Below are 903,807 nucleotides of genomic sequence, written 5' to 3'. Positions count from 1 at the left end.
TCGGCTCCCGTGGTCGCCGGAATGTCCTGCGCTACCGCCGCATGCGGAAACGCGAAAACAGCGCTGGCGAGCGCTGTCGCCGTCAAAAAGCGGCTGAGTTTCATTTACTGCCCCTATGAATCGCCCGGCCCTAGTTACCGGAATGTCACTATTGAAACCTCCTGTTCACCCTGTGGCAAGCTAAACAGGCCGGGTTCCGCCACTTCGCGAGTCCGTTGTTGCAACAAAGTCACATTTCAGCGCACTGCGCGAAAACGGGTGACATTTTCGATTACGATATGACGGTGCAGCTTTCCATTTGCTACACGGCGAGGAAGGGCATCACCGCTCCACGCACATGGCGATTCCCATGCCGCCGCCGATGCACAGAGTCGCGAGTCCCTTCTTCGCGTCGCGGCGCTGCATCTCATAGAGCAGCGTGGTCAGCACGCGCGCGCCGCTCGCGCCGATCGGATGGCCGATCGCGATCGCGCCGCCATTGACGTTGACCTTGTTCGGGTCGAAGCCCAGTTCCTTGCCCACCGACAGCGCCTGTGCGGCGAATGCCTCATTCGCCTCGATCAGGTCGAGATCGGCGACGGTCCAGCCTGCCTTTTCCAGCGCCTTTTTCGATGCCGGGACCGGACCGATGCCCATGATCGAGGGATCGACCCCCGCGGTCGCCCAGCTCTTGATCGTGGCGAGAACCGTGGCGCCGCGCTTGTCGGCCTCCTCGCGGCTCATCACCACCAGCGCCGCGGCGCCATCGTTGAGGCCCGAGGCGTTGCCCGCGGTAACGGTACCGTCCTTCTTGAAGGCGGGCCGCAGGCCTGCGACGCTATCGAGCGTCGCGCCGGCGCGGATGTATTCATCCTGGTCGACGACGGTGTCGCCCTTGCGGCCCTTGATCGTGACCGGAGCGATCTCGTCCTTGAAACGGCCTTCGCTGCGGGCGGCCTCGGCGAGGTTCTGCGAGCGGACGGCGAACTCGTCCTGCTCGCCGCGGGTCACCTGATATTGTTCGGCGAGATTCTCGGCGGTGATGCCCATGTGATAGCCGTTGAACACATCGGTCAGGCCATCCTTGATCATCGTATCGATCAGGCCGACGTCACCCATCTTGGCGCCGGCGCGCAGCGATTGGGCATGGGCGGCGAGCGACATCGATTCCTGCCCGCCCGCGACGACGATGGTGGCGTCGCCGGTCTGAACCGCCTGTGCCGCGAGCGCGACCGCGCGCAGGCCCGATCCGCACACCTGGTTGAGGCCCCAGGCCGGAACTTCCTTGGGCACGCCCGCGGCCATCGACGCCTGGCGCGCCGGGTTCTGGCCCTGCGCGGCGGTGAGCACCTGACCGAGGATCACTTCCGAGACTTCCTCGCCCTTGACCTCGGCCTGCTCCAGAGCAGCCTCGATGGCGATGCGGCCCAGTTCGTGCGCCGGCGTGCTGGCGAAAGCGCCGAGGAAGCTGCCGACGGGGGTGCGCTTGGCGGCGGTGATCACGACTTCGGTCATTGCGTGCGACTCCTGATGGGTTTGGAGGCTATCTAAGCGCCGCGAGCCACTCCGCCAATGGGCGCCACAGCGCATCCTTCGCCGAAGAGCCGACCATCATCCCGACATGGCCCAGCCGCAGTTCGCGCCGGTCGGTGAAGCCTGCAGCGCTGGTGTGAGGGACGATACGGTCGGTAAGCGACACGAACTCGACGGTGGGGCAGGGCAGGGACGCCGGCGCGGCCGTCGCGCCCGCAACGCGCCAGCGGCCGCTTCCAGGCAGGTCTGCGGTGAACAGGTCGTCGAAGATCTGTCGGCCGGCGGCGAAGGTGAGCGGCGCGCCGGCATTCGCCCAGTCTTCCATCGCGACGAAGGATTTCGCTGCGGCGCTATCGGGATCGAGACGGCCGAAGCGTTCGTACTTGATGATGGTGCGCGCGGGGTCGAGCTGCCAGAAACCCGTCTGAAGAACTTCCATCGGGACGAGGCCGAGCCGATCGCAGGTTTCACGCGCACCGTCCCACAGCGTCTCGATTCGCGCGATCGCTTCTGCGCCGAAGCCGGAAAATCGCCAGGGCGCGGCGATCAGCGCCAGTCCGCGGACCGGCGCCACGGCGGCAGCCGCCATCGCCATCGTCCCGCCCAGGCAATAACCGACGAGCGCGGCGGGTTCGCCGATGCTGCGGAGCAGCGGAATCAACATCGCTTCGACATGCTGCGCCACATCCTGCGCGCGATCCTGCGGCGATGGGGTTCCCCAGTCGATAAGCAGGGGGCGGGCGCCATGGCGGGACAGCCAGCGCAGCAGCGAGCGGCGATACGGCATGTCGAGGATCAGCGGCGGGTTGATCAGCGAGGGGACGAACACCACGGGCGCGCCGCTTCCGCCATAGTCGCGCAGCACCGCGCGTCCGGCGCGCGCCACCACGGGCATCGAGCTGCGGGGACGGGGGCGGCGTGCGGCCTGATAGGCGGCGAGCCCGGCGAGCGCGGCGGCGCGGCGTTCGGGTGATGCTGCGGTTTCGCTGCGCAGCAGTCCCAGAAAGAGAGGCAATGGGCGCGGCCCGTGTTGCGGTGCAGTATCAAAGGGTGTTAGGACCATATCAAACACCCGTGGGGGTCAAGATGAAAAAAACGGCGAACACCGACGGCCCGGTCATCATCAAGAAGTATGCGAACCGGCGCCTCTACAATACCGAAACATCGTCCTACATCACCCTCGATCATCTCGCTGCGATGACGCGCGAGGGCCGCGACTTCAAGGTCGTCGATGCCAAGACCGAGGAAGACATCACCCACAATGTCCTGACGCAGATCATCATGGAAGAGGAAGCGCGCGGCCAGACGCTGCTGCCGGTGAACTTCCTGCGCCAGCTGATCGCGCTCTATGGCGATTCGATGCAGGCGGTTGTGCCGGGCTACCTTGAGGCGTCGATGGACAGCTTCCGCCGCAACCAGGCGCAGTTCAAGTCGGCGGTCGAGGGGGCGTTCGCCAATTCGCCGTTCGCCGAGATCGCCAAGCGCAACATGGCGATGTTCGAGGCTGCGGCCGAAGCGTTCAAGCCGGGCGCACCCGGCGCCACCGCTCCCGCACCGGAGAGGAGCAAGGACGACGAGATCGCGGCGTTGAAGGCGCAGCTCGCCTCGCTTCAAGACAAGATCGACAAGCTCGGCTGAGGCTCATAGGCTCCCCGGAAACGAAACGGGGAGGCTTATGAAGACGTTGGCTGCTTTCACTGCGGCGATGCTGCTCGCGGGTGCCGCGCATGCGCAAAGCGCACAAGTGGACCGGTACATCCACGCCGGCAAGCTGATCGACCGGCCCGGGCAGGCCCCGCGCGGCGCGAGCACGATCGCTGTGAAGGGCGGCAAAATCGTCGGCGTCTATGACGGGCATGTCACGCCGCTGGGCGAAGCGCCGGTGATCGATCTCAAGGACCGGACAGTACTGCCCGGGCTGATCGACAGCCATGTTCATCTAAGTTCCGACCGCGCCGGGCAGGAAGGACTGCTGGCCGGGTTTACCGAGAGCAAGCAGATGGGCGCCTATGAAGCGCTGTGGAACGCGCAGAAGACGCTGATGGCGGGCTTCACCACGGTGCGGAACCTGGGCGATGAGGGCGCGACGCTGGCGCTGCGCGACGCGATCGCACGCGGCTGGGTGAGCGGTCCACGGATCGTTGATGCCGGCATGGGCATCTCCACCACCTCGGGACATGGCGATCACCGGCTCGGCATCGTCGAGGAACTGCACGAAGCGGTTGGCGCGGCAAATTTGTGCGACGGCGCGGACGAGTGCCGCAAGGCGACGCGCCTGCAGATCGGCCGCGGCGCCGACGTGATCAAGATCGCTACCACTGGCGGGGTCAACAGCCGGATCGGCGCGGGTCTCGGCAAACAGATGTTCGACGAGGAAGCGAGGGCGATCGTCGAGACGGCGCGTCTCTACGGTCGCAAGGTTGCGGCGCACGCGCATGGCGCGGACGGGATCGCGGTGGCGCTGCGCGCCGGGGTGGATTCGATCGAGCACGGCACCCTGATCGACGATGAAAGCATCGCGCTGTTCAAGAAGACCGGCGCATATTACGTGCCGACGCTGTCGACCGTGAACGGCTATCTTGAGCGGATCGCGAAGGACCCCAATGCCTATCCGCCGGAGGTGCGCGCCAAGATTGACTGGCGCATCGGCATCACCGGCAAGGCGCTGGAAAAGGCAGTACCGGCGGGGGTGAAGGTCGCGTTCGGCACCGATGCCGGCGTATCGAAGCATGGCCGCAACGCCGACGAGTTCGAACTGCTGGTCAAGCACGGCATGACGCCGATGCAGGCGATCCAGGCCGCGACGGTCAATGCTGCCGATCTGCTCGGCCTGGCCAAGGAAGTCGGCAGCATCGAGCCGGGCAAGAGCGCCGACATCATCGCTGTGAGCGGCGATCCGCTGAGCGACGTGAAGGTGCTGAAATCAGTCGGCTTCGTGATGCGCGCCGGGGTGGTACACAAGGGCCAATGAAGCGGGCGGGCCTGAGGCGGACCGGCAGGTGCCGGCCCGCCGGGCCGGTCACTTGCCGGGCTTGACGAACTTCAGCGTCATCCGGTCACTCTCGCCGATCGCCTCATACTTGGCGCGGTCGATATCCTTGAGCGCGTAGCTGGGCGGGAGCGTCCAGACGCCCTTTTCCCAGTCGGCCGTGTCCTTGGGGTTGGCGTTGACCTGCGATTCGCCCGCGAGGCGGAAGCCGGCCGCTGCGGCGAGCGTCTTGATCGTCGAGGTCTTGATATAGCCGCTGGTGCGTTCGCGCTCGGCGTCCGCGCCCTCGGGCAGGCGATGATCGACGATGCCGAGCGTGCCGCCGGGCTTGAGCATCGCGAAGATCTGCTTGAATGCCGCGGCGGCATAGTCCTGCTTGTCGTCGCGCTGATAGCCCATGCGCCAGTTATGGACGTTGCGGAAGGTGAGCACGACATCGACGCTGTTGTCGGGCACCTTGACGTCGGCGGCGTCGAACACCGGAAAATGCGCGGTCCTGATCTTGCCGTAGAGCTCCGGCTTCGCGGTCATCATCCGCTTGGTGCCGCCCGAGAGCTTCTCGAGAGAAGCGGCGTAATAGACGCCGCCGCCATTGAGGACATAGGGCGCGAGGATCTCGGTGTACCAGCCGCCGCCGGGCCACAGCTCGACGACCGTATCGGTCGGCTTCACGCCGAAAAAGGCGAGCGTTTCAGCCGGGTGCCGGTATTTGTCGCGCACGGTGTTGGCCGGGGTACGCGTGGGCGCGGCGACCGCCGCCTTCAATTCCTTGCTGACGCTTCCCATCTGCGGCGCGCCGATCGCGGCAGCGCTGACAAGGGCGGTGGCAGTGATGGCGGCGAAACTCAGGGCGTTGCGCATTGGAGGCTCCTCTCTGATATGGATCGCTTGGTGCAGTGGAGCGGGCAGCGATGCAAGGGTCGTTATTGGCGCCGTTATGGATTGTTGCGGGAGCGTTTGCCGCATTGGCTGCGGGGAGCGGTCTCGCGGACTGGCGGCGCTCCAAGCGGAGCGATCTCGATCGGGTCGGCTGGATGCCGTGGACGCTGATTCAGATCCTGGCGGTGCTGGGTGCGGTGGTGACCGCTGCGCTGGCCATCAAGGGCTAGTAGAAGCGCGCGAGGGTAAGGCTGCGTTCGGTTCCGTCGCATCGTTGCAGCCGCACGGTCCGACCGGGCGTGCCGGTGGACCAGCTTGCGAGCGGGCTGGTCGCGTAGGCAGCTGGGATCGGTGTGCCGTCGATCGCACAGATTTCCATTCCGGCCTGCCAATCGGCGGCGGCGGGGCTTCCGCGCATGACATGAAGGACTCGAAGCCGGTCGCCACGCTGGCCGAGCATCAGGCCGCTGGTCGAACGGGTGACCGGCCAGTCGTTTCGTGCGGCGGGGGCGAGGACCATGCGGCCTGCGCCGGGATCGAGCAGGACCCGGTGCCGCCGCAGCAAGCCGCCGCCCAGCCTGCCTGCCGCGCCCTTGCGTGCCGAAAATCCCGAGTCGGGCTCGATCCGCAGTTCGACCTCGCTTGCAGGAAGCGCCGCGATGCGCAGCGCGGAAACGATCGTGACCTCGCTCTCGATCTGCCCGCCGAGCCCCCATGCGATCGCTGTGGTGACGCGACCGCCGGCGTGCTCGATTCCACGCCATGCCGTGCGGGTGAGCGTCACCATGCTCCCGTCGCCGGTATCGACGATCATGGGACGGTGCCGGCGTCCGCCGAGATCGATCTCGCTGAGATAGAGACCGGCGGCGCCGGCCAGGCGCAGCGGCGCCGTGGTTCCTCGAAACGGCATCCGGCCGGAGGGCAGCAGGCGGAAGCGCTGCGTATCGTAATCGATCTCAAGCGCGTGCGCGGCGAGCAGATCGGCGCCGATGAAGAGATCGACCGGGGCAGGGCCCGTCACGCGGGGATCAGTGTCGATGATCGCGATACGGCCGCCGGTCCGGACGAGGCCGCCGACCTCGATCCGCTCGATTGCACCCCAGCTCAGCGCCACGCTGCCCCCGATCGCATCGGCATGTCCGGCGACCAGCGGCTTCATGCTCGCCGTACGGGCAAAGCGTGCCGAGACCGCGGTGTCGCTGACCCCGGTATCGAGGATGGCATCGACCCAGCGGCCATTGAGCAGGGTGCGGAAGCGGATCTGGTTGCCCGCTGTCAGCTCGAACGGCACCCAGCGCGCCTCGGTATCGGTGGTGAGATGCGACACGGGCGGGGCGGCCCGTACGTTCGACGCCGGCGCAAGCAACGCAAGCAGGGCTAGCGTGAAGGTCATGGCTGCACGGACATCCATCCACGGAATGATATTCCGCCACGGATCGGGTGCCAGCAGTTGCGGGCGTGGTTAATGTCCCGTTTGCAAACGCTCGGCGACACGTGTCAGAGACACGCCTCAAGCAACGCGTGATCGAAGCCGAACGAGCGCGCCTTTTCGAGCGTATAGGGACGCAGGCCCATCGAACGATACTCGCCGATGATCTTGCCGTCGGCGCTCTCGTCCAGATACTCGAACTTGAACAGCTCCTGGGTCACGATCACCGGGCCTTCCATCCCGATCACCTCGGTGATGTTGGTCACGCGGCGGCTACCGTCGCGCAGGCGCTTCACCTGGACGATGAGATCGACCGAATCCGCGATCTGGCGGCTGATCGCCTCCTTCGGGATTTTGATGTCGCCCATCATCACCATGTTCTCCATACGGCCCAGGCACTCGCGCGGGCTGTTGGAGTGGAGCGTACACATCGAGCCGTCATGGCCGGTGTTCATCGCGGACAGGAGGTCGAAACACTCGCTTCCGCGAATTTCGCCGAGGATGATGCGGTCGGGACGCATACGCAGGGCGTTCTTGACGAGGTCGCGAATGGTGATTTCGCCCTGACCTTCGAGATTGGGAGGGCGGGTTTCGAGCGGGAGCCAGTGCGGCTGTTGGAGCCGAAGCTCGGCGGCGTCCTCGATCGTCAGCACGCGCTCGCCCGGGTCGATCATCTTTGACAGGGCGTTGAGCATCGTCGTCTTGCCCGAGCCGGTACCGCCCGAGATGACGATGTTGAAGCGGCATGCGCCCGCGATCTTGAGCGCGGTCGCCATCTTGGTCGACATCGATCCGAAGCCGGCCATCATGTCGAGCGTGATCGGCTTGTCCGAGAATTTACGGATCGAGATTGCCGTGCCCTTGAGGCTGAGCGGCGGCACGATCACGTTGACGCGGGAGCCGTCCTTCAGGCGGGCGTCGGCGAGCGGGGTGGTCTGGTCGACGCGGCGGCCGACCGAGTTGCAGATGCGCTGCGCGATCTGGAACAGATGTTCCTCGTCGCGGAAATTGATGTTGGCGAGCTCGAGCTTGCCCTTGCGCTCGACGAAGGTCTGCTCGGGGCCGTTGACCATGATGTCGCTGATCGCGCTGTCGGCGAGCAGCTCTTCGAGCGGGCCGAGGCCGAGCAGTTCGTCGACCAGCACCTTTTCCAGCGCGAACTGCTCGCGGCGGTTGAGGGTGAGCTTGAGCTCGGCGAGCACTTCGCCGATGATCGGGCGGAACTCCTCGGCAAGTTCGTCCTTGTTGAGCGTCGCCGCCGCCTCGGGATCGACGCGCTCGAGCAGGCGCGGAAGCACCTGTTCCTTGATGCGGTGGATCGAGGCTTCGAAGCCCTCGACTCGCGAGCTGCCGGCTTCGCCCGACGCCGCCTGACGATCGGCCAGGCGCTGCATCGCGTCGGTTGTGGATTGAGGCGTCGTATCGGTGATCCCCGAGTCGCGCTGGTTTGCGCCGGGGAGCGGGACGTCCTGGATCGCCGGGAACTGGTCGCCGCCGAGCGGCTCCTGCGGGCGCGGTGCCGCTCCGCCGCCCTGCATCGGCCGCGCGACGCCGAAAGCCGGCCGGGCGGGTGTTGCCCCTGGTCCGCTGCGACGTCCGAATGCGCTCACGCTCAAATCCCCACTGGCTCCAACGTGGAGGGGATAGCTCGCAAGCTTTTACAAGTTCCTAACCATCGGCCGCGGTTTCGTTCAGACGAACGGGCCGCGAGCGCGCATTCTGGCCTGGCCGGGCGGTAATCCACCGAGCGACTGGAACTCGCGGGTCATATGCGCCTGGTCGGCATAGCCGGAGACCGCGGCGGTATCGGCGAGCGCCGCGTCGGGAGCCTGGATGCCGCTGACCGCGGTGCGGAAGCGCAGCAGACGCAGATAGCTGCGTGGTGCCATGCCGGTTTCTCGCGCGCAGATGCGTTGAAGCTGGCGTGTGGAGAGCCCGGTGATCCGGGCGAGATCATCCACGCCCGCCGATTGTCGGATCGCGGCGAGAGGAGGCGGGCGTCGGCCGCGAAAGGCCGCGATGAGCCGCGGCGTCGGATCGGGGTCTCCAGCAATCAGCGCCGCCAGCGGGTCGCTCTCCGCGATCTCCCGCCAGCCGTCCGCGAAGTCGTTGCAGGGGGCACCGTCGAGCGCGTGCCAAGCCCAGGGCCAGAGGCGGATGCCCGTGAAGCGCGCGTCGCCGCTGAACCGCAGGACCGCAGGCCGGAGCGCGAGGCCGGTGACGAACAATGGCGGCTGATCGGTCCGCCAGAACGAACGGCCGGAGTGGCGGCGGATCAGTTCGATACAGCCATCGGGCACCGCCTGATGATCGACCCAGCCGTCGGCGCCGATGTCGAGTGTCCACACGGCTTCGACAAGACCGTCGAGTTCGGGCGGCGGAGGCGTTTCGGCGTAATGCACCTCGCGAACCTGCCATGTCGCATCGGTTCAAGCCAGCGGGGGCGTCGATCGGCTATACCGGCATGACACAGGGAGGAGACGGCGGATGAGGTGGAAGGCGCTGGGACTGATGCTGATGCTGCCGGGTGCGGCGCCCGCGACGGGCGGCTTGCCCGAATGGCTGGCAGGGCGCTGGTGCACTGCAGGGGGCGGACCGACCCGGACCTGCGAGCAATGGCAGCCGCCCGCGGGCGGCATGATGCTTGGCGTATCACAGATGGTGAAGGGGGAAAGCACGGTCGCGTTCGAATATCTGCGGATCACGATGGACGGCGGTGTCGCGGTCTATCAGGCGCAGCCCGGCGGCAAGCCGCCCACGGCGTTTCGCGCCGTTGCGGGCGGGGAGGGGATCACCTTCATCAATACCGCGCACGATTATCCGCAGCGCATCCGCTACCGGCTGGAGGGGGACGAACTCACCGCCGAAATCTCGCTCGCCGATGGAAGCAAGGCGATGCGCTGGCGCTATCGCAGGGACCAGTGAAGGCGAGGCCGGGACGCAAAAGGCCGCGGGTCGCCCCGCGGCCTTTGTCGTTTCATCCGTGCGGGCGCCGCGCGGTTATCCGGCCTTTTCGGCGAGGACCGTAAGACCCTTTTCGTTCACTTCGGCGAAGCCGCCTTCGATGCGAACGATCTCCGGGCTCTGGTTGCCGGCGGACTTGTAGATTTCGAGATTGCCGTCGCGGACCGTGGACATGAAGGGCGCATGGCCCTCCAGCACGCCGAAGTCGCCATCGGTGCCGGGAACGACAACCATATGGACTTCCTCAGAGCGGACCAGACGTTCCGGGGTGACGAGTTCGAAATGAAGGGGCATGTCAGAATCCTTGGGGCAACGTCACGTGCGGGGGAATCGCGGCGACGATAATCGCCAGAGCGACCGGACCGGGCGTCTTTGGCGTGAGCAGATTGGCGAGATACGGCTTGCCGTCGCGGCGCAGGAGCAGGCTGAGCTTGTCGGCAGCGGCAGGTTGATGTGAGACGGGCAGTGCCTTCCAACCGTGCTTCGGGGCGGCCATCGCGGTCGAGATGCGTGCCGCGAGTTCGGTAGCTGGAACGGCGCGATACACGATCAGGCGACAGGTCTCCCCTGCCGATCCGCCCAGTGCAACGACGAAGTCACCGTCGGTGGCCGATCCATGCGCCAGCGTGGCCCGGGAGATCAGCGAGATACCGTCCCGGCCGAGCGCGTCCATGGCTTCCTTGGATAACCCGTCGGTAAGCTTGTAGCCCTGCCACCAGGCTTCAGTCCCGGGGGGCGGCAGCTTCGCCTTGCCTGACAACACATCCGGGCACAGCCGTGAGGCGGTATCTGCCGCCAAGTCGGTCAACAGCGAGAGTTCAAGCACCGGAAGCGCGCGCGCGGCCGCGGGCGGCCTGGCGGGCGGCGCGGTCTGCGCCGCCACGGCGATCGGCGCGCCGGCCAGCAGCGCCGCGGTGCATACCGCGACAATCCGGGCAGCGCGCTGACGCATCAGGCTTCGGCGGCCAGCTTCTTGGCCTTGGCGATCACGCCGTCGATGCCACCGACCATGTAGAAGGCGGCTTCGGGGAGGTGATCATACTCGCCCTCGACCACCGCCTTGAACGACTTGATCGTGTCCTCGATCTGCACGAACTCGCCGGGGATGCCGGTGAACACTTCTGCGACGTGGAACGGCTGCGACAGGAAACGCTGGATCTTCCGCGCACGCGCGACGGTCAGCTTATCCTCTTCCGACAGCTCGTCCATGCCTAGGATGGCGATGATGTCCTGAAGCGACTTGTACTTCTGCAGGATCGACTGGACCGCGCGAGCGGTGTCGTAGTGATCCTGACCGACGACGCGCGGTTCGAGCACGCGGCTGGTCGAATCGAGCGGGTCCACCGCCGGATAGATGCCGAGTTCCGAGATCGCACGGTTGAGAACCGTGGTCGCGTCGAGGTGGGCGAACGAGGTCGCGGGCGCCGGGTCGGTAAGATCGTCCGCGGGGACGTACACGGCCTGCACCGAGGTGATCGAGCCCTTGTTGGTCGAGGTGATGCGCTCCTGCAGCGCGCCCATGTCGGTCGACAGGGTCGGCTGATAGCCCACGGCCGAAGGAATACGGCCGAGCAGTGCCGACACTTCCGCGCCCGCCTGGGTGAAGCGGAAGATGTTGTCGACGAAGAACAGCACGTCCTGGCCTTCGACGTCGCGGAAATATTCGGCGATGGTCAGGCCCGAAAGCGCGACGCGGGCGCGGGCGCCCGGCGGCTCGTTCATCTGGCCATAGACCAGCGCAACCTTCGACCCTTCGCTGATCGCGTTGCCGTCGGCGTCCTTGGCGATAACGCCGGCGTCGAGGAACTCGTGATACAGGTCGTTGCCCTCACGCGTACGCTCACCGACGCCCGCGAAGACCGAGGTGCCGCCATGGCCCTTGGCGATGTTGTTGATCAGTTCCTGGATGAGAACGGTCTTGCCGACGCCGGCGCCGCCGAACAGGCCGATCTTGCCGCCCTTCGCATAGGGTGCGAGCAGGTCGATGACCTTGATGCCGGTGACGAGGATCGCGCTCTCGGTCGACTGGTCGACGAACAGCGGGGCTTCGGCATGGATCGGTGCGCGCAGGTCGGTGGCGACCGGGCCGCGCTCGTCGATCGGCTCACCGACGACGTTGAGGATGCGGCCGAGCGTCGCGGGGCCGACCGGCACCTGGATCTGCGCGCCGGTGGCGGTGACCGCCTGGCCGCGGGTCAGACCTTCGGTCGAGTCCATCGCGATCGTGCGGACGGTGTTCTCACCCAGATGCTGGGCGACCTCGAGCACGAGGCGGTTGCCGTTGTTGTCGGTCTCGAGCGCCGAGAGGATCGCCGGCAGTTCGCCGTCAAACGCGACGTCGACGACCGCGCCGATCACCTGCGCGATACGGCCCGTGCCGGCAGCGGCGACGGGTGCCGAGGCGACGGTGGCGTCTGCCTTGGGCTTGGCCGCGCGGGGCTTCCGTGCGGGCTTCTCTGCGGTGGGGGCTGCGGTTGCCATGGTCTATAGTCCTTGCTTGGCGAATGCTTCGATCAGGGTTGCTGGGTGTTCTGCACCGCCGATTCGGCCGGGGCCGTAGCGGTCGGGCGCGTGAAAGTCACGGTGATGCGGCGGGGGGCTGCTTCAACCTTCTCCACCGCGATGGCCGTCGGGATGTTCCCGATCAGGCCATCGGCGTCCTGCTCCTTGGCGATGGCGTCGAGCGCGCCTTCGTCCTTGACGCCGTACTGGAACAGGAAGGCGCGGACATTGTCGGTCAGCCGCTTCTTCGCCGTACCGGCGTTGGTATCGTCGGTCACGGTAAGCGCGAAGACGATCGTATCGATCGCTGCGCCGTCCTTGCCGGTCAGCTCGACCGTGCCGCGGTTCGGGTTCTTGGCGTCGGTCTGAGAGAGGAACACCGGCTCGCCGCCCGCGGTGAAGCCGTTGGGGCCGTTCTTGTACTCACCCAGGCGATAGCCGAACTGGTTGAGCTTCGCGACGGTCGCGGCGGGGTCCGTGAAGGCGTCCGCCAGCGTGCCTGGCTTCTCCACCGACGCGTTCTCCGGCGCAGCGACGTTCGACCCGCCGGGCTGCGCATTGCAGCCCGCGAGCGACGCCGCGGCGAGTAGGAGAAGGGCGGCGGTGCGCATGGGGTTTAGAGCGCCTCGGCGCCCGAGATGATCTCGACCAGCTCGGTCGTGATCGCCGCCTGACGCGCGCGGTTATACTGGATCGACAGACGCTTGATCAGGTCGCCCGCGTTGCGCGTGGCGTTGTCCATCGCGGTCATCTTGCTGCCCTGTTCCGACGCGGCGTTCTCACGGATCGCGCGGTAGAGCTGGATCGCGACGTTGCGGCCGAGCAGGTCGGCGAGGATTTCCTCTTCGCCCGGCTCATATTCGGTGACGGCCGAAGCCGCGGCGTCGCCCTCAGGCGCTGCGGGAATCGCGACCGGGATGATCTGCTGCTCGGTCGGCTCCTGGGTCAGGACCGACTTGAAGTTGGAGTAGAAGAGGTGCGCGACGTCGAACTCGCCGGCCTCGAAACGGGCGATCAGATCGTCGGCATAGCCGCGCGCATCGGCAAAGCCGAGCTTGCCGAGGTCACCCGGCTCGATCGAATGGGCCATGTCCTTGGGGAAGAGACGGTTCAGCACCGCGCGGCCCTTCTTGCCGATGGTGTAGAACTTTACCGTCTTGCCCTCGGCGATCAGCTCCTGCGCGCGGCGGCGCGCGAGGCGGGCGATGTTGGTGTTGAACGCACCCGCAAGGCCCTTGTCCGACGTCGCGACGACGAACAGATGGACCTGATCCTTGCCGGTGCCGGCGAGGAGCTTGGGCGAGGCTTCGCTGATGCTCACCTTGCTGGCGAGCGAGGCGACGACGGCTTCGAGGCGCTGGGCGTAGGGACGCCCGGCCTCGGCCGCTTCCTGCGCGCGGCGCAGCTTGGCGGCGGCGACCATCTTCATCGCCTTGGTGATCTTCTGCGTCGACTTCACCGAGCCGATGCGGACCTTGAGTGCCTTGAGGCTGGCCATCTTCTTCCTATCACGTCATCCCGGCGAAAGCCGGGATCTCATGAGGGTTTCCCCTGCCGTACGATGCCCCAGCGTTCGCTGGGGCGACGGCGAATTACGCGAACGTCTTGCCGAACGCTTCCAGCGCGTCCTTGAGCTTGCCCTTGGTGGCGTCGCTCAGATCCTTGCTGTCGCGGATATCCTTGAGGATGTCGGCATGCTTCGAACGCATCTCGGCGAGCATCGCCGCCTCGTAGCGCACGACATCCTGCACCGGCACACTGTCGATATAGCCGTTGGTGCCGGCGAAGATCGACACGGTCTGCTCCTCGAACGGCAGCGGCGAGAACTGGGGCTGCTTGAGCAGCTCGGTCAGGCGCGCGCCGCGGTTGAGCAGCTTCTGCGTCGAAGCGTCGAGGTCCGAACCGAACTGCGCGAACGCGGCCATTTCGCGATACTGGGCCAGCTCGAGCTTGATCGAGCCCGACACCTTCTTCATCGCCTTGGTCTGCGCCGACGAACCCACGCGCGACACCGACAGGCCCACGTTGATCGCCGGGCGGATGCCCGCGAAGAACAGGTCGGTCTCGAGGAAGATCTGGCCGTCGGTGATCGAGATCACGTTGGTCGGGATGTAGGCCGACACGTCGCCCGCCTGCGTCTCGATGATCGGCAGCGCGGTGAGCGAGCCGTTGCCGTTGGCGTCGTTGAGCTTCGCGGCGCGCTCCAGCAGGCGGCTGTGGAGATAGAAGACGTCGCCCGGATAGGCTTCGCGGCCCGGCGGGCGGCGCAGCAGCAGCGACATCTGGCGATAGGCGACGGCCTGCTTCGAGAGATCGTCATAGACGATCACGGCATGCATGCCGTTGTCGCGGAAATACTCGCCCATCGCGCAGCCGGTGTACGGCGCAAGGAACTGAAGCGGGGCGGGGTCCGACGCGGTCGCGGCGACCACGATCGAATATTCCATCGCGCCATTCTCTTCGAGCGTGCGCACGAGCTGCGCGACGGTCGAGCGCTTCTGGCCCACGGCGACATAGACGCAATAGAGCTTCTTGCCCTCGTCATCGCCTGCGTTGACGGTCTTCTGGTTGATGAAGGTGTCGATCGCGACGGCCGACTTGCCGGTCTGGCGGTCGCCGATGATCAGCTCGCGCTGGCCGCGGCCGACGGGGACGAGCGCGTCGATCGCCTTGAGGCCGGTCTGGACCGGCTCGTGCACCGACTTGCGCGGAATGATGCCGGGCGCCTTCACCTCGACGCGCGAGCGCTGGTCGGAAACGATCGGGCCCTTGCCGTCGATCGGGTTGCCGAGGCCATCGACCACGCGGCCGAGCAGGCCCTTGCCGACCGGAACGTCCACGATCGTACCGGTGCGCTTGACGACGTCGCCTTCCTTGATCTCCGAGTCCGAGCCGAAGATCACGATGCCGACATTGTCGGCCTCGAGGTTGAGCGCCATGCCTTGAACGCCGTTGGCGAACTCGACCATTTCGCCTGCCTGGACGTTGTCGAGGCCGTGGACGCGCGCGATGCCGTCACCCACGCTCAGCACCTGGCCGGTCTCGCTGACCTCTGCCTCGGTGCCGAAATTGGCGATCTGGTCCTTGATGACCTTCGAGATTTCTGCGGCGCGGATATCCATGGTGCTAGCTTTCAGCCTTTCATCGCATGCGCGAGGGAGTTCAAACGGGTCTTGATCGAGCTGTCGATCATCTGGGAGCCGATCTTCACGACCAGGCCGCCCAGCAGCGAGGGGTCGACCGACAGGTCGACATTGACGTCGCGGCCGACGCGCTCACGCAGCTGTGCGGTGAGCGCCTTGACCTGCGCGGGGGAAAGCGGGTGCGCCGAAACGACTTCGGCGCTCGTCTCGCCACGGTGACGCGCGGCGAGGGTGCGGAAGTCGCGGACGATGCCGGTCAGCGCGGCGAGGCGCCGGTTCTGTGCCAGCACGCCGAGGAAGTCGGTGGTGAGCGAATCGAGCTTCATCGCCTTTGCCGCCGCCGCGACCGCATTGGCCGCGTCGGTGCGGCCGATCAGCGGGCTGCGGGTGAGCGCTGCGAACTCGGGCGAATCGGTCAGCGCCTGCTTCACCGCGGCAAGGCTCGATTCGACCTTCTCGATCGCGCCTTTCTCGCGCGCCAGTTCGAACAGGGCGGTCGCGTAGCGCCCGCTTAGACTTGCTTGAATACCGCCGGAATTCTCCACGGACGCGTGCTTCCTTTTGGAATCTCGAAATGGCCCCATGCGAAAAAGGGGCGCGCCGAATGAACCGGCAGCCCCGCTTGGGTTGGCGGGCGCGTAGCAAAGGGGGGCGGGGGATTCAACCCGTGTGACGTTTCGATGAAGATTGCGGACAGGAATGTCGGTCTTGTTCCACCGCGCCTTCGATGCAAAACCGTAACGGGTTCTTGCTCTCTTGAGCATTGCGGGTGGGAAATCATGGGAACGAAGCGTTTCGGGCGGTATGCGGCATTGTGCGTGAGCGCGGCGGGAGTCACCGCGCAGCCGGCATTTGCCGAAGCGGTGAAGATGACGGGTAAGTTCGCAGCGCCCTATCGCGAGGCCGCATTGCTCGATTCGCTGGGCATCGACCGGTTCAACGGACGCGACGGGCGGCAGCTGGAAATGGCGATCGAACGCGCCTTGTCGCAGCCCGACATTGAGGGGCGTCCGCATTTTGACCTGATCGCGGCGTTCGGCGGCGGGCAGGGGCCGGACGGCGTGCTGAGCGGTGCGGTAACGAGCGGCGTGCAGGAAAGCCGCTTCAAGCAGAAGCAGAAGCGCTGCGTCGAACGCGAGGGCGGCAAGGACAGCGGCAAGTGCCTGCGCGAGGCGGAGGTCGAGGTCGACTGCACCCGCCGCGTGGTGAATGTGAACGCCGACCTGCGCCTGGCGCGCACGGCGGACGGACGCATCATCTATACGGCGGCCAAGCCCAAGCGCGACGAGATCAGCTGGTGCCGGGGCGATGACCCCGCGCGCACGGTGGAGGAATCGGTGCGCGGCATGATCGAGGGGATCGCGGGCGAGGTACGCCGCGACATCGCGCCGGTGGTCGAGACCTACAGTATCCGCTTCCGCGAAAGCACCAAGGGGCTGGCGAAGGAACTCAACCGTCCGTTCAAGGACATTGTCCGGCAGACCCAGCGCGACCTGCGCGGGGCGTGCGCCGCGTGGAAAGTGATGGACGGGCAGGCGCCCAATCACCCGTCGATCACCTTCGACCTCGGCCTGTGCGCCGAGGCGGCGGGCGACTATCGCGAGGCGCTGGACCTGTATCGCCGTGCCGCGCCGCTGATCGGCACGGGCGGCAACGAAGCCGTCACGGGCGCGGAGCGGGTTGGCCGGCTGATCGCAGCGCAGGCCGACGACGCGGCGCGCGGGCGGCGGTAACCGCCCGGCGCGCCGGAACGTGCTTGCTTAGCCGCGGCCGCCGCTGCGCTGGCCGCCGCCGGCGGGGCGGGGCGCCCACTTCTTCTTCCTGGGGCCGTAGAAGCGGGGCTGATCGCCCTGCGGACGCTGGCCGCTGCGGTTCTCGCCACCCTCGCGCCCGCCGAAGCTGGCGCCGAGCGTCTGGCGCTGCCCCTCGGGACGCGCGTGGCGCTCGCCCTGGGGGCGGTCAGCACGCTGCTCGCCCTGACGACGATCGCCGGCGGGGTTGGCACGCGGACCGCGCTGGCCATCCCGGCCCTGGCCATTGCGGCCCTGACCGCCATGGCCGCCACCGCGCCCCTGCATGGCGCGGCCGTTGCGGCCGTTCTGCTCGTCGCGGCTCATCGTCACCGGACCGCGGCTCGACTTGATCTTCGCCGATTCGTTGACGAAGTCCTCGGGCAGCGGGACCACCGTCAGCTTCTGACGGGTCAGCCGCTCGATGTCGCGCAGATAGGCTTTCTCGTCATCGGCGCAGAAGCTGATCGCCACGCCGTCATTGCCCGCGCGCGCGGTGCGGCCGATGCGGTGGACATATTGTTCCGGCACGTTGGGCAGCTCGAAGTTGAAGACGTGGCTGACGCCCGACACGTCGATGCCGCGCGCGGCGATGTCGGTGGCGACCAGCAGCTTGACCTTGCCCGAGCGGAATTCGCCCAGCGCACGCTCGCGCTGCGGCTGGCTCTTGTTGCCGTGGATCGCATTGGCGGCGATGCCGCTGGCGGCGAGCAGCTTCACGACGCGGTCGGCGCCATGCTTGGTGCGAGTGAAGATCAGCGCGCGGTCGATGCTCTCGTCGCGCAGCTTGATCGTCAGCAGCGACTGCTTCTCGCTCTGGCTAACATGCGTCACGAACTGCTCGACCCGCTCGGCGGTGGTGGCCACCGGGGTCACCTTCACCTCGACCGGCTCATGGATGAACTGGTTGGCGAGGTCGCGGATCGACTTGGGCATGGTCGCCGAGAAGAACAAAGTCTGGCGCTTGCTCGGCAGCTCGCGGACGATGCGCTTCAGCGCATGGATGAAGCCAAGGTCCATCATCTGGTCGGCTTCGTCGAGCACGAGGATCTCGATCCCGAGCAGGATCGCGTAGCACTGGTCGATCAGGTCGACGAGGCGGCCCGGGGTCGCGACGACGATATCGACGCCGCGCGCCAGGTCGGTCTTGTTCTTGTGGATCGAGGTGCCGCCGAACACGGTGGCGACGCTGAGCTTGGTGCCCTTCGAATACTGGCGCGCGCTTTCGGCGATCTGGCTGGCCAGTTCGCGCGTGGGCGCAAGGACGAGCATGCGACAGCCGCGCGGCTGGGCCCGCTTGCCCGACGCGATCAGGCGATCGATCGAGGGCAGCATGAACGCGGCGGTCTTGCCGGTGCCGGTCTGGGCGATGCCGAGCAGGTCGCGCCCTTCAAGCAGCGCCGGGATCGACTGCGCCTGGATCGGGGTCGCGGTGGTGTAGCCCTTCGCAGCGAGCGCGGCGAGGGTGGTCTCGGACAGGCCGAGGGTGTTGAATTGCGTCAAAGGAATCTCTTTGCAAAAACGGCCGACGCGCACGCCGAAAGCGCGCACGGAGGCGGGGTCAAAAAATGACGACCCGCGTGACTAGGGAAGCCTGTAATCAACCGAGGCGGAGCCGGGGCGTTCGGGGCGAACCCGAGCGACCGATCACGCTGCATGACGCCTCGCTGCGGCGCGATATGGCAACAATGCTGCCAAAAGTCAATGTGAGCGTTAGCCGGCCTTGCGGGCGGGCGGGGCGCTGGGGTCGAAGATGCGAGCCGCGGCGGCGGCGAGGCGGGTCATCAGCCCGGCGGCTTCGAGGTCGACCGCGCCGGATTGACGCCAATAGGCGCCGAGCGCGGCGGTGCGCCCGATCGGGAACGCCGCCATGCTGGCGACGAAGGTGGCGAGATAGGCGTTGAGCGGAACGCGTGGATCGTTGCGGATATCCGGGATCAGGATCGGCTCGCCCGCCATGATCGCAAGGCCCGAGATGCAGCGTTCGACCGGGAAGCGCTGCCCGGTCCAAAGCGGGCTGATCGCATCCTCGGCGGCGTAGAACACCTCCTTGCCCTCACGCAGGACCACGGTGATGCCGTCGGCATCGGCGATGGCGCGGGCGTGATCGCGCAGGATCGCGGTGGCATCGTCCCGGCCGGACGCTGAATCGAGCAGGCCGATCGCCTGCGCCAGCCGCTCGTGGCGGCCCGGGATGTCGTGATGCGGCATCCTCTTCCCCTTCGAAGAAGATGGTTAACATACGGAGAGGGTGAGGAAAAGGGCGGGGTTGGCCAGTGCTTGCCAGTGTCGCGGCGCATCTCGGCCGAAGTTGACGAAGTTACGGGCAACGCGATTCATTCTGTCAACTTTGTCGCCTTTGTCGGCGGGGTGTCAGGTTGCTGTCCGGCACGTGCGGATCGACAGGATCAAAGAGCGGTCGTCATGCGACTGGGTGAGGTGAGCAGACGAAATCCAACATTGCAAGAGATTGAATGCGCTATGTTGGCTCGGATGCATCCTAATTGTATTTATTCAGCCTTTCGAGAATGCATCTAGAATCGTTCTGTTGGTTATTAATTTCTCCGATCCGGTAATGACCTAGGGCTACGTCAACTTCGGCGTCTCGGTAGCGCATAGATTTAGGAACTGGGTGTTGGCCAAATCGGTCGCGCCACAAGCTTGCCTGCCAGCAAATTTTGAACGAAGACCATCTGCTCTTGAAGAAAGGATCGCATCAGATCGCGCTCTTCGACGCTCATGGCGTTATCACCAAGTGCTGCCTCAAGGGATTCAAGATAGAGTTGTATGCCTCGCAGCAATCCGGCGATTGCTACAAGCGTACGCGCTGTGGAGCGCGGACCCTGATCGTCCAGCTCATAGATCGGGAAGCGATCGATTTCGTTGGCTACGCTCGCCATCATCATCGCGGCGCCGCGCAATGAGATGGCAAGAGGCAGAAAGTTGCCGGAAGTGTAATGATAGCTCTCGATTGCTTCATAACCGTTAGCGATCAGACGCAGCGCCGCGTTGCGTAACTGCCGTTTGCGTCGCCAGATCGGAATGAGAATTGTTAGGTAAGTGACTAACAGGGCCAACATGGCACCGGCAAATTGGGCCCAACCCGAGAGTGCTTGATGGGTTTCAAGCCAGGAAATGAGCCATTTCATCCATTGGGTCCTCTCGTTGGATAGGGCGCCTTTCCTCTCACGCCGCTGCCTTCGCCCACCCCGCGACAATTGCAGCGCTACATTCAGCCACTCCCTTGGCGTCGCCTAGGCGCGGCTGATGACCAGTTTCATATCGGGGCGTAGCTTGGCGGTGCCCTCCAGCTTGGCGACATAGGCCATCGGGTCATTCAGTCCCTCCGGGAAAGGCGCTCGTTTCCTGCTCTGGTGCCTCGCTAACCCAGAACAAGTTCTGAGCCCTGAATCCCGTCTCCATGCTCCCAGCAATCGAATCCACCTGTTTAAGATTGAAGGCAGGTTCACGTGGCCAATCCATCCCCCCTCCGGCCGGGGGCCAAATCCGGGCTGTGTCGTAAAGCGTAGGCATTCGGACCATATTTTCGATTTCAAAACCGTCTACGCGAGCTGCCGTCGCATGAACAAATACCATTCCAAGGAAGAAGGTGACGGTTTGAATATTGTTCGATACATCTCCTAGAGGTGGTGAGAACTTTGGAGGTTCGTCTTGGAGTGATCTCGATATTATTTCCGAGAGATTTTTGGGCGAGTTTTCACCTTCACGCCTAATTGCTAGGCTTCGACTATTTCGAAAATAGCCCACGGATTTTTCAAAGGGTAGCGCGTGAGACGCAACGTAGATGCGGAAATAGGGCGGGATTATTCCATGATCGCGGAATGACATCCGATCCGAGCGAGGGGTGACAGCGAGATCGTCCTCAGCGTGTTCGGCCACCATTATCTTCAGTGTGATCCATTTAGCCACAATGTCGAGAGCTGCACGATCAAGCGTTACCCTCTCACCCGTTATTAGTGGAGTGAGATGTGGTCTCGCATCAGTCTCCAGCGTATTCATCCAGCCGTTGTTGCACCTAGCGCACACAACCCTCATGCGGATATTGTAGAGTGAACCTTGAGTGTTTTCGCGCCCTTGTTTCGTCATTTCAGTAAAAGGCGACGAACTGAACGCGAGCCTATTGTGACGCGGCTCTACAGGCGGTGGCGGCAATATGGGGTGCATCCATTCAGGCCAAAAGTGCTCCTTGCTGCCGCGCGGTCGCGGACAGAAAATGCAAGGCTTGGCCGTCGGTGGTGATTTCTTCCGCTTTGTCATAACCAGTGTCATTCAGCCTGATAGGTAGCAGGTTGAATTCGAAAGCGGTATTCTCCGTGTCTACGACTTGCTTCACCTTTCGTAATTAGTGCGAGGGTGGTGATTTTATAGTTTGAGCTTGTCCGACTACCCCGCCGCCTTCGCCAACCCCCGCGACAATTGCACCGCCGCATTCAGCCGCGCCCGCGGCGTCGCCCAGGCGCGGCTGATCACCAGCTTCATGTCCGGGCGCAGCTTGGCGGTGCCTTCCAGCTTGGCGACATAGGCCATCAGGCCCTCGACGCTGGGGAAGCTGTCCTCGTGGAAGCTGACCAGCGCGCCCTTTGGTCCCACGTCGATCTTGGCGATGCAGGCGCGCTTGGCGTTGAGCTTGGCCTCGATCAGCAGCAGGAGGTTCTCGGTCTCCTCGGGCAGCTTGCCGAAGCGGTCGATCATCTCGGCGGCGAACTCGTCGATGCCGCGCTTGTCCTCGACCTCGTTCAGGCGGCGGTAGAGGCCCATGCGCAGGTCGAGATCGGGGACGAAGCCCTCCGGGATCAGGATCGGGGCGTCGACGGTGATCTGGGGCGACAGGTCGCGCGGGCGCGCGTCGGCAAGGCCGCCGGCCTTGGCGTCCATGATCGCCTCCTCCAGCATCGACTGGTAGAGCTCGTAGCCGACTTCCTTGATATGCCCCGACTGCTCGTCGCCGAGCAAATTGCCCGCGCCGCGAATGTCGAGATCGTGGCTGGCGAGCTGGAACCCCGCGCCGAGGCTTTCGAGGTCGGACAGGACCTTGAGGCGCTTTTCCGCGGCCTCGGTCATCAGCCGCTGGGGCGCGGTGGTCATATAGGCATAGGCGCGGGTCTTGGCCCGGCCGACGCGGCCGCGCAGCTGGTAGAGCTGGGCGAGGCCGAAACGGTCGGCGCGGTTGATGATCATGGTGTTGGCGCTGGGGATGTCGAGGCCGGATTCGATGATCGTGGTGGAGACCAGCACCTCGTACTTCTTGTCGTAGAAGGCGGACATGCGCTCCTCGACCTCGCCCGCCGCCATCTGGCCATGGGCGACGACGTAGCGCACCTCGGGCACCTCCTCGCGCAGGAACTTCTCGATATCGGGCAGGTCGGCGATGCGCGGGGTGACGAGGAAGCTCTGGCCGCCGCGATAATGTTCGCGGAGGAGGGCTTCGCGCAGGACGACCGGGTCCCACGGCATGACATAGGTGCGGACCGCGAGGCGATCGACCGGCGGGGTCTGGATCACGCTGAGCTCGCGCAGGCCCGACATCGCCATCTGTAGCGTGCGCGGGATCGGGGTGGCGGTGAGGGTGAGGACGTGGACGTCGGCCTTGAGGCCCTTGAGCCGTTCCTTGTGGGTGACGCCGAACCGCTGTTCCTCGTCGACGATGACGAGGCCGAGGCGCTTGAACTCGATCCCCTTGGCGAGGACGGCATGGGTGCCGACGACGATGTCGATCTGGCCGGATTCGAGGCCTTCGCGCGTCGCCTTGGCCTCGGCCGCGGGGACGAGGCGGGAGAGGCGGCCGATCCGGATCGGGAAGCCCTCGAAGCGCTGGACGAAGTTGGTGAAGTGCTGGCGGGCGAGCAAGGTGGTGGGGCAGACCACCGCGACCTGCTGCCCCGCCATCGCCGCGACGAAGGCGGCGCGCAACGCGACCTCGGTCTTGCCGAAGCCGACATCGCCGACGACGAGCCGGTCCATCGGGCGGCCGGCGGCGAGGTCCTCGAGCACGTCGCCGATCGCGCGATCCTGGTCGTCGGTCTCGGTGAAGGGGAAGCGATCGACGAACGCGGGGTAGCCGCCGGGATCGGGTTCGAGCACTTCGCCGGGGCGGACGGCGCGCGCGGCGGCGGTGGCGATGAGTTCACCCGCGATCTCGCGGATGCGCTCCTTCATCCGCGACTTGCGTCGCTGCCACGCCTCGCCGCCGAGACGGTCGAGCGCGGCGCCTTCTTCCGACGAGCCGTAGCGCGAGAGGACTTCGAGATTCTCGACTGGGACGTAGAGCTTGTCGCCGCCGGCATAGGTGAGCGCGACGCAATCGTGCGGCGCCTTCTGCACCGGGATCTGGGTCAGCCCCTCGTAGCGGCCGATGCCGTGCTCGAGATGGACGACGAGGTCGCCGGGGGAGAGGGTGGCGAGCTCGGCGAGGAAGGCGTCGGTCGACTTCTTGCGCTTGTTGCGGCGGACGAGGCGGTCGCCGAGCATGTCCTGCTCGGTGAGCAGCGCGACCTCGGGTGAGGTGAAGCCATGGTCGAGGGGCAGGACGATGAGCGCGACATTGCCCGAATCGCGCCCGCCCGCGGCGACTCCGAGCGCCTCCTGCCAGCTCTCCGCGAACACGGCATTGGGCAGGCCATGGTCGGCGAGCAGGCCCTTCAAGCGCTCGCGCGAGCCGATCGAATAGCTGGCGAGGATGGGTTTCTTCCCGGCCTTGCGCAGCTTGGCGAGGTGTTCGGCGACGGCTTCGTAGATGTTGGTGCCGGCGGCGCGCTCGGGCGCGAAGTCGCGCGGGCCATCGACCGCGAAGTCGAGGACGGTCGCGCTTTCGGGCTCGTGGAAGGGGGTGGCGAGGTGCGCCTTGGCTTCCTTGAGCCGCTTGTCCCATTCGGCGGGGAGGAGATAGAGCTGGTCGGTGCCGAGCGGGCGGTAGCTGCCGGCATCGGTCGACTGGGCGCGGACGCGGTTGGCCTGATAGTCGGCGATCGCCTCGAACCGGTTCTCCGCCGCACCGGCGTCGCCCGCATCGCGGACGATCACGGCGTCGGCGGGGAGATGCTCGAACAGCGTTTCGAGCCGCTCCTCGAACAGCGGCAGCCAATGCTCCATGCCGGCGAGGCGGCGGCCATCACTGATGGCCTGATAGAGCGGATCGCCGGTGGCGGTGGCGCCGAACTTCTCGCGATAGCGCGTGCGGAAGCGCTTGATCGTATCCTCGTCGAGCAGGGCTTCGCTGGCGGGGAGCAGGGTGAAGCCGTCGACGCGGCCGGTGGTGCGCTGATCGGCGGGGTCGAAGGTGCGGACGCTCTCGATCTCGTCGCCGAAAAAGTCCAGGCGCAGGCCCTGCTCGCTGCCCGACGGGAACAGGTCGACGAGGCCGCCGCGCACCGCGAACTCGCCGGAGTCGTGAACGGTGTCGGTGCGGACATAGCCGTTGGCGGACAGGAGCGCGGCGAGCTTGTCGAGCGAGATGCGCTCGCCCGGCGCGAGCCGCGCGGTCATCTGGCGGACGCGGAACGGGGTCAGCGTGCGCTGGGTCGCGGCGTTGACGGTGGTGAGGATCAGGCGCGGCTTGCTGGTCTTGCCCTGCAACGCGGCGAGCGCGGCCATTCGCTCGGCCATGACGCGCAGCGTGGGACTGGCGCGGTCATAGGGCAGGCAGTCCCAGGCGGGGAACTGGACGATCTCGAGCTCGGGCGCGAAGAAGGCTGCGGTGGAGGCGACGGCGCGCATCGCGGACTCGTCGGGGGCGATATAGACCGCGCCGGTGGTGCTGGCGCGCGCGAGATCGGCGAGCAACCATGGGAGGAAGCCCGCGGGGACGCCGGACAGGGTGAGTGGCGTCGTGGCCGAGAGGATCTGGTTCAGGTCGGGCATGGTTCAGTTCGTCACCCCAGCGAAAGCTGGGGTCTTTCCTCGCTGGCGCGTCGCTTGTGGCAGGAGATCCCAGCTTTCGCTGGGGTGACGGCTTTCACAATCATTCGGCGACGGGCACGTAGTTGAGTGCCTTGAGCGCGGACATGATCGCGCCGTGATATTCGGGCGGGACGGGCTGGGTGCCCATCGCCCAGGCCATGATGTCGACGTCCTGCTCTTCGAGCAGCGCCTCGAACAATTCGATCTCCGCGTCGCCCCAGCGGGCATGGTGCGCGTCGAAGAATCCGCCGATCATCAAATCGGCTTCCTTGACGCCGCGGTGCCAGGCGCGGAAGCGGAGACGTTTCAGACGGGTTTCGCGGTCCATTTTCTCAACGCAAATTGGCCGACGGCGCTTTGTTGCGCTGTCGGCTGGGTGTAGGCACACGCAGATAGACATGCGCCCTGATATCCTCAACCCGCTGTTCGCCGAAGTCACCGCGCTCAAGGGCGTGGGGCCGCAGCTTGCCAAGCCGCTGGAGCGGCTGGGGCTGGCGCGAGTGGTGGATGTCGCCTTCCATTTGCCGAGCGGATGGATCGACCGGCTGCCGCGCGAAGAGCTGGATGCGGCGGATGTCGGCCGGATCATCGCGATCACGCTGACCCCGGTGAACTACCGGATGGGCGGCAGTGCGCGCGCGCCGTCGCGGGTGGAGGCGGTGGATGCGAAGGGGAACTATGTGACCCTGGTCTTCTTCGGCGGCAATTCGGGCTGGGCCAAGAAGCAGTTGCCGCTGAACGAACCGCGCTGGGTATCGGGCAAGCTCGACCAGTACGGGCAGGAATTGCAGATCGTGCACCCCGAGGTGGTCGCGCCCGAAGCGGCTGAACCCACCGGGCGCGAGGCGATCTATCCCCTGTCGGAGGGGATGACCTCGAAGCGGCTCGCGGCGCTGGCGGCACAGGCGATCGAGCGCGCGCCCGAGCTGCCCGAATGGATCGAGCCGAGCCTGAAGGACCGCAACGGCTGGCCGGCGTGGCGCGAGGCGCTGGCGCGGATCCATGCCGATCCGGCGGACGCGAAGGCGCGCGACCGGCTGGCCTATGACGAGGTGTTCGCGAACCAGCTGGCGCTGATGCTGGTGCGCGGTGCGGCGCGGGCGAAGAAGGGACGGCCGCTGGCGGGCGACGGGCGGCTGCGCGATGCGCTGCACCTGCCCTACACGCCGACGGGGGCGCAGGCGCGGACGATCCGGGAGATCGAGGGCGATATGGCACAGAGCCGCCCGATGTTGCGGCTGCTGCAGGGCGATGTCGGCGCGGGCAAGACGCTGGTCGCGGCGATGGCGCTGCTGATCGCGGTCGAGGCCGGGGCTCAGGGCGCGATGCTGGCGCCGACCGAAATCCTCGCGCGCCAGCATTTCGAGACGTTGCAGAGGTTGTTCTCGGGATTGGATGTGCGCATCGCCATCCTCACCGGGCGCGACAAGGGCCGCGCGCGGGAAGCGACCTTGATGGGGCTGCACGACGGGTCGATCGATATCCTGATCGGCACCCACGCGATCTTCCAGCAGGGGGTGGAATATCGCGATCTAGGGCTGGTCGTGGTCGACGAGCAGCATCGCTTCGGGGTGGCCGAGCGGATGATGTTGCAGGCCAAGGCGAAGACCGCGCCGCATCTGCTGGTGATGACCGCGACGCCGATCCCGCGAACCCTGCAACTCGCCACGCATGGCGAGATGGACGTGAGCAAGCTCGACGAGATGCCGCCCGGCCGCCAGCCGATCGAAACCAGCGTGATCAGCGAGGAACGGCTGGAGGAAATCGTCAACGGCCTTGCCCGGCATCTGTCGGGCGGCGGGCAGGCCTATTGGGTTTGCCCGCTGGTCGAGGAGAGCGAGAAGATCGACCTCGCCGCCGCCGGGGAGCGCGCCGAGGCGCTGCGGTCGCGGTTCGGCGAGCGGATCGGGCTGGTCCACGGACGGATGAAGGGGCCGGAAAAGGACGCGGTGATGGCGCGCTTCGCCAGCGGCGAGCTGGGCGTGCTGGTCGCAACGACGGTGATCGAGGTGGGCGTGGACGTGCCCAACGCCACACTGATCGTGATCGAACATGCCGACCGCTTCGGCCTCGCCCAGCTCCACCAGCTGCGCGGGCGGGTCGGGCGCGGCGGCGGGCGATCGGTATGCGTGCTGCTGCGCGGCGGGACGCTGAGCGAGACGGCGCGGGCGCGGCTGGCGCTTATGCGCGAGACCAATGACGGCTTTCGCATCGCCGAGGAGGATCTGCGGCTGCGCGGCGCCGGAGAGATGCTCGGAACGCGCCAGTCGGGCGAGCAGACGTTCAGGCTCGCCCCGCCCGAGAAGTTCGCCGAGCTGATCGGCGCGGCCAATGCCGATGCGCGGCTGTTGGTGGATCGCGACGGCGGACTCGACGGCGAGCGCGGGCAGGCGGCGCGGGTCGCGCTGTACCTGTTCGAGCGCGATGCGGCGGTGGGACTGTTGCGGGCGGGTTGAAGTCTGTTGCGAATCGGTCGCATCTGTGAGAAAGGCGGCGCGCCTTCACAGCGAAGGCCGTAAGCGTCTCACGTCAGGCAACGCATCCAACCCGGTGATCGGCCGGGAAACGGGGTCTTCCCGGGATGCTGGCCGATGCCCTGAATGTGAGAATATCATGCCAAGCAAGTTTCGTCCCCGCCGTCTGCCCGCCCGCCATGCGGGGCTCGTATCGGCGTTCATTCTTTCGATCATGATGACGTTCGTCGTCTCGGCGATCGCCACCGCGCGGAGCCTGGGTTTCTCCGAAGCCTTTCCGCGCGCCTGGATGGGGGCCTGGGCCTTGTCCTGGGTGATCGCCTTTCCGGTGCTGCTGATGGTGCTGCCGGTCGTACGGCGGATCGTCGGCGCGATCGTGGAGCGGCCTTCGGCCTGATCGGGAAAGGGCGCGGCGCGGGTTGAACCGGCCGCGTCACGACCTATCTGCTCGCGCAGATGTCAGCGATCTTTCCAATCCTCATGACGATCCTTGCGGGGATCGGCGTCGCGATGCAGCCTCCGGTCAACGGCACGCTGGCGCGAAGCGGATCGGTGATCCTCGCGGCGTTGATTTCGTTCGCGATCGGCACCGTGATCCTGCTCGGCATCTGGGCGACGCTGGACCGCACGTCGCCGGCGGCGCTCAAGGATGTGCCCTGGTGGGCATGGACCGGGGGCATCTATGGCGTGATCTTCGTCTCGACCTCGGCCTATGCCGCGCCGCGGCTCGGACTTGCCTCGATGCTGACCATCGCCATTGCCGCGCAGCTGGCGGCGGCGCTGGTGATCGATCATTTCGGATTGATCCGGCTGCCGGAGAACCCGGTGACGCCGATGAAGGCCTTTGGCGTGCTGCTGGTGCTGGCCGGCGTGATCCTGGTTCGGAAAGGCTAGAACCTAAGTCACTTCTTCACCAGCTGGGCGATCAACGCGTAATAGCTCGCCAGGCTGATCGCGGGCTCGAAGCTGGCGCCGAGGCGGCCGCCGAGCGACCATCGCACGTCCGCGATGGCAGTGCCTACCGCCGGAAGCATGACTCGAAGCCGGTCCCCCTCCGCAAAAGGCTTTTCGCAGCGGGCCATCAGGCCGTGGGGGGAAATGTTGACGATCAGCAGGGTGACCGGCTGGTTGTCGGGGCCGGATGCCCGGGCTCGATAATGGACCTCGTCGCGCTCGATCGCCCGGCGATCGGATGCGAGGGCGGGCGCCCCTGCTGCGGCTGAAAACTGGTACGTCACGCGCGCATGCCCCGTTCACCCCGGCAACTGCTGGAAGCAAAGGCTAGGCGCCGGGCGTAAACGTCGCGGCAACTCTCATGGTTAGCGAAAGCTTGCCGGCGATCAGGCCGGATCGAGCAATCCGTGGTGCTTCTTGCCCGCCGAGACGCGGACCTGTGCCGCGCCAACCGTGACCATGGCCGCCTCGTCGCTCACCTTCTCGCCATCGACGCGCGCGCCGCCGCCCTTGATCAGACGGCGGGCCTCGCCCTTCGACGCGGCGAAGCCGAGGCCGATCAGTGCGTCGACCACGCTGATCTCGCCGCTGACCGCGAGGGTGGGGAGCGACTCGCCCGAGCTGCCTTCCTCGAAGGTCTTCCGCGCGGTTTCGGCTGCAGCTTCCGCTGCCTCGCGGCCGCGGCACATCGCGGTGGCTTCGGTGGCGAGGATCTTCTTCGCCTCGTTGATCTCCGCGCCTTCGAGCGTTTCGAGCCGGGCGATCTCGTCGAGCGGCAGATCGGTGAACAGGCGCAGGAAGCGGCCGACATCTCGGTCGTCGGTGTTGCGCCAGAACTGCCAGTAGTCGAACGCCGGGAGCTGATCCTCGTTGAGCCAGACCGCGCCCGACATGGTCTTGCCCATCTTGCCGCCGTCTGCGGTGGTGATCAGCGGCGTGGTGACGCCATAGACCTCGGTCCCATCGACGCGGCGCGACAGCTCGATCCCGTTGACGATGTTGCCCCACTGGTCCGACCCGCCCATCTGCAGGCGACAGCCGGCGCGGCGCGACAGCTCCAGGAAGTCATATCCCTGGAGGATCATGTAGTTGAATTCGAGGAACGAGAGCGACTGTTCGCGGTCGAGTCGCAGCTTGACGCTGTCGAAGCTGAGCATGCGGTTGATCGAGAAATGCTTCCCGATGTCGCGCAGGAACGGGATGTATTCGAGCTTGTCGAGCCAGTCGGCATTGTCGACCATCACCGCGTCGGTGGGGCCGTCGCCGAAGGTCAGGAACTTTTCGAACACCGTCTTGATCGACGCGACGTTGCTGGCGATGACCTCGTCGGTCATCAGCTTGCGCGCTTCGTCCTTGAAGCTCGGGTCGCCGATCTTGCCGGTGCCGCCGCCCATCAGCACGATCGGCTTGTGCCCGCTCTGCTGCATCCGGCGCAGCAGCATGATCTGGACGAGGCTGCCGACGTGGAGCGAGGGCGCCGTCGGGTCGAAGCCGATATAGCCGGGCACGATCTGTTTGCTGGCCAGCGCGTCGAGCGCGGCGGCGTCGGTGACCTGGTGGATATATCCACGCTGGTCGAGCAGGCGAAGCAGATCGGACGTGTATTCGGTCATAGCGCGGCGCGGTTAGCAGGGTTGGGCGCGGCGCGCCATGGGGTGGCGCGACGGGTGGGCGGAAGCAGAGCAAAACGGTGAATGGCATCGTCACCGGGCCGGGTTGAATCCCGTGACGCGGGAAAGCGATTCCAAGGCGGGGACGGGCGATGCTACGCCTGCATCATGTTCCCCCTTGCCCATGCGCTCTCGCTCGCCCCGCACCCGGACACGCCGCCCCGTTCGGTGCGGTCCGTCGACGTCGAACTGTCGATGACCGATGCCGAACGGGTGCTGCTGACCTTCTATATCGCGCCGGGCGAAGCGCTGGCCGTTCCCGATCCGGCATCACCCGCCCGCACGGATGGGCTGTGGCAGCGAACCTGTTGCGAGCTGTTCCTGAAACCCGGCGGCGGCGACGGTTATGTCGAGTTCAACTTGTCGCCGTCCGGGCAATGGGCGGCCTATGCGTTCGACGGCTACCGCGCCGGGATGCGCAACCTAGAGCTGCTGATCGAACCGCATATCGAGCTGGAGCGCCAAGGCGAGAGCTTCGTGCTGGAGGCGGAGGTCGACCTTGCGGCGATTCCGGCTGGGCCGGTGGCGATCGGCCTCTCGGCGGTGATCGAGGAGACCGACGGGACCAGATCCTACTGGGCGCTCAACCACCCGCCCGGGAAACCCGATTTCCATCATCCCGATTGCTTTGCGCTCGAACTCCCGGCACCTGATGCCTCATGAACTTCGGTATCGACCGGCTGCTCGCCGACCCCGCGCTTCTCGACCAGCTCAAGGGGCGCCGCGTGGCGCTGCTCGCGCATCCCGCCTCGGTGACGGCGGACCTGACCCACAGCCTCGACGCGCTGGTCGCGGCGGGGGTGAGCGTGTCGGCGGTGTTCGGGCCGCAGCATGGCGTGCGGGGCGACCTGCAGGACAATATGATGGAGTCGCCGGACTATACCGATCCCACCTACGGGATGCCGGTGTTCAGCCTCTATGGCGAAGTGCGGCGGCCGACCGGCCAGTCGATGCACACGTTCGACATCGTCCTGATCGACCTGCAGGACCTGGGCTGCCGCATCTACACCTATGTGACGACGCTGCTCTACATGCTCGAAGCGGCGGCGCAGCACGGCAAGGAAGTGTGGGTGCTCGACCGGCCCAACCCGGCGGGGCGGCCGGTGGAGGGGCTGACCTTGCTGCCCGGCTGGGAGAGCTTCGTCGGCGCGGGGCCGATGCCGATGCGGCACGGCATGACGCTGGGCGAGATGGGCGCGTGGTTCATCGACCAGTTCAAGCTCGACCTGCCCTATCGCGTGATCGAGATGCAGGGCTGGGCGCCCGATGCCGCGCCGGGCTTCGGCTGGCCGCCGGAGCGGGTGTGGATCAACCCCAGCCCCAACGCCGCCAACGTGAATATGGCCCGCGCCTATGCCGGCACGGTGATGCTGGAGGGAACGACGCTGTCGGAGGGCCGCGGGACGACGCGCGCGCTGGAGCTGTTCGGCGCGCCGGACATCGACGCCAAGGCGGTGATCGCCGAGATGCGGCGGATTGCGCCCGAATGGCTGGCGGGATGCACGCTGCGCGACTTCTGGTTCCAGCCGACCTTCCACAAACATGTCGGCGAGCTGTGCAACGGCGTGTTCATCCATGCCGAGGGGGCGGGATACGACCATGAAGCCTTCCGGCCGTGGCGGCTTCAGGCGCTGGGGTTCAGGGCGATCCGGGCGCTCTACCCCGACTATGACCTGTGGCGTGACTTCCCGTACGAATATGAATTCGACAAGCTGGCGATCGACGTGATCAACGGCGGGCCGGGGCTGCGCGCATGGGTCGACGACGTCGCGGCGGCGCCGGGCGAGCTCGACTCGACGGCGGATGCGGACGAATCGGCGTGGGAAGCGACTCGGCAGCCCTTCCTTCGCTACTAAGTTTGCCGTAACCGCAGGCATGATGTTGGCGGGGCTGATTTTCGCGACCGAGGACGCAGGCGACAAGCCGGGGACGCTGGCGGCCACCTTGCCGTTCGGCGGGATGACGTTGCTCGAATACCAGGCGCGGCTGCTGGTCGGTGCCGGAGCGGGGCAGATCCTGGTCGCAGTGACGCGGGTAACGCCCGCGCTGCTCGGCGCCGTCAGCCGCGCGGCGAAGCGCGGCGTGCCGGTGGATATCGTGCGATCTGCCGCCGAGGCATCGACCAAGGCGCACCCGCTGGCGAGTATCGTGGTGCTCGCCGACGGCCTCGTCACCACCGATGACGTCGTCGACAAGATGTCGGGCGAGGGCAAGGATGCGATTCTTGTCACGCAGGAACCGTCGGCTTCGCTCGAACGGGTCGATGCGCAGAATTGCTGGGCGGGCGTGGCGCGGATTCCGGTTCAGCGGATCACCGACATCGCGGCTTTCCCGCCAGACTATGATTTCCAGTCGACCCTGCTGCGCGCGATCGTGCAGGCGGGAGCCGAGCAGGTATCGCTGCCGTCGAGCGCCGTGCGCGCCGGACATGGCGTCGAACGGGACGGCGGCGCGCTCGCTTCGCGCAGCAACGCCGTGCTCGCCGCGCTGACCGAGCGGCGGACGAGCTGGGCCGACCGGCATGTCTTCACCCGCATCGCACGGCTGGCATTGCCCAAGGTCGTCGAGAAGGCGGTGCCTGGCTGGGCGCTGACCGCGGGCGGGCTGGCGCTGGGCGCGGGTGCGGCGGCGCTGATCGCACTGGGCTGGCCCTGGGGCGCCGGAGTCGCTCTGCCGGGCGTTGCGGCGCTGGCGACGGGCGCCGCGTTGTCGGCGCTGCGGGGCGAAGAGAAGCGCGCGGCGGCGCAGGAGCATCTGATCGGGGCGATCGCCGGTATCGTGATCCTTGCGCTGGGACTCATGGAGACGCGTGCGGACGCGACGCTCGACGGATTGATTCTCGCGCTTTCCGCACTCGCCGCCGTTGCGATCGGCGAGCGAACGCAGGCGGTCGTCAAGCGCTGGTGGGGAAGCCCGGCAGGCTATCTGCTGCTGGTAACGCCGTTCGCGATCGCCGGGCGGGTGAGCTGGGGGCTGGCTGCGGTGGCGATTTATGCGGTCGTCACGCTCGCGGCGGCGGTTGAGAGTCGACGGGAAAAGCCTTAGCTCTGTCTTAACCGCAGTTCCTTTAAGTTCGGAACCATGTCCAAGCCGATTGGCGACATGCGTACAGGCGCTCATGAAGGCGCACAGGCGTTGCTCGCGCGTACCGCGGCAGCGGACGCGGTCGCGCATCGTGCGCTCGGCACCGCGATTGCGGACTTCGCGCTTCCCGATACCGACCGGCTCGACGAGCGCACGCGCGCATCGCTGGCGCGGCTGCTGCACGGGTTGATCACGGCGATCGAGAGCGAGGTAGGCGGGCACGCCGTGCGGTTGTTGCGCGCGCAGGGCGAGGCGGTGCTGGCGGATATGCTTGCGGGGCAGCATGGCGTCGCTGGACGGCTGCACGCATCGGGCGTGCTGCACGATCCCGCGCTGATGGGCGAGTTGATCGCGCGCGTGCGGCAGGATCTGCTGGCAGGCGGGATGGCGGCGCAGGCGCAGGACGAGCCCGAACGGGCAAGCCTGCTCAACCGGTTGGCACAGCATCCGGACCGGCTGCTTGCGCAGAGCGCCGCGGCGGTGCTGGTCAACGAAAGCCGCAGGCGCAGCATGCCCGACGCGACGGGGCATAGCGACCTGCCTGCCGAGCTTCACTACAAGCTGGTATGGCAGGTGGCGGCAGCGCTGAGGGCGGGGTTTTCGGGAAATGCTCCGGCACTCGACCGGGCGCTGGCAGATTCTGCGCAGCGCAGCCTGGCCGCGCACGACGAGAATGACCGGCTGGAAGCGGCCGCGATGCGGCTGGCGGTGGCGATCGACGCCCGGCCCGATGAACTTCCCGAATTGCTGGCAGAAGCGCTGGGCGACCGCCGCGTCGCATTGTTTGCGGCCGTGCTGGCGCACGCGCTGCGCATCGATTTCGACGCGGTGCGGGCGATGACGCTCGATTCCGCGAGCGAACGGCTCTGGGTCGCGCTGCGCGCGCTCGATTTCGATCGTGCAGCGGTCGCGCGGCTCGGCGTGGCGCTGAGCGAGGCGGATCCGCGCCGCGACGTCGAGGCCTTTGCGGACCAGCTCGACACGATCATGGCGGTGGGCGCGGATGAAGCCCGCGCGGCGATCGCGCCGCTCGCTTTGCCCGCCGACTATCGCGCGGCATTGCTGGCGTTGAAGGGCGCGCCGCAATGAATGCGATCGAACCCAACATGCCCATCGCGATGGGGCGGATCGGGCCCGACGGGCGGCTGGTCCATGCCGAGGCACGGCTGGCCGACCTCAATGCTCGTGCCGGCGGCAAGGTGGGCGCACCGCTGGCGGTACCGCCGATCGCGTCGATCGCCCGGCTGGCGCAGCGGCTCGGCATTGCGATTTCGCGCGGTGTCGTGGCCGCTGACGGCGAGGACGATATCGACCTGTGGGTCCGCGCCGAGCCCGATTCGGAGGGGGTGCGGCTGGAAGTGAGCGGCTGGCGCCCGCGCGGGGCCTGGCAGGCGCCCGAGGGCGACTCGCTACGCGAGGACGATTTCCTGCGCGCCGAGGCCGATTGGATCTGGGAAACCGATGCGGCGATGCGGATCACGCACCTGGCTGCGGAGGCGGGTGTCGAGCCGGGCCTGGACCTGGCCGCGATGCTGGGTCAGCCGCTGACCTTGTTGTTCGCGCTGGAAGCCGATGAGGACGGGGCCTTGCCGATCCTTGCCGCGGCCGCAGAGCAGACCCGGTTCGACGGGCAGATCGCCGAGCTTCGCGGCACCGGGCAACGCGTGCGCATCTCCGCAAGCCCGCGGATCGATGCGATGGGGCGCTTCGCCGGCTTCAGCGGCTCGGCGGTGCTGGTCGATCCCGCGGATGAGGCCGGTGCGAACGCCGTGGCCGATCCTGAATTCACCAGCGAGTTCGGGCAGCGGCTCGAGAAGGCGCTGCGCACGCCGCTCGCACGGATCATCGCCAATGCCGACAGCATCAGCGCGAAGCTGGATGGGCCCCTGCGCGACGATTATGCCGAATATGCCACCGACATCTCCAATGCCGGGCGGCACCTGCTGTCGCTGGTCGAGGATCTGGCCGATCTGAGCGCGATCGAGCGCGACGACTTCACCGTCGAGATCGAGCCGATCGACCTCGCCGATATCGCGCGCCGCGCAGCCGGGCTGCTGGCGGTGCGCGCGAGCGAGGCGGATGTGCGGATCGAGAAACCCCGCGCCGACGAGACGATGCCGACGACGGGCGAGTTCCGGCGGGTGTTGCAGATCATGGTCAACCTGATCGGCAATGCGGTGCGTTATTCGCCGCCCGGCGGATCGGTTTGGGTTCAGATCCAACCCGAGGGCAGCTTCGGCTGCGTGATCGTCGCCGATCAGGGCAAGGGCATTGCGATCGAGGATCAGACCAAGATCTTCGAGAAGTTCGGCCGCGTCGATCCGGGCGAGCCGGGCGGAAGCGGGCTTGGCCTCTACATCGCCCGGCGGTTGGCGCGGGCGATGGGGGGGGATATATTGGTCGATAGCGCGCCGAACGAGGGCGCGCGCTTCGTGCTGACGCTGCCGAGACGCGACGCTTGATCGCGCGCCGGGGCGTCTTGGGCGGCGGGATCGCCTGCGTCGCTGCGCCCCTGTGGGCGCGCGAACCGGAGCGTGACATCAGCTACGCGCAGGATTTCGACGAGATGTGGCGCACGCTGGCCGAGCACTACTGCTTCTTCGGCGAGAAGGCGACCGACTGGGAGAAGGTGCGCAGCGTCTATCGCCCGCAGGCAATCGCCGCGCCGTCGCGGCACGCGTTGGCACAGGTGCTGAAGCGCGCGCTTGCGGAGCTTTACGACCCGCATACGACAGTGCGCAACAGCCCCGACGGGACCGCGCGGACGCCGCCGTTCGACCTGATGGTCGCGCGGGCCGCGGACGGGATCCGCGTGACGGCCGTGCAGGCGGAGTCGGCGGCTGCAGAGGCCGGAATCGCGATCGGTGACGTGCTGACCGCGATCGAGGGCGTGCCGGCCGAGGCAGCGATCCAGGCCGCCGCGCTGCGCTGCCTCAAGCGGCAGGATCCGGCGGCCGATGCCTTCGTGCTCGGCACCGTCGCAGCGGGACGGCGGGGGATGCCCCGGCGCTTTGCCGTGCGATCCGGTGACGCGCCCGCGCGGGAGATCGCGCTGCCGATCAAGCAACGGGCCGACCCGGCCGATGTCGCGCATCGGCGGCTGGAGAACGGGATCGGCCTGATCACGATCCGCAGCTTTGGTGCCCTCACCTCGGTCGTCGCGGTCGACGCGGCACTCGCCGAGCTGCGCGACGCCCCGGCCTTGCTGATCGACGTGCGCGGCAATGGCGGCGGCGACACGGCGGTCGCGCGGCCGATCATGGGGCGCTTCATCACCGAGCGGGCGCCCTATGGCTATATGCGGCGGCGTGCAGGCGCAGGCCTGAGCCGGCGCTGGACGGAATATGTCGAGCCGCGCGGGCCGTTCACCTGGACCAAGCCGGTGATCGTGCTGTGCGATCACTGGAGCGCCAGCATGGCCGAGGGCTTCCCGATGGGGATGCGGGGGCTGGGCCGGGCGACGATCGTCGGCACGCCGATGATGGGGCTGGGCGCGGCGGTGTTCCAGCTGCGGCTCGACCGCAGCGGGATCGACCTGCAATATTCGGCCGAGCCGGTCTATGACGTTCAGGACCGGCCACGCTGGACGATGCGGCCCGATGTGGTCGTGTCCGACGGCGCCGATATCCTGGCGGCGGGAGTCGCTGAGGCGAAGCGTCGAATGGCGCAAGGCTGAGGCAGCGGTTGCGCCCAAGAAGCGGAGCGTTGAACTGGATTCACGGCGGTGGGCGCGCCTGCCGGTATCCCCAGCGCCGCCGCGATCTCGCGACGGGTTCGAGCCTGGGGTGTTCGAAGCGTCCTAGATCGCGGCGCCGGCATGGCCGCGCAGGATGCGCAGGGCCCGGATGAGCTGATCGTCGTCGGCGAGGCCGCCGAGCGAGACGCGGATCGCATTGGCCGGGGCACCGTCCACCGAGAAGCGGTCTGCCGGCATCACCGAGAGACCGGTCGGGCGCATCGCATCGGCCAGATCGTTGGGCGCGATCGCACCGGGCAGGCGCAGCCAGAGATGATAGCCCTGCGGGTGGGCGGTGAAGTCCAGCCCGTCGAGCAGGCTTGCCGCGAGCGCCTGCCGCCGGGAGGCTTCGTCGCGCATCGCGGCGATCAGGCGTGTAGCGGTGCCATCATCGATCCAGCGCGAAAGCATCGCCGCGTTGAGCGGCGGGGGCATCACCGCGGTCTGGTGGATCTGCATCGCAAGCTGGACCGCCGCCGCGACATTCGGCGCGCGCACGAAGGCGACCCGCAGCGCGGGCGAGATGATCTTCGACGCACTCGCGATGTGCCAGCTGTGGTCGGGGGCATGGACAGCGACCGGTGCGAGCGGGGCGACGGCGAGGGGGCCGTAGGCGTCGTCCTCGATCACCTGAAGGTGGTAGCGGATCGCCGTCGCCGCGATCGCGCGCCGGGCATCCTCGTCGAGCGTCTCTGCGGTCGGATTGTCGTTGGTGGGAACGAGGTAGATGGCGCGGATCCGCGGATCGGCTGCGCAGGCAGCGGCGATCGATGCAGCGTCCAGCCTGTCCAGCCCGACAAGGCGGATGCCGATCCGCTGGGCAAGCGCACGGAAGCCCGAATAGACGAAGCGGCGGCAGAGCACGGCGTAGCCGGGAAGCAGCGTGTTGCTGAGGATCGCATGCAACGCATTCTGCCCGCCTGCGGCCAGGATAAGCTGGTCGGCTTCGGCGGGCAGTCCCATCGCATCGAGAAAACGAACCCCGGCAGCGCGATCTTCCGCACTGCCGCCCATTGCCTGATATTGCAGCCGCAGCGGCGAGGCATCGAGCAGCAAGCTGCCGACCGTTTCGGCGATGGTTCGCGCGAGCAGCCCGCCGGGAAGCTCGGGCGGCAGGTTCATCCCGGTATCGACGCGGGCGAGATCGGCGATCTCGACCCGCTGTGGCGCGCGCACGAAGCTGCCCGCACGTCCGCGCGCCTCGATCAGGCCGCGGCGGCGGGCGGCGTCATAGGCGCGGGTGACGGTGGTAAGATCGACGCCCAGCCGCGCGGCAAGGTCGCGCTGCGGGGGCAGGCGCGCCCCGCCGGGCAGCGTCCCGCGGTCGATCGCGGCCGCCAGCGCATCGGCGATGACGGTGTATTTGGCCCCTGAGGCCGGATCGAGATCGGGAAGCCAGTCGTCAGTCATTGGGCGGCGTATCGCGGGCTTCCGCCTCGGCATGCAGCTTCGCCCAGAGCTTGGCGGTGCCCGCCTCCTGCGCGTTGTTCAGATATTGCGAGGCGACGAGCCAGCCCTTGAGCGGGCGCAGCGCGAGCACGCAGCCGGCGACCATCACCGGGATCGTCGTGAACAGATGGACCCAGAAGGGCGGGTCGAACGCGACCTGGAACCACACCCCGAAAAAGGTGAGCGGAAAGGCGACGAAGCAGAGCGAGAAGAAGGCGGGGCCGTCGTCGGGCGAGGCGAAACGATAGTCGAGACCGCAGGACGGGCATTTCTTCGCGATCTTGAGCCAGCCGGAGAACATCGTCTTCTCGCCGCAGCGGACGCACAGGCCCTTCCAGCCGGTTCTGAGGACCCAGTTCAGCTTGTCCTGCTTTGGTTCGGCTTGCATTGTATGGCCTCTATATTGAGTATTGTATCCATACATAATGCAGCCGGCAGCGATCCACAACCGTGGTGGTGTTCAGCTATCGCGCCGCTTCACGGGAATGCGAAGGTAGGTGACTCCGTTCGAGTCCGGTTCGGGCAATGCGCCAGCGCGGATGTTCGCCTGGATCGCGGGGAGCAGCAGCCGCGGCACCGCAAGCGTCGCGTCGCGAGCCTCGCGCATCGCGACGAAATCCTCCTCGCTCACGCCGTCATGGATATGGACGCTGGCGCGGCGCTGGTCGCCGACGGTGGTTTCCCAGCGATAGTCGTCGCGGCCGGGTGCCTTATAGTCGTGGCAGAGGAACAACCGGGTGTCGTCCGGCAGCGTCAGCAGCCGACGGATCGAGCGATAGAGGATGCGCGCGTCCCCGCCGGGGAAATCGGTGCGCGCCGTGCCATAGTCGGGCATGAACAGCGTGTCGCCGACGAACACGGCGTCACCGATTCGATAGGCGACATCGGCCGGCGTATGGCCGGGGACGTGAATCACCTCGACGGGCAGGGTCCCGAGCGTGAACCGGTCGCCATCCGCGAACAGCCGGTCGAAGTCCGAGCCGTCGGTCTGCAGATCCGCGAAGTTGAACACCGGGCGGAAGATCTTCTGCACATCGCGGATATGCTCGCCGATACCGACCCATGCGCCGGTGCGCGACTTGATAAGCGGCGCGCCGGAGAGATGGTCGGCATGTGCGTGGGTTTCGAGCACCATCACGATCCGCCAGCCGTGGCTGTCCGCCGCGGCCAGGACGCGATCGACCGAGGCGGAATCGATCACGCCGCTGGCCGGGTCGAAATCGTGCACCGGATCGATCACCGCGGCCTCTCCGGTCGCAGGGTCGGCAACGAGATAGGTGATCGTGTTGGTCGGCTCGTCGAAAAACGCTTCGATCGCGGGTTGCATGGGCATCTCCATCATCGTGCTTGACAATATATAAGCATAATCTAAATTAGCAACATCTAATGTAAGGATGTGCGATGCTTAAGGTTCCGATGGATCTGGTGACTTTCTCGTCGAAGGCGGAGGGGGTCGCCGCGCTGCTCAAGGCGATGGGCAATGGCCGTCGCCTGATGGTGCTGTGCAAGCTGGTCGAGCATGGCGAGATGAGCGTGGGCGACCTGGCGCGCGATGTGGCGCTGTCGCAATCGGCGCTGTCCCAACATCTGGCGAAGATGCGCGACGAGGGGCTGGTCACCTTCCGCCGTGAGGGCCAGACGCTCTGGTACCGGATCGCCGATCCGCGGACCGAGGCGCTGCTCGCCGCCCTCTACCAACTCTATTGCAAGGACTGACGACGATGACGATCTCGACGATCGCGCCCGCCGATGCGCGGCGGGCGGTGGCGGCCGGCGCGTTGCTGGTCGATGTCCGCGACGCGGATGAACATGCGCGCGAGAAGATTCCCGGTGCGGTCAACATACCGCTGGCACGGATTGGAGAACTCGCCGCGACCGGACGCCCGCTCGTGTTTCATTGCCGGTCGGGAATGCGGACCGCTGCCCATGCCGATGCGCTGGAGCGCGCCGCCAGGGGAGCGACCTGCCATCTGCTCGAAGGCGGGATCGACGGCTGGCGCAAGGCTGGACTGGAAACCGCCGTGGATCGCGGGCAGCCGCTCGAGATCATGCGCCAGGTGCAGCTTGGCGCGGGCGGGCTGGTGCTACTCGGCATAGTGCTGGGGTTTCTGGTGCACCCGGGCTTTTTCGGGCTGGCGGCCTTTGTCGGCGCCGGGCTGATGATGGCGGGCGCGACCGGCTGGTGCGGCATGGCGCTGTTGTTGCGCGCGATGCCGTGGAACCGGCCCGCGCGGGGCGGGTAGCCCGCAGATGCTGCTTGCTGCCATCGCTGCCGGCGCGGCGATCGGCCTGACGCTCGGCCTGGTCGGCGGGGGCGGGTCGATCCTCGCGGTGCCGTTGCTCGTCCATGTCGTCGGCCTGGAATCGGCGCACGTGGCGATCGGCACTGCGGCGGTGGCGGTCGCCGCCAATGCGCTGGCCGGCCTGGCCGGTCACGCACGGGCGGGAACGGTTAAGTGGCGATGCGCCGGCGTGTTCGCCGCTGCAGGCATTGCCGGTGCGGCGGTGGGGGCTGAGGCGGGCAAGGCGATGGATGGCGGGCAGCTGCTGATGCTGTTCGGCCTGCTGATGATCGTCGTCGGCCTGTCGATGTTCCGCGGGCGGGGCGTCGCGGAGGCTCCGGGCGTGCGGCTGACCCGCGACAGCGCCGCCGTGCTGTTGCCGCGGCTGGTCGCCGCGGGCCTCGGCGTCGGCCTTGCATCTGGGTTTTTCGGGATCGGCGGCGGGTTCCTGATCGTGCCTGCTCTGGTCGCGGCGACGCGGATGCCGATGCGCAATGCCGTTGGTACGTCGCTGGTCGTGGTCAGCGCGTTGGGCGCGACGACGGCGACCTCCTATGCGCTGTCGGGCCTGGTCGCGTGGGACATCGCGGGGCTGCTGCTGCTGGGCGGGGTGGGCGGCGCCGCGCTGGGCATCCGGCTGGGCAAGCGCATGGCAGCGCGCAAGGGGCTGCTCGAGCGGATCTTCGCCGTCGTGGTGATCGCGGTCGGCCTGTATCTGGCCGTCAGCGGCAAGTGAAAGCCCTCTCCGGCGATGCCGGAGAGGGGACGAAGCTCAGCGCTTGTCGAGCGGCACGTAGTCGCGCTCGGTCGGGCCGGTGTAGAGCTGGCGCGGGCGGCCGATCTTCTGGTCGGGATCGCTGATCATCTCGTTCCATTGCGCGACCCAGCCGACGGTGCGGGCGAGCGCGAAGAGGACGGTGAACATCGTGGTCGGGAAGCCGATCGCCGACAGGATCACGCCCGAGTAGAAATCGACGTTGGGGAACAGCTTCTTCTCGACGAAATACTCGTCCTTGAGCGCCATTTCCTCGAGCTGAAGCGCGACGTCGAACAGCGGATCGCTGACGTTGAGAGCGCTCAGCACCTCGCGCACCGTCTTCTGCATCACGGTCGCGCGCGGATCGTAGTTCTTGTAGACGCGGTGGCCGAAGCCCATCAGGCGGAACGGGTCGTTCTTGTCCTTGGCGCGGGCGATATATTCGGGGATGCGTTCGGGGCGGCCGATCTCGCGCAGCATGTTGAGCGCGGCTTCGTTGGCGCCGCCATGCGCGGGACCCCAGAGGCAGGCGATGCCCGCCGCGATGCACGCGAACGGGTTGGCGCCCGACGAGCCGGCGAGGCGCACGGTCGAGGTCGACGCATTCTGCTCGTGATCGGCGTGGAGGATGAAGATGCGGTCGAGCGCGCGCTCGACCACCGGGTTCACGACATACTCCTCGGCCGGGACGCCGAAGGTCATGCGCAGGAAGTTGCCGGTGTAGGACAGATTGTTGTCCGGGTAGAGGAACGGCTGACCGACGGTGTATTTATACGCCATCGCCGCGATCGTCGGCATCTTCGCGATCAGGCGGTGGCTGGCGACCATGCGCTGATACGGGTCCGAGATGTCGGTCGAATCGTGGTAGAAGGCCGAGAGCGCGCCGACCACGCCGCACATCACCGCCATCGGGTGCGCGTCGCGGCGGAACCCGCGGTAGAAGGTCGCTAGCTGCTCGTGCACCATCGTGTGGCGCGTGATCGTGTTGGAGAAGGTGCCGAGCTCGTCCTTGCTCGGCAGTTCGCCGTTGAGCAGGAGGTAGGCGACCTCCATGAAGCTCGAATGCTCGGCGAGCTGGCCGATCGGATAGCCGCGGTGGAGCAGCGTGCCCTCGTCGCCATCGATATAGGTCAGGCCCGACTCGCACGACGCGGTCGAGGTGAAGCCGGGATCGTAGGTGAACTGGCCGGTCTGGGCGTAGAATTTGCGGATATCGACGACTTCAGGACCGACGCTGCCCTGTCGAACCGGATAGTCTTTCCCGGCGATGTTGAGGGTGGAGTCGGTCATCAGTCTCGTCCTTTCGTCTCAGCTTCCCGAAGGAGCCGCCATTTGATCGGCAATCCGGCCCAGGCTTTCTTCCCGCCCCAGAAGGACGAGGACGTCGAAGATACCGGGAGAGGTCCGCCGCCCAGTCAGCGCGGCACGAAGCGGCTGTGCGGCCGCCCCGAGTTTCACTCCCCCCGACTCCGCCACCTGGCGTACCGCCGTTTCGAGCGCTTCCGTATTCCAGTCCGCGAGCGCGTCAAGCGCCGTGTGAAGGGAATGGAGGATCGCTTTCGCATCGTCCCCTAGCAGAGCTTGTGCATCTGCGTCCATTTCCAGGGGGCGGGTGCGAAACAGGAAGGCCGATCCGTCAGCGATTTCAAGGAGATTCGCCGCGCGGGGCTTCAATGCGTGCATGCTGCGTTGCAGAAGATCGATCTGCTGCGGCGACGCTTCGAAGGGCAGGAACGGCGCGGCCAGCTGCGCGAGTCGCGCATCGTCGGCGGCGCGGATGTAATGGCCGTTGAGACTATCCAGCTTCTTCAAATCGAAGCGCGAGGGCGACTTGCCGACGCCCGACAGGTCGAACCATTCGACCGCCTGGGCGCGATCGATGATCTCGTCGTCGCCATGGCCCCAGCCGAGGCGGAGGAGATGGTTGAACAGCGCCTCGGGCAGCACGCCCAGTTCGTCGCGATACGCATCGACGCCAAGCGCGCCGTGGCGCTTGGACAGCTTGGCGCCGTCCGCGCCGTGGATCAGCGGGATATGCGCATAGACCGGCTCGGCCCAGTCCATCGCATGGATGATCAGCAGCTGGCGGAAGGCGTTGTTCAAATGGTCGTCGCCGCGGATGACATGCGTCACGCCCATGTCGTGATCGTCGACCACCACCGCCAGCATATAGGTCGGCGTGCCGTCCGAGCGGAGGAGGATCATGTCGTCCAGCTCGGCATTCTGGACGGTCACTTCGCCCTGCACCGCGTCGCGGATCGTCGTCGCGCCCTCTCGCGGGGCGCGGATGCGGACGACGTGCGGCTGATCGAGCGGGCCGTCAGTGCGGTCGCGCCAGGGGCTGCGGATGCGATAGGGCTTCTTCGCCGCCTGTGCCTCCTCGCGCTGGGCGGCGATTTCCTCCTGGCTCATCCAGCAGCGATAGGCGTGGCCCGATTCGAGCATCGCGTGCGCGACCTCTGCGTGCCGATCGGCGCGGGCGAACTGATAAACCTCGTCACCATCCCAATCGAGGCCAAGCCAGCGCATCCCGTCGAGAATCGCCTCGATCGCCGCGTCGGTCGAGCGGGCGCGATCGGTATCTTCGATGCGCAGCAGGAACTTGCCGCCATGGTGGCGTGCGAACAACCAGTTGAACAGCGCGGTGCGCGCGCCGCCGATGTGCAGGAACCCCGTCGGCGACGGGGCGAAGCGCGTGACGATTTGCGTACCCGTGGCGGGTTCAGATGTTGCGCCCAAGCGCGCTTGCTCCCAGAAACTGTGATCGATGGCCAGTTCAGCCGCGAGCGCCCCTAGCACGGGGTTTCGCCTGCTTCAAATAGCGGGAGGCTGGCGTTTCGCTGAGCGAAACGAGCGCTGGCTGGAGGCTGAGCGCGGGCAGATCGTCCTGTGGATTCCGGTGATGCTGGGCGTGGGGATCGCGGCCTGGTTCGCGCTGCCCGATGCGAACCGGTGGGGTGCGGTCGTTCTTGGGGGGCTGGCAGTAGCCGCTGCCGGGCTGGCACTGGGCGGTGGGGGGCGCGCCGCGCGTTGCCTCGCGGTGGCCGGGCTGCTGGTTGCGATCGGTTGCGCGCTGGTGTGGTGGCGGGCCGAGCGCCTGGCGGCGCCGGTGCTGGCGCGGCCCGCGATCGTCGCCGTTCAGGGCAAGGTGGAGCGAGTCGAGAAGCTGCCGGCGCGCGACATGGTGCGGCTACGGATCGCGCCGGATGCGGGGGCCGGGTTGCCGCCGATGGTGCGCGTCAATCTTGATAGCAAGGACGTGCCAGCCGGACTGACGCGCGGCGCGGTGGTGAAGCTGCGTGCGCGGCTGATGCCGCCGGCCCCGCCCGCCATCCCCGGCGCCTATGATTTCGAACGGGTAGCGTGGTTCGACCGGCTGGGCGCGAGCGGGCGCGGCTTTGCGCCAGTCGAGATCGTCACGCCGGGCGAGGCGAGGAGCGGGCTGCGCGAGCGGCTGACGGCGCATGTCCAGTCGCAGATCGAGGGGAGCGCGGGCGGGATTGCGGCGGCACTGGTGACGGGGGATCGCGGGGCGATTTCGGAAGCGGATGGCGAGGCGCTGGGGCGGTCGGGGCTGGCACATCTGCTGTCGGTGAGCGGGCTGCACGTCACCGCGGTGGTTGGTGCGACGATGCTGCTGGTGCTGCGGCTGCTCGCGCTCAGTCCGGCACTGGCGCTGCGCTGGCCGCTGCCGGTGATCGCGGCGGGGGCGGCGGGCGTCGCGGCGGTGGGCTATACCTTGCTGACCGGAGCCGAGGTGCCGACGATGCGGTCGTGTATCGCGGCGCTGATGGTGCTGGCTGCGATGATGCTGGGACGCGAGGCGATCACGCTGCGGCTGGTGGCGTTCGGGGCACTGGTCGTGCTGCTGCTGTGGCCCGAGGCGCTGATGGGGCCGAGCTTCCAGATGAGCTTCGCCGCGGTCACCGCGATCGTCGCGCTGCATGAGAGCAGGCGCGTGCGTGGCTGGTTCGAGCGGCGCGAGGAAGGCTGGGGATGGCGGCTGGTGCGCGGCGTCGGATCGCTATTGCTGACGGGGCTGGTGGTCGAGATCGCGCTGACTCCGATCGCGCTGTTCCACTTCCACAAGTCCGGGGTCTATGGCGCGCTGGCGAACATCATCGCGATCCCGCTCACCACCTTCGTCATCATGCCGCTCGCGGCGGTCGCCCTGTTCTTCGATCTTGCGGGCCTTGGCGCACCCTTCTGGTGGCTGGCGGGCAAGGCACTGGGGTTGCTGCTGTGGATCGCGCATGCCGCGGCGGGCGCGCCGGGAGCGCTGGCGATGCTGCCGGGGATGCCGGGCGGTGCCTATGCGCTGATGGCGGCGGGCGGATTGTGGTTCGCCCTGTGGAAGACGCGGATGCGGCTGGCCGGACTGGTGCCGGCGATGGCCGGGGCGGTGTGGGCGCTGGCGACGCCGATGCCCGATCTGCTCGTGACCGGGGATGGTCGGCATCTGGCGCTGCGACTGCCGAACGGTGAGGTCGCGATCCTGCGCGATCGTGCGGGCGACTATGTGCGGGACATGATGGCCGAGAATGGCGGGGTGGACGCGGAGCTGCCGGCACTGGCGGACCAGCGGGACGCGCGGTGCAGCCCGGATCTGTGCCTGATCGATGTCGAGCGCGAGGGGCGGCGCTGGCGCATCGCGGCGACGCGAAGCGGCTATTTGGTGCCATGGCGCGAGATGATCGCGGTGTGCCGATCGGTGGATATCGTGGTGTCGGACCGGCGGCTGCCGCCGGGATGCGCGCCCAAATGGCTCAAGCTCGACAGGGCATTGCTGGCGAAGACCGGCGGGGTGGCGATCACGCTGGGCGAAAGGCCGTCGGTGCGGACGGTGCGGCAGGCGGGCGCGCGGCATCCGTGGATCGAGGCGGAGCGAAAGATGCCGGCGCGTTCGGCCGGGACGTGACGGGCGCTATCGGCAGGCCGACCAGCGCCGGCGCTGCCGTTCAAAGACCGGGTGACGACGCCTCAGGCCGATGCACGATATGAAACTTGTTGCCGTCGGGATCACGCAGATAGGCGCCGAAATAGCCCGTTCCATAATGCGGGCGTGGCCCTGGTGCCCTTCGTCCGTGCCGCCGTGCCGCATGGCTTGTGCATGGGCCAGTTCGACCGCCTCGATCGATGGAGCGAGGAAGGCAGTCATGCTGCCGTTTCCATATGAGCTCGGCTGTCCGTCAAACGGGAGATAGGCGTAGAAGCGGGGCAGGTTGGTGCCAGGCCGATGCCAGCACAGGGAGGGCGGGCCGCCATCGGGGGTCACTGGCCGGCGGGCAAGCCCCAGCGGTACAAGCAGCGCATCGTAAAAGGAGCCCGCGCGATCAAGGTCGCTGACACCGACAGTGACGTGACTGAACATCGCCATCCTATCAAATTCCGCCGACGATCGACGCGAGCGCTTGCAATCGTTCGCCGTTGCGACGGTAGAATGTCCATTGCTTGATCCGCTTCGCGATCACCAGCCCACACCCCTGCAGCACCCGCATATGCTCGCTGAGCGTGGATGCATTGATGCCGAGCTTCTCGGCGATGAGTTGGCCGCACACGCCATCCTCGATCAGGTCGCCGTCCCGCTGTGGCGGAAAATGCGCGGTCGGGTCCTTGAGCCATGCGAGAATTTGCAGCCGGCGATCATTGCCCAGGGCCCGGAACAGTTCGGCATCAGTCATGTAGATAGTTTGCCAATTAACGAAATACATGTCAAATCTCGCGGCGAACCGCAACGGAGCAAGCGATGCCCAGACTGCCATTCTTCACTGCCGACGTCTTCACCGACACGCGCTTCGGCGGAAACCCATTGGCGGTCGTGATGGGGGGAGCGGCGCTCGGCAGCGCGACGATGCAGGCGGTGGCCGCCGAGTTCAACCTGAGCGAAACCACCTTCGTCCTGCCGCCGGCCGATCCCGCGAATACGGCGCGCATCCGTATCTTCAACCGGACGGCAGAGATGGCCTTTGCCGGGCACCCGATGGTTGGCACCGCCTTCGTTCTCGCCAGGCAACAGCCCGGCCTGACGGACGCGATGTTCGAGATTCCGGCCGGGATCGTCCGGGTCAGCATCGAACGCGATGCCGCGGGTGCGCCCGTTGCCGCCACGATCGCGGCGCCGCAGCCATTGACCATTGGCGAGACGATCGCGGTCGATGTCGTCGCGCAGGCGCTTGGGCTGGAGGCCGGTGACGTCATAACCGAGGCGCATCCGCCGATCGTCGCGTCGAACGGCAACCCCTATGTCATCGCGGAACTGACCGGTGATGCGCTTGCGCGCTGCACGCCCGATCTTGCGGCATTCAGGGCAGCGCTTGCGGCCCATCCGGATCTGGGCAACCGGTTCTCGGTCCATGTCTATTGCAAGCAGGGTCGCACCCTGCGCGCCCGGATGTTCGCTCCGCTGGCCGGGACATGGGAAGATCCCGCGACGGGAAGCGCGAACGCGCCCCTTGCCTGTCTGCTGCTGTCGCTGGAGCCGGATAGCAGCGAGGCCCGCTTCCAGATTCATCAGGGAATCGAGATGGGCAGGCCAAGCCTGTTGCACGTCGAGGCACGCCGTGCACCGGAAGGCATCGTCGCAACGCTGCGCGGGGACTGCGTGGCAGTCATGGAGGGGGAAATCAGCGTGTGATCGAGGCGCTGCCCTTCATCGGACTGCCGCAACGTCGCGCGACGCGCTATTCCATTCCCGGATAACGCGCGAATTCCGGCAGCGTGTGAGCATCCTTCATCCAGCCGATGCGCTCGGCGGTCTGGATGTGAACGCCAGCCGGGATCGCGTCGGGATCGTCGAGGGTCGCGACCTGGGTATCGACGATGCCGGGAAGATTCTCCGCGTTCCGGTAGAAGAGGCCGGTCCCGCAAGTGCCGCAGAAGAAGCGACGGCCATGTTCGGACGAGGCATATTCCTGCGGCTCGCCCTGGGTCACGCTCAGTGCCTCCTCCTGGAACATCGCCCAGCCGACCATCGGCGCGCCCGAGGCACGGCGGCAATCGGTACAGTGGCACAGCGCGTGATGCATCGGTTCGCCGGTCAGCGTGTAGCGGATCGCGCCGCAATGGCAGCCGCCTTCAAAGGTGGTCATCGCTCTCTCCGTCATTGGGTGGACAAATGCAGGATAGGCACGACGATCGCGCGCTCAATTACCCGGCAGGTAAAGGCGCACGGCGACCGTGCGGCCCGGCAGGTCCGAAACCAGTATCGATGAAAAGGGCGACCGCAGCCGCCCTTCGCGTTCAGTAGCGCCGCAACAGCCCGGCGAGGCGGCCCTGCACGCGCACCTGATCGGGGCGGTAGCGCTGCGGATCATAGGCGCGGTTGGCCGGATCGAGCCGGACCATGCTGCCTTCGTTGCGGAAATATTTGAGCGTCGCTTCGCTGTCCTCGATCAGCGCCACGACGATCTCGCCGTCGCGAGCAGTCTCCTGGCGGCGGATCAGGGCATAGTCGCCATCGAAGATGCCGGCCTCGACCATCGAGTCCCCGGCGACCTCAAGCGCATAATGTTCGCCCGAGCCAAGCAGGGCGGCCGGGACGGGGAGCATGGTCGATCCTTCCAGCGCCTCGATCGGGACGCCGGCGGCGATGCGGCCGTGCAGCGGGATCTCGATCACGTCGTTGGCAGGTGACGGGTTCGCCGCCTGCGGCGCCGGGCGGGCGAGCGTGACGACATTGTCCTTGGCGGGCACAGCCTTTTTCGGCTCGGCCCGCTCGGGCATCCTGAGCACTTCGAGCGCGCGTGCGCGGTTGGGCAGACGGCGCAGGAAGCCGCGTTCCTCGAGCGCGGAGATCAGCCGGTGGACCCCCGACTTGGACTTGAGATCGAGCGCGTCCTTCATCTCCTCGAACGAGGGCGAAACGCCGGTCTCGTTCAAGCGGTCGGCGATGAAGCAGATCAGCTCATGCTGCTTCTTCGTAAGCATCGGACGGTCTCCATCTGGAACAGACATGGAACGTTTACGCCTTGTTCTTGTATGATGTCAAGGCGCCCCGTTACCCGAAAGGCAGGATTTCCACCGAGTCGCCGGTTTGCGCCGCGGGGGCATGGGGTGCGCGGACGATCAGGCAGTCTGCACGGGCAAGCGTGCGGAGCATCGAACTGTCCTGGATCGCGGCGGCGACCACCCGGCCGTCGCGGTGCGCGGCGCGCAGATAGTCGGCGCGCGGACCGTTGGCGGGGAGCGGCTCTCCGAGTGTCGCGGTGCGCGTGCGCGGCAGCGGATCGGCGGCGCCCGCGAGGTGCGCGACGAGCGGGAGGAGGAAGAGTTGCGCCGTGACGAAGGCCGAAACCGGGTTGCCGGGGAGGCCCAGTATGACGGTGTCGCCGAGCGTCCCTGCCATCATCGGCTTGCCGGGGCGGACGGCGACCTTCCAGAAATCGATCTCCGCGCCGGCCGCCTGAAGCGCCGGGCGGACCAGATCATGGTCGCCGACCGACGCGCCGCCGGTGGTGACGAGGATGTCGGCGCGCACTCTGGCGAAGGCTGCCGTCAGCACATCATGCCGGTCGGGCAGGATGCCGAGGTCCGCGATCTCGACCGGAAGCCCGGCGAGCATTGCGGCGAGCATGGCGCCGTTGCTTTCGGGCAGGAGCCCCGGTGCGAGCGGTTCGCCGGGCGCGCGCAGCTCGTCGCCGGTCGCGGCGATGGCGATGCGGACGCGGCGGCGCACGGGCAGTGAGGCGTGGCCCGCGACCGCGGCGAGCGCGATCCGGGCGGGTGTCAGAAGCTCACCGGCGGCGATCAGCACGTCCCCTGCGTGGAAATCGAGCCCCGCCGCGCGGACGTTGCGGCCTTCTAAGGCGGGGCCTTCGCCGTCGAGATGGAGGCGATCGCCCTCGCGCCGGGCTTCTTCCTGCACCAGGACGGTGTCTGCTCCGTCCGGCAGCAGGGCGCCGGTAAAGATGCGGGCCGCCTGACGCGCGGCGACACGCCCGGCGAAAGGGCGGCCGGCGGCGCTTTCGCCGACCACTTCCCATGGGCCGGGAAGGTCGGCGAAGCGGATCGCATAGCCATCCATTGCGGATACGGGGTGTTCGGGCTGGGTGCGGCGGGCGGTGACGGGAGCGGCGCTCCACCGGCCGGAGGCTTCGCGCAGCTCTACGCTCTCCGCCGGGCGTGCAGGCGCGAGCGCGAGCAGGCGGCGTTGCGCGTCTGCGACGGGAAGGAGATCGGCCATCGCCGCGGGGTACCGCGCAGCGGCGGCCGGGTCGAGGGGATCAGCGTGCCGGGCGCGCCGCTTCGGCCAGCCGTGCCATCTCGTGCGGGCGGAGCGCGATGCGGAACTCGGCGACATGCCGGGCGCCATGGCACTCGATCACCCGGATCGGCCAGCCGCCAATCCCCGGCAACGAGAGCCAGAGCGAGGAGAGGGGAGCGAACTCGGTCGCGCTTTCGAACTCGGTGAGCGTGCTGCTGAGCGTGTTGAGCTGCGCATTCCACCAATTGGCGCCCGAGCGAACATGGGTGGCGATGTCGAGCTTCAGGGCGTCCTTGACTGCGCCCAGAGTGGAGGGGGCATATTCCTGCACCGGCGTGCCGTTGGGACCTGGGCGGCGCGTCGCGATCTTGCGCAGCCAGGGCATCAGGATCTGCCAGCCGAGCTCCTCGACAAAGGCGATGCCGGCCTGGCCGCGCTCGGTCCAGCGCACTTCGCCCTGGATCGGGCGCAGCCCGTCGAGGGTCAGTTCGACCTGTGCACCGGGGGTGAGCACTGCGCGGGTCTCGACACCGACGCCTGCGGTGGAAAGGTTGCGCGTCCAGGCGAAATCGACCTGGCCATTGTGCCGCACGCACAGACGGTGGCGCAGCTCGATACGCGGCATCTGGCGCCGCTCCGCCGGAAGCGCCGCGAGGCAGCGGGCGAGCGCGCCTACGACATCGAGCGGCTCGTCGAAGCGGAAGGCAATCGAGTCGGGATCGTCGCCGACGATCGCCCCGTCGGCCGCGAGGCCGAAAGGCAGTTCGATCGTCGCGCGCGCGCCGTTGCTGACCGGGCCGGACACGGTGAGCGACGCACCGGCCGAGGTGAGGCGGTGGACGAAGCAGTTCCGCTCGCCCGCGCTGCCGAGCAGCAGCCGTGCAGGTGAAGCGTCCTCGACCGCACCGGGTGCAGCGTCTAGCTCGCCGGACAGCGAGAAGATCGCTGATCGTGCCGGAAGTGTCATTGGATCCCCACCCGTTTGTCGGCAGGAACCGTGCGCGCTCGCCCCTCAAGAATGTCTGAGCGAGCAGGGTGGAGGAAGGATTAACCTTCCCGATTCACCCAGTCTCCGGACTTGCCCCCCGTCTTCGAGGCGAGGCTGATATCCCCGATCGTCATCGCCTTATCGATTGCCTTGGCCATGTCGTAGACGGTGAGCAGCGCGACCGAGACCGCGGTGAGCGCTTCCATCTCCACGCCGGTCCGGCCGGTCAGCGCGACGGTCGCTGTGGCGGTGAGGCCGGTCGCGTCCGGGACAAGGTCGAGGGTGATCTTCGTCAGCGCCAGCGGGTGGCAGAGCGGAATGAGGTCGCTGGTCTTCTTCGCCGCCATGATCCCCGCGACACGGGCGACCGACAGGACGTCGCCCTTCCTGACCAGGCCATCGCGGATCGCGGCGGCGGCCGCGGCCGACATGGAGATGCGGCCGGTGGCGACGGCTTCCCGCTGCGTTTCGGCCTTCGTCCCCACATCGACCATGCGTGCGGCGCCGCTTTCGTCGAGATGGGTGAGGTCGCTCATCCCACCAGTGCCCGGGTCGCGGCCTCGACATCGTCCTGCCGCATCAGCGATTCGCCGATCAGGAAGCAGCGCACGCCATGCTCCGCCATGGCGTCGAGATCGGCGCGCGCGGTGAGGCCGCTCTCCGCGACGAAGGTACAGCCTTCGGGCGCGCGGCCGACAAGCTCATAGGTTCTGTCAAAAGAGACTGAGAAATCCTTGAGGTTGCGGTTGTTGACCCCGATCAGGCGCGAGCGGAGCGCCAGGGCGCGATCCAGTTCCGCCTCGTCATGCACCTCGACCAGCACATCCATGCCGAGGCCGATCGCGGCATCCTCGATCTCAGCCATCTGCGCATCCTCGAGCGCGGCGACGATGATCAGGATCGCATCGGCGCCGATGCTGCGCGCCTCCAGCGCCTGCCACGGATCGATCATGAAATCCTTGCGGATCACCGGCAGGGCGCAGGCGGCGCGCGCGGCGATGAGATAGTCCTCATGCCCCTGGAAGAACTCGGCGTCGGTCAGCACCGACAGGCATGCGGCACCGCCAGCCTCATAGGCGCGAGCGTGAGCCGGCGGATCGAAATCGGCGCGGATCAATCCCTTGGACGGGGAAGCTTTCTTGATTTCCGCGATCAGGCCGTAGCCGGTTGCGGCCTTGGCATCGAGCGCAGCGCGGAAACCGCGCGGCGGGGTCTGGGCGAGTGCGCGGGCCTGAAGGTCGGCGAGCGCGGTCGCGGCCTTGCGTTCGGCAACTTCGCGGCGCTTCACGTCGAGGATCTTGTCGAGCGTATTCATGCCGCCGCGATCCAGCAGTCGAGCAGCGCGTTGGCAAGCCCCTTGTCGATCGTTTCGGCGGCTTCCTCGGCGCCTTCGCGCAGATCGACGGCTTCGCCGGCGACCACCAGAGCTGCGGCGGAATTGAACAGCACCGCGTCGCGATAAGGGCCGCGCTCGCCCAGGAGCAGTCTCCGCAGCGCGGCGGCGTTCTCGCGCGCGTCACCGCCGCGCAGGCTGACGAGCGGGTGCGAGGGCAGCCCGGCGTCGGCGGGTGTGACACGAACAGGCAGGCTGACGTCGCCGATGCTCACCACAAGGCTGCCGCCTTCGGGCGACAACTCGTCGAGCCCCTCTTCGCCAGCGACGATCGCGGCGCCCTTGACGCCCAATTGCTCCAGCGCCTCGGCATAGATCGGGGCATAATCGGGCCGTGCGATGCCGATCAGCTGGCGCTGCACACCGGCGGGGTTGGCGAGCGGGCCCATCAGGTTGAAGATCGTCCGCCGCGCGATCCGCCGCCGCAGCGGGGCGATGCGGCCCATCGCCGGATGATGCTTGGCGGCGAAGAGGAAGGCGATGCCGAGATCGTTGAGATGCGCTTCGGCGTTGGCCGCGGCGCGATCGAGGTCTAGGCCCAGCGCCTCCAGCGTGTCCGCTGCGCCCGACTTGGACGATGCCGCGCGGTTGCCGTGCTTGGCGACCGGCACCCCGGCCGCCGCGACGACGATGGCGACCGCGGTCGAGACGTTGAGCGTGTGGTGCCCGTCGCCGCCGGTGCCGCACACGTCGATGGCGTTGGCGGGCGCGCTGACCGGAATAACCCGCTGGCGCATCGCGCGCGCAGCCTCTGCGATTTCGATGCTGGTCTCGCCGCGCTCGCTGAGCGCGATCAGAAACGCTTCGATCTCGGGCTCGGGCGCTGAGCCATCGAGAATGTCGGCGAACGCCTGTGCGGCGGCTTCGCGGGCAAGTGGCGTGGCGGGATCGGGAAGAAGGCTGAAACGGGTCACGCGGCCTCTATTGGGGCGTGGGGGCGGGGAGTCGAGCAAATCCTGTTGTGCGCGAGACAAGCCCGACTGGGGGCGGTGCATTTCACCTGCAAAACGATTATCCTGCGGAGATCAGGACGGGGAGAGTTCCAATGAACCTCAAATCGACCGAGCCGGTCAGCTTCCTCTACACCGCCGACCGCGATGGCGCGCTTCGCTTCTATTGCGACAAGCTGGGGCTGACGCTGCGCAGCTCCGATCCGTTCGGCGACTTCATTGCCATGGACAATGCGGTGATCCGCCTGACGCCGATGCCGGATTTCAGGGCGGGGCAGCATCCGGTGTTCGGCTGGAATGTGAGCGATATCCGCGCGACCGTCCATGCGCTGCGCGACAAGGGCGTCGCCTTCACCGTCTATGACGGCATGGGGCAGGACGAGGACGGCATCTGGACTGCGCCCGGCGGCATGGCGAAGGTCGCGTGGTTCAACGACCCGGACGGCAATGTGTTGAGCCTGTCGCAGGCGTGAGGCCAGTCTGGAAGCATCGCCGATCCGTCATGCGGCGCAGGCGTTCAGCGATGCGGGCGTATTTCTAGCCGTTCTTGCCCTGCGAGGCCCTGAGAAACTGCCACTCCTCGATCACCCGGCCATCCGGCAGGTGGCAATACCCGACTTCGCCCGCGGTTTCCTTGCGGATCTCGACGCGGCCGCCGGCCTTCACGCAGTGAACCGATGCGGGGTTCGCCATTCCGATCGGCTTGTCGGCCGCGGGTTTGGGTGCACAGGCCATGACGACGAGCGGAAGAATGAGCGCGGTAGGTTTCAAGCCGGCCTCCTGCGATGACGGGCGACGCGGGGCCGCCCGACGCAAAGGCTATGCTTGGGGCCGGCGGCTTGCAATATCGCGGCGGCGTGGCAGCTCAGGCCAGCGCCTTCGCCTCGATCCCCGCGATATTCATGAAGTTCGCCAGCATCGCATGGCCATGTTCGGTGGCGATGCTCTCGGGATGGAACTGGACCGAGTGGATGGGAAGTTCGCGGTGGCGGAACGCCATGACGCTGCCGTCGTCGGCGGTGGCGTTGACCACCAGTTCCTCGGGGATGTCTGTCACGATCAGCGAGTGATAGCGCGTCGCGGTGAAGGGGGAGGGCAGGCCTTCGAACAGGCCGGTGCCGTCGTGACGCACGGGGCTGGTCTTGCCGTGCATCAGTCCGCCGCGCACGACCTGTCCGCCGAAATGCTGGCCGATCGACTGATGGCCGAGGCAGACGCCGAGCAAGGGCTTGCCCGCATCGGCGCAGGCGGCGACGAGATCAAGGCTGATCCCCGCCTCGTTCGGCGTGCACGGGCCGGGCGAGAGCAGAAAGGCCTGCGCGTTGCTCGCAATCGCCTCCGCGGCGGTCAGCGCATCGTTGCGCACCACCTTCACCTCGGCGCCCAGTTCCATCAGATAATGGACCAGGTTCCAGGTGAAGCTGTCGTAATTGTCGATGACAAGGATCATGGTGGGGTGCTCAATCTGATTTCGGCTGACGCCGAAATGCGGCACCGGCCCGCTCCCCCACCCGGCCACCCATAGGATACTGCCATTGGGTGGCCGGGTGGGGGAGCGGGCCAGTGCCGCGCTCGAACGCCTCTTAGCCGGGTCAATAACCCGCGTCGAGATCGACGACGTTCTTCATCGGCCGCCCCTCGGCAAAGGCGCGGGCGTTTTCGAGGAACAGCGCCGCGGCACGCATGAACATCTTCGCCTGCGAGCGGCCCGACAGATGCATCGAATGGATGACGTTGGGCGTGGTCCATAGCGGGTGGTCGTCGGGCAAGGGCTCGGGATCGACGACGTCGAGAAATGCGCCGGCGATCCGCCGTTTCTCCAACGCCTCGATCAGCGCGGGCTGATCCACCATGTCGCCGCGCGCGACGTTCACCAGCCAGGCACCCGGCTTCATGGCCGCGAGTTCCGCCGTGCCGATCAGGGCGTGGGTATCGCCGGTCGAAGGCGCGGCGAGGACGAGCCAGTCATAGTCCCCGAGCCGCTCGCGCCACTGGCCCGGAGTCAGCGTTCCGTCGCGGCCCGAACGGGTGACGCCGGTCACGTCCACCCCGAAAGCCGCCAGCCGATCGCCGATCATCCGCCCGATCGTGCCATAGCCGACGATCAGCGCGCGGGTCTCGAACAGCTCGACCTTGCCCGGTGCATCGGCGGGCCATTCGCGACGGTCGGCCATGCGCACCACCTGATCGAAGCGCTTGGCGGCCGCGAGCATCCCCATCACCGCATATTCGGCGACTGCGATCGCGTTGATCCCGACGCCGTTGGTCAGGATCGTGCCGCGTGTCTTGAGCAGATCGACGTCAAACGCGTCGATCCCGGCATAGATGGTCGAAAGCCATTTGAGCCGGACACCCGCCGCTGCGGCTTCGCCGGTCCAGTCCGGGCGCATCATGTCGACCCAGGCGATATCGGCGTCCGCGACCATCGCGATCGCCTCCTCGCGGCTGGCGAACCAGTGCGGCTCGATTCCGGCGGGCAGCCCGGGTTCGATCAGCGGGCGGGCAAGGGCGGGCAGGACGGCTTTCATCTCAACAGGTTAGGACGATCATCGTCGCCACGCAAACCGCCAGAAAATGAATGGTTTGCGACAAGTTGATACTGTTTACGGCTGGCCGAGAGCGTGGAAATGCGAGACATAGCGGATGCGGGCGGCGCGCCCGTGCGCGGGGACCTCATGGACAATCTGGAAGTGCCACTCGCCGAGGCTGAAATTGACGGCGTCGAAGCGGTCGAGCCGTCTGCTTTCGGTGTGGCGCCGGGCGGCGTCAGTGTGCTGGCGCTGGCATTGGCAGCCTGTGATTCGGGTGGAGGCGGGAGCGGGGGTGTCGTCACCACGCCGCCGACCGGCACGCCATCGCCGACGCCCGCGCCGCCACCCACCGCGGTTCAGGCGAGCCGGTTCCTTGCGCAGGCGACGATGGGGGCGACCAGCGCGGATATCGCCGATGTGCAGGCGCGCGGCTATGCCGGCTGGATCACCGCCGAGTTCGCCAAGCCGCGCGGCACCACCCATTGGGACTGGCTGGTGTCGAAGGGCTATAACGACGTCGCCAACATCAACGGCGAGGCCGGCTTCGACAACGTGATGTGGAGCCAGCTGATCGGCGCGGGCGACCAGCTGCGCCAGCGCGTCGGCATGGCGCTGCTCGAAGTGCTGGTCGTCGGCATTTCCGGCGTGAACCTGAGCTGGCGGCAGTTCGCGATGGCGGCCTATGTCGACGTGCTGCTCGACAATGCGTTCGGGAATTTCCGGACGATCCTTGAGAAGATCACCACCAACGCGGCGATGGCCTCGTTCCTGACCTTTCTCGGCAATCGCAAGGCGAATGCGACGACCGGATCGGTGCCCGACGAGAATTATGCGCGCGAGCTGATGCAGCTCTTCACCATCGGGCTCCACCGGCTCAACATGGACGGGACGGTGGTGACGTCGGGGGGCGCACCGGTCGAAACCTATACCCCGGCCGATGTCTCGGGCTTGGCACGGGTGTTCACGGGCCTCACGCTCGACTCGACGGACAATACGACCCCGGACCGCTATCGTCGGCCGCTGATCGTCAATGCGAACACGCACGAGACGGGGGCATCGACGTTCCTCGGCACGACCGTTGCTGCGGGAACGGCGGGGATGGATGCGGTCAAACAGGCGCTGGACACGATCTTTGCGCATCCCAATGTCGCGCCGTTCGTGTCGAAGCAGCTGATCCAGCGGCTCGTCACCAGCAATCCGACGCCCGCCTATGTCGGTCGCGTTGCCGCGAAGTTCGCCGACAACGGATCGGGGGTGCGCGGCGACATGCAGGCGGTGATCCGCGCCATCCTGCTCGACGACGAGGCGCGCGCCGCTCCGTCGGGCACCAGCGCGGGCAAGTTGCGCGAGCCGGTGATGCGCTTCACCGGCTGGGCGCGCGGGTTCGGCGCGGCGTCGGTGAGCGGAAACTGGACGATCGGCGACACCAGCAGCTCGATCAACCGGCTGGCGCAGTCGATGGGGCGCAGCCCATCGGTCTTCAACTTCTTCCGACCGGGCTATACGCCGCCCAATAGCGGCTTTGCGAGCGGCGGGCTGGTGGCGCCCGAGTTCCAGATCACCAACGAGATCAGCGTCGTCGGCTATGTAAACTACATGCAGTCGGTGGTGAACAACGGGCTGGGTGACCTCAAGAGCAGCTACGCCGAGCTGACGGCGATCGCCGCGGACAGCCAGGCGCTGATCGATCGGATCAACCTGGTGCTCGCCGCGGGACAGCTGAGCACGGCGACGGTCGCTCAGATCAAGACCGCGGTCGACAGCTCGACCAATAGCAACAACCGGATCGCGATGGCGCTGCTGCTGACGATGGCCGCGCCCGAATATCTGGCGCAGAAGTGAGGGGCGGGACGATGGATACCGATCAATCCCGCCGCGCCTTTCTCCGCCGCGGTGCCTCGCTCGGCATTGCGGGCGGCGCGGCACCGTTCGTCACCCAGCTTGCGGCGATCGGGGAAGCCTCTGCCAGCGTGGCAAGCGATTATAAGGCGCTGGTCTGCGTCTTCCTTTATGGCGGCAACGACTATGCCAATACGCTGCCGCCCTATGACGCGGCGAGCCACGCGCTCTACACGACCGCCCGGCCGGGGCTCGCTCACCTCCGCGATGCGCTGACGGCGACCGCGCTCAATCCGTTGAATTCGCTGGGCGGGCGGCAATATGCGCTGGCGCCGACGATGGCGCCGCTGCTGCCGCTGTTCGACGCGGGCAAGATGGCGGTGGTGCTGAATGTCGGGACGCTGGTGCGGCCAACGACCAAGGCGCAGTATCAGGCGAACAGCGTGGCGCTGCCGCCCAAGCTGTTCAGCCACAATGACCAGCAAAGCTATTGGCAGGCCTCCAGCGCCGAGGGTGCCACCTCCGGCTGGGGCGGGCGGATCGGCGACCTGCTCCAGAGCGGCAACGGCAGCGCGGCGCTGACCTGCATCAGCGCGTCGGGCAACGCAGTCTATCTCTCCGGCCGCAGCTCGATCCAGTATGTCACTGGCACCAACGGGCCGACGCCGCTGATCAACAACGCCTCGACGCTCTACGGCTCATCCGCTGCGGCAAGCGCGCTGCGGTCGCTGATGGGTGGGGCGCGGACGCATCTGATCGAGAATGAGCATGCGGCGATCTCGAAGCGTGCGCTCGATCTCTACGCACAGGTCAACGGGGCGCTGGGCAGTGCGCCGGCGTCGAATTTCCCGCTGTTTCCCACCGGCAACAGTCTGGCAGACCAGCTCAGGATCGTCGCGCGGATGATCTCGGTCTCGCAGGAGCTGGGGGCGAAGCGGCAGGTGTTCTTCGTTTCGCTCGGCGGGTTCGACATGCACGACTTCCTCGTGCGCGATCATCCGACCCAGATCGGCCGGGTGGCCGCGGCGATGCGCGCCTTTTACGATACTACCGCGGCGCTGGGCGTGGCGGACAAGGTAACGGCGTTCACCGCATCGGACTTCGGCCGCACGCTGACCCAGAATGATGACGGGTCCGACCATGGCTGGGGGGCGACGCATTTCGTTGTGGGCGGCGCGGTGAACGGCCAGCGCATCTACGGCACGCCGCCCGCGATCGGGCACAACACGCCCGACGATGTCGGGCAGGGGCGGCTGCTGCCGACGATCTCGGTCGATCAATATGCTGCGACGTTGGCGAGCTGGTTCGGCGTGAGCGATTCGAACCTGTCGACGGTGCTGCCCAACATCGGCAACTATTCGACGCGGAACCTGGGCTTCGTTTGACGGTCGAGCCTAAAGCTCGACCTTCCAGTCCCAGCCCAGCGGATCGCCGTCCATCACCTCGACTCCGGCGCCGAGCAGCTCGTCGCGGATCGCGTCGGCGCGCGCGAAGTCCTTGGCGGCGCGCGCGTCCTTGCGCTGGGCGAGGCGGGTTTCGATCTCCGCCTCGGTCACCAACGCATCGGCCGGACGTACGCGCAGGTCGGCGCGGCCGAGGTCGAGCAGGTTGAGGCCGAGCGCGGTGTCAAACTGCGCCAGCGTCATCAGCCGTGCTTCCTGTCCCAATTGCTTGTCGGCGAGCAGTTCCTCCAGCACCGGCAGCGCCTTGGGCGTGTTCAGGTCGTCAGAGACTGCTGCGTCGAGCCGTTCGAGATAGCTCGCGGCATTGCCGCCACCCTTGCCCTCGGCGGCACGGAACTTCTCCGCGGCGAGGACGAGGCGGCGCAGGCGGACGAGCGCCGCCATCAGATTCTCGCCGCTGAACTCCAGCTCGCTGCGATAATGCGCGGACAGGCACATCAGGCGATAGGCGAGCGGGTGCACGCCCTTTGCCACCAGTGCATCGAGCGTGGCGATGCCGCCCTTCGACTTCGACATCTTGCCGCCGCGGTCGACCAGGAAGTTGTTGTGCATCCACACCCGCGCGCCGGAATCGCCGCAGCGGCAATGCGCCTGGTTCTGCGCGATCTCGTTGACGTGGTGGATCTCGCGATGGTCGATCCCGCCGGTATGGATGTCGAAGGGCAGGCCGAGCAGCTCGGCGCTCATCACCGAACATTCGAGGTGCCAGCCCGGCGCGCCGCGGCCCCAGGGCGAATCCCACTCCATCTGGCGCGTCTCGCCGGGAGGGGTGGTGCGCCAGATCGCGAAGTCCTGCGGGTGCCGTTTGCCCTCGACGCTCTCGATCCGCCCTTCGCCGGCATCGTCCTGCCCGCCGGAGAGCTTGCCGTAGTCGGGCACGGTGCTGCTGTCGAAATAGAGGCCGGAGTCGAGCTGGTAGCAATTGGCGTCGGCAAAGCCCTTCGCGAACTCGATCATCTTGGCGACATAGTCGGTCGCCAGCGGCATGTGATCGGGGGTGCGGATGTTGAGGTCGCGCAGATTGCGGCGGAACACATCGGCATAATGGCGCGAGATATCCCACGCGCTCATCCCCCGCTTCTTCGCCGCGGCCTCCATCTTGTCCTCGCCCTCATCGGCGTCGGACGTCAGGTGGCCGACGTCGGTGATGTTGAGCACATGAGTGAGGGGGTAGCCCTTCCAGCGCAGCACCCGGCTGAGCGTGTCGGTGAAGACATAGGCGCGCAGATTGCCGAGATGCGGATCGCTGTAGACGGTGGGGCCGCACGAATAGACGCGCACGCCCTTGGCAGGATCGATCGGCGCGAAGGGCTCGAGCGAACGGGTCAGCGAATTGTAGAGAGTGAGCGTGGCGCCAGTCATGCAGGCGCATGTAGCGCGGCTGCGGCGGGGGTCAAACCGCCTGCGCGCGTCGAGGCGCGCGATCAGGCGGCGAGCTGTTCGGCCTTGGCGCTGTTGTGGAAAAGGCCGGCGCCGAAGGTGCCGCCCGTATTGATCGGGAGGGCCGTGGCGCAGAAGGCGCATTCCGCGGTCATCCGCCCGACCGTCCAGTGCGACTGGCCGCAGCCGGGGCAGTAGTTTCGTTCACCCGGACGGAAGGCGATCCGGTAACCGCTTTGCGCGGCGGTGAAGGCGTCGGTGTCGTAGTACATCGCTTCGTCTCCAAATTGCACCGGTTCGACGCCCGGAATCGGCATTTGTTCCAAGCGCGTTCCGAAATGGGATCGGCCCTGTTGCAAAACTGCAACAAGCCCGGGGTCAGGAGAAGGGGCGCATCCGGTCTAGCACCGTATAGGCCATCACCGCGGTCGCCACCGCGGCATTGAGGCTATCTGCCTTGCCCAGCATGGGTATTTTGACGCGAACGTCGCACGCGGCGGCATAGGCGGGGGGCAGGCCCTGCGCCTCGTTGCCGGTGAACAGAAAGACCGGCGCGGAAAAATCCGGCGCGCGATAATCGACCGCACCTTCGAGCGCGAGGCCGACCAGTTGTCCCGGTCCGGCACGCAGCCAGCTGTGGAATTCGTCCCAGGGTGCGCGCGCGAGGGGGATCGTGAACAGCGCCCCCATGCTGGCGCGCACCGCTTCCACCGAGAAGGGATCGACGCACTCATCGACCAGGATGAGGCCGCCTGCGCCCACCGCATCGGCGGTACGCAGGATGGTGCCGAGATTGCCCGGATCGCGCAGCCGCTCGGCGACCAGCCAGATCTGAGCGGCATTGCGGTCGAGCCGGGCAAGATCGGTGGACAGCTCGCGATAGACGCCGACGACTGCGCCCGGATTGTCCTTGCCCGAAAGCTTGGAGAGGATGTCGCTGTCGGTAGAAATGACCTCGCCACCCGCTGCCTCGGTCGCGGCGATCAGCTCGCCCGCAAGCGGATGGGTGTCGTGTCCCTTGGCGAAGAAGAGGTATTCGGGAAGGTGACCGGCTTCGCGCGCCTCGGTCAGGATGCGAAGACCCTCGGCCAGGAACAGGCCCTCGTCGCGGCGGTGCTTCTTGTCGCGCAGGCTGCGCACCCGCTTGACCAGCGGGTTGGAGAAGGCGGTAATCTCGCGCATCAGTCTTCGCCGAAGCGATCCTCGACCAGTCCGACGAGCTTGAGCACGGCATCCTCGGCGCCGTCGCCCGCGGCGCTGATCGTGATCGTGTCGCCCATCGCGGCGCCGAGCATCATCAGGCCCATGATCGACGTGCCGGTCACCGAATTGCCGTCCTTCTCGACGGTCAGCTCGACCGGCTGGGACGAGGCCAGGGTAACGAACTTGGCGCTGGCACGGGCGTGCAGGCCGCGGCGGTTGCCGATCAGGACGGTCCGGCTGACGCGACTCAAGCGGCAGCCTCCCCGAGCACTTCGGATGCGACGGTGATGTACTTGCGGCCGGCCTCACGCGCGGCGGCGACGGCTTCGGTGACCTTCATCGTCTTGCGTGCGCCGCCAAGGCGAATCAGCATGGGCAGGTTGATGCCCGCGATCACCTCGACCCGGCCCGCCTCCATCAGCGAGATGGCGAGATTGGACGGCGTTCCGCCGAACAGGTCGGTCAGCACGATCACGCCGCGACCGGCGTCCACCTCGGTGATCGCCGCGGCGATATCGGACCGGCGGCCCTCCATATCGTCCTCGGGGCCAATCGAGATGGTAGCAATTCGCTCTTGCTTGCCCACCACATGCTCCATCGCGACGACGAACTCCTCCGCGAGCCGCCCATGCGTCACGAGTACCAGACCGATCATTCCAAATTGCGTCCCATGCGGTTCATCTTGCAGCCGGCGGGCCTTCTAACGAGTCCTGCGGTGCGGTCTGCAAGTCACGATGCGTCACCGTGGGCGAAAATCCCGCGTCGCGCAACCGTGCGGCCACCCGTTCGGCAACATGGACCGATCGGTGCCGCCCGCCGGTGCACCCGAACGCGATGGTAACATAGGATTTTCCCTCGGCGCGGTAGCGCGGAATCAGCGTTTCGAGCAGCCCTTCGATGCGGGCGAGCGCATCGGCATAGGCAGGGTCGCCGATGACATAATCGGCGACGTCGCGGTCCTTGCCGGTACCCGGACGAAGCGAATCGATCCAATGCGGATTGCGCAGGAAGCGCATGTCGAAGACCAGATCGGCATTGGCCGGAATGCCGCGCGCGAAGCCGAACGACATCACCGACAGTGTCGGCTCGCCCAACCCCTCGCCCGAGAAGGTGGCGCGAATCTTCTGCGCCAGCTCGTTGGCGGACATGGTGCTGGTGTCGATCAGGCGGTTCGCCCAGCGCCGCAACGGCTCCAGCAGTTCGCGCTCGCGGGCGATGCCATGGCCGGCGGGCCGGTCCTGGGCCAGCGGATGACGGCGGCGCGTCTCGTTATAGCGGCGCTCGAGCTCGGCACCGGCACAATCGAGGTAGAGCGTTCCGATATCGTAGCCGCGGTGGTCGCGCAGCTTCTTGATCCGGCGCACGACGCTGTCGGCATCGAAACCGCGAGTGCGCGCCCCGATACCGAGCGCGAGCGGCCGATCGTCGCCATCGTTGCCCTCCGGCGGCTCGGTGTCGAGCAACCGGTTGAGGAGGAGGATGGGGAGATTGTCGACCACTTCCCAGCCCAGATCCTCCAGCGTGCGGAGAACCGTCGACTTGCCCGCGCCGGACATGCCGGTGACGAGCAGGATCTGTTTGGGCCTGTGCTTGCTCATTGCTCTCTGCTCACTGGGCGGGCGTCCAGCCGATGTGCTTCAATGCCAGTTCGGCCTTCACCGGTGCCGAAGGCTCGAGCGCGGCGAGCGCGACTTCGGGAATGTCGATCCCGGCGATCCGGCGCTTCTTCGGCCCCTCCGGCATGCGCGGCGGGCTGTCGAGAATGGTGATCAGCAACGCGATCGGTAGACGGTCCTCATGCGGCATGTCGATCACGCCGATCCCGCGCACCTCGATCTTGCCCGCGATATTGGGCGGCGCCGCACCGAGCAGCGTGCCGTTGGAGCGCGTGCAGATCGTATAGTCGTCGGAGACCAGCACGGCGCCGCGATCGATCAGGCGTAGCGCGAGGTCGGACTTGCCTTCGCCCGAACGGCCCTCGATCAGCACCGCGCGCCCGCCGATGGCGACGCAGGAGGCGTGAAGCGTTTCTGAGGAGATGACGGCCATTCGCTTCGCCCCGTTAGTTCGGCTGCACCAGCGGAAGACGGACGACGAAACGCGCGCCGCGCATCCGGTCCTCCCGCGATTCGACCCCGATCATACCGCCATGGCCTTCAACGATGGTGCGGGCGATAGCAAGCCCCAGCCCCGAATGTTGGCCAAAGGCCTCGCTGTCTGGGCGGACCGAGTGGAAGCGGCGGAACACCGCTTCACGCGCCTCTTCGGGAACGCCCGGCCCTTCGTCTTCGACGCGTACCTCCAGCATCTCGCCGTCCGATGCGGCCGACAGCGTCACCAGCCCCTGTTCCGGCGAGAAGGAGATCGCATTGTCGATCAGATTCTCGAACACCCGTTCGAGCCGGGCGCCTTCGCCCATGACCCTTGGGACCGGGCGTACGGGCTGGTCGAGGCGCAGCCGCACGCCGCGCTCGACGCCGCGATCGCTACGCTGCGCAATCAGCCCTTCGAGCATCGCAGCGACATCGACGGGTTCGAACTTGGCGCGGCTCAATTGCGCGTCGAGCCGCGACGCCTCCGAAATGTCGCTGATCAGCCGGTCGAGCCGGTGGACATCGTCTCGAACGATGGCGAGCAGACGTTCCTGCAGTTCGGGGTCGCGAACGTTGGCGAGTCCGTCCACGGCCGAACGCAGCGAGGCGAGGGGGTTCTTGAGCTCGTGCGCCAGATCCGCCGCAAATGCCTCGGTCGCATCGATGCGCGCGCGCAATGCCAGGCTCATGTCCGACAGCGAACGCGCGAGATGGCCGATCTCGTCGCGCCGCTCGGGCAGGCGCGGCACGATCACTTCGCGTGCGCGCCCGAGCCGTACCCGCACCGCCGCGCGGGCGAGCCGGCGCAGCGGGCGGACGATGGTGCGCGCAAGGAACAGCGAAAGAAACACCGACAGGCCGATCGCGACCGCCAGCACAACAGCCAGCCGGAAGCGTTCGATACGGACGCGCTGAGTGATCTCACGCGCGTTGTCGGTGGTGAATACCGCGCCTTCCGGGCCATAGGACGCGGCGGCCGTGATCACCGGCGTACGGTCAGGCGCGCGCCATACGGTTGCGCTCGCTTCCCCGCTGCGCAGCGCACTCGCGAGATCGGGCCACTCCATGCCCTTGTCCGGCGCGCGTTCGCGGAACTGCGGTGCACGATCTGCGCCGGCGACGGTATCGATCGCGGCATCGAGGAAGCGCGCGGCGCTCTGGCCCCATGGATCCTTGTCGGGGTCGCGAAGCACGACATTGTTGAGGCCCAGGGCGCGGGTATCGAGCGTCACCCGGCCACTACGGTCGTAGAGACGGATGCGCAGCCCCGCTTCGGTCGCGACCCGCAGGATCAGCGCGGTGCGATCGTTGGGCGGGGTCATCGCCACCGCCTGTGCGATCAGCCGCGCCTCGCGCCCTGCCTGTTCGACTTCGTCATCGATGATCCGCGCGCGGAAGCTGTCGAGATAGAAGAAGCCGCCAGCCAGCATCGCCAGCGCGAAGATGTTGACCGCCAGGATGCGCGGCGTGAGACTGAGCCGCGCCGACCAGCGGAGCGAGAGATCGCGGTCTTCGCGGTCTTCCCGGTTTCCGCGGCTATTCGTCGGAGAATCGGTAGCCGGCGCCATAGAGCGTCTCGATGGCGTCGAATTCGGGATCGACCTGGCGGAATTTCCGGCGGACGCGCTTGATATGGCTGTCGATGGTGCGGTCATCGACATAGATGTCGTCCTGATACGCCGCGTCCATCAACTGGTTGCGGGTCTTGACGATGCCGGGCCGCTGGGCAAGCGTTTCGAGGATCAGGAATTCGGTGACCGTCAGCGTCACATTGCCACCACCCCACGTCACCTTGTGCCGTGCCGGGTCCATCGTCAGCCGCCCGCGCTCGAGCACCGGCTGCGGCTCCTCCGCCGTTTCGGCGTCGGCGGGCGCGGCGAGCGCCTCCGTCCGCCGCAGAATCGCGCGGATGCGGGCGATCAGCAGCCGCTGGCTGAACGGCTTGGCGATATAGTCGTCCGCGCCCATCGCGAGGCCGAGCGCCTCGTCCAGCTCGTCGTCCTTGCTGGTCAGGAAGATCACCGGCGTGGACAGCTTCTCGCGCAGGCGGCGCAGCAGCTCGAGACCGTCGAGCCGCGGCATCTTGATGTCGAGCACGGCCAGGTCGGGCGGATTCTCGAGCAGCGCCTTCAGCGCCGTCTCGCCGTCCGAATAGACGCGCGTGACGAAGCCTTCGGCCTGCAGCGCGATCGAGACCGAGGTCAGGATATTCCGGTCGTCGTCAACCAGCGCGATCGTTGCGGTCATGGCACGTGGCGTAGCCCAATGCCGGGCGTTGCTCAACGGCTGATAGGCGCGGCGGAGTGAATCATACCGCAGGCGTACCGTTTTCTTGCCAACGTTGTCGGCCGGCTATTGCGGACAGGTCAACGTTGTCGGGTGATTTGAATTGGTTAGCCCGGGCGATGACACCGGTTACTGGCATTGACCCCCCTGATCGCCGCTGCGATGCGCGACTCCAGATACTAAAAAGAGTGCCGCAAACGCCATCGCGCGGCGGCAATGAGGAGACGAACCTTGACTGACCGCAAGCCGGTAATCGGTCTCGACGCGCTTGGCGTCGGGGCTGGCGCGACCATTCACTGGAACCTTCTGACCGCGCCGCTGGTCGAGCATGCCGTACAGCGTGGCGAGGGCCGGCTGGCCAAGGATGGCCCGCTGGTGGTTGCGACGGGCAAACACACCGGGCGCAGCGCCAAGGACAAGTTCATCGTCCGCGACGCCGAGACCGAGACCAATGTCTGGTGGGGTGACACCAACCGCGGCATGACGCCCGAGCATTTCGCCGCGCTCAAGGCCGATTTCCTCGCGCATCTCGGCACGAAGGACACGCTGTTCGCGCAGGACCTGTATGGGGGCTCGCAGCCCGAGCATCGCGTCAAGGTCCGCGTCGTCAACGAATTCGCCTGGCACAGCCTGTTCATCCGCACGCTGCTGGTGCGGCCCGAGGCCAGCGAGTTGCCCGGCTTCGAACCCGAATATACGATCATCGACCTGCCGAGCTTCCGCGCCGACCCTGCGAAGCATGGCACGCGCAGCGAGACGGTGATTGCGGTCAACCTGACCGAGAAGCTGATCCTGATCGGCGGCACTGCCTATGCCGGCGAGATGAAGAAGAGCGTGTTCGGCCTGCTCAACTATCTGCTGCCGGTCGATGGCATCATGCCGATGCATTGTTCGGCCAATATCGGCCCGAACGGCGACACCGCCGTGTTCTTCGGTCTCAGCGGCACGGGCAAGACCACCCTGTCGGCCGATGCCAGCCGCACGCTGATCGGCGACGACGAGCATGGCTGGTCGGACACCGCCGTCTTCAATTTCGAGGGCGGCTGCTACGCCAAGATGATCAACCTCTCGCCCGAGGCTGAGCCGGAGATTTTCGCGACCACCAGGCGTTTCGGCACGGTGCTCGAGAATGTCGTGATGGACGACGAGACGCGCGAACTCGACTTCAACGACAACAGCCTGGCGGAGAACAGCCGCGGCTCCTACCCGCTCGACTTCATCCCGAACACGAGCGCGGACAATCTGGGCCCGGTGCCCAAGAACATCATCTTCCTCACCGCCGACGCCTATGGCGTGCTGCCGCCGATCGCGAAGCTGACGCCGGATCAGGCGATGTTCCACTTCCTCTCAGGCTACACGGCGCGTGTCGCCGGGACCGAGATCGGCGTGACCGAGCCGACCGCGACCTTCTCGACCTGTTTCGGCGCTCCCTTCATGCCGCGTCACCCGTCGGTCTATGGCAATCTGCTCAAGGAGCGGATCGCCAAGGGCGGGGTCGATTGCTGGCTGGTCAACACCGGCTGGAGCGGCGGCAAGGCGACGATGCCGGGGATCAAGCGCATGCCGATCAAGGTGACGCGTGCGTTGCTCAACGCCGCGCTCGACGGCAGCCTGAAGGACGCCGAGTTCCGGCAGGATCCCAATTTCGGCTTCATGGTGCCGGTCGCGGCCGGGGATATCGACCCGAACATGCTCGATCCGCGGGCGGCCTGGGAGAACAAGGCCGAGTATGATGCGACCGCGGGCAAGCTGGTCGACGAATTCGTCGCCAACTTCGCGCAGTTTGCGGAGCATGTCGACGAGGGGGTACGGCGAGCGGCGCCCCAAAGCCGCAAGGCGAACGAACCCGCCTGAACTGCCCGGTCATCGATCGGGTTTCCCAAGTGAAAGCCGATCGATGACCGACCATTCCATCCATTTCTTCGCTGACGACGCCGCCATCGCCTATCTCGGCGAGGGGCTGCTCGCCTGCACGCTGGCAAAGGCGGAGTGGACGCACGAAGCGCATCTTGCCGCATGCCTCTATCTGCTCGCGCGGCGCCCCGATATCGATGTGGACGCGCAGATCGCCGACGTCATCTCGCGCTTCAACGAGAGCGTGGGCGGGGTGAACGACGATCACAACGGGTATCACGACACGATCACGCGCGCTTATGTCGCCGGGGTGCGGCGGTTCCTGCGCGAGCGGGGAAGCGGCGACCTGACGGCGGACGTCAACGCGCTGCTGGCCAGCGAGGCAGGCCGCCGCGACTGGCCGCTGCGCTTCTACAGCCGTGAACGACTGTTTTCGGTCGAAGCGCGGCGCGGGTTCGTGAAGCCGGACCGCGCCCCGCTCCCCTGACCGGGGTCAGTCGAGCATCGACGCCGGCACCTTGCCGCCGTTCGCGGCCAGCTCCTGCATCACGCGCTTGTGCAGCCAGATGTTCATCTCGGCGCTGCCGTCGAGTTCGCCGGTATAGCCCAGCTCCTGCGCCAGCTCCTTGCGCTCGGCGAGGCTCGACTCGAGCCCGACCAGCTTCATCAGATCGACGATCGAGGTGCGCCAGTTGAGGCCGCGGCCGTCCGAAGCGTCCAGCTCGACCAGCACCGCTTCGATATCCACCTCCTGTGGCTGCTCGGGCGCGGGCTGCGGGGCAGGCTGCGCGGCGACCGCCTCGGGCTGTGGCGCGGCTTCGGGCGCAGGCGCCGCTTTCGCTTTGCCGAAGATCGCATTCTTGATCGATGAGAAAATACCCATGGATGCCTCCTGGAGTGGCCGCGGGGAGTCGTGCGGCGGATCGCCCCACCGCCATGCTGGCGATTTTCGGCGACAACGCAATGACGCACGACACGGTAAAAAGTGCCGCCGGCGTCACAGCGCCGTCTCGCTCAGGCCGATCGGCCGTGCTAGCTTTGCCTCTCCCCAAGCGTAGCAATGAGGATCGGCAAATGAGCATTCTCGACGGGATTCTGGGCCAGATCGGCGGAGACGCCACCGTGACTAACCTGGCGGCCAAGGTCGGACTGTCGCCCGAACATGCCGAATCGGCGATCCAGGCGCTGGCCAAATACCATACGATGGAAGGCGATACCGCCGAGGGTGCGGCAGCCGCGACCGGCCTGCCGGTGGACAAGCTTCAGGAGATCATCGGTCATATCGGCGGGGAGGGCTCGCTTGGCCAGTTTGCGAGCCTGCTTCAGCAGGGCGGGGCAGGCGGAATCCTCGGCGCGCTCGACAAGGACGGCGATGGCAATCCGCTCAATGATCTGACCGGTATCGCCTCCGGCTTCTTCGGCAAGAAATAAGGGGATCGCGCCGTCCGCTTGACAGCGGGCGGGCGGCGCGGTCTTCTGCATGGCAATGGGGCGGCGATCCCCCCATGAGGCGTCAGCCGAAGTGTCGCGTCCGCAACGTTCGAAGGACGCACCATGCCTGCACCTGATCTGATTTCCGTTTCGACGCTCGCCCGGCTTATCGGGGGGGCTGCCTGTCCACTCGTCATCGCGGGCGAAGATCACCGCCAGCTCGAGGCGGGGATGGCGGTCTATGACGCACTCTATCGCTGGGCACGCGATGCGCGGGAGGAGAAGCACGACTGGACCTCGCACCAGCCGCGCGGGGTGAGGGCATGAGGCCCGCACCGGTGTCGCTGGGCGAGGCGGCGAAGGTGTGGGCGCGGATCGCCGCGCTCTCGTTCGGCGGTCCTGCGGGCCAGATCGCGGTGATGCATCGCATCCTGGTGGACGAGAAGCGCTGGATCGGCGAGCAGAGGTTTATCCACGCGCTCAATTTCTGCATGCTGCTGCCCGGCCCCGAGGCGCAGCAGCTCGCCACCTATATCGGCTGGCTGCTTCACAAGCGGATCGGTGGGCTCATCGCCGGGTCATTGTTCATCCTGCCCGGGGCGCTGGCGATCATGGCGCTGAGCTGGATCTATGTCCTCTATGGCAACACCGGGCTGATCGCGGGGCTGTTCCTGGGATTGAAGGCGGCGGTGCTTGCGATCGTGCTGCAGGCGGTGATCCGGATCGGGGGGCGGGCGCTGCGGACAGCTGAAGCAAAGCTGCTGGCCGGGGCGGCGTTCGTGCTGATCTTCTTCCTCGCTGTGCCGTTTCCGCTCATCGTGCTCGGCGCTGCCCTGATCGGCTGGCTGGCAGGGCGTGCGGGCAGCGGCGCGTTCAAGGGGGGCGGGCATGGCGGAGCCGGCGACGGCGTCGCCGATGCGGAGACGCTGCTGGGAGAGGGGCTGCCCGATCACGCCCGGCCGCGCTGGCAGGGCGTCGTCTTCGACGTGAGCCTGTGGCTCGCGCTCTGGCTGCTCCCGATCGCCGCACTGCTGATCGCGCTCGGCCCCGATCATGTATTCAGCCAGATCGCGATCTTCTTCGCCAAGATGGCGTTGGTGACATTCGGTGGCGCCTATGCGGTGCTCGCCTATGTCGCGCAGCAGGCGGTCGAGCATTATGGCTGGCTCCGCCCCTCGGAAATGCTCGACGGGCTCGGTATGGCGGAGACGACGCCGGGGCCGCTGATCATGGTGCTGCAGTTCGTCGGCTTCCTTGGTGCCTATCGCGATCCGGGCCTGCTCGCGCCACTCTGGGCGGGGACGCTTGGCGGACTGATCGCGACCTGGGTAACCTTCGCGCCCTGCTTCCTGTGGATCTTCCTCGGCGCGCCGTTCATCGAGCGGATGCGCGGAAATGCGGCACTCGCTGGGGCGCTTTCGGCGATCACTGCGGCGGTGGTGGGGGTGGTGCTCAACCTTGTGCTGTGGTTCGCGATCCATGCCGTGTTCCGCCAGGTCGTGCCGGTGGAGGCGGGACCGATCCGGTTCGACATGCCGGTAATGACGAGCATCGATCCGTGGACGGCTGCGCTCACGGCCGTCGCAATCGTTGCGGTGTTCCGATTCAGGCTGGGCACCTTCACCATACTCGCGGCGGCCGCCGCGATCGGAATCGCGCTGCGTATTGCCGGGCTTGCCTGAGTAGCGGCGGAGGGGGTCGCGCCGGTGACGGCGCGCCCTTCTTCGCGGTTCGAATACTAAGGGATTGTCCTAACTATTGTCCTGCGCTATCTGCGCCACCTCGCAAGGATGGAGTAGGTTGATGTTCCCGGCACTGGGGCAGGGCAATGCAGGTGCACCGCCACCGGCGGCGATCGACGGCGTGTTTCGCGCGCTCGCCGATCCCAAACGGCGTGACGTTCTCGAACGGCTCAACGCCGGGCCGGCATCGGTCAGCGATCTCGCCGCACCCTATCGCATGGCGCTCCCGTCGTTCGTCGAGCATCTGAAGATGCTCGAGGGCGCCGGGCTGGTGCGGTCACAAAAGGCCGGGCGGGTGCGGACCTATGAGCTGGTGCCCGAACAATTGCTGGTCGTCGACGATTGGCTGCGCCGTCAACGGACCTTGTGGGAGGGCCGGCTCGACCGGCTCGACGCCTATCTGCTCGCAAAGAAGAAGGAGAGACCCGAATGACTTCCCCGCTCGTGAAACCCGACCCCAAGCTCGACCTGGTGCTGGAACGCGATATCGACGTGCCTGTCGAGCTCGTCTGGGAAGCCTGGACCGACCCCGAGAGCATCAGGCAGTGGTTCGTCCCCAAGCCCTGGGTGATCACCGAATGCGAGGTCGATCTGCGTCCGGGCGGCGTGTTCCGCTCGGTGATGCGTTCGCCCGAGGGGGAGGAGTTCCCCAATATCGGCTGCTATCTCGATATCGTCCCGATGCAGCGGCTGATCTTTACCGACACGCTGCTGCCCGGCTTCCGCCCGTCGCCGAAGCCGTTTTTCACCGCGGGCCTCTATCTTGAGCCGAACGGCAAGGGCGGCACCCGCTACACCGCGATGGCGATCCACGGCAGCGAGGAGACGCGCCAGACGCATGAGCAGATGGGCTTCCACGATGGCTGGGGCACGGTGGTCGATCAGATGGTCGCGCACATCAAGGCGTCGCTCAACTAAGCCACGGGGAGGGGGCAAGTCATGACGGATACCGATATGGGGCGGTGGCTCCTGTTCGCGGGCGTGGCAGCGGGGCTGCTGTTCTTCATCGTCCCGACGATCGAGATCTTCCGCCGCCCCGCCTTTGACATCGGGCGGCATGCGATCAGCATGCTGAGCCTGGGCGAGGGCGGGTGGAAGATGAAGGCGGTGTTTATCGTCTCGGGCCTCCTCACCTTTGCCTGCGCGGCCGGAATGTTCAGGGCGCTGGGAGGCGGCTGGGCGGGCTATGCCATGCTGCTGCTGATCGGTGCCCATGGTGTGGGGCTGGTGATGGCGGGTATCTACGACGCGCCGGCGGGTCTCGGCTTTCCCGCCGGCACGCCGCTCGACCAGCAGCCGGATATGACGGCGCGCGCTACGGTGCTGCACAGCGTTGCGTTCATGCTCGCCTATGCCGGGCTGGTCCTCGCCTGCTTCGCGCTCGGCACGCATTTCCTGCTGACCGAGCAGCTGGTACCCGGCGTGGGATCGCTTGTCGTCGGGCTCGCACTGCCTGCGATCATCGGGATCGGCATGGCGAGCGTGATCCCGCCGGGGATCGCCTTCTACTGGGGCGGGATGTTGGGTTGGCTGTGGGTCGGCGCGACCGCGCTGCACCTTGCCAAGGTGGGTTAGCCGCTGAACAGGCTGCCGTCGGCCACCTCGCTATGCTCAACCTCGCGCGGGCGTTCGAGCAGGAAGCGATCGTCTTCGGGATAGTAGCGTGCAACTGCGATATCCGCGCCGGCAAAGGCGCGGATATCGTCGAGCGACCGTCACCAGCTCATCGTCACCACCTCGCTGGTGCCATCGCCCAGATCGCGGAACAGCATCTGCCAGCCGAGATTGCCTAGTGTGGACGTGTAGTCGCTTCCGCCTGTGCCGGCGATATAGGCGCGATACGCCTCCCGCTCGGCGGTGCGGATCACGCCGCGCCAGCGCCGCAGGATCATGCGCAGCGGCCCACGCAGTTATCGAAGCAAGCTGTTCGCATCGGTCAACTTCACGTCGTGCATCTGATTGAGATAGGCTTCGTAATATCCCTTGTGCGAGGCACCGACAATCGCGAGCAGGCGCGATCCGGTATGCTGCCCCAGCACGTCACGGATATTGGCGACCATGCGCAGGTTCCGGGTTTCCCAATAGCCGACATAGCTTCGCCCGAAGGCTTGCCCTGACGGCTCGCTGAGCGCTGCTCCGAAATCGGACTGGTAGGCAAGGAGAGGGGCCTGCGGCGCATTGTACACGCGGTACATCTTCAGGATCCCGTCGGGCTGCGCCAGGCCGGCCCGCAACGCCTTGTCCTCCGCAAGCCGGGCCTTTGTGGCGGGATTGTCCCAGGCGCGCTGGAGCGCCTCGCCATAGGCTTTCGGGTCGGCAGGATCGGGACGATCGGCGGAATGATCATCGACACTCCACAGGCGTTCGTGGCCGAGGCGTGCGGCAAGCGGTGCGGCGATCAGGTTGATCTCGTTGCGCCGCTCCTTCTGCCTGTTCAGCAGCGCGACCAGATCGGCGCTCAGCCCGTCGCCTTCGCGCTGTTCGCCTGCGGGCAGGCGAAGCCATTGCACCAGGGCCGAAGGCGTTTCACCGGCGGCGAGGAAGACCGCCGCCAGATGCCGTCGCTGAGAAGGGGAAGGACTCGCGGGCCACGCCGCCAGCAGGCGCTCGGCCTCGGCATTGGCGGCTGGGACGTCGAGCCCGGTAGCCTTGGCTGCGGCGATCGGGTCCGGACAATAGCTTTTGAGGGTCGACGCGTAGCGGCTGGGATAGCGGCGCAACGCGTCGCATTGGAGCCCCGATACCCGTTCGATCGCGATGATTGCCGGACGCCATCCCGCGAGGCGTTCGATGAGCGGCGCAAGCATCTCCGGGCGGAAAGTCTCGCCAAACTCGGAAAGATGGGGAGACCCGAGCGTCAGCACCTCGTTCGGCTTGCCGGCGGGCGGGCCCTTCAGCCGATCGGGATGGAATGACGGACGGTATTCCTCCCGCGCCATGGCCGCCCCGCTTGCGGAAACGCCAAGAAGGAGACTCAGCGCCGCAATTGTCTTCCGATACCGCACGCGATCCATTCTCCCCCGAGCAGAAAGAACGGCTAATTTAGCTGTGTTGCTTCGTCAATACACCGCGCAAGTGAGATCAGGGGCGGGTCAGGCCTTGCGGGCCGCGATATGGCGATCGATGACGCTTTCCAGCACCGTCAGCGGGACGCTGCCGCCCAGCACCACGGCGTCGTTGAACGCCTTGAAGTCGTAGCGCGGGCCGAGTGCGGTCTTTGCCTTGGCGCGCAGCGTGTTGATCTCGGTATGGCCGAGCTTGTAGCCGCAGGCCTGGCCCGGCCAGCTGCAATAGCGGTCGACCTCACCCGACACTTCCTCGACCGAGGAGCCGTTGGCGGTGGCGAACCATTCGATCGCCTGGCTGCGCGTCCAGCGCTTGGCATGAAGGCCGGTGTCCACGACCAGGCGACAGGCGCGGAAGGCGAGGGACTGGAGGTAGCCGAGCCGGCCGATCGGATCTTCGTCGTACGCGCCCAGCTCCGCGCCGAGTTGCTCGGCGTAGAGCGCCCAGCCTTCGGTATAGGCGTTGAACGACAGCAGCGAGCGCACCAGCGGCAGCTTGAAGGTATATTCGCCCTGCCAGACATGCCCCGGAATGCCCTCATGATAGGCGAGGGTGGGCAGGCTGAAGCGCGAATGGAGCGCGGTGGTCCGCAGGTTGAGCCACACCTTGCCCGGCACGGTGCCGTCGATCGATCCGGCGCCACCATAGGCGCCCGGCGCGCCCGGCTCCTCGGCCAGCGGCAGTCGCTTCACCTCGACATTGCCGGGGACAAGCGTGTGGAAGGCGCGCGGCATCCGGCTGCGCATGTCCATGATCCGGTCGGTCATGAACTTCAGGATCTCGGCGCGGCCCGCGTCGTTGTCGGGGAACAGGAAGCGCGGGTCCTTGCCCAGCGCGGTCATGCGTTCGCCGACCGTGCCCTTGGTGAAGCCCTGCTTTTTCAGGATCACGTCCATCTCGGCCTGAAGCGCCTTCAGCTCCTCCTGGCCGGTGCGGTGGACCTCGTCCGGCGTCATCGTCGTCGTGGTGCCCGCACGCAGTGCCCAGGCGTAATAAGCCTCGCCGTCCGGGAACTTCCACACGCCCGCGTCCGACGTCGCCCTGGCGCGATGGCGCTTCAGTTCCTGGATCTGGCGGTCAAGCGCGGGCGCGATCTTGCCCGCCGCAATCTTCGCCGCTGCGGTCGCCTGATCGCCGGTAACGGCGCGCTTGGTCGCGAAGCTGGTCACCAGCTCCCATTTGCCGGCATCGGTGCCGCGGGTCAGCGCGATCTGGCGCAGGCACTTGTCGAGCAGGAAGTCGGGCGCGACCACGCCCTTGTCATAGGCGATTTTGAGCCGTTCGGTCTCGCCGTCGAGCAGCGCAGCATACTGATCGAACCGCGTGAGCCAGCTCGCCGCGTCGGTCGCGTTATCGACCTTGTGCTCGGTGTCGAGGAAGCGCGGGATGTCGAGATAGCCGCCGACATTCTGCACGACGACATAGGGCGAATTGCGCCAGCCGCCGACCGCGACGTCGCCATAGGGGAAGGCCATGCCGTCGAGCGCGATCTCGAACGAGGTGCGGACGGAATCGACGTTGGTGCGCATCACCGGGCTGAGCGCCTTGGCGTCGAGCGCCTTGAGCTCCGCGACGCGCTTGCGCAGCCCTTCGGCAACCCGCGCCTTGCCCGCGATGCTGCGATCCTCGAGCTTGGAGCGCAGATGCGCGCGCTCGCCCTTGTCGATGCCAAGGCTGGTGGCGCCTTCCGGTCCGTTCTGCAGCAGCTGTTCGGCCGCCGCGGCCAGCAGCGCCTCCGCCGCCGCATCGCCGGGTGCCGCGGTCTGACCGCGGGCAAAGGCGGGAAGGGCGGGCATCGCCGCTAGCGTGGCGGTGGTGGCGAGGAACTGGCGACGGGTGGTGCGCATGGGGTCTCCGGGAAACGGGAGGAAGTTTCGGCGGTTACCTTAGGGACCTCTCGCTGGCCGCGAAAGGTCCCCTTCGACCAACGTCAGGTCTCGTGACAGCTCAGCCAGAAGCTGTGCAACGCCTCGATCTCGCCGCTCGTCAGCAGCGGGATTGCGGCACGCAGCCTGCCATCTGGCCAGTCCCACCACGCCATTTCGAGCAGCAGGGCAATCCGCCGCTCGTCGAACCGCTTGCGCAGCTCACGTGCCGGATTGCCGCCGACGATCGCATAGGGTTCAACGTCGCGGGTCACCAGCGCACGCGTGCCGATCACGGCGCCATGGCCGATACGCACGCCGGGCATGACGATCGCCTCCGACCCGATCCACACATCGTGCCCGATCACCGTATCGCCCGCGGGCAGATAGCCGTTGGCGGCCTCCGCGAACTCGGGCGCATCGGGGTAGAAATGGAACGGGAAGGTGCTGCCCCATTCGTTCCGGTGTCCCTGATTGCCCGCCATGATGAAGGCCGCGCCGGAGCCGATCGAGCAGAAGTTGCCGACAATCAGCTTGTCGGCGTCGGGGTCGGGCAACAGGAAGCGGGCGCAATCGTCGAAGCTGTGGCCGTGATAATAGCCCGAATAATAGCTGTAGCGCCCGACCCGGATATTGAGGTGGGTGACCTGACGGTCGAGGGGAATGCCCTTGAACGGGCTCTCGAAATAGTTGCTCATGGGAAACTCGCTGAAATCGACGCCGGCATCCGCAGGCGCCGAATGGATATGACGCGGCAAGCCGGGCGCGGTCGTCCGGCTTCAGGGTTCCTCACGCGTCGGCGCGGGAACGCTTCAGATGGTTCGGTCAGCGAGCTTCATCTTGCCGTGCGCTATGCCGCGTCCGGCGGGAGCGGGCAAGCGCGCGGGGGCGTCCGGCCTGCCGCTCAGGCGGCTTCGAGCACCATGTTGAACGGCCCTTCGGTCGCTCGCCGGACCTCTCCGAACCCCGCGTCGCGGACGATCTGAGCAAGCCTGGCTTCGCCCGCCTGCGCACCCAGCCCCTCGCCGACTTCCTGATCGAGCGAGGTCGGGACGCAGATCATCGTCGATGCGTTGTAGTAGAGCCGCCCGACCGGGTTGAAATTCTGCTCGGGACTGTCCCCGGCGATCGGCTCGACGATCATCCAGGTGCCGCCGGGCGCAAGGATGCCGCGCATATGCGCCGCGCACCCGCGCGGATCGCCCATGTCGTGCAGGCAATCATACATGGTCACGAGATCGAAGCCGCTGTCCGGTATGTCCTTTGCCGTGGCGACCTCGAAGCGCACCCGATCGCTCAGACCATGCGCCTGCGCGTGACGGCGCGCTTCCTCGATCGACGGGGCGTGGAAATCGTAGCCGGTGAACTCGCTCTCCGTATACGCCTCCGCCATCAGCAAGGTGGAGAAGCCGACACCGCAGCCCACGTCCGCGACCTTCGCGCCGCTCCGCAGCTTGGCCTCGACGCCATTCAGCGCGGGGATCCACGCCTGGACGATATTGTTGACATAGCCCGGGCGGAAGAAGGCGCCGGTCGCGCAGAACAGGCAGCCGGCATGATCGCCCCAGCGTACGCCGGTGCCGTGGCGGAAGCACGCCTCGACCTTCGGCTCCGCCTCGATCATCGCGGCGATCAGCTCGAACGCGCCGGCGAGATAGACCGGGCTGTCCGGATTGACGAAGACCATCGCCTGCTCGGGCGAGATGTCGAAGCGCTGGGGCGCCGGGTCGAAACCGATATAGCCGTTGGCAGCCTGCGCCAGCGCCCATTCGCGGACATAGCGCTCGTGCAGCCCGCCTGCACGAACCGCAAGCTCGACCGCGGTGGCGGCTCCCTGAGTCAGTGCCTCGAACAACCCCAGCCGCAGGCCGATGCGCACGGTCGGGACGGACATGGCGCCGCCCAGATCGCCGAGCATCTTGCCAATGAACGCGTGGTGTTTTGCTTCGTCGATCGATGCAGTCATGCTGTGCCTCCATCAAATGAGGACGCGACCTTTCGACTCTCCCGTCAGCGATCGACCATAGCATGGTTCGCGCATCGCGGCGACGCGCATCGGTCAGGCGGCGGGGAACTGATCCGGGTCAGTAGATGTCGCCGAATTCCCATCCGGTCAGCCCAAGCAACGCCAGCCCGACTTCGCGCACCGGGCCGTTATCGGGGCTTTGCCGGTCGATGAAGCGATATCCGCCGGGACCGGCGGTCTCGATGATCCATCGCGCGCCGTCCATCATGCGACCGCAAGGCGGCGATTGGTGTGTGAACGGGTCTGCCCGGGTCCAGAGCTGGCGCAACACCTTGCCCTCGGCAAGGGACAGCTTCCGGTCGATCCGCCGGATAGCCTCACCACCGCCATAGCCGCCGCGGCCGGCCATCTCGACAGCGAGGAGCCGGGGGCGTGCCGAGCCCCATTCCTCGATCCTGACGATTACGGGCTTGTGGAAGCTGCGTAGCCAGGTGAAGCGCAGCGCCGAACGGCGTGTACGTTCAATCCCCTCGATACGTGCAGACATTGACGGTTCGCCTGCGTTGCGCAGGTGTTTCGAATACCATGCCTTGCGAAAATCGCTGACCGGCTCCGGCTTGCTGTTTGCGCAAGCCGGATTGGAAAGCTCGGCCGGGAAATAGCGTGCCGCCGGGAGGGTATCCGGTGCGGGCGCCATCGAGGCTATCGCCATCCACAGCAGCGATGGGAGCATCATCCCTCGATCGCCTTCACCGCCTCGACCACCACGACGCCGCCGCGCACGCTCGCGATCCGCGCCTTGGCGCCGGCCGCAAGGTCAGGACCCTCCGCCGGCCATTCGCCGTCGCCGACGCGCACCCGGCCGGTGCCGCCCTCGATCGCCTCTACCACCGTCACCGTCTGGCCGATCATGCGTGCAGCGCGATTGTTGAGATCGGGATCGCTGCTCGGCACCGGGTTTGCGCCATACCAGCGCTTGCCGACCAGCACGAACACCGTCGACCAGGCGGCGAAGCTCACCAATTGCCCCACCGGCCCCAGTTCGGGGAAGATCAGCGCCAGCACGCCGGTAACCGCCGCACCCATCGCAATGAAGGTCAGGTAGACGCCCGGCAGCATCAGTTCGGCGATCGCCAGCACCGCGGCGAGGATCAGCCAGATGAAGCCGCCCTGTTCGCTCCAGTTCATTCACCCTCCTTCTGCACGAAGGGCGACTGGCGCGTACGGGCCGGAGCAGCCGGCGGCACGGCGGGGGCATCGATCTTGCCGAGCGCGTCCCTCGCCAGCTCGCCGATCCCGCCCAGCGTGCCGATCAGCTGCGTTGCCTCGACCGGGAACAGGATCGTCTTGGCGTTGGGCGAGGTGGCGAACTTGCCGACCGCTTCGACATATTTCTGCGCGATGAAGTAGTTGAGCGACGCGGCGGAGCCGGACTCGACCGCCTGCGACACCAGCTCGGTCGCCTTGGCCTCGGCTTCCGCCGCGCGTTCGCGGGCCTCGGCGTCGCGGAAGGCCGATTCCTTGCGACCCTCGGCCTCGAGGATGCGGGCCTGCTTCTGGCCCTCGGCGCGCAGGATCTCCGACGCGCGCGAGCCTTCGGCCTCGAGGATGTTGGCGCGCTTCTCGCGCTCGGCCTTCATCTGGCGGCCCATTGCGTTGACGATGTCGGCAGGCGGGCGGATGTCCTTGATCTCGACGCGGGTGATCTTGACGCCCCAGGGCGTGGTCGCGTGATCGACTACCGACAGCAGCCGCGCGTTGATCTCGTCGCGCTTCGACAGCGTCTCGTCGAGGTCCATCGAGCCCATCACCGTGCGCAGGTTGGTCGTGGTCAGCTGGAGCAGCGCGACATAGAGGTCCGACACCTCATAGGCCGCCTTGGCCGCGTCCAGCACCTGGAAGAACACCACGCCATCGGTCGAGATCATGGCATTGTCCTTGGTGATGATCTCCTGACCCGGAATGTCGATCACCTGCTCCATCATGTTCACCCGGCGGCCGACCCGGTAGAAGAAGGCGGGGTAGAGATTGAATCCGGGCTTCGCCACGGCGGTGAAACGACCGAAATGCTCGATCGTATATTCATAGCCTTGCCGGACGATCTTGATGCTGGAGAAGAGGTAGAGCAGTACCAGCAGCATGCCGACGAAGAAGGCGCCAACCGTCAGTTCCATGTCACTCCCCCAGAAATCGCCGGACCTCGCATTGTCCGGCGGATGCTAGCATAGAGCAGCGATGAGCACAGTCCATTACATCGCTCCGCGCACCGCGCTGTTCCTGCCCGCGTCGAACCCGCGCGCGATCGAGAAGGCGCGGACGCTCGCCGCCGATATGATCATCCTCGATCTGGAGGACGCGGTTAAGGCCGGGGACAAGGATGCGGCCCGGGAGGCTGCACAGTCGGCGGAGGGGTTCGGCGACCGGCTGTTCGGCATCCGCGTCAACGCCGAGGACAGTGCGCATTGGATTGAGGATCTGGAGGCGGTCAGGAAATCCGCCGCGACGCATGTGATCGTGCCCAAGGTCGAGAAGGCGGAGACGATCGTCCGGGCTGCGTTCCATTCCGAACGCCCGGTGCTGGCGATGATCGAGACCGCGGCGGGGGTGATGCATGCCGGGGCGATCGCCGGCGCGACCGGTTCGGGGGTTGAGATGGCGGGGCTGATCGCCGGCACCAATGACCTTGCCGCCTCGCTCAGGCTGCCCCCTGCCGCGGGACGTACGCAGATGCAGCTTTCGCTTCAGTTGATCGTGCTGGCGGCACGCGCGGCTGAAATCTGGGTGCTCGATGGTGTGTTCAACAGGCTCGACGATGGCGATGGTCTTGCCGCCGAGGCGGCGGAGGGCCGGCTGCTGGGCTTTGACGGCAAGAGCCTGATCCATCCGAACCAGATCGACATCGTCCGCGCCGCGTTCGATCCGTCGCCGGCCGAGCTGGACGATGCCCGCGCGTTGATCGCCGCGGCGGGCGGTGGCGCCGAGCGGTACAAGGACCGGATGATCGAGGACATGCACGTCGAACAGGCGAAGCTGCTGCTGGCGCGGGCGGGGTGACCTTCCGGACTGGCCACGCCATTGCCGCACTGGTGCTGCTTGCGGTGGAGGTGCTGATCGCGTTGTTCGTGAACGATGCCTTCGTCCGGCCCTATCTGGGCGACGTGTTGGCCGTGATCCTCGTGTTCATGGCGATCCGCGCAGTGTCTGCAGCGGGGCCGTGGACGGCGGCGGCGGTCGCGCTTTCGGTCGCGGTGGCCATCGAATTGGGCCAGCTGATCGGCATCCTGCACATCCTCGGCCTCGCCCATCACCCATGGCTGCGAGTCGTACTCGGCACCGGTTTCGACGTCAGGGATCTGTTTGCCTATGCGATCGGCGCCGTGATTGCGGTCGGTGCGGAGCGCATGGCGACACGGAACGTTTCGGCGATCGAATGATTGAAGACATAGACGCCGCACAGGCCATCGTCCCGTCGCGGCGCGTGGAAGGAGGCGAGGGTGCTTTGGGAGCTCAAGCGCGCGCATGATGCTTTGCTCTCCTGCCTTAACGAGCTGGAGAGGCTGACCCGGGATGCGATGCCGGACAGGGCGAAGCTCGCGGATACACGCTGGAAGCTGAGCAAGGCGAGTGCTGAGCGACGCAAGATCGTGGATGCGGCGTGCGATCTGCTGATGATCAGCGCACTCTCCAGCGAACGGCCCAACGTGCGTGCGCTGCGCGAGCAGAATGCAGAGCATGTCGCGGCGTCTTCCAGCCATATCAGCCGCTGGTCGATCGATCAGGCGCTCGCGGACTGGGACGGATATCGCGCGGCATCGGTGGTGGTACAGAAGATGATGCGCGACCGTATTCTGCAGGAACAGCGCACCCTCTACCCTCTCCTTGAGCGGGCGGCTGCCTGACGATCGACTCCACCCCCTAGCGCATAGCGGTATCCACGGTTACATGGGCCGCCAACTTCCGACTCAGGACATTGGCGCACATATGGATATCCCCCTCGGTCTCACCTTCGACGACGTCCTTCTCTATCCGGGCGAATCCGAAGTGTTGCCGAGCATGGCGGACACCCGCACCCATGTGACGCGCGACATCAAGCTCAATATCCCGATCCTCTCCTCGGCGATGGACACGGTCACCGAGGCCGATATGGCGATCGTCATGGCGCAGCTCGGCGGGATGGGCGTGCTCCACCGCAACCTGTCGATCGAGGAGCAGGTCGAGGCGGTGCGGATCGTCAAGCGATTCGAGAGCGGGATGGTCGTCAATCCGATCACCATGACCCCCACCGGAACGCTGGCCGAGGCGCAGGCATTGATGGCACGGCACAAAATCAGCGGTATTCCAATCACCGAAGCGTCGGGCAAGCTGGTCGGCATCCTCACCAATCGCGACGTGCGCTTCGCCGAGAATCCCAAGCAGCCGGTCAGCGAGCTGATGACGCACGAGAATCTCGCCACCGTTTCGATCGGGGTCGGACAGGAAGAGGCGCGCCGCCTGCTCCACGCCCGCCGGATCGAGAAATTGCTGGTGGTCGACGATGCCTATCGTTGCGTCGGGCTGATCACGGTCAAGGATATCGAGAAGGCGGTCACCTATCCCGACGCGACCAAGGACAGTGCAGGCCGCCTGTGCGTCGCCGCCGCGACGACGGTCGGCGACAAGGGCTTCGAGCGCACCGAGGCGCTGGTCGATGCCGAAGTCGACCTGATCGTGATCGACACCGCGCACGGCCACAACAAGGACGTTGCGCGCGCGGTCGAGCGGGTGAAGAAGCTCTCCAACCGCGTCCAGGTCGTCGCCGGCAACGTCGCGACGGGCGAGGCGACCAAGGCGCTGATCGGCGCGGGCGCGGACGGGGTGAAGGTCGGCATCGGCCCCGGATCGATCTGCACCACCCGCGTCGTCGCGGGGGTCGGCGTGCCGCAGCTCACCGCGGTGATGGACAGCGCCAACGAGGCCGCCAAGTCGGGCGTGCCGGTGATCGCCGATGGCGGACTTCGCACCTCGGGCGACCTTGCCAAGGCGCTGGCGGCGGGCGCATCGACCTGCATGGTCGGCTCGCTGCTCGCGGGGACCGAGGAAGCGCCGGGCGAGACCTTCCTGTATCAGGGCCGCGCCTACAAATCGTATCGCGGCATGGGCAGCGTCGGCGCGATGGGCCGCGGCTCGGCCGACCGCTATTTCCAGGGCGACATCAAGGACCAGCTCAAGCTCGTTCCTGAAGGGATCGAGGGACAGGTAGCGTTCAAGGGCCCGGCAAAGGACGTGATCCACCAGCTCGTCGGCGGCATCAAGGCCGCGATGGGCTATACCGGCGCGGCGACGATCCCCGACCTGCAGAAGAAGGGCCGTTTCGTCCGCATCACCGGCGCAGGCCTGCGCGAGAGCCATGTCCATGACGTGACGATCACGCGCGAGGCGCCCAACTACCCGACGCGCTAGGGGCCGGGCAGCCGAAGCGCCCGCCGGTCAGGTTTTCAGCGTCGTCATCTCGACCGGCTTGCCCTTTTGGGATGGGTTCGACGCGTTGGGCTTCGGCTCCTTGGTCGCCTTGGGTTTGCGCACTTCCCGGTTCGATCTTTTCTGACTTTTGGCCATTGTTCGGCTCCTCTCGGCGATTGTTGGTTCGGCTGTCGGGGTGTCACCCGGCCTATTTCGACTTCCTGCCCTTGCGTGCAGCATAGCGGGCGTCGCGGGCCGCCTTGCGATCGGCTTCGGTGGTCCCGGTCGCGTTGGCCTGCGTATCCTCCACAGCGGATATTTCGGCCGTGGCGATGCGTTTGAGTGCGGCAGCCGCTTCGCGAGTCATGCGCTTTGCAGCACGCTTCTCCTCCGCAGCAGTCTCGCGCTTAAGCGCTCGGACAGCGCGAGCCGCCCGCTCGGCTTCGTCGATGGGCGGCCTTGCCCGCAGACGCGCCAGCGCGGCACTTTTGGCGCGTGCGGCAAGCGCCGCGCGCTCCTCAAAGCCGGGTTCCCGATAAGCTGCCATGCGCGGTTCTCCCGCCACCCTATTGCCGGCTCATTCGGGTCGGAACGCGGGTCGCCTTCCCAGTCATCACCTTAGACCCATAGGCTTTGGCGATGCGTGCCGTATCATCGGCATTGTTCATGACGACGCGCGTGCCGCCCGACAGCAGGGTTTCGATCGCGCTGATCGGCACCTTGTGCTTGGCGCAAGCGGCGATGACTTCGTCTTTGGTGGCATTGATATTGAGTGCTCTGGACATTGGATCTCCGTTAGCAAGGGAGAGGCGAGGGGCTCCCGTGCGAGCGCCCCTCAGCCGGTTCGGATCAGGCGGACTGGAGATTGACGGCCGAAGTCTTGCCGCGGTTGTCGGTCTCGAGCTCGTAGGTGACGCGCTGGTCCTTATCCAGCGTCCGCATCCCGGCGCGCTCAACCGCGGAGATGTGGACGAAGGCATCGCCACCCCCGCCTTCGGGCGCGATGAAGCCGAAGCCTTTGTCAGGATTGAAGAATTTCACGGTTCCGGTGATCATATTGGGTTCCTTTGTCCCAGGGCGGGCATGCGCCGATGGCGGTGCATCCCGGCTTCGGCGAGGCTAGAAATGGACAAAGGGAGGAGCCTAGGCGGCCCAATATCCGTCGCAAGCGACGTCAGCGCAGATCGTATAGCATGAAATAATCAGAAATAGAAACCCGGATTCATGCGACGTATATCGACGGAGCCCTGATCTATTTTGTCAGATATCAAAACCCGAATCGTAATTGATTTATTTCACACTAGAAGCATGCTGTTTGAGATTATTTGATCATGTAACGATGTGGAACTGGTTGTTGAGGTATCGATGAAAGAGGGGCGCGGCCATCGCCGCGCCCCTCCAGGGCTTCAGCCCTCGACCTCCTTGGCAAGCGCCTCGAGCAGCTCGCGGCAGCCCTGTTCGCGCATCGTGCCGTCGTCATGGCCGTCGAGATAGGTGCCCTGCTCGGTCTGGATGAGCAGCGTTCCGCCGTCCTTCTCGACCAGCTCGATCGTGGTCAGCGACGCGGACATCGGCGCGCCTGCCATCGCCATGCGGTAACAATAGACCAGCCGCTCGCCAGGGACGATGTCCTGATAGATGGTCTCATTGAGGATCTCCGGCCCGCCCTGATAGGCGAAGCGCGAGCGCTCATGGCCGCCGATCTCGAAAGACGGTGTGTATTCGAAGATCTCCCATCCTTCGCCCTCGATCAGCCAGCGGCGCTTGGAGTCGGGGTTGGAAAAGGCGCCGAACACGCGGTCCGGGCTGGCATTGTAGAAGCGCTCGATGCGGAAGGTGCTGTGCACGGCGGGCTTGGTGGCAGTGGTATCGGTCATGGCTTGTCTCCGGTTTCGTTGAGGAAGGCGGCCAGCCGGTCCAGCTTGCGCTCGGACGGATGACGCCTGGCTTCGATCCACAGGGCGAGCGCGTCCATCCCTTCCGGCTCCAGCCGGCAGATGCGGGAACGCCCGACCTTTTCACTTGCGATGATCCCCGCCGCCTCCAGCACCTGCAGATGCTGCATGACCGCCGCGAGCGACATGTCATAGGGCTTGGCCAACTCCCCGACCGCAGCCGGGGCGTTGCTCAATCGCTCGATGATCGACCGACGGGTCGGTTCGGCCAACGCGCGAAGCAGGGTATCGACGTCCTGATGCTTAAGCATGCACTTAACTAACGAATCGAATGACCAATAGTCAAGTGAAAACTTAAGTATTGGATCGAAGCACGCTCAACAGGTGCCCGCAGCCAGCCTTTCTCCCCCGGCCGGGGCGCTTCCGCGGCGCGCCAACAGCACCATGATCAGGCCGATCGCGGAGGTCGCCGCGCCCGCCAGCGAAACCGCCGGATAACCCAGCCCGCCAGCGATAACCGCGCCCCCCAGCGCTGCGCCGATAGCGTTGCCGAGGTTGAACGCGCCGATATTGACCGACGAGGCGAGGTTGGGCGCATCCGCCGCGGCGGTCATCACCCGCACCTGAAGCGGCGGGACCAGTGCGAAGCTCGCCACGCCCCACAGGAACACCAGGACCGTGACTGGCGCATGGAAGGGCATCAGTGCGGCGAAAGCGACCAGCACCGCCGACAGCGAGGCGAGGGTGACGATCAGCGTCCGATCGACCGACTTGTCGGCGAACTTGCCGCCCAGCCAGTTGCCCACGGTGAGGCCTACGCCATAGACCACCAGCATCGCCGTCACGAACGCCAGCGAAGCGCGGGTCTGGGTCTGCAGGATCGGGGTGATGTAGGTGAACACGGTGAACATCGCGCTCGAGCCGATCACGGTGAGGCCGAGCGCGGCGAGCACCGGTTTGCGCGCCAGCACGCGCAACTCGTCGGCTACATTGCCGCCTTCCGGCGCTGGCATCGCGGGCAGGGTGAAGCGTAGCGCCGCCATCGTCACCACGCCCAGCCCCGCAATCGCCCAGAAAGACGCACGCCAGCCGAGATGCTCGCCCGCCCAGGTCGAGAGCGGCACACCGACGATGATCGCCACCGTCAGCCCCATGAACATCGCCGCGACCGCGCCGGCCTTGCGGTCGGGCGCGACCACGCTCGCTGCGACGATCGATCCGACGCCGAAGAACGCTCCATGGTTGAGGGAGGTAAGCACGCGCGCCGCGAGCAGTGTCCAATAGCCGTCGGCGACGGCGGACAGCAGGTTGCCGAGCGTGAAGATCGCGGCAAGACCGATCAGCAGCGTCCGTCGCGGCACGCGCCCGGTGGTCAGCGTCATCAGCGGGGCGCCGATCAGCACGCCCAGCGCATAGGCGCTGACCAGCAGCCCGGCGGCGGGGATCGAAACGCCCAGATCGTTGGCAATAACGGGCAGCAGGCCCATCGGCGCGAACTCGGTCACGCCGATGCCGAAGGCGCCCGCGGCGAGCGCGAGCAATGGAGGATTGAGCTTCATTGTCGTGGCTTTCCGGTTCAGAGTCTTGCTGGAAGGTTCGGCCGGTGCCGCAATCAAACGATCGCCGGATTGAGGCGGGCAAAGCCCTCCTGCTGCCGATAGGGGGTGTGCGGGTAGGGCGGCAGCACGTCGCTCGCCGCATCCAGCGCGGCGACCTGTTCGCGGGTCAGCGACCAGCCGACGGCGCCGAGATTCTGCCGCAGCTGCTCCTCGTTGCGGGCGCCGATGATCACCGACGAGACTGTGGGGCGCTGGAGCAGCCAATTGATCGCGACTTGCGGCACGGTCTTGCCCGTTTCCTCCGCCACGGCCTCGAGCGCATCGATCACCTTGTAGAGATGCTCTTCGCTCACCGGCGGCGCGAACTGTTCGGTATCGTGCAGGCGGCTGCCCGCGGGCACCGGACGGTTGCGCCCGATCTTGCCCGTGAGGCGCCCCCAGCCGAGCGGGCTCCAAACCAGTGCGCCGATGCCCTGATCGGCGGCGAGCGGCATAAGATCGGCCTCATAGGCGCGCCCGATCAGCGAATAATAGACCTGGTGCGCGACGAAGCGCGGCCAGCCATGCCGGTCGGCGGCGGCGAGCGCCTTCATCAGCTGCCAGCCGGGATAGTTGGAGACGCCGGTGTGGCGGACCTTGCCCTGCGCGACCAGCGTGTCGAGCGTCGCCAGCAACTCCTCGACCGGCGTATGCGCGTCGAAGGCATGGAGCTGGAGGATGTCGATATGGTCGGTGCCGAGCCGCTTGAGCGACGCATCGACCGCTGCGATCAGCCGCGAGCGCGACACGCCCCAGTCGGCAGGCCCGTCGCCGAGCGGAAGCCCGGTCTTGGTTGAGATCAGCACCTGGTCCCGCCGGCCCTTGATCGCTTCCGCCAGCACTTCCTCGGAAGCGCCGTTCGAATAAACGTCGGCGGTGTCGAACAGATTGACCCCGGCATCGAGGCAGATGTCGACCAATCGCCGCGCTTCCGCCGCATCGCTGGTGCCCCATGCGCTGAACAGCGGCCCGGTGCCGCCGAAGGTTGCCGCACCAAAGCTCAGCACGGGTACGCGAAGTCCCGAAGCGCCCAATTGCCGGTATTCCATCATACACTCCCTGATAGCGTTCGACGCACAGATGGACGGTGGCCGGTGAGCCTTGTAGGTGGCGTCGACGCGAAGGATTTTTGCCATGGACGCAAAGATGGAAGGCGGTGCCGATCGTGCCCGCTCACTTGAAGTATTTGCCGCAGTCGCTGCGCAGGGCAGCTTTTCGGCCGCGGGGCGTGTGCTGGGTCTCACCCCCTCCGCGGTCAGCCGCACCGTCGACCGGATCGAGGCGCGGCTGGGCGTTCGCCTGTTGCTCCGCACCACCCGCGCGCTGACCTTGACCGCGGAGGGGCAGGCCTATCTCGGCGCTGCCCGCCGCATCCTCACAGATCTCGATGATGCCGAGCAGGCGATCGCCGACCAAGGGGCGCCACGCGGGCGGCTTCGGGTCAGCGCGGCGCTGTCGCACGGGCGGCTGTGCATCGTCCCGCTGCTCGGGGAGTTCGCGCGCCTCTACCCGCATATCCTGGTCGACATCAGCCTGAGCGATTCGATCGTCGATGTGGCGGCGGGGCAGGCGGATGTCGCGATCCGCTTCGGCCCGCTCGCCGACAGTGGCCTCACCGCGCGCAAGCTGGGGGAGAATGGCCGGGTGATCGTCGCCTCGCCCGGCTATCTGGCGCGGCACGGCACCCCGCGCGTGCCGGCGGACCTGCACGATCATAATTGCCTCAACTTCAACTTTCGCCGCGCCGAGCCGGTCTGGCCGTTCTGCGACGGACAGAGCGACTATGCGATGACCGTCACCGGCAATATCGAGGCCAATAATGGCGAGACACTGGGCCAGCTCGCCGCCGCCGGGGTCGGGATCACGCGCGTGGGCGCGTTCAGCGTCGCGGATGAGCTTGCCGACGGTCGGCTCGTCCCGGTCCTTGAGGAATTCAACCCCGGGGATATCGAGGTGATCCACGCCGTGTTCGTTGGTGGTGCCAACACCCCGGCCCGCGTTCGCGTCTTTGTCGATTTCCTTGCGGAACGGTTGCGCTGAGTCCGACATGTTTTAGTCGTAATGCCATTCTAGCCACGCTCCGTCCGCGCCGCTTCTGTTTCCCGAGGTTCATTGTCCCAGCCGGATTCTCCCGCACCCTCACGTTTCGATCGTCTGCGCGACCGGTTCGGGACGCGCACGCGGGGCTTCGTGCTCGCGTTGCTGGTCGAGCTTCTGGTCGTGCTGATGATCTTCACGCTGGCACCGGATATTGTCGGCCGCGAGGACGGGGATGCGGGCATGACGGTGTTCGGCGTGACGCCCGAACCCGAGCCCGAAGCCGAAACCGAGGATAAGCCCGCTCCCAGTGCCGCTCCGAATCCGGTGCGTGCACAACCCGCGGAGACCCAGCCCGAACCAGCGCCGCAGCCGCCCGTTCCGCAGCCTCAGCCCCAGCCGTCACCGCCCGTGCTGCTCAACATACCGCTCGGGCGGATGCCGGATATCGCGGTGCTTCCACGCCAGCCTGCCGCGCCGGCCGCGCCGCGCCGTACCGCGGGACCGCCCAACCTCGCCAGCCTGCCCGGCGATACGCCGCGGGTCGAGGGCAGGGGGCCGCGCGGCGAACCGCTCTATGCCGCGGCCTGGTATCGCGAGCCCTATGACAGTGAACTCAGCGGCTATCTCTCCACCGCGAGCGGGCCGGGCTGGGGATTGATCGCGTGCCGCACCGTGCCCGATTTCCGGGTCGATGATTGCATCATGCTCGACGAGTATCCCGAAGGCTCGAAGATCGCCCGTGCGGTGCTCGCCGCCGCCTGGCAGTTCCGCGTCCGCCCGCCGCGGCTTGGCGGCCAGCCGAAGATCGGCGAATGGGTGCGGATCCGGATCGACTATGGAATCAAGCGGCAGACTCCGCCCTGACGCTGCGGGCGGCCAGCGCCGCGCGGATCGCTACCGCCGCCACGGCCAGCGCCGCGATCGCCTCCAGCGCGGGGAAGGCGAAGGGCAGGGCGATCACCGCCGCCGCGAACACCGGCAGTACCCAGCGTGCCGCCCCGTGCAGTTCGAACCGGTCGCGCACAAGCCACAGAGCCAGGAAGTAGATGCCGAGCGGGATCGCCACCGCCAGATCGCCGGCCCGTATTCCGATCTTGGAATGGCCGGTGAGGATCTCGACCAGCACGGCAAAGCCTGCGCCAACCGCTGCGCCGGATGCGAAGACGATCATATGGCCATAGCCCCATTGCAGCGCGCGGCTCAGCCTGGCGCTCGAAAGCTGCTCTTCGCGCGCGAAATAGAGCCACCACATCGCAAAGGTGATCACCAGCGCGGAGATGGCGGTATGCACCAGCCGCACGTCGAAGCTCCCGTCCCAAGCCTTCTCGAGTGCCAGTGTCGCCGCCAGCAGCACCTCGCCCAGCACGATGATCGTCAGCAGGCCGTAGCGCTCGACGATATGATGCCGATGCCACGGCGTCATGCCCGCGCGCTCGGCGATGGCCGGCACGGCAAGCTCGATAAGCCAGCCCAGCAGGATCAGCGCGATGAACACGGGCGAATGCGGATCGCCGAGGAAATAAAGGCCGATCCAGTAGATCTGGGCGATCGCTATCCCGGCGGCATAGCGCAGCGCACAGGGGCGCCGCGCCGGGTCGTGCCACGCCGCGCGCAGCCATAGCGCGATCATCGCCACGCGCATCATCGCATAGCCCGCCACGACCAGGCTGATGTCGAGATGGGCGGAGAAGCGTTCGATCCCCGCGGCGATCAGCAGCGCGCCGCCCATGATAACCATCGTCAGCAGCCGGGTCGGTGCATCGTCATTGTCATAGGCCGACGCGAACCAGGTGAAGTTCATCCATGCCCACCAGATCGCGAAGAAGGTGAACAGGTAGCGGACGACTCCCTCCGCTGCATGATCCGCTGCAATGCCGTGATGCAGCGATGCCGCGGCGGCGGCGATAGCGATCACCGTGACGAGGTCGAACAGCAATTCCAGCGGCGTCGCGGCGCGATGCTGCTCGTGCGGATCGCGCGGCTTCATCGGCCGGATTGCTTTGTGTCCCATGCTTCCCCCTTCCAATGTTGGAACCCATCTGCTTTGCCGTACCAGCAATGCAGTCTGAATTCCCCTCGTCGATGCCACACGCCCCACGTGTCTTCATTGCAGTGAAAACACGCGTGTCGCGTCAACTTTGTCAATCGACCTGTCACCCGGATCGGCGGGCATGACACCCGCCGCACGTACCCAGGCGGCGATCGAGCTGCTCGACCAGATCATCGTCGCGGCGCGGGACGGCGGAGCCTCCGCGGACGTGCTGATCCAGCGCGGGTTCGCGGCGCGCCGCTATGCCGGGTCGAAGGACCGCCGTGCGATCCGCGGGCTGATTTACGACGCGATCCGCTTCTGCGGCGAACGGCCGGGGAGCGGGCGCGCTGCGCTCCTGGCGCTCGCGGCCACTGATGTGGAGCTGGCCGCAACCTTCGACGGTTCATCCTACGGCCCGGCGCCGCGTGCCGCCGGTGAACCGGTCGCGCAAGCCGGGATCGCGCCTGGCTGGCTGATCGAGGGGCTCGCCGCATCGGGCATCGGTACGGATCAGGCGGCGGCAATGCTCGGCCGGGCGCCACTCGACCTGCGAGTCAACACGCTCAAGGCCAGTGTCGCGCAGGTTCGGGCCGCCTTGCCCGATGCGCTGCCGGTTGATGGACTCGCTGCGGCGCTCCGCCTTCCGTCCGATACGCCGGTCGAGAAGACGCAGCCCTATGCCGATGGCTGGATCGAGGTGCAGGACGCGGGCAGCCAGACCGTCACGCTTGCCGCGGGTGCTCAGCCCGGAATGCGCGTGGTCGATCTGTGCGCAGGCGGTGGCGGCAAGACCCTTGCCCTCGCCGCCGCGATGGGGAACCGGGGCGAACTGCTTGCCTCGGACTCCGATCGGTCGCGCCTCTCGCGCCTGCTGCCGCGGGCCGAGCGGGCGGGGGTTTCGATCGTCGGAACGCGCCTGCTCAACCCGGGCCGCGAGATCGAGCCGCTCGCCGACTGGACGGGAACCGCCGATGTCGTGCTGATCGACGCGCCGTGCTCGGGCACCGGCACCTGGCGCCGCAACCCGGAGGCACGCTGGCGGCTCACACCCGCGCGACTGGCAAAGCTGGTCGAGACCCAGGCCCGGCTGCTCGATGTCGGCGCTGCGCTGGTCAAGCCCGGCGGCACGCTGATCCACATCGTATGTTCGCTGCTCGATGCCGAAGGGACGGATCAGGTGGAGGCGCTTCTGGCCCGTCAGCCGGGCTGGAGCGCCGCGCCGCTTGCGCTTCCGCTCGGAACTCCGCATGGACCGGGCATGCGCCTGACCCCGCTGTCCCATTCGACCGACGGCTTTTTTGTCGCGAAGCTGGTGCGCACATGATAGCCCTGCGCATTCTACGTCCGGAGTCCCTGATGCGTATCACTGTCGTGTCCGCCGCCGCCGCGCTCGCTCTGCTCAGCGTTTCGACCTCGCTTTATGGCCAGCGTGCTGACGACCAGATCGACGCGCGCTCGATCGCGTTGCTCGAACGCGGCAAGGCGGCGCGGGCCGCGGGCAATCTCGACGGCGCCAACGACCTGATCGAAAGCGCGCTCGCCGTCGATCCGCGCAACCGTCAGGCCTATATCGTGCTCGCCGAAGTCGCGCGCGCGCAGGGGCTGCCGGGCAAGGCGATCCGCTTCTATCGCGAGGCGCTGACGCTTGAGCCGAACGACGTCGTTGCGCTGCGCGGGCAGGGCGAGGCGATGGTGCAGAAGGGTGCGGTCGAGCGCGCGAAGGAAAACCTCGCGCGGGTGAAGACGCTGTGCGGTGCCAGCTGCGCCGACGCGAACCAGCTCGCCGCTGCGATTGCCAAGGGGCCGCCCGCGACCGCGACCGCGCAGGTCGTTCCGCCGCCCGCTGAAGCGAAGAAGAACTAAGGCTGACTTTTGTTTGCCGGTGCCGGGTTTAGCGCAGCTGAGATCAACTAGGCAGACAGCGTGCGCGCGAGCGCGACGAATTCGTCGACGCTTACCGTTTCTGCGCGCCGCGTCGGATCGATCCCGATGCTCTCGGCTGCCTCGACCGCGCCGGGCATGGCCTTGAGGCTCTGGCGCAGCATCTTGCGCCGCTGTCCGAAGGCTGCACCGGTCAGCTTCTCGAGCACCGCGAGCTTGACACCTGCCGGCTCCTCGCCCGGGACGATATGCACCACCGCCGACATCACCTTGGGCGGCGGGGTGAAGGCGGAGCGGTGGACGGGCATCGCGATCTTCGCGCTGCTCCGCCACTGCGCCAGCACCGCGAGGCGGCCATAGGCGCCGGTTCCTGGGGCGGCGACGATGCGCTCGGCGACCTCCTTCTGGAACATCAGGGTCAGGCTCGCCCACCAGGGCTGCCAGATTGCCGAGAGCCAGCCCACCGTCAGTGCAGTGCCGATATTATAGGGCAGGTTGGATGCGATATGCGGCTTGCCGGCGAACAGCGACGGCGCGTCCACCTCCAGTGCATCGCCCTCGATCACGGTGAGCTTGCCCGGAAACGCTTCACCCAGCTCGGCCAGCGCGGGGATGCAGCGGCGATCGCGTTCGACTGCGGTGACCTTCGCTCCTGCTTGCAGCAGGGCACGGGTCAGGCCGCCCGGTCCGGGGCCGACTTCGAATACTTCCCGTCCTTCGAGATCGCCCGGCACGCGCGCGATCCGGTCGAGCAGCTGCGAATCGAACAGGAAATTTTGGCCCAGCGCCTTGCTGGCGCTCAGCCCATGGTTGCGGATGACTTCACGAAGCGGGGGAAGGGCGGTCACGCCTCAGCCAATGCCCGCTTCTCTGCCGCCTGACCAGCCATGCGGATCGCGGCGATCATCGCACCCGGCTCGGCCATGTCTTGCCCGGCGATGCCGAACGCCGTGCCGTGATCGGGGGATGTACGCACGATCGGCAGGCCCAGCGTCATGTTGACGCCCTCATCGAAATGCAGCGTCTTGAGCGGTACCAGCGCCTGATCGTGGTAGAGGCAGATCGCGGCGTCATAGGTGGCGCGGGCGCGGGCATGGAACATCGTGTCGGCGGCAAGCGGTCCGACCACATCGATTCCTTCGGCCCGTAGCTGGCGGATCGCGGGTTCGAGGATCTCGATTTCCTCCCGTCCGATTGCGCCGCTTTCGCCTGCGTGCGGATTGAGCCCTGCGAAGGCGAGCCGCGGCGCGTCGATCCCGAAATTGCGCGAGAGGCCCCGCGCCGTCACGCGCGCCTTGGCGATGATCAGTTCGATCGAAATCGCCTGCGGCACGGCGGCAAGCGGGATATGCGTGGTCACCGGAACGACCCGCAGAGTCGGCCCTGCGAGCATCATCACCGTATTTTCCGGCGCGATGCCGCAGCGTTCGGCAATGAACTCGGTCTGGCCGGGGTGGGTGAACCCGATGCGGTAGAGCTGAGCCTTGGATACCGGCCCGGTCACCAGCGCGCCTGCCGTACCCGAGCGGGTCAAACCGGTGGCGAGCTCGAGGCTGTCGAGCGCGCTGCGTGCGCCTGCATCGTCCGGGGTACCGGGAATGATCTCGCTCGTACCGGCGACCGGGAGCACCGGAAGCGCTTCGCCGAATATCGCCGGGGTTTCACTCGGGTTTGCGATGCTGGCGATCGGGCCATTCCAGACCGCTGCGATCGCGCGCGCATCGCCTACGGCGAAGAAGGGCGGCAATGCCTGAAGTTCACGATCCCGCCACGCCTTTGCGACAATTTCCGGTCCGATCCCGGCAGGATCGCCCAATGCGATCGCAAGGGGGAGGACCGGAATCGTCACGGCTCAGCGATAGTCGATGATCGCGTCCCGGCGCAGGTCGCGAAGGTAGCGCTGGGCACGAAGGTTGGTACGGGTTTCCTCGATCTGCTCACGGATCTGGTCCGGGTTGGGCAGGGCGGCGGTCTTGGGATCGTCGCGCCCGCAAAGGACCAGCGCGCGCACGCCTTCTTCGGGTGATCCGAAGGGAGGCGTCGACTCGCCGATCTGGAGCTTCAGGATGATGTCCTGCAGCTGCGGTGGCAGGTCGCGTGCACGTACCGAATCATTGTCCACGACCTCGGCGCCCAGCGTTTCTGCGGCCTTGCCCACTGCGCCGCAACCGGCCGTCGATTTGAGGACGGTCGCGAATTCCGATGCCTTGGTCTGCGCCTGGGCCTGGGTAGTGCCTGCTGGGAACTTCACGGTGAGCTGGCGCAGGCTGAGCCTGGCGTCGCGCGGATCGCTGGTCAGGACCTGACGCTTGTCGACGAGATAGAGGATCGAGAAGCCGCCCGGAACCTCGATCGGGCCCGCGACCTGGCCGACCTGCATCTGCTGCGCCGCCTGGCCAAGCTGCGCCGGAAGCATACCGGAACGCACCCAGCCAAGGTCGCCGCCGACCGAACGGGTGGTCGCTTCCGAGAACTGTGCGAAATATTCGAACGGACGGCCTTGCTGCATCTGCTGGATCATCTGCTGCATCGCCTGGAACACTTCGCCCTGCCGTTCGGGCGTGGCGGAGATGTAGATCTCGCGAAGCTGGAACTCATCCGTTCCCTTAGCCTGCTCAAGCCGCTCGATGATCGACTTCACCTCTTCGTCGCCGACATTGATTAGGGAGCCGATTTTGCGCTGGATGACGCGTTGCCAGGCTATTTCGCCTTCGATCTGGCGCTTGAAGGAGCGTTCGGACGAGCCGATTTCGCGCAGCCATGCGCGCATCTGATCGGGGGTGCGCTGGTAGCGGTTGGCGATCGAGGCGAAGCTGCGGTCGATCTGATCCTGCGGGATCGTGATGTCGTTCGACTTGGCTTCCTGGATCTGGATCGTCTCGTCCGTCAGCAGGCGAAGCACCTGAAGGCGCAGCCGGTCCTGCTCCTCCGCGGTCAGCTTGAGCTGGTTGAGCGCGACGAACAGCGCGAAACGCTGGTCGACATCGGTGCGGGTGATGACATAGCCGTTCACCAATGCCGTCGGCTTGCGGACATTGGGATCGGGCTTGCTGAAGAGCTGAAGCTCCTTGGGCAGATCGAGATTGGCCGCGCTGGACGGCGGCGTATCGCCCGCGGTCTGCGCAGCGATCGCGGCGCTGCCGGCAATACCAAGAATCAGCGCTGCCGAGCGGCAGAAATGTCCGACCTTAAGAGTCATCGTCATCCGTACCTGAAATCCGTTCCCGAAGAAGGAAGAGCGGCGTTTAGTCGCCAATTGTGCCTGAACTGGGGCTTAGCGCCCCAAATTCTTGAGCGCCAGCGTCAACAGGTAGCTGCTGCCGCGGCGTGCGTCGCCGGTCGTCTGGTAATCGCGCTTCCAGGTGACGCCCAGACGCAGGCAATCATCCTCATATTCGATGCCGAGGCGATGACGGACGGGTTCGAACCCGTCGGCGAGCGAGGCCGGATCCTCCTCGGCATTGGTGAGATCGATCACCGCCGATCCGAACACCGACCAGAAGCGCCTGACCTTCACCCGCGCGCCCACCCGTGCTTCCTCGCGATCCTGCAGATCCTCGAGCGCGAAATCGACGTTCCGGTTGAGCCGCAGATAGCCGATCGTCGCAAAGGTATCGCGCGAGCCGATCGTGGCGTCGATCTCGTTGCGGCGGATCGCGATATTGTCCTTGTCGAGCCGGTAGCGGTGCGTGAACGTCAGGAAATCCTTGTAGCGCACCACCGTCCGCCCGACGATGTCGGAGAGCCGGTCGGTCATCCCCGTGCCGTCGGGCAGGATCGTCGGCCGCGAATCGAGCCGGTAGCTCTGGCCGATATTCGCCTCGATCGAGAGGCCGGGCAGATACAGCGCATAATCGAGCCCGAAGGTGAAGCGCGTCGAATCCTCGAACCGGTCGTAACCCGGGAAGCGGTTGAGCGCGAACAGGTTCGAATCCTCGAGATCGACCGAGCGCGCATCTTCGTTCGGAATGTCGAAATTCTCGATCCGCGGTGCGGCGACGACCTGGAAGCGCGGGGTGATCCGCTGCACGCCGCCGAACGCCTCGCCGATCAGCGGCCATTTCATGTCGAGCGCGATCGCGCCGATCGCGCGGCCGCGGAAGCCCTCAAGCCCGCGATAGCTGACCTGGCTGGTCGCTGCGATCTCGTCGGTATTGTAAAGATCGCCGCGGCCATAGGCGGTGAGGGTGATTTCCTGCCCCCAGGCGGTGAGCTTGCGCAGGTCGTAGCGCAGCGAGGCGAAGGCGCGCTGCGTATCCTGCCCGCTGGCGCGGCCGATCGCGAGGCTGTTGAGCTGAAGCTCGAACCGCCCGCCTTCGAGCAGCCCCTGGCCGAAGCGCAGGCGATAGTCGATTTCGGGCAGGGCGATCGGCTGAAGCCCCTGGCTTTCGGTCGGGCGCAGCGTCTGGACAGCCCAGCCGTTGATGCTGAGCATCGAATTGCGATCGATCCGCTCGATCCGGATATTGTTGCGCAGCCGGTCGTCGCTCGAAATGTCGTAGCGGCGCAGGAAGGTGCGATCGCTGGCGATCCGCATCGATCCGCTGACGCTCCAGTTGGGATCGAGCTGGAACCGGCCGGCCGCGTCGATATAGCCGCGAAAGGCATATTCGCTCGACACCGAGGGCGTCGGCGAGACGAAATCGTCGCTGCGGCGGCTGTAGGTTGCGTAGCCGGTCACCCGGAAGGCGCCGTTGCCGGTGAGCTGGCGATATTCGCCCTGCAGCATCGGCAGTGCATCGGTGAAGACGTGCGGCGTGACGGTGACGTCGCGATTGGGGCCGAGCGCGAAATAATAGGGCAGGGCGACCTCGAAGCCGTTCACCGCATCGTAGCGGATCGCGGGAGCGAGCAGGCCGCTGGCATTGCCTGCGCCGACCGAGTGGCTGAACACCGGAAGCGGCAATGTCGCGAAGCCGAACAGCGAGACCCGCGCGCCCTTGTAGCGCATGCGCTTGCGCGCGGGATCATAGACGACGCGCACCGCCGTGATCTTCCAGGACGGTTCCTTGGGGCAGTTGTTCGAATCGACCACCGCGCAAGGCGTATAGGCAGCGCGATCGACGCTGATCACGCCGTTCGCGTCGCGCGTGCCGCGTTCGGCGGCGAGGCGCCCGCCCTGTTCCAGCACGACGAGCATATTGTCGATCGCGCCGTCCTTGAGCGAATCGGTCAGTTCGATCTGGTCGCCATAGGCGGTGTCACCTTCCGGATTGGTGACCGCGATATTGCCCGAGGCAAGCACCTGGCCGGTCTTGCGATTCCACACCACCTTGTCCGCGCGCAGCCGGTTGCCCTCACGGAACAGGCGAACGTCGCCGCTGATCGTCACGATATCGCCGTCCGAATCATATTCGGCGAGATCGGCGGAGAACTGGATCTGGTCGGGATCGGTGGGGAGCGCGGTTTCCGACGGCGGCGGCGGTTCGACCGGCCGGTCCTGCAGATCCTGCGCATAGGCAGGCACACAGCACAGCGCGATCGGCAGAATCCCGGCGAGAAGCAGAGCCTTGCGCGTCACGTCCGAACCATACCCCTTTAACGCCGACCCGGCACCCGCGCCCGTTGCGCGCTTACCCGCCAACCCTATTGCACCCTGCGCCTCGCTTCGCAATCGCTGGACAAGTCCAGGGTCTGATCTCAATTGGCCTTCCACGGGCGACCGCGCAGCGGCGGGCCGAATTTGACGCCACGCGTCGTCGCTCATCCGTCACGATGCACCCCATCGCTCCCTCCTCGCTCCTGGCCTGACACCAAATCCGACTCCGTCTCGACCCCGTTCCAATTGAGGTCAGACCCTAGGCTTTGCCGTTCGCCGCGCACTGGCCTAGAGAGAACGCAAATCACGACAAGATCCACAGGAACAGGAAGCTTCATGCGCGTAACATTTTCCGCCGCCCGCCCAGCCGATGCGGGCGTCGTTGCCCTGCCCGTCGAGAAGGACGGCATCGACCGCATCCCGGCGGGCGTGCTGGACGACGCCACGCTGGCGCTTGCGCGCGGTGCGGCGAAGGCGGGCCGGTTCGAGGGCGAAGCGGGCGGAATCGTCGAGATCTTCGTGCCCGGCTCCGACGGCGCGAACCGGCTGGTGCTGCTCGGCGTCGGTTCGGGCAGCGAGGCGGATTATGAGCGTGCCGGCGGCGCACTGACTGCGCGCTACCTGACCTCGGGCGTCACCGCGATCGCGATCGACCTCGCGAGCCTGGGCGGTGCGCCCACGGCCCGTGCAGCCGCACGGCTGGCGGCGGCGGCGGTTCAGCGCGGCTGGCGCCACGACGTCTATCGCACGCGCCTGACCGACAAGCAGAAGCCGACGCTGGCGGAGATCGTCGTCGCCGGAGCCGCGGACGGCACCGAGGCGGCCTATGCCGAACAGGCGGCGGTCACCGAAGGGCTCGACCTGACCCGCGGCCTCGTCTCCGATCCGCCCAACATCGTCTATCCCGAGAGCTTCGTCGAGCGTTGCCGCCACCTTGCCGAGCTCGGCGTCGAGATCGAGGTGCTCGATCGCGCCGCGATGGAGAAGCTGGGCATGGGCGCGCTGCTCGGCGTTGCGCAGGGATCGGTGCGCGAGGCGCGGCTGCTGGCGATGCGCTGGAACGGCAAGGGAGAGGGCGACGTCGACCTCGCGCTGGTCGGCAAGGGCGTGACCTTCGATACCGGCGGCATCTCGATCAAGCCGGCTGCGGGCATGGAGGACATGAAGTGGGACATGGGCGGCGCCGGCGCCGTCGCGGGCGCGATGAAGGCGCTCGCCGCGCGCAAGGCCAAGGCCAACGTCATCGGCGTGTGCGGGCTGGTCGAGAACATGCCTGACGGCAATGCCCAGCGTCCGGGCGACGTCGTGACGTCGATGTCGGGCCAGACGATCGAGGTGATCAACACCGACGCGGAAGGCCGTCTGGTGCTGTGCGACGCGATCACCTGGGTCCAGAAGGTGCATGCGCCCAAGACCATCGTCGATCTCGCCACGCTGACCGGCGCGATGATCATCAGCCTGGGCAGCGAGCATGGCGGCCTGTTCGCCAATGACGACGGCCTGGCCGACGAGCTGCTGGCGGCAGGCCGCGCGACCGGCGACCTGTTGTGGCGCTTCCCGCTGGGCGATGCGTACAACAAGCTGATCGACAGCCCGATCGCCGACATGAAGAATGTCGGCCCGCGCGGCGCCGGATCGATCACCGCGGCGCAGTTCATCCAGCGCTTCGTCGGCGAGGGCGTGCGCTGGGCGCATCTCGACATTGCGGGCATGGTGTGGGCGGACAAGCCCGGCAGCACCTATGACAAGGGCGCGACCGGTTACGGCGTGCGCCTGCTCGACCGCTTCGTCCGCGACAATTTCGAGCGCTGACCCACCCCTCCCGCGTGCGGGAGGGATCTGGAGAAACTGATGCAGGTCGATTTCTACCACCTCACCGTGACGCCGCTGGAGCGGGCGCTGCCCGGCATCGCGGTGAAGGTGGTGGAGAGCGGCCAGCGGCTGCTGATCGTTTCCGCCGACGCGCATCAGCGCCAGCGGATCGACGGGTCGCTCTGGACCTGGCAGGCCGAGAGCTTCCTGCCCCATGCACAGGCGGGGGCGGGGGACGACAAGGTCCAGCCGGTGCTGATCGCGGGCGAGGTGGCGCCGGCCAACGGCGCGCGCTTCGTCGCACTGATCGACGGCGAATGGCGCGACGCGGCGCTCGACTTCGACCGCGCGTTCCACTTCTTCGGCGAGGACAGCATCGGGGCGGCGCGCATTGCGTGGAAGGGGCTGGCGGATCGCGAGGGCGTGGAGCGGCGCTACTGGAAGCAGGACGAGAATGGACGCTGGGCGCAGGCGGCTTAGAGATGTTCTAGCCCTCTCCCGCAAGCGGGAGGGGCCAAGAAGGGCGTAATCGCGTTGCGAGAGACGAGCCTCGTCTGCGCCGCCTCCCCCTTGCCACCGCCGCCGTGCCCGACTAGAGGCCCGCGCAATCCCCACCCCTAATGACAGGAGCCGCACGGCCATGGCCGCGACCCGGACCTTTTCGATCATCAAGCCCGATGCCACCCGCCGCAACCTGACCGGCGCGGTCACCAAGATGCTGGAGGAAGCGGGCCTTCGCGTCGTCGCCTCGAAGCGCATCCAGATGACCCGCGAGCAGGCCGAGGGCTTTTACGGCGTTCACCGCGAGCGTCCCTTCTTCAACGACCTGGTCGAGTTCATGATCTCCGGCCCGGTGGTCGTGCAGGTGCTGGAAGGCGAGAACGCCGTGCAGCGCAACCGCGACATCATGGGCGCGACCAACCCGGCCAATGCCGATGCCGGCACGATCCGCAAGGAACTGGCCGAATCGATCGAGGCGAACTCGGTGCACGGTTCGGACTCGGACGAGAATGCGGCGATCGAGATCGCGTTCTTCTTCAAGCCGGAAGAAATCGTCGGCTGAATTCGGGCTTCGGCCTGAAGGACAAGGAAGGGCCTCTCCCCGCGCGGGAGGGGCCTTTCTTTTTAGCGCCGCGGCAGCGCGATCGTGGCGGAGAGGCCGCCGCCCTCGCGGTTGGCGAGCGCGATGTCGCCGCCCGCCTCGCGCACGATCGCGCGGGCGAGGGTGAGGCCGAGACCGACGCCGCCGGTGGTGCGGTTGCGCGAGGGATCGAGCCGGGTGAAGGGATCGAACACCGCGGCGAGCTGGTCCGCCGGGATGCCGGGGCCGCGGTCGGCGACCTCGATTCGCACCTGCGCGGGGTCGGCGGTGAGCAGGACCTCGCTCCTGCCGCCGCCATATTTGACCGCATTCTCGATCAGGTTGCGGACCGCGCGGCGCATCAGTGCGGGGCGCAGGCGGACGATGAGGCGCTGGCCGTCCTGATAGTCGACCGCGTGGCCGAGTTCGCGGAAATCGTCGACGACCGCGTCGATCAGCGCCGACAGATCGGTCTCGGTCGGCGCCTCGCTCGGGCGGCCGAGGCGGGCGAGGCTGAGGATGTCGTCGAGCGTGCGGTTCATCTCATCGATCGTGTCGGCCATGCGGGCACGGTCTTCCTCGTCATCGACCGATTCGATGCGGACGCGCAGCGCGGCGAGCGGCGTGCGCAGATCGTGGCCGATCGCGCCGAGCATCTGATCCTTCTCGTCCAGCATCGCGGTGACGCGGCGGCTCAGCGCATTGTAGGCGGAGATCACCGCGCGCACGTCACTGGGGCCGGCCTCCGCCACCGGCTCCGCCTCGACCCCTGGCTGGAAGCGGCGTGCCGCGGCGGCCAGGACGTGCAATGGACGCGAGATGCGGCGGGTCGCCCACAGCACCGGCAGCAGCATGATCGCGTAGAGAATGAGCGTCTGGGCGGCGAGCAGCCAGAACAGCCGGCGCGGGAAACGCTCCCACGGCGCGGCGGTGGTCAGCCAGCCCTTGCCGGGCACCTCGATCGCGATCACCAGGATCGGACCGGGCCGCCGGCCCCGCGGCCGCCGGCCTTCCTCCATCGGCAAGGGTTCGTCCGAAACCTGGCGCACCCCGGTGTCGATGCGGCCGGCTGTCACGCCCTGTTCGGTCAACTGACGGCGCAGCTCATCCTGCACTTCGGTGCGGCGTTCGAGATAGGGCGGGATCGGGTTGCCGGGCGCGCGACGAACCCGACCGCGATCCTGCGGGATCGGGCGGCCGTTCTGTACCTCCCGTTCGAGCGCATCGGCGACGCGAATCGCGACCGGTCGGGTCGCCTGCGCCAGGCGAAAGCTCGAGCGGTCGCGCAGTGCGAGGCCGAAGTTGAGCGCTTGCGCCAGAAACAACGCTGCGGCGACCACCAGCGCCATCTGCCCCATCATGCTGCGCGGCCAAAGGGGGATGCGCCTCATAGCCGGGTGACATCGCTCGCCAGCGTGTAGCCGCCACCCCATACCGTCTTGATCAAACTGGGGTTCTTCGCGTCCGGCTCGATCTTCTTGCGCAGCCGGCTGACCTGGTTGTCGATCGCGCGGTCGAACGCCGCCGCCTCGCGTCCCTGCGTCAGGTCGAGCAGCTGGTCGCGGGTCAGCACCGCGCGCGGCCGCATCACCAGCGCGAGCAGCAGGTTGTATTCGCCGGTCGAGAGCGGGACCGACACGCCGTCGCGATCGACCAGCGCGCGCTCGCCGGTCTTGAGCACCCAGCCCGAAAAGGCGAAGCTGCCGCTTTCGGGGGCATGCTGGCGCGTGCCGCCCGCCTGCATCCGGCGCAGCACGACCTTGATCCGCGCCGCCAGCTCGCGGGGAGAGAACGGCTTCACGACATAGTCGTCGGCACCCATCTCGAGCCCGACGATCCGGTCGGTCTCCTCGCTCTTCGCGGTGAGCAGGATCACCGGCGTGTCGCTGGTCGCGCGGATATGGCGGCAGAGGCTGAGGCCGTCCTCGCCCGGCATCATGATGTCGAGCACCACCAGATCGATCGCATAGGCCGATAGCCGCGCGCGCGCCGCCTCCGCATCGGCGACCTGGGTCACGCGGAAATTCTGCTTGGTGAGATACTGGGCCAGCGGCTCGCGGATCGATCGCTCGTCATCGACGAGCAGCAAATGCGGGGTGTCTGCGGTCATCTCCGCAGGGGTAGCAGATTCGTCCGGCACGGAAAGTGCCGGGCGGGCGGCACGGAGGAGGTCGTAGAGCCCGCCCGGCATGCCGGTCACTCGCCCTGGGGTGCGCCGGGGGCGGGTGGCGTCGCGCCACGCATGCGGCGCGGCTTCGGCATTTCGGATGCGTCGATCCTGCCGTCCTTGTTCGCGTCCATCGCGGCAAAGCGCGCGGCGCTGTGCGCGTCGAACTCGGCGCGGGTGATGACGCCGTCGCCATTGGCGTCGGCCTTCATCCCATGGCGCTTGCCGCCATGCATCGGAACGGGGCTGCCTTCGGCCGCAGCGCCGCGGCGGCCGCCACGCTTCCACTTGCCCATGCCCTCGCCGCGCTCGTCCGCGCCGATCGTGCCGTCGCCATTGGCATCCATCCGCGCGAAGCGGGACTCGGCGGCGGCGCGGTTCTCGGCCTTGCTGATCATGCCGTCGCCATTGGTGTCGATGCGGCCGAGCATGCGCTCGCCCATGCCGCCGCCGCGGCGTCCGGCGCCGGGCATGAAGTCGGCCATCTCGCCGCCCTTGCGCTCCGCCATCGCCGCGCGCGCGGCCTCGGCGCCGGCCTTGCGCTCGTTCGCGTCGAGCTGGCCGTCCTTGTTGGTGTCCATTCGATCGAAGCGCGCATCGGCGCGGGCGAGCATCTCGGCCCTGGTGATCGGCTGTTTCGGGGCTGCGGCGGGGGTTTCGCTCTGCATCGCGATCGCGACACCGGCGGCAAGCATCGCGCCGATCGCCGTGGCAGTGAGAAGGTTCTTCATCGGGGCAGGCTCCTGTCGGGGCGGCGAGGGGGTGCCGCGGTGGTGCCTTTCTGAACGCCCGCTGTCGCAGCGCTATGTCAGCGCGGCGGGAAAGTGTCGCAATTTGTATCGGGGAGGGAGGGGGAGGGCGCGTCAATCCTTCTAGCCCTCTCCCGCTTGCGGGAGAGGGCTAGAAGGGGATCCGCTATTGGGTGGTCAGCTGCCGTTCCGGCGCTTCCCGACGGCCCGGCCTTGCCGTGACTCAACCGAAAATGGCCACCCCCTGCATCCCCTCCGCAACCAGCGCGCCGTCGGCGTTCGACATGCGCATCGACTGGCTCGAATAGCCGTCGCGAGCGCGGTCGGTCCGGGCTTCGAGCAGCCACCAGCCGTCGCGGGTCACGGCGCGCGGCTGGAGGATGTTGACGATCCAGGTGAGCGAGGAGAGCGGCGTCATCTTCTGGAACAGCTTGAACGCCGCCGGGGGCAGCGCGTCGCCCATCGCCATAAGCTCGACCTCCGCGTCCAGGCCCTCGCGGTCGATCAGCCGGCCCCAGCGCAGCCATTCGGTGGCCCCGGGCGCCTTCAGGTCGAAGAAGTTGAAGTTGCCGGTGAAGAACTCCGCCGGGCCGGTGTAGAGCGGCGCGTCGGCGGGCGGCGGGCGGTGATCCGAGGGGGCGGTCAGGTCATGGTCGATGGCCGACTGGAGCTGCGCCATGAAGACGAAGGTGGTGCGCAGGCCAAGCCCTGCTTCGGACACGATATCCGCCTGAATGAAGGCGGCGTTGCGCCCGCGGCGCAGCTTGGTCGCGGTCACGGTGACGGGACCGGCGAGGGGGCCGATGAATGCCACCTGCGCCGAACGAAGCGGGGGCAGGTCGGGCTCGATCTGCTTGGCCGCCGCCAGCGCGAGCGCGGTGGAGAGCCCGCCATAGGCGGTGCGCCCCTGCAGCCAGTTGGACGGGATCTCGGTGGCGAAGCCCGTCTCGCTGCGCTGTGCCTGTGCCAGAAGAGCGGGGAGCGAGGTCATGCTGGGAGCGCCTCCAGATAGCGGTCGCGCAATTCGCGCTTGAGCACCTTGCCGATCGCGCTGCGCGGCAGCTCGTCGATCGGGAGCAGCGCGGCAAGCCGCTGGGTCTTGCCGAGCACCGCGTTGACCGCCGCCAGCACTTCCGCTGCCGGGGTTTCGTCGGCGGGGACATAGAAGCCGACCGGGGTCTCACCCCATTGTTCGGACGGCACGCCCACCACGGCGCAATCGCGTACCGCGGGATGCCTGGCGAGCTCGGTCTCGAGGTCGCTCGGGTAGATGTTGAACCCGCCCGAGATGATCAGATCCTTCTTGCGGTCCATCAGGGTGAGGAAACCATCCTCGTCGAACCGCCCGACATCGCCGTGGCGGATATAGCGGTTGCCCTCGGCATCGAACCATTCGGCGTCGGCGCTGGCCTGTTTGCGGCCGTGATAGCCGCTCATCATCGCCGGGCTGCGGCCGACGACCTCGCCCATCTCGCCCTGCGGCACCTCGCGCCCTTCGTCATCGATCAGGCGGATGTCGTGGCCCGGCACCGGCATTCCGACGGTGTGGAGCTTGTTCGGGAACATGTTGCACATCAGCACGCAGGTGCCGCCGCCCTCGGTCATCCCGTAATATTCGATCAGCATCCCCGGCCAGCGCGCCAGCACATCGGCCTTGAGCGCGGGCGAGAAGGGCGCGCTGGTGCAGGTCTTGACGCGGAAGGAAGTGAGGTCGAAGCGGTCGAAATCCTCGACCGCCATGATCCGCTGATACTGGACCGGGACCAGCATCGCATGGGTGCCGCGATGCTTCGCCGCCGCTTCGAGGAAGCCGCGCGCATCGAACTTGCCGAGCAGCACCGCGGTACCGCCCCAGCCGAGCGTCGGGATGAAGCTCACCAGGGTGGTGTTCGAATAGAGCGGGGTGGCGATCATCGTCACCGCATCGCCGAACCCGGCGGCGGCGTTGTGCACGATATGCGCCCAGCGCATCGCGTGCGGCTGAACGATCCCCTTGGGCGTGCCGGTGGTGCCCGAGGAATAGATGATGTTGAACGGATCCTCGGGCGCGATCGCGGCCGGGGCGGGCGTGGCCGCATCGCCGAGCCAGGCATCGAAGGCGATGCCCGCGTCGCTCGCGTCGAGCGCGACCCGCTTCGCGGCAATCGGGCGGTCGCCGAGCGTCGCGGCGGCATCGGCGTCGAGGAACACCAGCCCCGTGCCGCTGTCGGCGATCATCGCCGCCATCTGGTCCCCGGTGGAGGAGGGGGCGACCGGGGCGGGGGCGCCGCCCGCACGGATCGCGCCGAGGAAGAGCGCGGCATAATCGAGCCCCATCGCGCCGACGATCGCCACCGCCTGTCCATGGCCGAGGCCGTCGCGCTGGAGCGCCGCGGCGATGGCGTCCATCCGCGCGTCGAGCTGGGCATAGGTGAGGCTGCGATCGCCATGGATGATCGCGGCCTTGCTCCCGCGCTCGCGCGCATGGGCGGCGATCAGATCGGACAGGGTGGCGAAGGGCTGGGTCAGGATGTCGGCGGCGGTTTGCATGCTCTCTCCTCGATTCGGATGAACTGCTAGGCGAAGCGGCCGCTTGCTGCCATACGCAATCTTCGAAAAATGGTGCGGAGTGCGCGGAGATGAGCGTTTCGATGGAAGGCATGGCCGCGATCGTCACCGGCGGCGGAACCGGGATCGGCGCGGCGGTGGTGCGGCGGCTGGCGGAGCGCGGGGTGCGCTGCGCGATCAACTATGCGTCGAGCAAGGACGCCGCCGAGGCGCTGGCGGCGGAGATCGGCAACGGATCGATCGCGGTGAAGGCCGACATCGCCGACGATGCGCAGTGCCGCGCGCTTGCCGCTGCTGCTCTCGAAGCGTTCGGGCGGATCGACCTGCTGGTCAACAATTCGGGCAAGACCAAGTTCGCCAATCACGAGGATCTGGAGGCGCTCAGCGCCGACGACTTCCTCGACATCTACCGGATCAACGCCGTCGCGCCGTTCCAGATGATCCGCGCCTGCGCATCGGCGATGCGCGAGGGGCCGGCGAGCGCGGTGGTCAACATCGCGTCGGTCGCGGGCGTGTTCGGCAACGGATCGTCGGTCGCCTATGCGGCGTCGAAGGGCGCGCTGGCGACGATGACCAAGAGCCTGGCACGGGTGCTGGCGCCGGCGATCCGGGTCAACGCGGTGGCGCCGGGCTATGTCGGCACCGGCTGGTTCAGCGAACGGATGACGCAGGAGGCGTTCGAGGCGTTCGAGCAGTTCATCGCCAGCCAGACGCCGATGCAGATGGCCGCCCATGCCGAGGATATCGCCGGGCCGGTGGTGAACCTGCTCGACCCCGCGAGCCGGGTGATCACCGGGGAGACGGTGCTGCTCGACGCGGGGGCGCATCTTGACGTCGGACTCTCGCGGAGGCCGGGGAAGGGCTAGCGCCGCGCCTCGGTCGCCATCCGGACGGCGAGGCCGGCGAGGACGGTGCCCATCAGCCAGCGCTGGACCAGTGCGAAGCCGGGGCGGCGCTGGAAGAAGCGCGCGATGAAGGCGGCGCAGACGATGATCGCGGCGTTGACCGTGACGCTGGTGACGATCTGGATCGAGCCCAGCACGACTGCCTGGCCCAGCACGCTGCCCTTGGCCGGATCGATGAACTGCGGGAGCAGCGAGAGGTAGAGAACCGCGACCTTGGGGTTGAGCAGGACGGTCACCAGCCCCATCGTGAACAGCCGCTTTGGCCCGTCGCGCGGCAGATCGCGCACCTCGAAGCTCGACCGCCCGCCGGGGCGCACCGCCTGCCAGGCGAGCCACAGGAGGTAGCCGGCGCCGGCGATGCGGATCGCGTCATAGGCAAAGGGCACCGCCATCAGCAGCGCAGTGAGGCCATAGGCGGCGCAGAGCATGTAGACGATGAAGCCGAGCGCGATGCCGCAGAGCGAGATCAGCCCGGCCGCGCGCCCCTGCGAGATCGAGCGCGAGATCAGGTAGATCATGTTCGGCCCCGGCGTCAGGACCATGCCGAGCGCGATGGCGGCGAAGGCGAGAAGCGTGTCGGGTCCGGGCATGTCATCCTCCGATGTGAGAGCGATGCCCAGACGCGCGGCGAGGTCCGCTCGCGCTTCCCGATGGTGGCCCATCTTCAAGCGTCAGTCACGCGGCGGTGAGGAGAGGCTAGGCGGTTGCGCAGCGGGGGAAAACGCAGCGCTGCTAGGGTCGTTGCAAGTGCGACTTTACCGATACTCGGCCGCGACGGCGCTTTTCAGCCTTTGCTCAGGTGTCGCTCATGCCGCTCATCCCGGCGTATGCGAGCAAGGCGCGATCTTGAAGGAGGCTCAAGCATGAACGGATCGAGCAAGACGGCTGAGATGGCGACGGGCAGTACCCCCTATCGCGCGGGAGTCGGCGTGGCGGCGCTGACATCGTTCCTGATCGTGTGGACCACGATCGTTCGCGACAGCGTCGACAGCGCCGGCTTCTTCCTGCTGGTCATGGCGCCGGTCGTGGGCGGGTACGCCGCGCGGTTCCGGCCGGCGGGGATGGCTCGGACGATGGCCGGGGTAGCGGTGATGCAGGTCGTGTGGACGCTCGCCGTCGCCACCGCGCCGGTGACCGCGCTGGTATCGGACGGGGTGTTCAAGACCTGGCTGTTCGGTGGCGCATTCACCGCGCTGTGGCTGGTGTCGGCGGCGCTGTTCCGCGCTGCTGCGAGGGCGGGGCAGGGAGCGAACGACTAGGACGGATCGCATTGCGAGAGGCGTCGTGGATCCCGGCACAAGGCCGGGATGACGGAGAGAGGAGGAACGCTTCTCGCTACACCTTTGCCGTGCTCGCCGCGGTCTGGCCGAACAGGATCTTCTTGTCCTCTTCGGACATGGCGGGATTGCCCGGACGGACTTCCTCGCCCTTTTCATAGGCGCGGATCGTTGCGGGGCGGGCCTTCACCGCCTCGAACCAGCGTTTGAGATGGGGGAAATCGTCGAGATTCTGGCCCTGCGCCTCGTGCGGAACGATCCAGGGATAGATCGCCATGTCGGCGATCGAATAGTCCTCGCCGGTCACGAACGGCTTGCCCGCGAGCTGGCGGTCGAGCACGCCGTAGAGGCGGTTGGTCTCGTCGATATAGCGCTTCTGGGCGTAGGGGATCTGCTCGGGCGCGTAGCGGTTGAAATGGTGGTTCTGCCCGGCCATCGGGCCGAGACCGCCCATCTGCCACATCAGCCACTGCATCTGCATGATCTTGTCTCGCTGTGCCGGGCCGAAGAACTTGCCGGTCTTGTTGGCGAGATAGGTCAGGATCGCGCCGCTTTCGAACACACTGATCGGTTCGCCGCCATCGGCCGGATCATGATCGACGATCGCGGGCATCCGGTTGTTCGGCGCGATCTTGAGGAAATCGGGCTTGAACTGGTCGCCCTGGCCGATGTTGACCGGTTGAATGGTGTAGGGGAGGCCGGCTTCCTCGAGGAACAGCGTGATCTTGTGGCCGTTCGGGGTGGGCCAGTAATAGAGATCGATCATGTCGGGGAAAGCCTCCGGCGTGGGTTGGAGCCGCGAGATAGGAAGCGGCTCGCCCAGCGCAACCGGGGAGTGCCCCAGGGATCAGGCTGAGGGTGCGGTTTCTGCAGCTTCGCGCTTGTGGACCTTTGGCACGACGCGCAGCACGATGATGATCAGCGCGCCAAAGGCGAGCGCCGCGGCGAGGACGAAATTCCCCGCGTTGAAGCCGTGCTCCGCCCCAAAGGCCAGCGACTGGGTGAGGGCCAGCGGCGCGAAGATCAGCGCGACGCTGTTGAGGCTGGCGATTCCGCCCTGCAGCGCACCCTGACGGCTGGCGTCGGTCATGCGCGAGAGCAGCGCGTTCATCGACGGGAAGGCGAGCGCCTGGAACGCGCTGACCGCGAGGATGAGGTAGATCATCCACGTCTCTCGCGCGAAGACATAGGCGGTGAAGGCGAGCCCGCCCGCCGCCATGCCGAGCACGACGGTGCGCTCTTCGCCCCATGCCTTGATCGCGCTGCCGGTGACCAGCATCTGCACCGCAGCCATGCACAGGCCGGCGGCGGCGAGCGACAGGCCGATCATCTTCTCGTTCCAGCCGAGCGTGATCTCGCCGAAGAACGCCCAGGTCGCGGGATAGACCATGTGTGCGAACTGCCACAGGAACATCGCCATCAGCAGCCAACCGGCATTGCCCGCATGGAACAGCGGCTTGAATGCCGCGAAGATGTGCGCATTGCCCCAGCGGAAGGGGCGGCGGCCCTCCGGCTTGATCGTCTCGGGCAGCATGGTGAGAATCCAGACCGCGTTGAGCCCCGCCAGCACCGCTGCAGCGATGAACGGAGTGCGCGGACCGAAACCGGCGAGCAGCCCGCCGAGCGCGGGGCCGAGGATGAAGCCGATGCCGAACGCCGCGCCCATCAAGCCGAAGGTGGCGCCGCGTTTCTCGGGCGGGGTGACATCGGCAAGGACGGCGTTGGCTGGCCCGAAGGATGCGCCCGCGATCCCGGCGACGACGCGGCCTAGGAACAGCCAGCCGATGGTGGGGGCGGCGGCCATCAGGGCGTAGTCGATCGAGAAGGCGATCATCGAGAACAGCAGCACCGGCCGCCGCCCGATCGCGTCGCCCAGCGTACCGAGGACCGGGCCCGCGAAGAACTGCGCGACCGCAAAGGCGACGAGCATATAGCCGCCGATCCGCGCGGCATCCTCGAGCCCGACATGGGCGAGCTCGACGATCAGCCGGGGAAGCACCGGCATGATGATGCCGAAGCCGATCGAATCGATCATGACTGCCGTCAGCACGATCGGCACCGCGCGATGTTCGAAGCGCATAAGCTCCCCTTCCGGCGGCGCTTCTAGCCGGTGCCCGGCGGCGTGTCTCGGGGTTCTCGATGAGATCGCGGCGCTGCTGCCAAAACGGCGCTTGACGCGCTTGCGACCATACCGCAAACTCGAAAAATGACTTCAGGGCCGACTCCGGCAGGGGCGGGCTTTGGGACGAAAGAGAACATATCGGTGCCGATGTTCGGACTTGCGCTAAGGCGAGTCTCTCCGGCCCGGAGGGGAAAAGGAGCGTAACATGGCAACCCTGGCAGAACCGGCGACCGGCACCGGACTCGACCAATTCCGTACCGAGGTACGCGAATGGCTGGCGGCGAACTTTCCAGCCTCGCTCAAGGGCAAGGACAACACCATGTCCGCCGTCGAAGGGCCGACCGAGGAGACTCCCGATCAGGCCGCCTGGCGCAAGGCGATGGGCGAAAAGGGCTGGGGCGTGCCGACCTGGCCCAGGGAATATGGCGGGGGCGGACTGAGCCGGGCCGAGGCCAAGGTGCTCGCCGACGAGATGGCGAAGGCCGGCGCCTGGAACCCGATCGGCGGGATGGGCGTGATGATGTTCGGCCCGACCTTGCTGGAATATGGCAACGAGGCGCAGAAGCGCGAGCATATTCCGGCGATCGCCAAAGGCGAGGTGCGCTGGTGCCAGGGCTATTCGGAGCCCAATGCCGGGTCCGACCTCGCCAATCTGCAATGCTTCGCCGAGGACAAGGGCGATCATTATCTGGTCAACGGGCAGAAGACCTGGACGTCGGGCGGGCAATGGGCCGACAAATGTTTCTGCATCGTCCGCACCGACAAGACGCAGAAGCAGGGCGGCATCACCTTCCTGCTGATCGACATGGATACGCCGGGGGTCGAGGTGAAGCCGATCCAGATGATCAGCGGCATGTCGCCCTTTTGCGAGACCTTTTTCACCAATGTGAAGGTGCCCAAGGAGAACCGCGTCGGCGAGGAGGGGCAGGGCTGGACGATCGGCAAGCGGCTGCTCCAGCACGAGCGGACCAACTTGTCGGGCGGCGGATCGCGGCTGATGCCGAGCGGCCCGTCGCTGGCGGATATCGCCAAGAACTATGTCGGCGCGGATGCCGAGGGGCGGGTGGCCGACCCCGATCTGCGCGCGCGGATCGCCAAATGGGAGATGGACTGGCGCGCCTTCCTGCTGACCGCGATGCGGGTGCAGGCGGAGAGCAAGGCGGCGGGCGGCGTGTCCGAAGTGTCGTCGATCCTCAAGACCGTGGGCACCAAGCTGGGCCAGGAGCGCGCCGAGTTGCTGATCGAGATCCAGGGGCATGAAGGCCTTGGCTGGGAAGGCGAGGGCTTCAGCGAGGCGCAGCTCAAGGGCACGCGCGCCTGGCTCTTCGGCAAGGCGACGACGATCTATGGCGGATCGACCGAGATCCAGAACAACATCATCGCCAAGCGGATTCTGGGGATGCTGGACCACCAATAGCGACCGTCACCCCAGCGAAAGCTGGGGTCTTGTGCCACTAACCGTGCGCTTGCCGCGCGAGACCCCAGCTTTCGCTGGGGTGACGTAAAGGGATCGAAGAATGGCCGTTCTGACCGACGAACAGACGATGCTGCGCGACATGGCGCGCGACTGGGCGGGGAATGAAAGCCCGGTGAGCGCATGGCGCAAGGTGCGCGATGCGAACGAGGCGGCGGGCTATGATGCCAGCGCCTGGGCGACGATGGCGGAGATGGGCTGGACCGGGATCATCATCCCCGAGGCGCAGGGCGGCAGCGATTTCGGCTGGCTGAGCCTGGGGCTGGTGATCGAGGAACTGGGCAAGACGCTGACCGCGAGCCCGCTGGCGGCGTCGGCGGCGGCGGCGTCGGCGATCCTGCTCGGCGGAAGCGAGGATCAGAAGGCCCGGTGGCTGCCGCGCATCGCCAGCGGCGAGCTGGTCGCGACGCTGGCGGTGGACGAGGGGCCGCGCTTCGACCCGGCGAACATCGCGGCGAAGGTCGAGGGCGGAAAGCTCAGCGGCACCAAGGCGTTCGTCGCCGAGGGCGACAGCGCCGGGCTGTTCGTGGTCGCGGCGACCGACGGGCTGTATCTGGTCGAGGCGGGGGCGGGCGTGAGCGTGTCGCGCCGGCACCTTGCCGATTTCCGCAGTCACGCGCAGGTGACCTTCGACGGCGCGGCGGCCGAGAAGCTGGCCGATGGCGGGGACGGGTTGCTTGACGCGGTGGCCGATCGCGCGGCGGTGCTGGCGAGCGCCGAGATGCTCGGCATGGCCGGGTCGGCGTTCGACACGACGCTGGCGTACCTCAAGCAGCGCGTGCAGTTCGGGCAGGTGCTGGCGACCTTCCAGGCGCTGCAGCACCGCATGGCCAACCTCTATAGCGAGATCGAGCTGATGCGATCGGCGGTCGAGGCGGGGCTGTCGGCGATCGACCGGGGCGGAGACACGCGGCAGGCGGCGTCGCTCGCCAAGGGCAAGGCCAATGAGGTCGGCCATCTGATGAGCCGCGAACTGATCCAGCTGCACGGCGGCATCGGCATGACCGATGAGTATGACGCTGGCTTCACATTGAAGCGGATGCGCGTGCTCGAGCAGATGTGGGGTAACGCGGCATACCATCGCGACCGGTTTGCGCGGCTGAGCGGGTTCTGAAAGGACTCCGCCCGCTTCATTGCGTCAGGCTCCTCGCCACGATGAAGGGGATGGCGCCCGCGGTCGCGACGATGAGGATGCGGGCGAGCAGATAGCCGCGGACGTCGCGGCGCGAGAAGACGGTGCGCAGATAGCGGAGATCCCCGGCAAGGGTCAGCAGCGCGCCGCTGAGCGCGGCATAGGCGAGGAAGATCGGTACCGATGCGCCTGAAAGGCCCAGCTTTGCCGGTAGAATTACCATGACGACGAAGTTGACGGCGAGCGGCAACAGGAGGTCGGGCCGGATGAGGGGCGGGCTCATGTCCGCCCGTCTGCGCGTGCGCGACGGATCATGCCGACAAGCGTGACGATCAGGAGCTCGGCGGCGACCAGCGCGATCGATGCCCGCAAGCCGACATAGAATAGCGAATGCGAGGTGCCTTTCAGCAGGAAACCGAGCAAGAGGAAGGGCAAGTTCCAGGCAAGGATGCCAAGCGTCGCGGCGGCGAGGAACGAGACCGCCGGCAGCTTGAGGACGCCGGCGGGCAGCCCGATATAGACGCGCGCCACCGGGATCGTCTGGCCGAGCGCGGTTACGCCAAAGCGATTGCGCCGATAGGACGCCGCCAGCCGCTGATAGGTCGGCAACGGAAAGAGAATATATTTGCCGAAGCGCGCGACAAGCCGCTCGATCCGCTGCTCGCCCAGCGTGCGGCCGATCGCGAACCAGCCGGCCGAACCGCAAAGCGAGCCGATCACCGTGATCGCAAGAATCAGGGTCAATCGCGGCAGATCGGGCGCGCTCATCCCCAGCGCCAGCAGCATGACGTAGGACGGCACGACCGGGATGAACTTCTCCAGCGTGGTGACGAGGAAAACGCCGATCAAGCCAAGGGAGAGCAGGTCAGCAACCATGCCGGCGCCGGGCATGCGTCAGTCCGCTTTCGCCTGGCGGGAGACGATCCGGTACACCGACGCCGGGGGAATGTTCCGCCGGATCGTGGCGACGCGAACCGCGTCGAGATCGAGGCGTTCCAGCACCGCATCGGGCACCGGGCAGTTGCGGCCATAGGTGAACAGGTAGAGCGGTGCGCCGCCGTGCATCCGCATGAAGGCGGCCCGCAGGATCGCCTCGACTTTCGCCCGCTTCATGTTCAGCAGGCCGAGCCCGCAGACCGCGGCGCCGAACAGCTCCGACGACGAGCGGTGCTCGGCCAGCTCGGCGGCATCGATGCTGAGGATGTTCGCCTGGGGAAAGCGCCGCTTGAGCAGCCGCGCGAAGCCATCGTCATATTCGACCAGGGTCAGGTCGCGCTCCGCGACCCCCCGATCGAGCAGCGCCTGGGTGAAAACCCCGGTCCCCGGGCCCAATTCCAGCACCGGACCGGTTTGCGCATCGATGTCGCGCGTGATCAGCTGCGCCAGCGCCTTGCTCGACGGGGCGATTGCCGCGACGCTGAGCGGATTGCCCAGCCAGGCCGTGAAGAAGCGGATGCCATCGAGAGGCGATGCTGCCGCCGGCCTGCGTGCCCGGTGATCCTTTCTACGGGCTTTCCAACGCATGAAGCGGCGTCCAGTTCGTCTCATAATGGCCTGCGTCGATTCGATGGTGGCGACTAGCCAGGGGGCAGAAGGCGGCGCGAAGGAAGGCATAGACACACTGGGCTATCAATAGTGTTATACAATGACAATACAGTGATACACTTTGGCTCGTGAATTATGCGGCTAGTCGTCGGGCGGTGGGTAGGGAGGCATCGACCGTTCTGACCCTGATTGAAGGAGCTGTAGCGCGGTTGGCTGCGAGAAGGTGAGCCGTCAAGGCATCTCAGCTATGAGCAGGCAGGCTGCAGACATCCACCCATTGGGCGTCGAGCAGCGCCGCGAGGCGATCCGGGGCGATCTCGACCGAAGTATTGAGCGAGCCTGCCGCCGGGAAGACGGTGACGAAGGCGCGCAGGCTGATATCGCAATAGATCGGCAGCGGGGCGGGGAGGCCGAAGGGGCAGACACCGCCGACGGGATGGCCGGTGGCGGCAAGCGTCTGTTCCGCATCGAGCATCCGGGGCTTGCCGCCGAGCGCGGCCTTGGTCTTCTGATTGTCCAGCCGGGCGTCGCCACGCGCCACCAGCAGCACGACCCGCTCGTTGACGCGCAGCGCCAGCGTCTTGGCGATCTGCCCCGGTACGACGCCCAGCGCCTGGGCGGCCTCGATCACCGTTGCGGTGCTCTGTTCCGCCTCGATGATCGTGAGATCGGGCGCGCGCCGGGCGAGATCGTCGCGGACGGAGTCGTAGCTCATGGCGCGCGACATAGGAGCGAAGGGCTGCACTCGGCAATGCATGATGAGCGGCGGACCGGGCGGGCGAGCCGCAGCGGCAGGCCGGGGCCGCGGGTGCAGATCGGGTAAAGTCATACTTTCGAACAAGCGTTCAGCATACCCTTAATGCTGCACTGCCGCGTGAACCATGCGATCTACGCTAGTGTAAGTGGCAATTTGCAACGGTTTTGTTGGCTTGACCGCAAGCCGGATTATCGATCTATTCGAGTTTGCGGTATGGAGCCGGGGAAGCGCTCCAGCCACAACGGGAGTGGGATCTATGAAGCGGATTAGCCTTTTCTCTGCGGCAGCTGTTCCGGCGCTTGCCGTCGCCATGGCATCGCCCGCCTTTGCGCAGGACGCGCAGCAGGCCAGCGAACCCGAGGCCGCCGCCGGCGAAATCGTGATCACTGCGCAGGGCCGCGCGCAGCAATTGGCCGATGTGCCGCTGGCCGTTTCGGCCGTGACCTCCGAGCAGCTGCAGAATTCCGGCGCGAACGACATCCGCCAGCTCAATCAGGTGGCGCCGTCGCTGCTCGTGTCATCGACCGGTAGCGAGGCGAACGGTTCGGCGCGCATCCGCGGCATCGGCACGGTGGGCGACAACCCCGGCCTGGAGAGCTCGGTCGCGGTGTTCATCGACGGCGTCTATCGCTCGCGTTCGGGCATCGGCCTCAACGAACTGGGCGAGATCGAGCGCGTCGAAGTGCTGCGCGGGCCGCAGGGCACGCTGTTCGGCCGCAACGCATCGGCGGGCATCATCAGCATCGTATCGAAGGCGCCGTCGTTCAGCGGCTTTTCGGGCGGGGCCGAGGCGACCTATGGCAATTACGACCTGTGGCGGTTCAGCGGGAATATCAACGTGCCGCTGGGCGAGACGATCGCCGCGCGAGTGGACGGCGTCTATGTGAAGCGCGACGGCTTCTACAACGATGCGACCAACAAGACCGACGTCAACGACCGCGACCGCTATTTCATTCGCGGCCAGCTGCTGTTCGAGCCGTCGAGCGACCTGCGGGTGCGCCTGATCGGCGACTATACCAAGCGCGACGAGAAATGCTGCGGCGCGACCTATGTCAGCAACAGCGTGAACCCCTATATCGGCAACCTCAACAACCCGGCGATCCCGCTGCAGCAGCCCGGCGCGGTGCCGGGTCGCACCAACGACAGCGGCAACAACATCGTCAACGTGCTGCTGGCGCTCGGCCAGAACCCAGCGCTGCTCAACGCCGGCTGGTCGCGCGAACTGTCGGTATCGCCGGGCCGCTCCTATGGCGGACGGACCGAGGATTATGGCGCATCGATGCAGGTCGACTGGAGCTTCGGCGACACGACGCTGACCTCGATCACCGGATACCGCAACTATTTCAGCAGCCAGGGGTCGGACACCGACTATAGCGCGGTCGATATCCTCTATCGCGCCGACGACGACGGCTCGGCGCGCAAGTTCGAGACGTTCAGCCAGGAGCTGCGCCTGCAGGGCCAGGCGTTCGGCGGCAAGCTCGACTGGCTGATCGGCGGCTATTATGCCGACGAGAAGCTGACCGCGACCGACAATCTGCGCTTCGGCAACCAATATGGCCGGTTCGCGAGCTGCCGCATCGTCTCGCCCGGCGGGCTTTCGGCGCTCTATTCGCCGACGTCGCCCGCCTGCCTTGCTGCGCGGCCGGCGCTGTTCGGCGCAGCCTCGCCGCTGATCTATGCGGCGTTCGACAATCTGGATTCGATCAACAATCGCGGCACGACCAGCGACCGGTATCGGCAGGACAGCCGCAACTGGGCGTTGTTCACGCACAATATCATCCACGTCACCGACACGGTCGATCTGACGCTGGGCCTGCGCTACACCAACGAGCGCAAGAAGTTCAGCGCGCGGTTCGGCAACGACAACAGCGCCTGCGTCGCCAACCAGGCGCTGGTCGGCGCCTTTGCCAACCCGAACAGCCCGGCGTTCAACACCGGTCTCTTCGCGGTTTCGCAGTCGCTGCTCAACCTGTCGTGCCAGGGCAATTCGACCGCCGAACTCAACGGCGTGTCGATCAATGACGAGCGCAAGGAAGACCAGTTCACCGGGACCGCGATCCTTTCGTGGAAGCCGATGGACGACCTGCTGCTCTACGGGAGCTATTCGCGCGGCTACAAGGCGGGCGGGTTCAACCTCGACCGGTCCGCGCTCAAGGCGCCGTCAGTGTCCTTCGCCAGCCTTGGCGGGGCGCAGGCGCTGGTCAAGAACCTGCAGTTCGATCCCGAGATCGTCGATGCGTTCGAGGTCGGCGCGAAATACTCGACGGGGCCGTTCAGCCTCAACGTCTCGCTGTTCCGCCAGCAGTTCAAGAACTTCCAGCTCAACACGTTCGACGGCACGGTGTTCATCGTCCAGAACGTCAATGGCTGTAAGAAGGATCTCGGCGGTGCGGATCGCGACCAGAGCGCCAATCCGGGCGGCGCCAACTATATTGCGCCGGTGATCGCGGCGGGCACCGCGTTCAACCTCAACCCGGCGCTGGGCACGGGTGCCTGCGCCAAGAGCGATGTCGGCTATGGCGTCAGCTCGACCGGCGTCGAGGTGGAAGCGACGCTGGTGCCGCATCGCGACATCCGCGTGAACCTGGGCCTTACCTATGCCGACACCAAATATCGGGACAACCTGGTCGGCAATGACAGCGGCGCGCCGCTCAACCCGGCGCTGCGCATGCTGCCCGGCGACAACCTGTCCAACGCGCCGGAGATCGTCGCCACCGGATCCTTCGCCTGGACGCCGGATATCGGATCGTCGGGCCTGTCGGGCCTGTTCTACATCGACACGCGCCTGACCGACGACTTCAACACCGGTTCCGACCTGTTCCCGCAGAAGGAACAGACCAGCTATGTCGTGGTCAACGGCCGCATCGGCATCCGCGGCAAGGACGAGCGCTGGGCGCTGGAATTCTGGGCACAGAATCTGTTCAACGAGAAATATGCCCAGGTGGCGTTCAACTCGCCCTTCCAACAGGGCGGATCGACCACGCCGCCTTATGCGGCCGGCTTCACCGCCATGCCCTTCGCGGACCCCCAATTCCCGGGCGGGCGCCAGATGTTCTCGCAGTTCCTGGCCGAACCGCGCACCTATGGCGTGACCGGCCGGATCAAGTTCTGAGGCGGAGCTGGGCTTGGGAGAGTCCATCGGTCTTCAAACCGTCACCCCGGCCTTGTGCCGGGGTCCACGGCGCAACACCGGTGACCTTCGAGCCTCTTGTCCAGCGCTTGCCTGACGGTGGCCCCGGCACAAGGCCGGGGTAACGAACAACATCAGGGCGAGTCCGGGTTTCAGGACTCGCCCTTTTTCATGAAGGGCGACGATGGCTGAACTCTCGACGGACGAGGTCGCGATCCGGCGGCGCAATGTGACGCTGGGGCTGCTCACCGCGGCCTATTTCTTCAGCTATATGGACCGGCAGATCCTCGCGATTCTGCAGGAGGACATCAAGGCCGAGCTGCTGCTGTCGGACACGCAGCTGGGGTTGCTCGCGGGGTTTGCCTTCGCGATCTTCTACGCGACGCTGGGACTGCCCGTCGCACGCTGGGCCGACAAGGGCAACCGCGTCAACATCATCGGCATCGCGCTGGCGCTGTGGAGCGCGATGACCGCGGTCTGCGGCCTTGCGCAGAATTTCGTGCAGTTGCTGCTCGCGCGGATCGGCGTGGGGATCGGCGAGGCGGGATCGAGCCCGCCCAGCCATTCGATCATCGCCGACCTCTACCCGCCCGAGAAGCGCGCGGGGGCGATGGGGATCTATTCGCTGGGCGTGGTGCTGGGCGTCGCCGGCGGATCGATGATCGGCGGCACGCTCGCGCATTTCTTCGGCTGGCGCGTGGCGATGTTCGCGGTGGGCATTCCCGGCATCATCCTGGCCGTCGTCATCAAGCTGTTCGTGGTCGAGCCGCGGCGGGGGCTTTCGGATCCGGATCGCGCGCTGGTACCGCAAGCCGCGATGCCCGGCTTCGGCGAAGGCTTTCGCTCGCTGTTCGCCAACCGCGCGGCGGTGCATCTGGTGATGGGCGTCACCATCACCTCGCTGATCGGATACGGCCACACCGCCTTTGGCCCGAGCTTCCTGATCCGCACCCTCGGCCTCGACAAGCTGCAGATCGCGTCGATCATCGCGCCGGTGGGCGCGGTGTGCGGAACGCTGTCGGCGGTGCTGGGCGGGTGGCTGGCGAACAAGGCGGCGGAGCGCTGGGGCCTGCATAGCCAGGCGTGGCTGGTGCTGGCGATGAAGGGCGTGGGGCTGCCGCTGTCGTTCCTGTTCTATGCGGCGGGCGACCCCTGGATCGCGGTGCCGATCTACTGGGCGTCGCTGATCCTGATCAATTCCTATCTCGGCCCGACCTTCGCACTGATCCAGGGGCTCGCGCCGCTGCGGATGCGGGCGCTGTGGGCCGCGGTGACGTTGCTGGTGATCAACCTGATCGGGCTGGGGCTGGGGCCGACGCTGATCGGGGTGATTTCCGATACGCTCAAGCCGTCGATGGGCGACGCGGAGGCGCTGCGCTGGGCGATGCTGAGCTTTGCCGCGGCGACACCCTGGGCGCTCTTCCATTACTGGCGAGCGGGAGTGTGGCTGAAGCGCGGGGAGGCCTGACGGCGGGCAGCGCGAACGCCACCCGCCCGCGCCGGTCAGTCCGCGAGGGTGAGGCGGACGTCGAGGCCGCCGCGCGTCGCGTGCGAATAGGGACAGACGACATGCGCGGCATCGACCAGCTCGCGGCCGAGCACGGGGTCGATGCCGGGCAGCGCGATCGTCAGCGCGACGTCGAGACCGAAGCCCTGACCATCCTCACGCGGGCCGATGCCGACCGAAGCGGTGACCGCGCTGTCGTCGGAGAGCTTCACCTTGCGCTTGCCCGCGGCGAATTTGAGCGCGCCGAGGAAACAGGCGGCATAGCCGGAGGCGAAGAGCTGTTCGGGGTTGGTGCCTTCGCCGCCTGCGCCGCCAAGCTCCCTGGGCGTGTCGAGCGTGACGCTGAACGATCCGTCGGCGGTGCTGGCGCGGCCGGTGCGGCCGCCGGTCGCGGTGGATTCGGTGCGGTAGAGAATGTTCATGATCGTCTCCTTGGTCCGCGACAACAGTTATCGCGATAAGTGTTAGATAAGAGCGACCCTTAGACTTGTCCAGAAAATATTTATCGCGATATATGATCCGGCCGGGGATCGGACCCCGGACGACAAGGAGTCCCGATGGGTACCGATGCCGATGTGCTGCTGCCGCTCGACGATCAGCTCTGCTATGCGATCTACTCGACGGGCATCGCGATCCAGCGCGCATACAAGCCGCTGCTCGACACGCTGGGGCTGACCTATCCGCAATATCTGGTGCTCAACGTGCTGTGGCGCGAGGACAGGCAGACCGTGGGCGGGATCGCGGAGCAACTCGCGCTCGAATCGAGCACGCTGACGCCGCTGCTCAAGCGGCTGGAAGCGGGCGGGCTGGTCGTGCGGACGCGCAACCCGGAGAATGAGCGGCAGGTGATCGTCGCGCTGACCGACGCCGGCCGCGCGCTGCGGAGCAGGGTCGGATGCCTGGGCGAAACGCTGCTGGCGGCGTCGGGGCAGGCGCCTGCCGAACTTGGCCAGCTCAACCGTGAGGTGAAGCGGCTGCGCGACGCGATCTATGGCCATATCGGCGGTTGGAGTGCGGGCGCAGCGGCCGACTGAACCGCCGGGGGTGATGCGGTGACGCTCAGCGCCAGGCGCCGATCCATCAAATTACCATATTATATACATACATTCTTGATTGTATGTAAGTTGAGGCATAGGCTCCGGAGGCCGGCGGAGATCGGCGAACGGGAGAGGATTATTCGCGCATCCGCCATCGCGGGTGCGGGTCTCACACATGCGCAAAGCTTCCGCTCGTCTGCCTTCGTGCGGCCGGATCGTCCGGCGCGCCGCCCATCGTCGCGCGCCGGTCCGGTACAAAGAAGACAAGCGCAAGGAGAGAGGCAGATGAAGGGACTATCTCGGGCGATCGTGCTCGCTTCCGCCACCGCACTGGCCGTGCCGGCCGCCGCTCAATCGGTACCGAACGGGCCGACCGGCACCATCGAGACCAAATATTACGCGAACGGCACGTTCGCGACGACACAGACGCGATCGACCGTGGCGTGCGATTCCAAGGGCAATCAGTGCGACGTCTTCTACCCGAGCACCATTACCGCATCGCAGGAACGGCTGCCGCTGGTGCTCTGGGCCAACGGCACCGGCTCGACTCCGGACAACTACACCTATTGGCTGAAGCATCTCGCCAGCTGGGGCTTCGTCGTCGTCGCGACGCGTGACCAGCAGACCGGCTATGGCAACACCGTGCTCGACTCGCTCGCCTGGATCCGCACCGAGGAGGCGAACCCGGCGAGCCCCTTCTATCACCGCATCGATTTCACCAAGGTGGGCGCGGCGGGCCATTCGCAGGGTGCATCGGGCGCGGCCAATGCGATGTTCAACTCGAACGGCGTCGTCACGACAACGGTGACATTCCAGCTGCCCAGCCAGATGTGGTGCAACCCGGCGGACAATTGCCTGCTGACTCCGGCTCTGACCGGCGGATTGGGATCGATCTTCTACGTCAGCGGCACCGCCGACAGCCTGATCGCGCCCGACACGCAGAATAGCGGCACCCAGCTCAACTCGCAGACGGCCTATTACAACGCGACCCCCGGGACGATGCTCAAGGCCAAGGGGCTGATCCGCAATGCCAACCACAACGACATCACCGGCACGCCGGGGTGCGGGCTGCTCGGCTTCCTGCGTTCGTGCAACAATGGCGTGTACGGCTATCTCGGCTATCCGACGGCCTGGCTTGCCTGGCGGTTGAAGGGGGATGCGGTGGCCGGGGCCGCGTTCAAGACGGGGACCGGTGAGTTCTTCACCGCTGCCGCCTGGACCGGACGGGTCAGCAACGTTCCGTGAGGAAGCCGTTGCTGATTGCTGCGCTCGCCGCCGCCGTGGCCGCCGCTGCCTTTTTGTGGTGGCGGCCATCGCGGAGCGAGCCCGAAGCCGGGCTGGTGGCGGTGACGCCTGTCGAACCGCCGCGGGCGATCCCGTCCGCGGCATCGCCCGCGCCGAACCCGTCCGCCACGCCGGAGCGTCCGGCGATCGAAGCGGATATCCTTGCCTCTATCCCCGATCCGGGCGCGGAACTGCGCAACGTCGTCGTCCGCCGCGATGCGCCGCAGATCGCATGTGGCGAGAAGCGCATGACCAGGGACCGGGCGTTCCGGCGCTTCGTGTGGCTGGGGCATCTCGGGATGCTCGCCACCGACGACGGATCGGGCGCCTTCGACGCCGTGGCGGCGGTGTGCCGCGAGGGTCAGCCAGTGCCGTGAGGGGCAGTATTGTTGACGTGCCGGGGGCGGCCGCGCGGGTCGATCACGCCCGCGCGGACCGCTCCGTCGATCAAAAGGCGCAGGAAATCGATCGAGCGCCCGATCTCCGCCGGATCGGGCGCGAGCATCTGCGCGACCGAAAGGCCCCGCACTGCCCAGACGAGCAGGCGAACCCCCGGCAGCATCGCGGCACCGTCTTCGCTGCCGAACTGCGCGTCGATCGCTTCGAGCGACATCCGTTCGACCGCCGCCTGCATCGGTGCGACCATCGCGGCGAGTTCGGGATCACTGCGTGATGCCTGGAGGATCTCGAGCACGGCCAGGCCGGATGGTCTGCTCAGCACCTCCCAAAGCATGTCGGGCCAGTCGACAAGCTGTGCGCCGCGGCCGCTTTGCGCGGCAATTTCCCGATAGGCATGCTGCTCGCGCTGGTAGACGGTGTGGATGACCTCCGCCATCAGATGAGCGCGAGTCCTGAAATGGTGGTGCAGCGCGCCGCGGGTCATCCCGGCCTCTTCGGCGATCAGCTCGGTCGTCGCGCCGCTATAGCCCTTGCGGTGGAGCAGCCGGATCGCCGCGTCGAGCAGCGCCTCGCGCGTTTCCGCCGTCCGTTCCGCCTGAGTGCGCCGTTGCCGCTTCGGTGCCGCCTCCGTCACGCTGGTCGTTCCCGGCCGGCGTGCGGAGCGCGCGTCAGAAGTCGAGAACCCGGTCATCGAACAGGCCGAATACGATGGTCGAGGCGTAGAAGGCGACAGCCCGGTCCCGCTCCATGGTGCCGGCCCATTTGCGCATGTCGAACGCAGCGTTCTGGATCGCCATCATCGTCTGGCTGGCGACCAGCGGGTCGATGGCGCGGATCGATCCTTCGGCAATGCCGTCCGACAGCATCCCGGCATAGCGGCGTGCGATGCGGTTCGACCGATCGACCATCGCAGTGCGCACGCGCGGGGGCAGGCCCGACAGCGCAGTGGTGCGCAGCAGCGGACCGCGTTCGGAGAACTGGACGTCGAGCAGGGTCGCGATCACGCTGATCAGCTTGTGCCAATGGTCGCCCGGACCATCCTCGGCCAGGCGCTGGGCATCGGCGATGATGTCGAAGCTGCGCTTGTAGCATTCGATCACCAGCTCGTCCTTGGCGTCGAGATGGTGGTAGAAGCTACCCTTGGTGACGTTGAGCTCGCTCGCGATCTTCTGCACCGATGCGCCGCGATAGCCGAGTTCGTTGATCAGCCGGGTCGCGGCGAGCAGGAACGCCTCGCGCCCCGGCTCGGCCTCGTCATGGGTGAGATCGAGCATCGCCGGCTTCCATGCGGCGCCGTCCGCCGCGATGCCGTGGCGGAACACGTCCATCAGCCGCGCCTCGACCCGCGGATACTCGTCGGTCTCGTAGCGATTGAGCCAGACCGGCAGCCAGAAGGTGTTCTCCAGCAGCACGTGCGCGCGGCCGCCGTAAAGATCGGTCTCGGCCCGCGTGCCGCCTTCGCCCCACAGCGCGCGCGTGCGGCGGAAGACATTCTGCCAGCGCTTGAGCAGCCCGGCCTTGAGCTCGCCCTCCATCGCCCGGAGATCGGAGAGGATCGCGAACGCCTTTTCCTCGCCGCGGTCGATCCGGGCGAGCCGCTCCATGTTGATCGAGAGGTAGCGGGCAACGCGGGCCTCGGACGTGCTTTCCTTGTGCGCCTCGTCGAGCATCTCGTCGAGCCGGTCGAGCGTGACCTCGAACGCCGCCGCCGCCAGATCTTCCTTGCGCTTGAAATAGTAGGTGACGCTGGTGGTGTTGAGCCCCACGCGCTGAGCGACGTCCGCGAAGGTCATGCCCTTCGCGCTCTGTTCGTTGATCACATCGGCTGCCGCGGCGAGGATCGCGTCGCGCTTCGCCTTGAACCGTTTCGTCTCGCCCCGCGCTTCGGCGGGGAGCCCCTCTTCGACTACCATCCAGTCAGATTAGCAGCTTTGATTCGAAGGAACAGTCCTAAAGCGGGCAAGGCCGCACGCGGTGGATACGCTACGGAAAAATGGGCGGCGCCCTACTTTACCGAAAATCGGGTATGGCGTATTCGAGTCGAAACGAGCGATGCAAGGAGAAGGATGATGGACTTCACGCTGACCGAGCGCGAAACCTATTTCCGCGACCGCGTGAAGGGGTTCATCGACCAGCACGTCATGCCGCGCAACGGCGACTATTACCGCCAGGCTGCGGAAGGCGAGCGCTGGAAGGTGCTCCCGGTGATCGAGGAGCTGAAGGAAGTCGCCAGGGCGCAGGGGCTGTGGAACTTCTTCATGCCGCCGCACTCCGGCCAGACCCATGTCGACGACAGTTTCGAGTTCGAAGGGACTCAGCTCACCAACCTCGAATATGCGCTGTGCGCCGAAGAGATGGGCCGCGCGGGCTGGGCGAGCGAGGTGTTCAACTGCTCCGCGCCCGACACCGGCAATATGGAGGTGCTGCATCGCTACGGCACGCGCGCGCACAAGGACCGCTGGCTCAGGCCGCTGATGAACGGCGAGATCCGCTCGGCCTTCCTGATGACCGAGCCGGACGTCGCCTCGTCCGACGCGACCAACATCCAGACCTCGATGGTCCGTGACGGCGACCATTATGTTATCAACGGGCGCAAATGGTGGTCGTCGGGCGTGGGCGATCCGCGCTGTGCCGTCGCCATCGTGATGGGCAAGACCAACCCGGACGCGTCGCGCCATGCGCAGCAGAGCCAGATTCTCGTGCCGATGGACACGCCGGGCGTCAGGGTCGAGCGAATGCTTTCGGTTTTCGGGTATGATCACGCGCCGCACGGCCATGGCGAAGTGGTGCTTGAGAATGTCCGCGTGCCGGTCGACAATATCCTGCTCGGCGAAGGGCGCGGGTTCGAGATCGCGCAGGGCCGGCTCGGGCCGGGGCGCATCCATCATTGCATGCGATCGATCGGCGTCGCCGAGGCGGCGCTGGAGCTGATGTGCAAGCGGCTGCTGAGCCGCGTCGCCTTCGGCAAGCGCATCGCAGACCATTCGATCTGGGAGCAGCGCGTCGCCGAGGCGCGCTCGAACCTGGAGATGATGCGGCTGTTGTGCCTCAAGGCCGCGGACATGATGGACAAGGCTGGCAACAAGTCGGCGCAGGGCGAGATCGCGATGATCAAGGCGATGGGGCCGCGCATGACGCTGCAGATCCTCGACGATGCGATCCAGGCTTTCGGCGGCGCGGGCGTTTCGGGCGACACGCCGCTGGCCAGCGCCTGGGCGAGCATGCGCACGCTGCGCTTCGCCGACGGCCCGGACGAAGTGCACAATCGCGCCATCGCCCGCGCCGAGTTCGGCAAGTACGGGGACTTCAAGGCCGATCGCGTATCGAGCGGCGATATGGCGGTGTCGCGGTGATCCAGTTCCCCTCCCGCTTGCGGGAGGGGGTAGGGGAGGGCGTGTCCCTCGCAACAAACACACCGCTCGCGGAAGACAGGCCCTCCCCCGGCCCCTCCCGCAAGCGGGAGGGGAGAAGTAGGTGAAGGCAGCGGTCCTGTTCGAGGCGAAAAGGCCCCTCGAAATCCATGATATCACGATCGACAAGCCCGGCCCGCGCGAGGTGCTGATCCGCACCGCGGCGTGCGGGGTGTGCCGGTCGGACCTCCACTTCGTGGATGGTGCCTATCCCCATGTCATGCCGACCATTCCGGGACATGAGGCATCGGGCGTCGTCGAGGCGGTGGGCAGCGAGGTGACGCGGCTCCGTCCCGGCGATCACGTCATCACCTTCTTCACCGTGTTCTGCGGATCGTGCGAGTTTTGCGTCTCGGGCCGGCCGTCGCTGTGCGTCGACGGCTCGACCAAACGGCCCAAGGAGGGCGAACCCAAATTGCGCCTGCCTGACGGCACCCCGATCGCGCAGTTCCTCAACCTGTCGGCATTCGCCGAGCAGATGCTGGTGCACGAGAATGCCTGCGTCGCGATCAGCAAGGACATGCCGCTCGACCGCGCGGCGCTGCTCGGCTGCGCGGTGATCACCGGCGCGGGGGCGATCTTCCGCGACAGCAAGGTGACGCCGGGCGAGACGGTGGCGGTGATCGGCTGCGGCGGCATCGGCCTGTCGGCAGTCAACGCCGCGAAGATCGCGGGCGCGGGCAAGATCATCGCGATCGATCCGGTGCCCGAGAAGCGGGAGATCGCGCGCAAGATGGGCGCGACGCATGTGTTCGACGCCATGGCCGACGATCTGGTCAAGCAGGTCGCCAAGCTCACCGATGGCGGGGTCGACTATGCGATCGAGGCGGTCGGGCGGCCCAATACCGCCGAGCTCGCCTGGAACCTGCTTCGCCGTGGCGGCACCGCGACCATCCTGGGCATGATCGCGCCGGGCCAGTCGGTGAGCATCCCAGGCCCGACCTTCCTGACGGGCAAGAAGCTGCAGGGCTCGCTGTTGGGGTCGATGCGCTTCCCGGTCGATCTGCCGCGGCTGGTGCAGATGTATCTCGACGGGCTGCTCGACCTCGACACGATGGTCGCCGAGCGCATCCGGCTGGAGGATATCAATCATGCCTTCGACAATCTGCGCAAGGGCGACGCGGTGCGCTCCGTGATCGAGTTTTCATGAGCGCGCCGGCGGGACACCGCGGCGGGCAGCCGATGGAGGCGGTGAGCGACCTCGATACCGCCAGGCTGACCGCGTGGATGGCGGCGAATGTCGATGGGTTCGAAGGCCCGCTGACCTATGCGAAGTTTCCCGGCGGGCAGAGCAACCCGACCTATCGCATCGACGCGGCGAGCGGGACTTATGTCCTGCGCCGCAAGCCGTTCGGGCCATTGCTCCCCTCCGCCCATGCGGTCGATCGCGAATACCGGTTGATCGCGGGGTTGCACCCGACGGGCTTCCCGGTGCCACGCCCCTATGGGTTGTGCGAGGATGACGATGTCGTCGGTTCCGCCTTCTACATCATGGAGCGGGTCGAGGGGGTGACCTATTGGGACGGCGCGTTGCCGGACAAGACACCTGAACAGCGCAGCGCGATCTATTTCGAGATGTGCGATCGGCTCGCCCAGCTTCACAACACCGATTATGTCGCCGCCGGCCTTGGCGAATACGGCAAGCCCGGCAGCTATTTCGAGCGGCAGGTCGGGCGCTGGACCAAGCAATACCGGCTGGCGCAGACCGACGACCTGCCCGATGTCGAGAAGCTGATCGAGTGGCTCCCGCGCACGCTGCCGCCGCAGACGCGCACCAGCATCGTCCATGGCGATTATCGTATAGACAATATGATCTTCGACGCCGACGCCCCGCAGGTGAAGGCGGTGCTCGACTGGGAGCTGTCGACGCTGGGCGATCCGATGGCGGATTTCAGCTACCTGCTGATGAACTGGTTCGTGCCCGCCAACGGCGCGTCGGGAATCGCCGGGATCACGGGACCCGGGACCGGCATCCCGACCGTCGATGCGATGGTCGAGCGCTATTGCGCCGCGACCGGGCGCGACGGCATTCCCGACCTCAATTGGTATTTCGCCTTCGGCACCTTCCGGCTGATGAGCATCGTCCAGGGGATCAAGAAGCGGCTGCTCGACGGCAATGCCAGCAACGCCCATGCGGAGGAGACCGCGGCGCGCGTGCCGGGGCTGGCGGCGAGCGCATGGGATTTCGCGCGCAAGGCGGGGGCATAGGATGAAGTTGTTCGACCTGACCGGAAAGGTTGCGATCGTCACCGGCAGCTCGCGCGGGATCGGCAAGGCGTCGGCCGAGGCGCTGGCCGATCATGGTGCGAAGGTGGTCATCTCGAGCCGCAAGCAGGATGCGTGCGACGAGGTTGCGGCGGCGATCAACGCGAAGCATGGCGCGGGCACCGCGATCGCGGTCGCGGCGAGCATCTCCGACAAGGCAGCGCTTCAGAACCTCGTCGATGAGACGCGGCGCGCGTTCGGGCGGATCGACATCCTGGTCTGCAACGCGGCATCCAACCCCTATTACGGGCCGCTGGCGGGGATCGAGGACGATCAGTTCCGCAAGATCCTCGACAACAATATCATCTCCAACCACTGGTTGATCCAGATGACCGCGCCCGAGATGCGCGAGCGCAAGGATGGCGCGATCGTCATCGTCTCGTCGATCGGCGGGCTGCGCGGGTCGCCGGTGATCGGCGCCTACAACGTGTCCAAGGCCGCCGACTTCCAGCTCGCGCGCAACTATGCGGTCGAATACGGGCCCGACAATGTCCGCGTGAACTGTATCGCGCCGGGGCTGATCAGGACCGATTTCGCGCGTGCGCTGTGGGAAGATCCCGCCGCGGAGAAGCGCGTCAACCAGGGCACCCCGCTGCGGCGGCTGGGCGAACCCGAGGATATCGCGGGGGCGGTGGTCTATCTCGCCTCGCCGGCAGGGCGGTACATGACCGGGCAGGCGATGGTCGTCGATGGCGGGGTGACGATCTGATGGCGCGCTTTGCGGACAAGTCGATCATCGTAACCGGTGCGGGCAGCGGGATCGGGCGCGCCGCTTCGCTGCTGTTCGCGGCCGAGGGCGGGCGGGTGATCGTCGCCGACCGGACCGAAGGCGCGGACGAGACCGTGGCGATGATCGCCGCGGCGGGCGGCACGGCGAAGGCGATCCTCATGGACGCGGGAAGCGAGGCGGACGTGATCGCGACGGTCGATCTTGCCGTCGCCGAATATGGCGGGCTGGATGTGCTCTTCGCCAATGCCGGCATCTCCGGCGGGATGGCCAATATCTTCGACACCACGCCCGAACTGATCGCCGAGGTGCTGCGCGTCAATCTGATCGGGCCCTTGCTGGCGATCAAGCACGGCGCGCCCAGGATCGCGGAGCGGGGCGGCGGGGCGATCGTGCTCACCGCCAGCGTCGCCGGGATCCGGTCGGGCGCGGGTAGCCCGGCTTACTCCGCGTCCAAGGCGGGCGTCATCAACCTGGCAGCGGTTGCTGCGCAGCAATTGTCGGGATCGAACGTGCGAGTGAATGCGCTTTGCCCGGGCCTGACCGAGACCGGGATGACCAAGCCGACCTTCGACTATGCGCGCGAGGCGGGGAAGACGGACCGCATCGGCCGCCTCAATCCCTTGCGCCGCGGTGCGCAGGCCGAGGAACTGGCGCGCGCGGCGCTGTTCCTCGCCTCCGACGATGCGAGCTATGTCAACGGACAGGCGCTCGCCGTCGATGGCGGGCTGTCGTCGAGCCACCCGGTAACGCGGCAGGAATACGGCAAGACCGCGGTTTGATCGCGCGCGAGATCGACTTGCGCGTGCAACCTGGACGCGCGAAGCTGAAACCATGATCGCATTGCTTATGTTCGCGGCAACGGCCGGCGTGGTGACCACACCGGCGGAGTCTTCGCCCGTCAATCCCGCGCCGCGCAGCCCTGTGCTCGTCGATTTCGTGCCCGCCGAGATCCGCTGCGAGGGCATGCCGGTCACGCCGCGTTTCTCATTTCGACCGGTCCCTGCCGCTACCTATGCGCGACTGGAGAAACCGGGGCGCGTCACGCTCGACTTCCGGATTGACGAGACGGGGCGCCCCTTGTCGATCGGATCGCCCAAGCCCAACGGCTATTTCCATGTCGACATGAGCGATTTGGCGCCAGCGCTGGCCGCGTGGCGGTTCGCGCCAGGTACCGCGCGCGGTGGCTGCACCGTCAGCTTTGCGCTGGAGACGGCGCCTGTTGCCGCTGCGCCCGCCGCGCTCGTGCATCGGGCGTTCGCGCTGCCGCATTCGACGCAGCCGGCCGAATCCGCGCTGCGGGAGCGGTTGCGCGCTGATGACGGAGACTGCGGGCGGTCCGGCCGTCCCGCGGTACGGCTGCGCGCCTACCCCGATTTCGATCGCATTCCGGAAGCGCCTGGCTCAAGCAGCTATGCGATGGTCGGCTTCGACATCGATGCCGCGGGCAAGCCGCGCAACGTTCGAATCCGATCGAGCGACGGCAATACTGCGCTGGATCGCGCGGCGATCAAGGCGGTCAGGAATTCGCGCTTCGCGCCTGGCGCGCGCACGGGCTGCAGCTATCCCTATCATCGCCGTCAGGGCCAGCCGATGCCGGCGCCGGTGCTGCCGCCCAGCGCGACCTTCCGGCCGGCCAATGCATCGTGCCCGGCGATCCCCGCCCATATCGGGCGCGTATCGCGAAGCGACTTCCCAATGCCGTTCGTGCGCCGCTCGATCGAGGGGGCCGCGATCATCGGTTATGATGTCGCACCATGGGGAGCGACCGGAAATGTGAAGATATTGGCGGCAGAACCCGCCGCCGCATTTGGCGAGCAGGCGAAGCGGATTGTCGAGCGCTCGTCGCGGTCCGCGCTCGAAGCGGGGAGCGGCCTGACGGGCTGCGTCGCACGCTTCGTGTTTCGGCTGGCTTGGGATGACGACACGACGCCCGATTGAGCGTCCGCCCCGCGATGAGCGATCCCGGTCCTAGCCGCGCAGCCGCATCAGCCCTTCCTGCGCGGTGCTGGCGACCAGCTGGCCGTCGCGCGTGAAGATCTTGCCGCGGTTGAAGCCGCGGGCATGGCCTGCCCACGGGCTGTCGGTGGCGTAGAGAAGCCAGTCGTCGGCGCGGAACGGCTCGTGCAGCCACACCGCATGGTCGAGGCTTGCGGTCTGCAGGTCGGGCCGCAGCCAGGTCAGGCCGTGCGGCAGCAATGCGGTGCCGAGCAGCGACATGTCGGAAGCATAGGACAGTACCGCGCGGTGCGTCGCCGGATCGTCGGGCAGCGGCGCGATCGCGCGGAACCAGCTGTACCAGATCGGCGGTGCCTTTTCCGGCTTGATCCAGTCGCGCGGATTGACCGGCCGGATCTCGATCGGGCGGCGGCGCAGGAAGAAGGGGCGCATCGACTCCGGGATTTCGTCGATCTTCTCGCGGCGCAATTCCTGTTCGGAGCGGAGCCCCTCGGGCGGCGGCACATCGGGCATCGCGTCCTGATGGTGCAGCCCTTCCTCGGCGCGCTGGAACGACGCGGTCATGTTGAGGATCGGCACCCCACGCTGCATCGCGATCACCCGGCGGTTGGCGAAGCTGCCGCCGTCGAAATCGCGCACCACGCGATAGGTGATCGGATGATCCTCGTTCCCCGGCCGCATGAAATAGGCGTGGAGCGAGTGTGCGACCTTGTCCTCGACCGAGCGCTGCGCCGCCTGGAGCCCCTGTGCGATCACCTGCCCGCCGAACACGCGCCCGCGCCCGCCGGGCTGGCGATGACCGCGATAGAGATCGGCGTCGAGCTCCTCGACGTCGAGCAGGGTCAGCAGCTCCTGGACGATCTCTTCGTCGGTGCGCCGGGGTTTGACCTCATCCGCCATCAGTAGCCGCTTGCCCTCGCCAGTTGATCGGCATGGAAATTGGCGTCGCCGAACATCTCCGCCAGCACGCGGCCGCGCTTCATGTAGAAGCCGATGTCGAACTCGTCGGTCATGCCGATGCCGCCATGCATCTGCACCCCTTCCTGCACCGCGAGCGTCGAGGCAAGCCCCGCCATCGCCTTGGCGACCGACACGGCCTCACCGGCCTTGGCATCGCCGGCATCGAGCAATTGCTGCGCCTTGAGCACCGCGGCGCGGGCGACCTCGAGTTCGGTGTAGAGATGCGCGGCGCGATGCTGCAGCGCCTGGAAGCTGCCGATCAGCGTGCCGAACTGCTTGCGCTCCTTGAGGTATTGCACGGTGAGGTCCATCGCCCCGCCGCCGACGCCGAGCGATTCCGCGGCGGCACCGGTGCGCCCGGCGGCGAGCAGCGCGTTGAGGATGGACCGGCCGCCATCGACCTCGCCGATCACCGCATCCGCATCGACCTCGACATTCTCGAAGGTCAGCCGCGAGGCGAGGCTGGAATCGGCGAGCCGCTGCGGATCGGCGGTGAGGCCCGCCGCGTCCTTCGCCACGGCGAACAGGGTGACGCCCGCATCGTCATCGGGCGAGCCGGCGGTGCGCGCGGCGACGATCAGCAGGTCGGCGACATGGCCGTGGGTCACGAACTGCTTGGCGCCGGAGAGACGGAAGCCGTTGCCCGAACGCTCGGCCTTCATGGCCACCGCATTGCCATGCTTGCCCTTCTCGTCGATCGCGAGCGCGGCGACGGTCTCGCCTGCGAGGATGCCGGGGAACCAGCGTTCGCGCTGGGCGCTGCCCTTGAGCGCTTCGACCGCCGCGACGGCGGTGGTCAGGAAGGGGGAGGGGGAGAGGTTGCGCCCGATCTCCTCCAGCACCACGCCCGCCTCGACATGGCCGAGGCCGAGGCCGCCGTGGCTGTCGGGAATCAGGATGCCGGTGAAGCCCATCTCGGCGAACTGCTTCCACAGGTCGCGGCTGAAACCGGTCGGGTCGTTGGCGTCGCGCAGCCCGCGCATGTGGCTGACCGGGGCGGCTTCGCCCACGAATTGCTGCGCAGCATCGCGGAGCATCGTCTGTTCTTCGTTGAGGTAGAGAGGCATTTCCAACTCCGTCACCCCAGCCAACGCTGGGGTCTTGTGCGACAAGCGCATGGTTTGAGGCGGGAGACCCCAGCTTTTGCTGGGGTGACGGTTCCTACGAAGGCAGCTCCAGAATGCGCTTGGCGATGATGTTGAGCTGGACCTCGCTGGTCCCGCCCTCGATCGAATTGGCCTTGGTGCGCAGCCAGGCGCGCGGCGCGGCGCCGTTGTTCGATGCCGCGCTCTCCCATTCGAGCGAGTCCGATCCGCCCGCTGCCATCTCCAGCTCGTGCCGCGCCTTGTTCAGCTCGGTGCCGTAATATTTCATCATGCTCGGCTGGGCGGGATGCGCACGGCCGGTCTTGAGCTCGTCGAGGAACCGTTCCGACATCGCCGCGAAGGCACGCGCGCGGACCTCGTGCAATGCGATCTGACCGCGCAGCAGCGGATCGGCGAGGCGGCCGTCGTCACCCAGCCCCATCCGCGCCACCGCATTGCCGATCAGCGTGCCGCCACTCGACAGGCCAAGCCCCATGCCGCTGATCATCTCGCGCTCATGCCCGAGCAGATACTTGGCGACGTCCCAGCCCTTGTTGAGCTCGCCCACCAGATTGGCCTTGGGCACCTTCACATCGTCGAAGAAGGTTTCGCAGAAGGGCGAATAGCCGCTGATCAGCAGGATCGGCTTGGTCGATACCCCTGGCGAGGCCATGTCGAACAGCAGGAAGCTGATCCCGGCCTGTTTGACGCTCTTGTCGGTGCGGACGAGGCAGAAGATCCAGTCGGCCTTGTCGGCATAGCTGGTCCACACCTTCTGCCCGTTGACGAGGTAATGGTCGCCCATATCCTCGGCGCTGGTGGCGAGCGCGGCAAGGTCGCTGCCCGCATTCGGTTCCGAATAGCCCTGGCACCAGCGGATCTCGCCGCGCGCGATCCTGGGCAGATGCTCGAGCTTCTGTTCCTCGTTGCCATATTTGAGCAGCGCCGGGCCGAGCATCGAGATGCCGAAGCTGCTGAGCGGATTGCGGCAGCCGAGCGCGCGCATCTCCTCGCGCAGGATCTTGCTCTCGGCCGGCGACAGCCCGCCGCCCCCATAGGCCTTGGGCCAGTCGGGCACCGTCCAGCCGCGCGCGGCCATGCGGTCCATCCACGTCTTCTGGTCCGGGGTCAGCGCCGACTGGTCGCGTCCGCCCCAGACGGTGTCCTTCTCGCTGCGCACCGGCTCGCGCATCGATGCGGGGCAGTTTTCTTCCAGCCATGCGCGCGTCTCGGCGCGGAAGGTGTCGAGGTCACTCATTGCAGCACTCCGTGGAGAAGATCGGCGATCGCGATGGCGCGGTGGTCGTCGCGATAATCGGCGATCACCTGCAGCCCGACGGGCAGGCCGTCGGCGGTGGTTCCGGCAGGGAAGGCGGTAGCAGGGAGGCCGGGATAGGTGGCGATGCCCGCCCAGACGAGCTGGGCATCGTAGCTCGTATCCTGCCCGTCCACGGTCATCCGGCGTTCGTTGTAGGGATCGTCGCGGTGCGGAAAGGCGGTGACGACATTTGCGGGGGTCACCACCGCGTCGAATTCGTCGAACAGCCGGCTCCAGATGCGGCGATTGCGCGCCTGCGCGTCGAGCTGGTCGAACCAGTCGGAAAGGCTTGCGGCCTGACCGTTCGGCCCCGGCGCGCCGCGCGCAAAGGTGATCGCCAGCATCTTGCAATAGGCGCGATGCTGCGCGGCAAGATCGGGGAGGAGATCGCTCGACCGGGCGATATGGATGCCCGCTTGGTTCGCGGCTGCATCGAGCCGGTCGAGCGCGCCGCGGATCGCGGGATCGGTCGGCGCGGCGGGGTGGCTGTCGAGCAGGAGTATCTGCTTGCCCCCGGGGCCAAGGAACCGCCCGGCACGCGGCAGCGGCGTATCCGCGAGGATATCGAGCATCGCGGCAAGGTCGGCGGCATCGCGCGCCATCGGACCGACCACGCCGAGCGGGGGCGAGGCGCCGTCGCTGCCGGGGAAGCGGTGGCCATAGGGATCGATCAGCTCGTAGCTCGGCTTGTGGCCCCACACGCCGCAGAAGGCGGCGGGGACGCGGATCGACCCGCCGATGTCCGATCCGATCTCTGCGGTCACGAACCCGGCTGCCAGTGCCGCCGCCGATCCGCCCGAGGAACCGCCCGCGGTGCGGGAGAGGTCACGCGGATTGGCGGTGCGGCCATAGACGACATTGTCGGACTGCCAGTCGGCAAGGCCGGGCGCGACATTGGTCTTGCCGAGGATCACCGCGCCCGCCGCCTTCATCCGCTGGACGACCACCGCGTCGCTCGTCGCGATAGTGTCGCGGGCGTGCGCGAAGCCCCAGCTGGTCGGCAGCCCTTCGACGTCGAACGCTTCCTTGACCGTCATCGGCACGCCGAGGAACGGCCGGCGCTCGCCGCGCGCAACCGCTGCGTCGGCGCGGTCAGCAGCCTCCAAGGCGCGCGCGAAATCGCGAACGACGACGGCGTTGATCGCATCGTCGTCCGCCTCGATCCGTGCGATCGCCAGTTCACATTGCGCGCGCGCGCTGGTCTCGCCGGCGGCGATGGCCGCGGCGATTCCGAGCGCGCCGGTCCCGGCCCATGCATCGGTCGCCCGATGCGGTGCCGGGACAGCCAGGTCAGCCATTGAACTTCCCGCCGCTCTCGGCCTTGTCGCGGAGCAGCTTGGAAATCTCGAAGCCGTGCTTCTCCAGCCCCGCGACGATGGTCTTGAGGCCGACCTGATCGGCCCAGAACATCGGGCCGCCGCGATAGGGAGGCCAGCCATAGCCATAGATCCACACCACATCGATGTCCGACGCGCGCTGGGCCATGCCCTCTTCCAGGATCTTCGCGCCCTCGTTCACCATGGTGTAGAAGGTGCGCTCCATGATCTCCTCGTCGGTCACCTCATGCTGCGGGGTGCCGGTCTTGGTGCGGAACTCCTCGATGATCTCGGCGACGCGCGGGCTGGGCGACGGATTGCGCTTGTCGTCATAGTCGTAGAAGCCCGCCTTGGTCTTCTGGCCCCAGCGGTTCTCGGCGGCGAGTGCGTCGCGGATATTCTCGATCCGGGTCGGGTCGCGGTGCCAGCCGATGTCGACACCGGCGAGGTCGCTCATCTGGAACGGGCCCATCGGCATGCCGAACTCGACATGCACCTTGTCGACCTGCATCGGGGTCGCGCCCTCGTGGAGCAGCTTCATCGCCTCCATCTGGCGCGGGATCAGCATGCGATTGCCGATGAAGCCGTAGCAGACGCCCGCCACGACGGCGACCTTCTTGATCTTCTTGGCGAGGTCCATGACCGTCGCCAGCACGTCCTTGTCGGTCTTGGCGCCGCGCACGACCTCGAGCAGCTTCATGATGTTGGCGGGCGAGAAGAAGTGCATGCCCACGACGTCGCCGGGGCGGCCGGTCGCCGAGGCGATCTCGTCGATGCTGAGATAGCTGGTGTTCGATGCCAGGATCGCGCCCGGCTTGGCAATCTTGTCGAGCTTGCCGAAGATGTCCTTCTTGACGTCCATATTCTCGTACACGGCCTCGATGATGAGGTCGCATTCGGCGAGGTCGTTCAGGTCGAGCGTGGACTTGAGCAGCCCCATCGCGCCCTCGACCTGCTCGGCGGTCATCCGGCCCTTGGCGGCGGTCGCCTCGTAATTCTTGCGGATCGTGCCGGTGCCGCGGTCGAGCGCCTCCTGCTGCATCTCGGCGATCGTCACCGGGATGCCTGCCGAGAGGAAGTTCATCGAAATGCCGCCGCCCATCGTGCCGGCGCCGATCACGCCGACGCGCTTGATCGGGCGCAGCTTCGTGTCCTCGGGCACATCGTCGATCTTCGCGGCCTTGCGCTCGGCGAAGAAGATGTGGCGCAGCGCGGCGCTCTGCGCGCCCATGATCAGCTTCATGAAGCCCATGCGCTCGCGCTGAACGCCCTCGGCATAGGGCTTGCCCGCGGTCTCTTCGATCACCGCGATGATCTCGGCCGGGGCGTCCATGTTGCGGAAGCGCTTGGCGTTGGTCTTGCGGAAGGCCTCGAACACGCCTGCTTCCACCGTTACCGGCTTCTCGCTGGTGCGGGGCAGGGGACGCGCGGCGGCGATCTCATTGGCATAGGCGATCGCGTCGGCGGTCAGGCTGTCCTCGCCGGCCAGACGATCGACCAGACCCGCGTCCTTGGCGGCGCTGGCGGAAACCGGGTCGCCCTTGGTCGCCAGCTCGAGCGCGAATTCGACGCCCCCGACGCGCGGTAGCCGCTGCGTGCCGCCCGCGCCGGGCAGGATGCCGAGCTTCACTTCCGGAAGGCCGAACTTCGCCGAGGGCACGGCGATACGGTAATGGCACGCCAGCGCGACCTCGCACCCGCCGCCAAGGGCAGTGCCGTGGACGGCGGCGACGACCGGCTTCTCGCTCGCCTCGATCAGATCGACCAGCACCGGGAGCGACGGCTCCTGCATCGGCTTGCCGAATTCGGTGATGTCGGCGCCGGCGAAGAAGGTGCGCCCGTCGCAGCGGATCACCGCCGCCTTCAGGCTGTCGTCGCCCGCCAGTTCCTTGATCGCGGCGTCCAGCCCCTGCCGCACCGCTGCGCCGAGCGCATTCACCGGCGGGTTGTTCGAGGTGATGACGAGGATGTCGCCCTGACGTTCTGTGGTGATTGGGCCGGTCATTGGTCTTCCTTCTTCTGAATCGTCACCCCCGCGAAGGCGGGGATCCATTGGCGCTGAGGTTGCGGCTCCTGCCGGAACGTCAGCCCTGAATGGATTCCCGCCTTCGCGGGAATGACGGGGTAAGGGTTGGGTTCGAAATCATGTCAGCGCCGAATAGATCATCGTCTTGAGCTCGCGCCGGATCGGGTAGGCGCCCGATGGCGAGAGCTGGGTCATGAACACCATCGTGATCCGCTCGACCGGATCGACGAAGAAGGCGGTCGAGAACATGCCGCCCCAGTAGAACTCGCCGACCGATCCGGGGATCATCGACTTCGCCGGATTGAGGTTGATCGCGAAGCCGAGGCCGAAGCCGGTACCGGCATTGCTGGTCTCGCTGAATAGCGACCGCGACAGGCTCGCAAGGTCGCCGCCGCCGGGTAGATGGTTCTGCGTCATCAGCTCGAGTGTCTTGCGCCCGATGATCCGCACCCCCTCCAGCGTGCCGCCATTCAGCAGCATCGTCGCGAAGCGGTGATAGTCGAGTGACGTCGAGACGAGCCCGCCGCCGCCCGAGACGAGGGTGGGGCGCCGGCTCCATGCCGACTTGGCGCCTTCGTCGTACATGACGCGCGATCCCTGGATGAGGGTCCAGCAATCGGTAAGCCGGGCGATCTTGTCCTCGGGCACCCAGAAGCCGGTATCGGCCATGCCGAGCGGGGCGAAGATGCGCTCCTCGAACACGCGGTCGAGCGGCATCCCCGCTACCCGCTCGACCACCGCGCCGAGCACGTCGGTCGACACCGAATAATTCCACTCCTCGCCCGGCGAGAATTCGAGCGGCAGCTTGCCCAGCGCCGCGATGAATTCGTCCAGGGTAAGGTTGCCGTACCAGTTCTCGATCTTCCCTGCGCGATACGCCGCATCGACATTGCTGCGGTTCTGGAAGCTGTAGGTCAGGCCCGAGGTGTGCCGCAGCAGGTCCACCATCCGCATCGGTTCTGCGGTCGGTTTGGTGACGAACGGCACGCCCGCGCCGCCGCCATTATAGACGCCAACGCCCTTCAGTTCGGGCAGGACATGGTGAACCGGCGTGTCGAGCGCGACCTTGCCCTCCTCGACCAGCTGCATGAACGCGATCGAGGTGACCGGCTTGGTCATCGATGCGATGCGGAAGATCGAGGTCTCATCGACCGGCGCGCCATTTTCGCGCGCGGCGCCCTGATGGCTGAAATGCGCGATCCGTCCCTCGCGGGCGATCAGCAGCTGAGCATGCGGCAGCTTGCCCGAGTCGAGGTAGTGCGTCTTGATGAACGCATCGATCGCGGCGAGCCGGTCAGCGTCGAAGCCCGTCATGGCAGGCGGTGCGAAGCGGGCGGCGTCCATACCTTAGGTTCGAATCCTTGCTTCCGGCGGTTTGGCCCGCCTGTCGCTTCCCTATTGCGTTTGGCGGCGGATGAATCAAGAATAACCTGAAAGCTGTGGTGGCGGAAATGCCAAACCGCACATTCAACAAAGCTGGAGAGAGTGCCGTGGCTGCCGAACCGATCATCCCGCTCGACCCCAACTGGCCGAAGATGACGCTAGGGCAAGCGCAGGCGCTGATGACCGCGCCCGGCCAGAAGTTCGAAATGGACGAGGTCGAGATTCGCGGCGTCCGCACCCGCGTGTGGAAGAATGCCCCGCCCAGCCTGGCCTGGCTGATCCAGGCGTCGCGGATGCATGGCGACCGCATCTTCACCATCCACGAGGATGAGCGCGTCAGCTTCGAAGCCAATTTCCGTGCCGTCGCCCGGCTCGCGACGCAGCTGCGCGAGATGGGGGTGGGGAAGGGCGACCGCGTCGCGCTGGCGATGCGCAACCTGCCCGAATGGCCGGTGGTGTTCTTCGCCGCCGTCAGCATCGGTGCGATCCTCGTGCCGCTCAACGCCTGGTGGACCTCGGGCGAGCTCGACTACGGCCTGCGCGACTCGGGCAGCGTGGTGCTGTTCACCGATGGCGAGCGCTACGATCGGCTCGCCGATGCGCTGCCGGGGCTGCCCGACCTCAAGCACATCGTCGTCAGCCGCGCGCGCGGTCCGCTGGGCGAGGGCGTGCGGCAGCTGGAGGACCTGATCGGCAAGCCCGGGGACTGGGCGGAGCTGCCCGACGCGCCGCTGCCCGCCGAACCCTCGCTGGTGCCCGACGACGACGCGACGATCTTCTACACCAGCGGCACCACCGGCCACCCCAAGGGCGCGCTCGGCACGCACCGCAACCTCATCACCAATATCCTTTCGAGCGGCTATTGCGGCGCGCGTCCCTATCTGCGCCGCGGCGAGATGCCACCCGATCCGACACCGCGCGTCGGCCTCATGGTGATCCCGCTGTTCCATGTCACCGCCTGTTCGGCGAGCCTGATGGGTGCGGTCTTCGCCGGCCACACCACCATCTTCATGCGCAAATGGGACGTCGAGCAGGCGATGGAGATCATCCAGCGCGAGAAGGTCAATCTGACCGGCGGCGTGCCGACGATCGCCTGGCAGCTGCTCGAGCACCCCGCGCGCGCCAAATACGACCTCTCCAGCCTCGAGATGATCGCCTATGGCGGCGCGCCCTCGGCGCCCGAGCTGGTCAAGCGCATCTACACCGAATTCGGCGCGCTGCCCGGAAACGGCTGGGGGATGACCGAGACGATGGCGACAGTCACGCAGCATTCGGCCGAGGATTACCTCAACCGCCCGACCAGCGCCGGCCCGCCCGTACCGGTGGCCGAGCTCAAGATCATGGATGCCGAGGGCGAGCATGAACTGCCCATCGGCGAAGTCGGCGAATTATGGGCCAAGGGGCCGATGATCGTGAAGGGCTATTGGAACAAGCCCGAGGAGACCGCCGAAAGCTTCCGCGACGGCTGGGTGCGCACCGGCGACCTCGCGCGGGTCGATGAGGAGGGTTTCCTGTTCATCGTCGATCGCGCCAAGGACATCATCATCCGCGGCGGCGAGAATATCTACTCGTCCGAGGTCGAGGACGTGCTCTACGCGCATCCTGCGGTGACCGATGCCGCGCTGATCGGCATTCCCCACCGTACGCTGGGCGAGGAACCAGTGGCGGTCGTTCACCTCGCGCCGGGCAAGCAGGCGAGCGAGGCGGAACTGCAGCAATGGGTCCGCGATCGGCTCGCGGCGTTCAAGGTGCCCGTCGCGATCCGCTTCACCAGGGACACGCTGCCGCGCAATGCCAATGGCAAGATCCTCAAGAAGGACCTGAAGGGATTGTTCGCAGAGGAAGCGGCGGCTTAGGCATTATCGGTCCAGAATGGACCGATTTCGTCACCCCGGGCTTGCCCCGGGGGCCCGACAGACATGCTTGCTCGCGAAGTCGCCTGCCAGCGGGCGGACAAATACGCGGCCATCCCCTACGCGGACGTCATAGCGAAGACCGATTCCGGCGATGAATTGGGTTCGCATCACGCCATCACCCCCTCGACCGCAGCCTTCCAGCCCGCCAGCCGCGCATCACGTGCCTCTACCTTCATCCCCGGCGCAAATCGCTCCACCTTGCCCCGCATCGCCGCGGCCTCGTCCAGCCCGGCAAAGAGTCCGTACCCGACGCCTGCCAGCATCGCGGCACCCAGCGCGGTGGTCTCGGTGAAGTCCGGCCGCTCGACCGTCAGGTCGAGCACATCGGCCAGATCCTGCGCGATCCAGTCGTTGGTGATCATACCCCCGTCGATCCGCAGGCTCGACCAGTCGGCGCCGTCGGCGGCGAAGGCGGCCTTGAGGTCATGGCTCTGGTGCGCCATCGCCTCCAGCGCCGCACGGACCACATGCGCTCTGGTGCTGGCGAGGCTGAGACCGCTGATCGCGCCGCGCGCTTCGGGCTCCCACCAGGGCGCGCCCAGCCCGGTGAGCGCGGGGACGAAATAGACGCCGCCATTGTCCGGCACCGATCGTGCCAGCACCTCGGTCTCGCCCGCGCTTTCGATCAGCCCCAGCGAATCGCGCAGCCATTTCACCACGCTGCCCGCGACGAACACCGATCCCTCGATCGCATAGGTGCGCCGCCCGCCGAGCTGCCAAAGCACGGTCGAGAGCAGCCGGTGCTTCGACGCGGGTTGGCGCTCGCCGGCATTGGTGAGGACGAAGGCGCCTGTACCGAACGTCGCCTTGGTATCGCCGGGTGACAGACAGGCTTGTCCGATCGTGGCCGCCTGCTGGTCGCCCGCCATGCCGCAGATCGGGATGGGGCCGCCGAACAGCGTCGTCTCGCCGAATCGCCCGGCGCAATCGACGATCTCGGCCAGGGCGGCCCGGGGGGCGCCGAACAGGTCGATCAGGCCGTCGCTCCACCCGCCGCTGCCAAGGCCCATCAGCAGCGTGCGTGAGGCGTTGGTCGCGTCTGTGATGTGGAGGCCGCCCCGCTTCTCATTGGCCGTCAGCTTCCAGACCAGCCAGCTTTCGACCGTGCCGATCGCCAGCCGGTCCCCGGCCTCGCGCAACTGCGGCCAGTTCGCCATCGCCCAGGCGATCTTGGTTCCGCTGAAATAAGGATCGAGCAGCAGGCCGGTGCGCGCCTGCACGCCCGGTTCCTCGCCCGCTTCCTTGAGTTCGCGGCAGATCGCCGCGCTGCGCCGGTCCTGCCACACGATGGCGGGCGCGAGCGGCTCGCCGGTGGCCTTGTCCCAGAAGACGATCGTCTCACGCTGATTGGTGATGCCGATCGCGGCGATCCGGTCGGCGCCGCCCGCGGCCTCGACCATTGCGACGGCGCAGCCCAGCGTCTTTTCCCAGATCTCCGCTGCGTCATGCTCGACCAGCCCCGGCGCGGGATAATGCTGCGCCAGCTCGGCGGATCGGCTCGCGAGCAGCGTTCCATCCGGCGCGAACAGCATCGCGCGGGTCGAGGTGGTTCCCTCGTCGATGACCAGCAGTTTCTCACCCATGATCGCAGGTTAGCCGGGATTACAAGCCGCGCAAATCGCGCTAGAAAGCCGTTGAAAGGCGGGCGAAACTTGGATCAGCAAGCGGGCAGGGGAGAGCAGGCGTCGGAGACCGGTGCGGTATCGTCGCCCGCGCCGCCGCTCCAGCCGATCGTCGCGCCCGCGCACGATACGGAGGCAGAGAATCGCCGCGATCGGCTGCTCGCCGCGCTGACGCTGATGATCGGTGCGGGGCTGTTCCTCGCGCTTCCCTTTGCGCTCAAGGCCGGTTCGCCCTTCTTCCTGCCGCTCACCGCTGCGCTGGTCGTCGCGGTCGCGCTGGTCCCGGTGCTGGAGTGGCTCGAGCGGCATCGCGTGCCGACCCCGCTCGCCGCGCTGATCTGCGTGCTGCTGTTCCTCACCGCCGCCAACGCCGCGATCGTATCGATCGTCGTCCCGGCATGGAGCTGGCTGAGCGCGATCCCCGAGCGGATCGACAACATCCAGTCGAACGTCCGGCCGCTGATCGACTTCTACGCGAACCTCGAAACCTTCGTGAACAAGACGATCCAGGATTTCGCCCAGAGCCCGATTCGTCCGACCCGCGCCGCGGCCGAGCCGCCGCGCTCGCTGCTCGAGTTCGTGACCACCGCCGCGCCGGCCGCGTTCATCGAGATGTTCTTTGCGATCCTCGTGATCTTCTTCTTCCTGTCGGGATGGACGCGGCTGCGGCGCAAGGCGATCACCAGCCGCACCAGCTTCGGCGGGGCGATGGCGACCGCGCGGGTGATTCAGGACGTGGTCGACGACACCTCGGCCTATCTCGGCACGATCACCGCGATCAATGTGACGCTGGGGCTGGTCGTCGCGGGCGCACTGTGGCTGATCGGCATGCCCAGCCCGCTGATGTGGGGCGGCATCGTCACCCTGCTCAACTACATCCCCTATCTCGGCCCGATCTTCGCCGCGCTGCTGCTCGCGCTGGGCGGGCTGATGACGTACCAGGACGTGTGGGCCGCGCTGCTGCCTGCGGGAATCATGATCGCGCTTCACCTGATCGAGGCGAATGTCGTGACTCCGCTGATCGTCGGGCGGCGCCTGACGATCAATCCGATCATGATCCTGATCTCGCTGTCCTTCTGGGGCTGGGTGTGGGGCACGCCCGGCGCGCTGCTGGCGGTGCCGCTGCTGATCATCTTCCAGACGGTGCTCAACGCCGCGGGCAAGCCGGACATCGCCGGATTCCTGTTCGAGCACGGCACGCTGGTGGCGGGCGGAACGCCATTATCCCCAACTGCGCAAAACAATCTCGAAAGGGCTGTTGACAGCCCCGAACCCCCCGTCTAGTTGCCGCGCTCTCGCAAGGGAAAGCGCTGCGGCGCGGGACTTGAGCGGGTGTAGCTCAGTTGGTTAGAGCGCCGGCCTGTCACGCCGGAGGTCGCGGGTTCGAGCCCCGTCACTCGCGCCATCCTCTTCAGGGATGGCCCCTTGTTTCTCCAGATTTGCACTGCCGCAACCGGCTAACGCCGCTGAGGCGCGAACATGCCTTCGAGCGAGAGCCGCCCTGCGCCGATCGTCGCGAAGAGCAGTCCGATCACCACCAGCGCCCCCGCCGGAAAGGCCGGGCGGATGCCGAGCGGGGCATCGACCATCACCAGCGCGACGATGAAGTTGAACGCGCAGATCAGGCCCGCCCAGCGAATCGCGAAACCGGCGATGAAGGCGACACCGGTGAGGAACTGCGCATAGACCGACAGCGGGGCCATCAGCCCGGGCAGGGCGAAGCCCTTGACCGTCAGGAACTTCTCGAACTCGGCCATACGCTCGGCGCTGACGATATTGTCCCACACGCCGTAGATCAGGAACCCGCCTATCACGAGCCGCGCCGCCAGCAGTGCCAGATCGGCGCCGCCCGCCAGCTGCGGCAAGGTCAACCAGTTGCTCCGCTTCCGCCTCATCGCTTGTCCCCTTCTAGGTCAGATCGCCGTCTCCCGGACGCAGCGGGATCGCCGCGCTCTGCTTGTGTACCCGTTTGACGAAGCCGGTTTCATATCTCCGTACCGCCGGGTCCTGCTGAAACAGCCGCTCGGCAAGTGCGTTATAGTCCGCCATGTCGCGCGCGCTGATCAGCACGGCGAGGTCGTTGGCGCCCGCGACATCGAGGATCATCTGCACCTCGGGCGCCGCGGCGAGTTTCGCGCGCAGCGCGGCGATGCCGCGTTCCTCGGCATGTTCATGCACCTGCACGCTTACCAGGGCGCGCAGCCTCCGGTTGGTCAGCTTCGCCGAGATCACCGCGATGTCGGCAGCGATCCAGCCCTCGGCCCGCAGCCGCCGCACGCGACGGGTCACGGCGGAGGCGGAGAGAGGCACCGCCTGTGCAAGTTGCTCGGCGGTCGCCAGCGCGTCCGCCTGCAGCAGGTTGAGCAGCTGGATGTCGAATGCGTCGAGCTTGCCCATCTTCGCCGTCCGCACCCCTGACTTTGCCGTTTTTCGTCGCATAGCCGGTTCAGATCGCCCGCAAAAGGCGTGTTGGCCGGATAGAACACGCTCTATGTCGAAAGATGGAGAGTGTTGATGCGTAAGCATGTTCTGGCGGTTGCGATACTTGCGGCGGCGGTGCCGGCCATGGCCCAGGCCGCGGCGACGGCCCCCGCTGGCGAAATCGCGATCTATGACGCCGCCGAAGCAAAGAAGGCGGTGGCCAAGCTGGCCGATGAGATCGAAAAGACGTTCGTCTTTCCCGACGTCGCCAAGCGCTATGCCGCCGCGCTGCGCGCCAAGCTTGCTGCCGGGGGCTATGAAGGGTTCACCGATAGCGTCGCCTTCGCCCGTGCGGTAACGGCGGACCTTCAGGCGGTGGCGCCTGACGGCCATCTGGCGATGTTTCTGGATGGCGGTCCGTCGCCTCAGCCGCGGGCCGCTCAGGGAGGCGCACCTGTAGCGCCGCCGCCCTCGCCGATGGAGCGGGCAGGGATGATCGCGCCCGGTATCGCCTTCGTCCGCTTCAACGGCTTCTACGGTCAGCCCGAAACGCTGAAAGCCTTCGCCGAATTCCTCGACCGGACTGCCGGGGCGAAGACCCTCATCATCGACGCGCGCACCCATCGCGGCGGCGGGCTCGAGGAAATGGACGTCCTCTTCCCGCGCATCTTCGCCAAGGCACAGCCGGTGATGGTGATGGATACCCGCGCATCGGTCGCGGCAGTCAACGGTCCGCTGCCGTTCCGCTCGCTGGTCAAGGTGGATGCCCCCGCCGAGCTGGCGCGCAGCGAGCACCGGGTCACGCCTGTCAGCCCCGCCAGCCCATGGGTGAATGCGAAGATCTACTACCTCGTTTCGCCGCGCACGGCGTCGGCGGCCGAGCATCTCGCCTCATCGTTCAAGGGCACGAAGCGGGCCACGCTGATCGGCGATACCACGGCCGGGGCTGGGCATTACGGCGGTGCGGTGAAGCTGGGCGGCGGCTATTCGGCCTTCATCCCCTTTGGCCACAGCTATTTTCCGGGCGACAAGGGCTGGGAGGGGACCGGCGTCACTCCCGATATCAAGGTCGCCCCGGAACGTGCGCTCGTCGAAGCGCTCACACGCGCGGGCGTCGCCCCCGCAGAGGCGGAGGCGCTCTCGGCCGAATATATGCCGACCGGGTCGATGGCGCGCCGGACGCGCTGATACGGTTCCACCCGGCCATCGTCGCTATGACCGGGTGGACGCGGGCGCGGACCATCCGCCTCAGGCATAGGCGCCGGCCGCCTTGCCCTCGTTGCGGAGCGCCAGGATCTGGAGCTCCGCGAACAGGGCCACCGCCAGCGCCTGCGCGGTGATGAAGGCGTAGCCGAATGCGTTTGGGCTGACGAAGAAGGCCATCGTCGCAAAGCTCGCGATCACCCAGGCGATGTTGATCGCGATCACCGCGACCACGCCGCCGCGCGCAGGCTTCACCGCCATCGCCAGCACCAGCGCGAGGAAGGGAACCAGCGCGAGGCCGGCGCCGCGGATCAGCGCTTCGGGCAGCCCCGTAAGGCCAGCGGTGAACCCTGCCGCGACGATGGCGAGCACGGCGGTGGCACCGGTGCCGGCGAAATCGACGATCATCGCCTGGCGGACATTGAGCGGAAAGCGGATCATGGCAGTTCTCCTTGGGCGGCATCCCTCGCCGCGGTGACTGCAACTTCGCCGCGGGCGCGAATCATTCCAATTACGTCGCAGGTAATGGGGCCGCTTACGGGTGCGCGCGGGCATCCTTTCCTATCCACACGTTCCGCCGCACGCCCCCTTGCACCCCCTGCCGCAGCCGCTAAACGCCCGCGTTCACCCTAATTGGCACCTTATTTTGGAGCGGGACATGAGCGACTCGATTTCGGCCGAGCAGCTGCGCCTTCTGATCGAGCGGATCGAGCGGCTGGAAGAGGAAAAGAAGGGCATCAGCGACGACATCAAGGATGTCTATGCCGAAGCCAAGTCGACCGGCTTCGACGCCAAGACGATCCGCACCATCGTGCGCCTGCGCAAGATGGAGAAGCACCAGCTCGACGAGCAGGACGCGCTTCTCGAGACCTATCGCAACGCGCTGGGCATGGTCTAATGCTTGTTCGGTTCAGCGGTCGCTGAACCGGGTTGCGGCACCGGCCCGCTCGCCCATCCGGCTACCCAGCGCCAGAATCCTATGGGTGGCCGGGTGGGGAGCGGGCCGGTGCCGCGTCAGCAAAGCTGACACAGGCAAGGAAATCTCATTCCATGATTCTGACCACCACCAGCACCGTCGATGGCCATTCGGTCACCCGCTATCACGGCATCGTGACGGCTGAGGTCATCATCGGCGCCAACATCTTCCGCGATCTCTTCGCAGGCATTCGCGACATCGTCGGCGGCCGTTCGGGCAGCTACGAGCGCCCCCTCAAGGAAGCGCGCAGGACCGCGCTCGAGGAGCTCAAGGCCGAGGCGCTGGCGCTCGGCGCGAACGGCGTGATCGGGATCGATTTCGATTACGAAGTGATCGGCAAGGGCGGTTCGATGCTGATGGTCTCCGCCTCCGGCACCGCGGTCTCGGTCAGCGGGGTCTGAGCCTGTACCATCACTCCGGCCTTGTACCGGGGTGACGGGTAGGCATTGCGTGCCGCCCCGCCTCTCGCCTAGAGACGCCGCCACACATTTTCGCAGAGACGACCCATGGCAGGCCATTCCAAATTCAAGAACATCATGCACCGCAAGGGCGCGCAGGATAAGAAGCGCTCGGGCATGTTCTCCAAGCTCAGCCGCGAAATCACCGTCGCGGCCAAGATGGGCTTGCCCGATCCCGACATGAACCCGCGCCTGCGCGCCGCGATCAACGCGGCCAAGGCGCAGTCGATGCCCAAGGACAATATCGCACGCGCGATCGACAAGGCGAGCAAGGGCGAAGGCGAGAATTACGAGGAAATCCGCTACGAGGGCTTCGGCCCGGGCGGCGTCAGCCTGATCATCGAAGCGCTGTCGGACAACCGCAACCGCACCGCGACCAACGTCCGCACCGCGGTCAGCAAGAACGGCGGCAACCTCGGCGCTTCAGGCTCGGTCAGCCATGCCTTCGACCGCGTCGGCCTGATCAACTACCCGGCCAGCGCGGGCGATGCCGAGAAGGTGTTCGAAGCCGCGCTTGAAGCGGGGGCCGAGGACGTGACGTCGAGCGAGGACGGCCACGAGATCTGGACCGCCAGCGCCGACCTGCACGAAGTCGCCAAGGCGCTCGAAGCCGTGCTGGGCGAGGCCGAGGGCGCCAAGCTCGCCTGGAAGCCGCAGACGATGGTCGAGGTGGGCGAGGAAGACGCCGCGACGCTGTTCAAGCTGATCGACGCGCTCGACGACGACGACGACGTCCAGACCGTCTGGGGCAATTACGAAGTGTCCGACGCGGTGATGGAAAAGCTGGGCTGATCCGTTCCTCCCCGGAATGGGGAGGGGCCATGCGGCAGGCATGATGGAGGGCCTGAAGCAAACGGGCTCCTCCAGGAGCTGATGGGAGGTGCCGATGCGAACTTTGCTCCTGACCGCACTCGCACTCATGCTGGCGGCGCCCGCGGCGGCTCCGGTCACTGCCGCACCTTCGCCCGCGCCGGCCAGCCAGTGCCGCGCGGGGGAGGCGGTCGTCTACACCTGCAACTTCGGCAAATCGGCGGGCAGCGTCTGCTCCGGCGGCGGCAAGCTGCACTATCGCTATGGTCCTCCCGGCAAGCCCGACATCGCCATCGCCAGCACCCCGGACTGGAGCAATGTCCGCCGCAAGGTCGTGGTCGGCGGCGGCGGCGGCTCGCAGCCCTATCTCCGCTTCACTCGCGCCGATTACAGCTATGTCGTCTTCTGGGGCACGGCGGGCAACCTGACCGAGCGGCCGGGCAGGCTGTGGTCGGGTATCCATGTCCGCCGCGGCGACAAGGATCTGGCGACGCTTTCGTGCAGGAGCGGCGCCCATCCCGTCGGCCGTATTCCCGACGCCGTACCCGAGGATACCGACCCCGGCTTCGACATGTGGTACTGACGCCATGATCCTGCTCGGTCTCGATCCCGGCCTCGGCACCACCGGCTGGGGGCTGATCCGCGCAGAGGGTAACCGCCTCAGCCATCTCGCCAACGGCCAGCTCAAGACCGATGCGAAGGCACCGCTGCCACGCCGCCTCGCGCATCTCGACGCGATGCTCGCCGCATTGATCGCCGATCACGCGCCGCAGGCGGCGGCGGTGGAAGAGGTGTTCGTCAACTCGAACCCGCAATCGACGCTCAAGCTCGCACATGCCCGCGGCGTCGCCATCGCGGCGGCCGCGCGCGCGGGGCTCGATGTCGGCGAATATGCTCCGCGTCTCGTCAAGAAGGCGGTGGTCGGCACCGGCACTGCCGAGAAGGCACAGGTCCATGCGATGGTGTCGCGCCTGCTCCCGGGCGTGAAGATCGCAGGCGCCGATGCCGCCGACGCGCTCGCCGTGGCGATCTGCCACGCGCACCACCTCGCGAGCGCGCGGGCGTTGCGCTAGCGTCAGGCAGCGCAGGCGAGGCGGCGGGCGGGCCCGTCCGCGTCGTTGGCGGGCAGGTTGGGCCGGCGGGTCCGCTGCGTACGGCGTGTGCGCGATCTCTGCCCCGGCAGGCGCATTTTCACCCATGCCGTCATGCTGCGCAGACGCACCGAAGCGGCGGTTGCGATCGCCACCGCGACGGCATCGATTGCCGCGGTGAACTCGACGCTGGCCAGCAGCCCGATCAGTTCCGGGGCGTATAGGCTGACGAATCGCAGACCCGCTTCTCCCGCGATCCAGAAGATCAGTCCTGCGAACAGCATCAGCACAGCGGTGAAGATCGCCTGACCGCGGGTAAACCGGTTCAGCCAAGTGGCCGGACGCTCGATCAGCGCGGCGCGCATCGACTGTCCGGTGCGGGTGGCTCCGGCGAGCAGTAGTGCCGCCCATCCCAGCAGCAATCCGACGGTCAGCATCCGGTATCTCCCCCTATCCCGATTGAAATGGTGCGGCGGCCGTGTCTGCCAAGGGGCGGGCCGCAATTTCGCTTTCCTACGTGGCGCCGTTCCGTTTATGTACCGGCATGGCCTGTCGCTTGCCCTCCGCTATCGCTGAATACCGGCCGCTTGTTCATCAGGGCGCACGCGCGAGCAGGACTTTTATGAATTTCGGGCATCTGGATACCCGTCGATGATCGCGCATCTCAACGGCCATCTCGCCGCGACCGGCATCGATCATGCGGTGATCGACGTGAACGGAGTCGGCTATCTCGTTGGCGCTTCGGCCAAAACCCTGGCAGCGCTCGGCAGCCTTGGCGAGTTCGTGACCGTCCACACCGAGATGCTGGTGAGCGAGGATTCGATCCGCCTGATGGGCTTCGCTTCGGCGGATGAGCGCAACTGGTTCCGCCTGCTCACCAGCGTGCAGGGGGTGGGGGCAAAGGTCGCGCTGGCGATCCTCTCGATCCTCTCCCCGGCCGAGGTACAGACCGCGGTCGCCCGCGCCGACGCCGCGATGATCGCGCGCGCCAACGGGGTCGGGCCGAAGCTTGCCCAGCGCATCGTCAACGAGCTCAAGGACAAGGCCGGCGGCATCGCGCTTGGCGGCGGCGGGGTAGGGGCGGCGATCCCGGCTGGCGGCGCGGCGAACGACGCGGTCTCGGCGATGCTCAACCTCGGCTTCAGGCCCGCCGAGGCGAGCAACGCGGTCAACGCTGCGATGGACGAACTGGGGGGAGGAGCGAGCCTCGACGCGCTGGTGCGGCTGGCGCTGCGGAAGGCGGCGAAGTGAGCCCTCGTTTCTTCATGGCGGCAGCGATGATGGTGAGCGCTGTTGGTTCAGCCCAAGCGTGTCGATCGCCGGATGCCGAGGATCATGTGTTTTTCGCGCATCGACCGACGCGCCTGCCTGATAGCGTTCAGTTTCTTAAGGTGCGGGTGGATGATCCGGATCGCCTATCCTACGGCCATACTGAATTTGCTACGGTGACGGTGCTTGAGAAGAAGTTGGGGTTTCGTGCCGGTGAAAAACTGCGCGTGAAAGCTAGCCTGAGTTCGAGTTGCAGTCATTGGGGCCATACCCAAGGTTTTGTCTATGTGGCCGGTTACATCAGGCGACATGCGGGCCGAAAGGTCTTTGAGGCTCGGTCTTACCGGCCTTTCTTGATCGGCGCGGTTCCGCGCAAGAGAAATCCATGACCGACTCCGACCGCATCCTTACCGCATCCCGCCGTCCCGAGGACGTCGATGCCGCGCTGCGCCCGAAATCGCTCGACGAGTTCGTCGGCCAGCGTGCCGCGCGCGACAATCTGCGTGTGTTCATCGACGCGGCCCGCACCCGTGGCGACGCGCTCGACCATGTCCTGTTCTTCGGCCCGCCGGGCCTCGGCAAGACCACGCTCGCACAGATCATCGCCAAGGAAATGGGCGTCGGCTTTCGCGCCACCTCGGGCCCGGTCATCGCCAAGTCGGGCGATCTCGCCGCGCTGCTCACCAATCTCGAGGATGGCGACGTCCTGTTCATCGACGAGATCCACCGCCTCAATCCCGCGGTCGAGGAAGTGCTCTATCCGGCGATGGAGGATCGTGCGCTCGACCTGATGATCGGGGAGGGGCCGTCGGCGCGCTCCGTCCGTATCGATCTGCCGCGCTTCACTCTGGTCGGCGCCACCACCCGGCAGGGCCTGCTCACCACGCCGCTGCGCGACCGGTTCGGCATCCCGGTCCGCCTGCAATTCTACACCGTGGAGGAACTGACCCGCGTCGTCACTCGCGCAGCGGGCCTGCTGGACCTCGGTATCGCGCAGGATGGCGCTGCCGAGATTGCCCGGCGCTCGCGCGGCACCCCGCGCATCGCCGGCCGCCTGCTCCGCCGCGTGCGCGATTTCGCCAATGTCGCGGGGGAAAGCGTGGTTCATGCCCGCGCCGCCGACGCCGCGCTCAACCGGCTTGAGGTCGATGCGCTCGGCCTCGACGCGATGGATCGCCGCTACCTCACCATGATCGCCGACATCTATCGGGGCGGCCCGGTGGGGGTGGAAACGCTCGCCGCCGGCCTCAGCGAGCCGCGCGACACGATTGAGGAGGTGATCGAGCCGTACCTCATCCAGATCGGGATGATCGCCCGCACCGCACGCGGCCGCTGCCTCAACGCGGCGGGCTGGAAGCATCTCGGCCTCAACCCGCCTGCCGGATCGCAGGACGGGTTGTTCGACGGAAAATAACGGAATCGCCGCTATCAGGGGCGCAAACCGTTCCGCACCAAGAAAACGCCGGGGTCACCCCCGGCGCCTTCGTCATTTTCAGTTGAGCCGCGCTTCCTGCAAACCATCGACGGCCTTGCTGACCATGATGTTCACCGCGACGCGGCGGTTCTGCGCCTTGCCCTCAGGCGTGGAATTGTCCGCCAGCGGATCTGCTTCGGCCATGCCGGTCGGGGTCATCACCCGATAGGGCTTCCACTTGCACGCCTGCTGCAGATAGTTGATCACGGTGCTTGCCCGCTTTTCGCTCAGCGTCTGGTTGAACTCCTGGCTTCCCGTCGAATCGGTATAGCCGACGACCAGCAGGACGGCGTTGTCCATCGCTTCGGCCTGCTGGGCCGCAGCGCACAGATCGGCCTTTGCCTGGCTCGACAGCACCGCCTTGCCGGTGTCGAAGTTCACGTTGGTCGTGCCCTTGACGTTATACTGGTCGATATCGCCCACGCGGCTGCGCAGCGCGTCGGTTGCCGCGGTCTGCTCGGCAAAGCGCTGGTCGGTGCCGTTGTGGATCATGTTGGCGGTCCGCAGATCCTTGTTCTGCAGGTTGATCTGGCTCGCCACCAGCGTGTCGCCGGCCTGCAGCGTCTTGATCGTCACGGGCAGGCCGTTGAGCAGCGAGCCTGCCGCGAGCTTGCTCCCGCCAAGGCCGAGAAAGCCGCCGCTGGCCTTGATCTTGGTGGCATCGGTGACAGCGACAACCGTCTTCGAGCCGTCGGGGGTGGTGACCTGCACCTTGTCGCCGCTGCGTGCGGAGATGATACCCTTGACCTCAGGCCCCTTGACCATCTCGGCAGGTGCCGGCTGCGAGCCGTAGATCGACACGTCCGCGGGCGGGTTTTCCTGCGTCTGGGCGAGGCTGGCGGGCGCCACGCCGGCCAGCAGCGCCAGCGGCAGGATCATCTTGGGGGTTCGGGAAACGATACGCACTCTGCTCTCCTTGAAACGCTGTGCTGCGTTGGCGGGCGAAACCGTCATGCGGATCGCCGGTTCCGCGAGCTGAGGGCCGGTGCGGCTGCTGGTGCGTATCGTGCGACGGGCTGAAGTCGCGCCCAAAGAGAAAGGCGCCGGAGTTTCCCCGGCGCCTTCCGATCTCAAACCCGATCCGGTGGCCTTACGCCGCCTTGGCGCGGCTCGCGCGCTTGCGCTCGTGCGGGTCGAGGTGGCGCTTGCGCAGGCGGATGGTCTTTGGGGTCACCTCGACCATCTCGTCGTCGTCGATGTAGGCGATCGCCTGTTCCAGCGTCATCTTCTTCGGCGGGGTCAGGCGGATCGCGTCGTCCTTGCCCGACGAGCGGACGTTGGAGAGCTGCTTCGCCTTCATCGGATTGACCTCGAGGTCTTCCGGCTTGGCGTTCTCGCCGATGATCATGCCTTCATACAGCGCTTCGCCATGGCCGACGAACAGGATGCCGCGTTCTTCCAGCGTGTTGAGCGAATAGGCGTTCGCCTCGCCCGAGCCGTTGGAGATCAGCACGCCGTTCTTGCGGCCTTCGATCGCGCCCTTGTGCGGGCCGTACTTCTCGAACAGCCGGTTCATGATGCCGGTGCCGCGCGTGTCCGACAGGAACTCGCCATGATAGCCGATCATGCCGCGCGACGGGGCGCTGAAGGTGATGCGGGTCTTGCCGCCGCCCGAGGGACGCATGTCGGTCATCTCGGCCTTGCGGATGTTCATCTTGTCGACGACCGTGCCCGAATGCTCCTCGTCCACGTCGATGATGACCGTCTCGTACGGCTCCATCTTCTGGCCGTCTTCCTCACGGAACAGCACGCGCGGACGGCTGATGCCGAGCTCGAAGCCCTCGCGGCGCATGGTTTCGATCAGCACGCCCAGCTGAAGCTCGCCGCGGCCGGCGACTTCGAAGCTGTCCTTGTCGGCGGCTTCGGTCACCTTGATCGCAACGTTGGATTCGGCTTCGCGGAGCAGGCGGTCGCGGATCATGCGCGACGTCACCTTCGTGCCCTCGCGGCCCGCCATCGGGCTGTCGTTGACGGCGAAGCGCATCGACAGCGTCGGCGGATCGATCGGCTGCGCCTGGATCGCCTCGCTGACCGAGGTGTCGGCGATGGTGTTCGAAACGGTCGCGACGGTCAGGCCGGCGAGGCTGATGATGTCGCCCGCCTGTGCTTCATCGACCGGAACGCGCTCGAGGCCGCGGAACGACATGATCTTCGACGCGCGGCCCGTCTCGATGACGTTGCCGTCCATGTCGAGCGCGTGGATGGCCTGGTTGACCTTGACCTTGCCGCTGGTGACGCGGCCGGTGAGGACGCGGCCGAGGAAATTGTCGCGGTCGAGCAGCGTCACCAGGAAGGTGAAGGGCGCGTCGATGTCGAGCGCGGGCGGGGGGACGTGATCCACGATCTTCTGGAACAGCGGTTCCAGCGTGCCCTCGCGCAGCGTCGGGTCCTCGTTCGCATAGCCGTTGCGGCCCGAGGCGTAGAGGACCGGGAAGTCGAGCTGCTCGTCGGTCGCGTCAAGGCTGACGAACAGGTCGAACACCTCGTCCAGCACTTCCTGGATGCGCTCGTCCGGGCGGTCGATCTTGTTGACCACGACGATCGGACGCAGGCCGAGCTTCAGCGCCTTGCCGGTCACGAACTTCGTCTGCGGCATCGCGCCTTCGGAGCTGTCGACCAGCAGGATGACGCCATCGACCATCGAGAGGATACGCTCCACCTCGCCGCCGAAATCGGCGTGGCCGGGCGTGTCGACGATGTTGATGCGCGTGCCGTTCCACTCGACCGAGGTCGGCTTGGCGAGAATGGTGATCCCGCGCTCCTTCTCGAGGTCGTTCGAGTCCATCGCGCGCTCTTCGACGCGCTGGTTGTCGCGGAAGGTGCCGGACTGGCGGAAAAGCTGATCGACGAGCGTGGTCTTGCCATGATCGACGTGGGCGATGATCGCCACGTTGCGAAGGTTCATGCGGATATCCTGGATGCCGCGGAATCGCGGGTTGCGCGCGCCCTTAGCGGAATTTGTGCGGCGCGGGAAGTACCGGTGATTCGTCCGCCGGCTCTGCCTTCAGCCGATAGGCCTTGCCCAGGTCGACGGCCGCGGGCGACGCCTGGGCAGCCGTGGAGACCGGCACCCACACCGCGATCGAACCGGCGATCATCATCTTCAGCCTGCGTTCCATGCCACCCGTCCTAGCGCGGATATGTTAACAGCCCGCGTCATCTGGAACCCCTGACCCCATCGGTCGGTTGCACCATAATTCAAGTGTATTATATTGGCGATACACTTGAAGCGCACGCGGTTCCCGTTCATCTTGGGCAGAACCGCTGGAGAGATGGGCAAATGGCGACCGAGACTGCGACTGCCGAGAAGACCGACGACCTGGTGCTGACCGCGCCCGAGCCGCTGAAGGAGCGTGCGCCCGAGAAGATGGCAGGGCTTGTGCCTGTCGAAGACGCGAAGAAGACCGAGCTTGTCGCTCGTGTCGAGACCTTCATCGACGATCTGGTGGCGCAGGACGTGAACTCGCCGGAGTTCGGCAAGCGCGTCGACGCGATCACCGCGATGGGATCGAAGGAAATCCGCGATGCGGCAGGACAGTCCAACCGCTTCCTCGACCGGCCGGTCCGGGCGATGGACAAGGATGTCGGTGTCGGCAAGGACCTGGCCGAGCTGCGCCGCGTGGTCGAGGATCTCGATCCCGGCAAGAAGGGCAACCTGACCCAGCGCAAGAAGCTGTTCGGCCTGATCCCGATGGGCAACAGCCTGCGCAATTATTTCGACAGCTATAAGTCGAGCCAGACGCACATCGCGTCGATCCTGAAGAGCCTGCAGTCCGGCAAGGACGAACTGCTGATGGACAATGCCGCGATCGACGTGGAGCGGCAGAACCTGTGGGCGGCGATGGGCCGGCTCGAGCAGATGATCTACATCTCGAAGGAGATGGATCAGAAGCTCGAGGACAAGGCGCTCGAGCTCGACCATACCGATCCGGCCAAGGCCAAGGCGATCCGCGAGACCGCGTTGTTCTATACCCGCCAGCGCACGCAGGACCTGCTGACCCAGATGGCGGTGACGGTGCAGGGCTATCTGGCGCTCGACCTGGTCAAGAAGAACAATGTCGAGCTGGTGAAGGGCGTCGATCGCGCATCGACCACCACCGTTGGCGCGCTGCGCACCGCGGTAACGGTGGCGCAGGCACTGACCGCGCAGCGGCTGGTGCTCGACCAGATCACCGCGCTCAACACCACCACCGCGAACATCATCGATTCGACCGGCAATCTGCTCAAGCAGAACACGGCGATGGTGCATGAGCAGGCGGCGAGCAGCACGATCCCGATCGAGACGCTGCAGCGCGCCTTCCAGAACATCTACGACACGATGGACGCGATCGACACGTTCAAGCTCAAGGCGCTCGACAATATGAAGACCACGGTCAACGTGCTGTCGAACGAGGTCGAGAAGTCGAAGGGCTATATCGCCCGGGCCGAGGGGGCCGCGCAGAACCAGGTTTCGGGCGGCGCCGAGCAGTTCAAGCTGGAGGCGCTGTAAGTCCGCCATGCCAAGCGAGATCGATCGTGAGATTGCCCGTGCCGATGAAGTGCTCAACCGTTCGCGCGAGCGTTACACGACGCTGAGCACGCGCGCGAAGAAGCGGCGCGACGCCGAGATCCTGACCCGTGTCGGCCGCATCGCGGGCGCCGCGGGCGCGATCGTGATCGGCGCGATGATCCTGGGCTGGTTCATTCCGCTGGGGATGGGCGGGGCGCTGGTCGTAATGGCGCTGCTGATCGCCGCGACGCTGTTCTTCGGACTGGCGCCGGCGAGCAAGGAAGTCGCGCCCGAGAAGTTCGGCGAGGCGCCGCTCGTCACGCTGCCGCTGCGCACCGAGGAGTGGCTGGACCGCCAGCGGCCGACGCTGCCCGGCGCGGCGATGCCGCTGCTCGATTCGATCGGGATGAAGCTCGACGTGCTGGCGGGGCAGCTCAAGTCGCTCAATGAAGGCGAACCCGCGGCGGCCGAGGTTCGCAAGCTGGTGGGGGAGCAATTGCCCGAGTTGATCAAGGGCTACCAGCGCGTGCCGCAGAATCTGCGCGGCCAGGACCGGTTCGGCCAGTCGCCGGACAAGCAGCTGGTCGATGGGCTCAGCCTGATCGATCAGGAGATTTCCGATATGTCCCGGCAGCTGGCCCAGGGCGATCTCGATGCGCTGGCGACGCGCGGGCGCTACCTGCAGGTCAAGTATCGCGGCGATGACGAGGTCGGCGGCGCTTGATGCCAGCGGCGCTTGTCGCGGCATCCATGCTGCTTGCTGCGGCGCCGCTCGCAGCGTCACGGAACGGCGTCTACACGCCGGCGGCCGGCAGCGCGGAGCGCACCGCGATCATCAGGACGCTGAAGGGCGGGAACGACGCGGGGGTGCGCTACACCTTCAGGCGATTCCACGTCTTTCACGAGCGTAACCGCGCCATTTCCTATGTCGAAGGCGAGGGCGGTATCGGCGGGTTCCAGGCGATCCTGACGCGCGAGGGCAAGGCGCCCTGGCGCGTGGTCTGGGGCGAGGGCGATGGCGGCAGCGACAGCTGCGCGGCGGGCGCGAAGCACTATGGATGGGCGGTACGGCTGATCCGATCCTATAGTGTCGCGCCCGACACGCTGTTTCCCGGCATTACCGTCCGGACGTCCGAACTGAAGCGGATGGCGGCGCGCGAGCCCGAGACTCAGTGCGTCGGCGATCTCGACGGCGGTCCGGAGTAGGCTGCAGGCGAGACCCTCACGTCTTGGTGATCGAAGCGCCCCCATCGACCGCAATCGCACCGCCCGTGACGAAGCTGGCAGCGTCGGATGCGAGAAACAGCGCCATCTCGGCAATTTCTTCCGGCTCGGCGAGGCGCTTGAGCGCGTGGAGCTGTTCCATCCACGCCTGCACGCCCGGATCGGCATCCGGCTGGCGTGCCGAGCTGGCGGGGGTGTCGGTACCGCCGATGATGAGCGCATTGGCGCGGACGCGCTGCGGCCCAAGCTCCACGGCGAGCGTGCGGACCAGCCCGAGCAGGCCGGCCTTGGCGGCGGCATAGGCGCCCATGCCGGGAATGCCGTTGGCGGCCCCGACGAAGCTTGAGCTGAACAGGATCGACCCGCCGCCGCGCGCCGCCATCGCCGCAGCCTGATGCTTAGCGCCATAGAAAGCGGCGGTGAGGTTGGTGGCGATCGTCCAGCCCCAGTCTTCCGCGGCAAGGCCGGTCAGCGGACCGCTCACGCCGACGGCGCCGGCATTGTTGAACGCGATATCGAGCCCGCCGAAACGCTCGACCGCTAGCGCGACCAGCGCTTCGGCATACGCTTCGTCGCGGACGTCTCCAGCGAGGAACGCTGTCTCGCCGCCCAGCTCGTCGGCCACGCGCTCAAGCTCGGCAGGTCGCCGTGCGGCGAGAACCAGCTTTGCACCTTCTGCCGCGAAGCGCCGCGCCGCCGCTTCACCGATGCCCGAGCTGGCCCCCGTGATGATTGCAACCTTGCCGTCGAGTCTTGCCATGTTCCTGTCTCCTTGGTTCGGAGCGGGCACATGGCGCGTGCGATTGGGAAGCGCTTCCCGGCGCTTGCCTTCAAAAGCGGGGGCGGCCCAACGCTTCGACTGCGCGGTCACGCAAATGGTCGGCCGCGGCCTGATGAATGCCTGGTGCGGCGGTGAGCACGCCGAATGCCTCTCCAGCAGGGGTGTTGAAGCGCAGCTTCTTGCCGAGTGCATCGGTAACCTTCGCGCCTGCTTCGCGCGCGATCAGCGTGGCGGCGGCGATGTCCCACTCGTTGCCCCAGCGGAAGGTCGCGAGCAGGTCGGCCTCCGCTGACGCGACCATCGCCATGCGCAGCGCGATCGAATTGGGTTTGTCGACCATCGTCAGATGCCGGTCGATCCTGGGAAGGTCGTCGGCGGGGACGCGCGCGCCTGTGAGTTCGATGCGGTCAGAGGCGATAAGCGGAATACCGTTCCGCGCCGCGCCCTTGCCCCTTTCCGCCAGCCAATGCTCGCCACGGACCGGTGCATCGAGCACGCCGATCACCGGCTGGCCATTCTCGACCAGCGCGACCGAGATTGCCCAGCCGGGGCGGTGGCGCAGGAAATCGCGCGTGCCGTCGATCGGGTCGACCACCCAGACGTGGCTGGCCGACAGCCGGGCGAGATCGTCGGCGGTCTCCTCCGACAGCCAGCCGGCATCGGGGAGCAGCGCCGAGAGGCGCGCGCGGAGCAGTTCGTCGATCGCCAGATCGACTTCGCACACGAAATTGTTGGGCGATTTCTCCCATTTGCGGACATCCTGCCCATAGCGGGCAAGCGCCAGCCGGCCCGCCTCGGCAGCGATGGCGCTGACCGCGGAGGCAAGCGTGTCAGCCACTGGCAACGGTCATCCCATCGATGCGCAGGGTCGGCACGTTGATGCCGTAGCGGAACTCGAGGTCGTTGGCGGGCACCAGCGCCGCGAACATCGCCTGGAGGGTGCCCGCGACGGTGAATTCGGAGACGGGCCGGGTGATCTCGCCATTCTCGATCAGGAAGCCGGCGGCACCGCGGCTATAGTCGCCGGTGATGAGATTGACACCCTGGCCAATGAGTTCAGTGACATAGACGCCATAGCTGATATCGGCGATGAGCGTTTCGACGGGCAGCTTGCCAGCCTCCATGAACAGATTGCTGGGGCCGACTCCCGGCGCGCCGCCTATGCCGCGGCTGGCATGGCCGGTCGGCTCGAGGCCGAGCTGGCGAGCAGCGGCGCTGTCGAGCAGCCAGGTTTCGAGCTTGCCGTCCTCGATCAGCGCGACCGGCGAGACGGGCAGGCCTTCGCCATCGAAGGGGCGCGAGCGCAGCCCGCGGGGGCGGTGCGGATCGTCCTGGATACGGATACCCGGGGCGAAGACCTGCGTGCCCATCGCATCGAGCAGGAAGCTGGTCTGACGCGTGATCGCGCTGCCCGAAATGGCGCCGCTGAGATGACCGAGCAGGCTGGTGCCGACGCGCGGATCGAGAACCACGGGCATCGCGCCGCTCTTCATCCGTCCGGGGTTCAGGCGGGCGACCGCACGTTCGCCCGCGCGACGGCCGATCTCTTCGGGCGATTCGACATGCCTGGCGTGGCGTGCGCTGTGATGGGCATAGTCGCGCTCCATCGCGCCGGTCTCGCCCGCAAGCACGCTGGCGGACAGGCTGTGGCTGGTCACGGCATAGGCGCCGGCAAAACCGTGGCTGGTGGCGAGCGCCCAGATGCTGCGGCTGGCCGATGCGCCACCGCCTTCGCTGTTGGTGACGCCGGGGATTGCGCGTGCGGCATCCTCGGCGGCGAGTGCGCGTGCCTTGAGTGCGGCAGGCTCGCCCAGCTGGCCGTCGTCGAGGTCGAGATCCGGGACATTGCCCTTGAGCAGCCGCTCGGCCGGGGCGAGGCCGGCCCATTCATCCTCGGGCGCCTCACGCGCCATCGCCACTGCGCGTTCGGCAAGCGTGTCGAGCGCGGCCGGAGTCAGATCGGTCGAGGAGATGCTGGCGGATCGCGTGCCCACGAAGACACGCAGGCCCAGCTCTTCATGCTCGGCCCGGCCGACATCCTCCAGCGCGCCGAGGCGCACGGAGACGGAGAGCGATTCGCCGCCTGAGAGCATTGCGTCGGCGGCGTCCGCACCGGCCTTGCGCGCGCGGGCGATGGCATCCTGGACTCGATCTCGGGCTTGTTCGGGGGTCAGCATCGCGGCGATCTAGGAAGTCGGCGCGCCAACGTCAAAAGCCCGCGCTTCAAACCGCTGTCGTCCCGACGACGAAACAGGCGGCGAAGACGAGCAGGCCGGTGAAGCGGTTCGAACGGAAGCGGTGAAGCGCATTCGCGCCGTCGGCGGGGACAAGCGTGCCGACCTGCCAGAGCAGGTGCACCGCAGCCGGGGCAAGCGCGGCGAGGGCGAGCTTGTCGGGGCGGACCTGCCACAGTGCTGCACCCCACAGCGTGATCGCGATGGCGTAGAAGGCGGCAACCCCAAGTTGGACATTCTCGCCCAGCCGGCGGGCGGAGGAACGCACCCCGACCAGCGCATCGTCCTCGACATCCTGCAGCGCATAGATGGTGTCGTAGCCGATCACCCAGAAGATGCAGCCGACGTAGAGCATCAGGGCGGGCGGGGGCAGTTCGCGGGCGATCGCCGCCCAGCCGACCAGCGCCGCCCAGGAAAAGACGAGGCCGAGCCATGCCTGGGGCCACCAGGTAATCCGCTTCATGAACGGATAGGCGGCGACCAGTGCGAGGCTGGCCAGCGCGATGGCCGCGGCGAAAGGGTTGAGCTGGAGGAGGACGACAAGGCCGATGAGGCAGAGCGAGACGAGCCAGATCCACGCGGCTTTGAGGCTTACCGCGCCGCTGGCGAGCGGGCGGCTGCGGGTGCGCGCGACCTGCCGGTCGAGGTCGCGGTCGACGATGTCGTTGTAGACGCAGCCAGCACCGCGCATTGCGATACTGCCGAGCAGGAACCAGAGGATCAGGTCCCATCGCTGCACCGCGCCGCCAGCCAGCGCAATGGCCCAGGCGCCGGGCCAGAACAGCAGCCACCAGCCGATCGGCCGGTCGAACCGGGCGAGCAGCGCATAGGGTCGCGCGGCGGCGGGAAGCAGACGGACAAGGCCGCGATGCTCGGTATCGGGGACGATCTGCGCCGGGTCAGTCATGAACAGCCATCATATCGCTGTCCTGCTGCCACAGGCAGGGGGCGCCAGGACAGCGAATTATCCGGCGAGCGCGGTTTTTTGCGCCTCCTGCCGCGCCCGGGAAAGGCGTGCGATCGCATAGGCTGCCGCGATGCACATGAAGGGCATGGCCGGAAAATGATAGCGCGTCTGCCCGGTGAAGCCGAAGGCGAGGGCGGTGCAGAAGAAGGGCATCGCGCCGATGATCAGCAGCGGCGCGACGCGCATGTCGCGCTGCCACGCCGCGCATGCGCCGATCGACAGCGCAAGCGCGCCAAGTGCGAGCAGGCCGAGATAGTAGAGCTGGTTCGCCGCCTTCACGCCGGTCCATACCGGCTTCCATTGCGCGTGACTGGCATCGAGCGACCAGAAGGCGTCGCTGTCCTTGCCCCAGAGTGCCGCGATCTTGCGAAAGCCGAGCAGGAACCAGTCGGCCGGATTTGCCTTGATCCAGTCGATCGCCATTGCCTTGAGCCGGCGGTCCATCTCGACCTGATCCTGAACGCGGCGGCGGAAATCGATGCCGGTATCCTGCCACAGAGCCGACTTCTCGACCTGGAAATAGCCGCCATCGGCAAGCCGGTTGGCGCCGGCCTGAAGCGCGACCCCGCCGTTGGTGGAGACGAGGACGGGTGCGCCGAGCACCATTGCGTTGCGCGCGGTCCAGGGGAGGACCACCAGCATCAGGGCGCCATAGCAGGCAACTCCGCTGACCAATGCGCGCCGCCAGCCATAGCTGCGCAGGGTCAGCCACATCAGTGCGATGAGCAGCGGCGCGAACAGGAGGGTCTGGGGCCGCGTCAGCGTGGCGACGCCGAACACCAGCCCTGCGAACAGCGAGAGCCCGATCCTGCCACGCGCGGCCAGCAGGAGCGCCATCGCCGCCATCGTGACTGCGGTGGCGGTGACCTCCGACGCTGCCGTGCCGACATAGACGATATGCGACGGATAGAGGGCGTAGAGCATTGCCGCACCGCGTCCGATCGCCTCGCCCAGTTCCAGCCGGCGGGAGAACCACAGGATGAGCCAGAGCTTGAGCGCGACCGCGGCAAGGTTGAGCAGGATCGGGCCGAACAGGGACGGGCCGAAAACGGTCATGCTTGCGGCGAGCAGCGCGGGGTATCCTACCGGCCAGAAGGCGGTGGGATGGCCGGACTCCTGATATCCCGCGCCCTCCGCCATTTCGCCCGCGCGAAGCAAGTACCAGAGCGCATCCGAATCCGGCTCTATGGGAAGAAAGACCACGCTCAGGATGCGAAGGGTCAGAGCAACCGCGAAGATCGCGGGAACGATGCGCGGCGAAGTCGTGAAATGGTTAATCGCCTGTCGCGATCTGACGTGCGCGGCGTTGCGAATCGTCAAGCTGCCCATGCGCTCGATGTTCGGGTTAGCTCACGGAGATTGATAGAATAGTTTGTGATTAACGCAGCAGGAGTCGCGGTCTATTATGAGACAGCGGCCACCAGATGGAGCAATAGGTGGTTAATCTGGCCAAGGGAATAGGTGCTTCCGTGCCGATCGGATCGCGGTAGAAGACCGCGATGCAAGTCTCCGGAGAGCCCGTGATCGCTACCCCCGCCTGGCCGCCGCAATCGACGCCGCGCCTGTTCGTCGAACCCGCGTTGACCGAGGGAGAGCTGCGGCGGATCGACGGGCCGCAGGGCCATTACCTGGCGAGCGTGATGCGGCTCAAGTCGGGTGATCCGGTCAAGCTGTTCGACGATGCGACCGGCGAATGGCTGGCGGTCGCCGCCGAGGTGCGCAAGCGCGACGTGACGCTGGAGGTGCGCGAGCAACTGCGGGTGCGCGAGGCCGTACCCGACCTGTGGCTGTGCGCCGCACCGATCAAGAAGGGACGGATCGACTGGGTCGCCGAGAAGGCGTGCGAGTTGGGGGTCGCGCGGCTGGCGCCGGTGCTGACGCGGCGTGCGGTGGTCGACAAGCTGAACCTCGATCGGCTGCGCACCCATATGATCGAGGCGGCCGAGCAATGCGGACGCACCGCCCTGCCCGAGCTGGTCGAGCCCGTGAAGCTGGCGGCGATGCTCAAGGACTGGCCGGCGGAGCGCGCCTTGTTCTTTGCCGACGAAACCGGCGGTGCCCCCGCGCTTGAGGCGATGCGTGAACATCGCGGTCCCGCGGCGATCCTGATCGGGCCTGAGGGCGGATTCGATGCCGATGAGCGCGACGCGATCCGCGCGATGCCTCTGGCGGTGGGGATCACGCTCGGCCCCCGGATCCTGCGCGCTGAGACCGCGGCGGCGGCGGCGGTGAGCCTGTGGATGGGCGCGGCGGGAGACTGGTAATATCCACTGAAAATAGGGTGTTTCATCCCCTCTTTCGCGGATCGTTACGCGCGCCTACATGCCGCGCATGAGCACAAAGACGGCTGTTAGCAGCAACGCGCCTGTCATCGAGAGCCGTCAGCAGCTCCTCGATTATTTTGCCGGTGGGGAGAAGGCCGCCGAGCGCTGGCGAATCGGCACCGAGCACGAGAAATTCGTCTATTCGACCAAGGACTGCCATGCGCCGTCCTATGACGAGCCGGGCGGCATACGCGACCTGCTGGCCGAGCTGACCCAGTTCGGCTGGACGCCGGTGACCGAGGGCGACAATGTCATCGCGCTGTCGGGCCCCGACGGCACGGTCAGCCTCGAACCCGCCGGGCAGCTAGAACTCTCAGGCGCGCCACTGGAGAATCTTCACCAGACCTGTGCCGAGACCGGCCGCCACCTGCAGCAGGTCAAGGCGGTGGGCGAGAAGCTGGGCCTCGGCTTCCTCGGCCTTGGCATGTGGCCCGACAAGACGCGCGCCGAACTGCCGATCATGCCCAAGGGCCGCTACGGCATCATGCTGCGCCACATGCCGCGCGTCGGCAGCCTGGGCCTGGACATGATGCTGCGCACCTGCACGATCCAGGTGAACCTCGACTATTCGAGCGAGGCGGACATGGCGCAGAAGTTTCGCGTCGGCCTCGCGCTCCAGCCGCTGGCGACGGCGCTGTTCGCCAACTCGCCCTTCACCGAGAAGAAGCCGAACGGCTATCTCTCCTACCGCAGCCATATCTGGTCCGACACCGATCCGGCCCGCACCGGCATGCTGCCCTTCGTGTTCGAGGACGGGTTCGGTTACGAGCGCTATGCCGAGTACGCGCTCGATGTGCCGATGTACTTCGTCTATCGCGACGGGAAGTATATCGACGCCGCGGGCCTCAGCTTCCGCGATTTCCTGAAGGGCGAGCTGTCGGTGCTGCCCGGCGAGAAGCCGACGATCGACGACTGGGCCGATCATCTCTCGACCGCCTTCCCCGAAGTGCGGCTCAAGACCTTCCTGGAGATGCGCGGGGCCGATGGCGGGCCGTGGAATCGCATCTGCGCGCTGCCCGCGCTCTGGGTCGGTCTGCTCTACGATCAGGGCGCGCTCGACGCGGCATGGGATCTGGTCAAGGGCTGGGACATGGCCGGGCGGCAGGAGCTGCGCGATTCCGTGCCGAAGCTTGGTCTCGATGCGCCGCTGCCGGGCGGCGGCAAGCTCCGCGACATCGCCGGGAAGGTGATCGACATTGCCGGGGCCGGGCTTACCGCGCGTGGTCGCCTCAACTCGGCCGGCGACAATGAGAGCGGCTTCCTCGATCCGCTGCGCGAGATCGTGCGGACGGGCAAGGTACCCGCGGAAGTGCTGCTGGAGCATTATCGCGGCCAGTGGGACGGCGACGCCTGCCGGATGTACGCCGAGAACCGCTTCTAGGAACTCCGTTGATCGTCGCGATTCCGATCTACCTCGCGCTCGTCAACTTCGTCACCTTCCTGGCCTTCCGCCACGACAAGCGGCGCGCGATCGACGGCGGGCGGCGCGTGCGTGAGGCGGACCTGCTGCTGCTCGCACTGATCGGTGGATCGCCCGCGGCCCTGCTCGCGCGCCGCCTGTTCCGGCACAAGACGCGCAAGCAGCCCTTTTCGACGCTGTTGCTGCTGATCGTTGCGATGCAGATCGGGGCGCCGACCGGCTTGTTGCTGGTCTAGCGCCCCGCCCGCATTTCAGACCAGCAGACCCATCGTCTCCTGCACCTTGCGCAGCAGCGGCGCGGCGAGGGCGGCGGCGCGGTCGGAGCCGTCGCGCAACACCGCATCGACCGCGGCGCGATCGGCGGTCAGGCGCACCATCTCGTCACGGATCGGGCCCAGCTTGGCGACCGCAAGGTCGGCGAGCGCGGGCTTGAAGCTGCCGAAGCCCTGACCGGCATATTCCGCGACCACATCCTGCGGGGTGCGGTCAGACAGGGCGGCGAAGATCGTCACGAGGTTCTTGGCCTCGGGCCGGTCCTTGAGGTCTTCGAACGTCTCACCGAGTGGTTCCGGATCGGTCTTCGCCTTGCGGAACTTCTGGGCGATGGCGTCGTCATCGTCGATCAGGTTGATCCGCGCCGCGTCCGAGGGGTTGGATTTGGACATCTTCTGCGTCGCGTCGCGCAGGCTCATGATCCGCGGCGCTTCCTTGCTCACCAGCGGCTCGGGCTGGACGAGCAGCTCGACGCCATAGTCCAGGTTGAACTTGGCAGCGATGTCGCGGGCAAGCTCGAGATGCTGCTTTTGATCCTCGCCCACAGGTACATGCGTGGTCGAGTAGATCAGCACGTCCGCCGCCATCAGCACCGGGTAGTCGTACAGGCCGACGCTTGCGCCCTCGCGGTTCTTGCCCGCCTTGTCCTTGAACTGGGTCATGCGGTTGAGCCAGCCGACGCGCGCGACGTTGTTTAGCAGCCAGGACAGCTCGCTATGCGCAGGGACGCGCGCCTGGTTGAAAAGGATCGATTTCTTGGGATCGATTCCGCTCGCGATCATCGCCGCGGCGATCTCGAAGGTGTTGGCGTGGAGCGCCGCCGGTTCGATCCATTCGGTCAGGCCGTGCAGGTCGGCGATGAAGTACATGCTCTCGCCGCCCGCGGCATCGACATCGGCCTGCATCCCCACCCACTGCTTGATGGCGCCCAGATAGTTGCCGAGGTGGAGGTTGCCCGTAGGCTTGATGCCGGAAACGACGCGCATTGCACTTCTCTGTGTTTGGATGGTTCCTAGGCGGAACGGCGGCGGATCAGCGCTTTCAGGTCACCGATCCGGACCGCTCCGGTGCCGAAGCACGCGACCGCGTACACGATGCATCCGGCGCCGACCAGCACCAGCATCGCTGCGGTGCGGATCGTCCAGGCGCCATGGATATAGGGCGTGAACAGGTCGTTGAGGAAGAACATCACCGCGCCCATCGCGACCGATGCGCCCACCAGCCGCCAGACGCGGCGCTTGAGCTGGGCGTCGGCGACGAAATGGCCGCGCTTCGCCAGCGCACGATAGAGCAGGGCGACATTGACCCAGGCGGCAACCGCGGTGGCGAGCGGTGGACCCATATGCTGGAGCGGTACGATCAGCGCGAGGTTGAGGATCAGGTTCACCGCGATTGACGCGGTGGCGTAGCGCACCGGGCTTTTGGTGTCCGATCGGGCATAGAAGCCGGGGGTCAGCACCTTGACCAGGATATAGGCGGGCAGGCCGACCGAGAACGCAGCGAGCGCCTGTGCGGTCTTGACCGTATTTTCCGCTGTGAACGCGCCATGCTGGAAGAGCGCCGCGACGATCGGGCCACCGCAGATCACCAGTGCGGCGGTGGCGGGGAGGGTGAGAAACAGCGCCAGCTCCGCGCCGCGATTCTGGGTGTGCATCGCGGCGTCATCGTTTCCGGCGCCGAGCTGGCGGGCGATGGTGGGGAGCAGCACGGTGCCAAGGCCGATACCGATCAGCCCCAGCGGCAGCTGATTCAACCGGTCGGCATAGTAGATGTACGAGACCGAACCCTCGGCCAGCAGGCTGGCTGCAAGCGCGGTCGAGATGATGAGGTTGATCTGCGTCGCGCCGGCGCCCGCAGCGGCGGGGCCGATCAGCGCCAGCAGCTTCTTCACATCGGGCGTCAGGCGCGGCGCGCGGATCCGCAGCTTCACGCCGTTGGCGCGGCAGGCGAGGAACAGCCAGATCAGCTGGAGCGCGCCCGATACGGTCACGGCGATGGCCTGGTTGCGGGCGGTCAGCAGCGTGTCGTCGTTGTGGAAGAACAGCAAGGCCGCGATCAGCGTCAGGTTGAGCAGGATCGGCGCGGCGGCGTTGACCCAGAATTTCTGGAGCGAGTTGAGGATGCCGCCCAGCAGCGAGACGAGGCTGATCAGCAGCAGATAGGGAAAGGTGATCCGCGACAGCTCGACCGCATATGCGAATTGCCCCGGGGTCACCTCGTTGAACCCGCCCGACAGCGCCCAGACGACGGGGTAGGCCGCGATCTCCATGATCGCGGTGAGCAGGATCAGGATCGGGAGAAGGACCGACAGCGCCTCTTCCGCGAACGAAAGCGCCGATTTCGTATCGCCGCCGGCTTCGCCCACCTTCTTGCTGAACATCGGCACGAAGGCGGCGCTGAACGCCCCTTCCGCGAACAGCGCGCGGAACAGATTGGGCAGGCGGAAGGCGATCAGGAAAGCGTCGGAGGCGAAGCTGGCCCCGACATAGCGCGCAAACAGCGAATCGCGGACCAGCCCGAGCACGCGGCTGGCGAGCGTCAGCCCGCCGATCGATCCGAGTGCCCGGACGAGGTTCATGTGTCGCTGGCCCCTTCAGCCGTCATTCCCGCGAAGGCGGGAAGCCATTCGAGTTGACGTCTCGACTTGAGCCGCATCGGCAGCGTCAATGGATCCCCGCCTTCGCGGGGATGACGGCAGAGAAGGGCGAGCGGGCTCGCCAAATCTCAGGCCTGGCCGGCTTCCCCGGCGGCGCCCTCGGCGGCACGCGCCTCGAGCTGCTGGTAGTAGAGGCCGTTGAAGTCGATCGGCTCGAGCATCAGCGGCGGGAAGCCGCCGTCGCGGACGGCATCGGCCAGCACGCGGCGCGCGAACGGGAAGAGCAGACGCGGCGCCTCGCCCAGCAGGAAGGGCTGGAGATGCTCTGCCGGAACGTTGCGGACCGCGAACAGGCCGGCATAGGAAAGATCGACGACGAACGCGACCTGGCCCTCATTCTCGGCGCGCACGTCGATCTTGAGGACGACTTCGTGCAGGTCCTGCCCGACTTCGCCCGAACCGATGTTGAACTGGACGTCGAACTGGGGCTGGCCCTGCATCTGATAGACGGCGGGCGAATTCGGATTCTCGAACGAGAAATCCTTCACATATTGCGAGATCACGCCCACCGAGGGGGCGGTATCGGCGCCGTTCGCGAGCGGTTCACCCTGCGGCGCTGCGTTTTCCGGCTCGTCCATCGTTCGAAAGTCCTTCTTTTCAGGGATACATGTCGCGGCACGCCGCGTTGGAATGACGGTCGCGCCTAGCAGGGGCGATGCGGCGTTTCAACGGGCGTGGATGATGCTCGGCGCATCAAGCTGTTCATGCTATATTTGAATACCGCGCGTATCCTGCCTATGTGGAGCGTGAAACGAGGTGTCCAAAGTGTATCTAGTCGTCCTGTTTGCAGCGATCGCGGCCTTTCTTGCGCTCCGGCTCTATTCGGTTCTGGGTAAGCGCACAGGTCATGAGCAGCAGCCGCTGCCGCGTGCAGCGGACGAGCGTGTCGGCGTGCCGCCGATGCCGCGCACGATCGACATTCCGGCCGAGGTTCGCGATGCCGGCCCGCGCACCGTCGAACCGGGCGCCGAGGGTGGACTTCGCGCACTGGTTGCCGCCGATCCCTCGTTCGACGTCGCCCAGTTCGTCGAGGGCGGCAAGTCGGCCTACCGGATGATCCTGGAAGCCTTCTGGAAGGGGGATCGCGACACGCTGTCCTGGCTGGTCGAGGATTCGGTGCGCGACAGCTTCGTCGCTGCGATCGATGCGCGCGAGGCTGCGGGCGAGACGCTCGACAACCGCCTGATCTCGATCGAGCGCGCGGTGATCGCCGAGATCGCGGTCGAAGGCCGGGTGGCACGCGTCACGATGCGCTTCGATGCCGATATCGCGGCGGTGACCCGCGACAAGGATGGCAACGTCATCGCCGGATCGCTGACCGACGCTGTCGATACGCATGATGTGTGGACGTTCAGCCGCGATCTGCGCAGCGATGATCCGAACTGGAAGCTCAGCGACACCGACGAAGCCTGAGGGGTAGTGATGCGCGCTTGGGGGGTAGCGGCGCTTGCCGTAGCGGTTAGCGCCTGTTCTTCGGGCGTGGTGCCTTCGCGGCCAGGGGCGGTGCGGCCCCCGCCGCCGTCCGGCCCTCCTGTCCGTCAGCCGACCGCTGCGACCCCGCTCGCTCCCAAGCCTGCGCCCGCCGCCACCGCCAGCACCGCCACCGCAGCATCGGCGGGCCTCGTCGCCGGGCCGGACATTTCTACGCTTCCGATCACGGCGATCGGTGCGACGCGTGCGCTTGAGGCGTTCCGGATCAGTTGCCCCAGCCTAGTCAAGCGCACCGACGCCAGCGGTCTCACGCGCGCGGAGGACTGGCGTGCGGCGTGCGACGCGGCGCGGACCACGCAGCCGCGCGATGCCACCGCCTTTTTCGCCCGCTATTTCGAGGCGGTTCAGGTCGCCGACGGCAAGGCGTTTGCGACCGGCTATTACGAGCCCGAAATCGCCGGATCGCGCACGCGCCGCTCGGGCTATGAGGTGCCGATCTATGGCCGTCCCGCGGATCTGATCGATGTCGATCTCGGCACCTTCTCCGACAATCTCAAGGGCCGCTCGATCCGCGGGCGCGTCGAAGGCACCAAGTTCGTGCCTTTCTACGACCGCACCGCGATCGAGCAGGGCGCGCTGCAGGGGCGCGGGCTGGAAATCGCCTGGGCAGCCGATCCGGTCGAGCTGTTCTTCCTGCAGATCCAGGGTTCGGGGCGGCTGCGGCTGCCCGATGGCGGGATCATGCGCATCGGCTATGCCAGCCAGAACGGGCGCGATTATACCGGCATCGGCAAGCTGATGATCGATCGCGGCATCCTGCCCAAGGGGCAGGGGTCGATGCAGGGGATCATGGCCTATCTGCGCAAGAACCCCGAAGAGGGGCGCGCGATCATGCGCGAGAACAAGAGCTATGTGTTCTTCCGCGAGCTGACCGGCGCCGGGCCGCTGGGCGCGATGGGCTATCCCGTCACGGGGCGCGGCAGCGTCGCCGCCGACCCCAAGTTCGTTCCGATGGGAGCGCCGGTGTTCCTGTCGATGGACCGGCAGGATGCGACCGGCATCTGGGTCAACCAGGATACCGGCGGTGCGATCAAGGGCAGCAACCGTTTCGATACCTTCTGGGGTGCAGGGGACGATGCGCGCGCGATCGCAGGCGGCATGGCTGCACGCGGCACCGCATGGCTGCTGCTGCCCAAGGGAACGCTGGCGCGCCACGGCGCCGATTGAGATGGCGCGGCCACCGCGAACGATGACGCCCGAAGAACGGGCGCTATGGGCGCGCGTGATCGCAACGGTGACGCCGATCGTGCGCGAGCCTGTTCTTCCGGCAAAGGCGCAGCCGCCCGTGCCGGTCGTGTCCGAACCGATGCCGGTTGCGCGAACGAAAGGGCGCGTGCCGCCTGCGCCGGCCCCGAAACCGCGACCCGCGCCGCCGTCCGCCGACACGCTCGACTCGAGCTGGGACCGGCGCCTCAGCCGCGGGCTGGTGGCACCCGAAAGCGCGATCGACCTTCATGGCCACACCCTTGCCAGCGCGCATGCCCGGCTCGACCGCGGGCTGGAGGCGGCGATCGCGCGCGGCGACCGGGTGCTGCTCCTGATCACCGGCAAGCCGCCGCGCCCGGAATCGGAACGTCCCCATGCGCGCGGCGCGATCCGCGCGGCGGTGGGCGACTGGCTCGCGGCTTCGCGGCATGGTGACCGGATCGCCGCGGTGCGGGGCGCCCATCCGCGGCACGGCGGGCAGGGTGCACTCTACATCGTGCTGAAACGACAGCGGCCCGCGCCACGGCAGAATTTTTAACCCTTTCGCACCTATAGCGATCCCTCGTCCACATCAGACCGGGCAATGGGGGATAGCGCAGCCGCGATGAACGGATTTTCGCTCAAGAGTCGTGCGATCGTGTTTGCGATCTGCGCCGGGGCGTTCGTGTTCATTCTTGCGCTCGCGGCCACCTCGCAGGGACATTTCGACTCCGAGAATGCCGGGCGGGCGCTGATCGCCGCGATCATCTGCGCCGCGATGTGCTGGGCCTATGCGGAGCGCACCATCGCTTCCACCGCCGCTGCGATCGACGCGGCGATCGAACGTCTGTCGAGCGCCGCCAATGGCGATCTTCAGAGCGAGATTCCCGTCGAAGTCGGGGAATGCGTGCCGCAGCTGGCCGATGCGATGGGGGGGCTGTTCCGCCAGCTCCATTCAAACCTGGAGAGCGTGCAGCGGCTCGCGCTGTTCGATCCGGTCACCGCGCTGCCCAACCGGATCCATTTCCGCCGCAGCTGCGAGCGGGCGCTGACCGAGCTTCCCAACGATGCGATGGCGGCGCTGTTCTTCATCGATCTCGACCGGTTCAAGGCGGTGAACGACACGCTCGGTCACGCGATGGGCGATCAGCTGCTGGGCATGGTCGCCAACCGGCTGCGCGCGGTGGCCGATCGCTTTACCGCGGAGGGCGACCTTCGCCAGCCGCTCATCGGCCGGCTTTCGGGCGACGAGTTCACCATCTTCTTCCCCGTGCTGACGCATGTACGCGACGCCGACCGCGTGGGTCGCGGCATCCTGTTCGCGCTGTCCGAGCCGTTCGACCTGGCGGATCAGGAAGTGAGCATCGGTGCGTCGGTGGGCATCGCGATGCGGCCCGAGCACGGTACGACGCTTACCGATCTGATGCGCGCGGCGGACGCGGCCATGTATCATGCCAAGGGCAATGGCCGCGGGCGTGCAGAGCATTTCAGCGATGGGCTTGCCGCCGAGATCGCCGAGCGGGCACAGCTTGAAAGCGACCTGCGCGGCGCGGTCGAGCGCGATCAGTTTGCGCTGGTCTACCAGCCGCAGATCAGCGCCGCCGATGGCCGGATCGTCGCAGCGGAAGCACTGCTGCGCTGGCAGCATCCCGAGCGTGGTCTGTGCCTGCCGGGCACCTTCATCGCTCGCGCCGAGGAGACCGGCCTGATCGTCGAGATCGGCGAATGGGTGGTCGAGAATGTCGCCAACACGATCGCCCGCTGGGGCAAAATGGGCGTCGAACAGCGCATGGCGGTCAATATCAGCCCGCGCCAGCTGGACCATGCCGCCTTCTTCCGCCGGCTGCGCGATGCGATGCAGGCGGCGGGCGCGCCGGCGCGGTTGCTTGAGCTCGAGATCACCGAGACGCTGGCGATGCATTGCTCGCGCGAGGTGATCGACGCCATCGCGGCGCTCCGCGCCGACGGCGCCAGCATCGCGATCGACGATTTCGGGACCGGTTATTCCAACCTCGCCCGGCTGCGCGATCTGCCGCTCGACCGGGTGAAGCTCGACCGCAGCCTTGTCGAGCATGTCGCGACCAATGCCGAGGCGCGCACGATCGCGCAGGCAGTGATCGGGCTGATCCACGGCATCGGCTGCGAAGTCGTGGCTGAGGGGATCGAGACGCAGGCGCAGCTCGAGGTGCTGCGCGTGATCGGCTGCGACGTGCTGCAGGGCTTCGTCATTGCCCAGCCGATGGCGGAACGCGACTTCATCGCCTGGGCACAGCGCGCGCCGCAGCTCAAGGCGCGGATCGCCGGCTAGGCGCCCGTTTTCGAGTAGTGCTGCACCGGCCGGCTTCCCGACGCGGCGACCCGGCATGACCATCCTATAATGGCCGGGTGGGCCGGTGCGGCTGCAGCGAGGGTGAAAACCTACGCGTACACGCGCCGCAACAGAGTCTCGTAGATCGCCGTCAGCTTGTGGAGATCGTCCAGCGCGACCGCCTCGTCCAGCTTGTGCATCGTCGCGTTGAGCAGGCCGAACTCCACCACCGGGCAAATGCGCGAGAGGAAGCGCGCGTCGGAGGTGCCGCCGCTGGTCGACAGCTCCGGGCGGATGCCGGTCTCGACCTCGATCGCATCGCTGATCAGGGTGGAGAGTGTGCCGGGCTCGGTGAGGAAGGCTTCGCCATAGACGCGGCCGCGGACGATGCCCGCTGGAGCATGGGCATGAACGATCCGTTCGATCCGTTCGATCAGGTCCTGCCCGCGATGCTGGTCGTTGAAGCGGATCGAAAGGCGGGCCGAAGCCTTGCCCGGGATCACATTGGTCGCGGGGTTGCCGACGGTGAGGTCGATGGTTTCGATGTTCGAGGGCTGGAACCAGTCGGTCCCCTCGTCGAGTTCGATGGCGTCGATCTCCGCCAGCGCGCGGACGAGGCGGGGGATCGGATTGTCGGCGAGGTGTGGGTAGGCGACATGGCCCTGGCGCCCGGGCACCTCGATATCGATCACCGTCGATCCGCGGCGGCCGATCTTGATCGTGTCGCCAAGGCGATGGGCGCTGGTCGGCTCGCCGACCAGGCACATGTCCGGGGTCAGGCCTGCCGCCGCCATCCGATCCATCAGCGCGAGCGTGCCGTAGGTCGCAGGGCCTTCTTCGTCGCCGGTGATGATCAGGCTGAGCGTGCCCGAAGCGGGGAGGGCTGCCACCGCGGCGGCGAAGGCGGCGATCGATCCCTTCATGTCCACCGCCCCGCGACCGTAGAGCAGGTCGCCGCGCACCTCCGGCTCGAACGCACCCGAGGTCCAGCCCTCGCCCGGCGGCACGACGTCGAGATGCCCGGCAAAGGCGAAATGGGGCCCGGGGCCTGCATTGCGGACGGCAAGGAGGTTCTCGACCGGACCGTCGGGCGCCTCGCCCGCCACGAAGCGGTCGACGGTGAAGCCGAGGGGGCGAAGCGCGGCTTCAAGCACGTCGAACACCGAACCATGGGCCGGCGTAATGCTGGGTGCGGCGATCAGGGCCTTGGTGAGTTCGACGACGTCGGGCAAAATGGCCTCCAAACCTTGTGGAGGCTCCATTGCCCAAGCTCGACCTCGATACAATCCCGCAGACCAATGCGACTGGCTATCCACCCGAACATGCGGGCGTGGTGCAGGAGCGCTGGTACCGGCGGCTGGCGCCCGCGGCGGGGATCGCCGACTTTGGTGCGAGCCATGTCGTGCTGAAGCCCGGCGCCTGGTCGGCGCAGCGCCATTGGCATCAGGGCGAGGACGAGATGGTGGTGATGATCGCGGGCGAAGCCGTGCTGGTGGACGATGGCGGCGAGACGCCGATGCGCGCGGGCGACGTTGCCGCCTTTCCCAAGAATGACGGCAACGGGCATGTCCTGCAGAATCGCAGCGAGGCCGATTGCGTCTATGTCGCGATCGGCAAGCCGGCCCTGACAGCCTGTCACTATCCGGACATCGACCTGCATTTGTTTCCGGGCGAAGGCTTCCGGCGCAAGGACGGAAGCGCGTTCTAGGCGCCGTTCGGCGTCTGCTCGAACTGTTCGAGCACCCATTCCTCCTCCTGCGCGGCGGCGATCCAGTCCTGCATGTAGGGATGCTGGAGCACCGCCTGCATATAGGCCGGGGCAAAGCGCGCGACCGGGAGGGAGTAGGTGACGAAGCGGGTGACGACCGGCGCGAACATCACGTCCACCGCGCCGAACTCGCCGAACAGGAACTCGCCATCGCCACCGAAGCGGGCGCGGGCCTGCGCCCACAGCTCCATGATTCGCTGGATGTCGTGCATGACATCGTCGTCAGGCTTTCTGGGCTCATAGACCTGGCGGATGTTCATGCTGTGCTTGCGGCGCAGCGCGGCGAAACCTGAATGCATCTCCGCCGCCATCGATCGCGCCATCGCGCGTGCGGCGGGATCGGTGGGCCAGAATTTGTCGCCGCCCGACTTCTCGTTGAGATACTCGACGATCGCCAGGCTGTCCCACACCACGGCATCGCCGTCCCACAGGATCGGCACCTTGCCCGATGACGGCGCGAACTCGTCGCCCTCGCGACGCTGGTCCCAGTCCTGATCGTAGAGCGGGACGACCACTTCCTCGAATGGGAGCCCCGAAAGCTTGCAGGCGAGCCAGCCGCGCAGGGACCAGGAGGAGTAGGCCTTGTTGCCGATGATGAGCTTGAGCATGGGCCGGGGGATAGCGGCGGGCCGGGGCGGGGGCAACGCCGTTGGACATCCGGTGCGGCTTTCGACCAACCGCAATGCGGTTCGACCGGCGGCGTTGCTCGATCGGGTCGCATACGAAACAATCCGGCCATGGATATGATAGACCGCCTTTCGCGCCGGGCGCTGATCGCCCTGGCGACGGCTGCCCCGGCTGTCGCGCTCGCAGACCCCACCCGCACGCCGCATCGCCTGAATGTCGGAGACCGGCTGGCCCGGTTCGGCCTGCTCCGCCCCGGGCGGCGGAGCTATCTCCGCTCGCAGAGCAAGGGCGGCAGGCATGTCGCCATCGATATCTGGCAGCGTGAGGTGCGGTTCGAACGCATCGACGGGGTCGATCGGCTGCGGATCGTCCAGCACTGGGACGGCACCGGCAAGGATCCCTCGCTGGTCGAGCGCGATTCGCTGTTCGAAGTCGGTACCTTCCGCCCATTGACCCATGTCCGCACCACCCGAGCGGGAGGCAAGACGGTGGTTGAGGGGTTCGCGTTCGGGCCGAAGGCGCTGACCGGAGTGCGCGATCTTCCCGACAACAGCCAGGCTGCGGTCGACGTGCCCTTTCCGGAACCCATGTACAATTTCGAAACCGACATGGAGATGCTGCAGACGCTCCCGCTCGCGCGCGGTTACGCGGTGTCGATTCCTTTCTTTCATCCCGTCGCCGGAGCGCCGGCGCGCTATCTGTGGCGGGTTGCAGCCGAAGAGGCTCTTGCCGGGCCGGACGGGCGCGGCATCGACTGCTGGGTGGTCGAGACCGACTACAACCGCCCGCAGTCGCCGCCCGCACGCTTCTGGCTCGCCAAGGGTACCCAGCAGCTGATCCGTCAGGAAGCCCGCGGGCCCGACGGGGTCATTCATCTGAAGACATTGCTCCTTTAGCCACTGGACCCCTTGCGCGCGCACCCGGGGTTGCGGCACCTAGGATCGGGTTTTCGGGGCGTGTGGGGGGATTGATGTCGCGTATTGTCCGGGCGGGTGCGTCTGTATTCGCGCTGATCGGTGCAGCCGGTTCGAATGCGGCGGCGCAGACCGCCGCGCCTGTTGCATCCACGTCTTCGGCTGCACCTGCGCCCGCGGCGCGTGCGCCCTTGCCTGTAGAGGCCTTTGCGGAGCTGCCGGACATCGAGGGGCCAGACCTTTCCCCGGACGGCACCCAGGTCGCCGGCAGGGTGGCGATCAAGGGGAAACAGTATTTTGCGGTCGCCAAGCTCGGCGGTGAGGGACCGCCCAAGCTGCTCAACCCCGGCGAAGCCGACCTCAACTGGTGGCGCTGGGTCAATGACGAATGGCTCATCGTCGGGATCGGCCGGGAAGTGCCGGTCGAGGGCGATAGCTGGTATGTAAAGCGCGCGATCGGTTTCCATGCGCCGAGCGCGAAGACGATCCAGCTCGCGCCGCGCAGCGTGGCGCAGAATGGCGATGACGTGATCTGGGTATCGCGTGACGGTGCGCCGCGCGTCTTGCTGTCGTACCAGACCTCGATCTACACGAACGATGCAGGCTTCTGGCCACAGGTCGATGAGGTCGATCTGACGACCGGGAAGCGGCGTATGATCGTGCCGAGCAAGGCCGGCGTATTCAATTGGTACGCCGATGGCGCCGGACTCGTCCGCATGGGTATCGGCATGAGCGAGGACGGGCGCTCGCGCCGTCTTCTCTATCGCGACCGGCCCAATGCGTTGTTCCGGACAATCGACCGCGCGAAGACGCGTGAGGACCGGCTGACGGTGCCTGCGCTGTTCCTGGAGGACAAGACCAGGGCGCTGGTGATCGATGACGATGAAAAGGGCTATTCAGCGCTTTACGAGCTGGATCTGACGACGCTTGAGCGCGGCAAGCAGCTGTTCGCGAGCAAGGGGTATGACATTGGCGGTATCGTGCCCGATTCCGCCGGTTCCGGTTATCTCGGTATCAGCGTCGAAGAGGATCGCCCGCTGATCCGCTGGACCGACGCCGATATGATGGCGATGCAGTCGGCCGTGTCCGCGCTGGTCAAGGGCGCGCAGGCCCGGATCGTGTCGCTCAACCGCGATCGTTCGCGCGCATTGATCGCGGTCGGCGGCGCGGACGCGCCCGGCGGCTATTTCGTCTACAGCCGGTCCGAAAACACGATGGACCCGCTGGGGTACAACAACCGCACGATCAAGATGCGTCGCATGCATCCCGTCCGCACGATCCGTTACAAGGCGCGCGACGGGCTGGAGATCGCCGCGGTGCTGACCGTGCCCGCGTCGCGCAAGGGCAAGCTGCCGCTGATCGTGATGCCGCATGGCGGGCCGTTCGCTCGTGACAGCGAAACCTGGGACTGGTGGACGCAGTTCCTGGCCGATCGCGGCTATGTCGTCATCCAGCCCAACTACCGCGGCTCATCGGGTTACGGCACCGAGTTCGAGAAGAAGGGGCGGGGGCAATGGGGCCTCGCCATGCAGGACGACCTTGACGATGCGGTCAAGGCGATCGCCGATCTCGGGATTGCCGACCCGTCACGGGTGTGCATGGTCGGCGCTTCCTATGGCGGCTATGCGGCGATGCGTGCAGCGCAGCGCGACGGCAACAGGTATCGCTGCGCCGTTTCCTATGCCGGCGTGTCCGATCTCAACCGGATGCTGAAGCATACCAGCAGCTTCCTGGGCGGCGGCGCGCGAGGCGACTGGCTGCGCGATCAGGCGCCCGATCTCAAGAACGTGTCGCCGCTCAACTTCCCCCAGCAATTCTCGATCCCCGTGCTGCTTGTGCATGGCGAGAAGGACCGGGTGGTGCCGCTGGTGCAATCGAAGGTGATGGCGCAGAAGCTCAAGTCCGCGGGGAAGGACGTGACCTACATCGTCCAGCCCGAGGCCGATCATCACTTCAGCCGAACCGAGGATCGGCTCGAGTTCCTGAAGGCGCTAGAGGCGTTTCTGGCGAAACATAACCCGGCCTAGGCCGGATCGCGGATCAGACGCTGACCGCTTCCAGCACCGCAGCGCGCAGTTCGGCGATGCCGTCGGCCTTTTCGCTTGAGGTCGAGAGGATATCCGGATGCGCGGCGGGGCGCTTGCGCGCTTCGGCGATGGTGCGCTCGGTGACTTCGGCGAGTTCGGCCGGCTTGATCTTGTCCGCCTTGGTCAGGACGATGCGATAGCTCACCGCAGCTGCGTCGAGCATGTCGAGGATGTCGCGATCGACCTCCTTGATGCCGTGGCGGCTGTCGATCAGCACCAGCACCCGCTTGAGCACATCGCGCCCGCGCAGATAGTCGTTCACCAGGAAGCGCCACTTCTTGACGATATCCTTGGGCGCCTTGGCGAAGCCATAGCCAGGCATGTCGACCAGCCGGAACTTCAGCGGATCGCCGATGTCGAAGAAGTTCAGTTCCTGAGTCCGCCCCGGTGTGTTCGAAGTGCGGGCAAGCCCGTTGCGGCCGGTCAACGCGTTGAGCAGCGAGGACTTGCCGACATTCGACCTGCCCGCGAACGCGACTTCCGGCACCGTGGGATCGGGCAGGAAATGGAGCGCGGGGGCTGACTTGAGGAAGGCGACCGGGCCGGCGAAGGTCTTTCGCGCGGCCTCGATCGCTTCGGGTTCGAACTCGGTCACTTCTTCCCCTTACCCGATTTGGGACCGGGTTTGGCCTCGATCACTGCACCCGATGCAGCCACCGGTTCCTTCAGCGCCGGGTGGCGCATGTACAGGAACTTCTGCTGCGCGATGGTGAGCAGGTTCGAGGTGATCCAGTAGAGCTGGAGACCTGCCGCGAACGGCGCCATCACGAACATCAGCACCCAGGGCATGATCGCGAAGACCTGCTTCTGGACGTCGTCCATCGGCGCCGGGTTCAGCTTGAACTGCGCCCACATCGACAGGCCGAGCAGGATCGGCAACACGCCGATCGCCAGGAATGCCGGCGGGTTGAAGTCGAGCAGCCCGAACAGATTGAGGATGTGCAGCGGATCGGGAGCCGAGAGGTCCTTGATCCACAGGATGAAGGGCTGGTGGCGCATCTCGATCGAGAGCATCAGCACCTTGTACAGCGCATAGAGGATCGGAATCTGGAGCAGGGTGGGGAGGCAGCCCGCGAGCGGGTTCACCTTCTCATCCTTGTACAGCTTCATGATCTCCTGCTGCTGGCGCTGCTTGTCGTCCTTGTAGCGCTCCTGGATCGCCTTCATCTTCGGCTGCACCGCGCGCATCTGCGCCATCGATGCGAACTGCTTCTGCGCGATCGGGAACAACAGCAGGCGGACGGTCAGCGTCAGCGCGATGATCGCCACGCCGAAATTGCCGATCATCCGGAACAGCCAGTTGAGATAGTGGAAGATCGGCTTCTCGAAGATTTCGAACCAGCCCCAGTCGATCGCCTTGCCGAACTGGTGGATGCCGCCCTTTTCCTCATAATCGTCGAGCAGGTTGATGTCCTTGGCGCCCGCGAAGAAGCGCGAGGTCTGGGTGACCATCTGGCCGGGGCCGACCTGGCGCGCGGTCGCCGGCTCGAACTGCGCCTGGGTCGCGGTGCCGCCCGCGGGGCGGAACTTGAGCGCGGTCTTCATGCCCTGATCGGGCACCAGCGCGGTCAGCCAGTAAATGTCGGTATAGCCGACCCAGCCGCCGGTCGAATCGAAGCTCTTGGGGCCTTCGTCCTTCACCGTATCGTAGTTGACGCCATAGTCGACCACGCCGTTGTACGAGGCGACCGGACCTGCATGGATCGTCCAGGTATCGTGATCCTTGCCCGGGCCATAGCGGTAGAGATAGCCATAACCCGCAACGCTGATCGGCTTGTCGCCAAGGTTCGCGACGCGCTGGCGGACGGTGAACATATAGCCTTCGTCCACCGACAGCTCGATGATGAAGCGCTGCGTGCCGTTGCTGCTGGTGAGCTTGACCGGCGTGGTCGGGGTCAGCTTGTCGCCGCTGGCGGTCCACACCGCGTCGGCGGCAGGCGCGGTCAGGCCGGTGCCCGACCAGCCGAAGCCCGCGAAATAGGCGTCCTGGGTGCCCGAGGGCGAAAGCAGGCGGATCGGATCGCTGTCCTTGGCGATCGTTTCCTTGTGCTTGACCAGCACCAGATCGTCGATACGCGCGCCCTTGAGATTGATCGACCCGCGCACGGTGGGGGTCTCGATCTGGACGCGCGGAGTTTCGGCGAGCACGAGCTTGCGGTCGCGGATCGCTGCCGGGCTGTCCGCGGCCGGATCGGCGCCGGGGTTGGCGACCACCTCGGTCTTGCCGCCCTTTACTTCCGTGACCGGCGGATTGGCCGTCGGGAACAGCCATTGCGTCGCCATCGGCCACCCGAACAGCAGCAGTGCGGCGAGCACGGCGAAGAGCAGGAAATTCTTCTGGTCGTCTTTCACGTCAGTCCCCGGTTCAGGAATCAGGGCACGGGGTCATAGCCGTGCCCACCCCACGGATGGCAGCGAAGGATGCGCCGGAGCGCGAGCCATCCGCCCTTGAGCGCGCCATAGCGGGAGAGTGCCTCGATTGCATAGGCCGAACAGCTCGGCGCATAGCGGCAGGAGGGTGGAAGGATGCGCGATGGGCCGATCTGCCAGCCGCGCGCGATCAGGATGAGGGCGCGGGCGATCATTTGCGGATCTTGCCCAGAGCCTTGGTCAGATCGGCCCTGAGCGCCGCGAAATCGCGCTCGATTCCCGAATGGCGACCGATCAGCACATGATCGGCGCCGGCGACGCCTTCCTGCGGAAGGATCGCGCGGGCAAGCTCGCGGAAACGGCGTTTCATGCGATTGCGCACGACCGCGTTGCCGACCTTCTTTGAGACGGTGATGCCGATTCGCATCGTCGAATCATCATCGCCGCGAACACGGACCAGCAATACGAACCCTGGCATGGGTGCGCGCTTGCCCGCATTTGCGGCGAGATAATCCTTGCGCAGCGTCAGCCGCGCAAGCGCACCTGCGGTCAGGCGCTCAGCTTGTTGCGGCCGCGGGCGCGGCGGGCGCGAATCACATTGCGGCCGCCGGGGGTCGCCATGCGCGCGCGGAAGCCGTGCCGGCGCGCTCGCACCAGGTTGCTCGGCTGAAAGGTCCGCTTCATCGCTCATTCCCTGAAATCTAGAAACTAAAAGGGCCGCCACAGAGGCGACCATGTGAGGAGCGCCGTTAGCCAAAGCTGATCGGGAAGTCAATTCGCAGCCAGCTCTTTCGCGCGTTTCCGCCGTCTTTTGGCGCTGGCGCGGATCAGGATGCGATCGACAAAGGCGCCGACACGCGGCCAGCGGGCCTTCAGGCGCACGAACCGGTGTCGCGCCCAGGGCGAATTGCGCAGAATCAGGATGATGCCGGCCGCCGCGATCAGCGTGCCTCCGGGACCGGGAATCGGCGAGGCGAGCGGCGCGACGACGCAGAACAACAGGATTCCCGTCACCAGCAGGCTGATTCGCACGATCGGATGCGGTTTGCGGCGCATGGCCAGGAGGTGGGGACGTGTGTTGTCGATGCAAGACGCGAACGCGATGAACCGTTTCCTGCCGCGGAAAACCCGTTACAACGGATGAACAAATGGGGGGCATATGGTCGCGAGCGTCTCTACGGTTGCGTATCTGGGTCTGGAGGCGCGCGCCGTCGAGGTGCAGTGCAACCTCGTCCCCGGCCTGCCCAATTTCGTCGTTGTGGGATTGCCCGACAAGGCGGTGGCGGAGAGCCGGGAGCGGGTGCGCGCGGCGATGGCGGCGATCGGCCTTGCGCTTCCACCCAAGCGGGTGATCCTCAATTTGTCGCCCGCCGACCTGCCCAAGGAAGGGTCGCATTTCGATCTGCCGATCGCGCTGGCCCTGCTGGGCGCGATGGGCGTGGTCGATGCCGAGACGCTGAGCGAGCATGTCTTCGTCGGCGAACTGGGTCTCGACGGACGGATCGCGCCGTCGCCTGGCGTGCTGCTCGCGGCGCTGCACGCAGCGGAAACGGGCAAGGGGCTGGTCTGTCCGGTGGCGCAGGGACCGGAAGCCGCATGGGCTGGGACCACCGGTGTGATCGCCGCGCCCGACCTGATCGGCCTGATCAATCACTTCAAGGGGCAGCAACTGCTCGGTGCGCCGCAGGCGGGCGAGGCCGAGGAAGCATCGCTCGGTCCCGACCTCAGGCAGGTCAAGGGACAGGAAACCGCCAAGCGCGCGCTAGAGATCGCCGCAGCCGGGGGGCATAATCTGCTGATGGTCGGGCCACCCGGCGCGGGCAAGTCGCTGATGGCCAGCTGCCTGCCGGGCATCCTGCCGCCGCTTGATGCCAGTGAGGCACTTGAGGTTTCGATGGTCGCAAGCGTCGCCGGGACGCTTCAGGGCGGCAAGCTCACGCGGATGCGGCCGTTCCGCAGCCCGCATCACTCCGCGTCGATGGCGGCGCTCACCGGCGGCGGGCTCAAGGTCAAGCCGGGGGAGGTCAGCATGGCGCATCTCGGCGTGCTGTTTCTCGACGAGCTGCCGGAATTCCAGCGCGCCGTGCTCGATTCGCTGCGCCAGCCGCTCGAGAGCGGCACGGTCAGCGTCGCGCGCGCCAACGCCCATGTCACCTTCCCGGCGCGCGTTCAGCTGGTCGCGGCGATGAACCCGTGCCGCTGCGGTCATCTCGGCGATCCGGCGCTGGCCTGCGCCCGTGCGCCGAAATGCGCCGCGGACTATCAGGCCAAGGTCTCGGGGCCCTTGCTCGACCGGATCGACCTGCATGTCGATGTGCAGCCGGTCACCGCCGCCGATCTGGTGCTGCCGCCGCCTGCCGAAGGATCGGCCGAGGTCGCGGCGCGGGTCGCGGCGGCGCGCAAGGTCCAGGCTGCGCGCTACAACGGCTCCGGTACCCGCACCAATGCCGAGGCGGACGGGCCGGTGCTCGACGATGCCGCGACACCCGACGAGCCCGGCCGCAAGCTGCTCGCGCAGGCGGCGGAGGCGATGCGCATGTCCGCGCGCGGCTATACCCGCGTGCTGCGTGTCGCGCGAACCATCGCCGACCTGGCACAGAGCGAAACGGTCGGTCGTATTCACGTCGCAGAAGCGCTGAGCTACCGTCGCCAACCGCCACGATCCTAGGCGAGTCGTTTGGGTTGAAGAGGAAGAGGTTAGGGTCGCGCAACAAGGGGAACGAAGATGGAATGGATGATCCTGCCGTTTAAGCGCTATTTCGACTTCAAGGGCCGGTCGCGGCGCAAAGAATATTGGATGTACACGCTGTTCGTCGTGATCGTGTCGTTCGTGCTGGCCTTCCTCGATTCGATGCTCGGCCTGGGGGGAAGCGCGACTGGCGACGCGGATCTGACCGGCACGTCCGTCGGCGCTTCGGGAGCTATGTCGGGCGGCCTGCTGTCCAACATCTTCTCGCTGGCGACCATCATTCCCAGCCTTGCCGTCGGTGTGCGGCGCCTGCACGACACGGATCGTTCGGGCTGGTGGATCCTGCTTCCGCTCGGCCCGATCCTGATCGGTGCCGTCCTGATGGGGGCAAGCCTCATGACCGCCATGTCGGGCGGTGGCAGCGCCGGCTTCTCGGGCATCGCGCTGTTCGGCATGATCATGCTGCTCGGCGGCTTCGCCTGCGCAATCCTGCTGCTGGTCTGGTACTGCACGCCCGGCACGGCGGGGCCGAACCGCTTCGGGGAGGATCCGAAGGGGCAGGGCACCAACGCCGACGAAGTATTCGGCTGAAGAAAAGCGGCCGGGTCCGTAAGGCCCGGCCGTTTTCCTAGGCGGCTGCGGGGCGTGGCTTGCGCACCGGCCTGGGCTTGGGCCGCTTGAACCAGAAGGTCCACACCGCCAGCGTGCCCAGCATCGCAAGGACGAGGCCGGTGGCCGCGATCACCAGCTTCCACAGGATGCCGCCGACCTTCGCGGCGTGGATCGGGTAGATCGCATTATAGGCGCGCACGCCCTTCGGCATCGCCTGCACGTTGCGGGTATCGACCAACTGGCCGTTCTCGGGCCGAAACCATAGCAAGGTGCGGCCATTGGGCAGCCATTCGGGCTGCTGGCGCAGGCGCATGAGGATCAGTCCGCCCGGCTTGCGTGGCAGCGAGACGAGGCGGATCTCCGCGTCCGGGTATCGGGCGCGGGCCTCCGCGAACATCGCCGCCCAGTCGAGCTTCGCCGCGAGCGGGCCACCTTCGACTCTGGGTGCCTCGAACGGCGCGCGAAGCCCGGTAGCGGGTGCGAACAGCGCCTCGCTGATCGGGCGGAACACCATCAGCGATCCCGTGGCGAGGGAGAGAAACAAGAGCGGCGCGAACACCACGCCGATGTCGCGGTGATGCGTGACGATCGCCGGGCGGCTCATCCGCTTTGGGATCAGGCGGAACGTGAACGTCTTGCGCAGCCGCCACCAGAGGATTGCGCCGGTGATGACGAACAGCAGGCCGATCAGCGCCGCGATCCCTGCCACCGTCTCGCCGGCGTCGCCGAAGAACAGGTGGTGGTGGAAGTCGAACAGCCACAGCTCGACCCGGTCCCATTTGCTGCCCCATTCGGTGACGATCCGGCCCGACTGGTCGGCATAGGCGCCGGCGCCCTCACCGCGCGACAGGCGGGTCAGGCCGAAGTCGTGGGTGGCGAACAGGATCGACTGGGGCGGTCCGCCGGGTACCGCCATCGCCGCATCGACCTGCGCCGCGAGCGATGCGACGTCCTGACGCTGGGCATCGCCCGCGCCGGGCAGATAGGCCAGCCACCAGCTCTTGAAGACGAGGATCGCGCCGGTGAAGCCGAGCAGCCCGAGTCCCAGCCCGATGATCCCGCCCGTCCAGCGGTGGAGAAGGTCGATCCACTTCATCGTCAGAAACGATAGTCCCAGCCGAGCGTGAAGGTCCGCCCGCGCCCCGCGAAGAAGGCGAGGTTGTCGGTCGGCAGCCGGGTGTCGCTCGAATAGTCGATATATTGAGTGTTGAGCAGGTTCTGGACGCTCAGGCTCAGCGCGCCGATGCCGGTATCATAGCGGACATTGGCGTCGGTGACGTTGTAGCCGCCGAAATTGTTGCGCTGATCGGGCTGGGTCTTGCCGGTGTCGGCGTGGAAGCTGCGCGACAGGTAGAATTGCGACTGGACGCGCGCCGAGAATGGCCCGCTGGCATAGCTGGCCGACAGGTTGAGGCGGTCGGGCGAGATGTTCACGCCGTCCAGATCGGTATCGACGACGCCGTCGGGGGTCGCATCGGCATCGTAGCGGCCGATCAGATGGGCGTAGCCGATGCCGAGCCTCAGCCCGTCGATCGGCGTCTGGATGCCCAGCGCGACCTCAAGCCCCTGGATCTCGACGCGCAGCCGCTGGACGTCGAAGATCCGGTCAGGGCGGGTGATCAGCAACTGGCCCTTGTCGCTCGACGACCAGAAATAGGTGGCGCTTGCATCGAGCGGCCCGCGCTTGACCTCGATCCCGATCTCGCGGTTGTTGGAGATGACCGGCGAGATGTCGACATAGCTGTCCATATCGATCCCGGTGCGGTTCACCGCGCGGGTGATGCGGCCGATATCGGGAACGGTGAACCCCTCGGCGTAGCTGGCATAGGCGCGGATGCCCGCGACCGGCTCAAAGATCACGCCGCCATTGACCAGCACGTCGTCGAATTTCGGGGTGCCGCCGCCGACCGCGACGCCGCCGAATGTCGCCGGATTCGGCGGGGTGCCGGTCGCGGTGGTCGAGGCAAGCGTGCGATAGTCGTCGATGGTGATCTTCACATTCTCCCACCGTGCGCCGCCGGCGAGACGGAGCACGCCGTCGAACAGTTTGAGGTTCGCCTGCGCGAAGGGGGCGAGGCTCTGGAAGTCGCTGGGCGGCACCCAGATACGGTCGGTTGCGATCAGCCGCTGCTCGGTCCTGTCCCACAGCGCATCGAAGCCGAGTGTCAGGGTGAGGTCGTCAAAGCCGGGCAGGCCGCGCTCATAGCTCAGCTTGCCGCCGATCTTGCGGCTGCGATTTTCCGACTGGTCGAACAGCGTGCCGATCGGCGCGATCGCGGGGTCCTGGAAGGTTGCGATCGGCGCCACCTCGCCGCCGAACGTATCGTGGCTGCGGTTGAAGAAGATCTGACTGACGAAGTTGCCGCCCCAAAGGTCGCGATCGGTGAGCGACAGCGCGACGCTCTCGACGCGGTTCGCGGCGGGCACGCCGGGCGGTGTTCCCTTGATCGAGGTCGTCGGGATGCCGAGCGTGCGGTTGCCCGGCGTCGCGACATAGTCGCCATCGCCATCCAGCTCGAAGCGGCTGGCGATCAGGTCGAGCCGTGCGCTCGACGACAGTTCGTAACCGAAACGCGCGAACAGCGACGTCGCGCGCGAATCCTGTGTTTCGCCCTGGGTCAGGTTGAGGCCGATGCGGCGTCCTTTGGCATCGTAGAAGGCGCCGCGCTTCTCATAGGTCGCGCCCACCGTCGCGTCGAAACGCCCTGCCTTGTACTGGATCAGCCCCGCCGCCTTGTAGCCGATGCCGTCGCTCCTGAAGTCGCCATCGGCGGTGCCCTGAAGCAGCACGCGGCCCGACAGCCCTTCGGTCTTCGGTGCGCCGACCGTCACCTGATTGACGATGCCGCCGGTGCCGCCGATCCCCTGTAGCGCGTTGGAACCATAGATCAGTTCGACCCGGTCGACGAAAAAGCCGTCGATCGTGAAGCCGTCGCGGCTGCTGTCGCGCATCGGCGTCGATTGGGGAATGCCGTTGATCGCATAGAGCGGCGAGCGGCCGCGCAGCGTCTCGCCCGAACCCGACAGCTTCTGGCGGGTGGGGGAGAAGGAGGGGGTCAGTGTCGCCACCGCATCGGTGACGGAGCCGGAGATCGCGATCTGCTGATCGAGGGCTTCCTTGTCGATCACGTCGATCGTCAGCGGCAACGCGTTGGGCGGCAGCACGGTGCGCGCCGCGGTGATGACCACCTGGCCCTCGTCTTCGGTCTTCTCCGCGTCGGACGGCGCTTCCATGGTCGTCGCGGCATGCGCGGTAACCGGCGTCAGCCAGGCGAGCGCAACGAGAGGCAACGGCGAACGGGAACGACGGATCATTGAAATCTCCTTTGCCGCGCCCGCTAACAGCGAAAGGAAGGTAATGCAAACTAGTCGCATTAACTGAATTGGCCCGGCCTGATTGCGTGGTCTGATGGGCCAGGTTCAGGGAGCCGGTACAAAACAAAACCGCCGCCCGGAGGGTCCGGACGGCGGCTTGTTGGGTTCAGCGATGGACGCTGAACGGAACGATCACTCGCTCTCGTTCAGGTAATCGCCCGCGGCCGCGTCGCTGCCGTCGCCCGAGACTTCGACCTTCTCCAGCGCGTCGCTGGTGGCCATCGCCTCGATCGGGTCCTGCGCCAGCTCGGCTGCACGCTCCTCAGCGGCCGAGTTCGGCGCGATGAGGACTTCCTGCAGACGGCGCTGCTGGGCGCGCAGTGCGGCGTCGCGGCTGGTGGCCGCGATGCGCATGCGGTTCATGCCCGCGCCGGTGCCGGCGGGGATGAGACGGCCCACGATCACGTTCTCCTTGAGACCGATCAGCGTGTCCTGCTTGCCCTGGACCGCCGCCTCGGTGAGGACGCGGGTGGTCTCCTGGAACGACGCCGCCGAGATGAAGCTGCGGGTCTGCAGCGACGCCTTGGTGATGCCGAGCAGGATGGGCTTGCCCTGTGCGGGGGCCTGGCCGGGCTCGAGCTTGGCGTTGGTCTCGTCCATCTCGTCGCGATCCACCTGCTCGCCGGGGAGCAGGGTGGTGTCGCCGGCGTCGGTGATCTCGACCTTCTGCAGCATCTGGCGAACGATCACCTCGATGTGCTTGTCGTTGATCTTCACGCCCTGGAGTCGATAGACTTCCTGGATCTCCGACACGAGATATTCCGCGAGCGGCTCGATGCCGAGCACCTCGAGAATGTCGTGCGGATCGGGCGAGCCGCCGATCAGGTTGTCGCCACGCTTGACGTAGTCGCCTTCCTGAACGTCGATCACCTTCGACTTCGGCACCAGATACTCGACGACCTCGCCGCCATCCTCGGGCTGGATGCCGATCTTGCGCTTCGCCTTATAGTCCTTGCCGAACACGACGCGGCCCGAGACCTTCGCGATGATCGCGTTTTCCTTGGGCTTGCGGGCTTCGAACAGCTCGGCGACGCGCGGCAGACCGCCGGTGATGTCGCGGGTCTTGGCGCTTTCGCGGCTGACGCGCGCCAGGACGTCGCCGCCCTGGACGGTCGCGCCGTCCTCGACCGAGATCACTGCACCCGGCGCCAGCATGTAGCGCGCGGCCTCACCCTCGCTGTCCCCGGTCAGGGTCAGGCGCGGACGCAGGTCCTCCTTCTTGGCTGCAGCACCGCGGTTCTCGATGACGACGCGCTGGGCGATGCCCGTCGCTTCGTCGACCTGCTCGGTCAGCGTCTTGCCGTCGATCAGGTCCTGATACTTCACGGTACCGCCGGTTTCCGTGATCACCGGCATGGTGAACGGATCCCACTCGGCCATACGGTCGCCCTTGGCCACGACATGGCCGTCATCGAACATCACGTACGCACCGTACGGGATGCGATGCACCGCCAGCTCGCGCCCGTCCATGTCGAGGATGGCAAGCTCCGCCGAGCGCGAAGTCACCACCCGGCGACCCCGCTGATCGACGATGATGCGGACGTCGCGGAACTCGACCTTGCCGTCCACGGGGGCTTCGAGGTTCGACTGCTCGTTGAGCTGTGCCGCGCCGCCGATGTGGAAGGTACGCATGGTGAGCTGGGTGCCCGGCTCGCCGATCGACTGCGCCGCGATCACGCCGACCGCCTCGCCGATGTTCACCGGCGTACCGCGGGCGAGATCACGCCCGTAGCACTTGGCGCACACGCCGATCTTGGCCTCGCACACCAGCGGGCTGCGGATCTTCATGCCCTGGATGCCGAGTGCTTCGATCTGCGCGATCATCGCCTCGTCAAGCAGCGTGCCGGTGGCGATCGCCACTTCGCCCGTCTTGGGATCGACGACGTCCTCGGCCGTGGTACGGCCCAGGATACGCTCGCCAAGCGACGCGATGGTCGAGCCGCCCTGCACGATCGCCTTCATCTCCAGCGCGCGCTCGGTGCCGCAATCCTCCTCCATGACGACGCAATCCTGCGACACGTCGACAAGGCGGCGGGTGAGGTAACCCGAGTTCGCGGTCTTCAACGCCGTGTCCGCAAGGCCCTTGCGGGCGCCGTGGGTCGAGTTGAAGTATTCAAGGACGGTCAGACCTTCCTTGAAGTTCGAGATGATCGGCGTTTCGATGATCTCGCCCGACGGCTTGGCCATCAGGCCGCGCATGCCGGCGAGCTGCTTGATCTGTGCCGCCGAGCCGCGGGCACCCGAGTGCGCCATCATGTAGATCGCGTTGGCGGGCTTCTCACGGCCGGTCTCAGGGTCGGTCTTGACCGCCTTGATCTCGTCCATCATCGCTGCCGCCACCTGGTCGCCGCAACGGCTCCAGGCGTCGATCACCTTGTTGTACTTTTCCTGCTGGGTGATCAGGCCGTCCTGATACTGCTGCTCATAGTCCTTCACGAGGGCACGGGTCTCGTCGACCAGCGCATCCTTCGAGTCCGGGATGATCATGTCGTCCTTGCCGAACGAGATGCCCGCCTTGAATGCGTGACGGAAGCCCAGCGCCATGATCGCGTCGGCGAACAGCACGGTCTCCTTCTGGCCGGTGTGACGATAGACCTCGTCGATCACGTCGCCCACGTCCTTCTTGGTCAGAAGGCGGTTGACGACATCGAACGGCACCTTGTGGCTCTTCGGCAGACACTCGCCGAGCAGCATGCGGCCCGGGGTGGTCTCGAAGCGCTTCATGTACGTGTTGCCGTCCTCATCCGTCTGCGGGACGCGGCTGGTGATCTTGGTGTGAAGCGTCACAGCACCGGCGAACAGCGCCTGGTGCACCTCGGCCATGTCGCCCAGGATCATCCCCTGGCCCGGCTCGTTCTCCTTCTCCATCGAGATGTAGTAGAGACCGAGAACCATGTCCTGCGACGGCACGATGATCGGCTTGCCGTTCGCGGGTGACAGGATGTTGTTGGTCGACATCATCAGGACACGCGCTTCCAGCTGAGCCTCGAGGCTCAGCGGAACGTGCACGGCCATCTGGTCGCCGTCGAAGTCGGCATTGAACGCCGAACAGACCAGCGGGTGAAGCTGGATCGCCTTGCCCTCGATCAGCACCGGCTCGAACGCCTGGATGCCCAGGCGGTGGAGCGTCGGTGCGCGGTTCAGCAGAACCGGGTGCTCGCGGATCACCTCGTCCAGGATGTCCCAGACTTCCTTGCGCTCCTTCTCGACCCACTTCTTGGCCTGCTTCAGGGTCATCGAGAGACCCTTGGCATCGAGACGGGCGTAGATGAACGGCTTGAACAGCTCGAGCGCCATCTTCTTCGGCAGGCCGCACTGGTGCAGCTTGAGCTCCGGACCGGTCACGATGACCGAACGGCCCGAATAGTCGACGCGCTTGCCGAGCAGGTTCTGGCGGAAGCGGCCCTGCTTGCCCTTGAGCATGTCGGACAGCGACTTGAGCGGACGCTTGTTGGCGCCCGTGATGGTGCGGCCGCGGCGGCCATTGTCGAACAGCGCGTCGACGGCTTCCTGCAGCATGCGCTTTTCGTTGCGGACGATGATGTCCGGCGCGCGCAGCTCCATCAGGCGCTTGAGGCGGTTGTTGCGGTTGATCACGCGGCGATACAGATCGTTGAGATCCGAGGTCGCAAAGCGGCCGCCGTCGAGCGGCACCAGCGGGCGCAGCTCGGGCGGGATGACCGGAACGACGTCGAGGATCATCCACTCCGGACGATTGCCGGAATCGATGAACGATTCCACGACCTTCAGGCGCTTGATGATCTTCTTGGGCTTCAGCTCCGACTTGGTCGTCGCCAGCTCTTCCAGAAGCTCCTTGCGCTCACCCTCGAGGTCGAGGTCCATGAGCATGATCTTGACCGCTTCCGCGCCGATGCCGGCCGAGAAGGCGTCCTCGCCATACTCGTCCTGCGCGTCGAGCAGTTCGTCTTCGGTGAGAAGCTGGAACTTCTCGAGCGGGGTCAGGCCTGGCTCGGTGACGATGTACGATTCGAAGTACAGCACGCGCTCGAGCTGCTTGAGCTGCATGTCGAGCAGCAGGCCGATGCGCGAGGGCAGGCTCTTGAGGAACCAGATATGCGCGACCGGCGCGGCCAGCTCGATATGGCCCATGCGCTCGCGGCGGACCTTCGAGACCGTGACCTCGACGCCGCACTTCTCGCAGACGATGCCCTTGTACTTCATGCGCTTGTACTTGCCGCACAGGCACTCATAGTCCTTGATCGGACCGAAGATGCGCGCGCAGAACAGGCCGTCACGCTCGGGCTTGAACGTGCGATAGTTGATCGTCTCGGGCTTCTTGATCTCGCCGAACGACCACGAACGGATGCGGTCAGGCGACGCAATGCCGATCTGGATCTGGTCGAAGGTCTCCGGCTTGGCCACCGGGTTCGCGAAGTTGGTCAGTTCGTTCATTCTCTGTGTCCCTCTGGAGGGTCAAATTCGTCGGGGCGGGGAAGGGGCAGCGGTCTTGAAAACCGCTGCCCTGCAATCCGTTATTCCGCCGCCTCGGCCAGCTCGTCGCCGTCCTCGATCTCGTCGAGATTCTTGAGTTCGACGTTGAGGCCCAGCGAGCGCATTTCCTTGACGAGAACGTTGAAGCTCTCCGGAATGCCGGCCTCGAACGTGTCGTCACCCTTGACGATCGCCTCATAGACCTTGGTGCGGCCGACCACGTCGTCGGACTTCACCGTCAGCATTTCCTGCAGCGTGTACGCCGCGCCATAGGCCTGAAGCGCCCAGACCTCCATTTCGCCGAAGCGCTGGCCGCCGAACTGCGCCTTGCCGCCCAGCGGCTGCTGGGTGACGAGCGAGTAGGGGCCGATCGAACGGGCGTGGATCTTGTCGTCGACCAGGTGGTGGAGCTTCAGCATGTAGATGATGCCCACCGTGACCTTGCGGTCGAAGGCGTCGCCAGTGCGGCCATCGAACAGGATCGACTGGCCCGACGTGTCGAGACCCGCCAGCTCCAGCATGTCCGACACGTCGCTCTCGCGCGCGCCGTCGAACACCGGGGTGCCCATCGGGATGCCCGTGCGGACATTCTGGATCAGCTCGACGACCTGCTCGGGCGAGCGGGCCTGGATGTCGGCGGCATAGTGATCGCCATAGATCTCGACCAGGCGATCCTTGACCGCGGCCGGCATTTCGCCGGCCTTGGCGTCCGGATTGGCCTCACGCCAGTCTTCCAGCGCGCTCGCGACCTGCATACCCAGGTTGCGTGCGGCCCAGCCAAGATGCGTCTCGAAGATCTGACCGACGTTCATGCGCGACGGCACGCCCAGCGGGTTGAGCACGAGATCGACCGGGGTGCCGTCCTCCAGGAACGGCATGTCCTCGACCGGCAGGATGCGGCTGATGACGCCCTTGTTGCCGTGACGGCCGGCCATCTTGTCGCCCGGCTGCAGCTTGCGCTTCACCGCGACGAAGACCTTGACCATCTTGAGCACGCCCGGCGGCAGCTCGTCGCCCCGCTCCAGCTTCTCGCGGCGGTCCTCGAACTTGTCCTTGATGCGCTTCACGGCCTCGTCATACTGGCCCTTCACCGCTTCCAGGTCGCTCTGAACCTTGTCGTCCTGAACCGCGAACTTCCACCATTCGTGGCGATCGACGCTGTCGAGCAGGTCCTCGTCGATCACCGAGCCCTTCTTGAGGCCCTTGGGCGTGCCGGTCGCGGTCTGCCCGAGCAGCATCTCGCGCAGACGCGACCAGGTCGCGCGGTTGAGGATGTTGCGCTCGTCGTCCGAGTCCTTCTTCAGGCGCTCGATCTCCTCGCGCTCGATCGCCATCGCGCGCTCGTCCTTGTCGATGCCGTGACGATTGAAGACGCGAACGTCGACGATCGTGCCCGACACGCCCGGGGGCAGGCGGAGCGAGGTGTCGCGGACGTCCGAGGCCTTTTCACCGAAGATGGCGCGGAGGAGCTTTTCTTCCGGCGTCATCGGGCTTTCGCCCTTCGGCGTGATCTTGCCGACCAGGATGTCGCCCGGCTCGACCTCGGCGCCGACATAGACGATGCCCGCCTCGTCGAGGTTGCGCAGCGCTTCCTCACCCACGTTCGGGATGTCGCGGGTGATGTCTTCCGGCCCGAGCTTGGTGTCGCGGGCCATGACCTCGAACTCGTCGATATGGATCGACGTGAACACGTCGTCCTTCACGATCCGCTCGCTGATGAGGATCGAGTCCTCGTAGTTGTAGCCGTTCCAGGGCATGAACGCGACGAGCGCGTTGCGGCCCAGCGCCAGCTCACCGAACTCGGTCGATGGGCCGTCGGCGATCACGTCGCCCACGTTGACGACGTCGCCCACCTTCACCAGCGGACGCTGGTTGATGCAGGTCGACTGGTTCGAACGCTCGAACTTCATCAGCGTGTAGATGTCGACGCCGCTTTCTTCCGCCGAGACCTCACCGGTAGCGCGGATGACGATGCGCGACGCGTCGACCTGGTCGACGATGCCCGCACGGCGCGCGGCGATCGCGGCGCCGGAGTCACGCGCGACGGTCTCTTCCATGCCGGTGCCGACGAAGGGCGCTTCCGCCTTCACCAGCGGCACGGCCTGACGCTGCATGTTCGATCCCATGAGCGCGCGGTTGGCGTCGTCGTTTTCCAGGAACGGAATGAGCGAGGCCGCGACCGAGACGAGCTGCTTGGGGCTGACGTCCATCAGCGTGATCTGGTCGGGGAGCGCCATCAGGAACTCGCCTGCCTGACGTGCCGAGACCAGTTCCTCGGTGAAGCGGTTGTCGCCATCGACCTCGGCCGAAGCCTGGGCGATGGTGTGCTTGGCCTCTTCCATCGCTGAGAGATAGACGACCTCGTTGGTCACCTTGCCGTCGATCACCTTGCGGTACGGCGTCTCGATGAAGCCGTACTTGTTGACGCGCGAGAAGCTCGCCAGCGAGTTGATCAGGCCGATGTTCGGGCCTTCCGGCGTCTCGATCGGGCAGATACGGCCATAGTGCGTCGGGTGAACGTCGCGGACTTCGAAGCCGGCGCGTTCACGGGTGAGACCACCCGGCCCAAGCGCCGACACGCGGCGCTTGTGGGTGACTTCCGACAGCGGGTTGGTCTGGTCCATGAACTGCGAGAGCTGCGACGAGCCGAAGAACTCGCGGACCGCCGCAACGGCCGGCTTCGCGTTGATCAGGTCGTTCGGCATCACGGTCGACACGTCGACCGAGCTCATGCGCTCCTTCACGGCGCGCTCCATGCGGAGCAGGCCGACGCGGTACTGGTTCTCGAGCAGCTCGCCCACCGAACGGACGCGGCGATTGCCGAGATTGTCGATGTCGTCGACCTCGCCCTTGCCGTCCTTGAGATCGACCAGCGTCTTGACGACGGCCAGGATGTCCTCGGTGCGCAGCGTCGTCACCGTGTCCTCGGCGTCGAGGTCAAGGCGCATGTTCAGCTTGACGCGGCCCACGGCCGACAGGTCGTAGCGCTCCGGATCGAAGAACAGGCCGCCGAACAGCGATTCCGCCGTCTCGAGCGTCGGCGGCTCGCCGGGGCGCATGACGCGATAGATGTCGGACAGCGCCTGCTCGCGCTCCTCGGCCTTGTCGGCCTTGAGCGTATTGCGGATCCACGGACCGGTCGAGACGTGGTCGATGTCGAGCAGCTCGATGCGCTCGATGCCCGCCTTGTCGAGCTTCTCGAGGTTCTCGGCCGACACTTCGTCGCCCGCCTCGATGTAGATTTCGCCCGTCGACTCGTTGATCAGGTCGAACGCCGAGTAGCGGTTGAAGATCTCCTCGGTGGGGATGAGCAGCGTCTCGAGACCGTCCTTCTGCGCCTTGTTGGCGGCACGCGGGCTGATCTTCTGGCCGGCGGGAAACACCACTTCGCCGGTCTTGGCGTCGATGATGTCGAACGCCGGCTTCGCGCCGCGCCAGTTCTCGGGCTGGAAGGGGATCTGCCAGCCGCCCGGACCGCGCACGAAGGTCACGGTGTTGTAGAAGTGGTTGAGGATCTCTTCGCTGTTCAGGCCCAGGGCATAGAGCAGCGAGGTCACCGGCAGCTTGCGCTTGCGGTCGATGCGGACGTTGACGATGTCCTTGGCGTCGAACTCGAAGTCCAGCCACGAGCCGCGGTACGGGATCACGCGCGCCGCGAACAGATACTTGCCCGAAGCGTGGGTCTTGCCGCGGTCATGGTCGAACAGGACGCCCGGCGACCGGTGCATCTGGCTGACGATAACGCGCTCGGTGCCGTTGATGAAGAAGGTGCCGTTGCCCGTCATCAGGGGCATATCGCCCATATAGACGTCCTGCTCCTTGATATCGAGCACCGAGCGGGCTTCCGTATCGGGGTCGACCTCGAACACGATCAGGCGGAGGGTGACGCGCATCGGAGCCGCGTAGGTGATGCCGCGCTGACGGCATTCCTCGACGTCGAACTTGGGCTGCTCGAGCTCATAGGTGACGAAGTCGAGCTCGGCGGTGCCGGCGAAATCGCGGATCGGGAACACGCTGCGCAGCGTCTTCTCGAGACCCGACACATAGCCGATCGAAGGATCGCTGCGGAGGAACTGTTCGTAGGATTCGCGCTGAACCTCGATCAGGTTCGGCATCTGGACCACTTCGTGGATGTCGCCGAACACCTTGCGGATGCGGCGCTTTGCGGTGCCGCCTTCGATCGCCTTGGTTGCCATGGGTATGTTTTGCCTCGTCAGCCTGAAAATCGTCCCGGTATCCGCCGGGGCAGGCACGCGAACAGACGCCGAAAGGGCCGAGCAACTTCCTCTTCGAAAAGAAGAATAACTCAGCCTCTCAAGCGTCTATGGTCCCCGGCGGCCAATTCGTTCGATGCGCTGCGCGACGGCACATCATTTCCCGACCGATCGGATGAGGGGCGGATATAGGAAACGGGGCGGGCGCTGTCAAACGCCCGTCCCGACTTTTCCGGCATCGCGATCAGCAGGGACCGGGACGGGCCAGAGCGGCCTCGGCCCGTTCGACGGGGCATGTGCGGTTGATGGCGGCTCGAAGGTCGGCCACCCGATTGTCCCAGTCCTGACGGTTCCTGATCTTCAGAAGCAGATCGTCGTCCGCTGCGGTCAGCGACGCCGTCAGGCCGACGAGCACGAGCAACGCGGCGGCCGCAGCGACGGTGAGACCGATCGCGACACCGGTCAGGACAATCCCGGCGGGAATCCCGAACACCGTCGCAATGGCTGCTGCAGCGGCGGCGTAGGTCGCGACCGCGGCGATGACCAGCGCCACATGCACGGCGGTTGCAGCCACCACCTGCCCGCGAAGATCGGTGGCAAGAATCTGCGCGGCATCCTGTTCGCGCTTGGCGTTGCACGCCTTTTGCCGCGCATCATCCCACTCCTTGACGGCGTTTTCACAGCCTTCGGGCTTGGAGGCGCCGGGGCCGTCCTGGGCCGGCGGCAGGCGAGCCCGGCCGAACTCCCGGCCGAGAACCGCTGCGCCGACGATGGCGAGAACTCCCGCCGCGATGAAGATGACGATCATAGTGTCCCCCGTTGTCCGCCTCTTCCGGCTTCCCGGATGCGCTTGCTTAGCCAGCACCGCGATGGCATTGCTTCCCCCGATAGGGGGAAGGATTGGCCGCCGGCGCGGCGCCGTCCTCGCGGGTTGATCGGTCTCGATACGGAAAACTGGTGAGGAGGCTCCCGGTGCGTAATCACGCCGCGCTTGCCCATCTTTCGCAGCTGGCCCGGCTTGGCCTGCCCAGCCGCGCGGTCATTCCGGAAATGCTCAAGGCATTGGCCGAACTGGTGCCCGGCCACTTCTGCATGTTCGTCTGGATCGACCAGTTCGGCCGACCGGCCGACTTCCATCTGCCCTGGATCATTCCCGCAGCGCTGGAAGTGAACGCCGCACTGCTCGCCTGCGACGATATGAGGGTTCCGGGTTTCTCCAGCCTCGTGCGGCGAGGGCAGCCGTTCGGTGCGGCGGCTGAAACCACGCGCATGCCCGAGTTCCGTGCGTCGCTCTTCTACAACGAATGTTGCCGCCCCTATGGCATTGGTCACGGCTTCGACGTCTTCGTACGCGACGGGCAGGAAGTGCGCGGCGTCGTGCTCGCCACGCGCGAACCGGGCGGATGCGAGTATTCGCGCCGCGAGATCGACATGCTGATCGCGGTCGTTCCGGCGTTCGCACATGCGCTCGCGGCCGATCGTCTCGATCCGCCCGTGGACTATGCCGACAGCAGCGAGCGGGCCGTCCTGACGCTGGACTGCGACGGTCATCTGATCGAGGCGAGCAGTGGCTATGAGGCGATGCTGCGCGCGTTGCTGGGCGTCCAGTTCGATCAGAAGTTCCGGCGTTGCGCGATCGAGGACGCCTCGCCCGATTTCTTCGCGCCGCTGATCCGACGCGCGGGCCGCGAGCCTGCGGTTGCACGCACCACACCCTATGGACGCATGATGATCCGGTTTTACCCGGTCGGACCGCTTGCCGGAGCGGGCGGCGATCGCAGCTCTGCGGAATCCCAGTGCTGCTATGCATTGATCGAACGCCAGATTCCGCTGGGGTTGAAGGTGTTGAGCCGCCTCGCCGGACTGGATCTCTCGCCACGCGAGCGCGAGGTCGCCCGGCATCTGGTGATGGCGCGCGGACCCGGGGAGATCATGCGCGACCTTGGGATCGGTGCGCATACGCTCCACGACTATCGCCGCCGCATCTATCGCCGGATCGGTGTGTCATCGCGTGAGGAACTCGAGCGCCGGGTCATGGGCTAGGCCGTCTCAACCGATAAAGGCGAGAATGTCGTCGCGCACCCTGTCGTGATGGGTGGCGAACAGGCCGTGCGGCGCACCTTCATACACGTTGAGCTCCGCACCGGTTATGCCCGCCGCGGTGGGGCGTCCGGTGATTTCGATGGGTGCGGAGGCGTCCTTGGTGCCGTGGATCACCAGTACGGGTTTGTCGACCCTGGTGAGGGCAGGGCGCAGGTCGGTTCCGATCAGCGTGCGGTTGCATTCGATCGCGGCGGGCAGCCAGGTGTTCAGCATCATCGCCTTCATCGCGTCCATTGTCTCGACCGAGGTTTCGGGGGTGAAGAAGGGCGCCTTGTTTGCCTCGATCCATCTGGGGAAATCCCGGCGCCATTCCGCTCGAATCTGCTCGTAGAACGCCTCGGGCGCGCCGAGCGCATTGTCGGCGGTCTTCAGCAGGAACGGCGTGACCGGGGCGAGCAGCACGATCTTCGCGATCCGCGCGGTGCCGTGACGCTGGGCATAGCGCAGGATTTCGGCCGCCCCCATCGAATGACCGACCAGGATCACGCCGTGCCGGTCGCCGATCACCGTTGCGACATCGTCGGCAAGCGTATCCATGTCATAGCCCGTCGCGGGCGCGTCCGAGCGGCCGTGCCCGCGCCGGTCAAACCCGATACACTCGAAGCCTCGCTCGGCGAGGTCGAGGAACAGCCTGCTCCACATCGTGCTGTCGAGCGCCCAGCTATGCGTGAAGACGATCGGGCGGCCCTTGCCCCAGCGGCGGACGAACAGCTGCGTCCCGTCACGCGCAGCGACGCGGGCGGGCGTCCGGGCCGGTTTCCCGGCGGCTCGGGCAGGCGTGGCGAGGGTCGCGGCGGCGGCAGCCGCGGATAGGGTGAGCATCAGGTCGCGGCGATTCATCTGGGCCTCCTCGGTTGCTGAGGTCGGGATAGGCGCGCGCCGTCGGACAGGCGATTACCTGTCAGGTAAAGCACTGGAATCATCGTGGATTGCCAAGCCCGGCGAACTGTCCCAGCCTCGCGCGCGAGGCATAGGGTGATGAGCGACAGTACCAGACGATCCCATCGCGGCGAGAGCAACGCGTCGCTTGAAGCGCTCGATGCGCGCTTCCGCGCGTCGCTGGACCGTTACTTCTCGCGCCGCCTCCGCGATCGGGGTGAGATCGAGGATCTGATCCAGGAAGTGTTCCTGCGGCTCGCCAAGCGCGGCAGCCTCGAGGATGTCGACAAGGTAGGCGGTTACGTCTTCGAGACTGCGAGCAGTGTGCTAAACGACCGGTTGCGCCGCAAGCGCAGCCGGCACGAAGCGGATCACGAAGCGTTCGACGGCCAGCAGCATGGCGATGTGGATTTTTCGCCCGAGCGCGTCCTACTGGGCAAGGAGGCGCTGGTGCGCGCCACCGCCGTGCTGCTCGAACTGCCGGAACGGACGCGAATGGTCTTCGTGATGCGACGCCTGGAAGGCATGCGATACCTGGATATCGCCGCGCGGCTGGGCATCTCGGTCAGCGCGGTCGAGAAGCATATGACGCGTGCGATGTCGCACCTCGTTCAGCGGATGGGCGACCAATGATCTCGCTCGCGCGCACCAATCCGACGCTGGGCATGACTCCGGACGAGGCTGCGATCTACTGGGTATTGCAGCACGACCGGGGCGATCTGACTCCCGCCGAGCAGGCCAGCTTCGACGCCTGGCTCGCGGCGAGCGAGATCCATGCCCGCGCTTTCCGCAAGGCCAATGGCGTGTGGGACGTGTTCGATCAGGCTGACGCCGATCCCCATCTCACTGCGCTGCGCCAGGCGGCGCTCGCTACAAGGCCGACGCCGCGGCGCTGGGTGATCCCGGTCGTGGGAACGGGGCTTGCTGCCTGTCTGACTGCGGCGGCGCTGATGCTCCCGGGCCAACTCGGGTTGAACGGCGGTCCGGCGCGGGGGCCGGCCGGAGAGGTCGCGTCCGCGGCTGCGGGCGCGCAGCCCGCACCGATGCGGTTCGCGACCGCGAAGGGCGAGCGCCGCATCGTCCGCCTGCCCGATGGCACGCGGGTGACGCTCAACACCGACACGGCGGTCGCGCTGGCCTACACCCCGAACGGTCGCCTCGTCCGGCTGACGCGCGGTCAGGCGCTGTTCGAGGTCGCAAAGGACCCCGCCCGGCCGTTTACCGTCGAAGCCGCGGGGCGCCGTGTGACGGCGCTCGGCACCGTCTTCGAAGTCCGCCTCGATCCCGGCCGGATGAAGGTCGTGCTGGTCGAGGGGCGCGTCGTCGTCGATCATGCCGCCGCGACGCCCGAAGCCTCCGCGCCTGCGCCCACGCTGCTCAAGCCCGGCCAGGCGCTGGTCGCCGAGCTGGGCGTGCCGCAGCGCGTGGCGCCGGTGGACGTCGGCGACGAACTGCTGTGGCGCGACGGCTATGTGTCGCTCGAGGATGCGCCGCTGGCCAGCGCGGCCGCGGAAATGAGCCGCTACACCGCCGCGCCGATCCGCGTGCTCGACGATGAGACTGGACGGATGCGGATCAGCGGCGTGTTCCGCACCGGCGACGCCGATCGTTTCACGGGGCTGGTGCGCGAGTTGCTGCCCGTGCGGATCGACAGGCAGGCGGACGGAAGCCTGGTCATCGCGAACGCCTCCGCGAAAAAAACTTCGCGGGCCGATGTGGAAAACTGATCCGCACACGTCCTGACCTTTTGAAGACTGGTTGAAGCCAGCTTTGCAAGGGAGGGGAAACCATGCGTAGCAACCGCCGTACATCTGCACTTCGCCTGCTGGCTCTGGTCAGCATCGCGCCGCTGGCGCTGACCGTCGTGCCTGCGGCCGCACAGGCCGCTACGCGCGCGCCGGTCCAGCTCGAAGCGCAGAGCCTGTCGTCCGCGCTGACGCAGCTCGGTCGCCAGACGCGGACCGAGATCATCTTCAACCCGGCGTTGGTGCGCGGCAAGCGCGCGCTGGCGATCCGGGGCAGCTATTCGGTCGCCGAGGCGATCGACCGGTTGATCGCGGGCCATGGTCTGCGCGCGCGCGCCGCTTCGGGCGGTGCCTTCGTGATCGAGGCGGTGGCCGCTCCTGCTCCGCGACCGCTCCAGACTTCCGAGGTGGCGCCCGCGGCAGTTGAAGAGGCGTCGGCCGATCCGGCGGGCGAGGGCGAGGTCGTCGTCACCGGCACGCTGCTGCGCGGCGTCGCGCCGACCGGCACCAATGTCGTCAGCGTGAAGCGGGAACAGATCGTCGCCAGCGGTGCGGCATCGGCGAACGACCTGCTCGCCTCGATCCCGCAGGTCGGCAACTTCAACACCGTGCCCAGCGGCAGCGGCGACATGTCGATCCCGATCGTGCGGCCCAATATCCGCAACCTCGGCGCTTCGGGCGGTACCACCACGCTCGTGCTGATGAACGGTCGGCGCATGGTCGGCGCGGGTGTGCTCCAGACCTCGGTCGATCCCTCGATCGTTCCGCCCGATCTGATCGATCGGGTCGAAGTGGTGCCCGATGGCGGCTCGGCGATCTATGGTTCGGACGCGATCGGCGGCGTCATCAACTTCATCACCCGCAAGCGCTTCGACGGGGTCGGCGCCAATGTGCGCTATGGCTTCGCTGACGACTACAAGACGGTCGACGGCAACATCACCGTCGGCAAGGATTGGGGCAGCGGCTCGCTCTTCGCCTCGTACAGCTATGCCTGGCACGACAATATCCTCGGCATCGACCGCGACTATGTGCGTGCCGATCATAGCGCGCGCGGCGGGCAGGATTTTCGTGCGACCACGTGCTCGCCGGGAAACTTCACCGTGGGCGGCATCAGCCATGCGGCGCCGGGCCTCACGCCCGGCACTGTGAACAAGTGCGACACGACCGATTATGCGGACATCTATCCGCGTGAACGGCGCCACGCCGTGTTTGCCGGCCTGACCCAGGCGCTCAGCGATAGTGTCGATTTCCAGGCGACCGTCTACTGGTCGCGTCGCGACACCACCCGGCTGAATGCCACGCCCGGCTTCACCGGCACGATGGTCTTCACCAATCCCTATTTCCGTCCGATCGGCCTGTCGCCCGTGCAGAGCGTCGCCATCTCCTTCGCCGACGCGTTCGGCGAGAGCATGGAGAGCCGTGCCCGCTTCGACAGCTGGGGGGTCTCACCCAGCCTTTCGATCGATCTGAGCGATCGGTGGCAGCTGCGTACCGAGGCGAATTACGGGAACAGCTATTCGCTGATCCGGGAGCCGACGATCAACGCCACCGCCGCGACGGCCGCGCTCGCGGGCACCACGCTCGCCACCGCGCTCAATCCCTATGATCCGGAGGCGAGCAACCCGGCGGTCCTCGCCGCGATCCGCGACTTCGAGAATTACGGTCAGGCCGATCAGGAGATGTTCCAGACCCGCGCGATCCTTGACGGTAAAGTCGCGACGATCGGCGGCGGCGACATCCGGCTGGCGATCGGTGCCGAGTATTTCTTCGAGAAGCTCGACTCGCTCGTCTCGCTGGATCGCCGCAATGTGTTCACAAGTGCGATGGGGTCGGTGACCAGCCGCCATGTGAAATCGGCGTTCGCCGAGGCGCTGATCCCGCTGGTCGGAGCGGGAAACGGGATGCCGGGCCTGCGCGCCTTTCAGATCTCCGGCTCGATCCGGCACGACAGCTATGACGATGTCGGCGGCACCACCAACCCCAAGGTCGGCGTCAACTACAAGCCGTTCGACGATCTGCTGATCCGGGGCAATTACGGCACCTCGTTCCACGCGCCCAGCCTGGCCGACACCACCAGCCTGGCCGATGCCCGCGCGCAGATCCTGCTGTTCAGCCCGTTTCGCGCGTCGAACAGCTCGCCGCTCGATATTCTGCGGCCGACGATCATCCTAGCGGGCGGGAATGCCAATCTGAAGCCTGAGAAGGCAACGACCTGGTCGGTCGGTTTCGACTGGACGCCCAAGGCGGTCCAAGGCCTGGTGGTGAGCGCGACCTATTACAATGTCCGCTTCACCGATGCGATCTCGGTGCCGCCATTCCTGTCGCCGGTCTTTTTCACCGATCCGGGCTATAAGAGCTTCTACATCACCAATCCGACGCTGGCGCAGGTCAAGGCGCTGGTCGGCAGCAGGCCGCTCAACGGTGCGCCGAGCCTCGACAGTCTGTATTTCGGCACGTCGCCCTATGTGATCATGGACGCTCGCCGCACCAATCTGGGCGCGATCCATGTCGATGGCATCGATTTCAATATCGCCTATCTGCGTGAGACCGGGTTCGGATCGATCAACGCCGGCATCTCCGGCACCTATACGCTCAACCGCAAGACCCAGGCGGTTCAGGGCGCTGGCTTCGACGACAACCTCAAGAACGGCACCGGGCGCCTCGCGCTCAACGCCGCGCTGGGCGCGAAAGTCGGCGATTTCACTGCGCGCGCCACGCTCGGCCATCGCGGCGGCTATCCGATGCTGGGCGTCCCGCCTCAGACGCGGGTGAGTAGCTTCAACACCGTCGATCTCTTCTTCGCCTATGATCTGGGCGGCGCGCTCAAGAACTCGATGCTGACGATCAACGTCGAGAATGTGTTCGATCAGGACGCGCCGTACCTCAACAGCTCGACCGGATACACCAACGGCTTCTCGCTGGGCCGGCTGGTCTCGTTCGGCGTCAGAACGAAATTCTAGAGGCCTGTCGGCGTGTTGCGTACACTCCCCCTTTCCGGAAGCGGCCACCGCATCGGCCGCTTCCGGGTTTTTGCCGGGGCGCTTCTGCTGGTCGCCTTGGCGCCCGCTCAGGCGGCGGATCCGGCGAAGGTGCCGGAGGGGCTGCGCGCCGAATATGCGACGGGGCCGATCGGTCTCGATGAGCCCGCGCCGCGGCTCGCCTGGCGCTCGCCCGTTGCGCGCCAGACCGCATACCGCATCCAGGTCGCGCATTCGCCCGAAGCGCTGGAACGGGGGGAATTCGTCTGGGACAGCGGCAAGGTCGCCTCCGCAGACAATATCCACATCGCCTATGCCGGCCCCGCGCTCGCCTCGCGCGGCCGCTATTGGTGGCGGGTCCAGGCCTGGGACGGGGAGGGCCGCGTCAGCGGCTGGAGCACGCCGGGCTTCTGGGAGATGGGCCTGCTCGCTCCCGCCGACTGGCAGGCGCGATGGATCGCCGGGCGCACGCCCGACGCGCATGACTGGCGCAACCTGACGCTCGACATCGATCTGACGCTGACCGGCAAGTCGATCGATATCCTCTTCCGCGCGCTGCCCAGCGGCAAGACCTATGGCGATGCCTATGTCTGGACGCTGAGCGACGGCGCCGAAGGCGCCACGCTGACCGCCAGCGTGCGCCGCTATCCCGGTGGATCGAGCGCGAGCGTGAAGACCGATGTGCTCAAGCGCATCCCGCTCGCTAGGCCGCTCAAGGACAAGCGCAGCCGCCTGAGGATCCGCGCCGAAGGATCGCGCATCGTCACTCAGCTCGACGGCAAGACGGTCGATACGCTAGAGGATGCGACGCACACGCACGGTACGATCGGCTTCGCGGCCGCCGATCCCAGGACCGCGACGATCCATTCGGTCGCGGTGACCGGTACGGGCAGCGCGCCGTTCCGCACCGACTTCGCGCACAACGACAACCCGTTCACCGGCGGCTCAGTCGAGGCGGACGGGCTGGCCATTCCCGCGGGCGTGCCCCGGGTCGCCTTCGTCCTGCCGATCGAGGCACCCGCGCCGCTGGTGCGCCGCAGCTTCGCCGTCGCGCGTAAGCCAATCGCGCGCGCGCGTCTCTATTATGCGGGGGCCGGGATGCCTCGGGTCCTGCTCAACGGTGCACAGGTCGGATCGCCGCTCGGTGCGGGCTTCACCGCCTATGACAAGCGCGTGCTGAGCTACACCCAAGACCTGACCGCTCAGCTTCGTCCGGGCGAGAATGTGCTCGGCGCCGAACTCGGCCGGGGCTGGTACGCGCTCACCGATCCCGACGAATGGTATTTCCACGCAGCGCCGTGGCGCGCCGCGCCCGCACTCAAGGCCCAGCTCGAGATCGACTATGCCGACGGCACTCGCCAGACGGTCGCGACCGGCGGGGACTGGCAAGCCGCCGACGGCCCCACCCGCAGCGACTCCGTCCATCGCGGCGAACGCTACGACGCACGGCTGCTGCCCGCTGGCTGGGACCGTCCAGGTTTCCGCGCGAACTGGCGGCCCGCGGCGGTCATCGCCGGCCCCGCCGGGAAGCTCGCCGCCGCCAATGCGGAGCCGATCGAGGCGGTCGAGACGATCGATGCCGTTGCGGTCAAGGAAGTCGCCCCGGGGGTCCGGGTGCATGATTTCGGCCGCATCGTCGCCGGCCGTCCGGTGCTCGAGGTCCGCGGGCCTCGCGGCGCCACCGTCTCGATGATCGCGGGCGAGAAGCTTGCGGCGGACGGCCGCGTCGTGCCGGTCTCCGGCCTGATCCACGCCCAGCTCCAGACCGACCGCTACACGCTGGCAGGGAAGGGCGTCGAGCGCTGGGAGCCGAGCTTCGGCTATCGCGGCTTCCGCTATGTCGAGCTGCGCGGGGTGCCCGGCGCGACGCTCAAGGCGCGGATCGTCCATTCCGCCGTTGCCCGCACCGGCAGCTTCGCCAGCGCCAACCCGCTGCTCGGCAAGATCGATGCGGCGGCGACCGGTACCATTCTCAACAACCTCCACGGCTTCGTCACCGACACCCCGGCGTTCGAGAAGAATGGCTGGACCGGCGACGCCCAGGCATCGGCGGGCGCGGCGGCGCGCAGCCTCGACATCGCGCGGGTCTGGACCAAATGGCTCGCTGACTTTCGCGATGCGCAGGCGCCCAACGGCGAACTGCCAGAGATCGTCCCGGCGACGCCCTATTACGGGTACGAGAACACACCGGGCTGGAGCATCATCTGGGGGCCGACCACGCCGTGGGATGCCGCCGCGCTGATCCTGCCATGGGAACTCTACACCACCTATGGCGACACACGCATCCTGGCGCAGAGCCACGACATGCAGCGGCGGCTGGTCGATTATACCGCCACCTATATCAAGGCGCCCGACTATCGCCGCGCCGCAGGGCTGAGCGAGTGGATGCCGCCAGGCCCCCTCGATTTCCTCAACGCGCGCGGCGGCGGCGTCGACGCGGTGACCACCGCCTATTTCTTCCATGAGGCCGATCTGCTGGCACGCTCCTCGGCGGTGATCGGCAAGGCCGAGGACGCCGCGCGCTACCGTGAGCTCGCCGAGGCGATCCGAACTGCCTACAACGCCCGCTACTGGGACGACGCCAATGGCTGGTATCGCACCGTCGATGCCAGGGGTGTCGCCGGGCCGGCGGCGCAGATCCAGAACGTGCTGCCGCTCGCCTTCGGCATGACCCCCAGGGGCCGCGAGCAAAGCGTCGCCGACGCGATCGCACGCGATGTCGACAAGCAGGGACTGCGCACCGGCGTCTACGGCACGCGCCATCTGCTCGAAATGCTCAGCGACTATGGCCATGCCGATCTCGCCTATCGCGTCGCGACGCGTACCGACGAGCCGAGCTGGGGCTGGTGGATCGCCAACGGTCATTCGACGATGTTCGAAAGCTGGAGCCTCGAAAGCCGCTCGCGCGACCATCATTATTTCGCGTCGATCGCCGACTGGATGCGCCAGCGCCTTGCCGGCCTGCGTCCCGGCGCGCCGGGCTACAAGACGGTGCTGGTCAAGCCGGCGATCCCGACCGGCCTCGCCTCGGCCGAAGCGGTGATGGAGACGGTCCATGGCCGCGCCGCATCCCGCTGGAAGGTGGAGGGCGGCCGCCTGACGCTCACCGCCGAAGTCCCGCCCAATACCGGCGGCGAGGTCTGGGTACCCGAACGCTTCGGCACCATCGCCGTGCCGCAGGGCGCCGAGTTGCTGCGCCGCGAGGGGGGCTACACGGTTTATCGCACTGGTCCCGGCATCTTCGAATTCCGTACGGGAGGCGGCGCATGAACCGGTTGCTTATCCTCGCCTTGCTCGCCGCGACGCCCGCCGCCGCGCAACAGGTGACCATCGAAAGCGGGCCCCTCAACGGCGCCACGGCGGATGACGTCGCTTCGTTCAAGGGTATTCCCTATGCCGCGCCGCCGGTGGGCGAGCGGCGCTGGGCGGCGCCTGCGCCCGTGCAACACTGGTCTGCTCCGCGCGACGCGACCCGCTTCGGCGCGGACTGCGTGCAGAATGCGGTGCCAGGCGACGTCAGCCACGGCGCGCCGATGGCAGAGGATTGCCTGTTCCTCAACGTCTGGACCCCGAAGCCTGCCGCGGGCGCGAAGCTTCCGGTGATGGTCTGGATTCACGGCGGCGGCTTCGTCGCCGGATCGGGTGCGTTCGCTCCGACCGACGGTACGCAGCTCGCCAGGCGCGATGTCGTGGTGGTGACCTTCAACTATCGGCTCGGGCGCTTCGGCTTTTTCGCGCACCCGGCGCTGGGACAGGGCGCGAACTGGGGTTTGATGGACCAGATCGCCGCGCTGGCCTGGGTCAAGCGCAACATCGCGGCATTCGGTGGCGATCCGGCGAACGTCACGATCTTCGGCGAGAGCGCGGGTGGCGAGTCCGTCGCGCGGCTGATGGCGTCACCCGCTGCCAACGGCCTGTTCGCCAAGGCGATTGCCGCATCGGGCGGCGGACGCGATCGCTGGCCCGCACTGGCGGATGCGCAGGCGAAGGGCAGTGCCTTTGCCGCGAACTCAGGCGCGGCCGCTCTCGCTGCACTGCGGGCACTCCACGCCGACACGGTGCGCGGCGGGATCACGATCCTCAACAAGGAAGAGGGCTTCTATTCCGGCCCGGTCACCGACGGCACGATCGTTCCCGGCCATGCCGATGCGGTCTTCGCTTCGGGCAAGCAGGCGCGCATCCCCTTCATCGCGGGCAGTAATGACGACGAGCTTGGCTTTGTGCCAGCGCCGTTCCTGCCGATGGTCAATGGGCCGGTGCTCAAGGCACTTGGTCCGGGAGCGGAAGCTGTGAAGGCAGCCTATGGTTCGGAGGAAAAGGCCATCCGCTACCTCGCCGGTGACGCGATCTTCGGCGAACCGGCGCTCGCGCTTGCCGGTCGTCACACGAAGAGCGGCGCGCCGACCTGGCTCTATCGCTTCGGTTATGTGGCGCAAGCCAAGCGCGAGCCGGGCAAGGGCGCGGGCCACGCCAGCGACGTGCCGTTCCAGTTCGGCAATCTGCCCGCAGACGCGAGTGCGGCCGACCGCGCCGCTTCGGCACAGCTCATGACCTATTGGACCAACTTCGCCCGCGCCGGCGATCCCAATGGCAAGGGATTGCCGAGCTGGCATCGGGTCGAACCGGCCAAACCCACGCTGCTCGCGATCGATATCGACAAGACCGCGATGGCGCCCGCCGCGACGCCGCCGATCGCCGCCATCGCCAGGATCAGGGACGCCCAATGAAGAAGATCACCTTACGCCTGCTTGCAGGCCTTGCCGCGGTCGCCGCACTGGGCACGGTCGCGCTGATGCCGGTCGCGGCACCCGCGTCCGCACAGGAAGTCGTGCGTGTGTGGCCGGACCAGCCCGCGGAATCGCCCGGCGAACGCGAGAAGCGCGCGCCCTTCGGTATCGTCGTCACCAATGTCGAGGACGCGACGCTGACCGTCTATCGGCCCGATCCGGCCAAGGCCAACGGCACCGCCGTGATCGTCGCGCCCGGCGGCGCGTTCCACCTGCTGTCGATCGAGAATGAGGGCGAAGCCGTCGCGCAATGGCTCAACGCTCAGGGCGTGACGGCATTCGTGCTGCGCTACCGGCTGCTGAAGACCGGCGGCGATCTGCCCTTCGCGATGCTGCGCTACATGACGAACCTGCCCGAGCTGGCCAAGGCAGTGGAACCGCTGCGCCCACTGGCGACCGCCGACGGTGAGCAGGCGGTGCGCCATGTCCGCGCCAACGCCGCGCGCTATGGCGTGAAGCCGAACCGGGTCGGCCTGATGGGCTTCTCGGCGGGCGGCGCGGTCACGGTCTGGACGATGCTCGGCAACAAGCCGGATGCACGCCCGGACTTCGCTGCCGCGATCTATCCCGGCCTGCTTCCCGACCCGATCGTCGCGCCGCAGAAAGCGCCGCCCTTGTTCGTCGCGGTCGCCGACGACGACAAGCTTTCGCGTACCGACAGTGCCCGGCTCGACGCGGCCTGGCGTGCGGCGGGTGCTCGCTCGGAATTCGCGACCTTCGCCAGTGGCGGCCACGGCTTTGGCATGAAGCGCCAGGACAAGCCGAGCGACGTCTGGACCGACCGGATGCAGGCATGGATGAATTCGCTGGGAGTGCTCAAGAAATGAAAGCGACCCGCTTTGCAAGTCTGAGCGCCATCGCGCTCGCCGCCGGATCGGCCACAGGCGGGGCGCCGGCCGCCGCGGCGCCGCGCCAACAGGCGGATAGCTGCACCGCACTGACCGGCCGCGCACTGGCGAATGGCAAGATCGAGGCGGCGACCCCGCTAACGATCGGCGCCACCGTCGATACCGGCCCCGGCATGCCGGGCCTGCCGTCCAGCGCTGCGTTCTGCCGTGTGCAGGCGGTGATGACCCCGGTTCCCGGATCGTCGATCAAGGTCGAGGTGTGGCTGCCCCAACGGGCGGCGTGGAACGGCAAGCTGATGGGTGCGGGCAATGGCGGCTTCGGCGCCAATCTCGGCATCCCGGCATTGCTGATGCGCGGCGCGTTGGCACGGGGCTATGCCTCGGTCGGCAGCGACATGGGCCATTTCGGCAAGAGCGACGTCGACGGCAGCTGGGCGCTCAATGCGCCGGAAAAGATCAGGGACTATGGCTGGCGCGCCAACCATATCGCCGCGCAGACCGCGAAACAGGTGATCGCGGCCTATTATCCCGCGCCGCTCGCCGCGAGCTATTTCCATGGCTGTTCCGACGGCGGGCGTCAGGCGCTGATGGAGGCGCAGCGCTTCCCCGACGATTACGATGCGATCATTGCAGGTGCCCCGGCGATTCCCTGGACACGGATGGCCAGCGCCTTCGCCAGCAATGCGCAGGTGCTGCGCCAGCCCGGCGCGGCGCTCGGCTCGACCCAGCTCAAGCTGCTGCAGACCGCCTCGCTCGCCAAATGCGACAAGCTCGATGGTGTTGCCGACGGCGTGATCGAGAATCCGCGCCTGTGCCGCTTCGATCCGGCCGAGCTTCAGTGCAAGCCGGGGGCGACCGGCGAATGCCTGACCCCGCCGCAGGTCGCGTCGGCACGGCATCTCTATCAGGGGCCGAAGGGGCCGGACGGCAAGTCCTTCTACCCCGGCTTCGCACCGGGCGCCGAGGGCGAACCGGGCACCTGGGGCATGTGGCTGACTGCCGCCGACTCCCAGCACGCGAAATTCTCGGGCGAGTTCTTCCGCTACTTCGTCCACAGCGATGCCGAGTGGCCGGCGTCGCGCTTCAACCTGGCCAGCGACTATCCGCTGGCCAGGGCGAAGCTCGGCAAGGAGCTCGACATCGAGAGTGCCGATCTCAAGGCGTTCTTCCGCCGCGGCGGCAAGCTGCTGATGTATCATGGCTGGCAGGACGCCGCGATCCCGCCGGAGAACACGATCGGCTTTGTCGGCCGCGTGCTTGCCGCCGACCCAGCCGCGCGCGACCGCATCCGCCTGTTCATGGCGCCGGGCATGTCGCACTGCATGGCGGGGCCAGGACCGAATGTGTTCGATGCGCTCGGCACGCTGGACGCCTGGCACAAGGGCGGCCCCGCGCCGGAGCGGATCGTCGCGACCAAGTTCGATAACGACCTGTTCGGTTATCTCGGTTTCCCCGCCAAGGCGCAGCGCACGCGCCCGCTCTGCGCCTGGCCCAAGGTCGCGCGCTGGGACGGCAAGGGTTCGACCGATGAGGCCGCGAGCTTCACCTGTGAGGTGCCCGGCAAATGAGCTTCGTCACTCCCGGACTCAGCCATGTCCGTGGCACGGACACGCCGCCGCTGATCGAACATACGATCGGTGAGGCGCTGGTGCGCGCGGCGGAACAATGGGGCGAGCGCGATGCACTCGTTTCGGTCGCGCAGGGCATCCGTTGGAGCTTCGCCGAACTGCTGGCGCGGACCGATCGGCTGGCGTCGGGGTTGCTGGCGCTCGGGCTCAAGCCCGGCGAGCGGATCGGCATCTGGTCGCCCAATTGCGCCGAATGGACGCTGACTCAGTTCGCGGCGGCGCGTGCCGGGCTGATCCTCGTGACGATCAACCCGGCCTATCGCCTGTCCGAGGTCGAATATACGATCAACAAGGTGGGCCTTGCCGCTTTGGTCGCGGCAGAGAGCTTCAAGACCAGCGCGTACGCCGAGATGGTCGAGACGCTGGGGCCGGAACGGCTGCCGACGCTGCGCGCACGGATCCTGATCGGCGAGAACGAACGGCCGGGCTGGCTGAGCTTTGCCGATGTCGCGGCGCATCTGGCGGGCGCGCTGCCTGAGGATCTTCACCCCAGCGATCCGATCAACATCCAGTTCACCAGCGGCACCACCGGCCTGCCCAAGGGCGCGACGCTCAGCCATCGCAACATCCTCAACAACGGCTATTTCGTAGGTCGCGGCATGGGGCTGAGCGCACAGGATCGCATCTGCATTCCCGTGCCGCTCTACCATTGCTTCGGCATGGTGATGGGGAACCTCGCCAGCCTGACCCACGGCGCGGCGATGGTCTATCCCGCGCCCGGCTTCGATCCAGAGGCGGCGTTGCGCGCGGTAGCGGCGGAGCGCTGCACTGCGCTCTACGGCGTGCCGACGATGTTCATCGCGATGCTCGCGCATCCCGTGCTCGACAGCCTCGATGTCACTTCGCTGCGTACCGGCTGCATGGCCGGCGCGATCTGCCCCGAGCCGCTGATGCGCGAGGTGATCGATCGGCTGCACATGCGCGACGTGACGATCGGCTACGGCATGACCGAGACCAGTCCCGTGAGCTTCCAGACCGCGCTCGACGATCCGATCCACCGCCGCACCGGATCGATCGGCCGGGTGCAGCCGCATCTCGAAAGCAAGCTGATCGACCTCGACGGCAATATCGTCCCGGTCGGCCAGCCGGGCGAGCTGTGCACGCGCGGCTATTCGGTGATGCACGGCTATTGGGACGAGCAGGAGCGCACCGCGGAATCGATCGATGCGGAGGGCTGGATGCACAGCGGCGACCTCGCCGTGATCGACGACGAAGGCTATGCCAATATCGTCGGCCGCCTGAAGGACATGGTGATCCGCGGTGGCGAGAATATCTACCCGCGCGAGATCGAGGGCTTTCTCTACAGCCACCCGGCGATCGAGGATGTCGCGGTGGTCGGCGTGCCCGATGATCGGATGGGCGAGGAACTGTGCGCCTGGGTGCGGCTGCGCGCCGGGGCGCAGGCCGATGCAGAAAGCATCCGCGACTTCTGCCGCGGCCAGATCGCGCACTTCAAGGTGCCCCGCTACGTCCGCATCGTCGCGGAATTCCCGACCACGGTGACCGGCAAGGTCCAGAAGTTCCTGATCCGGGAGGCGATGATCGCCGAGCTCGGCAGCCAATCCGGCGCGCAATCCGCCGAAACCAAGGAGAACCAGTGATGAAGCTTCACCTCATGCTCGGGGCGGCGCTGCTCGTCCCCACCATTGCGACCGCCCAGACCGCGCCGGCGGCTCCCGCAGCGGACGCCCCCAAGCCTGCAGCCAAGTTCAACCTCGACACGCCGATCGGCGAGCTGCTGGCGAACGACGCGGCCAAGGCTGTGCTCGACAAGGAACTGCCCGGCCTGACCCAGCTGCCGCAGCTCGAGATGATCAAGGGGCTCGGCCTCAAGCAGCTCCAGCCCTATTCGGACGGCAAGCTGACCGACGAGCTGCTCGCCAAGACCGAAGCCAGCCTGGCTGCGATCAAATGAGATCGGGTGCGGCAATTGCACTGACCCTCGCCATGGCGGCGCCGGCCGGATCGCAGGAGGCCGCACCGGTCTATCGCGATGCCAAGGCGCCGATCGAGGCGCGGGTTGCAGACCTGATGGCGCGGCTGACGCTGGACGAGAAGATCCTGCTGCTGGCGGGCGAATCCTCGATGGCGCTCAACCCGATCCCGCGCCTTGGCATCCCGGCGGTGAAGATGACCGACGGGCCGACCGGCGTACGCTCGCCCGACGGCAAGCCGGCGACGGTCTTCCCCGTCGGCGTCGCGCTGGCGGCGAGCTGGAATCCCGACCTTGCCGCCACGGTCGGCGCGGCGGTGGCGCGCGAGACCAAGGCGCATGGCGCCGACGTGCTGCTCGCGCCCACTGTCAATATCGTCCGCACCCCGCGCTGGGGCCGCAATTTCGAGACCTATTCGGAGGACCCCTGGCTCAGCGGGCGCATGGGCCTGGGCTATGTGCGCGGTGTACAGGGGGAAGGGATCGGCGTCTCGCTCAAGCATTTCGCGGTGAACAACCAGGAAAGCTATCGCTTCGTCGTCGACTCGATCGTCGATCAGCGCACGTTGCACGAAATCTACCTGCCCGCATTCGAGATGGTGGTGCGCGAGGCCGATCCGTGGTCGGTGATGGCGTCGTACAACAAGATCAACGGCACTTATGCGGCCGAAAATCGCTGGCTGCTGACCGATCTGCTCAAGAAGGAATGGGGCTATCGGGGCTTCGTCGTGTCCGACTGGGGCGCGACGCACACCACCGCCGAGGCGGTCAACGCCGGCATGGACCTCGAGATGCCGGGGCCGCCCAAGCATTTCGGTGACAAGCTTAAGGCCGCGGTCGCCGAGGGCAAGGTCAGCACCGCGCAGATCGACGACAATGCCCGGCGGATGGTCCGCCTGATCGTGCGCAGCGGCGTGATCGAGCGCGGGGCGTCGCGTCCGGAAGCGGCGACGCCGCTCCGTCAGTCCGCCATCGCGCGGAAAGCGGCGGAGGAGGCGATGGTCCTGCTCAAGAACAATGGCGTGTTGCCGTTCGACCGCTCGATCAGGTCGCTCGCGGTGATCGGCCCCAATGCCGATGTCGTGCGCATGCAGGGCGGCGGCAGCTCGAACGTCGTGCCGTTCGAGACGCAGACGCCGTTGGATGCGTTGCGCGCGGCGTTGCCCGGCGTGCGCATCACCTATGAAAAGGGCGTCGATAACGAGGAGACGCCACCTGCTGCCGATGCCAAGCTGTTCAGCCCGGACGGCAAGCGCGGCGAGACCGGTCTGACCGGCAGCTACTTCATGACCGCCGACGCGAGTGGCGAGCCGGTCAAGACCGAACGCGTCACGCGCTTCGTTCGCTGGATCAGCGGCAATGTCGCGGGACCCAAGGCCACCGGCTATGCCGCGATCCGCTGGGACGGGATGTTCTGGCCGCGCACCGGCGGCGTGCATGAGTTCAGCGTGCGCGGCACCGGCACGCCGCGCGTCACGCTCGACGGCAAGGTGATCCTCGAAAAGGCGAGCAAGGTCGTTCCCGACAATCGGGACGTGCTGGGCTTTCCGGTGCCACGTCGCACGGTGCAGGTGACGCTGGAGGCGGGGCGCGGCTATCCGATCCGCATCGACTATGCGAACGGGGGCACGCCCTACGAAAATCTGAGCTTCGGCGTGCGCGAGCCGCAGCCTTCGTTCGACGCCGCGGTCGCCGCGGCGAAGGGCGCGGATGCGGCGATCGTGATCGTCGGCTCGTCCTCGACCACCGAGGGCGAGGGCTATGACCGCGCGAATATCGACCTGCCGGGCGAGCAGAACCGGCTGGTCGAGGCGATCGCCGCGGCCAATCCGAAGACCGCGGTGGTGGTCAATGCGGGCGCGGCGATGACGATGCCTTGGCACGAGAAAGCGCCCGCGATCGTCAGCATGTGGCTGCCCGGCGAGGGTGGTGCCGCGGCGCTGGCCGATGTGCTGACCGGCAAGGTCAATCCGTCAGGCAAGCTGCCGGTGACCTTCCCGCAGCGTAGCGGGGACGATCTGGCCGATCTCAAGACCTCGAAGAGCGCCTATTCCGAGGGCCTGCTGGTCGGCTATCGCGGCTATCAGGCACGGGGCGTGAAGCCGCTGTTCCCGTTCGGGCACGGGCTGTCCTACACCAGCTTCGCCTATTCGCCGCTGAACGTTCCGGCCAGGGCGTCGGGCGCGAAGCCGGTGACGGTGAAGCTGACTGTGCGGAATACCGGCAAACGCACGGGGCAAGAGGTGGTGCAGCTCTATGTCGAGCCGGTCGAACCCATGGCGGGCGATCCGCCGCGGACACTGCGAGCCTTTCAGAAGGTCGCGATCCCTGCGGGCGGCAAGCGTGAGGTGACGCTGACGCTCGATCCGCGCGCCTTCTCCTTTTACGACGTCAAGGCGGGCGGCTGGCGCGTACGGCCGGGCGCCTATCGCGTGCTGGCGGGATCATCGTCCGAGGATATCCGGCAGGCCGGCGAAATCCGGGTCGATCCCTGATCTGCTTCACAAAGCGGCATTCCGGTCTGGAAATCGGTGCCGGGGCTTCGTATAGGCTCCGGCACCGATCTTCGGCCCGCAGGCGCCGGCGATATGCGGGTGTGGCGGAATGGTAGACGCAGCGGATTCAAAATCCGCCGATGGCAACATCATGTCGGTTCGAGTCCGACCACCCGTACCAGCCTTCTGAACAGGGCAGGACATGCGAAAAGGGCCGGTGAGGTAACTCACCGGCCCTTCGTGTTTCAGCCTGCGACCGGCCCGGCATAGGGCCGTCGGGCATAATAGCCGAAGCCGGCGATGATCGCGTAGCAGATGGCGGGCAGGATCAGCGCAAGGCCCAGGCTGCCGGTCGCATCGGCGAGCGCGCCGGTCGCCAGTGGCACCACGGCGCCGCCGAAGATCGCGATGTTGATGATCCCTGACCCGTCCGCCGCGCGGCCCCCCAGCTTCTCGCTGGCGAGGCTGAAGATCGTCGGGAACATGATCGAGTTCATCAGGCCGATCGCCAGCAGGCTGTAGCCCGCGACATGGCCGGTGGTGTTGGTGGAAATCAGGATCAGCGCGACCGCGCCGACCGCGACGAAGGCGAGCAGCTTGCCCGGGCTGATCACGCGCATCAGGCCCGATCCGATGAAGCGCCCGACCATCGCACCGCCCCAGTAGAAGCCGATCAGCTTGCCTGCTGCCTGCTCCTGAAGCCCCATCACGCCGGGCTGCATCAGATAGTTGACGATCAGCGAGCCGATTGAGACCTCCGCGCCGACATAGAGGAAGATGCAGAGCGCGCCGAAGCCGAAGCGGGGCCGGCCGAGCAGGTCGAGGCCGGCAAGACCCGCGCTCGCCTGGTGGCGCTCACCCTTCAGGCGGTTGCGGAACAGCCAGACGACGCCGGCGACCACTGCGAGTGCTGCAGCGATGCCGAGATAGCCGTGCATGATGGCCTTGCTCTCCGCCACGCGATAGGCTTCGAGCGCCGGGCCCGAGAGCTGGTCTGCGGTCACGGTGGCGAGGCTGCCGAGGATCAGGATCGACCCGACGATCGGGAAGACCGTGGTGCCGAGCGAGTTGAATGCCTGCGCGAAGGTGAGGCGGCTATGCGCGGTCTCGGGCTTGCCGAGCAGTGAGATCAGCGGGTTGGCGACGACCTGGACGATCACCACCCCGCTCGCCAGCACGAACAGCGCGAACAGGAACACGCCATAGGTCGCGTATTGCGAGGCGGGGATGAAGAGCAGGCAGCCGACCATCATCGTCAGCAGGCCGGCGACCGCACCGCGCATATAGCCCAGCTTCTTGACCAGTTTCGCGCCGGGGATGCCGATCACCAGATAGGCGGTGAAGAAGCAGAATTGCACCAGCATCGCCTGGGTGTAGTTGAGCGTGAACAGTTCCTTGAGCTTCGGGATGATCACATCGTTGAGCGAGGTGATGCCGCCGAAGATGAAGAACAGTGCGAAGACGAAGACCTGAAGGTCGGGCGCGTTGATGCCCTGTGCGTCGCCGGACGCCGGATCGGTCGAACTCAATTGTGTGACGGGTGCGGCCAACGCCCCTCTCCCTGATAACGTTGTCAGTTGCGTGACACATACCGCGCGCCCGACGAAAGGCGAATTGAAAATGCGTTTACAGAGGACGGTAGCGATAAAAAATGACCGGTGGAGGCTTCTTTTCGTTCGGTGTTCCTGAACCGGGCGAAGGATTTTCTCGCCACAGGTCTCTATGCGGCTAGGGTCAGTTCAAATGACCGCAAGAACGGGGAGCCGGATCAACGGCTGAGGGGATGGAAGTCGAGCGGCGGGTCCGCATCGCGACGTGGGTGGCCCGGCAGGTCATGCCCCACGAAGCGGACGTGCGCGCCTGGCTTCTGCGGTCGCGCGCGGCACCCGACGATGCCGATGAGCTGATCCAGGAGGCCTATTGCCGGCTCGCAATGCTCGACAGTGTCGATCATATCGGCCGGCCGGACGCCTATTTCTTCTCGATCGTGCGCAACCTCTATGTGCGCCGCCTGAAGCGCGCGCGGGTGGTGCCGTTCGAGACGATCGCGGCGATCGAAAGCTATTCCGCGGACGAGGCGCCGTCCCCGGAGCGCGAGGCCGGCGGGCGGCTCGAGGTGGAGCGCGTGCTCGCGCTCATCGCGCGCCTGCCGGAACGGTGCCGGCAGATCGTGCAGATGCGGCGGATCGAGGGGCTGTCGCAAAAGGAGATCGCATCGCGCCTCGGCGTGACCGAGAAGGTGGTAGAAAAGCAGGTCTGGCAGGGCATCCGGGCGGTGCAGGCATTATGGCAGGCGGCCGATGCGGAGGCGGAAGCCCGCATCGACGCAGCCGAGAAAACGAGGGTTTCGAAGTGGCGCAAATGACGCGCGACATGGCCGATCAGGCGGCGCGCTGGACGGCGCGGATGGACGCTGGCGGCTGGTCGGAAGGCGACGAGGCCGAGCTTCGGGCCTGGCTTGCCGTGCACCCGCTGCACAGCGGCGCGCTGTTGCGCGCGCAGGCCGCCTGGATCTCGACCGATCCTGCGATCGCGGTGGTGAACGAGGAACCTGAGTCGGTGCCCAGCTTCTCTCGCCGTTGGGCTATGGCGGGGGGCGCGGGCCTGCTCGCCGCATCGCTCGTCGGCGGGCTGATCTGGGCGACCCGCTCGATGCACTATGCGACGGGGGTGGGGGAGATCCGGCGTGTGCCGCTGGTCGATGGCTCGGTTGCGGCGATCAACACCGCGAGCCGGATCGCGGTACGCGTCGATGACAAGCGCCGGAACGTCGACCTTGCCGCCGGCGAAGCCTGGTTCCAGGTTGCGAAGGACGCGCAGCGGCCGTTTGTCGTGAATGCGGGCCGTGTGCGGGTGCAGGCAGTGGGGACTGCTTTTGCGATCCGGCTGCGCGGCGACGGTGCGCAGGTTTTCGTGACCGAGGGCGTGGTCGAGGCCTGGGTCGAGGGCGCTGAAGGGCACCGCGTCCGGATCGCCGCGGGCGGCAGCGCCTTCGTCTCCAACGATGCCGCGATCGACGTTGCCGCCGCCGAGCCCTCGGCCGTCGATCGCTCGCTCGCCTGGCGCGCGGGCAAGATCGATCTCGACGGCAGCCGCCTCGACGCCGCTGTCGACGAGTTCAACCGCTACAACCAGCGCAAGCTGGTGATTGTCGATCCCGCGCTCGCAAGTGAGGAGTTTGACGGGATTTTCCGCGTCGACGATCCGGAGGGGTTCGCGCTCGCGGTGCGCGAGAGCCTCGACGTTCCGGTCGATACCCGGCAGCCCGATGCCATCCGTATCGGCAGAAATCCGAACTAAAAAATCAAAAAATGCACCGCCGGCGAAGGATTCTTCCTGTCCCGGTCTCTTGGGAGGGGTGAGCGGGTAAGAGCCCGACGCCCAAGGGGGGAGAAGACAGATGGGGGGAATAACGCGCAACGCCTTCATGGCGGGGACCGCGATCATTTGCGCGATGGCGACGCCAGCGCAGGCACAGGAAAAGCGCTTCGACGTTCCTGCACAGGCAGCGCGTTCGGCGATCGTGACCCTTGCGCGGCAGGCCGATGTCCAGATCATCGCGTCGCGTGGCGACACGCGCGGCAAGCAGGCGAATGCGGTCAAGGGCACCATGTCCGTCGAGCAGGCGCTGGCGCGCATGCTTAGGGGAACCGGTCTCGTCGCGCGCCGGTCGAGCGGGCAGACCTTCGTGGTCACGCGCGAACGCGCTCAGCCGGTGCCGGCTTCCACGTCGGCAACCGCTCCGCGCGCTGCTCCCGAGCCGGTTTCGCAGGTTGAGCCCGAAGCCACGCCAGCGGTTGAATCGGGCGAGGTGATCGTGACCGGCTCGCGCATCCGCCGCGAGTCCTTCGACACTGCCTCGCCCGTTACCGCGCTGGGCGGAGAGGAGATCTCCGAGTCCGGCCGGACCGAACTGAGCGAAGTGATCGCGGAACTGCCGTCGGTCAGCTCGACGCTGAACGATCGCCGGAACAGCGGCGATGTCCAGAATGACGGCCTGAGCTCGGTGCAGCTGCGCAGCCTGAGCGACAACCGCACGCTCGTGCTGGTCGATGGCCGTCGCACCGTATCGAACAGCGCCAACGCCAACCGCGTCAGCCTGAGCACGATTCCGAACGGCTTCGTCAGCCGCGTCGACATCATCACCGGCGGTACCTCATCGGTCTATGGATCGGACGCGGTGGCGGGTGTGGTGAATATCATCACCGAGTCGAAGAAAACCGGGCTGCGGCTCGGCGCGCGCACCGAATTCACTGATGCGGGCGGCGGGCGTGAACATGAGTTCGATGCCAGCTTTGGCACCAAATTCGCCGACGGGCGCGGCTATTTCCTGATCAGCGGTTCCTACGACCGGCAGGACCCGATCCGCGCGAACCAGCGCGCCTTTGCGCTCACCCAATGGGAATATGACTGGGATCCTGCACTGGGCGGGATCAACGAATATGAGACGCTGTACACCGATGCGACGGGTATCCCGACGAGCGGCGACCGGCCGATCGGTACCTTTCCGCCCAACAAGCCGGCTGACCTGTCGAGCTCGATTCCGGGCGGCGTTTTCTATGGCTCGAGCAGCGCGCGCGACCGTTTCTACCGTGGCGGGACGCTTGTTCCGCTGGGCCCCGACGTTCAGACGGGGGGTGTCGTCAATGTCGGCACCAGCGATGCCGGCAACAGTGGCTATTTTCTGCCCAACCGCGATGGCTACAGCACGCGCGACGTGCGCTGGATCAGCGGTGAGCGCGAACGCTATCTAGGCGCGGCGAAGTTCGACTTCGAGATATCGGACAAGACCAGCATCTTCGCGCAGGTCCAGTATTCGAAGGTCAAGACGCTCAACTTCCGCGAGCCGAGCGCGATTACCGCAGACGACACCTTCCCGGTGATCGATCGGGTGACCGGGGTTGGCAGCGAAGTGACGCTCGGCCGTATTCCATGCCAGCGTGCAACCGGCACCGGTTCGGGCCCCTGCAATCCCTTCGTCCCCGCCGAAATCAGGGCGGACGTCACCACCGGTTCGGCCAACCGGGGAGTCTATTTTACTCGTCGCCTGATCGAGCTGGGGCCGCAGGCAACGTACAATGACCGTGAGACCGTGCGCAGCTGGTTTGGCGCGCGCGGCGACGCATGGGGCAACTGGAAGTGGGAAACGAGCTTCGCCTATGGCCAGTTCGTTCAGGATCAGGTGCGCGCGGGCGAGATCAATGGCCTGCGCCTCAAACAGGCGCTCGATGCGACCACGGTGAACGGCCAGATCGTCTGCCGTGACACATCCAACGGCTGTGTCCCGATCAACCTTTTCGGTGAAGGCTCGATCACACCCGAAGCGGCCGCCTTCATCAAGGCCGATCTGCGTCAGCGCGCGACGCTCAAGCAGCACAGTTTCAGCGGGTTCTTGACCGGCGACCTGTTCGATCTGCCCGCCGGGCCGGTGGGCGCGGCGTTCGGTATCGAATATCGCAAGGACAGTCAGAAGATCGAGGGCGACGATTACTCGCGTTTCGGGGGTACTTCGGGCCCGCCGGTTCCCAATTTCGGCGGATCGATCTCGGTGTTCGAGGGCTATGCCGAGGTCAACGCACCGCTGGTGAATGACAAGCCCGGCATCGAGCTGCTCAGCGTGGATGCGTCAGCGCGTGTCGGAACCTATGACATCAAGAATGTCGGTACGGTGTTCAGCTTCCGCGGTGGCGTCCAATATGCCCCGGTCAAGGATATCCGTTTCCGCGCGAGCTTCGCGCGTGCGCAGCGGGCGCCTGATCTGACCGAGCTGTTCTCCCCTCCGCGCGGCGACTTCGACGATATCAGCGATATCTGCGACGGCGTCACCCCGACCACGGCCGGGCGGATCGCGGCGAACTGCCGGGCCAATCCCGGCATCCAGGCGCTGTTCGCATCGCAGGCGGCGAGCGGGTCGCCGCAGGTGTTCGATCAGTCCGGAACCTCGGTCTTCAGCCCCAATGCCGGCAATCTGGCGCTCAAGGAGGAAACCGCCGACACCTTCACCCTTGGCGCGGTCGTCACACCGAGCTTCCTGAAGCGGTTTACGCTGTCGGTCGACTATTACGATATCCGGATCAAGGACGCGATCACCGCCTATGGCAATCAGGCCATCCTGACCCAATGCTATGACAGTGACCTGCCGGCTTCGGCCAACCCGTTCTGCGGAGACATTACGCGCAATCCGAACAACGGGCAGCTTTCGGGAGTCACGCAGCGCGAGTTCAATCTTGCGGGATTCAAGACCTCCGGCATCGACGTCGCGGCCGAATATCGGTTCGATTTCGACGGCATCGGAATCCCGGGAAAATGGAGCGTGCGCTATGATGCGACGCATCTGCTGAAGTACGAGACCAGCTTTATCGGTCTTACTGGGCTGGTCACGACCGATGAGCGGGGCGAGTTGGTTTCGGGCACGTTCAAATACCGCGCGCGCGGATCGCTGTCGTGGCGGCATGAGGGGCTGAGCCTGCGCTGGACCGCTGTCTATTACGGCAAGATCTACGACAGTCTGACCCGCCTCAACGACTATCGCACCTTCAAGGCGAGCAATCCCAATGCGGAGTATCCGCTGTTCCTGAACATCCCGGCGGTGTGGCAGCACAACGTCTATGCGGGTTATAGTTTCAAGGTCCGCGATGCCAAGCTGCGCCTCTACGGGGGCGTCACCAACCTGTTCGACAAGACGAGTCCCTTGCTGCCTGCGGGCGACGTGCTGAGCGGGAGTACGAACAACTACAACCCGACCTACGACGTTGCGGGGCGCCGCTTCTATATGGGCCTCTCGCTGGACTTCTAAGGTAGGGAAGGGGCCGCTGCACCAGCCCCCGCAGCGGCCCCAAGAGCACGGGAAGACGGTTCATGACTGCGAAGACCTTCTGGTTGGCGCTTGGTGCTGCGTTCATGGCATCGCCCGCCGCGGGCCAGACCCAACCGGCGGCGCCGCAGCCGATGACCGCGACAGACCTGATCGGGCTCGCACGTGCGGCGAGCCCGCTCCCCTCGCCGGACGGCAGCGAGATCATCTATAAGATCCGCACAGCGAACTGGGCACGAAACGCGTCCACGATGCGTACGTGGCGAACCACCGCTTCCGGCGTCCCGGAGCGCTTGCGCGAGCTGAAGGGGGAGATTGCGTGGGCGCCGGACGGCAAGTCGCTTGCCTTCGCAACCAAGCCGAAGGGCGGCCGGTATGCGCAGATCCATCTGTACGCATCGGGCAAGAAAGTGCGGCAGCTCACCCAGCTGCGCAGTTCGGCCTCGGATATCACCTGGTCGAGCGATGGCGCGCGCATCTACTTCCTTGCGGACAAGCCGGACGATCCGGCTACGGCGGCCCGGATCAAGGCCAAGGACGACATGTTCGCGTTCGAAGCGCCGCGAAGGCGTGCGACGCTGAACTATCTCGACGTCGCGTCCGGTCAGGTCGTCACCTTGGTGAGTGGCGACCTCGACGTGCGCAGCTTCAGCATCGCGCGCGATGCCGGTACGATCCTGCTCCGGCAGGCCACCTCACGCCTGCTCGACGATCAGCCGCGATCGGAACTCTGGATTCTCGATCCGGCGACGGGAACCCGGCGCCGGATCACGGCCAACGACTATCGCGAGGACGATGCCCGTCTGGCGCCGGACGGCAAGACGGCTCTGTTCGTCGCCAATGCCGCCGATGGCAAATATGCAACCGTCAACGCACGGCTGTTCGTCATCGACGTGGAGAAGGGGACGATCCGCCAGTTCGGCGAGGGGCGCTCCTGGGCGGTCAAGGACGCCTTGTGGTCCGGCGATGGGTCGGAAATCTACTTCACCGCGCAGGACGGAGTACGCACCAACCTGCACGCGGTGGCCGTCGCGACGGGCGAGGTCCGGCCGCTCGATCGCTGCGATTGCGTGATTTCGGCACCCGCCCTGTCGCGCGATGGCCGGACGCTGGCCTTTCTGCGAACCTCAGCAACCCAGCCGGCGGAAGTGGTCCGGATCAATCCACGCGGCAGCAATGCACCAGTGCAGGTGACTGCGGTCAACGACGATGTCGGCAAGCGCTTCCAGTTGCCGCGTCAGGAGGCGATCCGCTGGCCCGGTCCGGAAGGGCAGGAGCTCGAAGGGCTGATCACCTATCCGCTCGGCTATACGCCGGGTCGGCGCTATCCACTGATCGTTCAGAGCCATGGCGGTCCGCGTTCGGCCGACCAGTTCAATATCTTCTCTTACGGCCGCTTCCTGCCCCTGCTGGCGTCGCATGGGTTCGTGACGCTGAGCGTCAATTATCGTGGCGGTACCGGCTATGGCGATACGTTCCTCCAGGGCATGAACGGCGACTATTTCCGGATCGCGGACCGCGACGTGCTGTCCGGCGTCGACGAGCTGGTGAAGCGCGGGATTGCCGATCCCGCGAGGCTCGGCGCAATGGGATGGAGTGCTGGCGGACACATGACCGCCCGCCTGATCACCGTTACCGATCGTTTCAAGGCGGCGATCGTGGGCGCGGGCGCGGTGGACTGGGCATCGATGTATCTGGGCTCGGACACGCGTTGGCAGCGCAAGGAGTGGTTCGTCACACCACCTTATGGCAGCCAGGCACGTCGCGATCTCTATCTGCGCAATTCACCGCTGGCTTCGATCGACGCGGTGAAGACGCCGACGCTGATCCTATCCGGCGCCGAGGACCGGCGCGTTCCGCCCGCGCAGTCCGTCATGCTGTTCCGCGCGCTCAAGGATATGGGGGTTCCGACCGAACTCTATCTGGCGCCGCGCGAGCCGCATAATTTCAAGGAACTGCGCCACCAGCTGTTTCAGGTGAACGCCAGCATGCGCTGGCTGACGACCTATGTGACCCGAACCGGCTACGTGCCGGCCATCGCTCCCCATACTGCGATCGACCCGGCGGATGACGATGAGAGCGCAGACGAGCCAACAGAACCCGGCGAGGCGCTCGAGTAGCGGCCAGCCGTCCGGCGGGGCGGGGAAGATCGATGGTGCCGGTTGCAGGGATCGAACCCGCGACCTTCGGTTTACAAAACCGCTGCTCTACCAGCTGAGCTAAACCGGCCACTACGCGAAATCCGCAGAAATCTGCGGCTTGCGCGCTCTTGGGCCGTTCCTGTGACAGGGTCAAGGCCAAAATTGGCGGGCTATCGGCGGGCCGATCCTTGCTCCGCAAGGCCTTCGGTCTCCTGGCTGCCAGCGCCTTATGCGATGCCGAAGGTCCATCCTTCGGCTCGTGCGATCTCGCGGGTCAATGCAGTCGGATGCCAGAGATCGGCGCGACGTGCATTGGCGCGCAGCCAGGCGGCGGTGAGGATCGCATCGGTGGAATGATCGTCGTAGCGGGCAAGCGGTGCATGCGGCCGCGAACCCAATATGGCGAGAGCAGTATCGAGCGCGGCCGCGTCACGCAGCTTGGACCGGCCCCTGGGCAGACCGGCGGCGCGGGCGGCGATCGCGGTGTAGATCTCGACCACCGCAGCGCCCGAGGACGGCGCGGGATCGAACGGCCAGATCGCGACCTGACCATCGAGCGCATGGAGCAGGCGCATTCCGGCGAAGCTCGCCTTGGCGACCTGTGCTGCGCCGATCGCATCGTACACCGTGGTCACCTTGCCGCCGCCGGTCGCGTTGAATCGTTGCTCGCAGCGGCGGAAATGGATGAAGTCCGCCTTCGTGCCATCGGCGGCGCCGAGGTAGAAATGCCGGCCGCGACGCGCCTCGAGGAACGATGCTGCGCCGAGATCCTCGTCCGCACTCTGCGCATCGATCCAGGCCCAGAAACCACGGGCGTCGGTGGCGGTGCTCTCGCCGGGAAGATAGGCACCCCGGTCGAGGATCGGGGCGCAGAAGCTCATGTCGAATCCGATCAGCAGCGGCTCGGCGGCCTGGGCCAGAATCCAGTCGCGGATGCCCTCGCGCGACCAGTTGCGGTCGGGCGGCGGGACGAGTGCGGGTGCGGCGTCGCCCGACTCGCAGATTGCCAGCGCGATGCCGCGATGGCTGCGGCCCTTTGCGCCCGACCAGTCGATCGCGGCGAAGCGGTCGAAGTGCACACCGCCCATGGTCAGGGGCGGTCGCCATAGGCACGGCGTTGTGAGAGCGTCGCCCGGTCCCACCAGGCGCGCGAGATCAGCAGTTTCACCCGATCGGGATCGGCATGGGCGGCGTTCACCAGCACGGTCGGCCAGCCTTCATATTGCGGTGTCTGCCAAAAGGTGACGGGATCGGTTTCCTTGAGCACCACGATCTCCTCGCGCGTGGCCCGAAGAACGTAGGTTTCAGGTGCCCGGCCTTGCGAGATCAACTGCTTGCCGCGCAATTGGGGCGAGGTCGAGCCTTTCGCCCCGGCACCAACGACCACGCCGGGCAAAGTCAGTGCGAACGCGACGGCCTCGTCCCAGGAGAAGCTCATGGCCGATCCCTCATTGGGCAGCCTTCAGCACCTCCGCGACGAAACTGCGCGCGTCGAAGGTCTGACCGCTGGGGTCCTCGCCGCGGCGGACGATGACGAGGCGGGCGGAGGGAATGACGAAGATGAACTGTCCGCGATTGCCTTGTGCGGCATAGGTGCCTTCGGGCAGCCCCTGTTCAGGACCGAACAGCCAGAGCGTCGCGCCATAGCCCGGCCCCATGGCGGGCTGCGGCCCGCTGGGCGTGGTCATATACTTCATCCAGCCTTCGGGGAGGATGCGTTTGCCCTGCCAGACGCCGTCGTTGCGCCAGAGCTCGCCGAGCCGGGCAAAGTCGCGTGCGGTGGACCAGACCTGCGAGGAGAAGACGAAATTGCCCTGCCAGTCGATGCCGGGTGTGGTGTGCATCATGCCGAGCGGACGGAACAGGCGGGTGCCGGGCAAATCCCGATAGGCATCGTCATTGCCCAGCGCCGCTCGCAGCGCGCGGACCGCGAGCAGCGTGTCGTTGTTGGCGTAGCGGAAGATGCTTCCGGGCGGCGCGACCAGCGGCCAGGCCACCGCCTGTTCGGTCACACTCGTCCCGCCGAAATAGATCGCGTCGGTGCGGTTGCCCGCGGTGTCGCTGCCCAGCCCCGATGCCATGCGCAGCAACTGATCGAGCGTGATGGCCGCGCGCGGATCTCCGGGCGTTCGCCATTCCGGGATCGGCGCGGGCTTCATCGGATCGAGCTTGCCGTCGGCCACCGCGATGCCGGCGAGCGTGCCCGCAATGCTCTTGGCGACCGACCAGGTGCGGTTGGGTACCAGCGGGCCGAACCCGTCGGCATAGCGCTCGGCGATGATCTTGCCGTCACGCAGGATCAGGACGCCGGTGGTACGGCCTTTCGAGCGGGCCGGGTCGAAGGCGGTAGCGACCGCGGCGCTGAGCGCTTCCGAGGGCTTGGGGGCGATTCCGCCGTCACCCATCGGCCAGGGGCGCGGATCGGCCGGGATGGGCATCGACGGGTTCGGGTGGAGTGCCGGCGGCGTTCCACGCTTGCCCCCGATCGGCGCGAGCGAGCAGCCGAAACGCGGCATATGATAGGCGATCCGCGGCGGCATGTCGGGGGCGAAGGGCACGCTGACGCTGCGGCTCAGCCGGTCGCTGGTCGCCGGAAGCTCGGCCACCAGCGCCTCATATTCGGAATAGATCCCCTTGAGCTCCGTTGCTGCGATCTGCTCGGATGTGCGACCGCCGCCGAACTGGCCTTCGCACAGGGTCAGCGCCTTGTAGCCCGCGGCGATGGCACGCTGGTGCGGGGTGAGCTCGCGAGGTGCCTGTTGCGCGGCGGACGGGACGGCAAGCGCGAGCGCAGCAAGCAGGTACCCTGATACCGGAAAATCGTGAAGTTCATGGTACAACGCGCGCGATCTGCGCCCGATCCCGTGCAGGCTGAGGCGAGCGGCGCGCGCGGAGAGGCTGGGTCCGGTCATTTACCGATGAGAGCAGATGAACTCCAACATTGGAAGGCCCGCGATTACTCGCCCTTCAACTCCCGCCGCCGCGCGTCCCACCACGCCATGCGTTCGGCGATGCGCTTCTCCACGCCGCGATCGGTGGGGGTGTAGAAGGTCTGCGGCGTCATTTCCTCGGGCCAGTAACTGTCGCCGGAGAAACCGCCCTCTGCATCGTGGTCGTACGTATAGCCCTTGCCGTAGCCGACCTCCTTCATCAGCTTGGTCGGCGCGTTGAGGATGTTCTGCGGCGGCATCAGGCTGCCGGTTTCCTTCGCCGCGCGCCATGCCGCCTTCTGCGCGACATAGGCCGCGTTCGATTTGGGCGCGGTAGCGACATAGAGACAGGCCTGGGCGATCGCCAGCTCGCCCTCGGGCGAGCCAAGGAACTCGTACGTGTCCTTGGCGGCGAGGCATTGCGTGATCGCATTGGGATCGGCGAGGCCGATATCCTCGACCGCCATGCGGATCAGGCGGCGCAGCAGATACAGAGGCTCCTCGCCAGCGGTCAGCATCCGCGCGAGATAGTAAAGCGCCGCCTGCGGGTCGCTGCCGCGCACCGATTTGTGGAGCGCGGAGATGAGGTTGTAATGACCCTCGCGGTCCTTGTCGTACACCGCGACGCGGCGCTGGAGGAAGTCGCCCAGCGCGGATGGATCGAGCGGCTGTTCGAACTTCACGGAGAACAGGGTTTCCGCCTGGTTGAGCAGGAATCGGCCATCGCCGTCGGCGCTGGCGACCAGTGCGTCGCGGGCCTCGGGCGTCAGGGGGAGGGGCGCTCCTCCATCGCCTCGGCGCGGTCGAGCAATCGGGTGAGCGCTTCATGGTCGAGGCGGCGCAGGATCAGCACCTGTGCGCGGCTGAGCAACGCGGCGTTGAGCTCGAACGAAGGGTTCTCGGTGGTCGCGCCGACCAGCGTGACGGTGCCGTCCTCGACGAACGGCAGGAAACCGTCCTGCTGTGAGCGATTGAAGCGGTGGATCTCGTCCACGAATAACAGCGTGCGCTTGCCGAGCCGGCCGTGCTCCTTCGCCTCGGCGAACACCTTCTTGAGGTCCGCGACCCCTGAAAATACCGCGCTGATCGCGACGAAGCGCAGGCCGACCGCGTCGGCGAGCAGGCGCGCGGTGGTGGTCTTGCCGGTGCCGGGCGGCCCCCACAGGATGATCGAGCTGAGCTTGCCCGCCGCGACCATGCGGCCGATCGCGCCCTCCGGCCCGGTCAGGTGATCCTGGCCGACGACATCCTCGAGCCGCTGCGGGCGCAGGCGATCGGCAAGCGGCCCGCCGGCGGCGGTTTCGTCAGGGGAAGTGGCGGATTCGAGCCCGCCGAACAGGTCGGCCATGTGGAACGATATAGGAACTGGCGCAAATTTCGCGAAGGGGGTTGTGCGATGCATTCTAAGATATATCTTAAGCGCATCGCGACTCGAATTTGAAAGGTTCAACAATGTTTCGAGGAACACATCATCGCGGCTGCGGGCCGCGTGGAGAGATGCGCTTTGGCGGCGGCTTCGGCCCGCGCGGGCGGCGCCAATGGGGGCCGTTCACCGTGGAGTGGGACGTGTCCGGCGAGGGCATGGGCGGCGGCCGCGGGCGGCGGCGCATGTTCCAGGGCGACGAGCTGCGGCTGGTGCTGCTCAAGCTGATCGAGGAAGCGCCGCGTCACGGCTACGACCTGATCCGCGAGATCGAGGAACGCACCGGCGGCGCCTATGCGCCGAGTCCTGGCGTGGTCTATCCGACGCTGACCATGCTCGCCGACATGGAGCTGATCGCCGAACAGGCGAGCGACGACGCCAAGAAGATCTTCGCGATCACCACTGCCGGCCAGGCCCACCTGACCGAGCGCGAGGAAGAGGTCGAGGCGCTGATGGAGCGGCTCGCCCAGATCGGCACGATGCGCTCGCGCAGCCATGGCAGCCCGGTGCGGCGTGCGATGGGTAACCTTCGCCAGGTGCTCCAGCACCGGCTGGGCGATGGCGAGGTGAGCCAGGAAACCCTACATGCGGTCGCCGACCTGATCGACGAGGCGGCGCGCAAGATCGAGAGGCTGTAAATGAGCGTATCTGCGAACGGATTTGCCAAGACCGAGAAGGCTAGCCGCTATCTTCAGGCGCTGTGCAAGCATTGGGAGCATAATCTGAAGGTCGAGTTTTCGGCCGATCACGGCACGATCGTGTTCCCCAAGGATGCGCGCGGTGCGGACTGGCCCGGCGACGGGCTGGTCACGCTCGACGCTAAGCCCGACGGCCTGGCGATCCGGGTGGACGCCAGCGCCGAAGGGCAGCTCGAAGGCCTCAAGGGCGCGGTCGAGCGTCATGTCGACCGCTTCGCCTTCCGTGAGGCACCGCTGGGATATGTTTGGTCCTAGGCGCAATCGTCATCCCGGCCCCCGTGCCGGGATCCACGGTGCGGCCAGCGCTGCGCAAGAGGCTGCTGATCAGCGCTTGGGGCGGGGTGACGGCCAGCTAGTTGCCTGAGCGCTCCGCCATCACCTCAAGATACGCATCCAGTACGGCCTGGTTGATGCGATCCCACACATAGGCCTGCATCTTGGCGTGGCCCGCCTCGCCGAAGCTGCGCCGCATCGTCGCGTCGCGCGCGAGCCGCTCGATCGCGTCGGCATAGGCATCGACCGCGCGGGGCGGCACCAGAAACCCGGTGACGCCTTCTTCGACTAGGTCCATTGCCCCGGTGGCCTTGGCCGCGACCACGGGGACGCGGCACGCCATCGCCTCGGCGGTGACGTTGCCGAACGTCTCGGTGACGGAGGGGTTGAAGAACACGTCCATCCCCGCCACCGCGCGGCCGAGATCGTCGCCCGACTGGAATCCGGTGAAGATCGCATCGGGCACGCGTTCGGCGAACCAGTCGCGCGCCGGCCCCTCACCGATGACGAGGATGTGGTGCGGCACCTCGCGGCGCTTCAGCTCGCGCGCGACCTCGGCGAAGATGTCGAGGCCCTTTTCGAGCACGAGGCGGCCGAGAAAGCCGATCGCGGGCACGTTGTCGGGGATGCCGAGGCTGCGGCGCCATTCGTCGTCGCGGCGCTGCGGGTTGAAGCGGGCGTGATCCACGCCGCGCGACCAGATGCTGACCGGGGTCCGGACGCCCCAGCCCTTGATCAGCTCGGCGATCGAGTTGCCAGGCACCAGCGCGCGATCGAACTTGTTGTAGAAGCGCGTCAAGCGGCGGATCAGCCAGGGTTCGACGAAGCCGATATTGTAATAGCGCGGGTAGGTTTCGAACCGGGTGTGGAGCGAGGCGACATTGGGAACCCCGTTGTCGCGCGCCCAGGCGACCGCGGCATGGCCGAGGAACTCCGGCGCCGAGACATGGACGAGGTTGGGCCTGAATGCTTCGAGGTCGGCGCGCGGCGCCTTGGGCAGCCCCAGCGCGACCTTGTACTCGCCGCGCCCGCCGGGCATCGCGAAGGCGGGTACGCTGACCAGATCTCCTTGCGGCTCGAAGGCGGGCGTGTCGGTAGTCGGCGAGTAGACGCGCACCTGCACGCCCGCGTCGAGCAGGTGTCGGACAAGCTTGTTCAGGGCCTGGTTGGCGCCGTCGCGGACATAGTTATAGTTGCCGCTGAAGAGGGCGACACGGAGGTCGGACGGGTTCATCGAAGCGCCCATAGCGCAGCGATTGCGGCGTTACTATGTCCCGGCATCAACGCAGGAGGCTCCACGCATGTCCGATCTGTCGCAGTTCCCGATCACCCGCCGCTGGCCGGCACAGCATCCCGACCGCATCCAGCTCTATTCGCTCAACACCCCGAACGGGGTGAAGATCGGGATCATGCTGGAAGAGACGGGGCTGCCCTATGAGGCGCATCTGATCGACATCGCCGCCGACGTTCAGAAGACCCCCGAATTCCTGAGCCTCAATCCCAACGGCAAGATTCCGGCGCTGATCGACCCCGACGGGCCGGACGGCAAGCCGCTGCCGCTGTTCGAGAGCGGGGCGATCCTGATCTACCTGGCCGAGAAGACCGGCAAGTTCCTCGACCCGGCGCAGCGCTATGAGACCATCGCCTGGCTGATGTGGCAGATGGGGGGGCTGGGTCCGATGTTCGGGCAGCTCGGCTTCTTCCACAAATTCGCCGGGCGCGAGTATGAGGACAAGCGTCCGCTGGAGCGTTATGTCAATGAATCCAAGCGGTTGCTTGGCGTTCTCGATGGGCGGCTTGAAGGTCGCGACTGGATCATGGGCGACTATTCGATCGCGGACATCGCCTCGCTCGGCTGGGTGCGCAACCTGATCGGCTTCTACGAGGCGCGCGACCTGGTCGGGTTCGACGACTTCAGGAATGTCGGTGCATGGCTCGAGCGCGGGCTGGCGCGCCCGGCGGTCCAGCGTGGGCTGGTGGTGACGGCGAAGGGCTGACCTCCGCCGCCACCGGGGTATCAGGCGTCGACAAGCTCCGCGTCGTTGGCGCATGCCTGCTGATGGGCGGGGCGGTCGGCGATCCGGGCGAGCCAGGCGTCGATCGCCGCGCTCTCGGGGAAGGCGTGGCGCGCCCAGGCGATCGTCGAGCCGGCCATCACATCGACCGCCGTGAAGCGATCGCCCATCAGATAGGGACCGTTGGCGAGCGCGGTTTCGAGGCGCCGGATCACCTGCTGGTAGTTGCGCTCGGCGCGCGGATCGCCACCGCCGCCGCCATAGAGACGGCCGAAGATCACCGGCTCCATCTCGGTCGCCAGCCACATCAGCCAGGCGAGGAACGGACCGCGTTCCGCCGAGCCCTCGGGCGCGCCCAGGCCGGAATTCGCTGCGAGGTCGCTGACATAGACGGCGATGGCGTAGCTTTCGGAGATCACGACGCCGTCGTGAACGATCGCGGGCACGCGACCGTCCGGGTGGATATTGGCAGGATCGATGGCGCCGCGGCCGTCCATATGCTCGATCGTGACATAGCGCGTCTCGAACGGAAGGCCGCTCTCCTCCATCAGCCACATGGTGCGGCCCGAGCGGGTTTCGGGCGAGTGGTAGAAGGTGATCATGGCGGTGTCCTTTCAGGTTCCGGCCGGCGGGTGTCGCCGTCGTTGAAACCCTGCTACTGCCACCCTGCTGCCAACATGCTGTCAGTAGTGTGTCAGTAGGCCGCAAATTCGTCATTTCAAGCAGGACCCCGCCGATGCGCCGCGCCGACCGCCTCTTTCAGATCATCCAGCTGCTGCGGCGGCATAGCCGGCCGGTGACCGCCGATGCGATCGCCGAGGAGCTGGAGACGTCGAAACGCACGATCTATCGCGACATCGCCACGCTGATGGCGCAGCGCGTGCCGATCCGGGGAGAGGCGGGGATCGGCTATGTCCTCGACAGCGGGTTCGACCTGCCGCCGCTGATGCTGACCACCGACGAGGTGGAGGCGGCGGTGCTGGGCGCGCAATGGGTCAAGGCGCAGGGCGATCGCGTGCTGGCGCGCGCCGCCGAGGACCTGCTGGCCAAGCTGGCCGCGACCGTGCCCGAGAATCTGCGCGCCCTGATCCTGGAGCCCGTGGTCGCGACGCCGCCGCGCTGGAGCGAGCAGGTCGAGCCGATCGACATGACCCAGCTGCGCTTGTGGTGCCGGCGCGGGTTCAAGCTCGAGCTGAGTTATGGCGACGGCGAAGGGAAACGGTCCCGGCGCACCATCTGGCCGTTCCTGATCGGCTATCGCGACGCGGTGCGGATGGTCTTCGCATGGTGTGAGCTGCGTAACGACTTCCGCAGCTTCCGCATCGACCGGATCGAGGGGGCGGCGTTCCGGGAGGAGCGCTATCCGGATCGTCCCGCCGCACTGAAGAGTCGCTGGATCAAGACGCAGGAAGCGAAATATCGTTCCTAATTCGTTCCGCTGCTGCTAAGCGGGCGTCATGGCCAAGCTTCAGAAGCGTTATGTCTGTCAGCAATGCGGATCGGTGTCGTCCAAATGGGCGGGGCAATGCGCCGATTGCGGGGACTGGAACACGCTGGTGGAGGATGCCGGCGCAGTCGTGACACCGTTCCAGGCCAAGCACAATCTGCAGGGCGGCGGTCGGATGATCTCGATGTCCGGCCTCGACACCGATGTACCGTTGCCCGACCGGATGCCGACCGGCATCGCCGAGCTCGACCGCGCATTGGGCGGCGGTTTCGTCGAGGCGAGCGCCACGCTGATCGGCGGCGATCCGGGGATCGGCAAGTCCACCCTGCTGCTACAGGCGGCGGCGAAGATGGCGCTGGCCGGTCACGGAGTCGCTTATGTATCCGGCGAGGAGGCGGCCGATCAGGTGCGGCTGCGCGCGCGGCGGTTGGGGCTGGGCAATGCGCCGGTCCAGCTCGCCGCGGCAACCTCGGTGCGCGATATCCTGACGACGCTGGGCGGGACGGCGCCGCCGCGCCTCCTCATCATCGATTCGATCCAGACGATGCACAGCGATCTGATCGAAGGCGCGCCCGGTACGGTGAGCCAGGTGCGCGCATCCGCCCAGGAGCTGATTCGCTTTGCCAAGGAGCGCGGCACGGCGGTGGTGCTGGTCGGGCATGTCACCAAGGACGGCAGCCTCGCCGGGCCGCGCGTGCTCGAGCATATGGTCGACACCGTGCTGGCGTTCGAGGGCGAGCGCAGCCACCAGTATCGTATCCTGAGGGCGGTCAAGAACCGCTTCGGCGGCACCGACGAGATCGGGGTTTTCTCCATGCAGTCGGAGGGGCTGGCCGAGGTCGGCAATCCCTCCTCGCTGTTCCTTACCAGCCGTGACGAGAGCGTCACCGGGACGGTGGTATTTCCCGCGCTGGAGGGCACGCGCCCGGTGCTGGTCGAGATCCAGGCGCTGGTAGTGCGGCTGGCCTCCGGTGCGACGCCGCGGCGCGCCGTGGTCGGCTGGGACAGCGGGCGGCTGGCGATGATCCTCGCGGTACTCGAGGCGCGCTGCGGGCTCAGCTTCTCGACCAGCGAAGTCTATCTCAACATCGCCGGCGGCTATCGCGTGCAGGACCCGGCGGCGGATCTTGCCGTCGCGGCGGCGCTGGTTTCTGCGCTGTCCGAGCGCCCGGTCGCGCCGGATGCAGTGGTGTTCGGCGAGATCGCGCTGTCGGGCGAGGTGCGCCCGGTCGCGCATGGCGCGCTGCGGCTCAAGGAAGCGGGCAAGCTCGGCTTCACCCGCGCGCTCGTCCCCGCGGCGCAGGGCAAGGAGGGGGCTGTGGCGCTGACCGGGTTCAAGAGCCTGGGCGGGTTTGTCGAGCATATGCTCGGGCGCTGAGCTACTCCCAGTCGAGTGCGCCCATCTTCCATTCGTAGATCAGCCCGCAGCTGAGCACGAACAGGAAGATCATCATCCCGATCCAGGCTTCCCAGCCGACATCGAACACGCTGACCGCCCAGGGAAAGAGGAAGGCGGCTTCGAGGTCGAAGAGGATGAACAGGATCGCGACGAGGTAGAAGCGCACGTCGAATCCCTTGCGCGGCGCCTCGAACGCCGGGAAGCCGCACTCATATTCGGTGAGCTTTTCCGGCGTCGGCTGATGCGTGCCGGTGAAGCGCGAGGCGACGATGGGTGCCAGCACGAAGCCGAGCGACAGCAGTAGGGCGATGCCGAGGAACAGCAGGATCGGCAGCCATTCGATCAGCACAGGGGGCATCGGCACTCCTTGGATGAAGGGGTGCCGGGCCGTCCCGGGCTTGAGCCTGCATCGGAGCAGGGGAGGGCGTGGCCTCCTTGTCGGGCTGTGGGATCAGCTCTGCGACGAGAGCTTCATCAGCACCAGCCCGCCTACGATGAGTGCAGCCGCGACGATGCGCATCGGCGTCGCCTGTTCGCCGAGCACCGCGATGCCGACGACGAACGCGCCGACCGCGCCGATGCCGGTCCAGATGGTGTAGGCGGTGCCGAGCGGCAGCGACTTCATCGCCAGCGAGAGCAAGGCGAAGCTTGCGGCCATGGTGACGAGCGTGGCGATCGAGGGGCCGAGCTTGGTGAATCCGTCGGACTGTTTCATCAGAAACGCCCAGGCGATTTCGAGCAGGCCGGCAACGGTGAGATAGATCCAGGGCATGACAGCTTCCTTGACTAAAGCTGCCGGGCCGTCCCGGACTTGATGCCTGCGCGGTGCAGGGGAAGGACGTGGCCTTCGGGCGGTCAGATAGGACCGCCCGATGCCGGGGTCAAGATTCGGGTTCGTAGCGGAGCAGGTCGCCGGGCTGGCAGTCCAGCACCCGGCACATCGCCTCCAGCGTCGTGAAGCGGATCGCCTTGGCCTTGCCGGTCTTGAGGATCGAGGCATTGGCGAGGGTCAGATCGATCCGCTCGGCAAATTCGGTGAGGGTCATGCGGCGTTCGTGCAGCATCTCGTCGAGCATCACGTTGATCGCCATCACACCGTCCCCTCAAGATCGTCGCGCATCGCCGTGCCGCGGCGGAAGACGCGGGCGAGGACGAACAGCACGAGGGCGAGGAGCAGGCTGTCGAACGACAGCTCGAGGCCGCCGCCCTTCTCGCCGATCCGATCCATGATCATCGTGACGAGCGGAGCGAGGACGAACATGCAGCCCTGCAGGATGAGGGTCAGCCAGGCCATTTTCTCGAGCCGGTCGGCGTTCTCAGGCTGGAAGGGGTCACCCGTGCCGACCGTGGCGACCATGCGGCTGAGGTGCCGCAGGAAGAGGAAATAAAGTGCCATCATCACGCTGACCAGGGCCGCACCGGCAACGACCAGCCAGACCGTGCTGCCGTCGGAAAGTCGCGGCATCAGCTGCTGATCGGGAATCACCACCAGCGCGATCGCCACGCCGGCGGCCAGGGCGATCCCGATGCCGAGAACGACCATGCCGATCCGCAGGATGAGTTGGGTGACCGTGAGCAGCGGGTCGCTGCGTGGAACATTGTTCATTATCGACCTCCGATATGTTTGATATCGAATATCGATATTTTCCTGCGATCCGCAGGTCAAGGGGATTTATTGAAAAACGATATGTCCCGCTTTCACACGCTTCGCTTCACCGGCGGGCGGCGGGTGCCGATCGCGGCGAACACCCCTGCTCCGGCGATCACCGCCATGCCGGTGAGGCCCCATTGGTCGGGGATATGCCCGAACACCAGCCAGCCGAGCAGCGCGGCCCACAGCAACTGGGCATAGTTGGCCGGTGCAAGCAGCGAGGCGGGCGCGTGGCGATAGGCAGCGGTGAAGAGGAAGTGGCCGAGCCCGCCATACAGGCCGGTGCTGATCAGCAGCAGCATCTCGAACAGCCCGGGCTGCGGCCCGCCGATGAACCAGGGGGCGGCGATGCCATAGACGATCGTCCCCACCAGCGCGGAGTAGAAGAGCAGCGCGATCGTGCTTTCGCTCGCGGTCAGCACGCGCGAAAGCAACTGATAGGCGGTGGTGGTCGTCATCGCCAGCAATGCCCAGAACACCCCCGCCGGATCGAGCCCGCTGCCCGGACGGGCGATCAGAAGGATCCCGACGAACCCGGTCGCCGCGGCGATATAGCCGCTGCGGCTCACCCGCTCGCCGAGCAGCGGGCCGGAGGCGAGGATCACCATGATCGGTGCGACGAAGATGATCGACATCGTCTCCGCGACCGGCATGCGTTGGAGCGCGAGGCCCGCGGCGAGCGTGCCGAGCGCCAGCGCGCAGGCGCGGACGAGGACGAGGCCGGTTCGCCGGGTCCGGGCGATCTCGCGGCCGTGGAAGGGGGTGAGCAGGGCCGTCATCAGCACGAGGTTCACGGCGTAGCGCACCGCGGCGATCAGCGGCACGGGATAGGATGCGGCGAGATATTTGATCGTCGTATCCATGCACGCGAACAGCACCAGCCCCGCCATGAACAGCGTCAAGCCGCGGACTGTGTGATTGGTGTGCATGGCGGCGGGATCGGGCATCAAGCGGCGCGTAACCTAAATCTGGGGTTCGACAAGTCACATCCCGGCGGTAAGAGCGGGAACGGGCAAAGGAATTGGGCGTATCAATGGGACTGACCGCGATCGATATCATCGTGCTGATCGCCGTGGGCGGCGCGGCGGTGCTGGGGGTGATGCGCGGCTTCGTCACCGAAGTGCTGTCGCTGATGGCGTGGCTGCTGGTGGTGGTGGCGCTCAAGTTCCTCCACACCCCGCTTGCGGAGGCGCTGGCCGGGCCGGTCGGTACGGTGCAGGGCGCGGCGGTTCTGGCCTTCGCGCTGATCGCCGGCATCACCTTCTTCGGCGGGCGGCTGATCGCCAATGCGATCGGGTCGCGTACCCGCAGCGGGCTGCTCGGGCCGGTCGATCGCGCGCTCGGCTTCGGCTTCGGCGCGGTCAAGGGACTGATCCTGGTGAGCCTCGGCTTCCTGCTCGTTACGCTGGCGGTGGATACGGTCGGCGGCGGACCTTCGGAGCGACCCGACTGGATGACCCAGTCGCGGACCTACCCGCTGCTCAACGCGACCAGCGCGAGCATTGCCGAGTTCGTCGACAAGCGCCGCCGCGGCGAGCCTGTGTTCGGTGAGGAGGAGGGCAATCAGAGCCTTGCGAACCGGGCCGGGCACGATACATCGGGCGAATGAACGCGCCGCTCTACAACACACAGATTCTGCGGCTCGCGGCGTCGATCCCCTTTCATGAGCGGCTGGCCGATCCGATGGCCAGCGTCGAGAAGCGCTCGCCCGTCTGCGGAAGCCGCGTGGCGGTCGATGTGGATCTGGATGGCGAGGGCAGGGTCGCGGCGATCGGGATGACCGTCCGCGCCTGCGCGCTGGGCCAGGCCTCGGCGTCGCTGATGGGCGCGCACGCCGTGGGGCGGACGCTGGACGAACTGGAAACCGCGCGCGACGAACTGACCGCATGGCTGGCCGGGGAGCGCGATGCGCCGCCCGCATGGCCGGGGCTGGAGATCTTTGCGCCCGCGCTGCCGCACAGCGCGCGTCATCCTTCGATCCGCCTGGGATTCGAGGCGGTGGCCGAGGCCGCGCGCACTGCGGCGAAGGTAGGCGTCTGATGGAACACGAGGCCGCCGCCGCACACACCTATATCGCCGAGTACGCGCCGCTGTTCGGCTTTGCGCTGGTGTTCGTGCTGATCTTCCGCCGCATGGGGCTGGGCGCCACGCTGGGCTACCTCGTCGCGGGCGCCCTGGTCGGCCCGCAACTGCTCAATCTGGTCGGCGAAGCCGAGACCAAGATGGGCATCGCCGAATTCGGTATCGCCCTGCTGCTGTTCCTCGTCGGGCTCGAGCTGAGCCCCGCGCGGCTGTGGCGGATGAAGCAGGACATTTTCGGGTTCGGTCTGCTTCAGGTGGTGCTGTGCGGCCTTGTCATCAGCGCGGTGGTTGCGCTGGGCGCGGGCTTCTCGCCCGAGGCGGCGCTGGCGCTCGGCCTGCCGCTGGCGCTCTCCTCGACCGCGCAGGTGCTGCCGATGCTGCAATCGGCGGGGCGGATGCGCACCCCGTTCGGCGAGCGTGCCTTCTCGATCCTGCTGTTCCAGGATCTGTCGATCGTCCCGCTGATCACGATCATCGCGGTGATGAGCCGCAATCCGGCCGATGCGGGCGGCCCGCCGGGCTGGTTGCTGGGGCTCTACACCGTCCTGGCGATCACCGGCCTGGTGCTTGCGGGGCGCTATGTGCTGCGGCCGCTGTTCCGGCTGATCGGCAATTGGGGCGAGCGCGAGCTGTTCGTCTTCGCCGGCTTGTTCACCGTGGTGGCGAGCGCGGCGCTGATGCAGTCGCTGGGGCTCTCGACCGCACTCGGCGCCTTCGTCGCGGGCGTGATGCTCGCCGACAGCCCGTACCGGCACGAGCTGGAGGCGGATATCGAGCCGTTCCGTTCGATCCTGCTCGGCCTGTTCTTCCTGTCGGTCGGGATGCTGCTCGACCTGTCCGCGATCGCCGACCGCCCGCTGTTCGTGATCGCGATGGCGCTGGCCCTGATCGCGACCAAGGCGGTGGTCATCACCGGCCTTGGCCTCGCCTTCCGCATGGGCTGGCGGCAGGCGCTGGCGCTCGGCCTGCTGCTCAGCCAGGGCGGCGAGTTCGCCTTCGTGCTGTTCGCACAGGCGCAGGGCGCGCAGCTGATCGCGCCCGAGGCGGTGAGCATCTTCAGTGCCGTCGTCACGCTGTCGATGGCCACCACGCCGTTCCTGATGATGTTCACCCGCCGCTTCCGCACCGAGGAAACCGGTCCGCAGGGTGAACGCGAGGGGCCAGTGGCGGACGGATCGAACGCGCTCATCATCGGCTATGGCCGTTTCGGCCAGACGGTCGGCCAGATGCTCAACGCACAGGGCATCGCGGTCACGCTGATCGACACCGATATCGAGATGATCGACATCGCCGGCCAGTTCGGCGCCAAGGTCTATTATGGCGACGGCACCCGGCTCGACATGCTCCGTCAGGCGGGGGCGGGCGACGCCGAGCTGATCCTGTTCTGCCTCGACGGCGATCAGGTGAGCGCCGAGCTGGTCGAGGCGGTCCACGAAGCCTTCCCCAACGCATCGATCTTCGTCCGTGCCTATGACCGGCGCGCGTTGCTGAAGCTCAAGGGCGGGTCCGCGACCGGGATCGTGCGCGAGGTTCTCGAATCCGCGATCGTCATGGCGCGCCGCGCGATGGACGCGGTTGGCGTGGACGCGCAGGAGATCGACCGCACCGAGGACCTCTATCGCCGCCGCGACCGCGAGCGGCTGCGCATCCAGCACGAGGCGGGCGACATCCGCGCCGCGCGCGAGGCGATCATCGGCAACCCCGAGCTCGACTGGCGTGCCGGGCGCGAGAAGCCCGAGCCGCTCGAGCCCAAGACAGAGAATGATTGCGGATGAACTGGCTGGTGATCCTCGCGGCGCTTTCGGGCGCTATCGCGGTCGGGGCGGGCGCGTTCGGTGCGCATGGCGCGTCGGGCGAAGCGCAGGAGTGGCTCAAGACCGGCGGGCAGTATCAGCTGATCCACGCGGTGGCGGCGCTGGTCGCGGCGCAGATGGGCGCGAAGGGGCCGGGCTGGCTCTTCGTTGCGGGCGGTGCCCTGTTCGCGGTGACGCTCTATGCGATGGCGCTGGGCGGCCCGCGCTGGCTCGGCGCGATCACCCCGATCGGCGGAACCGCGTTGATTGTCGGGTGGTTATGGCTCGCATGGAGCGCGACACGCTGACGGTTCAGGGGGGCGAATGCAGCGGGGGCTGACCGGGATTGCAATCATATCGCTCGCGCCGCTCGCGGCGTGCACCGATCAGGCGTCCAACCCCGCGCCGCCGCGCCTGATCGAGCCGCTGGTCCTCAAGGAACAGGCCTCCACGATCCGCATCCCCGTGGCGATCCCGCTCAGCGAGCTGGAGAAGGCGATCAATGACGAGGTGCCGCAAGTACTCGAGCGGATCGACGAGCCGCAACAGGCGTGCATCAAGACCAAGAGCAAGCTGCTGCCCGATATCAGCTGCCGTCTGGTCGGCAATGTCCGCCGCGGGCATATCCGGCTGACCGGATCGGGCAATGTCCTTCGCCTGACGATGCCGGTCAGTGCCACGGTGCGCGCGGAGAATATCGGCAAGATCATCAAGCGCGAGACCGCGACCGGGGCGATGAACGTCACGGCGCGGGTGACGCTGGGGCTGAGCCGCGACTGGCGGCCCCGCGCCAAGGTCGACGCGGACTATAACTGGACCAACAAGATCGGGATCGACTTTCTCGGCCGCCGGATCACCTTCGCGTCCAAGGTCGATCCCAAGCTGCGCCAGATTCTCTCGGGCCTCGAGCGCACGTTGCCGCGCCATCTCGACAAGGTGCAGGCCCGATCGCAGGTCCAGCGCATCTGGGCCAAGGGCTTCACCTCGGTCCGGGTCAAGACCGATCCGCAGATCTGGGCGCGCTTCACGCCCGAGCGCGTGGGATTCTCGGGCTATTCGGTGCAGGGCGGCAACCTCGTTGTGGGCTTTGCCGGGCAGGCCAAGACCGAAACGGTGCTGGGCGAGCGCCCCGCCGATCCGCCGGTGACGCCGCTGCCCAACCTGATGGGCGATTTGCCGGGACGCGGGATCAACGTCCATGTGCCGGTGCTGGTGCTCTACAACCTGCTCGAGCGCGCGGCGCTTGAGGAGTTGCAGAAGCCCGAGTTTCGCGCGGTGGAGCTGAAGGGCGGGATCCAGGCGACCGCCGACTATCACCGCGTCACCATCTATGGCACGCCGCAGGGCCAGGTGGCGGTCGGCATCGACATGACGCTGAAGGCCGGGGCGGTGACGACCAAGGGGACCGTCTGGTTCGTCGCCAGGCCGGTGGTCGATATCGAGAAGCGCGTCGTCGGCATCCGCGACCTGATCGTGGCGGGCGATACCGACAGCAAGGCGTTCAACCTGTTGCTTCAGGTGGTCAACCAGACCGCGCTGCGCGACCGGATGATCGGCGCGATCCGCTACGATTTCACCAAGGACTATGACGATGGCCTCGCCAAGGCCGATGCCTGGCTGGCCGAACAGCCGTTCGAGGGGTTCGTGTTCAAGGGCGATATGGGCGAAGCGCATATCCGCAGCGTCCGGGTCGCGCCCGAAGGCTTTCTGGTGGAGGCGGACGCTACGGCAACCGCGGCGATGACCCATAACCCGCGCCGCGCCGCACAGCTTGTCGCCGAGCGGCGGGCGAAGAAGGCCGCGAAGGAGCGGGCAAAGGCGCTGGAGGCGGCGAAGGCGGCGCGATAGGCTGTCGATTGTAGAGCGGTTGCTCTGTTTGGAGTGCCGTGCATTAACTGGCCCGTTCGTGTCGAGCGAAGTCGAGACACCATGAACAGCGCGTGCGGCATGTCCCTCGACTTCGCTCGGGACGAACGGCTTGAAGGATTGAAGCCATGTCCAGCATCCGCCCGATCGTCCAGCTCGACACGCATGAGGTGCTGAACCAGCCGCCCCCGTTCGAGGAGGTGAACCTGTTCACCGGCGACCGCGCGCTGGCCGACGCCGTGGCGCGGGCGGGCGGCGCGCGGCATCGCGAACGGCTCACATCCCTCGGCGCGCGCTGCGGCTCGGCCGAGGTGATCGACTGGGGCGTCGAGGCCAATCGCAACATCCCGGTGCTGGAGAGCTACGACCGCTTTGGTCAGCGGATCGACGAGGTGCGCTTTCATCCCGCCTATCACCAACTGATGCGGTTGGGGCTGGACAGCGGGCTGGCTTCGGTGGCGTGGGATGGCACGCCGGCCGGCCATGTCGCGCATGCCGCGATCCTGTTCCTGACCGGACAGGCGGATTCGGGAACGAGCTGCCCGATGACGATGACCTATGCCGCGGTCCCGGCATTGCGTGCCGATGAGGGCGTTGCCGGCGAATGGGTACCGCGGATCACGGCCGGCCTGTACGATCCCGCCTCGCGCCCCGCCGCCGAGAAGGCCGGGGTGACGATCGGCATGGCGATGACCGAGAAGCAGGGCGGGTCGGACGTCCGCGCCAATACCACCCGCGCCGAACCGGCGGGCGAGGCGGGCTGGTACAGCCTCACCGGGCACAAATGGTTCTGTTCGGCGCCGATGTGCGACGCATTCCTGACGCTCGCCTATGCGCAGGGCGGATTGACCTGCTTCCTCGTCCCGCGCTGGCTCCCCGATGGAACACGCAATGCGGGCTTTCGGGTGATGCGGCTCAAGGACAAGCTGGGCGATCGCTCCAATGCCTCGTCCGAGATCGAATATCACGGCGCGCTCGCGCAGCGGCTGGGCGAGGAGGGTCGCGGCGTCGCGACGATCATCCAGATGGTGCAGCATACGCGGCTCGATTGCGTGATCGGATCGGCGCAGCAGATGCGCGGGGCGCTCGCCCAGGCGCTGTGGCACACCGCACATCGCTCGGCCTTCCAGCGCCGCTTGATCGACCAGCCCGCCATGGCGGCGGTGCTCGCCGACCTCGCGGTTGAGAGCGAGGCGGCGACCGTGCTCGGACTGCGGCTGGCACAGGCGTTCGACGAAGCCGATCCGGTCGCGCGGCTGCTCACCCCGATCGCCAAATACTGGGTGTGCAAGCGTGCGCCAGGCCTCGTCTATGAGGCGATGGAGTGCCATGGCGGCGGCGGCTATATCGAGGCGGGGCCGATGCCGCGGCTGTTTCGCCAGTCGCCGCTCAACGCGATCTGGGAAGGGTCGGGCAATGTCATCGCGCTCGACCTGCTCCGCGCGATCGGCCGCGAGCCCGGGGGCGTCGAAGCGCTCAACGGTTTCCTCGCGGCGCAGCGCGGGCGCGACGCCGCCTATGACGCGTGGATCGGCGTGATCGACCTCAAATCGGCGCATGAGGGCAATGCCCGGCTCTGCGTCGAGCAACTCGCGCTCGCGGCGCAGGCGGCGGTCCTGCTCGGCTGGGACAGCCCGGGGGCAGACGCGTTCTGCCGGCTGCGGCTCAGCCCGCGCGGCAGCGCCTATGGCGCCTTCGACGCCGTCGTCGACACGCGCGCCCTGATCGAGCGCGCGATGCCGGTGGCCTGATCAGCTTCAGCCCAGGATCCGCGTCACCGCGACGACCGTCACCGGATGGTATCCGGGCTTCGCCTTGTCGAAGATGCGCTGCGCGATCGGCATCCCCCAGTCGCCCTGCGCCTTGAGCCCGCGATAGAGCGGCGTCACCAGCAAATTGCGGCCGACGCGCGTCAGATACTCCTCCAGCGCCGGAACGATCGGATCGTACCGGTTGGCGATGGCGAGGTCGAACCAAGCCGACTGGATGTACGCGTTGGTCGATCTGGTAAGGCCCAGCGCGTCGTCCAGCTCCCTGAGCCGCGCGGCACTTTGCTGGCGCGGCAGGCCGTCGAGCAGCCGCTTCCATTGCTGGGTCTGCCAGCCTTCGGTCTTGATCGCGCTGGCCGGGCCGCCGGCGTTGAACGCCGCGAGCATCGCGTCGACCTGAGCCAGCGTCGCCGATTTCACATGCACGGCATTGGACGGGATGCCCGGCTCGAACACCCAGCGGTCGAGCTGGAGCTTCGCCTCCAGCGCCTTGTCGCCCTTGATCAGCTGCTTGCGCAGGTCCGCAAGAAACCCGGCGCTGGTCTGCGGCTGGAAGGCGTAACGATCGAAATAACCCTTGAGATACACGTCCCACTTCGCGCGGCCGACGGTGTACTCGATCGTGCGGAGGAAGGCGCTGCCCTTGAGGTAGTCGAGCTGCCCGGCGCCGTCGCCCGGATCGCCGTGCAGCCGCGTGCTCTTGGCGGTCTCGCCGCCGGCATTCTTCACGTCGCGGACCATGCCGGCATAATCGAGGTCGGAATAGATCGCCGCGCGCTCCTTGCCGTAGAGCGACTCCATGATCCGGTTCTCGAAATAGGTGGTGAACCCCTCGTTCAGCCAGCCGTCGGCCCAGGTCGCGTTGGTGACGAGGTTGCCCGACCAGCTGTGCGCCAGCTCGTGCGCGACGACATCGGTGTTCGACCGGTCGCCGGTCAGCAGCGTCGGGGTGAGGAAGGTGAGATTGGGGTTCTCCATGCCCCCGTAGGGGAAGGAGGGCGGCAGGACGAGCATGTCGTAGCGGCCCCAGCGATAGGGGCCGTAGAGCGCCTGCGCGGCGTCTATCATCTTCTCGACATCGCCGAATTCGGCGACCGCGGCATCGAGCATCCCCGGCTCCGACCACACGCCCGATCGCGGGCCGATCGGCTTGAACTTGAGGTCGCCCGCCGCGATCGCGATCAGATAGGGCGGGACCGGGTTGTCCATCACGAAGCGGAAGGCGCGCTTGCCGCCTGCCACCGGGATCCCCGCCGGGGTTTCGGCACGCGCGCTCATCACCGCGATCAGCCCTTCGGGTACGCGCACCGTCGCGCGCCAGGTCTGGCGGATGCCCGGGCTGTCCTGGGTCGGGATCCAGCTGCGGTTGTTGATCGCCTGTCCCTGGCTGAAGAGGAAAGGCTTGGCCTTGCCCAGCGTCTGTTCGGGGGTAAGCCATTGCAGCGCGCTGGCGTTGGGGCCGGAGCGATAGTCGATCCGGATCTTCTTCGCGCCGTTGAGCTGAATGGTCAGCGCACTGCCGTTCGGACCGATCGCATGGGGCAGCTTGTTGCCCTTTTCATCGGTGATCGCCGCGATCTTCAGATCGACCGCATCAAGCACGATCTCCTTCGCACCCTTTGCCGCCAGCACATTGAGGGTCGCGGTGCCGCCGATCGTCCTGCTGTCGAAATCGACGTCGAGGTCGAGGTCGACATGCGTCACCCGCGCCTCGGCGGGCCTGGCGTTGGTCAGGACGTCCCTTGCCTCCGGCGTCGTCAGGATCGGCGCGACCTTCTGCGCAAGGGCGGGGGAGGCGGCGGTGGCGAGCAGCAGGGCTGCGAGAGCAAGGTTACGCATGGACGGTGTTGCTAGGCCGGGTTGGTATCGATCGCAACCGTCCAGACTGGCGTGTCGGGGATGGTGGCGATAGGCTCGCGCTCATGCAGCACGTCATCCAGCACGCCGCCCAGCAATCCATCCAGCCGGTCGGCGAGCAGCTTCGCCACTGGCGCGCGCGACGGCGCCTCAGCCAGCTCGACCTCGCGATGGAGGCGGGCATCTCGCAGCGGCATCTGAGCTTCGTCGAAAGCGGACGCTCGCGGCCGGGGCGCGACATGGTGCTGCTGCTCGCCGAAAGCCTCGAACTGCCGCTGCGCGAGCGCAACCGGCTGCTGCTCGGCGCCGGTCATGCCCCGCATTTCGCCGAACATGCGCTGGAGGATGACGCGATGGCCGATGTCCGCGAGGCGATGATGCTGATCCTCAAGGGGCATGAGCCGTTCCCGGCGCTGGTCGTGGATCGCGCGTGGAACCTCGTCGCGCATAACGATGCGCTGGGGCCGCTGCTCGCCGGGGTCGCGCCCTGGCTGCTCGCGCGGCCGTGCAACGTGCTCAAGCTCAGCCTGCATCGCGAGGGACTGGGCCCGCGCATCGTCAATTATGGCGAGTGGCGCGCGCATATCCTCGCGCGGCTGCGGCACGAGGCGAAGGCGACGGGCGATGCGACGATCGAAGCCGTGCTGGCCGAGCTGGAAGCGATGCCCTCGCTCGAACAGCGCCGCCAGCCGCCGGTGGTGGCCGCCAGCCCCGTGGTCCCGCTCAGGTTGCGCACCGATCAGGGCGAACTCTCCTTCATCTCAACCACCACCGTCTTCGGCACGCCGCAGAATGTGACGCTCGCCGAACTGGCGATCGAGGCCTTCTATCCTGCCGACGCGGCAACCCGGGCAGCGCTCGGGCGCTGACACTATCCGGCCGCTCATGCGTTCTGCTCCGGTAAGGAGAGTTGCGATGAGCGATACGATCGAAACCGCGCATCCGATGATCGCATCGGATCGTGTGGAGGGAACTGCGGTGTTCAACCGCGCCGGCGAACGGCTCGGCCGGGTCGAACGCTTCATGGTCGATAAGGTCTCGGGACACGCCCAGTATGCGGTGATGTCGTTCGGCGGCCTGTTCGGGATTGGGCACCGCCACTATCCGCTGCCATGGAAGGCGCTCGACTTCGATCCGGAGAAAGGCGGCTATGTCGTTGATCTGACCAAGGAGCAGGTCGAGGGCGCGCCGGGCTATGATGCAGAGGGCGAGGAGCCGAAATACGACCGCGCCTATCAGGAGCAGGTCTATACCTATTACGGCTTCCCCTACATCTAGTCGGCCTTGGGCAAACGCCAGCGGCCGGTCTCCATCCAGCGGAGCAGCGGCTTGAGCGGCAGGATCCAGACGATCCCTGTAAAGACGTAAAAGACAAGCTGGACGAGCACCGGCCACTGGCCGACGCTAGCGGAAAGGCTGGCGACGCCGACGCACCAGACCAGGATCAGCGCGACGATCGCAAAGGCGCCAACGGGTTTGCGCCAAGAGGGGGTATGGGGGGTCACGCTGCGGCCTCTCCGAACGCCGCCGCCTCGGTGACGACGCCGTGGAGCGGCATGTCCCACGGGTCGGTCGCGAGCGCCGCGACCTGCTGCACCGACCAGGCGATCCCAATCCGCCATGCACCGGGCAGGCGTTCGAATACGCGGTCGTAGTGGCCCGCGCCTTGTCCCAGTCGGTTGAGCGCCGCATCGAACGCAAGCAGCGGGGCCAGCACGATGTCGGGATCGACCTCGGGCGCGTCGGTCGAGGGTTGGCGCAGGCCGAGCGGACCGTCGATCAGCGGCTGATCCGGATGCCATTCGAAGAAGCGCACCGGCGATTCGCGACTGGTGACATGAGGAAGCACGATCGCGCAGCCGCGTTCGCGCGCGGCAAACGCGATCGCGCTGGGATCGGCCTCGCTGCCGATCGGGACATAGCTGGAAAGGGTGGCACCCGGTGCGAAGCGGGCAAGAAGGGCGGGGGACGGCACGATCACCCCGCCGATGGTCATCGCGAATTCGTCGCGCAGCGCGCGCATCCGGGCGCGAAGGGTGGGTTTATCATCCATCGCGGAAGTCCGAATGCGTCAAAACTCGTGTGGCGGGACCACCATGGGCCGTTGGCTGTGATATCCACTGACGCCCAAAACGTCAGGTGGGGACCATATGCTTCAGGCCTGGACCTGGGCAGGGACAGCCCCCTTGGATGATGAATAGCCTCAGGGATGATCGTAAGCTCGTACCGGGCAGAACCCGCCACGCGCCGATGTAGGGAATCTAGCCGCGATCCTCAAGTGCCGCCGCAACCGATTCGAGGCGCGCGGCGAGCGTGTCGAGCAGCACCGGGGATACGCCGCCCGGCGGATTGCGTTCGGCCTCGTCGAGCAGATCGGCGAGGATCAGCGCGATGAACAGCATCGTACGTTCGCCCGACATGCCGCCCGAGGCGGCGAGTGCGGTCTCGGCATGTTTGTTGAGCATCCGCTCCAGCCGCTCCAGATGCACCTCTTCGCCATCGCGGCAGGCGATGGTGTGACTGCGGCCGGCAACGGTAAGGGTGATCTGGCCCACTATTCGGCCGCCTGCTTCTCGATCAGCGCGTCGAGCGCTTCGATCGCGTCCTCGATCTTCTCGCGCAGAATCGTGTGACGGCGCTGAAGCGCGTCCGCGTCGAACGCGCGCTTAGCCGCCGCAGCCTCGATCCGAACGAGTGCGCGCTCGATCCTCCCGAGCGCCGGGGATGCCGCCTCCGCCATAATGGGTGGATAGGGTCGCTTTAGGCCACCTGCAACCCCTCGGTGTTGACCTCCGCGCCCGCTCGCCCCATTGGCACGCCACATTCGATTCGCCGGGTCAGGCGGGATGCGGGCCCGGCATCAGGGGACTCGCCGTGACCGTTTCGTTCAGTGATCGCGCCAACGCCATCCGCGCGCTCGCGATGGATGCCATCGAGGCAGCAAATTCCGGCCATCCGGGCATGCCGATGGGCATGGCCGATGTCGCCACCGTGTTGTTCAGCGACTATCTGAAATACGATCCCACCGATCCCAAATGGGCCGATCGCGACCGTTTCGTGCTGTCGGCGGGCCATGGCTCGATGCTGATCTACGCGCTGCTCAACCTCGCCGGCTACGCCCAGCCGACGATCGAGGATATTGCGAACTTCCGCCAGGTCGGCAGCCCGTGCGCCGGTCACCCCGAGAATTTCGAGCTTCCCGGCGTCGAGTGCACCACCGGTCCGCTGGGCCAGGGCCTTGCCATGGCGGTAGGCATGGCTATCGCGGAGCGGCACCTCAACGCCGGGTTCGGCGACGATCTTGTCGACCACCGTACCTGGGTTGTCGCGGGCGATGGCTGCCTGATGGAAGGCATCAACCACGAGGCGATCGGTCTTGCCGGGCATCTCAAGCTCGGCCGCCTGATCGTGCTGTGGGACGACAACAAGATCACGATCGATGGCGCGGTGGAACTGTCGTCGAACGAGGATATCCCCGCGCGCTATGCCGCGACCGGCTGGCACGTCGTCGAGTGCGACGGGCACGATCCGGCGAGCATCAAGGCGGCGTTCGATGCCGCGCTGGCCGATGGCCGCCCGTCGCTCGTCCGCTGCAAGACGATCATCGGCAAGGGCGCCCCCAACAAGCAGGGCACTTCGGCCACCCACGGCGCGGCGCTTGGCGCCGAGGAAGTCGCCGCCGCGCGTGTCGAACTGGGCTGGGACTATCCGCCCTTCGTCGTGCCGGATGAGATCCGCGCCGCCTGGCTCGCCGCGGGCAAGCGCGGGGCGGAGCCTCATGCTGCGTGGCAGGATCGCCTCGCAAGTCATTCTGATCGCCACGAGTTCACGCGGCGGATGGCGGGCGACCTGCCCAATGGCTTCGCGCTCGACGCCTATATCGAAAGCCTGTTGGCCGACCCCAAGAAGGTCGCGACGCGCACCGCCAGCCAGATGGCGCTCGACGTGATCAACGCCGCACTGCCCGAGACGATCGGCGGCTCGGCCGACCTCACCCCGTCGAACAACACCCTGACCAAGGGACTGCAGGATTTCACCGCGCAGAACCGCGCGGGCCGCTATGTCCGCTATGGCATTCGCGAGTTCGGCATGGCTGCGGCGATGAACGGGATGGCGCTGCACGGCGGCGTGCTGCCCTATGGCGGCACCTTCCTGGTCTTTTCCGACTATGCCCGCCCGGCGATCCGCCTGTCGGCGCTGCAGAACGCCCGCGTCGTCTATGTGATGACGCACGATTCGATCGGGCTTGGCGAAGACGGTCCGACTCATCAGCCGGTCGAGCATGTCATGTCGCTGCGCCTGATCCCGAACCTCGAGGTGTGGCGCCCGTGCGACGTGGTCGAGACCGCCGAGGCGTGGGGCGCCGCGGTCGCGCGCAAGGACGGCCCCTCGCTGCTCGCCCTGTCGCGCCAGAATCTGCCCCAGCTCAGCTCGGGCGGCGCAGCGAACGGCGGCTACCGCCTCCAGGCCGCGCAGGCCGAGCGCAAGGTGGTGCTGATCGCCACGGGTTCGGAAGTCGAGATCGCAGTCGCGGTTCGCGCCGAGCTGGAAGGGCAGGGGATCGGCGCCGACGTCGTCTCGCTGCCCTGCTGGTCGCGTTTCGACGCGCAGGACGCGGCCTATCATGCCGATCTGCTGCCCGAAGGCGTGCTGCGCGTCTCGATCGAGGCGGGCACGACGATCGGCTGGGAACGCTATACCGGCATCCACGGGCTGCGCTTCGGCATCGACCGCTTCGGCGCGTCGGGCCCCGGGCCCAAGCTCTACGACCATTTCGGGCTGACCGCTGCCGCGATCACACCCCAGATTCTTGCACGACTCTAAGGCTTTAGGAGGACATTGATGACGAAAGTTGCGATCAACGGATTCGGACGTATCGGCCGGCTGGTGGCGCGCGCCATCCTCGAGCGGCCTGAGAGTGGTCTCGAGCTGGTGACGATCAACGACCTCGCCGACGCCAAGTCGAACGCATGGCTGTTCAGCCGCGACAGCGTGCACGGCAAATATCCGGGCACGGTCGAGGCGGATGGCGACGACATCGTCGTCGACGGCAAGCGCATTCGCGTGACCAAGGAGCGCGATCCCGCCAATCTGCCCCATGGCGAGCAGGGCATCGATCTGGTGCTGGAGTGCACCGGCTTCTTCACCGACCGCGAGAGCTGCCAGAAGCACATCGATGCCGGCGCCAAGAAGGTGCTGATCTCGGCCCCGGGCAAGAATGTCGACCTGACCGTCGTCTATGGGGTCAACCACGACAAGCTGACCGCCGACATGACGATCGTCTCGAACGCGTCGTGCACCACCAACTGCCTCGCGCCGGTGGCCAAGGTGCTGAACGATACGGTGGGCATCGAGCGTGGCCTGATGACCACGATCCATGCCTATACCAACGACCAGAAGATCCTCGACCAGATCCACCCGGACATGCGCCGCGCACGCGCTGCGGCGATGAGCATGATCCCGACCACCACCGGCGCCGCGCGTGCCGTTGGCGAAGTGCTGCCAGAGCTCAAGGGCAAGCTCGACGGTTCGTCGGTGCGCGTACCCGTTCCCGATGGCTCGCTCATCGACCTGACCTTCACCCCGAAGCGCGACACCAGCGTCGAGGAAGTGAATTCGATCCTCAAGGCGGCGTCGGAAAGCGGACCGCTCAAGGGCGTGCTCTACTACTCCGACGAGCCGCTGGTTTCGATCGACATCGTCCACACCCCGGCCTCGTCGACCATCGACAGCCTCGAGACCGCGGTGATCGACGGCAAGCTCGTCCGCGTCGTCAGCTGGTACGATAACGAGTGGGGCTTCTCGAACCGCATGGTCGACACCGCGTCGACGATGGCGAAGCTCGGATAATGGGCCGGATCGCCGGCATCGCCCGCCACGCGTTCGCCAAGGCGCCGATCGAGACGATCGATCGCGCCGCAGTGACGCTGGAGGGCGGCATTGCCGGCGATTTCCGCGGCGCGATGAAGGGCAAGCCCTACAAGCGCCAGGTCTCGCTGATCGAGGCGGGCGATTGGGCAGCGGCGATGGCCGAGGTGGGGCGCGACCTCCCCTGGGAACAGCGTCGCGCCAATCTGCTGGTCGAGGGGTTCGACCTGCCGCAGGTCGCGGGTACAAGGCTGCGTATCGGCGCCGATGTGGTGCTTGAGGTGACGGTCGAGACCGATCCGTGCGAGCGGATGAACGCGCTGGCTGACGGGCTGCGCGACGCGCTGACGCCGGACTGGCGCGGCGGCATATGTACGATGGTGATCGCCCCCGGCGACATCGCGGTGGGCGACGAGATCAGGATCGAAGAATGAGCGAGCGAGCTTTCAAGACGCTGGACGATATGGGCGACGTCACCGGCAAGCGCGTGCTGGTCCGTGAGGATCTGAACGTGCCGATGGCCGATGGCCATGTCACTGACGACACCCGCCTGCGCGCCGCGGTGCCCACGGTGAGCGAACTCGCCGACAAGGGGGCGATCGTCCTCGTCCTTGCCCATTTCGGCCGTCCCAAGACGCCGAGCCCTGAGCTTTCGACCGCGCAGCTCGTCCGCCCGTTCAGCCAGGTGCTGGGTCGTCCGGTCCGTTACATCGACTGGGAAGGCGACATCGAATCGACCGCGACGCTCCAGCCCGGCGACATCGCGGTGCTGGAGAATACCCGCTTCTTCGGCGGCGAGGAGAAGAACGATCCCAAGGTGATCGACCGCTTCGCTGCGTTGGGCGACTTCTACGTCAACGACGCCTTTTCCGCCGCACACCGCGCGCACGCCTCGACCGAGGGGCTGGCGCACCGCCTCCCGGCGTTCGCCGGCCGCCAGATGGAGGCCGAGCTCGACGCGCTCGACAAGGCGCTTGGTAACCCCGAGCACCCGGTCGCGGCGGTGGTCGGCGGCGCCAAGGTCTCGACCAAGCTCGACGTGCTCAAGCATCTGGTCGGCCAGGTCGATCACCTGATCATCGGCGGTGGCATGGCCAACACCTTCCTCGCCGCGCGCGGGGTGAATGTCGGCAAGTCGCTGTGCGAGCATGACCTGACAGGCACCGCGGAAGAGATCTTCGACGCGGCCGAGAAGGCCAATTGCACCATCCATCTCCCGTACGACGTGGTCGTCTCGAAGGAGTTCGCCGCCAACCCGCCCAGCTTGCGCACCTGCAACGTGCACGAGGTCGCCGAGGACGAGATGATCCTCGACGTCGGCCCGGCGGCGAGCGAGGCGCTGGCCGACGTGCTCAAGAACTGCCGCACGCTGGTCTGGAATGGCCCGCTCGGCGCGTTCGAGACCAAGCCGTTCGACACCGCGACGATGGCACTCGCCCACACGGTTGCGGCGCTGACCAAGGAAGGCTCGCTCGTGTCCGTCGCGGGTGGCGGCGACACCGTCGCCGCGCTCAACCAGGCCGGCGTGTCGAGCGAGATGACCTTCGTCTCCACCGCGGGCGGCGCTTTCCTCGAATGGATGGAAGGCAAGGCGCTCCCCGGGGTGGCTGCGCTGCATGGCTGATCCGGTTTCCGGCGCAGGTGAGCCGCGCGTTCGCGCGCTGTTTGCCACGCCGGTGATCGCTGAAATATGGCAGGAAGCGCCGCGATGGAACGCCGCGCTCAAGGCTGCGATCCTCGCCCGCAGCGGTCAGGATCGCGGCGTCAGCAAATCCAATCTCCATGGCTGGCAATCAGGGACCGACCTTGACCGCTGGGGCGGTGAGGCGGCGTTGGCGCTGCGAGACCATGCCCTTGAGCGCGCGCGCGAATTCGCGGTCGACGCATTTGCCGGTACGCGCGAGATCGCCTGGATCGCGGAGATGTGGGCGAACGTGTCCAGGCGCGGCGCGGCGAACCAGACCCACGCGCACCCTGGCAGCTTCTGGTCGATGGTCTATTATGTCGATGACGGCTATGCCGGGTCGCACGACAAGCTACTGGGCGGCGAGCTGTCGTTCCTCGATCCGCGGTTTCCAATGGTGCGGATGGCCGCACCAGACTTGCGTTATCGCCGCGACGATGGGTCGGTCGACAATCAGGAGGTGTGGATGCGCCCGCGCGCGGGGCTGGTCGTGATGTTCCCGTCCTGGCTGATGCATTCGGTGCGTCCCTATGCCGGGCAGGGGACGCGCATTTCGATCGCGATCAATATTCTGGCGCGCGACGCATGACCGCGCCGGCTGTCCAGTATTTCTTCGAAACCCCGCTGATCGCGCAGACGCTTCCCGCGTTTGACGTCGACGCGGCGACCGCCGCCGCGCTGGCCCTCGCGGAACGTTATTCCGTTGATGTCAGCCAGCCTGCGACGCCGCGTTTCACCTGGACGGCGGAAGCGCGTGTCGCAACGATCGCTCCCGGCGAAACCGAGCGGCTCGTCACGTCGCCCGGGAATTTCTGGGTTGCCGCCTGCTGCATCGATCCGGGTGACGGCGCGGGCGGGCTGATGATCGAGGACCCCCGGATCGCGACCGTCGCTGCGGGGGTGCACGGGCTGGACGTCATCGCGGGATCACCCGTCACGACCGTTGCGCCCGCAACCGGCGAAATGACCCTGTTTTAGGCGTTCGTGCGGCATGGCGTGACCAATCCCGGGCGTCTTGCCCAGCGCTGGATACTGATCGCGCTTCGCCCGAAGCCGATCTGATCACGCCGATCGATCGGTTGGGAGCCGCCTCGCTTCCGCTGGCTACCGTTGTCAGGCTTTTCACCCGCGTGCCGCACTGCAATAGGCCGGGTTGCTACAAACGACTCAACGAAGTCGCGGCACCAAAAAAGCCGAAAGCTGGAGACTAGCCACAATGAATTTCACCGGGATGACCGCGAAGATCGCGGAAGGAAACGGTTTTATCGCCGCGCTCGACCAGAGCGGCGGTTCGACGCCCAAGGCGCTCAAGGGATATGGCATCGAGGAAGATGCCTATTCGGGCGACGAGGAGATGTTCGACCTGATCCACGCGATGCGCAGCCGCATCATCACTTCGCCCAGCTTCAATGGTGACAAGGTGATCGGCGCGATCCTGTTCGAACGCACGATGGACGGCCAGGTCGATGGCGAGCCGACTCCCCAGGCGCTGATCGAACGCGGCGTCGTCCCCTTCATCAAGATCGACAAGGGGCTGGAGGCTGAGGAAAACGGCGTCCAGTTGATGAAGCCGATGCCCGAGCTCGATGCGCTGCTCGCCCGCGCCAAGGGGCTGGGGGTGTTCGGGACCAAGGAGCGCTCGGTCGTCAACCTTGCCAACGCCCAGGGCATCGCCGCGATCGTCGCACAGCAGTTCGAAGTGGGCCGTCAGGTGCTCGCCGCCGGCCTCATGCCGATCCTCGAGCCCGAGGTGAACATCAAGTCGCCCGAGCGTGCGCAGGCCGACGCGATCCTGCGTGACGAGATCCTCAAGCACCTCGACGCGATGACCGGCGACGACAAGGTGATGCTCAAGCTGTCGATCCCGGCGCAGCCCGGCCTGTTCGACGCGCTGGTCGATCATCCGCGCGTGCTGCGCGTCGTCGCGCTCTCGGGCGGGTTCAAGCGACCCGAGGCGTGCGCGGAACTGGCGAAGAATCGCGGCATGATCGCGAGCTTCAGCCGCGCGCTGCTCGAGGATCTGCGCCACGGCATGACCGACGCGGAATTCGACGCTTCGCTCGGCGCCGCGATCGACGAGATCCACGCGGCATCCACCGTCAAGGTGCCCGTCACCACCTGACGCCGCTTGCGGTGGTGTGGCAAGCCCGCGCGACGCCCGGCGTCGCGCGGGTGGCCGTGCGGCCCGGTGATCAGCGTGTCAGAGCCATCTGCGCGTTCTCGAACGGCAGCCCCTGATCGTCGAGTGGCCGGCGGCCGGTTTCGACGAAGCCGAGTGACCGGTAGAAGGCGCAGGCGCCTGCATTGGCGGTGTACACCTCCAGCCGGAGTTCCTCTCTCGACTCGATCGCGTGCTCGATCAGCGTGCGCCCGATGCCCGCGCCCTGATGGTGCGGAGAGACGAACAGGCCGCCGACGAAATCGTCCATCAGGCTGATGAAGCCCGCCGGTTCGCCGCGATGGACCGCGACCAGCGTCTCCGCCTGCGGAAGGTAGATCGTCTCGATCAGCACGCGCTGCTCGCGCAAGCGCGCTTCGCCGATGAACGGATGGGCGATCCGCGACGCGTCGAACCAGATGGCCGACAGGGCTTCCATATCCGCGGCGCGATAGCCGCGGATCGTCAGATCCGAATATGTCATGTTGATTTCCTGAAAACAGACTATGCGCAGCCACGGCGCCGGGAGGCACCGTGCAATCGCCGCTTCAATGCGGCCGGATTTTCAGCTTCTGCGCATCAATCTCCTGTTCGAGGAGCGCGGCAAGTGGCCGGATTCGCTGCGGAAATCAAGTCTGACCCTGGTGCCGGTCAGAACCCGCCCTCGAAGGTGAAGGCGAAGCGATAGTCGCGCGGCTTGATCGCCAGGTCGGTCCGTTTGTCGGGCGTCACCGAAACCAGCGTCAGCCCGCCATCGGCTACCTGCACCGGTTCGCCCATCGTCAGGTCGATGGTGCGCTGCCAGGCGCCGCCCGTCACCTTGACTCGCAGCACCAATCGCCCGGCCCAGACGCAGCGCGCGTTCATCGGACAGCGGCTGTCCTCGATCACCCTGAGCGGGGTAACGTGCGGACCATCGACGAACACCGTCTGCCCGAGCCGGGCCGGACCCGAAGGCGGCTGGGGGGAGACCGCGGTAGCGGTGCAGCCCGCAAGGGCGATGGAAGCGAGGGCGGCGAGGGCGATCCTGGATGACATGACGACCGGCTAGCTGCAACCGGCTGACGCGCGCATGAATGGCGTCAGGGGAGCAGGGGGAATAGGGCGGGGATCGCATTGGCCGATCGGCGGCTCCAGGCGTTCGTGACCCTCGATCCCGGCGGACATATTTTCGATAAATCAGTCCGTTAACGAGATTTCGTCGTTTTCAGTTTAAGCAACGGCAGAACCTTGTCGAGCGGCAGTGCCTCGGCCGTGCCGCGGTGTCCGGTCACCGTTTCGGCCTTGAACAGCGAGTTGAGCACGGCTTCCTCGGTCGCCTCGATCGTCGCCTGGAACAGCGGCGAGACCCGGTCGTTTGCCAGGTCCTCGACCTGTGCGATGCCCTCGCGCCGCCCTGCGGTCCGGCGAACGGCGGGGCTGGTGGAGAAGGCGATGGCGTAGTCGCCCGATCCGTTGGAGAAGCTCGACCCTGTCCGCGCGATCCCGGCAAAGGCGCGCTCGGCGATACGGCGAAGATTGCGGTCCGACAGCGGTGCATCGGTCGCGATCACGATCACCACCGATCCGTCGGCCTTCTTCGCCTCGACCTGCTGGCGATAGTCGTAGCGGCCCAGCTTCACACCCACTGGCTCGCCCGCGATGGTCAGCACCCCGCCATAGTTGGACTGGACCAGCACGCCCACGGTCCAGCCGCCGAGCGAGGCGGGCAGCTTGCGCGACGATGTTCCGATCCCGGCCTTGTACCCGAAAGCGACGGTCCCGGTTCCTGCTCCGACCGCGCCCTCCGCGACCGGGCCGTCCTTGGCGATCTCGATCGCTCGGCGCGCATCGGCGATGCTCACGCGGCGCGCGCGGATGTCGTTGAGCCACCCGTCATTGGTCTCGCCGACTACGGCATTGACTGATCGCACCTCGCCATTCCCCGGCTGCGTCAGCGTCCATTCGATCACGCCGGCCGCGGCTTCAGCGACATTGAGCGTGTTGGTGAGCAGGATCGGCGTCTCGATCTCGCCCAGCTCGGCGACCTGGGTCGATCCCATGAACTTGCCGAAGGCGTTGTAGGCGACGAACCCCGCAGGCACCTTGTCCTGAAACAGGTTGCCGCCGTGCGGGAGCACCGCGGTGACGCCGGTATTGACCTCGCGGCTGCGCGGCAGCGTCACCTGGCCCACCTTGACGCCGGCGACGTCGGTGATCGCGTTGAGCGGTCCGGGCTCCAGGATGCCCACGCTCACCCCAGCCTCGCGTGCCCGTGGCCGTGCATTTTCCTGCGCCATGGTCGAGGTTTCGGACAGCAGCAACAGGATGGCAAGGGCAGCGCGCATGGGTCTGGTCTCCGGGGAAGATTCGTAGCCCATCCTGCCGCTTCGCGCCCGTCGCGCAAGCGCCCTCGCGTCCTGCGCGCGAGCGGTTATAAGGCGCGGATGACCGATTTCACCGATGACGAACTGGCGCTCGACCCTCAATTTGCGGAGCGCTTCCAGCGCGACGACAGGCGCCCGCCCTGCCAGCTCTATCTGATCTCGCCGCTCGACGTGTCGGGCGGCTTTTCCGACCGCCTCGCCCGCGCGCTCGATGCCGGGCCGGTCGCGGCCTTCCAGTTCCGGGTCAAGGACGTCGATCAACACGAGGCCGCGCGTCTGGCCGAGCCGCTGCTGCGCGTCTGCGCCGAGCGGGAGGTCGCGTTCATCGTCAACGACAGCATCAGCCTCGCCAAACGCCTGGGCGCCGACGGCGTGCATCTGGGGCAGGGCGATGGCGACCCGCGGGAGGCACGCGCGATTCTTGGCCCGTCGGCGCAGATCGGAGTCACCTGCCACGACAGCCGCCACCTTGCGATGGAAGCGGGGGAGGCAGGGGCCGACTATGTCGCGTTCGGCGCCTTCCATCCTACCACGACCAAGGACACCAGCCACCGTCCGGACCCTTCGATCCTGTCCTGGTGGACGACGGTGTTCGAGATCCCCTGTGTCGCGATTGGCGGGATCACCCCGGACAACGCCGCGCCGCTGGTTGCCGCGGGCGCAGATTTTCTGGCGGTGTCGGGCGCTGTGTGGAATGGGGACGAGACGGATGCGATCCGCCGTTTCCACGCGGTTCTGACCGGGGCTTAGTCCAGACCAGGGAGGCGAGATGCTCGATCGTATCTTCACCGTCGTAGCCGGTCGCATCGCGGCGGTCGCGGGTCAGCCGATCGCCTTCATCGTCGCGGTGCTGTTGATCGTCGCCTGGGGCGCGACCGGGCCGTTGTTCGACTATTCGGACACTTGGCAGCTGATCGTGAACACCACGACCACCATCGTCACCTTCCTGATGGTCTTCCTGATCCAGAATTCGCAGAACCGCGACGCCGCCGCGATGCAGGCCAAGCTCGACGAGTTGATCCGCGCGGTGGAGAGCGCACGTACCCAGTTCATCGGCATCGAGCATCGCAGCGATACCGAGATCGAAGCGATCCGCGCCGAGCTGGAAGCGGAGTGCAGCGACGAGGAGGAGGGGCACCCGATCGCCGCGATCGAACGGCTGCGGGATCGCTATTGACGGGAAACCCGAGGCGCGCTTCGTCGTTATCCCATTGAAAACGATGTGGAGGGCTTGCGTGAATCGGGTGTTTGCAGGATGGGCAGGGCTGGCGATTCTCGGGAGCGGCATCGCGCTCGCGCAGAACCAGGTCCCGTCGGCCGCGCCTGCGAAACCGCCGGCCAGGGCAGAAGCGCCCGGTCTCAATCGCGATATCCTGCATGTCCAGGTTATCCTCGACCAGCTCGGCTTCTCGCCCGGTATTCTCGACGGGCGCGAGGGCCAGTCGCTCACCGCCGCGCTTACCGGGTTCCAGATCGCGCGCCAGCTTCCCGTCACCGGCAAGATGGACCAGCGCACGCTTCAGGCGCTGCACCCGCACCGCGCCATCCGTCCGACGCGCATCCTGCGCCTCACCGCCGATTCGCTCGCGGGCCCGTTTGTCCGCCCCTGGCCCAGGGACCCGCAGGCGCAGGCAAAGCTCCAGGCGATGGGATACCGCTCGGCGATCGAGAAGCTGGCGGAGATGTTCCACACCACCCCGCAGGTGCTGATCGAGCTCAACAGCCCCGATACGCGCCTCGCGCCCGGCGTGCCGGTTCAGGTTCCCAATGCAGTACCCGCCTCGCGCGACTATCCCGCCGACTTCAAGCCCGAATGGCGCAAGACGCTGAACGACCTCAATGTCAGCGCGGTCCAGCCCAAGGCGGGGCGGATCGTGGTCGACAAGTCGGACAAGGTGCTGCGCGTCTTCGACAGGCAGGGCAAGCTCGCGGCACAGTTCAGTGTGACCACCGGCAGCACCCGCGACCCGCTGCCGATCGGCAGCTGGAAGGTGCTGGGCATCGCGACCAATCCGGATTTTCACTATAATCCCAAACTGTTCTGGGATGTTTCCGACAAGAAACCTAAAGTGCTGCTGCCGCCCGGTCCCAACAGCCCGGTCGGCGTGGTGTGGATCGACCTTTCAAAGCCGCATTACGGCATCCACGGCACGCCCGAGCCGCACCTGATCGGCCGGACGCAGAGCCATGGCTGCGTCCGCTTGACCAACTGGGACGCCGCGCGGCTCGCGCTGATGGTCGAGCCGGGGACGGCGGTGATCTTCCAGGAATGAACGTCCCGCGCATCGTCGGCTGGACGCTGCTCGCCTGCCTTGCCGGCGCCCTCGCGTTTCTTGCCGCCACGATCCGCGTGATCGAACCGCAGCCCGAGCGATCGCCTCGGCCGGTCGCGGACGAAGATGCCCCGATGCTGATCGTCCCGGTCGAGGGGGTGGATCCGGCCCGGCTGCGCAGCAGCTGGGGCGAAGCGCGCGGCGGCGGGCGCAGGCATCAGGGACTTGACGTCATGGCGCCGCCGGGCACGCCGGTGATCGCCGCTGCCGGCGGCGTGATCGAGAAGCTCTATTTCTCCAAAGGCGGGGGCGGGATCGCCCTTTACCAGCGTTCGGAGGACGGGCGCTGGATATATTATTATGCTCATCTGCGCGGCTATGCGCCCGGTATCGCGGAGGGCAAGGTGGTGCGGGCTGGCGAGATGCTGGCCTATGTCGGCGATACCGGCAACGCCGGGGCAGGCAATTATCACCTCCATTTCGCGGTCGCCCGGATGGCGCCGGGGGAAGGGTGGTGGCAGGGAACGCCGGTCGATCCCTATCCGCTGCTTGCGGGCGGGCCGTCTCCCCGCTAAGGCGCGCCACCTGTCTTTCTCAGCACTATAGGGCGATCCCCATGAAGATCAGCGGCGTGGACATCCGTCCCGGCAACATCATCGAATATGAAGGCGGCATCTGGCGCGCGGTCAAGATCCAGCACACGCAGCCCGGCAAGGGCGGCGCCTATATGCAGGTCGAGATGAAGAACCTGCGCGACGGCCGCAAGAACAACGTTCGGTTCCGCTCGGCCGAGACGGTCGAGCGCATCCGGCTCGACACCAAGGACTTCCAGTTCCTTTATCCCGAGGGCGACATGCTCGTCTTCATGGACAAGGAAACCTACGACCAGACCACGCTGCCCCGCGACCTGCTGGGCGACGCCGCGGCCTTCCTTCAGGACGGCATGGACGTGGTGATGGAGCTGTATGAGGACGAGGCGATCAGCGTCCAGCTTCCCGACACGATCGAAGCGACGATCGTCGAGGCGGATGCCGTGGTGAAGGGGCAGACCGCCTCCTCGAGCTACAAGCCCGCGATCCTCGACAATGGCGTGCGCATCATGGTCCCGCCGCACATCGCATCGGGCACCCGCATCGTCGTCGATGTCTACGAGCAGACCTACGTCCGCCGCGCGGACTGAGGGCGCATGCCCACGATCATCAGCGATGCGCGCAGCTTCCGCGCCGACCGCGCCTGGGGCGCGCGCGACATCGCCGAGATCGAAGGGGCCAGCGTCCGCCTGCATTGGACGGATCAGCCCTATCAATGGCATGTGAATGACGGCGCTGAAGTGTTCCTCGTCCTCGATGGTGTCGTGGAGATGCGATACCGGGTGGCGGGCGAGGAACGCAGCGCAGTGTTGAACAGCGGCGACATCTTCGCCGCGGATGTCGGCGACGAGCATGTCGCGCATCCCCGGGGCGAGGCCCGTATCCTCGTGATCGAACGTAAAGGCTCCGTCTGATGGTTTCGCATTCCGGCCTCATCACCGTCATGGAACGCGCCGCGCGCAAGGCGGGGCCGCGGCTGCGGCGCGACTTCAACGAGGTTCAGCACCTCCAGGTCAGCCGCAAGGGGCCGGCCGACTTCGTGTCGATCGCCGACAGGCGCGCCGAAGACACGCTGATCGAGGAACTGCAGCGTGCGCGGCCCGACTGGGGCTTCCTGGTCGAGGAGCGCGGCGTGATCGAGGGCGACCCGAACAAGCCGCGCTGGATCATCGATCCGCTCGATGGCACCAGCAACTTCCTGCACGGCATCCCGCATTTCTGCATGTCGATCGCGGTCGAGGACCCGTTCGGCGCGCAGGGCAAGCCGGAGATCACCCATGGCTATATCTACCAGCCGGTCACCGATGAGAGCTTCTGGGCCGAAAAGGGCCGCGGCGCCTGGCTTCAGGACCAGCGGCTGCGCGTGTCGGCGCGCAAGGATCTGGCGGATTCGCTGATCGGCACCGGCATTCCCTTCATGGGCCATGGCAATTTCGCCGAGTGGAGCCGAATCTTCGGTGCGATCGCGCCCGAAGTCGCCGGCATCCGCCGCTTCGGCTCGGCGGCGCTCGACCTCGCCTGGGTCGCGGCGGGCCGTTTCGACGGTTTCTGGGAAAGCGAGCTCAAGCCGTGGGATGTCGCTGCGGGTATCCTCATCGTCAAGGAAGCGGGCGGCTTCGTCACCGACTATCGCGGACAGGATAACGCCTTCGCCAAGGGCCAGGTGCTCGCCGCCAACGACGCGCTCCATTCGAAGCTCCACAAGCTGCTGGCGAGCTCGCTGCGGTGATCCGCGCGGGCGCGCTGCTGCTGGCTTTCGGTGCCGCGGCGGACGCGCCCAGGGCAATCGTCTCGGTCCCCGCGCACCATGCGGTGGTCGAAGGGATCGCCACCGATGGCAGCACCATCTGGCTGTCCAGTGTGGTCGATCGCACGATCCTCACGCATCGTGGTGGCAAGGTCGGCCGGTTCGCGATGCCGGCGGGCACGCTCCATCCGATGGGCCTGGCCTGGGACGCCACGCGAAACTGGCTCTGGATCGCGACCGATTGCCCGCGGCTGACCGCGATCGCGCGCTGCGATTCCGGCGCACTCGTGGCGGTCGATCGCAACGGCCGGCTCAGGATGAAGCTGTCGCCGGGGGTGGGTTTCCATCCCGACGACGTCTCGGTCGGCGGTGGCGACGTCTTCGTTTCCGACAGCCAGAACAGTGCGGTCTATCGCCTGCGCCGAGGCGCGAAGACGCTCGACCCGCTGATCGCGCCCGGCACCGGCCGCTCGGCGCAGGGCTCGGCGCTGATGTCGAACGGCAAATATCTTGTTGTCGCCGACTATGGCCGCGGCATCTCGGTGGTCGATCTCGCGAGCAAGGTGCGGCTGCCGTTGCCGATGGCCGATGGCAAGCCGCTGCGCGGGATCGACGGGCTCGTTCGCGTCGGTGAGGATTATTATGGCGTCCACAACGGCAGTACCCCCGGATCGCTGATCCGCTTTCGTATCGACGGCATCAAGATCGACGTGACGGTGGTCCATCGCGGCGCGCCGCTCGCGGATCCGACTCAGCTTGTGGTCGACGGCAAGCGCCTGCTCGTCGTCGCCGATGCTGGCTGGCCCGCAGCGAGCAAGCCAGAGGCACCGCCTCGCGGCGCCGGTACGGTGGTCGCCTTCGATCTGCCCTGACGCGCCTCAGGGCTTGAGCGCATCCTTCAGGAACGCCATCGCCTCGGGCCAGGCATCCGCGCGCCGCGGCATTGGCTTCAGGCGTGCTGCCGCCGCGCGCGTCTGCGCGGGGCTTCGCGTTGGGGGTGGTCGGCGCGGCCATTGTCGTGGATCGCGCGCAGGTCCGCCTTGGCCGGATTGAGCAACCCTTCGGTAAACCCGCGATAGGGCATGAAAGGCAGGGCCTTGCCATCGACCGCAAGGGAGATTTCTCCCCCGCCACGGTTCGTTGCGAACTGTCGTGCTCAGATAATGCACGCCCTTTGGGTGCGCGTCCAGTTGCGAGTGATTCTCAAGGGTTTCCGCCCTTGAAGCCCCCAGACCATCGGCCTAAAGCGGCCCGAAGATTCCGCAACCGCGAGAGCCGTCTTGGTCGATCTGACGCAATATCTGCCGATCCTCCTGTTTCTGGGGGTCGCCCTGGTGCTTTCGAGCGCCTTCGTGTTCCTGCCGATGATCGCGGCGCGCTTCACGGGGGCGCACCAGCCGACCCCTGAGAAGCTCACCGAATATGAGTGCGGCTTCCCCGCGTTCGAGGATTCGCGCAGCCAGTTCGACGTGCGCTTCTACCTGGTCGCGATCCTCTTCATCATCTTCGATCTCGAAGCGGCGTTCCTCTACCCCTGGGCGGTCAGCGTATTCGACCTCGGCTGGGCGGCGTGGATCTCCATGATGATCTTCATCGGCGAACTGGCGCTCGGCCTGGCTTATGCCTGGAAGGTCGGGGCGCTGGATTGGGAATGACGCAAGTGAACCAGCCTTCTTCGATCCTCATGCCCCCTGCGGGCGGCTCCGTGGTCCAGCCGGATCAGGGGTTCTTCAACGACCTCAACGGCGAGCTCAACGACAAGGGTTTCCTCGTCACCTCGACCGAGGATCTTTTCCAGTGGGCCCGCACCGGCTCGCTGTGGTGGATGACCTTCGGTCTTGCCTGCTGCGCGGTCGAGATGATCCACGTCAACATGCCGCGCTACGACATGGAACGCTTCGGCGCCGCCCCGCGCGCCTCGCCTCGCCAGTCGGATGTGATGATCGTCGCGGGCACGCTCTGCAACAAGATGGCCCCGGCGCTGCGCCGCGTCTATGACCAGATGTCGGAGCCGAAATACGTCATCTCGATGGGCAGCTGCGCCAATGGCGGCGGCTATTACCATTACAGCTACAGCGTCGTTCGCGGCTGCGACCGCATCGTGCCGGTCGACATCTACGTCCCCGGCTGCCCGCCGACCGCCGAGGCGTTGCTCTATGGCGTGATGCAGCTCCAGCGGAAGATCCGCCGTTCGGGCACGGTGACGCGGTGAGGGCCCCGGCACCGAAATACGCCGCCAATGACGGCGTGATCGCGGCTGCGAAGGCCGCGCTCGGCGACATGCTGATCGAGGCGACCGATCTGGTCGGCGAGGTCAACCTGACCGTGAAGCGCGAGTCGCTTGTCGATGCGATGATCGCGCTGCGCGACGGCGCGGGCCTGCAATATCAGGCGCTGATGGAGATCGCCGGAGTCGATTACCCCGCTCGCGCCGAGCGGTTCGACGTCTGCTACATGTTGCTCAGCTACACGCGGAACCATCGCCTGCGCGTCCGCGTGACGACGGACGAGGTTCAGCCGGTGCCGTCGGTCACCTCGATCTGGCCGGTCGCCGGTTGGCTCGAGCGCGAGGTGTACGACATGTACGGCGTGCTGTTCGAAGGGAACGAGGACCTGCGTCGGATCCTCACCGACTATGGCTTCCGCGGCCATCCGCAGCGCAAGGACTTCCCGCTCTCCGGGTTCGTCGAGCTGCGCTATTCGGAAGAGGCGAAGCGCGTGGTGTACGAGCCGGTCCAGCTCGCGCAGGATTTCCGCAACTTCGACTTCATGAGCCCGTGGGAAGGCGCGCAATATGTGCTGCCGGGCGACGAGAAGGCGCCGCAAGCACCGCCCGCCGCCGCACCAGCCCCGCCCGCGCCCGCCAAGGCGCCGGAAGCCAGGCCCGCCGCGGTTCCCGAGGCAAAGGGCGCGCCGTCGCCCGTTACCGCCGATCAGGTGGTCAAGGCCGATGACGCTGCCAAGCCGGTCAAGGCGCGCGTGCGCAAGCCCAAGACCAGCGACGGTCCCAAGGATACCGGCATCGGCAAGGCCTCGCCCGAGGCCGGCCCCAAGCCCGCCGATCCGGATGTAGTCAAGAAACCCCGCAAGCCCGCCAAGCCGCGCGCCAAGAAGGGGGAGGGTGAAGCGTAATGGCCCAGTATCTCGACGAAATCGCGGGGGTCACCGACGCCAGCGATCCCACCGTCGGCGACACCCAGATCGCCAACTACACGATCAATTTCGGCCCGCAGCACCCGGCGGCGCACGGCGTGCTCCGCCTCGTCACCGAGCTCGACGGCGAGATCGTCGAGCGGATCGACCCGCATGTCGGCCTGCTCCACCGCGGCACCGAAAAGCTGATCGAGTACAAGACCTATACCCAGGCGCTCCCCTATATGGACCGCCTCGACTATTGCTCGCCGCTGGCGATGGAGCACAGCTTCGTCCTTGCGGTCGAGAAGCTGCTCGACCTCGAAGTGCCGGTGCGCGCGCAGTATCTGCGCGTGTTCTTCGCCGAGCTGACCCGCATCTGCAATCACATGCTGAACCTCGGCAGCCATGTGATGGACGTCGGCGCGATGACGCCGAACCTGTGGATGTTCGAGCTGCGCGAGGATTGCCTCAACTTCTTCGAGCGCATGTCCGGTGCGCGCATGCACCACAATTACCTGCGCCCCGGCGGCGTCCATCAGGACGTGCCGCTGAAGCTGCTCACCGATATCGGCGACTGGCTCGACAACCGCTTGCCCAAGCTGTTCGGCGACGCGATCAGCCTGGTCGCGGAAAACCGCATCTTCAAGCAGCGCAATGTCGACATCGCCATCGTCAGCCGCGAAGACGCAATCAAATGGGGCTTCTCCGGCCCGATGATCCGCGGCGCCGGCCTGCCCTGGGATCTGCGCAAGTCGCAGCCCTATGACGTGTACGACCGCATGGAGTTCGAAATCCCGGTCGGCACGCGCGGCGACTGCTACGACCGCTTCATGGTCCGCGTCGAGGAAGTCTATCAGTCCGCGCGCATCATGCGTCAGTGTCTGAACGAGATGCCGTCGGGCCCGATCGCGTCGCTCGACCGCAAGGTGGTGCCACCCAAGCGCGCCGAGATGAAGCAGTCGATGGAAGCGCTGATCCATCACTTCAAGCTCTACACCGAGGGCTTCCACGTCCCCGCGGGCGAAGTCTATGTCGCGACCGAAAGCCCCAAGGGCGAGTTCGGCATCTACATGGTCAGCGACGGCTCCAACAAGCCGTACCGCTGCAAGATCCGCCCGACCGCGTTCAGCCACCTCCAGGCAATGGACTTCATGACGCGCGGCCACATGCTGGCGGACATCACCGCGATTCTGGGCGCGATGGATATCGTGTTCGGGGAGTGCGACCGGTGAGGCGCTACCTGCATTACGTGGCTCGGCGCGTGAGGCATCTCCACGCGACGCTTGGGCCGATGGCTGGCGTGACGGTTGTTCGCGATCACGGCGGCTTGTGGATGCTCGCTGGAGTTGGCGCATTCGCTGCAGCCGACGTTCTTGCACCGCATCGGAATTGGTTGTCTTGGGTGGTCGGGGCACCATTTCTTGTGATGTTTCTACTGACGGTCAGTGTCGCGGTAGTCGCTCAGTGTGCCAACGACAAAGCTGCTGGCGGCGCGAATGGCTGACTCTCTCACTCTCCAAGATGCCCCCGTGAGCACCCGCATCGCCACCGCGCACGAAATGATCGCGCATTACAACGCGCAGGACGCCGACGCCTATGTCGCGCTGATGACCGACGATGCCTGTGAAGCGGGCTATCGCGGTGCGGTGCTGCGTGAAGGGAAGGAAGGCGTCCGCTCGGGCCTCAAGGCGATGTTCGCCCAGTTCCCGCAGAACCGCGCCGAGATCCTCGCCAGCTATGAGCTGGGCGAGACGGTGCTGCTCCACGAAACGGTCTCGCGCGCGCCTGATGGCGAGCAGTTCGAGGTCATGTCCATCTACACCTTCAGCGGCGACAGAGTGAGCCGCGTGGAGTTCATCCGCTAATGGCCGACGCAAACGCAATCGAAGACACGCCGGAACTCCGCGCACGCTGGGGTAGCTTCGCGTGGACCGCGGAAAACGCCGAGAAGGCGAAGACCATCCGCGCGCGCTATCCAGAGGGGCGGCAGCAGAGCTGCACCATCCCCTATCTCGACCTCGCCCAGCGTCAGGTCGGGGCGGAGACGGATACGCAGGGGTGGCTGCCGATCCCGGTGATCGAGTTCGTCGCGAAGGAGCTCGACCTTGCGGTGATCCGCGTGCTGGAGGTCGCGACCTTCTACACCATGTTCAATCTGCACCCGGTCGGTAAGTACCATGTCCAGGTGTGCGGCACGACGCCATGCTGGCTGCGCGGGTCGGACGATGTCTTCGCCGCGTGCAAGAACCGCGGCATGGCCAAGGGCAAGACCACGCCCGACGGCCTGTTCACGCTGACCGAGGTCGAGTGCATGGGCAATTGCGCGTCGGCGCCGATGGTCCAGATCAACGACGACAATTACGAGGATCTGGATTACGACCGCACCGTCGCGATCCTCGACGCGCTGGCCAGCGGACAGCAGCCCAAGACGGGCACGCAGGAGCCGGGCCGCCACACCGTCGAGCCGGTCGGCGGGCCGACCACCCTCAAGGAAATGGTCAAGGCCAACCACGACTATCGAGGGGAGTGGTGATGCCGGATCCGGTCAAGAAGAGCCTGCCGGTCATCGCCATCATCTTCCTGATGCTGGCGGCCCTCAAATTCCTGCAGGGCGGGAACTGGATCGTCTGGCTGATCCTCGCCGTCCTGTTCGGCGCGCTTCGCCTCCTTCCGTCGGGCAAGTCCGGCGCCTCTGGTCCGGGAGCATAAGGCATGAACAAGAACACGCTCATCACGATCCTCGCGATCATCGGCGGTATCGTCGTGCTCGGCTGGGTGCTGAAGCTCGCCGTCAAGCTCTTCATTCCGCTGCTGCTGATCGGCGTCGGCGTGGCCGTGTACCTCGCGGTTCAGGACAACAAGCGTATCGGGGGCCCGAAGTAAGTGCTCGCTGACAAGGATCGCATCTTCACCAATCTCTACGGCTATCAGCCGTGGACCCTCGATGCCGCCATCAAGCGTGGCGCGTGGGACAATACCAAGAAGCTGCTCGAACTCGGTCCCGATACGATCATCGAGAAGATCAAGGCGTCGGGCCTGCGCGGCCGCGGCGGCGCGGGCTTCCCCACCGGCATGAAATGGTCCTTCATGCCCAAGAACCCGACGCCCGAACGCCCCAGCTTCCTCGTCATCAACGCCGACGAGTCCGAGCCGGGGTCGTGCAAGGATCGCGAGATCATCCGCCACGACCCGCATCTGCTGCTCGAAGGCGCGCTGGTCGCGGGCTTCGCGATGCGCGCGCGCGCCGCGTATATCTACATCCGCGGCGAATATATCCGCGAGGCGCAGACGCTGTTCGCGGCGATCGAGGAAGCCTATGCCGCCGGCCTGCTGGGCAAGAATGCCTGCGGCTCGGGCTATGACTTCGACGTCTTCTGCCATCGCGGCGCGGGCGCGTATATCTGCGGCGAAGAGACCGCGATGATCGAGAGCCTGGAAGGCAAGAAGGGCCAGCCGCGCCTCAAGCCCCCGTTCCCGGCGGGCGCTGGCCTCTATGGTTGCCCGACCACGGTCAACAACGTCGAATCGATCGCGGTCGCGCCGACGATCCTGCGCCGCTCGCCCGAATGGTTCGCCAGCTTCGGCAACGAGAATAACCGCGGCACCAAGCTGTTCCAGATCAGCGGCCATGTCGAAAAGCCCTGCGTGGTCGAGGAAGCGATGAGCATCCCGTTCCGCGAGCTGATCGAGAAGCATTGCGGCGGCATCCGCGGCGGCTGGGACAATCTCCTCGCGGTGATTCCCGGCGGCTCATCGGTACCGCTGGTTCCGGCGGCGCAGATCATGGACGCGCCGATGGATTTCGACGGCCTCAAGGCGGTCGGCTCGGGCCTCGGCACCGCGGCGGTGATCGTGATGGACAAGTCCACCGACATCGTGAAGGCGATCAGCCGCATCTCCTACTTCTACAAGCATGAGAGCTGCGGCCAGTGCACGCCGTGCCGTGAGGGCACCGGCTGGATGTGGCGCGTGATGGAGCGGCTGCGCACCGGCGACGCCGACATCAGCGAGATCGATACGCTGTTCAACGTCACCAAGCAGGTCGAAGGCCACACCATCTGCGCGCTCGGCGACGCGGCAGCATGGCCGATCCAGGGGCTGATCAAGCACTTCCGGCCCGAGATGGAGCGCCGCATCCTCGAGAAGCAGGGTGGCGGGCTGAGCACGATGCAAGAGGCAGCAGAGTAATGCCCAAGGTTACCGTAGACGGGATCGCAGTCGAAGTCCCCGCAGGCGCCACAGTGTTGCAGGCGTGCGAGGCTGCCGGCAAGGAAATCCCGCGTTTCTGCTATCATGAGCGGCTGAGCATTGCCGGCAATTGCCGCATGTGCCTGGTCGAGGTGAAGCCGGGGCCGCCCAAGCCCCAGGCGTCGTGCGCGCTTCCCGCCGCCGACAATCAGGAAATCCGCACCGACAGCGCGATGGTGAAGGCCGCGCGCGAGGGCGTGATGGAGTTCCTGCTGATCAACCATCCGCTCGATTGCCCGATCTGCGATCAGGGCGGCGAGTGCGACCTGCAGGACCAGTCGATCGCCTACGGGCGTGGCCACAGCCGCTACACTGAGAACAAGCGCGCGGTGACCGAAAAGTATATGGGTCCCATCGTCAAGACGGTGATGACCCGCTGCATCCAGTGCACCCGCTGCGTGCGCTTCGCCGAGGAAGTGGCGGGCGTGGAAGAGATCGGCGCGATCTATCGCGGCGAGAACATGCAGATCACGTCGTACCTCGAAAAGGCGGTCACCTCGGAGCTGTCGGGCAACGTCGTCGACCTCTGCCCGGTGGGTGCGCTGACCTCCAAGCCCTATGCCTTCGAGGCGCGGCCGTGGGAGCTCAAAAAGACCCTCGCGATCGACGTGATGGACGCGGTCGGCACCAACATCCGCATCGACAGCCGCGGCCGCGGCGTGCTGCGCGCGCTGCCGCGGATCAACGAAGACGTGAACGAGGAGTGGGCGCACGACAAGACGCGCCACCATGTCGATGGCTTGAGCTTCCGCCGCCTCGACAAGCCCTATGTCCGCCGTGACGGCAAGCTGGTCGAAGCGAGCTGGGACGAAGCCTTCTCGGCGATCGCGGTCGCCGCAGCCGGGGCAGGGGACAAGGTCGCCGCGATCCATGGCGACCTGCTCGATTGCGAGACGATCTTCGCCGCCAAGGCGCTGGTCAAGTCGTTCGCCTCGGACCTTCTCGAAGGCCGCCAGACCGGCATGGCATATGACGCCAGCAATATGGCCGCGGTCAACTTCAACACCACCATCGCAGGGGTCGAGGAGGCGGACGTCGTCCTGCTCGTCGGCACCAATCTGCGCTGGGAAGCGCCGCTGGTGAACACCCGCGTGCGCAAGGCGATCAAGAAGGGCGCCAAGGTCTTCGCGATCGGCCCCGAAACCGACCTCACCTACAAGGTCGAATGGCTCGGCAACGACCTGTCGCTGCTCGGCAAGCTGCCCAAGGCCGCGGCCGACGCGTTCAAGGACGCTCAGCGCCCGATGATCATCCTTGGCGGCGCCGCACTCAAGAACGGCCATGGCGCGGCGCTCGCGCTCGCCAAGAAGCTCAACCTCGTCCGTGAAGGCTGGAACGGCTTCAACGTGCTGCACATGGCGGCGAGCCGCATGGGCGGCCTGATGCTCGGCTTTGCGATGCCCGGCGGTATCGCCGACATCGTCGCGGCGGAGCCGAAGCTCACCTTCTTCCTCGGCGCCGACGAGGTCGATTTCTCGAAGTTCGCCAACAGCTTCAACGTCTATATCGGCCATCACGGCGACAAGGGCGCGCACGCCGCCGACGTTATCCTGCCCGGCGCCACCTATGCCGAAAAGGCCGGAACCTACGTCAATCTCGAGGGGCGCGTGCAGCGCGGCGACAAGGCCGTGTTCGCGCCGGGCGACGCCCGTGAGGACTGGACGATCCTGCGCGCGCTCTCGGAAAAGCTCGGCAAGACGCTGCCGTTCGATACGTTCGAGCAGCTCCGCGCCGCGATGGCCGCCGATACCCCTGCGCTGGGTGAAGAGGGGCTTGCCAGCTTCGACTGGAACCCGCCGGCGCTCGACGCCAACGGCTCGGGCGAAGTGGCGTACCCGATCGCCGACTTCTACCTTACCAACGCCATCTGCCGCGCCTCGCCGACGATGCAGCGTTGCTCGGCCGAACTGATCCACGGCCAGGACTTCGCGGAGGCCGCAGAGTGACCGCTTTCTTCCAGAACATTTTCGGCCTGCCCTTCGAATGGGCGTGGTTCGTCGCGACGATCGCGGGCATCCTGCTGATCGCGCTGCCGCTGATGCTGGCGGTGGCGATGATCATCTATGCCGACCGCAAGATCTGGGCGGCGATCGCGCTGCGCCGCGGTCCCAACGTCGTCGGCCCGCTCGGCCTGCTCCAGTCCTTCGCCGACGGGCTCAAGGTTTTCCTTCAGGAAACCATCATCCCGTCGAGCGCGAACAAGGGCCTGTTCCTCCTCGCGCCGATCATCACCTTCACCGTCGCGCTGATCGTGTGGGCGGTGGTGCCGTTCCAGGCGGGCGTGGTGCTGTCGAACATCAATGTCGGCCTGCTCTACATCCTCGCCGCCTCGTCGCTCGGCGTCTACGGCATCATCCTCGCGGGCTGGGCGTCCAACTCGAAATACCCCTTCTACTCGGCCATCCGCGCCGCGGCGCAGATGGTCAGCTACGAAGTCTCGATCGGCTTCGTGCTGATCGCGGTGGTGCTGTGGGCCGGCACCTTCAACCTGTCGGGCATCGTCGATGCGCAGCAGGGCCATGTCCTCGGCCTGCTCAATGGCTTCGGCTTCAACCCGCTGCTGTTCCCGATGGCGGTGGTGTTCTTCATCTCGGCATTGGCCGAGACCGGCCGCGCCCCGTTCGACCTGACCGAGGCGGAATCGGAACTCGTCGCGGGCTACCAGACCGAATATTCGTCGATGGCCTTCGCGCTCTATTGGCTGGGCGAGTACGCCAACGTCATCCTGATGTGCACGCTCAACGCGGTGCTGTTCTGGGGCGGCTATCTGCCTCCGATCGACTGGGCACCGCTGTACATGGTGCCGGGCATCATCTGGCTGTTCGCCAAGATCCTGTTCTTCTTCTTCTGCTTCAGCTGGGTGAAGGCCACCGTCCCGCGCTTCCGCTACGACCAGCTGATGCGCCTGGGCTGGAAGATCTTCCTGCCGCTGTCGCTGATCTTCGTGTTCCTCGTTTCCGGGTATCTCATGCTTACCCGCGTTGGAGTCCCCGCATGAGCGTCGCCCAACTCGTCCGTTCGTTCACCCTGTGGGAGTTCGTGAAGGCGCATGCCCTCACCTTGAAGTATTTCTTCAAGCCCAAGGCGACGATCAACTATCCGTACGAGAAGAACCCGATCTCGCCCCGCTTCCGCGGTGAGCATGCGCTGCGCCGTTATCCAAATGGCGAGGAGCGCTGCATCGCGTGCAAGCTGTGCGAGGCGATCTGCCCGGCGCTGGCGATCACGATCGAGGCCGAACCGCGTGAGGACGGCAGCCGCCGCACCACGCGCTACGACATCGACATGACCAAGTGCATCTATTGCGGCCTGTGCCAGGAGGCCTGCCCGGTCGATGCCATCGTCGAGGGACCGAATTTCGAGTTCGCGACCGAAACCCGTGAGGAGCTGATCTACCACAAGGAAAAGCTGCTCGAGAATGGCGACCGCTGGGAGCGCGCGATCGCCGCGAACCTTGCCGCCGATGCACCGTACCGGTAAGCGCGCGCACCAAAGGGGCACATGATTCCGTGATCCAAGCAATCGCCTTCTACATGTTCGCCGCGGTGGTCATTCTGTCCGCCGCGATGACGATCAGCTCGCGCAACCCGGTCCATTCGGTGCTGTGGCTGATCCTCGCCTTCTTCAACGCCGCGGGCCTGATGGTCATTGCCGGTGCCGAGTTCATCGCGATGCTGCTCGTCATCGTCTATGTCGGCGCGGTCGCGGTGCTGTTCCTGTTCGTCGTGATGATGCTCGACATCGACTTTGCCGAGCTGCGTGCGGGCTTCGTCCGCTACGCGATGTTCGGCCTTGCGCTCGCGGTCGTCCTGCTCGCTGAAGTCATCATCGGCGTCGGCGCGTGGAGCGCGGGCGGCGTCGATCTCGCCAACCGTATCGCACCGACCGACGCAGGCACTGCGCTGGGCCAGGTTTCCAACATCAAGGCGATGGGGCTGCTGCTCTACAGCCGTTATCTCTATGTGTTCGAGGCCGCCGGCTTCGTCCTGCTCGTCGCGATGATCGGTGCGATCGTCCTCACCCACCGCCAGCGCGGCGGCGTGATGAAGCAGAATGTCTGGCGCCAGATCAATCGCCGTTCGGAGGATGCCATCCGCAAGGTCAATCAGCCCGTCGGGCAGGGGGTGGAGCTGTGATCGGCCTGACCCATTACCTCGTCGTCAGCGCGATCCTGTTCACCATGGGGGTGCTCGGCATCTTCCTGAACCGCAAGAACCTCATCGTCATCCTGATGGCGATCGAGCTGATCCTGCTCTCGGTAAACCTCAACCTGGTGGCGTTCTCGTCCTATCTCGGCGACCTGGTCGGCCAGATCTTCGCGATGTTCGTACTGACCGTCGCTGCGGGTGAGGCCGCGATCGGGCTCGCCATCCTCGTCATCTATTTCCGCGGCCGCGGCACGATCTCGGTCGACGACGTCAATCGGATGAAGGGCTGATGTCTTCGATCCATTTCATCGTTTTCCTGCCGCTGCTGGCAGCGATCGTCGCTGGTTTCAGCAACCGCGCGTTCGGTACGGCATTCCCGAAGCTCGTCACCACCGGCGGCCTGTTCGTCGCCGCGATCCTGAGCTGGATGACCTTCATCCCCTATCTCAGCGGTACGGCCGAGCCGCAGGTGGTCCAGGTGCTGACCTGGATGCACTCGGGTAGCCTCAACGTCGACTGGGCGTTGCGCGTCGACAGCCTGACGGCGGTGATGCTGGTGGTGGTGACGAGCGTCTCGGCGCTGGTCCACCTCTACAGCTGGTCGTACATGGAAGAGGACCCGGATCAGCCGCGCTTCTTCGCCTACCTTTCGCTCTTCACCTTCGCGATGCTGATGCTCGTGACCGCGGACAATCTGCTTCAGATGTTCTTCGGCTGGGAAGGCGTCGGTCTGGCGAGCTATCTGCTGATCGGCTTCTGGTTCAAGAAGCCGTCGGCCAATGCCGCCGCGATCAAGGCGTTCGTCGTCAACCGCGTCGGCGATCTCGGCTTCATGCTCGGCATCTTCGGCGTGTTCCTGGTGTTCGGCACGATCTCGATCCCCGAGATCCTCGCCGCCGCGCCCAGCCATGCCGGCAGCACGATCGGCTTCCTCGGCTATCGCTTCGATACGCTGACCGTGCTTTGCCTGCTGCTGTTCATCGGCGCGATGGGGAAGTCGGCGCAGCTCGGCCTGCACACCTGGTTGCCCGACGCGATGGAAGGCCCGACCCCGGTGTCGGCGCTGATCCACGCGGCGACGATGGTCACCGCGGGCGTGTTCATGGTCTGCCGCCTGTCGCCACTGTTCGAACAGTCGCCGGTGGCCCTAGGCTTCGTCACCTTCATCGGTGCCGCGACCTGCCTGTTCGCCGCGACGGTGGGCACGACCCAGACCGACATCAAGCGCGTCATCGCCTATTCGACCTGTTCGCAGCTCGGCTACATGTTCTTCGCCGCAGGCGTCGGCATGTACGGCGCGGCGATGTTCCACCTGTTCACCCACGCCTTCTTCAAGGCGCTGCTGTTCCTGGGTGCCGGCTCGGTGATCCACGCGATGCACCACGAGCAGGACATGCGCTATTATGGCGGCCTGCGGAAACATATCCCGGTCACCTTCTGGACGATGATGGCGGGCACGCTCGCGATCACCGGCGTCGGCATCTACTGGCTGCATGCGGGCTTCGCCGGCTTCCACTCGAAGGACGCGATCCTCGAGGCGGCCTATGCCGCCGGCGGGGGCGGGCAGGGTGCCTTCTGGGTCGGCGTGTTCGCTGCGCTGCTCACCAGCTTCTACAGCTGGCGCCTGATGTTCCTCACCTTCTGGGGCAAGCCGCGCTGGACCCAGTCCGAGCATATCCAGCACGCGATTCACGATTCGCATGGGCATGACTCGCATGGTCATGACGATCACGCGCATGCCCATGACGATCATCATGCGCATGCGGATCACGGCGACGGCACGGGCGGCTACAAGCCGCACGAAAGCCCGCTGCCGATGCTGGTCCCGCTGCTGGTCCTGTCGGTCGGCGCGGTGTTCGCCGGCTTCGCCTTCAACAAGTTCTTCATCCAGCCCGAGGCTGGCGAGATCTTCTGGAAGGGCGCCGTCGCGTTCGACGAGCATCTCGCACACGCGATGCACGAAGTGCCGCTATGGGTGAAGCTGTCGGCAACGATCGTGATGCTGCTCGGTCTGTTCGGGGCGTGGGTGGCGTACATTAAGTCGCCCAGCATCCCTGCGCGCTTCACCGCGACCTTCGGGCTGCTCTACAAGTTCCTGCTCAACAAATGGTATTTCGACGAGCTCTATAACGTGCTCTTCGTGAAGCCCGCTTTCTGGTTCGGCCGCATCTTCTGGAAGAAGGGCGACGAGGGGACGATCGACCGCTTCGGTCCGAACGGCTCGGCGGCTGTCGTCAAGTTCGGCAGCATCCTCACCGGCAAGCTCCAGTCGGGCTACGTCTATAGCTATGCGTTCGTCATGCTGATCGGCCTGACGCTCGCCGTTTCCTGGGTGTTCACGCGATGAGCGGCATTCTCTCCCTCATGCTCATCGTGCCGCTCGCCGCGGCGCTGATCTGCCTGTTCGTCAATGCCAATCAGGCGCGCTGGATCGCGCTTGGCGCGACGCTGATCGATCTCGCGCTCGGCGGCGTGCTCTGGGCCAATTTCGAGATTGGCGGCGCTCAGTGGCAGTTCGTCGAATACACCCCGATCTTCGGGCGTTTCGCCTGGGCGCTGGGTATCGACGGCTTCGCGCTGCTGCTGATCCTGCTCTCGGTCTTCCTCATGCCGATCTGCATCGGGGCGAGCTGGGAAGCGATCACGACACGGGTCCAGGAGTATATGGCGGCGTTCCTGATCACCGAAGTGCTGATGATCGGCACCTTCGCGGCGCAGGACATCTTCCTCTTCTATATCTTCTTCGAAGCCGGCCTGATCCCGATGTTCCTGATCATCGGCATCTGGGGCGGGGCGAACCGCATCTACGCGTCGTACAAATTCTTCCTCTACACGCTGCTCGGCTCGGTGCTGATGCTGATCGCGATGATGTACATGACCATCACCGCGGGCACGACCTACATCCCCGATCTGATGGCGTACGACTTCCCGGCGCATGTCCAGACATGGCTGTGGCTCGCCTTCTTCGCCTCGTTCGCGGTCAAGATGCCGATGTGGCCGGTCCACACCTGGCTTCCCGACGCGCACGTTCAGGCGCCGACCGCGGGTTCGGTGATCCTGGCGGGCGTGCTGTTGAAGCTCGGCGGCTACGGCTTCCTGCGCTTCAGCCTGCCGATGTTCCCGGAGGCTTCGGCGCAGCTCATCTGGCTGGTCTTCGGCCTGTCGTGCGTCGCGGTCGTGGTCACCTCGCTGATCGCGCTCGTCCAGAACGACATGAAGAAGCTGATCGCCTATTCGTCGGTCGCGCACATGGCGATCGTCACGATCGGCCTGTTCACCTTCAACCGTCAGGGGATCGAGGGCGCGATGATGGTGATGCTGGGCCACGGCCTGGTGTCGGGCGCGCTCTTCCTGTGCGTCGGCGTGATCTATGATCGCCTGCACACGCGTGAGATCGACCGTTACGGCGGCCTCGCGATCAACATGCCGAAATATGCCGTGCTGTTCATGCTGTTCACCATGGCGTCGGTCGGCCTGCCGGGCACCAGCAACTTCGTCGGCGAACTGCTGGCGCTGATGGGCGCCTATCAGGTGTCGACGCTGGTCACGCTGATCGCCACCACCGGCATCATCCTCGGCGCCGCCTACATGCTCTACCTCTACCGGCGCGTCGTGTTCGGCGATCTGGTCAAGGACGACGTCAAGGCGATGCCCGATCTCAACAAGCGCGAGATGGCATTGCTCGCCCCGCTCGCCGCGGTGGTGCTGTGGATGGGCGTCTATCCCGAAAGCTTCCTCGCGCCGATGCGCAACGACGTCGCAACGCTGCTGGAGCGGATCGATCGCGCCAAGCCGGCGGGCGACAGCCTGCCGACGCCGGGCAACCCGGCTGCTGCGCACGCTGCTGAACACAAATCCGCCGGACACGGCGAAGCTGCCAAGGGGGCGGCGCACTGATGGATTACGCCGCACAACTCTCGATGGTCCTGCCCGAGATCGTTCTCTCGGTCGGTGGTCTCGCGCTGCTGATGATCGCCGCATGGGGCGGTCAGGCGGTGTCGCGTCTGGTCAGCTGGGTCGCGGTGCTGGTGCTGATCGGCGCCGGCGTCGCGCTCACCGGTCCGGCCTCCTCGGGCGGCCTCGCCTTCGACAAGCTCTACAATGCCGATCTGTTCGGCGCCTATGCCAAGGTGCTGATCTTCTTCGCCGCGGCGATCTCGATCATCATCGCGCCGCGCTTCTTTGCGCGCACCTCGGGTGAGGATCTGCGTCCCGAATATCCCATCCTGATCCTGTTCGCGACCGCGGGCATGGGCATGATGGTTTCGGCCAACGATCTGCTGACGCTCTATGTCGGGCTCGAGCTCAACAGCCTCGCCTCCTACGTCCTCGCCAGCTTCATGCGCCGCGACGTGCGTTCGGCCGAAGCGGGCCTCAAATATTTCATCCTCGGCTCGCTCGCGAGCGGAATCCTGCTTTACGGCATCAGCCTGGTCTATGGCTTCAGCGGCACCACCATCTTCGGTGATATCGCCACCGCCTATGCGGGGGCCGAGGGCGCTGCCAAGCTCGGCCTGCTGTTCGGCCTGGTCTTCATGTTCGCGGGCTTCGCCTTCAAGATGTCGGCGGTCCCGTTCCATATGTGGACCCCGGACGTGTACGAAGGCGCACCGACCCCGGTGACCACTTTCTTCGCCTCGGCGCCAAAGGTCGCCGCGGTGGCGCTTGCCGTCCGCGTTGCGATCGACGCGATGGGTCCCGTGACCAGCGACTGGCGCCAGATCGTCATCGTCGCTTCGCTCGCCTCGATCGTGCTCGGCGCCGTCGCCGCGATCGGCCAGACCAACATCAAGCGACTGCTCGCCTATTCGTCGATCAACAATATCGGTTTCGCGCTTGTCGGCCTTGCCGCCGGCACCGCCGAGGGCGTGGCCGGCGTGCTGACCTATCTCAGCATCTATGTGGTGATGACGCTGGGCAGCTTCCTCGTCGTGCTCCAGATGCGCGACGCCGACGGCAAGCCGGTCGAGAGCATCGCCAGCCTGTCGGGTCTGTCGCGTACACGTCCGGCGCTCGCGGCAGCACTGGCGATCTTCATGTTCAGCCTTGCGGGCATCCCGCCGCTGTTCGGCTTCTGGGCCAAGTTCGCGGTGTTCGAAGCGGCGACGCGTGCCGGGCTGTTCCCGCTCGCGGTGTTCGGCATCGCGGCCTCGGTGATCGGCGCCTATTATTACCTCAAGATCGTCAAGACGATGTACTTCGACGAGCCCGCGCCGGAATATGGTCGTGAGACCAACCCGGTCGAGGGCGGCCTGATCGCCGCCGCCGCGCTGTTCGTCTCGCCGTTCGGCTATCTGCTGATCCCGGCGATCGGCGCCTGGTCGCTGGCTGCGGCAAAGACGCTTTTTTGATCGGGTTGACGGCACCGGCCCGCTCCTCCACCCGGCCACCCACAACGTATTCTGCATGGGTGGCCGGGTGGGGGAGCGGGCCGGTGCCGCTCTTCCGATGCACATGACGGGTCTCATCCGCACGGTCGAAACGACCGGCTCGACCAATGCCGACATGCTCGCGCTCGCTTCGGCGGGCGCGGGTGAGGGCAGCTGGCTCCGTGCCGAACGCCAGACCGGCGGCAAGGGGCGTCAGGGGCGGCCATGGGAGTCCCCCGCCGGCAATCTTTACGCCAGCACGCTGATCCGCCTTCGCCCCGCCGACCCGCCCGCTGCCACGCTCGCCTTGGTCGCCGCGGTCGCGCTGGAAGAGGCCGTCCGCGTGTTCCTGCCCGTAGGCGCGACGATCAAATGGCCCAACGACCTGCTGATTGCGGGCGCCAAGCTCTCGGGCATCCTGCTCGAGCGGACCGGCGATGCGATCGTCATCGGCATCGGCGTCAACCTGGCGCATCATCCCGATCTGCCCGATCGCCCCACCACCAGCCTCGCCGCGCAAGGCGCTCCGGTCGATCCCGCCACCTTCCTCGAGGTCCTCGTCGAGAGTTTCGCGCGCTGGCTGTCGCGCTGGCGGCAGGAGGGACTCGATCCGCTCCGCCTGCGCTGGCTCGATCGCGCCCATGCCCCGGGCACCGCACTCACCGCGCGTCTGCCCGATGGCGAGGCGATCGACGGGCTGTTCGATGGGCTTACCGGCGACGGCGCGCTCATCCTGCGCTTGGCCTCGGGCGAACGGCGTGTCATTCACGCTGGCGACGTGTTCCTGATTTAAGGGGGTTCCCGGATGCTGCTCGCCATCGACGCCGGCAACACCAATGTCGTCTTCGCGCTGCTGGAAGGCCGCGAGATCAAGGCCCGTTGGCGCATCGCCACCGATCCGCGCCGCACCGCCGACGAATATGCCGTGTGGCTCAGCCAGCTTCTCGCGCTCGAGGGGTTCGATCGCAGTGACGTGACCGGCGTGATCGTCGGCACCGTTGTCCCGCGCGCGCTCCACAACCTCCAGGTGCTGGCGAGCAAATATTTCAAGACCGACGCGGTGATCGCGGGCAAGGATGGCTGGCCGATCCGCCTCGATGTCGAGGAGCCGCAGAGCATGGGCGCCGACCGCGCGCTCAACATCATCGCCGCGCACGACAAGCACCCCGGCGACCTGATCGTCATCGATTTCGGTACCGCGACGACGTTCGAGGTCGCGGATTATGAGGGCGCGTACAAGGGCGGCATCATCGCCCCGGGCATCAACCTCTCGCTCGACGCGCTGGTCAGCGCCGCGGCCAAGCTCCCGCGCGTCGCGATCGAGGCGCCGAAGACCACCAGCGTCATCGGTCTCAACACCGCCGACCAGATGCATATCGGCATCTATTGGGGTTATATCGCGATGATCGAGGGGCTGCTCGCCCGCGTAAAGGCGCAAATCGGCCGCCCGGTAAAGGTCATCGCCACCGGCGGCCTCGCGGTGCTGTTCGAGAAGCAAACGGACGCCTTCGACGTGATCGAGCCCGATCTGACCATTCAGGGTCTCGCGATCCTGTGGGAGCGGCAGCGCGCCTAGCCTTCTCACCGCTCCACAATCGTCACCCCGGCCTTGTGCCGGGGTCCACTTGTCCTTACGCGCGGACCCATAGCCTCTTGCGCATCGCTGGCCTCCCGGTGGACCCCGGCACAAGGCCGGGATGACGGATAAGCAACGGATGGCGGTGCCCGTGCGGCACGCGCCGGCAGTTTGGATGACGAAAGACCCAATGACACCCGGCAACGAACTTCTCTTCCTCGCGCTCGGCGGCTCCGGCGAGATCGGCATGAACGTCAATCTCTATGGCTGCCGCGGCAAGTGGATCATGGTCGATTGCGGGGTGATCTTCGGCAACCCCGACTATCCCGGCATCGACCTGATCCTGCCCGATCTCCAGTTCATCGAGGAGCGGTTGGACGACCTGCTCGGGATCGTGCTGACTCACGGCCACGAGGATCATATCGGCGCGCTGCCCTATCTCGCCGGCGATCTCGGCGTGCCGCTCTACGCCACCCCGTTCACCGCGGGGCTGATCCACGGCAAGCTGGACGAAGAGGGCATCGCCGACCGCGTCGAGCTGAACGTGGTGCGGGAAGAGGAGGGTTTCGAGCTCGGCCCGTTCGGCATCCGCTACGTTCCGCTCGCCCACTCGATCCCTGAGGGCAACGCCGTCCTGATCGATACGCCCTATGGCCGCGTCTTCCACACCGGCGACTGGAAGATCGACGACACGCCCGTCATGGGCACGCCCTCGACCGCCGAGGAGCTGACGCAGATCGGCGACGAAGGCGTCCTCGCGCTGGTGTGCGACTCGACGAACGTCTTCAATCCCGAGGCTTCGGGATCGGAGCAGGAGGTGCGCGAAGGCCTCGACCGCGTGATCGCGGGCGCCAAGGGCCGCGTCCTCGTCACCACCTTCGCGTCGAATGCCGCACGGCTCCAGACGCTGGGCGAGGCGGCGCGCGACACCGGCCGCGCGATGTGCGTCGCCGGCCGTTCGCTCGACCGCATCCTGCGCGTCGCCAAGGCCACCGGCTATCTCCGCGATTTCCCCGAGACGGTCGATTTCGACACTGCGATGACGCTGCCGCGCGACAAGGTGATGATCGTCGCCACCGGCGGGCAGGGCGAGCCGCGCGCCGCGCTGGCCCGCATCGCCGAAGACACGCACCAGCTCAAGCTCGACAAGGGCGATCGCGTGATCTTCTCGTCCAAGCAGATCCCCGGCAACGAGCTGGCGATCGGCCGGATCATGAATGCGCTCGCCGGCAAGGGCGTGGAGATGGTCACCGACCGTCAGGCATTCGTCCATGTCTCCGGTCATCCCGGCCGCCCCGAGCTGGCCGAGATGTATCGCTGGATCCGGCCAGAGATCCTCGTCCCGGTCCATGGCGAGATGCGCCACATCGCCGAACAGGCGCGCTTCGGGATCGAACAGGGCATTCCCGGCGCGGTGGTGCAGACCAATGGCGAGATCATCCGCCTCGCCCCCGGCACGCCCGAGAAGCTCGGCCATGCCCCGGCCGGGCGCCTCGTCCTCGACGGCGACGTGATCCTTCCGGCGGACGGCGGGACGATCAACGAGCGCCGCAAGCTCGGCCTCTACGGCCAGATGTCGGTCGCGGTCGCGATCAAGGCGAGCGGAAAGCTCGCCGCCACCCCCGAGGTGCGCATCCAGGGCGTTCCGGTCGAGGAGGATCGCGAACCCTTCCTCGAGGAAGCGGCGGAGGCGGCCGCAAAGGCGGTGTCCGGCTTCAAGGGCGGGGATCGCGAGAAACTGCGCGAGGCCGTCCGCCTCGCCACCCGCCGCGTGGCGGTCAAATGGACCGGCAAGAAGCCGGTCGTCGATGTCCTGCTGATCGAGGTCTAAGGCGATGAGTTGGCCCAGCGCGCTGGCGATCTATTTCCTGTTCTGGTTCCTGGCGCTGTTCCTGGTGCTGCCCTTCCACACGCGTACCAGCGTGGAGGCGGGGGAGCCGCTGGTGCAGGGTCAGGCCGAAAGTGCGCCCCAGCATTTTCCGGGGGTAAAGATCGCGCTGCGCACTACCGCGCTCGCGACCCTGCTGTTCGCGTTGTTCTACCTCAACTATGTCAGCGGCTGGATCACCGCCGACATGCTCGATTACTGGAACTGAGCGGGAGAGGGCGGTTCAGGGAACCGACGGTTTGCCCAGATCCCGCTGATACTTGTAGTTCTCGTACTGCTTGTCGCGATAGGCGCCGTTGGTTTCCATCTTCTTGAAGCTCTCGGCCGCCTCATCCATCGATTTCAGCGCCTCGCCCTGGATCTTGCCCATGTTGGCGAGGACATAGGCGGACATCGCGTCCGATACCTTCGAATAGTCGAACGGCCGCTTGTCCAGCCGCGAGTCGATCTGCTCGTTCATCGATACGCGGCCGATCACCTTGTACTGCTCGGCACCCGAGATCGCGATGCCCTTGCCCAGCGCCTTCTCGGCATCGGGGCTCATCTCGAAACTGGTGAGCACGCGGGACTTGTTCGCGCCCGCCTGGGAGATGCTGACCGTGTATTTCGCGACCTGCTTTCCGTTGGCGTGGAAATACCAGATCATCGATTTTTCGGGCTCGCCGCCGCGGGTCACCGCGCCGCCGCGCTGGTTGTACACCATCTTGCTGAACAGCGAGGGGAGCGGGCTGGATTCGACCGCGCGATACACTTCGAACGGCGTCTTCTCGTAGGTTTCGCCCGTCTTCAGCGGACCATGGAAATAGGCGCCCGTCGCCAGCGCGATCGCGGCCCCGCCGAACATGATTTCCTTCATCGCTACCCCCGATGGTTCATCGGGGCAGATAGCGCGCGGGCGTCAACCGCCCCCCAACATCTATCCCTAACGGCCGCTTAGGAGTTGAGCGGGAGCGCGAAGAAGCGGTTGAAGTCGGTCGCCTCATAGTCGGCAAAGGGCGGGCAGGGGGCGAAGCCGTGCCGCGCATAGAGCGCATGCGCCGCGTCGAAGGCTTCGCCCGTGCCGGTCTCCAGCTTGAGCGCGGCATAGCCCCGTTCGCGCGCCAGCCCGATGATGTGCCGCAGGATCGCGGTGCCGACGCCCCGCCCCAGCGCGGCCTCGGCGGTCCGCATCGACTTGATCTCGCCGGTGGTGCCGTCGAGCTGCTTGACCGCTCCGATCCCCAACAGCGTCTCGTCCTCCCAGGCCGACAGGAAGGTGATGTCGGGCGTCTTCAGCTTCGACAGGTCGAGGAAATGGCAGGTCCCCGGCGGCGAATTGGCGAGCATCCCGCCGGCATGCACCTCGAGCAGGCCGATCACCTGCGGATCGTCGAGTTCGCCCTCGCGGATTTCCACGTTCAAACCTCGTCGATGAACCCCGCCAGCGTGTCGAGGCAGGCATGGGCCAGCGCCTTGCACCGCTCGGGCGACCAGCCATATTCGGCGTCGGGGCTGGGGTCGTGGTCCTTGAACGGCATCTCCAGCGTCATCGACACGGCGCCGAACCGCTCGGCGAGCTGGTTGGTCGACATCGACAGATTGGCCTGTCCCGGCGCCGACTTCTCATAGCCCTTTTCGAGCTGGAACAGCGGGGTGGCCGCGGCCAGCCGCTTGCCATAGTCGTCATACTTCGCGCCCAGCTCCTCGGTCCAACTCGGGATGCCGTCGAACCCGGCAAGGAAATTGGCCGGGATCGCCTCGTCGCCATGCACGTCCATCGCGAAGTCCACGCCGGTCGCGTCCATCGCATTGCGGACGTGGAGGACTTCCGGGCTCTTCTCCAGCGTCGGCGAATGCCATTCGCGGTTGAGGTTCACGCCTGCGGCATTGGTGCGCAGGTGCCCGCGGAAGCTGCCATCCGGGTTCATGTTGGGAACGATGTGGAACGTCGCCTTGGCTCGCAGCGCCCTGGCCGAGGCGTCGTCCGGGTCGGTCAGCTTCTCCAGCGCGCCTTCCATCCACCATTCGGCCATCGATTCGCCGGGATGCTGGCGGGCGTAGAGCCACACCTGCTTGGGCCCGTCGCCCAAGGTCAGCAGATCCAGCGCGCGGCCGTCGAGCGTCTGGCCGATCTCGCGATGGGTGACGCCCGGCTTTGCGGCCATGCGCGCGATCAGGTCGGCGTGGCGCTCCATCGAATAGGGCGCGAAATAGGCGAACCAGGCGACATCGCCGTCGAACTGGTAGCTGAAACTGAACACGCCGTCGGCATAGGCGCCATCGGTCATCCGCCACGCCTCGCGGTCGGTGCTCACCCGCGCCTTGTAGCCCGGCCAGCCGAACGCATAGGCCGATCCGCCGGCATTGACGATGCGGAAGGTCAGCCGGCGCCCGCGCGCGCCCGCGACGCGGAAATGGAACCACTGGTAGAATTCGGAGAGGTGGTCCGGAACGATCTCGAGATCGACGGTATCGCCGTCGATGTCGAGCAGGCGGATGTTGCCGCTGTCGAATGCGGCGTTGATCTGGATGGTCATGTCACCGTTGCTGGTCTGGAGAGAAGGGAGAGGGTGGTTATTTCACCGTGGTGGTGATGCCGGATTGGCCGGGAAACTCCTTGAACAGGGCAGTGGCCAGTCTGGCTGCGCCGTCGTTGGGCTGCGCGCCGGGCGCGCCGCTCAGCGTCTCGGTGATCGCCTTGCCTTCCCACACCACGGTATTGTCGCCGCGGCGGCGAATCTGCACCGACAACTCCATGCCATAGACGGTGCGGGTCTTGCCGCCGATGCCGGTACTCACGCCGCCGCCCACGCCGACATTGCCGCCAAAGCTGCCGCCACCGATCCCGATCGTCACCGGCGGGCGCGTGCGGACCTGGCCGCGATCCGTGCGGGTAAAGCCGATCGCGGCGAGATAGTCGGGGCTGCCGCCCGTCGCGGCGGGGGTGAAGCCCAGCCGCTCCATCTCGCGCATCACTGCGCCGGTATAGAGGCTGAACTCCGGCCCGGCGACTTGCCCGGCGTCTGCCTGTATACCGATCGTCCCGGGCGGGATCGGCTGCGACAGGTGATAGCGGGTCGCCTCGACCGGCGCTGCGCGCCCGCCGCCGGTGGTGGAGCAGCCCGCCGCCAGTGCGGCCATGGCGGTGACGGCGATCAGGACGCGGGTCTTCATCGGACAAACTCCTCCTGCCGTCCGCAACGAACGGCCTAACGCGGTCAACATCGTTACGCCCGCACGGGTTCCGATGCCAAGCCCTTTGGCGCATCGTGGAACGCGGATTTCCGCCATCCTTGCCTTGACTTCGAGGGGCTTCACCTCTAGGCGGGCGCCTCTTTCCGGCACCAGCCACACAATTCGAGAACAAAGAGACCGGTCATGAAGATCGTGAACAGCCTGAAGTCGCTCAAGGGACGCCACCGTGACAACCGCGTGATCCGCCGTCGCGGTCGCGTCTATGTCATCAACAAGACGCAGCGCCGCTTCAAGGCCCGCCAGGGCTGAAGTTCGCCATGGGAGGGGTCCGCGCCGCTATCTTCGATATCGGCAACGTCCTTTTCACCTGGCACCCGCGTTTTCTCTACGAGCGCTTGATCGGTGACGATCAGGCGCTCGCGGCGTTTCTGGACGAAGTCGTCACGATCGAGTGGCACTTCCAGCATGACGAAGGCCGCGACTTCGCCGACACCTCGGCGGAGCTGACCGCGCTGTATCCGCAGCACGCCGATCTGATCGCAGCGTGGAAGACGCGCTTCAACGAAAGCATCGGCGGCCCCGTCCCCGGGATGCACGATCTGGTCGCCGATCTCGATTCGGCCGGCGTGCCGCTGTTCGCGATCACCAATTTCAGTCACGAGTTCTTCCCGCCCTTCCGTGCGGAATGGACGGGGCTGTTCGATCGGTTCCGCGATATCGTGGTTTCGGGCGACGAGAAGCTGGTGAAGCCCGATCCCGCCATCTACCATCTCTCGCTCGCCCGCTTCGGGCTCGAGCCGCACGAGGCGGTGTTCATCGACGACAACGAGGCGAACATACTGTCCGCTCGCGCGCTCGGCATCCGCTCGGTGCATTTCAAGGACGTGGAGTCCACCCGCCGCGAGATCGTCGAAGCGGGCCTGCTGGCCGCCTGATCCGTCCGTGAGTTTATAGCCTGCCGTCATCCCGGCCTCGTGCCGGGATCCACCGGAGGCAGGCCATCCACTATTGCGTGAAGGTCAGTCGGCGCGGCGCCGTGGGCCCCGGCACAGGGCCGGGGTGACGGACTGGAGTCCCTTACCGCGAACCGCTCAGCGCCCCTTCAGCTCATCGCCCAGGATCCGCACCACGTGCAGCACGTTGGTCGACCCCGGCGTGCCGAACGGAACGCCTGCGCACACGATCACCCGGTCGCCCGCCTTGGCGATGCCCTGGCGCAGCGCCATGCGCTTGGCCTTGGCGACCATGTCCTCGAACGAATCGACGTCCTTGGTGTGCACGGCATGGGTGCCCCACAGCAGGCCCATGCGGCGCGCAGTCTCGATCTTGGGCGTCAGCACCAGGATCGGCACCGACGGCCGCTCGCGCGCGATGCGGCGCGCGGTCGATCCGGACATGGTGAAACAGATGATCGCGGTGGCCGATACCGTCGCCGCAATCGACTTGGCCGCCTCGGCCAGCGCGTCGGCGGTGGTGGGATCGGGGCGGGTGACGGTGAAGTGGACGCGGTCGCCATGCGCCGGGTCGCGCTCCACCGAATCCGCGATCGCGTCCATCATCGTCACCGATTCGATCGGCCACTGGCCCGCGGCGCTCTCGGCCGACAGCATGATCGCATCGGCGCCGTCATACACCGCGGTGGCGACGTCGGAGACTTCCGCGCGGGTGGGCGAGGGCGAGGTGATCATCGATTCGAGCATCTGCGTCGCGACGATCACCGGGCGGCCGAGGCGCCGCGCGGTCTCGACGATGCGCTTCTGCATCGGCGGCACGTTCTGCGGCGGCAGTTCGACGCCCAGGTCGCCGCGCGCGACCATCACGCCGTCGCATGCCTCGACGATCTCCTCCAACCGCGTCACCGCGCTCGGCTTCTCGATCTTGGCGAGCAGGGCTGCGCCGCCGCCGATCAGCCGGCGTGCCTCGGCCAGATCCTCGGGCCGCTGGACGAAGGACAGGGCGATCCAGTCGACCTTCTGCTCCACTGCGAACGCCAGGTCGCTGCGGTCCTTCTCGGTCAGCGCCGCCAGCGGCAGGATCATGTCGGGGACGTTGAGGCCCTTGGAGTTTGACAGCGCGCCGCCGACCTCGACCCGCGTGTCGATCCAGCCATCGCCATAGCCCGTCACGCGCAGCACCATCTTGCCGTCGTCGAGCAGCAGGCGCGCGCCCTCCGTCACCGCCTCGAAAATCTCGCGGTGCGGCAGCTCGACGCGGGTCGCATCGCCCGGCGTCGGGTCGCGGTCGAGGCGGAAGGTGGCACCGGTTTCCAGCAGCACCTTGCCCTCGGCGAACTTGCCGACGCGCAGCTTGGGCCCCTGAAGATCGGCCAGGATCGTGGACGGGCGCCCGGTCGTCTTCTCCAACTCGCGGATCGCCGCGATCACCGGAATCTTCGATTCCTGGTCGCCATGGCTCATGTTGATGCGGAAGGCGTCGGCGCCCGCGGCATGGAGCGCGGCGATCATCTCGGGCGAATTGCTGGCAGGGCCGAGCGTCGCCAGGATGCGCACCTTGCGCGAGCGCGGATGGATCGCCTTCGACATCGTTCTTGTCTCCTCACTCGATTTCGGGGCGGAGGGGATTCCGCCGGCTGCTGGATCGAAATCGTTCGCCGTCCCGGGCTCGCGATCCTGTTGACCGGATCGTCGCAACACGGGCTTGTGCGGGCCGTTCCCTAACGGCAAATGCGGACGATACAACCGTGGAGGCGAAACAATGACAACGTTGGACCGAATCGACGATCGAATCGCCGCCGAAGCCTTTCGCCGCCTCGTCCGCCACCTCCGTCACCGCACCGACGCCGAGAATATCGAACTGATGGGCCTTGCCGGCTTTTGCCGCAACTGCCTTGCCGATTGGCTGGAAGAGGAAAGCCGCGGCCAGCTCAACAAGGACAGCGCCCGCCAGGCGATCTACGGCATGCCCTATGCCGAGTGGAAGGCGCTGCATCAGAAGGATGCGACCCCCGAGCAGATCGCCCGGATGGAGGCGAGCATCGCCCGCAACCGGCGCGAAGCGGAGCTGGACGAAGCGCTCGACGACAGCTTCCCTGCCAGCGACCCGCCGTCGATGACCGATCCGGGTCGTTAACAGCGGGCGCTAAGTCCCTGCTTCCCCGGCTGCAAAACGCTTGATAGACAGGCGCCGCCGCGGCGCTCGCCGCGCGACGGGGGAGGGGGAAGCATGTTCCAGTATTTCATCGCCACGGTGCCGCATTTCCTGGCCTATTTCGCCGCGGCGGTGGCGCTCGCCGTCGCGTTCCTGCTGATCTATGTGACGGTCACGCCGCATCGCGAGTTCAAGCTGATCCGCGAAGGGAACAGCGCCGCCGCGACCCAGCTGACCGGCACCTTTCTCGGCTTCGCCATTCCCGTCGCGATCGTGATCGGCAATTCGGTGAGCATTCCCGACATGCTGCTGTGGGGCGGTGTCGCCGCGATCGTTCAGCTCGTGGTCTTCTTCGTCATCTCGCGGCTTCTGTTCAAGTCGATCTCGGACAAGATCGCCGAGAACTGCGTCGCTTCCGGCATCTTCGTCGGCGGCATGGGGCTCGGCATCGGTATCCTCCAGGCAGCGTGCATGGTCCCCTGAACGGCCGGCGAGGAGAGAGGTCATGAAGAAGCAACTGACCGTGACGACCGCGATGGCGGCTACGCTGCTGGCGCTGCCGGGCTGTTCGGGCGGCGACGACTGGAACGAGGATGTCTACGCCTCGGGCGACACCGCGATCTGCGTCGATCAGGAGGGCAAGCGTGTCGATGACGACCGCTGCGGCGAGCGCAACTACTATTCCGGCGGCGGGGGTGGCGGCTCGAACGCCTTCCTCTGGTATTATCTCGGGCGCAGCTCGGCGGTTCCCTATTATGGGGATTCGATCCGGGACAAGCGGTACGCCGGCTACGGCTCCTATCAGCCGCGCCCCGGCGCCAACTATGGTCCGGCGCCCGCGAGCACGCGCATGACCCGATCGGCGGCGGTGTCGCGCGGCGGCTTCGGGTCGAGCGGACGCAGCTTCGGCGGCGGGCGGTCCTGACCGGATGCAACGACACACGATCGCCCCGCGCGACAATTGGCAGGGCGCCGTCGAGGAACAGGGGCTGATCTGGCACAGCGACGCCGACGGCCCCTATTGGGACGAAAGCGCCTATTATTCCTTCACGCTCGATGAGATCGAGCGGTTCGAGGAAGCGAGCGAGGCGGTCTACCAGCTCTTCCTCGAGGCGGGCGACTGGATCGTCGGCCATTCGGACGTGCTCGAGCAGTTCGGCATCCCCGATTACTGCCACAAGGCGATCCGTGCCGCGTGGAAGGACGAGCCGCCCGCGCTCAACTATGGCCGGTTCGACTTCGGCTATACCGGCGATGGCGATCCCAAGCTGTTCGAGTTCAACTGCGACACGCCGACCTCGATGCTCGAAGCGGCGGTGGTGCAATGGGACTGGAAGGAAGCCTGCTTCCCCGAGCTCGACCAGTATAACAGCCTGCACGAGAAGCTGATCGGCCGCTGGGCCGCGATCCGCTCGCGCCTGCCCGGCCAGCGCGTGTGGTTCACCCATGTCGCCGACGCGGCGCATGAGGATACGATCACCACCACCTATATGCGCGACCTCGCTTCGCAGGCGGGGCTTGAGACGCATGCGGTGCTGATCGACGATATCGGCGTCGATGCGAAGGGCCGGATCGTCGATCGGGAGGACCAGCTGATCTCGGCGATCTTCAAGCTCTACCCATGGGAATGGATCGTCCGCGAAAGCTATGCGCAGGACGTCATCCGCCACCTGCCGACCACCTTCTGGATCGAGCCGATCTGGAAGATGCTGTGGAGCAACAAGGCGATCCTGCAGGTGCTTTGGGCGATGTTCCCGGGCCACCCCAATCTTCTCGCCGCCTCGGTGGTCCGCGAGCGGATCGGCGACAGCTATGTCGCCAAGCCGTTCCTCGCGCGCGAAGGCGCGAATATCGAGGTGGTCCGGCACGGCGAGACGCTGGCGCGCTCGCTGGGCGAATATCGCGACGGGCTGACCATGTATCAGGAACTCTATCCGATGCGCGATTTCGGCAACGGCTAACCGGTGCTCGGCTGCTGGGTGGTGGACGGCGCCGCGGCGGGGATGGGGATCCGCGAGGACGGGCTGATCACGGGCAACCGCGCGCGCTTCGTTCCACATGTCATCAGGGGGTAGGAGAAATGCGCAACCTCAAGGCGGCGACCGATACGCTGCGCGAGCTGGCGGCGGCGTATCTGGTGCTGGTGCTCGCCGCGGCAGCGTTGTTCATGTATCTCGAAAGCGCGCCGTTCCTCGACAGCGTCTACTGGGCCGGAACCAATGCGACCTCGACCGGCTATGGCGACATCTCGCCCAAGACCGCGGGTGGGCGGGTGCTGGCATTGGCGCTGATGCATATCTCGATCTTCGGGGTCGCGCCGATGATCGTCGTCCGGCTGATCGACCGGCTCAACGAGAATCGCGATGCCTTCACCCATGAGGAGCAGGAGCTGATCCTCGCGCGTCTCGACCGGATCGAGGCGCTGCTCGCCGCGCAGCAGACTCGCCCCGAAGCGCAGCGCGAATGACCTCGTACCCATAACCCCGGTCTATTGGCCTCCAACGCCTGAGCCATGGACACCCCTCCGGAGCAAGGCCAGTTTTCGCCCTCATGCCGACACTTGGGGGAACTTGCCGATGCTCAACCGACGTTGCTTTCTGTTGGGCTCGACCGCCGCGCTGGCGGCACTTCCCGCGGCCGGCGCGCCGCTGCGGTTCGCCCCGGTGATCGTGGGAGGCACCCGGACCGTGGCTGGGCCTTCCGCCCCCATCGAGATCGTCGACGACCAGTTCGGCATCCCGCATATCCGCGCCGCGACCATCCCCGACGCGTTCTTCGGTCAGGGCTATGTCGTCGCGCGCGACCGGCTGTTCCAGATCGACCTGTCCCATCGCCGCGATCTCGGCCGCCTCGCCGAGGCGTTCGGCCCCAAATTCGCCCGGCATGACGGCGTCGCGCGCCTGTTCCGCTATCGCGGCGATCTCGATGCCGAGCTGGCGCGCGTCCCGGCCGATGTGATCGCCTGCGCCCGCGCCTATGTCGCCGGTATCAATGCGCGCATCGACGAGGTGACCGCCGACCCGACCCAGCTTCCGCTCGAGTACGGCATCCTCGGCATCGCCCCGCTCAAATGGGATTTCGAGGATCTGGTGCGCCAGCGCGAGGCGTCGGAGGGCAATACCGACGACAGCGTCCGCCGCGCTCAGCTCGCCGCCTTGGGCCTGCTCGATCTCGACGCGGTGGTCGCGCCGCTGCGCCCGGCCTGGACGATGACCGTGCCGCAGGGCCTCGACGCCGCCGCGGTCACCGATGCCGATCTCGGCGTGCTGCGCATCGGGCGGCTGCCCTTTGGCGGCCCGCCGCCCGCCGCCGATCCGGCCGCGCCCGCCGCGCGCGTCTCCTCGCTCGATCACGCCGTCTCGGCCGAGCGCAACAATGCCGGCAGCAACGCCTGGACCGTCGCGCCCTCGCGCAGCGCCACCGGGCGCCCGATCCTCGCCAACGATCCGCATCTCGGCATCGGCGGGTTCAGCCCGCGCCACGTCGCGCACTTGACCGCGCCCGGCCTCGATGTGATCGGCGGCGGATCGCCCGGCCTTCCCGGCATCATGCAGGGCCATACCGACCGCTTCGCCTTCGGCCGCACCAATTTCCATATCGACCAGAGCGACCTGTTCATCCTCGAACTCAACCCTGCGGACCCCGAACAATATCGCCACAATGGCAGCTGGAAGCGGTTCGAGACCGTCACCGAGACGATTCCCGTCAAGGGCGGCGCTGCCGAAACGGTCACGCATCGCTACGCCGTGCAGGGCCCGGTGATCGCCCACGATCCCGCCCGCCGCCGCGCCAGCGTCCTCACCACCGTCGCGATGCAGCCCGGCTCGGCCGATTGCTTCGCGATGATCGCGATCAACCTGTCGAAGGACTGGGTGAGCCTGCGCAAGGCGTTCGCGCTTCACCCGTCGCCGACCAACTTCCACTATGCCGATATCGACGGCAACACGGGCTGGCAGGTGATCGGCTTCGTGCCGCAGCGCAAGGCGGGCGACGGCCTGCTCCCCGTGCCGGGCGACGGCAGCCATGACTGGACCGGCATGCGCAACTTCTCCGCGCTGCCCAGCGAGTACAACCCCAAGAAGGGCTGGTTCGCCTCCGCTAACCAGAACAACCTGCCCGCCGACTGGCCGCGCGACCGCATCCCGGCCTTCTCGTTCCGCGAGCCCTATCGCTACGACCGCTGCGCCGAGGTTCTCGCATCGCAGCCCAGGCACAGCATCGCCGACAGCGTCGCACTCCAGCACGACACGCTGTCCAGGCCGGCGCAGCAGTTCGTCGCCCAACTCCCGGCCAACCCCTCCGCCGCGGTGAAACCCGCGGTCGATCTGCTCCGCGGCTGGAACGCGCATCTCGACGCGGACAGCGGTCCCGCCGCGCTGTTCGAGATCGTCTGGCGCGACCTCTCCAAACGCATGCTCGCGGCGATCGTGCCCGAGCGTGCGAAGAACCTCGTCACCGAAATCTCGCCCTCGGTCCTGCTCGGGCTGCTGGCGAAGCCCGATGCCCGCCTCGGCGCCGATCCGAAGGGCACGCGCGATGCGATCCTCGACGCTGCGCTCGCTGCGGGCTGGGCCTCGGCGCAGCAATTGCTCGGCCCCGATCCCGCCGCGTGGCGCTGGGGCAATCTGCACCAGGTCAAGCTGCGCCACCCGCTCTCGGCCATCCCGGCCATTGCGAAAGCGTTTCCGGCGATCGAGGGGCAGGGGTCGGGCGGCGACGGCTTCACCGTCATGGCGCGCTGGCTCGGCTCGGGGCCAGGCTGGAATGTCGGCGGCGGCTCGAGCTACCAGCAGGTGATCGACGTCGGCGCGTGGGACAATTCGCGCATCCTGATCCTCCCCGGCCAGTCGATCGACCCGCGCTCGCCGCACTATCGCGACCAGTATGGCTCGTGGATCGCAGGCTACATGCTCCCCTTGCTCTACAGCCGCGCCGCGGTGGATAAGGCGGCGGCTTCGCGCACCACGCTCAACCCGTCCTGAGGGGGACCATGCTCCGCCACATCGCCGCCTGCCTGCTCCTCGCCGTGCCTGCCGCGGCGCAGGACGCCCCGCTCGATCGCGCGCTGAACGATTTCCGCAAGCTTCATCGCGCCGAGGTTCAGCGCGCCAATATCGCCGGCAGCAGCTTCTACCTGATCCGCAAAGGCCGCACGCTCGCCGCCGACCATCTCGGCGAGCAGGATGCCGAGGCGCATGTGCCCGTGGACGCCGACACCATCTATCACTGGGCTTCGGTCACCAAGACGATGACCGGCATCGCGATCCTGCAGTTGCGCGATCGCGGCCTGCTCAAGCTCGACGACCCGATCGTGAAGTACGTCCCCGAGCTGGCAAGGGTCCACAACCCCTATGGCGACACCGGCGCGATCACCATCCGCCAGTTGCTCAGCCACAGTGCGGGCTTCCGCAACGGCACCTGGCCGTGGCGCGACAAGGACTGGCAGCCGTTCGAGCCGCCGGGCTGGAAGCAGCTCGAAGCAATGTTCCCCTATACGCAGGTCGAGTTCAAACCCGGCAGCCGCTACAGCTATTCCAACCCGGGCATCGTCTATCTCGGCCAGGTGATCGAGCGCCTGTCGGGGGAGGATTACGAAGTCTATATCGACAAGAACATCCTGCGCCCGCTCGGCATGTATGCCAGCTATTTCGACCGCACCCCGCCGCATCTGCTGCGCCACCGCGCGCGCAGCTACCATATCCGCGACGGCAAGCGCAGCGCAGCGCCGTTCGACGCCGACACCGGCGTCACCGTCTCCAATGGCGGCCTCAACGCGCCGATGCCCGACATGGCGAAATACGCCGCCTTCCTCCTCGGCGACCCGGCCCGAAAGGCCGATTACGACCTGATCCTCAAGCGCGCGTCGCTGGAGGAGATGTGGCAACCCCAGCTGCCCGCGGGCGAGGATTTCAGCCAGGGCCGCATGGCCACGACCACGCAGGTCGGCCTGTCCTTCTTCATCGACCGGGTCGAGGGCGTTCGCGTGATCGGCCATAATGGCGACCAGAACGGCTTCCGCGCCTATCTGAGCCTGTGCCCCGATCAGGGCGTCGCGACCCTGCTGGCGTTCAATACCGAGACGCGTGGGGTGCGGAACGACGCCACCAACCGCGAGACCGCGGAATCTCGCGTGGCGCTGGCGACGGACATGCTGTGCCGGGCGGCGGGGTAGGGGGCTAGGTCTCCTCAGGTACGCCCGCGCCACAAACCTCGCTTATTTCGCTTTCTCCAGCTTCGACGCCGGGATCAGCGGGCCGTCGCAGATCTTGTCCAACAGCGCTACCTGTATCGGCTCCAGTTCGGTCAGCAGCGTCAGGACGTGCAGCACGTTGACCAGCTCGCTGGTATATTCGGGCAACCAATGGTCCGGCTGGATTTCGCCCAGCTTCGATGGCGGGCGCTTGTCGCCGATCACTGGACGCTCGCGGTTCTTCTTGCGATAGCTGAACCATTGGCGCAGCACCTGCTTGCCCGACACTTCATAGGCCCAGACTTCGGGCTCGACCCGGTCGATAAAGCCGGTGCCGATCTTCAGGCGGCGCAGCGCCGGATCATAATCGATGCTGTCGGGAAAGCCCTCCGGCGTCGTCGGGATCGCACCGTCCTTGGGAATCGTCGGCCCGCCCGGCTTGCGCGGTGCGCCTGCCGGACGCCCTTCGCCAAAACGCTCGCCGAAACTGTGCAGCCAGATCACCTCGCGCCCGATGGCGGCGGCTTCCGCGAACAGCTTCGCATCGGCGGTCATCGGCACGCGCAGTCCCGGCTGGATCAAATCCTCCCTGAACCGCGCCGTATAGGCCGGATGCGCCAGCAACGCGGCGACATAGGCGAACAGATCGACCGGATCGACCGCCTCGCCATAGGCTTTGGAGAGGGCGGCGAGCGCAGCGGTCGAGACATTGGTTTCGGTCGCGGCGGCGTCTTTCCAGAGGGCGAAGACGCGGCCTCCACGGCCATTGTAGTGATGCAGGTCGGGAATGAGCGCGGTTGCCGTAAGCGACGGTCCGTTTGAAGGTGTCCGATCCATTGGAGCCGTCAGAAACATCTGCTTGGACGAAAAGTCATTCCACAGCGAAGGATTTGGGCGATTTATGATCCGGTTGTCGGGTAATATCCATTGGCGGTCGAATGAGCGAAATCCAATGCGCGTCGGCTCGATGCACTTCAGCGCCGCCTTCGCGGATGCGTGGCTGGTTTCGTGCTTAGCTTCTTCCAGCAGAGTCTCGATCGACTTCAGTTCCTTGTGATGTCCCGCCAGACCTTTGGTACTGGCTTTGGCCACTGTCTTGTCGCCGCCTTCGTGCGGATGAAACAACGTTGCCCGCGTCGCATCGTCGGGCTCATTCACCAGCCGGTCCCACCGGTCCTTCAACGACCCCGCATCCGGCGCAATGATCCAGGTCCGCCCCGGCATCACGCCCGATCCGCAATCGCCGATCACTGCATCCAGTGCCGCGAAATTCGCCCAGCCTCCCGCGAGTTCGGGCAGGAACGGAGCACGCCAGTCCTTCGACGCATCGCTCCACCCCTTGCCGTCCAGCATCAACTTTTCGAGCTGATCGAACTTCGCCTCGCGCCGCCCCTTGGCCAGCGCCAGAAACCGGACTCGGGCTGGAACCGCCGGATCACTCGCCGCGGATCGTGACGCGATCACGATGCACACCGGCTGCTGTACACCCTGAAAAATGCGCGTCGCGACCTCGGGCTGGTGCCCCTCGGGCGTGCAGTCGATCACCCAGATTTCATCGCAATCGCGACGCAGGTCGCTGCGCATCTTCTGGAATCCCGGCCCGTTCAGGAACCCGGCGACGGTGATGTAGCACACGATTCCCGACAATTGCTCCTGCTGGGGAGGGGTGAGGTCGCGCCCGCCCGCGCCCTGCTCGAACACCTTCCACGCAGCCCAGCGCCAGAAATAGACGTACAGGTTGCGCAGATGCTTGGCGTGCGCGCCCACACCCCACGCCGCGGGCGGCTGCCAGTCATTGAGTGGCGCGTCCTTCCCGTTCTTGAAGCGGCCTTTCTCGACCTAACTCCCTTTGCCCTTGGCCTTTTCCTTATACGGCGGATTCCCGATCACCACCGTGATCGGCTGCTCGCGCTTGACCTTGTTCGCCTCGCGCCGCGACCTGGAAATTTCGCGATAAATGCCTTGGCCGGTTTCGACATCGGCATAGGGGTCGCTCAGCGTGTCGGTGACGAACAGCGCCGGGCTGCCCTGCGCACCCATCTCCAGCATCTCGGCCAGCAGGCGCAGTTCGGCGACGGCATAGGCGCCGAATTGCAGCTCGAAGCCATACATCCGCTTCGCCGCGTCGGTGATCGCCCCCGGCACCGCGCCTTCGCCCTCGTCGCGAACCACCTGATCCTTGATCGCGTTCAGCGTCGCCAGCAGGAACGTGCCCGATCCCGTCGCGGGGTCGGCGATATGCACCTGGTCGCTCGCCAGCCCCTTGGGCACCGCAAAGCGCGACGACGATTTCAGCGCCTCGTCGCACAGCCGCACCATCGTGTTCACCACTTGCGGCGGGGTGTAATAGGACCCGGTCTGGCGGCGCAGCTTCTTGTCGTAAACGTCCAGAAAGTCTTCGTAGAAATACAGCCACGCTTCCGGATCGCCCTTCGACACCTTGTCCCACACGACCTCGTCCAGGACGCGCACCATCGCCTTCAGCGATGCGCCCAGCGTCTCCTCCTGCTCGGTCAACAGGCGCAGTGCGGTGCCGATCAGCGTGTCGGTCTTGCCCAGCGCCTTGGCCACACTGTCCAGTCCGTCCGCCAGTGTCAGCTTGCGCGACTTTGCCATCAACAGGCCGAACGTCACCGCCTGTGCATAACCGTCCGCGAATTTCGCGTCGTCGGCGTCGGGGAACAACAGCGCCTGCCAATCTTCCTTCAGCGCGACCAGTTCCGCATTCTTGATGCGCAGCTGCTCCTCGACCTCGTCGCGCAGGAACCGGCACAGCCGCGCCGCGATTGTCGCCAGTTCCTTGGCATTGCGCGGCGGAATCGGCGCCCAGCTCAGGAAGTCGCCGATCAGGCGCAGCAGGGATGGGGGCGCCTTCAGCGCCGCGCCGGACGTTTCGACATCGCCGTCCATCCGGACGATGTCGCCCTCCAGCTTTCCGTCGCGCCACAGCGAAAAGCCGTTGCCGTCGGTATAGATCAGGTTGGGCAGCGCCTTCAGCCGCTCCCACTGCTCCTTGTCGTGCTTGTCCTTGAACTTGCGCGGGTCAAAACCCTTGCCGGGTGCCTTGACCTCGACAAAGCCGATCAGCGCCTTGTTGACCTGCACCGCATAGTCGGGCCGGGTGCGCAGATCGGCCAGCGACGCCTCGCCGATCATCGTCATCGTGCCCGCTGCCGCTGCCGCTGTCTCCGCCGCCAGCGCCGCGAACAGCGTCTCAAGCGGTGCGCGCAGCTGGTCCTCGGGCTGGCCGCCCTGGTTCAGCTTGGCCTTCGCCGCTGCGCCGAAACTTCCCACAGCTTTTTCGAGCCCGTCGGCTTGCGTCATCCCACCCCTCCGCTACCGTCACGCCTTAGCGGTCTGCTTGTGTTCCGCGCAACTGGCGCAATGACTTAGAGAGTGTGATGAGCGATCCGAACGCATCCGGTCCGGCGCAGTTGGGCTTCGATCTCGGCGATGCGGCCGCGCCCGACTCCTACCTCCCCGATGTGGAAGAGGTGCGAGCGGAATTGCTCGAGATCCTCTCCGTCGCACGCGCCGCCGAAGATGTGTCGCCCTGGGATGAGCGGACCTTCCGCTATCACCGGACCGTCTTCCCCCAGATGGCGCGCTGGCTCCCCGACGACGAGCGTGACCAGCTCTGCTTCGAGTTCGCGAGAGCAGCGGACCATATCGAGCTGTTGCTGGCAGCCTGACCCCCTCGCATCCCGCGCCTCCGTACCCTATCTCCCCTCTAGCTTCCTCCCAAGAACAAAGCTAGAACCACGCCCCATGAGTCTGACCCATATTCTTCAGCATAGGTGTTCCGTATGCTGACACACATCTCCGTCCGCGGCGCGCGCGAGCACAACCTCAAGGGCGTGGATATCGACATCCCGCGCGATACGCTCACGGTCATCACCGGCCTTTCGGGTTCGGGCAAATCCTCGCTCGCCTTCGACACCATCTATGCCGAGGGTCAGCGCCGCTACGTCGAGTCGCTGTCAGCCTATGCGCGCCAGTTCCTCGAGATGATGCAGAAGCCCAATGTCGAGCACATTGAAGGCCTCAGCCCCGCCATCTCGATCGAGCAGAAGACCACCAGCCGCAACCCGCGCTCCACGGTCGCGACCGTCACCGAGATCTACGACTATATGCGCCTGCTCTGGGCGCGCGTCGGCGTGCCGTACAGCCCCGCGACCGGCCTGCCGATCGCCGCGCAGACCGTCAGCCAGATGGTCGACCGCGTCCTCGCTCTGCCCGAGGGCACGCGCCTCCTGCTCCTCGCCCCCGTGGTCCGCGGCCGCAAGGGCGAGTATCGCAAGGAACTCGCCGAGTGGCAGAAGGCCGGCTTCCAGCGCGTCCGGATCGACGGCGAGACCTATCTGATCGAGGACGCCCCCGCGCTCGACAAGAAGTACAAGCACGACATCGAGGTGGTGGTCGACCGCCTCGTCGTCCGTGACGATATCGCCACGCGCCTGGCGGAAAGCTTCGAGACCGCGCTCAAGCTCGCCGACGGCCTCGCCTATATCGATCTGGTCGACACCACGGTCGAGGCCCTTTCTTCTCCCCTCCCGCTTGCGGGAGGGGCCGGGGGAGGGCGTGTCAACGAAGCCCCGCAGACGTTCAAAGCGGAACCGTCAGCCACCAACGTCACCGGCGGCTCGATGAAGGGCACCGGCATCCCCGACAACCGCATCGTCTTTTCCGAGAAATTCGCCTGCCCGGTCAGCGGCTTCACCATCCCCGAGATCGAGCCGCGGCTGTTCTCGTTCAACGCCCCGCAGGGCGCATGCCCGGCGTGCGACGGCCTGGGCGAGCGGCTGGTGTTCGACGAGGATCTCGTCGTCCCCAACCACGATCTCTCGATCAAGAAGGGCGCGGTCGTCCCCTGGGCCAAGTCCAACCCGCCATCGCCCTATTACATGCAGGTCCTCGGCTCCCTCGCGCGCGAATTCGGCTTCAGCCTCGACACGCCGTGGAAGGACCTGCCGGGCGAGGTCCAGCTGATCATCCTCCACGGCACCGGCGGCAAGCCGGTCACGCTCACCTTCGTCGACGGCAAGAAGTCCTACGACGTGAAGAAGCCGTTCGAGGGCGTCATCGGCAACCTCAACCGCCGCATGCTCCAGACCGAGAGCGCGTGGATGCGCGAGGAACTGTCGAAATACCAGGCCAGCCACGCCTGCGAGACGTGCGACGGCGCCCGCCTCAAGCCCGAGGCGCTGGCGGTCAAGATCGCCGGCCGCGACATCTCCAGCGTCACTCGCCTGTCGGTCACCGACGCGCTGCCCTTCTTCGCCAACCTCCCCGCCGATCTCACCCCCCAGCAGCGCGAGATCGCCAAGGCCATCCTCAAGGAGATCGACGAGCGGCTCGGCTTCCTCAACAATGTCGGCCTCGACTATCTGAACCTCAACCGCACCAGCGGCACCCTCTCGGGCGGCGAGAGCCAGCGCATCCGCCTCGCGTCGCAGATCGGCTCGGGCCTCTCCGGCGTCCTCTACGTCCTCGACGAGCCGTCGATCGGCCTCCACCAGCGCGACAACGACATGCTGCTCGCCACGCTGCGCCGCCTGCGCGATCTCGGCAACACCGTGCTCGTCGTCGAGCATGACGAGGATGCGATCCGCACCGCCGATTACGTCATCGACATGGGGCCGGGCGCGGGCGTCCATGGCGGCCAGATCGTCGCCCATGGCAGCTTCGAACAGGTGCTCGCGACCGAAGGCAGCATCACCGCGGACTATCTCAACGGCACCCGCCGCATCGACGTGCCGGCCAAGCGTCGCAAGGGCACCGGCAAGAAGCTCACCGTCCACAACGCCACCGCCAACAACCTGACCGGCGTCACCGCCAGCATCCCGCTCGGCACCTTCACCTGCATCACCGGCGTCTCGGGCTCGGGCAAGTCGAGCTTCACCATCGACACGCTCTACGCCGCCGCCGCGCGCCAGCTCAACGGCGCGCGCCTGCTCGCGGGCAAGCATGACAAGGTCACCGGGCTCGAGCATCTCGACAAGGTGATCGACATCGATCAGTCGCCGATCGGCCGCACCCCGCGCTCCAACCCGGCGACCTATACCGGCGCCTTCACCGCGATCCGCGACTGGTTCGCCGGCCTGCCCGAGGCGCAGGCGCGCGGCTACAAGCCCGGCCGCTTCAGCTTCAACGTCAAGGGCGGCCGGTGCGAGGCGTGCACCGGCGACGGCCTGCTCAAGATCGAGATGCACTTCCTCCCCGACGTCTATGTCACTTGCGACGTCTGCCACGGCCAGCGCTACAACCGCGAGACGCTCGAGGTGAAGTTCAAGGGGATGAGCATCGCCGACGTGCTCGACATGACGGTCGAGGATGCGGTCGAATTCTTCAAGGCCGTCCCCCCGATCCGCGACAAGATGGCGATGCTGGCCGAGGTCGGCCTGGGCTATATCAAGGTCGGCCAGCAGGCGACGACCCTGTCGGGCGGCGAGGCGCAGCGCGTCAAGCTCGCCAAGGAACTTGCCCGCCGCGCCACCGGCCAGACCCTCTACATCCTCGACGAGCCCACCACCGGCCTCCATTTCGAGGACGTCCGCAAGCTCCTCGAAGTGCTCCACGCGCTGGTCGAGCAGGGGAATACCGTGGTGGTGATCGAACACAATCTCGACGTCATCAAGACCGCCGACTGGATCCTCGACCTGGGGCCGGAGGGTGGCGTCAAGGGCGGCGAAATCGTCGCCGAGGGCACGCCCGAGACGGTGGTTAAGGCGCCGCGGAGCTATACGGGCAAGTATCTTGCGCCGTTGCTGGAGCGGGGCAGGGTGGGGGAGAGCGTGGCGGCGGAGTGAAGCTTCTTGACGGTCAGTTTTCGTCTCTTTTGACTTTCAGCCGTGAAACGACGCCCTCAATATCCGCATCTTCGATTTCTTGACCCGGTTTTAGCGCCTCAGCGCTGTCATCTGCGGCATAGTCAGTTTCCGGAACAAGAAAATTTTCAACGAGCGTCCTGTGATACTCTTCGTACCACGGAGGCTTTTTTGCCAAGGTTTGCCCGATATCACCTTCAATAAATGGGCGAAATGTAAATTGCCGATGCTCAATATAAAATGCCTCGCAGTACTCTTTCACATCTTGGCTGGCACACGCGGATTGCGTTTTTAACTTATCTTCTTTTCTTGCAAGCGATTCGCCTGAGCTCATGTCTACCCAAAATATAGGGTAGTTTGATCCGCCAAGAACCCCTTTCAGCGATGCTGATCCATCGTAATAAAAATCAATCCTATCAACCTCTCCGTCAACCTGAGTCATTGATATAAGATATGCGACATCAACACTGCATATGAATTTTCTGCCGGATGCGTAGCCGGATAAACGAAATCCAGTGTCAATTGACGGCCCTATGTAGTCAATGGCCAGCCGGCTTTTGGATGGTTTCTTATAGTGTTCGTTTAAAAGCTTGCCACTTTCTCTGTAGTAGTCCTCAATTCTTCCCTGCTTTGTTTGAACGTCAGGGTCCAAGACTACCTCCCGATTCCTGAAAGGGAAGCCTGCTGTCCAGCAAGTTGACTTTACATCCAGCAGAGAGCTTTCGGTCTTAAGAAACTCCTTCATTCGTGCCAATGCCCGCATCCAGCACTGTAAAGTGATCGACAATTGGCGATGGTCGGTAAGCAGTTTTACGAATAGAACCTCATCCCCTACGGTTTTCCAAAGTGTGGGGGCGGGGCCGTACAAAACTTCTGCATTTTCACTCGCAGATTTTGATTTTTCCCAATCAAAAAGAAATGCTTGCGCAGCTTCAAAGTAGAAGCCTTGGATGGCAGAAAACCATGCCGGACCTTTTGAAGCTTGATCAGTCGGTACCTTATGGGCGCCGAGACGTGTTTGCTTTAGTGCGGTCGACCCTATGATATCTGCCCCTAGGAATAGACGAAGCCGTGGTTCAAGAAACTGCGGGGCCTTAGCCATTTGGTAAAAGGCCTAAATCTTTTGCCCGTACTTCGGCTGCCTTGGACGACACCCTGAATTGGTCTGCAATCTGCCACAAGTCGCCATTCTTCGCTTCGTAAGCATGGCGAAAAAGATCGGCGGGCATCAAAAACGCGCCGGCAAACCAATTCGCTTCCCACTCTATCCGTTTGGAGCCGTGGCGAAACGCAACGACCTTTTCTGGATAACTCGGATTTCTTTGTCTTTGCCAAAGATAGTGCAGAACAAAATGTCCAAACTCGTGAGCAATTGTAAAACGATCTCGCTCTGGACTTGTGTGAGATGGGACTATTATCCGAAATTTCTGAGGCCCGTCTACATAAAGGCTGCCGGTCTGCCCTGGGTCGGTTAGAAGGGTGTCCTCAATTTCGACGCAGCCGCCGAGATTTGAGATTACGGAATGGATGTCACTTCCTGGCTCCCAGCCGACTTGGGTCGCTATCGATTCAGCGAGCTTGTGAACCGCCCCCTTTGTTAAAAGGGACGCTTCGGCGGGTTCATAAATGGTCATGGCTCTCCCCAGAAGGCGAACGCGGTATAGCAGTGACTTGCAATTTCGCAAGCAAAATGTTCTTATTTCGTTCCTGGAATTGCGCGTCGATCAGGAATTTCATTCGACGGCGAACACTACCGGATGGTCCGCTTGGGCCGCCGCATAGGCCAGCACCGCGCGCGCATCATCCTCGCTCAGATAGGGATAGTCCGCCGCGATCTCCGCCGGCGTCGCACCGCCCGCCAGCATCTCCAGCACGTCGCTCACCCGCACGCGCGTCCCGGTCACGACCGGGCGCCCGCCACAGACCTGCGGGTCCACCGAAATGCGCGAGAAGCCTGCCAGCGTCATCACATCAAGATGTGTTGAATCCGCGAGAATCGCAACTGGTTCGCGATGATCGCGATTTGGTTCACGCGAAGTCTGTCCTGAGCTTGTCGGAGGGGCGCGAAAGCGCAAAGAAGGTTTGGTTCACGCGGAGGCGCGGAGGCGCGGAGATCAGGGTTGGCCGCGCTGTCTGCCAGGACGCATTGGTCGATCGATAGCGGCTGACTCCGCAAGACAGGCCAACCTCTTCGCGCCTCCGCGTGAAATCAATCTTCTTTCTTCTTCCCCACGCCCGCAATCAAGAACAAAAATAGAACTTTCCTACAGCCCCCGTTCCGGCATACCTAAACGGTCCTCCACACCTCACGAGAGGACACGCCATGAACGCGATCGCCACCGAAGCCGATTTCACTCACGCCGCCCTCCACCCGCTCGAACCCGGCGTCCCCGACAACACCCGCTATGACGGCTGGACCGCGGAGAAGCAGAAGCGCTTCCTCGTCGCGCTGTCGCTCGGCCACACCGTCACCCGGGCGTGCGCCATCGTCGATATGTCGCCGCGGTCGGCCTATTCGCTGCGCAATGCCGCGCGCGGCGCCGCCTTCCGCCTCGGCTGGGACGCTGCCCTGCTCCATGCGCGCGACGTGCTCGCCGACGAGTTGATGGAGCGCGCCTTCAACGGCGTCCGCACCACGGTCACCGCCGATGACGGCCGCACCGTCACGCGCCACCGCCACGACAATGTCCTGGCCTTCCGCATGTTGAGCCGGCTCGATCGCCGCGCCGACGCCGCCTGCACCGATGCCAATGCCGCCGCGGTGCGCCTCGCCGCCGCCGATTTCGAGCAGCTGCTCGATCTCGTCGCGCGCGATGCCGCCCCGGCGCGCGCCGGCCTGTTCCTTGCCGCGCGGCTCGGCGCTGCCGGGGTGGAGGCGTCGCAGGACGATCTCGCCCCGATCCGCACGCTCGCCCGCGCCGATCGCTGGCTGCGCACCCATACCGACATCGCCGAGCCGCTCGACACCGCGGACCTCGATCCCGCCGACCGCGCGAACTGGACCGCCGAGCAATGGGTGCGGGCCGAGGCGGCCGGGCTGGTCCAGCTCGCCCCGCCCGAGCCCGCGCCGCCGCATGAGCCCAGGGAGAGCAGCATCGATCGCGAGTTGCGTGAACTTCATGAACTGGATGCTGCGAACCGCGCCCAGCGCGTCTGGTGGTGCGGTCATATGGAGGCGTGGCGCACCAATTTTCCGCCGCCCGACGGGTTCGACGGGGAGGAGGAGAGCGAACCGGACTACGAGGATTATGAGCGCGAGCTGACCGAGGAGGAGGCGGAGGCGGTCGCGGCGCTGCGTGCGCGCGAGATGGCGCCGTTCATCGCCTCCGGCCTTGCCGAACGCGACGCCTGGCTCGCCATGTGCCGCGGGGAGGGGGAGGCGGGCGAGCCTTGGCAGCGGGATGGGGAGGAGAGGGTCCCCGCCATGGCCTGAACCCCTGCCCGCGGGGCGGAGGGGGCCCGAAATCTGTTGATGCCGCGCATCGGGGCATGGCGGTTTGCGGATCGGATCGCTAGGTTGCGGTCCGCATGTCTGACTCCCTTGGCCTCGACGAACCGGCACAGCCCCGTGATGCCGCCTATCGCGTGCTCGCGCGCAAATACCGGCCGCAGACCTTCGCCCAGCTCATCGGGCAGGATGCGATGGTGCAGACGCTGGGCAATGCGATTCGGCGCGACCGGCTGGCGCACGCCTTTCTGCTGACCGGCGTGCGCGGGGTCGGCAAGACCTCGACCGCGCGGCTGATCGCCAAGGCGCTGAACTGCATCGGGCCGGACGGGCAGGGCGGGCCGACGATCGATCCGTGCGGGGTGTGCGAACCCTGCCGCGCGATCGCCGAGGGGCGGCATATCGATGTGATCGAGATGGACGCGGCGAGCCATACCGGCGTCGACGATGTCCGCGAGATCATCGACGCGTCGCGCTACGCGGCGGTGTCGGCGCGGTACAAGATCTACATTATCGACGAAGTCCACATGCTGTCGAAGAACGCGTTCAACGCGCTGCTCAAGACGCTCGAGGAACCGCCGGGCCATGTGAAGTTCCTGTTCGCGACGACCGAGGTCCAGAAGGTGCCGGTGACGGTGCTGTCGCGCTGCCAGCGCTTCGACCTGCGCCGCATCCCGGCCGAGAAGCTCGCCGCGCATTTCGCCGAGGTAGTCGCGGCCGAGGGCGCCGAGGCCGAGCCCGAGGCGCTGGCGATGATCGCCCGCGCGGCCGAGGGCTCGGCCCGCGACGGCCTGTCGATCCTCGATCAGGCCATCGCGCATGCCGGGATCGAGGGCGGGGCGGTGAGCGCCGATGCGGTCCGCACCATGCTCGGCCTCTCGGACCGCAACGCGATCCGCGCGCTGTTCGGGCGGGTGATCGAGGGTGACGCGCCGGGCGCATTGGGCGCGCTGCGCGACCAGTATGATCTGGGCGTCGATCCCCAGGCGGTGCTCAAGTCGCTGCTCGAGACGGTCCACCGCGTGACCCTGTCGAAGCTCGGCAACGAGGCGGTTCCGGGTCAGGCGGCGGAAGAGACTGCGGCGCTGGCGGAATGGGCTGGCAAGCTCGGCTTCCCGGCGCTCCACCGGCTGTGGCAGCTGCTGCTGCGCGGTCATGACGAGGTGATCCGCGCCGCGCTGCCGATCGAGGCGTGCGAGATGGCGCTGCTCCGCGTCATCCACGCCTCGACCCTGCCCGATCCGGGCGATCTGGCGCGCAAGATCGCCGAAGGCCTTCCGGTCGGCGCCGCGCCGGTGGCCGCGCCCTCGGGCCCGGCCGAACCGCCCGCGCCGCGGTCGCTGGCGGAGGCGCTGGAACGGCTGGAAGCGGCGCACGAGCATCACGTCGCCGCGCGCGCGCGCAACCTCATGCGCGTGATCGCGTTCAAGGAGCCGGTGATCGAAGTCAGCAGCCAGGGGTTGCCCGCCGATCTGGTGAGCGATTTCGAGCAGGCGATCCGCCGCGTGCTGGGCAAGCGCTGGTCTCTGCGCGTGATCGACGCCCCGGGCGCCGAGACGCTCGCCGAAGTCAAGGCCGCCGATGCCGCAGCAGAGCGCGACGCGGTGTTGCGTTCGCCCGTCGTCGCCGCCGCGTTCGAAGCATTTCCCGAAGCCGAGCTGATCGGCTGGACCCCAATCCGGAGGACCGCATGAAGAGTATCGAAGACATCATGGCCATGGCGCAGAACGTTCAGGACGAGCTGACCAAGGCCCAGGCCAATCTCGACGGGATCGAGGTCGAAGGCGTTTCCGGCGGCGGCCTGATCAAGGTCAAGGCCAGCGCCAAGGGCCGCATCATCGGCGTCGATATCGACGAATCGCTGCTCGCGCCCAGCGAGAAGCAGATGCTGGAGGATCTGATCGCGGCCGCGCTCAACGACGCACGGGCGAAGGCGGATGCGGCTGCGCAGAGCGAGATGTCGAAGCTTTCCAGCGGCATCCCGCTGCCGCCGGGCTTCAAGCTGCCCTTCTGAAGATTTCGCAACGGGAACAATTGGTTCGCTGCGGCCGTTAGGGTCGCCTGTCTGTCAATCCATCGGGAGGTACGACATGAGCGATGATGACCGCAGCGAAGCGACCCGCGTCGAAACGCCGACGCACACGACGACGATCATCGAACGCCGCGGCGGTGGCGGCGGATTGATCCTGGGCCTCATCGCCCTGGTGGTCGTGGTGGTCGGTGCCTTCTTCTTCCTTGGCGAGAAGAGCAGCCAGACCAACAAAGACGCTGCCATCACCGAAGCGGCCAAGAAGGTGGGCGAGGGTGCGGAGAAGGTCGGCGATGCTGCCGAGAAGGCGGGCCAGCGGATCGGGAATTCGGTCCAGTAGCCGGTTCGGTTCGAATTGCCTGACGATGCGAAAGAGCGTCAGGCAGGTGTTTCAGATCGACGGCGTGTAGGAAAATGATTTCTGCGGGCGTTCAGCGCAGGCAGGCGTCCAGCCCTTCATTCTGAACGACGCCGATCCGCGCCGTGATCGCATTGCCATAGCGGCGGGTGAAACCCTTTGGGGCGACGCCCGCCCTTTTCTTGGGTAGCGGCAGCACCGCGGCGATGCGCGCGGCTTCGGCGCGGGTCATCTTCGACGCGCTGTGCCCGAAATAGCGTTGCGAGCCCGCCTCGACGCCATAGGTGCCGATCCCCGTCTCTGCGACGTTCAGATAGACTTCCATGATCCGCTTCTTGGGCCAGATCAGCTCGATCAGGATGGTGAACCACGCCTCCAGCCCCTTGCGGAAGAAGCCGCCGCCTTGCCACAGGAAGACGTTCTTCGCGGTCTGCTGGCTGATGGTCGATCCGCCGCGCAGCACCTTGCCGCCCTTGGCATTGCGGTACATCGCCGCAGCGATCGCGTCATAGTCGAAGCCGCTATGCGTGCAGAAGGACGAATCCTCTGCGGCGATCGCGGCCCGCGCCATGTCGGGGTCGATCCGGCTCAGCGGCGTCCATTGCTTGGTGATACCATGGCCCGAGACCAGATCGCCCGCCATGGTCAGCGTGAAGGGCGGGGGGACGAAACGGAAGATCAGCACCAGCAGCAGCGAGCCGGCGATGAACGCCAGCAGAGCCTTGCCGGCCCAGATGACGAGCCGGCGGCCCCATCGCCGCTTGCCAATCGCTGCCGCCAACTCCGCCCCCGGCCGTGCCGTCAGCCGACGGCGAGCAGACGCCGGTCGCCGGCCAGCCGCATCATCGCCTTTTGCAGCTTCTCGAACGCACGCACCTCGATCTGGCGGACGCGCTCACGCGACACGCCGTAGACCTGCGAGAGTTCCTCGAGCGTCTTGGGATCGTCGGTCAGGCGGCGCTCGGTCAGGATGTGCTGTTCGCGCTCGTTGAGCTCGTCCATCGCCTCGGTCAGCATGGTGTGGCGGACATCCGCCTCCTGCGCCTCGGCCACGACCTCGTCCTGCAGCGCGCTGTCGTCGGCCAGCCAATCCTGCCACTGACCCTCGCCATCCTCGCGCATCGGCACGTTGAGCGACGTGTCGCCGCCCATCGCCATGCGGCGGTTCATCGACGTGACCTCTTCCTCGGTCACGCCCAGATCCTTGGCGATCTTGGCGAGATGCTCGGGGGAAAGGTCGCCATCCTCGAACGCGTCGAGCTTGGCCTTCATGCGGCGCAGGTTGAAGAACAGCTTCTTCTGCGCGGCGGTCGTGCCCATCTTCACGAGGCTCCACGAGCGCAGGATGAATTCCTGGATCGAGGCGCGGATCCACCACATCGCATAGGTGGCGAGGCGGAAGCCGCGATCGGGCTCGAACTTCTTCACACCCTGCATCAGGCCGATATTGCCCTCGGAGATCAGCTCGGACACCGGCAGGCCATAGCCGCGGTAGCCCATCGCGATCTTCGCAACGAGGCGCAAATGGCTGGTCACGAGCTGCGCGGCAGCTTCGGGATCGCCATGTTCCTGAAAGCGCTTGGCGAGCATATATTCCTGCTCGGGCGCCAGGATCGGAAACTTCTTGATCTCGGCCAGGTAGCGGTTGAGGCTCTGCTCACCGCCGAGTGCGGGGATCGTCGCCGGGACGTTGCTTCCGCTTGCCATGATCTACATTCTCCCTTTGTGCGTCCCCCCTCACGCGGCGAGGACGGTGCGCGACCCTCCGAAGACGGGTCTGTGAAAATCTATACGACGAGCTGGTCGAACAGTTCCTGCATGTCGGCCGGCATTTGGCTTTCAAAGGCCAAAGCCCGGCTATCTATGGGGTGGATAAACCCCAAATGTGCTGCATGTAAGGCCTGACGATGGAAACCCAGGGTTTCCAACAGCTCACGGTGTTCCTTTTTCGTTCTGCCATAAACCGGGTCCCCGATCAAGGGGTGGCCGATGGACGCCATGTGGACGCGTACCTGATGGGTGCGGCCGGTTTCGAGCCGGCATTCGACCAGGGCCGCCTCGTGAAGTTCATGAAGTTCATGCAATCGCCAGTGCGTCACGGCGCGTTTGCCGCCAGCGACGATCGCCATTTTCTTGCGGTTCTGCGGCGACCGCGCAAGCGGCGCATCGACGGTTCCGCTGCCCGTTTTCGGACGGCCCGAGACGATCGCCTTGTAGCGCCGGTCGATCGAATGCGCCTTGAATTGCCGGGCGAGGCCGACATGCGCGCGATCGGTCTTGGCCGCCACCATGAGCCCCGACGTGTCCTTGTCGATCCGGTGGACGATCCCCGGCCGCGCCACGCCGCCGATACCCGACAAGCTGCCCTGGCAATGGTGGAGCAGGGCGTTGACCAGAGTTCCGTCGAAATTGCCCGCGGCGGGATGGACGACGAGGCCGGCCTGCTTGTCGATGACGATCAGATGCTCGTCCTCGAACACGATCTTGAGCTCGATATCCTGCGGTTCGTTATGCGCCGCGGCCGGCTCGGGAACATCGATGCGGAACAGCGCGCCGCCCGGCGCCTTCCTCTTGGGATCGCGGACCTGCCCGTCGGGGCCGGTGACGTTGCCGGTCGAGATCAATGCCTTGATCCGCTCGCGCGAAAGCGTGGGCAGGGCGTCCGCCAAAGCCCGGTCGAGACGCCAGCCATCGGCTGCGTCCGCGATCCGCGCTTCTAGTGTGGAAACCCCCGGAACCATTGTCGTAGAAAGATGGGCATGAGGGTCCGGATTTCAAGGTGTGTTGTCGACCTAATCCAGCGTGCGGCAGCAGACGCTGCGCCGCTGGAGGCATGCGGACTGTTGTTCGGGACGGACGCCATGATCGAGGCCGCGAGCGTCGAGGCCAATGTCGCCGCAAATTCCCTTGTGCATTTCGAGATCGACCCGGCCGGATTGTTCGCCGCGATCCGGGCCGAGCGGGCTGGCGGGCCACGTGTGGCGGGCTACTGGCATTCGCACCCCTCTGGCGACGCGATGCCGTCGATCACCGATGCGGCGATGGCCGTTGCAGACGGCAAGCTGTGGCTGATCGTCACTGAAGATGCCGTCACCGCCTGGCGCGCGACGGCGCGCGGCGCCCGCCATGGGCGGTTCGACGCGGTCGAGCTGGACGAGGGCTAAGCCGCAGTCCCGCGTTCGGGCAGCCGGAAGAACAGCGCGAGCTGCAGGCTCTCGGCGATGCGCCGCGCCTTGTCCTGCAATGCCGTGGCGGCGGCCGGCGTCATCAGCGCGTCGCTGGTCTCGTCCCACAGCGCCAGCCAGCGGTCGAACAGTCCGGGGGTGATCCGCGCGGCGTGCGTGTGATGCGCGGGCACCGGCCGCCCTTTGTAGCGGCCGGTGGCGAGCATCACCGACGACCAGAAATCGGTCAGCAGGTCGAGGTGTCCGGGCCAGTCGTGGACCGCATCGTTGAAGACCGGCCCGAGTTCGGGATCGGCGCGAACACGGGCATAGAATTGCCCGACCAGCGCGCGAATGCTGTCCTCGTCGATCCCGCGGCGCTCGCTTGCCATGTGCTCGTTCATACTGCGCATCTATGAACCGGTTTCCCGGTGCGCAACGCGCATGCCGGAACGTTGCCTGTCCGGCGTGCGTTAGCCCTTGAGATATCAGGGAGAGTCACATGCTCTGGACCATTGCCGTCGTCATTCTGATCCTCTGGCTGCTGGGCTTCTCGCTCAACATCGCCGGCGGGCTGATTCACCTGCTGCTGGTGATCGCACTGGTCGTGGTCGTCGTGCAGTTCCTGCGCGGCCGTAGCGGGGTTTGAAGCCGGGAGCGGCGGGTCAATGTCCGCCGCCCCTCACCAGCGCGGTGATGGCCGCCAGCGCCGCGTCGAACCGTCCTTCGGCTTCGGCGTTGCGCAACAGCTTGACGCGCTCGACGATGATCTCCTTCGGCGTCGGGGGCTGGCTGAACAGCGCCATCACTTCACCGGCGAATTCGTCCAGCGGCTGATAGCCTTCGCGGGTGCGCTGACCGGGCGTGAGATCGGTCTGTACGGCCGGCGGCGCGAGTTCGATCACCTCGACCTGACCGGCCAGCACCTCGCGAAGCGAGACGGTGTAGCTGTGGATCGCCGCCTTTGTCGCGCTGTAGGTTGCGGCATCGACCAGCGGCACGAAAGCGAGGCCGGAGGTGACGTTGACGATCGCCGCATCCGTCTGTGCCTTCAGGTGATCGACCAGGGCATTGGTCAGCCGGATCGGGCCGAGCAGATTGGTGGCGATCGTCGCTTCCGCACCGGTCAGATCGCGGCGGGTGCCGATATTCTCATGCTGCATCACGCCGGCATTGTTGATCAGGACGTTGAGCGAGGGGTGCGCGGCAAGGAGGTCGCGCGCAAATTCCTCGATCGCCTCGGGGCGTTCGATGTCGAGCGTCATCGCGTGCATGCCGGGCCGGCCGGCGATCGCCGCCTCGAGCGCTTCGCGGCGGCGCCCCGCGACGATCACCGCGTTGCCCGCGTCGTGGAACCGCTGCGCCAGCGCTTCGCCGATGCCCGAGCCGCCGCCGGTGATGAGGATGGTGTTGCCGCTGGTCTTCATGGGTGCCTCCTGGATTGTCGAGGCGGGGATGTGGCGCGTGGCTTTCCATTGGAAAGAAGGCACCCGAAAGTTTTATACTCACCTGATGGAGAGTATTGCGAAATCCTGCGAATGGCACGCTGCGGACCCGCGTATCGATGCCCTGGTCCACGAGCTGATCGGCAACGTCGCCGATAAATGGACGATGATCCTGCTCGAGACGCTGGAGCAGCATGGCGAGCTGCGCTTCACCCAGCTTTCGAAGCTGGTGCCCGATATCAGCCAGAAGATGCTCACCCAGACGCTGCGGCGGATGGAGCGCGACGGCATGGTCACCCGCACCGTGCATGCGGTGGTACCGCCGCGGGTCGATTATCGCCTTACCCCGACGGGCGAGAGCCTGGGCGAAGCGTTCTGCGGCGTCTGGCGCTGGGCCGAAGCCAATCTGGAGACGGTGACCGCCGCGCGCGCGAGATTCGACACGCGCGGCCGCTAACCGCTCAGTTCCCGGGCGGCCCCAGATAGTCCGCACCGTACACCGCCTTGCGGATATCGGTGTGGAGCGTCCCGTCGAACGGGATGGTCTGGGTGAAGAACACCACGGTCATGCGGTTCGCAGGATCGACCCAGAACAGCGTCGATGCCATGCCGTCCCAGAAGAATTCGCCGACCGCGCCACGGTTGCGCTCTGGCTTGTCCGGCCTGGCAGTGCGGACGGCGAAGTCGAAGCCGAACCCGCCGTCGATCTTGCCCATCAGCCATTCGCGCTCCTTTATCGCCGGATCGAGCTGGTCGGTGGCCATCAGCCGGATGGTGGCGGGGTTGAGGATATGCGCGCCGTCGAGCTCGCCGCCGTTGAGCAGCATGCGGGCAAAGCGCATGTAGTCGTCGATCGGCGCGACGATGCCGGCACCGCCCATGGTGAGCTTCGCACCGGGGAAGTTCGGTCGGCGGGTCATCTCGTCGGCCTGGCGGGCGAGCTTGCCGTCCTGCTTCACATAGGTCGCTGCGAGCCGGGGAAGGCGGTCCATCGGCTGGTGCCACGCCGCCTCGCGCATCCTGAGCGGCTCGAAAATGCGGGCGCGTACATAGTCGGCGAACTTCATGCCCGATAGGCGCTCGACCAGCAGCGCCTGCACGTCGACGGCGGCGCTGTAATGCCATTCGGTGCCCGGCTCCGACAGCAGGGGCACCTTCGCCAGCCGGCGGCCGAATTCGGCCAGGTCATTGTCGAAGTTGAGCGGATCGGCGGCTGCGAAGGCCTTGTGCGCCGCGGTCGGGCCGTTGCCATAGGCAAAGCCGGCGGTGTGGCGCAGCACGTCGCGGATCGTGATCGGCCGGCTCGCGGCGCGCCAGAGCGGCTTGCCCTCCCTGTCGGTGCCGTCCTGCACCAGCGGGTTCGAGAATTCGGGCAGATAGCGGGCGAGCGGATCGTCGAGCCGGAACTTTCCCTGTTCCCACAGCTGCATCAGCGCGACACCGGTGACCGGCTTGGTCATCGACCAGATCTGGACCAGCGTGTCGCGGCGGAAGGGGCGGTTGCCCTCGCGATCCGCCATGCCGCGCTCGCCATAATAGACCTCGCGTCCGTCCTTCCACACCAGCGCCGACACGCCCGCCGCGCGGCCATCGGCGACCATCGTGGCGAGCATCTTGTCGATCCGCGCCTTGTCGATGCGCAGCGTTTCCACCGGCGCGGGCCGCTCCTGCGCCATGGCCGGAAGCGGTGCCGCCATGACGAGCATGAGCCCCGTCAACGCTGTCATCCTCGGTCGTCGCATGAATCCCCTCCGTTCGTTTCGGAAGGGGCTTATCGGGCTTCATGCCCGGATGAAAGATCGTTCGCTTGCGGCATTGGCATCGCTGCGCCAAAGAGTTGCGCGAATTGCCGGAGCATCACGTGACCATTTCGCCCACCGATTTCGCCAGCCTGCTTTGCTCGCGCCTCTGTCACGATCTGCTGAGCCCTGTCGGCGCGCTCAACAACGGGCTCGAGCTGCTGGCGGACGAGAACGATCCGGAGATGCGGGCACGCTGTCTCGAGCTGCTGGCGGAAAGCGCGCGGGCGAGCGCGAACAAGCTCAAATTCTTCCGCCTTGCCTTCGGCGCCGCGGGCGGGTTCGGCGACACGGTGGACACGCGCGAAGCGCAGGCGGCGATCGAGGGGCTGTTCGGCGACAATCATCGCGTCTCGATCGGCTGGATGGTCGAGGATCCGCAGCTCCCCAAGCAGGTGATCAAGGTGCTGCTCAACCTCGCCCTGATCGGCGGCGATGCGCTGGTGCGTGGCGGGCAGCTCGATATCGGTGCCGAAGCGCGCGACGGCATGGTCGAGATCGTGGTGCGCGCGGACGGTCCGCGGATCGTGCTCGATCAGGAACTGCGCGGGGCGCTGACCGGCGACACCGGCGACGCGCCGGTCACCCCGCGCGCGGCGGCCGCCTATCTGGTGCACCAGCTCGTTGCGCAGGGCGGCGGCGACCTTCAGGTCTCCCCCCCCGATGCGCCGGTGCTGCTGTTCGGGGCGGCGTTCAAGCTCGCCTGATTGGCGGAGGCAGGGCGATGGATGAAATCGGTGTCGGCCTGATCGGCTATGGCCTGGGGGGCCGGGCCTTTCATGCGCCCTATGTCGGGAACACGCCCGGCATGGCGCTCCGCGCCGTGGTTTCGCGCGATCCGGCCAAGGTCCATGCCGATCTGCCCGGCATGCGCGTGGTGCCCGATGTCGCGGGGCTGCTCGCCGAGCCGGGGATCGATCTTGTCATCGTCTCCAGCCCCGACGACCTTCACGCCGAACATGCGCTGGCTGCGATCCGCGCGGGCAAGCATGTGCTGATCGACAAGCCCTTCGCCACCACGCTCGCCGATGCCCGCGCCATCGCGGCGGAGGGCGAAGCGAGGGGCGTGATCGTCACCGCCTTCCAGAACCGCCGTTGGGACGCCGATTTCCGCACGCTGCAGGGCCTGATCGCTGCGGGGACGTTCGGCGAGATCGTCGAGGTCGAAAGCCGGTTCGACCGCTGGCGCCCGGTTCCGGCGGACGTGTGGAAGGAAGCGCGGCCGGGGGGCGTGTGGCTCGATCTCGGGCCGCACCTCGTCGATCAGGCGCTTCAATTGTTCGGGCAACCGCTCGGCATCACCGCCGACATCGCGACGCTGCGTGAGGGCGCCCCGGCGCCCGACTATTTCCACGCCGTGCTGCGCTATCCGAAACGCCGGGTCATCCTCCACGCGAGCAAGCTCGCCGCCGCGAACACGCTCCGCTTCAAGGTCCGCGGCACGGGCGGCAGCTGGGTCAAGCACGGCATCGATCCCCAGGAAGCGGCGACCGTTGCAGGAAAGACGCCGGGTGAGGGGAATTGGGGCGTCGATCCGGTCGATGGGATGCTCACCGGCGCCGACGGATCGGTCACGCCTGTTCCGAACGTTACCGGCGACTATCGCCTGTTCTGGCAGGCCCTTGCCGACGCCGTGCGGGGCGAAGGCGGGAATCCGGTTCCGGCGGCGGATGCGATCGCGGTGATGGACGTGCTCGACGCCGGGCTGCGCAGCGCGGAAGCGCACGCCGAAGTCAAAATCCCGCAAGCTGGATAACTAGGTCTTAACCCCCGTGCGGCCATGACCGGCCGGACCGTGTGGGGGCATTGTGGACGACCTGCTGCAAGAATTCATCGCGGAGACGCGAGAGACGCTGGAAGCGCTGTCGGGCGAGATCGTCGCCTGGGAGGCGAATCCGGACGATCGCGCGCGCCTCGATGCCATCTTCCGCTTCGTCCATACGGTGAAGGGAAGCTGCGGCTTCCTCGACCTCCCGCGCCTTGCGCGTCTCAGCCATGCCGCCGAGGATGTCCTCGCCGCCGTCCGCGCCGGTGAGCGCACACCCGATCGCGCGCTCGTCAACGCCGTGCTCGCGGTGGTCGACCGGATCGGCGAGCTGGTCGAGGCGATCGACGCCGGGGCCGGGCTCGACGACAGCGGAGAGGATCTTCTGATCGCGGCGTTGGCCGAGGGATCGGCCGACGTGGTTCAGATTGCCGCACCGGCGACCCAGCGCGCCGCGGCACGCAGCGTGCGTCTCAATGTCGACCTGCTCGACCGGATGATGAGCGGCATGTCCGACATGGTGCTTGCCCGCAACGAGCTGTCGCGACGGCTGCGCGATGCCGAGGTCGACCCGCAGGTCGAGGCTGCGCTCGAACGCATGTCGGCGACCGTCGCGGACCTGCGCGATACCGTCACCCGCACGCGGATGCAGAAGATCGATGCGCTGTTCTCGGCGCTGCCGCGCATGGTCCGCGATACCGCGGCGAGCCTTGGCAAATCGGTCAACCTCCAGATCGACGGCGCCGAGGTCGAGCTCGATCGCGAGATGATCGAGGTGCTGCGCGATCCGCTGGTCCACATCATCCGCAACTCGATCGACCACGGCATCGAATCGCCCGAAGGACGCCGTGCCGCGGGCAAGCGCGAGCGTGGCCGTCTCAGCGTCGCAGCGCGCCAGTCGGGCAACCAGATCGTCGTCGAGATCGCCGACGACGGCCGCGGCATCGATACCGAACGGCTGATCCGCAAGCTCGCCGATACCGGCCGCGACGAGCGTGCGCTGCGTGCGCTCAGCGAGCGCGCCAAGCAGGAGCTGGTGTTCGAGCCAGGCCTGTCGAGCAAGGACGAGGTTTCCGAGATTTCCGGCCGCGGTGTCGGCATGGACGTGGTCCGTGCGGCGATCGAGCAGATCGGCGGCCGTGTCGATCTCGACAGCCAGCCGGGCAAGGGCCTGCGCATCCTGATCCGCGTGCCGCTGACGCTGTCGATCATCCCGACGATCGTCGTCGCCGCGGCGGGCCAGCGTTTCGCGGTGCCGCGCCAGGCGATCGAGGAGATCGTCAGCGAATCGAGCGACTCGATCCGGGTCGACCGCATCGGCAGCGCCGAGGTGGTGACGGTGCGCGATCGCAGGCTGCCGCTGGTCGAACTTGCCAGCGTGCTGGAAATCGGCGGCAATGTCCGCCCGATGCGCACGATGCTGGCGATCGTCAGCGTAGGCGAGGGCAGCTATGCGCTGCGCGTCGACGACGTGCTCGACAATGAGGAGCTGGTGATCAAGCCCGCAGCGCCGGCGATCATGGCGACGGGGGTCTATGCCGGCCAGACGCTGCCTGACAGCGGCCGCCCGATGCTGCTGCTCGATTGCGGCGGGATCGCGCGCGACGCCGGGCTTCAGTTCGTCCACGACGTGCTCGCCGAGGAAGCCGAGGAGACCGACGAGGCCGACGCGGAGGGCGTCCAGGCACTGGTCTTCATCGATCTGGACGGTGCCCGTCGCGCGGTGCCGCTGGTTGTCGTCGATCGCATCGAACAGGTCGCTGGGGATGCGATCCGTCATGCCGCCGGACGCATGCGCCTGACCATCGACGGCCGGATCATCCCGCTGGCTGCACGCTGTGAGGTCGGCAGCGCGCCGGCCAGGTCGATTCTGCGGCTAAAGGACGGTGTGAGCGAGATCGGCTATGCCATTGCCGAAGCAGCCGATATCGTGACGTTGCCGGCCGAGATCGTCGCCGCGGACCTACCCGGCCCGATCGCTGGTGCGGTGCTGCTGGATGACGAGCCGGTGGAACTGCTCGACCCGCATTGGTTGTTCGCCGAACATGGCGATGCGGCGGGCGGACTCGACGATGCGCCGCTCTGCCTGCTTACCGGGGGCGAGGACGGGTGGATGCGCACCTTCATTCAGCCGATGCTCGAGACCGCAGGCTATCGCGTGACGCTGGATGCCGCGGCGAGCGCCGATGTCGTGCTCGCGCTCGACAGCCCGGCCGACGCATTTGTGGTGCAGGCTCCCGTCGTGCGTCTGCGCAGCAAGCGCGGATGCGAGGGGGATGGCAGCATCTGGCGCTACGATCGTGACGGGCTGCTTGGCGCGCTCGCCACCGTCGCACGGGGGAAATGATGGAACGGCTGTTTCTGATCGCGCATGTCGCGGGCCAGGCGGTGGCGATCGGCGCCGATCAGGTCGAATCGGTGGTGGATATCGGCACGATCGTTGCCGTGCCCCGCGCGGGCGGTCATGTCCGCGGGCTGGCTGCGCTGCGCAGCCGGGTCGTGACGGTGATCGATACCGTCGCCGCGCTGGGCATGACGGGCGGGCAGGATGCCAGCCGCGCGGTGATCACCCGCGTCGACGGTCATCATTACGCATTGCTGGTGGACGCGCTCGATGATGTCGCGCCGTTCGTCCTGCATCCGCTCGCTTCCGGCGTGCCGCTGTCCGAGGCCTGGCAGCGTGCCGGAATCGGACTGGTCGAGCGCGATGGCGAGCCTATCCTGGCGATCGATCTCACCGCCCTGGTGCCCGCCACGCCTGCTCAGGCTGCCTGAATTGGCATTAACGCGGTGATTACATCTTTCAGGCACAACTGCCGGTGAACGCGCCAAAATCCGGGAATGGCCCAACATGAAGACCTGCCTCGTCGTCGATGATTCCAAGGTGATCCGAAAGGTGGCGCGCCACATCCTCGAAACGCTCAACTTCGAGGTGCGTGAAGCCGGGGACGGGCGCGAGGCGCTCGACGCCTGTCTCGATTCGGTCCCCGACGTCGTCCTGCTCGACTGGAACATGCCGGTGATGAGCGGGATGGATTTCCTGCGCGCGCTGAAGGACAGCGGCATCGCCGAGAAGCCGAAAGTCGTGTTCTGCACCACCGAGAACGGCATGGCCTATATCCGCGCCGCGATCGAGGCAGGTGCCGACGAATATGTGATGAAGCCGTTCGACCGCGAGACGCTCGAGAGCAAGCTCCAGATCGTCGGCGTCGCCTGAGGGCCGCAGCTATGGCTAGAAACATAGCCGCGGCCGGCCCTCCGCCGGACCGCGATGGCGGAAGCGTCCGTGTCCTGATCGTCGATGATTCGGTGGTCGCCCGGGCCGTGCTCGGCCGGATGATCGAGGGGATGGGCCGGTTCCGGATCGCGGGGTCGGTCAGCGATGTCGCCGGCGCGCTTGCCTTTCTTGCCACCAACCGCGCCGATGTGATTCTGCTCGATCTGGAGATGCCGGGGATTCACGGCTTGACCGCGCTGCCCGATCTGATCGCTGCGGGGCAGGGGGCAAAGGTGCTGGTGGTCTCCTCCGCTGCCGACGATGGCGCGGCGGCAGCCGTGCACGCCCTCGCGCTCGGCGCCGCCGATACGCTGGTCAAGCCAGGCGTCGGCAATTTCGCCGGCCGCTTCGCCGCGGTGCTCGAGGACCGGCTGATGCGGCTGTTCGATACCGACGATGCCGCGGCGTCGATCTCCTCCCACGCGGATCGTGCGCCGGGCGAATTCGATATCGTCGCGGTCGGCGCATCGACGGGCGGCATCCATGCGCTCAGCCAGATGCTGCGTGCGATCCCGCCATCCTTTCAGGTGCCGATCCTGGTCACCCAGCACCTTCCGGCTTCGTTCATGAGCTATTTCGCGGCTCAGCTCGCAGTACTCGCGGGGCGGCCGTGCGAGGTCGCGGCCGATCATATCCGCGTCCGGCCCGGCCGGATGCTGGTGGCGCCGGGGGACGCGCATCTGCGCATCGTGCGCGCGGGCGAAGGCTATTATGCCGTGCGTCTCTCCCATGAGCCCGTCGCGAGCGGTTGCATGCCGTCGGTCGACCCGATGTTCGATTCGATCGCCGATCTGTTCGGCGCGCGCGGGCTGGGCGTCGTCCTGTCGGGCATGGGCCGCGACGGCGCAGTGGGTGCAAAACGGCTGATCGATGCCGGGGGGAGCGTGATCGTGCAGGACAAGGCGAGCTCGGTGGTCTGGGGCATGCCCGGCGCGATCGCCGAGAGCGCCGCCGCGGTGCTCCCGCCCGACGAGATCGGCCGGATCATCGCCAGCCAGCGGAGGCCTGGCTGATGTCGGCGATCCCCCAGAGCTTCGCCTCCACCGGGGCGATGCACGTGATCGGCAATCTGCTCGAGCAGCGGACTGGCCAGCAGATCGCCGCCAACCGCGCCTGGCGGGTCGAGACGGTGTTGAAGCCGGTGCTGCGCGCGAACGATCTCGATACGCTCGATCAGCTGATCGGCCGGCTTGCCGCCGAGCGCAACGGACCGCTCGCCGAATCGGTGGTCGATGCGCTGCTCAATCACGAAACCTCCTTCTTCCGCGACGCGGCGGTGCTCGACCTGGTGGTGGAGGCTGCGCAAGCGCTTCAGGCCGAGACGCCAGGACGCCGTCTGCGTATCTGGTCGGCGGGCTGCTCGATGGGGCAGGAACCCTATTCGCTGGCGATGCTGTTCGAGGAAGCGGCGATCACCCGTGGCATGATGATGCCGGAGATCGTCGCGACCGACGTCTCCGCCGCTGCGCTCGCGCGCGCCCGTTCGGGGCGTTTCTCGCAGTTCGAGATCCAGCGTGGCCTTCCGGTGCGCCGGATGGTCAGCTGGTTCGACAGCGTCGAGGGCGATTGGGTGATCCGTCCCGAGCTTTCCAGGCGAGTCCAGTTCCGCCAGCACAATCTGGCCAAGGAGTCGGCTCCGGCGGGCAAGTTCGATATCGTCCTCTGCCGCAACGTGCTGCTCTATTTCGCTGCCGATGTGCGTAGCCGCGTGTTCCGCACGCTGCGCACCGCGACGCGCGACGGCGGCCTGCTGGTGCTGGGTGCGGGGGAGACGGTGATCGGGCAGACCGATGCGTTCCGCCCCAGTGACCGCTTCCGCGGCCTCTATCTGGCGGATGACGCCCGCGTCGCGCCGTTTCGCGCTGCCTGACGGTTCCCGGATGGGAGAGAGGGCGGGCACCGCCTCTCGCACGAATCCGTGCCTTTCGGCACCGCGCGGCTTGCCTTTCGGCGCGCGCCGCCGCATCCCTCACCTCGATGATGGACGGGACTGAACTCGAGTGGATCGACGCGCCGTCGCCCAATTTCGACGCGCGTGCGCTGCCGGTCAGCATCATCGTGCTCCACTATACCGGGATGCAGAGCGCCGAGGAGGCGATCATGCGGCTGCGCGATCCCGAGGCAAAGGTGTCCAGCCACTGGCTCGTTGCCGAGGACGGGCAGATCGTTCGGCTGGTCGATGAAGCCAATCGCGCCTGGCATGCGGGCAAATCGCACTGGCGCGGGGTCACTGACATCAACTCGGCCTCGGTCGGGATCGAGATCGTCAATCCCGGGCATGAATTCGGTTACCGCCCGTTTCCTGACGAGCAGATCGAATCGGTGATCCGCCTGACCGCGGCGATCAAGAACCGCTATGGCATCACCCGCGGCAATGTGGTCGGCCATTCGGACATCGCCCCTGCACGCAAGCAGGACCCGGGCGAGCTGTTTCCCTGGGGCAAGCTCGCCCGCCTGCGCCTTGCGCTGCCGCGCCCCACCAGGAACCTGATGGACCCGGGCTGGACGGATGCCGGCTTCCTGCTCGCGCTCGAGCGGTTCGGCTATGACGTGACCGACGGGCTCGCCGCGACCGTCGCGTTCCAGCGCCGCTTCCGGCCCGAGCTGGTCGACGGGACGATCGATGCCGAATGCCGCATGATCCTGCTCGCATTGCTTCTGCCCAAGCCGCAAGGCGACGAGTGATGCTCGATCGCGCCGTGCTGGGCGCGCCGATCCTTACCGCTGCACAAATGCGTGCCGCCGAGGATCGCGCCATCGCCGGTGGCGCCAGCGTCGCATCGCTGATGGAGCGGGCGGGGACGGGCGTCGCCGAGTGGGTGCATCGCCTCGCTGCAGGGGCGGAGGTGCTGATCCTGTGCGGTCCCGGCAACAATGGCGGCGACGGCTATGTCGCGGCGCGGGTGCTGGCGAGCCGGGGCGTGCCGGTGCGGGTTGCCGCGCTGCGGGAACCGAAGAGCGAGGCTGCGGTAGCGGCGCGGGCAGGCTGGACGGGGCCGGTGGAGCGCTTCCCAGACCCTATGCTCCCGCATGCCCCGGTGATGGTCGATGCGCTGTTCGGCACGGGGCTGTCCCGCGCGCTGGATGCGCCGGTCGCGGACGCGATCCGGGCGTTGGCGGACCGTGCGCGCTTGTCCGTCGCGATCGACCTGCCCAGCGGCGTGGACACGGACACCGGCGGCGATTTCGGGCAGGCGCTGGCCAGGTTCGACGTCACGCTCGCACTGGGCGCGCTCAAGCCCGCCCATCTTCTTCAGCCCGCCGCCGCCCTGTGCGGCACCGTCTGCACGATCGAGATCGGGCTGCCGCCTGAAGGCGGTGCCGGCGATACCCGGGCGCTTGCCGTTCCGCGCCTCGCCGCTCCCGATGCGACCTCGCACAAATACAGCCGCGGCATGGTCGCGGTGGTTTCCGGCCGCATGCACGGCGCGTCGGAGCTGGCCGCGCTCGCCGCCTATCGCGCCGGGGCGGGCTATGTGCTGCTGCTCACCGGCGGGCTGCCGCATCCGCCCCACGCCATCGTCCGCCAGCGCTGGAGCGAGGACGCGCTCGACGACAAGCGCATCGGCGCGGTGGTGATCGGCCCCGGCCTTGGCCGCGACGACCGCGCGCGGGACAAGCTCGACGCTGCGCTCGCCAGCCCGCACCCGCTGGTGATCGACGGTGACGCGCTCCATCTGCTCGATCTCGACCGGCTGCGAGACCGCGATGCGCCCGCTGTCCTGACCCCGCACGCGGGCGAATTCGCCGCGCTGTTCGGGGAGGGGCAGGGCAGCAAGATCGCTCGCGCGCAGGAGGCAGCCCGCCGGAGCGGCGCCGTGGTGGTGTTCAAGGGCGCCGACACGGTGATCGCTGCCCCGGACGGCCCGGCCAATGTCGCGCTGCCTGCCAGCCCGTGGCTATCGGTTGCGGGAACCGGCGATGTTCTGGCAGGGGCCATCGCCACCATGTTTGCCCAGACTCCCTCCACGCCCTTCGAAGCCGCCTCGGCCGGTGTCTGGCTCCACGCCGAAGCCGCGCGCCTCCTCGACCGCTGCTTCCTCGCCGACGATCTGGCGGACGCGCTTCCCCTCGCGCTGGAGCGCGCACGGTGAGCGAGGATGCAACCATCGTCCGCGTGGCCGCGCGCGGTGACGGGGTGACCGCGGACGGCCGCCACGCCCCGCTTGCCGCGCCCGGCGACACGCTCCTCGCCGATGGCAGCCTGAGGCCCGGCCCGCGCCGCCAGACGCCGCCATGCCGCCATTTCCCCGACTGCGGCGGCTGCCAGCTCCAGCATCTCGACGACCGCGCCTATGCCGAGTTCCTCACCGCCCGCATCGCCGGCGCGTTGATGCAGCAGGGGGTGGAGGCAGAGATCCGCGCGCCCGCGCTGTCCCCGCCGCGCACCCGCCGCCGCGCGACGCTCCATGCAGAGCGGCGCGGGCGACAGGTCCATCTGGGCTTCACCGAACAGTCGAGCCATCGGCTGATCGACCTCCAGCAATGCGAGATCCTCGATCCGCGCCTGTTCGCGCTGCTTCAGCCGCTACGGGGTCTGCTCGCCGCGCATCTCCCCGCCAACCGTCGCGTCAACGTCCATCTCGCGCTCACCGATCAGGGGCCGGACGTGCTGGTCGACGGTCTCGTCACCGACAGCCTGAACGCGATCGAGGCCGTGACCAGCTTCGCCCAGCGCCACGGCCTTGCGCGCCTGTCGGTCGATGACGGCCTCGGCCCCGAGCCGCGCTGGGAGCCCGAGCCGGTGACGATGACCTTCGGCGGTATCCCGGTGCCGTTCCCGCCCGCCAGCTTCCTGCAAGCCACGCCCGAGGGCGAGGGGGCGCTGGTCGCCGCCGTCCGGGAGGCGATCGGCAGCGCAAAGGCGGTCGCCGACCTGTTCGCCGGGCTCGGCACCTTCGCCCTCGCGATGGACCCAGGGGTGAAGGTCTATGCGGGGGAGGGCGCGCGCGAGGCGATCCTGTCGCTCAAGGGCGCCGCGGGCCGGGCCCAGCGCCCGGTCTTCGCCGAGCATCGCGATCTGTTCCGCCGCCCGCTGGTGCCGAAGGAGCTGGACCTGTTCGACGCGGTGATCCTCGATCCACCGCGTGCGGGAGCGAAGGAACAGGTCGAGCAGCTGGCCGCGTCCAAGGTGCCGGTGATCGCCTATGTGTCATGCAATCCCAATACCTTCGCACGCGATGCGAAGACTCTGATCGAAGGCGGCTATCGATTCGATTGGCTGCTCCCCGTCGGCCAGTTCCGCTGGTCCACGCATGCAGAGCTTGCCGCGCGCTTCAGCCGCTAGGGCCTGCGTTCAGGGATAATCCGCCCGCACGAAATAAAGCCCGTCCGGCGGCGCGTTCAGCCCCAGCGCCGCGCGATCCTTCGCTGCCAGCGCGTCGCGCAGGTCGGCCGCGCTCCATTGTCCGCGCCCGACCATCGACAGGCATCCGACCATCGACCGCACCTGATGATGCAGGAACGAGCGGGCAGAGGCGTAGACGCTGATCTCGTCGCCCTCGCGCACAACGTCGAGCCGGTCGAGCGTCTTCAGTGCGCTGGCCGACTGGCAATGCGCCGAACGGAAGGTGGTGAAGTCATGCAGCCCCACCAGGGTTTGCGCCGCATCGTGCATCGCGGCCGCGTCCAGTTCGGCCGGCACGCGCCACTTCAGCCCCTTGTCGAAGGTCAGCGGCGCGCGGCGGTTGACGATGCGGTACACATAATGCCGCGCGATGCACGAGAAGCGCGCATGCCAGTCGTCCGCCACCGTCTCGCACGCCAGGATCGCGACAGGCACGTTGCGCAGATGCGCGTTGAGCGCCTCCATCAGCCGGAACGGGGCGATGTCCTTCTCGATCTCGGTATGCGCCCGCATCCCCAGCGCATGGACCCCCGCGTCGGTGCGGCCGGCGGCATGGACCAGCGCATCCTCGCCGGTGATGCCGTGCAGCGCATCCTCGATCGCCTGCTGCACGCTCGGACCATGATCCTGATACTGCCAGCCCATGAACGGCCGGCCGTCATATTCGATCGTCAGCGCAAAGCGGGTCAAAGCTGCGTTCCCGCCGGGATCGGGAAGCCGTTGAGCAGCTCGGTAGTGGTCATGACGCCGCGCCCGGCGCGCTGGACGCTGGTCGGGCGGATCGCGCCGGTGCCGCAGGCGATGGTGAGCGCGTCGTCCAGCACCACGCCCGCCGAACCGCCGCCTTCGACGATATCGGCCGCCAGCACCCGCACCCGCTCGCCGGCCGCCTCGAAAAACGACCCCGGCGGATTGAACGCCAGCACCTGGCGCGCCACCGCTTCGGCATCCTGCGCGAAATCCAGCCGCGTCTCGGCCTTGTCGATCTTCGAGGCATAGGTCACGCCGTCCTCGGCCTGCGCCACTGAAGGATAGGCATCCGGATCGGCGAGCACCTGCACCATCAGCCGCGCGCCCATCGCCGCCAGCTCGTCGGTCAACTCGCCCGCCGTCTTGCCGGCCACCGGCGTCCGTCCCTCCAGCCGCACCGGTCCGGTATCGAGTCCCGCCTCCATCTGCATGATCCCGACGCCGGTCTCCGCGTCCCCGGCCAGGATCGCCCGCTGGATCGGTGCAGCCCCGCGCCAGCGCGGGAGCAGCGAGGCATGGACATTCATGCACCCCAGCCGCGGCGCCTCCAGCACGCTGACCGGCAGGATCAGACCATAGGCCGCGACCACCGCGACATCCGCCTCCAGCGCGGCGAACGCCGCCACCGCGTCCGGATCCTTCCTGAACGAGAGCGGCGTCCGCACCTCGATCCCCAGCGCCTGCGCGCGGGCATGGACGGGGGAGGGGGTCAGCGCCTTCCCGCGCCGTCCGCCCGCGCGCGGCGGCTGGCTGTACGCCGCCACGACGTCGTGCCCCGCCTCGACCAGCTCGTTGAGCGTCGGTACCGCAAATTCCGGCGTTCCCATGAAGATGATCCGCATGGGCTGCGCTTTACGCACAATCGTCCTCCCAGCGAAAGCTGGGATCTCCATCCGCACGCGCATCCGTTGCCGCGCAAGATCCCAGCTTTCGTTGGGAGGACGGATTGCCTACATCGCTCGCATGGCCTCGCCCGAGATCGAAACCCTGACGCAAGCCCTGTCGCGCCTGCCCGGCCTTGGTCCGCGATCGGCGCGGCGCGCGGTGCTGCATCTGCTGAAGAAGCGCGAGACCGCGCTGGATCCGCTGCTTGCCGCGCTCACCGCGGTCAGCCAGCGGCTCGCCACCTGTTCCACCTGCGGCAACGTCGATACCTCGGACCCGTGCGCGATCTGCGCCGATCCGCGCCGCGACACGCGCCAGCTCTGCGTGGTCGAGGAAGTGGCGGACCTGTGGGCGCTCGAACGCTCGCGCCTCTTCCCCGGCCGCTTCCATGTGCTGGGCGGCAAGCTCTCCGCGCTCGACGGGGTGCGGCCCGAGGATCTGGCGATCGACAGCCTCGTCTCCCGCGTCGCCGCGGGCGGGATCGACGAGGTGGTGCTGGCGATGAACGCCACGCTCGAAGGCCAGACCACCGCGCATTACATCGCCGAGCGGCTGGAGGGGCGCCCGGTGCGCCTCACCCAGCTTGCCCATGGCCTGCCCGTCGGCGGCGAACTCGACTATCTCGACGAAGGCACCTTGGCGCAGGCGCTACGCGCGCGCCGGCCGGTCGCCTGATCCTTTCCTTGAAGCCTGACCCAGGCGGAGCTAAATTACCCCGATGGCTATTCTTCCGATCCTCGAAGTTCCCGATCCCCGCCTCAAGCTGGTGTCCACCCCGGTCGACAAGGTCGACGACGAACTGCGCGCGCTGATCGCCGACATGTTCGAGACGATGTACGACGCCCCCGGCATCGGCCTTGCCGCGATTCAGGTCGGCGTGCCCAAGCGGCTGGTCGTCATGGATCTGCAGGAGGAAGAGGACGAGGACGGCAAGCCGATCCGCCAGCCCCGCGTCTTCGTGAATCCCGAAATCCTCGAGCCGTCGGCGGATCAGAACACCTATTCCGAGGGCTGCCTGTCGGTCCCCGATCAATATGCCGATGTCGATCGCCCCGCGACGTGCCGCGTCAAGTGGCTCGACGAGCATGGCAAGGCGCATGACGAGGTGTTCACGGGCCTGCTCGCGACCTGCATCCAGCACGAGATGGACCATCTCGAAGGCATCGTCTTCCTCGACCATCTCTCGCGCCTCAAGCGTGAGATGATCATGCGGAAACTCAACAAGGCGCGCAAAGCGGCGGCCTGACGTCCCCGTGCGGCGCGTGATTGCACGCGCCGCAATTAACCCTGTCCTACAGCCTTCGTTCGGTCTATGTTCCTCGCTTGCCGCGGGGGCGGCGGCCGTTTGTCACCTCCGCGCGAACCCTGTGTTTGTATGAACTTTATGAACTTCGCGTGAGGGAATGTGACGCTCGAATTCGCCCTGGCCCTGATCTTCGCATTGCTTGTCGGCGGGGCTGCCGGCTGGTTCGTCGCCGCGCGCCGCATCGCCGAGATCCGTGCCGAGCGCGACAAGCGCGAAGCCGATTTCAAGGCAGCGATCATCGACCTTGCCGGCGCCGATGAGCGTTTGCGCGAGCTTCCCGAGCTGCGCGACCAGCTCGACAGCATCCGCGACGAGCGTGACATCGCCCGGCTCGAATTGACCGAATTGCGCACCAAGGCGAGCACGTTCGAGGAGCGGCTGGAGGAATTCAAGGGCGCGCGCGAGCTGATGGCGGGCCAGTTCCGCGAGCTGGCCGGGCAGATGCTCAGCCAGACGCAGGAAGCGTTCCTGAAACGGGCAGAGGACCGGTTCAGACAGTCCGAAGTCACTGCGGGCCAGAACCTCAAGGCCCTGCTCCAGCCGGTCAACGAACGCCTCCAGCGCTATGAGGAGGGCGTCGCCAAGGTCGAGGCGGAACGCCGCGACGCGTTCGGCGAGCTTAAGGGCCAGATCGAGCAGATGCGGATCGGGCAGGAGCGGGTGAGCAGCGAGGCGGCGAAGCTCGTCAATTCGCTGCGCAACGCCCCCAAGTCGCGCGGCCGCTGGGGCGAGCAGCAGCTCAAGAATGTGCTCGAAACCTGCGGCCTCTCCGAGCACACCGATTTCGAGACCGAAGTCAGCGTCGCGCAGGAAGAGGGCGGGCGGCTCCGCCCCGACGCGATCGTCCGCGTGCCCGGCGGCAAGGCGCTGGTGATCGACGCCAAGGTGTCGCTCAACGCCTATCAGGACGCGTTCGGCGCGGTCGAGGAGGGCGAGCGCCAGGCCGGTCTCGCCCAGCATGCCGCGGCGATGAAGGCGCATGTCAACGCGCTCGGCAACAAGGCGTATTGGACTCAGTTCGAGGATGCGCCCGACTATGTCATCATGTTCGTCCCCGGCGAACATTTCCTCTCCGCGGCGCTCGAGCATGACCACAGCCTGTGGGACTTCGCGTTCGAGAAGCGCGTGCTGCTGGCGACGCCCACCAACCTCATCGCCATCGCCCGCACCGTCGCGGCGGTGTGGCGGCAGGAGAAGCTCGCCAAGGAGGCACGCCAGATCGGCGAGCTTGGCAAGGAGCTGTACGACCGGCTGGCAAAAGCGATGGGCGATCTGCGCCTCGTCGGCAGCGGCCTCAACAGCGCGGTCAAGAACTTCAATACCTTCGCGTCCAGTCTTGAGACCCGAGCGCTGGTATCTGCGCGGAAACTCAAGGAGCTGAACGTCGAGACCGGCGCGCGCGAGATCGAGAGCGTCGCCTCGGTCGAACTGCTCGCCAGCCACGCCGAGACGCCCGATGCAGATGAGGCTCCGGCCCAGGCTGCGGAATAGGCCGCAAGCTTCTCTTCAGGTTGATTTTCGGTGCGGCTGTGGGCCGTCCGGTCTATACTGTCGGCGAAACGACTTGGCTGGCCGCGTTCCAAAAAGGGGAGTCCGCGCATGAGAAGCACGTTGAAGCTGGTGGTTCTGTCCACGGCGATCGTCACCCAGAGCATCACGCCGCTGATGGCGCAGACCCGGCCCGCGCCGCAGGACCGGCCCGTCCCGCTGCCCCGCCCGGTGCCCGACCGTCCCGTGCCGCTGCCTGGACCGATCGTCGATCGTCCTGTTCCTCTGCCGCAACCCGTTCCAGGCCGTCCGCGTCCGCCACGGCCCGATCCAGGCTATCCCGGCAATCCCGGATGGGGGAACGATCGCGGCTATGCAGGCCGCATCAACTGCGAATCGCGCAACAGCCGCACCCGCTACTGCAACGTCAACACGCAGAACCGCGTCGTGCTGCTCCGCGCGAACGGCGGCGTCTGCAACCGGGGGCGCGGCTGGGGCTATGACCGGCGCTCGATCTGGGTGCGCAACTGCCGGGCGACCTTCGCCTACGGCTATGGCAACAACTGGGGCGGCGGCTGGCAGCCAGAGCGCCCTGACAAGGGCCCGAGCACTGGCCTGATCATCGGCGGTGTCGCGGTGGCGGCGGGCCTGATCGCGCTGCTCGCGAGCAAGAACAAGAAACCGAACGATCCGGCGCCAGAGGGCCCGCCGACCACCTATCCGCCGGGGCCGCCGGCGGCGCTGTCGGCTGATCTCACGCTGGTGCGTTCGGAGGCGCGCCCGTCGTTGCAGACCTGCCTGTTCGAAGCGTCGCGGCAGATCGGGGTGACCGGCGGCACGCGGCTGCGGCTCGACCGGATCACCAGCATCGAGCCGGGCAATGGCGGCTGGCGGTTCGCGGCGGACCTGACCGCGAGCTATCCGGACGGCGATCGCACGACCCCCTTCTATTGCCGCGCCACGCCGACCAAGGTTGTTCAGCTCGACTTCACGAGCTGAACCGTTAGGGGCGGCGCATGGATTTCGACGATCAGTTGCGCCGCTATTTCGGGTCCGCCGACCTCGCTTCGATCCCGCCTGCAGCGGTCGAGGCGGGCGTCGAGCGGATGCGGGTCGATCTGGGGCTGGAACAGGACCGTTCGCGCCGCTTCGCGCTGTGGGCGGTGCTGCACATGCTGGGCGCCGCGCCCGATCTGGACGTGGCGTTCAAGGAGGAGGCGGATCGAGAGGCCGCCCGCAACTTCATGGACCTGACCGCGCCTCCGCGCGAGGACTGAAGAAGGGGAAGTGGAGGCCCGAGCCGGAATCGAACCGGCGTGCAAGGATTTGCAGTCCTCTGCGTAACCACTCCGCCATCGGGCCTCGGGAGCGAGGGGGCGCTGTGCGCGGGGCGATGCGACATGTCAACCATGGGTTGCGAAAATTCGCTTTCCTTGCTTGGCACAGTTGCTTGGCTATGCCACCGCCACAAGATACAAGCGCGCCAATCGAACAAGTGTATTGCACGACTATAACAGTTGTGCGATCAGGGCTGGAGTGATGATGACCGTGACCGCCGAACTTCCCGGTTCCGAAACCGCACGCGCCGCGATGGTGGTGAGCCAGCTGCGCACCAGCGGCGTCAGCGACGCGCGCGTGGTCGCGGCGATGGCGCAGGTCGAGCGCGAGAAGTTTCTGCCCGAATCGCAGCGTGCGCTCGCCTATCGCGACCGCTCGCTGCCGCTGGGCAACGGCCGGGCGCAGAGCCCTCCGCTTGCCACTGGCCTGTTGCTCACCGAAGCGCGGCTGCGGCCGGAGGACAAGGTGCTGATCGTCGGCGCCGCGGGCGGCTATGCTGCCGCGGTCGCGGCAAAGCTGACGGCGAGCGTTGTTGCGGTCGAATCCGATCCGGCGCTTGCTGCTGCCGCGCGCACGGCATTGGAAGGACAGGCTGAACTGGTCGAAGGCCCGCTGGCCGACGGCTGCGCGGCGCACGCGCCCTATGACGTGCTGATCGTGGACGGCGCGGTGGAAGATCTGCCCGCGGCGCTTGCCGCACAGGTGGCGCCGGGCGGCCGAATCGTGACCGGGCTTGTCGATCGCGGCGTGACTCGCCTGGCGTCGGGTGTGCGCCGCGAAGGCGGCTTCGGCCTCAAGCCGTTCGCGGACATCGAATGTGCGGTGCTGCCGGGGTTCGAAAAGCCGCGCGGCTTCAAATTCTGAGAAAGAAACACGGATGCGATTGAGCCATTTCCTCGCCGGGGTCAGCTTTGCCGGAATTGGGGCCGCGGGACTGGCGCTGCCCGCCGCGGCGCAGACCGCACCGCCTGCTGCGCAGGCGCCGGCAGCGACGCCGAACGAAACGCTGCGCGAGGCGATGGTCAAGGCATATAATACCAACCCCACGCTGTTTGCGGAGCGCGCGACGTTGCGCGCAAGCGACGAGGATGTCCCGATCGCGCGGTCGCGCGGCCTGCCGGGTTTGAGCTCCACCGGACGCTACAGCGAGAATCTGCACGACAGCGACAGCAGCGGACTGTCTTCGCCGCGTCAGGGCAGCGCGGGCCTCAGCCTCTCCGTGCCGGTGTTCTCGGGCGGCGCCGTGCGCAATTCGGTGCGTGCGGCGGAAACCCGGGTCGAGGCGGGCCGGGCTGGGCTTCGCAGTGTCGAGACCCAGCTCTTCACCGATGTCGTCGCCGCCTATCTCGACGTGATCCGCGACGAGGCGACGGTCCGGCTCAACCAGCAGAATGTCCGCGCGCTCGAGGTCAATCTTCAGGCGACGCGCGACCGGTTCGAAGTGGGCGACCTGACCCGCACCGACGTTGCCCAGTCCGAAGCGCGTCTCGCAGGCGCGCAGAGCCAGCTTCGCGGCGCCGAGGCCGGGTTGATCAGCAGCCGGGAGAATTACATCCGCGTCGTCGGTACGCCGCCGGGCATCCTTGCACCGCCGCCGCCTTTGCCCAATCTGCCGTCCAGTCCGGATCAGGCCGTGAGCGCGGCGCTGGAGGATAATCCGGCGCTCGACGCCGCGAAGAAGGCGCGCGATGCCTCGGCGTACGACGTCAGCGTCGCGCGCGCAGGGCGTCTGCCGCAGGTCAGCGTCGGCGTGAACGGCGACTACTACAACCGCTTCGGCGCGGTGCCCGGTCCGGGGCGCGCGGCTGGACTGGCCAATGACGGCTTTGCGACCAGTGCGGGGGTCAATCTGACGCTGCCGCTGTTCCAGGGTGGGCGTCCCGCGGCGCAGGTCCGCCAGGCACAGGCGCGCCAGTCGGCGGCGATGGAGCAGGTCACCTCGGCTGAGCGTGGCGTGATCGCTCAGACCCGTTCGGCCTATGCCGTCTGGCAGTCGGCGATGCGGGTGATCGAGAGCAGCCGGCTCGCGGTCCAGGCCAATCAGCTCAGCCTAGAGGGTGTTCGCGCCGAGAACAGCGTCGGCACGCGGACGATCCTCGATATCCTCAACGCCGAGCAGGAACTGCTCAACTCGCAGGTCCAGCTCGTCACTGCCGAGCGCGACGCCTATGTCGCCGGCTTTGCGGTGCTGGCGGCGATGGGCCGTGCCGAGGCGCAGGATCTGGGGCTCGACGGCGGGCCGCTCTACGACCCGGTCGCCAACTACAACCGCTCGCGCCGCAGCATCTCGGACTGGCGCGATGGGCCGGCGCCCGAGCCGCAGGCGACCCGCACCACCGATACGCCCGCACAGACCCCCATGGTCTCCGGTCCCGTCGATCCCGCACGGCCATACTAAATCTTAAGGCCTGATGGTTGACAGCTGTGTAGGAATTCCGACACTTGGCGTGTCTGTTTATCCCTAACGCGGGAACAACGAATGGGGGACGTCAGTAACGAACCGTCGATGGAGGACATCCTGTCCTCGATCAAACGGATCATCGCCGAAGAGGGCGAGAGTGCGGTGACGGCCCGTACCCGACGTCCTGCGCGCGCTGCCCCGCCCGCACCCGTCGCGGACGAGGACGAGATTCTCGAGCTGAGCGAGCCGGTTCCCGCCGAATCGCGCCAGGCCGGGGAAGCTGCACCGGAGCCCGTTCAGGCTGCTGCGCCGGCCGAACCGATCCTCTCCGCCACCACGGCCGAGGCGAGCCGCGGACCGCTCGAGGCGCTCTCGCGGCTGATCGTGAAGCCGGACGTTGCTGGTACCGACACGCTTGAGGGGCTGGTGCGCGAGATGCTCCGCCCGATGCTGCGCGAATGGCTCGACGCGAACCTTCCCCGCATGGTCGAGGAAATGGTGCAGCGCGAGATCGCCCGGATCACCGCGGGCCGCGACTGATCTTGTTTTGCGTGCGCCGCCCGTTAAGGGCGGGGCATGAGCGAGCTTCCCAAGACCTTCGACCCGGCTGAAATCGAATCGCGCTGGTACGCGCATTGGGAGGAGGGCGGCCTGTTCCGCCCCGACCGCCCTGGCGCCGAGCCCTGGACGATCGTCAACCCGCCGCCGAACGTGACGGGCTCGCTCCATATCGGCCACGCGCTCGACAACACGCTGCAGGACATCCTCGTCCGTCACGCCCGCCTCAAGGGCAAGGACGCCCGCTGGGTGGTGGGTACAGACCATGCGGGCATCGCCACCCAGATGGTGGTCGAGCGCCAGCTCAACGAGCGGCAGGACAAGCGCACCAACTATTCGCGCGAGGACTTCATCGACCTCGTCTGGAAATGGAAGGAAGAGAGCGGCGGCACGATCACCCGCCAGCTCCGCCGCCTCGGCTGCTCGATGGACTGGTCGAACGAGCGCTTCACCATGGACGAGGGCTTTTCGAAGGCCGTGCTCAAGGTGTTCGTCGACCTGCACAAGCAGGGGCTGATCTATCGCGACAAGCGGCTGGTGAACTGGGACCCGGCCCTCAAGACCGCGATCTCCGACCTCGAGGTCGAATCGCGCGCGGTGCAGGGCCATATGTGGCACTTCAAATACCCGCTCGCTGGCGGCGAGACCTACACCTATGTCGAGCGCGACGCCGACGGCAATGTGCTGCTGGAGGAAGAGCGCGACTATATCTCGATCGCCACTACCCGGCCCGAGACGATGCTGGGCGACGGCGCGGTCGCGGTGCATCCCGATGACGAGCGCTATCGCCCGATCGTCGGCAAATTGTGCGAGATCCCGGTCGGGCCCAAGGCGCTGCGCCGCCTGATCCCGATCATCACCGACGATTATCCCGATCCCGATTTCGGATCGGGCGCGGTCAAGATCACCGGCGCGCACGACGAGAACGACTATGGCGTCGCGCAGCGCAACAACATCCCGATGTATCGCCTGATGGACGAGAATGCGGCGATGCGCGCGGACGGTGAGCCCTATGCCGTGGCGGCGGCGCGTGCGCAGGAGATCGCCGGCGGCGCCGCATGGACCGCGGCCGAGGTCGATACCCTCAATCTGGTGCCCGACGCCTATCGCGGGCTCGACCGCTACGAGGCGCGCAAGCGCGTCGTTGCCGACATCGATGCCGACGGGCTGATGATCCAGGTCGAGGACAAGCAGATCATGCAGCCGTTCGGCGACCGCGGCGGCGTGGTGATCGAGCCGATGCTGACCGACCAATGGTATGTCGATGCCGCGACGCTGGCCAAGCCCGCGATCGAGGCGGTCCGCTCGGGCGCGACCAAGGTCGTGCCGAAGTCGTGGGAAAAGACCTATTTCAACTGGATGGAGAACATCCAGCCCTGGTGCGTCAGCCGCCAGCTGTGGTGGGGCCACCGCATCCCGGCCTGGTATGCCGAGGATGGCCGCATCTTCGTCGCCGAGAGCGAGGAGGAGGCGCAGGCGCAGGCAGGAGAGGGCGTTGCGCTCAAGCGCGACGAAGACGTCCTCGACACCTGGTTCTCCTCCGCTTTGTGGCCCTTCGCCACGATGGGCTGGCCCGACGAGACCGACCCGACGCTGGGCGGCCGCTACCCGAACGACGTGCTCATCTCCGGCTTCGACATCCTGTTCTTCTGGGATGCGCGGATGATGATGCAGGGTTTGCACTTCATGAAGGAAGTGCCGTTCAAGACCCTGTATCTCCACGGACTTGTCCGCGCCGCGGATGGGCAGAAAATGTCCAAGTCCAAGGGCAATGTCGTCGATCCGCTGATCCTGATCGACAAATATGGCGCCGACGCGCTGCGCTTCTTCATGGCCGCCATGGAGAGCCAGGGCCGCGACGTGAAGATGGATGAGAAGCGGGTCGAGGGGTATCGCAACTTCGCGACCAAGCTGTGGAACGCCGCGCGCTTCGCCCAGTCCAACGGGATCAGCGCCAGCGAGCATATCGAGCCGCCTGTGGCGACGCTCGCGGTCAACAAGTGGATCGTCGCGGAGACGGTGACGACGGTGCAGGCGATGGACCTTGCCTTTGCCGACCATCGCTTCGACGAGGCGGCCAACGCGATCTACCAGTTCACCTGGAGCCGATTCTGCGACTGGTATCTCGAGCTGATCAAGCCGGTCCTGCAGACCGAGGGTGCCGAGGGTGCGGAGGAAACCCGCCTCGTTGCCGGCTGGGTGCTCGACCAGATCCTGGTCCTGCTCCACCCGTTCATGCCGTTCATCACCGAAGAACTGTGGTCGAAGCTGGGCGATCGCCCCGACTATCCGCTGATCACCGCGAAATGGCCGATGGCGGACGCCCGCGCGCTGGATTCGCACGCGGCGAAGGAGATCGACTGGCTGATCCGGCTGGTGAGCGAGCTGCGCGCCGCGCGCAACGAGCTCAACGTGCCCCCCGGTGCGCGTCTGCCGCTGTTCGTTCGCGATGCCCATGCCGAGACCGAAGAGCAGCTTGTCCGGCAGGAGCCGGCGCTCGCCCGTCTCGCCCGCGTCGATCGCGCACAGGGTGACGTCCCCGCAGGCGGCGCGTTGCAGATCGTGGTGGACGAGGCGACCTTCGTCCTTCCGCTCGAAGGCGTGATCGATCTCGACGCCGAGCGCGCGCGCCTGACCAAGGCGATCGCGGCGGCGGAGAAGGAGCGGGACAGCCTGAACGCGCGCCTGTCCAATCCGGCTTTCGCCGAAAAGGCCAAGCCCGAGGCGGTGGAGAAGGCGCGTGCCGATCATGCCGAGAAATCGGCCGAGGCGGCGCGGCTGAGCGCGGCGCTGGGTCGGCTGGGCTGAGCGCCGAGGCCTTTCCCCGATTGGCGGGGAAGGGCCGCTTCGCGAAGTTCAACAAGAACGCCGGTTCTTCCGGCGAAACGACCGTCACGCGACTGCGACAGGACCGCGACGCGGCGCCTTCGCGACGCTGACGCGACTGCCACGCGACAGTGGGGCGACGCCTGCGAGACCGTTGCGCGACACCCACAGGACTGTCGCACGACGCTGACGCGACACCGGCGCGACGAACAGGCGACACGGCTGCGATGCGGAGGATATCTGTCCCGTTCGATCATGGGACGGTCCAGATATCGCGAAACCGAGGCTGTAGGAAAATGGTTTCTCGAAGCGGTCATGAACTGGGCGAGGCGGCAGGCTGGTGCGGCGGATGCCGGGAAACCGGGCGTCAATGGATCGTTCATCCTGTGGGCGGTACTGGCTATCCTATGCGTATTCGTAATTTGCTTTCGGTCGGCGTCGCGCTGGTCATCGCCACGCCCGCATCCGCCCAGGTCGCGGGCATCGACGCGATGAAGGAATGGAACCTGATCGTGCTGGGCGACCTGCAGTCCGCCGGACAGGTGGAAGGGCGTACCTTTGTCGGCGGCAATTTGAGCGGCGGCTCGTCGGACTATCAGGTCCGCACCCCGGCGCCCTCGCCGCGCGGCACGCCGGGCCTGACCGTGGTCGGCGACGTCAATGGCGGGCACAAGAACCTCAACAATGCGTCGGGCGCGGCGATCGGCGGCAACGTCAACAGCGGCTTCAACCTCAACGGGGCGTCGCAGACGGTGCAGGTCGGCGGCAGGATTTCCAACACCAACGTCAACCAGAACACGGTCAATTCGGGCCTCAACACCACCAACCCGGCCTTCCGCGTGGGGCTGGAGCAACAGAAGAGCCTGCTCGGGTCGAGCCTGACCAACCTGTCGTCCGACATGAAGGGGATGGCGGGGAACAGCAGCTTCACCGTCAGCGGCAGCCGCGGCACGTTCGACGCCAAGCCCGATGCCAAGGGCGTCGCGGTGTTCAACATCACCAGCGCCGATCTCAGCAAGATCAGCGAGATCAAGTTCAACCTGAACGGCGCCGAGACCGCGATCGTCAACGTCAGCGGATCGGCGATCGCGCTCAACCAGAATTTCCTCGGCGGGACCAAGGGGCTGGGCGAGAATGTGATCTGGAACTTCGCCGATGCCACCAGCGTCGCCATCTCGACGGCGTGGGGCGGATCTGTGCTGGCGCCCAAGGCGATCGGCCAGGTTTCCAACAGCATCGATGGTTCAGGCGTGTTCGGCAGCCTGCAGCAGAATGGCAGGCTCTCGGGCGGCTATGACGGTAATTATGTGCCGCCGACGACCAATCCGGGTGGCGGCAGCAGCGGCGGGGGCAACCCGACGCCGGTGCCCGAAGAGACGATCGGCCTGTTCGCGCTGGGCGCGGCCGGGCTGGGACTGCTCCACTGGCGCCGCCGGCGCAAGGCGAAGGCCGCGCGCGAAACCGCCGCCTGACGCTTGCGTCGCCGGGCGGGCTGTCCCACAAGCCCGCCATGTCCCATTACCCCGCGCTTCGCCTCCGCCGTACCCGCGCCTCCGCCTGGAGCCGCCGGCTGCACGCCGAAACCGTGCTGACCCCGGCCGACCTGATCTGGCCGCTGTTCGTCACCGAAGGGGAGAGTGTCGAGGAACCGATCGCGTCGTTGCCCGGCGTGTCGCGCTGGTCGGTCGATCTGGTGGTGGCGCGCGCGAAGGAGGCCGCGGCGCTCGGCATCCCGTGCCTGGCGCTGTTTCCCAACACGCCGCTCAAGCTGCGCACCGACGACGGGCGCGAGGCGCTCAACCCCGACAACCTGATGTGCCGCGCGATCCGCGCGATCCGCGATGCGGTGCCGGACATCGGCCTGCTCACCGACGTCGCGCTCGATCCCTATACCGCGCATGGCCATGACGGGCTGGTGGATGAGGCGGGCTATGTCCTCAACGACCGGACCGCCGAGCTGCTGGTGGGCCAGTCGCTCAACCAGGCGCGTGCGGGGGCGGACATCATCGCGCCCAGCGACATGATGGACGGTCGCGTCGGCCTGATCCGCGAGGCGCTGGAGGGCGAGGGCCATGTCAACGTCCAGATCATGGCCTATGCTGCCAAATACGCCTCGGCATTCTATGGCCCGTTCCGCGATGCGGTGGGCAGCCGGGGCCTGCTCAAGGGCGACAAGAAGACCTATCAGATGGATCCGGCCAATGCCGAGGAAGCGCTGCGCGAGGTCGAACTGGACCTGGACGAGGGCGCGGACAGCGTGATGGTCAAGCCGGGGCTGCCCTATCTCGACATCGTCCGCCGCGTGAAGGAGCGGTTCGAGGTGCCGGTGTTCGCCTATCAGGTAAGTGGCGAATATGCGATGATCGAGGCTGCGGCGGCGGCCGGGGCGGGGGATCGCGACGGACTGGTGCTGGAGACGCTGATGGCGTTCAAGCGCGCGGGATGCAGCGGCGTGCTGACCTATCATGCGGCACATGCGGCTCGTCTTCTGGGCGCATGATCGAGACGGAACGCCTGATCCTGCGCAAGCCGCGCCCGACGGACCATGACGCGCTGTTCGCGATGTGGGCCGATCCGGTGGTGATGGCCGATCTCGGCCCCGTCAAGGACAGGGCGGCGAGCGAGGCGACGCTCGCGCGGCACGACGGTTACCGGCACGAGGGGCTGGGCTTCTTCACCGTGGAGTGCAAGGCGGACTGGGCCGTGATCGGCTTTTGCGGGCTCAAGCGCGGCGATCCGCCGCACCCGATCGCGGGCGAGATCGAGGCCGGCTGGCAGATCGCGCAGCCCTTCTGGCGGCAGGGCTATGCGCTGGAAGCCATGCGCGCGGTGTTCGAGTGGGGCTGGGCGAGCTTCACCATGCCGCGCATCGTCGCGATCACCGCTGAGCGGAATGTCGCCAGCCAGGGGATGATGACACGGCTCGGCATGACGCGGCTGGCGGACGGCGATTTCGAGCATCACGCCTTCGCCGCCGCTGATCCCTTGCGCCGGATCGTTACCTACAGCATCAATCGTCCGTGAGTATCGCGTAAAGAGGGGGAGGCGATGAGCGCCGAAGCAATCGCCGATTCGGCGGAGATCGAGCCTGCAACCGCTCCGCGCGCCGTTGGCCCCATATTCGTCGCGGCGATCCTGCTCGGCAGCTTCCTGCTGTTCCTGGTCCAGCCGATGATCGCGCGCATGGCGCTGCCGCGGCTGGGCGGCGCGCCTGCCGTGTGGAACAGCGCGATGCTGGTCTATCAGGCGCTGTTGCTGGGCGGCTATGCCTATGCGCATTGGCTGGGCCGGGTGCCGGTTCGGCAACAGGCGATGATCCATCTCGGCGTGCTTGCGGTCGCGGCGCTGTGGCTGCCGATCGGGCTGATGGCGATGCAGATGCCCGCCGATGCCGAGCCTGCGGTGTGGGTCCCCTGGCTGCTCGGCGCCTCGATCGGCCCGCTCTTCTTTGCCATCTCGGCGCAGGCGCCCTTGCTTCAGCGCTGGTTCGCCGCCGCCTCGGGCGGGCGCGATCCCTATGCGCTCTACGCCGCGTCGAATGTCGGCAGCTTCGGCGGGCTGCTCGCCTATCCATTGCTGGTCGAGCCGGGGCTGGCGCTCAAGGGGCAGAGCTGGCTGTGGACCGCGGGCTATGCGCTGGTGTTCGTTGCCGTCGCGGCCTGCGCGCTGCTGCTCCCGCGCAGGATCGCCGATCAGCCCCATGTGCATGCGACCAGCCCGGGGCCGTCGCGCAAGCGGGTTGCGCACTGGATCGCGCTCGCCTTCGTCCCCTCGGGCCTGATGCTCGCCACGTCGAGCTTCCTGACGACCGACATCGTCGCGGTGCCGATGCTGTGGGTACTGCCGCTTGGCCTCTACCTCCTCAGCTTCACCATCGCCTTCGCCGCCCGCCGCTGGCCGGCCGAGATCCTGACCCGGTTCGCGCCGGTGACGATCCTGATGTTCGGCGGACTGATGATCGCCGGGCACAACGCCCATGCCGAGCTCAACGCGCTGATGGCGCTCGGCCTGTTGTTCATGGTCTCGGTCGCGCTCCACACGCACATGTACGATCTGCGGCCCGAGCCGGACCGGCTGACCGGCTTCTACCTTGCCATGTCGGTGGGCGGCGCGCTCGGCGGCGTGTTCGCCGCCCTGATCGCGCCGCTGGTGTTCGACTGGACCTATGAATATCCGATCCTGATCCTGGCCGCGGGGCTGCTGGTTCCGCAGTCCTTCCTGCTCCCGTTCTTCGCCCGATTGTGGAACGCCGAAGGGCAGGGGATGCGCATCCGCGTGCTGCTGGTGACAGTGCTGGTGGCGTCGATCGTGTGGCTAGGCCTGTTCGGTCCGGCCGCCCAGCTCGGCGAGAAGGTGCTGGGGCTGATCTACCTTGCCGTTGCGCTGATCGGCCTGTTCACGATCGGCGTACGCCTGCCCTATATGATCGTTCTGGCCGGCGCGCTGTTCCTGTTCGGCGGCTATCGCTCCCTGGCGATCAGCTGGGAAGGCGATGCGCGGACGCGCAGCTATTTCGGCGTCTACACGATTACCGACCTTGCGACCCAGAAGCGGCTGGCGCACGGCACGACGCTGCACGGCGTACAGCTGGAGGGGCATGATCTGCTGCGGCGCATGCCGACGACCTATTATGTGCCCGGATCGGGCGTCGGCCGCGCGATGATGGCGGCGCAAGCCCTTTATGGCCCCGCGGCGCGGATCGGCGTCGTCGGCCTCGGCACCGGAACGCTGGCCTGCTACGCGCGGCCGGGGCAGGACTGGCGCTTCTACGAGATCGACCCGGCGGTGGTCGAGCTGGCGCGCGGGCCGTTCCGCTTTCTCGAGCTCTGCGCGCCCAGGGCACAGGTCATTCTGGGCGATGCGCGGCTGCGGCTGAACGAGGCGCCCGCCGGAAGCCTCGACCTGCTCGCGCTCGACGCCTTCTCGTCCGACGCGGTGCCGATGCACCTCATGACGCGGGAGGCGTTCGCCACCTATGACCGCGTCCTCGCCAAGGACGGACTGCTGCTGGTCCATATCTCGAACCGCTTCCTGTCGCTCGAACCCGTGGTCGAAGCTGCTGCGAAGGCGGGCGGGTGGCGTGCGGCGGCGCTGGCCTATGTGCCTTCGCCCGACGAGGAGATGCAGGAAGCGGCGACATCCGACTGGATCGCCCTGTCGCGTTCTCCCGAGACCATCGCAACGCTGAAGGCACGCGGCGGTGCGTGGCGCGAGCTGGAGGAAACCCCGGGCTTCACGCCCTGGACCGACGATTATGCGACGATCCTGCCGGTGCTGCGCAGCCTCAACAAGGAATAGAGCGCGGCTATTTGAACCGGAGCGGCAGGCCGGCGGCGACGAACATGACCTCGTCGACCGCCGCGGCGATCTGCTGATTGACCCGGCCCGCCTCGTCGCGAAAGCGGCGCGCCAGCGCGTTGTCCGGCACGATGCCGAGACCGACTTCGTTGGCGACGAGGATCACCGGACAGGCTGCCTCGGCCAGTGCTGTGACAAGATCGCCGGTCGCCGCATCGATATCCCGATCTGCGAGCAGCAGGTTCGAGGTCCAGAGCGTAAGGCAATCGACCAGCAGCACGCGGTCCGGGTGATCCCCGGAGCGGATCGCGGCCGCAAGGTCGAGCGGCGCTTCGACCGTGGTCCATGCCGGGCCGCGATCGGCGCGATGGCGTTCGATCCGCTCGCCCATCTCGGCATCGAGCGCCTGCGCGGTCGCGACATAGACGAAGTCGCCGCCAAGCGCTTCCGCGCGTGCCTGTGCGTAACGGCTCTTGCCCGATCGCGCGCCGCCGAGAACGAGCAGGCTCATGCAGATGTCCTTTCGGTTGCCAGTGCGATCAAGGCGTCGATGTCGAGATGGGTTTCGAGCGCTGCGGCGATCTCGTCGAGCGCGCGATCGACGGCGTCGCGATAGCTGGTGCCGCTTGCGCCGGCGCCGAGCTTCGCCAGCAGCGCGCCGCGCTGCGCCGGATCGGCAAGCAGGCCATGGACATAGCTTCCCATCACCCGCCCGTCCGCGCTGATCGCGCCGTCGCTGCGGCCATCGTCGAAGGTGGCGAAGGGCTGCGACGTGCCGGGGCCGCCCGTTTCGCCCATATGCATCTCATATCCGTCGAAGGACGCACCCAGTGCCCGTCCGCGCACAGGGCGAAGCGCCTTGGCCGCCGTCAGCACCGTATCGACGTCGAGCAGGCCTAGCCCCGCGGCCTCGCCCGGCGTACCCTCCAGCCCGAGCGGATCGGCGATCCGCGTGCCGAGCATCTGATAGCCGCCGCACAGCCCGAGGATCAGCCCGCCGCGGCGATGATGGGCGAGGATATCGATATCCCAGCCCTGTGCCCGCACCGCAGCGAGGTCGGCCAGCGTCGCCTTCGACCCGGGCAGCACGATCAGCGCGGCTTCCGCCGGGATCGGCTGGCCGGGCGGAACCATTACCAGTTCGACCTCGGGTTCGAGCTGGAGCGGGTCCAGGTCATCGAAGTTGGAGATGCGCGGAAGGATGGGGCAGGCGACGACGGTTCGTCCCGCTTGCCGGGCCGGAGACCGTTCGAGCCTGACCGCGTCTTCGCTGGGCAAGCATGCGGCCGCAGGCAGCCAGTGGACCAGTCCGTAGCCGCGCCAGCCGCTGCGTTCCTCGATCGCGCGATAGCCGTCCGCGAACAGCGCCGGGTCGCCGCGGAACTTGTTGATGATGAAGCCGCGGATCATCGCCGCGTCCTGCGCATCGAGCACCGCGCGGGTGCCGACGATCGACGCGATCACCCCGCCGCGGTCGATATCGCCGATCAGCACCACCGGCACGTTCGCAGCGCGTGCGAAGCCCATATTGGCGATGTCGCCCGCGCGCAGGTTGATCTCGGCCGGCGATCCAGCGCCTTCCACCACGACAATGTCGCAGGCCCGCTCGAGCCGCCCGAAACTCTCCATCACCTCGGCAAGCAACGCGCCCCGAGCGGCCCGGAAATTGCCGCTGCCCAGCGTCCCGCGAACGCGCCCATGGACGATCAGCTGCGAGCTGTGATCCGCCTGCGGCTTGAGCAGCACCGGGTTCATGTCGGTATGCGGCTCTGCCCGGCAGGCGATCGCCTGCAGTGCCTGTGCCCGGCCGATCTCGCCGCCGTCGATCGTCACCGCCGCGTTGTTCGACATGTTCTGCGGCTTGAAAGGCAGCACGCGCAGCCCGCGATTGGCGAGTGCCCGGCACAACCCGGCGACCAGCACCGACTTGCCCACGTCCGACCCGGTTCCCTGCAGCATCAGCGCACCCATGCCACCGCTCCTGCAATCAGCCAGAGCAGCGCACAAGCGCGCAGATAGAGGGCGAGCGCGCGGGAGATGTCGGTTGCCCCCGCATCGGTCCGGCCGTTGCCGATCCACGGCTTCGCATGGGCTTCGCCGTCATAGCTGACCGGCCCTGCGAGGCGCAGGCCGAGCGCCCCAGCCATCGCTGCTTCGGTCCAGCCGGCATTGGGGGACGCGTGGTTGCGCGCTTCCTGCCACATCACCCGCCAGCCGCGCCCGGCCCCAAGGCAGATGAGCGGCCCTGCGATCCGCGCGGGGAGCAGGTTGAGCAGATCGTCGGTTCGTGCTGCTGCCCAGCCGAACTCGCGCCACGGCTGCTCACGATGCCCGATCAGGCTGTCTGCGGTGTTGATCGCCTTGTAGATCCAGATACCGGGCAGGCCGAGGAGTAGCAGCCAGAAGAGCGGCGCGGCGATTCCGTCGCAGAAGCTCTCCGCCAGGCTTTCGATCGCGGCGCGCGATATGCCCGCCTGGTCGAGCGTTGCGGTATCGCGGCCGACGATCATCGCGACCGCGGATCGCCCCACCGCGAGATCGCCGCCCGCAAGCGCGTCGCGCACCGCGCGGACATGCTCGAACAGGCTGCGTTGCGCGAGACCGGGTGCCGCGAACAGCGCGACCGCGATCCAGCTCCACTCGCCGAAGAGGCTGTGGAGCAGCCAGGTCACGCTCAAGCCGATGCCACCTGCGACGGCAATCAGGAGCAGCACCGTCGCGACACCCGCGATCCGCCGCGTGCCCGCGCCGCCGCGATTCCATCGTTCGGCACAGCAGCGGATGATCGCCGCGAAGGCGTTCACCGGGTGACCGATCCGACGATAGAGCTGCGCGGGCCAGCCGATCGCGGCATCGATTGCGAGCGCCATGAGCGCGACCGGCTCAGCCATTTGCGAGGGCGGAGTCGAGCCGGTCGAGCGCTTCGGCATCGGCGGGCAATCCGATGCGCAGCCAGCGCGGATCATAGTCGAACGGCCGCGTCAGGATCGATCGCCGGGCGAGCCGCTCGAACAACGCCTGCGCGTCGGCTGTCTCGATGAGGCGGAACAGCGGGCAGGCGCCGATGGGGATATGGCCATGTGCCCGGAGCAGCTGGTCCAGCGCGGCCGCATCGGCCGCCAGCCGGATGCGCTCGGCCTCGATCCATCCGCTATCGGCATAGGCGGCGGTGCCGATCGCGATTGCTGCGGCCGACACCGGCCATGAGCCGAGGTGGCGGCGGAGCGTTGCGATCAGCTCCGGCGGCGCGATCACAAAGCCCAGCCGCACGCCGGCAAGTCCGAAGAACTTCCCGAACGAACGCAGCACGATCAGCGGCGTTGCTTCGCGCACTGCGCCGGCAAGGCTGTGGCGCGGATCGGTGTCGGCAAAGGCCTCGTCGAGGACCAGCCATCCCGCCGCCAGCTGGGCCCGGAGCGCGGCCGCCGGCGTGATCCTGCCATCGGGATTGTTGGGGTTGGCGAGGATCAGCGTGCCGGCACCGGGATCGGGCCCGTCGACGGCAACGCCGTCAGGGGCGATCTCGGCATGCGTTCCGTAGCTCGGCCAGCCATAGCGCACCGGACGGGGCAGATGCCCGCCAAGCAATCGCAGCCCGATTTCGGTGCCGGGAACCGCCAGCACGCACGCCGGGTCGGCGCCGAAATAGCGTGCGGCGGTCGTTTCGAGACCGGTCAGCGCACTTGCGTCGGGCAGCCGCGACCAATCGATCGCGAGCCGAGCGACGCCAGGCCATTGGCGAGGGTTGATGCCGGTGGAGAGGTCGATCCATGGCGCGTCCCCATCGCCGAACGTCGTGCGGGCCTTTGCGAGCTGCCCGCCGTGATGCGTCCATGGTGTCACGCCAGTCCGGCCCACAGCACCACGGCGATCAGCAAGCCGGTTTCGACCAGTTCGATTCCCGCGCCCAGGCAATCGCCCGAAACCCCGCCAAGCTTGTCCCTGAGCCAGAGGCCCCACCACAGGATCAGCAGCGGCGCCACGAGCAAGGCGGGCACGAACCAGCACGCGACGGCCCAGCCGATCGCCCACACGGCCAGCACGGGCAGGCTGGCGACGCCGATGAACCGCTCGGCCAGCCCCGCGTGGAGCGAGGGCAGCCAGCGCGTCCACGCCAGCGGGCCGATCCGCGCGACCGCGGGGATCAGCAGCAGGGCCGGCCATTGTGCCGGGGGGAGCAGGTGGAGCAGCACGAGCTTGGCGACGAGCTGCACGATGAGGGCGACCACACCGAAGCTGCCGACATGCGGATCGGCCATCACCGCGAGCAGGCGTTCGGGATCGCGATGCGCCGCGCCGCGCGCGTCGGCGAGGTCGGAGAGACCGTCGAGGTGAAGCGCGCCGGTGACCCACACCCAGGCAAGCAGCCCGGCAAGCGCTGCAAGCCAGGGGTCGATATGACCGCCCAGCCAGAAGGCGCCCGCGGTCACGCCGCCCACCGCCAGCCCGGCGACCGGGAACCAGCGCATGCTCGCGGCGAAGCTCGCCGCATCGACGGGGACGCCCGGCATCGGCAGCCGGGTGAGGAATTGCAGCGCGATGATCAGTCCCTTCATGGCCACAGCCCCATGATCTGCCCGCTGCGTGAAGGCTGGTCCCAGAATCGCAGCGCCAGCACGCTGGCATAGGGAAGGTCGAACGCCCAGAGCTGCGGTTGGGAGAAGCCGCACAGCACATGCAATGCCGCGCGCATCGCCCCGCCATGGGTGACGATCAGCGTGGGTTCGGAGGGCAGGTCATCGATCGCCGCGCCGATCCGGGCCACCAGCGCCGACCAGCGCTCGCCGCCGGGTGGCGGGTTTGCGTCGGGATCGCTCCAGAAGCGGCCGAGCGCATCCGCGGCGATCGCGCCGCTCTCCAGCCCGTCCCAGACGCCGAAATCGAGCTCCCGCCAGCGAGCGTCGATCCGAGGAGACAGATCAAGGTCCGCGGCAATCGCTTCCGCACAGCACGACGCGCGTTGCAGATCGGATGCGATCACATGCGCGACCGCAAGTCCCTCGGCCTGCGCCCGGCAGGCCGCAATACCCTGGGGCGTCACCTCGCAATCGGTGCGGCCCAGCATGCGCCCGGACAGCACCGGCGCGCCGTGGCGCATCAGATAAAGCGTGCGCGCGCTCACAGCTTTCCGGAGACGCTGGCCTCGGCGAAGGTCGCCATGCCGTTATGCGTCGCCAGCGCCGAGCGCACGATCGGCACCGCTACCGCCGCGCCGCTGCCCTCGCCCAGCCGCATGCCGAGCTGCAGCAGGGGCGTGAGGCTGAACTGGTGGAGCAGCCGGCGATGCCCGGGCTCGGCCGAACAATGCCCGGCCAGGCAATGTTCGGCGAGCGCGGGCTGATCGGCGACCAGCGGCGCAAGCGCGGCGCAGGCAATGAACCCGTCGAGCATCACCGGCACCCGTGCATGGCGCGCGGCCAGCACGGCACCGGCGATCGCCGCGATCTCGCGCCCGCCCAGCCGGCGCAATGTCTCGAAGGCAATGCGCGGGGCGTCTGCGTGCTTCGCGAGCGCCTGTTCGGTCACCGCGACCTTGCGCACGATACCGGCGGGATCGAGCCCGGTACCCGGTCCCACCCAGTCCCGCACGTCGCCGCCCAGGCTGCGCGCGCAAAGTGCCGCCGCCGCGGTGCTATTGCCGATCCCCATTTCGCCGACCGTGAGCAGATCGAGGCCGGGCTCGACCAGTTCAGCGCCGCGATTGAGCGCGTCGAGGCATTCGTCCGCGCTCATCGCCGGCGCTTCGGTGAAATCCGCGGTCGGGCGGTCGAGATCGAGCGCGATCACGCGCAGCTCCAGCCCGGCCGCGCGCGCGAGCTGGTTGATCGCCGCGCCGCCGGCCTCGAAATTCGCGACCATCTGCACGGTGACATCGGCGGGAAAGGCGCTGATCCCATGCCGGGTGACGCCGTGGTTGCCCGCGAAGATCGCCGTGCGCACCCGGTCGAGCGCGGGGCGTTCCTTGCCCTGCCAGCCCGCCATGAACAGCGCGATCTCCTCGAGCCGCCCGAGCGATCCTGCGGGCTTGGTGAGCTGCGCCTGTCGTGCGGCGGCGGCTTCGCGCGCGCCAGCGTCCGGTCCGGGAAGATCGGCGAGGCGGGCGGCAAAGGCTTGCGGGGAGTCAAAACGCATCAGTTACTCGCTTGCTGCGCGATCCGCCCGGTCGGCACGACCAGCGGCGCGGTTTCATTTCCTTCGATCCGTGCCTGCACCCCATAGACGCTGCGCAGATTGGCCTCGTTCAGCACTTCCAGCGGTGCGCCCTGCGCGACCAGCCGTCCGCGATCCATCAGCAGCAACCGGTCGCAATAGCGCGCGGCCATGGTGAGGTCGTGGAGGACCGCGACGACAAGCGCGCCCGATGCGGCTTCGCTGCGCAGCAACTCCATCACGTCGATCTGATGCCCGGGGTCGAGCGAAGCGAGCGGCTCGTCCGCGATCAGCCCGCGCGCCTCCACCGCCAGCGCCCGCGCGAGCAGGACCCGCGCGCGCTCCCCGCCCGACAGCTCGGTGGCGACGCGATCGCGCAGATGCTCGATATCGGCACGCTTCATCGCGCGGTCGATGATCGTCTGGTCCGCCGCCGAGATCCGCGACATCGGCGCAAGATGGGGAAGGCGGCCAAGCCCGACCAGCCGCTCCACCGACAATGGCCAGTGCAGGATCTGGCCCTGCGGCAGATAGGCAAGCTCGCGTGCGATCCGTGCGCGGGTCAGGCTGGTGATCTCGGCGCCGTCGAGGGCGATATTGCCGCGATAGGGGACCAGGCCCAGCAGCGCACGTATCAGCGTCGACTTGCCCGCACCGTTCGGACCGATGATCCCGATCAGCCGCCCCGGTTCGAGCGACAGGCTCATGCCGTCCATCACGGTTCGCGTGCCGAGCGAGACGCTCAGCGCCTGCGTCGTCAGCGTCACCATAGCCGGCGCTCCCGCAAGAGATGGACAAGGAAGACCGGGATTCCGAGGAAGGCGGTGACGACGCCGAGCTTGAGCTCGTTGGTCGCGGGGATCATCCGCACGCCCAGGTCTGAGAGGGTGAGCAGCAGCGCGCCGCCGATCGCCGACGGCCACAGGATCGCGGACGGGCTGCGGTCGGTGAAGGGCCGGATGATGTGCGGCACGATCAGGCCGATAAAGCCGATCGAGCCGGAGACGGCGACCGCGCCGCCCACGCCGATCGCGACCCCGACCAGCAGCCGCCAGCGCACCGCGCGCAGGTTGATGCCCAGCGCCCGCGCGCCGTCCTCGCCCAGGGTCAGCGCGTCGAGCGCGCGCGCATCCCACAGCAGCAGCGCGGCGCCGACGACGATACAGGGCAGGGCGATCCACACATGCTGCGACGAGCGATTCTCGAGGCTGCCGAGCAGCCAGTTCATGATCTCCATCGCCGCGAACGGGTTGGGCGACAGGTTGAGTGCGAGGCTGATCCCGGCGCCCGCCAGCGTCGCGATGGCGATACCGGCGAGGATCAGCGTCAACGCGCTTTCCGACTGGCCCGACAGGCCGAACAGCAGCACCAGCGCGACCATCGCGGCGGCGATGGCGAGCAGCGGGAGCAGCGCGGGGTGCAACTCGGCGATACCGAAATAGAGCGCGATCACCGCGCCGAATGCGGCGGCGTTGGATGCGCCGAGCACCGACGGTTCGGCCAGCGGGTTGCGCAGGAAGCCCTGGAGTGCGGCTCCAGCGAGGCCGAGCATCGCGCCGACCAGCAGGCCGAGCAGCATGCGCGGCATGCGCAGCTCGAGCACGATGGTGCTGGCGATCATGTCGCCCTTGCCCAGCAGCGCCGCGATCACCCGGTCGGGCGCGAGCGAGACAGTGCCGAAGCCGAGCGAGGCCAGCGCGGCGAGCGCGGTGAGCACCAGCAGCAGGCCGTTGAGGCGGAAGGACGCGCCGCGCGTCATCGCGTCACGAACCGCTTGCCCGGTTCGCCAACCGGGTTAGGAGCAACATCATGCGGCGTCTTCTCCATCTTGCAGCCATTTCCCTGTTCGCGCTTGGAGCGTCCGCGGCGCCCGCCGTGCCGCAGCCGGCGGCTACGCCCGTTCGACCACAGCGGATCGTTTCGCTCAACCTCTGCACCGATCAGCTGCTGCTCGCGCTGGCGGACCGGTCGCAGATCGCCGGGCTCACCAAGAATGCGCGCGACACCGAGATGTCGGCCGCCGCGGCGCATGCGCAGGGCATCACGCTGCTCAAGGAATCGTCGGAGCAGTTGTTCGCGCTGCGGCCCGACCTGATCATCGGCATGCCTGCCAGCCGGCATCCGATGCTGCGCCCGCTGGGTCCGGAGAAATACCGGACGATCGATCTGGGCTATGCCGAAAGCTATCTCACGATCCTCGAACAGATCCGCACCGTTGCCGCGGCGGTCGGCCATCCGGCGCGCGGCGAGGCGCTGATCCGGCGCATGGAGGCGGACCTCGCGAAGATCGGCAAGCTCAAGGGCGGCAAGGTCGCGGCCTATTACCAGCGCCGCGGTTTCATGACCGGCACCGAAACGCTGATCGACGACCTGATGACGCGCACCGGGCTCGTCAATCTCGCAGCGAAGCTCGGCAAGCCGCCGCTCTCGCAGATCAGCCTGGAGGAGATGGTAGCGGCGCGCCCCGATTTCCTGATCGTCGAAAGCGCGACCGACCGGATCACCGATCAGGGGACGGAAATGCTTCACCACCCCGCACTGCGCACTATCCCGCGCATCTCGATCCCCCAGGCGTGGACGGTGTGCGGCAGCCCCGCCTATGTGCTGGCCGCGCGCGGCATCGTTCAGCAGGCCAGCCGCAAACACTAGAATTCGATGCCCTTCTGGGCGCGGACATTCTGCGTGCGGAAGGGGTGCTTCACCTCGGTCATCTCGGTGACCAGGTCGGCGGCGTCGATCAGCGCCTGAGGCGCGTTGCGGCCGGTGATGATGACATGCTTCATCTCGGCACGGGCGGTGACTGCTTCCAGCACCTCCTCGACCGGCAGATAGTCGTAGCGCAGCACGATGTTGAGCTCGTCGGCGATCACCAGCGCATAGGCGGGGTCGGCGATCATCCGCTTGACCTCTTCCCAGCCGGCGCGCGCCGCGGCGATATCCCGGGCGCGGTCCTGCGTGTCCCAGGTGAAGCCTTCGCCCATCCGCTTGAACTCGATCTCGTCCGGGAAGCGGTCGAAGAAGCGTTTCTCGCCGGTGTCGATCGTGCCCTTCACGAACTGCACGATGCCGACCTTCATCCCATGGCCGATCGAGCGCGCAGCCATGCCGAAGGCGGAGGAGGACTTGCCCTTGCCGTTGCCGGTGTGGACGATCAGCAGGCCCTTCTCGACCGTCTTGGTCGCGATCTTCTTGGCCTGAGCCGCCTGGATCTTCTTCATCCGTTCATTGTGCTCGGCGTCGGTCCGGGGCTTCATCGCGTGTCTCCGAAAATGAGAAAGGGGAGGCGGCCCAGGCCGCCTCCCCGGAACGGATCAGAAGGTCAGGCGGATACCGCCATAGGCGCTGCGGCCGAGGGCATTCTTGCCGAAGGCCATCTGATACTGCTTGTCGAACAGGTTGGTGACGCGGCCATAGACCTCGATATTGTCGGTAATCCCGAACGACGCGAGCAGGTCGACCACCTCATAGCCCTTGGTCGCGGGCGAGAAGCTGCTCGACGCGTTGCGGTCGCGATGGCGCAGGCGCGCGGTGACCGAAAGCTGCTCGACCGGCTTGACCGTGACCGAGGTGCTGCCAGCGAATTCGGGGCGGCGCAGGCTTACCCATATGCTGGTCGCCGGGTTCGTCAGCTGATCCGCCTCGAGATAAGTGAGGCTCTGACGGAACGACAGCCAGTCGGCCGGGCGCAACTCGAACGCGATCTCGACGCCCGACTTCCGCGTCTTGCCCAGGTTGATATAGCAACCGGGCTTTGGATTGGCGCAATCATAGGCGATCTCGTTGCTGGTCTTTGCGAAGAAGTACGAGACCTGCGTGCTGAACGCCGAGCCGAAGTTCACATCGATGCCGACATCGCCGCCCTCGCTGGTTTCGACCTGAAGGCCCCAATAGCCATAGACCGGATCGAACAGCTGATAGAGGCCGGGTGCCTTGGCGCCCGTGCCATAGCTCGCGCGCAGCTTGACGTCGCCGCCACCGATGAGGTTTTCGAGGACATAGGCGCCGGTGACACGATAGGTGTCGAAGCTGCCGAAACGGCTATTGTCGTCGATGCGCGCCGCGCCGGTGATGGTCAGCCCGCGTGCCGGACGCAGCACCAGTTCGGCAAAAGCCGCCTTGGTGGTGATCTTGGCGTCGAACGCGCCCGAGAAGCTGGTCAGCTGGTCGGTATATTCTTCCTCGTAATTGGCGCCGACCGAGACGCCGAAGATGCCGCCCTTGTCATAGCTGACATTGGCCGCGAGCACGTCCTTCGTGCCTTCGTACAGGTCGCCATCGGCACGGTTCCAGGTGCCGAAATAACGGCGCTGGGCGACATAGCGGCTCGCCGTCGCGCTGGCGCGCCACGCATTGTCGTCGCTGCGGTAGCTTGCCTGGCCCGCATAGGCCCATTCCTTCTTGCGCACCGTGTCGCTGTTGTCGGAATTGCCGTTGTCGAGATCGGAGTGCGAATCCTGCCAGAAGCCGATCAGCTGCAGGTCGATATTCGAGGTTGCGGCAAGGCCGACACGGCCGCTGAAGCCGTAACGCCAATATTCGTCTTCCTCGACCGAGGTGCCGGTCGCCGGATCGGCCAGCGAGGGACCGTTGTGCTTGTAGCCGCTGGCGGTCAGGCGGAAGTCGAGCGCGCCCTGCTTGCCGATGATCGACGCCGCGCCGTTGAGCGTGTCGTACGATCCATATTCGCCCTGAGCATTGACCAGGATGCCTTCGTCCGTGGCGCGCTTGGTGATGATGTTGACCACGCCGCCGATCGCGTCGGACCCGTAGAGCGAGCTCTGGTTGCCGCGCAGCACCTCGATCCGCGCGATGTCGGCGGTGGTCAGGTGATCCGACTGATACTGCGTGCTGGTCGAGCTGGGGTCGCCCAGCTCGATGCCGTCGATCAGATACAGCACCTGATCGTTGTCCGAGCCGCGGATGCTCACGCTGGTGAGGTCGCCGGGGCGGTCGGAGGTGATCTGGATGCCGGCCAGATCCTGGAAGACATCCTTGACGAAGGTGATCTGGTCGCGCTGCAGATCCTCCGCGGTGATGACCGAGACGGCGCTGCCGATTTCGCTCGGCTTGAGCGGCACGCGGCTGGCGCTGACGACGACGTCGTCGGCGGGCGCCTGGTCCTGCGCGAACGCCGGCATCGCGGCGGCGCTGGCCAGCAGGACGGTCAAATAACGATACTTCACATCAAATCCCCCCGCGTCGAGCAACTGGAAGGCGGGACCTGCCGGATCGCGTCAACGAACGGCCGGCACGCGCGTGCGGGCGGACGCTGGAGGCACCCGCACAAGCGTGACCGTGCGGCCCCGGCCGCATGGTTCGTCGCTCAGACGGAGAGAAACCGTGCCCTGGCCATTCCCTGGACCATGGCAAGAGCGACCCACGCCGGCAGGTCTCCTGGCTCACGGGTCATCGCTCGATGCACGGCCTTCCCGGACCCGAAGATCCAGTGGCCGCCTCCTCGAAAGGGAGGCCAGCGCATCTCGCTCACCGCTTACAGTTGCAGGGACAGCCGCGGACTTGGATGGAAGACCCATCCGCACCGCATTCCCATTGAAGCCCCTTTCGGGGCACCGGCGCGATCAAACGGACGACCGGATTTCTCCCGGCATCCGCGGGCGCCCCTACGCTCAATCGCAGCGAAAGCCAACGGGGAGTTTCAACGGCCGCCTTTCGGCAGCCGGAAGTCGGCGGGGGTGATCCCCGCGCGCTTCATCTTGTCGTACAGCGTCTTGCGCGGGAGCCGGAGCAGCTGGAGTGCGCGATCGACCCGTCCGTTCGCGGCCTGCAGCGCCTCGCGCAGCAGCATCTCCTCATAGCTGCGGACGCGCTGGACCAGCCCTTCCTGCGCCTCGCTTTCCCAGATCCCGGGTTCGGTCAGGCCCAGCGCCGCACTGAACGCGAAATTGCGCAGTTCGCGCACATTGCCCGGCCAGTCATGCCCGATCAGGTGACGGCGGATCGTGTCGGTGATCCGGAAATCGCTGCGCCCTGCCTGCGCGCTCGCCTCCTGCACGAACGCGGCGAACAGCAGGGGGATATCGGCGCGGCGCTCGCGCAGCGGCGGGAGCGACAGGCGCACGACGTTGAGGCGGAAATAGAGGTCGCGGCGGAACTCGCCCCGTTCGATCAGCGCGTCGAGCCCCGGCTTCACCGACGCGATCACGCGCAGATCGAGCGGGATGGGACGTTCCTCGCCAAGCGGAAGAACCTCGCGCTCCTCGATCACGCGCAGCAACCGCGACTGCACAGCCAGCGGCATCCCGTCGATATCGTCGAGGAACAGCGTTCCTCGGCTGGACGCCTCGATCCGGCCGGTGCGGGCGAAGCGGGCGCCCGGCACCGCATCGGCGGCGTGGCCGAGCAGTTCGATCTCGGCATGCGCCTCGGGCAGCGCGGCGCAGCTGACCGCGACGAACGGGCGAGCGCTGCGCGGAGATCCGCGATGCAGCATCGCCGCTACCAGTTCCTTGCCGGTCCCGGTCTCTCCTTCGATCAGCACATCGATATCGGCGCGCGCGACCTGCGCGATCGTCTCGCGCAGGCGAACCATCGCCGGGCTGTCGCCGATCAACGGGCTTTCGGTCCGCGTCGCGGTGTCCGCGCGCAGCCTGCGGTTGTCGAGCACCAGTCCGCGCGCCGCCAACGCCTTGCTTGCGGACGCGGCGAGGTGTCCGGCGGCAAAGGGTTTGGCGAGGAAATCGAACGCGCCGTCCTGCAACGCGCGCACCGCCATCGGCACATCCCCGTGCCCGGTAATGAGGATCACCGGGATTTCGGGATCGATCGCGCGGATACGCTCGAAGAACTGCATACCGTCCATCCCCGGCATCCGGATGTCGGTGATCACGGCGCCCGCAAAGTCCGGGGTGATCGCGCCGAGCGCCGCCTGAGCACTGGCGAAGGGCCGCACCGCGAGCCCGGCCAGCTCCAGCGTCTGTACATTCGCCTCGCGCAGCGCGGCATCGTCATCGACGAAGAGAAGGGCCGGTTCAGCCATGTCCCGCCTCCGGCAGCTCGAGGCGGAAGGCGGCGCCGCCGAGCGGGGAGGGGATGGGGCTCAGCTCGCCGCCGAATTCGCGCGCGATGTTGCGGGCGATCGGGAGGCCGAGGCCAAGGCCTTCGGCGCGACCGGTAACGAACGGCATGAACAGCTCACCGGCAAGCTCCGGCGCGACGCCGAGGCCATTGTCGGCAACCTCGATCATGATCCGGGCATCGGTGCGGGCGGTGACGATGCGGATGACGGGCGCCTTCTGCCCGGCAAGCGCGTCGAGTGCGTTCTGGATCAGGTTGATGAGAATCTGTTCCAGCCGTACGCGGTCGGCGGTGACATGCAGCCCTGCGGGGCCGGTGCGTTCGAGGACCACGCCCTGCGCGCGGACCCGGTCGCCGATCAGCAGCAGCGTCGATTCGATGACCGCATCGACATCGACTGCGCCGGTTTCAGGGGTGCGCCGCCGCGCGAAATTGCGCAATTCGGCGGTGATCGTGCCGATCCGCTGGGTCAGATCGACGATCCGCCCCAGATTCTCGTCCGCGCGGCCGCTGTCGCCGCGGGCGAGGAAACCCTGTGCATTCTCGGCGAAGCTGCGGATCGCGGCGACCGGCTGGTTGATCTCATGCGCGACGCCTGCGGTGATCTGCCCCAGCGATCCGAGCCGGTTGGCCTGCGCCAGCTCCTCACGCGCGGCGCGATAGCGTTGGTCGGCAAGCGCGCGTTCGCTGCTCTCGGCGACCAGCTGGGCATTGGTTTCGCGCAGTTCTGCGGTGCGCTCGGCGACCTGGCCTTCCAGCGCGCGCTGTGCGGCGATCTGGATCAGACGGCGCTCGCGTGCGCGCCACAGCAGCAGCAGCGCACCCGCGATGGCGAACAGCGCACCCAGCGAAACGAGCCGGGCATTGGCATTGGCGCTGCGCATCGCCGGATCGAGCGGGTAGAGGACGCGCATCTGCGCGCCGGCGAGCGGGATTTGCATGGTGGCGAGGCGGTTGCCCGGCGTCTCGCCGCCCATCCGTGCATCAGCCCCGTCGATCGTGAGCGGCAGCGGATCGAGCGGGAGGCTGCCATATTGGCGCGTCGCGCGGATCGCGGCCCGGTCGTCTGCGCCGAGTCGACCGATCGTGCCGAAACGCCAGCGCGGCTCGCTGGTCACGATCACCACGCCATGCGGATCGGTGACCAGGGTCCTGCCCTGCTGACGCGCCCAGGCGGCCTGCATCGCTTCGAACTCGATCTTGACGACGATCACCCCGAGCGGGCGTGCCGCATCCCCGATGCGTCGGGCGAGATAGAGGCCGGGCCGCCCGCTCACCGTGCCGAGCGCGAACAGCTCCGCACCGCCATCGCGGACCGCACCCTGGAAATAGGGACGGAAGCCATAATCCTGCCCGACGAAGCTCGCGGGGAGGCGGTAGTTGCTCGCGGCGATGGCGCGGCCCTGCGCGGTCAGCACATAGATCGCCGCGGCGTCGGTACGCTGCGCAAGTAGCTCGAGCCGCGCATTGATCCGCTCGGCCACGGCGGTGTCGCGCGTTTCCAGCATCGCGCGTACATCGGGATATTCGGCGAGCACCAGCGGGAGCAGCCGGAACTTCTGAAGCTCGCTCGCGAACAGGCCGGCATTGTCGCGCGCCAGCTGCGCCGCGGCGCGGTCGGTTGCGGACACCGCCTGCTGCTGCGCGACGCGGAAGGCAAGGATCGTGATCAGCGCGAGCAGCACTGCACCGGCGGCGGCCAGCAGTACGAGACTCCGGGTCGATCGGGTCACGCTCTTCATTTGTGCGGAATATCACACATTCTGCGATTCCCATGTGCGTATTCTTGCACGGAATTGCAGGCGCTGACGGACTGTTGTTTCATGCAAATCAATGACTTGGCTTTGATTTTGGGTTTTGCGCGATCGCCGGATGATAACGATGCAGCTGCTGAACGCAGCCCAGAATCGACGCCGGAAAGGCGCGATGGGAGGATCTGAATGGCGATTGCACTGGATTATGCGAGTGAGCCGCAGCGGCGTCGTGGGGCGTGGTACGGGCAGCTGTACGTGCAGGTGCTGGTGGCGATCGCTGCGGGTGTGAGCGTGGGCTATTTCTGGCCGGATGCGGGTGCCTCGCTGAAGCCTTTGGGCGATGCGTTCATCAAGCTGGTGAAGATGATCATCGCGCCGGTGATCTTCCTGACGCTGGTGACCGGGATCGCGGGGATGACCGAGCTCAAGTCGGTGGGCCGGGTCGCGGGCAAGGCATTTGCGTACTTCCTGTTCTTCTCGACGCTGGCGCTGGTGGTCGGTCTGATCGTCGCCAACACGGTTCAGCCGGGCGCTGGGATGAACGTCGATCCGGCCAGCCTCGATACCGGGGCGGTCAAGGATTATGTCGCCAAGGCGCATGACAGCTCGATCGTCGGCTTCCTGATGGCGATCATCCCGACGACGCTGGTGTCGGCGCTGACCGGGGAGTCGCTGCTCCAGGTGCTGCTGGTATCGATCCTGTTCGGGATCGCGCTGTCGATGGTGGGCGAGCCGGCGGCGCCGGTGCGCGACCTGCTCGAGAAGACGGGCCTTGTCGTGTTCAAGCTGGTCGGCATCCTGATGCGCGCGGCGCCGGTGGGGGCGTTCGGGGCGATGGCCTTCACCATCGGCAAGTACGGCATCGAATCGCTCGCCAACCTGGCGGGGCTGGTGGCGACCTTCTACCTCACCTCGGCGATCTTCGTGGTGGTGGTGCTGGGCGTGGTCGCAAAGCTCGCCGGTTTCTCGATCTTCAAGCTGATCCGCTATCTGCGTGCCGAGCTGCTGCTGGTGCTGGGCACCTCCTCGTCCGAAAGCGCGCTGCCGAGCCTGATGGACAAGATGGAGCGGGCGGGTTGCGCCAAGCCGGTGGTCGGCCTGGTCGTGCCGACGGGCTATTCGTTCAACCTCGACGGCACCAACATCTACATGACGCTGGCGGCGCTGTTCATCGCGCAGGCGTGCAATGTCGATCTGAGCCTGGGCGACCAGATCGCGCTGCTGGCGATCGCGATGATCTCGTCCAAGGGCGCGGCGGGGGTGACGGGGGCAGGGTTCATCACGCTGGCCGCGACGCTGTCGATCGTGCCCGACGTGCCGGTCGCGGGCATGGCGCTGATCCTGGGCATCGACCGGTTCATGTCCGAATGCCGCAGCCTCACCAACTTCATCGGCAACGCCGTCGCCACCATCGTCGTCGCCCGTTGGGACAACGCCCTCGACACCGCCGCACTCCACCACGCCCTCAATGCGCCTACTGCCCCAGGCGCCGCACGACCGGCCACCGAAAGCGACATGGACTAGACCACGACATCAGGAAGAGCGGGCGACGATCCGCCTTCCGGCAAGGGAGAGAAGAAATGACTGACCGCAACAGGCTCCGCACCTTGGCCGCCGGGACCGCGCTGATCGCGCTGGCGCTGCCGGCCTATGCCCAGCAAGCCTCGCAGGCCGACACTGCCGCCGAAGAAGCCCCGCCCGCCGAGGTCGTCGTGGTCGGCACCCAGATCAAGGGCAAGGACATCACCACCGCGCTGCCGGTGTCGGTTGTCGATCGCAACCAGATCGATGCGACCGGCGCGCTGTCCGGCGACGACCTGATCCGATCGATCCCCCAGGCGGGCGACGTGACCTTCAACGAAGCCAACAATCCGCAGACCAGCAATGCCGCGCGCGGCGACGTCAACTCGATCAACCTGCGCAACCTGGGTGTCGGCAACACGCTGACCCTGCTCAACGGCCGCCGTCTGGTGAACCACCCGACCAGTCAGGCGGGCGACGGCAACGTGCCGGTGCTCGGCTACAACTCCAACGCGCTGCCCGTCGCCGGGCTCGAGCGGCTCGAGATCCTGCGCGACGGCGCGTCGGCGATCTATGGATCGGACGCGGTCGCAGGCGTGGTCAACACCGTCACGCGCGGCGATTATGACGGCGCCGAGCTCAACTTCCGCTACGGTTTCGCCGAGGGCACCCACCGCAAGGAGTTCGAAGGCACGGCGATGGTCGGCCACAATTTCGACGAGGGCCGCGGCAATTTCTCGCTGTTCTTCAACTATGTCCGCCGCACCGCGCAGCTCGCCGAAGATCAGCCCTACACCGCGACCGACAACCTCCTGTCCTATTTCGCGGATGACCCTGCCTATGCCGGCAACCTTGCCGCCGACGGCCGCGCGACGCAGAGCCCCTGGGCGAACCTAGCTGTCGTCGGCGGTCCCGGTACGATCCGCCGCAGCCCGGGCAATCAGGCGCTGACCTCATCGGCCGGCGCGTTCCACACCCAGTCGGCGCTCAACCCCGGCTGTCTCGTCACGATCAATTCGAACGTCTGCTATGGCAGCGGCACCCGCGCGACCGCTTCAACCCTGCGCAGCGAGCGGTTCGACACGCGCCCCGGCACCACCGTCACCCCGTCGTTCAACCGCTACAACGCCTTCTTCACCGGCCGCTACGAGCTGAGCGACGCCGTCGAGCTCTATACCGAACTCGGCTATTATCTCGCCGATACCCAACGCATCCAGCCGCCGACGATCAACCTAAACGCGATCGTCATCCCGGCGAGCAATTACTGGAACCCGTTCGGTCCCACCACGTTCGCCAACGGCCAGGCCAACCCCAATCGCATTCCGGGCCTTACCAACGTGCCCGCTGCCGGCCTGCCGGTGCGCCTGTCCACCTACCGCTTCGTCGATGCCGGCAATCAGGTGGTGAATGTCGAGAATTGGCAGTCGCGCTTCCTGCTCGGCGCGCGCGGCAAGATCGGAACGTTCGACTACGATACGGCGGTCCTCTATTCGGAGGCGCAGTCGCGCGACAGCTCCAACGCGATCGACATGACCCTGCTCCAGCGCAACCTCGCGCTCTCGACGCCGGACGCCTACAACCCGTTCAGCGGCGGCTGCTCCGCAACCCCGTCGCTCGGCGATTGTTCGCCCGCGAGCCAGGCGACGATCGACTCGTTCAGCTTCAACCTCGTCCGCAAGTCGAAGACCAGCCTGCTGCTCGGCGATTTCAAGCTCTCCAACGCCAATCTGTTCGATCTGCCCGCGGGCGGCCTCGGCATCGCGCTTGGCATCGAGGGGCGGCGCGAGACCCAGCAGGATATCCGCGACCCGCGCCTCAACGGCACCATCACCTTCACCGACATGGTGACCGGCGAGACCAACCTGTCCAACGTCGCCGCGGTCAGCCCGACTCCCTCGGTGCGCGGCAGCCGTACCGTCTTCTCGGCCTTTGCCGAGCTGGCCGTGCCGGTCGTCTCGCCCGAGATGAACATTCCGCTGATCCACCGGCTCGACCTGCAGCTCGCCGGGCGGTTCGAGGAATATTCGGACTTCGGATCGGTCGCCAAGCCCAAGATCGCCGCGGCCTGGGACATTATCGACGGGGTGCGCCTGCGCGGTTCGTGGTCGCAGGGCTTCCGCGCGCCAAACCTCGAGCAGACCAAGACCGTCGCCTATTCGCGCCTCAACTCCAACACCGACTATTTCCGGTGCGAGGCCGATCTGCGCGCCGGCCGGATCGCCAACTATTCGGCGTGCAGCCGCGGGATCAGCTATTCGATCTTCATCAGCGGCAACCCCGACCTGAAGCCCGAAGAAAGCACCAACTGGACGGTCGGTACGGTGATCGAACCCAAGTTCATCCCGTCCGAATATGGCCGCCTGACGCTGACCGCCGATTTCTGGTCGATCCAGCAGACCGGCATCGTCGGCCAATTCGGCGCACAGAACGCGCTGGTACTCGACTATCTGTTGCGGCTTCAGGGATCGAGCAACCCGAACGTGATCCGATCGGCCCCGTCCGCCGACGACACGCCGGTATTCGCCGGCACCAACCTGACCCCGGCGGGCGCGGTGACTCGCATCAACGACCAGTTCGTCAACCTGCTGCCCCAGACCGTGCAGGGCATCGACCTGGCGCTGCTCTACAATGTCCGCACCGGCATCGGCCGGTTCGACGTCGCGATCAACGCGGCGCGGCTGACCAAATTCTCTCGCGATACTCCACCCGCGGTGCAGGCGCTGTTCGACGCGCGCAATGCGGGCCAGATCAATGCAGCAACTCCGCTCACCGATGCCACCGACCTGCTCGAGGAGCGCGGCAAGCCCAAATGGCGGCTCACCGGATCGCTCACCTGGAGCCACAAGGGCTTCCAGATCGGCGCGTTCGGCAACTATATCGGCAAGGTCTACGACACCAACTTCCTCGACGCGCAGGGCAATCCCTATCCGCTCGAGGGCAAGGCGTTCTTCAACCTCTATGCCCAGTATCGCGTCCGTAAGGGTCCGCTCGAGGATACGCGCTTCCGCATCGGTGCGCGAAACATCTTCGATACCCAGCCGCCGATCACCGCCGACGGCTATCTGGGCTCGCTCTACGTGCCCTATGGCCGCTACATCTACGCCTCGATCGGCAAGAAGTTCTGAGGGGACATGATGCGCTGGCTCGCCGCTTTCGTCCTGCTCTTCCTCGCGGTTCCGGCTGCCGCGCAGGGCGGGGAGGTGATCACCCTGTGGCCCGGCGCGATCCCGGGCAGCGGCGGGCCCGCGGGGCCGGAAAAGATCGGGAGCGAGGGATCGGCGACCGGATCGGTCTCCAACGTCACCGTGCCGCGCATGGTGATGGTGCGGCCGAAAAAGCCCAACGGCGCGGCGGTGCTGGTGATCGGCGGGGGCGGCTATTTCCGCATCCAGATCGGCAGCGCCGCGATGCCGACCGCGCAGTGGCTGGCGGGGCAGGGCATCACCGCCTTCGTCCTCTACTATCGCCTGCCGGGCGACGGCTGGAACGCCGACGCGCCATTCCAGGACGGGCAGCGCGCGATGCGGCTGCTGCGCGGCAACTGGAGGACATTGGGGATCGATCCGAAGCGGATCGGCGTGCTCGGCTTCTCGGCAGGCGGGCATCTTGCCGGGACGCTGGCAACGCGTGGGGGCGATGATTTCTACCCGGCGGGCGACGCCGTCGATCAGGTCAGCGCGGTGCCGGACTTCGCGGCGCTGATCTATCCGGTGGTGTCGATGCGCGCGCCGATCGATACCACCCGCACCTTTCGCGAATTGCGGGGGTTGCACAACTTCCGTGACGCCTTTTCGGTCGAGGCGAATGTCAGCGCCGCAACTCCGCCGATCTTCCTCGCCCATGCCGCCGACGATCCCATCGCCGCGCCGGAACACAGCCTGCGGCTCCACGCCGCGATGCTGGCGGCCAGGCGACCGGTGGAACTGCACCTGTTCGAGACCGGCGGTCACAGCTTCGGCCTTGGGAAACCGGGCAGCGCGGTCGCCGCATGGCCAGAACTGTTCCGCAGCTGGGCCGGCCGTCATGGCTGGCTTGCCCCCCGCTAGAAGTTCCAGTCGAATCCGATCCGGACGCTGCGCGGGCGCAGCGGGGTGATCTGATCGCGATCGCGGATCAGGAACGGAGAGCCGAGCGCGAAGCGATTGCCGCGTGAATCGAGCAGGTTGGTCAGCGTCAGGCTGATCCCGCGCCGCTCGTTTCCGATCCGCGCCTCCAGCCCGGTATCGAGATAGTCGCCCTGCAGCTTTTCGAGGATCGGTCCCACACCCAGGGTCGATTGCCCGACATAGCGGGCGTGGCCGTCCAGCTTGAACGAGTCCCCCGACGTCAGCTCGGTGGTGTAGGAGAAGCCGATCCGCCCGGTGGCGTCAGCGACGTTGGGAAGCCGGTCCGCCGGGATTCCCGATGGATCGATCGGCAGCAGGATCACGTCGCGGCGAGTGACGCTGCTGTCGTTGAGATAGACGGACGCGTCGATCTCGAGCCCCGGGATCGGGCGCCAGCGGCCCGCGACGCCCAGCGAGAACACCTCGCCATCGCCGATATTCGCCGTGGTGGGAAAGCCGAAGCCGTCGATCAGGTCGGCCTGGATATGCTTCCAGTTGGTCCAGGATCCGCTCACCGCCAGGTCGAACCGGTCGCCGATATAGCGGCTGCCCGCTTCCAGCGTTGTCACGCGATCGCCTTCGAACCGCTGCACATAATCCTGCCGCACCGCGATACCGCCGGGACGGAACCCCTGCTGCAGGCGCGCGAACAGAGTCAGCCGGTCGTCCGGCCGCCAGGCAAGCGCCGCGGAGGGAAGGAGCCGGGTTTCGCTGCGGCTCGCGCGCGCGCCGGGGTCCTTGCGATAGGCGAGCGTCTCGAGCACGTCTTCTGACCGCCCGGAGAGGCTGGCATGGGTCAGGCGCGATCCAAGGGTGAGCGTCAGCCGCGGCATCGGCTCGATCGTCACTTCGCCATAGAGCGTCGCTTCGTTGACCTTGTTGGTCACCCCGGTCATCGGCTGGAACACGGCCATCGACCAGACATAGTCGCGCGTCGCTGCGGCCGAGTTGCTCTGGATGGTCCCGATCGGAACCGAGGGGGCGAGCGTCGGCGCGATATCCATGCGCCGCTCGACACGCGCATTGTTGCGCAACAGGCTCGCCGCCAGCAGCCAGCCGGTCCCGTCCGGGCCGCGCCGGGCGAGGCGCGTCTCGAAGGTCAGCATCGAAATACGGTTGGCCTGCGAATAGCCGGTGCCGGGCGCATCCGCGTTCGGCTGTGCGTCTGGCATCCCGACATCGCTCAGCGCCTGCCCCTCGAACATCTCGAAGACATATTGCCGGGCATAGCCGAGCGACGTGGTGAGCTCGAGATCGTCCCAGCGCTTGCGGACGACCAGGTCGGCGAGCCAATAGTCGCTGCGGAACGGTTGGGCGATGTTGCTGATCCGCCTCAGATCGCCTGCGCCGCGCTCGGCATATTGGCTGTCGTCGCCGCGGATCTTCTGGCCGACCCCGGTCAGGTCGACCAGCCAGCCGTCGCCGGCATCGAAGCGCAGCGCGCCGCGTCCGCCGAAGGTGTGCACGCGATTGACGTCGCGCAGGCCGCGGCCGATATCGTCGATATAGCCGCCCTCCACCGATCCGAAGGCCAGGCCGCGAAAGGCGAGCTTGTCGTCGATCAGCGGAACGTTGACGATCGCGCCGCCATCGACCGATGGTTGCCCGTGCTGGACGCCGGTCATCCCGCCCCACGCAGCGCCTTCGGTCGAATGCAGCAGCGGCGCGCGCGGCACGATGCGCACGACTCCGCCGAGCGAGCCGGCGCCGTAGAGCGTCCCTTGCGGCCCTTCCAGCACCTCGATGCTCTGCACGTCGTAGAGGCGCAGATTGGGGTCGGGCGCGCTGTAGGTGATGCGGCTGTTGCCCCAATATTGACCGACCGTCGCCTGGGTCGGCCCGACAAAGCTCGAATCGGCGATGCCGCGCACGAACAGCTTGTTGCGGCCCGGGCCGAGATGAGTGGAGACGACGCTGGCGATGCGTGTCTCGATCGCGCCGGTGCCCTGCAGGCCGTCCGCGGGCGAAAGGCTGTCGCCCGAGATGATCTGGACCCCGCCCGGATAGGCGCCGAGCGGAACGTCACGCTTGGTGGCGGTGACGACCACCTCGATCGGTTCTTCGGGCTCGGCTGGCGGAACCGGGGCAGGACGGGGGGGAAGCGGGCGAGGGGCGGGGCGCGCAGCCGCGGGGGCGCGCTCGATCAGATAGGTGGCGGCGGCGACCTGGCGAGCGCGGGCGCCCGTGCCGCGCAACGCGCGCTCGAGCGCGGCGCTCGCGGTCAGCTTGCCGCGTACCGCCCGTACGCGCACGCTGGCCAATGACGGATCGCGAAAGCCGATGCTTGCGCCGGACTGCCGGCTGAGCATGCGGACGGCAGCGTCGAGGCGCATTTCCGGCAGGCGAATGTCGGCCGTCCGCTCCTGCGCAATCGCAGGAGACGCCATCAGGATTGGAATCAGAGCAAGGGGGCTAGGGCGGAGAACCATTGGCAGGCGACATTACCCATCCTTTTCCTTGCGCGGTGAACCGCACGCCCAGCAATGGCGCCGCGCGAGCCAGCACGTCCTCCGCACTTCCGTTGAGCATCAATGCGCCGGTATAGGGGGCAAAGCCGCTACCCTCGACCGTTACCGAGCGCCCGAGATTGCGGGTCAGATCCTGCGCCACGCGATCGAGCGGCGCTTTGTCATAGTAGAGCGCGCCGGTGCGCCAGCCGCCGACATTCTGCGTACTGGCCTTGCGCAGAACCGGCACCGCATCGGCGCGCGCGCGCGAAAGGCCATCGCCAGCGTCGAGCCGCACCTGGTTCGCGCCCGGCTGGTAGATCACCGCGCCCTCGGCCACCTCGACGTCGAGCGCGCCCTCTTCGGCGATGACGTTGAAGACCGTGCCGGCGTCGAGCAGCCGGGTCTTGCCGGTGACGACGAGGAACGGGTTGGCTTCGTCATGCTTGACCTCGAACAGCGCCTCGCCCTGGGCGAGCTCGACATGGCGCGGCGTATCGCGGTCGATCGTGACACGCGTGTTGCCGTTGAGCAGGATGCGCGAGCCGTCGGCGAGTTCGATGGCGCGGCGCTCGCCCGGCGCTGTCGCGATCTGCTCGGGCGCATGGCCGCGATCGATCAGGCCCCAGCCGGTAACCCCGGCCACGGCGGCGGCGATCGCGGCACCGGCGAGCCAGCGGCGGCGCGGCGGCCGGTAGCCGGTTTCCTGTTGCGGCTGCCATGCCGGCCTGGGCTCGGCAGCGAGCAACTCGGCCGCTTCGTCGGCCTGCGCCAGCGCGGCTTCATAGGCGGCCAGATGCGTGGGCGATTCTTCCAGCCATTGCGTGAAGCCGTCCCAGTCGGAAAAGCCAGGATCGCCGGCACGGATCGCCCACAGGCGTGCGGCTTCGGCGATCTCCGGTGTCGGCAGGGCGTTCGATTCCATCGTCATATCGTTTCCATGACGGACTCGTGCAGCTCAGTCCGCATCGAACGCCACCTTCAATTGCGCGAGGGCGCGATAGGCCTTTTGCAGATCCTTCTCCACCGAACTCAGACTGACGCCCAGTTCGCGCGCGATCACGGCCTGGCCGACCCCGTCGAGCCGGTAGCGGCGAAAGACATGATCGGCGCGCGGGCCCAGCTCTGCCAGTGCGGTTTCGACCCGGCGCAACTGCTCGCGCGCGATCAGGGCGCGCTCGCCCTTGGGTGCTTCGGTCTCCGGGACGCTGACTTCGTGCCATTCCTGCTGGCGCCGCGAGCGGCTCATGCTGGAGCGGCGGCGGTCGCGCATCAGGTTTTCGGCAGCGCGAAACAGGTAGGAAACCGAATCGGCGATCGGTTCGCTCGGCGAGGCGGCGACGCGCTGCCACAGGTCGTGGAGCACGTCCTCGGCCTCGTCGCCCGCACCGCGCGCGGCGAGGAAGCGCAGCAACCGCCCGCGCTCGTTCAGGATCACCTGCTGGAGTCCGCTGACCGCTTCACCCGAAGTCATGGCAGCCCGGTAGCCCTGTTGCGCGCGCAATGCGAATCCGTCGCACGCAAGCCGCGGCGGTTGCGCGTCATACGCCCGGCTCTCATGCTCGCATGTATCGTCAAGGTACAGTTCCGCTATCCTTTGTCTGCGCGCGCGTGCGGGCGAAGGCCGAGATGTGGGGCGCGGTCGCAGGCAGGGGCACATTTTCCCGCGCCGGCGCCTCTCCCCGCAAGTGCGGCAGCGGATCGATCGCGCGCCCGTTTTCGTGCAGCTCGAAATGCAGATGGCTCCCGGTGGATCGGCCGGTCGATCCCATCTGTGCGATCGTTTCGCCGCGACGAACCTGCGCGCCGGCCGGCACCAGAATGCGGGCCAGATGCCCGTAGCGGGTCCGCGTGCCGCCGGGGTGGACGATTTCGATCAGATTGCCATAGCCGCCCGCGCGCCCGGCATGGCGCACGATGCCGTCCTCCGCCGCGCGGATAGGCGTCCCGATACGGCCGGGGATATCGATTCCACTGTGCATCCGTGTCGCGCGATGGAACGGATCCAAGCGCAGCCCGAAGCGTGAGGAGATCCGCGGCAAGGCCGCCGGCGCGCCTGTTTTGGGGGCCGACGCGCCGGCGGCTGGACCAGGGGCAGGCCCTGGCCGCGGGGCCGCCCATGCGCGAAAGATTGGGCCGTTCGCGCGAGGCAGCTCAGGGATGTCCGGCGACGTGCCATCGGTGCTCGCTAGCAATGAGAGCGCCAAGGGCATCGCGGGGGTAAAAAAGCCGGGCATCGCCCGAAAGACGGAGCCGTGCGCGCGAACCCGCACGCCGTGTCGCGAAAAATCTGAGCGCCGGCCCGGGTTACGGAATGCTGCGCCGCACTCCGTCTCGGCAAGCATCAGTAAATGCTTTGCAGTTGAGGAGACTCGCCCATGAATTCCGCCGAACGCCGCATGCTCGACATGCTGAAAAAGGGCCGGGACCAGTATGGCGTCGTCGCCGTGAAGGCCGAGTTCGAGGCCGAGGGAACCCGCCCCGACGAGCTGCTCCGCCTGCTCGAGCTCGCGCGCCGCGCCGACCTCAAGGTCGCGCTCAAGATCGGCGGGTGCGAGGCGGTGTCGGACCTGCTTTCCTCGAAGCTCTATGGCGTCGATCACGTCATCGCCCCGATGATCGAGACCCGCTACGCGCTGTCCAAATATATCGACGCCAAGACCAGAACCTATGGCGAGGACAAGGGCGGCACCCGTTTCCTGTTCAACCTCGAGACCGAGGCGACGCTCGGCAATCTCGACTCGATGCTCCCGCTCGCCGCGGACGGCGTCGACGGCATCGTCTTCGGCCGGGTCGATTTCACCCTCTCGCGCGGCCTGCCGCGCAAGGCGGTCAACACGCGCGAGATCACCGACGCCGTGCTGATCGTGGCCCAGGCGTGTGCCGACAATGATCTGGAGCTGGTCGTCGGCGGATCGGTCTCGCCCGAGGCGGTTCCGGCGCTACGCGAATTCCGCCGCATCCGCCTCGACCGGTTCGAAACGCGCAAGGTGGTGTTCGACGGCGCCGCGGCGGACGCCGCCGACATCGACGCGGGCATCGCCAACGCGGTCGCGTTCGAGCTCGCCTGGCTGGAGAACAAGCGCGACTATTATCGCGCCGCCGCCGAGGAGGATGCCGCGCGCATCCGCATGATGCAGGAGCGTGCCGGTACCCTTGCGTCCGCGAAGCTGGCCAGCGTGGCGGCCTGAACCGATGCCGTTGAAGGACGAAGTCGCAGCCTTGATGAACCGCGTCGCCGCGGTTGAGGTGATGCCGCGTTTCCGCGCGCTTGCGTCGGACGAGATCGTCGAGAAGAGCCCCGGCGAGGTGGTCACCACGGCCGATCGCGAATCCGAGCTGCGGCTGAGCGACGGCCTCGCCGCGCTCGGCCTCGGCGCGCGGATCGTGGGCGAGGAAGCGGCGTCGCGCGATCCCGCGCTGCTCGACAAGGTGGGCGAGGGGTTGGTGTGGCTGGTCGATCCACTCGACGGCACCGCCAATTTCGCCGCCGGCCATGGCCCGTTCGGGATGATGGTCGCGCTGGTCGAGGACGGCATTCCGCTCGCCGGCTGGATGCTCGATCCGCAGAGCGGGCGGCTGTGCCATGCCGAGCGCGGCAAGGGCGCGACCTGCGATGGCGTTCGCGTCCGGGCCCGCACCAGCGGCAGCGCCCGCCCCGTGGCGGCGCTCGCGACCCAGTTCATGAGCGCGGCGCGGCGCGAGCGCGTTCACGCCTCGGCCCGCCGCCGCTTCGCGCAGGTACCGATTCCGCGCTGTGCCGCCGAAAGCTATCCGCGCCTCGTCCTGGGCAGTAACGACGTCGCGCTGTTCCAGCGCATCCTGCCCTGGGATCACGCTCCCGGCGTGCTGTTCCTCACCGAAGCGGGCGGACAGGCGAGCCATTGGGATCGCAGCCCCTATCGCGTGGGCGGGTCCGGCGCGGGCCTGCTCGCCGCCGCCGATGCGCGTCACTGGCAGGCGGCGGCCGATCTGCTGCTCGTGCCGGGCGGCGCGCTCATCGACATGGAAACCCGTGCGGCATGACGCTTTCCCGTAACCTGTTCGCCACGGCCTCGGCCGTGGCCCTGCTTCTGCCCGTGTCCGCATTTGCCCAGCTCGCTTCTCCCGTTGCCGGCGGCGGGCAAAGCGGCAGCGCTTCCCCCAGCGGCGTGCCGCAGATCGCGGTGCCGCCGGCCGAGATCGTGCCCTATCGTCCGCAAACGATCGAGGCGACGCCATCGGTCGAAACCGCCATTCCCGAACCGGAAGCCAAGGCGCCGCGCATCCCGCCGCGCCCGGCCAGCGAGTATGAGCGCTTCGTCTCCGAGGTCGCCGGCAAGCCGCTGCGCCGCTTCGGCACCGAATTGCTGCTGCCCGAGGCGAAGGGGTTCGCGGTTCCGCCGGTCGCAGCGGTGCCCGCCGACTATCGCCTCAACCCGGGCGACGAGCTGCTGATCGGCCTGACCGGTTCGGTTCAGGCATCGGGCCTGCGCCTGACGATCGACCCCGAAGGCCGTATCTTCATCCCCCGCGTCGGCGCGATCCGCGTCGGCGGGATGCGCTATGGCGACGTCCATGGCGTGATCGAACGTCAGGTCGCGCGGCAATATCGCGGCTTCACGCTCGAGGTTGCGGTGGGCAAGCTGCGCGGCGTGACGGTCTATGTCACCGGCTTCGCGGCCAGGCCCGGCGCCTACAGCGTCGGCAGCCTATCGACGCTGGTCAACGCGGTGCTCGCCGCGGGCGGCCCGTCGGAGGGCGGCAGCTTCCGCTCGGTCCAGCTGCGCCGCAACGGCAAGCTGGTCTCCGATTTCGACCTCTATGATCTGCTCCTGCGCGGCGACCGCACCGGCGATGCCGTGCTGCAGAATGGCGACGTGCTGTTCGTCGCGCCCGCGGGCGATCAGATCGCGGTGATCGGCAGCGTCAACCGCGAGGCGATCTTCGAAATCGCACCCGGCGAAACACTGTCGGATACCTTGCTCTATGCCGGGGGGATCAGCACGATCGCCGACGGCACGCGCCTGATGATGCTCGACTCGCTAGCCCGTTCGGCCACCGGCTGGACCGAGGTGAGCGCCGCCGACGCGAAGGTGCGCAAGGCGCAGCGCGGCGATGTGCTGCGCGTCCTTTCCAACGTTGATCTCGCCCGCCCCATGGGACAGCAATCCGTGCTGGTGACGATCAGCGGCGAGGTCGGGAAGCCCGGTCGCTATTACTTCAAGCCGGGGACCAGCCTGAACGAAGTGGTTGCGGCGGCGGGTGGGCTGACTTCGCACGCCTTCCCCTATGCCAGCGTCATCACCCGCGAGAGCGTGAAGCAGCAGCAGCGCAAGAGCTTCGATCGCGCGATCGAGGATGTCGAATTGCTGCTCACCGCGCAGCCGGTGACCTCGGTCAACCGTGCGGCGCTGGTCCAGCCGGCCAATCTGTCGCTGGTCAAGTCGGTGGTCGAACAGCTGCGCAAGCGCGAGCCGACCGGGCGGCTGGTATTCGACCTGCCCGTCGATGCCGCCACGCTTCCCGGCGACCTGATCCTCGAGAACAACGACACGATCTTCGTGCCGCAGCGGCCGGTGACGGTCGGCGTGTTCGGCGCGGTGCCCAGCCCGGCGTCCTTCGCCTGGCGTTCGGGGGGTACGATCGGCGACTATGTGACCTCGGCCGGGGGCGTGCAGAAGCTCGGAGACAAGGGCGAGATCTTCGTGGTCCGGGCCAACGGCACCGTGGTTGCGGACGGCAAGCGCGTGCTTCGCGCGCCGGCGCTGCCCGGCGACCTGATCTACGTCCCGATCGAAGCCAATCGCGGCGAGTTCTGGGCGCGGCTGCGCGACATCACCGGCAGCCTGTTCGGCGGCTTTGTCGGTGCCGCCTCGGTCAAGTCGATCATCGACTGATGCGGACTCAGCAACTCTCCGCGTGGATCGGCAATCCACGCAATCGCCGCATCGCCTATGGGGCGCTGGCGCTGGTGCTTGCGGTGCTGTGCGTCGTGCCGCGCCCCTATGTGGCACGCGCCAAGGTCGTGCCGCAGGACAGCAGCACCATCGGCCTCGGCTCGATGACCAACGCGGTCGGCGGGCAGATGCAGGGCTTCGCGGCGCTGCTTGGCGGGGCCAAGACGCCGGTCGATCTCTACCTCGCCGTCGGGCGCGGGACCGAAGTGACCGACAGCGTGATCCAGCGCATGAATCTCGTCGGTTCGGGCGCCTATCCCAGCATCGAGAAGGCCCGGCTCGCGCTCGCCAAGCGGGTGGACATCCATTCGCTGACCGGCGGCATCGTCGAGGTCGAGGTGCGCACCCACGACCCGGCCTTCGCTCAGCAGCTCACCGAGACCTATGTCCGCGCGATCAGCGACCGGCTGACCGGGCTGGGCGAGGATCGCGTGAAGCGCAAGCAGGCGGTGGTCCAGCGGCGCTTCAAGGAAGCGGCGGGCCGGGTCATCGCGGCGGAGAGCGCGCTTGGCGAATTCCGCCGCCGCAACAACCTTGCCGCGCCCGAGGCTCAGCTCGGTTCGGCGCTGTCGTTGCGCGCGGGGCTGGAAGCGCAGCTTCAGGCCAAATTGGTCGAACTCAACACGCTCGAACAATTCCAGGGGCCGGAGAACCCGCAGCTGATGGCGGTCCGTGCCGAGGTGGCGCAACTCCGCAGCCAGATCGCGCAGAGCGCCCGTCCCGACACCGGTCCTGCCGGACCCAATGTCGCCGGCCTCACCGAAGTGTCGAGCGAGTATCTCAACCTCTTCCGCGACTATCGCTTCGCGCAGGCGCTGTACGAGGTCTATGCGCGCTCGTCGGAGGAAGTCGCGGTGGAAACGCTCGCCACCGAGACCGCGACCGACGTGCAGATCGTCGAGGCGCCGCGCCTTGACGATGATCGCAAGTTCAACGTCTCCGCCGTCGCCCTGCTCGCGCTGGTGATCGCGCTCGCGCTGTTCACCGAGGTTTATGCCCCCGCGACCGGCATCCGCCTGTGGAAACGGGCCGAGCCGTGACCCAGGCGCCAGAGCTGTCGATCGTCATTCCCTGCTTCAACGAGGCGGAGAATGTGCGGAACATCGTCGCCGCCGTCACCGCGGCTGCGGGGTCTTGCACGGCGAGTCATGAGATCATCCTGATCGACAATGACTCGACCGACGGCACGCGCGACATCATGCGCGATCTGTGCGCCGCCGATCCGCACGTGCGGGCGATCCTCAACAACCGCAACTACGGCCAGATGCGCTCGCCGACCTACGGCATCTATCAGGCCGGCGGCGCAGCGGTGATCGGCATGTGCGCCGATTTCCAGGACCCGCCCGCGATGATCCCCGTCTTCGTCGCGCAGTGGCGGGCAGGGGCGCAGATCGTCCTCGCCCAGCGCCGGTCGGAGCGAACCTCGCTCCTGCTCGGGCTGGCGCGCAAGCACGGCTATCGCTTCCTCGCCCGCTTCGGCGACACGCCCGTGGTCCCCGGCGCGACCGGCTTCGGCCTGTTCGACCGCAAGGTGGTCGACACGCTCGCCCGCTGGAACGAGCCCGAGCCGTTCTTCCGCGCGATGCTCGTCGAGAGCGGTTTCCGTCTCGCGATCGTCCCGTTCGACCGGCCCGAACGCGCGGCGGGGGAGAGCAAGAACGATTTCGCCGCGCTCTTCTCCTTCGCGCTGTCGGGCCTTGCCGGATCGGCCAAGTCGCTGCTGCGGCTGCCCGTGATCCTGTCCTTCTGGGCGGGTGGGGCCGCGATCCTGCTGCTGCTCGCCGCCTTCGTCGCCGCGCTGCTGGGCGGCCCCGGCCTTGGCCTGTTCGCGGCATCGGTGGTGACCGGCATGTTCGCGATCCTGCTCCTCTTCCTCGGCCTGATCGGCGAGCAGGTCCGCCTGATCTCCGAGCGGACACGCGGCGTGCCGCTGGTGATTGAGGCTGAGCGGATCAACTTTCCGTGACCTCGCGCCTGCGCCTCATCCCTGAAATCCTGCTCGCCGCCGCGGTGGTGGCGAGCCTGGCGGCGAGCGCGTCCTTCTTCCTGCGCAACGGCTATCTGCCCCAGCCCTTCGTGTTCGACACCAACGACACCTTCATGGACTGGTTCAACACGGCCTATTGGGCGAACAACCCGGGCGCGTACGACGTGTGGCGGACGATCTACCCGCCCTTGTCGTTCGTCTTCCTCGACACGTTCAGCCTGCCGGGCTGCTATCTCCAGTCGCCCTTCCATGCGCGTGACTGCGACTGGCTCGGCCGCGCGACGATCTACGCCTTCTACCTCATCAACATCGGCCTGGTCTGGCTCAGCCTGCGCCGGATCGACCGCGCCACCGCGCCGATGCGGACGATCGCGGTCGCGCTCGGCCTGCCGCTCCTCTTCACGCTCGAGCGCGGCAACCTCATCCTCGCCGGTTTCGCTTGCTTCATCCTCGCGCATGGCCCGCTGCTCGGTCAGGGCTGGGGCAGGGCGCTTGCCGCCGCCGCGACGATCAACTTCAAGCCCTATCTGCTGCTCCCGGTCCTCGCTCATGCAGTGAAGCGCGAATGGCGCCCGCTCGAAATCGCCGGCATCGCTACCGTCCTGCTCTACCTCGTCACCCTTGCCCTGGTCGGCGGGGGCACGCCGGGGGAGATCGTGTCGAACACCGCCAACTGGGTGATCTTCCAGAGTGGGCAGGTGTGGAACGAGATCAACTATTCGACCAGCTACGCCCCGCTGATGCTGGTGCAGAAGGCGCCGATCCCGCTGCTCCAGTTCGTGCCGTCCGAAACCGTCGACAAGATCATCCTGATCGCCTCGACCGTGATCCGCGCCACACAGGGAATCGCGCTCGTCGCGCTGCTCGCCGCCTGGGTTCAGCCTGGCGCGGTTTCGCGCGATCGGATCGCGGCGCTCATGCTCGGCGCCTATCTCGTGACGCAATCGCCCGGCGGCTACACGCAGGTGTTCCTGATCTTTCTCGTCTTCCTCGAACCCTGGCGCCGGCCGGGACCGATCGTCGCGCTGATCTGCGCATACCTCCTCTGCCTGGTCGGCGACGTGCCGCTCTCGACGATCCTTGAACTGTCGACGCCCAGCTGGCTCAGTGGCCGCCCGGTCGAGCCCGCCTTCGGCCTCACCATCGGCCATTTCATCCGCCCCGGCGTGATCGCTTTGCTCGTCTGGTCGCTCGCGATCGACACCATCGCCCAAAGTGTCCGCGCGCATCGCGGGCAGCGTCCAATTCTCGGCCTCGCCCCTGCATGATCCTCGACCATGACCTCGACGCGGTGAACGCCGCACTCGCCCCGCTCTGGCCGCGCCTCGATGGCGCGCGCATCTTCATGACCGGCGGCACCGGCTTCATCGGCCGCTGGATGCTCGAAGCGCTCGCCCGTGCGCAGGTCGATGCCGACATCGTCGTGCTGACCCGCAATCCCGCCGCCTTCGCCGATCGCGCGCCGCACCTCGCCGCACGTCTCACCGTGCTGCCCGGCGACGTGATGAGCTTCGAGCCGCCCAAAGGGACTTTCACCCACATCGTCCACGCCGCGACCGACGCCAGCGCCGCGCTCAACGCGCGCGATCCGCTGCGGATGTTCGACACGATCGTCACCGGCACGCGCCGCGCGCTCGACTTCGCGCGCATCAGCGGGGCGGGGCGGGTGCTCTATCTCAGCTCCGGCGCGGTCTATGGCGCCCAGTCGCCTGAGGTCACGCATGTCGCCGAGGAGTGGCATGGCGGCCCCGATCCGTGCGACCCTCGCTCCGCCTATGGCGAGGGCAAGCGCGCGGCGGAGATGCTCTGTGCCATCTATGCCCGCCAGTTCGGGGTGGAGGTGGTGAACGCGCGCATCTTCGCACTGCTCGGTCCCTTGCTCTCGCTGGACATCCATTTCGCCGCGGGCAATTTCATCCGCGACGCGATGGCGGGCGCGACGATCCGGGTCGAAGGGTCGGGGCAGGCGGTGCGGTCCTATCTCTACGCCGCCGATCTCACCGTCTGGCTCTGGACCCTGCTGCTCGACGGTAGGCCTGGCGAAACCTATAATCTGGGCTCCGAAGAAGCCGTCTCGATCGCCGATCTCGCGCACCGCACCGCCGCGATCCTTGGCGGGCCGGGCGTCGAGATTCTCGGCCGCCCCGATCCCGGCTGGAACCCCGGCCGCTATGTTCCCTCGACCGCCAAGCTCCGCCGCGACCTCGGCCTCGCCCCCACCGTCGAACTCGACGAGGCGATCCGCCGCACCGCGCTTCACAACGGATGGACTCCATGACTCTCGTAAAGCTTTCCGACTGGGTCGCCGACACGCTCGCGCAGCGCGGCATCCGCGACGTCTTCATGCTGACCGGGGGTGGGGCGATGCACCTCAACCACTCGCTCGGCACGCATCCGGCACTCAAGACGACCTTCACCCATCACGAGCAGGCGCTGGCGATGGCGGCGGAGGCCTATTACCGCCTCACCAACCGGCTAGCGGTGGTCAACGTCACCTCGGGCCCCGGCGGCACCAACGCGATCACAGGCGTCTATGGCGCCTATGTCGACTCGATCGGGATGCTGGTCATCTCGGGCCAGGTGAAGACCGAGACCACGGTGCGCCATACCGGCCTTCCGCTCCGCCAGTTCGGCGATCAGGAGCTGGATATCGAGGAACTGGTCCGCCCGATCACCAAATATGCGACGATGGTGCTCGATCCGCGCTCGATCCGCTACCACCTCGAAAAGGCGATCCACCTCGCGACCTCCGGCCGTCCGGGCCCGGTGTGGCTCGACATTCCGCTCGACGTTCAGGCAGCGAAGATCGATCCCGACGATCTGCTGCCCGGCTTCGACCCCGCCGAGTTGGACCAGCCGTGGCAGGCCGCCGATCTCGACGCTACCGCCGACGCGATCCTGGCGAAGCTCGCCGCCGCGCAGCGCCCGGTCGTGTTCGCGGGCGGCGGCGTCCGCCTTTCTGGCGCGCATGACGCGTTCCTCAAGCTGATCGAGCGGCTCGGCATCCCCGTCGTCACCGGCTGGAACGCGCATGACGTGCTGTGGAACGACCACCCGCTCTATTGCGGCCGTCCCGGCACCGTCGGCGACCGCGGCGGCAACATGGTCACCCAAAGCGCAGACCTGCTGCTGGTGCTCGGCAGCCGCCTCAACATCCGCCAGGTCAGCTACAATTGGAAGAGCTTCGCGCGGGAGGCGTACAAGATCTGGGTCGATATCGATCCGGTCGAACTGGCCAAGCCGACCGTGACCCCCGACATGCCGGTGGTCGCCGACCTCGCCGACCTGATCCCGGCGCTGCTCGACCGGCCCTATGCCGGGCCGACGCCGGCGCATGACGAATGGCTCGACTGGTCGCGGGAGCGCGTGTTCAACTTCCCCGCCGTCCTGCCCGAATATCGCCACCACGGGCCGAGCATCCATCCCTATGTCGCGATGGACGAACTGTTCGTGCAGCTCGGTGAAGACGATGTCGTCGTCACCGGCAATGGCAGCGCCTGCGTCGTCAGCTTCCAGACCGCCAACCTCAAGCAAGGTCAGCGGCTGTGGACCAATTCCGGCTGCGCGACGATGGGCTATGATCTGCCCGCGGCGATCGGGGTGTGGGCGGCGACCAATGGCGAGAAGCGGATTATCGCCATCGCCGGCGACGGCAGCATCATGATGAACATCCAGGAGCTTCAGACCATCGCCGGCTACGACATGCCGGTGAAGGTGTTCCTGGTGAACAACAGCGGTTACGTCTCGATCTTCCAGACGCATCGCAACTTCTTCAACGGGGTCGAGGTCGGCGGCGGGCCCAAGAGCAACGTCACCTTTCCCGATTTCGGCAAGGTCGCGACGGCGTTCGGCTTCGCCTATTTCCGCGCGGAATCGCACAACGACCTGCCCGGAACGATCGCCGCTGCGCTCGCCGCCGACGGGCCGGTGCTGTGCGAGCTGATCATCGACGAGCATGTCGGTTTCGCGCCCAAGCTCGGCGCGAAGGCGCATCCGGACGGCCGCATCACCTCGCCCGCGCTCGAGGATCTCTCGCCGTTCCTCCCCCGCGACGTCCTTGCCGCCAACATGCGGATTCCGCTGATGGAGGAGTCATGATCGCGCGCGCAGACCGCCCGCTGCGCTTCGCTGCGGCGGGGGCGGTGAATACCGTGTTCGGGCTGGGCATCTACCCGCTGTTGCTGTGGGCGGTGCCGGCGTTCCAGACTCATTACCTGCTCGCGCTCGGCATCGCTCAGGCGGTCAGCCTGTGCTTCGCTTTCACCACCTACAAGCTCGGCGTGTTCCGCACGCGCGGCAACCTCGCGCGCGAGTTCGGCGCTTTCGCCAGCTTCTACCTCGCCAACTATGCGGCCAACTGGATCATCCTGCCGATCCTGGTCGAGATCGGCGGCGTTCCGCCGGTGATCGCCCAGCTCGGCTTTGCGCTCGTCATCGTCGTGACGAGCTGGTTCTGGCACAGCCGCATCACCTTCCGCGTTGCGGAGAGACCCTGATGACCGAGTATCTGTACCGCGATTGCCCCGCCTGCGGTTCCCCCCACGCGCGCCAGGAGGTGCGTGCGGGGAAGGCGGCGGAGACGATGACGCTCGATGCCCTGCGTCCCTTCTGGGCCGGGCTGTTCAAGGAGAAGTGCTTCTTCTCCTACCATCGCTGCACGGGTTGCGAACAGCTCTACAATCCGGTGTTCTTCACCGGCGAGCAGCTGGGCGAGCTTTATGCCCGAATGGCGCCCAACATGGATGCTGTCGGCGACGCCGCGATCGTCGCGACGCAGCGAGGCTATTTCGCCCGCGCCGCGGAGCAGGGCGGGCTGGGCGGCGGCTATCTTGAGATCGGCCCCGATGTTGGCCATATCGTCCGCTCCGCGGCGATGCATGGCGGGTTCAACCGCTTCTGGCTGTTCGAGCCCAACGAGGCGATCCACGACACGTTGCGCGCCGCAGCCGGAGGGCTTCCCGCCACGCTTTCGACCGAAATGGACGATCTGTCGCCGGTGCCCGATGGTTCGATCGGGCTCGCGGTGATGGTGCATGTGCTCGACCACCTGCTCGATCCGCTGGCGATGCTGTCGCAGATTCGCGCCAAGCTGCGTCCGGGCGGCACGCTGATGATCGTCACGCATGACGAAAGCTCGCTGCTGCGGTACGTGATGGGCAATCGCTGGCCGCCCTTCTGCCTCCAGCATCCGGAACTCTACCGTCCCTCGACGATAAAGGCGTTGCTCGGCCGCGCCGGGTTCGGCGATGTCGTGGTCGAGGGCAGCCGCAACGTCTTCCCGCTCGATTTCCTCGTGCGGCAGGCGGCGTGGGCGGCGGGGATCCGCGTCAGACGGGTGCCGCTGCCAGCGGTGCCTGTCGGCCTCAAGCTCGGCAATATCCTGACGCTCGCGACCGCGCCCGCTCAGGCCGCGGCGCGCTCGCCAATGCTCGAGGCCGCGGAGTAATCGGCAATCTGGGCGAGGGTGACGGCGCGGGCGTCGTCACCCGATCCCACCGCCTTGTGCCAGGCGACGATCCATTCCAGCGCGCGGTCGAGGGTGAGGGCGGGGCGCCAGCCCAGCGCCGCGCGCGCCTTGGAGCTGTCGAGCCGCAGCAGCCCGGCCTCGTGCGGGCGTGGCCCGCTGTCGAGCAGCGGCGCACCGCCATCGCCCCAGGCTGCACGCATCCGCTCGACGATCCAGCTCACCGGCCGGGCGTCGTCGTCCGACGGGCCGAAATTCCAAGCGTCGGCAAAGCTGCGGTCGCCTGCCATCAGCCGCTCGGCGATCGCGATGTATCCGCCCAGGGCTTCCAGCACATGCTGCCAGGGCCGCACCGCGTCGGGCGCGCGGATCAGCGGGGCGACGCCCGCCTCGAACGCGCGGATCAGGTCGGGGATCAGCCGGTCCGCGGCCCAGTCGCCGCCGCCGATGACATTACCCGCGCGCACCGTGGCGAGGGCCGGGCCTTCGGCTTCGAAGAAGGAGCTGCGCCACGATGCCGCGACCAGCTCGGCGCAGCCCTTGCTGCTGCTGTACGGATCGTGCCCGCCCATCGGATCGCTCTCGCGATAGGGCCAGACCCATTCGCGGTTAGCGTAGCATTTGTCGCTCGTGACGCAGACGATCCCCTTGACGCTCCCGGCATGCCGCGCGGCCTCCAGGACGTGAACCGTCCCCATCACATTGGTGGCGTAGGTTCCGATCGGGTCGGAATAGGATGCCCGCACCAGAGGCTGGGCTGCGAGGTGGAAGACAAGTTCCGGTTTCGCTCTGGCGAACGTGGAATGGACCAAAGCGCAATCGCGGACATCGGCTTCGACATGTTCCACGATGTCCCGAATCCGAGCCGCCTCGAACAGGCTCGGTGCGGTCGGGGCAGGCAGCGCCAGCCCGGTGACCTCCGCCCCCATCGAGTGGAGCCAGAGACTCAGCCAGCTGCCCTTGAACCCCGTATGCCCGGTGACCAGCACCCGGCGCCCGCGCCAGCCGCTCACCAGCGTTTCCACGGCGCGTTGCCGCCGTTCCACAGCTCTTCCAGGTACATCTTGTCCCGCAGCGTATCCATCGGCTGCCAGAATCCGTCGTGGCGATAGCCCATCAGCTCGCCGCCCCGCGCCAATGTTTCCAATGGCTTCTGCTCCCACACGCTGTCCGGCCCGTCGATCAGGTCGAGGACGGAGGGGTCGGCGACGAAGAACCCGCCATTGATCTGCCCGCCGTCGCCGGCCGGCTTCTCGCGAAAATCGGTGACGCGGCCTTCGTCGAATTCCAGCGCCCCGAACCGCCCTGGCGGCGATACCGCGGTGATCGTCGCGCGCAGCCCGTGCGACTTGTGGAAACGGACCAGTTCGGCAATGTCGATATCCGCCACCCCGTCGCCATAAGTGAAGCAGAACGGCTCGCCATCCTCCAGATAGGGTCGGATCGCGCCCAGCCGCCCGCCGGTCATCGTCGAAGCGCCGGTCTCGACCAGCGTGATCCGCCACGGCTCGCTGCGTGCGTGATGCACCTCCATCCCGTTGCCGCCGCGCAGGTCGATCGTCACGTCGGAGGTGTGGAGGAAGTAGTTCGCGAAGAACTCCTTGATCAGATATCCCTTATATCCGAGGCAGATAACGAAGTCGTTGAACCCCGCCGCCGAATAGATTTTCATGATGTGCCACAGGATCGGCATTCCGCCGATTTCGACCATCGGCTTGGGCCGGACGGCCGTCTCTTCGCCGAGCCGGGTACCAAGACCGCCGGCCAGGATTACGGTTCGCATCGTTACTCCACGTCATGCCATTCGACATGATGACGGACCCGAACCTCCCGCCCCGTAACCGCAATCGCTGGACCGGGCGCGCCGCGATCCTGCTCATCCTCCTTGTCGCCGCCGCGATCCGTATCCATGGCGTCGCGTTCGGCCTGCCGGCGCTCAACGATCCCGACGAGCCGCTGTTCATGATGACCGCGCTCGACATGCTGCGCAGCGGCAACGCCAATCCGGGCTGGTTCGGGCATCCGGCGACGCTGACCTTCTATGCGATCGCGCTTGTGATGGTCGCGGTGGCCGGGATCGGCCTCCTGACCGGTCGCTTCGCCAACCTCGATGCCTTTGTTGACGCGGCCTATGCCGATCCGTCGATCCTGTTTCTGCCGGCGCGGCTGTTCTTCGTCGCATGCGGCGTGCTCTGCGTCTGGCTCACCTGGCGGCTGGGCAAACGGCTGGGTGGAGGGCGGGTCGGGCTGAGTGCGGCCGCGCTGCTTGCGATCAATTCGGTGCATGTCGAATATTCGCAGGTGATCCGCACCGATGTGCAGATGACCGTCTTCGTTCTGCTGGCGATGCTGGCTTCGCTCGACATCCTTGAGCGCGGGCGGCTGCGCGACCATGCGCTGGCTGGGATCTGGATCGGGCTGGGCGTGGCGACCAAATGGCCGGCGGCATTGATCATCTTCAGTCCGCTGACGGCTGCATGGGTGCGAGGGCGCTTACAGGGTGCGGTGATGCGGCCGCTCGCGATACTGGCAGGATCAGCGGCGGTGACGCTGTTCGCGGTCTCTCCGTTCCTCCTGCTCGACCATGCCACCGTCGCACAGAATCTCGGCGGCGAGGCGCGGCCGATGCATCCGGGGGCGACCGGGGGCGGGTTCCTGTGGAACATCGGCTGGTATGTGCGCGGTCCGCTGGCCGAATCCTTCGGCATCGCCGGGCTGTTCGCAGCCCTTGCCGGAAGCCTGCTCGCCCTGCGTGACCGCCGGGTGCTGATCACGGTGCTGCCCGGTGTCGCGGCCTTCTGCCTCGTGATCGTCACCCGGTCGCTGGTATGGGAGCGCTGGCTGGTTCCGTTGCTCCCGTTCATCGCGCTGGCGGCGGCTGCGGCAATCTGCGCGCTCGGCGATTGGCTGCGCGGGCGGCTCAAGCTCCAGCTGACCGGGCTCGAGTTCGCCGTGATCCTGCTGCTGCTCGTGCCGATGTCGCTTGCGACGCAGGCAAGCCAGACCGAGCGGCTGAACGATACGCGCCAGATTGCGGCGGCGTGGATCAAGGCCAATACCCCGCGCGGAAGCGCAATTCTGGTCGAGCACGCTGCGTTCGACCTGTTGCAAAGCGGCTGGGAGCTGCGCTTTCCGCTGGGGTCTGCCGGGTGCGTCGACGCCCGTGGCCTGCTTACAGGGCGGATCAGCTATTCCCGTGTCGAGACGCTGCGATCCGGCCGTGCCGTGGTCGATATCGGGCATGTGGACAAGGCGCAACAGGGCAGTTGCCGTGCGCCCTTCGCGGTCTTCACCCACTATCAGGTCTATGCCGACGAACGGCAGCGCTTCGGCGCGCAATGGGAGGCGTATCGATCGATCGCAGCGGGGGGACGGGTGCGTGCCGTCATCCGTCCCGTACCGGGCGAAACCGGCGGGCCGGTCGTGCACATCGTGCAGATGCCGGACTCCGCGCGGCGGTAGCCCGGAAGCTTTCAGCGCCAATCAGGAACGCTTCGAGCCGAGACGGGGCGCGGTTCTACGCCACGGCCGCAGCGCCGAGGGAAGGGTCAGGCCGAGACAGGCTGCGCGGCCGCGGATCGCATCGATCGTCCGGCCCAGTTGTCGCGCGATTTCGCTCGGACGCTGGCGATCCTCGATCAGCCTGCGAAGCTCGATGTCGTCCGCGTCGGTCCATGGGCGGCGGCGCGCTACGATCATGCGCCATCGTCCCTGGACCGCGCCTCGCCCAGCGCGTCGCGCAGAATGTCGATGCCGCCGCCGACCGAGACCAATATCGTGGCGAGGCCGACCACGAGGTCCGGCCAGCTCTGCCCGAGCACCAGCACCAGCGCACCCGCGATCAGGATGCCGCCGTTCGAGATGAAGTCGTTGAAGCTGAAGGTGGTCGCAGCGCGCAGGTTTACGTCGGGCGCTTTGAGCTGCTGGAGGCGGCGAAGGCAAACCCAGTTTATCACCGCCGCGATCGCGGCCATTCCCATCATGACCGGCCCGACCGGTTCGCTGCCTTCGATGACGCGGCGGCCGACATCGATCAGCACTCCGATCGCGAACAGCAGCAGCATGACGCCCGACACCATTGCCGCGCCGGTCTTCCATGCCCGGCTGCGGCGGAGTGCGGCCAGGCCGATCGCATAGACCGCGGCATCCGCCAGATTGTCCAGGCCGTTGGCGATCAGTGCACTCGAATCCGCAACCGCACCCACGGCCAGCAGCGCGCCGGCCAACCCGGCATTGAGCAGCAGGACGAGCCACAGGGTCCGCCGCTCGCGCGCCTGCCCGCCGATCGATTGTTGCGCCATTGCATGGCTCCTTTCGAGCAAGGGCCCATCGCCGCGCTGGCGCGGCGATGGGCCGCAGGGTGCTATCGCACCGGTTCCGGTGTGCTTCGCTCAGCCGCCACGCCTTCGGCCTCGCTGAGATCGGTCTCGCGTTGGCCATAGCGGGCGTAGAGCGTGGGCAGGACGAACAGCGTCAGCAACGTTGCCGAGATGAGGCCGCCGATCACCACGGTGGCCAGCGGCTTCTGCACCTCGGCACCCGCGCCGGTCGCGATCGCCATCGGCACGAAGCCGAGCGAGGCGACCAGGGCGGTCATCACCACCGGCCGGAGCCGCGCGAGTGCGCCCTGCCACGCCGCCTCGGCCCGGCCGACCCCGCGCGCCATCAGGTCCTGGATGGAGGTCACCATCACCAGCCCGTTGAGCACCGCGATGCCCGACAGCGCGATGAAGCCGACCGCGGCGGAGATCGAGAAGGGCATGCCGCGCAGGAACAGCGCGAGGACCCCGCCGACCAGCGCGAGCGGCACGCCGGTGAACACGATCGCTGCATCGCGGACCCGTCCCAACGCCCCGTAGAGCAGCAGGATGATGAGCGCGAAACAGGCGGGGACCACCAGCATCAGCCGTGCGCTGGCCGACTGGAGATTCTCGAACTGACCTCCCCATTCGAGATACTCGCCCGCCGGGAGCCGGACCTGAGCGTCGATCGCGGCGCGTGCGTCCGCGACCACGCCTGCCACATCGCGCCCGCGGACATTGGCCTGGACGACGACGCGGCGCTTGCCATTCTCGCGGCTGATCTGGTTGGGGCCGGAAGTCACCGCGATATCGGCGATGCTCTCGAGCGGGACGAACGCGCCGTCCGGTGTCGGTACCGGAACTTGCCCGAGCGTCTGCAGATCGGCGCGGGCGGTGTCGTCCAGCCGGATCGTCACCGCAAAGCGCCGGTCGCCCTCGAAGATCATGCCTGCGTCACGCCCGCCGACTGCGGCCGCCACGGTGTCCTGCATGACGCGCGGGGTGATGCCGAGTTGTGCCATGGCATCGCGCTTCGGCCTGATGTCGAGCATCGGCAGGCCTTCGGTCTGCTCGACGCGGACATCGGTTGCACCGCGCACGGTGCGCAGGATGCCTGCGATCTTGTTGGCGGTCGCGTTCATCGCGTCGGTGTCGTCGCCGAACACCTTCACGGCGATGTCGCCCCGTACCCCCGCGATCAACTCGTTGAACCGCATCTGGATCGGCTGGCTGATCTCGAACGCATTGCCGGGAAGTCCTTCCAGCGCCTTTTCGATCTTGCCGACCAGCTCTGCCTTGGGGAGCTTGGGATCCGTCCACTCCTTGCGGTCCTTCATGATGATGAAGGTGTCGGAAATATTGGGCGGCATCGGGTCAGAAGCGAGCTCGGCGGTGCCGGTCTTGGAAAAGACGAACTTGACCTCCGGGATCGCGGAGATCGCCTTCTCGACCCGGAACTGCATCGCCTGGCTCTGCTCGACCGAGGTGCCCGGCACGCGCAGGACCTGAGCCGTGGCGTCGCCCTCGTCGAGCTGCGGCAGGAATTCCTGCCCCAGCGTCGCGAACGCACCGATCGCGATCAGGAACGCCCCGACTGCCGTCAGAATGGTGGTGCGCGGCCGCGCCATCGCCTGGGTCAGGCCGGGCTCATAGCGCCGCTTGAGCCATCCCATGATCCGGCCTTCCTTCTCCTCGACCGGCTTGGACAGCCAGATGGCGAGCATCGCCGGGACGAAGGTGAGCGAGAGGATGAAGGCGAATGCGAGGGCAAGGATGACCGTCAGCGCCATCGGAGCGAACGTCTTGCCCTCGACCCCGGTCAGGGTGAGCAGCGGGACGTAGACGAGGATGATGATCGCCTGGCCATAGACCGAGGGGCGGATCATCTCGCGTGCGGCGTTCGCGACGACCTGAAGCCGCTCTTCCTTGTCGAGCGTGCGGCCGATGTGATGCTGGCGCTCCGCGATGCGTCGTAGCGCATTCTCGACGATGATCACCGCGCCATCGACGATCAGCCCGAAATCCAGAGCGCCCAGGCTCATCAGATTGGCGGACACGCCGCCACGCAGCATGCCGAAGCTGGTCATCAACATCGTGACCGGGATCACCAGCGCCGCGATCAGCGCCGCGCGGAAATTGCCGAGCAGCAGGAACAACACGACCACGACGAGCAAGGCGCCCTCGGACAGGTTCTTCGCCACGGTCCTGATCGTCGCGTTGACGAGGCCCGTGCGGTCGAGCACCGGCTGGATGACGATGTCGGTCGGGAGCGAGGCGTTGATCGAATCGAGCCGTGCGGCGACCGCGGACGCGACGTTGCGGCTATTCTCGCCGATCCGCATGATCGCGGTGCCGACCACGACTTCCTGACCGTTCTCGGACGCCGAGCCCATGCGGATCGCCTGGCCCAGCTTCACGGTCGCGACCTGGTTGAGAAGGATCGGGACGCCTCCCCGCGTTGCGATCACGGTGCGGGCAAGCTGATCAGCGTTTGCAATGCGCGCGTCGGACCGCACCGTCAGACCTTCACCATTGCGATCGACCACGCCAGCGCCGACGGCGGCGTTGTTCTGCTCGAGCGCGGTAGCAAGGTCGCCAAGGCTGAGCTTGAGCGCCGCGAGCCGCTGGACATCGGGTACGACCTGATACTGCTTCACATAGCCGCCGATCGAATCGACGCCGGCAAGGCCGGGCACGGACTTGAGCAGCGGCGCAACGATCCAGTCCTGCGCGGTACGTAGATAGGTCGCCTTGTCGGCTTCGCTGACCAGCCGATCGCCCTCCGGGGTGATGTAGCTGCCGTCGGGCTGGATCCCGGGTTCGCCGGGCCTGTGCTTATCCTCCGGTCGGTGGGCCATGTGGACGGTCCACATATAGACCTCGCCCAGACCCGTCGCGATCGGGCCCATTTCCGGCGTGGCGCCTTCCGGCAGGCTTTCCTCCGCGGTGCGCAGGCGTTCGGCGACCTGCTGGCGCGCGAAATAGATGTCGGTGGAGTCGGCGAAGACTGCCGTCACCTGGGCGAAGCCGTTGCGGCTCAGCGACCGGGTGTATTCGAGACCGGGTACCCCGGCGAGCGCGGTTTCGATCGGGAACGCGACCTGCTTCTCGACCAGTTCAGGCGAGAGAGCAGGGGCGCGGACGTTGATCTGCACCTGGTTGTTGGTGATGTCGGGGACCGCATCGATCGGTAGCCGCGACAATGAGACGGCGCCGATCGCCGCGGCGATCAGCGTGACGAGCAGCACGAACCAGCGCCGCTCGACCGCGAAGGTGACAATGCGTGCGATCATGGGTCAGTGCCCCCCATGCTCGGCTTCGCCCTTGCCGAGCTCTGCCTTGAGGGTGAAGCTGCCTTGGCCGGCGATCTCCTCGCGGCCGGTCAGGCCCGCGGTGACCGCGACCGTGCCCGATCCGCGCGCGCCCGGCGTAACCGGGGTCGCCTTGAAGCCGTTGGGCGTGCGCACGAACACGACGGGCCGTTCCTCGACCGTCTGGATCGCGCTGGCTGGAACGGTGACGCTGCCGGCACCTGCGCCGGGCAATTGCATCGCCGCGGTGACCGCCTCGCCGACGCGCCATTCGCCCGCGCGATTGTCGATCAGCGCGATCACCGTCACCAGCCGCGTCGCTTCGTCGAGCACCGGGGACACGAAGCTGACACGCGCCGCCGCACGGCGCCCGCCCGAGCTGATCTCGACCGGCGCACCGGCCTTCACCTGCGCGGCTTCGGCGGGCGAAAGCGAAACGGTGACGGCGACCTGTGAGAGGTTGGACACGCGGAACAATTCCGCATCCGCCGCCACGGTCTGGCCGAGCGTCACGGGACGCGCGGTGACCAGTCCCGCGATCGGCGCGGCGACACCGATACGATTGAGGCCGCCGCCGGCGACGCCCGCGGCCGACAGTTGCTGCCGGGCGAGGCGAAGCTCGATGCTGGCTTCGGTCGCCGCGGTACGTGCGGCGACAACATCGCGCTCGGGCGAGACGCGCAGCTTGAACAGCCGTTCTTCGCGCGCGAGGTTCGAGCTGGCGAGGGCGGCGCGTGCCTGCGCCGCTTCCACCTCGGCACGGATCGACGCGGCCTCGCGGCTTTCGATCACCGCCAGCACCTGTCCGCGCCTGACCGGCTGGCCGAGATTGTAGTTGAGCGCGACCACGCGCCCGCCGATTGCCGCAGAGACGACCTGGGTGCCTTGGGGATCGCCCTCGATCGTTGCTGGCCGCACCAGCGTGCCGCCGCCGCTGACCGACGGCCGGACGATCTCGATACCGGCGGTCCGGATCTGCTGGGCTGTCAGTGTGATCATGCCCTCATCGGCATGGGCTTCCTGGCCGTTCGCAGGGGCGGGCTTGTTGTCCGGCGCCTCGGCAGCGTCGTTTGCGGCGGTTTCGGTCCCGCCGCATCCGGCGAGCAGCAGGACAAGCGGAGCCGCGGCTCCGATCATGAGCGTCTTCATCGTCAATTCCCGGGTTGCGCCGGCGCGGCGGCCGGCGTGAGGAGCCGGGCGAGACGTGCCTCGGCATCATGATATTGCGCGCGTGCGTCGATCGCGGCGGTGCGGGTGTCGAGCAAGGCCTGCTCGGCCTCAAGCAGGACGAGCTGGTCGAACTTGCCCTCGCCATAGCCGATCCGGGCGATACGCGCCGCTTCCTGCGCGGCGGCAAGGGCAGGGCCCGAGCCGCGCACGCTGATCGCGGCACGGTCGCGATCGGCGCGGGCAGCGGCGATCGCACGTTCGGTCTCGAACCGGACCAGCCGCCGCTGCGCATCGGACTGGTTGCGCAGCGCGGCTGCCCGGTCGACCGCTGCGCGCCCGTTGTTGAACACGGGAATCGGCATCGAGACGCCGAACACCATCGCCATGTCGCCGCTTGCTTGCAGCCGTCGTGTGCCTGCGCTCAGCGTCAGGTCGGGCACGCGCTGGCTGCGGGCAAGGCGCAGCCCGGCATCGGCGGTGCGGAGATCGGCGCTGGCGGCGGCGAGCGCGAGGGTTCCCTCGGTCGGGACGGGCAGTTGCGGACCGGCCTGAACCGGAGCCACCCGGTCGAACCAGGGCTGGTCGAGCCCGGACGGGCGCGCGCCGGTCAGGTGTGCCAGCGCGGTCCGGGTCGTATCGACCGTGCGGCCCGCGCGCTCGGCCTCGGCGGTTGCGTTGGACGACAGCAGAGCGGCGCGCTGTTCGTCGATCGGCGCATTCGCCCCGGCCATCACCCGATCGCGTGCGATCCGCAGATTCTCCGCGGTGACGCGCACCTGATCCTCGGCGATCGCCAGCCGGCGCTCGGCGGTGACCGCTTCGATATAGGCCTGCGTGACCTGAAGCCGCAGGTCGGCGATTGCAGCCTGTTGGTCGATCCGCGCGCGCGCGGTCTGTGCGTCGGCGACACCGATCCGCGCAGCGCGCTTGCCACCGAGTTCAAGCGGCAGCGCGAAGCCGATCGTCGTCTCGGCCTCACTGAAGCCGCGATACGGCCCCGTGCCGATGACGTTCCCGACTTCCGCATCCAGCGTCGGATTGGGCCGCAGCGCGGCGACCCTCCGTTCGGCTTCTGCCGTCTCGATCCCGAGCGCAGCCACTGCATTTGCGGGGGACGTCGCGCCGGCCCGGCGCACCGCTTCCTCCAGCGTCATCACATCGCCCGCCTCGGCGGACGGGGTTTGCGCCTGTGCGATCCCCGCACAGGACGCCGCGGCGAGCAGCGCCGCGATCATCACTCTCATGTCTGAAACTCCTGACGTACCGGTTCAGGCCGCCGGAGAAGGATCCGGCAGCGCGTCGGTCGTCAGGCCTGTGGCGGTCTCAGCGACGGGTCAGGGGTCGCGCCGGCGAGCGAGGCGACGCAGGTGCAACGCCTGCCATCGTCGAGCAGGGCGTAGCTGCGCGGTGCCATATCGTTGGCGAGCGACGCACAATGATGACCGTGGCAACCGGCATGCTGGTGCTGAACGCCCTTGCCGGAACTGTCGATGTCGGGCGCCTTGCTGCCTTCGTCTCCACTGTGTGCCGCTGCGCTCGATTCCACGCAGATCGTCTGCTCCGCCACATGCGCGACGGCGCCTGACGCGAGCGAGAATGACGCAAGCATGCAGATCAGGGCGAGGAGAAGCCGACTCATTTCAGGGCCGCATACAGGATTGTTTCAAATGCGTCATCTGATAATTGCGGAACTTCGATTGTTATATAGTAACATATCAATCTCTGCCCAAAATTACCTCGAAACGTTTCGGGTTATTCGTGCAGCCTTGGGTATTCATGTCACAGTTTATTATGGGTTATCTGTTGGATCGGAATTGATGTTTATCCTGTGGGATGGATGCTTATTCATCGCGACTGCCTTGTCGAGGGCATGGGGCTGTACCGACTGGGGTGGGGCGAGTTTCTACCAGTATCTCCGAACTGTCTCCGTCCCGTCATCAAAGTGAAGGCGAGACGCCCTAGCCGCACCGCCGAAGCCGGCGCGTCCTGACGCCGGGACATCCTGGGGATCATATGAAGCACACCGCTACCAGCGCGCTTGCCGCGCTTGCCTTCGCTTGCGCGCCCGCGACGGCGCAGACCCTGAGCACCACCAGCGATGCGGGGACCGAAGCCGGCGCCGATGACAGCATCGTCGTGGTCACCGGCACACGCGAGCGCTCGCGCACCCAGTTCGATACGCTTGCGCCGGTCGATGTCCTGTCGGCCGATGCCGTTCGCTCCAGCGTGTCGGGTGACCTGTCCGATACGATCGCCCAGCTGCTGCCCTCGTTCAATGTCCAGCGCCTGCCGGCTGCGGACGGTCTGGCATTTGTGCGCCCGGCGACGCTGCGCGGGCTTTCGCCGGACCAGACGCTGGTGCTGCTCAACGGCAAACGCTATCACCGCTCGGCGCTGCTCGGCACGCGCGGCGCGCAGGCGCCCGATCTGGCCAGCATCCCCTCGCTCGCGATCAAGCGGATCGAGGTGCTGCGCGACGGTGCCTCGGCGCAATATGGGTCGGACGCGATCGCGGGGGTGATCAACATCATCCTCGAGGACAAGCCGGGGATGGAGGTCTTCGGGCAGTTCTCCCAGTATTTTGAGGGCGACGGCAACGAATATCAGAGCGGTGTGCGCGGCGGCGCGGCGCTGGGTGACCGCGGCAGCATCGTCTTCACCGGCCAGTATGGCAAGGCCGAGGCGACCTCGCGCACCCGCCAGCGGCCCGACGCCATCGCCTTCCAGAACGCCAATCCGACGATCAAGGTGCCCAACCCGGTGCAGCGCTGGGGGCAGCCTGACGAGGAGCGCATCCGTGGATCGGTCGATGCCCGCTACGAGATTGCGGACAATGTGACGGTCTATACCTTCCTCACTGCTCAGTCAGGTGAGGGCGTGACTGACTTCAACTGGCGCAATCCCGCCGGGACCGCCAATGTCTACAACCCCAGCAGCGCCTTTCCCGGTTTCTCGTTCCGGACGCTCTATCCGGCCGGTTTCACCCCGCGCTTCGGTACCAAGTACAGTGACTTCCAGGCCAATTCGGGGGTGCGCGGCGATCTCAGCGAAGCGTTCAGCTACGACCTCAGCGTCGGTTTCGGCCGTAGCCGGATCGACTACAATATGCGTGAGAGCCTCAACGCATCGATGGGGCCGCTCAGCCCGACCAGCTTCTATATCGGCCGGCTGGAGCAGCGCGAGTTCAACATCAACGCCGACTTCGTCTATCGCCTGCCGGTAGGAGGCGCCGAGCCGCTCAACATCGCTTTCGGCGCAGAGCGGCGCCGCGAAACGTACAAGGTCGGCGCGGGTGACCCCGCTTCCTATGCGATCGGGCCGGGCGCGGCGACGGGGCTTGCCCCTAGTTCGAACGGCTTCCCCGGCTTCAGTCCGATGGCGGCGGGCAGCTGGGATCAGACCAGCTATGCCGGTTATGTCGATCTCGAATGGCGGCCGGTGGAGATGCTGACTCTGGGCGCGGCCGGGCGCTACGAGGATTTCTCGGCGTTCGGCGACACGTTCAACTACAAGCTCGCCGCGCGTTTCGAGCCGATCGACGGGATCGCGGCGCGCGCGACCTGGTCGACCGGCTTCCGCGCGCCCACCCCGGGGCAGCTCAACAGTATCCAGACCACCCAGGGCCTCGACACGGTCACGCTGCAGATCTTCAACCAGGGCCGTCTTTCGCCGAGCGATCCGCTGGCGATCGCGCTCGGCGCCAAGCCGCTGACGCCCGAAACCTCGAAGACGCTGACCGCGGGATTGACCTTCCAGACCGATATCGGCTTTTCCGGCAGCATCGATCTCTATCAGATCGACGTCGACGACCGGTTCAGCCAGTCGCGTACCTTCGCGGTGCCGGCGAGCTTCCCGAACCCGCAGCGCTTCACCTCGGTGAGCTATTTCACCAACGACTTCGACACCCGCACGCGCGGCGTCGATGTTGTGCTGAACTATGCGCGCAAGCTCGGCCCCGGCCGCGCCACCGCGACGCTCGCCTACAACTACAACGATACCAAGGTCCGCAGTGGCACCAGCGCTGCAATTCCCAATGAAACGCAGCGCCGTGTGTTCGAGGAGCGGCTGCCGCAGAACAATGGCACTGCCTCTCTCGGCTATGAGATCGGCGGCTTCTCGCTGCTGATGCGTGGCCGCTATTACGGCGCGTGGACCGATGTCAGCGGCAACGCCACGGGCGAACTGTTCCAGCGCTTCGGCGGTATCGCCCTGTTCGACGTGGCGGTCGCCTATCGCTTCGACGAGCATTTCACCCTGCGCGCTGGTGCGGAGAATGTGTTCGACACCTATCCGGATGAGGCGACCAACCAGGCGGTGCGTGGGCTCATCTACTCGCGCAACGCCCCCTATGACACCGACGGCGGCCAATATTATGTACGGCTGGGCGTGACGTTCTGACGAAGGGAAGCACCATGAACCGCCGGACGCTGCTGACTGGACTCGCCGCCCTTCCCGGGGCCGCTCAGGCAGCACCGGCGGCATTCGCCGGGGCCGATGACGAAGCCTATTGGCGCGGCATCGCGGCCCAATATGATGTGACGCGTGAGGTGATCCAGCTCGAGAACGGCAATTGGGGCATGATGGCCCGGCCGGTGCTGGATGCGTACAAGGAACAGCTCGCGCGGGTGAACCGCGACACCAGTTACTACACGCGGCGGCGTTTCGGCGCTGACGCAATGGCGGTGCGCGATGCGCTGGCAGCGGAGCTTGGCATTCCGGCGGACGAGATCGCCTTCACCCGCAACGCGACCGAGGCGCTCAAGGCGCTGATCCTGGGCTATAACCGGCTTCAGCCGGGTGATGCCGTGCTGTACGCCGATCTGGACTATGACAGCATGCAGGATTGCATGGAGCATCTGCGTGTGCGGCGCGGGGTCTCGGTGGTCCGCATCGCGCTGCCCGAACCGGCGACGCGGCAGGCGCTGATCGATGCCTATGCCACCGCGTTCGACGCCAATCCGCGGTTGAAGATGGTGTTGCTGACGCATCTCAGTCACCGCACCGGGCTGGTTTTACCGGTGCGCGAGATCGCGGCTCTGGCACGGGCGCGGGGGATCGATGCGATTGTCGATGCAGCGCACAGCTGGGGCCAGCTCGACATGAGCCTGGCCGATCTTGACTGCGACTTTGTCGGCATCAACTGCCACAAATGGCTCGGCGCGCCGCTTGGGGTTGGCGCGATTCATATCCGCAAGACCGCGCTGTCGCGGATAGACCGCGATCCGGCCGAGCCGGCCGAGGGGCGCGATACCGTAAGCGCGCGGGTCCATCCGGGAACGAGCGATTTCGCGGCGTTGCTTACCGTACCGGCCGCGCTCGCATTCCAGCAGGCGATCGGGCGTTCCCGCCGAGCGGCACGGCTGCGGGCGCTGCGCGATCGCTGGGTGAAGGCAGTCCGTCCGCTGGCAGGGATCGAGGTGCTGACGCCCGATGATGTCGCGCTCCACGGCGGTATCACCTCGTTCCGCTTCAGGGGCATCACCGCCGTCAAGGACAATGTGGCGCTCGCCGCGCGCCTGCTCGAACGCCACCGCATCTTCACGGTCCACCGCGACGGCCCGGCCAAAGGGGCGTGCGTGCGGGTGACGCCGGCGCTGTTCAACAGCCTGGAGGAGATGGACATGCTGGCCCGGGCGCTGGTGGCAGAGAGCGCACGTGGCGGATTCGCCGGAGGGCCTGCCTGACAGCGGGCCGCGAGCGGCCGCCCGTCGATTCTTGCGGGACGGCGCTGCTACGGCTGAAAACCTATATGCCCCAATGGTGCAGCACCGGCGCGGTGCTCGCATCCGTCCGCTTCGGCCGGTGATATCCTCGAACGCTGTTCGGGATATCGCCCGAGCAGAATGGCCTCCATCGTCTGCCTGCTGACCTCTACGGCATCATAGCGCTCCTCGGCGAGGGTTCGTGATCGGGCGCCCATTCGAGATGCGAGTGCCGGGTCTTCGCAGAAATGGAGCATTGCCGCTGCAAGGTCCGGCGCCGAGCGCGGGGTCACGAGGAATCCGTTTCCGCCCTGCTCAACCGTGTCGCGGCAACCCGGCGCGTCTGTCGTGATGATCGCGCGCCCCACCGCCATGGCCTCGAGCACGGTCCGGGGGAGACCTTCGCGATAGCTCGGCAACACATAGACTGTACAGTCGGCAAGGTTGGGGACGACATCATCGGTCGCGCCGAGATACTCGATATCGCCTGATCGGACCCAGCCCTCGATCTCGTCGCGCGGGATCGCCGCGGGATTCGGGTCGAAAGGCCCCAGCAGCTGAAACCGCGCCGCCGGGAAGCGGGCTCGGACGATGGCGGCGGCCTGGGCGAATTCGCGCAGGCCCTTGTCCGACAGCAGCCGCGCGATCAGCAGGAACTTCGGCGCCCCGCCGGGGATAGGATGGCGCCGGAACCGGACGAGATCGACGCCCGAACCGGGCAATCGATACAGCGCCTGGCCGTCATCGACCATGCCACGTCGACGCAGCTCCTGGGCATCGTCGTCGTTGAAGACTAGAACCTGGCTGGCTCGTTTCAGCGAAGCACGGAAGAGCCGCGTGGTGAGTGCCTGCAGGCGCCGGTTCCGCCCTGCCTCGCTGAAGACATAGCCGAGACCTGTAACGATCGGGATAAAGCTCGTGTTGCGAACGGCACGCAACGCAAGTCCGGCATAGATGATCGGCTTTTGGGTATAGGCGATCACAAGAGAGGGGCGTTCGGCACTGAACATCCGCAAGTAGGCGAGGCAGGTCCGTACGTCATGGAGCGGATTGCGGCCGGTTCGATCCATCGGTACGCGCCGAAAGCCGACGCCGAGCGCCGCGAGTTCGGCGATCACGGGCCCGTTCGCGTCCGGCGCACATGCGATGACACGGTACCCTGCCTGCACCATTCGCGCGATCAACGGCCCTCGAAAGTTGGTGAGCGAATAGGCGAGGCTTGCGGCCACGATGATCGTTTCCCGCGGCATCAGGCTTCTTCTCGCATCGTCTCAGCGTTCGATGCGGCATAGCTGCGTCCCGGGTCGGCGCGGCGGTCAAAGTCCTTGCGATCCTGCGTCAGGATGGCCTTGGCGGCGCAAAGGCCGGCGAAACTTGCCCAGTCTGCGCCCGGCCTGTGCACGTGAAAAAGGTTGGGATAGGCGGCGAGGCGATCATAGAGATCGGTCCGTGCGCTGTCCTGCTCCTCACGCCAGCTGGCGGCGGCGTTGCAGCGATCGAGCCGGATGGCCATGGCATCGATGAGGCGATCGGGATCGATGAGGTCATTGGCGGAGCATTCGGCCAGGGCTCGCGCGATCCAGGCCTGATCGTGGTTGGAACGGAGCTGGGGATCATCTCCGTTCAGGAAATATTCGACGCAAAGCGCCGAATGCCCGGGAGGGACCATGTCGCCGTTGAACCCTGCGTAGTTCGAGATGCGGCCGGCGCAGAATGCCGGATCGTTCACCTCCAGCCAAGCATGGGGGAAACACGGTGGGGCCTTCAGGAACAGATAAACCAGCATGACCGCGCGCTTGTGCCGGGTCACGATCTCCGGCGCGTTGGGCCGCATCAGTGCATCGAGCGCCTCTGGCGTCAGACTCGAAATCACGGCTTCGGCGCGGCACGTCAGGTTCGCGCCTTTCCGCCGGATCGTCGCCAGCAATCGTCCCCCGTCAGACCGCTCGAGTGCGATGAGCTCCGCGTTCAACCAGATCTCGCCGCCGCCTTCACGGACGCGCGCTGCGAGCCTATCGGTCAGCTGGCCGGTTCCCAGCGCGGGGTGACGCCAGCTATGCTGACGGCTCACGCCGCCGCGTGCGGCAAGCTGGAGCGATTGCACCACCGCGGCGAAGCCATGGGAAACACGCTGCTCGCCGCCCGCGAGCGCTTCGGGCACGGGCAACGCGTGCCATGGCTGCCCGCGGAACTTCTCCCAATATCCCTGGGCGAGCGCGTAGGAGAAGCGTCGGCCCACACGCTGGTGCCAGAAGCGCTCGTAGCTGTCAGGTCTTCGGATCGCCCCGTCGATCCAGCCACGAATCAGATCGATGCCGCCTGCACAGAGCAATTGCGGCGGCATACCGCGCAACGGGCCGCGATCGCGCCCCGACAGTTCAAGGATGCGCCCGCCGAACAGGCTGCCGACGCGATGCGGATAGGGGCGATACGCGGCGCCCAGCACCGCGTTCCAGAGACGATCGATTTCCGGAATGCGCGTGTAGAGCTCCTTCCGGCCCAGATCGACGACGAACTCGCCGCGACGGATCGAGCGGATCAGGCCGCCGGTTTGAGCGGATCGCTCGATGACAAGCGGGCGCCGCCCCGCCGCAACCAGGTGATCGGCGGCGGTCAGGCCGGAAGGCCCGGCGCCGACGATGAGTATGTCGAGATCCCACATCCGCCTGGCACTTTCCGTCGAAGCGGAGTGAGCGAGTGCTGTCGCAATCTCCGTCGATCTCCATCGAAGCTGGTTCGAACCGGCGCATGGGGCAAATTCGATTGCGGGTAAGCCGTCCGACCCAGATGGGGGTAGCCCGGATGCGGTAGTCTCGATGCGCCTGACAGGACACCTTGGTGGACAATGCGGCGGCGGCACGTCCCGCGTAGAATCCGGGGCCGGAACGCTGCGGAGACCTAAACTGGTCGTGGGCCAATCTTCGTCGATCGTCATATCCCTCGATCTCGAACAGGCCTGGGGCTGCGAACCGCATCGCATCGGCGCTGCCGAACGCGCGGCGTTTCTGGGCGTGCGAGACGCGGTTCCGAGGATCCTGGACCTTGCCGAGCGGTATGGTGTCGCGATCACCTGGGCGACGGTCGGCCTGTTGTTCTTCGACGATCGCGACGAGATGCTCGCGCATCTGCCCGCCGAGCGCCCCCACTATGCCGATCCCAGCCTGTGCGCCTATTCGCGCCTTGCAACAGTCGGGCCGGACGAGAAGACCGACCCGCTGCACTTCGGGCGTTCCCTGCTGCGGCAAATCCAGAGCTGTCCGTTGCAGGAGATCGGCGGTCACAGCTTCTCACATTACTATACGTTCGAAGACGCCGGGAACGCTGTTGCGTTCGAGGCCGATCTGGCTGCGGCTGCGCGCGCCGCCGCGCTGATGGAAATCGAACTGAAGAGCTTCGTCTTTCCCCGAAACCAGGTGAACCCGGCCTATCTGCCGATCTGCAGACAGGCGGGGTATCTCAGCTTTCGCGGGGTGCAGCGGGGTGCAGCGCATGCCAGCCGTTCGCGCGGCGCCGAACGGGCCTGGCACCGCGCCTCGCGATGGGCCCGAGCCTATCTGCCGGAGAATGGAGCACATCCGCCGAGCCGGCCGTCCATCGACGGGGGGCTGGCCAATCTCGCTGCCAGCCATTTCCTGCGGCCGACTCGCGCCGGCCGTGCCATCGCAGACCGGCTCCAGCGCGCGCGCATCCGGAAGGGGATGGTCCGCGCGGCACGAGCGGGCGCGATGTACCACCTGTGGTGGCACCCGCAGAATTTCGGCCTCGACGTCGCAGCGAATATCGAGGTGCTGCGCGGGATTCTCGAAGATTATCGGCATCTTGCCGATCGCTTCGGCATGGCCAGCGTCTCGATGGGCGAACTGGGCGAACGCACGTTGAAGGCCCCGCCTGCCCAGGGGGAGGAAGAGTGAAGGAGTCTCCGGTGCCCGGCGAACGCATCGTTCTGATCGACCTGGCTATGTTGCGCACGAAACCATTCGATTGATGGCTGCCGAAGGCCACGCTGCCCGGCGCTAGGGTCGGCATCCTCGGCCTTACCTTCAAGGAAAATGCCAACGACCTACGGAATTCCGCCGTTTGCGAGCTGTTGCGTGCATTAACCGACTTCTGGCTCGACGCGCTGACCCTTGCGGTGCCGCATACCGCCTATGATGCGATCTCTCCGGCGCGGATATCGACCATGTTGAACGATCGGGCCGTGTTTGTTGACATCAGGGACCGGCTCGGCGACCGCCGATCCGTCCCGGGATACGCCGCTGGTCGCTTTAGCCAGGCCCCGGCCGGTCTTCAGCATGCCGGACCGGATCAGCAGTTCCGCGGCGAGCAGGTTGGGAATGAACTGGAGCGAACGGATCGGTTCGTAGACTGCGTCGAACGGGATGCCGAGCAGCAGCGCCAGATGAAGTTCGACCCGGAATGTCACGTTGGTGAGAACGAGGGCGACGTTGCGGATCATCCAGTCGCGATGTGCGTCGATATTCCCTTTCACCGCATAGACCCAGGCGAGAATCGCCGAGCCGCCCCAGAGCGCAGACAATGTGGCAAAGCCCCAGACTGTCATCGGACCCTCGGTCTCGTTCAGCGCAAGCAGGAAGGTCACTGGCGCAGTGACCAGCACGGCGATCAGGTAGAAGCGCCCGTTCCAGCGGTGAAAGGCCGGCCAGCGATCACGAAGTCCGGGCTTCAGGTTCAGCACGCCGGACATCAGGATGGCCGGCGCCGTGCCGAGGTGAAGGTAAAGCTTGATGCGATCGTGCTCGAGATGATCGACCGCGCGATGCATGATGCTCGCGACGTCGATCCAGATGAAGCGCATGTTCAATGCCGCAACCGTCGCGGAAGTCGCGAATAACAGCCACCACAACAGATCCGCCAGCGTCACCTCCGTCAGCAACGGGATCATCCGTGATGGCGGGCAGTCCAGATCTGACGCGGATTTCATCGATGCTCACCCGTCATCGTGCGCGGCTGCGAATCTCCGGAATATGGGCAACAAAGCGATGCCGGTCGCCTGCGCATATGGGATAAGCGAAAAGGGGAGGGTGCAAGAGACCTTCCCTCATGGGACGAGCCTCGCAATCGATCGACACAAGACCCGAGCTTCCCCCGGGCTTCGGCCCGTCGCATGCTGCGATCCGCGAACAACGACTGTCACATTCATCGCCTAACCGGACCGCGACTCGCGGTGAACACCTTCTCGAAAGGGCAACTCGCAGCGGCGTCACTCCAGCGGGTTTGGGCTCTCCAGGGATAGTTGATGCACGCGATCGATCGGGAACGGACGCGGTGGTTTCTCCGCAACATCCTGCCGCACGAGCAGGCGCTGCGGAACTGGCTTGCGCGGCGTCAGCCGATGGGGCTCGAGATCGATGACATCATTCAGGAAACCTATGCGATCTTCGCCGATCTGGAAACGGTGGAGGAAATCCGCTTCCCGCGCGCCTATCTGTTCCAGGTGGCGCGATCGGTGATCACCAAGCATGTCCGGCGGGCACGGGTCGTGTCGATCCGCACGATGGATGACCTCACCGATCTGGAGCCTTGCGACGACTATCCTTCGCCCGAGCGCATAGCGATCGATCGCGATCAACTGCGCCGGCTTGCGGAGGCGATCGCATCCATGCCTGATCGGACACAGGAGGCATTCGTGCTGCGGCGGGTCGATGGACTTTCGCAACGCGAGATTTCATCGCGGATGGCGATCTCCGAAAACACCGTGGAGAAACATATCTCTCGCGGGCTTCGTTTTCTCGCCGATTGGTTTGGTCATGGCGGAAATGCTCTGGCAGAAGCCTCTAGGGCGAGAGATTCGGAGAATATGTCCCTAGATGAGCGAGCGAGAATCCAGTCGGTACATTGACGCGACCGCGGCCGACTGGATTGCGCGGCTCGATCGCGGGCCGCTTTCACAAGAGGAATCGCAGGCGCTTGAGGCGTGGCTGAGCGGGGATGCCCGGCGGCGCGGGGCATTGCTGCGTGCCGATGCCCTTTCGCTCCAGAGCGAGGCGGCCCGGGCGCTTGGCCCCGATTTCGATGCGACGCAGTTCGCGCCTGCGGCGCTGCCGAAGGCCGTGGCCCAATCGCCGGTTTCGCGGAGAAGGATGCTCGCCTGGACGGGGGCAGGGGGGCTCGCTGCGGCCTCGCTCGCGATGCTCGTCGTCGCCGTGCGCCCGGCGGCAGCGATCACGACCGGACTTGGCGAGGTCCGGCTGGTCACGCTCGACGATGGCTCAACGATCGTCCTCAACACGCAGAGCAGCATGCGGGTGCGCTACAGCGACAGAATCCGGCGCGTCGAACTTCTCTATGGCGAGGCCTATTTCACGGTCCTGCCGGATGGGAAACGGCCCTTCGTCGTCGATTTGGAGGGGCATCCGCTGCGTGCCGCGCGCGGCACCTTCCGCGTGCGCAAGCTCGATGACAAACCCGTCGACATCCTGGTCGATCAGGGCGCGGTCTCGCTAGGAGAGGCGGGGACAGCGGGTGCAGTTCTCATGCCGGCGCAGACCCGCCTGGCCTTGCCGGAAGCAGGACCGATTCCGGCGCCGCAGCCCATCCCCGCCGATCTGGTTTCGCGGGCGCTGGCATGGCGAGAGGGGCGGATCGCCTTCGAGGGCGAGCCGCTGAGCGAAGCGGCTGCCGAGTTCGCGCGCTACAGCAAGACACGGATCGAGATCCGCGATCCTGCGCTTGCGCAGGAGCCGATCACCGGATTGTTCGCCGCCAGCGATCCGATAGGCTTCAGCCGTGCGGTGGCGAGCGCGCTCGACGCGCATGTCGAGCAGCAGGCCGACACCGTCATTCTCACCCGCCGCTAGGGCATCCATATTTTTTCGCGTCGCGGATGGCGGCAAATGCCGCGCCGCGACTCTCAGCCTCCGAACCGCGCGGCGACCGCCGCGAGCAACAGGGGCAATACATGTTCATCCGCAATTCGATCCTGTCGGGCACGGCGATCGCCGCCGTCATCGCCGCGACTCCTGCCATCGCGCAGGAGCGCAGCTTCGACCTTCCCGCACAGCCTGCGGTCAAGGCCATTCCGGCATTCGCACGCCAGGCCCAGCTGCAGATCGTTGCATCTGCCCGCGACCTTGCCGGGGTGCGCACGCCAGCGATCAAGGGGCGAATGGACGCACGCGCAGCGCTCCGGCGTCTGATCGCCGGCACGCCGCTCAAGATCGCCAGCGACGATGGGCAGGTGGTGACTCTGCGCTCGGCACGCGCGCCGGCCTCGCCGCAATCGGGGCGGGTGATCGGGCAAGGGGTGCTTGCCGGGCGGGTGCTCAACACCGCCACCGGCGAATATGTGCGCAACGCCGAAATCCGCGCCGAGGGCACGACGATCGTCGCCTATTCGGATGAGGGTGGCAATTTCCGTCTGACGGGCCTTCCCGCCGGGCAAGTCACCATCATCGTGCGCTATACCGGCCTCCAGGAAACGCGGGCCATGGCGACCGTAGCCGCCGGGCAGGTGGCGACATTGCAGGTCGCACTGGAGGCGCAGTCCTTTGCGGCCGATGGCGGCGGCGAGGTGGAGTCGGTGACGATCACTGCCGCGCGCGACGGCCAGGCGGCTGCGATCATGGAGCGTCGCGCGGCGATGAACGCGAAGACGGTGGTCGCCGCTGACAATTATGGCGGGCTCACCATGGGCGATGTCGGCGAGTTCATGAAGAACATGCCGGGCCTGTCACTCGACTATACGGAGGTGGATGCGACCGCGGTGCGCATCGGCGGGCTCGATCCCAAATACTCGACGTTCACGACCGATGGCGCGCGCATGGCGACGGCGACCTCGAACAACAATAATGGCCGCCAGAACTCGTTCGAGCAGATGTCGATCACCGGCATCGAATCGATCGAGCTCAACAATACGCTCACCGCGAGCATGGATGCCGACTCTCCGGGCGGCAGCATCAACCTGCGCAGCAAATATGCGTTCCAGCGCAAGGGGCGCCAGCTGCGTTTCCAGCTGGGCGGCGTGGGCACATCGGACTCCGCCCTGTCTCCGGCCTATTTCCCGGACGACAGGAAGCATGCCCGCATCTACCCTTCCGGGCAGATCGGTTTTGCCGACGTCGTCCTCGACGGCCGGCTCGGCATCGCGTTCAACGCCAGTTACAACGCCAACTACGTCCAGCAGGACCGGATCCAGACCGATTGGTCGTACCTGCCCGGCGGGCGGGTGATGCCCTATCAGGTGATGTGGCGCCCCGGCCCCAAATTCACCAGCCGTACCGCCGCCAATCTCGCGCTCGACTACAAGATCACCGACGATCTCGCCTTCTCGCTGCGCAGCTCATATTCCTATTACGACGTCGAGTATTTCAACCAGTACACCTACCTGATCTTCGGCACGACCACCCGGTCCTATGCCACGCCGGATTCGACGCCGACACACATCGTGGTCAATCCGGTCGCTGGCACCCCCACTGCCACCCGGCTGCATACGCAATATTCGCACCGCTATGCCGGCACGCCGGCCTATCTGGTCGCGCCGAAGCTGGAATATCGCGGCGATACCTTCGAGGCGACCTTGCGCGGCAGCTACTCCCGCTCGGAGTTCAACTTCCGCGACAACAGCAAGGGCTTCTTCCAGCGCACCGACAGCTATCTGACGCGGATCGGGTTCACGCTCGATCGTGCTTCGGAAGACTCGAACGCCTGGACGCTCGCGCAGACCGCGGGGCGGCCGTGGGGTGATCCGCGCAGCTTCAATCGCGACGACGATATCGGCAACAATATCCGTACCGCCGAGTCCGATGCGGTGAACGAGATGTTCGGCGTCAATCTCGACCTGAAGGAGAGGTTCGAGATCGGCGGCGTGCCGATGACGCTGATGGCCGGCGCTGCGGCTCGCACCAACGACTGGCGCACCAATGAAGGGTCGTGGAACCAGTTCCAATATGTCGGCCCGACCGGCGACCTTACCCAGAAGGCGCCCGAGGCGGTGATCCCCTGGACGCAACATTACAAGTTCCAGATCCACGGCTTCGACGCGGGCAATATGAACGCGCAGGGCTGGCGCGCGGACAGCAACTACGCGATGTACGATATCTACAAGGATCACCCCGAATATTTCGTGCCCGACACGCTCGGCAACCTGAAGCGCGACCTCGACAACAACAAGCGCGTCAAGGAAGACATCTACGCCGGGTATCTCGAGTTGCAGGCCCGCGCGGGGCGCGCATCCTTCGACCTCGGCGTGCGCTATGAACGGACCCGGACGGGTGCGCGCATCGCCAATATCCGTCCGCTCTCGGAAGTGGCGGCTGCCGGCTATCCGGTAAGCGCGACCGCGGCCACCACGGTGGAAGGCCTGCTCTACCAGTATAATGGCGGCACCTATGCGACGCGGCGCGGCGACTATGAAGACTGGTTCCTCAGCGGCGGGGTGAAGTACGACTTCACCGACAAGCTCGTGGCGCAAGTTTCGTTCAGCCAGTCGATCCTGCGGCCGGACTACGGCAATCTGGGCGGGGTGGTGTCGGTCAACGACGACACGATGATCGTCAATGTGCCCAACCCGATGCTCAAGCCCGAGCATTCGACCAAGTATTTCGCGCGGCTTCAGTATTTTCTCGAGCCGTCGGGCATCGTCGCGATCTCTGCGTACAAGCTCGACATCAAGGACATGCAGGTCACCGGCATCACTGTGAACCCGGAGGATGTCGGCTATGATCCGAACGAATATGTCGGCTACACCTTCCGCAGCGCACAGAACGCGCCGGGGACCAGCACCAACAACGGCCTGATCCTCGAATATGATCAGCAGCTGACCTTCCTGCCGGGTGCGCTCAAGGGGCTGGGTCTGCGCGCCTCGTTCACCCTCGTCGATCCGGACGGCGTGCGCCAGAATCTGCCCGAGCGGGCGGCGAACTGGGGCCTGCGCTACAGCCGCGGTCCGTTCGATTTCCAGCTGACCGGCAACTGGCAGTCGAGCTACCGTATCAGCGCGCTCGGCAACACGCCAACCACCGCCAACAACGGCATCCTCTACCGTGCCGAACGCGAGCTGTGGAACATCAGCGCGAGCTACAAGGTCACCAGGAATTTCGAGGTGATGCTGGCCGGCCGCAACATCTTCAACGCGCCCGACATCGTCTACTCGAACGAGCGCAGCCGGGTGCAGCAGTACAGCATCTACGGATCGATGTGGAACGTCGGGATCAAGGGCACCTTCTGAAGTCCCCTCCTGCGGCTGCGCCTGGCGCAGCCGCCTTTCTTTCCTGTGTTGATTGCGGAGCAAATCATGGTGCTGAACATCGATCGCCGCCGCCTCATCCTCGGCGGCGGTCTTGGCCTTGGCGCGTTGCTGCTGCCCGCGGGACGGGCACTCGCCGCGGAGTTGGCCGGCGCGCGCGGCTTCACCCACAATGTCGCGAGCGGCGAGCCCGGACCGGATTCGATGCTGCTGTGGACGCGCTACGTTCCCGCGAATGGCGAAAGCATCGTGCGGCTCGATGCCGAAGTTGCGCTGGACCAGGCGTTCACGCGGAAAGTGTCAGGCGGAAGCGTCCGTACCGGCGCGTATCGCGACTGGACCGCGAAGGTCACGGTCGATGGCCTGAAACCCGGCACCGTCTATTGGTACCGCTTTATCGGGCCTGACGGCAGCAGGTCGCCCGTCGGGCGGACCAAGACGCTGCCTGAGGGCAACGCATCGCGTTTCGGGCTCGGCGTCTTCTCCTGCTCGAACCTGCCCAATGGCTGGTTCAACGCCTATGGCCACGCCGCGGCACGCGACGATCTCGACCTGTGGCTGCACGTCGGCGACTATGTCTATGAGTATGGCAACGCCGCCTATGCCGGGAAGGCGCTCCCCGGCCGGGTGCTCCAGCCCGATCATGAGATGGTCGCGCTGGCCGACTACCGGTTGCGCTTCGCCTGCTACCGCACCGATCCCGATCTGCAGCGGCTGCACCGGATGGCGCCGATGGTCGCACTGTGGGACGATCATGAATCGACCAATGACAGCTATGAATATGGCGCGCAGAACCACCAGCCCGCCAGGGAGGGCGAATGGAACTCGCGCCGTGCCGCGGCGATGCAGGCCTATCGCGAGTGGCTGCCGATCAGCGACGAGCCGTGGAAGGCCTATCCGATCGGTACGCTGGCGACGCTCTACCGAACGGAATCCCGTCTGCTCGCGCGGACCCGGCCGGCCGATCTCGACGCTGCGTTCAAGGCGGCGAACCCCGATGCGGCGCTGAGTGCGTTCCGCGACGGGGTGTGGCAGGATTCTTCGGCAACAATGTTGGGATCCGCGCAGGAAAGCTGGCTGGCGCATGCGTTCAAGGCCAATGCGCGAACCAGCGCATGGCAGCTGGTGGGCATGGCCACGATTATCGGACGGACAGTGATGCCTGAGGCGGCGATTGACTGGCTCAAGCCGGATGCAAGCGCGGGCACCGTTGCCAAGTTCCGCAACCATATCCGCGCCGCGAAGCACGGCGTGCCGATGTGGATGGACCGGTGGGACGGTTATCCCGCGGCGCGTTCGCGACTGTTGCGAGCGGCGCAGCGCGCCGATGCGGATCTGGTGATGCTGTCGGGCGACAGCCACAACGCCTGGGCCTATTCGCTGGTCGAGGACGGCAAGCCGGCCGGGGTCGATCTGGCGGGGCAGGCGGTCACCTCCGGCGGAATGGAGGGCGGCATGGGTGCCGATCCCCGCGTCGTGGCGCAGGGCTTTGTCGCCGCCAATCCGGAACTCAGATGGGCGGATACCAGCCGCCGCGGCTATCTGATGGTCGAGGTGACGCCGCAGCGCGTGACCGGGGAGTGGCAGTTCCTGCGGACGATCGCCGAACGCTCCACCCAGCTGTCAGGAACGCACCGCATGCATGTCGAGCGTGGCCGGAGGGCATTGGCATGATCAAGGCGGTCTTGCTGTTCCTTGCCGCGGTTGCACCCGCGGCTGCAGATCATCCACTGCCCCGCACGCACCGCAGCGGGCCCTGGGCGTCGGGGCACGTGCAAGGGATCGCGATCGACCGGCACGGCGGCTACATCTACTATTCGTTCACGAACCTGCTCGCCAAATATGATATCGACGGCAAATTGATCGGGACGCTGGTGGGGTGGACCGGACATCTGGGCGACCTCGATTTCAACCCTGCCGATGGTCGCGTTTACGGCTCGCTCGAATACAAGAAGGACCAGGCTTTCTACATCGCGGTGATCGATGTCGCGCGGATCGATCGTGTCGGGATCGAAGCCGGCAAAGGCGACATTCTGCGCACGGTCTATCTCCCCGAAGTCGCGAAGGACTATACCGCCGACGTCAACGGGGACGGGCGGTTCGACGGCGACGACGGCCAGTTCCGCGACAACGCTGCCGCGTCGCCCGACCATCGCTACGGCTGTTCGGGGATCGACGGCGTTTCGTTCGGTCCGGCGTTCGGGCGGAGTACAGGGCCGATGTTGCTCACTGTCGCCTACGGCATCTACGGCAACGCCGCGCGGGCCGACAACGACCATCAAGTGCTGTTGCAGTATGACATCGGGGACTGGTCGCGCTTTGCAAAACCTTTGGTCGAGCAGGCGCCGCATCGCAGCGGTCCGGCCACCGTCCACGGAAAATACTTCGTGCGCACCGGCAACACGACCTATGGCGTGCAGAATCTGGCCTATGATGCGGCCTCGCGACGCTGGTTCATGGGTGTCTATCGCGGTAAGAAGCCGGCGTTCCCCAACTATCTGCTGTTCGCTGTCGATGCCGATACCCGGCCTCGCCGCGGTGACCTGTCGGGCGTGCCTGCCCCGGATGGCAACGGCTGGGAACAGGGCGCGTTGCTTACACTTGCCGATGCGGGTCTCAGAGATCCTGTCACCGGAATTCGCGGTTGGAACCAGAAGGCCGATGTCGGTTTCCAGCCGGTTGGCGGCGGGCTGTTCTATGTCGCGAAGAACTTGGGCGCGAAAGGCGCGCAGAGCGCGGAGCTTGCGCTGATGCGATATCGCGCGGGGGGCTTCAGCGCCCTGTCGGTTACGCCGTCCTCCTCCGCTGCTCCATGAATGTGAGGCTGGGCGCCGGCTGCAGCGATCCGGCGCCGCAGCACGACGAAAAGCCGCCGCTCCGGCTCAGCCGTCAGCCAAGATCCTGCATAAGCGCCAATGTCACGCCATTGGTCCAGCCAAAGCCGATCTCTGTCCCGTATTCGCCGCCGCCACCGGCCCGGCATTGCTCGATGTCGTATTTCTCAAGCAGTTGACCGGTGGCGTCGTAGTGGCTCGCGACCATCGCCAGCCAGCGCTGCGCGATGGTGTCGGCCAGCGCGTTCTGGCCATAGGCACGCAGCCCTTCGATCACGACCCAGTGCAGCGGTGCCCAGCCATTGGGGGCGTCCCATTGCTGCCCGGTAACGCATTCCGTTGTGAGCAACCCGCCCGCGCGCAGCAGGCCTGCGATCGCATTGGCCGCATCCGGCGCGCGCTGCGCCGAAGCAACCCCGGTGAACAAGGCGAAGCCCAGCGCAGCCGTCAGCCGGCCGGATGCACGTCCCAGATCGAGATCATAGTCCGCATAGAATGCGGCGTCCGGATGCCACAGATGAAGATCGATCGCTTCGCGCCGGGCATCCGCGCGCCGGGCAAATTCCGTAGCGGCCGTGTCGTCGCCGAGCGCCTTCGCTTCTTCCGCGATTGCCTGTTCCAACCCGAAGAGCAGCGCGTTGAGATCGATCGGAAGCAGGCGGGTGGTGCGGATCGTCTCGAGCGACTGTCCGTCGCCCAACCAGCGGGAACTGAAGTCCCACCCGCTCTCCGCGGCGGCTCGGATGTCGCGCCACAATTCGGGTGCGTCGCGATCCGGAGCGCGCTGCGCCAGTTCGATATCCTCACGCCAGCTCTCGTCGCGCGGCGCGGCGCGATCGTCCCAATAGCGGTTGAGCAACGCGCCGTCCGCGAGCCGGACCACGCGGCGATGCTCGCCGCCGGGCGCGAGGTCCTTCTCGCCCGCCATCCAGAATTCATGCTCGGCGCGCATCCAACTGAGCCGCTGCGCACGCGCATTCGCGGACCGGTCCTGTGACAGCGCCGCCATCAGGTAGAAGACCGGCGGGTGCGAGCGGCTGAGATAATAGCTGCGCGTGCCGTTTGGGATATGGCCGTAGCCGTCGAGCAGGCTGCCGAACACGGCGATCATATCCTCGACCAGGTCCTGCCGGTCGGAACGGACCAGCCCCAGCATCGTGAAATAGCTGTCCCAATAGTAAAGTTCGCGGAAACGCCCGCCCGGTACGACATGGCGGCGCGGCAGCGCGAGGAGCGAGGAACCGGGCGCCGGCGTTTCGGGCTCGCGCGTCAGCACTGGCCACAGCTGGGTGATATGCTCGCGCAACGGCCGGCCATCGGGCGCGTCGCAATCGGCCTCGGTCGGCAAGACGAAGTTCGCGTCGACGAACGCCCGTAGACCCGCGTCGCCGGAGGGAGGCTGCGCTTTCCAGTCCTGCATGATCGCCTCTGGACCGCGGCGCGGGACGGCATCGGCGAAGGTCTTGGAATCGGGGAACAGGGCGCATTCCTGCACGGTCGTGAACAAGTCGCCAAACAGGTCGGAGGGCTGAGGCACGCTCATGTCGCTGCGACTGCCTGGCGCTTGCGGATCACGGGCAAAGCAACGGCGATCATCGCGATCGGGATGAGCGTGAAATAGAAGGCCAGCGCTCCGGGAAGACGCTGGAACAGCAAGCCGGTAATGAACGAGCCCAAGGTACCCCCAAGTGCCGAGAAGATGACGATCAGCCCCATCATCGCCGCATGGCGGTGGCGGGGGAGGGCGCTCAGGGCGACCGAGCAGAGCGTCGGATAGATCGGCGCCAGGAAGACACCGAGGAGCGGAAAGAGATAGGCTGCGGCCGGCGCGTCGAACCAGCCGGTGTCGGGACGCGGGGTGACCCCGCTCGCCAAGGGGAGCGACACGACGATCAGCACCGCGATGCAGCCCAGGCAGCCGAGCAGGGCGGGGAGCCAAGCCACGCGGCGTAGCACCACGCCTGAAGCGAGGCGGCCGACTGCGAGCGCGCCGACGAAGATGCTGGTCATCTGAACGCTCATCGCCGCGGGCAGGTGCAGCACTTCATTGTTGAACGTGGGGAGCCAGGTGCCTACGCTCTGCTCGACCAGCACATAGAGGAACAGGCCGGCGAGCACCGTGATGCTGGCGGGTAAGGCGGCGAGGCGAAGCATCTCACTCCAGTGAGCGGTCTCGGCTCCGTCGGTCGCGACCGCTCCGCGCTCGTCGAGCGGCGTAGCGAACCATAGCAGCGCCAGCGCGAGGCAGGCCCCGCCAAGCACCCAATAGACGTGAAGCCAGTCGCTACCGGTGGTGTCGGCGCCGACGAACCAACCGAACAGCCAGACGCCGACGAGCAGTCCGACCATGAACACGCCCTCGATCAGCCCGGTGATGCTGGCGTGATCGGCGGGATCGCGCGCGAGCAGCCCGATCGAGGAATAGGTCGCGACCTTGGCGATGCCGAAGCTGAGGCCCGTCGCCACAAACAGCGCCTGCATCGCGACAAAGCCGCTGGCGAAGGAGGCAAGCAGGCAGGCGATGCCGATCAGCGTCATCACCCCGATCAAAGCACGGCGGTATCCAAAAGCCGGAACGCGCGTCGCGAGCAGGAAGGAGGCTGCGACCACCGACAGGTCCTTGCACGCCTCCAGCGTCGAACCCATCGGCTTGGTTGCGTCGAAATGACGGATCGACTGGAGGATCACCACGCCGACGCTGTTCATCAGGATGCCGAGCACGGCGTAAGTGAGCGCGAGCGCGATGATGACGCGGATGCGGCTCATCGGTCCATCTCCAGGAGAATGGCTTCCCAAGCCTTCGGTCATCACGCACCTCCCCGTGGCGCGGGCCAGTCGACCCGTCGTTTCTACGCACAGGCCTATAAAGTTATGAAATGCATTTCAAGGCCGATGCTGAGTCGAGCGGATTCTTGGCGGACGCTCAGGTCTCTCGGATCACCATCTGGGTGGGCAGCAGGGTCGAGCGGGCGCGGGCGCCGTCGATCTGCTGCATCAGCTTTTCGACCAGTAACGCGCCTGCGACATCAGTCTTCTGGTCGATCGTGGTGATGCTGGGGTTGAAATGCCCGGCAGGCGGAATGTTGTTGTAGCCGACAAGCGAGTAATCCTGCGGGGCGGTGAGCCCGCGATCGCGGAACGCTCCGATCGCCGCCATCGCGGCTGTGTCGGAAAAGGCGAAGACCGCATCCGGCCGGGCACCGCCGGTGAGATAGGAGGCGACCGTTTCCGCCGTGGCGGTGAAGGCCATCGATACGATGGGGAGATAGTCGACCGTAACGCCAGGGTGCCGCGCCGCTTCCTGGCACAGCCCCTCATAGCGTAGCCGTAGCTCCTCGTGCCGGATGTCGCCGACGAACAGCCATTTGGTACGTCCGCGCGTGTGAAAATACTCACCCGCCAGCCGCCCGCCGAGCAGATTGTCGCTGCCCACCGCGCAATAGCCGGCATCCTTGGACACCGCGCCCCAGACCGCCATCGGCACGCCCCGCCGCGCAAGGCCGCGCAGCATCGCGTCACGCGTCCCCTGGCCCAGGATGATGAAGCCGTCGGCGGCGCGGGCGCGGTGGAAATCCTCGAACGCGCGCGCGTCGTCGAGGCCGGGCGGGGAGAGCAGCAACTCCTGGTTGCGGATCGATAATGCCTCCGACACGCCGGCCAGCAACTCGAAGATGAAGGGATCGCCGATCGCACCGTGACGGTGCGAAGCGAAGTCGAGCATCACCGCGATCGTGCCTGTGCGTGCCTGGCGCAGCTTCTTGGCGTTGCGGTTTACGGCATAACCGTTCGCTTGCGCCACTTCGAGCACGCGGGCCCGCGTCTCGCCCGTCACCAGCGGGCTGTCGTTGAGTACGCGCGATACCGTGGGCATCGACACGTTCGCGAGGCGCGCAATGTCGCGCATCGTCGGCCGACCGCCGCGTGGCTTCGCTGATTCTGGGGGCTCCTCGCTCATCTGCGCCGACCGTAGGCGGGCAGCGGGTGCGCATCAAGCGCCGCGCAGTGGCTTTGCAAACTATCTTGAAAAGCATTTCATAATTGCATAGCATCGATCCTCGAAGGGCAAATGTGCCCGGTCATATTCGAAGGGGAGGACACATGCTTCGAAGTGCAATTCTCATGCTGGGCGCTGCGCCGCTGGCGCTGATCGCCGGCGCCGCGCATGCGCAGACTGCCGATTCGCAGGCTGCACCCGAACCCGCCGCCGAGGAAGAGATTGTCGTCGTCGGTACCGCGGGCGGCGGCACGCGCCGTCAGGACGCGGCCTTCGCCGTCACGACGCTGAGCGAAGACGCCATCGACCGCGCCGCCCCGACTAGCACCGCCGACATCCTGCGCACCGTGCCGGGCGTGATGGCCGAGAGCTCGGGCGGCCAGAACGGCGCCAACATCTTCGTGCGCGGCTACCCGTCGGGCGGCGACGCGCAATTCGTGACCTTCCAGATGGGCGGCGTGCCGATCTACCCGCCCGCGACCCTCTCTTTCCTCGAGAACTCGCAGCTCATCCGCCTCGACGAGACGGTGAAGCGCATCGAGGCGGTCCGTGGCGGCACCGGCTCGCTCTTCTCGAGCGGCCAGCCGGGCCTGACCGTCAACGTCGTGCCGCGCACCGGCGGCAGCCGGTTCGAGGCGTTCGGCAAGGTCAGCTACACCGATTATGGCGAGGTTCGCGGCGACGCCTGGGTCTCCGGCCCGCTCGGCGAGAATACCGGCTTCATGATCGGTGGCTATTACGCCCAGGGCAATGGCGTCCGCGACCCGCAGTTCCGCGCCGAAAAGGGCGGCCAGATCACCGCGAACATCCGTCACGAGTTCGACAATCGCGGATCGGTCGAAATTTATGCCCGCTATCTGAACGATCGCGGCCAGTGGCTGCTGCCGATCCCGATCGTCTCGAACAATGGCAAGATCAGCGCCTATCCCGGCTTCGACGCGGGCACCGGCACGCTCCCCGGTCGCGAGACGCGCGTGACGACCAATATCGTCGGCCGCACGCTGGATCTGGCGCAGGGCCGCGGCGCCGATGTGATCAACACGGGCTTGTCCTTCGAATATGAAGTCGCCGACGGGCTGCGCCTGCGCGAACGCCTGAGCTATCTGGGCGGCAATGCCGATACCGTCGGCATGGTCCCGGCCGGAGCGCCGGTCGCGGCTTCGGCGATGGCGACGACGTTGGGCGGTGCGGGATCGACCGTGTCGAGCCTGACTTATGTCAATGGCGGCCAGGCCGTTGCCGGCGGGGCCAATGCGCAGGTGATGCGCGCCGGCCTGTGGGAAGTGCGCAAGAAGATCTCGTCCTTCGTGTCGGACACCGCTTTCGAATGGACTTCGGGCGGCAACAAGCTGACGGGCGGCTTCTACTTCGCGGACTATAGCTCGCGCGATAAATGGGTGCTGGGCAACCAGGTGCTGCTGACCGCCGAGCCCAATGCGCGGCTGCTCAACATGACGCTGAACGGCGGGCGCACGGCGACGCTCGGCGGCTTCACCAGCGGCCCCGGTTTCCAGGTCGATGCCTTCTACAAGGGCACCGATTACTCCTTCTACGCCGTCGATGAGTTCCAGATCACGCCCGAGCTGCGGATCGACGGCGGCATCCGCTGGCAGCGCCACGTCGTCGATGCGACGCTGCGTACGCCACAAGCGGCGACGGTCGATCTGGATGGCAATCCGAACACGCTGTACGACAATGCCGTCAACGTGCTCGGTGGCTCGCGTCAGCTTCGCTATGCCGACTCGGCGTGGTCGTGGACGGCGGGCATCAACTACGACATCACCAGCCAGATCGGCGTGTTCGCCCGCTACAGCCGTGGCAACAGCTTCCCGATGTTCGACAATCTGCGTGAGGGCCTGACGCTGATCGCCGAGGTCGATACCTATGAGGGCGGCCTCAAGATCTCGACCCCGATGGTCAGCTTCTATGCCACGCTGTTCCACAACAAGTTCGACGGGCTGGCGACGACGGCGCTTATCAACAATGTACCGCTCAGCGCGGTCGGCGGCGCGAAGGCGACCGGCGTCGAGTTGGAAGGGGCGATCCGGCCGTTCCAGGGCTTCAGCATCACGGCCGCGGGGACCTATCTCGACGCGACCTATGTCGATTTCTTCTCGGGTGGCGGCACGATCGACAACACCGGCAACCGCGTGCAGCGCCAGCCGAAATGGGCGTGGCGCGTGACCCCGGCCTACGAGGTCGATCTGGGCGGCGTGAAACCGTCGCTTTTCGCAACGCTGCAATATACCGGCGACCGCTTCTCCGATCCTGAAAACCTGCAGGTTCTGCCCAGCTTCTACCAGCTCGATGCAGGCGTCTCGGTCGATGTCGGCGAACATCTGACCTTGGCGGTGACCGGCAACAACCTGACCAACGAGATCGGCCTGACCGAGGGCAACCCGCGCATCATCGGCGGGCAGGGCTCGGGCACGATCCTGGCGCGACCCATCCTCGGCCGTTCGTTCCGCTTCAGCGCTGCGCTGAAGTTCTGACGGCCTCCCCCTCCCCGGGCCAAACCCTCTCCCTCCTCTTTGGCCCGGGGATTTTCTATCCTGAGATGCTGTCCGTAGCGTAACCGGAGATTCGCCCATGCGCCGCCGCAGTCTGCTCAAGGGAATGGCCGGGGCAGCGGCGATTTCTGCGACCGCTTCGACTATCGCACGCGCCAATGGACGGCAGCGTAATGTGTTGCTGCTGATCTCCGACGATCAGGGGCTGGATCTCGGCTGCTACGGAACACCCGTCGCGACGCCGCGGCTCGACCGGCTGGCAGGGGAGGGGACCCGGTTCAGCCACGCCTTCGCCGCCGTTTCGTCGTGCAGCCCGAGCCGGGCGGTAATCCATACCGGCCTCTACGGCCACCAGAACGGCATGTATGGGCTGCAGCACGACGTGCATCACCAATCGTTGCTCGACGGGGTCGAGACCTTGCCGTCGATGCTGCGCCGGGCAGGCTATGCCACGGCTTTGGTGGGCAAGAAACATATCGGGCCGGACAAGGCCTTTCCGTTCGAGGCCGAGCTGGTGCCCGAGCGGTCCGGCATCCGCGACGTGCGCGAGATGGCGGTCGCGGCGGCAAGCTTCATCCGATCGACCAGTGACCGGCCGTTCTTCGTCACCGTCGCTTATAGCGACCCGCACCGCGCCGCGACCGACTATGGCAACGACCGCGCCTGGCCCGGGGTGACGCCGGTCAGCTACGATCCGGCGACGGTCCATATCCCGCCGCATCTGCCAGACCTGCCCGAGGTACGGCGTGACCTTGCCGAATATCACGAGTCGCTCAGTCGGCTCGACACTGGGGTCGGGATGCTGCTCGACTTGCTCGCGGAGAGCGGGCGGGCCGAGGACACGCTGGTGGTGTTCCTGAGCGACAATGGCCGGCCGTTTCCGGGCGCCAAAACCAACCTCTACGCGCCGGGGCTGCACCTCCCGCTGATCGTGCGTGCGCCGGGCAGTACGGCGTCGGTCAACGATGCGATGGTGAGCTGGATCGATATCGCACCCACGATCCTGGACTGGGCCGGCGTGGCAGCGCCCGGCTATCCGCTGTCGGGCCGTTCGCTGCTGTCGATCCTGGGCAAGGCTGGCGATCCGGCGCGCGACGCGGTGTTCGCGAGCCACGAGTTTCACGAGATCAACCAATATTACCCCATGCGTGCCGTCCGGACGCGGACGCACAGCTACATCCTCAACCTCGCCCACCCGCTCGACTATCCGATCGCGGGCGATGTGGCGGGATCGCCGAGCTGGAAGGCGATCCGTGCGGACCGCTCGATCCGGCTCGGCAGGCGCACCCAGGCCGCCTATCTCAGGCGGCCGGCCGAGGAGCTGTACGATCTGACGCGCGATCCCGACGAGGTGGCGAATGTCGTGGGGAGTCGCGCCTATGCCGGAGTGCTGGCGGAGCTGCGCGCACGGATGCTGAAGATGCGCATCGACACGCGCGATCCGTGGCTGGCGGGACAGACCGATCCATATGCACATCTGAAACAAGGATGAGGACATCGATATGATGAGGGTCTTCGGCGCGCTGCTCGCCTTGTTCGCCGCAGCACCGGCACTGGCGTGGCAGGATAGCGCCGCCGTCGAGGTTCCCGCCTTCACGCTGCCGCCCTCGGACCAGCTGAGCGAGGAGGCGAAGTCTGTGCTGCTGCGGATGCGTGCGGCGCGGGCACCCGACCTCAAGGACGACATCGCGCGGCAGCGGGCCTTCTATCAGAAATACAATGACGACCGGCTGGCGGAGATGCGGCGGCATTTCCGGACCCGCGAGGAAAGGGCGTCGCTGGGCGGAGTTGCAGTGGATGTCGTCGTACCCGGCGCGGGCATCACACCGGGCAATAAGGACCGCGTGCTGATCAACGTCCATGGCGGCGCGTTCATGTGGGGATCGGGCAGCGGCGCGCTGGTCGAGGCGATCCCGATCGCCGCGACCATGGGGATCAAGGTCGTCACGGTCGACTATCGCCTGACCCCCGAACATCGCTATCCGGCGGCGTCGGAGGACGTGACCGCGGTCTATCGCGCGCTGCTCAAGCAATACCGGCCGGAGCAGATCGGCATCTATGGCTGCTCGGCGGGCGGGGTGATCACCGCCCAGTCGGTGGCGTGGATCCGCAAGCAGGGGCTGCCGCGCCCCGGCGCGATCGGCACCTTCTGCGGAACCGCAGCCGGGTTCAGCGGGGACAGCCCCTATCTTGCCGGGCCGATCGCCGAAGGCACCGTGCCGCCGGCCGGGCCGCTGCCAAAGCTGTTGCCAACGGCCTATATGGCCGGGGTCGCGGGCGAGGATGCGGCGGCGTACCCGCTGCTCTCCGACGCCGAGATCAAGGCCTTCCCGCCGACGCTGCTGCTGGCGGGTAGCCGCGACTTCGCGGCGAGCGCGCTGACGCTGGCGCATCGCCGGCTGGCGCAGGCAGGCGTGCCAAGCGAGCTGTTCCTGTTCGACGGATTGCCCCATGCTTTCTTCGTGTGGCCCGACATGCCCGAATCGATCGAGGCATATCGGGTCATCACGCGGTTCTTCGACACGCATCTGGGCAGACGGAAATGAGCAACGAAATCGACCGGCGCGGCGTCCTTCTCGCAGGGAGCGGCGGTGCGTTCGGCCTCTATAGCTGGGCAGCGGACGCGGCCGCCGCGCCGGCGGCGCAGAAGAGGAGCCTCCTCCTCAAGCGCATACCGCGCACGCGGCCGCGCAACATCCTGGTTGTGCTGACCGACGACCATCGCTTCGACGCGATGGGGTTCATGAAGACCCAGGATTTCGGCGAGACCCCGACGCTCGACCGGTTGGCGCGCGAGGGCGTGCATTTCCGCAACGCCTTCGTCACCACTGCGCTATGCTCGCCCTCGCGCGCGTCGATCTTCACCGGCCTCTACGCCCACCAGCACCGCGTGGTGGACAACAACCATCCGATCCCGCCGGGCCTGACCTACTACCCGGAGTATCTCCAGCGCGCGGGGTATGAGACCGCGTTCATCGGCAAATGGCATATGGGCGCGGAGACCGACCGGCCGCAGCCCGGCTTCGACCATTGGGTGAGCTTTAAGGGGCAGGGCCACTACATGCCGCATCCCGACGGCCTGAATGTCGACGGACGCAAGGTGCCGCAACGGGGCTACATTACCGACGAGCTGACCGACTATGCGCTCGACTGGATCGGCAAGCGCGACCGCAAGCGGCCGTGGATGATGCACCTGGCGCACAAGGCGGTGCATTCGGAATTCATCCCGGCGCCGCGCCATGCAGGGCGCTACAGGGACGCGAAGTTCCGATATCCGGAGAATATGAAGCCCGGCATGCCCGGCCGGCCGATGTGGGTCGAGAACCAGCGTAACAGCTGGCACGGCGTCGATTTCCCCTATCATTCGACGCTCGACATCGCCGACTACTACAAGGCCTATATGGAGACTTTGCTGGCGGTCGATGAAGGGCTGGCGCGGATCATGGATCTGCTGGCGCAGCGCGGCGAGCTCGACGACACGCTGATCCTCTACATGGGCGACAACGGCTTCATGTTCGGCGAGCATGGCCTGATCGACAAGCGTGCGGCATATGAGGAATCGATGCGCGTACCGATGATCGCGCGCTGCCCGGCGCTGTTCGGGCCCCGGACGGTCGACCAGGTGGTTGCGAATATCGATGTCGCCCCGACGATGCTCGCCGCCGCCGGCCTCGCCGCGCCGGAGAGCATGGCGGGCGCGAACATGCTTCCGCTTGCGCGCGGCGAGACGGTGCCCTGGCGCAAGGAACTGGTCTATGAATATTATTGGGAGCGTAATTTCCCCCAGACCCCGACCGTCCACGCGCTGCGCGAAGACCGCTACAAATATATCCGCTTCCACGGCATCTGGGATCTGGACGAGCTGTACGACCTTGAGGCCGATCCGCACGAGAACGACAATCTGCTCGCCCGGCCGGGGCATGAGGCGCTGGCGAAGCGGATGGGCGCGAAGCTGTTCAAGCTGCTCGAGGAGACCGACGGGATGCAGATCCCGCTGAGCGCGGATTCAGAGGGGCGTAATGTGCTGCGCAGCGCCAGGGGGCCAAAGGGCGCGCCGTTTCCGCCGCAATTCGAGCGATAGGCCTGCCCGCCCGATATTCGGCGGATAGCCCCGGGGTGAAATACCCGCTGACCCGTATTTCGGTGCGCCCGATCGTGCGCAACAGCAGCCGGACCACATGCCCGTGTCAGCCAGCGCGACGACGGCTGATCAACGCTCGATCTCGTCCAGCAGGATATCGACCAGCCGGAGGCGAACCGTGGCGCGCGACCAGACGATACCGATTCGCCGGCCGACCGGTGCGCCGGGCAGGGGAAGGCGGCTGAGGTTTAGTCCCTCGGGCCAGGGTGGCATCCAGTCGGGCACGAGCGATACGCCGAGGCCGCGGTCGACCATCACCGCGATCGCATTGAGCGCGTTGAGTTCGAACCGTTCGCGCGGGATAATGCCCGATGCGCGCAGATATTCGTCGGCGCGACGGCCACCCCATTGGTTGCGGTCGTACCTGATCAGCGGCTCTTCGCGTAGCAGGGCGTGCGGGTCGCGATCTGCCAGCGCAGGCGGCGCGAGCACGACCAACTGCTCCTCGCGCAGCACGCGCCACTCGCAGGTCTTGGGCAGGGGATGCGGCGCTTCGAGCACGAAAGCAGCATCGAGGTTCCCGGCTTCCACTTCCGCATAGAGCTGGGCCGAGTGGCTGGAGCGGATGTGGACGTTGATCTGAGGGAATTTTGCGCTGACCCTTGCAAGGATCTCGGGGAGCATGCCGATCAGCGGAGTGGTGCAGGCGCCGAGCCGCAATTCGCCGCTCAGATCGCCGTCGCGGGCGAGGCTGCGCAGATCGGCGGCATCGCGGAGCAGCTGACGGGCCTGAGCGAGGATGCGGTCGCCCTGCTCGGTCATCCGCACGGTGCGGCCGACGCGCACGATCAGCGGTGCCCCCAGCTCGCGTTCGAGCGCATGCAGCTGCTGCGCGACCGCCGACGGGCTGAGCGTCAGCGCACGCGACGCCGCCGCCATCGAGCCATGCTCGACAACGGCCACGAAGGTGCGCAGGAAGTTGATGTCGATGGCGTCTCTCTCCGGTCAGGCCGCCTGCTTACGCGCTTTATCGTAGATGGTCAGGCCCTCCAGCGAATGGCTGGGCGGGGGGAAGAGCAGGCTTGCGAGATAGCCGATCACGATCGAGGCCATGATCGCCAGCGCGAGATACCAATAGGGATGGATCAGCCCGAAGATCCACACGACCAGCGTCAGCAGCGATGCGGCGACGATGCCGATCGCCACCCCCTGCCAGTTGGCGCGTCGAGTGAACATGCCGAGCGTATAGGCCCCCGCGCAGCTGCCGCCGAGCAGCCCGAACAGCTCGATCGTCAGGTCGAGCAGCGAATGGATGTCCATCCGCGACAGGATGATCGCGATGCCGATGCCGATCAGGCCGACCACCACGCTCATCCACTCGGCGAAGCGCACTGTCTGCTCCTGCGTGGGGTTGCGGAACTTGCCGTAGAAATCGACCGAGAGCAGGGTCGCGACGGAATTGATGATGCCCGACAGCGTACCCATCGCCGCCGCGAACAGGCCCGCGATGATCAGGCCGGTGACGCCGGCGGGCAGCTCGGTGCCGATAAAGGCCGGGAACACCGCGTCGATCGGCAGCATCGGGTTCAGCTGTGCGGGATTCTCCCGGTAATAGGCGAACAGCACGGTGCCGATGATGTAGAACATGAAGGCGCTGGGCAGCAGCACGACGGCAAACACCCAGACAGAGCGGCTCGCTTCCTTTTCGGACGGCGTCGCCAGCACGCGCTGCATCAGCACCTGATCCTTGGGGAAGGTGAGCACCACGTCGAACAGCACCAGGATCAGGAAGCCCCAGAGGGTCGGCTGGGTGATATCGAAGCTCAGATTGACCATGTCGGTCTTCTCGAACGCGCGCGCGGTCTCGACGACCGGCATCAGGCCGAGCTGGTAGATGATGAAGCCGATCGCGAAACAGGCGCCGCCGGTCAGCACCATCACCTGGAACACGTCGGTCCAAACCACCGCCTTCATGCCGCCGAGCGCGGTGTAGATGATCGTGAAGATGCCGACGACGACGATGCAGGCGACGATGTTGGTATCGGTGATCGTGCCGATCGCCATCGCGGGCAGGAACAGCACGATGCCCATCCGCCCGCCGATCTGCATCAGCATCCACAGCGCGCTCGAGAGCAGGCGGATCGAGGGGTGAAAGCGCGTTTCGAGATAGTTGAAAACCGACACGAGATTGAGCCGCCGGAACAGCGGCACGATCATGATCGCGACGAAGATCAGGCCCGCGATCGTCGACATCTTCGACATGATGTACTGCCAGTTGGTCTCGTACGCCTTGGCCGGAATGGCGAGATAGCTGATCGAGCTGATGCTGCCCGCGAACATGCTGATCCCCGCCGCCCAGGCCGGGATCGACCGGCTCCCCAGGAAGAACTCATTCGACGAGCCGTTCTTGGCGCCACGGTAGAAGTAGAAGCCTACCCCCAGCATCCCGAACATGTAGACGCCGATGATCAGCCAATCGAGCAGCGCCAGCGACTGGCGTTCGCTGACCAGTTCGGTGGTGGTGAATGCGAGGCCGTTCGCATTGCTCCGCGCGGCCAGCAGACCCTCGCCATAGCTGACCGCGGCTTGCGGCGTTCCCGCCTGCGGTGCGCCGAGCGCGGCCCATGCGTCGGTGATCGCGCTGTAACTGTAGAGCCGCGTCGCGCCGTCGGCGCCCGAGCCGAGATAGAGGAGATAGGCCTGTCCGATCGCCCGCGTCGATCCCGGCACGATCGCCGCCGGCGCCCTTGCCCCGACGCGCCAGCCCTTGTCGGAGAACCAGCGCCATTGCGCGCCGTCGGCCAGCGTTACGAACACGCCCTTGTTCTGCGCGCCGAGCGCGACCGGCGCAGCGCCGCCCGGCCATGCGGCCTGCGCCGCCCAGCGGCCGGGGGCGGAGAGGGAAGCCTTGTACAGCCGGGCTGCGCCGTCGGGGCCGAGTCCGGCCAGCCAGATGCTGTCGTCGCGGATCGCTGCCTGCGCCGCGTGCAGCGGGACGGGCAGGGCTGCGAGCGGGTGGACGGCAAGCCCGTCATTGGCAATAGTCAACCGGACGATCCGTTCGGCCACCCCGCCCCGGCCCGCGATCAGCACGGTACGGTTGCCGTCGCTCGCGGCAGCGATCTCGCCCAGATCGGCAAGCGCGTCTGCACGCAACGGTTCCCAGCGGCGCTTGTCCGCGGACAGCCGGAACGCGCGCCGCCCGTCCAGAACGACGGGCTGCCCGTCCACACCGGCCAGCCGGATCCGGTCCCCCGTATCCGGCAAGGCGGGCAGGGGGGACGTCTTGCTCGACACTGGCGCCCCGGTGCCCGCCATTGCGGGAGCGACGGAGGTCAGGACCAGCAGCAGGACGGCCAGCGGCCAGGACAACAGGCGGGCGGTCATGCGTCGTCTCCGGCGAGCAGGGCTTGCGCTTGCGCGATCATCGGCCGGTCGACCATGCGTCCTTCGAACAGGAATGCGCCGCGGCCGTCCAGTGCGGCCGCCTGCGCCGCGGCGACCAGCCGCCTTGCAACGGCGCGGTCGAGCGTATGATCGAACACTTCATTCGCGGCGGCGATCTGGCGCGGGTGGATGCAGCTCTTGCCCATATATCCGAGCGCCTGCGCCATCCCGGCCTCTGCGCGGAACCCCGCTTCGTCGGCAAGGTCGGGCCAGGCGCCGTCATAGGCGAAGATGCCCGCAGCAGCTGCGCCGAGCCTGATCTGCCACAGCGCCGCATGCACGGCGCGCGGATCGCGGCGGTCGGCGCCGAGGGTGGCGAAGAGATCGTTGAGGCCGACCTGCAATCCCGCGACGCGCGGATGCGCGTTCGCGATCGCGGCTGCGCGCATCAGCGCATGTGGAGTCTCGATATTGACGAGCAGGCCGATCGCCCTGCCGGTCGCATTGGCCGCGGCGATCACGCCGGGCGCATCCTCGATCTTGGGAAGGTTGATCAGATCGATACGGCAGTTCCGGATCGCTTCGATGTCGGCCGTGAAATCGGGCCCGGCAGGATCGTTGACGCGGACGATGATCCGTTTCGGGGTCCCGCGTACCGCGTCGCTGGCGAGAAACGCGGCGAGCCGCGCGCGCGCCGCCGCCTTGCCGTCCGCCGGTACCGAATCCTCGAGATCGAAGGACAGCGCGTCGGCCGCACTCGCCAGCGCCTTGTCGAAAAACTCGGGACGCGAGCAGGGCACGAACAGCTTGCTGCGCATCAACACATCCTCCCCGCCGGGTCGATCCCGATCTGCGTCATCGATAACCGCGCATGGAGGAAATTGATGCTGGTTTCACACCGCAGGAAATGTGCGTTCCGAATTGGTGGGCCAATCGGGACCGCACAAATTGTCGGGTATGAACGCAGCACAACCCCGGTTTTATCGCCCTGCAGGCGGCATAGGATAGCGCGCAGATAACGAACCATAAGAATTGGGAGGGGACGATGAGGAGTTTCGCACGCGCCACGGCCGCAGCATTGATGCTGGGCGGGGTCGCTATGCCGGCCTGGGCACAGCAGGTCGATGCGCAAGATGGCGCCGCCGCAGCCGAGGAGGCCGACGAGAATTCCAAGGACGTGATCGTCACGGGCAACCGTGCGCCCAAGGCGGTCGACAAGATCGCCGGCGCGATCACGGTGATCTCGCCCGCCGAATTGCAGCGCTCGCTTGCGATCACCGAGGACAATACCGCGGTGCTGGCCAAGACCGTTCCGGGCTATTCGGAATCGAACCAGACGCTGAACACGCTGGGCGAGACGATGCGCGGGCGCACCGCGCTCTATCTGTTCGACGGCGTGCCGCAATCGACCCCGCTGCGCGACGGCAGCCGCAACGCGACCTTCACCGACATGTCTACGGTCGAGAAGATCGAGGTCATCGGCGGCGCTTCCGCGGCCGAAGGCATCGGCGCGGCCGGCGGCGTCATCAACTATATCTCACGACGCGCCACCCGTGACGGCTTCCACGCCAATATCGGCGGCCGGCTGGGCAGCCAGTTCCGTGACGACAGCGAGACCTGGGGCATCAAGGGCGACATCGCCTACAAGGGCGGCGCGTTCGACGTGTTCGTCGCCGCCGCCTATGTCGATCGCGGGATGACCTATGACGCGAAGGGCCGCCGCATCGGCCTGTCCGCGTCGAGCTCGCTGGCGGATTCGACGCAGCGCAACTTCTTCCTGAAGGTCGGCACCGATTTCGGCAGTGCCGGCGTGCAGCGGCTGGAGGCGACGGGCAGCTACTTCAAGCTCGCGAGCAAGGGGGGCTATCATTATGTCGCAGGCAACCGTGCGACAGGGCTTCCCGACACTGCCGAGCCGGGCCCGTTGCTGGTCAATGGCCTGGACGTGCTGCGCGAGGAGTTCAACGAGTTCATCCAGGGCGCACTGACCTACACGCATACCGACCTGTTCGGCGGCAATCTGGTGATGACCGGCTATTATGCGAAGCAGGCGATGCGCTTCGGCGGCGAGAACAGCACCGACCGCCAGGACCCGCTGATCGCGCCGATCGGCACGCTGGTCGATCAGTCGGAGATCCGGTCGGAGAAATATGGCCTGCGCACATCCTATTCGCGGCCCAATTTCCTGATCGACGGCCTTGAAGTCCGCGTCGGCATCGATGCGGTGCATGACGAGACCGAGCAGCGGCTGGCGCTGACCAACCGGGTCTGGGTTCCTCCGATGAAATATACGAGCTTCGGCCCCTATGCCCAGCTTTCCTGGGATATCGGCGCGGTTACCCTGTCGGGCGGCGTTCGCCATGAGAACGGCACGATCAAGGTCGATGACTATACCACCACCTTCTTCCGTGGCCGCCAGGCGGTGAAGGGCGGCGAGCTCAAGTACAAGAACACCCTGCTCAACGGCGGCGTGATCGTCCGGCTGGGCCATGGCTTCTCGGCATTCGCGTCGTACAGCGAAGGGTTCACGCTGCCCAATGTCGGCATCCCGCTGCGCAATATCAGCACGCCGGGCCAGTCGGTCTCGAGCACCTTTGACGAGCTGCAGGCGGTGGTGTTCGAGAACAAGGAAGTCGGGGTGAACTGGCGCGGCAGCTGGGGCAGCTTCGGCATCTCGCGCTACAATTCCTATTCGAAACTGGGCTCGACCTATGGCGTCGATCCGGTCACGCTCGACTTCGTGCTCAACCGCCGCCCGATCCGGGTCAAGGGCTGGGACGTGACCGCCGAGGTCCGGCCGATCTCGCAGTTGCGCTTCAACGCGGTCTACAGCTCGCTCGAGGGCTATACGAGCCCGGCCAACTTCCAGAGCCGCCCGCTCAACGTCCAGCTCGGCATCGTCAATATCGCGCCGGACAAGCTGAACCTGAGCGCGACCTGGACGCCCACCGACGCCGTCTCGCTCTCGTTCGGGATGGACAAGACCTTCGACCGGACCGTCCGGACGGGCCAGACCGTCACCGAGCGGACCACCGGCCGCACGCTGTTCGACCTGACCGCCAAGTACAAGATGAAGGACGTCGGCACCGTCTCGCTGGGCGTGGAGAATCTGTTCAACAAATATTATTTCCTCGCCTTCTCGCAGATCGATTTCTTCCAGAATTACTTCGCGGGCCGCGGACGGACGGTGTCGCTGACGCTCAGGAGCGATTTCTGAAGCTCCGCCACCTTTGATAAGAGGACCGATATGACCGGGACCACGCCCGGCGGCCGGGTGCTGGTCGCCGGATCCGCCAATGTCGACTTCGTCGTCCGCGCGCCGCACATCCCGGCGCCGGGCGAGACGGTGCTGGGCGGCGACCTGTCGGTCGTGCCGGGCGGGAAGGGCGCCAACCAGGCGGTCGCGGCAGCCCGTGCCGGCGGCGCGGACACCGCGATGCTGCTTGCGCTGGGTGACGATCCTTCGGCGGGGGTGCTGGAGGATTCGCTGCGCGCGGCGGGAGTGAGCCTGCACGTGGTTCGGGCCTCCCGCCCGACCGGCGCGGCGCTGATCACCGTGTCGGACGGGGCCGAGAATGCGATCACCGTCGCCCAGGGGGCGAATGGCGAGCTGGCGCCGGAGCATCTGCCGTCGCTGGAAGGGGTGTCGTGGCTGTTGCTTCAGCTCGAAACCCCGATCGCGAGCGTGATCGCCTATGCGCGGGCGGCGCGGGTCGCGGGCGTCGGGGTGATGCTGAACGCAGCGCCGGCGCAGCCGCTTCCGGCCGAGCTGCTGGCGCTGGTCGATCTGCTGGTGGTCAATGAGGAAGAGCTGGCGGCGATCACCGGCAAGCAGGGCAGCATCGCCGAGCGGGTCGCGCGGACCGGCGTCGCCACCACCGTGGTGACCCTGGGCGAGCGCGGCTGCTGTGCGGCCGATCATGGAACATTGATTTCGCAGGCAGCCTTTTCGGTCGCGGCGACCGACACGACGGCGGCCGGCGACACCTTCTGTGGCGTGCTGGGTGCGGCGCTGGCGGGCGGCACCGACCTGCTCGGCGCGCTGCGCCGGGCGGCGGCCGCGGCGGCACTGTCGGCGACCCGCGCCGGCGCGCAGACCAGCATTCCGACGGCGGCGGAAGTCGCCGCTTTCCTGGCCGATGCGGCCGAAGCCGATGCGCGTACACTGGCCGCCTATTGCGGCATAAGCGAGTAGATCCCGATCCCGATGACCGACCACCCGATCCGCACCACCAGCGACTACAAGTTCAGCCACGCGCTGACCGGCCCCTATCTGCCCACGCCGGGCAAGGCATTGGGCTGGCCGTTCCAGGAGATGGGGCGCTGGCGGATCGACGCCGATGGCGAGGCCGATGAATGGGTGCGGGGCCTGATCGAATGGCGGCGCGAGCACCTGATCCGCATCGGCTTCGACGACAGCCTGTACCGCCATCCGGACCTGGTCTGGGCGCAGGGCAATTTCGTCCATGCGCTGCTGATGGTCGAGGATCGCTATTTCTACGATCCCGACACCGGCCGCTACACGGTCGACCGCTATCTCGACGATCTCGAGGCGCGGTTCGGCGGGATCGACAGCGTACTGCCCTGGTATATCTATCCCAATATCGGGATCGACGACCGCAGCCAGTTCGACCTGGCCGACGCGCTGCCGGGCGGGGTCGAAGCACTCAAGCAGGTCGTCGCGGACTTCCATCGCCGCGGGGTCAAGGTGTTCCTGCCGACGATGCCGTGGGACAATGGCACGCGCGAGGGCGACCGTCCGGACTGGGAGCGGATGGCCGATCTGGTCGCGGCGACCGGCGCCGACGGGATCAACGGCGACACCTATTCGGGCGTGCCGCGCGCCTTCCACGTCGCGTGCGAAGCGCGCGGGCGGCCGGTGATCCTTCAGCCCGAATCCACCGCGCAGGCGGGCGACCATCACCTCTCGTGGAACCTGCAGAGCTGGACCAAGCGGGTGCCGGACGAAAGCATTCCGACCGTCATCAAGCTCAAATGGCTCGAGCCGCGCCACATCATCAACATCGAGAACCGCTGGAGCCGCAACCGGACCAACGACCTGCAACATGCCTTCTTCAACGGCATCGGCTATGTCGCGTGGGAGAATGTCTTCGGCTTCGTCAACCTGATCACCGATCGCGATGCCGAGACGCTGCGGCGCGTGGCGATGGTGCAGCGCCGGTTCGCGCCGCTGTTCGTGAGCAAGGACTGGCGGCCCTACGAACGCACGCTCCAGTTCGGCATCTTCGCCAGCCGTTTCCCCGGTGAAGGGCGGACGCTGTGGACGTTGATCAACCGCAGCGAGTTCGCGGTGACGGGCGAGCAGCTCAAGGTCCCGCATGTCGCTGGCGCGCGCTATTACGATGTCTGGAACGGCACCGAGCTGTCGCCGCGGATCGAGGGTGATCGTGCCATTATCGCGTTGGCGATCGACGGCCGCGGGTTCGGCGCGGTGCTGGCGGCGAGCGGTGAGGAGCCCGGACTTGCCGAATTCCTGAAGGCGATGGCCGACCGCGCGGCGACGCCGCTGTCGTCCTTCTCGTCCGCCTGGGCTGCCGCGCAGCAGGAACTGGTCGAGATCGAGGCAACCGCGCCCCATGGTGCGGCACCGGAAGGGATGATTGCGATCCCTGCCGCAGAGTTCGACTTCAAGGTACGCGGTGTGGTGATCGAGGGCTACGCCACCGCGGGCGTGGATATCCAGTATCCGTGGGAGCCCGATCCGCGCCGCACCCATCGCCACCGGGTGAACATCCCGGCCTTCGCGATCGACAGATTCCCGGTCACCAACGCGGAGTTCAAGCGCTTCCTCGACGCGAGCGGCTATGCGCCAACAGACGCGCAGAATTTCCTCGTCCACTGGATCGACGGCGCGCCGCCCGCCGGGTGGGAGAACAAGCCGGTCACCTGGATCGGGATCGAGGACGCCCGCGCCTATGCCGCCTGGGCGGGCAAGCGGCTCTGCCGCGAATGGGAATGGCAATATGCCGCGCAGGGCGATGACGGGCGCCTTTATCCCTGGGGCAATGACTGGAACCCGGACGCGGTCCCGGAACCATGCCTCGACCGGACGATGCCCGTTCCCGCCGACGTCGATGGCCATCCCGCGGGCGCCAGCCCGTTCGGCGTGATGGATCTGGTCGGCAATGTCTGGGAATGGACCGACGAATATCGCGACCGCCATGTCCGCGGCGCCGTGCTGCGCGGCGGGAGCGCCTATCAGCCGCAGACCAGCCATTGGTATTTCCCGCAGGCCTATCGCCTCGACGAGCATGGCAAATATCTGCTGATGGCGCCGTCCAAGGATCGCTCGGCCGGAATCGGGTTCCGTTGTGCCGTCGATCTCTGAACCTGCCCAGACCCTTGCGCCGCCCGGAGCGGTGGCGCTGGACGGCGTGCTGGGCGATGCGCTCGCCGCCAACCATCTTGGCCGGCTAAGCCATTTCATCACCGACGAGACCAGCCCTGCCATCGCGATCTTCGCGCCCGAAACGGTGGCCGCGAACGAAGGGGGCGACTGGTATGGCGAGCATGCCGGAAAGTGGCTCGCCGCCGCATCGCGCGCGGCGGCGCGCAGCAGCGATACGGCGCTTCTGGGCAGGGTTCGGCGGGTTGCCGACTGGCTGATCGCGCGGCAGGGGCGGGACGGCTATCTCGGCAACTATCCGCCGCCGCGCCGTTTCACCACAAGGCATCCGGAGAAGCCCGTCAGCTGGAACGGCGAGCCGAGCCTTCGCACCTGGGACATCTGGACGCACGCCTATCTGGCGCTGGGCCTGGTCGAGCTGTGGCGGGTGACGGGTGAGGGCATTTATCTCGACGCCGCGCGCAGGATCGGCGATCTCGTCTGGCGAGCCCTGACGGAAGACGGGCTGAACATCACCGACATGGGCAATCATTTCGGCCTGTCCGCGACGGTGATGCTCGATCCGGCGCTGGAGCTGTATTTCGCGAGCGGCGAGCAACGCTATCTCGATCTTGCGCTGAAGATCGTCGCGCAGGCGGAGGGCGAGCCGCATAACCGGCTGCTGAGCCAGGCGCTGGCTGGTGCCGATCCGTCGGAGATCGCGACCGGCAAGGCCTATCAGCTGCTCTGGAATCTCGTCGGTCTCGCCAAGCTCCATCGTGCGACGGGGGAGGAGACGTATCTCACCGCCGTCCGCAACCTGTGGACCGCGGTGCGCGATCATCATCTGACGCTGGGCGGCGGGCCGTGGGGCGGGGTCGCGCATCGATCGCGCGAGGTGTTCAACCCTGCGGCGGTGTTCGATCCCGACGGCTATGTCGAAACCTGTTCGACCATGGCGTGGATCCAGCTCAACCGCGAGCTGCTCGGCATCCTCGGCGAGGCGCAATTCGCGCAGGAGATCGAGCGCAGCGCCTATAATGATCTGATCGGCGCGCAGGCCCCGGATGGGGAGGACTGGTGCTATTACTGCTTCCCCAATGGCCGCCGCGTCCACACCACCTACTGGCGTTGCTGCAAGTCGAGCGGGGCGATGGCGATCGAGGAACTGCCCGCCATTGCCTATGCGGTGACGGCGGATGGCGGCATTGCGGTCAACCTGCTCGGGCCCGGCGAGGCGCGGTTGAACCTGCCCGGCGGTGCCGTACGGGTACGGCAAGAGACCGGATACCCGTTCGAGGGCAGGGTCGAGATCGTCGTTGAAACGGACCGCCCGGCCGAGTTTCCGCTGCGTATCCGCATTCCCGATTGGGCCGATGGTGCGCAGCTGACGGTTGCCGGGGACGCAGTCGCGGCGCCCGCCGGCGACTATGCGCGTGTGGTTCGCCGCTGGCGATCGGGCGATCGCGTCGTGCTGACGCTGCCGATCCGCCCCGCATTGCACCGCGCCGCACGGCGCAACGTGCAGGAGTCGCTTGCGCCCGATGGTTCGCCGGTGGCGCAGCAGGTGATGCGCTACGACTATCTGGCGATCACCCGGGGGCCGCTGGTTCAGGCGACGGGCCTGATCGATGGGTACAAGCTGAGCGAGACGCTTCGTTTCGACGGTGAGCCGGAGGTCGAGGAGAAGGACGGCATCCTGTTCCTCAAGCCGGCGGGCCGCGCGCCCATTCCGTTCGAACCCTGGTTCAGCGCGGGCGGACGCCGCGACGGCACCTGGCGGCTGACCTGGATGCAGCTCGCGCCGGAAACGATCGGCTGATGTTCGCCCGCCGTGCCTTCCTGGCCGGACCGGCAGCGCTGCTGGGCGCGCGCGCCTTTGCGCAGGCACCCGGGGGCGCGGAGGTGACCTGTCCGGCCGGCCGTTTCACCGGCGAACGGGTCGGCGGTATCGCCCGGTTTCGCGGCATTCGCTACGGCCGTGCCGAACGTTTCCGCCGTGCTATGGCCGTGCCGCCGGAGCGCGATCCGGTCCGCGCGACCGCCTTCGGTCCCGCCTGTCCCCAGCGGGGCAAGTACCGCCCGCAGTCCGAGGATTGCCTGTTCCTCAACATCTGGACGCCACAGGCCGATGCGCGCGCACGGCTGCCGGTGATGGTCTATGTCCATGGCGGCGCCTATGCGAACGGCAGCGTCACCGATCCCGAGAATGACGGCGCGTTGCTGGCAGGGAAGGGGGTGGTGCTGGTGACGGTGAACCACCGGCTCAACGCGCTCGGTTATCTCTATCTCGCTCCCTTCGACCGGCGCCTTCCGGACAGCGGCAACAACGGACAGCTCGACCTCGTCCTCGCACTGCAATGGGTGCGCGCGAACATCGCGGCGTTCGGCGGCGACCCATCGCAGGTGACGATGTTCGGTCAGTCGGGCGGAGGCGCCAAGATCGCCACACTCACCGCGATGCCGGCAGCGCGCGGCCTGTTCCATCGCGCTGCGACGATGAGTGGGCAGCAGGTCGCCGTGACGGATGCCGAGCGCTCAACCGAGCGGGCGCGGGCCTATCTCGCCGCACTCGGGGCTTCGCCGCGGGACGTGTCTCCAGCGCTGACCGTTCCGGTCGAACGGCTGCTCGAGGCGCTTTCGGCCCGTGACCCGTTCGAGGATTCGCCGGTCTATATGGGCCCCGTCCTCGATCGCCGGAACGTGATGCGCCATCCGTTCAGCCCCGGTGCGGCACCTGCGGCGCGCGAGCTCGCCTGGATGCTGGGCGGTACGCGTGACGAGACCCGCGCCTATTTCGACCCGGATAGCATGGAGATGCGTACGCTGAGCTGGGATGCTGTCGGCGCGAAGATCGCGGCCGAGCTGCCGGTGAAGGCGCCGGTCGAAACCATCGTCGCCGAATATCGCCGCCGCTTTCCCGCCCATGCTCCTGCCGATGTCTTCTTCGCGGCGACAAGCGACGGGCGCAGCTGGCGCCCGATGCTGGAGGAAGCCGAAGCGCTTGCCCGCGCGGGACGCCCGGCCTTCGTCTATCAGTTCGACTTCGCCTCGCCAGTGGAGCCTGTACGCGGCGCGTTCCATGCGCTCGACATGCCGTTCGTGTTCGGAACGCTGGCGGGATCGCCCGCCGGAACCGGGCCGGAATCGCGCGCGGTAAGCGCGGCGATGCAGGACCGGTTCGTCGCCTTTGCGCGTTCCGGCACGCCCAACGCGCCCGGGCTTCCGGCCTGGCCCGCCTATCGCCTGCGCGATCGCGCGACGATGGTCTTCGACCGCCGTTCGCGCGTGGTTCGCGATCCGCGCGGCTGGCAGCGCCGGCTGTTCGCACCCTATCCCTATACGCAACCCGGAACCTGACTTGATGAGCGGCTCTTCCCCCTTTTCCAGCCCCCGCCGTACCGGGCCTGCCGGACCGCTCAGCGGCATCAGGGTACTCGACCTCAGCGCCTATATCGCGGGCCCCTATGGCTGCAGCCTGCTTGCCGATCAGGGTGCCGACGTCATCAAGGTCGAGCCGCCCGGCGGCGACAATCTGCGCCAATATCCCTCGACGCTGGCGGGCGAGAACCGCGCCTTTCTCGGCGTCAACCGCAGCAAGCAGGGCGTGGTGCTGGACCTCAAGCAGGACGGCGAGCGGGCGGTGCTGCTCGACCTGGCCGATCAGGCCGATGTACTGGTCCATAATTTCCGGCCGGGCGTGCCCGAGCGGCTCGGCATCGACCATGCGGCGCTCTCCGCACGAAACCCGCGGCTGATCTACTGCGCCGTGACCGGCTATGGCGAGGAGGGACCGCTGCGCGCCAAGGCCGGCTATGATCAGGTGCTGCAGGCGATGACCGGCATGTGCGTGCTGCAGGGGCCGCCGGGTACGCCGGAGATCACCTATGGCTCGCCGGTCGATTATTATGCCGCGGCGCTGGTCGCGGCGGGGGTCGCCTCGGCGCTGTATGAGCGGGAGCGGAGCGGAGTCGGGCAATATGTCGGCGTCTCGCTGCTGCGCAGCGCGCTCACCATGCAGTCGGCGCGGCTGATCCGCGCGGAAGGGGAGGACCCCGGCATCTCCCGCGACATGCGTTCGGGCGGGATTACCGGCCTGCATCCCACAGCCTTGGGGCATCTCTATCTGTCGGCCAACACGCCGCATTTCTGGCGCGCCTTGTGCGAGCGGACGGGCCTGGCCGATCTGCTCGAGGATTCACGGTTCGACACCGTCAAGGGCCGCGCCGCACATGCCGACGAGATCATCCCGCGATTGCGCGCGGCGCTGATGGAACGGACGGCCGCGGAATGGGAGGCGTCGCTCGGGGATGCCGTCCCGTGCTCGGTCGCTCGGTCGATCGACGACATGTTCGACGACGCCCAGGTCGCCGCCGAAGCGATGTTGAGCGACATCCCGCACCCCGTGCTCGGCAGCTATCGCGGCGTCGCGCGCGCGATCAAGTTCGGCCGCACCCCGGGGCCCGATCCGTTCAAGGCGCCTCTGCTCGACGAGGACAGCGACCGGTTGCGCGGCCGGGGTAAGGCTGATCCGTAGCGTCGCTTCGGAAGCACCGGCGCGCCGATGTCACTCGTCCGCGACGGCGCTCGCCACCAGCGGCGTCACTTTCATCACGATCGAGTCGATTCCCGCGGGATTGGGGTGGATGCGATCGGGCAGCATCAACTGCTGATCGGTGACGACACCGTCGAGAAAGAAGGGATAGAGGACAGCGTCGTAGCGCTCCGCTAGATCGGCGTAGATGGGGTTGAAGCGCTCCGCATAGTCGCGGCCCATATTCGGTGCGGCGACCATCCCGGTGAGCAGGATCGGGATACCGCGACGCTTCAGCTCCTCGCAGATCGCGGTCAGGTTGGCGCGGGTTTCCTTGGGATCGATGCCCCGCAGCATGTCGTTGCCGCCCAGATTGACCATCACCAGATCGGGCTTGCGGTCGAGCCCGTCGAGCGTGAAGGCCAGCCGCCGGAGGCCGGCCGAGCTGGTGTCGCCCGAAACCCCGGCGTTCCGCACCGTCGCGGCGACCCCGCGCGCGGCCAGCGCCTTTTCGAGCCGGGCCGGGAAGCTCTGCTGCGGCAGGACGCCGTAACCCGCATAGAGGCTGTCGCCGAACGCGACGATCAGCCGGCCGCTCGCGGCTTCCGAGGGGGCCGTGGCGTTGCTCTGCGCGCCCGGCGTCTCCGCGATCGTCTGGTTTGCGGAATTATTCTCGCTCGAACATGCCGCGAGCCCTTGGAGCAGCAGCAGCGCGCCCGCATATGGGGCAAGTCTGTTAGGCAAGGGTGTCATCTCCAAGCATGTCGATTGATCCGGCGGCGGATATCGCAATCCGCGCACGCAATGTCACCCTTACCCTCGGCACGCGCGAGGCGCCGACCGAAATTCTCAAGGGGATAGATGTCGATATCGCGCGCGGCAGCAGCGTCGCGATCCTGGGGCCGTCGGGATCGGGCAAGTCGTCGCTGATGGCGATCCTGTCGGGGCTCGAGCGCGCGAGCGGCGGCGAGGTCAGCGTGGCGGGGATTGCCTATGGCACGCTCGACGAGGACGGGCTGGCGCGCGCGCGGCGCGGTCGCGTCGGTATCGTGCTCCAGGCGTTTCACCTGCTTCCGACGATGACCGCGCACGAGAATGTCGCGGTGCCGCTCGAACTGGCCGGTGCGCCCGACGCCTTCGCACGTGCCGGGGCAGAGCTTGACGCCGTCGGACTCGGCCACCGGCTGACCCATTATCCGGTCCAGCTTTCGGGCGGCGAGCAGCAACGCGTCGCCATCGCCCGTGCGGTCGCGGGGCGCCCGGAAATCCTGTTCGCCGACGAGCCCACCGGCAATCTCGACGGCGCCACCAGCGGCGCGATCGTCGACCTGCTGTTCGATCGCCAGCGTGCGGCGGACGCCACCTTGCTGATCATCACGCATGATCCGGCGCTTGCGGAGCGCTGCGATCGCGTGCTGACGATGCGCGATGGCCTGATCGTCGCGGACAGCGCCGCTTGAGCGCCGTGCAAGCGCTTGGCTGGCGGGCCAGTTGGCAGATCGCCCGGCGCGACCTTCATGCCGGCTTTCGCGGCTTGCGGCTGCTGCTGGTGTGCCTGTTCCTTGGCGTCGCGACACTTGCCACGATCGGCAGCCTGACGGCTTCGATTACCGCGGAGCTCTCCGCGCGCGGCCAGGCCCTGCTGGGCGGCGATGTCGAGGTGGCGATGACCCAGCGCCAGGCATCCGCTGCGGAGCACGCTGCCCTCGCGGAGCTGGGGGCGGTCGGCGACACGATCCGTACTCGCGCGATGGCGCGCCGTGCGGCGCCGACCAGCGGCGCGCCGGATGCCGTGCTGACCGAGCTCAAGGGGGTCGACACGCGCTATCCGCTCTATGGCAGCCTGACGCTCGCCGCGGGGCGGTACGCCCCGCTCGCACCGGACGCGGTGCTGATCGGGCGGTCTCTCGCCGAACGGCTGCTGCTCAAGTCCGGTGACCGCATCCGCTATGGCGAGGCCGAGTTCCGCATTGCCGGCATCATCGCCGACGAGCCCGATCGCGTCGGTGAGGGATTCACCCTCGGCCCGGTCGCCATCGTATCGCTCGACGGGCTCAAGCGCACCGCGCTGCTTCAGCCCGGTGCGCTGTACGAGACCAAGTACCGGATCCGCCTCAAGCCCGGCATCGCGCCCAAGGAAGCGATGGACCGCCTCAAGTCGAGATTTCCGGCGGCCGGCTGGGAATACAAGGATCGCGACCGCGCCGCCCCGGGCGCGGTGCGCTTCTTCGAGCGGATGGGACAGTTCCTGTCGCTGATCGGGCTCGCCGCGCTGGTGATCGCCGGGATCGGGGTGAGCAACGGCGTCGCCTCCTATCTCGCGCAGAAACGGGGCAGCATCGCGACCCTCAAGATCCTGGGCGCGACTTCAGGCGATATCAGCCGCATCTATCTGCTCCAGATCGGCGCCGCGACAGCGCTTGCGGTGATCGCGGGCCTCGCGGTCGGGGCGTTGCTGCCGATCGGCTTCGTCACCCTGGCGCGCGACCTGCTGCCGGTCGCGCCGGGGATCGGCGTGTATCCGTTGCCGCTGGCGACGAGTGCAGCCTATGGCATCCTGATCGCGCTCGCCTTCGCATTGCCGCCGCTCGCGCGGGCGCGGACGCATCCCGCTGCCGCGCAGCTGCGCAGCGGGGTCGAGGGCACCCGGCGGATCGACCGGCGCAGCCTGTTGCTGGTCGCGCTCGCCGGCGGGCTGGTCATCGCGCTGGCGCTTGCTGCCGCGCGTGAGCCGCTGTTCGCTGCCGCCGTGCTCGGCGCGGTCGCGGGAGTGTTGCTGGTGCTGCTCGGTATCGGCGCGCTGATCCGCTGGCTCGCTGCGCGCGTACCGCGTCCCCGCCGCCCGCTGCTGCGCCTCGCCATCGCCAATTTCTATCGCCCCGGTGCCCAGACGGTCGCGCTGGTGATTGCGCTGGGGCTGGCTCTGACCCTGTTCGTCACGCTCGCCGCGATCCAGACCAGCCTGGACGCAGAGATCAGTCGCGCCGTGCCCGCGCGCGCGCCCAACCAGTTCGTGCTCGACATCCCGTCGGAATCGCGGGATCGCTTCGCCGCCGTGGTGAAGCGCGAGGCGCCCGAGGCGAAGCTGAACATCGTCCCTTCGCTGCGCGGTACGATCACCGCCTATGGCAAACAGCGCGTCGCCGATCTGGCGACGTTGCCGGAGGGCGCCTGGTTTCTGCGCGGCGAGCGCGGCGTGACCTATGCCGAGACGCTGCCGCAGGGCAGCGAACTGGTGGCGGGCGAATGGTGGCCGAAGGACTATGCCGGTCCGGCGCTGGTCTCGCTCGATCGCGAGGCTGCGCGCATCCTCAACCTGAGCGTGGGCGACACGATGACGGTGAGCATCCTCGGTCGCGAGATCGAGGCGCGCATCGCGTCGCTGAGACAGGTCAATTGGGACACGATGGGGTTCAACTATGTGCTCGTCTTCTCGCCCAATACGCTGGCGAGCGCGCCGCACAGCCTGACCTCGACGATCGACATGGACGCACGGAACGAGGGCGCCGTATCGCGCGCGCTGCTCGCGGCCTTCCCCTCGGCATCGATCATCGCGGTGAGCGAGGTGATCGGGCAAGTCCGCACGATCCTGGACCAGATGGCGACCGCGATCCTGTTGTCGGCGTCAGTGGCCGTCCTGGCGGGAATCGCGGTGCTGATCGGGGCGATCGCCGCCTCGCGCCAGGCGCGGACCTATGACAGCGTCATCCTCAAGACACTGGGTGCGACGCGGCGGCAAATCCTTGCTGCCCAGGCACTCGAATATGCGCTGCTTGCCCTCGTCCTGGCGGCGCTTGCGCTGGCCGTTGGCGGAACGGCAGCATGGTATGTGATCACGGGCGTGTTCGAGTTCCGCTGGGCTCCGGATTGGGGCGTCGTGCTGGCGACGCTTGGCGCCGGTGCCGTGATCACGCTCGGTATCGGATTGCTTGGATCGCTGCCTGTGCTGTCTGCGCGACCCGCACAAGCGCTGCGGCGGCTATAGCAACGTAAAGAGCCCGGCCAAAGACCGCTCGCCGAATTGCGGTGCGGGCCAGCCTTCGGGCGGACGGTTACGTAGCGTTACAATTGCTTACCAAGCGCCGGTATTTTGTGCGGTGCGGCATCGTTAGGCGGGGCGCTTCCTCGACAAAGGGTCCCGATCATGCCGTTACGTACTCCGATCGCCGTCACCGCGGCCTTGCTGCTCGCCGGGTGCGGCGGGGCGAAGCAGATGCCGCCGCAAGGACCGGCCGAAGTCGGCGTCGTCACGCTGCGCGCCGAACCCGTGACGATGACCTCGGAGCTCACCGGCCGGACCACGGCAACGGCGATCGCGGAAATCCGGCCGCAGGTCGACGGGATCATCAAGGCACGGCTGTTCACGGAGGGCTCCTATGTCCGAGCCGGCCAGCCGCTCTACCAGATCGATCCGCGGCTCTACGTCGCCTCGCGCAACCAGGCAGCGGCACAGCTGGCAAGCGCGCAGGCGTCGGTGATCACCGCCAATGCCAAGGTTGCGCGCTATCGCCAGCTCGGCGGCGCGGATGCAGTCAGCAAGCAGGAGATCGACGACGCCGTCGCCACGGCGCGTGCGGGCGAGGCGAGCGTTCGCCAATATGCCGCGACGCTGGACAGTGCGAAGGTCAATCTCGGCTTCACCCGCGTCTATGCGCCGATCTCTGGCCGGATCGGCCGGTCGAACGTGACACAGGGTGCGCTGGTCGGAACCGGACAGGCCACGGCGCTCGCGACGATCCAGCAGCTCGATCCGATCTATGTCGATATCCAGCAATCGAGCGACGCGCTGCTCGCGCTGCGCGAGAGCCTGGCCAAGGGCGACGTGCTGCCGGCGAGCACGACCGTACAGCTCGTTCTGAGCAACGGCCGCGTCTATCCCCAGACCGGCACGATCGAGTTCGGTGAAGTCTCGGTCGATCCGGGTAGCGGCATGGTCACGCTGCGCGCGCGCTTCCCCAATCCCAACAATCTGCTGCTGCCCGGTATGTTCGTCCGGGTGAAGGCGCCGCAGGCGGTGGTGCGGAACGGCATCCTCGCGCCCCAGCAGGGCATCACCCGCGACGCCAAGGGCAATGCCACCGCGCTGGTGGTCAGCAGGGACGGCAAGGTCGAACAGCGCACGGTGAGCGTCGCGCAGGCGATCGGCGACAAGTGGCTGGTCACCGGCGGGCTCAAGGCCGGTGAACGGCTGATCGTCGAGGGTACCGACAAGGCGCGTCCGGGCGCTGAGGTGAAGGCTGTCGCGGCGGGAAGCAAGTAAGATGGGTATCAGCCGCTTCTTCATCGATCGCCCGATCTTTGCCTGGGTGATCTCGATCGTCATCATGCTGGCGGGTCTGCTCGGGCTGGCCAGCCTCCCGGTCGCGCAATATCCGGATGTCGCGCCGCCGACGATCCGGGTCAGCGCGAACTACCCGGGCGCTTCGGCACAGACGCTGGAAACCAGCGTCACCCAGGTCATCGAGCAGCAGCTTACCGGGATCGACGGGCTGCTCTATTTCCAGTCGTCGTCGGACAGCTCGGGCAGCGCGTCGATCACGGCGACCTTCGCCAAGGGAACCGATCCCGATACCGCGCAGGTCCAGGTGCAGAACAAGGTCCAGCAGGCGACCTCGCGCCTGCCTTCGGCCGTTACCTCGCAGGGCGTCACCGTCACCAAGGCGAACAACGACTTCCTGATGATCGTCGCGCTCTACGACGGGAGCGACAAGAGCACCGCGAGCGATGTCGCGGACTATCTCGTCACCAATTTCCAGGACCCGCTCGGCCGTGTCGAGGGCGTCGGCCAGACCCAGGTGTTCGGCGCGCAATATGCGATGCGGATCTGGCTCGATCCGAACAAGCTTGCCGCACGCAAGCTGATGCCGGCGGACGTTTCCGCGGCGGTGCGCGCGCAGAATGCGGACGTCTCCGCGGGCCAGATCGGCGGGCTGCCGGCGGTGAAGGGGCAGATGCTCAACGCCGTGGTGCGCGGCAAGTCGCGCCTGACCTCGGTCGATCAGTTCAACGACATCGTGGTGAAGACCGAGAGCGACGGTTCGGTCGTTCGCCTCGCCGATGTCGCACGGGTCGAGCTTGGGCAGGAAAGCTATGCCGCCTCGGCCAAACTCAACGGCCACCCGGCGTCGGGTATCGCCATCCAGCTCGCGACGGGCGCCGACGCGCTCAAGACGGCAGCGGCGGTCAAGGAACGGGTCGCCGAGCTGTCGAAGGACCTGCCCGCCGGCTATGCGATCACCTATCCGCGCGACACGACGGATTTCGTGAAGCTGTCGATCAAGGAAGTGATCAAGACGCTGATCGAGGCGGTCGTGCTGGTCGTCATCGTGATGTTCGTCTTCCTGCAGAGCTGGCGCGCCACGCTGATCCCGGCGATCGCGGTGCCGGTCGTGCTGCTCGGTACCTTCGGGGTGCTCGCGGTCGCGGGCTATTCGGTCAATACGCTCACCCTGTTCGCGATGGTGCTGGCGATCGGCCTGCTCGTCGACGACGCGATCGTCGTGGTCGAGAATGTCGAGCGCGTGATGGCGGAGGAAGGACTCAACCCGCGCGAGGCGACGATCAAGTCGATGAGCGAGATCGGGTCCGCGCTGGTCGGCATCGCGCTGGTGCTGTCCGCGGTGTTCCTGCCCATGGCCTTTTTCGGCGGATCGGCGGGCGTGATCTACCGCCAGTTCTCGGTGACGATCGTCTCGGCGATGGTGCTGTCGGTCGTGGTCGCGCTGGTGCTCAGCCCGGCGCTCACCGCCACCTTGCTCAAGCCCGGGCATCATGACCCGCTCGAGCGCAAGGGGCTGGCCGGACGGTTCAACCGTTGGTTCGCGCGGATCACCGGCCGCTATCAGGACGGCGCACATTCGGTGATCCGCCGGCGCCTGATGCACTTCGGCGTGTTCATCGCGATCACGGTGGTGCTCGGCCTGTTGTTCGCGCGGCTGCCGACCAGCTTCCTGCCCGAGGAGGATCAGGGCACGGCGATGGTGATGTACACGCTGCCCGCCGGCGCCACCGCCGAGCGGACCGAACAGGTCCGTGCCGAGATCCAGCGTTTCTACGGCAACGAGAAGGACATCGCGAACGCCTTTACCGTCTCGGGCTTCAGCTTCGGCGGGTCGGGCCAGAATGCCGGCATGGGCTTCGCCAGCCTGAAGCCGTTCGACGAACGCCCGGGCGCCGAACATTCGGCGGGCGCGGTCAATGGCAAGGCGATGGCGGCCTTCTCGAAGATCCGCGATGCGCAGGTCTTCGCGATGACCCCGCCGCCGATCTCGGGCCTTGGCCAGTCGAACGGGTTCACCTTTCAGCTGCTCAATTCGAGCGGCATGCCGCAGGCCGAGTTCGTGGCGCTGCGCGACAAGCTGATCGCCGCGGCGGCAAAGGACCCCGAGTTGATGGCCGTGCGCGCCTCTACCTTGCCCGACACGCCGCAGCTCGACATCAAGCTCGACGAGGCGAAGCTCGCCGTGCTGGGCCTCAGCGTCGACGATGTGACCAGCGCGCTGAGCTCCGCCTGGGGCGGCACCTATATCAACGACTTCGTCGATCGCGGCCGGGTCAAGCGCGTCTACATGCAGGGCGATGCGCCGTTCCGCATGCTGCCCGAGGACATCAACCAGTGGCAGGTGCGCAATCCGGGCACGGGCGAGATGGTCCCGTTCTCGTCCTTCGCCACACTGTCGTGGGAAAAGGGGCCGAACAGCGTCGCGCGCTTCAATGGTCTCCCTTCCTACGAGATCCAGGGCTCGGCAGCGGCCGGTACCAGCTCGGGCGAGGCGATGCAGCGGATGGTCGAGCTGCAGCAGGAGCTTGCGCCGGGCACCAGCTATGCCTGGGCCGGACTCTCCTTCCAGGAGAGCCAGTCGAGCGGGCAGGCGCCCCTGTTGTACGGCGCCTCGATCCTGATCGTCTTCCTCTGCCTTGCGGCGCTGTACGAAAGCTGGTCGGTGCCGATCGCGGTGCTGCTGGTGCTGCCGCTCGGCATCATCGGTGCGGTGCTGGCGGTGACGATGCGCGGCCTGAACAACGACATCTACTTCCAGGTCGGCCTGATCACCACCATCGGCCTGGCGGCGAAGAACGCGATCCTGATCGTCGAGTTCGCCGAAGATGCGCGCCGCCGCGGCAAGGATCTGGTGGAATCGGCACTGGAAGCAGCCCGGCTGCGTCTGCGTCCGATCCTGATGACCAGCCTCGCCTTCATCTTCGGCGTGCTGCCGCTGGCGATCGCCACGGGTGCCGGCGCCAACAGCCGGATCGCGATCGGCACGGCGGTGATCGGCGGCATGCTGACCGCGACCGTGCTCGCAATCTTCTATGTGCCGATGTTCTTCGTGGTCATCGCCAAGCTGTTCCACAGCCGCGCGCCCAAGGCGCAGGAGACCCAGTCGTGAATGCCTTTCGTACCCTGGTGCTGCTCGCCGGCGCCGCTTCGCTGACCGCCTGCAACATGGCGCCCACCTATGTGCGTTCGGTCGCCGACTATGTGCCGCCGGAATGGCCGCAGGGCGCTGCTTACGCCCCGGGTCAGGAAGGGGCCGCGGGGATGCCGTGGCGCACGCTGGTCGGGGACGAGAAGCTGCGCCAGGTGATCGAGCAGGCACTGTCGCGGAACCAGGATCTCGCCGCCGCGGTTGCCAATGTCGGGATGGCGCGCGCGCAGTATCGCTCGCAGCGATCGCGTGAGGCGCCGACGCTGACGGCCGGGGCAGGGGCTTCGGTCCAGCGCACGCTGGGTGGCCCGCAAACCGCCGGCACGGGCGACACGACGCAATTCTCCGGCACTGTCGGGATCAGCGGGTTCGAGATCGACCTGTTCGGCCGGCTCAAGAACCTCTCGCGTCAGGCGTTCGAACAATATCTCGCGAGCGAATCGGGCGCGCGATCGACGCGCTTCGCCATCGTCGCCGAGACTGCGACGGCCTATGCGACGCTTGCGGCCGACCAGGACCTGCTCGATGTGGCGCAACGCCAGGTGAAGAGCGGTGAGGAGACCGTGCGGCTCACCCGCAAGCTCCACGATGCCGGGCTGGTCAGCGGGAGCGACGTCGCCAATGCGCAGACGATCCTTGCCCAGGCGAAGGCCGACGTCGAAGCCTACACGACCCGTGTCGCGCAGGACCGGAACGCGCTGGAGCTGCTGGCGGGCGGAAGGATCGACGACGCGCTGCTGCCCGCGGGCCTTGCCGCGCTCGACACGGGGGTTGCCAATGTCCCCGCAGGGCTTTCCTCGACCGTGCTGCTCGATCGCCCGGACGTGGTCGAGGCGGAGCATCAGCTGAAGGGCGCCAACGCCAATATCGGCGCGGCGCGGGCGGCGTTCTTCCCGACCATCTCGCTCACCAGCGTGATCGGGGTGGCCAGCAACGCGCTGACGAGTCTCTTCTCCGGACCGACGAGCACCTGGTCGGCCAACCCCTCGGTCAGCCTGCCGGTCTTCGGTGGCGCCAATCGCGGCAATCTCGACTATGCCAAGGCGCAGTCCGACTATGCGCTCGCGACGTACCGCAAGGCGGCGCAGACGGCGTACAAGGAAGTTTCCGACGGGCTTGCCCGGCGCGGCACGATCGTGCGGCAGCGCGACGCTCAGGCCGATCTGGTCGCGGCGGCGAACAAGAGCTGGACGGTCGCCGATGCGCGCTACCGCCAGGGCATCGACAGCTTCCTCACCGCGCTCGTCGCGCAGCGCACGCTCTATGCTGCGCAGCAAAGCGAGATCGGCCTGACGCTCACCGACATCGCCAACCGTATCGCGCTCTACCAGTCGATCGGTTCGGACGACAGCCTGTGACACGGCCTTTGGCAGTACCGGCGGAGGCGCTATAGCCGATGCTGGAGGACAGGTTGGCTGAAGATTTCGGGCATGTGCCGCGGCTGCTGGTCGTCGATGACGATCCCGATATCCGCGAGCTGGTGATCCAGCAGCTCGCCCGCGAGGGCTATGCACTGAACGCTGCCGGGAATGTCGCCGAGGTCCGCGCCACGCTTGCGCGCGAGCCGGTCGACCTGATCGTCCTCGACCTCAACCTGCCCGACGGCGACGGGCTGACCCTGTGCCGCCAGCTTCGTGCCGAAGGGCATGAGGGCGCGATCATCATGGTCACCGCGCGCGACAGCGCGATCGACCGGGTGCTCGGGCTCGAGCTCGGTGCCGATGACTATCTCACCAAGCCGTTCGAGCCGCGCGAGTTGAGCGCGCGCGTGCGCAACCTGCTGCGGCGGCGGCCCCGGGTCGAGGCCCGGCCGGGCGGCGCACAGGTTGCGCGGTTCGGCCCGTGGCGGCTCGATCTGGTCAAGCGCCGGCTGATCGCGCCTGACGACAGCCTGGTCATGCTGTCCTCGACCGAGTTCGCCATCCTGAACCGGCTGATCGAGGCGCCGCATCAACCCTTGTCGCGCTCCGCCCTGTTTCCCAGCCGCGGCGCCACCGCCGAGTTCGACCGCACGATCGATAACCAGATCAGCCGATTGCGCCACAAGCTCGCTCGGGTGGGCGGGAATGACGAGCTGATCCTGACCGTGCGCAATCAGGGCTATCTGCTCGCGGCGAACGTGGCGTTCGAATGATCGCCGCCTGGCGCGGCCTGCAGCGATTTGCCCTGTCTCTTGCAGGGCGCATCGCGCTGATCCTGGCGATCGGTATCTCGTGCGCCGCGATCGCCGCGCTGTTCGTCGCCGATCAGGTAAGGCAGGCCGACTATCAGCGCTGGCGCGGCGAGCAGGTCGTGCTGAGTGCGATCGACGTGGCCGGGCGCCTCGAGCGCAATCGTCAGGGAACGCTCGATCTGCTGCGCGATCGCGGGCTGATCGGCGTCAGGCTGATCCCGCCCGGCGTCGCCTTTCCCGGGACGCCGGATCAGGCCCATACCGACATGGCGCGCGGACGCGCGCCGGCGGGCATGGCACTCGCACTGTTCAAGGTCGCGCCGTCAGTCTGCATCTCGAACGAGCCCTTCTGGAAGCAGCCGCGGGTCGCCGGGTTCAAGTTCCCGATCTCGCCCGAATGCTGGCTGCTGACCGTGGATTCGAACGGCGAGACCGTGCGCATCAGCGTCGACATGCCGCGGCTGGCAGCGCCGCCGAGCCCGATCACCCAGCCGCTTTTCCTTGTCCTGATCATCGCCGCGAGCACTCTGTTGTCGATCCTCGTCGCCAGCATCGCCATGGCGCCGATCCGTCGCCTCGCCGCGGCCTCGCGCGCCTTCGCCCGCTCGATCGACGCCGATCCGGTGCCTGAGCGCGGGCCGGAAGACGTGCGGCAGGCGCTGGCGACCTTCAACACGATGCAGGAGCGGGTCCGCGAAGGACTGCGCGAGCGCACCCGCCTGCTCGCGGCGATCAGCCATGATCTCCAGACGCCGCTCACCCGGTTGCGGTTGCGGCTCGAGCAGGTCGAGGATGCCGCATTGCGCGAACGTCTGGTCACGGACCTGTCGGCGACGCTGGCGATGGTCCGGCGCGGACTCGACCTCGCGCGGAGCAGCGAAAGCGCCGAGCAATGGTCGGTGATCGATCTCGATTCGATGCTTTCCGCGATGGTCGAGGATGCTGCCGAGTTCGGCCATCCGGTCCGCTTCGCCGGGGGCTGTGGCGCGCGGGTACGGGTCAAGCCCGATGCCTTGTCCCGGTGCCTGGGCAATGTGATCGACAATGCGATCCGCTATGCCGGCGGCGCCGACCTGGCCTGCCGTCGCGACGCGGGCGGCGTGATCGTGAGCGTTCGCGATCACGGCCCGGGCATGTCCGAAGACCTGATCACGCGCGCGTTCGAACCGTTCGTCCGGGGCGAGGGGCAGGACACCACGCTCGGAACCGGCATCGGCCTTACCATCGCCCAGGCGCAGGCGCGCGCGACCGGCGGCGAACTGACCCTCCGCAATCATCCCGAAGGCGGATTGCTGGTCGAGCTGCGGCTGGCGCGCTAGGGAAGCGGCCCGGTGCTGTCGCGGACGACGAGTTCGTGGGGCAGGGTGATCTGGCGGATCGGACTTTGCGGATCGCGCAGGATCTCGACCAGCAATTCGACCGTTCGCTGCCCGATCAGTCCCTTTGGCTGGGCGATCGTGGTGAGCGCGGGCTGGAAGAAGCGGGCGGTGGGGAGATCGTCGAAGCCGACGACCGAGACATGGCCGGGACAGGTCAGGCCGGCCGCGCCGATCGCGCTGATCGCGCCCATCGCCATTTCGTCGCTGAAGCAGAAGATCGCGGTGACGTTCTGCTCGAGCAGATCGCCGGCCAGTTCGAACGCCAGCTTTGCCGAATAGTCGCCGTTCCGGACCTGCAGACGATCCCTCAGCCCGTGGCGTTCGGCAGCCTCCATCGCGCCAGAAAGACGGTCGCGGCTGATCGGACTGATGAGCGGGCCGGTGACGATGCCGATATCGCGATGGCCAAGGCCGACCAGATGCTCGATGGCATCGCTGCTCGCTGCGGCATTGTCGATATGTACGCTGGGGACGCCGAGGTCGGGGCTGTATTCGCAGCCGTTCACGACCGGCGCGGCGATGCCGGGCCGGGACAGGAGCGGGCTCAGATTGTCGGGCAGGCGGTGGCCGAGGAAGATGAGCCCGTCGACTTCGCGGCGCGAGAGCATCTCGGCATATTGATCCTCGACCTGCGGGTCGTGCCGGGTGTCGCCGACCACCACCGCATAGCCCGCGTCGCGCGCCGCTTCCTCGGCGCCGCGGATGATGCTGGCGAAGAAGGGGTTGGAGATGTCGGGCACCGTCAGCAGGATCTTGGCGGCCCGCAACGTGCGCAGCGTCCGCGCCGCGACATTCGGGGCATAGCCCAGCGACTGAACCACCTCGAGCACGCGCTTGCGCGTCGCTTCCGCCACCCGCTCGGGCTGGCTCAACACGCGCGAAACCGTGGCAGTGGAGACGCCCGCGACCGCGGCGACGTCGATGATCGTCGGCATCGTGGCTTCATGTAGCCTGCTGCGCAGCGTGTCGATAAAATTCGATGTAATCCTTTACATCAATCCGCGATCTGCGTAGCCTGAGTCGCGAAAAGAACGGACTATATCGACGGGAGGGGATCGCATGGCCACGGCCCATGGAGCGCAGAATGTCGCTTCGCATCCGGTATCGGCAATGCTCATGGCGCGGCTGAGCGCGCTCATGTTCATGCAATTCTTCGTCTGGGGCGCCTGGGCGGTCACGCTCGGGCTGGTGATGCAGACGGTCGGGGTTGGCAACCTGATCGCCAACGCCTTTTCGGTCGGCCCGATCGCCTCGATCGCCGGATCCTTCCTGCTCGGCATGGCGGCGACCCGCTATTTCAGCCCCAAGGCACTGATGGTGATCCTCCACCTCCTCGGCGGTGCGATCCTGCTGGCGCTGCCGGCGCTGCTGACGCCGGAGAGCGGCGGCACCTTCGTCTGGGTGCTGTTCGGCTACATGATCCTCTACATGCCGACCGTCGGCCTCGCGAACACGATCGCGCTCAAGAGCCTGGGCGAACGCGATGACCGTTTCCCCTTCGTCCGCGCATTCGGCACGCTCGGCTGGATCGTGGCCGGGCTGATCATCGGCTGGGCGGCGCTGTCGGCAAGTCCGGAGATCTTCCGCGTCGCGGCGGTCGTGTCCATCGCGCTCGGCATCTACAGCCTGACGCTTCCCGCGATCGAGCCCGACGCGCCGAGCGACGAGAGCCTGGTTCGCCAGGTGCTGTGCGTCGAGGCGTTCGGCCTGATGCGCCAGCGCTCCTATCTGATCTTCGTGATCTGCGCGACGCTGATCTCGATCCCGCTGGCGATGTATTACGCCTATGCTTCGGCCTATATCGGTGCGGCGGGCATCACCAATGTCGGGGGTACGATGTCGATCGGGCAGATGTCCGAGCTGGCCTTCATGTTCTCGATGCCGTGGCTCTACCGCCGGTTCGGTGTGAAGCCGCTGTTGCTGGTGGGCATGGCCGCCTGGGCACTGCGCTACGCCCTGTTCGCGATTGGCGATGGCGGCGCATCGCTTTGGGCCATCTATCTCGGCGTGGCGCTGCATGGGGTCTGCTACGACTTCTTCTTCGTCGCCGGCGCAATCTACACCGGTACCATCGCCACGCCCAAGGGGGTCAACGCCCAGGCGCAGGGGATGCTGACCTTGTTCACCTATGGCGTCGGTATGCTGCTCGGTTCGCAGATCGGCGGGCTGCTCTACGCCCAGCTGCCCGCGGTGCCGACGATCGCGGACTGGCAGCAGATGTGGTGGTATCCGGCGATCGCTGCGGCGGTCATCACCGTGCTGTTCCAGCTTCTGTTCCGCGACGACAGCAAGCAGGGAGCCGCCGCATGACCGCGATGAAGGGCCCCGCGATCTTCCTTGCCCAGTTCATGGGCGACACCGCGCCGTTCGATACGCTGGACGGGCTCGCGAAATGGGCGGGGCAGCTTGGCTACAAGGGTGTGCAGATCCCGTGCGACCCGCGGCTGATCGACCTCAGGCTGGCCGCGGAGAGCAAGGCCTATTGCGACGATCTGCGCGGCCGGCTCGCAGACCACGGCATCGAGCCGACGGAGCTTTCGACCCATCTTCAGGGCCAACTCGTCGCGGTGCACCCTGCCTATGACCAGTTGTTCGACGGGTTCGCGCCGGTCGAGCTTCACGGCAAGCCTGCGGAGCGTCAGGCCTGGGCGGTGGAGCAGGTCAAGCTTGCCGCGGAGGCGAGCGCCAATCTCGGGCTCAATGCGCACGCGACCTTCTCCGGCGCGCTTGCCTGGCCCTATGTCTATCCGTGGCCGCAACGGCCGGCGGGGCTGGTCGAGGAAGCGTTCGCCGAGCTTGCCCGGCGCTGGCTGCCGATCCTCGACGCGTTCGAGGAGGCGGGCGTCGATTGCGCGTTCGAGATCCATCCCGGCGAGGATATTCATGACGGCGCGACCTGGGAGCGTTTCCTTGCCGCGGTCGGCAATCATCCGCGCGCGCGCATCCTGTTCGACCCGTCGCATTATGTGCTGCAGCAGCTCGACTATCTCGACTTCATCGATCGCTATCACGACCGCATCTCGTGCTTCCATGTTAAGGATGCCGAGTTCAACCCGACCGGGCGGAGCGGGGTCTATGGCGGTTACGAGAGCTGGGTGGACCGCGCCGGCCGGTTCCGCTCGCTTGGCGACGGGCAGGTCGATTTCGTCGGTATTTTCAGCAAGCTGGCGCAATATGGCTATACCGGCTGGGCGGTGCTCGAATGGGAATGCGCGCTCAAGCACCCCGAGGATGGCGCGCGCGAAGGTGCACCCTTCATCCGCGATCATATCATCCGCCTGACGGAGCGGCCGTTCGACGATTTCGCGGCAAGCGGCGCCGACCGCGACGCGATCCGCAAGCTGCTGGGGCTGTGAGCATGGCGCGGCAGCCACTTCGGCTCGGCATGGTCGGCGGGGGGGAGGGCGCGTTCATCGGCGCCGTTCATCGCATTGCCGCCGCGATCGACGGCGAGTGGCGAATGACCGCAGGCGCGTTCAGCACCGATGCTGGCCGCAACGCGCGGACCGGTGAGGCGCTCGGGCTCGATCCGCAGCGCGTCTACGGCACGTTCCAGCAGCTGGTGGAGCGCGAGCGGGCGCTGCTGCCGGAAGAACGGGTCGATGCGATTGCGATCGTCACGCCCAACCACCTCCATGCGCCGGTGGCGATCGCCGCGCTCGAAGCCGGCTTTCACGTGCTGTGCGAAAAGCCGATGGCGATGAGCGTCGCCGAGGCCGAAGCCATCGAACGTTCCGTGAAGGCAAGCGGACGGTTGTTTGCGCTGGCCTTCACCTATTCCGCCTATCCGCTGGTCGAGGAAGCGCGCATTCGGGTCGCGCGCGGCGATTTCGGCGCGATCCGACTGGTACAGGCGGAGTATCTGCAAGGTTGGCTCAGCCGGCCGATCGACCGGGACGGCCAGAAACAGGCCGAATGGCGCACCGACCCCGCCCGCGCGGGCATCGGCGGATGCCTGGGCGATATCGGGACCCACGCTTTCCAGCTTGCCGAGCATGTCTCGGGCCTGCGCGCGCAAGCAGTCTGTGCCGAGCTGACCACGCATGTGCCCGGGCGGCTGCTGGACGACGATGTGAGTGCGCTGCTCCGCTTCGAGGGCGGTGCGCGGGGCGTGCTCAAGGCCAGCCAGGTCGCCGCGGGCGAGGAGAATGGGCTGAGGCTGCGCATCCATGGCGAGCTCGGCGGACTCGAATGGTCTCAGATGGAGCCGAACACGCTGACCCTGCGCTGGCTCGACAAGCCTGCGGAGCTGTTGCGAACCGGCGCCCCAGGTCTCGACCCCAGTACCCTTGCGTTGACCCGGACCCCTGCGGGGCATCCGGAAGGGTATCTGGAGGCCTTTGCCAATATCTACCGCGCCTTTGCGACTGCGGTTCGGGGCGGAGCTCCCGGAGCCGAGATCGCGCCGGGCACGGAGGGCTGGTTCCCGGGCCTCGCCGATGGGCTGCGCACGATGCGCTTCGTTGAGACGGTCGCCGCCAATGCAGCATCAGATGAGAAGTGGACCGCGATCGGCCGCGGATGAGGCGGCCCGTCACCGAGAGAAGCAAGCGATTGGGAGAGACGAGATGAAGTTGGTAGCGGGTGTGGCGACGGGAGCGGTGGCGCTGGCGGCATTGGGCGCGGCGCTCGCGCCCAGCTTTGCGCAGACCAGCGGGGCGCCCGCAGCCTTTGCTGCCTGCCGCGCCTGCCACACCGCCAACAAGGGCGGCAAGAACGGTCTCGGCCCCAATCTCTACGGGATTATCGGCAAACCTGCCGCGGCGGTGCCGGGCGTCAGCTATTCCGCGGCGCTCAAGGGCTCGAAGCTGAAATGGGATGAGAAGACGCTCGACGCCTTCCTTGCCAATCCGTCCAAGAAGGTTCCTGGAACACGGATGCCGATCGGCACGCCCGATCCGGCGAAGCGCGCCGCGATCATCGCCTATCTGAAGGCCGAGAGCGCAAAGTGATGCCGCCGATCGCGCGCAGAAGCCTGCTTGCGGGAGGGGCGGCGCTGCCGCTCGCAGCGCTGGCGGGCGCGCGCGAGTCCGCGTCCAATGCCGCCCGTTTCTCGCTCGCTTATGCGCCGCACGAGGGCAGTTTCGCGAGCCGGGGCGGGCTGATCGAGCAGATCGCCTTCGCCGCCGATCAGGGTTTCCGGGCGTGGGAAGACAATGAAGCCGCGGGCCGTCCGGTCGACGAGCAAGTGCGGATGGCGCGGGCGCTGGCCCAGCGCGGCATGCGCATGGGCGTGTTCGTCGCGAGCATGCCGAAATGGGCACAGTCGCGGCCGCTGCTCGGCGGCAACGACGATGGCGAGCGCGAGGCGTTTCTTGCCGATATCCGCAATGCGGTCGATGTCGCGAAAAGGCTGAACGCGACGCAGATGACCGTGGTGACCGGGTTCCTCGATCCGCGCGTGCCGGTCGATATTCAGACCGCGCGGCTCATCGACGTCATGCGCCGCGCCGGCGACATCATGGCGCCGCACAAGCTGACGATGGTGATGGAGCCGCTGAACACGCGCACCAATCACCCCGGCGTATACATGCGGACGATCGCGCAGGGCTATGCCGTGGCGCGTGGCGTGAACAGCCCGGCGGTCAAGATCCTCGCCGATCTCTATCACGAGCAGATCCAGTCAGGGAATCTGATCCCCGCGCTCGATGCCTGCTGGCCAGAGATCGCCTATCTCCAGTTCGGCGACAATCCCGGCCGCAAGGAGCCCGGGACCGGCGAGATCAACTATGCGACGATCGTCCGCTGGCTCCGCGCACGCAACTACACCGGCGTGATCGGCATGGAGCATGGCAATTCGATACCCGGCCGCGCCGGTGAGGAGCGCCTGATCGCGGCCTATCGCACCATCGATCGACAAGGAGGAGAGGCATGACGCGCATGCGCAAGGCCGGTTGCCTGATGGCCGCATGGATCGCGGTCGCCGGCGCATCCGCGCAGGAAAAGCCGGGGTTCAGGGACACGCCGATGCTGCCCGACGGCAAATGGCGAGTCCATGATGCGGACCGCCCGGCGCCCGTGGTGGTGACGCCAGCGACGCTGCCGGGGGGCGCACCCTCCGACGCGATCGTCCTGTCCCCGGACGCATGGCAAGGCCAGCTGGCGCCGTGGACCGTCGCCGGCGGCGTGATGACGGTGCCGCCGCGTCCGGCGGGCGGCGGCGACAACAATCTTGTTTCGCGTCAGAGCTTCGGCGACGTCCAGCTCCATCTCGAATTCCGTTCGCCCAACCCGCCCAAGGACACGTCGCAGGATCGCGGCAATAGCGGCGTGTGGTTCATGCAGCGCTACGAGGTGCAGATCCTCGACGGGTATCGGAACCCCACCTATGCCGACGGCACGGTCGGCGCCGCCTATGGGTGGAAGCCGCCGCTGGTGAACGCTGCGCGCAAGCCCGGCGAGTGGCAAAGCTACGACATCGTATTCGAGCGGCCGCGCTTTGCCGCGGACGGCAAGCTGCTTCGCCCGGCCTATGTCACGGCGTTCCTGAACGGCGTGCTGGTGCAGAACCGGCAGGCGCTGCTCGGCACGACGGTGTGGCGCAAGGTCGCGGCCTATCAGGCGCACCCCGATGCGGCGCCGCTTCAGCTGCAGGATCACGGATCGCCGGTCTCGTTCCGCAACATCTGGGTACGCCCGCTGCCCGAAGCCGCCGTCGATCACGATCTGCCCGGAGAAGCCAAATGATCAACCGCAGAACCGCGCTGGCGGGCGTCACTGCCATGTTCGGCGCATCGCTGTACGCGCCGCTCGCGCGTGCGGCCGGCGCGCCGCGCGGGGCGGATATCCCCGCCATTTCCGAAGGTCCGCCGAGCGTTCGGGTGTTCACCCCCGTGCAGCGCGCGGCGATGTCTGCGCTGAGCGATCGTGTCATCCCGGCCACCGATACTCCAGGCGCGATCGCCGCCGGGGTGCCGGACTTCATCGAGAAGATGCTGGCCGACTGGGCGCTGCCGGGCGATCGGGTGCCGATCATCGCGGGGCTGGATGCGATCGAGGCGCGCAGCCTGCGCGACCATGGCGTGTCTGCGGCCAAGGCGACAGCGGAGCAGCTGGACGCGCTGCTCACGCTGGCCATGAACAGGCAGCTCCCTGGAGCCGACGCGTTCTTCGAGCCTTTCCGGCAGCTCGTCATCGTCGGCTATTACACGTCCGAGATCGGGATGACGCAGGAGCGCGAATATCTCCCGGTGCCGGGCGAGTATAACGGCGAGTTTCTCTACTCTCAGATCAACAAGGTGTATTCCGCATGATCGCACGCAGAACCGTGCTCGCAGGCGCTGCGGCGGCCGCCGCGCTTGCCTGTTTCCCCGCTGCCGCCGCCGCACCGCGCAGGGCGATCGGTCTTCAGCTCTACACGCTGCGCGAGATCTTCGCGAAGGACCCGGCCGGCACGCTCGAGCAGGTCGCACGCATCGGCTATCGCGAGGTCGAGTTCGGCGGGGGTGGCTATGACGCGATGGACCCCGTCATGCTGCGCGCGACGCTCGACCGGCTCGGCCTGAAGGCGCCGTCGATCCATGTCGGCTATGACGCGCTGCTCGGCCAGTTCGAGCGGCAGGTCGGTCTCGCCAAGACGCTCGGTGCCGACACGATCATCCTGCCCTACATGACCGACGAGCATCGCACCGGTCCGGGATGGCAGGCGGCGCTGCCGAACATCGCGCGCTTCGCTGCGGAGCTCAAAAAGGCGGGGCTCGGCTTCGCCTACCACAATCACGATTTCGAATTCACGCTGAAGCCGGGCGGCGTCAGCCTGTTCGAGCAGCTGCTCAGGGAAACCGATCCCGCGCTGGTGAAGATCGAGCTCGACCTGTTCTGGGCGGTGAAGGCCGGCGAGGATGCGGGCGCGCTGATCGACCGCCTGTCGAGCCGGCTCTATGCCTATCACGTCAAGGATATGCGCGCCGATGGCGGGATGGTCGCGGTCGGCGCCGGCACGATCGATTTCGCGGCGCTGTTCAAGCGCAAGGGCAGTGCGGGCGTGCGCCATTTCTACGTCGAGAACGACCAGGCACCCGCGCCCTATCTTCCCGACGTCACCACGAGTTTCCAGACGCTGCGCGCGCTGCGCTTCTGACCGTACAGGAGTATTGGGTTATGGCTTCGACCAACAGGTTTGATGCGATCGTCATCGGGTCCGGCGTCAGCGGGGGCTTTGCGGCGAAGGAACTCACCGAGAAGGGCCTGCGCGTGCTGATGCTCGATCGCGGCGTGATGGTCGAGCATGGCGAGGACTACACCTATGACGGCAAGCCGGCCTATGAGGTCCCGGCACGCAACATCATGCCCAAGCCGCTGATCGAGAGCGACTATTTCATCGCAAAGAACGGCTATGTCGCGCCCAGCAACCGGCGTTTCTACAATGACGACCGGCTGAACCCCTATGCCCATGACGAAGGCAGCAAGTTCTTCTGGATCCGGCCCGGTGCCGTCGGCGGCAAGTCGCTGATCTGGGGGCGGTGGAGCTTCCGCTGGAGTGCCGACGATTTCGAGGCCAACAAGCGCGAGGGCATCGATGGCGACTGGCCGATCCGCTATGACGATATCGCGCCCTGGTACAGCAAGGTCGAGAACTATATCGGCGTCTCCGGCTCGCGCGAGAATCTGCCCCAGCTTCCCGACAGCGAGTTCCAGCCGCCGATGCCGATGAACATCGCGGAGAAATGGGTGAAGCAGCGGCTTGAGACCCAGTTCCCGGGCCGCAAGCTGATCAACGCGCGCCTGTCCAACCTGACCGAGGACAAGCCCGAACAGAACCGGACGAAGTGCCAGATGCGCAATCAGTGCGGCAATGGCTGCTCGTTCGGCGCCTATTTCTCGACCCAGGCGGTGACGCTGCCGGCTGCACGCGCGACCGGGCGGCTGACGCTCCGGTCCGATGCGGTCGTCACCAATCTCGAATATGATCCGGTGAGGAAGCGCGTGACCGGCGTGCGCTTCGTCGATGCCAGGACCCGTCAGGCGGAAGTGGTCAACGCCGACCTCGTCTTCCTCTGTGCTTCGGCGATGGCTTCGACCCAGATCCTGATGAACTCGCGGGCAGCCGGCAGCGGCCGCAGCCATTTCGATTCAAGCGGAACGCTCGGCAAATATGTGATGGATCACATCTTCCGCGTCGGTATCGAAGGGGAAATCCCCGGCATGAGCGAGTATATCGAATATGGCCGGCGCCCGGGCGGGATCTACATTCCGCGCTTCCGCAATATCGGTGCTGACGAGAATCTCGGCTTCAAGCGCGGCTATGGCTATCAGGGCGGCGCCCATCGCGATGTTGCACCCCCGGTCGGTTTCGGTGCGTCGATGAAGCACGGCATGCGCAAGTACGCGCCGTGGAAGTTCCATATCAGCGCGTTTGGCGAGTGCCTGCCCTATCGCGACAACTCGGTTTCGTTGCACGCGGACAAGGTCGATCGCTTCGGGGTTCCGCTGATGCGCTTCGATGTCCGTTTTCGTGAGAACGAGCTGCGCATGATGGCCGACGCCAGGACGCAGGGCGAGGCGATGCTCAAGGCGGCGGGTCTGGGCAGTGTGCGCAGCTGGGAAGGCGAGCATGTTCCAGGTGACGCCATCCACGAAATGGGTGGCGCGCGTATGGGCGCCGATCCGCGCAGCTCGGTCCTCAACAGCTGGAGTCAGGCGCACGACGCCTCGAACCTGTACGTGACCGACGGGGCGCAGATGGCATCGGTTTCGTGCGTGAACCCTTCGCTCACCTTCATGGCGCTCACCGTCCGGGCGGCGGACCACGCGGTCCGCACGCTGCGCAGCGCCGGCACATGAGGTTGGATTACGCATAAGGCGCCGCGGGCACGCGCACCGCGATCCCATCGTGGAGATCGGGTGAGGGGCTCCCGCCGCTGCCGGTTGCCCGGGTGATCAGCTCCTCAGGGCCGGAACCGGTCTAGGCCGGGACGGCGCACGCGCGTCTGCCGTCAGCCACTGCGAGTCGCGCCTGCCCGTGCGTCGCGAGTCTGAGCAGATCGTCACGCAGCTACCTCAGCGACTGACCGAGGTCAGCAGGCTCTCGCATCGCGCATATTTACGTGTGCAGGGGTTCGCAGAGACATTCTGCTCGCCATTAAAGCGCCGCGCCTTCCGCTTCGGCATCGCCGCCGTCAAAGTCGTCACGGCTTGTTTGTTGTATGATGGTATGATGAGTGCCGATCACGGATGTTTAGTTCAGGACATGGCTTGTTAAGGAATTCGTAACTTGCTGCTGAGATTCCTTATCATATTTAAAGTTCTGCGGGTGTTTGTAGATTATCGAATCAGAAATGCCTTTTGCAATGTGCAAATTGCATTGGATCGATACTGGTAAGGTCGGTTTTACATCCGATCTGGATTAGTTAATATTGATATTACTATAAGATTTTGGGGTAGTTCGTGCATCTGATTTGATCTTTTTGTCGCACATAGGGGATTAGATATGGAAAAGCGTATCGAAATCACGCCTCGTAAAGCTGGAGCTGTCGAAGCTCACCTGGTGCAACAGAAGAATGCCACTATACCCATAGAAGATGCGGCGCGGATCAAGGTTACGGCTGCGCGCAGCGAGCTTGCGGAAATGGTGCGAGAGGGGGATGACCTCATCTTGCGGTTCGTCGACGGCACGACGGTGCGGCTCGATCGCTATTTCAACTGTCCCGCTGAAACGATCCCTGAAGTGGTCTTTGTCGAGCCAGGGGAGGGAGGACAATGGCGCGCTGCGTTGAGCGAGCGTTCGTGTCATCTCCCTACCGACAACTCCGTAGAGGCGCTTGGCTATTCGTTCGAGCCTTTGTCATCGGGCGCGGCTGCGGGCGGGGGCCTTAGCGGCGGGCTGCTCGCCGGATTGGGCGCGTTGCTTGTTGGCGGCGGCGTGGCAGCCGCGGCGGGTGGCGGTGGCGGTGGGGGTGGCGGCGGCTCCAACCCCGGCGGCCCGCCGGTTGATACGACGCCTCCTGCAGCACCCACCGTTGCGCCGACCAATGGCCGGGAACTGACGGGCACGGCAGAGGCCGGTGCGACCATCCGCATCGACGTGAATGGCGACGGAAGCGTCGATGGGACGACCACGGCCAATGCATCGGGGAACTGGACCTTCACCCCGACCACCGCGCTTGCAAATGGTGTGACGGTACGGGTGACGGCGGCAGACGCCGCCGGCAACGTCTCGCCGCCGACCACCGTCACCGTCGATGCCGCAGCGCCGGCTGCGCCCGTCATCAATCCAACCAACGGCAGTGTGATCGCGGGTACGGCGGAGGCCGGCGCGACGGTTCGCCTCGATCTCAACAATGACGGCACTGTGGATGCCACGGTGACGGCAAACGGGACGGGGAACTGGACCTATACGCCCGCGACCCCCGTTGCCAATGGTACCACGGTGACCGCGACGGCGACGGATGCCGTCGGCAATGTCTCGCCTCCGGGCAGCGTTGTGGTCGATCGCCTTGCGCCGCCTGCCCCGACGATCAATCCCAGCCGCGGAGACGTGCTGACCGGCACGGCCGAAGCAGGCGCGACCGTCAGGCTTGATCTCGATGGGGATGGCGATGTCGACGCGACCGCCACCGCGAACGGCTCGGGTAACTGGAGCTATACACCCGCTAGCCCCATCCCCAACAATACGACGGTGATCGCGACGGCGGCCGATGCCGTCGGCAATGTATCGCCACCCGCCAGCATCGTGATCGATTCCCTGGCGCCCGCGGTACCGACGATCGGCGATATCGCCGACAATGTCGGGGCGGTGCTGGGCAGCGTGAGCAATGGCGGCGTCACCGACGATACCACCCCGACACTGTCGGGGACGGGCGCCGAGGCCAATGCCACGATCACCATCTACAACAACGGCACGGCGATCGGCACGACCACCGCCGATGGCGCGGGGGCGTGGAGCTTCACGCCCGCGGCACTGCCGCCGGGTGCGCACAGCTTCACCGTCTCGGCGACCGACGCCGCGGGCAATGCCAGCGCGCAATCGGCTGCCTATGCGATCACCATCGACACCAGCGTCCCGGCGGTGCCGACGATCGGCGATATCGCCGACAATGTCGGGGCGGTGCTCGGCAGCGTGAGCAATGGCGGCGTCACCGACGATACCACCCCGACGCTGTCGGGGACGGGCGCCGAGGCCAATGCCACGATCACCATCTACAACAACGGCACGGCGATCGGCACGACCACCGCCGATGGCGCGGGGGCGTGGAGCTTCACGCCCGCGGCACTGCCGCCGGGTGCGCATAGCTTCACCGTCTCGGCGACCGACGCCGCGGGCAATGCCAGCGCGCAATCGGCTGCCTATGCGATCACCATCGACACCAGCGCGCCGGCGGTGCCGACGATCGGCGATATCGCCGACAATGTCGGGGCGGTGCTGGGCAGCGTGAGCAATGGCGGCGTCACCGACGACACCACCCCGACGCTATCGGGGACGGGCGCCGAGGCCAATGCCACGATCACCATCTACAACAACGGCACGGCGATCGGCACCACCACCGCCGATGGCGCGGGGGCGTGGAGCTTCACGCCTGCGGCACTGCCGCCGGGTACGCACAGCTTCACCGTCTCGGCGACCGACGCCGCGGGCAATGCCAGCGCGCAATCGGCTGCCTATGCGATCACCATCGACACCAGCGTCCCGGCGGTGCCGACGATCGGCGACATCGCCGACAATGTCGGGGCGGTGCTCGGCAGCGTGAGCAATGGCGGCGTCACCGACGACACCACCCCGACGCTGTCGGGGACGGGCGCCGAGGCCAATGCCACGATCACCATCTACAACAACGGCACGGCGATCGGCACCACCACCGCCGATGGCGCGGGGGCGTGGAGCTTCACCCCCGCGGCACTGCCGCCCGGTGCGCATAGCTTCACCGTCTCGGCGACCGACGCCGCGGGCAATGCCAGCGCGCAATCGGCCGCCTATGCGATCACCATCGACACCAGCGTCCCGGCGGTGCCGACGATCGGCGACATCGCCGACAATGTCGGGGCGGTGCTGGGCAGCGTGAGCAATGGCGGCGTCACCGACGACACCACCCCGACGCTGTCGGGGACGGGCGCCGAGGCCAATGCAACGATCACCATCTACAACAACGGCACGGCGATCGGCACCACCACGGCCGATGGCGCCGGGGCGTGGAGCTTCACGCCTGCGGCACTGCCGCCCGGCGCGCACAGCTTCACCGTCTCGGCGACCGACGCCGCGGGCAATGCCAGCGCGCAATCGGCTGCCTATGCGATCACCATCGACACCAGCGTCCCGGCGGTGCCGACGATCGGCGATATCGCCGACAATGTCGGGGCGGTGCTCGGCAGTGTGAGCAATGGCGGCGTCACCGACGACACCACCCCGACGCTGTCGGGGACGGGTGCCGAGGCCAATGCCACGATCACCATCTACAACAATGGCACGGCGATCGGCACCACCACCGCCGATGGCGCGGGGGCGTGGAGCTTCACGCCTGCGGCACTGCCGCCGGGTACGCACAGCTTCACCGTCTCGGCGACCGACGCCGCGGGCAATGCCAGCGCGCAATCGGCTGCCTATGCGATCACCATCGACACCAGCGTCCCGGCGGTGCCGACGATCGGCGACATCGCCGACAATGTCGGGGCGGTGCTCGGCAGCGTGAGCAATGGCGGCGTCACCGACGACACCACCCCGACGCTGTCGGGGACGGGCGCCGAGGCCAATGCCACGATCACCATCTACAACAACGGCACGGCGATCGGCACCACCACCGCCGATGGCGCGGGGGCGTGGAGCTTCACCCCCGCGGCACTGCCGCCGGGTGCGCATAGCTTCACCGTCTCGGCGACCGACGCCGCGGGCAATGCCAGCGCGCAATCGGCTGCCTATGCGATCACCATCGACACCAGCGTCCCGGCGGTGCCGACGATCGGCGACATCGCCGACAATGTCGGGGCGGTGCTCGGCAGTGTGAGCAATGGCGGCGTCACCGACGACACCACCCCGACGCTGTCGGGGACGGGTGCCGAGGCCAATGCCACGATCACCATCTACAACAATGGCACGGCGATCGGCACCACCACCGCCGATGGCGCGGGGGCGTGGAGCTTCACGCCTGCGGCACTGCCGCCCGGCGCGCACAGCTTCACCGTCTCGGCGACCGACGCCGCGGGCAATGCCAGCGCGCAGTCGGCTGCCTATGCGATCACCATCGACACCAGCGCGCCGCCGGTGCCGCTGATCGACTCGATCGTCGATAATGTCGGGCCGATACTGGGCACCGTACTCACCGGCGGTACGACCGATGACACGCTACCGACGCTCAACGGGTCGGGCGCCGAGGCCAATGCGACCATCACCATTTATGACAATGGCGTCGCGATCGGAACGACGACGGCGGATGGTGCGGGTAACTGGAGCTTTACGCCAGGTTCGCCTTTGGCATCGATCGCGCACAGCTTCACCGTCTCGTCGACCGATGCCGCCGGCAATTCGAGCGTGCAATCGGCGGCCTATACGATCACGATCGACGCGATCCCGCCAGCAGCACCGGCGATCACGAGCGTAACCGACAATATCGGGTCGGTCATCGGCTCTGTCGCGAATGGCGGCTTTACAGACGACACCATTCCGGTGCTTGCCGGGACGGGTGCCGAACCCAATGGCCTGGTACGTATTTTTGACAATGGTGTGCTGATCGGCACGACGACGGCCAATGGTGCGGGAGCCTGGAGCTTTACGCCGGGCGCGCCGCTCACCGAAGCCAGCCACAGCTTTACGGTAACGACGCGGGATGCGGTCGGCAACGAAAGCCTGCCGTCTGCAGCACATGTCATCACCGTCGACCTCACCGCTCCGACCGCGACCATCGCCATCACCGGCATTTCGGATGATACCGGCGCGCTGGGCGACTGGCAGACCGACGACACTTCTCCGACCATCAGCGGGACGCTGAGTGCAGCGCTTGGTGCCAGTGAGCGCGTCGAGATCAGCCTTGATGGCGGCGCGACATGGGCGCAGGCGACGGTTTCGGGAACCACATGGTTCCACGGCCCCGGTACGATCGGTCTGGGCGCGCACAATATCAGCGTGCGGGTCATCGATGCCGCCGGCAACATCGGCAACAGCGCAAACCAGGCGATCACCGTCACAAATGTGAATGTCGGGCCGATCGTTCAGGCGACCAGCGCTTCCTTGCTCGGACTGATCAGTGCCGAAGCACTCGGATTGCTCGATCTTAGCGGCCAATCCCTTGTCGCAGTCGATCCCGACGGCAATCTGTCGAGTGTCGTGGTGCGCTACGCTCCGCTGCTGGCGCTCAACCTCGGCGCCTATACGCTTACCGGATCGGCGCAACTGGCGGCCGAGCTCGGACTGCAGGTCAACATCGTCAACGATCCGGGCGTGCTCGGTCTGATCGCCCCGACTTCGACGATGACCATCACCAAATTGGGTGGCGGCGCGATCGACAATCTCGCGATCAACGAGTTCCTGAAATCGGTTCATTTCAATCAGGATCTGACGCTCGTCGGCCTGCAGGTTCTGGGCTCTACGACGATAACGGGTACCGATACCGACGGCGTTTCGAGCACATCCGCAGTCGGCACGCTGCTCGATCTCAGCCTGATCAATATGAACGGCAACCCGACGCTGATCGAGGGTGATGTCAGCGCCAATACGCTCAACGGCTCGGCGCTGAACGAGCGCATCTATGGCTATGGCGGCGGCGATATCCTCCACGGCGGCGGCGGCACCGATCTGATCCGGGGCGGCGCCGGTGCCGACGAAATCTACGGCGATGGCGGCAACGACGTGCTGATCTTCGATGCGGCGGATGTCATCATCGACGGCGGAACGGGAACCGATATCCTGTTGATGGATAGCGGTACCGGTCTGGTCGCGACGATCGATGCTGCAACCAATATCCGCAATATCGAGAGCATTCATCTTGGCAGTGGCGATGGCGGGCGGAGCATCGCGATCGACGAGGCCGGGGTTCTCGCCGCCACCGACAGTAACCGTCAGCTCATCGTTACAGGTGAAAGTAATGACAGCGTCAGCCTGACTGGTGCGGTCTATCAGGGGCAGACGTTGATCAACGGCCACGCCTACAACCAGTACGTACTGGGAAGTGTCACGGTGATTGTTGAGGATGCCGTTGTTGTTATCGTTATCTAGGGGTGGACAGAGATACCCAGATTGATAACCTGATGGTAATGACGAACGTACGATCGGCTCTCCTTCGGACCTTTGCATCGAGAGTATCGGGCGTTCTGCTTGCAGGGGCTTTCCTTGCCGGTGGGACGCTCCCGTCAGAAGCGCGGCAGGTTGAAGACGCGCCGCTGGCGGTTCCTTCACGCGAGAATGCCGCGTTGCAGTCCGAAGGCCGGATCGACATCGCCGACGCCGTAAGGCTGACGCTCTCGCGACACCCGGACATCGCCCGCGCGATGGCGACGCTGGCGCGCGGACGTGCCGAACTTGGGGCAGCGCGCAGCGTCTGGACGCCGCAGCTCTCCTATCAGGCCAATATCGGTCCCAACATGCTTTCGGGGAAGAGCGGCTCGGGGCTCAACGACAATATGGCGGGGCCCAGCCTGACGCTCAATCAGCTGGTGTGGGATTTCGGCCGCTCGAAGGGCGAGATCGGCTATGCGGCCTCGACCGAGAGGCAGCGCGGCTTCGAGCTCGAAGCCGTTGCCGACGAACTTGCCGAACGCGGCGCGGTCTCCTTTCTGGACGTCAAACGATTCGAGCTGCTCGCGCTTGAAACCCAGAAGCATGTTCGTTCGCTCGAGCGGCTGCGCGGGCTGATCGGGCTGCGGGTCAATGCGGGGATTTCGGACAGGTCGGACCTGTTGCTCGCCGATGTCCGCGTAGAGAGCGCGCGCGCCGACGAGATCCGCGCGCGGTCCTCGCAAACGGTCGCCAAGGTGGCGCTGGCCAATCTGATTGGCGGCGTCGCGGATAGCTATACGGACCCGGCACCGGTGATCGCCGGCTTTGCGGAGCGCGACGCTGAACCCGATTTTGCGCAGCTGCCAGTGATCGCCGCCGCCGAACAGGCGGAGAAGGCCGCCGCCGCACGCATCGGCCAGGCGCGTGCGGAACGCTATCCGCGGCTCGGGCTTCAACTTGGCTATACCCGCAACAACTACAGCTACAATCTGCGCGACAACGGCTTCACCGCGATGATGACCGTGTCCGGCGATCTCTATCGCCGCAGCAATCGCTATGCCGTGCGTGCGGCCGAGGAGGATCGCCGCACTGCCGAAGCGGTCAAGCAATCCGCAATGCTTGATGTGCGGGGACGGGCACTGACAGCGCGTGAGGAAATCCGCGGCGGGTATCAGCGGATCGATGCCTATCGCCATCAGGAGCAGCAGGCGGTGTCGGCGAGCCGGATCTTCTTCGAGGAGTATAAGCTCGGCAAGCGCAGCCTGACCGATCTGCTCAACGCCGAACTGGAAATCTATCGCGCGGCCAGCGCGCGGATCGGCGCCGAATATGACATCATGACCGCGCGTGTGCGCTACGAGACGGTTCACGGCAAATTGCGGCAATCGCTGGGCCTTCCGTCTGCCCTGAGCGAGGGGGAAGAGGGTGGCCGATGAGGGGGACAGCTCCGTACCGCATTGGGGCGCTGCGCTGGTGGTGCTCGCCGGGCTGAAAGGCGTCAAGATCACCGAGGCCGAGCTTGCCGGGAGGCTGGCCTGGGGCAATCCCGCCGAGACCACGGACGCAAGGCTGATCGCGGCCGCACGCTCGGCAGGGCTGAAGCTCGATATCGTGCCGGCCGCAATCGATGATATTCCCGATATGCTGCTTCCGGCGATCTTCACGATGCGCGACGGCACGGTCGCGATCGTGCTGAGCCGGAGCGCCGACAGCGTCGAGATCATCCTGCCGCGGCTGCTCGACAACAGCCCCATGCAATTGCCGCTCGCCGATTTTCACGAAAGAGCTAGCGGACGCGTCGGCTTTGTCGAACCGCTCTCGACCAGGACGCGCGATGCGCGGATCGAGGCGTTTCTGCGCAGGCCGGTCAAGAGCTGGCTGCGCGATGCGATCATCGGTCACCGCAGTGGCTATCGCGACATCATGCTTGCCTCCCTGTTCGGCAACCTGCTTACGTTCGGCACGTCGCTGTTCGCGATGCAGGTTTGGGATCGTGTCATTCCGGCACAGTCGATTCCCACGCTTTGGGTGCTCGCGCTGGGCACCGGGATCGCGTTGTTGCTGGAGCTCTTGTTGCGAACCGCCCGTGTGGCGATCGTCGATCGCATCGGCCGCGAAGCCGATATGGCGATTTCGGCACGGGTCTTTGCGCGCGCGCTCGACATCCGCAACGATGCCCGGCCGCGATCCACCGGTGCCCTGATCGCGCAACTGCGCGACATCGAACAGATCCGCGAACTGCTGACATCGACCACCGTTGCCGCGATCGTCGATCTGCCGTTCATCATCCTGTTCCTGATCCTGTTCACGATGCTCGCGGGCCCGCTGACCTTTGTGTTGGTCGCTGCGGCGCTGCTGATCGCGGTGCCCGGCTTGCTGTTGCAGCGTCCGCTGGCGAAACTTGCGAAGGAGGGCATGCGCGAAGGCGCGCTGCGCAACGCGATTCTGGTCGAATCGATCGAGCGCGTGGAGGAGATCAAGGCGACCCAGTCGGAGGCACGCTTCCAGTCGCTGTGGGAACGCTTCACAGATACCGGAACGCGTATCGGCGCCGGCCAGCGCTTTCTGTCCTCGCTGTTCGTGAACTGGACGCAGACGCTTCAACAGCTCGCCTATACTGCGGTCGTCGTCGTGGGTGCTTTCCAGGTGATGGACGGCAACATGACGATGGGCGCCCTGATCGCATGCTCGATCCTCACCAGCAGGGCGCTCGTCCTGTTCATTCCTTTCGGGCAGATTTTCACGCGCTGGCAGAATGCGAAGATCGCGATCGCGGCGCTCGACGATCTCTTCGACAAGCCTGTCGATCATGATCCGGATCAGGGACTGCTTCGGCGCACCGTCTTGCGCGGCAACTATGAGCTGGAAGGCGTCAGCTTCGCCTATGACACCGACTCCCCGCCGGTGCTTCGGGTCGAGCGGTTGACGATCCGTGCGGGCGAGCGGGTCGCGCTGCTCGGCCGCATCGGCGCGGGAAAGTCCACGCTGCTCCGCCTGCTTGCGGGCATGGCGCAGCCGGGCGGCGGACGCCTGCTGCTCGACGGCACGAGCATGGGCCTGATCAGCCCTGCCGATATCCGTCGCGAGGCGGCCTATCTGGGGCAGGGGGCGCAGCTGTTTCTCGGCACGATCCGCGAGAATCTGCTGGTCGGCACGCCAGCCGCCCGCGACGAGGATCTGCTGGCGGCGCTGGCGGTCAGCGGTGGCCTTCCGCTGGTCCAGAGCCAGGCGCACGGCTTTGATCTGATGCTGCAGGAAGGCGGGGCCGGTCTTTCGGGCGGGCAGCGTCAGACGCTGCTGCTTGCGCGCACGCTGTTGCGCAACGGAAATATCCTGTTGCTGGACGAGCCATCCGCGCCGCTCGACGAGTTGAGCGAGCGCAATCTCGTCCAGCAGCTCGGTAGCTGGCTCGGCGGACGAACCCTGATTGTCACCACCAACCGGCCCGGCCTGCTCGAACTCGTCGATCGCATCGTCGTCATCGACAATGGGCGGGTCGCGCTCGACGGTCCCAAGGCCAAAGTGCTGGCCGCACTCTCGGGCGGACGAGGCGATGCCGCCGCCGCCAAGTTGCAGGGGCAACCGGCATGATGGGGTTCATCCGCCGCAAAGCCGCCGAACCTGACCTGCCCGGGGTGCCGGGTGGCTATGATGACGGTTGGCTGACGCGTTTCGAAACGCTTCCGATCATCCCGACCATCTCGCTCGGCATCGCCGCGCTACTGATCTGGGCCTATTTCGGTACGCTGGACGAGGTCACGATCGGCGCGGGCAAGGTTACGCCAACCTCGCGCTCGCAGGTGATCCAGAGCCTGGAGGGCGGGATCGTTGACGGCATCTTCGTTCACGAAGGCGATATCGTTCAGCCGCGCCAGAAGCTTGCCACGCTCGATCGTGCACGCTTCAGCTCGACGCTGGGCGAGGCCGAAGCCAAGGCGCGGACGCTGGAAGCGACCGCTGCGCGCCTCGAAGCCGAGATCAGCGGTGGTACGCCGCAGTTCAGCGAAGCCGTCCGTCAGACTCCGGGCTTGATGGCGCGGGAGCTCAAGCTGCTCGGTTCACGCCGCGAGAATCTTCAGGTCGCGACTGCCAGCCTCCGGCAATCGCTTGCGCTGGTCCGGCGCGAACTGGCGATGACCGCACCGCTCGTCGAACTCGGCGCGGCGAACAATGTCGAGGTCATCCGGCTCCAGCGGCAGGAGAACGAGCTTCAGGCCAAGCTCGATTCCCTGCGCAACCAGTTCGTGATCGATGCCAATGCCGATTATGCCAAGGCCAAATCCGAACTGGAGGTCGTCAATCAGGTGATGAGCGGTCGCCGCGATCAGCTCGACCGGACGACGATTGCCTCGCCGGTGCGCGGGATCGTGAAGAATCTGGAGGTCTCGACGATCGGCGGCGTCATCCAGCCTGGCGGGTCGCTGATGGAAATCGTGCCCCTTGGCGATGAGCTGCTGATCGAGGCGCGTGTCAGTCCCCGCGACATCGCTTTCATCCGCCCAGGCCTTCCCGCGACGATCAAGATCACCGCCTATGATCCCTCGATCTACGGCGCGCTTGAAGGGACGGTCGATCGGATTTCGCCCGATACGCTGCAGGACGAAGTGCATCGCGATCAGGTCTATTACCGCGTCTTCATCCGCACCAAGCGCGCAAGCCTGCGTACCAGGGATGGCCGCGAGCACGCGATCATGCCCGGCATGGTTGCGACCGTGGAGATTCGGACCGGCCGCAAGACCGTACTCGATTACCTGCTGAAGCCGATCAACAAGGCGCAGGAAGCGATGCGCGAACGCTAGACCTGCGGTCCTTTTGTTGCTTCTCGCGCGAACGGTCGCTGGCTATCCCGACAACGGCCGCTCGCGCGGGAGGCGAACAGGGAAATCTAGAACTTCGCGCCCAGCCTGATGCCGATCGTACGTGGGGTGATCGGAACGATATAGGGACGCTGATCGCAGGCGCCGCATTGCTGGAAGCGTGTGATCTGGCCACGCTCGTCCCAGATATTCTGCGCGAACAGCTCGAGGCTATAGTCGGCAAGTTCATAGCCGATCGCGAGGTTGCCGGTCGCATAGGACTGCAGCCGCTCGAGCGCCGCTGCCTTGGCGACACGGATGTCCGACGATGCGGAGCTCTGATAGGCGACCAGCCCCTGCACATAACCGCGTCCTGATCCCATCGGCATGGAATAGCGCGCCGTGCCGGTCAGCTTGAAGCGCGGCGTGACTGGCAGGCGCGTTCCCTTCGGCGCCAGCACATCGGTGCCGGTGCCGCTGCAGACCTGCGTCGCGCAGAGATCCTGCCGGGTCTTGGCATCGGTAAAGGAGCCCGACACCGTCAGGTTCAGCCCGCCGAATGAGGCGTTCGCATCCATCTCCACGCCATAGATACGCGCGTCGGGACCGTTCTGGATGATCGTGAAGCTGTTGGGGCCGAGGAAGGAGAATTGGAAGGCGCTCCAGTCCTGCATATAGACCGCGCCGTTGAAGCGCAGGCCATCGACCAGCGTCGTCTTCCACCCCAGCTCGTAATTGTAGAGCTTGTCCGCGGCATAGGGTTCCACGTCGCCGCGCCGGTTGATGCCGCCGGGGCGGAAGCCGCTTGAGGCAGCGGCGTAGAACAGCAGCCCGTCCTGCGGCTTCCAGGTCAGGTTGAGGCGATAGGTGACGCCTTGCCCCTCCGTCTTCTTCGGAACCAGCTTGCCGCTGGTGAAGGTCGCGAGGTTGGTGCACGGCCCGCCTGCGACCATCGCCGGCAGCAGCGTGTTGGTAGGGCTTCCGTCGAGATAGGCATCGCGCAGCGTCCGCCCGTCCGAGAGGAAGCAGCTGGCGACGCCGGTGCGCGAGCTACCCGCGGCATTGAAGGGCGACGCCGTATAGGGGCGGCCGTCCGCCGGATCGATGCCCGGATTGCGTCCGAAGCCGAAGAAGCCGATCAGCGAATTGTCGTAGATATAGGCGCGCGCGCCCGCGGTGAGGGTCAGCTGCGGCGTCAGGTCGAAGCTCGCCTCGCCGAACATCGCATAGTCCTTGTCGACGCGGTGCTGCTGCGTCAGCCAAAGCGTGCCCGGCGAGCCATTGACCGAGACGGCCGAGCCCAGTCCGGGGATCTGATAGTCCTGATGGATCAAGTTCGACTGGCGCTGATAGAAGAGGCCCGCAACCACCCGGAACCGGTCCGTCGAAGGCGAGGCGACGCGCAGTTCCTGGCTGGTCTTCTTGAAGTGATCGCTGCCGATGACGACCTGGCGCGGGTCGATCGTGTTGCCGGCATTGTCCTGATAGTAGAAATAGCCCGCCAGCCCGCCGACCGAAGCGTAGAGGTTGTCGTACGCCTCGGAATAGTCGGTATAGTCGTTGGACGCGTAGGTCTTCCGGTCGAGATAGGCGCCGGCGTAGGTGACGTCCCAGTTGCCGACCTTGCCCTCGATCGTCAGTGCGCCCTGGATGAAGCGGTCGCGGCGATATTCGGGGTAGAAATGCTGGACCTTGAGGTCGCCGACCCGCGGGTCATAGCCATAGGTGCCGTGGGCGCGCATCTCCTGGTACAGCACGGTCGGCGTGACCGTCCAATTGTCGTCGAGATCGATCTTCAGCGCGGCACGCCCGCCCCAGGTATCGGTATCGTTGTAATTGTCCTCGACGAACGCGTTGTTGTTGACGGTGATGCCGCCGGGGGTCGGCAGGAAGCTGCGCGTGCCGGCGACATTGTCGATATAGCCCGCGTCGCGCCGATAGAAGCCGACGAGCCGCAACGCCATGTTTGCCGAGAGCGGGGCGTTGATCATGCCCTCGATCTTGCCGCCTTGGCCGCCATGCTCGACGGTGTTCACCTCGGCATCGACCCGGCCCTCGAAGCCTGCCGTGTCGGGCTTGTTGGTGATGATGCGGATCGTGCCGGCCTGGCTCGACGCGCCGTAGAGCGTGCCCTGAGGCCCGGCGAGGCTCTCGATACGCGCGATGTCGTAGATATGGACGTCCAGCGTGCCGCCGATCGTCGTCACCGGCTGCTCGTCGAGATAGCTGCCGACCGACGGGAGCGAGCCCGAATGGTTGCCGTCGCCGCCCGACGCGACGCCGCGCATATAGACGGTGGTCGAGCCCGGCTGCGAGGTCTGGAACGCGACCGAGGGCAGGAGCTGGGTATATTCGTTGAAGTTCGAGATGTTGAGCTGATCGAGCCTGCGCGTGCCGATCGCCTGGATGCTGATCGGAACCGACTGGATGTTCTCGTCGCGCTTCTGGGCGGTGACGACGATCTCGTCCTGATCGGGAGGCAAGTCGGAGGTGGTGCTGCGCTGCTGCGCTTGCACGGAGACGGGTAAGATCAGGGCTGTCGATGCGAGCAGCCCGGACATCACGGCACGACGCATTGAAATGATCATTGCGGCCCCCTGAATATATCTTTTGTTCGGGAAGACTGTAGTTCGACGCAATAAACGTCAATCATCGCGAAGCGGGGCGTGCACAATCTTTGGGAATAGTGATGTTTCTGCAACGTTACAGTGTGTCGGGAACATCGGGGTAATAGTCGGCCACATCGCCGAGCGCGGCGGCGAGCGGTGCGAGGTGGGGGGCAAAGGGCCGCCAGGCGCGATCGCCGCCGGTGAAGATCGGCTGGCGCACCTGTTCCGAGCTGGCGGTCCGCACCGCGCGCTCGGTCTCGTAAAAGGCGAGGCAGGCGGGCTCGAACCCGACGTCGCAGGCGTCGAGCAGCCTGCGCACCTCCTGCTCGGTATCTGCCACCAGCGCCTCATGGATCACGCGATGGACGCGACCGGGCTGGACGCGGTCGAGATGCGCCATCAGCCGCACATAGTCGCGATAATAGCGTCCCATGTCGTCGAGCGCATAGCTGAACGCCTGGCCGCGGGCGAAATGCTGCTTGAAGTTGGAGAAGCAGCAGGCACGCGGCTCGCGGCGCGCGTCGATGATCACGGCGTTGGGCAGGATCAGGCGGATCAGCACGACATGCGCCCAGTTGTTGGGCAGCTTGTCGATGAAGAACGGCCGGTCGCTGCGGCGCTGGACCGCCGTACGGTGCAGATACTCCTCGCCCAGTTCGCGCGCTCGTCCTTCAGTCAATCCGGCAAGCCCGTGCGGATAGTCTGGAATGCGCCGCGCGAGTGCCGGCAGGTCGGGCAGCTCGGTCGTGCCCTCGATCGCGCTGTGGCTGGCGAGGATCTGCTCGATCAGGGTCGATCCCGCGCGCGGCATTCCCAGGATGAAGATCGGATCGCGCGCCTCGGAACCCCAGCCGGAGCGTTCGGCGAAGAAAGCCGGGGTGGCAAGCGCGATGCAGTCGTCCACGAAGCGCTCGGTCTCGTCGGCGTCATAGACGAGCTGTGTCCGGCGCAACGCGTTGCCATCGGCATAGTGGCCGAAGGCGCGATCCGCGTCTCCGCGATCCTCGAACGCCTTGCCAAGCGCGAAATCCAGGTGGAACCGGTCCTCCTCGCCAAGATCGGGGGCCGCGCGGGCCGCCTCCATCGCGGCGATGTCCGTGTCGTCGAACCGCACGGTCTTGAGGTTCGCGAGGCTCCACCACGCTTCGCCCAGTGCCGGGCGCAGCGCGATCGCGCGGCGATAGGCGGCGATGCCATCGGCCTGCCGCCCCACGGTCTTGAGCATATGGCCATAGCTCATCCACAGCTTGGGCTGTTCGGGCGCCTCCGTCAGCACCCGCTCGTACAAGGCGATCGCCTCCTCGAACGCGCCGAGCCGGCCGAGCGCGGCGGCCTTGAGGTTGGCATGGCCGGGATGATCGGGTTCCGCATCGATCAGCGCATCGAGTTCGGTGAGCGCCTCCTCCGCCCGGTTCTGGCGATAAAGGACCAAGGCGAGGTTGGAGCGCGCCGCGGTGAAGCCGGGGGCAAGCTCGACCGCGCGGCGCAGCAGCGTCTCGGCATCCTTCAGCCGTCCGATTCGCCCGGCCAGCTCGGCGAGCATGCGGATCGCACGCGCGTCGAACGGATCGCGCTTGAGATAGGCCTTGAGGCCGCGCTCCGCCTCGGACAGGCGATTGTCGTGCAGCGCCAGCGCCGCGTCCATGAGGTCGGGTGGAAAGCGCGTCGCGGCCATCGCGCATGATGATCACGCGCCCGCCCGCCGATCAAGCGCCGTCCGAATTTTTCCCGCTGGACGGATGCCCCTGCGGTGACGACAAGGGCGCATGGCCGATGGAGACCCGTCAACGCCACGGCGCGCACTCGGCTTCTGGCCGGCGCTGGCGCTGGTGGTGGGCAACATGATCGGATCGGGCATCTATCTGTTGCCCGCCACGCTCGCGCCGCTCGGAACCAATGCCCTGATCGGCTGGGTCGCGACGATCGCCGGTGCGATGACGCTGGCCTTCGTGTTCGCCCGGCTCGCGGCCAAGCTGCCCTGCGCGGGTGGCCCCTATGCCTTTGCCGATGCGGCGTTCGGCCCGGTCGTCGGCTTCGCCGTGGCCTGGAGCTATTGGATCCTGATCTGGGCCGGCAATGGCGCGCTGGCGATTGCGGTGGTGAGCGCGCTCAGCGTACCGTTTCCGGTGATTGCAAGCGGGCTCCCGGCCTTCGCGACGGCATTGCTGCTGATCTGGGGGTTGGTCGCGGTCAATATCCGCGGGGTTGCGCTGGCAGGCCGCATCCAGCTCGTCACGGCGGTCACGAAGCTCGTCCCGCTGGTCGCGATCATCCTGCTCGCGCTGTGGTTGCTGCTCGCGGACGGCCGGGCGGCGATCGTCGAGAACCCGACGGTGCCGATCAGCGCGGGGGCGATCTCCGCTGCGGTCGCGCTGACCTTCTGGGGGTTCCTCGGCGTCGAATCGGCGACGGTTCCGGCCGATCGGGTCAAGGACGCGGCACGGGTCGTGCCGCTCGTGACCCTGATCGGTACCGCGCTGACCGGCCTGGTGTATGTGCTCGTCGCGGGCGCCATCGGGCTGATGATGCCAGCGGATGTCACCGCCGCGTCCCCGGCGCCGCTCGCCGCCTTTCTCGGTCGCGCCTGGGGGACGGGCGCTCTGGAGATCGCCGCGATCTTCGCGGCGATCAGCGCGCTCGGCGCGCTCAACGGCTTCATCCTGCTGCAGGGCGAGATGCCCTGGGCGATGGCGCGCGGCGGCGTGTTCCCCGCCTGGTTCGGCAAGGAAAGCCCGCATGGCACACCGGCGCGCGCGCATCTGGTGTCGGGGGTGCTGGTCACGGTCGTGATGGCGCTCAACTATACCGGGGGCACCGGCACGCTGTTCGCCGATATCGCGACGATCAGCCTCGCCGCCGGGATGCTCGCCTATTTCGTCAGCGCGCTCGCCGCACTCAAGCTGCTCGCCGGCGATCGCGCGGCGACGCTGGCCGCCATGGTTGCCGCGCTGTTCGTGCTGTGGATGATCTACGGCCTCGGCCTGCGTGCCAATCTCTGGGGTCTTGGCCTGCTCGCGCTCGGGCTGCCCGTGTTCCTCTGGGTGCGGCGCACGCGTTAGCCGACTCTAAACCGGCAAAATCCGCCGCACGAACGAGCGGTCGCGCAGGATCTCGTGCGCGGCATTATGCCCAGGCGCGCCCGTCACGCCGCCGCCGGGATGCGTGCCCGCGCCGCACATATAGAGACCCTTGATCGGCCCGCGATAGTCGCCATGCCCCAGCATCGGCCGCGACGCCCAGAGCTGATCGAGCGACATATGCCCGTGCATGATATCGCCGCCGATCAGTCCGAACTTGCGCTCCAGATCGAGCGGCGAGTGGATCTGCACGCCGAGGATCGACTTGCGGAAATTGGGCGCGTGCCGCGTGACCGTATCGATGATGACATCGGCCGCCTTCTCGCGTTCCGCGTCCCAACTGCGGCCACCGGGCAGTACCGGCGCGAATTGCTGGCAGAAGAGCGAGGCGATGTGCATCCCCGGCGGGGCGAGGCTGTCGTCGACGCTGGTCGGGAGCTTCATCTCGACGATCGGTTCGTCGGACCAGCCCTTCGCCTTCGCGTCGGTAAAGGCCTTGTCCATATAGTCGAGCGTCGGCGAGATGATGATGCCGGCGGTGTGATGCTCGGCCTTCTCCTTGCCTGGCAGCACGCTGAAATCGGGAAGCTCGCTGAGCGCGACATTCATCCGGAACGTGCCCGATCCGGTCTTGTATCCGTCCATTCGCCGCGCGAACTCGGCGGGCATGTCGCCGCGATCGACGAGCTGGCGGTAGAGCAGGGCAGGGCCGGCGTTCGAGGCGACGATCGGCGCGGCGATCTCCTCGCCGCTCTCCAGCCGCACGCCGGCGACCTTGCCGCCATCGACCAGCACCTTGGCGACCGGCGCCTCCAGGCTGATCTCGACCCCGGCTTCCGCGGCGGCCTCGGCCATGTAGCGCGTGATCGCGCCCATGCCGCCGACGCTATGGCCCCACATGCCCTTCTTGCCGTTGATCTCGCCGAAGACGTGGTGGAGCAGGACATAGGCCGATCCCGGCGTATCGGGGCTGGCATAATTGCCCACCACCGCGTCGAAGCCGAACGCGGCCTGGATGTACGGGTTCTCGTACCAGCCATTCAGGAAATCGCGCGCCGACTTGAGGAACAGGTCCATCACGTCGCGCTGCGCCTCTACGCCCATCCCCACGAGCCGCTTGCCCTGCACCGCCGCCGCGAGCAGCGCGCGCAATCCGCCGCCGGCATTGGGCGGGGTCTTGAGCGAAAGGTCGCGCAGCACTTCGGCGACCCGTTCCAGCGCTTCCTCGTAGCGGGGGAAGGTGTCGGCGTCCTTGCGCGAGAAGCGCGCGAACTCCGCCTGTGTCCGCGCGGTGCCGCCGCCGAGCTTGAGATAGCCGTCGTCGTGCGGGAAGAAATTGCTGATCGTCCGCTCGACGATCCGCCAGCCGCGTTCGTGCAGCTTCATGTCGGCGATGACCTTGGGCCGCAGCAGGCTGACGGTGTAGCTCGCCGTCGAGTTGCGGAAGCCGGGATGGAACTCCTCGGTCACCGCCGCACCGCCGACGACGTCGCGCCGCTCCAGCACGCGGACCTTGAGGCCGGCGCGGGCGAGGTAGAAGGCGCAGACTAGGCCATTGTGTCCGCCGCCGATGACGATCGCGTCGTATCTCTTCATGTTCCCCCCGATCTCAGACGGTATGCGGACGGCGCGACCAGCCCGGTGCTGGCGCGCGATGGAGCCGTGCCTCCGGAATGGCGGCACGGATCTTCGCCGCGAAGCTGCGCAGGCACACCTCGCTCGCGCCGATCGGTCCGGCGGTGTAGCTGCTCGACGCCATGCCCTGTTGCACCCGTTCGATCAGCCAGGTGTCCTCGGCATTGACCACGCGGTTGATCCGCCAGTTGGCGTAGCGTGCCAGCTTCATCTCGCGCCGGTCATCGGGCAGCGCGAAGGTCATCTCGCGCAGCACGCAGCGGGTTGGCGAGACCGGCAGCCACTGCATGAAGTCGATCTGGTCGGCATAGATGTCGAACGCCATGTTCGGCCATAATTTGTAGTAGAGCCACAGCCGCTGGTTCGCCTCGGGCAGGTGATCGACGCGAGGAAGGTGGCGCTGGTAGAAGGCTTCCCAGGGATTGGCCGAGACGCGGTCGACCAGATAGCCCGACATCTTGTCGACCCATCCCGCCGCCTCGATCGCATAGGATTTGCCGAACAGCCGGGTCAGCCCGTCATGCGCGACCGGGATGTGAAGATTGTCCGAATAATTGTCGCCGACATTCTTCCAGTTGACCGCACGATCGCGGACGCGGACCTCGCCGATCCGGCGCATCTCCTCGAACCGATAGGGCGCGATCTCGTGATCGTAGGGCGCCATCATCTCGGCGGGGGAGGGGCCGCCATCATCCTCGAGCCGCACGAACACGAAGCCGCGCCAGATGGCGAGGCCGACCGGAACGAGGCCGCTGGCTTCCATGTCCAGCGCCGGATAGTCATGCCGCATCGGCACCCCGGACAGCCGCCCATCCAACTCATAGGCCCAGGCATGATAGGGACAGACCAGCTTCTTCGCGCAGCCCGCGTCGCCCTCCACGATCCGCATCGCGCGGTGTCGGCAGACATTGTGGAAGGCGCGGATCGTCCGGTCGCGTCCCCGCACCGCGATGACATTCTCGCCCAGAAAGGAAAGGGTGCGCCAGTCGCCCGGCTCGGCAAGGTCGCTCTCGTGGCAGACGATCTGCCACGACGGCCGCAGAATGCGCGCGGTCTCGAGCTCCAGAAACTCGGGATCGGTGTAGATCCAGCCGGGCAGCGACCAGTCGGCGTCAGGATCAAACCCGGCTTCGGGCAGGGGGGCAGGGGTTGCCATGGCCGGCTCCGCAATTTGCTTGTTGTACGATCGTATAATAGACTCGCACGATGAGCAAGCCCGGCTTCACCCGCGCCGAACCCGATGCGCGGCGCCAGTCGCTGATCGAGGCGACCGCGCGCGTCCTGGCGCGCGAGGGAGCGAGCGCCGCCTCGGTGCGCGCGATCGCGCTGGAGGCGGGCGTCTCGCCAGGGTTGATCGCGCACCATTTCGGCGGAGTGGATGCATTGATCGCCGCGACCTACGCCCATGTCGGAGAGCAGGTGGCGGCCGCGCTCGACAAGGCGGTAGCGGACGCGGGGAGGGATCCGCGCGCGCGGCTCATGGCCTATGTGGCGGCGAGCTTCGCACCGCCGATCGCCGATCGCACGCTGCTTGCGACCTGGACGGCCTTCTGGGGGCTGGTGATCGCGCGGGGCGAGATCGCCGCGCTTCATGACGCGCAATATGCGCGCTATCGCGACGAGCTGGAAACCTTGCTGGCGGCGTGCGGCCTTCCCCCGACCGCGCGCCGCCGTGCGGCCATTGCGATCGCTGCATTGGTCGATGGGCTGTGGCTGGAGCTCTGCCTGTCCCCTGCGGTGCTGGATGCGCGTGAGGCGCATGCGATCGCGGAAGCGCAGATCACCGCGTTGCTTGCCGCTTGAATCGGCCTGCCTGACAGGCCTCTGCCCGCCCGGCCATTTCAGATGACGGCGCCATCATCATTCGGCCTGCGCCTCGACGGGCTTGCGGGCCGCGACGGGCGGGGCCTCGGCCGCCGGCGTGGCGGCGACCCCATACTCGTCCCGCGCCGCCTTGAGATCGGCGAGGAAAGCGGGGTCAGCATTCAGCCGGGTCAGAACCGCCGCGGCGATCACGCGCGACGCATCGGTATCGCTCGGGAAATGATAGCCGCAGATCACCCGGCTCAGCGCATAGTCCCGCCCGCGTTCGAGGATCGCCGGTGCGCGCGCCGGCGCGACCTCGGCGAGCAACAGCGCAGTGGCCCAGCCATAGACGCTGTGCCCCGAGGGGTAGGAGGACCCGCCGCGTGGTTCGCTGTCGGGGGCGGGGATGGGAGTGCGGCCGCAACGACGGATCAGTTGATAGCGTTGATAGGGGCGGGGCCGCTGAAAGCTTTCCTTGCCGTTCCACACCGGATCCGCGGCATCGCGCATGGCGCGGTTCAGCAGGTGGATGAGGCGCGGGCTGTGGGCGCGGTCGATCGGCTTGCCGAACGCTTCGGCGAAACGCGGATAGACGCTCTTGCTGTCCAGGTCAGCGGCCGCCCAGCGGTCGGCGGGCACGTCGGCCTGGAACCGCCGTGAGATCGCCATGTCGACCTGATCGAGGATCGACTCCGCTGCGGGTGGCGGGCCGACGAGCAGGCGGTAATCGATGCTGCGCTTGGGCAGATAGCCTACCGGCTTCGGCTCCCCCTCGGGCCGTTTGATGCCTTCGAGGGACTGCGCCGCGGCAGGGGTCAGACCGGCAAGCGCGAACAGGGCCAGGCCGATCGCACGATGTGGGATGATCATCGAATGATGCTCCGGAAATGAACACCGCGCCCCGCCGTCGGCCGGCAGGGCGCGGCGCGAGGATCAGAATTTCGCTTCGAATCCGACGTAGAAATAGCGGCCGATCACGTCGTACTCGCCCGCGACATTCTGCGAACCGCCCGACACCGTTCCCGAAGGCAGGAAGGGGCTGGTGCTGTTGAAGGCGTTGTTCACTCCGGCATAGAGCCGGAAGTCCTTGCTGGCGGACGGTATGTCGACGCTGGCGTAGAAATCGTGGCGCACCCGATCCTCGATATGCAGGAAGGGGGGATTGGCGCCCGCCTTCTCGGCCGCGATGCGACGCACATTGCTGTCGACCGCGTCGCCCGTATAGCGCAGCTTCCAGCGCAACCGCAGGCCGCCGTCGCGATAGCCGAGCTGGGCCTGGCCGCTATTCACCCAGGCGCCGATCTCGCCCTTGTAATCGGTGCGCCTGACCCCGTCGACGCCATCGAACACGGTGTAATAGTCGAACAGGCGAGAATAGAGGAAGCGGATGTCGAACTTGCCCTTCGACGACAGCCATTGTGGCGCGTCGAACCGATAGTCGATCGCGACATCGGCACCCGAACGAACGGTCTGGGTGAGGTTGAGGTCGCGGTTGATGATCCGGGTGATCTGCCCTTCCGCGTTTCGCGTGATCTCGTTGCAGAAGAAGTTGTTGGTGATGCCGCCCGGATTGCCCAGACATTCGCGCAGCAGATCGACGGCATCGAGCGAGGAGATGACGTCGCGGATCTTGATCCTGAAATAATCGACCGTCATCGACAGGCCGGGAATGAAGCGCGGCGTCAGTACGGCGCCGAACGACAACGTATCGGCGGTCTCTTCCTTGAGGTCGGGATTGCCTGCCGCCGGACCCTCGATGCTGGTCGTGTCCTGCAGGAACACGCCATTGGCGGCGATCTCGGCGGCGACACCGGCAATCGACCGGCAATTGGTCGCGATCGTCCCGGTCGTCGTCGCGGTCACGCCGCTGCACAGATCGACCACCGAATCCGAATCGTCGCGTGCGGGCGAATAGAGGTTGGTGACGGTCGGTGCGCGCTGGGCCCGCGCATATTGCCCGCGGAAGCGGATATCGCGGACCGGTGCCCATTCTCCCCCGAAGCGATAGCTCAGGACCGAACCCACATTCTTGATGTTGTAGTCGCCATAGCGCACCGCCGCGTCGAGCGAGAGGCTGTGGGCGAAAGGCTGCTCGCGGAACACCGGGACCTTGACCTCGGCGAATGCTTCCTTCGCTTTGATGTCGCCTTCATATTCGGCGATGAACGATGCCGATCCGAAACCGCGCCGCGTGGTGTCGTCGGTCACCGAACGCTGCCAGTCGCGGCGATATTCGCCGCCCAGCGCGATCGATACCGGACCCGCCGGCAGCTCGAACAATGCGCCGCTCAGAAAGCCTTGCACCACGTCCTGCTGCATCAGGCCGTCCAGCTTCAGGTCGGCGCGGATATAATTGGCCGCTGCCGACGTGATCGAGTTCGGCCCGAACAGGTTGACCGGAACGCACCCCGCCGCACGCGCCGCCGCATCGACGCAGCGCACCCGCGACAGGTCACCCGGCGCCGCAGGATCGAACTCGGCATTGATCGCGTACTTCAAATTCTGCAGATTCAGCAGGTTAACGCGGTTCTGCTCCTGATGGAAACGGCCATAGCCATAGCTGATTTCCCAGTTCCAGCGCTCGCCGACCTTGCCGCGCAGGCCGGTCCAGGCGCGCCAGGTCTCGCGATCGTTGAGGATGCGATAATGGCCAAGCTCGTTGAAGCGGCGCGACCATTGAATACCCGATGAGGACGCGGCCGCGCGGATTGCGGTGGGGACATAGGGGTTGTTGCGGGCGATTCTGCCGACCACGTCCGGCGCCAGGGGATCGCCGAATTCCTCGTCATAGGCCGCGGTCTCGGCGCCGCCCCGCTCGGCCGAGGTCTTCACCTTCGAATATTGCACCTGGCCGAAGAATTCGATGTCGCTGCCCAGGTCGACCGTGATCTTGCCCGCCGCGAGATAGGAGGTGCGCGGTGCGCTGATCTGGAGATCCGGGCGGGTTTCCCAGCCATAGACCGCGGTACTGGTGCTGCGGAACAGGGTGCCGTTCGCATCATAGACGAAATAGCCGCCGCCCGCGGTCGAGCTCGAGAGAAAGCGGCCGCCCGGCGTGCTGCTGCTCTTCGACGGGCGCGTGATGCCGAGTTCGCCCTGGTTGAGCGGGTTGGAATCCGCGCTCAGGCTGTAGGCGACCGAGTCGAGGGCGCGGGCGCGCTGATACCCCATCACCCCGTCCTCTTTCTCGTAGCTCGCGCCGAGGACGAGCGAGACGCGGTCGTCGAACAGCTTCTGACCGACGAGCAGGTCGAGGTTGAGCCGCTGGCTGTCGCCTTCGCTCGAAATACCGGCGCGGCCGCCGACCCGGATGCCGTCATATTTGCGGCGGGTGATGATGTTGACGACGCCGGCGATTGCGTCGGAACCATAGACGGCGGACGCGCCGCCGGTGATGACTTCGACACGCTCGACGAACATTGCCGGGATTGAGCTCAGGCTGACCGCGCTCGACGTGATCCGGTTCGAGACCGTGCGCCGTCCGTCGATCAGCGTCAGCGTACGATCGGCGCCCAGGCCGCGCAGGCTGACCGATGAGGTGCCGGCGGCATTGATCTGTGAGTTCGAGTTGGCGAGGTTGAGGCTGGGCGTAACCGCGGGATAGTCAGCGAGGACTTCGGACAGTTCGGTCGCACCCGACGACTGGATATCCTCCTCGTTGATCTGGACGATCGGCACGGCTGAATCGGTGACCACCTGCCGCGCGATACGGCTTCCGGTGACGATGACATCGCCCGCATCGTCCTGCTCGTCCGATGCGGCTGGACGGGGCGCGCCGGATACGGCCTCGACCGGTGCGGCGGCGCGGATCACCAGCACGCCCGATCTCCCCCAGTTCGCTTCGAGGCCCGATCCGGCCAGGAGCCGAGCTACGCCATCGCGAACGGTGAAGGTGCCGTTGAGCGCCGGCGCGCGTTTGCCTTTCAACGTGCTGCTGTCGAAGCTGATCTGCTGGCCCGATGCGCGGGCGAGTGCGCGCAGGCTCGCCTTCATGTCCTGCGCCGGGATCGAAAAGCGGTAAGTGCGCTCCTGCGCGATCGCGGGTGCGGCGATGGCCGACGCGACAAGTGCTGTCGCGGCGATCGAACCATGAAGTGCGGATCTGGAAAATTGCATGATTGTCCCCCCTGCTACGCCGCCTCTTGCAGGCGGTCACCGGATAAAGACGCGCGGCGCGCTTCGGGGGACATCAGGGCTGCTACGGAATTTGCATCATTCCCGATCGAGGATGATCTCGCCGTTGCCGCGCCTCTGACGAACCGGGTGCAGCGCGACGATCCCTTCGACAAAGGCATCGACATCCCCGGCCTTGTAGACGCCATCGACGGCGATGCCGCCGATGCCCGGATCGGCCAGCACGATCCGCTTCGTGGCGTAGCGGTTCATGCGTTCGACGGCGCGGGCCAGCGGTTCCTGATCGAAGTTGATCAGCCCCTGTTCCCAGCTCAACGATTGCGACAGGTCCGGCCGAGTGATCTGGGCGGCCTTCGTCGAGCCGGCGGTGCCGATGAACTCGCTGCCAGGCGTCATGAGCAGGCGCTGGGACGCGGCTGCGGCCGAGCGCGCACTGTCGCTGCGGTCGCGTATCTCGACCTGGCCTTCGTACAGGATGACGCGGACCTCGCCGTCGATCATCTCGACACTGAAGGAGGTGCCGACCGCGGCGATCAGCTTGTCGCCCGCGGCGACGGTGAAGGGGCGCAACGGATCCTTGGCGACATCGAATTTGGCGCGTCCTTCGACGAGCTCGACCTGCCGTGCCTCGTCCTTCATGCGAACGGTCATCGCGGTCACGGCGTCGATCGAGACACGCGACCCGTCGTCGAGCATCGCCACCTGCCGTTCGCCGATGCCCGTCTCGTACCGGCTGGGCTGGTTGACGTACCAATAGGCGCCCGTGCCGAGGGACAGAAGCAGCGCCGCGGCATAGCCGAGCGGCCACCACATCCGTCGCGAGGCGGTGAGCCAGCGCCGACGGCTGGCGTTGCGGAATTCGGTCAGGGCCTCGGTCCGCAGCGAGATGATCCGCGGCCGGTCCCCGATCGCCCCCGATGCCTGCCAGACGGCGATCGCGTCCTGGAACAGGGCGGCATGGCCGGGTTTCGCGAGCCATGTTTCGAACTCGGCCCATTCGTCCTCGTCCAGGGTGCCTTCCGACAGCTGGATGCACCAGAGTGCGGCCTCTTCCATCTTCTCGTTCGCGACGGGCGCGGCGGGGGTACCATCCGTCATGGCGCGCTCCTCATTTCCTTCATCAAACTCGCCATCGCGCGCGCGACATGCTTCTTCACGGCACTGACGGATATGCCGAAGGTCTCGGCGATCTTGTCCTGTCCGAGGTTCTCGAGTCGATAGAGAATGAAAATGGTCCGGGTCCGTTCGGGCAAGGCGGCGAGGGCGTTCTCGAGCACCGACAGTTCGCCGCGCCCGGCGGTGATCCGGAACGGGTCGAGGGGGTCGATTCCCAGCTCTTCGGTGCGGCTGACCAGTTCGCGATAGTGCGCGCGGACCTTCAGGCGGCGGGCGCGGTCGGCGAGCAGGTTGGACGCCATCTGGAAGATATAGGCTTCGGGCGATGTCAGATCGTCGTCGCGATGCTTGAGCAGCTTCGCGATCAGTTCGTGGGTCAGGTCCTCGGCTTCGGCATGATCCCGCACCCGCCGCAGGAAATAGGCAAGCAGCGCGGGTCGCCATCGGCGACCGAAGTCAAGCTGGTCCCTAGCGCGCTGCATGGTGCTGCATCATCGACTGCGAAATCCCGACCATACCCCATAGACGCACCTCGTCCTGACAGGGACATCTGGTCGGGCGATTTCATGCCGAGATCTGTTTGGGCCATTTGATCGCATGAGCACGCACCGAGATCGGGATGACCTGGCGGAGCGCGCCCTCACTTTTCTGACGATCACAGTTGGATGAAAGCGCGGTTCGTGCCGGGAACGAGCGCGCGTCTTGGATTGGAAACTTGCGGCGGACTTCCTTCTAAAGTTGCAAGCCGACATAGTTCTCCGCGATCACGCGCTGCATTGCCTCGGAATGAGCGAGATAGTCCAGCTCCGCCGCCTGCATCCGGTGCTCGAAGCTCCCGTCATCGGGAAAGCGGTGCATCAGCTTGGTCAGATACCAGCTGAACCGCTCGGCTTTCCAGATCCGGGCAAGCGCCTTGGCCTGATAGCCCGCCAGCCCCTCTTCATCTCCGCGAGCAAAGAACGCGATCAGCGCGGTCGACAGATAGGCGACGTCCGACGCCGCGAGGTTCAGTCCCTTCGCTCCGGTCGGCGGCACGATGTGTGCCGAGTCGCCGGCCAAGAACAGCCGCCCGTGCCGCATCGTCTCGAACACATAGGATCTGAGTGGCGCGATGGACATCTCCAGCGCCGGCCCGCGCGTCACCCCGGCTGAGCTCAGCGGATCGAACCGCGCCGCCAGCTCGTCCCACAGCCGCTCCTCGCTCCAATCCTCGACGCGGTCCGTGAGCGGCACCTGGATGTAGTAGCGGCTGCGCGTCGCCGAGCGCATCGATGCGAGCGCGAACCCCTGATCGGTATTGGCGTAGATCAGTTCGGGATGGCATGGCGGCACATCGGCCAGGATGCCGAGCCAACCGAACGGATACTCGCGCTCATATTCCCGCGCGGCGCTTGCCGGGATCGCCCGGCGTGAGGGACCATGAAACCCGTCGCATCCGGCGATGAACGCGCAGTCGATCCGCTGCGCCTTGCCGTCTTTTGCGTAGGTCACATAGGGCGCGCCGCTCTCCACATCGTGCAGCGCCACGTCCTTCGCCTCATAGACGATCTCCAGCCCGCGGTCCCGCGCCGCATCCATAAGGTCGCGGGTCAGCTCGGTCTGGCCATAGACCATGACGTGCCTGCCCGTGAGCGCCGCGATGTCGATGCGGATCACCCGGTCGCTGGTCGCGAGATTGAATCCCTGCTCGATCAACCCTTCGGCGTTCATTCGCGCGTCGATGCCGAGGCGTGTCATCAGGTCGGTCGTTACCGTTTCCAGGACCCCCGCGCGGATGCGGCCAAGCACATAGCTGGCCGACTGGCGCTCTACGATGACGCAATCGACGCCGGCTTGCAGCAGCAGATGCCCGAGCAACAGCCCCGACGGCCCGGCGCCGACGATCGCGACCTGCGTCCTCATCGCGCCGCTTCGAGTTGCTTCTCAAGCGCGTCGAGCACGCGGTAACAGGGAAGAACCTGCGCCACGCTGGCATTGGGTTCTCGCCCTTCGCGGATCGCGGCGATGAACTCGCGGTCCTGCAGCTCGATGCCGTTGCTGGTGACGGTCACGCCCGTCAGGTCGACCGGCTCTTCCTTGCCCGTGACCAGGTCGTCATAGCGCGCGATCCAGGTGCCGTTGTCGCAAATGTAGCGGAAGAAGGTGCCGAGCGGTCCGTCATTGTTGAACGACAGGCTTAGTGTGCAGATCGCGCCGCTCTCGGCCTTGAGCTGGAGCGACATGTCCATCGCGATGCCGAGCTCGGGATGGTGCGGTCCTTCGATTGCGTTGGCTGCGACGATCGGTCCCGCCTGATATGCGAACAGATCGACCGTATGCGCGGCATGATGCCACAGCAGGTGATCGGTCCATGATCGCGCCTCGCCCTTGGCGTTCATGTTCTTGCGGCGGAAGAAGTAGGTCTGCACATCCATCTGCTGGACGGCGAGCTCGCCCGCCATAATCCTGCGGTGCAGATACTGGTGGCTTGGGTTGAAGCGGCGGGTGTGCCCCACCATGCAGGTGAGGCCGGTTTCCTGCGCCTTGGCCAGCACCGCCTCGCCATCGGCCAGGCTGTCGCACAGCGGGATCTCGACCTGCACATGCTTGCCCGCGTCCATGCACTGGATCGCCTGGGCGGCGTGCATCTGTGTCGGCGTGCACAAAATTACCGCATCCAGCCCTGGCTGCTCCAGCGCCTCGACCAGCTCGGTGGTTGCGTGCGGGATGCCATATTTGTCGGCGACCTTCTGGGTCGGTTCCAGGCGCCGCCCGACCACCGAGATCACCTCGACCCCGTCGATGTTCCTCAGGCCGTCGAGATGCTTTTCGCCGAATGCGCCGGCGCCTGCGAGTGCGATCTTCATGTCTGTCTCCAGTGTTGGAAGGTCATTCTGCGGCGAGCGGGGCGGCGCCGCTGCCCGTCATGTCGAGTCCTTCGCCGTTGTCGGGCCGCAGCACGAGATGCCCGATGGCGGTGTTGCTGCACGGCACATGATAGTGACGGTGGAGCATGGCGGTGCGCTTGCCCAGCGCGCCGCGCATGATCAGCCACATCACCATTTCGATGCCTTCGCTGCCGGTTTCGCGGAGATACTCGATATGTGGGACGTGGCGCAGATGCTCGCTCGCGCCGACCAGCCCGTCGAGGAAGTTATTGTCCCATTCCCTGTTGATCAGTCCGGCGCGGGGTCCCTGCAGCTGGTGGCTCATGCCGCCGGTGCCCCAGACCTGTACGTTCAGCTCCTCTGGGAAGCTCGCCACCGCACGCGCGATCGCTTCGCCCAGAGCCCAGCAGCGATTGCCCGAAGGCGGGGGGTAGGTGACGACGTTGACCGCTAGCGGGATCACCTTGCAGGGCCATTCTGGCACGTGGCCGAACATCATCGACAGCGGCACGGTCAGCCCGTGATCGACGTCCATCTCGTTGATGATCGTCATGTCGAACTCGTCGAGGATCAGGCTCTGCGCGATATGCCAGGCCAGGTCCGGATGGCCATGCACGTCGGGCACTTTGCGCGGACCCCAGCCCTCGTCCGCGGGAGCATAGCGCTCGCCGCAGCCGATTGCGAAGGTGGGGATGATCTTCATGTCGAATGCGCTGGCATGGTCGTTATAGACCAGCACGACGACGTCGGGCTTTTCGGCCTTCTCCCATTCGCGCGTCCAGTCATATCCTGCGAAGATCGGGCCGAAATAGTCGTCCCGGTCCTTGCCGAGATCATGCGCGACGCCGAGCAGGGGCACATGGCTCGATGCCACGCCAGCGGTGATGCGGGCCATCAGCGCCTCTCCCTCTTCGATCGGTTGCCTTCCGGCGAGCGGCCGCCTGCCTTCATCATCGCCTGATAGTCCTCGACCGAGACGCCGGTCATCGTGCTCACCGCCTGGACGAAGCTCAGCCCGTCCGTGGAGAAGACCTTCGAAAGGAAGTAGATGTTGCCGCCAAGGTCGAGCAGCGTGTTGTAGTCGCGCGCTAGTAGCGCCGCCTTCTGCGCATCGGACAGCGGCCATTCGTCAAGATAGGCGCGCTCGTTCGCTTTCCAGCGCTTGCGGTTCTCGGGTTTCATCAGGCTCATTGCGAACTGGTTGAGATGATAGCCTTGCCGCGCCCGCGACGCGGTGAACACGCGCGTGCCGGGAATGTCCTCGAACTCGGCGAGATACGAATGGATATCCTTGGGGCCGTTCATCACAGCCCGCGTGCCTTCAACTGCGCGTCCAGCCGCGGGAACACCCGCCGCGCATTGCCCTCGAAGATCGCGTGCCGCTCGGTATCGCTGATCTCCAGCGCGTCCACATAGCGTTTGGTGTCGTCGAAATAGTGTCCGGTGGTCGGATCGATCCCGCGCACCGCGCCCACCATCTCCGACCCGAACAGGATGTTTTTGTTCGCGATCACGTCGGCCAACAGGTCGATGCCCGGTTGATGATAGACACAGGTGTCGAAGAAGATGTTGTTCATGAGGTGCGTGTCGAGCGCTGGCTTCTTGAGCATGTCGGCGAGGCCGCGATAGCGGCCCCAATGGTACGGCACCGCGCCGCCGCCATGCGGGATGATGAAACGCAGCGTCGGGAAATCGGCGAACAGGTTGCCTTCCAGCAGCTGCATGAACGCCACCGTGTCCGCAGCGATGTAGTAGCCGCCGGTCGCGTGCATCGCCGGGTTGCAGCTGCCCGAGACGTGGATCATCGCCGGCACGTCCAGCTCGACCATCTTCTCGTAGAAGGGATACCAGTAGCGGTCGGTCAGCGGCGGATGGGTAAAGTGGCCGCCGCCGGGATCGGGGTTGAGGTTGCAGCCGATGAAGCCGAGTTCGGTGACGCAGCGCTCCAGTTCAGCGATGCTGTTCGCCATCCCCGCCTTGGGACTTTGCGGCAGCATGCACACGCCCGCGAACCTCTCGGGGAACAGCTTCACCACGCGCGCGATCAAGTCGTTGCAGCGCATCGCCCATTCCGTGGCGACTGCCTCGTCCCCGACATGCGGCGCCATCGCCGAGGCGCGCGGCGAGAAGATCGTGAGATCCGCACCGCGCTCCCTGATCAGGCGCAACTGGTTCGCCTCGATCGTCTCGCGGATCTCATCGTCGCTGATTTCGGGATAGGGCGGCGGCGTGGTGCCGGCCTTGAACGCGGCCTTCTGCTCCTCGCGCCACGCGTCATGTCCTTTGGGCAGCACGGTATAATGGCCATGGCAGTCGATAATCACGCGGCTTCCTCTCCCGAATGACGAGCCGCCAGGCCGTCCTCAATGCGGGCCAGCTTCGCTGCCAGCCCGTCCGGCACTCCCATGCCGAGCGCCCCCAGCTCCCGCTGGCGTGCGATCGTCGCACGCGTCATCGCCGGGGCGATCCCGAGATCCTCCAGTGTCCTGGCGACCTCTTCCATCTCGGCCGCGCGGCGCGTTCCATGCGCCAGCATCCGGTCGAAATTATAGTCCGCCCGCTCGCCCCAGCCCCGCGCCTTGGTGCTCGCGTCGAGCGAGGCGATCACCGCGTCGGTCACCCCCGCGCGGTTCGCGGCGAGGATGCACTCGGCAGTCAGCGCCTCGATCCCCTTGACCATTACCGAACGGATCATCTTGACCGCCGCGGCGTCGCCGATCTTCGGCCCGGCGACCTCGATCCGGGCGAATCCGATCGCCGCCAGCGCCGCTGCGGCGTCCGCTGCGTGCGGCCCGGCAACCAGCAGCGGGACCGCCCTCCGTGCCGGATGCGCCGGCGCCATCACGGCGACATCGGCATAGCGCCCTCCGGCCGCCTCGATCGCTTCCGCGGCGGCGCGCTTGGTGCTTGGTGCGACGCTGTTCATGTCGAGCCACAGCGCGCCCGGTTCGAGTAGGGCGGCGCCCGTCCGCGCCGCCTCGAGCGCCTGATCGGCGGTGACAAGCGAAAGCACCACTGCCGCTCCGGTCAGCGCCGCGCGAGCGGTCTCGCAACCCTCGACCCCGGCTGCTTCATAGTCGGTCAGCTTCGCCGCGCGGGTGCTCGGATGGGTCGTCTTGCGGTCAAAGGCACGATCGCCCGGACGCGCAAAGGCTCCGCCTGCTTCTCCAAAACCGATAAAGGCGATTGCGCCAGTCATCCCGCCAGCGTTTCACGCAAAGGGCATTGCGCCCTGAAAGTGGACAATCGGAATTCGGGGAAAGCAAACTTCGGCAACGACATGTTCCATTTGAGGTCCATTCCCCATGGCTAAGGGGGAGCGTTCCATGTGCCCAATCGGATTGAATCACCGGCCATCATTTTTCCGGAAGTCTTGTGTCTCTGGCAGCCGCGCGGATCAGGTCGAGCAGCATGCGCTGGACCGGCGTGGGCCGCCAGCCGGTGCGGGTCGTGAGGCCGATGGTCCGTATCGCGGAGGGGAGTAGCGGTCCGATCTGGGCCAACACACAGCTTTCGACTTCGAGCGCGACCTGATCGGGGGAGAGCAGCGTCAGCAGATCGCTCTGGGTCAACAGGCCCCGGATCACCATCACCGAACCGCATTCGACCGGAACATGGGGAAGGGGAGCGCCTGCGAACAAGGCTTCCCAGTGCGTGCGAAGCGGCGTTCCGGCCGGCCCGACGATCCATTGCTGCGCACGGAGCGTGTCGAGGCCGATCGTGCCGCCGAGCGCAGGGTGGCCGGGTCGCCCGAAGATCGCAAGCTGGTCGGTGAACAGGGGTTCCTGCGCCAGGCCTGGCGGCGCCTCCTCGCGCAGCGCTCCGATGGTCAGGTCGATGATGCCGTCGGCGAGCGGCTCGACGAGTTCGCGCCACGATCCCTCGACCACATCGACCACCGCGTTCGGTGCAGCGCGGAGCAGATCCGCCAGCGCGCGGGGAAGCACGAGCGCGCGGCTCAATGGCATCGCGCCGATCGCGATGCGTCCTCCCTCCCGCTCGTCTCCCCGCACCTCGATGATGCCCGCGGCGATCTCCTGCTGTGCGAGACGCGCACCGCGCGCCAGCAGCCGTCCCGCTGCGGTGAGCGCGACTCCCCGTCCGCGCCGTTCGGCGAGTGGCGTCGCGCAGATCTGCTCGAGATCGCGTACCGCGCGATGGATGGCGGGTTGGGAAAGGCCGCTCGCCTGCGCCGCGCCGACGAAGCTCTGCGCGTCCGCGAAGTGGAGAAAGGCGTCGAGCTGCGTTGCGGTCATCAATCGCTCGGGGCGCGAGAAGCCGCGGCCCATGCGCGCGAAACGGCGGACGCCGCCGGCCAGATAGTCAAACGCGCGCGCGACGCGTTCTGCAAGCGCATGCCCGGCTTCGGTGGGCGCGACACCATCGGGGCGGCGTTCGAACAACTGCACCTCAAGCTGGCGCTCGAGCTTGCCCAGGCCCTGGGTCAACGCGGGCTGCGACAGGCCCGCAGCATCGGCCGCGCGGCTGAGGCTGCCTTCGGCGATGACGGCGGAGAGCGCGCGCAAGTGGCGAAGGTTGAGGTCGAAGGGCTGGATCATGCATGATCTATAGCAAAAACTTATCGCACGTCAGCAAATTCCATTAGCGCCGGATCGTCCTGCTGGAGGAAAAACCGCGATCCGCCAAAAGAGAATATGTAACGGTCGAAGTTCGCTTTCCCGCGTCCTAACGAGTCCACGTTCCCCTCCGGAGATGACAATGGTTGCACGTGTCGTACAGAACATCCCCCGCACTTCATTGGACATCGTCCAGGGTCTGGGAGACGCAGGCGTCGCCACGGTGCATGAAGCGCAGGGCCGCATTGGCCTGCTCGCCCATTACATGCGTCCGATCTATCCCGGCGCACGGATCGCGGGGAATGCCGTCACGATCTCCTCGCCGCCGGGCGACAACTGGATGGTGCATGTCGCGATCGAGCAGCTGCAGGCGGGCGACATCCTCGTCCTCGCGCCCACCAGCCCCTGCGTCGACGGCTATTTCGGTGATCTGCTCGCGACCAGCGCGATGGCGCGCGGGTGCCGCGGGCTGGTGATCGACGCCGGCGTGCGCGACGTGCGCGACCTGACCCAGATGGGCTTCCCTGTGTGGTCGAAGGCGGTGTTCGCGCAGGGGACGGTCAAGAACACCCTTGGGTCGGTCAACGTGCCGATCGTCTGCGCGGGTGCCGCGATCGAGCCGGGGGACGTGATTGTCGCCGACGATGACGGCGTGTGCGTGGTGAAGCGCGGGGATGCGGCGGCGGTGCTGGAGAAAGCGCGCGCTCGCGAAGCGGCGGAGGAGAGCAAGCGCAAGCGGCTGGCGGCGGGCGAGCTGGGGCTCGACATCTACGACATGCGTTCGCGGCTGGCCGAAATGGGACTCGAATATGAGTGACGGCATCCGCTGCATGTGGATGCGCGGGGGCACGTCCAAGGGCGGTTATTTCCTCAAGGAGGATCTGCCCGCCGACACCGCAGCGCGCGACGCGTTGCTGCTGCGCGTCATGGGATCGCCCGACCCGCGCCAGATCGACGGGATGGGGGGCGCCGACCCGCTGACCAGCAAGGTCGCGGTAGTGAGCAAGTCGGCGCGCGACGGCATCGATGTGGACTATCTGTTCCTGCAAGTGTTCGTCGATCAGGCAATCGTCACCGATGCGCAGAATTGCGGCAACATCCTCGCCGGCATCGGCCCCTTCGCGATCGAGCGCGGGCTGGTCGAAGCGCAGGACGGCGAGACGCGCGTCGCGATCTTCATGGAAAATACCGCGCAGGTCGCAGTGGCGACCGTGCAAACGCCCGGCGGAAGGGTGCGATATGCGGGCGATGCGGCGATCAGCGGCGTGCCGGGCACCGCCGCGCCGATCCCGCTCGCCTTTCGCGATACCGCGGGGGCGAGCTGCGGCGCGCTGCTGCCGACCGGTAACGGCGTGGACGAGATCGACGGGATCAAAGTCACGCTGATCGACAACGGGATGCCGTGCGTGGTGATCGCGGCAAGCGACATGGGCATCACGGGTTATGAGGACCGCGACACGCTCGACGCCGATACGGCAATGAAGGCGAGGGTCGAGGCAATCCGGCTCAAGGCCGGACCGCTGATGAACCTGGGCGACGTAATCGAAAAGTCGGTGCCAAAGATGATGCTGGTCGCCCCGCCGCGCGACGGTGGCGCGATCGCGGTGCGATCGCTGATCCCGCACCGAGTGCATGCCTCGATCGGGGTACTCGGCGCGGTGAGCGTGGCGACCGCTTGCTTGATCGAGGGATCGCCCGCCGCGGCGCTGGCACAGGTGCCCGCGGGTGGAACCAGGACGTTGGGTGTGGAGCATCCCACAGGCGTCACCGAATGTGTGGTGACGGTCGACGCGAACGGCGCTCCGGTCGAGGCCGGGATGCTGCGCACCGCGCGCAAGCTGATGGACGGGAAGGTGTTCGCGTGAAGGATGAAGCAGGGCGTATCCGCAGCTGGACGCTGGACCCATCAAAGCCCCGCTACACCCCGCCGCCCGGTGCGGTGGATGCGCATTGCCATGTGTTCGGCCCGATGGCGCAGTTCCCGTTCAGCCCCAAGGCCAAGTATCTGCCGCAGGATGCCGACCCGGACGCGCTGTTCGCGCTGCGCGAGCGGCTGGGCTTCGCGCGCAACGTGATCGTTCAGGCGAGCTGTCACGGGACGGACAATCGTGCGACGCTGAACGGCATCGCGGCGTCGAACGGCACCTGTCGCGGGGTAGCGGTGGTCGATCCGGCGATTTCCGATGCCGGGCTCGACACACTGCATGAAGGGGGCATCCGCGGGGTACGGTTCAATTTCCTGAAACGGCTGGTGGACGACGCGCCCAAGGACAAGTTCCTCGATATCGCGCGGCGCATCCAGCGGCTTGGCTGGCATGTCGTGGTCTATTTCGAGGCCGACATCCTGGAGGAGATGAAGCCGTTCCTCGCCGCGATCCCCGTGCCGGTGGTGATCGACCATATGGGCCGTCCCGATGTGCGACAGGGCCCCGATGGGGCGGACATGGCCGCATTTCGCGCGCTGCTCGACAGCCGGGATGACATCTGGACCAAGGTGACCTGTCCGGACCGGCTCGACCCCGCGGGGCCGCCCTATGCGGATTTCGTCCGCAGCGTGCGGCCGCTGGTCGAGGCCTATCCCGACCGTGTGCTGTGGGGGACCGACTGGCCGCACCCCAATATGGAGGAGGTGCTGCCCGACGACGGCGCGCTGGTCGACCTGATCCCGGCGATCGCGCCGACCGCCGAACTCCAGCACAAGCTGCTGGTCGACAATCCGATGCGGCTCTACTGGCCGGAGGCGCTGTGATCCGCCGGCCCGCCAGCCTAGAATTGGCCGGATAGCTGGACGTACCAGCTGCGCGGCCGTGCGAAGATGCGCTCGGCATAGCCCAGCGTTGCCAGCGAGGCGTTGCCCTGGATCAAATAGCGCTCGTCGAACAGGTTGTTCACGCCGCCGCTCACCTCGATCCCCTTGCCGAGCTTGAGCGTCAGCGAGGCGTTGCCGACGAAATAGCCGTCCTCTTCGATCAGCGGCACGCTGCCGGTGATGAAGGTGATCCTGGACGTATAGCTGCCATCTATCCGGGGCGTGAGCGTCGCTTCGCCGCCCAGCGGGATCGCGTAGGAGATGCCGAAATTGGCCTGATAGTCGGGCGTGAAGGGCAGGTCGTCGCCCGGCGCCACGGTCGCGGTCGCGCCGGGCACGGGGGTGATGCTCTTGATCTTGTCGTCGAGGATGCTGAGCCCCGCGTCGAGGGTCAGCCCCCAGGTGGTGCGCAGGCTTGCCTCGGCCTCGAAGCCGCGGATGCGCGCCTCGCCCGCGTTGAACAGCAGCGGCACGACGCCCTGGCGGAAGATCAGCTGGATATCCTGATACTCAGCCTGGAATGCGGCGAGATTGATGCGCAGCCGGCCGATATTGGTCTTGGCGCCGATCTCGTAGCTGGTCACCTTCTCCTCGTCGAACGGCACCGGAAGGTTCCCCGCGGCCGGCGCGTTGTAGCGGGTATTGAATCCGCCCGATTTGAAGCTGCGGGCATAGGAGGCATAGGTGCTGATCGCGTCGTTCCAGCGATATTGGACGCTCGCCGATCCGGTCAGTGCGGAGAAGCTCTCGCTGAACGGACGGTTGAAGATGAACAGTGGCCCGCCCTGCGAGGTCGCAAGCACCGGGAGCGGATCCGGGTCGGGCTGCGTGCCGGGGAACAGGTTGAACACCGTCCCCTGATAGGTCTTGCGATCCGAGGTGTAGCGGAGCCCGCCGCTAAGCTCGAGCCCCTGCATCGGCTCCCAGCTCAGCTCGCCGAACGCCGCGACCGAATCGGTCTTGAGCCGTGAGATCTGGAGATCGCGGGTGGCCGGCCCGCCGGCGAGGAGCGACGCGATCACGGGCGGAGAGGGCGGGAAGGACAGCGGCACGGTGGCGCGCTCGTTGGTGACCTCGTTGAAGTAGTAGCCGCCCAGGATGGCATTCACCTTCCCGAAGTCGAGCTGGAGCTGGACCTCCTGGCTGAACTGCTGCGACTTCGATCCCACATCCGTGGTGATCATCAGGAACGGCGTGTTGTCCGCATCGCGGATGCCGCGTGATTCGGTCTCGCGCCAGGCGGTGATCAGCTTGATCGACGCCTGATCGGTCAGTCGGATGTTGCCCGTCGCGGCGAGACCCCAGACTTGGGAGGTGCTCATCACCGCAGCCGTGCCGCCGTTGACGAAATCGCCGCGCGCCTGGAAGTCGTTGGCGCAGCGCGCGTCGTTGATCAGCGGCACGTTGGGCGCGCCGAAACGGGGGTCGCCCGGTGTCAGCGGCGCGAAGGGAATCGTCGCGCCGGGGCAGCCCGCCGCGACGCTGACGATCGCCGCGACCGGCGCCTGCTCGTTGATCCCGGCGAAGACGAACGGCGCGCCATGCTCGTCCTGCTTGCTATAGTCGGCGCGCAGCAGCAGATCGAAGTCCGCCGAGGGCTCCCATTTGAGCGACGCCGCAAGCGAATAGCGGTTCTCATTGCCCAGATCGAGCCCGTCGAACGCGCGGATCACATAGCCATCGCGCTTGCGGAACCCGCCCGAGACACGCGCCGCGACGGTCTCACCGATCGGAATGTTGAGCGCGGCGAACCCCTCGTACCAATCGTCGCTGCCGGCGCGGAGGCGCGCGCGTCCGCTGAACTCGCCGAGCTCGGGTTGCTTGGTGCGTACGAGGATCGCGCCGCCGATCGTGTTGCGGCCGAACAAGGTGCCCTGCGGGCCGCGCAGCACCTCGACGCTGGCGATGTCGCCGAAATCGATCGCGCCGCCGACGGCGCGGCCGAGATACACCTCGTCGAGATAGATGCCGACGCCGGGATCGACCGCGGCGGTCGGATCGACCTGGCCCACGCCGCGGATGAACACCACCGACGAGGCGCTGTTGCCCGAAAGCTGGCCCGCCGGCTTGAACTGCAGGCTGGGGGTGATCCGTTCGAGATCCTGGGTCTGCTGAATCTGCCGGTCTTCGAGCATCTCGGCACTGAAGGCCGAGATCGCGACGGGCGTGTCCTGCAGGCTTTCCTCGCGGCGGCGCGCGGTGACCAGGATTTCCCTCGGGTCTTCGTCGGCCGGTTCGGTGGCAGCCGGTGCGCCAGCCTGGGCTCGGGCCTGTTCCGAAACCAGTCCGCCGGCCAGTGTGATGATCGCCGCGACGCCGCAAGCCAGACGCGCACGAGTCGATGCCAGTTGCCCTGCCATGCAAATCCTCCCCAGGTTCGAAACCCTCACGGGTTTTCAGCTTTGGACGGATGTTCGCATCTGGATTAGTTCTAGTCAATAACAGTTATGGCATAGAACTATTTTTCTCGGGCGCCGGCGTCGCGGTGATCGGTTCCCCCGGAGCGCCGGAGGGTTAGCCCCAAACCTCACGCGCGACGTCGATCACCAGCCGCATCTTCTCCGCTTGCTGCTCAACCGCGATGTCGTTGCCGTGGACGGTCGAGGAGAAGCCGCATTGCGGTGAGAGCGCGAGCTGGTCGATGGGGGCGAACTGCGCGGCCTCGTCGATGCGGCGCTTGACGTCGTCCTTGGATTCGAGCTCGCCAAGCTTGGTGGTGACGAGACCGAGCACCACGGTCTTGCCCTTGGGTACATGGCGCAGCGGCGCGAAGTCGCCCGAGCGGGGGTCGTCATATTCGAGGAAATAGCCGTCCACCGCGAGCTCGTTGAACAGCACTTCGGCGACGGGCTCGTAGCCGCCCTCGGCCGCCCAGGAGGAGCGGAAATTGCCGCGGCAGAGGTGGACGCAGACGGTCATGTCCGCGGGCTTGTCGCGGATCGAATCGTTGATGATGCGGGCATAGAGACGCGGCAGCGCGTCCGGGTCCATGCCGCGCTTCCGCGCATTCTCGCGCTGGGTCTCGTCGCAGAGATAGGCGAGGTTGGTGTCGTCGAGCTGGAGGTAGCGGCAGCCGGCCTCGGCGAGGCTGGCGATCTCCGCGCGATAGGCGGCGGCGAGATCGGTGTAGAAATCGTCCAGCTCGGGATAGGCGGCGGTGTCGATCGCGTCGCGGCCGCCGCGGAAGTGCAGCATCGTCGGCGAGGGGATCGTCACCTTCGGCGTGCGCGTCGTGCAGCTGGCGAGGAATGCATAGTCGGCGCGCTGGATATCGCGGGCGTGGGCGACCTTGCCGGTGATCTTCATGACGGGCGGGGCATATTCGAGCTCCTTGCCGCCATGCTGGTGGAACTTGACCTGGGTGCCGCCGGCTTCCTCGACCCCGTCGAGCTGGAGCAGGAAATCGGTATGGAAATAGGTGCGGCGGAACTCGCCGTCGGTGATGCCCTGAAGGCCAAGATCCTCCTGGAATTTCACCACCCCGCGGATCGCCTCGTCTTCGGCGGCGCGGAGCGCGGCGGCATCGATATCGCCCGCCTTGAACGCGGTGCGGGCGTCGATCAGCGCCTTGGGACGGAGAAAGCTGCCGACATGGTCGGCACGGAAGGGCGGGGTGGGCATCCGGGAATCTCCTTGCGTAGATTGTAAGTATTACATACAAAATACTGCACAGACCGATAGTGCAGCATGAGGATGAGGGCAATGACCTGGATCGCTAACCGCTGGTATGTCGCCGCCTGGGATTCGGAGGTGGACCGCACCCCGATTGCGCGCACGATCTGCGGCGATCCGGTGATGCTCTATCGCAAGCTCGACCGCAGCGTGGTGGCGATGCGCGATGCCTGCCCGCACCGGCTGCTGCCGCTGTCGATGGGGTTCAAGGAAGGCGATTCGGTGCGCTGCCGCTATCACGGGCTGCTGCTCGGGCCGGACGGCTGCGCGACCGAAATGCCGGTCAGGTCGGAGAAAGTGCCCAAGGCGGTGTGCGCGACACTGTATCCGGTTGTGGAGAGGCATCGCTTCATATGGGTCTGGATCGGCGAGGCGGAGAAGGCGGACCCGGCACTGATCCCCGATTTCTGGCCGTGCAGCGCACCCGGCTGGACCTTCGATGGCGGGTACAACCACATCGCGTGCGATTATCGGCTGGTGATCGACAATCTCATGGACCTGTCCCACGAGACCTGGGTGCATCAGGGATCGATCGGGCAGCATGAGATCACCGAGGCGCCGATCGAGACGGTGGTCGAGGGCGAACAAGTCTATGTGCGGCGCTGGATGCCGGGGATCGAGCCGCCGCCCTTCTGGCGCGACGCGTTGCGATCGGACGGCCCCGTCGATCGCTGGCAGGTGTGCCATTTCCTGCCGCCTTCATCGGTGCTGATCGACGTCGGCGTATCGCCGGTCGCGGCGGGCGACACGATCGAGCGGCACGATTCGGGGGTGCGTGGCTTCGTCGTCGATGCCATGACCCCCGAGACCGAAACCACGACTCATTATTTCTGGGGCATGGCGCGCAATTTCGACATCGATGACGCCGGCTTCACGGCGCGCTTCAAGGCGCAGCAGGGGCAGGTGTTCGACGAGGACGTGGAAGTGCTGGAGGCGCAGCAGCGCAGCATCGCGGCGAACCCCGACATGAAGCTGCGCGGCTATTCGATCGACCAGGGCAGCGTGCGCGCGCGAGCGATCATCAAGCGGCTGGCCGAGGCCGAGGCGGCCTGATGGCGAAAATCAGCCGGGGCGAACTCGACCGGAATCTGGGACTGAGGCTGCGGCGCGCGCATGGCGCGGTGCAGCGGCATTTCGGTGAACATTTCGCCGAGCTCGGCCTGACGCAAAAGCAGGTGTCGGTGCTGTGGCTGACCGGCGATCACCCCGATCTCGCGCAGACCGACCTTGCTGTCGCGCTCGACATGGATCGCGCGACGACGATGGCGCTGGTCCATGGCCTCGAGAAGCGCGGGCTGGTTTCGCGCGGTCCTTCGGCCACCGACAGGCGGCGCATTGCCTTTCGGCTGACCGGCGCGGGCGAGGCGTTGCTGGTCCAAGCGAAGAGCGCGATCGCTGCGCATGAGACCTGGCTCAAGAGCCGGTTCAGCGAGGCGGAGTTGACGGCGCTTGAGGAAATGCTCGCGCGCATCTATCGATGAATTGTTTAGTGATATAACAAAATCGACAACCCTGGAGGGGATATGGCCACCGATCCGCGCACATTGATCGACCGTGAACCCATGTCGCGCTTCCAATGGGGCGTGGTCGCGACGATGATCGGGCTGAACGCGCTCGACGGGTTCGACGTGCTGTCGATCAGCTTCGCTTCGCCCGGCATCGCCAGGGATTGGGGAATCGACCGCGCGGCGCTGGGCATCGTGCTGTCGATGGAACTGGTGGGAATGGCGATCGGATCGCTGTTCCTGGGCGGTCTGGCGGACCGGATCGGGCGGCGCGCGACGATCCTGTCATGTCTCTGCCTGATGACGATCGGGATGCTCGGCGCGGCGAGCGCGAACGGCATCGAGGTACTGTCGGCATGGCGAGTGCTCACAGGCCTCGGCATCGGCGGAATGCTCGCAGCGACCAACGCCGCGGTGGCGGAGGCGGCGAATGCCAGGCACCGGTCGCTTGCGGTGGTGCTGATGGCGGCCGGCTATCCGGTCGGCACGATCGTCGGCGGGTCGATCTCGGCGGTGCTCCTGTCAATGTACGACTGGCGGGCGGTGTTCGTGTTCGGCGCAGCCTGCTCGGTGCTGTTCATCCCGCTGGTGTTGTGGCGGGCGCCCGAGTCGGTTGCCTTCCTGATGCACAAGCGCCCGCCCGACGCGCTTGCGCGGATCAACGCGACGCTCGCGCGAATGGGGCATCCGCCGGTCGATGCGCTGCCCGAACCGCAAACGGGCGCGCGCAAGGTGCCGCTGATCGATCTCTTCTCGCCGGGGCTGATGCGCGCAACGGTGCTGCTCACGATCGCCTATCTCGCGCACATCATGACCTTCTACTTCATCCTCAAATGGATCCCGAAGATCGTGGTCGACATGGGCTTCCCGCCGCCCGAGGCCGCGGGCGTGCTGGTATGGGCGAGCATCGGCGGGGCGACCGGGTCATTGGTTCTGGGGCTGCTTACAGGCAGGATCCGGCTGCTTGCGCTCACCATCGTCGCTATGTTGCTATCGACCGCGCTGGTCATCGTGTTCGGCCGTGCGCAGACCGGCCTTGCGGCGCTCTCGACCGTCGCCGCGCTCGCGGGCTTTGCGACCAATGCGGGGGTGGTCGGCCTCTACGCGCTGATCGCCCAGTCCTTCCCGACCAGCGTGCGCGCGACCGCCACCGGCTTCGTGATCGGCGTCGGCCGCGGCGGATCGGCGCTGGCGCCGGCGCTGGCCGGCTTCCTGTTTGCGGCGGGCCATGGGCTGCAGACGGTCGCGATCCTGATGGGGCTGGGCTCGATCATCGGCGCGATTGCCCTGTTCGCGATGCGCGGCTGGTCCGCACCGGGCGAAGCTTCGAGCCTAACGAACCGCAGCGCTTAACCTGTCGCGACGTTCCGTGCCTGTCATTCCCATCGCTTCGCCGCGCAAATTCCAAATAGCCATTGCAATGCACCGATAATGCTATAGCATATAGCAATATTCAGGAGAGGCGCTATGGCCACGATTGCACCGCCGGCACCCGGCAAGACCTTCGCCCGGTTGAACCCTGTGACCGGTGAGGTTGCGACCGAGGCGCAGGCATTCACCGTCGATCAGGCGAACGAGGCGGTCGAGGCCGCCGCCGCCGCCTTTCCCGCCTGGTCCACGCTCGGCCCCAACGCCCGCCGCGCCGCGCTCAACAAGGCGGCGGAGGCACTGGCGGCCAAGGCCGAGGATTTCGTCGAGGCGATGAACGGCGAGATCGGCGCGACCGAGGGCTGGGCGCGCTTCAACCTGATGCTGGCGGTAAGCATGGTGCGCGAGGCGGCGGCGCTGACCACCCAGATCGGCGGCGAGGTGATCCCTTCGGACAAGCCCGGCTGCATCGCGATGGCAATCCGCGAGCCGGTGGGCGTGATGCTGGGCATCGCGCCGTGGAACGCGCCGATCATCCTGGGCGTGCGCGCGGTCGCAGCGCCGCTCGCTTGCGGCAACACCGTGGTGCTCAAGGCCAGCGAACAATGCCCGCGCACCCACTCGCTGATCGCCGAGGCATTTGACGAGGCGCTGCCCAAGGGCGCGGTCAGCATCGTGACCAACGCGCCCGAGGATGCGCCCGAGATCGTCGGCGCGCTGATCGACAACCCGCATATCCGCCGTATCAACTTCACCGGATCGACCGCGGTGGGCCGGATCATCGCCAAGCGCGCGGCGGAGCATCTGAAGCCCGTGCTGCTCGAACTGGGCGGCAAGGCGCCGATGCTGGTGCTGGAAGACGCCGATCTGGACGAGGCGGTCAAGGCCGCCGCGTTCGGCGCGTTCATGAACCAGGGCCAGATCTGCATGTCGACCGAGCGGATCATCGTGGTGGATGCCGTGGCGGACGCATTCGTCGAGAAGTTCGCCGCCAAGGTAGGAACCATGCCCGTCGGCGATCCGCGCGAGGGCAAGACCCCGCTGGGGGCGGTGGTCGATCAGAAGACCGTCGCTCATGTGAAGGCGCTGATCGGCGACGCACTGGCGGCTGGCGCCGTGCAGGTCAATGGCGGCGGCGTGCTGGAAGGTACTGGCGGCGTGCTGATGCCCGCGCATGTCATCGATCATGTGACGCCGGACATGAAGCTGTTCCGCGACGAGAGCTTCGGCCCGGTGGTCGGCGTGATCCGTGCGCGCGACGAGGCCCATGCGATTCTGCTGGCCAACGACACCGAGTACGGCCTCTCGGCCTCGGTCTTCACCCGCGATACCGCGCGCGGGCTCAGGGTCGCCAGACAGATCAAGTCGGGCATTTGCCACGTCAACGGCCCGACCGTGCATGACGAGGCGCAGATGCCGTTCGGCGGGGTCAAGGCGTCCGGCTATGGCCGATTCGGCGGCAAGGCCGGGATCGACGCCTTCACCGAGCTGCGCTGGATCACGATCGAGACCGAACCCGGCCACTATCCGATTTGACATGGGATCGCCGCCTGCGAGGGCGGGAAACGAAGGAAGCAGAATGACACAGCTGAGCACCAATGGCGTTGTCGCCTATGATGTCGCGAACGGCATCGCCTGGGTGAAGTACAACCGGCCGGACAAGCGCAATGCCCAGAGCCCCACGCTCAACCGCGAAATGATGGAGGTGCTCGACGCGCTGGAATATCGCGAGGATGTCGGCGTGCTGGTGCTGACGGGTGAAGGCGAGGCCTTTTGCGCCGGCATGGATCTCAAGGAATATTTCCGCGAGACCGAGGCGCAGGGGCTGGGCGCGACGCGGCAGGCGCAGCGCGAGGCCTATGGCTGGTGGCGCCGGCTGCGCTGGTACCAGAAGCCGACGATCGCGATGGTCAATGGCTGGTGCTTCGGCGGAGCCTATGGTCCGCTGTTCGCCTGCGATCTCGCCTTTGCGGCCGACGAAGCGCAGTTCGGCCTCAGCGAGATCAACTGGGGCATCCTCCCGGGCGGCGGCGCGACCAAGGTGGCGGTCGAGCTGATGCCGTTCCGCAAGGCGATGTACCACGCGATGATGGGCGAGAATATCGACGGCAAGACTGCCGCCGAATGGGGCCTGGTCAACGAAGCGCTGCCGCTGGCACGGCTCAGGGACCGCGTGACCGAGGTCGCCAACGTCCTGCTCCGCAAGAACCCCGTGGCGCTCAAGGCCACCAAGGACGCGGTCCGCCGCGTTTCGATCCTGCCCTATGACGAGGCCGAGGATTACCTGATCCGGGCGCAGGAGGCCGCCAACAGCTATGATGATGACGGCCGCAAGGAAGGCATTCGCCAGTTCATCGACGAGAAGAGCTACAAGCCGGGCCTCGGCGCATACGACAAGGACCGCGTGAAAGCGTGATCCACTAGAGATCCTCCCCGTACCGGGGAGGATTTAAGGATGAACAATGCCCGACCTTTCCCGACTCCTCACTCCGCGCTCGGTCGTCATCGTCGGTGCCTCGTCCACACCGGGCGCGCTCGGCAATTCAGTGCTGCGCAACCTTGAGCGGCATGGCTATGCGGGCGAGATCCACCTGATCAACCCGAAGCGCGACCAGATCGGCGGGCGGCCTTGCCTGAAGACGATCGACGAACTGCCGCACGGCATCGACGCGGCCGTTCTGGCGGTTCCCGGACCGGCGGTGCTGCCGGCGGTACAGGCGCTCGCCGAACGCGGCGTGGGCGCGGCGATCATCTTCGCGGCGGGGTTCGCGGAGGGCGGCGAAGAAGGATTGGCGGCGCAGGCCGAGGTCGCACGGATTGCCGCCGAACATGGCATGGTGGTCGAGGGGCCGAACTGTCTGGGGCTGGTCAACTATGCTGCGGGCGTGCCGCTGACCTTCGTCGAGGCGCCGGTGCTCGACCTCAAGGACAAGCCTGCGGCCGGCATTGTCAGCCAGTCGGGGGCAATGGCGGTGGTGCTGGGCACCATGCTGATGGGCAAGGGACTGGGCATCACCCTCTCGGTCTCTACCGGCAACGAGGCCGCGAGCGGCGTCGAGGACTATGTCGAGCATCTGATCGGCGATCCGGCAACGCTCGCGATCGGCATGATCGTCGAGCAGTTCCGCAAGCCTGCCCGCTTCCTGGCGCTGGCCGAAAGAGCGCGTGCCGCCGGCAAGCATATCGTGCTGCTCCACCCCGGCACGTCGAACGCCGCGCGCGAGTCCGCGGCGACGCATACCGGCGCGATGGCCGGCGACTGGCAGTTGATGAAGGCGAAGGTCGAGCGCGCCGGCGTCGTCCTCGTCGACAGCCTGGAGGCGCTCGGCGACGTGCTCGAGCTCGCGGTGCGGGGCAAGCCCGTGCGCAAGGGCGGTACCGCCGTGCTGACCGAATCGGGTGCGTTCAAGGCGCTCACCCTCGATCTGGCCGAGCGGATCGGTCTCGACCTTCCCGCGATGGCCGGGGAGACTGCGGCTGCGATGCGAACCGCGATCCCCGATTTCATCCCCGTCTCGAATCCGATGGATCTGACCGCACAGGCGCTGGTCGATCCCGACCTGTATCGCCGCACGATGATCCCGCTGCTCGCGGACGGCAATTTCTCGGCGCTGGTGTTCGGAATCATCCAGACCGACGAAGCCACCTCGGCGCGCAAATTTCCCGCGATCATCGATGCAGTGAAGGCATTGCAGCCCGAAAAGCCGGTGATCTTCGCCGGGCTCGACGAGGGTGCGCCGGTGCCCGCCGAATATATCGACGCGTTGCGGACGATCGGGGTCACCTATTTCCCCTCGCCCGATCGTGCTTTTCGCGCGCTGCGGCATCTGGGACGTTTCGCCGAGCGCGACTTCGAACGCGCTGGTGCAGCGTCGGTGACAGTCGATCTGCCGTCGGGCGTGATCCCTGAATATCGCGCCAAGCAGCTGCTTGCCCCCGCCGGCATTCCCTTCCCCGCTGGCGGCTTTGCGAAGAACGCGGAAGAGGCGAGGGCGGTCGCCGCACGCACCGGCTATCCGGTCGCGATCAAGGCGCAGGCGGCTGCGCTGAGCCACAAGAGCGACGCGGGGGGCGTGATCCTCAACATCGCCGATGACGCCGCACTCGATGCGGCGTGGGTAAGGCTCCACGGCAATATCGCGGCCTATGATGCGGGAATCATAGTCGAAGGTGCGCAAGTCGAGGCGATGGGCAGACGCGGCGTGGAGCTGATCATCGGCGCGCGCAACGATCCGGATTGGGGTCCTGTCATCCTTGCCGGGTTCGGCGGAGTCACGGCCGAGCTGCTCCACGACGTCCGCCTGCTCCCCGCCGATCTGACGCACGCGGCAATTGTCGCCGAGCTGCGCAAGCTCAAGCAGGGCGCGTTGCTCGACGGCTATCGCGGTTCGCCTGCGCTCGATGTCGATGCGGTCGCCCGGCTGATCAGCGACCTCGGCCGGGTCCTGGCGGGTACGCCATCCATTCGCGAGATCGACCTCAACCCGGTGGTCGTCTATCCGCGGGGCGAGGGTGTGGTTGCCCTCGATGCGTTGATCCTTGCCGACTAGGAGGCCGCGCCGCCGCGCCGCTCGATCCGGCCCAGCAGGTCGAGCAAGGTCGCGCGTTCCGCATCGGTGAACCCTGCGAGCATCTTCTTCTCATGCGCCTCGATCCGAGCCAGGCATTCGGCCAGCGTCGCCCGCCCGGCAGAGCTGAGGTTGAGCAGGAAGGCGCGCCGGTCGGTCGGATCGACCTCGCGCTCCAGCAGCCCGGCATCGACCAGCTCGTTGATCAGCGAGACCATGTTGGCGCGCTTGATTCCCAGCATGCGGCCGACCGCGCCCTGATTGATCCCCTTGTCGTTGGACACGATCGCAAGGATGCCGATCAGCACCTGGCGCATTCCCGTCCCTTCCACCGCTGCGGCGAAATCCGCCGCGAAGGCGCCGGAGGCGCGACGGAGGTGGTAGCCGACCAGCGGAGCAAGCGCCCCGATCTCATTCTGATTCCCAGACATCAGGGCAATGAGAGACACGTTCTCCGGTGTTTCGTCAATTCACCTGGCTAAGGTTTCACCGGGCCGGTCGATTCCCGCTCGATGATCGAGAACGGGATGTGCACCGTAGTCGTCGTCCCGCCCTCCTTGGGCTGCCGTAGGGCCTCCACCAGGCGCTGCGTGGCAAGGTCGGATATTTCCACGATGGGCTGGCGGACCGTGGTGAGTGGTGGCCAGATCTTCACGGCGATCGGCGTGTCGTCGAACCCCACGACGGACAGTTCGTCGGGAATGACGATGCCGCGGCGATGCGCCTCGGAGACCACGGCTGCCGCGATATCATCGTTGAACCCGAAGATCGCGGTCGGACGCTGCGGCAGGTCGAGCAGGCGCTGAGCTGCGACCAGGCCCGAATCATAGGTGAAATCGCCCTTGGCGATCAGCGACTCGTCTTCCTCGATCCCCGAAGCGGCCAGCGCGGATCGATAGCCGGCGAGGCGCGTCGCGCTCGCATAATGCTGAATGGGGCCTTCGATCAGCGCGATGCGCCGATGGCCCAGCGCGATCAGACGCAGGGTCATCGCGCGCGCCGCTTCATAGTCATCAACGCGAACGCCGGGCATATGCGTGAGCTCCCGCCCCGACGAGAGCGCCATCATCGGCACGCCTGCTGCCAGCAGTTCGGGCGAGCGATCGACGATCTCGCAGAAGGGCGGAGGCAGAAGCAGCGCGTTTGCGCCGCTGCGGACAAGGCCGTTCAGTGTCGCTGCCGTGGCTTCCTCATTCTCCGCATCGCAGCTGCGGATCAGCAATTGGGCGCCGAGCCGTGCGGATGCGATGAGCGCGCCGACCAGAACCGCGCTTAGAAAGGCGCTCTGCGGGTTGCGATAGATAAGCCCGAGGCGCAGCTGGGACGCGCTCGCCAGCGCACGGGCGGCGGCATTGGGGGTGTAGCCGAGTTCCTCGACCGCCTGGTAGACCGCGTCGCGCGTGCTCTCCAAAACCTTCTTGCGGCCGAGCAGCACGTTGGAGACGGTCATTGCCGAGACGCCGGCCCGGGCGGCGACCTCGTTGATCGTGACCGCCGAGCTCGACCGGCGCGAACGCTGGCTCATGGGCGCAGCCCTTTACGCCGGTTCACTTTCCACTCCATCCAAATCAATGATCTAGCCTCTGGGTTGACATGGCGGTCCTTTTCGCAGAGTTACCGGCAAAGGCAAGATTTAGCGCTAAACAAGAATCGGGGCCATAGAGTCCGGGCGCAGTTCAGGAGAGGGCTTTGATGGAGAATATCCATATTCGCCGTTGCCGGAAGGCCGCATGTTCCCCCGCATTTGCAGGGGCGTGGTGATGGCCGGTGCTCCGGACCGGGCAGGGGCCACCGGATGGCCGTCCGCTGCAAGCGCATGGTATGCCGCGATCATCCTGATGCTCGCCAATACGCTGGCGTTCGTCGACCGGCAGGCGCTGGCGTTGCTTGTCCAGCCGATCAAGAACGACCTTCAGGTTTCCGACACCGCGATGAGTCTGCTCTACGGGCTGAGCTTCACGATCTTCTATGTCGCGGTCGGGATTCCGGTGGCGCGGCTCGCAGACCGGTCTAACCGGCGCAACATCATCGCCTTTTCGGTGTTTCTGTGGAGCGGGATGACCGCGCTCTGCGGTCTCGCGCGTTCCTTCCCGCTGCTGTTCGCCGCGCGGGTCGGCGTCGGCGCGGGCGAGGGCGGATTGAGCCCCTCGGCCTATTCGCTGCTCGCCGACTATTTCCCGAAGAACAAGCTGCCCGCCGCGATGGGCGTCTATCAGATGGGCATCTATCTGGGCGGCGCTTGTGCGCTGCTGATCGGTGGGCTCATCTCGACGGTGGTGCCGCCCGGCGAAGAAGTGGTGCTGCCGCTGGTCGGTGCGCTCAAGGGCTGGCACATCGTGTTCCTGGCGCTCGGCGTCCCCGGACTGCTGCTTTCGCTGTTGCTGCTGACGGTGCGCGAGCCCGTGCGGCAGGGGGTGGCGGGGGAGGGGGCGAAGGTGCCGATTTCGCACTTCCTGTCGCATCTGGGAGGGCGCAAGCGGGCCTATCTCGGCATTGCGCTCGGTTTTGCGCTGATGATCTTCGTCGGCAACGGCACCGGCGCGTGGATCCCCGCATTCCTCGAGCGAAAATTTGGCTGGAGCACCGCTGAGATCGGTGCGTCCTATGGCCTGATCGTGTTCTTCTGCGGCACCAGCGGCGCGCTGGCAGGCGGTTTCTTCGCGAGCTGGCTGCGCGGCCGCGGCTATGAGCGGGCGAACCTCCAGACCGCATTGATCGGATTCCTGGTCCTGATCCCCGTGACGATCGGCTTTCCGCTGATGCCGAGCGCGGGGCTGGCGCTGATCCTGATCGGCATCATGAACTTCTTCGCCGGGTTCAATTTCGGCGGCGGGCTCGCCGCGTTGCAGGAACTGACGCCCAACCGAATGCGCGCGTTGCTGTCGGCGCTGTACATGCTGACAATCAACCTGATCGGCGCCGCGCTCGGCCCGACCGCGGTCGCGCTGATCACCGACTTCTGGTTCGGCGATCCGCAGCGCCTGCCCGACGCGCTGGCGATCACCTGCGCCATCGCCTCGCCGCTTGCCGTGCTCGCATTGCTGATCGGCATGCGCGGCTATTCCGACATCCAGACCGCCCAGGAGCCCCAGTGACCCTTGAACCCGCAAACCCGACGTCCGACCCGCTCGCCCTCAGCGTCGAGGACCGCGCCTGGGTCGACCGGCAGCTCGCCACGCTCAGCGTCGAGGACAAGATCGGGCAGCTGTTCATCTTCGCCGCCGAGCAGGACACGCTGGAGGAAATCGCCGGTCTCGCAGCGCTGAAACCCGGCGGCATCCATCGCTTTCCGGGGCATGACCTTGGCAAGGCTTGGGCGGCGACGCGCGCCGCGATCGACAGCGCCGAAACGCCGGTGGTGATCAGCGGCGATATCGAGGGCGGCACGATCTCTTACCGCTTCTCGACCGCGATCCCCAACCAGCTGGGGATCGCCGCCTGCGACGATCTCGACCTGACCGCGGAGCTTGCCCGCGTCGTGGCGGAGGAAAGTGCGGCGCTGGGCTATAACTGGTCTTTCACCCCGGTGATCGACATCAACGCCGCATGGCGCAACCCGGCGGTCGGAACGCGCTCCTACGGTTCGGACATCGCCCGGATCGGCGATCAGGCGCGCGCCTATATCCAGGCGCTGCAGGCGCGCGGCGTCGCGGCGACGGCGAAGCACTGGCCGGGCGAGGGATATGACGATCGCGACCAGCATCTCGTCACCACGGTCAATCCGCTCAACATGGACGCCTGGGAAGCCAGCTTCGGCAAGCTCTACCGTCAGGTGATCGCCGATGGGGTGATGACCGTGATGTCGGCGCATATCGCGCTTCCCGCCTTCGTCCGCTCGCTGCTGCCCGATGCGGGGCGCGAGGCGTTCCGTCCGGCATCGGTCTCGCACCTGCTCAATCGGGAGCTGCTGCGCGATCGGCTGGGCTTCAAGGGGCTGATCGTGTCCGACGCGACCGGCATGGGCGGCCTCACCAGCTGGGCAGACCGCGAGGAGCGGGTGCCCGCGGTGATCGAGAATGGCTGCGACATGTTCCTGTTCAGCCGCTCGCCCGCCGAGGATGTCGGCCTGATGATGAAGGGGCTTCGCGAGGGCCGCCTGTCCGAGGCACGGCTGGAGGCTGCGGTCGAAAAGATCCTCACCTTCAAGGCGAAGCTCGGGCTGCATCGGATGAGCGCCGACGAGCGGCTGCCCCCGGTCGAGACCGTCCGCGAACGGCTGAGCGTTCCCGCGAACCGCACCGTCGCCGAGCAGGCGGCGGGGCAGGGGATCACGCTGGTCAAGGACACGCAGGGCCTGCTGCCGATCGATCCGGTGCGCCACCGCCGCGTCGTGGTGATTGCGGATGCGGGCTGGAGCTTCTTTATCGGCGCGCAGCCGCGCGACCTCGACGCGTTCAAGGACGCGTTGCGCGCCGAGGGCTTCGAGGTCAGCGACTTCGATCCCGACAATCGTCCGACGCGCGCGGATGCCGATCTGATCGTCTATCTGGCGGGACAGGAGGCGACCCCGACGATCGGCAGCATCTTCCTCGACTGGGGCAAGCTGCACGGCGGGACGCGCAAGGCGATGCATCGCTTCGGGCCCGAGATCCCGACGCTGATGATCTCGCTCGGCCAGCCCTTCTATCTGTTCGATGCCCCCGACATGGCGACCTATATCAATGCCTATTGCGGGCTGGAGAGCGTGCAGCGCGCGCTGGTCCCCCGGCTGCTGGGGCGCGAGCCATTCTCCGGCGTCAGCCCGGTCGACCCGTTCTGTGGGCTGGAGCAGCTCAAATGGTGACGCCGCTGCCCAACGATCAGCAGGCACAGCTGCAGGCGCTCTATGACGCGATGGCGCCCGAGGGGCTGACCCCGCTCTGGGAGGTGTTGAGCGCGCTGGTGCCGCCGCAGCCCAATTCGCCCGCCCGGCCGCATGCCTGGTCCTATGCCAGTGCGCGCGACTATCTGATGCGCGCGGGCGACCTGATCAGCGCCGCGCAGGCGGAGCGGCGCGTGCTGATCCTCGAGAATCCGGGCCTCGCCGGCCAGTCGTCGATCACCCCCAGCCTCTATGCCGGGCTCCAGCTGATCCTGCCGGGCGAGGTCGCGCCGTGCCACCGGCACACGCAATGCGCGCTGCGCTTCGTGATGGAGGGCGAGGGCGCCTATACCAGTGTCGATGGCGAGAAGGCGGTGATGCAGCCCTTCGACCTTGTCCTGACGCCGGGCGGCCAGTGGCACGATCACGGCAACCCCAGCGCGCAGCCGATGATCTGGCTCGACGGGCTGGACATCCCGACGGTGCAGCATTTCGACGCGGGCTTCGCCGAGCGGCTGGAGACCGAAGTTCATCCGGAAACCGCCGCGCCGGGCAGCACGCTCGCCCAATATGGGCGCAACCTGCGCCCGTTTCGCGGCAGCGCGGCCGACCGCCGTCCGGCGCATCAGCCCATGTTCCACTATCGCTATCAGGATTGGCGCGCTTCGCTCGACCAGATGGCGGCGGGCGCGGCGATCGACCCGCATCTTGGCCATGCGCTGGAGTTCGTGAACCCAGCCGATGGCGGCCCGGTGATGCCGACGATCGCCGCGCATGTCCGGCTGATCCCCGCCGGCTTTGCAACCAAGCCCCGCCGCTCGACCGACGGGACGGTGTTCGTCGTGGTCGAGGGCAGCGGCGAGGCAGTGATCGGCGAGCAGCGCGTGCCGCTGTCGCCGCGGGACATCTTCGTGGTGCCGTCGTGGCACATGCTGACGCTGCGCGCGGAAACGCCGCTGGTCCTGTTCGGCTATTCGGACAAGGCTGCGCAGCAGAAGCTCAATCTGTTCAGAGAGGAATGCGCGTGAGCGACCTGTTTCAGCCCCAGCCGCCGGTCTATGCCGCGACCAGCGACGGCAACCGTTTCCCGGTGCGCCGGCTGTTCTGCATCGGCCGCAACTATGCCGCACATGCACGCGAGATGGGCCGCGATCCCGACCGTGAGCCGCCCTTCTTCTTCACCAAATGGGCGGAGACCGTAGTGCCCGGCGGGACGACGATCGCCTATCCGCCCGAGACCGCCAACTTCCACTATGAGGCCGAGCTGGTGGTCGCGATCGGCAGGGGCGGGCGCAACATTCCGGCGGCCGATGCGGCGGCGCACATCTATGGCTTCGCGACCGGGCTCGACATGACCCGCCGCGACCTCCAGCTCGTCGCGCGCGAGCAGGGGCGGCCATGGGATACCGGCAAGAATGTCGAGCAATCCTCGCCGCTCGGGCTGATCCACCCGATCGCCGAAACCGGGCCGCTGACGGGTGGCGCGATCCGCCTGACGGTCAACGGCACGGTGAAGCAGGACGCGGACCTGGCCGATCTGATCTGGCCGGTCGACGAGGTGATCGCCTATGTCTCGCGCTTCTACCGGCTGGAGCCGGGCGACCTCATCTATACCGGCACGCCAGCGGGAGTCGGCGCGGTGGTCGAAGGCGACCGGATCGTCGTGACGATCGACGGCCTGACGCCGTGCGAGATCCTGATCGGCCCGGCCGCCGCGGCATGAGCGCGATGCGCCTGCACGGATATTTCCGCTCCACCGCATCCTACCGGGTGCGGATCGCGCTCAATCTGAAGGGGATGGGCTATGAACCCGTGTCCCATCACCTGCGCAAGGGCGAGCAGCGGGCGCCCGGGTATCTGGCGGTCAACCCGCAGGGGCTGGTGCCGGCGCTCGAGCTTGGCGACGGCGCGGTGCTCACCCAGTCGCTCGCGATCTGCGAGTATCTCGACGAGATCGCGCCCGACCCTGCGCTTCTGCCCGCCGATCCGGTGGCGCGGGCCCATGTCCGGGCCTTCGCGCAGGCGATCGCGTGCGACATCCATCCGGTCCAGAACCTGAAGGTCCTCGACCGGCTGCGCGGCCTTGGGTTGGACGAGGATGCGGTCAATGGCTGGGCGCGGGCGACGATCGAGGACGGGCTGGATGCCTGGGACCGGCTGATCGCCGAACATGCGGGGGCCTTCTGCTTTGGCGACGCCGTGACGCTCGCCGACATCTGCCTGGTGCCCCAGCTGGTCAATGCGCGCCGCTTCGGTGCCGATCTGCGCTGGCCCCGGCTGCTGGCGATCGAAGCGGCCTGCCTGGCGCTTCCCGCCTTTTCCGATGCCGCGCCCGAGCGGCAGGCGGATGCCGAGTGACGATGTAGCGAGAGGGAGAGGTTGATGTCCCGAGTTCGAACCCTGTTCCGCACGACGGCGTTGGCGGCGATCGCCGGTTTGATGTCCGCACCTCTCACCGCCCTCGATGCGCGCGAAGGCGCGACGACGGTGAAGCAACAGCAGCCGCGCAAGCCCGTGCGCGCCGAGCGCCGGCTCAACGTCCTGCTGATCATGGCCGACGATCTTGCGCCGCGGCTGGGCAGTTACGGCGCGCCGGTGCGCACGCCCCATATCGACCGGCTCGCCCGGCAGGGCGTCAGCTTCGACCGCGCCTATTCGCAATTCCCGTGGTGTGCGCCGAGCCGCGCGTCGATGCTGACCGGGACCCGGCCGGACACCACGCGGGTCAAGGACCTGAACACGCCGTTTCGCGCCGCGCTGCCCGACATCCAGACGCTGCCGCAATATTTCCGGTCCAACGGCTATTTCTCCGGCCGCGTCGGCAAGATCTTTCACCAGGGCGTCCCTGCGGGGATCGGCGAGGCGGGGCCGGACGACACCCAATCCTGGGACAAGGTGGTCGATCCGCGCGGGCGCGACCGCGATGCCGAGAACGGCCGGCTGGCCAATCTGACGCCGGGCATCCCCTATGGTTCGGCGATGGCCTATCTCGCCGACGAGGGCGAGGATGGCGAGCAGACCGACGGCAAGGTCGCGAGCGAAGCGATCGCGATGATCAAGGCGAACCGCGACAGGCCCTTCTTCATCGGGGTCGGCTTCTATCGCCCCCACGTGCCCGAGGTGGCGCCTAAGCGCTATTTCGACCTGTACCCGCTCGACACGATCCGGATCGAGAAGCAGGATCCGGCGATGCTGGCGCGGGTGCTCCCGGCGAGCAAGGCGTGGACCCCCGACAATTTCGCGATGACGCCCGATCAGCAGCGCGAGATGATCCGGTCCTACTATGCGGCGACGAGCTTCATGGACGCGCAGGTCGGGCGCGTGCTCGACGCGCTCGACGAACTGGGGCTCGCCGAGGACACGATCGTGGTCTTCACCAGCGATCACGGCTTCATGCTCGGCGAGCATGGCCAGTGGATGAAGAACATCCTTTGGGAACCTTCGGCGCGCGTGCCGCTGATCGTCCGGGTGCCGGGCCGCGGCAAGGCGGCGGGCAAGCGATCGCCGCGCACGGTGGAGCTGCTCGACATCTATCCGACATTGGTCGAGCTCGCGGGACTGCCAGGCTATGCGCGCAACGAGGGCAAGAGCCTCACGCCGCTGCTCGCCCGCCCCGACGACCGGCAATGGGCCAAGCCCGCGCTGTCGCAGGTGCGCGGCGGGCGCAGCGTCCGCACCGAACGGTGGCGCTATACCGAATGGGAGGGCGGCAAGCTCGGCCGCGAGCTCTACGACCATTCGCGCGATCCCGGCGAGTTCGACAATCTGGCGGACGATCCGCGCCACGCCGCGACCGTGGCCAAGCTGCGCGCGATGCTGCCGCAGGGGCCGGTCGAGGCGCGGTCGAAGCCGGTCGCCTACGATGCGGTGCGCGACTGCACCTACTTCCCGCGCCAGCCGGCGCCCGCGCCAGGCAAGGCGCCCGCATCGGGCGGCGACGGCATGGCCGGGCTGCAGCGGTGCGAGGCACTGGACCCCTGATTTCCCGGAACGACGCCGCGAAGGATTGACCGATGGCTGCGAAGCAACGACGCATGAAGATCAAGGCCGCGCTTTTTGCCGCCGTCGCGGCCGCCCTCGCGGCGCCGGCGGTGCAGGCGCAGAGCGACGCCCCCGGCACGCAGCAGGCGCCGCGCAGCGACAAGCGGCCCAACATCATCCTGATCCTGGCCGACGACATGGGCGTCGAGACGGTCAACGCTTATGGCGGCGAGTATTTCACCCCCAGTCTGGATCGGATGGCGCGCGAGGGGCTGCGCTTCGACAATGCGCATGCGACGCCGCTTTGCTCGCCATCGCGCACCCGGCTGATGACCGGAATCGAGAACCACCGGAATTACGAGGCGTTCGCCTATCTGGCGCCCGGCCAGCGGACCTTCGGCAATATGCTGAAGGATGCGGGCTATGCGACGGGGATCGTCGGCAAGTGGCAGCTTTCGGGCAACGGGTTCGACGGGCGCAAAGGCATTAGCCCCGAGCAGGCCGGGTTCGAGGAAAGCGCGCTGTGGCAACTCAAGGCGCTCGACGCCAAGGGATCGCGCTATTGGGGGCCGACCCGCGTGATCAACGGCAAGACGCGGATCGACGAGGAAGGCTTCGGCCCCGATCGCGACCAGGCATTCGCGCTCGATTTCATCGAGCGGCACAAGGACCGGCGCTTCTTTCTCTACTATCCGATGGCGCTGGTGCACGATCCCTTCGTTCCGACGCCGGCGTCGATGGCGAGCAAGGGCGACAAGGACCGGTTCGCCGGCATGATGACCTATATGGACGCACAGGTCGGGGCGTTGCTTGCCAGGCTCAAGGAGCTGGGACTCGACGAGAATACGATCGTCGTGTTCACCGCCGACAACGGCACCAATCGCAAGATCACGAGCACGCGCAACGGTACCGATGTGCGCGGCGGCAAGGGGCTGCCCACGCTGACGGGAACGCATGTGCCGCTGATCGTCCGCGCGCCGGGCCGCGTGGCCGCGGGCGGCGTCACATCCGCCCTGTTCGACTTTCTCGACTTCGTCCCGACCTTCGCCGAATTCGCCGGGGTGAAGCTGAAGCCCGGCAGCAGCGACGGCGTCAGCCAGGCGACGGTGATCACCGGCAAGGCGCCGGGCGTCCGCGACTCGATCTTCATGCACTACGACCCGCATTGGGTGGCGCGCCCGGCGCGCTTCGTGTTCGACGCCGCGCACAAGCTCTATGCCGACGGGCGTTTCGTCGCGCTGGACCCGGCGCGCGGCGTTGAGACCGAGATTCCTGCGGAGCGCATGACGGGGGCGGACCGCGCCCGCCGCGCCGCGTTCGAGAAGATCCTGCGCGAGACGCCGGACGTCCCGTTCAGCAAGGAGCGCTTCCCGATGTGCGTCAACCGGCCGTCGCGCGATCCCAAGCTTCCCGCGATCGAGGCGGGATGTGCGCCATCCACCGGCGCCATGGGTGAGGATTCCTGACCGTGCAGGTTCAAGATCGCACGGCCGGACGAACTGGAGAGCTGTAATGTCCCGTATCCGCGTCAGCCTGTTATGCGCCGCCCTTGGTCTCGCGAGCGTCGCTGCGCCGCTCCCCGCGCGGGAGGCGTCCGCACCGGCCAAGGCCCCTGCCAAGGACGCAGTGCCCGTCGCAGCCAAGCCGAAGAACGTGATCTTCGTGATCGTCGACGACCTGCGCTACGACGGCCTGGGCTTCCTCCAGCCCCAGCTGCGGACGCCCAATATCGACCGCATGGCGCGCGAGGGCACCTATTTCCCGAACACCGTGGTCACCTCCGCGCTGTGCTCGCCCAGCCGGGCGACGATCCTGACCGGCGAGACCGCGCGCAATCACCGCATCGTCGACAACAACCATTCGTCGGAGGCGGGACTGACCTTCTTCCCCGCGCTGCTGCAAAAGGCCGGCTACCAGACGTCGTTCATCGGCAAATGGCATATGGGGAATGACGACGACAATCCGCGCCCCGGCTTCGACAAGTGGGTGAGCTTTCGCGGGCAGGGCGCCTATTTCCCGACCACCGGCATCCCGGCGGCAGCCGCTGCGGCGGGCAAGCGCAACATGCTCAACGTCGATGGCAAGCCGGTTCCGCAGGCGGGCTATATCACGGACGAGCTCACCGATTATGCGATGAACTGGCTGGACAAGGAGCGCGACCAGTCCAAGCCCTTCTTCCTCTATCTCAGCCACAAGGCGGTGCATTCGGACCCGCTGCCCGCGCCGCGCCATCGCGGCCAGTATGACAAGGTGACGTTCGCGATCCCCGACACCGCCGCGGACACGCCCGAGAACCGCCGCGGCAAGCCGATGTGGGTCCATAACCAGCGCAACACCTGGCACGGGATCGATTTCTTCTACAACTCCGACATGAAGATGACGGAGTATCTGCGCTATTACTACGCCACCCTGTCGGCGGTGGACGACAGCCTGGGGCGCATCTTCGACTATCTCAGGAAGAACAAGCTCGACCGTGACACGATGGTCGTGTTCACGTCCGACAACGGCTTCCTGATCGGCGATCACGGGCTGATCGACAAGCGCAACGCCTATCAGGGATCGGTGCGGGTGCCGTTGCTGGTATGGCAGCCGGGCAGCGTGCCCGCGGGCGCGACCAATCCGGGCCGGATCCGCAACCTCGACTATGCGCCGACCTTCCTCGACCTCGCGGGCGTCCAGCGTCCCGCCAATTTCGAGGGCAAGAGCGCGCTTCCGCTGATCACCGGCAAGCTCGCCGCGAAGGACTGGACGCCGCAGGACTTCGTCTACGAATATTATTGGGAATGGAGCTTCCCGATGACGCCGGGGACGTTCGCGATCCAGCGCGGCGACATGAAGTATATCCAATATTACGGCGTCTACGACACCGACGAGCTCTACGACCTTGCCCGCGATCCGGACGAGCGCAACAACCTGATCAACGACCCGGCCTATCTCGAGCGCAAGATCGAGCTGCGCAAGGCGCTGTTCGCGCAACTCGCCGATCGCGAGGGGCGGCATACCATCCCCTATGGCCAGCGGCTTGCGATCGGCAGCGTGCGCAGGAGCCGGACCGGTCCCGGCGCCGCGCCATTCCCCGACGAATGGCTGGTCGAGCCCAATCGCGCCGACCGGCTCGACGACATCCTCCCCGACAGCCCGGCCAAGCAGAAGGCGAAGGCGGAAGGCCGCCCGTTCATGCCGGTGGCGCGGCTGGGCCAAGAGCGGCTGGACGAGAAATGAGCCGGGGGATCAACCGCCGCGGGGTGATCGGCCTCGCCGCCGCCGCGACCCTTGCCACGCGCGCCGCCGCCGCGCCGGGCGATCGGCCGAACATCCTGTGGCTGGTCAGCGAGGACAACAACCCGCTGATCGGCGCCTATGGCGACCGGCTCGCGCATACGCCGGCGATCGACGCGCTGGCGCGCAAGGGCGTGGTCTATCGCAACGTCTATTCCAACGCGCCGGTCTGCGCGCCGTCGCGCTTCGCGATCCTGACCGGCATCTATCCCGAGAGCTGCGCGCCCGCGAACCAGATGCGCGCCAACGCCAGACTGCCCGAAGGTTTCCGCACCTATCCCGAGCTGATGCGGGCCGCGGGCTATTTCTGCACCAATGCCAGCAAGACCGACTATAATTGCGACGTCGATCCCAAGGCGATCTGGGACGTGCAGGGGCCGCAGGGCCATTGGCGCAAGCGGCCGGCGGGCAAGCCGTTCATGGCGGTGTTCAACTACGAGACCACGCACGAATCGCAGCTGTTCAAGCCGACGTCCGGCCGGGTGACGCCGGACAGGGTGACGCTGCCGCCCTATCTGCCCGACACGCCGGGAATCCGGCAGGACTTCGCCAGCTACTACAACCTGATCGAGAAAATGGATGGCCAGCTGGCACAACGCCTCGCCGATCTCGAGGCGGACGGGCTGGCCGAGGACACGATCGTCTTCCACTATTCGGACAATGGCGGGGTGCTGCCGCGCTCCAAACGCTATTGCTATGACGAGGGGCTGCGCTGCGAGCTGATCATCCATGTGCCGCCCAAATGGCAGCACCTGATGCCGGCGAAACCCGGCAGCGTGATCGACAGCCCGGTGTCGTTCATCGATCTTGCGCCCACCGTCCTGTCGATCGCCGGCGCCGCGCAGCCGCCGCAGATGCGCGGCCGTCCGCTGCTCGGCAAGCGCGTCGGCGCGCCGCAGCGCCTGGCGTTCGGCATGCGCAACCGGATGGACGAGCGGATCGACTTTTCGCGTACCGTCACCGATGGCCGCTGGCGCTACATCCGCAACTATATGCCGCACCGGCCCTGGGGCCAGCATCAGGCCTATGAATGGCAGGCCAGCGGGTATCAGGACTGGGAAGCGGCGTATCGCGCGGGCGGGTTGAACGCCGCGCAGCGGCGGTTCTTCGAAACAAAGCCGTTCGAGGAACTCTACGACTTGCGCAGCGACCCGCACCAGATCGCGAACCGCGCCGGCGATCCCGCCGCGGCGCGTATCCTCAAGTCGATGCGCAGCGCGCTCGATGCTCACATGCTCGCGATCCACGACAACGGCTTCCTGCCCGAGGGGATGGCCGGCGAGGGCTATGTCGAGAGCCGCAATCCCGCCGTCTATCCGCTGAAGGCGGTGATGGCGCTGGCGGAGGCGGCCGCCGGTGGCGGAGCGGCGCGCCTAACTATGCTGCGCGCGCATCTCGCCAGTCCGGTGCCGGTGCTGCGCTACTGGGCGGCGACGGGGATGCTGATCCGGGGCGAGGCGGCGCGAAGCGAATTGGCGGCGTTGCAGACGATCATGCGCAGCGATCCCTCGCCGCATGTCCGCATCGTCGCTGCGGAGGCGGCCGCGCGGCTGGGTGACGAAGAGGGCGTGCGCCTGCTCGCCGGGATCATCGACGCGCCGCCGTCGTGGCAGGTCCAACTCCAGGCGATCAACGCGCTGACCTTCACCGGCGAGGCGGCGAAGGCGGTGCTCGACACGGTTCGCCGTGCGGCGCGGATCGAGCAGGACCAGGACTATGTCCGTTCGGCGGGCCGGTATCTGGAGGCGGTGCTGACCGGCAGCTACACGCCCGCTACGCCGATCTTCGAACTGGAGCGGATGCGGCAGCGTCTGGGCGGCCCGGGCGGCGCGGCGCCGGGACGGAATTGAGCGGAGAGGAAATGCCAATGATGACATCTTCCGGCCACGGCCGCCGCCGTACTTGCCTGACACTCATCGCGTTTGCCGCCACGGCACTGACGCCGCTCGCCGCCGCCGACGCCCGCCAGCGGCAGGACACGCGGCCGAACATCGTGGTGATCGTGCTTGACGATGTCGGCTTTTCGGACCTGGGCGCGTTCGGCGGGGAGATCCGCACGCCCGCGATCGATCAGCTTGCCCGCGACGGACTGCGCTACAACCGCTTCGACAGCAAGTCGGTCTGCTCGCCGACCCGTGCTGCGCTGCTCACCGGGCGCAATCCGCAGACGGTGCGGATGGCCGATCTGCCCGCGGCAAAGGTCGATCCCGCCGATCTGACCCGCGACCGTGGCGAGCTGCCGCAGAACGCTCAGACCATCGCGCAGGTTCTCCAGCGGGCGGGTTACCGGACCTATGGTCTCGGCAAATGGCATCTGGCGCCGGAGGACGAGGATGGCTCGCCCGGCCGCAACGGCTCATGGCCGCTGCAGCGCGGCTTCGACAGCTTCTATGGGTTTTTCCTCGGCTGGACCGATCAGTACCGGCCTGCGCTGATCGAGGGCAACCGGACGATCCCGACGCCGACGACAACGGGCTATCACTTCTCGGTCGATATCACCGACCGCGCGATCGCCGCGATGACGCCGGAGCAGGGCAGGGGAGCGAAGCCCAGATTCGTCTATCTCGCTTATGGTGCCGGCCATTCGCCGATCCAGGTGCCGCGTCGTTACATCGACGCCTATCGCGGCGTGTATGAAAAGGGCTGGGACGCGATGCGCGATGAGCGGCTCGCGCAGATGAAGCAGATCGGCATCGTCCCGCCGAATACGGTGCTGGCGCCGCGAAGCCCATCGGACCGGCGGTGGGAGGACCTCACCGACACGGAGAAGACGGTGTTCGCGCGGTTCATGGCGACCTATGCCGGCTTCCTCACCCATACCGACGAGCAGATCGGGCGGCTGGTCGCGCATCTCAAGGCGACGGGCCAGTATGACAACACGCTGATCGTGCTCCTGTCCGACAATGGCGGCGCGTCCGAGGCGGGGCAGAAAGGCTTTTTCGAGAAGCTCTATCGCCCCAATACGCTGACGCCGGAGCAGATGCTGGCGCGGCTCGACGAGCTCGGGACCGACAAGACGAATGCGGAATATCCGCGCCCCTGGGCGATGACGAGCGTCACCCCGTTCCGGCGCTACAAGGTCTGGCCGTATCTGGGCGGGGTACGCACGCCGCTGATCGTGAGCTGGCCGCGGACCATTCGCGATTCCGGCGCGATCCGGCGTCAATATGTCGATACCGTCGACCTCGCCCCGACGCTCGCGCAGGCCGCGGGCACGCGCTTCCCCCGTAGCCTGAACGGCGTTGCGGAGATTCCGGTTGCCGGCAAGTCGATCCTTGCGACGCTGCGTTCCGCCGCGGCGCCGAGCGCGCGCACCGTCCAGTATTTCGAGCTGCGCGGCAATCGCGCGATCACGCAGGGAAAGTGGCGGGCGGTGGCGATCCATCAGCCGGGCATCGACTTCGCCAAGGATCGCTGGCAGCTGTTCGACACGGAGGCGGACTTCGCCGAGGCGAACGACATCGCCGATCGCCACCCCGCCAAGGTCGAGGAACTGAAGAAGCTGTGGTGGAGCGAGGCGCGCAAGCACAGCAATCCGCCGCTCGCCGAGATGCCGGCACGGTTCCGGTCGCGCGAGCGTTTCGACGACAGCCCGGACCGGCAGGCAGTGCCGCCGGCGACAGGAAACTGACGCCGGCGACCGATGCGGCTATGAGAAGTTCCATGAACGACACCGTGAGTTCTGAACCCGCCAACGATCGCGATTTCGCCGGCATGCGCTATATCGAGGGCGGCCGTTTCCGCATGGGCTCGGCGCGCTTCTATCCGGAGGAAGCGCCCGTCCGCACGGTGCGGGTCGATCCGTTCTGGATCGACGAGACGCCGGTGACCAATGCGCAATTCGCCCGCTTCGTGGATGCGACCGGGCACCTCACCTTCGCCGAGATTGCGCCGGATCCGGCCGATTATCCCGGGCTGGATCCGGCGCTGGCGCTGGCCGGTTCAATGGTGTTCGAAAAGACCGCCGGCCCGGTCGACATGGATGATTTCTCGCAATGGTGGACGCTTCGGGCCGGTGCGGACTGGCGGCACCCGCTGGGGCCGGACAGTTCGATCGAGGGGCTGGACGATCACCCGGTGGTCCATGTCGCCTATGCGGACGCGGAGGCCTATGCGCGCTGGGCGCGCAAGTCGCTTCCGACCGAGGCGGAATGGGAGTTCGCCGCGCGCGGCGGCGCCGACAGCGACTATGCCTGGGGGGACGAGCTCGCGCCCGGCGGCGCGATGCTGGCGAATTACTGGCAGGGGCGCTTCCCCTACGCCAACACGCTGCTCGACGGGTATGAGCGGACCTCGCCTGTACGGCACTATCCGTCGAACGGCTATGGCCTGTACGACATGATCGGGAATGTCTGGGAGTGGACGTCGGACTGGTTCGCGGTGCCGGGCGCGGCGGACCGCAAGCCGGTCAAGAAACAGGCCGGGGCCTGTTGCGCCATTCCCAATCCGCGCGGCGGGCGCGAGCGTGACAGCTACGACCCCTTCACGCCCCGGATACGCATCCCGCGCAAGGTGCTGAAGGGCGGATCGCATCTGTGCGCTGAGAATTACTGCCAGCGCTACCGGCCTGCTGCCCGCCACCCGCAGCCGGTGGATTCGACCACCACGCATATCGGCTTTCGCTGCGTCGTTCGCGGCTAACCGGAACCCAGGGAACATCGCCATGTCCATTGCCGCTTGACAACGTTCCCGTCACCGATCAGTTTAGCGTTAAACAAGCGGACGACAGGGCAGTGATTCGCCTTCCGTCCAGGGCCGGCAGAGCCACACAAAAGCTATAATTTTGGGGAGGTTGTATGAATCGTTCAGTCCAGTTCCATGTCGTTGCGTCCGCCTTTGCGCTCGCTGTCTCGCTGGCGGTGCCTGCACATGCGCAGGAGGGCCCTGCGGAGCCGCAGGCCGAGGCGCCTGCTCCCGAGGATACCGGCGAGATCATCGTGACCGCGCAGAAGCGCGCCGAGCGCCTGCTCGACGTGCCGCTGGCGGTGACCGCGGTTACCGGCGACGCGCTTGCCGACCGTCAGATTTCGGATACGAACTCGCTGGTCCAGGCGGTGCCGTCATTGAGCTTCCAGCAGGGCGCCAACCCGACCAACACCAGCTTCCGCATCCGCGGGATCGGTACTTCGCTGTTTGGCCAGGGAACCGAATCCTCGGTCTCCACCGTGGTCGACGGCGTCGTCGCCGTGCGTCAGGCGCAGGGTTTCTCCGACCTTGCCGATATCGAGCGGGTCGAGATCCTGCGCGGACCGCAGGGGACGCTGTTCGGCAAGAACGCATCGGCCGGCGTGATCAGCGTGACCACCGCGCGGCCCGCGCGCGACCTCACCGCCAGCGGCGACTTCACGATCGCCGAGCATGGCGAGTACCGCGCACGCGGCACCGTCTCGGGCCCGTTGTCGAGCACGCTGCGAGCGCGCGTCACCGGCTACTACAATGACGTGCGCGGCATCACCCGCAACATCGGGACCAATCGCTGGGTCAACGGATCGAGCGGCTGGGGCGTGCGCGGCAAGCTCGAATGGGACGCGACCGAGACGCTCAACTTCCTGCTGAGCGCCGAATACCGCAAGACGGATGCGGTATGCTGCGGATCGACGATGGTCAGCATCGTCAATCCGGTGCTCCAGAGCCTTGTCGGCCCGATCCAGGCGTCGCGCAGCAACCGTACGATCAACGAGGACAGCGACACCTACGCCAACACCAGCCAGCAGACCTATTCGCTTCAGGCCGACTGGGATCTGGGCGCGGCGACCATCACCTCGATCACCGCGTTCCAGAAATACCATCTGGACGTCAACCAGCCGATCGACCGGATCAACGCGCCGGTGCCGGTGTTCGCCGGAGCGGGAGCGGCCTATTCCTGGTGGAACCAGAACCACGGCGTCGCCGACATCCAGGGGCTGAGCCAGGAACTGCGCATCGCGAACAACGGCAGCAACGCATTCAACTATGTCGCCGGCGTGTTCTACATGCACAGCTATATCGAGCGGCCGTTCGACCGCCGCCGCGCGCGCTGCACCGCAGGCGTGATCGGCCAGCCCTGTGCCGCCGCCAACATCATCTACCAGTCGTCGGCGAGCGAGATCCGTCTGTCGCAGGACAGCATCGCCGCTTTCGGCCAGTTCGACTACAATATCGCCGGTGGCCTCAAGGTGATCGGCGGTCTCCGCGTCCAGCATGAGAAGGGCTTCAACCGCGGCTTCCGCATTGCCCCGATCCAGACCGGGGACGTGATCTTCCCGGCCAATCCTCCGGTCAGCGGCCAGTTCCGCGCCAGCGACACCGCGGTGACCGGCAAGGCGGGCCTGCAATATGAGTTCAACCGCAACGCACAGGCCTATGCGACCTATACGCGCGGCTACAAGGGCCTGGGCTACGAGATGGAAATCTCGGCCGATCTCGCCAACCAGAAGGCGCTCGAGCCCGAATGGGTGAACGCCTACGAGCTTGGCTTCAAGGGCCGCACCTCGGATGGTTCGTTCAGCATTTCCGCTGCCGCCTTCCTGGCCGATTACACCAACCTTCAGGTCCAGGCGAACCGCTCGGATCCGGTGACGGGCGTCGTGCAGTTCGTCTCGACCAATGCCGGCAAGTCGCAGACGAAGGGCTTCGAAATCGAGGCGACAATGCGCCCGACCGACGGCTTCACCGTGAACGCCGCGGTGACCTATGCCAAATCGACGATCGACATCGACGGCCTGAACTGCCCGCTTCAGCTGCAGGCAGCCGCGCCGGTGATGACCGGGACGCCGATCAACGTCTGCTATCGCACTGCAGCCGGCGCAACGCCGCAGCAGAACCTGCGCGGCAAGCCGCTCGCCGCCAGCCCCGAATGGCGCGTCAGCGTTTCGCCGCGCTACGAGACGGACATCAGCTCCAGCCTGGGCGCCTTCGGCCAGTTCTCGATCAACTATACGAGCGCGCAGCAGTTCGCGGTGGAGCAGGATCCGCTGCTCTGGCAGCCCGCCTATGTGCTGGTCGATGCCAGCATCGGCATCAAGACGATCGACGACCGCTACAGCCTGACCCTGTTCGTCAAGAACCTGTTCGACGAGAATTATCTGACGAGCATCGGTCACAACTCGCTGCTGGCGACCGCCGCCAACCCGTACGATCTCGTCGGAACCTACAACAAGGACTCGAGCCGATACTTCGGCGCGACCTTTGGCGTGAAGTTCTGACCCCTCCACCGCAGTCAACTATCCTCCAGCATTGACTGCCTTTTCCTGACGGCGCTCCCGCAACGGAGCGCCGCCTTTTTAAGCGCGGCACGCCGCTGCCCGTTCGGCGAGAAGGAAGACGAAGCGGATGACGAAGCTGACGAGAGGTGCAGTAGCAGGCCTGATGCTGGCCCTGTCGGGCGCTGCGCCCCCGGAACTGGCGGCCTATCGCGATCTCAATCGCAACGGGGTGATGGACCCGTATGAGAATCCCGCGCTGCCCGTCGATGCGCGGGTGGACGACCTGCTCGCGCGGATGACGCCGGAGGAGAAGGCCGGGCAACTGCTGCACGGCACGCTGCCCGGGCACGGATCGGCGATCGGGGCTTCGACGAGCGGCTACGACCTTGACAAGGCGAGGGCGATGATCGCCGACCAGCATGTCTCCAGCTTCATCACCCGGCTGGTCATGCCGCCGGCGCAGTTCGCCGAACAGAACAATGCGGTGCAAAAGCTCGCCGAGGCGACGCGCCTTGGCATTCCGGCGACGATCAGCACCGACCCGCGCCATCATTTCCATGCGACGGCTGGGGCGAGCACCCATGGCGGCGGCTTCTCGCAATGGCCCGAGACGCTGGCGTTCGCGGCGATCGGCGATCCGGCGCTGGTGCGCCGGTTCGGCGAGGCGGCGCGGCGCGAATATCGCGCGGTGGGTATCCATATGGCGCTGTCGCCCCAAGCCGATATCGGATCGGAGCCGCGCTGGCCGCGCATCACCGCGACCTTCGGATCGGATCCGGCGACCGTCTCGCGGCTCGCCGGTGCCTATGTCGAGGGGTTCCAGGGCGGGCCGTCCGGCGTCACGCGCGATGGCGTCGCGACCGTGGTCAAGCACTGGGTCGGCTATGGCGCGGCGCCCGAAGGTCATGACGGTCACAATTTCTATGGCCGTGCCGTCAGCATGACGGATGCCGAGTTCGAGAAGCATGTTGCGGCGTTCGACGGGGCCTTTGCAGTCCGATCCGCGGGGGTGATGCCGACCTATGTCATCGTGCGCGGACCCAGGCTGAAGGGCGCGGCACTCGAGCCGGTCGGGGCGGGCTTCAGCAAGCAGCTGCTGAACGACCTATTGCGGCGCGAAAAGGGATATGGCGGCCTGATCATCTCCGACTGGGCGATCACGCGCGATTGCGATGCGGCCTGCACCGCTCCCGACGCGAGCAATCCGCAGCTTCCGGGCTCGATCGGAATGCCGTGGGGCGTCGAACATCTGAGCGTGACGGAACGCTTCGCCAAGGGACTCGAGGCCGGTCTCGACCAGTTCGGCGGAGTCGATGATCCAGCACCGATCCTGGCCGTGATGCGCGAGGGGAAGGTCGATGCGGCCCGGATCGACGCATCGGTGCGGCGCATCCTGCGGCTCAAGTTCGAACTCGGCCTGTTCGAGAATCCGTTCGTCGATCCCGCAAGGGCCGAGGCGGTGCTCGGCGATCCCGGCGTGCGTGCGCAGGCGGATGCTGCCCAGCGTGCAGGGCAAGTGCTGCTGCGAAATCAGGGCGCGCTGCTGCCGCTTCGCCGCGGCGCCAGGCTCTGGCTCCACGGCGTGGATGCCGATGCGGCACGCGCGGCCGGGTTCCAGGTCGTGGGCAAACCGGAAGAGGCCGACGCCGCGCTGGTGCGGACGGCGACGCCGTTCGAGACGCTGCATCCGCATCATTTCTTCGGATCCCGCCAGCATGAGGGCCGGCTGGATTTCCGGCCCGACGACGCGGACACGAAGACGATCGCCGCCGCGGCACGTCATGTCCCGGTGATCGTCGCGGTCGAAATGGACCGGCCGGCGATCCTGACCGCGCTGCTCCCGCATAGCCGAGCCCTGCTGGTTACATTCGGCGCGAGTGACGCTGCATTGCTCGACGTCGTGCAAGGCGTTGCCAAACCCCGCGGCAAGCTGCCGTTCGACTTGCCCCGATCCATGGAAGATGTGGGTAAGCATCGAGGCGGCGATGATTGTTGCGCCCAATTCCGTCGAGGCGAGGGGCTGCAACTATAGGTCGTGCCGGGTCTGTGGAAAGTCTGATGAGGCGCCGGAGCTCGAACCTCGGCCCCTTCGATCGTCCGATGTGACCAGTGGCATCGAGCGGATATTCCACGGGCCATCGTGACTGTACAACAATCGCACGATTGGCCTCGTGCCAACCGGGCGCTTCGGCAGCGCGTTCCCGGATCATTGCCGCGATCGGGACCAGAGGAGGGCGGTTGATCGGGGCGCCGGCGCGAACCGGCGCTCCCGACCCCATTTCCTAGAAGCCGATGCGCAGGCTCGCGCGGAAATCGCGCCCGGCGAGCGGCGCGAAGTCCTTGAGGAAGCTCGTGTGACGGCGCGCCTCGACATCGAAGATGTTGTTGGCGCTGAGCAGGATGCTCGTCTTGCTGTCCTTGCCCCACGGCCTGAACGCGATCGATGCGTTGACCAGCGTATAGTCGCTGGTCGGTGTTTCGAACGCGGCGATGCGGTCCTGTTCGAACACATGCTCGACCTCCGCGCGCGCGGTGAGCCTGTCGGACTGCAGCTCGAGCCCGCCCAGCAGGCGAAGCGGCGGAATGCGCGGCACCGGCCCCCGATCGACGACATTGGCGTGAACATAGTCGCCGAGCAGGTCGAGGTTCACGGCATAGCCGCCGATACGGGCCAGCCGCACCGACGCGTCCGCCTCTAACCCGTAGTAGCGGGCATCGGCCTGCTGGAACTGGAAGCAGGGGAACTCGACTTCCCGGCCGCTGGGATCCGCGGCCGCCTGGCAGACGCTCTGGGCGACCTGGCTCTCGAAGATATAGTTGGAGAACCAATTGTAATAGGCCGAGGCGTCGAAGTGGAAGCCGTCGCCATTGGCGTGGACCGTGGCTTCGATGCCCCACGACTTTTCGAGCTGGAAATCGGGGTTGCCGAGTTCATAGGCCTGCGTTCCGGCGTGCGCGCCATTGGCGAAGAGCTCCTCGCCAGAGGGCGCCCGCTCGGTACGCGAGAGGTTGAGGCCGATGCGAACCCCCGGCGCAACGCCGAGCGAAGCGCCGACCGAGCCCGACACCGCGTCGAAACTGCGCTTACCCGAGAAGAAGCGTAGATCGTCGGCCAGGGTATCGGCGGTCAGCTGGGTGCGTTCGTAGCGCGGTCCGCCTTCGGCACGGAACTGGCCGAGGTCGATCTGCTGGAGCGTGAAGACGCCGAACTGCCCCGTCCGGTTCTTCGGCAGGAACGCTTCCTCGCCTTGCACGTCGAAGCGGCGATTGAAATACTGCACGCCCGACACGCCACGCCAGCCGTCATGCTCGGCCTGCACCAGCTCGAGCCGGCCCTCCAGCCCCTTGTTGTAGAAGCGCGTCGCGATCTCTCCGGTGTCCTCGAGTTCGAAGTGGCGATAGCTGGCATAGCCCGCGCGTGCGCGAATGCGCTCGAGGAAGCCGCCGCCGGTTTCCACTTCGCCGCGCAGGTCGAAGCGGTCCTGCGCGATATCGAGCCGGGGGGCTTCCTGCTCCTGGCCCAGTTCCGTCGCATAGCGCACGGGAACTCCATAGAGGCTGTCATAGTGGCTGTACGACACGCCGAGGCTGCCGGTGTCGGTGATGATCGACGCGCCGACGCCGGCGGTCCAGGTCTCGCTCGCCGAATTGGGCAGCCGGCCGCGCAGCGCCGCGTTGGCGGCGAAGTCGATCGGCTCCTCCGCGTCGGGATCCGGCGCGGGCTGAGGCTGCGCGGCGGTTGCCAGCGCCTGTGCGCGGGCGGGACCGGACAGGACATGGCCGGGAATCTCGAGGTCGTCGGTCTTGGTGTAGGATCCATCGGCATGCAGCACGAGCTTGCCGCCGAGCGCGACATCGGCCGCACCGCCGATCGAGCGCTCGTTCGCGGCGGAGCCATAGGTGCCGATCGCGTTCACCCGGTAGCCCTTCTCGGGCACGCTGCGCGGAATGCGGGTGTCGATCACGTTGACGACGCCGCCGATCGCCGACGAGCCGAACAGCAACGCCGAGGGACCGCGCAGCACCTCGACGCGTTCGGCCAGCAGCGGATCGATGACGACGGCGTGATCGACCGATGTGTTCGACACGTCGATCGCGCCGATGCCGTCGGTCAGCACGCGGATGCGCTCTCCCTGAAAGCCGCGCAGGATCGGACGTGACGCGCTCGGGCCGAAGGAGGTCGCGGACACGCCCGGCTGGCGTGCCAGCGTCTCGCCGATCGTCGGGCGCAGGTCGCGCTGCAGCGCTTCGCCGGTCACCACCGAAGTGCCTTGCAGCAGATCGTCCTCCGCTTGCCGGAAAGGGGCGGTGATGACGATTTCCTCGTCGGCGGTTTGTGCAGATTTGGCGGGGGAGGGCGCGCTCGCGGTCTGCGCGAAGGCGGACGGGGTGAGCGCAAGCGTCGCTGCGCCGAGCAGGTAGATGTAACGCATGATATGAACTCCAGGAACCTTGTGTCGTGCGGAGCGCGATCGCGTGGCCGACGCGATCTTCTGGGCTCCGGCTCAGGCGTGGAGGTCGAGTGGCGGCGCGCGGCTCTGCCAGGGGCGCGGCTGCGTCGAGAACCGGACCCGCAGCCGGTGCGGTAGATAGACGTCGAACGAAACAAGTGGCGCGTGGTTGAAGGAGATCGGGGCCGGCAGCAGAAGGGGCCCCGTATCTTCCGCCTCGCGGCAGAGGGGGCAGCCAGAGGACGGGTCCGCAGGTGATGGATCAGTGGGAAGCGAGGCGGCCGATGTGATTGGCGATAGTGATCCGGCCTTGCCCGCATGCGCATCATGAAAGGGCGGCGGCGCAGCAAGACTCAGCCACACGAGCGCCAGCGCGGCTACCCAAAGGATGAGCGAATATGGGCCCGCCTGTCGCGCGCCCATTCCAGGGCCTCGCCGTATCGGCCTGCTGCCCGAACCGCTCAAAGCTTCTTCGCGTTGACCAGGCGGTAGAAGATGCCGCTCTCGTCCTGGCCGGTGAGCTGGAGCGTGCCTGCAATCACCATCGGGTCACGCTCGTTGAGCGGCACGCCGGCCGGCGCCAGTACCTCGATGAACTGGTTGGGCATGGCGTGGAAATGGAACGGGCAGCCCGGCGGATAGGCAAGCAGCACGAACCGTTTCTGGCGCGCCGCCTTGTCGAGCGGCATCATCCAGCCTGCCACCTTGATCTGCTTGCCGTTGAGCGCCTTCACGCCTGGCGGGAAGACCGGCTTGGAGTAGATCACGCCGCTGGCGACGCGCTGCGTCTCCTTGGTGCTCTCCAGCAACCTCCATGAGGTGCCGCCCTGCGGCGTCGCGGCGGGCTTCCAGATGTCCTTGACGTCCTGCTTTGGACCGCCGCCGATGAGCTGCGCGGCGGCAGGCACGCTCAGAAGCGAGAGGACCAGCGCCGCAACGATCGGAGCCTTCATCATCTGCATATCCTATTGGGCCCGCGCGAGCGTGCGGGCGAGATCGACGCGGAACACGCGGAGCGCGGGGACCAGCGCGGCGACGAGGCCGATTGTCAGTACTCCGGCGACGATCGCCAGTTCACCCGGATGGACCCGCCAGGGATCGAGGCCGATTTCCGCAAGCGGATCGAACAGCGCGCGCGCGACGGCCAGCGCGAGATGCGCGGCCGCCAGTCCGAGCAGCGCGCCGGCTGCGGCGGTCAGCAGCCCCTCAAGCAGGATCGTTCCGAACACTGACGCTCGCGTCGCGCCCATGACGCGCAACAACGCCAGATCGCCTTCGCGCGCGCGGGCAGCATTGAGCAAGGCGACGAAGATCGCGAGACCCCCGGTCGCTGCAAGCAGCCAGGCGAAGATCCGCGCGCCCTCGATGCCGGCGCCGAAAAGGGTGAGCAGCCGCGCGGTCTCCTGCGCAGGAACGGCAGCCTGCATATTGGTCTGGCGGTTGACGAAGCTTGGCACGCGAACCGCAGCCAGGGCTGAGCGGTAGCTGACGAGCAGGGCGGTGACCTCGGGCTCGAGCGTTCCGGCCGCGCCGATCAGCGCGGGTTCCTCATGCTCATGGGCCTTCTCATGGCCGTCATGCTCGTGCTCATGCGCCTCGCCCTCTTTTGCCTCGCCCTCATGGTGCTCGTGACCGATGCCATGCACATCCCAGACGCTCTCGACCGGTGTGAGGATCAGCCGATCGACCACGGTGCCGGTCGGCGCGAGGATGCCGACGGTGGTGAAGGGATGCTCGTCATGGCCGGTGACGCCTTCGCCCGAGCCGAACCCGTGGCTGCCGACAAAGCGCTGGCCGACCCCGGCGCCAAGCTCGCGCGCGGCGGTCGCGCCGAGCACCGCGTCGCCCGACTTGGCGAAGACGCGCCCCTGCGCGAGCTTCGCGCCATAAAGGTCGAGATAGCCGGGTTCGGTACCGACGATGCGATAGCCGCGGAAGCTGTCGCCCATCGCCAGCGGGATCACGCGCGCGATCGAGGGATCGCGGCGGAGCAGTGCAACACTGTCCAGCGGAATATTGCCGGTCGGAGTATCGAGCTGATAGATGCTGGACAGGATCAGCTGCAGCGGTGAGCCCTTGGCTCCGACCACCAGGTCGATGCCCTGCGCGTCGCGCTCGAGCCGGTCGGTGAGCTGGGTCGAGAACAGGAGCAGGATCGCGAGCGTCGCGACTGCGAGGCCAAGCAGCACGACATTGAGCAAGGTGGTGAGCGCGCGATCGCGCATATAGGCGAGGGCAAGGCTGAACATCAGTCGGCCTCGCGCACCGGGGCCAGCGTCACCGCGTCAGGGATGAACGCCTTGATCCGCGCGTCATGCGTGGCGACCAGCAGGGTCGAGCCATGGGTGTTGGCGGTTTCGATCAGCAGCTGCGCGACGCGTTCGGCATTGCAGTCGTCGAGCGCGGAGGTTGGTTCATCGGCAATGAGCAGCTTGGGGTGGGCCACCAGACCGCGCGCGATCGCCGCGCGCTGCGCCTCACCCTGGCTAAGCTCGCGCGGCCGGGCGTGCGCGCGGTGCGTCAGGTCCAGTGCGGCGAGCAATGCCTGGATTTCACCTCGATCGGGCCGCTGCCCAGCGAGGCGCTGAGCGAGCATGAGGTTGGCGGTTACGTCGAGTGCGGCGACCAGCCGCAGCGTCTGGAACACCACGCCGATCTTGCGCCGGCGCAGATCGTCGCGCTTCGCTGCGGGCAGGTCGCCGATCGACTCGCCATCGATCATGATGCGGCCGCTCTGCGGCGTCAGCAGCCCGGCGATCAGGTTGATCAGCGTGGTCTTGCCCGACCCCGATGGCCCGAGCAGCACGCGATGGTCGCCCGGCTCCTGGACGAGGTCGAAGCCATCCACCACCGCCTGTCCGCCATAGCGAAAGGTCAGGCTACTGATTTCCAATACTCGGGGCATCTAGAGGTCGCGCGTTCGTCTTACGGCAGGGTCATGTACGATGCCGGCCCGCTTGGCGCATCGCTTGACTCGCTCTCTGCAGGTACCTCGGCCTGTCTGGACGCTGCTTCCGGTTCGGGTTCCGACGCGTTAGGCGAGTCTGCCTGGGGCTGCGCCACCTCGATCGTCACCGCGGGCGATCCGTGGCTGGCGTAGGCGGCAAAGGCGTTGAAGCGTTGTGGTCCGCCCATCAGCTCCAGATCGCAGGCCGAAGCCGGCGCGGCTGAAAGCGTGAGAGCGGTTCCGGCGAGCAGAATGAACTTGCGCATGGGCTGGTCTCCAGCGAGATATGGTACATCATATCCCTCACTCGACGCGGGATGCAAGCGAAACCCCTCGGGAGTGTGACGACGTGTTCTCCACAATCGATCGCCGGACCTTCACCGCCGGACTCGCCGGCGCCGCTTTCGCTGCGCTGGCGCGCGTGCCAGCCGACGCTGCGGCGACTGCACCCGGCTACGGACCGCTGCGTGCCGATCCAGCCGGTCTGCTCGATTTGCCCGATGGCTTCCACTACAAGGTCATCTCCCGCTTCGGTGACCGGATGGACGACGGGTTCACCGTTGGCGACCGCGCGGACGGTATGGGCTGCATACCGCTCGGTCGCCGCCGGGTCGCGCTGGTCCGCAATCACGAGTTGCAGGCCCGGCATCATGGCGACGGGCCATTCGCGCGCACTGACGCTGCGCGTGCGCCCGCCTATGATCGCGATACCGCCGGTCGGCCCTTGCCTGGCGGCACGAGCACGATCGTCTATGATCTCGCGAGCGGCAAGGTCGAGCGCCAGTATCTCAGCCTTGCCGGCACGATCCGCAACTGCGCAGGCGGTACCACGCCCTGGGGCAGCTGGCTGAGCTGCGAGGAGGATGTGACCCGGGCCGGGGCGGGCGTGGCGCGCGATCATGGCTGGGTGTTCGAGGTGCCAGCGCGGCATCGCGGACTGGTCGATCCGGTGCCGCTCAAGGCGATGGGCCGCTTCAATCACGAAGCTGCGGCGGTCGATCCGCGCACCGGCATCGTCTATTTGACCGAGGATCGCGAGGACGGGCTGCTCTACCGCTTCCTGCCCGATCATCGTGGGCAGCTGGCGCGCGGCGGCCGGTTGCAGGCGCTGGGGCTGCGCGATCGACCCGAACGCGGCGACACCTCGAACAAGCTGGGCAGCGACGTCACCCCGGGCGCATGGAAGGCGGCGTGCTGGATCGACCTTGATGGCGTGGAAGCGCCGGACGACGATCTGCGTCTGCGCGGGTACAAGGCCGGCGCGGCACGGTTCGCGCGCGGCGAGGGTATCCACTGGGGAATTGGCGAAGGCTATTTCTGCTGCACCTCGGGTGGCGCGGCGGGGCTGGGGCAGGTGATGCGCTACCGGCCTTCACCGCGCGAAGGCCAACCTGGCGAAGTGGACGCGCCCGGGATGCTACAGCTGTTCGTCGAATCGACCGACCCGGCAATGTTCAACTTCGGCGACAATCTGACGGTCGGACCGAATGGCCATCTGATCGTGTGCGAGGACCAGTATACGGATGTGGTCGACAATCATCTGCGCGGGGTGACGCCGGATGGCCGTCTCTATCCGGTCGGGCGGTGCCGGTTGCAGACCGAGCTTGCCGGCGCCTGTTTCTCGCCCGATGGTTCGACGCTGTTCGTCAACCTCTACAGCCCCGCGACGACGCTGGCGATCAGCGGTCCGTGGCGGCGGCTCTGACAGGAAGCTCGCGATGCCGTCACTGCTCCCAATCCTTCCGTTCCTCCTGGCCACTGCGCAGGCTGCGCCGCCACCCGATGCCGCCATCGCTGCGCGCGTTGACCGGGTGCTGTCGGTCGCGCCGGTGATCGACGGTCACAACGACCTCGCCTGGGAGCTGCGCAAGGCCTATGAGGGCAAGGTCGAGGCGGTCGATCTCACCCGCGATACGGCGAACCTCGAAAAGCCGCTGCAGACCGACATTCCTCGCCTGCGCAAGGGGCATGTCGGCGGCCAGTTCTGGTCGCTCTACATTCCCGCCGACGTCACCGGCCCGGAGGCGGTCCAGGCGACGCTGGACCAGATCGACATTGTGCAACGCGTCGTTGCGGCGAATCCGCGGGTCTTCACGATGGCGGAAACCGCCGCCGATGTCCGAAAGGCAAAGAGCGAAGGACGGATCGCGTCGCTGCTGGGGATCGAGGGCGGGCACCAGTTCGGCGGGCGTTTGTCGGTGCTGCGCCAGTTTCGCGAGCTTGGCGTACTTTACATGACGCTGACTCACGGCAAGAGCCTGAGCTGGGCGGATTCCGCGACCGATATGCCGCGGTCGGGCGGTCTGTCGCCGTTCGGACGGCAGGTCGTCGCCGAGATGAACCGCATCGGGATGATCGTGGATATCAGCCATGTGTCCGACGCGACGATGGCTGCGGTGCTCGCCGCGACCAAGGCGCCGGTGATCGCGTCGCATTCTTCGGCGCGCGCGGTCGCCGACAGGCCGCGTAATATCCCCGACACGCTGCTGCGGGGGATCGCGGAGAATGGCGGGGTGGTGATGGTGAACTTCTACCCCGCCTTCCTGTCCACGGCGTGGAACGAGTGGGACAATGCGCGCACCGCCTTCGTCAAGGCGAGCGGCCTGCCGGCAACCCCAGCGGGGCCGCGTTCGACTCCGGCGCTCGTGGCCTGGGAGCGCGAGCATCCCGAGCCGCGCGTCGATGTGCGCACCGTCGCCGACCATGTCGAGCATATCGCGCGCGTCGCCGGCCACGATCATGTCGGGCTCGGCGCCGACTATGATGGGATCAGCGGGACCGGACCGGTGGGGATGAAGGGTGTGGACAGCTATCCCTTGCTGTTCGCCGAGCTCGCCCGGCGCGGCTGGAGCGACACCGACCTCGCCAAGCTCGCGCAGGGCAATATCCTGCGCGTGATTGAGCGCGTCGAAGCGGTGGCGCGCGACACGGCGGGCCTGCCCCCGATCGACGCGAACGATCCCGGCTGAGCGGCCACGCTTGCACTCGTTCGTATCGCGCGTTACCAGCAATGTGACATTGTATCTTCGAGGAATTGCCGTGCTTCAGCGTTTCCGTCTTCTCTCGCTCCTGTTTCTGCTCGCAGCTCCCGCCTCCGCCGATGAGGGCATGTGGCTGCCGAGCCAGACCGAGGCGATCGGCGACAAGATGCGCGCGGCAGGGCTCGAGCTCGATCCGAAGCTGCTCGGCGACCCCAACCGCGCTCCGCTCAACGCTATCGTGTCGCTCGGCGGCTGCTCGGCGGCGTTCGTCAGCCCGCAGGGGCTGATCGCGACCAACCACCACTGCGTCTATGGATCGATCCAGTATAATTCGAGCCCCCAACACAATTATCTGCACGACGGGTTCCTCGCGGCTTCGCTCGGCGATGAGCTGCCCGCGGCGCCCGGCAGCCGGGTCTATGTGATCGAGGATCTGCGCGATGTGACGAAGGAGGTGCTGCGCGGTGCGGCGAAGCTGACCGGGCCGGCACGCTATGATCGTCTCGAGGCCAACCGCAAGGCGCTGATCGCGACGTGCGAGAAGCAGGCCAACCGCCGCTGCGATGTGCGCGCCTATTTTGGCGGGCGGCAATATTTCCTCCAGCAGCAGCTCGAGATCCAGGACGTTCGGCTGGTCTATGCGCCCGCAGGCGGGATCGGCAATTTCGGCGGTGAGATCGACAATTGGCAATGGCCGCGCCACACCGGCGACTTCGGCTTCTACCGCGCCTATGTCGCACCCGACGGATCATCGGCGCCCTTTTCGAAGAACAATGTGCCGTTCCGCCCCAAGGCGTGGCTGCCGATTGCCAAGCAGGGGTTGAAGGAAGGCGATTTCGTGATGGTCGCTGGGTTCCCCGGCACCACCGAGCGTCATCGCACCGCGGCCGAGACGCGTTTCTATTTCGAGAGCTTCTATCCGCTGCAGCAGCGGCTGCTGTCCGACTATTCGGATGCGATCAACGCCACGACGACGGGCAAGCCGGATCTGGCAATCCGTTACGCCTCGATCCTGAAGGGCGCTGACAACTACAAGAAGAAGATCCTTGGCCAGCTCGCAGGCGCCGAAACGATCCGGCTGATCGAGCGCAAGGAAACGGACGAGCGGGCGTTCCGCGACTGGATCAACGCCGGCCCCGCGCGGCAGCAGCGATGGGGTGACGCGATCGCCGACCTCGATCGGCTGACCCAAGAGGCGAATGCGGCGAATATCGACGGGCTGCGCCGCGCCCTGCTCGATCGCGGGCAGCTCTATGCGTCGGCGATGCGCGCCTATCGCTGGGCGCTCGAGCGCGCCAAGCCCGATGCCGAGCGCAAGAGCGGCTTCCAGGATCGTGACCGCCGTGCTGTGCAGGAGGCGCTGACACAAGTTGAGCGCCGTTTCGATCCGGCAGTCGATCGCGCGCTGTTCGAAAAGGCACTCGCCGAATATCGCAAGCTGCCCCCGGCCGCGCGCAATGCCGGGTTCGATGCGGCGCTGGAGAAGATCGGAGTCGATACGCTCTATCGGGACACCAAGCTCGGTACGACAAACGATCGGCTCGCACTGCTGGACATGCCGGCCGACGCATTCGATCGCTCGACCGATCCGTTCGTGCGGCTCGCGGTCGCCGCCTATCCTGATGTCGCAGCACGCGAGGCGGCAAGCGATGCCCGTGCCGGCGATCTCCAGGCCGCGCGCTCGGCCTATATGGATGCACGTATCGCCTATGCGGCGACGCAAGGCGAGACGCTCTATCCGGATGCCAACGGTTCGCTCCGCTTCACCTATGGCAAGGTGACGGCGAAGAAGCGCGACGGCATGGCATGGTCCGCCTTCACCACCGCCGAAGGGATTGTGGAGAAGCAGACCGGTCGCGACCCCTTCAACGCACCCGAGCGCACCGTCGATCTGATCAGGGCCAAGGACTATGGTCGTTATACCGCGCCCGAGCTCGGTACGCTGCCAGTCAATTTCCTCGGGACCGTGGATATCACCAACGGCAATTCGGGCTCGGCGACGCTCAACGCGCGCGGCGAATTTGCGGGGCTGGTGTTCGACGGTACGATCGAAGGGATCATCTCCGACTGGTGGTTCGATCCCGCGATCACCCGTTCGATCCATGTCGATGGCCGCTACATGCTGTGGACGATGGAAAAGGTTGATGGCGCATCGCGGTTGCTTGACGAGATGGGCGCGCGCTGACCTGGCTCAGAACGCCGGATCCGTAGGTCAATCCGACTCAATGTCTGCGGAGCGATGTGCGTCGCAGGAGCGGCAGCGTCCCAGCACTTCGAGATAAACCTGCCTGGGCAGGAATCGGCGGGCTGCGAGACTTCCGACGAGGTCGTCCTCAAGGTCCGTCGCCGGCAGCTGCAATGCGTTACCGCATTCCTTGCACAGCAAAACGAACACCGGTGCCGGCCCGGCAAGCCGCTTCGCCAGCCAGCCATTTGTCGTGGCGACCGGCAGCACCCGTCCCTCCTGCATCAGGTTCTGGAGCACACGGTAGACGGAGTTGGGGTGGTGCGGATAGCCGCTCGCCGCGGTCAGTTTCTGCGCCAGCTGATAGGCGCCAAGCGGCCGGTCATATTGTTGTAGCAACCACAGAACCCGATCCTGCAATCGCGCTCCGGCAGGAAAAGGGGAAGCGATCGCCGGCGCGGCGGGAGTGATCATCGCCTGGCGCGGCCTAGTGCTGTGCCGCACGTAGGTTGACGGCGTGAGCGACAGCCAGTTGGACCGAGCCGAGCACCGCGAGGAGCGTCTCGATCCGCGTTCCATGAAACAGCAATTCGGCGGCGCCCAGGAACAGGATGCCGCTGACGGCGAGCACCGCGGGGAGTAGCAGCCGGTGGTGCGCATAGCCCATGCCGATCGCCAGCGCGCTGGTCGGAACGGCGACGACCAAACCCCAGAAATGAAAGGTTTCCGGAAGCGCCAGGAACGCGCCGAGCGCGGGCAGCAATATCAGCGCCAAGGGGAGAAACAGGCAATGGATCAGGCACAGGGAAGAAGCGCCGATGGCAAGCCCATCGAGCCATTGCTGTCGCATGCGGATCGTCGTCACCTTTCGCTCCTCGGGAAGCTGGACAATCCCCCGCTCGTCCTGTTAAGCGCGCGAGATGATATAATGTTACCTGCTTGTCAAGCGGGTGGATCCTATCGCGAGGAGAGATGGGAATGAGGTTGATTACGGTCCTCACGCTGATGGCGGTATTGGCGGCGCCCCAAGGGCTCGCCCAATCAACGCCAGCCGCACCCGTTGCGCGTGGGATCTTCACGCTTGCGCCGCTGCCCTACGCCCCCGAAGCGCTGGAGCCGGTGATCGATGCGGAGACGATGAAGCTCCATCACGGCAGGCATCATCAGGCTTATGTCGATGCACTCAGCAAGGCTGTTGCTGGCGATGCCGAACTGAAAGACCTCTCGCTCGCGGAACTGCTGGCCAAGGCCGGCTCAATGCCCGCTGCGATCCGCAACAATGGCGGCGGTCATTGGAATCACAGCTTCTTCTGGTCGATCATGGCCCCGCCGAAGATGGGCGGCACCCCCTCGCGCGAGCTCGCGGGGGCGATCGACGCGCAGTTCGGCTCGATGGAAGCGATGAAGGCTTCATTCAAGGCAGCGGGCATAGGGCGTTTCGGCTCGGGCTGGGTCTGGCTGGTGGTCACGCCCGAGGGCAAGCTGCTCATCACTTCCACGCCCAATCAGGACAACCCGCTGATGGACGTTGCAGAGGTCAGGGGCACGCCGGTCCTTGGCAACGACGTGTGGGAGCACGCTTACTATCTCAAGCACCGCAACCGCCGCGCCGACTATCTCGACGCGTGGTGGCAGGTCGTGAACTGGCGTGAAGTGTCGCGCCGTTATGCCGAGGCGACCGCGCGGAGCTGAACAGCGTCAGGGCCAGGCCGCGTCCTCAAAGGCCTATCGACGGCGCGGTGGCCGTTGAACGCGATGGAAACGGCGTCCAGGTCCAGCGCGGGCATGACCATCTCCTCCTTCAGAAGCGAGCCAGCAGGCTGAGCTCGACGCTGCGCGGGGCAGCGACCTGGAACTGGCTGTTCGAGACGTCGGAATAGTCGACGTAGAAGGCATCGGTGAGATTGCGGCCGCGCAGCGAAAGCTCACCGGCGCCGAACTTGTAACCGATCGCCGCATCGACCGTGGTGTAGCCTTTGGCACGAATCGTATTGGCGTTGTCGGTGAAGAAGCGCCCGGCATGGCGCAGGCCGGCGCTCACGGTGAGCGGAATATCCTTGAAGCTGTAGAAGGCGAACAGGTTGGCGACCGTTTCGGGAATTCGTGGCGGTGTGTTTCCGGCACGATTGACGCCGCCGGCCTCGATCAGCGTATCGAACCGTGCGTCGAGCCGCGTCCAGTTCGCGTCGACGCGCAGCTGGCGCGTGACCGCCGCCGAGAGCGAGAGCTCGACACCACGCGAGGATTGCCGGCCGCCCTGCACGCTGAGCGCGGGGTTGGCGGGATCGCGCGTGATGATGTCGTCCTGAACCAGATGATAGGCGGCCAGGGTCAGGTCGACGCGATCGCCCCAGAAGCTGCTCTTGACGCCAGCTTCGACCGAGCGGCCCTTGGTGAGATCGAACCGGGAGTTGACGAGCGAGAGCGACAGCAGATTGCCGACCGGCGCAATCGCCCGGCTGTACTGCGCGAACAGCTGGGTTTTCGGCAGCAGGTCATAGACCGTGCCGACGCGCCAGGAGAGGGCGCGGTAGCGACGATCGAACGGCGCGCTGCCGGTGAGGCGCCGATCGAGCTTGATCCAGTCGTGACGTCCGCCTGCAACGATCAGCCATTTGGGTGTCAGGTTCAGCGCATTCTCACCAAATACCGACTGGACCACGACGGTCGATCGCTGGTTGACCGGCGGGAGTGTGCTCGTTCCCCCCGGAAAGCGCCCGCGCACCGGGTTGAACGGATCGACCGAGGTCGTGGTGGCGAAATAGCGCCGGGTGGCGAAGCGCAGCTCGCTGAACTCGGCGCCTAAAGCGAAGCGATTGCGCATGCCGCCGATTGTGACGTCTCCGCTGAGCGCCGGTCGCTCGATCCAATGGTGGATGTCGTGCGTAACGATGCCCGTGGTGCGGTCGATCAACCCGCTCGTCGGATTGAAGCTATATGCCTCGGCATTGATGAACTGGCGGTCCGATTGATACCTGGTGAGGTCGTTGGTGAAGGTGAGTGCGTCGTTGAGCTGCCAGGTCGCACGCGAGCGCAACCAGAGCGTGTCGGAATCGAGCACCGCATCGGTCACGTTGAAGTTGGTGTCGCGCAGCGACTTGTCGATCACCAGGCCGCCGGGCCCGGTCGCGACCGTAGACGGATCGCGGGCGATCGCCCGGGGGACCAGAGGCGTGCCGAGATCGGCCGTCTCGTAGCTATCCTCGCTGTAGTCGACCGCGAGTTCGATCGTCAGCGTCTCCACGGGCTTGAGGAGGGTCGACATGCTGGCGGCAAAAAAGCGGGAATCGCTGTCATCGACATAGCCGCCTGTGCGGCCATAGGCTGCGACGGCACGGATGGCCGCTTGATCACCGAGCGCCGCATTCACGTCTCCGCCAAGTCGCAGGGACTCGAAGCTGCCGTAGCTCGCCAGCAGCGAGCCATCGGTGGCACCGAGCTTCGCTTTCTTGGGAACGAGGTTGATCGCGCCCGCGAGCGCGCCCTCGCCGTAGAGGACCGACGCCGGCCCCTTCAGGATCTCGATCCTCTCATAAAGGAAGCTGTCGCTTGCGCGGGTGTAGATGAGCGGCGTCGTAACCCGGATACCGTTATAGAGCAGCCCGACCGCGCTCGACGTGAAGCCCCGCATCGTCGGCGCGCCCGGGCTGGTTGCTGGCAGAGAAGATGTGACGCCGGGCGCGCGGTTAAGTGCTTCGACATTGGTGCGGGCGCCGAATTCCCGAATCTGCCGCTCCGACAGGATGTCGACGATCGCCGGCGTTTCGCGCGCGGTGAGGCCAAGCCGGCTGCCCGTCTCCGTCTTGGCATCGAGCAGCAGCTGCCGGTCGGCGACGCCGGTGACGATGACTTCTTCCGTCGGCGCCTCCTGCCCGAACGCCGGAAGCGGCAGCAGCAGTAGAGGGAGGGCCAGGGCGGAAAGCGAGGTCGCTCCAGCTGCCCGCCGGTTCGATCCAGAATTGATGCCAAGGCGTTTGCGCAATTGATTTCCCCTGCTCGCGTTTGGCGCGTGGGTAATGATATAGCGTATCATTCGTCAATGATGTTATCGCTGCTTGCGGATCGCATCGACAGGCGGCGGCGAACGATAGTCGAGGCTCTGATCCGGCCGCGGCTGACCCTTGCCCGTAGTGTTCGGCGGGCGCTGGCCTGGAACGCGGCTACCCAGTCACTGCGCAGTCACGAACATGGAAACGGACTTGACGGGATACGGTATATCATTAACTGCGCACGGCGGGTACCGCGGGGGGACGGAAGTAGGATGGGAAGTTTTGCGGGTCGTATCTCTCTGGGGATTGCCATCATTCTCGCCCCCAGCGGCGCCGCGGGGCAAGAGGCGAGCGTGCCTCAAGACGGTGATGTCCTCGTTACAGGCCAGCGGCAGGCCTATCGAGGGCTCGTGCCGGTGGCAGACATTCCGCAGTCCATCACGCTCCTGAACGAGGAGCGCTTGGAGGAGGCGCAGATTACGCGGCTCGCCGATGCGCTGGACCTCTCTTCCTCGGTCGCCCGGCAGAACAATTTCGGCGGGCTCTGGGAGAGCTTCGCGATCCGCGGGCTGGTCGGCGACGAGAACAACCCCAGCGGCTATCTCGTCAACGGCTTCAACGCCGGGCGTGGTTTCGCCGGGCCGCGCGACGTCTCGGGCATCGAGCGGATCGAGATTCTGAAGGGCCCCAACGCGGCCCTGTTCGGTCGCGGCGAGCCGGGCGGCAGCATCAATCTCGTGACCAAGCGGCCGACGGATACGCTCGCCGGCAAGCTTGAAGGGACATATGGCAGTTTCGCCTTCCGCCGGGTCGAGGCTGACGTGAACCTGCCCGCGACGGGTTTCGCAGCGGTGCGACTGGTCGGCTTCTACGAGGCGGCGGACAGTTTTCGAGACACCATCAAGTCCAAGCGCTACGGCATATTCCCCTCCGTTTCGTTTCGCTTCGGACCGAACACCAGCCTGGTCTACGAACTGGAGGCGACCCGACAGGAAATCCCGCTCGACCGGGGCGTCTTCGCGCTCGGCGACAATCTGAAGCTGATCCCGAGGAACCGGTTCCTCGGTGAACCCAATCTGGGGCCGAACAAGGCGATGGCGTTGGGGCACCAGGTTTCGCTCCAGCACGATTTCTCCGCGGACTGGAGCCTGCTGGTGGGCGTCGGCTTGCGCGATACCGAGCTCAAGGGGACCTCTGCAGATGCTGAACTCGCGGCCTCGCGTCAGCGTCTCTTCGTGGACGGCCGCACTTTGACGCGCGAGGTGCGATACCGCGACTATGACGGCAACCACCGCGTCTATCGTGCCGAGCTTAGCGGCCGCTTCGAGGGGCCGCTGGGTCTGCACCGCGTGATCGTCGGCGCGGACCGTGACGAATTCGACACCGACTTGCTGGTCCGCGGCTATCGTGCGCCGTTGCTGTCGACCAATCCCACTGCTCAGCAGGGCTTCGAGATCGATATCTTCGATCCCGTCTATGGCCGCTATCCCACGCCGACGCTGAACCCGATCAACGATCGGACGATCGAGCAAAGATCCTGGGGCGCCTATGTCCAAGATCAGATCCGGATCGGCGAACGCCTCGAGATACGGGTCGGCGCACGTTACGATGCGTTCAAGCAGTCGATCACCAATCGCCTGAACGGGACGGTCGCCCGCCAGTCGGAATCGCGCATCAGCCCCCAGGCCGGCATGGTCTGGCATGTCGCTGAACCCCTCAGCCTCTACGCTGCCTATGGCGAGGGCTTCCGCCCGAACACGGGCGCCAGCGTGTCTGGTGACACGTTCGATCCGGAGACATCGCGCTCCATCGAGCTCGGCGCCAAGCTGAGCGTAGCGGGGCTGACGGGAACGGCTTCGCTGTTCAGGCTGACCAAAGGCAATATCCTGACGAGCGACATCGCCAATCCCGGCTTCTCGATCGCAGTCGGCGAGGCGCGGAGCCAGGGCTTCGAGTTCGAGCTGGCGGGGCGCTTGCCTGGGGCGATCGACGGGCTGTTCTCATATACCTATCTCGACGCGGAGGTCGTTTCGGGCACGCGCAACGCCAACGGAGTCGCGATCAGCCCCGGCGACCGATTGCTCAATGTGCCCAAGCACACGCTCAGCGCCCAGATGTCGCGCCGCTTCAACGTCGCTGAGCGCGACCTGAAGATCGGCGTTGCGGCCCTGCATGTGAGCTCTCGCCTTGGCGAGGTGGGAACGACGTTTGAGCTTCCCGCCTACACCACCGTGCGTCTGTTCGGATCCTATGCGCTGACCGACAAGGTCGAAGCATCCGTGGTCGTCAGCAACCTCTTCGACGAAACCTATTTCGTCAATTCCTATGCCCGGCTGTGGGTTCTGCCGGGGGCGCCCCGCACTGCGCTCGCCACCTTGAAGCTGCGGCTTTGACGAAGGCGCGAGTGAGCAGCCCTTTTCCAGCGAACCTGATTTGGAGATCATGATGCCGCAAGATCAAGCGTCCGTCCTGCTGCAGGATGTGTCCCTCGCTTATGGCGCGCAGGAGGTTCTGCGCGGCCTCACGCTTTCCGTTCCGGCGGGCAGCATTACCGCGCTGCTCGGCGGCAATGGCGCAGGCAAGTCGACCACGCTTGCAGCGCTGCTCGGCTTCGTGCGGGCGCAATCGGGCACGATCCTTGTGTGCGGCGTCGATCCCGGGAGCGATCCGGATGGCGCGCGCCGTCGCATCGCCTATCTGCCCGAAAATGTTGCGCTTTATGAGCATCTGAGCGCCACGGAAAATGCCGAATATTTGCTCGCGCTTTCGGGCGAGCAGCATGCGCGGCGCGACATCACCGAGGCGTTCGCAGCGGCGGGTCTGCAGGAGGAAGCGTGGGATCAGCGGCTCGGTGGCTTCTCGAAGGGTATGCGACAGAAGGTGGCGATCGCGGTCGCGCTGCTGCGCCGGGTGCCGGTGCTGTTGCTCGACGAGCCCACGTCCGGCCTCGATCCGCGGGCGACTGCGGACTTCAACGCGCTGGTTGCGCAGGTGCGCGATCGCGGCACCGCGGTGCTGATGGTGACGCATGACTTGCTCTCCGCCGCCGACGTAGCCGACCGGATCGCTTTTCTCGAGAACGGGCGTGTCACCGATGAGGTCGCGGCCAGCGGTCCCGAACGGTTCGATGTGCGTGCGCTTCATGCCCGCTTCCAGGTCGGCGGGGAGCCGCTGGCAGCATGAGCGCGACCCGCCTTATCGCGCGCGACGAGCTTCGTCTGATGACGCGCAACCGTGTCGCCATGATCGCGTTCGTTCTGCTCGTGCTGCTGACGCTGGTTGCCGTGGCCAGTAGCTGGTCGCACCAGCGCGGCATCGCTGAGTTGCGCGCCCGGCATGCGCATGCAGCGGACGCGGCGTTCGACGCTCAGCCGGACCGGCATCCCCATCGCGTGGTCCATTACGGCACCTTCATCTTCCGGCCGCTGGGGCCGCTTGCGGCGTTCGATCCCGGCGTCGATGCCTTCACCGGAAACAGTATGTTCCTGGAAGGGCACCGGCAGAACACGGCCAACTTCGGCGACGTTCGGCAGAGTTCCCTGCTGGTCCGCTTCGGCCAACTGACTCCGGCCTTCGTGCTGCAGGTGGTGGCACCGCTGCTGCTGATCTTCCTCGGCTATGGCGCGCTCGCGCGGGAGACCGAGCGCGGAACGCTGCGCCTCCTGATGCTGCAGGGAGTGGGGCGCGGGCAGGTGGTTCGCGGCAAGCTCGTAGCGCTGGGCGCGGTGGCAATGCTGGCCGGCTTGCCGGCGATGATCGGCTTCGTGCTCATTGCCGGCCAGCCCGGCGCGCTCGCATTGCCGATGCTGACCATCGCGACTGGCTATTTCGCCTATCTGGCATTGTGGGTGGTCGTGATCCTGCTCGTGTCGGCACTGGTCCGTCGCAGCCGCGATGCGCTGCTCGCGCTGGTGGCGCTGTGGGCCGTCGTGGTGGTGCTTCTGCCACGCGCCGCGCCCGACGTGGCCAATGCGGCAATCCCGCTCCAGAACCGGCTACAGACCGACATCGCGATCGCCCGCGACTTGAGGAAGATGGGCGACAGCCACAATCCGGACGATCCGCACTTCGCGGAATTCAAGCAATCGGTGCTCGACCGCTACGGCGTCACGCGGGTCGAGGACCTGCCCGTCAACTACAAGGGCATCCTTGGCCTGGAAGGCGAGCGGATGACGTCCGAGCTGTTCGACCGTTACGCCGGCGAGAGCTACGCGGCGCAGGAGCGGCAGAACTCAGTGGTCGAAACGGCGGGCCTGCTCAGTCCAGCCATTGCGATCCGGTCGCTTTCGATGGCCGCGGCAGGCACCGACTTCTCCGGGCACCGGCGGTTTCTCGAACAAGCTGAAGCTTATCGCTACGACCTGGTTCAGCGGCTCAACAAGCTGCAGGCGGACAATGTCAGCTATGCGGACGATACCGCGCAGGATGCCGGTGCCGACCGCCGCAAGCGTGTTGAGGCCCGCAACTGGACTGCGATGCCGGACTTCGCGTTCAAAGCGCCGCGGGGTGCCGACCTCGCGCGGGGCGCCTTGCCGAGCCTCACGATCATTCTGGCCTGGCTGGCTGCGGCAGCCCTGCTGCTCCTGATCGCCACCCGTCGCCTGGGAGCCCGCCGATGACCCTTATTGCCCACGAACTCCGCCTGCTGTTCCGGCAGCGGCTCAGCGTCGTCGCGCTCGCGTTACTCGGCCTGCTCTCGATAGCTGCACTGGCGGCAGGGATGACCGAGGTGGCGCGTCAGCGCGCCGCGATTGCCGCCATCCCAGCCGCTCAGGCGGAGGACATCAATGCGATCGCCGCCTGGGTCGACAAGTCCAAGGACGCCGGCAGCGCTGCCTATTACAGTTTCCATCCGACCTGGGACGCGCCTGCGCCGCTCGCCTTCGCGGCGCTGGGCATGCGCGACGTCTCGCCCTACATCCTGCGCGTCCGCGCGCTGGGTCTGGAGGCACAGATCTACGACGGCGATACCTTCAATCCCGAGCTGGCGCTGCCGGGCCGATTCGACTTCGCCTTCGTGCTGGTGTTCCTGGCGCCGCTGTTCGTCATCGCGCTGTTCCACGATCTCGTATCAGGCGAGCGCGAGGCGGGACGACAGCGTGCGCTCGAGGCGCTGCCTAAAGGAGGTCGGGCGCTGTGGCGTCGCAGGACGCTGCTTCGCTTCGCGCTGCTCTGGCTGGTACTCGGTGTGCCCTTCGTGTTCGCGGCCGCGATGGAGGGCGTCGCTGCGAGCACGATGGTGATCGTGCTGGCGATGATCGCCGCCTATCTCCTGTTCTGGATCGGGCTCGCCGTTCTGGTGGGGCGGCTGCGCTGGAGTTCGGTCGCCAACGCGGCGACACTGGCAGCGGCCTGGCTGGTGCTGGTGCTCATCGTCCCAACGCTTGCCAACGTCGCGATCAACCAGGCGATCCCGGTGAACCAGGGTGCCGAAATCGCGCTCGCTCAGCGCGAGGCAGTGAACCGCGCCTGGGATATTCCGCGCAACGATACGATGCGGCGCTTCTACGCCAAGCATCCCGAATGGGCCGATTCAGCGCCGCTCGGCCACGCGTTCCACTATAAATGGTATCTCGCCTTCCACCAGAATGGCGACGAGAGCGTGGCAGAGCAGGTCCGTGCGTATCGCGAAGGTCTCGAGGCGCGCGATGCCGCCGGCCGGGCGTTTGGCTGGGTGCTGCCCTCGGTTGGCGTGCAGGCGCTGCTCACGCGGCTCGCCGACACCGATCTGTCGGGGCAACTCGCCTACCAGGATTGCATTCGCGCGTTCCACAAGCGCATCCGGACCTTCTACTACGGCTATCTCTTCCGCGATCGCCCCTTCGGGAAGGCGGATTTTGCCCTTGCGCCGAAATTCGCGGACACGCTCTGCGCCGAAGCGCGGAGGGGAGGGACCTGATGTGCGGCTGAGCTACGCGGTCTTTGCTTCCTGCGGCGCGATCGCGATCGCCGCGCCTGCCGTGGCCCAACGCGCGAATGACAATGCGGTGACGGAGGCCGAGGACGCGTTCGGATCGTCGGTCGGCAACGAGAGCATTGGGCTTTACTCGCCAAGCCAGGTCCGCGGCTTCTCGCCAGTGACCGCCGGCAATGTGCGGCTCGAAGGCGTCTATATCGACCGCCAGGGCGTGATCTCGCAGCGCCTGGTGGAGGGCTCGACCATTCGCGTCGGTCTGAGCGCGCAGGGCTACCCGTTTCCGGCGCCGACCGGCATCGTCGACTATCGCCTGCGCCCCGTTGGCGACAAGCGGCTGGTGAGTGTTCTGGCGGGAAGCCTCGCCTATGGCGCGCCGTCGATCGAAGTTGATGCGCAATTGCCGATTCTTGGGCGGCAGCTTGGCGTCGCCCTGAGCGCCTCCTATGCGCATGAGGAATATTATGACGGATCGGATGCGCACTATAGCCGCTTCGCCGTCATCCCGCGCTGGCGTCCGAGCGACGGTGTCGAGATCATCCCTTTCTGGTCGATGTCGATCGGCAGAGACGAGCAGGTCGCGCCGACCATCATCGCGGCCGGCGCCTTCGAGCCGCCGCCGGCGCCACGACGACGCTATTTCGGCCAGAAATGGGCCATCCGGGACAGCCGCAGCATCAACGTCGGCACGATTCTCAAGGCGCGGATCGGCGAGAGCTGGGCAGTTTCGGGGGGTGTCTTCCGCTCCTCGGCCGAGAACCTGCAGAACTTCGCCGAGCTGTTCGTCGGCACCACCGGCGACGGCATCACGACCGAACAGGTCATCGCGGATCCTGGACAGCGTTATGCTTCGACAAGCGGCGAGCTTCGGGTAAGCCGGAGCTTCAGAGAAGGTCCCCGGCTCCACACGCTGCACGCATCGGTGCGCGCACGCCAGCTCGACAGCCGCTATGGCGGTGGCGCGGCGGCGCTGGATTTCGGCCCGCGGCGGCTCGGCGATCCGGTGCCGGTGGCCGAGCCCGCATCGTTCCTGTTTGGGGAGCAGACGCAGGACCGGGTGCGGCAAGCGACCTTCGGTGTCGCCTACGAAGGGCGCTGGCGCAACGTCGGTGAGCTCAGCCTCGGCGTGCAACGAACCGACTATCGCAAGACCGTCGATCTGTCCGGCGCAGCGCCGAATGCCGAGCGACGCGACCGGCCATGGCTGTTCAATGTCGCCGCGGCAGGCTTTCTCTCGGACGGAATCGCGCTCTATGTCGGCTATACGCGCGGCCTCGAGGAGAGCGGGATCGCGCCGATCAACGCCGCCAACCGCAACGAGGCGCTGCCGGCGATCCGGACGAGCCAGGCCGACGCAGGCATTCGCTGGACGCTCAACAAGCGGATGAAGCTGGTCGCTGGGGTATTCGACGTCCGCAAGCCGTACTTCAACACCGACGAAGCCAACATCTTCGCCATCCTTGGCGACGTCCGGCATAAGGGGGCGGAAATCAGCCTGGCGGGAAGTCCGATCGACAGTGTCAGCCTGATCGCGGGCGCAGTGCTCATGCGGCCGCGCGTGACCGGGCAAGGGGTTGAGTTGGGCCGCGTCGGCGAGATCCCGCTCAACCAGCCGGCGCGTGTGCTGCGTGCCAATGCCGAATGGCGACCCGGCTTCTTACCAGGTTTTTCCATCGACGGCGCGATCGCGAACTTCGGTCGCCGCGCCGCCTCGCGCGACAATTTGGTGTTCGTGCCGGGCTACACGCTGATCGATCTGGGTCTGCGCTACCGGTTCAAGATCGGCACTGCGCCTGCGACGCTGCGCTTCCAAGTCGCCAACGTGACGAACACCTTCGCGTGGAACATCGTCGGCAGCAATAGTTACGGGCTGACCGACAAGCGACGGGCCCTGCTCTTCCTGGCGGCCGACTTCTAGGCATGAACCTATAAATGGGATTCTCCGCCACCGCGCGGAAGGCTGTGCTCGAATGCATCGACGTGCTGATAGTGCTTACCGTGTGAATAGTGCGTTGGTGCCATTCAGAGGATCGCCGGCACAAACGTAGTTCCGTGCTCTAATACCAAGGAGCCGCCGCGCAGGGTCAGCGTTTGCGCAGCGTCACGCTGTCGAGCGGTTCGCCGGTGGCGGTATAGGCGCGGTAGCTGAGCTGGGTCGGGGTGACGTCGATCACCTGATAGCTTTGCGTGCGCGATGCGGTCTTGCGCGCCCAGTCGAGCTTGCCGACCTCATACATTTTCGGCCCGGCGACCGCGACGACATAGGTGGAGCCGCGATCGTCCGCCGCCGGTCCGTGCGGGCCGACCGCGCCGCGTGCATAGCCATGGTCGTGCCCCTGCAGCACCAGATCGACCTTATACTTGTCGATCAGCGGCTTGAGCGCAGTGCGCACCTTGGGATTGTCGCGATCGGGATCGCTCGAAAAGAGCGGGAAGTGGAGGAAGATCACCGTCCAGCGATTGGGATTGCGCGCGAGCAGCCCGTCGAGCCAGGCGATGGTCGCCGCGCGCCCCGCCTCGTTGCGGTCGAGTTGCGGTGCATCGACCGATATGAGCCGCAATCCCTGATAATCGGTGTACCAGTTGGTCTCCGTCCCCTCCGGCACCGCCGTCGGACCATTGTCGGGCAGGGTGAACTGACGCCGCCACTGACCGGTCAGCGACGATCCGGCGCGCGCGGCGGGATCCTTTACATATTCATGATTGCCCGGCGTCGGCATTTGCGGTGTTTGGGCATAGAGGAACCCGCCAGCGGCGAACCATTCGCCCCATTCGCGGTCGGCGGCGTGGCGGTTGACCAGATCGCCGGCATGGATGACGAACGCCGCGTCGCCGGCCTGGCGGAATGCCATACGCAAGGTGCGCGACGCTTCCGCCAGGATCGCATTCTGCATGTCGCCCATATAGATGAAGCGGAACGGGCGCGGCGTCGCGGCGGCGGTGCGGAACTGGAACCATTCGGACCAGTTGCGGCCATCGCCGACGCGATAGGCATAGACGCTGTCCGGTTCCAGCCCGGTCATCACCGCCGAATGGTAGGCGGCGCGGAACCCGGCCTGTTCCTGCACGTCGAGCGTCGCGTCGTCAGTGGTCGCCGCGATCTGCTGCGGCGCCTTGACGAAATCCGGCCCGGCGGTGGCGCGGGCGAACTGGACCACCCCTGCCGATCCCGGGGCGCTGCGCCAGGTGACCGCCATTTCGGTCGCCGGGCGCGCGGTGAGGTTGAGGATGATGCGTTCGGGCGCGACGCTGGCCGGGGCCAGCGCCGGGGGCGCTTCCTGCGCTGCCGACAGGGTCGGCAGCGCAAGCGAACAGAGTGCGAGGGCGAGGATCGGTCGCATCGGATGCTCCATCACAGGATCAGGTTGATGCCGAGCGAGATCGTCCGGCCATTCTTGATATAGGCGCGGCTTGCCCCCTGGCTCGACGACACCGTCTGCCAATAGGTGTGCCCGTCGAGCAGGTTGCGGACCTGAAGCTGGACCGAGGATTTCTTGAGGAAGGTCCGGCGCAGCGTCAGGTCGATGAATTCATAGCCCTGCTGATAAGGGTCGTTGCCGAAATCCTGGATGCCCGACAGGATCTTGGACTGGTAATTCCAGGCGCCATAGATTTCCCAGCCCTTGCGCTCCCAGAACAGCTGGACATTGGCGATGGTTTCGGGCGTCTCCATCAGCGGCAGCTTGTACCCCGCGGGGTGCCAGGACAGGCCCGTTACGGCCTTGGACCGCTGAAGCGTCAGATTGCCGCCGATGCCGAGCGATCCGAACACGCCGGGCAGCCAGTGGAGCAACTGCTGCGCGTTGAGTTCGATGCCGTAGACCTCGGCCGACTTGCCGTTGTTGGGCATCGACACCAGGACACCGGTGGGATCGGTATTCTCGCCCGTGGTTCCGTCGCGGATGTTGCTGGAGGAGGAACGGAACAGGAAGTTCTCGATCTTCTTGTAGAACAGCCCCGCCGAATAGGCGCCGCCGCGACCGGCATAATGTTCGAATGAAATGTCGAAATTGGTCGATCGCAGCGGCTTCAGGTTGGGATTGCCCTGTTCGATGCCGATCAGCACCCATTGGTTGAGCGGGTTGACCACGCCGTCGCCATCGGGATCCTGATCATAGCTGTAATTGCGCGCCGAGCTCATCCGCGCGATGTCGGGCCGGGCAAAGCTGGTCCACAGCGCTCCGCGCAGCTTGGTCTTGCGGTCGAGGTCGTAGATGACATGGACCGAGGGCAGCCAGTTGACGAAGCTCGACCGGTCATTGGCAAAGCGGGTGCCGCGCACCGGATCGACATTCCACGCCTCGATCGTGTTGCGCGTCGCCTCCATCCGCACGCCGCCGATGACGCGGACATCGCCCAGCCGCGCGGTCGCCATGGCATAGCCGGAAATGACCCGCTCCTCGAAGCGGAAGCTATCCTCGTCCGACAAGGTGGCGTTGGCGGGATCGACCGCGAAGCCGTCGAACACCGAACTTTCGCCGCGCTCGGCGCGTTGCAGCTCGGCCAGCATCGCTTCATTTTCAATAGTGGTGCCCAGCCGGTACAGCCCCGAATAGGCGCCGCCGAACAGGCTGTTCACTTCAGGCCCGTGAAAAGCCGAGAAGCTGGCAAGCGTGCCATTGGCATTGAGATCTAGGAACGACCCTTGATAGGTGCGGCGGCGCGAATTGTAGAACTTGCCGCCCGCCTTGAGCGATTCGAGCAGCCCGGTTTCGGGGCGCCATTCGACGTTCATCTGCGCCTGCCACAGCTTTTCGCTGCTGCCGCCGACTTCGCCTTCCAGGCCACTGAACCCATATTCGGCAGGGTTTTGGATTGCCGCCATGCCCGCATCGTTCAGCAGCCATTTGGGGAAGCGGACATCCTCCGCACTGCTGAACAACACACCGCGATTGCCGAGCCAGCCATATTTGTCGCTGCGGAATTCCATCTCATAGCCGTCGTCGAGATTGTCCTCCGACTGCGAATAGGAGACGTCATAGTCGATGCGGACCGTGCCGAAGCGCGATACGCCGCCGACATTGGCCGAGGCCAGGCTGCCGGTTTCGTTCTTCGCCTCCCAGAAGCGGCGAAGGCGGAACCCCTGCGGATCCCAGGTACCCGAGCTGCCAAACAGGCTGTAAAAGGAGCGCGACGACCGGTCGGCGTCGGTGATGCGTCCGTCGCGGTCGCGATCGACGATCTGCGCGGTGGTGTAGCCGTAGATGCGCCCGAGCTTCGCGTCATAGCCCACGATAGTGGCATCGGGCTGGACCAGCGACCCGTCATCGGGATTCACCTGAACCAGCCGGGTGGAGTTGCGGCTGACGTCGTTGCGGAAGTTCAGGCGGTTGAGAAACTGCTTCTTGCGATATTGGTTATACTGCCCGCGCAGATGCAGGTCGTGATTGTCGGAGCGCAGGTCGGCGCTGCCGTTGACCCCCCAGCGGCGGACATCGGTTTCGCCCACGCCCAGATCCATGCCGCGCATCACGAAGCGGTTGGGGTCCCAGCCCAGCGTTTCGCTGTCGGCGTACCAGCGGTCGGGCTGGTTGTCGCCATCGACGCCATTCTGTTCGAACTGCGACTTGCGTCGGCTCCAGCTGGCGGCGACGAATATGCCGAAATTGTCGCTGAACTGGCGCGATGCCGCGCCCGAGATCTGGCCCGACAACGGATGATCGAACTTGTCGAGCAGCGACCCCTCGCCCGACAGGCGGAAATAGGTTGCTGCCTGATCGAACGCGGTGGGGGTCGAGATATCGATCGACCCGCCGAGCGCATCGCCGTCGCGATCGGGGGTCAATGACTTGAAGACGGTGATTTCCTTGATCCCGTCGGGCGGCAGAACGCTCAACCGTACGCCGCGATAGAAGACATCGTCACGCGATCCGGCGCCGCCCAACCGCACGCCGTTGATCGAATAGTTGTTGAGCTCGGTCGACAGGCCGCGCACCGTGACGCGATCGCCTTCGCCGGTCGTCGCATCGCGCACCGCGTTGACGCCGGGCATCCGCGCCAACGATTCGGCGACATTGTTTGCCGGCAGCTTGCCCATGTCATCGGCGCTGACCGTATCCGACACGACATCGGTCTTGCGCTTCTTGTCGAGCGAGCGCTGCACCGCCTCGATATAGCCGGTGATGATCACTTCATCCGGCGCCGCCTCCGCTACCGGGGCGGCGATCGGTGCGCTGGGCGCGCGTGCGGCGACCGCCGCCGCCGCGGGTGTGGGCGCGCGGCCCGGACGCAGCACGAAACCGCTGCCCTGGCGGACTGCCTCCAGCCCTGTGTCGTCGAGCATCCGCTTCAGCGCCTGTTCCGCCGACATCATGCCCTGGATCGGCCGGCTGCGGCGCCCGCGCAGCGCCTCGGGCGAGGCTGCGATCTGGATCGCGGTGGTGCGCGAGAAGGCGCGCACCGCGCTCGCCAGATCCTGTGCGGGAATCGCGAAGCTGAAGCTGCGTTCGGCCGCGCGCGCCGTCGTCGGCTGGACGATGCCCGCCGTGACCGCGCACGCCAGCGCCAGCGCCGACAGGCCGGCGCCGTTACGGAATTTCGAAAACATGAACCCCCCTTTGGTATTGCAACCGAGATGCCCGAGGGACGGAGACAGACCGAAAACCCGACAAAATTATTATATTACAATAAGATGACGAAGATTTTCCGCTTTTGTGACATGGTCGCGAGTCATCGCGACAATACCAGACCGTGCGCATCGCGGTGCAGCTTGAGGTCATGGATCGCCGCCACTGCCGCCAGCGCGTCTTCGGGATCGGACAGGCGGAAGCGCCCGGTCACCTGCAACTCACCCAGCATGGGATCGGCCAGCCGCGCCGGTACCGCCGCGCCGCGATTGAGGTGCGCGATCAGCTGGCGGATCGGAGTGTTGCTGGCGTCGAACCAGCCATCGGCCCAGTCGGGATGCGATCCGGTGATGCCGTCGATCGTGATCGCGTTGCCGCCGCGCAGCGCGATGCCCGAGCCGGCCGACAGCTGCCATTGCCGCCCCGCGCCGGCCCCGACGCTGACCGTCCCGCGATAGACGCGCACGACCGCCTCGCCGTCCAGCCGGTCGATGTCGAATGCGGTGCCGAGCACGCTGACCCGTGCGGTTCCGGCATCGACCGCGAAGCCACGTACACGTTCATGCGCGATGTCGAAAAAGGCCTGGCCGCGTTCGAGCGTCACGTCGCGCGACCAGGGGGTGATCCGCACCGCGATTTGCGCGCCCGGTGCCAGCCGCACGCGCGAGCGATCTGGTAGCGTCACCGCGCGCATCTCCCCCGCCGGGGCGGCATAGCGCAGTGGATCACGGAGCAGCGGCGGCGCGACGATCAGTAGCAGCACCGCTGCCGCGACCGCCGGGATCATCAGCGCCGCGCGCCGCCATAGCCGATGCGCGGCGCCTGGCAGGCGCGGCGCGATGCCGGCTGCATCGGGCGAATCATTCGCTGCCAGCGCCCGGCGCAGCCCGTCCGACTGCCATAGCTGCGCCATCCGCGCATAGCTGTCGACATGGCGCGGATCATCGAGGATCCAGCGATCGAACGCGGCGGCGGTGGTGCTGTCCTGTACCGGCAGCGCCATACGCTGTACCCACAACGCAGCGGCCTCGTCGATCGCGCGAAGATCAGCGGCGATCATGGTAGTTCCCCGATCTCGACCCCGGCTCGGGTCATCGCCCGCCGCAGATCGGCCAGCCCGCGGGTAATATGTTTTTCGACCGCCTTGGGCGTCAGGGAAAGCGCATCGGCAATCTCGCGGCACCCTTGTTGATGCAGGCGGCGGCGCACCAGCACCTCACGGCGCAGCGGCGGCATCGCCCGCAGGCAGCGTTGAAACACGATCATCGCCGCGCGCGAATCGAGCACCCGATCGGGCGACGGCGCATCGCTTTGCCATTCGGCATCGAGGTCGCTGTCGAAGCGACGTTCGCGGCGATAGGTATCGATCAGCAGATTGTCGGCGATGCGGAAGGCAAGCGCCATGATGCTGCCGATCTGCTCGGTCTCGGCGAGCTGCATCAGCCGCGCGAGCACCTCCTGGGCAATATCGTCCGCGACGTCGCCACGCCCGGCGCGATGCTGGACATAGCGCGCCACCGCGCGCCGGATGGCGACCCAGTCGCGCGCGTCATCGTTCGCCACAGGACTGGTTCGTGCCACGCCGCGGCCGGTAACCGCACCATATGACAGTTTGGCGAAGCCTCTGGCGGTCCAGCGTAGTGGGAATCGCGCGGATTACCGCTGCGGCCTACCCCACGAAATTGTCCAATCGCCGCCGAAGTCCGCCGCCGATCGCCTCCCAGCCGTGCACGGCCGAGCCCAGCTTCTCGACCACGCCGACCGGCTCGATGAAGATTGTCGCACGCATCTTATTGGCCATAGTGAAATCCCCCTCTGGCAATGTCGCCAAGCCGCTGCGCCTCGCGCTCAGCGATGGGTCCAGGCGATCACTGCCATCCAGCCATCGATCAGCGCGGTCGAGATGAATTGCAGCAGCCAGAAAAGGAGGACTAGGGCGAGATTTGGGCGCTCGTATTCAGATAGCGCCGAGGTTCTCCATATCCTGCCGCCCCGAGGGTTGAGGCCACCGACCTCTCACACTACTAGAACATCGGGACCAGCAGCGGGGCAGGAGCCTTCTTCCGACGCCTGACGCTCCCAGCACCCTGCGCCCCCGGGCGTGGGGTGCTGTCTCAAACTACTGCAAACGACCCCGTTGCGGACATGACGCTCTTCGTTGATGTCATGACTATCGAAGCCATGCTGGTATTAGGAGCGCTTGCCGGACTTGCTATCGGCATGATTGCGTCGCGCGAGCGGTCTGGTTGCTTGATGCTGCTGGCAATCCCCATCGTCGCGTTTGTGTACGTCTGGATATGGCAGGCGCAGCACCCCGAGAGCCTGCGTTCTACCAGCGCACTAGAATTTGTGTTCGGACCGCTCTGGCCGAGTATTGGTGCCGTCGCAGGCTATGTGCTCGGCAGATTGGGACGCGCGGCAACTCGAAGACCGCCCACGGACAACGGCAGCTAACCACCCACTTGCTGCCGGGGGTGTAGCGCTGCCATGAGCCGCTAGAGCGGCTAGAAGGGAAATCGCGCTGGTCCGCGCTGCCGCACCAGACCTTCATTAAGTAACTGTTTTAATTTGCGAAAATGGTGGACGCACTAGGGCTCGAACCTAGGACCCGCTGATTAAGAGGCGCCGCGTTAAACCATTTTTTATTAGCAATGTCAGTAACCTAGATGCATCCGTGAACTATTCGTATGAACTGTGGGCAACTGCATTTGATCATACCCTACGACGGCCTACGTCACAAACTCACCCACATCATGTGGAGTCGGCTTCGCGCCCTCACGGTGGCATTCAGGCAGCCCCAGATAATTCTAGAACCTGTCTCATCCATGGGGTGGATAGCCGAGCGGGCACTTTGATGCCCGCTTGACGAGGGCAATCTCAATAGGCATGCTCTCCGATATAGGCTAGGGGGGTATCCTATGGGACATCTAACCGAACAGAAGGGCGATTTGCTTGCACGCGTAAAGCGCATTGCGGGGCAGGTTTCCGCCGTGGAGCGCGGGCTCGAACGCGATGCCAATTGCGCCGACATCCTCCACCTCGTCGCCGCCGTGCGCGGAGCGGTGAACGGATTGCTCGATGAAATCGTCATCGACCATCTTCAGGAGCATGTCGCCAAAGCGGGCCTGTCGGACGCTGAGCGAGCAAAGGGCGCGGACGAACTGATGACGGTCATCCGTCGATACGTGAAGTAGGATAATAGTGGGAACTCAACTCGAATTTGATGCTCTCGCACACGACCATGTGTTCCTGGGTTCTTCGCATGACGATAATGCGCGGCGCACGCTGTGGGTTGTCGCGCTCACCAGTGTGATGATGGTCGGAGAGATCGTAGCCGGTTATCTGACCGGCTCTATGGCCCTGCTCGCCGATGGCTTCCATATGGCGACGCACGCAGGTGCGTTGGGCGTGGCCGCAGTAGCGTACGCCTATGCCAAGCGCCACGCGACCGACCGGCGTTACAGCTTTGGTACTGGCAAGGTCGGCGATCTTGCCGGGTTCGCATCGGCGTTGGTGCTGGGGCTTGTCGCGCTAGGCATCGGGACCGAATCCATCCTGCGGCTTTACCAACCGATCCGCGTCGCCTTCAGCGAAGCGACGGTGATCGCCATCGTCGGGTTGGGCGTGAATATCGTCAGCGCATTCCTGTTGTCCGGCGGCCACTCACACGGGCATGGGCATTCGCACGGTCATCACAATCATCATGATCACGTCCATGGATCGGGAGTGAAGAGCCAAGATAATAATCTGCGGTCCGCCTATGCCCACGTTCTCGCAGATGCGCTCACCTCCGTGCTGGCTATCGCCGCGCTTCTTGCCGGTCGTTATCTCGGCTGGGTATGGCTCGACCCGGTCATGGGTATCGTCGGTGCAGTCGTTATCGCGCGATGGTCGTGGTTGCTCATGCGCGATACGGCATCAGTGCTCCTCGACACGACCGATGAGCATGTCGCGGCCGAGGTTCGTGAATTGCTGAATGGTGCTGACGGTGCTCGCATCACTGATCTTCACGTCTGGCGCATCGGACCTGAGGCACATGCTGGCATCGTAAGCGTCGTGGGAAGACCCGGCGTCGATCAGCAGATGATCCGCCAGCGCTTGCGCCCCGTGCACGAACTCGCCCATCTTACGGTTGAAATCCGGTGAAATCGCCCTGTGTTGAAGTCTGCTCGTTCGATGGCCGGACCGGCTGGTGCCGAGCATGTGGGCGTACCAAGCCAGAGTGCCGAAGCTGGAAAAGGCGCGACCCCATCAGCAACGCAAGATAGCCGCCGATTTGCCGAGGCGGCTGTCAAAACTGGCGGCCCGCCCCATTGATTAGAGAAATCGCCTACTAACGCCCTGACTTCTACGCAGGAGCGCGCGAGGGGGACGGTATACCCCCGATGCGAGCCGGGCCGTCTTATTTCCCGTCCGCCATATCTCGGATGAGTGCCGGGGCGACTTTTCATGCCGCCCCGGTGCGTTGTTGTTAGTGCTTTGCAAACAGCGCCTGTTTGCCCAGACCGAACGCCATAACCGAATATGGGTGAGGCCGGCGGCCCGGTACCTCCATCCCCGGCGACCCGAGCGGCATGCCGCCGACTGCAATGCCCTTCATCCCCTTCGGACGCGCGGCAAGGAAGCGCTTGATATCGGCGGCGGGAATGTGGCCCTCGATGACTGCACCGTCGATGATCGCGGTATGGCACGATCCGAGCGCGGGCGGAACGCCGAGCCGCTGCACCAGCGCAGCCCGGTTCGGATTGTCCGAGATCGTCGCCTTGCGCCCGAGCTGCTGCGCGATTTGTTTCGCCCAGACCCCACAGCAGCCGCAGCCGGGGTCGCGGTGTACGATCAGATCGCCTGCGGCGAAGGCGTTGGCCGGTGCGGCGAGCAGGAAAGCGCCGGCGAGCGCGATGCGGAGTGTGACTTTGTGTTTCATCGATACTCTCCTTCTTTGATCAGAACCAGCTGCGCAGGCCGACGAGGAAATTCCAACCGCCGGCCTTTCCGCCGGCCGCGCGGGTGAAATCGGCGGTGTTGCCGAAAGCGCGCTCATAGGTGACGCCAATATAGGGCGCGAACTCGGGGACGATCTGGTAGCGCAGCCGCAGGCCCGCTTCGGCCGAGCTCAACCCCGAACCGATGCCAAGTTCGGGGATGTCCTGCGCCGAGAGCTCGAATTCGACGCTCGGTTGCAGGATCAAGCTTTGGGTGATGCGCTGGTCATATTCGGCCTCGAAGCGCGCGCTGACCTCGCCCTTGTCGGACAGAAAGAGCGAGCCATCGACCTCGAACCAATAGGGGGCGAGCCCTTGGATACCGACCACCGCATAGGTCCGCTCGGGACCGGCGCGAAAGTCGCGCCGTACACCGACTTGGAGATTGAACCAGGGATCGAGCGCGCGGCTGTAGAGCGCCTGGACTTCGACATCGTCGGGACCGCGCCCGTCGAAGCGGCCTTCGCCCTCGGTCTTGAGCCACAGGCGGTTGATGTCGCCACCGTACCAGAGCTGCGCATCCCAGCTATATGTTTCGGTTCCCTTGCCGATGGTGGTTTCGAGCTGGTCGATCAGAATCTGCCCCGCGTTGAGCGCGCCATTCTCCTTGATCAGCAGGCGCCGTGACCGCACCATCTCCTCCTCACCGTAGAAGGCGTCGGTGGCATGGGCGGGGCCGCCTCGCGCCGCCGCTGACGGGCCGGCCACGGGTGGGTCGGACCTCTGCCCCGGCATGGCGTGACCGGCATGAGGATCGTTGGTGGTCGGCATCGGATGTCCAACGTGGCCGTCGTCAGCGGCGGACGTCGAATGCCCCGCATGCGGATCGGTGGTTGGCGACATGTTGTCGACCGGTTTGGCATGCCCGCTATGGTCGACTTCCTGGGCGGAGAGAGCCGGCGCGGGCAAGGCGGCAAGCATCAGGACGGCAAGATATTTCATGCGCCTTCTCCCGCGTGCGGACGGACGGTGACGACGCGGAACATCCCCGCGTGCATGTGCAGCAACAGATGGCAGTGAAAGGCCCAGTCGCCTGGCGCATCGGCGGTCAGATCGAAACTCGCCTTGCCCCCGGGCAACACGTTGATCGTGTGCTTGAGCGGTTGCCGCCCGGTATGCCCATTCACGACTTCGAAAAAATGCCCATGAAGGTGGATCGGGTGCGTCATCATCGTGTGATTGATCAGCGTGATGCGCGCCCGCTCGTTCCGCTCGAAGCGGATCGGCTCGACCCCGTCGCTATATTTCTTGCCGTCGAACGACCACATGAAACGTTCCATGTTGCCCGTCAGATGGATCTCGATCGTTCGCGCCGGCGGGCGCGGATCGGGATTGGGAGTGAGCGAGATGAGGTCGCGATAGGTGAGGACCTTGTGACCCACATTGTCGAGCCCGATGCCGGGGTCGCCCGTGCGGTCGACGGGCGAAAAGGCGATCGCATCGACGCCGACACCGACCGTCACGCTTTCGGGGACCTTCGACTTGTCGCGCATGCTCATCGCGCCATGGTCCATCGCCCCTGCGGCGCCACCCGCCGCCGCACCATGTGCGCCATGATCCATGCCGCCCATGCCCATGTCCTTCATGGTCAGCGTCGGGCGTTCGCGTAGCGGCGGGATCGCAGCCACCATGCCAGGGCGCGGCGCCAAGGTCGCGCAGCCCATACCCGACCGGTCGAGCGATTCGGCGACGACGCTATAGGCCTTGTCCTCGTCTGGCCGGACGATGACATCATAGGTTTCGGCGGTTCCGATCTGGAACTCGTCGACCTCCACTGGCCGGACATTCTGCCCGTCCGCGCCGACCACCGTGAGCTTGAGCCCGGGGATGCGGATGTTGAAGATCGACATCGACGACGCGTTGATGATGCGCAGCCGGACGCGTTCGCCGGGGCGGAACAGCCCGGTCCAATTCTCCTGCGGGCCATGGCCGTTGATCAGATAGGTATAGGTCGTCGCCGACACGTCGGCGATGTCGGCGGGATCCATCCGCATCTTGCCCCATTTGGCGCGCTCCGACGGAGAAAGCCTTTCGCCGGGACCGCCCGCGATCATGCCCGCCAGCGTCTGCTTCTGGCGGTTGAAATAGCCGCCTTCCTGCTTGAGCTTGTTGAACAGCTGGTGCGGATCGAGAAAGGTCCAGTCCGACAGCACGATGACATGCTCGCGGTCGTAACCGATCGGATCGGCGCCTGCGGGGTCGATCACGATCGGGCCATAATGGCCGAGTTGTTCCTGCAATCCCGAATGGCTGTGATACCAATAGGTGCCGCTCTGCTTGACCGGGAATTCATAGGTGAACAGCGAGCGGGCCTTGATCCCGGGGAAGCTGACTCCCGGCACCCCATCCATCTGGAAGGGCAGGATCAGCCCATGCCAGTGGATCGAGGTCTCCTCGTCGAGGGTGTTTTCGACATGCAGACGGACATTCTGTCCCTCGCGAAGCCGGACGAGCGGGGCGGGGAGCACGCCGTTGAGAGTGATCGCACGGCCCGCGCGACCGCCGACCAGGTAGCGGCTGCGCGCGATCTTCAGATGAATATCTTCGCCAGTCAGCGTCGGGAGGGTCGAAAGGATGCCGGGGCTGCCGCTTTGCGCCCAGGCCGGGAAGAGGCTCGAGAGCGAGACTCCGGCTGCGCCGAGCGCACCGGCGCGGAGCAGCATCCGCCGTTCCAGCAATTGTGTCATGTCGATGTCCTTTTGCACGGCGTCGCAAGGGCGCCGCCAAGGGGCGGGCCGCGCCGTATCTTTTTTGGAAAAAGTCCCCCGGGGCGATGGATGCGCCGCCCCGGGGGCTCTTGTTACTTCTTGTCGGGGGTGGCGCCGGGCTTCGCGGGCATGGCGGCGTGCATCTTCTTGCAACGCTCCATCATGTCGGCGTCGGGCTTCATCTTGCCGTTGGCCATCATTGCGGCATGCGCGGGCATCGCCTTGTCGGCCGGCGCAGGCATGTTGTGCCCTGCATGGGTGGTGTCAGCGACTTGCGCAGCAGCGGGTGTTGCAACCGTCAAAGCGGCCGCGATCCAATAGATATTCATGATAATACTCCGAAAAAATGGTGATGGTTCACATCTCGGAGATATTGCGTGGAGGTCGGACCTCGGCGTCGGGTGTGATGCCGGTCAGCCTGGCAGGCGACCCGCTGGTGACTTTCGCGGCAGCCAGGTGAAGCTGCCGGCCGTTTGCGACCGGCAAGAAGCAGAAAGGCACACAGACGCTGACGCAGGCGGCCGACGTGCAGGGTGTTTCCCTGTCATCCATGTCCGGGCAGCTGCTCTCACCTCCCGTTGAGGAACAGGTTGCCATCTGCGCCATGGCCGCGGCGTTCGGCATCGCCAGCGGCGAAACCAGCAGCGCGAGCGCGACAAACAGCGATGCGATCAGCCGCGTCATGCCCGCATACCCGTAACAGGGAAGGCGGGGCCAGGGTGCTGCTCTGCGGCAGGAGTTGGAAGAAACTGTTCGACCTTGTTCATCGCCTGTCGTCTGGGCATCGACGGCAGCATGCGGTCGGCCCTTCCTCTCATGCTATACGCGGGCGCCGACGGCACCCCTCATGACCGGCCCGTTGCGTCCTCGATTTTTCCGGTGCGGATCATTCCGGGCCCCGTGTTCCGTAGGCGAACGGCGCGCGTTGCTGTGCGGCCGGCACGCAGGATTTGCGGCGGCGGCTTTCATGCGGCACGCACCTCCCACGCCTGCCGGCGTGCGAGCTTCCGCAATTCCAATCCTGAGCATGGCGACGTCTCAAGGCACCTTGGCGACCTTCGTGATCGTTCCGCTTCGGCCGTCCCAGCTCATCTCGAACTCCACCTTGTCGTCGGCCTTGAAACCGGCGAGCAGCTTGGGGTCGGCGGCAAATTCCATCTCCATCGGTGGCCATTGCAGTTCGGGGATTTCGCCATGATCGAGCGTGATTTTGCCTGTCTGTGCATTGAGAGCTGTGACCGTGCCGACGCCCTTGCCAAGCATGATCGCGGCGGCCGCGGCCCCGGGGGTCGGCGCGGACGCCGCCTTGTCTGCGGGAACGGTCTTTTGCTCCTGCTTGCCGCAGGCGGCGAGGGTCACCGCGAGTGCAAGGCACGCAGCGATAGACGGTGTCATTTTCATGCCAACTCTCCTTCGGGTCGAACTTGTTTTGCGGTTCTGTCCTGCATCAGCAGATAAGCGGCGGGAATGACCAACATCGAGAGCAACGGCGCGGTCACCATGCCGCCGATCATCGGTGCAGCAATCCGGCTCATGACTTCGGAGCCGGCGCCCGCACCGATCAGGATCGGCAACAGGCCGGCAACGATCACCGCGACGGTCATCGCCTTGGGACGGACGCGGAGCAAGGCGCCGCTGCGGATTGCGGCCGCGATATCGCCACTCGATGCTTCGGGTCCCTGCTCGTCGAGCGCGTGACGAAGGTAGATCAACATCACCACGCCGAATTCGGCAGCGACCCCGGCGAGTGCGATGAACCCGACCCCGGTCGCGACTGAATGATGATAGCCGAGCATATAGAGGATCCAGAAGCCGCCGGTCAGCGCGAACGGCAACGTTCCCATGATCAATGCCGCCTCGCCGAGGCGCCGGAAAATCAGGTACAGCAGCAAGAAGATGATCGCGAGGGTGGCGGGAACGACCAGTTCGAGGCGATCGACCGCGCGCTGGAGATACTCGAACTGACCCGAATAGGCGATGCTGACCCCAGGTGACAGTTTGACCTGCCGACCGATCGCAGCCCGCAAGTCGGAGACAACCGAAGCGAGGTCGCGCCCGCGGACATCGACATAGACCCAGGTCGAGGGGCGGCCATTCTCGCTCTTGAGCATCGGCGGGCCGTCGGCGACCTCGATGCGCGCAAGGCCGCCGAGTGTGATCTGCTGGCCCGAGGGCGTCAGCACCGGAAGTCTCTGTAGACCGCCGATGCTGTCACGCAGTTCGCGGGGATAGCGGACATTGATCGGATAGCGCGCCCGGCCCTCGACGGTCTGTCCGATATTTTCGCCGCCGATCGCGCCCGAGATGATGCTTTGCACATCGGCGATGTTGAGTCCGTAGCGTCCGGCGGCCGCACGGTCGATGTCGATATCGACATAACGCCCGCCGCTCAGCCGCTCGGCAAGCGCCGAGCTCACGCCGGGAACGGACTTCGCTACGCCTTCGATATTGCGCGCGACCTGGTCCAGAGCGCCCAGATCAGCGCCCGAGACCTTGATGCCGATCGGACTCTTGATCCCGGTTGCGAGCATGTCGATACGATTGCGGATCGGCGGCACCCAGATATTGGCGAGTCCCGGCACCTTCACCGTACGGTCGAGTTCCTCGATCAACTTCTCCGGCGTCATGCCCGGTCGCCATTGATCGCGCGGCTTGAACCGGATGGTTGTTTCGAACATCTCGAGCGGAGCCGGGTCTGTCGCGCTCTCGGCGCGGCCTGTCTTGCCGAACACGCTTTGAACCTCGGGCACCGTCTTGATCATGCGGTCGGTTTGCTGGAGCAATTCGGCAGACTTGGCAGCTGACACCCCGGGCAACGCCGAGGGCATGTAGAGCAGGTCGCCTTCGTTCATGGCTGGCAGAAACTCGCCACCCAGCCTGGACGCCGGCCAGGCTGTGGTCGCAAAGACAAGCGCCGCGAGCAGCAGTGTCGTTTTCGGCCATTTGAGCACCCAGTCGATGACGGGACGATAGGCGGCCGTGAGCACGCGGTTGATCGGATTGGCCTGTTCCGACCGGATCCGCCCCCGGATCAGCCATCCCATCAGTATGGGCACCAAGGTTATCGACAGGATCGCGGCGGCGGCCATGGTGTAGGTCTTGGTGAAGGCGAGCGGCGCGAACAGCCGGCCTTCCTGCGCCTGGAGCGTGAACACCGGCACGAACGACAAGGTGATGATCAGCAGGCTGAAGAAGAGGGCCGGTCCAACCTCGATCGCGGCTTGGGTGATGACGGTCCAGCGGGCCGTGCCCTCGAGCCGTTCGTTCGGATGGTCATGCTCCCAGTGTTCGATCCGCTTGTGCGCATTCTCGACCATCACAACCGCTGCATCGACCATAGCCCCGATGGCGATCGCGATGCCCCCCAGCGACATAATATTGGCGTTGACCCCCTGGAACCGCATCACGATGAATGCGGCAAGCACCCCCAGGGGCAGGGTGACGATCGCGACCAGCGCCGATCGTATGTGCCAGAGGAACAGCGCGCACACGATGGCGACGACCAGGAACTCCTCGAGGAGCTTGCGTGATAGATTGTCGATCGCTGCGTCGATCAGCTGCGAGCGGTCATAGGTCGGGACGACCACGACACCTTTGGGCAGGCTATTGCGAAGTTCGGCCAGCTTTGCCTGGACCGCGGTGATCGTCGTCCGCGCGTCGCCGCCCGAGCGCAGGATCACAACGCCGCCAGCCACCTCCCCATCGCCATCGAGCTCGGCAATGCCGCGCCGCATCTCGGGGCCGATCTGGATCGTCGCGACATTGTCCAACGTCACCGGCACCCCGCCCGGCGCGGTTCTGATCGGGATCGTCCGGAAATCGTCGAGTGTCTTCAGGTAGCCCGAGGCGCGAACCATATATTCGGCCTCGCCCATTTCGAGCACCGATCCCCCGCTTTCCTGGTTACCCCGCTGGATCGCTTCGATCACCTGGGCGTGGGTGATGCCAAAACCGGCAAGCTTGGCTGGATCGAGCACGACCTGATATTGCTTCACCATGCCGCCGATACTCGCCACCTCGGCCACGCCGGGCAGGCTCTTGAGCTCGTAGCGCAGAAACCAGTCCTGCAAGCTGCGAAGCTGCGAGAGGTCATGTCTGCCGGTCCGGTCGACCAGCGCATATTCATAGACCCAGCCCACCCCGGTCGCATCGGGGCCGATTGCGCTGCGGGCGCTCTCGGGCAGCCGTCCCTGAACCTGATTGAGATATTCGAGCACGCGGCTGCGTGCCCAATAGAGGTCGGTGCCGTCCTCGAAGATCACATAGACGAAGCTGTCGCCGAAGAAGGAGTAGCCCCGGACCGTCTTCGCTCCCGGGACCGACAGCATCGTTGTCGCGAGCGGATAGGTGATCTGGTTCTCGACGATCTGCGGAGCTTGGCCAGGATAGCTGGTGCGGATGATAACCTGCGTGTCGGAAAGGTCCGGCAAGGCGTCGATCGGCGTCGCGCGCATCGCAACCAGTCCCGCGGCGACAAGTGCGAGCGCGCCAAGCACGACGAAGAAACGGTTGGCGACGGACCAGCGGATAATGCGCGCGATCACCGGCCGGTCTCGCGTGCAATCCGCCGCAGCGTCGGACCTTCCCGCTGCTGGTCGAAGGCGAAGTGGACCCGGTCGCCGACCTTGTAGCCCTGGGCAAGCGCGGGGGCGCCGAGCCTGAAGCGCATCGTCATGGCCGGCCAGCGAAGCGCGGGAACGGGGCCGTGACTGAGCGTGACGCCGGTGCCATCGATTTTCTCGATCCTCCCGACCGCTTCGTAACTGCTTTGCGGCGCCATTGCCGCAGGGGCGGTCATGGGTCGCGCCTTGATGGCCGACAGGCTCGCTTCGGAGTCGAGCAGGAACTGGCCCGAAGCCGCGACTTTCTCGCCTTCCGCCAATCCGGCGAGGATCTCGGTTCGGCCACCCGACTCGATGCCGGCCTGGATCTCGGCGGGCTGATAACGCCCGCCGGGCAGCACGAGCATGACCAGCGTGCGTTTGCCCGTGCGGATCACCGCTTCGGATGGCACCAGCAGCGCGGGACGGTCGCGTCCTCCGAACGAGACCGTAGCGAACATCCCCGGGCGCAGGCGCCCATCGCGATTGGGCAGCTCGATCCGTGCGGTCAGGGTGCGGCTATCGGCTTGCAGGTCGGGTAGGATCGCCGCGACCCGCCCGGAGAAGCGCTCGGTTGGAAAGGCGGCCAGCGTCGCGCTGACCTGCTGCCCCGGCATCAGTTGCGTCGCCATGGCTTCGGGTATGGCTGCGTTGAGCCACACCGTGGCGAGGCCGTTCACCTCTGCGAGCGTTTGCCCCATGGCGAGGGTCATGCCGGAACGCACGTTCAGCGCGCGGACGACACCGGCGCTCGGTGTCGAGACGGTCACGACGGCGTGGGCCTGTCCGCGGCGCTCGACCGCGGCGATCGTGCCCGGCGGCATGCCCAGCAGCGCCAGCCGTTGGCGCGCGGCTCGGGTGAGCGCGGGGTCGCCGGTCCGCCTGACCGCGAGATATTCGGTCTGCGCGCCCGCCCATTCGGGAATGAGAAGGTCGGCAAGCGGAGCACCCGCGGCAACCCGATCGCCGGGCGCACGATCGTAGACCCGCTGCACGAACCCCGGCGCGCGCGCCTGCACGATCGTGACATCGCGCTGGTTGAAGTCGATCACGCCCGTCGCGGTAAGGCTGTTTGCAAGCGATCCGCGCTCGACCATGACGGCGCGCAGGCCGAGATTCTGGGTTCGCGCCGGGTCGATCCTGATCCCGGGGGCCGCGCCAGCCTCGTCGGCATATTTCGGGACGAGCGGCATATCCATGAACGGGGACTTGCCGGGCTTGTCGAACTGTTGGCTGGGGACCATCGGATCGTACCAGTAGAGAACCTTGCGGCCGTCTTCGGCAGCCGTCTTCGGCCACGGTGCCCCGAGCTGGGCGAGGCCATAGCCGACACCGCCCGCGATAAGCGCAATGGCGGCGGCGGCGATTGCCAGCCGGGCGCGCTGCGAGAGTTCGATGGTCATTGGGCATCGCCTTGATAGGAAAGCATGAGCCGGGTCGCGTCGCGGGCGACGGTCGCTTCGCGGTCGAGCATCTGGAGCTCGGCATCGATCAACATCGTATGCGCCTGGATCACTTCGAGCAGGCCTGCGCGTCTCGCGGAGTAGCTCGCAATCTCGAGATCGAGCCGCCGCCGCGCCAGCGGAACCAGCGTATCGCGGGAGCGCAGCCATTGCTCGTGATGCATGAGGTGATCGGCGAGTCCGACCTCAAGATCGGCGGCGAGCGCTCGGCGGACGTCTTCCTGCTCCGCGAATGCCGCGCCGGCGGCCGCGGTGCTTGAGGCGATCATCGGATCCTGGCGCTTCTGTGCGAATAGCGGCAAGCTGACGGTGGCGCCTATCGAGATCATGTTGCCGTAGGCGGGCGCGCGACGCTGGAAGGCGACGTCAAATCCCCAGTCGGGTCGTTTCTCGGCGCGGGCGATTCCGACACCTGCCTCGGCGAGCTGGGAGCGGGCCCGCGCAGCACCCAGGCCGGGATGGCGGTCGAGCGCCGCCCGCAATCCCGCCGGATTGACGGTGAAGTCGGGCAGGGGCGCGACGATGTGCGGATCGGGGTCCCCGGTCCAGCGAGCGAGCGCGGCCCTGCCACGGGCGACTTCCGCCGCCACTTCGGTGCGACGGTCCTCAAGGGCGATGATGGCCTGTCGAATGTCGAGCGACTGCGCCGGCCGTGCCGATCCGGAGGTCACGCCCGATACGGCCGCCGGCGTCAATCGGCCGAGTCTCGCAACCGCGCTATCGACCGCAGCAAGTCTGCGCTCCGCAAAAGCAAGATCGATCCACGCCCGGCCGGTCGCAACCCTGACCCGGCGTTGCTCGGCTGCCCGATCTGCTTCGGCGGCGGATACATCCGCCAGGGCGCGGCCCGTGCGGGCGCGCCTTTTGCCGAGATTGGGGACGTCCTGACTAATGCCGAGGCGCGCCATCGTCATGCTGTCGCCCGCATAGCTAAATGCAGGGGGCCCGGAGACAGGATAGTTGTCGAGACCGATTCCGAGTTTGGGATCGGGCAGTTGGCCCGCGGGTCCGACCGCCGACTGGCGGCTCTCGACCTCGAGCGCGCGAGCGCGAAGCGACGGTGCTTGCGCGACCGCTTGGGCCAGCGCCTGATCGTAGGTCAACGGCCCGCCGAGCGCGGGCGTAGGAAGCCCCGTCAAAAGCGGTGCAAGGAACAGCAAACGCATGCAATCCTCCTGGTCGAAGGGGGCAGGGCGGTTCGGCAAGCAGTGGGCGCATTGGTATCGGCGGCGCAGGGCGCGTGCCGCCGATACCGCGATCCTGCTGCCATCTCAGTAGATACCGGCCATGGCCGGTGGCTAGGTGGCCAGATCGGACGAAGAGGTGACCATCGCGCCACGCCCGCGGTGCATGCAGCCCGTGGAACGCGCGTCCCTCGTGCCGCATGCGCATTTCGCCATCCGGGCATGGTCCGGTACCCAAACGCGTTTCTGGGCGGGGCCAGTCGCGCGGGGGCCGAATTGCGGGACCGCGCGCCATTCATAGTGGCCCGCGCCGCCATCCTGCTCGACAACTGTCGCGAGCGCTGGTGTCGGGAGGGCAGCTGCCGCGGCCAGCGCGGCGAGAACAATGCGGATAATCATCACGAGCATCCTTGGATTGGGATCATCGGGAACGCCGGTCGGCACGGCTGCGGACGCGCGCGAAGCGCGGCGACGCGGTGCTTACGGCCGGGGCTGATCAGCCAAGGACGGTGGGAGGATGCTGTTCGGGAAGCAAATCAGTCCCGATCAGAACCGAAGCGATAGGCCAGAAGGTTTGCGCGGGGGCCGGCCCCGGGACGGCGAGAACGACGCGCGTGTCATGGGCCAGCATCGGCAAAATACAGCCCATCGCCGCGATGCAGTCGAAGGTGATTCCCTTGCATGGCGCCTGGGCAGGGGGCGATTGCTTCTGCATGATCTCCATGCAGTCGGCGTCCACATTCTGCATTGCTGCCGGAGCCGCGCTCGGTGGCGGGGCGACGGCATAGGCCGTTTCCACGCCGAAGAGACCCACAAGGGCACCCAGGAGGAGCATCAAATGAAGCGCCCGTTTCACCGGACGGGAAGCCTGACCTGACGGCGGGGGCGGGGCAATTCGTCGCTTGTGAGCGAAGGTGCGCGGCCCACCGGCGATCGCCTCATCCGCTGATATCCGATGCGCTGCGTGGTCGCCCCCAAATGGGGTTTGGGCGGTGCGCTTTCCGGGACCGAATATTTGCCCGTCATCGACCTTCGGTCCCTTCGTGGTCAGCAGGCTTCGACACCGATCAGCGCCTCGCGAGAATCGCCTTCATCTGGTCGATTTCCTGATGCTGGGACTCGATGATCCGACCGCACAACGCGATGATCTCGGGGTCCTTCAGCGACGCCTCGCTGCACATCAGGATCGCACCCGAATGATGCGGTATCATGGATCGGAGGAATGCGCGATCACCAATCGTCGTCTGGGTGCGGATCAGTGCGAAGCTCCCGATGAAGATCGCTACCGAAGCGGCCAGCAACGCGGTGTTGGCGATCCGGGACGGGAACATGTGACGCATCGCAAGGATCATCAGCACCACCATCGGAGCGACCATCATCAGGGTCATATAGACCATGTTGAGATTGTTGTAGAAGCTGCCCAGATTGTCGATCATCACGAACATGACGAGGTACATGACGGCGGCGCTGACGATGGTTTGCAGTGCGAGACTCGCATATGGATTCTTCATCAACGTCCTTCTCCCATCATTCCCTTGAGGGGTGTCGAGGCAGACCGCGCGGGCTTCGCGGCCGAGGACAGACCGGCACCTGACGCACAGGAACTCCGCGCGCGGCGCGCCTCGACGAGCGAAAGCCAGGACGGCACGTATGTGCCGGCTTGCTCAAAACCAGATCCTTATGCCGGCGACGAGACTGGCTGATGAAGGATCCTTGCGATCCGCTCGCGCGAAATCCGCTGTGCGGCCGGTCTTTGCTTCATAGGATATGCCGATATAGGGCGCAAACTCGCGCCTGATCTCGTAGCGCAGGCGAAGTCCGAATTCGACATCGGTAACCCCGGCTCCCAGCCGAAGCTCGGGCACGTCCTGGGCGGACAGGTTGACCTCGGCTCGCGGCTGCAGGATCAGTCGCTGGGTGATCCGCTGGTCGTAATAGCCGCCGAGTCTTCCCAGGACGTCGCCCTTGTCCGACACGAACGCCGCGCCATCGACCTTGAACATATAGGGCGCGAGACCCTCGAACCCGATTGCCGCGTAGGTGCGCGATGGGGAGGGCCGGAAATCGTGCCGCAGCCCGACTTGGAAATTGAAAAAGGGGGCGATGGCCCGGCTGTAGAGAATCTGGACTTCGGCGCTCTCGATGCCCTCGCGAACCACGCCTTCGCCTTCGGTCTTGACCGTCAGGCGATGGATGTCGCCGCCGAACCATGCTTCGCCTTCCCAACGGTAACCGTCCCGTCCGGATTGAGCGCGATATTCGGCGAGATTGAACAGGATCTGCTGAAAGGTCTGACCGCCTTGCTCACGCATCATTTCCGAACGGGAGCGTTCCATGTCCCGGGGCGGGAAGCTGCGATCCGCATAGTGATCGGTTGGCGGTCTGGGCGCCGGAGCATTGCCGGCCGGCAACCCCGTGCCCGACATCTCCATAGCCGGTGCAGATTGCCCCGGCATTTTCGCCATGTCGTGACCGGAATGATCGTCTCCGTTTTTTACGACTGGGGCGGCAACGGTTGGCGCGGGCGAGGCCCTGTCCATTCCAGGCATCGACGAATGATCCATGTCACTCGCGGGTTGTTGCGGAACGGGGCTTGCCGGGGGCGGTGCCGGGGTAGCCGCCGGGCTCCGGGGAGCCGGTTTCCTTGCGGCTGGCTTTTTGGCCGCAGGTTTCTTGGCGGCTGGCTTCTTCTTAGCCTGGGCAGGCGGCATCTGCATCCCGGGCATGGTCATCCCGTCATGGGCCGAATGATCCTGAGCAAATGCGGGTTGGACCATCGCGAACGCCGAGCCGGCGGCCAGCGAGATGAGCACCGGCTTCATGTGTCCGCTCCTTTCGGGCGAACGCTTACGGTTCGCATCATGCCGGCTGTCATGTGAAACAGCAGATGGCAATGGAACGCCCAGTCGCCGACGGCATCGGCGGTGAAGTCGAACGTCACCTTGCCGCCCGGCTGCACGACCACGGTGTGCTTGCGCGGCGCATGGTCGCCATGGCCCGTGACCAGCTCAAAGAAATGACCGTGCAGATGGATGGGGTGTCCCATCATCGTATCGTTGATCAAGTTCACGCGGACGCGTTCGCCTTCGATGAACGGGAACGGCTCATGAGTGTCCGACATCTTCACGCCATCAAACGACCACATGAACCGTTCCATGTTGCCGGTAAGGTGGATGTCGAGACTACGCGATGGCGCGCGCGCGTCCGGGTTGCGATCGAGCGCCATCAGATCCTTGTAGGTCAGTACTCGGTGACCGACATCGGCGAGCCCCTGTCCCGGCTCGCCGGTTCGATCGGAAGGCATGGGCGAAATGGTCTGGACGCCGGGACCGCGCCGCACCTGCGGCGCGTTCGAGAAGTCGCGCATTTTCATCGAACCCATGTCCATGCCCGCCATCTCGCCCTGGGCTGCCGGCTTGGTCCCCATCGCCCCATGGTCCATGCCCGCCATATCACCCGAATGGTTCATGCCGCGCATTGCCGGCATCGCCGCAGCCGTGGTGGCAAGGTCCGCTGACGCATTCTGTTCCGCGGTCGGGTCAATGCCGCGGGGCATCGACGCGACGCCGGACATGTCCATGCCTTCCATTCCCGGCATGTTCGGCATGTCCATCCCCATGTCCTTCATGGTGGCGATGCTCCGGTCGCGCAGCGCCGGTATGTCGGCGGTCATCCCTTCGCGCGGTGCGAGCGTCGCCCGCGCCATTCCCGACCGGTCGACGCTCTCACCGACGAGCGTGTAGGCACGATCCTCGGTCGGCTGCACAATCACATCAAAGGTCTCGGCGACGCCGATCTGGAACTCTTCGACCTCGACCGGCCGGACATTCTGCCCGTCGGCCTGGACTATCGAGATTTTGAGGCCTGGAATACGTACGTTGAAGGTCGTCATCGCCGAGGCGTTGATCACACGCAGTCGCACTCGCTCGCCCGTCGTGAACAGCGCGGTCCAATTGTCCTTCGGGCCGTGGCCGTTGACGAGATAGGTATAGGCGGCGCCCGTCACGTCGGAGACGTCGGTGGGGTCCATCCGCATCTTTCCCCAGTCGATCCGGTCCTTGATCGGCTGGTCGCGGCGGGCGAGCAGACCTGCGAGCGTCTGCTTCTGATAGTTGAAATAACCCGCCTGCAGCTTCAGCTTGCGGAAGATCGTTTCAGGGGAGGCGAAGCTGTGGTCGGAAAGCACGACCACATGCTCGCGGTCCGAGAGGATCGGGTCGGCGCCGGCGGGATCGATGACAATCGGGCCGTAGTGCCCCAACTGTTCCTGAAATCCGGAATGACTGTGATACCAGTAGGTGCCGCTCTGGCGCACTGGAAACTCGTAGACAAAGGTCGAGCGAGGCGGGATTCCGGGAAAGGAGATACCGGGCACTCCGTCCATTTCTGGCGGGACCAGCAGGCCGTGCCAATGGATCGAGCTATCGACCTCAAGGTCGTTGACGACATGGAGCCGGACATTCTGACCCTCGCGCAGGCGGATGAGCGGCGCGGGCACGGTGCCGTTGATGCCGATCGCCTCGGAGCGGCGCCCATCGATCACCATCGTCTGACGGGCGATTTTGAGCGTGATATCTCCGCCGGAGACGGTGGGGAGCGGCCGGACCAGACCCGTCGAGACGCTCTGGGCCCATGCGGGAAGCCAGGCGGAGAGCGCGATGCCGCTACCCGCGAGCGCGGCGCCGTGCAGCAACTGGCGGCGATGGAGTATCTGTCGCATGAGCCTCCTTGGAATCGTGCAAGATCGGCGCTGTCTGACTATTATACGCACCCCGGGCGGTAAGCCTTCGTTCTGCCGGAAAAATTTCTGCCGGTAGGACCTCATCCTGGTGATCTGATGGTGTCGCGCTTGGCGGTCCGTCATCTCGGGGAGCTCGATGCATGGGCGGTATCGACGCGCCGAAGGGCGCGGTGAATTGTCCATCCGAAAATTTGGTGAGATCCTGAGTCACCGCGTGTCGTTGATGAGAGCTCTGGTCACCGCCCGATCGAATGTGGCCATCTGATCGGGCCGGAGAAGCTGGCGCATCTCGAAGATATGGACGAGCGCTTCTTTCTGCAGCTCGCCCATCGTGACATGCGAGGCATTGACGGCCGTCGCGACGCGTGGTCCGTTGCCATGCTCGGTCTCGATCGCATCGGCGAGCCGTGCATTGGCCGCGCGAAGTTTCAGCTTCGACGCCGTCCTGCGCAGCGCGAAACGCCGTTCGATCTGCCTGAGCCGGACTGTCTGTCCGGGATCGAATTCCAGCTCCTGATGCAGGACGTCATGCAATCCCGATTCCGGCTGGGTATGCGGGATGACCAGCCGCCCGGTCACAACGCCCCCCAAGGCGGCGAAGAAGGCGATGATCGCCAGCATTATGGCGCGGCGCAGCGGCATCAATCATCGGTCACGAGGAACGCGGATGCTGCCAACGGGCTGGATGGTCCAAATGGTGCGAGCATCCCTTCGGGTGCACCCTTCTCGGCCGGTCCACTCGAAAGCAAGCCCAACAGGATTGCGCCGATAGCGGCGAGCGCCGTCGTCCGGACGCCCGGGGGAGAGCCGGCAATGCCGTTCGCCCGGATGCGTGCAAGCACCTGCTCCTCGACATGTGCCAGACGTGCCGGGTCGAGGTCTGTCGCGAAGCTGTTCAGCGCTTTGTCGAGATCATCGATCATCTTGTCATCCGCCTACTGCCAAGGTTACGCATCTGGAGGTGCAATCCCTCGGTTTTCCGATGCCGACATTGCCGGGAGGCGTGGCGGGGCAGAGTGGTGAGAGTCGGGGCGGGCGGTCGATCGGCTCGGCCTCTCTCCCATCATCGGCCCGGCGGCAGATGTCGTGACTTGCAGTGTCACCTGCCGCAGAAAGCTGGGCCTTGCGGCGTGGCCGAATAGTCCCGGAGAAGGGCCGTGGCCGCGCGAGGATAAGGGCCCGCCTGGAGACATTGTACGAGCCAGGAAGGCGAGGCCGCCCGGATCGCCGTCCCGGCTCGTTCTTCTTATTGGTCCCGGATGCGGCGGCGTTCGGCTTCTGTGGCGAATTCGCCGCTGCTGACGGTGCAGACCGCCATCCAACCGAGGCCGGGTCCCCGGGGGTGATTCACGCACTTCAATAGGAGGGATAACGCACGCCAGTGCGTAATCCCTCGGGAGTCCCATCGTCGACATGGGGTCTTGACCTGCACGGTGGGACGGACCCGATATCGATGCTCGCTGGAGGAACGACATGGTCAATCATGTGCACGATCATTCTGGCCACACGCCGGATATTGGCGGCTCAGGCAGCAAGGCGGTTGCTCCCGAAAACAGCCGCGTGGAAGGTGCAATCGACCCGGTTTGCGGGATGGCCGTCGATCCGGCGGTAACATCGCATCATGCGTCGCATGAAGGGCACGACTATCGTTTTTGCAGTTCGGGCTGCCGCGCGAAGTTTCTCGCCGATCCCGGACACTATCTTGGCGACAACCCCCGGCAGTCGGTTCCCGCGGCGCCCGGCACCATCTATACCTGTCCGATGCATCCGGAAATCCGGCGGGACCAGCCTGGCGCCTGCCCGATCTGCGGCATGGCGCTCGAACCGGAGACGGTGACGGCCGATTCCGGCCCGAGCGCCGAGCTGACCGATATGACCCTACGATTCCGTGTCGGACTTGCGCTCGCGATCCCGGTCCTGATCCTTGAAATGGGTGGCCACCTGTTTCCGGCACTCCATCACCTTGTGCCGGCTCCCATTTCGATCTGGCTTCAGTTGGTCCTCGCGACACCCGTTGTACTCTGGGCAGGCTGGCCCTTCTTCGAGCGGGGCTGGGCATCGCTCAGGACCCGCAACCTCAACATGTTCACCCTGATCGCCATGGGGACGGGCGTCGCCTGGGCCTATAGCATGGTCGCCACGCTCACGCCGGCGATCTTTCCGGCCGCGTTTCGTGCAGCCGACGGAACGGTGGCCGTCTATTTCGAGGCCGCGGCGGTCATCACGGTGTTGGTGCTGCTCGGACAGGTTCTCGAACTGCGCGCTCGAGAGCGAACCTCGGGCGCGATCAAGGCCTTGCTCAACCTCGCGCCCAAGACCGCGCGTCGGATCGGCGGCGATGACGGTGACGAGGAAGTCGCGCTCGACCTCGTCGCTGTCGGCGATCGGCTGCGCGTGCGCCCGGGCGAGAAGGTTCCGGTCGATGGCGCCGTCGAGGAGGGCCGTTCCACGCTCGATGAGTCGATGGTCACCGGTGAATCCATGCCCGTGTCCAAGACGGCGGGAGACACGGTCATCGGCGGAACGCTCAACCAGAGTGGCGCGCTCGTCATCCGCGCCGAGAAGGTCGGGCGCGATACGATGCTCGCCCGCATCGTCCAGATGGTCGCCGAGGCGCAGCGGTCGCGCGCGCCGATTCAGCGGCTGGCCGACCAGGTTGCGGGCTGGTTCGTCCCCGCAGTGCTGCTGGTGGCGGTCGCCGCATTCGCCGCTTGGGGTATCTGGGGACCCGACCCTCGGCTTGCGCATGGACTGATCGCCGCAGTGGCTGTGCTCATCATCGCCTGCCCTTGCGCGCTTGGTCTCGCCACGCCGATGTCGATCATGGTCGGGGTCGGGCGCGGCGCTGGCCTTGGCGTTCTGATCAAGAATGCCGAAGCGCTCGAGCGGCTCGAGAAGGTCGACACACTCGTTGTCGACAAGACGGGTACGCTTACCGAGGGGAGGCCCTCGGTGACGCGCATCGTGGCGGCGGGCGGGATCGAAGAGGTGGAGCTGCTACGGCTCGCCGCCGGGGTGGAGCGCGCTTCTGAACATCCGCTGGCGCTGGCCATTGTCGCGGCCGCTCAAAATGAGCGAAAGCTTGCGATCCCGGAGGTGAGCGATTTCGACTCACCAACGGGCAAGGGCGCGCTCGGGACTGTCGAAGGCCGGCGCGTCCTGCTCGGCAACGCGAGTTTTCTCAAGGAAGCGGGCATCGATGTGTCGCCGCTTGAAGGTCAGGCCGACGACTTGCGCCGCGACGGAGCGACCGCGATCTTCGTCGGCATTGATGGCCGGGCTGCCGGTATCCTTGCGATCGCCGATCCGATCAAGGACAGCACGCCCGAAGCGCTTCGGGCTTTGCGCGCGGAAGGCATCAAGGTGGTGATGCTCACCGGAGACAACCGCACGACAGCAGAGGCCGTGGCGCGGACGCTCGGCATCGACGCGGTCGAGGCGGAAGTCCTCCCGGACCAGAAGAGCGCTGTGGTCGAGCGGCTGAAGCGCGAAGGTCGGGTGGTCATGATGGCGGGCGACGGAGTCAACGATGCTCCGGCGCTTGCGATGGCTGATGTCGGTGTGGCGATGGGCTCGGGGACCGATGTCGCGATCGAGAGTGCCGGTGTGACCCTGCTGAAGGGCGACCTGGGTGGGATTGTTAGGGCACGGCGTCTCAGCGAAGCGACGATGTCCAACATTCGCCAGAATTTGTTCTTCGCCTTCATCTATAATGCGGCGGGCGTGCCCATCGCCGCAGGCGTGCTCTACCCGTCATTCGGTATCCTGCTCTCACCGATCATTGCGGCGGCGGCGATGGCGCTATCGTCGGTGAGCGTGGTCGCGAATGCGCTTCGCCTCAATCGAACGAGAATATGAAAGGTAGCGGGCTCCCCTGTCGCAGGGTTCGGGGAACCCGGCAGGGGCCTGACGAACGGCGCCGGGATGGGAACCACCGCGCGACAGGATCGCCGGCGACACTCATCGTCCCGTAAACGGTTCGGCGAGTTGCGCTGCATAGCCCCGCGGATAATCGGGGCGACCGTCAATGCCGATATCTCCAGCCCGGATCGGCGGCCCGGAGAAACGCGCTGTCCCGAGCAGCACGTCCCAAAGCGAGGTGAACAGCCCGAAATTCACATCACCCTCACGCGCCGAGCGGATATGGTGGAACCGGTGAGCGGGTGCGATCGCCCAGACATAGCGCAGTAGGCCGATGCGCATGTCGACGTTCGAATGCTGCAGCATCAGCTGGATGGAGACCGCGACCGCGAGCGCCCAGGCGATATTCTGCGGCAGCCCCATAAGCAGCAACGGCGAGAGCCCGGCGAGCATCTCGATGGCCTGGTGGAGCGGATGCTTCATCAGGCCGTTGAAGCCGTACATGCGCTCGACCGAATGATGCGGGGCGTGCAACCGCCACAACCATTCGCTCTTGTGGCTCGCGTAATGGGCGAGCGTGATCCCGAGATCCGCAAGGCCTATCGCAAGCGCAAGTTGCGCCACGAAAGACCAGTGTGAAGGCCACAGGCCGCTTGTCGGTAGCAGGGCTCCTAGCAACGGGATTGCGAGAATCGAGACAATGTTGGAAGCCTCATTGACTAGGGCATGCGTGATGTCGCGCGCGGTATCGCCGTGATCCTTGTTCCAGACCGGGTCCCATGGGATAAGCCGCTCGAGCGTGCCGGACACCGCGATTGCGACGAGTAGCAGCGGTAACAGCCAGAAGGGGGAATGGCCCGCGGCGAGCAGCCAGCAGGTCATCCCCACAAAGCCAAGAAAAAACAGTGGCGCGTAGAGCGTGGCTGCCAAGGTTCGCATCATTCGTCTCCCGGTCGAGAATGGGGAGAAATCTAGAACCGCCGTTCGAGAGGGTCTTGAACGAAACGCCTTTCAGTCGTCGACCATGATGACGAGTCCGGCAAGCCCGCGCCCAGGCGACACGCCGAACCAGCGATTGAGTTGGCGGGTGAAATGCGACTGATCGGCATAGCCGGCTTCCGCCGCGGCTTGGGCTAGGGTCGAACCGTGTGCCATCGCGCGTGCCGCCGCCTTCAGCTGCACCCATTGGCGCAACCGTATCGGCGGCATGCCAAAGGCCTCGACGCTGAGCGCGCGCAGTCGGCTTGGCGAAAGAGAAAGGGCTGTCGCCCATTGCGCTGGACCGGCTTCCCCGTCGCCGTCCTCGATCAGCGCGAATAGGCGCTCTGCCCTTGGCGTGGCGGCCCCGGCAGGAGCATGACCGGTGCCGGGGAGCGGATCGCCGGGCTGCCATTCACGCAGGAGCGTGTCGAGATCACAGTTCGCACGCATGGTCGCGCGCCCGTCGAGTGTTGCGGCGAGCATCGCACCGAACGCGGATTGCGGTTCGACATAGAGTGAGCGCAGCGATCGTCCGACCGGGCCGATCTGGTGGGTTGCACCCGACGCGATAAGCACGGCCGTCCCGACGACGGCCATCCCCGGCGAAACAACCTCGATTGCGCCGTTGAGCCCGATGCTCAGCTGGATCGCAAAATGGCGATGCGGCGTGTTGTCGCCGACCCTGCCGTCGATCACCGCGAAGCCCTTGCCGATATGGAGCCGGCCCGACCAGCTTCGCGTGGATGTCCTGCTTGGGGTGGCAGTTTTCATCGCGACCGTATCCACCGTCGCGCACTCACAGCACGAACCTGTCCCAGCCCGCATAATGCTCGACGCTCCGGCGACCCCGGGGCAGGCTGAGCCCGATCACCAGCATGCCGGCAACAAGGCTGAGAGCCCCACCGGCGAGTGTTGCTCCCGCGAGCAGGAAGGGCGCGGCAATCAGCCATGCGCCCAGCGCGACATTGAGGAAGCGCAGCGGTCGTGCGACCTCGGCGGTCGCAATAATCGCGATCGTGATGATAAGCGCGCCCGAGACATGGTCGCTATTGGCCATCGCCCCCTGCGTGCCGGCAATAGGTCGCGTGAGCATCAGCAGCACGCCGACCGCCACGCATGCGCCGAGCGTCCAGGGGAAGGTCACGCCGCGCTTGGCATCGGCCCAGGCCAGCGCGGGGGTCGCAAGCGTGTCGCTGTGATCTTCCGCGCCCATGTCGACTGCATCGCCCCTGAAGAAGGTCCGTATGAGCGGCTTGCCGCGACACCGCGCCCAGGCCAGAAACTGCCCCATGGCGATGATCTCGTCGAGCGCGAAGGGGATCATGACGAGCATCGCAAGCGCCGCCATCAGGGCAAGCGTGCTCCACGTGCCGATCATGATGGGCTGGATGATGATAAAATAGATGCTGATCACGCCCAGCGGCACCACGAGGATTCCGAAAAAGGTGACCATCCACGGCATCGTGCGCCAACGGTCGCGCCCGCCCATCACGGCCATCAAGATTTCGATGAGATAGGCAATCGCCCCGAGTCCGGCATCGGGGATCGGCCACGCCATCGAGACCGATGAGGTGATGATCTCCTCGGTTCCGTTTCTCGGGTCCCCGGCAGCACCGGAGAAAAACGGCTCCCAGACATAGCCGATATGGCCCAGCTGATAGGCGGTCAGCACGCGCGAGATGAGGAGCCCGATCAAGCCAAACACGGCGATGGGAAGCCGCTGCGCGCCGGTGGAGGGGCAATAGGTCCAGCCCGGTGGAATGACCTTGGGATCCATCATGCCCGCCATCTTCATTCCCGGCATCATCGGGACCAGCACCGAAAAGCTGATGACAAGCGCGCCGACGATCATGTCATTCAGATATTGCGCGGCGCTCGGACTCCAGAAGACCAGCGGCGCGAAGAACAGCCAGAGACCGGTGAAGGTCACCGCCCATTGCGCCCACCAGGCATGGCGCTTCGATAACGACAGCGCCCCGAACAGCGCGATCGCAAGCCCGCTTGCCATGTCGCTGGCCATCAGCGCGTCCATGCGCCACTCGACCGGGGGCAGACCGCGCGCGTCAGTCACCGCGCGAATGGCCCCGGAGACGCTTGCCGACGTCGTCCCGTCATACACGAAGGGACTCGCCGCGAGCCAGAAGCCAAGACCGATATTGGCGTAATGCGCCCAGCGCGCGCGCCTCTCGTCGCGCGCCATCATCGCCATATGATCGCCCCCGCCTTGATCTCCCTGGTGCTCCGCCGCGTGCTGGGCATGCGGTTCGGTCCGGTCGGGATCGGTCGGATCAGAGCGATCATGGCTGCCGGGGGCGGGAGTCCCCCCGCTCGAGGCGACCAGAGCGGGATTGAGGTCGTTCGCCTTGTACCAGGCCGGGGGATTGGCGCGTAGCCGGTCGATCATCGCCGGGAGCGCGCGCCTCAGGCTATGTGCCGGCTTCCAGTCGAGCAGACGCGCGGCACGGCGGGTATCGAGCACATAGTGCGCATCGCTCGCCTCGATCATCCACGGCTTTACGAACGTTCCATCGCCGATCGCCTCATTCTGCAGCCACGCTCCGGCCATGGCGACGAGCTTGGGAATCCGGATCGTCTGCCAGTCTTCGCCATGCAGCGCCTGGCCGATCACATTCTGGATCTCCTGATAGCCCAGCGCTTCGCTTTCGCCGATGAGCAGGGAGAAGTCGGGCGGCAGGGCGGCGCGCCGGTCGACAAGACGTTGAACGGCGTCTGCGAGATCCTCGACATGCACGAACGCCTGTGCGGCGCACAGCATGCCGGGGTAGAGATGCGCCGTCAGCCGGTGCTCGAAGATGCGTGTGATCTGCTCGGCGAGAAAGGGCGAATGCGTCAAGTCGTCATAGACACCGGCGATACGCAGAGACACTACGGGGATATCGCCGCGGCGTGCGTGCAGCAGGTTCTCGGTGTCCATCTTCGACTGGGGATAGGCCCAGGCGGGTTCGAGCGGTGAATCCTCGTCAATCCGGAGATCGGGCCTTTCGGTCGGCTTGTGCACGAGCATCGTGCTGGCGAAGACGAACTGCCCGACCTCGAAGCTTTGAAGACCCTCGATCAACCGGCGCGTGCCCTCGACCGTAATCTCTTCGTAGAGCGGATTGGGCTCGCCCGAGACGTCGTAATAGGCCGCCAGATGGATGACCGAGGCGATGCGGTTGCCGAAGCGCGCGCGCACCGCGGCGAGCGCATCGCTCACCGCGGTATCGCTCGCCATGTCGAAATCGACGGCATGCGCCGGCTCGGGCGGATCGGGTGGTCCCGGGCGGTCGAGGCCGACGATCTCATAGCGGTGGGCGAGCTTCGCGATCACCGCCTTTGCAATGAAGCCTGAGCTGCCGGTGATCAGGATCACGTCCTTGTCGGCCATTTCGTCTTCCTTCGCATCGGCGGGATCGCCGGTATGCCGCCAGGCGCCGCCCGCGCTTTCAGTTGCCTGGACGCGTGCTCGTCGCTTGCGCGCGGCGAATCGTGAGACCCGCTACGAGCAGCGGCGCATTCATCCTGTAATACGCAGGCCGCTGATGACGCCCGCGACCAACGGGGCACTGTTTCGGAGGAGAGGGACCGCCTCGCGCGCGGATCCGACCGCGACCGCGATGACCGGCGGGCTCGATCGGTGCGAGGGCATCGGCGCCGCTATGCGTTTCTAGGATAACCGATAGGGAGAATATCCATGCGCGCACCTATGCCGGGATATACGCTGCTGGCGGCGGCGCTGCTGGCCGTCGTTGCGATGACCGCGCCTGCTCTTGCCCATGAAAACCATGAGAAGCTGGGGGCGGGGCCAGGGTCGGTGGTGAACGAAGCCATGGCTGCGCCCGCCCCGGGCATGCAGGTCCATGCGATGGACGGGATGAATGCGGACGCCATGGACATGGACCATGGCGACCAGGCTGAGGACCGCCGCAACAAGAGCTTCGGCGAACGGCTGATCAGCTGGCTGGGCCGACTTCACAGCGTCGTCATCCATTTCCCGATCGCGATGATCGTGGGCGCCTTCGCAGTCGAGCTCTTCGGTTGGTGGCGCGGCACCACCGCATGGCGCCAGACCGCCCGCGCGATGCTTGTCGTTGCTGCCATCGGTGCAGTCGCCGCCGCGATCCTCGGATGGTTTGCCGGCGGCTTCTACGTCATTGACCGCAATCTCATCCTCACCATCCATCGGTGGCTCGGAACCGCGGTCGCAGCGGCTACGCTGTTCCTCGTCTGGCTGGCCATGCGGGGGCGCCGTACCCCGACAGAGCCGCGCAAACTCTATTGGTGGACGCTTGGCACACTCACCGTGGCCGTCGCGGTCCAGGGTTTTTTTGGCGGCACGTTCATGCACGGCGGCATCCGGCATCTGGCGTTCTGACGCTCGCGCGCCGCATGGATCAATGGAGGAGAATGATATGAGGAGGTCTGAACTTTGGTTGGGCGGGGTGCTGGTGCTGCTCGCGGGCTGCGATGGTACGCCGGCCGACAATGCGGCCACGGCCAACGATGTTATTCAGATGACGCCCGAGCCCGCGAACAACGGCGCGATCGACAATGCTGCTACCGCCAACGTCGCGGTGCCGGCGAATGCCACCGAGCCGTCGCGAAATGAAGCAAAGACTGACCCCGAGCCCCGGCTCCAGCCCAAACCGGCGCCAAAGCCCGACAAGAAGCCCGAGCCAATGGAGCATCCACCAGGTCATGAGATGAAGAACATGCAGTAATGCCCTTCCGGGTGCGTGCGATGTCTGGCGGGTCGGCGGAGCCGCCGGTCCGGAAAGGCGCACGCACCGCGCTGCTCATCGCCGGGCGAAAATCACGCCCCCCTGCCACCGCATCGCAACGGCGCCTTGCCACCGCGCCGTAAAGGCGCCTTACCGACGCGCGGTCACGCGCGCCGGGGCAAGGCTACATCTCGGTGAGGGTCGGCGATAATGTGCCGAGCCACGCCACCAGCGCGAGGATCGCGACCGCGACACCCGTCTCGAGCAGGAGACTGATGCGCAGCAATTGTACGGCGCGGGTGCTGTCATTCAGTTTCAGCGCGCGCTCCAGTCCGGGCACGAACCGGTAGCGGTTGGCGGCCGCGAAACCCAACATGATTCCAAAGAGCAGAATCTTCACGAGAAGGAGTTGTCCCCAGAGGCTCGTGAACAGCGCCGCGAGATTATCGAAGCCCAGGATGAGCACGCTGTTGGCAAGCCCGGTGACGACGATCAGCCCGACGATCACCGAGCCGGTGACCGAAAAGGCATCCAGCGCGCGCCGTGCCCCGTCGAGCCTGTCGATACCCATTGCGTCCGCCGGCGCTAGCAGCAGCAGGAACAGGCCGGCAAGCGCCCCAGCCATGCCGATGCGGCGAGAAGGTGGACGATATCCGATGCGCGGTGAATGACGCCCGTAAGCCCCTCGGACACGGCGGCATGGCCAGTCCAGGCGAGCGTGGCGAGCGCCACGCCCGAGACGAGCGCGGTTGCCAGATACCAGTTCCGGTCCTGACGACGCCATAGCAGCGCGACGCCCAACGCAATCCCGAGCGCGCCGCCGCGCACCAGCGCCGCGGCGCCCGTCGGCGTCTCGAACAGGACGAGCGAAAGCGTTTCGGCATCGACATTGCCCGGCGTGACACCCGCCATGCCCGCTGCGACCACGAGCGTGCCCAGCATTGTCAGTGCAAGCCCGGCGAGCGCCGCTGCAAGCGCGATCGTCCGTGCCGGCAGGAATTGACGCTGTTCAGGCGATGACAGGACACCGAACAGTGCCATGCCAAAAAGGAGCGTCAGATCCGCATATTGCGCAAACCTGACGCCCATCGCGAGCCAATCGGACACGGTCTAGCGCACCGTGAATTCGAAAGCGCCCTGGATGCGATGCGTGTCCGCCGACACCACATGCCAGCTCAGCTTGTAGGTGCCGGCGCCCAAAGGGGTCATGGAGGTGACGACCAGCGTCTTGCCGTCCGGACCGACCTGTGCGGCCAGGCCCGAAACCGCCATCGGCTTCATGGTCGCCATTCCCGGCATGCGGGTCATGACGATTTCAGCACCCGAGAGTTTCGCGATCAGGGGCTCGCTGAACCGGAGTTCAACCCGGCTCGATGCCGCGACCACCGCATTGGCCGCGGGCGTTGACGACACCAGCTTGGGATGCGCCTGCGCCGCGACGGGGGCGAATGCGAGCGTCACCGCAGCGACTGCGGGCAGGGTAAAAATCCGGAACATGCAATACTCCAAAACGGGTCTGTCCTTCTGAAACGCACGGTCGGGAGCATCCCCTCGCAAGGCCTGAAATTGGTCGCTTACCGAGGGGGGAGGCGCGCCACTGCGTATTTGGTGGCGGGACACCCGAAATGATGAAAACCGATCTCGACGATCTCGACGATCTCATGAGGCGCCTTGCGTCAGTACCGGTCGACCCGCGGCTGGCGGCGCGCGAGAGCGAATGGCTCGCGATGATCCATGCGGCAGGTTCGCGTGGCGATCACGGGTCTTTCACGGCGAATCTGGCAATTGTTGCGGGAGCGCTCGCAATCGGCGTCATGGCGGACGGCATGCCCGGGGCCTCCGATCAGCGGGCGGCTTTGTTCCCGCTTGTCGGTGCTGAATTCGCCCCGCTTGTCGGCACCATCGCCGCGTGAGGAAACCCTCGCGGCACGGGGCTGCGGCGATCGCTGCCCTGCACTTCACCGGCGCACGTGTGCGCCTTTGTCGCCAGACGGAACCTCGGGTCGGCGCGCGCTCCCGCTCGGAAATCTACGTTCACTGCAAGGAGAGAATGATGTTGAAACCGACAACCGCGCTGGCGCTCTGCCTGGGCCTTCTGGCGGCGCCCGCCTGGGCTGGGGAAACCCCCGCGCGCACGGGCGACAAGGCGGCGGTCGAGGCCGTGCTCGCGCGCTACAAGACCGCGATCGAGACACTCGACGGCAAGAAGACCGAAGGGTTGTTCGCACCCGATTCCCAGGTCGTCGAGAACGGCAAGCGTGAAGGCAGCTTCGCCAATTATCTCGCGCATCATCTGGGCCCTGAACTTGCCGAGTTCCGGTCCTTCAAATTTTCAGGCTACACGGTCGATGTCCGCGTGGAGGGGACGCTCGCGCTGGCGAATGAAAGCTATAGTTTTCGCGTCGAACCCAAGACCGGCCAGGCCATCGAACGACAGGGCGTGACCACCAGCGTGTTGAAGCGGGTCGGAAATGGCTGGCAGATCCTCTCGATGCACAGCTCCTCCCGCAAGCCCAGACCCTGAACCCGCCCAACAGGACGCCGTGACCGGTCACGGCGGATGGCGGCCCGGCAAGCGGCGGACCGCACGCCACTTGCCGGACTTCTCCATGGATGACAGCCCTTCGGAAGAGGATCATGTCCTCGCCCGGAAGGCTGTCGGAAGCATCAGAAGAAATAGCGAAGCTGCACGCCGTACTGGCGGGGCTCGCCATAGACCGTGAGGGGCAGGCTCGGGTTCGAGACGCCCGTCGCGTCGGTGCCGACCGCCTTGTAGCTCGCATACCGCTCATTGGTGAGGTTGCGGCCATACAAGGCGACTTCCCATTGCTTGCCATCGGGCTGCCACGCGATGCGGCCGTTGACCAGCATCGTGTTCCCGCCCGCATAGAGCGGATCGTTGTTGGGCTTGAAGAAGGCGGTATCGCGCCAGGCGAGATCGGCGCGCAGCACGAGATCGCCGACGGTGCCGAGCGGCAGTGAATATTCGCCGCCAAACGTGATGTTCCATTTGGGCGCGTTGGGCAGCCGGTTGCCGGTGAGGCTGGTGCCCTGGTCGAAATAGACATCGTAGCGCGCGTCGAGCCAAGCAAGCGTCGAGGTGAGCGAGACGCGCTCGGTCGGCTTCGCCATGACCTCGAGTTCGAGGCCCTTGATCGTCGCCTTGCCCGCATTGGTCGTGCTCGCAACGCCGTTGATATACTGCACCACCTGCAGATTATTGTAGTTATAGTAGAAGGCCGAGAGATTGGCCCTGACGCGGCGGTCGAACAGTGTCGATTTGAGGCCGATCTCGTAGCTCCACAGATATTCGGGCAGAAACGGCTTCCCGTCGCCGAGCTGGAAGCCGCCCGACTTGAAGCCCCGCGTAGCCGAGGCGTAGGCCATGATATCCTCGGTCAGATCGTAGTCGATCCCGACCTTGGGCGTCCACGCGGTCCAGGACTGGGACGGTTGGCCCGCATCCGCCTGAACCCCGTTGAGCAGCACGCGATAAGCGAAGTCCTTCTTCTCGTAGCTGTAGCGAAGCCCGGCGGTCAGCCTGGTGCGCGCGGCGATTTCGTAAGTCGCCTGTCCGAACAGCGCGAAAGCGTTCGTGGTGTTGCTCTCGGGGATCGCGAGCGCGCGGCCCGGCTCGAGAATGCGGATTTCGTCACTGCCTCTTTCATTGAGATAGAAAGCGCCCAAGATCCAGCGCAGCGCGCTGTCATTATCGCTCAGTAACTGAAGCTCTTGCGTGAAGGTTTTCGATCTTTCGAAGAACTCGATCTTGCGCAGGAACAGGTCGGTCGCATCGACGTCGAGTATTTGGGCGACCTTGCTCGAGCGGTACGCGGTGATCGACTTAAGCGCGACCGGGCCCGCATCATAGTTGATGGTCGACGACACGCCCCAGGCATCGACGTCGTAACGCGGCACCGCGTCGAACGCGACTTCATCGCGCCCGGCAGGGATGGTGGCGCCGGCCTGGACGAAGGCCGGTGGATAGGAACCTCGGATCGCGGGATAGCCGGTCTCGCGGTCCTTGCTGCCGTCGGCGCGCAGCACGATCTCGAGGTTGTCGGTCGGCTCGATCGCGACCGTGAGCCGGCCAGCGAGATTGTCCTCGTTCTGATAGCGGCGGCCTGTGACGACATCGCGGTAAATGCCTGCCCGATCATTCTTGACCAAGGTCAGCCGCGCCGCGGTGCTTTCGCTGAGCGGACCCGAAACCGTACCGCTGAACGTGCGCTTGTCGTAATTGCCGATCGTGACGCCGAGCGTGCCGGTCAGGTCCCGGCTGGGCATTTTCGAGATGATGTTGAGCGTGCCGCCCGCCGAGTTGCGTCCAAACAGCACACCCTGCGGCCCGCGCAGCACTTCGATGCGCTCGACGTCGAACATATCCTGGTAGCTCGTCGTCGGACGGGCGATATAGACCCCGTCGTAATGAACCGTGGTGCTCGGATCGGTTGCAACCCCGAAAGCCGAGGTGCCGATCCCGCGGATGTTGATGATCGCCATCGAATCATTGGTGATCGAGACGCCCGGTACGAAAAATTGCAGGTCCTCGACATTGGAGATGCCGGTTGCGGTCAGCGTGTCGCCGGTCATCGCGGTGACCGCGATGGGCACGTTCTGGAGATTCTCCTCGCGCTTTTCCGCGGTCACGACAATCTCTTCGAGCCCGTTATCCGCGACTTCCGCCTGCTGAGCCAATGCGGGTCCCGCGAGCAGCGCGGTCGCGGCCAGGGCCGCAAGGCCCGCAGGATTGAGAATATGGGCATTCAGTCGTCGTGGCGTGATCATGCATCTCTCCAGTCTTTGACGGGTTCCCCCGCGTTTCGCGGGATCCCGGATGGTCTTCAGGAGTGCTGCGGGCGCACGTCGGCGATCCGCCGGGCAGCACCATGTCTGCCGACAGTCGTGGATCTACGTTCCTAACCCCCTGATACCTCTAGAACGGATCGTCCGGGCCTCTCCCTCGCTCTTCCCCCAAATATTCCGCAGGCCCTTTGTCGATCGACCTGCCCCCCCAAGGCAGGGCATGTTCTGCAAGGATCTCCCGAGGGCAGGGCCGCCGCCATGCGTATTGGAAGGGGGAAGGGCGTTGTTCGAAATATGGAAACGATAGACGACAAGATCTCGCGGCTTTCGCCCGAGATCTCCGATCCAAGGCTCGCGGAAAGCGAGGCCGAATGGATGGCGGCGTTTGCGGCCCAGGGGCGAACCCGCCCCAATGCCGGGTTCAGGAGCACCGGCGCCATTGCTGTGGTGATGGCCCTCGTCATTGGCATGGCGAGCGCTGATCTGGAGCGGTTCGGCAGGGCCGGCATCGGCAAACCGGTCGAGGAAAGGGTGATAACCCCGTTCAGCCTCGAGATGCCGCTTGCCCCGTCGACGCTCCTTGCCGAGTAACCCATGGGCCTGCGTCGTAGTCTTATCATTTTCGTGCTAGCGTTTCTTGCGGCGTTTGCCGGGATCTTCATCAACCGCGCTTGGCTCGGACCGACCGGGGCCCGGGAGAGCGAACTCCATAATCTGCTCCATGCCCAGCTCGATCTTGACGCCGCGCAGGAAGGGCGCCTCGCGGCGATCGAACGTGAATTTGCGCTGCGCCGCGAGGCGTTCGGTGCCGAACTGCGTGCCAGCAACAGGCGGCTCGCGGAGGCGATCGCAACCGAGCACGCCAATGGTCCGAGAGTCGCGGCCGCCGTCGATCGATCGCACCAGGTCATGGGCGATCTGCAGAAGGAGACGCTCGCGCACATCTTCGCCATGCGGCGGGTCTTGCGGCCCGATCAGGCGGCGAAGTTCGACCAAGTGGTCGTACGAGCACTCACCACAGAGCAGAAATGAGGCCCGACCTTCGCGCCTGCTCCGACGGAGAGCTGATCGCGCTCAGCCGGACCGGGTACGACATGGCTTATACCGAAATCATGCGGCGCTACCGCGACGCGATTTACCGCCTCGTGATCGGCTATGTCGGCGATGCCGATGAGGCGTTCGACCAGACGCAGGAATGTTTCGCCGCCGCCTATCGCGCGCTCGATCAGTTCGAGGAGGACAAATCCCTGCGCGGCTGGCTGACGCGCATCGCGATCAACAAATGCCGCGACTGGAACCGGCGCCGGGCGGTCCGGAAATTCTTCTCGTTCGCGGTGCCGATGTCCGAGCGGATAGCCGAATCGATCGCGGATCCTGCGCCCGGCCAACACCGCGACTTGTCAGGCCGCGAGGAGGCTCAGCGCCTATGGGCCGCAATCGCGACGCTCTCCTCCAATATGAAGGAACCGCTCCTGCTTTCCGCCGTCCAGGGACTTTCGCACGGAGAGGTCGCGACCATTCTGTCGATCAGCGAAAAGGCCGTGGAATCGCGGCTTTACCGCGCACGAAAGAAGCTCGCCGCGATCCTGGATGAATGCTGATCCCTTTCGCGGTTTTGGCGCGGGCCGGCGGGCTTGCAACGAAGGCGGAAACGCAGACCTGTCGCTTCCGTCATGGCCCTCCGCACGGCCGGGTGGCCGAGGCGTATGTCCAGGCCGCGCGGCGGCTAAAGGCTTCGGCACATGCTCAAGCATGTCTCGTCACCCGGCAGTTCGGCCCGCACCGCATTTTCATTGGGTATGACACGGCTCCGCGGCCTTCGAGCACCCGGTGCCGACACCTGCTTTCGCCAGCAGCGCCGGCGTGCCCCGATCGATCCGGATGGCGAGCGCACCCAGCGTTCTCCCTCCGATTATCCGCGAGCCGAGGAAGTCTTCGATATGGCGATCGAGGCAGAACCGCGTGATTGCGTAGATATCCGTCCCGCGCGGAACCTGGCCACTGCAGAGCGTCGGATAGAGATGGGCAAGGATATGCGGCGCTGACGTTGGCGGCAGCCGGGCCGACGCGAAAGGCCCGACGCCATGTGGGTCACGACCAGATAAATGGCGTGCTCATCGTCGAGCTGGTCGATCTCATGACGGCCCTCGAGCGCGGGCAGGTCCGAGCGAAGCGGGTGGATAAAGACCTGCTTTCGCGCTGCGAACGCCCAGCACATCGTCTTGCGTCCGCGCACTTAGGCTCGACCAGATAGCATCGCGGAAACTCCTCCTGCGTGTGCAGGGAAGGCGGGCGACCGAAACACGATCAAGCCCTTCCCATAAATGGGAATATCAACGCCGGAAAATGTCGCCGAAGCAAATTATTCCATCGAACAGGGCGCGGATCAGCAAGGATGTCTGCTTCTCGACCCCATAGCGATCCCGGGCGTGTTTGAGATGGCGCACAACCGTCTCTTCACTGATCCCGAGGATGCGCGAGATCTCCCACGCGGTCTTGCCGCGCGCCGCCCAGATGAGGCAGTCGCGCTGGCGATCGGTCAGACGCGGCCGTGGTCCGGGCGGTCGGTTGCCGGCGAGCCAGATCCGGCGCGCGCCCTCGAAGGAGGCGATACCGACAAGCTGGGCCCATTGCAGCGTATCGACGGGGAGGGTGCGGTCGCGACCGATCGCGAATGAGCAGGATCCCGTGGCTTCGCCGACGATGTTGGAAGGGACGGTGAAGCCGTCGACCAGTCCGTGCGCACGGGCCATGTCAATGTGCCGGTGATCCCCGGGCGTCATCTCGATCAGGTCGGAAACGCGATTCCAGGGAAAGCCGGCATTCGTGCGATGGCTCGCACGATGAACCGGGTCCGAAAGACCGAGACGGTGCCGGTCGAAATGATCCACCCAGGCTTCCGGGTAATTGTGCAGCCGGATCATTGCGTCGGGCGCATCGAGAATATCAGTGTGATGGGTGAGGGCGAAATACGTAAAGCCAAGCCGCTCGGTCATCTCGCCGAGAAGCGTCGCGAGCATGGTGAAGTCGCCAACCAACGCGATGGCGTTGAGGAACCACTCGATCTCCGCACGCATGTCTCTCATGCGGCATATCGATCGGAGGCAGCGTCTCAAGCCACCGTTGCCCTCGCGACCGTCCTTTCCTGCTCATCCGGACCCACAGGCGAATTCTCGTATGCGCAAGGTCGGGATGGTGGAACGATATGCGATCATAGCCTTTTGCCGATTCCGGGCAATATCCTGTTTGCAACGTCGAGCGATCGATTGACGTCCTCAGTGTCCATGGTTGAGCGCGGTCGCGTCGCAGCGCGACATCGGCAGCATGGCTGTTCGGGACCGAACGCATCCCGTGGACTGGCGCGCGGCGTCGGCTCGCTGCGCTCGCGCATACGACGCTTGGTGCGCGAAGCTCGGAAAATGGCGAAGGGCGGGCACTGTGGACTGCTCGGGCGGTAGCAGCGACCTCTCCCCACATTGGGACGGCTATTCCACCAGCAGCGCGAGATTCTTGAGGCTCGATTCAATGCCTTCGCGATGGTCTTTTTCGCAGATCCCTCGCGGCACCACACTCGCGGTCACACTGACCTTAGTGCCGCCCGTCACGAGCGATAGCTGGGTTGTGATGGTGATGACACCCGCATAGTCTGGATCGACGCTCTTAAACTCGGCTGCTTCGACGATCAGTTCGTCGGGCACCAGTTCGACGAAGCGCACGCGTACGATATCCCTGTCGGTGGTCGATTTTGCGGCACTGTCGTCGTCGGGATAGCGCAGTTCCATCCGGTAGCCACCGCCCGTCTTTGCTAGAAAATCGGCGATGCGCACTTCCGTGCCTGCGGGCGCGCGCCACTTGACCAGAACCTCCGGATCCAAATGGGCCCGGAAAATGGCTCTGGGGGTAGCGACGATGACCCGCGAAGCGGAATGAATCTCTTTGACCATGGCGAGAAGCTGGTAGCCGTGAGGGCGGCACGGGCCAAGCGTGATGCAGCGGAGATGATTGCGCGGCTGATACCGGCGCCTCGCGAGCGTTTTCAGCATGTCCACGCTGTTTGATGTGCGCCCCGTCGCGCCTCTCACCGGCTATATCGGCGGCAAGCGCGACCTGACGTGGACGCTCGTGCCGACCATGGATCCAACACCTCACGAGTTCTTCGGCGACACGTTCGCCGGAAGGGGCGTCTCTTCCAGCGCCCGCGCCGCCGGTCGAGGGTCGAGGGCCGAGGCGATCAATGATGCCTCGGATCGCCTTTGATGCAACCCTCACGTCCAATTATCGTTTAGCGGCCCGGGCGGTCACCTCGTCGCGTCCGACCTTTTGTCGGAACGTGTCGGGGATAGCGTAGACCGCCTCAAAGGGAGGCTAGTATGCGAGCGTACAACGAGTCGCGCGGCGAGAAGCCCGTCGCGATGCTGTTCGATGGCTGGGACTTCATCCCCCTCGACCAAATTCGAAAGCCGGTGGCGGCCACGGAACTCGACCCGCCGACTGATCAAGGCCCCGGACTTCATAGGCAGCTTGCAGGCGAGGACGCTAACGCTGTATAACTGCGCCTCGAGGACATGCCGGAAAGGCTCGGCCAGGGCGCCGAGCCTTTCTGCTGTGAAGCAACAAATGATCGGCACTCGTCTATCCGCTCTTGGGTCTGCCTTCTCGCGCCACACAGTCGCAGTTGGGTGGAGAGCGTCGGAGCGATCTCGCCTTGCTCTGGATTTTCCACTGGGTTGCGGGTGAAGCTAATTTAGGTCAGCGCCCACGACGGGGAAATGGGCGATGATGACAGCCCGGAGGGGTAGAGGAGTAGCAGCCTTGTCTGAAACCGCAGACCGCGACGCCACTCAATCGGAAGTCGCGTTTTGTATCGAGCAAGCCCGCGATCAAATGCGGTTGGCCGAACTCGCGGAGCTTCCCATGCGAGCCCGAATTCATGCGAGCGCCGCAAATCGATGGATCCGTTTGGCCGAGCGCGCGAAGCGGGTTGAAAGGCGTCGCGCTTCCACTTGAAACATCCGCTTGCCGGACCCAAAAAACCCTTTGAGCGGGGATGCTCAAATGGAGGGAGAAAATGCCCCGGCAAGATGCCGAATACTATGCAGATCGCGCCCGCCAGGAGCGCGCTATGGCAGAAGCAACGAACGATCTATGCGCGCGGCGAACGCATCAGATGCTCGCGGAGCACTACCAGCGCATAGCCGACGGCGCCCTGCGAGAAGTGGGGCCGCCAGAGCGGGCATAGCCAGGGGCGGCCCCAAAGGGGCCGCCCCTTCCTCATTCAAGAAATGACAAAGGGACCTAGGCCGGCATTCCGAAGATGTCGTCGGCGGAAAGGCGATCTCGGGTTCGCCGCACCGACGGCGATCAGCGGGCAGGGCGAGGTTTTGCCGTTCGGAGACGACGCGCCGGCTCGGCTGTTCGCGGGCGGGGATAGAATTGGGTTTCGGTGTTATTCATCAGTCATCCAGCCACGAAGAAAGTGGCAGGTCCTACCCATTCACGCATGCCCGCGCATTATCCGCCAGGCGCTTGAGAAATATTGCCGGCGCAAAGCACGCGGTCCGGGCTTTCGCAAACCTCCCAGCCGCCACCGAGCGCGCGGTGGATTTCGATCACCGAGAGGAGATGCGCCGCGCGCGCCTCGACCAGCGTTGCTTCGGCTTCGTACAGGCTGCGTTCGGCGGCGAGAACGTCCAGATATTGGCCCTCGCCTTCGCGGAAGCGAACCGACGCCATCCGCACTGCCTCGCGGCTGGCGCCGACCTGCTGGTCCCGCATCGCAAGGCTGGTTCGGATCGCGCCATAGGCGACCAGGGCGTCTTCGGCATCGCGAAGCGCATTCAGGACGGTCCGGTGGTAATCGATCAGCGCCGCATCGGTGCGCGCGTCCGCGACGCGGACCTGCGCGCGCAGACGCGGCATATCGAACACCCCCCAATCGAGGCTGGGGCCGCCCGAGAATGCGAGCGCGCCGCCAGTGAACAGCGATTCAAACCCGCCGGCGAGGAGCCCGATGAAGCCGGACAGGCGCACCGTGGGGAACAGATCGGCCTCGGCCACGCCGCGCCGTGCGGTGGCGGCGGCGAGCGCGCGCTCGGCGGCGGCGATATCGGGGCGTCGCCGCAACAGGTCGGCCGGGGCGCCGACGGCAATTTGCGCGATCTGCGGGAGGCTGGTTGTTGTCGCGGCGGGGCCGGCGAAGCTTTGCGGTGTCTGGCCGAGCAGCACGGCAAGGGCGTGACGCGCGGTGCTGATGCGCTGCTCGATCCCGGACAGCGTCGCCTCGACTGCAGCGAGCGCGGCCTCGGCACGGACAACGTCAAAGCGTGCGCCTCCGCCGGCGCGTTCCAGCTTGCGCGTGACGTCGAGCGAGCGCCGCTGGGTTTCGATCTGGCGGCGCGCGACCGCGAGCGCGGCCTCGCTTCCTCGCAACTGGAAATAATGGCTGGCGACGTCCGCCGTAACCGCGGCGCGCGCAGAGCGCAGCAGTGCTTCAGCGCCACCGACCTCGGCCTCGGCCGCCTCGACCCCACGGCGGACGCGACCGAACAGGTCGACCTCCCACGACGCCTCCGCGCCGAGGCGCAGGGCATCGCCCTCGCGCGGCTGGCCGCCCGAACGCTCGGCATCGGCCAGACGGCGACGCTGATAGCCACCACCGATGCCGCCGCTGGGAAGTCTCTCCGCGCGCGAGACACCGGCGAGTGCGCGCGCCTCCTCGAGCCGCGCGACGGCGAGCCGCGCGTCGAGGTTGGCCGCTAGCGCCGCGGCGATCAGGCCATCGAGCGCCGGGTCGTCGAACAGTTTCCACCAGGCGGTCTCGACAGCGGCGTCTCTCACGCCCACCGGTATCGTGGCATAGGCACGGGGTGCTTCGGCCAGCGGTGGGACATAGTTGGAACCGGCGGTGGCGCACCCGGCGAGGCCGAGGAGCAGGACGGCAGGCGAAAGTTTGGCGATCAATGTCATTGGGTCAATTCCTGCGGCTTGGCGTCCGGATGTGAAAGGCGCCGCGCCTCGCGCCGCAACACGGCCTTGCGGATCACGACATAGAAGAGCGGGGTCAGGAAGAGGCCGAAGAGCGTCACCCCGAGCATGCCGGCGAACACTGCAATGCCCATGGCCTGCCGCATTTCGGCGCCCGCCCCCGTGGCTATCGCGAGCGGAACTGCGCCTGCAATGAAGGCGATCGACGTCATCAAGATCGGACGCAGCCTCAACCGGCAGGCTTCGAGCGCCGCGGCGAGCGGATCGAGACCGTCATCCTCCTGCGCGCGCGCGAACTCGACGATCAGGATCGCATTTTTCGCGGCCAGCCCCACCAGCACCACAAAGGCGATCTGCGTGAAGATATTGATGTCGCCGCCGGTCAGCCAGACGCCGACAAGCGCGCTCAAGAGACACATGGGCACGATGAGCAGGACCGCGAGCGGCAGCGTCCAGCTGTTATATTGCGCGGCAAGGATCAGAAAGGCGAGAAGCACGGCGAGCGGGAAGATGTAGAGGGCGGCATTGCCCGCGGTCTTTTCCTGGAAGGTCAGGTCGGTCCACTCGAAGGTCATGCCCTCGGGCAGTTCGGCGCGTGCGATCCGTTCCATCGCCGCGACCGCCTGCCCCGAGCTGAAGCCCGGCGCGGGGCCGCCGCTGATATCGGCCGATGGAAAACCGTTATAGTGGATGATGCGATCCGGACCCGCGCCGGGCGCGGTCGTCACCAGCGTCGCAAGCGGAACCATGTTGCCCTGCGCGTTGCGGACCTGAAGCCGGCCGACCGCATCGGGCTGTGCCCGTGCGTCGGCTTCGGCCTGCGCATAGACTTGATAGGTTCGGCCGAAGCGGTTGAAGTCGTTGACATAGAGCGAACCGAGATAGACCTGCATCGTGTCGAACACGTCGGTCATGGCGACGCCCTGTGCCGCCGCCTTGGTCCGGTCGACATCGACCGAAAGTTCGGGCGAGGCGACATTGTAGCTGGTCATCAGTCCGGCGAGCGCAGGTTCCTTGGCGGCGGCGGCCATCACCTTCGCGCTCGCCGCGGCGAGTGCTTCATAGCCCGCGCCCGAGCGGTCCTCGATCTGCATCTTGAACCCGCCCGTCGCGCCCAGGCCGGGAACCGGCGGTGGCGGGAACACGCCGACGAACCCGTCGGGGACTGCCGCATATTTGCCTTGCAGCCGCCCGGCGATCGCCCCCGCCGCCATGTCCGGCGACGTGCGTTCGGAAAAGGGATCGAGCATCACGAACATGACGGCGGCGTTGGGCACGTTGACGAAGCCGTTGATCGACAGGCCTGGAAACGCCACGACGCTTTCGACGCCGGGCTCGGCCAGCGCGATTTTCGAGACTTGCTCGGCAACCGCCTGCGTGCGGTCCAGCGACGCGCCGTTCGGCAACTGCACGATGCCGACGAGATAATATTTGTCCTGTGCGGGCACGAAACCAGCGGGCAACTTATCAAAGGCGAACCAGGTCAGGCCGAGGAGTCCGGCATAGGTCAGCCCCGCCACCGCGCCGCGCCGGATGACGCGCTGGACGCCGCCGACATAGGCGAGCGAGCCGCGATCGAAGGCGCGATTAAAGGGCCGGAACAGCCAGCCAAAACCCTTGTCGATTCCGCGCTGAAGGCCGTCGCGCGGCGCGTCGTGACGCTGGAGGAGCACTGCGGCGAGTGCGGGCGACAGCGTCAGCGAATTGACGGCCGACAAAATGGTCGAGATGGCGACGGTGAGCGCGAACTGGCGATAGAATTCGCCCTGCAACCCGCCCAGAAACGCGGTCGGAATAAAGACTGCGGCGAGGACCGAGGTGATCGCGATGATCGGGCCGGTGACCTCCGCCATCGCCTTGCGTGCGGCTTCGCGCGGAGATTCGCCCAGGCCGATATGGCGCTCGACATTTTCGACCACGACGATCGCGTCATCGACGACGATGCCGATCGAAAGCACCAGCCCGAACAGCGACAGGGTGTTCAGCGAAAAGCCGAACAAATACATGACCGCCAATGTCCCGACCAGCGAGACGGGCACCGCGACGAGCGGAATGATCGATGCGCGCCAGGTCTGGAGAAAAAGGATCACGACGAGGACGACAAGCAAGGTCGCCTCGATCAGCGTAACGATCACGCTTTCGATCGAAGCCTCGACAAAGATCGTCGGATCATAGGCAATGCGATGCTCCAGCCCGTCGGGAAACTGGCCCGAGAGCCGGTCCATCGTCGCCCGTACCTCCGCCGCCGTGTCGAGCGCGTTGGCGCCGGGGCTCTGCAATATCTGCAACGCGATCGCGGGTTCGCCGTCGAGCAGCGAGCGCAGCGCATAGTCATTGGCGCCCATCTCGATCCGGGCAACCTCACCCAGGCGCGTGAGCTGGCCATCGGCGCCGGTCTTGACGACGATCGCGGCGAACTCTTCCTCGGTCGCAAGCCGGCCTTTGACGTCGAGCGCGACCTGCTGCGCGGCGGCGGGGTTTGGCTGGCGCCCGACGCTGCCCGCGGCGACTTCGACATTCTGCGCGCGGATCGCGGCGACGATATCGCTCGCGGTCAGGCCGCGCGAGGCGATCCGCGCCGGGTCTAGCCAGACTCGCATCGAATATTCACCGGCGCCCCAGACGACCACATCGGCGATGCCGGGGATGCGCGCGATTTCGTCGCGGACCTGAAGCAGCGCATAGTTGGAGATGAAAAGGGGGTCATAGCGCTTCGATGGCGAGAGGAGGTGCACCACCATCAGTGCGTCGGGGGCCACCTTTTGCGTGGTGACTCCAAGCCGCTGCACCGTCTCGGGCAAGCGCGGAAGCGCGCGCGATACGCGATTCTGGACCTGAACCTGCGCGATGTCGGGATCGGTGCCTTGCGCGAAAGTGACCGTGAGCGTCATCCGGCCATCGGTCGCGGCCTGGCTCGACATATAGAGCATACCCTCGACGCCGTTAACCGCCTGCTCGATCGGGCTCGCAACGGTTTCGGCGATGACCTCGGGCGACGCACCGGGATAGGCGGCGACAACGGTCACCGTCGGCGGTGCCACCGCCGGATATTCGCTGAGCGGCAGGCGGAGGAGCGCGAGCAATCCTGCGATCAGCAGGAGCACCGACAGCACGATCGCGAAGATCGGCCGATCGATGAAGAAACGGGGAAAGTTCATCGTGCCGCCTCCGGCTGGACGCTATTTTTCTGGACGCCATTGCCGCGCGGCATGGGCACGATCCTGGGCTTGACCGCCATACCAGGGCCGGCGAGCCCTTTGACGACGACGCGGTCGCCGGGCCGCAAGCCCGTCTCGATGACGCGCAGCCCGCCAACCACCGGGCCGAGGGTGACCGGCCGATATTCGGTCATGTTTTTGGCGCCGATCACGAGGACGAAGCGCCGTCCCTGTTCGATGCCGATCGCGAGGTCGCTGACGAGGAGGGCGGGCCGTATGTTGGCGGTCGCGACATCGACCTGGGCGAACAGCCCCGGCGCCAGACGGCCACCCGGGTTGGGCAAGATCGCGCGCGCGCGGATCGTTCCCGTAGCGCGGTCGAGACGGTTGCCGATGAAGTCGAGGCGTGCCGATCGCGTGCTGCCATCTTCCAGACGGACGCCGACCCTGGTCTCGGCGCTCTGACTCCGGCGATCTGCGAGCGAACGAAGATAGGTCGCTTCGTCGACATCGAACTCGACATGGAGCGGATCGACCGAGACGATGGTCGTCAGCGGCGTCGCAGCCTCGCCGCCGGCGACCAGATTGCCTCGGGTGACGAGGATCTGGCCGACCCGACCGGCGATAGGCGCTTCGACGCCGGCATAGCGAAGGTCGAGCGCCGCCAGCCGTTCGGCCGCCCGCGCCGACGCCACCTGCGCTTCGCGTTCGCGCAAGGTGGCAGTCGTCACATCCGAACGCTCGCGCGCGGCGACACCCTCGGCGACGAGCCGGCGGGCGCGCACATCCTCGGCCTGGGCGAGACCCAGCCGCGCTTCGGCTTCGCGCGTCGCCGCGCGTGCTGCGGCGTGCCGCGCCGCGAAGGGAACGGAATCGAGGCGAAAGAGGATCTGCCCGCGCCGGACCATCTGCCCCTCGGGAACAGTTACATCGGTGATGTAGCCCGAGACACGCGGTTTCAGATCGACCGTCTCGACCGCGGTCAAGCGACCGGTATAGGTCGCGCGCGGTATATGGTCCTGCACGACGACCGGCGCCGCGAGGACCATGGGCGGTGCTGGCGCGGTAGCCTGTTCCTCGCTTGCGGGCCCGCGCATCCAGAATATCGCCAACCCCGTCGCCAATATCGCGCCCAGCGCCGCGGCGACTCTCGATTTTCGCATCTCAATCTCCGAATCCGTACCCGCCGATCCGCATGGATTGCGAGCTCATCATCGGGGGGTGCGGGTTTCCATCGTTGGAGGGTCAAGCGGTTTGTTCAGATCTTGAGAGTTCTGATTGCGGCGGGGGCGCAGCAGGGGTGAGCGTCTTCGAATTCCCACTCAGCTGACATGCCGGCAGGTCGATCGAGCCAGAAAACGTGGCTTTCTCTCTTGACCGTGCCAGCGTTGTAAGCCCGACAGCCCCTGGCAATCGCGACAAGCGGGAAACTGATCTTGGGGAATTCCAATGCAGGACTTCATACCCGATCCGAAGAGATGGGCCGCTCTTGCGTTACTTTGCGCTGCTCAATTCATCGTGATCCTCGATACATCTATTATCGGCGTGGCCTTGCCCGCCATGCAGGCAGACCTCGGCTTCAGCGCCAGCGGGCTGAGCTGGATCTTCAATGCCTATGTCATCGCCTTTGGCGGCCTGCTGCTTCTCGGCGGACGGTTGGGTGACTTGATCGGCGCGCGCCGAATTTTCGCGATCGGATTTGGCATACTTACCATGGCTTCGCTGCTGGCAGGGCTGGCGCAAGACCAGGAAATGCTGCTTGCCGGTCGGGCTTTGCAGGGCGTGGGTGCCGCGCTGATCGCGCCATCCGCCCTGACGATCCTCATGCGTCTTTTCGGACATGATGGCGCCGAACTCGGCAAGGCTTTCGGCTTCTGGGGCGCTGCCGCCGCGGCGGGCGGCTCAGCCGGCGTGTTTCTGGGCGGCGTCATTACCGAATGGATGACATGGCCCTGGACCTTCCTGATCAACGTGCCGCTCGGTCTGCTCGTGCTGGCACTGGTTCCGGCCATACTCCCCACGTCGTCGCGCAGCACCGGCGCAGTGGACTGGTTTGGAGCGATCAGCGTGACGGGCGCGCTTGTCGTTCTTGTCTATGCCATCGTCACCATCGAAACGGCCGGGCTTGGTTCCTCGCAGATGCTGACGATGCTGGGAATTTCCTTGGCTCTGTTCGTCGTCTTTCTGATCGCTCAGTTCGTGCGACGCGAGCCGCTTCTTCCTCTCGACATCTTCAAGGCGCCAAACCTGGCGGCCGGCAATTTTGTGATGGCGCTCCTTGGCGCCTCCTGGATCCCGCTTTGGTTCTTCCTCAACCTCTATCTCCAGCAAGTCCTCGGGCTCTCGGCGCTTGCCAGCGGCCTGGCACTCCTGCCTATGACCGTGACCATCATGATCGTGATGGTGGGTCTTTCGGGCAAGCTGATCGGACGGTTCGGCATCAAACCCAACCTTGTGTTGGGACTGGTCTTGATGAGTGTCGCACTTCTGATGTTCTCCAACCTGCCGCTCGACGGCTCCTTCGTGGCGAATGTTTTGCCGGCCTCGCTCCTCGCCGCCCTCGGCATGGCGCTGGCGTATATTCCGACGACGATGACGGGCATGGCCGGCGCCAAACCTGCAGAAACCGGCTTGGCTTCAGGCTTGATCAATACGACCTATCAGATCGGCTCCGCGATAGGTCTCGCCATCATGGTTGCGCTCTCGAGCGCGCATGCCGACCGTGGCACCGAACAGACCACCGAGGCCATGCTTGCGGGGTTCCAAGCTGCATTCCTGGGAGCCGGTGTCGCCGCCGGCATCGCCGCATTCGCCGCGCTGGTGTTCGTCGGATCGGCCGGTCAGCAAAAGGATGTGCCGGTGGGCTAAACCGCATGCCAGCGGAGGCTATGCCTCCGCTGGCCAGGGGGGAGACATCATGTCGCATGTTGTCGGAAGCCTGCCGTGCCGGGTTCACCGGTGCGCTGCGTCCGCAAGCATGAGGCTTCAGTTCCCTCGCTGTACGAGCGCTTCTGACTCGGTGCCATCCTCGTCACGCTGATGAGTGTCTGGGCTCCGATCGCGCGTCAGGCACGGCGGGATCGCGACATCGGACGGGGCGTCGGCCCGCGGGCGCACCGCCGCCCATATTATGCTCGCAAATGTCATCAGCTCTGCGGCAACCAATCGTCACCTGAAACATTGATACCCCTACAGGGCAGGGGTATCTATATGTGTGCTGAGAATTCCAACTCGATCCTCGTGTCGCTCAACCGGATTGCGGGTCAGGTTCGCGGTATCGGGCAGATGGTGGAAGAGGAACGATACTGCATCGATATCCTCCACCAGATTCACGCCGCGAAAGCCGCGCTTGCGAAGGTCGAGAACCAGGTGCTGAGATCGCATGCAGCTTCTTGCGTGGAAGAAGCGATCATTTCCGGCAACGCCGATCTCCAGCGCGCCAAATTCAACGAACTGATCGAGGTTTTCGCGAAAGCAAAACTCTAGAAGCAAAGGGATCGGAAATGGCAAGAGAGGCACCAAAACACGCCGAACTTCATCGGATGGTGACCGCCGAGCACACCTGCCCCTATGGATTGAAAGCGCTCGATCTGCTCAAGCGCGAGGGTTACGAGGTCGATGACCAAAGGCTGACGACCCGCGAAGAGGCCGATGCCTTCAAGGCCAGACACAATGTCGAAACGACCCCCCAGACCTTCATCGATGGCAAACGGATCGGCGGCTATGACGATCTGGTCCAATTCTTCGGCGGTGAGGCGAAGGACAAGGATGCCGTTACCTACAAGCCGGTGATCGCGCTCTTCTCCATGGCCGGACTGATGGCACTGGCGGTGAACTGGGCAGCATTCGGAAACCTCGCGACGGTCCAGGCCGCAGAATGGTTCATCGCCATTGCGATGTGCCTCCTAGCGCTCCAGAAGCTAAAGGACGTGGAAGGCTTCGCCACCATGTTCCTGAATTACGATCTTCTGGCGCAGCGATGGGTTCGCTACGCCTATATCTATCCTTTCGCCGAGGCTCTCGCCGGCATCCTGATGCTGGCCGGGGCGCTCATGTGGCTCTCGGTCCCGGTCGCGCTTTTCATCGGCAGCGTGGGCGCCATCTCCGTGATCAAGGCTGTTTATATCGACAAGCGCGAGCTCAAATGCGCCTGCGTCGGCGGCGACAGCAATGTGCCGCTCGGCTTCGTATCGCTCACCGAGAATCTGATGATGGTCGCCATGGCGGCCTGGATGATCTTCAAGCCGATCGGCCTCGTCCACTGATAGCAAACAGAGAGAGGAGAAGCAGATGTCCCAGGACCACCAAGCGCATGGCGGACAGCCGCAAAGCAACCACGGCTCTCATGACAGGCCTTATCGAATGTTCTGGATCAATATGATCCTCGGCCTCATTGTCATGTACATAGTGATGTTTTCGATGATCGACGGTTGGAGCGATTTCCACAACAATCTGAATATGTTCTATATGGCTCTCACCATGTGGGCGCCGATGGGACTCTTCATGCTGGCGACGATGCGGGGCATGTTTCCGGATCGCCGTATGAACATCGCCCTCTATGTCATTTTCGCCTTGCTGACCGCCGGCTCCTTCTGGGCGACGCGAACCCAATCGTTGATTGGTGATCGTCAGTTCATCGGATCGATGATCCCGCACCATTCGGGAGCAATTTTGATGTGCCGCGAGGCGAGGCTGGCCGATCCCGAACTGAAGGCGTTGTGCAAGACGATCATCGAGGCACAGCGCGAAGAGATCCAGCGGATGGAAGGGATACGCGCCCGTTTATAGCCGATGGAGGCGCGATCCCAGATATACGCTCATTGCGATGGAGCAGGCCGCTTTCTGACAATTCCGGTCCGCAAGCCTTGTTTGCCGCGCGGGTGCCGGGGAAGGTCTGACGTAACGCGCGCGTTCCTCAATGCGAATGTCCTGCGTGCGAAGCGGTAGCATTGCGAGGCGCATCCAAACTGCAGTTGGCGATGCCTTCCCAGTTGATTCCGATGGTCGGATGCTCGATTCCGAACTTCGCCTTCAATTCGTGCTCGACCCGATTGATGACATGGCGGACATCCGCACCATCCATCGGCTGCACCTGGAGCGTCGCCAGCACCCGGCCGGAGGTCAGCGACCAGACGTGAATGTGGCCTACATTCTGAACACCCGAAATGGCCGCCCGGAGATGATCTGCAATCTGCGTACCGCCGGCGTTAGCAGGCGCGCCTTCGAGCAGGATATGCAGTGTGTTGCTGAGCAAGCTCCAAGCGCTGCGCAAGATAAGCAGGGATACGAATACGGAGAGAATCGGGTCAATGGGCGTCCAGCCCGTGTACCAGATCACGATCGCCGCGATGATCGCGCCTACGGAGCCGAGCAGGTCGCCCATCACATGCAGCACCGCTCCCTTGACGTTGACATGGTCGGAATCGCCGCGGGTCAGAAACCAGAGGACGAAAAGGTTCACGAGCATCCCGATCAGGGCCACTCCGAACATCGATCCCGCCAGGACCGGTTGGGGTTCCTGCAGCCGTTCGATGGCTTCGTAGAGAATCCAAGCGACAATGCCGAACAATGTGAGAGCATTGACGAACCCCGCAATCACCTCGAAGCGGGCATAGCCAAAGCTGCGTTGCGGGTCAGCGGCCCGCCTTCCGAGGCGGAAGGCCGCATAGGCCAGGCCAAGCGCAATGGCGTCCGTCAGCATGTGGCCCGCATCGGCCAGAAGCGCGAGCGAGCCCGATACATATCCGCCGACAGCTTCCACGAACATGAAAGACAGGATGATCAGGAAGGAAACGAGAATCTTGCGCTCATTGTCCTCGGTCACCGCCGGAACGTGGGAATGATCATGACCGTGTCCCGCGGCGTGGGAATGACCATGATGGTGACTGTGGGAGGGGCGTAGGTTTGCCATAGGGTCTCAATCAGCCTGCAACTGGAATCCTGGCCGAGTCACGGCGCCGGGGGAACCGTCACGACGAACGGTACCGTCCGTACCGTGCCGCCACCCATGAATTGAATCCAAAGCGCATAGCGCCCCGCACGCGGAGGTGCTGCATGGAGCATCAGCTTGGCCGCAATAGCCATATGCGAGTCGGCATGGACGCCTTCGGCGTGGTGGCTGCCTTCCCCGGCGCCCATCGTCATGGCGTGCGCATGAACATAGCCGAGATCGTCGGTGTTCACGAACACCGCATGTGCGGGCACGCCTAGATAGAGCCCCAGATCCGTCGCGGGCTTGCCGTCCTTCAATATCGTCATCGCGACCATGCTTTCGGCTCCTGCCCGGAGCGCCGCGGGGTCGAACTCGACCGTATAGGGACCGTCGGATCCTTGTGCTGCGCCGATGGGCGCCTGCTGCGCTCTTGTCGTTTCCCCTCGATCACCGACAGGCACGTCGAAGCGGACGACCCGCTGACCGAGACCCTTCGGCATGACATCGGCATAAACATGGTAGAGTCCGGCCTTGGGGAAACGGACTTCGATCCGGAAACTTCCGTCGGGCCCGGGTTTCTTGGGGTGCTCGTGGACAAAGCTCGAGAAATTGCTGTCCGTCGCGAGCAGGTGGAGCTGCTGCGCCAATTCCTCGTCGAAATTCGTGATGGGCTGACCCGTCGTCTTGTCGGTGAACACGATGACCAGCTCGCGGGTAAGCGGCCCGGTTTCTCGCACGACAAGCTCGGCCACCACCTTTTCCGTCGCGCCAGGAAGAGCAAAGGTGCCTCTTGAAGGTACCTCCGCGGCGAATGACGGCAGTGACACGGCACCCGCCAGGGCCGCCGTGCCGATCACGAGAAGAGGCTTGATGTACATGATTTCACTCCCGTCAGCCGGCCAGCGTTTCCGACCGCCGCTCGGCCGGATAGCCGGCTTCGCTAAGTGCCGCGTAGAATGCGTTTTCGTCCGCCGCGCTTTCGACGCGGGCTTCACGCGCGGGGGGATCGGTTTCGATGCGAGCCTGCGGATCTACGCTCTGCAGCGCCCTGCTAACGGATCTGGCGCAGCCGCCGCAGGTCATGTTCGGGATGTGGAAGCGAAGCATTTTCATCTCCTGTCATAGGGTCTTTCGCCGATGTGGGGTTTGACAGCGTGGCAAGGTCAAGGGTTTCGCCGGGAAATATTGGACGTCCCATTTGGTTGGCGAGATTCACGAGATGCCAGTCGATTGGGGCGCCTTGAACGGGGCGCTGAAATCCGCGCCATGGACACATCCCGGGGACGGATCGGGAGGGGGTCGGGATCGGGACGAGAGGAGCCCGGTGCCTTTGCGAGGCCGCTGGACGATGATGATGGGAACCGGCCGCAACGGGCCCTAAACTCGTTGCGGCCCAACCAGGGTCACGCCCGTTCCTTTCCGCCGTCGATCTCCCGCGTGCCAAGTCGGGACCGTTGCGCCAGGAACCAGGCTGTCGCGAAGCCCGCGATCAGCAACGCCGGGATTGCGGCGAAGTTGACTGTCGCCCAACCCTGACCGGTCTGTATGGTGCCGGCCGTGAGCGTCGCAAGCGCCGTTGTGCCGAACACGAGAAACTCGTTGGCGGCCTGGGTTCTGGCGCGCTCTGCCGGCTCATAGGCTTCGGTGAGAAGCGTCGTGCCGCCGATAAACAGAAAATTCCAGCCGACCCCGAGAAGAAGCAGCGCGACCTGGAAGGCCAACAGCGCCGACCCACTGAGCGCGATCGCAAGGCTTGTGGACAAGATGAGTCCGCCTGCGACGAGGATAGGCAGCACACCGAAGCGGGCAATGAGTCCGCCGGTGAAAAAGGATGGCGCGAACATGCCAACGAGATGCCAGCGCGTGACGCCAGCCGCTGCGTCGACTCCATGGCCGGCAGCGACCACCGCGAGCGGGGAGGCGGTCATCACGAAGCTCATCACGATATAGGCGACCGCGGCGTTGAGCGCCGCGACGACAAATACCGGCTGGCGCATGATCACCAGCAGCGGGCGGCCGCGGGCGCTCGCGTGCGCCTCGAGCGCGGACGGCGGTGCGCGCAACGCCGTGAGCACGGCGATCGAGAGGAAGGCGAGCAGCGCGGCGGCGAGATAGGCGCCCATATATTCCACCGCCGGAACAAGCGCACGGGTGCGCGCGGCGACCTCGGGGCCGACGACTGCGGCCGCGACTCCCCCCGCCAGGACCCACGATACGGCCTTGGGCCGGAATTCAGGTGCGGCGAGGTCGGCGGCGGCGAAGCGATAATACATCGCGGACGCCTGAAAGACGCCGATCAGCGCATTGCCGAAACAGAACAGCGCGAAGTTACTCCCGGCGATCCCCCAGGCAGCGAAGCCGGCGCCTGCAGCCCCGACGAGGGCGCCAAGCTGGAATCCGGCGCGGCGCCCGATCCGCGCCATCAGGATCGAGGCAGGAATGGTCGTGATGGCGGTAACGACGGTGCTGAGCGCGAGCGGAAGCGTCGCCAGGCTCGGCATCGGCGCGAGCGTCGCGCCAACCAGCCCTGAAAATGTGAAGATAACCGAGAGCGCAGACAGATAGAGCGCCTGTGCGACGCTCAGGATCACAACCGGCCGGCGCGTTCGATCGAACATATTCCTGCCCCTTCCGGTCAGGACCGCCGCACCGCGAACAGCCGAAGCCGAGCCAATGCTGGGGTTTCAGGGGAGGGCTTCGACATATAGCGCGTGCGCATACGCGCGCATTCGATCTCGACCGACGCGGCCGGAATGTCGCTCGCCTTGGCGACTTGTCCGATATTCATGACGCTGCTCCCTCGGTTGTTTGGCGCAGATCCTCCCGAAGGGGTGGCTCGGGAGTGAAGAATATGTCCGCATGAAAATCTTCGGACGCGAGACCGCGGGCCTTCAACAAAGGCCCGGCCGTATCGATCATCGCCGGGGGGCCGGCCAGATAGGCCTTCCAGCCATCGAGGTCGGTAAAATCGGCGGCAATCGCGTCGGTCACGAATCCAGCCCGACCTGCGCCGGCGTCGCTCTCTCGTGAGAGCACCGGCTCGAAGTGGAAGTTCGCGTGCGCGGCCGCCAGGCGTTCGAAATGATCGACAAGGTAGAGATCCGCGCGCCGCCGAGCACCGAAATAGAGATGAATTGGCTGCCGCAGTCCTTTTTCCAGCGCGGTCTCGACAATCGCCTTGATCGGCGCAAGTCCCGACCCGCCCGCGACCGCGAGGATCGGCCCGGTATGGCCCTCGCGAAGATAGGCGCTGCCGAACGGGCCGCGCAGCGTGAGCGTATCACCCACGGCGAGATGTGTAGCGATCCGCTCGCTCGCCTTGCCGCCGGGAATATGGCGGATATAAAATTCGAGGTCCTCTTCGCCGGGGACGTTCGCCATCGAATAGTCCCGCGTCGGCGCGCCAGCGGCGCTGAGCTGCGCATATTGCCCGGCGGTAAAGACGAGCGGCTCGCCCGCGACCCGAACGCGCACCAGATTGATATCATGGGTGGCGCTATCGAGCGCGACGACCTCGGCTTTGAGACTGCGGACGGGGTGTTCGATAATCTCCGCCTCTCCGAGCCACGCGACCTCGATGTCGGTCAGCGGCTGCGCGCGACAGGCCAGGATGAGCCCCTGTGCCTTTTCCTCGGCGGTCAGTGCGAATCGCGTATGCGCCAGCAGATCGACCTCGCCTGAAAGGAGCCGCGATTTGCACGCACCGCAGCGACCCGAGCGGCAGCCATGCGGAAAAGCAACGCCGGCATCGAGTGCCGCCGCGAGAATCGTCTGTTTGTCGCCGACCGCGATGGGGCGGCCGGTCTGGCGGATATGAACAGTCCGTGTCACAACGATGCCGTTCACAGCGCTTGGGCGAAGCCCAGCGCCTCGACGATTTGGGGCTTCTGAGATGCAAAAGTGCCGTAGATGACGTGATCTCCGATGAGCGTGATCGGCGCAACACGCACCCCGGTCCTTGCCTTCGCCTCCGCCATGATCGCGGGATCGGACATATCCTTTTCGATATAGGCAAGTCCGCGGCTCGCGAGCCATGCTTTGAGCGCGTGGCAGTCGGGGCAGATCGGCGTGGAATAGATGACAATGTCCGGGACGGCTGCAGTCATGATCTCGTTCCTTGTCGGCTAAGGGGGACGGGGAGGACCGACAGCCTGGACTGTCAGAAGCATCCCTCATCATCGTGTTGACCAAGGATGCGGTTTCCAACGATGGCAGGGTCAACCCCTCATTCCACACATGCGAATACGGACACTAGCTGACCATGCGGCTTGGGCGCGGCTCCCCTGGAGTCACGGCCAAATGGCGTTGGCGACATGACTATTGTCCCGGACCGAGCTCCGGCGCATTCAGGGGCGAAGTTCTTCGAATGAAATCAATGTCGTCGCGCCGGTCGCCCGCCCGGTTTGCCGAAGCGCTGCGGTTCGCGCGGTTCGAGAAACGACGGCCTGCCATCACCCTCCGCCAGCCCCTCGATGATCGGGCAATCGGGCCGGTCATCGCCGTGGCAATGATCGGCGAGCGTTTCGAGCGTCCGCACCATAGCCTCGATTTCCGCCATTTTGCCTTTGAGCCGCTCGATGTGTCCGAGCGCGAACGCCTTGACGTCGGAACTTGCCCGGCTCCGGTCGGACCAGAGACCGAGGAGTTCGCCAATCTGCTCGACCGTAAACCCAAGGTCGCGCGCGCGCCGGATAAAATGAAGCCGATGTACGTCGGCGTCGTCATAGTCGCGGTAGCCCGAGTCCTGACGCGCGGCTTTCGGTATCAGGCCCGTCTGTTCATAATAGCGGATCATCTTCGGAGAGACGCCCGATATTTTTGCTGCGCGGCCGATGTTCATGCCCGTGCTCCTGCCTTGCTATCGGACGCGATCACCGGCCGGAAGGCCTTCAACCTGAGTGCATTGCTTAGCACGAAGACACTCGACAGGGCCATGGCGCCAGCGGCGAACACGGGTGACAACAACGTTTCATTCAGCGGGTAGAGGATCCCTGCCGCGACAGGGATCAGTGCAGCATTGTAGCCGAATGCCCAGAACAGATTCTGTTGGATATTCCGGATCGTCGCCTTCGACAGCGCGATCGCATTCACCACGCCGCGCAGGTCGCCCGACATCAGAACGACGTCGGCGGATTCGATCGCGACATCCGTGCCCGTGCCGATCGCGAGACCCACATCGGCCTCGGCCAGCGCCGGTGCGTCGTTGATGCCGTCGCCGACGAATGCGACCTTGCGGCCACCTGTGCGCAGGCGATTGAGGGCGTCGACCTTTCCGTCGGGAAGCACTTCGCCCACCACCTCGTCGATCCCGAGAATGCGGGCGACAGCTTCGGCGGTCGCCTGATTGTCGCCCGTGATCATCGCGACCTTGAGCCCGAGATCATGCAGCGCCCGGATCGCTTCGGGCGTGGTGTCCTTGATCGGATCCGAGACCGCGATCACCGCGGCGAGCTTGCCGTCGATCGCAGCATAGAGCGGCGATTTGCCCTGCGCCCCTAGCTCGCGGGCCTTGGCACCAAAGGTCGACACATCGTGGCCCAGCCTGGTCATGAACCGGTCGGCGCCGATCTGGACTTCGTGGCCACCTGCTTTGGCCGATACGCCATAGCCGGGAATGGCTTCAAATGCTTTAGGTGACAGAATAGCAAGGTTGCGCGCGTTCGCGGCCGCCACGATCGCCTCTGCAATCGGGTGCTCGGATCGGGTCTCGACGCTGGCGACCAGTGCCAGCACGTCGTCATACTCGAAGCCTGCCGCGGGCTCGAGGTCGGTCAGTTCCGGGCGTCCCTTGGTCAGCGTACCGGTCTTGTCGAGCGCCACGACGGTCACGTCGCGCAACGTCTGCAGCGCTTCGCCCTTGCGAAACAGCACGCCCAGTTCGGCAGCGCGACCGGTTCCGACCATGATCGAGGTCGGGGTCGCGAGTCCCATCGCGCAGGGGCAGGCAATGATCAGCACAGCGACCGCATTCACCAACGCGAAGGTCAGCGCCGGATCGGGGCCGAAGACGAACCAGATGAGGAAGGTCAGCGCCGCGATGACCATCACCGCGGGGACGAACCAGGCGGTGACCTTGTCCACCATCGCCTGGATCGGCAGCTTCGATCCCTGCGCCTGTTCGACCATGCGGATGATCTGGGCGAGCACGGTGTCGGCACCGACCTTGGTTGCGCGGAAGGCGAAGGCGCCGGTCTTGTTGATCGTGCCGCCGACAACGGCCGCGCCTGCGGCCTTGGCGACCGGCACCGGCTCGCCGGTGATCATCGACTCGTCGACATAGGAACTGCCATCGACAACTTCGCCGTCCACCGGCACGCGCTCGCCCGGACGCACCTGGACGATGTCGCCGGCCTGGACCTCGCCGATGGCGATTTCCAGCGTCGCGCCGTCGCGCACGACGCGCGCGGTCTTTGCCTGTAGTCCGACCAGCCGCTTGATCGCCTCCGATGTGCGGCCTTTCGCCTTGGCCTCGAGGTAGCGGCCGAGCAGGATCAGCGCGACGATTACCGCCGCGGCTTCGTAATAGACGTTGGCGGTACCCGGCGGCAGGACGGCCGGGGCAAAGGTGGCGACCAGTGAATACCCCCATGCGGCGCTCGTACCCAGTGTGACGAGCGAGTTCATGTCGGGGGTGCCGCGCAGGATCGCGGGAATGCCCTTCTGGAAAAAGCGCAGCCCGGGGCCGAACAGCACGAGGGTGGTCAGCGCGAACTGGATCAGCCAGCTCGTCTGCATGCCGATGCGGGTCATGACGAAATGGTGCATGGCGGGAATGAGGTGCGAGCCCATTTCGAGCACGAAGACCGGCAGTGCCAGCACCGCCGCGAGAAGCAGGGAGCGCCGCAGGCTGTCGAGTTCCTGTTCGCGCACCGTAGCCTGTTGATCGGAAGACGCATCGTCGCCCTCGATCCGTCGCGGTTCATAGCCGGCGCCACGGATCGCGGCTTCCAGATTCTCCAGCGACGCGATGCTCGCGCGATAACGAACGCTGGCCCTTTCTGTCGCCAGATTGACGGTGGCGCTGCTGACCCCCGATACTTTGGACAATGCCTTTTCGACATGACCGACGCATGAGGCGCAGGTCATCCCCCCGACACCGATCTCGACCTCGCTCTCGGGCACCTGGTAGCCGGCGCGCTCGATCGCCGCGACAAGGGCCTGCGGATCAGCAGCGCCTGCAAACGTCACGTCCGCACGTTCGGTCGCCAGATTGACGCTGACTTTGGTCACGCCGGGCAGCTTGGCGATCGCCTTTTCAACATGGCCGACGCACGATGCGCAGGTCATCCCCGCGACAGCGACGCTCAACTGCGCCGCTTCAGTGACGGGATCATCGCTTTCCCGCTTCAATTGCATCACATCGGCCATCACAGACTACTCCGGTTTCCTAGCTTGGCCGGAATGTGCGGCTTCCAACGATGGGAAGGTCAAGGGGAAAGAAAGGCTATTGCCCGGCCCAGGCTTGCCTGGAAATGATGTCCAGGCCCTGAAGGGCTAAAGATCTCGGCATTTGCTCGAGCGTGTTTCGTCGCCCGGTTATTCATGGCTTCGTATCGAGTTGCAAACTCGACGCGCGCTTTTATGCTGCACCGTTGCGCTCCCTCGGGTCGCGCGAGGCAAGACTGCCGTGCATACGGGAAATTGGGCCGGAGCATCTTGTTGCCGGGCCGCAGCCGCGAATGTCCAGGCCGCACAGCGGCTAAAGGCGGCAGCACATGTTCCGGGCCGGCATCTGACAACCGGCGGCGCCGGTTGGCCTCCTTGCCGGAGACATGCCCATGGCTATGGGCTCTGCGATCGCGCGGGCGGCGTGCGATCGATGCGCGGGACGCGGCGTTCGCGCGCCCAGGGTGCGCTCATGCGCCTGAATTCCATTCCGGACGGACCTGTCGTGGCGGAGTCGGATCCGTTGCCCCCCGACGACCGGCGTTCCCCGCTGCGTGGCGACAGCTTTCTCGATCGGCTCTATCGTACGCATCATGACCGGCTGTTGCGTTTCATTCGCCGTCGCGCGCGCGACGAACACGCGCACGATGTCGTCCAGCGGGTCTTTTGCCGATTGGCGGGACTGAGCGAAGGCGAGCAGCGGAGGATCGTCGCGCCTCATGCTTATCTCAGGCGAGCGGCCGACAATATGCTGCGCGACGATGCACGCCGCGACGACCGGCATTCCATCGCTCTCCACGTGGCGGAGGACGAGGTCCAGCTTCGGTCGGGGGATCAAGTGGCGGCACTCGAAGCGCGCGATCGGCTGCGGCGTCTCGAAGCGGCGCTGATGCGCTTGAAGCCGCGCACGCGCGAAATATTTCTCGCCCATCGGATCGACGGCTATAGCTATGCCGAAATCGCCGCCCGGACGGGATTGAGCATCAAGACGGTCGAAATGCATATGACGCGCGCCATCGCCTATCTCGATCAGTCTCGCCTGAAAGCATGACGCGCATTTCGCCAGAAAAGCGCGAACGCAGCGCGGCCGAATGGTTCACCGTGATGCGAGGCCCGGATGCCGACGCCGAACGCGAGGCATTTGAGCATTGGCGCGCGCTGCGCGCCAATGCCGACGCCTATTCCCGGTTGGAAGCGACCTGGAACGACAGCCTTTTTCTTGCCAATCGCCCCGCCGGCCGATCGCGTGACCTCTCGCGGGCTCGGCGAAGCTTTCCGCCTGTCGCACTGCTCGCGGCTGGGGTCGGGGCGTTCGCGCTGCTGTCAGCCGGCCTTTTGGCTCGGCAGATGGACTGGTTCGGCCCCGCGGCCGTGCACCAATCCGCATCGGCGCGATTCGCTACGGAAGATGCTGTTCAGACATTCCGGCTGTCCGACGGTTCGCGCGTCACGCTCGATCGCGGCGCCGGGCTAAGCGATCTCAGTACACCGGACGAGCGGCGATACGTTCTCCTTCGCGGCCGCGCACGGTTCGAGGTGGCGCATGACCCGGCGCGGTCCTTCCTCGTCGATGCCGGCGAGGGACGTGTCGTGGCGCATGGCACGATTTTCGATGTCGGGATCGAAGGCGGCAGCGTCCGCGTCGTTCTTCTCGAGGGGGTGGTGGAAGTGCGAGACCGGAACGCGGCGAAATCGGCCGCGGGCGCATCGCGTCTTCTCGCGCCGGGCGAACAATTGCTGGTGACCCGCGGAGATGTCGGCACTCCCTCGCGCGTAAATACCGGCCTCCTGACCTGGCCAGGCGCGATGATCGACTTCGACGACCTCCCGCTTGAGGATGCGGTCGCCGCGTTCAACCGCACGAGCTCGCGCATGGTCCGGCTGGAGGGAGCCGACCTGGCCTCCCGGCGCCTTTCGGGGGCGTTCCGGCGCGACGATCCACGCGGATTCGCGGATGCGCTCGCGGTCAGCTTCCAGCTCGATGTCGGCGCGGGCGAGGACGGGAGTCTGATCCTGCGGACATCCACACCAGCGGCGCGATAAAAGTCACAGGGTTAATTCCGACATCGACGTCTCAGCGGGCGAAGGGGGCACATAGCGTGCCCGCTCGATCGGGAGATGACGATGCGAAACGGGGATTTCTTGTTCTTCTTGCTGGGGTCGGCGGCGCTTCTCGCGTCATCGCCGGCACCGGCGCAGGGGGATACGCGGCAGCAGCTACGCCTGCCCGAGCAGCGGCTCGACTTGTCGCTGCGCGTGATCGCGACCCGGTTCGGCCGCAATATCAGCATCCCGTCCGAACTCGTGGCGGGCCGAAGCGCGCCTGCGATCGACGGTCTCTATAGTTTCGAACAAGCGGTCGCGGAGCTTCTTCGCGACAGCGGCCTGACGGCGGTGCCTGCGGGAAGGGGATTGGCGGTGCGGCGCAGCCGGGCCGCGACCGCGTCGGACGCCGCGCCGGGATCGGAAGGGGACGACATCGTCGTGACCGGCAGCCGCATCCGCGGCGTCGCACCCGCTGGCGCGCGCGTCGTCGCGATCAGCCGAGACGATATCGAGCGGAGCGGCTATGCGACGACGCAGCAGATCGTGCAGGCCCTGCCGCAGAATTTCGGCGGGGGCCCCAATGAGGGCACGAGCGGTTTCACCGATCGCAACAATGCCGGGGCAAATCTCGGACTCGGGTCGAGCGTCAATTTGCGCGGCCTTGGGACGACCTCGACCCTCACGCTGGTGGACGGCAACCGCATTGCGCTTGGCGGGGTTTCCGGGACATTCGTCGATCTTTCGCTGATTCCCTCTTCGGCGATCGAGCGCATCGAAGTGCTCGCCGATGGTGCGTCCGCCATTTACGGCTCGGACGCCGTGGGCGGTGTCGTCAACGTCAAGCTCCGAAATCGCTTCCGGGGCGCCGAAAGCCGCGCGCGCTTCGGTTCGGCTAAAGGGTTCGACGAATGGCAGCTCGGCCAGCTCGCCGGCCTCGGCTGGTCGAGCGGCAGCCTCATGCTCGGCTATGAATATTATCATCGCGACAATCTCGCTGCGGCGGATCGGGACTTTGCGACGGAAGACCTGCGGGCTTTCGGAGGGCCGGATTATCGCAGGACCTTCGCCAATCCCGGGACGATCATTGCCGCCGATGGCCGGGTCTTCGGTATACCGGCAGGACAGGACGGCAAGACGCTCACCGCCGGCCAATTGCTTGCCGGTCAGCCCAACAAGGCCGATGGGCGCGCGAACAGCGATATCCTGCCCCGTCAGGATCGTCACTCGGTCGTGGGCGCACTGTCCCAGAATCTGGGGTCATGGCTCCGGCTGACCGCGCAGGGATTTTTTGCCGACAGGCAGTCCCTCGTTCGAACGCCACCGAGCAATCGCGGCAATATCGCCGTGCCCACGACCAATCCCTTCTATGTGGATCCGATCGGCACGGGAAAGCCGGTCATCGTCAACTATTCGTTCGAACAGGATCTCGGTATCAAGACCAATCGCGCCTCCGTGCGCGCCTATAGCGGGGTCGGCGGCCTCGAGGCGACACTGGGGAAATGGCGCGCCAGTCTCGGCGGCTCGTACAGCACGCAACGCGAGGAGCTGCGCACGACCAATGTCCCCAACTATTACTGGCTTGCCAAGGCGCTGTCGGACACCAATCCGGCGACCGCTTATAACCTCTTCGGAGACGGGTCGCACACGGCGAGGTCGACGATCGACAAGGTTCGCGGCTGGTACGAGAGCATCGGTGAATCGCGTATCTGGTCGGCCGCATTCAGGGCGGACGGCCCGCTGATCCGTCTGCCGGGAGACGTTGCCCATCTCGCGGTCGGCGCGGAATTCCGGCGCGAGCGCTACAATGGAACGGGCACGAACTATGACTCAACGGCGACACCCGTCGATGCCGGATCGGCGGGCTTTCCGATCAGCCGTTCGGTGGCAGCCGCCTTTGCCGAACTGGCGTTGCCGCTTGTGCGCCCCGGGATGGAGGTAAGCGGCATCGAAGCGCTCGACCTGTCCGTGGCCGGTCGCGTCGAACATTACAGTGACTTTGGAACGACGTTCAATCCCAGGTTCGGGTTGAGCTGGCGGGCAGGCGGGGGCGTGACTTTGCGCGCAAATTACGGAAGATCATTCCGCGCCCCGGGCTTCCTCGACATCCGGACCGGCAAGGGGACCGCCTCTATCGCGCCTCTTTATGTGCCGGATCCGGCATCCCCTACGGGTACGACCCCCGTTCTCGCATTGTTCGGAAACATCCCCGATCTCGGACCGGAAAAGGCCAGCACCTGGACGGTCGGAGCGACGCTCACGCCCGACCAGATCCCCGGCCTGCGTCTCGACGTCGGATATTTCAACATCGCCTATCGCGATCGCATCGGGAGCGCGGGCATCAATTATCTGTCGTTCCTGTCCAACCGGAGTGTCTACGGGGAGCTCATCGTCGACAATCCGCCGGTCGCCGACATTGCCAAATATTATACCGACGAGAATTTCTTCAATCCGTTCGGTATCGCGCCGGGCCAAGTCCGCGCCATCATCGATGGCCGGACCCGCAACCTCTCGTCGGTCGATCTCGAAGGGCTCGATTTCGACCTCGGCTATACGCATGCCGGGTCGCGCCGTTCGATCGAGGTCGGCATCAGCGGGACCTGGCTTCTGCGCAACAGGCAGAAGATCACGGCGGGGTCTCCAACCGTCGATATCCTCTCGACGATCGGCAACCCTGTCGACATGCGCCTGCGCGGTCGTCTTGCCGTGGCGGATGGACCCTGGTCGGCGGCGGCTTTTGTGAACCACATGGCAGGCTATGCGAACAATGGCGTCAAGCCGGTCGAAACCGTCTCGAGCTGGACCACGGTGGACCTGAACCTGAGCTATAGCCTCGACCGGTTCCTCACCGGGACGCGGATTGCGCTCAGTGCCACCAATGTCTTCGATCGGCAGCCGCCCTATGTGAACCTTCAGACGGTGCAATCCGCATCGGGTTTCGATCCGGAAAACGCCAGTGCGATCGGGCGCCTGGTTGCCTTGCAGCTGGTGACGTCATGGTGATGGCGGGCCTGGGCTGGGCCGCGCTGCTCGCTGCGGCGGGCGGCGGCACGACAACCCCAACCATCCGCGAGATGATCGAGCTGACCGATCTGTCGAGCGTGGCCGTCTCGCCCGATGGCACACTTGTCGCCTATCGCGCCGAGACGGCTTCGATCGAGCGCAACACCCACGACCTTGGCTGGTATGTTGTACCGACCGACGGCAGTGCGCCACCCCGTCGTATCGCCGACGCGGGGGAGGGGGATTGGCCCGACGGAACCTTCGCGGCGGAACCGCCCGTGTGGACTGCGGATTCGCGGGCGATCATCTATCGTGCGCTTCGCGACGGAGAGATCCAGATCTGGCGCAGCCGTGCCGATGGCGCGTCCACCCAGGCACTCACCGGCGACGCCGCGAATGTCCGCGCCTTCGCCCTGTCGCCGGACTCACGTGCCCTGACCTATGCGGTCGGTGCAACCCGCGACGACATAGCGAAGGCGGAGCGCCGGGAATATGACGATGGCGTGCTGATCGACGCTCGGGTCGATCCGGCGCGGCAGCTCTATCGTGGCTCGCGGATCGACGGGCGTCTCGCGACCGATCGGATTACCGGCTTCTGGTTCGCGCATGGCGGCCTGCTCGCGGATACGCCGCCAAGCCACCGCACGATCGATCTGACGACGGGTGCGATCCGGGCTGCCAGCCCATCGGAAGCGACGCGGATCGAAACCCGTGCCAAAGCTTTCGACAAGCTCGGCGACCGCTATATTCTGGCGGCCGAGCCGTCGGGCGACGCCCGAGGCACCGCCTACGCGTTGAGCGAAGGGCAGCACGCGATCCTCGCGGTCCAGCGTCCCGGCGAGACCGCTCCGCGCTTCTGCGCCGCGCCTGAATGCAGGCAGCTGATCCGGGGGCTGGCATGGCGCGGGGACCAGGATAGCGTGCTGTTCGGGGTCAGCGATCTGGCGACCAACCAGACGCTCTATCTGTGGAATGTCGCGAACGGTCAGGTTCGCCGCGTGGGCGGCGGGGTGGGGCGCTTCAGCGGAGGGCGCGACGACCGGCGCGGCTGCGCGGCCGGCGCGTCAGCCGCCTTCTGCATCGCCGCCTCGGCGAACATGCCGCCCCGACTGGTGCGGATCGACCTCGATACCGGCGAGACGACGACGCTCGCATCGCCCAATGCCGCGCTCGATCGCGCCGACGCGCCGCGATTCGAGCAGATCAGCTGGACAGATCCGTCGGGCCGCACTTTCACCGGTCAGCTGATGCTGCCGCCGGGCAGGCCTCGCGGCGTACCGCTCTTCGTGACTTATTATGTCTGCGACGGCTATCTGCGTGGAGGGACAGGCGATGATTTCCCGCTGCGTCAGCTCGCCGGCGCGGGCATTGCGGCGCTGTGCATCAATCGGCTGCCCACGAAGGCGGGGCTCGGCGATCAGGTCGAACAATATCGCATCGCGCAGGCAGGGGTCGGCGCGGCGATCGACAGGCTTGCGAGCGAAGGGCTGGTCGATCCGGCGAGGGTCGGCATGGGCGGGTTGAGCTTTGGCGGCGAGGTCACCATGTGGATCGCAACGCATTCGTCGAATCTGTCCGCGATCTCGATCAGCAATTCGCTCCTGTCCGAAACCTATTATTGGTTCAACGCCATCGCCGGCCGCGAAGTGCCCGACATATTGAAGAAGGTCTGGAACATCGGGCCGCCCGATGTCGATCGCGCACGCTGGAAGCAACTCGCGGCGTCGCATTCGCTCGACAAGCTCGAAGCGCCGCTTCTCATGCAATTGCCCGAGCGCGAGTTCCGCTCCAATGTCGAGATCGCAGCACGGCTCGGGCGTGCCGGCAAACCGGTCGAGCTCTGGGCTTTTCCCTATGAGACCCACATCATGTACCAGCCCCGACACAAGCGCGCGGTCTATGAACGCAACCTCGATTGGTTCCGCTTCTGGCTGCAAGGCCATGTCGATCCCGATCCCGCCAAGGCCGGACAATATCGCCGATGGAACGCGATGGCGGCAGCGCGGTCACGATGACCGGGTCTGGACGCCGCGCGCCCAGGCCTCGGTGTCGGCGATCGGCAGCAGATGGTAGAACAGGCTGTCCCGATTGTCGAAAGCGCGGGAGAGATAGGTCTCGATGGCCGGGCGATCGAGCAGCCCGCCACCGGCCAGCAAGCCGTCGAGCAGAAACGGCCTGAGCCGTTCGCGATTCCTGTCGAAAATGCGCGCGCAAAAGGCATCCATCGAGCCTTTTGTGCGGCGCGTGACGATCGCTTCGGGCAGCGATGACCTGAACGCGTTGCGCGCGACGGCGCGATCGTGACCGCCCTCGACCCAAAGCCATGTCGGGATCGCCAGACAGGCTTCGACGACGGGCTGGGCGAGGAGCGGGTAGAGCGAGGGCGCGGTTTCCTGTCGCCCATAGCCGTCGAGATGCGCGTTCGCCGCGATGATCGCGCGGACATGCGCGCATGTGCCGGGCAATGCCTGATCCCGTTCGTCCAGCCAGGGATGCCGGGGCGGTGCACCCGGCAGGCGATCCGCGTCGAGAAACTGGCTATTGCGCGTCCATGAAAGCGCCGGCTTGCGCCGGCGAAGCTGCCTGAGCATCAGCCGTGTCACGTGCCAGGCATTGGTACGGTGAATCGCGGCCACGTCGCGCAAGACGCGGGCGAGGGCAGGGCGCGGACCATGCGATCTGAGATGATCCGAGGCGGGCGTTGCGCTGCTCAGCGAACAGAAAACGCAGTCGCCGCCGGTGCCGCTGACATAGGCCGTGACATGCTGGTCTTTCGCCAGCTTGCCGAACAGGGCATCCGCCGACCGCAGCATGGCGGGCAGGCCCGGCCGTGCCGTCAGCGAAGCGAGGTCGGCCGTCAGGTCGATCGCCTCTTCCACCTGCGCTTCATGAAGCGAAATCGCGCAATGCGCCGCAACGATGCGCGCATAATCCCGTTCGTCGCCGCCGGGATCAGGCGTTGCAAGATTGAGCGCGACGATCTCCCGCCCGGCGTCCGACATTACGGCCGCGATAATGGATGAGTCGAGTCCGCCCGACAGCTCGAGAAGAACCCTGTCGGCGGGCCGGATCAGTGCTTCGATCGCCTGGCGCACCGCATGCGACACGCGGCTGGCCGCCTCGCCCATCGCGGTGATGCGCCGCTCCGGCGCGGCAAAGGGCCATGGCGTCCACAGGCTGCGCGTCGATGCGGCCGAGCCTGCGAGATGCAGGACTTCCCCGGGCATGATCTCGTCGACGCCGACGAGGCCCGTCGCCGCGGACCGCAGGTGTGGGAATGCGAGATGATGGGCGACGAACTGCCAGTCGATGGCGGGCCGGATCAAGCCCTGGTCGAGCGCGATTTCGATATGGGATGTCAGATAGGTGACGGGACCCTGGCGGATGCGATAGGCAGGCAGCGTCCCAGACGGCGCGCGGATCGCCCGAAGTTCGGACCGGGCCGAAGGCGCACACAGGCAAATATAATCGCCCCAATATTCATTGATGAGCGCCCGGCCGTCGCTCAGGAAGATCGAGGATGGCAGGGCTTCGACCTCACGGGCGCTGGCCTTCGGAAACAGTCGCCCGATCAGGATTCCCTGGCCGTTGCCGTGCAGGACCGGCGTTCCGCTTCCCACCCAGACCGTCATATGCGCGCCACGGTAAGCGGGAGCGAGAGACGAACGGGGTTGTACGGTCAATGTCGCGGCGGCACCGGTTCCGAGCGGATCGAGGACAGCCAGATAGCGGGGCTCGGTCATACGATCAGAATGGGCGCGAAGGCGCGCGTGTGGCCGACCGCGTCGTTGAGAATCCTGTCGCCGCTCTGCGACCAGCAATGCGCGGCAAAGGGGATCGGTACGACGCCGAAGACGAGATTGGGGAAATGCCCGCGTCTGGCGGCATATCGCTGAAAGGCGAGGGTGTCGGGGAGGCATTTCGCAGCCAGCGGGACCAGGGTGCGACTGGCGTGAAATCGCCGGGCCAGCAAGTCGAGATCGTCCATGACCCCGCGCCCGGGTCTTGCGCGCGCATTGCGAACGTCATCGACAGCTTTCCGAATGCCTCCCCGGCGAACGATCAGGCGCGCGGCGACCAGCAAGGCCGCCACTTCGATGAGGTCGGCGATGCGCACGGGAAGGGGATGGCCCGGCTGCTCGATCGCGCTACCGCGTCCCGGCGGCAAGGCGGGGCCTGCATGCTCGCCGGAATCCCGCGATCGCCGGATCAGCCCCATTTCGCAAAGCTGCACGATCACCTCGGGATGCGCCGCGCCCGCTACGCCCCCGCATATCCAGTCAAGCACGAAGGCCGCCCCGGCACCGACCCGCCAGTACCGGTCGCGGTCGAGATCCAGGACGATGGCGCCTTCGCCAAAGCTGTGATGGGATATGCCGGGCGCAAGGCAGAACTGTTCCATCGCGACGCCTGCCGTCTGGCGGACGGACCGGAGCCCGCCCGCCATTCGGCTCAGTCTTCGTCGATACCGAGCGGCTTGCCGATGACCGACAGCTCGAGTTGCTGACCATCGGGGCCCTGCGTCTCGGTGCTTGCCGCGCCGAGATCGATCAGTTCTTCACGATCCATGAAGCTTCTCCTCGATGCCGCGAAATTGCGGCGGATGGAGATTAGGATCGCTTGGCAACTATCCGAAATTTATACTCAATTTATTTGTCGAATATATTCCGGTGATGTCCGGCATCAGTGTATTCCGTAAAGCGCCCGCACGATTGCCGGCACATGTTTCGCGCATTGCCGGTGATAGGCGGCAATACGCCCGCCGACCGTGTGGGCATCGCCCTCGCTCAGGACGGCGGCCAGTGCGGCCAGCTCGCCTGCGGGGTCGGGCAACAGCCGGCTCTCGGCGTGGCGCGCCGGTGTCAGCCGGTCACTCGCTGACTCGATATGACGAGCAAGCTCGATATTGCCCGATCGACCGGCGATCGTGGCGAACAGGGCACGGATTCCGCCGACATAGTCGTCGAACGCGAAATCCGGTGGTGGCGGTTCGGCGTTTTGCCGACGGCGCAGGGCGAGCCGCAGCAGATCGGCATTCCATGCGAGCAGATCGCGCAGTCCAGGCTCGGTCACGAAAGGAAGCTGAAAGCCTTCGGCGGGGCGCATCTCCACGATATGCTCGCCGGCGAGCCGATGGAGCGCATCGCGAACCGGGGTCACGCTGCTGCCGACCAGCTCGGCGAATGCCGCGGGTTCGAGCCGCGTGCCGGGAAGGATCTCGCCTGACAGCAGCCGTGCCTTGATCGCGTCGTAAATGCGCTCGGAGGTGACGCCGGCATTCATCTGCGCCGCCGCTGGTCGGCGACATAGGCTTCGACCAATATTTGCTGATCGGGCCGGAGGGCATCCACGGCGCCGATCCGGTCAGGGATATCGTCCCGGAGCAGGATCGAGGGGCATTGCCCCTCGAAATTGCCCAGATTGGGTCGATGCTGAGAATAACCGACCAAGGCCGCCAGCTCGGCATCGAACTGCCGGGCGATGGCCGGCGGGTAGGCGAGCCATTGATTTTCGTACGGTTTGAGCCAACCGAGGCAATAGCTGACGATCATGCCGCGGCGGATATCGGCGCTCTCGTTGCCCCCTGCACCGTGCAGCGTCGAGCCGAGAAAGAGCAGCGCAGACCCCGTCTCCATCTCCGCGACGACGGGCGGACCCGCAGGCGGGGTACCGAGCGCCGCCGCGCCGTGGGAGCGCGGCCAGATCAGCGTCGCGCCATTGTCGCCTCGATAGTCGGTCAAGGGCCACATCACATTGACCAGATATTCGGTTTCGCCCACCGCGCCGCGCCACATATCCTGATCGCGATGCGGAAGCTGGGGCAGGGCGCCGGGATGGAGCGCGATCGCCTGGGTGAGGTTGAGCTGGATCGTGTCGCACCACCGCCCCAATATCTCCCTGACGATGCCAAGGATGAGCGGATGCCGGACGAACTGTTCGGCGAACGCCGACCGCGAGAGCAGGCGCCCGAACCGCTTGGTGCGCGATCCGTAGAATCCGCCATGGCAGAAAGGCGTCTCGGCGAACGCCGCCCGCAGATCGCGGTCGATGCGTCGCGCCAGATGCGGAGATACCGCATCGGGAATGATGCAATAGCCCTCCTGCGCGAGCTGTGCGGACCAGCCAGCCGCCGCTTCGGCTGCTTGCGAAAGAGCGTCACAGGGCATGGTGCGGTTCCCGCTTTTCGGCCGGCGCACGGCCGATGCCGGCTTGCGCCAGCAATGCCGGCGTATCCTGATCGATGGTGATCGCGAGCGCACCCAGCATCCGCCCGTCGAACCGCTGCGGGAGGCCGAGCGGATGGCATCGCCAGCCGAAGGCGAGGATCTGCTGCATCCAGGCCAGCTCGGCAACGCCGGTGTAGAGGCGGATCCCCTGCGCCAGTCCGAACTCGGCGATGGCGGCGACCAGCCGGTCGCGGGCGAAGCGCCGGGTCGCGGCATCGATATGGCGATCGAGGCAGAAACGGGTCACCTCGTAGATGTGCGGGCCGCGGGGGACCGCGCCATCGCAGAGCGACGCGTAGAGATCGGCGAGGATGTGCGGCCTTGTCGTGGGCAGCAGCCGGGCCGAGGCGAGATGCGCGCCGGTCATGTCCGTCACGACCAGATAGGCGGCATGCTCGTCGTCGAACTGGTCGATCTCATATTCGCCGCCGAGAACAGGCACGTCCCAGCGCAACAGATCGATGAAGACCTGCTTTCGTGCCGCGAACATCGCGCGCAGCACATCGTCTTCCTTCACGGGACAACCGGGTTCGACCAGGTGCAGCATCTCGCAAGCTCCCATCTTGCATATGGGCAAGAGGGTCGCGGCGGCCAGGCGATCGCGCCATTCCCAGAAATGGGCATATCAACGCCGGAAAATGTCGGCGAAGCAGATTATTCCATCGAACAGGGCACGGATCAGCAAGGATGTCTGCTTCTCGACCCCGTATCTGTCGCGCGCCTGCTTGAGATGGCGCACCACCGTCTCTTCGCGGATTCCGAGGATGCACGCGCTTTCCCAGGCCGTGTCGCCGCGCGCCGACCGGATGAGGCAGTCGCGCTGGGAATCGGTGAGTCGGGGCCGCGGTCCGGGTGGCTTCGCGCCGACGAGCCACATCCGCCGCGAGGCTTCGAAAGCCGCGATTCCGACGGGTTGCGCCCATCGCACCGTCCGGCTTGGTCAGGCAACGCCATGTCTATGCGCCCTTTGCCGGGGCTCAGGTCAGGCCCGGGGACGCGCTGATTGTCGCCGCCCGTGCCTCGGCCCGATTGGCGCGACCCGGCACCCTATCGGCGGCTCCGCGGCATCGACCGCGCGGGCCTGCTGTGGGAGTGGCTGCGGCGGGATCCCGCCTATATCGCCTGGTACACCTCCGCCAGTAGAGCGACGCGCGATCGCGGCGGCAAGGCCGATCCGCTGATCTGGGGCTTGTATTTTCGCCGAGGACCCCGCCCACGCCTCTCCCGAAGCCTGCCTGATCTGGGACGCCAGCATCGATCGGAACATTCTGCGCATGAGCGCGCTGCCGGCCGGGCCGGGCGATATCGATCCGTTCGATCCGAGCTGTTTCGATCGCTGGCTCACCGTCGTGACCGGTGACGAAGGCCGCGAACATGCGGTGCTCTCGGACGGCTATCGTCGCATCCGGATCGACATCGAGGCGGGAAGCCTGATCGCAGGTCATCCGGTGTTGCTTCGGTACCGGCTTACCGGGGCTATCGGCCGATCCACCGAAGACCGGCTCCTGCCGGTTCGAAGGCTCGCGGGCCTGTTCCGGACAGGCCGATTCCTTCCCGCGCTATTTCCCGTCGAGCGTCGCGTCGAACGGCTGATCGAAATTCTCAGGGTTCATGATGCATTGAGTGCGGGCGCGTCGCAGCGCGATATCGCCGTCGCGCTGTTCGGGCCGGATCGGATTTCTTCCGGCTGGCGCACCGTGTCCGACTCGCTTCGTTCGCGGGTTCGAAGATTGGCCCGCGAAGCTCGCCGCCTCGCTGGGGGTGGCTATCGCGCATTGCTCGGCGGAAATCGCGAAAACAGCAATTGAACGCGGATCGCGGAAAGGATCGCGCGATGCCCGGAGACCGGCGAGATTCGATCCAGGCACACGCGATGCACGATCGTTCAAGTCAATTATTCCGATATCGAAACGAGTGGTTGGCCGAAGGGGGTGAGGTCGTGAACCCGTAAACGTGCCCCGCTGTGCGTGCGATAACGGGCGGCAAGTCGCTGACGTCCGCGCCTCGCGCGTGATCGCGCGATCGCGTTCTATGGCGCGCACCGAAGGTGCGCGGCCACCGAGCCCCGCGTCGCGGGTCTCGTCCATTCGGTAACGACCGCTGGCGCTCGCTGTGGACGCCGCGCCAGGGCACGGCGGCGTTTTCTGTAGCCTCTCCCGGATGCGCGGGAGTGGGCGGCGCGCCCGTCTGGGCTCGCGCGCGGACGTCGCAAGCCGGCCCTTCGACTTCGCTTGGGACCGGCTCCTCCACTGCGTTCCGGCCCTGCGCCACCCCGTCGCGCCGGCGCGACGGGGACCCCGGCTTGGGTGCGGCGCCCGCTTGGTGCGCGAGCCCTGCGGTCGCTCGTCGCCGCCCACCCCCGCTTTCCGGGGAGGCCATGCGGTTTTTGGGATGGCGAGGAGACAAGCGATGACGATCACCAGCAAGCGCGGTGCCAGGCCCGACTGTCACGGCACCAAGTCGGCAGCGGCGACCGGGGCCGACCGCGCCAGCCTTTATGACGAAGTGACCCGGCGCATCATCGCCGAACTGGAGGAAGGGCGTTTCCCATGGGTCAGACCATGGGGACGAACCGGCGGCAGAGGCCCCGGCATCCCGCGCAATGCGCTCACCGCGCGGCCCTATTCGGGCGTGAACATCCTCATTCTCTGGGGGGCTGTCATCGAGCAGGGCTGGCCCTCGCAAAGCTGGCTGACCTTCCGGCAGGCGCTTGAAGCGGGCGGCAACGTCCGCAAGGGCGCGCATGGCGTCACCGTCTTCTATGCCGACCGGTTCACGCCGCAGGGCGAGAAGCAGCGCGGGGCGGAGGCGGGCGAGAGGGAGCGCGAAATGGGATCGCTGCGGGGGAGCGATCCTAGCGCTCCGCGCACCGTGCCGTTCCTCAAGCGTTTCACCGTCTTCAACGTCGCGCAATGCGAGGGCTTGCGCGAAGGGCTTGCCGCCGATCCCGCGCCGCTGCCCGAACGCGAGATCGTGCCGGTCGCCGAAGCCGTGATTGCGGCATCGGGTGTCGATTTCCGCATCGGTGGCAACGAGGCCTTCTATGCGCCTGCGCAGGATTTCGTGCAGGTGCCGCCGCAGCCCGCTTTCTTCGAGCAGATCAACTATTACCGCACCGCGCTCCACGAGCTGACCCATGCCACCGGCCATGCGTCGCGGCTCGACCGCAAGTTGATGAACGGCCTTGGCGGCAAGGACTACGCCCGCGAGGAGCTGGTCGCCGAGATGGGCAGCGCGTTCCTGTGCGCCGCGCTCGGCATCGCTCCGACCGTGCGCCATGCCGATTATCTGGCGTCGTGGCTTGACGTACTGCGCGGCGACAGCCGTGCGATCTTCCGCGCCGCGAGTCAGGCGAGCAAGGCCGCCGACTGGCTATTGGCCCGTCACGCCTGCCCCGAGCATAGCCGGGCGGCCGACGCCAGCGCGCGGAGGGCAACAACGCCCAAGGTTCCAGCGATGCGCAGCATCGTCGGAATGGCGGAGGAGGGGGCATGATCCTGCTGCCCCCCGAACTGCACGTCGCGTTGCGTGCCAACGACATCGCCCGTCACGCCGCGCTGCGCGACGGACGCCGCGAACCCGATCCGCTGCCGCTGGTCAAATTCTTCAACCCCCTTGGCGCGGCGACATGGCTCGCGACCGAACTCGACGCGGATGGCGACACGCTGTTCGGTCTCGCCGATCTCGGCTTCGGCTGTCCCGAACTCGGGGCGTTCTCGCTCCGTGAAATCGCCAGCGTGCGCCTGCCGTTCGGCCTCGCAATCGAGCGGGACGCGCATTTCGTGCCGATGCGCCCGCTCTCGGTCTGGGCCGATACCGCGCGGCGCATGGGATCGATCATCGGTGCCGAAGCAGAGCTTCGCCGCATGACCGCACGCCACACGGGCGACGAACTTCCGCTGCCTCCCGAAGACGAAGGGGGCGGATGACGCGCGGCGCGTTTCGCCGCAATTCGAAAGCCGGTCCGCCACTCCAGCAAGACCAACGGACCGGCACCTTTTGGAAAGGTGACTGCCATGAAACTCGACTTCATCGACCTTGGCAAGCTGTCCGTCAGCAAGGCCAATATGCGCTATACGAAGAAAGCGCCGGACGTGACCGACATCCTGCCGACCGTGCGCAAACGCGGCGTCATCGTGCCGGTTCTGGTGCGCCCCGATCCGGTTCCGGACGGCACCGGGGACGGGGCTTCCGACAGCTTCGAGATCGTCGCGGGAGCACGGCGCTTCCATGCCGCGTCCATCGTCGCCGCCGAGCGGCGCGAAGCGGGCGAGGAGGCCGAACCCATGCCCTGCGCGATCCTCGACGAAGGCGATGATGCCGACGCCATCGAGGCCTCGCTCATAGAAAATATCGCGCGGCTCGACCCCGACGAGGTCAACCAATGGGAAAGCTTCGCCCGGCTGGTGAAGCAAGGCCGCAGCGCCGCCGAGATCGGCGACACGTTCGGGCTTCCCGACCTTACCGTGCGCCGCATTCTCGCGCTCGGCAATCTGCTGCCGCGCATCCGTGCGATGTATGCCCGGGAGCAGATCGACCGCGCGACCGTCCGCCATTTGACGCTCGCGACCAAGCGCCAGCAACACGCATGGCTCGCGCTCGCCGACGATCCCGACAGCGATCGCCCGACCGGCCATCAGCTCAAGGCGTGGCTGTTCGGCGGCCAGTCGATCGCCGCGCGCCATGCGCTGTTCGACGTCGCGGCGAGCGGACTTGCCACCGTCGCCGACCTGTTCGGCGAGGATGCCTATTTCGCCGATGTCGATGGTTTCTGGACCGCGCAGAACGCCGCCATCGCCGAGCGCGCCGGGGCGGCGCGCGAAGCGGGCTGGGCCGACGCCGTGATCGTCCCGCCGGGCGAGCATTTCTCGGTCTGGGAGTATGAGAAGACCGCCAAGCGCAAGGGCGGGCGCGTCTATTTCGACGTGCGGTCGTCGGGCGAGGTCGTCGTCCATGAGGGCTATCTCACCCGCCGCGAGGCGCGGCGCTCCGCCGAAGGCGGCGACAGGCCCGGCAATGCGACGAAGCCCGTCCGGCCCGAGGCGACATCGGCGCTGCAGGACTATGTCGCGCTGCATCGCCATGCCGCCGTGCGCGCCGCGCTGGTCGGCCATAACGGTCTCGCGCTCCGGCTGATGGTCGCGCACGCCATCGCCGGGTCGCCGCTGTGGCGCGTCGATATCGAGCCGCAGAAGTCGCGCAACGACGCGGTGCGCGAAAGCGTCGAGAATGCCCCCGGCGAAGCCCGGTTCGACGAACAGCGCCGCGCGGTCCTGACCCTGCTCGGCTTCGACCCCGAGACGCCGACCGTCACCGGCGGCGACGATGGCGCGGTTGCGCTGTTCCTCCGCCTTGTCGACCTGCCCGACACGGCAGTGATGGACATCCTGACCATCGTCATCGGCGAGACGCTGTTCGCGAACAGCGTGCTGGTCGATGCGGTCGGCACCGAACTCGGGATCGACATGGCGGTGTGGTGGCAGGCCGACGACGCCCTGTTCGGGCTGATCCGCGACAAGGAGGTGATGCGAGCGATCCTTGCCGAGGTCGCGGGCGAGACGGTCGCCGCCGCCAATGCGGGCGAGAAGACCAGGGTGATGGCGAAGATCGTCCGCGATCATCTCGACGGCAATGAGGGCCGCACGCGGGTCGGCAACTGGGTGCCGCGCTGGCTGGCCTTCCCGCCGACCCACTATACCGCGCGCGGCGGCGTGGCGTCGGTCGCGGCCCATGAAGAGGTCGAGCGGGCGCGTGCCGGGGCATCTAACCCGCCGCCTGATGCGCCCGCGCCCGCGATGGCGGAACCGCTGCCGCTCGCGGCCTGATCCCTTGCCGGGCGGGTGGCAGCACCGCCCGCCCGGTTTTCCTGTCCGCCGCGCGCCCGTTACAGGGGCGGGGAGGGGGCAAAATCGGCCGCGCGCCCTCGCGCCTTGCAGGCGCTCGGGCGCGCGGATTTTTTTGCGGGAAGCGGTGGCGGCGGCGTTCCGGTACCCGAGGTTCAGAACGGGATGATCCCGGCCCTCCAGGCGGCGATCACCGCGTCGCGATCGACGAAATCCCGGCCCTGCTCGATGCTCCATTCCGGAAAGCTCAGGAACAGCTGGTGCGCGCGCACGCCGATGATCGGCTTATGTTGCCCGAACTGGTGCGCGGTCAGGTCATATGGCAGTCGCCTACCTTCACCCAGAAATGATGCTCATGCTTCCTGGGCTTGGTCCCCTTGATGATCTCGACCATGTCGAGGTCTATTTCTCCTCGATCGGACAGGTGAGGATGAGCGAGACGCTCTCGCAGCAATTGTGCGGATAGAGGCCGCTAAACGGATAGTCGAAAAGCGCTTCGGTCCTGTTCCGTGATCACCGATGATTCGTACATTTGCCGTGTGCTTTGGCAACGAATTTCTCACGCGCATTCATTGCCGTTGAAGATCGGGGTTCCCTGGTTAGGTGCTGTGATCCGGTCATGGACGAGGCCCCCTGGATGAGGCCTGGCTGCAATTCGGCCCATGTCTCGTAGAGCGATGACGCGAGTTGAGCGACGCCTGAAATGTCGGCCTCATGCGCGCCCTCCAGCTCATAGGCATACCGGACTTTCACGAAGAGTTTGGAATAGGCTGGTAGATCGCCGAGAAGGTCCTGACCATGATGGCGTAGCCGGTAACGCTCCGCAACCTTGGCCTGTGTCTCGTCCTCCAGCCTGCCGTAAATCTTACCGAGGTCGTGGCCTCCAGCGCGGGGATCTTTACCTTCGATTGCGAGCAGCCCCTTGAGGTAGATTTCGACGACGAATGCGAGAAGGACAAGGCTCGGTTGGAAGAGGAAACCATGCCCGTCCCGCAGCTCAAGGCAGCGCAGCGCGCACTCATGATATTCTCGCCCATGCCTGAACATCTGGTCTGTCTTGGGCACAGGACCGCGCTCGCGCACGATGCCTTCCATCCATGCCCGTACCTCGTCAGGTATCCCCTCGGGACCAGTGCTCATTTCATCCCCGTCATGAACTGAGAGTGATAAGGTGTCGTGAAGCTGGGCGATAGGCAAGATCGCCTAGCGAATTTTACGTCGGGGTTCTACACCAGCCGCTTCACCTTCCTCGACGGCGCGCCCTTTTTCGACGGAAATCTGAACCGCGCAGATTCTCCGCTGGTAGCGGGGGCAGAGATCCGTTTTGTTTCAGGTCGTTGCTTTCGGAGCGGCTCCGCCGGGGCAATAGCCGCACGATCACACGTCCGCCGAGGACCTTCGTGTCCAGAAGTTCGAATGCTATGTCCGGGTAGCCGAAGATCTTCTCGGAGCCGGTCATCAGGCTCCTCGTGATTGACCAAACAGCCGCTCCTCTATAGAGGCAATCGCTTCCGGAAGTAAGGTTTTCGTGAGTTGTGAGCGGGCATCGCGTCCCGCGCTTCGAATGTAGCCTCCGAGCGGTGCGGGCGGCTGAAGCAAAGGCCGGTAAAAGCGGCTGGATAGGCCTCGATCCCCCATCCCGGAAAACGCGCTTTCGAAGGAGTTGAAGTTTTGGCTCAAGATCCGCTCAGCATCACATTTGCCGCGCTCGCCGATCCCACGCGGCGGGCTATCCTCGCTCGCCTTGTCGCGGGGGAGGCATCAGTAGCGGAACTGGCGGAGCCGTTCGACATGACGCCACGCGCCGTGTCGAACCATATCTCGGTTCTGGAAGCGGCGGGCTTGGTGACGAAAGGCCGGGATGCGCAGCGTCGCCCCAGCCGAATCCGATTGGAGCCGCTCGCGCAGGTCGACGGGTGGCTGGAGACGTATCGCCAGCTTTGGAGCAACCGCTTCGATCACCTTGAGCGGCGTCTTGCTGAGCAACGGAAAGCCGGCTCCCGCAACCGCGACGAGTGAGGCCTGCCCGCATCGGCGCCAGTGAAGCACAACACCGGATCGCGACGGGCGACTTCAATGCCTTTAGGAAGGCATTGCTTCCGGAATTGATTGATTCTATATAAAGACCGACGCGGTTCTTCACAAGGGGTGGTCGATGCCGCCCGCTCAACACCTGATTTGGTCCTTCGGCAGCATCGATCGCTGGCTGAGGAGCCAGCGTCAGTTTTGGAGCGAGTGGTTCCACCACCTCGATGAAGTGTCGGCTGATCTCATGAAGGAGAACGATGTTGACCTTGGCTCGCGATACCGATGTCGCCGATTCCAGGATCTCGATCGAGCGCGTGTTCGACGCGCCCCGGGCTCTGGTGTTCGCCAACTGGACCAACGCCGAGGATGTCGCGGCGTGGTTCGCTCCGGACGGCTTCTCGGTGCTTCGCTGCGATCTCGCTGCGAAGCCTGGCGGGCAGTGGGCGGTGACGTTCCGCTCGGAAGCCGGCGATGTCCACGAGGAGTTCGGCGAGTTCCTCGATGTGCGCGAGCCCGATCGGCTCGAATTCACGCTCACCCAGCGTAGCAATGGCAAGAGCGGTCCGAAGACCACGGTGACCGTCGCTTTCGCGGACAAGGGCGGCAAGACGCACATGGCGTTCCAACAGAGCGGCTACAGCTCGAAGGATATGCGCGACGGCAACGCCGAAGGCTGGGCCGAGTGCTTCCGCAAGCTGGAAGCCCACCTCGCCTAAACCCATAGGAAAAGGAGATACCTCGATGGCTAATGCCGAAGAAGAAGTGCGCAAGGAGTTTGAGGAGTGGCTCGCCGCAGCGGCCAAGAAGGACCTCGACGCCGTCATGACCAAGATCGACGATGATATCGTCTCATACGAGCACGACGCCCCCTTGGAATATCATGGCGCGGCTGCCGTTCGCGAAGTTTGCCGACGCGGGTTCGAGGCGATGGCCGGCGAGTTCAGTTGGGACATTCCTGATCTCCAGATCATCGTTCGGGACGACATCGCCGTGACATGGGGCCTGAACCGGATGCGGGCGAAGCAACCGGGTCAGGACGTGTTCGAGAGCTGGTCTCGTGGCACGCGCATTTTCCGGCGCAAAGCGGAGGGCTGGAAGCTGATCCACCAGCACGTCTCCTATCCCTACGATCCGGAATCCGGCGAGGCGAAGCTCCAGCTTCGCCCGTAGGTCGCTCGCCCGCCGAAGCAGGGGGCGCCGGCCTCCTCAATCCGGCGGAGCACTACGGCAAATCCGTCGATCAATCCGGTGGTGCGGGCACCGAATTTTGAGGGCGCGCTTATACATAACGAAGAATCTCGCCTGGCTTCGCTATCGGTCCCGCGTCGGGCACCAGCGTGGTCGCTCCGCACCGCGGGGCCACCAGCGCGCGGCGCCGCTCGCGACCAGCGCCTTCGCCGCGTCCCGCCCACCGATCTTCAAATGCGCCACCGTCCGGTCGTAGCTGCGGCCGACGCGGATCACGGTCACACGGCGGCCTTCGAGCAATGCCCTGGCCTGCGCGCTGGCCTGCTTGCCCAGCGCGATTTCGGCCTTGCATTTGGCGTTGTCGGCCCGGGTTTCGGGCGCGTCGATCCCCGCGATGCGGATGCGCTCGCCGCTCGCCAGCCGGACCGTATCGCCATCGATCACATAGGCGACGACCCCCTCTCGCGGCGGCGCGGCCGCCCTGGTGGAGGCGAGGGGGACGAGCACCGTGAGGCCCAGCACCGTCATTCCGCCGATCGCCGCGCGCACCCGGTTGACTTGTCGTTTGGCTCCGCAACTCATCCCGGTCGCCTAGCGAGCTGTGAGCCCCGCGCCAATCGCAAGGATGGCGAATGGCGACCGAACGGCGCGGGCATTGGCCCATCGCCTTTGGCCGCCTTGGGCGACATTGCGGGCAGGCTTACCTGCCCCCGGCGCTTCGTGCCGAACCGTCGCGGCTCATGGGCGCATGACCTGGACCGGCATCCGGCTGCGCGAAACCATCGCGGACGAACCTATTTCCCCGCCCGTGTGCCACGGGCTCCTCGCGGTCGCTGCGCTGCAAATAGCTTCGCCGCTCCGATCCTCCGCTGACGCTGCGGCCCCTGCGGGGTTCGTGCATCCGTCTTCTGCCGGCCCTTCGGTCGCGCCTGTCGCCCGGGCGGTTCGGGCGCGAAACCAAGGAGACGAACAATGCCCGCAATCGGTTATGTCACCCGCAACGGCGAAGGCTTCAAGGGCCAGGTCCGCACCCTCTCGATCCGTACCGATATCGAAATCGTGCCGAATAGCCGCAAGTCCAGCGACGCCCAGCCTGACTATCGGGTGGTCGCCGGCGGCGCCGAGATCGGCGCGGGATGGGTCCGGCGCAGCGAGATGTCCGGCAAGGACTATGTGTCGCTGAGCCTCGCGGCGCCCGAGTTCGGACCGCGCCGCATCTACGCCAACCTCGGCCGCGCCGCCGGCCAGGACGATGACGACGCCTTCGCCATCATCTGGAATCCGGCCGACTGAGAGTTGCCCCGCGTCTGCTCCGGCGGGCGCGGGGGACACCCTTTTCATTGTCAGCCTGTCATAAATTGCTAGGATTCAAGGCACATGAAAACCGACCTCGACCATCTTCCCGGCCGCAAGCAGCGCGACCTCCAGCGTATCGTCGAAATCCTCTTCGCCGAGTTCGAGGACGCGACCAGCCTTGCCACGCAGAAATGGAAGAAGCAGGGGCGCATCCTGAAGGTCGTCCTCTACGGATCGCACGCGCGCGGCGACTGGGTGGCCGATCCGGTCGGCGGCTATTATTCGGATTATGACATTCTCGTCGTCGTCAACGACGAGCGGCTGACCGATCCGGTGGACTATTGGTACAAGGCCGAGGACCGCTTTCTGCGTGATTATGGCGTCACCAAGAAGCTGTCGGCGCCGGTCGGGCTGATCGTCCACAGTCTGACCGATGTGAACCAGCAACTCTCGCGCGGTCGGCCCTTCTTCATCGATATCGTGCGCGACGGGATCGTGCTGTACGAGCTCGGCACGCAGGCGTTCGACACGCCGAAGCCGCTAGCGCCGGAAGAAGCCCGCGCGGAAGCAGAGCAATATTTCGACAAGTGGTTCACCAGCGCAAGCGGCGCCCTGAAGGGAGCCAAGTTTTATATTGCGGAAGGCGACAACAGCTGGGCCGCTTTCCTGCTCCATCAAGCCACCGAGCATTTCTATCACACCGTGCTGCACGTGCTGACGCTCTACAGCCCGAAATCGCACAAGATCAATTTCCTGCGCGACAAGTCCGAGGACATCGCCCGCGACCTGATCCCGGTCTGGCCGCGCGACAGCAAATTCGTTCGCCGCTGTTTCGAACTGCTCCAGCAGGCCTATGTCAACGCGCGCTATTCGCCGCACTACAAGATCACCGGCCCCGAGCTCGAATGGCTCGTCGAGCGCGTCGAACTGCTCCAGGCCGAGGTGAAGGCGATTGCCGAAAGGCGGTTGTCGGGAGACTAGAGGCCGGTCGTGACTGATGTGCGGTTGTCCACGGGCCTTCGCTGGTCATAGACCCGTTGCTGTCGCGACATTCTCTCGCGCATATAGGACAGCCAGACGGAGAAGATCCTGTATATGCTCGCCTTGTTGTTGCTGCAGGTTTCGACTGCACAGGAGACGCCGCCAGTCATCAGACCAGCACCTGACCCCTGGCCCACCCATGAATATGCTTGTCAGCTTGTTCAGAACGAAGCGAAGCGGATCGCCCGGCGAGAGCCTAAGGCTGGTGAGCGCTTCAGTGACTTGAGTCAGATCGTTGATTGTGACGCACGCACGGTCACTCGCATGGCTACACTTAACATCAAGTCGGTGAAGCTTGCGCAGTCGGCTCAGCTAACAGCAGACAAGCTCCCTTGCGTGAGCCCCGCCTACCAAATCATGTACGAACGGGACGGCTGGTCCTTTAGGGTAGAGCTGCGTGGCTCAGACCAGCTCGTAGCCACAGCGTCAGCAAGTGCCAAATGTACCCCCCTCAATATGTGGGGCTATCAAAGCCCTAAGTGACCTTCCGCGATTGGGTCGATGACTACCGGTTGAGGCCAGGCGGATCAATTCGAACTGCGTTGTTGGAAGCCCACGCGGCATGAGTTTCGCCGCTGTGGGCTCAGGCAAATAGCTCGGGCTGGACGGGCGCTGCCAACACAGCACGGGCCTCGATCGCTGCACCGACCGCCTGGCGATAATGGACCGTGCCGTATCTTTCGGCTTCCTCGAAACCGACTGGCACCCATTCATCGCCCGGATAACAGGCGTCATAGATCGCGCGCGCAGCGTCGCGCAGCCGCACATCGTGCTGCAATTTCCGTCTCCATCGATGTCGAATCGCCAACCTGAGCAGGGGCGGGCATCTGTAGAACATAAATAGAACATTGAGGCAAGCCGGCAGGGGGGTCGAATTCGCCATAGGGCGTTTTCGACCCTCCCGGCCCAGGTCGGTTCGGGTGATCGGTCGCGCACCACGCGGCGCTGTGGAGCGCCGCACATCAAGGTGCTTCGCCATGACCGAACCTTCCGATAATGCCGCCGATATCCGCGCCGCGCGTGCGCGTGGCGGGTCACCCTTTCTGAGCCCGGATCAGGCCGCGTTCTATCTCGGCATATCGTCCCGCACGCTCCAGGAATATCGTACTGCCGGAACTGGCCCGCGCTTTCGGCGTCACAGCCGCCATCTGCGCTATCATATCGACGACCTCGATGCCTGGTCGCAGAGCCTGGGCGAGGCGGGCGACGATGCGTAACGCCGCCATCCAGCGGATCGGTGACGCGCTTCGCGCCGCTCGGCTTCATCGCCGTCGCCGGGTTCGGCGCGTGGCCGCCTGTGCCGCGCTGATCGCCGTGCTCGGTGCGACGGCCGTCGTTCCGCCGCACCCGCGTCTGCTCTGGAATGCCAGCGCCAGCGCGCCGATCGGCCTCTGGCGCGTCACACCGGATACACCGCTTCGCCGTGGTGATATGGTGATCGCCCGGCTCGCCGAACCCTGGCGGGGCCTTGCCGCCCGGCGGCATTATCTTCCGGCCAACGTACCGCTGATCAAGCGCATCGCTGCCGAGCCGGGCGATGAAGTCTGCGCCATCGATACCGGCATTTTCGTGAACGGAAGGCGCATTGCGATCCGACGTGCGATCGATGCATCGGGTCGGCCGATGCCCCGATGGCAGGGTTGTACGGTGCTTCGCGACGGCGCGATGCTGCTGTTGATGGACGATCCGGCATCGTTCGACGGGCGTTATTTCGGGCCGACGGCGCGCGGCGACATCATCGGGAAGGCCGCGCCGTTATGGCTTCGCTGAAGCTCGCCGTCGCCGCGCTTGCGCTGTTCGCGGCGATGCCCGCCCGCGCCGATCCGGTCGCGCGATGGCGGCCTTATATTGCCGAAGCATCGGCGCGGTTCGGCATCCCGCCCGCCTGGATCGAGCGCGTCATGCGTGCCGAAAGCGGCGGACGCACCATGCATCGCGGCCGACCGACGACCAGCCGGGCGGGGGCTATGGGCCTGATGCAGTTGATGCCCGGCACCTGGGCGGAGATGCGTCGACGGCTCGGTCTCGGCGCCGACCCCCATCATCCGCGCGACAATATCCTCGCCGGCACGCTCTATCTCCGGCTGATGTACGACCGCTTTGGCTATCCCGGCCTGTTCGCGGCCTTTAATGCCGGACCTGCTCGCTATGCAGATCATCTTGCGACGGGACGGCGGCTTCCCGGCGAAACGCGAGCCTATCTGGCGACGGTGGCGGTGGGCGCCCAGTCGCCGCAGGAGGTGGCAGCGGTGAAGACACCGTCCCGGTCGCTGTTCTTCTCCCTCTCGGCTGCATCGCCCGAACCGCGCGCGGCGTGCTTGTTCGTGCCGATAGGAACGCGCGACGAGTAGACCTGCGGGTTCCTTGTCATGCGCAGGAACGGGCATTGGGGGAGTGAATCCGCTCAGTCATTCCAAGGATATCGGGGCGGAACGGGCCGCCTCAAGGACGACGGGGCCCCACCATTTTGCTTCGCAAAATCGTGACCCCCATCGCCGCTGGCGCGGCCGCTTCGCGGTCCTTGACCCGGCCCGCTCCACCCCGGGCGACGGCTTCATCTTTCGCAAGATGATGGAGGCCGGAATGTCGATTGAACAGCAAATCGAAGAACTGCGCGCTGAGCTCAAGGCGTGCTGCGATCGTCGTGAATCGCAACAGATCGCAACGGAATTGCAGGCGGCTCTCGAGGAACGCGAGCGGCGCAAAGCGGGGCTCGAAACGGAGATGTGATGACGAAAATCGCGCTCGAAGCCGCGCCCGACCGGCGTGGTTTCGGGCGCTTTTTTCTGATCGCGGCGAACGATTCTGATCAGCGAAATCGGCAGCGCTTTGGCTCATGTTCAGGCTGGTTGGTAGCTCGGGCGTCGGGGGAAGTGGGCGTGTAGGGGCATTTTGAGAGGGGAAAGTGGAAGGCAAGATTAAGCAATGGTGCCGGCTCTGCCAGTCAGCACCATAAGCGATTGTCTGCACATCGTTTTTCTCGAGTCTGGCGCTCGATTCTTGGCACCTCTCCCGTACGGATGGTGCTAAGCATGGTTCCAGGCGGCTTCAATCCTCGCGAAATTTGGCACCGGTTTTCTTGGGGCCCGGTGACGCTCAAGCTGGCGTTCGGATTGGATTATCGAGCGAGCCGGCCATGAATGAAGACGACGAATTCGAGCCTCGATTGGGGCGTATGCGAGCAGGCGGAAAGGGGCAGGGCAGGAAGTTCCTTCACCGCGTCCTCGCCGCGGCAAATCTCGCCCGGGCCGGCAGCGCGGCGGGAGGAAGGCGCAAGCGCTTCGACGGTAGCCGTATCGGACGCGGAGCAGGCGTCGGCCGCGTGCTCGCCAGTCGCGATGTCTATGCCGCCTTTCGCCAGCGTCGCGTCATCATCAAATCCCGCATCGTCAAACTGGCGGGCAAGGGTAGCGCGGCGGCGCGTGCCCATCTGCGCTATATCGAGCGCGACGGCACGACCCGTGTCAACGGCGGTCGGATTTCAGGCCAGCATGGCGGAGTAAAAGCAGGCCATTGAGGATGAACGCGGACTATATGCAAAGGGCCCCGATCGGGGCCCTTTGCATATTTGCCGTTTTGCGGCGGGTCAGTCGGCGGGGGTGGCCTGGTTTTGCTCCGCCCTGGCAGCGCGGCGACGGTGGGCGGATTGCTTCAGGCGGTAGCTGTCGCCGTTCATGGTCAGGATGCTGACGTGGTGAGTGAGCCTGTCGAGCAGCGCTCCGGTGAGCCGCTCGGACCCGAGGACCTGCGTCCAGTCCTCGAACGGCAGGTTGGAGGTGACGATGGTCGATCCGCGCTCGTAACGCTGTGAGAAGGTCTCGAACAACAGTTCCGCGCCCGTGGGGGAGAGCGGAACGTAGCCCAGTTCATCGACGATCAGCAGCTTCACGGCGGCAAGCTCGCGTTGCATCTTGAGCAGCCGCTTTTCGTCGCGGGCTTCCAGCAACTGGTTCACCAGCGCTGCGGCGGTGGTGAACGCGACCGTGAAGCCCTTCTGGCAGGCGGCCAGTCCCAGGGCGAGCGCGGCGTGCGTTTTGCCCGTGCCACTGTTGCCAAGCGCGATGATGTTTTCCCGGCGCAAGATGTACTCGCAGCGTGCCAGTTCCAGCACGAGCATCTTGTTGAGGCTGGGGATGGCCGTGAAGTCGAAGGTATCGAGGCTCTTCACCGCCGGGAACCGGGCAGCACGGATCCGGCGCTCGACCGTGCGGCGCTCCCGGTCGATCAGCTCCAGTTCGATGAGACGCAGCAGGTAGCGGGTGTGATCAACGCCATCGCGCGCACATTCCCGGGCCAGCTTCTCATACTCGCGCAGGACCGTGGGCAGCTTGAGCTGCTTGAGGTGATGCGCCAGCAGAACCTGCGGCGTGCCCGCCGTCGTACCGGGCGGCATCTTGTCGTCCGCCGCCCGGCTCATGCCGCCAGCTCCGGCAGGAGAGCGGCGTAGTCGGCGGCGCGCGTCGTCTTCACCTCCATCCTGGGCAGGTGCGGATAGGCGGTTAGATCGAGCCGGGCAGGCCGACGCTCGATGCGCGCAAGCGCGATCTGCTTGATCGCATCGAAGCCGATCGCACCGATATGGATCGCCTCGTTCACCGCGAAGGTGACCACCTCCATCGGGAGCGCTTCCAGAAGGCGCAGCACCTGGATGAACTCGCGCTTGCCCTTGTTGCCCATCCGCGCCTCCAGAAGATGGCGCAGATGCTGGAACACCTCGGGCAGATCCCAGCCCTGAAGTGCGGCGGCCTGGTCAAGGGCTCCAGGCTTGCTCTCGATCAGCGCCAGGTAATGCAGTGGGTTCGCCACGAACATGGCTTCGCCATAGCAGCGCGGATGGCGGGCGATCTCCTCGCCGCCGCACAAGATGACGACCTGATCGACGAAGCCCTTCACCACCACGTCCTGGAAGCCGTAGCGGGTCGGAACCGAGTAGTCGTTGGTCCGGTAGCGCACCAGCGCGGTCGAGGAGACGCGCGCAGCCCTGGTTTCACACGGCTCGAACGTCCCGACCGGCACAGGACACATTGCCGCGAGATCGGCCACGAGCCGTTCGCCGATCGTCTGGCTGTGCCGCCCAGCCCGCTCTTCCTGCCGGGCGCGGCAGCGGCGTTCCAGTTCGGCATTGAAGGCATCGTAGCTCGCCGCGTGCGGGATCGGCACCATGAAGTGCGTTCGGGCGTGCTTCACCAGCCCTTCGACTTTCCCCTTGTCGTTGCCCTTGCCGGGGCGACCGAAGCGATCCGTGAACAGGTAATGGCTGACCAGACCGGTAAACGCACGGGTGCGCTCGCGCTTACCGTCGCCGCAAATCTTCGCGACCGCGATCGTGGTATTATCGTACAGGATCGAGCGCGGCACAGCGCCGAAGAAAGCGAACGCCGACACGTGCCCGTCGAGAAACGCCTCGGTCGTCTCCGCCGGATAGGCCTTCACGAAGCAGGCGTCCGATTGTGGCAGGTCCATGCAGAAGAAATGCACCTTCTGCCGGACGCCGCCGATCACGCCCACCGCCTCGCCAAAATCCACCTGCGCGTGGCCCGGTGGATGCGCCAGCGGTACGAACGTCTCGCGGCCGCGCGCCCGGCATTGCCGGACATAATCCTTCACCACCGTGTAGCCGCCACCGTAGCCATGCTCGTCGCGCAGGCGCTCGAAAATCCGCTTGGCCGTGTGCCGCTGCTTCATCGGCGCCGTCCGGTCTTCCGCCAGGATCCGGTCGATCACCGGCAACAACGATCCCAGCTTCGGCTTCGCCACGGGCTTCGTGCGCGTGTAGCCCGGCGGCAGCGAAAACCGGCACATCTTCGAAATCGTTTCACGGCTCAGGCCGAACACTTTCGCCGCTTCCCGTTGGCTGTTCCCTTCCACGAACACAAAACGACGAACCGCTGCGTAGACCTCCACGGCAAACATCCCTGGCCGCTCCAAAAGGAGCAACCTTATCCAATGGCCGGCTTTTACACCGCCGCGCTCAGCAAATCACCGGCGCTCCAGTGGCCTGGTTTGTCACCGCCCTGCACAGCGAGATCCCCATCAAGGATCTTGAGGTCAGCGTTCGATGGTAGCGACTTGGTGTCGAGCTTCGGATTGAGGTCGACCAGATAACGGCCAGCTTCGGTCTGGATCACGGTCGCGGAATCTGCCGTGGCGCTAGACGGTGCCGTCTCGGCGACTGCATTGGCAATCGGCGCCTCGGAGCATGCGGCCAACGCGGCCAGCGCTGCCAGCGTGCTCATTCGCAAAAACCGCATAAACTTCCCCATGACCGTCAAGGATACCGAAACGGTCGATGTGCGCCGGTCCGGGAGCCTTTTAGACAGGTGCAACGATTCAAAGCAGCAAGAATAAGAGTTCAGCGCTTCTTGTCTGGTTTCTTGGTCTCGTCATCGATCGCTTTGCTCCTGTGGTCGCGGAGCGCGCGCGGCCCTGATGAAGCCCGCGGATCGGATGCCTAATCACATCATCGCGCTCGAAGCGCTCTGCTCCCCTGGGTTGTTCGATCCCCGGTCTGACCGGTTTGTCATCACCACTCAGCTGCCCATACACCATCCAGGTGCCGCTTTAGCAGGCGACGAGGATAGCTGTCACGCGGCAGCTACCGCGCAGACCTCCTTGCGCGTCATCACGTCAAGACGATTAGGAACTCAATCACGTCTATGATGAGTTATCACGCACTGGCGGTCTGGCGTGGCCGCCAGCAAGATTTGCACCTTTTGCGCGCGCAACTCGTATTCCTCCGCCATCTTTAGGTGGGTCAGGGCAAGAGCGCTGTCTCCACAAGTGGCGGCTAGCTCGCGCTCCTGTTGCGCTCTTCTCCGGTAGTAAAAGAAGTCGTCCGACCGCATTGTCGTATCTCAAAGCCACTCCGCTCTGGTTATATGGATCAAAGTAATCCAATGTAGGATTTCATTCAATGTCTTCTGGTGAAAGCAGAAGGTGACGTATTTTGGCGAAAATTTTCGTAACCACCCACCAAACTCGTGATTAGTAAAGGTGTGATATGATTAACAGTCGCATATTGATTGTCGACGACTCAGCGACCATTCGGGCGATGGTGGAAGAGCTTCTGGCAAACCAGGGCAATTGTCCCGAGATCGCGATGGCGCCTGATGTCCCGGAGGCGAGGCGGCTCGTCGAAGTCTTCCGACCAACAATAATTACCTTGGATCTTAATATGCCGGGTATTGACGGTTTCGCCTTCCTTGATGAGCTCGCCACTTATCCCCACGCCCCGGTGGTCGTTGTATCATCTGCGTCAACAATCGGCAGTGCTGCCGCCCAGAGGGCTCTGGACCGAGGCGCGGCTGCGTGTTTTGACAAGGCCAAGATTTTGTCAGAATCGAAGGCGTTTATCCGAACCTTGAAAAAAGCGTCTGTAAGGAAGATGCGCACGATCTCATCCATGCCGACCGCTTACGTTCAGACGGGGAGCTATTAAGCGAAATCGCCCTGATGCCGCCCGATGCACCGCGGCCGAGCGGGCCAGGCCATGGGCAATAGAGATTCCCTGGCGAGATGTTTGAACGCGGTAGGCTCGTCAGTGGCCTATGGTTGGCCACGGATGTGCCCAGTTCTAATCGCGTCATGCAACAATTCTCAGCGAATGATTCGGTGACGGTCGGCGCGGTGACCACGGGCACCGCCTGACTAACCTCGTTCAGATCGACGCCGGTTGACCGCTGACGCCCACAACTGGTCAAAGACCTCAGTCGGATTTGCGCTCTTCGGGCGTGGCACGATCAGCAGGAGCCGCTTGGCCGGCACATCACGAACGTTTGTTCCCCTGGAGAAGAAACCCGTACCGGCGCTCCATGGCGCGTAGTGGCGCGGCAAGGCCGTAATTTTCACTAAGACCCTATTCGCTGATCCTCTGGGCTTGAACCGGGGCGGGTGTTCGCTGGCCGGCGGAGCCCATCATGACCCCGACCAAATTGCTTATCGGTCAGATCCTCATGGTGTTCGCGATCGTGATCCTAGGGATCTGGGCGGCCACGCAATGGACGGCCGCGATGCTGGCCTATCAACCCGAACTCGGGCCCGCCTGGTTCATCCTGTTCGATAGGCCGGTCTATCGCCCCTGGCAAATCTTCGCCTGGTGGTATCATTTCGAGGCCTATGCGCCGGAGGTCTTCGACAAAGCCGGCACGCTGGCCGGCGCCAGCGGCTTTCTGGGGTGCGCCGCCGCGATCTTCGGTTCGCTATGGCGCGCGCGCCAGCAACGGCACATTACCACCTATGGTTCGGCGCGCTGGGCGAGCGTCCGAGAGATCGACCGTGCCGGGTTGACGGGCAACGCCGGCGTCTTTCTCGGCCGCCACCACCATCATTATCTGCGCCACAATGGCCCCGAGCACGTCATGGCGTTCGCGCCGACGCGGTCGGGCAAAGGCGTCGGCCTCGTCGTTCCGACCCTGCTGAGCTGGACCGGCTCGGCGCTCGTCCACGACATCAAGGGCGAGAATTGGGAGTTGACCGCAGGCTGGCGGTCGCGGTTCAGCCATGCGCTGCTGTTCAACCCGACCGATATCCGCTCGGCCCACTATAATCCGCTGATCGAGGTTCGCCGCGGCGAGCATGAAGTCCGCGACGTCCAGAACATTGCCGATATCCTGGTCGATCCCGAAGGGGCCCTCGAACGCCGCAACCACTGGGAAAAAACCAGCCATTCGCTGCTGGTCGGCGCGATACTCCACGTCCTCTACGCGGAAGAGGAAAAGACGCTCGCGCGCGTTGCGACCTTCTTGTCCGATCCGCAGCGCCCGTTCACATCCACGCTCAAGCGGATGATGTCGACCAACCATATCGGCACCAAGGACGCGCCGCAGGTCCATCCCGTCGTGGCGTCGGCCGCGCGCGAGGTGCTGAACAAGTCGGACAATGAGCGCAGCGGCGTCCTGTCGACGGCGATGTCGTTTCTAGGGCTGTATCGTGATCCGACGGTCGCCGAGGTCACCTCGCGCTGCGACTGGCGTATCGCCGACCTCGTCGAGGCCGGGCGTCCCGTGTCGCTCTATCTCGTGGTGCCGCCATCGGACATCAGCCGCACCAAGCCGCTCATTCGGCTCATCCTGAATCAGATCGGACGCCGGCTTACCGAGCGGCTCGAGGTAGCGGGGCAGGGCAAGGGTAAACACCAGCTGCTGATGATGCTCGACGAGTTTCCGGCGCTCGGGCGGCTCGACTTTTTCGAGACCGCGCTTGCCTTCATGGCGGGATACGGCATCCGCGCCTTCCTCATCGCGCAAAGCCTCAATCAGATCGAACGTGCCTATGGCGAACACAATTCGATCCTCGACAATTGCCATGTCCGCGTCGCCTTCGCGACCAATGACGAACGCACCGCGCGCCGCATTTCCGATGCGCTCGGCACCGCAACCGAGCAGCGCGCGATGCGCAATTATGCCGGGCACCGGCTCGCGCCTTGGCTCGCGCACGTCATGGTCAGCCGGCAGGAGACCGCCCGCGCGCTGCTGACGCCCGGCGAGGTGATGCAGCTTCCGGCCACGGACGAGCTGGTGCTGGTCTCCGGGCTCGCGCCGATCCGCGCGCAGAAGCTGCGCTACTATGAAGACGTCAATTTCCGCGATCGCCTGGGCGCGCCACCCGCGCTTGCCGATGGCTGCTATGCCGATCGTCCTTCGGCACGGTCCAACGAATGGGGCAGTTTCGCGCGCAAGCCCGATGTCCGGCTCGTGCGCGCGGCCCAGGCGATGGAGGCGGAAGCCGAGGACGGCGGGCTCGAGCGGCAGCGCCATCCCGGGTTCGGCGAAGACGCCGCCACCAAACCCGAACAGCCCAGGCCTGCCGAGCAACTGCCGCCCGATCAGGACGATGGCGACCCCGCCGCCGACCAGCGCGCGATGGACCGCGCCCGTGGGCTGACCCCGGCCGCGCGCGCCTATGGCATCGACCAGGGCAATAGCCCGCAACTGACGCTGGGGCTTTGACCGATGAAGTTCCGGCAGAACCTCTATATCGACCGCAAACTGAGCGATGCGCTCGATGCGTTGGCGGCGAAGCCCGGCGCGACCAAGAGCGGGATCGTCAGCGATGCGCTCGCCGCCTATCTCGCGCGGCGCGGGTCGAAGGAGGTCGATGATCTTCTGAAGGTCCGCCTCGACCGCATGTCGCGCGATATCGGCCGTGTCGCCCGCGATGTCGAAGTCCTGCTCGAAAGCCTGTCGCTCTTCGTCCGCTACCAGCTGACCGTGACGGCACCGCTGCCCGAGGCTGATCATGCCGCGCGCGCGGTCGGGCGCGAACGCTTCGAAGCCTTTGTCACCCAGGTCGGCCGCCAGATCGCGGGCGGCAAGCGCTCGATCGGCGCGCCCGGCGAAGAGGAGGCGCGGATATGAGCGAACTGCTCTCCGCCGAACGCCGCCGTGCGATGCTGCGCAGCGCGATGGGGCCGACCATCGCCGCTGCGCTTGCCGATCCAATGGTGCTCGAGATCATGGTCAATCCCGATGGCGCGCTGCGGCTCGACCGGCTGGGCGAGGGACGAAGCGATACGGGCATGCGCTTCGATCCGGCGCAGGTCGAGCGGATCATCCGGCTCGTCGCCTCGCACGCCCGCGCCGAGGTTCATGCCAGCGCCCCGATCATCTCGGCGGAGTTGCCGCCGCATGGCGAGGGCGCCGGCGAACGGTTCGAGGGCGTTCTGCCGCCGGTGAGCCTCGGCCCATGCTTCTCGATCCGCAAGCCCGCGGCCAAGATCTACACGCTGCTCGACTATGTGACGGACGGCCTCATGTCGGCCGAGATCGCCCGGCTGCTGTCGCTGGCGGTGGTCGAGCGCCGCAACATTCTCGTTGCCGGTGGCACATCGTCGGGCAAGACCACGCTCGCCAATGCGCTGCTCGCGGAGATGGCGCATCTCGATGAACGCGTCCTCCTGATCGAGGACACGCGCGAGCTGCAATGCGCGGCGCCGGATGTCGTGGCGCTGCGCACCCGCGCGGCGGGCGGGGCAGGGGGCGCGAGCGTCACCATGGCCGACCTCGTTCGCTCGACGCTGCGGCTGCGGCCCGATCGGATCATCGTCGGCGAGGTGCGCGGCCGCGAGGCGCTCGACATGCTCAAGGCCTGGAACACCGGCCATCCCGGCGGCATCGCGACCGTTCACGCGAACAGCGCGGTCGCCGCGCTCTACCGGCTCGAGCAGCTCGTGCAGGAAAGCGTGATCGCGGTGCCGCGCCGGCTGATCGCCGAAGCCATCGACATGATCGTCTTCATTTCGGGGCGCGGCCTTGCCCGTCGCGTCGAGACCATCGCGCGCGTTGCCGGGCTCGACCCCGATGGCGGCGGATACGCGGTCGTCGACCTCACCCCCTCGACCACCACCGATCACCAAGGAGAATGACCATGCGCCTGTCCCGCGTCCCCGACCGTCAAACCAAGCTGCTCGCCGGCGCCGCCATCGGCGTCGGTCTTGTCTGCGCGGCGACTGCCCAGGCCGCCGGTTCCGGCATGCCGTGGGAAGAGCCGCTCCAGCAGGTGCTCGAATCGGTCCAGGGGCCGGTCGCCAAGATCGTCGCGGTGATCATTATCATCACCACCGGGCTGACGCTGGCGTTCGGCGAGACGTCGGGCGGCTTTCGGCGACTGATCCAGGTCGTCTTCGGCCTGTCGATCGCCTTCGCGGCCTCGAGCTTCTTCCTGTCCTTCTTCTCGTTCGGCGGCGGAGCGCTGATCGCATGACCGGCCCGAACATCTCCGGCCACCTGCATATCGAGGGTTTCGAGGCGCCGATGCATCGCGCGCTCGCCGAGCCGATCTTCCTCGGCGGTGCCCCGCGCGCGATCGCGATCGTCAACGGGACGGCCGCGGCGGCGCTAGGCCTCGGCCTTCAGCAATGGATCGCCGGCATCGCGCTCTGGGCCATCGGCCATACGCTCGCCGTCTTCGCGGCGAAGCGCGATCCTGATTTCGCGCCCGTGCTGGCCCGTCATCTTCGCCAGCGGGGGCATTTCGCATGCTGAAGCTCTCATGTTGAACTTGGGCGAATATCGCAGCCGTGCCGACCGGCTCGCCGATCATCTGCCTTGGGCGGCGCTGATCGCGCCGGGCATCGTCCTCAACAAGGACGGCAGCTTCCAGCGCACGCTTCGCTTTCGCGGGCCCGATCTCGAATCCGCGACCGATGCGGAACTGGTCTCGGCCTGCGCGCGCGCGAACAATGTGTTGAAGCGCTTCGGTTCGGGTTGGGCACTGCATTTCGAGGCCGAGCGACGCGAAGCGCTGGGCTATCCCGAAAGCCGTTTCCCTGATGCGGCGTCCCGGCTGGTCGATGAGGAACGCCGCGGCGGCTTCGAGCATGCCGGCGCGCATTTCGAGAGCCGCTATTATCTGACGCTGACCTTTCTGCCGCCGCCCGACCAGGCCGACACCGCGGGTCGCGCACTGGTCGAGCGCAGCGACGATGTGAAGGGCCGTGACTGGCGCCAGGCGCTTGGCCAATTCGTTGCCGAGACCGACCGCGCGCTCGATCTCTTCGGCGGGTTCATGCCCGAGATCCGCGCGCTCGATGACGGCGAGACATTGACCTTCCTCCATGGGACCATCGCGCGCAACCGGCACGAGGTCAGCCCGCCCGAGACGCCGATCTATCTCGACGGCCTGCTCGCCGACACGCCGCTGATCGGTGGGCTCGAGCCGATGCTGGGGAACGCGCATCTACGCACGCTCACGATCTTGGGCTTTCCGAACACGACCCGGCCCGGAATCCTCGATGCGCTCAACCATGAGGACTTCGGCTATCGCTGGGTGACGCGCTTCATCGCGCTCGACAACACCGACGCCGCCAAGGCGCTGACCAAGCTACGCCGGCAATGGTTCAACAAGCGCAAGTCGATCACCGCGCTGCTGCGCGAGGTCATGTACAATCAGCCGGCCCAACTGCTCGACAGCGATGCCGACAACAAGGTCGTCGATGCCGATCTCGCGCTCCAGGCACTGGGGCAGGACCATGTCGCCTTCGGCTATCTGACCACGACGATCACCGTCTCGGACACGGATCGCGCCCGCGTCGAGGACAAGGTTCGCGCGGTCGAACGGATCGTGAATGGCCTCGGCTTCACCTGCATCCGCGAGAGCCTGAATGCGGTCGAGGCCTGGCTGTCGAGCCTGCCCGGGCAGGTCTACGCCAATGTCCGCCAGCCGCTCGTCCATACGCTGAACCTCGCGCATCTGATGCCGCTCTCGTCGGTCTGGGCGGGACCGGCGCGCAACGCCCATCTGGGTGGCCCGCCCCTGCTCTATGCGGAGACCAGCGGATCGACGCCGTTCCGCCTCTCCACCCATGTCGGCGATGTCGGCCATATGTTGATCGTCGGCCCGACCGGCGCCGGCAAGTCGGTGCTGCTCGCGTTGCTCGCGCTCCAGTTCCGCCGTTACCCGGACGCCCAAGTCTATATCTTCGACAAGGGTTGCTCGGCCCGCGCCGCCGTCCTCGCGATGGGCGGCGCGCATCATGCACTGGGTCTTGGCGGCGAGGATGCTGATGGCGCCGCCGCGATTGCGTTCCAGCCGCTGCGGCATATCGATCGCGCCGACGAACGTGCCTGGGCGGCCGAATGGATCGGCGCGCTGCTCGCCCACGAGAAGCTGTCGGTCACCCCCGAGATCAAGGAGGCGCTTTGGTCTGCGCTGACCAATCTCGCGACCGCGCCGGTCGAGGAACGCACGCTGACGGGGCTTTCGTTGCTGCTGCAATCGGCGGCGCTGCGCTCCGCGCTTTCGCCCTACACGCTTGAAGGTCCATTCGGCCGTCTACTCGATGCCGCCGAGGACGATCTGCATGTTGCCGACGTCCAGTGCTTCGAGACCGAAGCGCTGATGGGGCAGGCGGGCATCGTCGCCCCGGTCCTGACCTATCTCTTTCACCGGCTCGACGAACGCTTCACCGGGCGGCCGACGTTGCTGATCCTCGACGAAGCCTGGGTGTTTCTCGATCACCCGCTGTTCGCCGCGCGCATCCGCGAATGGCTGAAGACTTTGCGCAAGCGCAACGTCGCGGTGGTGTTCGCGACCCAGTCGCTCGCCGACATAGCAGATAGCACGATAGCGCCCGCGATCATCGAGAGCTGCCCACAGCGGATATTGCTGCCGAACGATCGCGCGATCGAACCGCAGAGCCAAGCTGCCTATGTCCGGTTCGGCCTGAATGCGCGACAGATAGAGCTGGTCAGCAGGGCCACGCCCAAGCGGCATTATTACCTCCAGTCGATGCGGGGTAACCGCCTGTTCGAGCTGGGACTCGGCCCGGTCGCACTGGCCCTGTGTGGCGCTTCCGATCCCGAAAGCCAGAAAACCATCGATGCTCTGCTGGCCGAACATGGCGCGGAGGATTTCGCCGCGCGCTTCCTCGCCCATGCCGGCCACGACTGGGCCGCATCGCTGCTCGCCGATTTCCAAGATTCCTCAGCCCCCGAAGGAGAAGCCCCGTGAAGAAATATGTCATTGCCGCCCTGCTTGGAACGGGAGCCGCTGGCGCGCTTGGCGCTGGTGTCCTGACGTCCATGCCGGCGTCCGCACAGCTCAGCGTCTTCGACACGTCGAACTACACGCAGAATCTGCTCACCGCCGCGCGAACGCTCCAACAGATCAACAATCAGATCCAGAGCCTCCAGAACGAAGCGCGGATGCTTATCAATCAGGGCAAGAACCTGACCCGTATCGACTTCCCGCAGCTCGACCAGCTCCGCCAGAAGCTCGTCGAGATCGACCGGTTGATGGGGCAGGCACAGGGACTCGATTTCCGCGTCGACCGGCTCGACGAGCGATTCCGCCAGCTCTTCCCGGATAGCTTCGATCGCGCGCTGGGCCGCGACCAGCGCGTCGCCTCGGCCAGGGAACGGCTCGACAATGAAATGGCCGCCTTCCGGCAGGCGATGACCGTGCAGAGCGGCATCGTCGAGAATGTCCGCGATGATGCCGAGACCCTGAAGGCGATCGTCGACAGGAGCCAGGGTGCCGAAGGATCATTGCAGGTCAGCCAGGCGACCAACCAGCTCCTCGCGCTGACCGCCAAGCAGCAGTTTCAGATCCAGACCCTGATGGCGGCGCAGTTCCGCAGCGAGTCGCTCGAAGCCGCGAAACGCAGCCAGAGCGCACGCGAGGCGCGTGAACGGACGAACCGCTTCCTTGGTGACGGCAAGGCCTACACGCCGCGGCAATGAGCTGGGACGGCGCTGGCTCTGGCTCCCCCAGCCAGCGCTGTTCCGTCGCGGGGACTAGGTGGCTCGCCCCCTCGGTCGCTGGTCCCCGCGACACCCTTTGAAGCTTCACGCAGGAACTCGCGGATATGGATGACCTCAACGTCATCGATCAGTTCATGGAAGCGTTCATTCGCTACATCGACAGCGGCTTTGGTCTGCTGGGCGGCGATGTCGGCTTCCTGACCACCATCCTGATCGGCATCGACATCACGCTCGCCGGCCTGTTCTGGGCGCTGGGCGGCGAAGACGACATCCTCGGAAAGTTTCTCAAGAAGATCCTTTATGTTGGTGTCTTCGCGCTGATCCTGAACAGCTTCTCGACGCTTTCCGACATCATCTTCCGATCCTTTGCGGGGCTCGGCCTGACGGCGGGCGGGAGCGCGATCTCGGCACAGGACCTGCTGATGCCCGGACGGCTTGCGGGCACCGGGTTCGAGGCGGCCTGGCCGCTTCTGGAACAGGCCAGAGAGCTCGTCGGCCCGATCGGTTTCTTCGACAATTTCATCGAGATCGCGGTTCTGGTGATCGCATGGGTGGTCGTTATCGTGGCCTTCTTCATCCTGGCGATCCAGCTTTTCATCACCATCCTCGAGTTCAAGCTGACCAGTCTCGCCGGCTTCGTCCTCGTGCCCTTCGCGCTGTGGAACCGTACGAGCTTCCTCGCCGAACGCGTGCTGGGCAATGTGATCAGCTCGGGCATCAAGGTGATGGTGCTCGCCGTCATCGTCGGCATCGGCTCCAATTATTTCGCCGATTTCACCAGCGCCATCACCGGCGACGACGTGTCGATCGAGCAGGCGGTATCGCTGATGCTGGCGAGCCTCGCGATCTTCGGGCTCGCCATCTTCGGACCCGGCATCGCTTCGGGCCTTGTGGCGGGCGCTCCCCAGCTCGGCGCCGGTTCGGTCGTTGCCACCACCGCGCTTGCTGTCGCAGGAGGCGCCGGCGCCGTTGCGGGGGCCCGCGGCCTGGTAGGCGCCGGCATGGGTGCAATACGTGCGGGCACCTCGATGGGCGCCGCCACATCGACCGCCTACAAGCTTGGCCAGGAAACGTCCGGATCTTCGACGATCGCCGCCGGGCTCGGCGGTGTGGCGACTGCCGCCAAGGGCGCTGCCGCCAATCGCATCAAATCCGCGTCCGGCCTTGGCGCCGCGGCCGAAAAGGGCCGTCAGGCCGCATGGGCGGCGGGCTCTCCGCCCGCCGCTTCAAGTGGACAGGCCAGTGCCGCTGCCGGCGCCGACGGCGCTCCAGCCTGGGCGCGTCAGCTTCATGCCAGCCAGACTGCGCGCCAGCGCCGGCAGATGGCGGTCCACGCCATCCAGTCCGGCGATCGCAGCGGCGCCTCCGCCACCCCGGACATCAAAGAGAAGGATTGAGCTATGCGATGGAAACGCGCCGTGCAGCGCTATGGGCAGACGCCCGAACCCGAGACGCCCTATCAGCGCGCCGGCCAGCTCTGGGACGAACGGATCGGCTCCGCGCGTGTGCAGGCCCGTAACTGGCGGCTGATGGCGTTTGGCGGCCTCTTTCTGACCACCGGCTTGTCCACGGCGCTTATCTGGCAGTCGATGCAGAGCCGGGTCGTGCCCTATGTCGTCGAGGTCGATCGGCTTGGCGCGGCACAGGCGGTCGTACCCGCCGATGCGAGCTACCACCCGACCGATCCGCAGATCGCATGGCATCTGGGACGGTTCGTCGCGAACATCCGCTCGCGCTCGCTCGATCCAGTGCTGATGCGCGAGAATTGGCTGTCGGCCTATGATTTCGCGACCGAGCGAGGCGCGCTCTTCCTCGGCGAATATGCGCGCGCCGCAAATCCGTTCGCGGATGTCGGCCGCCGCACCGTCTCGGTGCAGGTGACCAGCGTCGTGCGCGCGTCGGACACGAGCTTTCAGGTCAAATGGACCGAGAGTGATTATGAGCGAGGCAGCCTTGCCGGCACCTCGCGCTGGACGGCGATGGTCACGGTGAAGGTCAAGCCGCCGCGCGCCGCGGACGTCCTGCGGAAGAACCCGCTCGGCCTCTATGTCGATGCGATTGACTGGAGCCGCGAGCTGGAAACGCCCGCCCAGAAGCCTGTCGATCGCGTGCCGGTGCGGCCGGCATCGGCCGTGCCACCGGGGACTATGCCTCCCGCCGATCTTCCGCTCGGTTCTCCGCTCGATCCCGGCCTTGCCGGGCCGAAGCCTTTGCCGACCCCCTGAAAGGAATGTCCCATGATCCGACCCCTGATCCTGTCGGCGAGCCTGTTCGCGCTCGCCACGCCCGCCATGGCGCAGTCGCACGAGGGCGCTTCGGCCGCCTCGCGCGTGACTGCCGCCAATCGCGCCGCGCTGCGCGAACCGTCGCGCGCCGGTTATGTCAACGCCGTCCAGGTCTATCCCTATTCGGAAGGCTCGCTCTACCGGCTCTATGCCGCGCCGGAGCGCGTGACCGACATCATGTTGCAGGCGGGAGAGGCGATTGTCTCCGTGGCAGCCGGCGACACGGTCCGCTGGACGGTGGGCGATACGACCAGCGGAAGCGGGGAGCGCAAGCGCGTCCATATCCTGGTTAAGCCGTTCGCGGCGGGACTGAGCACCAATCTAATCATCACCACCGACCGGCGAGCCTATCATCTCAATCTTCAGAGCACGGCCGCAAGCGCGATGGCGGCATTGTCCTGGACTTATCCGCAGGACGAGCTCGTCGCGATCCGGCGCCGGGAGGCCGAGGCACGGGCGGCGGCGCCCATCGCGTCGGGCCTGGCGGTTGAGAACCTCAACTTCGGCTATACGATCGGTGGCGACAAACCCGCCTGGCGACCGCTCCGCGCGTTTGACGATGGCCGGCAGACCTATGTCGAATTCAGTCCGGGCATCGTGGTCGGCGAGGCGCCGCCCTTGTTCATTATCGGTGATGATGGCGAGGCCCAGCTCGTCAATTATCGTGTCGCCGGACGCTATTACGTCGTCGACCGCCTGTTCGGTGCGGCCGAGCTGCGCCTTGGCGGCAAGAAGCAGCGGATCGTCCGTATCGAGCGTGTATCCGAACGGCGGGCGCGCCGCGAGGCGGGGAGGGGATCGTGACCGAACCGGCATCTCCGCCCGATGAGGTGGCATCCAAATCCGATCCGGAAGAGCTGGCGCTGCGGGCAAATCCGGCTCGTGTGACCCGTTTCCGCCGGGGGGCGATCGTCCTGATCGCCGGCGTCGGGGCTACGGCGCTCGCAGGGATAGGCTGGATGGCGCTCAAACCCGTCAGCCTTGGTCTGATCGTGCCCGACGATGAACGCGGTCCGGTTGCCGCGAAAACACCCGCTGACGCGCTCGCCGGCGCGCCGAGCAGCTATGGCGAGGTGCCTCAACTCGGAGCACCGCTTCCCGGCGATCTCGGGCGGCCGATCCTGGAGCGGCAACGGCAACTTGACGTAGCCCCGCCTGCCGATCCGAATGCGGACGCGGCTTCCAAGGCCGCGCAGGAAGCCGAAGCCGAGCGTCAGCGTATCGTCGCTGAGCGTCGCTCGGCGCGCGAGTCCGGCGTCATGCTGCAAATTGCGGGTAGGAGCGCCACGGCAGCACCAGCGGCCGCCGTGGCCGCCGACACACCTCAGGCACCCGACGCCGCCAAGCCCTTGCTTGACCCTGATCGCGACCCCAATGCCCAGGCACTCAAGAACGAATTGGTCGGACGCGCGAATCGCGACGACGACACGAATCCGCACGCGCTGACCGCGCCGCCTTCGCCATATACGCTTAGCGCCGGCAGCCTGATCGCGGCGAGCCTCATCACCGGGCTCAATTCCAACCTCCCGGGGCTGGTGACCGCGCAGGTGACCGAGAATGTCCATGACAGCGTGACCGGGCGGATCTTGCTGATCCCGCAGGGCTCACGGCTGATCGGCAGCTACGACAGCGTCGTCGCCTTCGGGCAGAGCAGGGCATTGCTGGTCTGGCAGCGGATCATCCTGCCCGACGGCTCCTCGATCCGCATCGACAATGTGCCCGCGACCGATACCCAGGGCTATGCGGGGCTATCCGACCGGATCGACCGCCACACCTGGCAGCTCCTGAAAGGCGTCGTGCTGTCGACGCTACTCGGTGTCGGCACCGAACTCAGCTTCGGCAGCAGCGAAAGCGACCTTGTTCGCGCGATCCGCGAATCCGCGCAGCAAGGCGGTTCGCGCGCAGGAGACCAACTCGTTACGCGCAACCTCAATATCCAGCCGACGCTGAAGGTGCGGCCAGGCTGGCCCCTTCGGGTGGTGGTCCACAAGGATATCGTGGTCGCACGGCCCTGGGGCGGATCGGGGCGCTAGCCATGGTGGAACTCAAGCTCGCGAAGCTGCCCGACCGGACGCCGGTCAAGCTGTCGATCACGGTTTCGCCCGATCTCGCGGCGGACCTTGCTCTCTACGCCGAACTCTACCGGCGTCACTATGAGCGCGACGAGCCGGTCGCCGAGCTCGTTCCCGCGATGCTGTCGCAGTTCCTGGCAAGCGACCGCGCCTTTCTCCAGGCGCGGCGGGGGGCGGCGGACCGATCTTCGCCATGACCGATATTGCCGGGCTTCTCACCCTGCGACAGGCAGCGGATTTCCTCGGCGTGCATCCGAACACCGTGCGTCGCTATGCCCGGCTTGCGGCCATCCCCTGCGCCAAGATCGGGCGGGACTGGCGCTTCCTCGAAGCCGATCTTGTCGCCTGGCTGCGCGGGCGGTATCCTGATGACGCACGGATGCATCTGGGTGCCGACGGAAAGGAGGCCCGATGGCACTCTGGAAACGTGCAAATACCTATTTTGTTGACATCACGGCCCCGGACGGAAGCCGAATTAGACACACTACTGGCACCACCGACCGGGAAAAAGCGAAGGAATACCACGACAAGCTGAAGGCGCAGCTGTGGGACCTGACGAGACTAAAGCTAAAGCCGAAACGGACCTGGGACGAGACGGCGCTGCGATGGCTCAAGGAGAAGTCGCACAAAAAGTCCTATCGGGGCGATGTGCAGATCATCCGCTGGTTCACCGGTTATCTGAGAGGCAAGACCCTCGACCAGATCGACCGGAGCTTGATCGACGGACTTGTGACCCGCCACATCCATGGCTCGGATCGCACCAAGGATATTTATGTGGCGCTTATCCGCGCCATGTTCCGGCGGGCGATGCGCGAATGGGAGTGGATCGACACCGTTCCGGCGTTCAAGACCTATAGCAGGGGCGGCAAGGTCCGGGTTCGCTGGATCACCGAGGCGCAGGCTGAACGCCTGCTCAAGGAGCTGCCCGAGCATCAGCGCGAAGTGGTCGTGTTTGCACTGGCCACCGGCCTGCGTCAGGGGAACGTCCTCGATCTCACCTGGGATCGTGTTTACCTGAACCGGCGCATGGCGATGGTCGAACATGGCGATACGAAGAACGGGGAAGCCCTGGGCGTCCCTCTCAACGATCTGGCCATGGCCGTTCTAGAGCGGCAGCGGGGCAAGCATGAGACGCATGTGTTCACCTTTCGGGGGGAGCCCCTCCGGTCGGCGAATACACGGGCGTGGCGCAAGGCGCTTGTGCGAGCAGGGATCAGCGATTTCCGCTGGCATGATCTGCGCCACACCTGGGCGAGTTGGCTCCGGCAAAGTGACGTGCCCACCTGGGTGCTTCAGGAGCTGGGTGGCTGGAAGTCGGAAGCGATGGTGCGACGCTATGCGCACATGTCGGTGAAGCACCTCCAGCCTTATGCCGACCAGCTGACTTTTGGGCCACAAACCGGGATAACCGGAGAGGCGCAGAAAACTGCGGAAGCCCATGTCACAAAATCACCTACATCCCCACGTAAGGGCGTGCTGATTTTGGCGTCACAAGACGGTGTAAGATGTTGAAATGTAAGGAAGAAGGATGGTGGACGCACTAGGGCTCGAACCTAGGACCCGCTGATTAAGAGTCAGCTGCTCTACCAACTGAGCTATGCGTCCATCCGGGCGATCAGGAGCGCTGTTGGAAGGCGCTGCCTCGGTCGGGAGCGGGGCCACTAGCATCGGGTTTTATGGTTGGCAACACCCGTTTTCGTAAAAAATCACTGCCAGCTGCGGGTGTTGCGATTCAGGCGGTTCTCGCGGTCGAGCGACATCAGGATGCCGACGCAGATCAGCGTCGTCATCTGAGCCGATCCGCCAAAGCTGATCAGCGGGAGCGGAATGCCCACGACGGGCGCAAGACCAATGACCATCGCCATGTTGATGAGGACGTAGAAGAAGATAGTAGTCGAGATGCCGGCAGCTGTCAGCTTGGCGAAGCGGCTCTGGCTGCGCACCCCGACCATGATGCCCCAACGGATCAGCAGGCCGAACGCAACGATGACGAAGAGGCCGCCCATCAGCCCCCATTCCTCCATCATCGTCGCCAGCGCGAAATCGGTATGCCCTTCGGGCAGATAGTCGAGGTGGCTCTGCGTGCCGTTCAGGAAGCCCTTGCCGAACCAGCCGCCCGATCCGATTGCGATTTTCGACTGGCTGATATGGTAGCCGGTGCCGAGCGGATCATTCTCGGGGTTGAGGAAGGTCAGCACTCGATTGCGCTGATAATCGTGCAGGACATAGTTGACGATGATCGGCACAGAGACCGCCAGCGCGAGCGTGCCGCCGATGAACAGGCGCAACGGGATGCCGGCAAGGAACATCACCGTCAGGCCGCCAGCGGTGATCATCAATGCCGTGCCCAGATCGGGTTGAAGCATCACCAGCGCCGCCGGCAGGCCGATCATGATCGCGGCAGGCCAGATCGCCCCGAAGCGACGGATGTCGCTGTTCGGCAGGAGATCGTAGAATTTCGCGCATGCCAGGACGATCGCGACCTTCATCATCTCCGAAGGCTGGATGCGGATGAAGCCAAGGTCGAGCCATCGCTGGCTCCCGCCTGCGACCGCGCCCAGCAGCTCCACGCCGATCAGCATGACAAGGAAGATGGCATAGAGCGGAAAGGCGATCATCGACCAGTGATCGACACGCACGCGCGACAGCGCCAACGCCATGACGAGGAAGACGCCGAAACGGACTCCTTGCGGCATCGCCCATTTGGGATCGCCGCCTGCCGCAGAGAATAGCACCAGCACGCCGAAACCGCCGATTGCGCAGACGAGCAGGATCACCAGCCAGGGAAGCTGTGCCAGCGGGGCAGGGACGAAACCGGGGCGGCTCATTCGGTGGGTACCTGAGGCGAGGCAGTGGGAGATGGAGTGGCGGCCGGTGTCGCAGTCGCCCGTGGCGCCGGAGCGGGGGTCGTAGAAGGCGTTGGGGACGGTGCCGGAGTTGGCGTGGCGCCGGGCGTCGGAGCCGCGGCGGGCAGGCCTTGCGCGGCGCGATAGGCCCTGTCCTTCGCAGCCATGCGGGCACGGATGTCGCCGCCCCACTCCGTTTCGAACCGGGCGAGGGTATCCAGCGCTTGCTGCCGGTCGAAGAGCCAGGTGAGCACGTCCTTCGCCACGGGTGCTGCTGCGCGGGCACCGCCCATGCCATGTTCGATGACGACCGAGGCGGCGTAGCGGGGGTTGTCGACCGGGGCGAAGCAGACGAACAAGCCGTGGTCGCGATACTTCCACTCGCCGCCTTGACCGCGATTACGGTCCATGATGCGGCGTACCTGGGCCGTACCGGTCTTGCCGCCCATGCGGATGCCGTCGAGCCGCAGTTTCGAGGCGCCAGCGGTGCCGCGGCCGTTCACCACTTCATCCATTCCCGCGCGGACGATAGCGAGATGCTCTTCGGGAAAGTCGAGATGCCGGGGCGCGGCGCGCTTGGCCGCGAGGAGCGACGGGATCAGCTCATGGCCCGACGCGATGCGCGCGGCGGACAGCGCCAGCTGGAACGGGCTGACCAGCACATAGCCCTGGCCGATCGCAGCATTGAGCGTGTCCGCCTGGGTCCATTCCTGCTTGTAGCGGCGCATCTTCCACGCGCTGTCCGGGATGGTGCCATAGCGCTGTGAGGGCAGGGGCAGCTCGAACTCCGCGCCGAAGCCGAGCTTGCGAGCGGCGGCGGCGATTGCCTCGATGCCGATTTCGCGGCCCAGGGTGTAGAAATAGGTATTGCAGCTGCGCGCGATCGCGGTGTGCATCGTCATCGGGCCGTGTCGGCCCAGACAGCCGAAGCGCCGATTACCGAGCTGGTAGCCGCCATTGCAATAGACCACCCGCTTCGGGTCAATCCCGGCGCTGAGGATTGCCAGCGCGGTGGCGGGCTTGAAGGTCGATCCGGGCGGGTAGAGGCCCTGGAGCGTTTTGTTCATCAGCGGGAGATGGTCGTCTTCCGACAGCATCTTCCACTCGGTGCGGCTGATCCCGTCCGAGAAGGCGTTGGGGTCGTAGGCCGGCATCGACACCATCGCGAGAATGTCGCCATTGGTCACGTCGAACACCGTGACCGAGCCGGATTCGTTGCCAAGGCGCCGCGCGGCGTATTCCTGAAGCCCCGCGTCGATCGTGAGCCGCACGGTCTTGCCCGGTTCGTCAGGGCGCGTGGCCAGCTCCCGGACCAGCTTGCCACGCGCAGTGACCTCAACGCGCTTGGCGCCGGGCTTGCCGCGCAGTTCGCCTTCCAGAACCTTCTCAAGGCCATCCTTGCCGAGCTTGAAGCCGGGTGTGAGGAGCAGTGGATCCTTGCTCGCCTTGAACTGCTCCGCGGTCGCGGCGCCGACATAACCGACGAGATGGGCCACCGCAGCGCCGGCCGGATAGTTGCGCGCGAAGCCGCGGGTAGGGGCAACGCCCGGTAGTTCGGGCAGCCGCACGCTGACCGCCGCGAAACGCTCCCAGTCGAGATTCTCGGCGACCTGCACGGGCTGGAAGCCCGCTGCTCCCTTCAGATCCTCCTCGATCCGGACCAGGTCTTCTGCGGTCAGGGCAAGGAGATCGCGCAGTGCTGCCAGTACGCGGCCGCGACTCTCCTTCTCCATCCGGTCCGGGATGATATCGACGCGGAAATCGGTCCGGTTGTTGGCGATCGGTACGCCAGCGCGATCGACGATCCAGCCGCGGCGCGGCGGAATCAGGGTCAGGTTGACGCGATTGCTTTCGGCAAGCAGCCGGTACTTGTCGTTCTCGTAGACGGACAACCAAGTCATGCGCGCGGCGAGGATCAGCCCGCCCGTCACCTGTGCGGCGCCCAGAAACAGCGCGCGGCGTGAGAAACTGTAGCTTTGCTGCGCCTCGCTGATCAGGCGTACCGGGCCGTTCACCGGGCACCCCGCTTGCCGTCAAGCCGCGCGACAAGGCGGGACAGAACCGGGAACAATGCAATCGAGACCAGGATCTGGATCAGCAGCACGGTATCCACATGCGCACCCAGCGGCGCCGCGACCAGCCGGCCGCCGATCAGGCACAAGCTGATCGCGCCCGCGGCCAACAGCCAGTCCTGGAGGAAATCCCGCCACACGATCCGCGTATCTAGCACATCGATCGCGATGAACGACACCGTCCAGAACAGCATCGAACTGCCCATCGGCTGCCCGCTGACCAGATCGTCCGCGAACCCCAGCAGCACCGGCGCCCAGGGTTTGAGCAGGTCCGGACGATGCAGACGCCAGGCGAGCAGCATCATCAGGCCGAACGGAGGCAGGATCGGAAAGGATGCCTTGAACGGGACGAGCACCGTCAGCGATCCGACGACGATCGATAACGGCGCAAGCCAGTGGGCACGGGTCGAGGTATCGACCTTGCCCAGACCGGCGTAGGGCGATCCGCTCACCGCGGAGCGGCCTCGGGCGCGCGGACCGCACCGGCTTCGGGGAAATAGCTCTGCTGGACGACGGCATAGTCGAGCGTGTCGGGGCTCGCGAAGACGATGCCTTCGGCCGTGTCGCGAGCGCGGGCTCGCACCCGCGCGACGGGCGTATTGGGCGGAAAGATGCCGCCGGTTCCGGAAGTGACGAAGGCGTCGCCCTGTTCAAACAATATCTGTGCTGCGCCCGCCGATCGGATTTCGATCAGCCCGTCGCCGCGCCCGGCCGCAATGGCGGGCAGGCCATCGCGCACGCGGCGGACCGGCACGATGCTTTCGGGATCGAGGATCAGCAGAACACGCGCCGTGTTGGGGCTGACTTCGACAACGCGGCCGATCAGCCCGTCGGCACTGCTGACCGGCTGCCCCGTGCGCACACCCTGCCAGGATCCTGCATTGAGAGTCGCGAAGCGGCGCGTGCTGGAGCCTGTCGAATAGACCAGCCGCGCAGTGACGACCGGCGCAGCGATCCGGTCGCGCAGCTTGAGCAATGCGCGTAGCCGCTTGTTGTCATAGGCGGCGATACGGGCTTCCTCGACTAGCCTGCGGTTCGCTTCGACCTCGGCGCGCAACATGGCATTCTCACTGCGCACACCGAAATAGCTTCCGATGCCCTCCGGAATCCCGGAAAGGCCGCGGCGCGTCCAGTCGAATCCCGAAGCGATCGGCGTGACCAGCTCGGAGAACGTCCCCCGCACCGCAGCGAAGGCGGGCGGGTGAAAGGTGGAAAGCAGCAGAAGGATCACGCCGACCAGCGCGCCGCCGGCAGCAATCACATAGCTGATGAAGAGGCCGTATTGCGCCCGCCGCGAAAATCCGGGGCGCCGGTTCCGTGGCGGCGCCATCTCCTACCGTTCCTCAGACTGCGAGCAGAACGCCGCGGAACACCGGATCCTCCAGCGCACGCCCAGTGCCAAGCGCGACGCAGGTGAGCGGGTCTTCCGCCACGGTCACCGGCAGGCCGGTCTCGTCGCGCAGTACCTCGTCGATCCCTTCGAGCAGCGCGCCGCCGCCGGTCAGGACGATGCCCTGATCGACGATGTCCGCCGCCAGTTCCGGCGCGGTATTCTCGAGCGCGATGCGAACGCCCTCGACGATCGTGCCGACCGGTTCGCTCAGTGCTTCGGCGATCTGGCCCTGATTGATCTGGATTTCCTTGGGCACGCCGTTGACCAGGTCGCGGCCCTTGATGTGGATCGTCTTGCCGATGCCGTCCGCCGGCGGCTTGGCGACGCCGACTTCCTGCTTGATCCGCTCGGCAGTGCTTTCGCCGATCAGCAGGTTGTGGTTACGACGGACATAGCTGACGATTGCCTCGTCCATCTTGTCGCCGCCGACACGGACCGAGGTGGAGTAGGCGAGGCCGCGCAGCGAGAGTACCGCGACTTCGGTGGTCCCGCCGCCGATGTCGACGACCATCGAACCGATCGGTTCGGTGACGGGCATGTCGGCGCCGATCGCAGCGGCCATCGGCTCCTCGATCAGCCAGACCTGGCTGGCGCCGGCGTTCGATGCGGCATCGCGGATCGCGCGACGCTCAACGCTGGTTGAACCCGACGGGACGCAGATCACGATCTGAACACCGAACGGGCGACGGCGACGGCCGCCATGCACCTTGCGGATGAAATGCTCGATCATCTTCTCGGCGACGTCGATGTCCGCAATCACACCATCGCGCAGCGGGCGAATCGCCTCGATGCTGCCCGGCGTCTTGCCCATCATCAGCTTCGCGTCGTCGCCGACGGCCTTCACCTTCTGGATGCCATTGATCGTTTCGACCGCCACGACGGACGGCTCATTCAGGACGACCCCGCGTCCGCGCAGGTACACGACCGTATTCGCGGTTCCCAGATCGATCGCCAGATCGTGGGACATGAACTTGAAAAGGCGGGAAAATACCATTTTGATCGCACCGTCCTGTTGCGGCTGGGCCCTAGCCGCTTATTCGCACTGAGACTAATCCCGGCCGATCCGGGCGGATCGACTCCGGCCCATGTCAGGCGGACTCAAATCTGGCGGATGCGGGTCGCGGAATGGCGCCGCTTGGGCTACACCGGCGTTCATGTCAATACGCCGTCTCCCAGAGCATCTTGTCAACCGAATAGCCGCCGGCGAAGTGGTGGAACGCCCCAGCAGCGCGCTCAAGGAACTTGTGGAAAATGCTATCGATTCCGGGGCTTCTCGGATCGCGGTTCGCCTTGCGGGAGGCGGTATCGATCTGATCGAGGTGACTGACGACGGATGCGGCATGGATCGCGCCGAAATGGCACTTGCGCTGGAACGTCATGCGACCTCCAAGCTGCCCGACGACGCGATCGAAGCGGTCACGACGTTGGGTTTTCGCGGCGAGGCGTTGCCCTCGATCGCCAGCGTCGCGCGGCTGACGATCGAAAGCCGGGTTCGGGGCGAGGAGGGCTGGGCGCGGACGGTCGATAATGGCGCGCTGACGGGTGAGGGGCCGGCTGCGTTGCCGCCGGGCACGCGCGTGCGGGTCGAAGCGCTGTTCGAGAAGGTGCCGGCACGGCGCAAGTTCCTGCGCTCGACCCGCGCTGAATATGCCGCCTGCCTCGACGTGGTGAAGCGGCTGGCGATGGCGCGTCCCGATCTCGGCTTCTCGGTCGAGCATGACGGACGACGCGTTCTGAACGTCCAGGAGGGAATGACGCGGCCTGAGCGCGTGGCGGCGCTGACGGATCGCGAGCTGGCTGCGAACAGCGTCGGTGTCGATTTCGAGCGCGAGAGCCATGTGTTGGGCGGTGTCGCGAGCCTGCCCACCTTCAACCGCGGCATTGCCGATCACCAGTATCTGTTCGTCAATGGGCGACCGGTGAAGGACCGGCTGCTCAACGGCGCGGTGCGCGGCGCCTATGCGGAGATGCTGGCGCGGGACAGGCATCCGGTGGTGGCGTTGTTCCTGGATGTGCCGGCGGATCAGGTCGATGTGAACGTGCATCCGGCGAAGACCGAGGTGCGCTTCCGCGATCCGCAGCTGGCGCGCGGGCTGATCGTCAGTGGCCTCAGGCGTGCGCTGGACGAGGCGGGGCATCGCAGCGTGCAGAGGGCGGATACCGCCGTGATGGGGCTGTGGCAGGCCGAACAGTCCGCTGCGCCCGCGCCGGTACCTCAGCAGAATCTCTGGGGAATCGGTCATGGCGGGGTCGAGCCCCTGACCCGCCACAATGCGGTATTCGATCGCCGCCCGAGCTTCATCGCGCCGCCCCAGGCACGCGCCGAACCTGCCGCCGAACCGGTGCCGGGCGTCACCAGCTTCCCGCTGGGCGTGGCGCGGGGGCAGGTGGCGCGCACCTATATCGTCGCGGAGGCCGAGGACGGGCTTGTGCTGGTCGACCAGCACGCGGCGCATGAGCGGCTGGTACTCGAGCGGATGCGGCGTGCGATGAGCGATGGCGGGGTGGCGGCACAGGCGTTGCTGCTGCCCGAGGTGATCGAACTCGACGAACCCGCGTGCGACCGGCTTGAGGCGCGCGCCGCTGAACTCGCCGAATTCGGACTCGAGCTTGAACGCTTTGGGCCGCGCGCGATGCTGGTGCGGGCGACCCCGGCGATGCTGGGCGGGGGCGATGTGACGGCTTTGGTCACCGACATCGCCGACGAGCTGGCTGCGTTCGACGAGGCTTTGTCGCTGAAGGAGCGGCTCGACCATGTCGCCGCGACAATGGCGTGCCACGGATCGGTGCGGGCAGGGCGCGTGCTCTCGGTCGCCGAGATGAACGCGCTGCTCCGCGAGATGGAGGTCACGCCGCATTCGGGCCAGTGCAACCATGGCCGCCCGACCTGGGTGAAACTGGCGCATGGCGATATCGAGAAGCTGTTCGGACGGAAGTGAGCAGAGACGAGCGCTTGGCTGTCTAGAGCTGCGATTCCAATGGGAGCCAGCCGACCACCCTTGCAGTGAGACGGCGCCAGAAGGACGCCTCGGGGTCCCGGTCATAGGTCAGCGTCCTCCCGTCATCGCTGGCGCGCCATTGCAGCGTGCCGTCGGGGGTCAGGCGCACCTCGAAGCTGTGGTCCGGCGCGGTGTCGTGTTGCCAGACCGCTTCCATCTTCGCAGCGATCGTCGGGCAATCGAAGAGCACGCCCATCTCGGTGTTGAGCGATGCCGAGCGCGGATCGAAGTTCATCGATCCGATGAAGCCGCGCCGGGCATCGGCCGTGAACGCTTTGGTATGCAGGCTGGCGCTGCTCGATCCACGCAGGGAAAGTTTCCGTCCCGTGGCTTCGGGGCGAAGCTCCCATAGGTTTATGCCCGCCTTCAGCAGTGGAACGCGATAGGGGGCGTAGCCGCCATGCACCGCGGCGACATCGGTCGCGGCGAGCGAATTGGTGAGGATCGAGACCGTCACGCCGCGCGCGGCAAGCCCGGTGAGTGTGGCGGTGCCTTCGTCGCCCGGAATGAAATAGGGGGAAGTGATCTCGATCCGCTGCTTCGTCGCGGCGAACACCGGGTGCAATTCGCGCATCAACCAGTTCTCGCCCTTCCTGCCCAACGCCTTTTCCGGTGGGTCGGCGATGACGCGCGCGCTGGGTGTCCAGTCCGGCTGCATCACCTCGGCGTCGAACATCGCGATCCGACCGGCGATGCGTTCGAGATAGGCCTGAGCATCAGGACGGGCTGCGGTGGCGGCAAGTTCAGGTGCGACCTGCGCGAGCATCGCGTCGGGATCGTGCAGCGGAGAGAGCCGGTCCGCCGGCAATGCCAGGCCGCTGTTCCAGTAATCGTCGAAGATCTGCTCGGTCAGGGCGACAGCAGGGCCCATCACCAGCACGTCCATGTCGCGGAAGTTGGTGCTTTGCGCCGCGTCGAAATAGGCGTCGCCGATGTTGCGCCCACCCAGGATCGCAATGCGCCCGTCGGCGATCCAGGCCTTGTTGTGCATCCGCCGCGTCACGCTGAACGTCCGCAGCGCCATCTCGATACCGCGCCGCAACCTGCCCGGACGGGCGCGGGTGGGGTTGAAGACGCGGATCTCGATCTGGGGGTGGTGCGCCATCGCAGACATGGCGTCTGAGCTGTGGCCGGTACCGATATCATCGACCAGGATGCGGACCCGAACGCCGCGTTCGGCGGCCGCCAGCATCTCGGCCATCAGCAGGCGGCCGGTGAGGTCGTCGTTCCAGATATAATAGAGCAGGTCGAGCGACCGTTCGGCCAGCCGTGCCGCGATGCCGCGCGCAGCGAAGGCATCCAGATTCTCGTCGAGCAGCACCAGCCCGCTCTGGCCCGGATGGGCGGCGGTCACTTGGCCGATGCGATAATCGAGCGTGGTTTCGTCCTCAGCGACCGGCAGGGCGAAGGACGGATCGCCCTGCACGCTGGCGGCGAAATGGCCGTACAGCCAGGTCGCCAGCATCGAGGCGGCCGCGAAGCCCAGCGCAGCCAGGGCGACAATCTTGATCATGATCCAGCTCTACCCCCGACCTTCGCGAGGTTTGCACGAAAGCAAGCATGTGCGGAAGCCAGGAGGGGTGTTCACCGGACGGTTGAGCAGGCGGAATCCAACATTGCAAGCCGCCCGGAAACGAAAAAGGGCCGCGCGGTTTCCCGGGCGGCCCTTCTCTTTGACTTGCCGGAACGGCGAGAGGCTTAGCCCTCGGTCTGTTCCTCGGCGGCCGGAGCCTCGTCCGCGGCGAATTCGCCCGGCTCGAGGTTCGGGTCGCGGGCTTCGACGAAGCCGGTCTCGTCCTTTTCGAACATCGCGGCCATGACATCGACGCCCTGCGCCTGCATCTCGGCCTCTTCAGGCGAGCGGGCGACGTTGACCTTGACGGTCACGGCGACTTCGGCGTGGAGCGCGACCTTAACCTCATACACGCCGATCGCCTTGATCGGCTTGTCGAGGACGACCTGCGACTTGGTGACCTTGTGGCTGTCGGCGACGAGCGCTTCGACGATGTCGCGCACGGCGACCGAACCGTAGAGCTGGCCGGTGTTCGACGCCTGGCGGATCAGGGTGACCGAAACGCCGTCGAGGCCCTTCGATTCCTTCTCGGCCACGTCACGCTTCGCGGCGTTCTCGGCCACGATGCGCTCACGATTGGCCTCGAAGACCTTGCGGTTGGCTTCGTTGGCGCGGAGCGCCTTCTTGTTCGGGAGAAGGAAGTTGCGGGCAAACCCGTCCTTCACCTTCACCACGTCGCCGATGTGGCCGAGCTTCTCGACGCGCTCAAGCAGGATGACTTCCATGAGCTGCGCTCCTTACTTCACGATGAAGGGCAGAAGGCCCAGATGACGCGCGCGCTTGATGGCGATGGCCAGTTCGCGCTGCTTCTTCGCGCTCACCGAAGTGATGCGCGACGGGACGATCTTGCCACGCTCGGACACGAAGCCCTGCAGCAGACGAACGTCCTTATAGTCGATCCGGGGGGCGTCCTTCGCGGAGAAGGGGCAGCTCTTGCGGCGGCGGAAAAAGGGACGTGCCATGATTCTTTCTCCTTACTCGCCCGCGTTGCTGAAGCCGGTGTTGCCACCTTCTTCACGATCACGACGGCCGCGGCCGCGCTCGCGCTCCTGGCCCTTGCGCATCATCACGGTCGGACCCTGCTCCAGCTCGTCAACGCGGACGGTCATGTAGCGGATCACGTCTTCGTTGATCTGCGTCTGGCGCTCGAGCTCGGCGACGACACCCGCGGGGGCGTCGATCTCGAGCATCACGTAATGCGCCTTGCGGTTCTTCGCGATCTTGTAGGCGAGCGAACGAAGACCCCAGGTCTCGGTCTTGACGACCTTGCCGTTGTTGTCCTCGACGATCTTGGTGGCGGTTTCCGCCAGTGCGTCCACCTGCGCCTGTGCCAGATCCTGGCGCGCAAGGAACACATGCTCGTACAGAGCCATGCGTCTGTTCTCACTGTTGGCCGATCGCTGACGCCGCCCCGTGCGGTCGCCCCTCCGGCTGTCGTTCCAAATACGAAAAGCGGCCAGCCGAGGCTGCCGCTCAACGGTGGCGCCTCTACGCTGGTGCAAGGCAAAAGGCAAGGGGTGGCCGGGACGACTGCCGGCGAAGTTCATGAAGTTCCTACATTCGATATGTGTCACGGACGTATTCGCGCTCGCATCCCCTGCCCGAGAGCAGATGCAAACATTTGAATTCCAACATTGAAAGCGCAATCTCGCATAAGCCGAAGCGGCGAGGTGACTGGCACCCCGCCGCCGGGAGGGAATCGGATCGGCAACCCTGGCCGAACTTACCGGATCATGCCCGAGAACACGGCCGCAATGATGCCGCTGGTGATGCCGACCAGCACCGCGTCGTTGCCCGACTGCACATAGCGGTAGCCGCGCGGCGGCGCCTTCAGGCCGCGATAGTGGCGATAGTCGATCTGGCGATAGTTGCGGGCGTAGCGATAGTCGAACCGCTGGCCGCGCTTCCAGTTGCGGTACTCGACCCGCGCCGGGCGGTAGGCCTGCTTCTTGACCTGCTTCACCACGACCTTGCCGTTGGGCTTGTGCTTCACCACGGTGGTGGTGTGGCGCTGGGGCGCGGCGGCGGCCGGGGCGGCCATCAGTACCGGGCTGGCGATCATCGACGCGGCGACCGCCGCGAGCACGAACTTCTTCATGTCCTGTCTCCTCAATCTACAGGCGGTCGCTTCAGCGGCCACAGCTGCAATCTGGGGACGGCGTGTCGCGCAAGTTTCACCGGCAACCCCGAAAATGGTCACCGATTGTCGCAACCATGCCGCGTTCGTTCATCTTGCGGGATTTGCCCCGCGGGCATAGGGCGGCGTGATCGTGGTCAGCTTGCGCTGGCATCGCACCGGCCCGCTCCCCCTCCCGGCCACCCATATCATGCTACCGCTGGGTGGCCGGGTGGGGGCGGGCCGGTGCGGAACCCGAACAATAAACAGGGAGCCATAACATGCGTGCGTTCATCTTTCCGGGGCAGGGGAGCCAGTCGGTCGGCATGGGCCTTGCGCTCTCACAAGCGAGCGCTGCGGCGCGCGAGGTGTTTCAGGAAGTGGACGAGGCGCTCGGCCAGAAGCTGTTCAAGCTGATGACCGAAGGCCCGGAGGGCGACCTGCTGCTGACCGAGAACGCCCAGCCGGCGATCATGGCGCACGCGATTGCGGTGCTGCGGGTGCTGGAGAAGGAGGGCGGTGTCCGGCTGGCCGACAAGGCCGACTTCGTCGCGGGTCATTCGCTCGGCGAATATACCGCGCTGTGCGCCGCGGGCGCGCTGGATCTGGGTGTCACGGCAAGGCTGCTCAAGCTGCGCGGGCAGGCGATGCAGGCGGCGGTGCCAGTGGGCGAGGGTGCGATGGCGGCTTTGCTGGGTGCCGATCTGGTGAAGGCGCAGGCGATCGCCGACGCCGCGGCCGAGGGCGAAGTGTGCACCGTCGCCAACGACAATGACCCCTCGCAGGTGGTGATCTCCGGCGCGAAGGGCGCAATCGATCGCGCGGTGGGCATCGCCAAGGATCACGGCGCCAAGCGCGCGGTGCTGCTGCCGGTGTCCGCGCCGTTCCACTGCCCGATGATGCAGCCGGCGGCCGACGCGATGGAGAAGGCGCTGGCTGAAGTCGCGATCCGCGCGCCGCTGGTGCCGGTCTATGCCAATGTAACCGCATCGCCGGTACACGATCCCGATACGATCCGCACGCTGCTGGTCGAGCAGGTGACCGGCATGGTGCGCTGGCGCGAATCGGTGGCGGCGATGTTCGACGCCGGGGTGACCGATTATGTCGAGCTGGGCGGCAAGGTCCTGGGCGCGATGGTCAAGCGCATCGCGCCGGACGCCGCGGTGACCAGCGTGGTGACGATGGATGATATCGAAGCGCTCGAGAAGGCGCTCTGAGGAGATGACTATGTTCGACCTTACAGGCATGACCGCGCTGGTGACCGGCGCTTCGGGCGGGCTGGGGACCGCGATCGCCAAGGGGCTGGCGGCGCAGGGCGCGCGGCTGGCGATTTCGGGATCGAATGCCGAGAAGCTGGAGGCATTCCGCGCCGAACTGGGCGGCGATCACGTCGCGCTGGTGTGCAACCTTTCGGACGGTGCCGAGGTGGACGGCCTCGTCCCGCGCGCGGTCGAGGCGCTGGGCAAGCTCGACATCCTCGTCAACAATGCCGGCGTCACCCGCGACAATCTCGCGATGCGGATGAAGGATGAGGAGTGGGATCAGGTGATCCGCGTCAACCTCGAGGCCGCGTTCCGTCTGATGCGTGCGGCCGCCAAGCCGATGATGAAGGCGCGCTACGGCCGAATGATCTCGATCACCTCGGTGGTCGGCCAGACCGGGAATCCGGGGCAGGCCAATTATGCCGCGTCGAAAGCGGGGCTGGTCGGCATGTCCAAGGCGCTGGCGCAGGAACTGGCCAGCCGGAACATCACCGTGAACTGCGTCGCGCCCGGCTTCATGCGCTCGGCGATGACCGATGTGCTGCCTGAAGCGCAGAAGGCCGCGCTGCTGACGAAGATCCCCGCGGGCGACCTTGGCACCGGCGAGGATATCGGCGCGGCGGTGGTGTATCTGGCCAGCAAGGAGGCGGGTTACGTCACCGGCCAGACGCTGCATGTGAACGGCGGCATGGCGATGATCTGAGGGTTTCAGACCGGGTTTCGTTGCCTGAACCGTCATCCCGGCCTTCTGCCGGGATCCACCCGGGGGCAAGCGAACCGGTATGAGGTTTGAAGCCATTGTTTTTGGCAAGCTGGACCCCGGCACAAGGCCGGGGTGACGGTGAGTAGAAGCGTAAGTTTGATGCGTCGCGAAGTCGATGCGCCCCCTTGCGCGGGGCCGGGCGGCGTTCTACGTGCGTTCAGGAATTCGAAATCCAACGACCCAATTTAAGAAGGAACAGGGTATGAGCGAGACCGCCGATCGCGTGAAGAAGATCGTCGTCGAGCACCTCGGCGTCGAAGCCGAAAAGGTGACCGAGGACGCGAGCTTCATCGACGACCTGGGCGCGGACAGCCTCGACATCGTCGAGCTGGTGATGGCGTTCGAAGAGGAATTCGGCGTCGAGATCCCCGATGATGCCGCCGAGAAGATCACGACCGTCAAGGACGCGATCACCTATATCGACGAGAATCAGGGCTAAGCGGACCTACCGCATGGCCGCCCGGACGGGCAGGAATTGACGAACGGCTCCCGGTCCCGGAAAGGGGCGGGGAGCCGTTTCGTTTTTTGAGACCATTTAGCTGCCGCATCGTTGACCGCCGAAGACCGGCTCCGGCTTTCCGGTACGATGCGCTGAACGGAGAGATACTATGCGCCGCGTCGTCGTGACTGGCCTTGGCCTCGTGACCCCGCTGGGTGCGGATGTCGAAACCGCGTGGAAGAACATCATCGCGTCGAAATCCGGCGCGGGGACGATCACCCGGTTCGACGCGACCGACTTCCACAGCAATTATGCCTGCGAAGTGAAGCCCGCGGACCATGAATACGGCTTCGATCCGGGCAAGCGCGTCGATCACAAGGTGCAGCGCCAGGTCGATCCGTTCATCGTCTATGGCATCGACGCCGCTGGACAGGCGATCGAGGACGCGGGCCTCACTGACATGACCGACGAGGAACGGCTGCGCGCCGGCTGCTCGATCGGATCGGGAATCGGCGGCCTGCCGGGCATCGAAAGCGAATCGCTGGTGCTGGCCGAAAAGGGCCCCAAGCGCGTCTCGCCGCACTTCGTCCATGGCCGCCTGATCAACCTGATCTCGGGTCAGGTCTCGATCAAATACGGCCTGATGGGTCCGAACCATGCCGTGGTGACGGCATGCTCGACCGGCGCGCATTCAATCGGCGACGCCGCGCGGATGATCGCGATGGACGACGCCGATGTGATGCTCGCTGGCGGCGCCGAGGGCGCGATCTGCCCGATCGGCATCGCCGGATTCGGCCAGGCGCGCGCGCTGTCGACCGGCTTCCGCGACGAGCCGTGGCGCGCCAGCCGCCCCTGGGACGAGGGCCGCGACGGCTTCGTCATGGGCGAGGGTGCGGGCGTGGTCGTGCTGGAGGAATATGAGCGGGCCAAGGCGCGCGGTGCGAAGATCTACGCCGAAGTCGTCGGCTATGGCCTGTCGGGCGACGCGTACCATGTGACCGCGCCGCATCCCGAGGGCTCGGGCGCGTTCCGTTCGATGCAGATGGCGATGAAGAAGTCGGGGCTCGACCTCAGCGACATCGACTATATCAACGCGCACGGCACCTCGACCCCGCTGGGCGACGAGCTGGAGCTGGGCGCGGTGCGGAAGCTGTTCGGCAACGCGATCGGCGACCTCTCGATGAGCTCGACCAAGTCGGCGATCGGCCATCTGCTGGGCGGCGCAGGCGCGGTGGAGAGCATCTTCTGCATTCTCGCGATGCGCGACGGGATCGTGCCGCCGACGCTCAACCTCGACAATCCGAGCGAGAACTGCGCGGGCGTGGACCTGGTTCCGCACGTCGCCAAGGAGCGCAAGGTGAAGGCGGTGCTGAACAACTCATTCGGCTTCGGCGGCACCAACGCCTCGCTGGTGATGAAGGCGGTCTGATCTCCACGGGAGAAGCATGGCGATGTTGCGCAAGCTTGGGTGTTTGGGCGTCATCGCCGTTCTCGTCATTGGCGCCGCAGCCTTCTGGGCGGCGAACCAATGGGGCGGGGCGGGGCCGGGCAAGGCCAATGTGACGGTCGAGGTGCCGGCGGGCGCGACGATGCGTTCCGCGGCCGAGGCGATGGAGAAGGCCGGCGCGATCGAGAGCGCCGACACGTTCCTGTGGATGGCGCGAATCTTCGGCGATGATGCGCCGGTCCAGGCGGGCGAGTATCGCGTGCCCGCCGGGATCAGCCAGGCCGATATCCTCAAGATGCTGCAAGGCGGGCGGACGCTCCAGCGGTTCGTGATGATTCCTGAGGGGATGCCCTCGATTCTCGTCCACGAACGGCTGGCGGCGGCGCCGCAACTGGGCGGCAAGACTGCGGTGCCCGAAGAGGGCAGCATCCTGCCCGACAGCTATTCCTACAATCGCGGCGAAAGCCGGCAGGCGGTGCTCGACCGGATGCAGGCGGCGATGAAGAAATATCTGGCGCAGGCCTGGGCCAAACGGAAGCCGGGGATCGCGGTCAGCACCCCGGAACAGGCACTGATCCTCGCCTCGATCGTCGAGAAGGAAACGGGCAAGGCCGAAGAGCGGCGAATGGTGGCGGGGGTCTATTCCAACCGTCTGAAGCGCGGCATGCCCCTGCAGGCCGATCCGACGGTGATCTACCCCGTCACCAAGGGCAAGCCGCTGGGCCGCCGCATCCTGCGTTCGGAACTGCAGGACAAGAACGGCTACAACACCTATGCCAGCGCCGGGCTGCCGATCGGGCCGATCGCCAATCCGGGCCGTGCGAGCATAGACGCAGTGCTCGATCCGGCGGAGACCAACGCGCTCTACTTCGTCGCCGACGGTACGGGGGGGCATATCTTCGCCGACACGCTGGAGCAGCACAACGCCAACGTCCAGAAATGGTATGCGCTGCGCCGTGCGCGGGGTGAGATGTAGGGCGCGCTGCGACGCGCCCTCATCCGATCAATAGGCAGCGGTGAAGCGCGCCCGGCTGTGGCGGTGTTGCTCCAGTTCGTCGATCATCGCGATGGCATAGTCGGGGAAGCTGATTTTGCTTTCACCGTCGCGGTCGGTGAGGAGCTGGTCGGTGCCGGTGCGGTAGGTGCCGAGGCGGGGGGCTTCGAACAGCAGCGCTGCCGGGGAGAAATAGGTCCAGTCGATCTCCGTTTCCGCGCGCAGTGCGTCGAGGAAGGCGATGCCGCCGAGCGCCGCACCCTTCCATTCCTCGGGAAAGTCGGGCGCGTCGATCACGCGCACGCCGGGGGCGGTCTCCAGGCTGGCAGCGCCGCCAGTGACGAGCAGGCGCGGGACGCCGGCCTGTCTGAGCGCGGACAGCAGGGTTTCGGCGGACACGTCGAAGTGCAGCGCGCTGATCACCGCGTCGGCGGGGCGGATCAGATCGGCCAGCGCGGCGGGATCGGCGGCGTCACCGGCCTTGGCGATGACGCCGGGCAGCCGGGGGATCGCATCGGGCTTGCGGGCGATGGCCAGCACCTGATGGCCCCGCGCCGACAGTTCCCTGGTGATTTCCGATCCCGCGCGTCCGCTCGCGCCCAGCACTGCAACCTTCATGTCCGATGTCCTCGTTGGTTTCCAAGAGATACCAAGTCGGGTATGGGTACCAATCATGCAAGAAGGCACTTTGAAGAACGATAGTCACCCTGAGGGAACCCCCGTGCAGCGCGGCGACGTCTATGCAGCCAACTGTCCGACGCGGAAACTGCTCGATCGCATTGCGGACAAATGGAGCGTGCTGATCCTGTTGCTGCTCGGGCAGGAAGACATGCGCTTCAACGCATTGAAACGGCGGATCGAGGGCGTTTCGCAGAAGATGCTGAGCCAGACATTGCGCTCGCTGGAGCGCGACGGGCTGGTCAGCCGGACGGTGGTGGCGACGGTGCCGGTGACCGTCACCTATGCGATCACGCCGCTCGGACAGGGACTGATCGGGTCGCTGCAGTCGATGATCGACTGGGCCGAGACGCATATGCCCGACGTCGCCGAGGCGCAGCGCGGCTATGACGGCGCATCGATCTGAAGTCGTTCGTCGAGACGCCGTTGACTGCACCTTCCGACTCGGCGACCCAGCCTTTTCCTCCTGCGGAAAGACCATCGATGCGCTTCACTGCCCTTTGCGCGCTCGCGCTGCCCTTCGGCCTCGCCCAGCCCGCCATGGCACAGGAGAAGCCCGCCAGCCCGCCATGGAGCGCGCCTGCGACCGTGGAGACCATCACCGAGGCACGCAAGTTCACCAGCGGCGGCGTCGAGCTGGGCGGCACGCTCTATTTGCCGCGTAGCCGCAAGCCGGTGGCGGCGGTGGTGGTGACGCACAGCGCCTCCTCGCCGCTGGGGGATGCGTCGCTCTACGCGCATCTCAAGGTGATGCTCCCGGCGATGGGCATCGCGGTGTTCACCTATGACCGGCGCGGTTCGGGGCGGTCGGGGACCAGGACCGCCGGGGGCGACTATACCATCCTTGCCGACGACGCGATCGCGGCGGTGCGGAGCCTGAAGACCGATCCCCGCATCGATCCGCGGCGCATCGGCAGCTGGGGCCTGAGCCAGGGCGGATGGATCTCGCCGCTCGCGGCCTCTCGCAGCCCGGAGATCGCATTCGTCATCGCCGTGTCGGCGCCGGTCGTCACCGCCGACGTCCAGATGCTGTTTTCGTCGACCAATCATCTGCGGGCGAACGGGCATTCGCAGGCCGAGATCGACGAGATGACGGCAACGCGGAAAGCGGTCGACGCCTATATGCGCGGCACCGGGACGCGCGAGGCGGCGCAGGCGCTGATCGACGTCGCCAGGACCCGGCCGTGGTTCAAATATACCTATATGGGCGAGACGATCCGCGACCGTGCGGTTTCGGGATGGCGCAAGGAGATCGAGAATGATCCGCTGCGCAACCTGACCGGGGTGAAGGTGCCGATGCTGGTCCTGTTCGGTGCCCATGACGCGGTGGTGCCCGTGGCGACCTCGGTCGAGCGGCTCAAGGAAATCGCGCCGCGGATGCCGAAGATGAAGGTCCATGTCGTCGCCGGCGCCGACCACTCGATGCACATGGCGGCCGACCAGAGCGTCACGCTCGATCCCAGGCATGACGGCACCGAGACGGCGGATTCGGCGGAGTATATCGCGGTGCTGTCGAGCTGGCTGGCGGCGCTGGGGTTGACTGGGAACTAGGCTGTCTCGGTACTCTGACCGGGGTGACGGTTGAGGGTTAGCGGCGCAGGCCGGTGTCGAGGCGGTGGAATAGCCGGCCGAGCACCGTGCGGCTGGGAGCGCGGGGAGGGAGCTGGGCGATCAGGCGGCGCACGGCGGACGGTGCGCCGGCGATGGCGCTGTCGATCTCCATGTCGCCGATGCGCGCGAGGGCTTCGGAGCTCAAAGCGAGGGCATGCGCGGCATAGCCGGCGGGCGCGAGGATGTGGTTGAGCTGATGTGCGGACACGATCGGGTGCAAATAGGCAGTACCGGCCGCCGCGGCTGCGGCACGCGCAGCGGCGGTCGCGGCAGGATCGGTGGCGTCGCGCGCGGCCGCCTGAGCAGCCCAGGCGGCCTTGCGCAATGCTCCGGAGCGTTCGGCGCCGTCTGCGAACGCCGATGCCGCCACAAGAGCTTCGCGCGGGCGCGGGTCGTCCGGGCAATGTGCCTCGAACAGCGGCAAGGCGCGCGCCGCACAGGCTTCCGCCCAGCGGGTGAGGTGCCGCAGATCGTCGGGGGTCAACGGGAGCGTGCCGGTCATTGCCCGCTCCCGGTCAGGGTTCAGCGTGCGAGGCCGGCCGCGTCGCGCGCGAGCGCCTCGACTTCCGCATAGCTCGCCCCCTTCGGCGTCACCCAGCTGCCGCCGACGCACAGCACCGGATCGAAGCCGAGCCAGTCCGGCGCGGTCGCCGGGCTGATGCCGCCGGTGGGGCAGAACTTCGCCTCGTAGAACGGTCCGGCGAGCGCCTTCAGCGCCTTGAGCCCGCCCGAGGTTTCCGCCGGGAAGAATTTGAAGTGGCGCAGGCCAAGGTCGTAGCCGCGCATGATGTCGCCGGCATTGGCGACTCCGGGGAGGAAGGGGACGCCGCTCTGGACGATCACCTGTCCCAGCCGCTCCGTCAGGCCCGGCGAGACGATGAATTCGGCGCCCGCGTCCATCACCTGAGCGAACTGATCGGTGTTGACGACGGTGCCCGCGCCGACGATCGCGCCCGGAACCTGCTTCATCTCGCGGATCGCATCGAGCGCGGCGGCGGTGCGCATCGTCACTTCGAGCACCTTGAGGCCGCCCGCGACCAGCGCCTCGGCCAGGGGACGGGCGGTGGCAGCGTCCTCGATCACCAGAACCGGGATGACCGCGCTGGTGCGCATGATGGTTTCGATGGTCACTGGGTATGCTCCTGGGCGTAGGCGGCCGCGGCGCCGTAGAGGCCGGGCTGGGGGTGAGTGATGAGCTTGACCGGGATCGACGACATCAGCGCCTGGAACCGCCCCTTGGCGATGAAGCGCTGGCCGAATCCCGAATTGACCAGATGGTCCTTGAGTTTGAGCCCGAGGCCGCCGGCGATGACCACGCCGGTGGGGCCATGGGCGAGGGCGAGATCACCCGCGACTGCGCCGAGGCTGAGGCAGAAACGATCGAGTGCGGCCATGGCAAGGCTGTCCTTCCCTTCAAAGGCGAGGGTCCAGATCTCCTTGTCGTTGAGGCGGTGCGTCCGCTTGCCCTCGATCTCGGCAAGGGTTTCGTAGATCGGCACGATGCCGGGGCCGGCGACGATGCGCTCGGCCGAGACGCGGGTGTAGGTCGAGCGCAGCCGCTTGACGATCGAATCCTCGATCCCGTCGAGCGGCGCAAAGTCCATATGGCCGCCCTCGGTCGAGATGACGTGGTAGCTCAAGGGGCCGGTGCGGAAGACCTGGGCGACGCCAAGGCCCGTGCCGGGGCCGCAGACGGTGATCGCGCCCTTTTCGGCGAACGGCGCGTCGGGGCCGCAAATGTGCAGGAAATGCTCGGACGGCAGCTGTGCCACGGCATGGCCGACCGCGCCGAAATCGTTGATCAGCGAGTAGCTGTCGACCTCGAGCCGCTCCTTGATCAGCGGCGGGCGGATGATCCACGGATTGTTGGTGAGCTTGATCAGCTCGTCGTTGATCGGCGAAGCGATGGCGATCGCCGCTGCACGTGGCATCTCCCGCCCCAGCGCACGGGCCGAGGCCTGCCAGGCGAGCTGGAAGCTGCCATGTTCGGCGGTCTTCTGCGTAACCGGTTCACCGATCGAGACGACGCGACCGCCCTCGACCTCGGCGATGGCGAAGCGCGCATGCGTTCCGCCGATGTCGACCGCGACGACTTCCACTCTTATTCCTCTCTCTGATCGTCATTCCCGCGAAGGCGGGAATCCATGGGCCCTGAGCCCGAGGTGCCTTCGCAAAGGCAGCCAGAATGGATCCCCGCCTTCGCGGGGATGACGGTGTTTGGTGTTGTGGCGCCTAGGCGCATCAAAGTTCCGCCGCGGCGAGCATGGCCGAGCCGCCGGCTTCGGCTTCGCTCGCGCCCGCGCGCATCATCGCGAACAACTCGCGCCCTGTGCCGAGGTCCGGCGGCGGTGCGGCGGCAAGCTCGCGGGCCTCCCATTCGGCCGGTTCGACCAGCGCCTGCAGGATCCCTTCCTCGGCACACAGGCGGACGACATCGCCGTCGCGCAGCTTGCCGATCGGGCCGCCGCCGATCGCCTCGGGCGACAGATGGATCGCCGCGGGCACCTTGCCCGACGCACCCGACATGCGGCCGTCGGTGACGAGTGCGACGCGGAAGCCCTTGTTCTGGAGCACGCCGAGCGGCGGGGTGAGCTTGTGCAGCTCGGGCATGCCGTTGGCGCGCGGCCCCTGGAAACGGACGACGACGACCACATCGCGGTCGAGCTCGCCCGCCTTGAACGCGTCCTGCACCTCTTGCTGGGTGGCGAACACGCGGCACGGCGCCTCGATCGTCCACCGATCGCGCTCGACGGCGCTGACCTTGATGCAGGCGCGGCCGAGATTGCCCGAGAGGATGCGGAATCCGCCCTCTTCGGAGAAGGGGGCGTCGATCGTGCGCAGGATGCTGTCGTCGCCGCTCTTCGCGCCATGGTCCTTCCAGACGAGCGTGTCGTCTTCGAGGACGGGACGCCTGACATAGTCGGCAAGGCTATCGCCCGCGACGGTGAGCGTGTCGCCATGCAGGACGCCGCCCTTGATCAGCTCGCGGATCACGAAGGTCGGCCCGCCGGCATCCTCGAACCCGTTCACGTCGGCCGATCCGTTGGGATAGACGCGGGCAAGCAGCGGCACGACGCGCGACAGGCGATCGAAATCGTCCCAGTCGATCAGCACCCCGGCGCAGCGCGCGATGGCGGGCAGGTGGATCAGATGGTTGGTCGATCCGCCGGTGGCGAGCAGCACCACGGCCGCATTGACGATCGCGCGCTCGTCGACGATCTCGCCGATCGGACGATAGTCGTTGCTGTCCCAGCCGATCTCCGGCAGCCGCTGGACCGCGGCCCTGGTCAGCGCCTGGCGCAGCTTTGTGCCCGGGTGGATGAAGGCGGCTCCGGGCATGTGCAGGCCCATCGCCTCGACCATCATCTGGTTCGAATTGGCGGTGCCGTAGAAGGTGCAGGTGCCCTTGCCGTGATAGGCGGCGATTTCGGAGTCGAGCAGTTCCTCGCGGCTGGCCTTGCCCTCGGCATAGAGTTCGCGGACGCGGGCCTTTTCCTTGTTGGCGATGCCGGTGGGCATCGCGCCGCCGGGGATCAGCACCATGGGCAGGTGGCCGAAGCGCAGCGCGCCCATCAGCAGGCCGGGCACGATCTTGTCACAAATGCCGAGCAGCGCGGCACCCTCGAAGGTGTTGTGGCTCAGTGCCACAGCGGTCGACATCGCGATGGTGTCGCGGCTGAACAGCGACAGCTCCATGCCCGCATAGCCCTGGGTCACGCCGTCGCACATCGCGGGGACGCCGCCCGCGACCTGCGCGGTGGCGCCGGCCTCGAGCGCCCAGATCTTCATCTGTTCGGGATAACGGTAATAGGGCGCGTGCGCCGACAGCATGTCGTTATAGGCGGTGACGATACCGATGTTCATCCGGTTGGCCGGCTTCATCACATCGCGCTGCTCGTCCGTCCCGGCATAGGCATGGGCGAGGTTGGCGCAGCCCAGCCGCCCGCGGCTGCTGCTGCCGGCCTCACGCTGGGCGGTCATCAGCGCGTTGTACGCGGCGCGGCGCTTCTTCGAGCGTTCGATGATGCGATCGGTGACCGCGGCGATCTCGGGGAGGAGGTTGGTCACGGTGGGTTACTCCAGCCAGTGCACGTCGACCGGAAGCTCGGTCTCGGCCAGCACGCGGCCGATCGGATATGCCGAGGACGCGCCCTGCGCGATCGCGGTCTCGAGCACCTTGCGCTTCTCCGCGCCGGTGATGGCGACCATCAGCGACTTGGCATTGGCAATCGCAGCCCCCGACAGGGTCACGCGTGCCACCGGCGCTTCGGGCGGGAGCGGATCTGGCATTACGCCGAGTGCGCGGCGCTCCTTGGGGCCGTTCAGCGCTTCGTCGAAATCCGGGCCGGGGAAGATCGAGGCGGTGTGGCCGTCTGCGCCCATGCCGAGCAGGACGAGATCGAGCGGCCAGTGGAAATCGGCGAGACGGGCGTCGGCGGCGCGGCCGGCCGCCTTGTAATCGTCGGCCTTCTCGCTGACGAGCGGGATGACGCGCGCGCCCTTGGGGATGAAGGTCTTGCCGAGGCCGGTGACGTTCGAGAGCGCGTCGCCGAGCGGGACGATACGGTCGTCGGTGGGCACGATCGTGACGCGCTTCCAGTCGATCTTGGCGGCGGCGAGCTTCTCATAGACCGGGGCAGGGGTCTTGCCCCCCGCCAGCGCGATCACCGCCCCGCCGCGCGCATCGATCGCGCTCTCGATGATGAAGCCGATGTCGCCGGCAAGGGCGTCGACCCACTCCTCGGCTTCCTCATACTCCCACCATTCGATTTCTTCGGCCATTTCAACAACTCCAGTGGGAAACTTCAATTCTCGAACGAGATGTCATTCGTTCCATGTCACGCCGTCGCGCTCGGTCAGCGCGATAGCTGCGGAGGGACCCCAGGTGCCCGCAGCATAGGGCTTGGGCTTGACGTCGGCGGTCTCCCAGCCGGCGCGGATCGCGTCGATCCAGGTCCATTGGGCCTCCACCTCGTCGCGGCGCACGAACAAGGTAGGGTCGCCCTCGAGCAAGTCCAGCAGCAGCCGTTCGTACGCGATGCGGCGGCGGGTGCCGGCAAATTCATGCTCGAGGCTGAGGTTGAGCGGCACTTCGCGCAGGCGGACGCCCTCGCGGTCGAGGCCGGGTTCCTTGGCCATCACCAGCAGGCGGACATATTCCTCCGGCTGGATGCGGATGATCAGCGTGTTGGACTGGAGCACCCCGCCGCGCTCGGCGAAGATCGAGTGGGGCACGGGCTTGAACTGTACGACGATTTCCGAGCGCCGCTCGGTCATCCGCTTGCCGGTGCGCAGGTAGAAGGGCACGCCCTGCCAGCGCCAATTGTCGACATGCGCCTTGATCGCGACGAAGGTTTCCGCGCGCGAATCCTTGCCGAGCTCCTCGGCATAGCCGGCGACGATCTTTCCGGTGGATGCACCGCCCGTGTACTGGCCTGTAACGGTGAGGTCGCCGGCCTCGCGGCCCGCGATCGGGCGGAGCGAACGGAGGACCTTGACCTTCTCGTCGCGGATCGACGTGCCGTCGAAGCGGGCAGGGGGCTCCATCGCGATCAGCGCGAGCAGTTGCAGGATATGGTTCTGGACCATATCGCGCAGCGCGCCGACATCGTCATAATAGCCCGCGCGCCCCTCCAGGCCGACCGTCTCGGAGACGGTGATCTGGACATGGTCGATGCCTGCGGCATTCCAGATCGGCTCGAACAGCGAGTTGCCGAAGCGCAGCGCGAGGATGTTCTGGACCGTTTCCTTGCCGAGATAATGGTCGATGCGGAAGGTGCGCTCTTCGGGAAAGACCGACGCCACGGCGTCGTTGATCTCGCGGCTGGTGGGCAGATCGGTGCCGAGCGGCTTTTCGAGGCCGATCCGGACGTTGCTTCCGGCGAGCCCCGCCGACGCGAGGCCCTTGATCGTCGGTTCGAAGAATTTGGGTGCCGTCGACAGGAAGATGGCGAGCCCGTTCGAGATGTCGCCGAGCTTCTCCGCCAGCGCGGCATAGCCGCCCAGGTCCGACGCATCGAGCTGTTGATATTGCAGCCGGTCGAGGAACGCGGCGATCGCGCCGGCGTCCTTGCGATCCTCGGGCAGGTGCGTGTCGAGCGCCTTGGCAGCGAAATCGCGGAACTCGGCATCTGACAGCGTTGACCGTGCGGTGCCGGTGATCGTCAGATCTTGGGGAAGCAGACCATCGGCATGAAGGCCGTAGAGCGACGGTATCAGCATCCGCTGCGACAGATCCCCTGTCGCTCCGAACAGCAGCAGTTTGCCGAATGGCTGTCGCATCGATCCTCCCTATCGCGTGGCGCGCCCGCCCTAGCAGCGGATTTCCGGGTTGCGAAGCGCCTTGCGCTTTATCGGGCTAAAGTAAGAGGCCGGATCGGCCTAAAGCACCAGTCCGGCGGTCTGGTCGAACCCGGCCATGATGTTCAGGTTCTGAACCGCGGCGCCGCCCGCGCCCTTGCCCAGATTGTCGAGCGTGGCGACGAGTCGTGCCTGGCCGCGCTCGGCATTGCCGAACACGCGAATGGTCAGGCGATCGGTGCCGGCATCGTCCTCGATCCGCACCAGCGAGACGTCGTCGCTGGGCAGGACGCGGACGATCGGCGAATCGCGATAGGCGTCGGCCAGCACCTGTTCGATCTGCGCCGGAGCCGGCTTGCGCGGCAGCATCTGGAGCGGGAGCGGCACCTCGATCAGCATTCCGCGATAGGACCGCGCCACGGCGGGCTGAAAGATCGGGGCGTGATCGATCCGGGCATGCTTTTGCATTTCGGGCAGGTGCTTGTGCTCGAGATCGAGGCCATAGGCGCGGAAGCCGGTCGGCTCGCTGCCGTCCTCGAACTCGGCGATCATCGACTTGCCGCCGCCCGAATAGCCCGATGCGCCGCCCGCGGTGAGCACCCAGTCGGGCGGGATCAGCCCGGCGCGGACGAGCGGGCGGACGAGTGCGAGAAAACCGGTCGGCCAGCAGCCGGGGTTGCTGACATAGCGTGCCTCGGCGATCGCGGCCGCCTGGGCCGGCTCGAGCTCGGCGAAGCCGTAGGTCCAGCCATCCGCGACGCGATGCGCGGTCGACGCATCGATGACGCGCGTCGTGTCGTTGGCGATCAGCGCCACCGCTTCGCGCGCAGCATCGTCGGGCAGGCAGAGGATCACGAAATCGGCGCTGTTGATCGCCTCGGCACGTTTGCCGGCATCCTTGCGGTGAGCATCGTCAAGGCCGATCAGCGAGATGTCGCTACGCGTCGCCAGCCGCTCGCGGATTTCCAGGCCGGTGGTGCCCGCAGCGCCGTCGATAAAGACGCTGACGCTCATGCCGCCACCTTCAACTGCGCTGCATCGACATAGCCGACCAGACCCGAACCCGGCGCACTGCCCCAGGCATTTCCGGCTGAGAGTTCGAGCACCTCGAACACATCGCCCTGCGCAAGCTGCGTCAGCACTTCCGCATCGGCTTCCTTGGCAGCGCGCAGCGGCACGGTTGCGGTCACGACATAGGTGACGGGGGCGGCGTAATGGGGGGCGAAGACACGGTCGGCAAGGCGAACATCGGCAAGGTCCCGGCGCGCCGCGTCGTGGAGCGGATCGATCCGCACCGAGCGGCCGGTCAGCGCGAATCGGCTACGCGCGATGCCTGGCTGGTTGTCCGACGTGGCTGTCGCCGGTGACGAATTGCCCGAATTCTGCAAGAAACTCCGCCCCTTCAGGTGTACGCGCGACAAAGATGTTCCGCTTGTCGGTTTCATCGCGCTGGCGGCGCAGATAGCCGAGGGCGCCCAGTCTATTCAAGGCGCGCGTCACGACGGGCTTCGAGACGTTGAGCGCTTTCGCCAATCCGCGCACGGTATGCGGCCCGGAATCGAGGTAGACGAGCAACATCAGCGCCATCTGCCGGTTGGTGAGATCGGGTTCGCCTGACCGGACATAGTCGATCAGCGTATTCTTCCAGTTATATAGCGACTGGTCGCTCACGGCGTTCATCGCATCGGACTCGTTTCTGGTTGCAGCTTTTTTAGTTACAGGCCCGCAAGGAGCGGGGGTTTCCGGGACATTAACGCCCCGACAGGCCTTCAGGTTTCAGTGCTGCGCCGAAATGTTCCGGAACGGTGACATTCGCGCTTGCGAAAGATTGAGGTCGCATCCGCCCGCCTTGCATCCGGCGACCCGCGGCAGCACGATGCGGCTGGCAGGGAGTTGAAGCGGGCGGATGCGGCAAAGCCGAGCCAAGGGCAGTTTGGCCAAAGGCACTTTCGGCGGTTGATCGCGGCGGCCACCTCCACTATGTCGCCGCTTTCCCGCGAAAGACCGACATGCTGTTCACCTTCCTCCTCGTCGTCCATGCCATCATCGCTGCGCTGCTCGTGGCGACGATTCTGATGCAGAAGTCCGAAGGTGGCGGCCTGACCACGGGCGGCAGCCCGTCGGGCCTGATGTCCGCGCGCGGTGCGGCGAACTTCCTGACGCGGGCGACCGCGATCCTCGCGGGCATGTTCGTCGTGATGAGCATCGTGCTGGCGGTACTGGCCGCGACGCGCGGCGGCGACACGATCGATACCAGCCGCGTGACCGCGCCCGCGCAGACGGCGCCGGCCTCGGGACCGGCTCCCGTGGCGCAGCCCACGGCGCTTCCGGTGGCTCCCGCGGACAACAGCGCCGTCCCGCTCGCCAAGTAAGCGGCTTTCGACAGATTTTTTCGGCGGCGCCCGGAGTCGGGCGCTTGCCCCAACTCGTGCATAAAGGCTAAGCGGTGACTCCCATGACGCGGTATATTTTCATCACCGGCGGCGTGGTCTCCTCGCTTGGCAAAGGCCTGATGGCGGCAAGCCTCGCCGCGCTGCTCCAGGCGCGCGGCTACAAGGTCCGCATCCGGAAGTTCGATCCCTATCTCAACGTCGATCCGGGCACGATGAGCCCGTATCAGCATGGCGAGGTCTATGTGACCGACGACGGGGCCGAAACCGACCTCGACCTTGGCCATTACGAGCGCTTCACCGGCGTCGCTTCGCGCCAGTCGGACAACATCACCTCGGGCCGGATCTACAAGACGATCATCGAGCGCGAGCGTCGTGGTGACTATCTGGGCGCCACCGTCCAGGTGATCCCGCACGTCACCGATGCGATCAAGGACTTCGCCCAGGCGGAGACCGAGGACCTCGATTTCGTGCTGTGCGAGATCGGCGGTACCGTCGGCGACATCGAATCGCTGCCCTTCATCGAGGCGATTCGTCAGCTCAAGAACGAGCTGGGCCGTGGCCGCTCGATCAGCATCCATGTGACCCTGGTCCCCTACATCGCTGCGGCAGGCGAGCTGAAGACCAAGCCGACCCAGCACAGCGTGCGCGAGCTCGCCTCGCTTGGCGTGCAGCCCGACGTGCTGGTGTGCCGCGCCGAGAAGCCGCTGCCCGCGGGCGAGCGCGCCAAGATCGCGCAGTTCTGCAACGTGCCGGCCAGCGCGGTCATTCCCGCGCTCGACGCGCCGAGCATCTATGCGGTGCCGCTGCAATATCATGCCGAGGGGCTGGACGGCGAAGTGCTGCGTGCCTTCGGGATCGAGCCGGGCGCCGATCCGGACCTCAGCCGCTGGACCGAGATCACCGACCGCCTGTTCAATCCGGAGGGCGAGGTGACGGTGGGCGTGGTCGGCAAATATGTCGGCCTGCCGGACGCGTACAAGTCTCTGAACGAAGCGCTGGTCCATGGCGGCATCGCCAACCGCGTGAAGGTCAACATCCGCTGGATCGATGCCGAGCTGTTCGAGAATGGCGACGACGCGGAGGTCGCGGCGAACCTTGAGGCGTGCCACGCTATCCTCGTCCCCGGTGCGTTCGGATCGCGCGGTGCGGAGGGCAAGATTGCCAGCGTCCGCTTCGCGCGCGAGCGCAAGGTGCCCTATTTCGGCATCTGTTTCGGAATGCAGATGGCTTGCGTCGAAGGAGCGCGGAACTTGGCGGGGATCGCAGGCGCGTCCTCGACCGAATTCGGCCCGACCAGCGAGCCGGTCGTCGGCATCATCACCGAGTGGATGAGCAAGGACGGGATCGAGACGCGCGAAGAGGGCGGCGACCTGGGCGGCACGATGCGGCTCGGCGCCTATCCTGCGAAGCTCACCGGCAATTCGGTGGTCGCGTCCATCTATGGCGGCGAAGCGATCAGCGAGCGCCACCGCCACCGCTATGAGGTGAACACCGGCTATCGCGACGCGCTGGAGCAGGGCGGCCTCGTCTTCTCGGGCATGTCGCCCGACGGCATGCTGCCCGAGATCGTCGAGCGGCCGGATCATCCGTGGTTCGTCGGTGTGCAGTTCCACCCGGAGCTCAAGTCGAAGCCGTTCGACCCGCACCCGCTGTTCGCGAGCTTCATCGAAGCGGCAGTGCGGCAGAGCAGGCTGGTCTAGACCTCCCGCCGTTCGCGGCGGGCGAGGACGATCACGCCGGTCACGCACGCGCCGAACAGCGCGCCTTCCAGCGTCGCGGACAAGGCCTGGCTGAGTGGGCCGAAACCCGCTTCGCCGAACAGGCCGCCGATCGGATCGAGACGCAGACGCGCGCCGGGAAACTGCCCGGCGAGCAGCGCGAGACTGCCTGCAAGCAGCCGCCCGCCGAACAGCGCCACGAGCAACCCGGCGATTCCGCCGCCAAGCCCGCCCAGCAGTGCGGCATCGCGAAAGCGGGGCGCGCCGCGGCGATGCGCGAGACACACCCCCAATCCTACGCCGGCGCCGAGCAGCGCTCCCTCCGCGCCGCCGGTGATATTGCCTGGCGATTGGCCGAGCAGCAGCGAGAAGGCGTCCAGCCCGAGCATCTTGCCGAGCGCGCCGACGACAAGTCCGCCCGCAGCGCCCCCGGCGACGCTCCAGCGCCAAGGCCGTTCCGACAGTGCGTTCGCGGCGGCGATGCCTGCGCTGACCCCGGCAGCACCGACGGTGGCGAGCAGGATCGCGATGCAGAGCAGCACCAGCAGCGCTGAGGCGGCACCGGCCTGTGCCGGCTGCGAGGCCGCGGCGAGGCCATAGATCAGCCCGCCGATCAGACCGGCGACGCTCCCGCCCAGAACGCCGAAGCCGGCGGTGAGCGCAGCCTCGTCCCATCGGCGGGGCAGGGGGCTGGCCAAGGGGGAGGGAGGGGCGATTCTCTCGTCCGCCCGGACGGCGGCGATGAAGCGGTAGCCGTGCTTGGGCACCGTTTCGATGAAGCGCGGGCTTGTCGCATCGTCACCGAGCTGGCGGCGCAGGGTACGGATGCACTGGGTAAGTGCTTCATCGGTGACGGGAATACCGCGCCACACCTCGCCCATGAACCGATCCTTCGGCACGAGCTGGCCCGGCTCGCGTACCAGCAGGAGCAGCGCGTCGAGATAGCGCGCGTTGAGCTCGACCGGCGCGCCGTTGCATGTCAACCGGCGATTGCCCGGATCGAGGTGGAAGCCTTCGAAGCGGAAGCCGGTAGCGGCCATATCTTTCGCGAAGCCTCAAGCTGGGACGTGCCCCATCGATGCCCCACAGCCAGCAGTGAGGCAAGGCGGCGATCCGTCGCGCTTGCGCAACGACCGGCCGGTTCGCTTGCATACCGGTGTTGCCGGCTTTCGCCGACAAGCTAGCCGGGGAGGGGAGCGCAGAGCAAAGGGGGCGTGTTTGAAGAGGGTCGTGTCGGGAGCCGTTGTGGCGGTATTGGCCTTGTCCGCGTGCGGCAATGCCGCTCCGTCGCAGCCGGCGGTTACCGGGCAATCCGGGGCTCCGGCGCAGCGCGGTGGCGGGCAGGCCTATGAGCTGCTCGGCACCGAGGTCTGGGACGTGCCCGATCCGGCCACCGGGCGCAGCTATCAGCTTTTCGTGAGCCTCCCGCCTTCCTACGGGAAGGAGCCGCAGCGCCGCTATCCGGTACTGTACGTCACCGACGCCGACTATGCCTTTCCGGTCATCCGTCAGATCGCCCGGCGCCTGAACGTCGAAGGCCCGAAGATCGAGGAGTTCATCCTGATCGGCATCTCCTACGCCAAGGGCGACGATCCGGTCGCGAGCCGGCGGCGGGACTATACGCCGACGCCCAACGGGCCGAGCGATACGCCCGCAGGGACGATCCACGGCGAGGGGGCGAAGCATCAGGTCTGGCTGCGCGACAAGGCGCTGCCCTTCGTCACCGGCCGGTATCGCACCGCGCCGGGGCGCGGCATCCTGCTGGGACACAGCTATGGCGGACTGCTGGCGGCGCAGATCCTGTTCAGCGAGCCGGAAATGTTCGGCGGCTATGTGCTGGGCAGCCCGTCGCTATGGTACGACAAGCGCCACATGTTCGGCGTCGAGGCAGCCTATGCCGCGCGGCATCGCGATCTGAAAGCAAAGGTCTTTGTCTATACCGGCGAGTATGAAGCGCTGCGCAAGGGCGATTCGCGATACAACCAGAGCGCGGACCTGGTTGCCGACAGCCGTGAGCTGGCCGACACGCTACGCAGGCGGGGCTATCCGGGGCTGACGCTGGAGGCCGAGATATTGAACGGTGAGGACCATGTGTCGGTCGCACCGCGCGGCTTTACCTGTGCACTGAAGTTCCTGCTTCCCGTGCAGAAATAGAAAAGGACGCCCGGACGGATATCCGGGCGCCCTCCGGGGGCGGTGCGCAAGGGGGTAGAACGCGCCGCCCTTTGAGACTTCGGCTGCTCAGCCGACCGAGCGATGCTCGATCGCGGCGCCGTCGTCAGTCTGGTCGCCGCTGCCGATGGCGATCTTCTTGGGCTTCATCGCCTCGGGCACCTCACGCACCAGCTCGATGACGAGCAGGCCGTCATTCAGGTTGGCGCTTTCGACCAGCACGAAATCGGCCAGTTCGAAGCGGCGCTCGAACCCGCGATTGGCAATGCCGAGATGCAGCATCTGCACGGGGTTGTTGTCCTGCGCCTCGGCCTTCTTGCCGACGACCAGCAGCAGGTTCTGCTGCGCGGTGATCTCGATTTCGTCGGGCTTGAAGCCGGCGACGGCGATCGTGATCCGGTAGCGGTCGTCGGAGATCCGCTCGAGGTTGAAGGGGGGATAGTTCTCGCTGCCCGACTGGCGCGCGGTCGCTTCGAGCATGTCGAAGAGCCTGTCGAAGCCGATCGTCGAACGGCGGAACGGAGTGAGATCGATCTGACGCATGGCATAATCCTCCAATGAGCAATTTCAACGTCTTGCGGCATCCAGTTGGACTGCGATGCCAGGTCTGCCCGGCCCCGAAGGCGCCGTGCATCGCTGATTTGGGAAGCCGGTGACGGGTTTCAAGAGCGCGACGAACTGTGTGGCGATTAAGGCGTAAAGCCTATTGATTAGGTAGGAATAGAATCGCTTTCTGGCTAAATCATATCAAGCTAGTGGAATTTGCCCCGGCACCATAAGGGGAACCAATCAGTGAGCCTGACCACGCTATCATTCCTGCTGCTTGTCAGCGCGTCGCCCGCGGCGCTCGGGCAGGAAACGCCGCCTGCCGATGTGACCGTGCAGGAGCCCGCGCCGCCGACCGTGCCGGGTGAGACCGGACGCGATGCCGAAGACGTGCAGCGCAGCTCGGCGGCATCGGACATCGTGGTCACCGCGCGCCGCCGCGCCGAGCAGGTGCAGGACGTGCCGATCCCGATCAGCGTGGTGGGCGTCAAGGAGCTGGACAATACCGGCAGCTTCAACGTCGCGCGCCTCGCGCAGCTTCAGCCGACGCTGCAATTCTACTCGACCAACCCGCGCAACTCCTCGGTCAATATCCGCGGGCTCGGTGCCCCCCTTGGCCTCACCAATGACGGCATCGACCAGGGCGTCGGCGTCTATATCGACCAAGTGTATCTCAGCCGTGTCGCGGTCGCGACGCTCGACTTCCTCGACGTTTCGCAGATCGAGACGCTGCGCGGCCCGCAGGGTACGCTGTACGGCAAGAACACCGTCGCCGGCGCGATCAACATCACCAGCAAGGCGCCGAGCTTCAATTTCGAGGGCCGGGCCGAGCTGTCGGTCGGCAATCTCGAATTCAAGCAGGCCAAGGCCTCGATCAGCGGGCCGCTGGGAGAGGATGTCGCGATCCGCCTCGGCTTCGCCGCGACCGATCGGCGCGGCACCGTGTTCAACGTCGCCACCGGCAACTATGTCAACGAGCAGGACAATATCGGCTTGCGCGGCGCGCTGTTGTGGCGCGCGACCGACACTCTCAGCCTGACGCTGAGCGCCGACTACAGCCGCCAGAACCCCGAATGCTGCGCGCAGATCTTCGTCAAGCTCGGTTCGACTCAGCGTCCGCTCAATCGCCAGTTCAACGCGCTTGCCGCGGCGCAGGGCTATGAGCCGGCCAGCCGCAACCCGTTCGACCGCCTCACCGATCTCGACGCCGATCTCAATGCCAAGAATGTGCTCGGCGGCGTTTCGCTGCGCGCTGAGTGGCAGCTGGGATCGGGCACGCTGACTTCGGTCACTGCCTGGCGCTTCTGGGACTGGCTGCCGGCGAACGACCGCGACTTCACCGGCCTGCCGATCACGACGCTGTCGCAGAACCCGACGCGGCAGGACCAGTTCACCCACGAATTCCGCTATGCTGGCGAGGGCAGCGGCTTCGATTATGTCATCGGCGCCTTCGGCTTCTATCAGAAGATCCATACCACCGGAACGCAACGTCAGGGGCCGGCCGCCAGCCGCTGGCTGATCAATCCCAGCAACGCGCTGTCGAACGACCCGACCGTGCTCGACGGGCTGACCGCCGAGAACGACATCCAGCTCAAGAATTTCAGCGGCGCGCTGTTCGGCAAGCTCAACTGGAAGCTGACCGACCAGATCACCCTCTCGCCGGGCGTTCGCGTCAATTATGACGACAAGGTCGGCAGCTATGTCTCGATCGTGCGCGATGCGCAGGGCAACCTGGTGCCCTATTCGGGCGGCACCGCGCGGCAGGCGGCGCAGCGCGAGGCGATTCAGCCCCAGGCGTTCACCGACGAGGCCTATCGCGCGTGGAACGTCACCTATGACCTGACCGCGTCGTACAAGCCCTCACGCGACGTGCTGCTCTATGCGACCTATGCCCATACTTTCAAATCGGGCGGCCTCAACCTGAACGGCGTGCCGGTGGTGGGCGGCGTGGTGCAGACCCAGCTCGCGCAGATCGAGCCGGAGAAGGTGGATCATTTCGAGATCGGGGCGAAGACCCAGTTCTGGGATCGCAAGGCGACGTTCAACGTCACCGGCTTCTGGACGATCATCAAGGATTACCAGGCGATCGTGAACAACAGCTCGACCTCCACCCTGCGCGGCTATCTTGCCAACGCCGGTGAGGTGCGGGTGCGCGGCGTGGAGGCGGATTTCTCGATCCGGCCGAGCGATCGCTTCAATCTCTACGTCAACGGCGCCTATACCGACCACGAATATGTCGACTTCAAGAACGCGCCGTGCCCGCCCGAGCTTTCGGGCGGCGGCAGCGGCGCGGTGATCGGGGCGCCGGGCGCGCCCGGGACCAACAGCCCCACCGTGTGCGACATTTCCGGCCAGTGGCTGCCGGGCATCTCCAACTGGGCCTTCTCCTACGGCGCGGAGTACAACCTGCCCGCCAAGCTGTTCGGCAAGGATGGCGAGGTCTATCTGGGTGCCGATGCCAGCTCGCGGTCCAGATTCTCGTCCAACGCCTCGCGCTCGATCTATACCGATATCGATGGCTACACGCTGGCGAACTTCCGCCTGGGCTTCCGCACCGACGAGGGGCTGAACGTCTTTGGCTGGGTCCGCAACGCGTTCGACAAGAAGTATCTCGAGGTGCTGGCGACCACACCGGGCAACACCGGCCTGATATCCGGCAATGTCGGCGATCCGCGCACCTATGGCGTGACGGTCGGTTTGAGTTTCTGAGACGTATCCGTCCCCGCGATTGACTCATGAACAGGCTGCGCGGGCGACGGATACCAGGGGAGGGGCCACAACCAGGCTCCTGTGGTTCCTCCCCGAACACTAGGAACCGTCAACCCAGCGCGAACTGGGGTCTCGTTCCACAAGGGATTCCGTCGCGACGTGCGGTTCCAGCTTTCGCTGGGGCGACGGGCTGGCTCAGAAATGCGAAACGCCCGGGCCGTTTCCAGCCCGGGCGCCTGCGTGACGATGCCTCGTCAGCCCCCTTGTGGCTTTCCTGCCCACACATCCTTTCGAGAAAGGACGGGACGGGAGAGCCTCCCCGAACCACGGCCATTGCCTGCGCTTCGTGGGGACGTGCTAGGATGGCGGGTGGCGCTTGTCACGGTCTATGACGTCACCCGGCGCGCTTTGCGTTCATCCTGTGTTTATTTGGCAACAGCGTATGTTTGCGCGCATCCGTTACGAATATTCCGCGGGCCGCTGCCGCCAGGGAAATTCGCTTCTTTGCGAATTTCCAAACAACCCCTAACAACCGCACCCTATGTTGCTTTCCCGATATGAGCGGATGATCGCCCGCCGCTACCTTCTGCCCGGGCGGGGGGAGGCGTTCATCTTCCTCGTCGCGTCGATCAGTCTGGTCGCGGTGATGCTCGGCGTTGCCGCGCTGGTGATCGTGATGAGCGTGATGAACGGCTTCCGCGCCGAGCTGTTCGACAAGATCACCGGCCTCAACGGCCATGCCGTGGTGCAGGGCTATGGCGGCCAGTTGCGCGATTGGCGCGATATCGTGGCGCAGGCGAAGAAAACGCCCGGCGTCACCGGTGCCACTCCGCTGATCGAGCAACCGTTGATGGCGAGCTTTCAGGGGCGGGTTGAGGGCGTCCTGGTGCGCGGCATGACCGTGCCCGACATCCGCATCAACCCGACGCTCAACAAGAATGTGCTGATCGGCGACCTCAAGCAGCTCACCCCGGGCTGTGAGTGCATTGCGATCGGATCGCGGCTGGCGCAGTCGCTGGGGGCGACGCCAGGGAGCAGCGTCTCGCTGCTCAGTCCGCAGGGGCTGACGAGTCCGTTCGGTACCGTGCCGCGTATCGTATCCTACCGCGTCGCCGCGATCTTCGAGATCGGGGTCTATGACTATGACAAGGCGTTCGTCGTAATGCCGATGGAGGATGCGCAAACGCTGCTGCTGATGGGCGACACGGTCGGGATGGTGGAACTCGACACCAGCAATCCCGACAAGGTCGGCGAGATTCTGGCGCCGCTGGCCAGGCAGGTCGCGGGCGTCGGCCAGCTGACCGACTGGCGCACGCTCAACGCCACGCTGTTCGAGGCGCTGGCGGTCGACCGGCTGGTTACCTTCACCGTGCTGTCGATCCTGATCCTGGTCGCGGTGTTCAACATCCTGTCATCGCTGATCATGCTGGTGCGCGCCAAGACGCGCGACATCGCGATCCTGCGCACAATGGGGGCGACGCGAAGCGGGCTGATCAAGATCTTCGTGACCGTGGGCACGGTGATCGGGTCGCTCGGTATCCTTGCCGGGCTGATCCTCGGTTTCATCCTGCTCTATTTCCGGCAGGGCGTGCTGACCTTCCTCGGCTTTGTCACCGGGCAGGAGATATGGGACCCCTCGATGCGCTATCTCACCGAACTTCCCGCCAAGACCGATCCGGTCGAGATTGCGGGGATTGCGCTGATGGCGCTGGTGTTCAGCTTCCTTGCCACGCTCTACCCCGCCTTCAAGGCGGCGAGCACCGATCCTGTTCAGGTGCTGCGCTATGAGTGAGCCGGTCCTTCAAACCTCGGGCCTCAAGCGCACCTTCAGCCAGGGCGGCGCGGACATCCATGTCCTGCGCGGGATCGACCTGACCGTCGGACAAGGCGAGATCGTCGCGCTGCTCGGGCCTTCGGGTTCGGGCAAGTCGACCCTGCTTCAAGCCGTCGGCCTGCTCGAAGGCGGGTTCGAAGGCTCGATCCGCATCTCGGGCGTCGAGGTCGGCAAGCTCGAAAGCCATGCGCGCACCGTCACCCGGCGCGACAAGCTGGGGTTCGTCTATCAGTTCCACCATCTGCTGCCGGACTTCAACGCGCTCGAGAATGTCGAGTTACCGCAGCTCATCCAGAATGCGACGCTCGCCGACGCCCGGGCGCGGAGCGAAGGCCTGCTCACCGCGCTCGGCCTTGGCGCGCGGCTGACGCACCGGCCGAGCCAGCTTTCGGGCGGCGAGCAGCAGCGCGTCGCGGTGGCGCGCGCGCTGGCAAATCGCCCGGCGCTGGTGCTGGCGGATGAGCCGACCGGCAATCTTGACGAGCATACCGCCGATATCGTGCTAGCCGAGTTCCTGCGGCTGGTGCGCGGCGAGGGCGCGGCGGCGCTGATCGCGACGCATAACGAGCGATTGGCGGCGAAGATGGACCGGGTGGTGCGGCTGCACGAGGGCGTGCTGGAGTGAAGTAACTCGCATGCCATCTCCGCGCTGTTATAGTGCCCTGCGCACGAATGGCTGCCATTCGGTGTCGCAGGCTCGGGAGAAGGCAATGAATCTGACCGACATCCTCGCACAGGCGGGCGGCATCGACTCGATGGCCCGCGATCTGGGCGTTTCGCCTGAAACTGCGAAGGCAGGCGCCGACGCATTGCTTCCCGCGATCCTTGGGGGATTCAAGAAGCAGGCGCAGACCGGGGGCGGGATCGAGGGATTGGGCGGATTGCTCGGCCAGCTGGGCGGCGGCGGGCTGCTCGACGCGGTGCTGGGTTCGCAGCCGACGCCGGTCGATCGAGGGAACGATGTGCTCGGCCAGATTTTCGGGTCCAAGGATGTCAGCCGGACCGTCGCGGGCCATGCCGCGGAGCAGAGCGGTCTCGATTCCGGACTGCTCAAGAAGATGCTGCCGATCCTGGCGATGCTCGTTGCCGGCTACCTCGCAAAGCAGGGTGGCCAAGAGGGTGAAGGTGGCGGGCTCGGTGGCCTGATCGGGGGGATGCTCGGCGGCGGCGGTGCGCCCGCTGCGTCCGGCGGTCTTGGCGGGCTCGGCAAACTCATCGACCTCAACGGTGACGGCAACCCGCTCGACGACATCATCGGCATGGCCGGCAAGCTGCGCAGCTGACAGGGGAGGCCGCCATGACCGCAATCACCGACATTCCGGTCACAACGCCGGAAGGGACGCAGATCGATCTGTCGGACTATGCCGGCAAGGTGCTGCTGATCGTCAACGTTGCGTCCAAATGCGGTTTCACCCCGCAATATGAGGGGCTCGAGGCGCTGCACCGCCGCTATGCCGATCGCGGGTTCGAGGTGCTTGGCTTTCCGTGCAACCAGTTCGGCGCGCAGGAGCCGGGGGACGCGGCGGAGATCGCGAGTTTCTGCTCGCTGACCTACGACGTGACCTTTCCGGTGTTCGGCAAGATCGACGTCAACGGCCCGGACGCGGCGCCGCTGTACCGCCATCTCAAGAAAGCCGCGCCGGGCCTGCTCGGGACCGAGGGGATCAAGTGGAATTTCACCAAGTTCCTGATCGATCGCAGCGGCAATGTCGTCGATCGTTACGCCCCGCAGACCAAGCCGGAAGATATTGCGGCGGATATCGAGAAGCTGCTGTAGTACCCGCGCCGGGGCGGATTAAGCTGTGGAAAACCCCGGCGCTTCCTTTGACCCCTCGGCACCCCCATTTATAACCGTTCCATGCCCCATTCCGGCTTCGTCCCCCTCCGCATCTTTTCCGCCTACACGATGCTGGAGGGCGCGATCGAGCCCAAGGCGATTGCCGGGCGCGCGCGCGAACTGGGATTTCCGGCGGCCGCCCTCTGCGATCGCAACGGCCTCTACGCGGCGATGTCCTATGGCGATGCCGCCAAGAAAGCGGGCGTCCAGCCGATCGTCGGCACCCTGCTTTGTGTCGAGCGGCCGGATGTGCCCGAGGGTATCACCCCTCCGCTCGACTGGCTGGCACTCTACGCGCAGGATCAGCGCGGCTACGAAAATCTCTGCGATCTCGTTTCCCGCGCACATCTCGAACGTCCGATCGAGAAGGATGCGCATGTCCTCTTCTCCGATCTCGAGGGCCGTACCGACGGCGTGATCGCGCTGACCGCGGGCAAGGAGGGGGCGCTCGCCCGTCTGTTCGCCGAGGAGCAGGACAGCGCGGCCTTCGCCTATGCCGACCGGCTTCAGGCGCTGTTCGGCGATCGCCTCTATATCGAGATCATCCGCCGACTTGACGAGGTCGAGGGCAGGGCGGAGCCGAAGCTGCTCGACCTCGCCTATGATCGCGGCATCCCGATCGTCGCGACCAACCCGGCCTGCTATGCCGAGCCCGATTTCCATCAGGCGCATGATGCGATGCTGTGCATCGCCGGTTCCGCCTATGTCGCCAGCGACGAGCGTGCCCGCTCCTCGCCCGACGCATGGATGAAGCCCGCGACCGAGATGAAGCGGCTGTTCGACGATCTGCCCGAGGCGATCGACAACACGCTCGTCGTCGCGCAGCGCTGTGCCTATGCGGCGCCCAAGCGCAAGCCGATCCTCCCCAGCCTTGCCGGCGATCTCGAGGGCGAGGCTGCGCAGCTGCGCGACGACGCGCGCGCAGGCCTCGAAGCGCGGCTGGAGAAGGCGGGCATCACCGATCCGGCGAAACGCGAGGAGTATTTCGCGCGGCTTGCGTTCGAGACCGACATCATCATCCAGATGGGCTTCCCCGGCTATTTCCTGATCGTCGCGGACTTCATCAAATGGGCCAAGCAGAACGGCATCCCGGTCGGGCCGGGCCGCGGCTCGGGCGCGGGTTCGGTCGTCGCCTGGGCGCTCACCATCACCGATCTGGACCCGCTCGAACTCGGCCTGCTGTTCGAACGCTTCCTCAACCCCGAACGCGTGTCGATGCCCGACTTCGACATCGACTTCTGCGAAACCCGCCGCGGCGAGGTGATCCGCTATGTGCAGGCGAAGTACGGCCGCAACCAGGTCGCGCAGATCATCACCTTCGGAACGATGAAGGCGCGCGCGGTGCTCAAGGACACCGGGCGCGTGCTCCAGATGAGCTATGGTCAGGTCGACCGGCTCGCCAAGCTCGTCCCCAACCATCCGACCGATCCGTGGACGCTGCCGCGCTCGCTCAACGGCGTGAGCGAGTTCAAGGCCGAATATGACGGCGACGAGGGGGTCAGGCACCTTATCGATCTCGCCATGCAGCTCGAAGGGCTGCCGCGCCACAGCTCGACCCATGCCGCCGGCGTGGTGATCGGCGATCGTCCGCTGGCCGAGCTGGTCCCGCTCTACCGCGATCCGCGATCGGACATGCCCGTCACCCAGTTCGACATGAAATATGTCGAGGGCGCGGGGCTGGTGAAGTTCGACTTTCTCGGCCTCAAGACGCTGTCGGTGCTGCAAAAGGGTGTCGAGCTGCTCGCCGCGCGCAACATCCAGATCGATCTCGCCGCCCTCGGCTGGGACGATCCGGCGGTCTACGAACTGCTCCAGCGCGGCGACACGGTCGGCGTGTTCCAGCTGGAATCGGAAGGCATGCGGCGCACGCTGACCGCGGTTCGTCCGACCAATTTCGGCGACATCATTGCGCTCGTCTCGCTCTACCGCCCGGGCCCGATGGACAACATCCCGATGTTCGGGCGGCGCAAGCAGGGGCTTGAGCCGATCGAGTATCCGCACCCTGCGCTCGAAGGGATCCTCAAGGAAACCTACGGCATCTTCGTCTATCAGGAACAGGTGATGCAGGCCGCGCAGATCCTGGCCGGCTATTCGCTCGGCGGCGCCGACCTGCTGCGCCGCGCGATGGGCAAGAAGATCAAGGCCGAGATGGACGCACAGCGTGCGCTGTTCGTCGAAGGCTGCGCCAAGGTGAACAATATCGCCGAGGGCAAGGCGAACGAGCTGTTCGACTTGATCGACAAGTTCGCCGGCTACGGTTTCAACAAGTCGCACGCCGCGGCCTATGCGCTGCTCGCCTACCACACCGCCTGGCTCAAGGCGCACTATCCGCACGAATTCTACGCCGCCTCGATGTGCTTCGAACTTGGCCAGACCGAGAAGCTGGCGATCTTCGTCGAGGACATGAAGCGGCTCGGCGTCGCTTGCCTGCCGCCCGACATCAATGCCAGCGAAGCCGAATTCTCGGTCGAGGCGGTCGATGACGGGTTCGCGGTCCGCTATGCGCTCGCCGGCCTCAAGGGCGTCGGCGAAAAGGCGATGGAACTGCTGGTCGAGGAGCGCCACGCCAAAGGCCGCTTCCAGAGCCTTGACGATTTCGCCCGCCGCGTCGATCCGCGCCTGCTCAACAAGCGTCAGGTCGAGGCGCTGGCGGGGGCAGGAGGCTTCGACAGCATCGCGCCCGACCGGCCCGGCGTCTATGCCGCCGCCGAGACGATCCTCGCCGTCGCCCAACGCACTCACGCCAACCGCGAGAGCGGGCAGGGCGGCCTGTTCGGCGAGGCCGAGCCGGTCGGCTCCGCAATCCAGCTGCCCAAGAGCGCGCGCTGGACGCTGGGCCAGAAGATCGAGGCCGAGAAGGATTCCTTCGGCTTCTTCTTCTCCGCGCATCCGCTCGACCGCTACCAGCATCTTGCCCGGCTCCATTCGGCGCGGACCATCGTCAGCCTCAACGACATCGACATCGCCGAGGGCGGCCGCGCCGGCGCGACCATCGCCGCGCTGATCGAGGACGCGCGATGGCGGACCTCGGCGCGCGGCAAGCGCTATCTGATGGCGACACTCTCCGACGCCAGCGGCACCGTGCCCTGCACCTGCTTCGACGACTTCACGGCGAAGGAGATGGAGGACGCGGCGCGGATTGGCGGCTGCGGCATCCTGACGCTTGAGCTCGATCGCCGCGCGGGCGAGGATTCGGCCCGCGTCACGGTGCGCAAGGTTCAGCCGTTCGAGGGAATGGCGAAGGACGTGCGTCTGACCCTGCGCCTGACCGTGACTGAACCGACCGCGCTTGCCGCCATCGCCCTCCAGCTCGCCGATGCGCGCGGCGGTCGGTGCGAGGTGGTGCTCGATGCCCCCCTGCCCAGCGGCGGCGAGGCCGAGCTGGTGCTCGGCCGCAACTTCCGCATCGACGGGGAGCTCGCCGCTCGGATCGAGGGCCTGCCCGGCGTCGCTGCCTGTGAGCTCAAGCCCACCGACCTGCCGAGGCTGGCTTTGGCGAGTTAAGCCGCACGCCCTCTTGCATCCATCCGTTCAAATCCGCAGGATGTGTTTACGGACACGGAAACCCGTGCGGATAAGGAGAGTGTGATGCTGGGCGCGATGCAGGATTTCGAGCTTCGGGTACCGCGGCTGATCGATCATGCGGAGCGCGAATATGGCGATCGCGAGATCGTCAGCCGCTGGTTCGACGGCAGTGAGACGCGGACCAACTGGGCCGGGATCGCGCGCGACTCGCGCAAGCTGGCGCAAGCCCTTGAACGCATGGGGATCAAGAAGGGCGATCGCGTCGCGACGATGGCGATGAACCACAGCCGCCATCTCGTCGCCTGGCACGGCACGATCGGCATGGGCGGCGTCATCCACACCATCAACCCGCGCCTGTTCGAGGACCAGCTCGCCTTTATCGGCAACCATGCCGAGGATCGCGTGCTGATGTACGATCGGATGTTCCAGCCGATCGTCGACAAGATGAAGCCGCAGTGGAAGACGATCGAGCACTACATCGTCTTCGACCCCGGCTCGGAGGCCGGGGCAGGCGCCGACGGCCCCGACAGCTTCGAGGCGGTGATCGGCGCCGAGGACGGCAACTACGCCTGGGTCGAGGGCGACGAGCGCGAGCCGTGCATGCTCTGCTATACCAGCGGCACCACGGGGAACCCCAAGGGCGTGCTCTACACCCACCGCTCGTCGGTGATCCACGCCATGGCGGAGATCCAGCCGGCGGTGTTCGACCTTTCGACTCAGTCGGTCGTCCTGCCCGTCGTGCCGATGTTCCACGCCGTCGGCTGGGGAATGCCGTTCGCCGCGCCGATGGTCGGCGTGAAGCTCGTCATGTCCGCGATCAACGAGGGCAAGGTGCTGTGCGAGCTGATGAACCGCGAGAAGGTCACGCACACCGCAGGCGTGCCGACCGTGTGGTTCGCGATGTTCCAGCATATGGACGAGACCGGTGACGTGCCCGCTTACCTCAAGGTCGTCACGATCGGCGGTTCGGCCGCGCCGCGCGCGATGATCGAGCGGATCATGAAGATGGGCGCGCGCGTCAACCATGCCTGGGGCATGACCGAAACCTCGCCGATCGGCACAATGGGCTCGCCCAGCGCCGACTGGGACGACCTGAGCTTCGAGGCCAAGGTCGACAAGATGGTCTGTCAGGGCCGCGCGCCCTTCGGCGTCGAGCTGCGCACGGTCGACGATGCCGGCAACCTTCTGCCGCGCGACGGGGAGAGTTCGGGTCGGCTCCAGGTTCGCGGTCCGTGGATCATCAAGCAATATTTCAAGGATGAGAGCGGCCCGTGCCTCACCGCGGACGGCTGGTTCGACACTGGCGACGTCGCCGTGCTGCATCCCGACGGCATCATGCAGATCACCGATCGCGCCAAGGACGTGATCAAGTCGGGGGGCGAGTGGATCAGCTCGGTCGAGCTGGAGAATGCCGCGGTCGGCTGCCCCGGCGTGGCTGAAGCCGCGGCGATCGGCATCCATCACCCCAAATGGGACGAGCGCCCGCTGCTGCTGGTGATCCGCAAGCCGGGGAGCGAGGTCACCGCCGACCAGATCCAGCAGCACCTCGCCAAGCATGTCGCCAAATGGTGGCTCCCCGACGAGATCCACTTCGTCGAGGCGCTGCCCCACACCGCGACCGGCAAGCTGCTCAAGACCGCGATCCGCGACCAGTATAAGGGGTTCCAGTTCGCGGCGGCGTGAGCCGCGAACCGGAAGCTCGCCTTAGGTTTCGCGCCGCAGCGGCATGAAGCGCGGGTTGCGCAGCAGCGCGGCGGAGACCAGCGAGACGAGCAGCCCGACCGGGAAGATCTCGCTGAAGGTGATCGGCAGGCGGATCAGCGGGTTGGCGTAGCTAACGCGGAACTCCGCCATCCATGTCTGCAATGCCGCCAGCTCCGCCGCACTCACGCCGGCGGCACGCTGGCGCTCGATCTCAGCCGCCATCATCGTCTCGACATAGCCGGGGCCGTGGATCAGCAGCAGCGCTTCCCAGGTCAGGACGTACAGGATCCCCGCGACCACGGAGATCGCGACCCCCAGCCCAAAGGCGGGCCAGAAGCGGATCGCCCCGCCCAGATCATGGTCGCGCCGCCGCTTGATCGCGACGAACACGGCGCTCAGCGCGATCAGCATGGTGAGATAGCCGAGCGCCATGCCCAGCGGCCCGGTCGGCGGATTGTCGCCGAACAGGGTGACGATCAGGAAGAGCTGGATGCTCACCACCACGCCGGCGATGAGGCCATAGGTCAGGATCAGGCGCCGCATATCATATCCCCTTGTGCAGGCGTTCGATGCCCCGACGGTCGGTCGCCGGACGACGCACGGCAATCGCCCAAAGGGGTGATTTGGGCGGTTTCGCCCAAAGGGACCTCAGGGCAGCAGGCCAAGCTCGCGGGCCCGCGCGAGCGCGTCGGTGCGGCGCCGCGCGCCCAGTTTCTCGAACAGCCGCGCGACATGCGTCTTCACCGTGTTGGGCGAGATATCGAGGTTGCGCGCGATCTGCTTGTTGGCGTGCCCGGCGGCAAGCTCGCGCAGCACGGTCATCTCCCGCTCGCTGATCCCCAGCGATGCCTGGGCCGCCGGGTTGCCCGCCGGGCGGGGTGGGGCCGCGCGACCCATCACCCGCGCCCCGATCACCAGCCCGATCGCAAGGAATGTGCCCGCCACCACCAGCAGATACAGCTCAGTCGAATGCGCCCGCACCAGCCAGCGATAGTCGAGCCATTGCAGCATCGCGGTGCCCGTCGCGAGCAGGGCGCCATAGAGCAGCACCTGCCACCACCAGCCGGATCGGGGAAAGCGCATCGCCTGCATGGACCGGATCATCGCGCGGGCCGTCGCTGCGCGCAACCGGGTCGTGGGCCGATAGACGGCTGGTGCCGCCGCGGGTGGAGCGCCGGGATCCGGGCGGATTCCGGAAATCGTCGGCGCACGGAAGCTGTCGCGAAGTTGACGAAGTTACGGGAAACGCGATTCATCCTGTCAACTTCGTCGCCTTTGTGCGCTGAGGTTCGGGGCCCTCATTGAACCAGGCGGATCGACGCGATCAAAGAGCGGCCGCGGGCGGCAAAACGACGCAAGCAAATGAAATCCAACATTGCAAGCGGCGGTTACTGGGGTGGTTAGCTGCCGTTCGCGCAGGAAGTAAAATACGCCATGTAGTCTGGGTGTTGCGCGAACAGGGCGGCAAAATTCTCCCCGTCCCTGAAAAACAGCGTCAACTGCGCGCCAAACTCGACATCAGCCCAATCCTCAATTGCTATCGATGCATCCAGAGCGCCGCGCTGATCGGCGATAGCAACTAATACGAGGCCCCTATCGCCTACATATTGGCCCTCAACCACGTTTGCATGTGCATCGCGCGCATAATCAGGGGTCGGTAAGAAAGGGCCAAATGCTACGCCCATCGGCGGGTCCAGATTCTTTAACGTGGCGCTGCCGACGAGAATCCCGCGTTCGAATATTTTGACGTGCATTATGTAATGCTCTCACGCTGACTGAGCGTCCGCAATGGGGGCGATAGCGGTCATCCGGCTTCTCCGTCATCCCGGCCCTGTGCCGGGATCCACCGAGAGCGGAGCGGGGAGCGAGAGTTTCGATCACCCTTCGCGGCACCGTGGATTCCGGCGCAAGGCCGGGATGAGGGGCTATGCCAACCCCGCCCTGGGGTGCTTCCTGCAAGCCTGCCTTTGCGAGACTATAGCCTAGAACAACTCGCCCTGCGGACCGGGCGGCGGGCGGAACAGGTCGCGGCGCAGCGGGATATACGCCTTGTCGAGCCCGAAGCGCCGGGCCGCGATCCTGAAGCGGGTGCGCAACAGATCGGCCCAAGGACCCTGACCGCGGAACCGGCTGTGAAAATCGGGATCGTTGTCGCGGCCGCCGCGGATCGACTGGATCGTCGCCATCACCTTGCCCGCGCGATCCGGGAAATGGGTGTCGAGCCAGGCGCGGAACAGCGGCGCAACCTCATGCGGCAGCCGCACGGGCAGGTAGAAGCAGCCCATCGCCCCGGCCTCCGCCGCGCGCTCCATGATATGCTCGATCTCGTGATCGGTGATCTGCGGGATCACCGGCGACAGCGAGACATAGGTCGGGACGCCCGCTTCGCGCAGCTTCGCCACCGCCGCCAGCCGCCGCTCGGGATGCGGCGCACGCGGCTCGACCGTGCGCGCGATCCTGGGGTCGAGCGAGGTGACCGAGACCATCACCGCCGCCAGCCCGCGCTCCGCCATCGGGGCGAGCAGGTCGATATCGCGCGTCACCCGGTCGGATTTGGTGGTGATGGTGATCGGGTGGCCGCACTCGGCCAGTACCTCGATACAGCCGCGCGTGACTCGCCACTCGGCCTCGATCGGCTGATAGGGGTCGGTGTTGGTCCCGAATGCGATCGGCTGGCAGACGTAGCCGCGCTTGGCCAGCGCCGCGCGGAGCAGGGCGGGGGCATCGGGCTTGGCGAACAGCTTCGTCTCGAAATCCAGCCCCGGCGACAGGTCGAGATAGGCGTGAGTGGGCCGCGCGAAGCAATAGATGCAGCCATGCTCGCAGCCGCGATACGGGTTCACCGAGCGGTCGAACGCGATGTCGGGTGACTGGTTGCGCGTCAGGACGCTCTTGGCCCTTTCGACCGTAACGGTGGTCCGCAGCGGCGGAAGCTCGCCGTCAATCCCCTCGCGCGCGTCGAGCCAGTCGCCATCGGCCTCCCGCGCGGGCAGGTTGAAGCGGGCGCTCTCGCGATTATGCGTGGCCCCGCGCACGGGGCGGGTCTTGGCCATCCACCGACGATAGGCCGTCGGACGGAACATTTCAAGAACAAAGGCGGTGCTAGACGTGTGTCGCTGTCCAGGTCGCGAACCATTCCAGCCAGCGCGATCCGGAATTGGCGCGTGGCAGGCTTGCCGCGCCGAAGCCATGGCCGCCGCGTTCGAGCAGATGCGTCTCGACCGGTACCTTGTGCCGGCGGGCCGCTTCCATCAGCGCGACGCTCTGCGAATAGGGGACAGTGCCGTCGTCCATCGCATGACACAGGAACAGGGGCGGCATCCCGGCGCCGGCGCGGGCCAGCACGTCGAACCGAGCCGCGGCGCCCGGCTGCGGATTCGGGCCGAGCAGATTGGGGCCCGAGCGGCTGTTGGGGCCGGCGCTCGAGAACTGGGTGACCGGGTAGATCAGTCCGGAAAAGGCGGGCCGCGCGGAGAGCCGGTCTGCGCCGTCGACCGGGCGATAGACCGGGTCGTCATGTCCCACGGTCAGCGTGCCGCCGAGATGCCCGCCAGCCGAAAAGCCGCAAATGCCGAGCTTGGCTGGATCGATCCGGAATTCCGCGGCGCGCGAGCGGATCAGCCGCATCGCACGCTGCGCATCCTGCAGCGGCACGTCGGTGCGGTTGAGCCAGCCTTCGCCGGGCAGGCGATAGGCGAGGACGAAGACGGTGATGCCGAGCGGGTTGAGTTCGCGTGCGACGTTCACCCCTTCATTGATCAGGCTGACGAAGACATAGCCTCCGCCGGGCATGACCAGCACCGCGCGTCCGTCCGGGCGGACGGGGCGGAACACGCCGACATAGGGATAGCGAATGCCTTTCTCCCAGCGCTGCGGCGTGCCGAGCGGGAGCGGGACGGGCACGTTCGAGCGCGCGACGCCTGGCGGGGTGCCGGGCGGCAGGCCGGGCCACAGCATGAAATGCTCGCGCGGTGGCCAGGGCGGGGCAGGGGCGAATATCTTCTGCGTGGATTGCGCGCGGGCCTGTCCGGCACCGGCAAGTCCGAGCGCCGCGGCGCCTCCAATGAACGTCCTGCGGTCGATCGTCTTTTGCATGTCACCTTGATAGCTAACAGGATCGGCCTTTGCATCCGGGGCGTTGCTCAAATATGGGGGCGCCAATCCCCCGGGAGACTTTTTTGAAAGGACAAGGCGTGAAGGACGTTCTCGTAATCGGCGCAGGCGGCGTTTCGTCGGTCGCGGTGCACAAGATGGCGAAGAACCCGGATCTGTTCGGGAAGATCACGCTCGCCAGCCGCCGCAAGTTCAAGTGCGACGCGATCGCCGAATCGGTGAAGGCGCGTTTCGGCGTCACCATCGACACGGCCGAGGTCGATGCCGACGACGTCGCAGCGACGAGCAAGCTGATCGAGGCGGTGAAGCCCAATCTGCTGGTCAATCTGGCGCTGCCCTATCAGGACCTCAACCTGATGGACGCGTGCCTCAACACCGGCACCGACTATCTCGATACCGCGAACTACGAACCGCGCGACGAGGCGCGGTTCCATTATGGCTGGCAGTGGGACTATCAGGACCGCTTCAAGGACGCCGGCCTGATGGCGCTGCTCGGCTCGGGCTTCGACCCGGGCGTGACCTCGGTCTTCGCGATGTACATCAAGAAGCACCTGCTCGACACGATCCGCACGCTCGACATCCTCGACTGCAACGGCGGCGATCACGGCCAGCATTTCGCGACCAACTTCAACCCAGAGATCAACATCCGCGAGATCACCGCGCCCGCGCGGCACTGGGAGAATGGCGACTGGGTCGAAACCCCGGCGCTGTCGTCGCGCCAGGTGTTCGAATTCGATCAGGTCGGCGCCAAGAACATGTACCTCATGTACCATGAGGAGCTGGAGAGCCTGGTCAAGTTCATCCCCGAGATCGAGCGCGCGCGCTTCTGGATGACCTTCGGCGAACAGTATCTGACGCACCTGCGGGTGCTGCAGAATGTCGGCATGACCTCGATCGAGCCGATCCTGTTCGAGGGGCGCGAGATCGTTCCGCTCCAGTTCCTCAAGGCCGTGCTGCCCGAGCCCTCGACGCTCGGCACGACGACCAAGGGCAAGACCAACATCGGCGACATCGCGACCGGCACCAAGGACGGCGAGGAAAAGACCTTCTACGTCTATAACGTCTGCGATCACGAAGACGCGTTCGAGGAGACCGGCAACCAGGCGGTGAGCTACACCACCGGCGTGCCGGCGATGATCGGCGCGGCGCTGATGCTGAACGGCGTCTGGCGCGGCGAAGGCGTGTTCAACATGGAGCAGTTCGATCCCGATCCGTTCATGGACATGCTGAACAAGCACGGGCTGCCCTGGCAGGTGCACGAGCTCCCCGAGCCGCTGAAGTTCTGATCGAATGAGCACGGACACGCGCGCAGCCCCGCCGGTCATGTCGACCAAGGCCGGTGATCCGGGCGCTTTCGCCCGGTTCGACCTGTCGCGCGTGCCGTCGCCCTGCTTCGTCGTCGATGCGGCGGCGGTCGAGCGCAACCTCCAGACGATCGCCGATGTTCGCGATCGCGCGGGGGTGAAGATCCTGCTCGCGCTCAAGGCCTTCTCGATGTGGTCGCTCGGCGATCTCGTCGGCAAGTATCTCGATGGCGTCGCGACGTCGGGCCTTCACGAAGCCAGGCTCGCCGCAGATCACTATCATGGCGAGATCGCGACCTATTGCTCGGGCTACAAGGCGGCGGACATGGCGCAGGTGTGCCGGATTTCCGACCACGTCATCTTCAATACCCCGAGCCAGCACGCTGCGATGAAGGGCGAGCTCGCCGCCGCCCGTGCGCGCGGGGATACCTTCGACGTCGGCCTGCGGCTCAACCCGATGCATTCGGAGGGCGAGGTCCAGAAATACGACCCCGCCCAGCCGCACAGCCGCCTCGGCTTCCCCGCCGACCAGCTGCGTCCCGAGCATTTCGAGGGCGTCGACGGCATCCATGTCCATTCGCTCTGCGAGCAGGATTTCCCGCCGCTGCGCCGCACCTGGGAAGCGCTGCGGCCGCGGATCGCGCCGTATCTCGGCCAGCTCAAATGGCTCAATTTCGGCGGCGGGCATCACATCACCCGCGCCGACTATCAGCGCGATGACCTGGTCGAATTCCTCAAGGAAGTCCGTGCCGAAACGGGCCTCGAAGTGATCCTCGAGCCGGGCGAGGCGATCGCGCTCGATACCGGCATCCTTGTCGGCGAGTTCGTCGACATTTTCGACAACGGGATGCCGATCGGCGTCGTCGATATCTCCGCCACCTGCCACATGCCCGACGTGATCGAGGCGCCCTACCGCCCGGCGATGCTGGGCGAGGGCGGCGATGTGCTGGTGCGCCTCGGCGGCCCGTCGTGCCTCGCCGGCGACATCCTCGGCGATTTCCGCTTCGCTGAGCGTCCGGTGCCCGGCCAGCGCTTCGCGTTCCTCGATCAGGCGCACTATTCGATGGTCAAGACCACGACCTTCAATGGCGTGCCTTTGCCCACCATCGCGCTTTGGAACAGCCGCAGCGACGAGCTGCGCATCGTGAAGTCGTTCGGCTACGAAGACTTCGAGGGCCGGTTGTCCTGATGTGGGCAGGGGTGCTAGGCGCCCCGCCATGCTGAACCTTTCCGCCATCACCGTCCGCCTTGGCGGCCGCGTCATCATCGACCGCGCCAGTGCCGCACTCCCGCCGCGCGGCCGCATCGGGCTGATCGGGCGCAACGGCGCGGGCAAGTCGACCCTGGTCAAGGTGATCGCCGGCCAGATCGACCCGGACGAGGGCAGCGCCGACATGCCGCGCGGCGCCCGCATCGGCTATGTCGCGCAGGAGGCGCCGGCCGGAAAGACCACGCCGTTCGAGACCGTGCTCGCCGCCGATACCGAGCGTGCCGCGCTGATGGCCGAGGCTGAAGGTCTCGAAGACCCTGACCGGCTCGGCGAGATCCATGAGCGGCTTGGCGCGATCGACGCCTATTCCGCCCCTTCGCGTGCCTCGCGCATCCTGGTCGGCCTCGGCTTCGACGAGGAGGCGCAGCACCGCCCGCTCGACAGCTTCTCGGGCGGCTGGCGGATGCGCGTCGCGCTCGCGGCCTTGCTGTTCAGCCAGCCCGACCTGCTGCTGCTCGACGAACCGTCGAACCACCTCGATCTCGAAGCGGTGCTGTGGCTGGAGGACTTCCTCCAGTCCTATCCGGCGACGATCGTCATCGTCAGCCACGAGCGCGATTTCCTCAACAACGTCGTCGACCACATCCTCCACCTGGAGCGCGGCAAGCTCACCCTCTACCCGGGTGGCTACGACTCGTTCGAGCGCCAGCGCGCCGAGCGTCAGGCGCAGCAGGCCGCCGCGCGCGAGAAGCAGCTCGCGGAGCGCGCCAAGCTGCAGGACTATGTCGCGCGCAACTCGGCCCGCGCCTCGACCGCCAAACAGGCGCAGTCGCGCGCCAAGGCGCTGGCCCGCATGCAGCCGATCGCCGCGGTTGTCGACGATCCCACGCTGGCGTTCGGCTTCCCCGATCCCGATCCGCTGCGCCCGCCGCTGATCACGCTCGACCATGCCAGCGTCGGCTATGACGGCAAGCCGATCCTTCAGCGATTGAACCTGCGCATCGATCCGGACGACCGCATCGCGCTGCTCGGGCGCAACGGCAACGGCAAGACCACGCTCGCGCGGCTGCTCGCCGCCCAGCTTACCCCGATCGACGGCGACAAGGCCGCCTCGGCCAAGATGCGCGTCGGCTATTTCACCCAATATCAGGTGGAAGAGCTGCACAGCGACGACACGCCGTTCGATCATATGCAGCGGCTGATGGAGGGCGAGAAGCCGTCCTTTGTCCGTGCCCAGCTCGGCCGCTTCGGCTTTGCCGGCGACAAGGCGATGACCAAGGTCGGCAAGCTCTCGGGCGGCGAGCGCGCGCGCCTTGCGCTCGCGCTGATCACCCGCGACGCGCCGCACATGCTGATCCTCGACGAGCCGACCAACCACCTCGACGTCGATTCGCGCGAAGCGCTGATCCAGGCGCTGACCGCCTATACCGGCGCGGTGGTGATCGTCAGCCACGACCGCCATATGATCGAGATGACTGCCGACCGCCTCGTGCTGGTCGATCAGGGAACCGCCAAGCCCTTCGACGGCAATCTCGATGACTATATCGCCTTCGTGCTCGCCAAGGAGCCCAAGGCCGAGGGTGCGGGCAAGGGCGGCAACCGCAAGGATGCCCGCCGCGAGGCCGCCGAGGCGCGAGAAAAGGGCAACGCCTTGCGCAAGTCGGCCAAGGCGGCGGAGGCCGAGATGGCCAGGCTCGGCGAGAAGCTCAGCGCCATCGACCGTGCGATGTTCGATCCCGTCAGTGCCGCACCCGACCTCGCCAAGCTGACCATGACCGAGCTGATGAAGCAGCGCGGCGCCGTGGCCAAGGCGATCGAGGCCGCCGAAGCCGCCTGGGTGGAGGCGAGCGAGGCGCTGGAGGCATTGGCGGCGTGAGCGCCCGAGGGTGAATGGCGTGCCGATCCCGGTCGTCCACCACCCGCTCTACGTCGCGCCCGCGCCCGCGCGCAGCCAGTATCAGTGGAACAAGAATGGCTTGGTCCGTGATCTGCTGCGCGACAGCAGCGCCAGCCTCGATTGGCACGAGCCGGAGCCGATGCCGCGTGCATGGATCGAGGCGGTGCATGATCCCGACTATGTCGCCGAGGTGATCGAGACCCGCGTTCCGCGCGAGAAGGAGCGGCGGATCGGCTTTCCGGTGACCGAGGCGGTGGCGCTGCGTGCGCTCGCGGTGCCCGGCGGCACCTATCTGGCGGCGAAGCTGGCACAGCGGCACGGCTTCGCAGCGAACACCGCAGGCGGGAGCCACCACGCGCTGCACGATACCGGCGCGGGCTATTGCGTGTTCAACGATCTCGCCATTGCCGCCAACCGGCTGGCGGAAGAGGGCGAGCGCGTGCTGATCGTCGATTGCGACGTGCATCAGGGCGACGGCACCGCGGCACTGATGGCGGGGCGGGGTGACGTGGCGACCTATTCGATCCATGCGGAGAAGAATTTCCCGGTGCGCAAAGCGCGCTCGACGCTGGATGTCGGGTTGCCCGACGGTACCGATGACGTCGCCTATATGGATGCGCTCACGACGAGCCTTCCGGCTCTGGTCGAGGATTTCGCGCCGACGCTGATCCTCTATCAGGCCGGCGTCGATCCATGGGAGGGCGACCGGCTCGGACGGCTCAAATTGAGCCGCGAAGGGCTGGTGGTTCGCGACAAATGGGTCGCATCGCTGGCGCGGGCGCGCGGGGTACCGCTCGCGAGCGCGCTGGGCGGCGGGTATGGCGTCGATGCGATGGAGGTTTCCGCGCGGCACGTTGCGTCGATCCTCGCGCTGGGCGGCGGCTAGCGGCTGCGTGTGGCCCGTCTGCCGCGACGCCAATGCGACAGGAACCACCACAATAGCGCGCCGAGCAGCAGTACCGAGGTGGCGGTGAACCAGCCTTTGTGAATCCCGGTCACGCCCAGGGTTTCGAGAAACTCCTTCACGCTCTTTGGAATGCCGATCACACCGACGATCGCGAGCACGAGCAGCAAGCCGTTGGTCCGGCGCGAAGCATAGGCCGATTTGAGGTTCGCCACGTCCTCGACCAACGATTCCATGCGATCGATCGTATTGTGCGCGCGGTCGAAGCGCGTTCCGGTCGCCATCGCCTTCTGGATCGCTTCGAGCGCGCCGCGTTCCTTGGGGTAGCGGAAGATGTTGCCCGAGCGATGTACGCTGCTCCACCGGAACAGCTCGAGCCGCTGGTGGAGATTGGCCTGCAGGATCGCCTCCTGCTCGCCGAACATTGCCTTCGCATGGATCAGGATGCTGCGCACGTCCGACATCGGGTAGGAACGCGTGCGCTGAGCGCCATGTGCGCCGGGGCGATAGATCAGATCGTCGATCACGCGCTCCATTTCGGCAACCACCAGCTCGTCATGCAGCGAGACGACGAACATCAGCAGCAGATACGGGCAGGTGCCGATTGCAGGGCGGGCGGTGTTGAACGAGCGCCAGCTTTTTGCGACTTCCAGGACGAAGCGGGGATGGGTGTAGATCGCGGATTCCACCGACATGAAGGCCGGGCGGGTCGAATCATGGACCTCCGATTCATCCTGATAGGGGAAATCGGGGATGCCCTGCGCAAGGCCGGCGAACACCAGAAAATCGCGATCGAACGAATTGTCGGGATTGTCGTGCGCGCGGCGTCCGCCAGTTGATGGCGCGTTGCCGAATGTTGCTTCCCACCGGCCCTTTACATCTTCGATCTCCTTGCCCTGCGCGATCCAGCCCATGCGGCTGGCGGCGGCCTGATCGGGCGGGAGGAACTTGCGGTTCACGCGATCGGCGGTGCCGAGCAGCGTATCACTTTCGATCCCGATGGCGAGGCGCTGAAGCGAATCCGCGGTCAGGGGCCGGCGCCGGCAGTCGTCGGCAATCATGTCACGCGCGCGCATCACATCGGCAATGCCGTTGGGACGGGCAGCGTTGTTCGCTTCGAGCTCCTGCAACCGCTGCTCGGCCAGCTGAATGAGCGAGAGGAAGCCGGTCGTATCCACCGGGCATTCCCTGTCCCGGCAGAAGGCCAGATAGGTGGCGTCGTCTGCATACTCGTCCGGGTCCAGCGCGAGCTGCTGGAGCTGGAGGACCGTGTACTCGTCGATCGGCGCGTGCTGCGTATCGCATGCCATGTCTGGGTCGGCTTGCTCGCTTTCTCCCTTCCGCGTGGCCTCATCGCCGGGGGCCTGCTGGGTCAGGGTGAGCAGATAGAAGATCCGCCCGCTCTCGAACGCGGCGAAACTGTCGCGGAGCCGGAAGTGATGAAAGCGCTGCGCGGGTTCGACCGCCAGTTCGCTCACTTCATTCTCATACTCGTACTGCCAGGTTTCCGGACGGCAAAGCCATACGCTTCGGCTCCGGGCATTGGGCCGCGCGCCGGATGCGGCGAACAATGCAGGGCGCCCGTTGGTGCCCGCGGGGCCCATGGTGACATCGTCGAGGAAGGAGCGGATCGGCTGAACCAGCGTCGCGAACGCCTCCCGCTCCCGACCCTCGCCCCCGCGGCTGCGGCTCATCGCGTCGCTGATCTCGCGCAGACGGAAGGCGCTGCGTTCGATCGGCTGGCCGGACCCGTCGTGATAGCTGAGCTCGAATGCGAAGGTGAAGGCGGCGGCGTCGAGATCCCGGAAGGCCGGGGCCTCGAAAAAGAGACGATCGGGCGGCCGGGCCTCAGCCACGCCCGCCTTCGGGCAGCGGTTTGACCGGGAGCATGTCTGCAGAGGCAAGCCATGACGCCATCGCGCTCGTATCCTGGAACGCGTCGAGGCGCGTACCGAGCGCGCGCGCCAGTTCATCGAGCAGCGCGAGAATGGTCGCGGCGGGCACCCGGTCCGGACCGCCGAACAGCATCAGGTGGAGGCGGTGCGGCAGCGTATCGGTCCGCAGGGGCGGCATGACATAGTCGAACTCGACCCAGCGTGCGCCCATGCCGGCGAGCTGGCGCTGGCGCAGAACGGTTGCGGCACGCTCGGCCTCGTCTCGCGCGTCCTCAAGCCGTTCGGTTTCCGCGAACATCGGCGTTGCGGGCGAACCCATCCGGTTGAGTGCCGCACGCGCTTCGGCGATCAGGCGCTTGCCGAGCCCCTGGCCACGGCGCGTGGCATCGACCGAGATATAGGTGAGCAGACCGGCGTTCGCCTCGCGATAGAGCTCGATCGTCACGCCGCCGGCAACATCGCCCGCGGGATCGACGAGCAACAGAACCTCGATCAGGGGTTGGGGCGGGGGCGGATAGGGATCGGCATCGAGCAGGCCGCGCCAATAGGCGGGGTCCTCGCGAATCTCAGCGTCGGGGAAGGCGGGGCCGTAGACCTGGATCTCGTAGCGGCGGAGCAGCGCGTCGCGCGATGCGGAGTCGATCGCCGAAAGGCGCACCGCCTGCAATGCTGGTCCGTCCAAACGATCAGCCAAGACCGGCCCCCTTCGCTATAGCGGTTAGCACCGGTTCGGGACGCCGCCTAGATGCCCGCAAAAGAAGCGGTTGCAACCGCCTCCCATCATTCTACCTTCTGTGATGACCACCCCGAGGCGTAGAGGGTGGATAGACATTGCAGGAAGAGACTGAATGGCCACAGCCGTCCATCAGGTCACGCCCGAAGAGGCTTCCGCTAATCCGCCCCCCGAAGCGGTCGTCGTCCGCTTCGCCGGAGACTCGGGCGACGGCATGCAGCTTACCGGTGGCCAGTTCACGCTTTCGACCGCACTGGCGGGCAACGACCTCGCCACCTTCCCCGATTTCCCCGCAGAGATCCGCGCCCCGCAGGGCACGTTGTTCGGGGTCTCCGCCTTCCAGATCAATTTCGGCTCGGCCGCGATCGAGACCGCGGGCGACGCACCGGATGTGCTCGTGGCGATGAACCCCGCGGCGCTCAAGACCAATGTCGGCGATTTGAAGCCCGGCGGCCTGATCATCGCCGACGAAGGCGAGTTCAACAAACGCAACCTCGACAAGGCCAAATACGCCGAAAACCCGCTCGAGGATGGCAGCCTGGCCAAGTGGCAGCTGCTCAAGCTCAACATCTCGCAGCTCACCCTCGATGCCGTGAAGCCCTTCGGGCTCGGCAACAAGGAAGCGCTGCGCTGCAAGAACATGTGGACGCTGGGCCTTGCGCTGTGGATGTTCGACCGCGAGCGCGGGCCGCTGATCGACTGGCTCAAGACCAAGTTCGCCAAGGCGCCCGAGCTGGCCGAGGCCAACATCGCCGCGCTCAACGCCGGCCATGCCTATGGCGAGACCGCCGAGCTGGGCGCGCAAGGGGTGGGGCAGCTCCACGTCCCCGCCGCCCCGGTCGAGCCGGGCCTGTACCGGACCGTAACCGGCGCAGATTCGATCAGCCTCGGGCTGGTCGCGGGTGCGCAGCTTGCGGGCTTGAAGCTCTTCTATGGCGGCTATCCGATCACTCCCGCCTCGGCGATCCTTCACCATCTCGCACGCTTGAAGGAGTTTGGCGTCACCACCTTCCAGGCGGAGGATGAGATCGCCGCCGTCGCGTCGGCGCTGGGGGCGTCCTATGCGGGAAGTCTTGGCGTCACCTGCTCCTCCGGCCCCGGAATCGCGCTCAAGACCGAAGCGATCGGCCTTGCGATCATGACCGAGCTGCCGCTGGTGATCGTCAACGCCCAGCGCGGCGGGCCCTCCACGGGCCTTCCGACCAAGACCGAGCAGTCGGATCTCTACCAGGCGGTCTATGGTCGCAATGGCGACGCGCCGGTCCCGGTGATCGCGACCCGCTCCGCTGCCGACTGTTTCGACTGCGCGATCGAGGCGGTTCGCATCGCCACCCAATATATGACGCCCGTCATGCTGCTCACTGACGGCTACCTCCAGAATGCGGCCGAGCCGTGGAAGGTGCCGGACATGAGCGGTTACAAGCCGTTCCCGGTGGAATTCCACACCGAGCTTCCGGCGGACGGCGAGAAGTTCCTGCCCTATGCCCGCGACGAGAAGCTCAAGCGCCCCTGGGTCAAGCCGGGCACGCCGGGTCTGCTTCACCGCATCGGCGGGATCGAGAAGGCGCTGGGAACCGGCAATATCGACTATGCCCCCGACACCCATCAGGCGATGACCGACATCCGCAAGGCCAAGGTCGAGGGGATCGCGGTGCCCGATCAGGAGATCGAGCAGGGCGAGGCGGGCGGCAAGCTGGTCGTGGTCGGCTGGGGTTCGACCTATGGCCCGATCACGCAAGCCGTGCGCCGTGCCCGCCGCAAGGGTCTCGACGTCAGCCATATCCACATCCGCCACATCTGGCCGATGCCGAAGAATCTCGGCGCATTGCTAAAGGGTTACGAGCACATCCTTGTGCCCGAAATGAACACGGGCCAGCTCAAGACGGTGCTGCGCGACCAGTTTCTCGTCGATGCCAGGCCGCTCAACAAGGTCAGCGGCCAACCCTTCCGCATCCATGAGATCGAAGCCGCCATCGAGGAGGCGCTCGCGTGAACGAGATCACCACCATCAAGCCCTCGACCCCCAAGGACTGGGAGACCGATCAGGAGGTCCGCTGGTGCCCCGGCTGCGGCGACTATGCGATCCTCAAGGCGGTGCAGCGCACGATGCCGGAGATCGGCGCGACGCCGGAGAACACCGTGTTCATCAGCGGCATCGGCTGCTCGTCGCGCTTCCCCTATTATATGGAGACCTATGGCTTCCACACCATCCATGGCCGCGCGCCGGCGGTGGCGACAGGGGTCAAGCTCGCCAATCCCGATCTCGACGTGTGGATCATCACCGGCGACGGCGATGGCCTCTCCATCGGCGGCAACCACACGATGCACCTGCTGCGGCGGAACCTCAATTGCCAGGTGCTGCTGTTCAACAACGAGATCTACGGCCTGACCAAGGGGCAATATTCGCCGACGAGCCGGGAGGGGACGCGCTCGCCCTCGACCCCGTTCGGCTCGGTCGATCATCCGGCCAAGCCCTGTGCCTATGCGCTGGGCAGCGGCGCGCGCTTCATTGCCCGCGGGATCGACGTCCACAAGAATCTGCCGTCGGTGCTCAAGGCGGCGCACGCCCATCAGGGTGCGGCGTTCGTCGAGATCTTCCAGAACTGCATCGTCTATAATGACGACGTCTTCGCCCCCTTCACCGAAAAGGCCAATGCCGGGAACCAGCTCTGGCTGGAGCATGGCCAGCCGATGCTGTTCGCGGGCGGATCGAAGGGAATAGCGCTGGATACTGAACGGCTTACACTAAAAACCGTAGATGTAGTGGAAGGTAACTGGCAGGCGGCGGGGGTGATCGTCCACAATGTCAGCAACCGCGCCATCGCCCATATGCTGGTCGAGATGCCGTTCGGCCCGTTCCCGATGGCCCTGGGCGTGCTCTACGACGATCCCGCCCCGACCTTCGAGAGCGCGGTGGTGGCGCAGAACCTGGCGGCGAGCGAAGGGAAGGTGCCCGATCTCCAGAAGCTGGTGAGCAAGGGCCAGACCTGGATGGTTGATAAAGAGCCGCATCCGATGTGATCGTTACGCAGGCGGCTATTGCCACTTGCCCAACTCGATCCCGCGTGGTTTGTGCGCGACATGCAAGCACCGGCTAAAAATCGCGGCCGCCGGGATGGCTGGGATCATGGCTCGCAGCGGCGCGGCGTACTGGCCACGCTCGCATCGCCCTTGCTGCACAAGTTGCTGGACCGGATCGATGCGGGGCTTGCTTACGGCGTGATCGAACTGACCTTGCCGGGCGGCAAGGGACGACGGCTCGGCGGGCGCGCGCCGGGGCCGGAGGCATGGGTCGATATCCGCAACTGGCGAGCGCTGTGGCGGTTGGCCACCGGCGGATCGATCGGCTGGTATGAGGCATGGCAGGCGCGCGAATGGAGCAGCCCCGATCCGGTGCCGCTGTTCGACCTGTTCATGCGCAACCGCGCGACGTTGGGCGATGCCGGGCGGGCGCAGGGATTTTCGCGGCTGGCGAAGCGCATGTGGCACTGGATGCGCCGCAACGATCGCGACGGGGCGCGGCGCAACATCGCCTATCACTATGATCTGGGGAATGATTTCTACGCCCCGTGGCTCGACGCAAGCATGACCTATTCCAGCGCGCTGTTCGCAGGACTGGACGTGACGCTTGAGGCTGCGCAGGCGGCGAAGCTGGCAGCGATACTGGAACGGACGGGCACGCAGCCGGGCGATGAAATACTTGAAATCGGCTGCGGCTGGGGATCCTTCGCCGAGACTGCGGCGATGGCAGGGCGCAGGGTTCGCGGACTCACGCTTTCGACCGAGCAAAAAGCCTATGTCGATGCGCGGATGGCATCCGCGCGGCTGGATGGCGTCGAGGTCTCGCTGACCGACTATCGGGATGTGGCAGGCCAATATGATGCCATCGCGAGCATCGAGATGGTCGAGGCAGTCGGCGAGGCATATTGGCCCGCCTATCTCGGTGCGATCGCCCGAGCGCTGAAACCGGGCGGCCGTGCGGCGATCCAGTATATCGCGATCGATGACGCCATCTTCGACGCCTATGCCCGCAACGTCGATTTCATCCAGACCTATGTCTTTCCCGGCGGGCTGCTGCTGTCCGAGAGCAAGTTCCGCGCGATCGCTGAGGAGCAGGGGCTGAGCTGGCAGGATCGGCGCGAGTTCGGGCTGGACTATGCCGAGACGTTGAGGACCTGGCGCGAGCGGTTCGACGAAGCGGTAGCGTCGGGCCGGATCCCGGCTGAGTTCGACCGGCATTTCATCGACTTGTGGCGCTATTATCTCATGTATTGTGAAGGTGGGTTCCGCGGCGGCGGGATCTGGGTGGCGCAGGTGACACTCATCAAGGATTGAAGGGAGAGGGGTATGCGGACGGCCTGGATCGCGCTTTCGGCGGTGGCTTTGTGGGGCTGCGCGCCCAAGGCGGAGGTCGCCGCACCGGTCCCTGTCCCAGCCCCCAAGGACGAGGCGCGGCTGCGCCAGGTCGGCGCAGCGGTGCTGTTCTGGTCGGCCGAGGAGCGGCTCAAGAACTTCCCGGCGATGGAGAAGATCTTTCCCGGCCATATCGTGAAGGCGGGCGGGAAGGTGAGGCCGTTGCCGGAAGGTACGCCGCTGCCGATCGCTGCCGCGGACGTTGATGCCTTCATGGCGGCTCAGAACGTCGCCGGACTATTGGTGCTTCAGGATGGCAAGATCCGGCTTGAACGCTATGCGCTCGGCTATTCGCGTGAGGGGCGGTGGACGAGCTTCTCGGTTGCGAAATCGGTGACATCGACGCTGGTCGGGGCCGCGATCAAGGACGGCTATATCAAGTCGCTCGACGAGCCCGTGACCAGGTACATCCCCGACCTTGCCGGCGGCGGCTATGACGGAGTGACCATTCGCCAGATCCTGACCATGACATCGGGTGTGCGCTGGAACGAGGATTATACCGATCCCAACAGCGACGTGGCGCGGATGTTCGCCGAGGCGGTGCCGCCGGGACAGGACCCGACCGTCGCCTATATGCGCAAGCTCCCGCGCGCCGATCCGCCGGGAAGCAAGTTCGTCTACAAGACCGGCGAGACCAACCTGATCGGCGTGCTGGTGCGGCGCGCGACCAAGAAGAAGCTTTCCGACTATCTGAGCGAGAAGGTCTGGCGCCGCTACGGCATGGAGCGCGATGCCTTCTGGATGACCGACCAGAGTGGCGCCGAGGTCAGCGGTTGCTGCCTCTCGGTTTCGCTGCGCGACTATGCGCGGATCGGGCAGATGACGCTTGAGGGCGGGAAAGGGATCGTGCCCGCCGGCTGGTTCGCCGATGCGACCAAGGCGCATGCGACGCATCCGGGCGGCGGCTATGGCTATCAATGGTGGACGATCCCCGGCGGCTATTATGCGGCGCAGGGCATCTTCGGCCAGGTCATTCTGGTCGATCCCGCGACCAAGGTCGTCATGGTCACCAGCGCGGCCTGGCCGAAGGCAAGCGACCGGGCACTGTACATGCAGCGGCTGGCGTTCGGGATGAAGGTGCTGGAGGCCGCGAAGAAATAACGGTCAGGTGCGCAGGCGTTCGATCGCCTGCGCCAGCGCCACATAGAGCTTGCCCATGTCGGAGGAGAGGAGGGTGACGCCGAGCGGCGAGCCGTCGCGCAGCGCGAGCACCTGACGCAGCATCGCCTCGAAATCGTGGATGTAGCGGTTGACCTGCTCGCGGAAATGCGGGTCGCTGTCATAGAGGCCCGCAATCTCGCGCGCGTCGCCGCTGTCGAGCAGGCGGACGGCGCGACGGGTGAAGACGCCGCGGTCGCCCTTGAGATAGGCCGACCAGGCGCTGTCCGACACCTCGTGCGCGAACGCCTTGGTGATGTCGATCGCGGCGGAATTGAGCGCCTCGACCAGCAGCGAGACGCGGCGGGCGAAATTGTCGCGGTCGGCCTCTTCGCGCTCGGCACGGCCTTCCTCGATGCGGCGCTCGACCGCAGCGGCGGCTTCGCCGATATTCATCATCTGCTGGGTAAGATGCTCGGAGGCGCGCCCGGCAGTCGCAACCGCATTCTCGGACACAAGGCTGAGCTCGACCAGCTGCTGGCGGACGCCCGCATCGACAGCGCGGCGCATCGCGGCGCTGCCGGCTTCCTCCAGCCGCCGCTCGGCCTCGGGAACAAGGCCCGAGAGCGTTGCGCGCGCCTGTTCGGCGGCGGCGGCGGCGGTCTCCCGGATACGGAGCAGGGCGTCGACCAGTTGCGGCGCGGCATCGTCGGCGAAACGCCGCGCATTGGCGATGGCGCGATCGACGGTTTCTTCGAGCTGGTCGGTCTTCTCATGCCCCGAATCGAGCGTTTCGATGAGCGCGGCCTGGGTCTTGATGAGCGTCTCGCGCTGGCGCGAGACGACATCGGCGATCGCCTCGATCGCGTCGTGCGTGCTTTCGGCAGCGGTGACGAGCGCGAGCAGCTCGGGCTTGGCGCTGGCGATGACGGTGCGGGTGGAGCCGATCCGGTCCTCGAGCCGGTTGAGGGCCTCGGGCATCGTCTCGTCGATCTCGCGCGCCGAGGAGTCGAGCGCGGTGAGCAGATCCTCCGCGGTAGCGATGACGCGGCGCGCGGTCTCGTCGCCGATCTTGAGGGTTTCGGTCATCGCGGCGGTGGAACTGTCGAGCGCGCTAATTGAGGCGGCAAGCGCCTGGGTGCGATCCATGCCCGCCGAATGGAGCGCGGCCATCGCGCCGTCGGCCTGGGCGATTCCGCCGGTGACCGAGGCGAGGAGGATGTCGATCCGCGTCTGCTCCTCGCCCAGCTTTTCGGCGATGCGGCTGATCGTTTCCTCGATCTCACCGACGCGGGTGCCGACGGCCTCGATGCTCTCACGGCCGGCGGCGTCGAGCGAGGCCTGATTGGCGGCGAGCATCGCCAGCATGGCTTCGCCCTGCGCGGCGATGCCCTTGCGCGCCTCGTCCACCGCAGCGGCGGTTCGATCGAGCATCGCATCGACGGTGCCGGACATCTGGTCGGCAACTCCCTCCAGACGGGCGCCCGCGGTCTCGCTGGTCGCCTCCATCTTGGCGATGTGAGCGGCGAGCCGCTGGGCGGCTCCGCCCGCCACCGTATCGGCTTCACGGCCCCGCTCGGCGAGCGCGGAGAGCTGAGCGTCGAGCGCGGCGGCATGCTCGCCCGCCTTGAGGCCCGCGGCATCCAGGGTGGCGGCCATGCCGATCATCCCCTCATGCGCCTTGGGCAGCGAGGCGAGGACGATGGCGACGCTCTTCTCGGCGGTCGCGGCGCTTTCCATCAGGATCTTGGCGCTGGCGTCGACCGAGCGCGCCTCCGCGGCCATGCCGTTGGACACGGCCTGAAGCCGTTCGGCGGCGCCGTCGCCCATCGCCATCAGGGCGGTGGTCTGCGCGGCGAGCGCGGCACGGTTCGCCTCGATCTTGCGCGCGAGGGTCGCGATGACGCGCTCGAGGCTCGCGGCCTCTTCGCGCATCGCACGCGCGGTGTTGCCGAAGCGGCGTGCCTCGGCGCGGCTCGACCGGCGCGCGAGCAGCCACAGGATGCCGATCAGGATCGGCGGGACGCAGAGTGCGGCGATCAGCTGGACGAGCTGCACCGGTGGCATCGGCTGGGCGAAGGCGGGCTGGAGCAGCCAGCCCATCACCCCGAACCAGGCAAGGGTAAGGCCGGCGGCAATCAGCGGAACGAGCCATTCGCCGGGCGCGCGATAGACTTCTTCCAGCTCGAGATCTTCCGCCGGATCATAGGCCGGATGCGCGGCGCTGACCTGCGCAATGGGCTCCTCGACAAGCGTAAGCCCGTCTTCCTCGTTCGCGGCAAAGCCGGCTGCGTTGGTTCCCCCGTTCATCGTCCCAATCTAGCACGGTTGGGCAAGATCGGAATAGCGCTGAGAAACCAGTCGTTAAGCACAGCCCGATACACGCACGGCATGGCTTATGATCCCGGTGCAATCGATGCGACGCTGGCGGCGGCGGTGGGCGACGAGCCCGGCCTGATCGCCGAGCTGCGCGAAGCGTTCCTCGACAGCGCGAAGCGCGGGCTGAAAGCGCTCGCGACGGCGGACGATCCCGAGGCATGGCGCAGCGCCGCGCTGCGGCTCAAGGGCCTGTCGGCAAGCTTCGGCGCGGTGCGGCTGATGGCGCTGGCGCAAGAGGCAGCGGACTCGCAGGCGGGAGATTCGGGCGTGCTCCGGAAGCTGCAGCGTGCGGTGGAGCGCCTGTAGCAGCGGCGGAAAGTCCCAAAGGTCACGCTGTCGCGCGTAGGTGAGACGGTTGACGATGCTGACACGAGCGGCATGTCTTCACGCGCCGGTGTCAAACGGGGCTGGCTGACGATTTCGAACAGCGGTGTCGATCCAGGCGGTTGAGGCAGGCCGCGGTGGCGATGCGAACCAGCATGACGCTGTCCCCGGTCACGTCTTCCGGCTCAGCTCGCGCATGGCATCGTCGAGTCCCGCCAGGGTCAGCGGGTACATGCGGTCGTTCATCAGCTCGCGCAGGATGCGGACCGACTGGGAATAGCCCCATTGCTCCTCGGGAATGGGGTTGAGCCAGACCGAGGCGGGATAGGTGCTGGTGACGCGCTGCATCCAGGTTGCACCCGCTTCCTCGTTGAAATGCTCGACCGAGCCGCTGGGATGGCTGATCTCGTAGGGCGACATCGACGCGTCGCCGACGAAGATCACCTTATAGTCATGGCCATATTTGTGGAGCACGTCCCAGGTCGGGGTGCGTTCGGTGAAGCGGCGGCGATTGTCCTTCCACACGCCCTCGTACAGGCAGTTGTGGAAGTAGAAGAATTCGAGGTTCTTGAACTCCGACGTCGCGGCGCTGAACAACTCCTCGCAGAGCTTGACCCACGGGTCCATGGATCCGCCGACGTCGAGGAAGAGGAGGAGCTTGACGACATTGTGCCGCTCGGGCCGCATGTGGATGTCGAGCCAGCCCTGCCGCGCGGTGCCGTCGATTGTCGCGTCGATATCGAGTTCGTCCGCCGCGCCCTCGCGCGCGAAGCGGCGCAGGCGGCGCATGGCGACCTTGATGTTGCGGGTGCCAAGCTCGCGGGTGGAATCGAGGTTCTTGAACTCGCGCTGGTCCCACACCTTGAGCGCGCGCTTGTGCTTGCTCTCGCCGCCGATGCGGACGCCCTCCGGATTGTAGCCGGAATTGCCGTACGGGGAGGTGCCGCCGGTGCCGATCCATTTGTTGCCGCCCTGATGCCGGCCCTGCTGCTCCTCGAGCCGCTGTTTGAGCGTCTCCATGATCTCGTCCCACGAGCCGAGCGACTTGATCGCCTCCATCTCCTCGGGCGTCAGGTATTTCTCCGCGACGGCTTTGAGCCAGTCCTCGGGGAGGTCGGCGGTCTGGGCACCGAAGGTGGTGGAGATGCCGCGGAAGACCTTGGCGAAGACCTGATCAAAGCGGTCGAGCAGGCCCTCGTCCTTAACGAAGGTGGCGCGGGCAAGGTAGTAGAAGGCCTCGGGCGTGCGGTCGATCACGTCGCGGTCGAGCGCTTCGAGGAGCACGAGATGCTCCTTCATGCTGGCGGGAATGCCCGCGGCGCGGAGCTGGTCGACGAAGGAGAAGAACATCCGGGGAGTTTGGCGGGTACAGCGAGCTACGTCCAGCATCGCATCAACCGTCATTTCGGCCCTGTGCTTGGATCCACCGGGCGTCAGGCGGTGGCGCAAGAGGCTCCAGGGCATTGTTTGCGGCGCCGTGGACCCCGGCATTCGGCCGGAGTGACGATCCGGTTTGGAAAGGGCGGGGGCGTCTACCGCGCGTAGGCGTCGATCAGCGAGCCGACATAGTCGGGGCGGTCGCCGGTCAGTTCGGGAGCGGGACGCGCGCGGGCGACTTTCGCGCCGCTGGCCGGGCGACCGTAGATGAAGCCGTGGACCGGGTAAGTGGTCGAGCCGAGGCCCTTGGTGTCGCGGTACCAGACCTTGACCTGGCTCCAGTCGCCCGCAGGCGAGACGTCGAACAGCGTCACATCCTGCTCGACCTGCCCGCGCTTGCCATCGAAGCGTGACCAGTTGGCATGGGTGACCATGATCACGCGCGGTTCAATGATGCGGCTGACCACCGAGACATGGCCGAGACGCAGGGCGTTCGATTTGGCGAAGGCGACGACGGCGCCGACTTCGGGCACGTCGCCGCGCTGGTATTTGCCCTGCGCCTGACCCCACCAGGTCCAGGCATCGCCCCAGATCTGGATACCAGAGGCCTGGCGCGCGAAGGGCACGCATTCGCCGACATAATCGAGGATCGATGCCGACGCCGGCGCCGCGAGGAGGGAAGCGGCGCCGAGCATCGACAAGACGATCCGGCGGGGGGTCCGGTTCGACTTCATAGGTCCGGAGCTACGCCAATCCGCGCTTCGGAAGGGTTTGCGATTATGGTTAACGCGGCATCGGGCATAAGTGCGGCGCCGACGCCTTTACACTCTGCCCGCACCTGCCTATCGCCCCGCCATGACACAGCCGGGCGAATCCATCCTCATCGTCGATTTCGGCAGCCAGGTGACCCAGCTCATCGCGCGCCGCGTGCGCGAAGCGGGCGTCTACAGCGAAATCGCTCCTTTCAACGCCGCCGCCGAGGCCTTTGAGCGGATGAAGCCGGGCGGGGTGATCCTGTCGGGCTCGCCCGCATCGGTGCTCGAGGACGGGTCGCCGCGGGTTCCGCAAGCGATCTTCGAGAGCGGACTGCCGGTGCTGGGCATCTGCTACGGACAGCAGGTGATGATGCAGCAGCTGGGCGGCAACGTGCAGCTGGGCGACAGTGGCGAGTTCGGGCGCGCCTTCATCGAGATCGCCGACAGCTGCGTGCTGTTCGATGGCCTGTGGGCCGAGGGCGAGACGCATCAGGTGTGGATGAGCCATGGCGACAAGGTGACCAGCCTTGCCCCGGGTTTCCGTCCTGTCGCGGCGAGCGCCGGTGCGCCGTTTGCGGTGATCGCGGACGACACCCGCCGTTACTATGCGATGCAGTTCCACCCTGAGGTGGTGCACACGCCGGACGGCGCGAAGCTGCTGGCGAACTTCGTGCGGCATGTCTGCGGACTCAAGGGCGACTGGACGATGGCGGAGTTCCGCCAGACCAAGATCGAGGAGATCCGCAAGCAGGTCGGCACGGGCAAGGTGATCTGCGGGCTTTCGGGCGGGGTGGACTCGGCGGTCGCCGCGGTGCTGATCCATGAGGCGATCGGCGAGCAGCTGACCTGCGTGTTCGTCGATCACGGCCTGATGCGCAGCGGCGAGGCCGATCAGGTCGTGTCGCTGTTCCGCGGCCACTACAACATCCCGCTGGTGCATGTGAATGCGGAGACGCTGTTCCTGAACGGCCTCGCCGGGGTCACCGACCCCGAGGCGAAGCGCAAGTTCATCGGCAAGACCTTCATCGACGTGTTCGAGGAAGAGGCGAAGAAGATCGGCGGGGCGGAGTTCCTGGCGCAGGGTACGCTCTATCCCGACGTGATCGAGTCCGTGTCGTTCACCGGCGGGCCTTCGGTGACGATCAAGAGCCACCACAATGTCGGCGGCCTGCCCGAGCGCATGAACATGAAGCTGGTGGAGCCGCTGCGCGAGCTGTTCAAGGACGAGGTCCGCGCGCTGGGTCGCGAGCTAGGGCTACCCGACGTGTTCGTCGGGCGCCACCCGTTCCCTGGGCCGGGCCTTGCGATCCGCATTCCGGGCGAGGTGACCAAGGAACGCTGCGACATCCTGCGCAAGGCGGATGCGGTATATCTGGAGGAGATCCGCAACGCGGGCCTCTATGACGCGATCTGGCAGGCATTCGCGGTGCTGCTCCCGGTCAAGACCGTGGGCGTGATGGGCGACGGACGCACCTATGACAGCGTGTGCGGCCTGCGCGCGGTGACCTCGACCGACGGCATGACCGCGGACGTCTATCCGTTCGACGCGAGCTTCCTGACGCGGGTGGCGACACGGATCGTCAACGAGGTGAAGGGCGTCAACCGTGTGGTGTACGACTATACGTCGAAGCCGCCGGGCACGATCGAGTGGGAGTAAACGCGATCAAGCGGGCGTGCGGGGCACGTCCGCCGCGTTGACCCGGCGCCGCGAGGCGCCGCTGACATAGGAGAGGGTCGATGCGGAACACGTTTCTGATCTCGACATGCCTGTTGCTGGCCGCCTGTGGCGGCGAGCCCGCTAACGTCACGGTCGAGCCGTCGAACACCGTGGCGGAGCAGGTCGTGCCTCTGGCGAACAACGCAGCCGAAGTACTTCCAGCCGACGACAGGCCGCTCCTCAACCTCGCTCCCGGCGCGCTGAGCCTAGTCGATCCGAACAGCGGCCGCTCGCGCGAGCTGGCGTTCGGGCTTGATCGGGCAACGGTCGAGGATGCGCTGGCACTCGCGCTGGACAAGCCGTCCGAGCGCGGATCGAACCGCGAATGCGGGGAGGGCGCGATGGACTTTGCGCGGATGCCGGGCGGGCTGCGGGTCTGGTTTCAGGACGGCAAGTTCGCCGGCTGGTTCATCGAAGATGCCGGGGCGAAGCTGACCACGGCATCGGGGATCGGCATCGGATCGACGCGCAAGGAGCTGACCGGCGCCTATGACGCGGAGATCAGCGAAAGCTCGCTCGGCGAGGAATTCACCGCAGGGGAGCTTTCCGGGCTGTTGAGCGGCAAGGAGCCAACTGCCAAGGTGACGGCGATCTGGTCAGGACAGGTGTGCAACTTCCGATGACAATTTCCTTCTACGGTATCCCCAATTGCGACACGGTGAAGAAGGCGCGGGTCTGGCTCGACGCCAACGGGATCGCCTACGCGTTCCACGACTATAAGAAGGAAGGCGCCGATCCCGCGCGGCTGGCGAAATGGGCCGAGACGGCGGGCTGGGAGAAACTGCTCAACCGCGCCGGTACGACCTTTCGCAAGCTCGACGAGGCCGACAAGGCCGATATCGATCAGGCCAAGGCGCTGCGGTTGATGGCGGCGAACCCGTCGATCATCAAGCGGCCGGTGGTCGAGTATCGCGGCGGCGTGCTGGTTGGGTTCAAGCCCGAGGAATGGGCCGCCGCGCTGCTCTGACGAAATGATTGGAAAATTCGTCCTCTAGGGTAATCTGTTACCATCGAACGGCCCAAAGGGGAGAAGTTCCGATGGCAACGCAATTTGCTCAGAAGCCACCCGTCTGGTTTTACATCGTCGCCATTGTCCTGTTGCTGTGGGGACTGGCAGGCTGCGCCTCGCTCTACGCGCATTTCGCGATCGGGCCGGACATGGACCCGAATGCAACCGACTATGACCGTGCGCTCTACAAGGCGCTGCCGATGTGGCTGAACATCGCCTATGTCACCGCCGTGCTCGCCGGCTTGCTTGGCTCGGTCGGGCTGCTGATGCGCGCGAAATGGGCGGGGACGCTCTATCTGCTCTCGCTGATCGCAGTGATGGTGCAGTTCGGCTACATGTTCGCGGCCACCGACATCATCGAGGTGAAGGGGGTGTGGACCACCTATTTCCCCGCATTCATATTCGCGATGGCGCTGTTCCAGCTCTGGTTCGCAGGGTTCGCGAAGAAGCGCGGCTGGCTCCGCTGAGCCGTCTGGGAAGCCGAAGCCGCGCATAGGGGAACGCGGCTCCGGCCAGTCAGCTGACGCCGACGTTCACTTCCCCTGCCACTGGAACACTTCCTCCAGCGGCTTTTTGAAGATCTGGGCGATGCGGAACGCGGTCTCCAGCGTGGGTGAGTATTTACCCTGCTCGATCGCGGCGATCGTCTGGCGCGTGACGCCGACGCGCTCGCCGAGCTCGGCCTGCGTCATCTCGCCCGCAAGGAAGCGGAGCGTGCGGATCTGATTGGTGATGGGGGGAGTGGCCATGATCCGCTCACGCCTGACGACGATAGAGGACGAGCTGCCAGATCGAATGGACGATCGACGCGAACACCAGCGCAGCCAGCAGCGCATTGCCGACCAGCATCGCCGCTGTTGCGCCGCCCGGGTGGCCGAGCGCTGCGGGACCGGAAATGGTGAGCACCGGCGTGGCGATCATGACCGCGAACACGGCGAGGCACAGCACGATATAACCGGCGATCGCGGCGCGCCCCTCGATCTCGCGCTCGCGCGGGTCGGCGGGCAGCTCGGCCTCGGACGGGCGGTGGACCGCGATGGCGATGATGGCCGCGACCTGAAGGATCACGAGCACGATCACCGCGCCGATGAATCCGCCCAGCACATCGCCCGGCTTGGGCTGCCCGGCCGCAAGCGACATGGCGAAGCGGGCGAAATAAATGCCCCAGACGATCAGGCCCGTCACGAGCGAAGCCCATTGCACTTTTTCCCGGTACGACACATTGCCTCCTGAATGTTCGGTTGATGCGACTCGATGTAAAGAATATCGAACATAGAGTCAATTCAGATAAACATTCCTCGCGCCGTTTCGCTGGTACGGCCCGAAGCGATCGGCTATCGCCGCGCCATGTCCACGACCTTCACGCTCGACACCTCCACCAGCCGCGCGCACCCGACTCCGGCCCCGATGAAGCGGCTGACCGTGCCCGCGATCCAGGGGCGAAAGGGCAAGGAGCCGGTGGTGATGCTCACCGCCTACACCGCGCGGATGGCGCAGCTGCTCGACCCGCATTGCGACGTGCTGCTGGTCGGCGACAGCCTGGGGCAGGTGATCTACGGCCTGCCCTCAACGCTGGCGGTGACGCTGGAGATGATGTGCGCGCACGGCGCCGCGGTGGTGCGGGGCAGTTATCATGCGGTCGTCGTGATCGACATGCCCTTCGGGAGCTATGAGGCGAGCCCGGAGCAGGCGTTCGCATCGGCGTCCCGCATCCTGGCGGAGACCGGCGCGGCTGCGGTGAAGCTCGAAGGCGGGGAGGCGATGGCCGAGACGGTCGCGTTCCTCACCCGCCGCGGCATCCCGGTAATGGGGCATATCGGCCTGACCCCGCAGGCGGTTAATGCGCTGGGCGGCTATGGTGCACGCGGGCGCGGCAATGCCGAATATGCCAAGATCATCGGCGACGCGAAGGCGATCGTCGACGCCGGGGCCTTCTCGATCGTCGCCGAGGGGGTGGTCGAGACGCTGGCGAACGAGATCGTCGCGGCCGTGGGCTGCCCGATCATCGGCATCGGCGCATCGAACCAGTGCGACGGACAGGTGCTGGTGACCGAAGACATGCTGGGCATGTTCGAGCGCACCCCGCGCTTCGTGAAGAAGTTCGACGATCTGGCCGGCCGTATTTCCGCCGCGGTTGAAACCTATGCCGCTCAGGTACGCGACCGGAGCTTCCCGGGCGACGAACAAGTCTACAAGCCCAAGGATTGACCGGCTTTCGTTTCCCGGAGACCGCGGCTAAGGTCCGCGCCCGAAATCCCTTACCCCGATGGAGTGACCCTTGGCGCTGAGCCCGCAAAGCAACGAAGCCTTTATGCGCGAGGTCGATGAAGAGCTGCGCAAGGATCAGGCGTTGCACGTCTGGCAGAATTACGGCCGCTGGATCATCGTCGCGGTGGTGGCGGGGCTGATCGCGTTCGGCGGCTGGCTCTACTGGCAGAGCCATAGCGACGGGCGCCGCGGCGAGGAGGGCGAGAAGCTCAAGGCCGCGGTCAAGGCGCTGAGCGAGAATAAGGGCCAGGAAGCGGAGGCCCCGCTAAAGGAACTCGCCGGGTCGAGCTCGAGCGGGTTCAGCGCGGCCGCGCGCTTCGCGCAGGCGGATGCCTTGCTCGCCAAGAACGATCTGAAGGGTGGTGCGGCGATTTTGGCGGCGATTGCCGCGGACGGCGGCGTTCCGCAGGAGTTTCGCGACCTGGCGCTGATCCGCCAGACCGCTGCCGAATATGATTCGCTGAAGCCCGACCAGGTGGTGGCACGGCTCGGCAGCCTGGCGGTCAAGGACAGCCCCTGGTTCGGCAGCGCGGGCGAGATGGTCGCGATCGCGCAGCTTCGCCTGGGCAAGCGCGCCGAAGCGGGCAAGCTCTACGGCGAAATTTCGAAGACGGATGGCGTTCCGCGGGCGATCCGCACGCGTGCGCTCCAGATGGCGGGCGTTCTGGGCGTGGATGCCGTTGTGGACGCCGGAGAGGACAAGAAAGCGAAATGATGAAGTCGGTACGGGTTCCCGTCGCAATGGCGGCGCTGGTGGCGTTGAGCGCCTGCGGCATCTTCAAGGGTGGCGACAAGAAGACCCCGGTGCTGGGTCAGCGCGTGCCGATCCTGGCGTCGGAGACGAGCATCGTCGCCGATCCCACGATCGCCGAAGTGCAGGTCGTGGTGCCGGCGGCCGCGGCGAACGATGCATGGGGCCAGCCGGGCGGCAGCGCCGCCAAGGCACTGGGCCATCTGGCGCTGAGCGAGACGCCGGCCCGCATCTGGACCGCGCGGATCCCGGGCACCAGCGGCCGTACCCGGCTTGCGGCGGCACCGGTGGTCGCGAACGGCACGCTGTTCGTGATGGACACCGAGGGCGCGGTTCACGCGTTCGACGCGGCCACGGGCGCACGGCGCTGGCAGCTTTCCACCGTCAAGAGCGAAGAGAATCGCCGCGCGGCCTTTGGCGGCGGCGTGAGCGTAGACGGCGCGCGCGTCTATGCGACCAACGGCCTGGGCGACGTGGTGGCGATCGACGCCGCTGCGGGTAGCGAGGTTTGGCGCAAGAAGCCGGGCGGCCCCCTGCGCGGCGCGCCGAGCGTCTGGGAAGGCAATCTCTACGTCGTCTCGCAGGACAACCAGCTCTTTGCGCTCTCAGCGGCTGACGGCAGCACGATCTGGACACAGTCGGGCACGCTCGAATCGCAGGGCGTGTTCGGTGTCGCGGCGCCTGCCGTGGCGCAGGGTACGGTCGTGGCCGGCTTCTCGTCGGGCGAACTCAACGCCTATCGCTATGAGAACGGCCGCACGCTGTGGAGCGACACGCTGGCGCGATCGACCGCCTCGACTTCGGTGTCGAGCCTTGCCGATATCGACGCGGAACCGGTGATCGATCAGGGCCGCGTCTATGCGGTCGGGCAGGGCGGGCGCATGGCTGCGGTCGAACTGGCGACCGGACAGCGCCTGTGGGAACAGAATATCGCCGGCATCTCGACCCCCTGGATCGCGGGCGAGTGGCTGTTCGTCGTCACCGACGACGCGCGGCTCGTCGCCGTCGCGCGCGGCACCGGCAAGATCCGCTGGATCTCGCAGCTTCGCGGTTTCCGCAACGAGGAAAAGAAGAAGAACGCGATCACCTGGGTCGGTCCGGTTCTGGCGGGCAACAAGCTGTGGCTTGCCAATTCGCGTGGCGAGCTGGCGTCGGTCTCGCCGACCGACGGCACGGTCGGCACGACGATCGAGGGTAAGGACGCGGTGAGCCTGAGCCCCGTGGTCGCTGGGGGCGTACTCTACGTCCTGAGCGACAAGGGTGAGATCACCGCCTATCGCTGAGCGCCGCGTTGGGATAGGAGGCCAAGATGTCCCGTCCCACCGTAGCGATCATCGGCCGGCCCAATGTCGGCAAGTCCACCCTGTTCAACCGTCTTGTCGGGAAGCGTCTGGCGCTGGTCGATGACCAGCCGGGCGTGACCCGCGACCGGCGTGAGGGCGACGCCGAACTGCTCGGCATACCCTTCCGCATCATCGACACCGCCGGCTTCGAGGACGAGGATGCGGCGAGCCTTCCCGGCCGGATGCGCGCGCAGACCGAGGCAGCGGTGCGCGAGGCGGACGTCGCGTTGTTCATGGTGGATGCGCGCGCCGGCGTGACGCCGCTGGACGAAGAGGTCGCGCGCTGGCTGCGCAGCGCCGACGTGCCCGTGGTGCTGCTCGCCAACAAGGCCGAGGGGCGCGCGGCGGAGCCGGGAATCCTGGAGGCGATGGCACTCGGGCTGGGCGACCCGGTGCCCTTTTCGGCCGAACATGGCGAAGGGATCGCCGATCTGTTCGAGGCGCTGCTCCCGCATATCGACCGTGAAGAGGAGGAAGAGGCCGAGGACGATTCGCCCGACGCGCCGCTAAAGCTGGCGGTGGTGGGACGGCCCAATGCGGGCAAGTCCACGCTGATCAACCGGCTGATCGGACAGGATCGCCTCATTACCGGACCCGAAGCGGGAATTACCCGCGATTCGATCGCGATCGAATGGGAATGGGAAGATTTCGAGGGCAATATGCGTCCCGTCCGGCTGATCGATACCGCCGGCATGCGCAAGCGCGCAAAGGTCGAGGAGAAGCTGGAAAAGCTGTCGGTCGCCGATACCTTGCGTTCGATCGACTTTGCCGAGGTGGTGGTACTGCTGCTCGACGCGACGCGCGGGTTGGAGGTTCAGGACCTCAAGATCGCCGACAAGGTGCTGCAGGAAGGCCGCGCACTGGTGATCGCGCTCAACAAATGGGACGTGGCGGAGAATGCCTCGAGCCTGTTCAACGGCGTGAAGGGCGCGCTGGACGAAGGACTGGCGCAGGTGAAGGGCGTGCCGTTGCTCACCGTATCGGCTGCGACGGGGAAGGGGCTCGACACGCTGATCAAGGTCGCGTTCGAGACGCGCGAGGCATGGTCGCGGCGCATCACCACGGGCCAGCTCAACCGCTGGTTCGAGCGTGCGCTCGAGGCCAACCCGCCGCCCGCACCCGGCGGCAAGCGGATCAAGCCGCGCTACGTCACTCAAGCGAAGACGCGGCCGCCGAGCTTCATCCTGTTCGGGACGCGGGTGGATCTGTTGCCGCAGAGCTATGAGCGCTATCTGGTCAACAGCATGCGCAAGGAGTTCGGCTTCGGCGCGGTGCCCGTGCGGCTGACGATGCGGCCGTCGAAGAATCCGTACGATCGTGAGTGAGCCGGCGCGGATCGACGCGCGCGGGCTGCGCTGCCCCTGGCCTGCGTTGAGGCTGGCGCGGGCGCTGCGCAGCGGACTGTTTCCGATCGAGATTCTGGCTGACGATCCGGCGGCGGAGCGCGAGATCCGAGCGCTGGCGACGGCGCGCGGCGCCGGTATCGAAACCCTTGAAATCGAGGGCGGACTCGCGTTTCGCATCGGCTGAATCACGCTGCGTCAACCGGTCGTTTACCGATTTGCCGTTATTCATCATACAGATGGACCGCATATCGCGGGAGGGTGAATTGGCGGCGGACGATCCGAACAGACTTGTGGACTGGACTGCGTTCTCGCAGGCCCGCGCAGAGCTGGGCGCCAATTTCGTGCGGATCCTAGGCTATTTTCATGAAGATGGCGTCAAATCGGTCGCGCTGATCGAGGAGGCGATGCGTGCCAACAATGCCGCCGCGCTGGTGCTGCCCGCGCATACGCTGAAGGGCGAATCGCATCAGTTCGGGGCCGAGCCGCTCGCCGAATGCGCGGCCGCGATCGAGACCATCGCCCGGCACTGTATCGAGAACCGGTACGAGCCGAGCGAGGCGCTGCCGCATGTGGTTGAGTTGCGCCCGCTGTTCGAGGCGACGCTGGCGCTGCTGGAGCGCGAGGCGAATCCGCTGGTGGAACGGCGTCCGGTTGCGGCCTTTGGCCGCCGTCCGGGGTTGTAGCTTCCCCTGACTGACGGGACGGCACAGAAGCGCCGTCCCGCCTTTCTTTCCGGCGGTCTTACTCGGCCTCTTCGGGCTTCGAGTTCAGCTGGATGTAGTTCTGGATGCCCATGCGCTCGATCATCTCGAACTGGGTCTCCAGCGTATCGACATGCTCTTCCTCGCTGTCGAGGATCTGGCGGAACAGATCGCGGCTGACATAGTCGCGCACCTTCTCGCTGTGCTCGATCGCGTCCTTGAGCACCGCGACGGCCTCATATTCGAGGTCCAGGTCGGCCTTGAGCACTTCCTCCACCGTCTCACCGATGCGGAGGCGGCCGAGCAGCTGGAAGTTGGGGAGGCCGTCGAGGAACAGGATGCGCTCCGACACCATGTCGGCGTGCTTCATCTCGTCGATCGATTCATGCCGCTCGAACTCGGCGAGCTTCTTGACCCCCCAGTGATTGAGCATGCGGTAGTGCAGCCAATACTGGTTGATCGCGGTGAGCTCGTTCTTGAGCACCTCGTTGAGATAGTCGATGACCTTGGGGTCGCCCTTCATGGCTGTCGTGCCTTCCGTTCAGAATCCGGGCACCGTCATAGCGCCGAAACGGCGGTTCAGACAGCCAAAAAATGGCGGATTTCTGCGGTTTCTACGACTTGCGAACGCTACGCAGCTGCACGCTCTGCGTCGATAATGGCTCGCGCAAACGGGACGCACTGACCGCACTTTGCCTGCCGTCCGAGCGCGCGATAGGCCTGGCAAGCGCTCATCGCGCCGTCACGGGCCGCGGCGCGGACCTCTTTCTCGCGGATTGCATTGCAGACGCAGACGACCATCGAAACCCTCACGCTATTCGCAATAGTTAGAGAGACTGCGAGTGATTCGCAATGGTTATTGCGATGCGTTCGCGACTGGCAGCTAAAGCGCGCCACCGGCCATGGGCTGGACTCTCCCGCGGGCGAGGCTGCGCCACAGCCATTCGAGCGGGCCATAGGCAAATCGCTCGAGCCAGGGCTTCGACCAGAGCAGCATGCCCGCCCAGACGGCGAAGACGACGAGATAGACCTGAGCGCGGGAGAGCTCGCCATACAGGCCCAGCCCATAGCCGTAGAAGACGGTGGTGCAGATCAGGCTGGTGGCGAGATAGTTGGTGAAGGCCATCCGCCCCGCGGCCGCGATCCGCGTGGTGAGCGCGCCGCCGGAGCGCATGAGCAGGATGATCAGGCTGGCCCAGGCGAGGATCATGAAGGGCCGGACCGGAATGGTCAGAACGATGACGCCCAGCATGACGGCGCTCATCGAGAAGCCCTGGCTGATGATGAGCGCGGCGAGCGCGGCATAGGCGGGGATGCCGATGCCGAATCCGATCAGGACCCAGCGCAGATAGCGCCGCCGGTCCCACCCGCCGGTAAGCATGGCCGAGCGAAAGGCGGCCATGCCGAACAACATATAGGCCAGCGTCTCGAAGCCGAAGATGAACAGCGTGCCGAACGGTGCAAGGCCGGCGGTCTTGAATCGCTCGCGCGCGATGTCGAGCCAGCTTCCGCCATGCGCGGCGATATCCTTTGTCAGCGCGGCTTCGGGCGGCACGCCGAAGGTCTGCTCGAAGCCAGCGAGCATTTCCCGCGCGTCGCGCACGGTCTGCGGATCCGGGCTGGCAAGACCGGCCCTGCCGAATTCGAGGCCCATCAGCATCAGCAGTGCCACGAGCAGTTGCAGGACGAGAAACACGATGCCGAAGCCCATCAGGCGCTTCGCCGAACTGTTGCGGAAGAAATAGGCCAGCATGCCGATGATGGCATAGTGGTTGAGAATGTCTCCCCACCAGATCAGCCAGCAATGCAGCAGGCCGAAGACCAGCAGCCAGATCATCCGCGAATAATGGACACGCGCCGCACTCTCGCCCTTCGCGGTCGCGCCTTCGATCACCAGCAAGGTCGAAGCGCCGAACAGGAAGGAGAAGAGCCCGCGCATCTTGCCGTCGAACAGGATGAAGTTGCCGAGCCACACGGCAAGGTCGAGCCCCTCCGACCCGCCATAGGCACGCGGATTCATATAGGCGGCGGGGGGCATGGCGAAGGCGATGATGTTGAGGAGCAGGATGCCCATCACCGCGACGCCGCGCACGGTATCGAGCGTCAGAATACGGTCGCGTGTCGTGGTGGCCATCGGTTCCCCCCTGTATTAGGCGCTTGCTACACCGTGCCGGGGTGCGATGCTAGCGTCGGGCGATGAGCGCGATGGGGACGCCGACGAGCAGGATGTGGAACAGCAGCTGGCTGGCGATGCCGACAGCACCGGGAATGGTGCCGAACCGCAGCGGTACGACGATGAGGTTCATCGCGACATAGGTGACGAGGCCATAAGCAACGCCCCAGTAGACAGGCTGTGCCTTGAGCCGCGGATACCGGTTCGCCGCCAGGGTGAAGACCGTCGCCATGATCGCCATCAGCGCGAAATGCACCGCAAGGCCGAGCGCTGCGCCCGATCCGCCCCATTGCCTGGCATCGGGAAAGGGGCCGGACGCCACATAGCGCAGCATCGCATCGACCGGCCGCCCGAAGGCCAGCGTCATTCCGATCGCCGCGAGGATGTCGAGCGTGCCCGCGACCAGCGTGCCGGCTGCAATTCGCTTTGCGGTGCTCCAGTTCGACATCGTTCCCCCCATCGATTGCGCAGATATTCAGCGAAGCTCCTTGCGGATCATCAGCTTCAGCCCCGACCAGGTCTCGTCCACCGCGCAAACCTTCACATCGACCAGCCCGAGCGGCAGCGCGAGATCGCGGATCGTATCTTCGGTTATATCGGTCTCGACCCCTGACGCCCTTCTGGGCCAGGAAACCCAGATGAAGCCGCTGGGCGCGATCAGCTGACGCAGCGCGGACAATTCGCAATCCAGTCGGGCGCGTTCAGTGACGAAGACATGTGCGGCGTCGATCCCGGCGCCCGGCGCGGCGAGCAGCTCAAGCCCTAGGGAATCGAGCGCGATCTCCGCGCGGACGTTCGCCGGCATATCGGCGATGAAGGCGCGCATGCCGGGCTTGAACCCGAGCTTGTCGGCGAGCGGAGTGGAGGAATAGCCGGCGGTCACTTGCTGTCGTTCCTCCCGAGTCCGTTCAGAAATTCACAAACGTCACACCCCATAACGCGCGAGACCGCATTGTCGCCCATCAGCCTCGCCGGAGCCGAAGGTGGCACAGATCGGCGCGGTAGGAAAACCCCAAGCCCGCAGCCCCGCTATGCAAGTGTTAACTACGCGGGCATAGAGTCGGTTGGATGAGTGCGAGCGCGCCCGAAACGGCAGTCGAGCACGGCACGATCGCCGCCGCGCGCGCAGATGCGATTGCGGCGCGGCTGGCAATTGCGCTGCCGCTGATCTTCATTCCGGCGCATGCCCTGGTAGCGCTCAGCACGGCCAATCCCATCTTCGCCGGTACGCTGACCTGCGAGACGCTGGCTGCGCTGATCGCGGCTCTGGCCTGTGAGTGGCGGGCACAGAACAGCGGTGGGCGGGAGCGTCGTGGATGGTTGCTGATCGCGGCGGGGATGCTGTTCTGGAGCCTTGGCGTCGGCGGCCAGCTGCTGGGTGCGCTGACGCCGGCGGGAGCAAGCGGGACCGGTGCGATCTCGATGCTGCTGTTCGTGCTCTATGGCGTGCCGCTGGTCTTCCTGCTGGCCAGTCCCGATAGCGATCCGTGGCGTGCGCGGCTGGTTGACGGCGGGCTGGCGCTGGTGCTGGGCGGACTCTTCGGCGCCTTCATCTTCAGCTTTGTCGGTCTCTCCGGCGTGCAGGATTCGGCCAGCGAATCGGTGCTTTCGATGATGTTCGACATCCAGAACGTGTTCATCGCGGTGTTCGCGCTGGTCCGCTACCGCGCGAGCGCGACCGAGCATGAGCGGCGATTGTTCGGAGCGCTCGCGGTATTCGCGTGGGTCTATGCCGCCGCTGCAGGCTACTACAACCACTTCATCGACGAGAGTTCCGGCGCGCTGGTCAGCGTGATCGTCGGCGTTCCGTTCATCCTGCTCGCCGTTCTCGCGCTGCGCAGGCAGCGATCGCCGCGCGCCTTGCCCGAGATCGGGATGTTCGTCCGGGTCGTGCATACCGGCAGCCCGTTGATCCTGCCGCTTAGCCTGCTGGTATTGTCGGCGGCACTGATCCCCCGCATGCCGTCGCTTGCCATTGTGGGATTTGTCGCGGCCTCGCTGGGATATGGGCTGCGCGCGGTGCTGGCCCAGCTGCACGGGATGGGTGAACGCGACCGGCTGGCGCAGCTTTCCCAGGTCGACGCGCTGACCGGGCTGCCCAACCGCCGCCAGTTCGACGAGGCATTGCGGCGCGAGCTGGTGCGCGCGCGCCGCTCGGGACATGGGTTGGCGCTGTTGATGATCGACATCGACCATTTCAAGCTGCTCAACGATACGCTCGGCCACCAGGCGGGAGACGAACGGTTGCGCGACGTCGCGGATGCGCTGCAGGGCTGCGCGGCGCGGGCGACAGACGTGGTGGCGCGCTATGGCGGGGAGGAGTTCGCCGCGATCCTGCCCGGCGCCAGCCCGTCCGAGGCGCTCGCGGTGGCCGAGGCGATGCGCGCGGCGATCGAGGGACTGGCGCTCGAATCCCCCGCGCCCGACGGGCGGGTGACGGTCAGCATCGGCGCGGCGCGGCTGACCGATATCGAGACCGATACCGGACCACGGCTGATCGAACGCGCAGATGCCGCGCTCTACGATTCGAAGCGTGCCGGCCGGAACCGCGTGACTGCGGCCTGGCCGGTGGACGAATCCTCGCTAACGGCGCTCGGCTAGCGACTCAGCTCGCCGCCGGCCCCATCAGCGCGGGGAAGAAGCCTTCATGCGCCGTGCGGAGCGTGTCGAGCGAGACGCACCAGTCGCCTTCGTCGAGCTCGAAGATGATCCGGTCCTTGATCGTGCGGCCCATCGGGTCTGCGGGGACATCGGCTTCCGCGGCGGCGGTGAGGAATTCGGTCAGTGCTTCGTCCGGGACGGTGACGAGGTAGAGGCCCTGGTCCTCACCGAAGAACGAGCCGGCGACGCCGAATGGCTGCGCCTGATCGATCATCGCGCCGATGCCCGACGCCAGCGCCATTTCGGCGAGGGTGACGGCAACGCCGCCGTCCGACACATCGTGGACCGCATTGACGAGGCCGCGGCCGATCATCGCGCGGACGAAATCGCCGGTGCGCTTCTCGGCCTTCAAATCCACGGGCGGGGGCGGGCCTTCCTCGCGGCCATGGATCTCGCGCAGCCAGATCGACTGGCCGAGATGGCCGCCGCGCTCGCCCACCGCGATGATCGCGTCGCCGGTCGCCTTGAAGCCGATGGTCATCGACTTCGACCAGTCGGCGAGGATGCCGACGCCGCCGATCGCGGGGGTGGGGAGGATCGCAGAGCCGCCGCCGGTGGCTTTGGATTCATTGTACAAGCTGACGTTGCCCGAGACGATCGGGAAGTCGAGCGCGCGGCAGGCATCGCCCATGCCCTCGAGACAGCCGACGATCTGGCCCATGATTTCCGGGCGCTGCGGATTGGCGAAGTTGAGGCAGTTGGTGATCGCGAGGGGGGTCGCGCCGACCGAGGTCAGGTTGCGCCATGCCTCAGCCACCGCCTGCTTCCCGCCCTCGACCGGATCGGCGAAGCAGTAGCGCGGGGTGCAGTCGGTGGTGATCGCCAGGCCTTTTTGGGTGTTGTGGACCCTGACCACCGCGGCGTCGCCTCCGGGGCGCTGCACGGTGTCGGCGCCGACCATGTGATCATACTGCTCCCAGATCCAGCGACGCGAGGCGATGTCGGGCGAGCCCATCAGCTTGACGAGATCGGCGGCGATGTCGGTCGATTCCGGCTCGTCGGCGAGGTCGGCAGGCTTGGGGGTCGGAACATGGGGGCGATCGTAGAGCGGGGCTTCATCGGCCAGTGGCGCGAGCGGAATATCGGCGACGGTATCGCCCTTCCACTTGAGCACCATGCGGCCGGTGTCGGTGACGTGACCGATGACGGCGAAGTCCAGCTCCCATTTGCGGAAGATCGCTTCGGCGAACGCTTCGCGGCCGGGCTTGAGCACCATGAGCATGCGCTCCTGGCTCTCCGACAGCATCATCTCGTACGGCGTCATGCCGGTTTCGCGCTGGGGCACATCGTCCATGATCAGCTCGATGCCGACGCCGCCCTTGCTCGCCATCTCGACCGAGGACGAGGTGAGTCCGGCAGCGCCCATGTCCTGGATGGCGACGATCGCGTCGGAAGCCATGAGTTCGAGGCATGCCTCGATCAGCAGCTTTTCGGTGAAGGGGTCGCCGACCTGGACGGTCGGACGCTTCGCATCGGCATCCTCGCCGAAGTCGGCGCTGGCCATGGTCGCGCCATGAATGCCGTCGCGACCGGTCTTCGACCCGACATAGACGATCGGATTGCCGACGCCCGATGCGGCCGAATAGAAGATCTTGTCGGTATCGGCGACGCCCACGGTCATCGCGTTGACCAGGATGTTGCCGTCATAGGCCTTGTGGAAGTTCACCTCGCCGCCGACGGTCGGGACGCCGACGCAATTGCCATAGCCGCCGATGCCATGGACCACGCCTGCGATGAGATGCTTCATCTTGGGGTGATCGGGGCGGCCGAAGCGCAGCGCGTTCATGTTCGCGACCGGACGCGCGCCCATGGTGAATACGTCGCGCAGGATGCCGCCGACGCCGGTGGCCGCGCCCTGATAGGGTTCGATATAGGACGGGTGGTTGTGGCTCTCCATCTTGAAGATGGCGGCCTGGCCGTCGCCGATGTCGATCACGCCGGCATTCTCGCCGGGACCGCAGATCACCCAGGGGGCCTCGGTGGGCAGCTTCTTGAGGTGGATGCGGCTCGACTTGTAGCTGCAATGCTCGGACCACATGACCGAGAAGATGCCCAGTTCGGTGAGGTTGGGCTCGCGGCCCATCGCGTGCAGGACGCGCTCATATTCCTCGGGGGACAGGCCGTGCTCGGCGACGATCTCGGGCGTGATCTGAGTCATGGCCGCGCGCATAGCGGGGCGCGCGGCGTTCGTCACCCCTGCCTGTCCAACTCGGGAGCAAGCACCGGTTCAGGCGCCCTGTGCGTTTAGGCATGCAATGACGACGATGGTCCTTTCGAACCCGCGCGAACGTGCGGGCGGCGCGGTGGCGGCGCTGGCGGCGACGTGCGCGCTGGGAGCGGTGCTCGCGCTGGGACTAGTGGTGCGCGAGCGGCTGGCAAGGAATGAGCCGGACGTGGCGCTGTTCGATATCCTCTCTGAACCGGAAGCAAAGGCGAAGGTGGAGCGGATGCCCCAGCGCAATACCCGGCCTTCGGGCGAAGCCGCGCCGCCGAATCTGCGCTCACGCGCGACGGAGGTAGCGGCGCCCAAGCCGGTGGTTCCGATCGTCGTGCAGCCGCTGGTTATCGCTGCCGAAAAACCTGCCGACGCAGCCGAATCGACAAGCGGTGCGGCGGAAGTGGCCGGACCGGGAACGGGCGCGGGCGGGAAGGGGAACGGTTTTGGCGGAGGCGGGAGCGGCGATGGCGACGGCGCGGGCGATCCCGATGCGACGCCGCCGCGGCAGATCCGCGGACGCATCCGCGACTCGGACTATCCCGAGGATCTGGCCGATGCGGGGGTCGGGGGCAGGGTAACGGTACTGTTCTTGGTCCAGATCGACGGGCGCGTGCCGGAATGCGATGTAGTGGGGTCGAGCGGGATTCCGCGGCTCGATGCGCTGACCTGCCGGTTGATCCGCGAGCGCTTCCGCTTCCGGCCCTCGCGGGACGGCAAGGGGCGGCCTGTGCCCGCGCTGGTCCGCGAGACGCATGAATGGGTGTTCGAACGGCTGCCGCCGGAACCCGATTGAGGCGGGCGATTGTCGATGCGCGGCGGAGGCGGTAACAGGTGCCGATGCGATTGATCGGGGACTATGCGCGGGACGGTTATGCACACCTTCTGGGTCTTTTGCCCGAAGAGGTGACGCGATCGTTCCTTGTGAGCCTGAAGGCCGCAGCTGGTGAGAATGCCATCCCGTTGAGCCAGGTGACCGAGTTCCCCAATTTGCTCAAGCGTCCAGCGTTCGAGGTTTACGGCCATCATTATCCGCCGATGCTCCACCTCTTGTGGGGATTGACGCCAACGATGTGCGCGCTGACCGGGCGCGACCTTTTACCGAGCTACGACTATTTCCGTATCTATCGCGAGGGCGATGTGTGCCGCGTGCATCATGACCGCCCCTCCTGCGAGCACAGCCTGTCATTGACGATCGACTACAGCGACGGCGAGCCGTGGGCGCTGGAGATCGGTAAGGAGGCAGGCACGCCGTCGGCGCGCGTGACCGAGGATTTCGGAGCCGAGCCCTTTGCAGCAATCGAAATGGCGGTGGGCGATGCCGTGCTGTATCGGGGGGTCGAGCACCGGCACGGACGGATGACGCCGAACCGCAATGGCTGGTCCGCCCACCTGTTCCTGCATTGGGTCGATCGCGACGGACCCCACCGGGACCATGCCTTTGACGGGCACAAATTGCCCCCGCCGCCGAACTTCCAGTTCGCCTGAACCGTCAGCGGCGCAGGCGGCGCAGCAGCCCGCCTTTGGCGATAGCCTCAAACACCGTTTCGGAACCCGAATCGAGAACTTCATTCTCGGCCAGCCAGGCTTCGACCGCGTCTAGATCAGGCACGACATAATCGCGCAGGGTGCGCCCGCGCGTGCGTAAACCTTCGATCGTCGCGATCAGCGAACCCGTTTCGGCCAGGCGCGCGGCGACGGTGATCGTGTCGGTTCCCAGATGCTCGGCGATCAGACCGTTGCGGATTCCGGCGATGCGTTCTGCCGTATCATCGGTCGTTGCCGCGAGCGCGACGTCGCATTCGGTATCCAGCCCGAGCGAGCGGTTATTGAAGTTAGACGAACCCACGCGCAGCACGCGATCGTCGATCACAAGCACCTTGGCGTGCACATAGATGTCCTCGCCCGTGCGGGTCACCGGATGATAGATCCGCAGGCGATCGTGCGGATCGCGCTGCTTGAGCGCCTGGTACAGCCGCGCGCGGCTAGTATCCATTGCGGTCTGTTCGAGCCAGCCATCGGCATGAGCTGGATTAATGACGACGATTTCCGGCCCGTCCGATTCCGCGAGGCGGGCGACGATCGCCTCGGCGATCCGGCGCGAGGCGAAATACTGGCTCTCCGCATAGATGTGGTGGCGCGCGCTGGCGATCAGGTCGGTGTAGAGCGCCTCAATCTCCCGCACCGGTTCGGCATCGGCCAGTTCGGGCTGGGTGCGCGCGATTGCGATGCGAATGTCCGTGAAATCGGGCGCCAGGCTCTCCGGCCAGCATTCGTGCGAACTGTCTGGCGTTGAAACCGGCGTCCCGCCCGCCCGGTGCCAGCGGTCGCGGCACAACTCACCAAGCGCACGTGCCGCCGGTCCTTCGATCGCGGTCGTTGCGTCGTGCCAAGGCATATAGGGCGTGCCGTCGGGGTCTAGGCGCTTGTCGGCATCGCTGCTGTGCGATGGGGTGTCCCATCGGCCGAGAGTCATGTCTATCCCGCCGCAGAATGCGATACAGTCGTCGATCACCACGATCTTCTGGTGGTGCGAGGCGCCAGGTGGGTGCATGCCGTCGAGTTTAAGGTGCACCTGTTTGCGCGAGCGCCATTTGAGCAGGGTAAGAAAGGTCTTGCCGCGGAACACAGACTTTAGCGCGCCGATGTCCCAGCGAAGGATATAGACGTCGAGTTCCGACCGCTGGTGCGTGAGCCAGGTTATAAAATCCCCCACCTCGCGCGGTGCTTCGGGATGATCGGGCGGGTCGTCGCGGGTCAGCAAGATGCGGGCGTCGAAATCCCAGCCGATCAGCAGGATCTGCTTGCGCGCAGTGAGCATCGCCTGTCGCGCTGCACGGAAATAGGCATCTGCGTCGACGATCAGTGACAGGCGCGAGGCGTTCTCGGCGCGCCAGCAATTGCGACCGGGCGCAAAAAGCAGCGAATCGGCCGCACGGCTTTCCATTGCCCAAGTTGTTATCGGCATAACGAGGCCGCGTCACCTATGGTTACTGGACATTAGGGGCGAGGGTGGTAACGCCGGGCCATGCACGGAGTCCGCGACCCCCATGCGCGACTGATGCCGATCCAGGCAGCTTGGCAGTGCGACCTGCGCGACGATTCGCTGACCTGGAGCGACGGGGTCTACGACCTGTTCGGGCTGCCGCGAGGCAGCGCGCTGGAGCGCGAGGCGATTGTTGCCATGTACCTTCCCGAGTCGCAGGCGGAGCTGGCGCGGTTGCGTAGCGCAGCGATCGCGGCGTGCGGGAGCTTTACGTTCGAGGCGCAGATCCGGCGCGTGGACGGCCAAATCCGCTGGATGCGCATCACCGCCGACGTCGTGAGCGAGAATGGCGCCGCGCGTTATCTCTACGGTACGAAGATCGACGTCACCGGCGAGATGACGGGCGAACCGGGCTAGAGGATTTCGCGGATCGCTTCGGGTGGACGGCCGAGGCGGACGCCCTTTTCGGTCTCGACAAGCGGCCGTTCGATCAGGATCGGATCGGCAGCCATCGCATCGAGGATGGCGTCATCGCTTGCGCCCTTGAGTGCCTTGGCACTGTCCTCCGCCTTGCGCAGTCCGTCGCGGGGCAAGATTCCGGCCTCTGCATAGAGCCGTGCGAGCTCGTCGCGCGACGGCGGGGTCTTGAGATACTCGACCACCGTCACCTCGGCACCCGCATCGTTGAGCAGCGCGAGCGCCTCACGCGACTTGGAGCAGCGCGGATTGTGATAGATGGTCGCCTTCATTCCGAATCCCCGGCCCGAACAGGCCGCGTAGATAGGGGCGGAATCTCGCGGGTGCCAGCGGCGAAGGAGTGGCGATGACCGAAAAGCGCGTTTGTTTCGATTTCGAGGTGAGCTTCACCAATGGCGGCGGAGTGCAGGGGCAGGATTTCCGACTGGATATCGATGGCGACGAGATCGATGACGCCGAACTGGCCCGCTACGTGATCGCCGATCTGCGTCTGCTGATGGTTGGCAAGGTGCGCATCCTCAACAAGCGGATCATCGAAGAGCGGCACAAGCGCGGCGAAATGACGGAAGCGCCTGCGGCCGTTCCGGCTGCGCGGCTGATCGACCTCAGCCATGTGATCGAGGCGGGGATGATCACCTATAAGGGGCTGCCCGCGCCGCTGATCTGCGACCATCTGTCGCGTGAGGCTTCGCGTGGAATCTATGCCGAGGGGACCGAGTTTCAGATCGGCCGGATCGAGATGGTCGGGAACACCGGCACCTATCTCGATACGCCCTATCACCGCTATGCCGACGGGCACGATCTGGCGGATCTGCCGCTGGCGCGCGTGGCCGACTGTGAGGGTGTGGTGGTGCGGGTCGAGGGCGCTGTGGACCGGGCAATCGACTGGGCGGCCTTTGCGGCGATTGAGGTGCGCGGCAAGGCCGTGCTGGTCCACACCGGATGGGACCGGCACTGGCGCACCGACCAGTATTTCGAAGGGCATCCGCACCTGACCGAGGCGGCGGCATTGTATCTGCGCGATCAGGGCGCGCGGCTGGTGGGAATCGATTCCCACAATATCGACGATACCTCCGGCAACACGCGGCCGGTGCACAGCGTGCTGCTGGGCGCGGGCATCCCGATCGTCGAGCATATGACGCGTCTGGGTGACTTGCCGGCGAGCGGGTTCCGCTTCTCCGCGGTGCCGCCCAAGGTGCGGCATATGGGGACGTTTCCGGTGCGGCCCTGGGCGATCCTGCCGGGCTAGCGCAGCGTGTCCCCGGGGACACGCTGCGGCAGGATCAGCCCTTCTCTTCCTCGCGCGCGAGCCATTCCTCGAGCCACTTGATCGTATAATCGCCCTGCTGGAACTGCGGATTGTCGAGCAGTGCCTGATGCAGAGGAATGGTGGTCTTCATCCCGTCGCCCTCGATCACGAACTCCTCAAGCGCGCGGCGCAGGCGGCGGAGCGCGCCCTGACGCGTGGTGCCGTAGACGATCAGCTTGGCGATCATGCTGTCGTAGTAGGGCGGCACCTTGTAGCCGGAGTAGAGGCCGCTATCGACGCGGACGTTCATGCCGCCCGGCGCGTGATACTGGCTCACCCGGCCCGGCGAAGGCGCGAAGGTGCGCGGATCCTCGGCATTGATGCGGCATTCGATGGCGTGCCCGCGGAACTGCACGTCTTCCTGACGCAGCGTCAGGCCATGGCCCTCGGCGACACGGATCTGCTCGCGGACCAGGTCGAGGCCGGTGATCGCCTCGGTCACCGGATGCTCGACCTGAAGCCGGGTGTTCATCTCGATGAAATAGAACTCGCCATTTTCCCACAGGAACTCGATCGTGCCGGCACCGCGATAGCCCATATCGGCCATCGCTTTCGCGCAAATCTCACCGATGCGGTTGCGCTCCTCGGTCGAGAGGACAGGGGAAGGGGCTTCCTCGAGCACCTTCTGGTGGCGGCGCTGGAGTGAGCAGTCGCGCTCGCCCAGATGGATGGCGTTGCCATTGCCATCGCCGAACACCTGGATTTCGATGTGGCGCGGGTTGCCGAGATATTTTTCGAGATAGACGGTGGCGTCGCCGAACGCGGCCTTCGCCTCGCTGCCGGCCTGCTGCATCAGCGTCTCGAACTGATCGGGGTCGGTGCAGACCTTCATCCCGCGGCCGCCGCCGCCCGACGCCGCCTTGATGATCACCGGGTAGCCGATCTCGGCGGCGAGCTTCTTGGCCTCCTCGACGTCGCTGATCGCGCCGTCCGAACCGGGCACGAGCGGCAGGCCGAGTGCGCCCGCGGTGCGCTTGGCTTCCACCTTGTCGCCCATCACCCGGATGTGCTCAGGCTTCGGGCCGACGAAGATCAGGTTATGCAGTTCGACGATCTCGGCAAACTTGGCGTTTTCCGAAAGGAAGCCATAGCCCGGATGGATCGCGTCGGCGCCCGAGATTTCGGCGGCCGAGATGATGTTGGGGATGTTGAGGTACGAATCCGCCGCGGCCGGCGGCCCGATGCAGACGGCCTGATCGGCGAGACGGACGTGCATTGCGTCGGCATCCGCGGTCGAGTGGACCGCGACCGTCTTGATCCCCATTTCATGGCATGCGCGATGGATACGCAGCGCTATTTCGCCGCGATTGGCGATCAGGAGTTTCTTGATTTCCGGCAAGGCGCGTTACTCGACCACGACGAGCGGCTGGTCGAACTCGACCGGCTGGCCGTTCTCGATCAGGATCGCCTTGACGGTGCCGCCATGCGGCGCCGCGATCGGGTTCATCACCTTCATCGCTTCGACGATCACCAGCGTGTCGCCGGCCTTGACCTGGCTGCCCACCGCGATGAACGGCTTGGCGCCCGGCTCGGCGGCGAGATAGGCGGTGCCGACCATCGGCGACTTGACCGCATTCTCGTGCGCCGGGGTGATCGACGCGGGGTCCGACGGCATCGACGCGGGTGCGGCGGCCGGGGCCGGTGCCGGCGCGGCCATCGCAGGCTGCCCGCCGATCACGTTCTGGGTGACCTGCACCTTGCGTGCGACGCGAACCTTGCGGTCGCCGTCCTCGACCTCGATCTCGGTCAGGTTGGTTTCGTCGAGCACTGCGGCGAGCTGGCGCACCAGTTCGATATCCACGTGCATGTTCTTTTTGTTCTCTTCGCTCATGCGACCTCGAAAATCGGAAGCGGTCCTCAGTGTGCCCGGGTCCCGCATATAACCGCGCCCAATGTCAGAGTCGGGCCGCGGCTTCAAGCGCAAGCACGTAGGAAAGCGCGCCGAAGCCGGCGATCGTTCCCTTTGCCGCCATGCCGACATAGCTGTGGCGGCGATACTCCTCACGGGCGTGCGGGTTGGAGATATGGACTTCGATTACCGGTGTGCGGATCGAGCGGATACAGTCGTACAGCGCCAGTGAGGTGTGGGTATAGGCACCGGAATTGAGCAGGATCGCCTTCGCGTCGCGCGCCTGGGCTTCATGCATCCAGTCGATCAGATGGCCTTCGTGATTCGACTGGCGCATGTCGATCGTCAGGCCGAGCTCGCGGCCGCGATCCTCGAGCATCCCGGCGATATCGTCGAGCGTGTCCGAACCGTAGATTTCCGGCTCGCGCATGCCGAGCAGGTTCAGGTTCGGCCCGTTGAGTACGTAGATCGTATCCGTCATGCCGACTCCCGCATTTGAGCTTTTGCGCCAGTCCCTATATCGCGCCCCGGCGAAAGGACCAGCATGCAGACTCACAGCGACGGCACGATCACGATCACGGTCAATGGCGAGCATCGCCGCGTTACGGGCGGCATCACGCTCGCGCAGCTTGCGGGCGAGCTGGGGCTGGCGCCCGAAAAGGTCGCCGTGGAGCGCAATCTGGAGGTCGTGCCGCGATCGACGCTGGCGCAGGTACTGGTCGAGGATGGCGACGAGATCGAGATCGTGCACTTCGTCGGCGGGGGCGATCACGCCGCAACGGTGAACGACGACAGCTGGACAGTCGCCGGCAAGACGTTTCGTTCGCGGCTGATCGTCGGTACGGGCAAGTACAAGGATTTCGAGCAGAATGCGGCCGCGGTCGAAGCGTCGGGCGCAGAGATCGTCACCGTGGCGGTGCGCCGGGTGAACGTCAGCGATCCCAATGCGCCGATGCTGACCGACTATATCGATCCGAAGAAGATAACCTATCTGCCCAACACCGCTGGCTGTTTCGACGCGGAGAGTGCGATCCGCACGCTGCGGCTGGCGCGCGAGGCAGGCGGCTGGGAGCTGGTCAAGCTGGAGGTGCTGGGCGAGGCGAAGACGCTCTATCCCGACATGATCGAGACGCTGCGCGCGACCGAGATCCTCGCCAATGAAGGCTTCAAGCCGATGGTCTATTGCGCCGACGATCCCATCGCGGCGAAGCGGCTGGAGAATGCGGGCGCGGTGGCGATCATGCCGCTGGGCGCGCCGATCGGGTCCGGGCTTGGCATCCAGAACCAGGTGATGATCCGCCTGATCGTCGAGGGCGCCAAGGTACCGGTGCTGGTCGATGCGGGCGTCGGCACGGCGAGCGACGCGGCGGTGGCGATGGAGCTGGGCTGCGACGGCGTACTGATGAACACCGCGATCGCCGAGGCCAGGGACCCGATCGGGATGGCGCGCGCGATGCGGCTGGCGGTGGAGGGAGGGCGGCTGGCCTATCTGTCCGGGCGCATGGCCAAGCGTCGCTATGCCGACCCCAGCTCGCCGCTGGCAGGGTTGATCTAGACCTTTCCGACCAGCCAGACGGTCATGCCCCCGCATTCGGGATCCTCGATGCGGTGGGCGATCACGGCAAGGTCGCAGCTCGCGAACAGGGCGCGATATTCGGTGGGGGCGAGGCTGGCGTGGAACAACTCCTCGCCCTCAAGCTCGCCGATGGCGACGCCGCGCGCCGGGCCGGTATTGAACAAGGCGACGCCGCCGCGGCGCAGCCACACCGCGATGCGCGGGATCAGCTTTTCCTGCCAGTCCACATCGAGGTGGAACAGGCTGCTCCAGGCGATGATGCCGTCATAGGCGCTCGATTCGGCGCCGAACTTGCGCATGTCCGCCTCGATCCAGCGATGCCGCGGGAAGCGGGTATGGGCGAGGTGGATCATCGTCGGCGCGATATCGACGCCGGTGAGGTGAAAGCCCCGGTCGACCAGATAGCGCGCGACCGGTTCGCCTCCGCCACAGCCTAGGTCCAACAGCTCGCCATTCTCCGGCAGATGGCGGATGAAGCGATCGAGCCAGAGCCGTTCGGGAAAGCTGCGACGGCGCGCGGCATCGAAGGCGTGCGCGTGACGCTGATAAAGTTCGGCGATGCGATCAGGCACGTCGTTCGTCCGCCACGTTCTGGCGCCTTTCAGGAACCCTCACATCCCCCACTGGTTGGATAGTCAGGACCAACCACAATGGAGGCCATCATGGGCGAACTCGTCGACAAGATCAAAGGCAACGTCAACGAAGCGATCGGCAAGGCCAAGCAGCATAGCAAGGACCCAGAAACGCGGGCGGAAGGCGAGAAGCAGGAGCTGAAAGGCAAGGCTCAGCAAATGGCCGGGAAGGTCAAGGGGGCGCTGGGCGACGATATCTGACCCGATATAAACCCGCATAGAAGGCGGATCAGGGCTGTTTCCTGCGGGAAGCGGCCCTTTTTCGCGGGTGGGCCGATTCGACTCGTTAACTTTCGTTGTGCATTGTCCTGCCTTCGGGCCGGGCGTTTCCCGGCGCAAGTCAGCCATCCGGGGGGCTCGACTCGTGATCAACGCTGTTGCCGAACATCCAATCCTGCCTTTTGCTCAAGGCGAGTGGCGCGTCGAACCGCGCGGCAGCCTGGGCTATGTGCTCGCTCAGGCGCGCCGAGAGCGCGCGATGACGATCGAGCAGGTTGCGGCGCAGACGCGCGTACCGATTCGCTATCTGCACGCGATCGAGGACGAGCAGTTCGAGATCATCCCCGGACGCATCTACGCCAAGGGCTTCGTCAAGGCGTTCGCGCGCTCGGTCGGGCTGTGCGAGCGCTGGGCGGGCGAGGCGATCACGGCAGCGATGGCCGAAAAGCGCGCGCTGGTCGCAGCCTGACCTCGCTTACCCCCGGATCGCGGTGATCGTGGTGCCGGGGGTGATGAACTCCACATCGGTCTTGAGGTGCAGCAGGCGGACGCCGGTCTGCGCGAGCGCGCGATCGAGCGCGGGCGCGAACTCGTCGGTCTTGACGACGGTTTCGGCCCAGCAACCATAGGCGCGGGCGAGCGCGGCGAAATCCGGGTTGTGCAGCGTAGTGCCGGACAGGCGCGCGGGGAACTCACGCTCCTGATGCATGCGGATTGTGCCATAGGCGCCATTGTCGATGATCAGCACCAGCAGGTCTGCATCGTGCTGGATTGCGGTGGCGAGTTCCTGCCCGTTCATCATGAAGTCGCCATCGCCCGCGAGCGCAACGGCGAGCCGATCGCGAAGGCGCAGCGCAGCGGCGACCGCGGCGGGGGTGCCATAACCCATTGCGCCGGAGGTGGGGGCGAGCTGGGTGGGCTGGGCGCCATAGTGCCAGTAGCGATGCCACCAGCCCGAGAAATTGCCTGCGCCGTTGCAGATGATCGCATCGTCGGGACCGAGCCGTTCGCGCATCGCCGCGACGCACTGGCCGAGGTCGAGCGTGACGCCTTCGCGTGGTTTGGGCGTGGACCAGTCGAGCCACTCGGCATGGGCTTCGGCGGCACCGGAGAATGGCGTGTCCAACGGCTTCAGGCTCGACAGCATGTCGGCGAAGATGCCGACATCGCAGCACACGGCCATGTCGGCATGATAGACCCGGTTGAGTTCTTCCGGGTCCGGGTGGACATGAATCAGCGTCTGGCCGGGATGATCGGGGGTGACGAGCGTGTAACCGTCGGTGGTCGCCTCACCCAGACGCGCGCCGACGACGAGCAGCAGGTCGGCGTCGCGGATGCGCTGGACGAGCTTGGGGTTGGGACCGTAGCCAAGATTGCCCGCCCATGCTGACGAGGTGTTCGCGATCGCGTCCTGACGGCGGAATGCGCCCGCGACGGGGATACCCCAGCGCTCCGCGAAGGTCGCGAAATCACGGCCGGTCGAGATGTCCCAGCCCGCGCCGCCGACGATCGCCATCGGGCGTTTCGCGGCGCGGATCCGCTCGACGATCTGATGCGCGGCATCTTCGTTGACGTCGGGCATCAGCGGGTAGGGCGTGGAGACCGGCCGGTCCACCGCTTCGACCTCGTCAAGCAACATGTCCTCCGGCAGCGCGATCACCACCGGGCCGGGGCGGCCGCTGGTCGCGACGTTCCAGGCGCGGGCGACATATTCGGGGATGCGGCGCGCGTCCTCGATCCGGGTCGCCCATTTGGCGAGCGGGGCGAACATCGCGGGGAAGTCGACTTCCTGGAAGCCTTCGCGGTCGCGCATCGAGCGGTCGACGTCGCCGATGAACAGCAGCATCGGCTGCGAATCCTGCATCGCGACATGGACGCCGATGCTGGCGTTGGTCGCGCCGGGGCCGCGGGTGACGAAGCAGACGCCCGGCTTGCCGGTCATCGTGCCGTCGGCGCAGGCCATGAACGCAGCGCCGCCCTCTTGCCGGCAGGTGACGAGGTCGATCTCCGGGACGTCATGCAACGCGTCGAGCACCGCGAGGAAGCTCTCGCCGGGAACGTGGAAAATACGATCGCAGCCCTGGGCCACGAGATTGTCGACCAGGATGCGGCCACCGTTACGAAGCGTCGTCATGATGTCTCTTGTGCCGTCGTGGGTTGGGGAAGTCGAGGCGATTGCGTCGGTTAGCCAGCGCTGTTGTAGCGCGCCTTGAGCATCGACCAGACCGCGCGCAAGCTCATCGCGTCGCCGCCCTTGGGCCGTCCGGGCTTGGGCACGGGACGCCAGGCGAACAGGTCGAAATGTGCCCAGGCGATGTCATTGGGCACGAAACGGCGGAGGAAAAGGGCTGCGGTGATCGGCCCGGCAAAAGGACCATCGGCCGAATTGACCATGTCCGCGATGTCGGACTTGAGCATCTCGTCATAGCCGTCCCACAGCGGAAGGCGCCAAAGCGGGTCCTTCTGGGCGATTCCGTGATCGAGCAGGTCGTTCGCGAGCGCGTCGGTATTTGCGAACAGCGCCGGCAGTTCCGGTCCCAGCGCGACACGCGCGGCGCCGGTGAGCGTGGCGAAGTCGAGGATCAGATCGGGCTTGGCCTCGACCGCCTTCGCTAGTGCATCGCCCAGGATGAGGCGGCCTTCGGCATCGGTGTTGGTGTTTTCGACCGTCAGACCCTTGCGCGTCTTGAGGACGTCCCCGGGGCGGAAGGCGTTCGCCGCGACGGAATTCTCGACTGCGGGAATAAGCAGGTGGAGGCGGACAGGCAGGCGCTGCGCCATCACCACACCGGCCAGTGCCAGTGCGTGCGCGGCCCCGCCCATATCCTTCTTCATCAACCGCATGCCAGCGCTCGGCTTGATGTCCAGCCCGCCGGTGTCGAAGCAAACGCCCTTGCCGACCAGCGCGATCCGCGGATGCTTGGGATCGCCCCATTCCATCTCGATCAGCCGCGGCTCGCGCCCGCGTGCGGCGGCCATGCCGACCGCGTGGATCATCGGATAGCCCTGTTCCAGGGCGTCGCCGCGCGTGACGGTGAGCGTCGCCTTATGCGCCTTGGCGAGCGCGACGGCCTCGGCCTCCAGTTCGGCGGGGCCCAGATCGGCGGCGGCGGAGTTGACCAGGTCGCGGACCTTGAAGGTCGCGGCGGCAATGCGCAGCGTCTCCTCGATCTTGCCCGGTTCTCCGGTCAGCAGCGTGCGGGGGCCTACCGGGTTTTCGTCCTTGCGGTAACGGTCGAAGCGATACTGGGCGAGCACCCAGCCGAGCATCGCAGCGCCGGGTTCGCCGGTTGCGAGGCGATAGGTGCCCTCGGGCAATTGCTCGCCGAGCGAGGCGATGCGGTAGGGCGAGGTCTCGGCCTCGTCGCATACCAGCAGCATCGACCAGTCGTCGTCCTTGTCGCCCGGCAGCACGGCGCGGTTGCCTGCCTTGCCGACCACCTTGTTCGCCGTGATCGCGGTGCGGACGCGCGCGGGCTGGCCTTTGAGCCAGCCGGCCCATTGATCGGGGTGGACGACATGGATGGTGCGCGCGGGCTGGCCGCGATCGGGCTGAAGCAGCGGGGAGAGGTCGGTCATTGCGGCGATCTAAGCACTCCGAAGCATTGCCGCCAAGCGCTATCGGCGAACGCAGAGGTTGAGGGCGCGGTCGATCATGGCGGTGAGGCGGTTGCGGCTCTGCGCCAGCGCGGCGGGATCGAGGCCGCGTTCCTGTGTTTCGAAGTTGATGTAATCAAGCCCGTGGAGCAGCGCGTAGTTGGACAGCGATCCGTCGGTCACCGCGACCCGCTCGAACACGACATTGAAGTCGGCATTGGCCAGCATCCGCCCGCACCACGCGGTCATCGGCGCGGTACCGCTGCGCCAAGGCACATAAGCGAGCGTATCGTCATCATCGAACGGCCATGCGCGGCTGGCCGAGGGGCGCGGCCGCATCACATCGTCGCAGAAGCGAATCGAGACTTCGCCGCGGCCGGGAGGCGCGGAGCGGTTGCAGTGCGAGGCGGAGGAATCGAAGCCGGGCGCGTTGGTGTGGAGCGCGATGATCGGGTGCGCGCCGCGAGCATAGTCGGCGAGGACAGTGCGGGCGTAGCGTGGATAACCGTCGCGGAAATTGCGGTTGGGATCGATCGGCCGGCCGCGATCGACGGCGCCGTTGCGGCGCTTGCCGTCCTCCGCGATGCCCGAATCGACCGCGATCATCACGCCGCCATGTTTCCGCACCCCGGCGAGCGCCGCTTCGAACCCGGCATTTTCATTGTCGTGCGGCACGAACCAGAGCGGGCCGCGGGGCTTCTTCACATTGGCGATGCGGAAGAGGCGCCAGCTGCCACGTTCTTCCTGAAACTCGATCCGGCTGACGGCGAGGCCGCGCCATTCCGCCGGGTCGCGGTGGCGGGCGAAATCGTCGTCGGCGAGCGTCAGGGGATCGACGGGCGTACGCCGTACCCCCGTCTCCTCGCGCGCACCGCCCAGCGCCAGCCACAGGGCGGCGGCGAGAGCGGCGCGGACCCGCATCAGGCCAGCGGCGCGCCGTACAAATCGTGGTCGTCGGCGTCCTCGATCTCGACCTTGACGATGTCGCCCTGCTTCAGATGGCCGGCGTCGCGGAGGAAGACGGTGCCGTCGATCTCGGGCGCGTCGGCCTGGGATCGGGCGTTGGCGCCGTCATCTTCGACCTCGTCAATGATCACCTCGAGCGTGCGGCCGATCTTGGCCTGGAGCTTCGCGGCGCTGATCGCGGCGGTCTTTTCCATGATCCGGGCGTAGCGCTCTTCCTTGACCGCTTCGGGGACCGCACCGGGCAGATCGTTGGCAGCGGCACCCTCTACGGGCTCGAAGCGGAACGCGCCGACGCGGTCGAGCTGCGCCTCGTCCAGCCAGTCCAGGAGGTACTGGAAGTCCTCTTCGGTCTCGCCGGGGAAGCCGACCACGAAGGTCGAGCGGATCGTGATGTCGGGCGCGATGCTGCGCCAGTTGCGCAGACGCTCCAGCACCTTCGCTTCGTTTGCGGGACGGCGCATCGTTCGCAGCACCGATGGGCTGGCATGCTGGAAGGGGATGTCGAGATAGGGGAGGATCAGCCCCTCGGCCATCAGCGGGATGACCTGATCGACATGGGGATAGGGATAGACGTAGTGCAGCCGCACCCATGGGGCGATCTTGCCCAGCTCGCGGGCGAGGTCGGTCATATGGGGAACGACCTCAGCGCCCTTCCACATCCGCGGTTCCTTGCGGATGTCGACGCCATAGGCCGAGGTGTCCTGGCTGATGACCAGCAGTTCCTTCGTCCCCGCCTCGACCAGCTTTTCGGCTTCGCGCAGGATGGCGTCGGGGCGGCGGCTGACCAGATCGCCGCGCAGCGCCGGGATGATGCAGAAGGCGCAGCGATGATTGCAGCCCTCGCTGATCTTCAGATAGCTGTAGTGGCGTGGGGTCAGCTTGAGGCCGCTGTCGGGCACCAGGTTGAGGAAGGCGTTGGGCGGCATCGGCGCCGCGTCGTGCACCGCGCCGACCACTTCCTCATATTGGTGCGCGCCGGTGACGGCGAGGACGTTGGGGAAGCGAGCGCGGATCACCTCCGCCTCCTTGCCCATGCAGCCGGTGACGATGACACGGCCATTCTCGGCGATCGCCTCGCCGATCGCTTCCAGCGACTCTTCCTTGGCGCTGTCGAGAAAGCCGCAAGTGTTGACCAGCACCACGTCGGCGCCGGCATAGTCGGCCGACATGGCATAGCCATCGGAGCGGAGCTTGGTCAGGATACGCTCACTGTCGACCAGATTCTTGGGACAGCCGAGCGACACCATGCCCACCTTTGGGGCTTCGGGGAGTCGCGTTGCCATGATCGGCGGCGCACATAGAGATTTTTGCGGAAAAAGATAGGGGCAGGCGATAGTGCTGACCCTGTGCCGCTCGGCCCACGCCGATCAACAAGAGGGGATCGGGCGCTGGAAGCGAGCGGTTCAGCTCGTCATTCGCACGACGACCTTCCCCTTGGCACGGCCGGATTCGAGATAGGCGAAGGCATCGCCGATCTGTTCGAACGGGAAGACCCGGTCGATAACCGGTTCGAGCTTGCCGTCCGCGATCAGCCCGGCGAGTTCGGCAAGCTCCTCACCGCTTGGATGCATGAACAGGAAGCGATAGCGGGCGCCGTGCTTGCGGGCCTGGGCTCGCAGGCCGTAGCTGACGAGCCAGAACAGCGCGGCAAGCGCGCGGCCGCGGTCCAGATCCTTGAGCGCCGTTTGCGGTTCGGGAAGCGCGGCGACTGAGACGACCGTGGCGCCGGGTTTCACCACTCCAAAGGACTGGCTCAGCGTATCTCCGCCGAGCAGATCGAACACGCCGTCCATGCCGCTGACGTGATCGGTGAAAGCCTGCGTCGTATAGTCTACTACCACGTCCGCGCCGAGCCGCTCCACCAGATCGCGCCCGCGCGGGGAGGCGGTGGTGGTGACCTCTGCACCTAGCCATTTGGCGATCTGGATGGCGAAGGTGCCGACGCCGCCCGCGCCGCCGGGGATGAAGACGCGGCTTCCTGGCTTTAGATGCAGTTCGTCGCGCAGCGCCTGAAGCGCGGTCAGACCCGCAAGAGGAACGCCCGCCGCAGTCTCGAAATCGAGATTGGCAGGCATCGCCGCGACGACGGCCTCGGGTAGGACGCTATATTCGGCGAAGGCGCCCATCGACCCTTTGGGCACGCGCGCAAAGACGCGATCACCTACGGAGAAGCGCGTGACGCCCGCACCGACCGCCTCGACGGTGCCGGCCAGTTCGTTGCCCATCACGGCAGGCAGCGAATAGCGCTGAATGACCTTGAGCTTGCCTTCCCGCGTCTTGAAATCGACCGGGTTCAGGCCGGCGGCATGGACGCGGACCAGCAGTTCGCCGGCACCCGCGACCGGCCGGGGCACGGTCCGCAGTTCGGCAACTTCGGGGCCGCCATAGCGGGTAAGGAGCAGCGCGCGCATCTGGCCGGTCATGCCGCCGCCTTTCCGCCAGTGCGTACGACCTCGACGATCGTGTCCCCGGCCATAAGCGCCTTCGCCTCCTCGGTGAAGAATCCGTATGGCTCGCCGCCGCGGTACAGGCGCAGGCCGATGCCGGTGGCGATGGCGGCCAGCGGCGTGCCGACCTCTTCAGGGCGGATGGGGCGCTCGCTGAGCGCAACTGGCCCCTCGATCGAGGCGAGGTCCATCATGTAGCTGGCGACGTGCTGGCTCTTGCACGAACTCGCAAGGAGCAGGCCGGCAAAACTGACCGGATTGATGACCGTGGTGGCGCCGGCGGCGCGGGCCGGAAGCTCGTTGTCCTCCGCCTTCACCACCGTGCTGATCTTGAGATCAGGGGCGAGATGGCGGGCGGTGAGGGTGATGAGCACCGAGGTGTCGTCGCGCCCCGCGCTGACGATCATCGATTGGGCGCGGGCGATCCTGACGTCCTCGAGCGTCTGGTCGCGTGTGGCGTCGCCCTGAAGGATGATACAGCCGCAATCGCGCGCGCGCTCGAGCGCCTGGGCGTTGCCGTCGATGACGACGATGCAGCCGGGATCGGTACCGCGCGCGATCAGCTCGTCCACCGCTTCGGACCCGGTGGTGCCATAGCCCGCGACGATGATGTGGTTGTGAAGGTTCCGCTGGATCAGGGCCATGCGCCATCTATCCCATGTACGCTTGAGAACGAAATTATAGGCGGTGCCGAGGAACAGCAGCACCGCGAAGACGCGGATCGGGGTGACCACCAGCGCGTCGAACAGGCGGGCCCGTTCGGTGACGGGGGCGATGTCGCCATAACCGGTCGTAGTGATCGAGATCATCGTGAAATAGACGATGTCGACGAAGCTGATGTGGCCGTCATAATTGTCGCGCAGCCCCTCCCGGTCGAACCAGTGGACGCCGATCGCGAGCGCGAGCAAGCCTACCACCGCGAGGACGCGCCAGCTGATCGAGACCCAGACGGGGAGGGTCGATTTGCGCTTGAGCGTCGCGTGGGGAAGGAAGCGCATGCGGAACGGAGATTAGCCGCTATCGCGAGGTAATCAATGCGCGGTCAGGGCCGTGCCGGGAGCCGCGGGACCGGATCGACCGGGGTGCGGCCCTGGCGCATCTCGAAATGGAGCTGCGCGCGGTGGGCGCCGCTGTCGCCCGAGAGCGCGATCATCTGGCCGCGCTTCACCGACTGGCCACGCTGGACGAGAAGCTGGCCGGCATGGCCGTAGACCGTGGTCCAGCCGCCGCCATGCTGGAGGATGACCAGACCGCCCAGCGAGGGAATGTCGCTACCGACATAGGCGACGGTGCCGTCCGCCGCGGCGAGGACGGGCGTGTCGAGCGGGACGGCGATCTTGAGACCGTCGCTGCGCTCACCCGATGCGACCGGACCGAAGCGGCGGACGATGTTGCCGCGCACCGGCCACTGGAACTGGCCCTTGAGTGCGGCCGGCGGAGCGACCGCGGCGGTGGGCGGGAGGACGCGGGCCGACGAGGCGGTCGGCCGGGTCGGGCGTGCGCGCTCGGGGATCGCGGGCTGGCTGCCCGTCACGATGTCGTCGATGTCGAGGCGGAAGGCTGCGGCACGCTCCTCCCGTGTCCGCGGGCGCTCGGCGCCGGGGATCAGCACGCGCTGGCCGGTGCGCAGGATATAGGGTTCGGCCAGGTCGTTGGCGGTGACGATCTGGTTCCAGGCGACGCCATAGGCGCGGGCGATGGCGATCCCGGTCTCGCCATCGCGGACGAGATGGTAGCGGCCGCCGGGGATCGACAGCCGCTGGCCCGCGCGGATGACGAAGGGGCGCTCCAGGCCGTTGGTCCGTGCGATCGCCTCGGAACCCGCGCCGGTCTTGTTGGCGATGCCGCGCAGCGTGTCGCCCGGCTGGACGATGTAGACCGAGGCGGAGATCGTTCGAGCGTCGGCGGTGACGGGGCGGGCTTCCCAGGCGGGCGGCGGCGCTGGGAGCGACGTTACGTCCTCGCGCCGCGGCGCACGAGTGGGATCCTGCGGCTCGTTATCGGCGTAGCTATGCGCGGGCGGCGGGCCGCTGCCCGCTGGAATGCATGCAGAAGCGAGCGGCAACAATGCCGCCACGATCACGCCCCGATACAAGGCCCCCCGGCCAACCATTACCTGCCCCCCGGCACTAACGAAATATATCGGTAACCATATCAAGGGATTCGCGGTGCGTCATGTCCAGATGTAGCGGCGTGACGGTGACGTAACCCATTTCGATCGCCTCAAGATCGGTGTTCGCGGCAGGCGTATGGTCGATCCGGCCGAGGCCGAACCAGTAATAGTCGAACCCGCGCGGGTCTGTACGCTTGTCGAGTTTCATCCGGCCATAGTCGCGCAGGCCCTGATGCACCGCCTTGACCCCTGCCACTTCGGCGGCGGGGATGGGCGGGAAATTGACGTTCATTAGCGTGCGCGGCGCCCATTGTGCGTCGATCAGCGGGCGCAGCACGCGTTCGCCCCACTGCTCTGCGGCTTCGAAGCTGACCCGTTCGCCGGGTGCTGGGGCGGCGTAGCGCTGGCTGAGCGCGATCGAGCGGATGCCGGCCAGCGCGCCCTCCATCGCGGCGGAGACGGTGCCGGAATAGCTGACATCCTCGGCCAGATTGGCGCCGCGATTGACGCCCGAGAGGATGAGGTCGGGCGGCGACTCCTTCATGATCTCCGCCAGCGCCATCATCACTGCGTCGGTCGGGGTGCCGGTGACCGCGAAACGGCGGTCGCCGAAGCGGCGCAGGCGAACCGGTTCGGTGAGGCTGAGCGAGCGGCCCTTGCCCGACTGTTCCTCGAGCGGCGCGACGATGGTGATATCGTCCGACAGGGTGCGGGCGATTCGTTCGAGCACTTCAAGGCCGCGGGCATGGACCCCGTCATCGTTTGTGAGGAGGATCCTCACGCGGCTGGTTCGAGGCGGTTGAGGCCGCGCAGATACGGCTTGAGCGCCTCCGGCACCGCGACCGACCCGTCCTCCTGCTGGTAATTCTCCAGCACCGCGACGAGCGTGCGCCCGACCGCAAGGCCCGATCCGTTGAGGGTGTGGACGAAGGCCGGCTTGCCGTCGGCCCCTCGATAGCGCGCGTTCATGCGGCGCGCCTGGAAGTCACCGCAGGCCGAGCAGGACGAAATTTCGCGATAGCGGGCCTGACCGGGCAGCCAGACTTCGAGATCGTAGGTCCGCGTCGCGGAGAAGCCCATATCGCCCGCGCACAGCTTCATCCGGCGGAAGGGCAGACCGAGCGCGGTGAGGATGCCCTCGGCGCAGGCGGTCATGCGCTCATGCTCGGCCTCCGATTCCTCGGGGGTGACGATCGAGACCATCTCGACCTTGTCGAACTGGTGCTGGCGGATGTAGCCGCGCGTGTCGCGGCCCGCCGCGCCAGCCTCGGAGCGGAAGCAGGGGGTCAGCGCCGTGAAGCGCAGCGGCAGCGTGTCGGCGGCCAGGATCTGCTCGCGTACGATGTTGGTGAGGCTGACCTCGGCGGTAGGAATCAGCCAGCGTCCATCTGTGGTCTGGAAGCTGTCCTCGGCGAATTTGGGCAGCTGGCCGGTGCCGAACATCGCGTCCGGGCGGACGAGGATGGGCGGGTTAACCTCCTCATAGCCGTGATCGCCGGTCAACGTATCGAGCATGAATTGACCGAGCGCGCGGGCGAGTTTCGCGGCATGGCCGCGGACCAGCGTGAAGCGGGCGCCGGCGAGTTGCGCGCCGGTCTCGAAATCCAGGCCGAGCGCGGGACCGAAGGCGTCATGCTCGCGCGGTTCGAAGGCGAAGACGGGCTGCTCGCCGCGCGTGTGGACAAGCAGATTGTCGTCTTCGTCGGCACCATCGGGAACGTCAGCGGCGGGGAGGTTGGGGATCGCGGCGAGGGCGGTCTTCAGCACCTCGTCGGCTTCGGCCTGATCGGTGGTGAGCCGTTCCAGCTCGTCCTTGAGCGCGCTGACCTCGGCCATCAGCGCCTGGGCGCGGGCTTCATCCTTGGCGGCCTTGGCCTGTCCGACCTGCTTCGACAGGTCGTTGCGGCGCGCCTGCACCTCCTGCTGGCGGGTGGTAAGCGCGCGACGCGATTCGTCGAGTGCGATCAGGCCGGCGGCGAGCGGATCGGCCCCGCGGCGGATCAGCGCCGCGTCAAAGGCTTCGGGATTGTCGCGGATCAGGCGGATGTCATGCATGGGGCAGGGCTATGGCGAGGGGCGATGGCTCGCGCAACCCGCGACGCATGCCGCGCGTTCACCTTGCCGCACAGTAAGGAGAAGAGTGATGCTGCTTCCGCACAACGCCTTTGTCGTCGTGGCCGACGGCCGCAAGATGCTGTTCCTGCGCAACGAGGGCGATGCGACCCATCCCAACCTTCAGCTCGAACGCAAGCGGGTGCAGGAGAATCCGTCGAACGGCGCACAGAAAACCGACGCGCCCGGCCGCTCGTTCCAGAGCGTGGGCGCGCGGCGTAGCGCCTATGAGGAGACTGATTTTCACCAGCTGGAGGAGGACCGCTTCGCCGCGGAAACAGCGGAACTGCTGCGCAAGCGCGCGCTTGAGAACGACTTCGAATCGCTGATCGTCATTGCGCCGCCCAGAACACTGGGCGAGCTGCGGAAACACTATCACAAGGAAGTAGAGAATCGCTTGGCGGGCGAGATCGACAAGGATCTCACCCGCCATACGATACCCGAAATCGAGCAGGCGCTTATCGGCGCCGGATAATCAGCCCGCCTCGGCTTCCTTCGCTTTGCGGTTCTGGAAGCGCTTGCGCACGACCAGAGCCGCGGCAGCCGCACCGAACAAGAGGACCATCGGCGGGGCGGGGACCGGATCGGGGCCGCCCGACGAGCTGCTGCCGCCGCTCGACGTGCTGGTCGAGGTCGAAGTGCTGGTCGACGAGGTGCTGCTCCAGCCGCTCGACGTGCTCCAGCCGCTCGAGGTCGAGGACGAGACGTCGCCCGACGAAGAAGCCGAGGTGGAGGTCGAAGTCGAGACATTGCCGCTCGAGGAGGACGACACGTCGCCCGAGGACGATGCCGAAGTCGACGAACCGCCCGAGGCCGAGCTGGTCGAAGACCCGCCGGTCGAGGAGGTGCTGGTGCTCGACACGCCGCCGGTCGAGGTCGAGGTAGACGAACCGCCTGAGCCACCCGAGCCGCCAGATGCCGACGAGGTCGAGCCGCCCGAGGTGCTCGTGGAACCGCCGGACGAGGTGGACGAGATCACGATCCCGCCGCTGCCGCCCGAACCGCCCGAGCCGCCGAAGAAGCCACCCGCGAAGAAACCACCGCCAAAGCCGCCGCCGAAACCGCCACCGCCGACCGCGGCTCCACCGCCGCCGCCGCCACCGCCACCACCGCCGATCGCCGGCATTTCGGCGAAGACCGGGGGAAGCGGCACGGGCGCGCCCTGCGGCGTGACGGTGACCACCTGAGGCTGGCACTGCGCCGTGGTTGTGACGGTGCGTCGCACGATCCGCTTGCGGACGGCCGGGCGCTTCACGACACGCTTCTTGATCACGCGTTTCGCCGCGACGGGCTGTTTCGACATGTAAGACCGCTCAGCGCGGGACTCGGCGACGTGCACCGCACCACCGCCGATCACGGCGCCGCCGCACGCACATGCGCACAATTTAGCCAAGGCCATCCGAACCGACATGATCGCTCTCTCTATTTCCCGGAGGCTGCGTGGATGCTGCGGACACAGCGCCTGTGCAGGCTCATGCACAGAAAGTGCAGAACAAACCATTAAGTGCAACGGCGTTAACCATAAATCGGCATCAACTTGGGTAGTTTTGTCTCCGTTGAGTGCGCAGGCTGTGGTTAATGTGCCACACCGAGACAGCTTCGCTACCCGATCCGGCCATGGCTACCCGATATGGTTAACCAGCGCTGCAACACCCTTTTCGGTTCAGGCAAGTGCAATTTTCCACACGTCAAGAACAGTTTGGCCCACAAATCTGTGGATTCGGACGCTTGTGGAGCAAGACGCACCTGCCTATAGCGCCGACGGGCAAAAGTCGGGTTTCGATCGGAGCAACCGCTGAAACCCGGTGTGGAGAGTGGCATGGCGACCGTTTACGAGCACCGCGACGAACCCGAAAAGGCGCCGCCGGCTGCCAATGATCTGCCGGATGGATATCGGCCAAGCCCCGAAGAACCCTTCATGAATCCGCGGCAGCTGCAATATTTCCGCGAGAAGCTGCTGGCGTGGAAGGACGCGATTCATCGGGAAGCGGCGGGCACGCTTTCGCAGCTACAGGTCGATTCGCTGCGCGAGGCGGACTTGACCGACCGCGCATCGAGCGAGACCGACTGGTCGATCGAACTGCGCACCCGCGACCGCCAGCGCAAGCTGATTGCCAAGATCGACGCGGCGCTGCGCCGGATCGAGGATGGCGAGTACGGCTATTGCGAGGTGACGGGCGAGCCGATCAGCCTGGGCCGGCTCGAAGCGCGGCCGATCGCGACGATGACTGTTGAAGCGCAGGAGCGTCACGAGCGCAACGAGAAGGTTTCACGCGACGAATAGTGCCAAATCGGGCACGCCTACTCATTTCGATTAACGCTTTGGATAGCGATTCCTGCTCTAATTCGCGCATGAACGCGAGTTTGCAGAACGGCATATGGACCAGTTTCCGACCGATCCGATGAGCGCGAATTTGAGCGAAGATCCGACGCATCAACGTTCCGCGGCTCGCGATAGCCTGTTGCTGTCGGCTCAGCTGCGAATCGCGGGCGAGCCGGAAGCCACCGTCCGCGTTCGGAACCTCTCCGCCGGCGGCCTGATGGCCGAATATGCGCAGCCGGTAGATATCGGGAGCACGGTGCAAGTCGATGTACGCGGCGTGGGCTGGGTTGGCGGGCGAGTCGCCTGGACGGCGGAAGGCCGGATCGGAATCGCCTTCGACCGGGAGATCTATCCGATGGCGGCGCGCAAGCCTGTCGGAAACGGAACGCATACGCCCCGCTATGCAAAGGCGACCGAAACCGCACCACGCCCGGCGCGTCCGCTTTTCAAACCCTGACCGTAGATTGACGGATGTGGACGGGAAGGCGCACCCGCTGCCCGGAGCGGCGCGCGTGTATGGCGTCACCCCGGCCGTTCAGCCAGGGCGACACCGGGTCACGCATCACATGTGCGTGATTTCTTCCTTCACACGAAGTTTCTGGCGCTTCAGATCGGCTATGATCATCTGATCAGGCATCGGCCGCTGCGACTCCGCACTGATCTTTCGATCGAGTGTCGCGTGCTTGGCCGTAAGTGCCGAGAGATGCGCGTTCTGCATGGAAGCTGTCCTCCTGCTCGTGGGTTGGGGGGACTAAGGAGTAAATCATGATTCGCGGCGCTTGTCGCCCCTTGCGAATCGCTGCATCGACAGGGCAACGGCGTCATGCGGTGGACTGAAACCGCATTGGCTTGGCGGGGGCGTAAACGGATGGAAGATACCGAGATTCTGCGCCGCCTGGAGTTGCTGCGCGTGGAGCACCGCGATCTCGACGCGGCGATCGAAGCGCTTGCGGCAGCGAGCGCACCGGACCAGCTTCAGATCGCGCGCCTGAAGAAGCGCAAACTGCGGCTGCGCGACGAGATCGCGATGCTTGAAGACGGGCTGATCCCCGACATCATCGCATGAGGTGCCGCCGCGCATCGCTTTGGGACATGGGATTGCGAAGATTGGCTATTTCGCTTGCCTATCCTTTGTGTCAGCGTTGCCGGTGATGAGCAGAGGCAGCGCAACATCGCGGATTCACCGGCGGCTGATCGATTCACTCTATACCGAGTCGATGGTGCTGGCTGATGAGGCACGCGCCTATTTCGACGAGATGGGGCGGAACGAGCGCGACACGCTCGACGCGATGACGCGAGTGGTCTTCTCCTGCGAGTCGCTCAAGGTCACGACGCGCCTGATGCATGTCATCGCATGGTTGCTTACGCAGCGCGCCGTCGATGCTGGAGAGCTTCCCGCCGGCGACGCGCTCGATCCGTCGCGGCGCCTCGGCACGGCGCCGGAAACCGATGCGGCTTCGTTCGATGCGATGCCGTTGGCCGCACAGGGGCTGATCGCGGCGAGCCAGGATCTGTACCGAAGGGTCGCCCGGTTCGACGTGGTCGAGAGTGAGGAGGCGCCGGTACCGGTGAGCCCCGCACGGCGGATGCTCGACCGGCTCGCGCACGCTTTCTAAACGTCAGGCACTCCAGCCACCCTGGGATAGACCGGCGACCCGCGCGCGGGCGGCGCGATATTCATTGTCGAGGCGATCGACGAACTCGGCGACGGGGGTGATCTCATGGATGGCGCCGATGCCCTGGCCCGATCCCCAGATGTCGCGCCACGCCTTGGCCTTCGAATTCCCGCCCGAGCCGAAATTCATCTTGCTCGGATCGCTCTCGGGCAGATTGTCGGGGTCGAGCCCGGCATTCTCGATCGAGGCGCGCAGATAGTTGCCATGAACCCCGGTGAAGAGGCTGGTGTAGACGATATCCGACGCAGAGCCGTCGACGATACCGTTCTTGTAATTGTCCTCGGCACGGGCCTCGGTGGTCGCGATGAAGGGGGAGCCGATATAGGCAAGATCGGCGCCCATCGCCTGCGCTGCGAGGATCGCACCGCCATTGGCGATCGAGCCCGAAAGGATGATGGGCCCGTCGAACCAGGCTCGGGTTTCCTGAACGAAAGCGAAGGGGCTGAGCTGGCCGGCATGGCCGCCCGCACCGGTGCAAACGAGGATGAGGCCGTCCGCGCCCTTTTCCACCGCCTTGCGCGCGAACCGGTCGTTGATCACGTCGTGCAGCGTGATGCCGCCCCAGCCGTGTACCGCCTGATTGAGTGCCTCCTGCGCGCCGAGCGAGGTGATGACGATCGGCACCTGCCATTTGCCACAGGTGGCGAGATCGGCCTCGAGCCGGTCGTTCGAGCGGTGGACGATCTGGTTGACCGCGAAGGGCGCGGCAGGGCGGTCGGGATTGTCGCGGTTCCAGGCCGCGAGTTCCTCGGTGATCTGGTGGAGCCACTCGTCGAGCTGGCTCTGCGGACGCGCATTCAGTGCCGGGAACGAGCCGACGATCCCTGCCTTGCACTGGGCAATGACCAGTTCCGGGCCGGAGACGATGAAGAGCGGCGAGCCGATGACGGGCAGGCGCAGGCGATCAAAAAGAGCAGGCAGGGTCATATGCGTTTCATACCGGAACTGAATTTCCTGTCCAGCGGGCGCAGGAAGAGGGGGGTATGCTCCATACCCAATCCTTGAAACGGCTAGTCGATGCGGGTCAGGCCTGCACGGAATCGGCGCTGGCGATCGGCATAGCTATGCGCGGAAATGAGCAAAGCGGTGCGCGCCGTAGCGTCAAGCTCGCGCACCGCCCGCGCCGGGCTGCCGACGATCAGGCTGCCCGGCGGGAATTCCTTCCCTTCGGTGACCAGCGCACCGGCGCCGATCAGGCAATCGTCGCCGATCACGGCACGGTTGAGGACGATCGCGCCCATGCCGACCAGCACGCGATTCCCCAGCGTGCAGCCGTGCAGGATCGCATGGTGGCCGACGGTGCAGTCGGCGCCGATGGTGAGGGGGATGCCGGGGTCCGAATGGAGCATCGCGCCTTCCTGAACATTGCTGCGTTCGCCGACGATGATCGGGGTGTTGTCCGCGCGGATCACTGCACCGAACCAAAGGCTTGCGCCTTCGGCCAGGCGTGCGTCGCCGATCACGTCGGCGCTGGGCGCGACCCAGGCATCGGGGTGGATCGATGGCACCTTGCCTTCGAACGCGTACAGGGCCATCGCGGCTTCTCCTCATCCCTCGTGGAATTTTTTCGCGGGCGGAACGTCCCGCCGTTTCAACCGTATATCTGGATGACTCGGCACTGCCGAGCCGGATTGCAGGAGACGGCAGATGATCAATCTCATCGTACTTCTCGTCGTAGGCGGTGTGCTGGGCTGGCTGGCCAGCATCGTGATGCGCACCGATGCCCAGCAAGGCATGTTCCTGAACATCGTGGTGGGTATCGTCGGCGCGGTGCTGGCGGGCCTGCTCATCACGCCGCTGATCGGCGGCGCGACCATCACGCAGGAGTTCAGCCTGACCTCGCTGCTGGTCTCGTTCCTCGGCGCAGTCGTTCTGCTCGGAATCGTGAACCTGGTGCGGCGCGGTTCGGTGCGCTGACCCGGGCAAAACCTTCCCAAGCACCTGGGCGGCTTCGGCCGCCCATTCTTTTTTGCCGGTTCGCTCTTGTGCGTTAGCGAAGGGCGAGGTGAGCTAGGCTGGGGATGTCCATGCCGAGCGCCAGCGCCAGCGAGACGCCGCCGAGAAGGACTGCGAGCGTCGACGACATCGAGAACAGGCCCCAGCCGACTGCGGTCACCATTGCCGGGTTGGGACGCTCGAGACGGCGATTCTGCCCGGCCGACATCAGGACGAAGGCCGTCAGCAACCCATACAGGAAAACCGTGAACTCGATCATTGCGCTGTCCCGCCCCGAAATGCGGCGCTAAATTACAGGGGAAGGGTTAACGCTTCAATTTCGGCTCGTCGTAACTTTGCTGCGTTGCAGCGTTGTTTCGCTTGCCGCAACTCAAGTTGAAACCCGGTTCAGCTTTGCTTGACCGCCCCCGGATCGCCCGACTATCGCGCACGCAAACGCACACAGGAGAGAATCGCCGCGATGAAGAAGCTCTATCCCAGTGCCGAGGCCGCGCTTGAGGGCCTGCTCCACGATGGCATTACGATCTGCGCGGGCGGGTTCGGGCTGTGCGGCATCCCCGAGCGGCTGATCGACGCGATTCAGGCTTCGGGCGTGAGGGATATGACCATCGCGTCGAACAATGCGGGGATCGACAATGAGGGCCTGGGCAAGCTGTTGCGCAGCCGCCAGGTCAGGAAGATGATCTCCTCCTATGTCGGCGAGAACAAGGAGTTCGAGCGGCAGTATCTGGCCGGCGAGCTGGAAGTCGAATTCTGTCCGCAGGGCACGCTGGCCGAACGCTGCCGCGCAGGCGGTGCGGGTATCCCCGGCTTCTACACCAAGACCGGCGTCGGCACGAAGGTGGCCGAGGGCAAGGAAACCAAGGTCTTCGATGGCCAGGAATATATCCTAGAGCGCGGCATCCGCGCCGATCTGGCCATCATCAAGGGCTGGAAGGCGGACGAGGCGGGGAACCTGATCTTCCGCAAGACCGCACGCAACTTCAACCAGCCGATGGCGACCGCAGCGAACATCTGTGTCGCCGAAGTCGAGGAAGTGGTGCCGGTCGGCAGCCTTGATCCCGATGCGATCCATCTCCCGGGCATCTATGTGAAGCGGATGATCGTGGGCGCGCCATACGACAAGAAGATCGAGTTCCGGACCACGCGGGCGCGGGAAACCGCGTGAACCGGCTGTGCGCCGCGGCCGCGTTGATGCTGCTGCCGGTGCTGACGGGCGGCTGCGTTGTTGCGGCCGTGCCGATCGTGGCTGGCGGCGTGATGGCGCGGGACCAACTCAAGGGCGAGGGCAAGACGCGCAAGGCGAAGAAGGACGAGCGACAAGATCAGGGCGAGCCGGTCGGCATGCGTACTGCCGAGGGACGCGCCGCGTTGGCAGCGATCGAGGGAAAGAGGATTACGCAGCCCAGGCACGACACGCTTCCGGTGCCGGGCGGCGCTCCTGTACCCGGCACGCTGCCTCCGCCGTCCGGCGACGGTATGACCGCCGGGACCGGTGAAGCCGCGGCCTACAGCCTTCAGGCCTATCAGGCTTTGTGGAACCATCTCACGCTGCAGGTCGAACGTCGCCGCAAGGGCGAGCCGCTGCAATCGGTGGTGTTGATGCCCGGCACGACGTTGGACGCGCCGCGCTATTCGAGCTGCGGAAGCAAGCCGCTGGCGGTGATCTTCGATCTTGACGAAAGCGCTGACAAGGCGGCGGACCCCGATGCGCCCTGGCGCCGCTGGAAGGGGGATGGCAGCGATGCGGTGACCGCGACCCCCGGCGCCGTGGAAGGGATCGACGCCGCGCGGCGCGAGGGCATTGCGGTGATCTTCACTACCCGGCGTTCCCCCGAAAGCGCGCCCGGCGTGGCGGGCCTGCTCGATCATCTCGGCTTTGGCCGGTTCGAGCCCGGACGGACACTGATCCTGGCCGGCAGCGCGGAAACCGGCAAGGGCGACGAGCAGGTGCGTCAGGTGATCGCTGCCGGCTATTGCGTCGTCGCGCTGGTCGGCGACTCGCTCAACGATTTCAGCACGCTGTTCGAGGTGACGAACGACGCTGCCAAACGCCAGACCGCGGCGACCGAAACGATGGTCGCGCCGCTGTGGGGATCGGGCTGGTTCATCCTCCCCAACCCCGTGCGCAGCGTTGCGGCACTCCAAAACCAGTGATTTCCGACGGAGAGACATGATGCCCTGGACTCGTGATGAAATGGCGGCCCGCGCTGCGAAGGAACTGCGCGACGGCTTCTACGTGAATCTGGGCATCGGCATCCCGACCCTGGTCGCCAACCATATCCCGGAAGGGGTCGAGGTGACGCTCCAGTCCGAGAACGGGATGCTCGGCATCGGTCCGTTTCCCTATGAGGGCGAGGAAGACCCCGACCTGATCAACGCGGGCAAGCAGACGATCAGCGAACTGCCCCAGTCGGTCTATTTCAGCAGCGCCGACAGCTTCGCGATGATCCGCGGCGGGCATATCGACCTGACCGTGCTCGGCGCGATGGAAGTTGCGCAGAATGGCGACATCGCCAACTGGATGATCCCGGGCAAGATGATCAAGGGCATGGGCGGTGCGATGGACCTCGTCGCCGGGGTCAAGAAGATCATCGTGGTAATGGAGCACAACGCCAAGGACGGCACGCCCAAGTTCATCCCCGAGTGCACGCTTCCGCTGACCGGCAAGAATGTCGTCGATATGATCATCACCGATCTGGCAGTGTTCCAGCGCGCTGACCACGACTCACCCTTCCGCCTGATCGAACTCGCGCCGGGTGTGACCGAAGAGGAACTCGCGGCGAAGACCACCGCGAAGTACGAGGTCGCGTTGGCGGCCGCCTGAGCCGCATCAGTGGATCGCCGCCGCAATCTCGGCGGCGATCCACTGGCGGAATGCGACGATCTTCGCGCTGCGCTGCCGCGCCGCGGGATAGACGAGCCAGAAGGCGCGGCCATCGGTGGCCGCATGCGGATGGACGCGGGTCAAACGCCCGGCGGCAATATCATCGGCGAACAGAATCGGTGAGCCGATCGCGACGCCGTGACCGGCGATAGCCGCCGCAACATCCAGATATTCTGCAGAAAAGGTGGTGCCGAAACGCTCCGGCGCCGGGCCGTTTGCATGGCCGAGATCGCGGTACCACAGCGCCCACCAGTCCGGTCGGCCAAGCAGTGACACGCGAAGCTGGCGATTAGGGTCTTCGAGGTCGCGGGCGATATCGGCCAGCCCGGGTGCACATAATGGCGTGAACACGCTGGGGAACAGCGGGATCGCATGCAGCGCCGGCCAGTTGCCATGCCCGTTGCGGATCGCGACATCGTAGCCACCGCCGGCGAGGTCGCGGGGATCGGGCGAAAGGTCAAGCTCGACCCTCAATTCGGGATGGAGCGCTCGAAATCGCCCCAGGCGCGGCGCTAACCAGGTCGTACCGAGCGAGGGCAGGGCAGTGATGCCGAGCCGGGTCTGGTCGGCATCGATTGCCCGGGCGAACCCTGCACGCAACGTGGTGAAGGCGGACAGCGCGTCTGCCGCGAGGAGCGCACCCGCCGTCGACAGCTCGACGCGTTGCGCATGCCTGTGAAACAGGTCGATCCCCAGCTCCTGCTCAAGCCGACGGACATGGTAGCTGACCGCCGCGGCAGTGGTATCAAGCTCACGCGCGGCGGATGCGAAACCGCCGAGCCGCGCAGCTGCTTCGAAGGCGCGAATAGCGATCAGCGAGGGCAGGTCGGAGGTCACCACAAAGCAAGCTTAACCTGTCGGAATCGAATGGGAAGCATTACCCTAAGCCATACTAGGGGTAGGAGGCGATCTTTCGAGTCCCGGAACGTCCAGCAAGGCCGCAAGAAAGCGACAGTCTTTGCTGGAGGGCGGACGCATGAGGAACTTTGACGCCCTGGATCGGCGGGCGATGATTGCGGGATTGGGTGGAGCCGGGCTCGTTCTGCCTGCAGCGGCGCGTGGCGTGCTTTGGGAAGTGGACCGCCGAGGCGACTGGGCCTGGCTTGAAGGAAACTGGAAGGTCGAGCACCGACGGCTTCGGCGAAGGCTTGTGCGGGACAATCATTGGGACTGCTTTGCCGGAACCAGCGCGGTTTGGATGACGCTGGGCGGGCTTGGTACGATCGACGACAATATCCTGCACTTGCCCGGTGGCGATTACCGGGCGGTGGGCATCCGCGCCTATGATCCCGCGAGCGATCGCTGGTCGATCTGGTGGCTGGACGGGCGCAACCCGACTCGGATCGACCCGCCAGTGACCGGGCGGTTCCATGGCGATTCGGGAACCTTCAGCGGATCGGATCTATTCGAAGGGCGCCTGATTGACGTGCGCTTTCGCTGGCGGGGGATCCGCAGCTCGCGACCGCACTGGCAGCAATCCTTTTCGCCGGATGACGGGGCGAGTTGGGAAATGAACTGGGAGAATTTCTTCACTCGCACCGCGGCGACCCCGACCCCCTTGCCTTTGCTGCCGCAAGGAGACGCGACGCGTGCGCCCGATGACTGGGGTTTCCTGGCGGGGCGCTGGACCGTGCGTCATCGCAAGCTGCGCAAGCGGCTGATCGGGAGCCGCGAATGGGACGAGTTCAGCGGGACCTTCGTCAACTGGCCGACGCTGGGCGGCAACGGTAATGTCGGCGACAATCTGATGAACGCGCCGGGCGGCGCGTTCCGCGGCGTGGGCTTTCGCGCATGGGATCCGGCGACGCGCGAGTGGTTGAGCTGGTGGCTTGACGGGCGTGACCCGGGAAAGATCGGCACGCCGCTGCGTGGCAGGTTCGTCGATGGGGTCGGGACCTATTTCTCCGATGACGAACATGAGGGGCGGCCGGTCAAGGCACGTGTCACCTGGTCGCGCATCACAGGGACGACCGCGCGGTGGGAACAAGCCTTCTCAGCGGACGGAGGCGATAGCTGGGAGGTCAACTGGGTCTCCGATTTCACGCGGATGGCATGATGCAACGGCGGAGAGTGATCCAGAGCGCGGTGCTGGCGCTGGCGGGGCTGAGCGCGCGGGGGGTGAAGGCGGCCGAAGCGGAGGTGCAGCTACCGCCTGGAACAGCTTCTCGCGGGGATTTCGACTATTTCCTCGGCAGCTGGCGCGTCGAGCATCAGCGGCTACGCAAGCGGCTGGCGGGGAGCAACGACTGGGAGGCGTTCGCTGGCCGCACGCATTGCCAGCAGATGTTCGGCGGGCTCGTCAATCTCAACGAGAGCATCTCGTACCGCGGCGGGCGAACCAGCTACGGCATGGGATTGCGCGCGTTGGACGAGCCGGGCGGTCGCTGGGCGGACTGGTATCTGTCGGGGGGCGATCTGAGCAAGATCGACCCGCCACTGTACGGGCGGTTCTCCAGGGGTGTCGGCACATTCTTGTCGCGCGACACATTCGAGGGCCGGCAGTTGCTGGTACGGGGACAGTTTGCATCGGTGAACCGGGAGGAGGCGCGATGGGAGCAAGCCTTCTCGGTCGATGACGGCGTGACATGGGAGACCAACTGGGTGATGCGCTATCTGAGAATGGAGGATGCGAGGTGAATGACAGCATGATGATCGGGTGTACATGCGGCGCCACGCACTTCGAGGTGTCGGGCAAGCCGATCCTGGTGTCTGAGTGTCTATGCGACAGTTGTCGGGCAGCGGCGGCTCGGCTTGCCGCCCTTCCAGGCGCGCCCACCATCCTCACCGACTACGCCGCGACGCCAGCAGCCGAATATCGCAAGGACCGGATACGCATCTTGGCGGGAGTGGAACATCTGCGCGAGTTCAAATTGAAACCTGATGCCGGTACGCGCCGCGTGGTCGCGGCGTGCTGCAACACGCCCCTGTTCCTCGAGGTGAAGAGCGGGCACTGGCTGAGCATCTACCTGCACCTGTGGCCGGAACGCGACCGGCCCAAGCCCGAACTGCGGACGATGACCGGCGATCTCGCCGATGCATCGAGGTTGCCGGACGACATTCCCAACCTGAAGAGCCACTCGATCGGCTTCTACGCTAAGCTGCTCGGCGCATGGATCGCGATGGGGTTCCGCAACCCCCGGATCGAGGTTGCGGGACCCATCGAGGCCTGACCGTTCAAGCGGCCTTGCGCCGCTCCGCCATCTCTTCGTTGAGCATCTCGGCCAGCAGGAAGGCCAGCTCGAGGCTCTGCCCCGCGTTGAGGCGCGGGTCGCAATGGGTGTGATAGCGATCGGCCAGGTCGTGCTCGCTGACGTCGATCATGCCGCCGGTGCACTCGGTCACGTTCTGTCCGGTCATCTCGGCATGGATGCCGCCGGCATAGGTGCCCTCGGCGCGATGCACGGCGAAGAAACCGCGGACCTCGGCCAGGATGCGCTCGAACGGGCGGGTCTTGTAGCCATTGGCCGCCTTGACGACGTTGCCGTGCATCGGGTCACAACTCCACACCACCGGATGCCCCTCGCGCTTCACCGCGCGGACGAGCTTGGGCAGACCGTCCTCGATCTTGTCATGGCCATAGCGGGTGATGAGGGTTAGGCGGCCCGGTGTACGTGCGGGATTCAGCGTGTCGAGCAGGCGCAACAGCGCGTCGGGCTCGAGACTGGGTCCGCACTTCATGCCGATCGGGTTGCCGATACCGCGCAGGAACTCGACATGCGCCGATCCGTCGAACCGGGTGCGGTCGCCGATCCAGAGCATGTGGGCGCTGGTGTCGTACCAGTCACCGGTGAGCGAATCCTGCCGGGTCAGCGCCTGCTCATAGGGGAGCAGGAGCGCTTCGTGGCTGGTGTAGAAATCGGTGCCCTTGAGCTGGGGGACGCTGTCGGCGTCGATCCCGCAGGCCTGCATGAAGTCCAGCGCCTCGCCGATCCGGTCGGCGACATCGGCGAACTTGGCGCTCCAGGGGCTCTTGCCCATGAAGTCGAGCGTCCATTTGTGGACCTGATGCAGGTTCGCGTAGCCACCGCTGGCGAAGGCGCGCAGCAGGTTGAGCGTCGCGGCGGACTGGCTGTAGCCCTGGATCATCCGCTGCGGATCGGGGATGCGTGCTTCTGGGGTGAAGGCAATGTCGTTGACATTGTCGCCGCGGTAGCTGGGCAACTCGACACCATTGATCGTCTCGGTATCAGCCGAGCGCGGCTTGGCGAACTGGCCGGCCATGCGGCCGACCTTCACCGTCGGCAGCTTCGACGCAAAGGTCAGCACGACTGCCATCTGGAGGATGACGCGGAAGGTATCGCGGATGTTATTGGGGTGGAACTCCGCGAAGCTCTCTGCGCAGTCACCGCCCTGCAGCAGGAAGGCCTCGCCGCGTGCGACTTTGGCCAGTTCCTGCGTCAGCGCACGCGCTTCGCCGGCGAACACCAGCGGGGGGAAGCTTGAAAGCTGGGTGGTCGCGGCAGCGAGCGTAGCGGTATCGGGGTAAATCGGGAGCTGGCGCGCTTCGGCCGATTTCCAGCTGTCGGGGGTCCATCCCATGGCCTGCTCCAAATTACGGACATGGACGTACCAGTCCTGATGATGCGCGATGCCGTTGGCGGCGATCTGGTTGAGCACGGCGGGCGAAGCGCGCTTGCCATCCTCTTCCCAGCCCTGAACGGTCGAACCGGGCGTGTCGAACCATGCGCCGAAGGCGGCGCGGGAGAGGGAGCGTTCTTCGCGGAAGCGGCGGATTTTCGAACCAGCTAATGTCGTCATGGTGCGAGCGCCTTACCCCCGCCGGGTAAATGGGTGCAAGCGATAAATTCACCCGTTTGGGGTAAATCTCAAATTGGCAGCCGATCACGGTTCAGGCGGCCTTAATGCGGCCCGATGCGATACCTATGTCAGGCGTGTGCCTGACGGGAGTTGCGTGATGATCCGAGTTCTGATGCTGGCGGCGCTGGCCGCGACCCCGGTGCTTGCGCAAGAGGCAGACGACGACAATGCGCCGCCGCAGCGGGTGCGCAGCGTGCTTCTTTATGGTGACGATCAGTGCCCGAAGGCCTCAAGCGAGGAAGAGGTCGTCATCTGCTCAAAGGTCGGGGAATCGCCCTATCGCATCCCCAAATCGTTGCGGAAGAGCGAGCCGACACCGGCGAGCACGAGCTGGAAGCGGCGCGCCGAACTGGTCGATGAAGTGAACCGCCAGGTGCTCCCGGGAAGCTGCTCGCCGATCGGCAGCTACGGCCATACCGGATGCACGATCCAGATGCTCCAGAACTGGCGTGCCGAACGCGCCGCGCAAAAGGCGGAAGAAGCGGCAATCCCGGGCGGAGAAAACTAACCTACTGCCCGAAACCCGGTTCGCTGGCGCGCGCGACGGCTTCGCGGGCGGCGGCGAACAGGGCGCCGGCCTTGGCCTCGCATTCGCGCTGCTCATAGGCCGCGTCGCTGTCTGCCACGATCCCCGCACCCGCGGTGACGTGCATCGTCCCGTCCTTCACGATGGCGGTGCGCAGCACGATGCAGCTGTCCATCGATCCGTCGGGTGAGAAATAGCCGACGCCGCCAGCATAGGGGCCGCGCTGCTCACGCTCCAGCTCGGCGATGATCTCGCACGCGCGGACCTTCGGCGCGCCGCTAACGGTGCCTGCCGGGAAGCCCGCGAACAACGCATCAAGCGCGTCGGCATCGGGGCGCAGCTTGCCCACCACGTTCGACACGATGTGCATGACATGGCTGTAGAATTCGACTGTGTAGCTGTCGGTGACCCGGACGGTGCCGGCCTGCGCGACGCGGCCGGTATCGTTGCGGCCGAGGTCGAGCAGCATCAGATGCTCGGCGCGCTCCTTGGGATCGGCGAGCAGACTGGTCCGGTTGGCTTCGTCCTCAGCCGCGGTCTTGCCGCGGGGGCGGGTGCCGGCGATCGGGCGGATCGTCACCTCGTCATCGCGGACGCGGACGAGGATCTCCGGGCTGGATCCGGTGAGTGCGAAGCCGGGCAGGTCGAGGAAATAGAGGAAGGGGGAGGGGTTTACCCGGCGCAGCGCGCGGTAGAGCTCGATCGGCGGTAGCGCGAAGGGCGCGGTGAAGCGCTGGGCGAGTACCACCTGGAAGATATCACCCGCTGTGATGTACTCCTTCGCGCGCGCTACCATCGCGGCATAGTCGCCATCCGCGAGGGTGGGCCGGGCTGCGATCTCAAGAGCGTCCCCAGCCACCTTGGGCGGAAGCGGGGCGGTTGCGAGGCGTGCCGCAGTGGCGTCGATCCGCTCGGCCGCATCGGCAAGCCGTGCTTCGGGATCACGGGTGGAACCGGGCCAGACGGGCGCGACGAGGAAGAGCGAATCTGCCAGCCGGTCGAAGATCAGGATCACCGTCGGCCGCACGAAGATCATGTCCGGCAGGCCGAGCGCGTCTTCGTCCGCGCGGGGTAGCGTTTCGACCAGCCCGATCGTTTCATAGCCGAAATAGCCAACCAGGCAGGCGAGTGCGCGCGGGAGTTCGGCCGGGACGTCCATCCGGCAGCTCTGTACGAGCGTACGCAGGGCCTCGAGGGTCGGCTGAGCGGCGGGGGCGAAAGCGTCGCGATCGGTGAGCCAGAATGGGTTGATTTCCGCCTGCTGGCCATGCGCGCGGAAGACGAGGTCCGGCGCAAGACCGATCAGGCTGTGACGGCCGCGCACTGCGCCGCCTTCGACCGATTCCAGCAGGAAATCGCCGCGGCCCGGCTCGATGAGCTTGAGCGCCGCCGATACCGGCGTGTCGGTATCGGCGAGCTGCCGTCGCCAAACGAGCGCGGGACGGCCCTGTGCAAGCGCCGCCCGGGCCGCGTCGAGACCCTCTACTCCCCCCTCAACTCCCGTCGTCATCGCGATCAGTTGCCGCCGGTCGACTGGCCGGCAAGCTGCGCCTTGACCCGGGCGATCGCGGCCTCGTCGCGCTTGACCCCGATCGACTTGCGCGCGGCGGCGACGAACTGTTCGAGATATTCGGCGCCGATCACCTGAGTGAGGCCGGCGCGCGTCTGCGCGATCAGCGCCTTGTCGTTGCGTGCGTCGCCCGGGGTGATCTCATCGAGCCACACCACCCAATAGCCGCCGCCATTGGGCGCTTCGGTCATCTTCGCCTTCTTGGCGGCCATGCTGAACATCAGCCGCACCGGCGGCGGGATCTGCATCCCGGCCTGGGCGAGCTGGCCGCGCACGGCGTCGAGGGGCTGGAGCGCGGGCAAGGTGAGTCCCGTCTTCTTCATCGCATCGGCGATCGGGGTCCCCTTGCCGACGTCCGCGAGGATCGCCGAAGCCGCCTTGCGTGCAGCCTGAAGCTGGCGATCGCGGATGAAACCGGCGACGACCGCTTCACGGATTTCGGCCAGCGGGCGCGGGGCAGCGGCGATGACGCGTTCCGGCTTGACGAGTGCGAAGCTGCCATCCTGGTCGATCGGGACGATCTGCGCATCGTCGCCGGTCTCCATCGCGAAGCCGGCCTTCGCGATCTGCGCGATCACCGGATCGGGCGGGGTCGGCGTTGCGGCTTCGGCTGCTTCCTGCGTGCGGCCGTCGCCGAAGATCGCCTGCGTGGTCTCTGCCTTGAGCTTGGCATCCGCAACAGCCTCGTCAAACGTGGCATTGCCCGCGATCGCGGTGTCGATCTGTCCGCGCAGGTTGGTCAGTGCCTCGGCCTCCTTGCGCTGGGTGATCGCGGTGGCGAGTTCGCCGCGAACCTGATCGAGAGTCTTGCCCGCGACCTGCTCGATCTTCTCGACGCGCACGATGTGCCAGCCGAGCGGCGAGCGCAGCGGGCCGACGACGACGCCTTGCGCAGCGGCGAAGGCTGCATTGGCGATTTCCGGGCTGCTCGCGCGGGCGAAGCTCTGCTTTTCGGCATTGTCGATAGTCGAGGGCTGGAGGCCCGCGCCCTGCGCAGCGGCCGCCAGGGTTGCGCCGCCCTTGATCTTCGCGGCGAGCGCGTTGGCGCTATTCTGGTCCGCGACGATCACCTGGGCGAGCGTACGCTTGGTGCTGGCCGCATATTGGGCGGCATTCTGCTTATAGGCGGCGGCGATCTCCGCCTCGGTCGCCTTGGCACCTTCCGCGAACTGCGCAGGGCGGACCAGCGCGTAGCGGATCACGCGGCGCTCCGGCATCGTGTAGCGGGCGCGGTTGCGATTGTAGAAGGCGGTCAGCTCGGCGTCGGTCGGCGGCGCACCCGGAGCGATCGCGCTGATCGGGACATAGCCGACCGAACCCTTGCGGCGCTCAAGCAGCTGCGAGGCGTAGGGCAAAGCGAGTTCGGTGGGGACATAGGTGGCGCCGCGGACGACCCCGACCGTCGGACCCGCGACCCACTGCGCCAGCGTACCCTGACGGATGTCGTCGCGGATCTGGTCTGCCGTGATCCCTTCGCGCGCCAGTATCTGCTCGAAATTGCGCTGGCTGAACTTGCCGGTCAGCGGATCGGCAAAGGCGGGTGCCGAAGCGATCTCGCCGTCGATCGCGGCCTTGGACACGGCCATGCCGTGATCGCGGGCATATTCCTCGAGCACCATGCCGTTGACGATATCGTCGAGCACCTGTTCGAACCCGCCCATCGCGACGAACTGGGTCATGTCGAGCGCGGGCTGCTGCTGGCGCGCGCGTTCGAGCGCGTTCTTGAGCCGCTGCTGCAGCTCCTGCTCCGTAACCTTCTTGTTGCCGACCTGAACCAGCGCACCGCCCGAAGGGCCGCCGCCGCCGGACAGGTTGGTGATGTCGCCCAGCGCAAAGGCGACCGCGATCACCACGAGCAGCAGCAGGGCGATGATCTTGCCCGCGGTCGAGAACAGGATGCGGCGGAGGAAGGTGAGCATGGAAACCCGATCAAAAGTGAAGGATGGTGCTTTAGGGGGGCAATGCGCAGCCATCAAGCTTGTGAAGCGTGTGGGGCACGCTTAGGGGCGATGTCCAATAATGGACAAGAGAGGGAATTGGATGCGGCGCAAGCTGGTGGCGGGGAACTGGAAGATGCACGGCCTGATCGCCGCGCTGCCCGAGATCGAGGCGATCGCACAGGCCGCGGCGGTGACGCCGGGAGTCGATGCCGCGCTGTGCGTCCCCGCGACGCTGATCGCGCCCGCCGTCACCGTGGCGGCGCGGATGCCGATCGGGGGGCAGGATTGCCATGCCGCGGACCAGGGCGCGCATACCGGCTGCATCTCCGCCGCGATGCTCAGGGAAGCGGGCGCGGCGCTGACCATCGTCGGGCATAGCGAGCGGCGTGCGAACCAGGGCGAGACCGATGCCGACGTCAAGGGCAAGGCCGAGGCGGCGCACCGCCATGGCCTCAACGCGATCCTGTGCGTCGGCGAGACGCTGGAGCAGCGCGATGCGGGGCAGGCCGAGGCGGTCGTCACGGCGCAACTCGCCGGGTCGATGCCCGAGGGCGCGGCGGCCGACTGGCTGTCGATCGCGTACGAGCCGGTCTGGGCGATCGGCACGGGGCGCACGCCGACCGAGGCGGACGTCGCGGCGATGCACGGGGCGATCCGGGCCAAGCTTACCGAACTGCTGGGCGGCGAGACCGCGGCGGCGATGCGGGTGCTTTACGGCGGATCGGTCAACGGGGCGAATGCGGCGTCGCTGCTCGGCTGCGCGGACGTGGACGGCGCGCTGGTCGGCGGGGCGAGCCTGACCGCGGAGAAGTTCGTGCCGATCATCGAGGCGGCGGCGGGGCTGTAACCTCGCCCGGCGAAGTTCACAAAATTCCGGGCAACGCGATTCATTCTGTCAACTTGGTCGCCTTTGCCGGGGGCTGCGGACGCTCGGCAAGCACGGCCATGGCGAGGCGCAGATCGGGGCGATGGATCGTGCCGATCTGGCGCCCCTTATAGTAGCGCGGGACGGTGATGCCGTTGATCGCGCGATCCATCGCCAGCGCGAAGACCCGGTCGTAGCTCAGCGACTGGGCGATGTCCCAGGCGGCGGCGAGGCTCTCCGCACCGGCGCGCTTGCGCAGCTTGTAGGCCGACTCGCGGCTCATCCCGACCGCGCGGGCGGCGCGCTGAACGGTACCGGTGATGGCGAGCGCGGTGATGAAGTCGCGCTGCCTTCGCGGCGTCCAGCCATCATAGCGGCTGGAGGCGGTGGGAACGGGCGTGAAGGCGAGCAACTCGGCTTCGTCCGCGGCGAGCAGGGGGCGTGAGTCGTCCATCGACCAGCTTATGGACATGGACGGCGCGTGTAGGAAAGTTGTTTTTGTTCCCGCTGCGTTCCGGTCAATCCGGGCGCGGCCGGTCGGTCTCGCGCAGCAGCCAGGCGCGGGCATGGGCCTCGTCCTTGCGCTCGTAGACTTCGTAGTGGACGCCGGGGATCAGCGCGCTTTCGATCCTGCTGGCGACGCGCACCCACTCGGCATCGGCGACGATGGCGACGCGATCGATCGCGCGGATCAGGCGGATGAGCAAAGGGAGGTGTTTCAGCTCCTCGGCGATCGCGGAGAGCGCGACCGAGGGCGAGCCGCGGACATCGGCGAGGATGTCGAGCTGTGGGGTGGTGTCGAGGATCGCGGCGAGGCGGTCGAGCGCCGGGACGATGTCGGCGGCGGTGAAATGGCCTTCCGCGATGATGGCGATGGCGCGGGGGGAGAGGGGGGTGAAGGTGAGCATGGTAAGTCTTACCATCTTCCCACAAGCAAGACACACGTAAGTGTTGTGAACAGCAAGTTGTCAGGTTGAGCGTTATAGGCAATGACGCCAACGCAAAACTGCGGTTATGACAGCGGTATATGGTACTGACATATCTCGACATTGAAGAGGTGATTGAGAAGGTAGAGGAAGGGGCGACTCAGCCGTTTCTCTGTCGAGCTTCCGATGACGATCTCTATGTCGTCAAGGGTCGTGCTGCGCTGCCATCAGGTCTCATATCGGAGGTGGTATGCGCAGCGGTCGGCCGGCAGCTAGGGCTGCCGATTCCCGAATTCGCGATAGTTTCGCTAAATGCTCAGTTGTCCCGATTTAATGCTCAGGCTGCCACTTCTCTGGGAACGGGCTGGGGCTTCGCATCAAAATATAGCGAAAATCTTACCCCTGCCTCTCGATCGAATCTAAATAGATATCCAGTTCATCTACTCAGGGACGTTTTCATATTTGATTATTGGATTAAGAATGAAGATCGAACAGGTACTTTGTGGGGCGGGAATTCTAATATGTTTGTTAACGTGGTTGATAAGGATATTGTGATACTTGATCACAATTTAGCCTTTGATAGGGCGTTTAACCAAGAAAATTTTAATGGGCTGCATATTTGCCGCGATTTCTGGTTTGGGGCCGAGGGGTTGCTTGAGCGAGAGCACTACCAACCGCGGCTGGAGGCGGCTATCGCCACCGCAGAGGCCGTGATAAACGACTTGCCTGATGAGTGGACGGATTCCGACCCCACAGTTGTGCCGCATTTGCGTGCCACTTTGGAGGCGGTGTCTGCCAACGCATTCTGGAGCGCGATCCAGTGAAGCAGCTATTCTTCTATAGCGTAATACGATTTCGCCCCCTGCTTGAAACTGGGGAGTTCGCGAATGTAGGAATCGTGGCGCTTTCAGCGCAATCTGGTAGAATAAAGTATCAATTGGCGCACCGTCGCTTTCGACGAGTTACGCAGTTTTTCGACAATGTGAGTGCGAGCACCTACTCTGAAACAATGGAAATACTGAAAGAAAAGCTAGTAGATGCTGTTGATCTGGCTCGGAGTAATCCTGATTCGGCGGATGTTCTATTTCAATCTGTAGTGGGCGTCCGCGATGGTGTTATAACTTTTAGCGATGTCCGATCCATGGTTGCTCCTGATCTAGACACAGCGGTTGAGATTTCATTTGACCGGTTGGTGAGGAGGAATGTCGATACCTATGAGTATCGCGAGGTTGGAATCGTAAGAAGTATAAAGAATGATTTAAAGGCTCTAAACATTAAGTCGTTTACTTCAAAGTATATAGATGACGACCTTATGCCTGTGAAACTTCCTCTGGTTAGCGAGGGGGTGGAAACTTATGTCATTAAGCCGATGGCTTTCGATCAGAAGACTACGATTTCAATAATTGATCACGCCAACCTATGGACGGATAGATTTAAGTACTTTCTCAGCAAGGGGAGGCTAAAGAAGGAGAATGTACTTATTCCAGTGGAAATGCCGGTTTTTGATGATGATCTTATGGTAGAGGCCTCCATATATGCTACATCAAAGATCGCAGAACTTCCGGTCAAGATTGTAGAGTTTGGGACAGCCTTGGCTGTTGAGGAAATTCGAAGATTTGCTGCGCGCGGAGATGTCTATAGCGGCGGTATCGGAAGACATCACTGGAACTAATTATCCCACACTCACAAAACTATCCATCACCCGCTTCCGCCCGGCTTGCTCAAACTCGATCTCGAGCTTGTTGCCTTCGATTTCGACGATTTCGCCATAGCCGAACTTCTGGTGGAAGACGCGCATGCCGAGTGACAGGTCGTCGCGGCCTTTGTTGCCGAGGCTGACGGCGCTGGCGCGGCTTTCGACCACGCGCTTGGGGGCGGTGGTGAAGGTCGAGCTCGGGGCGGCGGCGCGTTGCCAGCCGGGGCCCCGGCCAGTGCCGCGGCCGACATGGGCGAAGGGGTCGGCATGCTCGCTCCAGTTGGCGCGCCACAGCGAGGCGCCGCCGGACATGGTCGATTCCTCGTCGACATGGTCCTTGGGCAGCTCGCCGACAAAGCGGCTGGGGATGGAGCTGGTCCACTGGCCGTAGATGCGGCGGTTGGCGGCGTGGAGGATCGTCGCGAGGCGGCGGGCGCGGGTGATCGCGACGTAGGCGAGGCGGCGTTCCTCCTCCAGTGAGGCGAGGCCGCCTTCGTCGAGGGCGCGCTGGCTGGGGAAGATGCCTTCCTCCCACCCCGCGAGGAACACGGTGTCGAACTCGAGCCCCTTGGCGGCGTGGATGGTCATGATCGTGACCTTGGGCTCGTCGGCATTGCCGTCATTGTCCATGACGAGGGAGACGTGTTCGAGGAACGCGCCTAGGGTTTCGTATTCCTCCATCGCGCGGACGAGTTCGGACAGGTTCTCGAGCCGGCCCGCAGCCTCGGCGGTGCGGTCGGCCTGCCACATCGCGGTATAGCCGCTCTCGTCGAGGATGATCTGCGCGAGCTCGGTATGGGGGAGGCCGCCGATGCGGGTATCCGTTGCCTCGACGACGGCTCCCTCTTCGGGGGAGGCACTCGAGTACATGTCCTTCCAGCGGGCGATGTCGCCGACGAAATTGCCGAGCGCGCGGCGGGCCTGGGGCGTCAGCTCGTCGGTGTCGAGGATGCGCGCGGCGGCGAGGAGGAGGGGGATGCCCTCGGCCCGGGCGAGCTGGTGGATCTTGGCGATCGCCTTGTCGCCCAGGCCGCGCTTGGGGACGTTGACGATGCGTTCGAAGGCGAAGTCGTCGGCGCCCTGGTGGACGAGGCGGAGATAGGCGAGCGCGTCGCGGATCTCGGCACGCTCGTAGAAGCGGAAGCCGCCGACGATGCGATAGGGCAGGCCGGTGGCGATGAAGCGGTCCTCGAACTCGCGCGTCTGGTGCTGGGCGCGGACGAGGATGGCGAATTCGTCGAGCGACTTGCCCTCGCGGCGCTGGGTATTCTCGATCTCTTCGCCGACGCGGCGGGCTTCCTCAGGGCCGTCCCACACGCCGACGACGCGGACCTTCTCGCCCGCGTCCTTCTCGGTCCACAGCTCCTTGCCGAGGCGGCCGCCATTGTTGGCGATGACGCCCGAGGCGGCGGCGAGGATGTGGGGGGTGGAGCGGTAATTCTGTTCGAGGCGGATCACCTTCGCGCCGGGGAAATCCTTCTCGAACTTCAGGATATTCTCCACCTGCGCGCCGCGCCACGAATAGATCGACTGATCGTCGTCGCCGACGCAGCAGATGTTCTTGCGCTCCTGTGCGAGCAGGCGGAGCCAGAGATACTGGACGCTGTTGGTGTCCTGATACTCGTCGACCATGATGTAGCGGAAGCGCTGCTGGTAGTGCTGAAGCACGTCGCGGTTGGTCTTGAGGATCGTCAGCATGTGCAGCAGCAGATCGCCGAAGTCGCAGGCGTTGAGGGTGCGCAGCCGGTCCTGATATTGCGCGTAGAGCGACTGGCCGCGGCCGTTGGCGAACAGCTCCGACTCGCCGGCGTCGAGATCCTTCGGGGTCAGGCCCTTGTTCTTCCACCCGTCGATCAGCCCGGCGAGCTGGCGCGCGGGCCAGCGCTTTTCGTCCAGATCGTTGGCGGCGATGAGCTGCTTGATCAGGCGCAGCTGATCGTCGGTGTCGAGGATGGTGAAGTTGTTCTGCAGCCCGACCAGCTCGGCATGGCGGCGCAGCATCTTGGCGCCGATCGCGTGGAAGGTGCCGAGCCAGGGCATCCCCTCGACCGCGTCGCCGACAAGGCCGCGGACGCGCTCGCGCATCTCCCGCGCAGCCTTGTTGGTGAAGGTGACGCTGAGGATTTCGGAGGGATAGGCGCGGCGGGTCCAGAGGAGATGGGCGAGGCGGGCGGTGAGCGCGGCGGTCTTGCCCGTGCCGGCGCCGGCGAGGACGAGGACGGGGCCGTCGGTGGTGAGCACGGCTTCGCGCTGCGGGGCGTTGAGGCCGCGCAGATAGGGGGGATCGTCGGGAGAGGCTACGGGTACGGACATTGGTGAACAGGTAGGGAACGCGGCGAGTCGGGGCAAGCGCGATGGTGCTGGGGTGGCGCGCGATGGCCGATATCCCCCAGACACCGCTTGCGCGCGCGCCCGGGCGGGTGCAGGGGAACGGCATGTGGGACAAGATCAAGCGCCGGTTCAACGCACGCCGGCTGTTGCTGCTCGCCGCACTGGCCGGGGTGGCGCTGTATGTCGGCTGGCGCACGGGCGGGTTCGACCAGACCCCAGCGCAGAAGCCGTGCGAGGCGGGGCGCAAGGAAATCAAGGACGACAAGGGCCAGGTGGTGCAGGTGACGCGCACGACCTGCTTCGAAGACAAGAAGTGACGGCGCGCAGACGCCGCACCTTTGGGGGAGTGATGGATGGACGCTGACCGGGCACGGCAACGCCGCGCGCTATGGGCGAGCTTTGTGGGGACGGGAATCGAGTTCTACGATTTCTACATTTACGCGACCGCAGCGGCGCTGGTGTTCGGGAAACTGTTCTTCATCGGGAGCGAGGCGGAAACGCAGCTCTGGGCGTATCTGACGCTGTCGATCGCATTCTTCGCGCGGCCGGTGGGCGCCGCGGTGTTCGGCCATTATGGCGACCGCATCGGGCGCAAGGCGACGTTGGTCGCGTCGCTGCTGACGATGGGGCTTTCGACCACGCTGGTGGCGTTTCTGCCGACCTATGAGATGGCGGGGTGGATCGCGCCCTTTGCCCTCTGCGTGCTGCGGTTCGGGCAGGGGTTCGGCCTGGGCGGCGAATGGGGCGGCGCGGCGCTGCTGGCGGTGGAGAATGCGCCGCCGGGCTGGCGCGCCCGCTTTGGCAGCGCGCCGCAGATGGGCGCGCCCGCGGGGTTCATCGCCGCCAATGGCCTCTTCCTGCTGCTCGGCATGATGATGACCCCGGCGCAGTTCGCGGAGTGGGGCTGGCGGATCCCGTTCATCCTTTCAGCCGCGCTGGTCGCGGTCGGGCTGTGGGTACGGCTCAAGCTGGGCGAGACGCCGGAGTTCAAGGCGAGCCTGGCCGAGGCGCCGCCGCCCAAGGTGCCGCTGGGCGAGGTCGTGACGAAGCATGGCGGCGCGCTGCTGGGCGGGACGATCGGCGCGGTGGCATGCTTCGCCACCTATTATATCGCCACCGCGTTCCTGCTGGGTTGGGGGACCAAGTCGCTCGGCTATTCGATGCAGGATTTCCTGGGATGCCAGCTGGTCGCGATCCTGTTCATGGCGGCGGGCATCTATCTGGCCGCATGGATGGCCGACGCGAAATACGATCCCCGGCGCGTGCTGGCGGGCGGGTGCGTGCTGGTCGCGGCGAGCGGATTCGTGATCGCGCCGCTGATGGCCGGCGGGCTGATCGGCGTGTTCGCGTTCCTGTCGCTGCTGTTGTTCGCGATGGGATTCGTCTACGGGCCGCTCGGCGCCTGGCTGACCGACCTGTTCCCGCCGCGCGTGCGCTATACCGGCGCATCCATGACCTTCAACATCGCGGGTGTGATCGGCGGCGGGCTGACGCCGTTCTTCGCGCAGAAGCTGGCGCTCCAGGGCGGGCTGATGCCGGTCGGCTGGTATCTGAGCGCTGCGGCGGTGCTCAGCCTGGTGGCGCTGGTCGCGCTGCGGCCGAAGGCGAACGGCTAAGCTGAGCGCAGGATCGTCAGCTTGGCCTTGCCGTGCACACGCTCGGCATCGACCTCGAAACCGGCGACTTCGATGGCCTCGTTCTTTGCGGTCTCGATGCTGATCCATGTCGCCGGGCCGGTCCAGCCGAGCCGGGCGAGCTTGTCGAGCGCGACCGAGCCGGCGCCGGTGCCATAGGGCGGGTCCATCAGGATGACGTCCAACGGCTTGGGCGCTGGCCCGAGCGCGAGGACCGAGGTCGCGCGGATATCCGCGCGGACGCCGAGCTTCTCCGCATTGGCGCGCAGCGCGTCGAGCGCGGCGCGATCCTGCTCGACGAACAGGCACGAGGCGGCGCCGCGCGACAGTGCCTCGAACCCCAGCGCGCCCGAACCGGCGAAGAGATCGGCGACGGCCAGATCCTCGAAGCTCCCCACGCGGCTGGCGAGCATCGAGAACAGCGCTTCACGCGTGCGATCGGCGGTGGGGCGGGTGCCGTCGCCCTTGGGCGCGGCGAGCGGACGGCCCCGCCATTGGCCAGCAATGATCCTCATTTACGCGGCCCCCGCTTGCCGGGTCCGGGCTTGGCCGAAGGACGCGGGCGGCGGTCGTTCGACCGATAGTGGCGCTTGGGCCGGTCAAGCAGCGGGCCGGCATCGTCATCGACGCGGGGACGGACGGGCTTTGCGGGCTTGGCCGCAGCAGCGCCGCGGGGATCGGCCTCACGCTTCTTGGTCGCGGAGACCGCGCGCTGGCGGCGCTGGCCGACGCCGAACTTTTCGGGACCGGCGGGCGTGGCGGGTGGCTTGGGGCGGCGGGGAGGCCTTGCCTCGCCATCCTTTGCACGCTCGTCCTTGCTGGCCGGAACCTGCCGTGCCACCACCTTGCGGCGTTCGGCGCGATTGGCGGCGGGGGCGGTTTCCGGGGCGGGTTCGGACGGCACGTCCTGCGCAATCGCCTTGGGCTTGCTCGACAGCTGAAGATTGGATGCAGCCTTGCCGCCGCTCGCGAGGGCCTTGCGGAACAGGATCAGGTCGTGCTGGCGCACTTCGTCGATCATGCCTGACGGCATGTCCCCGAGGTGGAAGGGGCCGTAGCGGGTGCGGATCAGGCGGCTGACCTTGAGCCCGAGATGCTCGAGCACGCGGCGGACCTCGCGGTTCTTGCCCTCGGTCAGCGTCAGTTCGATCCAGACATTCGCGCCGGTGCGGCGTTCGAGATTGGCATCGATCGAGCCGTAGCGGACGCCGTCGATCTCGATACCGAGCATCAAATCCTCGAGCTGGGCCTGGCTGACCTCGCCATAGGCGCGCGCGCGATAGCTGCGCTCGACCCCGGTGGCGGGAAGCTCGAGCTGGCGCTTGAGCTCGCCATCGGTGGTCATCAGCAACAGCCCCTCGGTATTGAGGTCGAGGCGGCCGACCGGCATCAGCCGGGGCAGCCCCTTGGGCAGTTTGCTGTAGATGGTCGGGCGCCCGCCCGGATCGCGCTCGGTGGTGAGCAGGCCGCTGGGCTTGTGGAAGCGGAACAGGCGCGCGGGTGCGGCGGCGGCGACCGGATTGCCATCGACGGTGACGCCGCGCAGCGAGGGCAGGACGGTGGCGGGCGTGGTCAGGATTTCGCCGTCGATGGCGACGCGGCCGTCGGCGATCATGCGCTCAATCTCTCGGCGCGACGCGATTCCGGCACGGGCGAGCAGTTTGGCGATGCGTTCGCCCCGGCGAGGCGATTCCGTGGGTGATGGCGGGGACATTCGCCGCGCGATACAGCGGGTTGGCCTCGGGCGCAAAATTCTTGTGCGCCGGGAGCCGTATCCGGCCCTAATGCGTTCTGGCCGCGTAATCATGTGGGTGGGTCATGTTGTTCGGAAAGAAGAACCGGCGGATCGCGCGGCTGTTGATCGTCGAGGACGAGCCGCTGGTCGCGTTCGACACCGAACATTTCCTGACCGAGGAAGGTTTTACCGTCGTTGCCACCACCGATTCGGTGCGCGAGGCGATCGGGCATATCGGCGGGCGCAAGACGATCGACCTGGTGCTGATCGACCTGGGATTGCGCGACGGCGACGGCGCCGATGTGGCGCATGCCGCCAAGGCGAAGGGCGTGCCGGCGCTGATCGTCACGGGGCGGCGGCTGGACGAGGTGGAAGCCATCGGCCTTGGCTGCCTGTCCAAACCCTATCCGCAACGCGACCTGCTGCGCGCGATCGCGATCGTCGAGGCGCTGCTCGACGGCAAGACGCCGCGGCGCGTGCCGGCCAGCCTGAAGCTGTTCCAGTCCGTCGCCTGAGGGCTTTGCTTCGCTGGATTTGCCGCTAGGGTCGGTGCCTTGTCGGTACGGGGGAATGCATGAGTGAGGCGGTCAAGGCGGACGGGCAGGGGACGCTGCTCGACGGGATCCGCCCTTATTTCGAGAAGGCACCGCTCGCCGCATTGGCACTCGGCATGTCTTCCGGCTTTCCCTTTGCGATGATCGGCGCGACGCTGACCACGCGCCTTGCTCAGGATGGGATCACTAAATCTGCGGTGACCGCATTCGCGCTCACCTTCCTCGCCTACAACCTCAAATGGGCGTGGGCGCCAGTGGTCGACAAGTTCCGCATTCCGGTGCTGGGCGCGATCGGGGCGCGGCGATCCTGGCTGATCGTGACCGGGGCGCTGGTCGCGGCGGCGGTGATCTTTCTTGGCAGCGTCGATCCCAAGGCGTCGCTGGGCTGGGTCGCCGCGGCAGCGATCATGGTGGGGTTGGCGGGCGCGACGTTCGACATCGTGATCGACGCCTATCGCATCGAATTGCTCGAGCCTCGTCAGCTGGGCGTCGGATCGGGCATGTCGCAATATGGCTGGCGGATCGGCTCGGCCGCCGCCGGCGGGTTGGCGCTGTATGTTGCGGAGGGCGCCGGGTGGGGCGTCGCCTATGCCGCGTGCGCGATCTTCGCGCTGCCTGCAGTGCTCGCCGGGCTGATCGTCGGCGAGCCCGAGCGCAAGGTGTTCCGCGAATGGCCCGAGCGGATGGGGCAGAAGCCCTATCTGATCTTCGTCCTTGCTTTTGCCCCGCTCTATCTGGGCGCCCGCTGGATCGACGGTGCGCTGGGTGTGAACATCCTCTCCAACATGGTGCTGGTCGGCTATCTGTTCCCGCTGTTCGACCTGACCGCCCGCCGCGCGCGCGATGCGGGCAAGCCGAGCGCTTTGACCTGGCTGGGCCTGTTGCCGGTGGCCGGCGTTGGCGTCGCGTTGTGGCAGGGCTGGTCCGCATCCTCGGCGCTGGTGCCGCTGGTGCTGGGCGCGGGCGCGCTGCTGTGGATCGCGTCGCTCGTGTCGATCGCGATGACTCAGGTGGAGAGCGGTAAGGTCGGGCCGCTGATGGAATTCTTCCGCCGCGAAGGCGGAATGATGGTGCTGCTGTTCGTGCTGCTCCACAAGCTGGGCGATACGCTGGCCAACCTGACGTTGCGGCTGCTGTTCAACGAGCAGGGCTATACCAACAGCGAGATCGCCTTTTACGACGTGTTCGTCGGGTTCTGGGCGCTGCTGGCGGGAATTTTCGTCGGCGGGATCATGTACGCCAAGCTGGGCATGAAGCGGTCGGTGTTCATCAGTCTCGTGCTGATGATGGTGTCGAACCTGAGCTTCGCCGGGATGGCGTCGGTCGGCCACACCAATGCCGGCATGGCGGCGGCGATGGGATTCGAGAATTTCGCGAGCGGGATCGGCGGGGTGTGCGTCGGTGCCTATCTGGCGGCACTGTGCAATTTGAGCTTCACCGCGACCCAGTTCGCGCTGCTCTCGGCCGCGGCGAGCATCTTGGGACGGTTCCTCAGCGGCACTTCGGCCGGCAAGATGATCGAGGGCATCGGCTATGTGAACTATTACGTTCTCACCACCATCCTGGCATTGCCCGGCGTGCTGCTGTTCGCGTGGATGATGCGCAGCGGGCTGGTCGATCGGTCGATCGGTACGGCCGGCACGGAAGGCGAGGGTGATGCGCGCGCCGATCCGGAGATTGGCTCGGCGCGCTAGGCCTCCAGCGGCAGCCCCAGATCAGCGAAGGCGTTGGCGAGGGCGTGGGCGGTGGTGAGGACGCCGTCGGCCTGGCGCACGCCGAGCAGATCGGCGAGCAGGATATGCGCGCGGGCCGGATCGTGCGGTGCGCGGGCGATGATCTCGATCGTCGCACACTCCGCCGCGGTCATGCGGGCGCAGCACCAGGGCGCGATCTGGATCGGCCCGGCCGAGGCGGTGGACATCTCGGCCATCAGCGAGCGCAGCAAGATCAACGGGCGGCGGAAGTCGCGGCCGAAAGCGGTGACGAACGCATGTGCCGCAGCCGCGTCGTGAAGGCCGCCTGCGCCCATCTGGCGAATCCCGAACAACAGCAGCCGCGCGCCGGGATCTTCGGGCTGGAGGCGGGGCAGGGCGTGGCCGAGCGTGGCGATTGCAGTCATGCGGCGGACTCCGGATTCGATTCGTCCGGCTATCCTGACATTCTGTTATTGATAGTCAATCGCAATAAGAGTCAGTCGGGGAGCTCATCGTTCGCGCGGAGCACTTCACCGGCGAGATAGAGCGAGCCGAGAATGAGGATGAGCGGCGGTAGCGAGACATCCGCAACGAGGCGGGCGGCGATGCTGCGAAGGGCTTCGTCCGGAGTGCCGGCGGTACCGGTCGCCGGGATGTCGAGCGCCTGCGCGCTGGCGGCGAGATCGGCCGGCGCGTGATGCGCATGACCGGGAACGGGAATTGCCGTGAGCGACTGCGCGAGCGGGGCGAAAGGCGCGAGCAGGCCGGTTGCGTCCTTGTTGGCGAGCATGCCGAGGACGAGATGGACCGTGCGGCCCTGCGCGACCTGCGCCAGTGCGGCGCTGACCGATTGCGCGGCGGCTTCATTGTGCCCCCCATCGAGCCAGATCTGGCTGCCGGGCGGGAGCAGGTCCAGCAACGGGCCGGGGGAGAGACGTTGCATGCGCGCTGGCCAGCGTGCGGCTGTTGCGGCCGTCGCGAAGGCCTGGGGCGGGAGGCTGAGCCGCTGCTGATGGCGCAGCGTTGCGATGGCGAGCGCAAGATTGCCCGGCTGATGCGGCCCGGCCAGCGCGGGGAGCGGGGTTTCGAGCGAGCCGCGCGCGTCCCGGTAGTGGAGACGATCGTCCGCGACTTCATAGTCCCAGTCCGTGCCACGCGAATGGACGGGCGCATTGGTGGCGTCCGCCACCTGCGCGATGCGCTCGGTGACGGAGGCGTCATAGGCCATGGTGACGAGCGGGACGCCGGGCTTGGCGATCCCGGCCTTTTCGCCCGCGATGGCTTCGGCAGTGTCGCCGAGAAACGCCTGATGATCGATGCCGAGTTGGGCGATGGCGCAGGCTGCAGGAGCCGGGATGACATTGGTCGCGTCGAGACGGCCGCCGAGGCCGACCTCGACGATGCAGGCGTCCGCCGGGGTACGGCTGAAGGCGAGGAAGGCGGCGGCGGTCGTCACCTCGAAGAAGCTGGCGCCGATGTCTCCCCCGGCGTCGAGAACCTCCTCGAGCAGCGCGGCGAGCGTTTCGTCGTCGATCAGCGTGCCGGCGAGGCGGATGCGCTCGTTGAAGCGGACGAGATGCGGGCTGGAATAGACATGTGCGGTGAGGCCCGCAGCTTCGATCCCGGCGCGCAGGAAGGCGCAGGTCGAACCCTTGCCGTTGGTGCCTGCGATATGGAGGACCGGCGGGAGACGCAGGTGCGGGTTGCCGATCCGCTCGAGCAGCGCGGTGATCCGGCTGAGGCCGAGGATGTCAGCGCCGGGGCCGAGTGCCCAGAGGCGGTCGAGCTGGCGCTGAACGGCGGCGTGGCTGGAGGTGGCGTGGTCGGGCATGAGGACCGCGAAGGTCAGGCCGCCGCCTTCTCTCCACCCACCAGCAGGCCGATCAGCTGGCTGAGCTTCTCGCGCAGCTCCTTGCGGTGGACGACCATGTCGATCAGGCCGTGGTCGAGATAATATTCGCTGGTCTGGAAATCGTCGGGCAGCTTTTCGCGGATCGTGCTTTCGATCACGCGGCGGCCGGTGAAGGCGAGGGTCGCCTTGGGCTCGGCGATCTGGACGTCGCCGAGCATGGCATAGGCCGCCATCACGCCGCCCGAAGTGGGATCGGTGAGAACGACGATATAGGGTAGACCCGCGTCGTGGAGCATCGAGATGGCGACGGTGCTGCGCGGCATCTGCATCAGGCTGAGGATGCCCTCCTGCATGCGCGCGCCGCCCGAGGCGGTGAAGACGATATACGGCGCCCTGGCGGCGATCGCGGCTTCGACGCCGGCGATGAACGCTTCGCCGACGGCCTGGCCCATCGACCCGCCCATGAAGGCGAAGTCCTGAACGCCGATCACCGCCTTGTGCCCGTCGATCGTGCCGCTGGCGTTGAGGAAGGCGTCCTGCTCGCCGGTGCTGGCGCGCGCGGCCTTGATGCGGGCGGGATAGGGCTTCTGGTCGCGGAACTTGAGCGGGTCTTCGGTCACGCGCGGGCCGGGCAGGACGGTGTATCCTGCGTCGAACAGCTGCTCGAACCGCGCTCTGCCGCCGATCCGCTCATGATGATCGCAGAGCGGGCAGACGGACATGTTCTCCTGCAACTCGCGGGTGAACACCATCTGTCCGCAGCCCTTGCATTTGTGCCAGAGATTGTCGGGGGTCTCTGCCTTGTTCGGGACGACGAACGACAGGGCGTTGCGGACGCGGCTGAGCCAGCTCATGCGGGTTCCTTGCGAGCTTCGGCCAGAGCGGCCGACAGGGATTGGATATAGGTTTGGACCGCGGCGGGTGCATCGGCGCCGTTTGCCGCGATCAGATCGATGATCGCCGAGCCGACGACGACGCCATCGGCGACGCGGCCGATCGCGGCGGCCTGTTCGGGGGTGCGGACGCCGAAGCCGACCGCGACGGGCAGGTCGGTGGCCGCCTTGAGCTTCGCGACCGCGGCCTCGATGCTGTCCTGCGCCGCCTGCTGCAGGCCGGTGATGCCAGCGACCGAGACATAGTAGACGAAGCCGGTGGCGCCGCTGAGCACTGCGGGCAGGCGCCCGGCATCGGTGGTCGGGGTGGCGAGGCGGATCGTGGCGATGCCATGCGCGGCGAAGGGGGCGATCTCGTCGGCTTCTTCGGGCGGAATGTCGACGATGATCGTGCCGTCGATGCCGGCCTCACCGGCCTTCTGCGCGAAGGCGCCGGGCGTCGGGCGAGTCATGGTGTTGGCATAGCCCATCAGTACCAGCGGCACGTCAGGGTGGCGCTGGCGGAAGGCGGCGGCGATGGCGAGCACGTCGGCGGTGCGCGTGCCCTTGGCGAGGCTGCGGAGGTTGGCGGCCTGGATCGCCGGACCGTCGGCCATCGGATCGGTGAAGGGCATGCCGAGCTCGATCACATCGGCACCGCCCGCAACGAGCGCGTCGAGGATCGCGGCGGTATCGCCGTCCCCCGCGGTGACGAAGGTGACCAGCGTGGCGCGATGCTGCGCGACGGCAGCGGCGAAGGCGGAGGTGAGGCGGGTCATATCTCCGCCCCCATCGCCTGAGCGACGGTGTAGATATCCTTGTCGCCGCGGCCGGAGACGTTGACGAGGATGATCTTGTCGGAAGGCAATTCCCGTGCCTTGTGCTCCAAAGCTGCCAGCGCGTGCGAGCTTTCGAGCGCGGGGATGATGCCTTCGAGCTTGCAGCAGAGCTGGAACGCGTCGAGTGCCTGGGTATCGGTGACCGGCAGATACTCGACGCGGCCGCTTTCGTGCAGCCAGCTGTGCTCGGGGCCAATGCCGGGATAGTCGAGGCCGGCGGAGATCGAGTGCGCTTCGGTGATCTGGCCGTCCTCGTCCTGCAGCAGATAGGTCTTGTTACCGTGGAGGATGCCGGGCGCGCCGCCGGTGAGGCTGGCGGCATGCTCGCTGGTGTCGATGCCCTTGCCCGCCGCCTCGACGCCGACCATCGCGACGTCGTTGTCGTCGAGGAAGGGGTGGAACAGGCCGATGGCGTTGCTGCCGCCGCCGACCGCGGCGATCAGCAGGTCGGGCAGGCGGCCCTCCGCTTCCAGCATCTGGGCGCGGCTTTCGGTGCCGATCACCGACTGGAAGTCGCGGACGAGTTCCGGATAGGGATGCGGGCCGGCGGCGGTGCCGATGATGTAGAAGGTGTCGTGGACGGTCGCGACCCAGTCCCGAAGCGCCTCGTTCATCGCGTCCTTCAAGGACTGCGAGCCGCTGGTGACGGGGCGGACTTCGGCGCCGAGCAGCTTCATGCGGAAGACGTTGGGCTGCTGGCGCTCGATATCCTTGGCGCCCATGAAGATGGTGCAGGGCAGGCCGAAACGCGCGCAGACGGTGGCGGTGGCGACGCCGTGCTGACCCGCGCCGGTCTCGGCGATGATCCGCTTCTTGCCCATGCGGATGGCGAGCAGGATCTGGCCAATGCAGTTGTTGATCTTGTGCGCGCCGGTGTGGTTCAGCTCCTCGCGCTTGAAGTAGATCTTCGCACCGCCGTAATGCCGGGTCAGCCGCTCGGCGAAATAGAGCGGCGACGGGCGGCCGACATAATGCTTCATCAGCCCGTCGAACTCGGCCTGGAACGCCGGATCGGCCTTGGCGGCGCGATACTCGCGCTCGAGGTCGAGAATCAGCGGCATCAGCGTCTCGGCGACATAGCGTCCGCCGAACTGGCCGAAATGCCCGCGCTCGTCGGGCTGGTTACGCAGGGAGTTGGGCGCGTTCATTATGAGGGGCGTTTAGGCGCGTCTGGCGCGCAGGCCAAGCATTGTTACAAGGTGGCGACGGTCTTCAGGAAGGCGGCGATCTTCGCCTCGTCCTTGACGCCCGGCGCGGACTCGACACCGGAGGAGACGTCGACCAGCCGCGCACCGGTGATACCGACGGCTTCGGCGACGTTGGCGGGATCGAGCCCGCCCGACAGGGCCCAGGGAAGCGGATGCGCGAAACCCTGAAGCAGAGTCCAGTCGAAGCGTATGCCCATGCCGCCGGGCAGCTTCGCATCCTCGGGCACCTTGGCGTCGTAGAGGATGCGCTGGACGGCACCGCGGAAGCCGTTGGCGGCATCGAGATCGGCACGGGTCTTGACGGCGACGGCCGCCCAGACGGGCAGACGCGTTCGGGCGCCGATCGCCGCCGCGCGCTCAGGCGTCACGCGATGGAGCTGGATCGCGTCGAGCCGGGCAGCGCGGATCGCGGACTCAAGCAGCGCATCCTCCGGATCGACGAACACGCCGACCTTGCCGGTCTGAGCCGGCACGCGCGTGGATAGCGATCCGGCCTGATCGAATGTCACGTGACGCGGCGAGGGTGGGAAGAAGACGAAGCCGACATGGCTGGCGCCACCGGCCAAGGCCGTATCGAGCGTCGCGGCGGTTGAAAGGCCGCAGATCTTTGCAGTGACCGGCATCGTCGCCGTCCATCGGGCGGCGGGCGCGATTCGGCAAGCGGAAGTTGCGGCGTGCCGTCCGGCAACGGCACGCCGCGAGTGCGCCTATTTCTCGTATTCGCGGACCAACGCGTCGAACAGGCGGACGCCGAACCCGCGCGCGCCCTTGGGCATGGTCGGCAGCGATTCGTCGGCGCCGTCCACTCCGGCCATGTCGATATGCGCCCAGGGCGTGGGCTGGGGCGTCAGGAAGCCGATGAAATGCGCGCCGCGGCCCGCGCCGGGTCCGGACTTGGTGGTGCCGTTGGCGATATCCGCGATCGGCGATTCCATGTCCTTGGCGTAGCTGGGGTGGAGCGGAAGTCGCCACACCGCTTCGCCCGAATGCGCGGCGGCGCTCTGGACCCGCGTGGCGAGTGCTTCGTCGCGGGCGAACAGACCGGCATAGTCGTCGCCCAGCGCCGTGCTGACCGCTCCTGTCAGCGTCGCAATGTTGACGATCGCAGCGGGCTTGTAGCGCTCGATGGCGTACTGGTTCGCATCGGCGAGGACCATGCGGCCTTCGGCGTCGGTGCTGATGATCTCGATCGTCTGGCCGTTCATCGTGCGGACGACGTCGCCGGGGCGCGATGCGTTGCCGCCGGGCATGTTCTCGGCCAGCGCGGCGATCGCGACGATATTGGCCTTCGCCCCGCGCTTGGCGGCGGCGAGCGCGCCGCCCATCACGGCGGCCGCACCGGCCATGTCGCCCTTCATGTCGCCCATGTTCGCGCCGGGCTTGAGCGAAATGCCGCCGCTGTCGAAGGTGATGCCCTTGCCGATCAGCGCGAGCGGTGCGGCGTTTCCGGCGCCGCTATATTCGACGATCATCATCCGCGCGGGATGGCGCGACCCGGCCGAGACGGACAGGATCGAGCCCATGTTGAGCTGCCGCATCTGCGCCTCGTCCAGCACGGTGATGCGGACGTTGGGCACGCCTGCGAACTGGGCACGGACGGTTTCCACGAAGCTGTCGGGAGTCTTGGCGTTGGAGGGCAGCGTGATGAGATCGCGCGCCATGCGGGCACCCTGGGCGATGCCGGCGAGTTCGCGGGCATAGGTGGCTTCGCCGGCCCCGGCGACGATGGTGAGCGGCTGGCTGGCCGGCGCTGTGACACCGCTCTTGAGGCGGTCGAACCGGTACTGGCCGAGCGTCGCCCCCATCGCGACATGCGCGGCCGGATCGGCAACGGCGGCGGACAAGTTGCCCGCAACGATCGCGACGGGCCGGGGATTGCCGCGGGTTTCCTGCGCCGCGCGACCGCCGAAATCGGCGAGGGCGGCGGCGCCGAGCCGGCCCTGCGGGACGCCGATCAGCACGACGCGGTCATAGCCGCCACTATCGTAGAGCGAGAGCGTCTTGTCAGGCGCGGCCTTGAAGTCCGCCGTGGCGACGGCGCGGGCGACGCTGTCGCGCAGCACGGCGGGGACGTGCGAGAGGTCGCTTGCGCCCGCCATCGGAACGACCAGCACGCCGCCTGCCGGGGCCGTGGCGGCGAAGCGGATCGGGCGTTCGGCGGTGTTGGTGCGATCGCTGGCGCTGACGCCGGTGCCGATCGGGGCGCGTTCGTTGGCAAGGGCAGCGCCCGTCGCGAGGATAGAGGCGGCAAGCAACAGGACACGCATCGGCAACAACTCCCAGGATGATTGTGATATCGTCACATGCGTAACGACAGCACCCTGCGAGGGCAATTGCCGTTAGTCGAAGAGCGGCTTGACCAGGACGACCATCGACAGCGGCGGATCGAGCGGCACCGGAAAGGGCCGGGTTTCGCCGGATGGGGCATAGCCGTGACGGACATACCAGCCGATCAGCTCGGCGCGGCGGTCGATCACGGTCATCTCGATATGGGTCGCGGCGAAGGTTTCGCGGGCGGTGGCTTCGGCGGCGGCCACGAGCTGCTTGCCGATGCCGCCCGCCTGAAGCACGGGATCGACGCAAAGCAGGCCGAGATAGGCAAGGCCGTCGCCGCGGCTCGATACATTGACGCAGCCGAGGATGGTGTCGCCGTCGTGCGCGATCAGCAGGCGGCTGTCGCCATCGAGCAGCGAGCGGAGGGTTTCGATGTCGGTACGCTCGCCGGTGACGAGATCGGCCTCATGCGTCCAGCCCGCGCGCGCGCTGTCGCCGCGATAGGCGCGCTCGACGACGGGGTGCAGAACGGAGAGGTCGGCTTCTACCGCCGGACGGATCGTCGGCATCGGCTGGTCAGAGCGTCGCCTCGATCTCGCGCGCGGCGAGGTCGGGATCTTCGGCCTGGGTGATCGGGCGGCCGATGACGAGGATCGAGGCGCCGGCATCAAGCGCGGCGCGCGGGGTGACGACGCGCTTCTGATCGCCGATCGTGCCGTTGGACGGGCGCACGCCGGGGATGACGAAGAAACCGTCCTTCCACGCATCGTGCGCGGCTTTCACCTCTTCGCCCGAGCAGACGATGCCGTCGACGCCCGCGGATCTGGCGAGTTCGGCGAGGCGGACGACCTGCTCGTGCGGATCGGGCGAGAGACCGATCGACCTCAAGTCGCTTGCGTCGAGGCTGGTGAGCATCGTCACCGCGACGACCTTGGTCCCGGTCGGTGCGGCTGCCTTGGCATCCTCCATCATCGCGCGGCCGCCGGCGGCGTGGACGGTGATGATCGCGGGTTCGAGCGGGCGCAGCGCCTGCACCGCCTTGCCGACCGTGTTGGGAATGTCGTGGAATTTGAGATCGAGGAAGATCGGCAGGCCGATATCCGCCATCTCGTGCACGCCCTGACGGCCGTTCGCCATGAAGAATTCAAGGCCGAGCTTGATCCCGCCGACATGGTGGCGGACGCGCTTGGCGATGGCCTTGGCGCGCTCCAGATCGGGCGTGTCGAGTGCGACGTAGATCGGGCTGCTCATGGCGTCACCAGCGGCGGTGCGGCGGGGGTTTCCACCGGCGCCGGATCGGCCTGGATCGGCATTGCCGGAGCGGCGGATGCGGCTGCCTGCAGGTTGCGCAGCTCCTCGACCGTGCGTTCGAGCATCGCGATCCGCTGGCGGCTGCGCCAGCGCGTCGTGTGGTAGATCACGACCATCGGCAGGAAGCCGATGAGGAAGACGATCAGCAACAGGAAGGGCAGATTCACGTCAGCGACCAGGCTGCTCCACAGCTGGATCTCCACCGGGTGCCAGTTGGTGACCGCAAAGGCCGCGATGAGGCCGAGGATCAGGAACCAGAACAATGCCTTCAGAAACTGCATCCGCGCGAATGATCCCTTGTCGTTTCGGGTAGCTTTAGGACGGGTAGGGCAGATTGGCCAGCCTCAGCCGATCTCTGCACGGAGTTGGGCGAAGAGCGTGGGGATCGCCTTCAGCCGGTCCTGCTCCTCGTCAAGGATGGCGTGGAAGATGCTGCGCTTGATCTGCGTAACCCGGCCCGGGCCGAGCGTCGCGTTGGGCGGGAGGGTGGATAGGAGGATATCGACGAGCCGTTCGGCACCGTGGAGGCGGCCCCAGAGATAGTCGTTCTCGCGATAGGCGCGGCTGAAGAAGGCGCCGAAATTGTTGAACTGGGTTCCCTTGAGCGTGGCACGTGCGCCGCCCTTGCGGATCGATGTCGCATCGTCGGGCGAGATGCGGTCGACGCGGATCGGGTCGAACTCGTTGAGCCCCTCGCCCTGAAGCAGCGGGAGGGTGGCGATATCGAAGAAGGGGAAGCCGAGATAGGCAAGCAGCATCGGGCGCCGCATCTCCTTCGACAGCGCGCTGAGGCCTTCGGACAGGCGTGCATCGGTCTCGTGATCGAGCGTGCGCAGATCCATCCGCGCGGCGAGATTGTCGAGCAGCATGCCGGCATCGAGATCGGCGGCGCGGACCGACTCGCGAAGCCCCAGGAACGGATCGGCGCGCTGGCATTCCAGATAGCCGGCGAGCGATTCGTAGATCGCGTCGCGCATCGGCGTCAGTTCCTGATTCTCATGTTCCTGATCGAGCTCGGTCAGCCGGCGGGCGAGCAGACGCAGGCGGCGGATGCGGAAGCCGAGATCATGCGCGCGGAGCAGGTTGAGCGTCGCGGGGCTGGCCGAGCCGGGATGGCTGGTGCCGAAATCGTCGGCGCCGCGGCGGACGATCTCCGTCCCGATCGCGTCGCGGATGCGGCGCCAGCGGTCGGGCCCGGGCTGGTCGCCGATCTGGTGGAGGTGCGTGGCGATGCGGTCCGCCACGCCTTCGACCTTGAGCATGCCATAGGCGGCATGGCCATAGCCCGCTTTGGCGGCGGCGGCGATCTGCGCGCGGCTGCGCCAGGCGGACAAGCGTTTGGGCGTCGGATAGTCAAGGAACAGCGTGTAGCCGAAGAGCGATTCGACCTGGCCCTCGACCTCGGCGCGGATGCGTTCGACGATCGTCAGCATCCGTTCGATTCGGGCCGATCGCAGGCCGATCGCTTCCAGATTGTCGCGGATCGGCTGCTGTCGCGGAAGTTCGGACAGTGCGCCGATGATCGTCTGGAAGAAGCCGGGATTGTCCGGCGCTTCGTTGTAGAAGCCGAGGCGGTGACCGGGAGTTGGGTCGATGAAGACGAAGCGACGATCGATCTGGCGGCGCGCGGGCCGCTCCTTCAGCGCGTCGATCGCGGGGCGGAAGGGCGCGTTGGCAAGGACCGAGCCGTCGATCAGCGTCGCCTTGTCCGCGGAACCGGCCGCGTACTGGCGGGGCAGGGCGTGTTCGAGAAAGGCTTCGCGGCCCGGCCAGTCCATCCCGCGCGCGGCCAGCACCGCATCGAGCTCGCCAACTGTGGCGGGCGGGAAGGCGCCGGGGAAGCTCGAGGTCGCGCGCGCGGCGAAGGCGAGTTCGGCGTGATGGGCGAAGGGGGCTCTGGCGTCGCCATGGTCGCTGAACGAGAAGACCAGGCGATGCTCGGTTTCGACCACTTCGGGCGGGGAATTGAGCTTCAGCCGTTCGGGATGGCCGCGGAAATCGGTGACGGTAACGAACAGGTCGAGCGGCTGGCCGGCGGGGAGCAGGCGCGGCCCGCAGGGCGCCTTTTCCATGGCGCCGAGCGCGTCGAGCATCATGTCGAGCAGTTCCTTGCCGCCGAAAGGCGGTTCGAACCAGCGTGAGCGGACGAATTTCTCGAGCTTGGCCCGAACCTCCTCGCGCGCGCCGGGCTCGACGGTTTCGTCAACGGTCGAGCCTTCCCGGGTGAGCATCCAGGCGATGGGCAAGGCCCAGACCTTCGCCAGCTTGTGCGACGGGCCCTGATCGGGGTTCAGGAGCGCTTCGACATCGGCGACTTCGAGCCAGAGATCGGTGAGTGGGTCGAGCGACTGGCCGGTCGCGACCGCCTGTGCCAGGAACACGCCGTTGATCCCGCCCGCGCTGGCCCCCGCGACGATATCGACCAGCGCGCGCAGGTTGATTCCGGTGCTGTCGCGAATTTCGTCGAGCAGGGCGTGGTAGATCGTCTCGCTGCCCCTGCCCGGGGCGTCTCCGTCGCGGTGCGCGCGGCTGGCGCGGGCAAGATGCCAGACCTCCTTGGTGATGCCGTGCATATAGACGGCGAGGCTGATGCCGCCATAGCAGACCAGCGCCAGCCGCAACTCCCGCTCCCGCACCCCGTTGCTCATTTGCGCTCCAGCGACGCCCAGACGGGCAGGTGATCCGATGCGGTGCGCGATGCCGGGCTTTCATGGACGCCGCAATCGGCGACCGACAAACCGGACGAGACCATGATCCGGTCGAGCCGTGCGACCGGGCGGCGGGCATGGAAAGAACGGCCCGTCTCCGCAAAGGCGAAATCGCGCCCGAAATCGCGCAGGCAGCCCGAGCGTGCGGTCCAGTCGTTGAGGTCGCCCATCATCACGGTGGGCATTTCGCGTTCGCTGGTGCCGAGATGGGTGAGGATCGCGTGCGCCTGGCGCCGCCGCCACAGCCCCGACAGGTCGAGATGCATGCCGACCACGCGAAGCGGCTCGCCCTGGATGCGCAGATCGGCCATCACCGCGCCGCGCGGTTCGAGCGCGGGCAGATGGATGATCTCGCAATCGAGGATCTGCGCGTCCTTGCGCACCAGGATCGCGTTGCCGTGCCAGCCCATGCTGCCGCTGCGCACGCCGAACTGCACCGCCTTCCACGGGCTGTGCTCTTCGAGCAGATGCGGGGTGATCACGCCCTGCTTCGCGCCGAAGCGACGGTCAGCCTCCTGCAACGCGATGACGTCGGCGTCGATCTCGCGCAGCACTTCCAGCGTGCGTTCGGGCATCCGTCGCCGGTCCGTGCCGATCGACTTGCGCATATTGTAGCTGGCGACCTTCAGCATCGGTTCCTGTTTGGGCAGTGCGATCGGCAAGGGCAAGGGAATCAGCGTCCGCCGGCTTCCAGCAACCGGCGCGGGGCGACGAGTTCCCAGCTGATCGCAACGCGGTCGGCGACGCGATCCCAGTCGGTGGCCGCGCGATCGAGATGGATGCCGACCCAGCCCGACGGGCCGAAATAGGGCGGGCGATAATAGAGATCGGGCTCCATCTCGATCAGCATCGCCTGTTCCTCGGTCCCGCTGGTCTTGACGATCGCGGCGGTCACGTCGTCGTCATGATGGTGGTGCCAGAAATAGGCGAACATCTTGCCCTTCCGGATGAAGAAGGCGGGCATGCCGTGCGAGAGCTTTTCGTCCGCCTCCGGAAGCGCGAGCGCGGCGGCACGGAGCCTGTCGAGCGCCGCAGCCGCCTGAGGGGTCATCTGCTGAGCCATTCTGCGACAATGCGCGGATAGAGCCGGTGTTCCTCGGCGAGGACGCGCTCTGCGAGCGTTTCGGACGTGTCGCCGGGCAGGATCGGCACCTGTGCCTGGCCCAGCACCTCGCCGCCGTCGAGCTCCTCGGTGACGACATGGACCGAACAGCCGCCCGCCGCGTCGCCCGCCTCGATCGCCCGAGCATGGGTGTCGAGGCCCTTGTATTTGGGCAGGAGCGAGGGGTGGATATTGACGATCCGTCCGCGCCAGCGCGCGACGAACGCATCGGTGAGCAGGCGCATATAGCCGGCGAGCGCGATCGCCTCGACGCCCGCATCGCGCAGTGCCGTGTCGATCCCCGCCTCATAATCGGCCTTGGGCATCCCCTTGGGCGACAGCGCGAAGGTGGCGATGCCCTGCTCCGCCGCCCAGGCGAGGCCGGGCGCGGCGGGCTTGTCCGAGGCGACCAGCGCGACCTCATAGGGGCTTTCCGGAAGGCGCGCAGCCTCGGCCAGCGCCATCATGTTGGAGCCGCGGCCGGAGATGAGGATGCCGAGTTTGCGTTTCACCGCTCTCCTCCCGCTTGCGGGAGGGGCGGGGGGAGGGCTTGTCGGCAGGCGGTGAAGAACGGGAAGGAGGAAAGACCCTCCCCCGATCCCTCCCGCAAGCGGGAGGGGGGATTGTACCGCTCAGGCATTATGCGTGGCGGACCACTCGGCCCGCGCGGCCCAGGTCTCGGCGCTGCCGGCGACGGTGCAGCCGCGCTGGCCGGCCTCGATTCCGCCGATGCGGTGGACGGTCTCGCCCGCAGCTTCGAGTGCCTGAGCAACCGCATCGGCCTTGTCCGCCGAAACCACCGCAACCATGCCGATGCCGCAGTTGAAGGTGCGCGCCATCTCTTCCGGCTCGATATTGCCCTGCGCCTGCAGGAACGCCATCAGCCGCGGCTGTGCCCAGCTGTCGGCATCGACGCGGGCATGGCAGCCCTCGGGCAGGACGCGCGGGATATTCTCGAGCAGGCCGCCGCCGGTGATATGGGCAAGGCCGTTGATCGCGCCATCGCGCAGCAGCGGGAGCAGGCTCTTCACATAGATGCGGGTCGGCGCCATCAGCGCGTCGAGCAGGATCGTGTCCTGATCGAACAGCGCGGGGCGGTCGAGCTTCCAGCCCTTGTCCGCGGCAAGGCGGCGGACCAGCGAATAGCCGTTCGAATGGACGCCGGTCGAGCCAAGGCCGAGGATGACGTCGCCCGGCGCGATCTTCTTGCCGTCGAGCAGCCGGTCGCGCTCGACCGCGCCGACGCAGAAGCCGGCAAGGTCATAGTCGCCATCGGCATACATGCCGGGCATTTCCGCGGTCTCGCCGCCGATCAGCGCGCAGCCGGCCTGGATGCAGCCCTGCGCGATGCTCGCGACGACGCGCTCGGCGACGCCGTTCACCAGCTTTCCGGTGGCGAAATAGTCGAGGAAGAACAGCGGTTCGGCGCCCTGGACGATCAGGTCGTTGGCGCACATCGCGACGAGATCGATGCCGACGCTGTCGTGATGGTCATGCTCGATCGCGAGCTTGAGCTTGGTGCCGACGCCGTCGTTCGCCGCGACCAGCAGCGGATCGGTGAAGCCCGCGGCCTTCAAGTCGAACAGGCCGCCGAATCCGCCGAGATCGGCGTCGGCGCCCGGACGGCGCGTGGAACGGGCAAGCGGAGCGATCGCCTTGACCAGCGCGTTGCCGGCATCGATCGAGACGCCCGCCTGGGCATAGGTATAGGGCTTGGGATCGGTCATGGAGTGCCGCCTAGCGATATCGCGCTTGGATTTCCACGCCTGCTTCGCCAAAAGGGCGGCGAATGTTGCGTCGTATGTCCCCCGCCTTTGCCACGACCGCCGCCGTCGCGCTGCTCGCCACGGCGGGTTTTGCGCTCGCGCAGGCCGGGAAGGGCGCCGGCACCGCCGAGCCGGCCGCCGGCTCCGGTGAGAGCTCGGGCAGTTTCGAGGTGAGCGGAGTCGAGATCGACGTCCGCGCCAAGGATGCGGAATCGGCCCGGCTGGGCGGCTGGCGACTGGCGCAGCGCAAGGCGTGGACGATGCTGGCGCAGCGGCTGACCGGGCAGGGATCGACCCTGGGCGACTCGGCGCTCGATGGAATCGTCACCGGCATCATCGTCGAGCGCGAGCAGATCGGCCCGAACCGGTACGTCGCCAAGCTCGGCGTGCTGTTCGACCGCAACCGCGCGGCATCGATCCTGGGCGTGGGCGGGCAGATGATGCGATCGCCGCCGATGCTGCTGATCCCGGTCCAGGTTTCGGGCGGGACGCACCGGGTGTTCGAGGGGAACAGCGCGTTCCTCGACGGGTGGAAGCGATTCCGCACCGGCAACAGTGCGATCGACTATGTGCGCCCCGGCGGTAGCGGGCCCGACCGCCTGCTGATGAACGCCGGACAGGTGGGGCGCAGGGGCCGCGGCTGGTGGCGTGCGATCCTCGACCAATATGGCGCGGACGACGTGCTGATCCCGACGGTGGAGCTGCGGCGCAGCTATCCCGGCGGCCCGATCGTCGGGGTTTTCACCGCCGGTCACGGACCGGACAATGTCCGGATCGCGCAGTTCGTGCTGCGCGTGAACGACGGCAATGCGCTGCCCGCGCTGATCGATGCCGGCATCCGGCGGATCGACCAGGCCTATCAGGACGCGCTGCGTTCGGGGCGGCTGCGCACCGACCATCTGCTCGGTACCGAGCCGCCCAAGCCCGAGATCCCGATCGAGGAGACGGGCGAGGAAGCGCCGATCGAGCCGACCGACGTGCCGGTGGCGACGACCGGAACTGCACTGACGGTCCAGTTCGATACGCCGAGCGTCGCGGCGCTCAATGGCGGCGAATCGGCGATGCGCGGCGTGCCGGGCGTCACCTCGGCCACCACGACCAGCATGGCGCTGGGCGGCATTTCGGTGATGCGCGTGACCTTCGAGGGCAGCCAGGCCGCGCTGAGCGCGGCGTTGCGCGCGCGCGGCTGGCAGGTCGAAGAAGGGCCGGGGGTACTGCGAATCCGGCGGGGTGGAGGCGGGCAGGCGCCCGCGACCCCGGCTCCGCCGCCGCCTGTCGGGAACAGCACGGACGGATGAGCCAGCTTTCCCTGCCGCTCGACCGGCCCGCCGGCGCGCGCGAGGACAGTTTCCTTGTCGGCGAAGGCAATTCCAGAGCGGTCCATATTCTCGAGCATTGGGCGACCTGGCCGGTGATGGCGGCGATCATTACCGGGCCGCGCAAGTCGGGTCGCAGCCTGCTGGCGCGGACGATGGCGGTGCGCAGCGGCGGGACGATGATCGACGAGGCCGACCGCCAGAGCGAGACGATGCTGTTCCATGCCTGGAACGAGGCGCAGGCGGCCCACCGGCCGCTGTTCCTGGTCGCGGACGACGCCCCGCCCGTCTGGCAGGTGCGGCTGCCCGATCTGCGCTCACGGCTCAACGCCAGCCCGATCGCGCGGATCGAGCAGCCCGACGACCGGTTGGCGGCCGATATCCTGCAGCAGCTGCTCGACCGTCACGAGATCGTCGCAAATCCCGATGTAGTGGCCTGGGTGTTGCGCCGGATCGAACGGGATTACCTGACGATCCTGCGCACCGCGGAGGCGCTGGAGGAGGATGTCAGCCGCCGCCGCAACCGGCGCTTGTCGATCGCGGCGGTGAAGTCCACACTCTCAGCGTCCGGGCTTCTCAGGGAGCCGGGCGCGCAACCCTGACGAGGAACCATGTCGAGCCGCGCGCAACTCAAGCCTGAAGAGAATGAGCCGGCGAGCCCGGTGGAAGGCGGAGCGCGCTACTTCAATCGCGAGCTGAGCTGGCTGGCGTTCAACCGCCGGGTGATGGAGGAAGCGGCCAACACCGCGCACCCGCTGCTCGAACGGTTGCGGTTCCTCTCGATTTCCGGCTCCAACCTCGACGAGTTCTTCATGGTCCGCGTCGCGGGCCTCAAAGGCCAGCAGATGCAGGAGGTGGAGGCGCATTCCGCCGACGGCCGCACCCCCGGGCAGCAGCTCGCCGCGATCGTGGAGGATGCGAGCGAGCTGGTCGACAGCCAGCAGACGGTGTGGAACGTCCTCCGCCGTGAGCTGGGCGAACGCGGGATCGAGGTGCTCGATGCCGATGCGATCGTCGGCGAGGTCGCCGATTGGGTCCAGACTCATTTCCGTCTTCAGATCTTTCCGATCCTGACCCCGCAGGCGCTGGACCCGGCGCACCCCTTTCCGTTCATCCCCAACAAGGGGCTGAGCGTGATCTTCGACCTGGTCCGCCAGAGCGATGGCGAGCCGATCCGCGAGCTGGTGCTGCTGCCCCCGGCGAGCCCGCGCTTCGTGCGCGTGCCGGGCGAGCGTGCCTGCTACGTGCCGGTAGAAACGCTGCTCAAGCGGTTCTCATCGCTGCTTTTTCCGGGATATGACGTCAAGAAGTCGGCAACCTTCCGGGTGCTGCGCGACAGCGACATCGAGCTGGAGGAAGAGGCGGAGGATCTGGTTCTCTACTTCCGCACCGCGATCAAGCGGCGGCGGCGCGGGCGAGTCATCCGTCTGGAGATGGAGGAGGGCATCGATCCCGGACTCGAGGCGGTGCTGCTCGAGGAACTGGGCGGCAGCGAGGCGCTGCTGACCGAGACCGGCGGCTTCCTGGGCGTGGGCGACCTGTCGATGATCGTCGAGGAGGACCGGCCCGACCTCAAATTCCCGCCCTATGCCCCGCGCTTCCCGGAGCGGGTCCGTGAGTTTGGCGGCGATTGCTTCGCGGCGATCAAGGCCAAGGACATCGTCGTCCACCACCCGTACGAGACGTTCGACGTCGTGCTGGCCTTCCTCAAACAGGCGGCGAGCGACCCCGATGTGGTGGCGATCAAGCAGACGCTGTACCGCGCCGGCAAACAGTCTGCGGTGATCCAGGCGCTGATCGCGGCGGCCGAGGCGGGCAAGTCGGTCACGGCGGTAGTCGAGCTCAAGGCGCGGTTCGACGAGGAGCAGAATCTGCTCTGGGCGTCGGCGCTGGAGCGCGCGGGCGTTCAGGTGATCTATGGCTTCACCACGTGGAAGACGCACGCCAAGGTCTCGATGGTGGTGCGGCGCGAGGGCGACGAGTTCCGCACCTACTGCCATTTCGGCACGGGCAACTACCACCCGGTGACGGCGCGGATCTACACCGACCTCAGCTTCTTCACCGCGGATCCGCGGATCGGTCGCGATGCGGCGAAGATCTTCAACTACGTCACCGGCTATGTCGAGCCGGAGGATCTGGAGCTGCTGACGGTCTCGCCGCGGCATCTGCGCGACCGGCTGATGGAACTGGTAGACGGCGAGATCGCCAATGCGCTGGCGGGCAAGCCGGCGGCGATCTGGGCCAAGATGAACAGCCTCGTCGATCCGGCGATGATCGAGAAGCTCTACGAGGCGAGCAATGCCGGGGTCGAGATCGATCTGGTGATCCGCGGCATCTGCTGCCTGCGGCCGGGGATTGCCGGCATGTCGGAGAATATCACCGTCAAATCGGTGGTCGGGCGTTTTCTGGAGCACAGCCGCATCTGGGCCTTCGGCAACGGCAAGGCGCTGCCCAATGACGGCGCGAAGCTGTTCATCTCGTCCGCCGACTGGATGCCGCGCAATTTCGACCGGCGCGTGGAGTTCATGCTTCCGTTGCAGAATCCGACGGTGCACGATCAGGTGCTGGACCAGGTGATGGTCGCGAACCTGATCGACACCGAGCAGAGCTGGGAGCTGCAAAGCGATGGCCGCTACGTCCGCGAAGATCCCGGCCCCAAGCCGTTCAACCTGCACCGCTATTTCATGACCAACCCGTCGCTGTCGGGCCGTGGCGCGGCGCTGGAGACAAGCGAGGCGGTGCCCAAGCTGTCGTTGCGCCGGTGGCGTGCGGAGCGTAGCGGGTGAGCGTGACCTCACTCCTGTTCCGCAAGCCTCGCGCCGAGCCGGTGCCGTCCGCGCAGCGCACCGCGATCATCGATATCGGCTCCAACTCGATTCGCCTCGTCGTCTATGACGGCGCGGCTCGGCTGCCCGCGACTTTGTTCAACGAGAAGGTGATGGCGGGCCTTGGCCGGTCGCTGACCGAGACCGGGGCGATCGACGAGGCTGCGCTGACGATGGCGACCACCGCGCTCGCCCGCTTCGCCAGCCTAGCCCGCGAGATGGAGGTCGATTCGATCCGCACCGTCGCTACCGCCGCGGTGCGCGAGGCGTCGAACGGCGGCCAGCTGATCGCGATCGCGCGATCGCTGGGGCTGGAGGTCGAGCTGCTTTCGGGCGAAGCCGAGGCATTGGCGGCGGGCTATGGCGTGCTCTCCGGCATTCCCGACGCCGACGGCATCGTCGGCGACCTTGGCGGCGGATCGCTGGAACTGGTGCGCGTGGTGGCGGGCACCGTGACCGACCGGGTTTCCTTCCCGCTCGGCGTGTTGCGCATCGGCGCGATCCGCCAGAAGGGGAAGGGGACGCTCGACCGGACGGTCGCCAAGCTGCTGAGCGATGCCGGCTGGACCGGGCGCGGGGCGGGCCTGCCCTTCTACCTCGTCGGCGGATCGTGGCGTGCGCTGGCGCGGCTCGACATGCACCTGACCGGCTATCCGCTGCCGGTGATCCACGAATATGCGATGCCCGCGGCGACGGTCACGCGGCTGCAGCGCACGATCCAGCAACTGGGCCGCGGCAAGATCCGCGCCGTGCCCAACCTGTCGTCGGGCCGTGTAGCGACGATGGAGGATGCCGCGGCGCTGCTGGGCGTGCTGATCAGGCATCTGGGCAGCCGCGAGACGGTGGCCTCGGCCTTCGGATTGCGCGAGGGGCTGCTTTATGGCGGGCTGAGCAGCGAGCAGCGGCTGGAAGACCCGCTGATCGTCGCGGCGCGCGATGAAGCCCAGCGTTCGGGGCGCTTTCCCGAACATGGCGACCTGCTCGATGCGTGGATCGCGCCGCTGTTCGACGACGATGCCGATCTGGCGCGGCTGCGGCATGCCGCATGCCTGCTCGCCGATGTGGGCTGGCGCGCCAACCCCGAGTTCCGGGCCGAACGCGGGCTCGAGATCGCGTTGCATGGCAATTGGGTAGGCATCGACGCGCGCGGGCGCGCGCTGCTGGCGCAGGCGCTGTTCACCTCGCTGGGCGGCGGGTTCGAATCGCCGCCGCCGATCGGTCAGCTCGCCAGCCTCGACGATCTGGAACACGCGAAGCTGTGGGGGCTTGCCATGCGGCTGGGCCAGCGGCTGAGCGGCGGCGTGGCGGGGCCATTGCGGCGCTCGTCGCTTGCGGCGGCCGAAGATGAGCTGGTGCTCAGCCTCGACGGCGATGACGCCGCGCTCTACGGCGAAGCGGTGGAGAAGCGCCACCGCGCGCTGGCGGGCGCTCTGGGACTGACGGCGGCGGTCGAGGTCTGAGCCGTCACTCCCGGTTCGCGTTTCTCAGGTGAAACGTGCGCGGTCGTGTACCGCGGCACCCCGGAGGGCTGAGGCCTAGCCGCAGTGCAGCCGGCGAATGTTGTTGCGGTGATCGACTTCGACGTTGAGTCGATCCGACCGGAAATCCATCGTCACGGCCTGGCCCGGCCGGATCACGCGGACGTCGCGTGCACCGGCACGGCGCTTCGCATTCTGGATGACACGGGGCCGCGCATCCCGACCGACGAAGCCCTGAACGGCACCCGCGCTGCAGCGGGCCGGCCCGGGCATCGGGGTGGGGTAGGATGCGCAGGCCATAAGGCCGACAGGCAACAGCAAAGCGGTGAAGCGGATCATGTCGCGTTCTCCCAATGGCCCAAAACTAGTCCTGAGGCTGTTCGGTGCGAGTCATTTTGAGCTTACCATTGCGCACGGTAAACCCCAACTGACCCTCGACCAGCGCGAGCGCATCGCGCCCGAACTGCTCGAACCGCCATCCTTCGAGAATCGCGAGATTGTCGCGCTGGCCCGCGGCGAGCGCTTCGAGATCGTCCGAACGTGCGAGCAGGCGCGCCGCGACGTTGATGTCGCGGGCGCGGATCTTGAGAAGCAGCTTGAGCAGATCGGCGACCAGCGCGCCTTCCTTGCCGAGCGGTAGCTTGCGGTCGTCGCGCGCGGGCATTTCCGACGCGGGCATCGCGGTCGCATTCTCGATCGCCGCCATCAGCCGTCCTCCGATATCATTGCCGCCCCATGAGGCCGAGAGGCCGCGAACGCGGGTGAGGTCTGCCTGCTTGCGCGGCGGGTTGGCGGCGAGATCGGCGATCGTCTCGTCCTTGACGATGCGGCCGCGGGGCAGGTTCTTGCCCTGTGCTTCCTTCTCGCGCCATGCCGCCAGCGCCTTGAGGCGTCCCAGCACTTCGGCCTTGCGGCTGGAGATGCGGATACGCTGCCACGCCTGATCGGGATCGTTGCGGTAATTTTCCGGATTGGCGATCCGCTCCATCTCCTCGTCGAGCCAGCCGCCGCGCCCGGTCTTGCGCAGCTTCTCCAGCATCTTCGGGAAGATTTCCGAGAGATGGGTCACGTCCGCGATCGCATAGTCGATCTGGCGCTTGTCGAGCGGACGGCGCGACCAGTCGGTGAAGCGCGCGCCCTTGTCGACGGTGATGCCGAGATAGGTTTCGACCAGGTTCGAATAGCCGATCTGCTCGCCCTGGCCGAGCGCCATCGCCGCGATCTGGGTGTCGAACAGCGGATGCGGGGTCTTGCCGGTCAGATTGTAGACGATTTCCAGATCCTGGCCGCCGGCATGGAAGACCTTGAGCACGTCCTCATTGTTGACGAGCAGGTCGAGCAGGGGCGTGAGATCGATGCCCTCGGCCATCGGATCGATCGCCGCCGCCTCGTTGGTGTCGGCGATCTGGATGAGACAAAGCTCAGGCCAGAAGGTGTTTTCCCGCATGAACTCGGTATCCACCGTGATGAACGGTTGCTGCGCGAGGCGGGTGCAGAGATTGGCTAGCGTTGCCGAGTCTTCGATCAGGCCGTGAATGTGCATCGCAGGCCCATAGACGCGCGCGAGCGGGTTGACAAAGGGCTGTGTGGAGGGGAAGCGCGCGCCAGTTACAAAATCCGTCATCCCTGCGAGGGCAGGGGTCTCAAGCCGCAGGGAATCCCCTCGGGACGCGAGATCCCAGCTTTCGCTGGGATGACGCAATCAGAGATTGCTCATGCACGCCTATCGTTCGCACACTTGCGGCCAGCTGACCGCCGCCCAGGTCGGTGAGACCGTCCGCCTTTCGGGCTGGATCCATCGCAAGCGCGATCATGGCGGCGTGCTCTTCGTCGATCTGCGCGACCATTATGGCGTGACCCAGATCGTCGCCGACAGCGATTCGCCCGCTTTGCCGGTGCTCGAAGGGCTGCGCGTCGAGTCGGTCGTGACGATCGACGGTGTAGTGAAGGCGCGTTCGGACGCGACGGTGAACCCGAACCTGTCGACCGGCGAGATCGAGGTGTTCGCCAAGGGCGTGACCGTCCAGTCGGCCGCTCAGGAGCTGCCGATGCCCGTGTTCGGCGATGCCGAATATCCGGAGGAAATCCGCCTTCGCAACCGCTTCCTCGACCTGCGCCGCGAGGGGCTGCACGCCAACATCATGCTGCGCAGCCATGTCATCGCGAGCCTGCGCCGCCGGATGATCGACCAGGGCTTCACCGAGTTCCAGACGCCGATCCTGACCGCGTCCTCGCCCGAAGGCGCGCGCGACTATCTGGTCGCCAGCCGCGTGCATCCGGGCAAGTTCTACGCGCTCCCGCAGGCGCCGCAGATGTTCAAGCAGCTGCTGATGGTCGCGGGCTTCGACCGTTATTTCCAGATCGCGCCCTGCTTCCGCGACGAGGACGCGCGCGCCGACCGTTCGCCGGGCGAATTCTACCAGCTCGACTTCGAGATGAGCTACGTCACCCAGGACGATGTGTTTGCGGCGATCGAGCCGGTGCTGCACGGCGTGTTCGAGGAATTCGCCGACTGGCAGGGCAAGGGCCGCACGGTTTCGCCGCTGCCGTTCAAGCGCATCCCCTATCGCGAATCGATGCTGAAATACGGCAACGACAAGCCCGACCTGCGCAACCCGATCCTGATCTCCGACGTGAGCAAACATTTCGAAGGTTCGGGTTTCGGGCGCTTTGCATCGATCGTCGAGGCCGGTGACGTGGTCCGCGCGATTCCCGCGCCGGGCACCGCCGAGAAGAGCCGCAAGTTCTTCGATGACATGAACGCCTGGGCGCAGGGCGAAGGCTTTGCCGGCCTGGGCTATGCCACCCGCAAGGGCGGCGAATGGGGCGGCCCGATCGCCAAGAACCATGGCGAGGACAAGATGTCGGCCCTGGCCGACGAGCTGGGCCTTGGCCCGGACGACGGCATCTTCTTCGCCGCGGGCAAGGAAGCGCAGGCGGCGAAGCTCGCCGGCCTCGCCCGCACCCGCGTCGGCGAGCAGCTGGAGCTGATCGACAAGAACCGCTTCGAATTCTGCTGGATCGTCGACTTCCCGATGTTCGAATATGACGAGGACGCGAAGAAGATCGACTTCAGCCACAACCCGTTCAGCATGCCGCAGGGCGAGCTGGAGGCGCTGGAGACCAAGGACCCGCTCGACATCCTCGCCTGGCAGTATGACATCGTCTGCAACGGCATCGAGCTGTCGTCGGGCGCGATCCGGAACCACCGTCCGGAGATCATGTACAAGGCGTTCGAGATCGCCGGCTACACGCAGGAGCAGGTCGACAGCAACTTCGCGGGCATGATCAACGCGTTCAAGTTCGGCGCGCCGCCCCATGGCGGTTCGGCGCCGGGCGTCGACCGTATCGTGATGCTGCTGGCCGACCAGCCCAACATCCGCGAGGTCATCGTCTTCCCGATGAACCAGAAGGCCGAGGACCTGATGATGCAGGCGCCGTCCTTCGTCAGCGAGAAGCAGCTCAAGGAATTGCACATCCGGCTTGCGCCGGGCGTCGCGCCGACCGAATAAGGCCTCTGACGTAAAGGCAGGCGAACCAACGCCTGCCCGTTGGAGGGATTTGATGCTCGACGGTTCGGGAATGGCGGCGCGGCAGCGCGTGGAAGCGACGATCGGGCTGGCCGATCTGTTCACCATCGGCATCGGTCCGTCGAGCTCGCACACCGTCGGGCCGATGCGCGCGGCCCATGCCTTTTCCGAAGCGGCGCTGGATCGCGGGATCCCGGTTTCGGTTTCGTGCGAGCTGTTCGGATCGCTCGCGCTGACCGGCAAGGGCCACGCCACCGACACCGCGGTGATCCTGGGCCTGGCCGGGCATCAGCCCGAGAGCGTCGATCCCGACGCGGTGGCAAGCATCGTCGCGACGATCCAGTCCGAGCAGAAGCTGTCGCTGGGCGGGCAGGTGATCGTGCCGTTCGTCGAGGGCCGGCATCTGATCTTCCGCTCCGACCGCTTCCTGCCCGCGCACCCCAACGGCATGCGCTTCGTTGCGCATTACCCCGATGGCGAGCCGTACGAGACCTTCTGGTACTCGATCGGCGGCGGCGCGGTGGTCGAGGGCGGGTGCGAGGCACCCCGCTCGAACGTCACCTTGCCGATGAACTTCTCGTCGGGCGCCGAGCTGCTCGCGGTGGCGGAGGAGAAGGGCGTGACGATCGCCGATATCGTCCGCGCCAACGAGGCCGCATGGCGCGACGATACCGAGACCGATGCCTTCCTCGATTCGCTGCGCGCGGCGATGTCGGCGTGCATCGAGCGCGGGATGCGCGGCGAGGGCGAACTGCCCGGCGGCCTCAAGGTCAAGCGCCGGGCGCGCGACCTGCACAACAAGCTGCTCGCGCGCGGGCCGCGCTCCGATCCGTCGCTGGTGTTCGACTGGGTGAGCCTGTGGGCGCTGGCGGTGAACGAGGAGAACGCGGCGGGTGGCCGTGTCGTCACCGCGCCGACCAATGGCGCGGCGGGAGTGATCCCGGCGGTGCTGCGCTATTACGAGACCTTCTGCGCCTCGCCGACGCCGGCTGGCGCCCGCACCTTCCTGCTGACCACGGCGGCGATCGGCTTCCTCTACAAGAAGCGCGCGTCGATCTCGGCCGCCGAAATGGGCTGCCAGGGCGAGGTCGGGGTCGCCTGTTCGATGGCGGCGGCGGGCCTCGCTGCGGCGCTGGGCGCGACCAATGCGCAGATCGAGAACGCCGCCGAGATCGGCATGGAGCATAATCTGGGCCTGACCTGCGACCCGATCGGCGGTCTCGTCCAGATCCCGTGCATCGAGCGCAACACGATGGGGGCGATCAAGGCGATCAACGCCGCCTATCTCGCCATGCACGGCGACGGCAGCCATGTCGTCAGCCTGGATGCGGTGATCGAGACGATGCGCCAGACCGGCGAGGATATGCGGTCGAAATACAAGGAAACCGCGCAAGGCGGGCTGGCGGTCAACGTCGTCGCGTGCTGATCCAGGCCGCGGCTAGAGGGAGCAGTCATGCGCGTCGCGGTGTTCGGGACCAAGGGGTATGACCGGCGCTTCCTGAGCGAGGCCAATGCGGCGCACGCGCACGAGCTGATCTTTCTCGAGCCGCGGCTGGACCTGTCCACTGCGCCACTCGCTGCCGGATGCGCGGCGGTGTGCGTCTTCGTCAACGATTGCGTCGATGCCCGAGTGCTGGAGGCGCTGGCGGGATCAGGCGTGAGGCTGGTCGCGTTGCGCTGCGCCGGATTCAACAATGTCGATCTGGCCGCGGCCGAGCGGCTGGGGATCGATGTGGTGCGCGTGCCCGCCTACTCGCCGCACGCCGTTGCCGAGTTCACCATAGGCCTGATGCTCGCTGTGGACCGGCACATTCCGCGGGCCTGGGCGCGGGTGCGGGACAATAATTTCGCGCTGGACGGGCTGATCGGCCGCAATCTGCACGGGCGCATGGTCGGCGTCATCGGCACCGGCAAGATCGGCGCGCTGGTCGCACGGAGCCTTCGCGCCGGGTTCGGCTGCGACGTGCTGGCGAGCGATGTGGTGACCGACCCGGAGCTTGAGAGGGTCGGGGTGCGCTATGTTCCTCGCGCGACCCTGCTCGAGCAGGCGGAGATCGTCACGCTGCATTGCCCGTTGACGCCGGTTACCCGCCATCTGATCGATGCGGCGGCGATCTCGCGGGCACGCGAAGGGCTGCTGATCGTGAATACCAGCCGCGGCGCGCTGATCGATACCGCGGCGCTGATCGACGGCCTCAAGTCGCGCAAGATCGGCGGGGTGGCGCTCGATGTCTATGAGCAGGAGGCCGACCTGTTCTTCGAGGATCTGTCGAACGAGATCGTCGGGGACGACGTGTTCCAGCGGCTGCTGACCTTTCCCAACGTGCTGGTCACCGGGCATCAGGCGTTCCTGACCGAGGAGGCGCTGACCGCGATCGCGGAAACGACGCTGGCGAGCATCTCGGACGCCGAGGCGGGGCGGGAACTGGCCAACCGCGTCGGGACCGAACGGGTGGCGGGCTGATGGCGACGCGGACCCTCGACAAGTTCGTGCGGCGCTACACGACGCTGTCGAGCGCACTCGACACGCTGGTGCACCAACGGCTGGTGCTGCTCAGCCCGTCCAAATGGGACGACACCAACGACGTCGAGTTCATGGAGCTGTATCGCGCCCATGCCGACGCGAAATCGGTGCTGGCCCTGTGCTGCGCGATGGCGAGCGAGACCTATCATCACTGGCGCGTGTTCACGCAGGGGATGGAGGGCGTGTGCATCGAGTTCGAGAAGGCCGCGCTTGAAACGGCGGTGCGCGCCCACCCGGGGGTCATCTCCGGGGCGGTCGACTATCTTCAGATCCGGCAACTCGAGGCGCTGACGCCCGAGGACGCGCACCGGCTGCCGTTCGTGAAGCGCGAGGGGTATAGCGACGAGCGCGAATGGCGGATCGTGGCGACATGCCTGGAGGAGCCGGCCTTTTCGCTGCCGATCGCGATCGATCTCGGCTCGATCACCCGGCTGGTGCTCAACCCGTGGATGCCGCCGGTGCTGGCGGATAATCTGCGCACGATCATCCGCGGCCTGCCCGGTTGCGCCAAGCTCAAGATCGAAGCCTCGGCGCTGACGAACAGTTCGCGCTGGAAGGCGGCCGGGAAGAAGCTGGCAGGAGCGGGCTAGGCGGAGCATCGCGGTGACGCTCCGCCCGATCGCTCAGATGCCCAGACGCAACGTGGCGCGGACATTGCGCGGTTCGCCATAGACATAGCCGGCAAACCACAGATTGTTGTTGAAGTAGCGCTTGTCGAACAGGTTGTTGACGTTGAGCTGGAGCGAGACGTTGTCGTTCAGCCTGTAACGCGCCATCGCATTGACCAGCAGATAGGCCGGCTGGCCGACATTCTCCCGCAGCTGGGTGGCGGGGTTCACGCCGGTCTTGGGCGGTTCGCTCTCCCAGCGCGCCGAGCCGCCCACGCTGAACCCGTCGAGCATCCCGCGGAAATCATAGCGGGTGGAGATGCGCAGGATACGGCGCGGGTGATGCTGCTGCACCTGCTCGCCATTGGCATCCTTGGCGCGGAAGGCGCTCCAGCCGAGGCTCAGGTCCCAACCGGTGAGGACCTTGCCCGCGACCTCGGCTTCATAGCCTTCGGAAACGGTGCCGCGCGCGGGCCGCATAGCCGGGTTGGTGGTGCCAGGGACGAAGAAGCCTTGATCGACCACCGCGAAATTGTCCTGCTCGATGCGGAAGATGGCGGCAGAGGCGCGGACGCGTCCGTTCATCCATTCCCCCTTCACCCCCGCTTCATAGGCATTGCCGACGACCGGAGGCAGGTAGTCGCCATTGCGGTCCTTGTTGTCCTGTGGATTGAAGATGCTGGTGAAGCTCGCATAGGCGGAGATGCTGCCGGTCACGTCGAACACGAGGCCCGCATAGGGCGTCACGCGGCCCTTGTGGCTGATGGTGTAGGGAGCGGCGGTGTAGAGCGTGATCTCCTCGTTGCGCTCCCACCAGCTGATGCGCGCGCCGGCGATCAGCTTGAGCGGGTCGAGCAGCTGGAGCCGGGCCGCACCGTAAACGGCATATTGCCCGGTCGTGCCGAAGCCGCTCGACCGGAAGCGATCTCCCCAGGCCGGCTCGGGGTGCTTGCTGCCGTCCCAAAGGTTGAAATCGCCGATTGGCGCGATCGAGACGGGTTTGCGATCGGTCCAGCCGCCGCTCAGGTGGCGATAATTGCCACCGACGATCAGCTCGTGCTCGCGGCCTAGCAGGTCGAAATTGCCGCGCGCCGAAACGCTGACGTTCCACTGTTTGGGTCGCGATTGGAACCAATAGCCTTCAGCGGTCATGCCGATTCCGGTGGCGCGATCGGGGTAGCCGCCGGTCCACAGCAGCTTCGAATCCTCGAACTGCTCGTGATAGGCGACATCGGCGCGCAGCGACCAGCGGTTGCCCAGGCGCTGGTCGATCGTGAGGAACGCGGTCTTCTCCGTCGTGTCCCACATGTTCCAGCTCGCGGCGGTGGTCTTGGATCGCGGCCAACTGGTGCGCGTGCCGTCAGCGTACCAATAGGGTAGCTGGCCCCACAGCGTGCCGTCGCGCTCGTCGCGCTGGTAGCTCGCGCCGATGCTGATGCGCGTGTTCGCGCCAAGATCGGCGTCGATCACGCCATAGATCAGATAACCCTTCGACTTCTCGATATCGACGAACGAATCCTGCCGGGAATATTGCGCGACGAGCCGCCCGCGCACCGATCCGTCGGCGGTGATCGGGACGGTGATGTCACCGGTCGCGGCGAAGCGGTTCCACGATCCGCCCTCAAGGTCGAGCGAGCCGGTCAGCTCGTGCGAGGTGGCGTGCTTGCGTACCAGGTTGATCGTCGCGGAGGGTTCGCCGGCGCCCTGCAGCAGGCCGTTGGCGCCGCGGATCACCTCGATCCGCTCGAAGATTGCGGTGCTGTTCTTCTCCAGCCCGATATTGCCGGTGGCGAAGGGCGCACCATCGAGCTGGTAGTTGGTGATGTCGAACCCGCGCGCCGCCAGCGTGTTGCGGCCGCGATCGACCGCCTTGACCGAGATCCCGGTGGTATAGGCGAGCGCGTCGCCGACGTTGACCGCGGCCTGGTCCTCCAGCTGTTCACGGGTGACGATGCTGATCGACTGCGGCGTCTGGCGCGGGGACAGGTCCAGACCGGTGGCGAGGGTGTTCTTCTCCTCGCCGCGGCCATAGACGACGATCTCGTCGGTCTTCTGCTCTTCGTCCCCATGCGCCTGCGCGGTCATCGGCAGGGTCAGGCCGAGAGCGGCGGTGGCCAGCAGGCCGTAGGTCGTCTTCATCGAAATCCCCTGTGCTGAGCGCCGTCCTGGATCGCCGGACAGGGGCGGGCAGCGCGTTGCGCGTGCCCTGAGCATGATCGCTATTGCGAGTCAATCTTAATTGCAGTGAAGTCAGCTCGGGTAGCTGATCTCCATCACCTCATATTCCTTTTCGCCGGCGGGCAGCGTCACGCGGCGCAGGTCGCCGATCGCGGCGCCGCGCAGCGCACGGGCGAGCGGAGCGTTCCAGCCGACGAGGCCCTTGCCCGCATCGGCCTCGTCATCCCCGACAAGGGTCAGGGTGCGGTGGTTGTCGTCCTCGTCCGCGATGGTCGTGGTCGCGCCGAACCAGATGCGGCTACGATCTTCCTGGCGGGAGGGGTCGATCACCTTGGCGGCCTTCATCCGCCTAGACAGCCAGCCCAACCGGCGGTCGATCTCGCGCAGCCGCTTGCGGCCGTAGATGTAATCGCCATTCTCGGAACGGTCGCCGTTGCCCGCAGCCCAGGCGATGGTCTCGACCAGCTTCGGGCGCTCGCCGGCGAACAGCGCGTCATACTCCGCCTTGAGCGCGGAATAGCCGGCGGGCGTGATGTAGTTGGGGCGATCGATGCTCAAAGAAGGCGGCCCATGCTGATGATCGGTTCCTCGCCATAACCCATGCGCGCCCAGAAGCGGGCGGCTTCGTCGTTACCGGCGCGTACCTGAAGATTGAGCTTGGTACAGCCCCTGGCTGCCAGCTTCCTCTCGGCGGCGCGGACCAGCTTCGTCCCGATTCCGCAATGCCGGGCATTGGGATGGACGGCGAGCTTGTAGAGCCACCCACGATGCCCGTCATAGCCGGCGAGGACCGTGCCGAGCACGCGGCCGCCTTCCACCGCGACGAGGAACAGGTCGCGCTGGACGGCGAGCTTCTGCGGGATGGCAACGGTGGCATGGCTATGCGGCGGGTCTTCGGGGAAGACCGCGCGCCACAGCGCGTCGACCTCACAGAACTGTGCGTCGTCGTACGGGATGACCTCGATCACGTCAGCCGGGACGGCTCTTGCCGAGATACCAGCTCAGATGCGCCGGGCCGCGCGACCGGGCATAATTCGGGTGAAGCAGATCATAGACCACCGCATTTTCGAGTACGCGCTGGACGTAGTTCTTGGTCTCGAAGATCGGAATCGCCTCGACCCAGTCGATGACCTCGATGCTCCCGGTGCGCGGATCGCCATTGGCGCGGAGCCATTTGTTCACATTGCCGGGGCCGGCATTATAGGCCGCGACCGCGAGCGGATAGCTGCCGCCATAATAGCGCAGCATCCGCTGGAAATAGCTCGAGCCGAGGCGGATGTTGTAATCCGTATCGGCGGTGAGCGAGGCCATGTTGTAGCCGAGGCCGAGCTTGCCCGCGGTCTCGCGCGCGGTGCCGGGCATCAGCTGCATCAGCCCGCGCGCGCCGGCATGGCTGACCGCGGCCTTGTCGAACTGGCTCTCCTGCCGCGCGATGGCGTGGATGATCGTGAAATAGCCTTCCTCGCCCGCGGGGACGCGGACCGAGGGATAGCCCGCGACGGTATAGTCGCTGAGGCCGTTGAGCAACGCGCTGCGGCCCACCATCACGCCCAGGTCCGGGCGCCCGATGCTGCGCGACAGTTCGCTGGCCAGGACATGGTCCTCGGCGCTGGTGGCGTCGGCGGCGATCTGGCGCAGGAACAGACTCTGCTCCTGCCAGCGGCCCAGCGTGCCGAGCAGCCGCGCGGCCTGAACCACCTCGCGATTATAGAAGGCGGTGCGTGCGCCGGATGAAGCACGCGTGCCGTCAAACGCAGGCGGTGCCTTGAGCGAGCGGTTCATCCGCTCGGCCGCGAGCTGGCCGTAATAGAGGTCGGAGAAGGCGGCGGCACGCGCGTAATAGCCCTGGGCGGCGGCCTGTTGCCCCGCGGCTTCGGCGGCGCGTCCGGCCCAGTAGAGCCCCTTGGACTGGGTGGTCGGCGTCCGGCTGCCGCGCGAATAGCGATCGAACATCATCACCGCATCGGCCGGGCGGCGCAGCTTCTGCATCGCGACGGTGCCCGCGAGCCAGACCAGGCTGGTGTAATCGTCGCGGATGCCGAGCCCCATCGCGGCGACGTCGGCGCCGGGGGGCAACGCATCATCGACCTGCGAGGCGATCGCATAGGCGAGGCCGTACTGACCGTCGCTCTCCGCCGCGCGGGCGTTGACGAGCAGGACCTCGTACCATTCCTCGACATTGCCGGGAAGCGTCGCGAGGCTGCGGGGCCGAGCGAGGAGCGAGCGGGCCGAGCCGCTGCCGCCATTGTTGCGGAACCACATCGCGCGATCGGCGATGAAACCGGGATCACGCGCGCCCATTGCCTCGACCGAAGCGGCCTTGGTCTGGGCGTCGGGCCAGTTGCTCTGCATCGCCAGGCGCGCATCGAACAGCGGCCGGTTCTGCGGCGAGGTATAGGCGATCTGGCGCGCGGCCGCGGTGCGTGCGTCCTGCCAGAGCAGGGCGTCCATCCGGGCGTCATGATCCGCCGGGGTCAGAGCGCCCGGGAAGCCGGAGAGCACGGCGCTTTCGTCGGTGGGACGCAGCGCGCCGCTGCGCCAGGCACGGCGGGCCTGCTCGTTCGCCTCGGAACGGCGGCCCGACGCGGCGAGCGCCTCGGCATAGCGGACGCGGCCAGCGGCGGTAGCGGGCGGGAAGCGTTCGAAGAAGCGGATGACCAGCGAAGGCGCCTCGGCCCCCGAGGTCAGCGATGTCTCGGCCGCGGCGCGACGGCTCGTCTCGCCCGGCCAGCCGGGATGCGCGAGCAGGAAGTTGGCATAGTCGCTGAACGGCCAGCGATCCGATTGCTGGAGCCGTTTCCATTGGTCGAGATTATATTGGAGCCCCGAACTCGCGGGTGGCGGATAGGCCTGGGGTGAGGCCGTCAGCGCGGCAAGCTGAACGCGCGCGCGTTCCACCCCATCCTGCACGACCTGAGAAGAGACCGCGACACCCGATACGCCGGCGAGCAGAAGCCCGCTCTTGAACAAAGAGGCAAGCATCTGGACATGATACGCAAGCCAGGCCTATTGGCCAGCCCGAAATTCGGAAAAATTGGGGCTTTTTGGCGCATATGTTCACCGGTTCGATCCCCGCCCTGATTACCCCGTTCCGTAACGGCGACTTTGCCGAAGACGTGTTCCGCGATTTCGTCGAATGGCAGATTGCCGAAGGCTCGTCCGCGCTGGTTCCTGTCGGGACGACGGGCGAGGCCGCGACGCTGGCCAAGGATGAGCATTTCGAGGTGGTGCGCGTCTGCGTGGATCAGGTACGCGGCCGTATCCCGGTGATCGCCGGCACAGGATCGAACGACACGCGGGTCGCGATCGGCAACGTCAAGGCGGCGAAGGATGCCGGGGCCGACGCGGTGCTGATGGTGCCGCCCTATTACAACCGCCCGAGCCAGGAGGGCATCTTCCGCCATTTCGAGGCGGTCGCCGCGGAATGCGAGCTACCGATCGTGCTCTACAATGTCCCCGGGCGCACGGTGACGGACATCCAGCCCGAAACGGTGATCCGCATCGTTCAGGCCTTCCCGGGCAAGTTTGTCGCGATCAAGGACGCGACCGGCGATCTCGCGCGCGTGTCGATGCATCGCGCGGCGCTCCGCGCGGGTTTCGCTCAGCTTTCGGGCAACGACGATACCGCGCTGGCGTTCAACGCGATGGGCGGGGTGGGGTGTATTTCGGTGACCGCGAATGTCGCGCCCAAGCTGTGCGCTCAGTTCCAGGCGGCCTGGGCCGAAGGCAATACCGCGCTGGCGCTGGCGCTGCATGACCGGTTGTTCGCGCTTCACAATGCGATGTTCACAGACGCCTCGCCGGGGCCGGTCAAGTACGCCGTGAACAAGCTGCGGCCCGAGATTTCGGCCGAGCTGCGGCTGCCGATGGTCGAGCCGGGCGAGGCGAGCAAGGCGGCGGTCGATGCGGCGATGCAGGCGGCGGGGATTATCTGATCCGCTCGGCTTCCCTTTAGCGTCGCACGGGCCTACATCGCGCGTCCCATGGCTCGCCCGCGTCCCACCGAATTCGACAAGAAGAAGATCGTCGCCGAGAACCGGAAGGCGCGCTTCGAGTATTTCATCGAGGACGTGTACGAGGCCGGCATCGCGCTTCAGGGCACCGAGGTGAAGGCGCTGCGCTTCGGCGAGGGATCGATCGCGGAAAGCTATGCCGAGATCCGCGGCGAGCAGGCGTGGCTGGTCAATGCCAACATCCCCGAATTCAGCCACGGCAACCGTTTCAATCACGAGCCCAAGCGGCCCCGTAAATTGCTCCTTCATCTGCGGCAGATAGAAAAGCTGCACGGCGCGGTGGCGCGCGAGGGGATGACCCTGGTGCCGCTGTCGATCTACTTCAATTCGCGCGGCCGCGCGAAAGTGGAGCTGGCGCTGGCGAAGGGCAAGAAGACTCACGACAAGCGCGAGTCGATCAAGGAGCGTGACTGGAAGCGTGAACAGGGAAGGCTCCTCCGCGACCGTGGCTGAACGGAGCTTCTGGGACCGGGTACGGGCATGGGCGGACCGCAACATGCCGACCCGCGAAAGCCTGGAGGCAAATCGCTTCCTGCGCCCGGTGGCGCATCGCGTGCTGGCGCCGGAACTGTGGCGCTTCACCCGCCGATCGGTGCCGCGCGGCGTTGCGCTGGGGATGGTGACGGGCATCATGATCCCGGTCGCGCAGATCTTCTTCTCCGCGCTGCTGGCGCTCCCGTTCCGGGCCAATATCCCGGTCGCGTCGCTGACGACGTTCCTGACCAACCCCTTCACCACGCCGCCGCTCTGGGCATTCGCCTATTGGGTCGGACGCAAGATCCTGCATTTCGATGCGACCGTTCCCGGGCAGCCGATCGCCACGCATGTGGCGAACGACAGCTGGCTGAACTGGCTGTGGTCGGAGGCGGGACCAGCGCTGATTACCGGGCTGGTGACGATCACGATCATTTCGTCGATCCTGGGCTATGTGATCAGCGCCGTGGGCTGGCGGTTGTGGATCGCGAACAAGTGGCGCAAGCGGAAGAAGGAACGCGCGGCGGCGATTGGCGGCCAGTAACACGCGAGACTTGATCGAGCGTATCATCGGCGTAAGACACGCGCATTCCGACTCCTGCTTCATAGGTGCACGATGCGTCTTCTCGTTACTTCGATCCTTCTTGCCGGCACCGCGATCGCGGGCACGGCGACCGCGCTTTCGGCGCGTGAGGCACCGGCTCCGGCCGCCGAAACCGGCTCGAAGCCGCAGCTCGGCACCTTCGGCTTCGACGAGAAGGGCATGGACAAGACCGCCGCACCCGGCGACGACTTCTACACCTTCGCCAACGGTGCCTGGGCGAAGGGCACGCCGATCCCGGCGGACAAGTCCAACTATGGCATGTTCACCGTGCTGGACGACCTGTCCAAGCAGCGCGTGCGCGGCATCCTCGACGCGGTGAAGGGCGACGCGAACAGCGCGATCGGCCGCGCCTATACCAGCTATCTCGACACGGCGACGGTCGAGTATCGGGGGCTGGCGCCGATCAAGCCGTGGCTGACGAAGGTCAAGGCGCTGGACAGCAAGGCCGGCTATTCGGCGCTGGTGGTCGAGGCGACCAAGATGGGCATCAGCGGCCCCTTCGGCGCCTATGTCGGCCAGGACGACAAGCACCCTGAGCGCTACATCTACAGCATCTATCAGGGTGGCACCGGCCTGCCCGATCGCGACATGTACCTGCTCGACAACCCCAAGATGGCGTCGATCCGCACCGCCTATGTCGCGCATCTCGCGAAGATGCTGACGCTGGCGGGCGAGGACAATGTCGAGGCGCGCGCCAGGGCTGTAATGGATCTCGAGACCCAGATCGCCAAGGTTCAGTGGACCCGCGAGGACGTGTCGGATGCGGTCAAGGGCTACAATAAGTTCACGCTTGCGCAGACCGCGCAATTCTCCAGCCCGACGCTCGACCTGCCCGCGATACTGAAGGCGACCAGCCCGAAGATCACCGAGGTGCTGATCGGTCCGCCGAGCGCACTGAAGGGTACCGCCGAAATCCTCGACAAGGCGCCGATCGAGGTGCTCAAGGACCAGATGTTGCTGCGCAGCCTGGGCAGCCTCGCAAACTATCTGCCCGATGAGATCGCGAACGAGAATTTCGCTTTCTACGGCACCACGCTGCAAGGCACCCCGCAGCGCGAGGAGCGCTGGAAGCGCGCGGTGAGCTTTACCGAGGGCGTGCTGGGCGAGGAAGTCGGCAAGATCTACGCCGAGCGCTATTTCCCGCCGGAGTACAAGGCGGAAATGAACAAGCTGGTCGCCAACGTGCTCGATGCGATGGGCCGGCGGATCGATGCGCTCGAATGGATGCAGCCCAAGACCAAGGCGCGCGCCAAGGCGAAGCTCAAGAACTTCACCGTCAAGGTCGGCTATCCCGATCGCTGGCGCGACTATACCGGGCTCGAGGTCAAGGCGGACGACCTGTTCGGCAATGCGGTCCGCTCGAACCAGTTCGACTATCAGTACATGCTCGACAAGCTGGGCGGCCCGGTGCGCAAGTGGGAGTGGGGGATGCTGCCCCAGACCATCAACGCCTATGCCAATTTCGGCATGATGGAGGTGGTGTTCCCGGCCGCGATCCTGCAGCCGCCCTTCTTCGACCCCAAGGCCGATCCCGCGGTCAACTATGGCGGCATTGGTGCGGTGATCGGGCATGAGATCAGCCATCACTTCGACGATCAGGGTGCCAAGTATAACGAGAAGGGCGAGCTCGCCGACTGGTGGACTCCGGCCGATACCAAGGCGTTCGAAGCGGCCAGCAAGGCACTTGTCGCTCAGTATGACGCCTATGAGGCGTTGCCGGGCGAGCATGTGAAGGGCGAGTTCACGCTGGGCGAGAATATCGGCGACCTTGCCGGCCTGACCATCGCCTATGACGCCTATCAGCATTCGCTGAAGGGCAAGAAGGCGCCGGTGATCGACGGATTCAGTGGCGATCAGCGCTTCTATCTCGGCTGGGCCCAGATCTGGCGGCGCAACTATCGCGAGGCCAATCTGCGCGCGCGCCTGCTGACCGATCCGCACAGCCCGTCGATCCAGCGCGCCTGGGTCGTTCGCAACCTCGATCCCTGGTACGGAGCATTCGGCGCCAAGGAAGGGCAGAAGCTGTATCTGGCTCCGGCGAAGCGCGTTCGCATCTGGTGAGCGCAACCTGTGTCTCCGGCTGGCGCTGAACGCTTGACCGGAGCGCAGGGGAGCGGAAAAGGGAGGTAATGGCCTCGCGTCGCGCTCCCTTCGCCAGTGACCCCCGTTCCGCCGCGGCGCCGCTGATCATCGCGATCGCGGCGGGGGCCGCGGCGGCGGGGATCGTGCTGTTCCTGACCGGTTCGATCATGGTTGCGGCGGGGTTCCTTGCCGCGGCGCTGGCGATCGCAGGGATCGCCTACCTCCTCGTCAGGCTCTGGCCGGTGGCGAAAGAGGAGGAACCGGTCGTCGACTGGTCGGTCGCGCACACGCTCGCCTCGATGAGCAACGATGCGCTGGCGGTCACGGATCGCGCCGGACGGCTGGTCTGCGCGAACGAGCGCTTCGGAACTCTCTTTCCCACTTATCCCGCACCCCCCGGCGTCGTTCCCGGCGAGTGGGTCTCGGCGCAGCTCGGCACCGCCGGGCGCACGGCATGGCGTGACGGTCAGGCGTCGAGCGGCGCGTTCGACGCTGCGGGAACCAAGCTGACTGCCCACATCACTCGTGTAGGCGATTCGATGCTGGTTTGGCGCTTCGCCGGCACCGATGTCGTCGATCTCGCCAAGCAGGCTCAGGCGCTGGTCGCGGGCAGTTCGGGCGACCGGCTGGGCAGCGCAGGCATCATGATGGCCCTGCTGGGTGCCGACGGGCGCGTCCGGGCCGCCAATCGCGTCACCCGCCAGCGTGCGATGGGCGACGAGAATGCGATGATCGAGGGACGCGACTTCACCCGCTTCCTGATCACCGACAATCTCGGCATCGTCCGGTTCGAGCGCGAAGGCCTGTCGGGCACCCCGCTGCGCGTGCTGGAGATCCCCTTTCTCGATGGCGACAATGCGCCGATGCTCGTCGCGCTGCTCGATGACGAGCTGGCGATCCCGCAGCCGGCGATCGGCGATACCGCCGGCGCGCATGTCCGGTCACTGATCTCGCTCCTGCCCTCAGGCATCGCCCTTGTCGGCAGCGACGGGCGCTTCGTGCACATGAACGACGCCTTTGTCCGCGCCGCCCACGTCAACCAGGCGAACCCGCCGATCTATCCCGGCGATCTGGTGGTGCGCGAGGACAAGGCCGCACTGGCCGACGCGATCCGCCGGTTCGCCAGCGGCGCGGCGCATTCCGCCGACATGACCGTACGGTTCGCCGAGGCGCCAGACGAGGGCGTCGCCATCTCGATCGCGGCCGCCCGCGGACTGGGCGAGGCGGCGGTGCTGCTCAGCCTGCGCGACGCGGGCGAGGAGGGGCGCTTGAAGCGGCAGGTGGCGCAGGCGACCAAGATGCAGGCCGTGGGCCAGCTCGCCGGCGGCGTCGCGCACGACTTCAATAACATCCTGACCGCGGTGATCGGCCATTGCGACCTGATGCTGATGCGCCACGCGCCCGGCGACAGCGACTATGACGATATCCAGCAGATCCTGATCAACTCGAACCGTGCGGCTGCGCTGACCCGTCAACTGCTTGCCTTCTCGCGCCAGCAGACGTTGCGGCCGCAGGTGCTGCAGCTGCCGGACGTGATCTCGGAAGTGTCGAACCTGCTGAAGCGCCTGCTCGGCGAGACGGTCGAGCTCGTGGTGAACCATGGCCGCAACCTCGGCCCGGTGCGCGCCGATCCGGGGCAGCTGGAGCAGGTCGTGGTCAACCTCGCGGTCAATGCGCGCGATGCGATGCTGACCAAGAGCCCCAATGGCGGCGGCACGCTGACGATCGAGACCTTCGGGGTCCCGGCGCATGAGGTGCGGGCGATGGACGAAGATGTTCTCCCCGTCGGCGACTATACTGCGCTGCGCATCTCGGACACCGGCACCGGCATCTCGGCCGAAGTGCTCGCGCATATCTGGGAACCCTTCTTCACCACCAAGGAAGTGGGGAAGGGGACCGGCCTCGGCCTCTCGACCGTCTATGGCATCATCAAACAGTCGGGCGGGTTCATCTTTGCCGAAAGCCCGAAGGGCAAGGGTGCGGTCTTCACCATCTATCTGCCGGTCGACACGGCGGGCGACGCATCGGCCAAGGCCCCGGCGGCAAAGCCCGTGCAGGGCGATCTGTGGGGCAGCGGCACGATCCTGCTGGTCGAGGACGAGGCGATGGTGCGCACCGTCGCCGAACGCGCGCTGGCCCGGCAGGGCTATACCGTGCTGACCGCCGAGAATGGCGAGGCTGCGCTGGAGCTGCTCCAGACCAGCGCCAAGCCCGATCTGCTCATCTCCGACGTGGTGATGCCGACGATGGACGGGCCGACGATGGTGCGCCACGCGCGCAAGCGCTACCCCGACCTCAAGATCATCTTCATGTCGGGTTACGCCGAGGAGCAGCTGCGCAAGTCCATCGACCTCGACAATGTCGCGTTCCTGCCCAAACCCTTTTCAGTCCAGCAACTTGCGGAAGCCGCGCGCGCTGCGTTGACCGCGAAATAAGGGGTTGGTGAAACCTGGCTTCCTCGGCTAGTTCGATCGCAATGACCGTGCATACCCGCATCCTTGTCGTCGAAGACGAGCCGCTGATCGCCATGATGCTCGAGGATTATCTGGATATCCTCGGCCGGCAGGTGGCTGGCGTCGCCGACAGCGTTTCGACCGCGCTCCCGCTGGTCGCGGCAGGCGGGATCGACGCGGCGATCGTCGACGTGAACCTGAACGGTGGCGAAAAATGCTGGCCGGTCGCCGATGCGCTGGCGGCGGCGGGCGTTCCGTTCGTGGTCGCGACGGGCGGCGGCGACGACATGATCGTGGAAGGGCACAAGCACCGGCCGATCCTCGCCAAGCCTTTCACGATGGATGCGATCGAGCAGGCACTGGCCGGCCTCTAGGCTAGGCGATCCGGTCCGGCATTTCGGCAGCGTCCGCGGCGATCGATGCCGCCGGGGCGACCGCTTCCCACGGGAACACGAACCAGTCCTTGGTCACCGTGCGATCGATCGCGCGCGCGGCATACTCGACGCGCTGGCTGGACGTCGCGTTGTCGAGCAAGGTCGCGAACCGGACCGCACCGGGCGTCGCCCCCGCCGCAGCGAGCTTCGTGCGCAGCTTGGCGATGGTCGCGCCGCTATCGTTGATATCGTCGAGGAAGAGCAGCTTCTCGCCGGCCCGGGTACGCTCCGCCAGCCGCTCGAGCGGGGCGTCGGCGAAGTCGTGGACCTGCGAACTGTGATCGACCGAGAGCATCGGCATGCCCGTCGCGTGGCTCAGATAGACCGCAGGCGAAAGTCCGCCGCGGCCGATGCCGATGATGAAATCGGGCTTCCAGTCGCGATCGGCATGGATAGCGGCAGCAATCGCAAGCACGTCGGCGACGAGCTGCTCGTGCGAAATGGGAGTGAAGACCGGCATCAGTTCGCCGCCACGAATGCATCGAGCTGGCCGAGATACGCCGCCTTCGTTCGCTCATCGAGGAACGAGCCGGTAAAGCTGTTGCGCGCGAGCCTGGTCAGTTCCGCCTTGCCCAGCCCGCGCGCCGCCGCGACCGCCCGGTAATTGTCCGCGACATAGCCCCCGAAATAGGCGGGATCGTCCGAATTGACCGTAGCGGCGAGGCCGTGGGCAAGCATTCGGTCGAGCGGATGGTCGGCCATATCGTCCACCACGCAGAGCTTGTGGTTCGAAAGCGGGCAGACGGTCAGCGTCATCCCCTCATCGGCCAGCCGCCTCACCAGCGCGGGATCCTCCAGGCTGCGATTGCCATGGTCGAGCCGGTCGATCCTGAGGATATCGAGCGCCTGCCAGACATAGTCAGGCGGCCCTTCCTCCCCGGCGTGCGCCACGCGCTTGAGGCCGAGATCGCCAGCCGCGGCAAAGACGCGTGCGAACTTCTCGGGCGGGTGGCCGACTTCCGACGAATCGAGGCCGACCCCCTCGATCCGGTCAAGCCAGGGTTCGGCTGTCTTGAGCGTGGCGAAGGCCGCCTCCTCGTCGAGGTGGCGCAGAAAGCAGAGAATCAGCTTCGAGCTCAGGCCATGCCGTCCCTCTGCATCGCGCATCGCGGCGAGCAGCCCGTCCGCAACGACCTGGAACGGGATGCCGCGATCGGTATGGGTCTGCGGATCGAAGAAGATCTCCGCATGCACGACCCCGTCCGCCGCAGCGCGCGCGAAATAGGCATCGGCCAGGTCATAGAAATCCTGCTCGGTCCGCAACACCTCTGCCCCGGCATAATAGATGTCGAGGAAGTCCTGCAGCCGGCTGAAGCTGTAGGCGGCGCGCACCGCCTCGACGCTGTCGAACGGGATCGCCACCTTGTTCCGCTTCGCCAACGCGAACATCAGCTCGGGTTCGAGGCTCCCCTCGATATGCAGGTGAAGTTCGGCCTTGGGCAGGCCGGCGATGAAGGCGGAAAGATCGTCGTTCATGGCCGTGCAGGATCGCGCGAACGCAGCCGCGGGGCAAGCGTCAGGCGTACGCTCCTTAAACGTTGCGTGAACGGCTTAGCGTCAACCCCGTTCAGACCTGATCGCGACGGAAGCAGTGGACGGCATGATCGTTGACCATCCCGACCGCCTGCATCCAGGCATAGACGATCACCGGTCCCACGAACTTGAAACCCCTTGCCTTGAGTGCCTTGGAAATGGCTTCGGAGGTTGCGGTTTTCGCGGGAACGCTCTCGCCATCGCCCTTCATCGGCGCGCCGCCGGCAAGGCTCCATGCCCAGTCGCCGAAATCCTCGCCCCGCTCGGCAAAAGCGAGATAGGCGCGGGCATTGCCGATCGCGGCCTCGATCTTGGCACGGGCGCGAACGATGCCGGGGTCGGCCATCAGCCGCTCGACGTCGTCAGGGCCGAACGCGGCGACCCTGACCGGGTCCCATCCGGCAAAGGCGGCATGAAACCCGTCGCGCTTCTTCAGGATCGTCGACCAGGACAGGCCAGCCTGGAATCCTTCGAGCATCAGCGTTTCCCACAGCAGCCGCGAATCGCGGACGGGAACACCCCATTCGGTGTCGTGATAGACGGTGTCGAGCGGGTTGCTCTGAGACCAGCGGCAGCGTGTCGGTTCGGTCAATTGCTTCCTCCAGGGAGATGAGAACAAAAAATGATTGTTCCACTCTTGTTCTAGTGGAACAAATGCTATACGCAATCATCAACATTGTGATGACAGGCCTGTTGAAGGCGGGGCGTAAAGCCTCTAGCGACGGAGACTTCGGATGGCAGCTTCCCTCAAGGTGATCGACGGAAACATGGCGATTTCTTCGGATAAACAGAAGGCGCTCGACGCCGCACTCGCGCAGATCGATCGCGCGTTCGGCAAGGGCTCGGCGATGAAGCTCGGCTCGAAGGAGACGATGCAGGTCGAGGCGATCTCGACTGGTTCGCTCGGGCTCGACATCGCGCTCGGCGTGGGCGGCCTTCCGCGCGGGCGCGTGATCGAGGTCTATGGCCCGGAAAGCTCGGGCAAGACCACGCTGGCGCTGCACGTGATCGCCGAGGCACAGAAGAATGGCGGCGTCGCCGCGTTCGTCGATGCCGAACATGCGCTCGACCCCGTCTATGCCAAGAAGCTGGGCGTCAACATCGACGAGCTGATCGTCTCACAGCCAGATACCGGCGAGCAGGCGCTGGAGATCACCGACACGCTGGTGCGGTCGAACGCGATCGACGTACTGGTGGTGGACTCGGTCGCTGCGCTGGTTCCCCGCGCCGAAATCGAGGGCGAGATGGGCGACAGCCATGTCGGCCTGCAGGCGCGCCTGATGTCGCAGTCGCTGCGCAAGCTGACCGGCTCGATCAGCCGGTCGCGCTGCATGGTGATCTTCATCAACCAGCTGCGCATGAAGATCGGCGTGATGTACGGCAATCCGGAAACCACGACCGGCGGCAACGCGCTGAAATTCTACGCCTCGGTCCGCCTCGACATCCGCCGCACCGGCCAGATCAAGGATCGCGACGACATCATCGGCAACGCGACCCGCGTGAAGGTGGTGAAGAACAAGGTCGCCCCGCCGTTCAAGCAGGTCGAATTCGACATCATGTATGGTGAAGGCATCTCGAAGATCGGCGAAATCCTCGACCTCGGCGTCAAGGCCGGGCTGGTCGAGAAGGCGGGTGCGTGGTTCAGCTATGACAGCATCCGCATCGGTCAGGGGCGCGAGAACGCCAAGACGTTCCTCAAGGAGAACCCTGAGGTCTGCAACCGGCTTGAGACTGCGATCCGCAGCCGCACCGCGCAGGTCGCCGAAGAGATGATGACCGGCCCCGATGCCGAGGACGAGGGTTCGGAAGACTGACGGAACTGACGAAGATGACAGTTTGAATGCCGTTCCGCGTAACTTCGTGAACTTCGAGGGGCCTGGCGGAACGGTAACAGGATTGGGCCGCGCCGTATCGTGATGAGCGGCGGCGGTCACGGGACTCGCTTCCCATCGGAAGGCCCGGCGCCCCACGCGCCGGGTCTTTCGGCTTGGTAGGAACGGAGCGATTGAGTAGCTGTGCGGGCGAACGGCTCGCGAACCGGCGTGAGCAAGGGGGCCGGGTGAGCAAGGGGAGGGCGGAGTTGGTGCTGAGTTTCTCGAAATCGCTTCTGTTGAGCTGCGCGATTGCAGCAGGGGCCGACGCGGCTGCTGCTCAGGATTCCCCTCAACCCGATCACTCGCAGGATGTCGCTTGGCAGAATCGCCAGATGCTGGCGCTGGCCGAGCGTCACGGAGCAAAGGGCTGGCATGTCACTCCGAGCGGGCTGCGGTGGCGCCGGATCGCGGGAGACGGCAGCGGCCAGCGGCCCGGCCCGCTCGATCGGGTCACCGTCCACTATACCGGCACCTTCAGCGATGGTGTCGAATTCGACAGCTCGGTCAAGCGCGGCCAACCGGCGACTTTTCCGCTCAATCGCGTCATCAAGGGCTGGCAGGAAGGCGTCCAGCTGATGGGCATCGGCGACAAGGTGGAGCTCGCGATTCCGCAGGAGCTGGCCTATGGCCCCAATGGACGCGGACCGATCCCGGGCCGCGCAACGCTGTTGTTCACCGTCGAGTTGATCGGCATCGATGCGGCCGGCGGTTCCTGAGAAACCGGGTGGAGGACAAGGCCGGTCCACCGCTTTCGCTTGCCGTGCCTGCCGTTCTGTGGAGCTGCAGGTGGTCGACCGTCTGATTTGACGCTGGCCATCCTCGGCCGGGCAGTGCAGCCTTGCATGATGTCAACGAGGATGCCCGGCCGATGATCACCGTCCACCATCTGGAAAATTCACGTTCGCAGCGCGTGTTGTGGCTGCTCGAGGAGCTCGGGCTGCCCTATCGAATCGAGCGCTACCAACGAAACAAGGCGACGATGCTCGCCCCGCCCGAACTTCGTGCGGTGCACCCGCTCGGCAAGTCGCCCGTGATCGTCGACGACGAGGCGGATGGCGGCCTTGACCGCACCATCGCGGAAACGGGCGCGATCATCGAGTATCTGGTCGAGAAGGCCGACGGGCGGCTCGGGGCGCCGGCACATCGCGACGCGGTGCTGCGCTATCGGCATTTCCTTCACTATGCCGAGGGCTCGCTGATGCCGCCGCTACTGGTCAAGCTGGTGCTGGGCCGTGTGCCCTTGCTCGGCAAGACCGCGCAGAAGAAGATTCAGCCGATGATCGACGTGCATCTCGACTATGTCGAGGCGCACCTCTCGCAGCATGACTGGTTCGCCGGAGACGATTTCAGCGCGGCGGATGTGATGATGAGCTTCCCGCTCGAAGCGGCACGAAGCCGGGCGGGGCTCGATGCCTCACGCCCGGCGACGATCGCCTGGCTGGCCAGGGTGCATGCGCGGCCTGCCTATCAGGCCGCGCTCTCCGCAGGCGGGCCCTATGCCTATGCCTGAGAGCCGCCCGCCGGGGGTTTGCCGAACTCGCTGAAGCTTTGCTCGTCCACCGCGGGGCCGCCGCCGGTAGGTGCGTGGGGCGGCTCGATATCGGCGGGTTCGATGGGATCGAGGCGGCCGCCTTCCCATTTCGCCACCACGGCGCTCGCCACCGCGTTGCCGACGACGTTGGTCGCCGAGCGGCCCATGTCGAGGAAGTGATCGATACCGAGGATGAGCAGCAGGCCGGCTTCCGGAATGTCGAAGAAGCCGAGCGTGGCGGCGATGACGACCAGGCTGGCGCGGGGCACGCCGGCAATGCCTTTGCTGGTGATCATGAGCACCAGCAGCATCGTGATTTCCTGACCCAAGGTCAGATCGATGCCATAGGCCTGCGCGATGAAGATCGTCGCGAAGGTCATGTAGATCATCGAGCCGTCGAGGTTGAAGCTGTACCCCAGCGGCAGCACGAAGCTGGCGATGCGCGGCGGTACGCCGAAGCGGTCGAGTGCCTCCAGCGTTCGCGGATAGGCGGCCTCGGACGATGCGGTCGAGAAGGCGAGGAGCAGCGGATCGCGGATGTAGCGGACCAGCAGTCCGGTACGCTTGCCGACGATCAGATAACAGACGCCGATCAGCAGCGCCCAGAGCGTAAACATTGCGATGTAGAACGTGCCCATGAAGTAGGCGAGGTTGCCGATGATCGCCGGGCCGCGCTCCGCCAAAGTCCCCGCCACCGCTGCGAACACCGCGATCGGAGCGAAGCGCATGACGTAGTTCGTCACCTGCAGCATCACATGGACCAGTGCCTCGACCGCGCTGACCAACGGCTTGGCCTTCTCGCCCACCGCCGTGATCGCGACGCCGATGAACAGCGAGAAGATCACGATCTGGAGGATTTCGTTCTTTGCCATCGCCTCGATCCCCGATGCGGGGAAGACGTGGGTGAAGAAGTCCTTGAGGTTGAAGGCAGCCTTCTCGACGCCGCTGGTGGCGTCGACCGGTGGCAGCGGGAAGTTGAGGCCGACGCCGGGCTGGAACAGATTGACGAGAATCAGTCCCAGCGTGAGCGAGACGAGGCTGGCGCAGATGAACCAGGCGACTGCGCGGCCGCCCACCCGGCCCAGCGCGGCTGTGTCGCCCATATGCGCGATACCGGCGACGAGGGTGGCAAAGACCAGCGGCGCGATGATCATCTTGATCAGGCGCAGGAAGATCGTCGTGACGATCGAGAAATAGCCGGCGACGGTCTTCAGCTCGGCTTCTGCGCCCGCCGAATCGGCGCCGAAGCTGTTATGGATGCCGTAATGGAGCCCAAGGCCCACGATCGCGCCCGCCACGAGCGCAATCAGGATGAATGTCGTCAGTTTCTTGGCCATTGGGCTCCCCTCTTTGCGGCGCCTAGACAGGGGATTGCGGCGCGCGGGTCAAGAGCCGTATCGCTGGTGATCATGATCTTGTCCCGCCGAACACTGCTCGCCGCCGCCGCCGCGGCTCCCCTCGTTGCTCATGCTAGAGTCCCGCAGAGGGCAGAACCCTCTGCTGCGGACCTGAAAAATATCACGGCGGATGCGATCCCGATCGGGCCGGAGGAACGCCGTGTGCGGCTTGCCCGGGCGCAGGCGCTGATGAAAGCGAACGGCATCGGCGCGGTGCTGATCGAGCCCGGGTCGAGCCTGCTCTATTTCACAGGCGTGCGCTGGGGGCGCAGCGAGCGGCTGACCGCAGCAGTGATCCCCGTCGAAGGCGATCCGATGATCGTTACCCCCTTCTTCGAGGAGCCGTCGGTCCGCGAATCGCTGGGCGTTCCGGCGCAAGTGCGGGTGTGGCAGGAACATGAAAGCCCGTTCGCGGTGATCGCGGGCTGGCTGCGCGAGAAGAGGCTGCAGAACCACCGCATCGGGATCGAGGAAACGGTACGGCATTTCGCGGTGACCGGCCTGGCTCAGGCGATCGGCGATGCACGCCTGATCGTTTCCGCCAATTCGGTCGTGCGCGGATGCCGGATGATCAAGACCCCGGCCGAGATCGCTCTGATGCAGAAGGCTGCGGATGTGACGATGGCCGCCTATCGCTGGACGCACCCGCAGGTTCAGGCGGGGATGACGCCGCAGGACATCGCCGCGCTGATGAGCGCGGCGACCCGCAAGCTCGGCGGAGAGGTGGCGTTCAACCTGATCCTGCTGGGCGAGGCGTCGGCCTATCCGCACGGCACCGGCAAGCCGCAGCGCGTGGCGAAAGGCGAGGTGGTGCTGATGGACTGCGGCGCGCGGGTCCATGGCTATGAAAGCGACATCTCGCGCACCTTCGTCCATGGGGAAGCCACGGCCGAGCAGCGCAAGGTGTGGAGCGAGATGAAGCGCGGGCAGGAAATCGCCTTTGCCGCAGCCCAGATCGGGACGCCGGCAGGTGCTGTGGATGACGCGGTGCGGCGCTACTACAGCTCGCTTGGTTACGGGCCGGACTACAAGCTGCCGGGTCTGTCGCACCGCACCGGGCACGGCATCGGTATGGACGGGCACGAACCGATCAACCTGGTGCGCGGCGAGACGACGAAGCTGGCCGCGGGCATGTGCTTCTCCAACGAACCGGGCATCTATCTGCCCGGCAAATTCGGGGTGCGGCTGGAGGACTGCTTCCATATGACCAAGACGGGACCGCGCTATTTTTCCGAACCGCAGCCAGCGATCGACCGGCTCTGACCGATGCTGTTCCGCCGCGATACTCTGGAGGGCGTTGCGAACGAAACCATCACCCTTGCGTTTCGCCGGTGGCGTAGCGCGGCGGCTGTGACCGGTGGCACGCAGCGCACAGCCCACGGTGTGGTGCGATTTGGACTGGTCGAGCGTATCGAGCTCATGGCGATCGATGCGGAGGAGGCGGTCGCGGCTGGCTATGCGGATCGCGATGCCCTGTTGCGGGAGTTGAACAGCCGCCCCGGCGACCTGTACCGGATCGAACTGGCGGGAATCGACGAAGACCCCAGGGAAGCACTGCGTGAACAGGCCGATGTCGATCCCGACATTCCGGCCTGGCTCGTCCGGATCGACTGGGCGCTGCCGATCCTGAGGGCCATCGATCAGGCACCCGAAGTCCGCGCGGCCGATATCGCCGAACCGCTGGGGATGCCGCGCGACCGGTTCAAGGCGCGGGTGCGGGAACTCAAGAATCGCGGCCTTACGATCTCGCTCGAGACCGGCTATCGGATCAGTCCACGTGGTGCCGCTGCGCTCGCGAAACTGTCTCGATCAGCCTGATCGCACCGTTTCGCTTGAGCGAAGGCGATCTCGCCCCTAAGTCGGCGCGATGACTTCGACCAACGATATTCGCCGCAGCTTCCTCGACTATTTCGAAGGCCAGGGGCATGCGCGCGTGCCCTCGGCGCCGCTGGTGCCGCACAACGATCCGACGCTGATGTTCGTCAATGCGGGCATGGTGCCGTTCAAGAATGTGTTCACCGGTCTGGAGACGCGGCCCTATTCGACCGCGGCGAGCAGCCAGAAGTGCGTTCGCGCGGGCGGCAAGCACAACGACCTCGACAATGTCGGCTATACGGCGCGCCACCACACCTTCTTTGAAATGCTGGGGAATTTCAGCTTCGGCGACTATTTCAAGGAACAGGCGATCACCCATGCCTGGACGCTGCTGACCAAGGAATGGGGCCTATCGCCCGACAAGCTGACCGCGACCGTCTATCATACCGACGATCAGGCGTTCGATCTGTGGAAGAAGATCGCGGGCCTGCCCGAAGAGCGGATCATCCGCATCGCCACCAAGGACAATTTCTGGGCGATGGGATCCGATGGGCCGTGCGGGCCGTGCTCGGAAATCTTCTACGATCATGGCGACCATATCTGGGGTGGCCCTCCGGGAAGCCCCGAGGAAGATGGTGATCGCTTCGTCGAGATCTGGAACCTCGTCTTCATGCAGTATCTGCAGGAGAATGACGAGATCGTCAGCGAACTGCCCAAGCCCAGCATCGACACCGGTATGGGGCTGGAGCGTGTCGCGGCGGTGCTCCAGGGGGTCCACGACAATTACGATATCGACGTCTTCAAGGCGCTGATCGCAGAGAGCGGTGCCCTGACCGGCGCGTCGACCAAGGGCGAGCATCAGGCGAGCCACCGCGTGATCGCCGATCATCTGCGCTCGGCCGGCTTCCTGGTCGCCGACGGCGTGCTCCCCGCGAACGAGGGCCGCGGCTATGTGCTGCGCCGGATCATGCGCCGTGCGATGCGTCACGCGCATATCCTGGGTGCCAAGGAACCGCTGATGTACCGCATGGTGCCGTCGCTGGTGGCCGAGATGGGCGGAGCCTATCCCGAACTGGTGCGCGCGCAGCCGCTGATCGAGGCAACGTTGCTGCAGGAGGAGACCCGCTTCCGCCAGACGCTGGCGAACGGCCTCAAGCTGCTCGACGAGGCAACCTCGGGCATGGGCGAGGGCGATACGCTGTCCGGTGAAACCGCGTTCAAACTCTACGACACCTATGGCTTCCCCTACGACCTGACCGAGGACGCGCTGCGCCCGCAGGGCATGGCGGTGGATCGCGAGGGCTTCGACGCCGCGATGAAGCGCCAGAAGGATGCCGCGCGCGCTGCCTGGAAGGGCTCGGGCGCCAAGGCTTCGGACGACGTCTGGTTCGACATCGCCGAGGAACTCGGCGGAACCGAGTTCACCGGCTATACCGCCACCGATGGCGAGGGCCAGGTAGTCGCGCTGGTCAAGGACGGTGCGCGAGTCGACAAGGCGGGGCCGGGGGATGAGGTGTTCATCCTCACCAACCAGACCCCCTTCTATGGCGAGAGCGGCGGCCAAATGGGCGACGCGGGTGTCATCAGCGGCGACAAGGTGAAGGCCGTCGTGAGCGACACCAGCAAGCCGCTCGGCCGTCTGCACGCACATCATGCCAGGATCGAGAGTGGCGAGCTTGCGGTCGGCGATACAGTGAAGCTGGCGATCGACGTGGCGCGCCGCGACGCGATCCGCGCCAACCATTCGGCGACCCACCTGCTGCATGCGGCGCTGCGCAACCGCCTGGGCGGGCATGTGACGCAGAAGGGCAGCCTGGTGGCGCCCGATCGCCTGCGCTTCGACTTCTCGCACCCCTCGGCGCTGAGCGCACAGGAGATTGCGGACATCGAGGCCGAAGTGAATGCCGAGATTCGCGCGAACGAGACCGTCAGCACCCGGCTGATGACCCCGGACGATGCAGTTGCGGCGGGTGCGCTGGCGCTGTTCGGCGAAAAATATGGCGACGAGGTGCGCGTGCTCTCGATGGGCCGCCAGACCGACAAGCGCTATTCGGTCGAGCTGTGCGGTGGCACCCATGTCCGCGCCACGGGCGACATCGCGGTGTTCAAGATCATCAGCGAAAGCGCGGTGTCGAGCGGCGTCCGCCGGATCGAGGCGCTGACCGGCGAGGCGGCGCGGCTGTGGCTGGCCGATCGCGATGCCAAGCTGCGCGAGGTGGCGGCGAGCCTCAAGACCTCGCCCGACGAGGTGGCGGCGCGCGTGGTCGCGCTGATCGAGGAACGCCGCAAGCTGGAGAAGGAACTGGCCGAGGCCAAGAAGGCGCTTGCGCTGGGTGGCGGTGCGGGTGCCGCGGCGCCCGCCGGGCCGGAGCAGATCGGCGGGGTCAACTTCGTCGGACAGATCCTCGACGGGCTCGATCCCAAGGCGCTGCGCGGTGCGGTGGATGAGGCGAAGGGCCGGATCGGTTCAGGTGTGGTAGCTTTTGTCGCGGTAAATGAAGGGCGTGCAGCGATTGCGGTCGGCGTCACCGACGACCTGACCGGGAGCCTGAGCGCCGTAGAACTCGTCAAGCGTGGCGTTGCCGCGCTGGGCGGGCAGGGCGGCGGCGGGCGCCCGGACATGGCACAGGGTGGCGGGCCGGAGGGCAATAACGGCCCGGCCGCGATCGAAGCCGTGAAGGGGGCGCTTGCCGAGGAGAAAGAAGCTGCCTGACCGTGTTTTCCTGACCGCCGCCGCCGCTGCGGTCCTGTGCGTTAGCCCCGGCGTTTCGGCGCAGGGGAAGGTGCCGCCCTATCCCGAGGCGCTGCGCTGCGCGGCGTTGACCAATGCCGCCGCGAAGATCGGTAAGGGAACGCCGCAGGAATCGGCGCTGTTCGATCACACGATCTTCTGGGGCATGGCCGCCTCCGATGCCGGTCGCGCGGCCGGCAAGAACGCGAAAGCGGTCGAGGCCGAAGTGGCGCGCGATGGCGCGGCGGCCGAAGCGCGGCTGCGTGCGCAGGACGGCGCGACAAGCGCTGCGCTGGCGGCGTGCGTGCGCCAGGTGCCCGCGCTCAACAATTGATTTGATGGAGTGATAAGCCAGATGCCGATGCGCCGCCGTTCGTTCGTTGGTTCGGCTGGCGCTGCGGCGCTGGTTGCCGCGCTTCCCGCCACCGCACGTCAGGCGAAAGCGGCCGGCAGCGCGGACGCGAAGTTCCGCGTCCTGCTCGACAAGATCTTCGAGGATCGCCTGACCGAAAGCCCGGAAGGCGCGACATCGCTCGGGCTCGATACCGGCAAGAACGCAGCGCTCAAGTCTCAGCTTTCAGGTCGTACCCTGGCGGACGACGCGCGCGATCTGGCCCGTTCGAAACGCGAACTGGCGATGGTTCGGGGTTTCGCACCGGAGACATTGGGCGAGGACGCCCGGCTGGATCAAGACGTTGTCACCTATCAGCTCGAGCGCAGCATCGCCGGGCGGGAGCAGTTCACCTATGGCGATAGCGGCGGCCGCTTCGTCCCGTTCCGCCTCAGCCAGCTGAGCGGCGCCTATCGCGAGGTGCCCGATTTCCTCGACACCCAGCATCGCGTGAAGGACGCGGTCGATGCCGACGCTTATCTGGCGCGGCTCGGCGCGTTCGCGAACGTCATCGACCAGGAAACCGCGCGCCAACGGGCCGACGCGGCGCGGGGCGTATTCGCGCCTGACTACATCCTCGACACGACGCTCAAGCAGTTCGCGGCGCTGCGTGAGAGGCCAGCGGCGGAGACCGGACTGGTCACCAGCTATGCCGCCAAGCTCAGGGCCGCGAACCTCCCGCCCGAGCGCGCGGCGCAGGCCGCGAAGATCGTGGCGGAGAAGGTATTCCCCGCGTTCGACCGTCAGCGCGCGCTCGTCACCGAGTTGCGCGGCAAGGCGGTGCATGACGCGGGCGTCTGGCGGCTTCCCGACGGCGAGGCCTATTACGCGGCGGCGGCCGAGGCGGCGACCACGGTGCGCATGACCGGCGACGAGATCCACAAGCTGGGCCTTGAGCAGGTCGCGGAGATCAGCGCTCGGATCGATACGATCCTGAGATCGCAGGGGATCAGCGAGGGGACGGTCGGTGCTCGCCTGGTGGCGCTCAACGAACGGCCCGATCAGCTCTTCCCGAATACCGATCCGGGCAGGGAAGCGCTCCTCGAAACACTGCGCGCGCAAGTGCGCGCGATGGAGAAGCGGCTACCCGAGCAGTTCGCGAGCCTGCCCAAGGCACCGGTCGAAGTTCGTCGTGTGCCGCCGTCGATTCAGGCGGGGGCGCCGGGCGGCTATTATCAGGCCGCGACGCTCGATGGCTCACGCCCGGGCATCTACTATATCAACCTGCGCGACACGTTCGACCGGCCCAAGTTCGGGCTGGCGACGCTGAGCTATCACGAGGCGGTGCCGGGCCATCACCTTCAAGTGATGCTGGCGCTCGAATCATCGGCCATCCCGCTGATCCGCCGCCGCGGCGGCTTCAGCGGCTATAGCGAGGGATGGGCGCTCTATACCGAGCAGCTCGCCGACGAGATGGGGATGTACGAGGGCGATCCGCTGGGGCAGGTCGGCTATCTCCAGTCGCTGCTGTTCCGTGCGACGCGGCTTGTCGTCGATAGCGGCATGCATGCCAAGCGCTGGAGCCGCGAGAAGGCGACCGACTATTTCATCGCCACCACCGGCATTGCCCGTGGCCGCAGCCAGGGCGAGATCGATCGCTACACCGTCTGGCCGGGCCAGGCGTGCAGCTACAAGATCGGGCATACCGTCTGGGTCGAGTTGCGCGACGAAGCCAAGGCGAAGGCTGGCGCCCAATGGGATCCCCGCAAGTTCCACGACGTCCTGCGCAAGGGCGCGATGCCGCTCGACGTACTGAAGCGCGTGGTGCGGGCGCGGATGGGTTAAGCTTCGGCCTTGCGCGCCCGCCGCAGCCGCGGCTCGCGTTCGAGGCCGGCGGCTTCCTTGATCTCCTTGCGCATCTCGTCGCGTTTCTCGTGGATCGACGCGATCACCGGCCCGACCGCGACGCCGAGATCGACGAGCACGGCCTCAGAGAGCTGAAGCGAGCTTTCGAGCGTTTCGGGCACCGCATCGGTGGCGCCGGCCTTATAGAGCTCGGCGGCATGGGCAGTGTCGCGGGCGCGGGCGATGATCGGGATCGTCGGAACCCAGTTGCGCACGCGGCGGGTGAGGCGGACGGTGAGGACCGGATCGTCCATTGTCAGGATCAGCGCATCGGCATGGCCGAGGTTGAGCCGATCGACCAGCTCGCTGCGCGCGACGTCGCCGAACATCACCGTATAGCCTTCGCGCCGTGCCTGAGCGACGCCATCAATGTCCGCATCTACGGCGACATAGGGCTTGCCATGCGCTTTCAGCATGTCCGCGACAGTGCGGCCGACGCGGCCGAAGCCGATGATGACGGTGCCGCCGGGCGTGATTTCAGGATTGGCGGCGATGTCCGCATCCAGATCGCGCTCCTCGATCTTCCGCGAGGCGAAGCTGCCGGCCTTCGCCAGCAGCGGCGTAACGGTGAGGCCGATCGCGGTCACGGTGGTCCAGAAGGCGGCAGTGGACGGCTGAATCAGCCCTGCAGTCGCCGCGACGCCAAGCACGATGAGGGTGGTTTCCGATGGGCTGGCCATCAATACGCCCGCCTCGGCCGCGGTCCCGGTCCGCGCGCCGGACAGCTTGAGCAGGGCAACCGTGACCGCAACCTTGATCGCCATCACGCCGAGGATCGCGGCGAGCAGCAGCGACCAGTCCTGCATCACCATGCGCAGGTCCAGACGCATGCCCACCGTGATGAGGAAAACGCCGAGCGCCAGTCCCTTGAAGGGCGCGGTAATGACCTCGACCTCGCTGTGATACTCGGTCTCCGCGATCAGCAGGCCGGCGAGCAGCGCGCCGACGATGGGCGACAGGCCGACCGCGGTGGTGGCCATGCTGGCAACGATAACGACCAGCAGACTCGCGGCGAGGAACAGCTCGGGCGACTTGGTTCGCGCGGCCTGGGCGAACAGCCGGGGCAGATAGAGCCGTCCGCCGACATAGAGGATGGCGACCACGATCGCGCCGCGGCCAAGCACCCCCGCGAGTTCGCCAATCCCCGCGTCCGCTGCCGCAGGCGCCAGCGCGCCGAGCAGGAAGATGATCGGCACCAGCGCCAGATCTTCGAAGAGCAGCATTGCGAAGGCCGAGCGGCCGACCGCGCTGGTGGTCCCGGCGATAGGCAGGACAAGCGCGGTGGAAGAGAGGGCCAGCGCCAGCCCCAAACCCAACGCACCGGTCCAGCCCTGTCCGAGGAAATAGAGCCCCGTACCGATCAGCAGCCCGGCACCGAGCAACTCGGCGGCGCCCACCCCGAACACGAGCGTCCGCATCGACCATAGTCGCTTGAAGGAGAGCTCGAGGCCGATCGAGAAGAGCAGCAGGATGATCCCGAATTCGGCGAAGGGCTCAATCGAATGAGGGTCGGTGATCGTGACATAATAGAGCCACGGGAGCTGTGGAACGAGTTGGCCGAGGCCCGCGGGGCCGACCAGCGCACCGACGAGGATGAAGCCGATCACCGGACTGATCCGGAAGCGGGTGAAGGCAGGGATGACCAGCCCCGCGGCACCCAGAATGACAAGGGTATCGCTGAATGTGTGGTTGGTCAGATCAAGCGCCATGGCCGCACTCTAAACGGCGGGTGCCAGATTTGTCATCGGCCGCGGGGGCGATTTTTCGCCGGTGCAGCAGAAAGTAAAAGGCCCGGACGTCGATCGCGACATCCGGGCCCTAATATTCACATCTTTTAAGTGGCTTACTGCCAGCTTGCCATTTCGGTTTCGAGGTTCTCGCGGATCGCTTCGAAGAACTGCTCGGTGGTCATCCAGGGCTGGTCCGGACCGATCAGCAGCGCGAGGTCCTTGGTCATCTTGCCGCTCTCGACGGTCTCGATGCAGACGCGCTCCAGCGTCTCCGCGAACTTCACCACTTCGGGCGTCTCGTCGAACTTGCCGCGGAACTTGAGGCCGCCGGTCCAGGCGAAGATCGAGGCGATCGGGTTCGTGGAGGTCGCCTTGCCCTGCTGATGCTGGCGATAGTGGCGGGTGACGGTGCCGTGCGCCGCCTCGGCCTCGACGGTCTTGCCATCCGGCGAGAGCAGCACCGAGGTCATCAGACCGAGCGAACCGAAGCCCTGCGCAACCTGGTCCGACTGAACGTCGCCGTCATAGTTCTTGCAGGCCCAGACGAACTCGCCCGACCATTTTAGCGCCGAGGCGACCATGTCGTCGATCAGGCGGTGCTCATAGACGATGCCTGCCTCGGCGAACTTCTCCTTGAAGCCCTCATTGTCGAACACTTCCTGGAACAGGTCCTTGAAGCGCCCGTCATAGGCCTTGAGGATGGTGTTCTTGGTCGACAGATACACCGGCCACTTCAGGTTGAGACCGTAGTTGAACGAGGCGCGGGCGAAGTCGCGGATCGAATCGTCGAGATTGTACATCGCCATCGCGACGCCCGAACTCGGGAAGTTGAACACCTCACGGTCGATCACCTCACCGTCGGCGCCCTCAAAGACGAGGCGCAGCTTGCCCGGACCGGGGATCTTGACGTCGGTCGCGCGATACTGGTCGCCGAACGCGTGACGGCCGACGACGATCGGCTTGGTCCAGCCCGGGATGAGGCGCGGGACGTTCGAGATCACGATCGGCTCGCGGAACACGACGCCGCCCAGGATGTTGCGGATCGTGCCGTTGGGCGACTTCCACATTTCCTTGAGGTTGAATTCCTCGACGCGCGCCTCGTCCGGGGTGATCGTGGCGCACTTAACGCCGACGCCGAATTCCTTGATCGCGTTGGCGGCATCGACCGTGATCTGGTCGTTGGTCTCGTCGCGCTTCTCGACGCCGAGGTCGTAATATTTGAGGTCGATGTCGAGGTACGGCTTGATCAGGCGCTCACGGATCCATTCCCAGATGATCCGCGTCATTTCGTCGCCGTCGATCTCGACGACCGGGTTCTTGACCTTGATCTTCGCCATGCTCGCTTTCCTGTTCGTGAGGGAGGTTTGGCGGTGCGTCTAGGAGGAAGGGGCGGGGGGATCAAGGGCGGCTGCAATTCGCGTACGCAAGCGTTCAGCCGGTTGGCAATGTTGCCGCCAAGCGAATTTTTGGGTGGCAACAAGCGCGCATGCGATTGTGGAGCGGCCAGCGCTTATCTTCGCAGTGCGAGCACCGCAGGCGGAAACCCGCATTGCATGTCGCCCACAGACAAAGTGCGGCGAGCGATTGTCATGCGGCGGCGAACCCGGCTAAAGCCCGCCCATGCCTTCATTAGACAAGCCACCCGTCGTCACCAACACGGTCAAATGGCGCTGGCCCGCCGTACACCCCGAAGGACGCAAGTACGTCCTGATCTCGGCAGCGGTAACGATGCTGTTCCTGTTCGCTATCTGGGACGAATTGGGCTTCCTGCTGATCGGCGTGACGATCTGGGTCGCCGCCTTCTTCCGCGACCCGGTCCGCGTGACGCCGCAGGCCGAGGGGCAGATCATCTCGCCCGCCGACGGGCTGGTCACGATGATCGAGCGCGTACCCGTACCGCGCGAAATCGCGGGGCCGGAAGGGCTGAACGAAGAGACGCGCGTGCGCGTTTCGATCTTCATGAGCGTGTTCGACGTCCACATCAACCGCACGCCGGTGGCCGGAACGATCCGTCAGGTCGTCTATATCGCCGGCAAGTTCCTCAACGCTGACCTGGACAAGGCGAGCGAAGAGAATGAACGCCAGCACTTCGTAGTTGAGACGCGCGATGGCCTGCGCGTCGGTTTCACCCAGATCGCCGGTCTCGTCGCGCGCCGCATCGTCACGTTCGTAAAGCCCGGCGACATGGTCGCGGCCGGCCAGCGTATCGGCTTGATCCGCTTCGGCAGCCGCGTCGATGTGTTCCTGCCCGATGACTATGCGCCGCAGGTCGCGCTCGGCCAGCGGTGCGTCGCCGGTGAGACGGTGGTCGGCCGCAAGGGCGCGATTGCTGCGGAGGGCGTGGCGCAGTGAGTCTGAAGCCGCGGCCCCTGCGGCGCGGCATCCCGCTGCGCACCATCGCTCCCAACGCGATCACAGCATTGGCGCTGTGCTCCGGCCTGACCGGCGTGCGCTTCGCGATCGCGCAGGACTGGGAGCGCGCGGTTCTGATGATCATGCTCGCCGCTGCGCTCGACGGAATCGACGGCCAGATCGCACGCATGGTTCGCGGCGAGAGCAAGTTCGGCGCGGAGCTGGACAGCCTGTCCGACGCGATCTCGTTCGGGGTCGCGCCGGCGCTGATCCTGTATCTGTGGGCATTGATGCATGTCCCCAAGCTGGGCTGGATCGTCGCGCTGCTCTATGCCGTGTTCTGCGCGCTTCGGCTGGCGCGGTTCAATTCGCAGATGGACACCGAGCAGCCGCGTAAGCTGGCCGGATATCTGACCGGAATCCCGGCGCCCGCGGGCGCTGCGCTGGCGATGCTCCCCCTCTATGTATGGCTGTGGAGCGGCGAGGAGCTGGCGCGTTCGCCCTGGATCGTCACGCCCTGGGTGGCATTCGTCGGCCTGCTGATGGTCTCCAGCCTTGCCACCTATTCGTGGAAGTCGCTGCGCTTGCGCCGCAACGTCCGCTTCGAGGCTCTGGTGGTGCTGGCGATCCTGCTTGCCGCATTGGTTACCGCGCCCTGGCAGACCCTGACGGTGCTGTGCGTGAGCTATCTGGCTACGCTGCCGTTCAGCGTGCAGGCCTATCGGCGAGGACGCGCGTCGTCGCCGTCAGTTTAGCGTGCTGATCCCGGCCGGGGTGCATCTTATCCAAGGCTGAGATCGGGGCTGTCATCGACGCGGAAGCTCAGCGGCGCTTTGACGCGGCTTCCGATCTTGAGCGCCTGGGGCAAGCAGATCGCGCGGAAATCCACCGGCGGGAAGCGCAAACCGCCAGGCGCTACGCCGTCTAACTCCTCAGGCAGCTGCGCGGAACTGGCCGGCGCCCATCGGTGTGGCCGCTGAGGAGCGGATCGCGCGGACACGCGGGGCCACCGCAGGAGCGAGGGCCTGGACGGTCTCGCCGGTCAGCAGCGCGCGCATATAATCGAGGCGCGGCGCGATCGTGATCCACATCGACCAGATCGAAACCGCGATGGCGGTGGTGAAGAGCAGGGCGACGAGCAGTGCGGTCATGTGAACCTCCCGGGCGGCGCATGCTTCATGTCCGCTGTGTGGGCCCTTTATGTTCCGCTATCGTTCCATCTGTCAATCTCTTTCTGTTCTCATGTTCCGGCCGCTCGCGGAGCGGCCGGAACATCCGCGCGGCTAGGCGTTCCGCGACAGCAGCCGCTTGCCGAGCCAGCGGCGGACCGGAAGGTCGTAAAGCTTGAGGCTGGCATAGGCGAGCGCGATGGAGGCGGCGGCGACTGCGACCCCACCGAGGATCGCCGCGCCCGTCGACGGCTTATCGGTCACGATCCAGGCCATGTAGATGTACACCAGCGGATAATGGGTGATGTAGAGCGGGTAGGAGAGGTCGCCGAAGAAACGTGCGATGCGAAGTGAGACACCGTCCATCTGCTGCTGCCCCGCGCCGATCGCGACCACCAGCGGGAAGATGACGAGCACGCAGAGCGCTTCATAGAGGCCGTTCATCCAGAGATTGGCCGTGCCGCCGAAGCGAGGCAAGGAGAGCGCGACGATCAGCAGCAGGCTGCTGGCCCAGAATGCGCCCTTCATGCGGATCCGCATCCCGAGCCGCATCATCAGCACGCCGGCGAAGAAGGGGAAGAGCAGGCGGACGAAACCGATATACACGCCTTCCCAGGTGAGCGTCCAACCGCCGACCAGATCGCCGCGCTCGCCGAATACCGCGAGGTGGAACAGCGCCGCGCCCGCGATAGCGACGAGCAGGCCGAGCCAGCGGTTCGACAGCTTGTACAGCCCGGCGGCGTAAAGGATGTTGGCGCAATATTCGAAGAACAGCGACCAGGCCGGGCCGTTGAGCGGGAAGGTCTCGCCCCAGCCGCGCACATCCATCGATGGCAGAACGGGAATGAGGGTGAAGCCGATCACCATCAGCATCAGCACCTGCCAAAGCGAGGCGCCGGCAGCGAGCGGATAGAAGGGATCAATCTGGAACACGAACAACGCTGCGCCGATGATCGAGCCGAGGATCACCATCGGCTGGAGCCGGACGAGGCGGCGCTTGTAGAACTCCCACTGGGTCATCGTGCCCCAGCGGTCGTCATAGGCGTAGGCGACGACGAAGCCCGAAAGCAGGAAGAAGAAGTCCACTGCGAGATAGCCGTGGTTGATGATCATCTTGTGGAGGTCGCCGCCGGTATGCCCCTCGAACAGGTGCATGAGCAGGACCATCAGCGCGGCGACGCCGCGCAGCCCATCCAGAATGACATAGTGGTTCTTGGCCGGCGCGGTTACACTCGCCGGCGCCGCATCTGCACGCGCCAAGATTCCCCTCCCAATGCTGACTCGCCGGCATGATCGCGGCGTTCTCAATGGGACATATACAATACCATTGCATTGATAATGCAATACCAATTGTGCCGCGAGCGTTACGATCGGGGCCTGGCATTGCAATCCGTCGCGGCCTCGGCTAAGGGCGCCGCCTCAACCCCACATGGGAAGCATCATATCCCGGTGCCGCGGGCCATCAGGTTCGTCGGTCACTCGCTTCCCAGAGGATCAACCGGAAGGAGTTATCCCTATGGCGGCACCCGTCGTCTCCATGCAGCAGCTGCTCGAATCGGGCGCGCATTTCGGCCACCAGACGCACCGCTGGAACCCGAAGATGAAGCCCTACATCTTCGGCGAGCGTAACGGCGTCCACATCATCGACCTGTCGCAGACCGTTCCGCTGTTCGCGCGCGCGCTCGAGTTCGTGTCGTCGACCGTCGCCGCCGGCGGCAAGGTGCTGTTCGTCGGCACCAAGCGCCAGGCGCAGGAAGCGATCGCCGAGGCGGCGCGCAAGTCGAACCAGCACTTCGTCAACCACCGCTGGCTGGGCGGCATGCTCACCAACTGGAAGACCATCAGCCAGTCGATCAAGCGCCTCAAGACGCTTGAAGAGCAGCTTTCGGGCGACACGCACGGCCTGACCAAGAAGGAAGTGCTGAACCTGACCCGCGAGAAGGACAAGCTGGAGCTGTCGCTCGGCGGCATCCGCGACCTGGGCGGCATTCCCGACATCATGTTCGTGATCGACGCCAACAAGGAAGAGCTGGCGATCAAGGAAGCCAACACGCTGGGCATTCCCGTCGTCGCGATCCTCGATTCGAACGTCTCGCCCGACGGCATCGCGTTCCCGGTCCCCGCGAATGACGACGCCAGCCGCGCGATCCGCCTGTACTGCGAAGCCATCGCCATCGCGGCGACCCGTGGCAACCAGCACGCGCAGGTGGTGAGCGGTGCGGACTTCGGCGCCGCCGAAGAGCCGCCGGTCGAAGCTGCGATCGCCGAGCCGGAAGCCCCGGCCGCCTCGACCGAGCCGGAAACGGCCGCTGAGGGCGAGCGCCAGATCGACGCCTGAGCCGTCATCGAAGCGTAATTCGGGCGGGGCAGGGCGGTTTTCGCAATGCCCCGCCCGCACCATATTCGAAGCAAACAGCTTAAGCATGAGGAATTAGACATGGCCGAGATCACTGCAGCAGCCGTCAAGGAACTGCGCGAGAAGAGCGGCGCCGGCATGATGGACTGCAAGAAGGCGCTTGCGGAAACCAATGGCGACATCGAGGCCGCGGCCGACTGGCTGCGCGCCAAGGGTCTGGCTGCTGCCGCCAAGAAGTCGAGCCGCACCGCGGCCGAGGGTCTGGTCGGCGTGGCCGTCGCCGGCACCAAGGGCGTGGCCGTAGAGGTCAACTCGCAGACCGACTTCGTCGCGAAGAACGAGATCTTCCAGGGTTTCGTCCGCGACGTGACCGCGGTCGCGCTGGAGCAGGGCATCGACGACGTCGATGCGCTCAAGGCAGCGAAGATCGAGGGCGGTTCGGTCGAGGAAGTCCTCACCGCCAACATCGCCACGATCGGCGAGAACCAGGTTCTTCGCCGCGCGAAGAAGGTCGAAGTGACCAACGGCGCGGTGATCCCGTACGTTCACAACGCTGCCGCCTCGGGCCTTGGCAAGATCGGCGTGCTCGTCGCGCTCGAGAGCGAAGCCGGTGTCGACGTGCTCGAGCCGCTGGGCAAGCAGATCGCGATGCACATCGCCGCGGCCTTCCCACTGGCACTGGACGAGAGCGGCCTCGATCAGGACGTGCTCGAGCGTGAGCGCGCGATCGGCCGCGAGAAGGCGGCGGAGAGCGGCAAGCCGGCCGACATCATCGAGAAGATGGTCGAAGGCGCGGTCAAGAAGTTCGCCAAGGAGAACGCGTTGCTGAGCCAGCTGTTCGTGATGGATGGCAAGACCCCGGTCGCCGACGTCATCGCAAAGGCTGGCAAGGATGCGGGCGCGACGATCGTGCTCAAGGACTATGTCCGCTTCCAGCTGGGCGAGGGCATCGAGAAGGAAGAGAGCGATTTCGCAGCGGAAGTCGCGGCGACGGCGGGCCTGAACCGCTAAGTCGTTTCGCTTTGCGAGCCAGCAGGGGCGTGGCGACTTCGGTTGCCGCGCCCTTCTTCTTGGATCAGGCCGCCTCGTCCTCGATCGGAAGATCCCTCGGCGATCTTGCTCATCTCTTCCGGCAGTTCGGGGTTCTGCACGCCGACATTGCGGAGAAGGATCGCGGGGCGCACCTAGCGCTGCACGGCCTTGCGCTCACCCCATTCGACCCGATTTCGACCGTTCCGTTTCGCCAGATACAGACGCCTGTCCGCAATGTTCGTCAGATCGGTGAGGGGCGTCGCGTCGGCCTGCGCCTCCACCACGCCAATGCTGATCGTCGCCTTCAACACCTGGCCGGACTGGTCGAACAGGCGCAATTGACCGACGCCGGCGCGAAGGCGTTCGGCGACAATGGCCCCGTCTCCCTCCGCTACGATCGGAAGGAGGATCGCGAACTCCTCTCCTCCAAAGCGGCCGAGCAGCGCTCCGTCACGCAACTGCGCGCGTATCGTGTGGGTGAACGCCTGCAGAATCCTGTCCCCGCCTGCATGACCGTGCCGGTCATTGACCTGTTTGAAATGGTCGATGTCGAGCATGAGGACCGCGACCTGACGTTCCTGGCGGGCGAGGAGCCTCATCAATCGCTCGCCGCGATGGAAGAATGCGCGACGGTTCAGCGCTCCGGTCAACGGATCGGTCGAGGCGAGCCGTTCCAGATTGTGCACGATCTCGTTCCGCTCGGCGATGACGGTTGCGACGTAGAGCGGTGTCAGGGTGATGAGCGCCACGCCGAGCCGTACGGAAAGGGCGAAGGCCTGCGACCCGATACCTTCCAGAAGCCGGATATGGTCATGGTTGACTTCGATCAGCACTGCGCAGCTTGTCAGCAGGCCCAGCAGCGCGACGACGGGAATTGAATAGCGAAGGCCGCACCAGAAGAGGCCGGGCAGCGTGAACACGAGAGCGCCCGGTCCGCCGATCACCGTCGCCAGCAACAGGCCGACGACGAGCGAGAGCCCGGGAAGAAGCTTGCGCAGCATGCCGGCGTTCAGCGGCGGACGGGCATAGCGGCGTTCGGCGAGGGGGTAGCGAAGCCGCCGCCGGCGCGGTGCCGGCAGGGTCAGAAGAACGGGCAGAAAGGCCACATAGTTCACGGCTTCCGTAGCGAACCAGAAGAGGAAACCCTGCCAAGAGCTGCCTTCGAAGATGAGCGGATTGGCGATCGTGCCGACGAGGCCAGCCGCAAACGCCGCGAACATGATCGCGGCCGTGACATGATGCAGCGAGCGCGGATCCCGTAGCTTGAGATTGCGTCGCTCAACTCGCGAGAGCAGCAGATACCCAGCGATGATCCCCGCAAGATTCCCCGCAAACAGCAGGACCAACCGCACGGGATCCTCGCCGGTTATCAGATCGGCGAGCAGATATCCGGCTACCCCGCCCAGCCAGCCGGACGCATTGGCGAGGCGCGGAAAGCGTATCAGCAAGCCCAGCATGACTGCGTTCGCGGGCCAGATCGTCGCGAGCGCAGCCGGAGAACGCGTGAGGATGCTGAACATCGCTGACGCAAAGACGGCAAAGAAGACCACCAGGAACGGAGACAGGAGATGCCGGATGGTTTGCTGCGCACGCGCGCGATCGAACCGGAGGTTCTCGACCCCAAGAACTGTAGTCACCTATTCCCCCGAAATGCCCCAAAACCTCCCTAGCCGGATCGTCGCTAATGCTCAATTAGCCATACCATTCGAGGTGACGAGTTCGGGCAATGATGCCGCTTCGCCGCTTGTCCCTGTCGCGAGGCTCATCTAGGGTCCGCGCCGCTTCCCGATAACCCCCAAGAATCAAGGGCCCAATGACCGCGCCACGCTTCAAACGAATCCTGCTCAAGCTTTCGGGCGAAGTGCTGATGGGACAAGGCCAGTTCGGCATCGATCCGGCCACCTGCGAGCGCGTCGCGCGCGAGGTGAAGGCCGCGACCGAGGCCGGGTTCGAGATCTGCATGGTCGTGGGCGGCGGCAACATCTTCCGCGGACTTGCCGGTGCGGCACAGGGATTCGAGCGTGCAAGCGCCGACTATATGGGCATGCTCGCGACCGTGATGAACGCGCTCGCGATGCAGAACACGCTCGAGCGGCTCGGCGTCGATACGCGCGTCCAGTCGGCGATCCCGATGGCGAGCGTCTCCGAACCCTATATCCGCCGCAAGGCGATGCGGCACATGGAGAAGGGCCGTGTCGTGATCTTCGCGGCGGGCACCGGCCTGCCGTTCTTCACCACCGATACGACCGCTGCGCTGCGCGCGGCCGAGATGAACTGCGATGCGCTGTTCAAGGGCACCAGCGTCGACGGCGTGTACAATGCCGACCCAAAGAAGGTGCTGGACGCGACCCGCTACGAGGAACTGAGCTTCGATCGCGTGCTGGTCGACAACCTCAAGGTCATGGACGCGACGGCGGTGGCGCTGTGCCGCGACAACAATATCCCGATCGTGGTGTTCAACATCCGCGACGAGGGCACTCTGGAAGCCGTGCTGCGCGGCGAGGGCACCTCGACGATCGTCCGCAACAATCCCGAATCCGCATAAGAGGAAGCTGAACATGGCCGCATACGACAAGGCCGACCTGGAGCGCCGCATGAACGGCGCGGTCGAATCGCTCAAGCACGATCTGGCGGGCCTGCGCACCGGCCGCGCGAGCACCACGCTGCTCGATCCGGTGACGGTCGAGGTCTATGGCGCGCATATGCCGATCGTTCAGGTCGCAACCGTTTCCGCGCCCGAACCGCGGATGCTGTCGGTGCAGGTGTGGGACAAGTCCAATGTCGGACCGGTCGACAAGGCGATCCGTTCGGCCGGCCTCGGCCTCAACCCGATCGTCGACGGGCAGACGCTGCGCCTGCCGATCCCGGACCTGACCGAGGAACGCCGCAAGGAGCTTGCCAAGCTCGCCAGCAAATATGCGGAGAACGCCCGTATCGCTGCGCGCAACGTGCGCCGCGACGGCATGGACAACCTCAAGGCCGACGAGAAGAAGGGCGAATTCGGTGAGGATGAGCGCAAGCGCCATGAGGCCGAGGTCCAGAAGCTGACCGACGCGACCATCGCCGATATCGACGCGGCGGCGGCGGCAAAGGAAAAGGAAATCCTGGGCAAGTGACCGCGGCTTCCGCGCCTCTTCCGGCCAGTCCGGAAGGCGGGGCCGTTCCCCGCCACGTCGCGATCATCATGGACGGCAACGGACGCTGGGCGAAGGCCCGGCGGCTGCCGCGCATTGCCGGGCACAAACAGGGCGTGGACGCGGTGCGCCGTGTCTCCAGGGCTGCGCGCGAGCTCGGCATCGAGGTGCTGACGCTCTACGCCTTTTCGTCGGAGAACTGGCGCCGGCCCGAGGAGGAAGTACGCGACCTGATGGGTCTGCTGCGTCATTTCCTGAAGAACGAGCTGCGCGATCTGGTCGCCGAGAATGTGCGGCTACGCGTGATCGGCGACTATCACGCCTTGTCGGACGATCTGGTCGCGATGATCGATGGTGCGATCGAGCGCACGTCGGTCAATACCGGCGCGACGCTGGTAATTGCACTCAACTATGGCGCACAGGCAGAGATCGTCGCGGCAGCCCGGCGGCTGGCGGCGGCGGCGAAGGCGGGCGAGCTGGACCCGGCGGCGATCGACGACACGATGTTCGGGGACGCGCTGACTACCCACGGCCTGCCGCCGCTCGACCTGCTGATCCGCACCTCGGGCGAGCAGCGCCTTTCCAACTTCCTGCTTTGGCAGGCGGCCTATGCCGAGCTGCTGTTCGTCGATACGCTGTGGCCCGATTTCGACGGCGCCGCGCTGGCCGATGCAATCGCGCAGTTTGGCAAGCGGCAACGGCGGTTCGGAGGATTGTGACGCAAGCCCCGCCAGGGAAGAATGCCGATCTGCCAGTGCGCGCGCTGGTGGGCCTGCTGCTGATCGCGGTCGCCGCGGCTGCCCTGTGGTGGGGCGGCTTCGCCTTCTGGCTGCTGGTAGCGATCGCCGGCATCATCATGATGCATGAATGGGGCGGACTGCACGGCGCGACGGTGCAGCAGAAGAAGCTTGCCCAATATGCGCTGACCGTGCCGCTCGCGATCATGGCACCGGTGGCCGCCGGACCGGGTTTCCTCGCGTTCGGGCTGGTGCTGGGCGCGATGTTCTTCATCGCAATCGTGACGCGCAACGGCAGGCTGGGGATCGGCGCGCTCTATATCGGATTGCCGGTACTCGCGCTGCTCACGCTGCGCACGGGGCAGCAGGGGCTGCTCCTTGCCTTCTGGACGATGGCGCTGGTCTGGGCGTGCGACATCGGTGCCTATTTCGCCGGACGCACTCTTGGCGGCCCGAAGCTGATGCCCGCGGTGAGCCCCAACAAGACCTGGGCGGGGCTGATCGGCGGCGTGGCGGGCGCCGGGCTGTTTGCGGCGATCCTGACGCTCAGCGGACTGGACTGGCGGCTGGCCGCAGCGACCCCGGCGCTCGCAGTGCTCGCGCAAATGGGCGATCTCTATGAAAGCTGGCTCAAACGCTGCGCAGGCGTCAAGGATTCGGGCAACCTGCTGCCCGGCCATGGCGGCGTGCTCGACCGGCTCGACGGGCTCGTGGCGGTGGCGCCAGTGGCGGCATTGCTGGTGCTGGCAATTCGATGAGGAGCGTCACCATCCTCGGCGCGACCGGATCGGTCGGCACTTCGACGCTCGACCTGATCGAGCGCACGCCGGACGCGTTCGAGGTTCTGGCGCTGACCGCCAATAGCGATGCCGAAGGGCTGGCCGCTGCCGCGAAGCGAGTGAACGCCAGGGTCGCGGTCGTAGCGGATGAGCGCTGCCTTCCCGCATTGCAGGCCGCGCTTGCCGGAAGCGAGGTCAAGGCGGCAGGCGGCATCAATGCCGTATGCGAAGCCGCCCGCATGGGGGCCGACTGGACGATGGCCGCGATCGTCGGCACCGCAGGCCTCAAGCCCGTGATGGCCGCGATCGAGGGCGGCAAGACGGTAGCGTTGGCAAACAAGGAGTCGCTTGTCTCTGCAGGCGACGTCGTGACGCGCGCGGTTGCCGGGCACCACGCGACACTGCTGCCGGTCGATTCAGAGCATAACGCTATTTTCCAGTGTTTTGAGACCAGTAATGCAGACAAGGTCTCAAAGATCATCCTGACCGCGAGCGGCGGTCCTTTCCGTGAACGATCGCTGGAGGAGATGCGCGGGATCACCCCGGAACAGGCGGTGGCCCATCCCAACTGGTCGATGGGTGCCAAGATCAGCGTCGATTCGGCAACGCTGATGAACAAGGGGCTCGAGTTGATCGAGGCATTCCACCTGTTCCCCGTAGCCCCCGAGCAGCTCGACGTCATCGTCCACCGCCAGTCCGTGATTCATTCGATGGTCGAATATGCCGACGGATCGGTCCTGGCTCAGCTCGGCTCACCCGACATGCGCGTGCCGATCGCCCATGCGCTGGCCTGGCCGCGGCGAATGGAAACGCCGTGCCAGAAGCTCGACCTGACGCGGATCGGGCGGCTCGACTTCGAGGCACCCGACTACGACCGATTCCCATGCCTCAGGCTGGCACGGGAGGCGCTGGCGGCGGGCGGGGCCCGGCCCGCGGTGCTCAATGCCGCGAACGAAGTGGCGGTTGCCGCATTCCTCGCACGGCGCATCGGCTTTCTTGAAATTGCCGCAATCGTCTCGGATACGCTGGAGCGCTATGATCCGGCCGCACCGGAAACGCTCGATCAGGTCTTGATGATCGACGCGGAGGCGCGGAACATTGCGGGTGAGCGTGTGAAGGACTGCGTCATTTGACCGAGAATCCCGGTTTCTTCTTCTACATCCTCGCTTTCCTGCTGGTGATCGGGCCGCTCGTGTTCGTGCACGAGCTGGGTCACTATTGGGCGGGCCGGCTGTTCGGGATCAAGGCGGACGTCTTCTCGATCGGCTTCGGGCGCGAGGTTGCGGGCTTTACCGACAAGCGCGGGACGCGCTGGAAGTTCGGCTGGCTGCCGATGGGCGGCTATGTCAAGTTCGCCGGCGACATGAACCCGGCGGGGCAGCCCGATGCAGCATGGCTCTCGCTTCCCGCGGCTGAGCGGGCCAGGACATTCCAGGCCAAGCCAGTGTGGCAGCGCGCCATCGTCGTCGCGGCTGGGCCGGCAACCAATTTCCTCGTTGCGATCCTGATTCTCGCTGCGTTCGCAATGACCTTTGGCGAAAACCGCACGCCGAGTGTCGTCGGGCTGGTCGAGGCGAACAGTGCTGCGGCGACTGCGGGTCTGCAAACGGGCGACCGGATCGTGGCGGTCGAAGGCCGCGCGATGACGCGGTTCAACGATCTGCGCCGCTATTTCACCCTGCGGCCCGACGAGACGGTTAGGCTGACCATCGAACGCAGCGGCGTGCGGCAGGAGCTGAATGCGACGATCGGCGTCCGCGTGGAGCGGGACCGGTTCGGCAATGAGTACCGGATCGGACGGATGGGCATCGGTCCGACCGCTGCGGTACACGAAACGGTCGGGCCGCTCGAAGCGCTCCCCGCCGGATTGCGCATGACCGGCGAGGTCGTACAGACCACGTTGGACGGGCTGGCACAGATCATTACCGGCCGCCGCTCTGTGGAGGAGCTGGGCGGGCCGCTGCGAATCGCGCAGGTCTCCGGCGAACGGTTCGTGCTGGGGCCGACCGAGTTCGTATTCCTGATCGCGCTCGTCTCGATTAATCTGGGATTCATCAACCTGTTGCCAGTCCCGGTGCTGGATGGCGGCCATCTTCTGTTCTATGCGATCGAAGCGGTGCGGCGGAAACCCGTCGGGCCGGAGGTGATGGAGTGGGCGTTCCGCGGCGGGATGGTGGCGATCCTGGCGCTGATGCTGCTGGTGACATTCAACGATCTCGGCGCCTTTGGCGTGTGGAGAAATCTGGCTGGGTTGATCGGCTGACGCGGTTGGGGCAGGGCGGTTCGCCGTCGGCCCACGCTTCGGCCAGAACAACTCTTCAAGTCCGACTGGGGTAGGATAGTGACTGCAATCAAGGTGACTAAAATCGGCGTGCGCGCCACCGCACTGCTCCTGACGGGCACGGTGCTGTCGGGCGTGGCGTTCGCGCAGCAGGCGCCCCAGCCGCCCGCGCCGGCTCAACCCGCCCAGGCAACGGCACAGCAGGCCCCGGTGACGCCGGTTGCGGTTCCGGAACCGGCGCGGACGATTCGCTCGCTGCGCGTCGAGGGCACGCAGCGCCTCGAGCCGGAGACGGTGCTGTCCTACACTCGTCTCCGCGTGGGGCTGTCGTACACCACGGAAATTCTCGACCAGGCGATCCGCGACCTGCTGGCAAGCGAACTGCTGGCCGACGTGACGATCGAGGGCGTCGAGAGCGGCGACATCGTGGTGCGCGTTCGGGAGAACCCGATCATCAACCGCGTGGTGCTCGAGGGCAACAAGCGGCTGAAGAACGACAAGATCGTCAAGGAAATCAAGCTGGCGCCGCGCCAGATGTTCACCCGCACCGCGGTGCGGGCGGACGTCGCACGCATCGTCGAGCTGTATCGCCGTCAGGGCCGCTTCGCCGCGCGCGTCGAGCCGAAGATGGTCAGCCTCGACCAGAACCGCGTCGACGTGATCTTCGAGATCGAGGAAGGCGCCAAGTCCAAGGTTCGCCAGATCAACATCATCGGCAACGAGGTGTTCGACGACGGCAAGCTTCGCGGCGAGATGGCGACCAAGCAGGCGCGCCTCACCAGCATCTTCAGCTCGAACACCAGCTACGATCAGGACCGTCTGGCCTATGATCAGCAGAAGCTGCGCCAGTTCTACCTGACCCAGGGTTATGCCGATTTCCGTGTCGTGTCCGCCGTCGCCGAACTGACGCCGGACAAGAAAGACTTCATCATCACCTATGTCGTCGAGGAAGGGCCGCGCTACAAGTTCGGTCCGGTGACCGTCGACAGCAACATTCGCGACTTCGACGACAAGGTTCTGGCCGGAAACCTCGCGATCAAGGAAGGCGCCTGGTACAACGCCAAGATGGTCGAAGACACGGTCGACCAGCTCTCCGAGACGGCGGGCATGTTCGGCTACGCCTTCGCCAACGTCTCGCCCGAGTTCAAGCGCGATCGCGAGAAGTTGACGATGACGCTCAACTTCAACATCGCCGAAGCCCGCCGCACCTATGTCGAGCGGATCGACATCGTCGGCAACACCCAGACGCAGGACAAGGTGATCCGCCGCGAACTTCGGCTTGCCGAGGGCGACGCGTTCAATACCTTCCTGGTCAAGCGCTCGCAGGACCGCATCAACTCGCTCGGCTATTTCGGCGAGAAGTTCGAGATCGAGCAGAAGGAAGGCTCCGCGCCCGACCGCGTGGTGCTGACCGCCAATGTCGAGGAAAAGTCGACCGGCGAGCTGACGCTGTCGGCCGGTTTCTCGAGCCTCGAGCGGTTCATCTTCCAGGGCTCAATCCGCCAGCGCAACTTCCGCGGCAAGGGTCAGGACCTGCGCCTGTCGGCCGACTATTCGAGCTATTCGAAGTCGGTCGAGGTGGGGTTCACCGAACCCTATCTGTTCGACCAGAACATCGCGCTGGGCGGCACCATCTTCCGCCGCGACTACAACTCGTTCAACTATCTGGGCAGCGATCGCCGGACCACCTACGAGCAGGTGTCGACCGGTGGCCAGCTGGTGCTGGGCGTGCCGCTGACCGAATATTGGACCGCGTCGGCGCGCTACTCGCTCACCCATGACTCGGTCGGCCTCGACCGGAACACCTTCTTCACCGACGGCAAGTGCGACCCGCTCAAGGCGGGGCGCTATCTTTGCGACGCACTGGGCAAGCGCTGGACATCGGCCGTCGGCCTGTCGCTGATCTATGACAGCCTGAACAGCCGCCTGCGCCCGACCGCGGGCCAACGGCTGGTGGTGGGCGGCGATGTCGCCGGCCTTGGTGGCGATGTGAAGTATCTACGCGGCCGTTTCGATGCCGACAAATACTGGAATATCGGCGGCGGCTGGATTTTCTCGGCGGGCCTCGAGGGCGGTTATATCCATAGCCTGGAAAAGGCGGCGGCCGGCACCGATCCGGTGCGGATCACCGATCGCTTCTTCCTGGGCGAACCCCAGTTCCGCGGCTTCGACATCCGCGGTGTGGGACCGCGTATCCAGCGGCTCAGCTATACCGGCAGCGTCGCGGCCGGGAACCAGACACTGATCACGGACAAGGATCAGATCTTCGACGACGCGATCGGCGGCCGGGCCTATTACCTCGGCAAGCTCGAGCTCGAGATTCCGCTGGGCGCGGGCGCGCGCGAGATGGGCATCCGTCCGTCGATCTTCGTGATGGCCGGGGCGAACTGGGGCGTGCGTCAGCCGGGCAAGACGGCCAACTTCACGCAGGCGACCGATGCAGCCGGCAAGCTGCTGTTCAACGCCGACGGGTCGCCCTCGCTGCTCCCGATCGAGACGCAGTTGTTCGATTCGGCCGGGCGGGCGCTCTTTGTCGTTCCGACAACCGACGCGGTTGCGCCTGGTCTCGCAACGACATGCGCGATCGGCTATTCGGCGACCTCCGGGGGGCCGTGTACCGGGACCTCGATCAACACCCGGGCAGTCGATACGACATCACCGTTCCTGGAGCGTTTCCTGGGTAACACGCCTCGTCCGCGCGTATCGGTGGGCATCGGCGCCAACTGGAATTCGCCGTTCGGGCCGCTGCGGCTTGACCTCGCCTACGCTCTCACCAAGGTGGAAGGCGACGACGACAAACTCTTCAGCTTCAACGTAGGAACATCCTTCTGATGACCATGATCAAATCCCTTATGTTGGTTGCCGCCGCCGCGGCGCCGGTTGCGATCGCCACCGCCGTTCCGGCGCATGCCCAGGTCGCCGGGGTCGCTGTCGCCGATCCCGAAGCAGCGATCCAGAACAGCAACGCGTGGAAGACGGCGCTGAGCCAGATCCAGACGACGCACAAGACCGCGCTCGACCAGGCGAACGCACGGGCGACCGCGACGCAGAACGAACTGCGTCCGCTCGTCCAGGCGCTCCAGACTGCGAGCCGCGCGCCCAACGCCAACCAGCAGCAGCTGCAGCAGCAGGCAGCGTCGATCCAGCAGAAGGAACAGGCAGCGCAGGCCGAGATCGGCCGGCTGACGCAGCCCGCGCAGCTCGCGCGCGCCTATGTCCTCGAGCAGATCAACCGCCAACTCAGCCCGGCGTCGCAGGCTGTGATCAGCCAGCGCAAGCTGCAGCTTCTCCTGCGTCCCGAGGCGCTGCTCTGGGCCGGTCAGGCCACCGATGTGACGGCGGCGATCACTACCGAACTGAACCGGCTGGTGCCGAGCGTCAGCATCACCCCGCCGGCCGGCTGGCAGCCGGGCCAGCAGCAGGGGGCTCAGCCCGCCGCGCAGCCCACTCCGACGCAGCCCGCGCCGCAGGGCCGATGAGCGACGAGGGCGCAGTGACGGGAGCCTCGATCGGCCCGCTCGATATCGGGCGGGTCATGGCGGCGCTCCCGCACCGTTATCCGATGCTGCTGGTCGATCGGGTCGAAAGCCTGATCCCCGACCAGCGCATCGTCGCGATCAAGGCGGTGACGATCAATGAGGAGTTCTTCCAGGGGCATTTCCCGGGAAGGCCGATCATGCCCGGCGTGCTTCAGATCGAAGCACTGGCGCAGGCTGCGGGCGTACTCGCGGTCGAGAGCCTTGGCCTCGCCGGCACCGGCAAGCTTGTCTATTTCATGTCGATCGACGGCGTGAAGTTCCGCAAGCCCGTCGAACCCGGCGTACTGCTGCGGCTCGAGGTCGAGTTCGTCCAGAAGCGCTCGCGCGTCTGCAAGTTCGCGGGCAAGGCGTATCTGGGCGATGACCTTGCGACCGAATGCGAGTTCACCGCGATGATCGCGGACCCGCCGAGCGCCTGACGATAGGCGGGCCGATGCGGTCCCAACCATGATTGCAACACGGGCGCGGCTCTGCTAGGGGCCGCGCCTCTTGCTGCCGGTCGGAAACCGGTGGCCTATCTCAAGGAAAAGACCCGTGAAGAAAGACACGCACCCCGACTATCACATGATCAAGGTGCAGATGACCGACGGCACCGTGTTCGAGACCCGCTCCACCTGGGGCAAGGAAGGCGACACGATGCAGCTCGACATCGATCCGCTGGCGCATCCGGCATGGACCGGCGGCCGCGGCCAGATGCTCGATTCGGGCGGTCAGGTGGCGCGCTTCAACAAGCGTTTCGGCGGGCTCTCGCTCTCCAAGAAGTAAGGTCTGCAGGGCTAGCGCCGTTAACGCGGCGTTAGCCATGACAGCCTAGATTTGCCCGATGATCTCGACGGGCAAACACAGCTTCACCGCAGAATTCGAACCAGCGGTTCTTGGCCGGCGGCGCTCCATGCGTGCGCCGGTCTCGCTTGATGCGAAGGTGGGGCGCGGCGGCCTCGATCGCGCGCTGTGCCGCGTGGTCGATCTCTCGCTCCACGGCGCCAAGATCGAGACCTTCTCCGCGCTGCGCCGCGATTCGATGATCTGGCTGACGCTCCCGCATGTCGGCCACTGGGCCGCCCGTGTCGTGTGGGCCACGGATTTCGAGGCGGGCCTTGAATTCCAGATCGCACTTTCCGAGAGCGAGTTCGACAAGCTCGCCGCCTGAAACGCCCCCGCATGACATTTGCATGAATCCGGGTTTGGACTTGGGCGGCGAATCCGCTTAAAGGCGGCGAAACGCCGTGATCCACGCACTCGCCAACCCAACGCGCTTCCTAAAGATCGCGCGCCCGCTGACGCCCATCCTGTTCTGGAGCGGGCTGCTGCTGGTGCTCGCCGGTGCCTGGGGCGGCCTCACCCAGACCCCGCCCGACTATCTCCAGAAGGAGAGCGTCCGCATCCTCTATATCCATGTGCCCAGCGCGTGGCTGGGGATGGGCGGCTGGACCTCGCTTGCCATCGCCTGCTTCGCATATCTGGTGTGGCGGCATCCGCTGGCGAGCCTGGCCGCGCGCGCGATCGCGCCGGTGGGAGCCATGTTCGCCGCGCTGTGCCTCATCACGGGTTCGATCTGGGGACGCCCGACCTGGGGCACCTGGTGGGAGTGGGACGGGCGGCTGACATCGATGCTGCTGCTGTTCTTCGTCTATATTGCCTGGATCGCGCTGGAGCGTGCCGACCGTGAGCGGGGCGGCGACGGACGTATTCCCGCGCTGTTCGGGATCGCGGGAACCGCGTTGCTGCCCGTGATCCGCTACTCGGTGGTGTGGTGGCAGACTCTGCATCAGGGGCAGAGCATCACGCTGACCCAGTCGAGCATCCATGATTCGATGCTATGGCCGCTGCTGCTGACATCGTCGGGCTTCAGTCTCATGTTCGGCGGGATCGTGCTGATGCGGATGCGCGCGGCACTGGCGACCCAGCGGCTCGAGGCAAGATTGCGGCGGATGGCGGCATGAACCACTGGCCTTTCATCCTCGCGGCCTATGCCGCGGTGACCATCGGCGTCGGCGGGCTTTCGCTGGCGAGTTGGCTGGCGATGCGTAACGCCGAGCGTGCGGCCGAAGCGCTGAGGGATCGCAAGTGAAACGCAAGCATCAACGCCTGGCCCTGGGCCTCGCCGCGTTCGTTGCGATCGGCGGAGCAAGCGGGCTGGCGCTGTCGGCGCTCAAGGACCAGGCTGCGTTCTTTTACACGCCGAGCGACGTTGCGACCAAGAATCCGCCAGTGGACAAGGCCGTGCGGCTGGGCGGAATGGTCGAGACCGGGTCGATCAGGCATCTGCCCGATGGCGTGACGATCAGCTTCGTCGTCACGGACAAGGAGGCAAAGGTGCCGGTACGCTTCACCGGCGTCGCGCCCGACCTGTTCAAGGAAGGTTCGGGCGTCGTCGCGGAGGGCAGGTTCACCGCCGATGGCGGTTTCGTAGCGGATAACCTGCTCGCCAAGCATGACGAGCGCTACATGCCGCCCGAGATCGCCGACAAGATGCCGCCTCCGGAAACGCTGGCCAAATGATTGCCGAGGCAGGGCTCGCGGCGCTGTGGCTTGCCGCGGCGATGGCGCTGATGCAGCTGGCGATGGCGGCACTGGGACTGCGCCTCAGGAAGGAGGATCTCGTCGCGGCGGTGCGTCCGACGGCGATCGTGCAGGGCGCGCTGGCGGCCCTGTCGTTCGGGCTGCTGATTGTCCTGTTCCTGCGGTCGGACATGTCGGTGTTGCTGGTCGCGCAGAACAGCCATTCGGCGAAACCGCTGCTCTACAAGTTCGCGGGCGCATGGGGGAACCATGAAGGCTCGATGCTGCTATGGGTCACCGTGCTGGCCCTGGCCGGGGCGGCAATTGCATTACTCGAGAAGAAGCTCGACCGAGCAACGCTGACCGCGACGCTGGGCGCGCAGGCGTTCATCGCGCTGGGCTTTTACGCCTTCTTGCTGGTCGCTTCGAGCCCGTTCACCCGGCTCGATCCGCCGGCGCTGGACGGGCTGGGGCTCAACCCGCTGCTGCAGGATCCGGGCTTGGCCTTCCACCCGCCGACGCTGTATTTCGGCTATGTCGGGCTTTCGATCGCTTTCTCCTTCGCGGTCGGCGCGATGGTGACACGCGACGTCGGGCCGGTGTTCGCGCGTGCGATGCGGCCCTGGGTATTGGCGGCGTGGGTCTTCCTGACCATCGGCATCACCGCAGGCAGCTACTGGGCCTATTACGAGCTAGGCTGGGGCGGCTGGTGGTTCTGGGACCCGGTCGAGAACGCATCGCTGATGCCATGGCTGGCGGCGACTGCCTTGCTCCATTCGGTCAATGTGCTGGCGGCGCGCGACGGGCTGCGCGCCTGGACGCTGATGCTGGCGGTCGTCGCCTTCTCGATGTCGATGGTCGGCACCTTCCTGGTCCGATCGGGCATTCTGACCAGCGTCCATGCCTTTGCGGTCGATCCCGAGCGCGGCAGCTTCATCCTTGTCCTTCTCGCCATTTATATCGGCGGCGCGCTGGCGCTGTACGGCGCACGCGTCGGGCGGGTGAAGGCGGGGCAGGGGTTCGACCTGCTCAGCCGTGAGGGCGGGCTGGTACTCAACAACCTGCTGCTCAGCGTCATTCTGGGCATCGTGCTGATCGGCACGCTCTACCCGATCCTCGCGCAGGCGATGGGCGAGCAGCTTTCGGTGGGGCCGCCCTTCTTCAACAAGGCGGCCGGGCCGGTCGCGCTGGCGCTTGTCGCGGCGATGGCGGTAGGGCCGCTGCTCAACTGGCGGCGCGATCACGTCAATGCCCTGCTGACCAAGCTGACCGTGCCGCTCGCGCTGAGCGTGTTGGTGATGGCAGGGACGTTTGCCGCGGCGCCGGGCACGGGCTGGATGGAGATTGTCGGGCTCGGCCTTGCTGCTGGTCTTGCGGTGGCGAGCTTCGCGCCTTTGTGGAAGCGCAAGCTGCTACGGACCCCGCTGTTCACCTGGGGCATGGTGATCGCGCATTTCGGCGTCGCGGTGAGTCTGGCGGGCATGGCGGCAGACAGCGCGTTCACCAGCGAACGGCTGGTCGCGGCACGTTATGGCCAGCCCTATTATGTCGGCCCTTGGCGCGTGGTGCTGAACGGCGTGGCGCCGGTGGTCGGCGACAATTGGTCGGCGGTCGAGGGGCGGGTGACGGCAAGCCGCGGGCCGGTGGATGGACCGATGATCCTGCTGCGGCCGCAGCGGCGCTTCTACTCGTCGCCGCCGACCGATACTGCGGAAGCCGCGATCTCGACCCGGCTCGACGGCCAGCTCTATGCGGTACTCGGCGCGCAGGATGCTCAGGGACGCTGGCAGCTACGACTGTGGTGGAAGCCGTTCGTGACGCTGATCTGGTTCGGCGGCGGGCTGATCGCGCTGGGCGGCGCCCTGTCGTTGCTTGGCCGCCTCAAGCGCGAACGGAGGAATGTAAAGCGGCGCGAGGAGGCTGAACTGTGAAGCGCTGGACGCTCTGGGTACCGCTCGTGATCTTTCTCGCCGTGGTCGTACTGGCCGCGTGGCGGCTGACCGCTACTGGTGAAGCCGTGGTCAAATCGGCGCTCGTCGGCAAGCCGCTGCCTGAGTTCAGCCTGCCAGCGATGGTCGATGGCAAGCCCGGCCTTTCCCGCCGCGATCTTGCGACAGGCAAGCCACGGTTGCTCAACGTGTTTGCGAGCTGGTGCGTGCCCTGCATCGCCGAAGCGCCGCAGCTGTTGAAGCTCAAGGCGGCAGGCGTCGAGATCGACGCAGTGGCGATCAAGGACAGCCCCGAGGCGGTGAAGGCGTTCCTGTCCCGTCATGGCGATCCCTATGCACGAATCGGGGACGATCGCGACCGGATCGTCCAGATCGGCATCGGATCATCAGGTGTCCCCGAGACTTTCGTGATCGACGGACAAGGGCGGATTGCGGCTCAGCATATCGGCGACATTCGCGCGGAGGACGTGCCGGAACTGCTCAAGGCGCTGGAGGCGGCGGAATGAGCGTGTTGCTCGCCTTCGCGCTCGCCGCGGGTGTACCCGCCGACCTTGGCTATTCGCAGATCCCCGACGCTTCGAAGGAGGCGCAGGCTGCGAAGTTGATGGGCACGCTGCGCTGTCTCGTCTGCCAGGGGCAGTCGATCGCGGACAGCGACGTTGATATGGCCGCCGACATGCGCCGGATCGTGCGCCAGAAGATCGTGGCAGGCGAAAGCCCGGAGGCCGTGCGTGGCTGGCTGATCGAGCGCTATGGCAGTTACGTGACCTACGATCCGCCGCTGAACTGGATCACCGCTCCGCTCTGGCTGACCCCATTGCTGCTGCTCGCCGCGGGTCTGTGGCTGGCGCGCGGGACGCTTCGGAGGCGGCGTAAATGATGGGCTGGATTGCACTTGCCGTAATCGGCGCGGCGGCATTCGCCCTGCTCTGGCTTCTCAGACTGTCGCGTACCTTGTGGTCGTTCGCAGGGGCTGCGCTGATGCTGGGCGCTGCGGGCTATGCGCTTCAGGCGCGGCCGGATCTGCCCGGCGCGCCGGTCGCAGCAGCGAAGAAGGCGCAACCGGACGAACCTGAACTGCATGAGATTCGCGGCAAGATGTTCGGGCGCTTCACGTCGATCGACGGCTATTTCTTTGCAGCCGACGCGCTTGTGCGCGGAGGCGACCCGGACAAGGCTGCAAGAATGATGCTGGGCGGAGTGCGCTCTTCCCCGCTGGATGCTTCGCTCTGGACCTGGCTCGGAATGACTTTGGTCGAGTCGGATGGTGGAACCATGTCGCCTGCCGCCGGCCTGGCGTTTCGCCGCGCTGTAGCGCTGGCGCCCGAACATCCCGGGCCTGCCTTTTTCTACGGCCTGGCCCAGGCACGCACAGGCAAGCTCGATGCAGCGCTGCCTTGGCTGGAGCGATCGTTGAAGCTGACCCCCGAAAAGGCGGATTACCGGCCGGAGGTCGAGCGGACGGTGCGTTCGGTCAAGCTCTTTGCAGTGATGCGGGCGCGGCAAGCATCGCCGCCAGCGCGCTGAAATCAGGTCGCCCCGGCGGCCTTTTTGGCCAGCTGCGTTTCAACCATCTGGATCGCCTTCTCCACAGCCGCCTCGATCGACAGGAAGCTGGTGTCGAGCAACGCCGCATCCGGGGCAGCAACAAGCGGTGCCTCGGCGCGCCTCGAATCGCGATCGTCGCGGGCGCGGATATCGGCCAGCACCCTGTCTAGGCTGGCCATGATCCCGTTGCGGCGCAGCTCCGCATGGCGACGCTGGGCGCGGATCGTGGGGGTCGCCTTGACGAAGAGCTTGGCGTCGGCATCCGGCGCGATCACCGTGCCGATATCGCGCCCGTCAAGGATCGCGCCCCCGGGTTGCTGGGCGAATCGCTTCTGGCGCTGGAGCAACGCCGCGCGAACCAGCGGGTGCGCGGAAACGACCGAGGCGACCTTGCCCACCTCGTCGCTGCGCAGCCATTCGTCGGCGAGCAGCAGATCGTCGAAGCCGGTCGCGGCGACGGCGTCGGCCTCCTTTTCCGGGTTCAACTCCTCGCGCAGGACCGTCGCGGCGACGGCGCGGTAGAGCAGGCCGGTGTCGAGATGCGGAAGCTGATAGTGTCGCGCAAGCGCTCGGGCGATGGTGCCTTTTCCGGATGCGGCGGGGCCATCGACGGCAATGATCATGTTCAGGTCCGGCCAGTCAGTGAATCGAGAGTTGAGAAGAAGCCGGGATAGCTGGTGGCAACCGGCGATACATCGTCGATGCTCACATCGGCTTTCGCGCCGAGTCCAGCCACGGCCATGCTCATCGCGATGCGGTGATCCAGTTTCGAGGCGACCGGAGCACCGCCCGCGATCGGCCCGCCGCCGGTACCTGTAATGGCGAGGCCATCCTCAAACTCTTCGAGCGGAACGCCATTGGGCGCAAGCGCGGCAACCATCGCGGCAATACGGTCCGATTCCTTGACGCGAAGCTCTTCGGCGCCACGCGCGATCGTCCGGCCTACAGCGAAGGCAGCGGCAACGAACAGCACCGGATACTCGTCGATCATGCTGGGCGCGAGATCATGGGGCACCTCGATCGCGCTCAGCGGTGCGTGCCGGACACGCAGATCCGCAACCGGCTCGCCCCCTACGATACGCGGGTTCACTTCGGTTATGTCGGCGCCCATCATCCGCAATGCGGTGATGAGGCCGATGCGGGTCGGGTTGAGCCCGACATTGGCGACGGTGATGTCCGATCCGGGCACGATCGAAGCGGCGACCATCCAGAAGGCGGCCGAGGAAGGGTCGCCGGGGACGGTGATCTGCTGAGGCTTGAACTCGGCTTCACCATGGATCGAGATGATCCGGCCCTGCGGCGTTTCCTCGACGGTCAGATTCGCGCCGAATCCGGCGAGCATCCGCTCGCTATGGTCGCGCGTCAGAACCGGCTCGATCACGCGGGTGATGCCCGGGGTGTTGAGGCCGGCGAGCAGTACCGCCGACTTGACCTGCGCGGAGGCCACCGGAAGCGTATATTCGATCGGAACCGCAGGGCAGAGGCCGCGCATGGTGAGCGGGAGGCGACCGCCCGGGCTGGACGTGAAGTCGGCGCCCATGCGCGAAAGCGGGTCGATGACACGTCCCATCGGCCGCTTCGACAGCGAGGCGTCGCCGGTGAAGGTTGCGGTGATCGGGTGACTGGCGACGAGGCCCATCAGCAGGCGCGTGGACGTGCCCGAATTCCCCATTTCGAGCGCAGTTTCGGGCTGGAGCAGCCCGCCGACGCCGACGCCCCAGACATGCCACACGCCATCGCCATCGCGCTCGATCTTCGCGCCCATCGCGCGCATCGCAGCGGCAGTGGCAAGGACATCCTCACCCTCCAGCAGCCCTTCGATCCGGCTTTCGCCGACAGCGAGGCCCGCAAACATCAGCGAGCGATGGCTGATCGACTTGTCGCCCGGGACGGTAAGAGTGCCTCGCAGCGGGCCGCGGGCGGAAATGGCGAGGGGGAGGGGAGGTGCACTGCTCATCGGCGGCGGCTTTGACAGGGGGCTTGCGCTATGGCAAGGCGCCCGCCACTTCAAACGGGGATAGTAATCCTCGCCACCCTGGAAATCGAGAAAAGGCAAGAGCGGCACATGGTGAAGCCGGAATGGGGCACAAAGCGGACCTGCCCGAAATGCGCGACGCGCTTTTATGACCTGACCAAGGACGAGCCGGTCACCTGCATCAGCTGCGGCTTTGCATGGGAGCCGGAACCGATCCTGAAGTCCAAGCAGCCGCTGCCGTTCGAGGTGGTGAAGGGCGAGGTCGACAAGAAGAAGGACGATGCAGATCTTGGCGACGAGGATCTGGACGTCGATGAGGACGCCGAGGGCTCGCCCGACGATGATGTCGATCTGGGCGGCGACGACGATCTGGGCGTCGATACCGGCGATGACGACGACGAAACCTGATCGGAATCGCTAAAAATCGGGAAAGTGAAAAAACCCGGTTGCAAAGCGTGCGATGGCTGCTAGAGGCCATCGCCTTCCCGGAACGGATGGGGCCGTAGCTCAGCTGGGAGAGCGTCGCAATGGCATTGCGAAGGTCAGGGGTTCGATCCCCCTCGGCTCCACCAACCGCTTCAAAAGCGGGAAGAAAACAGGGCGCATGCATCATCGGATGCGGCGCCCTTTTTCGTTGCGTACAACGCCGGCACGCGTCCCCAAACAGGACAGGGGTTAACTACCCTTGATGCGGGACAGAATCGTAAACGGCGGGTTAACTGTCGGATATGGATCGCCTGCAGTATCTCGCCGAGCCGGACCGCCGGCACCCGTTCCGCACCGCGTTGCCTGCTGTTCGCCGGAACGTGCGCAAGCGCGAGGACGAAAGCGACCTCAAGCTGTTCCTGTTGAGCTACGCGGCGTTCTTCATCTGCTTCTACACCTTCTTCATCTGAAGGCGGCCATCAGGGCCTAGTCGCAGGCGCGATGCAGCTTCTGGGCGATCCAGGCCGAGATCAGGCACATCCCCGCAACCACCAGCAGCATATCCTCCGACGAGATGCCTGCTGCCGACAGCGCGAGCACGAACAGCGAGCCGAACACCATCGCGCCCGCGTTGACGATATTGTTCGCGGCGACGGTGCGCGCGGTCTGGTCCTTGGTCACGGTGGTCGTCAGGAACGCATAGAGCGGCACCACGAACATGCCCCCGGTGATTGCGATCGCGGTAAGGGTGGCGATGACGATCCACGCCTGACGCTGCAGGACGAAGCTGGAGAAGTCGTAGAGCGCCCCGGGTGCCGCAGGGATCCACAGCCGGACTTCGATCGAGAAGAGCACCACGATGACCGCCATCGCGATGACCGAGATCGGCGAGTATTTCGCCGAAACCTTCCCCTTGAGCATCGCGTTGATGACCATCGATCCGATCGCGACGCCGACGGAGAATACGGCAACCAGCAACGAAGATACACGCGCGTCAGCCGTAAGGACGTTCTTCACCAGCGGCGGGAAGATGATGATCAGCACCGATCCGATCGTCCAGAAGAAGCTGATCGCGCAGATCGACAGATAGAGGCGGGGAATGTGCATCGTCGCGGCAATCAGGCGCCAGGACGAGGTGAACGGGTTGAAGTTGATCTTGAGCTTGGGCCCGACCCGCGGCGCGGCAGGAACCATGCGGCCGGTGATCCAGCCGATGACCGCTACCACCAGCACCAGCGCCGCCGCGATCCGCATGTCGTGCGCGACCCAGCCGGCGGTGACGGTGCCGAGCAGGATCGATAGGTAGGTCGCCGCCTCCACCATACCGGTGCCCCCCAGCACCTCTTCATCCTTCAAGTGCTGAGGCAGGATCGCGTACTTGATCGGGCCGAAAAAGGTGGAATGCGCGCCAAGGCCGAGCACTGCCCCCAGCATCATGCCGAGGCCGGTGAACGCATAGCCCGCCTGCGCGACCAGCATGCCTGCGCCGCCGAACAGCATCAGGCCGATCTCCGCGGTCTTCACCCAGCGGATGATCGACGCCTTGTCATGCGTATCGGCAAGCTGACCGGCGAGCGCCGACAACATGAAGAACGGGATCAGGCTGATCCCCGTCGCGAGCGCATTGAACTGGAACTCGACCGCCGGATCGCTGAAGATCTGGTAGGTGGCGAACAGGACCATCGCGGTCTTGAACAGATTGTCGTTATAGGCCCCCAGAAACTGCGTGACGAACAGGGGCAGAAACCGGCGCTCCTTGAGCAATCCGAGCGCGTTGTGCATGCGTTGGCGGGCCTTCGTCCGACTGAAACTGTTGCGGGCATAGCCGCGCGGGCGGCGTGGCGGCAACCGCTATCGGCGTCCCGTGACAAACGGGTGGCATATCGCGAAGGATGGCGGCGGGGGATGATTGCGCGGACATGCGGTGCTAGAGCGGAACGATGCTGACGCTGCCCAATGTCCTGACGCTATCGCGAATCGTCACCGTGCCGTTGCTGGTGTTCTTCCTGTGGTGGCGCGACTGGCAGACCGGCTATGCGCTCGGGTTCGCGACCTACTGCCTGATGGGAATCACCGATTATTTCGACGGCTATCTCGCACGCTCGCGCGGGACGGTGTCGAAGCTCGGCATCTTCCTCGATCCGATAGCCGACAAGATCATGGTCGCTGCGGTAATCCTGATGCTGTGTGCCAAGGGGATCATCGCCGACCTGCATGTCATCGCCGCGCTGGTCATCCTGCTGCGCGAGATCGCGGTTTCGGGGCTGCGCGAGTTTCTGGGCGGCATCCAGGTATCGGTACCGGTTTCGGCGCTGGCCAAATGGAAGACCGCGCTGCAACTGGCGTCGCTCGGCGGGTTGGTGCTTGCCGGCGCGGTACCGGGATCGCTCTGGGTATATGACGTAAGCCTGGCCATGCTGTGGGGCGCTGCCGTGCTCACGCTGATCACCGGTTGGGACTATCTGCGCGTCGGCCTCAAACACATGGATAGTTGATGCAACTGCTCTACTTCGCCTGGGTACGCGAGCGCATCGGCGTCGGCGAGGAGAGGGTCGAGCCGCCCGAAGCAGTGCGGACGGTGGCCGATCTGGCAGACTGGCTTGGCGGGCGAAGTGCGGGCCATGCCGAGGCACTTGGCGATCTCGGCAAGTTGCGTGCGGCGGTGGATCAGCGCTTCGTGCCGCTCGACAGCGAGCTAGGGTCGGCGAAGGAGGTCGCCTTCTTCCCGCCGGTGACGGGCGGATGATCCGCGTTTCGGTCGATCATGCGCCCATCGATATCGGCACCGAAATGGCCGGGATCGAGGAGACCGGCGCCGGGGCGGTGGCAAGTTTCACCGGTATCGTCCGAGCCGATGACGGCGTGACGGCGATGGAGCTGGAACATTATCCCGGGATGACCGAAGCGGTGCTTTGCGACCTGGCCGAGCAGGCGATGGCGCGCTGGGGATTGCTCTCTGCAGTGATCGTGCATCGCGTCGGGCAGATGGTGCCCGGCGATCGCGTGGTTCTGGTCGCGACGGCCGCCACGCACCGGCGCCAAGCGCTGGATGCCTGCGCGTTTCTGATCGACCGGCTCAAGACGGACGCACCGTTCTGGAAGCGCGAGGCACGGGGGGAAGCATCGCGCTGGGTCGAGGCGCGGGCGAGTGACGATCAGGCTGCGGCGCGCTGGACCGGTCCGGACGATAACCCCGACTGAGCCAGCACTTCGGCGAGCAGCCGGAAATCGCGCTCGCGCGGCGAGGCCTTGCGCCACACCAGCGCAATGCGGCGGGACGGGTTTTCGGCCTGAAGCGGCCGCGCGGTGACCTGCGTATGATCGAGGATGCCTGCATCCAGCGCCATTTCGGGCAGCATGGTCACGCCAAGGCCGTTATCGACCATCTGCACCATCGTGTGGAGCGAAGTACCGAGCATCGTCGCCTCGGCCCGCAGTTCCGGCCGGTTGCACGCGGCGAGCGCATGATCCTTGAGGCAGTGACCATCCTCGAGCAACAGCAGCCGGGTCTCGTCGATTTCGCCCGGCGTCACCGATTTGTGGTCCGGCTCATATTCGCCCTCGGGGAAGGCGACGAACAACCGGTCGTCGAACAGCGGCGCCGTCTCGACATCGCCGCAGGCATAGGGAAGGGCAAGCAGCACGCAATCGGTGCGGCCGGTATGCAGGCTTTCGCACGCTGCGCCGCTCGGCTCCTCGCGCAGGAACAGTTTGAGGTCGGGATAATCGGCGCGCAGGCGCGGGAGGATGCGCGGGAGCAGGAAAGGGGCGATGGTCGGGATGACGCTCATTCGCATCTCGCCGGAAAGGGGCCGGCCGGCGGCGCGGGCAAGGTCTGCGAGTTCCTCGGCCTCACGCAGCACGCGGCGGGCCTTGTCGACGATCCGCTCGCCCAGGGGCGTGAAGCGGACGACGCGGCGAGTGCGCTCGACCAGCACGACGCCGATCAACGTTTCCAGCTCGCGCAGACCGGCAGACAGCGTCGATTGGGTGACGTAGCTGGCTTCAGCTGCGCGCCCGAAATGGCCGTGATCCTTGAGCGCGACCAGATATTGAAGCTGTTTGAGCGTAGGGAGGTAAGTCTGCGCCATTGATCGTCCTGAACGATGAATGGCGCAGATATAAGTGCCACGAGCGATTATAAAAGACTGGAATGGCGCCGGATTTGATACTCGATTTCAGAATCGGGTGCCATCGACTTAGCCCGCTTGCGCCAGCGCGACCGCATCCGGTCCGGCAGGAAAGCTGAGTTGATTGTTCTCGTCATGAACCGCCCGCCACACACCATCGGCGACATCAGCGGCTGTCGTGGTCTGGCCAGGCGAGGCGAATGCACTCAGAATGGGTTGGGCGAAGGGCATATATGCAGGCGGGATCGCTTCATCGATCGTCACATCGGTGTTCCGGGTGAAGCGCGTGTCCGGGCCATAGCCCGGCTGGATCAGCGCTACGCGCACACCAAAGGCACCAAGCTCGTGCGCGAGCGAGCCGGTGAAGCCCTCGATCGCGGTCTTGCTTGCGGTGTAGACCGACACGAGTGGCATCGGCGCCAGAGCCACGCTGGACGTCACATTGACGATGACGCCCGAGCCGCGGGCGCGAAAGGCCGGGATCACCGCCTGGGTCATGGCCATCACGCCGAAGGTGTTGGTCTCGAAGATCGCACGCGCCTTCGCCATCGTCGTCGCTTCGAGCGCGCCGATCAGGCCGATCCCGGCATTGTTCACCAACACGTCGATCGGGCCAGCGGCTTCGAGCGCTGCCGCGATACTCTCGGGCTTGGTCACGTCCAGCGCAAGGATGCGCAGGCGATCCGAAACCGGTAGGATGCCCTCGCGCGGGGTACGCATCGTGGCGATGACGTTCCAGCCCATGGCGAGGAAATGGCGTGCCGTTTCGAGGCCATAGCCGGAGGAACAGCCAGTGATGAGGATGGTCTTCATGATCGTCTTCCTTGCGATTGTCGGTAGCCAGGAAATGCCGGAAGCAATCAGGACTATCTACGATTGATGATCCGTATTTAATTAGCTAACGTCCAGATATGCATGATCCGCTATCTCAAGTCATCGCCCTGCTCCGGCCACAGGGCGTTTCGTCCAAGCTGATCAGCGCGGCCGGGCGCTGGGGCGTGCGTTACGGAGACTATGGCGCGCCAAGCTTCTGTACGGTGATCGAGGGCGCGTGCCGGCTTGCGGTCGAGGGGCAAGAGCCGGTGACGCTGCAGGCCGGGGACTTCGTGTTGATGCCAGCGACGCCGGGGTTCGTCCTCTCGGGCTTCGACCCGGTTGTCCCGGCCTTCGTCGATCCAAAGGAGGCGCCGCCGGCGGAGGATGAGGTGCGGCATGGCGACAGGGAAGGCGACCCCGATGTTCGCCTGCTCGGTGGGTTCTTCCTGTTCGGATCACCCGATACGTCGCTGCTCGTCTCGCTGTTGCCGGCGCTTGTCCACCTTCGCGATGCCGAGCGGCTGTCGGTGCTCGTCCGGTTGGTCGCGGAGGAGAGCAGATCGGTCCAGCCCGGTCGCGACTTGGTGTTGGAGCGCCTGGTCGAGATCCTGCTGATCGAGGCATTGCGCACGACGCAGCGGGATGGGCCGCCACCGGGGTTGCTGCGGGGGTTGAGCGACCGCAGGCTCGCGGAGGCGATGCGCCGAATGCATGCCGATCCGGCGCGTCCCTGGACCGTCGAGCAGCTCGCGCGCGATGCGGCAATGTCGCGGTCCGCCTTCTTCGAGCGCTTCACCGGCGCAGTGGGGGTGCCGCCGATGGAGTATCTGCTGGCGTGGCGGATGGCGCTGGCCAAGGACCTGCTGCGCCGCCGCGACGTTCCGCTGGCAGAAGTCGCCGAGCGCGTCGGCTATGGTTCGGCCAGCACCTTCAGCACGGCGTTCAGCCGCCATGTGGGACAGCCGCCCGGACGCTATGCCCGGGCGGCCGCCTGATGCCGCGCTTCAGGCCGCGGCGGCCTCGATCTCCTCCGCGGGCAGGCGGATGAGATAGTCGAAGGCGGAGAGGGCGGCAGTCGAGCCGGCGCCCATCGCAATGACGATCTGCTTGTACGGCACCGTGGTGGCGTCACCCGCGGCGAAGATGCCCGGCTGGCTGGTCTCGCCGCGCGCGTCGATCTCGATCTCGCCGCGCGGGGTGAGGGCAATCGCGTCCTTGAGCCATTCGGTGTTGGGCACCAGTCCGATCTGGACGAAGATGCCCTCCAGCTCGATGTCATGCTCCTCACCGCTGTTGCGGTCCTTGTAGGTCAGGCCGGTAACCTTCTCCGCGCCGCTAACGCGGGTGGTGAGCGCCGAGGTGATGATCCTGACGTTGGGAAGGCTGGCAAGCTTGCGCTGAAGCACCGCGTCAGCGCGCAGCTGGCTGTCATATTCGATCAGCGTGACGTGCGCGACGATGCCGGCAAGGTCAATCGCCGCCTCGACACCCGAATTGCCGCCGCCGATCACTGCGACACGCTTCCCCTTGAACAGCGGGCCGTCGCAATGCGGGCAGTAAGCCACGCCCTTGTTGCGGTACTCGTTTTCGCCCGGCACGCCCATCTGGCGCCAACGCGCGCCGGTCGAGAGGATCACGGTCTTGGCCTTCAGCGTCGCGCCATTGGCCAGCACGACCTCATGCAACCCGCCTTCATGCGACGCCGGGATCAGTTTCTCGGCGCGCTGGAGGTTCATGATATCGACCTCATTCTCCTTGACGTGGCTCTCGAGCTGCGCGGCGAGCTTGGGGCCTTCGGTGTAAGGAACGGAGATGAAGTTCTCGATGCCCATCGTGTCGAGCACCTGGCCGCCGAAGCGCTCGGCAGCGACACCGACGCGAAGGCCCTTGCGCGCGGTGTAGATGGCCGAGGCCGCCCCGGCGGGGCCACCGCCGACCACGAGCACGTCGAACGGCTCCTTCGCCTCGAGCTTTGCTGCCGCCTTGGCATCGGCGCCGCTATCGAGCTTGGCGACGATCTGTTCGAGTTCCATGCGGCCCGAGCCGAACGGCTCGCCGTTGAGGAAGACGGTGGGGACGGCAAGGACCTGACGCGCGTCGACCTCAGCCTTGAACAGCGCGCCGTCGATCGCGACGTGGCTGATCTGGGGGTTGAGCACCGCCATCAGGTTCAGCGCCTGAACCACATCCGGGCAGTTCTGGCACGACAGCGAGAAATAAGTCTCGAAATGCAGTTCGCCCTCAAGTCCCTTGACCTGCTCGATCACGTCCTGCGCCGCCTTGGACGGGTGACCGCCGACCTGGAGCAAAGCGAGGACCAGGCTGGTGAACTCGTGCCCCATCGGGATGCCGGCGAAGCGCACACCGATATCGGTGCCGGCGCGGCGGATCATGAAGCTCGGCTTGCGCTTGTCGTCTGCGCGAACGAGCGCAATCTTCCCGGAGAGGTCCGCGATCTCGGTGAGCAGGGTCTCGAGCTCGCGCGACTTGGCGTCGTCGCCCAGGCTGGCGACGAGTTCGATCGGCTCGCGAATGTTCACCAGATAGCCTTCAAGCTGCTGCTTGAGATGTGCGTCGAGCATCGGAAACTCCTGAAACTGGAAACAATACGGCCCGGGGCTACGGGAAGTCAGCCCCGGGCCGCTTGGGCGCCCGCACAGGGGGAGAGGGACGGGCGCTTAGGTCTTCTTCGGCTTAAATCTTGCCGACGAGGTCGAGCGACGGGGCCAGAGTGCTTTCACCCTCTTCCCACTTTGCCGGGCAGACTTCACCCGGGTGCGCTGCAACATACTGCGCTGCCTTGATCTTGCGCAGCAGCTCCTGCGCGTTGCGGCCGACGCCCTCGCTGGTGATCTCGACGATCTGGATCACGCCTTCCGGATCGATCACGAACGTGCCGCGGTCGGCAAGGCCCTGACCCTCACGCAGCACGTCGAAATTGCTCGACAGCGTGTGGTTCTGGTCGCCCAGCATATAGTAGTTGATCTTGCCGATCGCGGGCGAGGTATCGTGCCATGCCTTGTGGCTGAAATGCGTGTCGGTCGACACCGAATATACCTCGACGCCCATCTTCTGCAGGGTCGGATAGACGTCGGCGAGGTCCTCCAGCTCGGTCGGGCAGACGAAGGTGAAGTCCGCCGGGTAGAAGAAGAAGACGGCCCACTTGCCGCGCACGTCGGCGTCGGTGACGTCGACGAACTTGCCTTCCTTGAAGGCGGTCGCAGTGAACGGCTTGAGCGAGCTTCCGATGAGGGCCATGTTCTGGTTTCTCCGTTATGATGCAATGCAACTTGTGCGACGCCGCATATAGGTTGCAGTGCAACGGAGATGAAACAGGAAGTCTCGCTTGGATTGATCGAGACAGTCACTCAATCAATCAACATTGATCGAACAGTTCAAGTCAGCGCGCGATAGACGCTGTAGCTGCTGGTGACTGTCAGGACGACGCCGACGAGGATCAGCAGCGTCTTGGTGGGTACGCGCTTGGCGAGCAGGGCGCCGAACGGTGCGGCGAGGACGCCGCCGACGAGCAGGCCGACGACAGCCTCGGTGAAGGCTGACAGGCCAAGATGGAAGATGAAGGTGATCGACACCGACAGAGTCAGGAAAAACTCGACGCTGTTGACCGTTCCGATCGTGTAGCGTGGCTGCGTGCCCTGGATCAGCAGGTTGCTGGTGACGACCGGACCCCAGCCGCCGCCGCCCGCCGCGTCGAGAAAGCCGCCGGCAAGGCCAAGGGGTTCGACGATCTTCGGCTCGCGATGATGGCGGGTCGGAAAGCTGATGCCTCGCCACAGCAGATAGATGCCGATCAGCGCAAGATAGCCCATCACGAACGGCCGTGTGATCGAGGCGTCGAGTGAGGTGAGCAGATACGCACCGGTGACGCCGCCGATGATGCCGGGGACGAGCAAGCGGAAGAACAGCTTCCAATTCACATTCTTATGAATCGCGTGACTGATGCCCGAAACGCCGGTGGTGAAGCACTCGGCCAGATGGACACCGGCCGAAGCGGTCGCGGGCGGAACGCCGAGCACGCTGACCAACAGCGTGCTGGATATGACGCCGAAGGCCATGCCCAGCGCGCCATCCACGATCTGCGCGGCGAATCCAACGGCAATGAAGGGAAGAAGTGCCTGGAAGTCGATCGCTTCGAACATCAAATCCCTTTCGCCCTGACTGCCGGTAGTTGTTGCAGGCGCGCCCGGTTTGGCGGCGAGGTTCAATCCCTACAAGATACATCGTGTTTAGACAGGACAAGCGGGCAACGCGTCAAACTGGAAAATGCCCCCGGCCTCGCCTAAATACCTCTCAGTACAAAAGGGGCCTGTTCATGTTCGGTGGTCTGGGAGCCTATCTGGATTCGATTCGCGCGCGGGATCCCGCGCCGCGGAGCCGTGCGGAGATTCTTCTCTATCCTGGCGTCTGGGCGCTTTTCTGGCACCGCGTCGCGCACCGGTTGTACAGGGCGAACCTGTTCTTCCTCGCCCGTTTCGTGAATCACACATCGCGCTGGCTGACCGGAATCGACATCCATCCGGGCGCAAGGATCGGCCGTAACTTCTTCATCGACCATGGTTTCGTGGTGATCGGCGAGACGGCGGAGATCGGCAACGATGTCACCATCTATCAGTGCGTGACGCTCGGTGGCACCAGTCCCGACAATGGCGTTGCGGGCAAACGGCATCCCACGCTGATGGACGGCGTCATCATTGGCTCGGGCGCGCAGGTGCTTGGTCCGATCACGGTCAACCCGCGTGCGCGTATCGGCGCAAATGCGGTAGTCACGAAGGATGTGCCCGAGGGAGCCGTAATGGTCGGCATCCCCGCCAAGGCGACCCTGGTCGAAGCGGACAAGTGGCAGAAGGACTTCGTGCCTTACGGCACACCGTGCAGCGAGCTTTACGACCCCGCAACGCAGAAGCTGGAAATCATGCGCTGCGAACTGGAGGCGATGCGCAAGCGGGTCGATGAACTGCTCGCCGAACGTGAAACCGGCAGCCGCACCGGGAAGCAGCGCGACCGGGCGTGAGCGCGATCGTCACGCCATTTCCGCTCAAGGCACCCGACCAGGTCGGGTTCGAGCGGCTTGAGCTCACCCGGATCCTGGATCTGTACGGACGAATGGTGGCGGCTGGGCATTGGCGCGACTATGCGATCCAATTCGGTCGAGACGCCGCCGTCTTTGCTGCGTTCCGCCGTGCCGCCGAGCGCCCCGAATTTCGAGTCGAGAAACGCCCGTCGCTGCGCAATCGGCAGGGTATGTGGGCGCTGGTCAACGAAAGCGGCGCGGTGCTCAAGCGCGGGCACGAACTCGGCCCCGTGCTTGCGCCAGTCGAACGAAGGCTGATGAAGCTGGTCGATGAATAGCCCTAAGCGGTGAACCGCTTTGTGAAGCCCTTCACATTGCCGGCTTCCGCCGGCATCGCATCGACCTTGGCGACATTGGCCATTGCAGGTCCCTCACGGCAACGATCGACGAAGGTGTCGAGCGCCATGTCCTCGCCATCCGCCAGAATTTCGACCCGGCCATCCTGGAGGTTGCGGACCCATCCGATCACGCCCAGCTGGCGTGCGGTGCGAACCGCCCAGTCGCGATAGCCCACGCGCTGCACGCGCCCCTCAATTACCAAACGCTGCGCCGCCATAACTACCTATTCCCGGATACACGTGCGCGACCCCTGCGCACCCCGCTGTCATAATTCACGGATGGGGCTCATGCGAAGGCCGCTAGGGCGCAAATGCAGGGCATTTCAGCGCGCTTTCGCCGGTGTTAGGCTACCGGACATGAAAATCGACCTCAATGACTATGAAACCGGCGACAAGTTCGCAGGGGACTATGAAAAGGCGCTTGCCGATGTGCAGGCACGGCTCGAGCTGATCCAGGTCGCCCACATCATCCACAAGCGGCCGGCGATCCTGGTACTCGAGGGGTGGGACGCAGCGGGGAAGGGCGGCATCATCAAGCGCCTCACCGCACGCTGGGATCCTCGCTTCTTCGAAGTGATGCCGATCGCGGCGCCGAGCGAGAACGAACTCGCCCATCATTTCCTTTGGCGTTTCTGGAAGCGACTGCCGGCGCGAGGGCACATCGCGGTCTTCGACCGCAGCTGGTACGGCCGCGTACTCGTCGAGCGGGTCGAGGGCTATGCGAGTAAGGCCGAGTGGACGCGCGGCTATGGCGAGATCAACGATTTCGAGACGCAGCAGATCGATACGGGCGCTACGATCGTGAAGCTGTTCGTCCACATCACCCAGGAGAAGCAGGACAAGGAGCTGGCCGAACGGCTCGATGATCCGTGGAAACGCTGGAAGACCGGGCCGGACGACTATCGCAACCGGGCGAAACGCGCCGAGTATCTCGAAGCCATCGAAGATATGTTCGCAAAGACCAGCACCAAGCAGGCACCCTGGACGGTAATCGACGGTAACAGTCGCAAGGCGGGACGAATCGCGGCGCTGACGGCTATCGCCGATCAGCTTGAGGCGAAGGTGCCGATGGTGCCGCCGGCGATCGATCCGGAATTCGAGTCGATGGCACGCGCCGCCCTGGCGGCCAGCTAGGCGGGAGCGAAGCTGCCGCTTTCGTCCATGACATGCAGCACCCCGTCGGCGATGGCGAAATAGGCGCCGTGGACGGTCAGCCGGCCATCGGCTTCGCGCTCGGGAATGAACGGGAAGGTGCGCAGGTTGGCGATCGAGGTGCGGACGGTTTCCAGTTCCATCTCACGCGACGCCTCCGGCCCGTTGCCGTACTTCGCCTTGACCCGGTCGCGCGCACCATCGAGCAGGCTGACCCAGGCGTGGACGAAGCCGCCGTCTCCGGGTGCGGCGTCCTGAAACATCTCGGTCAGCGCGGCGTGCGCGCCACCGCACATACCATGTCCCATCACCACGATTTCCTCGACGTTGAGTCTGGTCACCGCGAACTCGAGCGCTGCCGAAACGCCATGCCGCCCGCCGTCATTCTCGAACGGCGGGACTAGGTTGGCGACATTGCGGACCACGAAGATTTCGCCCGGCAGCGTGTCGAAGATCTGCGCGGGTTCGACGCGGCTGTCCGAACAGGCGATCACCATGACCTTGGGCGACTGTGCCTCCGCAAGCTGCGCCCAGCGTTCGCGCTGACGGCGATAGTCGGCGCTGCGGAAACGGCGATAGCCGTCGACGAGATCGGTGAAGTGAGTCATGCGCGCTTCATTGGCGCAGGCCGTAGGGGCTGGCAAGCGGCGTGCGGGATCGCTATCTGCGCGCGATGAGCGAAATGGCACCGATCCCCGAAGCCCGTCCGGAACGTCAGCGCAAGCCCGACTGGATCCGCGTAAAGGCGCCGACCTCCGCCGGCTTTGCCGCGACTCGCGCGCTGATGCGCTCAAAGAGCCTGACGACGGTGTGCGAAGAGGCCGCCTGTCCGAACATCGGCGAGTGCTGGAGCAAGAAGCACGCGACGGTGATGATCCTGGGCGACACCTGCACCCGCGCCTGCGCCTTCTGCAACGTCAAGACAGGCATGCCGCGCGCCGTCGATCCGATGGAGCCGAACAACGTCGCCGACGCCGCGGTTCAGATGGGGCTGGAGCATATCGTCATCACCTCGGTCGATCGTGATGACTTGCCCGATGGCGGCGCGAAGCAGTTCGTCAAGGTGATCGAGGCGATCCGGAAGGCCAGCCCGACCACGACGATCGAGATCCTGACGCCCGATTTTCGCAACAAGCATGAGCAGGCGGTCGAGATGATCGTCGCGGCGCGGCCCGACGTCTACAACCACAATCTCGAGACGGTGCCGAGGTTTTATCCGACGATCCGCCCCGGCGCGCGCTACTATGCCTCGATCCGGCTGTTGGAGACGGTCAAGAAGCTCGATCCGTCGATCTTCACCAAGTCGGGCGTGATGCTCGGCCTCGGCGAAGAGCGGCTGGAGGTTCATCAGGTGATGGACGACATGCGCAGCGCCGACATCGATTTCCTGACGATGGGCCAGTATCTCCAGCCTACGCCGCGCCACGCCAAGGTGCAGGATTTCGTGACTCCGGCGGCGTTCGACGCCTATGCCGCGATCGCGCGCGCCAAGGGCTTCCTGCTCGTGGCGTCGTCGCCGCTGACCCGGTCGAGCTACCACGCCGGCGACGATTTCGCGAAGATGCGCGACGCCCGGGCCGCCAAGCTGGCGAAGGCGGCGGTTACCGCCTGATGCCGCGTCACGCCGAAACCCGGCGGCTGCCCTATACGCCGGAGCAGATGTTCGACCTGGTGGCCGATGTCGCGCGCTATGGCGAGTTCCTGCCCTGGGTCAGCGCGGTACGCGTCCGTTCGGACAGCGAGACGGAGATGGTCGCGGACCTGATCGTCGGCTTCAAGGGGCTGCGCGAGACGTTCAGCAGCCGGGTCACCAAGCAGCGGCCCGGGCATATCCGGGTCGACTATCTCGAGGGGCCGCTCAAGCACCTGCACAACGACTGGAAGTTCCGGTCGGACGGTGAGGGCGGAGTGCTGATCGATTTCGAGGTCGACTTCACCTTCAAGAGCCGGGTGTTCGAGATGCTGGCGGGGCAGGTGTTCGACCGGGCGCTGCGGATGATGATCAACGCCTTCGAACAGCGCGCCGCCGCGCTCTACGGCGATTCGTCGGCCGGGACCGCGGGCTCGCCCGGCAGCAGCAGCTCGAGCGCGCACAGCGCAGCCTGAAGGCGAACGCCGCCGCGGCCGAGATCGCCGAACTCGCGCGTATCGGCGACCACCACATCAGGATCGGCGTTTTTCTCCGCGCGGGCGAAGACGACATGGCCGACCGGCTTCTTGTCGCTCCCGCCGCCCGGGCCGGCAATGCCGGTGATCGCGACCGCCACATCGGCGTCGCTTGCCTCCAGCGCGCCCTGCGCCATGCTCCACGCCGTCGCGATCGAGACCGCGCCGAACGTCTCCAGCACGTCGCGGCTGACGCGCAGCTGCGCCATCTTGGCCTCGTTCGAATAGGTGACAAAGCCGGCGCTCATCACATCGGACGAGCCGGGAATTTCGGTGATCGCGGCGGAGACGAGGCCGCCGGTGCAGCTCTCGGCAATGGCGACCTTGCGCCCTGCGGCGCGGTTCGCATCGACGACCTTGCGCGCAGCCTCGACCAGCGCCTCGGGGAGAATCACTTCACTCATCGCGGGCGGCCCATAGGGCATATCGGCAGCCTTGGCGCGCGCTTTTCGTCATTCTGACTGAGCTGGAGCAACGCGGCGAAGACCCCGGCCAGATTGCGGGGCGGGAGCGGAGCGAGATTGGTGACGATCTTGTCGAGCCCCGGGCAATCGGCAGGCTTCACCTCCTGCGCGATCGCGGGCGCGATGATCGCGCGGACGGCCGGAATCGCGAACTGCGACTCGGCGATGAACCCGGCATCCGGCCCGAGCAGCTTGCGGATCCCGCCCTGTGCAGCGGGCATGGCAGGCGCGACCCCGGCATTGATCCGCGCCATGAAGGCAGCGCTCGGCTGACGCAGGAACGCATTGGCGGGCAGCGCGGTGCAGACGCGGCCCATCTCGCGGATCATGTCGGGCAGCATCACCTGGAACAGCGCCTCCGCCTCGTTGCCGGTCAGGCAGGGACGGGCGGACTGGCCAGAAGCGGCGGAGGACGCGGCGAGACCGGCCCAGAGCATGGCAGCGGTGGCGAGACGGGAGATACGCATAGACTTACTCCGGCAAACGGACCGTGGCGATGGCCTGTGCGGCCATGCCTTCGCCGCGGCCGGTAAAGCCGAGGCGCTCGGTGGTGGTGGCCTTGAGGCTGACCCGCGATACGGGCAGCGCAAGGATCGCGGCGATGCTGGCGCGGATCGTCTCGCGATGCGGGCCGATCTTGGGTGCCTCGCAGATGATCGTGACATCGACGAAATCGACGATCCCGCCCTGTTCGCGCACCAGTCCCGCGGCATGTTCGAGGAACTGCGCGGAGGCGGCGCCGCGCCATTTGGGGTCGCTGGGCGGGAAGTGCATGCCGATATCGCCCGCACCGATCGTGCCGAGCAGCGCATCGGTGATGGCATGGAGCGCGACATCCGCGTCGCTATGCCCCGACAGCCCCCTGTCGTGCGGGATCAGGACGCCGCCGAGCCACAATTCCTGTCCGGCCTCGAAGCGATGGACGTCGAAGCCGGTCGCGCTGCGCGAGATCATCGTGGCGGCATGACGCGCCTCCGCGGCGGCGAAATCGGCGGGGTGGGTGATCTTTTCGAGCATTGGGTCTCCGGGCACCAGCATGACGTCCTGACCCATGCGGCGGAGCATCTGGGCGTCGTCAGTAGCTTCTTCGCCTCCCGGCCAGGCGCGGTGCGCGGCGAGGATGGCATCGAAATGAAAGGCCTGCGGCGTCTGGATGCGGTTGAGACCGGCGCGGGGGACATTGTCGCCGAGCAGGGCGTCCCCCCTGGCCAGCGTGTCCGCGACGGGCAGGGCGGGGACGGCGCCCGGCGCGTGATCGAGCGCGGCGAGCAGGGCATCGATCACCGCAGCGGACAGGAAGGGGCGGGCGGCGTCGTGGATCAGCACGCGGGTGACGCTCTTGGCGTCGAGCGCTTCAAGCCCCGCGCGAACCGAGTCGCGGCGTTCGGCGCCGCCGGTCACCAGCTTCACGAAGTTCATGCAACCACCCAGTTTTTCACAGGCGTCATCTTCCTGGCCCTCGCCGACTACGAGGGTGATGTCGGTTATCGCCGGATGCAAGGATAGTGCGGTAACACTATGCATAAGCGTCGGTTTTCCGCAGAGTAGGGCGAACTGCTTCGGCACGGAACCGCCGGCGCGAGCCCCCTTTCCGGCGGCGACAATGATCGCGGCGACGGTCATGACGCGACAGCGACGCGACAGTGACGCGACACGGACGCGACGGCATTGAACCGATATGCGACAGGCGCGCGACATCGATGCGACACCGAAGCGGCGATGTCGCGACGGTCGGGCGCCACCATGGCAACCCCGGTGACGGGAAGGGCGGGAAGTGCAACGGATCGCATCCAGCCTGCCTAGCGGGGCGGGGGCGTGTAGGAAAGTTGTTAGGCCCGCAACGATTCGAGCTTTCGGCACGATGCGCTATGCGGATCTTGCCAGCATTCTACGCATGGACTCCGTCACAAACAGCATGACTGCGATCGTGGCAGCGTCCGCTTCGAAATCTGCCCAGCTGGCTTCCCGGCCAAGAGCCGGAATCATCTGCAGAAGTTCGATCGTTGCTCCGGCAAGCGTAAGGCCGCCCAGGATCAGCATCCAGTGCAGCCGGGGAAAGCCAAACCGCGCAAGAGCGGTCAGCACCGCAAAAGCAACAATATGCTGAACCTTGTCATTCGTTTCAGCGAGAAGCGCCGGCGGTTGGGGCCGGGTGGCCATGAACACAGCGAAGGCAAGGGCGGCCCAGAACAGGGCTGCAAACAAACGCGAGTTACTCAGCATGTGCGCCGCCTAGGGTGGATAGCGTTTCATGCCAAGTGGATAGAGATGGATCGAGCCGCCCTTGAGGAGCGGCTGAGCATAGAAGGACGAGCGCAGCCCAATCAGGCCGGGGCTGCGCTCGATAGAATTGCCGGGCGTTCGGATCGGCAGCCAATGGATATGGCCCACTGGGCGATCGCGATCGCGCAACGAGAGGCGTTGCCGACTCCCGCCTATCCCCGCTTGGCCGCCGGGAAGCCATGGCTACGGGCGGCCGCAGCGACTAGCAGGGTCGCGGCAAGCAGGGCGAGCACCGCGAAGGGGAAGGCCCCGACGCCGATGCCCTCCAGCAACAGCCCGCCGGCGATGCCGCCGCCCGCGACCGCGAGGTTCCAGGTGGTGACCAGCATCGACTGGGCGACGTCGGCAGCTTCGCCCGCAGTCTTGGCCGAGGCGGTCTGGAACAGCGTTGCCGCACCGCCGAATGCCAGTCCCCAGATCGCCGCAGAGGCGTAGACCACCACCGGCACCGTGCCCGCGATACCCAGCGCCACCGCCGAGAGGGCGAACAGGACGATGCTGATCAGGACCAGTTCGCGCAGCCAGCGATCGATCAGCACGCCGGTGATCCAGATGCTGGCCAGCGACGCGACGCCGAACACCAGCAGCACCGTATCGACCCGATCGGTGATCCCCGCCTGCGCCAGGAAGGGGGCGATATAGGTGTAGAGAATGTTGTGGGCGAAGACATAGGCGAAGATGACGAACAGCACCGGCCGGATGCCCGGGATGGTCAGCACCGACTTGAGCGAGAATGCCTGACCCTGCTTCTGACCCGGGAAGTCCGGCACCTTGGCGAGCACCCAGAAGACCAGCACGACGGTCAGCGCGCTCATGATGCCAAAGGTCCAGCGCCAGCCGATGAGCGTGCCGAGGAAGGTGCCCGCCGGGATACCGAGCGACAGCGCGAGCGGCGCGCCGACCATGGCGACGGCGATGGCGCGGCCCTGAAGATGCTCCGGCACCATCCGCGCAGCATAGCCCGCCGCCAATGCCCAGAGCAGGCCGGCACTGACCCCCGCGAAGAAGCGAGCGATCAGCGTGACGACGTAGTTGTCGGAGACCGCCGTCACGGTATTGACCACCGCGAACCCGCCGATGGCGAGGAGGAGCAAGGTACGGCGCCGCCAGTTCTGGGTCAGGATCGTCAACGGGATCGCCGTGAGCAGCGAGCCGACGGCATAGACGGTGACGAGCTGGCCGATCAGCGCCTCGGACTTGCCGAGGCTGGCGGCCATCTGGGGAAGGAGGCCCGAGGGCAGGATCTCGGTCAGCAGGGTGATGAAGGCCGCCATGGCAAGCGCCAGCAGGCCGGAAAGCGGCAACCGGGCCGTGGCCGGGCTGTCTGGTATCGCGATCGTCGCACTTGTCATGATCGAAACCCCTTGTCGAAACGTGTTGCAGAGCAGCAATCAGCTCGTGGGGCGGGAATTAGGCGGTTCCGAATTCGAGAAAAATAGGACATAGTGCAAAACACTTTGGCTATTTTGTCGGGCATCGGGGAAGTGCGATGGACAGTCTGGGTGCGCTTCACGCCTTTGTGCAGGCGGTCGATGCAGGGGGCTTTACCGAAGCGGGGCGGAGACTTGGCACATCGGCATCCGCGATCAGCAAGGCAGTGGCGCGGCTGGAAGACCAGCTGGGCGTGCGGCTGTTCCACCGATCGACGCGCAGCATCACGCTGACGCAGGAAGGCGCGACCTTCCTTGAGCGCGCGCGGCGCATCCTGTGCGAGTTCGAAGCGGCGCAGCTGGAGGTCACGCAGGGCCAGGCGGTGCCGCAGGGCAGGCTGCGGGTCAGCGTGCCGTCGATGAGCATGGTGCCGATGCTGCAGCTCGCGGCGTTCAAGCGCCGCTATCCCGACATCGAGCTGGAACTGGATGCGAACGACCGGGTGGTCGATGTGATCGGGGAGGGGTTCGACGCGGTGATCCGCACCGGGGAGCATGACGATTCGCGGCTGATGACGCGGACGCTCGGCCATTTCCGGCGGATGATCGTGGGGTCGCCGGACTATTTCCGCGAGGCCGGGACGCCGGAAACCCCTGCGGACCTGATCCGGCATCCCGCCTTGGTCTATCGCTACACGTCCAGCGGCAGGCTCGATCAATGGCCGCTGGCGCACGATGGCGAGCCGGTGCCGTTCGAGATGAATGTCAGCCTGGTCACCAATGCGCTGGAGGCACAGATCGGGCTGGCCGAGCTTGGGCTGGGCATCGCGTGCGTTCCGGACATCTCGGTGACGGAGCAGTTGAAGCGCGGGACGCTGGTGAGCGTCCTTGACGATTATCTCGAAAAGCGCACCAAAGTTTGCGTGATGTGGCCCAGCAGCCGCCATGCCTCGCCCAAGCTGCGTGCATTCGTCGACTTCGCCCCGAACCTGCTGCCGCGCTGAGCTTGCATCATCGCGGTTGCACCTGTAGAGGCCGCTGCCTATTTTTCAGGCACAGATGACGATGTTGAAGCCCATCCAGATCGGCCCGGTGACGGTCGAGACGCCGGTGCTGCTCGCGCCGATGACGGGGGTCACCGACCTGCCGTTCCGCCGGCTCGTGCGCCGCTACGGCTCGGGGCTCAACGTCACCGAGATGATCGCAAGCCAGGCCGCGATCCGCGAGACGCGCCAGTCGATCCAGAAGGCGGCATGGGACCCGATCGAGGAGCCGGTGTCGATGCAGCTCGTCGGCTGCACCCCCTATGAGATGGGCGAGGCGGCGAAGCTCAACGAGGATCGCGGCGCTGCGATCATCGACATCAACATGGGCTGCCCGGTGCGCAAGGTTACCAATGGCGATGCCGGGTCGGCGCTGATGCGCGTGCCGGACCTGGCGGCCAAGCTGATCGAGGCGTGCGTCAAGGCGGTGAAGGTGCCGGTGACCGTCAAGATGCGGATGGGCTGGTGCCATGACAGCCTCAACGCGCCCGAGCTGGCGCGGGTGGCCGAGGATATCGGCGCGCAGATGATCACGGTGCACGGGCGCACGCGCAACCAGATGTACAAGGGCAGCGCCGACTGGGCGTTCGTGCGCAAGGTCAAGGACGCGGTGTCGATCCCGGTGATCGTCAATGGCGACATCTGCTCGCCCGACGACGCGCGCACGGCGCTGGAGCAATCGGGCGCGGACGGGGTGATGATCGGGCGTGGCGCCTATGGCCGGCCGTGGCTGCTGCGGCAGGTGATGGACGCGCTGACCGGGCAGGGCGAGCGGGAAGACCCGAGCATCGACGAACAATATGCCCTGATCGCAGAGCATTACGCGACGATGCTCGATCATTATGGCGAGATGACCGGCGTCAATCTGATGCGCAAGCATATCGGCTGGTACACCAAGGGGCTGCACGGATCGGCCGAGTTCCGCAACAAGGTGAACCAGGAAGCCAAGGCGGCGACGGTGCTGGCGATGCTCGACGAATTCTATGCGCAGTTCCGCGGCAAGCCGTTGCACGAGCTATGGCGCCCTCAAGAAGCGGCCTGAGGCCGCCGCCGCAGGCGGGCGAACCCGACCTGACCGAGCTGTTCGGCGGGTTGCCCGTGGCCGCACTGGTGCTCGATCCGCAGGACCGGGTGGTACGAGCCAACATGGCGTGCGAACATCTGCTCAACCATAGCGAGAAGGCGATGCTGGGGCAGCGGCTGGACCGTATCGTCACGCCGCCCGAGGGGTATCTGGGGCGGCGCGACGGGCATGGCTTTGCCGCGTTCGACGTGGAGATCGAACCGACGCGATCCCCGCGGACGCGGGTGGATTTCATCGAGCAGCCGATCTCGGAACATCCCGGCTGGCGGATCGTGACGCTGCATCAGGCACCGACGTCGCGACGCCTTTCCGTCGGCGCGGACCGCAGCGCGGGCGCACGAGCGGCGGTAGGCGCCGCGGCGATGCTGGCGCACGAGATCAAGAACCCGCTTTCGGGCATTCGCGGCGCGGCGCAGCTGCTGGCGGACGACGACGGGGCCGATGGCGGCGAGGGCAGGGTCGAGCTGACCAAGCTCATCACCGACGAAGTCGATCGCATCGCCGCGCTGATCGACCGGATGCAGGATTTCACCGACACGCGCCCGCCCAAGCTGGCGCCGCACAACATCTATCCTCTGCTCGATCATGCCCGGCGCGTGGCGCTGGCCGGCTTCGCGCGCGGGATCACGATCGAGGAGCGGTTCGACCCCTCGCTTCCGCCGGTGATGATGGACAGGGATGCGTTCCAGCAGGTGGCGATGAACCTGCTCAAGAACGCTGCCGAGGCGCTCAAGGACACGCCCGATCCGAAGATCGTGCTGGTGACCCAATATCGCCATGGCGTCGCGATGCGGCCGGGCCCGGACCAGCCGCGCCGCTGGCTGCCGATCGAATTCTCGGTCAGCGACAACGGCCCGGGCGCGCCGGCGGATATCGCCAGCCATTTGTTCGAGCCGTTCGTCTCGGGCAAGCCGGAGGGCAAGGGGCTGGGGCTGCCGCTGGTCGAGAAGCTGGTACGCGACATGGGCGGGGTAGTCGAATACGCCCGCGCCGGCGATCCCGAGATGACCGTGTTCCGCGTCAACCTGCCCCGCGCGGACGGTTGACTATGGACTGGGTCGATATCGTCGGCTGGGCAGGCGCGGTGCTGGTGCTGGCGGCCTATGGCCTGGTCTCGACCAAGCGGCTCGACGGCGACAGCATCGCCTATCAGACGCTCAACGTCGCGGGCGCCGCCGGGATGCTGATCAACACCTATGTCCGCGGGGCGCTGCCCTCGGCGGCGCTCAACGTGATCTGGATCGGGGTCGGCATCTATGTGCTGGCCAGGATCGTTCTTCGAAAGCGGCAACACACATGAGCGTGACGGGCTCCATCCTGATCTGTGACGACGATGCCGCGATCCGCACGGTGGTGACGCAGGCGCTGCGCCGCGCGGGGCACCGCGTCACCGCGGCCGCGTCGCTGGGCGATCTCAAGCGCGAGATGCGCGGAGCGATGCCGGATGTGGTGGTGACCGACGTGGTCCTGCCCGACGGCAACGGCCTCGATCTGGTGGCGACGCTGACCGGCGAGTACCCCGATCTGCCCATCATCGTCCTCTCGGCGCAGAACACGCTGGCGACCGCCGTCCGCGCGACCGAGGCGGGGGCGTTCGACTATCTGCCCAAGCCGTTCGACCTCGATGCGCTGACCACCACGGTAGCGAGCGCACTGGCACGGGGGCGGCGGCTGGTGGACGATGTCGCAGCAAATGAAGATCACGCCGTCGCGTTGATCGGCCGGTCACCGGCGATGCAGGACGTGTACCGCATCATCGCACGCGTCGTCTCGAACGAGCTGACGGTGCTGATCACGGGGGAGAGCGGGACCGGCAAAGAACTGGTCGCGCAGGCGATCCACGATCTGGGACCGCGGCGGCGTGCGCCGTTCGTCGCGCTCAACATGGCCGCGATCCCGCGCGAGCTGATCGAGGCCGAGCTGTTCGGGCACGAGAAGGGCGCGTTCACCGGCGCCGCGGCGCGGGTCGCGGGCAAGTTCGAACAGGCGTCGGGCGGGACACTGTTCCTCGACGAGATCGGCGACATGCCGATGGAGGCGCAGACGCGGCTGCTGCGCGTGCTGCAGTCGGGCGAATTCACCACCGTGGGCGGAGCGCGGGCGATCCGCGCGGACGTGCGCATCGTCGCAGCGACCAACAAGGATCTGATGAGCCAGGTGGTGGCGGGAGCGTTCCGCGAAGACCTGTTCTACCGGCTCAACGTGGTGCCGATCGCATTGCCCGCGTTGAGGGAGCGGCGGCAGGACATCAAGCTGCTTGCGCGCCACTTCCTCGACCGCGCGGTCGAGGACGGACTGCCGCGCAAGGCGATCGGCGACGATGCCATCGCGACGCTCGAAGCCCATGACTGGCCGGGCAATGTCCGCGAGCTGGAAAACCTGATGCGCCGCATGGCCGCGCTCCACCGCGACGAATGGATCGATGCGGCGGCGGTGCGGACGATGCTGGGCGAGGCCGCAGCGTTGCTGCCCGCGGCGCGCGACGAAGGGATCGAGGCGGCAGTGCATGCGCGGCTGGCGCGGATCGCGGTCGAGGAACCCAAGGTGCTTGAGGACGGCACGCTCTACGACCGCATCATCGGCGAGGTCGAGCGTCCGCTGATCGAAGCGATGCTGGCACGCCACGGCCAGAACCAGCTGCGCGCGGCGCGGGCGCTGGGGATCAACCGCAACACGCTGCGCAAGCGGCTCGATACGCTGGGCATCGATGTCGGCGGATCGCGCCAGGATGATCATGCATAGAGTGGGAATTATAGTCATGCGCCGAGCGTTCCAGAATTCACGGCCGCACGTCGCAATGCCCAACCTAGAAGCGACTTAGCACTTGAACAGGTCCCTCCAATACGATAGCCAATATGTCCCTAGCATTTCTCTCGGAACTCGCCGGAGGCTTGTGATGAAGACAATATCTCTTTTATCACTTGTTATTGCGGGCTTCACCGCGCCGCTTGCAGTTTATGCGCAGAATCAGGATCCAGCCCCTAGCACAGTTACGGTGTGCTCGGGAAATACATGTTACGTAATGTTGTGCAGCAATTCAGGCTGCCAAATAGTTCATCAGTACCCTTGGGCAAAGAAAGTTACTAATTAGACATCGGCTTTCGGACTTGCTTGGCATTTAAGGAAGACGGCTTCTGCACTACTCGCCGGTTGGCGGGAAAGTGACGTACCCATACTCCGCAAGCGGCTGGATACGCTAGGGATCGACCTCGGCGGACCGCGGCAGGATGGCACGCCCTAGCGACGGATTGCCGCAAGAAGTGTGTTTTCAAGGCAACGGCTATGTTGTAGCCATGCAACGATGACCGCCGTCGCCGAGCCGATTGCCGATACACTGCCGGGTGCGCGGCGGTTCACGCTTACCCCGATCCTGGAGCTGGTCATCTTCGGCGTGGCGGTCGGCATGATGCTGACCACCTATCTGGTGATCAGCGGCAACACCGAATCGCAGCGCCTGCTGACCCCGCCCCTTGTCGCGCTGCTGCTGGTCGCAAACCTTGTTCCGTTGGTCGCGCTGATCGTGCTGATCGGCCGCCGCGTTGCGATGCGGCGCGCGGCGCGTTCCGTGCTGGGCGGGCGGGCGCGGCTACACGTCCGGCTGGTGGCGATCTTCTCGATCCTGGCGAGCGTGCCGACGATCTTCGTGTCGATCGTCGCGTCGCTGCTGTTCCAGTATGGCGTCGAGTTCTGGTATTCGGACCGTGCGCGATCGATGCTGGAGAATGCGTCGAAGGTGGCGCAGGGCAGCTTCGATGACCTGGGACAGCGCGTCGGCGCCAACACCGAGGCGATGTCGATCGATTTGGCGCGCGCGCTGAGCGAAGGCGTTCCGATCGATAGCCGCGAGTTCTTCAACTATCTGCTGGTTCAGACGACCCAGCGCGAACTGTCCGAAGCCGCAATCGTCCGTGAATCCAGCACGGGCGAAATTCTGACGCTTGCCATCCTCAATCCGTATGAGCGATTGATCGAGGAGCAGGTGAACGCAAGCGCGATCCGTGAACTGAAATCGGGCAAGAAGCAGATCGTGGTCGAGGATGCGGGCGGACGCATCCGCGCGCTCACGCGGTTTCCGGGTACGCCGAACACCTATCTCTATGCCGCTCGCGTGGTCGACCCGGCGCTGCTGGAACGCAAGGCGCGTGCAGAGTCAGTCGTGCGGGACTATGCCGCACTGACCGAGCGTTCGCGCTCCCTCCAGCTCCAGTTCAACATCGCGCTGCTGGTTCTCTCGCTGCTGATCGTCGGTCTTGCCGTCTGGGTCGCGCTGGAGATCGCCGATCGCCTCGTCCGTCCGGTGGGCGACCTGGTCAAGGCGGCGCGGGACGTGGCCGAGGGTGATCTCGCCACGCGCGTGCCGACCACGCGTGCGGAGGACGAGCTGGGCATCCTCGCGACGGCGTTCAACCGGATGACCGACCGGCTGCAGGAACAGACCAACGCGCTCGTCGCTGCCAACGCGCAGTCGGAGAGCCGCCGCGCGCTGATCGAGGCGGTGATGTCCGGCGTGACTGCGGGCGTGGTTTCGATCGATGCGGACCAGCGCATCCGCGTCATCAACAGCTCGGCCATGGCGCTGCTCAATCCCGGCGAGGCACCGGTCGGGCGGCTGCTGTCCGACGTCGCGCCCGAGCTCGACCATCTGCTCGGGGGCGAAGCGCGCGAGGATATCGTCCAGCTCGCCAGCGGCGGCGAGGCACGGACGCTGGCGGTGAAGATCACCCGTGACGAAGGCGGGCAGGTGCTGACGTTCGACGACATCACCCAGCAGTTGCTCGACCAGCGGCGGGCAGCCTGGTCCGACGTGGCGCGCCGCATCGCGCACGAGATCAAGAACCCGTTGACCCCGATCCAGCTCGCCGCCGAGCGCCTCCAGCGCCGTTATGGCAAGCAGGTCGATGCCGAGGACGGCACCTTCGCCAAGCTGACCGACACGATCGTGCGGCAGGTAGGCGACCTGCGGCGGATGGTGGACGAATTCTCGTCCTTCGCGCGGATGCCCAAGCCGATCTTCCGCGAGGAATCGGTGCTCGATATCGCGCGGCAGACGATGTTCCTGCACGAGGTGGCGAAGCCCGAGATCCGTTACACCTTGACTCATCCCGATCCGGTGCCGGCGCTGGTGTGCGATCGCCGACAGCTGGGCCAGGCGCTGACCAATCTGGTCAAGAACGCGACCGAGGCGGTCGAGATGCGGACCGAGGCGGAAGGCGAGGGCGAGCGCGGCCTGGTGGAGATGACGATCCGCGCGGGCGAGTCGGGGCAGCTGCTGATCGACATAGACGACAACGGCATCGGCCTTCCCGCCGAACGCGAACGGATCGTCGAGCCCTATATGACGACGCGCGCGCGCGGCACCGGCCTGGGGCTCGCGATCGTCAAGAAGATCGTCGAGGAGCATTTCGGGACGATGACCTTTGCCGACCGCCCCGGCGGCGGCACGCGCGTGACGCTGTGCTTCGACATGGCAACGCTGGAGCGCCTGGCGGGAACCGGTGGCGAGGACGGCAGTGACGAACCCGGTGGCGCAATGCCGGCCGGGCTAACCAGAACGAAGAACGGGTAACGCGTATGAGCTTGGACATTCTGGTCGTCGATGACGAGCGCGACATCCGCGAACTGGTTGCAGGCGTGCTCGAGGACGAAGGCTATGAGACGCGCGGCGCCGCGGACAGCGATGCCGCACTCGAGGCGATTGCCGAACGGCGGCCGAGCCTCGTGCTGCTCGACGTATGGCTGCAGGGATCGCGGCTCGACGGGCTGGAACTGCTCGACGAGATCAAGCGGCGCGATCCCTCGCTCCCGGTGCTGGTGATCTCCGGCCACGGCAATCTCGACACCGCGGTCGCGGCGATCCGGCGCGGCGCGAGCGACTTCATCGAGAAGCCGTTCGAAGCCGAACGGCTGCTGCTCCTGGTCGAGCGCGCAACCGAGACCGAACGCCTGCGGCGCGAGGTCGCTTCGCTGCGCGCGAGCGTGGGGCGCGAGACCGATCTGACGGGCACTTCCGGATCGATCAACAGCGTGCGCGCGACGCTGAAGCGGGTCGCCGCGACCGGCAGTCGGGTGATGATCACCGGCGGGCCCGGTACCGGAAAGGAAGTCGCCGCGCGCCTGCTCCACGAATGGAGCAACCGTGTGAGCGGACCTTTCGTGATCGTCAGCGCGGCCCGGATGACACCCGAGCGCGTCGAGGAAGAGCTGTTCGGGGTCGAGGACGGCGATCTCGTCCATCCCGGCCTGCTCGAACAGGCCCATGGCGGAACCCTGTTCCTCGACGAGATCGCAGACATGCCGCTGGCGACGCAGGGGCGGATCCTGCGCGTGCTGACCGAACAGAAATTCACCCGCATCGGCGGGCAGCGGCAGGTGAAGGTCGATGTGCGCGTGGTCTCCGCCACGGCGCGCGACCTGATGACCGAAATCGCCGAGGGGCGGTTCCGCGAGGATCTGTTCTACCGGCTCAACGTCGTGCCCGTCGCGATCCCGCCGCTGACCGAGCGGCGTGAGGATATCCCCCCCCTGGTCGAGCATTTCGTCGCGCATTACGCCACCGAGCGCCGCGTGCCGACTCCCGAGGTCGCGGCCGATGCGATGGTCGCGCTGCAAAGCTATGAATGGCCGGGCAATGTCCGCCAGTTGCGCAACGTGGTCGAGGCGACGGTGATCCTTGCGCCCGGCGACCGGATCGGCCGGATCGATATCGACCTGCTGCCTGCCGACGTACTCGGCCGCCGCAGCGGCGAAGGCGATGGCGCCGGGGCGACGGCGATGATGGGCGCGCCGCTCAAGGAAGCGCGCGAGACGTTCGAGCGCGAATATCTGCGTATCCAGATCCGGCGCTTCTCGGGGAACATCTCGCGCACCGCCCATTTCATCGGGATGGAGCGATCTGCATTGCACCGGAAGCTCAAGCTGCTGGGGATCCACGAGGAACGCGAAGACTGATCGCCGAATTCCGGCGCAAGACGCTCGTCGGTCGAAAACCCGTCCGACAGGGCGGGGGAGGCCACTGGACCTTCCCCGGCCGACCGCCTACATTGCTCCACGCGCCGCGGGTGGCGCACCTCCGACGCCGGGAAACGGCGCTCTCGCGGGAAAAATCCTGCCAAAAACAATGGAAGTCGCTCCTATGGCCGACAAGCAGACATCCCTCCAGGATCTGTTCCTGAACGCACTGCGTAAATCCAAGACCCCCGTCACGATGTTCCTGGTCAAGGGCGTGAAGCTCCAGGGAATCGTCACCTGGTTCGACAATTTCTCCGTGCTGCTGCGCCGCGACGGCCAGTCGCAGCTGATCTACAAGCACGCGATCTCGACGATCATGCCGTCGGGCGCGGTCGATGTCGCATCGATCGTAGATGCGGTACCCGATTCGGCGTCCAAGAACCCGGTTTTGCAGGAAGTTTTCCTGAACGCGGTGAAGCGTCAGCAGGAAAATGTGACCATGTTCCTGGTCAATGGCGTGATGCTGCAAGGCGGGATTGCGGCGTTCGACCTGTTCTGCATGCTGCTGCAGCGCGATGGCGTCTATCAGCTGGTCTATAAGCACGCCGTGTCCACGATCCAGCCCGCCCATCCGCTGAACCTGGCTGATGACGGCGAGGAAGGCTGAGAGGCAAAGCGCCTGAGTTTATGAGTACCGGTTTCGATCGCGATACAGACGAGTTCGCACGCGGCGCGCGGGCGGTGGTGGTCTATCCCGACCTCGGCGGCAGCACACGCGACGCCGAGGCGCGGCTGGAGGAAACCGCCGGCCTTGCGCTGGCGATCGGGATCGAGGTCGTCGAGCGCGTCGCGCTGCGCATCCGCGCGCCCAAGCCGGGCACGCTGATCGGATCGGGCCAGGTCGATGCGCTGGCCGAGACGGTGCGCGACAGCGAGCTGGGTCTCGCCGTGTTCGACGCGGCGCTGACGCCGGTGCAGCAGCGCAACCTTGAAACCGCACTCGGCTGCAAGGTGATCGACCGCACCGGCCTGATCCTCGAGATTTTCGGTGAGCGTGCGCGCACGGCCGAGGGCCGGTTGCAGGTGGAACTGGCGCATCTCGACTATCAGGCGGGACGGCTGGTGCGCAGCTGGACCCACCTCGAGCGCCAGCGCGGCGGCTTCGGATTCCTCGGCGGCCCCGGCGAGACCCAGATCGAGGCCGACCGCCGGCTGATCCGCGACCGCATGGCGCGGCTCCGGCGCGAGCTCGACTCGGTGAGCCGCACGCGCGGCCTGCACCGCGACCGGCGCCAGCGCGCACCCTGGCCGGTGATCGCGCTGGTCGGCTACACCAACGCCGGAAAATCGACGCTGTTCAACCGCCTGACCGGCGCTGACGTCATGGCGGAGAATCTGCTGTTCGCAACGCTCGATCCGACGTTGCGGCAGATTTCGCTGCCCGGAATCGACAAGGCGATCTTGTCGGACACGGTGGGGTTCGTGTCGGAACTGCCGACGCAGCTGGTCGCGGCGTTCAAGGCGACGCTGGAGGAAGTGGTGTCGGCCGACCTGCTGATCCATGTCCGCGACATCGCGCATCCCGATACGCAGGCGCAGAAGGACGATGTCGAGGCCGTGCTGAAGGAGATCGGCGTCGATCCCGCCACGCCGCGGTTCGAGGCATGGAACAAGCTCGACCTGCTCGATCCGGAACAACGTGACGAACTGCTCGCCGAGGCCGGCAAGCACGACGATGTGGTCGCGGTGTCGGCACTCAGCGGGGAAGGGGTCGCGACGCTGATCGGTAAGGTCTCCGGCCTGCTGACCCAGGGGCACCGCCGGTACACGATCCGGCTCGACCCCAGCGACGGCGCCGGCGCGGCATGGCTGCACCAGCATGGCGACGTCGTCGAGCATTGGATGGATGGCGAACATGCCGTCTATGAGGTCCGCATGGCGCCGAAGGACTATGAGAGGTTCGAGGTTCGCGGCGCATAATGTTGGATCGGCGTGTTTTTCTTGGGTTCTGCGCGCTCTCGCTTGTCTCTGCCGCGCCGCCGCCCGAACCACCCGTTGTTCGCGTCCGGCTGGTGACTTCAGCGGGCAGTATCACAGTCGCGCTCGACGCGCGGCGCGCGCCGAAGACCGTCGCCAATTTCCTCCTCTATGTCGATGACGGCCGATTCGAGGGCACGGAATTCTATCGCACCGCACGGCGCGCGAGCGATCCGAAGCTGGGATTCGTCCAGGGCGGAATCGGAACCGATGCGCGACGGATGTTGCCCGCGCTTCCGCTGGAACCGACCAGCCGCACCGGGATCCGGCATCTGAGCGGGACGATCTCGATGGCGCATGGCATCGATCCCGATTCGGCGAACGGCAATTTCTCGATCATGGTGGGGGACAATCCCTCGCTCGACGCGCGGCCGAACACGCCGGGCTTTGCGGCATTCGGCAAGGTGATCGGCGGCATGGACGTGGTGCGCCGGATGCTCGCGATGCCGAGCGGCGGGGGGAGGGGCGTGATGCGGGGGCAGATGATCCTGAAGCCTGTTAAGATCCTCCGCGCCGAGCGGCTCGACGGCACACCCAAACCGAGCGGGCGGCCCAAAAGCTGGCTGATCACGTTGCCCTGGCACAAGAAATAACAGGCGACCGGCCGGTTTTTCCGGCCGTCCGGAAGATTCTCCACTTGCTGCATCGCAACATAGTCGCCAGATTATTGCCATGGATACCGCTAACGGAGCCGAATCACCGGCCAACCCGACACCGATCGTGCTGGAGGGGATCGTCAGGCAGCTTTGCCTGAACGCCTTCTACAACCGCACGCGCATGGTGCTGGCGCCGCATATCCTCTACATGCGCGGCGATGCGCTGTACGTCGATGCGCAGATCATCTCGCGCGATTTCGTGATCCCGCGCGAGGAGAAGATCGGCACGTTCAAGCTCGATGGTCTCAAAAACCTCGCTCTGACCGAGCGGAGCTTCACGATCAGCAAGCTCTTCGAGCGCGAGGCCGAGAAATATGCTGCCGCGCTGATGGCGGTAGAGGCCGACGCGACGGTCGCGGCCTAACTGTCGCTGCGGCAGATCACGCCAAGCTTGTTGCCGACCGGGTCACGGACATAGGCGGCATACCAGTTCGGACCATAGTGCGCCCTCAGCCCCGGCGCGCCCTCATCGCTGCCGCCATTGGCAAGCGCCGCAGCATGGAAGTCATCAACCTGTTCCCGGCTCGCGGCAGGCAGGCCGGTCATCGATCCATTGCCAGCGCTCGCATCGCCGCCGTCGAAGGGGCGGGCGATCCAGATGGTGAACCCGTCGCCGCGACCGCCCTCGGAATAGGCGCGCCAGCCGGGAAATTCGACATGGCTGGACCAGCCGATCGTGCCGAGCACGGCATCGTAGAAGCGGTTCGACGTTTCGGAATCATTGGCGCCGATCGTGACATAGGCCGACATTGCGGTTCTCCTCTCGGTGAGGAGGGAGCCTATCGCAGCATATGGAACACAACAAGAACAAAGCTGACTAGCGCCGCTTGACCTGCTGCCAGAGCGCCTCCTGCGCATCGAGGTCGAGCGTGGCGAAGGCGTCACCGGCCTCAGCTTCCATCGCGCGGAAGCGGGCCTCGAACTTGGTGTTGGCGGCGCGTAACGCCGCCTCCGGATCGACGCCGAGCTTGCGCGACCAGTTGACCATCGCGAAGAGCAGGTCGCCGATCTCCTCGGCGCGCTCGGCATCCGAGGCCGCAGCCTCGACCTCGGCGAGTTCCTCGTCGATCTTGGCGCGCGCGCCCGAGGGATCGGGCCAGTCGAAGCCGGTGCGCGCGGCGCGCTTCTGGAGCTTTTCGGCGCGGAGCAGGGCGGGGAGGCCGGTCGCAACCCCATCGAGCGCACCGCTGGCCCCCTTGTCGCCCCGCTCTGCGGCCTTGATTTGTTCCCAGAGGTGATGGCCGCCTTCGGCCGCGCCGAGGAAGATATGCGGGTGGCGGCGCTCCATCTTGGCGCAGATCCCGGCAATGACGTCGGACAGGTCGAAGTCGCCGGCTTCCTGCGCCATGCGGCTGTGGAAGATCACCTGGAGCAGCAGGTCGCCAAGCTCATCCTTGAGATCGGCCATGTCGTGACGCTCGATCGCATCGGCGACCTCATAGGCTTCCTCGATCGTGTACGGCGCGATCGTCGCAAAGGTCTGAACCGTATCCCATTCGCAGCCTGTCACAGGATCGCGCAGCCGTGCCATGATCGCCATCAGCCGCTCGATGCCAGGGGGCTCGATCGCAGCGATATCGATGGCAGGGGGTGCTTCCCGGTCGCTCATGACGAAAGTCCGATAATATACATTATGTTAAATCGCCACCCGATTGCGGTTCGAGGATCAGCACATTCCCCTCTACCCGCCAGGATTTGAGCCGCGACAGGAAATTCATGCCGAGCACGTCGAGATCGCCGAAGCTCGACGCGACGAACACGGTGAGATCGTCGGTGCCGAGCGGCCCGACCTCGACCCGCTGCGCACGTGCGCGCCGTGCTTCCACCGTGCCGTTCGCCGTCGACACGCTGACCGGCATCCCGCGCGCATAGTCGATGCCCGCGGCCTGTGCCGTTTCCTCGCTGATCGCGCTCACTGTCGCGCCGCTGTCGATCAGCATGCGGCGTTCGACCCCGTTGATCGTTGCACGCGCCCAGAAATGGCCGTCCGGCGAGAGCTGGATGCGGATGGTTTCGCCTTCGGCAACCTGTGGCGCCTCGGAAATCCCGACCTTCGACCCGATCGTGTTGAGCTGATCGAGGATGGTGTGGCGGTTGACGACGACGAGATAGATGACGCCGGCGATCGCAGCCCAGCCGATCACGGTCTTGAGGATGAAGCCCAAAGGCAGCCTGCGGATGCTGAGCGACCCCAGCACCAGCACGAGGAAGCCGACCAGCGCCACCAATTGAACGATCTGCGTCTCGCTCAAGCCACGATCTCCATGCCGTCATAGCCGGGCTCGACCCCCGCAGGCAGTTCGGCAATCAGCATCCTATAATCCATCGTATTGTCCATATGCACGAGGACGGTTCGGCGCGCACGGCATTTGCGCGCCCAGCCGAGCGTTTGCGCAAGATGGGGATGCGTCGGATGCGGCTCGCGGCGAAGCGCATCGGCAACCCACAGATCCAGCCCCGTGTAGAGCCGCTCCATTTCCGCCGTAAATTCATTGAAATCAGTTGCATATCCAACCGACTTTCCATCAGTCTCGAACCGAAGCCCTGCCGACGTGATGCCGCCATGCGGCTGATCCACGGTGCGGACGACAATGTCGCCGATGACCACGCCGTTCGTCAGCGGATCGATCGTGGCGGTGGCGCGATACGGCCCTCCGCCCTCGAAGACATAGCGGAAGCGCGCGGTGAGGCCCGCAACCGTCGCCGACGGCGCGAAGCCCGGAACCGGCTCACCCCGCGCGTGCATCAGCTGCCGCAGATCGTCGATGCCGTGCGTGTGGTCGGCATGCTCATGAGTCCAGATCACTGCATCGACATCCGCGATATCGGCGGCGAGCAGCTGTTCGCGCATGTCGGGGCTGGTGTCGACCAGGATGCGGGTCGTCGCACTCTCGACCAGGATCGAGGCGCGACTGCGGCGGTTGCGCGGTTCGGCCGGGTCGCAGTCGCCCCAGTCATTGCCGATCCGCGGCACGCCCGACGAGGTGCCGGAGCCGAGGATGCGGATCTTCACGCCCGCACCTAGGCCAGCGTTTTCGCAAACAAGGCGTGGAAGTTGGCGCGCGTCGCTTCGGCCAGTTCCTCGGCATCCTCGCCGCGCAGCTGGGCGAGGAAACGGCAGGTGTCGGCGACGAAGGCCGGCTCGCCGGTCTTGCCGCGGTGGGGCACCGGGGCGAGGAAGGGCGCATCGGTCTCGATCAGCAGGCGATCGAGCGGGAGCCGCGCAGCGGTTTCCTGCAGGTCGCGCGCATTCTTGAAGGTCACGATGCCCGAGATCGAGATGTAGAAGCCGAGCTCCATCGCCCGGTCGGCGAAGGCGCCGCTGGCGGTAAAGCAATGGATCACGCCGGGATAGGCGCCCTTCCCCATCTCCTCCGCGAGGATGTTCGCGGTATCTTCCTCGGCATCGCGGGTGTGGACGATCAGCGGGAGGCCGGTCTCGCGGCTGGCGGCGATGTGCGCGCGGAAGCTCGCCTGCTGCCGCGCTCGGTCGCTATGGTCGTAATAATAGTCGAGCCCGGTCTCGCCGATACCCACGACGCGCGGATGCTGCGCGCGGGCGACGAGCTTGGCGGTGTCGATATGCGGATGCTCGTCGGCTTCGTGCGGGTGGATGCCGACGGTGGCCCAGACATCCGCTTCGCGCTCGGCGGTGGCCAGCACCTCATCCCATTCGCGCTCGCGCGTGGCGATGTTGAGCATCGCCACCACGCCGCTCTCACGGGCGCGCGCCAGCACATCGGGCTGCTGCTCGCCCAGCCCCTTGTAGTTGAGGTGACAATGGCTGTCGGCGAGCCTCATGCCGCCGGATCCGCTGCCAGTTCGAGCCGCGGAAACACGCCGGTCGGCGGCGCGAGGCGGAAGCCCGATGCCGTCAGCGCGTCATACCAGCCCTTGTCGTCGAGCGCGGCGTGGTCGCGCGCATCCTGGCCGAGCTGATCGAGGATCTTGCCGGCGGATTCCGGGATCACGGGCAGGACGATGATGGCGAGATCGCGGATCGCGCGCACCAGCGTGCCGAGCACGGCGTGCATCCGCTCCGGATCGGTCTTGCGCAGTGCCCAGGGCGCCTGCGCGTCGATATACTGGTTGCAGGCGAAGACGGCGCGCATCCACGCCTCGAGCGCCTGACCGAGCGCAAGGTTCTCGAACGCCTCGCGGAACTCGTGACTGGCCTGGGTGACGGCGATCAGCAGTTCGGTATCCGCCGCCTCGCCGCGGCCATTGCCGGGCAGTTCGCCTTCGAGATTCTTGGCGATGAAGGCGAGCGTGCGCTGGGCGAGATTGCCGAAGCTGTTGGCGAGATCGGCATTGGCGCGGGTGACGATCGCTTCGTCGCTGAAGCTGCCGTCGCTGCCGAACGCGACCTCGCGCAGCAGGAAGTAACGCAGCGATTCGACACCATAGAGGCGCGCCAGTTCCATCGGATCGACGACATTGCCGGTCGATTTCGACATCTTCTCACCCCGGTTGAGGATGAAGCCATGCGCGAAGACCTGTTTGGGCAGCGCGATCCCGGCGGACATCAGGAAGGCCGGCCAGTAGACGGTGTGGAAGCGGGTGATGTCCTTGCCGATCAGGTGCAAATTCGCCGGCCAGTAATGCGCGAGATCGCTGCCCGCATCGGGATAGCCGATGCCGGTCAGATAGTTGGTCAGCGCATCCACCCAGACATACATGACGTGGCCCGGCGAATCCGGGACCGGCACGCCCCAGTCGAAGCTGGTGCGCGAGATGGAGAGGTCGACGAGGCCGCCCTCGACGAACTTGACGATCTCGTTGCGCGACCGCTCGGGCCGGATGAAATCGGGCTGCGCGGCATACAAGTCGAGCAGCTTCTGCTGGTATTTGGAGAGGCGGAAGAACCAGGTTTCCTCGGCGGTCCACTCGACCGGCGTGCCCTGGGGCGAGAGCTTGATGCCCCCTTCCCCCTCGGTAAGTTCCTTCTCTTCGTAGAACGCCTCGTCGCGGACCGAATACCAGCCCTCGTAGCGATCGAGATAGAGGTCGCCATTGGCCTCCATCGCCTTCCAGATCGCCTGGCTCGCGGCATAGTGATCGGGATCGCTGGTGCGAATGAAACGATCATATGAGATGTTCAGATCGCGCGCCATATCACTGAAATAAGCGGACATTTCATCCGCAAGCTGACGCGCGGTCAGGTCGCGGGCGCGCGCGGTCTGCGCCATTTTCAGGCCGTGCTCGTCGGTGCCGGTCATGAAGCGCACGTCGCGCCCCGCCTGCCGCTGGAAGCGGGCGATCGCGTCGGCGGCGATCATCTCATAGGCGTGGCCGATATGCGGCTTGCCGTTGGGGTAATGGATCGCGGTGGTGATGTAATAAGGTTCGGCCATGCGGGCGCTCTAAAGCAAGCACGCGCGGGTTTGAAGCGCTAGCGTGTGGCAAGTCGAGCCAGGATGCCCCCCATCTCGAACACCGTCGCCTGCGCATCGAGCGACTGGGCAAGTGCGAGCGGGCCGAGCTGGGAGGCTTGTTCATACGCACCCAGCGCATCGGCAAGTGCCCTTCCCTGCTTGGAGCGTGCCTCCGCGGCGATGAAAGCAGGGACGCGCGCGAGGAAAGCCTCGTAGCGTGGCTGCGCGGCCTTTGGTCCCAGCGTCTTGGCGAGACGGGAGCGGATCGAATTGTCCGGGTCGCCACGCGACGCAATCGCCATCATCTCGGTATCGAGCGAGGCGAGGTCGAGCCCCGCAAAGCCCAGCGCCCTGCCCGGCGAGCCGGCACCTGCACGGACCAGCGCGTCGATCTCCGCCGCGCTGGCCTCAGGCAGCTCGATGCGGAGGACGGACGCGACCTCGGCATCGCTTAGCGGATCGAAGCGCAGCAGGCGGCAGCGCGAGCGGATCGTAGGAAGCAGCCGGCCCGGCGAATGGCTGACGAGCAGGAAGATCGTTCCCTGGGGCGGCTCTTCGAGATTCTTGAGCAAGGCGTTGGCGGCGCCGGGGCGTTCGACATCGTCGATCGCGTCGATGACCACCACGCGGCGCGACGACATGCTCGGCTTGGTCGCGAACATCGGATTGAGCCCGCGGACCTGAGCGATCGGGATCGAGCGGGCGAGGTTCTCGCCGGGTTTGTCGGGATCCTTGGGAAGCCGCCCCATCAGGCGATAATCGGGATGCGCACCCGCTTCGATCATCCGCCGCGTCGGGCTTTCCTCGGGAACGTCGAAATCGCCGGAAAGCCCGCTTTGCCCCGCCGCCTCTGCCAGCATCCGCATCGCCGCCTGCCGCGCGAAGCTCGCCTTGCCCACGCCTTCAGGGCCGGCGAACAGCCATGCATGGTGGAGCTGCGCACCGGACAGCGCGGCGCGAAACGCGGCCTTTGCCGCGGCATTGCCGGCAAGTGACGTCATGGCAGCAGATCGACGAGCGCGTCCAGAAGTGACGCCGTGACGTCACTTTTCGCCCGCGAGGCATCGATGACGCGCACGCGATCGGGCTCTGCCGCAGCGATGCGGCGGAACTGCGCGGAAACCGCGGCGTGGAAGTCAGGCCCGCGCGCGCCGAACCGGTCGTGCGCGCCGCCGTCGCGGGCATGCGCGCGTTCGGCCCCCGCCCCTTCGGGCAGGTCGAGGAAGAAGGTGCGGTCGGGCAGCAGCCCCTTCGACCCGAAGCCGTGGAGCGCGAGGATCGCGGCGTCGTCGATGTCCTGCGCGCCCTGATAGGCGCGGGTCGAATCGATATAGCGGTCGCAGATCACCCAGCTGCCGGATTCGACCGCGGGGCGGATCAGCTTCTCGACATGGTCGGCGCGCGCGGCGGCGAACAGCAGCGCCTCGGTATGCGCGCTCCAGCGGTTGACCGCGCCCTGCATCAGCAGGCCGCGGATCGCCTCTGCCCCTTCGGTCCCGCCCGGCTCACGCGTCAGCACGACGGGGATGCCGCGTTCCTCCAGCGCCTCAGCCAAAAGGCGTGCCTGGGTCGACTTGCCAGCGCCCTCCCCGCCCTCAAGGCTGAGGAAGCGCCCCCTCATGCGAAGAACGACATGAGGCCGGCCCAGATTCGGCCGAAGAAGCCCGCCTCACCGACGTCGCTCTCAGCAACCAGCGGCATGCGCTGCTCGGGCAGGCCCGGCGCGGTGATGACGAGATCGGCGACATGTGCGCCCGCCTTGATCGGCGCCTTGATCGGGCCCTGATAGATCACGGTGGCCTTGAACTGCGGGCTGGTGCCGGCGGGGATGGCAACCGAGAGGTCGCGCGGAGCCACCAGGCCGACTTCGGACGCATCGCCAAGCTGGACCTGCGCGGCATCGACCTTGCGGCCCTTGCTCACCACCTTCTGCGCGCTCCACGCGCGGAAACCCCAATCCATGAACTTGACCGATTCCTCGATCCGCTGGTTGAAGCTGGTCAGGCCGGCGACGACCATGACGAGGCGGCGGCCATTCTGCTCCGCCGATCCCGTAAAGCCGTAGCCCGCCTCATCGGTGTGACCCGTCTTGAGACCATCGGCACCTTTGACGCGGCCCAGCAGCGGATCGCGGTTCGCCTGGGTGATCGGCGCGCCGCCCATGGTGGTGCCGAAGGTGAAGCTCTCCCGCGAGTAGAAGCGCTTGTAGAGATCGGGATGGTTCGAGATCGTCGCCTTGGCGAGATGGGCGAGGTCGCGCGCCGTCACATAGGTGCGGCCTTCATCGGGCCAGCCGTTCGAGGTGCCGAAACGGCTGTTCTTGAGGCCCAGCTCAGCCGCCTTCTGGTTCATCAGGTTGACGAAGGCTTCCTCGGTCCCCGCCACCGCCTCGGCCAGAACGACGCAGGCGTCGTTGCCCGAAACGACGACGATGCCATTGATGAGGTTCTCGACGCTGACCTTCTGACCCGGCGACAGGAACATGGTCGAACCTGCTGAAGGGCCATGCCATTTCCGCCAGGTTTCCGGCCGGACATCGACCATCTGGTCGAGCTTGAGCTTGCCCTGCTTGATGAGGTCGAACGCGACATAGGCGGTCATCATCTTGGCCATCGACGCGGGCGGCATCCGCCGGTCGGCATCCTTGGCATAAAGCACCGCGCCCGACGACAGATCCTCCATGAACGCGACCGGCGCCACGGTTTCGAACGGCGGCGTCTGGGCAGCCGTAGCGCCGGCATTCTGGGCCGCAGTGGGGGCGATGGCGGTTGCGAGAGCGGCGGCGGAAAGCAGGAACTTCTTCATGGGATAATCGGGATCCGAAGGCTGGAGGTCAGGGATTGGAAAGGATGCGAGCGTCGCCATAGCCGCGTTTGGCGGCGTCAGCACGCGCGCGTTCGGCGGCGGCCCTGTCGGCGAACGGGCCGAGCTGGACGCGGTGGATGTTGCCCGCGCTACGCACGCTGCCGCCGAGCTGATCGGCGAGTGTCCGGGCACGCTGGACATTGGAAAGCGCGGCGACCTGGACGATCAGATTGCCGCGAGCCGCGGGTTTCGGCGCAAGCTGAACCTTGACCGGCACCGGCTTGGGAACCTCCGCCCTTGCCGGCTGGGCCGGGACGGGTTCGGGTTTGACGGGCTGCGGCTTTACCGGCTTCGGCTTGGCGGGCTGCGGCTTGACGGCGGCCGTCTGAGCGGGCCTTGCCGCCGGCCGAACCGGCGCGGGCTGCTCGGCGAGCATCCGGCGCAGACCGATGAGCAACGCTTGCGGCGCGTCGGCGCGCGTTGGTGCGGCGCGGCCAGCGGAAAGCAGCGCGGTATCCTGTGGCGTTACGGTAACGCGGCGGATTCGGACCGGGGCATCGGCTGCAACCCCGAGCTGGGCGGCGGCGGCCGGCGACAATGCCACCAGCCCGCTACCTTCCCCGCGAACCTGCACCAATATGGTCCGGCCGGTGTCGAGCGCGGTGACCTCGGCAAAGCTGCCGGCGGCGAGTTCGCCGCTGAGCGCGAACGTTCCCTCCCCCTCCGCGAGCGTGATCCGGCCGACGCGGTCGAAGCGCGCTTCGCCGGGGCGGAGCTGGGACGACCCCTGCGGCGCGGAACTGGGCGGCGGTGCGCCATAATCCGCTCCGGCGCGCGGAGGCTCCTGCGCCGCGCTCGCGCCGGTGGCGACGAGCAGGAATAGAACGAAGCTAGTTTGCGACTTCATCGGCGAGCAACCCCACGGACAGCGCATAGAAGTTCGAGCAATTATAGTCGAGGATCACGCGGTAATTGCCGGTGAGCAGATAAGCGGTACGGCCCGGGCCGTCGGGTTCGAGCAGGGTCGCCTGGATGTTGTCCGCGGGCCAGCTGCCCGATTGCGGGACGACGCCCAGCGCGCGCCACTCGGCCATGGTCTTCCACCCCCAATGGCGATCGAACACGCGGCCGCAGCGCGGCGAACGGGTACGGTTGGCAACCAGGGTGCGGTTGAAGCCCGACGGCACGTTGACCGCAACGCCCCAGGGCTGCCCCGGACGCCAGCCCGCATTGACGAAGTAATTGGCAATCGAGGCGAGCGTGTCCGCTTCGTTCGACCAGATGTTGGCGACGCCGTCGCCATCGCCGTCGCGCGCGAGGCGGAGATAGATCGACGGCAGGAACTGCGGATAGCCGAATGCGCCGGCCCAGCTGCCCTTCAACCGCTCACGCGGGACGCCGCGGTCGATCATCTTCATCGTCGCGATGAATTCACCCGAGAACAGGGCGCGGCGGCGCCCTTCATAGGCCAACGTGGCGAGGCTGCGCGGAAGATCGAAATCGCCCGTGTAGCTGCCGTAATTGGTCTCATGCCCGAAGATCGCGACCATGATCGATTCGGGAACCCCCGTCTCACGCTCGACCCGGGCGAGTTGCGGGCGCAGGCGGCGATAGGTGGCGCGGCCGCGGTTGATCCGCGCGGCATCGACATGGCGCGCCTTGTAGGGCGCAAAGTTCGGGATCGGGGCGTTGGGATTGGTCCCGCCGGGCTGGTCGCGGTCGAGCTCGACCACCCGCGCATTGTAGCTGAGCGACGGCAGCACCGCATCGAGCGTGCGGGCGCTGACGCCCTCACGCAGCGCCTGCTGGCGGAGCGGGCCGTTGATATATGCCTGAAATCCCGCCTCGTCCTGAGCCACCGCCGGAGCGTTTGCGAGCGTACACGCCGCAATCACCGTCCCCAACACACCGATACGCCGTACAAGGCCCTGAAAATCCCGCATCCGGCATCTGTGCCACAGCGTTTCGCGGGCATGAACCCCCAAGCGCAACGAAATCGCTGGCCTCTTGCAGAAAACACGGCGAACGCCCAAAGGCGCATGCCAGCGCGGAAGGGTGGCCGAGTGGTTTAAGGCAGCGGTCTTGAAAACCGCCGTGGGTGCAAGCTCACCGTGGGTTCGAATCCCACCCCTTCCGCCAGTTTCTGCCGTATTTGGATGCAGCATTGTTGAAAGGCCGAGCGAGCGATTGCGCGATCGTCCCTGCCCTTGGGTGTTTGCCACTTGTCAGGGTTCTACAAAATCGTAGGCAAATCAGCTGGGCAAGGTCGCAAATGCACCTCACCCCGGCCATCCAAGCTACTGGCCAGCAACCCCGAAGGCGTCTACTAGTTAACTGGAGAAGCGCGCCCTAACAGAACTCTACAACGCCCCCAAGGGCTGCAAAATGCACACGCCGAACTGGATACTGCGGTTGCGGATACTTACGGTTGGGGCGATGCTTGGCATGCCGCGTTCTAAAGCGACGACGATGTTCGGGTTCGTCTGTTTTCTCTAAACCAAGCGCGCTGGTTGATAATCTGGTTCGGGGCTAGCTATCGGCGATTTTCGAGGGCGTAGCCGAGGTTGCCGACGCTCCGCTATCGAGGAGCAGAACAGGGCGGCTGAGCCCCTTGAGTTGGTGGCACTACCCGAAGCTTCCAGACCGGACTAGGTCATTATCCGATATTGCTACGAAACCGGTGATAGCAGGCTCGATCAGGGGATCGGAGTACGGCAGATTCGAATTGCCGAGCGGATCGGCCTTGCCGCAGATCGATCGTCACAGAATCCAAGATGTCCTTGTAAGCTCCGGACGGCTTAAGCATCGTCCGAAACGCGAAGCATCAATGTTTCGCCGTTTTTGGGTGCGCGGATTGTGCGCTCGACTGCGTTGCGAAGCGTCACCTCAGGCAACTTCCAGAATGTAGATCATCGGCGCTTGCTCCAGCAATCATGCGCCATTCCTAGATATAACTATCTCAGAATGCGCTCTGGGCCCATGCGATTCGGATGAAATTTGACGCGCGCAATTGATCCGGAGTTGATGTGAACGTAACCATAATGGGCATGTCCACACGCCGATCTTCGCGTCCTATATTCGCAAGGCATTTAGGCGAGCGCAGTATGGAGTGGGCCGCCAGGCGCGCCGCGTACCCGGGCGGCGAGATCGGGATCGAGGGAAGGCCGCAAATGCGGCGTCGGCCCAAAGTTGTCGAGGCAGAATTTCTGTCGCCGCTACTGCTTTGCGGTGCTGTCCGGGTGTCAGCGAATCAGATCATCCGGTGGGCGAATATCAGCGTGTGTCGTGCGATGGTCGGCAGTGGGGGATCGAGTAGTGCGTAGTTCGGGGCCTGGCATGAGTCCGGGCGCATCCTTTGCCTCCAGCACCTGTGTTGGCGACGCTTGGCCATTGCATCATGCGTCCTGACGAACCGCATTCCGATCCGGTTGATGGCAGGCGGCCGACCGATCATGCGATCGAACGCCTGAGCGAACGTCAGAAGGATTGCCTTCGCCTCGTCGCCCGAGGCTACACCTCCAAGGAAATTGGTCGCCAGATTGGGATTAGCCCGGCGACAGTCGACAACCATGTACGCGCCGCACTCGATACTTTGCATGTCGAAGGCCGTGCTGAGGCAGCACGTATGCTGGTGGCCGCAGAAGCTAGTCAGCCGTTGACTAGTCAGCCGCAACCACTTGTCCAAAAGGCGTTCGATGCTGCAATCGACGTGGTGTCGGGACCGTCGCGCCGCTGGTGGCAAAAGGTCGTCCCGCCAATGGGAGGGTCGCGCAATAGCCTAGGGGTAGAAGCCAAACTCTTTGCGATTCTATGGGTCGCAGTGCTTGGCTTTTCGAGCCTGATGATCCTGACGATCGGGATCGCGGTGCTGCTTTGGCTGCTGCGCTAGCCTGCTCAACCACAACGCAACCGAAAGGGGGCGAAGGCGCTAGAGCGTTTTCGCTACAGGGGAGAGCTATGCATCATATTTCCGAAAGCGCTGTGACCGTCGTCGTCGGCGATACACGTGCCGTACTTAAGGCCACGGACGAGACGTTGCTGGCACATGCCCATATGCTGGCGTCGGTGATCGAGGGTATGACTGCCTCCGATCTACCAATCAGCATCAGTCAGGACCTGTCAACGGCGGTCGGATTTCAGGCCAGCATGGCGGAGTAAAAGCAGGCCATTGAGGATGAACGCGGACTATATGCAAAGGGCCCCGATCGGGGCCCTTTGCATATTTGCCGTTTTGCGGCGGGTCAGTCGGCGGGGGTGGCCTGGTTTTGCTCCGCCCTGGCAGCGCGGCGACGGTGGGCGGATTGCTTCAGGCGGTAGCTGTCGCCGTTCATGGTCAGGATGCTGACGTGGTGAGTGAGCCTGTCGAGCAGCGCTCCGGTGAGCCGCTCGGACCCGAGGACCTGCGTCCAGTCCTCGAACGGCAGGTTGGAGGTGACGATGGTCGATCCGCGCTCGTAACGCTGTGAGAAGGTCTCGAACAACAGTTCCGCGCCCGTGGGGGAGAGCGGAACGTAGCCCAGTTCATCGACGATCAGCAGCTTCACGGCGGCAAGCTCGCGTTGCATCTTGAGCAGCCGCTTTTCGTCGCGGGCTTCCAGCAACTGGTTCACCAGCGCTGCGGCGGTGGTGAACGCGACCGTGAAGCCCTTCTGGCAGGCGGCCAGTCCCAGGGCGAGCGCGGCGTGCGTTTTGCCCGTGCCACTGTTGCCAAGCGCGATGATGTTTTCCCGGCGCAAGATGTACTCGCAGCGTGCCAGTTCCAGCACGAGCATCTTGTTGAGGCTGGGGATGGCCGTGAAGTCGAAGGTATCGAGGCTCTTCACCGCCGGGAACCGGGCAGCACGGATCCGGCGCTCGACCGTGCGGCGCTCCCGGTCGATCAGCTCCAGTTCGATGAGACGCAGCAGGTAGCGGGTGTGATCAACGC

General features: G+C 66.2%; 857 protein-coding genes, 7 tRNA genes, 5 pseudogenes and 2 riboswitches (2 of these 871 cut by a window edge). Of the genes and pseudogenes, 464 read left to right on the top strand and 405 right to left on the bottom strand.

Features of this window, described 5'->3' with window-relative positions; translation table 11 throughout:
• The 3 genes from BDW16_RS04850 to BDW16_RS04840 form a co-directional block, all read right to left on the bottom strand.
• Window positions 1-104, bottom strand: the 5' end (the start) of a protein-coding gene (locus BDW16_RS04850; protein ID WP_083954281.1) for a TonB-dependent receptor domain-containing protein. Its footprint begins 3,178 nt before the window's first position; the window shows 104 of its 3,282 coding nt (coding positions 1-104); the start codon lies at window positions 102-104; its stop codon lies beyond the left edge, outside the window.
• A 217-nt stretch (window positions 105-321) separates the two neighbouring features.
• Entirely contained in the window at window positions 322-1,494 is a 1,173-nt protein-coding gene (locus BDW16_RS04845; protein ID WP_066577543.1) for an acetyl-CoA C-acetyltransferase, read from the bottom strand.
• Window positions 1,495-1,522: 28 nt separating this feature from the next.
• Complete coding sequence (locus BDW16_RS04840) at window positions 1,523-2,527, bottom strand: alpha/beta fold hydrolase (RefSeq protein WP_100362707.1); 1,005 nt, start codon at window positions 2,525-2,527, stop codon at window positions 1,523-1,525.
• Between the two features lie 71 nt (window positions 2,528-2,598).
• Between BDW16_RS04840 and phaR the strand changes: the two genes are divergently transcribed.
• On the top strand, window positions 2,599-3,150 hold the full coding sequence (gene phaR, locus BDW16_RS04835) for a polyhydroxyalkanoate synthesis repressor PhaR (RefSeq protein ID WP_066577876.1): 552 nt from the start codon (window positions 2,599-2,601) through the stop codon (window positions 3,148-3,150).
• A gap of 37 nt (window positions 3,151-3,187) precedes the next feature.
• On the top strand, window positions 3,188-4,483 hold the full coding sequence (locus BDW16_RS04830) for a metal-dependent hydrolase family protein (protein ID WP_066577549.1): 1,296 nt from the start codon (window positions 3,188-3,190) through the stop codon (window positions 4,481-4,483).
• 48 nt (window positions 4,484-4,531) lie between these two features.
• Here the strand turns inward: BDW16_RS04830 and BDW16_RS04825 are convergent, their stop codons facing one another.
• Window positions 4,532-5,362 (bottom strand): class I SAM-dependent methyltransferase, encoded by an 831-nt coding sequence (locus tag BDW16_RS04825; protein WP_066577551.1) that lies wholly within the window; start codon window positions 5,360-5,362, stop codon window positions 4,532-4,534.
• Between the two features lie 104 nt (window positions 5,363-5,466).
• Between BDW16_RS04825 and BDW16_RS04820 the strand changes: the two genes are divergently transcribed.
• The gene (locus BDW16_RS04820) at window positions 5,467-5,610 is read left to right on the top strand and encodes a hypothetical protein (protein WP_237241314.1); all 144 of its coding nucleotides are present in this window, start codon (window positions 5,467-5,469) and stop codon (window positions 5,608-5,610) included.
• Here the strand turns inward: BDW16_RS04820 and BDW16_RS04815 are convergent.
• The 3 genes from BDW16_RS04815 to BDW16_RS04805 all read right to left on the bottom strand — a co-directional run bounded on the left by BDW16_RS04815 (window position 5,607) and on the right by BDW16_RS04805 (window position 9,211).
• Window positions 5,607-6,707 (bottom strand): aspartyl protease family protein, encoded by a 1,101-nt coding sequence (locus BDW16_RS04815; protein ID WP_241230575.1) that lies wholly within the window; start codon window positions 6,705-6,707, stop codon window positions 5,607-5,609. The genes BDW16_RS04820 and BDW16_RS04815 overlap by 4 nt on opposite strands.
• A gap of 170 nt (window positions 6,708-6,877) precedes the next feature.
• Window positions 6,878-8,419, bottom strand: coding sequence for a TadA family conjugal transfer-associated ATPase (locus BDW16_RS04810; RefSeq protein ID WP_174532052.1), 1,542 nt, complete (start codon window positions 8,417-8,419; stop codon window positions 6,878-6,880).
• 81 nt (window positions 8,420-8,500) lie between these two features.
• The gene (locus tag BDW16_RS04805) at window positions 8,501-9,211 is read right to left on the bottom strand and encodes a helix-turn-helix domain-containing protein (protein ID WP_066577558.1); all 711 of its coding nucleotides are present in this window, start codon (window positions 9,209-9,211) and stop codon (window positions 8,501-8,503) included.
• 85 nt (window positions 9,212-9,296) lie between these two features.
• Here BDW16_RS04805 and BDW16_RS04800 point away from each other — a divergent pair, with 85 nt between their 5' ends.
• The gene (locus tag BDW16_RS04800; RefSeq protein WP_066577560.1) at window positions 9,297-9,734 is read left to right on the top strand and encodes a DUF6265 family protein; all 438 of its coding nucleotides are present in this window, start codon (window positions 9,297-9,299) and stop codon (window positions 9,732-9,734) included.
• Between the two features lie 75 nt (window positions 9,735-9,809).
• Here BDW16_RS04800 and BDW16_RS04795 read toward each other — a convergent pair whose 3' ends face one another.
• From BDW16_RS04795 to BDW16_RS04765, 7 genes are all read right to left on the bottom strand, one after another.
• A complete protein-coding gene (locus tag BDW16_RS04795) occupies window positions 9,810-10,067 on the bottom strand; it encodes an ATP synthase F1 subunit epsilon (protein ID WP_066577563.1) in 258 nt (85 codons plus the stop codon).
• Window position 10,068: 1 nt separating this feature from the next.
• Window positions 10,069-10,725 (bottom strand): hypothetical protein, encoded by a 657-nt coding sequence (locus BDW16_RS04790; RefSeq protein WP_066577565.1) that lies wholly within the window; start codon window positions 10,723-10,725, stop codon window positions 10,069-10,071.
• Window positions 10,725-12,254 carry a F0F1 ATP synthase subunit beta gene (gene atpD, locus BDW16_RS04785; RefSeq protein WP_237241318.1) on the bottom strand — a complete coding sequence of 510 codons (1,530 nt, stop codon included), beginning with the start codon at window positions 12,252-12,254 and terminating at the stop codon, window positions 10,725-10,727. Before atpD ends, BDW16_RS04790 begins: the two co-directional genes overlap by 1 nt.
• A 32-nt stretch (window positions 12,255-12,286) precedes the next feature.
• Window positions 12,287-12,886: a hypothetical protein gene (locus BDW16_RS04780; protein ID WP_066577568.1), complete on the bottom strand. Its 600-nt coding sequence runs from the start codon at window positions 12,884-12,886 to the stop codon at window positions 12,287-12,289.
• A gap of 5 nt (window positions 12,887-12,891) precedes the next feature.
• A complete protein-coding gene (locus BDW16_RS04775) occupies window positions 12,892-13,773 on the bottom strand; it encodes a F0F1 ATP synthase subunit gamma (protein WP_066577570.1) in 882 nt (293 codons plus the stop codon).
• Window positions 13,774-13,867: 94 nt separating this feature from the next.
• Complete coding sequence (atpA, locus tag BDW16_RS04770; protein ID WP_066577572.1) at window positions 13,868-15,397, bottom strand: F0F1 ATP synthase subunit alpha; 1,530 nt, start codon at window positions 15,395-15,397, stop codon at window positions 13,868-13,870.
• Between the two features lie 11 nt (window positions 15,398-15,408).
• The gene (locus BDW16_RS04765) at window positions 15,409-15,963 is read right to left on the bottom strand and encodes a F0F1 ATP synthase subunit delta (RefSeq protein ID WP_066577574.1); all 555 of its coding nucleotides are present in this window, start codon (window positions 15,961-15,963) and stop codon (window positions 15,409-15,411) included.
• Between the two features lie 234 nt (window positions 15,964-16,197).
• On the opposite strand from BDW16_RS04765, the gene BDW16_RS04760 reads away from it, so the two are divergent.
• Entirely contained in the window at window positions 16,198-17,151 is a 954-nt protein-coding gene (locus BDW16_RS04760; RefSeq protein ID WP_066577576.1) for a hypothetical protein, read from the top strand.
• 27 nt (window positions 17,152-17,178) lie between these two features.
• Here BDW16_RS04760 and BDW16_RS04755 read toward each other — a convergent pair whose 3' ends face one another.
• From BDW16_RS04755 to BDW16_RS04735, 6 genes are all read right to left on the bottom strand, one after another.
• Window positions 17,179-18,711, bottom strand: a complete 1,533-nt coding sequence (locus tag BDW16_RS04755; RefSeq protein WP_066577579.1) for a DEAD/DEAH box helicase — start codon at window positions 18,709-18,711, stop codon at window positions 17,179-17,181.
• Window positions 18,712-18,921: 210 nt separating this feature from the next.
• Complete coding sequence (locus BDW16_RS04750) at window positions 18,922-19,419, bottom strand: GAF domain-containing protein (RefSeq protein WP_066577581.1); 498 nt, start codon at window positions 19,417-19,419, stop codon at window positions 18,922-18,924.
• A gap of 410 nt (window positions 19,420-19,829) precedes the next feature.
• Window positions 19,830-20,357, bottom strand: a complete 528-nt coding sequence (locus tag BDW16_RS04745; protein ID WP_083954282.1) for a hypothetical protein — start codon at window positions 20,355-20,357, stop codon at window positions 19,830-19,832.
• A gap of 184 nt (window positions 20,358-20,541) precedes the next feature.
• Window positions 20,542-21,228 (bottom strand): hypothetical protein, encoded by a 687-nt coding sequence (locus tag BDW16_RS21035; RefSeq protein WP_125958855.1) that lies wholly within the window; start codon window positions 21,226-21,228, stop codon window positions 20,542-20,544.
• A 384-nt stretch (window positions 21,229-21,612) separates the two neighbouring features.
• Entirely contained in the window at window positions 21,613-25,086 is a 3,474-nt protein-coding gene (gene mfd, locus BDW16_RS04740) for a transcription-repair coupling factor (protein ID WP_066577586.1), read from the bottom strand.
• 100 nt (window positions 25,087-25,186) lie between these two features.
• Window positions 25,187-25,453: an FAD assembly factor SdhE gene (locus BDW16_RS04735; RefSeq protein WP_066577588.1), complete on the bottom strand. Its 267-nt coding sequence runs from the start codon at window positions 25,451-25,453 to the stop codon at window positions 25,187-25,189.
• 70 nt (window positions 25,454-25,523) lie between these two features.
• Between BDW16_RS04735 and recG the strand changes: the two genes are divergently transcribed.
• From recG to BDW16_RS04720, 3 genes are read left to right on the top strand one after another with little or no spacing between them, the layout of a single operon-like run.
• Entirely contained in the window at window positions 25,524-27,581 is a 2,058-nt protein-coding gene (recG, locus tag BDW16_RS04730) for an ATP-dependent DNA helicase RecG (RefSeq protein WP_066577594.1), read from the top strand.
• Window positions 27,463-27,996 carry a DUF2798 domain-containing protein gene (locus BDW16_RS21850; RefSeq protein WP_338417961.1) on the top strand — a complete coding sequence of 178 codons (534 nt, stop codon included), beginning with the start codon at window positions 27,463-27,465 and terminating at the stop codon, window positions 27,994-27,996. Before recG ends, BDW16_RS21850 begins: the two co-directional genes overlap by 119 nt.
• Before the next feature lie 59 nt (window positions 27,997-28,055).
• Window positions 28,056-28,493: a DMT family transporter gene (locus tag BDW16_RS04720; RefSeq protein WP_066577605.1), complete on the top strand. Its 438-nt coding sequence runs from the start codon at window positions 28,056-28,058 to the stop codon at window positions 28,491-28,493.
• An 8-nt stretch (window positions 28,494-28,501) separates the two neighbouring features.
• Here BDW16_RS04720 and BDW16_RS04715 read toward each other — a convergent pair whose 3' ends face one another.
• Window positions 28,502-28,837: a PilZ domain-containing protein gene (locus BDW16_RS04715; RefSeq protein ID WP_066577608.1), complete on the bottom strand. Its 336-nt coding sequence runs from the start codon at window positions 28,835-28,837 to the stop codon at window positions 28,502-28,504.
• A 102-nt stretch (window positions 28,838-28,939) separates the two neighbouring features.
• Window positions 28,940-30,166, bottom strand: a complete 1,227-nt coding sequence (gene tyrS / locus BDW16_RS04710) for a tyrosine--tRNA ligase (RefSeq protein ID WP_066577611.1) — start codon at window positions 30,164-30,166, stop codon at window positions 28,940-28,942.
• 165 nt (window positions 30,167-30,331) lie between these two features.
• Between tyrS and BDW16_RS04705 the strand changes: the two genes are divergently transcribed.
• The 6 genes from BDW16_RS04705 to BDW16_RS04680 are packed head-to-tail and all read left to right on the top strand — an operon-like array spanning window position 30,332 to window position 36,983.
• A complete protein-coding gene (locus tag BDW16_RS04705; RefSeq protein ID WP_083954283.1) occupies window positions 30,332-30,886 on the top strand; it encodes a DOMON-like domain-containing protein in 555 nt (184 codons plus the stop codon).
• Complete coding sequence (locus BDW16_RS04700) at window positions 30,883-32,079, top strand: exo-beta-N-acetylmuramidase NamZ family protein (protein WP_066577614.1); 1,197 nt, start codon at window positions 30,883-30,885, stop codon at window positions 32,077-32,079. The genes BDW16_RS04705 and BDW16_RS04700 overlap by 4 nt, the downstream gene beginning before the upstream one ends.
• 19 nt (window positions 32,080-32,098) lie before the next feature.
• Window positions 32,099-33,268, top strand: a complete 1,170-nt coding sequence (locus BDW16_RS04695; RefSeq protein ID WP_066577621.1) for a hypothetical protein — start codon at window positions 32,099-32,101, stop codon at window positions 33,266-33,268.
• 57 nt (window positions 33,269-33,325) lie between these two features.
• Window positions 33,326-34,396, top strand: coding sequence for a DUF2336 domain-containing protein (locus tag BDW16_RS04690; RefSeq protein WP_241230578.1), 1,071 nt, complete (start codon window positions 33,326-33,328; stop codon window positions 34,394-34,396).
• Window positions 34,393-35,769: a PAS domain-containing sensor histidine kinase gene (locus BDW16_RS04685; protein WP_066577625.1), complete on the top strand. Its 1,377-nt coding sequence runs from the start codon at window positions 34,393-34,395 to the stop codon at window positions 35,767-35,769. The genes BDW16_RS04690 and BDW16_RS04685 overlap by 4 nt, the downstream gene beginning before the upstream one ends.
• Window positions 35,766-36,983, top strand: coding sequence for a S41 family peptidase (locus BDW16_RS04680; RefSeq protein WP_198585767.1), 1,218 nt, complete (start codon window positions 35,766-35,768; stop codon window positions 36,981-36,983). Before BDW16_RS04685 ends, BDW16_RS04680 begins: the two co-directional genes overlap by 4 nt.
• A 123-nt stretch (window positions 36,984-37,106) precedes the next feature.
• On the opposite strand, the gene BDW16_RS04675 is transcribed toward BDW16_RS04680, so the two are convergent.
• The 3 genes from BDW16_RS04675 to BDW16_RS04665 all read right to left on the bottom strand — a co-directional run bounded on the left by BDW16_RS04675 (window position 37,107) and on the right by BDW16_RS04665 (window position 39,825).
• Window positions 37,107-38,453 (bottom strand): aminotransferase-like domain-containing protein, encoded by a 1,347-nt coding sequence (locus tag BDW16_RS04675; protein WP_066577633.1) that lies wholly within the window; start codon window positions 38,451-38,453, stop codon window positions 37,107-37,109.
• On the bottom strand, window positions 38,446-38,880 hold the full coding sequence (locus BDW16_RS04670) for a DUF983 domain-containing protein (protein WP_066577635.1): 435 nt from the start codon (window positions 38,878-38,880) through the stop codon (window positions 38,446-38,448). The genes BDW16_RS04675 and BDW16_RS04670 overlap by 8 nt, the downstream gene beginning before the upstream one ends.
• A 72-nt stretch (window positions 38,881-38,952) precedes the next feature.
• Entirely contained in the window at window positions 38,953-39,825 is an 873-nt protein-coding gene (locus BDW16_RS04665) for an MBL fold metallo-hydrolase (protein WP_066577888.1), read from the bottom strand.
• Between the two features lie 68 nt (window positions 39,826-39,893).
• Between BDW16_RS04665 and BDW16_RS04660 the strand changes: the two genes are divergently transcribed.
• From BDW16_RS04660 to BDW16_RS04650, 3 genes are read left to right on the top strand one after another with little or no spacing between them, the layout of a single operon-like run.
• The gene (locus BDW16_RS04660; RefSeq protein ID WP_066577638.1) at window positions 39,894-40,208 is read left to right on the top strand and encodes an ArsR/SmtB family transcription factor; all 315 of its coding nucleotides are present in this window, start codon (window positions 39,894-39,896) and stop codon (window positions 40,206-40,208) included.
• A 5-nt stretch (window positions 40,209-40,213) separates the two neighbouring features.
• Window positions 40,214-40,735 (top strand): rhodanese-like domain-containing protein, encoded by a 522-nt coding sequence (locus BDW16_RS04655; RefSeq protein WP_066577646.1) that lies wholly within the window; start codon window positions 40,214-40,216, stop codon window positions 40,733-40,735.
• A 7-nt stretch (window positions 40,736-40,742) separates the two neighbouring features.
• Window positions 40,743-41,510 carry a sulfite exporter TauE/SafE family protein gene (locus BDW16_RS04650; protein WP_066577647.1) on the top strand — a complete coding sequence of 256 codons (768 nt, stop codon included), beginning with the start codon at window positions 40,743-40,745 and terminating at the stop codon, window positions 41,508-41,510.
• Between the two features lie 36 nt (window positions 41,511-41,546).
• On the opposite strand, the gene BDW16_RS04645 is transcribed toward BDW16_RS04650, so the two are convergent.
• Window positions 41,547-42,821 (bottom strand): citrate synthase, encoded by a 1,275-nt coding sequence (locus BDW16_RS04645; protein ID WP_066577648.1) that lies wholly within the window; start codon window positions 42,819-42,821, stop codon window positions 41,547-41,549.
• An 18-nt stretch (window positions 42,822-42,839) separates the two neighbouring features.
• On the bottom strand, window positions 42,840-44,270 hold the full coding sequence (gltX, locus tag BDW16_RS04640) for a glutamate--tRNA ligase (RefSeq protein WP_066577654.1): 1,431 nt from the start codon (window positions 44,268-44,270) through the stop codon (window positions 42,840-42,842).
• 28 nt (window positions 44,271-44,298) lie between these two features.
• Here gltX and BDW16_RS04635 point away from each other — a divergent pair, with 28 nt between their 5' ends.
• Entirely contained in the window at window positions 44,299-46,449 is a 2,151-nt protein-coding gene (locus tag BDW16_RS04635; protein ID WP_066577657.1) for a ComEC/Rec2 family competence protein, read from the top strand.
• 6 nt (window positions 46,450-46,455) lie between these two features.
• Here the strand turns inward: BDW16_RS04635 and BDW16_RS04630 are convergent, their stop codons facing one another.
• Together BDW16_RS04630 and BDW16_RS04625 are read right to left on the bottom strand one after the other, a co-directional pair.
• Window positions 46,456-46,902 (bottom strand): VOC family protein, encoded by a 447-nt coding sequence (locus tag BDW16_RS04630; protein WP_198585766.1) that lies wholly within the window; start codon window positions 46,900-46,902, stop codon window positions 46,456-46,458.
• A gap of 10 nt (window positions 46,903-46,912) precedes the next feature.
• Entirely contained in the window at window positions 46,913-47,212 is a 300-nt protein-coding gene (locus BDW16_RS04625) for an ArsR/SmtB family transcription factor (RefSeq protein ID WP_066577660.1), read from the bottom strand.
• Between the two features lie 65 nt (window positions 47,213-47,277).
• Here BDW16_RS04625 and BDW16_RS04620 point away from each other — a divergent pair, with 65 nt between their 5' ends.
• Window positions 47,278-48,165, top strand: coding sequence for a PhzF family phenazine biosynthesis protein (locus BDW16_RS04620; RefSeq protein ID WP_066577663.1), 888 nt, complete (start codon window positions 47,278-47,280; stop codon window positions 48,163-48,165).
• 46 nt (window positions 48,166-48,211) lie between these two features.
• Here BDW16_RS04620 and BDW16_RS04615 read toward each other — a convergent pair whose 3' ends face one another.
• The 7 genes from BDW16_RS04615 to trpD all read right to left on the bottom strand — a co-directional run bounded on the left by BDW16_RS04615 (window position 48,212) and on the right by trpD (window position 54,028).
• Window positions 48,212-48,619 carry a GFA family protein gene (locus BDW16_RS04615; RefSeq protein ID WP_066577664.1) on the bottom strand — a complete coding sequence of 136 codons (408 nt, stop codon included), beginning with the start codon at window positions 48,617-48,619 and terminating at the stop codon, window positions 48,212-48,214.
• Between the two features lie 151 nt (window positions 48,620-48,770).
• Window positions 48,771-49,457: a transcriptional repressor LexA gene (gene lexA, locus BDW16_RS04610; RefSeq protein ID WP_066577666.1), complete on the bottom strand. Its 687-nt coding sequence runs from the start codon at window positions 49,455-49,457 to the stop codon at window positions 48,771-48,773.
• Between the two features lie 70 nt (window positions 49,458-49,527).
• A complete protein-coding gene (locus tag BDW16_RS04605) occupies window positions 49,528-50,712 on the bottom strand; it encodes a molybdopterin molybdotransferase MoeA (RefSeq protein WP_066577891.1) in 1,185 nt (394 codons plus the stop codon).
• Between the two features lie 40 nt (window positions 50,713-50,752).
• On the bottom strand, window positions 50,753-51,700 hold the full coding sequence (locus tag BDW16_RS04600; RefSeq protein ID WP_066577670.1) for a PilZ domain-containing protein: 948 nt from the start codon (window positions 51,698-51,700) through the stop codon (window positions 50,753-50,755).
• A gap of 80 nt (window positions 51,701-51,780) precedes the next feature.
• Window positions 51,781-52,257, bottom strand: a complete 477-nt coding sequence (gene moaC, locus BDW16_RS04595; protein WP_066577675.1) for a cyclic pyranopterin monophosphate synthase MoaC — start codon at window positions 52,255-52,257, stop codon at window positions 51,781-51,783.
• The gene (trpC, locus tag BDW16_RS04590; protein WP_066577676.1) at window positions 52,254-53,036 is read right to left on the bottom strand and encodes an indole-3-glycerol phosphate synthase TrpC; all 783 of its coding nucleotides are present in this window, start codon (window positions 53,034-53,036) and stop codon (window positions 52,254-52,256) included. Before trpC ends, moaC begins: the two co-directional genes overlap by 4 nt.
• Complete coding sequence (gene trpD, locus BDW16_RS04585; protein WP_066577677.1) at window positions 53,033-54,028, bottom strand: anthranilate phosphoribosyltransferase; 996 nt, start codon at window positions 54,026-54,028, stop codon at window positions 53,033-53,035. The genes trpC and trpD overlap by 4 nt, the downstream gene beginning before the upstream one ends.
• 131 nt (window positions 54,029-54,159) lie before the next feature.
• Between trpD and BDW16_RS04580 the strand changes: the two genes are divergently transcribed.
• Window positions 54,160-54,537, top strand: coding sequence for a VOC family protein (locus BDW16_RS04580; RefSeq protein WP_066577679.1), 378 nt, complete (start codon window positions 54,160-54,162; stop codon window positions 54,535-54,537).
• Between the two features lie 64 nt (window positions 54,538-54,601).
• On the opposite strand, the gene BDW16_RS04575 is transcribed toward BDW16_RS04580, so the two are convergent.
• The 3 genes from BDW16_RS04575 to BDW16_RS04565 form a co-directional block, all read right to left on the bottom strand.
• A complete protein-coding gene (locus BDW16_RS04575; protein ID WP_066577682.1) occupies window positions 54,602-54,799 on the bottom strand; it encodes a putative hemolysin in 198 nt (65 codons plus the stop codon).
• A gap of 130 nt (window positions 54,800-54,929) precedes the next feature.
• Window positions 54,930-55,514: an anthranilate synthase component II gene (locus tag BDW16_RS04570; protein ID WP_066577683.1), complete on the bottom strand. Its 585-nt coding sequence runs from the start codon at window positions 55,512-55,514 to the stop codon at window positions 54,930-54,932.
• Between the two features lie 142 nt (window positions 55,515-55,656).
• Window positions 55,657-56,592 (bottom strand): D-2-hydroxyacid dehydrogenase, encoded by a 936-nt coding sequence (locus BDW16_RS04565; RefSeq protein WP_066577685.1) that lies wholly within the window; start codon window positions 56,590-56,592, stop codon window positions 55,657-55,659.
• Window positions 56,593-56,691: 99 nt separating this feature from the next.
• On the opposite strand from BDW16_RS04565, the gene BDW16_RS04560 reads away from it, so the two are divergent.
• A complete protein-coding gene (locus BDW16_RS04560; protein WP_083954285.1) occupies window positions 56,692-58,437 on the top strand; it encodes a DUF1800 domain-containing protein in 1,746 nt (581 codons plus the stop codon).
• Window positions 58,438-58,448: 11 nt separating this feature from the next.
• Complete coding sequence (locus tag BDW16_RS04555; RefSeq protein WP_066577688.1) at window positions 58,449-59,819, top strand: DUF1501 domain-containing protein; 1,371 nt, start codon at window positions 58,449-58,451, stop codon at window positions 59,817-59,819.
• 9 nt (window positions 59,820-59,828) lie between these two features.
• Here the strand turns inward: BDW16_RS04555 and cysS are convergent, their stop codons facing one another.
• The 9 genes from cysS to BDW16_RS04510 all read right to left on the bottom strand — a co-directional run bounded on the left by cysS (window position 59,829) and on the right by BDW16_RS04510 (window position 66,820).
• Window positions 59,829-61,259 carry a cysteine--tRNA ligase gene (cysS, locus tag BDW16_RS04550; protein ID WP_066577694.1) on the bottom strand — a complete coding sequence of 477 codons (1,431 nt, stop codon included), beginning with the start codon at window positions 61,257-61,259 and terminating at the stop codon, window positions 59,829-59,831.
• Between the two features lie 62 nt (window positions 61,260-61,321).
• A complete protein-coding gene (locus BDW16_RS04545; protein ID WP_066577697.1) occupies window positions 61,322-61,594 on the bottom strand; it encodes a hypothetical protein in 273 nt (90 codons plus the stop codon).
• A 61-nt stretch (window positions 61,595-61,655) separates the two neighbouring features.
• Window positions 61,656-62,462 (bottom strand): TrmH family RNA methyltransferase, encoded by an 807-nt coding sequence (locus tag BDW16_RS04540; RefSeq protein ID WP_066577898.1) that lies wholly within the window; start codon window positions 62,460-62,462, stop codon window positions 61,656-61,658.
• Window positions 62,459-62,731, bottom strand: coding sequence for an HPr family phosphocarrier protein (locus BDW16_RS04535; protein WP_066577896.1), 273 nt, complete (start codon window positions 62,729-62,731; stop codon window positions 62,459-62,461). The genes BDW16_RS04540 and BDW16_RS04535 overlap by 4 nt, the downstream gene beginning before the upstream one ends.
• A complete protein-coding gene (locus BDW16_RS04530; RefSeq protein WP_066577700.1) occupies window positions 62,728-63,135 on the bottom strand; it encodes a PTS sugar transporter subunit IIA in 408 nt (135 codons plus the stop codon). The genes BDW16_RS04535 and BDW16_RS04530 overlap by 4 nt, the downstream gene beginning before the upstream one ends.
• A 22-nt stretch (window positions 63,136-63,157) precedes the next feature.
• Entirely contained in the window at window positions 63,158-64,078 is a 921-nt protein-coding gene (rapZ, locus tag BDW16_RS04525) for an RNase adapter RapZ (protein ID WP_066577703.1), read from the bottom strand.
• A 10-nt stretch (window positions 64,079-64,088) separates the two neighbouring features.
• Window positions 64,089-64,529 (bottom strand): HPr kinase/phosphorylase, encoded by a 441-nt coding sequence (locus BDW16_RS04520; protein WP_066577705.1) that lies wholly within the window; start codon window positions 64,527-64,529, stop codon window positions 64,089-64,091.
• Between the two features lie 13 nt (window positions 64,530-64,542).
• Window positions 64,543-66,141: a sensor histidine kinase gene (locus tag BDW16_RS04515; protein WP_066577708.1), complete on the bottom strand. Its 1,599-nt coding sequence runs from the start codon at window positions 66,139-66,141 to the stop codon at window positions 64,543-64,545.
• Complete coding sequence (locus BDW16_RS04510; protein ID WP_066577710.1) at window positions 66,110-66,820, bottom strand: response regulator transcription factor; 711 nt, start codon at window positions 66,818-66,820, stop codon at window positions 66,110-66,112. Before BDW16_RS04510 ends, BDW16_RS04515 begins: the two co-directional genes overlap by 32 nt.
• Window positions 66,821-67,090: 270 nt before the next feature.
• Here BDW16_RS04510 and BDW16_RS04505 point away from each other — a divergent pair, with 270 nt between their 5' ends.
• Complete coding sequence (locus BDW16_RS04505) at window positions 67,091-68,713, top strand: phosphoenolpyruvate carboxykinase (protein WP_066577712.1); 1,623 nt, start codon at window positions 67,091-67,093, stop codon at window positions 68,711-68,713.
• 43 nt (window positions 68,714-68,756) lie between these two features.
• Entirely contained in the window at window positions 68,757-69,200 is a 444-nt protein-coding gene (locus tag BDW16_RS04500) for a hypothetical protein (RefSeq protein WP_066577715.1), read from the top strand.
• A gap of 6 nt (window positions 69,201-69,206) precedes the next feature.
• On the opposite strand, the gene BDW16_RS04495 is transcribed toward BDW16_RS04500, so the two are convergent.
• The gene (locus BDW16_RS04495) at window positions 69,207-69,596 is read right to left on the bottom strand and encodes a DUF3597 domain-containing protein (RefSeq protein WP_066577718.1); all 390 of its coding nucleotides are present in this window, start codon (window positions 69,594-69,596) and stop codon (window positions 69,207-69,209) included.
• A gap of 191 nt (window positions 69,597-69,787) precedes the next feature.
• Between BDW16_RS04495 and BDW16_RS04490 the strand changes: the two genes are divergently transcribed.
• The 6 genes from BDW16_RS04490 (at window position 69,788) to BDW16_RS04465 (ending at window position 73,461) form a co-directional block, all read left to right on the top strand.
• Complete coding sequence (locus BDW16_RS04490; RefSeq protein ID WP_066577721.1) at window positions 69,788-70,144, top strand: hypothetical protein; 357 nt, start codon at window positions 69,788-69,790, stop codon at window positions 70,142-70,144.
• Between the two features lie 123 nt (window positions 70,145-70,267).
• Window positions 70,268-70,471, top strand: a complete 204-nt coding sequence (locus tag BDW16_RS21910; RefSeq protein ID WP_066577723.1) for a hypothetical protein — start codon at window positions 70,268-70,270, stop codon at window positions 70,469-70,471.
• The gene (chrA, locus tag BDW16_RS04480; RefSeq protein WP_066577726.1) at window positions 70,468-71,826 is read left to right on the top strand and encodes a chromate efflux transporter; all 1,359 of its coding nucleotides are present in this window, start codon (window positions 70,468-70,470) and stop codon (window positions 71,824-71,826) included. The genes BDW16_RS21910 and chrA overlap by 4 nt, the downstream gene beginning before the upstream one ends.
• 121 nt (window positions 71,827-71,947) lie before the next feature.
• Window positions 71,948-72,319, top strand: a complete 372-nt coding sequence (locus BDW16_RS04475; protein WP_066577729.1) for an ArsR/SmtB family transcription factor — start codon at window positions 71,948-71,950, stop codon at window positions 72,317-72,319.
• On the top strand, window positions 72,316-72,804 hold the full coding sequence (locus BDW16_RS04470) for an SRPBCC family protein (protein WP_066577731.1): 489 nt from the start codon (window positions 72,316-72,318) through the stop codon (window positions 72,802-72,804). The genes BDW16_RS04475 and BDW16_RS04470 overlap by 4 nt, the downstream gene beginning before the upstream one ends.
• 21 nt (window positions 72,805-72,825) lie before the next feature.
• On the top strand, window positions 72,826-73,461 hold the full coding sequence (locus BDW16_RS04465) for a DUF998 domain-containing protein (protein WP_083954286.1): 636 nt from the start codon (window positions 72,826-72,828) through the stop codon (window positions 73,459-73,461).
• 140 nt (window positions 73,462-73,601) lie between these two features.
• On the opposite strand, the gene BDW16_RS21450 is transcribed toward BDW16_RS04465, so the two are convergent.
• The 8 genes from BDW16_RS21450 to BDW16_RS04425 form a co-directional block, all read right to left on the bottom strand.
• Entirely contained in the window at window positions 73,602-73,778 is a 177-nt protein-coding gene (locus BDW16_RS21450) for a hypothetical protein (RefSeq protein ID WP_198585763.1), read from the bottom strand.
• A gap of 18 nt (window positions 73,779-73,796) precedes the next feature.
• Window positions 73,797-74,825, bottom strand: coding sequence for a DUF5694 domain-containing protein (locus BDW16_RS04455; protein ID WP_241230454.1), 1,029 nt, complete (start codon window positions 74,823-74,825; stop codon window positions 73,797-73,799).
• 153 nt (window positions 74,826-74,978) lie between these two features.
• Window positions 74,979-76,799, bottom strand: a complete 1,821-nt coding sequence (locus tag BDW16_RS04450) for a DUF885 domain-containing protein (protein ID WP_066577737.1) — start codon at window positions 76,797-76,799, stop codon at window positions 74,979-74,981.
• Window positions 76,800-76,882: 83 nt separating this feature from the next.
• The gene (gene catB, locus BDW16_RS04445) at window positions 76,883-77,515 is read right to left on the bottom strand and encodes a type B chloramphenicol O-acetyltransferase (protein ID WP_066577901.1); all 633 of its coding nucleotides are present in this window, start codon (window positions 77,513-77,515) and stop codon (window positions 76,883-76,885) included.
• Window positions 77,516-77,721: 206 nt separating this feature from the next.
• Complete coding sequence (locus BDW16_RS04440; protein ID WP_066577739.1) at window positions 77,722-78,783, bottom strand: class I SAM-dependent methyltransferase; 1,062 nt, start codon at window positions 78,781-78,783, stop codon at window positions 77,722-77,724.
• A 118-nt stretch (window positions 78,784-78,901) separates the two neighbouring features.
• Complete coding sequence (locus tag BDW16_RS04435) at window positions 78,902-79,519, bottom strand: hypothetical protein (protein WP_066577748.1); 618 nt, start codon at window positions 79,517-79,519, stop codon at window positions 78,902-78,904.
• Window positions 79,516-79,971, bottom strand: coding sequence for an NfeD family protein (locus BDW16_RS04430; RefSeq protein ID WP_066577751.1), 456 nt, complete (start codon window positions 79,969-79,971; stop codon window positions 79,516-79,518). The genes BDW16_RS04435 and BDW16_RS04430 overlap by 4 nt, the downstream gene beginning before the upstream one ends.
• The gene (locus BDW16_RS04425) at window positions 79,968-80,957 is read right to left on the bottom strand and encodes an SPFH domain-containing protein (protein WP_066577753.1); all 990 of its coding nucleotides are present in this window, start codon (window positions 80,955-80,957) and stop codon (window positions 79,968-79,970) included. Before BDW16_RS04425 ends, BDW16_RS04430 begins: the two co-directional genes overlap by 4 nt.
• Before the next feature lie 61 nt (window positions 80,958-81,018).
• On the opposite strand from BDW16_RS04425, the gene BDW16_RS04420 reads away from it, so the two are divergent.
• The 4 genes from BDW16_RS04420 to guaB all read left to right on the top strand — a co-directional run bounded on the left by BDW16_RS04420 (window position 81,019) and on the right by guaB (window position 84,222).
• On the top strand, window positions 81,019-81,837 hold the full coding sequence (locus tag BDW16_RS04420; protein WP_066577756.1) for an HpcH/HpaI aldolase/citrate lyase family protein: 819 nt from the start codon (window positions 81,019-81,021) through the stop codon (window positions 81,835-81,837).
• On the top strand, window positions 81,834-82,217 hold the full coding sequence (locus BDW16_RS04415) for a ribosomal maturation YjgA family protein (protein WP_083954287.1): 384 nt from the start codon (window positions 81,834-81,836) through the stop codon (window positions 82,215-82,217). The genes BDW16_RS04420 and BDW16_RS04415 overlap by 4 nt, the downstream gene beginning before the upstream one ends.
• Before the next feature lie 60 nt (window positions 82,218-82,277).
• On the top strand, window positions 82,278-82,682 hold the full coding sequence (locus BDW16_RS04410; RefSeq protein WP_066577760.1) for a hypothetical protein: 405 nt from the start codon (window positions 82,278-82,280) through the stop codon (window positions 82,680-82,682).
• A gap of 82 nt (window positions 82,683-82,764) precedes the next feature.
• Window positions 82,765-84,222, top strand: a complete 1,458-nt coding sequence (guaB, locus tag BDW16_RS04405; RefSeq protein WP_066577762.1) for an IMP dehydrogenase — start codon at window positions 82,765-82,767, stop codon at window positions 84,220-84,222.
• Window positions 84,223-84,249: 27 nt separating this feature from the next.
• Here the strand turns inward: guaB and BDW16_RS21770 are convergent, their stop codons facing one another.
• The 8 genes from BDW16_RS21770 to BDW16_RS04370 form a co-directional block, all read right to left on the bottom strand.
• Window positions 84,250-84,378 carry a hypothetical protein gene (locus BDW16_RS21770; protein ID WP_255265769.1) on the bottom strand — a complete coding sequence of 43 codons (129 nt, stop codon included), beginning with the start codon at window positions 84,376-84,378 and terminating at the stop codon, window positions 84,250-84,252.
• A gap of 52 nt (window positions 84,379-84,430) precedes the next feature.
• A complete protein-coding gene (locus BDW16_RS04400) occupies window positions 84,431-84,769 on the bottom strand; it encodes a DUF6481 family protein (RefSeq protein ID WP_066577764.1) in 339 nt (112 codons plus the stop codon).
• Window positions 84,770-84,788: 19 nt separating this feature from the next.
• Window positions 84,789-85,007 carry a hypothetical protein gene (locus BDW16_RS04395; protein ID WP_066577766.1) on the bottom strand — a complete coding sequence of 73 codons (219 nt, stop codon included), beginning with the start codon at window positions 85,005-85,007 and terminating at the stop codon, window positions 84,789-84,791.
• 64 nt (window positions 85,008-85,071) lie between these two features.
• Window positions 85,072-85,278, bottom strand: a complete 207-nt coding sequence (locus BDW16_RS04390; RefSeq protein ID WP_066577768.1) for a cold-shock protein — start codon at window positions 85,276-85,278, stop codon at window positions 85,072-85,074.
• 350 nt (window positions 85,279-85,628) lie between these two features.
• Window positions 85,629-86,099 carry an SRPBCC family protein gene (locus tag BDW16_RS04385; protein WP_066577771.1) on the bottom strand — a complete coding sequence of 157 codons (471 nt, stop codon included), beginning with the start codon at window positions 86,097-86,099 and terminating at the stop codon, window positions 85,629-85,631.
• Entirely contained in the window at window positions 86,096-86,428 is a 333-nt protein-coding gene (locus BDW16_RS04380) for an ArsR/SmtB family transcription factor (RefSeq protein ID WP_066577774.1), read from the bottom strand. Before BDW16_RS04380 ends, BDW16_RS04385 begins: the two co-directional genes overlap by 4 nt.
• Before the next feature lie 66 nt (window positions 86,429-86,494).
• On the bottom strand, window positions 86,495-87,676 hold the full coding sequence (locus BDW16_RS04375; RefSeq protein ID WP_066577776.1) for an MFS transporter: 1,182 nt from the start codon (window positions 87,674-87,676) through the stop codon (window positions 86,495-86,497).
• Between the two features lie 53 nt (window positions 87,677-87,729).
• A complete protein-coding gene (locus tag BDW16_RS04370) occupies window positions 87,730-88,764 on the bottom strand; it encodes an aldo/keto reductase (RefSeq protein WP_066577779.1) in 1,035 nt (344 codons plus the stop codon).
• An 85-nt stretch (window positions 88,765-88,849) separates the two neighbouring features.
• On the opposite strand from BDW16_RS04370, the gene BDW16_RS04365 reads away from it, so the two are divergent.
• Together BDW16_RS04365 and BDW16_RS04360 are read left to right on the top strand one after the other, a co-directional pair.
• Window positions 88,850-89,755: a LysR family transcriptional regulator gene (locus tag BDW16_RS04365; protein WP_066577781.1), complete on the top strand. Its 906-nt coding sequence runs from the start codon at window positions 88,850-88,852 to the stop codon at window positions 89,753-89,755.
• A gap of 72 nt (window positions 89,756-89,827) precedes the next feature.
• The gene (locus BDW16_RS04360; RefSeq protein WP_066577782.1) at window positions 89,828-90,619 is read left to right on the top strand and encodes a hypothetical protein; all 792 of its coding nucleotides are present in this window, start codon (window positions 89,828-89,830) and stop codon (window positions 90,617-90,619) included.
• On the opposite strand, the gene BDW16_RS04355 is transcribed toward BDW16_RS04360, so the two are convergent.
• Window positions 90,597-91,766, bottom strand: a complete 1,170-nt coding sequence (locus BDW16_RS04355; protein ID WP_066577785.1) for a low temperature requirement protein A — start codon at window positions 91,764-91,766, stop codon at window positions 90,597-90,599. The genes BDW16_RS04360 and BDW16_RS04355 overlap by 23 nt on opposite strands.
• Before the next feature lie 160 nt (window positions 91,767-91,926).
• On the opposite strand from BDW16_RS04355, the gene BDW16_RS04350 reads away from it, so the two are divergent.
• Both BDW16_RS04350 and BDW16_RS04345 read left to right on the top strand, forming a co-directional pair.
• Complete coding sequence (locus tag BDW16_RS04350; protein WP_066577787.1) at window positions 91,927-93,111, top strand: RsmB/NOP family class I SAM-dependent RNA methyltransferase; 1,185 nt, start codon at window positions 91,927-91,929, stop codon at window positions 93,109-93,111.
• A gap of 32 nt (window positions 93,112-93,143) precedes the next feature.
• Window positions 93,144-93,650 carry a tetratricopeptide repeat protein gene (locus BDW16_RS04345; protein WP_066577790.1) on the top strand — a complete coding sequence of 169 codons (507 nt, stop codon included), beginning with the start codon at window positions 93,144-93,146 and terminating at the stop codon, window positions 93,648-93,650.
• 47 nt (window positions 93,651-93,697) lie between these two features.
• Here the strand turns inward: BDW16_RS04345 and rsmA are convergent, their stop codons facing one another.
• The 4 genes from rsmA to BDW16_RS04325 all read right to left on the bottom strand — a co-directional run bounded on the left by rsmA (window position 93,698) and on the right by BDW16_RS04325 (window position 99,189).
• Entirely contained in the window at window positions 93,698-94,516 is an 819-nt protein-coding gene (gene rsmA, locus BDW16_RS04340) for a 16S rRNA (adenine(1518)-N(6)/adenine(1519)-N(6))-dimethyltransferase RsmA (protein WP_066577793.1), read from the bottom strand.
• A complete protein-coding gene (gene pdxA, locus BDW16_RS04335) occupies window positions 94,513-95,517 on the bottom strand; it encodes a 4-hydroxythreonine-4-phosphate dehydrogenase PdxA (RefSeq protein WP_371836693.1) in 1,005 nt (334 codons plus the stop codon). The genes rsmA and pdxA overlap by 4 nt, the downstream gene beginning before the upstream one ends.
• Before the next feature lie 3 nt (window positions 95,518-95,520).
• A complete protein-coding gene (locus tag BDW16_RS04330) occupies window positions 95,521-96,873 on the bottom strand; it encodes a peptidylprolyl isomerase (RefSeq protein ID WP_100362705.1) in 1,353 nt (450 codons plus the stop codon).
• Window positions 96,874-96,942: 69 nt separating this feature from the next.
• On the bottom strand, window positions 96,943-99,189 hold the full coding sequence (locus BDW16_RS04325) for an LPS-assembly protein LptD (RefSeq protein ID WP_066577798.1): 2,247 nt from the start codon (window positions 99,187-99,189) through the stop codon (window positions 96,943-96,945).
• 354 nt (window positions 99,190-99,543) lie between these two features.
• On the opposite strand from BDW16_RS04325, the gene BDW16_RS04320 reads away from it, so the two are divergent.
• The 3 genes from BDW16_RS04320 to ndk all read left to right on the top strand — a co-directional run bounded on the left by BDW16_RS04320 (window position 99,544) and on the right by ndk (window position 102,082).
• Window positions 99,544-101,019: a leucyl aminopeptidase gene (locus BDW16_RS04320; protein ID WP_066577800.1), complete on the top strand. Its 1,476-nt coding sequence runs from the start codon at window positions 99,544-99,546 to the stop codon at window positions 101,017-101,019.
• A gap of 39 nt (window positions 101,020-101,058) precedes the next feature.
• Window positions 101,059-101,499 (top strand): DNA polymerase III subunit chi, encoded by a 441-nt coding sequence (locus tag BDW16_RS04315; protein ID WP_066577802.1) that lies wholly within the window; start codon window positions 101,059-101,061, stop codon window positions 101,497-101,499.
• Window positions 101,500-101,659: 160 nt separating this feature from the next.
• Entirely contained in the window at window positions 101,660-102,082 is a 423-nt protein-coding gene (gene ndk, locus BDW16_RS04310; RefSeq protein WP_066577804.1) for a nucleoside-diphosphate kinase, read from the top strand.
• Between the two features lie 62 nt (window positions 102,083-102,144).
• Here the strand turns inward: ndk and BDW16_RS04305 are convergent, their stop codons facing one another.
• The 5 genes from BDW16_RS04305 to BDW16_RS04285 all read right to left on the bottom strand — a co-directional run bounded on the left by BDW16_RS04305 (window position 102,145) and on the right by BDW16_RS04285 (window position 107,545).
• Window positions 102,145-103,491: a sensor histidine kinase gene (locus BDW16_RS04305; RefSeq protein WP_066577806.1), complete on the bottom strand. Its 1,347-nt coding sequence runs from the start codon at window positions 103,489-103,491 to the stop codon at window positions 102,145-102,147.
• Entirely contained in the window at window positions 103,488-104,210 is a 723-nt protein-coding gene (locus tag BDW16_RS04300) for a response regulator (RefSeq protein ID WP_066577811.1), read from the bottom strand. Before BDW16_RS04300 ends, BDW16_RS04305 begins: the two co-directional genes overlap by 4 nt.
• An 86-nt stretch (window positions 104,211-104,296) precedes the next feature.
• Entirely contained in the window at window positions 104,297-104,998 is a 702-nt protein-coding gene (locus BDW16_RS04295; RefSeq protein WP_066577812.1) for a CREC-EF hand family protein, read from the bottom strand.
• Window positions 104,999-105,239: 241 nt separating this feature from the next.
• On the bottom strand, window positions 105,240-106,007 hold the full coding sequence (locus BDW16_RS04290; protein WP_066577814.1) for a thioesterase family protein: 768 nt from the start codon (window positions 106,005-106,007) through the stop codon (window positions 105,240-105,242).
• Window positions 106,004-107,545: a class I adenylate-forming enzyme family protein gene (locus BDW16_RS04285; protein ID WP_066577816.1), complete on the bottom strand. Its 1,542-nt coding sequence runs from the start codon at window positions 107,543-107,545 to the stop codon at window positions 106,004-106,006. Before BDW16_RS04285 ends, BDW16_RS04290 begins: the two co-directional genes overlap by 4 nt.
• A gap of 89 nt (window positions 107,546-107,634) precedes the next feature.
• Here BDW16_RS04285 and BDW16_RS04280 point away from each other — a divergent pair, with 89 nt between their 5' ends.
• Entirely contained in the window at window positions 107,635-108,429 is a 795-nt protein-coding gene (locus BDW16_RS04280) for an SDR family NAD(P)-dependent oxidoreductase (protein ID WP_066577819.1), read from the top strand.
• Here BDW16_RS04280 and BDW16_RS04275 read toward each other — a convergent pair.
• Window positions 108,426-109,058, bottom strand: a complete 633-nt coding sequence (locus tag BDW16_RS04275; protein WP_066577909.1) for a LysE family translocator — start codon at window positions 109,056-109,058, stop codon at window positions 108,426-108,428. The genes BDW16_RS04280 and BDW16_RS04275 overlap by 4 nt on opposite strands.
• 17 nt (window positions 109,059-109,075) lie before the next feature.
• Window positions 109,076-109,157, bottom strand: a riboswitch (ZMP/ZTP riboswitch).
• A 174-nt stretch (window positions 109,158-109,331) separates the two neighbouring features.
• On the opposite strand from BDW16_RS04275, the gene BDW16_RS04270 reads away from it, so the two are divergent.
• On the top strand, window positions 109,332-109,727 hold the full coding sequence (locus tag BDW16_RS04270) for a hypothetical protein (RefSeq protein ID WP_066577822.1): 396 nt from the start codon (window positions 109,332-109,334) through the stop codon (window positions 109,725-109,727).
• Between the two features lie 76 nt (window positions 109,728-109,803).
• On the opposite strand, the gene BDW16_RS04265 is transcribed toward BDW16_RS04270, so the two are convergent.
• Both BDW16_RS04265 and BDW16_RS04260 read right to left on the bottom strand, forming a co-directional pair.
• Window positions 109,804-110,511 carry a glutathione binding-like protein gene (locus tag BDW16_RS04265; RefSeq protein ID WP_066577826.1) on the bottom strand — a complete coding sequence of 236 codons (708 nt, stop codon included), beginning with the start codon at window positions 110,509-110,511 and terminating at the stop codon, window positions 109,804-109,806.
• 81 nt (window positions 110,512-110,592) lie between these two features.
• Window positions 110,593-111,825, bottom strand: a complete 1,233-nt coding sequence (locus BDW16_RS04260; protein ID WP_174532055.1) for a TCR/Tet family MFS transporter — start codon at window positions 111,823-111,825, stop codon at window positions 110,593-110,595.
• Window positions 111,826-112,072: 247 nt separating this feature from the next.
• Between BDW16_RS04260 and BDW16_RS04255 the strand changes: the two genes are divergently transcribed.
• Together BDW16_RS04255 and BDW16_RS04250 are read left to right on the top strand one after the other, a co-directional pair.
• Complete coding sequence (locus BDW16_RS04255) at window positions 112,073-113,284, top strand: acyl-CoA dehydrogenase family protein (protein WP_066577828.1); 1,212 nt, start codon at window positions 112,073-112,075, stop codon at window positions 113,282-113,284.
• A 100-nt stretch (window positions 113,285-113,384) separates the two neighbouring features.
• A complete protein-coding gene (locus BDW16_RS04250) occupies window positions 113,385-114,455 on the top strand; it encodes an acyl-CoA dehydrogenase family protein (RefSeq protein WP_066577830.1) in 1,071 nt (356 codons plus the stop codon).
• A 16-nt stretch (window positions 114,456-114,471) separates the two neighbouring features.
• Here BDW16_RS04250 and BDW16_RS04245 read toward each other — a convergent pair whose 3' ends face one another.
• The 4 genes from BDW16_RS04245 to BDW16_RS04230 form a co-directional block, all read right to left on the bottom strand.
• Window positions 114,472-114,756: a hypothetical protein gene (locus BDW16_RS04245; RefSeq protein ID WP_066577832.1), complete on the bottom strand. Its 285-nt coding sequence runs from the start codon at window positions 114,754-114,756 to the stop codon at window positions 114,472-114,474.
• Window positions 114,753-115,349, bottom strand: coding sequence for a DedA family protein (locus tag BDW16_RS04240; RefSeq protein ID WP_157926323.1), 597 nt, complete (start codon window positions 115,347-115,349; stop codon window positions 114,753-114,755). The genes BDW16_RS04245 and BDW16_RS04240 overlap by 4 nt, the downstream gene beginning before the upstream one ends.
• Before the next feature lie 18 nt (window positions 115,350-115,367).
• Complete coding sequence (locus BDW16_RS04235; protein WP_109790536.1) at window positions 115,368-115,997, bottom strand: class I SAM-dependent methyltransferase; 630 nt, start codon at window positions 115,995-115,997, stop codon at window positions 115,368-115,370.
• Between the two features lie 262 nt (window positions 115,998-116,259).
• A complete protein-coding gene (locus tag BDW16_RS04230) occupies window positions 116,260-116,733 on the bottom strand; it encodes a YbaK/EbsC family protein (RefSeq protein ID WP_066577919.1) in 474 nt (157 codons plus the stop codon).
• A gap of 298 nt (window positions 116,734-117,031) precedes the next feature.
• Here BDW16_RS04230 and BDW16_RS04225 point away from each other — a divergent pair, with 298 nt between their 5' ends.
• Both BDW16_RS04225 and BDW16_RS04220 read left to right on the top strand, forming a co-directional pair.
• Window positions 117,032-119,887, top strand: coding sequence for a TonB-dependent receptor (locus tag BDW16_RS04225; RefSeq protein ID WP_066577838.1), 2,856 nt, complete (start codon window positions 117,032-117,034; stop codon window positions 119,885-119,887).
• Between the two features lie 202 nt (window positions 119,888-120,089).
• Window positions 120,090-121,373 carry a spinster family MFS transporter gene (locus BDW16_RS04220; RefSeq protein WP_066577844.1) on the top strand — a complete coding sequence of 428 codons (1,284 nt, stop codon included), beginning with the start codon at window positions 120,090-120,092 and terminating at the stop codon, window positions 121,371-121,373.
• A gap of 35 nt (window positions 121,374-121,408) precedes the next feature.
• On the opposite strand, the gene BDW16_RS04215 is transcribed toward BDW16_RS04220, so the two are convergent.
• Window positions 121,409-121,834, bottom strand: a complete 426-nt coding sequence (locus BDW16_RS04215; protein WP_066577921.1) for an organic hydroperoxide resistance protein — start codon at window positions 121,832-121,834, stop codon at window positions 121,409-121,411.
• Window positions 121,835-121,969: 135 nt separating this feature from the next.
• On the opposite strand from BDW16_RS04215, the gene BDW16_RS04210 reads away from it, so the two are divergent.
• The 3 genes from BDW16_RS04210 to BDW16_RS04200 all read left to right on the top strand — a co-directional run bounded on the left by BDW16_RS04210 (window position 121,970) and on the right by BDW16_RS04200 (window position 124,110).
• Window positions 121,970-122,446: a MarR family winged helix-turn-helix transcriptional regulator gene (locus tag BDW16_RS04210; protein WP_066577847.1), complete on the top strand. Its 477-nt coding sequence runs from the start codon at window positions 121,970-121,972 to the stop codon at window positions 122,444-122,446.
• Window positions 122,447-122,734: 288 nt separating this feature from the next.
• Window positions 122,735-123,694, top strand: a complete 960-nt coding sequence (locus tag BDW16_RS04205; protein ID WP_083954288.1) for a poly(ethylene terephthalate) hydrolase family protein — start codon at window positions 122,735-122,737, stop codon at window positions 123,692-123,694.
• Entirely contained in the window at window positions 123,691-124,110 is a 420-nt protein-coding gene (locus tag BDW16_RS04200; protein ID WP_125958784.1) for a hypothetical protein, read from the top strand. Before BDW16_RS04205 ends, BDW16_RS04200 begins: the two co-directional genes overlap by 4 nt.
• Here the strand turns inward: BDW16_RS04200 and BDW16_RS04195 are convergent.
• Window positions 124,095-124,766 (bottom strand): TetR/AcrR family transcriptional regulator, encoded by a 672-nt coding sequence (locus BDW16_RS04195; RefSeq protein ID WP_066577923.1) that lies wholly within the window; start codon window positions 124,764-124,766, stop codon window positions 124,095-124,097. The genes BDW16_RS04200 and BDW16_RS04195 overlap by 16 nt on opposite strands.
• Window positions 124,767-124,800: 34 nt before the next feature.
• Window positions 124,801-126,045, bottom strand: coding sequence for a TetR/AcrR family transcriptional regulator (locus BDW16_RS04190; protein ID WP_066577851.1), 1,245 nt, complete (start codon window positions 126,043-126,045; stop codon window positions 124,801-124,803).
• A 156-nt stretch (window positions 126,046-126,201) separates the two neighbouring features.
• On the opposite strand from BDW16_RS04190, the gene BDW16_RS04185 reads away from it, so the two are divergent.
• The 6 genes from BDW16_RS04185 (at window position 126,202) to BDW16_RS04160 (ending at window position 132,475) form a co-directional block, all read left to right on the top strand.
• A complete protein-coding gene (locus BDW16_RS04185) occupies window positions 126,202-127,485 on the top strand; it encodes an acyl-CoA dehydrogenase family protein (RefSeq protein ID WP_066577852.1) in 1,284 nt (427 codons plus the stop codon).
• A gap of 121 nt (window positions 127,486-127,606) precedes the next feature.
• Window positions 127,607-128,692, top strand: coding sequence for a Zn-dependent alcohol dehydrogenase (locus BDW16_RS04180; RefSeq protein ID WP_066576374.1), 1,086 nt, complete (start codon window positions 127,607-127,609; stop codon window positions 128,690-128,692).
• Window positions 128,689-129,750 carry a phosphotransferase family protein gene (locus BDW16_RS04175; protein WP_066576369.1) on the top strand — a complete coding sequence of 354 codons (1,062 nt, stop codon included), beginning with the start codon at window positions 128,689-128,691 and terminating at the stop codon, window positions 129,748-129,750. Before BDW16_RS04180 ends, BDW16_RS04175 begins: the two co-directional genes overlap by 4 nt.
• 1 nt (window position 129,751) lies before the next feature.
• Window positions 129,752-130,516, top strand: coding sequence for an SDR family oxidoreductase (locus BDW16_RS04170; protein WP_066576361.1), 765 nt, complete (start codon window positions 129,752-129,754; stop codon window positions 130,514-130,516).
• Window positions 130,516-131,316 carry an SDR family NAD(P)-dependent oxidoreductase gene (locus BDW16_RS04165; protein WP_066576356.1) on the top strand — a complete coding sequence of 267 codons (801 nt, stop codon included), beginning with the start codon at window positions 130,516-130,518 and terminating at the stop codon, window positions 131,314-131,316. The genes BDW16_RS04170 and BDW16_RS04165 overlap by 1 nt, the downstream gene beginning before the upstream one ends.
• A 52-nt stretch (window positions 131,317-131,368) precedes the next feature.
• Window positions 131,369-132,475, top strand: a complete 1,107-nt coding sequence (locus tag BDW16_RS04160) for a TonB family protein (RefSeq protein ID WP_066576354.1) — start codon at window positions 131,369-131,371, stop codon at window positions 132,473-132,475.
• A gap of 30 nt (window positions 132,476-132,505) precedes the next feature.
• On the opposite strand, the gene BDW16_RS04155 is transcribed toward BDW16_RS04160, so the two are convergent.
• From BDW16_RS04155 to BDW16_RS04130, 6 genes are all read right to left on the bottom strand, one after another.
• Window positions 132,506-133,393 (bottom strand): acyl-CoA thioesterase, encoded by an 888-nt coding sequence (locus BDW16_RS04155; protein ID WP_066576353.1) that lies wholly within the window; start codon window positions 133,391-133,393, stop codon window positions 132,506-132,508.
• Entirely contained in the window at window positions 133,393-134,520 is a 1,128-nt protein-coding gene (locus BDW16_RS04150; RefSeq protein WP_066576351.1) for an acyl-CoA dehydrogenase family protein, read from the bottom strand. The genes BDW16_RS04155 and BDW16_RS04150 overlap by 1 nt, the downstream gene beginning before the upstream one ends.
• A gap of 94 nt (window positions 134,521-134,614) precedes the next feature.
• Complete coding sequence (locus BDW16_RS04145; RefSeq protein WP_066576344.1) at window positions 134,615-135,796, bottom strand: acyl-CoA dehydrogenase family protein; 1,182 nt, start codon at window positions 135,794-135,796, stop codon at window positions 134,615-134,617.
• A complete protein-coding gene (locus tag BDW16_RS04140) occupies window positions 135,793-137,154 on the bottom strand; it encodes an amidase family protein (RefSeq protein ID WP_066576342.1) in 1,362 nt (453 codons plus the stop codon). The genes BDW16_RS04145 and BDW16_RS04140 overlap by 4 nt, the downstream gene beginning before the upstream one ends.
• On the bottom strand, window positions 137,147-139,177 hold the full coding sequence (locus tag BDW16_RS04135) for a 3-hydroxyacyl-CoA dehydrogenase NAD-binding domain-containing protein (protein WP_066576340.1): 2,031 nt from the start codon (window positions 139,175-139,177) through the stop codon (window positions 137,147-137,149). The genes BDW16_RS04140 and BDW16_RS04135 overlap by 8 nt, the downstream gene beginning before the upstream one ends.
• 138 nt (window positions 139,178-139,315) lie before the next feature.
• Window positions 139,316-140,512, bottom strand: coding sequence for a serine hydrolase domain-containing protein (locus BDW16_RS04130; protein ID WP_198585762.1), 1,197 nt, complete (start codon window positions 140,510-140,512; stop codon window positions 139,316-139,318).
• A gap of 221 nt (window positions 140,513-140,733) precedes the next feature.
• On the opposite strand from BDW16_RS04130, the gene BDW16_RS04125 reads away from it, so the two are divergent.
• Window positions 140,734-142,437, top strand: coding sequence for a class I adenylate-forming enzyme family protein (locus tag BDW16_RS04125; protein WP_241230458.1), 1,704 nt, complete (start codon window positions 140,734-140,736; stop codon window positions 142,435-142,437).
• Between the two features lie 167 nt (window positions 142,438-142,604).
• Here the strand turns inward: BDW16_RS04125 and BDW16_RS04120 are convergent, their stop codons facing one another.
• Complete coding sequence (locus BDW16_RS04120) at window positions 142,605-144,080, bottom strand: glycerol kinase (RefSeq protein ID WP_066576332.1); 1,476 nt, start codon at window positions 144,078-144,080, stop codon at window positions 142,605-142,607.
• Between the two features lie 147 nt (window positions 144,081-144,227).
• Between BDW16_RS04120 and BDW16_RS04115 the strand changes: the two genes are divergently transcribed.
• Both BDW16_RS04115 and BDW16_RS04110 read left to right on the top strand, forming a co-directional pair.
• Entirely contained in the window at window positions 144,228-145,403 is a 1,176-nt protein-coding gene (locus tag BDW16_RS04115; RefSeq protein ID WP_237241371.1) for an AI-2E family transporter, read from the top strand.
• Between the two features lie 44 nt (window positions 145,404-145,447).
• A tRNA-Asp gene (locus tag BDW16_RS04110) sits at window positions 145,448-145,524 on the top strand.
• Between the two features lie 52 nt (window positions 145,525-145,576).
• Here BDW16_RS04110 and BDW16_RS04105 read toward each other — a convergent pair.
• Both BDW16_RS04105 and BDW16_RS04100 read right to left on the bottom strand, forming a co-directional pair.
• Window positions 145,577-146,014 carry a DoxX family protein gene (locus BDW16_RS04105; RefSeq protein WP_066576329.1) on the bottom strand — a complete coding sequence of 146 codons (438 nt, stop codon included), beginning with the start codon at window positions 146,012-146,014 and terminating at the stop codon, window positions 145,577-145,579.
• A gap of 13 nt (window positions 146,015-146,027) precedes the next feature.
• Window positions 146,028-146,516, bottom strand: a complete 489-nt coding sequence (locus tag BDW16_RS04100; protein ID WP_075151562.1) for an Lrp/AsnC family transcriptional regulator — start codon at window positions 146,514-146,516, stop codon at window positions 146,028-146,030.
• Between the two features lie 117 nt (window positions 146,517-146,633).
• Here BDW16_RS04100 and BDW16_RS04095 point away from each other — a divergent pair, with 117 nt between their 5' ends.
• Window positions 146,634-147,728: a S41 family peptidase gene (locus BDW16_RS04095; protein ID WP_066576324.1), complete on the top strand. Its 1,095-nt coding sequence runs from the start codon at window positions 146,634-146,636 to the stop codon at window positions 147,726-147,728.
• A 60-nt stretch (window positions 147,729-147,788) separates the two neighbouring features.
• Here the strand turns inward: BDW16_RS04095 and BDW16_RS04090 are convergent, their stop codons facing one another.
• Entirely contained in the window at window positions 147,789-148,184 is a 396-nt protein-coding gene (locus tag BDW16_RS04090) for a hypothetical protein (RefSeq protein ID WP_066576318.1), read from the bottom strand.
• 217 nt (window positions 148,185-148,401) lie between these two features.
• Here BDW16_RS04090 and BDW16_RS04085 point away from each other — a divergent pair, with 217 nt between their 5' ends.
• From BDW16_RS04085 to ruvC, 5 genes are all read left to right on the top strand, one after another.
• On the top strand, window positions 148,402-148,641 hold the full coding sequence (locus BDW16_RS04085; protein ID WP_066576316.1) for a DUF2312 domain-containing protein: 240 nt from the start codon (window positions 148,402-148,404) through the stop codon (window positions 148,639-148,641).
• 152 nt (window positions 148,642-148,793) lie between these two features.
• Window positions 148,794-149,120, top strand: coding sequence for a heavy metal-binding domain-containing protein (locus tag BDW16_RS04080; protein WP_066576313.1), 327 nt, complete (start codon window positions 148,794-148,796; stop codon window positions 149,118-149,120).
• Between the two features lie 105 nt (window positions 149,121-149,225).
• Complete coding sequence (locus tag BDW16_RS04075) at window positions 149,226-149,969, top strand: YebC/PmpR family DNA-binding transcriptional regulator (protein WP_066576308.1); 744 nt, start codon at window positions 149,226-149,228, stop codon at window positions 149,967-149,969.
• 94 nt (window positions 149,970-150,063) lie between these two features.
• Entirely contained in the window at window positions 150,064-150,570 is a 507-nt protein-coding gene (locus tag BDW16_RS04070; protein ID WP_125458884.1) for a hypothetical protein, read from the top strand.
• A gap of 4 nt (window positions 150,571-150,574) precedes the next feature.
• Window positions 150,575-151,060 carry a crossover junction endodeoxyribonuclease RuvC gene (gene ruvC / locus BDW16_RS04065; RefSeq protein ID WP_066576301.1) on the top strand — a complete coding sequence of 162 codons (486 nt, stop codon included), beginning with the start codon at window positions 150,575-150,577 and terminating at the stop codon, window positions 151,058-151,060.
• Window positions 151,061-151,062: 2 nt separating this feature from the next.
• Here the strand turns inward: ruvC and BDW16_RS04060 are convergent, their stop codons facing one another.
• Window positions 151,063-151,515: a hypothetical protein gene (locus tag BDW16_RS04060; RefSeq protein ID WP_066576297.1), complete on the bottom strand. Its 453-nt coding sequence runs from the start codon at window positions 151,513-151,515 to the stop codon at window positions 151,063-151,065.
• A 214-nt stretch (window positions 151,516-151,729) separates the two neighbouring features.
• On the opposite strand from BDW16_RS04060, the gene ruvA reads away from it, so the two are divergent.
• From ruvA to ruvB, 3 genes are read left to right on the top strand one after another with little or no spacing between them, the layout of a single operon-like run.
• Window positions 151,730-152,329, top strand: a complete 600-nt coding sequence (gene ruvA, locus BDW16_RS04055) for a Holliday junction branch migration protein RuvA (RefSeq protein WP_066576295.1) — start codon at window positions 151,730-151,732, stop codon at window positions 152,327-152,329.
• Entirely contained in the window at window positions 152,326-152,736 is a 411-nt protein-coding gene (locus BDW16_RS21030) for a hypothetical protein (RefSeq protein WP_125958783.1), read from the top strand. The genes ruvA and BDW16_RS21030 overlap by 4 nt, the downstream gene beginning before the upstream one ends.
• Window positions 152,733-153,761: a Holliday junction branch migration DNA helicase RuvB gene (gene ruvB / locus BDW16_RS04050; RefSeq protein WP_066576292.1), complete on the top strand. Its 1,029-nt coding sequence runs from the start codon at window positions 152,733-152,735 to the stop codon at window positions 153,759-153,761. Before BDW16_RS21030 ends, ruvB begins: the two co-directional genes overlap by 4 nt.
• Before the next feature lie 78 nt (window positions 153,762-153,839).
• On the opposite strand, the gene BDW16_RS04045 is transcribed toward ruvB, so the two are convergent.
• From BDW16_RS04045 to BDW16_RS21245, 3 genes are all read right to left on the bottom strand, one after another.
• Window positions 153,840-154,727 (bottom strand): OmpA family protein, encoded by an 888-nt coding sequence (locus BDW16_RS04045; protein ID WP_066576420.1) that lies wholly within the window; start codon window positions 154,725-154,727, stop codon window positions 153,840-153,842.
• A gap of 184 nt (window positions 154,728-154,911) precedes the next feature.
• Window positions 154,912-156,726, bottom strand: coding sequence for a translational GTPase TypA (gene typA / locus BDW16_RS04040; RefSeq protein ID WP_066576290.1), 1,815 nt, complete (start codon window positions 156,724-156,726; stop codon window positions 154,912-154,914).
• Window positions 156,727-156,769: 43 nt separating this feature from the next.
• On the bottom strand, window positions 156,770-156,940 hold the full coding sequence (locus BDW16_RS21245; protein ID WP_157081382.1) for a hypothetical protein: 171 nt from the start codon (window positions 156,938-156,940) through the stop codon (window positions 156,770-156,772).
• A gap of 161 nt (window positions 156,941-157,101) precedes the next feature.
• On the opposite strand from BDW16_RS21245, the gene BDW16_RS04035 reads away from it, so the two are divergent.
• From BDW16_RS04035 to BDW16_RS04025, 3 genes are read left to right on the top strand one after another with little or no spacing between them, the layout of a single operon-like run.
• On the top strand, window positions 157,102-158,310 hold the full coding sequence (locus BDW16_RS04035; protein WP_066576288.1) for a toxic anion resistance protein: 1,209 nt from the start codon (window positions 157,102-157,104) through the stop codon (window positions 158,308-158,310).
• Window positions 158,311-158,317: 7 nt separating this feature from the next.
• Window positions 158,318-159,034: a hypothetical protein gene (locus tag BDW16_RS04030; RefSeq protein ID WP_066576285.1), complete on the top strand. Its 717-nt coding sequence runs from the start codon at window positions 158,318-158,320 to the stop codon at window positions 159,032-159,034.
• Window positions 159,034-159,516: a hypothetical protein gene (locus BDW16_RS04025; RefSeq protein ID WP_066576277.1), complete on the top strand. Its 483-nt coding sequence runs from the start codon at window positions 159,034-159,036 to the stop codon at window positions 159,514-159,516. Before BDW16_RS04030 ends, BDW16_RS04025 begins: the two co-directional genes overlap by 1 nt.
• A 16-nt stretch (window positions 159,517-159,532) precedes the next feature.
• On the opposite strand, the gene BDW16_RS04020 is transcribed toward BDW16_RS04025, so the two are convergent.
• From BDW16_RS04020 to BDW16_RS04000, 5 genes are all read right to left on the bottom strand, one after another.
• The gene (locus BDW16_RS04020; protein ID WP_066576274.1) at window positions 159,533-160,294 is read right to left on the bottom strand and encodes an SDR family oxidoreductase; all 762 of its coding nucleotides are present in this window, start codon (window positions 160,292-160,294) and stop codon (window positions 159,533-159,535) included.
• 70 nt (window positions 160,295-160,364) lie between these two features.
• Entirely contained in the window at window positions 160,365-161,153 is a 789-nt protein-coding gene (locus BDW16_RS04015; protein WP_066576271.1) for an inositol monophosphatase family protein, read from the bottom strand.
• Window positions 161,146-162,492: a TldD/PmbA family protein gene (locus tag BDW16_RS04010; protein ID WP_066576269.1), complete on the bottom strand. Its 1,347-nt coding sequence runs from the start codon at window positions 162,490-162,492 to the stop codon at window positions 161,146-161,148. Before BDW16_RS04010 ends, BDW16_RS04015 begins: the two co-directional genes overlap by 8 nt.
• 46 nt (window positions 162,493-162,538) lie before the next feature.
• Complete coding sequence (gene ubiA, locus BDW16_RS04005; protein ID WP_066576268.1) at window positions 162,539-163,456, bottom strand: 4-hydroxybenzoate octaprenyltransferase; 918 nt, start codon at window positions 163,454-163,456, stop codon at window positions 162,539-162,541.
• 57 nt (window positions 163,457-163,513) lie between these two features.
• Window positions 163,514-164,845 (bottom strand): ArnT family glycosyltransferase, encoded by a 1,332-nt coding sequence (locus BDW16_RS04000; RefSeq protein WP_066576266.1) that lies wholly within the window; start codon window positions 164,843-164,845, stop codon window positions 163,514-163,516.
• A gap of 191 nt (window positions 164,846-165,036) precedes the next feature.
• On the opposite strand from BDW16_RS04000, the gene BDW16_RS03995 reads away from it, so the two are divergent.
• The 3 genes from BDW16_RS03995 to BDW16_RS03985 all read left to right on the top strand — a co-directional run bounded on the left by BDW16_RS03995 (window position 165,037) and on the right by BDW16_RS03985 (window position 167,496).
• On the top strand, window positions 165,037-165,780 hold the full coding sequence (locus BDW16_RS03995; protein WP_066576413.1) for a 16S rRNA (uracil(1498)-N(3))-methyltransferase: 744 nt from the start codon (window positions 165,037-165,039) through the stop codon (window positions 165,778-165,780).
• Between the two features lie 67 nt (window positions 165,781-165,847).
• On the top strand, window positions 165,848-167,221 hold the full coding sequence (locus BDW16_RS03990) for a glutamate--cysteine ligase (protein WP_066576412.1): 1,374 nt from the start codon (window positions 165,848-165,850) through the stop codon (window positions 167,219-167,221).
• A gap of 8 nt (window positions 167,222-167,229) precedes the next feature.
• Entirely contained in the window at window positions 167,230-167,496 is a 267-nt protein-coding gene (locus BDW16_RS03985) for a DUF1294 domain-containing protein (protein WP_066576265.1), read from the top strand.
• 15 nt (window positions 167,497-167,511) lie between these two features.
• Here BDW16_RS03985 and trpS read toward each other — a convergent pair whose 3' ends face one another.
• The 3 genes from trpS to secB all read right to left on the bottom strand — a co-directional run bounded on the left by trpS (window position 167,512) and on the right by secB (window position 170,767).
• Window positions 167,512-168,519, bottom strand: a complete 1,008-nt coding sequence (gene trpS / locus BDW16_RS03980; protein WP_066576262.1) for a tryptophan--tRNA ligase — start codon at window positions 168,517-168,519, stop codon at window positions 167,512-167,514.
• Between the two features lie 26 nt (window positions 168,520-168,545).
• On the bottom strand, window positions 168,546-170,111 hold the full coding sequence (gene murJ, locus BDW16_RS03975) for a murein biosynthesis integral membrane protein MurJ (RefSeq protein ID WP_066576258.1): 1,566 nt from the start codon (window positions 170,109-170,111) through the stop codon (window positions 168,546-168,548).
• A 146-nt stretch (window positions 170,112-170,257) separates the two neighbouring features.
• Entirely contained in the window at window positions 170,258-170,767 is a 510-nt protein-coding gene (secB, locus tag BDW16_RS03970) for a protein-export chaperone SecB (protein ID WP_066576257.1), read from the bottom strand.
• Between the two features lie 187 nt (window positions 170,768-170,954).
• On the opposite strand from secB, the gene BDW16_RS03965 reads away from it, so the two are divergent.
• The 4 genes from BDW16_RS03965 (at window position 170,955) to BDW16_RS03950 (ending at window position 175,173) form a co-directional block, all read left to right on the top strand.
• Complete coding sequence (locus BDW16_RS03965) at window positions 170,955-171,602, top strand: Tim44/TimA family putative adaptor protein (protein ID WP_066576256.1); 648 nt, start codon at window positions 170,955-170,957, stop codon at window positions 171,600-171,602.
• 9 nt (window positions 171,603-171,611) lie between these two features.
• A complete protein-coding gene (gene mltA, locus BDW16_RS03960; protein WP_066576253.1) occupies window positions 171,612-172,847 on the top strand; it encodes a murein transglycosylase A in 1,236 nt (411 codons plus the stop codon).
• A gap of 22 nt (window positions 172,848-172,869) precedes the next feature.
• Window positions 172,870-173,424 carry a Smr/MutS family protein gene (locus BDW16_RS03955; RefSeq protein ID WP_241230452.1) on the top strand — a complete coding sequence of 185 codons (555 nt, stop codon included), beginning with the start codon at window positions 172,870-172,872 and terminating at the stop codon, window positions 173,422-173,424.
• A gap of 66 nt (window positions 173,425-173,490) precedes the next feature.
• Complete coding sequence (locus tag BDW16_RS03950; RefSeq protein ID WP_066576411.1) at window positions 173,491-175,173, top strand: putative bifunctional diguanylate cyclase/phosphodiesterase; 1,683 nt, start codon at window positions 173,491-173,493, stop codon at window positions 175,171-175,173.
• Window positions 175,174-175,283: 110 nt separating this feature from the next.
• On the opposite strand, the gene dapE is transcribed toward BDW16_RS03950, so the two are convergent.
• Window positions 175,284-176,435: a succinyl-diaminopimelate desuccinylase gene (dapE, locus tag BDW16_RS03945; RefSeq protein WP_066576251.1), complete on the bottom strand. Its 1,152-nt coding sequence runs from the start codon at window positions 176,433-176,435 to the stop codon at window positions 175,284-175,286.
• On the opposite strand from dapE, the gene BDW16_RS03940 reads away from it, so the two are divergent.
• Window positions 176,435-176,881, top strand: coding sequence for a cupin domain-containing protein (locus BDW16_RS03940; RefSeq protein ID WP_066576250.1), 447 nt, complete (start codon window positions 176,435-176,437; stop codon window positions 176,879-176,881). The two genes, dapE and BDW16_RS03940, sit on opposite strands and share 1 nt — an antisense overlap.
• Here the strand turns inward: BDW16_RS03940 and BDW16_RS03935 are convergent.
• Window positions 176,878-177,549: a glutathione S-transferase family protein gene (locus BDW16_RS03935; RefSeq protein WP_066576245.1), complete on the bottom strand. Its 672-nt coding sequence runs from the start codon at window positions 177,547-177,549 to the stop codon at window positions 176,878-176,880. The genes BDW16_RS03940 and BDW16_RS03935 overlap by 4 nt on opposite strands.
• Before the next feature lie 129 nt (window positions 177,550-177,678).
• Here BDW16_RS03935 and BDW16_RS03930 point away from each other — a divergent pair, with 129 nt between their 5' ends.
• The gene (locus BDW16_RS03930; protein ID WP_198585761.1) at window positions 177,679-178,464 is read left to right on the top strand and encodes a DUF3108 domain-containing protein; all 786 of its coding nucleotides are present in this window, start codon (window positions 177,679-177,681) and stop codon (window positions 178,462-178,464) included.
• 74 nt (window positions 178,465-178,538) lie between these two features.
• Entirely contained in the window at window positions 178,539-180,509 is a 1,971-nt protein-coding gene (locus BDW16_RS03925; RefSeq protein ID WP_083954236.1) for an alpha/beta hydrolase family protein, read from the top strand.
• A 13-nt stretch (window positions 180,510-180,522) separates the two neighbouring features.
• Here BDW16_RS03925 and yihA read toward each other — a convergent pair whose 3' ends face one another.
• The 6 genes from yihA to BDW16_RS03895 form a co-directional block, all read right to left on the bottom strand.
• Window positions 180,523-181,164 carry a ribosome biogenesis GTP-binding protein YihA/YsxC gene (gene yihA, locus BDW16_RS03920; protein WP_066576238.1) on the bottom strand — a complete coding sequence of 214 codons (642 nt, stop codon included), beginning with the start codon at window positions 181,162-181,164 and terminating at the stop codon, window positions 180,523-180,525.
• Window positions 181,161-182,921 carry a membrane protein insertase YidC gene (yidC, locus tag BDW16_RS03915; RefSeq protein WP_066576236.1) on the bottom strand — a complete coding sequence of 587 codons (1,761 nt, stop codon included), beginning with the start codon at window positions 182,919-182,921 and terminating at the stop codon, window positions 181,161-181,163. Before yidC ends, yihA begins: the two co-directional genes overlap by 4 nt.
• A 20-nt stretch (window positions 182,922-182,941) precedes the next feature.
• Window positions 182,942-183,154, bottom strand: coding sequence for a membrane protein insertion efficiency factor YidD (yidD, locus tag BDW16_RS03910; protein ID WP_066576234.1), 213 nt, complete (start codon window positions 183,152-183,154; stop codon window positions 182,942-182,944).
• Complete coding sequence (gene rnpA, locus BDW16_RS03905) at window positions 183,151-183,492, bottom strand: ribonuclease P protein component (protein WP_241213804.1); 342 nt, start codon at window positions 183,490-183,492, stop codon at window positions 183,151-183,153. Before rnpA ends, yidD begins: the two co-directional genes overlap by 4 nt.
• Entirely contained in the window at window positions 183,489-183,623 is a 135-nt protein-coding gene (gene rpmH / locus BDW16_RS03900) for a 50S ribosomal protein L34 (RefSeq protein WP_044332822.1), read from the bottom strand. The genes rnpA and rpmH overlap by 4 nt, the downstream gene beginning before the upstream one ends.
• A gap of 87 nt (window positions 183,624-183,710) precedes the next feature.
• On the bottom strand, window positions 183,711-183,995 hold the full coding sequence (locus BDW16_RS03895; RefSeq protein WP_066576232.1) for a hypothetical protein: 285 nt from the start codon (window positions 183,993-183,995) through the stop codon (window positions 183,711-183,713).
• A 103-nt stretch (window positions 183,996-184,098) separates the two neighbouring features.
• Between BDW16_RS03895 and BDW16_RS03890 the strand changes: the two genes are divergently transcribed.
• Both BDW16_RS03890 and BDW16_RS03885 read left to right on the top strand, forming a co-directional pair.
• Complete coding sequence (locus BDW16_RS03890) at window positions 184,099-185,607, top strand: YifB family Mg chelatase-like AAA ATPase (RefSeq protein ID WP_066576230.1); 1,509 nt, start codon at window positions 184,099-184,101, stop codon at window positions 185,605-185,607.
• A 57-nt stretch (window positions 185,608-185,664) separates the two neighbouring features.
• Entirely contained in the window at window positions 185,665-186,219 is a 555-nt protein-coding gene (locus BDW16_RS03885; protein ID WP_066576224.1) for a DUF805 domain-containing protein, read from the top strand.
• 37 nt (window positions 186,220-186,256) lie between these two features.
• Here BDW16_RS03885 and BDW16_RS03880 read toward each other — a convergent pair whose 3' ends face one another.
• The 5 genes from BDW16_RS03880 to BDW16_RS03860 form a co-directional block, all read right to left on the bottom strand.
• On the bottom strand, window positions 186,257-187,336 hold the full coding sequence (locus tag BDW16_RS03880) for a PepSY-associated TM helix domain-containing protein (protein WP_066576222.1): 1,080 nt from the start codon (window positions 187,334-187,336) through the stop codon (window positions 186,257-186,259).
• Between the two features lie 2 nt (window positions 187,337-187,338).
• Complete coding sequence (locus tag BDW16_RS03875; RefSeq protein WP_066576219.1) at window positions 187,339-189,555, bottom strand: TonB-dependent receptor; 2,217 nt, start codon at window positions 189,553-189,555, stop codon at window positions 187,339-187,341.
• A 192-nt stretch (window positions 189,556-189,747) separates the two neighbouring features.
• Window positions 189,748-194,028 (bottom strand): DNA-directed RNA polymerase subunit beta', encoded by a 4,281-nt coding sequence (rpoC, locus tag BDW16_RS03870; RefSeq protein ID WP_066576216.1) that lies wholly within the window; start codon window positions 194,026-194,028, stop codon window positions 189,748-189,750.
• Between the two features lie 80 nt (window positions 194,029-194,108).
• Entirely contained in the window at window positions 194,109-198,263 is a 4,155-nt protein-coding gene (gene rpoB / locus BDW16_RS03865) for a DNA-directed RNA polymerase subunit beta (RefSeq protein ID WP_066576214.1), read from the bottom strand.
• Window positions 198,264-198,525: 262 nt separating this feature from the next.
• The gene (locus tag BDW16_RS03860) at window positions 198,526-199,089 is read right to left on the bottom strand and encodes a hypothetical protein (RefSeq protein ID WP_066576212.1); all 564 of its coding nucleotides are present in this window, start codon (window positions 199,087-199,089) and stop codon (window positions 198,526-198,528) included.
• Window positions 199,090-199,253: 164 nt separating this feature from the next.
• On the opposite strand from BDW16_RS03860, the gene BDW16_RS03855 reads away from it, so the two are divergent.
• Window positions 199,254-200,324, top strand: a complete 1,071-nt coding sequence (locus BDW16_RS03855; protein WP_066576206.1) for a LuxR C-terminal-related transcriptional regulator — start codon at window positions 199,254-199,256, stop codon at window positions 200,322-200,324.
• Between the two features lie 6 nt (window positions 200,325-200,330).
• On the opposite strand, the gene BDW16_RS03850 is transcribed toward BDW16_RS03855, so the two are convergent.
• Complete coding sequence (locus tag BDW16_RS03850; protein WP_066576204.1) at window positions 200,331-201,224, bottom strand: alpha/beta fold hydrolase; 894 nt, start codon at window positions 201,222-201,224, stop codon at window positions 200,331-200,333.
• Between the two features lie 138 nt (window positions 201,225-201,362).
• On the opposite strand from BDW16_RS03850, the gene BDW16_RS03845 reads away from it, so the two are divergent.
• From BDW16_RS03845 to BDW16_RS03795, 11 genes are all read left to right on the top strand, one after another.
• Entirely contained in the window at window positions 201,363-201,896 is a 534-nt protein-coding gene (locus tag BDW16_RS03845; protein ID WP_066576202.1) for an RNA polymerase sigma factor, read from the top strand.
• Window positions 201,893-202,990 carry a FecR family protein gene (locus BDW16_RS03840; RefSeq protein WP_066576200.1) on the top strand — a complete coding sequence of 366 codons (1,098 nt, stop codon included), beginning with the start codon at window positions 201,893-201,895 and terminating at the stop codon, window positions 202,988-202,990. Before BDW16_RS03845 ends, BDW16_RS03840 begins: the two co-directional genes overlap by 4 nt.
• Window positions 202,991-203,052: 62 nt before the next feature.
• Window positions 203,053-205,968 (top strand): TonB-dependent receptor, encoded by a 2,916-nt coding sequence (locus BDW16_RS03835; RefSeq protein ID WP_066576198.1) that lies wholly within the window; start codon window positions 203,053-203,055, stop codon window positions 205,966-205,968.
• A gap of 12 nt (window positions 205,969-205,980) precedes the next feature.
• Window positions 205,981-209,256 (top strand): family 78 glycoside hydrolase catalytic domain, encoded by a 3,276-nt coding sequence (locus tag BDW16_RS03830; protein WP_125958782.1) that lies wholly within the window; start codon window positions 205,981-205,983, stop codon window positions 209,254-209,256.
• On the top strand, window positions 209,253-210,713 hold the full coding sequence (locus tag BDW16_RS03825; RefSeq protein ID WP_066576194.1) for a carboxylesterase/lipase family protein: 1,461 nt from the start codon (window positions 209,253-209,255) through the stop codon (window positions 210,711-210,713). Before BDW16_RS03830 ends, BDW16_RS03825 begins: the two co-directional genes overlap by 4 nt.
• Window positions 210,710-211,600, top strand: a complete 891-nt coding sequence (locus BDW16_RS03820; RefSeq protein WP_066576193.1) for an alpha/beta hydrolase — start codon at window positions 210,710-210,712, stop codon at window positions 211,598-211,600. Before BDW16_RS03825 ends, BDW16_RS03820 begins: the two co-directional genes overlap by 4 nt.
• Entirely contained in the window at window positions 211,597-213,189 is a 1,593-nt protein-coding gene (locus BDW16_RS03815) for a tannase/feruloyl esterase family alpha/beta hydrolase (protein WP_066576188.1), read from the top strand. The genes BDW16_RS03820 and BDW16_RS03815 overlap by 4 nt, the downstream gene beginning before the upstream one ends.
• Window positions 213,186-214,850, top strand: a complete 1,665-nt coding sequence (locus BDW16_RS03810) for an AMP-binding protein (RefSeq protein ID WP_066576186.1) — start codon at window positions 213,186-213,188, stop codon at window positions 214,848-214,850. The genes BDW16_RS03815 and BDW16_RS03810 overlap by 4 nt, the downstream gene beginning before the upstream one ends.
• The gene (locus BDW16_RS03805) at window positions 214,850-215,164 is read left to right on the top strand and encodes a hypothetical protein (protein ID WP_066576184.1); all 315 of its coding nucleotides are present in this window, start codon (window positions 214,850-214,852) and stop codon (window positions 215,162-215,164) included. Before BDW16_RS03810 ends, BDW16_RS03805 begins: the two co-directional genes overlap by 1 nt.
• Before the next feature lie 32 nt (window positions 215,165-215,196).
• Entirely contained in the window at window positions 215,197-217,677 is a 2,481-nt protein-coding gene (locus tag BDW16_RS03800) for a glycoside hydrolase family 3 C-terminal domain-containing protein (RefSeq protein ID WP_066576181.1), read from the top strand.
• 95 nt (window positions 217,678-217,772) lie between these two features.
• Window positions 217,773-217,858 (top strand) — tRNA-Leu (locus tag BDW16_RS03795).
• 64 nt (window positions 217,859-217,922) lie between these two features.
• Here the strand turns inward: BDW16_RS03795 and BDW16_RS03790 are convergent.
• Window positions 217,923-219,227: a sugar MFS transporter gene (locus BDW16_RS03790; protein WP_066576177.1), complete on the bottom strand. Its 1,305-nt coding sequence runs from the start codon at window positions 219,225-219,227 to the stop codon at window positions 217,923-217,925.
• Between the two features lie 284 nt (window positions 219,228-219,511).
• On the opposite strand from BDW16_RS03790, the gene BDW16_RS03785 reads away from it, so the two are divergent.
• From BDW16_RS03785 to BDW16_RS03770, 4 genes are all read left to right on the top strand, one after another.
• Window positions 219,512-220,042, top strand: a complete 531-nt coding sequence (locus tag BDW16_RS03785) for an RNA polymerase sigma factor (protein ID WP_100362832.1) — start codon at window positions 219,512-219,514, stop codon at window positions 220,040-220,042.
• Window positions 220,039-220,977, top strand: a complete 939-nt coding sequence (locus BDW16_RS03780) for a FecR family protein (RefSeq protein ID WP_066576175.1) — start codon at window positions 220,039-220,041, stop codon at window positions 220,975-220,977. The genes BDW16_RS03785 and BDW16_RS03780 overlap by 4 nt, the downstream gene beginning before the upstream one ends.
• Before the next feature lie 100 nt (window positions 220,978-221,077).
• Window positions 221,078-224,473, top strand: a complete 3,396-nt coding sequence (locus BDW16_RS03775) for a TonB-dependent receptor (protein WP_083954233.1) — start codon at window positions 221,078-221,080, stop codon at window positions 224,471-224,473.
• A 62-nt stretch (window positions 224,474-224,535) separates the two neighbouring features.
• Window positions 224,536-226,611, top strand: a complete 2,076-nt coding sequence (locus tag BDW16_RS03770; protein ID WP_066576173.1) for a S9 family peptidase — start codon at window positions 224,536-224,538, stop codon at window positions 226,609-226,611.
• 33 nt (window positions 226,612-226,644) lie between these two features.
• Here BDW16_RS03770 and BDW16_RS03765 read toward each other — a convergent pair.
• The 5 genes and pseudogenes from BDW16_RS03765 to BDW16_RS03745 all read right to left on the bottom strand — a co-directional run bounded on the left by BDW16_RS03765 (window position 226,645) and on the right by BDW16_RS03745 (window position 230,910).
• Window positions 226,645-226,720, bottom strand: a tRNA-Thr gene (locus BDW16_RS03765).
• 139 nt (window positions 226,721-226,859) lie between these two features.
• Entirely contained in the window at window positions 226,860-227,720 is an 861-nt protein-coding gene (locus BDW16_RS03760; protein ID WP_066576169.1) for a hypothetical protein, read from the bottom strand.
• 2 nt (window positions 227,721-227,722) lie between these two features.
• Complete coding sequence (locus BDW16_RS03755; protein ID WP_066576167.1) at window positions 227,723-228,070, bottom strand: hypothetical protein; 348 nt, start codon at window positions 228,068-228,070, stop codon at window positions 227,723-227,725.
• Between the two features lie 10 nt (window positions 228,071-228,080).
• Complete coding sequence (locus BDW16_RS03750; protein WP_083954232.1) at window positions 228,081-229,544, bottom strand: serine hydrolase domain-containing protein; 1,464 nt, start codon at window positions 229,542-229,544, stop codon at window positions 228,081-228,083.
• A 44-nt stretch (window positions 229,545-229,588) separates the two neighbouring features.
• Window positions 229,589-230,910 (bottom strand): annotated as a pseudogene (locus BDW16_RS03745) (replication-associated recombination protein A).
• A gap of 149 nt (window positions 230,911-231,059) precedes the next feature.
• Between BDW16_RS03745 and BDW16_RS03740 the strand changes: the two are divergent.
• Both BDW16_RS03740 and BDW16_RS03735 read left to right on the top strand, forming a co-directional pair.
• Complete coding sequence (locus BDW16_RS03740) at window positions 231,060-231,623, top strand: PadR family transcriptional regulator (protein ID WP_083954231.1); 564 nt, start codon at window positions 231,060-231,062, stop codon at window positions 231,621-231,623.
• On the top strand, window positions 231,624-231,938 hold the full coding sequence (locus tag BDW16_RS03735; protein WP_066576161.1) for a DUF2218 domain-containing protein: 315 nt from the start codon (window positions 231,624-231,626) through the stop codon (window positions 231,936-231,938).
• Between the two features lie 97 nt (window positions 231,939-232,035).
• On the opposite strand, the gene BDW16_RS03730 is transcribed toward BDW16_RS03735, so the two are convergent.
• Complete coding sequence (locus BDW16_RS03730; protein ID WP_066576397.1) at window positions 232,036-233,190, bottom strand: glycosyltransferase family 4 protein; 1,155 nt, start codon at window positions 233,188-233,190, stop codon at window positions 232,036-232,038.
• 67 nt (window positions 233,191-233,257) lie between these two features.
• Between BDW16_RS03730 and BDW16_RS03725 the strand changes: the two genes are divergently transcribed.
• Window positions 233,258-233,953: a glutathione S-transferase N-terminal domain-containing protein gene (locus BDW16_RS03725; RefSeq protein WP_066576158.1), complete on the top strand. Its 696-nt coding sequence runs from the start codon at window positions 233,258-233,260 to the stop codon at window positions 233,951-233,953.
• Between the two features lie 20 nt (window positions 233,954-233,973).
• Here the strand turns inward: BDW16_RS03725 and BDW16_RS03720 are convergent, their stop codons facing one another.
• On the bottom strand, window positions 233,974-234,573 hold the full coding sequence (locus BDW16_RS03720) for a glutathione S-transferase family protein (RefSeq protein ID WP_066576151.1): 600 nt from the start codon (window positions 234,571-234,573) through the stop codon (window positions 233,974-233,976).
• Between the two features lie 134 nt (window positions 234,574-234,707).
• On the opposite strand from BDW16_RS03720, the gene BDW16_RS03715 reads away from it, so the two are divergent.
• Complete coding sequence (locus tag BDW16_RS03715) at window positions 234,708-235,400, top strand: helix-turn-helix transcriptional regulator (protein WP_066576148.1); 693 nt, start codon at window positions 234,708-234,710, stop codon at window positions 235,398-235,400.
• A 28-nt stretch (window positions 235,401-235,428) separates the two neighbouring features.
• Window positions 235,429-236,796 carry a DNA repair protein RadA gene (radA, locus tag BDW16_RS03710; protein WP_066576144.1) on the top strand — a complete coding sequence of 456 codons (1,368 nt, stop codon included), beginning with the start codon at window positions 235,429-235,431 and terminating at the stop codon, window positions 236,794-236,796.
• Between the two features lies 1 nt (window position 236,797).
• On the opposite strand, the gene ndhC (BDW16_RS03705) is transcribed toward radA, so the two are convergent.
• From ndhC (BDW16_RS03705) to BDW16_RS03685, 5 genes are all read right to left on the bottom strand, one after another.
• Window positions 236,798-237,175: an NADH-quinone oxidoreductase subunit A gene (gene ndhC / locus BDW16_RS03705; RefSeq protein WP_066576134.1), complete on the bottom strand. Its 378-nt coding sequence runs from the start codon at window positions 237,173-237,175 to the stop codon at window positions 236,798-236,800.
• 93 nt (window positions 237,176-237,268) lie between these two features.
• Window positions 237,269-237,589 carry a DMT family transporter gene (locus tag BDW16_RS03700; RefSeq protein ID WP_066576127.1) on the bottom strand — a complete coding sequence of 107 codons (321 nt, stop codon included), beginning with the start codon at window positions 237,587-237,589 and terminating at the stop codon, window positions 237,269-237,271.
• A 109-nt stretch (window positions 237,590-237,698) separates the two neighbouring features.
• A complete protein-coding gene (locus BDW16_RS03695) occupies window positions 237,699-237,908 on the bottom strand; it encodes a helix-turn-helix domain-containing protein (protein ID WP_066576124.1) in 210 nt (69 codons plus the stop codon).
• Window positions 237,908-238,423 (bottom strand): DUF2975 domain-containing protein, encoded by a 516-nt coding sequence (locus BDW16_RS03690; RefSeq protein WP_066576122.1) that lies wholly within the window; start codon window positions 238,421-238,423, stop codon window positions 237,908-237,910. Before BDW16_RS03690 ends, BDW16_RS03695 begins: the two co-directional genes overlap by 1 nt.
• Window positions 238,424-238,515: 92 nt before the next feature.
• Entirely contained in the window at window positions 238,516-239,415 is a 900-nt protein-coding gene (locus BDW16_RS03685; RefSeq protein WP_066576120.1) for a DMT family transporter, read from the bottom strand.
• 86 nt (window positions 239,416-239,501) lie between these two features.
• Between BDW16_RS03685 and BDW16_RS03680 the strand changes: the two genes are divergently transcribed.
• The 6 genes from BDW16_RS03680 (at window position 239,502) to BDW16_RS03655 (ending at window position 245,960) form a co-directional block, all read left to right on the top strand.
• Window positions 239,502-240,077: a CvpA family protein gene (locus BDW16_RS03680; RefSeq protein ID WP_066576118.1), complete on the top strand. Its 576-nt coding sequence runs from the start codon at window positions 239,502-239,504 to the stop codon at window positions 240,075-240,077.
• The gene (locus BDW16_RS03675; protein ID WP_066576116.1) at window positions 240,074-240,508 is read left to right on the top strand and encodes an iron-sulfur cluster assembly scaffold protein; all 435 of its coding nucleotides are present in this window, start codon (window positions 240,074-240,076) and stop codon (window positions 240,506-240,508) included. Before BDW16_RS03680 ends, BDW16_RS03675 begins: the two co-directional genes overlap by 4 nt.
• Window positions 240,508-242,325, top strand: a complete 1,818-nt coding sequence (locus tag BDW16_RS03670) for a cation:proton antiporter domain-containing protein (protein ID WP_066576114.1) — start codon at window positions 240,508-240,510, stop codon at window positions 242,323-242,325. Before BDW16_RS03675 ends, BDW16_RS03670 begins: the two co-directional genes overlap by 1 nt.
• Window positions 242,322-242,651, top strand: a complete 330-nt coding sequence (locus tag BDW16_RS03665; RefSeq protein WP_066576113.1) for a DUF423 domain-containing protein — start codon at window positions 242,322-242,324, stop codon at window positions 242,649-242,651. Before BDW16_RS03670 ends, BDW16_RS03665 begins: the two co-directional genes overlap by 4 nt.
• 16 nt (window positions 242,652-242,667) lie before the next feature.
• Window positions 242,668-244,191, top strand: coding sequence for a DUF4403 family protein (locus tag BDW16_RS03660; RefSeq protein ID WP_066576112.1), 1,524 nt, complete (start codon window positions 242,668-242,670; stop codon window positions 244,189-244,191).
• A gap of 146 nt (window positions 244,192-244,337) precedes the next feature.
• Complete coding sequence (locus tag BDW16_RS03655) at window positions 244,338-245,960, top strand: acyl-CoA dehydrogenase family protein (protein WP_066576110.1); 1,623 nt, start codon at window positions 244,338-244,340, stop codon at window positions 245,958-245,960.
• Window positions 245,961-245,966: 6 nt separating this feature from the next.
• Here BDW16_RS03655 and BDW16_RS03650 read toward each other — a convergent pair whose 3' ends face one another.
• Complete coding sequence (locus tag BDW16_RS03650) at window positions 245,967-247,817, bottom strand: M1 family metallopeptidase (RefSeq protein WP_066576107.1); 1,851 nt, start codon at window positions 247,815-247,817, stop codon at window positions 245,967-245,969.
• Window positions 247,818-247,900: 83 nt separating this feature from the next.
• On the opposite strand from BDW16_RS03650, the gene BDW16_RS03645 reads away from it, so the two are divergent.
• Entirely contained in the window at window positions 247,901-248,704 is an 804-nt protein-coding gene (locus BDW16_RS03645; protein WP_066576103.1) for a helix-turn-helix domain-containing protein, read from the top strand.
• A 46-nt stretch (window positions 248,705-248,750) separates the two neighbouring features.
• Window positions 248,751-249,113 carry a PRC-barrel domain-containing protein gene (locus BDW16_RS03640; protein ID WP_066576096.1) on the top strand — a complete coding sequence of 121 codons (363 nt, stop codon included), beginning with the start codon at window positions 248,751-248,753 and terminating at the stop codon, window positions 249,111-249,113.
• On the opposite strand, the gene BDW16_RS03635 is transcribed toward BDW16_RS03640, so the two are convergent.
• The 4 genes from BDW16_RS03635 to BDW16_RS03620 form a co-directional block, all read right to left on the bottom strand.
• On the bottom strand, window positions 249,110-249,340 hold the full coding sequence (locus BDW16_RS03635) for a DUF2842 domain-containing protein (protein ID WP_066576093.1): 231 nt from the start codon (window positions 249,338-249,340) through the stop codon (window positions 249,110-249,112). The genes BDW16_RS03640 and BDW16_RS03635 overlap by 4 nt on opposite strands.
• Window positions 249,337-249,888, bottom strand: a complete 552-nt coding sequence (locus BDW16_RS03630; protein ID WP_066576086.1) for a 5-formyltetrahydrofolate cyclo-ligase — start codon at window positions 249,886-249,888, stop codon at window positions 249,337-249,339. The genes BDW16_RS03635 and BDW16_RS03630 overlap by 4 nt, the downstream gene beginning before the upstream one ends.
• 208 nt (window positions 249,889-250,096) lie before the next feature.
• On the bottom strand, window positions 250,097-250,390 hold the full coding sequence (locus BDW16_RS03625) for a cell division protein ZapA (protein WP_066576083.1): 294 nt from the start codon (window positions 250,388-250,390) through the stop codon (window positions 250,097-250,099).
• On the bottom strand, window positions 250,390-250,575 hold the full coding sequence (locus BDW16_RS03620; RefSeq protein WP_066576080.1) for a hypothetical protein: 186 nt from the start codon (window positions 250,573-250,575) through the stop codon (window positions 250,390-250,392). Before BDW16_RS03620 ends, BDW16_RS03625 begins: the two co-directional genes overlap by 1 nt.
• A 134-nt stretch (window positions 250,576-250,709) precedes the next feature.
• On the opposite strand from BDW16_RS03620, the gene tkt reads away from it, so the two are divergent.
• From tkt to BDW16_RS03585, 7 genes are all read left to right on the top strand, one after another.
• A complete protein-coding gene (gene tkt, locus BDW16_RS03615; protein WP_066576077.1) occupies window positions 250,710-252,659 on the top strand; it encodes a transketolase in 1,950 nt (649 codons plus the stop codon).
• 15 nt (window positions 252,660-252,674) lie between these two features.
• Window positions 252,675-253,685, top strand: coding sequence for a type I glyceraldehyde-3-phosphate dehydrogenase (gene gap, locus BDW16_RS03610; protein WP_100362701.1), 1,011 nt, complete (start codon window positions 252,675-252,677; stop codon window positions 253,683-253,685).
• The gene (locus BDW16_RS03605; protein ID WP_066576071.1) at window positions 253,685-254,137 is read left to right on the top strand and encodes an MOSC domain-containing protein; all 453 of its coding nucleotides are present in this window, start codon (window positions 253,685-253,687) and stop codon (window positions 254,135-254,137) included. Before gap ends, BDW16_RS03605 begins: the two co-directional genes overlap by 1 nt.
• On the top strand, window positions 254,134-255,327 hold the full coding sequence (locus tag BDW16_RS03600; RefSeq protein WP_066576069.1) for a phosphoglycerate kinase: 1,194 nt from the start codon (window positions 254,134-254,136) through the stop codon (window positions 255,325-255,327). The genes BDW16_RS03605 and BDW16_RS03600 overlap by 4 nt, the downstream gene beginning before the upstream one ends.
• A complete protein-coding gene (locus BDW16_RS03595) occupies window positions 255,320-255,976 on the top strand; it encodes a 2OG-Fe(II) oxygenase family protein (RefSeq protein ID WP_066576068.1) in 657 nt (218 codons plus the stop codon). Before BDW16_RS03600 ends, BDW16_RS03595 begins: the two co-directional genes overlap by 8 nt.
• Window positions 255,973-256,365: a hypothetical protein gene (locus tag BDW16_RS03590; RefSeq protein ID WP_066576066.1), complete on the top strand. Its 393-nt coding sequence runs from the start codon at window positions 255,973-255,975 to the stop codon at window positions 256,363-256,365. The genes BDW16_RS03595 and BDW16_RS03590 overlap by 4 nt, the downstream gene beginning before the upstream one ends.
• Window positions 256,366-256,603: 238 nt before the next feature.
• Window positions 256,604-257,509 carry a fructose bisphosphate aldolase gene (locus BDW16_RS03585; protein ID WP_066576064.1) on the top strand — a complete coding sequence of 302 codons (906 nt, stop codon included), beginning with the start codon at window positions 256,604-256,606 and terminating at the stop codon, window positions 257,507-257,509.
• A 70-nt stretch (window positions 257,510-257,579) separates the two neighbouring features.
• On the opposite strand, the gene BDW16_RS03580 is transcribed toward BDW16_RS03585, so the two are convergent.
• From BDW16_RS03580 to BDW16_RS03570, 3 genes are all read right to left on the bottom strand, one after another.
• Complete coding sequence (locus BDW16_RS03580) at window positions 257,580-258,029, bottom strand: GNAT family N-acetyltransferase (protein WP_066576063.1); 450 nt, start codon at window positions 258,027-258,029, stop codon at window positions 257,580-257,582.
• Between the two features lie 167 nt (window positions 258,030-258,196).
• The gene (locus BDW16_RS03575; protein ID WP_066576060.1) at window positions 258,197-258,583 is read right to left on the bottom strand and encodes a hypothetical protein; all 387 of its coding nucleotides are present in this window, start codon (window positions 258,581-258,583) and stop codon (window positions 258,197-258,199) included.
• A 149-nt stretch (window positions 258,584-258,732) separates the two neighbouring features.
• Complete coding sequence (locus tag BDW16_RS03570) at window positions 258,733-259,872, bottom strand: DmpA family aminopeptidase (RefSeq protein ID WP_066576057.1); 1,140 nt, start codon at window positions 259,870-259,872, stop codon at window positions 258,733-258,735.
• 99 nt (window positions 259,873-259,971) lie between these two features.
• Between BDW16_RS03570 and thiE the strand changes: the two genes are divergently transcribed.
• From thiE to BDW16_RS03530, 8 genes are read left to right on the top strand one after another with little or no spacing between them, the layout of a single operon-like run.
• The gene (gene thiE / locus BDW16_RS03565) at window positions 259,972-260,661 is read left to right on the top strand and encodes a thiamine phosphate synthase (RefSeq protein ID WP_066576054.1); all 690 of its coding nucleotides are present in this window, start codon (window positions 259,972-259,974) and stop codon (window positions 260,659-260,661) included.
• A 19-nt stretch (window positions 260,662-260,680) separates the two neighbouring features.
• Window positions 260,681-261,088: a low affinity iron permease family protein gene (locus BDW16_RS03560; protein WP_066576052.1), complete on the top strand. Its 408-nt coding sequence runs from the start codon at window positions 260,681-260,683 to the stop codon at window positions 261,086-261,088.
• A 58-nt stretch (window positions 261,089-261,146) separates the two neighbouring features.
• On the top strand, window positions 261,147-262,184 hold the full coding sequence (locus tag BDW16_RS03555; RefSeq protein ID WP_307694719.1) for a L,D-transpeptidase family protein: 1,038 nt from the start codon (window positions 261,147-261,149) through the stop codon (window positions 262,182-262,184).
• Complete coding sequence (locus tag BDW16_RS03550) at window positions 262,181-262,759, top strand: M23 family metallopeptidase (protein ID WP_066576047.1); 579 nt, start codon at window positions 262,181-262,183, stop codon at window positions 262,757-262,759. The genes BDW16_RS03555 and BDW16_RS03550 overlap by 4 nt, the downstream gene beginning before the upstream one ends.
• A gap of 41 nt (window positions 262,760-262,800) precedes the next feature.
• Window positions 262,801-263,364 (top strand): elongation factor P, encoded by a 564-nt coding sequence (efp, locus tag BDW16_RS03545; protein ID WP_066576045.1) that lies wholly within the window; start codon window positions 262,801-262,803, stop codon window positions 263,362-263,364.
• A 6-nt stretch (window positions 263,365-263,370) separates the two neighbouring features.
• The gene (locus BDW16_RS03540) at window positions 263,371-263,688 is read left to right on the top strand and encodes a cupin domain-containing protein (RefSeq protein ID WP_066576044.1); all 318 of its coding nucleotides are present in this window, start codon (window positions 263,371-263,373) and stop codon (window positions 263,686-263,688) included.
• The gene (locus BDW16_RS03535; RefSeq protein WP_066576042.1) at window positions 263,688-264,503 is read left to right on the top strand and encodes an inositol monophosphatase family protein; all 816 of its coding nucleotides are present in this window, start codon (window positions 263,688-263,690) and stop codon (window positions 264,501-264,503) included. The genes BDW16_RS03540 and BDW16_RS03535 overlap by 1 nt, the downstream gene beginning before the upstream one ends.
• Window positions 264,500-265,393, top strand: coding sequence for an NHL repeat-containing protein (locus tag BDW16_RS03530; RefSeq protein ID WP_066576037.1), 894 nt, complete (start codon window positions 264,500-264,502; stop codon window positions 265,391-265,393). Before BDW16_RS03535 ends, BDW16_RS03530 begins: the two co-directional genes overlap by 4 nt.
• Before the next feature lie 77 nt (window positions 265,394-265,470).
• Here BDW16_RS03530 and BDW16_RS21765 read toward each other — a convergent pair whose 3' ends face one another.
• Window positions 265,471-265,605, bottom strand: a complete 135-nt coding sequence (locus tag BDW16_RS21765) for a hypothetical protein (protein WP_255265764.1) — start codon at window positions 265,603-265,605, stop codon at window positions 265,471-265,473.
• A 196-nt stretch (window positions 265,606-265,801) separates the two neighbouring features.
• Here BDW16_RS21765 and ndhC (BDW16_RS03525) point away from each other — a divergent pair, with 196 nt between their 5' ends.
• The 21 genes from ndhC (BDW16_RS03525) to BDW16_RS03435 all read left to right on the top strand — a co-directional run bounded on the left by ndhC (BDW16_RS03525) (window position 265,802) and on the right by BDW16_RS03435 (window position 285,093).
• The gene (ndhC, locus tag BDW16_RS03525) at window positions 265,802-266,176 is read left to right on the top strand and encodes an NADH-quinone oxidoreductase subunit A (RefSeq protein ID WP_066576035.1); all 375 of its coding nucleotides are present in this window, start codon (window positions 265,802-265,804) and stop codon (window positions 266,174-266,176) included.
• Window positions 266,173-266,733: a NuoB/complex I 20 kDa subunit family protein gene (locus tag BDW16_RS03520; protein WP_371836685.1), complete on the top strand. Its 561-nt coding sequence runs from the start codon at window positions 266,173-266,175 to the stop codon at window positions 266,731-266,733. The genes ndhC (BDW16_RS03525) and BDW16_RS03520 overlap by 4 nt, the downstream gene beginning before the upstream one ends.
• Complete coding sequence (locus BDW16_RS03515; RefSeq protein WP_066576030.1) at window positions 266,730-267,653, top strand: NADH-quinone oxidoreductase subunit C; 924 nt, start codon at window positions 266,730-266,732, stop codon at window positions 267,651-267,653. The genes BDW16_RS03520 and BDW16_RS03515 overlap by 4 nt, the downstream gene beginning before the upstream one ends.
• Entirely contained in the window at window positions 267,653-268,888 is a 1,236-nt protein-coding gene (locus BDW16_RS03510; RefSeq protein ID WP_066576028.1) for an NADH-quinone oxidoreductase subunit D, read from the top strand. Before BDW16_RS03515 ends, BDW16_RS03510 begins: the two co-directional genes overlap by 1 nt.
• Window positions 268,889-269,152: 264 nt before the next feature.
• On the top strand, window positions 269,153-269,521 hold the full coding sequence (locus BDW16_RS03505) for a nuclear transport factor 2 family protein (protein WP_174532045.1): 369 nt from the start codon (window positions 269,153-269,155) through the stop codon (window positions 269,519-269,521).
• Window positions 269,521-270,189 (top strand): complex I 24 kDa subunit family protein, encoded by a 669-nt coding sequence (locus BDW16_RS03500; RefSeq protein ID WP_066576022.1) that lies wholly within the window; start codon window positions 269,521-269,523, stop codon window positions 270,187-270,189. The genes BDW16_RS03505 and BDW16_RS03500 overlap by 1 nt, the downstream gene beginning before the upstream one ends.
• Window positions 270,189-270,365 carry a hypothetical protein gene (locus tag BDW16_RS21445; protein ID WP_164513706.1) on the top strand — a complete coding sequence of 59 codons (177 nt, stop codon included), beginning with the start codon at window positions 270,189-270,191 and terminating at the stop codon, window positions 270,363-270,365. Before BDW16_RS03500 ends, BDW16_RS21445 begins: the two co-directional genes overlap by 1 nt.
• Before the next feature lie 3 nt (window positions 270,366-270,368).
• On the top strand, window positions 270,369-270,539 hold the full coding sequence (locus BDW16_RS21240; protein WP_157081380.1) for a hypothetical protein: 171 nt from the start codon (window positions 270,369-270,371) through the stop codon (window positions 270,537-270,539).
• A complete protein-coding gene (gene nuoF / locus BDW16_RS03495) occupies window positions 270,540-271,844 on the top strand; it encodes an NADH-quinone oxidoreductase subunit NuoF (RefSeq protein WP_066576018.1) in 1,305 nt (434 codons plus the stop codon).
• Entirely contained in the window at window positions 271,844-273,850 is a 2,007-nt protein-coding gene (nuoG, locus tag BDW16_RS03490) for an NADH-quinone oxidoreductase subunit NuoG (protein WP_066576013.1), read from the top strand. Before nuoF ends, nuoG begins: the two co-directional genes overlap by 1 nt.
• A complete protein-coding gene (nuoH, locus tag BDW16_RS03485; RefSeq protein WP_066576007.1) occupies window positions 273,847-274,902 on the top strand; it encodes an NADH-quinone oxidoreductase subunit NuoH in 1,056 nt (351 codons plus the stop codon). Before nuoG ends, nuoH begins: the two co-directional genes overlap by 4 nt.
• A complete protein-coding gene (gene nuoI, locus BDW16_RS03480) occupies window positions 274,899-275,384 on the top strand; it encodes an NADH-quinone oxidoreductase subunit NuoI (RefSeq protein ID WP_066576004.1) in 486 nt (161 codons plus the stop codon). The genes nuoH and nuoI overlap by 4 nt, the downstream gene beginning before the upstream one ends.
• 29 nt (window positions 275,385-275,413) lie before the next feature.
• Window positions 275,414-276,040, top strand: coding sequence for an NADH-quinone oxidoreductase subunit J (locus BDW16_RS03475; RefSeq protein WP_066576002.1), 627 nt, complete (start codon window positions 275,414-275,416; stop codon window positions 276,038-276,040).
• Window positions 276,037-276,342 (top strand): NADH-quinone oxidoreductase subunit NuoK, encoded by a 306-nt coding sequence (gene nuoK, locus BDW16_RS03470; RefSeq protein WP_066575999.1) that lies wholly within the window; start codon window positions 276,037-276,039, stop codon window positions 276,340-276,342. Before BDW16_RS03475 ends, nuoK begins: the two co-directional genes overlap by 4 nt.
• Complete coding sequence (nuoL, locus tag BDW16_RS03465) at window positions 276,342-278,399, top strand: NADH-quinone oxidoreductase subunit L (protein WP_066575997.1); 2,058 nt, start codon at window positions 276,342-276,344, stop codon at window positions 278,397-278,399. The genes nuoK and nuoL overlap by 1 nt, the downstream gene beginning before the upstream one ends.
• On the top strand, window positions 278,396-279,949 hold the full coding sequence (locus tag BDW16_RS03460; protein ID WP_066575994.1) for an NADH-quinone oxidoreductase subunit M: 1,554 nt from the start codon (window positions 278,396-278,398) through the stop codon (window positions 279,947-279,949). The genes nuoL and BDW16_RS03460 overlap by 4 nt, the downstream gene beginning before the upstream one ends.
• The gene (nuoN, locus tag BDW16_RS03455; RefSeq protein ID WP_066575991.1) at window positions 279,949-281,403 is read left to right on the top strand and encodes an NADH-quinone oxidoreductase subunit NuoN; all 1,455 of its coding nucleotides are present in this window, start codon (window positions 279,949-279,951) and stop codon (window positions 281,401-281,403) included. Before BDW16_RS03460 ends, nuoN begins: the two co-directional genes overlap by 1 nt.
• 103 nt (window positions 281,404-281,506) lie before the next feature.
• Entirely contained in the window at window positions 281,507-282,214 is a 708-nt protein-coding gene (locus BDW16_RS03450) for a biotin--[acetyl-CoA-carboxylase] ligase (protein WP_083954228.1), read from the top strand.
• Between the two features lie 12 nt (window positions 282,215-282,226).
• A complete protein-coding gene (locus BDW16_RS03445; RefSeq protein ID WP_066575989.1) occupies window positions 282,227-282,997 on the top strand; it encodes a type III pantothenate kinase in 771 nt (256 codons plus the stop codon).
• Window positions 282,998-283,187: 190 nt separating this feature from the next.
• A complete protein-coding gene (locus tag BDW16_RS03440) occupies window positions 283,188-284,828 on the top strand; it encodes a ribonuclease J (protein WP_066575987.1) in 1,641 nt (546 codons plus the stop codon).
• Between the two features lie 4 nt (window positions 284,829-284,832).
• Window positions 284,833-285,093 (top strand): DUF1467 family protein, encoded by a 261-nt coding sequence (locus BDW16_RS03435; protein ID WP_066575985.1) that lies wholly within the window; start codon window positions 284,833-284,835, stop codon window positions 285,091-285,093.
• A 15-nt stretch (window positions 285,094-285,108) separates the two neighbouring features.
• On the opposite strand, the gene BDW16_RS03430 is transcribed toward BDW16_RS03435, so the two are convergent.
• The 4 genes from BDW16_RS03430 to BDW16_RS03415 all read right to left on the bottom strand — a co-directional run bounded on the left by BDW16_RS03430 (window position 285,109) and on the right by BDW16_RS03415 (window position 288,038).
• Window positions 285,109-285,741, bottom strand: coding sequence for a hypothetical protein (locus BDW16_RS03430; protein ID WP_066575983.1), 633 nt, complete (start codon window positions 285,739-285,741; stop codon window positions 285,109-285,111).
• A gap of 77 nt (window positions 285,742-285,818) precedes the next feature.
• Entirely contained in the window at window positions 285,819-286,280 is a 462-nt protein-coding gene (locus BDW16_RS03425) for a GNAT family N-acetyltransferase (protein ID WP_066575982.1), read from the bottom strand.
• A 2-nt stretch (window positions 286,281-286,282) separates the two neighbouring features.
• Window positions 286,283-287,401 (bottom strand): M14 family metallopeptidase, encoded by a 1,119-nt coding sequence (locus BDW16_RS03420; RefSeq protein ID WP_066575979.1) that lies wholly within the window; start codon window positions 287,399-287,401, stop codon window positions 286,283-286,285.
• A gap of 37 nt (window positions 287,402-287,438) precedes the next feature.
• Window positions 287,439-288,038 (bottom strand): DUF4136 domain-containing protein, encoded by a 600-nt coding sequence (locus BDW16_RS03415; RefSeq protein WP_066575976.1) that lies wholly within the window; start codon window positions 288,036-288,038, stop codon window positions 287,439-287,441.
• Between the two features lie 204 nt (window positions 288,039-288,242).
• Here BDW16_RS03415 and ykgO point away from each other — a divergent pair, with 204 nt between their 5' ends.
• Both ykgO and BDW16_RS03405 read left to right on the top strand, forming a co-directional pair.
• Window positions 288,243-288,368: a type B 50S ribosomal protein L36 gene (gene ykgO, locus BDW16_RS03410; RefSeq protein ID WP_066575973.1), complete on the top strand. Its 126-nt coding sequence runs from the start codon at window positions 288,243-288,245 to the stop codon at window positions 288,366-288,368.
• Window positions 288,369-288,376: 8 nt separating this feature from the next.
• Window positions 288,377-288,994 (top strand): HAD family hydrolase, encoded by a 618-nt coding sequence (locus tag BDW16_RS03405; protein ID WP_066575967.1) that lies wholly within the window; start codon window positions 288,377-288,379, stop codon window positions 288,992-288,994.
• A 156-nt stretch (window positions 288,995-289,150) separates the two neighbouring features.
• Here BDW16_RS03405 and pyk read toward each other — a convergent pair whose 3' ends face one another.
• Window positions 289,151-290,602 carry a pyruvate kinase gene (pyk, locus tag BDW16_RS03400; RefSeq protein ID WP_066575966.1) on the bottom strand — a complete coding sequence of 484 codons (1,452 nt, stop codon included), beginning with the start codon at window positions 290,600-290,602 and terminating at the stop codon, window positions 289,151-289,153.
• A gap of 172 nt (window positions 290,603-290,774) precedes the next feature.
• Between pyk and BDW16_RS03395 the strand changes: the two genes are divergently transcribed.
• The 7 genes and pseudogenes from BDW16_RS03395 (at window position 290,775) to BDW16_RS03365 (ending at window position 297,339) form a co-directional block, all read left to right on the top strand.
• Window positions 290,775-291,149, top strand: a complete 375-nt coding sequence (locus tag BDW16_RS03395; protein WP_066575963.1) for a DUF1244 domain-containing protein — start codon at window positions 290,775-290,777, stop codon at window positions 291,147-291,149.
• 93 nt (window positions 291,150-291,242) lie between these two features.
• Complete coding sequence (locus tag BDW16_RS03390; RefSeq protein ID WP_066575960.1) at window positions 291,243-291,650, top strand: DUF350 domain-containing protein; 408 nt, start codon at window positions 291,243-291,245, stop codon at window positions 291,648-291,650.
• Window positions 291,651-291,672: 22 nt separating this feature from the next.
• Complete coding sequence (locus tag BDW16_RS03385) at window positions 291,673-292,092, top strand: hypothetical protein (RefSeq protein WP_066575957.1); 420 nt, start codon at window positions 291,673-291,675, stop codon at window positions 292,090-292,092.
• 4 nt (window positions 292,093-292,096) lie between these two features.
• A pseudogene (locus BDW16_RS03380) lies at window positions 292,097-293,242 on the top strand (glutathionylspermidine synthase family protein).
• A gap of 5 nt (window positions 293,243-293,247) precedes the next feature.
• Window positions 293,248-293,634 (top strand): potassium channel family protein, encoded by a 387-nt coding sequence (locus BDW16_RS03375; protein ID WP_066575954.1) that lies wholly within the window; start codon window positions 293,248-293,250, stop codon window positions 293,632-293,634.
• 109 nt (window positions 293,635-293,743) lie between these two features.
• A complete protein-coding gene (locus BDW16_RS03370) occupies window positions 293,744-296,149 on the top strand; it encodes a penicillin acylase family protein (RefSeq protein ID WP_066575947.1) in 2,406 nt (801 codons plus the stop codon).
• Between the two features lie 8 nt (window positions 296,150-296,157).
• Complete coding sequence (locus tag BDW16_RS03365) at window positions 296,158-297,339, top strand: serine hydrolase domain-containing protein (RefSeq protein WP_066575944.1); 1,182 nt, start codon at window positions 296,158-296,160, stop codon at window positions 297,337-297,339.
• A gap of 42 nt (window positions 297,340-297,381) precedes the next feature.
• Here the strand turns inward: BDW16_RS03365 and BDW16_RS03360 are convergent, their stop codons facing one another.
• Both BDW16_RS03360 and BDW16_RS03355 read right to left on the bottom strand, forming a co-directional pair.
• A complete protein-coding gene (locus tag BDW16_RS03360) occupies window positions 297,382-299,124 on the bottom strand; it encodes a type ISP restriction/modification enzyme (RefSeq protein WP_066575941.1) in 1,743 nt (580 codons plus the stop codon).
• A 72-nt stretch (window positions 299,125-299,196) separates the two neighbouring features.
• Window positions 299,197-300,681: an N-6 DNA methylase gene (locus BDW16_RS03355; RefSeq protein WP_083954227.1), complete on the bottom strand. Its 1,485-nt coding sequence runs from the start codon at window positions 300,679-300,681 to the stop codon at window positions 299,197-299,199.
• Window positions 300,682-300,758: 77 nt separating this feature from the next.
• Here BDW16_RS03355 and BDW16_RS03350 point away from each other — a divergent pair, with 77 nt between their 5' ends.
• Window positions 300,759-301,049, top strand: coding sequence for a hypothetical protein (locus BDW16_RS03350; RefSeq protein ID WP_066575934.1), 291 nt, complete (start codon window positions 300,759-300,761; stop codon window positions 301,047-301,049).
• Between the two features lie 114 nt (window positions 301,050-301,163).
• Window positions 301,164-304,166: an excinuclease ABC subunit UvrA gene (uvrA, locus tag BDW16_RS03345; RefSeq protein ID WP_066575932.1), complete on the top strand. Its 3,003-nt coding sequence runs from the start codon at window positions 301,164-301,166 to the stop codon at window positions 304,164-304,166.
• A 13-nt stretch (window positions 304,167-304,179) separates the two neighbouring features.
• Here uvrA and BDW16_RS21025 read toward each other — a convergent pair whose 3' ends face one another.
• The 3 genes from BDW16_RS21025 to BDW16_RS03335 form a co-directional block, all read right to left on the bottom strand.
• A complete protein-coding gene (locus tag BDW16_RS21025) occupies window positions 304,180-305,286 on the bottom strand; it encodes a hypothetical protein (RefSeq protein ID WP_125958781.1) in 1,107 nt (368 codons plus the stop codon).
• Window positions 305,279-305,818, bottom strand: a complete 540-nt coding sequence (locus tag BDW16_RS03340) for an ImmA/IrrE family metallo-endopeptidase (protein WP_083954226.1) — start codon at window positions 305,816-305,818, stop codon at window positions 305,279-305,281. The genes BDW16_RS21025 and BDW16_RS03340 overlap by 8 nt, the downstream gene beginning before the upstream one ends.
• Window positions 305,819-305,917: 99 nt before the next feature.
• Window positions 305,918-306,151 carry a DUF433 domain-containing protein gene (locus BDW16_RS03335; protein ID WP_198585760.1) on the bottom strand — a complete coding sequence of 78 codons (234 nt, stop codon included), beginning with the start codon at window positions 306,149-306,151 and terminating at the stop codon, window positions 305,918-305,920.
• Between the two features lie 356 nt (window positions 306,152-306,507).
• Between BDW16_RS03335 and BDW16_RS03330 the strand changes: the two genes are divergently transcribed.
• The 4 genes from BDW16_RS03330 (at window position 306,508) to BDW16_RS03315 (ending at window position 310,001) form a co-directional block, all read left to right on the top strand.
• Window positions 306,508-307,617, top strand: a complete 1,110-nt coding sequence (locus BDW16_RS03330) for a hypothetical protein (RefSeq protein ID WP_066575930.1) — start codon at window positions 306,508-306,510, stop codon at window positions 307,615-307,617.
• Between the two features lie 95 nt (window positions 307,618-307,712).
• A complete protein-coding gene (locus tag BDW16_RS03325) occupies window positions 307,713-309,326 on the top strand; it encodes a DNA polymerase III subunit gamma/tau (protein WP_066575927.1) in 1,614 nt (537 codons plus the stop codon).
• The gene (locus BDW16_RS03320) at window positions 309,323-309,646 is read left to right on the top strand and encodes a YbaB/EbfC family nucleoid-associated protein (RefSeq protein ID WP_066575923.1); all 324 of its coding nucleotides are present in this window, start codon (window positions 309,323-309,325) and stop codon (window positions 309,644-309,646) included. The genes BDW16_RS03325 and BDW16_RS03320 overlap by 4 nt, the downstream gene beginning before the upstream one ends.
• A gap of 76 nt (window positions 309,647-309,722) precedes the next feature.
• Complete coding sequence (locus BDW16_RS03315) at window positions 309,723-310,001, top strand: hypothetical protein (RefSeq protein ID WP_066575919.1); 279 nt, start codon at window positions 309,723-309,725, stop codon at window positions 309,999-310,001.
• A gap of 91 nt (window positions 310,002-310,092) precedes the next feature.
• On the opposite strand, the gene mtgA is transcribed toward BDW16_RS03315, so the two are convergent.
• From mtgA to BDW16_RS03300, 3 genes are all read right to left on the bottom strand, one after another.
• A complete protein-coding gene (gene mtgA, locus BDW16_RS03310; protein WP_371836686.1) occupies window positions 310,093-310,755 on the bottom strand; it encodes a monofunctional biosynthetic peptidoglycan transglycosylase in 663 nt (220 codons plus the stop codon).
• A gap of 65 nt (window positions 310,756-310,820) precedes the next feature.
• Complete coding sequence (gene rpoH, locus BDW16_RS03305) at window positions 310,821-311,726, bottom strand: RNA polymerase sigma factor RpoH (RefSeq protein WP_066575916.1); 906 nt, start codon at window positions 311,724-311,726, stop codon at window positions 310,821-310,823.
• Between the two features lie 80 nt (window positions 311,727-311,806).
• Window positions 311,807-312,760: an RluA family pseudouridine synthase gene (locus tag BDW16_RS03300; RefSeq protein WP_066575914.1), complete on the bottom strand. Its 954-nt coding sequence runs from the start codon at window positions 312,758-312,760 to the stop codon at window positions 311,807-311,809.
• 12 nt (window positions 312,761-312,772) lie between these two features.
• On the opposite strand from BDW16_RS03300, the gene BDW16_RS03295 reads away from it, so the two are divergent.
• Window positions 312,773-313,183: a M67 family metallopeptidase gene (locus tag BDW16_RS03295; protein WP_307694698.1), complete on the top strand. Its 411-nt coding sequence runs from the start codon at window positions 312,773-312,775 to the stop codon at window positions 313,181-313,183.
• Here the strand turns inward: BDW16_RS03295 and BDW16_RS03290 are convergent.
• Window positions 313,180-313,575 (bottom strand): group III truncated hemoglobin, encoded by a 396-nt coding sequence (locus tag BDW16_RS03290; protein ID WP_066576385.1) that lies wholly within the window; start codon window positions 313,573-313,575, stop codon window positions 313,180-313,182. The two genes, BDW16_RS03295 and BDW16_RS03290, sit on opposite strands and share 4 nt — an antisense overlap.
• Before the next feature lie 110 nt (window positions 313,576-313,685).
• Between BDW16_RS03290 and BDW16_RS20975 the strand changes: the two genes are divergently transcribed.
• Window positions 313,686-313,832, top strand: coding sequence for a lmo0937 family membrane protein (locus tag BDW16_RS20975; RefSeq protein ID WP_109790535.1), 147 nt, complete (start codon window positions 313,686-313,688; stop codon window positions 313,830-313,832).
• A 16-nt stretch (window positions 313,833-313,848) separates the two neighbouring features.
• Here the strand turns inward: BDW16_RS20975 and BDW16_RS03285 are convergent, their stop codons facing one another.
• A complete protein-coding gene (locus BDW16_RS03285; RefSeq protein ID WP_066575912.1) occupies window positions 313,849-314,610 on the bottom strand; it encodes an SDR family oxidoreductase in 762 nt (253 codons plus the stop codon).
• A gap of 85 nt (window positions 314,611-314,695) precedes the next feature.
• On the opposite strand from BDW16_RS03285, the gene BDW16_RS03280 reads away from it, so the two are divergent.
• Window positions 314,696-315,085 carry a winged helix-turn-helix transcriptional regulator gene (locus tag BDW16_RS03280; protein ID WP_066575908.1) on the top strand — a complete coding sequence of 130 codons (390 nt, stop codon included), beginning with the start codon at window positions 314,696-314,698 and terminating at the stop codon, window positions 315,083-315,085.
• Window positions 315,086-315,089: 4 nt separating this feature from the next.
• Here BDW16_RS03280 and BDW16_RS03275 read toward each other — a convergent pair whose 3' ends face one another.
• Entirely contained in the window at window positions 315,090-316,346 is a 1,257-nt protein-coding gene (locus BDW16_RS03275; RefSeq protein ID WP_241230450.1) for a serine hydrolase domain-containing protein, read from the bottom strand.
• 143 nt (window positions 316,347-316,489) lie between these two features.
• Here BDW16_RS03275 and BDW16_RS03270 point away from each other — a divergent pair, with 143 nt between their 5' ends.
• From BDW16_RS03270 to BDW16_RS03225, 10 genes are all read left to right on the top strand, one after another.
• Window positions 316,490-317,134, top strand: a complete 645-nt coding sequence (locus tag BDW16_RS03270; protein ID WP_066576382.1) for a histidine phosphotransferase family protein — start codon at window positions 316,490-316,492, stop codon at window positions 317,132-317,134.
• A 17-nt stretch (window positions 317,135-317,151) separates the two neighbouring features.
• Window positions 317,152-318,183, top strand: coding sequence for an oxidoreductase (locus BDW16_RS03265; RefSeq protein ID WP_066575900.1), 1,032 nt, complete (start codon window positions 317,152-317,154; stop codon window positions 318,181-318,183).
• A 52-nt stretch (window positions 318,184-318,235) separates the two neighbouring features.
• Entirely contained in the window at window positions 318,236-320,539 is a 2,304-nt protein-coding gene (locus BDW16_RS03260) for a chemotaxis protein CheA (protein ID WP_066575898.1), read from the top strand.
• On the top strand, window positions 320,539-320,967 hold the full coding sequence (locus tag BDW16_RS03255; RefSeq protein WP_066575896.1) for a chemotaxis protein CheW: 429 nt from the start codon (window positions 320,539-320,541) through the stop codon (window positions 320,965-320,967). Before BDW16_RS03260 ends, BDW16_RS03255 begins: the two co-directional genes overlap by 1 nt.
• 76 nt (window positions 320,968-321,043) lie before the next feature.
• Window positions 321,044-321,409 (top strand): response regulator, encoded by a 366-nt coding sequence (locus BDW16_RS03250; RefSeq protein WP_066575894.1) that lies wholly within the window; start codon window positions 321,044-321,046, stop codon window positions 321,407-321,409.
• Window positions 321,410-321,420: 11 nt separating this feature from the next.
• Window positions 321,421-322,482 (top strand): chemotaxis protein CheB, encoded by a 1,062-nt coding sequence (locus BDW16_RS03245; RefSeq protein WP_066575893.1) that lies wholly within the window; start codon window positions 321,421-321,423, stop codon window positions 322,480-322,482.
• The gene (locus BDW16_RS03240) at window positions 322,482-323,339 is read left to right on the top strand and encodes a CheR family methyltransferase (RefSeq protein ID WP_241230449.1); all 858 of its coding nucleotides are present in this window, start codon (window positions 322,482-322,484) and stop codon (window positions 323,337-323,339) included. Before BDW16_RS03245 ends, BDW16_RS03240 begins: the two co-directional genes overlap by 1 nt.
• 107 nt (window positions 323,340-323,446) lie before the next feature.
• The gene (locus BDW16_RS03235) at window positions 323,447-324,154 is read left to right on the top strand and encodes an N-acetylmuramoyl-L-alanine amidase (RefSeq protein ID WP_066575891.1); all 708 of its coding nucleotides are present in this window, start codon (window positions 323,447-323,449) and stop codon (window positions 324,152-324,154) included.
• Complete coding sequence (locus tag BDW16_RS03230) at window positions 324,154-325,563, top strand: NAD(P)H-hydrate dehydratase (protein WP_066575888.1); 1,410 nt, start codon at window positions 324,154-324,156, stop codon at window positions 325,561-325,563. The genes BDW16_RS03235 and BDW16_RS03230 overlap by 1 nt, the downstream gene beginning before the upstream one ends.
• On the top strand, window positions 325,560-326,756 hold the full coding sequence (locus tag BDW16_RS03225; protein WP_066575884.1) for a class I SAM-dependent RNA methyltransferase: 1,197 nt from the start codon (window positions 325,560-325,562) through the stop codon (window positions 326,754-326,756). The genes BDW16_RS03230 and BDW16_RS03225 overlap by 4 nt, the downstream gene beginning before the upstream one ends.
• A 9-nt stretch (window positions 326,757-326,765) precedes the next feature.
• Here the strand turns inward: BDW16_RS03225 and truA are convergent, their stop codons facing one another.
• Both truA and fmt read right to left on the bottom strand, forming a co-directional pair.
• A complete protein-coding gene (truA, locus tag BDW16_RS03220) occupies window positions 326,766-327,506 on the bottom strand; it encodes a tRNA pseudouridine(38-40) synthase TruA (RefSeq protein WP_066575881.1) in 741 nt (246 codons plus the stop codon).
• Window positions 327,503-328,408, bottom strand: coding sequence for a methionyl-tRNA formyltransferase (gene fmt / locus BDW16_RS03215; protein WP_066575873.1), 906 nt, complete (start codon window positions 328,406-328,408; stop codon window positions 327,503-327,505). The genes truA and fmt overlap by 4 nt, the downstream gene beginning before the upstream one ends.
• Before the next feature lie 121 nt (window positions 328,409-328,529).
• Here fmt and recR point away from each other — a divergent pair, with 121 nt between their 5' ends.
• The 5 genes from recR (at window position 328,530) to BDW16_RS03190 (ending at window position 332,522) form a co-directional block, all read left to right on the top strand.
• On the top strand, window positions 328,530-329,126 hold the full coding sequence (gene recR, locus BDW16_RS03210) for a recombination mediator RecR (RefSeq protein WP_066575871.1): 597 nt from the start codon (window positions 328,530-328,532) through the stop codon (window positions 329,124-329,126).
• Between the two features lie 43 nt (window positions 329,127-329,169).
• The gene (gene def, locus BDW16_RS03205) at window positions 329,170-329,697 is read left to right on the top strand and encodes a peptide deformylase (protein ID WP_066575864.1); all 528 of its coding nucleotides are present in this window, start codon (window positions 329,170-329,172) and stop codon (window positions 329,695-329,697) included.
• Between the two features lie 159 nt (window positions 329,698-329,856).
• Window positions 329,857-331,248, top strand: coding sequence for a DNA recombination protein RmuC (locus BDW16_RS03200; protein ID WP_066575854.1), 1,392 nt, complete (start codon window positions 329,857-329,859; stop codon window positions 331,246-331,248).
• 108 nt (window positions 331,249-331,356) lie between these two features.
• A complete protein-coding gene (locus tag BDW16_RS03195; protein WP_083954224.1) occupies window positions 331,357-332,244 on the top strand; it encodes a DUF3011 domain-containing protein in 888 nt (295 codons plus the stop codon).
• Window positions 332,245-332,261: 17 nt separating this feature from the next.
• Window positions 332,262-332,522, top strand: a complete 261-nt coding sequence (locus tag BDW16_RS03190; protein ID WP_066575851.1) for a hypothetical protein — start codon at window positions 332,262-332,264, stop codon at window positions 332,520-332,522.
• Window positions 332,523-332,533: 11 nt separating this feature from the next.
• Here the strand turns inward: BDW16_RS03190 and BDW16_RS03185 are convergent.
• Window positions 332,534-332,607, bottom strand: a tRNA-Cys gene (locus tag BDW16_RS03185).
• A 177-nt stretch (window positions 332,608-332,784) separates the two neighbouring features.
• Between BDW16_RS03185 and BDW16_RS03180 the strand changes: the two genes are divergently transcribed.
• The 8 genes from BDW16_RS03180 (at window position 332,785) to BDW16_RS03145 (ending at window position 343,666) form a co-directional block, all read left to right on the top strand.
• A complete protein-coding gene (locus BDW16_RS03180; protein WP_241231101.1) occupies window positions 332,785-333,447 on the top strand; it encodes a protein-L-isoaspartate O-methyltransferase family protein in 663 nt (220 codons plus the stop codon).
• 13 nt (window positions 333,448-333,460) lie between these two features.
• Entirely contained in the window at window positions 333,461-334,981 is a 1,521-nt protein-coding gene (locus BDW16_RS03175) for a TolC family outer membrane protein (RefSeq protein ID WP_066575841.1), read from the top strand.
• Between the two features lie 81 nt (window positions 334,982-335,062).
• Complete coding sequence (locus tag BDW16_RS03170) at window positions 335,063-335,524, top strand: DUF2497 domain-containing protein (protein ID WP_164519396.1); 462 nt, start codon at window positions 335,063-335,065, stop codon at window positions 335,522-335,524.
• 36 nt (window positions 335,525-335,560) lie between these two features.
• Window positions 335,561-338,350, top strand: coding sequence for a valine--tRNA ligase (locus BDW16_RS03165; protein ID WP_066575833.1), 2,790 nt, complete (start codon window positions 335,561-335,563; stop codon window positions 338,348-338,350).
• A 425-nt stretch (window positions 338,351-338,775) separates the two neighbouring features.
• Window positions 338,776-339,840 (top strand): choice-of-anchor A family protein, encoded by a 1,065-nt coding sequence (locus BDW16_RS03160; RefSeq protein ID WP_066575831.1) that lies wholly within the window; start codon window positions 338,776-338,778, stop codon window positions 339,838-339,840.
• Between the two features lie 38 nt (window positions 339,841-339,878).
• Window positions 339,879-340,868, top strand: a complete 990-nt coding sequence (hemB, locus tag BDW16_RS03155) for a porphobilinogen synthase (RefSeq protein ID WP_066575829.1) — start codon at window positions 339,879-339,881, stop codon at window positions 340,866-340,868.
• Window positions 340,865-341,392, top strand: a complete 528-nt coding sequence (locus BDW16_RS03150) for a GNAT family N-acetyltransferase (RefSeq protein ID WP_241230448.1) — start codon at window positions 340,865-340,867, stop codon at window positions 341,390-341,392. The genes hemB and BDW16_RS03150 overlap by 4 nt, the downstream gene beginning before the upstream one ends.
• 24 nt (window positions 341,393-341,416) lie before the next feature.
• Window positions 341,417-343,666, top strand: a complete 2,250-nt coding sequence (locus BDW16_RS03145; RefSeq protein WP_066575824.1) for a fused MFS/spermidine synthase — start codon at window positions 341,417-341,419, stop codon at window positions 343,664-343,666.
• 7 nt (window positions 343,667-343,673) lie between these two features.
• Here BDW16_RS03145 and cobU read toward each other — a convergent pair whose 3' ends face one another.
• The 9 genes from cobU to BDW16_RS03100 are packed head-to-tail and all read right to left on the bottom strand — an operon-like array spanning window position 343,674 to window position 351,575.
• Window positions 343,674-344,177, bottom strand: coding sequence for a bifunctional adenosylcobinamide kinase/adenosylcobinamide-phosphate guanylyltransferase (gene cobU, locus BDW16_RS03140; RefSeq protein WP_066575821.1), 504 nt, complete (start codon window positions 344,175-344,177; stop codon window positions 343,674-343,676).
• On the bottom strand, window positions 344,174-345,637 hold the full coding sequence (locus BDW16_RS03135; RefSeq protein WP_066575814.1) for a cobyric acid synthase: 1,464 nt from the start codon (window positions 345,635-345,637) through the stop codon (window positions 344,174-344,176). The genes cobU and BDW16_RS03135 overlap by 4 nt, the downstream gene beginning before the upstream one ends.
• The gene (gene cbiB, locus BDW16_RS03130) at window positions 345,625-346,557 is read right to left on the bottom strand and encodes an adenosylcobinamide-phosphate synthase CbiB (protein WP_066576377.1); all 933 of its coding nucleotides are present in this window, start codon (window positions 346,555-346,557) and stop codon (window positions 345,625-345,627) included. Before cbiB ends, BDW16_RS03135 begins: the two co-directional genes overlap by 13 nt.
• On the bottom strand, window positions 346,550-347,509 hold the full coding sequence (locus BDW16_RS03125) for an aminotransferase class I/II-fold pyridoxal phosphate-dependent enzyme (RefSeq protein ID WP_066575811.1): 960 nt from the start codon (window positions 347,507-347,509) through the stop codon (window positions 346,550-346,552). The genes cbiB and BDW16_RS03125 overlap by 8 nt, the downstream gene beginning before the upstream one ends.
• Complete coding sequence (cobS, locus tag BDW16_RS03120) at window positions 347,506-348,222, bottom strand: adenosylcobinamide-GDP ribazoletransferase (protein ID WP_066575809.1); 717 nt, start codon at window positions 348,220-348,222, stop codon at window positions 347,506-347,508. Before cobS ends, BDW16_RS03125 begins: the two co-directional genes overlap by 4 nt.
• Entirely contained in the window at window positions 348,219-348,788 is a 570-nt protein-coding gene (locus BDW16_RS03115) for a histidine phosphatase family protein (RefSeq protein ID WP_066575807.1), read from the bottom strand. Before BDW16_RS03115 ends, cobS begins: the two co-directional genes overlap by 4 nt.
• Window positions 348,785-349,798, bottom strand: coding sequence for a nicotinate-nucleotide--dimethylbenzimidazole phosphoribosyltransferase (cobT, locus tag BDW16_RS03110; protein ID WP_066575805.1), 1,014 nt, complete (start codon window positions 349,796-349,798; stop codon window positions 348,785-348,787). Before cobT ends, BDW16_RS03115 begins: the two co-directional genes overlap by 4 nt.
• Complete coding sequence (locus tag BDW16_RS03105) at window positions 349,798-350,586, bottom strand: ABC transporter ATP-binding protein (protein WP_066575797.1); 789 nt, start codon at window positions 350,584-350,586, stop codon at window positions 349,798-349,800. Before BDW16_RS03105 ends, cobT begins: the two co-directional genes overlap by 1 nt.
• On the bottom strand, window positions 350,580-351,575 hold the full coding sequence (locus BDW16_RS03100; RefSeq protein ID WP_066575794.1) for a FecCD family ABC transporter permease: 996 nt from the start codon (window positions 351,573-351,575) through the stop codon (window positions 350,580-350,582). Before BDW16_RS03100 ends, BDW16_RS03105 begins: the two co-directional genes overlap by 7 nt.
• Before the next feature lie 50 nt (window positions 351,576-351,625).
• On the opposite strand from BDW16_RS03100, the gene BDW16_RS03095 reads away from it, so the two are divergent.
• A complete protein-coding gene (locus BDW16_RS03095) occupies window positions 351,626-352,465 on the top strand; it encodes an ABC transporter substrate-binding protein (protein ID WP_066575791.1) in 840 nt (279 codons plus the stop codon).
• Here BDW16_RS03095 and cobO read toward each other — a convergent pair.
• The 4 genes from cobO to BDW16_RS03075 all read right to left on the bottom strand — a co-directional run bounded on the left by cobO (window position 352,462) and on the right by BDW16_RS03075 (window position 358,584).
• Entirely contained in the window at window positions 352,462-353,070 is a 609-nt protein-coding gene (gene cobO, locus BDW16_RS03090) for a cob(I)yrinic acid a,c-diamide adenosyltransferase (RefSeq protein ID WP_066575788.1), read from the bottom strand. The two genes, BDW16_RS03095 and cobO, sit on opposite strands and share 4 nt — an antisense overlap.
• A gap of 57 nt (window positions 353,071-353,127) precedes the next feature.
• Window positions 353,128-354,999, bottom strand: coding sequence for a TonB-dependent receptor plug domain-containing protein (locus tag BDW16_RS21235; protein WP_100362698.1), 1,872 nt, complete (start codon window positions 354,997-354,999; stop codon window positions 353,128-353,130).
• A gap of 184 nt (window positions 355,000-355,183) precedes the next feature.
• A riboswitch (cobalamin riboswitch) is annotated at window positions 355,184-355,405 on the bottom strand.
• 67 nt (window positions 355,406-355,472) lie between these two features.
• Window positions 355,473-356,813 (bottom strand): sigma-54-dependent transcriptional regulator, encoded by a 1,341-nt coding sequence (locus BDW16_RS03080; RefSeq protein ID WP_066575785.1) that lies wholly within the window; start codon window positions 356,811-356,813, stop codon window positions 355,473-355,475.
• Window positions 356,806-358,584, bottom strand: a complete 1,779-nt coding sequence (locus BDW16_RS03075; protein ID WP_164519395.1) for a sensor histidine kinase — start codon at window positions 358,582-358,584, stop codon at window positions 356,806-356,808. The genes BDW16_RS03080 and BDW16_RS03075 overlap by 8 nt, the downstream gene beginning before the upstream one ends.
• Before the next feature lie 207 nt (window positions 358,585-358,791).
• Here BDW16_RS03075 and BDW16_RS03070 point away from each other — a divergent pair, with 207 nt between their 5' ends.
• From BDW16_RS03070 to BDW16_RS03060, 3 genes are read left to right on the top strand one after another with little or no spacing between them, the layout of a single operon-like run.
• Window positions 358,792-360,129, top strand: coding sequence for a dicarboxylate/amino acid:cation symporter (locus BDW16_RS03070; RefSeq protein WP_100362697.1), 1,338 nt, complete (start codon window positions 358,792-358,794; stop codon window positions 360,127-360,129).
• Window positions 360,130-360,185: 56 nt separating this feature from the next.
• Complete coding sequence (locus tag BDW16_RS03065; RefSeq protein WP_066580156.1) at window positions 360,186-363,251, top strand: TonB-dependent receptor domain-containing protein; 3,066 nt, start codon at window positions 360,186-360,188, stop codon at window positions 363,249-363,251.
• A 6-nt stretch (window positions 363,252-363,257) separates the two neighbouring features.
• On the top strand, window positions 363,258-364,172 hold the full coding sequence (locus BDW16_RS03060; protein ID WP_100362696.1) for an alpha/beta hydrolase: 915 nt from the start codon (window positions 363,258-363,260) through the stop codon (window positions 364,170-364,172).
• Here the strand turns inward: BDW16_RS03060 and BDW16_RS03055 are convergent.
• The 4 genes from BDW16_RS03055 to BDW16_RS21580 all read right to left on the bottom strand — a co-directional run bounded on the left by BDW16_RS03055 (window position 364,169) and on the right by BDW16_RS21580 (window position 368,688).
• Window positions 364,169-366,619 (bottom strand): TonB-dependent receptor, encoded by a 2,451-nt coding sequence (locus BDW16_RS03055; protein WP_083954372.1) that lies wholly within the window; start codon window positions 366,617-366,619, stop codon window positions 364,169-364,171. The two genes, BDW16_RS03060 and BDW16_RS03055, sit on opposite strands and share 4 nt — an antisense overlap.
• A gap of 25 nt (window positions 366,620-366,644) precedes the next feature.
• Window positions 366,645-367,610 (bottom strand): FecR family protein, encoded by a 966-nt coding sequence (locus tag BDW16_RS03050; RefSeq protein WP_066580155.1) that lies wholly within the window; start codon window positions 367,608-367,610, stop codon window positions 366,645-366,647.
• Window positions 367,611-367,637: 27 nt separating this feature from the next.
• Entirely contained in the window at window positions 367,638-368,153 is a 516-nt protein-coding gene (locus BDW16_RS03045; RefSeq protein ID WP_066580153.1) for a sigma-70 family RNA polymerase sigma factor, read from the bottom strand.
• Between the two features lie 100 nt (window positions 368,154-368,253).
• Window positions 368,254-368,688, bottom strand: coding sequence for a M23 family metallopeptidase (locus tag BDW16_RS21580; protein ID WP_066580151.1), 435 nt, complete (start codon window positions 368,686-368,688; stop codon window positions 368,254-368,256).
• Window positions 368,689-369,057: 369 nt separating this feature from the next.
• Here BDW16_RS21580 and BDW16_RS03035 point away from each other — a divergent pair, with 369 nt between their 5' ends.
• The 10 genes from BDW16_RS03035 to BDW16_RS02990 are packed head-to-tail and all read left to right on the top strand — an operon-like array spanning window position 369,058 to window position 380,051.
• A complete protein-coding gene (locus BDW16_RS03035; RefSeq protein ID WP_174532069.1) occupies window positions 369,058-369,870 on the top strand; it encodes an aldolase/citrate lyase family protein in 813 nt (270 codons plus the stop codon).
• A gap of 34 nt (window positions 369,871-369,904) precedes the next feature.
• A complete protein-coding gene (locus tag BDW16_RS03030) occupies window positions 369,905-370,705 on the top strand; it encodes an inositol monophosphatase family protein (RefSeq protein WP_241230580.1) in 801 nt (266 codons plus the stop codon).
• A complete protein-coding gene (locus tag BDW16_RS03025; protein WP_066580148.1) occupies window positions 370,702-372,558 on the top strand; it encodes a polysaccharide biosynthesis/export family protein in 1,857 nt (618 codons plus the stop codon). The genes BDW16_RS03030 and BDW16_RS03025 overlap by 4 nt, the downstream gene beginning before the upstream one ends.
• A complete protein-coding gene (locus BDW16_RS03020; protein ID WP_066580145.1) occupies window positions 372,558-373,658 on the top strand; it encodes a capsule biosynthesis protein in 1,101 nt (366 codons plus the stop codon). Before BDW16_RS03025 ends, BDW16_RS03020 begins: the two co-directional genes overlap by 1 nt.
• Window positions 373,655-374,584: a glycosyltransferase family 2 protein gene (locus BDW16_RS03015; protein WP_066580143.1), complete on the top strand. Its 930-nt coding sequence runs from the start codon at window positions 373,655-373,657 to the stop codon at window positions 374,582-374,584. Before BDW16_RS03020 ends, BDW16_RS03015 begins: the two co-directional genes overlap by 4 nt.
• A complete protein-coding gene (locus tag BDW16_RS03010; RefSeq protein WP_066580139.1) occupies window positions 374,581-375,873 on the top strand; it encodes a hypothetical protein in 1,293 nt (430 codons plus the stop codon). Before BDW16_RS03015 ends, BDW16_RS03010 begins: the two co-directional genes overlap by 4 nt.
• Window positions 375,870-376,883 carry an NAD-dependent epimerase/dehydratase family protein gene (locus tag BDW16_RS03005; RefSeq protein WP_066580137.1) on the top strand — a complete coding sequence of 338 codons (1,014 nt, stop codon included), beginning with the start codon at window positions 375,870-375,872 and terminating at the stop codon, window positions 376,881-376,883. The genes BDW16_RS03010 and BDW16_RS03005 overlap by 4 nt, the downstream gene beginning before the upstream one ends.
• Complete coding sequence (locus BDW16_RS03000; RefSeq protein WP_100362695.1) at window positions 376,880-378,703, top strand: thiamine pyrophosphate-binding protein; 1,824 nt, start codon at window positions 376,880-376,882, stop codon at window positions 378,701-378,703. The genes BDW16_RS03005 and BDW16_RS03000 overlap by 4 nt, the downstream gene beginning before the upstream one ends.
• Window positions 378,700-379,101, top strand: a complete 402-nt coding sequence (locus BDW16_RS02995; protein WP_066580134.1) for a GtrA family protein — start codon at window positions 378,700-378,702, stop codon at window positions 379,099-379,101. The genes BDW16_RS03000 and BDW16_RS02995 overlap by 4 nt, the downstream gene beginning before the upstream one ends.
• Complete coding sequence (locus BDW16_RS02990; protein WP_066580132.1) at window positions 379,101-380,051, top strand: class I SAM-dependent methyltransferase; 951 nt, start codon at window positions 379,101-379,103, stop codon at window positions 380,049-380,051. The genes BDW16_RS02995 and BDW16_RS02990 overlap by 1 nt, the downstream gene beginning before the upstream one ends.
• Here BDW16_RS02990 and rfbG read toward each other — a convergent pair.
• Window positions 380,009-381,082 (bottom strand): CDP-glucose 4,6-dehydratase, encoded by a 1,074-nt coding sequence (rfbG, locus tag BDW16_RS02985; RefSeq protein ID WP_241230581.1) that lies wholly within the window; start codon window positions 381,080-381,082, stop codon window positions 380,009-380,011. The two genes, BDW16_RS02990 and rfbG, sit on opposite strands and share 43 nt — an antisense overlap.
• A complete protein-coding gene (rfbF, locus tag BDW16_RS02980; protein WP_066580130.1) occupies window positions 381,079-381,852 on the bottom strand; it encodes a glucose-1-phosphate cytidylyltransferase in 774 nt (257 codons plus the stop codon). The genes rfbG and rfbF overlap by 4 nt, the downstream gene beginning before the upstream one ends.
• Window positions 381,853-381,881: 29 nt before the next feature.
• Between rfbF and BDW16_RS02975 the strand changes: the two genes are divergently transcribed.
• Window positions 381,882-383,531: an ArnT family glycosyltransferase gene (locus BDW16_RS02975; RefSeq protein ID WP_157926322.1), complete on the top strand. Its 1,650-nt coding sequence runs from the start codon at window positions 381,882-381,884 to the stop codon at window positions 383,529-383,531.
• Window positions 383,532-383,552: 21 nt separating this feature from the next.
• Here the strand turns inward: BDW16_RS02975 and BDW16_RS02970 are convergent, their stop codons facing one another.
• The 6 genes from BDW16_RS02970 to BDW16_RS02945 all read right to left on the bottom strand — a co-directional run bounded on the left by BDW16_RS02970 (window position 383,553) and on the right by BDW16_RS02945 (window position 390,490).
• On the bottom strand, window positions 383,553-383,768 hold the full coding sequence (locus BDW16_RS02970) for a hypothetical protein (RefSeq protein WP_066580127.1): 216 nt from the start codon (window positions 383,766-383,768) through the stop codon (window positions 383,553-383,555).
• A complete protein-coding gene (locus tag BDW16_RS02965; protein WP_066580124.1) occupies window positions 383,765-384,370 on the bottom strand; it encodes a cation efflux transmembrane domain-containing protein in 606 nt (201 codons plus the stop codon). Before BDW16_RS02965 ends, BDW16_RS02970 begins: the two co-directional genes overlap by 4 nt.
• Window positions 384,371-384,432: 62 nt before the next feature.
• Window positions 384,433-387,663 (bottom strand): efflux RND transporter permease subunit, encoded by a 3,231-nt coding sequence (locus BDW16_RS02960; RefSeq protein WP_066580122.1) that lies wholly within the window; start codon window positions 387,661-387,663, stop codon window positions 384,433-384,435.
• Window positions 387,664-387,666: 3 nt separating this feature from the next.
• Window positions 387,667-388,830 carry an efflux RND transporter periplasmic adaptor subunit gene (locus BDW16_RS02955; RefSeq protein WP_066580120.1) on the bottom strand — a complete coding sequence of 388 codons (1,164 nt, stop codon included), beginning with the start codon at window positions 388,828-388,830 and terminating at the stop codon, window positions 387,667-387,669.
• 2 nt (window positions 388,831-388,832) lie between these two features.
• Entirely contained in the window at window positions 388,833-390,095 is a 1,263-nt protein-coding gene (locus BDW16_RS02950) for a TolC family protein (protein WP_066580119.1), read from the bottom strand.
• 62 nt (window positions 390,096-390,157) lie between these two features.
• Entirely contained in the window at window positions 390,158-390,490 is a 333-nt protein-coding gene (locus BDW16_RS02945) for a hypothetical protein (protein WP_066580117.1), read from the bottom strand.
• Window positions 390,491-390,864: 374 nt separating this feature from the next.
• Between BDW16_RS02945 and BDW16_RS02940 the strand changes: the two genes are divergently transcribed.
• Together BDW16_RS02940 and BDW16_RS02935 are read left to right on the top strand one after the other, a co-directional pair.
• Window positions 390,865-393,249, top strand: coding sequence for a TonB-dependent receptor plug domain-containing protein (locus tag BDW16_RS02940; RefSeq protein WP_066580115.1), 2,385 nt, complete (start codon window positions 390,865-390,867; stop codon window positions 393,247-393,249).
• A 14-nt stretch (window positions 393,250-393,263) separates the two neighbouring features.
• The gene (locus BDW16_RS02935; RefSeq protein WP_066580112.1) at window positions 393,264-394,535 is read left to right on the top strand and encodes an aminotransferase class V-fold PLP-dependent enzyme; all 1,272 of its coding nucleotides are present in this window, start codon (window positions 393,264-393,266) and stop codon (window positions 394,533-394,535) included.
• 47 nt (window positions 394,536-394,582) lie between these two features.
• On the opposite strand, the gene BDW16_RS02930 is transcribed toward BDW16_RS02935, so the two are convergent.
• Both BDW16_RS02930 and BDW16_RS02925 read right to left on the bottom strand, forming a co-directional pair.
• Window positions 394,583-395,803, bottom strand: a complete 1,221-nt coding sequence (locus BDW16_RS02930; protein ID WP_083954370.1) for a glycosyltransferase family 4 protein — start codon at window positions 395,801-395,803, stop codon at window positions 394,583-394,585.
• Window positions 395,803-397,215 carry an FAD-dependent oxidoreductase gene (locus BDW16_RS02925; protein ID WP_066580110.1) on the bottom strand — a complete coding sequence of 471 codons (1,413 nt, stop codon included), beginning with the start codon at window positions 397,213-397,215 and terminating at the stop codon, window positions 395,803-395,805. The genes BDW16_RS02930 and BDW16_RS02925 overlap by 1 nt, the downstream gene beginning before the upstream one ends.
• Before the next feature lie 247 nt (window positions 397,216-397,462).
• Between BDW16_RS02925 and BDW16_RS02920 the strand changes: the two genes are divergently transcribed.
• The gene (locus BDW16_RS02920) at window positions 397,463-398,464 is read left to right on the top strand and encodes a polysaccharide deacetylase family protein (protein WP_066580107.1); all 1,002 of its coding nucleotides are present in this window, start codon (window positions 397,463-397,465) and stop codon (window positions 398,462-398,464) included.
• Window positions 398,465-398,649: 185 nt separating this feature from the next.
• Here the strand turns inward: BDW16_RS02920 and BDW16_RS02915 are convergent, their stop codons facing one another.
• Window positions 398,650-399,435, bottom strand: coding sequence for a DUF2306 domain-containing protein (locus BDW16_RS02915; RefSeq protein WP_157926320.1), 786 nt, complete (start codon window positions 399,433-399,435; stop codon window positions 398,650-398,652).
• 375 nt (window positions 399,436-399,810) lie between these two features.
• On the opposite strand from BDW16_RS02915, the gene BDW16_RS02910 reads away from it, so the two are divergent.
• The 5 genes from BDW16_RS02910 to BDW16_RS02890 all read left to right on the top strand — a co-directional run bounded on the left by BDW16_RS02910 (window position 399,811) and on the right by BDW16_RS02890 (window position 407,573).
• Complete coding sequence (locus tag BDW16_RS02910; RefSeq protein WP_066580102.1) at window positions 399,811-400,413, top strand: RNA polymerase sigma factor; 603 nt, start codon at window positions 399,811-399,813, stop codon at window positions 400,411-400,413.
• Window positions 400,382-401,371, top strand: a complete 990-nt coding sequence (locus BDW16_RS02905) for a FecR family protein (protein WP_066580100.1) — start codon at window positions 400,382-400,384, stop codon at window positions 401,369-401,371. The genes BDW16_RS02910 and BDW16_RS02905 overlap by 32 nt, the downstream gene beginning before the upstream one ends.
• Window positions 401,372-401,472: 101 nt before the next feature.
• Window positions 401,473-404,739 (top strand): TonB-dependent receptor domain-containing protein, encoded by a 3,267-nt coding sequence (locus BDW16_RS02900; RefSeq protein WP_066580173.1) that lies wholly within the window; start codon window positions 401,473-401,475, stop codon window positions 404,737-404,739.
• Window positions 404,740-404,805: 66 nt separating this feature from the next.
• Complete coding sequence (locus tag BDW16_RS02895) at window positions 404,806-406,431, top strand: alkaline phosphatase D family protein (protein WP_066580098.1); 1,626 nt, start codon at window positions 404,806-404,808, stop codon at window positions 406,429-406,431.
• A complete protein-coding gene (locus BDW16_RS02890; RefSeq protein WP_066580097.1) occupies window positions 406,428-407,573 on the top strand; it encodes a hypothetical protein in 1,146 nt (381 codons plus the stop codon). Before BDW16_RS02895 ends, BDW16_RS02890 begins: the two co-directional genes overlap by 4 nt.
• Before the next feature lie 73 nt (window positions 407,574-407,646).
• Here the strand turns inward: BDW16_RS02890 and treA are convergent, their stop codons facing one another.
• The 3 genes from treA to BDW16_RS02875 all read right to left on the bottom strand — a co-directional run bounded on the left by treA (window position 407,647) and on the right by BDW16_RS02875 (window position 411,546).
• On the bottom strand, window positions 407,647-409,134 hold the full coding sequence (treA, locus tag BDW16_RS02885; protein WP_066580092.1) for an alpha,alpha-trehalase TreA: 1,488 nt from the start codon (window positions 409,132-409,134) through the stop codon (window positions 407,647-407,649).
• Window positions 409,131-410,357: an MFS transporter gene (locus BDW16_RS02880; protein WP_066580089.1), complete on the bottom strand. Its 1,227-nt coding sequence runs from the start codon at window positions 410,355-410,357 to the stop codon at window positions 409,131-409,133. Before BDW16_RS02880 ends, treA begins: the two co-directional genes overlap by 4 nt.
• A gap of 157 nt (window positions 410,358-410,514) precedes the next feature.
• The gene (locus tag BDW16_RS02875) at window positions 410,515-411,546 is read right to left on the bottom strand and encodes a LacI family DNA-binding transcriptional regulator (protein ID WP_237241079.1); all 1,032 of its coding nucleotides are present in this window, start codon (window positions 411,544-411,546) and stop codon (window positions 410,515-410,517) included.
• 143 nt (window positions 411,547-411,689) lie between these two features.
• Here BDW16_RS02875 and BDW16_RS02870 point away from each other — a divergent pair, with 143 nt between their 5' ends.
• The 4 genes from BDW16_RS02870 to BDW16_RS02855 all read left to right on the top strand — a co-directional run bounded on the left by BDW16_RS02870 (window position 411,690) and on the right by BDW16_RS02855 (window position 418,176).
• On the top strand, window positions 411,690-414,077 hold the full coding sequence (locus BDW16_RS02870) for a TonB-dependent receptor (protein ID WP_066580085.1): 2,388 nt from the start codon (window positions 411,690-411,692) through the stop codon (window positions 414,075-414,077).
• A 97-nt stretch (window positions 414,078-414,174) separates the two neighbouring features.
• Window positions 414,175-415,587 (top strand): sulfatase family protein, encoded by a 1,413-nt coding sequence (locus BDW16_RS02865; RefSeq protein WP_066580082.1) that lies wholly within the window; start codon window positions 414,175-414,177, stop codon window positions 415,585-415,587.
• 10 nt (window positions 415,588-415,597) lie between these two features.
• Window positions 415,598-416,641, top strand: coding sequence for an alpha/beta hydrolase (locus BDW16_RS02860; protein ID WP_241230582.1), 1,044 nt, complete (start codon window positions 415,598-415,600; stop codon window positions 416,639-416,641).
• Window positions 416,638-418,176, top strand: a complete 1,539-nt coding sequence (locus BDW16_RS02855; protein WP_066580081.1) for a sulfatase family protein — start codon at window positions 416,638-416,640, stop codon at window positions 418,174-418,176. The genes BDW16_RS02860 and BDW16_RS02855 overlap by 4 nt, the downstream gene beginning before the upstream one ends.
• A gap of 129 nt (window positions 418,177-418,305) precedes the next feature.
• On the opposite strand, the gene BDW16_RS02850 is transcribed toward BDW16_RS02855, so the two are convergent.
• The 3 genes from BDW16_RS02850 to BDW16_RS02840 are packed head-to-tail and all read right to left on the bottom strand — an operon-like array spanning window position 418,306 to window position 422,381.
• A complete protein-coding gene (locus tag BDW16_RS02850; RefSeq protein ID WP_255265774.1) occupies window positions 418,306-419,151 on the bottom strand; it encodes a LysR family transcriptional regulator in 846 nt (281 codons plus the stop codon).
• A 30-nt stretch (window positions 419,152-419,181) separates the two neighbouring features.
• Complete coding sequence (locus BDW16_RS02845; protein WP_066580077.1) at window positions 419,182-421,563, bottom strand: sodium:solute symporter; 2,382 nt, start codon at window positions 421,561-421,563, stop codon at window positions 419,182-419,184.
• The gene (locus BDW16_RS02840; protein WP_066580075.1) at window positions 421,560-422,381 is read right to left on the bottom strand and encodes an HpcH/HpaI aldolase/citrate lyase family protein; all 822 of its coding nucleotides are present in this window, start codon (window positions 422,379-422,381) and stop codon (window positions 421,560-421,562) included. Before BDW16_RS02840 ends, BDW16_RS02845 begins: the two co-directional genes overlap by 4 nt.
• 227 nt (window positions 422,382-422,608) lie before the next feature.
• Here BDW16_RS02840 and BDW16_RS02835 point away from each other — a divergent pair, with 227 nt between their 5' ends.
• The 6 genes from BDW16_RS02835 to BDW16_RS02810 are packed head-to-tail and all read left to right on the top strand — an operon-like array spanning window position 422,609 to window position 432,446.
• On the top strand, window positions 422,609-424,780 hold the full coding sequence (locus tag BDW16_RS02835; protein WP_083954366.1) for a TonB-dependent receptor: 2,172 nt from the start codon (window positions 422,609-422,611) through the stop codon (window positions 424,778-424,780).
• A gap of 30 nt (window positions 424,781-424,810) precedes the next feature.
• A complete protein-coding gene (locus tag BDW16_RS02830) occupies window positions 424,811-425,758 on the top strand; it encodes a PfkB family carbohydrate kinase (protein WP_066580073.1) in 948 nt (315 codons plus the stop codon).
• Between the two features lie 12 nt (window positions 425,759-425,770).
• Entirely contained in the window at window positions 425,771-427,912 is a 2,142-nt protein-coding gene (locus BDW16_RS02825; protein WP_066580072.1) for a formylglycine-generating enzyme family protein, read from the top strand.
• A gap of 31 nt (window positions 427,913-427,943) precedes the next feature.
• Window positions 427,944-429,731: a glycoside hydrolase family 127 protein gene (locus BDW16_RS02820; protein WP_066580170.1), complete on the top strand. Its 1,788-nt coding sequence runs from the start codon at window positions 427,944-427,946 to the stop codon at window positions 429,729-429,731.
• Window positions 429,731-431,269 (top strand): carboxylesterase/lipase family protein, encoded by a 1,539-nt coding sequence (locus tag BDW16_RS02815; RefSeq protein ID WP_066580071.1) that lies wholly within the window; start codon window positions 429,731-429,733, stop codon window positions 431,267-431,269. The genes BDW16_RS02820 and BDW16_RS02815 overlap by 1 nt, the downstream gene beginning before the upstream one ends.
• A 4-nt stretch (window positions 431,270-431,273) precedes the next feature.
• Entirely contained in the window at window positions 431,274-432,446 is a 1,173-nt protein-coding gene (locus tag BDW16_RS02810; RefSeq protein ID WP_066580068.1) for a CaiB/BaiF CoA transferase family protein, read from the top strand.
• Between the two features lie 30 nt (window positions 432,447-432,476).
• On the opposite strand, the gene BDW16_RS02805 is transcribed toward BDW16_RS02810, so the two are convergent.
• Window positions 432,477-433,196 (bottom strand): arylesterase, encoded by a 720-nt coding sequence (locus BDW16_RS02805; RefSeq protein ID WP_066580168.1) that lies wholly within the window; start codon window positions 433,194-433,196, stop codon window positions 432,477-432,479.
• Window positions 433,197-433,204: 8 nt separating this feature from the next.
• Between BDW16_RS02805 and BDW16_RS02800 the strand changes: the two genes are divergently transcribed.
• The 7 genes from BDW16_RS02800 to BDW16_RS02770 all read left to right on the top strand — a co-directional run bounded on the left by BDW16_RS02800 (window position 433,205) and on the right by BDW16_RS02770 (window position 444,364).
• On the top strand, window positions 433,205-433,903 hold the full coding sequence (locus BDW16_RS02800; RefSeq protein ID WP_066580066.1) for an ABC transporter ATP-binding protein: 699 nt from the start codon (window positions 433,205-433,207) through the stop codon (window positions 433,901-433,903).
• A 5-nt stretch (window positions 433,904-433,908) separates the two neighbouring features.
• Entirely contained in the window at window positions 433,909-436,428 is a 2,520-nt protein-coding gene (locus BDW16_RS02795; protein ID WP_066580165.1) for an ABC transporter permease, read from the top strand.
• A gap of 159 nt (window positions 436,429-436,587) precedes the next feature.
• The gene (locus tag BDW16_RS02790) at window positions 436,588-437,703 is read left to right on the top strand and encodes an efflux RND transporter periplasmic adaptor subunit (protein WP_066580062.1); all 1,116 of its coding nucleotides are present in this window, start codon (window positions 436,588-436,590) and stop codon (window positions 437,701-437,703) included.
• A 1-nt stretch (window position 437,704) separates the two neighbouring features.
• The gene (locus BDW16_RS02785; protein WP_066580060.1) at window positions 437,705-440,833 is read left to right on the top strand and encodes an efflux RND transporter permease subunit; all 3,129 of its coding nucleotides are present in this window, start codon (window positions 437,705-437,707) and stop codon (window positions 440,831-440,833) included.
• Complete coding sequence (locus BDW16_RS02780; RefSeq protein WP_255265773.1) at window positions 440,830-442,230, top strand: efflux transporter outer membrane subunit; 1,401 nt, start codon at window positions 440,830-440,832, stop codon at window positions 442,228-442,230. The genes BDW16_RS02785 and BDW16_RS02780 overlap by 4 nt, the downstream gene beginning before the upstream one ends.
• Window positions 442,231-442,283: 53 nt before the next feature.
• Window positions 442,284-443,006: a response regulator transcription factor gene (locus BDW16_RS02775; RefSeq protein ID WP_237241081.1), complete on the top strand. Its 723-nt coding sequence runs from the start codon at window positions 442,284-442,286 to the stop codon at window positions 443,004-443,006.
• Window positions 443,003-444,364, top strand: coding sequence for an ATP-binding protein (locus BDW16_RS02770; RefSeq protein ID WP_066580057.1), 1,362 nt, complete (start codon window positions 443,003-443,005; stop codon window positions 444,362-444,364). The genes BDW16_RS02775 and BDW16_RS02770 overlap by 4 nt, the downstream gene beginning before the upstream one ends.
• Here BDW16_RS02770 and BDW16_RS02765 read toward each other — a convergent pair.
• Complete coding sequence (locus tag BDW16_RS02765) at window positions 444,361-445,359, bottom strand: LacI family DNA-binding transcriptional regulator (protein ID WP_066580056.1); 999 nt, start codon at window positions 445,357-445,359, stop codon at window positions 444,361-444,363. The two genes, BDW16_RS02770 and BDW16_RS02765, sit on opposite strands and share 4 nt — an antisense overlap.
• A 124-nt stretch (window positions 445,360-445,483) precedes the next feature.
• Here BDW16_RS02765 and BDW16_RS02760 point away from each other — a divergent pair, with 124 nt between their 5' ends.
• From BDW16_RS02760 to BDW16_RS02700, 14 genes and pseudogenes are all read left to right on the top strand, one after another.
• Window positions 445,484-446,734 carry an MFS transporter gene (locus BDW16_RS02760; RefSeq protein ID WP_066580055.1) on the top strand — a complete coding sequence of 417 codons (1,251 nt, stop codon included), beginning with the start codon at window positions 445,484-445,486 and terminating at the stop codon, window positions 446,732-446,734.
• Window positions 446,731-447,780 carry a sugar phosphate isomerase/epimerase family protein gene (locus tag BDW16_RS02755; RefSeq protein WP_066580053.1) on the top strand — a complete coding sequence of 350 codons (1,050 nt, stop codon included), beginning with the start codon at window positions 446,731-446,733 and terminating at the stop codon, window positions 447,778-447,780. The genes BDW16_RS02760 and BDW16_RS02755 overlap by 4 nt, the downstream gene beginning before the upstream one ends.
• Window positions 447,781-447,782: 2 nt before the next feature.
• Window positions 447,783-448,949: a Gfo/Idh/MocA family protein gene (locus BDW16_RS02750; protein WP_066580051.1), complete on the top strand. Its 1,167-nt coding sequence runs from the start codon at window positions 447,783-447,785 to the stop codon at window positions 448,947-448,949.
• A gap of 43 nt (window positions 448,950-448,992) precedes the next feature.
• Complete coding sequence (locus BDW16_RS02745; RefSeq protein WP_066580049.1) at window positions 448,993-449,376, top strand: c-type cytochrome; 384 nt, start codon at window positions 448,993-448,995, stop codon at window positions 449,374-449,376.
• Window positions 449,376-450,299, top strand: a complete 924-nt coding sequence (locus tag BDW16_RS02740; protein WP_066580046.1) for a hydroxypyruvate isomerase family protein — start codon at window positions 449,376-449,378, stop codon at window positions 450,297-450,299. Before BDW16_RS02745 ends, BDW16_RS02740 begins: the two co-directional genes overlap by 1 nt.
• Window positions 450,296-451,111, top strand: a complete 816-nt coding sequence (locus BDW16_RS02735) for a 3-keto-disaccharide hydrolase (protein ID WP_241230584.1) — start codon at window positions 450,296-450,298, stop codon at window positions 451,109-451,111. Before BDW16_RS02740 ends, BDW16_RS02735 begins: the two co-directional genes overlap by 4 nt.
• Window positions 451,108-451,677 carry a gluconate 2-dehydrogenase subunit 3 family protein gene (locus BDW16_RS02730; protein ID WP_066580044.1) on the top strand — a complete coding sequence of 190 codons (570 nt, stop codon included), beginning with the start codon at window positions 451,108-451,110 and terminating at the stop codon, window positions 451,675-451,677. Before BDW16_RS02735 ends, BDW16_RS02730 begins: the two co-directional genes overlap by 4 nt.
• A complete protein-coding gene (locus tag BDW16_RS02725; RefSeq protein WP_066580041.1) occupies window positions 451,674-452,504 on the top strand; it encodes a sugar phosphate isomerase/epimerase family protein in 831 nt (276 codons plus the stop codon). Before BDW16_RS02730 ends, BDW16_RS02725 begins: the two co-directional genes overlap by 4 nt.
• Before the next feature lie 20 nt (window positions 452,505-452,524).
• Window positions 452,525-454,207 (top strand): GMC family oxidoreductase, encoded by a 1,683-nt coding sequence (locus tag BDW16_RS02720; RefSeq protein ID WP_066580039.1) that lies wholly within the window; start codon window positions 452,525-452,527, stop codon window positions 454,205-454,207.
• A 646-nt stretch (window positions 454,208-454,853) separates the two neighbouring features.
• Window positions 454,854-455,135 (top strand): annotated as a pseudogene (locus BDW16_RS21905) (BapA prefix-like domain-containing protein); the annotation flags it as partial.
• Entirely contained in the window at window positions 455,136-460,562 is a 5,427-nt protein-coding gene (locus BDW16_RS02715) for an Ig-like domain-containing protein (protein ID WP_422396482.1), read from the top strand.
• 194 nt (window positions 460,563-460,756) lie between these two features.
• Window positions 460,757-461,998: a TolC family protein gene (locus BDW16_RS02710; RefSeq protein WP_241910303.1), complete on the top strand. Its 1,242-nt coding sequence runs from the start codon at window positions 460,757-460,759 to the stop codon at window positions 461,996-461,998.
• Window positions 461,988-464,153: a type I secretion system permease/ATPase gene (locus tag BDW16_RS02705; protein WP_066577384.1), complete on the top strand. Its 2,166-nt coding sequence runs from the start codon at window positions 461,988-461,990 to the stop codon at window positions 464,151-464,153. Before BDW16_RS02710 ends, BDW16_RS02705 begins: the two co-directional genes overlap by 11 nt.
• Entirely contained in the window at window positions 464,150-465,361 is a 1,212-nt protein-coding gene (locus tag BDW16_RS02700; protein WP_083954275.1) for an HlyD family type I secretion periplasmic adaptor subunit, read from the top strand. The genes BDW16_RS02705 and BDW16_RS02700 overlap by 4 nt, the downstream gene beginning before the upstream one ends.
• An 86-nt stretch (window positions 465,362-465,447) precedes the next feature.
• Here the strand turns inward: BDW16_RS02700 and BDW16_RS02695 are convergent, their stop codons facing one another.
• Window positions 465,448-467,946, bottom strand: a complete 2,499-nt coding sequence (locus tag BDW16_RS02695; protein ID WP_066577378.1) for a TonB-dependent receptor — start codon at window positions 467,944-467,946, stop codon at window positions 465,448-465,450.
• A 115-nt stretch (window positions 467,947-468,061) separates the two neighbouring features.
• Window positions 468,062-469,642 (bottom strand): tetratricopeptide repeat-containing sulfotransferase family protein, encoded by a 1,581-nt coding sequence (locus BDW16_RS02690; protein ID WP_241230523.1) that lies wholly within the window; start codon window positions 469,640-469,642, stop codon window positions 468,062-468,064.
• Window positions 469,643-469,733: 91 nt separating this feature from the next.
• Between BDW16_RS02690 and BDW16_RS02685 the strand changes: the two genes are divergently transcribed.
• Window positions 469,734-471,026, top strand: a complete 1,293-nt coding sequence (locus BDW16_RS02685; RefSeq protein ID WP_066577375.1) for an amino acid permease — start codon at window positions 469,734-469,736, stop codon at window positions 471,024-471,026.
• A gap of 6 nt (window positions 471,027-471,032) precedes the next feature.
• Here BDW16_RS02685 and BDW16_RS02680 read toward each other — a convergent pair whose 3' ends face one another.
• Both BDW16_RS02680 and BDW16_RS02675 read right to left on the bottom strand, forming a co-directional pair.
• The gene (locus BDW16_RS02680; RefSeq protein ID WP_066577372.1) at window positions 471,033-472,640 is read right to left on the bottom strand and encodes a phytoene desaturase family protein; all 1,608 of its coding nucleotides are present in this window, start codon (window positions 472,638-472,640) and stop codon (window positions 471,033-471,035) included.
• A 13-nt stretch (window positions 472,641-472,653) separates the two neighbouring features.
• Window positions 472,654-473,835 carry an aromatic ring-hydroxylating oxygenase subunit alpha gene (locus BDW16_RS02675; protein WP_066577369.1) on the bottom strand — a complete coding sequence of 394 codons (1,182 nt, stop codon included), beginning with the start codon at window positions 473,833-473,835 and terminating at the stop codon, window positions 472,654-472,656.
• A 50-nt stretch (window positions 473,836-473,885) separates the two neighbouring features.
• Here BDW16_RS02675 and betI point away from each other — a divergent pair, with 50 nt between their 5' ends.
• On the top strand, window positions 473,886-474,482 hold the full coding sequence (gene betI / locus BDW16_RS02670; RefSeq protein ID WP_066577366.1) for a transcriptional regulator BetI: 597 nt from the start codon (window positions 473,886-473,888) through the stop codon (window positions 474,480-474,482).
• 57 nt (window positions 474,483-474,539) lie between these two features.
• Here betI and BDW16_RS02665 read toward each other — a convergent pair whose 3' ends face one another.
• The 11 genes from BDW16_RS02665 to BDW16_RS02615 form a co-directional block, all read right to left on the bottom strand.
• A complete protein-coding gene (locus tag BDW16_RS02665) occupies window positions 474,540-475,355 on the bottom strand; it encodes an acid phosphatase (RefSeq protein WP_066577364.1) in 816 nt (271 codons plus the stop codon).
• A gap of 63 nt (window positions 475,356-475,418) precedes the next feature.
• A complete protein-coding gene (locus tag BDW16_RS02660) occupies window positions 475,419-478,601 on the bottom strand; it encodes a TonB-dependent receptor (protein WP_066577358.1) in 3,183 nt (1,060 codons plus the stop codon).
• Between the two features lie 96 nt (window positions 478,602-478,697).
• Window positions 478,698-479,717: a FecR family protein gene (locus BDW16_RS02655; RefSeq protein WP_066577355.1), complete on the bottom strand. Its 1,020-nt coding sequence runs from the start codon at window positions 479,715-479,717 to the stop codon at window positions 478,698-478,700.
• The gene (locus BDW16_RS02650; RefSeq protein WP_066577352.1) at window positions 479,714-480,217 is read right to left on the bottom strand and encodes an RNA polymerase sigma factor; all 504 of its coding nucleotides are present in this window, start codon (window positions 480,215-480,217) and stop codon (window positions 479,714-479,716) included. The genes BDW16_RS02655 and BDW16_RS02650 overlap by 4 nt, the downstream gene beginning before the upstream one ends.
• 250 nt (window positions 480,218-480,467) lie before the next feature.
• Window positions 480,468-481,637 (bottom strand): 4-hydroxybenzoate 3-monooxygenase, encoded by a 1,170-nt coding sequence (pobA, locus tag BDW16_RS02645; RefSeq protein ID WP_066577344.1) that lies wholly within the window; start codon window positions 481,635-481,637, stop codon window positions 480,468-480,470.
• Window positions 481,634-482,581 carry a Gfo/Idh/MocA family oxidoreductase gene (locus BDW16_RS02640; protein ID WP_066577343.1) on the bottom strand — a complete coding sequence of 316 codons (948 nt, stop codon included), beginning with the start codon at window positions 482,579-482,581 and terminating at the stop codon, window positions 481,634-481,636. Before BDW16_RS02640 ends, pobA begins: the two co-directional genes overlap by 4 nt.
• Window positions 482,582-482,603: 22 nt before the next feature.
• Window positions 482,604-483,497 (bottom strand): class III extradiol dioxygenase subunit beta, encoded by an 894-nt coding sequence (locus BDW16_RS02635; RefSeq protein WP_066577341.1) that lies wholly within the window; start codon window positions 483,495-483,497, stop codon window positions 482,604-482,606.
• Window positions 483,497-483,907 (bottom strand): protocatechuate 4,5-dioxygenase subunit alpha, encoded by a 411-nt coding sequence (gene ligA, locus BDW16_RS02630; RefSeq protein WP_066577337.1) that lies wholly within the window; start codon window positions 483,905-483,907, stop codon window positions 483,497-483,499. Before ligA ends, BDW16_RS02635 begins: the two co-directional genes overlap by 1 nt.
• On the bottom strand, window positions 483,907-484,926 hold the full coding sequence (locus BDW16_RS02625; RefSeq protein ID WP_066577334.1) for an amidohydrolase family protein: 1,020 nt from the start codon (window positions 484,924-484,926) through the stop codon (window positions 483,907-483,909). Before BDW16_RS02625 ends, ligA begins: the two co-directional genes overlap by 1 nt.
• Complete coding sequence (locus BDW16_RS02620; RefSeq protein WP_066577331.1) at window positions 484,923-485,801, bottom strand: NAD(P)-dependent oxidoreductase; 879 nt, start codon at window positions 485,799-485,801, stop codon at window positions 484,923-484,925. Before BDW16_RS02620 ends, BDW16_RS02625 begins: the two co-directional genes overlap by 4 nt.
• A 157-nt stretch (window positions 485,802-485,958) precedes the next feature.
• Entirely contained in the window at window positions 485,959-487,161 is a 1,203-nt protein-coding gene (locus BDW16_RS02615; RefSeq protein WP_066577328.1) for a LysR family transcriptional regulator, read from the bottom strand.
• A gap of 160 nt (window positions 487,162-487,321) precedes the next feature.
• Between BDW16_RS02615 and BDW16_RS02610 the strand changes: the two genes are divergently transcribed.
• Genes BDW16_RS02610 through BDW16_RS02600 form a run of 3 tightly spaced genes read left to right on the top strand, consistent with a single transcriptional unit; the run spans window position 487,322 to window position 489,928 of the window.
• Window positions 487,322-487,996: a 4-carboxy-4-hydroxy-2-oxoadipate aldolase/oxaloacetate decarboxylase gene (locus BDW16_RS02610; protein ID WP_066577325.1), complete on the top strand. Its 675-nt coding sequence runs from the start codon at window positions 487,322-487,324 to the stop codon at window positions 487,994-487,996.
• Window positions 487,989-489,044: a 4-oxalomesaconate tautomerase gene (locus BDW16_RS02605; RefSeq protein ID WP_066577322.1), complete on the top strand. Its 1,056-nt coding sequence runs from the start codon at window positions 487,989-487,991 to the stop codon at window positions 489,042-489,044. Before BDW16_RS02610 ends, BDW16_RS02605 begins: the two co-directional genes overlap by 8 nt.
• Window positions 489,041-489,928, top strand: coding sequence for an amidohydrolase family protein (locus tag BDW16_RS02600; RefSeq protein ID WP_066577320.1), 888 nt, complete (start codon window positions 489,041-489,043; stop codon window positions 489,926-489,928). Before BDW16_RS02605 ends, BDW16_RS02600 begins: the two co-directional genes overlap by 4 nt.
• Window positions 489,929-489,945: 17 nt before the next feature.
• On the opposite strand, the gene BDW16_RS02595 is transcribed toward BDW16_RS02600, so the two are convergent.
• Together BDW16_RS02595 and BDW16_RS02590 are read right to left on the bottom strand one after the other, a co-directional pair.
• Window positions 489,946-492,348, bottom strand: coding sequence for a TonB-dependent receptor (locus BDW16_RS02595; protein ID WP_083954273.1), 2,403 nt, complete (start codon window positions 492,346-492,348; stop codon window positions 489,946-489,948).
• Between the two features lie 154 nt (window positions 492,349-492,502).
• Entirely contained in the window at window positions 492,503-493,609 is a 1,107-nt protein-coding gene (locus BDW16_RS02590) for a 5-methyltetrahydropteroyltriglutamate--homocysteine S-methyltransferase (RefSeq protein WP_066577318.1), read from the bottom strand.
• A gap of 81 nt (window positions 493,610-493,690) precedes the next feature.
• On the opposite strand from BDW16_RS02590, the gene BDW16_RS02585 reads away from it, so the two are divergent.
• The 6 genes from BDW16_RS02585 to BDW16_RS02560 all read left to right on the top strand — a co-directional run bounded on the left by BDW16_RS02585 (window position 493,691) and on the right by BDW16_RS02560 (window position 501,083).
• The gene (locus BDW16_RS02585) at window positions 493,691-494,713 is read left to right on the top strand and encodes an aromatic ring-hydroxylating oxygenase subunit alpha (protein WP_066577316.1); all 1,023 of its coding nucleotides are present in this window, start codon (window positions 493,691-493,693) and stop codon (window positions 494,711-494,713) included.
• Window positions 494,713-495,141 (top strand): Saro_0803 family transcriptional regulator, encoded by a 429-nt coding sequence (locus tag BDW16_RS02580; RefSeq protein WP_066577314.1) that lies wholly within the window; start codon window positions 494,713-494,715, stop codon window positions 495,139-495,141. The genes BDW16_RS02585 and BDW16_RS02580 overlap by 1 nt, the downstream gene beginning before the upstream one ends.
• Before the next feature lie 42 nt (window positions 495,142-495,183).
• Window positions 495,184-496,518: an MFS transporter gene (locus BDW16_RS02575; protein ID WP_066577302.1), complete on the top strand. Its 1,335-nt coding sequence runs from the start codon at window positions 495,184-495,186 to the stop codon at window positions 496,516-496,518.
• A gap of 114 nt (window positions 496,519-496,632) precedes the next feature.
• Window positions 496,633-498,069, top strand: a complete 1,437-nt coding sequence (locus tag BDW16_RS02570; protein WP_066577299.1) for an aldehyde dehydrogenase — start codon at window positions 496,633-496,635, stop codon at window positions 498,067-498,069.
• Between the two features lie 43 nt (window positions 498,070-498,112).
• Window positions 498,113-498,949 carry a p-hydroxycinnamoyl CoA hydratase/lyase gene (locus tag BDW16_RS02565; protein ID WP_066577296.1) on the top strand — a complete coding sequence of 279 codons (837 nt, stop codon included), beginning with the start codon at window positions 498,113-498,115 and terminating at the stop codon, window positions 498,947-498,949.
• Between the two features lie 46 nt (window positions 498,950-498,995).
• Window positions 498,996-501,083, top strand: a complete 2,088-nt coding sequence (locus BDW16_RS02560; RefSeq protein ID WP_066577292.1) for an acetate--CoA ligase family protein — start codon at window positions 498,996-498,998, stop codon at window positions 501,081-501,083.
• On the opposite strand, the gene BDW16_RS02555 is transcribed toward BDW16_RS02560, so the two are convergent.
• The gene (locus tag BDW16_RS02555; RefSeq protein ID WP_066577290.1) at window positions 501,080-501,532 is read right to left on the bottom strand and encodes a MarR family winged helix-turn-helix transcriptional regulator; all 453 of its coding nucleotides are present in this window, start codon (window positions 501,530-501,532) and stop codon (window positions 501,080-501,082) included. The genes BDW16_RS02560 and BDW16_RS02555 overlap by 4 nt on opposite strands.
• Window positions 501,533-501,579: 47 nt before the next feature.
• On the bottom strand, window positions 501,580-502,626 hold the full coding sequence (locus tag BDW16_RS02550) for a substrate-binding domain-containing protein (RefSeq protein ID WP_066577287.1): 1,047 nt from the start codon (window positions 502,624-502,626) through the stop codon (window positions 501,580-501,582).
• A 235-nt stretch (window positions 502,627-502,861) separates the two neighbouring features.
• Between BDW16_RS02550 and BDW16_RS02545 the strand changes: the two genes are divergently transcribed.
• The 13 genes from BDW16_RS02545 to BDW16_RS02485 all read left to right on the top strand — a co-directional run bounded on the left by BDW16_RS02545 (window position 502,862) and on the right by BDW16_RS02485 (window position 522,378).
• Window positions 502,862-504,196: a spinster family MFS transporter gene (locus tag BDW16_RS02545; RefSeq protein WP_066577284.1), complete on the top strand. Its 1,335-nt coding sequence runs from the start codon at window positions 502,862-502,864 to the stop codon at window positions 504,194-504,196.
• Window positions 504,193-505,884, top strand: coding sequence for a glycoside hydrolase family 3 protein (locus BDW16_RS02540; RefSeq protein WP_066577282.1), 1,692 nt, complete (start codon window positions 504,193-504,195; stop codon window positions 505,882-505,884). Before BDW16_RS02545 ends, BDW16_RS02540 begins: the two co-directional genes overlap by 4 nt.
• Complete coding sequence (gtdA, locus tag BDW16_RS02535; protein WP_066577280.1) at window positions 505,878-506,930, top strand: gentisate 1,2-dioxygenase; 1,053 nt, start codon at window positions 505,878-505,880, stop codon at window positions 506,928-506,930. Before BDW16_RS02540 ends, gtdA begins: the two co-directional genes overlap by 7 nt.
• Window positions 506,921-507,625: a fumarylacetoacetate hydrolase family protein gene (locus tag BDW16_RS02530; protein WP_164519411.1), complete on the top strand. Its 705-nt coding sequence runs from the start codon at window positions 506,921-506,923 to the stop codon at window positions 507,623-507,625. The genes gtdA and BDW16_RS02530 overlap by 10 nt, the downstream gene beginning before the upstream one ends.
• Window positions 507,622-508,260 carry a maleylacetoacetate isomerase gene (maiA, locus tag BDW16_RS02525; protein ID WP_241230524.1) on the top strand — a complete coding sequence of 213 codons (639 nt, stop codon included), beginning with the start codon at window positions 507,622-507,624 and terminating at the stop codon, window positions 508,258-508,260. The genes BDW16_RS02530 and maiA overlap by 4 nt, the downstream gene beginning before the upstream one ends.
• Before the next feature lie 24 nt (window positions 508,261-508,284).
• Window positions 508,285-509,883, top strand: a complete 1,599-nt coding sequence (locus BDW16_RS02520) for a sulfatase (RefSeq protein ID WP_100362692.1) — start codon at window positions 508,285-508,287, stop codon at window positions 509,881-509,883.
• Between the two features lie 32 nt (window positions 509,884-509,915).
• Window positions 509,916-511,349 carry a sulfatase family protein gene (locus tag BDW16_RS02515; RefSeq protein ID WP_083954272.1) on the top strand — a complete coding sequence of 478 codons (1,434 nt, stop codon included), beginning with the start codon at window positions 509,916-509,918 and terminating at the stop codon, window positions 511,347-511,349.
• A 46-nt stretch (window positions 511,350-511,395) separates the two neighbouring features.
• The gene (locus tag BDW16_RS02510; protein ID WP_066577276.1) at window positions 511,396-513,105 is read left to right on the top strand and encodes a sulfatase family protein; all 1,710 of its coding nucleotides are present in this window, start codon (window positions 511,396-511,398) and stop codon (window positions 513,103-513,105) included.
• Window positions 513,102-515,012 carry a sulfatase-like hydrolase/transferase gene (locus tag BDW16_RS02505; RefSeq protein ID WP_066577275.1) on the top strand — a complete coding sequence of 637 codons (1,911 nt, stop codon included), beginning with the start codon at window positions 513,102-513,104 and terminating at the stop codon, window positions 515,010-515,012. The genes BDW16_RS02510 and BDW16_RS02505 overlap by 4 nt, the downstream gene beginning before the upstream one ends.
• A 17-nt stretch (window positions 515,013-515,029) precedes the next feature.
• Complete coding sequence (locus BDW16_RS02500) at window positions 515,030-516,793, top strand: arylsulfatase (protein WP_083954271.1); 1,764 nt, start codon at window positions 515,030-515,032, stop codon at window positions 516,791-516,793.
• An 83-nt stretch (window positions 516,794-516,876) separates the two neighbouring features.
• Window positions 516,877-517,803 (top strand): formylglycine-generating enzyme family protein, encoded by a 927-nt coding sequence (locus BDW16_RS02495; protein ID WP_066577437.1) that lies wholly within the window; start codon window positions 516,877-516,879, stop codon window positions 517,801-517,803.
• 155 nt (window positions 517,804-517,958) lie between these two features.
• The gene (locus BDW16_RS02490; RefSeq protein ID WP_066577271.1) at window positions 517,959-520,346 is read left to right on the top strand and encodes a TonB-dependent receptor; all 2,388 of its coding nucleotides are present in this window, start codon (window positions 517,959-517,961) and stop codon (window positions 520,344-520,346) included.
• A gap of 127 nt (window positions 520,347-520,473) precedes the next feature.
• Window positions 520,474-522,378 carry a glycoside hydrolase family 3 protein gene (locus tag BDW16_RS02485; protein ID WP_066577269.1) on the top strand — a complete coding sequence of 635 codons (1,905 nt, stop codon included), beginning with the start codon at window positions 520,474-520,476 and terminating at the stop codon, window positions 522,376-522,378.
• Window positions 522,379-522,628: 250 nt separating this feature from the next.
• Here the strand turns inward: BDW16_RS02485 and BDW16_RS02480 are convergent, their stop codons facing one another.
• From BDW16_RS02480 to BDW16_RS02460, 5 genes are all read right to left on the bottom strand, one after another.
• A complete protein-coding gene (locus tag BDW16_RS02480) occupies window positions 522,629-524,779 on the bottom strand; it encodes a TonB-dependent receptor (protein WP_066577267.1) in 2,151 nt (716 codons plus the stop codon).
• 479 nt (window positions 524,780-525,258) lie between these two features.
• Complete coding sequence (locus BDW16_RS02475) at window positions 525,259-525,753, bottom strand: DUF3299 domain-containing protein (protein WP_066577435.1); 495 nt, start codon at window positions 525,751-525,753, stop codon at window positions 525,259-525,261.
• A 9-nt stretch (window positions 525,754-525,762) separates the two neighbouring features.
• On the bottom strand, window positions 525,763-527,046 hold the full coding sequence (locus BDW16_RS02470; RefSeq protein ID WP_066577264.1) for an ABC transporter permease: 1,284 nt from the start codon (window positions 527,044-527,046) through the stop codon (window positions 525,763-525,765).
• Window positions 527,046-527,702: an ABC transporter ATP-binding protein gene (locus BDW16_RS02465; protein ID WP_066577261.1), complete on the bottom strand. Its 657-nt coding sequence runs from the start codon at window positions 527,700-527,702 to the stop codon at window positions 527,046-527,048. Before BDW16_RS02465 ends, BDW16_RS02470 begins: the two co-directional genes overlap by 1 nt.
• A 20-nt stretch (window positions 527,703-527,722) precedes the next feature.
• Window positions 527,723-528,010, bottom strand: coding sequence for a hypothetical protein (locus BDW16_RS02460; protein ID WP_066577258.1), 288 nt, complete (start codon window positions 528,008-528,010; stop codon window positions 527,723-527,725).
• An 83-nt stretch (window positions 528,011-528,093) separates the two neighbouring features.
• Between BDW16_RS02460 and BDW16_RS02455 the strand changes: the two genes are divergently transcribed.
• The 3 genes from BDW16_RS02455 to BDW16_RS02445 all read left to right on the top strand — a co-directional run bounded on the left by BDW16_RS02455 (window position 528,094) and on the right by BDW16_RS02445 (window position 532,910).
• Window positions 528,094-529,449: an alkaline phosphatase PhoX gene (locus BDW16_RS02455; protein WP_066577256.1), complete on the top strand. Its 1,356-nt coding sequence runs from the start codon at window positions 528,094-528,096 to the stop codon at window positions 529,447-529,449.
• Window positions 529,450-529,462: 13 nt separating this feature from the next.
• On the top strand, window positions 529,463-530,713 hold the full coding sequence (locus tag BDW16_RS02450; RefSeq protein ID WP_083954269.1) for a dipeptidase: 1,251 nt from the start codon (window positions 529,463-529,465) through the stop codon (window positions 530,711-530,713).
• 70 nt (window positions 530,714-530,783) lie between these two features.
• Window positions 530,784-532,910 carry a S46 family peptidase gene (locus BDW16_RS02445; protein ID WP_066577254.1) on the top strand — a complete coding sequence of 709 codons (2,127 nt, stop codon included), beginning with the start codon at window positions 530,784-530,786 and terminating at the stop codon, window positions 532,908-532,910.
• A gap of 27 nt (window positions 532,911-532,937) precedes the next feature.
• Here BDW16_RS02445 and BDW16_RS02440 read toward each other — a convergent pair whose 3' ends face one another.
• Together BDW16_RS02440 and BDW16_RS02435 are read right to left on the bottom strand one after the other, a co-directional pair.
• Window positions 532,938-533,384, bottom strand: coding sequence for a hypothetical protein (locus BDW16_RS02440; protein ID WP_125958830.1), 447 nt, complete (start codon window positions 533,382-533,384; stop codon window positions 532,938-532,940).
• Between the two features lie 13 nt (window positions 533,385-533,397).
• The gene (locus BDW16_RS02435; protein ID WP_241213836.1) at window positions 533,398-533,775 is read right to left on the bottom strand and encodes a MerC domain-containing protein; all 378 of its coding nucleotides are present in this window, start codon (window positions 533,773-533,775) and stop codon (window positions 533,398-533,400) included.
• A 113-nt stretch (window positions 533,776-533,888) separates the two neighbouring features.
• On the opposite strand from BDW16_RS02435, the gene BDW16_RS02430 reads away from it, so the two are divergent.
• Window positions 533,889-534,602, top strand: coding sequence for a superoxide dismutase (locus BDW16_RS02430; RefSeq protein WP_066577251.1), 714 nt, complete (start codon window positions 533,889-533,891; stop codon window positions 534,600-534,602).
• Window positions 534,603-534,711: 109 nt separating this feature from the next.
• Here the strand turns inward: BDW16_RS02430 and BDW16_RS02425 are convergent, their stop codons facing one another.
• Window positions 534,712-536,892, bottom strand: a complete 2,181-nt coding sequence (locus BDW16_RS02425; RefSeq protein ID WP_066577250.1) for a TonB-dependent receptor — start codon at window positions 536,890-536,892, stop codon at window positions 534,712-534,714.
• A 360-nt stretch (window positions 536,893-537,252) separates the two neighbouring features.
• Here BDW16_RS02425 and BDW16_RS02420 point away from each other — a divergent pair, with 360 nt between their 5' ends.
• Genes BDW16_RS02420 through BDW16_RS02400 form a run of 5 tightly spaced genes read left to right on the top strand, consistent with a single transcriptional unit; the run spans window position 537,253 to window position 544,731 of the window.
• Entirely contained in the window at window positions 537,253-539,292 is a 2,040-nt protein-coding gene (locus BDW16_RS02420; RefSeq protein ID WP_241230525.1) for a TonB-dependent siderophore receptor, read from the top strand.
• 52 nt (window positions 539,293-539,344) lie between these two features.
• Complete coding sequence (locus BDW16_RS02415) at window positions 539,345-540,082, top strand: ABC transporter ATP-binding protein (protein ID WP_066577422.1); 738 nt, start codon at window positions 539,345-539,347, stop codon at window positions 540,080-540,082.
• Window positions 540,079-541,518, top strand: a complete 1,440-nt coding sequence (locus BDW16_RS02410; RefSeq protein WP_066577247.1) for an ABC transporter permease — start codon at window positions 540,079-540,081, stop codon at window positions 541,516-541,518. Before BDW16_RS02415 ends, BDW16_RS02410 begins: the two co-directional genes overlap by 4 nt.
• Window positions 541,515-542,798 (top strand): DUF3526 domain-containing protein, encoded by a 1,284-nt coding sequence (locus BDW16_RS02405; protein ID WP_066577244.1) that lies wholly within the window; start codon window positions 541,515-541,517, stop codon window positions 542,796-542,798. Before BDW16_RS02410 ends, BDW16_RS02405 begins: the two co-directional genes overlap by 4 nt.
• A gap of 1 nt (window position 542,799) precedes the next feature.
• Complete coding sequence (locus tag BDW16_RS02400) at window positions 542,800-544,731, top strand: TonB-dependent receptor domain-containing protein (protein WP_066577241.1); 1,932 nt, start codon at window positions 542,800-542,802, stop codon at window positions 544,729-544,731.
• A gap of 166 nt (window positions 544,732-544,897) precedes the next feature.
• On the opposite strand, the gene BDW16_RS02395 is transcribed toward BDW16_RS02400, so the two are convergent.
• From BDW16_RS02395 to BDW16_RS02380, 4 genes are all read right to left on the bottom strand, one after another.
• Window positions 544,898-546,154, bottom strand: a complete 1,257-nt coding sequence (locus BDW16_RS02395; protein ID WP_198585758.1) for a purple acid phosphatase family protein — start codon at window positions 546,152-546,154, stop codon at window positions 544,898-544,900.
• Window positions 546,155-546,165: 11 nt separating this feature from the next.
• Entirely contained in the window at window positions 546,166-549,360 is a 3,195-nt protein-coding gene (locus BDW16_RS02390) for a TonB-dependent receptor (RefSeq protein WP_083954266.1), read from the bottom strand.
• 122 nt (window positions 549,361-549,482) lie between these two features.
• Window positions 549,483-550,439, bottom strand: a complete 957-nt coding sequence (locus BDW16_RS02385) for a FecR family protein (RefSeq protein ID WP_066577236.1) — start codon at window positions 550,437-550,439, stop codon at window positions 549,483-549,485.
• Window positions 550,436-550,942, bottom strand: a complete 507-nt coding sequence (locus tag BDW16_RS02380; protein WP_066577233.1) for an RNA polymerase sigma factor — start codon at window positions 550,940-550,942, stop codon at window positions 550,436-550,438. The genes BDW16_RS02385 and BDW16_RS02380 overlap by 4 nt, the downstream gene beginning before the upstream one ends.
• Window positions 550,943-551,524: 582 nt before the next feature.
• On the opposite strand from BDW16_RS02380, the gene BDW16_RS02375 reads away from it, so the two are divergent.
• The 4 genes from BDW16_RS02375 (at window position 551,525) to BDW16_RS21900 (ending at window position 553,647) form a co-directional block, all read left to right on the top strand.
• Window positions 551,525-551,833 carry a hypothetical protein gene (locus BDW16_RS02375; RefSeq protein WP_241230526.1) on the top strand — a complete coding sequence of 103 codons (309 nt, stop codon included), beginning with the start codon at window positions 551,525-551,527 and terminating at the stop codon, window positions 551,831-551,833.
• Between the two features lie 464 nt (window positions 551,834-552,297).
• Window positions 552,298-552,573 carry a metal/formaldehyde-sensitive transcriptional repressor gene (locus tag BDW16_RS02370; RefSeq protein WP_066577230.1) on the top strand — a complete coding sequence of 92 codons (276 nt, stop codon included), beginning with the start codon at window positions 552,298-552,300 and terminating at the stop codon, window positions 552,571-552,573.
• Between the two features lie 7 nt (window positions 552,574-552,580).
• On the top strand, window positions 552,581-553,525 hold the full coding sequence (gene dmeF, locus BDW16_RS02365) for a CDF family Co(II)/Ni(II) efflux transporter DmeF (RefSeq protein ID WP_066577227.1): 945 nt from the start codon (window positions 552,581-552,583) through the stop codon (window positions 553,523-553,525).
• Window positions 553,522-553,647, top strand: a complete 126-nt coding sequence (locus BDW16_RS21900; protein WP_241230527.1) for a DUF1289 domain-containing protein — start codon at window positions 553,522-553,524, stop codon at window positions 553,645-553,647. Before dmeF ends, BDW16_RS21900 begins: the two co-directional genes overlap by 4 nt.
• Window positions 553,648-553,850: 203 nt before the next feature.
• On the opposite strand, the gene BDW16_RS02355 is transcribed toward BDW16_RS21900, so the two are convergent.
• The 16 genes from BDW16_RS02355 to BDW16_RS02280 all read right to left on the bottom strand — a co-directional run bounded on the left by BDW16_RS02355 (window position 553,851) and on the right by BDW16_RS02280 (window position 569,981).
• Complete coding sequence (locus BDW16_RS02355; RefSeq protein WP_066577224.1) at window positions 553,851-554,303, bottom strand: DUF411 domain-containing protein; 453 nt, start codon at window positions 554,301-554,303, stop codon at window positions 553,851-553,853.
• A gap of 19 nt (window positions 554,304-554,322) precedes the next feature.
• Window positions 554,323-555,303 carry a copper resistance protein B gene (locus tag BDW16_RS02350; RefSeq protein WP_066577218.1) on the bottom strand — a complete coding sequence of 327 codons (981 nt, stop codon included), beginning with the start codon at window positions 555,301-555,303 and terminating at the stop codon, window positions 554,323-554,325.
• On the bottom strand, window positions 555,300-557,048 hold the full coding sequence (locus BDW16_RS02345) for a copper resistance system multicopper oxidase (RefSeq protein ID WP_066577215.1): 1,749 nt from the start codon (window positions 557,046-557,048) through the stop codon (window positions 555,300-555,302). The genes BDW16_RS02350 and BDW16_RS02345 overlap by 4 nt, the downstream gene beginning before the upstream one ends.
• Before the next feature lie 113 nt (window positions 557,049-557,161).
• On the bottom strand, window positions 557,162-557,398 hold the full coding sequence (locus tag BDW16_RS02340; RefSeq protein ID WP_066577210.1) for a hypothetical protein: 237 nt from the start codon (window positions 557,396-557,398) through the stop codon (window positions 557,162-557,164).
• Window positions 557,399-557,426: 28 nt separating this feature from the next.
• A complete protein-coding gene (locus BDW16_RS21230; RefSeq protein ID WP_157081396.1) occupies window positions 557,427-557,753 on the bottom strand; it encodes a hypothetical protein in 327 nt (108 codons plus the stop codon).
• A 354-nt stretch (window positions 557,754-558,107) separates the two neighbouring features.
• Window positions 558,108-558,428, bottom strand: coding sequence for a copper-binding protein (locus BDW16_RS02330; RefSeq protein ID WP_241230528.1), 321 nt, complete (start codon window positions 558,426-558,428; stop codon window positions 558,108-558,110).
• A 38-nt stretch (window positions 558,429-558,466) separates the two neighbouring features.
• Entirely contained in the window at window positions 558,467-561,613 is a 3,147-nt protein-coding gene (locus BDW16_RS02325) for an efflux RND transporter permease subunit (RefSeq protein ID WP_066577202.1), read from the bottom strand.
• On the bottom strand, window positions 561,610-563,073 hold the full coding sequence (locus BDW16_RS02320) for an efflux RND transporter periplasmic adaptor subunit (protein WP_066577198.1): 1,464 nt from the start codon (window positions 563,071-563,073) through the stop codon (window positions 561,610-561,612). The genes BDW16_RS02325 and BDW16_RS02320 overlap by 4 nt, the downstream gene beginning before the upstream one ends.
• Window positions 563,070-564,299, bottom strand: coding sequence for a TolC family protein (locus tag BDW16_RS02315; RefSeq protein WP_066577196.1), 1,230 nt, complete (start codon window positions 564,297-564,299; stop codon window positions 563,070-563,072). Before BDW16_RS02315 ends, BDW16_RS02320 begins: the two co-directional genes overlap by 4 nt.
• A 132-nt stretch (window positions 564,300-564,431) precedes the next feature.
• Entirely contained in the window at window positions 564,432-564,716 is a 285-nt protein-coding gene (locus BDW16_RS02310; protein ID WP_125958831.1) for a hypothetical protein, read from the bottom strand.
• A 97-nt stretch (window positions 564,717-564,813) separates the two neighbouring features.
• On the bottom strand, window positions 564,814-565,173 hold the full coding sequence (locus BDW16_RS02305) for a hypothetical protein (protein WP_066577194.1): 360 nt from the start codon (window positions 565,171-565,173) through the stop codon (window positions 564,814-564,816).
• 211 nt (window positions 565,174-565,384) lie between these two features.
• Window positions 565,385-565,828 (bottom strand): DUF305 domain-containing protein, encoded by a 444-nt coding sequence (locus BDW16_RS02300; RefSeq protein WP_066577191.1) that lies wholly within the window; start codon window positions 565,826-565,828, stop codon window positions 565,385-565,387.
• Window positions 565,829-565,981: 153 nt separating this feature from the next.
• Window positions 565,982-567,139, bottom strand: a complete 1,158-nt coding sequence (locus BDW16_RS02295) for a copper resistance protein B (RefSeq protein WP_066577188.1) — start codon at window positions 567,137-567,139, stop codon at window positions 565,982-565,984.
• A complete protein-coding gene (locus BDW16_RS02290) occupies window positions 567,136-569,037 on the bottom strand; it encodes a copper resistance system multicopper oxidase (protein WP_066577186.1) in 1,902 nt (633 codons plus the stop codon). The genes BDW16_RS02295 and BDW16_RS02290 overlap by 4 nt, the downstream gene beginning before the upstream one ends.
• A gap of 228 nt (window positions 569,038-569,265) precedes the next feature.
• On the bottom strand, window positions 569,266-569,700 hold the full coding sequence (locus BDW16_RS02285; RefSeq protein ID WP_066577185.1) for a periplasmic heavy metal sensor: 435 nt from the start codon (window positions 569,698-569,700) through the stop codon (window positions 569,266-569,268).
• Window positions 569,700-569,981, bottom strand: coding sequence for a hypothetical protein (locus BDW16_RS02280; protein ID WP_066577183.1), 282 nt, complete (start codon window positions 569,979-569,981; stop codon window positions 569,700-569,702). Before BDW16_RS02280 ends, BDW16_RS02285 begins: the two co-directional genes overlap by 1 nt.
• 550 nt (window positions 569,982-570,531) lie before the next feature.
• On the opposite strand from BDW16_RS02280, the gene BDW16_RS02275 reads away from it, so the two are divergent.
• Complete coding sequence (locus tag BDW16_RS02275; protein WP_083954264.1) at window positions 570,532-572,916, top strand: heavy metal translocating P-type ATPase; 2,385 nt, start codon at window positions 570,532-570,534, stop codon at window positions 572,914-572,916.
• A gap of 102 nt (window positions 572,917-573,018) precedes the next feature.
• On the opposite strand, the gene BDW16_RS02270 is transcribed toward BDW16_RS02275, so the two are convergent.
• The 3 genes from BDW16_RS02270 to BDW16_RS02260 all read right to left on the bottom strand — a co-directional run bounded on the left by BDW16_RS02270 (window position 573,019) and on the right by BDW16_RS02260 (window position 577,288).
• Window positions 573,019-573,849, bottom strand: coding sequence for a sterol desaturase family protein (locus tag BDW16_RS02270; RefSeq protein ID WP_198585757.1), 831 nt, complete (start codon window positions 573,847-573,849; stop codon window positions 573,019-573,021).
• A gap of 81 nt (window positions 573,850-573,930) precedes the next feature.
• Window positions 573,931-574,671, bottom strand: coding sequence for a helix-turn-helix domain-containing protein (locus tag BDW16_RS02265; RefSeq protein WP_157926319.1), 741 nt, complete (start codon window positions 574,669-574,671; stop codon window positions 573,931-573,933).
• Window positions 574,672-574,696: 25 nt separating this feature from the next.
• Window positions 574,697-577,288, bottom strand: a complete 2,592-nt coding sequence (locus BDW16_RS02260; protein ID WP_066577175.1) for an NAD-dependent epimerase/dehydratase family protein — start codon at window positions 577,286-577,288, stop codon at window positions 574,697-574,699.
• Between the two features lie 306 nt (window positions 577,289-577,594).
• Between BDW16_RS02260 and BDW16_RS02255 the strand changes: the two genes are divergently transcribed.
• The gene (locus BDW16_RS02255) at window positions 577,595-578,275 is read left to right on the top strand and encodes a DUF2231 domain-containing protein (protein WP_241230530.1); all 681 of its coding nucleotides are present in this window, start codon (window positions 577,595-577,597) and stop codon (window positions 578,273-578,275) included.
• 67 nt (window positions 578,276-578,342) lie between these two features.
• Complete coding sequence (locus tag BDW16_RS02250; protein WP_100362689.1) at window positions 578,343-578,621, top strand: hypothetical protein; 279 nt, start codon at window positions 578,343-578,345, stop codon at window positions 578,619-578,621.
• Window positions 578,622-578,805: 184 nt separating this feature from the next.
• Here BDW16_RS02250 and BDW16_RS02245 read toward each other — a convergent pair whose 3' ends face one another.
• The 3 genes from BDW16_RS02245 to copC form a co-directional block, all read right to left on the bottom strand.
• Window positions 578,806-579,246 (bottom strand): CopD family protein, encoded by a 441-nt coding sequence (locus BDW16_RS02245; protein ID WP_157926318.1) that lies wholly within the window; start codon window positions 579,244-579,246, stop codon window positions 578,806-578,808.
• Window positions 579,207-579,662 (bottom strand): hypothetical protein, encoded by a 456-nt coding sequence (locus BDW16_RS21225; protein WP_157926317.1) that lies wholly within the window; start codon window positions 579,660-579,662, stop codon window positions 579,207-579,209. The genes BDW16_RS02245 and BDW16_RS21225 overlap by 40 nt, the downstream gene beginning before the upstream one ends.
• 69 nt (window positions 579,663-579,731) lie before the next feature.
• Window positions 579,732-580,118, bottom strand: a complete 387-nt coding sequence (gene copC, locus BDW16_RS02240) for a copper homeostasis periplasmic binding protein CopC (RefSeq protein WP_066577167.1) — start codon at window positions 580,116-580,118, stop codon at window positions 579,732-579,734.
• A gap of 128 nt (window positions 580,119-580,246) precedes the next feature.
• Between copC and BDW16_RS02235 the strand changes: the two genes are divergently transcribed.
• Both BDW16_RS02235 and BDW16_RS02230 read left to right on the top strand, forming a co-directional pair.
• Window positions 580,247-580,534, top strand: a complete 288-nt coding sequence (locus tag BDW16_RS02235; RefSeq protein ID WP_066577166.1) for a hypothetical protein — start codon at window positions 580,247-580,249, stop codon at window positions 580,532-580,534.
• Window positions 580,535-580,674: 140 nt separating this feature from the next.
• Window positions 580,675-581,145, top strand: a complete 471-nt coding sequence (locus BDW16_RS02230; protein WP_100362825.1) for a YybH family protein — start codon at window positions 580,675-580,677, stop codon at window positions 581,143-581,145.
• 143 nt (window positions 581,146-581,288) lie between these two features.
• Here BDW16_RS02230 and BDW16_RS02225 read toward each other — a convergent pair whose 3' ends face one another.
• Window positions 581,289-583,409, bottom strand: a complete 2,121-nt coding sequence (locus BDW16_RS02225) for a TonB-dependent receptor (RefSeq protein ID WP_066577155.1) — start codon at window positions 583,407-583,409, stop codon at window positions 581,289-581,291.
• Window positions 583,410-583,721: 312 nt separating this feature from the next.
• On the opposite strand from BDW16_RS02225, the gene BDW16_RS02220 reads away from it, so the two are divergent.
• The 4 genes from BDW16_RS02220 (at window position 583,722) to BDW16_RS21220 (ending at window position 585,472) form a co-directional block, all read left to right on the top strand.
• A complete protein-coding gene (locus BDW16_RS02220; RefSeq protein WP_066577153.1) occupies window positions 583,722-584,018 on the top strand; it encodes a hypothetical protein in 297 nt (98 codons plus the stop codon).
• A 3-nt stretch (window positions 584,019-584,021) separates the two neighbouring features.
• Entirely contained in the window at window positions 584,022-584,459 is a 438-nt protein-coding gene (locus BDW16_RS02215) for a periplasmic heavy metal sensor (protein ID WP_066577146.1), read from the top strand.
• Window positions 584,456-585,028, top strand: a complete 573-nt coding sequence (locus tag BDW16_RS02210; RefSeq protein WP_066577142.1) for an RNA polymerase sigma factor — start codon at window positions 584,456-584,458, stop codon at window positions 585,026-585,028. Before BDW16_RS02215 ends, BDW16_RS02210 begins: the two co-directional genes overlap by 4 nt.
• 141 nt (window positions 585,029-585,169) lie before the next feature.
• Window positions 585,170-585,472 carry a hypothetical protein gene (locus BDW16_RS21220; RefSeq protein ID WP_157081395.1) on the top strand — a complete coding sequence of 101 codons (303 nt, stop codon included), beginning with the start codon at window positions 585,170-585,172 and terminating at the stop codon, window positions 585,470-585,472.
• A gap of 288 nt (window positions 585,473-585,760) precedes the next feature.
• Here BDW16_RS21220 and BDW16_RS02200 read toward each other — a convergent pair whose 3' ends face one another.
• Both BDW16_RS02200 and BDW16_RS02195 read right to left on the bottom strand, forming a co-directional pair.
• On the bottom strand, window positions 585,761-586,504 hold the full coding sequence (locus BDW16_RS02200; protein ID WP_066577140.1) for a helix-turn-helix transcriptional regulator: 744 nt from the start codon (window positions 586,502-586,504) through the stop codon (window positions 585,761-585,763).
• Between the two features lie 408 nt (window positions 586,505-586,912).
• Window positions 586,913-587,470, bottom strand: a complete 558-nt coding sequence (locus tag BDW16_RS02195) for an SRPBCC domain-containing protein (RefSeq protein WP_241230532.1) — start codon at window positions 587,468-587,470, stop codon at window positions 586,913-586,915.
• On the opposite strand from BDW16_RS02195, the gene BDW16_RS02190 reads away from it, so the two are divergent.
• Window positions 587,469-587,684, top strand: coding sequence for a hypothetical protein (locus BDW16_RS02190; protein ID WP_066577138.1), 216 nt, complete (start codon window positions 587,469-587,471; stop codon window positions 587,682-587,684). The two genes, BDW16_RS02195 and BDW16_RS02190, sit on opposite strands and share 2 nt — an antisense overlap.
• A gap of 1,254 nt (window positions 587,685-588,938) precedes the next feature.
• On the opposite strand, the gene BDW16_RS02175 is transcribed toward BDW16_RS02190, so the two are convergent.
• Genes BDW16_RS02175 through BDW16_RS02165 form a run of 3 tightly spaced genes read right to left on the bottom strand, consistent with a single transcriptional unit; the run spans window position 588,939 to window position 594,732 of the window.
• Entirely contained in the window at window positions 588,939-590,393 is a 1,455-nt protein-coding gene (locus tag BDW16_RS02175) for an efflux transporter outer membrane subunit (protein ID WP_083954262.1), read from the bottom strand.
• Window positions 590,390-593,569 (bottom strand): efflux RND transporter permease subunit, encoded by a 3,180-nt coding sequence (locus BDW16_RS02170; RefSeq protein ID WP_066577128.1) that lies wholly within the window; start codon window positions 593,567-593,569, stop codon window positions 590,390-590,392. The genes BDW16_RS02175 and BDW16_RS02170 overlap by 4 nt, the downstream gene beginning before the upstream one ends.
• Complete coding sequence (locus BDW16_RS02165) at window positions 593,566-594,732, bottom strand: efflux RND transporter periplasmic adaptor subunit (protein ID WP_066577124.1); 1,167 nt, start codon at window positions 594,730-594,732, stop codon at window positions 593,566-593,568. The genes BDW16_RS02170 and BDW16_RS02165 overlap by 4 nt, the downstream gene beginning before the upstream one ends.
• 286 nt (window positions 594,733-595,018) lie before the next feature.
• Between BDW16_RS02165 and BDW16_RS02160 the strand changes: the two genes are divergently transcribed.
• The 4 genes from BDW16_RS02160 to BDW16_RS02145 all read left to right on the top strand — a co-directional run bounded on the left by BDW16_RS02160 (window position 595,019) and on the right by BDW16_RS02145 (window position 598,357).
• Window positions 595,019-596,437, top strand: a complete 1,419-nt coding sequence (locus BDW16_RS02160) for an MFS transporter (protein ID WP_066577117.1) — start codon at window positions 595,019-595,021, stop codon at window positions 596,435-596,437.
• A gap of 171 nt (window positions 596,438-596,608) precedes the next feature.
• On the top strand, window positions 596,609-597,055 hold the full coding sequence (locus BDW16_RS22000; protein ID WP_338325266.1) for a metal-sensitive transcriptional regulator: 447 nt from the start codon (window positions 596,609-596,611) through the stop codon (window positions 597,053-597,055).
• A gap of 17 nt (window positions 597,056-597,072) precedes the next feature.
• Window positions 597,073-597,834 (top strand): MauE/DoxX family redox-associated membrane protein, encoded by a 762-nt coding sequence (locus BDW16_RS02150; protein ID WP_066577113.1) that lies wholly within the window; start codon window positions 597,073-597,075, stop codon window positions 597,832-597,834.
• Between the two features lie 25 nt (window positions 597,835-597,859).
• Complete coding sequence (locus tag BDW16_RS02145; protein ID WP_066577110.1) at window positions 597,860-598,357, top strand: DUF305 domain-containing protein; 498 nt, start codon at window positions 597,860-597,862, stop codon at window positions 598,355-598,357.
• A 127-nt stretch (window positions 598,358-598,484) separates the two neighbouring features.
• Here the strand turns inward: BDW16_RS02145 and BDW16_RS02140 are convergent, their stop codons facing one another.
• The 9 genes from BDW16_RS02140 to BDW16_RS02105 form a co-directional block, all read right to left on the bottom strand.
• Window positions 598,485-599,393 (bottom strand): cation diffusion facilitator family transporter, encoded by a 909-nt coding sequence (locus tag BDW16_RS02140; protein WP_428842860.1) that lies wholly within the window; start codon window positions 599,391-599,393, stop codon window positions 598,485-598,487.
• A gap of 125 nt (window positions 599,394-599,518) precedes the next feature.
• Window positions 599,519-600,379, bottom strand: a complete 861-nt coding sequence (locus tag BDW16_RS02135; RefSeq protein WP_066577104.1) for a hypothetical protein — start codon at window positions 600,377-600,379, stop codon at window positions 599,519-599,521.
• Window positions 600,380-600,392: 13 nt separating this feature from the next.
• Window positions 600,393-600,608, bottom strand: a complete 216-nt coding sequence (locus BDW16_RS02130; RefSeq protein ID WP_066577400.1) for a heavy-metal-associated domain-containing protein — start codon at window positions 600,606-600,608, stop codon at window positions 600,393-600,395.
• Window positions 600,609-600,904: 296 nt separating this feature from the next.
• Complete coding sequence (locus BDW16_RS02125) at window positions 600,905-602,119, bottom strand: MFS transporter (RefSeq protein ID WP_066577097.1); 1,215 nt, start codon at window positions 602,117-602,119, stop codon at window positions 600,905-600,907.
• A gap of 17 nt (window positions 602,120-602,136) precedes the next feature.
• Window positions 602,137-602,289: a hypothetical protein gene (locus BDW16_RS21215; RefSeq protein ID WP_157081393.1), complete on the bottom strand. Its 153-nt coding sequence runs from the start codon at window positions 602,287-602,289 to the stop codon at window positions 602,137-602,139.
• Window positions 602,286-603,347 carry a 2Fe-2S iron-sulfur cluster-binding protein gene (locus BDW16_RS02120; RefSeq protein ID WP_241230533.1) on the bottom strand — a complete coding sequence of 354 codons (1,062 nt, stop codon included), beginning with the start codon at window positions 603,345-603,347 and terminating at the stop codon, window positions 602,286-602,288. Before BDW16_RS02120 ends, BDW16_RS21215 begins: the two co-directional genes overlap by 4 nt.
• Window positions 603,344-603,607: a glutaredoxin family protein gene (locus BDW16_RS02115; protein ID WP_066577094.1), complete on the bottom strand. Its 264-nt coding sequence runs from the start codon at window positions 603,605-603,607 to the stop codon at window positions 603,344-603,346. The genes BDW16_RS02120 and BDW16_RS02115 overlap by 4 nt, the downstream gene beginning before the upstream one ends.
• Window positions 603,608-603,873: 266 nt before the next feature.
• Window positions 603,874-604,341, bottom strand: a complete 468-nt coding sequence (gene cueR, locus BDW16_RS02110; RefSeq protein WP_066577092.1) for a Cu(I)-responsive transcriptional regulator — start codon at window positions 604,339-604,341, stop codon at window positions 603,874-603,876.
• The gene (locus BDW16_RS02105) at window positions 604,338-606,869 is read right to left on the bottom strand and encodes a heavy metal translocating P-type ATPase (protein ID WP_066577089.1); all 2,532 of its coding nucleotides are present in this window, start codon (window positions 606,867-606,869) and stop codon (window positions 604,338-604,340) included. Before BDW16_RS02105 ends, cueR begins: the two co-directional genes overlap by 4 nt.
• A gap of 451 nt (window positions 606,870-607,320) precedes the next feature.
• On the opposite strand from BDW16_RS02105, the gene BDW16_RS02100 reads away from it, so the two are divergent.
• The 4 genes from BDW16_RS02100 to BDW16_RS02085 all read left to right on the top strand — a co-directional run bounded on the left by BDW16_RS02100 (window position 607,321) and on the right by BDW16_RS02085 (window position 613,948).
• A complete protein-coding gene (locus tag BDW16_RS02100) occupies window positions 607,321-607,938 on the top strand; it encodes an RNA polymerase sigma factor (protein ID WP_241910302.1) in 618 nt (205 codons plus the stop codon).
• Window positions 607,935-608,930, top strand: coding sequence for a FecR family protein (locus BDW16_RS02095; protein WP_066577085.1), 996 nt, complete (start codon window positions 607,935-607,937; stop codon window positions 608,928-608,930). The genes BDW16_RS02100 and BDW16_RS02095 overlap by 4 nt, the downstream gene beginning before the upstream one ends.
• An 81-nt stretch (window positions 608,931-609,011) precedes the next feature.
• Entirely contained in the window at window positions 609,012-611,933 is a 2,922-nt protein-coding gene (locus tag BDW16_RS02090) for a TonB-dependent receptor (RefSeq protein ID WP_164519412.1), read from the top strand.
• Window positions 611,927-613,948, top strand: coding sequence for an Atxe2 family lasso peptide isopeptidase (locus BDW16_RS02085; protein WP_066577080.1), 2,022 nt, complete (start codon window positions 611,927-611,929; stop codon window positions 613,946-613,948). Before BDW16_RS02090 ends, BDW16_RS02085 begins: the two co-directional genes overlap by 7 nt.
• Here the strand turns inward: BDW16_RS02085 and BDW16_RS02080 are convergent.
• From BDW16_RS02080 to BDW16_RS02055, 7 genes are all read right to left on the bottom strand, one after another.
• Window positions 613,940-615,565, bottom strand: a complete 1,626-nt coding sequence (locus tag BDW16_RS02080) for an asparagine synthase-related protein (RefSeq protein ID WP_066577078.1) — start codon at window positions 615,563-615,565, stop codon at window positions 613,940-613,942. The genes BDW16_RS02085 and BDW16_RS02080 overlap by 9 nt on opposite strands.
• A gap of 107 nt (window positions 615,566-615,672) precedes the next feature.
• Window positions 615,673-616,335, bottom strand: a complete 663-nt coding sequence (locus BDW16_RS02075) for a lasso peptide biosynthesis B2 protein (RefSeq protein WP_164519413.1) — start codon at window positions 616,333-616,335, stop codon at window positions 615,673-615,675.
• 50 nt (window positions 616,336-616,385) lie between these two features.
• On the bottom strand, window positions 616,386-616,502 hold the full coding sequence (locus BDW16_RS20970; protein WP_109790533.1) for a benenodin family lasso peptide: 117 nt from the start codon (window positions 616,500-616,502) through the stop codon (window positions 616,386-616,388).
• 114 nt (window positions 616,503-616,616) lie between these two features.
• On the bottom strand, window positions 616,617-617,216 hold the full coding sequence (locus tag BDW16_RS02070) for a GntR family transcriptional regulator (protein ID WP_066577074.1): 600 nt from the start codon (window positions 617,214-617,216) through the stop codon (window positions 616,617-616,619).
• Window positions 617,213-618,100: a phytanoyl-CoA dioxygenase family protein gene (locus BDW16_RS02065; RefSeq protein ID WP_066577072.1), complete on the bottom strand. Its 888-nt coding sequence runs from the start codon at window positions 618,098-618,100 to the stop codon at window positions 617,213-617,215. Before BDW16_RS02065 ends, BDW16_RS02070 begins: the two co-directional genes overlap by 4 nt.
• Complete coding sequence (locus BDW16_RS02060; protein WP_307694923.1) at window positions 618,090-618,677, bottom strand: acyl-homoserine-lactone synthase; 588 nt, start codon at window positions 618,675-618,677, stop codon at window positions 618,090-618,092. The genes BDW16_RS02065 and BDW16_RS02060 overlap by 11 nt, the downstream gene beginning before the upstream one ends.
• A 108-nt stretch (window positions 618,678-618,785) precedes the next feature.
• Window positions 618,786-619,037 (bottom strand): helix-turn-helix transcriptional regulator, encoded by a 252-nt coding sequence (locus tag BDW16_RS02055; protein ID WP_066577068.1) that lies wholly within the window; start codon window positions 619,035-619,037, stop codon window positions 618,786-618,788.
• A 138-nt stretch (window positions 619,038-619,175) separates the two neighbouring features.
• Between BDW16_RS02055 and BDW16_RS21890 the strand changes: the two genes are divergently transcribed.
• The 5 genes from BDW16_RS21890 to BDW16_RS02035 all read left to right on the top strand — a co-directional run bounded on the left by BDW16_RS21890 (window position 619,176) and on the right by BDW16_RS02035 (window position 623,985).
• Window positions 619,176-619,520, top strand: coding sequence for a transcriptional regulator domain-containing protein (locus tag BDW16_RS21890; RefSeq protein ID WP_371836691.1), 345 nt, complete (start codon window positions 619,176-619,178; stop codon window positions 619,518-619,520).
• Window positions 619,510-619,968, top strand: a complete 459-nt coding sequence (locus BDW16_RS02050; protein ID WP_157926316.1) for a DNA -binding domain-containing protein — start codon at window positions 619,510-619,512, stop codon at window positions 619,966-619,968. Before BDW16_RS21890 ends, BDW16_RS02050 begins: the two co-directional genes overlap by 11 nt.
• 601 nt (window positions 619,969-620,569) lie before the next feature.
• Complete coding sequence (locus BDW16_RS02045) at window positions 620,570-621,655, top strand: ArdC family protein (RefSeq protein ID WP_083954260.1); 1,086 nt, start codon at window positions 620,570-620,572, stop codon at window positions 621,653-621,655.
• Window positions 621,652-622,089: a DUF2958 domain-containing protein gene (locus BDW16_RS02040; RefSeq protein WP_066577064.1), complete on the top strand. Its 438-nt coding sequence runs from the start codon at window positions 621,652-621,654 to the stop codon at window positions 622,087-622,089. Before BDW16_RS02045 ends, BDW16_RS02040 begins: the two co-directional genes overlap by 4 nt.
• 87 nt (window positions 622,090-622,176) lie before the next feature.
• The gene (locus BDW16_RS02035) at window positions 622,177-623,985 is read left to right on the top strand and encodes a ParB/RepB/Spo0J family partition protein (RefSeq protein WP_066577062.1); all 1,809 of its coding nucleotides are present in this window, start codon (window positions 622,177-622,179) and stop codon (window positions 623,983-623,985) included.
• 531 nt (window positions 623,986-624,516) lie between these two features.
• Here the strand turns inward: BDW16_RS02035 and BDW16_RS02030 are convergent.
• Window positions 624,517-625,143, bottom strand: coding sequence for a hypothetical protein (locus BDW16_RS02030; protein WP_133120931.1), 627 nt, complete (start codon window positions 625,141-625,143; stop codon window positions 624,517-624,519).
• 531 nt (window positions 625,144-625,674) lie between these two features.
• Here BDW16_RS02030 and BDW16_RS02025 point away from each other — a divergent pair.
• From BDW16_RS02025 to BDW16_RS02015, 3 genes are all read left to right on the top strand, one after another.
• The gene (locus BDW16_RS02025) at window positions 625,675-626,022 is read left to right on the top strand and encodes an ArsR/SmtB family transcription factor (protein WP_066577055.1); all 348 of its coding nucleotides are present in this window, start codon (window positions 625,675-625,677) and stop codon (window positions 626,020-626,022) included.
• Between the two features lie 266 nt (window positions 626,023-626,288).
• Window positions 626,289-626,747: an SRPBCC family protein gene (locus BDW16_RS02020; RefSeq protein ID WP_066577052.1), complete on the top strand. Its 459-nt coding sequence runs from the start codon at window positions 626,289-626,291 to the stop codon at window positions 626,745-626,747.
• Between the two features lie 25 nt (window positions 626,748-626,772).
• Window positions 626,773-627,201 (top strand): YybH family protein, encoded by a 429-nt coding sequence (locus BDW16_RS02015; RefSeq protein WP_066577050.1) that lies wholly within the window; start codon window positions 626,773-626,775, stop codon window positions 627,199-627,201.
• A 141-nt stretch (window positions 627,202-627,342) separates the two neighbouring features.
• Here BDW16_RS02015 and BDW16_RS02010 read toward each other — a convergent pair whose 3' ends face one another.
• Window positions 627,343-627,801 carry a thermonuclease family protein gene (locus BDW16_RS02010; protein ID WP_100362684.1) on the bottom strand — a complete coding sequence of 153 codons (459 nt, stop codon included), beginning with the start codon at window positions 627,799-627,801 and terminating at the stop codon, window positions 627,343-627,345.
• Window positions 627,802-628,191: 390 nt separating this feature from the next.
• Here BDW16_RS02010 and BDW16_RS02005 point away from each other — a divergent pair, with 390 nt between their 5' ends.
• Both BDW16_RS02005 and BDW16_RS02000 read left to right on the top strand, forming a co-directional pair.
• Window positions 628,192-628,512 (top strand): DUF736 domain-containing protein, encoded by a 321-nt coding sequence (locus tag BDW16_RS02005; protein ID WP_066577048.1) that lies wholly within the window; start codon window positions 628,192-628,194, stop codon window positions 628,510-628,512.
• Window positions 628,513-628,596: 84 nt separating this feature from the next.
• Window positions 628,597-629,496: a HEPN domain-containing protein gene (locus BDW16_RS02000; RefSeq protein ID WP_066577046.1), complete on the top strand. Its 900-nt coding sequence runs from the start codon at window positions 628,597-628,599 to the stop codon at window positions 629,494-629,496.
• 643 nt (window positions 629,497-630,139) lie between these two features.
• On the opposite strand, the gene BDW16_RS01995 is transcribed toward BDW16_RS02000, so the two are convergent.
• Complete coding sequence (locus tag BDW16_RS01995) at window positions 630,140-630,334, bottom strand: hypothetical protein (protein ID WP_066577044.1); 195 nt, start codon at window positions 630,332-630,334, stop codon at window positions 630,140-630,142.
• A gap of 199 nt (window positions 630,335-630,533) precedes the next feature.
• Between BDW16_RS01995 and BDW16_RS01990 the strand changes: the two genes are divergently transcribed.
• The 5 genes from BDW16_RS01990 (at window position 630,534) to BDW16_RS01970 (ending at window position 633,073) form a co-directional block, all read left to right on the top strand.
• Window positions 630,534-630,773 (top strand): helix-turn-helix domain-containing protein, encoded by a 240-nt coding sequence (locus BDW16_RS01990; protein WP_066577041.1) that lies wholly within the window; start codon window positions 630,534-630,536, stop codon window positions 630,771-630,773.
• The gene (locus tag BDW16_RS01985; protein ID WP_066577038.1) at window positions 630,766-631,326 is read left to right on the top strand and encodes a S26 family signal peptidase; all 561 of its coding nucleotides are present in this window, start codon (window positions 630,766-630,768) and stop codon (window positions 631,324-631,326) included. The genes BDW16_RS01990 and BDW16_RS01985 overlap by 8 nt, the downstream gene beginning before the upstream one ends.
• A complete protein-coding gene (locus tag BDW16_RS01980) occupies window positions 631,314-631,907 on the top strand; it encodes a lytic transglycosylase domain-containing protein (RefSeq protein ID WP_066577036.1) in 594 nt (197 codons plus the stop codon). Before BDW16_RS01985 ends, BDW16_RS01980 begins: the two co-directional genes overlap by 13 nt.
• 43 nt (window positions 631,908-631,950) lie before the next feature.
• Window positions 631,951-632,286: a hypothetical protein gene (locus tag BDW16_RS01975; protein ID WP_066577033.1), complete on the top strand. Its 336-nt coding sequence runs from the start codon at window positions 631,951-631,953 to the stop codon at window positions 632,284-632,286.
• A 445-nt stretch (window positions 632,287-632,731) separates the two neighbouring features.
• The gene (locus BDW16_RS01970; protein WP_198585756.1) at window positions 632,732-633,073 is read left to right on the top strand and encodes a hypothetical protein; all 342 of its coding nucleotides are present in this window, start codon (window positions 632,732-632,734) and stop codon (window positions 633,071-633,073) included.
• 69 nt (window positions 633,074-633,142) lie between these two features.
• Here the strand turns inward: BDW16_RS01970 and istB (BDW16_RS01965) are convergent, their stop codons facing one another.
• From istB (BDW16_RS01965) to BDW16_RS01955, 3 genes are read right to left on the bottom strand one after another with little or no spacing between them, the layout of a single operon-like run.
• Complete coding sequence (gene istB / locus BDW16_RS01965; protein WP_174532086.1) at window positions 633,143-633,973, bottom strand: IS21-like element helper ATPase IstB; 831 nt, start codon at window positions 633,971-633,973, stop codon at window positions 633,143-633,145.
• Entirely contained in the window at window positions 633,970-635,469 is a 1,500-nt protein-coding gene (gene istA, locus BDW16_RS01960; RefSeq protein WP_066582067.1) for an IS21 family transposase, read from the bottom strand. Before istA ends, istB (BDW16_RS01965) begins: the two co-directional genes overlap by 4 nt.
• Window positions 635,470-635,513: 44 nt before the next feature.
• The gene (locus tag BDW16_RS01955) at window positions 635,514-635,792 is read right to left on the bottom strand and encodes a hypothetical protein (RefSeq protein WP_100362683.1); all 279 of its coding nucleotides are present in this window, start codon (window positions 635,790-635,792) and stop codon (window positions 635,514-635,516) included.
• A gap of 764 nt (window positions 635,793-636,556) precedes the next feature.
• On the opposite strand from BDW16_RS01955, the gene BDW16_RS01945 reads away from it, so the two are divergent.
• The 15 genes and pseudogenes from BDW16_RS01945 (at window position 636,557) to BDW16_RS01875 (ending at window position 650,625) form a co-directional block, all read left to right on the top strand.
• Window positions 636,557-636,994 (top strand): response regulator, encoded by a 438-nt coding sequence (locus BDW16_RS01945; RefSeq protein ID WP_066575693.1) that lies wholly within the window; start codon window positions 636,557-636,559, stop codon window positions 636,992-636,994.
• Window positions 636,995-637,472: 478 nt separating this feature from the next.
• The gene (locus BDW16_RS01940; protein WP_066575692.1) at window positions 637,473-639,503 is read left to right on the top strand and encodes a conjugal transfer protein TraG; all 2,031 of its coding nucleotides are present in this window, start codon (window positions 637,473-637,475) and stop codon (window positions 639,501-639,503) included.
• 3 nt (window positions 639,504-639,506) lie between these two features.
• Entirely contained in the window at window positions 639,507-639,911 is a 405-nt protein-coding gene (locus BDW16_RS01935) for a CopG family transcriptional regulator (RefSeq protein WP_066575689.1), read from the top strand.
• Window positions 639,908-640,918, top strand: coding sequence for a P-type conjugative transfer ATPase TrbB (gene trbB, locus BDW16_RS01930; protein ID WP_066575688.1), 1,011 nt, complete (start codon window positions 639,908-639,910; stop codon window positions 640,916-640,918). Before BDW16_RS01935 ends, trbB begins: the two co-directional genes overlap by 4 nt.
• Window positions 640,915-641,256, top strand: a complete 342-nt coding sequence (locus BDW16_RS01925; RefSeq protein ID WP_174532041.1) for a TrbC/VirB2 family type IV secretion system protein — start codon at window positions 640,915-640,917, stop codon at window positions 641,254-641,256. The genes trbB and BDW16_RS01925 overlap by 4 nt, the downstream gene beginning before the upstream one ends.
• The gene (locus tag BDW16_RS01920; protein WP_066575685.1) at window positions 641,253-641,537 is read left to right on the top strand and encodes a VirB3 family type IV secretion system protein; all 285 of its coding nucleotides are present in this window, start codon (window positions 641,253-641,255) and stop codon (window positions 641,535-641,537) included. Before BDW16_RS01925 ends, BDW16_RS01920 begins: the two co-directional genes overlap by 4 nt.
• Window positions 641,538-641,544: 7 nt before the next feature.
• Window positions 641,545-644,004 (top strand): conjugal transfer protein TrbE, encoded by a 2,460-nt coding sequence (trbE, locus tag BDW16_RS01915; RefSeq protein WP_066575684.1) that lies wholly within the window; start codon window positions 641,545-641,547, stop codon window positions 644,002-644,004.
• Window positions 644,001-644,735, top strand: coding sequence for a P-type conjugative transfer protein TrbJ (gene trbJ / locus BDW16_RS01910; RefSeq protein WP_066575683.1), 735 nt, complete (start codon window positions 644,001-644,003; stop codon window positions 644,733-644,735). The genes trbE and trbJ overlap by 4 nt, the downstream gene beginning before the upstream one ends.
• 125 nt (window positions 644,736-644,860) lie before the next feature.
• Entirely contained in the window at window positions 644,861-646,153 is a 1,293-nt protein-coding gene (gene trbL / locus BDW16_RS01905; protein WP_066575682.1) for a P-type conjugative transfer protein TrbL, read from the top strand.
• Between the two features lie 3 nt (window positions 646,154-646,156).
• Window positions 646,157-646,981 (top strand): conjugal transfer protein TrbF, encoded by an 825-nt coding sequence (gene trbF / locus BDW16_RS01900; protein ID WP_066575681.1) that lies wholly within the window; start codon window positions 646,157-646,159, stop codon window positions 646,979-646,981.
• Window positions 646,982-646,993: 12 nt separating this feature from the next.
• On the top strand, window positions 646,994-647,845 hold the full coding sequence (trbG, locus tag BDW16_RS01895) for a P-type conjugative transfer protein TrbG (protein WP_066575680.1): 852 nt from the start codon (window positions 646,994-646,996) through the stop codon (window positions 647,843-647,845).
• Window positions 647,842-649,074: a TraB/TrbI/VirB10 family type IV secretion system protein gene (locus BDW16_RS01890; RefSeq protein ID WP_066575677.1), complete on the top strand. Its 1,233-nt coding sequence runs from the start codon at window positions 647,842-647,844 to the stop codon at window positions 649,072-649,074. The genes trbG and BDW16_RS01890 overlap by 4 nt, the downstream gene beginning before the upstream one ends.
• A gap of 2 nt (window positions 649,075-649,076) precedes the next feature.
• Window positions 649,077-649,310 carry a DUF2274 domain-containing protein gene (locus tag BDW16_RS01885; RefSeq protein WP_066575674.1) on the top strand — a complete coding sequence of 78 codons (234 nt, stop codon included), beginning with the start codon at window positions 649,077-649,079 and terminating at the stop codon, window positions 649,308-649,310.
• A pseudogene (locus tag BDW16_RS21885) lies at window positions 649,307-649,462 on the top strand (helix-turn-helix domain-containing protein); the annotation flags it as partial. The gene BDW16_RS01885 and the pseudogene BDW16_RS21885, both read left to right, overlap by 4 nt.
• 62 nt (window positions 649,463-649,524) lie before the next feature.
• Entirely contained in the window at window positions 649,525-650,625 is a 1,101-nt protein-coding gene (locus tag BDW16_RS01875) for a site-specific integrase (protein WP_066575669.1), read from the top strand.
• 17 nt (window positions 650,626-650,642) lie between these two features.
• Here the strand turns inward: BDW16_RS01875 and BDW16_RS01870 are convergent.
• From BDW16_RS01870 to BDW16_RS01845, 6 genes are all read right to left on the bottom strand, one after another.
• Window positions 650,643-650,718 (bottom strand) — tRNA-Lys (locus BDW16_RS01870).
• 101 nt (window positions 650,719-650,819) lie between these two features.
• A complete protein-coding gene (rodA, locus tag BDW16_RS01865; protein ID WP_066575668.1) occupies window positions 650,820-651,941 on the bottom strand; it encodes a rod shape-determining protein RodA in 1,122 nt (373 codons plus the stop codon).
• A complete protein-coding gene (gene mrdA, locus BDW16_RS01860) occupies window positions 651,938-653,974 on the bottom strand; it encodes a penicillin-binding protein 2 (protein WP_066575666.1) in 2,037 nt (678 codons plus the stop codon). Before mrdA ends, rodA begins: the two co-directional genes overlap by 4 nt.
• Window positions 653,971-654,483: a rod shape-determining protein MreD gene (locus BDW16_RS01855; RefSeq protein ID WP_066575664.1), complete on the bottom strand. Its 513-nt coding sequence runs from the start codon at window positions 654,481-654,483 to the stop codon at window positions 653,971-653,973. The genes mrdA and BDW16_RS01855 overlap by 4 nt, the downstream gene beginning before the upstream one ends.
• Window positions 654,480-655,361 carry a rod shape-determining protein MreC gene (locus BDW16_RS01850; protein WP_066575661.1) on the bottom strand — a complete coding sequence of 294 codons (882 nt, stop codon included), beginning with the start codon at window positions 655,359-655,361 and terminating at the stop codon, window positions 654,480-654,482. Before BDW16_RS01850 ends, BDW16_RS01855 begins: the two co-directional genes overlap by 4 nt.
• A gap of 13 nt (window positions 655,362-655,374) precedes the next feature.
• The gene (locus BDW16_RS01845; protein WP_066575660.1) at window positions 655,375-656,418 is read right to left on the bottom strand and encodes a rod shape-determining protein; all 1,044 of its coding nucleotides are present in this window, start codon (window positions 656,416-656,418) and stop codon (window positions 655,375-655,377) included.
• 160 nt (window positions 656,419-656,578) lie between these two features.
• Here BDW16_RS01845 and mutL point away from each other — a divergent pair, with 160 nt between their 5' ends.
• Window positions 656,579-658,363, top strand: a complete 1,785-nt coding sequence (mutL, locus tag BDW16_RS01840) for a DNA mismatch repair endonuclease MutL (protein ID WP_066575658.1) — start codon at window positions 656,579-656,581, stop codon at window positions 658,361-658,363.
• 22 nt (window positions 658,364-658,385) lie between these two features.
• Here the strand turns inward: mutL and BDW16_RS01835 are convergent, their stop codons facing one another.
• The 5 genes from BDW16_RS01835 to BDW16_RS01815 form a co-directional block, all read right to left on the bottom strand.
• A complete protein-coding gene (locus BDW16_RS01835; RefSeq protein ID WP_066575657.1) occupies window positions 658,386-659,936 on the bottom strand; it encodes a phospholipase D family protein in 1,551 nt (516 codons plus the stop codon).
• A 185-nt stretch (window positions 659,937-660,121) separates the two neighbouring features.
• A complete protein-coding gene (gene rplI / locus BDW16_RS01830) occupies window positions 660,122-660,721 on the bottom strand; it encodes a 50S ribosomal protein L9 (RefSeq protein ID WP_066575656.1) in 600 nt (199 codons plus the stop codon).
• A gap of 12 nt (window positions 660,722-660,733) precedes the next feature.
• A complete protein-coding gene (gene rpsR, locus BDW16_RS01825) occupies window positions 660,734-660,958 on the bottom strand; it encodes a 30S ribosomal protein S18 (protein ID WP_066575653.1) in 225 nt (74 codons plus the stop codon).
• A 12-nt stretch (window positions 660,959-660,970) separates the two neighbouring features.
• The gene (gene rpsF / locus BDW16_RS01820) at window positions 660,971-661,369 is read right to left on the bottom strand and encodes a 30S ribosomal protein S6 (protein ID WP_066575652.1); all 399 of its coding nucleotides are present in this window, start codon (window positions 661,367-661,369) and stop codon (window positions 660,971-660,973) included.
• Between the two features lie 350 nt (window positions 661,370-661,719).
• Window positions 661,720-662,094 (bottom strand): RcnB family protein, encoded by a 375-nt coding sequence (locus BDW16_RS01815; protein ID WP_066575651.1) that lies wholly within the window; start codon window positions 662,092-662,094, stop codon window positions 661,720-661,722.
• Window positions 662,095-662,393: 299 nt separating this feature from the next.
• On the opposite strand from BDW16_RS01815, the gene fabD reads away from it, so the two are divergent.
• The 5 genes from fabD to mltG all read left to right on the top strand — a co-directional run bounded on the left by fabD (window position 662,394) and on the right by mltG (window position 666,999).
• Window positions 662,394-663,329: an ACP S-malonyltransferase gene (gene fabD, locus BDW16_RS01810; protein ID WP_066575649.1), complete on the top strand. Its 936-nt coding sequence runs from the start codon at window positions 662,394-662,396 to the stop codon at window positions 663,327-663,329.
• A gap of 10 nt (window positions 663,330-663,339) precedes the next feature.
• A complete protein-coding gene (fabG, locus tag BDW16_RS01805; protein WP_066575647.1) occupies window positions 663,340-664,077 on the top strand; it encodes a 3-oxoacyl-[acyl-carrier-protein] reductase in 738 nt (245 codons plus the stop codon).
• A gap of 262 nt (window positions 664,078-664,339) precedes the next feature.
• Complete coding sequence (locus BDW16_RS01800; RefSeq protein WP_066575645.1) at window positions 664,340-664,576, top strand: acyl carrier protein; 237 nt, start codon at window positions 664,340-664,342, stop codon at window positions 664,574-664,576.
• A gap of 169 nt (window positions 664,577-664,745) precedes the next feature.
• Window positions 664,746-666,005: a beta-ketoacyl-ACP synthase II gene (gene fabF, locus BDW16_RS01795; protein ID WP_066575636.1), complete on the top strand. Its 1,260-nt coding sequence runs from the start codon at window positions 664,746-664,748 to the stop codon at window positions 666,003-666,005.
• Between the two features lie 25 nt (window positions 666,006-666,030).
• Window positions 666,031-666,999 carry an endolytic transglycosylase MltG gene (mltG, locus tag BDW16_RS01790; RefSeq protein ID WP_066575780.1) on the top strand — a complete coding sequence of 323 codons (969 nt, stop codon included), beginning with the start codon at window positions 666,031-666,033 and terminating at the stop codon, window positions 666,997-666,999.
• Window positions 667,000-667,026: 27 nt separating this feature from the next.
• Here mltG and BDW16_RS01785 read toward each other — a convergent pair whose 3' ends face one another.
• Window positions 667,027-667,635, bottom strand: coding sequence for an NAD(P)-dependent oxidoreductase (locus tag BDW16_RS01785; protein WP_066575621.1), 609 nt, complete (start codon window positions 667,633-667,635; stop codon window positions 667,027-667,029).
• A 55-nt stretch (window positions 667,636-667,690) separates the two neighbouring features.
• Here BDW16_RS01785 and BDW16_RS01780 point away from each other — a divergent pair, with 55 nt between their 5' ends.
• Both BDW16_RS01780 and BDW16_RS01775 read left to right on the top strand, forming a co-directional pair.
• Complete coding sequence (locus BDW16_RS01780) at window positions 667,691-668,101, top strand: winged helix-turn-helix transcriptional regulator (RefSeq protein ID WP_066575618.1); 411 nt, start codon at window positions 667,691-667,693, stop codon at window positions 668,099-668,101.
• A 77-nt stretch (window positions 668,102-668,178) separates the two neighbouring features.
• Window positions 668,179-669,246 carry an alpha/beta hydrolase family protein gene (locus BDW16_RS01775; RefSeq protein WP_066575615.1) on the top strand — a complete coding sequence of 356 codons (1,068 nt, stop codon included), beginning with the start codon at window positions 668,179-668,181 and terminating at the stop codon, window positions 669,244-669,246.
• A 37-nt stretch (window positions 669,247-669,283) separates the two neighbouring features.
• Here BDW16_RS01775 and BDW16_RS01770 read toward each other — a convergent pair whose 3' ends face one another.
• From BDW16_RS01770 to BDW16_RS01730, 9 genes are all read right to left on the bottom strand, one after another.
• Window positions 669,284-669,808 carry a putative immunity protein gene (locus BDW16_RS01770; RefSeq protein ID WP_066575612.1) on the bottom strand — a complete coding sequence of 175 codons (525 nt, stop codon included), beginning with the start codon at window positions 669,806-669,808 and terminating at the stop codon, window positions 669,284-669,286.
• Between the two features lie 20 nt (window positions 669,809-669,828).
• Window positions 669,829-670,437: a bifunctional 4-hydroxy-2-oxoglutarate aldolase/2-dehydro-3-deoxy-phosphogluconate aldolase gene (gene eda, locus BDW16_RS01765; RefSeq protein WP_255265762.1), complete on the bottom strand. Its 609-nt coding sequence runs from the start codon at window positions 670,435-670,437 to the stop codon at window positions 669,829-669,831.
• Window positions 670,434-671,405, bottom strand: coding sequence for a glucokinase (gene glk / locus BDW16_RS01760; protein ID WP_066575608.1), 972 nt, complete (start codon window positions 671,403-671,405; stop codon window positions 670,434-670,436). The genes eda and glk overlap by 4 nt, the downstream gene beginning before the upstream one ends.
• Before the next feature lie 142 nt (window positions 671,406-671,547).
• The gene (edd, locus tag BDW16_RS01755; protein ID WP_066575605.1) at window positions 671,548-673,374 is read right to left on the bottom strand and encodes a phosphogluconate dehydratase; all 1,827 of its coding nucleotides are present in this window, start codon (window positions 673,372-673,374) and stop codon (window positions 671,548-671,550) included.
• 6 nt (window positions 673,375-673,380) lie between these two features.
• The gene (pgl, locus tag BDW16_RS01750) at window positions 673,381-674,088 is read right to left on the bottom strand and encodes a 6-phosphogluconolactonase (RefSeq protein ID WP_066575600.1); all 708 of its coding nucleotides are present in this window, start codon (window positions 674,086-674,088) and stop codon (window positions 673,381-673,383) included.
• Between the two features lie 42 nt (window positions 674,089-674,130).
• Window positions 674,131-675,588 carry a glucose-6-phosphate dehydrogenase gene (zwf, locus tag BDW16_RS01745; RefSeq protein ID WP_066575594.1) on the bottom strand — a complete coding sequence of 486 codons (1,458 nt, stop codon included), beginning with the start codon at window positions 675,586-675,588 and terminating at the stop codon, window positions 674,131-674,133.
• Window positions 675,589-675,687: 99 nt separating this feature from the next.
• A complete protein-coding gene (argC, locus tag BDW16_RS01740) occupies window positions 675,688-676,620 on the bottom strand; it encodes an N-acetyl-gamma-glutamyl-phosphate reductase (protein WP_066575591.1) in 933 nt (310 codons plus the stop codon).
• The gene (locus tag BDW16_RS01735) at window positions 676,617-676,901 is read right to left on the bottom strand and encodes an SH3 domain-containing protein (protein ID WP_169803333.1); all 285 of its coding nucleotides are present in this window, start codon (window positions 676,899-676,901) and stop codon (window positions 676,617-676,619) included. Before BDW16_RS01735 ends, argC begins: the two co-directional genes overlap by 4 nt.
• Before the next feature lie 25 nt (window positions 676,902-676,926).
• Window positions 676,927-677,286 (bottom strand): MarR family transcriptional regulator, encoded by a 360-nt coding sequence (locus BDW16_RS01730; protein ID WP_066575589.1) that lies wholly within the window; start codon window positions 677,284-677,286, stop codon window positions 676,927-676,929.
• 329 nt (window positions 677,287-677,615) lie between these two features.
• On the opposite strand from BDW16_RS01730, the gene secG reads away from it, so the two are divergent.
• Window positions 677,616-677,978, top strand: a complete 363-nt coding sequence (gene secG, locus BDW16_RS01725; RefSeq protein WP_428842865.1) for a preprotein translocase subunit SecG — start codon at window positions 677,616-677,618, stop codon at window positions 677,976-677,978.
• Window positions 677,979-678,061: 83 nt separating this feature from the next.
• Entirely contained in the window at window positions 678,062-679,699 is a 1,638-nt protein-coding gene (locus tag BDW16_RS01720) for a CTP synthase (RefSeq protein ID WP_066575587.1), read from the top strand.
• On the opposite strand, the gene BDW16_RS01715 is transcribed toward BDW16_RS01720, so the two are convergent.
• On the bottom strand, window positions 679,696-680,757 hold the full coding sequence (locus BDW16_RS01715; RefSeq protein ID WP_066575585.1) for a winged helix-turn-helix domain-containing protein: 1,062 nt from the start codon (window positions 680,755-680,757) through the stop codon (window positions 679,696-679,698). The genes BDW16_RS01720 and BDW16_RS01715 overlap by 4 nt on opposite strands.
• 205 nt (window positions 680,758-680,962) lie before the next feature.
• On the opposite strand from BDW16_RS01715, the gene BDW16_RS01710 reads away from it, so the two are divergent.
• The gene (locus tag BDW16_RS01710) at window positions 680,963-681,871 is read left to right on the top strand and encodes an alpha/beta hydrolase (protein ID WP_100362682.1); all 909 of its coding nucleotides are present in this window, start codon (window positions 680,963-680,965) and stop codon (window positions 681,869-681,871) included.
• A gap of 87 nt (window positions 681,872-681,958) precedes the next feature.
• Here BDW16_RS01710 and BDW16_RS01705 read toward each other — a convergent pair whose 3' ends face one another.
• Entirely contained in the window at window positions 681,959-682,432 is a 474-nt protein-coding gene (locus BDW16_RS01705; RefSeq protein ID WP_066575767.1) for an Hsp20 family protein, read from the bottom strand.
• 249 nt (window positions 682,433-682,681) lie between these two features.
• On the opposite strand from BDW16_RS01705, the gene BDW16_RS01700 reads away from it, so the two are divergent.
• From BDW16_RS01700 to BDW16_RS01670, 7 genes are all read left to right on the top strand, one after another.
• Complete coding sequence (locus BDW16_RS01700) at window positions 682,682-685,144, top strand: TonB-dependent receptor (protein ID WP_083954220.1); 2,463 nt, start codon at window positions 682,682-682,684, stop codon at window positions 685,142-685,144.
• A gap of 541 nt (window positions 685,145-685,685) precedes the next feature.
• Window positions 685,686-686,936: a lipoprotein-releasing ABC transporter permease subunit gene (locus tag BDW16_RS01695; RefSeq protein ID WP_066575582.1), complete on the top strand. Its 1,251-nt coding sequence runs from the start codon at window positions 685,686-685,688 to the stop codon at window positions 686,934-686,936.
• Window positions 686,929-687,603: an ABC transporter ATP-binding protein gene (locus BDW16_RS01690; protein ID WP_066575581.1), complete on the top strand. Its 675-nt coding sequence runs from the start codon at window positions 686,929-686,931 to the stop codon at window positions 687,601-687,603. Before BDW16_RS01695 ends, BDW16_RS01690 begins: the two co-directional genes overlap by 8 nt.
• Before the next feature lie 85 nt (window positions 687,604-687,688).
• A complete protein-coding gene (locus BDW16_RS01685; protein WP_066575578.1) occupies window positions 687,689-688,261 on the top strand; it encodes a DUF937 domain-containing protein in 573 nt (190 codons plus the stop codon).
• Between the two features lie 14 nt (window positions 688,262-688,275).
• Window positions 688,276-688,755, top strand: coding sequence for a glutathione peroxidase (locus BDW16_RS01680; protein WP_066575576.1), 480 nt, complete (start codon window positions 688,276-688,278; stop codon window positions 688,753-688,755).
• An 81-nt stretch (window positions 688,756-688,836) separates the two neighbouring features.
• Window positions 688,837-692,319, top strand: coding sequence for a DNA polymerase III subunit alpha (gene dnaE, locus BDW16_RS01675; protein WP_066575574.1), 3,483 nt, complete (start codon window positions 688,837-688,839; stop codon window positions 692,317-692,319).
• Window positions 692,320-692,403: 84 nt separating this feature from the next.
• A complete protein-coding gene (locus tag BDW16_RS01670) occupies window positions 692,404-694,023 on the top strand; it encodes a long-chain fatty acid--CoA ligase (protein WP_066575764.1) in 1,620 nt (539 codons plus the stop codon).
• A 21-nt stretch (window positions 694,024-694,044) separates the two neighbouring features.
• Here the strand turns inward: BDW16_RS01670 and BDW16_RS01665 are convergent, their stop codons facing one another.
• The 5 genes from BDW16_RS01665 to BDW16_RS01645 form a co-directional block, all read right to left on the bottom strand.
• Entirely contained in the window at window positions 694,045-694,587 is a 543-nt protein-coding gene (locus BDW16_RS01665; RefSeq protein WP_066575571.1) for a DUF4199 domain-containing protein, read from the bottom strand.
• Between the two features lie 105 nt (window positions 694,588-694,692).
• Window positions 694,693-695,148 (bottom strand): helix-turn-helix transcriptional regulator, encoded by a 456-nt coding sequence (locus BDW16_RS01660; protein ID WP_241230495.1) that lies wholly within the window; start codon window positions 695,146-695,148, stop codon window positions 694,693-694,695.
• A gap of 296 nt (window positions 695,149-695,444) precedes the next feature.
• Complete coding sequence (locus BDW16_RS01655) at window positions 695,445-695,798, bottom strand: hypothetical protein (RefSeq protein ID WP_066575567.1); 354 nt, start codon at window positions 695,796-695,798, stop codon at window positions 695,445-695,447.
• A 228-nt stretch (window positions 695,799-696,026) separates the two neighbouring features.
• The gene (locus tag BDW16_RS01650; RefSeq protein WP_066575759.1) at window positions 696,027-697,097 is read right to left on the bottom strand and encodes a PA0069 family radical SAM protein; all 1,071 of its coding nucleotides are present in this window, start codon (window positions 697,095-697,097) and stop codon (window positions 696,027-696,029) included.
• A gap of 49 nt (window positions 697,098-697,146) precedes the next feature.
• Window positions 697,147-698,139, bottom strand: coding sequence for an alpha/beta hydrolase (locus BDW16_RS01645; protein WP_066575565.1), 993 nt, complete (start codon window positions 698,137-698,139; stop codon window positions 697,147-697,149).
• 98 nt (window positions 698,140-698,237) lie between these two features.
• Between BDW16_RS01645 and BDW16_RS01640 the strand changes: the two genes are divergently transcribed.
• From BDW16_RS01640 to BDW16_RS01625, 4 genes are read left to right on the top strand one after another with little or no spacing between them, the layout of a single operon-like run.
• A complete protein-coding gene (locus BDW16_RS01640; RefSeq protein WP_100362681.1) occupies window positions 698,238-699,443 on the top strand; it encodes a saccharopine dehydrogenase family protein in 1,206 nt (401 codons plus the stop codon).
• A 37-nt stretch (window positions 699,444-699,480) separates the two neighbouring features.
• Window positions 699,481-700,650, top strand: a complete 1,170-nt coding sequence (locus BDW16_RS01635) for a carboxynorspermidine decarboxylase (RefSeq protein ID WP_066575756.1) — start codon at window positions 699,481-699,483, stop codon at window positions 700,648-700,650.
• Window positions 700,651-700,678: 28 nt separating this feature from the next.
• On the top strand, window positions 700,679-702,547 hold the full coding sequence (locus tag BDW16_RS01630; protein WP_066575555.1) for an ABC-F family ATP-binding cassette domain-containing protein: 1,869 nt from the start codon (window positions 700,679-700,681) through the stop codon (window positions 702,545-702,547).
• Window positions 702,548-702,566: 19 nt separating this feature from the next.
• On the top strand, window positions 702,567-703,454 hold the full coding sequence (locus BDW16_RS01625; RefSeq protein ID WP_066575754.1) for a histone deacetylase family protein: 888 nt from the start codon (window positions 702,567-702,569) through the stop codon (window positions 703,452-703,454).
• Here the strand turns inward: BDW16_RS01625 and BDW16_RS01620 are convergent.
• Both BDW16_RS01620 and BDW16_RS01615 read right to left on the bottom strand, forming a co-directional pair.
• Complete coding sequence (locus BDW16_RS01620) at window positions 703,451-705,328, bottom strand: magnesium transporter CorA family protein (protein ID WP_066575548.1); 1,878 nt, start codon at window positions 705,326-705,328, stop codon at window positions 703,451-703,453. The genes BDW16_RS01625 and BDW16_RS01620 overlap by 4 nt on opposite strands.
• A complete protein-coding gene (locus BDW16_RS01615) occupies window positions 705,321-706,061 on the bottom strand; it encodes a GNAT family N-acetyltransferase (protein WP_125958816.1) in 741 nt (246 codons plus the stop codon). Before BDW16_RS01615 ends, BDW16_RS01620 begins: the two co-directional genes overlap by 8 nt.
• 154 nt (window positions 706,062-706,215) lie before the next feature.
• On the opposite strand from BDW16_RS01615, the gene BDW16_RS01610 reads away from it, so the two are divergent.
• From BDW16_RS01610 to BDW16_RS01595, 4 genes are read left to right on the top strand one after another with little or no spacing between them, the layout of a single operon-like run.
• Entirely contained in the window at window positions 706,216-708,093 is a 1,878-nt protein-coding gene (locus BDW16_RS01610; RefSeq protein WP_066575544.1) for a 2-oxoacid:acceptor oxidoreductase subunit alpha, read from the top strand.
• Window positions 708,090-709,121: a 2-oxoacid:ferredoxin oxidoreductase subunit beta gene (locus tag BDW16_RS01605; RefSeq protein ID WP_066575536.1), complete on the top strand. Its 1,032-nt coding sequence runs from the start codon at window positions 708,090-708,092 to the stop codon at window positions 709,119-709,121. Before BDW16_RS01610 ends, BDW16_RS01605 begins: the two co-directional genes overlap by 4 nt.
• 60 nt (window positions 709,122-709,181) lie before the next feature.
• On the top strand, window positions 709,182-710,435 hold the full coding sequence (locus tag BDW16_RS01600; protein ID WP_066575752.1) for an SAM-dependent methyltransferase: 1,254 nt from the start codon (window positions 709,182-709,184) through the stop codon (window positions 710,433-710,435).
• Window positions 710,436-710,447: 12 nt separating this feature from the next.
• On the top strand, window positions 710,448-711,614 hold the full coding sequence (locus tag BDW16_RS01595) for a serine hydrolase domain-containing protein (RefSeq protein WP_066575534.1): 1,167 nt from the start codon (window positions 710,448-710,450) through the stop codon (window positions 711,612-711,614).
• 3 nt (window positions 711,615-711,617) lie between these two features.
• On the opposite strand, the gene BDW16_RS01590 is transcribed toward BDW16_RS01595, so the two are convergent.
• Window positions 711,618-713,921: a coiled-coil domain-containing protein gene (locus BDW16_RS01590; RefSeq protein WP_066575532.1), complete on the bottom strand. Its 2,304-nt coding sequence runs from the start codon at window positions 713,919-713,921 to the stop codon at window positions 711,618-711,620.
• 81 nt (window positions 713,922-714,002) lie between these two features.
• On the opposite strand from BDW16_RS01590, the gene BDW16_RS01585 reads away from it, so the two are divergent.
• Window positions 714,003-714,296: an Hpt domain-containing protein gene (locus BDW16_RS01585; RefSeq protein ID WP_066575529.1), complete on the top strand. Its 294-nt coding sequence runs from the start codon at window positions 714,003-714,005 to the stop codon at window positions 714,294-714,296.
• 189 nt (window positions 714,297-714,485) lie between these two features.
• Here the strand turns inward: BDW16_RS01585 and BDW16_RS01580 are convergent, their stop codons facing one another.
• Together BDW16_RS01580 and BDW16_RS01575 are read right to left on the bottom strand one after the other, a co-directional pair.
• Window positions 714,486-715,664: a vWA domain-containing protein gene (locus BDW16_RS01580; RefSeq protein ID WP_066575526.1), complete on the bottom strand. Its 1,179-nt coding sequence runs from the start codon at window positions 715,662-715,664 to the stop codon at window positions 714,486-714,488.
• 182 nt (window positions 715,665-715,846) lie between these two features.
• Window positions 715,847-716,425, bottom strand: a complete 579-nt coding sequence (locus tag BDW16_RS01575; protein ID WP_066575523.1) for a CHAP domain-containing protein — start codon at window positions 716,423-716,425, stop codon at window positions 715,847-715,849.
• 121 nt (window positions 716,426-716,546) lie between these two features.
• Between BDW16_RS01575 and guaA the strand changes: the two genes are divergently transcribed.
• The 4 genes from guaA to BDW16_RS01555 all read left to right on the top strand — a co-directional run bounded on the left by guaA (window position 716,547) and on the right by BDW16_RS01555 (window position 719,639).
• On the top strand, window positions 716,547-718,103 hold the full coding sequence (gene guaA / locus BDW16_RS01570) for a glutamine-hydrolyzing GMP synthase (protein ID WP_066575520.1): 1,557 nt from the start codon (window positions 716,547-716,549) through the stop codon (window positions 718,101-718,103).
• Between the two features lie 80 nt (window positions 718,104-718,183).
• Complete coding sequence (locus BDW16_RS01565) at window positions 718,184-718,786, top strand: hypothetical protein (RefSeq protein ID WP_066575517.1); 603 nt, start codon at window positions 718,184-718,186, stop codon at window positions 718,784-718,786.
• The gene (locus BDW16_RS01560; RefSeq protein ID WP_066575515.1) at window positions 718,783-719,130 is read left to right on the top strand and encodes an ArsC family reductase; all 348 of its coding nucleotides are present in this window, start codon (window positions 718,783-718,785) and stop codon (window positions 719,128-719,130) included. Before BDW16_RS01565 ends, BDW16_RS01560 begins: the two co-directional genes overlap by 4 nt.
• A gap of 71 nt (window positions 719,131-719,201) precedes the next feature.
• A complete protein-coding gene (locus BDW16_RS01555) occupies window positions 719,202-719,639 on the top strand; it encodes a hypothetical protein (RefSeq protein WP_066575512.1) in 438 nt (145 codons plus the stop codon).
• A 66-nt stretch (window positions 719,640-719,705) separates the two neighbouring features.
• On the opposite strand, the gene BDW16_RS01550 is transcribed toward BDW16_RS01555, so the two are convergent.
• Window positions 719,706-719,921, bottom strand: coding sequence for a helix-turn-helix transcriptional regulator (locus tag BDW16_RS01550; RefSeq protein ID WP_066575509.1), 216 nt, complete (start codon window positions 719,919-719,921; stop codon window positions 719,706-719,708).
• Window positions 719,922-719,928: 7 nt separating this feature from the next.
• Window positions 719,929-720,393 carry a hypothetical protein gene (locus BDW16_RS01545; protein WP_125958817.1) on the bottom strand — a complete coding sequence of 155 codons (465 nt, stop codon included), beginning with the start codon at window positions 720,391-720,393 and terminating at the stop codon, window positions 719,929-719,931.
• Between the two features lie 126 nt (window positions 720,394-720,519).
• Between BDW16_RS01545 and panB the strand changes: the two genes are divergently transcribed.
• The 6 genes from panB (at window position 720,520) to BDW16_RS01515 (ending at window position 725,563) form a co-directional block, all read left to right on the top strand.
• On the top strand, window positions 720,520-721,380 hold the full coding sequence (panB, locus tag BDW16_RS01540; protein ID WP_066575503.1) for a 3-methyl-2-oxobutanoate hydroxymethyltransferase: 861 nt from the start codon (window positions 720,520-720,522) through the stop codon (window positions 721,378-721,380).
• 103 nt (window positions 721,381-721,483) lie between these two features.
• Window positions 721,484-722,155, top strand: coding sequence for a tetratricopeptide repeat protein (locus tag BDW16_RS01535; RefSeq protein ID WP_237241110.1), 672 nt, complete (start codon window positions 721,484-721,486; stop codon window positions 722,153-722,155).
• On the top strand, window positions 722,152-723,474 hold the full coding sequence (locus BDW16_RS01530; protein WP_066575498.1) for an outer membrane protein assembly factor BamB family protein: 1,323 nt from the start codon (window positions 722,152-722,154) through the stop codon (window positions 723,472-723,474). The genes BDW16_RS01535 and BDW16_RS01530 overlap by 4 nt, the downstream gene beginning before the upstream one ends.
• A gap of 26 nt (window positions 723,475-723,500) precedes the next feature.
• Window positions 723,501-724,859 carry a ribosome biogenesis GTPase Der gene (gene der / locus BDW16_RS01525; protein WP_066575496.1) on the top strand — a complete coding sequence of 453 codons (1,359 nt, stop codon included), beginning with the start codon at window positions 723,501-723,503 and terminating at the stop codon, window positions 724,857-724,859.
• Window positions 724,852-725,064, top strand: coding sequence for a sulfurtransferase TusA family protein (locus BDW16_RS01520; RefSeq protein ID WP_083954219.1), 213 nt, complete (start codon window positions 724,852-724,854; stop codon window positions 725,062-725,064). The genes der and BDW16_RS01520 overlap by 8 nt, the downstream gene beginning before the upstream one ends.
• A gap of 52 nt (window positions 725,065-725,116) precedes the next feature.
• Window positions 725,117-725,563, top strand: coding sequence for an Hpt domain-containing protein (locus tag BDW16_RS01515; protein ID WP_066575493.1), 447 nt, complete (start codon window positions 725,117-725,119; stop codon window positions 725,561-725,563).
• Between the two features lie 58 nt (window positions 725,564-725,621).
• Here BDW16_RS01515 and bfr read toward each other — a convergent pair whose 3' ends face one another.
• From bfr to BDW16_RS01490, 5 genes are all read right to left on the bottom strand, one after another.
• Entirely contained in the window at window positions 725,622-726,104 is a 483-nt protein-coding gene (gene bfr / locus BDW16_RS01510) for a bacterioferritin (protein WP_066575491.1), read from the bottom strand.
• Window positions 726,105-726,211: 107 nt separating this feature from the next.
• Window positions 726,212-726,382: a (2Fe-2S)-binding protein gene (locus BDW16_RS01505; protein ID WP_083954218.1), complete on the bottom strand. Its 171-nt coding sequence runs from the start codon at window positions 726,380-726,382 to the stop codon at window positions 726,212-726,214.
• An 82-nt stretch (window positions 726,383-726,464) separates the two neighbouring features.
• Entirely contained in the window at window positions 726,465-727,715 is a 1,251-nt protein-coding gene (locus tag BDW16_RS01500; protein ID WP_066575486.1) for a DUF418 domain-containing protein, read from the bottom strand.
• A gap of 49 nt (window positions 727,716-727,764) precedes the next feature.
• Window positions 727,765-728,202, bottom strand: a complete 438-nt coding sequence (locus BDW16_RS01495) for a hypothetical protein (protein WP_066575480.1) — start codon at window positions 728,200-728,202, stop codon at window positions 727,765-727,767.
• Between the two features lie 27 nt (window positions 728,203-728,229).
• Window positions 728,230-728,637 carry a DUF3052 family protein gene (locus BDW16_RS01490; protein ID WP_066575478.1) on the bottom strand — a complete coding sequence of 136 codons (408 nt, stop codon included), beginning with the start codon at window positions 728,635-728,637 and terminating at the stop codon, window positions 728,230-728,232.
• 185 nt (window positions 728,638-728,822) lie between these two features.
• Between BDW16_RS01490 and BDW16_RS01485 the strand changes: the two genes are divergently transcribed.
• Window positions 728,823-730,355 carry a GGDEF domain-containing protein gene (locus BDW16_RS01485; RefSeq protein ID WP_066575477.1) on the top strand — a complete coding sequence of 511 codons (1,533 nt, stop codon included), beginning with the start codon at window positions 728,823-728,825 and terminating at the stop codon, window positions 730,353-730,355.
• Between the two features lie 4 nt (window positions 730,356-730,359).
• Here BDW16_RS01485 and purL read toward each other — a convergent pair whose 3' ends face one another.
• On the bottom strand, window positions 730,360-732,573 hold the full coding sequence (purL, locus tag BDW16_RS01480) for a phosphoribosylformylglycinamidine synthase subunit PurL (RefSeq protein WP_066575476.1): 2,214 nt from the start codon (window positions 732,571-732,573) through the stop codon (window positions 730,360-730,362).
• 97 nt (window positions 732,574-732,670) lie between these two features.
• Between purL and BDW16_RS01475 the strand changes: the two genes are divergently transcribed.
• Together BDW16_RS01475 and BDW16_RS01470 are read left to right on the top strand one after the other, a co-directional pair.
• Window positions 732,671-733,426, top strand: a complete 756-nt coding sequence (locus BDW16_RS01475) for an energy transducer TonB (RefSeq protein ID WP_241230496.1) — start codon at window positions 732,671-732,673, stop codon at window positions 733,424-733,426.
• A gap of 44 nt (window positions 733,427-733,470) precedes the next feature.
• Window positions 733,471-734,118, top strand: coding sequence for a hypothetical protein (locus tag BDW16_RS01470; RefSeq protein ID WP_066575471.1), 648 nt, complete (start codon window positions 733,471-733,473; stop codon window positions 734,116-734,118).
• Between the two features lie 4 nt (window positions 734,119-734,122).
• Here BDW16_RS01470 and BDW16_RS01465 read toward each other — a convergent pair whose 3' ends face one another.
• Window positions 734,123-735,577: a phospholipase D-like domain-containing protein gene (locus tag BDW16_RS01465; protein ID WP_066575468.1), complete on the bottom strand. Its 1,455-nt coding sequence runs from the start codon at window positions 735,575-735,577 to the stop codon at window positions 734,123-734,125.
• A gap of 114 nt (window positions 735,578-735,691) precedes the next feature.
• Here BDW16_RS01465 and BDW16_RS01460 point away from each other — a divergent pair, with 114 nt between their 5' ends.
• The gene (locus BDW16_RS01460; protein ID WP_241230497.1) at window positions 735,692-736,033 is read left to right on the top strand and encodes a PAS domain-containing protein; all 342 of its coding nucleotides are present in this window, start codon (window positions 735,692-735,694) and stop codon (window positions 736,031-736,033) included.
• On the opposite strand, the gene arsC is transcribed toward BDW16_RS01460, so the two are convergent.
• Window positions 736,030-736,365, bottom strand: a complete 336-nt coding sequence (gene arsC / locus BDW16_RS01455) for an arsenate reductase (glutaredoxin) (RefSeq protein WP_066575464.1) — start codon at window positions 736,363-736,365, stop codon at window positions 736,030-736,032. The two genes, BDW16_RS01460 and arsC, sit on opposite strands and share 4 nt — an antisense overlap.
• Window positions 736,366-736,439: 74 nt before the next feature.
• Between arsC and BDW16_RS01450 the strand changes: the two genes are divergently transcribed.
• Window positions 736,440-737,342: a cyclase family protein gene (locus tag BDW16_RS01450; RefSeq protein ID WP_066575462.1), complete on the top strand. Its 903-nt coding sequence runs from the start codon at window positions 736,440-736,442 to the stop codon at window positions 737,340-737,342.
• 34 nt (window positions 737,343-737,376) lie between these two features.
• On the opposite strand, the gene accC is transcribed toward BDW16_RS01450, so the two are convergent.
• The 3 genes from accC to aroQ form a co-directional block, all read right to left on the bottom strand.
• Window positions 737,377-738,741, bottom strand: a complete 1,365-nt coding sequence (gene accC, locus BDW16_RS01445; protein ID WP_066575459.1) for an acetyl-CoA carboxylase biotin carboxylase subunit — start codon at window positions 738,739-738,741, stop codon at window positions 737,377-737,379.
• Between the two features lie 6 nt (window positions 738,742-738,747).
• Window positions 738,748-739,233, bottom strand: a complete 486-nt coding sequence (accB, locus tag BDW16_RS01440; RefSeq protein ID WP_066575457.1) for an acetyl-CoA carboxylase biotin carboxyl carrier protein — start codon at window positions 739,231-739,233, stop codon at window positions 738,748-738,750.
• A 64-nt stretch (window positions 739,234-739,297) separates the two neighbouring features.
• Window positions 739,298-739,732, bottom strand: a complete 435-nt coding sequence (gene aroQ / locus BDW16_RS01435; RefSeq protein WP_066575455.1) for a type II 3-dehydroquinate dehydratase — start codon at window positions 739,730-739,732, stop codon at window positions 739,298-739,300.
• A gap of 63 nt (window positions 739,733-739,795) precedes the next feature.
• Here aroQ and thiS point away from each other — a divergent pair, with 63 nt between their 5' ends.
• Window positions 739,796-740,806, top strand: coding sequence for a sulfur carrier protein ThiS (gene thiS, locus BDW16_RS01430; RefSeq protein WP_083954217.1), 1,011 nt, complete (start codon window positions 739,796-739,798; stop codon window positions 740,804-740,806).
• Here thiS and BDW16_RS01425 read toward each other — a convergent pair.
• Complete coding sequence (locus tag BDW16_RS01425; protein WP_066575453.1) at window positions 740,803-741,399, bottom strand: class I SAM-dependent DNA methyltransferase; 597 nt, start codon at window positions 741,397-741,399, stop codon at window positions 740,803-740,805. The two genes, thiS and BDW16_RS01425, sit on opposite strands and share 4 nt — an antisense overlap.
• A 90-nt stretch (window positions 741,400-741,489) precedes the next feature.
• Between BDW16_RS01425 and BDW16_RS01420 the strand changes: the two genes are divergently transcribed.
• Complete coding sequence (locus BDW16_RS01420; protein WP_066575735.1) at window positions 741,490-741,660, top strand: CsbD family protein; 171 nt, start codon at window positions 741,490-741,492, stop codon at window positions 741,658-741,660.
• A 163-nt stretch (window positions 741,661-741,823) separates the two neighbouring features.
• Entirely contained in the window at window positions 741,824-742,147 is a 324-nt protein-coding gene (locus BDW16_RS01415) for a helix-turn-helix domain-containing protein (RefSeq protein WP_066575451.1), read from the top strand.
• Window positions 742,148-742,153: 6 nt separating this feature from the next.
• Here BDW16_RS01415 and BDW16_RS01410 read toward each other — a convergent pair whose 3' ends face one another.
• From BDW16_RS01410 to serS, 9 genes are all read right to left on the bottom strand, one after another.
• Window positions 742,154-743,812, bottom strand: a complete 1,659-nt coding sequence (locus BDW16_RS01410) for a thiamine pyrophosphate-binding protein (RefSeq protein WP_066575449.1) — start codon at window positions 743,810-743,812, stop codon at window positions 742,154-742,156.
• A 50-nt stretch (window positions 743,813-743,862) separates the two neighbouring features.
• Window positions 743,863-745,257: a leucyl aminopeptidase family protein gene (locus BDW16_RS01405; RefSeq protein WP_066575447.1), complete on the bottom strand. Its 1,395-nt coding sequence runs from the start codon at window positions 745,255-745,257 to the stop codon at window positions 743,863-743,865.
• A 39-nt stretch (window positions 745,258-745,296) separates the two neighbouring features.
• Complete coding sequence (locus tag BDW16_RS01400; RefSeq protein ID WP_066575444.1) at window positions 745,297-746,196, bottom strand: hypothetical protein; 900 nt, start codon at window positions 746,194-746,196, stop codon at window positions 745,297-745,299.
• Window positions 746,196-747,524 (bottom strand): 30S ribosomal protein S12 methylthiotransferase RimO, encoded by a 1,329-nt coding sequence (gene rimO / locus BDW16_RS01395; RefSeq protein ID WP_066575440.1) that lies wholly within the window; start codon window positions 747,522-747,524, stop codon window positions 746,196-746,198. Before rimO ends, BDW16_RS01400 begins: the two co-directional genes overlap by 1 nt.
• A 120-nt stretch (window positions 747,525-747,644) precedes the next feature.
• Window positions 747,645-748,664, bottom strand: a complete 1,020-nt coding sequence (locus BDW16_RS01390; RefSeq protein ID WP_198585755.1) for an NADP-dependent oxidoreductase — start codon at window positions 748,662-748,664, stop codon at window positions 747,645-747,647.
• Window positions 748,661-749,686: a potassium channel family protein gene (locus BDW16_RS01385; protein ID WP_066575433.1), complete on the bottom strand. Its 1,026-nt coding sequence runs from the start codon at window positions 749,684-749,686 to the stop codon at window positions 748,661-748,663. Before BDW16_RS01385 ends, BDW16_RS01390 begins: the two co-directional genes overlap by 4 nt.
• 44 nt (window positions 749,687-749,730) lie before the next feature.
• Window positions 749,731-750,801 carry a M23 family metallopeptidase gene (locus BDW16_RS01380; RefSeq protein ID WP_083954215.1) on the bottom strand — a complete coding sequence of 357 codons (1,071 nt, stop codon included), beginning with the start codon at window positions 750,799-750,801 and terminating at the stop codon, window positions 749,731-749,733.
• 16 nt (window positions 750,802-750,817) lie between these two features.
• Window positions 750,818-751,582 (bottom strand): 5'/3'-nucleotidase SurE, encoded by a 765-nt coding sequence (gene surE, locus BDW16_RS01375; RefSeq protein WP_066575432.1) that lies wholly within the window; start codon window positions 751,580-751,582, stop codon window positions 750,818-750,820.
• On the bottom strand, window positions 751,579-752,856 hold the full coding sequence (serS, locus tag BDW16_RS01370) for a serine--tRNA ligase (RefSeq protein ID WP_066575430.1): 1,278 nt from the start codon (window positions 752,854-752,856) through the stop codon (window positions 751,579-751,581). The genes surE and serS overlap by 4 nt, the downstream gene beginning before the upstream one ends.
• Before the next feature lie 88 nt (window positions 752,857-752,944).
• On the opposite strand from serS, the gene BDW16_RS01365 reads away from it, so the two are divergent.
• The 4 genes from BDW16_RS01365 (at window position 752,945) to BDW16_RS01350 (ending at window position 755,693) form a co-directional block, all read left to right on the top strand.
• The gene (locus tag BDW16_RS01365; protein ID WP_066575428.1) at window positions 752,945-753,388 is read left to right on the top strand and encodes a host attachment family protein; all 444 of its coding nucleotides are present in this window, start codon (window positions 752,945-752,947) and stop codon (window positions 753,386-753,388) included.
• A 43-nt stretch (window positions 753,389-753,431) separates the two neighbouring features.
• Window positions 753,432-754,100, top strand: a complete 669-nt coding sequence (locus BDW16_RS21840; RefSeq protein WP_176573228.1) for a hypothetical protein — start codon at window positions 753,432-753,434, stop codon at window positions 754,098-754,100.
• 632 nt (window positions 754,101-754,732) lie between these two features.
• A complete protein-coding gene (dksA, locus tag BDW16_RS01355) occupies window positions 754,733-755,197 on the top strand; it encodes an RNA polymerase-binding protein DksA (RefSeq protein ID WP_066575425.1) in 465 nt (154 codons plus the stop codon).
• A 118-nt stretch (window positions 755,198-755,315) separates the two neighbouring features.
• On the top strand, window positions 755,316-755,693 hold the full coding sequence (locus BDW16_RS01350; RefSeq protein WP_241230499.1) for a PilZ domain-containing protein: 378 nt from the start codon (window positions 755,316-755,318) through the stop codon (window positions 755,691-755,693).
• 105 nt (window positions 755,694-755,798) lie between these two features.
• Here BDW16_RS01350 and BDW16_RS01345 read toward each other — a convergent pair whose 3' ends face one another.
• Complete coding sequence (locus BDW16_RS01345) at window positions 755,799-755,954, bottom strand: YdcH family protein (protein WP_075152121.1); 156 nt, start codon at window positions 755,952-755,954, stop codon at window positions 755,799-755,801.
• A 150-nt stretch (window positions 755,955-756,104) separates the two neighbouring features.
• On the opposite strand from BDW16_RS01345, the gene BDW16_RS01340 reads away from it, so the two are divergent.
• Both BDW16_RS01340 and BDW16_RS01335 read left to right on the top strand, forming a co-directional pair.
• Window positions 756,105-756,302, top strand: a complete 198-nt coding sequence (locus BDW16_RS01340) for a DUF465 domain-containing protein (RefSeq protein WP_066575419.1) — start codon at window positions 756,105-756,107, stop codon at window positions 756,300-756,302.
• Between the two features lie 85 nt (window positions 756,303-756,387).
• Window positions 756,388-756,852, top strand: a complete 465-nt coding sequence (locus tag BDW16_RS01335) for a DUF1465 family protein (protein ID WP_066575413.1) — start codon at window positions 756,388-756,390, stop codon at window positions 756,850-756,852.
• A gap of 3 nt (window positions 756,853-756,855) precedes the next feature.
• On the opposite strand, the gene BDW16_RS01330 is transcribed toward BDW16_RS01335, so the two are convergent.
• Window positions 756,856-757,839, bottom strand: coding sequence for an NAD(P)H-dependent flavin oxidoreductase (locus BDW16_RS01330; protein ID WP_066575410.1), 984 nt, complete (start codon window positions 757,837-757,839; stop codon window positions 756,856-756,858).
• An 83-nt stretch (window positions 757,840-757,922) separates the two neighbouring features.
• Window positions 757,923-758,447, bottom strand: coding sequence for a gamma carbonic anhydrase family protein (locus BDW16_RS01325; protein WP_066575407.1), 525 nt, complete (start codon window positions 758,445-758,447; stop codon window positions 757,923-757,925).
• Window positions 758,448-758,559: 112 nt separating this feature from the next.
• Between BDW16_RS01325 and BDW16_RS01320 the strand changes: the two genes are divergently transcribed.
• On the top strand, window positions 758,560-758,829 hold the full coding sequence (locus BDW16_RS01320) for a GlsB/YeaQ/YmgE family stress response membrane protein (protein WP_371836683.1): 270 nt from the start codon (window positions 758,560-758,562) through the stop codon (window positions 758,827-758,829).
• A gap of 73 nt (window positions 758,830-758,902) precedes the next feature.
• Here BDW16_RS01320 and BDW16_RS01315 read toward each other — a convergent pair whose 3' ends face one another.
• A complete protein-coding gene (locus tag BDW16_RS01315; RefSeq protein ID WP_066575405.1) occupies window positions 758,903-759,127 on the bottom strand; it encodes a hypothetical protein in 225 nt (74 codons plus the stop codon).
• 201 nt (window positions 759,128-759,328) lie between these two features.
• On the opposite strand from BDW16_RS01315, the gene BDW16_RS01310 reads away from it, so the two are divergent.
• From BDW16_RS01310 to BDW16_RS01300, 3 genes are read left to right on the top strand one after another with little or no spacing between them, the layout of a single operon-like run.
• Window positions 759,329-760,036 (top strand): CoA transferase subunit A, encoded by a 708-nt coding sequence (locus BDW16_RS01310; protein ID WP_066575729.1) that lies wholly within the window; start codon window positions 759,329-759,331, stop codon window positions 760,034-760,036.
• The gene (locus tag BDW16_RS01305) at window positions 760,033-761,025 is read left to right on the top strand and encodes an HAD family acid phosphatase (RefSeq protein ID WP_066575403.1); all 993 of its coding nucleotides are present in this window, start codon (window positions 760,033-760,035) and stop codon (window positions 761,023-761,025) included. Before BDW16_RS01310 ends, BDW16_RS01305 begins: the two co-directional genes overlap by 4 nt.
• A gap of 19 nt (window positions 761,026-761,044) precedes the next feature.
• On the top strand, window positions 761,045-761,695 hold the full coding sequence (locus BDW16_RS01300; RefSeq protein ID WP_075153248.1) for a CoA transferase subunit B: 651 nt from the start codon (window positions 761,045-761,047) through the stop codon (window positions 761,693-761,695).
• A 6-nt stretch (window positions 761,696-761,701) separates the two neighbouring features.
• On the opposite strand, the gene BDW16_RS01295 is transcribed toward BDW16_RS01300, so the two are convergent.
• A complete protein-coding gene (locus BDW16_RS01295; protein ID WP_198585754.1) occupies window positions 761,702-762,592 on the bottom strand; it encodes a LysR substrate-binding domain-containing protein in 891 nt (296 codons plus the stop codon).
• A 313-nt stretch (window positions 762,593-762,905) separates the two neighbouring features.
• On the opposite strand from BDW16_RS01295, the gene BDW16_RS21440 reads away from it, so the two are divergent.
• From BDW16_RS21440 to BDW16_RS01275, 3 genes are read left to right on the top strand one after another with little or no spacing between them, the layout of a single operon-like run.
• The gene (locus tag BDW16_RS21440; RefSeq protein WP_198585753.1) at window positions 762,906-763,811 is read left to right on the top strand and encodes a hypothetical protein; all 906 of its coding nucleotides are present in this window, start codon (window positions 762,906-762,908) and stop codon (window positions 763,809-763,811) included.
• Window positions 763,811-764,392, top strand: coding sequence for a DUF1579 domain-containing protein (locus BDW16_RS01280; protein ID WP_125958818.1), 582 nt, complete (start codon window positions 763,811-763,813; stop codon window positions 764,390-764,392). Before BDW16_RS21440 ends, BDW16_RS01280 begins: the two co-directional genes overlap by 1 nt.
• On the top strand, window positions 764,389-764,925 hold the full coding sequence (locus tag BDW16_RS01275; RefSeq protein WP_083954214.1) for a GFA family protein: 537 nt from the start codon (window positions 764,389-764,391) through the stop codon (window positions 764,923-764,925). Before BDW16_RS01280 ends, BDW16_RS01275 begins: the two co-directional genes overlap by 4 nt.
• Window positions 764,926-764,929: 4 nt before the next feature.
• On the opposite strand, the gene BDW16_RS01270 is transcribed toward BDW16_RS01275, so the two are convergent.
• Window positions 764,930-766,294, bottom strand: coding sequence for a class II 3-deoxy-7-phosphoheptulonate synthase (locus BDW16_RS01270; protein WP_174532042.1), 1,365 nt, complete (start codon window positions 766,292-766,294; stop codon window positions 764,930-764,932).
• A gap of 376 nt (window positions 766,295-766,670) precedes the next feature.
• Here BDW16_RS01270 and BDW16_RS01265 point away from each other — a divergent pair, with 376 nt between their 5' ends.
• Window positions 766,671-767,081, top strand: a complete 411-nt coding sequence (locus BDW16_RS01265) for a hypothetical protein (protein ID WP_066575393.1) — start codon at window positions 766,671-766,673, stop codon at window positions 767,079-767,081.
• 1 nt (window position 767,082) lies between these two features.
• On the opposite strand, the gene trpE is transcribed toward BDW16_RS01265, so the two are convergent.
• Both trpE and BDW16_RS01255 read right to left on the bottom strand, forming a co-directional pair.
• Window positions 767,083-768,609, bottom strand: a complete 1,527-nt coding sequence (gene trpE / locus BDW16_RS01260; RefSeq protein ID WP_066575392.1) for an anthranilate synthase component I — start codon at window positions 768,607-768,609, stop codon at window positions 767,083-767,085.
• A gap of 5 nt (window positions 768,610-768,614) precedes the next feature.
• Complete coding sequence (locus BDW16_RS01255) at window positions 768,615-770,588, bottom strand: SurA N-terminal domain-containing protein (RefSeq protein ID WP_066575391.1); 1,974 nt, start codon at window positions 770,586-770,588, stop codon at window positions 768,615-768,617.
• A 121-nt stretch (window positions 770,589-770,709) separates the two neighbouring features.
• Here BDW16_RS01255 and tpiA point away from each other — a divergent pair, with 121 nt between their 5' ends.
• A complete protein-coding gene (gene tpiA / locus BDW16_RS01250; protein ID WP_066575390.1) occupies window positions 770,710-771,456 on the top strand; it encodes a triose-phosphate isomerase in 747 nt (248 codons plus the stop codon).
• A gap of 40 nt (window positions 771,457-771,496) precedes the next feature.
• Here tpiA and BDW16_RS01245 read toward each other — a convergent pair whose 3' ends face one another.
• A complete protein-coding gene (locus BDW16_RS01245; protein WP_066575388.1) occupies window positions 771,497-771,928 on the bottom strand; it encodes a hypothetical protein in 432 nt (143 codons plus the stop codon).
• A 64-nt stretch (window positions 771,929-771,992) separates the two neighbouring features.
• Window positions 771,993-772,397: a SpoIIAA family protein gene (locus BDW16_RS01240; protein WP_083954212.1), complete on the bottom strand. Its 405-nt coding sequence runs from the start codon at window positions 772,395-772,397 to the stop codon at window positions 771,993-771,995.
• Window positions 772,398-772,501: 104 nt separating this feature from the next.
• On the opposite strand from BDW16_RS01240, the gene BDW16_RS21010 reads away from it, so the two are divergent.
• The gene (locus tag BDW16_RS21010) at window positions 772,502-773,224 is read left to right on the top strand and encodes a HipA family kinase (RefSeq protein WP_125958819.1); all 723 of its coding nucleotides are present in this window, start codon (window positions 772,502-772,504) and stop codon (window positions 773,222-773,224) included.
• Window positions 773,221-774,072 (top strand): DUF3037 domain-containing protein, encoded by an 852-nt coding sequence (locus BDW16_RS01235; protein ID WP_157926312.1) that lies wholly within the window; start codon window positions 773,221-773,223, stop codon window positions 774,070-774,072. Before BDW16_RS21010 ends, BDW16_RS01235 begins: the two co-directional genes overlap by 4 nt.
• Here the strand turns inward: BDW16_RS01235 and BDW16_RS01230 are convergent, their stop codons facing one another.
• Window positions 774,073-776,409: an ATP-dependent helicase gene (locus BDW16_RS01230; protein ID WP_066575377.1), complete on the bottom strand. Its 2,337-nt coding sequence runs from the start codon at window positions 776,407-776,409 to the stop codon at window positions 774,073-774,075.
• A 62-nt stretch (window positions 776,410-776,471) separates the two neighbouring features.
• On the opposite strand from BDW16_RS01230, the gene BDW16_RS01225 reads away from it, so the two are divergent.
• Window positions 776,472-776,744 carry a hypothetical protein gene (locus tag BDW16_RS01225; protein WP_066575376.1) on the top strand — a complete coding sequence of 91 codons (273 nt, stop codon included), beginning with the start codon at window positions 776,472-776,474 and terminating at the stop codon, window positions 776,742-776,744.
• Window positions 776,745-776,780: 36 nt separating this feature from the next.
• Entirely contained in the window at window positions 776,781-778,043 is a 1,263-nt protein-coding gene (locus BDW16_RS01220; RefSeq protein ID WP_066575374.1) for an MFS transporter, read from the top strand.
• Here BDW16_RS01220 and rsmD read toward each other — a convergent pair.
• Window positions 778,040-778,576: a 16S rRNA (guanine(966)-N(2))-methyltransferase RsmD gene (rsmD, locus tag BDW16_RS01215; RefSeq protein ID WP_066575371.1), complete on the bottom strand. Its 537-nt coding sequence runs from the start codon at window positions 778,574-778,576 to the stop codon at window positions 778,040-778,042. The genes BDW16_RS01220 and rsmD overlap by 4 nt on opposite strands.
• Before the next feature lie 446 nt (window positions 778,577-779,022).
• A pseudogene (locus tag BDW16_RS21880) lies at window positions 779,023-779,868 on the bottom strand (pseudouridine synthase); the annotation flags it as partial.
• An 11-nt stretch (window positions 779,869-779,879) separates the two neighbouring features.
• On the opposite strand from BDW16_RS21880, the gene BDW16_RS01205 reads away from it, so the two are divergent.
• Window positions 779,880-780,311 (top strand): response regulator, encoded by a 432-nt coding sequence (locus BDW16_RS01205; RefSeq protein WP_066575369.1) that lies wholly within the window; start codon window positions 779,880-779,882, stop codon window positions 780,309-780,311.
• A gap of 59 nt (window positions 780,312-780,370) precedes the next feature.
• Window positions 780,371-782,044, top strand: coding sequence for an AmpG family muropeptide MFS transporter (locus BDW16_RS01200; RefSeq protein ID WP_066575367.1), 1,674 nt, complete (start codon window positions 780,371-780,373; stop codon window positions 782,042-782,044).
• Here BDW16_RS01200 and BDW16_RS01195 read toward each other — a convergent pair.
• The 15 genes from BDW16_RS01195 to purM all read right to left on the bottom strand — a co-directional run bounded on the left by BDW16_RS01195 (window position 782,041) and on the right by purM (window position 795,937).
• Entirely contained in the window at window positions 782,041-782,469 is a 429-nt protein-coding gene (locus BDW16_RS01195; protein WP_066575355.1) for a DUF6628 family protein, read from the bottom strand. The two genes, BDW16_RS01200 and BDW16_RS01195, sit on opposite strands and share 4 nt — an antisense overlap.
• A gap of 71 nt (window positions 782,470-782,540) precedes the next feature.
• The gene (locus tag BDW16_RS01190; RefSeq protein ID WP_066575352.1) at window positions 782,541-783,875 is read right to left on the bottom strand and encodes a bifunctional folylpolyglutamate synthase/dihydrofolate synthase; all 1,335 of its coding nucleotides are present in this window, start codon (window positions 783,873-783,875) and stop codon (window positions 782,541-782,543) included.
• A gap of 14 nt (window positions 783,876-783,889) precedes the next feature.
• The gene (gene accD, locus BDW16_RS01185) at window positions 783,890-784,750 is read right to left on the bottom strand and encodes an acetyl-CoA carboxylase, carboxyltransferase subunit beta (RefSeq protein ID WP_066575350.1); all 861 of its coding nucleotides are present in this window, start codon (window positions 784,748-784,750) and stop codon (window positions 783,890-783,892) included.
• A complete protein-coding gene (gene trpA / locus BDW16_RS01180; protein WP_066575349.1) occupies window positions 784,747-785,547 on the bottom strand; it encodes a tryptophan synthase subunit alpha in 801 nt (266 codons plus the stop codon). Before trpA ends, accD begins: the two co-directional genes overlap by 4 nt.
• Entirely contained in the window at window positions 785,544-786,755 is a 1,212-nt protein-coding gene (trpB, locus tag BDW16_RS01175; protein WP_066575342.1) for a tryptophan synthase subunit beta, read from the bottom strand. Before trpB ends, trpA begins: the two co-directional genes overlap by 4 nt.
• A 44-nt stretch (window positions 786,756-786,799) precedes the next feature.
• The gene (locus BDW16_RS01170; protein ID WP_066575340.1) at window positions 786,800-787,438 is read right to left on the bottom strand and encodes a phosphoribosylanthranilate isomerase; all 639 of its coding nucleotides are present in this window, start codon (window positions 787,436-787,438) and stop codon (window positions 786,800-786,802) included.
• An 84-nt stretch (window positions 787,439-787,522) separates the two neighbouring features.
• Window positions 787,523-789,082, bottom strand: coding sequence for a leucyl aminopeptidase family protein (locus BDW16_RS01165; protein ID WP_066575337.1), 1,560 nt, complete (start codon window positions 789,080-789,082; stop codon window positions 787,523-787,525).
• 72 nt (window positions 789,083-789,154) lie between these two features.
• Complete coding sequence (locus tag BDW16_RS01160; protein ID WP_066575335.1) at window positions 789,155-789,658, bottom strand: GNAT family N-acetyltransferase; 504 nt, start codon at window positions 789,656-789,658, stop codon at window positions 789,155-789,157.
• Between the two features lie 7 nt (window positions 789,659-789,665).
• A complete protein-coding gene (gene pyrF, locus BDW16_RS01155; RefSeq protein ID WP_066575332.1) occupies window positions 789,666-790,340 on the bottom strand; it encodes an orotidine-5'-phosphate decarboxylase in 675 nt (224 codons plus the stop codon).
• Window positions 790,337-790,681 (bottom strand): lipopolysaccharide assembly protein LapA domain-containing protein, encoded by a 345-nt coding sequence (locus BDW16_RS01150; RefSeq protein ID WP_066575325.1) that lies wholly within the window; start codon window positions 790,679-790,681, stop codon window positions 790,337-790,339. The genes pyrF and BDW16_RS01150 overlap by 4 nt, the downstream gene beginning before the upstream one ends.
• A gap of 63 nt (window positions 790,682-790,744) precedes the next feature.
• Window positions 790,745-793,048 (bottom strand): patatin-like protein, encoded by a 2,304-nt coding sequence (locus BDW16_RS01145; protein WP_066575324.1) that lies wholly within the window; start codon window positions 793,046-793,048, stop codon window positions 790,745-790,747.
• The gene (locus tag BDW16_RS01140) at window positions 793,045-793,740 is read right to left on the bottom strand and encodes an endonuclease/exonuclease/phosphatase family protein (protein WP_066575723.1); all 696 of its coding nucleotides are present in this window, start codon (window positions 793,738-793,740) and stop codon (window positions 793,045-793,047) included. The genes BDW16_RS01145 and BDW16_RS01140 overlap by 4 nt, the downstream gene beginning before the upstream one ends.
• A gap of 41 nt (window positions 793,741-793,781) precedes the next feature.
• The gene (locus BDW16_RS01135) at window positions 793,782-794,171 is read right to left on the bottom strand and encodes an MmcQ/YjbR family DNA-binding protein (protein WP_241910301.1); all 390 of its coding nucleotides are present in this window, start codon (window positions 794,169-794,171) and stop codon (window positions 793,782-793,784) included.
• Window positions 794,156-794,677, bottom strand: a complete 522-nt coding sequence (gene purN, locus BDW16_RS01130; RefSeq protein ID WP_066575318.1) for a phosphoribosylglycinamide formyltransferase — start codon at window positions 794,675-794,677, stop codon at window positions 794,156-794,158. Before purN ends, BDW16_RS01135 begins: the two co-directional genes overlap by 16 nt.
• Before the next feature lie 165 nt (window positions 794,678-794,842).
• The gene (gene purM, locus BDW16_RS01125; RefSeq protein ID WP_066575316.1) at window positions 794,843-795,937 is read right to left on the bottom strand and encodes a phosphoribosylformylglycinamidine cyclo-ligase; all 1,095 of its coding nucleotides are present in this window, start codon (window positions 795,935-795,937) and stop codon (window positions 794,843-794,845) included.
• A gap of 62 nt (window positions 795,938-795,999) precedes the next feature.
• Between purM and BDW16_RS01120 the strand changes: the two genes are divergently transcribed.
• The 4 genes from BDW16_RS01120 to BDW16_RS01105 are packed head-to-tail and all read left to right on the top strand — an operon-like array spanning window position 796,000 to window position 801,577.
• A complete protein-coding gene (locus BDW16_RS01120; RefSeq protein ID WP_066575314.1) occupies window positions 796,000-797,274 on the top strand; it encodes a hypothetical protein in 1,275 nt (424 codons plus the stop codon).
• Complete coding sequence (locus tag BDW16_RS01115; protein ID WP_066575311.1) at window positions 797,271-797,894, top strand: P-loop NTPase family protein; 624 nt, start codon at window positions 797,271-797,273, stop codon at window positions 797,892-797,894. Before BDW16_RS01120 ends, BDW16_RS01115 begins: the two co-directional genes overlap by 4 nt.
• A 9-nt stretch (window positions 797,895-797,903) precedes the next feature.
• Window positions 797,904-800,078 (top strand): RNA degradosome polyphosphate kinase, encoded by a 2,175-nt coding sequence (locus BDW16_RS01110; RefSeq protein ID WP_066575305.1) that lies wholly within the window; start codon window positions 797,904-797,906, stop codon window positions 800,076-800,078.
• 2 nt (window positions 800,079-800,080) lie between these two features.
• Window positions 800,081-801,577 carry a Ppx/GppA family phosphatase gene (locus tag BDW16_RS01105; RefSeq protein ID WP_083629669.1) on the top strand — a complete coding sequence of 499 codons (1,497 nt, stop codon included), beginning with the start codon at window positions 800,081-800,083 and terminating at the stop codon, window positions 801,575-801,577.
• A 75-nt stretch (window positions 801,578-801,652) separates the two neighbouring features.
• Here the strand turns inward: BDW16_RS01105 and BDW16_RS01100 are convergent, their stop codons facing one another.
• Entirely contained in the window at window positions 801,653-801,934 is a 282-nt protein-coding gene (locus BDW16_RS01100) for an I78 family peptidase inhibitor (protein ID WP_066575303.1), read from the bottom strand.
• A 25-nt stretch (window positions 801,935-801,959) separates the two neighbouring features.
• Window positions 801,960-803,138: a ribonuclease D gene (gene rnd / locus BDW16_RS01095; protein ID WP_066575719.1), complete on the bottom strand. Its 1,179-nt coding sequence runs from the start codon at window positions 803,136-803,138 to the stop codon at window positions 801,960-801,962.
• A gap of 172 nt (window positions 803,139-803,310) precedes the next feature.
• Between rnd and aspS the strand changes: the two genes are divergently transcribed.
• The 4 genes from aspS to BDW16_RS01075 are packed head-to-tail and all read left to right on the top strand — an operon-like array spanning window position 803,311 to window position 808,239.
• On the top strand, window positions 803,311-805,107 hold the full coding sequence (gene aspS / locus BDW16_RS01090; protein ID WP_066575298.1) for an aspartate--tRNA ligase: 1,797 nt from the start codon (window positions 803,311-803,313) through the stop codon (window positions 805,105-805,107).
• 52 nt (window positions 805,108-805,159) lie between these two features.
• Window positions 805,160-806,551, top strand: coding sequence for an L-serine ammonia-lyase (locus BDW16_RS01085; RefSeq protein ID WP_237241104.1), 1,392 nt, complete (start codon window positions 805,160-805,162; stop codon window positions 806,549-806,551).
• A 27-nt stretch (window positions 806,552-806,578) separates the two neighbouring features.
• Window positions 806,579-807,589 (top strand): 2-hydroxyacid dehydrogenase, encoded by a 1,011-nt coding sequence (locus BDW16_RS01080; protein ID WP_066575296.1) that lies wholly within the window; start codon window positions 806,579-806,581, stop codon window positions 807,587-807,589.
• Window positions 807,589-808,239: a DUF2971 domain-containing protein gene (locus tag BDW16_RS01075; RefSeq protein WP_066575294.1), complete on the top strand. Its 651-nt coding sequence runs from the start codon at window positions 807,589-807,591 to the stop codon at window positions 808,237-808,239. Before BDW16_RS01080 ends, BDW16_RS01075 begins: the two co-directional genes overlap by 1 nt.
• Window positions 808,240-808,272: 33 nt before the next feature.
• On the opposite strand, the gene BDW16_RS01070 is transcribed toward BDW16_RS01075, so the two are convergent.
• The 4 genes from BDW16_RS01070 to BDW16_RS01055 form a co-directional block, all read right to left on the bottom strand.
• Window positions 808,273-810,396, bottom strand: a complete 2,124-nt coding sequence (locus BDW16_RS01070; protein WP_066575292.1) for a TonB-dependent siderophore receptor — start codon at window positions 810,394-810,396, stop codon at window positions 808,273-808,275.
• A 111-nt stretch (window positions 810,397-810,507) separates the two neighbouring features.
• Window positions 810,508-810,987: a transcription elongation factor GreB gene (greB, locus tag BDW16_RS01065; protein ID WP_066575716.1), complete on the bottom strand. Its 480-nt coding sequence runs from the start codon at window positions 810,985-810,987 to the stop codon at window positions 810,508-810,510.
• Between the two features lie 2 nt (window positions 810,988-810,989).
• A complete protein-coding gene (locus tag BDW16_RS01060) occupies window positions 810,990-811,403 on the bottom strand; it encodes a GNAT family acetyltransferase (RefSeq protein ID WP_100362677.1) in 414 nt (137 codons plus the stop codon).
• A gap of 1 nt (window position 811,404) precedes the next feature.
• Window positions 811,405-813,417 carry a lytic transglycosylase domain-containing protein gene (locus tag BDW16_RS01055; protein ID WP_066575283.1) on the bottom strand — a complete coding sequence of 671 codons (2,013 nt, stop codon included), beginning with the start codon at window positions 813,415-813,417 and terminating at the stop codon, window positions 811,405-811,407.
• 71 nt (window positions 813,418-813,488) lie between these two features.
• Here BDW16_RS01055 and dapA point away from each other — a divergent pair, with 71 nt between their 5' ends.
• From dapA to BDW16_RS01025, 6 genes are all read left to right on the top strand, one after another.
• A complete protein-coding gene (gene dapA, locus BDW16_RS01050) occupies window positions 813,489-814,370 on the top strand; it encodes a 4-hydroxy-tetrahydrodipicolinate synthase (RefSeq protein WP_066575281.1) in 882 nt (293 codons plus the stop codon).
• A 48-nt stretch (window positions 814,371-814,418) separates the two neighbouring features.
• Entirely contained in the window at window positions 814,419-814,901 is a 483-nt protein-coding gene (gene smpB, locus BDW16_RS01045; protein WP_066575278.1) for an SsrA-binding protein SmpB, read from the top strand.
• 43 nt (window positions 814,902-814,944) lie between these two features.
• On the top strand, window positions 814,945-815,466 hold the full coding sequence (locus BDW16_RS01040) for a DUF2062 domain-containing protein (RefSeq protein WP_066575275.1): 522 nt from the start codon (window positions 814,945-814,947) through the stop codon (window positions 815,464-815,466).
• A 72-nt stretch (window positions 815,467-815,538) separates the two neighbouring features.
• A complete protein-coding gene (locus tag BDW16_RS01035; protein WP_066575273.1) occupies window positions 815,539-817,587 on the top strand; it encodes a M13 family metallopeptidase in 2,049 nt (682 codons plus the stop codon).
• A gap of 68 nt (window positions 817,588-817,655) precedes the next feature.
• On the top strand, window positions 817,656-820,043 hold the full coding sequence (locus BDW16_RS01030; RefSeq protein WP_066575270.1) for a response regulator: 2,388 nt from the start codon (window positions 817,656-817,658) through the stop codon (window positions 820,041-820,043).
• Between the two features lie 41 nt (window positions 820,044-820,084).
• Complete coding sequence (locus BDW16_RS01025) at window positions 820,085-820,435, top strand: response regulator (protein WP_066575260.1); 351 nt, start codon at window positions 820,085-820,087, stop codon at window positions 820,433-820,435.
• Window position 820,436: 1 nt separating this feature from the next.
• Here the strand turns inward: BDW16_RS01025 and BDW16_RS01020 are convergent, their stop codons facing one another.
• From BDW16_RS01020 to BDW16_RS01010, 3 genes are all read right to left on the bottom strand, one after another.
• Window positions 820,437-820,955, bottom strand: a complete 519-nt coding sequence (locus BDW16_RS01020) for a phosphoribosyltransferase (protein WP_066575258.1) — start codon at window positions 820,953-820,955, stop codon at window positions 820,437-820,439.
• Window positions 820,955-821,971 (bottom strand): adenosine deaminase, encoded by a 1,017-nt coding sequence (locus BDW16_RS01015; protein WP_066575256.1) that lies wholly within the window; start codon window positions 821,969-821,971, stop codon window positions 820,955-820,957. Before BDW16_RS01015 ends, BDW16_RS01020 begins: the two co-directional genes overlap by 1 nt.
• Before the next feature lie 91 nt (window positions 821,972-822,062).
• Window positions 822,063-822,620, bottom strand: a complete 558-nt coding sequence (locus BDW16_RS01010; protein ID WP_066575254.1) for a DNA-3-methyladenine glycosylase I — start codon at window positions 822,618-822,620, stop codon at window positions 822,063-822,065.
• Window positions 822,621-822,762: 142 nt separating this feature from the next.
• Between BDW16_RS01010 and recA the strand changes: the two genes are divergently transcribed.
• The 3 genes from recA to BDW16_RS00995 all read left to right on the top strand — a co-directional run bounded on the left by recA (window position 822,763) and on the right by BDW16_RS00995 (window position 825,412).
• Window positions 822,763-823,842 carry a recombinase RecA gene (gene recA, locus BDW16_RS01005; RefSeq protein WP_066575252.1) on the top strand — a complete coding sequence of 360 codons (1,080 nt, stop codon included), beginning with the start codon at window positions 822,763-822,765 and terminating at the stop codon, window positions 823,840-823,842.
• Between the two features lie 245 nt (window positions 823,843-824,087).
• Window positions 824,088-824,618, top strand: coding sequence for an FKBP-type peptidyl-prolyl cis-trans isomerase (locus tag BDW16_RS01000; RefSeq protein ID WP_241230502.1), 531 nt, complete (start codon window positions 824,088-824,090; stop codon window positions 824,616-824,618).
• 152 nt (window positions 824,619-824,770) lie between these two features.
• Window positions 824,771-825,412 carry a glutathione S-transferase family protein gene (locus tag BDW16_RS00995; RefSeq protein ID WP_066575714.1) on the top strand — a complete coding sequence of 214 codons (642 nt, stop codon included), beginning with the start codon at window positions 824,771-824,773 and terminating at the stop codon, window positions 825,410-825,412.
• On the opposite strand, the gene BDW16_RS00990 is transcribed toward BDW16_RS00995, so the two are convergent.
• Window positions 825,403-826,770 (bottom strand): dicarboxylate/amino acid:cation symporter, encoded by a 1,368-nt coding sequence (locus BDW16_RS00990; protein ID WP_066575250.1) that lies wholly within the window; start codon window positions 826,768-826,770, stop codon window positions 825,403-825,405. The two genes, BDW16_RS00995 and BDW16_RS00990, sit on opposite strands and share 10 nt — an antisense overlap.
• A 72-nt stretch (window positions 826,771-826,842) precedes the next feature.
• Between BDW16_RS00990 and BDW16_RS00985 the strand changes: the two genes are divergently transcribed.
• The 5 genes from BDW16_RS00985 to BDW16_RS00965 all read left to right on the top strand — a co-directional run bounded on the left by BDW16_RS00985 (window position 826,843) and on the right by BDW16_RS00965 (window position 833,552).
• Window positions 826,843-828,093, top strand: a complete 1,251-nt coding sequence (locus BDW16_RS00985) for a M24 family metallopeptidase (RefSeq protein ID WP_066575713.1) — start codon at window positions 826,843-826,845, stop codon at window positions 828,091-828,093.
• A gap of 87 nt (window positions 828,094-828,180) precedes the next feature.
• Window positions 828,181-828,648: an ASCH domain-containing protein gene (locus BDW16_RS00980; RefSeq protein WP_125958820.1), complete on the top strand. Its 468-nt coding sequence runs from the start codon at window positions 828,181-828,183 to the stop codon at window positions 828,646-828,648.
• Between the two features lie 49 nt (window positions 828,649-828,697).
• The gene (gene alaS / locus BDW16_RS00975; RefSeq protein ID WP_066575241.1) at window positions 828,698-831,358 is read left to right on the top strand and encodes an alanine--tRNA ligase; all 2,661 of its coding nucleotides are present in this window, start codon (window positions 828,698-828,700) and stop codon (window positions 831,356-831,358) included.
• Complete coding sequence (locus tag BDW16_RS00970) at window positions 831,333-831,710, top strand: hypothetical protein (RefSeq protein WP_125958821.1); 378 nt, start codon at window positions 831,333-831,335, stop codon at window positions 831,708-831,710. The genes alaS and BDW16_RS00970 overlap by 26 nt, the downstream gene beginning before the upstream one ends.
• A gap of 27 nt (window positions 831,711-831,737) precedes the next feature.
• Window positions 831,738-833,552 carry a DUF885 domain-containing protein gene (locus tag BDW16_RS00965; protein WP_066575711.1) on the top strand — a complete coding sequence of 605 codons (1,815 nt, stop codon included), beginning with the start codon at window positions 831,738-831,740 and terminating at the stop codon, window positions 833,550-833,552.
• Here the strand turns inward: BDW16_RS00965 and BDW16_RS00960 are convergent.
• Window positions 833,549-835,321, bottom strand: coding sequence for a cation:proton antiporter domain-containing protein (locus tag BDW16_RS00960; RefSeq protein ID WP_066575237.1), 1,773 nt, complete (start codon window positions 835,319-835,321; stop codon window positions 833,549-833,551). The genes BDW16_RS00965 and BDW16_RS00960 overlap by 4 nt on opposite strands.
• A 134-nt stretch (window positions 835,322-835,455) precedes the next feature.
• Entirely contained in the window at window positions 835,456-836,679 is a 1,224-nt protein-coding gene (locus tag BDW16_RS00955) for an NADP-dependent isocitrate dehydrogenase (protein WP_066575230.1), read from the bottom strand.
• A gap of 283 nt (window positions 836,680-836,962) precedes the next feature.
• Between BDW16_RS00955 and BDW16_RS00950 the strand changes: the two genes are divergently transcribed.
• Both BDW16_RS00950 and BDW16_RS00945 read left to right on the top strand, forming a co-directional pair.
• On the top strand, window positions 836,963-837,694 hold the full coding sequence (locus BDW16_RS00950; protein ID WP_066575228.1) for a phosphatidylserine decarboxylase: 732 nt from the start codon (window positions 836,963-836,965) through the stop codon (window positions 837,692-837,694).
• Window positions 837,691-838,449, top strand: a complete 759-nt coding sequence (locus BDW16_RS00945; RefSeq protein ID WP_066575226.1) for a CDP-alcohol phosphatidyltransferase family protein — start codon at window positions 837,691-837,693, stop codon at window positions 838,447-838,449. The genes BDW16_RS00950 and BDW16_RS00945 overlap by 4 nt, the downstream gene beginning before the upstream one ends.
• A 177-nt stretch (window positions 838,450-838,626) precedes the next feature.
• Here the strand turns inward: BDW16_RS00945 and BDW16_RS00940 are convergent, their stop codons facing one another.
• Window positions 838,627-838,845, bottom strand: coding sequence for a hypothetical protein (locus BDW16_RS00940; RefSeq protein ID WP_066575222.1), 219 nt, complete (start codon window positions 838,843-838,845; stop codon window positions 838,627-838,629).
• Window positions 838,846-838,977: 132 nt separating this feature from the next.
• Window positions 838,978-840,123, bottom strand: a complete 1,146-nt coding sequence (locus BDW16_RS00935) for an acyltransferase family protein (protein WP_066575219.1) — start codon at window positions 840,121-840,123, stop codon at window positions 838,978-838,980.
• A gap of 256 nt (window positions 840,124-840,379) precedes the next feature.
• Between BDW16_RS00935 and rpsB the strand changes: the two genes are divergently transcribed.
• Both rpsB and tsf read left to right on the top strand, forming a co-directional pair.
• Window positions 840,380-841,201 carry a 30S ribosomal protein S2 gene (gene rpsB / locus BDW16_RS00930; protein ID WP_066575217.1) on the top strand — a complete coding sequence of 274 codons (822 nt, stop codon included), beginning with the start codon at window positions 840,380-840,382 and terminating at the stop codon, window positions 841,199-841,201.
• A gap of 99 nt (window positions 841,202-841,300) precedes the next feature.
• Window positions 841,301-842,230 (top strand): translation elongation factor Ts, encoded by a 930-nt coding sequence (gene tsf / locus BDW16_RS00925; RefSeq protein ID WP_066575216.1) that lies wholly within the window; start codon window positions 841,301-841,303, stop codon window positions 842,228-842,230.
• Window positions 842,231-842,403: 173 nt separating this feature from the next.
• Here the strand turns inward: tsf and BDW16_RS00920 are convergent, their stop codons facing one another.
• The gene (locus tag BDW16_RS00920; RefSeq protein WP_066575213.1) at window positions 842,404-843,801 is read right to left on the bottom strand and encodes a GGDEF domain-containing protein; all 1,398 of its coding nucleotides are present in this window, start codon (window positions 843,799-843,801) and stop codon (window positions 842,404-842,406) included.
• Window positions 843,802-844,064: 263 nt separating this feature from the next.
• Here BDW16_RS00920 and pyrH point away from each other — a divergent pair, with 263 nt between their 5' ends.
• From pyrH to BDW16_RS00830, 18 genes are all read left to right on the top strand, one after another.
• The gene (pyrH, locus tag BDW16_RS00915) at window positions 844,065-844,796 is read left to right on the top strand and encodes a UMP kinase (RefSeq protein WP_066575209.1); all 732 of its coding nucleotides are present in this window, start codon (window positions 844,065-844,067) and stop codon (window positions 844,794-844,796) included.
• Window positions 844,797-844,809: 13 nt separating this feature from the next.
• Window positions 844,810-845,367 (top strand): ribosome recycling factor, encoded by a 558-nt coding sequence (gene frr / locus BDW16_RS00910; RefSeq protein WP_066575207.1) that lies wholly within the window; start codon window positions 844,810-844,812, stop codon window positions 845,365-845,367.
• Complete coding sequence (locus tag BDW16_RS00905) at window positions 845,364-846,104, top strand: isoprenyl transferase (protein WP_075152073.1); 741 nt, start codon at window positions 845,364-845,366, stop codon at window positions 846,102-846,104. The genes frr and BDW16_RS00905 overlap by 4 nt, the downstream gene beginning before the upstream one ends.
• Complete coding sequence (locus BDW16_RS00900) at window positions 846,101-846,880, top strand: phosphatidate cytidylyltransferase (RefSeq protein WP_066575204.1); 780 nt, start codon at window positions 846,101-846,103, stop codon at window positions 846,878-846,880. The genes BDW16_RS00905 and BDW16_RS00900 overlap by 4 nt, the downstream gene beginning before the upstream one ends.
• Entirely contained in the window at window positions 846,877-848,034 is a 1,158-nt protein-coding gene (locus BDW16_RS00895; protein ID WP_066575197.1) for a 1-deoxy-D-xylulose-5-phosphate reductoisomerase, read from the top strand. Before BDW16_RS00900 ends, BDW16_RS00895 begins: the two co-directional genes overlap by 4 nt.
• A complete protein-coding gene (gene rseP, locus BDW16_RS00890; RefSeq protein ID WP_066575196.1) occupies window positions 848,031-849,164 on the top strand; it encodes an RIP metalloprotease RseP in 1,134 nt (377 codons plus the stop codon). Before BDW16_RS00895 ends, rseP begins: the two co-directional genes overlap by 4 nt.
• Window positions 849,165-849,242: 78 nt before the next feature.
• The gene (gene bamA, locus BDW16_RS00885; protein WP_066575193.1) at window positions 849,243-852,014 is read left to right on the top strand and encodes an outer membrane protein assembly factor BamA; all 2,772 of its coding nucleotides are present in this window, start codon (window positions 849,243-849,245) and stop codon (window positions 852,012-852,014) included.
• 5 nt (window positions 852,015-852,019) lie between these two features.
• On the top strand, window positions 852,020-852,661 hold the full coding sequence (locus BDW16_RS00880) for an OmpH family outer membrane protein (protein WP_241230503.1): 642 nt from the start codon (window positions 852,020-852,022) through the stop codon (window positions 852,659-852,661).
• Window positions 852,658-853,140, top strand: coding sequence for a 3-hydroxyacyl-ACP dehydratase FabZ (fabZ, locus tag BDW16_RS00875; protein WP_066575178.1), 483 nt, complete (start codon window positions 852,658-852,660; stop codon window positions 853,138-853,140). Before BDW16_RS00880 ends, fabZ begins: the two co-directional genes overlap by 4 nt.
• 115 nt (window positions 853,141-853,255) lie before the next feature.
• Entirely contained in the window at window positions 853,256-853,486 is a 231-nt protein-coding gene (gene rpmE / locus BDW16_RS00870; RefSeq protein ID WP_066575173.1) for a 50S ribosomal protein L31, read from the top strand.
• A 127-nt stretch (window positions 853,487-853,613) separates the two neighbouring features.
• Window positions 853,614-853,871: a PilZ domain-containing protein gene (locus tag BDW16_RS00865; RefSeq protein WP_237241101.1), complete on the top strand. Its 258-nt coding sequence runs from the start codon at window positions 853,614-853,616 to the stop codon at window positions 853,869-853,871.
• Window positions 853,872-853,947: 76 nt separating this feature from the next.
• Complete coding sequence (gene ccmC / locus BDW16_RS00860) at window positions 853,948-854,664, top strand: heme ABC transporter permease CcmC (protein WP_174532039.1); 717 nt, start codon at window positions 853,948-853,950, stop codon at window positions 854,662-854,664.
• Complete coding sequence (gene ccmD, locus BDW16_RS00855; RefSeq protein WP_075152066.1) at window positions 854,661-854,792, top strand: heme exporter protein CcmD; 132 nt, start codon at window positions 854,661-854,663, stop codon at window positions 854,790-854,792. Before ccmC ends, ccmD begins: the two co-directional genes overlap by 4 nt.
• On the top strand, window positions 854,789-855,223 hold the full coding sequence (gene ccmE / locus BDW16_RS00850; RefSeq protein WP_066575168.1) for a cytochrome c maturation protein CcmE: 435 nt from the start codon (window positions 854,789-854,791) through the stop codon (window positions 855,221-855,223). Before ccmD ends, ccmE begins: the two co-directional genes overlap by 4 nt.
• On the top strand, window positions 855,220-857,154 hold the full coding sequence (locus tag BDW16_RS00845) for a heme lyase CcmF/NrfE family subunit (RefSeq protein ID WP_066575166.1): 1,935 nt from the start codon (window positions 855,220-855,222) through the stop codon (window positions 857,152-857,154). The genes ccmE and BDW16_RS00845 overlap by 4 nt, the downstream gene beginning before the upstream one ends.
• Complete coding sequence (locus BDW16_RS00840; RefSeq protein WP_066575164.1) at window positions 857,151-857,678, top strand: DsbE family thiol:disulfide interchange protein; 528 nt, start codon at window positions 857,151-857,153, stop codon at window positions 857,676-857,678. The genes BDW16_RS00845 and BDW16_RS00840 overlap by 4 nt, the downstream gene beginning before the upstream one ends.
• On the top strand, window positions 857,675-858,052 hold the full coding sequence (locus tag BDW16_RS00835; RefSeq protein WP_066575163.1) for a cytochrome c-type biogenesis protein: 378 nt from the start codon (window positions 857,675-857,677) through the stop codon (window positions 858,050-858,052). The genes BDW16_RS00840 and BDW16_RS00835 overlap by 4 nt, the downstream gene beginning before the upstream one ends.
• Window positions 858,049-858,699, top strand: coding sequence for a tetratricopeptide repeat protein (locus BDW16_RS00830; protein ID WP_241230504.1), 651 nt, complete (start codon window positions 858,049-858,051; stop codon window positions 858,697-858,699). Before BDW16_RS00835 ends, BDW16_RS00830 begins: the two co-directional genes overlap by 4 nt.
• Before the next feature lie 2 nt (window positions 858,700-858,701).
• Here BDW16_RS00830 and cmk read toward each other — a convergent pair whose 3' ends face one another.
• Together cmk and aroA are read right to left on the bottom strand one after the other, a co-directional pair.
• Entirely contained in the window at window positions 858,702-859,343 is a 642-nt protein-coding gene (gene cmk / locus BDW16_RS00825) for a (d)CMP kinase (protein ID WP_066575159.1), read from the bottom strand.
• 2 nt (window positions 859,344-859,345) lie between these two features.
• Complete coding sequence (gene aroA, locus BDW16_RS00820) at window positions 859,346-860,677, bottom strand: 3-phosphoshikimate 1-carboxyvinyltransferase (protein ID WP_066575156.1); 1,332 nt, start codon at window positions 860,675-860,677, stop codon at window positions 859,346-859,348.
• 108 nt (window positions 860,678-860,785) lie between these two features.
• Between aroA and BDW16_RS00815 the strand changes: the two genes are divergently transcribed.
• The 3 genes from BDW16_RS00815 to BDW16_RS21435 all read left to right on the top strand — a co-directional run bounded on the left by BDW16_RS00815 (window position 860,786) and on the right by BDW16_RS21435 (window position 861,591).
• On the top strand, window positions 860,786-861,103 hold the full coding sequence (locus tag BDW16_RS00815) for a TIGR02300 family protein (RefSeq protein ID WP_066575153.1): 318 nt from the start codon (window positions 860,786-860,788) through the stop codon (window positions 861,101-861,103).
• 88 nt (window positions 861,104-861,191) lie between these two features.
• A tRNA-Ala gene (locus BDW16_RS00810) sits at window positions 861,192-861,267 on the top strand.
• A gap of 156 nt (window positions 861,268-861,423) precedes the next feature.
• Window positions 861,424-861,591 (top strand): hypothetical protein, encoded by a 168-nt coding sequence (locus BDW16_RS21435; RefSeq protein WP_164513723.1) that lies wholly within the window; start codon window positions 861,424-861,426, stop codon window positions 861,589-861,591.
• A 16-nt stretch (window positions 861,592-861,607) separates the two neighbouring features.
• Here the strand turns inward: BDW16_RS21435 and BDW16_RS00805 are convergent, their stop codons facing one another.
• On the bottom strand, window positions 861,608-862,903 hold the full coding sequence (locus tag BDW16_RS00805) for an MFS transporter (protein ID WP_066575151.1): 1,296 nt from the start codon (window positions 862,901-862,903) through the stop codon (window positions 861,608-861,610).
• A gap of 158 nt (window positions 862,904-863,061) precedes the next feature.
• On the opposite strand from BDW16_RS00805, the gene pgsA reads away from it, so the two are divergent.
• The 3 genes from pgsA to BDW16_RS00790 are packed head-to-tail and all read left to right on the top strand — an operon-like array spanning window position 863,062 to window position 864,322.
• Window positions 863,062-863,616 (top strand): CDP-diacylglycerol--glycerol-3-phosphate 3-phosphatidyltransferase, encoded by a 555-nt coding sequence (pgsA, locus tag BDW16_RS00800; RefSeq protein WP_066575149.1) that lies wholly within the window; start codon window positions 863,062-863,064, stop codon window positions 863,614-863,616.
• A complete protein-coding gene (moaD, locus tag BDW16_RS00795) occupies window positions 863,616-863,867 on the top strand; it encodes a molybdopterin converting factor subunit 1 (RefSeq protein WP_066575146.1) in 252 nt (83 codons plus the stop codon). The genes pgsA and moaD overlap by 1 nt, the downstream gene beginning before the upstream one ends.
• On the top strand, window positions 863,864-864,322 hold the full coding sequence (locus tag BDW16_RS00790; RefSeq protein ID WP_066575144.1) for a molybdenum cofactor biosynthesis protein MoaE: 459 nt from the start codon (window positions 863,864-863,866) through the stop codon (window positions 864,320-864,322). The genes moaD and BDW16_RS00790 overlap by 4 nt, the downstream gene beginning before the upstream one ends.
• On the opposite strand, the gene BDW16_RS00785 is transcribed toward BDW16_RS00790, so the two are convergent.
• Together BDW16_RS00785 and BDW16_RS00780 are read right to left on the bottom strand one after the other, a co-directional pair.
• Window positions 864,277-865,212 carry a hydrogen peroxide-inducible genes activator gene (locus BDW16_RS00785; protein ID WP_066575141.1) on the bottom strand — a complete coding sequence of 312 codons (936 nt, stop codon included), beginning with the start codon at window positions 865,210-865,212 and terminating at the stop codon, window positions 864,277-864,279. The two genes, BDW16_RS00790 and BDW16_RS00785, sit on opposite strands and share 46 nt — an antisense overlap.
• Window positions 865,213-865,320: 108 nt before the next feature.
• Window positions 865,321-866,064 carry an SDR family oxidoreductase gene (locus BDW16_RS00780; protein WP_066575140.1) on the bottom strand — a complete coding sequence of 248 codons (744 nt, stop codon included), beginning with the start codon at window positions 866,062-866,064 and terminating at the stop codon, window positions 865,321-865,323.
• A 98-nt stretch (window positions 866,065-866,162) separates the two neighbouring features.
• Here BDW16_RS00780 and BDW16_RS00775 point away from each other — a divergent pair, with 98 nt between their 5' ends.
• Complete coding sequence (locus BDW16_RS00775) at window positions 866,163-867,062, top strand: AraC family transcriptional regulator (RefSeq protein ID WP_066575138.1); 900 nt, start codon at window positions 866,163-866,165, stop codon at window positions 867,060-867,062.
• A 9-nt stretch (window positions 867,063-867,071) separates the two neighbouring features.
• Here the strand turns inward: BDW16_RS00775 and ahpF are convergent, their stop codons facing one another.
• From ahpF to BDW16_RS00760, 3 genes are all read right to left on the bottom strand, one after another.
• Entirely contained in the window at window positions 867,072-868,649 is a 1,578-nt protein-coding gene (gene ahpF / locus BDW16_RS00770) for an alkyl hydroperoxide reductase subunit F (protein ID WP_066575135.1), read from the bottom strand.
• 112 nt (window positions 868,650-868,761) lie between these two features.
• Entirely contained in the window at window positions 868,762-869,325 is a 564-nt protein-coding gene (ahpC, locus tag BDW16_RS00765) for an alkyl hydroperoxide reductase subunit C (protein ID WP_066575133.1), read from the bottom strand.
• A gap of 137 nt (window positions 869,326-869,462) precedes the next feature.
• On the bottom strand, window positions 869,463-870,227 hold the full coding sequence (locus BDW16_RS00760; RefSeq protein WP_066575131.1) for a sulfite exporter TauE/SafE family protein: 765 nt from the start codon (window positions 870,225-870,227) through the stop codon (window positions 869,463-869,465).
• Window positions 870,228-870,400: 173 nt separating this feature from the next.
• Between BDW16_RS00760 and epsC the strand changes: the two genes are divergently transcribed.
• The gene (epsC, locus tag BDW16_RS00755; RefSeq protein WP_066575124.1) at window positions 870,401-871,099 is read left to right on the top strand and encodes a serine O-acetyltransferase EpsC; all 699 of its coding nucleotides are present in this window, start codon (window positions 870,401-870,403) and stop codon (window positions 871,097-871,099) included.
• Window positions 871,096-871,437, top strand: coding sequence for a DUF2794 domain-containing protein (locus BDW16_RS00750; protein WP_174532038.1), 342 nt, complete (start codon window positions 871,096-871,098; stop codon window positions 871,435-871,437). The genes epsC and BDW16_RS00750 overlap by 4 nt, the downstream gene beginning before the upstream one ends.
• 2 nt (window positions 871,438-871,439) lie before the next feature.
• Here the strand turns inward: BDW16_RS00750 and BDW16_RS00745 are convergent, their stop codons facing one another.
• Window positions 871,440-871,715 (bottom strand): acylphosphatase, encoded by a 276-nt coding sequence (locus tag BDW16_RS00745; RefSeq protein WP_066575122.1) that lies wholly within the window; start codon window positions 871,713-871,715, stop codon window positions 871,440-871,442.
• Window positions 871,716-871,854: 139 nt separating this feature from the next.
• On the opposite strand from BDW16_RS00745, the gene BDW16_RS00740 reads away from it, so the two are divergent.
• The gene (locus tag BDW16_RS00740; RefSeq protein ID WP_066575119.1) at window positions 871,855-872,631 is read left to right on the top strand and encodes a polyphosphate kinase 2 family protein; all 777 of its coding nucleotides are present in this window, start codon (window positions 871,855-871,857) and stop codon (window positions 872,629-872,631) included.
• Here BDW16_RS00740 and BDW16_RS00735 read toward each other — a convergent pair.
• Complete coding sequence (locus tag BDW16_RS00735) at window positions 872,628-873,257, bottom strand: carbonic anhydrase (protein ID WP_066575117.1); 630 nt, start codon at window positions 873,255-873,257, stop codon at window positions 872,628-872,630. The genes BDW16_RS00740 and BDW16_RS00735 overlap by 4 nt on opposite strands.
• A 65-nt stretch (window positions 873,258-873,322) precedes the next feature.
• Here BDW16_RS00735 and lipA point away from each other — a divergent pair, with 65 nt between their 5' ends.
• Both lipA and BDW16_RS00725 read left to right on the top strand, forming a co-directional pair.
• On the top strand, window positions 873,323-874,261 hold the full coding sequence (gene lipA / locus BDW16_RS00730) for a lipoyl synthase (protein WP_066575703.1): 939 nt from the start codon (window positions 873,323-873,325) through the stop codon (window positions 874,259-874,261).
• On the top strand, window positions 874,261-874,755 hold the full coding sequence (locus BDW16_RS00725) for a type II toxin-antitoxin system RatA family toxin (protein ID WP_066575115.1): 495 nt from the start codon (window positions 874,261-874,263) through the stop codon (window positions 874,753-874,755). The genes lipA and BDW16_RS00725 overlap by 1 nt, the downstream gene beginning before the upstream one ends.
• Here the strand turns inward: BDW16_RS00725 and BDW16_RS00720 are convergent.
• The 5 genes from BDW16_RS00720 to BDW16_RS00700 form a co-directional block, all read right to left on the bottom strand.
• Entirely contained in the window at window positions 874,683-875,219 is a 537-nt protein-coding gene (locus BDW16_RS00720; RefSeq protein ID WP_066575701.1) for a CinA family protein, read from the bottom strand. The two genes, BDW16_RS00725 and BDW16_RS00720, sit on opposite strands and share 73 nt — an antisense overlap.
• Window positions 875,216-875,746 carry a hypothetical protein gene (locus tag BDW16_RS00715; RefSeq protein ID WP_075152049.1) on the bottom strand — a complete coding sequence of 177 codons (531 nt, stop codon included), beginning with the start codon at window positions 875,744-875,746 and terminating at the stop codon, window positions 875,216-875,218. Before BDW16_RS00715 ends, BDW16_RS00720 begins: the two co-directional genes overlap by 4 nt.
• 4 nt (window positions 875,747-875,750) lie before the next feature.
• Window positions 875,751-876,902 (bottom strand): bifunctional 2-C-methyl-D-erythritol 4-phosphate cytidylyltransferase/2-C-methyl-D-erythritol 2,4-cyclodiphosphate synthase, encoded by a 1,152-nt coding sequence (locus BDW16_RS00710; protein WP_066575108.1) that lies wholly within the window; start codon window positions 876,900-876,902, stop codon window positions 875,751-875,753.
• Window positions 876,903-877,145: 243 nt separating this feature from the next.
• Window positions 877,146-877,502: a VanZ family protein gene (locus BDW16_RS00705; RefSeq protein WP_066575106.1), complete on the bottom strand. Its 357-nt coding sequence runs from the start codon at window positions 877,500-877,502 to the stop codon at window positions 877,146-877,148.
• Window positions 877,503-877,714: 212 nt separating this feature from the next.
• Window positions 877,715-878,914, bottom strand: a complete 1,200-nt coding sequence (locus BDW16_RS00700) for an MFS transporter (RefSeq protein WP_066575104.1) — start codon at window positions 878,912-878,914, stop codon at window positions 877,715-877,717.
• Window positions 878,915-879,051: 137 nt separating this feature from the next.
• Between BDW16_RS00700 and BDW16_RS00695 the strand changes: the two genes are divergently transcribed.
• The 11 genes from BDW16_RS00695 (at window position 879,052) to BDW16_RS00645 (ending at window position 891,064) form a co-directional block, all read left to right on the top strand.
• The gene (locus BDW16_RS00695; protein WP_066575102.1) at window positions 879,052-879,936 is read left to right on the top strand and encodes a LysR family transcriptional regulator; all 885 of its coding nucleotides are present in this window, start codon (window positions 879,052-879,054) and stop codon (window positions 879,934-879,936) included.
• A 55-nt stretch (window positions 879,937-879,991) separates the two neighbouring features.
• Entirely contained in the window at window positions 879,992-881,017 is a 1,026-nt protein-coding gene (gene dusB, locus BDW16_RS00690) for a tRNA dihydrouridine synthase DusB (protein WP_066575099.1), read from the top strand.
• The gene (locus BDW16_RS00685) at window positions 880,993-882,105 is read left to right on the top strand and encodes a two-component system sensor histidine kinase NtrB (RefSeq protein WP_066575096.1); all 1,113 of its coding nucleotides are present in this window, start codon (window positions 880,993-880,995) and stop codon (window positions 882,103-882,105) included. Before dusB ends, BDW16_RS00685 begins: the two co-directional genes overlap by 25 nt.
• Window positions 882,106-882,107: 2 nt before the next feature.
• Window positions 882,108-882,359, top strand: coding sequence for a CBU_0592 family membrane protein (locus BDW16_RS00680; RefSeq protein WP_066575093.1), 252 nt, complete (start codon window positions 882,108-882,110; stop codon window positions 882,357-882,359).
• Window positions 882,356-883,801, top strand: a complete 1,446-nt coding sequence (ntrC, locus tag BDW16_RS00675; protein WP_066575091.1) for a nitrogen regulation protein NR(I) — start codon at window positions 882,356-882,358, stop codon at window positions 883,799-883,801. The genes BDW16_RS00680 and ntrC overlap by 4 nt, the downstream gene beginning before the upstream one ends.
• A gap of 559 nt (window positions 883,802-884,360) precedes the next feature.
• A complete protein-coding gene (locus BDW16_RS00670) occupies window positions 884,361-886,625 on the top strand; it encodes a sensor histidine kinase (RefSeq protein WP_066575089.1) in 2,265 nt (754 codons plus the stop codon).
• A gap of 5 nt (window positions 886,626-886,630) precedes the next feature.
• On the top strand, window positions 886,631-888,007 hold the full coding sequence (gene ntrX / locus BDW16_RS00665) for a nitrogen assimilation response regulator NtrX (RefSeq protein WP_066575082.1): 1,377 nt from the start codon (window positions 886,631-886,633) through the stop codon (window positions 888,005-888,007).
• A gap of 154 nt (window positions 888,008-888,161) precedes the next feature.
• Window positions 888,162-888,674 carry an RNA chaperone Hfq gene (hfq, locus tag BDW16_RS00660; RefSeq protein WP_371836684.1) on the top strand — a complete coding sequence of 171 codons (513 nt, stop codon included), beginning with the start codon at window positions 888,162-888,164 and terminating at the stop codon, window positions 888,672-888,674.
• Window positions 888,675-888,694: 20 nt separating this feature from the next.
• Window positions 888,695-889,987 (top strand): GTPase HflX, encoded by a 1,293-nt coding sequence (gene hflX, locus BDW16_RS00655; RefSeq protein ID WP_066575069.1) that lies wholly within the window; start codon window positions 888,695-888,697, stop codon window positions 889,985-889,987.
• Window positions 889,987-890,637 carry a peptidylprolyl isomerase gene (locus BDW16_RS00650; protein ID WP_066575068.1) on the top strand — a complete coding sequence of 217 codons (651 nt, stop codon included), beginning with the start codon at window positions 889,987-889,989 and terminating at the stop codon, window positions 890,635-890,637. Before hflX ends, BDW16_RS00650 begins: the two co-directional genes overlap by 1 nt.
• 79 nt (window positions 890,638-890,716) lie before the next feature.
• A complete protein-coding gene (locus tag BDW16_RS00645) occupies window positions 890,717-891,064 on the top strand; it encodes a hypothetical protein (protein WP_066575067.1) in 348 nt (115 codons plus the stop codon).
• Here BDW16_RS00645 and BDW16_RS00640 read toward each other — a convergent pair.
• The 11 genes from BDW16_RS00640 to BDW16_RS00590 form a co-directional block, all read right to left on the bottom strand.
• Window positions 891,061-891,450, bottom strand: coding sequence for a VOC family protein (locus BDW16_RS00640; RefSeq protein WP_066575066.1), 390 nt, complete (start codon window positions 891,448-891,450; stop codon window positions 891,061-891,063). The genes BDW16_RS00645 and BDW16_RS00640 overlap by 4 nt on opposite strands.
• Window positions 891,451-891,517: 67 nt before the next feature.
• Entirely contained in the window at window positions 891,518-892,309 is a 792-nt protein-coding gene (gene mazG, locus BDW16_RS00635) for a nucleoside triphosphate pyrophosphohydrolase (RefSeq protein ID WP_066575065.1), read from the bottom strand.
• A gap of 22 nt (window positions 892,310-892,331) precedes the next feature.
• Window positions 892,332-892,952, bottom strand: coding sequence for a retropepsin-like aspartic protease family protein (locus BDW16_RS00630; protein ID WP_066575063.1), 621 nt, complete (start codon window positions 892,950-892,952; stop codon window positions 892,332-892,334).
• Window positions 892,949-893,713: an MBL fold metallo-hydrolase gene (locus BDW16_RS00625; RefSeq protein ID WP_066575060.1), complete on the bottom strand. Its 765-nt coding sequence runs from the start codon at window positions 893,711-893,713 to the stop codon at window positions 892,949-892,951. The genes BDW16_RS00630 and BDW16_RS00625 overlap by 4 nt, the downstream gene beginning before the upstream one ends.
• Window positions 893,714-893,721: 8 nt before the next feature.
• Window positions 893,722-894,501, bottom strand: a complete 780-nt coding sequence (locus tag BDW16_RS00620) for a TatD family hydrolase (protein ID WP_066575059.1) — start codon at window positions 894,499-894,501, stop codon at window positions 893,722-893,724.
• Complete coding sequence (metG, locus tag BDW16_RS00615) at window positions 894,498-896,054, bottom strand: methionine--tRNA ligase (protein ID WP_066575058.1); 1,557 nt, start codon at window positions 896,052-896,054, stop codon at window positions 894,498-894,500. Before metG ends, BDW16_RS00620 begins: the two co-directional genes overlap by 4 nt.
• A gap of 38 nt (window positions 896,055-896,092) precedes the next feature.
• Complete coding sequence (locus BDW16_RS00610) at window positions 896,093-897,076, bottom strand: AAA family ATPase (protein WP_066575056.1); 984 nt, start codon at window positions 897,074-897,076, stop codon at window positions 896,093-896,095.
• Window positions 897,073-897,696, bottom strand: a complete 624-nt coding sequence (gene tmk / locus BDW16_RS00605) for a dTMP kinase (RefSeq protein WP_066575054.1) — start codon at window positions 897,694-897,696, stop codon at window positions 897,073-897,075. Before tmk ends, BDW16_RS00610 begins: the two co-directional genes overlap by 4 nt.
• A complete protein-coding gene (locus BDW16_RS00600) occupies window positions 897,693-898,880 on the bottom strand; it encodes a D-alanyl-D-alanine carboxypeptidase family protein (RefSeq protein WP_075152030.1) in 1,188 nt (395 codons plus the stop codon). Before BDW16_RS00600 ends, tmk begins: the two co-directional genes overlap by 4 nt.
• A 28-nt stretch (window positions 898,881-898,908) precedes the next feature.
• The gene (locus BDW16_RS00595) at window positions 898,909-899,787 is read right to left on the bottom strand and encodes an SPOR domain-containing protein (RefSeq protein WP_066575052.1); all 879 of its coding nucleotides are present in this window, start codon (window positions 899,785-899,787) and stop codon (window positions 898,909-898,911) included.
• Entirely contained in the window at window positions 899,771-900,823 is a 1,053-nt protein-coding gene (locus BDW16_RS00590) for a lytic murein transglycosylase (protein ID WP_083954205.1), read from the bottom strand. Before BDW16_RS00590 ends, BDW16_RS00595 begins: the two co-directional genes overlap by 17 nt.
• Before the next feature lie 106 nt (window positions 900,824-900,929).
• Here BDW16_RS00590 and BDW16_RS00585 point away from each other — a divergent pair.
• The 3 genes from BDW16_RS00585 to BDW16_RS00575 all read left to right on the top strand — a co-directional run bounded on the left by BDW16_RS00585 (window position 900,930) and on the right by BDW16_RS00575 (window position 903,038).
• Window positions 900,930-901,019: transfer RNA gene (locus BDW16_RS00585), tRNA-Ser, on the top strand.
• A gap of 1,234 nt (window positions 901,020-902,253) precedes the next feature.
• Window positions 902,254-902,769 carry a helix-turn-helix domain-containing protein gene (locus BDW16_RS00580; protein WP_241230505.1) on the top strand — a complete coding sequence of 172 codons (516 nt, stop codon included), beginning with the start codon at window positions 902,254-902,256 and terminating at the stop codon, window positions 902,767-902,769.
• 68 nt (window positions 902,770-902,837) lie between these two features.
• Window positions 902,838-903,038 carry a hypothetical protein gene (locus tag BDW16_RS00575; protein WP_100362673.1) on the top strand — a complete coding sequence of 67 codons (201 nt, stop codon included), beginning with the start codon at window positions 902,838-902,840 and terminating at the stop codon, window positions 903,036-903,038.
• 83 nt (window positions 903,039-903,121) lie between these two features.
• Here the strand turns inward: BDW16_RS00575 and istB (BDW16_RS00570) are convergent, their stop codons facing one another.
• Window positions 903,122-903,807, bottom strand: the 3' portion of a protein-coding gene (gene istB, locus BDW16_RS00570) for an IS21-like element helper ATPase IstB (RefSeq protein ID WP_174532086.1). 145 nt of this gene lie beyond the right edge of the window; the window shows 686 of its 831 coding nt (coding positions 146-831); the start codon falls outside the window, past its right edge; it ends in the stop codon at window positions 903,122-903,124.

Origin of the sequence: Sphingomonas koreensis (genome assembly GCF_002797435.1) — a bacterium.
In the GTDB taxonomy this organism is placed as follows: Bacteria; Pseudomonadota; Alphaproteobacteria; order Sphingomonadales; family Sphingomonadaceae; genus Sphingomonas; species Sphingomonas koreensis.
This window is presented reverse-complemented; position numbering and strand designations above follow the sequence as displayed.

What these genes read in the sequence shown, in the direction of transcription:
- BDW16_RS02150 (WP_066577113.1), top strand. Translation starts at nt 597,073, where the DNA reads ATGGCAAGAGAGGCACCAAAACACGCCGAACTTCATCGGATGGTGACC.
- BDW16_RS01495 (WP_066575480.1), bottom strand. Translation starts at nt 728,202, where the DNA reads ATGTCGAACTGGAGCACCGCAAAGCGAATTGCAGCCGGCACGCTGGTC.
- BDW16_RS02230 (WP_100362825.1), top strand. Translation starts at nt 580,675, where the DNA reads ATGTTGAAACCGACAACCGCGCTGGCGCTCTGCCTGGGCCTTCTGGCG.
- BDW16_RS04570 (WP_066577683.1), bottom strand. Translation starts at nt 55,514, where the DNA reads ATGATCCTTGTCATCGACAATTACGACAGCTTCACCTGGAACCTGGTC.
- BDW16_RS04080 (WP_066576313.1), top strand. Translation starts at nt 148,794, where the DNA reads ATGATTCTGACCACCACCAGCACCGTCGATGGCCATTCGGTCACCCGC.
- BDW16_RS04830 (WP_066577549.1), top strand. Translation starts at nt 3,188, where the DNA reads ATGAAGACGTTGGCTGCTTTCACTGCGGCGATGCTGCTCGCGGGTGCC.
- BDW16_RS03420 (WP_066575979.1), bottom strand. Translation starts at nt 287,401, where the DNA reads ATGACCATCCAGATCAACGCCGCATTCGACAGCGGCAACATCCGCCTG.
- BDW16_RS04455 (WP_241230454.1), bottom strand. Translation starts at nt 74,825, where the DNA reads ATGGCGCGGGAGGAATACCGTCCGTCATTCCATCCCGATCGGCTGAAG.
- BDW16_RS02310 (WP_125958831.1), bottom strand. Translation starts at nt 564,716, where the DNA reads ATGATTATCCGCATTGTTCTCGCCGCGCTGGCCGCGGCAGCTGCCCTC.
- purN (WP_066575318.1), bottom strand. Translation starts at nt 794,677, where the DNA reads ATGATGGCGCTGGCCGAGGCTGCGCGCCTTCCGGAAAGCCCCTATGAG.
- BDW16_RS04315 (WP_066577802.1), top strand. Translation starts at nt 101,059, where the DNA reads ATGCAGGTCGATTTCTACCACCTCACCGTGACGCCGCTGGAGCGGGCG.
- BDW16_RS03800 (WP_066576181.1), top strand. Translation starts at nt 215,197, where the DNA reads ATGGCGGCGCCGGCCGGATCGCAGGAGGCCGCACCGGTCTATCGCGAT.
- secB (WP_066576257.1), bottom strand. Translation starts at nt 170,767, where the DNA reads ATGGACGAGCCGGAAAACGCAGCGCCGCAGGGTGAACCGCTCGCGAAC.
- BDW16_RS21435 (WP_164513723.1), top strand. Translation starts at nt 861,424, where the DNA reads ATGGATCGCCTGCAGTATCTCGCCGAGCCGGACCGCCGGCACCCGTTC.
- BDW16_RS03245 (WP_066575893.1), top strand. Translation starts at nt 321,421, where the DNA reads ATGGCTAGAAACATAGCCGCGGCCGGCCCTCCGCCGGACCGCGATGGC.
- BDW16_RS03340 (WP_083954226.1), bottom strand. Translation starts at nt 305,818, where the DNA reads ATGACCATTTATGAACCCGCCGAAGCGTCCCTTTTAACAAAGGGGGCG.
- BDW16_RS03325 (WP_066575927.1), top strand. Translation starts at nt 307,713, where the DNA reads ATGTCTGACTCCCTTGGCCTCGACGAACCGGCACAGCCCCGTGATGCC.
- rpsB (WP_066575217.1), top strand. Translation starts at nt 840,380, where the DNA reads ATGGCGGCACCCGTCGTCTCCATGCAGCAGCTGCTCGAATCGGGCGCG.
- BDW16_RS03405 (WP_066575967.1), top strand. Translation starts at nt 288,377, where the DNA reads ATGGGAGGGGTCCGCGCCGCTATCTTCGATATCGGCAACGTCCTTTTC.
- BDW16_RS02530 (WP_164519411.1), top strand. Translation starts at nt 506,921, where the DNA reads ATGCGCGTGAGCGACCTGTTTCAGCCCCAGCCGCCGGTCTATGCCGCG.
- lipA (WP_066575703.1), top strand. Translation starts at nt 873,323, where the DNA reads ATGAGCGAAATGGCACCGATCCCCGAAGCCCGTCCGGAACGTCAGCGC.
- BDW16_RS02090 (WP_164519412.1), top strand. Translation starts at nt 609,012, where the DNA reads ATGCGAAACGGGGATTTCTTGTTCTTCTTGCTGGGGTCGGCGGCGCTT.
- BDW16_RS21025 (WP_125958781.1), bottom strand. Translation starts at nt 305,286, where the DNA reads ATGGCTAAGGCCCCGCAGTTTCTTGAACCACGGCTTCGTCTATTCCTA.
- BDW16_RS01030 (WP_066575270.1), top strand. Translation starts at nt 817,656, where the DNA reads ATGGCCTCGCGTCGCGCTCCCTTCGCCAGTGACCCCCGTTCCGCCGCG.
- BDW16_RS03240 (WP_241230449.1), top strand. Translation starts at nt 322,482, where the DNA reads ATGTCGGCGATCCCCCAGAGCTTCGCCTCCACCGGGGCGATGCACGTG.
- rapZ (WP_066577703.1), bottom strand. Translation starts at nt 64,078, where the DNA reads ATGAGCAAGCACAGGCCCAAACAGATCCTGCTCGTCACCGGCATGTCC.
- BDW16_RS02135 (WP_066577104.1), bottom strand. Translation starts at nt 600,379, where the DNA reads ATGTACATCAAGCCTCTTCTCGTGATCGGCACGGCGGCCCTGGCGGGT.
- BDW16_RS02350 (WP_066577218.1), bottom strand. Translation starts at nt 555,303, where the DNA reads ATGAAATATCTTGCCGTCCTGATGCTTGCCGCCTTGCCCGCGCCGGCT.
- BDW16_RS03740 (WP_083954231.1), top strand. Translation starts at nt 231,060, where the DNA reads ATGCGCTTTGGCGGCGGCTTCGGCCCGCGCGGGCGGCGCCAATGGGGG.
- BDW16_RS03150 (WP_241230448.1), top strand. Translation starts at nt 340,865, where the DNA reads ATGATCGAGACGGAACGCCTGATCCTGCGCAAGCCGCGCCCGACGGAC.
- BDW16_RS02005 (WP_066577048.1), top strand. Translation starts at nt 628,192, where the DNA reads ATGCCCGCAATCGGTTATGTCACCCGCAACGGCGAAGGCTTCAAGGGC.
- BDW16_RS03875 (WP_066576219.1), bottom strand. Translation starts at nt 189,555, where the DNA reads ATGATCCGTCGTTCCCGTTCGCCGTTGCCTCTCGTTGCGCTCGCCTGG.
- BDW16_RS03630 (WP_066576086.1), bottom strand. Translation starts at nt 249,888, where the DNA reads ATGGATGATAAACCCACCCTTCGCGCCCGGATGCGCGCGCTGCGCGAC.
- BDW16_RS01600 (WP_066575752.1), top strand. Translation starts at nt 709,182, where the DNA reads ATGCAAGCACCGGCTAAAAATCGCGGCCGCCGGGATGGCTGGGATCAT.
- BDW16_RS03685 (WP_066576120.1), bottom strand. Translation starts at nt 239,415, where the DNA reads ATGCCCGATCCCGCCGCCATGCACACCAATCACACAGTCCGCGGCTTG.
- BDW16_RS01550 (WP_066575509.1), bottom strand. Translation starts at nt 719,921, where the DNA reads ATGGCCACTCCCCCCATCACCAATCAGATCCGCACGCTCCGCTTCCTT.
- BDW16_RS01785 (WP_066575621.1), bottom strand. Translation starts at nt 667,635, where the DNA reads ATGAAGGTTGCAGTGCTGGGCGCGAGCGGACGCGCGGGATCGGAAATC.
- BDW16_RS01560 (WP_066575515.1), top strand. Translation starts at nt 718,783, where the DNA reads ATGACAATTTCCTTCTACGGTATCCCCAATTGCGACACGGTGAAGAAG.
- BDW16_RS04010 (WP_066576269.1), bottom strand. Translation starts at nt 162,492, where the DNA reads ATGCTGACCCCCGAACAAGCCCGAGATCGAGTCCAGGATGCCATCGCC.
- BDW16_RS03055 (WP_083954372.1), bottom strand. Translation starts at nt 366,619, where the DNA reads ATGGCGTCTCCTGCGATTGCGCAGGAGCGGACGGCCGACATTCGCCTG.
- BDW16_RS01075 (WP_066575294.1), top strand. Translation starts at nt 807,589, where the DNA reads ATGGCGACGCGGACCCTCGACAAGTTCGTGCGGCGCTACACGACGCTG.
- BDW16_RS03845 (WP_066576202.1), top strand. Translation starts at nt 201,363, where the DNA reads ATGAGCGACAGTACCAGACGATCCCATCGCGGCGAGAGCAACGCGTCG.
- BDW16_RS03025 (WP_066580148.1), top strand. Translation starts at nt 370,702, where the DNA reads ATGACGCTTTCCCGTAACCTGTTCGCCACGGCCTCGGCCGTGGCCCTG.
- BDW16_RS04185 (WP_066577852.1), top strand. Translation starts at nt 126,202, where the DNA reads ATGGACTTCACGCTGACCGAGCGCGAAACCTATTTCCGCGACCGCGTG.
- BDW16_RS02485 (WP_066577269.1), top strand. Translation starts at nt 520,474, where the DNA reads ATGACGAAGCTGACGAGAGGTGCAGTAGCAGGCCTGATGCTGGCCCTG.
- BDW16_RS02615 (WP_066577328.1), bottom strand. Translation starts at nt 487,161, where the DNA reads ATGATCCAGCCCTTCGACCTCAACCTTCGCCACTTGCGCGCGCTCTCC.
- BDW16_RS04795 (WP_066577563.1), bottom strand. Translation starts at nt 10,067, where the DNA reads ATGCCCCTTCATTTCGAACTCGTCACCCCGGAACGTCTGGTCCGCTCT.
- BDW16_RS02895 (WP_066580098.1), top strand. Translation starts at nt 404,806, where the DNA reads ATGGTGCTGAACATCGATCGCCGCCGCCTCATCCTCGGCGGCGGTCTT.
- BDW16_RS04420 (WP_066577756.1), top strand. Translation starts at nt 81,019, where the DNA reads ATGAGCACAGTCCATTACATCGCTCCGCGCACCGCGCTGTTCCTGCCC.
- BDW16_RS03000 (WP_100362695.1), top strand. Translation starts at nt 376,880, where the DNA reads ATGACTCTCGTAAAGCTTTCCGACTGGGTCGCCGACACGCTCGCGCAG.
- BDW16_RS04425 (WP_066577753.1), bottom strand. Translation starts at nt 80,957, where the DNA reads ATGGAACTGACGGTTGGCGCCTTCTTCGTCGGCATGCTGCTGGTACTG.
- BDW16_RS02955 (WP_066580120.1), bottom strand. Translation starts at nt 388,830, where the DNA reads ATGAAGACGCTCATGATCGGAGCCGCGGCTCCGCTTGTCCTGCTGCTC.
- BDW16_RS02940 (WP_066580115.1), top strand. Translation starts at nt 390,865, where the DNA reads ATGAAGCACACCGCTACCAGCGCGCTTGCCGCGCTTGCCTTCGCTTGC.
- BDW16_RS00700 (WP_066575104.1), bottom strand. Translation starts at nt 878,914, where the DNA reads ATGACAAGTGCGACGATCGCGATACCAGACAGCCCGGCCACGGCCCGG.
- BDW16_RS02065 (WP_066577072.1), bottom strand. Translation starts at nt 618,100, where the DNA reads ATGCCCTGTGACGCTCTTTCGCAAGCAGCCGAAGCGGCGGCTGGCTGG.
- BDW16_RS02520 (WP_100362692.1), top strand. Translation starts at nt 508,285, where the DNA reads ATGTCCCGAGTTCGAACCCTGTTCCGCACGACGGCGTTGGCGGCGATC.
- BDW16_RS21220 (WP_157081395.1), top strand. Translation starts at nt 585,170, where the DNA reads ATGCTCAAGCATGTCTCGTCACCCGGCAGTTCGGCCCGCACCGCATTT.
- BDW16_RS01660 (WP_241230495.1), bottom strand. Translation starts at nt 695,148, where the DNA reads ATGATCCGGTCCATGCAGGCGATGCGCTTTCCCCGATCCGGCTGGTGG.
- lexA (WP_066577666.1), bottom strand. Translation starts at nt 49,457, where the DNA reads ATGCTTACGAAGAAGCAGCATGAGCTGATCTGCTTCATCGCCGACCGC.
- BDW16_RS04515 (WP_066577708.1), bottom strand. Translation starts at nt 66,141, where the DNA reads ATGGCGCCGGCTACCGATTCTCCGACGAATAGCCGCGGAAACCGGGAA.
- BDW16_RS04145 (WP_066576344.1), bottom strand. Translation starts at nt 135,796, where the DNA reads ATGAGTGACCTCGACACCTTCCGCGCCGAGACGCGCGCATGGCTGGAA.
- BDW16_RS01770 (WP_066575612.1), bottom strand. Translation starts at nt 669,808, where the DNA reads ATGACCGGCACGCTCCCGTTGACCCCCGACGATCTGCGGCACCTCACC.
- BDW16_RS00895 (WP_066575197.1), top strand. Translation starts at nt 846,877, where the DNA reads ATGAGGAGCGTCACCATCCTCGGCGCGACCGGATCGGTCGGCACTTCG.
- rpsR (WP_066575653.1), bottom strand. Translation starts at nt 660,958, where the DNA reads ATGGCACGTCCCTTTTTCCGCCGCCGCAAGAGCTGCCCCTTCTCCGCG.
- BDW16_RS02970 (WP_066580127.1), bottom strand. Translation starts at nt 383,768, where the DNA reads ATGATCGTAGCGCGCCGCCGCCCATGGACCGACGCGGACGACATCGAG.
- BDW16_RS00760 (WP_066575131.1), bottom strand. Translation starts at nt 870,227, where the DNA reads ATGTTCGAAGCGATCGACTTCCAGGCACTTCTTCCCTTCATTGCCGTT.
- aroQ (WP_066575455.1), bottom strand. Translation starts at nt 739,732, where the DNA reads ATGACGGATACGATCTACGTACTCAACGGGCCGAACCTGAACCTGCTC.
- cueR (WP_066577092.1), bottom strand. Translation starts at nt 604,341, where the DNA reads ATGAACATCGGCCGCGCAGCAAAAATATCGGGCGTCTCTCCGAAGATG.
- BDW16_RS01100 (WP_066575303.1), bottom strand. Translation starts at nt 801,934, where the DNA reads ATGATCCGCTTCACCGCTTTGCTGTTGCCTGTCGGCCTTATGGCCTGC.
- BDW16_RS01195 (WP_066575355.1), bottom strand. Translation starts at nt 782,469, where the DNA reads ATGACTGCAATCGCCACGCTCGGCCACGCCCTGCCCCGCCTCCAGCCC.
- pgsA (WP_066575149.1), top strand. Translation starts at nt 863,062, where the DNA reads ATGCTGACGCTGCCCAATGTCCTGACGCTATCGCGAATCGTCACCGTG.
- BDW16_RS21450 (WP_198585763.1), bottom strand. Translation starts at nt 73,778, where the DNA reads ATGATCCTGCGGCGCTGGCGCGGCGTGATCCGCACCGCCGAGCGGGAG.
- BDW16_RS04825 (WP_066577551.1), bottom strand. Translation starts at nt 5,362, where the DNA reads ATGCGCAACGCCCTGAGTTTCGCCGCCATCACTGCCACCGCCCTTGTC.
- BDW16_RS02255 (WP_241230530.1), top strand. Translation starts at nt 577,595, where the DNA reads ATGCGCGCACCTATGCCGGGATATACGCTGCTGGCGGCGGCGCTGCTG.
- accB (WP_066575457.1), bottom strand. Translation starts at nt 739,233, where the DNA reads ATGAGCGAAGAGAACAAAAAGAACATGCACGTGGATATCGAACTGGTG.
- BDW16_RS02375 (WP_241230526.1), top strand. Translation starts at nt 551,525, where the DNA reads ATGACGCTCTTCGTTGATGTCATGACTATCGAAGCCATGCTGGTATTA.
- BDW16_RS03760 (WP_066576169.1), bottom strand. Translation starts at nt 227,720, where the DNA reads ATGGGCGGTGTGCACTTCGACCGCTTCGCCGCGATCGACTGGTCGGGC.
- BDW16_RS03825 (WP_066576194.1), top strand. Translation starts at nt 209,253, where the DNA reads ATGAACCGGTTGCTTATCCTCGCCTTGCTCGCCGCGACGCCCGCCGCC.
- BDW16_RS04105 (WP_066576329.1), bottom strand. Translation starts at nt 146,014, where the DNA reads ATGAGGCGGAAGCGGAGCAACTGGTTGACCTTGCCGCAGCTGGCGGGC.
- BDW16_RS03725 (WP_066576158.1), top strand. Translation starts at nt 233,258, where the DNA reads ATGTCCGATCTGTCGCAGTTCCCGATCACCCGCCGCTGGCCGGCACAG.
- BDW16_RS03070 (WP_100362697.1), top strand. Translation starts at nt 358,792, where the DNA reads ATGGCGATTGCACTGGATTATGCGAGTGAGCCGCAGCGGCGTCGTGGG.
- BDW16_RS02750 (WP_066580051.1), top strand. Translation starts at nt 447,783, where the DNA reads ATGGCGCGGCAGCCACTTCGGCTCGGCATGGTCGGCGGGGGGGAGGGC.
- BDW16_RS04215 (WP_066577921.1), bottom strand. Translation starts at nt 121,834, where the DNA reads ATGAACATTCTCTACCGCACCGAATCCACCGCGACCGGCGGCCGCACC.
- alaS (WP_066575241.1), top strand. Translation starts at nt 828,698, where the DNA reads ATGACTTCGACCAACGATATTCGCCGCAGCTTCCTCGACTATTTCGAA.
- def (WP_066575864.1), top strand. Translation starts at nt 329,170, where the DNA reads ATGGCTATTCTTCCGATCCTCGAAGTTCCCGATCCCCGCCTCAAGCTG.
- BDW16_RS01955 (WP_100362683.1), bottom strand. Translation starts at nt 635,792, where the DNA reads ATGAGCACGCTGGCAGCGCTGGCCGCGTTGGCCGCATGCTCCGAGGCG.
- ahpC (WP_066575133.1), bottom strand. Translation starts at nt 869,325, where the DNA reads ATGGCCCTCATCGGAAGCTCGCTCAAGCCGTTCACTGCGACCGCCTTC.
- fabF (WP_066575636.1), top strand. Translation starts at nt 664,746, where the DNA reads ATGCGCCGCGTCGTCGTGACTGGCCTTGGCCTCGTGACCCCGCTGGGT.
- BDW16_RS02390 (WP_083954266.1), bottom strand. Translation starts at nt 549,360, where the DNA reads ATGTTTTCGAAATTCCGTAACGGCGCCGGCCTGTCGGCGCTGGCGCTG.
- BDW16_RS00815 (WP_066575153.1), top strand. Translation starts at nt 860,786, where the DNA reads ATGGTGAAGCCGGAATGGGGCACAAAGCGGACCTGCCCGAAATGCGCG.
- BDW16_RS02565 (WP_066577296.1), top strand. Translation starts at nt 498,113, where the DNA reads ATGACACAGCTGAGCACCAATGGCGTTGTCGCCTATGATGTCGCGAAC.
- BDW16_RS21245 (WP_157081382.1), bottom strand. Translation starts at nt 156,940, where the DNA reads ATGGAACGCAGGCTGAAGATGATGATCGCCGGTTCGATCGCGGTGTGG.
- BDW16_RS02935 (WP_066580112.1), top strand. Translation starts at nt 393,264, where the DNA reads ATGAACCGCCGGACGCTGCTGACTGGACTCGCCGCCCTTCCCGGGGCC.
- BDW16_RS02505 (WP_066577275.1), top strand. Translation starts at nt 513,102, where the DNA reads ATGAGCCGGGGGATCAACCGCCGCGGGGTGATCGGCCTCGCCGCCGCC.
- BDW16_RS02550 (WP_066577287.1), bottom strand. Translation starts at nt 502,626, where the DNA reads ATGAGCCAGCGTTCGCGCCGGTCGAGCTCGGCGGTCACGATCAACGAG.
- BDW16_RS02315 (WP_066577196.1), bottom strand. Translation starts at nt 564,299, where the DNA reads ATGCGTTTGCTGTTCCTTGCACCGCTTTTGACGGGGCTTCCTACGCCC.
- BDW16_RS00995 (WP_066575714.1), top strand. Translation starts at nt 824,771, where the DNA reads ATGATCACCGTCCACCATCTGGAAAATTCACGTTCGCAGCGCGTGTTG.
- BDW16_RS03170 (WP_164519396.1), top strand. Translation starts at nt 335,063, where the DNA reads ATGGGGGACGTCAGTAACGAACCGTCGATGGAGGACATCCTGTCCTCG.
- BDW16_RS04565 (WP_066577685.1), bottom strand. Translation starts at nt 56,592, where the DNA reads ATGAAAGCCGTCCTGCCCGCCCTTGCCCGCCCGCTGATCGAACCCGGG.
- BDW16_RS02950 (WP_066580119.1), bottom strand. Translation starts at nt 390,095, where the DNA reads ATGAGAGTGATGATCGCGGCGCTGCTCGCCGCGGCGTCCTGTGCGGGG.
- ruvA (WP_066576295.1), top strand. Translation starts at nt 151,730, where the DNA reads ATGATCGCGCATCTCAACGGCCATCTCGCCGCGACCGGCATCGATCAT.
- BDW16_RS01035 (WP_066575273.1), top strand. Translation starts at nt 815,539, where the DNA reads ATGCGTCTTCTCGTTACTTCGATCCTTCTTGCCGGCACCGCGATCGCG.
- BDW16_RS01240 (WP_083954212.1), bottom strand. Translation starts at nt 772,397, where the DNA reads ATGGTAAGACTTACCATGCTCACCTTCACCCCCCTCTCCCCCCGCGCC.
- copC (WP_066577167.1), bottom strand. Translation starts at nt 580,118, where the DNA reads ATGTTCCGGATTTTTACCCTGCCCGCAGTCGCTGCGGTGACGCTCGCA.
- BDW16_RS02395 (WP_198585758.1), bottom strand. Translation starts at nt 546,154, where the DNA reads ATGCGACCGATCCTCGCCCTCGCACTCTGTTCGCTTGCGCTGCCGACC.
- phaR (WP_066577876.1), top strand. Translation starts at nt 2,599, where the DNA reads ATGAAAAAAACGGCGAACACCGACGGCCCGGTCATCATCAAGAAGTAT.
- BDW16_RS03330 (WP_066575930.1), top strand. Translation starts at nt 306,508, where the DNA reads ATGAACGCGATCGCCACCGAAGCCGATTTCACTCACGCCGCCCTCCAC.
- rpoH (WP_066575916.1), bottom strand. Translation starts at nt 311,726, where the DNA reads ATGGCAAGCGGAAGCAACGTCCCGGCGACGATCCCCGCACTCGGCGGT.
- BDW16_RS03350 (WP_066575934.1), top strand. Translation starts at nt 300,759, where the DNA reads ATGAGCGATCCGAACGCATCCGGTCCGGCGCAGTTGGGCTTCGATCTC.
- BDW16_RS01515 (WP_066575493.1), top strand. Translation starts at nt 725,117, where the DNA reads ATGGACCGCATATCGCGGGAGGGTGAATTGGCGGCGGACGATCCGAAC.
- BDW16_RS02925 (WP_066580110.1), bottom strand. Translation starts at nt 397,215, where the DNA reads ATGTGGGATCTCGACATACTCATCGTCGGCGCCGGGCCTTCCGGCCTG.
- istB (WP_174532086.1), bottom strand. Translation starts at nt 633,973, where the DNA reads ATGAGCCGGGCGGCGGACGACAAGATGCCGCCCGGTACGACGGCGGGC.
- BDW16_RS04000 (WP_066576266.1), bottom strand. Translation starts at nt 164,845, where the DNA reads ATGGGCAGCTTGACGATTCGCAACGCCGCGCACGTCAGATCGCGACAG.
- panB (WP_066575503.1), top strand. Translation starts at nt 720,520, where the DNA reads ATGTCCACGACCTTCACGCTCGACACCTCCACCAGCCGCGCGCACCCG.
- BDW16_RS01970 (WP_198585756.1), top strand. Translation starts at nt 632,732, where the DNA reads ATGCGAGCAGGCGGAAAGGGGCAGGGCAGGAAGTTCCTTCACCGCGTC.
- BDW16_RS04530 (WP_066577700.1), bottom strand. Translation starts at nt 63,135, where the DNA reads ATGATCGGTCTGGTACTCGTGACGCATGGGCGGCTCGCGGAGGAGTTC.
- BDW16_RS04030 (WP_066576285.1), top strand. Translation starts at nt 158,318, where the DNA reads ATGCCAAGCGAGATCGATCGTGAGATTGCCCGTGCCGATGAAGTGCTC.
- ykgO (WP_066575973.1), top strand. Translation starts at nt 288,243, where the DNA reads ATGAAGATCGTGAACAGCCTGAAGTCGCTCAAGGGACGCCACCGTGAC.
- BDW16_RS03295 (WP_307694698.1), top strand. Translation starts at nt 312,773, where the DNA reads ATGGGCATGAGGGTCCGGATTTCAAGGTGTGTTGTCGACCTAATCCAG.
- BDW16_RS02700 (WP_083954275.1), top strand. Translation starts at nt 464,150, where the DNA reads ATGATGGGGTTCATCCGCCGCAAAGCCGCCGAACCTGACCTGCCCGGG.
- BDW16_RS01800 (WP_066575645.1), top strand. Translation starts at nt 664,340, where the DNA reads ATGAGCGAGACCGCCGATCGCGTGAAGAAGATCGTCGTCGAGCACCTC.
- BDW16_RS01205 (WP_066575369.1), top strand. Translation starts at nt 779,880, where the DNA reads ATGTTGTTCGGAAAGAAGAACCGGCGGATCGCGCGGCTGTTGATCGTC.
- BDW16_RS01565 (WP_066575517.1), top strand. Translation starts at nt 718,184, where the DNA reads ATGCGGAACACGTTTCTGATCTCGACATGCCTGTTGCTGGCCGCCTGT.
- BDW16_RS01025 (WP_066575260.1), top strand. Translation starts at nt 820,085, where the DNA reads ATGACCGTGCATACCCGCATCCTTGTCGTCGAAGACGAGCCGCTGATC.
- BDW16_RS03620 (WP_066576080.1), bottom strand. Translation starts at nt 250,575, where the DNA reads ATGGCGGAGGCGGCATCCCCGGCGCTCGGGAGGATCGAGCGCGCACTC.
- BDW16_RS03060 (WP_100362696.1), top strand. Translation starts at nt 363,258, where the DNA reads ATGATGCGCTGGCTCGCCGCTTTCGTCCTGCTCTTCCTCGCGGTTCCG.
- BDW16_RS03990 (WP_066576412.1), top strand. Translation starts at nt 165,848, where the DNA reads ATGAGCACAAAGACGGCTGTTAGCAGCAACGCGCCTGTCATCGAGAGC.
- BDW16_RS04375 (WP_066577776.1), bottom strand. Translation starts at nt 87,676, where the DNA reads ATGAAGCTCAATCCTCCATTGCTCGCGCTCGCCGCGGGCGCCTTCGGC.
- radA (WP_066576144.1), top strand. Translation starts at nt 235,429, where the DNA reads ATGGCCAAGCTTCAGAAGCGTTATGTCTGTCAGCAATGCGGATCGGTG.
- zwf (WP_066575594.1), bottom strand. Translation starts at nt 675,588, where the DNA reads ATGCGACAGCCATTCGGCAAACTGCTGCTGTTCGGAGCGACAGGGGAT.
- BDW16_RS00955 (WP_066575230.1), bottom strand. Translation starts at nt 836,679, where the DNA reads ATGGCGAAGATCAAGGTCAAGAACCCGGTCGTCGAGATCGACGGCGAC.
- BDW16_RS01935 (WP_066575689.1), top strand. Translation starts at nt 639,507, where the DNA reads ATGAAGTTCCGGCAGAACCTCTATATCGACCGCAAACTGAGCGATGCG.
- BDW16_RS00725 (WP_066575115.1), top strand. Translation starts at nt 874,261, where the DNA reads ATGCCGCGTCACGCCGAAACCCGGCGGCTGCCCTATACGCCGGAGCAG.
- BDW16_RS03925 (WP_083954236.1), top strand. Translation starts at nt 178,539, where the DNA reads ATGTCGCGTATTGTCCGGGCGGGTGCGTCTGTATTCGCGCTGATCGGT.
- BDW16_RS01530 (WP_066575498.1), top strand. Translation starts at nt 722,152, where the DNA reads ATGATGAAGTCGGTACGGGTTCCCGTCGCAATGGCGGCGCTGGTGGCG.
- ahpF (WP_066575135.1), bottom strand. Translation starts at nt 868,649, where the DNA reads ATGCTCGACGCACATCTCAAGCAGCAGCTTGAAGGCTATCTGGTGAAC.
- pyk (WP_066575966.1), bottom strand. Translation starts at nt 290,602, where the DNA reads ATGTCGAAGGCGATCCATCCGCGCTCGCGCAAGGTGCGCATCCTGGCG.
- BDW16_RS03550 (WP_066576047.1), top strand. Translation starts at nt 262,181, where the DNA reads ATGAACGTCCCGCGCATCGTCGGCTGGACGCTGCTCGCCTGCCTTGCC.
- BDW16_RS02415 (WP_066577422.1), top strand. Translation starts at nt 539,345, where the DNA reads ATGCCGCAAGATCAAGCGTCCGTCCTGCTGCAGGATGTGTCCCTCGCT.
- BDW16_RS04625 (WP_066577660.1), bottom strand. Translation starts at nt 47,212, where the DNA reads ATGACTGATGCCGAACTGTTCCGGGCCCTGGGCAATGATCGCCGGCTG.
- BDW16_RS02040 (WP_066577064.1), top strand. Translation starts at nt 621,652, where the DNA reads ATGATCCTGCTGCCCCCCGAACTGCACGTCGCGTTGCGTGCCAACGAC.
- BDW16_RS00775 (WP_066575138.1), top strand. Translation starts at nt 866,163, where the DNA reads ATGCATGATCCGCTATCTCAAGTCATCGCCCTGCTCCGGCCACAGGGC.
- BDW16_RS04075 (WP_066576308.1), top strand. Translation starts at nt 149,226, where the DNA reads ATGGCAGGCCATTCCAAATTCAAGAACATCATGCACCGCAAGGGCGCG.
- BDW16_RS01875 (WP_066575669.1), top strand. Translation starts at nt 649,525, where the DNA reads ATGGCACTCTGGAAACGTGCAAATACCTATTTTGTTGACATCACGGCC.
- tpiA (WP_066575390.1), top strand. Translation starts at nt 770,710, where the DNA reads ATGCGGCGCAAGCTGGTGGCGGGGAACTGGAAGATGCACGGCCTGATC.
- BDW16_RS04690 (WP_241230578.1), top strand. Translation starts at nt 33,326, where the DNA reads ATGCGTACAGGCGCTCATGAAGGCGCACAGGCGTTGCTCGCGCGTACC.
- uvrA (WP_066575932.1), top strand. Translation starts at nt 301,164, where the DNA reads ATGCTGACACACATCTCCGTCCGCGGCGCGCGCGAGCACAACCTCAAG.
- cobT (WP_066575805.1), bottom strand. Translation starts at nt 349,798, where the DNA reads ATGCGTTTTGACTCCCCGCAAGCCTTTGCCGCCCGCCTCGCCGATCTT.
- atpA (WP_066577572.1), bottom strand. Translation starts at nt 15,397, where the DNA reads ATGGATATCCGCGCCGCAGAAATCTCGAAGGTCATCAAGGACCAGATC.
- BDW16_RS04225 (WP_066577838.1), top strand. Translation starts at nt 117,032, where the DNA reads ATGAAGCGGATTAGCCTTTTCTCTGCGGCAGCTGTTCCGGCGCTTGCC.
- BDW16_RS02605 (WP_066577322.1), top strand. Translation starts at nt 487,989, where the DNA reads ATGAGTGACGGCATCCGCTGCATGTGGATGCGCGGGGGCACGTCCAAG.
- gtdA (WP_066577280.1), top strand. Translation starts at nt 505,878, where the DNA reads ATGGTGACGCCGCTGCCCAACGATCAGCAGGCACAGCTGCAGGCGCTC.
- BDW16_RS01135 (WP_241910301.1), bottom strand. Translation starts at nt 794,171, where the DNA reads ATGGCTCAGCAGATGACCCCTCAGGCGGCTGCGGCGCTCGACAGGCTC.
- BDW16_RS02475 (WP_066577435.1), bottom strand. Translation starts at nt 525,753, where the DNA reads ATGATGAAGGCTCCGATCGTTGCGGCGCTGGTCCTCTCGCTTCTGAGC.
- BDW16_RS01980 (WP_066577036.1), top strand. Translation starts at nt 631,314, where the DNA reads ATGGCTTCGCTGAAGCTCGCCGTCGCCGCGCTTGCGCTGTTCGCGGCG.
- guaB (WP_066577762.1), top strand. Translation starts at nt 82,765, where the DNA reads ATGGATATCCCCCTCGGTCTCACCTTCGACGACGTCCTTCTCTATCCG.
- BDW16_RS04160 (WP_066576354.1), top strand. Translation starts at nt 131,369, where the DNA reads ATGATCGCATTGCTTATGTTCGCGGCAACGGCCGGCGTGGTGACCACA.
- BDW16_RS04330 (WP_100362705.1), bottom strand. Translation starts at nt 96,873, where the DNA reads ATGACGATGACTCTTAAGGTCGGACATTTCTGCCGCTCGGCAGCGCTG.
- BDW16_RS02385 (WP_066577236.1), bottom strand. Translation starts at nt 550,439, where the DNA reads ATGATCGCCGCTGATCTTCGCGCGATCGACGAGGCCGCTGCGTTGTGG.
- BDW16_RS00830 (WP_241230504.1), top strand. Translation starts at nt 858,049, where the DNA reads ATGATGGGCTGGATTGCACTTGCCGTAATCGGCGCGGCGGCATTCGCC.
- nuoI (WP_066576004.1), top strand. Translation starts at nt 274,899, where the DNA reads ATGAGCGTCGCCCAACTCGTCCGTTCGTTCACCCTGTGGGAGTTCGTG.
- BDW16_RS02995 (WP_066580134.1), top strand. Translation starts at nt 378,700, where the DNA reads ATGATCGCGCGCGCAGACCGCCCGCTGCGCTTCGCTGCGGCGGGGGCG.
- BDW16_RS01580 (WP_066575526.1), bottom strand. Translation starts at nt 715,664, where the DNA reads ATGTTCTTCTCCTTCGTCGACCAGCTCCGCGCCGCGGGCATTCCCGCC.
- BDW16_RS00650 (WP_066575068.1), top strand. Translation starts at nt 889,987, where the DNA reads ATGTTGGATCGGCGTGTTTTTCTTGGGTTCTGCGCGCTCTCGCTTGTC.
- BDW16_RS20975 (WP_109790535.1), top strand. Translation starts at nt 313,686, where the DNA reads ATGCTCTGGACCATTGCCGTCGTCATTCTGATCCTCTGGCTGCTGGGC.
- BDW16_RS03820 (WP_066576193.1), top strand. Translation starts at nt 210,710, where the DNA reads ATGAAGAAGATCACCTTACGCCTGCTTGCAGGCCTTGCCGCGGTCGCC.
- BDW16_RS04750 (WP_066577581.1), bottom strand. Translation starts at nt 19,419, where the DNA reads ATGCCGCATCACGACATCCCGGGCCGCCACGAGCGGCTGGCGCAGGCG.
- BDW16_RS01655 (WP_066575567.1), bottom strand. Translation starts at nt 695,798, where the DNA reads ATGCACGTCAAAATATTCGAACGCGGGATTCTCGTCGGCAGCGCCACG.
- trpA (WP_066575349.1), bottom strand. Translation starts at nt 785,547, where the DNA reads ATGACCCGCCTCACCTCCGCCTTCGCCGCTGCCGTCGCGCAGCATCGC.
- BDW16_RS03560 (WP_066576052.1), top strand. Translation starts at nt 260,681, where the DNA reads ATGCTCGATCGTATCTTCACCGTCGTAGCCGGTCGCATCGCGGCGGTC.
- BDW16_RS04070 (WP_125458884.1), top strand. Translation starts at nt 150,064, where the DNA reads ATGCGAACTTTGCTCCTGACCGCACTCGCACTCATGCTGGCGGCGCCC.
- BDW16_RS01085 (WP_237241104.1), top strand. Translation starts at nt 805,160, where the DNA reads ATGCTCGACGGTTCGGGAATGGCGGCGCGGCAGCGCGTGGAAGCGACG.
- BDW16_RS01110 (WP_066575305.1), top strand. Translation starts at nt 797,904, where the DNA reads ATGTCGAGCCGCGCGCAACTCAAGCCTGAAGAGAATGAGCCGGCGAGC.
- BDW16_RS02450 (WP_083954269.1), top strand. Translation starts at nt 529,463, where the DNA reads ATGCCGTCACTGCTCCCAATCCTTCCGTTCCTCCTGGCCACTGCGCAG.
- BDW16_RS04470 (WP_066577731.1), top strand. Translation starts at nt 72,316, where the DNA reads ATGACTTCCCCGCTCGTGAAACCCGACCCCAAGCTCGACCTGGTGCTG.
- rpsF (WP_066575652.1), bottom strand. Translation starts at nt 661,369, where the DNA reads ATGGCTCTGTACGAGCATGTGTTCCTTGCGCGCCAGGATCTGGCACAG.
- BDW16_RS04490 (WP_066577721.1), top strand. Translation starts at nt 69,788, where the DNA reads ATGAGCATTCTCGACGGGATTCTGGGCCAGATCGGCGGAGACGCCACC.
- pyrF (WP_066575332.1), bottom strand. Translation starts at nt 790,340, where the DNA reads ATGAGCAGCCCGATCTACGTCGCACTCGACACGCCCGATCTGGAGCGC.
- BDW16_RS01595 (WP_066575534.1), top strand. Translation starts at nt 710,448, where the DNA reads ATGCGGACGGCCTGGATCGCGCTTTCGGCGGTGGCTTTGTGGGGCTGC.
- BDW16_RS04085 (WP_066576316.1), top strand. Translation starts at nt 148,402, where the DNA reads ATGAGCGACTCGATTTCGGCCGAGCAGCTGCGCCTTCTGATCGAGCGG.
- BDW16_RS02840 (WP_066580075.1), bottom strand. Translation starts at nt 422,381, where the DNA reads ATGCGCAGCAAGCTGTTCGTGCCCTGCTCGCGTCCCGAGTTTTTCGAC.
- cbiB (WP_066576377.1), bottom strand. Translation starts at nt 346,557, where the DNA reads ATGGCTGAGCCGGTCGCGCTCATGGCGCTCGCAATCGATGCCGCGATC.
- BDW16_RS03335 (WP_198585760.1), bottom strand. Translation starts at nt 306,151, where the DNA reads ATGACGCTGGCAGGCTTCTCGCGCATTTCGGTGGACCCGCAGGTCTGT.
- BDW16_RS01335 (WP_066575413.1), top strand. Translation starts at nt 756,388, where the DNA reads ATGAGCAGAGGCAGCGCAACATCGCGGATTCACCGGCGGCTGATCGAT.
- BDW16_RS03885 (WP_066576224.1), top strand. Translation starts at nt 185,665, where the DNA reads ATGGAATGGATGATCCTGCCGTTTAAGCGCTATTTCGACTTCAAGGGC.
- BDW16_RS04555 (WP_066577688.1), top strand. Translation starts at nt 58,449, where the DNA reads ATGGATACCGATCAATCCCGCCGCGCCTTTCTCCGCCGCGGTGCCTCG.
- BDW16_RS03300 (WP_066575914.1), bottom strand. Translation starts at nt 312,760, where the DNA reads ATGGTTCCGGGGGTTTCCACACTAGAAGCGCGGATCGCGGACGCAGCC.
- BDW16_RS03665 (WP_066576113.1), top strand. Translation starts at nt 242,322, where the DNA reads ATGAACTGGCTGGTGATCCTCGCGGCGCTTTCGGGCGCTATCGCGGTC.
- BDW16_RS02690 (WP_241230523.1), bottom strand. Translation starts at nt 469,642, where the DNA reads ATGGCCGCGACGCGCTTTCCACCCGACCTCATGGACGCGGCGCTGGCG.
- BDW16_RS02610 (WP_066577325.1), top strand. Translation starts at nt 487,322, where the DNA reads ATGGTTGCACGTGTCGTACAGAACATCCCCCGCACTTCATTGGACATC.
- BDW16_RS01670 (WP_066575764.1), top strand. Translation starts at nt 692,404, where the DNA reads ATGCTGGGCGCGATGCAGGATTTCGAGCTTCGGGTACCGCGGCTGATC.
- BDW16_RS03250 (WP_066575894.1), top strand. Translation starts at nt 321,044, where the DNA reads ATGAAGACCTGCCTCGTCGTCGATGATTCCAAGGTGATCCGAAAGGTG.
- BDW16_RS04135 (WP_066576340.1), bottom strand. Translation starts at nt 139,177, where the DNA reads ATGACCGGCCCAATCACCACAGAACGTCAGGGCGACATCCTCGTCATC.
- BDW16_RS02500 (WP_083954271.1), top strand. Translation starts at nt 515,030, where the DNA reads ATGATGACATCTTCCGGCCACGGCCGCCGCCGTACTTGCCTGACACTC.
- BDW16_RS02650 (WP_066577352.1), bottom strand. Translation starts at nt 480,217, where the DNA reads ATGCAGCGCGCTAGGGACCAGCTTGACTTCGGTCGCCGATGGCGACCC.
- BDW16_RS04760 (WP_066577576.1), top strand. Translation starts at nt 16,198, where the DNA reads ATGGGAACGAAGCGTTTCGGGCGGTATGCGGCATTGTGCGTGAGCGCG.
- fmt (WP_066575873.1), bottom strand. Translation starts at nt 328,408, where the DNA reads ATGCGGATCATCTTCATGGGAACGCCGGAATTTGCGGTACCGACGCTC.
- BDW16_RS21215 (WP_157081393.1), bottom strand. Translation starts at nt 602,289, where the DNA reads ATGAATATCGGACAAGTCGCCAAGGCGAGCGACATTCCGGCCGCGTCG.
- recA (WP_066575252.1), top strand. Translation starts at nt 822,763, where the DNA reads ATGGCAGCTTCCCTCAAGGTGATCGACGGAAACATGGCGATTTCTTCG.
- BDW16_RS01345 (WP_075152121.1), bottom strand. Translation starts at nt 755,954, where the DNA reads ATGCAGAACGCGCATCTCTCGGCACTTACGGCCAAGCACGCGACACTC.
- BDW16_RS01635 (WP_066575756.1), top strand. Translation starts at nt 699,481, where the DNA reads ATGTCGACCAAGGCCGGTGATCCGGGCGCTTTCGCCCGGTTCGACCTG.
- BDW16_RS02990 (WP_066580132.1), top strand. Translation starts at nt 379,101, where the DNA reads ATGACCGAGTATCTGTACCGCGATTGCCCCGCCTGCGGTTCCCCCCAC.
- murJ (WP_066576258.1), bottom strand. Translation starts at nt 170,111, where the DNA reads ATGAACCTCGTCCGGGCACTCGGATCGATCGGCGGGCTGACGCTCGCC.
- BDW16_RS04140 (WP_066576342.1), bottom strand. Translation starts at nt 137,154, where the DNA reads ATGGCTGACCTGGCTGTCCCGGCACCGCATCGGGCGACCGATGCATGG.
- BDW16_RS02975 (WP_157926322.1), top strand. Translation starts at nt 381,882, where the DNA reads ATGACGGACCCGAACCTCCCGCCCCGTAACCGCAATCGCTGGACCGGG.
- BDW16_RS04235 (WP_109790536.1), bottom strand. Translation starts at nt 115,997, where the DNA reads ATGCGTTGGAAAGCCCGTAGAAAGGATCACCGGGCACGCAGGCCGGCG.
- trbE (WP_066575684.1), top strand. Translation starts at nt 641,545, where the DNA reads ATGTTGAACTTGGGCGAATATCGCAGCCGTGCCGACCGGCTCGCCGAT.
- BDW16_RS04615 (WP_066577664.1), bottom strand. Translation starts at nt 48,619, where the DNA reads ATGACCACCTTTGAAGGCGGCTGCCATTGCGGCGCGATCCGCTACACG.
- BDW16_RS02945 (WP_066580117.1), bottom strand. Translation starts at nt 390,490, where the DNA reads ATGAGTCGGCTTCTCCTCGCCCTGATCTGCATGCTTGCGTCATTCTCG.
- BDW16_RS02030 (WP_133120931.1), bottom strand. Translation starts at nt 625,143, where the DNA reads ATGAGCACTGGTCCCGAGGGGATACCTGACGAGGTACGGGCATGGATG.
- BDW16_RS03520 (WP_371836685.1), top strand. Translation starts at nt 266,173, where the DNA reads ATGACGCAAGTGAACCAGCCTTCTTCGATCCTCATGCCCCCTGCGGGC.
- BDW16_RS03640 (WP_066576096.1), top strand. Translation starts at nt 248,751, where the DNA reads ATGAGCGATACGATCGAAACCGCGCATCCGATGATCGCATCGGATCGT.
- BDW16_RS02640 (WP_066577343.1), bottom strand. Translation starts at nt 482,581, where the DNA reads ATGAAGATCGCACTCGCAGGCGCCGGCGCATTCGGCGAAAAGCATCTC.
- BDW16_RS02290 (WP_066577186.1), bottom strand. Translation starts at nt 569,037, where the DNA reads ATGCGACAGATACTCCATCGCCGCCAGTTGCTGCACGGCGCCGCGCTC.
- guaA (WP_066575520.1), top strand. Translation starts at nt 716,547, where the DNA reads ATGACACAGCCGGGCGAATCCATCCTCATCGTCGATTTCGGCAGCCAG.
- BDW16_RS04260 (WP_174532055.1), bottom strand. Translation starts at nt 111,825, where the DNA reads ATGCGCTTCGAACATCGCGCGGTGCCGATCGTGCTGACGGCAGTCATG.
- istA (WP_066582067.1), bottom strand. Translation starts at nt 635,469, where the DNA reads ATGTTTGCCGTGGAGGTCTACGCAGCGGTTCGTCGTTTTGTGTTCGTG.
- BDW16_RS00680 (WP_066575093.1), top strand. Translation starts at nt 882,108, where the DNA reads ATGGACTGGGTCGATATCGTCGGCTGGGCAGGCGCGGTGCTGGTGCTG.
- trbB (WP_066575688.1), top strand. Translation starts at nt 639,908, where the DNA reads ATGAGCGAACTGCTCTCCGCCGAACGCCGCCGTGCGATGCTGCGCAGC.
- BDW16_RS03105 (WP_066575797.1), bottom strand. Translation starts at nt 350,586, where the DNA reads ATGGTGACGCTGACGACGCAGGCGCTGAGCGTCTCGCTCGGCACGCGA.
- BDW16_RS01115 (WP_066575311.1), top strand. Translation starts at nt 797,271, where the DNA reads ATGAGCCAGCTTTCCCTGCCGCTCGACCGGCCCGCCGGCGCGCGCGAG.
- BDW16_RS04440 (WP_066577739.1), bottom strand. Translation starts at nt 78,783, where the DNA reads ATGACTGCATCGATCGACGAAGCAAAACACCACGCGTTCATTGGCAAG.
- BDW16_RS02465 (WP_066577261.1), bottom strand. Translation starts at nt 527,702, where the DNA reads ATGCCCCGAGTATTGGAAATCAGTAGCCTGACCTTTCGCTATGGCGGA.
- BDW16_RS01850 (WP_066575661.1), bottom strand. Translation starts at nt 655,361, where the DNA reads ATGGCGCCGCCACGGAACCGGCGCCCCGGATTTTCGCGGCGGGCGCAA.
- BDW16_RS02655 (WP_066577355.1), bottom strand. Translation starts at nt 479,717, where the DNA reads ATGACGGATGGTACCCCCGCCGCGCCCGTCGCGAACGAGAAGATGGAA.
- BDW16_RS01225 (WP_066575376.1), top strand. Translation starts at nt 776,472, where the DNA reads ATGGCCGATATCCCCCAGACACCGCTTGCGCGCGCGCCCGGGCGGGTG.
- BDW16_RS04400 (WP_066577764.1), bottom strand. Translation starts at nt 84,769, where the DNA reads ATGGCAGCTTATCGGGAACCCGGCTTTGAGGAGCGCGCGGCGCTTGCC.
- BDW16_RS01685 (WP_066575578.1), top strand. Translation starts at nt 687,689, where the DNA reads ATGAATCTGACCGACATCCTCGCACAGGCGGGCGGCATCGACTCGATG.
- BDW16_RS00600 (WP_075152030.1), bottom strand. Translation starts at nt 898,880, where the DNA reads ATGAAGAAGTTCCTGCTTTCCGCCGCCGCTCTCGCAACCGCCATCGCC.
- BDW16_RS02845 (WP_066580077.1), bottom strand. Translation starts at nt 421,563, where the DNA reads ATGACCGCCCGCCTGTTGTCCTGGCCGCTGGCCGTCCTGCTGCTGGTC.
- BDW16_RS00790 (WP_066575144.1), top strand. Translation starts at nt 863,864, where the DNA reads ATGATCCGCGTTTCGGTCGATCATGCGCCCATCGATATCGGCACCGAA.
- BDW16_RS03720 (WP_066576151.1), bottom strand. Translation starts at nt 234,573, where the DNA reads ATGATCACCTTCTACCACTCGCCCGAAACCCGCTCGGGCCGCACCATG.
- BDW16_RS01245 (WP_066575388.1), bottom strand. Translation starts at nt 771,928, where the DNA reads ATGGACGACTCACGCCCCCTGCTCGCCGCGGACGAAGCCGAGTTGCTC.
- tyrS (WP_066577611.1), bottom strand. Translation starts at nt 30,166, where the DNA reads ATGACCGAATACACGTCCGATCTGCTTCGCCTGCTCGACCAGCGTGGA.
- BDW16_RS04250 (WP_066577830.1), top strand. Translation starts at nt 113,385, where the DNA reads ATGGCCGTTCTGACCGACGAACAGACGATGCTGCGCGACATGGCGCGC.
- BDW16_RS03365 (WP_066575944.1), top strand. Translation starts at nt 296,158, where the DNA reads ATGCTCCGCCACATCGCCGCCTGCCTGCTCCTCGCCGTGCCTGCCGCG.
- BDW16_RS04285 (WP_066577816.1), bottom strand. Translation starts at nt 107,545, where the DNA reads ATGCAAACCGCCGCCGACATCCTGACCCAGCCCTTCGCCACCCTGTCC.
- BDW16_RS04675 (WP_066577633.1), bottom strand. Translation starts at nt 38,453, where the DNA reads ATGACTGACGACTGGCTTCCCGATCTCGATCCGGCCTCAGGGGCCAAA.
- BDW16_RS02285 (WP_066577185.1), bottom strand. Translation starts at nt 569,700, where the DNA reads ATGCCGCTGCGCCGCGCCATAATGCTGGCGATCATCGCCTTCTTCGCC.
- BDW16_RS01535 (WP_237241110.1), top strand. Translation starts at nt 721,484, where the DNA reads ATGCGCGAGGTCGATGAAGAGCTGCGCAAGGATCAGGCGTTGCACGTC.
- BDW16_RS02460 (WP_066577258.1), bottom strand. Translation starts at nt 528,010, where the DNA reads ATGCGCAAGTTCATTCTGCTCGCCGGAACCGCTCTCACGCTTTCAGCC.
- BDW16_RS01280 (WP_125958818.1), top strand. Translation starts at nt 763,811, where the DNA reads ATGCAACGGCGGAGAGTGATCCAGAGCGCGGTGCTGGCGCTGGCGGGG.
- BDW16_RS03285 (WP_066575912.1), bottom strand. Translation starts at nt 314,610, where the DNA reads ATGAAGACCAGCGGCAACACCATCCTCATCACCGGCGGCGGCTCGGGC.
- BDW16_RS01190 (WP_066575352.1), bottom strand. Translation starts at nt 783,875, where the DNA reads ATGCCCGACCACGCCACCTCCAGCCACGCCGCCGTTCAGCGCCAGCTC.
- BDW16_RS02410 (WP_066577247.1), top strand. Translation starts at nt 540,079, where the DNA reads ATGAGCGCGACCCGCCTTATCGCGCGCGACGAGCTTCGTCTGATGACG.
- BDW16_RS02370 (WP_066577230.1), top strand. Translation starts at nt 552,298, where the DNA reads ATGGGACATCTAACCGAACAGAAGGGCGATTTGCTTGCACGCGTAAAG.
- BDW16_RS03715 (WP_066576148.1), top strand. Translation starts at nt 234,708, where the DNA reads ATGCGCCGCGCCGACCGCCTCTTTCAGATCATCCAGCTGCTGCGGCGG.
- cmk (WP_066575159.1), bottom strand. Translation starts at nt 859,343, where the DNA reads ATGATCATTGCCGTCGATGGCCCCGCCGCATCCGGAAAAGGCACCATC.
- BDW16_RS03675 (WP_066576116.1), top strand. Translation starts at nt 240,074, where the DNA reads ATGAACGCGCCGCTCTACAACACACAGATTCTGCGGCTCGCGGCGTCG.
- BDW16_RS02300 (WP_066577191.1), bottom strand. Translation starts at nt 565,828, where the DNA reads ATGAAGAATCCATATGCGAGTCTCGCACTGCAAACCATCGTCAGCGCC.
- BDW16_RS02020 (WP_066577052.1), top strand. Translation starts at nt 626,289, where the DNA reads ATGTTGACCTTGGCTCGCGATACCGATGTCGCCGATTCCAGGATCTCG.
- BDW16_RS02675 (WP_066577369.1), bottom strand. Translation starts at nt 473,835, where the DNA reads ATGGCAACCCCTGCCCCCCTGCCCGAAGCCGGGTTTGATCCTGACGCC.
- BDW16_RS02055 (WP_066577068.1), bottom strand. Translation starts at nt 619,037, where the DNA reads ATGTGGCTCGTCGGCGCGAAGCCACCCGGACCGCGGCCCCGACTCACC.
- BDW16_RS02890 (WP_066580097.1), top strand. Translation starts at nt 406,428, where the DNA reads ATGATCAAGGCGGTCTTGCTGTTCCTTGCCGCGGTTGCACCCGCGGCT.
- BDW16_RS03385 (WP_066575957.1), top strand. Translation starts at nt 291,673, where the DNA reads ATGAAGAAGCAACTGACCGTGACGACCGCGATGGCGGCTACGCTGCTG.
- BDW16_RS04150 (WP_066576351.1), bottom strand. Translation starts at nt 134,520, where the DNA reads ATGCCTCTCTACCTCAACGAAGAACAGACGATGCTCCGCGATGCTGCG.
- BDW16_RS03655 (WP_066576110.1), top strand. Translation starts at nt 244,338, where the DNA reads ATGTCCAGCATCCGCCCGATCGTCCAGCTCGACACGCATGAGGTGCTG.
- BDW16_RS03510 (WP_066576028.1), top strand. Translation starts at nt 267,653, where the DNA reads ATGGCCCAGTATCTCGACGAAATCGCGGGGGTCACCGACGCCAGCGAT.
- BDW16_RS02115 (WP_066577094.1), bottom strand. Translation starts at nt 603,607, where the DNA reads ATGACTGCAGCCGTCCCGGACATTGTCATCTATTCCACGCCGATCTGC.
- BDW16_RS04020 (WP_066576274.1), bottom strand. Translation starts at nt 160,294, where the DNA reads ATGGCAAGACTCGACGGCAAGGTTGCAATCATCACGGGGGCCAGCTCG.
- BDW16_RS00640 (WP_066575066.1), bottom strand. Translation starts at nt 891,450, where the DNA reads ATGTCGGCCTATGTCACGATCGGCGCCAATGATTCCGAAACGTCGAAC.
- rpoB (WP_066576214.1), bottom strand. Translation starts at nt 198,263, where the DNA reads ATGGCAACCAAGGCGATCGAAGGCGGCACCGCAAAGCGCCGCATCCGC.
- BDW16_RS02580 (WP_066577314.1), top strand. Translation starts at nt 494,713, where the DNA reads ATGGCGAAAATCAGCCGGGGCGAACTCGACCGGAATCTGGGACTGAGG.
- BDW16_RS02085 (WP_066577080.1), top strand. Translation starts at nt 611,927, where the DNA reads ATGGTGATGGCGGGCCTGGGCTGGGCCGCGCTGCTCGCTGCGGCGGGC.
- BDW16_RS21770 (WP_255265769.1), bottom strand. Translation starts at nt 84,378, where the DNA reads ATGGCCAAAAGTCAGAAAAGATCGAACCGGGAAGTGCGCAAACCCAAG.
- BDW16_RS03930 (WP_198585761.1), top strand. Translation starts at nt 177,679, where the DNA reads ATGGATATGATAGACCGCCTTTCGCGCCGGGCGCTGATCGCCCTGGCG.
- BDW16_RS03235 (WP_066575891.1), top strand. Translation starts at nt 323,447, where the DNA reads ATGATGGACGGGACTGAACTCGAGTGGATCGACGCGCCGTCGCCCAAT.
- nuoL (WP_066575997.1), top strand. Translation starts at nt 276,342, where the DNA reads ATGTCTTCGATCCATTTCATCGTTTTCCTGCCGCTGCTGGCAGCGATC.
- BDW16_RS03395 (WP_066575963.1), top strand. Translation starts at nt 290,775, where the DNA reads ATGACAACGTTGGACCGAATCGACGATCGAATCGCCGCCGAAGCCTTT.
- BDW16_RS02095 (WP_066577085.1), top strand. Translation starts at nt 607,935, where the DNA reads ATGACGCGCATTTCGCCAGAAAAGCGCGAACGCAGCGCGGCCGAATGG.
- cobS (WP_066575809.1), bottom strand. Translation starts at nt 348,222, where the DNA reads ATGAAGGGACTGATCATCGCGCTGCAATTCCTCACCCGGCTGCCGATG.
- BDW16_RS02440 (WP_125958830.1), bottom strand. Translation starts at nt 533,384, where the DNA reads ATGATCACTCCCGCCGCGCCGGCGATCGCTTCCCCTTTTCCTGCCGGA.
- BDW16_RS01505 (WP_083954218.1), bottom strand. Translation starts at nt 726,382, where the DNA reads ATGGTCGTCTGCGTCTGCAATGCAATCCGCGAGAAAGAGGTCCGCGCC.
- BDW16_RS02145 (WP_066577110.1), top strand. Translation starts at nt 597,860, where the DNA reads ATGTCCCAGGACCACCAAGCGCATGGCGGACAGCCGCAAAGCAACCAC.
- BDW16_RS03735 (WP_066576161.1), top strand. Translation starts at nt 231,624, where the DNA reads ATGAGCGTATCTGCGAACGGATTTGCCAAGACCGAGAAGGCTAGCCGC.
- BDW16_RS02070 (WP_066577074.1), bottom strand. Translation starts at nt 617,216, where the DNA reads ATGAATGCCGGCGTCACCTCCGAGCGCATTTACGACGCGATCAAGGCA.
- BDW16_RS21240 (WP_157081380.1), top strand. Translation starts at nt 270,369, where the DNA reads ATGAACAAGAACACGCTCATCACGATCCTCGCGATCATCGGCGGTATC.
- BDW16_RS02080 (WP_066577078.1), bottom strand. Translation starts at nt 615,565, where the DNA reads ATGACGGTCTGGGTGGGAAGCGGAACGCCGGTCCTGCACGGCAACGGC.
- BDW16_RS01590 (WP_066575532.1), bottom strand. Translation starts at nt 713,921, where the DNA reads ATGAACGGGGGAACCAACGCAGCCGGCTTTGCCGCGAACGAGGAAGAC.
- BDW16_RS02340 (WP_066577210.1), bottom strand. Translation starts at nt 557,398, where the DNA reads ATGAATATCTATTGGATCGCGGCCGCTTTGACGGTTGCAACACCCGCT.
- BDW16_RS02770 (WP_066580057.1), top strand. Translation starts at nt 443,003, where the DNA reads ATGATCGCCGCCTGGCGCGGCCTGCAGCGATTTGCCCTGTCTCTTGCA.
- mfd (WP_066577586.1), bottom strand. Translation starts at nt 25,086, where the DNA reads ATGCCCGACCTGAACCAGATCCTCTCGGCCACGACGCCACTCACCCTG.
- BDW16_RS03430 (WP_066575983.1), bottom strand. Translation starts at nt 285,741, where the DNA reads ATGAAGGAAATCATGTTCGGCGGGGCCGCGATCGCGCTGGCGACGGGC.
- BDW16_RS02635 (WP_066577341.1), bottom strand. Translation starts at nt 483,497, where the DNA reads ATGGCCCGCATCACCGCTGGCGTGGCATCGAGCCATGTGCCCCTGCTC.
- BDW16_RS01705 (WP_066575767.1), bottom strand. Translation starts at nt 682,432, where the DNA reads ATGCGTCAGATCGATCTCACTCCGTTCCGCCGTTCGACGATCGGCTTC.
- BDW16_RS03950 (WP_066576411.1), top strand. Translation starts at nt 173,491, where the DNA reads ATGAACGGATTTTCGCTCAAGAGTCGTGCGATCGTGTTTGCGATCTGC.
- BDW16_RS04390 (WP_066577768.1), bottom strand. Translation starts at nt 85,278, where the DNA reads ATGATCACCGGAACCGTGAAATTCTTCAATCCTGACAAAGGCTTCGGC.
- BDW16_RS00785 (WP_066575141.1), bottom strand. Translation starts at nt 865,212, where the DNA reads ATGGCGCAGACTTACCTCCCTACGCTCAAACAGCTTCAATATCTGGTC.
- BDW16_RS02960 (WP_066580122.1), bottom strand. Translation starts at nt 387,663, where the DNA reads ATGATCGCACGCATTGTCACCTTCGCGGTCGAGCGGCGCTGGTTCGTG.
- BDW16_RS03045 (WP_066580153.1), bottom strand. Translation starts at nt 368,153, where the DNA reads ATGACTTCGGGTGAAGCGGTCAGCGGACTCCAGCAGGTGATCCTGAAC.
- BDW16_RS03195 (WP_083954224.1), top strand. Translation starts at nt 331,357, where the DNA reads ATGAGAAGCACGTTGAAGCTGGTGGTTCTGTCCACGGCGATCGTCACC.
- BDW16_RS02295 (WP_066577188.1), bottom strand. Translation starts at nt 567,139, where the DNA reads ATGAAGCCGGTGCTCATCTCGCTGGCCGCCGGCTCGGCGTTCGCGATG.
- rsmD (WP_066575371.1), bottom strand. Translation starts at nt 778,576, where the DNA reads ATGAGGATCATTGCTGGCCAATGGCGGGGCCGTCCGCTCGCCGCGCCC.
- BDW16_RS01920 (WP_066575685.1), top strand. Translation starts at nt 641,253, where the DNA reads ATGACCGGCCCGAACATCTCCGGCCACCTGCATATCGAGGGTTTCGAG.
- BDW16_RS00745 (WP_066575122.1), bottom strand. Translation starts at nt 871,715, where the DNA reads ATGGCGGCGCAGCGTTTGGTAATTGAGGGGCGCGTGCAGCGCGTGGGC.
- BDW16_RS03730 (WP_066576397.1), bottom strand. Translation starts at nt 233,190, where the DNA reads ATGAACCCGTCCGACCTCCGTGTCGCCCTCTTCAGCGGCAACTATAAC.
- BDW16_RS04205 (WP_083954288.1), top strand. Translation starts at nt 122,735, where the DNA reads ATGAAGGGACTATCTCGGGCGATCGTGCTCGCTTCCGCCACCGCACTG.
- BDW16_RS00695 (WP_066575102.1), top strand. Translation starts at nt 879,052, where the DNA reads ATGGACAGTCTGGGTGCGCTTCACGCCTTTGTGCAGGCGGTCGATGCA.
- BDW16_RS03415 (WP_066575976.1), bottom strand. Translation starts at nt 288,038, where the DNA reads ATGAAGACCCGCGTCCTGATCGCCGTCACCGCCATGGCCGCACTGGCG.
- BDW16_RS03810 (WP_066576186.1), top strand. Translation starts at nt 213,186, where the DNA reads ATGAGCTTCGTCACTCCCGGACTCAGCCATGTCCGTGGCACGGACACG.
- BDW16_RS03590 (WP_066576066.1), top strand. Translation starts at nt 255,973, where the DNA reads ATGACCGCGCCGGCTGTCCAGTATTTCTTCGAAACCCCGCTGATCGCG.
- BDW16_RS01420 (WP_066575735.1), top strand. Translation starts at nt 741,490, where the DNA reads ATGGGCGAACTCGTCGACAAGATCAAAGGCAACGTCAACGAAGCGATC.
- BDW16_RS04545 (WP_066577697.1), bottom strand. Translation starts at nt 61,594, where the DNA reads ATGCCGATTCCGGGCGTCGAACCGGTGCAATTTGGAGACGAAGCGATG.
- rfbF (WP_066580130.1), bottom strand. Translation starts at nt 381,852, where the DNA reads ATGCGAACCGTAATCCTGGCCGGCGGTCTTGGTACCCGGCTCGGCGAA.
- trpB (WP_066575342.1), bottom strand. Translation starts at nt 786,755, where the DNA reads ATGAACGCGCCCAACTCCCTGCGTAACCAGCCCGACGAGCGCGGGCAT.
- ruvC (WP_066576301.1), top strand. Translation starts at nt 150,575, where the DNA reads ATGATCCTGCTCGGTCTCGATCCCGGCCTCGGCACCACCGGCTGGGGG.
- BDW16_RS03805 (WP_066576184.1), top strand. Translation starts at nt 214,850, where the DNA reads ATGAAGCTTCACCTCATGCTCGGGGCGGCGCTGCTCGTCCCCACCATT.
- BDW16_RS03180 (WP_241231101.1), top strand. Translation starts at nt 332,785, where the DNA reads ATGATGACCGTGACCGCCGAACTTCCCGGTTCCGAAACCGCACGCGCC.
- BDW16_RS02745 (WP_066580049.1), top strand. Translation starts at nt 448,993, where the DNA reads ATGAAGTTGGTAGCGGGTGTGGCGACGGGAGCGGTGGCGCTGGCGGCA.
- BDW16_RS01410 (WP_066575449.1), bottom strand. Translation starts at nt 743,812, where the DNA reads ATGACGACGCTTCGTAACGGTGGCCGCATCCTGGTCGACAATCTCGTG.
- BDW16_RS02245 (WP_157926318.1), bottom strand. Translation starts at nt 579,246, where the DNA reads ATGGCTGGGGCGCTTGCCGGCCTGTTCCTGCTGCTGCTAGCGCCGGCG.
- BDW16_RS03160 (WP_066575831.1), top strand. Translation starts at nt 338,776, where the DNA reads ATGCGTATTCGTAATTTGCTTTCGGTCGGCGTCGCGCTGGTCATCGCC.
- arsC (WP_066575464.1), bottom strand. Translation starts at nt 736,365, where the DNA reads ATGAAGGCGACCATCTATCACAATCCGCGCTGCTCCAAGTCGCGTGAG.
- BDW16_RS03600 (WP_066576069.1), top strand. Translation starts at nt 254,134, where the DNA reads ATGAGCGAGCGAGCTTTCAAGACGCTGGACGATATGGGCGACGTCACC.
- ndhC (WP_066576134.1), bottom strand. Translation starts at nt 237,175, where the DNA reads ATGCCCCCTGTGCTGATCGAATGGCTGCCGATCCTGCTGTTCCTCGGC.
- BDW16_RS21850 (WP_338417961.1), top strand. Translation starts at nt 27,463, where the DNA reads ATGCGCGGCTGTTGGTGGATCGCGACGGCGGACTCGACGGCGAGCGCG.
- BDW16_RS02555 (WP_066577290.1), bottom strand. Translation starts at nt 501,532, where the DNA reads ATGTCTGGGAATCAGAATGAGATCGGGGCGCTTGCTCCGCTGGTCGGC.
- BDW16_RS01320 (WP_371836683.1), top strand. Translation starts at nt 758,560, where the DNA reads ATGATCAATCTCATCGTACTTCTCGTCGTAGGCGGTGTGCTGGGCTGG.
- BDW16_RS01645 (WP_066575565.1), bottom strand. Translation starts at nt 698,139, where the DNA reads ATGCAAAAGACGATCGACCGCAGGACGTTCATTGGAGGCGCCGCGGCG.
- BDW16_RS04265 (WP_066577826.1), bottom strand. Translation starts at nt 110,511, where the DNA reads ATGATCGATCTCTATTACTGGCCCACCCCGAACGGCCACAAGATCACG.
- accD (WP_066575350.1), bottom strand. Translation starts at nt 784,750, where the DNA reads ATGAGCTGGCTCAGCCGCGTCCGCAACGCCCTGTCGTTCGTCGTCCCG.
- rpoC (WP_066576216.1), bottom strand. Translation starts at nt 194,028, where the DNA reads ATGAACGAACTGACCAACTTCGCGAACCCGGTGGCCAAGCCGGAGACC.
- BDW16_RS04435 (WP_066577748.1), bottom strand. Translation starts at nt 79,519, where the DNA reads ATGATGCTCCCATCGCTGCTGTGGATGGCGATAGCCTCGATGGCGCCC.
- BDW16_RS00960 (WP_066575237.1), bottom strand. Translation starts at nt 835,321, where the DNA reads ATGGCGCTTGATCTGACCAACCACACATTCAGCGATACCCTTGTCATT.
- BDW16_RS03440 (WP_066575987.1), top strand. Translation starts at nt 283,188, where the DNA reads ATGACACCCGGCAACGAACTTCTCTTCCTCGCGCTCGGCGGCTCCGGC.
- BDW16_RS04845 (WP_066577543.1), bottom strand. Translation starts at nt 1,494, where the DNA reads ATGACCGAAGTCGTGATCACCGCCGCCAAGCGCACCCCCGTCGGCAGC.
- BDW16_RS03835 (WP_066576198.1), top strand. Translation starts at nt 203,053, where the DNA reads ATGCGTAGCAACCGCCGTACATCTGCACTTCGCCTGCTGGCTCTGGTC.
- rimO (WP_066575440.1), bottom strand. Translation starts at nt 747,524, where the DNA reads ATGGCAACGCGACTCCCCGAAGCCCCAAAGGTGGGCATGGTGTCGCTC.
- BDW16_RS04155 (WP_066576353.1), bottom strand. Translation starts at nt 133,393, where the DNA reads ATGGCGGATGAGGTCAAACCCCGGCGCACCGACGAAGAGATCGTCCAG.
- fabD (WP_066575649.1), top strand. Translation starts at nt 662,394, where the DNA reads ATGCGTGCGTTCATCTTTCCGGGGCAGGGGAGCCAGTCGGTCGGCATG.
- ccmD (WP_075152066.1), top strand. Translation starts at nt 854,661, where the DNA reads ATGAACCACTGGCCTTTCATCCTCGCGGCCTATGCCGCGGTGACCATC.
- BDW16_RS04475 (WP_066577729.1), top strand. Translation starts at nt 71,948, where the DNA reads ATGTTCCCGGCACTGGGGCAGGGCAATGCAGGTGCACCGCCACCGGCG.
- BDW16_RS01730 (WP_066575589.1), bottom strand. Translation starts at nt 677,286, where the DNA reads ATGAACGCCGTGAGCGACCAGTCGCTATATAACTGGAAGAATACGCTG.
- secG (WP_428842865.1), top strand. Translation starts at nt 677,616, where the DNA reads ATGCTGTTCACCTTCCTCCTCGTCGTCCATGCCATCATCGCTGCGCTG.
- BDW16_RS03890 (WP_066576230.1), top strand. Translation starts at nt 184,099, where the DNA reads ATGGTCGCGAGCGTCTCTACGGTTGCGTATCTGGGTCTGGAGGCGCGC.
- BDW16_RS01220 (WP_066575374.1), top strand. Translation starts at nt 776,781, where the DNA reads ATGGACGCTGACCGGGCACGGCAACGCCGCGCGCTATGGGCGAGCTTT.
- BDW16_RS02900 (WP_066580173.1), top strand. Translation starts at nt 401,473, where the DNA reads ATGTTCATCCGCAATTCGATCCTGTCGGGCACGGCGATCGCCGCCGTC.
- BDW16_RS01630 (WP_066575555.1), top strand. Translation starts at nt 700,679, where the DNA reads ATGCTGAACCTTTCCGCCATCACCGTCCGCCTTGGCGGCCGCGTCATC.
- aspS (WP_066575298.1), top strand. Translation starts at nt 803,311, where the DNA reads ATGCACGCCTATCGTTCGCACACTTGCGGCCAGCTGACCGCCGCCCAG.
- BDW16_RS02730 (WP_066580044.1), top strand. Translation starts at nt 451,108, where the DNA reads ATGATCAACCGCAGAACCGCGCTGGCGGGCGTCACTGCCATGTTCGGC.
- BDW16_RS01845 (WP_066575660.1), bottom strand. Translation starts at nt 656,418, where the DNA reads ATGGTATTTTCCCGCCTTTTCAAGTTCATGTCCCACGATCTGGCGATC.
- BDW16_RS04230 (WP_066577919.1), bottom strand. Translation starts at nt 116,733, where the DNA reads ATGAGCTACGACTCCGTCCGCGACGATCTCGCCCGGCGCGCGCCCGAT.
- BDW16_RS04635 (WP_066577657.1), top strand. Translation starts at nt 44,299, where the DNA reads ATGGCCAGTTCAGCCGCGAGCGCCCCTAGCACGGGGTTTCGCCTGCTT.
- BDW16_RS02870 (WP_066580085.1), top strand. Translation starts at nt 411,690, where the DNA reads ATGCTTCGAAGTGCAATTCTCATGCTGGGCGCTGCGCCGCTGGCGCTG.
- BDW16_RS01145 (WP_066575324.1), bottom strand. Translation starts at nt 793,048, where the DNA reads ATGAGCAACGGGGTGCGGGAGCGGGAGTTGCGGCTGGCGCTGGTCTGC.
- BDW16_RS02930 (WP_083954370.1), bottom strand. Translation starts at nt 395,803, where the DNA reads ATGCCGCGGGAAACGATCATCGTGGCCGCAAGCCTCGCCTATTCGCTC.
- BDW16_RS00965 (WP_066575711.1), top strand. Translation starts at nt 831,738, where the DNA reads ATGCGCCGCCGTTCGTTCGTTGGTTCGGCTGGCGCTGCGGCGCTGGTT.
- BDW16_RS02755 (WP_066580053.1), top strand. Translation starts at nt 446,731, where the DNA reads ATGACCGCGATGAAGGGCCCCGCGATCTTCCTTGCCCAGTTCATGGGC.
- nuoN (WP_066575991.1), top strand. Translation starts at nt 279,949, where the DNA reads ATGGATTACGCCGCACAACTCTCGATGGTCCTGCCCGAGATCGTTCTC.
- BDW16_RS02495 (WP_066577437.1), top strand. Translation starts at nt 516,877, where the DNA reads ATGCGCTATATCGAGGGCGGCCGTTTCCGCATGGGCTCGGCGCGCTTC.
- BDW16_RS01380 (WP_083954215.1), bottom strand. Translation starts at nt 750,801, where the DNA reads ATGGTTGGCCGGGGGGCCTTGTATCGGGGCGTGATCGTGGCGGCATTG.
- BDW16_RS03255 (WP_066575896.1), top strand. Translation starts at nt 320,539, where the DNA reads ATGGAACGGCTGTTTCTGATCGCGCATGTCGCGGGCCAGGCGGTGGCG.
- dnaE (WP_066575574.1), top strand. Translation starts at nt 688,837, where the DNA reads ATGCCCCATTCCGGCTTCGTCCCCCTCCGCATCTTTTCCGCCTACACG.
- BDW16_RS02075 (WP_164519413.1), bottom strand. Translation starts at nt 616,335, where the DNA reads ATGGAACAGTTCTGCCTTGCGCCCGGCATATCCCATCACAGCTTTGGC.
- BDW16_RS01040 (WP_066575275.1), top strand. Translation starts at nt 814,945, where the DNA reads ATGCCGACCCGCGAAAGCCTGGAGGCAAATCGCTTCCTGCGCCCGGTG.
- BDW16_RS03065 (WP_066580156.1), top strand. Translation starts at nt 360,186, where the DNA reads ATGACTGACCGCAACAGGCTCCGCACCTTGGCCGCCGGGACCGCGCTG.
- BDW16_RS02620 (WP_066577331.1), bottom strand. Translation starts at nt 485,801, where the DNA reads ATGACTGGCGCAATCGCCTTTATCGGTTTTGGAGAAGCAGGCGGAGCC.
- BDW16_RS04450 (WP_066577737.1), bottom strand. Translation starts at nt 76,799, where the DNA reads ATGCGCACCACCCGTCGCCAGTTCCTCGCCACCACCGCCACGCTAGCG.
- BDW16_RS01665 (WP_066575571.1), bottom strand. Translation starts at nt 694,587, where the DNA reads ATGCGGCGCCTGATCCTGACCTATGGCCTCATCGCCGGCGTGGTGGTG.
- ntrX (WP_066575082.1), top strand. Translation starts at nt 886,631, where the DNA reads ATGAGCTTGGACATTCTGGTCGTCGATGACGAGCGCGACATCCGCGAA.
- BDW16_RS02200 (WP_066577140.1), bottom strand. Translation starts at nt 586,504, where the DNA reads ATGCGTGCGGAGATCGAGTGGTTCCTCAACGCCATCGCGTTGGTTGGC.
- aroA (WP_066575156.1), bottom strand. Translation starts at nt 860,677, where the DNA reads ATGAGCAGTGCACCTCCCCTCCCCCTCGCCATTTCCGCCCGCGGCCCG.
- BDW16_RS04350 (WP_066577787.1), top strand. Translation starts at nt 91,927, where the DNA reads ATGACACCCGCCGCACGTACCCAGGCGGCGATCGAGCTGCTCGACCAG.
- BDW16_RS01610 (WP_066575544.1), top strand. Translation starts at nt 706,216, where the DNA reads ATGGCCACAGCCGTCCATCAGGTCACGCCCGAAGAGGCTTCCGCTAAT.
- recR (WP_066575871.1), top strand. Translation starts at nt 328,530, where the DNA reads ATGGCCTCGCCCGAGATCGAAACCCTGACGCAAGCCCTGTCGCGCCTG.
- argC (WP_066575591.1), bottom strand. Translation starts at nt 676,620, where the DNA reads ATGAGCGTCAGCGTCTTTATCGACGGCGCTGCGGGCACCACCGGCCTG.
- serS (WP_066575430.1), bottom strand. Translation starts at nt 752,856, where the DNA reads ATGCATGACATCCGCCTGATCCGCGACAATCCCGAAGCCTTTGACGCG.
- BDW16_RS01470 (WP_066575471.1), top strand. Translation starts at nt 733,471, where the DNA reads ATGCGATTGATCGGGGACTATGCGCGGGACGGTTATGCACACCTTCTG.
- BDW16_RS03570 (WP_066576057.1), bottom strand. Translation starts at nt 259,872, where the DNA reads ATGCGCGCTGCCCTTGCCATCCTGTTGCTGCTGTCCGAAACCTCGACC.
- BDW16_RS04245 (WP_066577832.1), bottom strand. Translation starts at nt 114,756, where the DNA reads ATGAGCCCGCCCCTCATCCGGCCCGACCTCCTGTTGCCGCTCGCCGTC.
- BDW16_RS02175 (WP_083954262.1), bottom strand. Translation starts at nt 590,393, where the DNA reads ATGACATTGATCGCCAAACTTTCGCCTGCCGTCCTGCTCCTCGGCCTC.
- BDW16_RS03750 (WP_083954232.1), bottom strand. Translation starts at nt 229,544, where the DNA reads ATGACCGGACCCAGCCTCTCCGCGCGCGCCGCTCGCCTCAGCCTGCAC.
- BDW16_RS04620 (WP_066577663.1), top strand. Translation starts at nt 47,278, where the DNA reads ATGCCCAGACTGCCATTCTTCACTGCCGACGTCTTCACCGACACGCGC.
- BDW16_RS03100 (WP_066575794.1), bottom strand. Translation starts at nt 351,575, where the DNA reads ATGACGCGCGGCGCGTCCTTCCGCCTCAACGGCCTGCTGCTGGTGCTC.
- BDW16_RS02280 (WP_066577183.1), bottom strand. Translation starts at nt 569,981, where the DNA reads ATGATCGATGATCTCGACAAAGCGCTGAACAGCTTCGCGACAGACCTC.
- BDW16_RS02035 (WP_066577062.1), top strand. Translation starts at nt 622,177, where the DNA reads ATGAAACTCGACTTCATCGACCTTGGCAAGCTGTCCGTCAGCAAGGCC.
- purM (WP_066575316.1), bottom strand. Translation starts at nt 795,937, where the DNA reads ATGACCGATCCCAAGCCCTATACCTATGCCCAGGCGGGCGTCTCGATC.
- BDW16_RS01885 (WP_066575674.1), top strand. Translation starts at nt 649,077, where the DNA reads ATGGTGGAACTCAAGCTCGCGAAGCTGCCCGACCGGACGCCGGTCAAG.
- BDW16_RS03955 (WP_241230452.1), top strand. Translation starts at nt 172,870, where the DNA reads ATGACGCCCGAAGAACGGGCGCTATGGGCGCGCGTGATCGCAACGGTG.
- BDW16_RS04270 (WP_066577822.1), top strand. Translation starts at nt 109,332, where the DNA reads ATGAACGGATCGAGCAAGACGGCTGAGATGGCGACGGGCAGTACCCCC.
- ntrC (WP_066575091.1), top strand. Translation starts at nt 882,356, where the DNA reads ATGAGCGTGACGGGCTCCATCCTGATCTGTGACGACGATGCCGCGATC.
- BDW16_RS04655 (WP_066577646.1), top strand. Translation starts at nt 40,214, where the DNA reads ATGACGATCTCGACGATCGCGCCCGCCGATGCGCGGCGGGCGGTGGCG.
- BDW16_RS01330 (WP_066575410.1), bottom strand. Translation starts at nt 757,839, where the DNA reads ATGACCCTGCCTGCTCTTTTTGATCGCCTGCGCCTGCCCGTCATCGGC.
- BDW16_RS02855 (WP_066580081.1), top strand. Translation starts at nt 416,638, where the DNA reads ATGAGCAACGAAATCGACCGGCGCGGCGTCCTTCTCGCAGGGAGCGGC.
- BDW16_RS03780 (WP_066576175.1), top strand. Translation starts at nt 220,039, where the DNA reads ATGACGCGCGACATGGCCGATCAGGCGGCGCGCTGGACGGCGCGGATG.
- BDW16_RS04775 (WP_066577570.1), bottom strand. Translation starts at nt 13,773, where the DNA reads ATGGCCAGCCTCAAGGCACTCAAGGTCCGCATCGGCTCGGTGAAGTCG.
- BDW16_RS03135 (WP_066575814.1), bottom strand. Translation starts at nt 345,637, where the DNA reads ATGGGTGCGCTGATGCTGCAGGGAACCGGGTCGGACGTGGGCAAGTCG.
- BDW16_RS01815 (WP_066575651.1), bottom strand. Translation starts at nt 662,094, where the DNA reads ATGAAGAAGTTCGTGCTCGCGGCGGTCGCCGCGTCGATGATCGCCAGC.
- BDW16_RS02275 (WP_083954264.1), top strand. Translation starts at nt 570,532, where the DNA reads ATGGTCAATCATGTGCACGATCATTCTGGCCACACGCCGGATATTGGC.
- BDW16_RS02100 (WP_241910302.1), top strand. Translation starts at nt 607,321, where the DNA reads ATGCGCGGGACGCGGCGTTCGCGCGCCCAGGGTGCGCTCATGCGCCTG.
- BDW16_RS04645 (WP_066577648.1), bottom strand. Translation starts at nt 42,821, where the DNA reads ATGACCGACTCCACCCTCAACATCGCCGGGAAAGACTATCCGGTTCGA.
- BDW16_RS01780 (WP_066575618.1), top strand. Translation starts at nt 667,691, where the DNA reads ATGCAAGAAGGCACTTTGAAGAACGATAGTCACCCTGAGGGAACCCCC.
- catB (WP_066577901.1), bottom strand. Translation starts at nt 77,515, where the DNA reads ATGAGCAACTATTTCGAGAGCCCGTTCAAGGGCATTCCCCTCGACCGT.
- BDW16_RS04465 (WP_083954286.1), top strand. Translation starts at nt 72,826, where the DNA reads ATGACGGATACCGATATGGGGCGGTGGCTCCTGTTCGCGGGCGTGGCA.
- BDW16_RS01985 (WP_066577038.1), top strand. Translation starts at nt 630,766, where the DNA reads ATGCGTAACGCCGCCATCCAGCGGATCGGTGACGCGCTTCGCGCCGCT.
- BDW16_RS03775 (WP_083954233.1), top strand. Translation starts at nt 221,078, where the DNA reads ATGGGGGGAATAACGCGCAACGCCTTCATGGCGGGGACCGCGATCATT.
- BDW16_RS04370 (WP_066577779.1), bottom strand. Translation starts at nt 88,764, where the DNA reads ATGGAATACCGGCAATTGGGCGCTTCGGGACTTCGCGTACCCGTGCTG.
- BDW16_RS00670 (WP_066575089.1), top strand. Translation starts at nt 884,361, where the DNA reads ATGACCGCCGTCGCCGAGCCGATTGCCGATACACTGCCGGGTGCGCGG.
- BDW16_RS03540 (WP_066576044.1), top strand. Translation starts at nt 263,371, where the DNA reads ATGCCCACGATCATCAGCGATGCGCGCAGCTTCCGCGCCGACCGCGCC.
- BDW16_RS04295 (WP_066577812.1), bottom strand. Translation starts at nt 104,998, where the DNA reads ATGAAGAACCTTCTCACTGCCACGGCGATCGGCGCGATGCTTGCCGCC.
- ruvB (WP_066576292.1), top strand. Translation starts at nt 152,733, where the DNA reads ATGACCGACTCCGACCGCATCCTTACCGCATCCCGCCGTCCCGAGGAC.
- BDW16_RS01940 (WP_066575692.1), top strand. Translation starts at nt 637,473, where the DNA reads ATGACCCCGACCAAATTGCTTATCGGTCAGATCCTCATGGTGTTCGCG.
- BDW16_RS01160 (WP_066575335.1), bottom strand. Translation starts at nt 789,658, where the DNA reads ATGCCGACGATCCGTCCGGCGGTAGAAGCCGACCTCTCCGTTCTGCAC.
- BDW16_RS02235 (WP_066577166.1), top strand. Translation starts at nt 580,247, where the DNA reads ATGATGAAAACCGATCTCGACGATCTCGACGATCTCATGAGGCGCCTT.
- BDW16_RS01200 (WP_066575367.1), top strand. Translation starts at nt 780,371, where the DNA reads ATGAGTGAGGCGGTCAAGGCGGACGGGCAGGGGACGCTGCTCGACGGG.
- BDW16_RS03770 (WP_066576173.1), top strand. Translation starts at nt 224,536, where the DNA reads ATGACTGCGAAGACCTTCTGGTTGGCGCTTGGTGCTGCGTTCATGGCA.
- rnd (WP_066575719.1), bottom strand. Translation starts at nt 803,138, where the DNA reads ATGCACATTCACGGCCTGATCGAAGACTCGGCAACGCTAGCCAATCTC.
- BDW16_RS04060 (WP_066576297.1), bottom strand. Translation starts at nt 151,515, where the DNA reads ATGCTGACCGTCGGATTGCTGCTGGGATGGGCGGCACTACTGCTCGCC.
- BDW16_RS01315 (WP_066575405.1), bottom strand. Translation starts at nt 759,127, where the DNA reads ATGATCGAGTTCACGGTTTTCCTGTATGGGTTGCTGACGGCCTTCGTC.
- BDW16_RS04345 (WP_066577790.1), top strand. Translation starts at nt 93,144, where the DNA reads ATGCGTATCACTGTCGTGTCCGCCGCCGCCGCGCTCGCTCTGCTCAGC.
- BDW16_RS01255 (WP_066575391.1), bottom strand. Translation starts at nt 770,588, where the DNA reads ATGCTCACCTTCCTCCGCCGCATCCTGTTCTCGACCGCGGGCAAGATC.
- BDW16_RS01720 (WP_066575587.1), top strand. Translation starts at nt 678,062, where the DNA reads ATGACGCGGTATATTTTCATCACCGGCGGCGTGGTCTCCTCGCTTGGC.
- chrA (WP_066577726.1), top strand. Translation starts at nt 70,468, where the DNA reads ATGAGGCCCGCACCGGTGTCGCTGGGCGAGGCGGCGAAGGTGTGGGCG.
- BDW16_RS02680 (WP_066577372.1), bottom strand. Translation starts at nt 472,640, where the DNA reads ATGAAGAGATACGACGCGATCGTCATCGGCGGCGGACACAATGGCCTA.
- BDW16_RS04575 (WP_066577682.1), bottom strand. Translation starts at nt 54,799, where the DNA reads ATGGCCTGTGCACCCAAACCCGCGGCCGACAAGCCGATCGGAATGGCG.
- BDW16_RS04165 (WP_066576356.1), top strand. Translation starts at nt 130,516, where the DNA reads ATGGCGCGCTTTGCGGACAAGTCGATCATCGTAACCGGTGCGGGCAGC.
- BDW16_RS21445 (WP_164513706.1), top strand. Translation starts at nt 270,189, where the DNA reads ATGCCGGATCCGGTCAAGAAGAGCCTGCCGGTCATCGCCATCATCTTC.
- BDW16_RS04240 (WP_157926323.1), bottom strand. Translation starts at nt 115,349, where the DNA reads ATGGTTGCTGACCTGCTCTCCCTTGGCTTGATCGGCGTTTTCCTCGTC.
- BDW16_RS03450 (WP_083954228.1), top strand. Translation starts at nt 281,507, where the DNA reads ATGACGGGTCTCATCCGCACGGTCGAAACGACCGGCTCGACCAATGCC.
- BDW16_RS00990 (WP_066575250.1), bottom strand. Translation starts at nt 826,770, where the DNA reads ATGGCCAAGAAACTGACGACATTCATCCTGATTGCGCTCGTGGCGGGC.
- BDW16_RS04100 (WP_075151562.1), bottom strand. Translation starts at nt 146,516, where the DNA reads ATGGGCAAGCTCGACGCATTCGACATCCAGCTGCTCAACCTGCTGCAG.
- BDW16_RS03175 (WP_066575841.1), top strand. Translation starts at nt 333,461, where the DNA reads ATGCGATTGAGCCATTTCCTCGCCGGGGTCAGCTTTGCCGGAATTGGG.
- BDW16_RS00845 (WP_066575166.1), top strand. Translation starts at nt 855,220, where the DNA reads ATGATTGCCGAGGCAGGGCTCGCGGCGCTGTGGCTTGCCGCGGCGATG.
- BDW16_RS01460 (WP_241230497.1), top strand. Translation starts at nt 735,692, where the DNA reads ATGCCGATCCAGGCAGCTTGGCAGTGCGACCTGCGCGACGATTCGCTG.
- BDW16_RS02045 (WP_083954260.1), top strand. Translation starts at nt 620,570, where the DNA reads ATGACGATCACCAGCAAGCGCGGTGCCAGGCCCGACTGTCACGGCACC.
- BDW16_RS21010 (WP_125958819.1), top strand. Translation starts at nt 772,502, where the DNA reads ATGGTACTGACATATCTCGACATTGAAGAGGTGATTGAGAAGGTAGAG.
- BDW16_RS04695 (WP_066577621.1), top strand. Translation starts at nt 32,099, where the DNA reads ATGATGTTGGCGGGGCTGATTTTCGCGACCGAGGACGCAGGCGACAAG.
- BDW16_RS03785 (WP_100362832.1), top strand. Translation starts at nt 219,512, where the DNA reads ATGCCCCACGAAGCGGACGTGCGCGCCTGGCTTCTGCGGTCGCGCGCG.
- BDW16_RS21765 (WP_255265764.1), bottom strand. Translation starts at nt 265,605, where the DNA reads ATGCCCTATCGCGGGTTTACCGAAGGGTTGCTCAATCCGGCCAAGGCG.
- BDW16_RS04800 (WP_066577560.1), top strand. Translation starts at nt 9,297, where the DNA reads ATGAGGTGGAAGGCGCTGGGACTGATGCTGATGCTGCCGGGTGCGGCG.
- BDW16_RS03850 (WP_066576204.1), bottom strand. Translation starts at nt 201,224, where the DNA reads ATGAATCGCCGCGACCTGATGCTCACCCTATCCGCGGCTGCCGCCGCC.
- BDW16_RS02815 (WP_066580071.1), top strand. Translation starts at nt 429,731, where the DNA reads ATGTTCGCCCGCCGTGCCTTCCTGGCCGGACCGGCAGCGCTGCTGGGC.
- BDW16_RS04175 (WP_066576369.1), top strand. Translation starts at nt 128,689, where the DNA reads ATGAGCGCGCCGGCGGGACACCGCGGCGGGCAGCCGATGGAGGCGGTG.
- BDW16_RS03190 (WP_066575851.1), top strand. Translation starts at nt 332,262, where the DNA reads ATGGATTTCGACGATCAGTTGCGCCGCTATTTCGGGTCCGCCGACCTC.
- cysS (WP_066577694.1), bottom strand. Translation starts at nt 61,259, where the DNA reads ATGACTGGCGCCACGCTCACTCTCTACAATTCGCTGACCCGTTCGCTC.
- fabZ (WP_066575178.1), top strand. Translation starts at nt 852,658, where the DNA reads ATGAGCGACGAGGGCGCAGTGACGGGAGCCTCGATCGGCCCGCTCGAT.
- BDW16_RS02725 (WP_066580041.1), top strand. Translation starts at nt 451,674, where the DNA reads ATGATCGCACGCAGAACCGTGCTCGCAGGCGCTGCGGCGGCCGCCGCG.
- BDW16_RS04580 (WP_066577679.1), top strand. Translation starts at nt 54,160, where the DNA reads ATGAACCTCAAATCGACCGAGCCGGTCAGCTTCCTCTACACCGCCGAC.
- BDW16_RS01170 (WP_066575340.1), bottom strand. Translation starts at nt 787,438, where the DNA reads ATGCCGGTCACTGCAAAGATCTGCGGCCTTTCAACCGCCGCGACGCTC.
- BDW16_RS00575 (WP_100362673.1), top strand. Translation starts at nt 902,838, where the DNA reads ATGCATCATATTTCCGAAAGCGCTGTGACCGTCGTCGTCGGCGATACA.
- BDW16_RS04090 (WP_066576318.1), bottom strand. Translation starts at nt 148,184, where the DNA reads ATGATCCGCTTTCCGCTCAATGTCCGCCAGGCGATGATCGTCGATTTC.
- BDW16_RS01690 (WP_066575581.1), top strand. Translation starts at nt 686,929, where the DNA reads ATGAGTGAGCCGGTCCTTCAAACCTCGGGCCTCAAGCGCACCTTCAGC.
- yidD (WP_066576234.1), bottom strand. Translation starts at nt 183,154, where the DNA reads ATGATCGCCCGCGCCCTCATCCTGATCGCGCGCGGCTGGCAGATCGGC.
- BDW16_RS01945 (WP_066575693.1), top strand. Translation starts at nt 636,557, where the DNA reads ATGATTAACAGTCGCATATTGATTGTCGACGACTCAGCGACCATTCGG.
- BDW16_RS04560 (WP_083954285.1), top strand. Translation starts at nt 56,692, where the DNA reads ATGCGAGACATAGCGGATGCGGGCGGCGCGCCCGTGCGCGGGGACCTC.
- BDW16_RS02480 (WP_066577267.1), bottom strand. Translation starts at nt 524,779, where the DNA reads ATGCGTTACATCTACCTGCTCGGCGCAGCGACGCTTGCGCTCACCCCG.
- BDW16_RS02510 (WP_066577276.1), top strand. Translation starts at nt 511,396, where the DNA reads ATGTCCCGTATCCGCGTCAGCCTGTTATGCGCCGCCCTTGGTCTCGCG.
- BDW16_RS02835 (WP_083954366.1), top strand. Translation starts at nt 422,609, where the DNA reads ATGAGGAGTTTCGCACGCGCCACGGCCGCAGCATTGATGCTGGGCGGG.
- thiS (WP_083954217.1), top strand. Translation starts at nt 739,796, where the DNA reads ATGCAGACTCACAGCGACGGCACGATCACGATCACGGTCAATGGCGAG.
- mltA (WP_066576253.1), top strand. Translation starts at nt 171,612, where the DNA reads ATGCGCGCTTGGGGGGTAGCGGCGCTTGCCGTAGCGGTTAGCGCCTGT.
- BDW16_RS01475 (WP_241230496.1), top strand. Translation starts at nt 732,671, where the DNA reads ATGACGACGATGGTCCTTTCGAACCCGCGCGAACGTGCGGGCGGCGCG.
- bfr (WP_066575491.1), bottom strand. Translation starts at nt 726,104, where the DNA reads ATGAAGGGCGACCCCAAGGTCATCGACTATCTCAACGAGGTGCTCAAG.
- trpS (WP_066576262.1), bottom strand. Translation starts at nt 168,519, where the DNA reads ATGCGCGTCGTTTCCGGCATCAAGCCTACGGGCAACCTCCACCTCGGC.
- BDW16_RS02265 (WP_157926319.1), bottom strand. Translation starts at nt 574,671, where the DNA reads ATGAAAACTGCCACCCCAAGCAGGACATCCACGCGAAGCTGGTCGGGC.
- BDW16_RS00610 (WP_066575056.1), bottom strand. Translation starts at nt 897,076, where the DNA reads ATGACGTCACTTGCCGGCAATGCCGCGGCAAAGGCCGCGTTTCGCGCC.
- BDW16_RS01555 (WP_066575512.1), top strand. Translation starts at nt 719,202, where the DNA reads ATGGCAACGCAATTTGCTCAGAAGCCACCCGTCTGGTTTTACATCGTC.
- BDW16_RS02665 (WP_066577364.1), bottom strand. Translation starts at nt 475,355, where the DNA reads ATGATCATCCCACATCGTGCGATCGGCCTGGCCCTGTTCGCGCTTGCC.
- BDW16_RS01120 (WP_066575314.1), top strand. Translation starts at nt 796,000, where the DNA reads ATGTTGCGTCGTATGTCCCCCGCCTTTGCCACGACCGCCGCCGTCGCG.
- BDW16_RS03145 (WP_066575824.1), top strand. Translation starts at nt 341,417, where the DNA reads ATGAGCGCCGAAGCAATCGCCGATTCGGCGGAGATCGAGCCTGCAACC.
- cobO (WP_066575788.1), bottom strand. Translation starts at nt 353,070, where the DNA reads ATGAAGCCCCGGACCGACGCCGAGCACAATGAACGGATGAAGAAGATC.
- BDW16_RS21230 (WP_157081396.1), bottom strand. Translation starts at nt 557,753, where the DNA reads ATGACGCGGCTGATCGCATCGCTGTTTGTCGCGCTCGCGCTGCTGGTT.
- BDW16_RS03575 (WP_066576060.1), bottom strand. Translation starts at nt 258,583, where the DNA reads ATGTCATCCAGGATCGCCCTCGCCGCCCTCGCTTCCATCGCCCTTGCG.
- BDW16_RS02320 (WP_066577198.1), bottom strand. Translation starts at nt 563,073, where the DNA reads ATGACCATCGAACTCTCGCAGCGCGCCCGGCTGGCAATCGCCGCCGCC.
- BDW16_RS02190 (WP_066577138.1), top strand. Translation starts at nt 587,469, where the DNA reads ATGTCCACGCTGTTTGATGTGCGCCCCGTCGCGCCTCTCACCGGCTAT.
- BDW16_RS04320 (WP_066577800.1), top strand. Translation starts at nt 99,544, where the DNA reads ATGCGCGTAACATTTTCCGCCGCCCGCCCAGCCGATGCGGGCGTCGTT.
- trpC (WP_066577676.1), bottom strand. Translation starts at nt 53,036, where the DNA reads ATGAATACGCTCGACAAGATCCTCGACGTGAAGCGCCGCGAAGTTGCC.
- BDW16_RS01165 (WP_066575337.1), bottom strand. Translation starts at nt 789,082, where the DNA reads ATGCGTGTCCTGTTGCTTGCCGCCTCTATCCTCGCGACGGGCGCTGCC.
- BDW16_RS03690 (WP_066576122.1), bottom strand. Translation starts at nt 238,423, where the DNA reads ATGAACAATGTTCCACGCAGCGACCCGCTGCTCACGGTCACCCAACTC.
- BDW16_RS04670 (WP_066577635.1), bottom strand. Translation starts at nt 38,880, where the DNA reads ATGCAAGCCGAACCAAAGCAGGACAAGCTGAACTGGGTCCTCAGAACC.
- BDW16_RS02735 (WP_241230584.1), top strand. Translation starts at nt 450,296, where the DNA reads ATGACGCGCATGCGCAAGGCCGGTTGCCTGATGGCCGCATGGATCGCG.
- BDW16_RS02430 (WP_066577251.1), top strand. Translation starts at nt 533,889, where the DNA reads ATGAGGTTGATTACGGTCCTCACGCTGATGGCGGTATTGGCGGCGCCC.
- BDW16_RS02160 (WP_066577117.1), top strand. Translation starts at nt 595,019, where the DNA reads ATGCAGGACTTCATACCCGATCCGAAGAGATGGGCCGCTCTTGCGTTA.
- BDW16_RS04745 (WP_083954282.1), bottom strand. Translation starts at nt 20,357, where the DNA reads ATGAAATGGCTCATTTCCTGGCTTGAAACCCATCAAGCACTCTCGGGT.
- BDW16_RS01015 (WP_066575256.1), bottom strand. Translation starts at nt 821,971, where the DNA reads ATGAACGACGATCTTTCCGCCTTCATCGCCGGCCTGCCCAAGGCCGAA.
- BDW16_RS02910 (WP_066580102.1), top strand. Translation starts at nt 399,811, where the DNA reads ATGCACGCGATCGATCGGGAACGGACGCGGTGGTTTCTCCGCAACATC.
- BDW16_RS04275 (WP_066577909.1), bottom strand. Translation starts at nt 109,058, where the DNA reads ATGCCCGGACCCGACACGCTTCTCGCCTTCGCCGCCATCGCGCTCGGC.
- BDW16_RS01775 (WP_066575615.1), top strand. Translation starts at nt 668,179, where the DNA reads ATGCGCTTCACTGCCCTTTGCGCGCTCGCGCTGCCCTTCGGCCTCGCC.
- BDW16_RS03230 (WP_066575888.1), top strand. Translation starts at nt 324,154, where the DNA reads ATGCTCGATCGCGCCGTGCTGGGCGCGCCGATCCTTACCGCTGCACAA.
- BDW16_RS03445 (WP_066575989.1), top strand. Translation starts at nt 282,227, where the DNA reads ATGCTGCTCGCCATCGACGCCGGCAACACCAATGTCGTCTTCGCGCTG.
- BDW16_RS02570 (WP_066577299.1), top strand. Translation starts at nt 496,633, where the DNA reads ATGGCCACGATTGCACCGCCGGCACCCGGCAAGACCTTCGCCCGGTTG.
- BDW16_RS04510 (WP_066577710.1), bottom strand. Translation starts at nt 66,820, where the DNA reads ATGACCGCAACGATCGCGCTGGTTGACGACGACCGGAATATCCTGACC.
- BDW16_RS00740 (WP_066575119.1), top strand. Translation starts at nt 871,855, where the DNA reads ATGAAAATCGACCTCAATGACTATGAAACCGGCGACAAGTTCGCAGGG.
- BDW16_RS22000 (WP_338325266.1), top strand. Translation starts at nt 596,609, where the DNA reads ATGAGTGTCTGGGCTCCGATCGCGCGTCAGGCACGGCGGGATCGCGAC.
- BDW16_RS00735 (WP_066575117.1), bottom strand. Translation starts at nt 873,257, where the DNA reads ATGACTCACTTCACCGATCTCGTCGACGGCTATCGCCGTTTCCGCAGC.
- BDW16_RS01230 (WP_066575377.1), bottom strand. Translation starts at nt 776,409, where the DNA reads ATGTCCGTACCCGTAGCCTCTCCCGACGATCCCCCCTATCTGCGCGGC.
- moaC (WP_066577675.1), bottom strand. Translation starts at nt 52,257, where the DNA reads ATGAGCGACCTCACCCATCTCGACGAAAGCGGCGCCGCACGCATGGTC.
- BDW16_RS02760 (WP_066580055.1), top strand. Translation starts at nt 445,484, where the DNA reads ATGGCCACGGCCCATGGAGCGCAGAATGTCGCTTCGCATCCGGTATCG.
- BDW16_RS02405 (WP_066577244.1), top strand. Translation starts at nt 541,515, where the DNA reads ATGACCCTTATTGCCCACGAACTCCGCCTGCTGTTCCGGCAGCGGCTC.
- BDW16_RS02825 (WP_066580072.1), top strand. Translation starts at nt 425,771, where the DNA reads ATGACCGACCACCCGATCCGCACCACCAGCGACTACAAGTTCAGCCAC.
- BDW16_RS00595 (WP_066575052.1), bottom strand. Translation starts at nt 899,787, where the DNA reads ATGAAGTCGCAAACTAGCTTCGTTCTATTCCTGCTCGTCGCCACCGGC.
- BDW16_RS01990 (WP_066577041.1), top strand. Translation starts at nt 630,534, where the DNA reads ATGACCGAACCTTCCGATAATGCCGCCGATATCCGCGCCGCGCGTGCG.
- BDW16_RS03165 (WP_066575833.1), top strand. Translation starts at nt 335,561, where the DNA reads ATGAGCGAGCTTCCCAAGACCTTCGACCCGGCTGAAATCGAATCGCGC.
- BDW16_RS03680 (WP_066576118.1), top strand. Translation starts at nt 239,502, where the DNA reads ATGGGACTGACCGCGATCGATATCATCGTGCTGATCGCCGTGGGCGGC.
- BDW16_RS03375 (WP_066575954.1), top strand. Translation starts at nt 293,248, where the DNA reads ATGCGCAACCTCAAGGCGGCGACCGATACGCTGCGCGAGCTGGCGGCG.
- ndk (WP_066577804.1), top strand. Translation starts at nt 101,660, where the DNA reads ATGGCCGCGACCCGGACCTTTTCGATCATCAAGCCCGATGCCACCCGC.
- BDW16_RS04780 (WP_066577568.1), bottom strand. Translation starts at nt 12,886, where the DNA reads ATGCGCACCGCCGCCCTTCTCCTACTCGCCGCGGCGTCGCTCGCGGGC.
- BDW16_RS01925 (WP_174532041.1), top strand. Translation starts at nt 640,915, where the DNA reads ATGACCATGCGCCTGTCCCGCGTCCCCGACCGTCAAACCAAGCTGCTC.
- BDW16_RS01695 (WP_066575582.1), top strand. Translation starts at nt 685,686, where the DNA reads ATGTTGCTTTCCCGATATGAGCGGATGATCGCCCGCCGCTACCTTCTG.
- BDW16_RS21225 (WP_157926317.1), bottom strand. Translation starts at nt 579,662, where the DNA reads ATGGCACTGTTCGGTGTCCTGTCATCGCCTGAACAGCGTCAATTCCTG.
- BDW16_RS00715 (WP_075152049.1), bottom strand. Translation starts at nt 875,746, where the DNA reads ATGCGTATCTCCCGTCTCGCCACCGCTGCCATGCTCTGGGCCGGTCTC.
- betI (WP_066577366.1), top strand. Translation starts at nt 473,886, where the DNA reads ATGAGCAAGCCCGGCTTCACCCGCGCCGAACCCGATGCGCGGCGCCAG.
- BDW16_RS04650 (WP_066577647.1), top strand. Translation starts at nt 40,743, where the DNA reads ATGCTGCTTGCTGCCATCGCTGCCGGCGCGGCGATCGGCCTGACGCTC.
- BDW16_RS01140 (WP_066575723.1), bottom strand. Translation starts at nt 793,740, where the DNA reads ATGCTGAAGGTCGCCAGCTACAATATGCGCAAGTCGATCGGCACGGAC.
- BDW16_RS04630 (WP_198585766.1), bottom strand. Translation starts at nt 46,902, where the DNA reads ATGTTCAGTCACGTCACTGTCGGTGTCAGCGACCTTGATCGCGCGGGC.
- BDW16_RS20970 (WP_109790533.1), bottom strand. Translation starts at nt 616,502, where the DNA reads ATGGATCGTGAAGAACTGATCGATCTCGGCGCGGCAAGCACCGAGACG.
- BDW16_RS01585 (WP_066575529.1), top strand. Translation starts at nt 714,003, where the DNA reads ATGGCTTATGATCCCGGTGCAATCGATGCGACGCTGGCGGCGGCGGTG.
- BDW16_RS01835 (WP_066575657.1), bottom strand. Translation starts at nt 659,936, where the DNA reads ATGATCAAGATTGTCGCCCTGGCTGCGCTGGGCTTCGCGGCCGCCTCG.
- typA (WP_066576290.1), bottom strand. Translation starts at nt 156,726, where the DNA reads ATGAACCTTCGCAACGTGGCGATCATCGCCCACGTCGATCATGGCAAG.
- nuoG (WP_066576013.1), top strand. Translation starts at nt 271,844, where the DNA reads ATGCCCAAGGTTACCGTAGACGGGATCGCAGTCGAAGTCCCCGCAGGC.
- maiA (WP_241230524.1), top strand. Translation starts at nt 507,622, where the DNA reads ATGAGCGCGATGCGCCTGCACGGATATTTCCGCTCCACCGCATCCTAC.
- BDW16_RS02545 (WP_066577284.1), top strand. Translation starts at nt 502,862, where the DNA reads ATGGCCGGTGCTCCGGACCGGGCAGGGGCCACCGGATGGCCGTCCGCT.
- BDW16_RS00865 (WP_237241101.1), top strand. Translation starts at nt 853,614, where the DNA reads ATGCGTGCGCCGGTCTCGCTTGATGCGAAGGTGGGGCGCGGCGGCCTC.
- BDW16_RS00590 (WP_083954205.1), bottom strand. Translation starts at nt 900,823, where the DNA reads ATGCGGGATTTTCAGGGCCTTGTACGGCGTATCGGTGTGTTGGGGACG.
- BDW16_RS03595 (WP_066576068.1), top strand. Translation starts at nt 255,320, where the DNA reads ATGGCTGATCCGGTTTCCGGCGCAGGTGAGCCGCGCGTTCGCGCGCTG.
- BDW16_RS02165 (WP_066577124.1), bottom strand. Translation starts at nt 594,732, where the DNA reads ATGCGAAAATCGAGAGTCGCCGCGGCGCTGGGCGCGATATTGGCGACG.
- fabG (WP_066575647.1), top strand. Translation starts at nt 663,340, where the DNA reads ATGTTCGACCTTACAGGCATGACCGCGCTGGTGACCGGCGCTTCGGGC.
- BDW16_RS02805 (WP_066580168.1), bottom strand. Translation starts at nt 433,196, where the DNA reads ATGACACCCTTGCCTAACAGACTTGCCCCATATGCGGGCGCGCTGCTG.
- BDW16_RS01680 (WP_066575576.1), top strand. Translation starts at nt 688,276, where the DNA reads ATGACCGCAATCACCGACATTCCGGTCACAACGCCGGAAGGGACGCAG.
- BDW16_RS03840 (WP_066576200.1), top strand. Translation starts at nt 201,893, where the DNA reads ATGATCTCGCTCGCGCGCACCAATCCGACGCTGGGCATGACTCCGGAC.
- BDW16_RS21035 (WP_125958855.1), bottom strand. Translation starts at nt 21,228, where the DNA reads ATGAATACGCTGGAGACTGATGCGAGACCACATCTCACTCCACTAATA.
- BDW16_RS04255 (WP_066577828.1), top strand. Translation starts at nt 112,073, where the DNA reads ATGGCAACCCTGGCAGAACCGGCGACCGGCACCGGACTCGACCAATTC.
- BDW16_RS02790 (WP_066580062.1), top strand. Translation starts at nt 436,588, where the DNA reads ATGCCGTTACGTACTCCGATCGCCGTCACCGCGGCCTTGCTGCTCGCC.
- purL (WP_066575476.1), bottom strand. Translation starts at nt 732,573, where the DNA reads ATGACTCAGATCACGCCCGAGATCGTCGCCGAGCACGGCCTGTCCCCC.
- BDW16_RS02660 (WP_066577358.1), bottom strand. Translation starts at nt 478,601, where the DNA reads ATGCAATTTTCCAGATCCGCACTTCATGGTTCGATCGCCGCGACAGCA.
- BDW16_RS01020 (WP_066575258.1), bottom strand. Translation starts at nt 820,955, where the DNA reads ATGCCGGTCTTCACTCCCATTTCGCACGAGCAGCTCGTCGCCGACGTG.
- BDW16_RS02125 (WP_066577097.1), bottom strand. Translation starts at nt 602,119, where the DNA reads ATGTTCGATCGAACGCGCCGGCCGGTTGTGATCCTGAGCGTCGCACAG.
- BDW16_RS02695 (WP_066577378.1), bottom strand. Translation starts at nt 467,946, where the DNA reads ATGATCATTTCAATGCGTCGTGCCGTGATGTCCGGGCTGCTCGCATCG.
- BDW16_RS02215 (WP_066577146.1), top strand. Translation starts at nt 584,022, where the DNA reads ATGGGCCTGCGTCGTAGTCTTATCATTTTCGTGCTAGCGTTTCTTGCG.
- BDW16_RS01365 (WP_066575428.1), top strand. Translation starts at nt 752,945, where the DNA reads ATGCTGCTTCCGCACAACGCCTTTGTCGTCGTGGCCGACGGCCGCAAG.
- BDW16_RS04305 (WP_066577806.1), bottom strand. Translation starts at nt 103,491, where the DNA reads ATGAGGCGCATCCCCCTTTGGCCGCGCAGCATGATGGGGCAGATGGCG.
- smpB (WP_066575278.1), top strand. Translation starts at nt 814,419, where the DNA reads ATGGCTCGCCCGCGTCCCACCGAATTCGACAAGAAGAAGATCGTCGCC.
- BDW16_RS04395 (WP_066577766.1), bottom strand. Translation starts at nt 85,007, where the DNA reads ATGTCCAGAGCACTCAATATCAATGCCACCAAAGACGAAGTCATCGCC.
- BDW16_RS03095 (WP_066575791.1), top strand. Translation starts at nt 351,626, where the DNA reads ATGCGGCGTCTTCTCCATCTTGCAGCCATTTCCCTGTTCGCGCTTGGA.
- BDW16_RS04290 (WP_066577814.1), bottom strand. Translation starts at nt 106,007, where the DNA reads ATGACCTCGCTCCCCGCTCTTCTGGCACAGGCACAGCGCAGCGAGACG.
- treA (WP_066580092.1), bottom strand. Translation starts at nt 409,134, where the DNA reads ATGAGCGTGCCTCAGCCCTCCGACCTGTTTGGCGACTTGTTCACGACC.
- BDW16_RS02515 (WP_083954272.1), top strand. Translation starts at nt 509,916, where the DNA reads ATGGCTGCGAAGCAACGACGCATGAAGATCAAGGCCGCGCTTTTTGCC.
- BDW16_RS03390 (WP_066575960.1), top strand. Translation starts at nt 291,243, where the DNA reads ATGTTCCAGTATTTCATCGCCACGGTGCCGCATTTCCTGGCCTATTTC.
- BDW16_RS03370 (WP_066575947.1), top strand. Translation starts at nt 293,744, where the DNA reads ATGCTCAACCGACGTTGCTTTCTGTTGGGCTCGACCGCCGCGCTGGCG.
- BDW16_RS02880 (WP_066580089.1), bottom strand. Translation starts at nt 410,357, where the DNA reads ATGAGCCGCATCCGCGTCATCATCGCGCTCGCGCTCACTTACGCCGTG.
- BDW16_RS02575 (WP_066577302.1), top strand. Translation starts at nt 495,184, where the DNA reads ATGGCCACCGATCCGCGCACATTGATCGACCGTGAACCCATGTCGCGC.
- BDW16_RS04665 (WP_066577888.1), bottom strand. Translation starts at nt 39,825, where the DNA reads ATGCCCATGCAACCCGCGATCGAAGCGTTTTTCGACGAGCCGACCAAC.
- BDW16_RS04025 (WP_066576277.1), top strand. Translation starts at nt 159,034, where the DNA reads ATGCCAGCGGCGCTTGTCGCGGCATCCATGCTGCTTGCTGCGGCGCCG.
- BDW16_RS03650 (WP_066576107.1), bottom strand. Translation starts at nt 247,817, where the DNA reads ATGCGTAACCTTGCTCTCGCAGCCCTGCTGCTCGCCACCGCCGCCTCC.
- BDW16_RS00780 (WP_066575140.1), bottom strand. Translation starts at nt 866,064, where the DNA reads ATGAAGACCATCCTCATCACTGGCTGTTCCTCCGGCTATGGCCTCGAA.
- BDW16_RS03880 (WP_066576222.1), bottom strand. Translation starts at nt 187,336, where the DNA reads ATGAAGTGGATCGACCTTCTCCACCGCTGGACGGGCGGGATCATCGGG.
- BDW16_RS04170 (WP_066576361.1), top strand. Translation starts at nt 129,752, where the DNA reads ATGAAGTTGTTCGACCTGACCGGAAAGGTTGCGATCGTCACCGGCAGC.
- BDW16_RS00685 (WP_066575096.1), top strand. Translation starts at nt 880,993, where the DNA reads ATGGCGCCCTCAAGAAGCGGCCTGAGGCCGCCGCCGCAGGCGGGCGAA.
- BDW16_RS01405 (WP_066575447.1), bottom strand. Translation starts at nt 745,257, where the DNA reads ATGACCGACCTCTCCCCGCTGCTTCAGCCCGATCGCGGCCAGCCCGCG.
- BDW16_RS04220 (WP_066577844.1), top strand. Translation starts at nt 120,090, where the DNA reads ATGGCTGAACTCTCGACGGACGAGGTCGCGATCCGGCGGCGCAATGTG.
- der (WP_066575496.1), top strand. Translation starts at nt 723,501, where the DNA reads ATGTCCCGTCCCACCGTAGCGATCATCGGCCGGCCCAATGTCGGCAAG.
- epsC (WP_066575124.1), top strand. Translation starts at nt 870,401, where the DNA reads ATGTTCGGTGGTCTGGGAGCCTATCTGGATTCGATTCGCGCGCGGGAT.
- BDW16_RS04735 (WP_066577588.1), bottom strand. Translation starts at nt 25,453, where the DNA reads ATGGACCGCGAAACCCGTCTGAAACGTCTCCGCTTCCGCGCCTGGCAC.
- BDW16_RS03700 (WP_066576127.1), bottom strand. Translation starts at nt 237,589, where the DNA reads ATGCCCTGGATCTATCTCACCGTTGCCGGCCTGCTCGAAATCGCCTGG.
- BDW16_RS03435 (WP_066575985.1), top strand. Translation starts at nt 284,833, where the DNA reads ATGAGTTGGCCCAGCGCGCTGGCGATCTATTTCCTGTTCTGGTTCCTG.
- dapE (WP_066576251.1), bottom strand. Translation starts at nt 176,435, where the DNA reads ATGGAGCCTCCACAAGGTTTGGAGGCCATTTTGCCCGACGTCGTCGAA.
- BDW16_RS03080 (WP_066575785.1), bottom strand. Translation starts at nt 356,813, where the DNA reads ATGGCTGAACCGGCCCTTCTCTTCGTCGATGACGATGCCGCGCTGCGC.
- BDW16_RS02345 (WP_066577215.1), bottom strand. Translation starts at nt 557,048, where the DNA reads ATGACACAATTGCTGGAACGGCGGATGCTGCTCCGCGCCGGTGCGCTC.
- BDW16_RS04210 (WP_066577847.1), top strand. Translation starts at nt 121,970, where the DNA reads ATGGGTACCGATGCCGATGTGCTGCTGCCGCTCGACGATCAGCTCTGC.
- cobU (WP_066575821.1), bottom strand. Translation starts at nt 344,177, where the DNA reads ATGAGCCTGCTCGTTCTCGGCGGCGCGCGATCGGGCAAGAGCCGTTAC.
- BDW16_RS00645 (WP_066575067.1), top strand. Translation starts at nt 890,717, where the DNA reads ATGGATACCGCTAACGGAGCCGAATCACCGGCCAACCCGACACCGATC.
- BDW16_RS03695 (WP_066576124.1), bottom strand. Translation starts at nt 237,908, where the DNA reads ATGGCGATCAACGTGATGCTCGACGAGATGCTGCACGAACGCCGCATG.
- BDW16_RS04685 (WP_066577625.1), top strand. Translation starts at nt 34,393, where the DNA reads ATGAATGCGATCGAACCCAACATGCCCATCGCGATGGGGCGGATCGGG.
- BDW16_RS02685 (WP_066577375.1), top strand. Translation starts at nt 469,734, where the DNA reads ATGGCCGATGGAGACCCGTCAACGCCACGGCGCGCACTCGGCTTCTGG.
- BDW16_RS02010 (WP_100362684.1), bottom strand. Translation starts at nt 627,801, where the DNA reads ATGAGTTGCGGAGCCAAACGACAAGTCAACCGGGTGCGCGCGGCGATC.
- BDW16_RS01500 (WP_066575486.1), bottom strand. Translation starts at nt 727,715, where the DNA reads ATGGCCACCACGACACGCGACCGTATTCTGACGCTCGATACCGTGCGC.
- hemB (WP_066575829.1), top strand. Translation starts at nt 339,879, where the DNA reads ATGTCCCATTACCCCGCGCTTCGCCTCCGCCGTACCCGCGCCTCCGCC.
- BDW16_RS04190 (WP_066577851.1), bottom strand. Translation starts at nt 126,045, where the DNA reads ATGGTAGTCGAAGAGGGGCTCCCCGCCGAAGCGCGGGGCGAGACGAAA.
- BDW16_RS02830 (WP_066580073.1), top strand. Translation starts at nt 424,811, where the DNA reads ATGACCGGGACCACGCCCGGCGGCCGGGTGCTGGTCGCCGGATCCGCC.
- BDW16_RS03005 (WP_066580137.1), top strand. Translation starts at nt 375,870, where the DNA reads ATGATCCTCGACCATGACCTCGACGCGGTGAACGCCGCACTCGCCCCG.
- pobA (WP_066577344.1), bottom strand. Translation starts at nt 481,637, where the DNA reads ATGAGGACGCAGGTCGCGATCGTCGGCGCCGGGCCGTCGGGGCTGTTG.
- BDW16_RS04280 (WP_066577819.1), top strand. Translation starts at nt 107,635, where the DNA reads ATGAGCGTTTCGATGGAAGGCATGGCCGCGATCGTCACCGGCGGCGGA.
- BDW16_RS02355 (WP_066577224.1), bottom strand. Translation starts at nt 554,303, where the DNA reads ATGAAACACAAAGTCACACTCCGCATCGCGCTCGCCGGCGCTTTCCTG.
- BDW16_RS04500 (WP_066577715.1), top strand. Translation starts at nt 68,757, where the DNA reads ATGACCGACCATTCCATCCATTTCTTCGCTGACGACGCCGCCATCGCC.
- BDW16_RS00950 (WP_066575228.1), top strand. Translation starts at nt 836,963, where the DNA reads ATGCCTTCATTAGACAAGCCACCCGTCGTCACCAACACGGTCAAATGG.
- metG (WP_066575058.1), bottom strand. Translation starts at nt 896,054, where the DNA reads ATGGCCGAACCTTATTACATCACCACCGCGATCCATTACCCCAACGGC.
- trbG (WP_066575680.1), top strand. Translation starts at nt 646,994, where the DNA reads ATGATCCGACCCCTGATCCTGTCGGCGAGCCTGTTCGCGCTCGCCACG.
- BDW16_RS04660 (WP_066577638.1), top strand. Translation starts at nt 39,894, where the DNA reads ATGCTTAAGGTTCCGATGGATCTGGTGACTTTCTCGTCGAAGGCGGAG.
- thiE (WP_066576054.1), top strand. Translation starts at nt 259,972, where the DNA reads ATGACCGATTTCACCGATGACGAACTGGCGCTCGACCCTCAATTTGCG.
- BDW16_RS02490 (WP_066577271.1), top strand. Translation starts at nt 517,959, where the DNA reads ATGAATCGTTCAGTCCAGTTCCATGTCGTTGCGTCCGCCTTTGCGCTC.
- BDW16_RS01325 (WP_066575407.1), bottom strand. Translation starts at nt 758,447, where the DNA reads ATGGCCCTGTACGCGTTCGAAGGCAAGGTGCCATCGATCCACCCCGAT.
- BDW16_RS03605 (WP_066576071.1), top strand. Translation starts at nt 253,685, where the DNA reads ATGGGCCGGATCGCCGGCATCGCCCGCCACGCGTTCGCCAAGGCGCCG.
- BDW16_RS03030 (WP_241230580.1), top strand. Translation starts at nt 369,905, where the DNA reads ATGAACCGCGTCGCCGCGGTTGAGGTGATGCCGCGTTTCCGCGCGCTT.
- BDW16_RS04130 (WP_198585762.1), bottom strand. Translation starts at nt 140,512, where the DNA reads ATGACGGGCTTCGACGCTGACCGGCTCGCCGCGATCGATGCGTTCATC.
- BDW16_RS00940 (WP_066575222.1), bottom strand. Translation starts at nt 838,845, where the DNA reads ATGACCGCACTGCTCGTCGCCCTGCTCTTCACCACCGCCATCGCGGTT.
- BDW16_RS01055 (WP_066575283.1), bottom strand. Translation starts at nt 813,417, where the DNA reads ATGCTTGCCTCTTTGTTCAAGAGCGGGCTTCTGCTCGCCGGCGTATCG.
- BDW16_RS02195 (WP_241230532.1), bottom strand. Translation starts at nt 587,470, where the DNA reads ATGCTGAAAACGCTCGCGAGGCGCCGGTATCAGCCGCGCAATCATCTC.
- BDW16_RS02210 (WP_066577142.1), top strand. Translation starts at nt 584,456, where the DNA reads ATGAGGCCCGACCTTCGCGCCTGCTCCGACGGAGAGCTGATCGCGCTC.
- BDW16_RS04720 (WP_066577605.1), top strand. Translation starts at nt 28,056, where the DNA reads ATGTCAGCGATCTTTCCAATCCTCATGACGATCCTTGCGGGGATCGGC.
- BDW16_RS03505 (WP_174532045.1), top strand. Translation starts at nt 269,153, where the DNA reads ATGGCTGACTCTCTCACTCTCCAAGATGCCCCCGTGAGCACCCGCATC.
- BDW16_RS03860 (WP_066576212.1), bottom strand. Translation starts at nt 199,089, where the DNA reads ATGATCGTCATCTTCATCGCGGCGGGAGTTCTCGCCATCGTCGGCGCA.
- BDW16_RS00805 (WP_066575151.1), bottom strand. Translation starts at nt 862,903, where the DNA reads ATGCACAACGCGCTCGGATTGCTCAAGGAGCGCCGGTTTCTGCCCCTG.
- pyrH (WP_066575209.1), top strand. Translation starts at nt 844,065, where the DNA reads ATGACCGCGCCACGCTTCAAACGAATCCTGCTCAAGCTTTCGGGCGAA.
- BDW16_RS03815 (WP_066576188.1), top strand. Translation starts at nt 211,597, where the DNA reads ATGAAAGCGACCCGCTTTGCAAGTCTGAGCGCCATCGCGCTCGCCGCC.
- BDW16_RS03500 (WP_066576022.1), top strand. Translation starts at nt 269,521, where the DNA reads ATGGCCGACGCAAACGCAATCGAAGACACGCCGGAACTCCGCGCACGC.
- BDW16_RS02105 (WP_066577089.1), bottom strand. Translation starts at nt 606,869, where the DNA reads ATGGCCGATGTGATGCAATTGAAGCGGGAAAGCGATGATCCCGTCACT.
- BDW16_RS00985 (WP_066575713.1), top strand. Translation starts at nt 826,843, where the DNA reads ATGATCTTGTCCCGCCGAACACTGCTCGCCGCCGCCGCCGCGGCTCCC.
- BDW16_RS04495 (WP_066577718.1), bottom strand. Translation starts at nt 69,596, where the DNA reads ATGGGTATTTTCTCATCGATCAAGAATGCGATCTTCGGCAAAGCGAAA.
- efp (WP_066576045.1), top strand. Translation starts at nt 262,801, where the DNA reads ATGAAGATCAGCGGCGTGGACATCCGTCCCGGCAACATCATCGAATAT.
- moaD (WP_066575146.1), top strand. Translation starts at nt 863,616, where the DNA reads ATGCAACTGCTCTACTTCGCCTGGGTACGCGAGCGCATCGGCGTCGGC.
- BDW16_RS03315 (WP_066575919.1), top strand. Translation starts at nt 309,723, where the DNA reads ATGAGCGATGATGACCGCAGCGAAGCGACCCGCGTCGAAACGCCGACG.
- BDW16_RS21910 (WP_066577723.1), top strand. Translation starts at nt 70,268, where the DNA reads ATGCCTGCACCTGATCTGATTTCCGTTTCGACGCTCGCCCGGCTTATC.
- BDW16_RS03580 (WP_066576063.1), bottom strand. Translation starts at nt 258,029, where the DNA reads ATGACATATTCGGATCTGACGATCCGCGGCTATCGCGCCGCGGATATG.
- BDW16_RS02225 (WP_066577155.1), bottom strand. Translation starts at nt 583,409, where the DNA reads ATGATCACGCCACGACGACTGAATGCCCATATTCTCAATCCTGCGGGC.
- BDW16_RS01300 (WP_075153248.1), top strand. Translation starts at nt 761,045, where the DNA reads ATGCCCTGGACTCGTGATGAAATGGCGGCCCGCGCTGCGAAGGAACTG.
- BDW16_RS02170 (WP_066577128.1), bottom strand. Translation starts at nt 593,569, where the DNA reads ATGAACTTTCCCCGTTTCTTCATCGATCGGCCGATCTTCGCGATCGTG.
- atpD (WP_237241318.1), bottom strand. Translation starts at nt 12,254, where the DNA reads ATGGCAACCGCAGCCCCCACCGCAGAGAAGCCCGCACGGAAGCCCCGC.
- BDW16_RS02860 (WP_241230582.1), top strand. Translation starts at nt 415,598, where the DNA reads ATGATGAGGGTCTTCGGCGCGCTGCTCGCCTTGTTCGCCGCAGCACCG.
- tsf (WP_066575216.1), top strand. Translation starts at nt 841,301, where the DNA reads ATGGCCGAGATCACTGCAGCAGCCGTCAAGGAACTGCGCGAGAAGAGC.
- BDW16_RS03935 (WP_066576245.1), bottom strand. Translation starts at nt 177,549, where the DNA reads ATGCTCAAGCTCATCATCGGCAACAAGGCCTACTCCTCCTGGTCCCTG.
- BDW16_RS01265 (WP_066575393.1), top strand. Translation starts at nt 766,671, where the DNA reads ATGATCCGAGTTCTGATGCTGGCGGCGCTGGCCGCGACCCCGGTGCTT.
- BDW16_RS00710 (WP_066575108.1), bottom strand. Translation starts at nt 876,902, where the DNA reads ATGACCGTCGCCGCGATCATTGTCGCCGCCGGAAAGGGGGCTCGCGCC.
- BDW16_RS02000 (WP_066577046.1), top strand. Translation starts at nt 628,597, where the DNA reads ATGAAAACCGACCTCGACCATCTTCCCGGCCGCAAGCAGCGCGACCTC.
- BDW16_RS04355 (WP_066577785.1), bottom strand. Translation starts at nt 91,766, where the DNA reads ATGGGACACAAAGCAATCCGGCCGATGAAGCCGCGCGATCCGCACGAG.
- BDW16_RS02875 (WP_237241079.1), bottom strand. Translation starts at nt 411,546, where the DNA reads ATGAGCGAGGAGCCCCCAGAATCAGCGAAGCCACGCGGCGGTCGGCCG.
- hflX (WP_066575069.1), top strand. Translation starts at nt 888,695, where the DNA reads ATGAGTACCGGTTTCGATCGCGATACAGACGAGTTCGCACGCGGCGCG.
- BDW16_RS02800 (WP_066580066.1), top strand. Translation starts at nt 433,205, where the DNA reads ATGTCGATTGATCCGGCGGCGGATATCGCAATCCGCGCACGCAATGTC.
- BDW16_RS01080 (WP_066575296.1), top strand. Translation starts at nt 806,579, where the DNA reads ATGCGCGTCGCGGTGTTCGGGACCAAGGGGTATGACCGGCGCTTCCTG.
- mutL (WP_066575658.1), top strand. Translation starts at nt 656,579, where the DNA reads ATGTCAATACGCCGTCTCCCAGAGCATCTTGTCAACCGAATAGCCGCC.
- BDW16_RS03020 (WP_066580145.1), top strand. Translation starts at nt 372,558, where the DNA reads ATGCGGACTCAGCAACTCTCCGCGTGGATCGGCAATCCACGCAATCGC.
- BDW16_RS02470 (WP_066577264.1), bottom strand. Translation starts at nt 527,046, where the DNA reads ATGTTCAGCCTTGCCCTCGCCTATATGCGCGATCGCGCGCTCACCACC.
- BDW16_RS02585 (WP_066577316.1), top strand. Translation starts at nt 493,691, where the DNA reads ATGACCTGGATCGCTAACCGCTGGTATGTCGCCGCCTGGGATTCGGAG.
- rodA (WP_066575668.1), bottom strand. Translation starts at nt 651,941, where the DNA reads ATGAGCCGCCCCGGTTTCGTCCCTGCCCCGCTGGCACAGCTTCCCTGG.
- BDW16_RS01465 (WP_066575468.1), bottom strand. Translation starts at nt 735,577, where the DNA reads ATGGAAAGCCGTGCGGCCGATTCGCTGCTTTTTGCGCCCGGTCGCAAT.
- BDW16_RS01070 (WP_066575292.1), bottom strand. Translation starts at nt 810,396, where the DNA reads ATGAAGACGACCTACGGCCTGCTGGCCACCGCCGCTCTCGGCCTGACC.
- BDW16_RS03895 (WP_066576232.1), bottom strand. Translation starts at nt 183,995, where the DNA reads ATGCGCCGCAAACCGCATCCGATCGTGCGAATCAGCCTGCTGGTGACG.
- BDW16_RS01270 (WP_174532042.1), bottom strand. Translation starts at nt 766,294, where the DNA reads ATGGGATGGACCCCCGACAGCTGGAAATCGGCCGAAGCGCGCCAGCTC.
- BDW16_RS02740 (WP_066580046.1), top strand. Translation starts at nt 449,376, where the DNA reads ATGCCGCCGATCGCGCGCAGAAGCCTGCTTGCGGGAGGGGCGGCGCTG.
- BDW16_RS04380 (WP_066577774.1), bottom strand. Translation starts at nt 86,428, where the DNA reads ATGCTTAAGCATCAGGACGTCGATACCCTGCTTCGCGCGTTGGCCGAA.
- BDW16_RS03050 (WP_066580155.1), bottom strand. Translation starts at nt 367,610, where the DNA reads ATGACGATGGAATCGAACGCCCTGCCGACACCGGAGATCGCCGAAGCC.
- BDW16_RS03355 (WP_083954227.1), bottom strand. Translation starts at nt 300,681, where the DNA reads ATGACGCAAGCCGACGGGCTCGAAAAAGCTGTGGGAAGTTTCGGCGCA.
- BDW16_RS02785 (WP_066580060.1), top strand. Translation starts at nt 437,705, where the DNA reads ATGGGTATCAGCCGCTTCTTCATCGATCGCCCGATCTTTGCCTGGGTG.
- BDW16_RS04365 (WP_066577781.1), top strand. Translation starts at nt 88,850, where the DNA reads ATGGACGCAAAGATGGAAGGCGGTGCCGATCGTGCCCGCTCACTTGAA.
- BDW16_RS01575 (WP_066575523.1), bottom strand. Translation starts at nt 716,425, where the DNA reads ATGAAGTCGAACCGGACCCCCCGCCGGATCGTCTTGTCGATGCTCGGC.
- BDW16_RS02720 (WP_066580039.1), top strand. Translation starts at nt 452,525, where the DNA reads ATGGCTTCGACCAACAGGTTTGATGCGATCGTCATCGGGTCCGGCGTC.
- BDW16_RS03280 (WP_066575908.1), top strand. Translation starts at nt 314,696, where the DNA reads ATGGAGAGTATTGCGAAATCCTGCGAATGGCACGCTGCGGACCCGCGT.
- BDW16_RS01485 (WP_066575477.1), top strand. Translation starts at nt 728,823, where the DNA reads ATGAGTGCGAGCGCGCCCGAAACGGCAGTCGAGCACGGCACGATCGCC.
- BDW16_RS00620 (WP_066575059.1), bottom strand. Translation starts at nt 894,501, where the DNA reads ATGAGGCTCGCCGACAGCCATTGTCACCTCAACTACAAGGGGCTGGGC.
- BDW16_RS04125 (WP_241230458.1), top strand. Translation starts at nt 140,734, where the DNA reads ATGACGCTAGGGCAAGCGCAGGCGCTGATGACCGCGCCCGGCCAGAAG.
- BDW16_RS01450 (WP_066575462.1), top strand. Translation starts at nt 736,440, where the DNA reads ATGACCGAAAAGCGCGTTTGTTTCGATTTCGAGGTGAGCTTCACCAAT.
- BDW16_RS03660 (WP_066576112.1), top strand. Translation starts at nt 242,668, where the DNA reads ATGCAGCGGGGGCTGACCGGGATTGCAATCATATCGCTCGCGCCGCTC.
- BDW16_RS04600 (WP_066577670.1), bottom strand. Translation starts at nt 51,700, where the DNA reads ATGACACTTCCGGCACGATCAGCGATCTTCTCGCTGTCCGGCGAGCTA.
- dksA (WP_066575425.1), top strand. Translation starts at nt 754,733, where the DNA reads ATGGCGACCGTTTACGAGCACCGCGACGAACCCGAAAAGGCGCCGCCG.
- BDW16_RS03035 (WP_174532069.1), top strand. Translation starts at nt 369,058, where the DNA reads ATGAATTCCGCCGAACGCCGCATGCTCGACATGCTGAAAAAGGGCCGG.
- BDW16_RS04035 (WP_066576288.1), top strand. Translation starts at nt 157,102, where the DNA reads ATGGCGACCGAGACTGCGACTGCCGAGAAGACCGACGACCTGGTGCTG.
- BDW16_RS03645 (WP_066576103.1), top strand. Translation starts at nt 247,901, where the DNA reads ATGCAGCACGTCATCCAGCACGCCGCCCAGCAATCCATCCAGCCGGTC.
- BDW16_RS04605 (WP_066577891.1), bottom strand. Translation starts at nt 50,712, where the DNA reads ATGGCCGATCTCCTTCCCGTCGCAGACGCGCAACGCCGCCTGCTCGCG.
- dusB (WP_066575099.1), top strand. Translation starts at nt 879,992, where the DNA reads ATGACGATGTTGAAGCCCATCCAGATCGGCCCGGTGACGGTCGAGACG.
- BDW16_RS01340 (WP_066575419.1), top strand. Translation starts at nt 756,105, where the DNA reads ATGGAAGATACCGAGATTCTGCGCCGCCTGGAGTTGCTGCGCGTGGAG.
- BDW16_RS02810 (WP_066580068.1), top strand. Translation starts at nt 431,274, where the DNA reads ATGAGCGGCTCTTCCCCCTTTTCCAGCCCCCGCCGTACCGGGCCTGCC.
- BDW16_RS03535 (WP_066576042.1), top strand. Translation starts at nt 263,688, where the DNA reads ATGGTTTCGCATTCCGGCCTCATCACCGTCATGGAACGCGCCGCGCGC.
- BDW16_RS04385 (WP_066577771.1), bottom strand. Translation starts at nt 86,099, where the DNA reads ATGACCGATACCACTGCCACCAAGCCCGCCGTGCACAGCACCTTCCGC.
- BDW16_RS01400 (WP_066575444.1), bottom strand. Translation starts at nt 746,196, where the DNA reads ATGCGGGTCCGCGCCGCTCTCGCCGCCGCCCTGTGGCTGGCGCTGGGC.
- BDW16_RS00880 (WP_241230503.1), top strand. Translation starts at nt 852,020, where the DNA reads ATGATCAAATCCCTTATGTTGGTTGCCGCCGCCGCGGCGCCGGTTGCG.
- BDW16_RS04700 (WP_066577614.1), top strand. Translation starts at nt 30,883, where the DNA reads ATGAACTTCGGTATCGACCGGCTGCTCGCCGACCCCGCGCTTCTCGAC.
- trbF (WP_066575681.1), top strand. Translation starts at nt 646,157, where the DNA reads ATGCGATGGAAACGCGCCGTGCAGCGCTATGGGCAGACGCCCGAACCC.
- BDW16_RS04120 (WP_066576332.1), bottom strand. Translation starts at nt 144,080, where the DNA reads ATGGGTGAGAAACTGCTGGTCATCGACGAGGGAACCACCTCGACCCGC.
- BDW16_RS01350 (WP_241230499.1), top strand. Translation starts at nt 755,316, where the DNA reads ATGAGCGCGAATTTGAGCGAAGATCCGACGCATCAACGTTCCGCGGCT.
- BDW16_RS03460 (WP_066575994.1), top strand. Translation starts at nt 278,396, where the DNA reads ATGAGCGGCATTCTCTCCCTCATGCTCATCGTGCCGCTCGCCGCGGCG.
- BDW16_RS04300 (WP_066577811.1), bottom strand. Translation starts at nt 104,210, where the DNA reads ATGACCGCAGACACCCCGCATTTGCTGCTCGTCGATGACGAGCGATCG.
- BDW16_RS02905 (WP_066580100.1), top strand. Translation starts at nt 400,382, where the DNA reads ATGAGCGAGCGAGAATCCAGTCGGTACATTGACGCGACCGCGGCCGAC.
- BDW16_RS00705 (WP_066575106.1), bottom strand. Translation starts at nt 877,502, where the DNA reads ATGCTGAGTAACTCGCGTTTGTTTGCAGCCCTGTTCTGGGCCGCCCTT.
- BDW16_RS04790 (WP_066577565.1), bottom strand. Translation starts at nt 10,725, where the DNA reads ATGCGTCAGCGCGCTGCCCGGATTGTCGCGGTATGCACCGCGGCGCTG.
- rplI (WP_066575656.1), bottom strand. Translation starts at nt 660,721, where the DNA reads ATGGAAGTCATCCTGCTTGAGCGCGTCGAGAAGCTCGGCCACATCGGC.
- ubiA (WP_066576268.1), bottom strand. Translation starts at nt 163,456, where the DNA reads ATGACTGACCCGGCGCAGATCGTCCCCGATACCGAGCATCGCGGCCTT.
- BDW16_RS04520 (WP_066577705.1), bottom strand. Translation starts at nt 64,529, where the DNA reads ATGGCCGTCATCTCCTCAGAAACGCTTCACGCCTCCTGCGTCGCCATC.
- BDW16_RS01150 (WP_066575325.1), bottom strand. Translation starts at nt 790,681, where the DNA reads ATGCAGTTTCTGAAGGCATTGTTCTGGTTCCTGATCCTCGGCCTCATC.
- BDW16_RS02865 (WP_066580082.1), top strand. Translation starts at nt 414,175, where the DNA reads ATGCGCCGCCGCAGTCTGCTCAAGGGAATGGCCGGGGCAGCGGCGATT.
- BDW16_RS01390 (WP_198585755.1), bottom strand. Translation starts at nt 748,664, where the DNA reads ATGACCGGCCAGATGCGCGCGCTGCTCCTTACCCGCTATGGCGGCCCC.
- BDW16_RS03290 (WP_066576385.1), bottom strand. Translation starts at nt 313,575, where the DNA reads ATGGCAAGCGAGCGCCGCGGGATCGACGAGGACAGCATTCGCGCGCTG.
- BDW16_RS03755 (WP_066576167.1), bottom strand. Translation starts at nt 228,070, where the DNA reads ATGAGCTTCTCCTGGGACGAGGCCGTCGCGTTCGCACTGACTTTGCCC.
- BDW16_RS00835 (WP_066575163.1), top strand. Translation starts at nt 857,675, where the DNA reads ATGAGCGTGTTGCTCGCCTTCGCGCTCGCCGCGGGTGTACCCGCCGAC.
- BDW16_RS03320 (WP_066575923.1), top strand. Translation starts at nt 309,323, where the DNA reads ATGAAGAGTATCGAAGACATCATGGCCATGGCGCAGAACGTTCAGGAC.
- BDW16_RS03265 (WP_066575900.1), top strand. Translation starts at nt 317,152, where the DNA reads ATGGATGAAATCGGTGTCGGCCTGATCGGCTATGGCCTGGGGGGCCGG.
- trbL (WP_066575682.1), top strand. Translation starts at nt 644,861, where the DNA reads ATGGATGACCTCAACGTCATCGATCAGTTCATGGAAGCGTTCATTCGC.
- BDW16_RS01385 (WP_066575433.1), bottom strand. Translation starts at nt 749,686, where the DNA reads ATGCGCTTCCTTCCCCACGCGACGCTCAAGCGCAAATCGACCCTCCCC.
- BDW16_RS00720 (WP_066575701.1), bottom strand. Translation starts at nt 875,219, where the DNA reads ATGAGTGAAGTGATTCTCCCCGAGGCGCTGGTCGAGGCTGCGCGCAAG.
- BDW16_RS02590 (WP_066577318.1), bottom strand. Translation starts at nt 493,609, where the DNA reads ATGCCCACCCCGCCCTTCCGTGCCGACCATGTCGGCAGCTTTCTCCGT.
- BDW16_RS04705 (WP_083954283.1), top strand. Translation starts at nt 30,332, where the DNA reads ATGTTCCCCCTTGCCCATGCGCTCTCGCTCGCCCCGCACCCGGACACG.
- dapA (WP_066575281.1), top strand. Translation starts at nt 813,489, where the DNA reads ATGTTCACCGGTTCGATCCCCGCCCTGATTACCCCGTTCCGTAACGGC.
- BDW16_RS02765 (WP_066580056.1), bottom strand. Translation starts at nt 445,359, where the DNA reads ATGCCGACGATCATCGACGTCGCCGCGGTCGCGGGCGTCTCCACTGCC.
- BDW16_RS02595 (WP_083954273.1), bottom strand. Translation starts at nt 492,348, where the DNA reads ATGGCAGGGCAACTGGCATCGACTCGTGCGCGTCTGGCTTGCGGCGTC.
- BDW16_RS02015 (WP_066577050.1), top strand. Translation starts at nt 626,773, where the DNA reads ATGGCTAATGCCGAAGAAGAAGTGCGCAAGGAGTTTGAGGAGTGGCTC.
- rpmH (WP_044332822.1), bottom strand. Translation starts at nt 183,623, where the DNA reads ATGAAGCGGACCTTTCAGCCGAGCAACCTGGTGCGAGCGCGCCGGCAC.
- BDW16_RS02220 (WP_066577153.1), top strand. Translation starts at nt 583,722, where the DNA reads ATGGAAACGATAGACGACAAGATCTCGCGGCTTTCGCCCGAGATCTCC.
- BDW16_RS01650 (WP_066575759.1), bottom strand. Translation starts at nt 697,097, where the DNA reads ATGGCCAAGACCCGCCCCGTGCGCGGGGCCACGCATAATCGCGAGAGC.
- BDW16_RS02965 (WP_066580124.1), bottom strand. Translation starts at nt 384,370, where the DNA reads ATGGCGCAACAATCGATCGGCGGGCAGGCGCGCGAGCGGCGGACCCTG.
- BDW16_RS03585 (WP_066576064.1), top strand. Translation starts at nt 256,604, where the DNA reads ATGAATTTCACCGGGATGACCGCGAAGATCGCGGAAGGAAACGGTTTT.
- BDW16_RS01310 (WP_066575729.1), top strand. Translation starts at nt 759,329, where the DNA reads ATGAAGAAGCTCTATCCCAGTGCCGAGGCCGCGCTTGAGGGCCTGCTC.
- mazG (WP_066575065.1), bottom strand. Translation starts at nt 892,309, where the DNA reads ATGAGCGACCGGGAAGCACCCCCTGCCATCGATATCGCTGCGATCGAG.
- BDW16_RS02260 (WP_066577175.1), bottom strand. Translation starts at nt 577,288, where the DNA reads ATGGCCGACAAGGACGTGATCCTGATCACCGGCAGCTCAGGCTTCATT.
- tmk (WP_066575054.1), bottom strand. Translation starts at nt 897,696, where the DNA reads ATGAGGGGGCGCTTCCTCAGCCTTGAGGGCGGGGAGGGCGCTGGCAAG.
- BDW16_RS01715 (WP_066575585.1), bottom strand. Translation starts at nt 680,757, where the DNA reads ATGGCCGCTACCGGCTTCCGCTTCGAAGGCTTCCACCTCGATCCGGGC.
- trpE (WP_066575392.1), bottom strand. Translation starts at nt 768,609, where the DNA reads ATGACGACGGGAGTTGAGGGGGGAGTAGAGGGTCTCGACGCGGCCCGG.
- BDW16_RS04430 (WP_066577751.1), bottom strand. Translation starts at nt 79,971, where the DNA reads ATGAACTGGAGCGAACAGGGCGGCTTCATCTGGCTGATCCTCGCCGCG.
- BDW16_RS03670 (WP_066576114.1), top strand. Translation starts at nt 240,508, where the DNA reads ATGGAACACGAGGCCGCCGCCGCACACACCTATATCGCCGAGTACGCG.
- BDW16_RS02130 (WP_066577400.1), bottom strand. Translation starts at nt 600,608, where the DNA reads ATGCTTCGCTTCCACATCCCGAACATGACCTGCGGCGGCTGCGCCAGA.
- recG (WP_066577594.1), top strand. Translation starts at nt 25,524, where the DNA reads ATGCGCCCTGATATCCTCAACCCGCTGTTCGCCGAAGTCACCGCGCTC.
- pgl (WP_066575600.1), bottom strand. Translation starts at nt 674,088, where the DNA reads ATGGCCGAAGAAATCGAATGGTGGGAGTATGAGGAAGCCGAGGAGTGG.
- frr (WP_066575207.1), top strand. Translation starts at nt 844,810, where the DNA reads ATGGCCGCATACGACAAGGCCGACCTGGAGCGCCGCATGAACGGCGCG.
- BDW16_RS04095 (WP_066576324.1), top strand. Translation starts at nt 146,634, where the DNA reads ATGCGTAAGCATGTTCTGGCGGTTGCGATACTTGCGGCGGCGGTGCCG.
- BDW16_RS02560 (WP_066577292.1), top strand. Translation starts at nt 498,996, where the DNA reads ATGCCCGACCTTTCCCGACTCCTCACTCCGCGCTCGGTCGTCATCGTC.
- ligA (WP_066577337.1), bottom strand. Translation starts at nt 483,907, where the DNA reads ATGAACGGCCCCAAGGATATCCATTCGTATCTCGCCGAGTTCGAGGAC.